The sequence below is a fragment of the Pelomonas cellulosilytica genome (assembly GCF_021353265.1).
Classification (GTDB): domain Bacteria; phylum Pseudomonadota; class Gammaproteobacteria; order Burkholderiales; family Burkholderiaceae_C; genus Pelomonas; species Pelomonas cellulosilytica.
The window spans coordinates 57,193-917,106 of the sequence record NZ_JAJTWU010000001.1 but is presented as its reverse complement, the minus strand read 5'-3'; the positions used below and the strand labels follow the sequence as shown (position 1 = coordinate 917,106).

At 68.7% G+C, this 859,914-nt stretch carries 729 protein-coding genes, 11 tRNA genes, 1 other RNA gene and 3 pseudogenes (1 of these 744 only partly in view); 358 read left to right on the top strand and 386 right to left on the bottom strand.

Annotation, left to right across the window (positions count from 1 at the left end; all coding sequences use genetic code 11):
- From LXT13_RS03975 to cysS, 8 genes and pseudogenes are all read right to left on the bottom strand, one after another.
- Positions 1-150 (bottom strand): annotated as a pseudogene (locus tag LXT13_RS03975) (IS110 family transposase); the annotation flags it as partial.
- 159 nt (positions 151-309) lie between these two features.
- The gene (locus tag LXT13_RS03970) at positions 310-1,260 is read right to left on the bottom strand and encodes a tyrosine-type recombinase/integrase (protein WP_233370297.1); all 951 of its coding nucleotides are present in this window, start codon (positions 1,258-1,260) and stop codon (positions 310-312) included.
- A gap of 196 nt (positions 1,261-1,456) precedes the next feature.
- Positions 1,457-1,549 (bottom strand) — tRNA-Ser (locus LXT13_RS03965).
- A 47-nt stretch (positions 1,550-1,596) separates the two neighbouring features.
- Positions 1,597-2,871: an aspartate kinase gene (locus LXT13_RS03960; RefSeq protein WP_233370296.1), complete on the bottom strand. Its 1,275-nt coding sequence runs from the start codon at positions 2,869-2,871 to the stop codon at positions 1,597-1,599.
- Positions 2,872-2,930: 59 nt separating this feature from the next.
- Positions 2,931-4,235 (bottom strand): tRNA lysidine(34) synthetase TilS, encoded by a 1,305-nt coding sequence (tilS, locus tag LXT13_RS03955; RefSeq protein ID WP_233370295.1) that lies wholly within the window; start codon positions 4,233-4,235, stop codon positions 2,931-2,933.
- Positions 4,204-5,175, bottom strand: a complete 972-nt coding sequence (locus LXT13_RS03950; RefSeq protein WP_233370294.1) for an acetyl-CoA carboxylase carboxyltransferase subunit alpha — start codon at positions 5,173-5,175, stop codon at positions 4,204-4,206. The genes tilS and LXT13_RS03950 overlap by 32 nt, the downstream gene beginning before the upstream one ends.
- Positions 5,176-5,279: 104 nt before the next feature.
- Positions 5,280-5,912: a DNA-3-methyladenine glycosylase family protein gene (locus LXT13_RS03945; RefSeq protein WP_233370293.1), complete on the bottom strand. Its 633-nt coding sequence runs from the start codon at positions 5,910-5,912 to the stop codon at positions 5,280-5,282.
- On the bottom strand, positions 5,912-7,282 hold the full coding sequence (cysS, locus tag LXT13_RS03940; RefSeq protein ID WP_233370292.1) for a cysteine--tRNA ligase: 1,371 nt from the start codon (positions 7,280-7,282) through the stop codon (positions 5,912-5,914). The genes LXT13_RS03945 and cysS overlap by 1 nt, the downstream gene beginning before the upstream one ends.
- 127 nt (positions 7,283-7,409) lie before the next feature.
- On the opposite strand from cysS, the gene LXT13_RS03935 reads away from it, so the two are divergent.
- The 5 genes from LXT13_RS03935 to LXT13_RS03915 are packed head-to-tail and all read left to right on the top strand — an operon-like array spanning position 7,410 to position 10,500.
- A complete protein-coding gene (locus LXT13_RS03935) occupies positions 7,410-7,928 on the top strand; it encodes a tetratricopeptide repeat protein (protein ID WP_233370291.1) in 519 nt (172 codons plus the stop codon).
- 1 nt (position 7,929) lies between these two features.
- The gene (locus LXT13_RS03930) at positions 7,930-8,490 is read left to right on the top strand and encodes a peptidylprolyl isomerase (RefSeq protein ID WP_233370290.1); all 561 of its coding nucleotides are present in this window, start codon (positions 7,930-7,932) and stop codon (positions 8,488-8,490) included.
- Complete coding sequence (locus tag LXT13_RS03925; RefSeq protein ID WP_233370289.1) at positions 8,487-8,984, top strand: peptidylprolyl isomerase; 498 nt, start codon at positions 8,487-8,489, stop codon at positions 8,982-8,984. The genes LXT13_RS03930 and LXT13_RS03925 overlap by 4 nt, the downstream gene beginning before the upstream one ends.
- Entirely contained in the window at positions 8,981-9,727 is a 747-nt protein-coding gene (locus LXT13_RS03920; RefSeq protein WP_233370288.1) for a UDP-2,3-diacylglucosamine diphosphatase, read from the top strand. Before LXT13_RS03925 ends, LXT13_RS03920 begins: the two co-directional genes overlap by 4 nt.
- The gene (locus LXT13_RS03915; RefSeq protein WP_419964640.1) at positions 9,727-10,500 is read left to right on the top strand and encodes a M90 family metallopeptidase; all 774 of its coding nucleotides are present in this window, start codon (positions 9,727-9,729) and stop codon (positions 10,498-10,500) included. The genes LXT13_RS03920 and LXT13_RS03915 overlap by 1 nt, the downstream gene beginning before the upstream one ends.
- 55 nt (positions 10,501-10,555) lie before the next feature.
- Here LXT13_RS03915 and clpA read toward each other — a convergent pair whose 3' ends face one another.
- Positions 10,556-12,880 carry an ATP-dependent Clp protease ATP-binding subunit ClpA gene (gene clpA, locus LXT13_RS03910; protein WP_233370286.1) on the bottom strand — a complete coding sequence of 775 codons (2,325 nt, stop codon included), beginning with the start codon at positions 12,878-12,880 and terminating at the stop codon, positions 10,556-10,558.
- Positions 12,877-13,257, bottom strand: coding sequence for an ATP-dependent Clp protease adapter ClpS (gene clpS, locus LXT13_RS03905; RefSeq protein ID WP_233370285.1), 381 nt, complete (start codon positions 13,255-13,257; stop codon positions 12,877-12,879). The genes clpA and clpS overlap by 4 nt, the downstream gene beginning before the upstream one ends.
- A gap of 187 nt (positions 13,258-13,444) precedes the next feature.
- Here clpS and LXT13_RS03900 point away from each other — a divergent pair, with 187 nt between their 5' ends.
- The 3 genes from LXT13_RS03900 to LXT13_RS03890 all read left to right on the top strand — a co-directional run bounded on the left by LXT13_RS03900 (position 13,445) and on the right by LXT13_RS03890 (position 17,030).
- Positions 13,445-13,684, top strand: coding sequence for a cold shock domain-containing protein (locus LXT13_RS03900; protein WP_233370284.1), 240 nt, complete (start codon positions 13,445-13,447; stop codon positions 13,682-13,684).
- Between the two features lie 163 nt (positions 13,685-13,847).
- On the top strand, positions 13,848-16,085 hold the full coding sequence (locus LXT13_RS03895; protein ID WP_233370283.1) for an NADP-dependent isocitrate dehydrogenase: 2,238 nt from the start codon (positions 13,848-13,850) through the stop codon (positions 16,083-16,085).
- Positions 16,086-16,193: 108 nt separating this feature from the next.
- Positions 16,194-17,030 (top strand): APH(3') family aminoglycoside O-phosphotransferase, encoded by an 837-nt coding sequence (locus LXT13_RS03890; RefSeq protein WP_233370282.1) that lies wholly within the window; start codon positions 16,194-16,196, stop codon positions 17,028-17,030.
- Between the two features lie 248 nt (positions 17,031-17,278).
- Here LXT13_RS03890 and icd read toward each other — a convergent pair whose 3' ends face one another.
- From icd to hemN, 3 genes are all read right to left on the bottom strand, one after another.
- On the bottom strand, positions 17,279-18,532 hold the full coding sequence (icd, locus tag LXT13_RS03885) for an NADP-dependent isocitrate dehydrogenase (RefSeq protein ID WP_233370281.1): 1,254 nt from the start codon (positions 18,530-18,532) through the stop codon (positions 17,279-17,281).
- 70 nt (positions 18,533-18,602) lie between these two features.
- The gene (locus LXT13_RS03880) at positions 18,603-19,232 is read right to left on the bottom strand and encodes an urease accessory protein UreH domain-containing protein (protein WP_233370280.1); all 630 of its coding nucleotides are present in this window, start codon (positions 19,230-19,232) and stop codon (positions 18,603-18,605) included.
- 19 nt (positions 19,233-19,251) lie between these two features.
- Positions 19,252-20,631 (bottom strand): oxygen-independent coproporphyrinogen III oxidase, encoded by a 1,380-nt coding sequence (gene hemN / locus LXT13_RS03875; protein WP_419964637.1) that lies wholly within the window; start codon positions 20,629-20,631, stop codon positions 19,252-19,254.
- Positions 20,632-20,793: 162 nt separating this feature from the next.
- Between hemN and LXT13_RS03870 the strand changes: the two genes are divergently transcribed.
- Positions 20,794-21,510: a helix-turn-helix domain-containing protein gene (locus LXT13_RS03870; RefSeq protein WP_233370321.1), complete on the top strand. Its 717-nt coding sequence runs from the start codon at positions 20,794-20,796 to the stop codon at positions 21,508-21,510.
- Positions 21,511-21,768: 258 nt separating this feature from the next.
- Here the strand turns inward: LXT13_RS03870 and LXT13_RS03865 are convergent, their stop codons facing one another.
- From LXT13_RS03865 to LXT13_RS03850, 4 genes are all read right to left on the bottom strand, one after another.
- Positions 21,769-22,107 (bottom strand): BON domain-containing protein, encoded by a 339-nt coding sequence (locus tag LXT13_RS03865; RefSeq protein WP_233370278.1) that lies wholly within the window; start codon positions 22,105-22,107, stop codon positions 21,769-21,771.
- Between the two features lie 202 nt (positions 22,108-22,309).
- Positions 22,310-23,722 carry a sigma 54-interacting transcriptional regulator gene (locus tag LXT13_RS03860; protein ID WP_233370277.1) on the bottom strand — a complete coding sequence of 471 codons (1,413 nt, stop codon included), beginning with the start codon at positions 23,720-23,722 and terminating at the stop codon, positions 22,310-22,312.
- A gap of 22 nt (positions 23,723-23,744) precedes the next feature.
- On the bottom strand, positions 23,745-24,191 hold the full coding sequence (locus LXT13_RS03855) for a hypothetical protein (RefSeq protein WP_233370276.1): 447 nt from the start codon (positions 24,189-24,191) through the stop codon (positions 23,745-23,747).
- A complete protein-coding gene (locus tag LXT13_RS03850) occupies positions 24,166-25,683 on the bottom strand; it encodes a sensor histidine kinase (RefSeq protein WP_233370275.1) in 1,518 nt (505 codons plus the stop codon). The genes LXT13_RS03855 and LXT13_RS03850 overlap by 26 nt, the downstream gene beginning before the upstream one ends.
- 153 nt (positions 25,684-25,836) lie before the next feature.
- Here LXT13_RS03850 and LXT13_RS03845 point away from each other — a divergent pair, with 153 nt between their 5' ends.
- On the top strand, positions 25,837-27,132 hold the full coding sequence (locus LXT13_RS03845) for an NAD(P)/FAD-dependent oxidoreductase (protein WP_233370274.1): 1,296 nt from the start codon (positions 25,837-25,839) through the stop codon (positions 27,130-27,132).
- 1 nt (position 27,133) lies between these two features.
- Here LXT13_RS03845 and LXT13_RS03840 read toward each other — a convergent pair whose 3' ends face one another.
- From LXT13_RS03840 to LXT13_RS03800, 9 genes are read right to left on the bottom strand one after another with little or no spacing between them, the layout of a single operon-like run.
- Positions 27,134-27,424 (bottom strand): hypothetical protein, encoded by a 291-nt coding sequence (locus LXT13_RS03840; RefSeq protein ID WP_233370273.1) that lies wholly within the window; start codon positions 27,422-27,424, stop codon positions 27,134-27,136.
- Positions 27,421-27,645 (bottom strand): nitrogen fixation protein FixH, encoded by a 225-nt coding sequence (locus tag LXT13_RS03835; protein ID WP_233370272.1) that lies wholly within the window; start codon positions 27,643-27,645, stop codon positions 27,421-27,423. The genes LXT13_RS03840 and LXT13_RS03835 overlap by 4 nt, the downstream gene beginning before the upstream one ends.
- 58 nt (positions 27,646-27,703) lie before the next feature.
- Positions 27,704-29,137, bottom strand: coding sequence for a cytochrome c oxidase accessory protein CcoG (gene ccoG, locus LXT13_RS03830; RefSeq protein ID WP_233370271.1), 1,434 nt, complete (start codon positions 29,135-29,137; stop codon positions 27,704-27,706).
- Positions 29,138-29,153: 16 nt separating this feature from the next.
- Positions 29,154-30,071, bottom strand: a complete 918-nt coding sequence (gene ccoP, locus LXT13_RS03825; RefSeq protein ID WP_233370270.1) for a cytochrome-c oxidase, cbb3-type subunit III — start codon at positions 30,069-30,071, stop codon at positions 29,154-29,156.
- A complete protein-coding gene (locus LXT13_RS03820; protein WP_233370269.1) occupies positions 30,068-30,199 on the bottom strand; it encodes a cbb3-type cytochrome oxidase subunit 3 in 132 nt (43 codons plus the stop codon). Before LXT13_RS03820 ends, ccoP begins: the two co-directional genes overlap by 4 nt.
- Positions 30,200-30,211: 12 nt before the next feature.
- The gene (ccoO, locus tag LXT13_RS03815) at positions 30,212-30,835 is read right to left on the bottom strand and encodes a cytochrome-c oxidase, cbb3-type subunit II (RefSeq protein ID WP_233370268.1); all 624 of its coding nucleotides are present in this window, start codon (positions 30,833-30,835) and stop codon (positions 30,212-30,214) included.
- A gap of 10 nt (positions 30,836-30,845) precedes the next feature.
- A complete protein-coding gene (gene ccoN, locus LXT13_RS03810; protein ID WP_233370267.1) occupies positions 30,846-32,294 on the bottom strand; it encodes a cytochrome-c oxidase, cbb3-type subunit I in 1,449 nt (482 codons plus the stop codon).
- A 46-nt stretch (positions 32,295-32,340) separates the two neighbouring features.
- Positions 32,341-32,490, bottom strand: a complete 150-nt coding sequence (gene ccoS / locus LXT13_RS03805) for a cbb3-type cytochrome oxidase assembly protein CcoS (protein WP_233370266.1) — start codon at positions 32,488-32,490, stop codon at positions 32,341-32,343.
- Positions 32,491-32,531: 41 nt separating this feature from the next.
- Positions 32,532-34,733 carry a heavy metal translocating P-type ATPase gene (locus LXT13_RS03800; protein ID WP_233370265.1) on the bottom strand — a complete coding sequence of 734 codons (2,202 nt, stop codon included), beginning with the start codon at positions 34,731-34,733 and terminating at the stop codon, positions 32,532-32,534.
- A gap of 34 nt (positions 34,734-34,767) precedes the next feature.
- Between LXT13_RS03800 and LXT13_RS03795 the strand changes: the two genes are divergently transcribed.
- Positions 34,768-35,217, top strand: coding sequence for a DUF192 domain-containing protein (locus LXT13_RS03795; RefSeq protein ID WP_233370264.1), 450 nt, complete (start codon positions 34,768-34,770; stop codon positions 35,215-35,217).
- 132 nt (positions 35,218-35,349) lie between these two features.
- On the top strand, positions 35,350-35,793 hold the full coding sequence (locus tag LXT13_RS03790) for a cupin domain-containing protein (RefSeq protein ID WP_233370263.1): 444 nt from the start codon (positions 35,350-35,352) through the stop codon (positions 35,791-35,793).
- 44 nt (positions 35,794-35,837) lie between these two features.
- Here the strand turns inward: LXT13_RS03790 and LXT13_RS03785 are convergent, their stop codons facing one another.
- A complete protein-coding gene (locus LXT13_RS03785) occupies positions 35,838-36,494 on the bottom strand; it encodes a glutathione S-transferase (RefSeq protein ID WP_233370320.1) in 657 nt (218 codons plus the stop codon).
- Positions 36,495-36,640: 146 nt separating this feature from the next.
- Here LXT13_RS03785 and LXT13_RS03780 point away from each other — a divergent pair, with 146 nt between their 5' ends.
- A complete protein-coding gene (locus tag LXT13_RS03780) occupies positions 36,641-37,852 on the top strand; it encodes a polyhydroxyalkanoate depolymerase (protein ID WP_233370262.1) in 1,212 nt (403 codons plus the stop codon).
- A gap of 42 nt (positions 37,853-37,894) precedes the next feature.
- Here LXT13_RS03780 and LXT13_RS03775 read toward each other — a convergent pair whose 3' ends face one another.
- Together LXT13_RS03775 and xseA are read right to left on the bottom strand one after the other, a co-directional pair.
- The gene (locus LXT13_RS03775) at positions 37,895-38,482 is read right to left on the bottom strand and encodes a superoxide dismutase (RefSeq protein WP_233370261.1); all 588 of its coding nucleotides are present in this window, start codon (positions 38,480-38,482) and stop codon (positions 37,895-37,897) included.
- Between the two features lie 59 nt (positions 38,483-38,541).
- Entirely contained in the window at positions 38,542-39,843 is a 1,302-nt protein-coding gene (gene xseA / locus LXT13_RS03770) for an exodeoxyribonuclease VII large subunit (protein ID WP_233370260.1), read from the bottom strand.
- Positions 39,844-40,193: 350 nt separating this feature from the next.
- Between xseA and LXT13_RS03765 the strand changes: the two genes are divergently transcribed.
- The 7 genes from LXT13_RS03765 (at position 40,194) to LXT13_RS03735 (ending at position 44,821) form a co-directional block, all read left to right on the top strand.
- Complete coding sequence (locus tag LXT13_RS03765) at positions 40,194-40,811, top strand: MotA/TolQ/ExbB proton channel family protein (protein ID WP_233370259.1); 618 nt, start codon at positions 40,194-40,196, stop codon at positions 40,809-40,811.
- Between the two features lie 4 nt (positions 40,812-40,815).
- Complete coding sequence (locus LXT13_RS03760) at positions 40,816-41,232, top strand: ExbD/TolR family protein (protein WP_233370258.1); 417 nt, start codon at positions 40,816-40,818, stop codon at positions 41,230-41,232.
- Between the two features lie 34 nt (positions 41,233-41,266).
- Positions 41,267-42,241, top strand: a complete 975-nt coding sequence (lpxK, locus tag LXT13_RS03755) for a tetraacyldisaccharide 4'-kinase (protein WP_233370257.1) — start codon at positions 41,267-41,269, stop codon at positions 42,239-42,241.
- Positions 42,241-42,453, top strand: coding sequence for a Trm112 family protein (locus tag LXT13_RS03750; RefSeq protein WP_233370256.1), 213 nt, complete (start codon positions 42,241-42,243; stop codon positions 42,451-42,453). The genes lpxK and LXT13_RS03750 overlap by 1 nt, the downstream gene beginning before the upstream one ends.
- Positions 42,453-43,190 (top strand): 3-deoxy-manno-octulosonate cytidylyltransferase, encoded by a 738-nt coding sequence (gene kdsB, locus LXT13_RS03745; RefSeq protein WP_233370255.1) that lies wholly within the window; start codon positions 42,453-42,455, stop codon positions 43,188-43,190. Before LXT13_RS03750 ends, kdsB begins: the two co-directional genes overlap by 1 nt.
- Positions 43,191-43,286: 96 nt before the next feature.
- A complete protein-coding gene (gene adk / locus LXT13_RS03740; protein WP_233370254.1) occupies positions 43,287-43,940 on the top strand; it encodes an adenylate kinase in 654 nt (217 codons plus the stop codon).
- Between the two features lie 122 nt (positions 43,941-44,062).
- The gene (locus tag LXT13_RS03735) at positions 44,063-44,821 is read left to right on the top strand and encodes a 3-hydroxyacyl-CoA dehydrogenase (protein ID WP_233370253.1); all 759 of its coding nucleotides are present in this window, start codon (positions 44,063-44,065) and stop codon (positions 44,819-44,821) included.
- 72 nt (positions 44,822-44,893) lie between these two features.
- Here the strand turns inward: LXT13_RS03735 and LXT13_RS03730 are convergent, their stop codons facing one another.
- The 12 genes from LXT13_RS03730 to tadA form a co-directional block, all read right to left on the bottom strand.
- Positions 44,894-46,144: a hypothetical protein gene (locus tag LXT13_RS03730; RefSeq protein ID WP_233370252.1), complete on the bottom strand. Its 1,251-nt coding sequence runs from the start codon at positions 46,142-46,144 to the stop codon at positions 44,894-44,896.
- An 83-nt stretch (positions 46,145-46,227) separates the two neighbouring features.
- Positions 46,228-46,665, bottom strand: a complete 438-nt coding sequence (locus tag LXT13_RS03725; RefSeq protein WP_233370251.1) for an ExbD/TolR family protein — start codon at positions 46,663-46,665, stop codon at positions 46,228-46,230.
- Positions 46,666-46,680: 15 nt separating this feature from the next.
- Positions 46,681-47,106, bottom strand: coding sequence for an ExbD/TolR family protein (locus LXT13_RS03720; RefSeq protein ID WP_233370250.1), 426 nt, complete (start codon positions 47,104-47,106; stop codon positions 46,681-46,683).
- A gap of 36 nt (positions 47,107-47,142) precedes the next feature.
- The gene (locus LXT13_RS03715) at positions 47,143-47,964 is read right to left on the bottom strand and encodes a MotA/TolQ/ExbB proton channel family protein (protein ID WP_233370249.1); all 822 of its coding nucleotides are present in this window, start codon (positions 47,962-47,964) and stop codon (positions 47,143-47,145) included.
- A gap of 84 nt (positions 47,965-48,048) precedes the next feature.
- Positions 48,049-48,690 (bottom strand): hypothetical protein, encoded by a 642-nt coding sequence (locus tag LXT13_RS03710; RefSeq protein ID WP_233370248.1) that lies wholly within the window; start codon positions 48,688-48,690, stop codon positions 48,049-48,051.
- A gap of 655 nt (positions 48,691-49,345) precedes the next feature.
- A complete protein-coding gene (locus LXT13_RS03705) occupies positions 49,346-52,312 on the bottom strand; it encodes a TonB-dependent receptor plug domain-containing protein (protein WP_233370247.1) in 2,967 nt (988 codons plus the stop codon).
- 119 nt (positions 52,313-52,431) lie between these two features.
- Positions 52,432-54,264: an ABC transporter ATP-binding protein gene (locus tag LXT13_RS03700; RefSeq protein WP_233370246.1), complete on the bottom strand. Its 1,833-nt coding sequence runs from the start codon at positions 54,262-54,264 to the stop codon at positions 52,432-52,434.
- Complete coding sequence (locus LXT13_RS03695) at positions 54,257-55,696, bottom strand: ABC transporter permease (protein ID WP_233370245.1); 1,440 nt, start codon at positions 55,694-55,696, stop codon at positions 54,257-54,259. The genes LXT13_RS03700 and LXT13_RS03695 overlap by 8 nt, the downstream gene beginning before the upstream one ends.
- The gene (locus tag LXT13_RS03690) at positions 55,693-56,676 is read right to left on the bottom strand and encodes an ABC transporter permease (RefSeq protein WP_233370244.1); all 984 of its coding nucleotides are present in this window, start codon (positions 56,674-56,676) and stop codon (positions 55,693-55,695) included. Before LXT13_RS03690 ends, LXT13_RS03695 begins: the two co-directional genes overlap by 4 nt.
- Positions 56,676-58,901: an ABC transporter substrate-binding protein gene (locus LXT13_RS03685; RefSeq protein ID WP_233370243.1), complete on the bottom strand. Its 2,226-nt coding sequence runs from the start codon at positions 58,899-58,901 to the stop codon at positions 56,676-56,678. Before LXT13_RS03685 ends, LXT13_RS03690 begins: the two co-directional genes overlap by 1 nt.
- 125 nt (positions 58,902-59,026) lie before the next feature.
- Positions 59,027-59,980 carry an LD-carboxypeptidase gene (locus LXT13_RS03680; RefSeq protein ID WP_233370242.1) on the bottom strand — a complete coding sequence of 318 codons (954 nt, stop codon included), beginning with the start codon at positions 59,978-59,980 and terminating at the stop codon, positions 59,027-59,029.
- The gene (gene tadA / locus LXT13_RS03675) at positions 59,977-60,537 is read right to left on the bottom strand and encodes a tRNA adenosine(34) deaminase TadA (RefSeq protein ID WP_349254819.1); all 561 of its coding nucleotides are present in this window, start codon (positions 60,535-60,537) and stop codon (positions 59,977-59,979) included. Before tadA ends, LXT13_RS03680 begins: the two co-directional genes overlap by 4 nt.
- Positions 60,538-60,579: 42 nt before the next feature.
- Between tadA and pxpB the strand changes: the two genes are divergently transcribed.
- From pxpB to LXT13_RS03655, 4 genes are read left to right on the top strand one after another with little or no spacing between them, the layout of a single operon-like run.
- A complete protein-coding gene (pxpB, locus tag LXT13_RS03670; protein WP_233370241.1) occupies positions 60,580-61,242 on the top strand; it encodes a 5-oxoprolinase subunit PxpB in 663 nt (220 codons plus the stop codon).
- Positions 61,239-62,159, top strand: coding sequence for a 5-oxoprolinase subunit C family protein (locus tag LXT13_RS03665; RefSeq protein WP_233370240.1), 921 nt, complete (start codon positions 61,239-61,241; stop codon positions 62,157-62,159). The genes pxpB and LXT13_RS03665 overlap by 4 nt, the downstream gene beginning before the upstream one ends.
- A complete protein-coding gene (gene pxpA / locus LXT13_RS03660) occupies positions 62,156-62,896 on the top strand; it encodes a 5-oxoprolinase subunit PxpA (RefSeq protein WP_233370239.1) in 741 nt (246 codons plus the stop codon). The genes LXT13_RS03665 and pxpA overlap by 4 nt, the downstream gene beginning before the upstream one ends.
- Entirely contained in the window at positions 62,896-63,900 is a 1,005-nt protein-coding gene (locus tag LXT13_RS03655) for a DUF72 domain-containing protein (RefSeq protein WP_233370238.1), read from the top strand. The genes pxpA and LXT13_RS03655 overlap by 1 nt, the downstream gene beginning before the upstream one ends.
- Before the next feature lie 14 nt (positions 63,901-63,914).
- Here the strand turns inward: LXT13_RS03655 and LXT13_RS03650 are convergent, their stop codons facing one another.
- Both LXT13_RS03650 and LXT13_RS03645 read right to left on the bottom strand, forming a co-directional pair.
- On the bottom strand, positions 63,915-64,460 hold the full coding sequence (locus LXT13_RS03650) for a 2'-5' RNA ligase family protein (RefSeq protein ID WP_233370237.1): 546 nt from the start codon (positions 64,458-64,460) through the stop codon (positions 63,915-63,917).
- On the bottom strand, positions 64,457-64,675 hold the full coding sequence (locus tag LXT13_RS03645) for a hypothetical protein (protein ID WP_233370236.1): 219 nt from the start codon (positions 64,673-64,675) through the stop codon (positions 64,457-64,459). Before LXT13_RS03645 ends, LXT13_RS03650 begins: the two co-directional genes overlap by 4 nt.
- A 120-nt stretch (positions 64,676-64,795) precedes the next feature.
- Between LXT13_RS03645 and nirK the strand changes: the two genes are divergently transcribed.
- The 3 genes from nirK (at position 64,796) to LXT13_RS03630 (ending at position 67,603) form a co-directional block, all read left to right on the top strand.
- A complete protein-coding gene (gene nirK / locus LXT13_RS03640; protein WP_233370235.1) occupies positions 64,796-66,244 on the top strand; it encodes a copper-containing nitrite reductase in 1,449 nt (482 codons plus the stop codon).
- A gap of 76 nt (positions 66,245-66,320) precedes the next feature.
- Positions 66,321-67,043: a formylglycine-generating enzyme family protein gene (locus LXT13_RS03635; protein WP_349254818.1), complete on the top strand. Its 723-nt coding sequence runs from the start codon at positions 66,321-66,323 to the stop codon at positions 67,041-67,043.
- Positions 67,040-67,603, top strand: coding sequence for an SCO family protein (locus LXT13_RS03630; RefSeq protein ID WP_233370234.1), 564 nt, complete (start codon positions 67,040-67,042; stop codon positions 67,601-67,603). The genes LXT13_RS03635 and LXT13_RS03630 overlap by 4 nt, the downstream gene beginning before the upstream one ends.
- A 16-nt stretch (positions 67,604-67,619) precedes the next feature.
- Here the strand turns inward: LXT13_RS03630 and LXT13_RS03625 are convergent, their stop codons facing one another.
- Positions 67,620-68,273, bottom strand: a complete 654-nt coding sequence (locus LXT13_RS03625) for a PEP-CTERM sorting domain-containing protein (protein ID WP_233370233.1) — start codon at positions 68,271-68,273, stop codon at positions 67,620-67,622.
- A gap of 25 nt (positions 68,274-68,298) precedes the next feature.
- The gene (locus tag LXT13_RS03620) at positions 68,299-70,488 is read right to left on the bottom strand and encodes a phosphocholine-specific phospholipase C (RefSeq protein ID WP_233370232.1); all 2,190 of its coding nucleotides are present in this window, start codon (positions 70,486-70,488) and stop codon (positions 68,299-68,301) included.
- A 552-nt stretch (positions 70,489-71,040) separates the two neighbouring features.
- Between LXT13_RS03620 and fur the strand changes: the two genes are divergently transcribed.
- From fur to LXT13_RS03590, 6 genes are all read left to right on the top strand, one after another.
- On the top strand, positions 71,041-71,475 hold the full coding sequence (gene fur / locus LXT13_RS03615; RefSeq protein ID WP_233370317.1) for a ferric iron uptake transcriptional regulator: 435 nt from the start codon (positions 71,041-71,043) through the stop codon (positions 71,473-71,475).
- Between the two features lie 132 nt (positions 71,476-71,607).
- Positions 71,608-73,794 (top strand): TonB-dependent receptor, encoded by a 2,187-nt coding sequence (locus LXT13_RS03610; RefSeq protein ID WP_233370231.1) that lies wholly within the window; start codon positions 71,608-71,610, stop codon positions 73,792-73,794.
- Complete coding sequence (locus LXT13_RS03605; RefSeq protein ID WP_233370230.1) at positions 73,791-74,078, top strand: hypothetical protein; 288 nt, start codon at positions 73,791-73,793, stop codon at positions 74,076-74,078. Before LXT13_RS03610 ends, LXT13_RS03605 begins: the two co-directional genes overlap by 4 nt.
- Positions 74,068-74,340, top strand: a complete 273-nt coding sequence (locus tag LXT13_RS03600) for a hypothetical protein (protein ID WP_233370229.1) — start codon at positions 74,068-74,070, stop codon at positions 74,338-74,340. Before LXT13_RS03605 ends, LXT13_RS03600 begins: the two co-directional genes overlap by 11 nt.
- On the top strand, positions 74,337-75,875 hold the full coding sequence (locus tag LXT13_RS03595; RefSeq protein WP_233370228.1) for a PepSY-associated TM helix domain-containing protein: 1,539 nt from the start codon (positions 74,337-74,339) through the stop codon (positions 75,873-75,875). The genes LXT13_RS03600 and LXT13_RS03595 overlap by 4 nt, the downstream gene beginning before the upstream one ends.
- A gap of 276 nt (positions 75,876-76,151) precedes the next feature.
- Positions 76,152-76,586: a helix-turn-helix domain-containing protein gene (locus tag LXT13_RS03590; RefSeq protein WP_233370227.1), complete on the top strand. Its 435-nt coding sequence runs from the start codon at positions 76,152-76,154 to the stop codon at positions 76,584-76,586.
- On the opposite strand, the gene guaA is transcribed toward LXT13_RS03590, so the two are convergent.
- The 3 genes from guaA to guaB all read right to left on the bottom strand — a co-directional run bounded on the left by guaA (position 76,549) and on the right by guaB (position 80,910).
- Positions 76,549-78,135, bottom strand: a complete 1,587-nt coding sequence (guaA, locus tag LXT13_RS03585; protein ID WP_233370226.1) for a glutamine-hydrolyzing GMP synthase — start codon at positions 78,133-78,135, stop codon at positions 76,549-76,551. The genes LXT13_RS03590 and guaA overlap by 38 nt on opposite strands.
- 11 nt (positions 78,136-78,146) lie before the next feature.
- Positions 78,147-79,376 (bottom strand): TCR/Tet family MFS transporter, encoded by a 1,230-nt coding sequence (locus LXT13_RS03580; RefSeq protein ID WP_233370225.1) that lies wholly within the window; start codon positions 79,374-79,376, stop codon positions 78,147-78,149.
- Between the two features lie 61 nt (positions 79,377-79,437).
- The gene (guaB, locus tag LXT13_RS03575) at positions 79,438-80,910 is read right to left on the bottom strand and encodes an IMP dehydrogenase (RefSeq protein WP_233370224.1); all 1,473 of its coding nucleotides are present in this window, start codon (positions 80,908-80,910) and stop codon (positions 79,438-79,440) included.
- A gap of 58 nt (positions 80,911-80,968) precedes the next feature.
- Between guaB and LXT13_RS03570 the strand changes: the two genes are divergently transcribed.
- The gene (locus LXT13_RS03570) at positions 80,969-81,472 is read left to right on the top strand and encodes a DUF4124 domain-containing protein (protein ID WP_233370223.1); all 504 of its coding nucleotides are present in this window, start codon (positions 80,969-80,971) and stop codon (positions 81,470-81,472) included.
- A gap of 8 nt (positions 81,473-81,480) precedes the next feature.
- Here LXT13_RS03570 and LXT13_RS03565 read toward each other — a convergent pair whose 3' ends face one another.
- Together LXT13_RS03565 and LXT13_RS03560 are read right to left on the bottom strand one after the other, a co-directional pair.
- The gene (locus LXT13_RS03565) at positions 81,481-81,747 is read right to left on the bottom strand and encodes an RnfH family protein (RefSeq protein ID WP_233370222.1); all 267 of its coding nucleotides are present in this window, start codon (positions 81,745-81,747) and stop codon (positions 81,481-81,483) included.
- 28 nt (positions 81,748-81,775) lie between these two features.
- Positions 81,776-82,234, bottom strand: coding sequence for a type II toxin-antitoxin system RatA family toxin (locus LXT13_RS03560; RefSeq protein WP_233370221.1), 459 nt, complete (start codon positions 82,232-82,234; stop codon positions 81,776-81,778).
- Positions 82,235-82,280: 46 nt separating this feature from the next.
- Between LXT13_RS03560 and smpB the strand changes: the two genes are divergently transcribed.
- Entirely contained in the window at positions 82,281-82,742 is a 462-nt protein-coding gene (smpB, locus tag LXT13_RS03555) for an SsrA-binding protein SmpB (RefSeq protein WP_233370220.1), read from the top strand.
- A 63-nt stretch (positions 82,743-82,805) separates the two neighbouring features.
- Here smpB and LXT13_RS03550 read toward each other — a convergent pair whose 3' ends face one another.
- The 11 genes from LXT13_RS03550 to LXT13_RS03490 form a co-directional block, all read right to left on the bottom strand.
- Complete coding sequence (locus LXT13_RS03550) at positions 82,806-83,984, bottom strand: PLP-dependent transferase (RefSeq protein WP_233370219.1); 1,179 nt, start codon at positions 83,982-83,984, stop codon at positions 82,806-82,808.
- The gene (rimO, locus tag LXT13_RS03545) at positions 83,981-85,363 is read right to left on the bottom strand and encodes a 30S ribosomal protein S12 methylthiotransferase RimO (RefSeq protein ID WP_233370218.1); all 1,383 of its coding nucleotides are present in this window, start codon (positions 85,361-85,363) and stop codon (positions 83,981-83,983) included. Before rimO ends, LXT13_RS03550 begins: the two co-directional genes overlap by 4 nt.
- A gap of 31 nt (positions 85,364-85,394) precedes the next feature.
- Positions 85,395-85,937: a polyhydroxyalkanoate synthesis repressor PhaR gene (gene phaR / locus LXT13_RS03540; RefSeq protein ID WP_233370217.1), complete on the bottom strand. Its 543-nt coding sequence runs from the start codon at positions 85,935-85,937 to the stop codon at positions 85,395-85,397.
- 99 nt (positions 85,938-86,036) lie between these two features.
- Entirely contained in the window at positions 86,037-102,653 is a 16,617-nt protein-coding gene (locus LXT13_RS03535) for a beta strand repeat-containing protein (protein WP_304622797.1), read from the bottom strand.
- Positions 102,653-104,251: an EAL domain-containing protein gene (locus LXT13_RS03520; RefSeq protein ID WP_233370216.1), complete on the bottom strand. Its 1,599-nt coding sequence runs from the start codon at positions 104,249-104,251 to the stop codon at positions 102,653-102,655. Before LXT13_RS03520 ends, LXT13_RS03535 begins: the two co-directional genes overlap by 1 nt.
- Positions 104,248-105,084, bottom strand: coding sequence for an HDOD domain-containing protein (locus tag LXT13_RS03515; protein ID WP_233370215.1), 837 nt, complete (start codon positions 105,082-105,084; stop codon positions 104,248-104,250). Before LXT13_RS03515 ends, LXT13_RS03520 begins: the two co-directional genes overlap by 4 nt.
- Positions 105,081-106,436 (bottom strand): hypothetical protein, encoded by a 1,356-nt coding sequence (locus LXT13_RS03510; RefSeq protein WP_233370214.1) that lies wholly within the window; start codon positions 106,434-106,436, stop codon positions 105,081-105,083. Before LXT13_RS03510 ends, LXT13_RS03515 begins: the two co-directional genes overlap by 4 nt.
- A gap of 19 nt (positions 106,437-106,455) precedes the next feature.
- Entirely contained in the window at positions 106,456-107,799 is a 1,344-nt protein-coding gene (locus tag LXT13_RS03505) for an HlyD family type I secretion periplasmic adaptor subunit (protein ID WP_233370213.1), read from the bottom strand.
- Positions 107,796-108,458, bottom strand: a complete 663-nt coding sequence (locus tag LXT13_RS03500; protein WP_233370212.1) for a hypothetical protein — start codon at positions 108,456-108,458, stop codon at positions 107,796-107,798. The genes LXT13_RS03505 and LXT13_RS03500 overlap by 4 nt, the downstream gene beginning before the upstream one ends.
- A 3-nt stretch (positions 108,459-108,461) precedes the next feature.
- Complete coding sequence (locus LXT13_RS03495; protein WP_233370211.1) at positions 108,462-109,886, bottom strand: TolC family protein; 1,425 nt, start codon at positions 109,884-109,886, stop codon at positions 108,462-108,464.
- 13 nt (positions 109,887-109,899) lie between these two features.
- Positions 109,900-111,564, bottom strand: coding sequence for a peptidase domain-containing ABC transporter (locus LXT13_RS03490; protein WP_233370210.1), 1,665 nt, complete (start codon positions 111,562-111,564; stop codon positions 109,900-109,902).
- Between the two features lie 447 nt (positions 111,565-112,011).
- On the opposite strand from LXT13_RS03490, the gene LXT13_RS03485 reads away from it, so the two are divergent.
- The 3 genes from LXT13_RS03485 to LXT13_RS03475 are packed head-to-tail and all read left to right on the top strand — an operon-like array spanning position 112,012 to position 113,724.
- On the top strand, positions 112,012-112,353 hold the full coding sequence (locus LXT13_RS03485) for a metal-sulfur cluster assembly factor (protein ID WP_233370209.1): 342 nt from the start codon (positions 112,012-112,014) through the stop codon (positions 112,351-112,353).
- Between the two features lie 16 nt (positions 112,354-112,369).
- On the top strand, positions 112,370-113,503 hold the full coding sequence (locus LXT13_RS03480) for a hypothetical protein (protein ID WP_233370208.1): 1,134 nt from the start codon (positions 112,370-112,372) through the stop codon (positions 113,501-113,503).
- Positions 113,500-113,724, top strand: coding sequence for a DUF3079 domain-containing protein (locus tag LXT13_RS03475; RefSeq protein ID WP_233370207.1), 225 nt, complete (start codon positions 113,500-113,502; stop codon positions 113,722-113,724). Before LXT13_RS03480 ends, LXT13_RS03475 begins: the two co-directional genes overlap by 4 nt.
- Before the next feature lie 40 nt (positions 113,725-113,764).
- Here the strand turns inward: LXT13_RS03475 and LXT13_RS03470 are convergent, their stop codons facing one another.
- The 4 genes from LXT13_RS03470 to LXT13_RS03455 form a co-directional block, all read right to left on the bottom strand.
- Entirely contained in the window at positions 113,765-114,184 is a 420-nt protein-coding gene (locus LXT13_RS03470; protein ID WP_233370206.1) for a BamA/TamA family outer membrane protein, read from the bottom strand.
- Between the two features lie 190 nt (positions 114,185-114,374).
- A tRNA-Val gene (locus LXT13_RS03465) sits at positions 114,375-114,451 on the bottom strand.
- A 46-nt stretch (positions 114,452-114,497) separates the two neighbouring features.
- Positions 114,498-116,747, bottom strand: a complete 2,250-nt coding sequence (locus LXT13_RS03460; RefSeq protein WP_233370205.1) for a RelA/SpoT family protein — start codon at positions 116,745-116,747, stop codon at positions 114,498-114,500.
- On the bottom strand, positions 116,744-117,625 hold the full coding sequence (locus tag LXT13_RS03455) for an alpha/beta fold hydrolase (RefSeq protein ID WP_233370204.1): 882 nt from the start codon (positions 117,623-117,625) through the stop codon (positions 116,744-116,746). Before LXT13_RS03455 ends, LXT13_RS03460 begins: the two co-directional genes overlap by 4 nt.
- A gap of 54 nt (positions 117,626-117,679) precedes the next feature.
- Here LXT13_RS03455 and LXT13_RS03450 point away from each other — a divergent pair, with 54 nt between their 5' ends.
- A complete protein-coding gene (locus LXT13_RS03450) occupies positions 117,680-118,453 on the top strand; it encodes a 3-hydroxybutyrate dehydrogenase (RefSeq protein ID WP_233370203.1) in 774 nt (257 codons plus the stop codon).
- A 6-nt stretch (positions 118,454-118,459) separates the two neighbouring features.
- On the opposite strand, the gene LXT13_RS03445 is transcribed toward LXT13_RS03450, so the two are convergent.
- The gene (locus LXT13_RS03445) at positions 118,460-119,149 is read right to left on the bottom strand and encodes an SIMPL domain-containing protein (protein WP_233370202.1); all 690 of its coding nucleotides are present in this window, start codon (positions 119,147-119,149) and stop codon (positions 118,460-118,462) included.
- A 150-nt stretch (positions 119,150-119,299) separates the two neighbouring features.
- Between LXT13_RS03445 and ompR the strand changes: the two genes are divergently transcribed.
- Together ompR and LXT13_RS03435 are read left to right on the top strand one after the other, a co-directional pair.
- A complete protein-coding gene (ompR, locus tag LXT13_RS03440; RefSeq protein WP_233370201.1) occupies positions 119,300-120,034 on the top strand; it encodes an osmolarity response regulator transcription factor OmpR in 735 nt (244 codons plus the stop codon).
- A 148-nt stretch (positions 120,035-120,182) separates the two neighbouring features.
- The gene (locus LXT13_RS03435; RefSeq protein WP_233370200.1) at positions 120,183-121,502 is read left to right on the top strand and encodes an ATP-binding protein; all 1,320 of its coding nucleotides are present in this window, start codon (positions 120,183-120,185) and stop codon (positions 121,500-121,502) included.
- A 54-nt stretch (positions 121,503-121,556) separates the two neighbouring features.
- Here LXT13_RS03435 and ispF read toward each other — a convergent pair whose 3' ends face one another.
- Both ispF and LXT13_RS03425 read right to left on the bottom strand, forming a co-directional pair.
- Positions 121,557-122,048, bottom strand: coding sequence for a 2-C-methyl-D-erythritol 2,4-cyclodiphosphate synthase (ispF, locus tag LXT13_RS03430; protein ID WP_233370199.1), 492 nt, complete (start codon positions 122,046-122,048; stop codon positions 121,557-121,559).
- Positions 122,045-122,497, bottom strand: coding sequence for a group II intron maturase-specific domain-containing protein (locus tag LXT13_RS03425; RefSeq protein WP_233370198.1), 453 nt, complete (start codon positions 122,495-122,497; stop codon positions 122,045-122,047). Before LXT13_RS03425 ends, ispF begins: the two co-directional genes overlap by 4 nt.
- A 286-nt stretch (positions 122,498-122,783) precedes the next feature.
- Here LXT13_RS03425 and LXT13_RS03420 point away from each other — a divergent pair, with 286 nt between their 5' ends.
- Both LXT13_RS03420 and LXT13_RS03415 read left to right on the top strand, forming a co-directional pair.
- The gene (locus LXT13_RS03420; protein WP_233370197.1) at positions 122,784-123,521 is read left to right on the top strand and encodes a substrate-binding periplasmic protein; all 738 of its coding nucleotides are present in this window, start codon (positions 122,784-122,786) and stop codon (positions 123,519-123,521) included.
- Between the two features lie 30 nt (positions 123,522-123,551).
- Positions 123,552-125,762: a patatin-like phospholipase family protein gene (locus LXT13_RS03415; RefSeq protein ID WP_233370196.1), complete on the top strand. Its 2,211-nt coding sequence runs from the start codon at positions 123,552-123,554 to the stop codon at positions 125,760-125,762.
- Between the two features lie 13 nt (positions 125,763-125,775).
- Here LXT13_RS03415 and LXT13_RS03410 read toward each other — a convergent pair whose 3' ends face one another.
- Genes LXT13_RS03410 through LXT13_RS03400 form a run of 3 tightly spaced genes read right to left on the bottom strand, consistent with a single transcriptional unit; the run spans position 125,776 to position 129,192 of the window.
- A complete protein-coding gene (locus LXT13_RS03410; protein WP_233370195.1) occupies positions 125,776-126,879 on the bottom strand; it encodes an ABC transporter substrate-binding protein in 1,104 nt (367 codons plus the stop codon).
- 57 nt (positions 126,880-126,936) lie between these two features.
- Entirely contained in the window at positions 126,937-127,638 is a 702-nt protein-coding gene (gene ispD, locus LXT13_RS03405) for a 2-C-methyl-D-erythritol 4-phosphate cytidylyltransferase (protein ID WP_233370194.1), read from the bottom strand.
- Positions 127,639-127,674: 36 nt separating this feature from the next.
- Positions 127,675-129,192: an acetyl-CoA hydrolase/transferase family protein gene (locus LXT13_RS03400; RefSeq protein ID WP_233370193.1), complete on the bottom strand. Its 1,518-nt coding sequence runs from the start codon at positions 129,190-129,192 to the stop codon at positions 127,675-127,677.
- 112 nt (positions 129,193-129,304) lie between these two features.
- On the opposite strand from LXT13_RS03400, the gene LXT13_RS03395 reads away from it, so the two are divergent.
- Both LXT13_RS03395 and LXT13_RS03390 read left to right on the top strand, forming a co-directional pair.
- Positions 129,305-130,342 carry an RNA methyltransferase gene (locus LXT13_RS03395; protein ID WP_233370192.1) on the top strand — a complete coding sequence of 346 codons (1,038 nt, stop codon included), beginning with the start codon at positions 129,305-129,307 and terminating at the stop codon, positions 130,340-130,342.
- A 102-nt stretch (positions 130,343-130,444) separates the two neighbouring features.
- A complete protein-coding gene (locus LXT13_RS03390) occupies positions 130,445-131,044 on the top strand; it encodes a chalcone isomerase family protein (RefSeq protein ID WP_233370191.1) in 600 nt (199 codons plus the stop codon).
- A gap of 272 nt (positions 131,045-131,316) precedes the next feature.
- On the opposite strand, the gene LXT13_RS03385 is transcribed toward LXT13_RS03390, so the two are convergent.
- The 4 genes from LXT13_RS03385 to LXT13_RS03370 form a co-directional block, all read right to left on the bottom strand.
- On the bottom strand, positions 131,317-132,690 hold the full coding sequence (locus LXT13_RS03385) for a sigma-54-dependent transcriptional regulator (RefSeq protein WP_233370190.1): 1,374 nt from the start codon (positions 132,688-132,690) through the stop codon (positions 131,317-131,319).
- On the bottom strand, positions 132,677-134,503 hold the full coding sequence (locus LXT13_RS03380) for an ATP-binding protein (protein ID WP_233370189.1): 1,827 nt from the start codon (positions 134,501-134,503) through the stop codon (positions 132,677-132,679). Before LXT13_RS03380 ends, LXT13_RS03385 begins: the two co-directional genes overlap by 14 nt.
- A gap of 80 nt (positions 134,504-134,583) precedes the next feature.
- Positions 134,584-135,924 carry an MFS transporter gene (locus LXT13_RS03375; protein ID WP_233370188.1) on the bottom strand — a complete coding sequence of 447 codons (1,341 nt, stop codon included), beginning with the start codon at positions 135,922-135,924 and terminating at the stop codon, positions 134,584-134,586.
- Between the two features lie 185 nt (positions 135,925-136,109).
- The gene (locus LXT13_RS03370) at positions 136,110-137,882 is read right to left on the bottom strand and encodes a DUF885 domain-containing protein (RefSeq protein ID WP_233370187.1); all 1,773 of its coding nucleotides are present in this window, start codon (positions 137,880-137,882) and stop codon (positions 136,110-136,112) included.
- A gap of 137 nt (positions 137,883-138,019) precedes the next feature.
- Here LXT13_RS03370 and mfd point away from each other — a divergent pair, with 137 nt between their 5' ends.
- Entirely contained in the window at positions 138,020-141,484 is a 3,465-nt protein-coding gene (mfd, locus tag LXT13_RS03365; protein WP_233370315.1) for a transcription-repair coupling factor, read from the top strand.
- A 51-nt stretch (positions 141,485-141,535) separates the two neighbouring features.
- Positions 141,536-142,243 carry a phosphoserine phosphatase SerB gene (gene serB, locus LXT13_RS03360; protein WP_233370186.1) on the top strand — a complete coding sequence of 236 codons (708 nt, stop codon included), beginning with the start codon at positions 141,536-141,538 and terminating at the stop codon, positions 142,241-142,243.
- A 3-nt stretch (positions 142,244-142,246) separates the two neighbouring features.
- Here serB and LXT13_RS03355 read toward each other — a convergent pair whose 3' ends face one another.
- From LXT13_RS03355 to LXT13_RS03335, 5 genes are all read right to left on the bottom strand, one after another.
- Complete coding sequence (locus tag LXT13_RS03355; protein ID WP_233370185.1) at positions 142,247-142,462, bottom strand: RNA-binding S4 domain-containing protein; 216 nt, start codon at positions 142,460-142,462, stop codon at positions 142,247-142,249.
- Positions 142,455-144,167 (bottom strand): thiamine pyrophosphate-binding protein, encoded by a 1,713-nt coding sequence (locus tag LXT13_RS03350; RefSeq protein ID WP_233370184.1) that lies wholly within the window; start codon positions 144,165-144,167, stop codon positions 142,455-142,457. The genes LXT13_RS03355 and LXT13_RS03350 overlap by 8 nt, the downstream gene beginning before the upstream one ends.
- Positions 144,168-144,185: 18 nt before the next feature.
- On the bottom strand, positions 144,186-145,289 hold the full coding sequence (locus LXT13_RS03345) for an AI-2E family transporter (protein WP_233370183.1): 1,104 nt from the start codon (positions 145,287-145,289) through the stop codon (positions 144,186-144,188).
- A 72-nt stretch (positions 145,290-145,361) separates the two neighbouring features.
- Positions 145,362-146,000, bottom strand: a complete 639-nt coding sequence (locus LXT13_RS03340; RefSeq protein ID WP_233370182.1) for a LysE family translocator — start codon at positions 145,998-146,000, stop codon at positions 145,362-145,364.
- Between the two features lie 20 nt (positions 146,001-146,020).
- Positions 146,021-147,274 carry an MFS transporter gene (locus LXT13_RS03335; RefSeq protein ID WP_233370181.1) on the bottom strand — a complete coding sequence of 418 codons (1,254 nt, stop codon included), beginning with the start codon at positions 147,272-147,274 and terminating at the stop codon, positions 146,021-146,023.
- Between the two features lie 70 nt (positions 147,275-147,344).
- Between LXT13_RS03335 and LXT13_RS03330 the strand changes: the two genes are divergently transcribed.
- The 4 genes from LXT13_RS03330 to LXT13_RS03315 all read left to right on the top strand — a co-directional run bounded on the left by LXT13_RS03330 (position 147,345) and on the right by LXT13_RS03315 (position 150,758).
- Positions 147,345-148,154, top strand: coding sequence for an AraC family transcriptional regulator (locus LXT13_RS03330; RefSeq protein ID WP_233370180.1), 810 nt, complete (start codon positions 147,345-147,347; stop codon positions 148,152-148,154).
- A gap of 156 nt (positions 148,155-148,310) precedes the next feature.
- Positions 148,311-149,249, top strand: a complete 939-nt coding sequence (locus tag LXT13_RS03325) for a DUF3395 domain-containing protein (protein ID WP_233370179.1) — start codon at positions 148,311-148,313, stop codon at positions 149,247-149,249.
- A gap of 74 nt (positions 149,250-149,323) precedes the next feature.
- Positions 149,324-150,424: a quinolinate synthase NadA gene (gene nadA, locus LXT13_RS03320; protein ID WP_233370178.1), complete on the top strand. Its 1,101-nt coding sequence runs from the start codon at positions 149,324-149,326 to the stop codon at positions 150,422-150,424.
- A gap of 43 nt (positions 150,425-150,467) precedes the next feature.
- The gene (locus tag LXT13_RS03315) at positions 150,468-150,758 is read left to right on the top strand and encodes a late competence development ComFB family protein (RefSeq protein WP_233370177.1); all 291 of its coding nucleotides are present in this window, start codon (positions 150,468-150,470) and stop codon (positions 150,756-150,758) included.
- 434 nt (positions 150,759-151,192) lie between these two features.
- On the opposite strand, the gene nadB is transcribed toward LXT13_RS03315, so the two are convergent.
- On the bottom strand, positions 151,193-152,821 hold the full coding sequence (nadB, locus tag LXT13_RS03310) for an L-aspartate oxidase (RefSeq protein WP_233370176.1): 1,629 nt from the start codon (positions 152,819-152,821) through the stop codon (positions 151,193-151,195).
- 136 nt (positions 152,822-152,957) lie between these two features.
- Between nadB and LXT13_RS03305 the strand changes: the two genes are divergently transcribed.
- From LXT13_RS03305 to LXT13_RS28385, 4 genes and pseudogenes are all read left to right on the top strand, one after another.
- Complete coding sequence (locus LXT13_RS03305; protein WP_233370175.1) at positions 152,958-154,961, top strand: alpha/beta hydrolase family protein; 2,004 nt, start codon at positions 152,958-152,960, stop codon at positions 154,959-154,961.
- Between the two features lie 41 nt (positions 154,962-155,002).
- A complete protein-coding gene (locus LXT13_RS03300; protein ID WP_233370174.1) occupies positions 155,003-156,991 on the top strand; it encodes a S9 family peptidase in 1,989 nt (662 codons plus the stop codon).
- 55 nt (positions 156,992-157,046) lie between these two features.
- Positions 157,047-157,478, top strand: a pseudogene (locus LXT13_RS28390) (prolyl oligopeptidase family serine peptidase); the annotation flags it as partial.
- Positions 157,435-157,686, top strand: coding sequence for an alpha/beta hydrolase family protein (locus LXT13_RS28385; RefSeq protein WP_255719204.1), 252 nt, complete (start codon positions 157,435-157,437; stop codon positions 157,684-157,686). The pseudogene LXT13_RS28390 and the gene LXT13_RS28385, both read left to right, overlap by 44 nt.
- On the opposite strand, the gene LXT13_RS03290 is transcribed toward LXT13_RS28385, so the two are convergent.
- Positions 157,677-158,558, bottom strand: coding sequence for a sterol desaturase family protein (locus LXT13_RS03290; RefSeq protein ID WP_233370173.1), 882 nt, complete (start codon positions 158,556-158,558; stop codon positions 157,677-157,679). The genes LXT13_RS28385 and LXT13_RS03290 overlap by 10 nt on opposite strands.
- A gap of 29 nt (positions 158,559-158,587) precedes the next feature.
- On the opposite strand from LXT13_RS03290, the gene LXT13_RS03285 reads away from it, so the two are divergent.
- Positions 158,588-159,610, top strand: coding sequence for a DUF2804 domain-containing protein (locus LXT13_RS03285; RefSeq protein ID WP_233370172.1), 1,023 nt, complete (start codon positions 158,588-158,590; stop codon positions 159,608-159,610).
- Between the two features lie 92 nt (positions 159,611-159,702).
- Positions 159,703-161,028, top strand: coding sequence for a GGDEF domain-containing protein (locus tag LXT13_RS28755; protein ID WP_233370171.1), 1,326 nt, complete (start codon positions 159,703-159,705; stop codon positions 161,026-161,028).
- Between the two features lie 19 nt (positions 161,029-161,047).
- On the opposite strand, the gene clpB is transcribed toward LXT13_RS28755, so the two are convergent.
- Genes clpB through LXT13_RS03265 form a run of 3 tightly spaced genes read right to left on the bottom strand, consistent with a single transcriptional unit; the run spans position 161,048 to position 164,536 of the window.
- Positions 161,048-163,642, bottom strand: a complete 2,595-nt coding sequence (clpB, locus tag LXT13_RS03275) for an ATP-dependent chaperone ClpB (RefSeq protein WP_233370170.1) — start codon at positions 163,640-163,642, stop codon at positions 161,048-161,050.
- A gap of 58 nt (positions 163,643-163,700) precedes the next feature.
- On the bottom strand, positions 163,701-164,066 hold the full coding sequence (gene crcB / locus LXT13_RS03270) for a fluoride efflux transporter CrcB (RefSeq protein ID WP_233370169.1): 366 nt from the start codon (positions 164,064-164,066) through the stop codon (positions 163,701-163,703).
- Positions 164,063-164,536, bottom strand: coding sequence for a molybdenum cofactor biosynthesis protein MoaE (locus tag LXT13_RS03265; protein WP_233370168.1), 474 nt, complete (start codon positions 164,534-164,536; stop codon positions 164,063-164,065). Before LXT13_RS03265 ends, crcB begins: the two co-directional genes overlap by 4 nt.
- A gap of 111 nt (positions 164,537-164,647) precedes the next feature.
- On the opposite strand from LXT13_RS03265, the gene LXT13_RS03260 reads away from it, so the two are divergent.
- Genes LXT13_RS03260 through LXT13_RS03240 form a run of 5 tightly spaced genes read left to right on the top strand, consistent with a single transcriptional unit; the run spans position 164,648 to position 168,534 of the window.
- Positions 164,648-165,679 (top strand): SPFH domain-containing protein, encoded by a 1,032-nt coding sequence (locus tag LXT13_RS03260; protein ID WP_233370167.1) that lies wholly within the window; start codon positions 164,648-164,650, stop codon positions 165,677-165,679.
- The gene (locus tag LXT13_RS03255) at positions 165,672-167,258 is read left to right on the top strand and encodes a DUF4178 domain-containing protein (protein WP_233370166.1); all 1,587 of its coding nucleotides are present in this window, start codon (positions 165,672-165,674) and stop codon (positions 167,256-167,258) included. The genes LXT13_RS03260 and LXT13_RS03255 overlap by 8 nt, the downstream gene beginning before the upstream one ends.
- Complete coding sequence (locus tag LXT13_RS03250; protein WP_474100261.1) at positions 167,239-167,502, top strand: DUF350 domain-containing protein; 264 nt, start codon at positions 167,239-167,241, stop codon at positions 167,500-167,502. Before LXT13_RS03255 ends, LXT13_RS03250 begins: the two co-directional genes overlap by 20 nt.
- Complete coding sequence (locus LXT13_RS03245) at positions 167,495-168,187, top strand: hypothetical protein (protein ID WP_233370164.1); 693 nt, start codon at positions 167,495-167,497, stop codon at positions 168,185-168,187. Before LXT13_RS03250 ends, LXT13_RS03245 begins: the two co-directional genes overlap by 8 nt.
- Positions 168,184-168,534, top strand: a complete 351-nt coding sequence (locus LXT13_RS03240; RefSeq protein ID WP_233370163.1) for a YciI family protein — start codon at positions 168,184-168,186, stop codon at positions 168,532-168,534. Before LXT13_RS03245 ends, LXT13_RS03240 begins: the two co-directional genes overlap by 4 nt.
- Before the next feature lie 43 nt (positions 168,535-168,577).
- Here the strand turns inward: LXT13_RS03240 and LXT13_RS03235 are convergent, their stop codons facing one another.
- On the bottom strand, positions 168,578-169,045 hold the full coding sequence (locus tag LXT13_RS03235) for a hypothetical protein (protein ID WP_233370162.1): 468 nt from the start codon (positions 169,043-169,045) through the stop codon (positions 168,578-168,580).
- 120 nt (positions 169,046-169,165) lie between these two features.
- Between LXT13_RS03235 and LXT13_RS03230 the strand changes: the two genes are divergently transcribed.
- On the top strand, positions 169,166-170,743 hold the full coding sequence (locus LXT13_RS03230) for a polyamine aminopropyltransferase (protein ID WP_233370161.1): 1,578 nt from the start codon (positions 169,166-169,168) through the stop codon (positions 170,741-170,743).
- A gap of 64 nt (positions 170,744-170,807) precedes the next feature.
- A complete protein-coding gene (locus tag LXT13_RS03225; protein WP_233370160.1) occupies positions 170,808-171,059 on the top strand; it encodes a hypothetical protein in 252 nt (83 codons plus the stop codon).
- A gap of 13 nt (positions 171,060-171,072) precedes the next feature.
- On the opposite strand, the gene LXT13_RS03220 is transcribed toward LXT13_RS03225, so the two are convergent.
- On the bottom strand, positions 171,073-172,320 hold the full coding sequence (locus tag LXT13_RS03220) for a histidine-type phosphatase (protein ID WP_233370159.1): 1,248 nt from the start codon (positions 172,318-172,320) through the stop codon (positions 171,073-171,075).
- 246 nt (positions 172,321-172,566) lie between these two features.
- Between LXT13_RS03220 and LXT13_RS03215 the strand changes: the two genes are divergently transcribed.
- Both LXT13_RS03215 and LXT13_RS03210 read left to right on the top strand, forming a co-directional pair.
- Positions 172,567-175,527, top strand: coding sequence for a TonB-dependent receptor (locus LXT13_RS03215; protein WP_233370158.1), 2,961 nt, complete (start codon positions 172,567-172,569; stop codon positions 175,525-175,527).
- Between the two features lie 53 nt (positions 175,528-175,580).
- Positions 175,581-177,161, top strand: a complete 1,581-nt coding sequence (locus LXT13_RS03210) for a flavin monoamine oxidase family protein (RefSeq protein ID WP_233370157.1) — start codon at positions 175,581-175,583, stop codon at positions 177,159-177,161.
- On the opposite strand, the gene speD is transcribed toward LXT13_RS03210, so the two are convergent.
- From speD to LXT13_RS03180, 6 genes are read right to left on the bottom strand one after another with little or no spacing between them, the layout of a single operon-like run.
- Complete coding sequence (speD, locus tag LXT13_RS03205; protein ID WP_233370156.1) at positions 177,134-177,505, bottom strand: adenosylmethionine decarboxylase; 372 nt, start codon at positions 177,503-177,505, stop codon at positions 177,134-177,136. The genes LXT13_RS03210 and speD overlap by 28 nt on opposite strands.
- A gap of 4 nt (positions 177,506-177,509) precedes the next feature.
- On the bottom strand, positions 177,510-177,767 hold the full coding sequence (gene moaD / locus LXT13_RS03200) for a molybdopterin converting factor subunit 1 (RefSeq protein WP_233370155.1): 258 nt from the start codon (positions 177,765-177,767) through the stop codon (positions 177,510-177,512).
- Positions 177,764-178,981, bottom strand: a complete 1,218-nt coding sequence (locus LXT13_RS03195; protein ID WP_233370154.1) for a molybdopterin molybdotransferase MoeA — start codon at positions 178,979-178,981, stop codon at positions 177,764-177,766. Before LXT13_RS03195 ends, moaD begins: the two co-directional genes overlap by 4 nt.
- On the bottom strand, positions 178,962-180,365 hold the full coding sequence (gene thrC / locus LXT13_RS03190) for a threonine synthase (protein WP_233370153.1): 1,404 nt from the start codon (positions 180,363-180,365) through the stop codon (positions 178,962-178,964). Before thrC ends, LXT13_RS03195 begins: the two co-directional genes overlap by 20 nt.
- Before the next feature lie 15 nt (positions 180,366-180,380).
- Positions 180,381-181,700, bottom strand: coding sequence for a homoserine dehydrogenase (locus tag LXT13_RS03185; protein WP_233370152.1), 1,320 nt, complete (start codon positions 181,698-181,700; stop codon positions 180,381-180,383).
- Between the two features lie 25 nt (positions 181,701-181,725).
- Positions 181,726-182,952 (bottom strand): pyridoxal phosphate-dependent aminotransferase, encoded by a 1,227-nt coding sequence (locus LXT13_RS03180; RefSeq protein WP_233370151.1) that lies wholly within the window; start codon positions 182,950-182,952, stop codon positions 181,726-181,728.
- Between the two features lie 129 nt (positions 182,953-183,081).
- On the opposite strand from LXT13_RS03180, the gene LXT13_RS03175 reads away from it, so the two are divergent.
- The 5 genes from LXT13_RS03175 (at position 183,082) to LXT13_RS03155 (ending at position 187,276) form a co-directional block, all read left to right on the top strand.
- On the top strand, positions 183,082-183,456 hold the full coding sequence (locus tag LXT13_RS03175; protein ID WP_233370150.1) for an Mth938-like domain-containing protein: 375 nt from the start codon (positions 183,082-183,084) through the stop codon (positions 183,454-183,456).
- A gap of 133 nt (positions 183,457-183,589) precedes the next feature.
- Positions 183,590-184,069: a peroxiredoxin gene (locus LXT13_RS03170; RefSeq protein ID WP_233370149.1), complete on the top strand. Its 480-nt coding sequence runs from the start codon at positions 183,590-183,592 to the stop codon at positions 184,067-184,069.
- A gap of 165 nt (positions 184,070-184,234) precedes the next feature.
- Positions 184,235-185,914, top strand: a complete 1,680-nt coding sequence (locus LXT13_RS03165) for a PhoH family protein (RefSeq protein WP_233370148.1) — start codon at positions 184,235-184,237, stop codon at positions 185,912-185,914.
- 3 nt (positions 185,915-185,917) lie between these two features.
- Positions 185,918-186,220, top strand: coding sequence for a high-potential iron-sulfur protein (locus LXT13_RS03160; RefSeq protein ID WP_233370147.1), 303 nt, complete (start codon positions 185,918-185,920; stop codon positions 186,218-186,220).
- A gap of 75 nt (positions 186,221-186,295) precedes the next feature.
- Entirely contained in the window at positions 186,296-187,276 is a 981-nt protein-coding gene (locus tag LXT13_RS03155) for an aldo/keto reductase (RefSeq protein ID WP_233370146.1), read from the top strand.
- Here the strand turns inward: LXT13_RS03155 and LXT13_RS03150 are convergent, their stop codons facing one another.
- A complete protein-coding gene (locus LXT13_RS03150) occupies positions 187,277-188,683 on the bottom strand; it encodes a patatin-like phospholipase family protein (RefSeq protein ID WP_233370145.1) in 1,407 nt (468 codons plus the stop codon).
- A gap of 113 nt (positions 188,684-188,796) precedes the next feature.
- Between LXT13_RS03150 and dinB the strand changes: the two genes are divergently transcribed.
- The 9 genes from dinB to LXT13_RS03105 all read left to right on the top strand — a co-directional run bounded on the left by dinB (position 188,797) and on the right by LXT13_RS03105 (position 196,739).
- Positions 188,797-189,999: a DNA polymerase IV gene (gene dinB / locus LXT13_RS03145; protein WP_233370144.1), complete on the top strand. Its 1,203-nt coding sequence runs from the start codon at positions 188,797-188,799 to the stop codon at positions 189,997-189,999.
- Between the two features lie 9 nt (positions 190,000-190,008).
- A complete protein-coding gene (locus tag LXT13_RS03140) occupies positions 190,009-190,671 on the top strand; it encodes a hypothetical protein (RefSeq protein WP_233370143.1) in 663 nt (220 codons plus the stop codon).
- Between the two features lie 36 nt (positions 190,672-190,707).
- A complete protein-coding gene (locus tag LXT13_RS03135) occupies positions 190,708-193,020 on the top strand; it encodes an ATP-dependent DNA helicase (RefSeq protein WP_233370142.1) in 2,313 nt (770 codons plus the stop codon).
- Between the two features lie 81 nt (positions 193,021-193,101).
- On the top strand, positions 193,102-193,515 hold the full coding sequence (locus tag LXT13_RS03130) for a DUF6249 domain-containing protein (RefSeq protein ID WP_233370141.1): 414 nt from the start codon (positions 193,102-193,104) through the stop codon (positions 193,513-193,515).
- Between the two features lie 50 nt (positions 193,516-193,565).
- Entirely contained in the window at positions 193,566-194,075 is a 510-nt protein-coding gene (locus LXT13_RS03125) for an RNA polymerase sigma factor (protein WP_233370140.1), read from the top strand.
- Positions 194,072-194,383: a hypothetical protein gene (locus tag LXT13_RS03120; RefSeq protein ID WP_233370139.1), complete on the top strand. Its 312-nt coding sequence runs from the start codon at positions 194,072-194,074 to the stop codon at positions 194,381-194,383. The genes LXT13_RS03125 and LXT13_RS03120 overlap by 4 nt, the downstream gene beginning before the upstream one ends.
- A gap of 89 nt (positions 194,384-194,472) precedes the next feature.
- Entirely contained in the window at positions 194,473-194,850 is a 378-nt protein-coding gene (locus LXT13_RS03115; RefSeq protein WP_233370138.1) for a VOC family protein, read from the top strand.
- Positions 194,851-195,138: 288 nt separating this feature from the next.
- Positions 195,139-195,843 (top strand): tetratricopeptide repeat protein, encoded by a 705-nt coding sequence (locus LXT13_RS03110; RefSeq protein WP_233370137.1) that lies wholly within the window; start codon positions 195,139-195,141, stop codon positions 195,841-195,843.
- Complete coding sequence (locus LXT13_RS03105) at positions 195,843-196,739, top strand: LysR substrate-binding domain-containing protein (RefSeq protein WP_233370136.1); 897 nt, start codon at positions 195,843-195,845, stop codon at positions 196,737-196,739. The genes LXT13_RS03110 and LXT13_RS03105 overlap by 1 nt, the downstream gene beginning before the upstream one ends.
- A 15-nt stretch (positions 196,740-196,754) precedes the next feature.
- On the opposite strand, the gene LXT13_RS03100 is transcribed toward LXT13_RS03105, so the two are convergent.
- Positions 196,755-197,663 carry an alpha/beta hydrolase gene (locus LXT13_RS03100; protein WP_233370135.1) on the bottom strand — a complete coding sequence of 303 codons (909 nt, stop codon included), beginning with the start codon at positions 197,661-197,663 and terminating at the stop codon, positions 196,755-196,757.
- Between the two features lie 125 nt (positions 197,664-197,788).
- On the opposite strand from LXT13_RS03100, the gene LXT13_RS03095 reads away from it, so the two are divergent.
- Complete coding sequence (locus LXT13_RS03095) at positions 197,789-198,943, top strand: alpha-hydroxy acid oxidase (RefSeq protein WP_233370134.1); 1,155 nt, start codon at positions 197,789-197,791, stop codon at positions 198,941-198,943.
- 10 nt (positions 198,944-198,953) lie between these two features.
- Here the strand turns inward: LXT13_RS03095 and LXT13_RS03090 are convergent, their stop codons facing one another.
- The gene (locus LXT13_RS03090; protein WP_233370133.1) at positions 198,954-199,340 is read right to left on the bottom strand and encodes a nuclear transport factor 2 family protein; all 387 of its coding nucleotides are present in this window, start codon (positions 199,338-199,340) and stop codon (positions 198,954-198,956) included.
- Positions 199,341-199,408: 68 nt separating this feature from the next.
- Between LXT13_RS03090 and LXT13_RS03085 the strand changes: the two genes are divergently transcribed.
- Positions 199,409-200,575, top strand: a complete 1,167-nt coding sequence (locus LXT13_RS03085) for a serine hydrolase domain-containing protein (protein ID WP_233370132.1) — start codon at positions 199,409-199,411, stop codon at positions 200,573-200,575.
- Positions 200,576-200,581: 6 nt separating this feature from the next.
- Here LXT13_RS03085 and LXT13_RS03080 read toward each other — a convergent pair whose 3' ends face one another.
- The 3 genes from LXT13_RS03080 to LXT13_RS03070 are packed head-to-tail and all read right to left on the bottom strand — an operon-like array spanning position 200,582 to position 203,369.
- A complete protein-coding gene (locus LXT13_RS03080; RefSeq protein WP_233370131.1) occupies positions 200,582-201,463 on the bottom strand; it encodes an alpha/beta hydrolase family protein in 882 nt (293 codons plus the stop codon).
- The gene (locus tag LXT13_RS03075) at positions 201,460-202,023 is read right to left on the bottom strand and encodes a hypothetical protein (protein WP_233370130.1); all 564 of its coding nucleotides are present in this window, start codon (positions 202,021-202,023) and stop codon (positions 201,460-201,462) included. The genes LXT13_RS03080 and LXT13_RS03075 overlap by 4 nt, the downstream gene beginning before the upstream one ends.
- Before the next feature lie 23 nt (positions 202,024-202,046).
- A complete protein-coding gene (locus LXT13_RS03070; protein WP_233370129.1) occupies positions 202,047-203,369 on the bottom strand; it encodes a hypothetical protein in 1,323 nt (440 codons plus the stop codon).
- A 153-nt stretch (positions 203,370-203,522) separates the two neighbouring features.
- Here LXT13_RS03070 and LXT13_RS03065 point away from each other — a divergent pair, with 153 nt between their 5' ends.
- Positions 203,523-205,694, top strand: a complete 2,172-nt coding sequence (locus LXT13_RS03065; protein WP_233370128.1) for a prolyl oligopeptidase family serine peptidase — start codon at positions 203,523-203,525, stop codon at positions 205,692-205,694.
- A 179-nt stretch (positions 205,695-205,873) separates the two neighbouring features.
- On the opposite strand, the gene LXT13_RS03060 is transcribed toward LXT13_RS03065, so the two are convergent.
- From LXT13_RS03060 to LXT13_RS03045, 4 genes are all read right to left on the bottom strand, one after another.
- Complete coding sequence (locus LXT13_RS03060) at positions 205,874-206,242, bottom strand: hypothetical protein (RefSeq protein ID WP_233370127.1); 369 nt, start codon at positions 206,240-206,242, stop codon at positions 205,874-205,876.
- A gap of 106 nt (positions 206,243-206,348) precedes the next feature.
- Complete coding sequence (locus LXT13_RS03055) at positions 206,349-207,152, bottom strand: cupin domain-containing protein (protein ID WP_233370126.1); 804 nt, start codon at positions 207,150-207,152, stop codon at positions 206,349-206,351.
- An 11-nt stretch (positions 207,153-207,163) separates the two neighbouring features.
- Positions 207,164-207,883 (bottom strand): sigma-70 family RNA polymerase sigma factor, encoded by a 720-nt coding sequence (locus LXT13_RS03050; protein WP_233370125.1) that lies wholly within the window; start codon positions 207,881-207,883, stop codon positions 207,164-207,166.
- 8 nt (positions 207,884-207,891) lie between these two features.
- On the bottom strand, positions 207,892-208,299 hold the full coding sequence (locus LXT13_RS03045) for a cupin domain-containing protein (protein ID WP_233370124.1): 408 nt from the start codon (positions 208,297-208,299) through the stop codon (positions 207,892-207,894).
- 83 nt (positions 208,300-208,382) lie between these two features.
- Between LXT13_RS03045 and LXT13_RS03040 the strand changes: the two genes are divergently transcribed.
- From LXT13_RS03040 to LXT13_RS03030, 3 genes are all read left to right on the top strand, one after another.
- Entirely contained in the window at positions 208,383-208,868 is a 486-nt protein-coding gene (locus tag LXT13_RS03040) for an SRPBCC family protein (protein WP_233370123.1), read from the top strand.
- A gap of 85 nt (positions 208,869-208,953) precedes the next feature.
- Positions 208,954-209,727 (top strand): alpha/beta fold hydrolase, encoded by a 774-nt coding sequence (locus tag LXT13_RS03035; protein ID WP_233370122.1) that lies wholly within the window; start codon positions 208,954-208,956, stop codon positions 209,725-209,727.
- Positions 209,728-209,783: 56 nt separating this feature from the next.
- A complete protein-coding gene (locus LXT13_RS03030) occupies positions 209,784-210,185 on the top strand; it encodes a GFA family protein (RefSeq protein WP_233370121.1) in 402 nt (133 codons plus the stop codon).
- A gap of 1 nt (position 210,186) precedes the next feature.
- Here LXT13_RS03030 and dcd read toward each other — a convergent pair whose 3' ends face one another.
- From dcd to LXT13_RS03015, 3 genes are read right to left on the bottom strand one after another with little or no spacing between them, the layout of a single operon-like run.
- A complete protein-coding gene (dcd, locus tag LXT13_RS03025) occupies positions 210,187-210,753 on the bottom strand; it encodes a dCTP deaminase (protein ID WP_233370120.1) in 567 nt (188 codons plus the stop codon).
- Positions 210,754-210,799: 46 nt separating this feature from the next.
- Positions 210,800-211,282 (bottom strand): ribonuclease HI, encoded by a 483-nt coding sequence (gene rnhA / locus LXT13_RS03020; protein WP_233370119.1) that lies wholly within the window; start codon positions 211,280-211,282, stop codon positions 210,800-210,802.
- Positions 211,279-212,010, bottom strand: coding sequence for a class I SAM-dependent methyltransferase (locus LXT13_RS03015; protein WP_233370118.1), 732 nt, complete (start codon positions 212,008-212,010; stop codon positions 211,279-211,281). Before LXT13_RS03015 ends, rnhA begins: the two co-directional genes overlap by 4 nt.
- A gap of 13 nt (positions 212,011-212,023) precedes the next feature.
- Between LXT13_RS03015 and gloB the strand changes: the two genes are divergently transcribed.
- Together gloB and LXT13_RS03005 are read left to right on the top strand one after the other, a co-directional pair.
- Positions 212,024-212,809 carry a hydroxyacylglutathione hydrolase gene (gene gloB / locus LXT13_RS03010; protein ID WP_233370314.1) on the top strand — a complete coding sequence of 262 codons (786 nt, stop codon included), beginning with the start codon at positions 212,024-212,026 and terminating at the stop codon, positions 212,807-212,809.
- Complete coding sequence (locus LXT13_RS03005; RefSeq protein ID WP_233370117.1) at positions 212,788-214,440, top strand: transglycosylase SLT domain-containing protein; 1,653 nt, start codon at positions 212,788-212,790, stop codon at positions 214,438-214,440. Before gloB ends, LXT13_RS03005 begins: the two co-directional genes overlap by 22 nt.
- Before the next feature lie 13 nt (positions 214,441-214,453).
- Here the strand turns inward: LXT13_RS03005 and LXT13_RS03000 are convergent, their stop codons facing one another.
- The 4 genes from LXT13_RS03000 to dnaX are packed head-to-tail and all read right to left on the bottom strand — an operon-like array spanning position 214,454 to position 217,716.
- Positions 214,454-214,846, bottom strand: a complete 393-nt coding sequence (locus tag LXT13_RS03000) for an MAPEG family protein (RefSeq protein ID WP_233370116.1) — start codon at positions 214,844-214,846, stop codon at positions 214,454-214,456.
- Between the two features lie 13 nt (positions 214,847-214,859).
- The gene (gene recR / locus LXT13_RS02995) at positions 214,860-215,441 is read right to left on the bottom strand and encodes a recombination mediator RecR (protein WP_233370115.1); all 582 of its coding nucleotides are present in this window, start codon (positions 215,439-215,441) and stop codon (positions 214,860-214,862) included.
- A gap of 9 nt (positions 215,442-215,450) precedes the next feature.
- Positions 215,451-215,777 carry a YbaB/EbfC family nucleoid-associated protein gene (locus LXT13_RS02990; protein WP_233370114.1) on the bottom strand — a complete coding sequence of 109 codons (327 nt, stop codon included), beginning with the start codon at positions 215,775-215,777 and terminating at the stop codon, positions 215,451-215,453.
- Between the two features lie 16 nt (positions 215,778-215,793).
- Complete coding sequence (gene dnaX, locus LXT13_RS02985; protein WP_233370113.1) at positions 215,794-217,716, bottom strand: DNA polymerase III subunit gamma/tau; 1,923 nt, start codon at positions 217,714-217,716, stop codon at positions 215,794-215,796.
- A gap of 34 nt (positions 217,717-217,750) precedes the next feature.
- On the opposite strand from dnaX, the gene LXT13_RS02980 reads away from it, so the two are divergent.
- The 4 genes from LXT13_RS02980 (at position 217,751) to LXT13_RS02965 (ending at position 219,823) form a co-directional block, all read left to right on the top strand.
- Positions 217,751-218,860 (top strand): AIR synthase-related protein, encoded by a 1,110-nt coding sequence (locus LXT13_RS02980; protein WP_233370112.1) that lies wholly within the window; start codon positions 217,751-217,753, stop codon positions 218,858-218,860.
- Between the two features lie 16 nt (positions 218,861-218,876).
- On the top strand, positions 218,877-219,263 hold the full coding sequence (locus LXT13_RS02975) for a SirB2 family protein (protein WP_233370111.1): 387 nt from the start codon (positions 218,877-218,879) through the stop codon (positions 219,261-219,263).
- Positions 219,264-219,291: 28 nt separating this feature from the next.
- Positions 219,292-219,388: signal recognition particle sRNA small type (gene ffs, locus LXT13_RS02970), an RNA gene on the top strand.
- A 42-nt stretch (positions 219,389-219,430) separates the two neighbouring features.
- Positions 219,431-219,823: a GFA family protein gene (locus LXT13_RS02965; RefSeq protein ID WP_233370110.1), complete on the top strand. Its 393-nt coding sequence runs from the start codon at positions 219,431-219,433 to the stop codon at positions 219,821-219,823.
- A 56-nt stretch (positions 219,824-219,879) separates the two neighbouring features.
- Here LXT13_RS02965 and LXT13_RS02960 read toward each other — a convergent pair whose 3' ends face one another.
- From LXT13_RS02960 to hrpA, 6 genes are all read right to left on the bottom strand, one after another.
- On the bottom strand, positions 219,880-220,293 hold the full coding sequence (locus LXT13_RS02960) for a hypothetical protein (protein ID WP_233370109.1): 414 nt from the start codon (positions 220,291-220,293) through the stop codon (positions 219,880-219,882).
- A 23-nt stretch (positions 220,294-220,316) separates the two neighbouring features.
- On the bottom strand, positions 220,317-221,210 hold the full coding sequence (locus tag LXT13_RS02955) for an OmpA family protein (RefSeq protein ID WP_233370108.1): 894 nt from the start codon (positions 221,208-221,210) through the stop codon (positions 220,317-220,319).
- A 19-nt stretch (positions 221,211-221,229) separates the two neighbouring features.
- On the bottom strand, positions 221,230-221,598 hold the full coding sequence (locus LXT13_RS02950) for a DUF4398 domain-containing protein (RefSeq protein ID WP_233370107.1): 369 nt from the start codon (positions 221,596-221,598) through the stop codon (positions 221,230-221,232).
- A 183-nt stretch (positions 221,599-221,781) separates the two neighbouring features.
- Positions 221,782-224,169 (bottom strand): serine/threonine protein kinase, encoded by a 2,388-nt coding sequence (locus LXT13_RS02945; protein ID WP_233370106.1) that lies wholly within the window; start codon positions 224,167-224,169, stop codon positions 221,782-221,784.
- A complete protein-coding gene (locus LXT13_RS02940; protein ID WP_233370105.1) occupies positions 224,169-225,974 on the bottom strand; it encodes a serine/threonine protein kinase in 1,806 nt (601 codons plus the stop codon). Before LXT13_RS02940 ends, LXT13_RS02945 begins: the two co-directional genes overlap by 1 nt.
- Before the next feature lie 134 nt (positions 225,975-226,108).
- The gene (gene hrpA / locus LXT13_RS02935) at positions 226,109-229,954 is read right to left on the bottom strand and encodes an ATP-dependent RNA helicase HrpA (protein ID WP_233370104.1); all 3,846 of its coding nucleotides are present in this window, start codon (positions 229,952-229,954) and stop codon (positions 226,109-226,111) included.
- Positions 229,955-229,992: 38 nt separating this feature from the next.
- Here hrpA and argA point away from each other — a divergent pair, with 38 nt between their 5' ends.
- The 14 genes from argA to LXT13_RS02865 all read left to right on the top strand — a co-directional run bounded on the left by argA (position 229,993) and on the right by LXT13_RS02865 (position 250,475).
- Positions 229,993-231,336, top strand: coding sequence for an amino-acid N-acetyltransferase (gene argA, locus LXT13_RS02930; RefSeq protein WP_233370103.1), 1,344 nt, complete (start codon positions 229,993-229,995; stop codon positions 231,334-231,336).
- An 85-nt stretch (positions 231,337-231,421) separates the two neighbouring features.
- Positions 231,422-231,700, top strand: a complete 279-nt coding sequence (locus tag LXT13_RS02925) for an oxidative damage protection protein (protein ID WP_233370102.1) — start codon at positions 231,422-231,424, stop codon at positions 231,698-231,700.
- Between the two features lie 303 nt (positions 231,701-232,003).
- Complete coding sequence (locus LXT13_RS02920; RefSeq protein WP_233370101.1) at positions 232,004-232,300, top strand: H-NS histone family protein; 297 nt, start codon at positions 232,004-232,006, stop codon at positions 232,298-232,300.
- Between the two features lie 261 nt (positions 232,301-232,561).
- Complete coding sequence (locus tag LXT13_RS02915; RefSeq protein ID WP_233370100.1) at positions 232,562-235,720, top strand: putative bifunctional diguanylate cyclase/phosphodiesterase; 3,159 nt, start codon at positions 232,562-232,564, stop codon at positions 235,718-235,720.
- Between the two features lie 4 nt (positions 235,721-235,724).
- Positions 235,725-237,650, top strand: a complete 1,926-nt coding sequence (gene dnaG, locus LXT13_RS02910) for a DNA primase (protein ID WP_233370099.1) — start codon at positions 235,725-235,727, stop codon at positions 237,648-237,650.
- Positions 237,651-237,984: 334 nt separating this feature from the next.
- Positions 237,985-240,231 (top strand): RNA polymerase sigma factor RpoD, encoded by a 2,247-nt coding sequence (gene rpoD / locus LXT13_RS02905; protein WP_233370098.1) that lies wholly within the window; start codon positions 237,985-237,987, stop codon positions 240,229-240,231.
- Positions 240,232-240,401: 170 nt separating this feature from the next.
- Positions 240,402-241,370: an adenylate/guanylate cyclase domain-containing protein gene (locus LXT13_RS02900; RefSeq protein ID WP_233370097.1), complete on the top strand. Its 969-nt coding sequence runs from the start codon at positions 240,402-240,404 to the stop codon at positions 241,368-241,370.
- A gap of 45 nt (positions 241,371-241,415) precedes the next feature.
- Positions 241,416-242,513 (top strand): ferrochelatase, encoded by a 1,098-nt coding sequence (gene hemH, locus LXT13_RS02895; protein ID WP_233370096.1) that lies wholly within the window; start codon positions 241,416-241,418, stop codon positions 242,511-242,513.
- On the top strand, positions 242,510-242,935 hold the full coding sequence (locus LXT13_RS02890) for an RNA-binding S4 domain-containing protein (protein ID WP_233370095.1): 426 nt from the start codon (positions 242,510-242,512) through the stop codon (positions 242,933-242,935). The genes hemH and LXT13_RS02890 overlap by 4 nt, the downstream gene beginning before the upstream one ends.
- 82 nt (positions 242,936-243,017) lie before the next feature.
- Positions 243,018-243,539 (top strand): nucleotide exchange factor GrpE, encoded by a 522-nt coding sequence (grpE, locus tag LXT13_RS02885; protein ID WP_233370094.1) that lies wholly within the window; start codon positions 243,018-243,020, stop codon positions 243,537-243,539.
- Positions 243,540-243,600: 61 nt separating this feature from the next.
- On the top strand, positions 243,601-245,574 hold the full coding sequence (gene dnaK, locus LXT13_RS02880) for a molecular chaperone DnaK (protein WP_349254821.1): 1,974 nt from the start codon (positions 243,601-243,603) through the stop codon (positions 245,572-245,574).
- 68 nt (positions 245,575-245,642) lie between these two features.
- The gene (gene dnaJ, locus LXT13_RS02875; RefSeq protein WP_233370092.1) at positions 245,643-246,794 is read left to right on the top strand and encodes a molecular chaperone DnaJ; all 1,152 of its coding nucleotides are present in this window, start codon (positions 245,643-245,645) and stop codon (positions 246,792-246,794) included.
- Positions 246,795-247,057: 263 nt separating this feature from the next.
- Positions 247,058-248,716 carry a response regulator gene (locus LXT13_RS02870; protein WP_233370313.1) on the top strand — a complete coding sequence of 553 codons (1,659 nt, stop codon included), beginning with the start codon at positions 247,058-247,060 and terminating at the stop codon, positions 248,714-248,716.
- A gap of 79 nt (positions 248,717-248,795) precedes the next feature.
- Positions 248,796-250,475, top strand: coding sequence for a phosphoethanolamine transferase (locus tag LXT13_RS02865; protein WP_233370091.1), 1,680 nt, complete (start codon positions 248,796-248,798; stop codon positions 250,473-250,475).
- Between the two features lie 9 nt (positions 250,476-250,484).
- On the opposite strand, the gene LXT13_RS02860 is transcribed toward LXT13_RS02865, so the two are convergent.
- Entirely contained in the window at positions 250,485-251,609 is a 1,125-nt protein-coding gene (locus LXT13_RS02860; protein WP_233370090.1) for a PA0069 family radical SAM protein, read from the bottom strand.
- 106 nt (positions 251,610-251,715) lie between these two features.
- Between LXT13_RS02860 and LXT13_RS02855 the strand changes: the two genes are divergently transcribed.
- Positions 251,716-253,005 carry an MFS transporter gene (locus LXT13_RS02855; RefSeq protein ID WP_233370089.1) on the top strand — a complete coding sequence of 430 codons (1,290 nt, stop codon included), beginning with the start codon at positions 251,716-251,718 and terminating at the stop codon, positions 253,003-253,005.
- 18 nt (positions 253,006-253,023) lie between these two features.
- Here the strand turns inward: LXT13_RS02855 and LXT13_RS02850 are convergent, their stop codons facing one another.
- Genes LXT13_RS02850 through LXT13_RS02835 form a run of 4 tightly spaced genes read right to left on the bottom strand, consistent with a single transcriptional unit; the run spans position 253,024 to position 258,062 of the window.
- Complete coding sequence (locus LXT13_RS02850) at positions 253,024-255,405, bottom strand: DUF3604 domain-containing protein (protein ID WP_233370088.1); 2,382 nt, start codon at positions 255,403-255,405, stop codon at positions 253,024-253,026.
- A 19-nt stretch (positions 255,406-255,424) separates the two neighbouring features.
- Positions 255,425-256,225: an ABC transporter permease gene (locus LXT13_RS02845; RefSeq protein WP_233370087.1), complete on the bottom strand. Its 801-nt coding sequence runs from the start codon at positions 256,223-256,225 to the stop codon at positions 255,425-255,427.
- Positions 256,222-257,238 (bottom strand): ABC transporter substrate-binding protein, encoded by a 1,017-nt coding sequence (locus LXT13_RS02840; RefSeq protein ID WP_233370086.1) that lies wholly within the window; start codon positions 257,236-257,238, stop codon positions 256,222-256,224. The genes LXT13_RS02845 and LXT13_RS02840 overlap by 4 nt, the downstream gene beginning before the upstream one ends.
- Positions 257,235-258,062, bottom strand: coding sequence for an ABC transporter ATP-binding protein (locus tag LXT13_RS02835; RefSeq protein ID WP_233370085.1), 828 nt, complete (start codon positions 258,060-258,062; stop codon positions 257,235-257,237). Before LXT13_RS02835 ends, LXT13_RS02840 begins: the two co-directional genes overlap by 4 nt.
- 92 nt (positions 258,063-258,154) lie before the next feature.
- On the opposite strand from LXT13_RS02835, the gene LXT13_RS02830 reads away from it, so the two are divergent.
- On the top strand, positions 258,155-258,919 hold the full coding sequence (locus LXT13_RS02830; protein WP_233370084.1) for a GntR family transcriptional regulator: 765 nt from the start codon (positions 258,155-258,157) through the stop codon (positions 258,917-258,919).
- Positions 258,920-258,938: 19 nt separating this feature from the next.
- Here LXT13_RS02830 and dnaB read toward each other — a convergent pair whose 3' ends face one another.
- The 7 genes from dnaB to ppsA all read right to left on the bottom strand — a co-directional run bounded on the left by dnaB (position 258,939) and on the right by ppsA (position 266,695).
- The gene (dnaB, locus tag LXT13_RS02825; protein ID WP_233370083.1) at positions 258,939-260,360 is read right to left on the bottom strand and encodes a replicative DNA helicase; all 1,422 of its coding nucleotides are present in this window, start codon (positions 260,358-260,360) and stop codon (positions 258,939-258,941) included.
- A 153-nt stretch (positions 260,361-260,513) separates the two neighbouring features.
- Positions 260,514-260,966, bottom strand: coding sequence for a 50S ribosomal protein L9 (gene rplI, locus LXT13_RS02820; protein WP_233370082.1), 453 nt, complete (start codon positions 260,964-260,966; stop codon positions 260,514-260,516).
- A 12-nt stretch (positions 260,967-260,978) separates the two neighbouring features.
- Entirely contained in the window at positions 260,979-261,269 is a 291-nt protein-coding gene (rpsR, locus tag LXT13_RS02815) for a 30S ribosomal protein S18 (RefSeq protein WP_233370081.1), read from the bottom strand.
- Between the two features lie 30 nt (positions 261,270-261,299).
- A complete protein-coding gene (gene priB / locus LXT13_RS02810; protein ID WP_233370080.1) occupies positions 261,300-261,605 on the bottom strand; it encodes a primosomal replication protein N in 306 nt (101 codons plus the stop codon).
- Positions 261,606-261,652: 47 nt separating this feature from the next.
- A complete protein-coding gene (gene rpsF, locus LXT13_RS02805; protein ID WP_233370079.1) occupies positions 261,653-262,015 on the bottom strand; it encodes a 30S ribosomal protein S6 in 363 nt (120 codons plus the stop codon).
- A 144-nt stretch (positions 262,016-262,159) separates the two neighbouring features.
- Positions 262,160-264,220 (bottom strand): VC_2705 family sodium/solute symporter, encoded by a 2,061-nt coding sequence (locus LXT13_RS02800; RefSeq protein WP_233370078.1) that lies wholly within the window; start codon positions 264,218-264,220, stop codon positions 262,160-262,162.
- A 78-nt stretch (positions 264,221-264,298) separates the two neighbouring features.
- Positions 264,299-266,695, bottom strand: coding sequence for a phosphoenolpyruvate synthase (gene ppsA, locus LXT13_RS02795; RefSeq protein ID WP_233370077.1), 2,397 nt, complete (start codon positions 266,693-266,695; stop codon positions 264,299-264,301).
- A 286-nt stretch (positions 266,696-266,981) separates the two neighbouring features.
- On the opposite strand from ppsA, the gene ppsR reads away from it, so the two are divergent.
- Positions 266,982-267,803, top strand: a complete 822-nt coding sequence (gene ppsR, locus LXT13_RS02790) for a posphoenolpyruvate synthetase regulatory kinase/phosphorylase PpsR (RefSeq protein ID WP_233370076.1) — start codon at positions 266,982-266,984, stop codon at positions 267,801-267,803.
- The gene (locus LXT13_RS02785) at positions 267,804-268,688 is read left to right on the top strand and encodes an EamA family transporter (RefSeq protein ID WP_233370075.1); all 885 of its coding nucleotides are present in this window, start codon (positions 267,804-267,806) and stop codon (positions 268,686-268,688) included.
- Between the two features lies 1 nt (position 268,689).
- Here LXT13_RS02785 and LXT13_RS02780 read toward each other — a convergent pair whose 3' ends face one another.
- The 6 genes from LXT13_RS02780 to LXT13_RS02755 form a co-directional block, all read right to left on the bottom strand.
- The gene (locus LXT13_RS02780; protein ID WP_233370074.1) at positions 268,690-269,031 is read right to left on the bottom strand and encodes a hypothetical protein; all 342 of its coding nucleotides are present in this window, start codon (positions 269,029-269,031) and stop codon (positions 268,690-268,692) included.
- Positions 269,032-269,051: 20 nt separating this feature from the next.
- Positions 269,052-270,569, bottom strand: coding sequence for a S1/P1 nuclease (locus LXT13_RS02775; protein ID WP_233370073.1), 1,518 nt, complete (start codon positions 270,567-270,569; stop codon positions 269,052-269,054).
- A gap of 80 nt (positions 270,570-270,649) precedes the next feature.
- A complete protein-coding gene (glgA, locus tag LXT13_RS02770; protein WP_233370072.1) occupies positions 270,650-272,110 on the bottom strand; it encodes a glycogen synthase GlgA in 1,461 nt (486 codons plus the stop codon).
- Positions 272,107-273,366: a glucose-1-phosphate adenylyltransferase gene (glgC, locus tag LXT13_RS02765; protein ID WP_233370071.1), complete on the bottom strand. Its 1,260-nt coding sequence runs from the start codon at positions 273,364-273,366 to the stop codon at positions 272,107-272,109. Before glgC ends, glgA begins: the two co-directional genes overlap by 4 nt.
- Before the next feature lie 75 nt (positions 273,367-273,441).
- The gene (locus tag LXT13_RS02760; protein ID WP_233370070.1) at positions 273,442-274,584 is read right to left on the bottom strand and encodes a PepSY-associated TM helix domain-containing protein; all 1,143 of its coding nucleotides are present in this window, start codon (positions 274,582-274,584) and stop codon (positions 273,442-273,444) included.
- Positions 274,581-274,754 carry a hypothetical protein gene (locus LXT13_RS02755; protein WP_233370069.1) on the bottom strand — a complete coding sequence of 58 codons (174 nt, stop codon included), beginning with the start codon at positions 274,752-274,754 and terminating at the stop codon, positions 274,581-274,583. The genes LXT13_RS02760 and LXT13_RS02755 overlap by 4 nt, the downstream gene beginning before the upstream one ends.
- A 105-nt stretch (positions 274,755-274,859) precedes the next feature.
- On the opposite strand from LXT13_RS02755, the gene LXT13_RS02750 reads away from it, so the two are divergent.
- On the top strand, positions 274,860-276,947 hold the full coding sequence (locus LXT13_RS02750) for a TonB-dependent siderophore receptor (RefSeq protein ID WP_233370068.1): 2,088 nt from the start codon (positions 274,860-274,862) through the stop codon (positions 276,945-276,947).
- A 69-nt stretch (positions 276,948-277,016) separates the two neighbouring features.
- On the opposite strand, the gene LXT13_RS02745 is transcribed toward LXT13_RS02750, so the two are convergent.
- From LXT13_RS02745 to rpsB, 18 genes are all read right to left on the bottom strand, one after another.
- The gene (locus LXT13_RS02745; RefSeq protein WP_233370067.1) at positions 277,017-278,195 is read right to left on the bottom strand and encodes a DUF2325 domain-containing protein; all 1,179 of its coding nucleotides are present in this window, start codon (positions 278,193-278,195) and stop codon (positions 277,017-277,019) included.
- Between the two features lie 57 nt (positions 278,196-278,252).
- Positions 278,253-278,423 (bottom strand): hemin uptake protein HemP, encoded by a 171-nt coding sequence (gene hemP, locus LXT13_RS02740; RefSeq protein ID WP_233370066.1) that lies wholly within the window; start codon positions 278,421-278,423, stop codon positions 278,253-278,255.
- Between the two features lie 316 nt (positions 278,424-278,739).
- Positions 278,740-279,510 carry a TrmH family RNA methyltransferase gene (locus LXT13_RS02735; RefSeq protein ID WP_233370065.1) on the bottom strand — a complete coding sequence of 257 codons (771 nt, stop codon included), beginning with the start codon at positions 279,508-279,510 and terminating at the stop codon, positions 278,740-278,742.
- Positions 279,507-280,148 (bottom strand): ribonuclease HII, encoded by a 642-nt coding sequence (rnhB, locus tag LXT13_RS02730; RefSeq protein ID WP_233370064.1) that lies wholly within the window; start codon positions 280,146-280,148, stop codon positions 279,507-279,509. The genes LXT13_RS02735 and rnhB overlap by 4 nt, the downstream gene beginning before the upstream one ends.
- On the bottom strand, positions 280,120-281,244 hold the full coding sequence (gene lpxB, locus LXT13_RS02725) for a lipid-A-disaccharide synthase (protein ID WP_233370063.1): 1,125 nt from the start codon (positions 281,242-281,244) through the stop codon (positions 280,120-280,122). The genes rnhB and lpxB overlap by 29 nt, the downstream gene beginning before the upstream one ends.
- Before the next feature lie 3 nt (positions 281,245-281,247).
- Positions 281,248-282,036, bottom strand: coding sequence for an acyl-ACP--UDP-N-acetylglucosamine O-acyltransferase (gene lpxA, locus LXT13_RS02720; protein WP_233370062.1), 789 nt, complete (start codon positions 282,034-282,036; stop codon positions 281,248-281,250).
- A gap of 11 nt (positions 282,037-282,047) precedes the next feature.
- A complete protein-coding gene (fabZ, locus tag LXT13_RS02715) occupies positions 282,048-282,509 on the bottom strand; it encodes a 3-hydroxyacyl-ACP dehydratase FabZ (RefSeq protein WP_233370061.1) in 462 nt (153 codons plus the stop codon).
- Positions 282,506-283,534, bottom strand: a complete 1,029-nt coding sequence (lpxD, locus tag LXT13_RS02710) for a UDP-3-O-(3-hydroxymyristoyl)glucosamine N-acyltransferase (protein ID WP_233370060.1) — start codon at positions 283,532-283,534, stop codon at positions 282,506-282,508. Before lpxD ends, fabZ begins: the two co-directional genes overlap by 4 nt.
- 12 nt (positions 283,535-283,546) lie before the next feature.
- The gene (locus tag LXT13_RS02705; protein ID WP_233370059.1) at positions 283,547-284,053 is read right to left on the bottom strand and encodes an OmpH/Skp family outer membrane protein; all 507 of its coding nucleotides are present in this window, start codon (positions 284,051-284,053) and stop codon (positions 283,547-283,549) included.
- Between the two features lie 2 nt (positions 284,054-284,055).
- Positions 284,056-286,368, bottom strand: coding sequence for an outer membrane protein assembly factor BamA (bamA, locus tag LXT13_RS02700; RefSeq protein WP_233370058.1), 2,313 nt, complete (start codon positions 286,366-286,368; stop codon positions 284,056-284,058).
- A gap of 14 nt (positions 286,369-286,382) precedes the next feature.
- A complete protein-coding gene (gene rseP / locus LXT13_RS02695) occupies positions 286,383-287,753 on the bottom strand; it encodes an RIP metalloprotease RseP (RefSeq protein ID WP_233370057.1) in 1,371 nt (456 codons plus the stop codon).
- Positions 287,744-288,922 carry a 1-deoxy-D-xylulose-5-phosphate reductoisomerase gene (gene ispC / locus LXT13_RS02690; RefSeq protein ID WP_233370056.1) on the bottom strand — a complete coding sequence of 393 codons (1,179 nt, stop codon included), beginning with the start codon at positions 288,920-288,922 and terminating at the stop codon, positions 287,744-287,746. The genes rseP and ispC overlap by 10 nt, the downstream gene beginning before the upstream one ends.
- 71 nt (positions 288,923-288,993) lie before the next feature.
- Complete coding sequence (locus LXT13_RS02685; RefSeq protein WP_233370055.1) at positions 288,994-289,830, bottom strand: phosphatidate cytidylyltransferase; 837 nt, start codon at positions 289,828-289,830, stop codon at positions 288,994-288,996.
- Positions 289,831-289,849: 19 nt separating this feature from the next.
- On the bottom strand, positions 289,850-290,584 hold the full coding sequence (gene uppS, locus LXT13_RS02680) for a polyprenyl diphosphate synthase (protein ID WP_255719203.1): 735 nt from the start codon (positions 290,582-290,584) through the stop codon (positions 289,850-289,852).
- On the bottom strand, positions 290,581-291,141 hold the full coding sequence (gene frr, locus LXT13_RS02675; RefSeq protein ID WP_233370054.1) for a ribosome recycling factor: 561 nt from the start codon (positions 291,139-291,141) through the stop codon (positions 290,581-290,583). Before frr ends, uppS begins: the two co-directional genes overlap by 4 nt.
- A 73-nt stretch (positions 291,142-291,214) precedes the next feature.
- Complete coding sequence (gene pyrH, locus LXT13_RS02670) at positions 291,215-291,925, bottom strand: UMP kinase (RefSeq protein WP_233370053.1); 711 nt, start codon at positions 291,923-291,925, stop codon at positions 291,215-291,217.
- Between the two features lie 83 nt (positions 291,926-292,008).
- The gene (tsf, locus tag LXT13_RS02665; protein ID WP_233370052.1) at positions 292,009-292,902 is read right to left on the bottom strand and encodes a translation elongation factor Ts; all 894 of its coding nucleotides are present in this window, start codon (positions 292,900-292,902) and stop codon (positions 292,009-292,011) included.
- A gap of 68 nt (positions 292,903-292,970) precedes the next feature.
- Positions 292,971-293,717: a 30S ribosomal protein S2 gene (rpsB, locus tag LXT13_RS02660; protein WP_233370051.1), complete on the bottom strand. Its 747-nt coding sequence runs from the start codon at positions 293,715-293,717 to the stop codon at positions 292,971-292,973.
- 298 nt (positions 293,718-294,015) lie between these two features.
- Between rpsB and LXT13_RS02655 the strand changes: the two genes are divergently transcribed.
- Together LXT13_RS02655 and LXT13_RS02650 are read left to right on the top strand one after the other, a co-directional pair.
- Positions 294,016-295,266 carry an NAD(P)/FAD-dependent oxidoreductase gene (locus LXT13_RS02655; protein ID WP_233370050.1) on the top strand — a complete coding sequence of 417 codons (1,251 nt, stop codon included), beginning with the start codon at positions 294,016-294,018 and terminating at the stop codon, positions 295,264-295,266.
- A gap of 10 nt (positions 295,267-295,276) precedes the next feature.
- On the top strand, positions 295,277-296,626 hold the full coding sequence (locus LXT13_RS02650) for an NAD(P)H-hydrate dehydratase (protein ID WP_233370049.1): 1,350 nt from the start codon (positions 295,277-295,279) through the stop codon (positions 296,624-296,626).
- 10 nt (positions 296,627-296,636) lie between these two features.
- On the opposite strand, the gene rnr is transcribed toward LXT13_RS02650, so the two are convergent.
- Entirely contained in the window at positions 296,637-298,937 is a 2,301-nt protein-coding gene (rnr, locus tag LXT13_RS02645; protein WP_233370048.1) for a ribonuclease R, read from the bottom strand.
- 68 nt (positions 298,938-299,005) lie between these two features.
- Here rnr and LXT13_RS02640 point away from each other — a divergent pair.
- Positions 299,006-299,090 (top strand) — tRNA-Leu (locus LXT13_RS02640).
- Between the two features lie 266 nt (positions 299,091-299,356).
- Here LXT13_RS02640 and LXT13_RS02635 read toward each other — a convergent pair.
- From LXT13_RS02635 to LXT13_RS02540, 20 genes are all read right to left on the bottom strand, one after another.
- Entirely contained in the window at positions 299,357-299,878 is a 522-nt protein-coding gene (locus tag LXT13_RS02635; RefSeq protein WP_233370047.1) for a phosphoribosyltransferase, read from the bottom strand.
- A gap of 28 nt (positions 299,879-299,906) precedes the next feature.
- Positions 299,907-301,241 (bottom strand): adenylosuccinate synthase, encoded by a 1,335-nt coding sequence (locus LXT13_RS02630; RefSeq protein ID WP_233370046.1) that lies wholly within the window; start codon positions 301,239-301,241, stop codon positions 299,907-299,909.
- A gap of 44 nt (positions 301,242-301,285) precedes the next feature.
- Complete coding sequence (locus LXT13_RS02625; protein WP_233370045.1) at positions 301,286-302,449, bottom strand: ATP phosphoribosyltransferase regulatory subunit; 1,164 nt, start codon at positions 302,447-302,449, stop codon at positions 301,286-301,288.
- Positions 302,450-302,512: 63 nt separating this feature from the next.
- Entirely contained in the window at positions 302,513-302,695 is a 183-nt protein-coding gene (locus tag LXT13_RS02620) for a DUF2065 domain-containing protein (protein WP_233370044.1), read from the bottom strand.
- Complete coding sequence (hflC, locus tag LXT13_RS02615) at positions 302,692-303,588, bottom strand: protease modulator HflC (protein ID WP_233370043.1); 897 nt, start codon at positions 303,586-303,588, stop codon at positions 302,692-302,694. The genes LXT13_RS02620 and hflC overlap by 4 nt, the downstream gene beginning before the upstream one ends.
- Positions 303,589-303,602: 14 nt before the next feature.
- Complete coding sequence (hflK, locus tag LXT13_RS02610; protein WP_233370042.1) at positions 303,603-304,808, bottom strand: FtsH protease activity modulator HflK; 1,206 nt, start codon at positions 304,806-304,808, stop codon at positions 303,603-303,605.
- 47 nt (positions 304,809-304,855) lie between these two features.
- Positions 304,856-306,106 (bottom strand): GTPase HflX, encoded by a 1,251-nt coding sequence (hflX, locus tag LXT13_RS02605; RefSeq protein WP_255719201.1) that lies wholly within the window; start codon positions 306,104-306,106, stop codon positions 304,856-304,858.
- A gap of 10 nt (positions 306,107-306,116) precedes the next feature.
- Positions 306,117-306,359: an RNA chaperone Hfq gene (gene hfq, locus LXT13_RS02600; RefSeq protein ID WP_056198163.1), complete on the bottom strand. Its 243-nt coding sequence runs from the start codon at positions 306,357-306,359 to the stop codon at positions 306,117-306,119.
- An 81-nt stretch (positions 306,360-306,440) separates the two neighbouring features.
- Positions 306,441-307,772, bottom strand: a complete 1,332-nt coding sequence (der, locus tag LXT13_RS02595; RefSeq protein WP_233370041.1) for a ribosome biogenesis GTPase Der — start codon at positions 307,770-307,772, stop codon at positions 306,441-306,443.
- Positions 307,769-308,902, bottom strand: a complete 1,134-nt coding sequence (bamB, locus tag LXT13_RS02590; RefSeq protein ID WP_233370040.1) for an outer membrane protein assembly factor BamB — start codon at positions 308,900-308,902, stop codon at positions 307,769-307,771. Before bamB ends, der begins: the two co-directional genes overlap by 4 nt.
- A complete protein-coding gene (locus LXT13_RS02585; protein ID WP_233370039.1) occupies positions 308,899-309,567 on the bottom strand; it encodes a YfgM family protein in 669 nt (222 codons plus the stop codon). The genes bamB and LXT13_RS02585 overlap by 4 nt, the downstream gene beginning before the upstream one ends.
- A gap of 36 nt (positions 309,568-309,603) precedes the next feature.
- The gene (hisS, locus tag LXT13_RS02580; RefSeq protein ID WP_233370038.1) at positions 309,604-310,908 is read right to left on the bottom strand and encodes a histidine--tRNA ligase; all 1,305 of its coding nucleotides are present in this window, start codon (positions 310,906-310,908) and stop codon (positions 309,604-309,606) included.
- Positions 310,909-312,165 (bottom strand): flavodoxin-dependent (E)-4-hydroxy-3-methylbut-2-enyl-diphosphate synthase, encoded by a 1,257-nt coding sequence (ispG, locus tag LXT13_RS02575; RefSeq protein ID WP_233370037.1) that lies wholly within the window; start codon positions 312,163-312,165, stop codon positions 310,909-310,911.
- Positions 312,165-313,100 carry a helix-turn-helix domain-containing protein gene (locus LXT13_RS02570; RefSeq protein WP_233370036.1) on the bottom strand — a complete coding sequence of 312 codons (936 nt, stop codon included), beginning with the start codon at positions 313,098-313,100 and terminating at the stop codon, positions 312,165-312,167. Before LXT13_RS02570 ends, ispG begins: the two co-directional genes overlap by 1 nt.
- Entirely contained in the window at positions 313,090-313,896 is an 807-nt protein-coding gene (gene pilW, locus LXT13_RS02565) for a type IV pilus biogenesis/stability protein PilW (protein ID WP_233370035.1), read from the bottom strand. Before pilW ends, LXT13_RS02570 begins: the two co-directional genes overlap by 11 nt.
- Positions 313,896-315,005: a dual-specificity RNA methyltransferase RlmN gene (rlmN, locus tag LXT13_RS02560; protein WP_233370034.1), complete on the bottom strand. Its 1,110-nt coding sequence runs from the start codon at positions 315,003-315,005 to the stop codon at positions 313,896-313,898. The genes pilW and rlmN overlap by 1 nt, the downstream gene beginning before the upstream one ends.
- A 43-nt stretch (positions 315,006-315,048) precedes the next feature.
- The gene (ndk, locus tag LXT13_RS02555; RefSeq protein ID WP_233370033.1) at positions 315,049-315,477 is read right to left on the bottom strand and encodes a nucleoside-diphosphate kinase; all 429 of its coding nucleotides are present in this window, start codon (positions 315,475-315,477) and stop codon (positions 315,049-315,051) included.
- 85 nt (positions 315,478-315,562) lie between these two features.
- Positions 315,563-317,512 carry a 23S rRNA pseudouridine(2605) synthase RluB gene (rluB, locus tag LXT13_RS02550; RefSeq protein WP_233370032.1) on the bottom strand — a complete coding sequence of 650 codons (1,950 nt, stop codon included), beginning with the start codon at positions 317,510-317,512 and terminating at the stop codon, positions 315,563-315,565.
- Positions 317,509-318,294, bottom strand: a complete 786-nt coding sequence (gene scpB / locus LXT13_RS02545) for an SMC-Scp complex subunit ScpB (protein WP_233370031.1) — start codon at positions 318,292-318,294, stop codon at positions 317,509-317,511. Before scpB ends, rluB begins: the two co-directional genes overlap by 4 nt.
- A gap of 249 nt (positions 318,295-318,543) precedes the next feature.
- Positions 318,544-319,548: an RluA family pseudouridine synthase gene (locus LXT13_RS02540; protein WP_233370030.1), complete on the bottom strand. Its 1,005-nt coding sequence runs from the start codon at positions 319,546-319,548 to the stop codon at positions 318,544-318,546.
- A gap of 44 nt (positions 319,549-319,592) precedes the next feature.
- On the opposite strand from LXT13_RS02540, the gene LXT13_RS02535 reads away from it, so the two are divergent.
- Positions 319,593-320,408: an outer membrane protein assembly factor BamD gene (locus tag LXT13_RS02535; RefSeq protein WP_233370029.1), complete on the top strand. Its 816-nt coding sequence runs from the start codon at positions 319,593-319,595 to the stop codon at positions 320,406-320,408.
- Between the two features lie 167 nt (positions 320,409-320,575).
- Here LXT13_RS02535 and LXT13_RS02530 read toward each other — a convergent pair whose 3' ends face one another.
- A complete protein-coding gene (locus LXT13_RS02530; RefSeq protein ID WP_419964636.1) occupies positions 320,576-322,642 on the bottom strand; it encodes a DNA repair helicase YoaA in 2,067 nt (688 codons plus the stop codon).
- Positions 322,629-322,832: a YdcH family protein gene (locus LXT13_RS02525; protein WP_233370028.1), complete on the bottom strand. Its 204-nt coding sequence runs from the start codon at positions 322,830-322,832 to the stop codon at positions 322,629-322,631. Before LXT13_RS02525 ends, LXT13_RS02530 begins: the two co-directional genes overlap by 14 nt.
- A gap of 62 nt (positions 322,833-322,894) precedes the next feature.
- Here LXT13_RS02525 and LXT13_RS02520 point away from each other — a divergent pair, with 62 nt between their 5' ends.
- Entirely contained in the window at positions 322,895-323,665 is a 771-nt protein-coding gene (locus LXT13_RS02520; RefSeq protein ID WP_233370027.1) for a PP2C family protein-serine/threonine phosphatase, read from the top strand.
- Here LXT13_RS02520 and LXT13_RS02515 read toward each other — a convergent pair whose 3' ends face one another.
- From LXT13_RS02515 to LXT13_RS02490, 6 genes are all read right to left on the bottom strand, one after another.
- Positions 323,666-324,271: a hypothetical protein gene (locus LXT13_RS02515; protein WP_233370026.1), complete on the bottom strand. Its 606-nt coding sequence runs from the start codon at positions 324,269-324,271 to the stop codon at positions 323,666-323,668.
- A complete protein-coding gene (gene zapE, locus LXT13_RS02510; RefSeq protein WP_233370025.1) occupies positions 324,268-325,368 on the bottom strand; it encodes a cell division protein ZapE in 1,101 nt (366 codons plus the stop codon). The genes LXT13_RS02515 and zapE overlap by 4 nt, the downstream gene beginning before the upstream one ends.
- Before the next feature lie 7 nt (positions 325,369-325,375).
- Positions 325,376-326,797 (bottom strand): dihydrolipoyl dehydrogenase, encoded by a 1,422-nt coding sequence (gene lpdA, locus LXT13_RS02505; protein ID WP_233370024.1) that lies wholly within the window; start codon positions 326,795-326,797, stop codon positions 325,376-325,378.
- 128 nt (positions 326,798-326,925) lie between these two features.
- On the bottom strand, positions 326,926-327,132 hold the full coding sequence (locus LXT13_RS02500) for a hypothetical protein (RefSeq protein ID WP_233370023.1): 207 nt from the start codon (positions 327,130-327,132) through the stop codon (positions 326,926-326,928).
- A 187-nt stretch (positions 327,133-327,319) separates the two neighbouring features.
- The gene (gene odhB / locus LXT13_RS02495) at positions 327,320-328,573 is read right to left on the bottom strand and encodes a 2-oxoglutarate dehydrogenase complex dihydrolipoyllysine-residue succinyltransferase (RefSeq protein ID WP_233370022.1); all 1,254 of its coding nucleotides are present in this window, start codon (positions 328,571-328,573) and stop codon (positions 327,320-327,322) included.
- Between the two features lie 90 nt (positions 328,574-328,663).
- Positions 328,664-331,519, bottom strand: coding sequence for a 2-oxoglutarate dehydrogenase E1 component (locus LXT13_RS02490; protein WP_233370021.1), 2,856 nt, complete (start codon positions 331,517-331,519; stop codon positions 328,664-328,666).
- 274 nt (positions 331,520-331,793) lie between these two features.
- On the opposite strand from LXT13_RS02490, the gene LXT13_RS02485 reads away from it, so the two are divergent.
- From LXT13_RS02485 to LXT13_RS02470, 4 genes are all read left to right on the top strand, one after another.
- Positions 331,794-332,636, top strand: a complete 843-nt coding sequence (locus LXT13_RS02485; RefSeq protein WP_233370020.1) for a 2OG-Fe(II) oxygenase family protein — start codon at positions 331,794-331,796, stop codon at positions 332,634-332,636.
- 71 nt (positions 332,637-332,707) lie between these two features.
- Positions 332,708-332,917 (top strand): hypothetical protein, encoded by a 210-nt coding sequence (locus tag LXT13_RS02480; RefSeq protein WP_419964635.1) that lies wholly within the window; start codon positions 332,708-332,710, stop codon positions 332,915-332,917.
- A 60-nt stretch (positions 332,918-332,977) separates the two neighbouring features.
- Positions 332,978-334,552: an ABC transporter substrate-binding protein gene (locus LXT13_RS02475; RefSeq protein WP_233370019.1), complete on the top strand. Its 1,575-nt coding sequence runs from the start codon at positions 332,978-332,980 to the stop codon at positions 334,550-334,552.
- 7 nt (positions 334,553-334,559) lie between these two features.
- Positions 334,560-335,207: a trimeric intracellular cation channel family protein gene (locus tag LXT13_RS02470; protein WP_233370018.1), complete on the top strand. Its 648-nt coding sequence runs from the start codon at positions 334,560-334,562 to the stop codon at positions 335,205-335,207.
- Positions 335,208-335,214: 7 nt separating this feature from the next.
- Here the strand turns inward: LXT13_RS02470 and LXT13_RS02465 are convergent, their stop codons facing one another.
- The 4 genes from LXT13_RS02465 to LXT13_RS02450 all read right to left on the bottom strand — a co-directional run bounded on the left by LXT13_RS02465 (position 335,215) and on the right by LXT13_RS02450 (position 339,726).
- Entirely contained in the window at positions 335,215-336,222 is a 1,008-nt protein-coding gene (locus tag LXT13_RS02465) for an NAD(P)H-dependent flavin oxidoreductase (RefSeq protein ID WP_419964634.1), read from the bottom strand.
- On the bottom strand, positions 336,179-337,966 hold the full coding sequence (locus tag LXT13_RS02460; RefSeq protein WP_233370016.1) for an acyl-CoA dehydrogenase family protein: 1,788 nt from the start codon (positions 337,964-337,966) through the stop codon (positions 336,179-336,181). Before LXT13_RS02460 ends, LXT13_RS02465 begins: the two co-directional genes overlap by 44 nt.
- Positions 337,967-338,041: 75 nt before the next feature.
- Entirely contained in the window at positions 338,042-338,971 is a 930-nt protein-coding gene (locus tag LXT13_RS02455; protein WP_233370015.1) for an electron transfer flavoprotein subunit alpha/FixB family protein, read from the bottom strand.
- Positions 338,971-339,726, bottom strand: coding sequence for an electron transfer flavoprotein subunit beta/FixA family protein (locus LXT13_RS02450; protein ID WP_233370014.1), 756 nt, complete (start codon positions 339,724-339,726; stop codon positions 338,971-338,973). Before LXT13_RS02450 ends, LXT13_RS02455 begins: the two co-directional genes overlap by 1 nt.
- A gap of 172 nt (positions 339,727-339,898) precedes the next feature.
- Between LXT13_RS02450 and murI the strand changes: the two genes are divergently transcribed.
- Complete coding sequence (gene murI / locus LXT13_RS02445) at positions 339,899-340,726, top strand: glutamate racemase (RefSeq protein ID WP_233370013.1); 828 nt, start codon at positions 339,899-339,901, stop codon at positions 340,724-340,726.
- Positions 340,727-340,734: 8 nt separating this feature from the next.
- Here the strand turns inward: murI and LXT13_RS02440 are convergent.
- The 11 genes from LXT13_RS02440 to LXT13_RS02390 all read right to left on the bottom strand — a co-directional run bounded on the left by LXT13_RS02440 (position 340,735) and on the right by LXT13_RS02390 (position 351,802).
- Positions 340,735-340,822: transfer RNA gene (locus tag LXT13_RS02440), tRNA-Leu, on the bottom strand.
- 67 nt (positions 340,823-340,889) lie between these two features.
- Positions 340,890-340,965 (bottom strand) — tRNA-Gly (locus LXT13_RS02435).
- Positions 340,966-340,977: 12 nt separating this feature from the next.
- Positions 340,978-341,051 (bottom strand) — tRNA-Cys (locus LXT13_RS02430).
- Between the two features lie 72 nt (positions 341,052-341,123).
- Positions 341,124-341,199 (bottom strand) — tRNA-Gly (locus tag LXT13_RS02425).
- An 82-nt stretch (positions 341,200-341,281) separates the two neighbouring features.
- Positions 341,282-343,696: an endopeptidase La gene (gene lon / locus LXT13_RS02420; RefSeq protein ID WP_233370012.1), complete on the bottom strand. Its 2,415-nt coding sequence runs from the start codon at positions 343,694-343,696 to the stop codon at positions 341,282-341,284.
- A gap of 70 nt (positions 343,697-343,766) precedes the next feature.
- Positions 343,767-345,038 (bottom strand): ATP-dependent Clp protease ATP-binding subunit ClpX, encoded by a 1,272-nt coding sequence (clpX, locus tag LXT13_RS02415; protein WP_233370011.1) that lies wholly within the window; start codon positions 345,036-345,038, stop codon positions 343,767-343,769.
- Between the two features lie 148 nt (positions 345,039-345,186).
- Positions 345,187-345,795, bottom strand: coding sequence for an ATP-dependent Clp endopeptidase proteolytic subunit ClpP (gene clpP / locus LXT13_RS02410; protein WP_233370010.1), 609 nt, complete (start codon positions 345,793-345,795; stop codon positions 345,187-345,189).
- A 121-nt stretch (positions 345,796-345,916) separates the two neighbouring features.
- On the bottom strand, positions 345,917-347,230 hold the full coding sequence (gene tig, locus LXT13_RS02405) for a trigger factor (RefSeq protein WP_233370009.1): 1,314 nt from the start codon (positions 347,228-347,230) through the stop codon (positions 345,917-345,919).
- 28 nt (positions 347,231-347,258) lie between these two features.
- Positions 347,259-347,345: transfer RNA gene (locus LXT13_RS02400), tRNA-Leu, on the bottom strand.
- Between the two features lie 128 nt (positions 347,346-347,473).
- On the bottom strand, positions 347,474-350,656 hold the full coding sequence (locus LXT13_RS02395; RefSeq protein ID WP_233370008.1) for an efflux RND transporter permease subunit: 3,183 nt from the start codon (positions 350,654-350,656) through the stop codon (positions 347,474-347,476).
- A 12-nt stretch (positions 350,657-350,668) separates the two neighbouring features.
- Positions 350,669-351,802: an efflux RND transporter periplasmic adaptor subunit gene (locus tag LXT13_RS02390; RefSeq protein WP_233370007.1), complete on the bottom strand. Its 1,134-nt coding sequence runs from the start codon at positions 351,800-351,802 to the stop codon at positions 350,669-350,671.
- Positions 351,803-351,942: 140 nt separating this feature from the next.
- On the opposite strand from LXT13_RS02390, the gene hpnC reads away from it, so the two are divergent.
- The 3 genes from hpnC (at position 351,943) to hpnE (ending at position 354,999) form a co-directional block, all read left to right on the top strand.
- Positions 351,943-352,767: a squalene synthase HpnC gene (gene hpnC / locus LXT13_RS02385; RefSeq protein WP_233370006.1), complete on the top strand. Its 825-nt coding sequence runs from the start codon at positions 351,943-351,945 to the stop codon at positions 352,765-352,767.
- Positions 352,764-353,609 carry a presqualene diphosphate synthase HpnD gene (hpnD, locus tag LXT13_RS02380; RefSeq protein ID WP_233370005.1) on the top strand — a complete coding sequence of 282 codons (846 nt, stop codon included), beginning with the start codon at positions 352,764-352,766 and terminating at the stop codon, positions 353,607-353,609. The genes hpnC and hpnD overlap by 4 nt, the downstream gene beginning before the upstream one ends.
- Before the next feature lie 85 nt (positions 353,610-353,694).
- A complete protein-coding gene (hpnE, locus tag LXT13_RS02375; protein WP_233370004.1) occupies positions 353,695-354,999 on the top strand; it encodes a hydroxysqualene dehydroxylase HpnE in 1,305 nt (434 codons plus the stop codon).
- Here hpnE and LXT13_RS02370 read toward each other — a convergent pair.
- A complete protein-coding gene (locus LXT13_RS02370) occupies positions 354,909-355,985 on the bottom strand; it encodes a TIGR03790 family protein (RefSeq protein WP_233370003.1) in 1,077 nt (358 codons plus the stop codon). The two genes, hpnE and LXT13_RS02370, sit on opposite strands and share 91 nt — an antisense overlap.
- A gap of 92 nt (positions 355,986-356,077) precedes the next feature.
- Between LXT13_RS02370 and LXT13_RS02365 the strand changes: the two genes are divergently transcribed.
- The gene (locus tag LXT13_RS02365; RefSeq protein WP_233370002.1) at positions 356,078-356,845 is read left to right on the top strand and encodes an IclR family transcriptional regulator; all 768 of its coding nucleotides are present in this window, start codon (positions 356,078-356,080) and stop codon (positions 356,843-356,845) included.
- A gap of 58 nt (positions 356,846-356,903) precedes the next feature.
- Here the strand turns inward: LXT13_RS02365 and pbpG are convergent, their stop codons facing one another.
- The 4 genes from pbpG to pssA all read right to left on the bottom strand — a co-directional run bounded on the left by pbpG (position 356,904) and on the right by pssA (position 362,504).
- Entirely contained in the window at positions 356,904-357,950 is a 1,047-nt protein-coding gene (gene pbpG, locus LXT13_RS02360; RefSeq protein ID WP_419964633.1) for a D-alanyl-D-alanine endopeptidase, read from the bottom strand.
- Between the two features lie 312 nt (positions 357,951-358,262).
- Positions 358,263-359,804: a 2-isopropylmalate synthase gene (locus LXT13_RS02355; protein WP_233370000.1), complete on the bottom strand. Its 1,542-nt coding sequence runs from the start codon at positions 359,802-359,804 to the stop codon at positions 358,263-358,265.
- The gene (leuA, locus tag LXT13_RS02350; RefSeq protein ID WP_233369999.1) at positions 359,801-361,489 is read right to left on the bottom strand and encodes a 2-isopropylmalate synthase; all 1,689 of its coding nucleotides are present in this window, start codon (positions 361,487-361,489) and stop codon (positions 359,801-359,803) included. Before leuA ends, LXT13_RS02355 begins: the two co-directional genes overlap by 4 nt.
- 190 nt (positions 361,490-361,679) lie before the next feature.
- Positions 361,680-362,504 carry a CDP-diacylglycerol--serine O-phosphatidyltransferase gene (gene pssA, locus LXT13_RS02345; RefSeq protein WP_233369998.1) on the bottom strand — a complete coding sequence of 275 codons (825 nt, stop codon included), beginning with the start codon at positions 362,502-362,504 and terminating at the stop codon, positions 361,680-361,682.
- Between the two features lie 93 nt (positions 362,505-362,597).
- On the opposite strand from pssA, the gene LXT13_RS02340 reads away from it, so the two are divergent.
- Positions 362,598-363,089: a DUF1579 domain-containing protein gene (locus tag LXT13_RS02340; RefSeq protein WP_233369997.1), complete on the top strand. Its 492-nt coding sequence runs from the start codon at positions 362,598-362,600 to the stop codon at positions 363,087-363,089.
- A 3-nt stretch (positions 363,090-363,092) separates the two neighbouring features.
- Positions 363,093-363,506: a DUF1810 domain-containing protein gene (locus LXT13_RS02335; RefSeq protein ID WP_233369996.1), complete on the top strand. Its 414-nt coding sequence runs from the start codon at positions 363,093-363,095 to the stop codon at positions 363,504-363,506.
- Between the two features lie 48 nt (positions 363,507-363,554).
- Here LXT13_RS02335 and ilvC read toward each other — a convergent pair whose 3' ends face one another.
- The 3 genes from ilvC to LXT13_RS02320 form a co-directional block, all read right to left on the bottom strand.
- Positions 363,555-364,571, bottom strand: coding sequence for a ketol-acid reductoisomerase (gene ilvC, locus LXT13_RS02330; protein ID WP_233369995.1), 1,017 nt, complete (start codon positions 364,569-364,571; stop codon positions 363,555-363,557).
- 26 nt (positions 364,572-364,597) lie between these two features.
- Positions 364,598-365,089, bottom strand: coding sequence for an acetolactate synthase small subunit (gene ilvN, locus LXT13_RS02325; RefSeq protein WP_233369994.1), 492 nt, complete (start codon positions 365,087-365,089; stop codon positions 364,598-364,600).
- Between the two features lie 164 nt (positions 365,090-365,253).
- A complete protein-coding gene (locus tag LXT13_RS02320) occupies positions 365,254-367,041 on the bottom strand; it encodes an acetolactate synthase 3 catalytic subunit (protein WP_233369993.1) in 1,788 nt (595 codons plus the stop codon).
- A gap of 231 nt (positions 367,042-367,272) precedes the next feature.
- On the opposite strand from LXT13_RS02320, the gene LXT13_RS02315 reads away from it, so the two are divergent.
- The 7 genes from LXT13_RS02315 to LXT13_RS02285 all read left to right on the top strand — a co-directional run bounded on the left by LXT13_RS02315 (position 367,273) and on the right by LXT13_RS02285 (position 371,513).
- Complete coding sequence (locus LXT13_RS02315; protein WP_233369992.1) at positions 367,273-367,839, top strand: RNA polymerase sigma factor; 567 nt, start codon at positions 367,273-367,275, stop codon at positions 367,837-367,839.
- On the top strand, positions 367,836-368,303 hold the full coding sequence (locus tag LXT13_RS02310) for a DUF3619 family protein (protein WP_233369991.1): 468 nt from the start codon (positions 367,836-367,838) through the stop codon (positions 368,301-368,303). The genes LXT13_RS02315 and LXT13_RS02310 overlap by 4 nt, the downstream gene beginning before the upstream one ends.
- A gap of 184 nt (positions 368,304-368,487) precedes the next feature.
- On the top strand, positions 368,488-369,132 hold the full coding sequence (locus LXT13_RS02305; protein WP_233369990.1) for a DUF3106 domain-containing protein: 645 nt from the start codon (positions 368,488-368,490) through the stop codon (positions 369,130-369,132).
- Positions 369,129-369,641, top strand: a complete 513-nt coding sequence (locus LXT13_RS02300; RefSeq protein ID WP_233369989.1) for an RDD family protein — start codon at positions 369,129-369,131, stop codon at positions 369,639-369,641. Before LXT13_RS02305 ends, LXT13_RS02300 begins: the two co-directional genes overlap by 4 nt.
- Complete coding sequence (locus LXT13_RS02295) at positions 369,638-370,015, top strand: diacylglycerol kinase (RefSeq protein ID WP_233369988.1); 378 nt, start codon at positions 369,638-369,640, stop codon at positions 370,013-370,015. The genes LXT13_RS02300 and LXT13_RS02295 overlap by 4 nt, the downstream gene beginning before the upstream one ends.
- Before the next feature lie 56 nt (positions 370,016-370,071).
- Positions 370,072-370,839, top strand: coding sequence for an AraC family transcriptional regulator (locus LXT13_RS02290; RefSeq protein ID WP_233369987.1), 768 nt, complete (start codon positions 370,072-370,074; stop codon positions 370,837-370,839).
- Between the two features lie 62 nt (positions 370,840-370,901).
- Entirely contained in the window at positions 370,902-371,513 is a 612-nt protein-coding gene (locus LXT13_RS02285; RefSeq protein ID WP_233369986.1) for a LysE family translocator, read from the top strand.
- Between the two features lie 18 nt (positions 371,514-371,531).
- On the opposite strand, the gene LXT13_RS02280 is transcribed toward LXT13_RS02285, so the two are convergent.
- Both LXT13_RS02280 and LXT13_RS02275 read right to left on the bottom strand, forming a co-directional pair.
- Complete coding sequence (locus LXT13_RS02280) at positions 371,532-371,870, bottom strand: P-II family nitrogen regulator (protein ID WP_233369985.1); 339 nt, start codon at positions 371,868-371,870, stop codon at positions 371,532-371,534.
- A 42-nt stretch (positions 371,871-371,912) separates the two neighbouring features.
- The gene (locus LXT13_RS02275; protein ID WP_233369984.1) at positions 371,913-373,910 is read right to left on the bottom strand and encodes an NAD(+) synthase; all 1,998 of its coding nucleotides are present in this window, start codon (positions 373,908-373,910) and stop codon (positions 371,913-371,915) included.
- Between the two features lie 63 nt (positions 373,911-373,973).
- Here LXT13_RS02275 and LXT13_RS02270 point away from each other — a divergent pair, with 63 nt between their 5' ends.
- Entirely contained in the window at positions 373,974-375,137 is a 1,164-nt protein-coding gene (locus tag LXT13_RS02270; RefSeq protein ID WP_233369983.1) for a GNAT family N-acetyltransferase, read from the top strand.
- 15 nt (positions 375,138-375,152) lie between these two features.
- Here LXT13_RS02270 and ppa read toward each other — a convergent pair whose 3' ends face one another.
- A complete protein-coding gene (gene ppa, locus LXT13_RS02265; protein WP_233369982.1) occupies positions 375,153-375,692 on the bottom strand; it encodes an inorganic diphosphatase in 540 nt (179 codons plus the stop codon).
- Between the two features lie 154 nt (positions 375,693-375,846).
- On the opposite strand from ppa, the gene LXT13_RS02260 reads away from it, so the two are divergent.
- Positions 375,847-378,015 (top strand): sodium-translocating pyrophosphatase, encoded by a 2,169-nt coding sequence (locus tag LXT13_RS02260; RefSeq protein WP_233369981.1) that lies wholly within the window; start codon positions 375,847-375,849, stop codon positions 378,013-378,015.
- 74 nt (positions 378,016-378,089) lie between these two features.
- Complete coding sequence (locus LXT13_RS02255) at positions 378,090-378,941, top strand: J domain-containing protein (RefSeq protein ID WP_233369980.1); 852 nt, start codon at positions 378,090-378,092, stop codon at positions 378,939-378,941.
- Between the two features lie 33 nt (positions 378,942-378,974).
- On the opposite strand, the gene LXT13_RS02250 is transcribed toward LXT13_RS02255, so the two are convergent.
- From LXT13_RS02250 to LXT13_RS02240, 3 genes are read right to left on the bottom strand one after another with little or no spacing between them, the layout of a single operon-like run.
- Positions 378,975-379,424: a hypothetical protein gene (locus LXT13_RS02250; RefSeq protein ID WP_233369979.1), complete on the bottom strand. Its 450-nt coding sequence runs from the start codon at positions 379,422-379,424 to the stop codon at positions 378,975-378,977.
- A gap of 39 nt (positions 379,425-379,463) precedes the next feature.
- Positions 379,464-382,178, bottom strand: coding sequence for a serine/threonine-protein kinase (locus tag LXT13_RS02245; RefSeq protein WP_233369978.1), 2,715 nt, complete (start codon positions 382,176-382,178; stop codon positions 379,464-379,466).
- 10 nt (positions 382,179-382,188) lie between these two features.
- On the bottom strand, positions 382,189-382,746 hold the full coding sequence (locus LXT13_RS02240; RefSeq protein ID WP_233369977.1) for an ECF-type sigma factor: 558 nt from the start codon (positions 382,744-382,746) through the stop codon (positions 382,189-382,191).
- 242 nt (positions 382,747-382,988) lie between these two features.
- On the opposite strand from LXT13_RS02240, the gene LXT13_RS02235 reads away from it, so the two are divergent.
- Positions 382,989-383,480 (top strand): diguanylate cyclase domain-containing protein, encoded by a 492-nt coding sequence (locus tag LXT13_RS02235; protein WP_233369976.1) that lies wholly within the window; start codon positions 382,989-382,991, stop codon positions 383,478-383,480.
- Between the two features lie 85 nt (positions 383,481-383,565).
- On the opposite strand, the gene LXT13_RS02230 is transcribed toward LXT13_RS02235, so the two are convergent.
- Positions 383,566-385,200, bottom strand: coding sequence for a 3-(methylthio)propionyl-CoA ligase (locus LXT13_RS02230; protein WP_304622796.1), 1,635 nt, complete (start codon positions 385,198-385,200; stop codon positions 383,566-383,568).
- Between the two features lie 186 nt (positions 385,201-385,386).
- On the opposite strand from LXT13_RS02230, the gene msrB reads away from it, so the two are divergent.
- The 4 genes from msrB to LXT13_RS02210 all read left to right on the top strand — a co-directional run bounded on the left by msrB (position 385,387) and on the right by LXT13_RS02210 (position 387,637).
- Positions 385,387-385,812, top strand: coding sequence for a peptide-methionine (R)-S-oxide reductase MsrB (msrB, locus tag LXT13_RS02225; RefSeq protein ID WP_233369975.1), 426 nt, complete (start codon positions 385,387-385,389; stop codon positions 385,810-385,812).
- A 58-nt stretch (positions 385,813-385,870) separates the two neighbouring features.
- Positions 385,871-386,503 (top strand): septation protein A, encoded by a 633-nt coding sequence (locus LXT13_RS02220; protein WP_233369974.1) that lies wholly within the window; start codon positions 385,871-385,873, stop codon positions 386,501-386,503.
- Complete coding sequence (locus LXT13_RS02215; protein ID WP_233369973.1) at positions 386,500-386,763, top strand: BolA family protein; 264 nt, start codon at positions 386,500-386,502, stop codon at positions 386,761-386,763. Before LXT13_RS02220 ends, LXT13_RS02215 begins: the two co-directional genes overlap by 4 nt.
- A gap of 70 nt (positions 386,764-386,833) precedes the next feature.
- Positions 386,834-387,637 carry a peptidylprolyl isomerase gene (locus LXT13_RS02210; protein WP_233369972.1) on the top strand — a complete coding sequence of 268 codons (804 nt, stop codon included), beginning with the start codon at positions 386,834-386,836 and terminating at the stop codon, positions 387,635-387,637.
- A gap of 104 nt (positions 387,638-387,741) precedes the next feature.
- Here the strand turns inward: LXT13_RS02210 and LXT13_RS02205 are convergent, their stop codons facing one another.
- Positions 387,742-388,413: an ABC transporter ATP-binding protein gene (locus LXT13_RS02205; RefSeq protein ID WP_233369971.1), complete on the bottom strand. Its 672-nt coding sequence runs from the start codon at positions 388,411-388,413 to the stop codon at positions 387,742-387,744.
- On the opposite strand from LXT13_RS02205, the gene LXT13_RS02200 reads away from it, so the two are divergent.
- Positions 388,412-389,056 (top strand): arylesterase, encoded by a 645-nt coding sequence (locus LXT13_RS02200; RefSeq protein WP_233369970.1) that lies wholly within the window; start codon positions 388,412-388,414, stop codon positions 389,054-389,056. The genes LXT13_RS02205 and LXT13_RS02200 overlap by 2 nt on opposite strands.
- Before the next feature lie 10 nt (positions 389,057-389,066).
- On the opposite strand, the gene LXT13_RS02195 is transcribed toward LXT13_RS02200, so the two are convergent.
- Both LXT13_RS02195 and def read right to left on the bottom strand, forming a co-directional pair.
- Positions 389,067-390,971, bottom strand: a complete 1,905-nt coding sequence (locus LXT13_RS02195) for a DUF6600 domain-containing protein (protein ID WP_233369969.1) — start codon at positions 390,969-390,971, stop codon at positions 389,067-389,069.
- Between the two features lie 76 nt (positions 390,972-391,047).
- Positions 391,048-391,584: a peptide deformylase gene (def, locus tag LXT13_RS02190; protein WP_233369968.1), complete on the bottom strand. Its 537-nt coding sequence runs from the start codon at positions 391,582-391,584 to the stop codon at positions 391,048-391,050.
- A gap of 65 nt (positions 391,585-391,649) precedes the next feature.
- Between def and LXT13_RS02185 the strand changes: the two genes are divergently transcribed.
- The 7 genes from LXT13_RS02185 to LXT13_RS02155 all read left to right on the top strand — a co-directional run bounded on the left by LXT13_RS02185 (position 391,650) and on the right by LXT13_RS02155 (position 399,512).
- Positions 391,650-392,609, top strand: a complete 960-nt coding sequence (locus LXT13_RS02185; RefSeq protein ID WP_233369967.1) for an MBL fold metallo-hydrolase — start codon at positions 391,650-391,652, stop codon at positions 392,607-392,609.
- 72 nt (positions 392,610-392,681) lie between these two features.
- A complete protein-coding gene (locus LXT13_RS02180; RefSeq protein WP_233369966.1) occupies positions 392,682-392,834 on the top strand; it encodes a hypothetical protein in 153 nt (50 codons plus the stop codon).
- A gap of 721 nt (positions 392,835-393,555) precedes the next feature.
- On the top strand, positions 393,556-396,111 hold the full coding sequence (nirB, locus tag LXT13_RS02175) for a nitrite reductase large subunit NirB (protein WP_233369965.1): 2,556 nt from the start codon (positions 393,556-393,558) through the stop codon (positions 396,109-396,111).
- Between the two features lie 18 nt (positions 396,112-396,129).
- Positions 396,130-396,459, top strand: a complete 330-nt coding sequence (gene nirD / locus LXT13_RS02170) for a nitrite reductase small subunit NirD (protein ID WP_233369964.1) — start codon at positions 396,130-396,132, stop codon at positions 396,457-396,459.
- Positions 396,460-396,471: 12 nt separating this feature from the next.
- A complete protein-coding gene (locus tag LXT13_RS02165; protein ID WP_233369963.1) occupies positions 396,472-397,284 on the top strand; it encodes a formate/nitrite transporter family protein in 813 nt (270 codons plus the stop codon).
- A complete protein-coding gene (locus tag LXT13_RS02160) occupies positions 397,284-398,999 on the top strand; it encodes a bifunctional protein-serine/threonine kinase/phosphatase (protein ID WP_233369962.1) in 1,716 nt (571 codons plus the stop codon). Before LXT13_RS02165 ends, LXT13_RS02160 begins: the two co-directional genes overlap by 1 nt.
- A gap of 36 nt (positions 399,000-399,035) precedes the next feature.
- Positions 399,036-399,512 (top strand): hypothetical protein, encoded by a 477-nt coding sequence (locus LXT13_RS02155; RefSeq protein WP_233369961.1) that lies wholly within the window; start codon positions 399,036-399,038, stop codon positions 399,510-399,512.
- Between the two features lie 115 nt (positions 399,513-399,627).
- Here LXT13_RS02155 and ntrC read toward each other — a convergent pair whose 3' ends face one another.
- From ntrC to LXT13_RS02105, 10 genes are all read right to left on the bottom strand, one after another.
- A complete protein-coding gene (gene ntrC, locus LXT13_RS02150) occupies positions 399,628-401,094 on the bottom strand; it encodes a nitrogen regulation protein NR(I) (protein WP_233369960.1) in 1,467 nt (488 codons plus the stop codon).
- A gap of 34 nt (positions 401,095-401,128) precedes the next feature.
- Positions 401,129-402,241 carry a nitrogen regulation protein NR(II) gene (gene glnL / locus LXT13_RS02145; RefSeq protein ID WP_233369959.1) on the bottom strand — a complete coding sequence of 371 codons (1,113 nt, stop codon included), beginning with the start codon at positions 402,239-402,241 and terminating at the stop codon, positions 401,129-401,131.
- A gap of 26 nt (positions 402,242-402,267) precedes the next feature.
- The gene (locus tag LXT13_RS02140; protein WP_233369958.1) at positions 402,268-402,753 is read right to left on the bottom strand and encodes a hypothetical protein; all 486 of its coding nucleotides are present in this window, start codon (positions 402,751-402,753) and stop codon (positions 402,268-402,270) included.
- A 99-nt stretch (positions 402,754-402,852) separates the two neighbouring features.
- Positions 402,853-404,268, bottom strand: coding sequence for a type I glutamate--ammonia ligase (gene glnA, locus LXT13_RS02135; RefSeq protein WP_233369957.1), 1,416 nt, complete (start codon positions 404,266-404,268; stop codon positions 402,853-402,855).
- A gap of 163 nt (positions 404,269-404,431) precedes the next feature.
- Positions 404,432-405,223 (bottom strand): competence/damage-inducible protein A, encoded by a 792-nt coding sequence (locus tag LXT13_RS02130; protein WP_233369956.1) that lies wholly within the window; start codon positions 405,221-405,223, stop codon positions 404,432-404,434.
- A 5-nt stretch (positions 405,224-405,228) separates the two neighbouring features.
- A complete protein-coding gene (locus LXT13_RS02125; RefSeq protein ID WP_233369955.1) occupies positions 405,229-406,062 on the bottom strand; it encodes an EI24 domain-containing protein in 834 nt (277 codons plus the stop codon).
- Positions 406,062-407,036 carry a sterol desaturase family protein gene (locus LXT13_RS02120; RefSeq protein ID WP_419964639.1) on the bottom strand — a complete coding sequence of 325 codons (975 nt, stop codon included), beginning with the start codon at positions 407,034-407,036 and terminating at the stop codon, positions 406,062-406,064. Before LXT13_RS02120 ends, LXT13_RS02125 begins: the two co-directional genes overlap by 1 nt.
- Entirely contained in the window at positions 407,036-407,812 is a 777-nt protein-coding gene (locus tag LXT13_RS02115) for a polysaccharide deacetylase family protein (RefSeq protein ID WP_233369953.1), read from the bottom strand. The genes LXT13_RS02120 and LXT13_RS02115 overlap by 1 nt, the downstream gene beginning before the upstream one ends.
- Positions 407,813-407,951: 139 nt before the next feature.
- Complete coding sequence (locus LXT13_RS02110) at positions 407,952-408,938, bottom strand: YncE family protein (protein WP_233369952.1); 987 nt, start codon at positions 408,936-408,938, stop codon at positions 407,952-407,954.
- 105 nt (positions 408,939-409,043) lie between these two features.
- Positions 409,044-409,856, bottom strand: a complete 813-nt coding sequence (locus LXT13_RS02105) for a TIGR00266 family protein (RefSeq protein ID WP_233369951.1) — start codon at positions 409,854-409,856, stop codon at positions 409,044-409,046.
- A 211-nt stretch (positions 409,857-410,067) separates the two neighbouring features.
- Here LXT13_RS02105 and LXT13_RS02100 point away from each other — a divergent pair, with 211 nt between their 5' ends.
- From LXT13_RS02100 to LXT13_RS02060, 9 genes are all read left to right on the top strand, one after another.
- A complete protein-coding gene (locus tag LXT13_RS02100; protein ID WP_233369950.1) occupies positions 410,068-410,433 on the top strand; it encodes a hypothetical protein in 366 nt (121 codons plus the stop codon).
- A gap of 318 nt (positions 410,434-410,751) precedes the next feature.
- Positions 410,752-411,096, top strand: coding sequence for a hypothetical protein (locus LXT13_RS02095; RefSeq protein WP_233369949.1), 345 nt, complete (start codon positions 410,752-410,754; stop codon positions 411,094-411,096).
- A 133-nt stretch (positions 411,097-411,229) separates the two neighbouring features.
- A complete protein-coding gene (locus tag LXT13_RS02090) occupies positions 411,230-411,817 on the top strand; it encodes a GbsR/MarR family transcriptional regulator (protein ID WP_233369948.1) in 588 nt (195 codons plus the stop codon).
- A 65-nt stretch (positions 411,818-411,882) separates the two neighbouring features.
- On the top strand, positions 411,883-412,305 hold the full coding sequence (locus LXT13_RS02085; protein ID WP_233369947.1) for a thiol-disulfide oxidoreductase DCC family protein: 423 nt from the start codon (positions 411,883-411,885) through the stop codon (positions 412,303-412,305).
- Between the two features lie 21 nt (positions 412,306-412,326).
- Entirely contained in the window at positions 412,327-412,692 is a 366-nt protein-coding gene (locus LXT13_RS02080) for a hypothetical protein (RefSeq protein ID WP_233369946.1), read from the top strand.
- A 3-nt stretch (positions 412,693-412,695) separates the two neighbouring features.
- A complete protein-coding gene (locus LXT13_RS02075) occupies positions 412,696-413,514 on the top strand; it encodes an NAD-dependent epimerase/dehydratase family protein (RefSeq protein WP_233369945.1) in 819 nt (272 codons plus the stop codon).
- Positions 413,511-413,876: a DoxX-like family protein gene (locus tag LXT13_RS02070; protein ID WP_233369944.1), complete on the top strand. Its 366-nt coding sequence runs from the start codon at positions 413,511-413,513 to the stop codon at positions 413,874-413,876. Before LXT13_RS02075 ends, LXT13_RS02070 begins: the two co-directional genes overlap by 4 nt.
- Positions 413,873-414,346 (top strand): DUF2269 family protein, encoded by a 474-nt coding sequence (locus LXT13_RS02065; protein ID WP_233369943.1) that lies wholly within the window; start codon positions 413,873-413,875, stop codon positions 414,344-414,346. The genes LXT13_RS02070 and LXT13_RS02065 overlap by 4 nt, the downstream gene beginning before the upstream one ends.
- 134 nt (positions 414,347-414,480) lie before the next feature.
- Complete coding sequence (locus LXT13_RS02060; protein WP_233369942.1) at positions 414,481-414,972, top strand: hypothetical protein; 492 nt, start codon at positions 414,481-414,483, stop codon at positions 414,970-414,972.
- 74 nt (positions 414,973-415,046) lie between these two features.
- On the opposite strand, the gene phbB is transcribed toward LXT13_RS02060, so the two are convergent.
- The 3 genes from phbB to phaC are packed head-to-tail and all read right to left on the bottom strand — an operon-like array spanning position 415,047 to position 418,641.
- On the bottom strand, positions 415,047-415,784 hold the full coding sequence (gene phbB, locus LXT13_RS02055) for an acetoacetyl-CoA reductase (protein ID WP_233369941.1): 738 nt from the start codon (positions 415,782-415,784) through the stop codon (positions 415,047-415,049).
- Positions 415,785-415,821: 37 nt separating this feature from the next.
- Positions 415,822-417,006 (bottom strand): acetyl-CoA C-acetyltransferase, encoded by a 1,185-nt coding sequence (locus LXT13_RS02050; RefSeq protein WP_233369940.1) that lies wholly within the window; start codon positions 417,004-417,006, stop codon positions 415,822-415,824.
- Positions 417,007-417,027: 21 nt separating this feature from the next.
- Positions 417,028-418,641 carry a class I poly(R)-hydroxyalkanoic acid synthase gene (gene phaC, locus LXT13_RS02045; RefSeq protein WP_233370307.1) on the bottom strand — a complete coding sequence of 538 codons (1,614 nt, stop codon included), beginning with the start codon at positions 418,639-418,641 and terminating at the stop codon, positions 417,028-417,030.
- Between the two features lie 208 nt (positions 418,642-418,849).
- Here phaC and LXT13_RS02040 point away from each other — a divergent pair, with 208 nt between their 5' ends.
- Positions 418,850-419,113 carry a hypothetical protein gene (locus LXT13_RS02040; RefSeq protein ID WP_233369939.1) on the top strand — a complete coding sequence of 88 codons (264 nt, stop codon included), beginning with the start codon at positions 418,850-418,852 and terminating at the stop codon, positions 419,111-419,113.
- On the opposite strand, the gene LXT13_RS02035 is transcribed toward LXT13_RS02040, so the two are convergent.
- Positions 419,039-419,761, bottom strand: coding sequence for a purine nucleoside phosphorylase YfiH/LACC1 family protein (locus tag LXT13_RS02035; RefSeq protein ID WP_233369938.1), 723 nt, complete (start codon positions 419,759-419,761; stop codon positions 419,039-419,041). The genes LXT13_RS02040 and LXT13_RS02035 overlap by 75 nt on opposite strands.
- The gene (maiA, locus tag LXT13_RS02030; RefSeq protein ID WP_233369937.1) at positions 419,751-420,386 is read right to left on the bottom strand and encodes a maleylacetoacetate isomerase; all 636 of its coding nucleotides are present in this window, start codon (positions 420,384-420,386) and stop codon (positions 419,751-419,753) included. Before maiA ends, LXT13_RS02035 begins: the two co-directional genes overlap by 11 nt.
- Positions 420,387-420,419: 33 nt before the next feature.
- On the opposite strand from maiA, the gene LXT13_RS02025 reads away from it, so the two are divergent.
- A complete protein-coding gene (locus tag LXT13_RS02025; RefSeq protein WP_233369936.1) occupies positions 420,420-420,974 on the top strand; it encodes an NUDIX hydrolase in 555 nt (184 codons plus the stop codon).
- A gap of 14 nt (positions 420,975-420,988) precedes the next feature.
- Here the strand turns inward: LXT13_RS02025 and LXT13_RS02020 are convergent, their stop codons facing one another.
- Positions 420,989-421,180, bottom strand: a complete 192-nt coding sequence (locus tag LXT13_RS02020) for a hypothetical protein (protein ID WP_233369935.1) — start codon at positions 421,178-421,180, stop codon at positions 420,989-420,991.
- 99 nt (positions 421,181-421,279) lie between these two features.
- A complete protein-coding gene (guaD, locus tag LXT13_RS02015; protein WP_233369934.1) occupies positions 421,280-422,587 on the bottom strand; it encodes a guanine deaminase in 1,308 nt (435 codons plus the stop codon).
- Positions 422,588-422,626: 39 nt separating this feature from the next.
- Between guaD and xdhA the strand changes: the two genes are divergently transcribed.
- Together xdhA and xdhB are read left to right on the top strand one after the other, a co-directional pair.
- On the top strand, positions 422,627-424,093 hold the full coding sequence (gene xdhA / locus LXT13_RS02010; protein WP_233369933.1) for a xanthine dehydrogenase small subunit: 1,467 nt from the start codon (positions 422,627-422,629) through the stop codon (positions 424,091-424,093).
- The gene (xdhB, locus tag LXT13_RS02005; protein WP_233369932.1) at positions 424,090-426,411 is read left to right on the top strand and encodes a xanthine dehydrogenase molybdopterin binding subunit; all 2,322 of its coding nucleotides are present in this window, start codon (positions 424,090-424,092) and stop codon (positions 426,409-426,411) included. The genes xdhA and xdhB overlap by 4 nt, the downstream gene beginning before the upstream one ends.
- Here xdhB and LXT13_RS02000 read toward each other — a convergent pair.
- Positions 426,408-427,028, bottom strand: a complete 621-nt coding sequence (locus LXT13_RS02000) for a LuxR C-terminal-related transcriptional regulator (RefSeq protein ID WP_233369931.1) — start codon at positions 427,026-427,028, stop codon at positions 426,408-426,410. The genes xdhB and LXT13_RS02000 overlap by 4 nt on opposite strands.
- A gap of 76 nt (positions 427,029-427,104) precedes the next feature.
- On the bottom strand, positions 427,105-429,864 hold the full coding sequence (gene polA, locus LXT13_RS01995; RefSeq protein ID WP_233369930.1) for a DNA polymerase I: 2,760 nt from the start codon (positions 429,862-429,864) through the stop codon (positions 427,105-427,107).
- A 42-nt stretch (positions 429,865-429,906) separates the two neighbouring features.
- Here polA and LXT13_RS01990 point away from each other — a divergent pair, with 42 nt between their 5' ends.
- The 4 genes from LXT13_RS01990 (at position 429,907) to LXT13_RS01975 (ending at position 434,115) form a co-directional block, all read left to right on the top strand.
- Positions 429,907-430,200: a hypothetical protein gene (locus LXT13_RS01990; RefSeq protein WP_233369929.1), complete on the top strand. Its 294-nt coding sequence runs from the start codon at positions 429,907-429,909 to the stop codon at positions 430,198-430,200.
- A 36-nt stretch (positions 430,201-430,236) separates the two neighbouring features.
- The gene (locus tag LXT13_RS01985; protein ID WP_233369928.1) at positions 430,237-431,241 is read left to right on the top strand and encodes a homoserine kinase; all 1,005 of its coding nucleotides are present in this window, start codon (positions 430,237-430,239) and stop codon (positions 431,239-431,241) included.
- Positions 431,238-432,059 (top strand): BPSS1780 family membrane protein, encoded by an 822-nt coding sequence (locus tag LXT13_RS01980; RefSeq protein WP_233369927.1) that lies wholly within the window; start codon positions 431,238-431,240, stop codon positions 432,057-432,059. Before LXT13_RS01985 ends, LXT13_RS01980 begins: the two co-directional genes overlap by 4 nt.
- An 88-nt stretch (positions 432,060-432,147) precedes the next feature.
- The gene (locus LXT13_RS01975) at positions 432,148-434,115 is read left to right on the top strand and encodes a PhoX family protein (RefSeq protein ID WP_233369926.1); all 1,968 of its coding nucleotides are present in this window, start codon (positions 432,148-432,150) and stop codon (positions 434,113-434,115) included.
- 96 nt (positions 434,116-434,211) lie between these two features.
- Here the strand turns inward: LXT13_RS01975 and LXT13_RS01970 are convergent, their stop codons facing one another.
- Genes LXT13_RS01970 through LXT13_RS01955 form a run of 4 tightly spaced genes read right to left on the bottom strand, consistent with a single transcriptional unit; the run spans position 434,212 to position 437,867 of the window.
- Positions 434,212-434,709: a hypothetical protein gene (locus LXT13_RS01970; protein ID WP_233369925.1), complete on the bottom strand. Its 498-nt coding sequence runs from the start codon at positions 434,707-434,709 to the stop codon at positions 434,212-434,214.
- 58 nt (positions 434,710-434,767) lie between these two features.
- Positions 434,768-435,202 (bottom strand): PaaI family thioesterase, encoded by a 435-nt coding sequence (locus tag LXT13_RS01965; protein WP_233369924.1) that lies wholly within the window; start codon positions 435,200-435,202, stop codon positions 434,768-434,770.
- An 11-nt stretch (positions 435,203-435,213) separates the two neighbouring features.
- Positions 435,214-437,571 carry a UvrD-helicase domain-containing protein gene (locus LXT13_RS01960; protein WP_233369923.1) on the bottom strand — a complete coding sequence of 786 codons (2,358 nt, stop codon included), beginning with the start codon at positions 437,569-437,571 and terminating at the stop codon, positions 435,214-435,216.
- A gap of 29 nt (positions 437,572-437,600) precedes the next feature.
- Positions 437,601-437,867: a hypothetical protein gene (locus tag LXT13_RS01955; protein WP_233369922.1), complete on the bottom strand. Its 267-nt coding sequence runs from the start codon at positions 437,865-437,867 to the stop codon at positions 437,601-437,603.
- 64 nt (positions 437,868-437,931) lie between these two features.
- On the opposite strand from LXT13_RS01955, the gene LXT13_RS01950 reads away from it, so the two are divergent.
- Together LXT13_RS01950 and LXT13_RS01945 are read left to right on the top strand one after the other, a co-directional pair.
- Positions 437,932-438,336, top strand: coding sequence for a YchJ family protein (locus LXT13_RS01950; protein ID WP_233369921.1), 405 nt, complete (start codon positions 437,932-437,934; stop codon positions 438,334-438,336).
- Positions 438,333-439,019: a pseudouridine synthase gene (locus tag LXT13_RS01945; protein WP_233369920.1), complete on the top strand. Its 687-nt coding sequence runs from the start codon at positions 438,333-438,335 to the stop codon at positions 439,017-439,019. Before LXT13_RS01950 ends, LXT13_RS01945 begins: the two co-directional genes overlap by 4 nt.
- A gap of 6 nt (positions 439,020-439,025) precedes the next feature.
- Here the strand turns inward: LXT13_RS01945 and LXT13_RS01940 are convergent, their stop codons facing one another.
- Positions 439,026-440,972, bottom strand: a complete 1,947-nt coding sequence (locus tag LXT13_RS01940) for a CocE/NonD family hydrolase (RefSeq protein WP_233369919.1) — start codon at positions 440,970-440,972, stop codon at positions 439,026-439,028.
- Positions 440,973-441,066: 94 nt separating this feature from the next.
- On the opposite strand from LXT13_RS01940, the gene LXT13_RS01935 reads away from it, so the two are divergent.
- On the top strand, positions 441,067-441,933 hold the full coding sequence (locus LXT13_RS01935; protein ID WP_233369918.1) for an ADP-polyphosphate phosphotransferase: 867 nt from the start codon (positions 441,067-441,069) through the stop codon (positions 441,931-441,933).
- A gap of 12 nt (positions 441,934-441,945) precedes the next feature.
- On the opposite strand, the gene LXT13_RS01930 is transcribed toward LXT13_RS01935, so the two are convergent.
- Both LXT13_RS01930 and LXT13_RS01925 read right to left on the bottom strand, forming a co-directional pair.
- The gene (locus tag LXT13_RS01930; RefSeq protein ID WP_233369917.1) at positions 441,946-443,019 is read right to left on the bottom strand and encodes a WD40/YVTN/BNR-like repeat-containing protein; all 1,074 of its coding nucleotides are present in this window, start codon (positions 443,017-443,019) and stop codon (positions 441,946-441,948) included.
- A gap of 2 nt (positions 443,020-443,021) precedes the next feature.
- The gene (locus LXT13_RS01925) at positions 443,022-443,291 is read right to left on the bottom strand and encodes a MoaD/ThiS family protein (protein WP_233369916.1); all 270 of its coding nucleotides are present in this window, start codon (positions 443,289-443,291) and stop codon (positions 443,022-443,024) included.
- Between the two features lie 86 nt (positions 443,292-443,377).
- Here LXT13_RS01925 and rarD point away from each other — a divergent pair, with 86 nt between their 5' ends.
- Positions 443,378-444,262 carry an EamA family transporter RarD gene (gene rarD / locus LXT13_RS01920; RefSeq protein ID WP_233369915.1) on the top strand — a complete coding sequence of 295 codons (885 nt, stop codon included), beginning with the start codon at positions 443,378-443,380 and terminating at the stop codon, positions 444,260-444,262.
- On the opposite strand, the gene ahpF is transcribed toward rarD, so the two are convergent.
- The 7 genes from ahpF to lysA form a co-directional block, all read right to left on the bottom strand.
- The gene (ahpF, locus tag LXT13_RS01915) at positions 444,263-445,828 is read right to left on the bottom strand and encodes an alkyl hydroperoxide reductase subunit F (protein ID WP_233369914.1); all 1,566 of its coding nucleotides are present in this window, start codon (positions 445,826-445,828) and stop codon (positions 444,263-444,265) included.
- A 202-nt stretch (positions 445,829-446,030) separates the two neighbouring features.
- A complete protein-coding gene (ahpC, locus tag LXT13_RS01910) occupies positions 446,031-446,594 on the bottom strand; it encodes an alkyl hydroperoxide reductase subunit C (RefSeq protein WP_233369913.1) in 564 nt (187 codons plus the stop codon).
- Between the two features lie 122 nt (positions 446,595-446,716).
- Entirely contained in the window at positions 446,717-447,847 is a 1,131-nt protein-coding gene (locus LXT13_RS01905) for an HD-GYP domain-containing protein (RefSeq protein ID WP_233369912.1), read from the bottom strand.
- A gap of 37 nt (positions 447,848-447,884) precedes the next feature.
- Entirely contained in the window at positions 447,885-448,982 is a 1,098-nt protein-coding gene (locus LXT13_RS01900; protein WP_233369911.1) for a DegT/DnrJ/EryC1/StrS family aminotransferase, read from the bottom strand.
- Positions 448,982-449,563 carry an acyltransferase gene (locus LXT13_RS01895; protein WP_233369910.1) on the bottom strand — a complete coding sequence of 194 codons (582 nt, stop codon included), beginning with the start codon at positions 449,561-449,563 and terminating at the stop codon, positions 448,982-448,984. Before LXT13_RS01895 ends, LXT13_RS01900 begins: the two co-directional genes overlap by 1 nt.
- A complete protein-coding gene (locus tag LXT13_RS01890) occupies positions 449,563-450,633 on the bottom strand; it encodes a Gfo/Idh/MocA family protein (RefSeq protein WP_233369909.1) in 1,071 nt (356 codons plus the stop codon). Before LXT13_RS01890 ends, LXT13_RS01895 begins: the two co-directional genes overlap by 1 nt.
- Positions 450,634-450,712: 79 nt before the next feature.
- Complete coding sequence (lysA, locus tag LXT13_RS01885) at positions 450,713-451,951, bottom strand: diaminopimelate decarboxylase (protein ID WP_233369908.1); 1,239 nt, start codon at positions 451,949-451,951, stop codon at positions 450,713-450,715.
- Positions 451,952-452,033: 82 nt separating this feature from the next.
- On the opposite strand from lysA, the gene LXT13_RS01880 reads away from it, so the two are divergent.
- Positions 452,034-452,942 carry a LysR family transcriptional regulator gene (locus tag LXT13_RS01880; RefSeq protein ID WP_233369907.1) on the top strand — a complete coding sequence of 303 codons (909 nt, stop codon included), beginning with the start codon at positions 452,034-452,036 and terminating at the stop codon, positions 452,940-452,942.
- Here the strand turns inward: LXT13_RS01880 and dxs are convergent.
- From dxs to xseB, 3 genes are read right to left on the bottom strand one after another with little or no spacing between them, the layout of a single operon-like run.
- Positions 452,890-454,797 (bottom strand): 1-deoxy-D-xylulose-5-phosphate synthase, encoded by a 1,908-nt coding sequence (gene dxs / locus LXT13_RS01875; protein ID WP_233369906.1) that lies wholly within the window; start codon positions 454,795-454,797, stop codon positions 452,890-452,892. The two genes, LXT13_RS01880 and dxs, sit on opposite strands and share 53 nt — an antisense overlap.
- Positions 454,798-454,808: 11 nt before the next feature.
- A complete protein-coding gene (locus LXT13_RS01870; RefSeq protein WP_233369905.1) occupies positions 454,809-455,696 on the bottom strand; it encodes a polyprenyl synthetase family protein in 888 nt (295 codons plus the stop codon).
- Positions 455,697-455,699: 3 nt separating this feature from the next.
- Positions 455,700-455,951 carry an exodeoxyribonuclease VII small subunit gene (gene xseB / locus LXT13_RS01865; protein WP_233369904.1) on the bottom strand — a complete coding sequence of 84 codons (252 nt, stop codon included), beginning with the start codon at positions 455,949-455,951 and terminating at the stop codon, positions 455,700-455,702.
- A 232-nt stretch (positions 455,952-456,183) separates the two neighbouring features.
- On the opposite strand from xseB, the gene LXT13_RS01860 reads away from it, so the two are divergent.
- From LXT13_RS01860 to LXT13_RS01820, 9 genes are all read left to right on the top strand, one after another.
- A complete protein-coding gene (locus LXT13_RS01860) occupies positions 456,184-457,296 on the top strand; it encodes an aromatic ring-hydroxylating oxygenase subunit alpha (protein ID WP_233369903.1) in 1,113 nt (370 codons plus the stop codon).
- Positions 457,296-458,198, top strand: coding sequence for a DMT family transporter (locus LXT13_RS01855; protein ID WP_233369902.1), 903 nt, complete (start codon positions 457,296-457,298; stop codon positions 458,196-458,198). Before LXT13_RS01860 ends, LXT13_RS01855 begins: the two co-directional genes overlap by 1 nt.
- A 21-nt stretch (positions 458,199-458,219) precedes the next feature.
- On the top strand, positions 458,220-459,041 hold the full coding sequence (locus tag LXT13_RS01850) for a sulfurtransferase (protein WP_233369901.1): 822 nt from the start codon (positions 458,220-458,222) through the stop codon (positions 459,039-459,041).
- Positions 459,042-459,111: 70 nt separating this feature from the next.
- The gene (locus tag LXT13_RS01845; RefSeq protein WP_233369900.1) at positions 459,112-459,546 is read left to right on the top strand and encodes a universal stress protein; all 435 of its coding nucleotides are present in this window, start codon (positions 459,112-459,114) and stop codon (positions 459,544-459,546) included.
- A 122-nt stretch (positions 459,547-459,668) separates the two neighbouring features.
- Complete coding sequence (locus LXT13_RS01840) at positions 459,669-460,325, top strand: response regulator (protein ID WP_233369899.1); 657 nt, start codon at positions 459,669-459,671, stop codon at positions 460,323-460,325.
- Positions 460,326-460,381: 56 nt separating this feature from the next.
- Entirely contained in the window at positions 460,382-461,722 is a 1,341-nt protein-coding gene (locus tag LXT13_RS01835) for a HAMP domain-containing sensor histidine kinase (RefSeq protein WP_233369898.1), read from the top strand.
- A gap of 180 nt (positions 461,723-461,902) precedes the next feature.
- Complete coding sequence (locus LXT13_RS01830; RefSeq protein ID WP_233369897.1) at positions 461,903-462,277, top strand: PilZ domain-containing protein; 375 nt, start codon at positions 461,903-461,905, stop codon at positions 462,275-462,277.
- 76 nt (positions 462,278-462,353) lie between these two features.
- Entirely contained in the window at positions 462,354-463,157 is an 804-nt protein-coding gene (locus tag LXT13_RS01825) for a hypothetical protein (protein WP_233369896.1), read from the top strand.
- Positions 463,154-463,522, top strand: coding sequence for a hypothetical protein (locus LXT13_RS01820; RefSeq protein WP_233369895.1), 369 nt, complete (start codon positions 463,154-463,156; stop codon positions 463,520-463,522). Before LXT13_RS01825 ends, LXT13_RS01820 begins: the two co-directional genes overlap by 4 nt.
- On the opposite strand, the gene LXT13_RS01815 is transcribed toward LXT13_RS01820, so the two are convergent.
- The 4 genes from LXT13_RS01815 to LXT13_RS01800 all read right to left on the bottom strand — a co-directional run bounded on the left by LXT13_RS01815 (position 463,523) and on the right by LXT13_RS01800 (position 467,419).
- Positions 463,523-464,545, bottom strand: coding sequence for an alpha/beta hydrolase family protein (locus LXT13_RS01815; RefSeq protein WP_233369894.1), 1,023 nt, complete (start codon positions 464,543-464,545; stop codon positions 463,523-463,525).
- A gap of 118 nt (positions 464,546-464,663) precedes the next feature.
- A complete protein-coding gene (locus tag LXT13_RS01810; RefSeq protein WP_233369893.1) occupies positions 464,664-465,713 on the bottom strand; it encodes a helix-turn-helix domain-containing protein in 1,050 nt (349 codons plus the stop codon).
- Positions 465,700-466,482 (bottom strand): ZIP family metal transporter, encoded by a 783-nt coding sequence (locus LXT13_RS01805; protein WP_233369892.1) that lies wholly within the window; start codon positions 466,480-466,482, stop codon positions 465,700-465,702. The genes LXT13_RS01810 and LXT13_RS01805 overlap by 14 nt, the downstream gene beginning before the upstream one ends.
- A 73-nt stretch (positions 466,483-466,555) precedes the next feature.
- Positions 466,556-467,419: a dienelactone hydrolase family protein gene (locus LXT13_RS01800; protein WP_233369891.1), complete on the bottom strand. Its 864-nt coding sequence runs from the start codon at positions 467,417-467,419 to the stop codon at positions 466,556-466,558.
- A gap of 53 nt (positions 467,420-467,472) precedes the next feature.
- On the opposite strand from LXT13_RS01800, the gene LXT13_RS01795 reads away from it, so the two are divergent.
- Complete coding sequence (locus LXT13_RS01795; RefSeq protein ID WP_233369890.1) at positions 467,473-468,966, top strand: Ppx/GppA phosphatase family protein; 1,494 nt, start codon at positions 467,473-467,475, stop codon at positions 468,964-468,966.
- 24 nt (positions 468,967-468,990) lie between these two features.
- On the opposite strand, the gene LXT13_RS01790 is transcribed toward LXT13_RS01795, so the two are convergent.
- Both LXT13_RS01790 and ppk1 read right to left on the bottom strand, forming a co-directional pair.
- Positions 468,991-469,452 carry a SixA phosphatase family protein gene (locus LXT13_RS01790; RefSeq protein WP_233369889.1) on the bottom strand — a complete coding sequence of 154 codons (462 nt, stop codon included), beginning with the start codon at positions 469,450-469,452 and terminating at the stop codon, positions 468,991-468,993.
- Positions 469,453-469,461: 9 nt separating this feature from the next.
- On the bottom strand, positions 469,462-471,525 hold the full coding sequence (gene ppk1, locus LXT13_RS01785; protein ID WP_233369888.1) for a polyphosphate kinase 1: 2,064 nt from the start codon (positions 471,523-471,525) through the stop codon (positions 469,462-469,464).
- A 78-nt stretch (positions 471,526-471,603) separates the two neighbouring features.
- On the opposite strand from ppk1, the gene LXT13_RS01780 reads away from it, so the two are divergent.
- From LXT13_RS01780 to LXT13_RS01740, 9 genes are all read left to right on the top strand, one after another.
- Positions 471,604-472,479 carry a hypothetical protein gene (locus tag LXT13_RS01780; RefSeq protein ID WP_233369887.1) on the top strand — a complete coding sequence of 292 codons (876 nt, stop codon included), beginning with the start codon at positions 471,604-471,606 and terminating at the stop codon, positions 472,477-472,479.
- Positions 472,476-474,203 (top strand): single-stranded-DNA-specific exonuclease RecJ, encoded by a 1,728-nt coding sequence (gene recJ, locus LXT13_RS01775; protein WP_233369886.1) that lies wholly within the window; start codon positions 472,476-472,478, stop codon positions 474,201-474,203. The genes LXT13_RS01780 and recJ overlap by 4 nt, the downstream gene beginning before the upstream one ends.
- 123 nt (positions 474,204-474,326) lie before the next feature.
- Positions 474,327-476,141: a bifunctional diguanylate cyclase/phosphodiesterase gene (locus LXT13_RS01770; RefSeq protein ID WP_233369885.1), complete on the top strand. Its 1,815-nt coding sequence runs from the start codon at positions 474,327-474,329 to the stop codon at positions 476,139-476,141.
- Positions 476,142-476,193: 52 nt separating this feature from the next.
- The gene (locus LXT13_RS01765; protein ID WP_233369884.1) at positions 476,194-478,110 is read left to right on the top strand and encodes a methyl-accepting chemotaxis protein; all 1,917 of its coding nucleotides are present in this window, start codon (positions 476,194-476,196) and stop codon (positions 478,108-478,110) included.
- A 45-nt stretch (positions 478,111-478,155) separates the two neighbouring features.
- Complete coding sequence (locus LXT13_RS01760) at positions 478,156-479,019, top strand: 3',5'-nucleoside bisphosphate phosphatase (protein ID WP_233369883.1); 864 nt, start codon at positions 478,156-478,158, stop codon at positions 479,017-479,019.
- A gap of 87 nt (positions 479,020-479,106) precedes the next feature.
- On the top strand, positions 479,107-479,481 hold the full coding sequence (locus tag LXT13_RS01755) for a BlaI/MecI/CopY family transcriptional regulator (RefSeq protein WP_255719198.1): 375 nt from the start codon (positions 479,107-479,109) through the stop codon (positions 479,479-479,481).
- Complete coding sequence (locus tag LXT13_RS01750) at positions 479,468-480,625, top strand: M56 family metallopeptidase (protein WP_233369881.1); 1,158 nt, start codon at positions 479,468-479,470, stop codon at positions 480,623-480,625. Before LXT13_RS01755 ends, LXT13_RS01750 begins: the two co-directional genes overlap by 14 nt.
- Positions 480,626-480,658: 33 nt before the next feature.
- A complete protein-coding gene (locus LXT13_RS01745) occupies positions 480,659-481,294 on the top strand; it encodes an L-threonylcarbamoyladenylate synthase (protein ID WP_233369880.1) in 636 nt (211 codons plus the stop codon).
- A 177-nt stretch (positions 481,295-481,471) separates the two neighbouring features.
- A complete protein-coding gene (locus tag LXT13_RS01740) occupies positions 481,472-481,744 on the top strand; it encodes a hypothetical protein (RefSeq protein ID WP_233369879.1) in 273 nt (90 codons plus the stop codon).
- Positions 481,745-481,838: 94 nt separating this feature from the next.
- Here LXT13_RS01740 and LXT13_RS01735 read toward each other — a convergent pair whose 3' ends face one another.
- Together LXT13_RS01735 and ppk2 are read right to left on the bottom strand one after the other, a co-directional pair.
- Positions 481,839-482,183, bottom strand: a complete 345-nt coding sequence (locus tag LXT13_RS01735) for a glutaredoxin family protein (protein WP_233369878.1) — start codon at positions 482,181-482,183, stop codon at positions 481,839-481,841.
- A gap of 22 nt (positions 482,184-482,205) precedes the next feature.
- Positions 482,206-483,105, bottom strand: coding sequence for a polyphosphate kinase 2 (ppk2, locus tag LXT13_RS01730; protein WP_233369877.1), 900 nt, complete (start codon positions 483,103-483,105; stop codon positions 482,206-482,208).
- Between the two features lie 149 nt (positions 483,106-483,254).
- Here ppk2 and LXT13_RS01725 point away from each other — a divergent pair, with 149 nt between their 5' ends.
- Together LXT13_RS01725 and LXT13_RS01720 are read left to right on the top strand one after the other, a co-directional pair.
- Entirely contained in the window at positions 483,255-483,638 is a 384-nt protein-coding gene (locus LXT13_RS01725; RefSeq protein ID WP_233369876.1) for a BlaI/MecI/CopY family transcriptional regulator, read from the top strand.
- The gene (locus tag LXT13_RS01720) at positions 483,631-484,863 is read left to right on the top strand and encodes a M56 family metallopeptidase (RefSeq protein WP_233369875.1); all 1,233 of its coding nucleotides are present in this window, start codon (positions 483,631-483,633) and stop codon (positions 484,861-484,863) included. The genes LXT13_RS01725 and LXT13_RS01720 overlap by 8 nt, the downstream gene beginning before the upstream one ends.
- A 24-nt stretch (positions 484,864-484,887) precedes the next feature.
- Here the strand turns inward: LXT13_RS01720 and LXT13_RS01715 are convergent, their stop codons facing one another.
- A complete protein-coding gene (locus tag LXT13_RS01715; RefSeq protein ID WP_233369874.1) occupies positions 484,888-485,667 on the bottom strand; it encodes an oxygen-binding di-iron domain-containing protein in 780 nt (259 codons plus the stop codon).
- 244 nt (positions 485,668-485,911) lie between these two features.
- Between LXT13_RS01715 and LXT13_RS01710 the strand changes: the two genes are divergently transcribed.
- On the top strand, positions 485,912-487,927 hold the full coding sequence (locus LXT13_RS01710; protein ID WP_233369873.1) for a DEAD/DEAH box helicase: 2,016 nt from the start codon (positions 485,912-485,914) through the stop codon (positions 487,925-487,927).
- Positions 487,928-488,104: 177 nt separating this feature from the next.
- Here the strand turns inward: LXT13_RS01710 and LXT13_RS01705 are convergent, their stop codons facing one another.
- From LXT13_RS01705 to ybaK, 4 genes are all read right to left on the bottom strand, one after another.
- Positions 488,105-488,458, bottom strand: a complete 354-nt coding sequence (locus LXT13_RS01705; RefSeq protein ID WP_233369872.1) for a RidA family protein — start codon at positions 488,456-488,458, stop codon at positions 488,105-488,107.
- A gap of 4 nt (positions 488,459-488,462) precedes the next feature.
- Positions 488,463-489,173 carry a glycerol-3-phosphate 1-O-acyltransferase PlsY gene (plsY, locus tag LXT13_RS01700; RefSeq protein ID WP_233369871.1) on the bottom strand — a complete coding sequence of 237 codons (711 nt, stop codon included), beginning with the start codon at positions 489,171-489,173 and terminating at the stop codon, positions 488,463-488,465.
- Positions 489,174-489,228: 55 nt separating this feature from the next.
- Entirely contained in the window at positions 489,229-489,756 is a 528-nt protein-coding gene (locus LXT13_RS01695; RefSeq protein WP_233369870.1) for a hypothetical protein, read from the bottom strand.
- A gap of 65 nt (positions 489,757-489,821) precedes the next feature.
- On the bottom strand, positions 489,822-490,316 hold the full coding sequence (gene ybaK / locus LXT13_RS01690) for a Cys-tRNA(Pro) deacylase (RefSeq protein ID WP_233369869.1): 495 nt from the start codon (positions 490,314-490,316) through the stop codon (positions 489,822-489,824).
- An 87-nt stretch (positions 490,317-490,403) separates the two neighbouring features.
- On the opposite strand from ybaK, the gene LXT13_RS01685 reads away from it, so the two are divergent.
- From LXT13_RS01685 to LXT13_RS01670, 4 genes are read left to right on the top strand one after another with little or no spacing between them, the layout of a single operon-like run.
- Positions 490,404-490,952: a DUF2975 domain-containing protein gene (locus LXT13_RS01685; RefSeq protein ID WP_233369868.1), complete on the top strand. Its 549-nt coding sequence runs from the start codon at positions 490,404-490,406 to the stop codon at positions 490,950-490,952.
- 11 nt (positions 490,953-490,963) lie between these two features.
- Positions 490,964-491,203 carry a helix-turn-helix domain-containing protein gene (locus LXT13_RS01680; protein WP_233369867.1) on the top strand — a complete coding sequence of 80 codons (240 nt, stop codon included), beginning with the start codon at positions 490,964-490,966 and terminating at the stop codon, positions 491,201-491,203.
- Positions 491,204-491,247: 44 nt separating this feature from the next.
- Entirely contained in the window at positions 491,248-491,979 is a 732-nt protein-coding gene (locus tag LXT13_RS01675; RefSeq protein WP_233369866.1) for a hypothetical protein, read from the top strand.
- Positions 491,980-491,984: 5 nt separating this feature from the next.
- Complete coding sequence (locus LXT13_RS01670) at positions 491,985-492,635, top strand: hypothetical protein (protein WP_233369865.1); 651 nt, start codon at positions 491,985-491,987, stop codon at positions 492,633-492,635.
- Between the two features lie 12 nt (positions 492,636-492,647).
- Here LXT13_RS01670 and LXT13_RS01665 read toward each other — a convergent pair whose 3' ends face one another.
- Together LXT13_RS01665 and LXT13_RS01660 are read right to left on the bottom strand one after the other, a co-directional pair.
- Entirely contained in the window at positions 492,648-492,947 is a 300-nt protein-coding gene (locus LXT13_RS01665) for a hypothetical protein (RefSeq protein WP_233369864.1), read from the bottom strand.
- A gap of 58 nt (positions 492,948-493,005) precedes the next feature.
- Complete coding sequence (locus LXT13_RS01660) at positions 493,006-493,536, bottom strand: GNAT family N-acetyltransferase (RefSeq protein WP_233369863.1); 531 nt, start codon at positions 493,534-493,536, stop codon at positions 493,006-493,008.
- Between the two features lie 44 nt (positions 493,537-493,580).
- On the opposite strand from LXT13_RS01660, the gene LXT13_RS01655 reads away from it, so the two are divergent.
- Positions 493,581-494,480, top strand: a complete 900-nt coding sequence (locus LXT13_RS01655) for an alpha/beta fold hydrolase (protein WP_233369862.1) — start codon at positions 493,581-493,583, stop codon at positions 494,478-494,480.
- 2 nt (positions 494,481-494,482) lie between these two features.
- Here LXT13_RS01655 and LXT13_RS01650 read toward each other — a convergent pair whose 3' ends face one another.
- Positions 494,483-494,785: a DUF4212 domain-containing protein gene (locus tag LXT13_RS01650; protein WP_233369861.1), complete on the bottom strand. Its 303-nt coding sequence runs from the start codon at positions 494,783-494,785 to the stop codon at positions 494,483-494,485.
- 40 nt (positions 494,786-494,825) lie between these two features.
- Here LXT13_RS01650 and prfB point away from each other — a divergent pair.
- The 5 genes from prfB to LXT13_RS01625 all read left to right on the top strand — a co-directional run bounded on the left by prfB (position 494,826) and on the right by LXT13_RS01625 (position 500,293).
- A protein-coding gene (gene prfB, locus LXT13_RS01645) for a peptide chain release factor 2 (protein ID WP_233369860.1) occupies positions 494,826-495,930 on the top strand; the annotation gives its coding sequence in 2 pieces (ribosomal slippage) (positions 494,826-494,906 and positions 494,908-495,930; 1,104 coding nt in all).
- 79 nt (positions 495,931-496,009) lie between these two features.
- The gene (locus tag LXT13_RS01640) at positions 496,010-496,453 is read left to right on the top strand and encodes a hypothetical protein (RefSeq protein WP_233369859.1); all 444 of its coding nucleotides are present in this window, start codon (positions 496,010-496,012) and stop codon (positions 496,451-496,453) included.
- A 31-nt stretch (positions 496,454-496,484) separates the two neighbouring features.
- Positions 496,485-499,148 (top strand): aminopeptidase N, encoded by a 2,664-nt coding sequence (pepN, locus tag LXT13_RS01635; protein WP_233369858.1) that lies wholly within the window; start codon positions 496,485-496,487, stop codon positions 499,146-499,148.
- 3 nt (positions 499,149-499,151) lie between these two features.
- Positions 499,152-500,168, top strand: coding sequence for a class 1 fructose-bisphosphatase (locus LXT13_RS01630; protein WP_233369857.1), 1,017 nt, complete (start codon positions 499,152-499,154; stop codon positions 500,166-500,168).
- Positions 500,169-500,217: 49 nt separating this feature from the next.
- Positions 500,218-500,293, top strand: a tRNA-Thr gene (locus LXT13_RS01625).
- A gap of 448 nt (positions 500,294-500,741) precedes the next feature.
- Here the strand turns inward: LXT13_RS01625 and LXT13_RS01620 are convergent.
- The 3 genes from LXT13_RS01620 to LXT13_RS01610 all read right to left on the bottom strand — a co-directional run bounded on the left by LXT13_RS01620 (position 500,742) and on the right by LXT13_RS01610 (position 505,147).
- A complete protein-coding gene (locus LXT13_RS01620) occupies positions 500,742-503,315 on the bottom strand; it encodes a chemotaxis protein CheW (RefSeq protein WP_233369856.1) in 2,574 nt (857 codons plus the stop codon).
- A 319-nt stretch (positions 503,316-503,634) separates the two neighbouring features.
- The gene (locus LXT13_RS01615) at positions 503,635-504,807 is read right to left on the bottom strand and encodes a glycosyltransferase (RefSeq protein ID WP_233369855.1); all 1,173 of its coding nucleotides are present in this window, start codon (positions 504,805-504,807) and stop codon (positions 503,635-503,637) included.
- A gap of 1 nt (position 504,808) precedes the next feature.
- Positions 504,809-505,147, bottom strand: coding sequence for a hypothetical protein (locus tag LXT13_RS01610; RefSeq protein ID WP_233369854.1), 339 nt, complete (start codon positions 505,145-505,147; stop codon positions 504,809-504,811).
- Between the two features lie 95 nt (positions 505,148-505,242).
- On the opposite strand from LXT13_RS01610, the gene LXT13_RS01605 reads away from it, so the two are divergent.
- Genes LXT13_RS01605 through LXT13_RS01565 form a run of 10 tightly spaced genes read left to right on the top strand, consistent with a single transcriptional unit; the run spans position 505,243 to position 515,644 of the window.
- A complete protein-coding gene (locus LXT13_RS01605; protein ID WP_233369853.1) occupies positions 505,243-506,418 on the top strand; it encodes a zinc-dependent alcohol dehydrogenase in 1,176 nt (391 codons plus the stop codon).
- Positions 506,419-506,459: 41 nt separating this feature from the next.
- Entirely contained in the window at positions 506,460-506,930 is a 471-nt protein-coding gene (locus LXT13_RS01600; protein WP_233369852.1) for a hypothetical protein, read from the top strand.
- A 35-nt stretch (positions 506,931-506,965) separates the two neighbouring features.
- Positions 506,966-507,724, top strand: coding sequence for an SDR family oxidoreductase (locus tag LXT13_RS01595; protein ID WP_233369851.1), 759 nt, complete (start codon positions 506,966-506,968; stop codon positions 507,722-507,724).
- Positions 507,725-507,731: 7 nt separating this feature from the next.
- The gene (locus tag LXT13_RS01590) at positions 507,732-508,403 is read left to right on the top strand and encodes a D-glycero-alpha-D-manno-heptose-1,7-bisphosphate 7-phosphatase (RefSeq protein WP_233369850.1); all 672 of its coding nucleotides are present in this window, start codon (positions 507,732-507,734) and stop codon (positions 508,401-508,403) included.
- Complete coding sequence (locus LXT13_RS01585) at positions 508,352-508,840, top strand: adenylyltransferase/cytidyltransferase family protein (protein ID WP_233369849.1); 489 nt, start codon at positions 508,352-508,354, stop codon at positions 508,838-508,840. Before LXT13_RS01590 ends, LXT13_RS01585 begins: the two co-directional genes overlap by 52 nt.
- The gene (locus tag LXT13_RS01580; RefSeq protein ID WP_233369848.1) at positions 508,837-509,769 is read left to right on the top strand and encodes a bifunctional heptose 7-phosphate kinase/heptose 1-phosphate adenyltransferase; all 933 of its coding nucleotides are present in this window, start codon (positions 508,837-508,839) and stop codon (positions 509,767-509,769) included. Before LXT13_RS01585 ends, LXT13_RS01580 begins: the two co-directional genes overlap by 4 nt.
- Complete coding sequence (locus LXT13_RS28375) at positions 509,769-509,897, top strand: hypothetical protein (protein ID WP_255719197.1); 129 nt, start codon at positions 509,769-509,771, stop codon at positions 509,895-509,897. The genes LXT13_RS01580 and LXT13_RS28375 overlap by 1 nt, the downstream gene beginning before the upstream one ends.
- The gene (locus tag LXT13_RS01575; RefSeq protein ID WP_233369847.1) at positions 509,897-511,921 is read left to right on the top strand and encodes a hypothetical protein; all 2,025 of its coding nucleotides are present in this window, start codon (positions 509,897-509,899) and stop codon (positions 511,919-511,921) included. Before LXT13_RS28375 ends, LXT13_RS01575 begins: the two co-directional genes overlap by 1 nt.
- A 10-nt stretch (positions 511,922-511,931) precedes the next feature.
- Entirely contained in the window at positions 511,932-512,951 is a 1,020-nt protein-coding gene (locus LXT13_RS01570) for a GGDEF domain-containing response regulator (protein ID WP_233369846.1), read from the top strand.
- 56 nt (positions 512,952-513,007) lie between these two features.
- Complete coding sequence (locus LXT13_RS01565; protein WP_233369845.1) at positions 513,008-515,644, top strand: hybrid sensor histidine kinase/response regulator; 2,637 nt, start codon at positions 513,008-513,010, stop codon at positions 515,642-515,644.
- 16 nt (positions 515,645-515,660) lie between these two features.
- Here the strand turns inward: LXT13_RS01565 and LXT13_RS01560 are convergent, their stop codons facing one another.
- The 6 genes from LXT13_RS01560 to LXT13_RS01535 are packed head-to-tail and all read right to left on the bottom strand — an operon-like array spanning position 515,661 to position 522,117.
- A complete protein-coding gene (locus tag LXT13_RS01560; RefSeq protein WP_233369844.1) occupies positions 515,661-516,629 on the bottom strand; it encodes a UDP-glucuronic acid decarboxylase family protein in 969 nt (322 codons plus the stop codon).
- Entirely contained in the window at positions 516,626-517,576 is a 951-nt protein-coding gene (locus LXT13_RS01555) for a glycosyltransferase family 4 protein (RefSeq protein ID WP_233369843.1), read from the bottom strand. Before LXT13_RS01555 ends, LXT13_RS01560 begins: the two co-directional genes overlap by 4 nt.
- Entirely contained in the window at positions 517,552-518,646 is a 1,095-nt protein-coding gene (locus LXT13_RS01550) for a glycosyltransferase family 9 protein (protein WP_233369842.1), read from the bottom strand. The genes LXT13_RS01555 and LXT13_RS01550 overlap by 25 nt, the downstream gene beginning before the upstream one ends.
- The gene (locus LXT13_RS01545) at positions 518,643-519,623 is read right to left on the bottom strand and encodes a glycosyltransferase family 2 protein (RefSeq protein ID WP_233369841.1); all 981 of its coding nucleotides are present in this window, start codon (positions 519,621-519,623) and stop codon (positions 518,643-518,645) included. The genes LXT13_RS01550 and LXT13_RS01545 overlap by 4 nt, the downstream gene beginning before the upstream one ends.
- Before the next feature lie 2 nt (positions 519,624-519,625).
- Positions 519,626-520,780, bottom strand: a complete 1,155-nt coding sequence (locus LXT13_RS01540; protein WP_233369840.1) for a glycosyltransferase family 9 protein — start codon at positions 520,778-520,780, stop codon at positions 519,626-519,628.
- Positions 520,777-522,117 (bottom strand): glycosyltransferase family 4 protein, encoded by a 1,341-nt coding sequence (locus tag LXT13_RS01535; RefSeq protein WP_233369839.1) that lies wholly within the window; start codon positions 522,115-522,117, stop codon positions 520,777-520,779. Before LXT13_RS01535 ends, LXT13_RS01540 begins: the two co-directional genes overlap by 4 nt.
- Before the next feature lie 190 nt (positions 522,118-522,307).
- Between LXT13_RS01535 and LXT13_RS01530 the strand changes: the two genes are divergently transcribed.
- The 3 genes from LXT13_RS01530 to ligD all read left to right on the top strand — a co-directional run bounded on the left by LXT13_RS01530 (position 522,308) and on the right by ligD (position 527,769).
- Positions 522,308-524,992 carry an ATP-binding cassette domain-containing protein gene (locus tag LXT13_RS01530; protein ID WP_233369838.1) on the top strand — a complete coding sequence of 895 codons (2,685 nt, stop codon included), beginning with the start codon at positions 522,308-522,310 and terminating at the stop codon, positions 524,990-524,992.
- 63 nt (positions 524,993-525,055) lie between these two features.
- Positions 525,056-526,906 carry a carbamoyltransferase family protein gene (locus tag LXT13_RS01525; RefSeq protein ID WP_233369837.1) on the top strand — a complete coding sequence of 617 codons (1,851 nt, stop codon included), beginning with the start codon at positions 525,056-525,058 and terminating at the stop codon, positions 526,904-526,906.
- Positions 526,906-527,769: a non-homologous end-joining DNA ligase gene (gene ligD, locus LXT13_RS01520; protein WP_233369836.1), complete on the top strand. Its 864-nt coding sequence runs from the start codon at positions 526,906-526,908 to the stop codon at positions 527,767-527,769. The genes LXT13_RS01525 and ligD overlap by 1 nt, the downstream gene beginning before the upstream one ends.
- Here the strand turns inward: ligD and LXT13_RS01515 are convergent.
- From LXT13_RS01515 to LXT13_RS01500, 4 genes are all read right to left on the bottom strand, one after another.
- Positions 527,761-528,432, bottom strand: a complete 672-nt coding sequence (locus LXT13_RS01515) for a YiaD family glycine zipper/OmpA-like lipoprotein (RefSeq protein ID WP_233369835.1) — start codon at positions 528,430-528,432, stop codon at positions 527,761-527,763. The two genes, ligD and LXT13_RS01515, sit on opposite strands and share 9 nt — an antisense overlap.
- Before the next feature lie 126 nt (positions 528,433-528,558).
- Positions 528,559-528,744: a CsbD family protein gene (locus tag LXT13_RS01510; protein WP_233369834.1), complete on the bottom strand. Its 186-nt coding sequence runs from the start codon at positions 528,742-528,744 to the stop codon at positions 528,559-528,561.
- 333 nt (positions 528,745-529,077) lie between these two features.
- Complete coding sequence (locus LXT13_RS01505) at positions 529,078-530,715, bottom strand: hybrid sensor histidine kinase/response regulator (RefSeq protein ID WP_233369833.1); 1,638 nt, start codon at positions 530,713-530,715, stop codon at positions 529,078-529,080.
- A gap of 17 nt (positions 530,716-530,732) precedes the next feature.
- Positions 530,733-530,990 carry a DUF378 domain-containing protein gene (locus LXT13_RS01500; protein WP_233369832.1) on the bottom strand — a complete coding sequence of 86 codons (258 nt, stop codon included), beginning with the start codon at positions 530,988-530,990 and terminating at the stop codon, positions 530,733-530,735.
- Between the two features lie 99 nt (positions 530,991-531,089).
- Here LXT13_RS01500 and LXT13_RS01495 point away from each other — a divergent pair, with 99 nt between their 5' ends.
- From LXT13_RS01495 to LXT13_RS01485, 3 genes are all read left to right on the top strand, one after another.
- Positions 531,090-531,515: a CBS domain-containing protein gene (locus LXT13_RS01495; protein WP_233369831.1), complete on the top strand. Its 426-nt coding sequence runs from the start codon at positions 531,090-531,092 to the stop codon at positions 531,513-531,515.
- Positions 531,516-531,594: 79 nt separating this feature from the next.
- Positions 531,595-532,962: a PQQ-dependent sugar dehydrogenase gene (locus LXT13_RS01490; RefSeq protein ID WP_233369830.1), complete on the top strand. Its 1,368-nt coding sequence runs from the start codon at positions 531,595-531,597 to the stop codon at positions 532,960-532,962.
- Between the two features lie 104 nt (positions 532,963-533,066).
- Positions 533,067-534,092 carry a hypothetical protein gene (locus tag LXT13_RS01485; protein ID WP_233369829.1) on the top strand — a complete coding sequence of 342 codons (1,026 nt, stop codon included), beginning with the start codon at positions 533,067-533,069 and terminating at the stop codon, positions 534,090-534,092.
- Between the two features lie 58 nt (positions 534,093-534,150).
- On the opposite strand, the gene rpoN is transcribed toward LXT13_RS01485, so the two are convergent.
- Entirely contained in the window at positions 534,151-535,665 is a 1,515-nt protein-coding gene (gene rpoN, locus LXT13_RS01480) for an RNA polymerase factor sigma-54 (protein WP_233369828.1), read from the bottom strand.
- 367 nt (positions 535,666-536,032) lie between these two features.
- Between rpoN and LXT13_RS01475 the strand changes: the two genes are divergently transcribed.
- The 9 genes from LXT13_RS01475 to LXT13_RS01435 all read left to right on the top strand — a co-directional run bounded on the left by LXT13_RS01475 (position 536,033) and on the right by LXT13_RS01435 (position 545,843).
- Positions 536,033-536,602, top strand: a complete 570-nt coding sequence (locus LXT13_RS01475; protein ID WP_233369827.1) for a hemerythrin domain-containing protein — start codon at positions 536,033-536,035, stop codon at positions 536,600-536,602.
- A 64-nt stretch (positions 536,603-536,666) separates the two neighbouring features.
- Positions 536,667-537,866, top strand: coding sequence for a glycosyltransferase (locus LXT13_RS01470; RefSeq protein WP_233369826.1), 1,200 nt, complete (start codon positions 536,667-536,669; stop codon positions 537,864-537,866).
- A gap of 3 nt (positions 537,867-537,869) precedes the next feature.
- The gene (locus LXT13_RS01465) at positions 537,870-538,730 is read left to right on the top strand and encodes an amidohydrolase family protein (RefSeq protein WP_233369825.1); all 861 of its coding nucleotides are present in this window, start codon (positions 537,870-537,872) and stop codon (positions 538,728-538,730) included.
- Between the two features lie 2 nt (positions 538,731-538,732).
- Positions 538,733-539,929, top strand: a complete 1,197-nt coding sequence (locus LXT13_RS01460; RefSeq protein WP_233369824.1) for a glycosyltransferase — start codon at positions 538,733-538,735, stop codon at positions 539,927-539,929.
- Positions 539,930-540,072: 143 nt separating this feature from the next.
- Positions 540,073-541,065 carry an alpha/beta hydrolase gene (locus tag LXT13_RS01455; RefSeq protein ID WP_233369823.1) on the top strand — a complete coding sequence of 331 codons (993 nt, stop codon included), beginning with the start codon at positions 540,073-540,075 and terminating at the stop codon, positions 541,063-541,065.
- Between the two features lie 109 nt (positions 541,066-541,174).
- Positions 541,175-541,492 (top strand): BON domain-containing protein, encoded by a 318-nt coding sequence (locus LXT13_RS01450; RefSeq protein WP_233369822.1) that lies wholly within the window; start codon positions 541,175-541,177, stop codon positions 541,490-541,492.
- Positions 541,493-541,717: 225 nt separating this feature from the next.
- Positions 541,718-542,863 carry an AI-2E family transporter gene (locus tag LXT13_RS01445; protein ID WP_233369821.1) on the top strand — a complete coding sequence of 382 codons (1,146 nt, stop codon included), beginning with the start codon at positions 541,718-541,720 and terminating at the stop codon, positions 542,861-542,863.
- An 89-nt stretch (positions 542,864-542,952) separates the two neighbouring features.
- Positions 542,953-545,286: an ATP-binding protein gene (locus tag LXT13_RS01440; RefSeq protein WP_233369820.1), complete on the top strand. Its 2,334-nt coding sequence runs from the start codon at positions 542,953-542,955 to the stop codon at positions 545,284-545,286.
- 104 nt (positions 545,287-545,390) lie between these two features.
- Entirely contained in the window at positions 545,391-545,843 is a 453-nt protein-coding gene (locus tag LXT13_RS01435; RefSeq protein ID WP_233369819.1) for a PA2169 family four-helix-bundle protein, read from the top strand.
- A gap of 80 nt (positions 545,844-545,923) precedes the next feature.
- Here the strand turns inward: LXT13_RS01435 and LXT13_RS01430 are convergent, their stop codons facing one another.
- From LXT13_RS01430 to LXT13_RS01405, 6 genes are all read right to left on the bottom strand, one after another.
- A complete protein-coding gene (locus tag LXT13_RS01430) occupies positions 545,924-546,451 on the bottom strand; it encodes a DUF421 domain-containing protein (RefSeq protein WP_233369818.1) in 528 nt (175 codons plus the stop codon).
- Positions 546,444-546,911, bottom strand: coding sequence for a hypothetical protein (locus LXT13_RS01425; RefSeq protein ID WP_233369817.1), 468 nt, complete (start codon positions 546,909-546,911; stop codon positions 546,444-546,446). The genes LXT13_RS01430 and LXT13_RS01425 overlap by 8 nt, the downstream gene beginning before the upstream one ends.
- Complete coding sequence (locus LXT13_RS01420) at positions 546,865-547,350, bottom strand: phage holin family protein (protein ID WP_233369816.1); 486 nt, start codon at positions 547,348-547,350, stop codon at positions 546,865-546,867. The genes LXT13_RS01425 and LXT13_RS01420 overlap by 47 nt, the downstream gene beginning before the upstream one ends.
- A 6-nt stretch (positions 547,351-547,356) precedes the next feature.
- Positions 547,357-547,749 (bottom strand): ElaB/YgaM/YqjD family protein, encoded by a 393-nt coding sequence (locus LXT13_RS01415; protein ID WP_233369815.1) that lies wholly within the window; start codon positions 547,747-547,749, stop codon positions 547,357-547,359.
- A gap of 110 nt (positions 547,750-547,859) precedes the next feature.
- Positions 547,860-548,834, bottom strand: a complete 975-nt coding sequence (locus tag LXT13_RS01410) for an SDR family oxidoreductase (RefSeq protein WP_233369814.1) — start codon at positions 548,832-548,834, stop codon at positions 547,860-547,862.
- 53 nt (positions 548,835-548,887) lie between these two features.
- A complete protein-coding gene (locus tag LXT13_RS01405) occupies positions 548,888-549,376 on the bottom strand; it encodes a hypothetical protein (protein WP_233369813.1) in 489 nt (162 codons plus the stop codon).
- A gap of 154 nt (positions 549,377-549,530) precedes the next feature.
- Between LXT13_RS01405 and LXT13_RS01400 the strand changes: the two genes are divergently transcribed.
- Positions 549,531-550,001, top strand: a complete 471-nt coding sequence (locus LXT13_RS01400) for a response regulator (RefSeq protein ID WP_233369812.1) — start codon at positions 549,531-549,533, stop codon at positions 549,999-550,001.
- Between the two features lie 97 nt (positions 550,002-550,098).
- Entirely contained in the window at positions 550,099-550,623 is a 525-nt protein-coding gene (locus tag LXT13_RS01395) for a hypothetical protein (protein ID WP_233369811.1), read from the top strand.
- Between the two features lie 64 nt (positions 550,624-550,687).
- On the opposite strand, the gene LXT13_RS01390 is transcribed toward LXT13_RS01395, so the two are convergent.
- Genes LXT13_RS01390 through LXT13_RS01380 form a run of 3 tightly spaced genes read right to left on the bottom strand, consistent with a single transcriptional unit; the run spans position 550,688 to position 553,515 of the window.
- Positions 550,688-551,803 carry a zinc-binding metallopeptidase family protein gene (locus LXT13_RS01390; protein WP_233369810.1) on the bottom strand — a complete coding sequence of 372 codons (1,116 nt, stop codon included), beginning with the start codon at positions 551,801-551,803 and terminating at the stop codon, positions 550,688-550,690.
- A 31-nt stretch (positions 551,804-551,834) separates the two neighbouring features.
- Positions 551,835-552,365, bottom strand: coding sequence for a phosphatase PAP2 family protein (locus tag LXT13_RS01385; RefSeq protein WP_233369809.1), 531 nt, complete (start codon positions 552,363-552,365; stop codon positions 551,835-551,837).
- On the bottom strand, positions 552,349-553,515 hold the full coding sequence (locus tag LXT13_RS01380) for a glycosyltransferase family 4 protein (protein WP_233369808.1): 1,167 nt from the start codon (positions 553,513-553,515) through the stop codon (positions 552,349-552,351). Before LXT13_RS01380 ends, LXT13_RS01385 begins: the two co-directional genes overlap by 17 nt.
- Before the next feature lie 84 nt (positions 553,516-553,599).
- On the opposite strand from LXT13_RS01380, the gene LXT13_RS01375 reads away from it, so the two are divergent.
- On the top strand, positions 553,600-554,274 hold the full coding sequence (locus tag LXT13_RS01375) for a D-glycero-alpha-D-manno-heptose-1,7-bisphosphate 7-phosphatase (RefSeq protein WP_233369807.1): 675 nt from the start codon (positions 553,600-553,602) through the stop codon (positions 554,272-554,274).
- On the opposite strand, the gene LXT13_RS01370 is transcribed toward LXT13_RS01375, so the two are convergent.
- Complete coding sequence (locus LXT13_RS01370; protein ID WP_233369806.1) at positions 554,252-555,319, bottom strand: DNA topoisomerase IB; 1,068 nt, start codon at positions 555,317-555,319, stop codon at positions 554,252-554,254. The genes LXT13_RS01375 and LXT13_RS01370 overlap by 23 nt on opposite strands.
- A 134-nt stretch (positions 555,320-555,453) precedes the next feature.
- Between LXT13_RS01370 and LXT13_RS01365 the strand changes: the two genes are divergently transcribed.
- Positions 555,454-556,608 (top strand): glycosyltransferase, encoded by a 1,155-nt coding sequence (locus LXT13_RS01365; protein ID WP_233369805.1) that lies wholly within the window; start codon positions 555,454-555,456, stop codon positions 556,606-556,608.
- Positions 556,609-556,613: 5 nt separating this feature from the next.
- Positions 556,614-557,462, top strand: coding sequence for a DUF2334 domain-containing protein (locus LXT13_RS01360; protein WP_233369804.1), 849 nt, complete (start codon positions 556,614-556,616; stop codon positions 557,460-557,462).
- 4 nt (positions 557,463-557,466) lie between these two features.
- On the opposite strand, the gene LXT13_RS01355 is transcribed toward LXT13_RS01360, so the two are convergent.
- Both LXT13_RS01355 and LXT13_RS01350 read right to left on the bottom strand, forming a co-directional pair.
- Positions 557,467-557,697, bottom strand: coding sequence for a hypothetical protein (locus tag LXT13_RS01355; protein WP_233369803.1), 231 nt, complete (start codon positions 557,695-557,697; stop codon positions 557,467-557,469).
- 56 nt (positions 557,698-557,753) lie between these two features.
- A complete protein-coding gene (locus tag LXT13_RS01350) occupies positions 557,754-559,235 on the bottom strand; it encodes a sigma-54-dependent transcriptional regulator (RefSeq protein ID WP_233369802.1) in 1,482 nt (493 codons plus the stop codon).
- A gap of 137 nt (positions 559,236-559,372) precedes the next feature.
- Between LXT13_RS01350 and LXT13_RS01345 the strand changes: the two genes are divergently transcribed.
- The 7 genes from LXT13_RS01345 to LXT13_RS01315 all read left to right on the top strand — a co-directional run bounded on the left by LXT13_RS01345 (position 559,373) and on the right by LXT13_RS01315 (position 566,452).
- On the top strand, positions 559,373-559,603 hold the full coding sequence (locus tag LXT13_RS01345) for a hypothetical protein (RefSeq protein WP_233369801.1): 231 nt from the start codon (positions 559,373-559,375) through the stop codon (positions 559,601-559,603).
- Positions 559,604-559,677: 74 nt separating this feature from the next.
- Entirely contained in the window at positions 559,678-560,826 is a 1,149-nt protein-coding gene (gene glf / locus LXT13_RS01340; protein WP_233369800.1) for a UDP-galactopyranose mutase, read from the top strand.
- Between the two features lie 263 nt (positions 560,827-561,089).
- Positions 561,090-562,511, top strand: a complete 1,422-nt coding sequence (locus tag LXT13_RS01335) for a phospholipase D-like domain-containing protein (RefSeq protein WP_233369799.1) — start codon at positions 561,090-561,092, stop codon at positions 562,509-562,511.
- A 263-nt stretch (positions 562,512-562,774) separates the two neighbouring features.
- Positions 562,775-563,062 (top strand): hypothetical protein, encoded by a 288-nt coding sequence (locus tag LXT13_RS01330; protein WP_233369798.1) that lies wholly within the window; start codon positions 562,775-562,777, stop codon positions 563,060-563,062.
- 98 nt (positions 563,063-563,160) lie between these two features.
- Positions 563,161-563,610 carry a response regulator gene (locus tag LXT13_RS01325; protein WP_255719196.1) on the top strand — a complete coding sequence of 150 codons (450 nt, stop codon included), beginning with the start codon at positions 563,161-563,163 and terminating at the stop codon, positions 563,608-563,610.
- Between the two features lie 239 nt (positions 563,611-563,849).
- Positions 563,850-565,145 (top strand): SGNH/GDSL hydrolase family protein, encoded by a 1,296-nt coding sequence (locus tag LXT13_RS01320; RefSeq protein WP_233369796.1) that lies wholly within the window; start codon positions 563,850-563,852, stop codon positions 565,143-565,145.
- 122 nt (positions 565,146-565,267) lie between these two features.
- Positions 565,268-566,452 carry a fumarylacetoacetate hydrolase family protein gene (locus tag LXT13_RS01315; protein WP_233369795.1) on the top strand — a complete coding sequence of 395 codons (1,185 nt, stop codon included), beginning with the start codon at positions 565,268-565,270 and terminating at the stop codon, positions 566,450-566,452.
- 88 nt (positions 566,453-566,540) lie between these two features.
- Here LXT13_RS01315 and LXT13_RS01310 read toward each other — a convergent pair whose 3' ends face one another.
- From LXT13_RS01310 to LXT13_RS01290, 5 genes are all read right to left on the bottom strand, one after another.
- Positions 566,541-567,602, bottom strand: a complete 1,062-nt coding sequence (locus tag LXT13_RS01310) for an aldose epimerase family protein (protein WP_233369794.1) — start codon at positions 567,600-567,602, stop codon at positions 566,541-566,543.
- Positions 567,599-568,573 (bottom strand): SMP-30/gluconolactonase/LRE family protein, encoded by a 975-nt coding sequence (locus tag LXT13_RS01305; RefSeq protein WP_233369793.1) that lies wholly within the window; start codon positions 568,571-568,573, stop codon positions 567,599-567,601. The genes LXT13_RS01310 and LXT13_RS01305 overlap by 4 nt, the downstream gene beginning before the upstream one ends.
- A gap of 3 nt (positions 568,574-568,576) precedes the next feature.
- Entirely contained in the window at positions 568,577-569,407 is an 831-nt protein-coding gene (locus LXT13_RS01300) for an NAD-dependent epimerase/dehydratase family protein (protein WP_233369792.1), read from the bottom strand.
- 82 nt (positions 569,408-569,489) lie between these two features.
- Positions 569,490-570,578, bottom strand: coding sequence for a LacI family DNA-binding transcriptional regulator (locus LXT13_RS01295; RefSeq protein WP_233369791.1), 1,089 nt, complete (start codon positions 570,576-570,578; stop codon positions 569,490-569,492).
- An 86-nt stretch (positions 570,579-570,664) separates the two neighbouring features.
- Positions 570,665-572,800, bottom strand: coding sequence for an alpha-glucuronidase family glycosyl hydrolase (locus LXT13_RS01290; RefSeq protein ID WP_233369790.1), 2,136 nt, complete (start codon positions 572,798-572,800; stop codon positions 570,665-570,667).
- Positions 572,801-573,236: 436 nt separating this feature from the next.
- On the opposite strand from LXT13_RS01290, the gene LXT13_RS01285 reads away from it, so the two are divergent.
- The 8 genes from LXT13_RS01285 to LXT13_RS01250 all read left to right on the top strand — a co-directional run bounded on the left by LXT13_RS01285 (position 573,237) and on the right by LXT13_RS01250 (position 586,341).
- Positions 573,237-574,895 (top strand): glycoside hydrolase family 43 protein, encoded by a 1,659-nt coding sequence (locus LXT13_RS01285; protein ID WP_233369789.1) that lies wholly within the window; start codon positions 573,237-573,239, stop codon positions 574,893-574,895.
- A 44-nt stretch (positions 574,896-574,939) separates the two neighbouring features.
- Entirely contained in the window at positions 574,940-576,454 is a 1,515-nt protein-coding gene (locus tag LXT13_RS01280; protein ID WP_233369788.1) for an MFS transporter, read from the top strand.
- A gap of 42 nt (positions 576,455-576,496) precedes the next feature.
- Positions 576,497-577,813: a xylose isomerase gene (gene xylA, locus LXT13_RS01275; RefSeq protein ID WP_233369787.1), complete on the top strand. Its 1,317-nt coding sequence runs from the start codon at positions 576,497-576,499 to the stop codon at positions 577,811-577,813.
- A gap of 161 nt (positions 577,814-577,974) precedes the next feature.
- The gene (xylB, locus tag LXT13_RS01270) at positions 577,975-579,441 is read left to right on the top strand and encodes a xylulokinase (protein ID WP_233370306.1); all 1,467 of its coding nucleotides are present in this window, start codon (positions 577,975-577,977) and stop codon (positions 579,439-579,441) included.
- A gap of 58 nt (positions 579,442-579,499) precedes the next feature.
- On the top strand, positions 579,500-580,450 hold the full coding sequence (tal, locus tag LXT13_RS01265; RefSeq protein ID WP_233369786.1) for a transaldolase: 951 nt from the start codon (positions 579,500-579,502) through the stop codon (positions 580,448-580,450).
- 8 nt (positions 580,451-580,458) lie between these two features.
- Positions 580,459-582,465 (top strand): transketolase, encoded by a 2,007-nt coding sequence (gene tkt / locus LXT13_RS01260; protein WP_233369785.1) that lies wholly within the window; start codon positions 580,459-580,461, stop codon positions 582,463-582,465.
- Between the two features lie 4 nt (positions 582,466-582,469).
- A complete protein-coding gene (locus LXT13_RS01255; RefSeq protein WP_233369784.1) occupies positions 582,470-584,350 on the top strand; it encodes a glycoside hydrolase in 1,881 nt (626 codons plus the stop codon).
- Positions 584,351-584,385: 35 nt separating this feature from the next.
- Positions 584,386-586,341, top strand: coding sequence for a sialate O-acetylesterase (locus LXT13_RS01250; protein WP_233369783.1), 1,956 nt, complete (start codon positions 584,386-584,388; stop codon positions 586,339-586,341).
- Between the two features lie 11 nt (positions 586,342-586,352).
- On the opposite strand, the gene LXT13_RS01245 is transcribed toward LXT13_RS01250, so the two are convergent.
- The 5 genes from LXT13_RS01245 to LXT13_RS01220 all read right to left on the bottom strand — a co-directional run bounded on the left by LXT13_RS01245 (position 586,353) and on the right by LXT13_RS01220 (position 593,847).
- The gene (locus LXT13_RS01245) at positions 586,353-586,676 is read right to left on the bottom strand and encodes a plasmid stabilization protein (RefSeq protein WP_233369782.1); all 324 of its coding nucleotides are present in this window, start codon (positions 586,674-586,676) and stop codon (positions 586,353-586,355) included.
- Between the two features lie 74 nt (positions 586,677-586,750).
- Entirely contained in the window at positions 586,751-588,286 is a 1,536-nt protein-coding gene (locus tag LXT13_RS28625; RefSeq protein WP_349254817.1) for a TonB C-terminal domain-containing protein, read from the bottom strand.
- A gap of 124 nt (positions 588,287-588,410) precedes the next feature.
- Entirely contained in the window at positions 588,411-589,700 is a 1,290-nt protein-coding gene (locus tag LXT13_RS01230; RefSeq protein WP_233369781.1) for a family 8 glycosyl hydrolase, read from the bottom strand.
- A gap of 34 nt (positions 589,701-589,734) precedes the next feature.
- The gene (locus LXT13_RS01225; RefSeq protein WP_233369780.1) at positions 589,735-591,192 is read right to left on the bottom strand and encodes a DUF1593 domain-containing protein; all 1,458 of its coding nucleotides are present in this window, start codon (positions 591,190-591,192) and stop codon (positions 589,735-589,737) included.
- 45 nt (positions 591,193-591,237) lie between these two features.
- Positions 591,238-593,847, bottom strand: coding sequence for a glycosyl hydrolase 115 family protein (locus LXT13_RS01220; protein ID WP_233369779.1), 2,610 nt, complete (start codon positions 593,845-593,847; stop codon positions 591,238-591,240).
- Between the two features lie 136 nt (positions 593,848-593,983).
- Here LXT13_RS01220 and LXT13_RS01215 point away from each other — a divergent pair, with 136 nt between their 5' ends.
- From LXT13_RS01215 to LXT13_RS01195, 5 genes are read left to right on the top strand one after another with little or no spacing between them, the layout of a single operon-like run.
- Complete coding sequence (locus LXT13_RS01215; protein ID WP_233369778.1) at positions 593,984-595,138, top strand: endo-1,4-beta-xylanase; 1,155 nt, start codon at positions 593,984-593,986, stop codon at positions 595,136-595,138.
- 4 nt (positions 595,139-595,142) lie between these two features.
- Complete coding sequence (locus LXT13_RS01210) at positions 595,143-596,570, top strand: aldehyde dehydrogenase (NADP(+)) (protein ID WP_233369777.1); 1,428 nt, start codon at positions 595,143-595,145, stop codon at positions 596,568-596,570.
- Positions 596,570-598,294 (top strand): L-arabinonate dehydratase, encoded by a 1,725-nt coding sequence (gene araD / locus LXT13_RS01205; RefSeq protein ID WP_233369776.1) that lies wholly within the window; start codon positions 596,570-596,572, stop codon positions 598,292-598,294. Before LXT13_RS01210 ends, araD begins: the two co-directional genes overlap by 1 nt.
- 11 nt (positions 598,295-598,305) lie before the next feature.
- On the top strand, positions 598,306-599,016 hold the full coding sequence (locus LXT13_RS01200) for a ribonuclease activity regulator RraA (RefSeq protein ID WP_233369775.1): 711 nt from the start codon (positions 598,306-598,308) through the stop codon (positions 599,014-599,016).
- 7 nt (positions 599,017-599,023) lie between these two features.
- Positions 599,024-600,217, top strand: a complete 1,194-nt coding sequence (locus LXT13_RS01195) for an ROK family transcriptional regulator (RefSeq protein WP_233369774.1) — start codon at positions 599,024-599,026, stop codon at positions 600,215-600,217.
- A gap of 37 nt (positions 600,218-600,254) precedes the next feature.
- Here LXT13_RS01195 and LXT13_RS01190 read toward each other — a convergent pair whose 3' ends face one another.
- Entirely contained in the window at positions 600,255-608,693 is an 8,439-nt protein-coding gene (locus tag LXT13_RS01190) for an LEPR-XLL domain-containing protein (protein WP_233369773.1), read from the bottom strand.
- Between the two features lie 47 nt (positions 608,694-608,740).
- Positions 608,741-645,553, bottom strand: a complete 36,813-nt coding sequence (locus LXT13_RS01185) for an LEPR-XLL domain-containing protein (RefSeq protein WP_233369772.1) — start codon at positions 645,551-645,553, stop codon at positions 608,741-608,743.
- Between the two features lie 352 nt (positions 645,554-645,905).
- Between LXT13_RS01185 and LXT13_RS01180 the strand changes: the two genes are divergently transcribed.
- The 7 genes from LXT13_RS01180 to LXT13_RS01150 all read left to right on the top strand — a co-directional run bounded on the left by LXT13_RS01180 (position 645,906) and on the right by LXT13_RS01150 (position 656,706).
- Complete coding sequence (locus LXT13_RS01180) at positions 645,906-646,640, top strand: SapC family protein (protein WP_233369771.1); 735 nt, start codon at positions 645,906-645,908, stop codon at positions 646,638-646,640.
- A 44-nt stretch (positions 646,641-646,684) separates the two neighbouring features.
- A complete protein-coding gene (locus tag LXT13_RS01175; RefSeq protein ID WP_233369770.1) occupies positions 646,685-648,262 on the top strand; it encodes a TolC family protein in 1,578 nt (525 codons plus the stop codon).
- Positions 648,259-649,056, top strand: coding sequence for an efflux RND transporter periplasmic adaptor subunit (locus LXT13_RS01170; RefSeq protein ID WP_233369769.1), 798 nt, complete (start codon positions 648,259-648,261; stop codon positions 649,054-649,056). Before LXT13_RS01175 ends, LXT13_RS01170 begins: the two co-directional genes overlap by 4 nt.
- On the top strand, positions 649,053-650,999 hold the full coding sequence (locus tag LXT13_RS28750; protein ID WP_233369768.1) for an efflux RND transporter periplasmic adaptor subunit: 1,947 nt from the start codon (positions 649,053-649,055) through the stop codon (positions 650,997-650,999). The genes LXT13_RS01170 and LXT13_RS28750 overlap by 4 nt, the downstream gene beginning before the upstream one ends.
- A gap of 129 nt (positions 651,000-651,128) precedes the next feature.
- Positions 651,129-653,285 (top strand): biotin/lipoyl-binding protein, encoded by a 2,157-nt coding sequence (locus tag LXT13_RS01160; RefSeq protein WP_233369767.1) that lies wholly within the window; start codon positions 651,129-651,131, stop codon positions 653,283-653,285.
- A gap of 8 nt (positions 653,286-653,293) precedes the next feature.
- Positions 653,294-655,183 (top strand): hypothetical protein, encoded by a 1,890-nt coding sequence (locus LXT13_RS01155; protein WP_233369766.1) that lies wholly within the window; start codon positions 653,294-653,296, stop codon positions 655,181-655,183.
- Entirely contained in the window at positions 655,180-656,706 is a 1,527-nt protein-coding gene (locus LXT13_RS01150) for an Lcl domain-containing protein (protein ID WP_233369765.1), read from the top strand. Before LXT13_RS01155 ends, LXT13_RS01150 begins: the two co-directional genes overlap by 4 nt.
- A 94-nt stretch (positions 656,707-656,800) precedes the next feature.
- Here LXT13_RS01150 and mddA read toward each other — a convergent pair whose 3' ends face one another.
- The 3 genes from mddA to garD form a co-directional block, all read right to left on the bottom strand.
- Positions 656,801-657,553, bottom strand: a complete 753-nt coding sequence (gene mddA, locus LXT13_RS01145; protein WP_233369764.1) for a methanethiol S-methyltransferase — start codon at positions 657,551-657,553, stop codon at positions 656,801-656,803.
- A gap of 198 nt (positions 657,554-657,751) precedes the next feature.
- Positions 657,752-659,821 carry a hybrid sensor histidine kinase/response regulator gene (locus LXT13_RS01140; protein ID WP_233369763.1) on the bottom strand — a complete coding sequence of 690 codons (2,070 nt, stop codon included), beginning with the start codon at positions 659,819-659,821 and terminating at the stop codon, positions 657,752-657,754.
- Positions 659,822-660,000: 179 nt separating this feature from the next.
- Positions 660,001-661,551: a galactarate dehydratase gene (garD, locus tag LXT13_RS01135; RefSeq protein WP_233369762.1), complete on the bottom strand. Its 1,551-nt coding sequence runs from the start codon at positions 661,549-661,551 to the stop codon at positions 660,001-660,003.
- A 155-nt stretch (positions 661,552-661,706) separates the two neighbouring features.
- Between garD and LXT13_RS01130 the strand changes: the two genes are divergently transcribed.
- The 6 genes from LXT13_RS01130 (at position 661,707) to LXT13_RS01105 (ending at position 668,759) form a co-directional block, all read left to right on the top strand.
- Complete coding sequence (locus LXT13_RS01130; protein WP_233369761.1) at positions 661,707-662,432, top strand: FadR/GntR family transcriptional regulator; 726 nt, start codon at positions 661,707-661,709, stop codon at positions 662,430-662,432.
- Between the two features lie 111 nt (positions 662,433-662,543).
- Positions 662,544-663,455, top strand: coding sequence for a 5-dehydro-4-deoxyglucarate dehydratase (gene kdgD, locus LXT13_RS01125; protein ID WP_233369760.1), 912 nt, complete (start codon positions 662,544-662,546; stop codon positions 663,453-663,455).
- Positions 663,456-663,510: 55 nt separating this feature from the next.
- Positions 663,511-664,473, top strand: coding sequence for a Bug family tripartite tricarboxylate transporter substrate binding protein (locus tag LXT13_RS01120; protein ID WP_233369759.1), 963 nt, complete (start codon positions 663,511-663,513; stop codon positions 664,471-664,473).
- Between the two features lie 72 nt (positions 664,474-664,545).
- On the top strand, positions 664,546-665,874 hold the full coding sequence (gudD, locus tag LXT13_RS01115; RefSeq protein WP_233369758.1) for a glucarate dehydratase: 1,329 nt from the start codon (positions 664,546-664,548) through the stop codon (positions 665,872-665,874).
- A gap of 15 nt (positions 665,875-665,889) precedes the next feature.
- Positions 665,890-667,329 carry an aldehyde dehydrogenase family protein gene (locus LXT13_RS01110; RefSeq protein ID WP_233369757.1) on the top strand — a complete coding sequence of 480 codons (1,440 nt, stop codon included), beginning with the start codon at positions 665,890-665,892 and terminating at the stop codon, positions 667,327-667,329.
- 65 nt (positions 667,330-667,394) lie between these two features.
- Positions 667,395-668,759: an MFS transporter gene (locus tag LXT13_RS01105; RefSeq protein ID WP_233369756.1), complete on the top strand. Its 1,365-nt coding sequence runs from the start codon at positions 667,395-667,397 to the stop codon at positions 668,757-668,759.
- Here the strand turns inward: LXT13_RS01105 and pelA are convergent.
- Positions 668,743-670,059, bottom strand: a complete 1,317-nt coding sequence (gene pelA / locus LXT13_RS01100; protein ID WP_233369755.1) for a pectate lyase — start codon at positions 670,057-670,059, stop codon at positions 668,743-668,745. The two genes, LXT13_RS01105 and pelA, sit on opposite strands and share 17 nt — an antisense overlap.
- Positions 670,060-670,281: 222 nt before the next feature.
- Between pelA and LXT13_RS01095 the strand changes: the two genes are divergently transcribed.
- The 6 genes from LXT13_RS01095 (at position 670,282) to LXT13_RS01070 (ending at position 676,665) form a co-directional block, all read left to right on the top strand.
- Complete coding sequence (locus LXT13_RS01095; RefSeq protein ID WP_233369754.1) at positions 670,282-671,487, top strand: metallophosphoesterase family protein; 1,206 nt, start codon at positions 670,282-670,284, stop codon at positions 671,485-671,487.
- Positions 671,488-671,666: 179 nt separating this feature from the next.
- Entirely contained in the window at positions 671,667-673,121 is a 1,455-nt protein-coding gene (locus tag LXT13_RS01090) for a S41 family peptidase (protein ID WP_233369753.1), read from the top strand.
- A 104-nt stretch (positions 673,122-673,225) separates the two neighbouring features.
- Positions 673,226-673,972, top strand: coding sequence for a HesA/MoeB/ThiF family protein (locus tag LXT13_RS01085; RefSeq protein WP_233369752.1), 747 nt, complete (start codon positions 673,226-673,228; stop codon positions 673,970-673,972).
- 65 nt (positions 673,973-674,037) lie between these two features.
- On the top strand, positions 674,038-674,913 hold the full coding sequence (locus LXT13_RS01080; RefSeq protein ID WP_233369751.1) for an LOG family protein: 876 nt from the start codon (positions 674,038-674,040) through the stop codon (positions 674,911-674,913).
- A complete protein-coding gene (gene rocF, locus LXT13_RS01075; RefSeq protein ID WP_233369750.1) occupies positions 674,913-675,830 on the top strand; it encodes an arginase in 918 nt (305 codons plus the stop codon). The genes LXT13_RS01080 and rocF overlap by 1 nt, the downstream gene beginning before the upstream one ends.
- 7 nt (positions 675,831-675,837) lie before the next feature.
- Entirely contained in the window at positions 675,838-676,665 is an 828-nt protein-coding gene (locus tag LXT13_RS01070) for a phosphodiesterase (protein ID WP_233369749.1), read from the top strand.
- Here LXT13_RS01070 and LXT13_RS01065 read toward each other — a convergent pair.
- The 8 genes from LXT13_RS01065 to LXT13_RS01030 all read right to left on the bottom strand — a co-directional run bounded on the left by LXT13_RS01065 (position 676,662) and on the right by LXT13_RS01030 (position 686,280).
- Entirely contained in the window at positions 676,662-678,557 is a 1,896-nt protein-coding gene (locus LXT13_RS01065; protein WP_233369748.1) for an AAA family ATPase, read from the bottom strand. The two genes, LXT13_RS01070 and LXT13_RS01065, sit on opposite strands and share 4 nt — an antisense overlap.
- Positions 678,550-678,792 carry a hypothetical protein gene (locus LXT13_RS01060; protein WP_233369747.1) on the bottom strand — a complete coding sequence of 81 codons (243 nt, stop codon included), beginning with the start codon at positions 678,790-678,792 and terminating at the stop codon, positions 678,550-678,552. Before LXT13_RS01060 ends, LXT13_RS01065 begins: the two co-directional genes overlap by 8 nt.
- 279 nt (positions 678,793-679,071) lie before the next feature.
- Positions 679,072-681,750: a TonB-dependent receptor gene (locus LXT13_RS01055; protein WP_233369746.1), complete on the bottom strand. Its 2,679-nt coding sequence runs from the start codon at positions 681,748-681,750 to the stop codon at positions 679,072-679,074.
- Between the two features lie 119 nt (positions 681,751-681,869).
- The gene (locus LXT13_RS01050) at positions 681,870-682,682 is read right to left on the bottom strand and encodes a DUF429 domain-containing protein (RefSeq protein ID WP_419964632.1); all 813 of its coding nucleotides are present in this window, start codon (positions 682,680-682,682) and stop codon (positions 681,870-681,872) included.
- Positions 682,683-682,772: 90 nt separating this feature from the next.
- Complete coding sequence (locus LXT13_RS01045; RefSeq protein WP_233369744.1) at positions 682,773-683,027, bottom strand: PEP-CTERM sorting domain-containing protein; 255 nt, start codon at positions 683,025-683,027, stop codon at positions 682,773-682,775.
- Positions 683,028-683,193: 166 nt separating this feature from the next.
- Entirely contained in the window at positions 683,194-683,862 is a 669-nt protein-coding gene (locus LXT13_RS01040) for a response regulator (protein ID WP_233369743.1), read from the bottom strand.
- Positions 683,859-685,661: a sensor histidine kinase gene (locus tag LXT13_RS01035; protein ID WP_233369742.1), complete on the bottom strand. Its 1,803-nt coding sequence runs from the start codon at positions 685,659-685,661 to the stop codon at positions 683,859-683,861. The genes LXT13_RS01040 and LXT13_RS01035 overlap by 4 nt, the downstream gene beginning before the upstream one ends.
- Positions 685,662-685,800: 139 nt before the next feature.
- On the bottom strand, positions 685,801-686,280 hold the full coding sequence (locus tag LXT13_RS01030) for a PEP-CTERM sorting domain-containing protein (RefSeq protein WP_233369741.1): 480 nt from the start codon (positions 686,278-686,280) through the stop codon (positions 685,801-685,803).
- 185 nt (positions 686,281-686,465) lie between these two features.
- Here LXT13_RS01030 and LXT13_RS01025 point away from each other — a divergent pair, with 185 nt between their 5' ends.
- Positions 686,466-687,482 carry an asparaginase gene (locus LXT13_RS01025; protein WP_233369740.1) on the top strand — a complete coding sequence of 339 codons (1,017 nt, stop codon included), beginning with the start codon at positions 686,466-686,468 and terminating at the stop codon, positions 687,480-687,482.
- Between the two features lie 75 nt (positions 687,483-687,557).
- On the opposite strand, the gene LXT13_RS01020 is transcribed toward LXT13_RS01025, so the two are convergent.
- The 8 genes from LXT13_RS01020 to hutC form a co-directional block, all read right to left on the bottom strand.
- Positions 687,558-689,348: a carbohydrate-binding protein gene (locus LXT13_RS01020; protein ID WP_233369739.1), complete on the bottom strand. Its 1,791-nt coding sequence runs from the start codon at positions 689,346-689,348 to the stop codon at positions 687,558-687,560.
- Positions 689,349-689,759: 411 nt separating this feature from the next.
- Positions 689,760-691,313, bottom strand: coding sequence for a methyl-accepting chemotaxis protein (locus LXT13_RS28620; RefSeq protein WP_304622795.1), 1,554 nt, complete (start codon positions 691,311-691,313; stop codon positions 689,760-689,762).
- Positions 691,314-691,383: 70 nt separating this feature from the next.
- The gene (locus LXT13_RS01005) at positions 691,384-693,723 is read right to left on the bottom strand and encodes a putative bifunctional diguanylate cyclase/phosphodiesterase (protein ID WP_233369738.1); all 2,340 of its coding nucleotides are present in this window, start codon (positions 693,721-693,723) and stop codon (positions 691,384-691,386) included.
- A 287-nt stretch (positions 693,724-694,010) separates the two neighbouring features.
- Positions 694,011-695,375, bottom strand: a complete 1,365-nt coding sequence (gene hutF, locus LXT13_RS01000; RefSeq protein WP_233369737.1) for a formimidoylglutamate deiminase — start codon at positions 695,373-695,375, stop codon at positions 694,011-694,013.
- Complete coding sequence (gene hutG, locus LXT13_RS00995; protein ID WP_233369736.1) at positions 695,363-696,163, bottom strand: N-formylglutamate deformylase; 801 nt, start codon at positions 696,161-696,163, stop codon at positions 695,363-695,365. The genes hutF and hutG overlap by 13 nt, the downstream gene beginning before the upstream one ends.
- A complete protein-coding gene (gene hutI / locus LXT13_RS00990; RefSeq protein ID WP_233369735.1) occupies positions 696,160-697,362 on the bottom strand; it encodes an imidazolonepropionase in 1,203 nt (400 codons plus the stop codon). The genes hutG and hutI overlap by 4 nt, the downstream gene beginning before the upstream one ends.
- On the bottom strand, positions 697,359-697,907 hold the full coding sequence (locus LXT13_RS00985; RefSeq protein WP_233369734.1) for a HutD/Ves family protein: 549 nt from the start codon (positions 697,905-697,907) through the stop codon (positions 697,359-697,361). Before LXT13_RS00985 ends, hutI begins: the two co-directional genes overlap by 4 nt.
- A 54-nt stretch (positions 697,908-697,961) precedes the next feature.
- Entirely contained in the window at positions 697,962-698,678 is a 717-nt protein-coding gene (gene hutC, locus LXT13_RS00980; protein ID WP_233369733.1) for a histidine utilization repressor, read from the bottom strand.
- 65 nt (positions 698,679-698,743) lie between these two features.
- Between hutC and hutU the strand changes: the two genes are divergently transcribed.
- The 3 genes from hutU (at position 698,744) to LXT13_RS00965 (ending at position 702,717) form a co-directional block, all read left to right on the top strand.
- Complete coding sequence (gene hutU / locus LXT13_RS00975; protein WP_233369732.1) at positions 698,744-700,417, top strand: urocanate hydratase; 1,674 nt, start codon at positions 698,744-698,746, stop codon at positions 700,415-700,417.
- Complete coding sequence (hutH, locus tag LXT13_RS00970; RefSeq protein ID WP_233369731.1) at positions 700,414-701,922, top strand: histidine ammonia-lyase; 1,509 nt, start codon at positions 700,414-700,416, stop codon at positions 701,920-701,922. The genes hutU and hutH overlap by 4 nt, the downstream gene beginning before the upstream one ends.
- Before the next feature lie 72 nt (positions 701,923-701,994).
- A complete protein-coding gene (locus LXT13_RS00965) occupies positions 701,995-702,717 on the top strand; it encodes a hypothetical protein (RefSeq protein WP_233369730.1) in 723 nt (240 codons plus the stop codon).
- Positions 702,718-702,721: 4 nt separating this feature from the next.
- Here LXT13_RS00965 and clsB read toward each other — a convergent pair whose 3' ends face one another.
- The 6 genes from clsB to LXT13_RS00935 all read right to left on the bottom strand — a co-directional run bounded on the left by clsB (position 702,722) and on the right by LXT13_RS00935 (position 709,542).
- Entirely contained in the window at positions 702,722-703,984 is a 1,263-nt protein-coding gene (gene clsB / locus LXT13_RS00960) for a cardiolipin synthase ClsB (RefSeq protein ID WP_233369729.1), read from the bottom strand.
- 22 nt (positions 703,985-704,006) lie between these two features.
- The gene (locus tag LXT13_RS00955; RefSeq protein WP_233369728.1) at positions 704,007-704,798 is read right to left on the bottom strand and encodes an endonuclease/exonuclease/phosphatase family protein; all 792 of its coding nucleotides are present in this window, start codon (positions 704,796-704,798) and stop codon (positions 704,007-704,009) included.
- A 4-nt stretch (positions 704,799-704,802) separates the two neighbouring features.
- A complete protein-coding gene (gene nudB, locus LXT13_RS00950; protein WP_233369727.1) occupies positions 704,803-705,282 on the bottom strand; it encodes a dihydroneopterin triphosphate diphosphatase in 480 nt (159 codons plus the stop codon).
- 165 nt (positions 705,283-705,447) lie between these two features.
- A complete protein-coding gene (locus LXT13_RS00945; RefSeq protein WP_233369726.1) occupies positions 705,448-706,257 on the bottom strand; it encodes a CsgG/HfaB family protein in 810 nt (269 codons plus the stop codon).
- A gap of 112 nt (positions 706,258-706,369) precedes the next feature.
- Positions 706,370-706,780: a PaaI family thioesterase gene (locus LXT13_RS00940; protein WP_233369725.1), complete on the bottom strand. Its 411-nt coding sequence runs from the start codon at positions 706,778-706,780 to the stop codon at positions 706,370-706,372.
- An 83-nt stretch (positions 706,781-706,863) separates the two neighbouring features.
- The gene (locus tag LXT13_RS00935) at positions 706,864-709,542 is read right to left on the bottom strand and encodes a zinc-dependent metalloprotease (RefSeq protein WP_233369724.1); all 2,679 of its coding nucleotides are present in this window, start codon (positions 709,540-709,542) and stop codon (positions 706,864-706,866) included.
- Between the two features lie 120 nt (positions 709,543-709,662).
- On the opposite strand from LXT13_RS00935, the gene LXT13_RS00930 reads away from it, so the two are divergent.
- The 12 genes from LXT13_RS00930 to LXT13_RS00875 all read left to right on the top strand — a co-directional run bounded on the left by LXT13_RS00930 (position 709,663) and on the right by LXT13_RS00875 (position 720,322).
- Positions 709,663-710,253 carry a YqiA/YcfP family alpha/beta fold hydrolase gene (locus tag LXT13_RS00930; protein WP_233369723.1) on the top strand — a complete coding sequence of 197 codons (591 nt, stop codon included), beginning with the start codon at positions 709,663-709,665 and terminating at the stop codon, positions 710,251-710,253.
- Positions 710,254-710,271: 18 nt separating this feature from the next.
- Positions 710,272-712,305 (top strand): ribonuclease catalytic domain-containing protein, encoded by a 2,034-nt coding sequence (locus LXT13_RS00925; RefSeq protein ID WP_233369722.1) that lies wholly within the window; start codon positions 710,272-710,274, stop codon positions 712,303-712,305.
- Positions 712,305-713,156 (top strand): energy transducer TonB, encoded by an 852-nt coding sequence (locus LXT13_RS00920; RefSeq protein ID WP_233369721.1) that lies wholly within the window; start codon positions 712,305-712,307, stop codon positions 713,154-713,156. The genes LXT13_RS00925 and LXT13_RS00920 overlap by 1 nt, the downstream gene beginning before the upstream one ends.
- Positions 713,153-713,983 carry a shikimate dehydrogenase gene (gene aroE / locus LXT13_RS00915; RefSeq protein WP_233369720.1) on the top strand — a complete coding sequence of 277 codons (831 nt, stop codon included), beginning with the start codon at positions 713,153-713,155 and terminating at the stop codon, positions 713,981-713,983. The genes LXT13_RS00920 and aroE overlap by 4 nt, the downstream gene beginning before the upstream one ends.
- Before the next feature lie 10 nt (positions 713,984-713,993).
- Positions 713,994-714,710, top strand: coding sequence for a monofunctional biosynthetic peptidoglycan transglycosylase (mtgA, locus tag LXT13_RS00910; protein ID WP_233369719.1), 717 nt, complete (start codon positions 713,994-713,996; stop codon positions 714,708-714,710).
- Positions 714,711-714,780: 70 nt separating this feature from the next.
- Entirely contained in the window at positions 714,781-715,311 is a 531-nt protein-coding gene (locus tag LXT13_RS00905) for a hypothetical protein (protein WP_255719220.1), read from the top strand.
- Between the two features lie 5 nt (positions 715,312-715,316).
- Positions 715,317-715,829 (top strand): TlpA disulfide reductase family protein, encoded by a 513-nt coding sequence (locus LXT13_RS00900; RefSeq protein ID WP_233369717.1) that lies wholly within the window; start codon positions 715,317-715,319, stop codon positions 715,827-715,829.
- A 114-nt stretch (positions 715,830-715,943) separates the two neighbouring features.
- On the top strand, positions 715,944-716,393 hold the full coding sequence (gene aroQ / locus LXT13_RS00895; protein ID WP_233369716.1) for a type II 3-dehydroquinate dehydratase: 450 nt from the start codon (positions 715,944-715,946) through the stop codon (positions 716,391-716,393).
- A 51-nt stretch (positions 716,394-716,444) separates the two neighbouring features.
- Positions 716,445-716,906 (top strand): acetyl-CoA carboxylase biotin carboxyl carrier protein, encoded by a 462-nt coding sequence (accB, locus tag LXT13_RS00890; protein WP_233369715.1) that lies wholly within the window; start codon positions 716,445-716,447, stop codon positions 716,904-716,906.
- Positions 716,907-717,031: 125 nt separating this feature from the next.
- Positions 717,032-718,381, top strand: a complete 1,350-nt coding sequence (gene accC, locus LXT13_RS00885) for an acetyl-CoA carboxylase biotin carboxylase subunit (protein WP_233369714.1) — start codon at positions 717,032-717,034, stop codon at positions 718,379-718,381.
- Positions 718,382-718,385: 4 nt separating this feature from the next.
- The gene (locus LXT13_RS00880; protein WP_233369713.1) at positions 718,386-719,360 is read left to right on the top strand and encodes a 50S ribosomal protein L11 methyltransferase; all 975 of its coding nucleotides are present in this window, start codon (positions 718,386-718,388) and stop codon (positions 719,358-719,360) included.
- Complete coding sequence (locus LXT13_RS00875; protein WP_233369712.1) at positions 719,357-720,322, top strand: zinc-ribbon and DUF3426 domain-containing protein; 966 nt, start codon at positions 719,357-719,359, stop codon at positions 720,320-720,322. Before LXT13_RS00880 ends, LXT13_RS00875 begins: the two co-directional genes overlap by 4 nt.
- Positions 720,323-720,450: 128 nt before the next feature.
- On the opposite strand, the pseudogene LXT13_RS00870 reads toward LXT13_RS00875, so the two are convergent.
- The 9 genes and pseudogenes from LXT13_RS00870 to LXT13_RS00830 form a co-directional block, all read right to left on the bottom strand.
- Positions 720,451-720,865, bottom strand: a pseudogene (locus tag LXT13_RS00870) (IS1595 family transposase); the annotation flags it as partial.
- Positions 720,866-721,018: 153 nt separating this feature from the next.
- Complete coding sequence (locus LXT13_RS00865; RefSeq protein WP_233369711.1) at positions 721,019-721,627, bottom strand: histone; 609 nt, start codon at positions 721,625-721,627, stop codon at positions 721,019-721,021.
- A gap of 208 nt (positions 721,628-721,835) precedes the next feature.
- Complete coding sequence (locus LXT13_RS00860; protein WP_233369710.1) at positions 721,836-723,014, bottom strand: ribonucleotide-diphosphate reductase subunit beta; 1,179 nt, start codon at positions 723,012-723,014, stop codon at positions 721,836-721,838.
- Positions 723,015-723,172: 158 nt separating this feature from the next.
- Complete coding sequence (locus LXT13_RS00855) at positions 723,173-726,073, bottom strand: ribonucleoside-diphosphate reductase subunit alpha (protein ID WP_233369709.1); 2,901 nt, start codon at positions 726,071-726,073, stop codon at positions 723,173-723,175.
- A gap of 11 nt (positions 726,074-726,084) precedes the next feature.
- On the bottom strand, positions 726,085-726,270 hold the full coding sequence (locus LXT13_RS00850; RefSeq protein WP_233369708.1) for a hypothetical protein: 186 nt from the start codon (positions 726,268-726,270) through the stop codon (positions 726,085-726,087).
- 305 nt (positions 726,271-726,575) lie between these two features.
- On the bottom strand, positions 726,576-728,030 hold the full coding sequence (locus LXT13_RS00845; RefSeq protein WP_233369707.1) for a sigma-54-dependent transcriptional regulator: 1,455 nt from the start codon (positions 728,028-728,030) through the stop codon (positions 726,576-726,578).
- Positions 728,027-729,742 (bottom strand): sensor histidine kinase, encoded by a 1,716-nt coding sequence (locus LXT13_RS00840; protein WP_233369706.1) that lies wholly within the window; start codon positions 729,740-729,742, stop codon positions 728,027-728,029. Before LXT13_RS00840 ends, LXT13_RS00845 begins: the two co-directional genes overlap by 4 nt.
- Positions 729,739-729,981, bottom strand: coding sequence for a PP0621 family protein (locus LXT13_RS00835; protein ID WP_233369705.1), 243 nt, complete (start codon positions 729,979-729,981; stop codon positions 729,739-729,741). The genes LXT13_RS00840 and LXT13_RS00835 overlap by 4 nt, the downstream gene beginning before the upstream one ends.
- On the bottom strand, positions 729,978-730,838 hold the full coding sequence (locus tag LXT13_RS00830; RefSeq protein ID WP_233369704.1) for a cytochrome C assembly family protein: 861 nt from the start codon (positions 730,836-730,838) through the stop codon (positions 729,978-729,980). The genes LXT13_RS00835 and LXT13_RS00830 overlap by 4 nt, the downstream gene beginning before the upstream one ends.
- 58 nt (positions 730,839-730,896) lie before the next feature.
- Here LXT13_RS00830 and ffh point away from each other — a divergent pair, with 58 nt between their 5' ends.
- Together ffh and LXT13_RS00820 are read left to right on the top strand one after the other, a co-directional pair.
- Positions 730,897-732,282, top strand: a complete 1,386-nt coding sequence (gene ffh / locus LXT13_RS00825; RefSeq protein WP_233369703.1) for a signal recognition particle protein — start codon at positions 730,897-730,899, stop codon at positions 732,280-732,282.
- A 153-nt stretch (positions 732,283-732,435) separates the two neighbouring features.
- On the top strand, positions 732,436-732,978 hold the full coding sequence (locus LXT13_RS00820; RefSeq protein ID WP_233369702.1) for a hypothetical protein: 543 nt from the start codon (positions 732,436-732,438) through the stop codon (positions 732,976-732,978).
- 26 nt (positions 732,979-733,004) lie between these two features.
- Here LXT13_RS00820 and ftsY read toward each other — a convergent pair whose 3' ends face one another.
- Positions 733,005-734,198, bottom strand: a complete 1,194-nt coding sequence (gene ftsY / locus LXT13_RS00815; protein WP_233369701.1) for a signal recognition particle-docking protein FtsY — start codon at positions 734,196-734,198, stop codon at positions 733,005-733,007.
- A gap of 160 nt (positions 734,199-734,358) precedes the next feature.
- Between ftsY and LXT13_RS00810 the strand changes: the two genes are divergently transcribed.
- The 8 genes from LXT13_RS00810 (at position 734,359) to LXT13_RS00775 (ending at position 749,302) form a co-directional block, all read left to right on the top strand.
- A complete protein-coding gene (locus LXT13_RS00810) occupies positions 734,359-738,270 on the top strand; it encodes a beta-galactosidase (protein ID WP_233369700.1) in 3,912 nt (1,303 codons plus the stop codon).
- Positions 738,271-738,378: 108 nt separating this feature from the next.
- Positions 738,379-739,542, top strand: a complete 1,164-nt coding sequence (bglB, locus tag LXT13_RS00805) for a beta-galactosidase BglB (protein ID WP_233369699.1) — start codon at positions 738,379-738,381, stop codon at positions 739,540-739,542.
- 109 nt (positions 739,543-739,651) lie between these two features.
- Positions 739,652-741,313 (top strand): MFS transporter, encoded by a 1,662-nt coding sequence (locus LXT13_RS00800; protein ID WP_233369698.1) that lies wholly within the window; start codon positions 739,652-739,654, stop codon positions 741,311-741,313.
- Positions 741,310-744,042, top strand: coding sequence for an exo-rhamnogalacturonan lyase family protein (locus LXT13_RS00795; RefSeq protein WP_233369697.1), 2,733 nt, complete (start codon positions 741,310-741,312; stop codon positions 744,040-744,042). Before LXT13_RS00800 ends, LXT13_RS00795 begins: the two co-directional genes overlap by 4 nt.
- Before the next feature lie 51 nt (positions 744,043-744,093).
- Positions 744,094-745,356: a rhamnogalacturonan acetylesterase gene (locus LXT13_RS00790; RefSeq protein WP_233369696.1), complete on the top strand. Its 1,263-nt coding sequence runs from the start codon at positions 744,094-744,096 to the stop codon at positions 745,354-745,356.
- Positions 745,356-746,600, top strand: coding sequence for a serine hydrolase domain-containing protein (locus LXT13_RS00785; protein ID WP_233369695.1), 1,245 nt, complete (start codon positions 745,356-745,358; stop codon positions 746,598-746,600). The genes LXT13_RS00790 and LXT13_RS00785 overlap by 1 nt, the downstream gene beginning before the upstream one ends.
- Positions 746,601-746,795: 195 nt before the next feature.
- Positions 746,796-748,625, top strand: a complete 1,830-nt coding sequence (locus tag LXT13_RS00780) for a rhamnogalacturonan lyase B N-terminal domain-containing protein (protein WP_233369694.1) — start codon at positions 746,796-746,798, stop codon at positions 748,623-748,625.
- 11 nt (positions 748,626-748,636) lie between these two features.
- Positions 748,637-749,302 (top strand): hypothetical protein, encoded by a 666-nt coding sequence (locus LXT13_RS00775; protein ID WP_233369693.1) that lies wholly within the window; start codon positions 748,637-748,639, stop codon positions 749,300-749,302.
- A 33-nt stretch (positions 749,303-749,335) separates the two neighbouring features.
- On the opposite strand, the gene LXT13_RS00770 is transcribed toward LXT13_RS00775, so the two are convergent.
- Positions 749,336-750,709 carry an FGGY-family carbohydrate kinase gene (locus LXT13_RS00770; protein WP_233369692.1) on the bottom strand — a complete coding sequence of 458 codons (1,374 nt, stop codon included), beginning with the start codon at positions 750,707-750,709 and terminating at the stop codon, positions 749,336-749,338.
- Entirely contained in the window at positions 750,706-751,794 is a 1,089-nt protein-coding gene (locus tag LXT13_RS00765) for a DeoR/GlpR family DNA-binding transcription regulator (protein WP_233369691.1), read from the bottom strand. The genes LXT13_RS00770 and LXT13_RS00765 overlap by 4 nt, the downstream gene beginning before the upstream one ends.
- A gap of 237 nt (positions 751,795-752,031) precedes the next feature.
- On the opposite strand from LXT13_RS00765, the gene LXT13_RS00760 reads away from it, so the two are divergent.
- The 9 genes from LXT13_RS00760 (at position 752,032) to LXT13_RS28355 (ending at position 760,839) form a co-directional block, all read left to right on the top strand.
- Positions 752,032-754,140, top strand: a complete 2,109-nt coding sequence (locus LXT13_RS00760) for a bifunctional rhamnulose-1-phosphate aldolase/short-chain dehydrogenase (protein ID WP_233369690.1) — start codon at positions 752,032-752,034, stop codon at positions 754,138-754,140.
- A gap of 20 nt (positions 754,141-754,160) precedes the next feature.
- Complete coding sequence (rhaI, locus tag LXT13_RS00755; RefSeq protein ID WP_233369689.1) at positions 754,161-755,456, top strand: L-rhamnose catabolism isomerase; 1,296 nt, start codon at positions 754,161-754,163, stop codon at positions 755,454-755,456.
- Positions 755,457-755,466: 10 nt separating this feature from the next.
- A complete protein-coding gene (locus tag LXT13_RS00750) occupies positions 755,467-756,825 on the top strand; it encodes a glycoside hydrolase family 28 protein (protein WP_233369688.1) in 1,359 nt (452 codons plus the stop codon).
- Positions 756,826-756,835: 10 nt separating this feature from the next.
- Entirely contained in the window at positions 756,836-757,159 is a 324-nt protein-coding gene (locus tag LXT13_RS00745; protein ID WP_233369687.1) for an L-rhamnose mutarotase, read from the top strand.
- On the top strand, positions 757,123-757,902 hold the full coding sequence (locus LXT13_RS00740) for a DUF6250 domain-containing protein (protein WP_233369686.1): 780 nt from the start codon (positions 757,123-757,125) through the stop codon (positions 757,900-757,902). The genes LXT13_RS00745 and LXT13_RS00740 overlap by 37 nt, the downstream gene beginning before the upstream one ends.
- Positions 757,899-758,912 carry a glycoside hydrolase family 43 protein gene (locus tag LXT13_RS00735; protein ID WP_233369685.1) on the top strand — a complete coding sequence of 338 codons (1,014 nt, stop codon included), beginning with the start codon at positions 757,899-757,901 and terminating at the stop codon, positions 758,910-758,912. Before LXT13_RS00740 ends, LXT13_RS00735 begins: the two co-directional genes overlap by 4 nt.
- Entirely contained in the window at positions 758,909-759,685 is a 777-nt protein-coding gene (locus LXT13_RS00730; RefSeq protein ID WP_233369684.1) for an alpha/beta hydrolase, read from the top strand. The genes LXT13_RS00735 and LXT13_RS00730 overlap by 4 nt, the downstream gene beginning before the upstream one ends.
- An 81-nt stretch (positions 759,686-759,766) precedes the next feature.
- A complete protein-coding gene (locus tag LXT13_RS00725) occupies positions 759,767-760,621 on the top strand; it encodes a hypothetical protein (protein WP_233369683.1) in 855 nt (284 codons plus the stop codon).
- 92 nt (positions 760,622-760,713) lie between these two features.
- Positions 760,714-760,839 (top strand): hypothetical protein, encoded by a 126-nt coding sequence (locus LXT13_RS28355; RefSeq protein WP_255719194.1) that lies wholly within the window; start codon positions 760,714-760,716, stop codon positions 760,837-760,839.
- An 86-nt stretch (positions 760,840-760,925) separates the two neighbouring features.
- Here LXT13_RS28355 and LXT13_RS00720 read toward each other — a convergent pair whose 3' ends face one another.
- From LXT13_RS00720 to LXT13_RS00695, 6 genes are all read right to left on the bottom strand, one after another.
- A complete protein-coding gene (locus LXT13_RS00720) occupies positions 760,926-761,144 on the bottom strand; it encodes a PEP-CTERM sorting domain-containing protein (protein ID WP_233369682.1) in 219 nt (72 codons plus the stop codon).
- A gap of 71 nt (positions 761,145-761,215) precedes the next feature.
- A complete protein-coding gene (locus tag LXT13_RS00715; RefSeq protein WP_233369681.1) occupies positions 761,216-762,121 on the bottom strand; it encodes a hypothetical protein in 906 nt (301 codons plus the stop codon).
- Positions 762,122-762,269: 148 nt separating this feature from the next.
- Positions 762,270-763,262, bottom strand: coding sequence for a glycoside hydrolase family protein (locus LXT13_RS00710; protein WP_233369680.1), 993 nt, complete (start codon positions 763,260-763,262; stop codon positions 762,270-762,272).
- Positions 763,259-765,091: a rhamnogalacturonan lyase gene (locus tag LXT13_RS00705; RefSeq protein ID WP_233369679.1), complete on the bottom strand. Its 1,833-nt coding sequence runs from the start codon at positions 765,089-765,091 to the stop codon at positions 763,259-763,261. The genes LXT13_RS00710 and LXT13_RS00705 overlap by 4 nt, the downstream gene beginning before the upstream one ends.
- Positions 765,092-765,193: 102 nt before the next feature.
- Positions 765,194-768,385 carry a TonB-dependent receptor gene (locus tag LXT13_RS00700; RefSeq protein WP_233369678.1) on the bottom strand — a complete coding sequence of 1,064 codons (3,192 nt, stop codon included), beginning with the start codon at positions 768,383-768,385 and terminating at the stop codon, positions 765,194-765,196.
- A gap of 349 nt (positions 768,386-768,734) precedes the next feature.
- Positions 768,735-770,087, bottom strand: a complete 1,353-nt coding sequence (locus tag LXT13_RS00695; protein WP_233369677.1) for a TolB-like translocation protein — start codon at positions 770,085-770,087, stop codon at positions 768,735-768,737.
- 134 nt (positions 770,088-770,221) lie between these two features.
- On the opposite strand from LXT13_RS00695, the gene LXT13_RS00690 reads away from it, so the two are divergent.
- Positions 770,222-771,877, top strand: coding sequence for a rhamnogalacturonan acetylesterase (locus LXT13_RS00690; protein ID WP_233369676.1), 1,656 nt, complete (start codon positions 770,222-770,224; stop codon positions 771,875-771,877).
- A gap of 26 nt (positions 771,878-771,903) precedes the next feature.
- Positions 771,904-771,980: transfer RNA gene (locus tag LXT13_RS00685), tRNA-Met, on the top strand.
- 113 nt (positions 771,981-772,093) lie between these two features.
- On the opposite strand, the gene LXT13_RS28910 is transcribed toward LXT13_RS00685, so the two are convergent.
- Positions 772,094-772,261 (bottom strand): hypothetical protein, encoded by a 168-nt coding sequence (locus LXT13_RS28910; RefSeq protein WP_419964638.1) that lies wholly within the window; start codon positions 772,259-772,261, stop codon positions 772,094-772,096.
- Positions 772,262-772,265: 4 nt separating this feature from the next.
- Here LXT13_RS28910 and LXT13_RS00680 point away from each other — a divergent pair, with 4 nt between their 5' ends.
- From LXT13_RS00680 to miaB, 4 genes are all read left to right on the top strand, one after another.
- Entirely contained in the window at positions 772,266-772,508 is a 243-nt protein-coding gene (locus LXT13_RS00680; protein WP_233369675.1) for a hypothetical protein, read from the top strand.
- A gap of 107 nt (positions 772,509-772,615) precedes the next feature.
- A complete protein-coding gene (locus LXT13_RS00675) occupies positions 772,616-773,431 on the top strand; it encodes a hypothetical protein (protein ID WP_233369674.1) in 816 nt (271 codons plus the stop codon).
- A 105-nt stretch (positions 773,432-773,536) separates the two neighbouring features.
- Positions 773,537-773,923 (top strand): hypothetical protein, encoded by a 387-nt coding sequence (locus LXT13_RS00670; protein WP_233369673.1) that lies wholly within the window; start codon positions 773,537-773,539, stop codon positions 773,921-773,923.
- Positions 773,920-775,263 carry a tRNA (N6-isopentenyl adenosine(37)-C2)-methylthiotransferase MiaB gene (gene miaB, locus LXT13_RS00665; RefSeq protein ID WP_233369672.1) on the top strand — a complete coding sequence of 448 codons (1,344 nt, stop codon included), beginning with the start codon at positions 773,920-773,922 and terminating at the stop codon, positions 775,261-775,263. Before LXT13_RS00670 ends, miaB begins: the two co-directional genes overlap by 4 nt.
- Here miaB and LXT13_RS00660 read toward each other — a convergent pair.
- Positions 775,253-775,528: a hypothetical protein gene (locus LXT13_RS00660; protein WP_233369671.1), complete on the bottom strand. Its 276-nt coding sequence runs from the start codon at positions 775,526-775,528 to the stop codon at positions 775,253-775,255. The genes miaB and LXT13_RS00660 overlap by 11 nt on opposite strands.
- A 55-nt stretch (positions 775,529-775,583) precedes the next feature.
- Here LXT13_RS00660 and hemA point away from each other — a divergent pair, with 55 nt between their 5' ends.
- The 7 genes from hemA to LXT13_RS00625 all read left to right on the top strand — a co-directional run bounded on the left by hemA (position 775,584) and on the right by LXT13_RS00625 (position 781,091).
- Positions 775,584-776,846 carry a glutamyl-tRNA reductase gene (hemA, locus tag LXT13_RS00655; protein ID WP_233369670.1) on the top strand — a complete coding sequence of 421 codons (1,263 nt, stop codon included), beginning with the start codon at positions 775,584-775,586 and terminating at the stop codon, positions 776,844-776,846.
- Positions 776,847-776,914: 68 nt separating this feature from the next.
- On the top strand, positions 776,915-778,000 hold the full coding sequence (prfA, locus tag LXT13_RS00650) for a peptide chain release factor 1 (RefSeq protein ID WP_233369669.1): 1,086 nt from the start codon (positions 776,915-776,917) through the stop codon (positions 777,998-778,000).
- Positions 777,997-778,797, top strand: a complete 801-nt coding sequence (gene prmC / locus LXT13_RS00645; RefSeq protein ID WP_233369668.1) for a peptide chain release factor N(5)-glutamine methyltransferase — start codon at positions 777,997-777,999, stop codon at positions 778,795-778,797. Before prfA ends, prmC begins: the two co-directional genes overlap by 4 nt.
- A 126-nt stretch (positions 778,798-778,923) precedes the next feature.
- A complete protein-coding gene (locus tag LXT13_RS00640; RefSeq protein ID WP_233369667.1) occupies positions 778,924-779,496 on the top strand; it encodes a hypothetical protein in 573 nt (190 codons plus the stop codon).
- Between the two features lie 54 nt (positions 779,497-779,550).
- Positions 779,551-779,865, top strand: a complete 315-nt coding sequence (gene grxD / locus LXT13_RS00635) for a Grx4 family monothiol glutaredoxin (RefSeq protein ID WP_233369666.1) — start codon at positions 779,551-779,553, stop codon at positions 779,863-779,865.
- Complete coding sequence (locus LXT13_RS00630) at positions 779,862-780,422, top strand: UbiX family flavin prenyltransferase (RefSeq protein WP_233369665.1); 561 nt, start codon at positions 779,862-779,864, stop codon at positions 780,420-780,422. The genes grxD and LXT13_RS00630 overlap by 4 nt, the downstream gene beginning before the upstream one ends.
- Before the next feature lie 72 nt (positions 780,423-780,494).
- Positions 780,495-781,091, top strand: coding sequence for a hypothetical protein (locus LXT13_RS00625; protein ID WP_233369664.1), 597 nt, complete (start codon positions 780,495-780,497; stop codon positions 781,089-781,091).
- Positions 781,092-781,107: 16 nt separating this feature from the next.
- Here the strand turns inward: LXT13_RS00625 and LXT13_RS00620 are convergent, their stop codons facing one another.
- The 3 genes from LXT13_RS00620 to LXT13_RS00610 all read right to left on the bottom strand — a co-directional run bounded on the left by LXT13_RS00620 (position 781,108) and on the right by LXT13_RS00610 (position 785,662).
- Entirely contained in the window at positions 781,108-783,243 is a 2,136-nt protein-coding gene (locus LXT13_RS00620) for a M3 family metallopeptidase (protein ID WP_233369663.1), read from the bottom strand.
- A 77-nt stretch (positions 783,244-783,320) separates the two neighbouring features.
- Positions 783,321-783,923: a lytic transglycosylase domain-containing protein gene (locus tag LXT13_RS00615; protein ID WP_233369662.1), complete on the bottom strand. Its 603-nt coding sequence runs from the start codon at positions 783,921-783,923 to the stop codon at positions 783,321-783,323.
- Positions 783,920-785,662, bottom strand: a complete 1,743-nt coding sequence (locus tag LXT13_RS00610; RefSeq protein WP_233369661.1) for a proline--tRNA ligase — start codon at positions 785,660-785,662, stop codon at positions 783,920-783,922. The genes LXT13_RS00615 and LXT13_RS00610 overlap by 4 nt, the downstream gene beginning before the upstream one ends.
- Before the next feature lie 139 nt (positions 785,663-785,801).
- Between LXT13_RS00610 and LXT13_RS00605 the strand changes: the two genes are divergently transcribed.
- Complete coding sequence (locus LXT13_RS00605; RefSeq protein ID WP_233369660.1) at positions 785,802-786,389, top strand: RNA pyrophosphohydrolase; 588 nt, start codon at positions 785,802-785,804, stop codon at positions 786,387-786,389.
- A 25-nt stretch (positions 786,390-786,414) separates the two neighbouring features.
- Here LXT13_RS00605 and proB read toward each other — a convergent pair whose 3' ends face one another.
- From proB to rplU, 4 genes are all read right to left on the bottom strand, one after another.
- Positions 786,415-787,530 carry a glutamate 5-kinase gene (proB, locus tag LXT13_RS00600; protein WP_233369659.1) on the bottom strand — a complete coding sequence of 372 codons (1,116 nt, stop codon included), beginning with the start codon at positions 787,528-787,530 and terminating at the stop codon, positions 786,415-786,417.
- On the bottom strand, positions 787,527-788,585 hold the full coding sequence (obgE, locus tag LXT13_RS00595) for a GTPase ObgE (protein ID WP_233369658.1): 1,059 nt from the start codon (positions 788,583-788,585) through the stop codon (positions 787,527-787,529). Before obgE ends, proB begins: the two co-directional genes overlap by 4 nt.
- 135 nt (positions 788,586-788,720) lie before the next feature.
- Positions 788,721-788,984: a 50S ribosomal protein L27 gene (gene rpmA / locus LXT13_RS00590; protein ID WP_233369657.1), complete on the bottom strand. Its 264-nt coding sequence runs from the start codon at positions 788,982-788,984 to the stop codon at positions 788,721-788,723.
- A gap of 35 nt (positions 788,985-789,019) precedes the next feature.
- On the bottom strand, positions 789,020-789,331 hold the full coding sequence (rplU, locus tag LXT13_RS00585; protein WP_233369656.1) for a 50S ribosomal protein L21: 312 nt from the start codon (positions 789,329-789,331) through the stop codon (positions 789,020-789,022).
- Between the two features lie 358 nt (positions 789,332-789,689).
- Between rplU and ispB the strand changes: the two genes are divergently transcribed.
- The 5 genes from ispB to LXT13_RS00560 all read left to right on the top strand — a co-directional run bounded on the left by ispB (position 789,690) and on the right by LXT13_RS00560 (position 793,507).
- Positions 789,690-790,619 carry an octaprenyl diphosphate synthase gene (gene ispB, locus LXT13_RS00580; protein WP_233370304.1) on the top strand — a complete coding sequence of 310 codons (930 nt, stop codon included), beginning with the start codon at positions 789,690-789,692 and terminating at the stop codon, positions 790,617-790,619.
- A 24-nt stretch (positions 790,620-790,643) separates the two neighbouring features.
- Positions 790,644-790,720, top strand: a tRNA-Pro gene (locus LXT13_RS00575).
- A gap of 169 nt (positions 790,721-790,889) precedes the next feature.
- Complete coding sequence (locus LXT13_RS00570; RefSeq protein WP_233369655.1) at positions 790,890-791,270, top strand: hypothetical protein; 381 nt, start codon at positions 790,890-790,892, stop codon at positions 791,268-791,270.
- A 565-nt stretch (positions 791,271-791,835) separates the two neighbouring features.
- A complete protein-coding gene (locus LXT13_RS00565) occupies positions 791,836-792,138 on the top strand; it encodes a helix-turn-helix domain-containing protein (protein ID WP_233369654.1) in 303 nt (100 codons plus the stop codon).
- Positions 792,139-792,148: 10 nt separating this feature from the next.
- The gene (locus tag LXT13_RS00560) at positions 792,149-793,507 is read left to right on the top strand and encodes a HipA domain-containing protein (protein WP_233369653.1); all 1,359 of its coding nucleotides are present in this window, start codon (positions 792,149-792,151) and stop codon (positions 793,505-793,507) included.
- A gap of 103 nt (positions 793,508-793,610) precedes the next feature.
- Here LXT13_RS00560 and LXT13_RS00555 read toward each other — a convergent pair whose 3' ends face one another.
- On the bottom strand, positions 793,611-793,925 hold the full coding sequence (locus LXT13_RS00555; RefSeq protein WP_233369652.1) for a single-stranded DNA-binding protein: 315 nt from the start codon (positions 793,923-793,925) through the stop codon (positions 793,611-793,613).
- Positions 793,926-794,200: 275 nt separating this feature from the next.
- On the opposite strand from LXT13_RS00555, the gene LXT13_RS00550 reads away from it, so the two are divergent.
- The 4 genes from LXT13_RS00550 (at position 794,201) to LXT13_RS00535 (ending at position 801,565) form a co-directional block, all read left to right on the top strand.
- On the top strand, positions 794,201-796,864 hold the full coding sequence (locus LXT13_RS00550) for a DEAD/DEAH box helicase (RefSeq protein ID WP_233369651.1): 2,664 nt from the start codon (positions 794,201-794,203) through the stop codon (positions 796,862-796,864).
- Positions 796,861-798,318 (top strand): phospholipase D-like domain-containing protein, encoded by a 1,458-nt coding sequence (locus LXT13_RS00545; RefSeq protein WP_233369650.1) that lies wholly within the window; start codon positions 796,861-796,863, stop codon positions 798,316-798,318. Before LXT13_RS00550 ends, LXT13_RS00545 begins: the two co-directional genes overlap by 4 nt.
- The gene (locus LXT13_RS00540) at positions 798,315-799,766 is read left to right on the top strand and encodes a GmrSD restriction endonuclease domain-containing protein (protein WP_233369649.1); all 1,452 of its coding nucleotides are present in this window, start codon (positions 798,315-798,317) and stop codon (positions 799,764-799,766) included. Before LXT13_RS00545 ends, LXT13_RS00540 begins: the two co-directional genes overlap by 4 nt.
- A gap of 317 nt (positions 799,767-800,083) precedes the next feature.
- Positions 800,084-801,565 carry a hypothetical protein gene (locus LXT13_RS00535; RefSeq protein ID WP_233369648.1) on the top strand — a complete coding sequence of 494 codons (1,482 nt, stop codon included), beginning with the start codon at positions 800,084-800,086 and terminating at the stop codon, positions 801,563-801,565.
- Between the two features lie 489 nt (positions 801,566-802,054).
- Here the strand turns inward: LXT13_RS00535 and LXT13_RS28615 are convergent, their stop codons facing one another.
- From LXT13_RS28615 to LXT13_RS00450, 17 genes are read right to left on the bottom strand one after another with little or no spacing between them, the layout of a single operon-like run.
- Positions 802,055-803,143, bottom strand: a complete 1,089-nt coding sequence (locus LXT13_RS28615; RefSeq protein ID WP_304622794.1) for a TonB family protein — start codon at positions 803,141-803,143, stop codon at positions 802,055-802,057.
- Between the two features lies 1 nt (position 803,144).
- On the bottom strand, positions 803,145-803,630 hold the full coding sequence (locus tag LXT13_RS00525) for an ExbD/TolR family protein (protein ID WP_233369647.1): 486 nt from the start codon (positions 803,628-803,630) through the stop codon (positions 803,145-803,147).
- 12 nt (positions 803,631-803,642) lie between these two features.
- Positions 803,643-804,146: an ExbD/TolR family protein gene (locus LXT13_RS00520; RefSeq protein ID WP_233369646.1), complete on the bottom strand. Its 504-nt coding sequence runs from the start codon at positions 804,144-804,146 to the stop codon at positions 803,643-803,645.
- 39 nt (positions 804,147-804,185) lie between these two features.
- On the bottom strand, positions 804,186-804,845 hold the full coding sequence (locus tag LXT13_RS00515) for a MotA/TolQ/ExbB proton channel family protein (RefSeq protein ID WP_233369645.1): 660 nt from the start codon (positions 804,843-804,845) through the stop codon (positions 804,186-804,188).
- Positions 804,846-804,879: 34 nt separating this feature from the next.
- Complete coding sequence (locus LXT13_RS00510; RefSeq protein WP_233369644.1) at positions 804,880-805,215, bottom strand: hypothetical protein; 336 nt, start codon at positions 805,213-805,215, stop codon at positions 804,880-804,882.
- Positions 805,212-805,892, bottom strand: coding sequence for a tetratricopeptide repeat protein (locus LXT13_RS00505; RefSeq protein WP_233369643.1), 681 nt, complete (start codon positions 805,890-805,892; stop codon positions 805,212-805,214). Before LXT13_RS00505 ends, LXT13_RS00510 begins: the two co-directional genes overlap by 4 nt.
- Positions 805,893-805,902: 10 nt before the next feature.
- Positions 805,903-808,734, bottom strand: a complete 2,832-nt coding sequence (locus tag LXT13_RS00500) for a tetratricopeptide repeat protein (protein ID WP_233369642.1) — start codon at positions 808,732-808,734, stop codon at positions 805,903-805,905.
- Positions 808,718-810,604, bottom strand: coding sequence for a tetratricopeptide repeat protein (locus LXT13_RS00495; protein ID WP_233369641.1), 1,887 nt, complete (start codon positions 810,602-810,604; stop codon positions 808,718-808,720). The genes LXT13_RS00500 and LXT13_RS00495 overlap by 17 nt, the downstream gene beginning before the upstream one ends.
- 41 nt (positions 810,605-810,645) lie before the next feature.
- Positions 810,646-811,278, bottom strand: coding sequence for an AraC family transcriptional regulator (locus tag LXT13_RS00490; RefSeq protein WP_233369640.1), 633 nt, complete (start codon positions 811,276-811,278; stop codon positions 810,646-810,648).
- 11 nt (positions 811,279-811,289) lie between these two features.
- Positions 811,290-812,444, bottom strand: a complete 1,155-nt coding sequence (locus LXT13_RS00485) for a DUF3570 domain-containing protein (RefSeq protein WP_233369639.1) — start codon at positions 812,442-812,444, stop codon at positions 811,290-811,292.
- Positions 812,431-812,676 (bottom strand): DUF4266 domain-containing protein, encoded by a 246-nt coding sequence (locus tag LXT13_RS00480; protein WP_233369638.1) that lies wholly within the window; start codon positions 812,674-812,676, stop codon positions 812,431-812,433. Before LXT13_RS00480 ends, LXT13_RS00485 begins: the two co-directional genes overlap by 14 nt.
- Positions 812,677-812,681: 5 nt before the next feature.
- A complete protein-coding gene (locus LXT13_RS00475; RefSeq protein ID WP_233369637.1) occupies positions 812,682-813,197 on the bottom strand; it encodes a TlpA disulfide reductase family protein in 516 nt (171 codons plus the stop codon).
- A 36-nt stretch (positions 813,198-813,233) separates the two neighbouring features.
- Positions 813,234-813,902, bottom strand: a complete 669-nt coding sequence (locus LXT13_RS00470; RefSeq protein ID WP_233369636.1) for an outer membrane beta-barrel domain-containing protein — start codon at positions 813,900-813,902, stop codon at positions 813,234-813,236.
- Positions 813,903-813,915: 13 nt separating this feature from the next.
- Positions 813,916-814,683 carry an SH3 domain-containing protein gene (locus LXT13_RS00465; protein WP_233369635.1) on the bottom strand — a complete coding sequence of 256 codons (768 nt, stop codon included), beginning with the start codon at positions 814,681-814,683 and terminating at the stop codon, positions 813,916-813,918.
- Positions 814,671-815,258, bottom strand: a complete 588-nt coding sequence (locus LXT13_RS00460; protein ID WP_233369634.1) for a hypothetical protein — start codon at positions 815,256-815,258, stop codon at positions 814,671-814,673. The genes LXT13_RS00465 and LXT13_RS00460 overlap by 13 nt, the downstream gene beginning before the upstream one ends.
- A 5-nt stretch (positions 815,259-815,263) precedes the next feature.
- The gene (locus LXT13_RS00455; RefSeq protein ID WP_233369633.1) at positions 815,264-818,299 is read right to left on the bottom strand and encodes an HzsA-related protein; all 3,036 of its coding nucleotides are present in this window, start codon (positions 818,297-818,299) and stop codon (positions 815,264-815,266) included.
- Positions 818,300-818,339: 40 nt separating this feature from the next.
- Positions 818,340-819,239 carry an FAD:protein FMN transferase gene (locus LXT13_RS00450; protein WP_233369632.1) on the bottom strand — a complete coding sequence of 300 codons (900 nt, stop codon included), beginning with the start codon at positions 819,237-819,239 and terminating at the stop codon, positions 818,340-818,342.
- Between the two features lie 418 nt (positions 819,240-819,657).
- Here LXT13_RS00450 and ccmA point away from each other — a divergent pair, with 418 nt between their 5' ends.
- From ccmA to ccmI, 9 genes are read left to right on the top strand one after another with little or no spacing between them, the layout of a single operon-like run.
- Positions 819,658-820,263 carry a cytochrome c biogenesis heme-transporting ATPase CcmA gene (ccmA, locus tag LXT13_RS00445; protein ID WP_233369631.1) on the top strand — a complete coding sequence of 202 codons (606 nt, stop codon included), beginning with the start codon at positions 819,658-819,660 and terminating at the stop codon, positions 820,261-820,263.
- Positions 820,264-820,280: 17 nt separating this feature from the next.
- Entirely contained in the window at positions 820,281-820,925 is a 645-nt protein-coding gene (ccmB, locus tag LXT13_RS00440) for a heme exporter protein CcmB (RefSeq protein ID WP_233369630.1), read from the top strand.
- Between the two features lie 10 nt (positions 820,926-820,935).
- A complete protein-coding gene (ccmC, locus tag LXT13_RS00435) occupies positions 820,936-821,688 on the top strand; it encodes a heme ABC transporter permease CcmC (RefSeq protein WP_233369629.1) in 753 nt (250 codons plus the stop codon).
- A complete protein-coding gene (ccmD, locus tag LXT13_RS00430; protein WP_233369628.1) occupies positions 821,666-821,851 on the top strand; it encodes a heme exporter protein CcmD in 186 nt (61 codons plus the stop codon). The genes ccmC and ccmD overlap by 23 nt, the downstream gene beginning before the upstream one ends.
- Positions 821,848-822,282 (top strand): cytochrome c maturation protein CcmE, encoded by a 435-nt coding sequence (gene ccmE, locus LXT13_RS00425; protein ID WP_233369627.1) that lies wholly within the window; start codon positions 821,848-821,850, stop codon positions 822,280-822,282. The genes ccmD and ccmE overlap by 4 nt, the downstream gene beginning before the upstream one ends.
- Complete coding sequence (locus tag LXT13_RS00420) at positions 822,279-824,234, top strand: heme lyase CcmF/NrfE family subunit (protein WP_233369626.1); 1,956 nt, start codon at positions 822,279-822,281, stop codon at positions 824,232-824,234. The genes ccmE and LXT13_RS00420 overlap by 4 nt, the downstream gene beginning before the upstream one ends.
- Positions 824,231-824,770 (top strand): DsbE family thiol:disulfide interchange protein, encoded by a 540-nt coding sequence (locus LXT13_RS00415; protein WP_233369625.1) that lies wholly within the window; start codon positions 824,231-824,233, stop codon positions 824,768-824,770. The genes LXT13_RS00420 and LXT13_RS00415 overlap by 4 nt, the downstream gene beginning before the upstream one ends.
- On the top strand, positions 824,767-825,228 hold the full coding sequence (locus tag LXT13_RS00410) for a cytochrome c-type biogenesis protein (RefSeq protein ID WP_233369624.1): 462 nt from the start codon (positions 824,767-824,769) through the stop codon (positions 825,226-825,228). Before LXT13_RS00415 ends, LXT13_RS00410 begins: the two co-directional genes overlap by 4 nt.
- The gene (gene ccmI, locus LXT13_RS00405) at positions 825,222-826,451 is read left to right on the top strand and encodes a c-type cytochrome biogenesis protein CcmI (protein ID WP_233369623.1); all 1,230 of its coding nucleotides are present in this window, start codon (positions 825,222-825,224) and stop codon (positions 826,449-826,451) included. The genes LXT13_RS00410 and ccmI overlap by 7 nt, the downstream gene beginning before the upstream one ends.
- A 14-nt stretch (positions 826,452-826,465) precedes the next feature.
- Here ccmI and LXT13_RS00400 read toward each other — a convergent pair whose 3' ends face one another.
- Positions 826,466-827,836, bottom strand: coding sequence for a short-chain fatty acyl-CoA regulator family protein (locus LXT13_RS00400; RefSeq protein ID WP_233369622.1), 1,371 nt, complete (start codon positions 827,834-827,836; stop codon positions 826,466-826,468).
- A 105-nt stretch (positions 827,837-827,941) separates the two neighbouring features.
- Here LXT13_RS00400 and LXT13_RS00395 point away from each other — a divergent pair, with 105 nt between their 5' ends.
- A complete protein-coding gene (locus LXT13_RS00395; RefSeq protein WP_233369621.1) occupies positions 827,942-828,385 on the top strand; it encodes an acyl-CoA thioesterase in 444 nt (147 codons plus the stop codon).
- An 11-nt stretch (positions 828,386-828,396) separates the two neighbouring features.
- Here the strand turns inward: LXT13_RS00395 and LXT13_RS00390 are convergent, their stop codons facing one another.
- The 3 genes from LXT13_RS00390 to LXT13_RS00380 are packed head-to-tail and all read right to left on the bottom strand — an operon-like array spanning position 828,397 to position 832,380.
- Positions 828,397-829,692 (bottom strand): acetyl-CoA hydrolase/transferase family protein, encoded by a 1,296-nt coding sequence (locus tag LXT13_RS00390; protein WP_233369620.1) that lies wholly within the window; start codon positions 829,690-829,692, stop codon positions 828,397-828,399.
- A gap of 58 nt (positions 829,693-829,750) precedes the next feature.
- Positions 829,751-831,226 carry an NAD-dependent succinate-semialdehyde dehydrogenase gene (locus tag LXT13_RS00385; protein WP_233369619.1) on the bottom strand — a complete coding sequence of 492 codons (1,476 nt, stop codon included), beginning with the start codon at positions 831,224-831,226 and terminating at the stop codon, positions 829,751-829,753.
- The gene (locus LXT13_RS00380) at positions 831,226-832,380 is read right to left on the bottom strand and encodes an iron-containing alcohol dehydrogenase (RefSeq protein ID WP_233369618.1); all 1,155 of its coding nucleotides are present in this window, start codon (positions 832,378-832,380) and stop codon (positions 831,226-831,228) included. The genes LXT13_RS00385 and LXT13_RS00380 overlap by 1 nt, the downstream gene beginning before the upstream one ends.
- A 278-nt stretch (positions 832,381-832,658) precedes the next feature.
- On the opposite strand from LXT13_RS00380, the gene LXT13_RS00375 reads away from it, so the two are divergent.
- The gene (locus LXT13_RS00375) at positions 832,659-833,474 is read left to right on the top strand and encodes an IclR family transcriptional regulator domain-containing protein (protein WP_233369617.1); all 816 of its coding nucleotides are present in this window, start codon (positions 832,659-832,661) and stop codon (positions 833,472-833,474) included.
- Positions 833,475-833,496: 22 nt separating this feature from the next.
- Here LXT13_RS00375 and LXT13_RS00370 read toward each other — a convergent pair whose 3' ends face one another.
- The 4 genes from LXT13_RS00370 to LXT13_RS00355 all read right to left on the bottom strand — a co-directional run bounded on the left by LXT13_RS00370 (position 833,497) and on the right by LXT13_RS00355 (position 838,618).
- A complete protein-coding gene (locus LXT13_RS00370) occupies positions 833,497-834,675 on the bottom strand; it encodes an MmgE/PrpD family protein (protein WP_233369616.1) in 1,179 nt (392 codons plus the stop codon).
- Positions 834,676-834,825: 150 nt separating this feature from the next.
- On the bottom strand, positions 834,826-835,623 hold the full coding sequence (locus LXT13_RS00365; RefSeq protein ID WP_233369615.1) for a helix-turn-helix domain-containing protein: 798 nt from the start codon (positions 835,621-835,623) through the stop codon (positions 834,826-834,828).
- Between the two features lie 75 nt (positions 835,624-835,698).
- Entirely contained in the window at positions 835,699-836,955 is a 1,257-nt protein-coding gene (locus LXT13_RS00360) for an MFS transporter (protein ID WP_233369614.1), read from the bottom strand.
- Positions 836,956-837,058: 103 nt separating this feature from the next.
- Entirely contained in the window at positions 837,059-838,618 is a 1,560-nt protein-coding gene (locus tag LXT13_RS00355) for an FAD-binding oxidoreductase (RefSeq protein ID WP_233369613.1), read from the bottom strand.
- Positions 838,619-838,833: 215 nt separating this feature from the next.
- Between LXT13_RS00355 and LXT13_RS00350 the strand changes: the two genes are divergently transcribed.
- The 10 genes from LXT13_RS00350 (at position 838,834) to LXT13_RS00305 (ending at position 850,856) form a co-directional block, all read left to right on the top strand.
- Positions 838,834-840,294, top strand: coding sequence for a flavin monoamine oxidase family protein (locus LXT13_RS00350; protein WP_233369612.1), 1,461 nt, complete (start codon positions 838,834-838,836; stop codon positions 840,292-840,294).
- A gap of 96 nt (positions 840,295-840,390) precedes the next feature.
- Positions 840,391-841,611 carry a class I SAM-dependent methyltransferase gene (locus LXT13_RS00345; protein WP_233369611.1) on the top strand — a complete coding sequence of 407 codons (1,221 nt, stop codon included), beginning with the start codon at positions 840,391-840,393 and terminating at the stop codon, positions 841,609-841,611.
- Positions 841,608-841,958, top strand: coding sequence for a hypothetical protein (locus LXT13_RS00340; protein ID WP_233369610.1), 351 nt, complete (start codon positions 841,608-841,610; stop codon positions 841,956-841,958). The genes LXT13_RS00345 and LXT13_RS00340 overlap by 4 nt, the downstream gene beginning before the upstream one ends.
- A complete protein-coding gene (locus tag LXT13_RS00335) occupies positions 841,955-843,136 on the top strand; it encodes an FAD-dependent monooxygenase (RefSeq protein ID WP_233369609.1) in 1,182 nt (393 codons plus the stop codon). The genes LXT13_RS00340 and LXT13_RS00335 overlap by 4 nt, the downstream gene beginning before the upstream one ends.
- 9 nt (positions 843,137-843,145) lie before the next feature.
- A complete protein-coding gene (locus LXT13_RS00330; RefSeq protein WP_233369608.1) occupies positions 843,146-844,171 on the top strand; it encodes an alpha/beta fold hydrolase in 1,026 nt (341 codons plus the stop codon).
- A 17-nt stretch (positions 844,172-844,188) separates the two neighbouring features.
- On the top strand, positions 844,189-845,100 hold the full coding sequence (locus tag LXT13_RS00325) for a polysaccharide deacetylase family protein (RefSeq protein WP_233369607.1): 912 nt from the start codon (positions 844,189-844,191) through the stop codon (positions 845,098-845,100).
- A gap of 16 nt (positions 845,101-845,116) precedes the next feature.
- Positions 845,117-846,631 (top strand): aldehyde dehydrogenase family protein, encoded by a 1,515-nt coding sequence (locus LXT13_RS00320; RefSeq protein WP_233369606.1) that lies wholly within the window; start codon positions 845,117-845,119, stop codon positions 846,629-846,631.
- 25 nt (positions 846,632-846,656) lie between these two features.
- Positions 846,657-847,619 (top strand): DUF1838 family protein, encoded by a 963-nt coding sequence (locus tag LXT13_RS00315; RefSeq protein ID WP_233369605.1) that lies wholly within the window; start codon positions 846,657-846,659, stop codon positions 847,617-847,619.
- Positions 847,616-849,949 (top strand): serine hydrolase domain-containing protein, encoded by a 2,334-nt coding sequence (locus LXT13_RS00310; protein ID WP_233369604.1) that lies wholly within the window; start codon positions 847,616-847,618, stop codon positions 849,947-849,949. The genes LXT13_RS00315 and LXT13_RS00310 overlap by 4 nt, the downstream gene beginning before the upstream one ends.
- A 10-nt stretch (positions 849,950-849,959) precedes the next feature.
- Positions 849,960-850,856 (top strand): alpha/beta fold hydrolase, encoded by an 897-nt coding sequence (locus LXT13_RS00305; protein WP_233369603.1) that lies wholly within the window; start codon positions 849,960-849,962, stop codon positions 850,854-850,856.
- Between the two features lie 12 nt (positions 850,857-850,868).
- Here the strand turns inward: LXT13_RS00305 and LXT13_RS00300 are convergent, their stop codons facing one another.
- Both LXT13_RS00300 and LXT13_RS00295 read right to left on the bottom strand, forming a co-directional pair.
- On the bottom strand, positions 850,869-851,732 hold the full coding sequence (locus LXT13_RS00300) for an SGNH/GDSL hydrolase family protein (RefSeq protein WP_233369602.1): 864 nt from the start codon (positions 851,730-851,732) through the stop codon (positions 850,869-850,871).
- A complete protein-coding gene (locus LXT13_RS00295; RefSeq protein ID WP_233369601.1) occupies positions 851,732-852,367 on the bottom strand; it encodes an isochorismatase family protein in 636 nt (211 codons plus the stop codon). The genes LXT13_RS00300 and LXT13_RS00295 overlap by 1 nt, the downstream gene beginning before the upstream one ends.
- Before the next feature lie 221 nt (positions 852,368-852,588).
- Here LXT13_RS00295 and LXT13_RS00290 point away from each other — a divergent pair, with 221 nt between their 5' ends.
- The 6 genes from LXT13_RS00290 (at position 852,589) to LXT13_RS00265 (ending at position 858,542) form a co-directional block, all read left to right on the top strand.
- Positions 852,589-853,449, top strand: coding sequence for an IclR family transcriptional regulator domain-containing protein (locus LXT13_RS00290; RefSeq protein WP_233369600.1), 861 nt, complete (start codon positions 852,589-852,591; stop codon positions 853,447-853,449).
- Between the two features lie 105 nt (positions 853,450-853,554).
- Positions 853,555-854,973, top strand: a complete 1,419-nt coding sequence (gene leuC, locus LXT13_RS00285) for a 3-isopropylmalate dehydratase large subunit (RefSeq protein ID WP_233369599.1) — start codon at positions 853,555-853,557, stop codon at positions 854,971-854,973.
- A complete protein-coding gene (gene leuD / locus LXT13_RS00280) occupies positions 854,973-855,599 on the top strand; it encodes a 3-isopropylmalate dehydratase small subunit (RefSeq protein ID WP_304622793.1) in 627 nt (208 codons plus the stop codon). The genes leuC and leuD overlap by 1 nt, the downstream gene beginning before the upstream one ends.
- A gap of 28 nt (positions 855,600-855,627) precedes the next feature.
- A complete protein-coding gene (locus LXT13_RS00275) occupies positions 855,628-856,491 on the top strand; it encodes an isocitrate lyase/PEP mutase family protein (protein WP_233369598.1) in 864 nt (287 codons plus the stop codon).
- Positions 856,492-856,501: 10 nt separating this feature from the next.
- The gene (locus LXT13_RS00270) at positions 856,502-857,671 is read left to right on the top strand and encodes an alpha/beta hydrolase-fold protein (RefSeq protein ID WP_233369597.1); all 1,170 of its coding nucleotides are present in this window, start codon (positions 856,502-856,504) and stop codon (positions 857,669-857,671) included.
- 19 nt (positions 857,672-857,690) lie between these two features.
- A complete protein-coding gene (locus LXT13_RS00265; protein WP_233369596.1) occupies positions 857,691-858,542 on the top strand; it encodes a DUF1838 family protein in 852 nt (283 codons plus the stop codon).
- Between the two features lie 97 nt (positions 858,543-858,639).
- On the opposite strand, the gene LXT13_RS00260 is transcribed toward LXT13_RS00265, so the two are convergent.
- Positions 858,640-859,914: the 3' portion of a TonB-dependent receptor gene (locus LXT13_RS00260; RefSeq protein WP_233369595.1), read on the bottom strand. The gene runs 1,218 nt beyond the window's last position; 1,275 of the gene's 2,493 nt are visible here — the last part of the coding sequence; its start codon lies beyond the right edge, outside the window — the gene reads right to left on this strand; it ends in the stop codon at positions 858,640-858,642.

Here is an 859,914-nt window from a genome sequence, read left to right as displayed (position 1 = left end):
GCCGATCAAGCAGGGCGGCAGGTTCGCGAAAAACGGGGCAACCTGATCGCGCTTGAGCTGCTTGCGCAGCACGGCCTTGCCGCGCTCGTTGACCCCGTGAACCTGGAACACGTTCTTGGCCAGATCGAGGCCGATCGTCGTAATCTCCATGGTGGACGCTCCTTCCGATCGAGTGGTTGCTGACACTTCCACTGTGGCACTTCGATGCCGTCTACGGGTGGGGGGCGTCCATCCCATTGCTCACGGGTCACCAAGGCCTCCAATGCGACCTCCAGAGCAGTTCTCGACTGTGTTCCTGAGTTTGCATGGTCATCGATCTGCAGAAATCCTCCGCAGGTATGGTGTCCAAATGCTGGCGTCCAGCCTATCCTGCACTAAGCCCTCCGTCTCCTTCCGTTTTGCTCCCCCCGGGTGATTCGGGGCCGTTTCCAGCCACGGCCATCGTCCGTCGAGAGACAAAACAGCCGGAATGTCCCAGCGACCTGCGTCCAGGTCGAACTCCTCCCACCTGGCACCGATCAGCTCGCTGGTTCGCACGAACGTCATGGCCATCAACTTCATGGCGGCCCGCGTGATGGCAGCACCCTGGTAAACCTCGATCTTGCGCAGAAGGTCCGGCAGTTCTTGGGCGCTGACCCGCGCGTAGTTTTGCTTCTTGCGTGATGGCAGCACATCGCTCGGCCGCACATCGGTTGCCGGATTGCGTGAAGCCTTCCCGTGCGCAATGGCGAAGCGGAACACTTGGCCGCAGGTCTGCATGGACCGCTTCGCTATGTCGAGCGCTCCGCGCGCTTCAATCCGCTTCATCATGGAAACCAGCTCCGCAGCCTCAAGCGCGGCGACAGGCCGGTGACCGATGATCGGAAAGACATCCGCCTCAAGCCGGCGCTTCACGTAGTCGGCGTGTCGAGCGGAGCGCGCGGACTTCCAGCGATCCCACCACTGCCGGGCAATAGCCTCGAAGGAGTCCTCCATAGCGATCTGCTGCGCGATTTTGGTATCTCGACGCTGCCCCATGGGGTCGACGCCGGTCGCGAGCAGTTTTCGCACTTCCTCGCGCTTCTCACGCGCCTGGGCCAGTGAGACGTCGGGGTACCCACCCAGGGCCATGAGCCGCTCCTGCCCCTGATGGCGGTACTTCCATCGCCAAAGCTTTGACCCTTGGGGTTTCACCAGCAGATACAAGCCGCGGTCATCGCCGACCTTGTAGGGCTTCTCCGCAGCTTTGAGCTGCTTGATGGCGGTGTCGGTGAGGGCCATGACGGGCTCCTTCATTGGAGCCAAGGAAAAGTACCCCCAGCTCGTTTTGAAAGTACCCCCAACCGTACACCCATGGCGCGTGGGCTGCTACGGACGCCGCTGGACGCCAGGAAGCAAAAAAGCCCGTCTCCACTGGGGAAAACGGGCTTTTTCTAGTTCCTGATGGGACTTCAGAAGACGTCCCGGAACTGATCTTTGGCGGAGTCGGAGGGATTCGAACCCTCGATGCAGGTTTTGCCCACATACTCCCTTAGCAGGGGAGCACCTTCGGCCACTCGGTCACGACTCCAGCAAGCCGCACATTCTATACCAGTGCGCAGCCTGTTCCGACAGAAATCAGGCGGCCGTTGCTTCCTGGTCCAGGTCGAAGGCCTTGTGAAGCGCACGAACGGCCAGCTCCATGTACTTCTCGTCGATGACAACGCTCGTCTTGATCTCGCTGGTGGAGATCATCTGGATGTTGATGCCCTCCTCGCTCAGCGCGCGGAACATCTTGCTGGCCACGCCGACGTGCGAGCGCATGCCGATACCGACAATGGACACCTTGCAGATCTTCGGGTCGCCGGCAACCTTGGCGGCATTTGTGGCCGGGCCGACGGTGTTCTGAAGCAGCTCCATCGTGCGCGCATAGTCGTTGCGGTGCACGGTGAACGAGAAGTCCGTCTTCCCGTCGTGAGACACGTTCTGGATGATGACGTCGATGTCGATGTTGGCATCGGCCACCGGGCCGAGGATCTGGAAGGCGATGCCGGGCTTGTCGGGCACGCCCAACAGCGTCACCTTGGCCTCGTCACGGTTGAAGGCAATGCCCGAAACGACGGCTTGTTCCATGTTCTCGTCCTCTTCGAAAGTGATCAGGGTGCCGGACTTGGCTTCCTCGTTGATGTCGATGTCCCAAGGCGTGAAGCTGGACAGCACGCGCAGCGGCACCTTGTACTTGCCGGCAAACTCCACCGAGCGGATCTGCAGGATCTTGGAGCCCAGCGACGCCATCTCCAGCATCTCTTCGAAGCTGATGGTGTGCAGGCGGCGCGCCTCGGGGACGATGCGCGGGTCGGTCGTGTAGACGCCGTCCACGTCGGTGTAGATCAGGCACTCGTCGGCCTTCATCGCAGCGGCAATCGCCACGGCCGACGTGTCGGAGCCGCCACGGCCCAGCGTCGTGATGTTGTTCTGTGCATCGACGCCCTGGAAGCCCGCCACCACCACCACCTTGCCGGCGGCGAGGTCCGCGCGCACACGCTGGTCGTCGATGCTCTCGATGCGGGCCTTGGTGTACGACGAATCGGTCGCCACCGGCACCTGCCAGCCGGTGTAGCTGACCGAGGGAATGCCTTCGGCCTGCAACGCGATCGCCAGCAACCCCACGGAAACCTGCTCACCGGTGGAGGCGATCATGTCGAGCTCGCGCATGACTTCGGGCGTCGTGCTCGCGGGCGACAACTCCTTGGCCAGTCCGAGCAGGCGATTGGTCTCGCCGCTCATCGCCGAGGGCACGACCACCAGTTGGTGGCCGGCGCGCACCCATTTGGCGACGCGCTTGGCGACGTTGCGGATGCGATCGGTGGACCCCATCGAGGTGCCGCCGTACTTGTGGACGATCAGAGCCATGTGTTTGAGCGAAGGCTGAAGGGGAGCCGCCAGGACGGCACGCTCCCGAGCCTGCGATTTTAAGCGGAGGCTTCCTGCCCGGCTTCGCGCTGAGGCAAGGCTGAATCCTCCAGCCAGCTTATCGCCAGCTGCGGCTCTCCTTCCTTTGCGAAGGCACGGGCATCCATGCCCAGGCCCGCAACCGCCACCAGCAGCGGCCCGTCGAACAGCAGCGGCCCGCCGCGCCGCCATGGCGGCAGACCGGCCTCCTGACAGGCCTTCTTCAGGCTGCGCAGCGTGGAGCGCGGCGAGTGCTGGAACTGCTCGCCCCCCTCTCTGGCCCGCTGCGCCAGCTGCGTCAGGCGGGCCGGCGCCAGGCCGGGCGACACGACCTCCTCCACGAGCCAGGCGCCGCGCCATTCGGCCTGCGGGTAGAGGCCCGGGCGGCTCAGATCCACCATGCCGGGTGGCGGAACCGGCGCCGCTTCGGCAGCCCAATGCAGCCCATCGCGGTATGCATGCAGCACGCCGCCTGGCGCGGGCCATGACGCCGTCGAGCCGTGGCGCCATTCCGCCAGCAGACGTTCAACAAGGCTGGACGGCGCGGCCGTATGCCCGCCAAGCCAGGCACGCAACGCATTGCTGGCCCGCGCGGGCGACAGCCGCGAGCACGCGGCCAGGTCGAGGCGTTCGGGCGTCGACAGTCGACGCAAGTCTTCGGCCGCCACTTCCGCCGCCAGCGCGTCCGCCTGCTGGGCCCAGCGCGCCGCCCGGGCCAGCCCGGCCTCGGCCGACGGGAAGGCTGGCCACAGCGTCTGGCGCAGTCGGTTGCGGGCAAAGCGCGGCTCGGAGTTGCTCGGGTCTTCGATCCAGCGCAGGCCATGCTGCTCGGCATAGGCGCGAATCGCGTCACGCGGCTGGGCCAGCCAGGGGCGCGCCCAGCACAGGCCGTCCCGCCATTGCAATCGCGGCATCGCGGCAAGGCCGCCCAGGCCCGCACCACGCATGGCCTGCAGCACAAAAGTCTCGGCCTGGTCCTGACGATGATGGGCGAGCAGCAGCAAGTCGGCGCTGGCGGCGATAGCCATGTCGTGCAACGCACGGTGGCGGCCTTGACGCGCCCAGGCCTCGACACTGTCGCCACGCGGGGGCGCGCCGCTCAGCCGCGTGCAGGCGAAGGCCGTGCCCAACTCGCGAGCGACGTGCTCGCAATGCGCTGCCCAGTCGTCGGCCTGCGGCTGCAGGCCGTGATGAACATGAAGTGCGACGACGTGCGCGCCCGACCGGGTGGTGGCGTGCAGCAGGGCCGTGGAGTCGAGGCCGCCACTGAAGGCGACCGCGACGGGGGGGTGATCAGCGATTCTTGGTGTCGCTGAAGCGGCCATAGGCCTGCAGGCGCTCGTAGCGGCGGTCCAGCAGTTCGCGCGTCTTCAGGTCGCTGACCTGGCGCAGCGCATCGGACAGCGCACGCTTGAGATTGGATGCCATCTGCTTGGGGTCCCGGTGCGCTCCGCCGACCGGCTCGCTGACGATCTTGTCGATGAGGCCCAGGGCCTTCAAGCGATGGGCCGTGATGCCCAGCGCTTCAGCCGCGTCGGACGCCCGCTCGCTACTCTTCCACAGGATGGAGGCACAGCCTTCCGGCGAGATGACGGAGTAGGCCGCGAACTGCAGCATCAGCACCTGGTCGGCCACGCCGATGGCCAGCGCGCCACCCGAGCCGCCCTCGCCGATGACCGTGGCGATGATGGGCACTTCGAGCTGCGCCATCTCGAGGATGTTGCGACCGATGGCTTCGGACTGGCCACGCTCCTCGGCACCGATGCCAGGGTAGGCACCCATCGTGTCGATGAACGTGAAGACCGGCAGACCGAACTTCTCGGCCAGCTTCATCAGGCGCAGCGCCTTGCGGTAGCCCTCGGGGCGCGGCATGCCGAAGTTACGCAGCGTGCGCTCCTTGGCGTCGCCGCCGCGCTGGTGGCCGATGATCATGCAGGCTTGGCCGTTGAAGCGCGCGAGGCCGCCGACGATGGCGGCGTCGTCCGCGAAATGGCGGTCGCCGTGCAGTTCCTGGAACTCGGTGAAGACTTCCGAGCAGTAGTCCAGCGTCTGCGGCCGCTGCGGATGGCGCGCGACCTGATAGACCTGCCACGGCGCGACGTTGGAGTAGACCTCCTTCGTCAGCTGCTGGCTCTTCTTGGAGAGGCGGTCGATCTCCTCGGAGATGTCGACGGCCGACTCGCTCTGCACATAGCGCAGTTCTTCGATCTTGGTCTCAAGCTCCGCGATCGGTTGCTCGAATTCCAGAAAGTGCTTCTTGCTCAATGGGACCCCTCGTCCGGTGAGTACACCGGCCGATCCCCCAAGGGGATGCAGACCGGCTGGGAGCGGCCCGGCACTCGGCCCGCTCTAACGGATTGAACAATGCCTCAATAGTCCACAGGAAGCGGATCGAGGCTTCGCCAAATGTACCAAACCGCCACCGAGCGATAAGGCGCCCAGGCGTCGCCGACCTCGCGCGCCTCGGCGCGGGAGACGGGCTCGCCGGAGAAGTAATTGAGGCTGATGCCCTTCAAAAGGCCCACGTCGTCCAGCGGCATAACGTTGGGGCGCATCAGATGAAAGATCAGGAACATCTCGGCCGTCCAGCGACCGATGCCGCGGATGGCGACGAGCTCCTCGATGATGGCCTCGTCGTCCATCTGCGCCCATTGGCGCACGTGCACGCGGCCGGCATCGAAGTGCTCGGCCAGGTCGCGCAGGTACTCGACCTTGCGGGCCGACAGGCCGGCGGCGCGCTGGTCGTCTACCGCCAGGCCCAGCACCGCCGCGGGCTGGAACTTCGGCATCAGCGCCGTCCACCGGTGCCACACCGACTGCGCCGCCTTGACCGAAATCTGCTGGCCGACGATGGAGCGGGCTAGCGTCGCGAACGCATCGCCGTGGCTCTGCAGCCGAGCCTCGCCGAACTGCGGGATGAGCTTCTTCATGACCCGGTCGCGCTTGACCAGGTGCTTACAGGCCTCGTCCCAGTAGGACGGAATCACCGCGTCGGGCGACATCAGCTCTTCACCCAGGTCGTGCCGCCAGGGCCGTCCTTCAGCGTGATGCCCCGGTCCGCCAGCTCGGCGCGGATCGCGTCGGCACCGGCGAAGTCCTTCGCGGCCTTGGCCGCGGCACGGGCCGCGATACGGGACTCGATCCACGCGGCGTCATCGCCCGAACCGCCTTGCAGGTACGCTCTGGGCTCTTGCTGCAGCACGCCCAGCACGCCAGCCAGCGCCTTGAGAAGGCCAGCCCGCTCGGGCGAGCGGTCGCGGTTGACTTCGTTAGCGAGGTCGAACAGCACGGCAATGGCGCCCGGCGTGCCGAAGTCCTCGTCCATCGCCGTCTTGAACGTGGCAGCGGCAGGCTCGTTCCAGTCGATGGCGACGTCAGCGGGCGGCACGGTGTCCAGCGCGGTGTAGAGCCGCGTCAGCGCGGTGCGGGCGTCTTCCAGGTGCGCGTCGCTGAAGTTGAACGGCCGGCGGTAGTGCGTGCGCAGCATGAAGAAACGCAGCGTCTCGCCGTCGAACTTCTGCAGCACGTCACGGATGGTGAAGAAGTTGCCCAAGCTCTTGGACATCTTCTCGCCGTCGACGTTCAGGAAGCCGTTGTGCAGCCAGTAGGTCGCGAACGGATAGCCGGCCCCCTGGCTCTGCGCGATCTCGTTCTCGTGGTGCGGGAACTGCAGGTCGGCACCGCCGCCGTGGATGTCGAAGGCCTCGCCCAGCAGCGCACAGCTCATCGCCGAGCACTCGATGTGCCAGCCGGGGCGGCCTTCGCCGAAGGGCGCGGCCCACTTGGCATCAGCCGGCTCGTCGGCCTTGGCGGCCTTCCACAGCACAAAGTCCAGCGGATCGAGCTTGCCGTCGTCCACCGCCACGCGCTCTCCGGCGCGCAGGTCGTCCAGGCTCTTGCCGCTGAGCTTGCCGTAGCCATCGAACTTGCGCACCGCGTAGTTCACGTCGCCGCCGTCGGCCCGGTAGGCCAGGCCGCGCTGCTCCAGGCGCTCGATGAGGGACAGCATCTGCGGCACGTACTCGGTCGCACGCGGCTCATGGTCCGGGGCAGCCAAGCCGACCGCGGCGAAATCCTCGTGCATCGCCGCCGTCATCTCCTCGGTAAGCTGGCGGATCGTGATGCCGCGCTCGACGGCACGCCTGATGATCTTGTCGTCGATGTCCGTCACGTTGCGCACATAGGTGACGGCATAACCACTGGCGCGCAGCCAGCGATAGATGACGTCGAACGCCATATTCATACGCAAGTGCCCCATGTGGCACAGGTCGTAGACGGTGATGCCGCAGACGTACATGCGCACCTGGCCAGGCACGAGCGGCTTGAAGTCTTCGAGGGTGCGGCTGAGGGAATTGTGGACGCGCAGGGGCATGGGAAACAGGAACCGTGGGGCGAGCCGCCACCAACAAGAAGCCCCGCACCGGGACCGGCCAGGCGGGGCTCATAGAATGATTTCAGTATAGCGGCCGCCCCCGACGCCGCCCTCCCCCTGAACCCTCATGCGCCTGCCCTTTCCCACCCTGGTGCTGCTCGCCGCCTTGGCCGCAGCGCCGGCCCAAGCCGACGATCTGTCGAATGCTCAAAGGCTGTGGCTGGCCGGCCAGAAGACCGAGGCCGTCGAGCAACTCCAGCAGGCGCTGGCCCGCACGCCCGACGATCTGCAGTTGCGGTTCGCGCTGGGTGTCATGCGCATGGAGCTCGGCGATCGTGCGCAGGCGCTCGAGCTCTTCACGCGACTGACGCAGGACTTCCCCGACCTCGCCGACCCCTATAACAATCTCGCCGTGTTGCACGCCGCGGCCGGCGAACTGGACGAGGCGCAGGCCGCGCTGCAGCAGGCACTGCGGCTTCAGCCCGACCATGCGCAGGCACAGGAAAACCTCGGCGACGTGCTGCTGCGCCTGGCACTGCGCGCTTACCAGCGCGCGCAGAAGGCCGCCGTTGCCCCCAGCGACGCGCTGGCCGGCAAGATCAGCCGCACGCTCGCCCTGACCGGCACCCTCACAAAAGTCCGCTGACATGACCAAGATCGCGCTCTTCCTCGCCGCCCTGCTCGCCACCGCCAGCGCCACGGCGCAGACCGTCAAGCTGCAGACCACCGAAGGCGACATTCGCATCGAGCTGAATGCCGAGAAGGCGCCCAAGTCGGTCGCCAACTTCCTGCAGTACGTCAAGGCCGGCCACTACAACGGCGTCATCTTCCACCGCGTCATTCCGAACTTCATGGTGCAGACCGGCGGCTACGACGCCAAGCTGAACCAGCGCCCGACCAAGCCGCCCATCCCGCTGGAGGCCCACAACGGCCTGCAGAACCTGCGCGGCACGGTGGCGATGGCGCGCACCGGCGATCCAAATTCCGCGACGTCGCAGTTCTTCATCAACGTCGTCGATAACTTCTTCCTCGACGGCGAGCCGACCGACCGGCGCAGCGGTTATGCGGTCTTCGGCCAGGTCGTCGACGGCATGGACGTGGTCGACAAGATCCGCGCCGTCGACACCAAGTCGGCGGGCATGCACGAGAACCTGCCCGTCAAGCCCATCTTCATCACCAAGGCTCTCGTCGAGCCCGCCAAACAATGAGCCAAGTCAAACTCACCACCAACCACGGCGACATCCTCATCGAACTCGATGCCGAGAAGGCACCCCAGTCCGTCGAGAACTTCCTGGCCTACGTCCGCAAGGGGCACTACAACGGCACCGTGTTCCACCGCGTCATCAAGGGCTTCATGATCCAGGGCGGCGGCTTCGAGCCGGGTATGAAGCAAAAAGCCACCGACGCGCCGATCCAGAACGAGGCCAACAACGGCCTGAAGAACGCCCACTACACGCTGGCCATGGCGCGCACGAGTGCGCCGCACTCAGCCACGGCGCAGTTCTTCATCAACACGACGAACAACGGCTTCCTGGACTTCAAGTCCGAGTCGCCGTCCGGCTGGGGCTATGCCGTGTTCGGCAAGGTCGTTCAAGGCCAGGACGTCGTCGACAAGATCGAGAAGGTCCGCACCGCCGGCCGCGGCGGCCATGGCGACGTGCCGGTCGATGACGTCGTCATCGAGAAGGCCGAAGAGGTTTGATCCACACGCTGACGGCCCCGGCGCACTGGCAGCAGGTCGACCTGCTGTCCGACCTGCACCTCGGGCCGGACACGCCGCGCACGCTGGCGCGCCTGGACCGGCATCTCGCCGAGACGCCCGCCCAGGCGGTGCTGCTGCTCGGCGACATCTTCGAGGTCTGGGTCGGCGATGATGCCCGCCATGAACCCTTCGAGCGCAGCGTCGTCACGTTGCTGCAGGCGGCCAGCGAGCGGCTGGAGCTGTTCTTCATGGCGGGCAACCGCGACTTCCTCGTTGGCGCCGACATGCTCGCCGCCAGCGGCATGACGGCGCTACCCGACCCGACTGTGCTCGACGCCTTCGGGCAGCGCTGGCTGCTGGTGCATGGCGACGCGCAATGCCTGGACGACACCGCCTATCAGGCGTTCCGCCGGCAGGTGCGCTCGCCGGACTGGCAGGCGCAGTTGCTGGCCCAGCCGCTGGCGGCCCGGCAGGCGCTGGCAAGGCAGATGCGCGAGGCCAGCAAGGTCGCCCAGGCCGAGCAGCTCATGTCTACCGACCTCGACGGCAACACCTGCCGCGCGCTGCTGAATGAAGCCGGCGCTCCGACGCTGATCCACGGCCACACGCACCGGCCGTCGGTACACGACCTGGGCGGCGGGATGCGGCGTGTCGTGCTGTCGGACTGGGATTTCGACGCAGCGCCACCTCGCGGGGACGTGATCCGCCTGTCGACCGCCGGCCTGCAACGACTCGCACTGTGATCCTCGACGCCTGGCGCCGCTGGCGCGAGCAGCGCGCGATCGAGCGCCACACCATCCCCGACGCGCTGTGGCAGCTGACGCTGCTGCGCTACCCGTTCCTGGCGCTGCGCAGTGCCGACGACCTGGCCGAGCTGCGCCGGCTCTGCAGCCTGTTCCTGGCCAGCAAGGAGTTCCACGGTGCCGGTGGCTTCGAGGTCACCGACGAGGTCGCCGTGGCCGTGGCCGCGCAGGCCTGCCTGCCGGTGTTGCGCCTGGGCCTGGGTTGGTACGACGGTTTCGTCGGCATCGTCATGCACGAGGGAGAGGTCGTCGCCCAACGACGTGTCGAAGATGAAGACGGCATCGTCCACGAGTACGACGAGGAACTGGCCGGCGAGGCCATGGAAGGCGGCCCGCTGATGCTGAGCTGGAATGCCATCGCCGTCAGCAACGACCCGACGCTGTTCGGCAAGGACGAGGTCTACAACGTCGTCATCCACGAGTTCGCGCATGTCATCGACATGCGCGACGGCGAGGCGGATGGCGTACCACCGCTGGGCCCGGCCGAGCGGGAGCAGTGGATCGCTGTCATCGACGCGGAATGGGAGAAGTTCTGCCAACGCGTCGACGCGGGCGGGGAGACGCTGATCGACCCCTATGGCGCCGAGGCGGTCGAGGAGTTCTTCGCCGTGGCCGTCGAGGCCTTCTTCGTCGCGCCGGCCGCAATGCGCGCCGAGGAGCCGGCGATGTACGAGCTTCTGGCCGGCTTCTTCAGGCAGGACCCGGCCACCTGATCACACAAAGCGCAAGGGGCGCCGAAGCGCCCCTTGCTGATCTGAGACCCCGAACTCAGGCCGTGGCGGGTTCCGCCTTGGGCTTGCCGTCCTTGCTGGGCTTGGGCGGTGTCGGCTGGATGTCCAGCGTCGTTTCGCCCTTGTCGTCCACGTCCACGCTGAGGCGGCCGCCCTCGGTCAGACGACCGAACAGCAGTTCGTCGGCCAGCGCGCGGCGGATGGTGTCCTGGATGAGACGCTGCATCGGCCGTGCACCCATCAGCGGATCGAAGCCCTTCTTGGCGAGCTGCTTGCGCAACGCGTCGGAGAAGCTGACCTCGACCTTCTTCTCCTGCAGTTGGCTTTCGAGCTGCAGAAGGAATTTGTCGACCACGCGCAGGATGATCTCCTCGTCCAGCGGCCGGAAGGACACGATGGCGTCCAGCCGGTTGCGGAACTCGGGCGTGAACAGGCGCTTGATGTCGGCCATCTCGTCGCCCTGCTGGCGCTGCGTCGTGAAGCCGATGGTCGCCTTGTTCATGATCTCCGCGCCCGCATTCGTCGTCATGATGATGATGACGTTGCGGAAGTCAGCCTTGCGCCCGTTGTTGTCGGTCAGCGTTCCGTGGTCCATGACCTGCAGCAGCACGTTGAAGACGTCCGGATGCGCCTTCTCGATCTCGTCGAGCAGCAGCACCGCGTGCGGCTTCTTCGTGACGGCCTCGGTCAGCAGGCCGCCTTGGTCGAAACCGACGTAGCCCGGAGGCGCGCCGATCAGGCGGCTGACTGCGTGGCGCTCCATGTACTCCGACATGTCGAAGCGGATCAGCTCGATGCCCAGGATGTAGGCGAGCTGCTTGGCCACTTCGGTCTTGCCGACGCCCGTGGGACCGCTGAACAGGAAGCTGCCCACCGGCTTGTCCGGCCGCCCCAGGCCCGAGCGCGCCATCTTGATGGCGGCGGCGAGCGCATCGACAGCCGGGTCCTGGCCAAACACGACGCTCTTCAGGTCGCGATCCAGCGTCTTGAGCTTGCTCCGGTCGTCGCTGTTGACGGACGCGGGCGGGATGCGCGCGATCTTGGCGACGATGTCCTCAACCTCGGCACGCGTGATGGTCTTCTTCTGCTTGCTCTTGGGCAGGATCCGCTGGGCGGCACCGGCCTCGTCGATGACGTCGATGGCCTTGTCCGGCAGGTGGCGGTCATTGATGTACTTGGCCGACAGCTCCGCCGCGGCCTGCAGCGCGCCCAGCGCGTACTTGACCGAGTGGTGCTCCTCGAAGCGGCTCTTCAGCCCCTTCAGGATCTCGATGGTCTGCTCGACCGACGGCTCGGCCACGTCGATCTTCTGGAAACGGCGGCTCAACGCCGCATCCTTCTCGAAGATGCCGCGGTACTCGGTGAAGGTCGTAGCGCCGATGCATTTCATCGCGCCGCTGGACAGGGCCGGCTTCAGCAGGTTGCTGGCGTCCAGGGTGCCGCCAGACGCGGCGCCCGCGCCGATCAGCGTGTGGATCTCGTCGATGAACAGGATGGCGTGCGGCTGCTCCTTCAGCGCCTTCAGCACCGCCTTCAGGCGCTGCTCGAAGTCGCCGCGGTACTTGGTGCCCGCCAGCAGCGCACCCATGTCCAGCGAGTAGACGACCGAGTCGGCCAGCACTTCGGGCACCTCGCCCTCGGTGATGCGCCAGGCCAGGCCTTCGGCAATGGCGGTCTTGCCGACGCCGGCCTCGCCGACCAGCAGCGGGTTGTTCTTGCGCCGGCGGCACAGCACCTGCACGACGCGCTCAACCTCGCTCTCACGCCCGATCAGCGGGTCGATCTTGCCGTCCTTGGCGTGCTGGTTGAGGTTCTGCGTGAACTGCTCCAGCGGCGACGCCTTGGCGCTGCCGCCCTCGCCTTCCTCGCGCTCGCCGTCCTGGCCCTGGGCCTGGCCTTCCGGGGCCTTCGGCGGCTCGGGGTCGGTCTTCTTGATGCCGTGGGCGATGAAGTTGACGACGTCCAGGCGCGTGACGCCCTGCTGGTGCAGGTAGTAGACGGCGTGCGAGTCCTTCTCGCCGAAGATGGCGACGAGCACGTTCGCGCCGGTCACTTCCTTCTTGCCGCTGCCGGTGCTCTGCACATGCATGATGGCGCGCTGGATGACGCGTTGGAAGCCGAGCGTGGGCTGCGTGTCCACCTCGTCGCTGCCGCCCACCATCGGTGTGTTTTCCTTGATGAACTGCGTCAGGCTCTTGCGCAGGTCATCCAGGTTGGCGGCGCAGGCGCGCAGCACCTCCGCGGCGCTGGGGTTGTCCAGCAGCGCGAGCAGCAGGTGCTCGACGGTGATGAATTCGTGCCGCTGCTGGCGCGCCTCGACGAACGCCATGTGCAGACTGACTTCAAGCTCTTGCGCAATCATGCGGCCTCCATAATGCACTGCAGGGGGTGGCCGGCACGCCGGGAGGCGGCCAGTACCAACTCCACCTTGGTCGCAGCGACGTCCTTGGTGAAGACACCGCAGACCCCGCGACCCTCGTGGTGGATTTTGAGCATGATCTGCGTCGCCGTATCCAGGTCATGCCGGAAAAATTCCTGCAGAACCATGACTACGAACTCCATCGGCGTGAAGTCATCGTTCAGCAGCAGCACCTGATAGAGCCGTGGCGGCTCGGTCTTCTGGGTCTGACGCTCGACGACGACCGCGCCGTCGCCTTCGTCCCGGCCCGGCCTCGGCGGCGGTGAGGGCGGGGGCGGAGCCGACTGGTTTCGCGGTGAAAAAACGGACAGCACAGGCATGGATCGATTCTATCGACGGGGGTGTTTCCCCCACCGATGGCGGGCAGTTGGTGACGAAGGAGCAATTTGCAAGCCAGCATCCCCGGGTCAACCCGCCCGGGGAAGGTCCCAAATTGACGGCGTGAACCACGTCACCAGAATCCGGTCCGCCTCCGTCGGGAGGAGCCACAACAATGGAGACAAAATGATGGCACTCGGCAAAGTCAAGTGGTTCAACGATGCCAAGGGCTTTGGTTTCATCGAGCCGGAAGCCGGCGGCGATGACGTCTTCGCCCATTTCTCGGCGATCCAGATGGAAGGCTTCCGGACGCTGAAGCAGGGCAGCCAGGTCCAGTTCGACCTCGTGCAAGGCCCCAAGGGTCAATTGGCGCAGAACATCACGCCGATGGAGGCTGCCCGCAGCCTCGAGCAGCCCCAGGCCTCCTGACTCCCCCGTTTTCTGACAGCCCCGTGGCCTGCGGCCCACGGGGCTTTTGCATTGGTGCGCCGCTTCCCGGTGGTGGCTGACCCGGCTTGCTAAAGTTGGCGGCTTGCGCGCGGACGGCTGCGCAGCGCGTGACGCACGAATTCCCATTTCACCGGACACCTTCATGACCGCCGAAAAGACGCCCCAGATCGTTTACACCCTGACCGACGAAGCCCCCCGCCTCGCCACCGCCTCCCTGCTGCCGGTGGTTCAGCGCTTCGCGGCGCAAGCCGGCATCGACGTCGTCACCAGCGACATCTCGGTGGCCGGCCGCATCCTTGGCCAGTTCCCGGAACGGCTGACGGAAGAGCAGCGAGTGACGGACAACCTCGCCGCGCTCGGCAAGCTGACGCTCAAGCCCGAAGCCAACATCATCAAGCTGCCGAACATCAGCGCCTCCGTGTCTCAATTGAAGGCCGCCATCAAGGAACTGCAGGACAAGGGCTACAACATCCCCGACTTCCCCGAGAAGCCGGAGACGGATGAAGAAAAGGACATTCGCGCCCGCTACAACAAGTGCATCGGGTCGGCTGTGAATCCGGTGCTGCGTGAAGGCAACTCCGACCGCCGCGCGCCCAAGGCCGTCAAGGAATACGCCCGCAAGAACCCGCACCGCATGGACGAGTGGAGCCAGGCCTCGCGCTCGCACGTCTCGCACATGCATGCCGGCGACTTCTATCACGGCGAAAAGTCACTGACGCTGGACCGCGCGCGCGACGTGAAGATGGAGCTCATCACGAAGAGCGGCAAGACGCTGGTGCTCAAGCCCAAGGTCTCGCTGCTGGACCGTGAGGTCATCGATTCGATGTTCATGAGCAAGAAGGCCTTGCTCGAGTTCTACGAACGCGAGATCGAGGACGCGCGCAAGACCGGCGTGATGTTCTCGCTGCACGTGAAGGCAACCATGATGAAGGTCTCGCACCCCATCGTGTTCGGCCACTGCGTCAAGATCTTCTACAAGGACGCTTTCGAGAAGCACGCCAAGCTCTTCGAGGAGCTCGGCGTCAATGTCAACAACGGCATGGTCGATCTCTACACGAAGATCGCCAGCCTGCCGGCCAGCAAGCAGGAAGAGATCAAGCGTGACCTGCACGCCTGCCACGAGCACCGCCCCGAACTGGCGATGGTGGACTCGGCCAAGGGCATCACCAACTTCCACTCGCCCAACGACGTGATCGTCGACGCTTCCATGCCGGCCATGATCCGCGCCGGCGGCAAGATGTACGGTGCCGATGGCCGCCTGAAGGACGTGAAGGCAGTGATGCCCGAGTCGACCTTTGCCCGCATCTATCAGGAGATCATCAACTTCTGCAAGTGGCACGGCGCGTTCGACCCGAAGACCATGGGCACGGTACCCAACGTCGGCCTGATGGCCCAGCAGGCAGAGGAATACGGCTCGCACGACAAGACATTCGAGATCACCGAAGCCGGCACCGCCAACATCACCGACCTGGAAACGGGCGAGGTGCTGCTGAGCCAGGAAGTCGAGCAGGGCGACATCTGGCGCATGTGCCAGTGCAAGGACGCCGCCATCCGCGACTGGGTCAAGCTGGCCGTCAACCGTGCGCGCAACTCCGGCATGCCGGTCGTCTTCTGGCTGGACAGCTACCGCCCGCACGAGGCGCAGCTGATCCGCAAGGTCAAGATGTACCTGCACGAGCACGACACGACCGGCCTGGACATCCAGATCATGAGCCAGGTGCGGGCGATGCGTTACACGTTGGAGCGCGTCATCCGCGGTCTGGACACGATCAGCGCCACCGGCAACATCCTGCGCGACTACCTGACCGACCTGTTCCCCATCATGGAGCTGGGCACCAGCGCCAAGATGCTGTCCATCGTGCCGCTGATGGCAGGCGGCGGCATGTACGAGACGGGTGCCGGCGGCTCGGCGCCCAAGCACGTGCAGCAGCTGGTGGAAGAAAACCACCTGCGCTGGGACTCGCTAGGTGAGTTCCTCGCACTGGCCGTGAGCCTGGAAGAGCTGGGCCTCAAGAACAGCAATGCCCGCGCGAAGGTGCTGGCCAAGGCGCTGGACGCTGCCACCGGCAAGCTGCTGGACAACGGCAAGGGTCCGAGCCCCAAGACCGGCGAGCTGGACAACCGCGGCAGCCACTTCTACCTGACGCTGTACTGGGCCCAGGAGCTGGCCGCGCAGACCGAAGACGCCGAATTGGCCGCCAAGTTCAAGCCCGTGGCTGAGAAGCTCGCTGCCGGCGAAGCGAAGATCGTCGACGAGCTGAAGGCCGTGCAAGGCGCGCCAGCCGACATCGGCGGCTACTTCCTGCCGGACAACGCCAAGCTCGACAAGGTCATGCGCCCGAGCGCCACGTTCAACGCGGCGCTGGAAGCGCTGGCCTGACACGGCCTGAGTTGACGCAGACGGGGCGCCGAGGGCGCCCCGTTTTCGTTGCAGCGGCCAACGCCGCCGCGGAGCTCGGCCGGCAACGAACTGCACCGAGAGCACCTGATGACACGACGCTCACCCGCCTTGCCGCAGACACCCGCGCGCGAGAAGGCCGCGAGGCCGCCGGCTCTGCCACCCAGCCTCGCCGCGCTCGCCGATGCCCGCTGGCGCCGCGATCTCGTCGGCGAAGCCGGCGCGGCGGTCTACCGCGTGCAGCGCCGGGGCCAGCCGGACCTCTATCTGAAGCAGGCTCGCGGCGAGGCCGCACAGGCGCTGGTGGACGAACTGGCTCGGCTGCAATGGCTGGCCGATTTCATGCCTACCGCGCCGCTGAGGCATTTCGAGTTCTACGGCCGTAAGGCCTGGCTGCTCACGCAGGCAGTGCCGGGCCGCACGGCCTATGAATGGCTGCAGCAAGCGCCGGAGCGCACGCTGCAGATCGTCGCCGCGCTCGTCGACGCCCTCCTCCGGCTGCACGCGCTGCCCGCCGCCCAATGCCCGTTCCAGTCCACGCTGGAAGGCCGCCTGGCGCAGGCTCACGCTAGGCTGGAGGCCGGACTCATCGATGTCGACGACTTCGACGACGTGCGGGCCGGCTGGACCGCCAATGACGTGTGGCGAGCGCTGCAACGGCTGTCCCCCGAGGCCATCGACCCGGTCGTGACCCACGGCGACTACTCGCTCGACAACATCCTGCTCGACGAGCGCCTGCAGCTGACCGGCCTCATCGACGTCGGCCGCCTCGGCGTGGCGGACCGCTATCAGGATCTCGCCATCCTGTGGAACTGCCTGGGCGAATTCGGCCCGCAGGCGCAGCAGGCCCTGTTCCCCGCCTACGGCATCCCGAAGCCCGACCGGCGCCGGCTGGACTTTTACCTGTGCCTGGACGAGTGCTTCTAGGTAGGCGCCCCTCGGCACCCGGGGCGCTACGCCATGCAGTCGATCATCACAGGCAAATCGCACCTGAGTCCGCGTCGCACAACGCTCCAGCTCCCCTGGCACCCGCCCTCTCCCGTCAAGATCCGTCGCCGCCGCTGGCGCCTGGCGGTTCGGGCGGACGCCCATGTCGACCTTTGCTGGACGACCGCATCGGGATCGCGGAGCGACTCAGGGGCTCAGGGGGCGTCAAGAGACGCTGTGGGACGGCTTCACATGTGGTCGATCATCACCTGGCCGAACCCGGAGCACGACACCTGCGTGGCACCGTCCATCAGGCGCGCGAAGTCATAGGTGACCTTCTTGCTGAGGATGGCCTGCTCCATGCTGGAGATGATCAGGTCCGCCGCCTCGGTCCAGCCCATATGGCGCAGCATCATCTCGGCCGACAGAATGGACGAGCCGGGGTTCACGTAGTCCTTGCCGGCGTACTTGGGCGCCGTGCCGTGCGTGGCCTCGAACATCGCGACCGAGTCGCTCATGTTGGCCCCCGGCGCGATGCCGATGCCGCCCACCTGCGCGGCCAGCGCGTCGGAGATGTAGTCGCCGTTCAGGTTCAGCGTCGCGATGACGCCGTACTCCGCGGGGCGCAGGATGATCTGCTGCAGGAAGGCGTCGGCGATGACGTCCTTGACGGTGATCGTCCGGCCCGTCCTCGGATTCTTCAACCGGCACCACGGACCGCCGTCGATGGGCTCGGCGCCGAACTCCTTCTGCGCCAGCGCATAGCCCCAGTCCCGGAAGGCGCCTTCCGTGAACTTCATGATGTTGCCCTTGTGGACCAGCGTGACGCTGGGCCGATCATGGTCGATGGCGTACTGGATGGCCTTGCGCACGAGGCGCTCCGTGCCCTCGCGGCTGACGGGCTTGACGCCCAGGCCGGACGTCTCCGGGAATCGAAGCTTCTTGGCGCCGAGTTCATCGCGCAGGAAGGCGATGAGCTTCTTCGCCTTGTCGCTGCCGGCTTCGTATTCGATGCCGGCGTAGATGTCCTCCGAGTTCTCGCGGAAGATGACCATGTCGACCTTGTGCGGCTCCTTCACCGGGCTGGGCACGCCGTCGAAATAGCGCACCGGGCGCAGGCAGACGTAAAGGTCCAGCTCCTGGCGCAGCGTCACGTTCAGTGAGCGGATGCCGCCGCCGACCGGCGTCGTCAGCGGCCCCTTGATGGCCACGAGGTGCTCCTTGACGGCCTGCAGCGTCTCGGGCGGCATCGACACTTCGGCGCCGTAGAGTCGCGTGGCCTTTTCGCCCGCGAACACCTCCATCCAGTGGATGCGGCGTGCGCCACCGTAGGCCTTGGCCACCGCCGCGTCGACGACCTTCAGCATGACCGGCGTCACGTCGCGGCCCACGCCGTCGCCTTCGATGAAGGGAATGATCGGGTTGGACGGGACGTTCAGCGAGAAGTCGGCGTTGGCGGTGATCTTCTGGCCGCCTTCGGGCGCCTGGATGTGTTGGGACATAAGGGAGCTTTCGCAGGAGCGTGAGAAAGGACCGCTCGAGTTTAGGGCGCCACCCAGGCGCCGGGCGCCGTCAGCACAGCTGCGCCACGCGCTCCCACACGCCATGGACCAGCGCCCAGCCAGACGCCGCCGCCAGCCCCACCCCGGCCAGCCGCAGCGCGGGCGACGCGTCGCCCACGCGTCGGGGCAGCCGGGCGATCCACGCGGGCGCAACGGTCAGCCCCAGCGTGCTGGTGACGGCGAAGGCCGCCATCGCCAGGCCGCCGCCGAGCGGCGAGTTGGCGAGCGCCGACAGCAGCAGCGCCGCATGTAGCACGCCGCAGGGCATGGCCACCCAGGCCAGGCCGGTCGCCAAGCTACGCCCCGGTGCCGGCCGCCAACGCACGTTGGCAAGCCACACCGGCACACGGCCGCGCACGACGAGGCTGAGCCCCAGCACCAACAGCGCCGCCTGCAGCAGCGCCCACAGCGGCTGAAGCACGGCAGCGCCCTGCGACATGTGCGCCAGCGCCTGGGCGGACGCAGCGGCTACAGCGCCGGCGGTGCTGTAGCCCAGCAACCGGCCGACGAGCAGGCGCTGCTGCTCCTCGCGCTTGCGGGCGGCGAGCGCGCAAGGCGTGCTGCACATCAGCGCGCAGTGCGGCGCGGCGCCCAGACCCATCAGCGCGGCAGAGCCGATGAGGGCGAGATCGAGGCTCATCGGGCGCGGTGCCGGGGGGTCAGATGATCTTGGAGAAACGCTGGCGGCTCGCGTCGGCCTGCAGGTAGCGGTCGAACACCATAGCCACCGCTCGCACGAAGTACCAGCCCAGCGGCGTCACCTGGATGGCGCCTGGCTCCAGCGTGACCAGGCCCTGGCTGGCCAGGTGCTGCAGGCGCTCGAACTCTGGCGCAAAGTAGCGCGGCACGTCGACGAGGTAGGACGCCGCGATGGACTCGAACTCCACCCGGCCCTGGCACATCAGCGCCATGATGACGGCACGGCGCAACAGGTCGTCGCGGTTCAGCCCCAGGCCGCGCTGGATGGGCAGCTGGCGCTGGCGCAGCGCGTCTTCGTACTCCTCCAGCGTCTTGGCGTTCTGCGCATAGGTGGCGCCGACGCGGCTGATAGCCGACACGCCCAGGCCCACGAGGTCGCAGTCCGGCTGCGTCGAGTAGCCCTGGAAGTTGCGGTGCAGCAGGCCCTGGCGCTTGGCGACGGCCAGCGGGTCGTCGGGCAGCGCAAAGTGATCCATGCCGATGTAGACGTAGCCATCGTCCAGCAGTGCGCTGATGGCACCGGACAGCATCGTCAGCTTGTCGCCGGCCGGCGGCAGCAACTCGGCCACGATGCGCCGCTGCGGCTTGAAGCGCTGCGGCAGGTGGGCGTAGGCATACATTGCGATGCGGTCGGGCCGCAGCTCTGCGACCTGGGCGATCGTGCGGGCGAAGCTGGCCGGCGTCTGCGACGGCAGGCCATAGATCAGGTCGACGCTGATGGAGGCGAAGCCGAGTTCACGGGCCGAATGCATCAGCGCCGCAACGGACTCGATCGGCTGCACGCGGTGCACGGCCTTCTGCACGGCGGCATCGAAGTCCTGCACGCCAAAGGACAGCCGGTTGAAGCCCAGCGACTTTAGGTGCGCCAGACGGGTCGCGTCGACGGTGCGCGGATCGATCTCGATGGACAGCTCCGCCCCCGGCAGCAGCCGGAAGCGCTGGCGCAGCGACGCCATCAGCGTGCCCAGCTCGGCGTCGCTCAGGAAGGTCGGCGAACCGCCGCCCAGGTGCAGCTGCGACACAGGCGCCTGGCCGCCGATGGCAGCCACGGTCAGATCCATCTCCACGTCGAGCAGCTCCAGATAGGGCTGGGCGCGCTCGTGGTGCTTAGTGATGATCTTGTTGCAGGCGCAGTAGTAGCAGAGCTGCTCGCAGAACGGGATGTGCACGTACACCGACAGCGGCTGCCCCGACCCGCGCTGCGACAGCGCCTGCAGATGCTGCGGGGCTTGGTGGGCCTCGACGAAGCGGTCCGCCGTGGGGTAGGAGGTGTATCGCGGCCCCGCCACGTCGTGGCGACGCAGCAGTTCGGGGTCCAGCGCAGGGGCGGTCTCGGTCATTGCAGCCATGCAGCCACTGTGCCGACCCACCGCGGGCGCGGTTTTGACGCAGATCAATCGCGCGGGCAGGCGGCCAGCCAAGAATGCCCAGCATTGATGCAAGCCAAGCCCACCATGCCCAGCACCCTGCCGTTCGCGGCGCCCGAGCGACGCCAATGCGACATGCGGCTTGAGCCGCTGAAGGTCGCCTGCGCGAGCTGCAACCTGCGCGAACTGTGCCTCCCCGTCGGCCTGCGCGCCGACGATCTCGCCCGGCTCGATGGCCTCGTCGCCACGCGCCGCAGCGTACCGCGCGGCGAACACCTGTTCCGCAACGGGGAGCGCTTCGAGGCGCTGTATGCCGTGCGCACAGGCTTCTTCAAGACCTGCGTCGGCAGCGAGGACGGCCGCGACCAGGTGACGGGCTTTCAGATGGCCGGCGAGCTGCTGGGGCTGGACGGCATCAGCAGCGATCTGCACCACTGCGACGCCGTGGCACTGGAGGATTCCTCCGTCTGCGTGATCCCTTACGCCCAACTGGAAGAGCTGTCGCGCGAGTTCACGGTGCTGCAGCACTCTTTCCACAAGATCATGAGCCGCGAGATCGTGCGCGACCATGGTGTCATGCTGCTGCTGGGCAACATGCGCGCCGAGGAGCGGCTGGCGGCCTTCCTGCTGAACCTCACGCAGCGGCTGCAGGCACGCGGCTTTTCGGCGTCAAGCCTCGTGCTACGCATGACGCGCGAGGAGATCGGCAGCTACCTCGGTCTGAAGCTGGAGACGGTAAGCCGCACCTTCTCCAAGTTCCACGACGAAGGCCTGCTGGAGGTCAAACAGCGCCAGTTGCGCATCCTGAACCAGGCCGGGCTCGAGGCGCTGATCAACAACAGCCCCTGCTGAACGCGATGCCCCTCGCCTGGCCTCGCCGCTGAACGCGGGCAAGTCCAGTCGGCCCCAGTGGGGGCAGTGATGCACGCGACATCGAGTCGCATGCACATCGCCACGGCGGGCCGGCTTGGGCGCGGCCCGGCGCTTGGCCCGAAGACTTGAAGAGCCGGCGGCACGCACGCCGGAGTCCGATGCAAAAAGGCCCCGCGCCGGGCGAGCGCAGGGCCTTCATGCAGGGCCTGCGGACGCAGGCCCACAAGGTCGCGGGGATCAGCCGACCTTGATCTCGTTGCGCACTTCCTTCACGCCGGGCACGGCGGCCACGAGCTTGATGGCTTTCTGGGCCAGGTCGGCGCTGGGCGCGGCGCCCTTGACGACGACCACGCCGCCGGCCGCGGCGCTGACGGTCAGCGGCAGGGTCTGCAGATCCTTGTCCTGCTGCAGCACGGCCTGGGCCTGGCTGGCGATCGCGGTGTCACCCGCTGGCTCGGCCTGCGCCACCTGTTCGGCCGGGGCCGGCGCGGGCGCCGGATCAGCAGCCATGGCGGCAGCGGTGCCCAGGGACAGGGCGGCGGCGATCAGTCGGGCGAGAGTGGCGGTATGGCGCATGCGGTTCTCCTATGGAAGCGTTGGGTTTCGACGCGATGCCCCGAAAGGCATCACGAAGGGGATTAGCGCAATGCCCGTGCCAGCAATACTTTTCCTTTTGATATCAACCACTTGGCCAACTTCCAAGCGAAAACGCGCGGAAAAAGTTCACGCTGGGTCGCCGTTTTGTCGCCGCACGGCGACAGCACTGCCAGCCACCGTGCTAAGTGGTTGATTCCCCTGAAGTTTTGCTGTCGCCAAAGCCCGACGCATCGCTCAGGTCGGTGCGAAAGCGCTGCGGGTCCAGCCCGTGTTTCTGCAGCAGCCGATAGAACTCGGTGCGGTTGCGATCGGCCAGCCGGGCGGCCTCGGCGACGTGACCGGACGTGAGCTTCAGCAGTTGGTTCAGATAGTCGCGCTCGAAACGCTGCTTGGCATGCTGGTAGCTCAGCACCTCGGCCGCCGGCATCTGCAGCGCCCGTTGCACCTGGGCCAGCGGCACCAGCGGAGCCGTCGCGAGCACGCAGACTTGTTCGACGACGTTGTAGAGCTGGCGCACGTTGCCCGGCCATGGCGCCGTGATGAGCGCTTCCACCGCATCTGGTGCGAAGCCCTTGACCCGCTTGCGGTGGCGCTCCGCCAGCGTCTGTAGGAAATGCTGGGCCAACAGCGCGATGTCCTCGCGCCGCTCCGCCAGTGGCGGCAGGCTCAGCTTGACGACGTTGAGCCGGTAGAACAGGTCCGGGCGGAACTGCCCCGTCGTCATGGCCTCTTCCAGGTCGCGGTGGGTCGCGGACAGCACGCGCACGTCCACGGGCAGCGCCTCGTTGCTGCCCACCGGCCGCACGACGCGCTCCTGCAGCACGCGCAGCAGCTTCACCTGCAGCGCCAGCGGCATGTCGCCGATCTCGTCAAGGAACACGGTGCCGCCCTGGGCCGCTGGAATCAGCCCCTGCCGGTGTCCTTGCGCGCCCGTGAAGGCACCCTTGACGTGGCCGAACAGCTCCGACTCCAGCAGGGCCTCTGGAATCGCGGCGCAGTTCACCGCCACGAACGGCCGCGCCGCCCGCGGGCTGGCGCGATGGATGGCGCGCGCCAGCAGTTCCTTGCCGGTGCCGCTGTCGCCGGCGATCAGCACGCTGGCGTCGGTGCCGGCCACCAGCCTCGCCTCGGCCAGCACCTCGGCCATGCGCGGGCTGCGGCTCAGGATCTCGCGACGCCAGGCACCGTCGCCTTCGAAGGGCGCCGGGCCCGTGGCGTTGACGCGCAACGCTTGCCGCACCTTCGTCAGCAGCTCCTGGCCGTCGAAGGGCTTCGTCAGATAGGCATGGGCGCCGCGCGTCGTGGCCTCGACGGCGTCGGGGATGCTGCCGTGGGCGGTCAGCAGGATGACCGGCAGCGACGGGTGCCGGCTGCGCATCTCCTCGAACAACGCCAGCCCGTCCAGGCCCGGCAGGCGCACGTCGGTGATGACGAGCGCCGGCAGCTGCACGGCCAGGTGCGCCAGCGCGGCCTCGGCGCTGGCCACGGCCTGCACGGCGTGGCCAGCGGCGGTGAGGCGCATCGTCAGCAGGCGCAGCAGGTCGGCGTCGTCGTCGACGAGCAGGATGGGGGTGGTGGATGCTTGGGTTGGCATGCGAGGGCGGCTTGCGAGGAACTCACTTCTTCACCGGCAGCGTCTGCTCGATGGCCTTCAGCGCTTCCAGCTTCTCGTTGAGCTGGTCGTTGCGCCGCTGGGCGTCGCGCAGCTGCTGCGTCAGCCGGTCCACGCTGTCCTGCAGGCGCCGCTGCTCGGCCAGGCGGGCGGCCAGCAACGCGGCCAGCGGCTTCAGCGGCTCGGACTGCGGCTCGGTCGCGGTGGCGAACTGGTCCAGCTGGGCACTGGCCTGGGCCTGCTCGGCGGCGCTGCGCCCGGCGCTCAGCACCAGCGCCTTGCGCAGGTCATCGGCCAGCGTGGCAACGACTTTCAGGTCGTCGGCCGGCGGCGGAGGTGGCTCCGGGCAGACGGGGGTCGGCTCGGGCGGCGGCGGTGCGGGCGGCGGCGTCTGGCAGGCGGCCAACGCCAGCAGCGCGCAGAGTTCAATCAGTCGTCGTTTGAAGGGCATGGGGCAGCTCGATACGGAAGTGGGCGCCACGGTCGCTGGGCAGCAGGCAGCAGCGACCGCCATGCGCCTGCACGACCTCGCGCACGATAGACAGGCCGATGCCGCTGCCACGCCGCGCGCCGGGCGGCTGGTGGCGGCCCTGGTAGAACGGGTCGAAGACATGGGCCGCATCCTCGGGCGCCACGCCAGGGCCCTCGTCGGTGCAGTCCAGCGTCAGCCGGCCAGGCGCGTGCCGGGCAGAAAGCACGATGCGGCCGCCTTCAGGGCTGAAGCGCACCGCATTGACCAGGAGGTTGGCCAGCACCATGGCCAGCTTGTCGCCATCCACGTCGGCCAGACCCGCCTGGGCGTCGACGTCCACGACCAGGCCGCGGGCCTTCCACAGCAGCCGCTGCTCGTCCACGACCCGCGCGAGCAGCGCCGGCACTTCTACGGCCGTGCGCCTCAGCTGCTGGGAGCCGGAGGCCAGTGCCTGGTAGCGCAGCAGGTCCTCGATCTGCCGCTGCAGCGCGGCGGTGCTGTCGCCGAGGATGCGCACGATCTCGGCCTGGTCGGCGGTCAGCGGGCCGGCCACGCCGTCGCGCAGCAGCGCGGCGCCCTCTCGGATGGAGGCCATCGGCGTCTTGAGCTCGTGCGAGATGTGCCGCACGAAGCGGGTCTTGTCGGATTCCAGCGCGGCCAGGCGCTGACGCAGCCATTCGAGCTGCCGACCCAGGCGTCGCATGTCCGCCGGGCCGCGCACGGCCACCGGCTCGTCGAAGCGGTTGTCGCCGAGCCGGCCGATGGCAGCCTCCACGTGCGCCAGCGGCCGTAGCAGCCAGTGGCCGAAAGCCAGGCCCAGCAACAGCGCCAGCACAATGGCGCCCAGCACGACTGCACTGATGACGCGCCGGCGCTGCTCCAACTCCGCCAGCACGGCGTCGCTGCGGCGGTCCATCGTGCGCTGGCTTTGCGCGGCCAGCGATTCGTCGAGTCGGTGCAAAGCGGCGAAAACGGGCGTGAGGCGCTGCAGCGCCGCGGCACGCGCCCGGCCCGGATTGCGCAACACTTCCGCGGCCAGGTCGGCGTGCCCGCGCCAGTCGGCCAGCAGCTGCTGCGTGGCGTCATCGGTCATCAGCGCCGCCAGCGCCGCCTGGGTGGTCTCGGCGTCCGCACGGGTGGCCAGAAAGCGTTCGCGCAGGCTGGCGTCGTCCAGCACCAGGAACTGCCGCGCGCTGCGCTCCATCGCCACGGTGCGCTCGGCCAGGCGCTGCACCTGCGCGGTCAGCTCCGCCGCATCCTGCGACGCCTGGCGCCCCTGCAGCGCGACCTGCTCCAGCGCGAGCATGGCCTGCGCCGCCGCGCCACCCAGCGCCAGTGCGATCAACAGGAAGGCCGCCAGCAGACATTGCCGGAAGGACAGGCCGCGCAGGCCATCAGCCCGCAGGCGCTGCCATGCCGAATCGGGGGTGGGCGTGGAGGAGAAGGAGGCAGTCAGGGTGTCGGCGGTCATCGTGCAGGGGTGCCCCGTGCCGCACGGGCGCGCCCCATGCTAAGAGGCCAACGCCGCGGTGCCTCTCCCCAGATCCGCGTGCATTGCAACAGCAGGAAACGGTGCTTGACCCCGCGATGCTGCGGCGCAACAAAAGAGGAATAGCATGCAGTCATGCGTCCCCAAGTGCTGATCATCGGCTGCGGCTGCGGCTTCGGCGGCCTGGAGGCGGCGCGGGCCCTGCGCGCCGCCGATGTCGACATCACCGTCGTCGACAAGACCAACCATCACCTGTTCCAGCCGCTGCTCTACCAGGTAGCGACGGCCGGACTGTCGGCCCCGTCCATCGCAGCGCCCATTCGCCACCTTTTCCGCCACCAGCGCAACGTGACGACGCTGCTGGGCGAGGTCGTCGCTCTGGACCCGCGCGGCAAGACGGCCACGCTGAAGGACGGAGCCCAGCTACGCTGGGACCACCTCATCGTCGCGGCTGGCGCCACGCACAGCTACTTCGGCCGTGACGAGTGGGCCGCGTTTGCACCCGGGCTCAAGACGCTGGACGACGCGTTCGAGATCCGCCGCCGCGTGCTGCTGGCCTTCGAGGCCGCCGAGCGCGAGGACGACCCGGCACGGCGCGCGGCGCTGCTACGCTTCGTCGTCGTGGGCGGCGGGCCGACTGGCGTGGAGCTGGCCGGTACCTTCGCCGAGATCGCCAGACACACACTGCCGGGCGAGTTCCGCCGCATCGACCCGCGCCAGGCGCAGGTGCTGCTGGTGGAAGGCAGTCCGCGCGTGCTGGCGGCGATGCCCGAGCGCCTGAGCGAACGCGCCCGCGAGCAACTGACGGCGCTGGGCGTGCAGGTCGAGGTCGGCGCGCGCGTGACCTCCATCGATGACGAAGGCCTGGACATCACGACGACCGCCGGCCAGGAACGGCTCGCGAGCCGCTGCATCGTGTGGGCTGCCGGCGTAGCGGCCTCCCCGCTGGGCCGCACGCTGGCGGATGCGACGGGCGGCAGCGTGGACCGCGCGGGGCGAGTACCTGTCGAGGCGGACCTGAGCCTGCCGGGGCATCCGGACATCCAGGTGATCGGCGACCTCGCCGCCGCGATGAGCCACGCGCCGGGCCAGCCGCCCAAGGCAGTGCCAGGCGTGTCACCCGGCGCCAAGCAAATGGGCCGGCACGCCGCGGCCAACCTGATGCGGCGGTTGCGCGGCCAGGCCACGCTGCCCTTTCGCTACCGTGACTACGGCAACCTAGCCACCATCGGCCGCAACAGCGCCGTCGTGGACCTGGGCACGCCCGCCGGCCCGCTGCGCTTCTCGGGCTACCCGGCGTGGCTGTTCTGGCTGTTCGCCCACGTCTACTTCCTGATCGGCTACCGCAACCGCTTCGTTGTGCTGCTGGACTGGGCCTGGGCGTACTGGACGTACGACCGTGGCGCGCGGGTGGTCACGCAGAAGCGCTGAACTAACGAGGCCAGCCGGGCGCGTGGCGGGCGGCGCCACCTTCGTCGGGCAGCGTGACGAGCAGCAGCGTGAAGCTGCCGCCCAGCGCGCTGACGCTCCAGAAGATCAGGAAGCTGATCGTGTAGATCGCCTGCGCGGACCAGTCGATCGACGAACCGCCGAACCAGCGCAGGTCGCCCGGGTCTACCACGGCGAACACCAGCGCTTCCAGCACGCCGGCCGCAAGGAAGGACGACCAGGCCACCGCCATCGCGAAGCGTGCGACGCGCGACGGGCCGGGAGCGCCTGTCACGGCCGCGTCCCCGGCACGCCGGTGGCAGCGTGGTTGCGGCCGAGCATGGCGGGCATGTCGCCGGACCTGGCGCGCACGTCGGCGGGCTCCACGTCGTCGGCCGAGCGCTGCGCAGTGGCATGCAGGTCCAGCGGCGGGTCAGGATTGCGGATGGCCAGCGCCAGCGTGAAGAAGCTGGCCACGACGACGGCAGCCGGGCCGCCGACCACGAGCCAGACCATGGGTTCCCGCCAGGCGGGTCGGGATGCAATTGCGGCAGGCATAGAGAAGTCCTCGGGTTCAGCGGGGAAGCACGAAGGTGGATTTTTCAACGACGAGCTCGGCAGACTCGTCGTCGCGGCGGATGCGCCATTGCATGGGGTGGGCGCCGGGCTTGAGCTGCAGGGCCGATTCGGGCGGCAGCCGCAGCGACACGGCTACCCAACGGGCCTCGGCGGGCCCCAGGTCCACCGAGGCGGCCTGGCTGAGCTTGAGGCCCGGCAGCCCGTCGGCGTCGATGCGGTAGCGCTGCGGCGACTCGGTCGCGTTCATGACCTGCAGACGGTAGACGTTCTCGACCCAGCCGTCCTCGACGATGCGGGCGAGGGAGGCGCGGTCACGCACGACGTCGACGCGGAAGCTGTGCCGCGACGCCAGACTCCATAGCAGCACCACGCAGATCGTCAGAAGCACGGCGCTGTAGATCAGCACGCGCGGCCGCAGCACGCGACGCAGCCGCTGGCTGCGGCTCAGGTGCTGCTCCAGGCCGTTCTCGGTGTCATAGCGGATGAGCCCGCGCGGCGTGCCCATCTTGTCCATGACGCCGTTGCAGACGTCAATGCAGGCGGCACAGCCGATGCACTCGTACTGCAGGCCGTGGCGGATGTCGATGCCGGTGGGGCAGACCTGCACGCACAGGCTGCAGTCGATGCAGTCGCCCACGCCAGCAGCGCGAGCCTCGCCCTTCTTGCGCTTGGCGTTGTTGCCACGCGGCTCGCCGCGCTCGGTGTCGTAGCTGACGATGAGCGTGTCGCGGTCGAACATCGCGCTCTGGAAGCGCGCGTACGGGCACATGTACTTGCAGACCTGCTCGCGCATGTAGCCGGCGTTGCCGTACGTGGCAAAACCGTAGAACAGCACCCAGAAGCTCTCCCACGGGCCGAGGCCCAGGGTGAGCACCTCGTCGGCGAGCATGTGGATGGGCGTGAAGTAGCCGACGAAGGTGAAGCCGGTCCACAGCCCCAGCGCGATCCACGCCACCTGCTTGCCCGACTTGCGCCACAGCTTGTTCCAACCCCAGGGCGCCTTGTCGAGCTTGAGCCGCGCATTGCGGTCGCCCTCGAACCAGTGCTCCACGCGCATGAAGATCTCGGTGTAGACCGTCTGCGGGCAGGCATAGCCGCACCACAGACGGCCCGCCACGGCCGTGAACAGGAACAGGCCGAAGGCCGAGATCAGTAGCAGGGCCGTGAGGTACACGAAGTCCTGCGGATACAGCACCAGGCCGAAGACGTAGAAGCGCCGCGCTCCCAGGTCGAAGAGCACGGCTTGCCGCTCGCCCCAGTTGAGCCAGGGCAGGCCGTAGAACACCAGCTGGGTCAGCGCGACGATCGCCCAGCGCCAGCGGGCATAGAACCCGTCCACCGCCCGGGGGTGGATCTTGTCTTCCGAGCGGTAGAGGCGGATGACCTGGGCGGCGTCGCCGCCCGGGCCGGGTACTGCAGGCGAGGTCATGGGATCAGGGCCAGGGTCAGGGGTTGGCAGCGACGCCCTGCGACTGCGACAGGCCCCAGACGTAGGCGGCCAGCACCTTGATCTGCTCGGGCGTGAGGCGCTCGCCATGGGCCGGCATCACATTGTGCTTGCCGTTGTTGACCATGGCCATCACCGCCGCCTCGCCCCAGCCGTGCAGCCAGATCTTGTCGGTCAGGTTGGGCGCGCCCAGCGCCTGGGTGCCCTTGCCTTCCGGCCCGTGGCAAGCCGCACAGGCCGCGAACTTAGGCTTGCCGAGCTGCGCGTACAGCTCGTTGTGCGGGCTACCCGACAGCGACAGCACGTAGTTGGCGACGTTGCGGACGTCCTCGCTCGTGCCCACCGCCGGCGCCATGACGGGCATGTTGCCCTCGCGGCCCTTGGTGATGGTCTCGACGATGGTGTCGTAGCTGCCGCCCCAGAGCCAGTCGTTGTCGGTCAGATTCGGGAAGCCCTTAGAGCCCTTGGCGTCGGCGCCGTGGCACTGCGCACAGTTGTTGGCGAACAGCCGCTCGCCGATGGCGTGGGCCTTGGGATCCTTGGCCAGTTGCTCGGGCGCCATGCCGTTGAAGGCGGCGTAGACCGGCGCCATGGCGGCGCGCGTCTGCGCCACTTCGGCGGCATGCTCACCCAGGCTCGTCCAGCCGAGCTTGCCGGCACTGCTGCCGAGTCCCGGGTAGAGCGCGAGGTACGCGCCGGCGAACACGATGGTCAAGACGAACAGGCCCATCCACCACAGCGGCAGCGGGTTGTTCAGTTCACGCAGGTCCTCGTCCCAGATGTGGCCGGTGGTGTTGTCGGCGGCGGACGGCTGGCGGCGGCTGGCAATGATCAGCAGCACGACGCAGGCCACGAGGCCCAGCACGGTGACTGCAGCGACAAAGGTCGACCAGCCCGGGCTGATGAAGTCACTCATTGCTCATCTCCTTCGAAAGGCAGTTGCGCGGCGGCTTCGAAACGGCCGCGCCAGGCCCAGACGACGATGCCCACGAAGACCGCCAGCGACACGACGGTCACGGCGATACGGAGTTCGTTGATGCCCATGATTCGGGCTCCTTACTTGTTCGCGGTGCCAAGCACCTGCAGGTAGGCGATCAGCGCGTCCAGCTCGGTCTTGCCGGCCACGTCCTGGGCGGAGGACTGCACCTCGGCCTCGGTGTAGGGCACGCCCAGCGTGCGCATCGCACCCAGCCGCGCCGGCATGCCGGCGGCGTCCACCGGCGAGGCTGCCAGCCACGGATAGGCGGGCATGTTGGACTCGGGCACGAGGTCGCGCGGGTTGTTCAGGTGGATGCGGTGCCAGTCGTCGCTGTACTTCGTGCCGACGCGGGCCAGGTCCGGACCGGTGCGCTTGCTGCCCCACTGGAACGGGTGGTCGTAGACGAACTCGCCCGCCGTGGAGTACTTGCCGTAACGCAGCGTCTCCGCGGCCAGCGGCCGGATCATCTGCGAGTGGCAGTTGTAGCAACCTTCGCGCAGATAGATGTCACGTCCGGCCAGCTGCAGCGCGGTGTAGGGCTTGAGGCCCGGCGCCGGCTGGGTTGTCGAGCGTTGGAAGAACAGCGGCACGATCTCGACGACGCCGCCAACCAGCACGGTCAGCAGCACCAGCACGATCATCAGCAAGTTGCTGGTTTCGATGCGCTGGTGGCCGGAGACGGCTTGGGAATGGGTGCTCATGGAATCTCCTTCAGGCGTGGGCCAGCGCGGGGGCGGGGATGCGCACGGGTTCGGCACGGCCGGCCTGCACGGTCTTGATGACGTTCCAGCTCATGATGACCATGCCGGCCAGGTAGAGCAGACCGCCGCCCAGGCGGATCACGTAGAACGGCCAGGTCGCCTTGACGCCTTCGACGAAGGTGTAGACCAGCGTGCCGTCCGGGTTGACCGCGCGCCACATCAGGCCCTGCATGACACCGGCAATCCACATCGCGGCGATGTAGAGCACGATGCCCAGCGTCGCGACCCAGAAGTGCAGCTCGATAGCGCGCTTGGAGTACATCTGCGTGCGGCCGAACATGCGCGGGATCAGGTGGTACAGGCAGCCCATCGAGACCAGGCCCACCCAGCCGAGGGCGCCGCTGTGCACGTGGCCGACGGTCCAGTCGGTGTAGTGCGACAGCGAGTTGACCGTCTTGATCGACATCATCGGGCCCTCGAACGTGCTCATGCCGTAGAACGACAGCGACACGATGAGGAACTTCAAGATGGGATCGTCACGCAGCTTGTGCCAGGCACCGCTGAGGGTCATGATCCCGTTGATCATGCCGCCCCAGCTCGGCGCCAGCAGCACGAGGCTGAAGATCATGCCGATGCTCTGCGCCCAGTCGGGCAGCGCGGTGTAGTGCAGGTGGTGCGGACCCGCCCACATGTACGTGAAGATCAGCGCCCAGAAGTGGACGATGGACAGGCGGTAGCTGTAGACCGGACGCTCGGCCTGCTTCGGGATGTAGTAGTACATCATCCCGAGGAAGCCGGCGGTCAGGAAGAAGCCCACCGCGTTATGGCCGTACCACCACTGCACCATCGCGTCTTGCACGCCGGCATAGGCGGAGTAGCTCTTGGTGAGGCTGACCGGGATCTCGGCGCTGTTGACGATGTGCAGCAGGGCCACGGCGATGATGAAGGCGCCGAAGAACCAGTTGGCCACGTAGATGTGCCGGATCTTGCGCGTGCCCACCGTGCCGAAGAAGACGACGGCATAGGACACCCAGACGACGGCGATCAGCAGGTCGATCGGCCATTCCAGCTCGGCATATTCCTTGCCGGTCGTGTAGCCCAGCGGCAGCGAAATGGCGGCCAGCAGGATGACCAGCTGCCAGCCCCAGAACGTGAACCAGCCCAACTTGGGCAGGAACAGCTTGGTCTGGCCGGTGCGCTGCACCACGTGGTAGCTGGTCGCGAACAGCGTACAGCCGCCGAAGGCGAAGATGACCGCGTTCGTGTGCAGCGGGCGCAGGCGGCCGTAGCTCAGCCAGGGAATGCCCAGGTTCAGGTCTGGCCAGGCCAGCTGGGCGGCAATGATGACGCCCACCAGCATCCCCACCACACCCCACAGGACCGCGGCCAGCGCAAATGCGCGTACAGGTCCGTCTTCGTATGTTGCCCCGGTGGTGGCCAGGGCTTTTTCGTTCGCCATCGCGACTCCTTCAGTCTGATGGAAACGATTCTTCTAGGGAGGGGGCTCAGGGGCCTTGATCCTCGTCAAGCAGGATGCGTTCCCCCTCGTGGGCGAGGTCATCGAGTTGTCCGGAGTTCACGGCCCAGCCGAACACGGCCACGATGAGCAGCACGAGCACCACCGAAAAGGGGATGAGGAGATAGAGGATGTCCATGTCAGTGGGAACTGTCTGCTAGCAGGGCGGTAGGTGATGTGTCAGCGTGCCAGGCGTTGCGCATTGAGCACAACGAACAGCGAGCTTGCCGCCATGCCGATGCCCGCGGCCAGCGGTGGCAGCCAGCCGGCCAGCGCCAGCGGCACGCAGGCCAGGTTGTAGAGGGCCGCCCAGCCCAGGTTCTGGCGCAGCACGCGGCGGGTCTTGTGCGCCAGCCGCAGCGCCTGCGGCAACGCCATCAAGCGGTTGGACACGAGCAGTGCATCCGCGGCGCCGCGCGCCAGCATGGCGCCCTGCCCCATCGCGATGCGCACGTCGGCCGCGGCCAGCACGGGCGCGTCGTTGATACCGTCGCCCACCATCAGCACGCGTTCGCCCGCCGCCTGCCAGCCGCGCACGGCGGCGAGCTTGGAATCGGGCGTGGCCGAGGCCTTCCAGTCGGCGATGCCCATTTGCTCCGCCATGCGCGCGACAGCCACCGGCTGGTCGCCCGACAGCAACCGCACACGCTGACCGGCCGCCTTCAGCGCGGCCACCGCATCGGCCGCATCGGCACGCGGCGCCTCGGCCAGGTCCACCCACAGCACGCAGTCCGCGCAACCGAAGGCCAGGCGCGCATCCGGCTCGAGCTGCGGGCTGACCCAGGCCGGCGCGCCGAGACGCCAGCGCCGGCCGGTCGCATCGCGTGCCTCCACGCCACGGCCAGCCACTTCACGAACGTCAAGCCAGACACCGGCAGGCGTGCCATCCATGAGCGCGCGGGCATGCGGATGACGCGACAGCGCGGCCAGGCCGCGCGCCATGCCCAGTAGCACGTCGGCGTCCGCGCCACGTGCCCAGTGGTGGCGCAGCGTCAGCCGGTCCTCGCTGAGCGTGCCGGTCTTGTCGAAGACGACGGTCTCGACCGTGCACATCCGGTCCAGCGCAGACAGGTCGGCCAGCAGCAGCCCGCGCCGGGCCAGTGCGCCGCTGGCGGTGAGCCAGGCCGCGGGCGCGGCCAGCGTCAGCGCGCAGGGGCAGGTCACGATGAGCACGGCGACGGCGACGGCCACCGCGCGAGAAGGGTCAATCCACCACCACGCCAGGCCCGCCGCCAACGCCAGCGCCAACACGACCGCCGTGAAACCGGCCGCGACACGGTCCAGCACGCCACCGGCCAGCGGGCGCTGGCTCTGCGCCTGCTGCATCAGCCGAACTATGCCCTGGGCTGTCGTGTCCTCGCCGACACGCTGCACGGCCACGACGAGCGGCGCGTCCACATTGACGCTGCCGGCCACGACCGCATCGCCCGGAGCCTTGGCCACCGGCGCCGACTCGCCGGTCAGCAGTGCCTCGTTGACCCAGCCCTGCCCCGACAGTACGACGCCGTCGGCCGCGAACGCCTCGCCCGCGGCAATGCGGATGTGGTCGCCCGCGCGCAACGCCTCAGGCACGACGCGCTCGCTCGTGCCGTCATCCCGCAAACGCTCCGCCGCCGTCGGCAGCGCGCCGGCCACGGCCTCCAGCGCCTCGGCGGCCCGATGGCGCGCGCCCAGCTCGAACCAGCGCGCCAGCAGCAGCAGCGCGACGAACATCGTCAGCGAGTCGAAATAGACCTCATGGCCCAGCACGCCACCCGGGTCGAACAGCGCGCCGCTGCTGGCCACGAAGGTGACCGCGATGCCCAGCGCCACCGGCACGTCCATGCCCAGCCGCCCGGCGCGCAGCTGGTGCCACGCGCCACGGAAGAACGGCGCCGCGGCGAACAGCATGACCGGCAGCGTCATCACCCAGCTGGCCCAGCGCAGCAGCCGGTCCAGGTCACTGGTCAGCTCGCCGGGCCCGGCTACATAGGCCGGCGTGGCCATCATCATGACCTGCATCATCAGGAAGCCGGCGACGAACAGCCGCCACAGCGCCTGGCGCTTTTCCTGGCGACGCAGCTCGCGCGCCGGCGCGGCGACGTCCGGCGTCACGTCGTAACCCACGGCCTTGAGCGCAGCAAGCACGTCGGCCAACGCGACATGTGACGGCCGCCAACGCAGTGCCAGCCGAGCCGATGCCGGGTTCACGCGCGCCTCGGCCACGCCCGGCAGCTTCAGCAGCTCGCCTTCGATGATGCCGGAGCAGGCCGCGCAATGGATGCCGCCCACCTGGAACTGCGACAGCGCGGCACCGTCCGGCCCGTCGGGCCAGGTCGTGAAGGGGGCAAGGAGGCTTGCGTCGGCTTCAGCTGCCAGCAAGCCAGGGGGAGAGGCGCTCACGCCGATAATCTAGGCTGCACCTCCCCCGCGACCCATGACCTGCATCAAAGCAATCGCATCCGCCGTCCTGTACCTGGCCGCCACTGCCGCATACGCTCAGGACGCCCCGCAGCAACTGCGCAGCATCCCGCTGACGGCGGGCATGCACGTCATCCAGGCCGAGGTTGCCATCTCGCCGCAGGAGCGCGCAACCGGGCTGATGCACCGCAAGAGCATGCCGGCGAACAACGGCATGCTGTTCGTCTTCGAGGAAGCCAACCCACAGTGCTTCTGGATGAAGAACACGCTGCTGCCGCTGTCCATCGCCTTCATCGCCGAGGACGGTACGGTCGTCAATATCGCTGACATGAAGCCCATGGACGAAACCTCGCACTGCTCGGCCAAGCCGGTGCGCTACGCGCTGGAGATGAACCAGGGCTGGTTCGCCAAGCGCGGCATCAAGGCCGGCAGCAAGCTGGGCGGCCAGCCCTGGGCGGCGCGCTAAGGGCCTCTCTTCCGCCCCGCCCTGCTGAACGCGGACGGCCCGGCGCTCGGTCGGCGACGGCTACGTCGCGGTCGTCCGGGAATGCCTCTTGCATGCCTGCTGGTCTCCTTCAGTGACTCAGGAGGCTAGGCCATGTCGGATCTTTCGGAACCCGTCGGCACGTCGGACACGACGTTCTCTCACGTCAAGCCAGGCGACACGCCCTGGCGGAGCGACGGACTCAGGGATTTCTTCCTCTACCGCGACCTGGGCGTGGCCGAAGCCACGAAGGGACGGGTCATCGCGCACCTTGTGAAGGCGAACATGGCCCCTAAAAAGGGCACGGGCTGGCACCGCCATGAGGCGAACTTCCAGATCGTCATCATGACCAAGGGCTGGGCCAAGTTCATGTACGAGGACCAGGTCACCCTCGTGGAGGCCGGCGATTGCGTGCATCAGCGACCCGGCATCACGCATTACCTGTTCGACTACTCGCCGGACATGGAGTACCTGGAGATCGTGTCGCCGGCCGACTTCAAGACCGTAGAAGTCTCGCCGGCGACGCAGGACATACCGGTGCCCACGCCCTGGGCATGATCTGAGGGGCGCGCTCTCCCGCCAGGAGCACCGGGGAAGGCGCCTCAGAAGTCCATGTCCAGCAGTTCGATCTCCGCGGGTTCCTGCTTGGCCTCGGCGATCCACGCCTGCATCTCCGGCATCGACAGGATCAGGTCGCGGTAGGCCGCACAGTCGGCCGGCAGCGCCACGTCGTAGGTCTGAAAGCGGGTGGCCACCGGAGCGAAGATCGCATCCGCAGCACCTCGCTTCTTGCCGAACAGGAACGGACCGCCGTAGCGGCCGAGGCAGTCGCTCCAGATCTCGACGATGCGTTCGATGTCGGGCTTGGCGCCGGCCCAGATCTTGTGCTTGGGAAAGAGCCCTTTGAGGTTCATGGGCAGCGCGGACCGCAGGTTGGCGAAACCTGAATTCATCTCGCCACAGACCGCACGGGCATGCGCGCGGGCCACGCGGTCCGCGGGCCACAGGCCTGCCTTCGGGAACAGCTCGTTGAGGTATTCGGCAATGGCCACCGTGTTCCAGATCGTGGCGCCTTCATGGCGCAGGCAGGGCACGAGGATGGACGGCGCCAGCAGCAGCAGTTCCCTGCGGGCCCCTTCGTCGTCCGGCGGCACCATGACCTCCGAGAAGCTCAGCCCGGCGAACTGCGCCAGCAGCCAGCCGCGCAGCGACCATGACGAGTAGTTCTTGCTGCTGAGCGTCAACGTGGCCACCGGCATGGGGGCCGCGCGGGACCGGCGGGCGGTGGGCGGGGTCGGCGATGCGACGGGCATGGGCGTCTCCTTCTTGGCCACGCATTCGACGCAAGCGGCATGCCATGCTGGCGCGCTCCTTGCGATATCCGTCTCAAACGAAGGAGACCACGATGTACCCTGCCTACCAGGCCCATGCCGACCTGTTGTGGCCCCTGCGTGCAGCCACGCGGCTGTCGGTCAATTTCCTGCAGGACGCCATGCTGGACCCCGGCTGGTTGCCGGCACGGCAGCTGTCGGCCGCAGGTCGCGTCTTCGAGCTGGCCCAGATCACGCATTCGCGGCCGGACTGGGACATCAAACATGTCGACAGCGGCGGCGAGCGCTGGCCTGTGGCGGAAGAAGTGGTCACGGCAACGCCCTTCGCCACGCTGAGGCGCTTTCGGCGCGAAGGCGCTCCAGCGTCACCGAAGGTGCTGCTGGTGGCGCCGATGTCGGGTCACTTCGCCACGCTGCTGCGCGACACGGCGCGCACGCTGCTGCAGGACCATGACGTCCACGTCACCGACTGGCACAACGTGCGGGATGTACCGCTGTCAGCCGGCCGTTTCGGCCTCGATGAATACACGCAGCACCTGATCGACTTCCTCGCCGCGATGGGCCCGGGCGCCAACGTCGTGGCGGTCTGCCAACCGTGCGTAAGCGCACTGTGCGCCACCGCGCTGATGGCCGAAGAAGACCACCCCGCAACGCCGGCCAGCCTGACGCTGATGGCCGGGCCGATCGACTGCCGCATCAGCCCGACGGAGGTCAACAAGCTGGCCACCAGCAAGCCCATCGAATGGTTTCGCAAGCACCTGATCAGCCATGTGCCATGGCGCCACCGCGGCGCCGGGCGGCGCGTGTACCCGGGCTTCGTGCAGCTGTCGGCCTTCATGAGCATGAACCGCGACCGGCATGCCAACGCGTTCAAGGACTACTACCGCAACCTCGTCACCGAGCAGTTCCCCAAGGCCGAGGTCACGCGGCGCTTCTACGAGGAGTACATGGCCGTGTCCGACCTGTCGGCCGACTTCTACCTAGAGACGGTCGAGCGCGTGTTCCAGACCTACGACCTGCCGCGCGGCCAGATGAAGTTCAAGGGCAGACGCGTGAATCCGGCCGCCATCCGCCGCACGGCGCTGCTGACGGTGGAAGGCGAGCGCGACGACATCTGCGCCGTCGGCCAGACACTGGCCGCGCAGGACCTGGCCAGTAGCCTCAAGCTCTACATGCGCACGCACTACATCCAGCCCAACGTCGGGCACTACGGCGTGTTCAGCGGGCGGCGCTGGCAGCACCAGGTCTATCCGCTCATCCGTCACGTCGTCGCCGTGTCCGGATAAAAAAGCCGGCATGACGCCGGCTTGGTTCGCAGCGACTTCGACTCAGGCGAAGTTGGCCTCGGCGAACTGCCAGTTCACCAGGTTGCTCAGGAAGGTCTCGACGAACTTCGGGCGCAGGTTGCGGTAGTCGATGTAGTAGGCGTGCTCCCAGACATCGATCGTCAGCAGCGCCTTGTCGGCCGTCGTCAGCGGCGTGCCGGCGGCGCCCGTGTTGACGATATCGACCGAGCCATCGGCCTTCTTGACCAGCCAGGTCCAGCCCGAGCCGAAGTTGCCGACGGCGCTCTTCACGAAGGCTTCCTTGAAGGCGGCGTAGCTGCCCCACTTCGCATTGATCGCCGCGGCCAGGGCGCCGGTCGGCTCGCCACCGCCTTGCGGCTTCAGGCAGTTCCAGAAGAAGGTGTGGTTCCAGATCTGCGCCGCGTTGTTGTAGATCGGGCCGGGGTTCGGCGCCTTCTTGATGATCTCTTCCAGCGTCAGGGACTCGTACTCGGTGCCCTTCTGCAGATTGTTGAGGTTCACGACGTAGGCGTTGTGGTGCTTGCCGTGGTGGTACTCCAGCGTTTCCTTGCTGTAGTACTCGCCCAGCGAGTCGATCGGGAAAGGCAGCGGAGGCAGCGTGTGTTCCATCGAGAAATCCTCTGGATGTTGGGGGGAAGGGAAACGCGAATGATTGTAGGGAGAGGGGATCACCCCGGTGGCAAAGGCACTACCCCCAGCACGCGAAGGTCAGCGCTGCCGTCGGCCAGCACCGCGCGCACTTCGTGCCCGGGCAGCAGCGTATGCACGGACGTAATGGCGCGGCCCTCGCCATCGTCCAGCCAGGCGTAGCCCCGCGCCAGCACGTGCCGCGGGTCCAGCGCCTGCAGCCGCGACTGCAGCGCGTCCAGGCGCGCCGCGTCGCGACGCAGGCGGTCGTCCCGGGCGCGATGCTGGCGTTCGGCGAGGTGCGCCAGCCGCTGGTGCTGCAACTCCACGCGACGCCCCGGTGCGGCGGCCGAGCGCTGGGCGAGCAGGTCCAGCAGGCGGCGCTGGCGGGCCAGCACGTCGTTGGGCCGGGACAGGCGAAGTGCAAGGCGATCCAGTCGCTGCGCCAGCGTCTGCAGCCGGTGGTCCAGCCGCAGCGTCAGCGTGCGCTCCAGACCGGCCAACTGCTGCAGCAAGCCCTCGCGGGCCGGCGCGGCGAGTTCGGCGGCGGCGGTGGGCGTCGGGGCGCGCAGATCGGCGGCGAGGTCACACAGCGTCACGTCGGTCTCGTGGCCCACACCGCATACGACCGGCAGCATGGACGACGCCACGGCCCGCACGACGCGCTCGTCGTTGAACGACCAGAGGTCCTCCAGCGAGCCGCCACCGCGCACCAGCAGCAGCAGGTCCACCTCGGCGCGATCGTTGGCCGCGCGCAGCGCGCTGACGAGGCCGGGCGGCGCGTCGGCGCCCTGCACGGGGCTGGGGTAGACGATGACCTCGACCTGGGGCGCCCGGCGGGCCAGCGCCGTCAGCACGTCATGCAGCGCCGCGCCTGCGGTAGACGTGACGACACCGACGCGCCGCGGCAGCGCCGGCAGCGGGCGCTTGCGCTCGGCGGCGAACAGGCCTTCGGCGGTCAGCCGTTCGCGCAAGCGCAGGAATTGTTCGTACAGCGTGCCGGCGCCCGCGCGGCGCATGGCCTCCACGACGAACTGCAGCTCGCCACGCGGCTCGTAGACCGCCACGCGGCCGCGCAGCTCGACGAGGGCGCCCTCGGTGGGCGTGAAGTCCAGCATCGCGGCGGCACGGCGGAACATCGCGCAGCGCAGGCTGGCCGCCTGGCCATCGGCGTCCTTCACCCCGAAGTAGCAATGACCGCTGGCCGCCCGCGTGAAGCCGGTGATCTCGCCCCCCACGGTGACGACCGAGAAACGCTCCGCCAGGCTCTGCGAGATCGCCTCGACCAAGCCCGCGACACCCCAGACACGCCGATTCGATGCGGCTTCGCGCGGCTCAATCACGCGCCAACCCAATGCTGGCGCGGGCCGGGAAGTCCACAGCCGCGCCAGCACTGGGCTGGCGGGCGATTTCGGCTCATGCGGCGTGTCATATGCGCGTCATGAGCACATAAGGCCTTGTTTTTCAATTCGAATTTCACTGCTCAAATTGGAGGCAAATTGTCCAAAGCCTTGATTTGACGGCCCGCGCGGGCCACATGCCCCAGGTTGCCCACAAAGTTGTCCACAGCTGCGGTGGATTGTGGGAGCGTTCGCGTTGGGGGTGGCGGCTCGCCCGGCAAGCCACAGGCCTGGGGCCATAATCCCGCGACTCGCGGCCGCCACGGCCGCTTCTCTCGACGAGGACGATCAACTTGTTTTCGATCATACAAGCCGCCGGCTGGCCGATCTGGCCCTTGCTCCTGTGTTCCGTCGTGGCGCTGGCCCTCATCATCGAAAGGATCTCCAGCCTGCGCGCCAAGCGCGTCCTGCCGCCGCGGCTGTTGGAGGACGTGCTCAACGTCAGCGCCCAGCAACTGCCGACGCCGGACATGGTCGACCGCCTGGCGGAGAACTCGCTGCTGGGCGAGGTGCTGGCGTCCGGCCTGCGCGCCGTCGCGGCCGAGCCGCAGATGCCCGAAGGCAAGCTGCGTCAGGTGTTCGAGTTCGCCGGCCGCCGCGCCGTGCACCAGCTCGAGCGCTACATGAACACGCTCGGCACCATCGCCACGGCCGCGCCGCTGCTGGGCCTCATGGGCACTGTGGTGGGCATGATCGAGATCTTCGGCAGCCAGACACCCGGCGGGAACAACCCGGCGCAGTTGGCGCATGGCATCTCGATCGCGCTCTACAACACCGCCTTCGGCCTGATGATCGCGATCCCTTCGCTGATGTTCTACCGCTACTTCCGCGGCAAGATCGAGGAGTACGTGCTGGAGCTCGAAGCCGCCGCCGACCGTCTGTTGGGCCAGCTGCGCCGCTACACGGTCTGACGCCATGAAGTTCCGCGCTCCGCACCGCGAACCGCCGGAGATCAATCTGATCCCGTTCATCGACGTGCTGTTGGTGATCCTGATCTTCCTGATGCTGTCGACGACGTACTCCAAGTTCACCGAGCTGCAGATCACGCTGCCGTCGGCGGATGCCGAGAAGCTGAAAGACCGGCCGCAGGAAGTCATCGTCGGCATCGCGCCGGACGGACGCTTCGTCATCAACCGGCAACCGGTGGAAGGCCGCTCGGTCGACATCCTCGTCACCGCGCTGCGCCAGGCCTCCGGCGGCAACAATGACGCGTCGCTCATCATCTCGGCCGATGCGGCCACGCCCCACCAGGCGGTCATCAACGTGATGGACGCAGCCCGCCGGGTGGGCCTCACGCGTGTCACTTTCGCCGCGCAGACCGACGCTCGCTGATCGCCTGCAGGCCCAGTGGCTGACCGGCGGACCGTTGTCCGCCGCGCTACTGCCGCTGAGCTGGCTCTACCGCGGGCTGCTGGCGCTCCGGGCGACCGCCTACCGGCTGGGCCTGCAGCGCACGGAAACCCTCCCCGTGCCGGTCATCGTCGTCGGCAACTGGATCGTCGGCGGCGCCGGCAAGACGCCCACGACGCTGGCCCTGCTGGACTTGTTGCGCACGCGCGGCCTGCGCGCGGGTGTGATCTCCCGCGGCTATGGGCGAGACGGCGATGGCGTGCTGCGCGTAACGCGTCAGACCACGGCCCGCGAGGCGGGTGACGAGCCGCTGCTGATCCACCTGCGCGGCCGTGTGCCCGTCGCCGTCGGTCGCGACCGCGTTGCCGCCGCTCGCGCCCTGCTGGCGGCTCACCCGGAACTGGACGTGCTCGTCAGCGACGACGGGCTGCAGCACTGGCGGCTGCCCCGGGCGCTGAGCGTGCTGGTCTTCGACGAGCGCGGGCTGGGCAACGGCCGCCTGCTGCCCGCCGGCCCGCTGAGACAACCACCCGAGCCCCTGCCGCCGCGCCACCTGGTGGTCTACAACGCGCCGGCCGCCAGTACCGCCCTGCCCGGCTTCGTCGCCCGCCGCTGGCTGGCCGGGGCCGTGCCGCTGGCCGGCTGGTGGGCGGGCGATCCCGCAAGCCTGGAGACGCTGCACGCCCTACGTTCACGAGCTGGCCTGCTGGCGGTGGCCGGCGTTGCGCGGCCACAGCGCTTCTTCGACATGCTGGCCGCGCAAGGCCTGCGGGTCGAGCCCGTCCCCTTGCCCGACCACGCCGACTTCTCTGCCCTACCCTGGCCCGCCGACGCGGTCGGCGTGCTGCTGACCGAGAAGGACGCGGTCAAGCTGACTCCCGAACGCGTCGGCGCGACGCCCGTGTGGGTCGTGACGCTAGACTTTGCACCCGGTGCCGGCTTCGACGCCGCCATGATTTCCCAACTGCAAGAACTTTCCCTGGTCGCCTGATGGATCAACGCCTCATCGAAATGCTGGTCTGCCCGCTGTGCAAGGGGCCGTTGACGCTGCTGCGCGAGGGCGAGCTGCCGGCCCTGGCCTGCCGGGCTGACCGGCTGGCCTTCCCGATTCGCGACGGCATCCCGCTGATGCTCGAGAGCGAGGCACGCCCGTGGGACCCTGAGGCCGCCAGCGCCCCCGTGCAGCTGGCACCGGCGGAGTGATGGGTTTCACCGTGGTCATTCCGGCGCGACTCGCGTCGACGCGGCTGCCGAACAAGCCGCTCGCCGACATCGGCGGACTGCCGATGATCGTGCACGTGGCCCGGCGCGCCGAGCAGTCGCGCGCTACGCAGGTGGTCGTTGCCACCGATGCGCCCGAGGTCGCCGCCGCCTGCGCGTCGCACGGCGTGCACGCGTTGATGACGCGGGCCGACCACCCATCGGGCAGCGACCGACTCGCCGAAGCCGTCGAGCAACTCGCGCTGGCGGATGACGCTGTCGTCGTCAACGTACAGGGTGACGAGCCGCTGATCGCGCCGGCGATGATTGATGCGTGCGCCGCCACGCTGGAGGAGCAGACGGATTGCGTCATGGCCACTGTCGCCCATGCGCTGACGGATGCCGCGGAGTTCGCCAATCCGAACGTCGTCAAGCTCGTCACCGACAAGGCGGGCCGGGCGCTCTACTTCTCCCGTGCGCCCATCGCCTGGTGGCGTGACGGCGGCGGCCAGCCGCGCGGCGCGCTGCGGCACGTGGGCCTGTACGCCTACCGCGCCGGCTTCCTGCGCCGCTTTCCCACGCTGGCCGTCAGCCCACTGGAGCAGGTCGAATCGCTGGAACAGTTGCGCGTGCTCTGGCATGGCGAGCGCATTGCCGTGCATGTCAGTGAGGAACGCCCCGGCCCCGGCGTCGACACCCCCGAGGATCTGGCGCGTGTGAGGCTGTTGATCGGGGGCTGAGCAGCTCGCCAGCGTCAGGCCTGCGAAAGTCCACATGCGATACTGGATCCTGAGCTGAGGCGGGGCTTTCACGGCCCCGACACAACAAGGAGACCCATGCGACTGATTCTTCTGGGCGCCCCGGGCGCCGGCAAAGGCACCCAGGCCGCCTTCATCTGCAAGCAATTCGGCATTCCGCAGATTTCGACGGGCGACATGCTGCGCGCAGCCATCAAGGCAGGCACGCCGCTGGGCCTCGCCGCCAAGGCCGTCATGGATTCGGGCGCCCTGGTCAGTGACGACATCATCATCGGCCTTGTCAAGGAACGCATTGCGCAGCCGGACTGCGCAGCCGGCTTCCTGTTCGACGGCTTCCCGCGCACCATCCCCCAGGCCGATGCGATGAAGGCCGCTGGCGTCAAGCTGGACTACGTGCTGGAGATCGACGTGCCCTTTGACGCGATCATTGAGCGCATGAGCGGCCGTCGCGTGCACGTGGCCTCAGGCCGCACCTACCACGTGAAGTTCAACCCGCCCAAGGTCGCAGGCAAGGACGACGCAACGGGCGAGGACCTGATTCAGCGCGAAGACGACAAGGAAGACACCGTTCGCAAGCGCCTGGACGTCTACCAGGCGCAGACGCGCCCTCTGGTGGACTATTACTCCCAGTGGGCCGCGACGGGCGACTCCAACGCGCCCAAGTACCGGCGCATCGAAGGTCTGGGTTCGGTCGAGGACATCACAGGCCGCGCGCTCGCCGCTCTGGCCTGATCTCTGCTTGCTGACAAAGCCGCGGCGCGCGAGCCCCGCGGCTTTTTTGTTGGCGACAATTGACGTTCACGTCAATTGGAAGCGCCCGACCCGGCGTTACCCCACCCCAGGAGATCCTTATCATGGAAATCGCAGGCAAGGTGTTCATCGTCACCGGCGGCGCCTCTGGCCTCGGCGAAGGCACGGCACACATGCTGGCCGCGCACGGCGGCAAGGTCGTCATCGCGGACCTGCAGGTCGAACGTGGCCAGGCACTGGCCGAGGAACTCGGCGGCGTCTTCGTCAGATGCGACGTCAGCCAGGAGGCCGATGGCCAGGCAGCCGTCGCCGCCGCCACGGCCCTTGGCAAGCTCGTCGGTCTCGTGAACTGCGCCGGCATTGCGCCCGCGGTCAAGACGGTCGGCAAGGACGGCGCGCATCCACTCGCTAGCTTCACCAAGACCATCACGATCAACCTGATCGGGACGTTCAACATGATCCGCCTGGCAGCCGAGGCCATGGCGAGGAACGAACCGGAACCTACCGGCGAGCGCGGCGTGCTGATCTCCACTGCGTCAGTTGCAGCGTACGACGGCCAGATCGGCCAAGCGGCGTACTCTGCCTCCAAGGGCGGCGTCGTCGGCATGACGCTGCCGATCGCCCGCGACCTGGCCCGCAACGGCATCCGCAACATGACGATCGCACCCGGCATCTTCGGCACGCCGATGCTGTTCGGCATGCCGCAGGAGGTGCAGGACGCGCTGGCGGCCAGCGTGCCGTTTCCAAGCCGGCTCGGCCGGCCGGATGACTATGCCAAGCTCGTCCACCAGATCGTCACGAACGACATGCTCAACGGCGAGGTGATCCGGCTGGACGGCGCCATCCGAATGGCACCGAAATAAATCGGCTGGCGCCATGAAAAAGGGCCCGGCGTTGACCGGGCCCTGTCGCTTTCACACGCGGCGCGTGCGAGATCAGTGCTTCTTGGACTGGATGATCCACAGGCGGGCAAGGTCGGCCGCACCCTCGGTACCCTTGACGCTCTTCCAGGCGGCCTGGGCCTTGGCCGTGTCACCGGCCAGCTGGTAGGCCAGGCCGAGATACAGCTTGGCGTCTTCCGGGCGCTTCAGGTTGCCCTTGGCAATACCCTGCTCGATCTGGTCGATACCCTTCCTGGCGTTGCCGCCGAAGGCATTGGCCAGCCCCAGCTTGACGAACTCGTTACCGTCCTTCGCGCTGCTAGCCGCCTTTTCGTTCTCGGCGGCGCTGGCCTTGGCCTCGGCGATCTTCTTGGTCATCAGATCGGCCAGACGCTTGTGTCGCGCGCCTTCGGCGCCCTGCCCCAACACGCCCGCAGCAAAGCCCTTGTCTACGACCTGCTTGCCTTCTTCCGGGTAGCCGGCCTGGGCGGCCAGCTGGGCCATTTCCATGTAGTCGTTGGCCTCACGCATGTTGCCCGTGGCCAGGCGTAGGCGGTACAGGTCGAGCGCATACCGACTGCCGTCGAAGGCCTTCTTCTCGGGCAGGCTGCCGAGGATCTGGGCCCAAAGCTTCGGGTCCGGGTAGTAGTTCAGCAGCTTCTCGGTCGCGAGGGCCTCGGCGCTCGCATCACCCTTCTTCTGCGCCGCCCAGAGCAGATTGGTGAGCTTGTCCTTTGCAGGCGCGCGACCGGCCTTCTCGTCACTCTGGATCTCGGCCAGCGTGTCCTTCAGGAAACCGCTCACGTCGCCCGACTTGAACTGGGCTTGCTGCTGAACCTGCTTGACGGTCTGGCTGTTGCCACCGGCAGCGAAGTACTTGTTGGCCCATTCCAGCGCCTTGGCCGCGTTGCCGCCACGCAGGTAGGTGCCGGCAATGGCTTCCATGTACTGCAGCTGCTGGGCCTGCGACAGCTTGCCCGCACCCTTCAGCGTCTCGAAGGAGCGCACCATGGTGTCGGGCTCGTTCGCACCCATGGCGGCGGAGAAACGCACGCCCTCAATGGCATTGTTCTCGGCAGCCGTGCGGCCACCGACGGCCTCGGCGTCGCGCAGCTTGGCCAGCGCTTCCTTGTACTTGCCGGCCTTGACGAACCCGCTGGCCGCAGTCAGCGGCGTGCCGACTTCCTTGCGCACGCTTTCCTGCGCCGAAGCTTGGTTGATGCCGAACGCGGCACCGGGAGCGCCGTTCAGGGACAAGGCCAGCGCGCCAACAGCCACGGCCACCACGGTTTTCAAAGTCTTCAACTTGCTCTCCTGCAAAGCAAAAACGCGCCGCCCTTACGGGCAGCGCGCTTCAAAGTATCGGCGTCAACTGGCCCGAGCCCACGTCACTTGACGTATTGCTCGTTACCAACCATGCCCATCTTCTTGACGTTGTTGCGCTGGGCCGAAGCCATCACCGCAGCAACCACACCGTAGTCCACCAGCTTGTTCGGCTTGATGTGGATCTCGGGCTGACCACTGATGGGCAGCGCACCGATTTCCTGCATCTTGGCGTTCACGGCGTCGATGTTGGCGAGCGCTGCGGCATCCCAGTAGATGGTGCCGTCGAAGTCGATCATGACTTCGTGGACCACCGGCTCTTCCGTCGGCGGGTTCGGGCTCGGCGGCGGCATGTCCAGGTTGATCGTATGCAGCTGGATCGGGATCGTGATGATCAGCATCACCAGCAGCACCAGCATCACGTCGATGAGGGGCGTCGTGTTGACGTCCATCATCACTTCGGGCTCGCCACTCCCCGAAGAACTTCCGACATTCATTCCCATGTTCGACTCCTGGGATCAGTTACGGGCCGGCGGCTCGGTGACGAAGTTGATCTTCATGATGCCGGCACGCTGGCAGGCGAAGATCACACGACCGACCGACTCGTAGCGCGACTTGTCGTCGCCGCGGATGTGCACCTCGGGCTGCGGGTTCTTGACCGATTCCTTGCCGAGGCGCTTCACGAGCTCCTCCATGTCAGGAACCAGCTTGGTACCCCAGTAGACGTCGCCGTCCTTGCTGACCGAGAGTTCGATGTTTTCCGGCTTGGTGACGCGGATGACGTTGGTCTCCTTGGGGAGACTCACGGCGATCGATTGCGTCACCACCGGCACGGTGATGAGGAAGATGATCAGCAGGACCAACATCACGTCCACGAGGGGCGTGGTGTTGATCGACGAGACCACATCGTCTTCACCGGAAGAGGATCCGACGTTCATGCCCATGGCATTGGCTCCTGTGCGAGCGGCTGCTCTGGGGAATTAACGCTTGGCAACGGCGCGGTTGCCCATCAGCACGCCGTGCAGGTCGCCGGCGAAGGCGCGAACTTGGCTCATGACGGTCTTGTTGCGGTTGACCAGCCAGTTGTAGCCCAGCACGGCCGGCACGGCGACGACCAGACCGATGGCGGTCATGATCAGCGCGGCACCCACGGGGCCGGCCACCTTGTCGATCGAAGCCTGGCCGGCCAGACCGATGGCGGTCAGCGCGTTCAGAATGCCCCACACCGTACCGAACAGGCCGATGAAGGGAGCGGTCGAGCCGACCGTCGCCAGGAAGCCCAGGCCGGCGGAGATCTTGGTGTTGACGTCGGAAACGGCGCGGTCGACGTTCATCGTCACCCAGCTGCTGTGGTCGATGTTCTCGGTCAGCGCACCTTCATGGTGCTCCGAAGCATCGATAGCCGTCGAAGCGATGTAGCGGAAAGCGCTTTCTTCCTTCAGGCCGCGCACGCCATCGGCGAGGCTGGCCTTCTTGAAGAACGTCGCGCGGACATCCTTGGCTTCCGACGACAGCTTGCTGGTGTCCCACAGGCGGACCACCAGGATGTACCAGGAGCCCATGGACATGATGCCCAGGATGACCAGCACGACCTGGTCAACGACATTGCCGTGGGCAGCAATGTTGGCCAGGCTGTAGGGGTTCTCGGCGGGCTTGGAGGGCGCCGCTGCGGGAGCGGGGGCGGCGTCAGCGATGGCCGAGGCGGCGTCTGCCGGCTTCTGATCTTGCGCGTGGGCGGGCGAAACAGCCAGGGTCGCGACCATGGCGATGGCGGCAAGGAAGCCGGTGAAGCGAGAAATCATGGAGTCAACTCCTAGGGAAAGATTCTGGTTTGGTACGTTCTGGAGGCGCCGTGATCGGCGCCGGGATTCGAGGCTCGAGGGTCTTTATTCGATCCTGAACTGGAACTCCTGCTCGAACACGTGATCGCCCGGGCATTCGTAGGTATCACGCAGCGTGGCTTCGATGGCTTGCACCAACGCGCGTTGCGCCTTGCGATCCACACCGCCGCGCAGCGACGTGATTTCGACCGAACTCACACGGCCCGCCTTGACGGTTGCCACGGCCTTGTAGAGCGCTTCGCCGCTCCAGTTGACGGACGGCATCTCAGGTTTACCCATCTTGGTGCAAACCATGGCGGCGGTAACCTTGGCCGGCTTCGGCGCCGGTGCTGCCACAGGCGCAGGCGCGGGCGCCGGGCGCACTTCAGCGACGGCAGGCGGAGCAACTTGCGTCGACTGGATGGGCGGCGCCGGCGGCGCGGGCGCGGTGACCTGGAATTCAGGCGGCGGGACGAAGGGCGGCGGGGGCGCCTTCAAATCCGGGGGCGGCGGAACGACCTTCTCGGGCGGCGGCGGCGGCTTGACCTTCTCTTCAATCACCTTGACGTCGATCGGGCCGGTGACCTTCTTGACGATATCGCGGGCCAAGCCACTGGCCAACGCATAGATGGCCACGATATGGATCAGGACCACGATGCCAAGGCCCGTGAACCGGGACGCGCCTTGCTTCTCCTGCGCAAAATTCATGCGCGCTCCTTCATGCAACTACAAATCACAGTCAATGACTCTCAGGAAGCCGGCCGAAACCGATCCAACGGGTGGCGAAAGTTGCGCTCCTGCCACCCACCAACTCCCAAGGGGCATGCATTCTAGAGCGCGAAAAGGAAGTCTCGCGGCCCGGAAGGCCTGCCTCCCCGAGGAGGACCGTAAAGTCTCTCGCAACTACAGCAAGCAAAAAAAATGCCCGAACGTTGAATTCATCGGGCACTTGTTTCATCGCCGCGAACCAGCTGCAGAAAAACTGCACACCGCCGACCAAAGCTCGGTCGGCCAGTCATCTTAGCCTCGCGTTTTCCGCCCCTTTCTTGGTGCTAACCCGGGCAGCCGAAACAGGTGGATTACGACGTGATCGCCTGATGATCAGTCGTCAAAAAACCCTGTTTTACAGCGCATTTTGCAGCGACGAGACTGCTCAAGCCCGCTTGCGACAGGCCCGGGTGGAGCACACGTTTAGCCTCGACTGACCTGTCCCGCCGCTCGACCCGTCGTGAAGTACACCGAGTTACATCGCAGGCAGCGCTGTCCGCCCATCTGCACCTCGCTGGCCTTGTCTCCAGCGGGGCCGCATAAACAAAAAGGCCGCGCCAAAGGCGCGGCCCGTTCAACGACGAGTCAAACCCGATCAGAAGAACTTGTAGCTGACACGCCCGTAGAACTGGCGGCCAACGGGGTTCGCGTAGGTCGCGTCATAGCCCGTCTGGAAATACAGCGAATTGCGCGACGACGGCGGATCCTTGTCCAGCAGGTTCTTGATGCCAAAGGTCAGTGACAGCGACTTGGTCGGCCTGACCGTGCCCTGAGCATCCCAGGTGGTATAGGCGCTCACCTTCCGCACTTCAGGATACGTCGTGCCGTTCACCGCGGTGGGGTCGGTGTAGTCGTCGTAGCCCTTGGTGTAGTTCTGGGTCAGAGAGGCGTCGAACATGCCACCGCTCCACAGGAAGGTCAAGGCATGACGCCACTTCGGGATGGCGCCGAAATCCTTGAACTTGCCGAGATCGCTCGTCTTGGGCAGACCCGTGTATTGGTAGCCGTGGGTGACGAAGAGCGTGCCGTCGAAGTTGACGCCGATCGATCCCAGGCCGGCGAACTTCATCCGCGATGCCAGGCTGAAGTCGACACCCGAGGCGTAGGTCTTCGCGGTGTTCTCCTGCGGCAGGTATACATATGCAATCGGGAAGTCAGGGTTCGTGCTGCCCTTGATCGCACCGGTCTGCTTGCCGTCGTCTACCCACCCCTCGGAGAAATCGTGGTTGGGGTCGTTGGGATCGTATCGATAGATGTTGTTCTTGTAGGCGTTCGGATCGCTCAACACCTGGATCTCGGACTTGGCGACGATCGGGTCGGTGATCTTGACGTTCCAGTAGTCGACACTGACCGTCAGCTCCTGGATCGGAGAGAACGCAGCGCCCAGCGAGAACTGCTTGGACTTCTCAGGCGTCAGGTTCCTGTCACCCGACGTGGCCGAATTGAGCTGCACATCGCATTCGTCCTGGATCGCACCCACCGGGTTGGCACTGGTGACGGGCTTGCCACCCGGGCAACGCACGGGGTCGCTCCAGTTCGCCGAGGTGTTGTTGCCCGTCGTCAGAGGACGCAGGTTCTCATAGAGCGTCGGAGCGCGGTAGCCACTGGCCACCGAACCGCGGAAGACCAGATCCTTCGTCGGCTGATACCGCAGGCTAGCCTTCGGGCTGAACTTGCTGAAGCTGGTGCCGAAATCGTTCTTGTACCTGTCGTAGCGGCCGGCCAGATTCAGCTCGAGATCCTTGTAGAGCGGAACCACCAGCTCACCGAACAGGCCGGCCACCTTGCGGCCGCTGGCGACGCCCGGCACGGGGCCATTGCCGCCAACCACGTCACCGCTTTCTAGCACCGGCATCGAGACCTGGTCGATGGTTTCCTTGCGGAAGTTGGCGCCCAATGCGAGGCCCACGTCCCCATAGGCCATCTTGTAGACGTCCCGGGAGATGCGGAAATCCACCTCCGTGGCTTTCGACTCCGCGGTCTGCTGCAACTGCCCGGACAGCAGCGCGCCGTCCAGCGCAGCCTGGGAAGCCGCGTCCTGCGGACCGAAGACGTTGATGTCCCCGTTGGCGACCAGCGGCTTGAGGGCGCCGTAGCTGTACTGACCTGGGCCGAAATAGATCTGACCCTTGTTGCGCGAGAAAGTCAGCGCGACGTCGTAGTCCCAGCCCGCGATCAGACCCTTGGCACCGACCAGTGCGCGATCCGTCTGCGTCTGGGTGATATCCGACCGGCCGCCGCCGGCGACCGTACGCCACGTGCCGGTAATGTCACCCGTCGGCGTCACGACGACGTCGTTCGCCAACACCGCACCTTCCGCCAGCACCGTGCCGTCGGCAAACTTGTAGCCGCCCTTGGGCACCGTGATGCCCTTGGGCACCGTGATCGACTTCGGGTAGAAGCGCCCTTTGGCCGGGTACTTCATTTGCAGGGTGTAGGGGGCTGGCGAATAGAACGACTGCTGCCGGTCGGCGTTGTGCATCACCTCCGCCACGAGCTGGTTGTCCGCGTCCAGCTGGAACACCGCGCGTCCCGTGACGTTGTCACGCCGTTGACGCGGAATCAGGTCGATGAACTGCACGTAGTCCGTACCGCACGTACCGGCCTGCGAGCGCTGCACCAAGGCGAACTGCGGCGAAACGCAACCGTTGTAGGCCAGTGGATTGACTGCCGAGTACGAGTTGCCAAGCGTGTCGGTGAAATTCAGGTTGGGAATGCCATTGCGCGGCGACGACTTGTTGATACCCAGGTCGGGGCGAACGGCCGTCTTGGCAAAGCTGCGCTGGGTGGCCTTCAGCGGGTCCACGCTTTCATAGCCCGCCGTCAACATCACGTTATAGCGATCCTTGTCCAGGTCGCCAAAGCCAGCCACGGCGCTCAGGTTGTGGGTGTTCCCACCGCCCTGGTCGGAGTGGTAGTCGGCCACCGAGACTTCCGCACCCTGATAGTCCTTCTTCAGGATGAAGTTGATAACGCCGGCCACGGCGTCGGCGCCGTACACAGCGGATGCACCGTCACGCAGCACCTCAACACGCTCGACAGCCGCCAGCGGAATCGAATTCAGGTCGACAGGGTTGTTGCCGAAGGCGAAATTCGCGATGCGGCGACCGTTCAGCAGCACCAGCGTGTACTTGGGGCCCAACGCGCGCAGGTTGGCCGTCGAAGCGCCGCCCGTCGCACCGACGTTGTTGGCCACGACGTTGCCGCCGAAGCTCGAAGGGAGCAGGTACACCAGGTCCTGAACCGTCGTGGCGCCCGTGCGCGCGATGTCTGCCTTGGTGATCGTCGTGATGGGCAGCGAGGTTTCGGATGCAGCTCGCTTGATGCTGGAGCCGGTCACTTCGACACGTTCGAGCTTTTGTGAGTCCTGAGCTGTCGCCTGGTTTGCGACAAGCACCAGAATGGCGCTTGCAATGAGGGTGTGCTTCAAATTGGTGCTCCTGTAAGAGAAAAACGGTGGCCGCAGCGATCTCTGCGGTGGAGGCCGGATGCGGCCGATCCTTGGCTGGACGGTTAACCCAGTGTTCGGAACATGCAAAGTTTGTGCTCGCGTGACAAACACCCCGACCGGGATATGTCCCTACGGCCCCTTCAGGTGCTGCTAAGTGATTGATTCGCCGTGAAATGACCCAAGTGCGCCGACCAGACCGCCGCCCTCAGACGTTGCCGCCGCGCGACGTGTCAAGGGGCCGGCGACTGCAAACGAGGGACCGCCGCCAGCAGCCGGCGCGTGTAAGCCTCGCGCGCTTGACCCAACACGTCCATGCAAGTGCCGCTTTCGACGATGCGGCCGCCCTGCATCACGGCGATGTCATCGGCGATGTACTCGACCACACCAATATTGTGCGTAATGAAGAGATAGGCCAGCCCGCGTTCCCGCTGCAGCTCGCGCAGCAGGTTCAAAATTTGCGCCTGCACGGACACGTCCAGCGCCGACGTGGGCTCGTCACAGACGATGAGCCGGGGCTCGACGGCCAGTGCGCGCGCAATGGCGATGCGCTGTCGCTGACCACCAGAGAACTCGTGCGGCCAGCGCTGCAACGCATCCCGGCGCAGGCCGACCTGGTCCACCAGCACGTTCAGCCGCTCGCGACGCGCGGCCGCATCCAGCTCCGGGCGTAGCGCGATCAGCCCCTCCTCCAGCACGTCGGCGACGCGCATGCGAGGGTTCATCGAAGCGAACGGGTCCTGGAAGATGATCTGGATGCTGCGGCGCGCGTCGACGAGCGCCGCGCCGCTCAGGCTGAACAGATCGCGACCCGCCAGCAACGCCTGACCGCTGATCTGCGCCTGACGGCGCAACAGCTGGACGATGGCCTTGCCGGACGTCGTCTTGCCGCAGCCGGACTCGCCGACGAGTGCCAACGTGCGCCCCGCATGCAGCTGGTAGCTCACGCCGGCCACCGCGTCGAAATGGCGCGGCCCGCGGTGGAACAGCGGCGTCTTCAACGCGAAACGCACGCGCAGGTCGCGGACGTCCAGCAGCGGCACGCCGCTCCCGGCCGGCGCGGGCGCCGGCATCGCCGCGATGGCCGGCTCGCCCGGCAACGCCTCGCCCGGCTGGCTGAAGAGCAGGCAGCGCACCTGGTGCCGCGGCCCTTCGTCGGTCAACATGGGCGGCGTGCCGGCGCAATGTCGCATGGCCTTGTCGCAGCGCGGCTCGAAGCGGCAGCCGGCAAACGACTGCCACAGCGGCGGCACCGTGCCACGGATGGCCGCGAGCGGCTCGCCACGGCGACTCGCGTCGGGCAAGGCCTGCAGCAGCAGCCGTGCGTAAGGGTGGCGCGGCTGCGTAAAGAACTCGACGGCCGGCGCCACTTCGATGATCTGCCCGGCATACATCAGCGCGACGCGATGCGCCAGCCCGCTGACGACGGCGAGGTCGTGCGTGATCAGCAGCACGCCCAGCCGGCGCTCGCGCTGCAAGTCGCGGAGCAGGTCGAGGATCTGCGCCTGGATGGTCACGTCCAGCGCCGTGGTCGGCTCGTCGGCTATGAGGTAGTCCGGCTCGGCGGCCAGCGCGATGGCGATCATCACGCGCTGCTTCTGGCCGCCCGACAGCCGGAACGGGTAGTCGTCGACACGCCTTTCGGGCTCGGGGATCCCGACGCGGCGCAGCCAGTCGATGGCCTTGGCGCGAGCCGCTGCACCGCGCAGTTCGGTGTGCGCCTCGATGGCCTCGACGATCTGGTCCCCCACGCGCATGACCGGGTTCAGGCTGGTCGACGGCTCCTGGAAGATCATCGATATGCGCCCGCCGCGCACGTCGCGCATGCGGCGCTCCGGCAGCGCCGTCAGGTTGTCGCCATCCAGTCGCACGGCGCCGCCGGCGACTCGACCGTTCTCGGGCAGCAACCGCATCAGCGCCAGCGCGGTCATGCTCTTGCCGCAGCCGCTCTCGCCCACCAGTGCGAAGGTCTCGCCCCGGCTCAACGTCAACTGCATGCCATCGATCGCACGGACGAGGCCGGCGTCGGCGTCGAGCTGCACGTGCAGGTCGTCGACCTCAAGCATCGCCGGCTCCCTTGCGACGCATGAAAACACGCGGCCGTGCCACCCGGGACTTGGGATCGAAGGCATCGCGCACGCCATCGGCAAACAGGTTGGCGGCCAGCACCAGCCCGACCATGAAGCCGAACGCCGCGGCAAAGCTCCACCACACGACCGGATCGCGAGACATCTCCGCGCGGGCCAGGTTGATCATGCTGCCGAAGCTGCTGGTCGTCGGGTCGACACCGACGCCGACATAGGTCAGCACCGCCTCATACAGGATCAGCTCGGAAAAACTCAGCACCAGCGTGATCAGCACCAGGTGCATGACGTTGGGCACGATGTGGCGCGCCATGATCGCCACGTCGCCCACGCCGAAGGCCGTGGCGGCCTGCACGTAGTCCAGCTCGCGCAGCTTCAAGGTCTCGGCACGCACCAGGCGGCACAGCCCCGCCCAGCCGGTCAGGCCGAGGATGAGGCACAGCACCAGCATCTTCAGGTCAGCGCGTTCGGCCGCGGTCTCGAAGAGTTCGGGGTTCTTGTCGAAGAACACCTGCACCATCAGCACGCAAGCGGCGATCAGCAGGACGTTGGGCACGGCGCTCAGCGTCGTGTAGACGTACTGGATGGCTTCGTCGACCCAGCCCTTGTAGTAGCCGGCCAGCACTCCCAGCAGCAGCGCCACCGGCAGCGTTGCGAGCGTGGACAGTGCGCCGATGACGAAGGCCGTGCGCACGCTCTTCAGCGCCTGCACCAGCACGTCGTTGCCGGTGCGGTCCGTGCCGAAGACGTGGTAATGAGGCATCAGTGCGATGACCGGGCCGACCAGCAGCAGCGCCACGGCCAGCGTGAACAGAATGGCGCGCAGCGGATAGAACGTGCGGTCCGATGCGATGTCCGCCATCGCGTGAAGCCAGCCGCCGTGATGGCGCGCCAGCGCCGCCGCGGTCAGCGCCGCCAGCAGCGCGACCATGGCCAACCCTCCGGCAAGCCCTAGCGCCACATCGCCTGCCACGTCGCCCACCCATTGCGCCGCCGGGTCGGTCAGATGGGCGCCGCCGAACTTCAGGCGAGGGAAGTCGCGGCGCACCTCGCCGTGCGCATCGACGACGCTCTCCTTGCTGAAGCCCTGCGTACCCAGCGGCACCGAGTAGCTGACCTCGCGCATGCCGATCTGGCGCTCCAGCATCACATCCAGCAGCGACAGCGTGCGGGTGTCGTACACCGTGCCGCCGCCCCTGGCCTGCAGCGCGTGGCGCAGGTGAATGCTGTCAACCAGCGTGAGAAGCAGGAACAACGCCATCACGACGCCGGCGCAGGCCGCCGCGGGGTCGCGCAGCACACGACGCCAGGTAGCACGCAGATGCGCTTGTCGACTCACGCGCCAGGCATAGGCGATGCCTGCGGCAGCCATCAGCCACAGCGCCAGGTCGGTCCACAGCAGCACCAGCTTCATTGCAGCCTCACCCGCGGGTCGACCCACGTGTAGGCGATGTCGATGAGTGTGTTGCTGGCGACATAGAGCAACGCGCCCAGGAACACCATCGTCCTCACGACGGCGAAGTCCTGGCTGGAGATCGCCTCGATGACGAAGGCGCCGAGGCCGGGAATGCCGAAGAAGCTCTCGAACACCAGGCTGCCCAGGAAGACGTAAGGCAGGTAGCCGCCCGCGCTGGTGATGATGGGCAACAGCGCATTGCGCAGCACATGGCGGCGCAGCACGCGGCCCTCGCTCAGCCCCTTGGCACGGGCGGTGCGGACATAGTCCTTGCCCATTTCCTCCAGGAACATCGCGCGGTACAGCCGCGCCTCGCCACCCAGGCGCGACAGCAGCGACAGCAGGATGGGCAGCACGAGGAACCTTGCGGCGTCCAGCCCGGGCGCGAAGCCGTTCATCGGCACCAGGCGCAGCACGCGGGCGAACAGGAACTGGCCGACGATGATGTAGAACAGACTGCTGATGGACAGCATCAGCACGCACAGCACGACGCCCCAGAAATCGATACGCGTGTGGCGGAAGAACACCAGCAGCAGCGCGAACGCGACGCTGACGATGACCTGCAGCGCGAACAAGGGCAGCGCGAGCTGCAGGCTCACGCCCATGCGCACCTTGACCTCGTGGCCGATGTTGATGGCCTGGCGGGCGTCGCTGCGTCCGAAATCCAGCGCGAACAGGCTGACCGAACGTTCCCACAGGATGGTGTGCGTGACGCGCTCGAAGCCCTCGCGGCTCGCGTCGTAATACAGCGGCTTGTCGTAACCGCGCTCGGCCTTCCAGTGCTCGATCTGGTCCTGCGTGATGCGCTTGCCGCCGATGTTCAGCCGCGCCATGTCGTCCGGCGTGTTGACGGCGAAGAACAGCACGAAGGTGAACAGGTTGACGCCCACCAGGATGGCCAGCCCATAGCCCAGCCGGCGCAGCACGAAGTGCAGCATCAGCCCGCCTCCAGCGGCGCAAGCGCCGTGGCCGACTCGCGGGCGCGCCACGCACTGCGCGTCGCGACGAAGATGACCAGCGCGCCGGCAGCCAGCGCCAGCAGCGGCCACCAGACGGGCCGGTTCCAGGCGGCGATGCGGGCGGCGCGCTCTGCGGCATCCACGCGCAGGTAGCGCGCGCGGTCACGCACGACGACGCCCGGCTTGCCGTTGTAGACCCAGTGCTGGAAGGCCAGGCCGGAATAACTCCAGTAGCCGAAGGCCCACGGCGCGTCCTGCCGCACGAGGTCGTTCATCTGCGCCATCAGCTGCGCCTTCTGCGGCCCGTCCTCCAGCGACTGCAGCTGCCGGTAGAGACGGTCGAACTCCGGGTTGGCGTAGTTGGACGTGTTCTCGCCCTCGCTCAGGCTCTTGCTGTTCGGGCCGTAGAGCAGGAACAGGAAGTTCTCGGCGTCCGGGTAGTCGGCGAACCAGCCGGCCCAGAAGATCTGGTGCTTGCCCTTGAGGATCTTCTCCTGGAACTGGTTGAAGTCCGTCGCGCGGATGTCGAGCTGGATGCCCAGCTTGGCGAACTGGCGCTGCAGCCAGTCGTTCTCAGCCTTCAGCTCCGGCGTGACGACGCGCTGGAAGTCATAGTTCAGCACCAGCGGCTGACCGGTCTTGGCGTCACGCCCGCCGGGGTAGCCAGCCTCCACCATCAGCTTCAGCGCATCCTCAAGTGGCCGGCGCTCTATCCTGCCGTCCACCAGCCGGTGCGTCACCGGATTGAACTCCCCCGGCTGCCGCTCGCGCGAGCCGAACACGCCGGGCGGGATGGGGCCATGGGCCGCGTCGCCACCCCTCTCCCGGAAGATGCGGCCGTAACCCTCCTCCCAGTCGATGGCGATGGAGATCGCCTGCCGCAGCGCGCGGTTGCGGCGCTGGCGTTCGGGCGTGTCGCCCCGGCCGACAACCGGGTCCAGCCAGTTGAAGCCGAGGTACCAGTTCGTGATGTCCACCGTCGCGGGCAGGCGGTAGCCGCGTTCGTCAAAGAAACGCTTCACGTCGTCGGAATCGTCGCGGTCCACCGCCAGCGTCACGCCCCAGTCCGCACGGTCCATCTCGGGCAGGTCCAGGTAGCCCTGCTTGAACAACTCCTTGATCGGCACGCGCTCCTTCACGCTGATCGCCACGATCCTGTCGACGAACGGGATACGCTTGCCGCAATCCGCCAGCAGGCCCGCCTCGGCATCGCCCGGGCTGCCCTCGCAGGGATAGGTGTCACCGTGGTAGTTGGGGTTGCGGCTCATCACGTGCCGTCGATCCTGCACGTACTCGGTCATCATGAACGGGCCGCTGCCCACCGGCCACTGGTTCCAGCTCATCGAATGGGCCGCCATGCCGGGCTGGGCATAGAAGGCGTCCACCTCCCAGGGCACCGCCGCCAGGAAGTTGGTCGCCAGCCAGTACTGCCACTGCGGATAGCGGCCCTTCAGCCGGATGCGCAGCAGATGGTCGTTCACGGCCTGGGCGCCCGCCAGCGGCCATTGGCGAAGATCCAGGAAGGGCTTGTCGGCCAGGTTCTCCGGCAGCCCGACGAGTTGTCGCGCGTTCTCGCGCCTGACCTGCTCGATGTAGTCCTTGAGCCCGAGGACATGCTCCGAGAACACGGCCGCCACCGGCGCATCCAACCTCGGGTTGGCGTGGCGCTTCAGCGCGTAGACGAAGTCCTCGGCCACGACCGGCCGCGTCGCCAGCTGCGGAAACTCGAACGGGCTGCGCCGGTCACCCAGCTCGCCCGGCTTGAGGTGGTGGTACAGATACTGGCCGTCCGCGCCCCTGGCAAAGGCGGGGTGCGGCGACCATTTCAGGTCCGTGCGCAGCGGCAGTTCATAGACGGCCTCGGCGATCTGGTCGTCGGGTGCGTCGTCCGGCAGCCGGTGGCCCTGGGCATCAAGGAAGTACGGCTTGGCCAGCGCCGCCGCGGCGCGTGGGACCAGCGTGTAGGGCCGTTTCAGCGGGTGGTAGCCATAGGGCGGCTCGCTGATCTCGTAGACGTAGGTGCTCTCGGGCGCGGAGTACGACGAGGTCGGGTCCAGGTATCGCGGCGAGCGCTCCGAGAACGCCATGAACAGCGTGTTCTCGCGCTCGGCGCCGTTGGGATGCGGGCTGTTGTTGCAGCCGGCCAGCAGCGCCAGCGCCAACGCGCCCCAGCCTTTCCTGACCCAACTGCCGATTGCCGCCACGACCCCGTCCTCAAAAAGCAAGCGCCCCGGTGAAAGCCGAGGCGCAGGTGGGAATCATAGTGGGGCAACTCGTCTATACAAGGCGCCAAGCCCTGAGCGGGCGGCAAGGTAAACCCGGTGTGACTTCAGTGATGGTGGTCGTGATCGTGTCCGTGGGCCAGCCGCGGGTCCGACTGCCAGCCGAGGAGCGCCTCGCGACCCTGCACATACAACTCCACCGTGGCACCCACCGGCAGGCAGACCTTGGTGCGCACATGGCCGAACGGCAGGCCCGTCAGCACCGGCGTCTTCGTGCGGGCTCGCAGCGCGGCGACGGCATCCTTCAGACCGTAGCCGCGGTCGTTCGGCACCTTGGCCCAGCCGCCGAAGTCGCCCAGCAGCACGGCCGCCTGCGCGTCGATGACGCCGGCCTGCTGCAGTTGCAGCAGCATGCGCTCCACGCGGTAGGGGTGCTCGTTGATGTCTTCCAGGAACAGGATGCCGCCCTTGACCTTGGGCCAGTGCCGCGTGCCGAGCAGCGAGCACAGCACCGTCAGATTGCCGCCCCACAGCCGGCCGCGCGCCTCCAGGCCGTCGAACTCGGCCGACGGTGCACGGAAGCCCACGGCCTCCAGCGCACCGCTCATCGCCTCCAGGAAGCAGTCGCGTGTGACCTCGTCCACACCGCCCTCCGCCTCCGTGCGGCCGAAGTCGTCGCAGGCGAGCGGCCCGGCCCACATGGACAAGCCCTTGAAGCGCGCGACCAGACCGTTCTGCAGCGCGGTGAGGTCGCTGTAGCCGACCCAGCGCGTGCCGTGCTCGATGCTGTGCGCGATGCGGCCCCAGTCGAGCTGGTCCAGCAGCCGCGTCAGCCCATAGCCGCCGCGGCTGGCCAGCGCGATGGACGGCGCCGCATCGGCAACGCGGTGCAGCACGGCCAGCCGTGTCGCGTCGTCGCCGGCGAAGCGCTGCTCACGGGACAGCGCATCGGCATCGACGTCGACATCGAAACCCAGCTGCCCCAGTCGCTTGGCGGCACGCTTGAGCGCCACAGGCTTGGCGACCGCGCCGGATGGTGAGAACAGGGTGAGCGTCGTCATGGAGCGTCTTCGTCCAGGTGGGTGGCTTCGCCGGTCGGGATCAGGCCCTGACGCTCGGCGCGGCGGGCACGGGCCGCCTCGCGGCGTTCGGCGAAGAAGTCGCGCAGCAACTGGCCCGAGGCCCCGGCCAGCAGGCCGCCTTCGATGCGCGTGTGGTGGTTGAGCTGCGGCTGGGCAAAGAGGTCGATGACCGAGCCGGCCACGCCCGTCTTGGGGTCAGCCGCTGCGAAGACGACGCGGCGAAAGCGCGCATGCATCAGCGCCATCGCGCACATCGCGCAGGGCTCCAGCGTGACGAAGAGTTCGCACTCCGGCAGACGGTAGTTCTCCAGCAGCGTGGCCGCATGCCGCAGCGCGACGATCTCGGCATGCGCCGTCGGGTCGTGCGTCGTGATTGGGCGGTTGTAGCCGGTGGCGATGATCTGGCCGGCCCGCATGATGACGGCACCCACCGGCACCTCGCCCACCAGCCAGGCGTTGTGCGCCTGATCCAGCGCGAGCCGCATCGCGTACTCGTCGGCGGGGGAGAACATCGGCGCGGTGGCAGGCTCGGTCATGGGCAAACAAAGTGTAGCGGCGGGCCGTGATACTCCCGGCCCATGACAACGAACCCCACGCCCGGATTGCTCGTCCGCCCGCTGGGCGAGGCGGCCCTGGCCTGCAGCGTCGATGCCCCGCTGGCGCTGGAGCACCAGCAGCGCTTATGGCAGCTTGCCGCCGCCCTCGCCGACCTGCCCGGCATGCTGGAGCTGACACCCGGCATGAACAACCTGCTGGTCGGCTTCGACCCGCTGCGCACCGACCCGGCCCAACTGGCCGATGCGGTCCTGGACCTGTGGGCCAAACCGCTACGGCGGCGCACGGCGGGCCGGCTCGTGGACATCCCCGTGCGCTACGGCGGCGCCGACGGGCCGGACCTGGAGTTCGTCGCCAGCCACTGCGGCCTCGCGCCGGAGGAGGTCGTGAGCCGTCACACGGCGGCGGAGTACGTCGTCTACTTTCTCGGCTTCCAACCCGGCTTCGCCTACCTCGGCGGGCTGGACGGCAGCCTGCACACGCCGCGGCGCGACGAGCCGCGCGTGGCGGTGCCGGCCGGCAGCGTGGGCATCGGCGGTGTGCAGACGGGCATCTACCCACTCGCTACACCGGGCGGCTGGCAGCTAATCGGCCGCACCGCCCTGCCCTTGTTCGACCCGGCCGCCGAGCCTCCGACGCTGCTGGCGCCCGGCGACCGCGTGCGCTTCGTCGCGGAGGCGCCATGATCGAACTGGTCAAGGCCGGCCCGTTGGCCACCGTGCAGGACCTCGGCCGCATCGGCTGGCGCGACCGCGGCCTGAGCCGCTGCGGCGCGCTGGACGATCTCGCGCTGCAGGCCGGCAACCTGCTGCTCGGCAACGCCCCGGACGCTGCCGGCCTGGAGTTCACGCTCGGCCCGGCCACGCTGCGCTTCGAGACCGACACCTGGGTCGCGCTAACCGGCACGGATCTCGACGCCAGCCTGGACGGCCGGCCGCTGCGCCCCGGCTGGCGCTGCGCGGTGCGCGCCGGCCAGGTGCTGAAGCTGGCAGCGCCGCGCGAACGCATGCGCAGCTATGTCTGCGTGGCCGGCGGCATCGACGTGCCGGCTGCGCTCGGCTCGCGCAGCACCGATCTGAAGACCGGCTTCGGCGGGCTGGGCGGCCGAGCGCTGCGCGACGGCGACCGGCTGCCGCTGGGCACGCCTGCCCGCCTGCCCCGGCGCGCAGCGGGTGCCAGCCTGCCGGACTGGAAGAACACCGTGCGCGTGCTGCCCGGCCCGGACTACGCCGACTTCCCCGCTGCCGCGCGCACTGCCTTCGGCACGACGGACTGGATAGTCACCCCACAGAGCAACCGCATGGGCTACCGGCTGAGCGGGCCGGCGCTGATGCGCCAGCGCGGCGGCGAGCGGGTATCGCACGGCGTGCTGCCGGGCGTCGTGCAGGTGCCAGCCTCGGGCCAGCCCATCGTGCTGCTGGCCGATGCGCAGACGACCGGCGGTTACCCCATCATCGCGGTCGTGATCCGCGCGGACCTGTGGAAGCTCGCGCAGCTGCGGCTGGGCGCGCCGATGCGCTTCATGGCCTGCCGGCCGGAAGACGCCGTGGCCGAGCTTCGCGCGCGGGAGCAGTTGCTGGCACGCTGGAGGACCGGCGCATGACATACCCGGTGGACTTGAATGCCGACCTCGGCGAAGGCGCGCCGGACGACGCGGCGCTGCTGGCCCTCGTCAGCTCGGCCAACATCGCCTGCGGCTGGCACGCGGGCGACGCCCGGCTGATGCAGGCCACCATCGAGGCGGCGCTGGTGCGCGGCGTGGCCATCGGCGCGCACCCGAGCCACCCCGACCGCGACAACTTCGGCCGCAGCCACATGCAGCTCGCGCCCGAGGCAGTGCGGGCCGACGTGATTTACCAGGTCGGCGCGCTGCAGGCGCTGGTCCGCGCCGCTGGTGGGCGGCTGCATCACGTCAAGCCGCATGGCGCGCTCTACAACCAGGCCGCGCGCGACGCGGCGCTGGCCGACGCCATCGCCGGCGCAGTGTGCGCAGTGGACCCGGCGCTGGCGCTCTACGGTCTGGCCGGCAGCGAGCTGCTGCACGCGGCCGAACGCGCGGGCCTGCGCGCCGTGGCCGAGGTCTTCGCCGACCGCGGCTACCGCGCCGACGGCAGCCTCGTGCCGCGCAGCGAGCCGGGCGCGTTCGTGGATGACGTGAACGAAGCCGTCGCCCGCACGCTGCGCATGGTGCGCGAGGGCGTCGTCGTAGCCGTGACCGGCGAGACCGTGCCGCTGCGAGCCGACACCATCTGCCTGCATGGCGACGGGCCTCACGCCCTCGCCTTCGCCCGCGCGCTGCACGGTGCGCTGCAAGGCGCGGGCATCCAGCTGCGGGCCTGATGCAGGACGACCTGTTCTCGCTCGACGGCGCCGAGGCGCCCGCAGCACCGGCCGGGCGCCGGCGCGGCGTGCAGGCCATGCCAGCGACACCGCAAGACCAGGCCCTGGCCGCGGCGCTGCAACCGCAAGTGCACCTTGGCACGTCGACCTGGAGCTACCCCGGCTGGGAGGGCCTGGTGTGGGCTGGCCGGTACAGCGAGGCGACGCTGTCCAGGACCGGCCTGCCGGCCTATGCTGCGCATCCGCTGCTGCGTGCCGTGGGCATCGACCGCGGCTTCTACCGGCCGCTGGCGGCCAGCGAGTTCCAGCGCCATGCAGAACAGGTGCCGCGGGGCTTTCGCTTCACGGTCAAGGCGCCCAGCCTCGTAACGGACCCACTGATGCGCCAGGAGGAGGGCCGCAGCCAGGGTCTCAACCCGCTGTTCCTGGACGCCACGACCGCGCTGGAGACCTTCATCGAGCCGGCCTACGAAGGCTTGGGGGCTACGCTCGGCGCGCTGGTCTTCCAGATCAGCCCGCTGCCCGCCTCGATGTTGTCGCGCATGAACGAAGCTTTCGACCGGCTGCATGCGCTGCTGCTGGCCTGCCCCAGGCCGCCCACCGGCGTGCTGGCCGTCGAGGTGCGCGACGCCGCCTGGCTGACGCCCGAGCTGGTAGCGCTATTGCGCGACACCGGCGCGCGCTACTGCCTGGGCCTGCATCCCAAGCTGCCGCCGCTGGCTGAGCAGCTACCGCTGCTGCGCGCGCTGTGGCCCGGCCCACTGGTGGCGCGCTGGAACCTGAACCGGATGCACGGCCCTTTCGGCTATGAGACGGCGGAGAAGAAGTACGGCGAGTTCGCCGAAATGCTGGACCCCGACCCTGAGACCCGCGCCGGGTTGGCCCGCATCATCCGCGGCACGGCAGGCGCCGGGCAGGAGGCGTTCATCACGATCTCCAACAAGGCCGAAGGCTCGGCGCCACTGAGCGTGCGGGCGCTGGCCGAGGCCATCGTCGGCGGCTGAGCCGGCGGCGGTCGTCAGCCCTGCAGCGGCCAGCGCCGCAGCACGTCGTGCCGCGTCAGGCCCTGCGGGCTCTGCACCAGCACGAACTCGCTGGCGATCCAGCCGGGCAGCTCGACGGGCCAGGCTGTCGCGGGGCGCTTGTCGTAGCGCAGCGTCAAGTGCGGCTCGTAGTCGTGCGCCGGCCGCGCGACGCCGTGGGCCGCGAGGCGCTCGACAAGGGCATCGCGAAGGTCGCGCACGGCCTCCAGCCCCTGGCCGCCGGTCAGCACGAACGGATGCCGGGTCGCGCCCGGCCGGCCCCAGCTTGCGAAGCGGTCGAACTGCAGGTCGAAAGCCGGCCGCACGACCTCGGCCGCCGCGCTGCTCGCGGCGGCGATGAGCTGTGCGTCGGGCTCGGCCTGGAAATAGCCGAAGTAGTGCAGCGTGATGTGGAAGATGCGCGCGGGCCGCAGCCGTGGCGCCAGGCCGCGCGCCTCGTGCGCCGCGGTGACGGCCTGCGCGATGCGATCGGCCGTCGCCGCATCGGGCCGCAGCGCGAAGAAGAGCTTGTGGCCGGTCAATTCGTCGCGGCGGACGCGGCCTCGGCGGCACGGCGCGCGGCATCGTCCAGCGTGCCCTGCACCTGCTGGCCGACCGCCTGCGGCTGCGGCAGCGCGGCGCTCGCCGCCGGCGTACCGGGCGCTGCAGGCTTCAGCGCGGTGGCCTGCTTCTTGGCCAGCTGCAGCACGATGGCGGCGACGATGACAAGGGCGAGAAGGCTGAGGGCGGCTCTCATCGGCACAGGTTCCGGGCAGTTGTCACAAGACGAGCATAGCGGTGCAAAGCCTTGATCCATCTCAAAAGCTGCATTTGCCATCTACCTACGATCCAGCTCACACAACAACCGGAGAACACCATGCTCAGGCGCCTCCTTCTTCTGACCGCCATCACCGCCTCTTCCCTGCTGCCGCTGACCACCCATGCCGCCTCGGCCGCGCTGCCCGTCGTCCGCGCCGAGCTGACAAGCCCGCCCTTCGTGCCGCCGGCAACCAACCGCAAGAGCCCGGCCAAGGTCATCGTCGAGCTGGAGGTCGTCGAGAAGGAGATGCCCATCTCCGAAGGCGTGAACTACACCTTCTGGACCTTCGGCGGCACCGTGCCCGGCAGCTTCATCCGAGTGCGCCAGGGCGACACGGTGGAGTTCCACCTGAAGAACCACCCCAGCAGCAAGATGCCGCACAACATCGACCTGCACGGCGTCACCGGCCCGGGCGGCGGCGCAGCCTCGAGCTTCACGGCGCCGGGCCACGAGAGTCAATTCACGTTCAAGGCGCTGAACGAGGGCATCTACGTCTACCACTGCGCCACCGCGCCGGTGGGCATGCACGTGGCCAACGGCATGTACGGCCTCATCCTCGTCGAGCCGCCGCAGGGCCTGCCCAAGGTGGATCATGAGTACTACGTCATGCAGGGCGACTTCTACACGGCGGGCAAGTACCGCGAGAAGGGCCTGCAACCTTTCGACATGGAGAAGGCAATCGCCGAGCAGCCCACCTACGTGCTGTTCAACGGCGCGGAAGGCGCATTGACTGGCGACCGCGCCATCACCGCCAAGACCGGCGAGACCGTGCGCATGTTCGTCGGTAACGGCGGCCCCAACCTCGTATCGAGCTTCCACGTCATCGGCGCGATCTTCGACAACGTGCGATTCGAGGGCGGCTCGCTCGCCCAGAAGAACGTGCAGACGACGCTGATCCCCGCCGGCGGCGCCGCCATCGTGGACTTCAAGACCAAGGTGCCCGGCAGCTACGTGCTGGTCGACCACTCCATCTTCCGTGCGTTCAACAAGGGAGCATTGGCCATCCTGAAGGTCGACGGGCCGGAGGACAAGGCCATCTACTCGGGCAAGGAGGTCGACTCGGTCTACCTCGGCGACCGCGCCGCTCCCAACCTGCAGGCCGTCGCCACGGCCACGACGGCGGCCGCCAGCGGCAAGCTCACCCAGCAGGATCAGATCGCCGCCGGCCAGCAGCTCTTTGCCGGCACCTGCTCGGTCTGCCACCAGGCCAACGGCGCGGGGCTTCCAGGCGTCTTCCCGCCGCTGGCCAAGTCGGACTTCCTCAGCGCGGATGCCAAGCGCGCCATCGGCGTCGTGCTGCATGGCCTGTCGGGCAAGGTGACCGTGAACGGCAAGGACTACAACTCGGTCATGCCGCCGATGAACCAGCTCAACGATGACGAGGTCGCCAACATCCTGACCTATGTGCTGAACAGCTGGGGCAACCCGGGAGGCACCATCACGGCCGACGACGTCAAGAAGCAGCGCGCCGCCAAGCCCGCCACCACCAAGGCCGCGGAGCACTGATGAGCGCCGCGCCGGGCCGTTCCAAGCCAGCTCGCTCCCGCTTGGCGGGACAGCGCGAGGCGCGAAGGGTGCACCAATGAGCCTCGCCACCGCATTGATCGCCCTGGCCAGCGCGGCCTACGTGCCGATGCCGGCCGGCACGATCAACAGCGTGCTGGCCCGCGACACGGACCGCGAGCCGACACCCGTCGCCGCGTTCGAAATGCGCGAGACGCCCGTGACGCGCCGGGACTTCCGGCGCTTCCTGTCGACCCATCCCGACTGGCTGCCAGGGCGCACTCCCGCCGTGTTCGCGTCCAGCGGCTACCTGCAGCACGGCGTAGACGACGCGGACGTGCCGGTCACCGAGGTCAGTTGGTTCGCCGCCCAGGCCTACTGCGAGTCCGAAGGCGGCCGGCTGCCGACATGGCACGAATGGGAATACGCGGCCGCAGCGGATGCCACGCGCACCGACGCGCGCGGCGACCCCGTGTGGCTGGCGCGCATCCTAGGCTGGTACGCCCGGCCCGCCAGCCAGCCGCTGCCCACGGTGGGCGGCGAAGCTAACGTCTACGGCGTGCGCGACCTGCACGGCCTCGTGTGGGAATGGGTGGACGACTTCAACGCCCTGCTCGTCAACAACGACAGCCGCAGCAGCGGCGATCCCGACAAGCTCAAGTTCTGCGGCGCTGGCGCCATCGACCTGCAGGACCGGCAGAACTACGCGGTGCTGATGCGCGTGGCCTTGCTCTCTTCCGTCAGTGCCGCCGACAGCACCGGCAGCCTGGGCTTCCGCTGCGTGCGCGAGGTGAAACCATGAATCGACGTTCCCTGCTGGCGAGCCTGGCGCTCGCCGCCGTTCCCGCCTGGGCCCTGCCCGGCGACTCGGTCTACCAGCTCGATGCCAAGCTGACCGACCAGCGCGGCCAGCCCGTCCGGCTCGACGTCGGCCGCGGCCAGCCAGTGCTGGTGAGCATGTTCTACACGTCCTGCCAGTTCGTCTGCCCGATGCTCATCGAGGCCGCGCAGGCGACGCAGGCCGCGCTGCCGGCGAACGAGCGCCAGAAGGTCAAGGTGCTCTTGATCAGCTTCGACCCGGCACGCGACACGCCGGAGAAGCTGGCCGCAATGGCCAAGGAACGCGGGCTGGACAGCTCGCAATGGACGCTGGCCCGCACCGACCCAGCCACCGTCCGCAAGATCGCGGCGCTGCTGAAGTTCCAGTACCGCGCGCTGCCCGACGGGGAGTTCAACCACAGCGCCGAACTGATCCTGCTGGACGGCGAAGGCCGCGTGGCGACGCGCACGACGATGCTGGCCGGCGCCGACGAACGCGTCGTCGGCGCCGTGCGCAAGCAGCTGGCACTGCGCCAGCCCTGACGTCCAGGAGACCGGCTCAGCGACGGCGACGCAACGCGGCGCCGAGCAGGCCCAGGCCCGCGAGCGCGTAGGCCAGCGTGCTGCCTTCCGGCACGCTGGAGACGACGAAGGACAGGTTGTCGGCATAGCCATCGTTGTCGCCGCCACCCAGCCGCGACATCGACAGCGAGAACATCAGCTGGCTCGTCTGCGAGGGCAAGGCACCGGAGGCGGTACGCAGGAACAGGCCGGTCTGGTTGCCGCGGTCGGCCGGTGTCACGGGGCCGATGGAGGCATGGTCGATTTCGTTGCCGTCCGCGTCGAGGAAGGACACGTACAGCAGCGCGTTGTCGCCCTGCTCCGCCCAGCCACCCAGGTAGCCGCTCAGCTCGTAATGCAGCGGCTGGCCCGCCAGGCTGCCCAGAGCGATGGTCTGGAAGCCGGCGGCCTGCGCCGTCAGCCCCGTGAACATCTTGCTGCCGCGGTCGACAGGCCCCGGCTGCGTGGGTTGTACCCAGTTCGGGCCGTAGTCAACCGACTGGAACATCGAATAGCCATCGAAGCCCGTCCAGCCCGCCACGTCGCCTTCGGCGTCGCCGTTGACGATGAGGTTGGTGTTCAGAGCCGCCTGGGCATGGGCGCCGAGGCTCAAGCCAGCCAGGAGGGCCAGCGCGAGGGTGTGTTTGATCATGGAATGTCGTTGAATCGCAAGGGGTTCAGGGGCGGGTCTGGTCCAGCACGGCAGGGCCGGACATCGCGGGGTCGCTGACCGACGGCTGGCCGTTCTCGAGGTGGCCGGCCAGGCGGATGCCGAATCCCGGCACCTCGGTGGCCTTCAGGCTGTAGTCGTACCAGCGGTGTTCGCTGTCGACAGCAACGCGCACGGTCTGCACGCCACCGGCGCCGACGATCCAGCTGCGGTCCGGCACGGCGGCATAGCGGTGCGTCTGCAGCACGAAGGTGCAAGGCTTGCTACCGACGTTGCGCAGCTCCAGCACCAGCTCCAGATAGACGCGGTCGGACTTCACCCGCACGCCAGGCTGAGCCTGGGCGACGCCCGCCTTGGGCAGGTTGCCTGTGAAGTGGCGGTGGAAGCCGTTGGGGCCCAGCACCCACAGGTCGTAGGCCGAACCAGCAGCGCCCGGCCAGTTGCCTTCGAGCTGCTTGCCCGCCTCGACGGTGTAGCGGCGCGGGATCTGGTCCAGCGCCAGGCGGTTGTAGACGTGGAAGACGGCGCCCGCGTCACCGGTGTTCTCGAAGCGCAGCGTCACGCCGGTAGCCGCGGCCGTGGCCTGCACCTGCAGCTCGTACGGCAGCGCGCGCGCCATGCGCAGGCCAGCCTGCTGTACTGGCGCGGCGAGCGTCGTGGGCGTGGCGGGCGTCTTGGTGCTCGGCAATGTCAGCGCGCGGGCGCGCAGCGCCGCCGTGGCCGGCAGGTTCTGCAGGAACGCGCTGTCTTCCGGGTGCGCGAAGTCGAAGCAGCCCACCAGGTTTCCGCTGACCGCCCGGCGCCACGGCGTGATGAGCGGCTCCTGCACGCCGAAGCGGGCCTCGATAAAGCGGATGACGGAAGTGTGGTCATGCACCTGGGAGTTGACCCAGCCACCCTTGCTCCACGGCGAGACGATGTACATCGGCACGCGGGGGCCCAGGCCGTAGGGGCGGTGCAGGTAGGTCGGGTTGCTGCCGTTGAGCACGTGGTGGTATTCGCCCGTCGTGTCGACGGTGGAAGCGCCGGCGAGCTGGGCCTTGGCGGGGTCGGCGTCGTAGACCTGGTACGACGGCGCGGCCGGCGGTGGCATGTGGTCGAAGAAGCCGTCGTTCTCGTCGAAGTTGATGAACAGCACGGTCTTGGACCAGACCTCCGGATTGGCGGTCAGCGCCTCCAGCACACGTGCCGTGTAGTCGGCGCCAGACGCCGGGCTGGACGGCCCGGGGTGTTCGGAGCCTTCGGCCGTCGCAACGATCCATGACACCTGCGGCAGGCGGTTGGCCAGCACATCTTCCTTCAGCTTGTCGAGATCGCGCGTCGTCACGCCGCGAGCCTTCAGCTCGGCAGAGAAGCCCTGGCGGCCGTACCACGCATCACGGAACGGACGGAAGCCCGCAAGCGAGTTGTCCGTGAAGTTGTCGTCCATGTTCTGGTAGACCTGCCACGAGACGCCGGCAGACTGCAGGCGCTCCGGGTAGGTCGTCCACGTGTAGTCCGTGGCCGGGTTCTCGTTGAACCAGTCGTGGCTGTTGTCGGTCGACGGACCGCCGGCCAGCGCCAGCGGGTCATTGCCGCCGCTCCACAGGAACAGCCGGTTGGTGTTGGTGCCGGTCTGCGTCGCGCAGTGGTAGTGGTCGCACAGCGTGAAGGCGCGGGCCAGCGCGAACTGGAAGGGGATGTCCGCCTCCTTGTAGTAGCCCAGCGAATGCGCCTGCTTGGCCGCGGGCCAGTTGTTCATGCGGCCGTGATCCCAGGCGGCCTGGGCATCAGCCCACGAGTGCGGCGTGCCGGCCACGCGCATCACCGAGAAGTCCTGCAGTGTGTTCAGGTGAAAGGGCGCGATGGCAGTGCGCTGGCCACCCCACTCGGGACGGCCGGGCACCTTGGCGCCGCCGCCGTTGGGCTGCACGAAGACGGTCTTGCCGCTGAATGTGCCGGCCCGGTCCAGCGTGGGCACCGGGAACGGGTCCGCGAAGCCGCGCACGCCGGCGAGCGTGCCGAAGTAGTGGTCGAACGAACGGTTCTCCTGCGTCAGCACGACGATGTGCTCGACGTCGTGCAAGGTGCCGGTGCGCTGGTTGGCGGGAATGGCCAATGCGCGCTGGATGACGGGCGGGAAGCTGGCGAGCGCGATGCTGGCGCCGGCCGCCTGGCCGAGGCCGCGCAGGAAGCCGCGGCGATCTTGAATGGACATGAAAGCACTCCGGAGAAGAGGGGTCAGGGGGTGCCCGGCACTCTAGGAATGCGATGTGGACGGGGCATGACAGCGGCGCTGTTGAACGGCCTGCCGCTGCCCCTTGATCCGGCGACGCGCCGCAGGCGAGCGTCGCGGAACGGTCATCACCACGCCATCAACACGCTGATCCATTGCCCCTTGATTTGCGAATGATTCGCATTTACAGTGCGATGCGCCGCCGCCTGCTCTTGGCGGTGAGGTGCACCGCCCCAGTCGAGCCCGCAGGGCAGCCGGCGCGCCGCACCGAAGCTTTCGCTTTCCCGCACCAGCCAGCCCGCGCCAGCCCGTGCAGCCCTTCCAGGACTTGCCCATGCTGCCGCGCCACACCGGGACCACAACCGCGCACGTCCCGCCGCCCCGCACCATCGACGCCGACCGGGCGAACCGCCCGTGCCGCAGAAGCCGCGCAGCGAGGTGCACGCCGCCGGCAGCGTCCGCAACGGGCGATCACTGCACACCGCCGCGCGGCCTGCCGGTCGGTTGCAGGTCCGTCGCCGCGCGATGAAGGCCATGCCGCACCGCCCAGGCGACCAGATCGACGACATCCACGCCTCCGGCCTGAAGGCCACCACCCCCCGCATCAAGGTCCTCCGCATCTTCCAGCAGCGGCGACAGCGCCACTGGAGTGCCGAAGAGATCTACCAGGCCCTGTTGCTGCAGGACGCCGACATCGGCCTGGCGACCGTCTATCGCGTGTTGATGCAGTTCGCGCAGGCTGGCCTGCTGCTGCGCACGCATTTCGACACTGGCAAGGCCGTCTTCGAGCTCAACGAGGGCGACCACCATGACCACCTCGTCTGCCTGCGCTGCGGCCGGGTGGAGGAGTTCTCGGACGCCGAGATCGAATGCCGTCAGCAGGCCATCGCCGCCGAGCGCAGCTTCCGCCTGCAGGCGCATGCACTGGCCCTGTATGGCCTGTGTTCGCGCTGCCAGCCGGAGCGGTAGCTCCGCTTGCGCGCTCCCCATGCGGCAGCTTGTACGGGCTGCCGGACTTGCCTTCCACGCCTTTCGTCAATCGCGCGCCAGCCCGGAGCCAGCCAGCCATGACACCACCCTTCCCATACGGAGCCGAAATCCATGTCCTCACCACGTCTCGCCCGGCGGCTGCTGTTCGCAGCTTCCGGACTGATCCTGACCCTGCCTGCAGCCCGCGCCGAGGACGCGGCTGACGACGCCGGCAGGCCAGCGGCCCGGCTGGGCACCGTCGTCATCAGCGGCGACAAGCTCAAGCGTTCGGAGCTGGAGTCCACGCAGAGCGTCGGCACGCGCAGCGGCCGGCAGATCGACGAACAAGCCAATGTGACGCTGCAAGACGTGGCCTCCCGCCTGGCCAACGTCGGCACGACGCAAGGCCTCACGATCCGTGGCATCCCGCTCTACGGACCGGGCGGCGGCTCCGGCAAGACGGCCACCGTCACGGTCGACGGCGTCGCGCAGGAAGCCGCGGGCGCCAGCATCGCCGACCTGTCGGTCTGGGATGTCGAAGCCGTGGAGGTCCTGCGCGGCCCGCAGTCCACCAACCAGGGTCGCAATGCGCTGGCCGGTGCCGTCGTCATGAAGACGCGCGGCCCCACGGACGATTGGGACCTGCGCGGCCGTGTGAGCATGGGCAACCAGGACACGCGCAGGGTGGCTGTGGCCGGCGGCGGCGCGCTGGTGAAGGACCTGGCGGCCTTCCGCATCGCCGCGGAAGCGCATCGCGATGCCGGCGGGCTGTTCAACGAGACGCGGCAAGACAAGCGATGGAACCATGACGACGGCGGTACTTTCCGGGGCAAGCTGCGCCTGACACCATTCGGCGACAGCTACCAGGCACTGCTGACCTACGCCGACGTGCGACTGGACACGGGCCGCCCCTACGCGGAAGCAACCCTGCGCAAACCGCAGGAGCGCATCTCCCTCGCCAACGAAGGCGGACATCAGAAGACCCGTGCGCGAAGCCTCGCTCTGGAACAGAACTGGAGCTGGGCCGGGGCTGAATGGACCTGGCTCAGCACCTGGGCCCGCAACCACTATGACCGCGCCTACGACTACGACGAGACCGAGCTGAACCAGGGCACCTCCGCGACCCTGATCGACGACCGCCATCAATCCCACGAACTGCGGGCCAACTTCGAGACCCGCGTTGGTGGCAACAAGCTCAAGGGCGTGGCGGGACTTTTCATGTCGCGCGGCAGCCAGGACGACGACTACCTCTATACCGTGCCGGTGTCCTACGTGCTGGGCGTCTTCGGCCAGTGCCCCAGCGTGGCCGCCTGCGAGGCCGCATACAAGGCTGACTTTGTGCGTCGCCGCAACCTGAACAAAGAGCGCGTGAGCAACCGCGCCGTCTTCGGCGAGTTCGACTACACGATCGACCGTCTCACGCTGACCGCTGGCGTGCGCTACGACCATGAGGCCCAGGATCGCGACATCGGCTCCGAGACCGACGGCACCACACCCACGGCGGCCCGCATCGTGCAGCTGTTGCGGGCCAACAGCGTCATCGCGCCCGACGGGACACAGGTGCTCAACACACGCTACAGCGCCTGGCTGCCCAAGCTGGCGGCGCGGTACGAGCTCACCCGGGACTGGCAGGCCGGCCTGGCCGTGCAACGCGGCTACCGCACCGGCGGCGTGAACTACAGCTACCAGCGGGGCGCCAACGCCTATGAACCTGAATACACCACCAACTACGACCTGTCATTGAAAGGCCAGCCGCTGCCGGGACTGCTGTTGGCAGTCAACGCCTATCGAGTGGACTGGCGCGACCAGCAGGTCAACGTTGGCGCGAACAGCCTGGACGTCTACTACGTCAATGCCGGCAGGTCGCGACTGCACGGGCTGGAGTTCGAGCTTCGCGGCCAGGCGGCGCCGGGACTGGAACTGTTCGGCGCACTGGGCGTGTCGCGTACCAGGTTCCAGGACTTCAGCGTTCCCTCCGGCAACTACAGCGGCAAGCAGTTCCCCGGCTCGCCGCGCCAGACGGCCTCGCTGGGCTTCAGCTGGAAGCGGGGCGATTGGACCTTGAACAGCGACGTCGTCTACGAGGGTGGCACTTACAGCGAGGCCGTCAACGATGCGAGCACGCGCAGCCCGGGCCACGTCGTGCTGAACGCCAAGCTTGCCTACCAGCTCGCCCCCAGGGTGCGCGCGTTCGCCTACGGCGCCAACCTGTTCGACCAGACCTACGCCGTCTATCGCTGGAACACCACCAGCACCCGTCAGGTGCTGACGCTGGGCGCCGGCCGCACCGTGGGCCTCGGACTGGAGGCGCAGCTGTGAACCACGCCAACGGACCCTTCGTCGCCACGGCGCTGGCGCTCGCCGCCGCCGTCTGCCTGTACCGGACCAGCCAGCACCAGCGCCTCTGGAGCGCCACGAAAACGCCCGCACGCTGGCGCTGGGCAGCCCTGACGCTGCTGGCGGGCGCCACCGCGCTGCTGCACCCCGCGCTGGGCCTCGCAGCGGCATCTGGCGTGGTGATCAGCGCTGCCATGCTGGGGTGCATGTTGCTGCCTTTCATCAATGCCTGGCGCCACCGCACGGAGGTGCGCGATGTGGTCTAGGTCCCTGGCCGCAGCTCTGCTGGGCCTGCCGCTGACCGTGGGCCTGGTGGGCCTCGCGACGCGGCTGTTGCCACGCGCGCTGGGCGACCACACGCTCCTTCTGCTGGTGTGCGCTTTCGTCGTCTGGGTCGCGCTGCTGGCGTTGCCCTTCGCGCTGCGCAGCGGCCGCAGCGCCTGGCTCGTCATGGGCGACGGCACGCTGCTGTGCTTTGGGGTGCTGCAAGTTCTGAAAGCCCTCGGCTGGCCGGGAGTCGCCGCATGAAGGCCGAGACCTTGCGCAGGTTTCTCGCCGTTCACAGCGCCGTCGGCATGTGTGCCGGCCTGCTGTTGTTCATCGCCTTCTATGCCGGCGCGCTGACGCTGTTTCGCGAGCCCATCCAAGCCTGGGCGATGGCCTCGGCGCCAACACGGGCGGCCCCTCCCAAGACGCTGGACGATGCGCAGCGGCTGCTGGACAACGTGCTCGCCCGCGAGCCCGCCATGGCCGCCGACATTCGCGTCTACCTACCTCACGAGGGCGGCGATCTGCAAGTTGCCGGCCCTGATCCAAGGACCCGCCACTGGCGAGAGTTCGAGCTGGGACCGGATGGTCAGGTGCGGCCGCACGAGGAACACACCGACCTCGCCGACTTCATCTACAGGCTGCACTACACGGCGGGACTACCGCGCCCCTGGGGCACTTATGTGCTGGGCGTCGTCTGTCTGCTGTATGGCCTGGCGCTCGTCAGCGGTGTCGTCATCTACATGCCCATGCTGGCGCGAGACCTGTTCGCGCTGCGCTGGGGCCGCAACATCAAGCGGCTCTGGCAGGACGCGCACAACGCCGTCGGGCTGCTGTCGCTGCCCTTTCACGTCGTGTTCGCGTGGAGCGGCGCTGTGCTGACCATCGGCACGCTGCTGCTGGCCCCCTTCCAGTTCTTCGTGTTCGATGGCAAGTTGCTGGACCTCGTCGGCCCGCAGGCAGGGTTCTCGCGACCGGTCGCCCAGACCGACGAGAAAGCCCCGCTGCTGAGCCTTGCCCGGCTCGTGGCCGCAGCCCAGGCCGCAGCGCCGGGGCTGGAGGTGGAACGGCTGCACATCCGCAAGGCCGGCAGTGCTCAGGCGCATGTCGAGACCGACGGCCATCTTCAGCAACGCCACCTCAGCGACTCGGCCCGCATCGAACTCAACGGCGCGACCGGCGAATTGCTGCACGCCCAGACGCCGTCCAACTACAGCAGCGGCACGGCGCTGCTGCGCGGCCTGCAGACGCTGCATTTCGGCGACTACGGCGGACTGGTGCTGCGCTGGGTCTATTGCCTGCTCTCGCTCGGCGGCGCCTTCCTCTTCTACAGTGGCAATCTGTTGTGGGTGGAGTCGCGCCGCAAGCACCGCCAACCCGAACAGCTGCGGCGCGCCGGCGTCATGGCCCGGCTGACGCTGGGCGTCTGCCTGGGCTGCATGGCGGGCATCTCGGCGCTGTTCCTGCTGACCCGCATCGTCGGCGAGCCGCGGCTGTCCCCATGGCTGGAGGCGGCGTACCTCGCCGTGCTGGGAAGCTGCGTGCTGTGGGCCTTCGCCCGGCCGCTGCCGCGGGCCGCCGTGGAGCTGTGCGTGGCATCGGCCGCTGTGACCGCCGCCATTGCGGGAGCGGATATGGCGATGTTCGACGCGCAACGGTTGCTGGGCGATGCCACGCTGTGGGCGACTGACCTGACCGCGTTGGCCGGCGCTGCAATGTTGCTCGCCATCGCGCGCGCCACTCGCCGCCGGGCTCGATCCGGACCGGCCTACAGCGTCTGGGCAACTGCCGCGTGAAACAGCCACCCGCAGCGCCCGCTGTGATGGGTCAATCGGACGCGTCGATCAGACGCGGCTCCGGGCTTCGAGCCAGCATGCAGCCCGACAACATGGACAGGCACACCGACTGGTGAGGCCACGTCCGCGGTGGCGCCATCCGCCGACGGGCTGGATCGGCGGATATGCCGACCCAGCCCCCTCCGGGAAGGGCTGCGCACGCCAGACAGCACCCCGTCGTTAGCCGATCACGTGGCCGGCGTAAAGGGCAGGACGTCGGCGGTCAACGTGGGCGACATGGCAGCTCGGCGCGATGCCGATGCCCTTCTGGTGCAGGAGGCCGTTCGCTACATCCGCACCAACCTGGCAGGGCTGCCTCCGGTGCCGGAGCTGGCGCGACGCCTCGGACTGCACGAGAAGCGCTTGTTGGCACTGTTCCGCGACCACCTGGGGCAGACCGTCTCCGGCTTCGTCAGCGAGGAGCGGGTTCGCGAGGGGGCCCGGCTACTGACCTCGACGGCCATGACGGTGCAGGAAATCGCCTTTGCCGCAGGTTTCAACAACCCCGGCAACTTCGCACCGCGTTCCGATGCTGTCCGCCGTGCTGCGACACGAGACCGCGCTCCACTGAGGCGCGGCACGCGAGTAGGCGCGAGTAGGCCTCAGCGGCGACCGAACTGCCCCGAACGCTGCATCACTCCCACTCGATGGTCGCCGGCGGCTTGCTGCTGACGTCGTAGGTCACGCGGTTGATGCCACGGACCTCGTTGATGATGCGACTCGACGTGCGCTTGAGCAGCGCGTAGGGCAGCTCGGCCCAATCGGCCGTCATGAAGTCGCTGGTTTGCACGGCACGCAGTGCGACGACGTAGTCGTACGTGCGACCGTCGCCCATCACGCCCACGCTCTTGACCGGAAGGAAGACGGCGAAGGCCTGGCTCGTGAGCGCGTACCAGCTCTTGCCCGTGGCCGGGTCGATGGTGTTTCGCAGTTCCTCAATGAAGATCGCGTCGGCGCGACGCAGCAGGTCGGCATAGTCCTTCTTGATCTCACCGAGGATTCGCACGCCGAGGCCCGGCCCCGGGAACGGATGACGGTAGACCATGTCCTCAGGAAGGCCCAGCGCCACGCCCAGAGCACGCACCTCGTCTTTGAACAGCTCGCGCAGCGGCTCCAGCAGTTTGAGGCCCAGCGTCTCGGGCAGACCGCCGACGTTGTGGTGGCTCTTGATCGTCGTCGCCTTCTTGGTCTTGGTGCCGCCGCTCTCCACCACATCGGGGTAGATCGTGCCCTGGGCCAGCCACTTGGCATTCGACAGCTTCTTGGCCTCGGCCTGGAAGACCTCGACGAACTCGGCGCCGATGATCTTGCGCTTGCGCTCGGGGTCGGTCACGCCAGCCAGCTTGCCGAGGAACTGTTCGCTCGCATCCACGTGCACGACCTTTGCATGCAAGCGACCGGCGAACATCTCCATGACCATGCGACCTTCATTCAGGCGCAGCAGGCCGTGGTCGACGAAGACGCAGGTGAGCTGGTCGCCGATGGCGCGGTGGATCAGCGCCGCGGCGACGGACGAGTCCACGCCGCCGGACAGACCCAGGATGACTTCCTCGTCACCGACCTGCTCGCGGATGCGCGCCACGGCCTCGTCGATGTAGCTGCCCATCTGCCAGTCGCCCTTGCAGCCAGCGATGTCGCGCACGAAGCGGCGCAGCATGGCCGCACCTTGGAGCGTGTGCGTGACCTCGGGGTGGAACTGCACGGCGTAGAAGCCACGCGCCTCGTCGGCCATGCCGGCGATGGGGCAGCTCGGCGTGGAGGCCATCAGCTTGAAGCCGTGCGGCAGCGCCGAGACCTTGTCGCCGTGGCTCATCCACACCTTCAGCATGCCGTGCTTCTCGGGCGTCTCGAAGTCCTGGATGCCTTCAAGCAGCTTGGTGTGGCCGTGCGCGCGCACCTCGGCGTAGCCGAACTCGCGGTGGTCGCTCCACTCGACGCTGCCACCCAGCTGCACGGCCATCGTCTGCATGCCGTAGCAGATGCCCAGCACCGGCACACCCAGCTCCCAGACCACCTGCGGCGCGCGCAGCTCGTGGTCCTCGTACGTGGAAGCGTGGCTGCCGCTGAGGATGATGGCCTTGGGCGCGAAGCCGCGGACGAAGTCGTCCGACACGTCGTTCGGATGGATCTCGCAGTACACCGCCGACTCGCGCACGCGGCGGGCGATGAGCTGCGTGACCTGGGAGCCGAAGTCGAGGATGAGGACCTTGTCGTGTTGCATGGCGTGCACTTTCAGGCCGGCTGCGGCGCCGGCTGGCTGCGGAAGAAACGGAGGGTGATCAGCAGCGCCACCGCTTGCAGCGCGGCACTGGCGAAGAAGGGCAGGCCCATCAGCAGGTCGCCCGGCGGGCGGTGCGACACCTGGGCCAGCAGCGAGAGCCCGAGCGCGGGTGCGATGACGGCCATCAGACTGTTGAGCGACGACACCGCACCCATCGCGCGGCCCTGGTGGGCCGGGCCGGCGGCGTTGGAGATGAAGCTCTGCAAGGCCGCGGCGCCCACACCGCCAAGCAGGTTCAGGCCGATGACGACATACATCATCCAGCCCTGAGTCGCCAGGCCGTAGCCGGCGTAGGCGAGCGTGCCGGAGGCCATGCTGATCAGCGCCAGGCGCTGCGGGGTGAAGCGCTTGAGCAGCGGCCGCAGCAGCACGCCCTGGCTCAGCACGGAGGCCAGGCCCACGACGAACAGCGACCAGCTGACCGCCAGCGGCCCCCAGCCGAAACGGAACTTGGTGTAGAGCACCCAGGTGTTGTGCAGCGTGAACTGCGCCAGCGACGACAAGGCGATGACCGAAACCAGCGGCCCCACTCCCTTGAGGGCCGTCAGCCCGCGCAGCGCCGTCACTGGGTTGGCCTTCTTCCAGTCGAAGGGGCTGCGGCGGTCCTTCGGCAGCGACTCCGGCAGCACGAAGAAGCCATAGCACCAGTTCAACACGGCCATAGAGCCGGCGGCGAAGAACGGCCAGTGCACGTCATAGTGGCCCAGCCAGCCGCCGATGACCGGCCCGAGGATGAAGCCGATGCCGAACATCGCGCCGAGCTGGCCGAAACGGCGGGCGCGGTCCTCGGGTGCGGTGATGTCGGCGACGTAGGCATTGGCGATAGCCACGTTGGCCTGCATCGCGCCGGAGAACAGTCGCACGACGACCAGCATCCACAAGGCCGTCGCCATCGCCGTGACGAAGAAGCTCAGCGCCAGGCCGGCGAAGCCGATCAGTAGCACGGGCCGGCGGCCGAAGCGATCCGACAGCGCGCCCAGCACCGGCGAGCCGATGAAGTTGGCCACGCCGAAGGCCAGCGTGACCATCAGAAAGGCCGAGGTCTGCTCGTCGTTGCCGCTGGTAAACGTGCCCACGATGTGCGGCAGCACCGGCACCATCAGGCCGATCGAGATCATGTCGATCAGCACGGCGGCCATGATGAAGCCCATGGCCGGGGCGCGTGGGGAATTGGCACTCATCGGGGTTCTGAAATGAGAAACGGGGCGATTCTCCGATCGCCCCGTTGTCGCCTGGTTCAGCTCACTCGCTGCGGTTGTAGTTCGGTGCTTCCTTCGTGATCTGCACGTCGTGGACATGGCTCTCGCGCATGCCGGCGGTCGTGATCTCGACGAACTCGGCCTTGTTCTGCATGTCGGCGATGGTCGCGCAGCCACAGTAGTGCATGGACGCCTTCAGGCCCCCGGCCATCTGGAAGATGACCTGCACGACCGAGCCCTTGTAGGGCACCTGGCCCTCGATGCCCTCGGGCACGAGCTTGGACGTGTTGGGGTTGTTGGCCGACGTGTCCTGGAAGTAGCGGTCCGCGCTGCCCTTGGCCATCGCGCCCATCGAGCCCATGCCGCGATAGCTCTTGAACGTGCGGCCCTGGTAGAGGATGGTCTCACCCGGGGCTTCTTCCGTGCCGGCGAACGCGCCGCCCATCATGACGCAGTCGGCGCCCGCGGCGATGGCCTTGGCCAGGTCGCCGGAGAACCGCACGCCGCCGTCCGCGATGACCGGCACGCCGGTGCCGCGCAGTGCAGTCGCGACGTTGTCGACCGCCGTGATCTGAGGCACGCCCACGCCCGCGACGATGCGGGTCGTGCAGATCGAGCCCGGGCCGATGCCGACCTTGACGCCATCCGCGCCGGCCTCCACCAACGCCAGCGCCGCAGCGCCCGTCGCGATGTTGCCGCCGATGACATCGACCTGCGGGAAGTTGCGCTTGACCCAGCGCACGCGCTCCAGCACGCCGGCGCTGTGGCCGTGGGCGGTGTCGACGATGATGGCGTCCACGCCGGCCTTGACCAGCAGCTCGACGCGCTGCTCGGTGTCTTCGCCAAAGCCGACCGCGGCGCCGACACGCAGGCCGCCATGTGAGTCACGAGCGGCGTTGGGGAAGCTGGTCTGCTTGGTGATGTCCTTCACCGTCATCAGGCCGCGCAGCTCGAAGGCGTCGTTGATGACGACGACGCGCTCCAGCTTGTGCGTGTGCATCAGCGCCTTGGCTTCATCAAGTGACGCGCCTTCGCGCACGGTGATGAGCTTCTCGGCCGGTGTCATGATCTCGCGAACCTTGGCGTCCATGCGCGTCTCGAAGCGCAGGTCGCGGCCGGTGACGATGCCGACGACGCGCTTGCCTTCCAGCACCGGGAAACCCGAGAAGCCGTGCAGGCGGGTCAGCTCGACGACTTCGCGGACGGTGGCGTCGGGGCCGATGGTCAGCGGCTCGCGGACGACGCCGCTCTCATAGCGCTTGACCCGGGCAACCTCGCGCGCCTGCGCCTCAGCCGACAAGTTCTTGTGCACGATGCCGATGCCGCCCTCCTGCGCGATAGCGATCGCCAAGCGCGCCTCCGTCACGGTGTCCATCGCGGCGGACACGAGCGGCAGATTGAGGGGGATGTTGCGCGACAGACGGGTCGCAAGGCTGGTGTCGCGGGGCAACACCTGGGAGAACGCTGGCACCAACAACACATCGTCGAAGGTGAGCGCTTTGCCGAGAAGGCGCATGAGGAAAGCTCCAGACGCAAAGCGGCATTATACGGAGGGTGGCCGCTACACTTTCAGCATGAACCTCAAGCCCCTGCTCCTCGCCGTCGTCGCCCTGACCTTGGCTGCCACCGCGCACGCGCAGTGGAAGTGGAAGGACGCCAAGGGCAACGTGCAATACAGCGACCGGCCGCCGCCGGCCGGCACGCCCGACAAGGACATCCTGCAACGCCCCGCGGCCGCCTCGCGTAGCGTGACGGTCGTGCCGGCCGATCAGCCGGCCAGCGCGGCCTCGGCGCCCAAGCCGGCCGCCAGCGCGCCTGGCAAGGCCGAACAGGAGGCCGCCGCACGCCAGAAACAGGAGCAGGACCGCGAGAACGCCAAGCAGAAGGAAGAAGAGCGCAAGCTGGCGGAACAGCGGCGCGAGAACTGCTTGAGGGCCCAGGCCAACCTGCGCGAACTGCAAAGCGGCGTGCGCATCACGCGCACCAACGAGAAGGGTGAGCGCGTCTTCATGGACGATGCGCAGCGTCAGGCCGAGGCCGATCGCATCCGCACGATCATGACGAGCGACTGCCGCTGAATAGCGGCTCAGCCGCCGGCGTGCTTGGGCCGGTGGCGCGACACGATGCGCTCACCGCGCTTGGCGTAGCGCAGCCGGCGCGCCTCCTTGGGGTCGACGGTCAACGGCCGGTAGACCTCGATACGGTCCCGCTCGCGTAGCGCCGTGTCCAGCGGTCGCACACGGCCCCAGATGCCCACGCGCAGTTCCCCGGGCGGCGGACTGAACTCGGCACAGCCGCGTAGCGCGGTGTCGATCGTGGCGCCCTCCCCCACCTCCAGCCAGCGATGCTGCACGTCGCCAGCGACAGGGCTCCACACCAGTTCAACGCGCACCGTAGATGACCTCGGCGCGGTTGACGAAGCTGTCGACGAAGGTGTTAGCGATGCGGTCAAACACCGGGCTCACCACGGCCTCCAGCGCGCCGCTGCTGAACGCGTAGTTCAGGTCGAAGCCGATCTTGCAGGCATTGACAGCACCACCGCTGCCGGGCTTGCTCAACGGCAGGAACTGCCACAGACCGTCCAGCTGCGAAAACGGCCCGTCAACGAGTTCCATGCGCACGGATTCACCCGCCAGGTTGCGGTTGCGCGTCGTGAACGCATGCCTCACGCCGGCATAGGCCAGGTGCAGCCGGGCCGTCACCGAGTCGCCCTCGCGGGCGAGCACCTCGACCTTGTTGCACCACGGCAGGAACTCGGGGTAACGCTCCACCGCGGTGACCAGCTCGTACATCTCCTGCGGCGTGTACCAGAGCAGTACTGACTTTTTAACCTGCTTCATAGAATCTCGCGATTGTATGAAGGGGGTTCGCCCCCATATCGCTTCCATGTCCATCGCCGAGAACCGCCGCGCCCGTTACGACTACCACATCGAAGAACAGTTCGAGGCCGGCGTCGTGCTGTCTGGCTGGGAGATCAAGGCCATTCGGGCCGGCCAGGTGCAGCTGACCGACGGCTACGTGCTGATCAAGAACGGCGAGCTGTTCCTGATCGGTTGCCGCATCAACGCGCTGCGCAGCGCGTCCACGCACGTCAACCCCGAAGCGGACCGCACGAAGAAGCTGCTGATGCACAAGGCGGAGATCAAGCGGCTGATCGGCAAGGTGGAGCAGCGCGGCTTCACGCTGGTACCGCTGAACCTGCACTACAAGGGCGGCCGCGTGAAGGCCGACATCGCGCTGGCCAAGGGCAAGGCGCAACATGACAAGCGCGAGACCGAGAAGAAGCGGGACTGGGAGCGGGAAAAGGGCCAATTGATGCGGCACGCATCGACAGGCCGCAAGGACTGACGAGCCGCGCCAGTGGCTCATTGCCCTTTTCGCCAACAAGGCCAGCTGATGCGCCAGAAGGTGTCAGCGAAGGGCTGATAGCGCCTGCTCGATGTCGGCCCTCAGGTCGTCGCCATCTTCCAGCCCGATGGCGAACCGCACGAGCGTGCGACCCTCGAACGGCAGAGGCAGGTTGCGACTGCGGCCCATGTCGTAGGGCACGGCCAGGCTCATCGGGCCAGCCCACGAGTAGCCGATGCCGAAGAGCTGCAGCGCATCGACGAAGGCATCCACCTCGCGCGGGCCTTGCTCGGGCTTGAACGCGACCGAGAACAGGCAGGCCGCGCCTGTGGCCCCGACAGCCAGCCAGTGCTCATGCCCCGGTGAGCCAGGCAGCGCCGGATGGAAGACCCGTGCGACCTCCGGCCGGCCGGCCATCCAGCTCGCCAGCTCCCGCGTGACGCGGTCCTGCGCTGCGTAGCGCAGCGGCATCGTCGGCAGGCCGCGCAGCACCAGCTCGACGTCGTTCTGGCCCAGGCCGTAGCCCAGGTGTTCGTGAGCATGGTTGAGCCGGTCGTGCAGCTTGTCGTCGCGCGTACACACGGACCCCATCAGCACGTCCGCGCCACCGCTCGGATACTTCGTCAGCGCCTGCATGACGATATCGGCACCCAGGCCCGGGTGCTTGCCCGGCGCCGGCTCGAAACCGTTGAAGGCCAGGCCGGCACCCCAGGTGTTATCCAGCGCCGTCAGCACGCCGCGCTCGCGGCAGAAGGCCAAGGTTCCGAGCAGGTCTGGGAACTCCAGTGTGATGGAGCCCGCGGCTTCTAGCCAGACGAGCTTGGTGTTGTCGCGCAGCTCGGGCACCGTCAGCGGGTCGTAGAAGCGGTGCGTCACACCCCACTGCGGCAGCCATGATTCGGTCAGGTAGCGGTTCTGGCCGTAGACGTTGTCGGGCACCAACACCTCGTCGCCCGGGCGCAGGAAGGCCAGCGACACCAGCGTCACCGCGGCCAGGCCACTGGGCACCAACAGGCAGTGCTCGGCATGCTCCAACGTCGCGATGCGTGCGGCCAGCGTGTAGCTGGTCGGCGTGCCGTGCAGGCCGTAGCGGTAGGTGAGGCCATCGCGCGGGCGCGGCGTGTGCAGATCGGCCGTGTCCTTGAACAGCACAGTCGAGGCCTTGGCCACCGGCACCGGCACGGCATCCCAGCCGTCGGGAGCGCGGTAGGGGTGGTGGATCAGTGCGGTGGCGGGCTTCATGCGAGCGTGGCCACCAGGTCATGCCCGTCGGCGGCCACGACGCGGGCGCGCACGAACTCGCCCACCTTCATCGTCTTGCTGGCCTTCTCGGGCGGAACGATCTTCACAGTGCCGTCGATCTCAGGGGCGTCCGCATAGCTGCGGCCCACGCCGCCCTTGCGGCCCAGTGCCGGCGCCGAGTCCACCAGCACCTGCAGCGTCTGGCCGACACGGCTCTGCAGCTTCTCTGCAGAAACGCGCTCCGCGACGGCCATGAAGCGCGCGCGCCGCTCCTCTCGCACCTCGTCGGGCAGCGCACCAGGAATGTCATTGGCGCTGGCGCCCTCCACCGGCGAGTAGGCGAAGCAGCCGGCGCGGTCGATGCGGGCCTCCTGCATGAAGTCGAGCAGGTACTGGAATTCCTCTTCCGTCTCGCCGGGGAAGCCAGCGATGAAGGTCGAGCGGATGACCAACTCCGGGCAGGCCTCGCGCCAACGCAGGATGCGCTCCATGTTCTTCTCGCCGTTGGCGGGGCGCTTCATGCGCTTCAGCACATCCGGGTGGGCGTGCTGGAATGGCACGTCCAAGTAGGGCAGCACCAGGCCTTCGGCCATCAGCGGCAGCACCTCGTCCACGTGCGGGTAGGGGTAGACATAGTGCAGCCGCACCCAGGCGCCGTACGGCTTGGCCAGCTCGCCCAGCTGGGCGACGAGGTCCAGCATGCGCGTCTTGACCGGCTTGCCATCCCAGAAGCCGGTGCGGTACTTCACATCCACACCGTAGGCCGACGTGTCCTGGCTGATGACGAGCAGCTCCTTCACGCCGCTCTCGAACAGCGCGCGCGCCTCGTTCAGCACGTCCCCGATGGGACGCGAGACCAGGTCGCCGCGCATGCTGGGGATGATGCAGAACGAGCAGCGGTGGTTGCAGCCCTCGCTGATCTTCAGATAGGCGTAGTGCTTGGGCGTGAGCTTGATGCCATAGGCCGGCACCAGGTCCACGAAGGGGTCGTGCGGCTTAGGCACATGCGTGTGCACCGCGTCCATGACCTCCTGCGTGGCATGCGGGCCGGTGACGGCCAGCACGCTGGGATGGATCTCGCGGACGAGGCTGCCGGCGTCCGTACTGGCCGCACCGGCCTTGGCCCCCAGGCAGCCGGTCACGATGACCTTGCCGTTCTCGGCCAGCGCCTCGCCGATGGTATCCAGGCTCTCCTTGACGGCATCGTCAATGAAGCCGCAGGTATTGACGATCACCAGATCGGCTCCTGCGAAGGTCTTGGAGGTCTCGTAGCCCTCGGCGCGGAGCTGGGTAAGGATCAGCTCGCTGTCGGTCAGCGCCTTGGGGCAGCCCAGGCTGACGAAGCCGATCTTGGGGGCGGCGGTGGTCGTGTCGTTCATCGCCGCATTTTCGGCGATGTCGGCGCAGCGCCTACTTCTTGGGGACGAAGGGGAACATCACCCCGGCAGTTTTCAGCTGCTCCTGCCACTGGTTCATCAGCGTCTTGGACTGCTCGGCGTAGCTACCCATCAGGCCGGTCCAGGCGTCAGGGCTGAAGGGCATGCCCGGCGTGCCCTGCTCAGTGAAGCGCTGCTGCATGTCGGTGAAGGCCTGCATCTGGCGCTCCAGCAGGCCACCCATGACCCCCTGCATCGCATGCCCGTAGAACCGGATGATCTGGGCCAGCGAGCTGGTGGAGAACATCGGCACGCCACCGGTTTCCTCCTCCAGGATGATCTGCAGCAGGATGGAACGGGTCAGGTCTTCGTGAGTCTTGGCGTCGTGCACCTCGAAGTCGATGCCGTCCAGCACCATGCGCTTCACATCGGCCAGCGTGATGTAGCTGCTGGTCTGCGTGTCGTAGAGACGACGGTTGGGGTACTTCTTGAGCACGCGCACACCGGGCTTGGCGTCACTCGCCTCGGTCGTGGTGGCGTCATCAGTGGATGCCGGCTTCTTGCGGGCAGTCGCCATGCGTGGATCTCCTGTGCAGTGCAGCAAATTCTAGGCAGGCTACCACCCCGCGCCGCGGGGGGTTTACCTGGGCTTGTGGCCCTGCCGCCGCACTGTTCCCTAACCACCCGCCCCGGCGACAAGGTGCAGCGTCGACGTCTGCACCCAGTTGCCGGCCTGCTGCTCCAGCACCGCGTAGTCGGTCAGCGCATTGCCGAAGCCGTCCGTGCCGGTGCCCAGCTGCTGCAACTGGGTGTCGGCCGCGACGGTGAATGTGTCGCCGCTGTCGAGCTTGAGCGTCAGTTCATGGTTGGCGTCGGTGACGCTCGTGATGCCCAGGCTCGACAGATTGATGCTGCCGCTGCTGCCGTTGCGCACGTCCAGCGTTTCTATGTTGTGTGCCACGTTGATGAGGGACGTGATGTCGAAGCTGGCGCCGACGGTCGCGAACTTCAGCAGGTCGATTCCCGCGCCGCCATCGGCCGAGGCCAGGTCCGCCGGCGAGGCGGCGATCAGCGTGTCGTTGCCGTTGCCGCCCAGCAACGTGTCGGCGCCACCGCCGCCGGTGATCGTGTCGTTGCCATCACTGCCATCGAGTGTGTTGGCTGCGCCATTGCCCGAGAGGGTGTTGTCCAGCCCGTTGCCCGTGCCGTTGATGGCGCCGCTTCCGGTCAGCGTCAGGTTCTCGACGTTCGCGCCCAGCGTGTGCGACACGGACGACTGCACCGTGTCGGTGCCGCCACCCACGCCCTCGGTCACCGTGTCGCCGGCGTTGTCGACGACATAGGTGTCGTTGCCCGCACCGCCGGCCATCGAGTCGGCGCCACCACCGCCATCCAGGACGTTGTTGCCCGCGTTGCCGGTGACCTGGTTGGCCAGTGCGTTGCCGGTCGCGTTGATGTTGCCCGCGCCGGTCAACACGAGATTCTCGACGTTGGCGGGCAACGCATAGCTGATCGACGACTGCACGGTGTCCGTGCCCGCATTGGCACCCTCGGTGACGACATCGCCCGCGTTGTCGACGACGTAGGTGTCGTTGCCCACGCCGCCGGCCATGGTGTCGGCACCGCTGCCACCGTCCAGCAGGTTGTCGCCGCCGTTGCCGATCAGCACGTTGTCCAGTGCATTGCCGGTGCCGTTGAGGTTGGCGCCGCCGGTCAGCGTCAGGTTCTCGACGTTGGCCGCCAGCACGACGCTGACGGACGCGAACACGGCATCGGTCCCCTCGCCCGGGTTCTCGGTCACCACGTCGCCGGCGTTGTCGACGATGTAGGTGTCGTTGCCAGTGCCGCCGATCAGCGTGTCCGCGCCCGCGCCGCCGTCGAGCGTGTCGTTGCCGGCTAGACCCGTCAGCGTGTTGGCGGCGCCGTTGCCGGTCAGCACGTTGTCCGCCGTGTTGCCAATGCCGTTGATGGCCGATGTGCCGGTCAGCGTCAGGTTCTCCAGGTTCACGCCCAGCGTCCACGTGATGCTGGACTGGACGGTGTCGGTGCCCTCGCTGGCGTTCTCGGCGGTCGTATCGGACAGCGAATCGACGACGTAGGTGTCGTTGCCTGTGCCACCGGCCATGGTGTCGTTGCCGGCGCCGCCATCCAGCAGGTCGTCTCCGTTGCCCCCCGTCATCGTGTCGTTGCCGTTGCCGCCGTACAGCGAGCCGCCAGTGCTGGCCACGGCGAAAACCGTCGGCGCCGCCGTCTTGTAAGGATTGCTGGCGGCGAGCTGGCCGACCGTGCCCCACTTCCACGCCAGATAGGCATCGAGCTTCTGCTGGTCGGCCGTGCTCAGCGCAGTGCCGGTGACGACGACCTCGCTGTAATCACTGCTCGACATCCACTGGCCACCCCAGCTGTTGCCAATCGTCAGCGAGCCGTTGAAGCTGAGCGTCTGGTTCACCGTGGACACGACATGCGTGGCCTCCGCCAGCGTCGTGTAGACGCTGTTGCGCGTCGTCCAGTTCTGCAGCGTGCCGTCCACCGTCCACGCCGTCTTCAGGTTGGTGTTACTGGCGCCGACGACATCCGTGGAGCCGTCGCCGTTGCCGGCGATCAGCAGCCACGGGCTGCCGCTCACCCCGGTAGCCATGGGCATGTAATAGCTGTCGCCCGACTTCTGCACCCAATAGATGCTGCCCTGCCCCGCCGCGGTCGTGGCCAGGCTCACGCTCAGCCGGTCGTCCAGGCCGTCCAGCCGCACGGTGGGCAGGTTGTTCATGCCGTCCAGCACCAGCTGCGGCTCGTAGGCGCCGTTGCTGGCGGTCGCATCATGCCCCCCACCGCTCTTGTCGCGCCAGACATAGACGCGGCCATCCGCCGTCAGGCCGCTTTCGGCCACGCCTTCCTGCACACCGTCGCCATCCAGGTCGGCCGCATCCAGCCACAGCGACAGCGCGCTGCCCAGTTGGGTCGGCGTCCAGGCCACGACGTTGCCCAGGCGCAGCACATCGTCGCCGTCACCACCCTGCAACGTGCTTCCGCCATCGGCAGTCAGGTTGTCGTTGCCCAGGCCGCCGATCAGCGTATCGACCCCACCGCCACCGATGAGCGTGTCGTTGCCGTCGCCGCCGTCCAGCACGTTTGCAGCGCTATTGCCGATCAGCGTGTTGTTGGCGGCATTGCCCGTCGCATTGATGGCAGCGGTGCCGGTCAGCGTGATGTTCTCGATGTTGGGCAGGCTGGCCAGCGAGTAGCTGGCGCTGCTCTGCACGGTGTCCGTGCCCTCGTTGGCGTTCTCTACGAGCGTGTCTGCGGTGCTGGTGACGACGTAGGTGTCGTCGCCCACGCCGCCGGTGAGCGTGTCGACGCCCGGACCGCCGATCAGCGTGTCGTTGCCGGCGCCGCCGTTGAGCACGTCGCCCGCCGTGTCGTTGATGGCCGCGTCGCCGAAGCTGAACGCGGTCGAAGGGATAGCGGCGTAGCTGCTGGCGCCTGGCGTCAGCCAGGCCAGCTGCGCCGCCGCGCCGCCCGTGCCCTCGAACATCTGCACGGTGATGGTGTGCAGGCCCGCGACGAGCGTCACCGGCGCCGAGTCGATGTTGTTCAGGCTGGTGTACGCGTTCATGCCATCGACGTACTGGCCGTCGATGTAGACGGCCATGCCGTCGTCCTGGTTGATGCGGAAGCTGTAATTGCCGGCCGTGGTGACGTTGAGATAGCCCGTCCAGCGCACCGAGAAGTTGTCGACGTTTACGACGCCCGGAGCGGGAGAGTTGGTGGTCCAGTTGAAATAGAGGTTGGCATCCTGGCGCGTCAGCACGGGGGCGCCGAGCCAGTTGCTGTTGTTCCAGTACTCGGCGCGCAGCCCGGCCTGCTGCAGCCCGGCGAAGAAGCCCGGGCGCGCGGCAGACACCAGCACGTCGTCTCCATTGCCGCCATTGAGCGTGTCGGCACCGCCGCCGCCGTAGATGACGTCGTTGCCGTCCATGCCGGACAGCGTGTCGTTGCCGGTGTTGCCGGCCATGAAGTTGGCCAGCGCGTTGCCCGTGCCGGTGTGGGCGCCGGTGTCGGTGAACACCAGCCGCTCCAGGCTCGTGCCCAGCGTGTAGCTCGACAGGCTGGTCTCGACGCTATCCAGACCCGTCGTCTCGGTGATGACGTCACCGGCGTTGTCGACCACATAGGTGTCGTCGCCCGCGCCGCCCACCAGCGTGTCGGCGCCGGCGCCGCCATCGAGCCGTTCGTTGGCCTGCGTGCCGGTCAGCGTGTTGTTCAACGCATTGCCGATGAGGCGCAGGTTGTTCTGGCTCAGGGCGGTGAGGTTCTCGAGATTGGCGCCCAGCCGGTAGTCGATGTTGGCCTGGACGAGGTCGGTGCCCTCGTTGGCGTTCTCGACAATGGTCGTGAAGGGCTGGTAGACGACATAGGTGTCGTTGCCCGCGCCGCCCGTCAGCGACGTGGCGTTGGGGGTGCCGGCGTTGCTGGGCCCGGTCAGCACGTTGTCCAGCGCGTTGCCGACGCCATTGATGTTGTAGGACGACAGCAGATCCAGGTTCTCGACGTTCGCCGGCAGCGTGTACGTCAGGATCGTCGTGTTGTTCGTCGTGCGCTGCAGGTGAACGGTGTCAGTGCCTTCGTTCGCGTTCTCGACGACAACGAGGTTCAGGTTGAAGTTGCCGAAGCTGTCGGCCTGCTGGTAGTAGTCATCGTTGCCGGCGCCGCCAGTCAGCGTCGTCGTGATGCCGCTGTAGACGCTGGCATACAGCGCGTTGTTGCCCGTGTTGCCGGTCAACGTGCCGGCCGTGCGGCCGATGTAGTAGAGGCTCTCCACATTGGCAGGCATCGTGTAGCTAACCGTCGTGTAGACGCTGTCCGTGCCTTCGCTGGCGTTCTCGTTGACGACGTCGCCCGCGTTGTCGACGAAGTAGACATCGTTGCCCGCGCCGCCGGTCATCGTGTCCGCGCCGGCACCGCCGTCGATACGGTTGTCGCCGGTGTTGCCGAGGATGGTGTTGGCCAGCGCGTTGCCGGCACCGTTGATGGCCGCCGAGCCGGTCAGCGTGAGGTTCTCGACGTTGGCGCTGAGCGTGAAACTCACCGACGACAGCACCCGGTCGGTGCCGGCACCGGCCTCTTCCACGACCGTGTCGCCCACGTCGTCGACGGTGTAGGTGTCGTTGCCCGCGCCGCCGGCCATCCAGTCGGCGCCGGTCTTGCCGTCCAGCGTGTCGTTGCCGTTGCCGCCATAGAGCGCGTCTACGCGCGCGCCGCCGTTGAGCACGTCGTCGCCGTCACCGCCGAAGACGACGGCGTCCACCCGGCCGGTGCCGCGAGCGGAAGCGCCGGTGTAGGCCGCCGTGATCGTCTCAGCCGCCGCCGTGCCGAACTGGATCTTGGCGCCGGTCCACATCGTGTCCAGCCCCACCGTGCCCAGCGCGCCGCCCGTCATGCTGACCGGCGTGCCGACGCCCCACTTGGTGGCCAGGTAGTTCTCAATGACGCGCTGTTCGCCAGATGACAGCACATGGTCGAACACCAGCAACTCCGAGACGGAGCCGCGGCTCGGCTCGCTGTTGCCACCGTTGTAGCCCGAGAGCTGTACCTTGCCCAGCCAGCCGTCGAAGGTGTTGGTGCTCGTGGCGGCCACCGCGACGCCATTCTTGTAGAGCACGCCCGAGCCGGCCAGGTCGTTGGCGGTGTACTGGATCGGCGTGGCGGCCTGCACCGTACCGTTGGTCTGCGAGATCCAGTTCTGGCCGTAGAGCTGGTCCTGGTAGCCGCCGTGCCAGCCGACCAGCGAGTTGTCCGTCGACGACGACACCAGCCGCTGGTTCAGTGTGCCGGTCATCTGGCCGACGACGAACAGCGAGTAGTTCTGGCCCACCCAGGTGTTGCTGGTCAGGAAGTCGTTGCCGTCGAACGTGACGGTGGGCAGACCGTTCAGACCGGCGAGCTGCAGCTGCGGCGACGCCGCGGCGGTGCCCTGCGTGAAGTTGTTGCCGCTGCCGCTCTTGTCGACCCAGGTGCTGAGGTTGCCGCTGCCGTTGATGAGCCCGCCCTCGGCCAGACCGGCGGAGGCGCCGTTGCCGTCCAGGTCTGTGGCGTCCAGCCAGGTGATCTTGCCGCCGATGCTCGCGAAGGTCGGATCGGCCGTCATGCCCCACAGCGTGCGCAGGTCCGACAGGCTCGGCAGCACGAGGCCGCTCACGTCGATGGCGAGGTTGACGCCGCCCGGCGAGATGGCCGTCAGCAGCTTGCCGGTGTTGCCGTTGGACAGCAGCACGTCCGGCGCGCCGGTGATATTGGTGGTGTTGTTGTAGTCGCTGCTGTTGAGCAGCAGCAGGTCGTTGCCGTCGAGCAGGATTTCCAGCTTGCCGCCGCCGTCGCTGCCGACGAAGTTGGTCGTGTTGACGTCGCTGGAGCGCACGGTGACGGTCTCGACCGTGCCGCCGAAGAAGTCCAGCACCTCGATGCCGCGCACTTTGGCCGTCAGCTGGTTGACGTTGGTGACGCCCAGCCCGTCGAGCTTGAGGTTGTCCAGTCCCGTGCCGCCGTCGATGGATGCGAAGTTCAGGTCGCTGACGACGAGGGTATCCGCGCCGCCGCCGGCGTTGATGGTGTCGGCACCTCCCCCGCCGATGATGAAGTTATTGCCGGCGTTGCCGGTGATGATGTTGGCCGCGCTGTTGCCGGTCGCGCTGATGTTGGCGCTGCCGGTCAGCGTCAGGTTCTCGAAGTTGGCGGCCAGCGCCCAGCTGACGCTTGCGTTGACGGTGTCGGTGCCGCCACCGGCCTGCTCGTAGAGCTGGTCGCCGACGTTGTCGACGATGTACGTGTCATTGCCGGCGCCGCCGGTCAGCACATCGGCACCCGCACCGCCGTCCAGCAAGTTGTTGCCCGCGTTGCCGGTGATGGTGTTGCCCAGCGCATTGCCGGTGCCGTTGATGTCGCTCGTGCCCGCCAGCACCAGCGTCTCGACGTTGGCGGTCAGCGTGTAGCTGATGCTGCTCTGGACGGTGTCCGTGCCCTCGCCCGAGAACTCGACGACGATGTCGCCCGCGTTGTCGACGACATAGGTGTCGTCGCCCAGGCCGCCGGTCATCTGGTCTGCACCGGCACCGCCGTCCAGCACGTTGTTGCCGTCGTTGCCGGTGAGCAGGTTGGCCAGGCTGTTGCCGGTGCCGTCGATGGCGTCGGCACCAGTCAGTTCGAGGTTTTCCAGGTTGGCGCCCAGCACCCAGCTGACGGAGCTGCGGACCGTGTCGGTGCCCTCGCCGGCGTTCTCGGTGATCGTGTCGCCGGCGCTGTCGACGACGTAGATGTCGTTGCCCGCACCGCCCACGAGCCGGTCGTCGCCGGCACCGCCGTCCAGCAGGTTGGCGCCCGCGTTGCCGGTGATCTGGTTGTTGAGCTCGTTGCCGGCGCCATCGATGTCGGCGGCACCGGTCAGCACGAGGTTCTCGACGTTGTCGGCGAGCCCGTAGCTGACGCTCGCCGAGACCGTGTCGGTGCCGCCGCCGGCCGACTCGACCACCACGTCACCGGCGTTGTCGACGATGTAGCTGTCGTTGCCCGCACCGCCCACCATCCGGTCGGCGCCGGCACTGCCGTCCAGCACGTTATTGCCGCTGTTGCCGGTAATGACGTTGTCCAGCGCGTTGCCGGTGCCGTTCAGGTTGGAGCTGCCGGTCAACACCAGGTTCTCCAGCTCGTTGCCCAGCGTGTAGCTGATGGACGCCTGCACCGTGTCGCTGCCCTCGCCGGCGTTCTCGGTGACGACGTCGCCGACGTTGTCGACGACGTACGTGTCGTTGCCGGAACCGCCGGCCATCGTGTCGGCGCCCAGGCCGCCGTCCAGCACGTTGTTGCCAAGGTTGCCGGTCAGCGTGTTGGCCAGGTCGTTGCCGGCGCCGTTGATGTTGTTGGCACCCAGCAGCACCAGGGCCTCGATGTTGGGCCCGAGCGTCCAGGTCACGGACGACTGCACCGTGTCATAGCCCTCGGCCGTGTTCTCGGTGGTGGTGTCGCCGCTGTTGTCGACGATGTAGGTGTCGTCGCCGGCGCCGCCGATGAGCTGGTCGGCGCCAGTGCCGCCGTCCAGCACGTTTGCGCCGCCGTTGCCGGTGATCTGGTTGGCCAGCACGTTGCCGGTGCCGTTGAGGTCGCCGGTGCCGGTGAGGATCAGGTTCTCGACGTTGTTGCCCAGCGTGAAGCTCACGCTGCTGCGCACCAAGTCCACGCCCTCGCCCGCTGCCTCGGTCACCACGTCGCCTGCGTTGTCGACAAGGTAGGTGTCGTTGCCCGCGCCGCCGGCCATCGTGTCGGCGCCTGCGCCGCCATCGATGACGTTGTTGTTGACGTTGCCGGTGATCTGGTTGTTGGCCGCGTTGCCGGTCGCGTCGATGCGGTCCGTGCCGATGAGCACGAGGTTCTCGAGGTTGCTGCCCAGCGTATAGCTGATGCTGGAGCGCACGGTGTCCGTGCCCTCGCCGGCGTTCTCGACGATGACGTCGCCGACGTCGTCGATGACGTAGGTGTCGTTGCCCGCACCGCCCACGAGGCGGTCGGCACCCAGGCCGCCGTCCAGCACATTGGCGCCGCTGTTGCCGGTGATCTGGTTGTCCAGCTCGTTGCCGGTGCCGTCCACGCTGGCGGTGCCGGTCAGGATCAGGTTCTCGATGTTGGCGCCCAGCACGAAACTAGCGCCGGCCCTGACGGTGTCGAGGCCCTCGCCGGGGTTCTCCACCACCACGTCGCCGCTGTCGTCCACGACGTACGTATCGTCGCCGGCCCCGCCGGTCATCGTGTCGGCGCCCGCGCCGCCGTCGATGACGTTGTTGCCGCTGTTGCCGGTGATCTGATTGGCCAGCTCGTTGCCGGTGCCGTTGAGGTTGGCGCTGCCCGTGAGGATCAGGTTCTCGACATTGGCCTCCAGCACGCGGCTCAGCGACGAGATCACGGTGTCGTTACCGGCGGCGAAGTCCTCCACGACCATGTCGCCGTTGTTGTCCACGTAGAACGTGTCGTCGCCGCCGCCGCCGGCCATCGTGTCGGCGCCTGCGCCGCCATCGATGACGTTGGCTGCGGCATTGCCTGTGATGCTGTTGTTGCCCGCGTTGCCGGTACCGCTGATGTTGCTGGTGCCCGTCAGCACGAGGTTCTCCAGCGTCGCTCCTAGCGTGTAGCTGATGGACGAGCGCACGGTGTCAGTGCCCTCGCCGCTGGCCTCGATGACCTGGTCGCCCGCGTTGTCCACCACATAGGTGTCGTCGCCCAGGCCACCGGTCAGGATGTCGGCGCCCAGGCCGCCGTCCAGCACGTTGTTGCCGCTGGTGCCGGTGATCTGGTTGGCCTGCGCGTTGCCGATGCCGTCGATGTCAGCCGCGCCGGTGAGGATCAGGTTCTCGATGTTGGCGCCGAGCGTGAAGCTCACACTGCTGCGGACTAGGTCCGTGCCTTCGCCCACCGCCTCGGTCACCGTGTCTCCGGCGTTGTCGACGAGATAGGTGTCGTCACCCGCGCCGCCGGCCATGCGGTCGGCGCCCGCGCCGCCGTCGATCAGGTTGGCGCCAGCGTTGCCGGTGATGGTGTTGTCCAGCTCGTTGCCGGTCGCGTTCAGGTTGCCGGTGCCGGTGAGCACCAGGTTCTCGACGTTCGCGCCCAGCGCATAGCTGATGGACGAGCGGACCGTGTCCGTGCCCTCGCTCGGGTTCTCGGTGACGGTGTCACCGGCGTTGTCCACCACATAGGTGTCGTTGCCAGCGCCACCGGCCATCGTGTCGGCGCCCAGGCCGCCATCCAGCAGGTTGTTGGCGATGTTGCCGGTGAGCGTGTTGTCCAGCTCGTTGCCGGTCGCGTTGACGTCGCCGGTGCCGGTCAGCACCAGCCGCTCGATGTTGGCACCCAGCGCGAAGCTGACGCTGCTGCGCACGGTGTCCGTGCCCTGGCCGCTGAACTCGGTGACCGTGTCGCCGAGGTCATCGACGACGTAGGTGTCGTCACCCGCACCGCCGGCCATCGAGTCGGCACCCGCACCGCCATCCAGCGAGTTGTTACCGCTGTTGCCGGTCAGCTGGTTGGCCAGCTCGTTGCCGGTGCCGTCGGCGTTGGCGCTGCCTGTCAGCACCAGGTTCTCGATGTTGGGGCCCAGCGTGAACGTAACGCTGCTGCGCACGGTGTCCGTGCCGTCGCCCGCCGCCTCGATGACCGAGTCGCCGAGGTTGTCGACGAGGTAGGTGTCGTTGCCCGCGCCGCCGGCCATCTGGTCGCCGCCCGCGCCGCCGTCGATGGTGTTGTTGCCGGCATTGCCGGTGATGACGTTGTCCTGGGCGTTGCCGGTGGCGTCGATGTTGGCGCTGCCTGTCAACACCAGGTTCTCGACGTTGGTCGGCAGCACCAGCGTGATGGCCGAACGGATGGTGTCGATGCCCTCGCCCGCGTTCTCGATGACGGTGTCGCCGGCGTTGTCGACGACGTAGGTGTCGTCACCGGCACCACCGGCCATCTGGTCGGCGCCCGCGCCACCGTCGATGACGTTGTTGCCGGCGTTACCGGTGAGGCGGTTTGCGGCCGAGTTGCCGGTCGCGTTGATGTTGGCGCTGCCGGTCAGCGTCAGGTCCTCGATGTTCTCGCCCAGGCGGAACGAGACGCTGGAGAAGACCTGGTCGTTGCCCTCCGCCACGGCCTCGGTGACGGTGTCGCCGGCGTTGTCAACGTAATACGTGTCGTCGCCCGCGCCGCCGGCCATCTGGTCGGCGCCCGCCCTGCCGTCGATCACGTTGTTGCCGCTGTTGCCCAGCAGCTGGTTGTCCAGCTCGTTGCCCGTGGCGTTCAGGTCGCCGCTGCCGGTCAGCTGCAGGTTTTCGACATTGGCCGTCAGCGCATAGGTGATGGATGAGCGCACGCCATCCGTGCCCTCCCCGGCGTTCTCGGTGACCGTGTCGCCGGCGTTGTCGACGATGTACGTGTCGTCACCTGCGCCGCCGGCCATCTGGTCGGCCCCGGCCTTGCCGTCGATGAAATTGTTGCCGCCGTTGCCGGTGATGACGTTGGCCAGCGCATTGCCGGTCGCATCGATGTCGGCGCCTCCCGTCAGCGTCAGGTTCTCGAGGTTGGCGCCCAGAGTCCACGTGACGCTGCTGCGTACGAGGTCGACGCCATCGCCCGCTTGCTCCGTGACGGTGTCGCCGGCGTTGTCGACCACATAGGTGTCGTCACCCGCACCGCCTGTCAGCGTGTCGGCACCCGCGCCGCCGTCCAGCACGTTGTTGCCGCTGTTGCCCGTGATGACGTTGGCCAATGCATTGCCGGTACCGTCGATGTTGGACGAGCCGGTCAGCGTCAGCTGCTCAATGTTGGCGCCCAGGCGAAAGCTCACGCTGGACTGCACGAGGTCGATACCTTCGCCGGCGTTCTCCGTCACCGTGTCGCCGGTGTTGTCGACGATGTAGGTGTCGTTGCCGGCGCCGCCGGCCATTTGGTCGGCGCCCGCCCCGCCATCGAGGGTGTTGTTGCCGCTGTTGCCGGTGATGGCGTTGTCCAGCGCATTGCCGGTGCCGCTGAGGTCGCCCGTGCCGGTCAGCACCAGGTTCTCCAGGTTGGCCCCCAGCGTGTAGCTGAAGCCCGCGCGCACGGTGTCGGTCCCCTCGCCGGCGTTTTCCGTCACCACGTCGGCGGCGTTGTCCACCACGTAGGTGTCGTTGCCGGCGCCGCCGGCCATCGTGTCGGCACCCAGGCCGCCATCGATGAAGTTGTTGCCACTGTTCCCGGTGATGACGTTGTCGAGGTCGTTGCCGGTGCCACTGATCGGCGCGGTGCCGGTCAGCACGAGGTTCTCGATGTTGCTCCCCAGCACGAAGCTCACGCTGCTGCGCACGAGGTCAGTGCCGCCGCCAGCGGCCTCGGTCACGGTGTCGCCGGCGTCGTCGACGATGTAGGTGTCGTCTCCCGCGCCTCCCACCATCGCATCGGCGCCTGCGCCGCCATCGATGAGATTGGCACCGCTGTTGCCCACGATGCGGTTATCCAGCTCGTTGCCGGTGCCGCTGATGTTGCCGGTGCCCGTGAGCTGCAGTTCTTCGACGTTGGCGGACAGCGTGAAGCTCACGCTGCTCTTCACCGTGTCGTAGCCCGCATTGGCGTCTTCGGCCACCGTGTCGCCGCTGTTGTCGACGATGTAGGTGTCGTCGCCCGCGCCGCCGGCCATCGTGTCGGCCCCGGCCTTGCCGTCGATCAGGTTGGCGCCAGCGTTGCCGGTGATGACGTTGTCCAACGCGTTGCCGGTCGCATCGATGTTGCCGCTGCCGGTGAGCGCCAGGTTCTCGAGGTTGTCGCCCAGCACCCAGCTGATGGAGGAGCGAACGCTGTCCGTGCCTTCATTGGCGTTTTCGGTGATCTGGTCGCCGGTGTTGTCGACGACGTAGATGTCGTCGCCCGCGCCGCCGGCCATCTGGTCGGCGCCGGCCTTGCCGTCCAACAGGTTGTTGCCGGCGTTGCCGAGCAGGCTGTTGTTGAGCGCGTTGCCAGTGCCGTCGATGTTGGCGGTGCCGGTCAGCGTCAGATTCTCGATGTTGGCGCCCAGCGTGAATGTGACGCTGCTGCGGACGAGATCCGTACCCTCGCCGGCATTCTCGGTCACCGTGTCGCCGCTGTTGTCGACGACATAGATGTCGTCGCCTGCGCCGCCGGCCATCGTGTCCGCGCCAGCCGCGCCGTCGATGAGGTTGTTGCCGCTGTTGCCGGTGATGACGTTGTCCAGCGCGTTACCGGTGCCGCTGTTGCTGGCCGTACCGGTCAGCACGAGGTTTTCGACGTTGGCACCGAGCGTGTAGCTGATGCCCGAGCGCACAGTGTCCGTGCCCTCGCCGAAGTTCTCCACGACAACATCGCCCGCGCTGTCGACGACGTACGTATCGTCGCCCGCGCCGCCCAGCATCCGGTCGCTGCCCAACCCGCCATCGAGCAGGTTGTTGCCGGCGTTGCCGGTGATGACGTTGTCCAGCGCGTTGCCGGTGCCGTCGATGTCGGCATTGCCGGTCAGTGTCAGGTTCTCGACATTGGCGCTCAGAACATAGCTGACCGACGCATTGACGCTGTCGGTGCCTTCGCCAGCGTTCTCGACGATGACGTCGCTGCTGTCGTCGACGTTGTAAGTGTCATTGCCCGCACCGCCCGTCAAAACGTTGGTGCCGGCCGCGCTGGTCAGCACATCATCAAACGCGCTGCCGATGACGTTCTCGACGCCGGCGAGCGTGTCGCCCTGCGCATCCCCGCCGCTACCGCGACCGCTGGACAGGTTGACCGTCACGCCCGCGCCAGAAGCCGCATAGGAGGCCGTGTCGATGCCGGCGCCACCGATGAGCTGGTCCGCGCCAGCGCCGCCGATCAGGAGGTCATTGCCCGCGCCGCCATCCAATCGGTTGGCGCCAGCCGTGCCGATCAGGACGTCGTCGAACCCCGAGCCCGTCAGGTTCTCGATCGAGTCGAAGCTGTCGCCGGCCGCGTCACCGGTGTTGACCGTCGGCTCCGCCAGGCTGACGGTCAGACCGCTGGCGGCACCAACGTAGCTGGCCGTGTCGCTACCGGCGCCGCCAATCAGAACGTCCGCGCCTGCGCCGCCGATGAGGACGTCGTCACCCGCGCCACCCACCAGCTTGTTGACGCCCGCGTCCCCTTCCAGCGTATCGTCAAAGCCAGAGCCGGTCAGGTTTTCGACGGACGAATAGCTGTCGCCGGCCGCGTCGCCGGCATTGGTCGACGAATTCACCAGGCTCGCCGTCACACCGCTGGTCGCTGCAGCGTAGGTGGCCGTGTCGTTGCCGGCGCCGCCGATGAGCTGGTCCGCCCCCGCCCCACCGTCCAGCAGATCGTCGCCGTTGCCACCGTCCAACCGGTTGTCACCGGCATCGCCCTTGAGTACGTCGTTGAAGTTCGAACCAATCAGGTTCTCGACGCCATCGATCGAGTTGCCCTGCGCATCGCCACCATTGCCGGTGCCGGCGACCAGGTCCACCTGCACGCCGGCGCCGGAGGTGGCGTAGCTCAGCGTGTCGTTGCCCAGGCCGCCGTGGATGGCGTCCGCACCGCCCCGACCCTCGATAAAGTCGTCGCCATCGCCGCCGCTGATGATGTTGGCATTGCCGTCGCCCACCAACGTGTCGTTGTAGTTCGAGCCGGCCAGGTTTTCGATGCTGATGTAGCTGTCGCCCGCCGCAGCGCCGGTGTTGGTATTGGGTGCCAGCAGGCTGGCCGTCATGCCGGCCGTCGCGCTGGCGTAGCTGGCGGTGTCGCTGCCGTCGCCGCCGTCCAGCACGTCGCCAGCGTCGCCGCCGTCCAGCACGTCGTCGCCGCCACCGCCGACCAGCCTGTTGACGACGGCGTTGCCTGTCAGCTGGTCGTCTTTCTCGGAGCCGATCAGGTTCTCAATGCTGGACAGCCGGTCGCCCTCGGCGTCGCCGCCCTGACCGAGCCCCGTCAGCAGGTTCACGCGCACGCCCTGGGCCGAGGTCGCGTAAGTCGCAGTGTCGACGCCTGCACCGCCGCTCAGCTGGTCGCCACCGCTGCCGCCATCCAGCAGGTCGTCGCCATCGCCGCCATCGAGCTTGTCGTTGCCCGCCATGCCAGCCAGCGTGTCGTTCCCGGCACCGCCGATCAGCGTGTTGGCGCTGGCCTCGCCGGTGAGCTGGTCATCACCGCTGCCGCCGGTCAGGTTCTCGATGGACTGGAAGGTGTCGCCCGCCGCGTCGCCACCGGCCACGACGCCGGTGGTCAGGTTGATCTGCACCGCGACCGTGGACGTGGAATAGTCCGCCGTGTCGGAACCGTCGCCGCCGATCAGCGTGTCCGCACCCGCGCCACCGGTGAGGACGTCGTTGCCGCGACCGCCGTCCAGCACATTGTTCCCGGCGTCGCCGACAAGGCGGTCCGAGAAGCGAGAGCCAGTGAGGTTCTCGATGTTGGTGAGCGTGTCCCCCGCAGCATCGCCACCCGTGGCCGGCGTGGCGCCGCTCAGGTCGACCTTCACGCCCTCCTGTGAGTCGGCGTAGCTGGCCGTGTCGTTGCCGTCGCCCCCATCGAGCTGGTCGGCGCCCGCGCCACCGAACAAGGTGTCATCGCCGGCCCCGCCCTGCAGGTTGTCGTTGCCCGGGTTGCCGATCAGCACGTTGTTGAAACCGTCGCCGATCAGCACGTCGTCATTCTCTGAACCGGCCAGGTTCTCGATGCTGCTGAACGTATCGCCCCTGGCCTCACCGGTGTTGATCGAGGGATTGGCAAGGCTCACGGTGACGCCGGTCTGGGCATCGAGGTAGCTCGCGGTGTCGCTGCCATCGCCGCCGATGAGCTGGTCCGCGCCCTCGCCGCCTTCCAGCTCGTCGTCGCCCGCACCGCCATCGAGTTTGTTGTCGCCGTCGTCTCCGATCAGCAGGTCGTTGAAGGCTGAGCCTGTCAGGTTCTCGATGTCCTGCAGCCGGTCGCCCTGCGCATCGCCGCCGCTCCCCTGGCCGGTGCCCAGGCTCACGTTGACGCCAGCCGTCGAGCCCGCGTAGGAGGCAGTGTCGTTGCCGGCCCCGCCCTGCAGCTGGTCCGCGCCGGCGCGGCCTTCCAGCAGGTCGTCGCCCGCGCCACCTTGCAGCACGTTGGCACCAGCGTCACCGCGCAACGTGTCGTCATGGTCGGAGCCGACAACGTTCTCGATCTCCTTCAGCGTGTCACCGTCGGCCTCGCCGCCCTTGCCGGTTCCGGCTGCGAGGTCGATCGCCACGCCGGCGCTGGAGCCGCTGTAGACGGCCGTGTCCACGCCTGCGCCGCCCACCAGCACGTCCGCGCCGCCGCGGCCTTCCAGCGTGTCATTGCCCGCGCCGCCATCCAGTCGGTTGGCGCCGCCATCGCCGCGCAGCACGTCTGCACCGCCGCTACCGGTCAGGTTCTCGATGCCGTCGAGCGTGTCGCCCTCGGCGTCGCCGCCGCTGCCGGTATTGGTCGAGAGGTCCACCGTCACGCCCGCAGGCGACCCCTCGTAGCTGGCGGTGTCGTTGCCCGTACCACCGATGAGCTTGTCGGCACCCTCGCCACCGACCAGCCAGTCATTGCCGGCACCGCCGTCGAGCTTGTCCGCGCCGGCACCGCCGTAGAGCCGGTCCGCACCGACCAGGCCGTTGATCGTGTCGCTGCCCGCACCGCCATCGATGACGTCGCCCAGGCCATAGGCCGGGAAGACGACGCCAGCCTTGCCACCGACGTCGTAGCTCATGTCGGCGGCGCTCGTCACATCGCGCACGATGGCCGGCAGCGTCAGCTTGCCCTCGACCGTCTCGGCGCCCACGTCGGCCTTCGCAGTCACGACAATGTCGAAGCTGGATGGACTCCCGCCGGCCGTGTCCGACGCCACGGCGTAGCGCACCATGACGCTGAACCGCGTCTCCGTCGTTCCTTCAGGCGGCACGGTGAGGGCCCAGCCGGTGGCGTCCTTCGTCGCGCCGACGACTTCGAACCCGTCAGGCAGCCCGCTGATGACGAGCGACTTCACGAGCGGCGCAGTCTTGGCCGACAGCGTGATGTCGAACTGCCGCGCCCAGCCCGAGCCCATGCCCTGGCCGCCATCGCCGTTGATGGTGTCGTCACCCGCCGTGCCACGGATGACCTCCGCCGCAGCCTGCGCCGCAGGTGAGAAGTCGGTGGCTGACTCCACGGAACCGCCGGAGCCGGTGATGGTGGCCCCGGTCGCCGTCGTGCTGACCTCCTGGCCCGTGACGTTGTGGAACTGGCCATTGATGGTCAACGCGGCAGCCGCTGGCGGCGGAGGCGGCGGGCCGCCCCCGGGCGGCCCGCCGGCCGGTGCTGGCGAGATCTGCACGACCAGCGTGAAGGGCCGCGCCTCGTCGTGGAACTCAGCTTTGGCATTGCCCTCTCCGCCGCCCGTGCCCGATACCATCCCCGCCTCTGCCGGCTTGGGCGGCGGCGGCATGTCGCTGGCGCTCTCGCGCGCGGCCGGGGCCGACGTGTCATCGGCCGTCGTGTTTTTCTCGATCGTGCGCAGCAGCGTGTCGGTGATGTTCACCGGGCCGGCCTGCGTGATCAGCGTCGCGGCGTCGAGGCTGCCATCGGCGAACTGCAGCTGGAAGTCTGGGTCGGCCAGCGCGCGCAGCGCGGCGCCCTGCAGCACATGCTGCGTGCCGTCGGCCATAACCAGCACCAGGTCCACGCCCGCCACCTGCACCTTGGAGATGGCCGCGCGCGACAGCGCCAGCTTGACCGGTCCGTCCCCGGAGACCGTATGGATGGTGACCTTGCCCGCGACGTTGTCCATCAACTGCTCCGTGTTCCCCGCCCACCGGCCGGGATGCCCAAGCCGCGCAGCAGCCGGGCGTCGTCTTCACTGCCGGGTTCGCCGGCCAGCACGTCCAGGCGCTCCGCAGCGCCCAGCTCGGCCATCATCTGCAGCAGCCGGCGCTTGCCGGCGCTGGCCTCGCCGTCGAGGCCCACGCACAAGGACGGTGCCAGGCGCAGGTGGCCCACGCCCAGCCGGCGCAGCAAGGCCAAGTCCTCGGGCGGCGCGGCCACGCGCTTGAGGCCGATGCGCACCGCGTGGCGCTGCAGCATGGCCGCCAGCGGCCCGAGCACGCCCGCCACGTGGCGCTCGCCCTCGATGTCGAACTCCACCCACAGCTTCGCCGCCAGCGGCCCGATGGCCGTGAGGGCCTCATCGAGCCGGTTGACGAACGTGGGCCGCTCGGCCGAACGCGGTGAGATGCGCACGGCCAACTCGTCGCCGTTGCCGGCGATGCGGGCCAGCGCCAGCTCGGCCACGCGCAGGTCGATGTCTGCGATGCGCGCGGTGCGCAGCGCGGCGGGCAGCACCTCGTCGGGCCCAAAGCGGCGGCCTTCGGCGCCTTCCAGCTGCACGCGGGCGAGCTGGTGCACGACGCGGCCTTGCGCGGTCGTGACGGGAGTCAGGTCCAGCTCCACGCGGCCGGTCATCAGCGCCTCGTCGATGAGGCTGCGCCACTGCGCCAGCGACACGCTCGGGCCGGACGGTGTCGCCCGAACCAGCTGCCAGGCGGTGTCGCCGCCCTCTCCCGCCTGCAGCGCGCGGTCCACGCGGGACATGACGGCACCCAGCGTCTCGCCGGCCGTGAAAGCGCTGGCTGCCAGCCAGCCGACGCGCGGCCGGTCGGTCAGCTCGCGCTGCTTGAGGCCATGCAGCGCGTCGGCCAGCTCGCGCGTCCAGGCGTCCAGCGCCTCGGTGGCCACCTGCGGCAGCAGCACGCCAAAGTCCGCGCCGTTGAGCCGCGCGACGACGCCGGCGCGCTCGCCGTCCAGCCGCAGCGCCCGCGTGCGCAGGAGCGTCGCCACCTGCTTCAGCAGCTCGTCGGCACGCTCGCGGCCCGCGCGCTGGTTGAGGCCGGCCAGGTCATCCACCCGAAGCAGCACGAGGCCGCCGGTGGCCTCGCGGTCCGGCTCGTGCAGCAGTGCGGCCAGGCGGTCCATGAACTGCGCACGGGCGGCCAGGCCCGTGACGGCATCGACCGAGATCTCGGCATGCAGCTCGCCCAGGCGCTGGTCGCGGTCGTCCAGCTGCGCCTTCAGCCGCGTCAGCGCGACGTTAATCGTGCGCGACATCGGCCCCCACTCGACCGGGCCATCCTGAACGCGCTCGGCAATGCGCCCGAGGCCGGCTGCCTCCAACTGCGCCATCAACGGCTCGCTGCCGCGCAGCCACCAACGGGCGACGACGAAGATGGCCGCCTGCGTCACGACCATCGCGCCCAGGTGCACGACCAGCAGCCGGCCCAGCTGGTGCGACGACAGCCCGCCGTGCAGCAGCGCCACGTTGACGACGGCCGACAGCGCGAAGCCGCACGCAACCGCGCCCACGGCCCGCCAGGTGGCGCTGCCGACGCTCACGGCTCGCTCCCCGCGGCGATCTGCTCGTACTGCGGACCGAAGCGCTCGCCCAGGTTGTCGGCCACCAGCGATGCCGCGGCGACGAGGCTCGCATCGAGCTTCTGCAATGCCAACTCGGCCTTGTCGCCGCCTTCGATGGACGCGGCCACCTGCGTGGCAAGCGCCAGCACCGGCGCCAGCGTGCCGGCGGCCGGGTCGGCTTCCAGGTGCCGGGCCACGGCGTCGATGACGGCCGTGGGAAAGCCCAGTTCGTCCAGCCACGCGGCGCTGACTTGCGCATGGTCCAGCCCGCAGGCCTCGTGCTCCAGCGCCGCCAGTGCCCGGCCACGCGCTTGGCGCGAGCCGGCCAGCACAGCCGGCAGCCGGTCGGCAAAGGCCTGGCACAGGATCAGGTGGCCCACGTTGTGCAGCAGGCCGGCCAGGAAGGCAGCCTCGCCGTCGCCTCCGGCCAACCGGGCGAGGCTGCGTGCGGCCTTGGCGGTGAGCGTGGCGTCCAGCCAGAACTGGCGCAGGTTGACGCCCGGCACGGCGACGAACACCGCCTCCAGCCCACCGCTGATGACCAGCGTGCGCAGCGTGTCGGTGCCGATGATGGCCACCGCGTCTTTCAGACTTGCGAGACTGCGCCTGCCGCAGTAGTACGGCGAGTTGGCGATGCGCAGCGTGCGAGCGGCGAGCTGCGGCTCCTGCTCCAGCTCGTCCACCACCTCGACGATGGAGGTGGCCGGATCGCGCAGCTGGCTGATGAGCCGGCGCACGACGCGTGGCACCGACGGCAGTTGCAGCCGGCCACCGGCCGCGGCGCGCACGGTGTCCATGCTCACGGCCATCATGCGCGCCCTCCCTTGTCGTCGCTCAGCGCATCACGCAGTTGGTCCTTCTCCAGGTTCCACAGCGTCGAGTCCATGCGCTTGACGAGCGCAGCCTGCTGCAGCACCTCGTCCTTCAGACCCTCGTTGGCGGCGGTCAGCGCGCCGATCTCGCGCTCCAGGCTCTCGACGCGGCTCAGCGTCCGGCGCACGTCGCTGACCAGCGCCTCCTGCGCGGGCAGGAAGTCCAGCATGCGGCCCACGCGCTCGTTGGACGACCCGCTCTCCTGCAGCATGCCCTCGGCGGCCGACGCCAGCCTCGCCATCGCCGGCACAACGTCGCCGACACCGCCGACGGTAGCCGTCGTGCGCTCCAGCACGGCCTCCTGGCTGGCCAGTCGGTCGGACAGCCGCGACGCGTTCGTCGCCATCTCGGCCACCTGCGGTACGAGCTGGTCCAGCCGCGCCACCACCGTGGCCAGGCCTTCGCTGGACGCACGGTGCTGCTCCAGGATGTCGGCCAGCAGCGTCGCCAGGAAGCGCTCGCTGATCTCGACGTTCTCGTTGACACTGCTCTTCTCGGCCAGCGACAGCACCTGGCCGCGGACGGTCTCGACGAGAGCGGACGCGGCCTTGCGCACCGCCACCATCTGGAAGCCCAGCACGATGGAACCCACAAGGCCGAACATCGAAGCCGAGAAGGCCGTGCCCATGGCGGCCAGCGGCTTCTGCAGGCCGCCGACGATCTTGGCGAACTCGCCCTCCATGTCGGCCCCGCCGCCCACGCTCTTCGCGATGGTCGCGATGAGCCCCGACGTTTCCACCAGCGTCTCCAGCAAGCCCACGAAGGTGCCCAGCAGGCCCAGGCCCACCATCAGGCCGACGAGGAACTGGCTCAGCTCCTGGCGCTTGTTCAGGTACTGCTCCAGCGCCTCGATCTCGGGCTCCATCGCCGAGCTGTGGATGTAGACCTGATGGCCCAGGCCCAGCTTCTGCAGCCGGTCCAGCATGCCGGTGACGAAGGCCGGCGGACCCAGGCGCGGATGCTGCTCGCCACTGGCATCGCCATCACGCAGCCAGCGCATGCCGGCGCGGAAGACACGGTCCTCGCCGAACAGCTCGACGAGGTGGCCGGCCATCGTCCACATGCCCCAGCACAGCACCGAGATGATGATGCCGTTGAGGATGGGATTGGACAGGATGGCGAAGGACACGAAGTGCCACATCGACGCGGCGCCCGCCAGCATCGCCAGCAGCGGCAGCGCGACGAAGAAGATGTGCCGCTTGCCCATGCCATGGTCATGCAGCTCGGGGCCGCGTGGGGGCAGCGGCTCGGAGACCGTCGCCACATGGGTGGCGGTGTGGGTGTCGCTCATATCTTTTCCCCGGTCATCTTCATTTCCTGTCCCTCAAGGCCGTGTCCGCCAGGCCGCGGATGGGCGATAGCAGGTACTGCAGCACGGTGCGCTGCCCGGTGACCACGTCCGCGCTGACGCTCATGCCCGGACCCAGCGGCTGGCCGAAGCGCCGGGCGCTGGCCGGGTCCACTGCCGACACGACGCGGAAATAGCGCTCGCCGCGCTCGTCCACGAGGCTGTCCGCGCTGATCTCGGTCACATGCGCTTCCAGCGTGCCGTAGGTCGTGTAGTCAAAGGCGGCCACCTTCACGCGCGTGGGCAGGCCGACGCGCAGCGTGCCGCGTTCACTGGGCGTGGCACGCGTCTCCACGACGATGGCCTCGTCCTGCGGCGTCAGCTCCAGCAACGTCTCGCCCGGCTTCACGACGCCACCGACCGTGTTGCTGGCCAGCTTGTTGACGACTCCGGCCACCGGAGCAGTCAGCACGGTGCGGCGCACGCGGTCGTCCTCGGTCTTGAACTCTTCGGTCAGCCGGCGCAGCTCCACGCGCGCATCGGACAGCGCCGTGCGGGACTCGCTGCGGAACTGAGCAACCGCCTCCGCCTGGCGGGCAGACAGCTCGGCCGCGGCGGCCGCCAGGCGGGGCAGCGAGGCTTCGGTTTCGGCGATCTGCGTCGTCAGCCGCTCGACGCGCCCACGGGCGTCCAGCAGCTCGCTCTGCGAGCCGGCGTTTCGCGCCACCATGTTCTGCACCAGCGTCAGTTGCGAGCGCGCCACCTCCAGCTCGGCCTTCAGCCCCTTGGCGCGAGCGGCGGCCTCGGCGGCCTCCTGCCGACGCTGGGCGGCCTGCTCCTCCAGCACGCGCGTCGTCTGCGCAAGCTTGGCGGTGCGGGCAGCGAACGCCTCGGCCTCGGCCTGCACGGCAGGGTCGTTGGCGGATGTGCCGGCCGGCGGCTGGAAGCGGCCGGCGCCCGTGGCCTCGGCGTCCAGCCGCGCGACACGGGCGGCCAGGCCGGCCATGCGCGCACCCTTCTCGCCGCGTGACGACGCCGCCTGTAGGTCGGACACTGCCACCAGCGGCTGGCCGGCCGTCACTGCGTCGCCTTCATGCACGAAGACCTTGGACAGGATGCCGCCCTCCAGGTGCTGCACCAGCTGCTGCTTGCCGGAGGGCACGATGCGGCCCTGCGTATGCACGACCAGGTCCACGCGCGCGAGCGCCGTCCACAACAGCAGCGCGGCCATCACGCCAGCGGCCGCGTAGATCAGCGCGCGCGGCCGGCGCAGGCGGCGTGTCTGGCCCAGCGTGTTGTCGAAGTAGCCCAGCAGCAAGTCGACCGGCAGGGTCGGCGTGGCGGGCGTGGCCGGGACGGTGGTCATGGTTTCTCTCCCAGCCGCACGGCGACCGCAGGTGCCGGCGCACTGGCCTTCATGTCGATGCGGGTCACGATGCGGTCGCCCGCGATGCCCTGCGTCAGCAGCTCGTTGCGCACGGCCATCGCGCGGATGAACGCGGCACGCTGGTTCTCGCTGAGGTGGATTTCGGGGCCCAGCGCAACCACTTCCAGCCGCGATGACGGCGAGGCCAGCAGCTGCGCCTTCAACGGCGCCAGTGCGTCGGCCAGCGCCTTGGCGGCCTTCTCGTCCACGGTCAGCGCGCCGGGTGCGAAGTCCAGCTGCAGGTAATGATCGGCGGGCCTGACCTTGGCCGCCGCGGCGCTGGCCGCCAGCGGCGCCTCGTTGCCCGCGACCGCAATGCGCGTGCGCTGCGGCGCCTGCGTCTCCACCTGCGGCGGCGCGCCGGCCGCCGGCTTCTCCTTCTCCGCCGCCGGCGCGATCAAGGCCTGCCGCGCGCGGCCGAGTTCGGCCTGCTGCTCGGCGATCTTGGCCGCCATGCGCTTGGCCAGGATCTGCGCCGAAAAGCTCAACGCGATGGCCAGCACCACGATGACGAACACCATCGCGATGACCACGTTGGTCAACGCATCGACGAAGCCGGGCCAGTAGTCCCCGCCGCCGCTCTTGCCGCCGCCTGCCATCGTCTACCTCGCCACCACGGTACGCAGCGAACCTGTCAGGTGCGCGATGCGCCACTCGTTCTGCGCGGCGTTGACGACCACCTGCACCAGATCAAGCCGGCTCTGATGCAGGCGCTGGTAGGCGTCCAGCACGTCCAGCAGCTGGCGGTTGCCGCCGGTCAGCTGAGTGCGGAAGGCGTCCACCACCTTGCGGTTGGCGTCCAGCTCGTCGCGCACCGAGGCGAAGCGCTCGGTGGCCGCCTTCAGGTTGGCGTAGCTGGTTTCGAGATCCTGCAACACCCGGCGGCGCACGGCTTCGCCGCGGGCCTCCAGTTCGTTGCGGCGTGCCTCTGCCGCATGCATGCGTGCGTAGTCCGAGCCGCCATTGACCAGCGGCAAGGTCATCACCAGCATGGCCTTGCTGTCGCGCTGGTTGGATTCGGTGCCCGCCGCGTTGCGCGTCTGCGAATGGCTCAGCTCGACGGACAGCCGCGGCAGGAACGCGGCACGGCTGCCCTTACGTTCGGACTCGGCCGCCTGCTGCTCCAGCCTGGATGACAGCATCTCGGCGTTCAGCACTTCGGCATCGGCCATGGCGGCGTCGGGATCGATCGGCAGTTCGAGGTCCAGCGGTGCGTCCAGCGCCAGCCCGAACGGGGCAACCGACGACAGCCGCTGAAAGTTGCGCAGCGCTGCAGCCAGCGCCGCACGCGAGTCGGCCAGGCTGGAGCGCACGTTGGCCACGCGGGCGGTGATGCGCTCGCGCTCCGCCGGGCTGGCACCACCGGCAGCGACCCGGTCGCCGATGTAGCGCAGCAGCTCGTTCAGCGACGCCTCATAGGTCTGGCCCAGCTCGACGCTGACACGCTGCTGCAGCACGGCGAACCAGGCGGTGCCGGTATCCAACAGCGTCTGCGACTCGACGCCGGCCAGCTGCACCTCGGCGGATGCGGCCAATAGCTCCTGGCGCGACCATTCGTGGCGTGCCGCCTCGTCGACGAGCGCCTGGCTCAGCACGGCGGAGTTGTCGGCGCGGCCGAGGTTGTTCGTCGCGTCGGGCGTCTCGAAATGGCCGCGGCCGATGGAGGCACGAGTCTCCAGTTTCGGCAGCAGCGCTCCGCGTGCGGCCTTGCGGGTGTAGTCGAAGCTCAGCGAGCGGTAGCGGGCCGCGGCGACGTCGGGGCTGTTCTGCCAGGCCAGCTGCAGCGCCTCGCCCAGCGACATCGGCGGGCCATTGCCGGCCAGGGGCAGCACGGGCGGCAGCCCCAGCAACTGCTGGAGTCCAGCCACGCGCGGTCTGATGACCTCCGGCGCGGGCGCCTGCGCAGCCGCCGACGCGGCGACTGCCGGGGCCGGAACCGCCGCCGGCTCGGTCTGGGCAGCCACCCACAGGGGCGCGACACTGAGAAGCAGCAGGCTGCTCAGATGACGCGGGGAGAACAAGGGCATCGGTCGCATTCCTTCAGACGGTGGTCGTGCGCGGCGCGGGCGTCCGGGGGGTCACCGCGCCGGGGGCCAGCAGACGCTGCGGCGGCGCATCCGCCACAACGCGGCCGCGGTCGAGCACAAGCACGCGATCGCAGACCTGGATCAGTTCTGCGCTGTGCGTCGCGACGACGACGCAGCACCCGTCTTTCCAGCCCGGCAGCGCGGCGATGAGGCCTTCCTGTGCCTGGCGGTCCAGGCCCAGCGTGGGTTCGTCGAGCAACAGCAGGTCGGAGCTCTGGTGCAGTACGCGCGCCAGCGCCAGCATCTGCCGCTGGCCGCCCGACAGCCCTGCGCCGTTGGAGCCCAGCTCGGTGTTCAGGCCCAGCTCGCCGCGGTCCAGCTGAGGGCCGAGGCCGGCGACGCGCAGTGCGCGCAGCAGTTCAGCCTCGCGGGCGCCGTCTTCGCCGGGCGCCACGATGTCCTGCAGCCGCCCGGCCAGGAAGCCCGGCTCCTGCGGCTTGTATGCCACGGCACCGGCCAGCCAGCGGCGGGTCAGGTCGTCGCTGACGACGCGACCGCCGAGCGCGAACTGACCCGACGTCGGCACCAGGTGACCCGCGAGCAGTCGCAGCAGCGTCGACTTGCCGGCGCCCGAACTGCCGACGACGGCGACCATCTCGCCGGGTTTCAGCGTGACCGTCACGTCCGACAGCACTGCTGGCTTGTCCGGGTAGGCGAAGCCGACACCAGCCAGCCTCACGCCTTCGGCCGCCGCGGCACCGAGCGGACCGCCGGTATCGCGGTCCGGCAACGTGGCGGCGTCCAGCGCGACGGTCTGAGCCATGTCGCGCAGCGCGCGCATGAACTCCTGCCAGCGCAGCATGACCGGCGCGAACATGCAGATCGAGCTGACGAGCCGGCCGCCCAGCATCGTCGTAGAGATGAGCCCGCCGACGCTCAGCGCCTGGGCCTCGATGCGGTAGACACCGGCCACCAGCGTGAGCACCGTGCAGGCCGACATGCCGACCGGCAACAGCTGCTGGCTGACCTGCTGCCAGACCCGGGCGCGCGACCCGGCACGGGCGGCGGTGGCCGACGGTTCTCGCAGCCCCCGCTCGGCCACGCGCGCGGCCGCCGCCGACATGACGCTCTCACGCGCCAGCAGTACGTCGACCAGCCAGCTCAGCTTGGTGCTGGCCGCCTGGGAGGCCACGCGCGAGCGCCGCGCTGCGGCCGCCTGCAGCACGCCACCGGCGCCCAGCAGTGCCAGGCCGACGCCGATCGGGATCAGCACGAGCGGCCCAGCGATGACGGCAAGCACGATGGCGAACAGCAGCGCGAACGGCACGTCGGCCAGCGGCAGCAGGAACTGCGCGGACAATACGTCGCGCGTAGCGCCAAGCTCGCGGTAGCGCGACAGCAGCGTGCCCACCTGCAGGGGTTTGGACGCCGGCGTGGCCAGCACCCCGCGCAGCAGGCGCTCGTCAAGGTGCATGTCCCAGCGCGCGCCGGCATGTTCCACCAGCAGCACCCGTGACAACCTCAACACCAGTTCCAGCGCAAACAGCAGGCCCATGCCGATGGACAGCGCCCAGAGGGTTTCATGCAGCTCGTTGCCGACGGCTTTGTCATACACGAGCATGGAAAACAGCGGCAACGTCAATACCAGCGCATTGACGAGCAGGCTCGCGACCGCCAAATCGACTAGGTGACGACGATTTGCGCGCACAAACAAGAGAATCGATTCACGCATACGTCGCAGGCTGAATACCTTCCAGCCACTCACATCGGCCTGGAGCGGCCGCACAGGCACCGGAAAGCACGGGGGGCAGATTCACCGATGATATCCACGACATACCGATCGGCAGTGCGGGGAAATCCCGCCAGAAACCCCCGTTGTTACTCCATCGACGGCCCGATGCTTCGCGCCGTTGCGGCAGTCAAATTACCCAATTGCGATTTGCGTGAAATCTGACGCAAACGTCAAAGGCTGCAGGGAAACTGGGCCTGCCAATTGCCAATTCGAAAGAGAACCAACCGCAAGGCGGGCGCCCGGGTTCTTCAACCTGTCCTTGACCAAGGTCAACCGCCACCCAACGCAGCGGCCTAGCATTGATGCAACACAAATGCATCTTTGAAGCAAGCCATGACGTCCCCGGACAAGCCTCCCTACCCGTTCACCGGGCCGGACGACCTCTACGCCCCGATCCTGCACGGCCTGCGCCGCGTGGTGGATCCGGAAGTCGCGATGAGCATCGTCGACGTGGGGCTGGTCTACGGCGTGGACGTGACGTCCGACAGGCTGCGTGTGCGGCTGACGATGACGTCCGCCGCCTGCCCCGTGGTGGACGTCATCATGGACGACGTGGGTCGCGAGATGGACAAGGTCGTGCCGGCCGAGACGGCCATCGACGTGGAGCTTGTCTGGGAGCCGCCCTGGACGACCGATCTCATGAGCGCCCGGGCCAAGGCCTTCATGGGCTGGTGAGCCGAGGGGACCCGACATGCGCAGCCCAGCGCGGCATCCCACCCAACGCGTTCTGGTGCGCCTGGCGATCGCGCTGCCTGTGATGGTATGCCTGGCCGCCGGGCTGTGGGGCGGGCTGATGCGCGCAGGCCTGCTGCCGGCCACCAGCGGCCGGGCAACGGCCGCCGTGGGCGGGCACGCGTTCCTGATGATCAGCGCCTTCATGGGCACGGTGATCGGCATCGAGCGCGCCGTAGCGCTCAGGCACACGGCCGGTTTCATCGGCCCCGTCGTCTCCGCGCTGGGCGGCATCGCGTGGCTCGCAGGCTGGGCCGGGTTGGCCGCGCAGATGGGGGCGACGGCCTCGCTGGCCTTCGTCGCCGTCAACGTCGTCGTGGTCAGGCGCCAGCCGGCGCCGCACACCGCATTGCTGCTCACCGCCGCACTCGCCTGGTGTGCTGGCAGCCTGTGGCATGGCGTGGCTCCGGAATCCGGGGCCATCATGCCGCTGTGGTTCGCCTTCCTGGTGCTCACCATCGCCGCCGAGCGGCTGGAAATGACACGCCTGATGCGGCGGCAGCCCGGCGCCTCCATGACCCTGTACGCCGTGCTTTCCGCCCTGCTGCTCAGTGGGTTGGCGAGCGCGGTGTCGGCACCGGTGGGCGGGCTGCTGTACGGCCTGTCGTTGTCGGCGCTGGCATGCTGGCTGATCCGCTTCGATATCGCGCGCCGCACCGTGCGGGCCGCCGGCCTAAGCCGCTACATGGCACTGTGCCTGCTGCTGGGCTATGCCTGGCTCTTCGTCGCCGGCGTGGCCTGGGCGGCGACGGCGCTGGGCGGCACATGGCAGGACGTGGCGCTTCACGCGCTGGCGCTCGGCTTCGTCTTCAGCATGATGCTGGGCCACGCACCGGTCATCCTGCCGGCGGTCGCCCGCGTCAAGGTTCTCTTCGGCGGGTACTACTACGTGCCGCTCGCACTGCTTCACGGCTCCCTGGCCGTCCGACTCGGCGCCGGGCATGTCGATGCCCGATCGTTCCAGGCCGGCGCGGCCGGCAATGCGATCGCAATCGCCGTATTCGGCGCCACCGTGGCGGGCTCGGCCTTCGCATGGCGACGCCTGCACGGCTCCTCCGACATCACACGCGCCGACCCGCGCCAACCGGCATGACGAAGAAGTTCCCCATCAAGCCCGCCCATCCCGAGCGCATCTGCTGGGGCTGTGACCGCTACTGCAACGCCGACGCGCTGCAATGCGGCAACGGCAGCATCGCGACACCCCATCCCTCGGAACTCTTCGGCGACGACTGGCAGTCCTGGGGGCTGGATGCGCGCCAGACCGACGGCCCGGCAGATGCGTCAGTGCCGGCTCGCGAGGTACCGCCCGCTTGAAAAGGTAGGCGGTGGGCAGATGCCGGGCGCGCAGGCGCGCCTACTTCTCGAAGCGACGGCTCAGCGACACGAAAAGCAGCGGGTCGCGATCACGGCTTTCGGAGCGCGCAGGCCCGCCGCGCACGCGACCGGCCAGTGTGGACTTCAGTGTCCAGCCGCCGCTCAGCCACCGCAGGCCCAGCCCGGCCGAGGCAATGCTGCGGCGCGGCGACGAGCCTGCGTCCCAGGGGCGGGCGTTCGTCCAGGCGCGGCCGGCGTCCGCGAACACCGAGCCACCGCCGCCCACATGCGCGCGAAGTTCAGCCTGTGACAGCCAGGCGTTGTCGCCGTTGCCCTCGCCCATCGGGTAGCCGCGCGCACCCAGGAAGCCGCCGATGCCGTATTTCGCGGAGGCATCGAGGTTGCTGCGGGGACCCTGGCCGGAGACGCGTCCGTAGGCACTGAAGCTGCCGGGCAGCATTCTGAATGCGTGCGATGTCGAAGTTGAACTGGGCGAAATGCCCGTGGGTGCCACCATGACCGCTGCGCAGCGACGGCTGGCTACTTTCGCGAGACCGCATGCTCCGCGTGCTTCGGCGGGACCGATCGCGAGAGCAAACAAAAAGCCCGACACGGAATCATCCGTGTCGGGCTTCGATTTCTTCAGAATTTGGTAGGCGCGATTGGACTCGAACCAACGACCCCCACCATGTCAAGGTGGTGCTCTAACCAGCTGAGCTACGCGCCTGAAGAGCTACGCACTATAGCATGCTTTTTCGAGGTGTCGGACAAACTCACTTCCGCCGCGCCGAACGCACGCCGGAAATGGCGCACAGGTCGCGCAGCACCTTTGCGAGCTTGGACGCATCAGCAAGCTCCAGCGTGAAGCTCATCCACGCCGTGTCGCCGCCGCCCGTGCGCGGCCGGGCCGCGGCGCCGGCCTGCAACGATTGCGTGTTGACCGCAACGACGTTCATCTTCTCCTTGGCAAAGATTTCGAGCACGTCGCGCAGCAGGCCCTGCCGATCGCTGGCTTCGACGAGCACGTCGACGGGATAGACCGGCGCGTTCTTGCCCGCACCTTCGGCGCCTCCCCAGGTGACGGCAATGACGCGCTCGGGCGAGCGGCGCTTCATCTCGGCGAGGTTGCTGCAGTCCGTGCGGTGGATGGCCACGCCCTTGCCGCGCGTGACGAAGCCCTGAATGGCGTCCGGCGGCGCCGGCCGGCAGCAGCGCGACAGCGTCGTCAGCAGCGAGTCGATGCCCACCACCAGCACGCCGCCCTTGCCCGCGGCCGTCGCACTGCGCGTGTGACGCTGCGCCAGCAGCTCGTCTTCGTCGGCGATCGGTTCGGGCGGACGCAACAGCACCTCGATGTTGCGCAGCGAGTACTCGTCCTTGCCGACGACCTCGAACAACGCATCGGCACCCTTGAAGCCCAGCCGCGCGGCCAGCTCGTCGAGCTTCAGCGCTGTCCTGCCCTCGCGCTGCAGCAGCTTCTCGACGAGCTCGCGGCCCTTGGCGATGGTCTGCGCCTGCTGCAGCGCGTTGAACCAGGCGCGCACCTTGGCCTTGGAGCGCTGGCTCTGCAGGTAGCCCAGTTCGGGGTTGAGCCAGTCCAGCGACGGGCCACCCTCCTTGGCCGCGATGATCTCGACCGTCTGGCCGCTGTGCAGCGGCGTGTTCAACGGCAGCATCTGCCCGTCGATGCGCGCACCGCGGCAACGGTGGCCGAGGTCGGTGTGCACCGCGTAGGCGAAGTCCACCGGCGTCGCGCCGGCGGCCAGCTCGACGATGGTGGCCTGCGGCGTGAAGACGTAGATGCGGTCGTCGAACAGCGCGCCGCCCTCGCCCTGCACGGCGTCGCGCTCCCACGCCAGCAGCTGGTTGAGCACCGCCTTGCGGGCACGGGCGACCTGCTCCTCGAACTCGCCTGCGGCAGTCACGCCCGCGTAGCCGCGCGCGCCGGCCTCCTTGTAGGCCCAGTGCGCGGCGACGCCGTGCTCGGCATGCTCGTGCATCTCGCGCGTGCGGATCTGCACCTCCATCGCCTGCCCGTCCGCGGCGATGACGACGGTGTGCAGCGACTGGTAGCCGTTGGGCTTGGGCTTGGCGATGTAGTCGTCGAACTCGCCCGGCACCGGCGTGTAGACCTCGTGCAGCCGCGCCAGCACGGCGTAGCAGTCGGCCACCGTTGCGACGATGACGCGCAGCGCGCGCAGGTCGAAGACGCGGTCCAGCGACAGCGCCTTGCCCTGCATCTTCTTGTGGATGCTGTAGAGATGCTTGGGGCGGCCCTGCACTTCAGCGGCAATGCCCAGCGCGTGCAGGTCCGCCTGCAGGGCCGCCTTCGCCGCCTCGATGCGCTGCTCGCGCTCGACGCGCTTTTCCTGCAGCGACCTGGCCAGCGCCTTGTAGGCCGCCGGGTCGCGGAAGCGGAACGCCAGGTCCTCCAGCTCCCACTTGATCTGCCAGATGCCCAGCCGGTTCGCTAGCGGCGCGAACACGGCCGCGGACTCGGCCGCCAGCTCCGGCGGGCAGTCGCGCTTGCTCGCGGCGTACCAGCGCAGCGTCTGCAGCCGCGACGCCAGCCGCAGCAGCACGACGCGCAAGTCCCTGGAGAAGGCAAGCAGCATCTTGCGCACGCGCTCGGTCTGCTCGGCGCGCTGGTCGGTGCTGACCTTGGCGGCCCGCGCGGCGCGCTGCATCTGCACGAGCTTGCGCGTGTGCATGACGAGGCTGGCATGACTGTCGCCGAAGGCCTTGGCGACGACCTCCTCCGGCTTGTTCAGGAAATCCGCCGCATAGACGAGGTAGGCCGCCGCCTGCAGTTCCTGCGCGGCGCCGATGGCCAGCAGGATGGCCACGACTCCATCGGCATGCGCCAGCGCGTTCTCGCCGGTGTCCAGCAGCTCGCCGCCCAGCAGCGGCTCGGCGAAGGCCCTGGCGCGGGCCACCTCGGCATTCGAGTGACCGGTGCTGTTGTCCAGCAAGGCCACGATCGGCGCCGTTGCGACGCCTTCAGGCAACGAACCTGTCTTCATGAACCGAGAAAGTCCCTCACGATGGCAATCTGGTCGTCATGTGTCAGCGTCGGTGCATGGCCGATGCCCGGCAGCTCGACGAGCCGGGCGCCGGGGCCACGCTGTGTCATCGCCTGCGCCGTATCGGCGCTCAGCAGGTCACTGTCCGCGCCGCGGATCAGCAACGTAGGGCAACGCAGCGCGTCGTAGACCGCCCACAGCGCGGCCTCGCCGGCCGCGGCGATCTCCGGCGTTACAGCGGAGAACGGCAGCGCGATGGCAGGGTCGTAGCGCATCTGCCACGCGTCGCCAATCTGCTGAAACTGCGGCGCGGAGAGCACCAGCCATTCGGCGTCGCTGTGCGGGCCGAAGCCTGCCGAAATGCTGCGAAGGTAGGCAGCCCCTTCCTCCAGCGACGCGAAGCGCTGCATCTTGCCGAGGTAGCCGCCGATACGCTGCAGCGCCTCGAAGCGGATGGCCGGGCCCACGTCGTTCAGCACGAGCCGGCGGATCAGCGGCGGCGTGCCTTCGGGCGCCGGCAGTGAGGCCAGGCCCAGCCCGATGAGGCCGCCCATCGACGTGCCGACCCAGTCCACCTGCGCCACGTCCAACCGGGCGAGCAGCGTCACCATGTCGGCCACGTAGGTGGGGATCTGGTAGCCGCCCGGCTGGCGTAGCCAGTCCGACCGGCCACGACCGACGACGTCCGGGCAGACGACGCGGTAGTGACGGCTCATCGCGCGGGCCAGCGAATCGAAATCCCGTCCCTGCCGCGTCAGTCCGTGGACACAGACGAGTACCGGCGCGTCGGGCGCCGGCCCGGCCCATTCCCAATAGGCCATGCGGTGCAGGCCGGTCGCGGTGATGCACTGCACAAAATCGAGCCGGGGTTGAGTCATGATGGGGTCTCGTCGTGATCGGAATTCATCGTAGCAAGCAGCAAGGAGCCTCCCATGAATCTGAAAGGCAAGACCGCCCTCGTCACAGGGTCCACCAGTGGCATCGGCCTGGGTATCGCGCTGACGCTCGCGCGGGAAGGCGCGAACGTCATCCTCAACGGCTTTGGCGACGTCGACGGCCCCAAGGCGCAAGTGGCCGCCCTGGGCGTCAAGGTGGGTTACCACGGCGCCGACATGAGCAAGCCGGCCGACATCGCGGCCATGCAGACCTACGCGGACGCTGAGTTCGGCGGCATTGACATCCTCGTCAACAACGCCGGCATCCAGCATGTCGCGCCGGTGCAGGAATTTCCCGTCGAGAAGTGGGACGCGATCATCGCGATCAACCTGACCTCGGCCTTCCACACGACGCGGCTCGCGCTGCCCGGCATGCTGGCCAAGGGATGGGGCCGCATCATCAACATCGCGTCGGCGCACGGGCTCGTCGCGTCTGCGCAGAAATCGGCCTACGTCGCGGCCAAGCACGGCCTCGTCGGCTTCACGAAGAGCGTCGCGCTGGAGACGGCGACGACCGGCGTGACCGTCAACGCGATCTGCCCGGGCTGGGTGCTGACGCCGCTGGTGCAGAAGCAGGTCGACGCGCTGGCCGCCAAGGACGGCGTCGACAACGACGAGGCCAAGCGAAGGCTGCTGGCTGAGAAGCAGCCGTCGCTGCAGTTCACGACGCCTGAGGAACTGGGCGCGCTGACGGTGTTCCTGTGCACGGACGCCGCGGTCAACGTACGCGGCCAGGCCTGGGCGATGGACGGCGGCTGGACCGCCGTCTGACCGGCATCAGCGCTTCAGCACGACGCTGCCGCTGACGTTGACCGTCACGGTCGCCTTGCCGGCCTCGGTCGGCAGCGATTCGTCGGCGATCCCCCTCGGGGCGGCGGCCATCTTGGCCATCATCATCGGCCGCGGTCCGGGTTCGTCGCTGGAGACGTTGACCTCCCCGATCAGGTAGTCGGCGTAGCCGAACTGCTTCGCATAGTCCGCCGCCTTGGCGCGATACCGGGCGATAGCCTGCGCGGATATCTCGCCCTCGGCCTTCTCCCGCGCCTCACGCGAGAGGCTGTAGCCGACGCGGGAAATCGATAACGTACTGATGCGACCGGACAGCTGGGCGACCGCGGCGATGTCCCGCCCCTCCACCAGCAGCTCGGCGCTGCCCTGCCAGCCGTTGATCTTGCCGGTCTTGGGGTCGTAGCGCGGCGTCAGCGAGAAGCCGCCGGTCTGCACGTCCACCTGCCCGGGCCGTGCCGCCTTGCGCGCCTCGGTCAGGGCTGCATCCAGGGCCTGCTTCAGCGCGGCCTGCACGGGCGCCGCCTCCGCGCCCTCCCTTGTCGTGGAAAAGCTCACACCCATGATGTCGCGCGTCACGTCAGCGGTGGCGCTGGCCGATAGGCTCAGGCGCTCGGTTGGCATTTCGGCGGCATGGGCCGCGCCGGCCAGGGTGAGCAGGGACAGGACGACATGCTTCATGGGGCGTTCATTCCGATTGAGGTTGGCGCCCCAGCTTAGCCCGCCCGAATGGGGGAGAAGTGGCAACGACCTGTAACCATGGCCTGAAGTCCTACAAAACGCGGTTTCAAACCTGCTCACAATGCCGCTGTTACAAATTCAGGAACCGCGATGAACAGCGCTGCGAACCCTCGCCAAAACCGCATCCTCGTCGTCGATGACGACGCCCGCATCCGCGACCTGCTGCGCCGCTACCTCACACAGGAGGGCTTCGAGGTGCTGCTGGCCGAAGACAGCCGCGCCCTCAACAAGCAGCTCACGCGCGAGACGGTGGACCTCATCGTGCTCGACCTGATGCTGCCAGGCGAAGACGGCCTGACGATCTGCCGCCGGCTGCGCGCCGCCAACGACCAGACGCCCATCATCATGTTGACGGCCAAGGTCGAGGACGTGGACCGCATCGTCGGCCTGGAAGTCGGCGCCGACGACTATCTGGCCAAGCCCTTCAACCCGCGCGAGCTGCTGGCCCGGATCAACGCCGTGCTGCGCCGTCGCCCGCCGCCGGAAGCCCCGGGCGCGCCGAGCAAGGAGCCGATGACGGTCACCTTCGGCCCGTTCGAGTTCGACCTGGCCCTGCGTCGTCTCACGAAGAACGGCGAGCAGCTGCCGCTGACGACCGGCGAGTTCTCGATGCTCAAGACGCTGGTGCGCCACCCCCGCCAGCCGCTGTCGCGCGACAAGCTGGCACAGCTGGCCCGTGGCCGCGAGTTCGAGCCTTTCGACCGCAGCCTGGACGTGCAGATCTCGCGCCTGCGCAAGATGCTGGAAGCCGACCCGGCGCAGCCGCGCTACATCCAGACGGTGTGGGGCGTGGGCTACGTCTTTGTTCCCGACGAAAACACGTGAGCGGTCCCCGGGCCGAGCGCCGGGCCGCCCCAAGCCGGCCCGCTAGGCGATGTGCTTGCGGGTCGGACCGGCAAGCATCGCCATCCCTTCGAGGCACCGATCGGGCCCGCTTGCGTCCAACGTCGCGAGGCCGGGCGAGGGGCTCGTGATGGCCAGACCGCATCTCGCGCTGAACCTGTTCTGGCGCACCTTCGCCTGGCTGGCGCTGCTGCTGGCCGGCGCGGTGCTGGCCTGGCAGTACACCTTCAAGCTGCTGGAGGCCGAGCCGCGCGCGCTGGAATCGGCTGAGCAGCTGGCCGGCCTCGTTAAGCTCAGCCGCATCGCGCTGGAGCACACCGACCCGATCAACCGCGTCGCCGTCATCAGTTCGCTGTCGCGCGGCGATACGGTACAGGTGCGCGTGGCCGAGGCGACCGACCGCTGGCTGCCCTACGACACCAGCCCCTTCGCCAAGCAGCTGGCCACGGCGTTGCGCAGCACGCTGGGCACTGACACCGTCATCGCACGCAGCGTCAACGACGTGGCGGGCCTGTGGGTGCGCTACACCGTCGGCGAGGACGCCTTCTGGCTCTACACAACGCCCACACCGCTGTCCATCACGGCGGCGGGCAACTGGTGGTGGGTGCTCATCGCGCTGCTGGCCACCATCGTCGGCTCGGCGCTGATCGCCCGGCTCATCAACCAGCCACTGCGCGAACTGGCGGAGGCCGCCGGCCGCATCCGCGACGGCGAGTACGACTCGCGGCTGGACGAGAACACGATGACCAGCGAGATCCGCGAGGTCAACATGGGCTTCAACCGCATGGCTCGCGAACTGGCCAAGCTGGAGGAGGACCGCGCCGTCATGCTGGCCGGTATCTCGCACGACCTGCGCACGCCGCTGGCGCGCCTGCGTCTAGAGACCGAGATGAGCGTGCAGGACGAGCAGGCCCGCCACTTCATGGCGCAGGACATCGACCAGCTCGACGCAATCATCAGCAAGTTCATGGACTACGCGCGGCCCAACGAGACGCAGCTGCGCGAGGCCAAGCTGAGCGAAGTCGTCGAGCGCGAGGCGCAGGGCTTCCGCGACCCCGAGCAGATCCGCATCCGCGTGCAGGTCAGCTCGACGTTGAAGGTGTTCGTCGACGACACCGAGTTGGGCCGCGTGCTGCTGAACCTGTTCGAGAACGCCCGCCGCTACGGCCATGAACCGGGCGAGCCGGCCCGCGTGGACGTCAGCGCAACGCGCCAGGGCGCCTGGGTGGAGCTGCGCGTGCGCGACCATGGGCCCGGCGTGCCGCCCGACCGCCTGGTGCGGCTAACGACGCCGTTCTACCGGGGCGATGCGGCCCGCACGGCCGCCAGCGGCGCGGGGCTGGGTCTGGCCATCGTCGAGAAGTCGGTACAGCGCCTGGGCGGCGAGCTGACCATCAGCAATGCCGACGGCGGCGGGCTGCAGACGGTGCTGAAGCTGCAGGCTGCGTGAGCTGAGCCCCCGTCGGGCCGCGGACGCTGAACGCGGCGGCCCGGCGCTCGCCCCTCAGGCCGACGCGAGCAGGCAGACGGCGCGCGCCTCGATGGCGCGGCCCTCGCCCACCGGGCCCATCTTCTCGGCCGTCTTGGCCTTCACGTTGACACGGGCCGGCTCGACGCCGAGTACCTCGGCCAGCCGCTCGCGCATCGCCGGGATGTGCGGCGCCATCTTGGGCGCCTGGGCAACGATGGTCGTGTCGACGTTGACGAGCTGCCAGCCGGCCTCGCGCACGCGGCGCCAGGCCTCGGCCAGCAGCACCATCGAATCAGCGCCCTTGAATTCGGCCGCCGTGTCCGGGAAAAGCTTGCCGATGTCGCCCAGGCCGGCGGCGCCAAGCAGCGCGTCGGTGATCGCATGCGCCAGCGCGTCAGCGTCGGAATGGCCCAGCAGGCCGTGGGTGTGCGGGATCGTGATGCCGCCGAGGACGAGCGGCCGGCCGGTGACGAGCTGGTGGGTGTCCCAGCCCTCGCCGATGCGCAGGGAAGAGGCAAACGTCATTGGTAGATGTTGGCCCGGTTTGGGGCCCGAAGGTCTAAAACAAAGCCAACACCCCCTCTCAAACCGTGCACGCGGATTTCCCGCACACGGCTTACCGGTGGTCGGTCAGCTCGCAGCATTACGCAGGCCTCCTGCGAACAGGAGCCTTGCTGAGATAGCGGATTGTCCCCGCGCAAGCGATACAGCCCCAGGCTTTCAAAGAAATCGCGATTCCACTGCTTGGCTTGGCCGGCCTTCAGGCTGCGCCCCGCGCGCTTGAGCCGCAGGCTCCTCAGCCGCTTCGCCACGTAATCGTCTACGTCGATGAAGTGATTGGCCGCGTTGCCCGTGCGCAAGTGGTTGCCCCAGCCACGCAGCACCGGATTGAGCGCGCCGATCACGTCGCGCAGATCCTTATGGCACTGCCCTCGCTGGGTCAGCCCCCGCACCCGCTCGCGCACGCGGTTCATGGCCTTGTGGCTCGGCCAGCTCCGCAGGTAATACCGCTGAGGCCATGCTGCTGCCAGAGCCTTCCGCTCATGCGCTTGTGCAAATGGCAGCCCAGGAAGTCGAAGCCCGTGCACCCCGGCGCACCGACGCCTACCGGGACGGGACTCTCACCCGTTGGAGTGGCGCAGCGCGCATCAACACTCCCGTCCTCCGGAGAGTTCAGTCGAGTCTTTGCTTCGTGACGGACCATACGCGGATTCTCGGCGCAACGGCCGCAACCCACCGCCTGGTCTCTAATCTCGCCCCATGTCACCCGCCCGTCCCTCCACGCTTCGACGCCTGTCCGCGCTGGCGCTGGGCGGTCTGCTGGCCACCCCTGCCGTGGCGGCACCGCTCAAGCTGCTGGTCTTTCCCTCCCCCGGACTGTTCGACGTGGGCGCGGACGGCAGCATCAGCGGCCCGGGCGGCGCGCTGCTTGTGAAGATCGGCAAGGTCAGCCAGGTGGCGTTCGTGGCCGAGAGCCTGCCGGCTCCGCGCGCGTGGGCCGCCATCCAGGCCCAGCCGCAGAGCTGCATCGTCGGCGTGGTGCGCACGCCCGACCGCGAGGCGCACTTCCAATGGGTCGGCCTCGTCTCGCGCGCCGACTTCGTCGTCTACGGCCGCGAGGATCAGCCTGCGCCGCCCGCCGCAGCGGCGACGCTGGACGCATTGCGGGGCCAGCCGGTCGTCGCCATCCGCGACACCACCAACGCGGCACAGCTGCGCGAGCACGGCGTCGTCGCCACTGAGGTCAGCAGTGCGCTCACGGCGCTACGCATGCTGCAGGCGCGCAGGGTGGACTACTGGTACTCGCACCAGCTGGTGGCCGAGCCGGCCGCACGGGCGTCGGGCGGGCCGCCCATCAAGCGGCTTTTCAGCACGGCCCGCATCGACGGCTACCTGGCCTGCAACACCGAAGTGCCGGTCGACATCACCGAGCGCCTGCGCCAGGGCCTGCTGCGCCTGCGCCGGCAGGGCGACCTGGCCGCCTTCGGCCTGAACTGAAGACGCCATCGCCTGCTATGGTGCCGCGCCATGCGCCGCCCCAGTCTTCGCCTTGCGCTCGCCGTCCTGACCCTCGCCGGCACGATCGCCCCCGTTCTCGCCCAGACGCCACCGCCCGCACGGCCGAGGATAGGCCTCGTGCTGTCGGGCGGCGGCGCGCGCGGCCTGGCCCACATCGGCGTGTTGCGCGTGCTGGAGGAAATGCAGGTGCCGGTGGACCTGATCGTCGGCACAAGCATGGGTGCCGTCGTCGGTGGTGCCTACGCGTCCGGCCGCAGCGTCGACGAGCTCGAAACGCTGGTGAAGGGCGCCAACTGGAACGCCATCCTGTCCGACCGCCCGGCGCGCGACCGCCTCGCCATCCGCCGCCGCGAGGATGACGAGCGGCTGCCGTCGCGCATCGAGTTCGGCTTCAACCTTGAACGCGGCGCGATGCTGCCGGGCGGCGCCGCGGCCAACGGCCAGCTGGAGGCCACGTTGTCGTCGCTGCTGCCGGCCACCCGCGCGGACGACCCGCTGCGCCGCCTTCCCGTGCCATTCCGCGCCGTCGCTACGGACCTGCTCTCCGGCGCGATGCTGGACCAGGCCGACACGCCGCTGTTCGAGGCGCTGAGAGCGTCCATGGCCGTGCCGGGCGTGTTCTCGCCGCTGCGCATCAACGGCCGGCCGCGCGTGGACGGCGGCCTCGTGCGCAACCTGCCCATCGACCTCGCGCGGGCGCTGGGGGCCGACATCATCATCGCCGTCAACGTAGGCACGCCGCTGCTCGAGGACCGCGAGATCACCAGCGCGGTCATGGTGGCCAACCAGATGCTGCAGATCCTGACCGAGCAGAACGTGCAGCGCTCGCTGCGCGAGCTGACCGCACAGGACATCATCATCGACCCCGACCTGCCCGGCATGGGCTTCATGGACTTCCAGCGGGCCGACGAAGCCATGGCAACCGGCCGACGCGCGGCGCTCGCCGCCGGCGAACGCCTGACCGCCCTCGCCTCGCCTGCGGCCTTCGCCACCGCCCAGGCCCGGCGCCTAGGGCTGCCGGAAGCCGCGCTGCAGGCGCTGCCGCTGGGCGAACTGAGGATCACCGGCACCAGCCGCGTGAACCCCGAGGCGCTGCGCGCCGAACTAGGCCTGCAGCCGGGCGAGCCGGTCAGCCGCGCCGACCTGAACCGTGCCGTCGAGCGGCTGGACGGCACCGGCGACCTGGACCGTATCGAGACCGAGATCGACGACCGCGATGGCCGGCGCGACGTGATCTTCAAGCTGACAGAGGCCGACTGGGCCGCCAGCCGTGTGCGGCTCGGCCTGGAGCTCTACAGCAACTTTGCCGACGCCAGCAGCTACTCGCTCGTCGCGATGCACGTGGCCGACTGGCTCAATTCATGGGGCGGCGAGCTGCGCAGCGTCGCCCGCATCGGCTCCACGCGTGGCCTTAACTCCGAGTTCTACCAACCGCTCGGCCCGGGCTCGCGCTGGTTCACCGCCGCGCGCCTGGCTTACACGGCCGGCAGCAACGACATCTTCGACCAGGGCCAGCGCGCGCTGCGGCTGTCCAGCAGCCTGGCCAGCGCGCAGCTGGAGCTGGGCCACCGCATCGCCGGCCTCGGCGACCTGCGCTTCGGGCTCGGCCGGCTGCGCGCCAGCGACGAGGTGGTGCTGCCCGTCGTCGCCGACAACCTGCGCTCGCAGAACTACAGCCAGCAGTACGTGGAGCTGCACACCGACACGCTGGACTCGCTGGCCTTCCCGAGCCGCGGCCAGTGGACGACCGCGCGCATCGAATGGCTGCACCCGCGGGGCGAGTCGCGTGTCATCAACGCGTCGCTGCTGGGCCTGTCGGCGTTCCGGCTCGGCGAATGGGCCGGCCAGCTGTACGGCGAATTCGCCCACGCCGAACGCGGCCAGACGCGCTCGCTGGGCGGCTACCTGCGGCTGTCCGGCACGCCCGACGGCTCGCTGCTCGGCGAAAACATGGCGCTGGCGCGAGTCGTCATGGCGAGGCGCATCGGCGAGATGCCGGTGGGCCTGGGTGGCGCGGTGCGCGTGGGTTTCTCGCTGGAGAGCGGCGCCGTCGGCCCGGGCGCGGGCCTGAAGCTGGCCAACCTGCCGCGCAGCGGCTGGAAGCAGGCCGTCAGCGGATTCCTCAGCGTGGACACGCGCTTCGGTCCGTTCTTCCTCGCCGCGGGCGCGACGCGCAAGGGTGAGTCGGCCTTCTACCTGCTGCTCGGGCCGACCTGGTGACGTCGGCCGTGGCCTAGTGAACGAAGCGGTTGCCGCGCGACAGGATGGCCAGGTCCACCCAGTTGCTGCCGTGGCGATTGCCGCCGGCATAGTTCAGCGTGAAGCCGTTAAGGTCCACGTGGCCCAACGTGCCCATCGTGGAGAGCAGGCTCTCGCGCGTGACCTTGGGGCCGGCCTTCTTCAAGGCCACGACGAGCGCCTTGGCGGCGATGCAGGACTCCAGCGATGTGTAGTTCAGCGCAGCCCCGTTGAGGGCGCGCAGCGCATCGGCGCATTCCTTTACTACTGGGCGAGAGGCATGGCTGGCCGCCGTCGGCGAAGGCATCACCTGGGCGACGACCGTGCCGCGTGCTGCGCCGCCGACGCCTTCGGCCAGCTCGTCCGGGTTGACGAATGACAACGCAGCGACCGGCACGTTGTTGCCGATCTCGTTGCTGATCCTGAGATAGTCGGCCACCGGCGGGTGCTGCGTCGTGACGAACACATAGTGCGGCGCATCCTTCAGCAGCGCCGTGACGCCGGCCCGGTCGAGCGGCGCGCCGCGCTTGATCGCCACACCCTGCGGCTTGGCCAGGCCGGCCGATGCGAAAGCGGCCACGACGGCATCGTGGTTGCTGCGCCCGACCTCGTCGTCGTAATACAGCACGACCGACTTGACGGCACCGACCTCCCGCTTGGAAGCGATGATCTTGGCCGCCTCGTCCTGATAGGACGCACGCACCGTGTAGACGCTGGGATGGTTGCGGATGTCCATCGCGCCACTGAACGGCGCAAAGAACAGCATGTGCTGCTTGCCCACCAGCGGCAAGGCATCAAGGCTGGCGGTGGCGGAGCTGTAGCCGAACAGGGCGAGCGCCTTGTGCTTGTCGAGCAGCAGCTGCGTGTTCTCCGTCGCACGCTTGCGGTCGTTCGCGTTGTCCAGCGTGATGAGCTGGATGGGCCGTCCCAGCGCGTTGCTCGCATTGGCCCTGGCGAAGACCGCCAGCGCGCCGTCGCGCATGTCCCGCCCGATGTCGGCGGTCGGCCCGCTCAAGGCCACGGACTGGCCGATGACGATGTCCTCCGCCGTCGCGCTCAAGGCGATCAGCGCCAGCATGGCAGCGCCCCATTTCTTCATGGCCGTCTCCGTTCGTTGTTTTGTACGGTCCATTAGCTCACCGAGCCGGCGCCCTAGTCAACGGCGGGCCGCCAGCAGCCTGTTGGCGAGCGTGAAGTCCTCCGGCCAAGTGACCTTGAAGTTCTCCATGGAGGCCCGCACGAGCCGCGGCCGGAGTCCCAGCGCCTCGACGGCGCTGGCTTCGTCGGTGGCGGCCGCGCCCATGGCCTGCAGCGCGCGTTCGACCCGCCCGAGGCGGAACATCTGCGGCGTCTGCGCAGCCCACTTGTCGCGGCGGTCCACGGTGGCCGAGACGCGGCTGTCGGCATCGCCAGCCTTCAGTGTGTCGGCCACCGGCTGAGCCAACAGGCCGCCCACATCGTCGTGCTCGCAGGCGTCGATCAGCGCATCGACCCACTCGGGGCGCAGCAGGCAGCGCGCCGCGTCGTGGACCAGCACCCAGTCATCGTCAGTCGCGCCGCGGCGGCGCAACTCGGCCAGGCCGCCCAGCACGCTCTCCGCGCGGCTGGCGCCGCCCACGCGAGCGACCCACGCGGTGCAGCCAGGCAGCGCCGCCTCGAAGCGGTCATCAGCCGGTGACAGCACCACCAGCGTTTGTGCGATGCGCGGCACCGCGGCCAGCGCGGCCAGCGTGTGAGCCAGCATCGGCAGGCCGCCAATGTCGACGTATTGCTTGGGGCCGGCAGCACCGGCGCGCTCGCCGATGCCGGCGGCGGGAACGAGGGCAAACAGGCGCGGAACGTGCGCGGAAGATGTCATGCCAGCATTAGAGCAGCGCCGCTTTCGGCAGCCACATCACGGCAGCATGCGCCCTTGCTGCAGGTAGCGCAGGTGCCAGGAAAAGGCCTCGCCCAGCAGGTGCGGCGTGTGCTTGCCGGGCGCGTCGCGGCAGGCACGGTCGAAGTAGTCGCGCAGCAGCGGCCGGTAGTCGGGGTGGGCGCAGCGCTCAATGAGCAGCCGGGCCCGCTCCTTGGGCGACAGGCCGCGCAGGTCCGCCAGGCCTTGCTCGGTAACGATGATCTGCACGTCGTGCTCGGTGTGGTCCACATGGCTGACCATGGGCACGATGCACGAGATGGCACCGCCCTTGGCGACCGACGGCGTCATGAAGATGGACAGGTAGGCATTGCGCGCGAAGTCGCCTGAGCCACCGATGCCGTTCATGATGCTGGAGCCCATCACGTGCGTGGAGTTCACGTTGCCGTAGATGTCGCACTCGATCATGGCGTTCATCGCGATCAGGCCCAGGCGCCGGATCAGCTCCGGGTGGTTGCTGATCTCCTGCGGCCGCAGCACGATGCGCTGGCGGTAGAAGTCCAGCTCGCGCTCGAAGCGCGCCTGCGCCGCCGGGCTGAGCGACAACGCCGTCGCCGAGGCATGGCTCAGCTTGCCGCTGGCGAGCATGTCCAGCATGCCGTCCTGCAACACCTCAGTGAAGGCGCTGAGCTTCTCGAAGGGGCCGTCGTTCAAGCCGGCCAGCACCGCGTTGGCGATGTTGCCCACGCCGGACTGCAGCGGCAGCAACTGTGGCGACAGCCGGCCGCGCGAAACCTCGTGCGACAGGAACTCCACCAGGTGGCCGGCAATGGCCTGGGACACGGCATCCGGCGCATTGAACGCGCTGTTGCGGTCGGGCTGGTCGGTCTCGACGACGGCGACCACCTTGTCCAGGTCGCAGCGCAGGTAGGGCTCCCCAATGCGCTGGTCCGGTGCGGTCATCGGGATGGGCTTGCGGTGCGGCGGCAGCGCGGTGCCGTAGTAGATGTCGTGCATGCCCTCCAGCCCGGCCGGCACGCGACGGTTCACCTCCAGGATGATGCGGTCGGCCTGGTCCAGCCACGTCTTGTTGTTGCCCACCGACGTGGACGGGATCAGCCGCCCGTCCGGCAGGATTCCGGCCACCTCGATGACGGCGACATCGAGCTTGCCGAAGAAGCCGAACCACACGTACTGGGCCACATGGCTGAGGTGGATGTCGGTGTACTCCATCTCGCCGAGATTGATGCGCGCCCGGCCCTGCGGGTCGCTTTGGTAAGGCATGCGTAGCTCGACGCCGTTGACCTTGGCCAGCGCGCCATCGAGTTCTGGGGCCGTGGACGCGCCGGTCCAAAGCCCGATGCGGAAACTCTGGCCCTGCGCGTTGAGGCGGCCGATGCGCTCCGCCAGCGCCTGCGGCACGGCCTTGGGATAACCCGCGCCGGTGAAACCACTCATGCCCACGTGGGCACCGGCGGGCACCAACGCCGCGGCGGCCTCGGCGGTCATCACGCGCTGGCGCAGGCCTTCATGCTGGATACGGGAGGAAATGGACATCGGTACGGCCAAAACTGCAAAGCCCGCCAGCTTAGGGGCTGCCGCTGTCCGCGCCGATGACATTGGTCAACATCACGCTGCCGAGGGCACGTCGGGGACAATGCTGGCTCCCATGCTGATCTCCGACCTCCGTGACCGCCTGCGCGCGCTCGGCGCCAACCCCGCCCACGAAAGCCGCGTGCTGCGCCATTGGGTGCAGCATCTGCCGATGGACGCCGGCAGACAGCCGCTGCAGGGGTGGCTGCCGAAAGCGCTGATGGATGCGCTGCCCGCGCTGATGGCTGAACTGGACGGCCTCATCGCGGTGCGCAGCGAACATGCCGGCAGCGACGGCCAGTCGGCCAGGCTGCTGCTGGGGCTGCAGGACGGCCAGACGGTGGAAAGCGTGCTGCTGCCGCGCGACGGGGTCTGCGTGTCCAGTCAGGTCGGCTGCGCGGTGGGCTGCCGCTTCTGCATGACCGGCACCGAGGGCCTGATCCGCCAGGTTGGAAGCGCGGAGATCGTCGCGCAGGTCGTGCTGGCGCGGCGCAAGAACCCGAAGCTGAAGAAGGTCGTTTTCATGGGCATGGGCGAGCCGTCGCACAACCTCGCCAACGTGCTGGACGCCATCGAGCTGCTGGGCCGCGAGGGCGGCTTCGCGCACAAGCAGCTCGTGTTCTCGACCGTCGGCGACGAGCGCGCGTTCGCCGTGCTGAACACCGCCGCCGTGAAGCCGGCACTGGCGCTGTCGCTGCACACGACCGATGCGGCCAAGCGCGCCGACCTGCTGCCGCGGGCGCCACGGCTCACGCCGCAGCAGCTCGTCGATGCTGCCGACGCCTACGCCCGCGCCAGCGGCTACCCGGTGCAGTACCAGTGGACGCTGCTGGACGGCGTCAACGACGGCCCCGAGGAGCTGGACGGTATCGTGGCGCTGTTGCAGGGCCGCTATGGGCTGCTGAACATGATCCCGTTCAACAGCGCGCCGGGCCTGCCGTTCAAGCGGCCGGACTGGGAGCGGGCCCGCGCGATCGCCGCCGAGTTGAGCCGCCGCGGCGTGCTGACCAAGCTGCGCGACTCCGCCGGCCAAGATGTCGACGGCGGCTGTGGCCAGCTGCGCGCCCGCGAGGCCGTCGGCCGGCCGGTGCGTGTGGTGAGGATTCACGCGTAACTTCATGTCTCACAGCGGCAATCCAGCCTTCGAGGCGGTGGCACGCAAGCAGAATGGCGGCGCCGCGCGAAGACGGCGCTCCCCACTGGAAGAGACGACGACATGACACCGCTTTCCACCCTGGCCGTGCGGGCCCGCCGGGCCGCCTGCATCGCTGCCGCCACGCTGTGCCTGCAAGCCGCGGCAGCCCCCACCGTGCACAAGTTCGAGCCCACGGCCCAGCTGGGCGGCAGCGCCCTGCTGCTCAACGGCAAGGGCACCCGCGTGCGTATCGTCTTCAAGGCCTACGACATGGGCCTCTACACGACCAAGCGCGTCAGCACCGCAGCGGAACTGCTCGCGCTGCCCGGCCCCAAACGCTTGCAGTTCATCGCGCTGCGCGACCTGCCCGGCACCGAACTCGGTCGCCTCTTCCTGCGCGGCATGAGCGACAACACGCCCCCCGCACAGATGACGCGGCACACGCTGTCGAGCACACGGCTCATCGACATCTTCTCGGGCAAGACCAAGCTCGTGGCCGGTGACACGTTCGCGATGGACTTCGTGCCCGGCAAGGGCACGCAGTTCTACATCCAGGGCCAGCCCCAGGGCGAGCCGGTGGGCGACGACGAGTTCTTCACGCTGGTGCTGCGCATCTGGTTCGGAGATTCGCCAGCCGACGAGAAGCTGCGCGACGCCCTGCTGGACGGCGGCAAGGACTGAGCGCCCCCCGCACGTTCCTCGAATCCGCCACCATGCGCCGCTGGTTCGTCGCCCTGCTCACGCTGCTTGTCGCCGCTCAGGTCTCCTGGTCGGCGCCGCGCTGTGCTGCGTGGACGAGCTGAGCCGGCAGCCCAGCGGCTACAGCCAGATCCTCGCCGGCGAGCAGGCTCACGCCAGCGTGGCCAGCACCTTCTTCGATCTGCTCTGCGCACAAGTCAAGCAGCGTCTCGCCGAGGACGCCCTGCAGTTGGCGAGCGCGCCACCCCTGCGGCTCACCCGCTGCGGTAGGCGTCGGCGTCCAGGCCCAGACGGCGGATGCGGTCGTGCAGCGTCTTGCGAGCCAGGCCCAGCCGCTCGCCGGCCTTGGCGATGTTGCCGCCGCACTCGAAGAGCGCCTGCATCACCCAGCGCCGCTCCATGTCGGCGAGGGCTTCGTCCAGCGGCAGCTGCGGCAGCGCGGCCGGCTGGCTGGCGATGGGCATCGCGGCAGGCGGCGCCTCGTTGACGAGGCCAAGCACCCACCGCTCCGCGAAGTTGCGCAGCTCCCGCACGTTGCCCGGCCAGTCGCGGGCCTGCCAGGCGGCCATCTGCACGGGTGTCCATGCCGGCGCCGGCCGCTGCAGGCGCTCAGCGGCCTGGGCGCAGAAGTGGCTGAGCAGCAGCGGGATGTCCTCGCGGCGCTGGCGCAGCGGCGGCAGCGCGATGCTGGCCACGTCGAGCCTGTAGAACAAGTCTTCGCGGAACTTGCCCTCGGCCGCCAGCGCGAGCAGGTCCACCTTGGTCGCCGCGACGACGCGGCAGGCCAGCGGCACGGCCGTGTTGGCGCCCAGCCGCTCGACGGTGCGCTCCTGCAGCACGCGCAGCATCTTGACCTGCAGCGCCAGCGGCATGGACTCGATCTCGTCGAGGAAGACGGTGCCCTCGCCTGCGAACTCCAGCTTGCCGATACGGCGCTTGTTGGCGCCCGTGTAGGCGCCGGCCTCGGCGCCGAAGATCTCGGACTCGAACACGCTCTCTGGCAGCGCGCCGCAGTTGATGGCGACGAACGCGCCGCGCCCGCCGCCGGCCGCATGCAGCGTCCGGGCGACGACCTCCTTGCCGGAGCCGGTCTCGCCATGGATGAGCACGTCCACGCGCGCCGCGCCGAGCGTGCCGATCAGCGTGCGCACCTGCTCCATCGCCGCGCTGGCGCCCAGCAGACCGCTGGCCGGGCCGGCGCCGCGCTGGTCGTCCAGCTGCGCCTTGAGCCGACGGTTCTCGATGACGAGCCGCCGCTGCGCCAGCGCGCGGCGCACGACCTCGACGAGGTGCTCGGCCGCGAACGGCTTCTCGATGAAGTCCCAGGCGCCGTCGCGCATCGCCTCCACCGCCATGCCGATGTCGCCATGGCCGGTGACGAGGATGACGGGCAGTTCGGGGTCCTGCTCGCGCAGGCCCTGCAGCAGCACGAGGCCGCTGTCGCCGGGCAGCCGCACGTCGCAGACGACGACGCCGGTAAAGCCCGGCTGCAGCCACGCGCGCGCCGCCTCGGCCGACTCGACGCCCTGCGTGCGCAGGCCGGCGAGCGTCAGGCTCTGCGTAGTGGCGAGGCGCACATGCTCATCGTCCTCGACGAGCAGCACATCGGTGGGGTCAGCGCGGGTCATGGACGGATTGTGTGATCGGCAGCCGCAGCGTGAACTGGGCGCCGCCCCCTTCGGAGGGCTGTCGGTTGGCGCCCTGCAGTGAACCGCCCAGCGCATTCGCGATCGACGCCGAGATGGACAGCCCCAGACCCAGGCCGTCGCCCCGCCGCTTGGTCGTGAAGAAGGGCTCGAACAGCCGGGCCTGCACCTCGTCGCTAAGGCCCGGGCCCTCGTCGGTCACCCGCAGCAGCGCGTCGCCGCCGACCACCTCGGCGCTGAGCGTCACCGTGCCGCCGCCGCGCTCGGCGCTGGCGTCGATGCCGTTGCGCAGCAGGTTGACAAGCACTTGCTCGATGCGCACCTGCTGGCCCAGCACCGCCAGACCCTCGGGCACCGGCGGGCAGGCAAGCACGACGCGCTGGCGGCGGGCGTCGGCGCCGACGAGCGCGACGGCTGCCTGGAACGCTGCGGCGACCGGCACGGGCTGCACGCGCAGTTCGTCGCGCCGGGCAAAGCCCTTGAGCTGCGCGACGATGGCGGCGATGCGCTGCGTCAGCTGGTCGATGGCCGCGAGGTTGCCCTCGGCGTCCTGCTGCATGCCGCGCTGCAGGAAGACGCGGGCGTTGTCGTTGAGCGCGCGCAGCGCCGCCAGCGGCTGGTTGATCTCGTGCGTGATGCTGGCCGCCATCTGGCCCAGGACGGCCAGCTTGCCGGCCTGCACGAGATCGTCCTGCGTCGCGCGCAATGCGCGCTCGGTGCGGTGCAGCTCGTCCACGCGGGCCTGCAGCTCGCGTGTGCGCTCGGCGATTCGGGCCTCCAGGCTGTCGTGCGCGGCACGCAGCTCGCCCTGCGCGGCCAGGCGCTCGCGGGCGCGGCGGCGGCGCAGTTGCCAATAGGCCAACGCCAGCAGCAGCGACACCCAGGCCAGCGCAGCGGCCCAGGCACGGCCGGCGGCTATCTGCTCGGCACCATGGATCTCGGTCAGCGACAGCAACGTCCAGCTGCCGCGGTCGACGGCCTGCTCCGTCACCAGCGCCCGCAGCGGCGCAGCGGCCGTGCCGACGCGCTCGACACGCCACGCGCTGGACGCCCGGGACGGCGAGCGCGCCAGCGGTGCCAGCGGCAGGTCGCCGTACTGCTGCGTAGCCTGGAGTTCGGCGCGGGCAGCGGCCGGCAGCGGCGCCAGCGTGCGGTACTTCCAATCCGGCCGGCTGGCGAGGAAGACGACACCCTTGGCATCGGCCAGCATCAGCTCACCGGCGCTGCGCGCCCAGTTGGCCTCCATCTCGTCAAGCGACGCCTTCAGCACGACGACGCCGGTGGCCGCCCCGCGCAGTCGGTGGGCAATGAAGTAGCCTGGCGTGCCGGTCGTCGAGCCGCGCGCGTAGAAGTGGCCGCTGCCGCTGGTCATCGCGTCATGGAAGTAAGGCCGGTAGGCGTAGCTCTGGCCGACGAAGGTCTGTGCGTCGCGCCAGTTGCTGGAGGCCAGCGTCAGCCCCTGCGCATCGACGAGGAAGATGGCCGCCGCCGCCGCATCCCGCGCCACCGCCTCCAGCAGCGCGTTGACCTCGGCGACACGCGCGGCCGAACGCGGTTCGGCGAGCAGGCCGGCCAGCGCCGGGTGACGGGCCAGCACCTGCGGCAGCGCCTCGTACTTGTCGAGCGCGCCGGTCAGCTCGTGCGCGACGAAGCGCAGATGGCGCCGGGCGTCATCATGCGTCTGCGCGAGCGCGGCATCCAGCGACAGTCGCCAGGCGCCCCAGGCTACGGCCAGACCGCCGAGCGTGGCCAGCACCAGCAGCGCCACGCTGCGGCGCCAGCCGGGGGCCGTCATGGCCTCACGCATGCCGCGGCGCCCTGGGGTCGGCGCCGGGTCGTTCGTAACGGGCCCGCGTGTCCGCCGGGCCCGGGGCCTCAGGTTTCAGCATCGATGCGGGAATGCTTGCGCGTGTCGCGCATCAGCAGGTAGACGAGCAGCGAGCAGGCGATCACCGCGGTAGCGTACCAATAGAAGCCGCTCTCCATGCCCTGCTGCTTGAACCACAGCGCGATGTATTCGGCGCTGCCGCCGAACACCGACACCGCGATGGCATAGGGCACGCCCACGCCGGTGGCACGGATGGAGGCGGGGAACAGCTCGGCCTTCACGACCGCGTTGATGGACGTGTAGCCGCTGACGATGAGCCAGGCGCAGGCGATCAGGCCGAACGCCTCCCAAGGGCCCTGGGCGTGGCGGATGGCCGTCAGCAGCGGCACGGTGAAGATCGTGCCCAGGATGGCGAAGCTCAGCAGCAGCGGCTTGCGGCCGATGCGGTCGGACAGTGCGCCGTAGATCGGTTGCAGCAGCGCGGCGAACACCAGCGTCGCCGCGGAGACGGCCGTCGTCTGGCCATCGGTCAGGCCCACCGACAGCTTCAGGAACTTCTGCATGTAGGTCGTGTAGACGTAGAAAGCCAGCGTTCCGCCCATCGTCAGGCCGATGACGATGAGGCATTCGCGCGGGTGCTGCATCAGCAGCTTGAAGCCGCCCATGCGATCCTTGTTGTTGGCACGCTGCTTCTCGAACACCTGCGTCTCGGGCAGGTCGGAGCGCATGATCAGCGCCACGATGGCCAGCGCCGCGCCGATGAAGAACGGGATGCGCCAGCCCCAGGCCTTCAGCTGGGCCGCGTCGAGCACGAAGTTTTGCAGCACCAGCAGCACGACGAGCGCCGTCAACTGACCGCCGATCAGCGTTACGTACTGAAAGCTGGAGTAGAAGCCGCGGTGCTTGGACGTGGCCATCTCAGACAGGTATGTCGCGCTGGAGCCGTACTCGCCGCCCAGGCTCAGACCCTGCAACAGGCGTGCGACGAGCAGCAGCACGGGCGCGCCAACGCCGATGCTGGCGTAGGTGGGCGAGCAGGCGATCATCAGCGAGCCGCCGCACATCAGCAGCACCGACAGCATCAGCGCGCGACGGCGGCCGTGGCGGTCGCCGATGTAGCCGAACAACAAACCGCCGACGGGCCGAATGAAGAAGCCCAGCGCGAAGATGGCCGCGGTGGACAGCGATTGCGCCACCGGGTCGCTGGACGGGAAGAACGACGACGCGAAGTACAGCGAGAAGGCCGCGTAGCAATAGAAGTCGTACCACTCGACAAGGTTGCCGATGGAGCCGACGAAGATGGCCTTGACGCGCTTGAGCTCGATGTGGTCCGGCGCAGCGGCGCGGCCGGCCGACGCCGTGGCGGCGGGGGTGAAGGTGGCTGGCATGTTGTCTCCTGGGTCTGCCCGCGGGCGCCATGCCGGCGGGCTTGTGGACCCGGAAAGAGCAGTTCGCGTGCCAGGCCGGCCACCCCCGTTGAACCGCCTCAAGCCAACGAAGAACGGCGAAAACCCGCCACATCACGCCACCCTGGAGCCGCCGCCGGCGACAATCCGCCACCGGCGGGCCGGCGTCAGCGCCGCGTTTTGACCCAGTCCATCACCAGTTCGCGCAGCACCGGCAGCGGCACCTGGCCAGCCGTCAGCACGACGCGGTGGAAACCCTTGACGTCGAACTTGGGGCCCAGCGCCTTTGCCGCCTCGGCGCGCAGCCGCGTGATTTCGAGCTGGCCGATCTTGTAGCCCAGCGCCTGGCCGGGCCAGGCGATATAGCGCTCGACCTCGGACACCACGTCGCTCTCGGCCATGGACGAGTTGTCCAGCATGTAGCGGATGGCGCGCTCTCGCGTCCAGCCCTTGGCATGCAGGCCCGTGTCGACGACGAGGCGCATTGCGCGCAGCTGCTCGTCCGACAGCCGGCCATACCACTGGTAGGGGTCCGTGAAGAGGCCCAACTCCTTGCCCAGGCTCTCGGCGTAAAGCGCCCAGCCTTCCACATAGGCCGTGTAGTGGCTGCCGAAGCGGCGGAAGGCCGGCAGCGTCGTGTCCTCCTGCGCGATGCTGATCTGGAAGTGGTGCCCCGGCGAGGCCTCGTGCAGCGACAGCGTCTCCATGCCGAAGATCGGCTGGGCCTTCAGGTTGAAGGTGTTGACATAGAAGATGCCGGGCCGCGAACCGTCGGCCGAGGGCTCTTGGTAGGAGCCGCCTGCGGCGCTCTCGGCGCGGAAGGCCTCGACCTCGCGCACCTCGTAGTCGGCCTTGGGCGCGATGTCGAACAGCTGGGGCGTCAGCGCGTTGATCTTCTTCTGCAGCGTGCGGTAGCCGTCGAGCAGGTCCTGCGGCCGCGTGAAATAGAACTTCGGGTCTTCCTGCATGTACTTGAAGAAGGCCCTCAGGTCGCCCTGGAAGCCCACCTGGCGGCGCACCGCTTCCATCTCGCCGCGGATGCGAGCGACCTCCTTCAGCCCCGTGGCGTGGATCTGGTCGGCCGTCAGCGGCAGCGTCGTGTTCTGCCGCACGCGGTAGGCGTACCAGGCCTTGCCATCGGGCAGTGCCGACCACGCCGTGCTCTGGCGCGCCTTGGGCAGGTACTCGTCACGCACGAAGGCGAGTTGGCGCGCATAGGCCGGCAACACCTGGTCAGCAAGCAGCTTGCGCAGCGCGGCGGTGAGACGCTCGCGGTCGGCCGCCGGCACGGCGTCCGGGAAGTTCTTGATCGGCTCCCAGAACAGGCTCTGCTCGGGCGCCGCCACAGCCAGCGCGGTCAGCTGCGGCAGCACCTTCTGCATGACGGCACGCGGCTGCGTAACGCCAGCCTTCAGCCCCTCGCGCATGTTGGCGAGGTTGCCGTCAAGCACGGGCACGGCCAGTGCCAGGCGACTGAGCCAGTCGTCGTAGTCCCGGGTGTTGCGGAATGGCTGGATGGATTGGCCCGACCCCATCTGCGCCAGGAAAGCGGCCAGGCTGCCGATCTGGCTGATGGGCTGCATCCAGTCCGGGAAGCGCTGGCCAGCCAGGTCCTGCTCCAGGTCCAGCTTCAGCATGCTGTACGAGACCTGGTCCTTCGGCTCCAGGAGAGCCTTGTCGAAGCCGGCCAGTGCCTGCAGCTGCTCCTGCAGTTCGCGCCGCACTTCGGCGCGGTAGGCGGCGGTCGTGTCGTCGATGAAGCGGTCGTTGTAGCGCGGGTCGCCGATGGACGTGGCCAGCACCGGGTTGCGCTGCAGCGTCAGCTCCCACTGGGCATCCAGCCACTCGTGGAAGCGCTGGCTTTCGGTGGGCGCGGCAAGTGCAGGCAGGGCGAGGGTGAGCGAAGTCGCGAGCAGGCTGATGGCGTGGCGGCGGTGCATGGGTTCTCCGGGTAGGACGGCCTGCATGCTATCGGCGGGCCGCCAGAGAGCCAAAGGACATGGCGTCCCTAAAATCCCCACCAGCCCCGCTCCGGGGCTGTCGTCGTTTGTAGCGCCTCCAGGCCCCCCGCCCCATGATGTTGTCCTCGCTGCCGGCCATCCAGCCCGGCAAGAAGTTCACCCATCCCCGCCCCACCGGCTCCGCCGACGCGTTGCTGCTCGCGCGTTTCGTGCAGCAGCAGCGCGAGGCCGGGCGGCTCGCCGCCGTCTTCACCGCGGAGCCGGGCGACACGCAGCGGCTCGAAGACGAGCTGAAGTTCTTCGCCCCCGGGCTGAAGGTCGCCGTGTTCCCGGACTGGGAGACGTTGCCCTACGACAGCTTCAGCCCGCACCAGGACCTGATCTCCGAGCGCCTGGCGACGTTGTGGGAGCTGCTGCAATCCAGCAAGACGAACACCATCGACGTGGTGCTGATGCCGGCATCCACGGCGCTGACCCGGCTGGCGCCGCCCAGCTTCCTGGCCGGCACCACCTTCAACTTCAAACAGAAGCAGCGGCTGGACGAAGCGTCGCTACGTTCGCAGCTGACGCTGGCCGGCTACACGAATGTCAGCCAGGTCGTGCAGCCTGGCGAGTACGCCGTGCGCGGCGGCCTCATCGACCTGTTCCCGATGGGCTCCAACGTGCCCTACCGCGTGGACCTGTTCGGCGACGAGGTGGATTCCATCCGCGTCTTCGACCCCGACAGCCAGCGCAGCCTGTACCCGGTGCCGGACGTGCGGCTGCTGCCAGGCCGCGAGTTCCCGATGGACGAGGCAGCGCGCAAGGCCTTCCGCAACCGCTGGCGCGAGAAGATGGAGGGCGACCCGACCAGGTCGCGCATCTACCGCGACATCGGCGAGGGCATCGCCTCGGGCGGCATCGAGTACTACCTGCCGATCTTCTTCGAGCAGACGGCGACCGTCTTCGACTATCTGGGCGCCGAGGCCGGCCTGGCGCTGCATGGCGAGGTGGACGACGCCATCCAGCGCTTCTGGACCGACACCAAGGAACGCCACCGCTTCCTGCAGCACGACCCCGAACGGCCGCTGCTGCCGCCGCAGGAAATCTTCCTGACGGCCGAGGACTTCTTCGGCCTGACCAAGCCACACGCGGTGCTGTCGGTACGCGGCAGCGAGCCGGTGGATTTCGCCCGTCCGCTGCCCGACGTCAGCGTCGAGCGCGGCACGCAGGAGCCGATGGCACGGCTGGAGGCGCACCTGAAGGCCACCCCCCACCGCGTGCTGCTGGTCGCCGAGAGCGAAGGTCGGCGCGAGAGCCTGCTGGAGCAGCTGCGCGACAGCAAGATCGACCCGCCATCGGTCAAGAACCTGGCCGAGTTCTGGGCGGGTGATGAGAAGTACGCCATCACGGCCGCGCCGCTGGCTGCGGGCTTCTTCTGGATGGATGACGAGCACCCGGTGCAGCTCATCACCGAGACCGAGCTGTTCGCGACGACGCCCACCACGCGCCGGCGACGCAAGCAGGAGCAGGTCAGCGACGTCAACGCGCTGATCAAGGACCTGTCCGAGCTGAAGGTCGGCGATCCGGTCGTGCACATCAACCACGGCATCGGGCGCTACCAGGGCCTCGTCAACATCGATGTGGGCGACGGGCAGAAGAGCGAGTTCCTGCACCTGGAATACGCCGACAAGGCGACGCTGTACGTGCCGGTTGCGCAGTTGCACCTGATCGGCCGCTACACCGGCGTGTCGCCAGAAGAGGCGCCGCTACACAAGCTCGGCTCCGGCCAGTGGGAGAAGGCCAAGCGAAAGGCCGCCGAGCAGGTGCGCGACACGGCTGCCGAGCTGCTGAACCTCTACGCTCGCCGCGCCGCCCGCGAAGGCCATGCCTTCCGCTACTCCGGCCACGACTACGAGGCGTTCGCAGCGTCGTTCGGCTTCGAGGAAACACCCGACCAGCGCGCCGCCATCCACGCGGTTATCCAGGACATGATTACGCCCAAGCCGATGGACCGCCTGGTCTGCGGCGACGTGGGCTTCGGCAAGACCGAGGTGGCGCTGCGCGCGGCCTTCGTCGCGGTCATGGGCGGCAAGCAGGTCGCCATCCTGGCGCCGACGACACTGCTGGCCGAGCAGCACTACCAGAACATCGCCGACCGCTTCGGCGCCTGGCCGGTGAAGGTCGCGGAGATGAGCCGCTTCCGCTCGGCCAAGGAGATCAAGGCGGCGATGGAAGGCATCGCCGACGGCACGATCGACATCGTCGTCGGCACGCACAAGCTGCTGTCCGCCGAGGTCAAGTTCAACCGCCTGGGCCTGCTCGTCATCGACGAGGAACACCGCTTCGGCGTGCGCCACAAGGAGGCGATGAAGGCGATGCGCGCCGAGGTGGACGTGCTGACGCTGACCGCGACGCCCATCCCCCGCACGCTGGGCATGGCGCTGGAGGGCCTGCGCGACCTTAGCGTCATCGCCACGGCGCCGCAGCGCCGCCTCGCCATCAAGACCTTCGTGCGCGCCGAGAGCAGCGGCACCATCCGCGAGGCCGTGCTGCGTGAGCTAAAGCGCGGCGGCCAGGTCTACTTCCTGCACAACGAAGTAGAGACCATCGAGAACCGCAAGCAAAAGCTGGAGGAGCTTGTCCCGGAGGCGCGCATCGTCATCGCCCACGGCCAGATGCCCGAGCGCGAGCTGGAGCTCGTCATGCGCGAGTTCGTCGCCGGCAAGCACAACCTGCTGCTGTGCTCCACCATCATCGAGACTGGCATCGACGTGCCAAGCGCCAACACCATCATCATTGCCCGCGCCGACAAGTTCGGCCTGGCTCAGTTGCACCAGCTGCGCGGCCGCGTCGGCCGCAGCCATCACCAGGCCTATGCCTACTTGATGGTGCCGGACCTGCAGGGCCTGACCAAGCAGGCCACGCAGCGTTTGGACGCGATTCAGGCCATGGAGGAACTGGGCTCGGGCTTCTACCTCGCCATGCACGACCTGGAGATCCGCGGCGCCGGCGAAGTGCTGGGCGACAACCAGAGCGGAAACATGATGGAGGTGGGCTTCCAGCTCTACAACGACATGCTCAGCGAGGCCGTGCGCGCGCTGAAATCAGGCCGCGAGCCCGACCTCCTCTCGCCCACCGGCGCCTTCTCCACCAACACCGAGATCAACCTGCACGCCCCCGCGCTGCTGCCCGACGCCTACTGCGGCGACGTGCAGGTGCGCCTCTCGCTCTACAAGCGACTGGCCACAGCCGAGAAGCCCGAGCAGATCGACACGATGCTCGAGGAGATCACCGACCGCTTCGGCAAGCTGCCAGCGCAAGGCCAGACGCTGTTCGACCTGCACCGCCTGCGCGTGCTGGCCAAGCCCTACGGCGTCATCAAGGTCGACGCCGCGCCGGCCATCATCAACATCAACTTCCGCCCCAACCCGCCCATCGACCCGATGCGCGTCATCGAGCTGGTGCAGAAGAACCGCAACATCAAACTGGTCGGCAACGAGAAGCTGCGCGTGGAGAAGGCGCTCAGCAGCCCGCAGGACCGGGCACACGCGGTGCGTGAGGTGTTGAGGCTGCTGGGTCAACCGGTGAAGGCTGGCTGAGCAGGGCCGCCGGGATAATGCGGGCCTCCGTGCCCGCTACCTCCTGCCCTCGTGACCTCTGCTGCTTCTGAAGGCCTCGTCCTGCGCGACGGCCCCGCCCTGCCTCCGCTGTCGCACTTCAAGCTCGCTGCCTTCGACATGGACTCGACGCTGATCAGCATCGAGTGCATCGACGAGATCGCCGCGCTGGCCGGCAAAGGCGCCGAGGTCGCGGCCATCACCGAGGCCGCGATGCGCGGCGAGATCACCGACTTCAAGGACAGCCTGCGCCGCCGCCTCGCCATCCTCGCGGGCGTGCCTGCCACCGTGCTGGACCGCGTGCTGGCCGAGCGCCTGACCTTCAACCCAGGCGCGCGTGAGCTGTGCGCGGCGCTCAAACGTGCCGGACTCAAGCTCGTGCTGGTCTCCGGCGGCTTCACGTTCTTTACGCGCTACGTCGCGGCGGAACTGGGCATGGACTTCGTGCGCAGCAACGAGCTGGAGATCGTCGACGGCGCCCTCACCGGCCGCGTCGTCATGCAGGACTGGGGCGACATCTGCGACGGCGAGCAGAAGCGGCTGATGCTGCTGGCCCGCTGCGAGGACATCGGCTGCCGCCCCGACCAGGCGATCGCCGTCGGCGACGGCGCCAACGACCTGCCGATGATGGGCGCGGCCGGCCTGTCCGTGGCCTATCACGCCAAACCCAAGGTCCGCGAGCAGGCCCGCGTTGCGATCAACGACGGCGGGCTGGACCGCCTGCTCGAACTGCTGCGCTGACGCTCAGCCCGCGGTCAGCACCTTCACCTGCTGGCCGTCAAAGTCGACCACCTGACCGGCGCGGATCTTGGCTGTCTTGCGCAGTTCGACCTGGCCGTCCACCCTGACCTCGCCAGCCGCGATCAGCACCCGCGCGCGGCCGCCGCTCTCGACGAGGCCCAGGGCCTTGAGCAGCTTGTCGAGCTCGATGTAGTCGCCGCGGAGTTGGAGTTCAAGCATGGTTCTTCTTCTGTGCCGCTTCACGAATGGCCGTAAGCGTGGAACGGGAGGTGGAGACGTCGCTGGACAGGCGCAGGTGCAGTAGCGCCGGCCGGCCCGACGCGATGGCCGCGTCGAGTGCGGGGCCGACCTGCGCCGTGCTCTCGGCCTTGAAGGCCGCGAAGCCGAAGGCCTCGGCGAGCATGGTGAAGTCGGGATTGAACAGGTCGCTGCCGGACACGCGGCCTGGGTACTCGCGCTCCTGGTGCATGCGGATGGTGCCGTAGGTACCGTTGTCGACGATGACGACCAGCAGCTTCCTGGCGCCATAGCCCGTGGCCGTCGCCAGCTCCTGGCCGGTCATCAGGAAGTCGCCGTCACCGGCGACGTTGACGACCCAGCGGTCCTGAAGCAGTGATGCCGCGACCGCGGCGGGCACGCCGTAGCCCATCGCGCCTGAGGTTGGCGCCAGCTGCGTCCTGCCGAAGCGGTGCAGCGCCGTGTAGCGATGGAAGCGGTGCAGCCAGCCGCTGTAGTTTCCGGCGCCGTTCGTGAAGATGGTGCCCTCAGGCAACTTCTCGTCGATGAGGCGGATGACCTCTGCCATGTCCAGCGGCGCCACGGGCGTGGGCTGCAGGTTGGCGCGGTAGTCGGCGTGGGCCGCGACGGTCCAGTCGCGCCAGGGGATGTCGGCGGGCGGCGACAGCAAGGCCAGCGCAGGGGCGGCTTGGCTCATGCTGGCGTTGATGAGCAGCTCGGCGGTGTAGACGCGGCCCAGCTCCTCGGCGCCAGCGTGAATGTGGATGAGCTGCTGAGCGGGGCGCGGCGCCTGCAGCAGCGTGTAGCCGCCGGTCGTCATCTCGCCCAGGCGCGGACCGACGGCGAGGATGAGGTCGGCCTCCTTCACACGCGCCGCCAGCCTGGGATTGATGCCGATGCCGACATCGCCTGCGTAGTTCGGGTGGCTGTTGTCGAACAGATCCTGGAAGCGGAAGGCGCAGCCGACCGGCAGTTGCCAGCGTTCGGCAAAGTGCTGCAGCGCCTCGGTCGCCTCGGCCGTCCAGCCGCCGCCGCCGGCGATGACCAGCGGCCGCTTCGCCGCGACCAGGCGTTCGCGCAGCTCGGCCAGGGCGGCCGGCGTCGGCGCGGCTTCGGCTGGACGCGCGGGCGCGACGATGTCGGCCGTGATGGCCTGGGTCAGCATGTCTTCGGGCAGCACCAGCACGACCGGCCCGGGCCGTCCCTGCATCGCCACGTGGAAGGCCCGCGCGACGTACTCGGGCAGCCGCTCGGCGTCGTGCACCTCGCCCACCCACTTGGCCATACCCAGCGTGCCGGGGCCAAACATCTGGCGGTAGTCCACCTCCTGGAATGCCTCGCGGTCGCGCTGGTCGCTGGCGACCTGGCCGATGAACAGGATCATCGGCGTCGAGTCCTGGAAGGCAGTATGCAGGCCGATGCTGGCATTCGTCGCGCCAGGGCCGCGCGTGACGAAGCAGATGCCTGGGCGGCCGGTCAGCTTGCCTTGCGCCTCGGCCATGAAGGCGGCGCCGCCTTCCTGCCGGCAGGCGACGAAGCGGATCTTGTCGCGGTACTCGTGGAAGCCATCGAGCACGGCCAGGTAGCTTTCGCCAGGGACGCCGAATGCGGTGTCGACGCCCTGCTCGATCAGCGCCGCCACCAGCTTGTGGCCGGCGAGGACTGGGGTGGGAGCTTGTCTAGTCATGTGAGAACTGTAGCGGGCTCATTTGGGCGGCGCATCCGGCGAATCCACCGCCAGCGCCTCTTCTCGCGCCGTCGCGAACAGGTCCCACGCGGCCATGAACATCGCCGCGATGACCGGTCCGATGACGAAGCCGTTGATGCCGAAGATGGCCATGCCGCCCAGCGTGGAGATCAGCACGAGGTAGTCCGGCATGCGCGTGTCCTTGCCCACGAGGATAGGCCGCAGCACGTTGTCGACGAGGCCGATGACCAGCACACCGTAGACGATCAGCGATACCCCCTGCCAGATCGCGCCGGTGACGAGGAAATAGACGGCCACAGGCAGCCAGATCAGCCCGGCCCCCACCGCCGGCAGCAGCGACAGGAATCCCATCAGCACGGCCCACAGCAGCGCGCCCTTGATGCCGAGGAACCAGAACGCTACGCCGCCCAGCGCGCCCTGCGCTGCCGCCACCAGGATGTTGCCCTTGACGGTTGCTCGGATGACGGTGATGAACTTCTCGGCGAGATGGCGCCGGTGGCCGGGCGCCAGCGGCACCGCGGCGCGGATGCGTGCGCTCAACGCGAGACCATCGCGCAGCAGGAAGAACGCGAGGTAGAGCATGACGAAGAAACCGACGACGAAGTCCAGCGCGTTCTGCCCGGCGCTGTAGACCTGGCTGGCGATCATCTGGCTGCCCCGGCCAATGGCTTCGGTGATGCGGGCCTGCAGCTCGTCCAGGTCGGTCAGCCCGAAATGCGCCAGAAGGTCGTGCAGCCAGACCGGCAGCACCGCCACGACCTGCTCAAAATAGCGCGCGAAGTTGGTCTCGCCGGACTGCACGCGCTGATAGAGCGCCGCACCCTCTTTGACCAGCATGCCGGTCAGTAGCATCAGCGGCAGCACGACCATCAGCAGCACCAGCGAGATCGTCGCCAGCGCCGCCAGCGTGCGCCGGTCGTTCCAGCGCCGGGCCAGCCGCAGGTAGACCGGCATGAAGACGATGGCGATGACGGCGCCCCAGAAAACGGCCCCGCCGAACGGCAGCAATACCCAGGCAAATGCGATGGTGACCGCCACCAGCAAGGCCAGGAAGGCGTTGTGCTCCAGCACGGGCGAGGTGACGAAGTGCTTGAATTTCATGCGGTGCGGCAGCGCGGCCCAAGGATGGCAGTGCCATGCATGGTAGGGCCGCCATCGCACCCGGGCCGGTGATCAGGCCGCGGAGCGCTGCTGGCTGATCAATCGGATGGCCAGCGCGCCCAGCACCACGCCCATCAGATGGCGCTGCACCGCCAGCCAGACCCGGTGGCGTGCAAACCAGCGCACCATGCCGGCGGCGAACAAGGTCACCGCCAGATTGACCGACGCCCCGATGCCCACCTGCGTGGCGCCAAGCATCAGGCTCTGGGCCAGCACGGCCCCGTCCTTTGCCACGACGAACTGCGGCAGCACCGACAGATAGAACATCGCCACCTTGGGGTTGAGCACGCTGGTCAGCAAGCCCATCGCGAAGAGCCGCGCCGGCCGCTCCATCGCCATCGGCCGCGGCTCGAAGGGTGACCGTGCACCCGGCCGCAACGCTTGCCAAGCCAGCCAGAGCAGGTACAGCCCGCCAGCGAACTTCAACACCTCGTAGCCCAGCGGCACGGCCAGGAATAGCGCCGTCAGGCCCAGCGCGGCGCAGACCATGTGCAGGCCGAAACCCAGCACGACGCCCAGCCACGACAAGACGCCTGCCTTGCGCCCCTGGCACAGCGCCCGCGAGATCAGGTAAATCATGTTCGGCCCCGGCGTAACCGCCATCAGCAGCGCCGAGCCGGCGAACAGCAGCCAATGCGTCGCGGACGGCATGGCAGGCGGTCAGGCGGCGGTCAGGCGGCAGCTGCGACGCGGCGCCGGGCCACGCCCAGGCCCACCAGCCCTGCGGACCCGATGCCCAGCAGCAGTGCCAGCGCCGAGCCGGCAAACACGCCGCGCGGCAGACCGTGGTCCAGGATGGCGCCGAACACCGGCGCGGCAATGGCAAAGCCGATGTCCAGTCCCGAGTACACAGTGCCGTAGACGCGGCCCGTCGCGCCGGGCGGCGCAGCGCGCTTGATGAGCATGTCGCGCGACGGCCCGGCCAGGCCCGTGCCGAAGCCGGCCAGCGCAGCGATGGTCGCCGCCAGGCCGCCCGGCAGCCAGCCGCTGGCCGTCAGCAGCAGCAGGCCGGCGGCCAGCGCCAGGGCGAGCGCGATGGTGCGCTCCAGCTTTTCGGCGCGCGCGACGAGGAAGCCGCCGCACACCATGCCGGCCGCGCCGGCCAGCATGTAGCCGGTCACCACATAGGCCGTCAGCGTCAGCGGCAGCCCGTAGATCTGGTGCAGCGCCGGGCTGGCAAAGCTCTGGATGGCGGAGAGCGCTGCGGTGCTCCAGAAGAAGAATGAGAAGCACAGCCACACCGACGGCAGCTTCAGGAAGGCCATCGGATGCTCCTGCGGAGCGCCCGCGGCCGGCTTGGCGTGGCCCCACGAACCCTGGCGGTCGTCGATGGCGTCGCGCTGCCAGAACAACAGCGCCAACACGGCCAGCGCCACGAGCGCCGTGCCCAGGTAGGCCAGCCGCCAGTTGCCGGTCGCCTCGGCGATGCCGATGGAAAAGACCGGCGCCAGTGCCCAGCCCAGGTTGCCGCTGATGCCATGCACGGAGAACGCGTGGCCCAGCCGCGGCTGCGAGACGCGCTTGTTCAGGATCGTGAAGTCCGCGGGGTGGAAGGGTGCGTTGCCGCAGCCCGCCAGCGCCGCGGCCAGCATCAGCCCGCCGAAGCCCTGCGCCAGCCCAGCCGCCACCGAGGCCAGGAAGAAGCTCGCCATCGCGGCGAACAGCACCGGCCGCGCACCGATGCGGTCGACGACGAAGCCCGACAGCGCCTGGCCGGCACCGGAAATGACGAAGAAGGTCGTCACCAGCAGGCCCAGCTCCGAATAGCTCAGCCCGAAAGCCTGAATGAAGGCCGGGAACAGCGGCGGCAGCAGCATGTGGAAGAAGTGCGAGCTGCCGTGGGCGATGCCGATGGTGGAGATCGTCGTGACGTCGCGCCGGCGCTGCTGGCCGGCATCGAGCGTGGAAGCGAGGGAAACGTTCATGTTCCGCACTGTAGAAAGCGGCGCAGCGGCGCAGTTACGATGGTTCGTCAATTTCTGTCGAAAATCAGCCATGCCGCCAGCGACCCACGCGCCCATCCTTTCGCCCGGCGGCTTCACGCCCACGGACGAGCGGCCGCTGCGGGCCAAGAGCCGGCAGCTGGAGCACCGCGCCGACATCCAGCCGCACCGCCACGACTGGGCGCAGCTCGTGTTCTCCGTCTCCGGGGCCGTGCGCGTGAACACCGAGGCCTCGACCTACATCGTGCCGCCGCAGCGCGCGGTCTGGATTCCGCAGGGTCTCGTCCATGCTGTCACGGCCATCGAGCATTGCGACCTACGTACGGTGTACCTGCATGGCTCGCTGTTGACCGGCGCAACCTGGCAGACGGGTCGGGTGCTGGAGGTGTCGCCGCTGCTGCGCGAGCTGCTGCTGGCCCTGCCGACGCTGCCCGACCCCGAGCCGGCGCCCGCGGCCGCCGAAGAGAGGCGGCGGCGCAGCATCGAGCAACTGGTGATCCTGGAACTGCAGCGGGCCCGCCCGCTGGCCCTCGGCGTGGCGCTGCCCGCCGATGCGCGGCTGCGCCGGCTGTGCGAAGCCATGTTGCGAGAGCCGGGCCGCCACGCCGGCCTGGAGGACTGGGCGCTGGAGGCGGGCTACAGCCCGCGCACGCTGAGCCGGCTGTTCCGCGAGCAACTGAGCACCAGCTTCGCGCAATGGCGCTCGCAGTTGCTCCTGGCGCACGCGCTGACGCTGGCCGCGCGCGGGCGGCCGATGAGCGTCATCGCCAGCGAACTCGGCTATGCCAGCGCCAGCGCATTCACGGCCATGGTCACGCGGACGGTGGGCATGCCGCCCAGCCGGTTCTTTGAGAGCGCCTGACGTCCGAGGCCGGGAGCCTGCCACTGGGGTAGTTACCAACGTTTACGGCGAATGCAGGCACCGCGTCCGCCCGGCGGCCACCGATGGCGTTGTGCAGGAGCGCATGCGACGATGAGCGCAGCCGCCCAACATCAACAAACAACAAGGACAAAACCTATGCAACGACGCCCCCTGCTCCTCGCCCTGGGCGGCAGCCTGATCGCCAGCCTGGCTGCCACGGCGCGTGCCGACGACGATGGCGACTTCGTCATCCTGCATGCCCGCTACGGCACCGAACGCAACCATGTGGACGTAACGGGCCGGCTGCGGGAGCTGGCGCGGCGCGATCGGCGCTTCAAGCTGGAGAACGAGCTGTTCGGCGTCGACCCCGACCCGGGCCGCACGAAGACGCTGCGCATCTTCGCCCGCGACCGCGCCGGCCACGAACGTACGTTCGAGTACCGCGAATACGAATGGATCGACGGCGCCCAGTTCATCGGCTGGGGTGGCGGCAACTGGGGCGACGGCGGCTCGCGCGGCTGGCATGGCGGCGACGACCGCCGCGATGACGGGCGGGACGGAGGCGACTTCACCATCCTCTACGCCACCTACGGCACCGGCCGTCGCGAGGTGGACGTGACCGACCGCTTGCGCGACCTCGCGCGCCGGGACGTGCGCTTCCGCCTCGGCAACGACACCTTTGGCGGACTGGACCCGGACCCGGGCCAGACCAAAACGCTGCGAATCGTCGCGCGCGACCGCGCCGGCCAGCAGCGCAGCTTCGATTACCGCGAATACAGCATCGTCGACGGCAACCAGTTCATCGGCTGGGGCCGCGGCGACTGGGGCAGGGGCGACCACGGCCCCCAGCGCCCGGGCGGGCGGCTGGTCATCGAGAGCGCCGTCTACGGCAACCGCGGCCGCAACGTCGACGTGACGCAGGCGCTGCGCGCCGCGATGCGCGGCGGCCGCCTGGAGGCCGAGGTCAGCAACAACCTCGTCGGTGTCGACCCTTCGCCCGGCCAGCGCAAGACGCTGACCGTCGTCTACCGCTGGGAAGGTGGGCCGACGAATACGGTGCGCGTCGACGAGAACGACTGGATTCGCCTGCCCTGAACGCGGTGACTCCGGGTCTGCGCGACACTTGAGGACTGAAGCCGGTTCCGATCGCCCGCCGGTCGCTCCACACGATGTCCCAGACCCTCTTCGACTACACCCGCCAGGATGCCGCCGGCGCCTGCTCCACCGCTCACGCCTGGGCCAAGGTGCCTGCGCCGCTGACGCCGCCCGAGCGCACCGCACTGACCGAGCGTGCCAAGGCGCTGCTGCTCAGGCACAACGCCGTGCTCGTGGCCCACTACTACGTGGACGGCGCGCTGCAGGACCTGGCGCTGGAGACGGGCGGCATCGTGTCCGACTCGCTGGAGATGGCGCGCTTCGGCCGTGACCATGCCGCGCAGACGCTGGTCGTCGCCGGCGTGCGCTTCATGGGCGAGACGGCCAAGATCCTCAGCCCCGAGAAGCGCGTACTGATGCCCGACCTGGACGCCACCTGCTCGCTGGACCTCGGCTGCCCAGCCGACGACTTCGCGCGCTTCTGCGATGCCCATCCGGACCGGCAGGTCGTTGTCTACGCCAACACGAGCGCCGCCGTGAAGGCGCGCGCCGACTGGATGGTCACGAGCTCCTGCGCGCTGGAGATCGTGGCCGACCTGCACGCCAAGGGCCAGAAGATCCTCTGGGCGCCCGACCGACACCTGGGCCGCTACATCCAGGAGCAGACCGGCGCCGACATGCTGATGTGGAACGGCGCCTGCATCGTGCACGACGAGTTCAAGGGGCTGGAGCTTGAACTGCTGCGCGAGCAGCATCCCGGTGCCCTCGTACTGGTGCATCCGGAGTCGCCGAAGCGCGTCGTCGAGCAGGCCGACGTCGTCGGCTCCACGTCGGCGCTCATCAAGGCCGTCGTCGAGGGTTCGGCGCCGGCCTACATCGTCGCCACCGACAACGGCATCCTGCACCGCATGCGCCAGCTTGCGCCTGGCAAGACACTCATCGAGGCGCCCACCGCCGGCAACAGCGCCACGTGCAAGAGCTGCGCTCACTGCCCGTGGATGGCGATGAACGGCCTGGCCAACCTCGTGGACTGCCTCGAATCCGGTCAGCCCGAAATCCATGTCGACGAACCCGTGCGCGCGAAGGCGCAGCGCTGCATCAACCGCATGCTGGACTTCGCCGCCGCCCGCAAGGCCGCGGCCAGCGGCATGACCCCAGGCATCGGCGCCGCCTGAGCGGCGCCCTCCACCCGACGACCTTTTCCCGAGGAGTCCCGCCATGACCGCCGACTTCAGCTCCTTGTACAACCACCACGAGCGCGAAGTCTTCGCCGCGGTGCTGGACGCCGCCAAGGACTATCCCGACATCGCCGCCAGCAACGACCTGCTGTGCGACGTGGCCTGCGTCGCGCTGAACCGCCTGCCGCCGCGCTACATCCGCCACGAGGTGGACTTCAGCTTCTATCTCACGGAACACGAGCGCCATGAGATCGACCACGCCATCGGCGAGGCGGTGGGCTACGCGTTCAACTTCGTGCAGGCGCGCACGGCGTTGCGGTCGCGGAAGTAGCCCGCTCACGGCCCGCGCCCCGCGCAGCCGACGGTCAACGCCGGCACCCTGTACGCCTGAAAGGGCCACGGCCAGCCCAGACCAGAAAGCCTTCGCGCTGCGGCTGGACCCGGCGTTGTGGGCCCAGATCGAGCGGCTGACCGCAGGAGCTGCGCTGGGCCAGCGCGACGCGCTGGCGCGGCGCGGCATCAAGCCGGCTGCCAGTCCCGCGCCGGGGCGCGGCCGGCCGCCGAAACAAGCCAGGCGAAGCGGAATAGCCGGCCCCGCGGGGCGGTCGCGTCCGGCACCCTGCGGTCAGCGCGGGCGTGGCGTGCGCAGCAGGTCGACGATGGCGGCCACGAGAGGCGCGCCGATGATCCAGGCGGGAATAAGTGCAGCAGTCATGACAGCTCCTTGTGAAGGGAGCCGCTGTACGGCAAATGCCGTGCCGCCCTTCAGCGCCGACGCTTCTTGCTGATCAGCACGGTCGGGAAGCTGACCGGCAGCGTCTGCGGGTAATCGCGGCTGTAATGCAGGCCACGGCTTTCGTGGCGCATCAGTGCGGAGTGCACGATCAGCTCGGCGCATTCGACGAGGTTGCGCAGTTCCAGCAGGTCGCGCGTGACGCGGAAAGACCCGTAGTAGTCGTCAATCTCGCCGCGCAGCAGCTTGATGCGGTGCAGCGCACGCTCCAGCCGCTTGGTGGTGCGGACGATGCCAACGTAGTTCCACATCAAGAGTCGCAGCTCGTCCCAGTTGTGGGCGATGACGACCTGCTCGTCGGCGTTCTCGACCTGGCTTTCGTCCCAGGCCGGCAGCGGAGCAGGGTCGAGCGGCGGCTGCTCCAGGATGTCGGCCGCGCAGGTCTGTCCCAGCACGACGCATTCCAGCAGCGAATTGCTGGCTAGCCGGTTGGCGCCATGCAGTCCGGTGTAGCCGGTCTCGCCGACCGCGTAGAGGCCCGGTAGGTCGCAGCGGCCGCGCAGGTCCGTCACCGCGCCGCCACAGGTGAAGTGCACAGCGGGCACGACGGGGATGGGCTGACGCGCGATGTCGATGCCCAACTTCAGGCAGCGGGCATGGATGGTCGGGAAATGCTCGATGAGGAAGGCCTCGCCCAGGTGCGTCGCGTCCAGCCACACATGGTCAAGGCCGTGCTTCTTCATCTCGAAGTCGATGGCGCGGGCGACGATGTCGCGCGGCGCCAGCTCCATGCGCTCGTCGTGAGCGGCCATGAAGCGCGTGCCGTCGGGCAATTTCAGATGACCGCCCTCCCCGCGCAGCGCCTCAGTGATGAGGAAGCCGCGGTCCTGCGGCTTCGCGTTGGGCACGTACAGGCAGGTCGGGTGGAACTGGATGAACTCCATGTTGGCCACACGGCAGCCCGCGCGCCAGGCCATCGCGATGCCGTCGCCGGTGGAGGTGTCGGGGTTGGTCGTGTAGCGGTAGACCTTGCCGGCGCCGCCGGTGGCAAGCACGACGGCGCGCGCGGCCAGCGTCTCGACGCGCTGCGCGTCGATGTCCAGCGCATAGACGCCGTAGACGCGCGGCACGCCCTTGTCGACGTCCTCGCGCTGCACGTGGCGCGACGTGATGAGGTCCACCGCCATCCAGCGCTCCAGCAGCCGGATGGCGGGATGCCGGCGCGCCTCGGCCAGCAACTGGTCGTGGATGGCCTTGCCGGTGGCATCGGCCGCGTGCGCGATGCGCCGCACCGCGTGGCCGCCCTCGCGCGTCAGGTGCAGCCCCATCGGCCCGCTGTCGTCGGGTGTGAAGGGCACACCCTGCTCCACCAGCCAGCCGACGGCCGCGGCGCTCCGCTCGGCTATGAAGCGCGCGGTCGCCTCGTCCACCAGCCCGGCGCCGGCGTCCTGCGTGTCGCGCACGTGGCTGTCGATGGAGTCGTCGCTGCCGAGCACGCCGACGATGCCGCCCTGCGCCCACGCGGTGGCCGCTTCGGTCAACTCTCGTTTGGCCAGCACGACGACCGGGATGGTGTCGGCCAGGTGCAGGGCCACGGTGAGTCCGGCCAGGCCGGCGCCGATGATGACGACGGGCGCGTCGTCGGGGGAAGCTGCAGTCATGGCGGGGGATTCTCCCGCACGTGCCGCCACCGGCAGGCGGTGTGAGGATTGCCCATGCCCGCTGACGGCGAGAACCCGTGACTCCACTATCCTCCGCTGCGTTGATAACGCTGTCGCAGAACAGCCGAAGGAGACCATGAAGTCATGTCGTTATGGCGCCGCCATGCTGGCCAGCCTGCTTTTGGCAGCGAGCAGCGCACCTGCCGCACCGCCGCCGGCCGAAACCTTTTTCAGCGATCCCGACATCGGCGAGGCGCTGCTGTCCCCCTCGGGCAAGCGGCTGGCGCTGACTTCGGCCAAGGGCGCCAAGCGTGTGGGCCTCGTCGTGCTGGACCTGGCGCCGGGCAACCAGATCACGCGCGTCGTGCAGTCGACCTCGTCGGACGTGGTGAACGTCCGCTGGGTCAATGAAGACCGCCTCGTCTTCAGCCTGACCGACCTGGGCGAGGCCAGCGGCAGCCATCGCCAGGCGCCGGGGCTGTTCGCCGTCAACGCCGACGGCAGCCGCATGCGCATGCTGGTGCGGCGCACGTCCAACTTCATAACGACGGACGGCAGCAACACCGACGCGCTGCGCTGGAACCACCGGCTGATGATGATCCCCGACCCGCGTGCGGGCGAGACCAACGAGCAGATCCTTCTCGCGGAAATGGGCCAGGTACAGGGCGCCTATGTGGAGAGCCCTGTCTGGCTCAACGTCAGCACCGGCTCGACGCGCGCGTACACCGCAGCCGCACCCAGCAACAGCTTCCATTGGGTGGTGGACAACCACGGCGACGTGCGGGCCACGTTGACGATGCAGAAGGACCGCGTGCAGGCCCACTGGCTGCCGCCGGGCAAGACCGGGTGGGTACAGCTGTTCGACACACCGGTACTGGAGCAGCCGTTCCAGCCGGTCGGCGTGGCGGACGACGGCTCGCTGTACGTCACGCACGTGCCCAAGGAGAGCCCCTACCGTGTGCTGACACGCTATGACTCACAAGCCGGGGCGCCGATCGACCCGCCGCTGGTGCGGGCCCCGGGCTTCGACTTCAACGGGCAGCTGATCCAGGAAGGCGGCGTGGTGCTGGGTGTGCGCACGACGGCCGACAGCGAGGCGACCGTCTGGCTGGACGAGCGCATGAAAAGGTTCCAGGCCCAGGTGGACAAGCTGCTGCCCGGCAAGCTCAACAGCATCGGCTGCCGGCGCTGCGGCCAGCCCGACATGATCGCCGTCGTGCGGTCTTACAACGACCACGACCCCGGCAAGCTCTGGCTCTACCAGGGCCAGCCCGCGGAAGGCGAGAACCGCTGGCGGGCGCTGGGCCGCGTCCGCGAGGCCGTCGAGCCGGCGCAGATGTCCGGGCTGGACATGCAGACGATCAAGGCCCGCGACGGCCGCGAACTGCCCGTGTGGGTCACGCGGCCCGACAACGCCAAGGGCCCGCTGCCGGCCGTCGTGCTTGTGCATGGCGGGCCGTGGATGCGCGGCGTGGCGTGGGAGTGGAACAGCTGGGCGCAGTTCCTCGCGTCTCGCGGCTATGTCGTCATCGAGCCGGAGTTCCGCGGCAGCACCGGCTACGGCGAGGCGCACTACCGCGCCGGCTTCAAGCAGTGGGGCCAGGCCATGCAGGACGACGTGACTGACGCGCTGCGCTGGGCCCAGCAGCAAGGCCTGGCCAGCGACAAGGCCTGCATCATGGGCGCCAGCTACGGCGGCTACGCGACGCTTATGGGGCTGGCCAAGGACCCCGACCTCTACCGCTGCGGCGTCGCCTGGGTGGCCGTGTCGGACCTGGAGCTGCTGGTACAGGGCGCCTGGTGGGTGCCGGACGACGGCAGCCTCGCCCGGCGCCTGACCCTTCCCGAGCTGGTGGGCGACGCGAAGCAGGACGCCGCCATGCTGGCCGCCAACTCGCCCGTGAAGCTGGCCGCCCGCATGAAGGCGCCGCTACTGCTGGCCTATGGCGAGGAAGACCAGCGCGTGCCGCTGACCCACGGCAAGCGCATGCGCGATGCGCTGGTGGCGGCCGGCCATCCACCGGAATGGCTCACCTATCCGGGCGAGGCGCACGGGTTCACGAAGTTCGACAACCGCATCGATTTCGCCCACCGTGTCGAGGCCTTCCTGGCCCGGCACCTGCCGCCCACGGCCCCCTGAGAACGTACCGCGAACGACACGATCAACAGAAGGGAGAACGCTTGAAGACCTTGACCCGCTGGATCGCCACGCTGGCCGGCCTGCTGATGGCCGCCGTGGCCGCTGCCGCGCCGCCGCCGGCCGAACTCTTCTACAAGGACGCTGACATCGTCGAGGCCGTGCTGTCGCCCTCCGGCCGGCAGCTGGCCGTCACCACGGCCCGCGGCGCCAAGCGCATCGGCCTGGCCATCCTCGACCTTGGCACCGGCCAGGCCACACGCGCAGCACAGTTCTCGGACGGCGACGTACACGAGGTGTACTGGGTCAACGACAAGCGGCTGCTGTTCAGTGTGGTGGACCTGTCCGACGGCAGCGGCCGACCGAACGGCCAGCCCGGGCTGTTCGCCGTCAACCCCGATGGCAGCGAGATGCGCCAGCTGATCCGCCGCCAAGGCGTGCCGGTCATCAGCGATGGCAGCGGCCGCTACGACCGCTTGCTCGACTGGAACCACCACCTGCTCCGCGTGCCCACACCGCGCCCCGGCGAGGCCAACGAGGAGGTGCTGCTCTACTCGCTGGACGCGGACCATGTGCAAACGCCGCTGTGGGTCAACGTCCGCACCGGCCGCACGCGCAGCGTCGATGCCAAGGCGCCACCGCACACGGTGGGCTGGCTGGCCGACAGCCGCGGCGAGCTGCGCGTGGCCATCACTTTCGACGACGGCCATCAGGCTGCGTTCTGGCGCGGCCCCGGCGAGACGGCGTGGCGCAAGCTGTACGAGAGCGGCCTGTTCAATACACCCTTTTCGCCGCACTCGGTGGACCTGGCAGGCAATCTCTATGTGCTGCACACGCAGGGCAAGGAGCAGCAGACCGTGCTCAGCCGCTTCGACTTCGAGCACGGCGTGCCGGAACGCAAGCCGCTCGTGGCCGTGCCCGGCTTCAACTTCCAGGGGCAGTTGCTGGGTGGCGGCAGCGGCACGGCGCTGGGCGTGAGAGTGACGACCGATGGCGAGCAGACCTTCTGGTTCCACCCGGCGCTGAAGGCGCTGCAACAGCAGGCCGACGAACGCCTGCCCGGCTACATCAACCGCATCAGCTGCCGCCGCTGCGGCGAGGCCGACATGACCGCACTGGTCCGCGCGTACAACGACCGCGACCCCGGCCAGCTGTGGGTCTACCAGGCCCAGCCGCCCGAAGGCGAGAAGGCCTGGCGCCCCGTCGGGCGGGTGCGAAACGACATCAAACCCTCGGACATGGCGGTGATGGACTTCCAGCGCATCAAGGCGCGCGACGGACAGGACCTGCCCGTCTGGGTGACACGCAGCCCGAAGCTGCAGGGACCGCTTCCGGCCGTCGTGCTGGTGCATGGCGGCCCTTTCGTGCGGGGCAACGTGTGGGGCTGGCACCGCGACGCCCAGTTCCTCGCGTCACGCGGCTATGTCGTCATCGAACCCGAGTTCCGCGGCAGCACCGGCTACGGCGAGGCGCACTTCCGTGCCGGCTTCAAGCAGTGGGGCCAGGCCATGCAGGACGACGTGACCGACGCGCTGCGCTGGGCCCAGCAGCAAGGCCTGGCCAGCGACAAGGCGTGCATCGCCGGCGCCAGCTACGGCGGCTACAGCACACTGATGGGCCTCGTGAAGGACCCCGACCTCTACCGCTGCGGCGTGGCATGGCTGGCGGTGGCCGACCTGGAGTTGCTTGTCAAGGGTTCGTGGTGGATCCAGGACGACGGCAACGAGGCACGCAAGTACAGCCTGCCCGACATGGTCGGCGACCCGGTGAAGGACGCGGCCATGCTCGCTGCCAACTCGCCGGTGAAGCAGGCTGCGCGCATCAAGGCCCCGTTGCTGCTGGCCTATGGCGAGGCCGATGTGCGCGTGCCCATCGCCCACGGCAAGCGCATGCGCGACGCGCTGAAAGAGGCCGGCAACGAGCCGTTATGGATCACCTACCCCGGTGAAGGCCACGGCTTCGGCGTCGTCGCCAACCGCGTGGACTTCGCCGAGCGAATGGAAGCGTTCCTGGCTCAGCACCTGAAGCCATGACCGCCTTGCTGCGCCAGTTGCTCAGCGCGGCGCCAGCTGGGGCTGGCGCGCCGAAGCGCAGTTCCTGGCGTCACGCGGCTACGTGGTCATCGAGCCCGAATTTCGCGGCAGCGCCGGCTACGGCCAGGCCCACCTGTGGGCGGGATTCAAGCAATGGGGCCAGGCCATGCAGAACGACGTCACCGATGCGCTGCGATGGGCCCAGGCGCAGGGCCTCGCCAGCGACAAGGCCTGCATCGTCGGCGCCAGCTACGGCGGCTACGCGACGCTGATGGGGCTGGCTAAGGATCCCGACCTCTACCGCTGCGGCGTCGCCAGCCTGGCAGTGACCGACCTGACGCTGCTGCTCGAAGGCTCCTGGTGGGTGGACGACGACGCCAGCGACCTCGTCCGCCAGTACCAGCTGCCGCGGATGGTGGGCGACATCACGAAGGGACGCGGCGATGATCGCGGCCCACTCGCCGGTGCTGCAGGCCGCACGCATTAAGGCGCCTGTCATGCTCGCCTTCGGCGAGAAAGACCGCCGTGTGCCGCTGGTACATGGCGAGCGCATGCGCAAGGCGCTGACCGCGGCCGGCAACGAGCCGGTGTGGCTGACGTACGCGGACGAAGGCCACGGCCTTGCCACGGAGAAGAACCGGGTCGACTATGCGGAGCGCATGGCTGCCTTCCTGGCCCGCCATCTTCAGCCCTGATCGCGAAAGCCGTTGGCATGCCGCCGCCACTCCGGCGGCTTCCACAGATGGGCCAGGCGCATCGGCCAGGTGGTCTCGGCCGCCATATCGCGGAACATCGACCGCCATTCGTGGGCGTTGAGCCAGAACAGGTTGTGCGTCGGGAACGGGTGTTCCAGGCCGTAGTCGACCGGCTCCTGCTCCGGTACGAAGCTACCGAACAGGCGGTCGAAGAGGATCAGCGTGCCACCGAAGTTGCGGTCGATGTATTGCGGGTTGCGGCCATGGTGGGCGCGGTGGTGCGACGGTGTGTTGAAGATGAACTCGAACCACGCCGGCAGCTTGCCAACCCAGGTCGTGTGCACGAAGAACTGGTAGCCGAGGTTCAGCGACAGCGCAAACAGCACCCATCGCGGCTCAAATCCGACGAACACCGCCGGCAGGTAGAACAGCCAGTTCCCGGCGATGGGGTAGAACCAACTCTGCCGCAGCGCCGTGCCGAAGTTCATCTTCTCCGAGCCGTGGTGGACGACATGTGCGCACCAGAACCAGCGGATGCGGTGGCTGGCGCGGTGGAAGCCGTAGTACAGGAACTCGACGAAGAGGAACAGTCCGACGAAGCGCCAGACGGTGATGTCGATCGTGAAAAGCCGGTGCTCGTAGACCCAGCCCATCGCCGGCAGCACGAGCACGGTCAGCAGCAGCAGGTCGGCCACGAGGTAGCTGCCGCCGCTGTTGAGGCTGTCGAAGCTGTCGCGGACGTCGAACACGCCGGTCCGGCGGAAGCGCCAGGCCTCCATGGCGATGAAGACGGCGAAGATCGGCGACAGCATCACCAGCGTCAGGTCGCGCCAGTCGAAGTGGCGTTGATAGAGGTCTAGCAGCGCATCCATGCTGGGATATTCGCGCCAAACCAGCGACGATGCTTGCCGGCAAACCCGACTTGCGAGCCGCCGTGCACCTGCCACCCTCCCCCGCCTGCGTCGTTCTTCACGGCGCGCCGGCCCACGGCCGCTATGCGGGCCGTATCGATCGCCTCGACTGGTCGGGGCTGACGCCTCGTCCACCGGCGCCGTGGCGCTGGTGGCGACACAAGCGCTGGCACTACGTGGGCCTAGGGCATGACGATGTCTTCCTCGGCGTGGCGTTCATCGACGTGGGCTGGGCCACTTCTGCCTTCGCCTACATGTTCGACCGCCGCCAGCGCCGCATGCTCGCCGACTGGGGTCAGGAGGGCCTGCCACGGCTGCAGGCGCGTATCGCCGAAGCGCCGCTGGCCGGCGCCGACAGCTGGTTCCGCGGGCCGCGGGCAAGGCTGTCGTTGTGCCATGGCGCCGGCGACCTGCTGCACCTGACCGTGCAGACGCCGGCGCTGCGTGCGCAGGCACAGCTGCAGCTGGCCGACATGGCGGCGCCGCTGCTGGCCATCGGCCCGGTGGCGGGCGGTCTGGCGCATGCGACACAGAAGACCACCGCACTCCCCGTGCAGGGCTGGGCCGAAGCCGCCGGCCGGCGCTTCGACCTGGCGGGCGCCTGGGCCGCCGTCGACGCGTCGAACGGCCTGCTGGCCCGCGACACCGCCTGGCGCTGGGCCAGCGCCCATGGACCGGGCCTGGGCTTCAACCTGCAGTCGGGCTACTTCGGCGCACAGGAAAACGTGCTGTGGCTGGACGGCCAGCCCATCGCTCTCGGGCCGGCGCATTTCGGCTTCGACGCCGGCCGGCCGCTGTCGCCCTGGCACATCACGACCGACGACGGGCTGCTGGACCTGGTCTTCACGCCGGAGGGCGCCCGGGCCGCGGACAAGAACCTGGGTTGGGCCCGCAGCCGCTACGTGCAGCCCATCGGGACATTCGCAGGCCAGGTGAAGGGTGCCCCCGATAGCCCGGCCCGCGCCGTCGCTGGCCTGCTGGGGGTCACCGAAGACCATGTTGCACACTGGTGAAGCACCCGCGCGGTCTTAGCGTGACGGATGGGGCAGACGTCTGGACGCCTAGGCCCTACAGTGACTGGCACTGCGAACCACCCAATTGCACGGTGCGACACGAGATCAACAACAACCACGTCGTCCTGGCCGGCATCGTGCTGACGCTGGCGGCGCTGGTGGGCATCGAGCTGCTGCCCCAGCGGACCCTGGACCTGATCGCCCCCGGCGCCGCCGACGGCCCCTACCTCATCACGGCCGACGGCACCCAGGACGGCAAATACGTTCGCTGGATCGACGAAAAGCAGCGGCGGCTGCAATGCCGCTACACCGGCACCCATGACTACATGGGCTGCGGACTGACCTTCGTGCTCACCGGCGAGGACCCGCGGCTGGGGCGCGACCTCAGTCACTTCGACACCATGGAGGTCGATCTGGCCTACACCGGGCCGTCGCCGTTCATCCGTCTGGCCATCCGGGACTTTGACCGGCGCTTCTCGAAGGTGGAGGATGCCAACAGCGCGCGCTTCCACTCGCTCAACCTGCGGCCCCGGGACATTGACGGACCGCTGACCGTGGAGCTCAGCGAGCTGACGGTGCCCGAGTGGTGGATCCATCACTATGACCTGAGCCGCGAGTACAACCGCCCCGGGCTGGAGAATGCGAACGCCGTGTCGGTGGACATCCCATTCGTCAAATCCGGGGAAGACCATGTCCTTCAACTGCGCCGCCTGACGTTGAAGGGCCAGTGGGTCAGCCGCGACCGCGTCTACCTTGGCATTCTGTGCGCCTGGCTGCTGGGGGCCACCGTGCTGGTGGTGCGCGGCTGGAGCCAGCTCAGCCGCAGCCACCACCGCCAGCAGCGGGAGATCGATGCACTGACGATGCGCACGCGCCAGTTGCGGCTGGAGCAGGAAAAGCTCATGCGGCTGGCCACCATTGACGAGCTGACCGGCGTGCTGAACCGGCGCGGCCTGGAGCAGGCGCTGGATGACTATGAGGAAGCCGCGCAGGGCATGACGGTCGTGATGCTGGACATCGACCACTTCAAGCGCGTCAACGACCGGCTGGGCCACGATGGCGGCGACGAGGTATTGCGTCGAGTGGCAGCCGTCGTCGTGGCCAACCTGCGCAGCAGCGACGTGTTTGGCCGATGGGGCGGCGAAGAATTCCTGATCGCCTGTCAGGGCCCGCGCATGCGCGACGCGGCCCGGCTGGCCGAGAAGCTGCGTGACCGCATCGAGCACAGCGAGACGACGAGCGCCGGAGTGCGCGTGGCCGTAACGGCCAGCTTCGGCGTCGCGCTGGCGCCGCCGGGCGGCTCGGTGGCCGACGCCTTGAAGCGCGCGGACGCGGCCCTCTACCGTGCCAAGGCGGCGGGCCGCAACCGAGTCGAGGTGGACCGCTCGTTGCCGAGCGACGCGCCGACCACCGTGTAAGCGGTCAGCACCAGGGTCGTCAGTGCACGACCCGCCCGAAGCTGAACTCGCCGCCGTCCACGTCCACCGGGATCAAGTCCTTGGGGCCGAACTTGCCCTCCAGGATCAGCCGGGACAGCGGGTTCTCCACGCGCTGCTGGATGGCCCGCTTCAGCGGTCGGGCGCCGAAGACCGGGTCGAAGCCGACCTTGGCCAGTTCGTCCAGCGCCGCATCGCTGACGTCGAGCTTCATCTCCAGCTTGTCCAGCCGCGCTTCCAACTGGCGCAGCTGGATCTTCGCGATGGCCTTGATGTTCTCGGCGCCGAGCGCGTGGAAGATGACCGTCTCGTCGATCCGGTTCAGGAACTCGGGCCGGAAGTGCGCCTTGACCTCGCCCCACACCGCGTCGCGGATGACGTCCTCACCCTGCCCTGCCAGCGCCATGATGTGCTGGCTGCCAAGGTTGCTGGTCATGACGATGACGGTGTTCTTGAAGTCCACCGTGCGGCCCTGGCCGTCGGTCAGGCGGCCATCGTCCAGCACCTGCAGCAGCACGTTGAACACGTCCGGGTGCGCCTTCTCAACCTCGTCCAGCAGCAGCACCGAGTAGGGCTTGCGGCGCACCGCTTCGGTCAGCGTGCCACCTTCCTCGTAGCCCACGTAGCCGGGGGGCGCGCCGATCAGGCGGCTCACCGAGTGCTTCTCCATGAACTCGCTCATGTCGATGCGCACCATGTGGTCTTCGCTGTCGAACAGGAACCCGGCGAGCGCCTTGCACAGCTCGGTCTTGCCGACGCCGGTGGGGCCCAGGAACAGGAAGCTGCCCAGCGGCCGGTTCGGGTCGGACAGGCCGGCACGCGAGCGGCGGATGGCGTCGGACACGGCTTGGATGGCCTCCTCCTGGCCGACGACGCGCTCATGCAGCTTCGCTTCCATCTGCAACAGCTTCTCGCGCTCGCCCTGCATCAGCTTGCTGACCGGAATGCCGGTGGCACGCGCGACGACCTCGGCGATCTCCTCCGCGCCGACCTGCGTGCGCAACAGCTGCGGACGATCGGCCGACTTGCCCTTGGCGGTTTCCTTCTCCTGCGCTTCCTTGAGTTTCTTCTCCAGGTCGGGCAGCTTGCCGTATTGCAGTTCGGCGACCTTGTTGAAGTCGCCCTTGCGCTTGAGCTCTTCGATCTGCTGGCGGATGCGGTCGATCTCTTCCTTGACCTGGGCTGAACCCTGGGCCTGGGCCTTCTCGGCGGTCCAGATCTCCTCCAGGTCGTCGTACTCGCGCTGCAGCTTCAGCAACTCGTCCTCGATGAGCGCGAAGCGCTTCACCGAGCCCTCGTCCTTCTCCTTGCGCACGGCCTCGCGCTCGATCTTCAGCTGGATCATGCGGCGGTCCAGCCGGTCCATCGCCTCGGGCTTGGAGTCGATCTCGATCTTGATCTTGGCGGCGGCCTCGTCGATGAGGTCGATGGCCTTGTCAGGCAGGAAGCGGTCGGTGATATAGCGGTGGCTCAGTTCGGCCGCGGCGACGATGGCCGGGTCGGTGATCTCCACGCCATGGTGCACCTCGTACTTCTCCTGCAGGCCGCGAAGGATGGCGATGGTCGCCTCCACGCTGGGCTCGTCGACGAGCACCTTCTGGAAACGGCGCTCCAGCGCGGCGTCTTTCTCGACGTACTTGCGGTACTCGTCCAGCGTCGTCGCACCGATGCAGTGCAGCTCGCCGCGCGCCAGCGCCGGCTTGAGCATGTTGCCGGCGTCGATGGCGCCTTCGGCCTTGCCGGCACCCACCATCGTGTGAATCTCGTCGATGAAGAGGATGGTCTGACCCTCGTCCTGGGCCACTTCCTTCAGCACGCCCTTCAGGCGCTCCTCGAAGTCGCCACGGTACTTCGCGCCGGCTAGCAGCAGCGCCATGTCGAGCACCAGCACGCGCTTGTTCTTCAGCGAATCGGGCACCTCGCCGTTGACGATGCGCTGCGCCAGGCCTTCGACGATGGCAGTCTTGCCGACGCCCGGCTCGCCGATCAGCACGGGGTTGTTCTTGCTGCGACGCTGCAGCACCTGGATGGCGCGGCGGATCTCCTCGTCGCGGCCGATGACCGGGTCCAGCTTGCCCTGGCGGGCGCGGTCGGTCAGGTCCAGCGTGTACTTCTTCAGCGCCTCGCGCTGGCCCTCGGCTTCCGCGTTGTCGACCTTCTGGCCGCCGCGCACCGCCTCGATGGCCGCTTCCAGCGCCTTGCGCGTGAGGCCATGGCCGCGGGCGACGCCGGCCAGGTCCGTCTTCGCGTCGCTGAGCGCCAGCAGGAACATTTCGCTGGCGATGAACTGGTCGCCGCGTTTGGTGGCTTCCTTCTCGGCCGCCTGCAGCAGCGCGACGAGGTCGCGGCCTGCCTGCACGGTCTGGCCGTCGCCGCTGACCTGCGGCAGACCGGCGATCAGGCCGTCCAGTGCCGTTTTCAGCGCCGGCACCTTGACACCGGCACGCTCCAGCAGCGCCCGTGGCCCGTCGTCCTGAGTCAGCATGGCCGCCAGCACGTGGGCCGGTTCGATGTAGGGGTTGTCGCGCGAAAGCGCCAGGCTCTGAGCCTCGCCCAGAGCTTCCTGGAAACGGGTGGTGAACTTGTCGGCACGCATGGATGAATCCTCCGGTTGCGAAGCCAAGTGGGCGCCAGACGGCGCTTTTCAAGTTGCGCTAGATCAAGGCCTGCACGAGCCGCATGCCCGCCCAGGCGGCTACCAACGCGCCCAGCACATGGGCGAGCGTGTGAGCCGCAGCCATGCCGAAAGCGCCCTTCTGCAACAGCGCCAGCGATTCGCCCGAGAACGCGGAAAACGTCGTCAGCCCGCCGAGGAAACCCGTCACCAGCAGCAACTTCAACAACTCGTTCGGCTGGCGGCCGAACCATTCCAGCGCAATGCCGATCAGGAACCCGCCCACCAGGTTCACCAGCAGCGTGCCAAGCGGGAAGCCAGCCCAGCGGGCGTTGAACATCACGCTGGCTTGCCAGCGCGTCAGCGCGCCCAGTGCTGCCCCGAGCGAAACCGCCAACGCATTCATGCGGCATTGCCCCCGTCGATGCCCCAGCGCGCCAGCGCCTCGTCGTCGGCCACACGGGCATCCACCCAGCGGGCGCCGTCCGGGGTGTGTTCCTTCTTCCAGAACGGTGCCTGGGTCTTCAGGTAGTCCATCAGGAATTCGCAGGCCTGGAAAGCCTGTCCACGGTGGGCACTGGCAGCTAGCACCAGCACGATCTGTTCGCGCGCCTGCAAGCTGCCGACGCGGTGGATGACCTTCGCGGCGCGGAGATCGAAGCGCTGGAACGCAGCGTCCACCATCGCTTCGATGGCCGCCTCCGTCATGCCGGGGTAATGCTCCAGCTCCATGCGGCTGACCGCCGTACCGCTGGCGTGCTCCCGCACGGTGCCGACAAAGGCGACGATGGCACCGATGCCGCCATCCCCCAGGCGAAGGGCGTCGGTTTCGTCGGCGAGGTCGAAATCCTCGGTCTGGATGCAAACTCGGGGCATGGCACAGATTCTCACCTGACCCACGGTGAGATTCACCTGATTGGCCCAGGGCACGGCAGGCGGCCATCCGATACTTGCCGCCATTTCTCTCTAACGCAGCCAGGAACCGACATGGCCCTGATGGATTTCATCAAGAAACAGTTCATCGACGTCATCCAGTGGACGGAAGATGGCGATGGCACGCTGGCCTTCCGTTTCCCGATGTCGGGCATGGAAATCCAGAACGGCGGCCAGCTCGTCGTACGCGAGTCCCAGGTCGCCGTCTTCGTCAATGAAGGTCAGGTGGCCGACGTCTTCGGCCCCGGCACGCACCGCCTCACGACGCAGACGCTGCCGGTGCTGACCTACCTGAAGAACTGGGACAAGCTCTTTGAGTCGCCCTTCAAGAGCGACGTCTATTTCTTCAGCACCCGCCAGCAGATCGACCAGCGCTGGGGCACCAGCCAGCCGGTTGCCATCCGCGACAAGGACTTCGGCGCCGTGCGCCTGCGGGCCTTTGGCAACTACGCCTATCGCGTGGCCGACGCGAAGGTATTCCACAGCCAGGTGTCGGGTACGCGCGAGCGCTACACGGTGCAGGACCTGGAAGGCCAGTTGCGCGGCCTGATGCTGCAGCACATCAGCGACGCCGTGGCCGGCAGCGGCACGCCGTTCCTCGACCTGGCCGCCAACCAGGTCGAGTTCGCCAGCGCGCTGAAGGAAGCCACCGCGCCGGCCTTCGCCGCGCTGGGCCTCGAACTGCTGTCGGTGACGATGCAGAACGTGTCGCTGCCCGAAGAGCTGCAGAAGATCCTCGACCAGCGCATCGGCATGGGCATCATCGGCCAGAACATGGGCCAGTTCATGCAGTACCAGGCGGCGCAGGCGCTGCCCGAAATGGCCAAGGGCGTGGGCAACGGCGGCAGCGGCATCGCCGGCGAGGCGGTGGGCCTGGGCGCCGGCGTGGCGCTGGGCCAGACGCTGGCGCAGACGCTGGGCCAGGGCTTGGCGGGTGTGGGTGCTGCGGCCCCCGCCCCGGCGGCCAGCAAGCCCGACGACATCGTGGCCCTGCTGGAAAAGCTCGGCGACCTCAAGGCCAAGGGCATCCTGACCGACGAGGAATTCGCCGCCAAAAAAGCGGATCTCCTGAAGAAGCTTGGCTGACCAGGCCCAGCGCCGCTGGCGCGCGGCGTGCCCGAACTGCGGCGCGCCGGTCGAATTCGCCAGTGCGGCTTCCACCACCGCCGTCTGCGGCTTCTGCCGCAGCACACTGCTGCGCGACGGCGAGACGCTCGCGCGGATCGGCCAGAGCGCGGAGATCTTCGACGACTACTCGCCGCTGCAACTCGGCGCAACCGGCCGCTGGATGGGCAGCGGCTTCGCAGTCGTCGGCCGCGTGCAGCGCGGCTCGGACCTCGGCAACTGGAACGAATGGCATCTGCTGTTCGACGCCGGCGCCGACACACCCAGAATTGCCTGGCTCAGTGAGGACAACGGCCAGTTCGTCCTGAGCCTGGAGGCGCCGCTGGCCGAGCGGCCGCCCGAGGCCCCCGGCGTCGGCCTGCCGCTGACGGTGGCCGGCCAGCGCTGGCAGGTCGCCGCCGTCGTGGACGCCGCACTGCGCGCTGCCGAGGGCGAGCTGCCACGCCCGCCACAGGCCGGCCGCGTCGTCGAGCTTCGCAACGCGCAAGGCGAGGTAGGCAGCCTGGAGTACCGCGATGGCGGGCCGCCGATCTGGTCGGTGGGCCGAGGCGTGAATCTGGCCGAGCTGGCGTTGCAGGGTCTGCGCACGACGGCCGAGGGTGAGTCCATCGCCGAGGCGAAGTTCAAGGGCCGCTCCATCGCCTGCCCCAGCTGCGGTGCGCCGCTGGAACCCAAGCTGTCGCAGACCAGGAGCATGGTCTGCGCGCAATGCAGCGCCGTCGTGGACCTGCCGGCCAACGAGGCCCGGGCGCTCGGCTTCACGCCGCAGGACCGCGGCCTGCCGCCGCTGATTCCGCTCGGCCGCACCGGCACGCTGGCGCCTGCGGGCGAGAAACCGCTACCCTGGACCGTCGTCGGCTACCAGGAGCGCTGCGACATCCCGGAGGACACCGAGGACGAACAGAGCTTCTGGCGCGAATACCTGCTTTACAACCGCCTGACCGGCTTCGCCTTCCTCGTCGACACGCGCGAGGGCTGGAGCCTGGTGCGCACGCTCACGGGCGCGCCAGCCGCGTCGGGCGATGGCGCCAACTGGCAGGGCCGCGCTTATGCCAGGCGCTGGACCTACCAGGCCAAGACCACGCATGTGCTCGGCGAGTTCTACTGGCCCGTACGGCTGGAAGACCGTGTCCAGGTCACCGACTACGCGAGCCGCGATGGCCAGTGGCTGCTCAGCCGCGAACTGCAGGGGGGCGAAGTCACCTGGAGCGCCGGCCAGGTTCTGCCCTCCGCGGCGGTGCAGCAGGCCTTCGGCCTGACGGCACCCGCCGCGCAGTTCACACGCGACGCGTCGGCCTTCAAGGCCAGCGGCGGCACACTGCTGCGCAACATCGTCATTGCGCTGTTCCTCATCGTGCTGCTTTTTGCGCTGCTGCGCGCCTGCTCGCGCGACGAGTGCCAGGGGTACAAGGACAGCTTCGGCGAGACCAGCAACGAATACCGGCAGTGCCGCGCAAACGCACGCGGCAGCGGCGTCTACATCGGCAACGGCGGTGGCAGCTACGGCGGCTACAGCAGCGGTGGCGGCGGCCACAAGTGAAACAACCTCCCAGGAGAACGACATGACCCTCGACTGGCTCAAACCCGAAGTCATCCTCGGCTCGACGATGTATGCCGTCATTGGCGTCGTCATTTTCTGGGTCTGCTTCATCTTGGTCGACATGCTGACGCCCTTCAAGCTGTGGGACGAGCTGGTTGAGAAGAAGAACGTGGCGCTGGCCATCGTCGTCGGCGCGATGTGCCTGTCCATCGGCAACATCGTCGCTGCGGCGATCCATGGCTGATCGCTCGCCACGCACAGCCGCTGCCGCGCTTGTGGCGCTGGCCCTGCTGGCCGGAGCGGCACACGCCGATGGCGACGAAGAAGCAAAACAGGCCGCACAGGCAGAGATCGCGCAGCTGGCGAAGTGGGGCTCGTCTGCCATACGACAGGGTCTGCGGCTGACGCTGCGCGCGGCGAACGGTCGTGTAGTGAACTTCGACAGCCGCGCCGCGCCGGGCACATTGCAGGAGGCGCAGGTTGAAGACTACCGGCTCGTGGACGTGACGAAGGACGGCAAGTTCTTCGTGGTCAACGCCCTGTTCTACGAAGGCGGGACCACCTACTGGGTGTCGCGCGCCACGGGACAGCGGTCCGAGGTCTACGCACCGCCGGCCGTCTCGCCGGACGGACGCCACGCGGTCACGGCACTGCATCGGGAATCTTCTGGTCCCCAGGGCGTGTTCGTCTGGGACATCGCCGGCGACCAGTTGGCCCCACGCGCCCATCTCCAGAATGGCGACTACGGCCTCTTCACGTTCACGCGCTGGCGCGGCAATGACGACGCGGAGCTGGCGCTCTACAGCCATTCGTTCTTGAAGTTCTGCACGGACGCCCACGCCACGACAGCCACCGTGCACGTCAAGCGCAGCGCCCAGGGCTGGTCCGTCGAACCGCCCGCCGACGCACTCGACGTCCATTGCGAATGACCCATCTGAACCACGACTTCGCCGCGCTGACGAACAACGCCCACGAAGACTGGACGCTGTTCGCCATCCACTTCCACGACAAGCCCGGCGCCGGCGAACTGCGGCGCCATCTGCTGCAGGCCCATCTCGAATGGGTGGCAGCGCACCAGGACCTGGTGCGCGTCGCAGGCTCGCTGCGCGAGTCTCCAGGCGACACGCCGATAGGCGCGCTGTGGGTCGTGCGTGCGCCGGACAAGGCGGCAGTCGAGGCGTTGATCGCGACCGACCCGTTCACCACCGGCGGCTTGCGCGCAGGATGGGACATCTTCTACTGGAGCAAGGCACTGCCCCAGCCAGTGACCTTCTAACCAAGGCGGCGCCGCCACTCAATGGCGGCAAGGCCTGCAGCCATCAGACCCCAAGTGGCGGCTCGGGCACGGCTGCGGCGAACGGCGTGGACTGGATGGCCTCGATGGTGCCGGAGCGCTGGTAATAGGCGCTCAGGGTCGGGTCGTAGAAGAACATCGTGGCCACGGCAGGCGTCGTGGCTTTCGTCAGTTCAGGCGGCGTCGCCGAGCCAATGATGTTGAACTCGCCCTTGGGCCCGTTGCACGGCCAGAACCACGGGTACTTGTCGGTCGTGCTGGCGCTGCCGGGACCATTGTGGTTGAGCACGATGGCGTCCAATGCCCCGAAGCTGTAGTGGCTGGGCACGGTGCCGGTCATTGCACCGCCGTTGAACGTCAGCTGCTCGCCGTTCCAGTCGGCGCATTCGATGGTGCGGCCGCCGGTGCCGCTGTAGTGCCGGCGGGCCACGTCGATCGACGAGCTGCCCAGGCTGGCACTGCTGATGTAGTCGGTGCGCTGGCCGGAAATCATGGAGATCGGGTCCGAGGTGATCGACGTGTCCCATGAGGGCGCAACACCTGGCCCTCGGTGCGAGGCGGAACAAGCTTGTAGGGCAGCGTCACACGTATTTGGTGAGGTTACCCTCACGCGATGTCCTCCTCCTTTGCAGAGAGCCAACAGCCGCCAGGCGATCACGGCCCCCAGCTGGCCGAATTGCTGCTGCTTGCCAGCGTCTTCGTCATCGCCGCCTGCGGCCTGGTCTACGAGCTGGCGGCCGGTGCGCTCGCCAGCTACCTGCTGGGCGACTCGGTGCTGCAGTTCTCCACCGTCATCGGCGTCTACCTATTCGCGATGGGGCTGGGCTCGTGGCTGTCGCGCTTCGTCGAGCGGCAGCTGGTGGGCGTGTTCCTGCAGGTGGAGCTGCTGGTGGGCGTCATTGGCGGGCTGATGCCGGCGGCGCTGTTCGTCGTGCACAGCCTGCTGCCTCCGGGCGAAGGCGCGGCCTTCCGCGCGCTGCTGTATGCGCTGGTGCTGCTAGTGGGTGCGCTGGTGGGGCTGGAGATCCCGCTGGTAATGCGCATCCTGAAGCGCCACTTCAGCACGCGCTACGGCCTGAAGGACCTGGTATCGCAGGTCCTGACCTTCGACTACCTCGGCGCGCTGCTCGTGGCGCTCGCCTTCCCGCTCGTGCTGGTGCCGCAGTTGGGCCTCGTGCGCACGGGCATCGCCTTCGGGCTGCTGAATGTGGCGGTGGCGGTATGGGCGCTGTGGCTGTTCCGCGCGGACCTGCGCGGCCGCTCGTCGCACGTTGTCGCCTGCGCGCTGTCCACCGCGTTGCTACTGGCCGCGCTGCTCGGCGCCGAGCAGCTGACGACCTGGTCCGAGGACCGCTTCTACGGCGAGCACATCGTCATCAAACAAAGCAGCCCCTACCAGCGCATCGTCGTCACCGAAGGTCGCGGCGGCACGCGGCTGTTCCTGAACGGCAACCTGCAGTTCCACTCGCGCGATGAATACCGCTATCACGAAGCCCTGGTGCAGCCAGCCATGGCGGCGCATGGCGCGCCCAAGCGCGTGCTGGTGCTGGGCGGCGGCGACGGCATGGCGGTGCGCGAGATCCTCAAGCACCCGAGCGTCGAGCAGGTCACGCTCGTCGAGCTGGACCCGCTGATGACGACACTGTTCCGCGACACGCCGAAGCTGGCTGCGCTGAACGGCCACTCGCTGTCGTCGCCGAAGCTGCGCATCGTCAACGCCGATGCGTTCGGCTGGCTTGAGCAGCAAGACGCACATTTCGACGTCATCGTCATCGACTTCCCCGACCCGTCCAACTTCGCGCTCGGCAAGCTGTACACGGCCAGCTTCTACGAGCTGGTGGACCAGCACCTCAGCGCCGGTGGCTACGCCGTCGTACAGACCACGTCGCCGCTGATCGCGCGGCGCAGCTTCTGGACGGTCGTGACGACGCTGGAATCGGTCGGCCTGACGACGACGCCCTACCACGCCCATGTTCCGAGTTTCGGCGAATGGGGCTTCGTGCTGGCCTCGCGCAGGCCATTCCGGCCGCCGACGCAGTTCCCGCCCGGGCTGCGCTTCATCACGCCGGCCAGCCTGCCGGCGTTGCTGGACTTCCCGCCCGACATGGCGCGCGTGCCGACCGACGTGAACCGGCTCAGCAACCAGGTGCTGGTGCAGGAGTTCGAGGCCGAGTGGGGCCAGGTCCACTGACGCGGGAACGCCGATTGCTGTAATGGCGGTTCGCCGGCCGCAGGCGCCGGCGCCGGAGCACCGCATGCCAACTGTGTCCTCTTCCCCTATCGGCCCGACCGACGTCCCCACCACGCCGGCGCAGACCGATCCTCAAGACCTCGACAGCGTCTACCAGGCGCTAGTCCAGGGCGTCGGCCATGAGCTGGTAACGGATGCCAACGTCGAGGCGCTGATCCGCCGCGCCGAGGCCGACCACCATCCGGTGCTGGCCGCCGAACTGCGCGAATGGCGCTCGCCCTGCGGCGACGACTCGGGCAGCACGCCGGCCGGCTGACGTCGCCCTGCGGCTACCAGCGGCCGTACAACCGTCGCCGCCACCAGGCTGCGGCGGCGTCCAGCTCACACAGGCCCTGCCCAGTGGCGTGGCAGCCAGGCAGCGGTAGCGTGAGCGTCAACGGCGGCGACCGCTGCGTCAACGGCGCCAGCTCGCGCAGCTGATCCAGGCTCTGCGCCTCGTAGCGCACGCGCAGATAGCGCCTTCCGCTGGCCGGGTCTCGAAGCCGCTCCAGCAGCAGCACGCTGCCCACCGGCGGGTCGTTGCGGCCGTAGCCGGGGAACTGGAAGCCCACGCCCAGCAGGGCCGTCAGTGCGGCGATGTTGTTGTCATGCCCGATGAGCAGGCTGACCGCCGGCGCGTCGGCTGACAGCAGCAGTTGCAGCAAGCGCGCCGACAACGGGCCGGCGATGCGCTGCGCCATGTACGACGGTCGCGCATAGACCTCGAACAGCAGCGCATGCAGCCGCGACACGCTGGCGATCTCGGTCATCCGGGCCCGCCCCCAGCCGACCTCCGTCATCGGCAGGCCTTCGGCGTACTGCAGCGCCAGCACCTGGGCCGTGCCGGAGGCCACATCGATGGGGCCACGCATCGCCAGGCCTCGGCCATCGGCGCCCGGTCGCAACGCCGCCTCGCCGGTCTGCAGCGTGCAGCGCGCCTCGGGCCGGCGGTCGTCGCAACCGAGCACGCGTTGCATCGCGCGCACGGCCTCCCCCTCAGGCGCCACCAGCGCCTGCACGCCCCCGGTCTCGCGGTCGATGACGCGCACCGCCTCGGCGGCATCGAAGTCCACGGCACCCGCCTCTATGGGGTTGAACAACGGGTCGGTCTGGTCCATCGGCAGATGCTGCACGGGCGTGGCGCAGCCGGGCGTCAGCGCGCCGGCCAGCACCTCGCCGCTGGCCACGGTGCGATCCACCGTGTTGGCCCAGACGAACACCTGCCCCGGCGCAGGGCAGCCCTGCGCGGGCAGCAGGTCGGCGGCTTGCAGCATCGTGCGCTGGTACTGGCCGCTAAGCGCAAGTGCCGCTCGGCCGTGCGGCGTCAGCAGGCTGGCCGGCGTGCTCCAGGAGGGCCACGCTTCGCCCGCTCGCGGTTCCGCAGCGGCCTCGGTCGGCAGCGGCGCCCGCAAGCCGTGCCGCCACAGCATGACGACGCGCTCCAGTTGCAGCGGCGACTGCCCGGCGGACCAGGCCGGTGAAGCCAGCCCCAGCCCGGCGATGCACAGCGCGGACACCCACGCTCGGGGCGAATTCAAGGAAGACAGGGACGAAGGCATGCAGGTGGGGCAAAGGCTGAAAGGGCGCGAATTGGGCCGTCAGCGCATGACGGTCGTGTGAAAGGCGCCAGCCCAGCCGCGCAACAACACCTGGCATCAAGCAACAGCGCCCGGCACCCCGTCGGCGTCACCGGGCTGTCACGGCCGGTCCCTAGGGTGCACGACTTTTTTGCCGACCCGGCGCCCAGCGCAGGTCATTTCACTCCAGCCCTCAGCAGTACCTCCATGAGTTCCAAGCCGTACTTCCGTTTCCATCCCCTGTCCTGCGCCGTCGCAACGCTGGGCCTGCTGGCCCTCGCCGGTGGCGCCCGCGCCGGCGACATCAAGGGCGTCATCGTCGACCCCGCCAGCGGCAAGCCCGCTGCCGACGCCGTCGTGCGCATCCCCGCGCTGGGCCTGCAGACCCGCACCGCCGCCGATGGCAGCTTCCTGCTGCGCGACGTGGCCGCCGGCCGCCACAGCGTGCAGGCCCGCCTGGCCGATGCCAGCGAGCAGAACGGCGACGTGGTGGTGCCGACCCAGGGCGAGGTGCAGCTGCGGCTGAACACCGCGCAGCTGGAGAAGGTCGTCGTCGTCGCCAACCGCAACCAGGCCACGCGCGCTCAGCTGGCAGCCGACAACACCGTCAGCCTGCTGTCCGCGGACGACCTCTCCCACACCGCCGTCCACAACGCGGCCGAGGCGCTGGGCCTGCTGCCGGGCGTGAACGTCGTCAACACGGGCCAGTCCTTCTTCGGCGGCATCGACGGCGCGTCGCGCGGCGAAGGCATGTTCACGTCCGTGCGCGGGCTGAACGCCGAATACAACGTCAACATGATCAACGGCGTCACGGTGGCCCAGGGCATGCCCTACAGCCGCGGCGTGCAGCTCAGCCTGCTGCCGCCATCCGGCCTGCAGACGGTCGCACTGAACAAGACTTCCACCGCCGACATGGACGGCGATGCCATCGGCGGCACCATCGACTACCGCACGCCCACGGCCTTCGACTTCAAGCGCGACTTCCAGGCCAGCGTGACCGTCAGCGGCAACCTCGAAAGCCGCGCTCGGGACTACGACAAGAACGCCACCGGCGGCGGCTTCGCGGCCGACGTGGCCAGCAAGTTCGGCCCCGAGCGCCGCTTCGGCATCTACGCCGGCGCCTACTACGACATCCGCCACTACCAGAACAGCGAGATGGGGGCGGTCATGGAGGTTTCCGGCGACAGCGCCTGGGCCCGTCCGGTCGCCAGCGCCGCCAACCGCGAGGCCAACCCCGCCAACCTCGACCCTGCCACCAACCTGATGACGACCGGCTTCAACGTCGGCGTGTCCGGCGGCCACACCGAGCGCTACGGCATGAACCTGGCGCTGGACTGGCGCCCCGACGACGACACCCAGTGGTTCGGCAAGTTCAGCTACGCCCGCGCCGACACCGAGCAGAACAGCACGCTCAGCCAGCTGCTGGGCACCAACGTCAGCTACACGCCGATGGGCACCAGCGGTCTGTACCAACCGGTCATCGGCAACGTCTCCACGCGCTTCTGGTACGAGACCAACCCCGAGATCGCCAAGCTCTCCACGCTGCAACTTGGCGGCAACAGGACGCTGGGCGCGCTGTCCGTGCGCGGTAGCGTGTTCTACAGCGAGGGCGAGAACAACCGGCCCAATCACATCGAGATCTCGGCGCGGCCGGCCAAGGACTTCGCATTCGGCGGCAGCACGCTGGCCACCTACGACGCCGACGGCTTCCCCGTGCCGCTGCTGACGCCGGCCATGCTGGCCCAGCTCAACGACATCGGCGGCCTGCCCGCGCGCCGCGCCGGCCAGCTGACCGAGCAGTTCAGCCGCCAGAAGAAGGGCGGCGCCCGCGTGGACTTCCAGTACGACCTCGGCGCCGGCATGCTGGACTCGCTGCGCTTCGGCCTGAAGTACACCGACAGCAAGCGCGACACCAGCAACCGCGACTGGACCACCGACAAGTTCACCGACGGCCGCACCTTCGGCTCGCTGGGCATCTTCAACGGCAGCTACGCGCCGGTCTACCCCGGCAAGTACGGCTGGTCCATTCCGAGCATCAATCAGGACGCGCTATTCGGCGTCTTCAACGCCAACCTCAAGCCTGGCAACTTCGACAGCTGCGGCAGCCTCTACGACAACAACCTCAACTGCAACACCCAGCATGCAACGGAGGCAGTGACGGCCGGCTACGTGCAGGCCAACCTCGTCAGCGGCAAGCTGGAAATCGTGCCTGGCCTGCGCTTGGAAAGCACCACCATCCGCAACACGTTCTGGGTGCTGCCGCGCGACGCCAGCGGCGCCGAGCAACCGGGCCACTTCAGCAACAACCGCACGCGCTACAACGAGCCGCTGCCCAGCTTGTTCCTGAACTACCGCCCCGACGGCAACACCGTCTACCGGGCCGGACTGTGGACCAGCTACACACGGCCGGCTTTCGTGCAGCTCGGCGGCGGCTCGCAGACGCACATTTCGGCCGACGGCACGACCACCATCGTGCAGGGCAACCCCGACCTCAAGCCCATCCGCTCGACCAACCTCGACCTGTCGGGTGAATGGGACAACAACCAGGGCACGCACCTGATGCTGGCCGGCTTCTACAAGCGGCTGTCGCACTACATCTACGAAAGCGGCAGCACGCCGGTGAACCCGATCACGAGCACCAGCGGCCCGGTCAGCCTCGTGCAACCCACCAACGGCGGCAGCGGCCGCGTGGCGGGCCTCGAGTTCGCCGCACGCCAGAACTTCAAGGCCATGCCCGCGCCGTTCGACGGCATGGGCGTGGGCGTGAACCTGACGCGCCAGACCACCCGCGTGGACCTCGGCCGCCCCGGCATGGACCCGAACGAGCGCATCCAGAACGCGCCCGACTGGATGGGCAACCTGCAGTTTTTCTACGAGAAGAACGGCCTGAGCTTTGACGTGACCTACCACGCCACCGGCGCCTATGTCGCCAGCTACGACCTGATGAACCAGGGCGCCAGTTGGGACAACCTGTGGGTGCGCCCGCTGCGCCGCGTGGACCTGCACGTGGGCTACAAGTTCGAGGCCGGCTTCACGGCGGACCTGTCGGTGGCCAACCTGCTGAAGGACCACAGCTACTGGTCGCACATTGGCCGCGACAGCCTGGCGCTGTCGGACATCGTGGACTCCGGCCGCACCGCCGTGCTGACGCTGAAGAAGACCTTCTGAGCGGCTGACGCGCCAGGCCGGCACCGGCGGCTTTCGCTGCTAGGCTGCCGGCCTTGCGCCACGACTTCGATTCCTCGCCGACCGGCCTGCACCGCCGCAGCCTGCTGCTGGGCCTGCTGGCGGCCGGCTGCAGCAGCAACGACGCACCGCTGCAAGGCGGCTGGGTCGGCACCCACCCGGAGCGCGGCCACCGGCTGCGCAGCGAACTGCCGCGCGCCGACGGCCCACTGAAGAAGGCCGGCGTGCTCATCGTCGGCACCGGCATCGCAGGCCTGGCCAGCGCGCGCGCGCTGGCCAGGCGCGGCATCGACGACCTCGCGCTGCTGGACCTGGAAGACCAGGCCGGCGGCAACAGCCGAGGCCATGCACTGGCCGGCACGCCCTGCCCGCTCGGCGCGCACTACCTGCCGCTGCCCGGCGAGCAGGCCCGCGAAGTGGCCGAGCTGATGCATGAGCTGGGCCTGGCCCGCGAAGCCTTCGGCCGCACCGTCTGGGACGAGCGCCATCTGTGCCACAGCCCCCAGGAGCGCCTGTTCATCGACGGCGAATGGCACGACGGCCTGCTGCCACCGCCCGGGAACGACACGGCCCGGGCCCAGTACCGGCGCTTCTCAGCGCTGGTCACGCAAGCCCAGCGCGAGCTGGGCTTTGCGATGCCCACGCGCCGCGCCGGCTGGACGGCGGGCCACGCGGCGCTGGACGCACAGACATTCGCCGCCTGGCTAGACGGGCAGGCGCTGACCGACACGCGGCTGCGCTGGTACCTCGACTACTGCTGCCGCGACGACTACGGCGCCGGCGCGGCGACCGTCTCGGCCTGGGCCGGCCTGCACTACTTCGCCAGCCGCCACGGCTTCCATGCCCCCGGCGACGAAGCGGCCGAGCGCGAGCCCGTGCTCACCTGGCCGGAAGGCAACGGCTGGCTCAGCGCCAAACTGGCCGAGCCGCTGCGCGACCGGCTGCACCTGGGCCGCACGGTGCTGCGCGTGACCGAGGGCCGGGACGGCGTCGAACTGCTGGCCTGGAACGAAGCCACCAACTCGCCCGAGCGCTGGCAGGCCCGCGCCGTCGTGCTGGCCACGCCACTCTTCATGGCGACCCGTCTTCTGGCCGACCCGCCCCACGCACTGCGCCAGGCCGCCGGCCGGCATCGACACGCCCCCTGGCTGACCGCCAACCTCGCACTGGGCGAGCCGCTGCTACTGCGCCCCGGCGCACCGCCGTCCTGGGACAACGTGCGCTACGGCAGCATGGCGCTGGGGTACGTCGATGCCCGTCACCAGTTGTTGGACCCGACACCCCGGCCGCCGTTGCTGACCGCCTACGTCGCGCTGCCCGAGTCGCAACGCGGCGAGCTGCTGCAGCAGCCCTGGCAACACTGGGCGCGCGTGGTGCTCGACGACCTCGCGCAGACCCACCCCGACCTGCCGGGCAAGCTGTCACGCATCGACCTGTGTCGCTTCGGCCACGCAATGAGCATCCCGGTGCCGGGTGTGCGCGGCTCGGCAGCGCTCGCCGCGTTGAATGAAGCACGCGGCCGCGTCGTCGTCGCGCACGCGGACCTGGGCGGCTATTCAGTATTCGAGGAGGCCTACACGGCCGGCGTTCAAGCCGCGGCGCGGCTCAGGCTCTGACGGGCCACCGACGCCGGCGCGAATGCCGCGACCAGCGCAGTCATCAACGCCTCGGCCTTGGCCGAGTTGTCGGCGCCGTAGTTGCAGACGTAGACGTCCAGCGTCACGCCGCCCAGCTCTGGCCAAGTGTGCACGGCCACATGCGATTCGGCCAGCAGCACGACGCCGGTGATGCCGCTCTGCGGGTCATCCGACGAGAAGCGGTGGAACAGCTCCGCCACGCCGGTCAGGCCGGCCTCGGCCACCGCACCGCGGCACAGCGTCGCGAGCGCGTCGACATCGCGCATCGGCGGCAGCGCAGCGTCCACGCCGCGCAGGTCCGCCGTCAGGTGCAAGCCTTCCAAGGCTTCAGCCGCCGGTGACGGGCGGGAAGAAGGCCAGTTCGTCGCCGTCAGCCAGCGTCGCCGATTCGGCGCTCATCGTCTGGTTCAGCGCCGAGCGCACCGCGCGGCCGGGCGCCAGCGCCTCGGCATGCACGCCACCGCGGGCGCGCAGCGCCTCACGCACGTCAGCCACCGTGCTCCCGTCGGGCAGGCTCAGCGCCTCACCTTCGCCCAGCTTCTCTCGCAGCGATGCGAAGAAGCGCAATCGCACGGTGACCGTCATGCAAGCAGCTCCGCGAACGGGATGAAGCGCACCGCATCCCCGGCGCTGAAGGCCTGGCCCGGCGGGTTGTCCAGCAAGCCATCGGCGAAGAACGCCGAGGTCAGCACGCCGCTGCCCTGGTTGCCCAGCAGCGCGAGGTGGCCGGCGTCGTCCAGCCGCACGCGCAGGAACTCGCGGCGCTTGTCGGGCCTGGGCCAGTCGAAGCCGGCGGCGAGCTGGTAGCCGCGGGGTGCCAGCTTCGTGGCGCCCTGCAGCTTCAGCAGCGCCGGGCGCACAAGCACGAAGAAAGTGACGACGCTGGACATCGGATTGCCCGGCAGGCCGATGAAGTGCGCCTCCCCGACCCGGCCATACGCGAACGGCTTGCCCGGCTTGATGGCGATGGCCCACAGGTCCAGCTGGCCTTCGGCCTGCACGGCGGGGCGCAGGTGGTCTTCCTCGCCGACCGAGACGCCGCCCGACGTGAGGATCAGATCGGCTTGCGAGGCGGCCTCACGCAGAGCGGCCCGCGTGGCATCGAGCTGGTCCGGCACGATGCCCAGGTCGATGACCTCGCAGCCCAGGCCTTCAAGCAGCGCGCGCAGCGTGAAGCGGTTGGAGTTGTAGATCGCGCCGGGCGGCAACGGCTCGCCGGGCATGACGAGCTCGTCGCCGGTCGAAAACAGCGCGACGCGCGGGCGGCGCGTGACCATCAGTTCGGCAGCACCGGCCGTGGCGGCCAGGCCCAGCGAAACGGCGTCCAGCCGGGTACCGGCCGGCAGCACGACCGTGCCGGCGCGCACGTCCTCGCCGCGGCGGCGCACATGCTGGCCGGCCTTGACGGGTTGCGTGATGCGCAGCCGGCCGTCCACCAGCTCGGTGAACTCCTGCATGACGACCGTGTCGGCGCCCGGCGGCACCTGCGCGCCGGTGAAGATGCGCGCGGCTTCGCCGGCGGCCAGCGGCGCGGGCGCGCTGCCGGCGGGGATGCGCTGCGTGACGGGCAGCTCGGCACCGGCATCGGCGGCGCGCAGCGCGTAGCCGTCCATCGCCGAGTTGTCCTCGGGCGGCACGTCCACCGGCGAGACGAGGTCGCTTGCCAGCACGCGGCCACGCAACTGCGCCGTGGGCAGTGTCTCGGTGGCCGTGAGCGGCTGGACCTGCGCCAGCAGCGACGCCAGCGCGTCCTCCAGCGGTGTCAGCGGCTTGAACGGCTTAGGCGGCGTGTCCGACATGGGCGTGGATGTAGGCCTTCACCTGTTCGACATCGGCCGGCATGACCTTGACGCGCTTGGGCAGGTTCTCGATGCCTTCGAGGCCCGCGGGCCTCGGCGGCTCGATGCCTAGCGCCTCGTGGATCGTGGCGGCGAACTTGGCGGGCAGCGCCGTCTCCAGCACCAGCATCGTCGTGCCGGGCTCGTGCTTCTCCAGCGCCACCTTGAGGCCGTCCGCAGTGTGCGGGTCGATGACGATGCCGTGCTCGGCGTGGCAGCGGCGGATCGTGGCGACGCGGTCCGCGTGCGTGCTGCGGCCGGAGCTGAAGCCGAAGCCCGCGATGTCGGCATGCTCGCCAGCGCTCAGCTCGAAGTTCGGCGCCGTGAACAACTGCTTCACGCGGGCGCCGTCGCGGCCCAACAGGTCGAACACGAATCGCTCGAAGTTGCTGGCCTTGGAGATGTCCATCGACGGGCTGGACGTCTCGTGCGTGTCGGCCGTGCCGCGCGGGCGGTAGTTGCCGGTGCGGAAGAACTCGTCCAGCACGTCGTTCTCGTTGGTAGCGACGACCAGCCTGGCAATGGGCAGGCCCATCTGCCGCGCGACGTGGCCAGCGCAGACGTTGCCGAAGTTGCCCGACGGCACCGTGAAGCTGACCTTCTGGTCGTTCGACTTCGTGGCCTGGAAATAGCCGGCGAAGTAGTAGACGACCTGGGCAAGCAGCCGCGCCCAGTTGATGCTGTTCACCGTGCCAATGCGGTGTTCGCGCTTGAAGGCCAGATCGTTGGACACGGCCTTGACGATGTCCTGCGCGTCGTCGAACACGCCCTTCACGGCGATGTTGTGGATGTTGGCGTCCTGCAGGCTGAACATCTGCGCCTGCTGGAACGGGCTCATGCGGCCCTCGGGGCTGAGCATGAAGACGCGCACGCCCTTCTTGCCGCGCATCGCGTACTCGGCTGCGCTGCCGGTGTCGCCGGAAGTGGCACCCAGGATGTTCAGCGTTTCGCCGCGGCGGCCCAGCTCATACTCGAACAGCGCGCCGAGCAGCTGCATCGCCATGTCCTTGAAGGCGAGGGTTGGGCCGTTGGACAGGCCTTCCAGCGCGATGCCTTCGCCCAGCCACGTCAGCGGCGTGATCTGCTCGGTGCCGAACACCTCGGCCGTGTAGACGCGGCGCGTGATGGCGCGCAGGTCGTCGGCGGGGATGTCGTCGATGTAGAGCGACAGGATCTCGAACGCGAGGTCGGCGTAGGCCAGGCCGCGCCAGCGGGTCAACGTAGCGGCCTCGACCTTGGGGTAGGTCTTGGGCAGGTAGAGGCCGCCGTCGGGCGCCAGGCCTTCGAGCAGGATGTCGGAGAAGCCGCGCTCGATCTGGTCGCCGCGGGTGCTGATGTATTTCATGGCAGTCCGATGGATTTAGGCCAGCTCTTCCTTGCGGATGCGCACGATGGGCGCGAGCACGGTGGGCAACCCCTGCATCTTGGCCAGCGCCTCGTTCATGCGGCCTTCGGCGGTGTCGTGTGTCAGGATGATGAGGTCGGTCTGGCGCTCGCCGTCGGCGGACTCGCGCTGCAGCACGGCGTCGATGGAGATGTCATGCTCGGCCAGGATGGTCGTGATGCGCGACAGCACGCCGGCCTGGTCGGCGACGACCAGGCGCAGGTAAAAGGCGGTGTGCACGTCGGCCATCGGCAGCACCGGCGTGTCGCTCATGGCGTCGGGCTGGAAGGCCAGGTGGGGCACGCGGTGGTCAGGGTCGGCCGTGGCCAGGCGGGTCACGTCGACCAGGTCGGCGACGACGGCCGACGCGGTCGGCTCGGCACCGGCCCCCTTGCCGTAGTACAGCGTCGTGCCGACGGCATCGGCCTGCACGACGACGGCGTTCATCGCGCCTTCGACATTGGCGATGAGGCGGCTGGACGGAATCAACGTCGGGTGCACGCGCAGCTCGATGCCCTTGTCGCGACGGCGCGTGATGCCCAGCAGCTTGATGCGGTAGCCGAGCTGCTCGGCGTACTTGATGTCGGTGGCCTGCAGGCTGGAAATGCCCTCCACATGGGCCTTATCGAACTGCACCGGCACGCCAAAGGCGATAGCGCTCATGAGGGTCAGCTTGTGGGCAGCGTCCACGCCTTCGATGTCGAAGGTCGGGTCGCTCTCGGCATAGCCCAGGCGCTGGGCCTCCTTCAGCACGGTCGCGAAGTCCAGGCCCTTGCCGCGCATCTCCGACAGGATGAAGTTCGTCGTGCCATTGATGATGCCGGCGATCCACTCGATGCGGTTGGCCGTCAGGCCTTCGCGCAGCGCCTTGATGATGGGGATGCCGCCGGCCACGGCCGCCTCGAAGGCCACCGTGACGCCCTTCTCGCGCGCCGCCGCAAAGATCTCGCTGCCGTGCAACGCCAGCAGCGCTTTGTTGGCCGTCACGACGTGCTTGCCGTTGGCGATGGCCTGCAGCACCAGCGTGCGGGCCGGCTCGATGCCGCCGATCAGCTCGACGACGATGTCGATGGCGGGGTTGTTGACGAGCTGCTGCGCGTCGCCCGTGCAGGGCACGCCGTCGCCCACGATGGCCTGGTAGGCCTTGGCGCGCTCGGCATTGCGGGCGGCAACCATCGCGATCTCGATGCCCCGGCCGGCGCGGCCACGAATCTCGGTCTGGTTGCGCTGCAGGACGTTGAAGGTGCCGGCACCGACGGTGCCGAGGCCGATCAGGCCGACTTGAATCGCTTTCATTGCAGGGCTTTCAGACAACGGGGAATCAGGAAGAGTGGCGGCGGCGATAACCCGCCAGGAAACGTTCGATGCGGCCAATGGCCTCGCGCAGGTCGTCCACGTTGGGCAGGAAGACGAGGCGGAAGTGGTCGTGCTCGGGCCAGTTGAAGCCGGTGCCCTGGACGATCAGGACCTTTTCGTCGGCCAGCAGCTCGTAGGCGAACTGCTGGTCGTCGGCGATGGGATACATCTTCGGGTCCAGGCGCGGGAACATGTAGAGCGCGGCCTTCGGCTTGACGACGCTGACACCGGGAATCTGCATCAGCAGCTCGTAGGCCAGGTCGCGCTGGCGGGCCAGGCGGCCGGTGGGCGCGACGAGGTCGTCGATGCTCTGGTAGCCGCCCAGCGCCGTCTGGATGGCGAGCTGGCCCGGCGTGTTGGAACACAGCCGCAGCGAGGCCAGCATGTTCAGGCCCTCGATGTAGTCGCGGGCATGGCGTTTCTCGCCGCTGACGACCATCCAGCCGGCGCGGTAGCCGCAGCTGCGGTAGTTCTTTGACAGGCCGTTGAAGGTGATGAACAGCACGTCGTCGGCCAGCGACGCCATGGCGGTGTGCGTGTTGCCGTCGTACAGCGTCTTGTCGTAGATCTCGTCAGCGAAGACGACGAGCTGGTGCTTGCGGGCCAGTTCGATGATGCCCAGCAACAGGTCGTTGGGGTACAGCGCGCCGGTCGGGTTGTTCGGGTTGCAGACCATGATGCCGCGCGTGCGCGGCGTGATCTTGGACTCGATGTCGGCGAGGTCGGGCAGCCAGCCGGCACCTTCGTCGCACAGGTAGTGCACCGGGCGGCCACCCGACAGGCCCACGACGGCGGTGTACAGCGGGAAGTCGGGCGCCGGGATCAGGATCTCGTCGCCGTCGTTCACCAGTGCGTTGATCGACATCTGGATCAGCTCGGACGCGCCGTTGCCCAGGTAGACGTCATCCACCGTCACGCCCTTGACGCCCTTCTGCTGCATGTAATGCACGACCGCCTTGCGCGGCGCGAACAGGCCCTTGCTGTCCGTGTAGCCGCCAGCGTCGCCGAGGTTGCGGATCATGTCCTGCACGATCTCGTCCGGCGGTGTCAGACCGAACACGGCCGTGTTGCCGATGTTCAGCTTGATGATCTTCTGGCCCTCTTCTTCCATCTGCCGGGCCTTGTCCAGCACCGGGCCACGGATGTCATAGCTGACGCTGGCGAGCTTGCTGGACTTGGCAATAGGCTTCAAAGGGGCTCCGGCGGGGCGCTGAGGGGACTGCGAAGTTTAAGGCGCCGGGCATGTGGCCTGCCGTTCTGGGCGACACTCGCGGCCGGCCTTTTCGCTGCGGTTCCGCGCCCCGTTTCGCCCTGTCTTTCGATGAAGTTCCAGCTCGACGAGCCGCAAGGCGGCAACAACATCTCCCGCCACGACGCCCATGGCGTGTGGGTCAACGGCCAGCCGCACACGGCGAGCGTGCTGGTGCCCTGGAAAGGCGACGTCGTGGCCTGGGCCCCTTCGCGCTTCGAGGAACTTGAGCCTGCGCATTTCGAAGCGATCCTGGCGCTGCGGCCGGAACTGGTCGTCTTCGGCAGCGGAGCGAAGCTGCGGTTCCCCAGCCCGGCGCTGTGGCGGGGCCTGGTGGAAGCACGCATCGGCTTCGAGGTGATGGACATCGCCGCCGCCTGCCGCACTTACAACGTGCTGGCCAGCGAAGGGCGCAACGTGATGGCGGCGCTGCTGATCGAGGCGTGAATACGTCGCCGACGGCCCGGAGGCCGAGGCTTTATAATCACTGGCTATTGCCTGCGGGCGCCCGCGTGAACTGCTGCACAAGCAGCACCCACGAACCGGGGACCCCGTGAGCACCAACTTGCCGCACCCCCCAATGACGCCTGCGCTCAACAAACCCCTGCCGGAAATTGAGGCTCAAGCCACCGGCGGCGTGAAGTTCACCGGCAACGCCTTCCTGGGCAAGTCGGTCGTGCTGTATTTCTACCCGAAAGACAACACGCCGGGTTGTACCACCGAGGCGATGCAATTCCGCGACCGCCACAAGGACTTCGTGAAAGCCGGCGCGGTCGTGTTCGGCGTCTCGCGCGACAACATGGCCTCGCATGAGAAGTTCAAGCAGGCGCTGGAGCTGCCGTTCGAGCTGATCGCCGACACGGAAGAAAAGCTCTGCCACATGTTCGGCGTCGTCAAGAACAAGATCATGTACGGCAAGAAGGTCAAGGGCATCGAGCGTTCGACCTTCCTGATCAGCCCCACGGGCGTGCTGGTGGGCGAGTGGCGCGGCATCAAGGTCGCCGGCCACGTCGACGAAGTGCTGAAGGCCGTGAAGGGCCTCAAGAAGGAAGCAGCCTGATCCGTTGTTGTCCGACATCGCGGATGCCCGCGAGGTGTGCATAATCAGCCGCATGCCCCGGGTCGCATCCTCGTCTCAGACTGCAAAGCCGCACTCATCCTGTGCGGCTTTTTGCTTTCTGGCGCCGGGATCGCGTGGGGTTCACTTGCCGCCGAACCGCCGTACATGCCACTGCCCAAGCCTCCTGCACAACGCGCCAGCCGCCTCGATGCCTCCGCTTACTCGGCCACTCTGACCCCCAGCAAACCGCGCGCGACGCCGCCCACCGTCACGCCCGCAGCCTCACCGGTGGCACCGGCCGCCGCCCCGACGGCCGAAGTCCTGCGGCTTCCCACACCCGCGGCCCACCCCCCCGCCGCCAAACCCGGCCTGCCCACCAAGGCCGCCAGCAAGGCGCCCGCCAAGGCCGCAGCCCCGAAAGCCAAACGCACCCGCAAGCCGGCCGAAGCCGCCAAGCTCTTTGTGCTGGACACGAACGTGCTGATGCACGACCCGATGTCGCTGTTCCGCTTCGAGGAGCACGACGTCTACCTGCCGATGATCACGCTCGAAGAGCTGGACGGGCACAAGAAGGGCATGACCGAGGTCGCCCGCAACGTGCGCCAGGTCAGTCGCGAGCTGGACCAACTGGCCGCCGGCCTCAAGAGCAGCAGCGTCGAGGAGATGGGCAAGGGCCTGTCGCTGGCGGGCACCGGCCACCGCGAGGCCGAGGGCAAGCTGTTCTTCCAAACCGAGCTGATCGACACGCCGCTGCCGCAGGGCTTGCCGCAGGGCAAGGCGGACAACCAGATCCTCGGCGTCGTCCAGGCGCTCAAGGGCCTCCACCCGGGCCGCGAGGTCGTGCTGGTGTCCAAGGACATCAACATGCGCATCAAGGCCCGCGCTTTGGGCCTGCCCGCGGAAGACTACCGCAACGACAAAACGCTGGAAGACTCCGACCTGCTCTACACCGGCGTGCAGGCGCTGCCGGCCGACTTCTGGGAGCGCCATGGCAAGACCATGGAGAGCTGGCAGCAGGGCAACACGACCTTCTACCGCATCAGCGGCCCGCTCGTTCCCACGCTGCTCGTCAACGAGCTGGTCTATCTGGAAGCACCCGGCGCCACGCCGCTGTATGCCAAGGTCACCGAGATCACCGGCAAGACGGCAGTGCTCAAGACGCTGAAAGACTACGGCCACCAGAAGAACTCGGTCTGGGGCGTGGCGGCCCGCAACCGCGAGCAGAACTTCGCGCTGAACCTTCTGATGGACCCGGAGTGCGACTTCGTCACGCTGACCGGCACGGCCGGCACCGGCAAGACGCTGATGACGCTGGCCGCCGGCCTGTCGCAGGTGCTGGACGACCGCCGCTACAGCGAGATCATCGTCACCCGCGTGACGGTGCCGGTGGGCGAAGACATTGGCTTCCTGCCCGGCACCGAGGAAGAGAAGATGGGCCCGTGGATGGGCGCGCTCGACGACAACCTTGAAGTGCTGGCGCGCGGCGACAACGCGGCCGGCGAATGGGGCCGCGCCGCCACCAACGACCTCGTGCGCAGCAAGATCAAGATCAAGAGTCTGAACTTCATGCGCGGCCGCACGTTCCTGAACAAGTTCGTCATCATCGACGAGGCGCAGAACCTGACGCCCAAGCAGATGAAGACGCTGATCACGCGCGCCGGCCCCGGCACGAAGATCGTCTGCCTGGGCAACCTGGCGCAGATCGACACACCCTATCTGACCGAGGGCAGCTCCGGCCTCACGTTCGCGGTGGACCGCTTCAAGGGCTGGGCCCACAGTGGCCACGTGACGCTGGCGCGTGGCGAGCGCTCCCGCCTCGCGGATTTCGCCTCCGAGGTCCTCTGAGCCATGGCGTCGATCACGCGCCGCCGCCTCGTCCAGGCCCTGCCGCTGCTGGGCACGGGCCTGGCCGCGGCTCAGGAGCAGAGCCTGCTGCAGGAGAGTGACGACGAGGCCAAGGCCACCGGCTACCACGCCGATGCAACTAGGGTCAACAAGGCCCGCTTCCCAACCTACGTGCCCGGCCAGACCTGCGCCAACTGCAAGCTGTACGCACCCGATGGCGACAAGCCGTCGGGCGGCTGCGCGCTGTTCTACGGCAAGGACGTGATGGCCAAGGGCTGGTGCAAGGCCTGGGTGAAGCCTGACTGACGTACCCCGGCGGTTACCGCGGGCTTTGGTCCATGGCCGACACTGCGTGGTGTCACCAACACCGCTCGGTTCACCATGATCTATCGCCCGCTCGGCCGCACCGGCTGGAACATCTCGGCCATCGGCTTCGGCGCCTGGGCCATCGGCGGCACCTGGGGCCAGACCGACGACACGGCCGCGATGGCCGCACTGCACCGCGCGCTGGACCGAGGCGTCAACTTCTTCGACACGGCGGACGTCTACGGCGACGGCCACAGCGAGCGGCTGCTCGCCCGGCTGCGCAAGGAGCGTCCGAGCGACCCCTTCCATGTGGCCACCAAGGCCGGCCGACGGTTGAACCCGCATGTCGCCGAGGGCTACCGGGACCTGCGGCCCTTCGTCGAACGCAGCCTGCAGAACCTCGAGGTCGACGCCATAGAGCTGCTGCAACTGCACTGCCCGCCGAGCGCCGTCTACGCGATGCCTGAAGTCTTCGGCGCGCTGGACGACCTGGTGAAGCAAGGCAAGCTGCGCCACTACGGCGTCAGCGTCGAGCGCATCGACGAGGCGCTGGCCGCCATCAAGTACCCAGGCGTGCAGTCGGTGCAGATCATCTTCAACCTGTTCCGCCAGCGCCCCGCCGAGGACTTCCTGCCCGCTGCACAGGCGGCCCGGGTCGGCGTGCTGGCGCGGCTACCGCTGTCCAGCGGCATGCTGAGCGGCAAGTTCACGCGCCAGAGCAACTTCAGCGACGACGACCACCGCAAGTTCAACCGCCAGGGCGAGGCCTTCGACAAGGGCGAGACCTTTTCGGGCGTGGACTACGAGCAAGGCCTGGCCGCCGTCGAGGAACTGCGAGGCCTGCTGCCGCCGGGCGTCAGCATGGCGCGCCTGGCGCTGCGCTGGATCCTGATGCATGACGCCGTCAGCACCGCCATCCCCGGCGGACGCACGCCCGAGCAGGTCGACGAGAACGTCAGTGCCGCCGACCTGGCCGCGCTGCCCGAGCCGCTGATGCAGCAACTGGCGGACCTGTACCGGCGTCGCATCGCACCGCAGGTCCACCACCTCTGGTGATCACTCGCCGCGCTGGACGGTAGTCGCAAATCGCGTGACGACGCCATCGGCGGAGACGGCCTGGCGCGCCGCGGCGATGAGGCGATCGATCTGCTCGGCGGGCAGCTTCAGCCGCGTCGGAATGGCGTTCAGCGCCGCCTCCTCGGAATCCGGCAGGTCGCCGAAGCTGATCTGCGTCACGGCGAACTTCAAGTCCTCGCAACGCCAGTCGGGATTGGCAGCGCGCAGCGCGGCCTTGCGCTCATCTGGCAGCGAGCAGCGCCAGGTGACCAGGTCGCGCTCCCAGCGTCGCGCCATCGGCACGAAGTAGGCATAGCTCATGCGCATCGTGCTCTCGATGGCCGTGTCCACCGCGGCGGTCGCGATGTCCACGCCCGACGGCCCGGTCACCTCGCGGCTCCAGTCGCCGCTGGGGCCCTGGCCGGCGTCGACGACGATGAACAGCAGTCGCCGCATCGTCGCGGCGTCCTGTTCGGAGATGGGGCCGTAGGGCGTGTTCAGCAACACGCGGCTCTGCAGGATGCTGACGAGGCCCAGGTTGTCCGTCACGCCGCCGTCCACCAGCTTCAGGTAGCGACCGGCTTTGGGGTCGCGGAAATCCTTCAGCGCGCGCAGCAGCGCCAGGCGCAGCCGGTACTGGTCGTCGCGCTCGGCGCCGCGGTCGACAGGGCCGGCGATCAACGGCGTCTGACAGGCCTCCGGGAACTTCTCCAGCACGACTGGCGCGAAGAACAGCGGCACCGCCATCGACGCGGCAACCGCCTCCGACACCGGGAAGCTCGCCAGGTCACTGCAGATGGCGTCGAAGGCCCGCTCGTGGAACGGAAACGCCAGCCGGTACTGCGTGTTGCTCGCGTTGATCCACACCACCGGCCGCTCCCGCCGGAACAGATCGGCGAAGGTGGCACCACGGAACACGTCGCGGTCCAGCCAGTCGTTGAAGTTGCTGCGGTCGTTGATGCCCCCGGCCATCAGCCGCATCAGGTTGTTCGGGTTAAGCAGGCTGAAACGCAGGCCGGCCTCGCCGTCGCGCATCAACACCTTATCGCGAAAGGCCACCATGCCGTCCGGCCCGTGCAGCCCGAAATAGGCCGCGGTCAGCGAGCCGCCCGAGACGCTGGTGACGAACTTGACGTCGTCCAGCAGGCTGTGGCCGCGCGCCGAGGGCTGCTCACGCAAGCCCTCCAACACCCCGTAGGCGAACGCGGCCGCCCGCAGGCCACCGCCGGAGAAGCTCAGCGCGACGTAGATATCTCCGTCGGGCGCCCGCTGCACGCGCTGCGCCGGCTGCGCGACCGCGGGCTTGTTGCGGGGGGCATTGAAGGGAGAGCCGGCACAGGCGGCCAGCAGCAGACTCGCCAGCAGCGCGACGACGGACAGGCGACGGGAGGGGTGGGCGTGGATCATCGGCCGCAATGAAACCATCGACCGGTGACATCCACAAGCGTCGCGCCGACGCTGATCGCCAGGTTGCGGCTGCTGCCCCACACCGTCAGCAGCCCCACCGGACAATGGCCTCCATGCAGCAGCCCGACCGCTGGATCGCCCACCTCGACATGGACGCCTTCTATGCGTCCGTCGAGCTGCTGCGTTATCCGCAGCTCAAGGGCGAGGCGGTCGTCATCGGCGGCCGGCGGGCCGACGCGCCGCGGCAGCTGGAGGACGGCTCCTGGCAGTACGCCCGACTGCGCCACTACACGGGCCGCGGCGTCGTGACGACCAGCACCTATGCCGCCCGTGACCTGGGCGTGTTCTCGGCCATGGGCCTGATGAAGGCCGCGCTGCGGGCACCGGACGCCATCCTGCTGCCGGCCGATTTCGACAGCTACCGCAAGTATTCCCGGCTGTTCAAGGCCGCCGTGGCCGAGGTGGCGCCGGTCATCGAGGATCGCGGCATCGACGAGATCTACATCGACCTGACCGACGTGCCCGGCGTGCGCGACGCCGTGGGCCACGACCCGCTGGGCGGCGTGAAGGCCGTGGCGCGCGAGATCAAGAACTCCGTCTGGCGCGCAACCGGCCTGACCTGCTCCATCGGCATCACGCCCAACAAGCTGCTCAGCAAGATCGCCAGCGAGCTGGACAAGCCTGACGGCATCACCGTGCTGACGCTGGACGACATTCCGCGGCTGATCTGGCCGCTGGCGGTGCGCAAGATCAACGGCATCGGGCCGAAGGCCGGCGACAAGCTCGTCAAGCTCGGGCTGCAGACGGTGGGGGACATCGCCGCGGCGGACCCGCGCTGGCTCGTCGAGCAGTTCGGCGACAGCTACGGCCACTGGCTGCACAACGCGGCGCATGGGCGGGATTCGCGGCCCGTCGTCACGCACAGCGAGCCGGTGTCGGTCAGTCGCGAGACCACCTTCGAGCGCGACCTGCACGTCGTGCACGACAAGGCGCTGCTCGGCGGCATCCTGGACGACCTCTGCGAGCGCCTGGCGGGCGACCTCGCGCGCAAGCGCATTGCCGGCAAGACGGTGGGTATCAAGCTGCGCTTCGAGGGCTTCGTGACCGTCACGCGCGACCAGACGCTGAAGCGCCCCATCACCGCCGCTGCCGACATCCGCCACGCCGCCGGCCTGTGCCTGAAGCGCGTGACGTTCGACAAGCGGCTGCGGCTGATGGGCGTGCGCATCGGCAACCTCGTCCATGCCAGCGAAGCGTTGGCACCGCCGCCCGAGCGCACCGCCGAGCCCGCGCGCGAGAACCTGTCCCTCTTTTGAAACGTCACCATGCTGAAACCGCTGATCGAGCGTTGGCTGGGCCGCCCCCGCAGCACCACGCCTACCTGGGACCTGAGCACCTATCCGGGCAACGACGTGCCGCACCCCGGCCACGGCCAGGCCGTGACCGAGGCGCAGGCGCAGCAGAACTGGGCGCAGTTCCAGGCGACGTTGCCCGAGCGGCAGCGCGTGCTGCGCGACTGGCTGGTCGCCCACGGCGGCCCCGACTCGCAGGCCCTTGCCGGCCTGGACTACGCGCGGGCGCTCAACGCCTGGGCCAAGGCCCACTGGGACCGTCTGCCGCCGTTCAAGCGGCTGCCGCCGCACCGGCCCTGGCCGGAATGCCCGCGCAGCGGCCCTTTCGTCGTCTACAGCCTGCTGGGCGACCTGGCCCTCAGCCTCGGCGAAGCGATCCGGCAGGCCAACGGCCACTGGCGCTGGGGGCTGAACCTCGATGCCGTCGACCTGGCTGACGGCATGCACAGCGCGCGCCGCGTCGTGCTGCTGGCGCCGCTCACCCGCCCGAGGCCGGAGGCGGCCGAAGTCTCTATCGACGTCGAAGCGTCCGTCTTTCCGCCGTATCAATACCCAGACGACGTGGGCTTCGTGCTGCTGACGCCGTGGGCGCAGCTGGCGGACGACGCCATCAGCGGCCGCTACTACGACTTCTGAGCCGCGCCCGAAGCGAAGGCGGCATCATTGCCGGCAATGACCTTGTCCTGGACCTACACCGTCTCGGTCCGCAGCCTGTGCGAATTCACGGCCAAGCGCGGCAGCCTGGACCGGCGCTTCACGCCGTCCGCCACCTCGCTGGAAGGCCAGGCCGGACAACTGGCCGTCATTGCCCGCCGCTCGCCGGGCTACGAGACCGAGCTGCCGCTGGAAGGCCGGTTCGGCCAGCTGCGCGTGCGCGGCCGTGCCGACGGCTATGAGGCGGACGTGAACCGGCTGGAGGAGATCAAGACCATCCGTGGCCCGATCGAGCTGATCCCCGAGAACCGCCGCGCGCTGCACTGGGCGCAGCTGGAGACCTATGGCGCTCTGATCGCCGCGGACCGGGGCCTGGCCGAGCTGGAGCTGGCCCTCGTCTACGTGGACGCCGACACGCAGCAGGAGACCGTGCTGCGCGACACGCTGAGCGCCGCCGCACTGCAGGCGGCGTTCGAGGGCCGCTGCCTGGCCTTCGAAGCGTGGGCTGCTCAGGAGGCGGGCCACCGCAGCGCGCGGGACGAGGGCCTGGCCGCCCTGCCCTTTCCGCTCGGCGAGCTGCGGCCCGGGCAACGGCTGCTGGCCGAGGCCGTCTACCGTGCCGCCGCCCAGGGCCGCTGCCTGCTGGCCCAGGCGCCCACAGGCATCGGCAAGACGCTGGGCACGCTGTACCCGCTGCTGCGCGCGATGCCGACGCAGCAGCTCGACAAGATCGGCTACCTGACCTGCAAGGGCACCGGCCGCATCACCGCGCTGGAGGCCTTGCACCAGTTGCGCGAGGCCACGCCTGGCCGGGCGCTGCGCGTGCTGACCTTCGTGGCCAAGGAGCAGGCGTGCGAGCACCCCGACAAGGCCTGCCACGGCGAGGCCTGCCCGCTGGCCCACGACTTCTACGACAAGCTGCCCGACGCCCGCGCCGAGGCTGTGCAGACCGGATGGCTGGACCCGGCCGCGCAGCGCCGCATCGCGCTGAGCCATGGCGTCTGCCCCTACTACCTGGGCCAGGAACTGCTGCGGTGGGCCGACATCGTCGTGGGCGACGTGCACCACGCCTTCGACCCGCACGGCCAGCTCTACGGGCTGGCCAACGCGCAGGGCTGGAAGCTGGCCCTGCTGGTGGACGAGGCGCACAACCTGGTCGACCGTGCGCGCGACATGTACAGCACCAGCCTGGCCTTGGGCCAGGTGCGCGAGGCCGTCGCAGCCGCCCCGGTGTCGCTGCGCGGGCCGCTGCGCCAACTGGCCGGCGAGCTGCTCCGGCTGGGCCGCGACCAGCCGGCCGACTACCAGCCGCTGACCGAGCTGCCCGACGCGCTGGCCGACGCGCTGCAGCGCGCCAACGTCGCACTGGCCGACTACGTGCAGAACCACCCGCTGGAGGTGGGCCCGATGCTGGAGTTTTACTTTCACGTGCTGGGCCTGCAGCGGCTGCTGGACCGGTTGGACACGCACTCGCTGTGCGACCTTCAGCGCAGCGCGGTACGCAAGGCGCCGTCGCCCGAGCCGCAGAACCTCTCGCTGCTGGATGCCGCGACCGACGAGCCGGGCGAGGTGACGCTGGCGATCCGCAACATCGTGCCGGGCCACTTCCTGAAGGAGCGCTTCGAGAGCTGCAGCAGCGTCACGCTGTTTTCCGCGACGCTCGGCACGGCCGACTACCAGCGCCACCTGCTGGGCCTGCCGGACGACACGGTATGGATCGACGTGCCCGCGCCCTTCCCGCCCGAGCACCTGGTCGTGCGCATCGCCGACCGGCTTTCCACACGCTACGAGCACCGGCAGGCCTCGCTGAACTCGCTGGTGGACCTGCTGGCCACGCAGTTCGCCGAGCATCCCGGCAACTACCTGGCCTTCTTCAGCAGCTTCGACTACCTGGAGCAGGCCGCCTCGCGGCTGGCCCAGCGCCACCCGGAGGTGCCGCAGTGGAGCCAGGCCCGTGCGATGGGCGATGCGGCCCGGCGCGCCTTCCTGGACCGTTTCGTGCCTGACGGCCGCGGCATCGGATTCGCGGTGCTGGGCGGCGCCTTCGCCGAGGGCGTGGATCTGCCCGGCACGCGGCTCATCGGCGCCTTCATCGCGACGCTGGGCCTGCCGCCGGTGTCGTCCGTGCAGGAGCAGGTGCGCGAGCGGCTGGACGCGCTGTTCGGCACCGACCACGGCTACGCCGACCTCGTGCCCGGTCTGCAGAAGGTCGTGCAGGCTGCCGGCCGCGTGCTGCGCTCGGTGGACGACCGCGGCTGGGTCTGGCTGCTGGACCGCCGCTACCGCCGGCCCGAGGTGCGAGCGCTGCTGCCGGCGTGGTGGCAGGTCTGAAAATTTTGAGAACGAGCTGAATCCAAACCGCCCCGTCCACCGCTCCAAGGCAGGACAACACCGTCTTCACCGGAGCCGCCCATGTCGATCGAAGATTTCTCGGCCCTCGCGCCCATCGCCATACCCATCGTGGCGATGTTCATCCCCATCGTGGCCATCGTGGCGCACTACCTGGCCCGTGCCAGCGCCGAGCGAGAGCGCCACGAAACCATCCGCGTCCTGGCCCGCGCCGGTCAGCCCATCCCGCCGGAGCTGCTGGCGGAGCTGCAGCCGCCGTCCGGAGACTGGCAGGCCGGCGGCCGCCGGGAGCCGGCCAGCCCCAACCGCATCCTGCTGCCCGGCCTCATCAACGTCGGCATCGGCCTGGGCCTGATGGGCATGTTCCGCATGATGCAGCCCGACACGTGGCTGTGGTCCATCGGCCTGCTGCCGTTCTTCCTCGGCCTGGGGCTCGTGCTGTACTGGGCTGCCGACCGCAAGCGCCCGCTGCCGTGACCCATCCCGCGACCGCGCCAAGACCGCCGCCTGCGGACGAGGCTCGACTCGTGGCCCGTGCCGCCAGTGGCGACCGCCAGGCCTTCGCCGGCCTCGTGCAGGCCCACCAGGGCTACCTGCGCAAGCTGATGGGCCGCGTCTGCCGCGGTGACCAGGGCCGCGCCGACGACCTGGCGCAGGAGGCTTTCGTGCGTGCATGGCGGGCGCTGCCGCAGTTCCGCGGCGATGCACGCTTTCGCACCTGGCTGACGCGGCTGGCCTATTCCGCGCTGGCCGCCGACAGGCCCGGGCCACCGGGGCAGGACGACCCGCTGCCAGACGACGCTGTCGTGCAGGATGACTTCGCGCCGGGCGCCGACTGGCGCATCGACCTTGACCGCGCGATGGCCAGTCTCACCTCACCTCAACGCCATGCGCTGCTGCTGTGCTACGGCGCCGACCTCAGCCATGCCGAAGCCGCCCTCGTACTGGGCTGGCCGCTCGGCACCGTCAAGACACAGGTGTTGCGCGCCAAGATGCGGCTGCGCACCCATCTCGCCGCCTGGGAGACCACGCCATGACCGACCCCCAAGACGCCTTCGACCACCTGCTGCGCCGGCAACTGGCCACCGAGCCCGCCCCCGATGACGCCGGCTTCAGCCTGCGCGTCATGGCTGCACTGCCCGCCACCGTGCCCACCCGCCAGCAACGCTGGGCACGCTGGTTGACGCATGCCCGCTGGGTGTCGGTCGGCATGGCCGCGGGCGGCGTGGCGGCGCTGCTCTTTCACCCCGGCGAAGCACCTGACCTGCCACAGGCCGTGGCGGCCCTCGTCCTCGTGGGCCTGGGCGTGCTCTGGACCTTGCCGGCAACGTCCGGGGCGACCTGAGGACAGCGCAAGCCCCCTTGTCGGCGGGCTGACGGCACTGCAGCATGAGAGCGCCTGCGCGCAAATGGCGCGCCATCCAAGGAGCTCCCATGAAACGCGTCACCGGCATCGGCGGCATCTTCTTCAAGTCACGCGATCCCAAGGCCCTGGCCGAGTGGTACCGGCAACACCTGGGCCTCGATGTCAACGACTGGGGAGGCGCAGCGTTCCGCTGGGCGGATGACAGCGCCAGCGGCATGACGCTCTGGACCCCGTTCAAGGAAGACACCGGCTACTTCGCGCCCAGCGACGCCCCCTTCATGGTGAACTTCCGCGTCGCCGACCTGCACGGCCTGCTGGCCGCGCTGCGTGCCGAGGGTTGCGATGTCCAGGACAAGGTAGACGAATCCGAGTACGGCAAGTTTGGCTGGGTCATCGACCCGGAGGGCCGCAAGGTGGAACTGTGGGAACCGCCCGCAGGCAGCTGACGTTGTGTGATTTATCGCACAAACCTCGGTAAAAACCCTTGGTTTCGGGGGCTCAGGCCGGTGCGAGCCGCCAAACCGCTTGTCGGGACGGACGACTGCCTGACAATCTAGGGGTACGCCACGTCAAGCCCGAAGAGACTGTCTGCGAGCCTTGACGCCATCGCCCAACCCGGGCGGTACCGGGCCCTCCGAGGTAGTCGCTTCATGAAGTCTCCGAATCCTGGTTCCAATTTGAGTCCGCAAGCGGTAGCGCTCACATCGGCGCCCGAGGATCCGCTGCAACATGGCTTGGCACTCTTCCATGCCGCGAAGCCGGACTACGCCCGCGCCGTAGGCTGGTTCCGCGCCGCCGCTGAAACCGGCGACGGCAACGGCATGGCCATGCTGGGCCTGTGCTTGCTGGAAGGGCTGGGTGTGGCGGCCGACGCGGTCGAGGCACGCTCGCTGTTCGAGAAGGCCGCAGCGCGGCGTAGCGCCATCGGCCGCTTCCAGCTGGGCCGCGTGCTGATGATGGGCTGCGGCGGCCCCTCGGACGAATCGGCCGGGCTGACCGCCTACGTCGCCGCCGCCGCCATGGAGCACGCCGAGGCCACGTTCAACCTCGCCAACTGCCTGTACGCGGGCGTCGGCTGCATGCCGGACCGGCTCGCCGCCAAGGCCCTTTACCTGCGCAGCCGCTCGCTCGGCTGCACGCTGCGCCCGCAAGGGATCATGGTGCGCCGCCGTGAACTGAAGGCAGTGCGCGCCCTCGCCCAGCGCTTCGCCGATCCGTCGCGCCTTGCCTTCCTCGTGCGCGAACGCCAGCAGGAGCTGGCGCTGGTCCATGCCGTCGTCCATCCCGGGCCGCGAGTGCAACGCGTGCAGACCAAGCCTCGGCCGCTGCACCGGGCCCGGATCATGGCGACCGGCGTGATGGTCGCGATGGCCGGCACGCTCGGCCAGTACCTGCGGCCCAGCTCGCCCGACGCGGGACCGACGACGCTGAACTTCTGATGCGCGCAGCGCGTCTGCCTTCACTCGACGCGCTGCTCGCCTTCGACGCCGTCGCGCGGGCCGGCAGTTTCGAGGCCGCGGCCGCCGAACTGGCGCTGACGCCCAGCGCCGTGGCCAAGCGCGTGGCCGGGCTCGAAGAGCGGCTGGACCAGCCCCTATTCCTGCGCCAACCCTCCCGCGGCCTCGTGCTGACGCCCGCCGGCCATGAATACCTGCCCCAGGTGCGCCAGGCGCTGGCTTTGCTGCAGGCCATCCCGCTGCACCAGCGCGAGAGTCCGCGCCGCGAGCGCCTGCGCATCAGCTCCACGCCCACCTTCGCCCGGCAACTGCTGGTGCCGGCGCTGCCGGACTTCACCGCGGCGCATCCCCACATCGAGCTGGAACTGACGCTGTCCGTCCCGCTGCTGGCCGAGGGAGATGCCGGTGCCGACGCGGAGATCCGCCATGGTGCAGTCCCCACCGACATCGCGCCCGCCCAGGTGCTGCTGCGCGACCGTCTCACGCCACTGGCCGCACCCGCGCTACTTGCGCGGCACGGCCCGCTGCGCCGGCCGGCCGACCTGCTGGCGCTGCCGCTGCTTCGTACGCCGCTGCAACCCTGGTCACCCTGGCTGCGTGCCGCCGGGCTGGACGAAGCCGCCGAACCCGACGACGGACCGCGCTTCGTGGATCTCGGGCTGACGCTGGCCGCCGCGCTGGCCGGCCAGGGCGTGGCGCTGGCCCGACTGAGCCTGGCGCGTCACGAGCTGGCCGAAGGTCGGCTGGTGCAGCCGTTTGCGCTAACCGTGCCGGCGGAACGGCACTACGGGCTGGTGCGCCATCGCAGCGGACCGGCGGTGGAAGCGTTCGCGGGCTGGCTGTACCACCATTGCCGCTCGCTGGACCAGCCAGCCTGAGCACCGCCCGGAGCTTCAGCCCTCGTACGGCCCGCGGCCCGGCAGCGCCCACAGCAAGCCGCGCGTCGCGCCGATGGGTGCGACGGTGAGGTGATCCTCGTCCGCGATGACATGGCTCTCGATGGATAGCGAGGCGTAGCGGCGCCCGCGCAGCACACGCTCCAGCCGCCGCATGTCGTTGACGAGATCGCGATGGCGGTTATAGCGCGGCCCCGGGCGCACCGTCTCGTAGGCCCCGACGTACTGGAACACGCGCGCCGCTAGGTCCCGATGCGCCCGCGCATAGGCCGCCTCGCGGTCGAACATCACGTGATCGTCGAACCACAGCGACGGGCTGCCGAGCACGTAGTGGCTGAACAGCTCCGGCCGCGCGAACAGCAGCTGTGTGGCGAACAACGCGCCATAGGAATGCCCGAGGATCACTCGCTTCGAAGCATCGATGCGATAGCGGCCGGTCACCGCCGGCACGGCAACGTCGGCGACATAGCGCAGGTAGGCCGCACCACCGCCGTAATCGCCGTCACCGTAGTCGGCGCGGGCACGGGGCAGCGTCGGCGTGTAGTCGCGGTTGCGCATCATGGTGGGCGTTTCCTGCGCCGGGCCGGCGAGGCCCACGAGCACGAAGTCCGCCATATTCCTGCCACCCTGCCCTACCCGGGATCGCAGCGCGCGCAGCACCGGGAAGGCATAGGGCGCGTCGGTCACAAATACGGCGGGCAGCAGGCCCGAGGACGAGTCGTAGGACGGCGGCAGGTCGATCCAGACCTCGTAGGCCCGCTGGCTGACCGGGTCGGGCAGCACGTGGACGGCGGTGTTGGGCAGCGCATATGGGCCGCGCGCTTCGGGCAGTGACGCGGCGTTGGCGAACTGCGGGAAGGTGACGGCAAGGCCCGCGCTCGTCAGCAGATTGCGGCGATTCAGCATGGGGCGCGGACTCTATCAACCCTGCGGGCCGAGAAAACTCTTCCGCCGGCGCCCGAGGTTTTTTCCGGTACACCGCATGGGCATCGGCCCTAGCATCGCGGCCTTCGACCCCGGAGCCACCCGCCATGCCCGTCATCACCTGCATCGAAGACCTGCGCCAGCTCGCCGAACAGCGCGTGCCGCGCATGTTCTACGACTACGCCGACTCCGGCTCCTGGACCGAGACGACGTACCGCGCCAACGAAAGCGACTTCCAGGCCATCAAGCTGCGCCAGCGCGTGGCCGTCAACATGGAAGGCCGCAGCACGTCGGTGAAGATGGTGGGCGTCGACGCGAAGATGCCGGTGGCCATCGCACCCGTGGGGCTGACCGGCATGCAGCACGCCGACGGCGAGATCCATGCCGCGCGGGCGGCTGAGAAGTTCGGCATCCCGTTCACGCTGAGCACGATGAGCATCTGCTCCATCGAGGACATCGCCGAGAACACGTCGGCGCCGTTCTGGTTCCAGCTCTACATGATGCGCGACCGCGAGGCGATGGCCCGCATGATCGAGCGCGCCCGCGCCGCGAAGTGCTCGGCGCTCGTGCTGACGCTGGACCTGCAGGTGATCGGCCAGCGCCACAAGGACCTGAAGAACGGCCTCACCGCGCCACCTCGGCCGACGTTGAAGAACCTCCTCAACCTCGCCACCAAGCCGCGCTGGTGCCTGGGCATGGCCGGCACGCGGCGCCACACCTTCCGAAATCTCGTGGGCCATGTGAAGGGCGTCAGCGACATGCGGTCGCTGTCCGCCTGGACGAACGAACAGTTCGACCCGCGCCTGTCCTGGGCCGACGTGGCCTGGGTGAAGGAACAATGGGGCGGCAGGCTGATCCTGAAGGGCATCATGGACGTGGAGGACGCGAAGCTCGCCGTGCAGGCCGGTGCCGACGCCATCGTCGTCAGCAACCACGGCGGGCGTCAGCTCGACGGCGCGCCCAGCAGCATCCACGCGTTGCCGGCCATCGTCGCGGAGGTGGGTTCGCAGATCGAGGTCTGGATGGACGGCGGCATCCGCTCGGGCCAGGACGTGCTGAAGGCCTGGGCGCTGGGCGCCCGCGGCACGATGATCGGCCGCGCGATGGTCTACGGCCTCGGCGCGATGGGCGAGGCCGGCGTCACGAAGGCGCTGCAGATCCTGCACAAGGAGCTGGACGTGACGATGGCCTTCTGCGGGCACACGCAGCTGGCGAACGTGACGCACGACATCCTCGTGCCAGGCACCTACCCCACGGTCTGAGCGCGTCGGCTCACCAGGGAGCGCCAGCCGGTGTGCCCTGGTGGTAAAGCAGCTGCCAGCCCGCACCATCGTTCACCCACAACGACGAGCGCAGCGTGTGCCGCGCCAGCGTGCCGTCGGGCTGGCGGTGCGCCGTGCGATAGGTCAGCAGCGCCGCAGCCGGGCCGAGCGCCTGCACAGCGAACTGGTCGGCGACGACGTCTTCCGGGTAGGCCACGTTGCGGCCCTGCTCGGCGAGAAAGCGCACAATACCCGCGCGGTCGTAGCGGCTGCCCGAGCGGCCCACCTCGTGGAAGGCGGCATGCAGCAAGGCCTGCAGCCGGGACTCGTCCAGACGCACGCCGGGATGGTGAAGCTGGGACTCCAGTCGCTGCAGGTCGGTCAGCAGATCGCTCATACCCGGCATTGTCTTCGGCCCGATACAACCGACCTTGGCACGCTGCCACACTGCGGACCGGAGGCACCATGCAACTGACCCGCTTCTTCGCCGTCTTCGCCGTCATGGTCTCCCTGCCGCTGCGGGCTTTTGCTGCAGCGCCCGCACCGCCCGACGGCGCGGCCATCGATGCCGAGGTCGCTCGGCTGATGGCCGCGACGAACGCGCAGGGCCTGGCCGTCGCCGTCGTTGACGCGGGGCAGGTCGTCCACGTGTCCGCCCACGGCCGCCGCAACGCGGCCGGCGAGCCGCTGCTGACCGACACGGTCATGTACGGTGCTTCGCTGACCAAGGCGGTGTTTGGCTACTGCGTCATGCAGCTCGTCGACGAAGGCCTGCTGGACCTCGACCGCCCGCTCGCGCGCTATCTGTCGAAACCGCTGCCCGACGGGGCCGAGGCACCTGAGTCCGCCCGTTGGCGCCAACTCGCCGACGATTCCCGCTGGCGCCAGTTGACGGCGCGCATGCTGCTGACGCACAGCGGCGGCTTTGCCAACTTCGCTTGGCTGGAGCCCGACCGCAAGCTGCGCATGCACTTCGACCCTGGCACGCGCTACGCCTACTCGGGCGAGGGGCTGCTTCTGCTGCAGTTCGTGCTGGAGCGCGGCCTGGGGCTGGACGTCGGTGCAGAGATGCAGCGTCGCGTTTTCGATCCACTGGACATGGAGCGCACCAGCCTGCGGTGGCGTGACGACTTCCGCCCCAACCTTGCCGACGGCTGGACGATGGAGGGCAAGTTGGTGCCGCACGATGAGCGCAGCAAGGTGCGCGTGGCGGGTTCCATGGACACGACCATCGCCGACATGGCCCGCATGGCCGCGGCCTACGTCAATGGCATCGGACTGTCGCTGGCCAGCGCGGCGGCGCTGACCTCGCCACAGCTGCCCATCACGACCGCCTCGCAGTTCCCGACGCTACAAGCTGAGCTGCCACCCGGGCAGCGCCGCGCGGACCTGGCCGCTGGCTTGGGTGTCGTCACCTTCGACGGGCCGCAAGGGCGGGGCTTCTACAAGGGAGGCCATGACGACAGCACGGGCAACACCTGGTTATGCGTCAAAGCATCGAAGCGCTGCGTCGTCATCCTCGCCAACGACGTGCGCGCCGAAGCGGCTTTCCCGGCGCTGGTTCGCTTCATCCTCGGCGAGACCGGCGCGCCATGGCGCTGGGAATACGGCGGCCTCCGCTTCGTCGACTGACCCGCTTCACAGCCGCCGGCGCAGGAAGCGCGCGACGTCCTCCCACAAGCGCGGCTGGTAGGTAGCGCGGTCGAAGCCGGGCGGGTCCTGTGCGGGCGGGAAGTCCGGGCGATTCAGGCTGGGCGGGAACACGCCGAGAAACGAGAAGTGCCCCGCACCCGGCACGACCTCGTGCTCGACCTGGTTGGGATCAGCCACGCCGGCGCACACGCGTTGGCCATGCTCGGCCGGCGTGATCGTGTCGTGGCTGCCGGTGCGAAGCAGGATGGGCTGGGTCACACCGCGCAGCGCTTCGTCTGCGGCGAACCAGAACGTCGCCGGCGCCAGCAGCACGAGGGCACCTAGACGGGCATCCGGCACCACCTCCACGCGCTGCGGCCGCCCATCGGGCGACTCGTGCGGGCCGCACCAGGCCCGGCCACCCGCCGCAGCCAGCACGGTATAGCCTCCGATGGACAGCCCCACCGCACCCACCGGCCCCTGGCGCAGATGCGCGCCCAGCAGCGGGTCGGCCATTGCTGCGTCCAGCGCCAGCGACACGTGGCGCGGCCGGTTGCGCAGGTTGGCCAGCGTGCCGGCAAGGCTGGCGTCATGGCGGCTGTTGCCCACATGCTCCGGCAGCACGACGGCGAACCCCTCGCGCGCCAGATGGGCCGCCAGATCACGCAGCGTCCATGGCGACGCGTTGTTGCCATGCGAGACCACCACCAGCGGCAACGACGTGCCCGCGGGCGCTGCGTCCCACGCAGCCGTCATGTCATAGGGCCCCAGGCGCCGCAACGTGGCGGGCGCCACAGCCGGGTACATCAGCACCAATGGCAGGTCGACGCGCTGTTCCGCGTCAGGGCACGACGTGAGCCGGCAGCCGACGCCGATGGCGGCAGTCACGGCCGGGGCTCGGCAGCCAACTGGCGCACGAGGCGCAGCGCCAGGCGCTCACGCCGCGGCATGTCGCCTCGCGCCTCGCGGCTGCGCGGGTCCACCGCCCAGGCCAGTTGTGTCACGAGGCGGTTGGCCTGCGGCTGGGTCACGCCGCGCTGCACGTTGCTGTAGGCGTAGGGGTTCACCGCTTCGCGATCGATGTGGGCCGTGCCCGTCCAGTACCAGCCCGCCGGGGCGGCCGGCGCCAGCATCGCGGCATCGGCCGCCCGCGCCAGGCGCTCGCCGAACAGCTTGAGCTCGGGCACACGGGGCACGCGCCACGGCAGCCCGTCCGCCTCACTGCGCGAGCGGGCCATGGCCAGCGCCTCGGCGTGCGTGAACAGTGCCGGCTCGCCACGGCAGGTATGACCGTCCCAGCGCATGCCCTCCACGCATCGGGCCCAGGCCAGCCCGGCCGCGGCGTCCACAAGCTCGCGCCCGTCGCCCCCCGGCACGAGCGTGGGCGGCGCGCTGTCGGCCGCACGGCCCGGCCCGAGCGCCGCCAGAAGCGCAGCGGCGCACAGCACGGCCCTCGCGGCCCCTGCCGCCCTCACCGCCCGGCCTCCGCCACCAGCGCCTCGGCCTCGGCCGGCGTCACGGCGCCTTCGCCCGGCACGTCGACGACGACGAGATAGCCCGCCAGGTCGTCCCGCCGGCTCGCGGCCGCATAGACCTGGGCCAGCGTGAGCTGCCGGCTGGCCAGCAGGCGGCCGGTGGCGGGGTCCCAGTCCTCGCCAGAAATCATGCAGCCCTGCTGCGGCGTGCCAGGGTGGTAGCTCGCGCCGGCGTAGTAGGCCGGGTTCAGCGTCGTGCCGTGCACGATCAGCTCGTCGCGGCCCGCGAGACCGGCGAGCCAGGCTTCGCGCAGCGGTGAGAGCCCGCGCCAGCTTTCCGGCAGGAAACTGTCGTAGACGGCCTCGCTCCATGCCGCGGTGTCGGCCATGGCGACGTGCTCGAACTCGGCCACCGACGCCTCGATAGGCAGCTTGGTGTGCAGATAGGGCGTGGGGCCGATGTTGGGGTTGGTGGCCGTGCCAGCACCGACGAGGGTGAACAGCCCCTGCGGCGTGTTGCCGTTGGTGACTGTGCCCGGCAGGCCGCTGCGCGCGAGCGCGAGCTGTGGCGACGCGAACAGACGGCCCGCCGCGTCGCGGACGAAGCGGCCATCGGCACCGCGCACCAGCGCCAGGCCCATCTGCTGGCGGCCCACGCGCTGCAGGCTAACGATGACGGCGAAGCCAGGCCGCAGCGGCGCGGCCAGCAGCTCGGCCAGCGGCGGCAGTGCGGCGGCGGACGGCCGCAGCCTGGACATCAGCGCCGCCAGCCGCGCGTCATCGGCCCATTGCGGGAACTGCTGCGGCACCAGGTCGCGCAGCCGGTCAGCAGCGCCGGCATCAGCCTGCAGCAGCGTGTAGGCCGCAATGGCGAAGGGCTTGCTGGCCGTCAGCTGCGGCAGCAGCGGCCACAGCAGCGGCACGGCATCGGCGGCGTAGAGCGTGTGGGCGGCCGTCAGCAGCGCGCGCTGGGTCTCGGCGTCGCGCTGACCCAGCGTGGGCAGCGCGTCCAGCAGCAAAGGCCTCGCGGCGGCGATCTCGGCGTTGTACTGGGCCACGAGCTCGAACAGCCGCGGCAGCGCCGCATCGCGCGCCGCGCCCGGCGGCAGTGCCAGGCGGGCGCGGATGTCGGCCAGCGCGGCCTCGCGCAGCGCGCGCTCGCCATCGGTCGATGTGGCCGGCCACACAAAGTCGGCGGGCTTCAGCGCCAGCAGCTCGGCGGCCGTGTAGCGCTTCTCGGCGGGCGGTTGAGACGGCCGCAGCGGCGCGCAGGCCGCCAGGGCCAGCGTCGTCAGGGCAAGGAGGAGGCGGAGCTTCATGGCGGCAATGATCGCCGCCCGTCGACATGCCGGCGCCGGCTTCGTCGTAGTGTCCGGCATCGCCAGCCGCAAGCGTGAGGAATGGCCTGGCGCTGGCGCCCGTCAATAATGCCCGGCTCACGACGGCGCCACCGCGCCTGGAGCTCTGCCTTCATGAAACCAACCCGTTTCACACCGTCCCGCTGGCTGGTCGCCAGCCTCGTCGTCAGCGTCGCATCGGCCTTCGCCGCGCCGCCGCCCGCTCCCAGCCACCCGGTCACCGACACCTTGCACGGCGTGCAGGTGGCCGATCCCTACCGCAACCTGGAAAACGTCAAGAGCGCCGAGACGCAGGACTGGCTCAAGGCCCAGGGTGCGTACGCCGAGGAGCAACTGGCCCGCATCCAGGGTCGCGAGGCCATGACGAAGCGCATCACCGAGCTGGCGCGTGCCACGGGTGATGTCGTCGGCGCGCTGACCCGCCTGCCCGGCGACCAGCTGTTCTACCTGAAGCGCAAGGCCGGCGAGAACCAGCTCAAGCTCATCGCGCGCCAGGGCCTGGCCGGTACCGAGCGCGTGCTGGTGGACCCCGAGGCCATGGCCAAGGCCACCGGCGTGCCGCATGCCATCAACTACTTCGTGCCGTCATGGGACGGCCGCTACGTGGCCTACGGCATCTCCGCCGGCGGCTCGGAGGATGCGTCGCTCTTCATCATGGAGGTGGCCACCGGTCGGCAGGTCGGCGAGGCGATCCCGCGCGTGCACGAGGCGCTGCTGAGCTGGACACCGGACAGCCAGGCGTTCACCTACAACCAGGTCCGCGAGCTGCCGGCCGGCACGCCCGACACCGAGACCTTCCTGGACACCACCGTCTTCCTGCTGAAGGTCGGCGACAAGCCGGCCAATGCCAAGGCGCTTTTCGGGCCGCTCGTGAACCCCGAGCTGAAGCTGGACCGCCTGGACGTGGCCCGGGTGTTCTTCAGCCCCGGCAGCCGCTACATGGTGGCCCGCACGACGGATACCACCGTGCCGGAAGGCAAGATCTTCGTCGCACCGGTGGCATCCCTCGGTGCCAAGCGCATCGCCTGGACGCGCATTTCCGGCGCGAGCGACAAGATCACCGACGCCCAGCTGCGCGGCAGCACGCTGTACCTGCGCACCTATGCCGGCGCACCGCGCGGCCGCGTGATCGGGCTGGACCTCGCCCATCCCGACCTCGCCCGCGCACGCACGGTCATCGCCGAACCGGCCACCGCTGTGCTGGAGAGCTTCAGCCTCGGCAAGGACGTGATCTACACCGAGCAGCGCCAGGGCTTCAACCTGCGCACGCTGCGCCATCAGGGCAATAACGCGACCGACGTGGCGCCGGACGTGGCCGGCAGCACCTTCCCGGCCGACGACCCGGCCCGCGCCTACAGCGACCTGATCGTGGGCACCAGCAGCTGGACCGAGCCGCCGCGCATCCTGCACCTGCCGCTGAAGGGCAAGCCAGTGGACACCGGCCTGCGCCAGGGCGCGCTGCCGCCGGGCGTGCCGGAGGTGGAGGTCTCCGAGGTCATGGTGCCCAGCCACGACGGCGTGAAGGTGCCCCTGGCTATCCTGCACCGCAAGGGCCTGAAGCTGGACAGCAGCAACCCCGCGCTGCTGATCGGATACGGCGCCTACGGCCACTCGATCGAAGCGCGCTACGACCCGCGCAACTTCGCATGGTTCGAGCAAGGCGGCGTGCTGGCGCTGGCCAACGTGCGCGGCAGTGGCGTCTTCGGCGACCCCTGGCACCGTGCCGGCTTCAAGGCCACCAAGCCCAACACCTGGAAGGACGGCCTGGCCGCCGCCCGCTACCTCGTCGACAAGGGCTACACGACGCCCAAGACCCTGGGCATCTGGGGCACCAGCGCCGGCGGCATCTTCGTGGGCCGCAGCGTGACGACCGCGCCGGACCTGTTCGCCGCCGCGATCTTCGACGTGGGCGTGATGGACGCGGTGCGCGCCGAGGAGTCGGCCAACGGCATCACCAACATCTCGGAGTTCGGTTCGTACAAGCTGGCCGAGGACTTCCCCGCGCTGCTGGAGATGAGCACCTACCACCAGATCAAGGATGGCACGGCCTATCCGGCGGTCATGTTCATCCACGGCATGAACGACCCGCGCGTGGATGTGTGGCATAGCGCCAAGGCGGCTGCACGGCTGCAGGCGGCCACCACCAGCGGCAAGCCCATCCTGATGCGCCTGGACGGCCAGGCCGGCCACGGCGTGGGCAGCACCGCCAGCCAGGGCTACAGCAAGCTGGCCGACATCTACAGCTTCCTGCTGTGGCAGTTCGGCAAGGTCCCGCAGACGCCGTGACGCAAAGAGCCGCCGGGAGGCGGCTCAAACTTTCGGCATTTCAGGGCCGAGCGCCGGGCCACCCCGAAGCCGGCCCGCGTTGGCGATGTGCCTGCGGCTCGATGCCGCAAGCATCGCCGCCCCCTCGAGGGCCGGTAAGGTTTGCCCGGGCTCAGCACGGCAACACTCACCGGGGGCCGTCAATGCGCCAAACCGATCCACTCCCCGGCGGCCTGGTAGCCCTCGAAGAGGTCGAGGGCCAGTTCGCGCAGCGCGGTCTCATGGCTCGCATGCCCTTCCGCCAGGCGCTCGTAGGCGTAGTGGCGGTCGTAGAGCATGCGGGTCGGGTTCATCGCCAGGCCTGCGTCGTTCATCAGCTGGCCGAAACGCAGCAGGTCGCCGGTCGACACGCCGCTGCTCGTTGCACCCGACACCGTCAGGCCCAGTGCGCGGATATCTCCCAGGTTCACGCCCTGCGCGATCTTCAGGCCGCTGCAGGCATGGCCCGGGTCACCCACGCTGCGGGGCTCGTCGGCGGGGACGGGGATCAGGTGCAGCGGGATCAGCATGGCAGGCCTCGTGGACTTCTGGCAGGTGAGCCATGGTGCCGCCATCTCGGCACGGCGAAGGCCGGATAAAGCCCGAAAAGCCGGGCCTTACCGCCGCTGATGCCGCTCAAGTGAACTGCAGGTCCGCGTCGCCGTGCGCATAGATGACGACGCCGGTGTCCGTCTCCGTGATGCAGTGTCCGGTGCCGGCCGGCGCGAGCTGGTAGTCGCCCTGCTGCAGCAGCACGTCGTCCAGGAAAAGCTCGCCCTGCACCATCAGGCATTCCTCGTCGTGGCCGTGGCGGTGCACGGGCACGCTGGCGCCGGCATCGGCGTGGTACAGCAGCGCGGCCTGGCCGCCGGCCGACCACAGCACGCGGCGGCGGATGCCGGGGGCGAACTCCGGCCAGCCGGCGTCACGGTCTCGCACGAGCGTGCGCTGCGCGGCGACGGTCGCGTCGCCCTCGCGCATGAACACCCGGGCGCCACCGAGGCTGACGAGCCGCGCGGCGTTGCCGCCGGGCAGCAGCAGGTAGTCACGCGCCACCAGCGCCTCGGTGTCGATCTCGACCTCGCCGTCGAGCACCAGGAACTCGCGCGGCCCGGCAGACGGCTCAAACTGCATGAAGCCCTGCGCCGGCACATCCACGAAGCAGGCCGCACGCGGCTCGCCGGGCCGCAGCGGGCGGTCGGCGGGGGCGCGGTAGAGCCAGCGCAGGCCGTCCTCGGCCCGGCTGTGGCGCAGCCGCACGGTCACCATGCCGGCCTCGGCCTGCAGCGACCTTTGCAGGCGCTCGCCCAGGCGCTCGCCCAGCCGCCCGGGCAGGCCGGTAGCGGGCGCGGCCCAGGCGCGGGCGAAGGGCTCGCTGAGCAGCGGGCTCAGGTCGGTGGTGTCGTCTTCGGACTCGGGGTGGTCAGGCATCGTCGTCATCGCATCGCCCCTCAGGCCGGCAGCGCGTGCGCGCCAGTGTCGCCCAGCGCCTCGCGCAACGTGATCAGCGCGCGGCGGATCTGCGATTTGACCGTGCCCAGCGGCAGGCTCGTCTGGCTGGCGATCTCCTCGTGCGACAGCCCGCTGAAGAAGGCCAGCGCGACGAGCTGGCGCGGCTGCGGCTTGAGCAGCATCAGCGCGCGGTGCAGCTCGGCATGGCCTTGCGCCACGGCCAGCAGTTCGTCGCCGGACTCGGCCACCGGCGCATTCACCGGCGCCGCCTCGTCATCCAGCGCCTCGTGCTGGAAGCGCGCCTCGCGGCGGATCGCATCGATGGCGCGCGAGCGAGCCATGCCCAGCAGCCAGGTCAGCGGCCGGCCGCGCGCGGGGTCGAAGCGCGGCGCCTGGCGCCAGACCTGGAAGTACACGTCCTCCGCCACCTCCTCAGCGAGCTGCGCGCGGCGCACCAGCCGCATCACGAGGCCGTAGACGCGCGACAACGTCGCCTCGTACAGCGCCAGCAGCGCACGCTCATCGTGGTCGACGATGGCGGCAATCCATGCCTCGATCTGTGCATCGTCCAGCGCCGTGGCGCCCGCATGGGATGCTGGCCCGGCGCCCTCCAGCGCGGCTTCGCCGTCGTTCAGCTCGTGCGGGCCCTCCGTGTCGTCGAACAACGCGGGCTCGGGCGGGTCGTCGTCACCGGGCGCACAGGGGTCGGAATGGGCCATGTTCAACCTCACACGAGCAGTTGGTCCGCATGCGGCTCGGCGCCGCGCAGGAAGATCGTCGCGCCCGTCTCCGTGCCGAGGCTGGCATGCAGGCTGCCGGCTCGCGCCAGGTGGTAGCCGCCAGGCCCCACCTCGATGCGGCTGCCGACCTTCAGCACGCCCTCCAGCACCACGCACTCCTCGTCCACCGGATGGCGGTGCGCGGCGATGCGGGCGCCGGGCGCCAGCTTCAGCAGGTAGCTCAGGCCACCCTCGTGCTCGTGCAGCACCTTGATCTGCACGCCGTCGCCGAACGGCTGCCAGCCAGCGGCGCCGGGCGGCACGGTCAGCAGTCGGCTCTCGGTGTCGGCCACACGCTCGAGCAGGCGGCGGCGGATGGCACGGGCCTGGGCGGGAGAAGCGGTGGGCGGGGGCATAAAGGTTGTACGCAGCGTCAAGAATTGTGGATGCAGCGTTGCCGGGGCATCCACGCCGCGGGCGGTCCGCGTACTTCCAGAGCATGTCTGAGAACACGTATTTCGACCTCGTGAGCCACTGGCGGCTTGACGCCCCCGTGGGCCGTGTCTGGCAGGCCATCACCGATACGGAGCAGTGGCCGCACTGGTGGCCGGGCGTTGTAGCGGTGCGGCGATTGCACCCGGGCGACGAGCTGGGCGTCGGGCGCGTACAGGACATCCTATTCCGCACGGGCCTGGGCTACCGGCTGCAGCTGGCGCTGGAGGTGACCGAAGTACGGCGGGAAGAGCGGCTGCGCGCGCGCGCCGGCGGCACGCTGGCGGGCGAAGGCATCTGGCTGCTGCACCAGGCCCCGCCCGAGGCGGGGGGGCACACGGACGTGACCTTCGTATGGCGCGTCACGCTGCCGCCGGGCATCCTGCGCCGGCTCGCGCCAGTGCTGGCGCCGCTGTTCCGCTGGAACCACCGCCGCGTCATGCGCGCCGGCCGGCTGGGGCTGCAGCGCCACCTGGGCCTGGCGCCAGCCTGAACCGCCCTACGACACCAAACTTGGCCGGCGTTGAGGCGGAAGCACTTAAGGTTCGCCCCGTGCTCCCAACGGCCCGACGATTTCAATGCGCCATCCCCGCCTTCCGGTCCTTGCCCTCGCCTGCGCCGCGACACTGACGCAACTGGCCGCCTGCTCCAACGCCGCCGAGCGGCCGCCACTGCCAACGCTGCACCCCAACGCGCCGACCATCGTGCTGCAGGCCGGGCTGGGCGATTCGTCAGACGTCTGGCGCCAGGTGCGCCAGCAGCTGCCGGCCGGCGCGGTCGTCGTGGCGCCGGACCGACCGGGCTACGGACGCGAGCCTTTCGCCGAGGGCCCGCGCGACCCCTGCACCATCGCCCGCGAGTTGCACGAGACGCTGCGCCGCAGCGGCCACCCGCCGCCCTACCTGCTGGTGGGCCATTCACTCGGCGGCCTCTACCAGTATGCCTACGCGCGGCTGTACCCGGCCGACGTGAAGGGCCTGCTGCTGCTCGAAGCGACGCACCCGCACCACCTCGAACGCGTGACGGCCGAGTCGCCGAGCAGCGCCACGTTGATCAAGGTCGCCCGCATGGCCATGGGTCGCGCGCCGGCCGCGGAGTTCGACGCGCAGACGCGCTGCCTGGAGGCCTGGGAGGCCGCACCGCCGCTGGGCGTGCCGACGCGCGTGCTGATGCGTGCGGACTTCAGCGGGCTGGAGGCCGGGTCCTTCGAGCCCGTGGTGCGCGGACTGCAGCAGGACTGGCTGCGGCTGACGGGCGCACGGCGTGTCGAGACCGTCGCCGGTACCGGTCACTATCTGCAGAAGGACCAGCCGCGCGTGGTGGCCGAGGCGATCGTGGAGATGGCGCGTTGAAGGCGCCGACCGGGCCGGGATGGCATGCTGCAGGTTCCTGCCCAACGGAGCCGCGCATGAAGATCCAGGGAGCCTGCCATTGCGGCGCCATCGCGTTCGACGCCGAGATCGACCCATCCCGCGTCGTCGCCTGCCACTGCAACGATTGCCAGACCCTCTCCGGCGCGCCGTTTCGCGCCATTGTCGCGACGCCGGTCGAGCAGTTCTCGCTGCTGCGCGGCACGCCCCGGACCTACGTGAAGGTCGCTGCGAGCGGCAACCGCCGCGCCCAGGTGTTCTGCCCGGACTGCGGCACGGCGCTGTGGGCGGCGGCGGCGGAGAACCCGACGACCGTCGTCATCCGCCTGGGCTGCGTGGCGCAGCGCGCGGCGCTCAAGCCGACGCGCCAGCTCTGGCACCGCTCGGCGCTGCCGTGGCTGGCGGAACTCGCCGACGTGCCGGCGTCGCCGCAGCAGTAGCTCAGGTCTTGGGCAGCGTGACGCCCACCTGGCCCTGGTACTTGCCGCCGCGGTCCTTGTAGCTGGTCTCGCAGACTTCGTCGCTCTCGAAGAACAGCACCTGCGCGCAGCCTTCGCCCGCGTAGATCTTGGCCGGCAGCGGCGTCGTGTTGCTGAACTCCAGCGTCACATAGCCCTCCCACTCGGGCTCGAACGGCGTCACGTTGACGATGATGCCGCAGCGGGCATAGGTGCTCTTGCCAAGGCACACCGTCAGCACGTTGCGCGGGATGCGGAAGTACTCCAGCGTGCGCGCCAGCGCGAAGCTGTTGGGCGGGATGATGCAGACGTCCTTGTTGACGTCGACGAAGCTGTTCTCGTCGAAGTTCTTCGGGTCCACCACCGTCGAGTGGATGTTGGTGAAGACCTTGAACTCGGGCGCGCAACGGATGTCGTAGCCATAGCTGCTGGTGCCGTAGCTGACGATCTTGCGGCCGTCCTTCTCGCGGATCTGACCCGGCTCGAACGGCTCGATCATGCCGTGCTGCTCCGCCATGCGGCGGATCCATTTGTCGCTCTTGATGCTCATGTCGTCGTCCTCGTTCGCGCGGGGCGGCGCCCCGGCACTTCGTTGTTCAGCGGCTGCCCCGGGCGATGGAGGCCACGCCCTTGTTGGCCAGCATGTCGGCGCGCTCGTTGCCCGGGTCGCCCGCGTGGCCCTTCACCCAGCGCCAGTCCACCGTGTGCAGCTTGCGCAGCGCATCAAGCCGCATCCAGAGGTCGGCGTTCTTCACCGGCTTGCCATCGGCCGTCTTCCAGCCGCGGCGCTGCCAGTTGGTGATCCATTCGGTAATGCCCTTGCGTACGTATTCGCTGTCCAGGTAGACGACCACGTCGCAGCTGCGCTTGAGCGAGGCCAGCGCCTCGATGGGCGCGGTCAGTTCCATGCGGTTGTTCGTCGTGCCGGCCTCGCCGCCGAACATCTCCTTGTCGTGGCCGGCGCTGTGCAGCCACGCGCCCCAGCCGCCCGGGCCCGGGTTGCCCTTGCAGGCGCCGTCGGTGTAGATCGTGACCTGGGGCTTCTTGATGGCCAGCGCAGGTTTCGGGGAATCGGTCATTTCTTCTTCTGTTGGTTGTTCAACGCGACGGCCGGCGCCTTCTTGGCGGCCAGCCGCTTGTTGCGGGCCAGACCGATCATGCGCGTGCCGTGCACTCGCTTGATGGCCTGGATGAAGTACACGGCGCCCAGCACCGGCCACCAGCGCGAGCCCACCCCTTCGATCCACTGCCAGCGGTCCAGCCACGGCTGGGTGCGCAGCGGCGGCCGGTAGACGCCGAAGCGAGCAGCCTCGACCTCGAAGCTCAACAGCTTCAGCCAGTCGCGCAGCCGCCAGTAGCCGATGAACTCGCCGTCGCGCGGCAGGTAGGGCTCGCCGCGGCGCCGCAGCCGTCCCACGTTCTGCCGCAGCCCCCACAGGCTCGCCGGGTTGAGGCCAAAGACGATGAGCCGCCCCTCTGGCCGCAGCACCCGCTCCACCTCGCGCAGCAGCACATGGGCGTCGTGTGCCAGCTCCAGCGCATGCGGCAGCAGTACTAGATCCAGGCTGGCGCTCTCGAACGGCAGCGCGTCGAAGTCACACAGCAGGTCACGCCCGGCCAGCCAGCGATGCGGCATGCGGTTGGTCGACAGACCGTCGAGTTCGGGCAGGCCGAGCTGCAGCGCATGAAAGCCGAACAGGTCGGCCACCGCCGCGTCCACCTGCGTCTGCTCCCAATCCAGCAGGTAACGCCCTGGGGGGGTCTGCAGCCAGGCGGCCAAATCTATACTCGGCCCTTTATCTGTCATGGGTTCTGCGCCTTTGACGCTCACGCCTCTTCCCGCATTCGACGACAACTACCTCTGGCTGTTGGACAACGGCCGCGAGGCCCTGGTCGTCGATCCCGGTGACGCTGCACCGGTGGCCGCCGCTCTGGATGCCCGGCGCCTGACGCTGGCCGGCATTCTATTGACCCACCACCATGGCGATCACGTCGGCGGGGTAGAGGCCCTGCGCCCGCGCCTGCAAGGCCCGGTCTACGGCCCGGCACGCGACCGCATGCCCGAGCCCGTGACCCGCGTGAGCGGCGGCGACACCATCGAGCTGCTGGGCCTGCGCTTCGCCGTGCTGGACGTGCCGGGGCACACCGCCGGCCATGTCGCGTACTTCTGTGCCGACGTGCCCGGACAGGCACCGTTGCTGTTCTGCGGCGATGCGCTCTTCAGCGCCGGCTGTGGCCGGCTGTTCGAGGGCACGCCCGCGCAGATGCACGCATCGCTGCAGTCGCTGGCGGCACTACCAGGCGCCACGCGCGTGTGCTGTGCCCACGAGTACACGCTATCCAACCTGCGCTTCGCCCGCGAGGTCGATCCGCACAACGCCGTGCTCGCCGCCCATGCCGCCTGGGCCGAAGGCCAGCGCAGCGCCGGCCAGCCGACGCTGCCGGTGCCGCTGGGCACCGAGACCCGCATCAACCCCTTCTTGCGCTGCGCCGAACCCGCGCTGCGCGAGGCCGCGCGGCGCCATGCGCCCCTGCAACTTCCGGCCGAGCCCAGCCCGGTCGATGTCTTCGCCACGCTGCGCGAATGGAAGAACGGATTCCGATGACGCTGATCCACCGCCTCACCCTGCCGAAGGCGCTCACCCGCCTGTCCCCACTGCTACTGGCCGCATTGCTCACCGCCTGCGCAACGACCGCCCCGCCGCAGGCCGAAGCGCCCAGCGCCGCCCCCCCGCCCGCCCCGACGCCCACCGCCGAGGCCACGCCGGCGCCCGAACCCGCCACCGACGCCGCACCCGTCGTGCGCACAATGGCCGCAGAACTGCTGGAAGACAACCTGCGCCCAGGCGAGAAGATCGACCTCGACGCCCCCGACGTGAACGCTGACCTGTGGGCGCGCCTGCGCGGAGGCTTCCAACTGCAGGACCTCGATGATGACTGGGTGCGCAAGGCCGAGGCCTGGTACAGCGCGCGGCCGGACTACGTCGACCGCATGACCGACCGCGGCAGCCGCTATCTCTTCCACATCCTGGAAGAGGTCGAGAAGCGCGGCATGCCGGCCGAACTGGCGCTGCTGCCCTTCGTCGAGAGCGCCTTCGTCACGCATGCCGTGTCGTCGACCAAGGCCACCGGCATGTGGCAGTTCATGCCCGCCACCGGTCGCGACTTCGACCTGAAGCAGAACATCTTCCGCGACGACCGCCGCGACGTGCTCGCGTCCACCCGGGCCGCGCTGGACTACCTGGGCCGGCTCTACAAGATGTTCGGCGACTGGCACCTGGCGCTGGCCGCCTACAACTGGGGCCCGGGCAATGTGCAGAAGGCCGTCGCCCGCAACCAGCGGCTGGGCCTGCCGACCGACTACGCCAGCTTGAAGATGCCGGACGAGACGCGCTACTACGTGCCCAAGCTGCAGGCCGTAAAGAACATCGTGCTCGCCCCCGACCGCTTTGCGCTGAGCCTGCCGCCGGTAGCCAACCACCCGTACTTCCTCAGCGTCAAGATCGAGCGCGACATCGACGTGGCGCTGGCTGCCGAGCTGGCCGGCCTGTCGCTGGAGACCTTCCAGCAGTTCAACCCGCAGATGAACAAGCCGGTCATCCTGGCTGCCGCGACGCAGCAGGTGCTGCTGCCGTACGAGCAGGCCAGCGCCTTCGCCGAGAACCTGGCCCGCCACAACGGGCCGATGGCCACGTGGACCGCCTGGGTGGTGCCCAAGACGATGAGCCCGTCGGACGCCGCCAAGCGCACCGGCATGGCCGAGTCGGCGCTGCGCGAAGTCAACCGCATCCCGCCCAAGATGCTCGTCAAGGCCGGCTCCACGCTGCTGGTGCCGCGTGCCGCCCACGTGGTGGACGACGTCTCCGAGCGCCTGGCCGACACAGCGGCGCTGAACCTCGCGCCCGACGCGCCGCCGCTGCGCCGCATGAGCGTCAAGGCCGGCAAGGGCGACACCATCGCCGGCATCGCCGCGCGCTACAAGGTGCGCGCCGAGCAGGTGGCGCAATGGAACAAGCTGGGGCGGCACACTACCAGCCTCAAGCCCGGCCAGACCCTGGTGGTCTACACCGCCACCACGGCGCCTGCCGTGACCCAGGCCAAGGCCACACCGGCGCCGCAAGCGGCACGCCCCGTGCGGGTGGCCAAAGCGACGGCCAAATCGTCACCCGCCCGCAAGGCTGCCAAGGTGGCCCGCGGCGGCAAGGGCAACACGGTCGTGGCCGCCGCCGCGCCCTGAGCGCGTCACGCGCTCAGCGTACGAAGAACAGCGCGGCGCAGCAGGCGACGCCGGCTGTCCAGGCCAGCGAGCGCAGCGAGGCCTGATCGGCCAGGTAGAGGGCGATGAATGCCAGCCGCGCTGCGATGAAGCCCATCGCCAGCGCGTCCACAGTGGCTTGCGCCGCCTGATGCTGGTGGGCGACGAACAGCCCCGCCAGGAAGACGGGCAGGGCCTCCCATCCATTGGCCTGCGCCGCATTGGCCCGCGCCTGCCAGCCCTGCTGCTTGGCCAGCCATTCACGCGGCTGGTGGTTGTCGAAGCCGCCATCGCGGCGACGCTTGCCGAAGCCGCGGGACTTGGCCAGGCCAGCGCTGACGATGGGCAGCGCGCAGGCAATCAACAGGCAGATCTGGGCCACGGTCATGGCGGCGTCTCCGTCAACGTCGGTCTGACAAGGCGTGGGCGATGGTGCCCAGGTCCACAAACTCCAGCTCGCTGCCCACGGGCACGCCACGCGCCAGCCGTGTGGACTTGATGCCACGGGCCTTCAGTGCCTCGGACAGCACATGCGCCGTCGCCTCGCCCTCGGCGGTGAAGCTCGTGGCCAGGATGACCTCCTCGACGCTGGGCTCGCCCGCGCGCGCCATCAGCTCGGCCGCACCGATCTGCCGCGTGCCGACGCCGTCCAGCGGTGACAGCCGCCCCAGCAGCACGAAGTAGTAGCCGCGGTAGGAGCCGGTGCGCTCCAGCGCTGCCTGGTCGGCGGGCGTCTCGACGACACACAGCAGCCGCGCGTCCCGCTCGGGGTCGGCGCAGACGCCGCACAGCGGTGTCTCGCTGAAGGTGTGGCAGCGCTCGCAGTGCTTGATGCGCTCACCGGCCGCCGTCAGCGCGTCGGCGAGCCGCGGCATGGCCAGGCGGTCATGCTGCAGCAGGTGGTAGGCCATGCGCTGGGCCGACTTCTGGCCCACGCCGGGCAGGCGCTTGAGCGCCTCGATCAACGTCTCAAGCGCGGTCACGGAGCCGGGTCAGAACGGGAACTTCATGCCCGGGGGCAGCGGCATGCCGGCGGTCAGCTTGCCCATGCGCTCGGCGCTGGTGGCCTCGGCGCGTCGGGCGGCATCGTTGAAGGCGGCGGCCACGAGGTCCTCCAGCATGTCCTTGTCGTCGGCCAGCAGGCTTGGGTCGATGGTGACGCGGCGGACCTCGTTGCGGCAGGTCATGACCACCTTCACGAGCCCGGCACCGCTCTGGCCTTCGACCTCGACGTTGGCGAGTTCTTCCTGCGCCTTCTTCAGGTTGTCCTGCATCGCCTGGGCTTGCTTCATCAAGCCGGCGAGTTGGCCTTTCATCATGATCGTGTCCTTGTGTCTACGTAGAAGGTGTCAGCACGGGCTGCACGGAGCCCGGCAGGATGCGTGCCGACGGGAATTGGGACAGCAGCGTGCGTGTCATCGGATGCGTCGCGGCCAGTTCCTCGGCGGCGCGCTGCTGGGCCTCGATGCGGGCCACCGTGCGCAGCGCAATGGAATCCTCGGCCACGCCGGCCTCGATCTCGAGCTTCGCATCCAACGCCGCCTCGAGCTTTGCGACCAGCGCCGGCTGGCGCAACGACTCGCGCTCGACGCGCAAGCGCCAGAGCTCGCGGCCGTTCACCGTCTCGCAGCCCAGCGCCTGGGCCTGGCGGGCCAGTTCGCCGGTCATGCCGACGATGCTGGCCGCCGCGACGCGCTCGGCCCAGCGAGAACCTTCAGGCGTCTCGCGCAGTTCCACGCGGCGCGGCGCCTCGGGTTCGCGGGCGTCCGGCGCAGTGGCCGTAGGGCCGTCGTCGGCCTCCATCCACGGCGGTGGCGCATCATCGGGCGGCGGGCCGTCGCCGAGGTCCATGTCGTCCTCGGCCACCGGTGCATGCTCGACCGGGCGCGGCCGCAGCCGCGCGCCGAAGCTGGGCGCAGCAGCCTCGGCGGCCTTGGGCGCTGCGACGGGAGCAGGCGCGGGAGCGACGGGTGCCGGCGCGGGCGCCACGACCGGCGACGCCAGGGAAGCCGCCACGGGAGCCGTGGCCACAGGCGCCCTCGCCACGGCCGGTGCTGGCGGCGGCGGCGCGGCCTTGGGCAGCGGAACGCTGACCACCGCCTTGGCCACCGCCGGTGGGCGCACCAGCGCGGCCGCCTTCACCGGCTTCGGGCTCGTGCCCGCGGGGCGGAAGGCCAGCATGCGCAGCAGCACCATCAGCAGCCCGGCGTATTCGTCCGGCGCCAGGTGCAGCTCGGCGCGGCCGTGCAACGCCATGCTGTACATCAACTGGATCTCGTCGGCCGGCAGCGCGACGGCCAGGCGGCGAATCTCGGCCGTCTCGCCGTCCGCGTCGTCCAGCGCCGTCGGCGCGGCCTGAGCGAGGGCCATCTGCTGGAACAGCGTCGCCAGGTCCTCCAGCGTGCCGGCGGCCGACAGGCCCGCGCCGCGCAGCGCATCGGCCTGGGCCACGACGGCCTCGCCGCTGGCCGCGGCCAGCGCGTCGACGATGGCCACCACATGGCCCCGGTCCACGCTGCCCAGCATCTGGCGCACGCCGGCCTCGGTCAACTGGCCGGCACCGAAAGCGATGGCCTGGTCGGTCAGCGACAGCGCATCGCGCATGGAGCCGCGAGCTGCGCGCGCCAGCAGCCTCAGCGCGCCGCCCTCGGCCGGCACGCTCTCGGCACCCAGCACATTGCCCAGGTGCATCTGCACGTCGGCCGCGGCCATCGGGCGCAGGTTGAACTGCAGGCAGCGCGACAGCACGGTCACCGGCACCTTCTGCGGGTCGGTGGTGGCCAGCACGAACTTCAGATACTCGGGCGGCTCCTCCAGCGTCTTCAGCATCGCGTTGAACGCGGTGTTCGACAGCATGTGGACTTCGTCGATCATGTAGACCTTGAAGCGGCCGACGACCGGCTTGTAGACCGCCTGGTCCAGCAGTTGCGAGATCTCCTCGACGCCGCGGTTGGACGCCGCGTCCAGTTCCACGTAGTCGACGAAGCGGCCCGAATCGATGTCGCGGCAGGCCGCGCAGACGCCGCAGGGCTGGGCCGTGATGCCGCCGGTGCCGTCCGGCCCGGTGCAGTTCAGGCTCTTGGCGAGGATGCGCGAGACGGTCGTCTTGCCGACGCCGCGCGTGCCGGTGAACAGGTAGGCGTGGTGCAGCCGGCCCTGCGTCAGCGCGTTGGCCAGCGCCTGCACGACATGCTCCTGGCCGACGAGCTGCTCGAAACTCTGCGGGCGGTATTTGCGGGCCAGGACCTGATAGCTCATGGGCCAAGATTCTAGGGGTCGATAATCTGCTCCCATGACTTCGCAAGCCCCCCTCACCTACGACCAGGCCGGCGTCAACTACGACCTGATCGACCCGCTCAAGATCACCGCGCAGCGCGCCGCCGCGGCCACCGCGTCCCACCTCGCCGGCCACGGCTTCAGCGAGGTCAAAGCATCGCGCGGCGAGTCAGCCTATGTCGTCGACGTCGGACCGTTCTACATCGCCTCCATCGTGGAATGCCTGGGCACCAAGACGCTGGTGGCCGATGAGATGGCCAAGCTGACGGGCAACAGCTTCTTCGCCGGCATCGCACAGGACACCATTGCGATGGCGATCAACGACCTCATCACCGTCGGTGCGACGCCGCTGGTCGTGCAGGCTTACTGGGCGGCCGGCGGCAGCGACTGGTTTGGCGACGCACAGCGCGCGCAGGCGCTCGTGGCCGGCTGGAAGGCCGCCTGCGACACCTGCCAGGTCGCCTGGGGCGGCGGCGAGACGCCTGCGCTGGCCGGCATCGTCGAGGACGGCCGCATCGACCTGGCCGCGTCGTGCACGGGACTCATCAACCCCAAGGAACGCCTGTCCGTCGGCGACAAGCTGGGCCCCGGTGACGCCATCGTGCTGCTGGCTTCCAGCGGCATCCACGCCAACGGCCTGAGCCTGGCCCGCAAGCTGGCCGAGCGCCTGCCACAGGGCTACCTGACCGAGATCGAACCGGGCCTGACCTACGGCGAAGCGCTGCTCGCCCCAACGGCCCTGTACTCGCCCGTGACCGAGGCGCTGTGGAAGGCCGGCATCACGCCCCACTACTGCGCCAACATCACCGGCCACGGCTGGCGCAAGCTGTTGCGTCACCCGAGTGCGCTGACCTATCGAATCCACGCTGTGCCGCCCAAGACGGCCGTGCTGGACTTCATCCAGAAGCAGGCTGGTCAGGACGACCGCGAGGCCTATTCGACGCTGAACATGGGCGCCGGCTTCGCGATCTTCGTAAAGGCCGAGGACGCGGAGCGCACTGCGCAGATCTCGCGCGATTGCGGCATCGAGGCCTGGGTCGCCGGCACCGTCGAGGCCGGCCCGAAGCAGCTGCTGATCGAACCCATCGGCGTTCGGTTCAGCGAAGACGACCTGCATCTGCGCTGAACGCGCACCGCCGCGCTTGACCTGGTTCTATACCGAGATGGTCCAGTGGCATGTGCTGCTGGCCTGGTGCAGCGTGGCGCTGTTCTTCTGCCGCGGTCTGATCTTCCAGTTCGGCAACGCGCGCCTGCAGGACGTGGCCAAGGACGCGCGGCTGCTGGTGCTCGTGTTCGGCGTGAATGCCTGCCTCGTCGTCACGGGCCTCAGCCTGTGGGGCTCCGTCGGCTACAACCCCATCACGGACTGGTGGCTGGGGGTGAAACTCGTCGCGCTGGTGGGCTACTGGGCTTGCGGTCACTGGGCCATGAGCCAGGACCGCATGCACCTGCTGGGCTATCTCACCGCACTCGCTTTGCTGGCGCTGGCAATGGACTTGTCTATCAATCGCCAGTTCCTGCCGGGCTGAGGTCCCATCGGCGGTTAGAATCTCGCTCGACGGGCCTCCCCGCATGGAAGCGCGCCCAACCGGGTCAGGTGGGGAACCAAGCAGCCCTAAGCGTTGCAACCAGTGCCGGGGTCAGGCTCGTCACCCTCCCTTCCCCGCCCCCGGTCCGCTCTCCCCAAGGAGCCTCCATGGACCGATTGACCGGCGGCTGCCTCTGCGGCGACATCCGATTCGTGGCCATCGGCCGCCCCTACCGCGTGGGCCTGTGCCACTGCATGGACTGCCGCAGGCACCATGGCGCCCTCTTCCATGCATCAGCCATTTTTCCGGGCGACGCGGTCACCATCGAAGGGCAGACGAGCCACTACGCCGGGCGGCATTTCTGCCCGCGCTGCGGCTCGTCGGTAATCGCGCGCTCGGGCGACGAGGTGGAGGTCAGCCTCGGTGCGCTGGATGCCACCGACCAGTTCACACCGACCTATGAGCTCTGGACGATGCGCCGGGAGTCGTGGCTCCCCCCCTTCCCGCTCGCCAGGCGCTATCCGCAGAACCGCGACGAGACGAGTCGGTTCGAGGAATGAAGCAATAACGGCCGGGGCGCCCTGTGGCGCCCCGGCCGTTGCGACGACGCGTCGCCTCAACCGCCCGGCGCCTTCGGGATGTCGGTCTCACGTACTGTCAGCGTGCTCAGTTCGCCGCCGCTGTCGACGCTGCCCACCACCTGGCCCTCGCGAACCCGGCGTTCGCACAGCGTGCGGTCCTCGCCGCGCTGCACCTCGCAGCGCTTGAGTGCATTGGCAGCCCACTGGGCCGACTGGTCAGCGGACGAGCCCAGACGTCCTTGGCGCGCCTGCGCGTAGGCAGCGGCCGCTTCGCGCAGGCAGACGTTCCGGGGCTCGCTTGTCTTGCCGGTCAGACAGTCGGCTTTTTCACGCTCGTACTGCAGGCGCAGCGGGTCGACGTTCTTCGGCTGCGGCGCGGCGTGGGCCGTGGCGCCCAGTGCCAGCAGGGAGGCCGCCAGCCAGGCGGCGGGGTGTCGGCGGATGTCCATGGGGTTCTCCTTTCAGCCGGTACTCAACCGCGGGCGCGGACGGGCTGGTTGTCGTTCGAGATGTAGACCTCGACGCGGCGGTTCATCGCGCGGTCCGAGCTGCTCGAGTTGCTGGCCACCGGGTAGGCCTCGCCATAGCCACGCGTGTCGACGCGGCTCGGATCCACGCCCTGGGCGCGCAACGCATCGGCCACGGCCTGCGAGCGGCGTTGCGACAGGGTCAGGTTGGCCTGGTCGCTGCCGACGCTGTCGGTGAAGCCCTCGATGAGGACGCGGCGGTCGGGATGCTGGTTCAGGTAATGCGCCAGCTTCGTGATGGCCCCCTGCGCTGCGGGCTTGATATCGGCGCGGCCGAACTCGAACAGCACGTCACCCAGCGTGACGAGCATGCCACGGTCGGTCTGGCGGGCCTGCAAATCCTGCAGCTCGCGTTGCAGATCGGCGGCCTGGGCCTGCGCGGTCGCGGCCTGCTGGCGGGCGGCCACGGCATCGGCGTTCGCGTTGGCCGCGGCGATCTGCGCATCGGCGGCCTGCGCCTGGGCATTGCGGGCACGCGCCGCGTTCGCATCCGCCCGGGCGCGCTCGCGGTCGGCCTCGGCGGTCTTGATCGCGTCTTCGTCGGTCTGCGCCTTGGCCAGTGCCATCGCGGTGCGGGCCTGGGTCGACGCGACATAGGCGGCCGAGTCGATATCGGCCGGCGCGGCGCGGTCGGCGCTCAGCTGCTCGGCGCGCTTCAGCGATTCGGACGCCTTCTTCACATCCAGCGCGGCGTACTTCAGGACGGCGGGGTCGGCCTCGGCGCTGCGCACGGTGGAACGGGCCTGCGTCAGGCCGGGCGTGACGGTGGGCGCGCTGGCGCAACCGGCCATCAGGGCGGCCGCGGCGGCCAGGGCGGTCAGGGTAGCGGTGGTTCGCATGACGGTCCTCTCTTCGTGATCAGGAACGATTCAGCTGCGATTGCAGCTGCTGGATGCTCTGGCGCACCTCGGCCAGCGCACGGCTGGAGCGCGCGGAGCGCGCCGTGGCCTGGGCCAGCGCCGCGTCGGCTGCGGCCTCGTCGGCCAGTTGGCGTGCGGCGACATAGTCCTTGCGGGCGACAGCCGCATTCGCGCGGGCCAGCTTGTCTCGTGCGGTGGCCAGTTCGGCCGGCGCCTCGGAGGCGTTGCCGGTGGCCTGGTCCACCGCCGCATTGGCCACGGCCATCTGCTCCTTGGGCTCGGGCGCGGAGGCACAGGCGGCCAGCGCTGCGGCAACGCAAGCGACGAGCAAGGCCCGACCGTTCTTCTTGATCATGTGGGGATTCATCTCGGACTCCTGTTGGTGTGGAACCGGGTGCGGCGGGTGTCGCACGCCTGGCTCAGGACTGCAGGCTGCCGAATCAGTATTCGCGATGAGCTCTGCGGCGCTGGTCGGAGTGCGGGCGCGCGTGCGGTCAGCGTGCGGCGTCGGCCGCTGTCGGAGGCGCCCTACAGCCGCGGGCGCAGCCGATCAGGTCGTCGCCTGCCGGAAGGCCATCACGGCCTGGTTACGCAGCGTGCGCAGCAGCGAGAGCTCCTTGTCACCCAGCTGCACACCACCCGCCTGGGCATGGTCGGCGTAGAGCAGCCCCAACGGCGCGCCCTTGAGCATGAGCGGCAGCAGCAGGAAGGTCTGCGCATTCAGCTCGCCCTGGAACCACGCCGGCAACCGCGCGGCGATGTTGGGGGCACGGGCGTCCTGGATCAAAGTGTCCGCGCCCTTCAGGCAGACGGCGCCGAACAGGTCCGGCGGCTGCTGCGTCAGGTCCACGCGCATCAGCGGCGCCAGCCGCTCGACCTCCTCTCCCACGCCCAGGCGCCCGGTCAACACCTGGCCCCGCGCATCGCGCAGGCAGAAGATGACGCGGCGGGCGCCGAGTGCGCGGTAAATGGTCTCCAGGATCATGCGCAGCACGGCATTGAGCTGGCAGCTGTTGACCATCGCGTCGGTCACCTCCTGGATGCCCGCAGCAAGCAGCTCGCCAGACAGCCCAGGGTCCCGCGGCGCGCCGGGCACTTCGCTGCGCTCCAGCACCTGCGTAGGCGCGAGCTCATGAGCCGTGAGCGAATCCAGTGCCGACGGCGTCAGTGGCGCCAGCAGCCGCTGCGCCCGCGAGTGCTTGGGCAGCCGCATGTCGAGCGCTTCGGTCATCTGCGCGAGCCGCTGCCGCGCGACGTCTGCCGCCTGCTCGAAGCGCTCCGCGCCCAGGCCCAACGCGCGCGCATGGCGTTGGCCGAGCGCACGCACCTTGGCATGAGCCTGCTCCGGCGGTGTCTGCAGGATCAGGTCTGCCATGTCGTTGGCGGCGCGGGCCAGCCAGCGCTGGCGCTCGGCGGCGTCTTCGATGAGCTTCTGCGGCGGCTCGCCGCCGGGCCGGCGCATCGCGCGCTGCAGCGCCTCTGGCAGGCCCCACTGCCGGGCCACGCCCAGGCCCAGCGCCTCATAGCTCATGCCCAGCACCTGCGCCGACGCGGCCGCCTCGCTGAGCGCGAGGCCGTCGTCCGCCGGGCTCACGAGCCGGCGCACGGCTTCGGCCTCCTCGGGAAAGTAGAACTCGGTCAACGTGCGGCCCAGGTGGTACAGCATCGCGCCGAGGAATGCTTCCTCGGCCTCGCGCTCGGTGGAGCACAGCTCCCGCGCCAGCGACGCCGCCATCAGCGTGCGCAGGAAGTCCTCGCGCAGCCGCTGAGCGTGGCCCTTGTTCTCCATGCGCTCCAGCAGCACAAGGCTGAGCGCCAAATTGCGGATGCCGGCAAAGCCGATCAGCGCAACGGCGCGCGACACCGTGCTGATGCCGCCGCCTCCCTGCCCGCCGCTCGCATGGCGGTAGGCCGCGGTGTTGACCAGGCGCAGCAGCTTCTGCGTGAGCGCCACGTCCTTCAGGATCTCGTTGGACAGGTTGGCCAGGCTCTCGTGCTCGGACTGCGTGAGCCGCTGGATGCGCATGATCGCGTCCGACAGCGCGGGGAAGTCGCTCTTGTGGCGCATGCGCCGCAGCAGGAAGTCCAGCACCGGCGCGTCCTGCGCCTCGGCATCCGGCTCGACGATCGGGCGCAGCCAGGCGGCCAGCGCGTCGCGCATCGCCACGGCGCTGGGCCAGCGCGCCGACGGCTCGCGCGCCAGGCCGCGCTGCACGATGGCGCGCAGCGCATCGTCCACCGCCGGGTCCAGGCCCGACGGCAGCACGAGGTCCGTGCTCTGCACGCGCTGGATGGCGCGCCAGGGGTCGGGGTCGTGATTCAGGCGCTGGCCCGACAGCATCTCGGCCAGCATGACGGCAGCGGCGAACACGTCCATCTGCGGATGCGGCGCCGCGCCGCGCGCGGCCTCGGGCGAGATGTAGCCCGGCGTGCCGACGATGCGCGACGACGCACCGGCGTCGCTCGACACCCGCGCGGCGATGCCGAAGTCCATCACGCGCGCACGCCCCTGGGCGTCAAGCAGGATGTTGCTGGGCTTCAGGTCGCGGTGCACGAGGCCGGCAGCATGGGCCGCGGTCAGGCCGTCCAGCACGCCCAGCATCAGCGTGACGGCCTCCGCAGCGGTGGGCGGCGGCCCGGCACGCAGCCGCTGACTCAAGGTGCCACCGGAGACGTACTCGAACACGAGGTAGGAATGGCCGCCCTGCGTGTCCGCCTCGAAGACGGGCACGATGTTGGGGTGCGTCAGCCGGCTGACGGCGCGCGCCTCGTGCAGCCATTCGTCCACGCTGCCGGGCTCGGCCGCGGCCTTCAGCAGCTTGACGGCCACCTCACGGTCCAGCAACGGGTCATGGGCCAGCCAGACGGTTGCCTGTGCGCCCTCGCCCAGGCGCTGCATCAGCCGGAAGCGGCCGAGCTGGGGCAGGTCCTCGGACATCAGGAACGGCCGGCGAGCCGCTGGCGCAGCGGCGACGGCGAGGCCGCCGGGGCCGGCGACGCCGCCGGCACAGTCCCGGGGCGTTGGGCACCGGGGTTCAGAGCCTCCATCACCTCACGCAGGCCAAGGCCCAGCGCCTTGGCGTAGCGGCGCGTCGCGGCCTCCACGCCGGGGCGGCGCCTGGCTTCGGGCAGGCCCAGCGCATCGACCAGCTCGTTGGCGAAGCTGCCGGTCAGGCGCAAGGTGTCCGCATCAGTGCGGGGCGGGTGCACGGGCGCGTCCAGCGGCTGGCGGCGGACCATCTGCAGCAGCTCGTCGCCGAGGCCCCAGTGGCGCGCGACGGCGGCGCCGAGCGCATCGAGATCGGCACCCAGCACCGCATACGCCGCGGCCTGTTCACTGAGGCCCTGCGGATGGGGCTGGTCCTCGGTCGGCTCGGGAGGCAGTATGAGCTGGCGGATTTGCTGCGCATCGTCCGGGAAGTGGTACTGCACCAGCAGCCGGCCCAGGTTCTGCATCAAAGTGATCAGGTAGACGACCTCGCCGTCATAGCCCGCGGGCCGCAGCGCCTGCGCGAGCTGGCCGGCCTTGGCCACGCGGGCCATCACCTGGCGCAGCATCTCGGCGGCCACCGGCTGCAGCGGGCCGGGCCACGGCTTGAGCGCGTTCGCCGCGCCCTGCAGCCCGTCCAGGCCCAGCATCTGGATCGCGCGCTGCATGTTCAGAATCGTCTCACCCGCATGGCCGTTCTGCTTCAGCGCGTTGTTGACGCGGCGCACCAGCTCCAGCGTTAGCGCCATGTCCTTCAGCACCAGCTCGGACAGCGCACTGGCGTGCTGGGCCTCCAGGCCGGATCCCGCCGTGAAGCGGTGCATGCCGGTCGTCGTCGTAGGCAGGTGGCCGATGCGCTGCAGCTTGTCCAGCAGCAGCACGATGGGCCCGCCATCGTCGTAGGACGCCGCCTGGCGCCAGCCGTCCAGCGCACGCAAGAAGCTGCGCGCGAGGTGGTAGCGCTGGCGGGTCTGGCGGTCCGTCGCGCGATTGCAGATGGCGCGCAGCGGGTCGGGGATGGGATGCGGCGTCTCCCAGCCCAGGCGCACCATCTCGCGGCCTAGCGGCTGCATCTGCTGCACGACGGCCTGCAGGTCGTTCTGCTCCAGCACCGGCTTGCCGCTCAGGATGCGGTTCAGCAGCAGCCCGACGCACAGCACGTCCTCCTCGGCCGATTCGCGCACCGCCCGGCGGGTGACGGTGGTGAAGTCGACGTTGGCGGGGAAGACTTCCTGCGCGACCTCCAGGCCGATCAGCCGCACCTTGTCGCCCGCGTCGATGACGAGGCTGGCTGTCTGGATGTCGCGATGCGCATGGCCGGCCTCGTGCGCGAAGGCCAGGCCCTCCAGCAGCTGCGCGACCCAGCCGGCGGCATCCAGCGGCACCGGCGCAGCCTGGCGAGCCAGGCGCTCGTCGAGCGTCTCGCCCAGCGCCCGGTCATAAGCGACGTAGGGCCAGCTCTCGACCTGACCAATCTCGAAGACCGGCGCGAGTTGCGGATGCTGCACCCGCGACCCGGCCTGGGCCATGCGCAGCCAGTGCTCCAGCGCGCCGGCGCTGTTGGGCTTCTCGCGCGGCATGCACAGCATCAACTCCTGGCCATGCCGGGCGTCGAAGACGCGCCACGTCAGGCCGCGGGCACTCTTGGACAGCAAGGCGCGCAGCTCGAAGCGGCCGAAGGTCTTCAGCGGAGCAGCAGCAGGAGCGGGCTCGGACACGGCGGGGGCGGACTGACGGAAGTTGGATCGCTGCATTGGACTCCACCGCAGCGTGGCCGGCCCCCAATGCAGGCGCCGAAATGCGACGGATTTCCACCCCAGACCTCTGCAAACGTTGCCTGGCGTGCAGCAACTCACATTCGGCCGCACGACGCGGCAGCCCGGAGCACTCAGCCAGTCAGCTGAGTCCAGACCTTGTCCAGCCGCTTGACGCTGACCGGCTGCGGCGTTCGCAGCTCCTGCGCGAACAGGCTGACGCGCAGTTCCTCCAGTTGCCAGCGGAAGTCGTCCAGCCGGGCGTCCTTCACGCCCTTCAGTTCGGCGACGCGCCGGGTGTAGCGCTGCTCCAGCGGCTTGACCTCGGCCATCAGCTTGGCGTCGCGAGCGGCATCGGCACGGAGCTTGTCCAGCCGCGCGGTGACGGCCTTCAGGTAGCGCGGCAGGTGCTGCAGCTGCGGCCACGGCGTGTCCAGCGCGAAGCGCTTCGGCACGAGCCGCTGCAGCTGCGCCGCGATATCGTCACCCACGTCCTTGGCCGGTCGCGAGTCCTTGAGCTTGCGGCTGGCGTTGGCCAGCTCCTGCAGCACGGCGTGCACGGCACGCGCCACCTCCTGCGCAATCAGGTTCAGCCGGCTGCGGCCCTCGTCGATGCGCTTCTTAAAGCCGATCGGGTCGGTGGGCAGCGGGTCGGCCAGGAAGGCGCGGTCCAGCGCGACGCCGATGATCTGGTCGCGCAGATCCTCGGCCGTGCCCAGGCCCATGAAGAGGACGGACATGCGCTGCAGGTCGGGGATGTTCTTCTCGAGGAACTTCAGCGGCTCCTTGAGCTGCAGCGCGACCAGCCGGCGCAGGCCGGCGCGATGCCTGGCAGCGGCGACCTCGGGCTCGTCGAACACCTCGATCTCGACATGGTTGCCCTTGTCGATTAGCGCCGGGAAGCCTATCAGCGTCTGGCCGCCCTTACGGACTTCCAGCAGCTCGGGGAGCTCGCCGAAAGTCCAGTCGGTGTAGGCGGCGCTCGCATCACGCGCCGGCTCTGGGTTTTTGACGACCTCGGCGCGTATGCCCTTGCCCGCCATCGGCGCGGGTGCCGGCTTGGGCGCCTCTTCCTTGGTGGGCAGCTTCAAGGCGGCGAGTGCCTGGAAGGCGGAGCGCGCCTGCCCGCCCAGCTCGGCCTTCAGCGCCGCGAGCTGACGCCCCTGGCCCAACTGGCGGCCATGCTCGTCGACGACGCGGAAGTTCATGAACAGGTGCGGTGCCAGTTGCTCCAACTTGAAATCGTTGCGCTGAACGGCGAGCTGGGTGCGGTCCTTCACGGCGCGCAGCAGCGTGTCCACCAGGCCACCCTGGCAGAACGGCTGCAGCTCGATGAACTCGGCGACGAAGTCCGGCAGCGGTGTCAGGCGCGCGCGCGGCTTCTGGTGCAGGCTCTTCAGCAGCGCCGTCACTTTTGCGGCGAGCATGCCGGGCACCAGCCACTCGGCGCGCTCTTCGCTGACCTGGTTCAACGCAAAGATGGGCACGGTGACCGTCAAACCATCGCGCGCGTCGCCAGGCTGGTGCAGATAGGTCGCCGCGCAGTCCACGCCGCCCAGGCGGATGACCTTGGGGAAGGCTTCGCTCGTGACGCCCGACGCCTCGTGGCGCATCAGCTCGTCCTGGCTGAGCTGCAGCAGCTTGTCATTGCCCTTGCTCGCCTCGCGCCACCACTTCAGCAGCGTGGCGCCGCTGAACACATGCGCCGGCAGCTTGTCGTCGTAGAAGGCGTAGATCAGCTCATCGTCGACCAGCACGTCCTGGCGGCGCGACTTGTGCTCCAGCGCCTCGACCTTGCTGATCTGGCGGCGGTTGTGGCCGATGAACGGCAGTTGCCGGACGAGGTCTTCCGGCAGCTCGTCGTTGACCAGCCCCTCGCGGATGAAGATCTCGCGAGCGGCCTTGGGATCGACACGACCGAAGTTCACGCGCTTGTTGCTGTACAGCACGATGCCGTAGAGCGTCGCCCGCTCCAGCGCCACGACCTCCGCGGCCTTCTTCTCCCAGTGCGGCTCCAGCAGCTGAGTCTTGATCAGGTGGCCGGCGATGGGCGGCAGCCACTGCGGCTCGATGTTCGCGAGCCCACGGCCGTACAGCCGCGACGTGTCGACAAGCTCGGCCGCAACGATCCAGCGGCCCGGCTTCTTGCTCAGGTGAGCGCCCGGATGGCGGTAGAACTTGATGCCGCGCGCGCCGAGGTACCAATCCTCGTCATCGCTCTTCTGGCCGATGTTGCCCAGCAGACCGGCCAGCATGGACAGGTGGATCTGCTCGTAGGTCGCGGCGCTCTGGTTGAGCCTCCAGCCATGCTCGGCCACGACCGTCTGCAGCTGAGAGTGCACGTCGCGCCACTCGCGCACGCGGCGCGGGCTGACGAAGTTCTCGCGCAGCAGCGCCTCTTGCTTGCGGTGCGACAGCTTGTGTTCCCCCTCGCCACCGCGGCTGTCGCCCAGCCACTTCCACAGCTTCAAGTAGCCCATGAACTCCGACTTCTCGTCGTCGAACTTCTTGTGCTTCTCGTCGGCGGCTTGGGCCGCCTCCTGCGGGCGGTCGCGCACGTCCTGGCCCGACAGCGCCGACGCGATGACCAGCACCTCGGTCAGAGCGTCACGCGTGCGCGCCTCCAGGATCATGCGGCCCACGCGCGGGTCCAGCGGCAGGCGGGACAGCTCCTTGCCCAGCGGGGTCAGCTCGTTGCTGTCGTCCGTCGCCCCCAGCTCGTTGAGCAGCTGGTAGCCGTCGGCAATCGCCTTCGGTCTTGGCGCTTCCAGGAAGGGGAAGCGCTCCACATCGCCCAGGTGCAGCGACTTCATACGCAGGATGACGCCAGCGAGCGACGACCGCAGGATTTCCGGGTCGGTGAACTTCGGCCGCTCGTTGAATTCCTTCTCGCTGTACAGGCGCACGCAAATGCCGTTGCTGACGCGCCCGCAGCGGCCCGCCCGCTGGTTGGCCGCCGCCTGGCTGATGTTCTCGATCAGCAACTGCTCGACCTTGTTCCGATAGCTGTAGCGCTTGACGCGTGCCAGGCCCGGGTCGATGACGTAGCGGATGCCCGGCACCGTCAGCGACGTCTCGGCCACGTTAGTGGCGAGCACGATGCGGCGCGCGCCGTGCGGCTCGAACACCTTGTTCTGCTCGGCTTCAGAGAGCCGCGAGAACAGCGGCAGGATGTCCACGCCCGGTGGGTGATGCTTGCGCAGCGCCTCCGCCGCCTCGCGGATCTCGCGCTCGCCGGGCAGGAACACCAGCACGTCCCCGCCGCCCTCGCGCCACAGCTCATCGACCGCGTCGCAGATAGCGTTGTTGAGGTCGTATTCGCGGCTTTCCTCGAACGGGCGGTAGCGCTGCTCCACCGGGAACAGGCGGCCACTGACCATCAGCACCGGCGCCGGCCCCTTGGCCGACTCGAAGTGCTTCGCGAACCGGTCCGCATCAATGGTGGCCGACGTGACGACAATCTTCAGGTCCGGCCGGCGCGGCAGCAGCTCGCGCAGGTAGCCCAGCAGGAAGTCGATGTTGAGGCTGCGCTCGTGGGCCTCGTCGATGATGAGCGTGTCGTAGGCCTTCAGCAGCGGGTCGCTCTGCGTCTCAGCCAGCAGGATGCCGTCGGTCATCAGCTTGACCGATGCGCCCTTGGACAGCCGGTCCTGGAAGCGGACCTTGTAGCCCACCACCTCGCCCAGCGGCGTCTTCAGCTCCTCGGCGATGCGCTTGGCCACGCTGCTGGCGGCAATGCGCCGCGGCTGAGTGTGGCCGATCAGCCCGCCGCCGTTGACGCGACCGCGGCCCATCGCCAGTGCGATTTTCGGGAGCTGCGTCGTCTTGCCGGAGCCCGTCTCACCGCAGACGATGACGACCTGGTGGTCGGCCATCGCCTGCGCGATCTCGTCGCGCCGCGCGCTGACGGGCAGGCTTTCAGGGAAGGAAATGGAAAGAGCCGGTTGAGACAACCGGCTCTCGGGTCGTTCGGAATTCATTGAAGCCGATTGTCCCGCAGGCCCGAGAATCCCGCCCCATGACCGGCCTCGTCTTCCCCCACACCTTCGTGCCTTGGTTCCGCGCCGTGGCGCCGTACATCCACGCCTACCGCGGCGAAACCTTCGTCGTAGGCATGCCGGGTGAGCTGGTGGCCGCCGGCAAGCTGAACGCCTTCGTCCAGGATCTGGCCATCCTGCACGCCATGGGAATCAAGATCGTGCTGGTGCACGGTTTCCGGCCTCAGGTCAACGAGCAGCTGGCCGCCAAGGGCCAGCAGCCGCGCTACAGCCACGGCCGCCGCATCACCGATGCCGTCGCGCTGGACTGTGCCCAGGAGGCCGCCGGGCAGTTGCGCTTCGAGATCGAGGCCGCGTTCAGCCAGGGCCTGCCCAACACGCCAATGGCCAACGCGACGGTGCGTGTCGTCTCCGGCAATTTCCTGACCGCCCGGCCGGTCGGCATCGTCGACGGCGTGGACTTCCAGCACTCCGGCCTGGTCCGCAAGGTCGATGCCGCGGCGATCCAGCGCGCCATCGACATCGGCGCCATCGTGCTGCTGTCGCCGTTCGGCTTCTCGCCCACCGGCGAGGCCTTCAACCTGAGCATGGAAGACGTGGCCACGGCCACCGCTATCGCGCTGCAGGCCGACAAGCTACTGTTCGTCTGCGAATCGGCCGGCGTGCCCGAGAACCCGGCCGACCCCGACAGCCCCATCGACACCGAGCTGGCGCTGGCCGATGCGGAACGCATGCTCGCCAAGGCGTCGCCTTACCCCGAGACCACGGACGCCGCTTTCTACCTGCGCCACTGCGCCGAGGCCTGCCGCGCTGGCGTGGAGCGCTCCCACATCATCCCGTTCTCGGCCGACGGCGCGCTGCTGCAGGAGGTCTACACCCATGACGGCATCGGCACCATGGTCGTCGACGAAAAGCTGGAGAGCCTGCGCGAAGCCAGCTCCGACGACGTGGCCGGCATCATCAAGCTCATCGAGCCCTTCGAGCGCGACGGCACACTGGTCAAGCGCAGCCGCACGGAGATCGAACGCGACGCCGAGCTGTACACCGTCATCGAGCACGACGGCGTCATCTTCGGCTGCGCGGCGCTATATCCCTATGTCGAGGCCCGCACGGCCGAAATGGCGGCGCTGACGGTGTCGGCCGAGGTACAGGGCCAGGGCGACGGCGACAGGTTGCTGAAGCGCATCGAGCAGCGCGCCAAGGCCATGGGCCTTGACAGCATCTTCGTGCTGACGACACGCACGATGCACTGGTTCATCAAACGCGGATTCCAGCAGGTCGACCCGGAATGGCTGCCCGAGGAACGCAAGCGCAAATACAACTGGGACCGGCGTTCGCTAGTGCTCGTCAAACGATTCGGCTGACGGCTGAAGCCCCACGCAGTTCACCCAAACGGCTGGCAGGCTAAAGTGCCAGCCGTTTCTCTTTCCCGTGTTTCAGGAGCCCGCCATGCCCCGCACCGTCCAATGTGCCTATCTGAAGAAGGAAGCCGAAGGGCTGGACTTCCCGCCGTATCCCATCCATACCGAACTGGGCAAGAAGGTGTGGGAAAACGTCAGCAAGGAAGCCTGGGCGGCGTGGATGAAGCACCAGACCATGCTGGTCAATGAAAACCGGCTGAACCTCGCCGACCTGCGCGCCCGGCAATACCTGATGCGCCAGGCCGACCAATTCTTCTTCGGCACCGGCGCCGAGGCCGTCGCCGGCTACGTGCCGCCCAGCAACTGATTAAAAGCGCCGCTGTTGCGCATTTCTTCGCAAACATTGCCAAGGGCCGGGACGCAAGTCGCCGGCCCTTGGAGTATCTGCAGCGCAGCGCCGACCATGTGGCGAGCCAGCTGCGGTTTGCAAACTGCGGGCTCCAAATGAAAACCCGTAGCGGGGCGCCCACGAAAACCCTTGCATTAACCCCCTCCTCGCGATTTAATTCGCCCCACGGAGATATTCGCCGGCTCGTGTGCCGGCCTGCTCCGAGGCCGCAGCGGCCACCGCCGCGAGTCTCAACGCTCAAATCGCAAGAGGAATAGCAGCATGTCCAGTCTCAAGGAACTCCTGGCCCAACGCGCCGCGCTGGATGAACAGATCAATCAAACCAAGGAGAAGGAACGCACCGAAGCCATCTCCAAGGTCAAAACCTTGATGAGCGAATATGGCCTGACGGTGGCGGATCTGAGCACGCGCACACCCAAGCCGGCCAAGGTGTCCAAGGTGGCCGCCAAGTATCGCAACCAGGCCACCGGCGAAACCTGGAGCGGCCGCGGCCTGCAACCGAAATGGCTGAAGGCGGCGATCGCCGGCGGCGCCAAGCTGACCGACTTTGCCGTTTGAGCCGGCTTAATCCGCCGAAACGGCGGCGCGCCCAGCCAAGCGCACCCCCACAAATCAGGGCCATCCTCGGGATGGCCCTTTTCTTTTGCTGCGGCCCCACGCCCTAAACTCGGCCGCATGCTTTTCGTCACACCGCTTGCACCGCCTTGCCAGGAGTTTCAACCGGGCACGACATGGGCAGGCAACGACGAAATGAGGCTTCTGGCCAACCACCTCCATCGCCTCTGCCCGCCGAATCCGCAGGGCGCGGCTACCTGAGCCATGGACCTGAGTTCCAGCCTCGGCGACTCCCTCGATACCCGCCTTTCAGGCGTGACGGCGTCGGACCCGGGTTCCACCACGACGCTGCCGCCAGGGCCGCGCCGGATCAAGGACCGACGTGGTTCGCGGCGGCTGCGACGCGTGGGCCTGGCCGCATTGGCCGGGTTGATGGGCGGCATCGTGATCGCCTGGGTGCTGGCCGGCCAGATGCTGCCCGCCGCGCTGCGCCTGCCTCAACCCGCCGGCAGCCTGCCGGCGGCGGGATGGTTCCTGCCCATGCTGATCGTCGCGCTGGGATTGACGACGCTGTGGCGGCTCGGCGCCTGGGTGTTGCCGGCCGTGATGCCCGGGCTGCTGCTCGGCTGCAGCGTCCCGCTGCTGGCCGTGCCAGGCACCAGCCCGCTGAGCCTGCTGGCGTCCCCGCCGCTGCTCGGCACGCTGGCCCTGCCGCTGGTGGCTGCCGGACTCAACCGCACGCTGATGCGCCGCTTGGGCCTGACGGGTCGGCTGGCCGGTCGTCGCGATATCGGCCTGTTCGGGCTGCTCGCCGGCATCGTGGTGCCACTGCTGGCGGGCCTGTCGGCCTTGGCGATGCAACTGGCCGGAGGCGTGCCTCGCCCCGAGGCGGGGGCCGTTGCGCTGCAACTGGGCGGCGCCTGGGCGCTGGCGCTGCTGGCCGCCGGGACGGCACTGCAAGCCGGCTCACAACGCCCCCAGCGCGACGAACGCTGGCCGGGCCTGGCGCTGGCGGCCATCGCGGTGATGCTGCAGGCTGCGCAACACGAGCTGTCCGCCAACCCGGCCCTGCTGCTGGCGCCGCAACTGCTGCTATGCCTGCACGCATGGCAGGCGTCGCCCCGCCACAACGCGCAGCTGGGCGTGGGCCTGCTGGCGCTGTGGGCCCTGGGAACGCCAGGGGGGCTACTGAGCCACGTCGCCGGCGGCGTGCTGGCCCTGCTGCCGCTAACCGTCATCGCGCTGAGCCAGCACCGCCTCCGTGACCGCGACGGCTGGCGAACCGCGCTCGACGCCCAGGGCCTGGCGCTCGCCGAATGGCGCCTGCCCAGCAGCCGGCGCCATGCGTCTGCCCGCTGGGTCGCGCTAACGACCGAACCCGGCGCCGCGCCCAGCGACGGCCCGCTGGACTGGATGCGGGCCGTGCACCCGCGCGACCGCGAGCTGTCGCGCCGCGCGTTGCGCGAACTGCTGGGCCGGCCCGGCAACGACCGCCTGGGCCTGTCGTTGCGCATCGCAGCCGATGGCGGCGACTGGCGCTGGCACGAGCTGCAGGCCCATGTGCCGCAGCGCGACCGCAAGGGGCGCGCCCGCAACCTCGTCATGACCCTGGCCGACGTGAGCTGGCGCCACGCTTCCGAGGAGCGCGAGCGGCTCTCGGCCACGCTGTTCCAGCAGGCAACGGAGGGCCTCGTCATCGTCGACATGCAATGGCGTATCGTCGAGGTCAACCCCGCCGGCTGCGAGATCCTGCACGCCACCCGCGAGACGCTGATCGGCCGGCTGGCGGCGCCGCTGAGCGTGGCCAACCTGCAGCGCAGCGGTTACCAGCCGGGCGATCTCCAGGCCGCCCTGATGGCCGGCCGCAGCTGGAGCGGCCAGCTTCAGGCCGAGCTGGATGACGGCGGCCACCACGTCTTCGCCGCCCGGCTCAGCCCCGTGCCCGAACCGGATGACGCCCCGGCACGCTGGCGGCTGCTGAGCCTCAGCGACCTGGGCGAGAGCCTGCGCCAGCAGGAGCTGCTGCGCCGCAGCCTGCGCTACGACCTCGCCACCGGCCTGCCCAACCGCGAGGAATTCATGCGCCTGCTGCCCGAGGCAATGGCCGCAGCCAACCGCGACGGTTTCAAGCTCGTCATCGGCGTCATCGACCTGGACGACTTCGCCAGCGTGAACGCCCAGCACGGCCAATTGGTGGCAGACGCGGTGCTGCTGCAGCTCAGCGGCCGGCTGCAGTCCACACTGCGCGGCGCGCGCGGCTCGCGGCCCGACACGGCCGACCGGCTCGCACGGCTGCACGGCGATGAGTTCGGCGTGCTGCTGCGCGTTCAGACACCCGAGGAAGGCCAGCGCGCCGTCGACCGGCTGCTGGGCCTGCTATCCACGCCGGTGGCCATCCGCGAGAGCCGCGTTGGCGACGGGCTGGCACTGGAGATCGGCGCCAGCATGGGGGCGACGCTGTTCCCGCTGGACGACGCCGACCCCGAAACTCTGCTGCGCCACGCCGGCCACGCGCTGTACCGGGCCAAGCACGCGGGCCGCAGCTCCGTGCAGTTCCACAACCCCGCACTGCACCAGCGCGACGAGGCCGCGCTCATCGCGCTGGCGCAGCTGCAGCATGCGCTGGACAACGACGAGCTGCAGCTGCACTACCAACCGCAGATCGACCTGCGCACCGGCCTGGTCATGGGCGCAGAAGCGCTGCTGCGCTGGCGCCACCCGGAGCGCGGCCTGCTGACGCCCGCGCATTTCCTGCCGCTGACGGAAACGTCCGGCCTGGCGGTGCAAATCGGCGACTGGGTCATCGAGCAGGCGCTGGCCCAGGCAGCCGCCTGGCGGCGCGACGGCATCAACGGCGGTCGCGGCCTGCCGGTCAGCGTCAACGTCGGCGCCCGGCAGCTGTGCCGGCCCGATTTCCCGCAGCGCCTGCAGGAGCTCATCCAGCGCCACCCACCGGGCATGGCGGCATTGCTGAACCTGGACGTGCTGGAGTCCGACGCCCTGGCCGAAACCGAGGCCACGCAGGCACTCATCCAGCGCTGCCTGGCGCTGGGCGTGGGCATCGCGCTGGACGACTTCGGTGCCGGCTACTCGCACCTGGCCTCCCTCAAGCGCCTGACGGTGGACACGCTGAAGCTCGACCGCAGCTATGTGCAAGGCATGCTGGGTGACGCCCAGGACCTGTCGCTGGTGGAGAGCGTCATCGGCCTGGCGCGCAACATCGGCTGCGCGGTGCTGGCCAAGGGCGTCGAAAGCCGGGCCCATGCCCGCGAGCTGCAGCGCCTGGGCTGCCGGCTGGGCCAGGGCAACGGCATCGCCGCGGCGATGCACCCGATGGCACTGCCGGACTGGATCGAGGGCTTCGTCGGCAACGACTGGGCCGGCCCGCTCAAACCGCCCACCCAGACTCCGTCCTTAAACTGACGGGGTGATTCCACCCGGCTTCATCCACGACCTGCTGGCCCGCGTCGACATCGTCGACGTGGTGGGTCGGCACGTCGAACTGAAGAAAGCCGGCATCAACCACAAGGGCCTGTGCCCCTTCCACGGCGAGAAGTCGCCCAGCTTCACCGTCAGCCCCAGCCGCCAGACCTACCACTGCTTCGGCTGCGGCGTGCACGGCAACGCGATCGGCTTCCTGATGGAGCACACCGGCGCTGGCTTCGTCGAGGCCGTGGAGGACCTGGCGCAGCAGGTGGGCATGCAGGTGCCACAGGACGAACGCTCGCCCGAACAACGCGAGAAGGCCAAGGCCGAGAAGGCCAAGCAGCAGAGTCTGACCGATGTGCTGGCCCGCGCGGCGGACTTCTACAAGGCCCAGCTGCGCAAATCGCCGCGCGCGGTGGCCTATCTCAAGGGCCGCGGCCTTACCGGCCAGATCGCCGCCCGCTTCGGCCTGGGCTATGCGCCGGAGGGCTGGCGGTCGCTGGCCAGCGGATTCCCGAGCTACGACGACCCGCAGTTGGTGGAATCAGGCCTCGTCATCACGCCGGACGTCGAACCCGGCGAGGACGCCAAGCGATACGACCGCTTCCGCGACCGCGTCATGTTCCCGATCCGCAACGTTCAAGGCGAGGTCATCGGCTTCGGTGGCCGCGTGCTGGACAAGGGCGAACCCAAGTACCTGAACTCGCCCGAGACGCCGGTCTTCCACAAGGGCCGCGAGTTGTACGGGTTGTATGAGGCTCGCACCGGCTTGCGCCAGCGCGGCTATGCGCTGGTGGTCGAGGGCTACATGGACGTCGTGGCCCTAGCCCAGCACGGCTTCGACAACGCCGTCGCGACGCTGGGCACAGCCTGCACGGCCGACCACGTTCACAAGCTGTTCCGGTTCACGGAGTCGGTCGTCTTCAGCTTCGACGGCGACGCCGCCGGCCGACGCGCCGCCGTGCGCGCGCTCGAAGCCGCCCTGCCCCACGCGACCGAGACGAGAACGGTGAGATTTCTGTTCTTGCCGCCTGAGCACGACCCGGACTCCTATGTGCGCGACCTCGGCGCTGAGGCCTTCGAGCGCTGCGTCGAAGGTGCCGTGCCGCTGTCGCGCCAGCTGTACACGGTCGCCTCCGAAGGTTGCGACCTTGGCACCCCGGAAGGTCGCGCCCGCATGCTCAAGCAGGCCCATCCGTTGTGGAGCCTGCTCCCCGAGGGCCTGCTGCGCCGCCAGTTGCTGGGCGATCTGGCCCGACAGGGGCAGATGGCCGAAGTGGAGCTACAGGCGCTCTGGCTGGGCGAGCCTGCTGCCGCCGCCGCGCCAGCACCAGCACCGGACCAGGCCCAGACGGCGTCAGCCGGCAAGGCCGAACGTCCGCGCTGGCAGCCCAAGGCCGAGTGGAAAGGCAAAGGCGAGTGGAAAGGTAAAGGCGACTGGAAACGCAAGGGCCGCGACGACGATGCGCGACCCGCAGGACCGAGGGCAACACCGACGGGGCATACCGACACTGCGGTGCGCCTCTTGCTTCAGTACAACGAGCTTTGGGACCACCTGACCGACGAGGACCGCTCGCTGCTGCATGACTTGGCTGGTGTCCATGGCGACCTCATGCGGTGGCTGGAGCGTCGAATGACCCATCACGGGTCGGCGCCATGGGCGGCAGTTCAGACCAGCCTCGAAGCCGATGGCCTCGCCGGATCGGCAGCCCTCGTCATGCGCGCTGCACGCGATCTCGGGGAAGACGCGGAACCGGCCCAGCAATTGTCCGCGGCGCTGCGTGAACTCTGGATCGCGCAAATCCAGGCCGATATCACTGACATTCTGAACCGAACGCCGCTGAACGATGCCGACATGCAGCACTACCGTCGACTGCGCGCCCAGGCGGATGATTTGCGCGGACGCGGCGGCTCGACAACGGCATAGCCCGGCCGGAACACCGGATTTTGAATTCGGGGTGAATTTGGCAGATAATCCTGTGTTTTCCGCGCGCGTCAACAAGAGTGACGGCAGAGAGATGCCGGGCCCGGCCACCTTGCGAAACAAGGCAACCGACGAGTTTTGAAGGCCACCACATCCGCCACCTCTGCACTCCAAACGATCACGCCAGCTTGTTCGCGCCACACCGGGTCCCTCGCACCAGCGATACCCGGTGATGAAAGCCACCGCCCCCAGCCCCGCCGGTTCAAGTCCGTGCCCGGGCCGGCAGCGGTGGCTGCCGCATTTCTGAATTGACCGCGCAACCCCTCGAAGGACCTGCATGACCGCCAAGAAGACCGCGACCAAGGCCGCCCCCGCTCCTGCCGAAGAGCTCAAGAAGAAGCCGGCTGCCAAGACGGCCGCTGCCGAGGCCGCCCCCGCGAAGGTGGCCAAGGCCGCCGCGAAGACGACCGCCAAGGCAGCCGCAGGTGACGAGGACAAGCCCAAACGCGGTCGCAAGCCCAAGGCCGCCACCGAGAACAAGAAGGCGGCCAAGAAGGGTGGCGAGGAGGAAGAGGAAGACTTCTCCGACATCGACGCCGAGCTGGAGGGCGAGGAGCCCGAGGCCGAAGAAGCAGCCGTTGTCGAGGAAGAGACCGTCAAGGCCAAGCCGCTGCGCATGAAGGTCAGCCGCGCCAAGGAGCGCGCGCTGATGCGCGAGTTCGGCCTGGAAGAGACCGCGCTGACCGAAGAGGAAGCCGTCAAGCGCCGCAGCGAGCTGAAGACGCTCATCAAGATGGGCAAGACGCGTGGCTTCCTGACTCACCAGGAAATCAACGACCACCTGCCCGAGAAGCTGGTCAGCGAAGAAATCCTCGAAGCCATCGTGTCGATGCTCAACGACATGGGCATCGCCGTCTACGAGCAGGCACCCGACGCCGCCACGCTGCTGATCCAGGGCAGCACGACCGCAACGTCGACGGAAGAGGAAGCCGAGGAAGCCGCCGAAGCTGCGTTGTCCACGGTGGACTCCGAGTTCGGCCGCACGACCGACCCGGTGCGCATGTACATGCGTGAGATGGGCACCGTGGAACTGCTGACGCGTGAAGGCGAAATCGAGATCGCCAAGCGCATCGAAGGCGGCCTGCAGGCCATGATGCTGGCCATCTCGGCCTCGCCGACGACCATCGCCCACATCCTCGAATACGCCACCAAGATCCGCGCCGGCGAGATGCAGATCTCCGACGTCGTCGACGGCTTCGTGGCCGAGGACGAGGCCGACGACTACGTGGCCGAGGAAGACTTCGACGAGTTCGACGAGGAAGACGACGACGATGGCAACGGCGGCTCCAAGGCGCTGACGAAGAAGCTCGAAGAGCTGAAGAACGCCGCGCTGGTCAAGCTGGACTCGATGTCCGTCTCCTTCGACAAGATGCGCAAGGCCTTCGAGAAGGAAGGCTACAAGTCGCAGTCGTACAACAAGGCGCAGCAGGCCATCAGTGCCGAGCTGATGACAATCCGCTTCACGGTCAAGACCATCGAGAAGCTGTGCGACATCCTGCGCAGCCAGGTGGACGACGTCCGCCGTTACGAGCGCGAGCTGCGCAAGATCGTCGTCGACAAGTGCGGCATGCCGCAGGAACACTTCATCAAGACGTTCCCGCCCAACGCGCTGAACCTGAAGTGGGCCGAGAAGGAAGTCGCCGCCGCCAAGCCGTACAGCACCATCCTGAGCCGCAATCTGCCGCCGGTGCAGGAGCTGCAACAAAAGCTCATCGACATCCAGGCCAAGGCCGTCGTGCCGCTGGACGACTTGAAGGACATCAACAAGAAGATGAACGAGGGCGAGAAGGCCTCTCGTGACGCGAAGAAGGAAATGATCGAGGCCAACCTGCGCCTCGTGATCTCCATCGCCAAGAAGTACACCAACCGCGGCCTGCAGTTCCTGGACCTGATCCAGGAAGGCAACATCGGCCTGATGAAGGCGGTGGACAAGTTCGAATATCGCCGCGGCTACAAGTTCTCGACGTACGCGACGTGGTGGATCCGCCAGGCCATTACGCGCTCCATCGCGGACCAGGCCCGCACGATCCGCATCCCGGTTCACATGATCGAGACGATCAACAAGATGAACCGCATCTCGCGCCAGCATCTGCAGGAGTTCGGCTACGAGCCGGACGCCCCGACGCTGGCCGAGAAGATGGAGATCCCGGAAGACAAGATCCGCAAGATCATGAAGATCGCCAAGGAGCCGATCTCCATGGAAACGCCGATCGGGGACGACGACGACAGCCACCTGGGCGATTTCATCGAGGACACGAACAACACGGCGCCCATCGAGGCCGCCATGCAGGCCGGCCTGCGCGACGTGGTGAAGGACATCCTCGACTCGCTGACGCCGCGCGAGGCCAAGGTGCTGCGCATGCGCTTCGGCATCGAGATGCAGAGCGACCACACGCTGGAAGAAGTCGGCAAGCAGTTCGACGTCACCCGCGAGCGCATCCGCCAGATCGAGGCCAAGGCGATCCGCAAGCTGAAGCATCCCAGCCGCTCGGACAAGCTGCGCACGTATCTGGACAACCTGTAAAGGTTGGCCAGGACGTGGTTCGCGCCAGCGAACTGCCGCGCAGCGGCAACGCGACCTGCGCCCTGACTCGCATCGCGAGGCAGGGCGCAAGCTCCGCACCTGCTGCGACGGCAACCTGTGATGCACAAAGGCCGGCTCGTCCGGCCTTTTTGACGGCCTAAACTCCCTTCATGACCGCGATCCGCGAGCGCACCGTTCTTTTTGCCGACCTGCGCGGCAGTACCGGGCTCTACGAGTCGCTCGGCAATGCCGAAGCCAGCTCTCTCGTGACGCAGACGGTCAGCCAGATCAGCGAGGCCGTCCTGGAAAGCGGCGGCCAGCTCATCAAGACGCTGGGCGACGGCCTGATGGCCGCGTTTGAGACGCCGCGCGACGGCGTGCGAGCCGCGCAACGCATGCAGGAACTGCTGGAGAAGACCGTGCAGCGCGCGCGGCGGCTCAGCAACCCGGCCATGCTGGCGCTGCGCCTGCAAGTGGCCCTTGCGCGCGGCGAGGTCGTCGAGCTCAACGGCGACTGCTTCGGCGACGCGGTCAACGTCGCGGCCCGGCTCATCGACCATGCGGGCGACGGCGAAATCCTCGTCACCGCCGAGGTACTGGCCGGCCTGCACCACGCCTCCAAGGGTCGCTTCCGCAGCCTGGATCGCATCTCCGTCCGGGGCCGCGTCGAGGCCGTGCACGTCTACCGGCTCGACGCGTCGCCACTAGCCAGCGCTGACGCCGCCGCCACCCAGTTCGGCGAGCCGATGCGCTCGGTGGAGCCTGACGGCATGCGACTCATCTGGCATGACCTGGACCGCGTGTTCGACATCGGCGCCATGCCCATCGTGCTGGGCCGCAGCGTGCAGGCCACCTACTGCATCACCGACGCGCGCGTGTCTCGCTCGCACGCCCGCATCGACTGGCAGGGCAGCAGCTTCGAGCTGACCGACCTCTCCTACAACGGCACCTACGTGCGCTTCGGCGATTCCGGTGAGCTGCTCAGCCTCAAGCGCGGCAGCTGCACGCTGCACGGCAGCGGCGTCATCGGCCTGGGTGGCCCGCCGACGGACGAGCTGTCGCCCATCGTGCGCTTCGAGGTGCTGCACTTCGCCGACACCGAGCCGCAGGCCTTCGGCGCCTCCCGCACACGCCGATGACGCGGGCCGACCCGCGCCCCGGCGCTCGACCCGCCAACAACCGACATGCCCTTCCTTCCTGAACCGTCGCATCGCCACGGCGCCACGCCGTCCGGACCGGACACCGCCGTGCTGCTGTGCAACCTCGGCACGCCGGAAGCGCCCACCGCACCCGCGCTGCGGCGCTACCTCGCGCAGTTCCTCGCCGACCCGCGCGTCGTCGAGATCCCGAAGCTCGTCTGGGCGCTCATCCTGCACGGCATCATCCTGCGCGTGCGGCCAGCCAAGTCGGCCGCCAAATACGCCACCGTCTGGACGCCAGAGGGCTCGCCGCTGAAGGTGTGGACGAGCAAGCAGGCCAAGCTGCTGCAAGGCTACCTCGGCGAGCGCGGCCTGCGAGTGCGGGTGGCCTTCGCCATGCGCTATGGCGAGCCGTCCATCGCCGCTACGCTGGACGCCCTCAAGCGCGAAGGCGTGCGCCGTGTACTCGTGCTGCCGGCCTACCCGCAGTACTCCGGCGCGACGACGGCCAGCGTCATCGACGATGTGGCCCACTGGGCCCTGCAGACTCGCCACGTGCCCGAACTCCGCTTCATCAACTGCTACCACGACGACACGGCCTACATCGCCGCCCTCGCGCAGACCGTGCGCGAGCACTGGCAGCGCGAAGGCCGCGGCGACAAGCTCGTCATGAGCTTCCACGGTATGCCCGAGCGCACGTTGCACCTGGGCGACCCGTACCACTGTGAATGCCTGAAGACCGGCCGGCTGCTGGCCGAGTCGCTGGGACTGAAGGACGGCGAGTGGCTGGTGACCTTCCAGAGCCGCTTCGGCAAGGCCAAGTGGCTGGAGCCCTACACCGAGCCCAGCCTTGTCAAGCTCGCCCAGGGCGGCCTGAAGACGGTGGACCTCATCTGCCCCGGCTTCTCGGCAGACTGCCTGGAGACGCTGGAAGAAATCAACCAGGAGGCCCGCGCCGCCTTCCTGGCCGCCGGCGGCCAGCGCTTCGGCTACATCCCCTGCCTGAACGACCATCCCGCCGGGATGCGCGCGCTGGCCACGCTGGCCGAGCGCCACCTGCAAGGCTGGCCGACCGACGCGCCGCACCCGGACACGCTGGCGCTGCAGCACCAGCGTGCACTGGCCGCCGGAGCGCGCGAATGAGCGACGCCTCGTCCGGCATGCGGCTGGACAAGTGGCTCTGGGCAGCCCGCTTCTACAAGACACGCGCCCTGGCCGTCGAGGAGATCAACCTCGGCCGCGTGCGCGTGGGCGGCCAGCCGGTCAAGCCGGCGCGGGACGTCAAGGTGGGCGAGCTTTTGACCATCCGCACCGGCGCCGTGACGCGCGAGGTGGAGGTCAAGGGCCTGTCCGCCCAGCGCGGCCCGGCGCCACAGGCGCAACTGCTCTACGCCGAGACGTCCGCCAGCATCACGGCCCGAGAGGCAGCGGCCGAGGCGCGCCGCCTGGCACCCGAGCCCGCCGCCGCCATCGAACAGGGCCGCCCCACCAAGCAGGACCGCCGCCGCCTGGCGGATTGGGAACGGTGGTCGGTTTCGGTCGATGACTTGGACGATCCGGGTTGACCCGGATAAACCTTTTCCGATCTCCCCTCTTGAAACCGGGACATCGCGCCCCACGTCAGCGCGATTCCGACCCCTTTTTGCCATGACGACCGACACCCCCCTGCCCGAAGACGGCGCCGGCGCCACCGAGCCCACGGCCGCTGAACTGAACCCCGAGATCAAGATCGCCGAGCTGGAAGGTCGCCTCGCCGAGATGAGCGATGCCTACCTGCGCGCCAAGGCCGAGGTCGAGAACGTGCGCCGCCGCGCCGATGAAGACATCGCCAAGGCACGCAAGTTCGCCGTCGAAGCCTTCGCCGAGGCGATGCTGCCGGTGATGGACAGCATGGAAGCTGCGATCGCCACCCCAGGCGCCGCCGTCGAGACGGTGCTGGAGGGCGTGCACGCCACGCGCCGCCAACTGGCCAGCGCGCTGGAGCGCAACAAGGTTATCGAGGTGAACCCGCCCGCCGGCACCAAGTTCGACCCGCATCAGCACCAGGCCATCTCGATGGTGCCCGCCGAGCAGGACGCCAACACGGTCGTGACGGTGCTGCAGAAGGGCTTCCTCATTGCCGATCGCGTGCTGCGCCCGGCGTTGGTGACTGTCGCGGCGCCGAAGTAATTCACAGCCTGCCGCCCCTTGAACGCGGCCGAGTTATCCACAAATCAAACAGCATCCAAGCATCTCTTCAGGAGCAGAACAAATGGGAAAGATCATCGGCATTGACCTCGGCACGACCAACTCGTGCGTGGCGGTCATGGAAGGCAACACGACGCGCGTGATCGAGAACGCCGAAGGCGCTCGCACGACGCCGTCCATCATTGCCTACCAGGAAGACGGCGAGATCCTCGTTGGCGCCTCGGCAAAGCGCCAGGCCGTGACCAACCCCAAGAACACGCTCTACGCCGTCAAGCGCCTGATCGGCCGTAAGTTCAGCGAGAAGGAAGTGCAGAAGGACATCGACCTGATGCCCTTCACCATCGCCGCTGCCGACAACGGCGACGCGTGGGTGGAAGTGCGCGGCAAGAAGTACGCGCCCCCGCAGGTTTCGGCCGAAGTGCTGCGCAAGATGAAGAAGACCGCCGAGGACTACCTCGGCGAGGAAGTGACGGAAGCCGTCATCACGGTGCCGGCCTACTTCAACGACGCGCAGCGCCAGGCCACCAAGGATGCTGGCCGCATCGCTGGCCTCGACGTCAAGCGCATCATCAACGAGCCCACCGCTGCGGCCCTGGCTTTCGGCCTTGACAAGCATGGCAAGGGCGACCGCAAGATCGCCGTGTATGACCTGGGCGGCGGCACGTTCGACGTGTCCGTCATCGAGATCGCCGACGTCGACGGCGAGAAGCAGTTCGAGGTGCTGTCTACCAACGGAGACACGTTCCTCGGCGGCGAAGACTTCGACCAGCGCATCATTGATTACATCGTCACCGAGTTCAAGAAGGAACAAGGCGTCGACCTGACCAAGGACGTGCTGGCCCTGCAGCGACTGAAGGAAGCCGCCGAAAAAGCCAAGATCGAGCTGTCCAACTCGTCGCAGACCGACGTCAACCTGCCCTACATCACGGCAGACGCGTCGGGCCCGAAGCACCTGAACGTCAAGCTGACCCGCGCCAAGCTGGAATCCCTGGTGGATGAGCTCATCGAGCGCACGATCGCCCCCTGCCGCACGGCCATCAAGGATGCCGGCGTGTCCGTGGCCGACATCGACGACATCATCCTGGTCGGCGGCATGACGCGCATGCCCAAGGTGCAGGAAAAGGTCAAGGAGTTCTTCGGCAAGGAGCCGCGCAAGGACGTCAACCCCGACGAGGCCGTGGCCGTCGGTGCCGCCATTCAGGGCCAGGTCCTGGGCGGCGAGCGCAAGGACGTGCTGCTGCTGGACGTCACCCCGCTGAGCCTGGGCATCGAGACCCTGGGCGGCGTGATGACGAAGATGATCAAGAAGAACACGACCATCCCGACGAAGTTCTCGCAGACGTTCTCGACCGCTGACGACAACCAGCCGGCCGTGACCATCAAGGTCTACCAGGGCGAGCGCGAGCTGGCGCAGGCCAACAAGTCGCTGGGCGAGTTCAACCTCGAAGGCATCCCGCCGGCGCCGCGCGGCACGCCGCAGATCGAAGTCTCCTTCGACATCGACGCCAACGGCATCCTGCACGTCGGCGCCAAGGACAAGGGCACCGGCAAGGAAAACAAGATCACCATCAAGGCGAATTCGGGCCTGTCCGAGGCCGAGATCGAGAAGATGGTGAAGGACGCCGAGGCCAATGCGGCCGAGGACAAGAAGAAGGTTGAGCTGGTGCAGGCCCGCAACCAGGCCGACGGCCTGGTCCACAGCGTGCGCAAGTCGCTGAGCGAGCATGGCGACAAGCTGGATGCCGGCGAGAAGGACAAGATCGAGGCGGCCGCCAAGGAGCTGGAAGAAGCCATCAAGGGCGACGACCAGGCCGCGATCGAATCCAAGACCGAGGCGCTGATGACGGCCAGCCAGAAGCTGGGCGAGAAGATCTACGCCGACCAGCAGGCCGCCGCTGGCGCCGCGGCGGGTGCTGCCCCCGAGCAACCGCAGGCCGCCCCGCAAGGCGAAGCCAAGCGCCCGGCCGACGACAACGTCGTGGACGCCGAGTTCAAGGAAGTCAAGGACAGCAAGTAAGCCCTCCCGTGACTTCACGGCCCGGGAGCGCTCACGGCGCACCCGGGCCTTTGCCTTGAAAGACAGCCATGGCGTCCAAGCGCGATTACTACGAAGTCCTCGGCGTCGCCAAAAACGCCCCCGAGGACGAGATCAAGAAGGCCTACCGCAAGCTGGCCATGAAATACCACCCTGACCGCAACCAGGGTGACGGGGCCAAGGCCGCCGAGGAGAAGTTCAAGGAGGCCAAGGAGGCCTACGAGATGCTCACCGACGCCCAGAAACGCGCGGCCTACGACCAGTACGGCCATGCGGGCGTGGACCCCAACATGGGTGCCGGCCGCGGCGGCCCGGGCGCGGAGGGCTTCGGCGGCTTTGCCGAGGCCTTCGGCGATATCTTCGGCGACATCTTCGGCGGTCAGGGCGGCCAGCGCCGTGGCGGCGGCGGCCAGCAGGTCTACCGCGGCAGCGACCTCAGCTACGCGATGGAGATCACGCTGGAGGAAGCCGCGCGCGGCAAGGAAACGCAGATCCGCATCCCGAGCTGGGAGAGCTGCGAGACCTGCGGCGGCTCCGGTGCCAAGCCGGGCACGTCGGCCAAGACCTGCGGGTCATGCGGCGGCTCCGGCACGGTGCACATGCGCCAGGGCTTCTTCAGCATCCAGCAGACCTGCCCGCACTGCCATGGCACCGGCAAGATCATTCCCGACCCCTGCATGACCTGCAGCGGACAGGGCAAGGTCAAGAAGCAGAAGACGCTGGAGGTCAAGATCCCCGCCGGCATCAACGAGGGTATGCGCATCCGCTCGGCGGGCAATGGCGAGCCAGGCGTGAACGGCGGCCCGGCGGGCGACCTCTACATCGAGATCCGCATCAAGCAGCACGACATCTTCGAGCGTGACGGCGACGACCTGCACTGCACGATGCCGGTGTCCATGATCACGGCGGCGCTGGGCGGCGGCATCGAAGTGCCGACGCTGGGCGGCAAGGCCGAGATCGAGCTGCCCGAAGGCACGCAGCATGGCAAGACCTTCCGGCTGCGCGGCAAGGGCATCAAGGGCGTGCGCTCCAGCTACCCGGGCGACCTGTACTGCCACATCGCGGTCGAGACGCCCGTGAAGCTCACCGAGCACCAGAAGAAGCTGCTGAAGGAGCTCGACGAGTCGCTGAAGAAGGGGGGCGACAAGCACTCGCCCAACGCCAAGACGTGGACGGACCGGGTCAAGGACCTGTTCAAGTAAACGGCACCGTTCCGGCTCGATCAGCCGCAGCGCCCTCGCGGGCCTGCGGCTTTTTTCATGCCCGCGGCGGCTCGCCTGCGGACTGACCGCCGCGTCGGATGTCACGGATGCCGTCGACGTGCTGGTCAACCCGCTCTCCCTTCGTGCCTCATACACCCTAAAGTCGTGCGCTGTCATTCCGATGACTCATAAGTGATCGCACCCACGCAAGCTCCGCTCACAGTCCACGGCCCGCGGCCGGGGAAGGAGGCTGCGTGTTCCTGATGGACCAGAACATCCAGGATGCGACGGCGCTGATCATCGACAGCAACGCCAACTCACGCAGCCTGATGTCGGCCCAGCTTCGTGACCTGGGCGTGGGCACCGTGCGCCAGACGCCGCGCGTGAAAGACGCGCGCGTCATGCTGGAGCACCAGACCTACGACATCGTGCTGTGCGACTACCACTTCGACGCCAGCGAGACCTCGGGGCAGGACCTGCTCGACGAACTGCGGCGCGAAGGCCTGCTGCCCTATTCCACCGTGTTCATCATGGTGACGAGCGAAGCCACCTACGCCAAGGTGGCAGAGGCCGCGGAAGCCGCGCTGGACGCCTACCTCATCAAGCCATACACCAGCGCCAACCTCGCGGAGCGGTTGGCCAGCGCGCGGCACCGCAAGCGCGTGCTGAAGGACATTTTCGAGGCCATCGAGAACCAGGATTTCGAGACCGCCGCCAACCTGTGCCTCGCGCGCTTCGAGGCCAAGGGCAAGTACTGGCTGTACGCCGCGCGCATCGGTGCCGAGCTGCTGCTGCGCCTGAAGCGCTTCGATGACGCACGCACGCTGTACGAAGCCATCATCGCCGCCAAGACCGTGCCGTGGGCGCGGCTGGGCGTGGCGCGCACGGAGCTGGCCGGCGGCAACCTGCAACAGGCCCGCCGCACGCTGGAGAACCTCATCGGCGAGCTGCCCGACTACGCTGACTCCCACGATCTGCTGGGCCATGTGCAGATGGAACAGGGCGATCTCACCGAGGCGCTGAAGACCTACCAGACCGCGGCCACGCTGACGCCCGGCTGCCTGCTGCGGCTGCAGCGCTGCGGGTCGCTGGGCTTCTACGTAGGCCAGCGCGCCGACGCGCTGCGCATGCTGGAGCGCGCAATGTCGCAGGGCCTGCGCTCCAAGCTGTTCGACATGCTCAGCCTCGTGCTCATCGGGCTGATGCGCTTCGATGCAAAGGACTTCAAGGGCTTCAAGTACGCCCACGACGCACTCGGCGCAGCGCTCGAGCGGTCGCCGGGTTCGATCCGGCTGCAGCGCTTCGACCTCGTCTTCCGCGGCCTCGCCTTCCTGATGGACCGCCGCGTCGGGCAGGCGATGATCGTCGCGCGCGAGTTCACCGAGCACGCCTCGGCCGGCAACTTCGACCTCGAAGCCGCGTCACTGCTGACGGCGCTGTGGATCCGTCTGTCCAGCCAGGAAGTCGAGCTGGAAGAGATGATGCCCATCCTGCACGGCCTGGGCATGCGCTACTGCACGGCCAAGGCCAGCACCGAGATCCTCGTGGCGATGACCGAGACCCACCAGGGCGCGGCCGAGCAGTACCGCGAGTGCCACCACCGGATCTTCAACGTGGCCGAGACGGCCATGCGGCATTCGCTGCGCGGCAGCGCCAAGATCGCCGTCGAGCTGCTCATCGAACAGGGCCGCCTGACGCGCAACGGCAAGCTCATCGACATGGCGGGCCTCGTGCTGAAAAGGCACGCCGACAAGATCGACAACGCCGAGGCGCTGGGCATCCAGATCGACGATCTGCACGACCGCTACGTCAAGCCCATGGCCGGCGGCCCGCTTAAGGCCCGCACGGCCGGCGGCGTGGTGCTGCGCGCGCCGACGGCGGAGGCGCCGAAGGCGGCGTCGGCGCCGGCCGAAGCCGCCTGACGTCGTCGCACGCGCCGGACTGGCGCACGGGCCGCGAGAATGCGCGCCGGCTTCATCCCCATCACCACTCCCGATGTCCGTGCTCAAACGCCTCCTGGCCTGGTTCCGCCCTGACACCTCGCGTCCCCTCTCCCAGGCCTGGCTGGCCGCGGCGTGGATGGGCCTGCTCGCCAACTGGCCGCTCTGGCAGCAGCTGAATACGTTGCCCGGCGTGGGCGTCGGCTTCACGCTCGCTTTTGCAGGCATGGTGACGGCCGCCACCGGCGCCGTGCTGAGCCTGCTGGCCTGGCCGCGGCTCATCAAGGGCGTGCTGGTCGTGCTGCTGCTGGCCAGCGGCGCCCTGGCCTATTTCATCGGCAGTTACGGCATCGTGTTCGACCCGACGATGGTCGTGAACATGGTGCAGACCGACGTTCGCGAGACGCGTGACCTGCTGAGCTGGCGGCTGTTCGCCAGCCTCGCGCTGCTGGGCGCGCTGCCTGCCTGGTGGCTGCTGCGCCGTCCCGCGGCGCCAGCGCAGGCGCTGCCGCGCCGCCTGGGCGGCAACCTGGCCGGCTTTGCGCTCGGCCTCGTCGCGATGGTGCTGCTGGCGCTGAGCGTGTTCGCGACGCTGTCGTCGACGATGCGCAACTACAAGAGCATCCGCTACATGGTCACGCCGCTGAACGCTGTCTACTCGGTCAGCATCGTCGGCGTCCGCAGCCTGTCCGGGCCCAAGGGCCCCCCGGTCGTCATCGGTGCAGACGCGCGGCTGCTGCCGCGGCCCGACGGCAGCAAGCCGCCGCTACTGCTGTTCGTCGTCGGCGAAACGGCACGCGGCATGAACTTCAGTCTCAATGGCTACGCGCGCCCCACCAACCCCGAGCTCACCAAGCTGCAAGGCCCGAGCCTCGTCAGCCTGCGCCAGGTCACGTCCTGCGGCACGGCAACCGCCGCATCCCTGCCCTGCATGTTCGCGCCGCAGGGGCGTGCCGGCTTCGACGCCGACAAGCCGCAGGAGAACCTGCTCGACGTGCTGCAGCGCGCGGGACTGGCCGTGCTGTGGCTGGACAACCAGAGCGGCTGCAAAGGCCTGTGCGACCGCGTTCCCCACAGCCCCACCGCCAAGCTGCCCGACGGCGCCGCGCCGCTGCCGGCCGGCCTGTGCAGCAAGGATGAGCTCGGCGAGGAGGAATGCTTTGACGAGGCGCTGCTGCACGAGCTGGACAAGCGCATTGCCGCGCTCGACCCGGAGCGTCTCAAGCGCGGCCTCGTGCTGGTCATGCACCAGATGGGCAGCCACGGCCCGGCCTACTTCAAGCGCTCGCCGCCCGACCTCAAGCCCTTCCAGCCTGAGTGCAAGAGCAACACGCTGCAACAATGCCAGCGAGAGCAAGTGGTCAACGCCTACGACAACACGCTGGTGACGACTGACCGGCTGCTGACCCGCGCCATCGGCTGGCTGCAGGCGCGGTCGGCGCGCTTCGACACCGGCATGCTCTATGTGTCGGACCACGGCGAATCGCTCGGCGAGAACGGGCTGTACCTGCACGGCATGCCCTATGCGATGGCACCCAAGGAACAGACGCATGTGCCGATGATCCTGTGGGTGCCGGAGGGCGGGGCGACCGCCGCGTCGCTGAAGCCCGGCTGCCTCGGCAGCCTGCGGGACCAGCCGGCATCGCATGACAACCTCTTCCACACAGTCATGGGCTGGGTGGGGGCCCGGGCGGACGTCTACAAGCCCGAGTGGGACCTGCTGGCCGGCTGCCGGCGATGAGGCGCCTGGCTAGAACAGGCTGCCCTGCGCGGACGGCTTGCGTGGCGGCGTGAACAGCGCCAGCTGCACCGGCCGCCGCTCGTTGCGCAGCCCCAGCTTGGCGATGGCCCGACGCAGCCGCGCCTGCAGCAGCTCCGCCCAGACGCCCTCGCCCGTGAAGCGCGTGCCGAAGCGCGCGTCGTTGTCCTTGCCGCCACGCATGTCGCGGATGCGGGCCATCACGCGCTCGGCGCGGTCGGGGAAATGGCGCTGCAGCCAGTCCTGGAACAGTGGATTCACCTCCCAGGGCAGCCGCACCGGGATGCTGAAGGCGCTGCTGGCGCCGGCTGCATGGGCGGCCTCCAGGATGCGCTCCAGCTCCGGCTCGTTGATGAAGGGAATGACGGGCGACACGCTGACGCCCACCGGCACGCCCGCGTCCGCCAGTGCCTGGATCGTGCGCAGCCGCCGCGCCGGTGCAGCGGCGCGGGGCTCAAGGATGCGGGCGAGGTCGTTGTCCAGCGTCGTCACCGACAGGTAGACTGACACCAGCCCCTGCGCGGCCATCGGGGCGATGAGGTCCATGTCGCGCTCGATGCCGCTGCTCTTCGTGACGACGGAAAACGGGTGCTGCGACTCGGCCAGCACTTCGATGATGCGGCGCGTGAGGCCCAGTCGGCGCTCCACCGGCTGGTAGGCGTCCGTCGCCGTGCCCAGCACCAGCGAGCGCGGCTCGTAGCGCGCGCCGGCCAGCGTCTCGCGCAGCCGCTCGGCCGCGTTGACCTTGGCGATGATCCGCGTCTCGAAGTCCAGCCCCGGCGACAGGTTCAGGTAGCTGTGCGTCGGCCGCGCAAAGCAGTAGATGCAGCCGTGCTCGCAACCCCGGTAGGGGTTGATGGAGTAGTCGAACGTGATGTCCGGCGACTGGTTGCTGGAGATGATCTTGCCGGCCTGCTCCTCGATGACCTGGGTGGCCGGCGGCAGCTGTTCTTCGGTGGCGAGTTGGTCCAGCGAGCCCCAGCCATCGTCGTGCTGCTCCCGCTCCCGCTGCTCGAAGCGATGCGGCATGGCCGTGGCCGTGCCGCGCCCCTTGATGGAGTCGACCGGGACGAGCGCCGGCTGGGCGGCGGCGATGCGGGTGGGGGCAGGCGGCATACTGTGAATATATACAGCATTTGAAACCTTGCCTACCGTTCTGATGTGCCCGAGTCCCGGGCGCCGCGCCACAGGGCGCTCGCGGCGTAGGCCCTAGACTGCCCCGATGCCCCTGGAAGATGTTGCCGAGCACCGCCCTCCCCGCCTGCGTGACCACACCGACTACCACCGCCTGCTCGCGGCCCGCGTGACCGGCGGCGCGGCCAACCAGATGCTGATGGTGGCGCTGGGCTGGCAGATGTACGACCTGACCGCCAGCGCCTGGCAACTGGGCCTGGTCGGCCTGGCGCAGTTCCTGCCGGCGCTGCTGCTGACACTGCCGGCTGGCCACCTCGTCGACCAGCACGACCGCCGCCTGCTGCTGGCGGGCAGCCTGGGCCTGCAGCTGCTGGTGGCTGCCTGCCTCGCGCTGGCCAGCGTGGGCGGCTGGGTGGCGCCGTCATTGATCCTCGGCCTGTCGGTGCTGCTGGGCTGCGCGCGGGCGCTGCAAATGCCGGCGCAGCAGGCGCTGATGCCGGCGCTGGTGCCTCCGGCCCTGCTGCCGCGCGCCGTCGCGGCGGCCAGCTCGACGATGCAGGCCGCCATCATCGCGGGGCCGGCCTTGGGTGGCGTGCTGTACGGCCTGGGGCCGGCGGCGGCCGGCCTGGCGCACGACGGCCAGTCCGGCGCGGCCGCGCATTGGGGTGCGGCGCTGGTCTACGGCGTGTCGCTGCTGCTGCTGGCGACGGCCGTGGCCGGCGTGCTGGCCCTGCGCCACCGGGCCGCCGCGCCGCAGCGTGCGGCCCCCGGGCTGGCGCAACTGACGGCCGGCATCCGCTTCATCTGGCAGCGGCCCGTCATGCTGGGGGCGATCTCGCTGGACCTGTTCGCCGTGTTGCTGGGCGGCGCCACCGCGTTGCTGCCGATCTTCGCGCGGGACATCCTGCACACCGGGCCCGAGGGCCTGGGCCTGCTGCGGTCGGCGCCCGCGGTCGGCGCAGTGGTCGTCGGCCTCTGGTTCGCCCGGCGGCCCATCACACGGCGTGCAGGGCACTGGCTGCTCGGCGCCGTGGCGGTGTTCGGCCTGGCGATGATCGGCTTCGCGCTGACGTCGTCTTTCATCGTCGCGTTCCTCGTGCTGCTGGTCAGCGGCGCGGCCGACATGGTCAGCGTCGTCATACGCCAGTCCATCGTGCAGCTGGAGACGCCCGACGACATGCGCGGCCGCGTCGGCGCGGTGAACTCGGTCTTCATCGGCGCCAGCAACCAGCTCGGCGAGTTCGAATCCGGCGCCACGGCCGCTGTGCTGGGGCCCGTGGGATCGGTGCTGCTAGGTGGCTTCGGCGTGCTGGCGGTCGTGGCGCTGTGGTTCAGGCTCTTTCCGGCGCTGGCGCGGCGGGACCGGCTGCACCCCTGACGGCGGCGGTCTCGTCCGTCAGCCCATGGCGGTCGTGACGAAGAGCGCCGAGGTCCACACGCGCGATTGGTCACGCTGGCGGGCGGTGATGAAGAGCGGATGCTCCACGCCGGCTTGCAGGCCGAGGCTGAGCAGGTCCACCTCGCCCGACACGTCGCGCGGCAAGGCGGCGTCGGTGACGGGTTCAACGCTGAGCACGAGCTCGGTGCCGGGCAGCTCCTCCTGGAACGAGCCGCGCGCCAGCAGCTCCGCACCGCTGATGCGCACCTCCACCTCCGGCGCATGCACGAAGGGCTGGCGCTTGAGCGGGCTGCCGACCTTCACATAACCATCGATGCGTGCGTTCACGGTGATGTGTGCGTCGCGCAGCTCGCCCAGCGTCAGCTCGATGCTGTCGGTGTCGCCATGCGTGGCGGTCTTGAAGCAGACGGTCGTCGTGTCTTCGCGCCACGTCGTCTGCTCGGCATGGTCGAAGCCCAACGCGTGGACCGCGCGCAGGTTGGTGCCGCGCACGTCGATGCTGCCGTCCCAGTAAGCGCCGCGGTAGCGGTCCTTGATGCGCGCGCCGCCGACACGCACGCGCACGCGGGTGCCGGACCAGCCGAGCTCTCGATGCAGGTCCCGCGACCAGATGCACTGGTCGCCGCGGAACAGCTGCACGCGCTCCCAGCCGGCATCGCCCAGCAGCCGGTAGGCCAGCGGCGTGGCGCCATCCGTCGTGCAGACATCGCCCATCCAGTGCTCGCCGAGGCGCAGCGAGGCGAAGCTGCGCTCACCCGTCGTGGCGAAGGTGCGGCGCGCGCGCAGCGCCTGGCCCACGGCCTGACGGTCGAAGCGCGCGGCCAGCACGCCGGTGAGCCCTCCTCGCGAGCCGAACACGGCCGTGGCCGGCACGCCACCGCCGCAGCGGCCCTGGTGCTCGTCGCTGTTGGCAACGGCGCCGACGCGATAGCCCCGCGCCAGTGCCTCGGCATAGACCCAGTGGAACTGCCCCCAGGCAGAGCCGACCTCCACCAGCCGCTCCAGTTGCGGATGGTGCCAGTCGAGGTTGCAGCGCCGCCCGCCAACGTGCGGGATCATCAGGTGGCACTCGGGGTCGTCGGCGTAGGCGGCGTACAGGTCGTCCACCGGCCAGGTGCCGGGCCGGATCGTGCCCTGCGTGAACTCGTTCCACTCGAAGCTGCGCATCAGCCGCCCCTGCTCGTCGAACGGAAAGCGCGGCTTGCCCTCGCCGAGGAAGACGATGTTGCGATCACCGCCGGCCGCGGAGTTGCCGCACCACTCGGTGCCCGGGTAGCAGACAAAGCGGCCGGGTTCGTTGAGCGCATGGATCAGAGCGACCGCCTGGTTCCAGCGCGCCTCGGTGATGTTGAAGTCGTTGGCCGTGTAGCCCAGCACGTCGAGGCCGGCGACATCGCGGCCGTAGCTGAGGTTGTAACGCGTGTCGTTGGTGCCGATGGTGTCGTCGGAGTGCACGTGCAGGTCGGCATACAGCGGCCGCAGGCCAGGCAGCTCAGCCGCGGTGACGTAGGCCTGCGCGGCCAGGCTCAGCGGCGGGTGCGCCACCTCGGCCGTCAGCCGCCACTCGCCCGTGGCGGCCAGCCGATGCGCCGACAGGCGCGCCACAGCCCAGCCCTCGGTCGCGAGCGTGAACGGTCGCGCCTCGGCGGCGCCGTCGGGACCGTGCAAGGTCAGCATGCCTGCCAGCGGCATGTCACGGCAGGTGTTGCCCCAGGCGTCATCCAGTCGCACGAGCGTGTCGAATGCCTCGCCGACACCCACCAGCCGCGGTGCGATGAGCTGCAGGCGCGCCGGTGACCCCGGCACGATGTCCAGCACGCAGTCGCCCGGCACCTCGGCGAACTTGGAGCTGCCCAGCGGGTCGATGAACATGCGGAAGCGGAAGCCCTGCTCGACGAAGCTCTGCACCCGCGTGCCCGCACCGCCGTGGCGCCGGTCGCCCAGGCGGATGACGATGCGGTCGCCGGGGTTGAGGTAGCCATCGACGATGTCGATCAGCACCGCCTTCTGGAACGGCCGCTCATGGCCCTTCTGGTCGAACCGCACCTTCAGGTGCTGCACCGTCGCGGGGCTCTGGCCCGGCACCAGCGGCCCCGCCTGGTATTCGGCCGACACGAAGTTGGCCGCACGCGGATCGGTCGTCTGGAACAGCGCCCAGTCCGAATAGAACTTGAACGCGAGCTTGAGCCAGGCGCCATCGGCCAAGCCCGAGGCGCCGACCTCGTAGACCAGCGTCAGCTCCGTCCACTCGCCGGCCACCAGTTGCTGGCGGTCGCAGCTGAGCCGGCCGAGGAAGGGCTTGCCCTTGTTCTGTTCGTAAAGGCCACGCGGAGCGATGTAGTCACCGGCCTCGCGGGCGGGGTCGAAGGGATGGGTCATGGTGGGTCGATGAGAAGGCTCACTGGCCGCGCCAGTGGCTGTAGCGGGCTTCCAGCCGACGGAAGACGAAGCTCTCCGTCAGCCAAGCGATCAGGCCGATCAACGCGATGCCCAGCAGCACCTGGCTGCTGTTGCCGATCTGGCCGCCGGTGGACACCATCCAGCCGATGCCCTTGGACGCGCCGATCATCTCGGCCGCGATCAGTGCCCGCCACGCCTGGCTGAAGCCGATGCGCAGCGCCGCCGTGATGAAGGGCAGGCAGGCCGGCAGGTAGACGAAGCGCAGCAGCTGCCGCCGCGACGCTCCCAGCGTGCGCGCGGCGCGGACCTCGCCGCCCTCGATGGAGCGCACGCCCTCCTCGACGGTGATCGCCATCGGGAACATGGCGGCCATGACGATGACGGCCAGCATCGAGGCCTCGCCCAGGCCGAGGAAGAGGATGACCAGCGGCGTCCAGGCGATGGGCGGGATGGCCATGAACAGGCTGTTGACCGGCCCCATGAACGCCCGCCAGCCCGCCGACAGGCCCATCGCCGTGCCCAGCGCGATGGCGAGCGCCGCGGCCAGGCCGAAGCCCGCCAGCTCGCGCAGCAGGCTGGCGCCCAGGTGCCGGGGCAGGCTGCCGTCCTGCCAGGCGCGCAGTCCCTCGCGCAGCACGTCCCAGGGCTGGGGCAGCACATAGGACGGCATGCGTAGCGCCAGCAGCATCCACACCAGCAGGATCAGCGGGATGGAAGCCCACGCCAGCCCGCGCTGCCAGCGCCATGTGGCCCGGCGCGAGGCGGTGGCGGGCTTCTCCATCAAGGCCATGGTGGTCATTTCGGGACGCCTGCGGTGGCCTTCAGCCAGTAGCCGGTGTCGACCACCTTCTCCACCTTGAGCGGCTGGGCGATGAAGCCCAGCGATAGCGAGTAGTCCATGAGCCGCTGGATGAAGCGCAGGTCCTGCGCCTCGAGCGCATCCGCCCAGCCCAGGCGCTTGCGCGCCTCCTGCACGATGGCCGTTGGCGCGATGGTCTTGCCGTCTGCCGTCTGCACGGCCTCGAGCTTGAAGGCCTGGGCGATGATCTGGTTGCTCTCGGCGGGCTGCTGCTTCAGGAAGTTGATGGCCTTGTGATGCGCGCGCAGCAGCTTCACTACGTCGCTGCCGCGCTCCTTCAGCGTCGCGACCGGTGCCATGACGACATACCACGGGTACTCCGGCAGCGCCTGGTTCAGGTCCAGCACCAGGCGGCTGTTGCCGCGCAGCAGCGCCTGCGACACGAAGGGCTCCCACAGGAAGGCGGCGTCGGCCACGTTGCGGTCCAGCGCCGCGTTCATGTTGGCCGGCGGCATGGGCAGGATGCCGAGGTCCTTCTCAGGGTCCAGCGCGGCCTGCTCCTTCAGCACGAAGCCGCGCAGCAGCACGTCCATGCCGCTGCCCTTGGCGACCGACGCCAGACGCCGGCCGCGCAGGTCGGCCAGCGTCTTCACGGGACCTGCGGCGGTGCTGATGACGGCCGCCTGTCCGTAGTTGACCTTGGCGAGGATGCGCGCATCAAGGCCGCGCGAGAACCACTGGTAGACGGGCGGGGCGCCGACGTAGGCCAAGTCCAGCTCGCCGGCTGCCAGAGCCTGCTGCAGCACGGGGCCGTCGCCGAAGGATTTGAGCTCCACGCTCAGTCCCTCTTCAGCGAAGAAGCGCTTCTGCTCGGCGATGACGGCCGGCGCGTTCGCCATCGCGAACACCCAGCCAACGCGCAGCGGCCTGGTGTCGGCGCGCGCGGTGGACGTCAGGCACAGGGAGGCTGCGGCGAGCAGCAGGGTAAGCAGGGGGCGGCGTGCGACTGTCATGCGGGCTGGGTGGTCACGTGGTCGATGCGATCGAGAAGCTGATCGCGCAAGGCATGGAAGCGCGGCAGGCGCTGCGTCTGCGGCAGTTGGCGCGGGCGCGGCAGGTCGATGAGGAGTTCGCAGTCGATGCCCCGCGGCGCACGGCCGAGCACGACGACGCGGTCGGCCAGGAAGACGGCCTCGTCGATGTCGTGGGTGACGAACACCACCGTCTGCCCCAGCGCGGACCACAGCCGCAGCAGCTCCTCGTTCATGTGCCGGCGGCTCATCGCGTCCAGCGCGGCGAACGGCTCGTCGGCCAGCAGCAGCGCGGGCTCGGGGGCCAGCGCGCGGGCAAGCGCCACGCGTTGCCGCATGCCGCCCGACAGCTGGTGCGGCAGCTTGTGGGCCGCCGCTTCCAGGCCGACCAGTCGCAGATAGTGCAACGCCTTGTCAGCCTGCTGGCGGGGCGTCAGCAGGCCCTGCATCCGCAGGCCGAAGCGCACGTTGTCCAGCGCGTTCAACCATGGGAACAGATGCGGCGACTGGAACACATAACCCAGCTCGGGCATCTCGGGGCGCACCGCCACGTCGTTGAGTTCCACGCGCCCGCGATCCGGCGGCAGGAAGCCCGACAACAGGTTCAACAGCGTCGACTTGCCACAGCCCGACGGGCCCAGCACCACGACGAACTCACCCGGTGCGACAGCGAGATCCAGCCCCTGGAACACCGGCTGGCCGTCGGCATGCGAGAAGTGGACGCCCGACAGGCGCAGGCCGTCAGGCTCGCGCCCGCGGAAGGGGCTTTCGGCAGGTGGTGGAGGGGGTCGTGACGGGTACGGCATGGAGGCGTCGGGGCCGAGTTGTTAGGCCGCTGGAATGCCGCAGATAATACGTATTAATACAAGTTGTCCATCTGCGGATACCGACTGACCATATGAGTAAAACCGCCGCACCCGCACCCGCCCTCCGCACGGCGCTGACCCGGCAGAACGCCACGTCGCTGTACGAGCAGATCGCCGCTCGGCTGATGGAGGAGATGGAGGCGGGCCTCTACGAGCCCACGGGCCGCCTGCCGTCGGAGGCGGAGATCGGTGAGCGCTTCGGCGTCAGCCGCGTCACCGTGCGGCTGGCGCTGGACAAGCTGGTGCAGGAAGGCGCCGTCGTGCGCAAGCAGGGCAAGGGCAGCTTCGTCGCCGGACGCCAGATGCGCCACGGGCTGGACACGCTGCGCAGCTTCCACGAGTCGCTCAAGCTGCAAGGCCTGCGGGCGACCATGCAGCTGCTGGAGAAGAAGGTGGTCACGCTACCGGACGACATGCGCCAGCGGTTCGCGCCCGCCGTGAGGGGGTTGTTCGTGCAACGGCTGCACTTCGTCGACGGCGAGCCGATCGCGCTAGGCGAGAGCCACCTGCCCTACCGGCTCAACGACCTCAGCTGGGCGGAGGTGGAGCAGCAGCCGGCCTACAGCCTGCTGGCCGACAAGATGGGCGAAGGCCCGGCGCGGGCGGACATCGCCATCGGCGCATTGGCAGCTGACGAGCGCCTGGCCGGGGCGCTGCAGGTGGCGGCGGGCAGCGCGCTGCTGCTGATGCGCCGCACGTCGTACTTCGGTTCAGGTGCGTGCTGCGATCACACGCACTTCTACATCCGGCCGGAGCGCTACGAGTTCGTCATGAGCAGCACGTTCAGGCCCGCCTGAGCGAGTCCCACGACCGGCATCAATACTCGTCGCGCTCGACGCCGACATAGCCCGGCGCCAGGTTCTCGAACTTGGTGTGCATGCGCTGGAAGGCGAGCTTCACTGTACCGACCGGGCCGTTACGCTGCTTGGCGATGATGATTTCCGCAACGCCCGGCTCCTTGCACTCGTCCTTCGTGTAGTACTCGTCGCGGTAGATGAACATGATGATGTCCGCGTCCTGCTCGATGGCGCCGGATTCGCGCAGGTCGGACATCATGGGCCGCTTGTCGGGCCGCTGCTCCACCGAGCGGTTCAGCTGCGACAGCGCGATGACGGGGCAGCGCAGCTCCTTGGCAAGCGCCTTCAGGCCCCGTGAGATTTCGCCCAGCACGGTCGCGCGGTTTTCCTCATTGCCGCCGCCGTTGCCCGTCATCAGCTGCAAATAGTCGATGACGATCAGCCCCAACTGGCCACTGATGCGGGCCTGACGGCGGGCGCGGGCGCGCACCTCGCTGGGCGACAGGCCGGGGCTTTCGTCGATGTAGATCGCCGCCTTGCCCAGCTTGTCGACCGCCTCGGACAGCCGGCTCCACTCGTCGTCGGCCAGACGACCGGTGCGCAGGTGGCTCTGGTCAATGCGGCCGATGGAGCCCACCATCCGCAACGCCAGCTGCGCGGCGCCCATTTCCATCGAGTAGATGACGACGGGCAGGCCCTCGTTGATGGCGACGTTCTCGGCGATGTTGACGGCGAACGCCGTCTTGCCCATGGACGGGCGCGCGGCCAGCACGATCAGGTCGCCCGGCTGCAGGCCGGCCGTCTGCTTGTCCAGGTCGTAGAAGCCGGTGCGCACGCCGGTCACATCCTGCGCACCGCTCTCGGCCAGCTCGTTGACGCGGTCGATGAGCTGCACGACCAGCCGGTCCATACTCTGGAAGCCTTGCTGGCTGCGCGAGCCCTCCTCGCCGATGCGGAAGATCTTGCCCTCGGCCTCGTCGAGGATCTGCGTGACCGCTCGGCCCTGAGGGTTCATCGCGGCGGTGGCGATTTCGTCGGAAGTTGCCACCAGCTTGCGCAGGATGGCGCGCTCCCGGACGATCTCCGCATAACGACGCAGATTGGCGGCACTCGGCACGCTCTGCGCGATGGAGTTCAGGTACGACAGGCCGCCGCACTCATCGGCCCGACCCAGCGACGTGAGCTCGTCGAAGACGGTGACGACGTCGGCCGGCTTGCCGGCGTTGATCAGCTTGCCGATGGCCGCGTAGATGTGCTTGTGCTCGAAGCGGTAGAAGTCGCTCTCGGTCAGCAGGTCGGCCGCGCGGTCCCATGCGGAGTTGTCGATCAGCAGGCCGCCGAGCACGCTGTACTCGGCCTCCACCGAATGCGGCGGCACGCGCAGCCGGGCCACTTCGTCATCGGGCGGGGCGGAGGAGGAGGCAGGGAAGATCGCAGACATCGCTTGTGGATAACGCTGTGGACGAACTGGGTGTAGCCGGTGGACCGAGCGGGAAAACTGGGCCCTGAAAGACAGAAGGCCGAAACCTCGGGAGGCTTCGGCCTTCAATTTGATGTTGCGGCGGCTTGGGCCACCGCGCCATCCGGAGAAGCGTTACTCGGCTTCGGCGACGACCTGGACGGTCACTTCGACGACCACATCCGTGTGGGCGGCAACGTTGACCGGGAACTCGCCGACGGCCTTCAGCGGACCGTTGGGCAGGCGCACCTGGGACTTGACGACCGGCGTGCCGGCCTTCGTCAGTGCGTCGGCGATGTCGGCGTTGGTCACCGAGCCGAACAGGCGGCCGTCCACACCGGCCTTCTGGGCGATGCGCACGGTCGAGCCGGCAATCTTCTCGCCCAGCTTCTGGGCTTCGGCCAGCTTCTCGGCGGCGGCCTTTTCGAGCTCGGCGCGACGGGCTTCGAATTCCTTGATCGCGGCGTCGGTCGCACGGCGGGCGGCCTTGGTCGGGATCAGGAAGTTGCGGGCGTAGCCGTCCTTGACCTTGACGACATCGCCGAGGTTGCCGAGGTTGGCGACTTTTTCGAGCAGGATCACTTGCATGTCGTCAGCTCCTTAGACCTTGTGCTGGTCGCTGTACGGCAGCAGGGCCAGGAAGCGGGCGCGCTTGATGGCGACCGTCAGCTGACGCTGGAAGAAGGCGCGCGTGCCGGTCAGGCGAGCGGGCGTGATCTTGCCGTTTTCGGCGACGAAGTCGCGCAGCGTGTCGATGTCCTTGTAGTCGATCTTCTCGACACCGGCGACGGTGAAGCGGCAGAAACGCTTGCGGCGGAACAGCAACGACTGTTGGTTGCGCTTGGGCTTCTTGTCCTTGGAGAAGCGACCTTTACCACGTGGCGGGGGCATATGGGACCTCTGTTGAATCTATCCGGGTGTTCAAACGTCCTGGTTCCGGGCAGCGGGTTCGATCACGGTGACGTGGGCGATGAAGCCCCGGCCGTTGCGCTGGTGGGTCAGGAAGCCGCGGAAGACCGCGACACCACCGACTCCCAGCTTCTGCAGCTCCTTGGCCACCTCGCCCACCGCAACCGCCTTGATCTCCAGGGAGACCTTGCGCGGCTTGCCGGCTTCGATGACGTCGGACTCTGCCTTGAGGGCAGCGTCCAGGGCCATCAGCCCGGCGGGTGTGTAGCGAACTTGACCGAGTTGCTGGATCTGCGCCGACAGCGAAAGCTGGTTCACGCGTGGGCGCTGCTGCTCTGAAACCTGGTTCTAGCGATGGGCGGTGATCAGGCCGCTTCCTGTTGCGGAGCCTTGCGGGCTTCTTCGCGCTCGACGGCCTTCATCATGACCGAGGGGGTCGTGATGGCCTTGTCCTGGACCACGGTGAGGTGGCGCAGCACGGCGTCGTTGAAGCGGAAGCCGGTCTCGAGCTCGGCAAGGATTTCCTTGCTGACTTCGATGTTCAGGCACAGGTAGTGGGCCTTGGCGAGCTTCTGGATCTGGTAGGCCAGTTGACGGCGGCCCCAGTCCTCGACCCGGTGCACGACACCGCCACCGGCGGTGATCAGGCCCTTGTAGCGTTCCAGCATGGCCGGAACCTGTTCGCTTTGATCCGGATGGATCAGCAGAACGATTTCGTAGTGACGCATAGATACTCCTTGTGGATTCCAGCCCGGCGTTGTCGGGATGACGGCCGGTCTGTGGAAGCCGCGCCACGGCGTCTACTCGTGGGTACGGCAAGGGGGAACCCGTAATTCTAGCCCGGTTTGGGGAGATTCCCAAGCGACGCAGTTTTACGGCGCGCGCAGCCGGTCGACGAAGTTGCGCTGGCGTGCGCCGGGCGCGGCCGTCAGCAGGCTCACGACCGCCAGCGCCGCGGCGCCGGCCGGCACGCCGAACAGGCCCGCCGAGGCCGGCTGGATGCCCCACCACAGCGTGGCCGGCCCCGGCAGGCCGACGAGCGCGCGCAGCGATGGCTGAGCGGTGACGAGGTAGACCAAGCACACCGCCAGCCCGGTCAGCATGCCGGCCAGCGCGCCGGCGCGGTTGGCACGGCGCCAGAACACGCCGGCCACCAACGCCGGAAAGAACGTCGACCCGGCGATGGAAAACGCCGCGGTGACGACGCCGAGGATGTCCGCCGGCCGGCTGGACGCCACCGCCGCCGCCGCCAGCGCCGCCGCCAGCAGCAAGGCCTTGGACAAGGTGACCCGCCGCGTACGTGATGCGTCGGGGTTGATCGCTTTGTAGTACAGGTCATGCGACAACGCCGTGGAAATGGCCAGCAGCAGGCCGTCGGCCGTCGACAACGCCGCGGCCAGGCCGCCAGCGGCCACCATGCCCGAGATCACATACGGCAGGCCGCCCAGCTCAGGCATGACGAGCATGACCAGGTCTGGATGCAGGCGCAGCTCGCCCAGTTGCAGCCGGCCATCGCCATTGAGGTCCACCGCAGACAAGAGCCCCGGATCGACCCGCTGCCACTGGCGGATCCACGCCGGCAACTGGTCGAACGAGCTGCCGACGAGGTGGTCGAAGACTTCCGTCTTCACCATGACGGCTAGCGCCGGCGCGGTCAGGTAGAGCAGGCAGATGAAGATCAGTGACCAGGCGACGGACTCGCGCGCCGTCGCCACCGAGTCGGTCGTGTAGTAGCGCGTCAGCAAGTGCGGCAGTCCGGCCGTGCCGACCATCAGGCACAGCGCCAGCGCGATGAAGTTGCGCCGCGACTCGCTGGCGCGCGCCTGCTCGGCCGGGTCGCCCTCGGGATTGCCGGCGAACGGCTGTGCATGCGGCACCAGCCCCGACAGCGGCCGCGCGAGCTGCGCCTCCTGCAGCCGCTCGCGATGCCAGCGCTCTTCCGCCTCCGCGGGCGTCCGCGGCAACGCGGCGCGCTGCTTCTCGGCAGCCTGGATCTGTGCCAGCGGGGCGTTGCGGGCCTTCAGCGCCGCCACACGGGCCGAGGCCTCAGCCTGTTCCTCGGCCAGCGCCACCGGCACATCGACCAGGCGCCGGGCTGCGGCATCGGCGCGCTGCTGGTGGATGGCTCGGACCTGCAGCTCGGCCGGGTCGCGCATCAGCTGCTGTTCACGCTCGGCCAGCTGGTGCAACTGGTGGCCGTAGGCGATCTGCGGCAACGGCCAGCCCGTCTGCTTGACGCTGAGCCAGATGACCGGCACCAGGTAGGCCAGGATCATGATGAGGTACTGCGCCACCTGCGTCCACGTGACGGCGCGCATGCCGCCGAGGAAGGAACACACCAGCACGCCGCCCAGGCCGACAAACACGCCAACCTCGAAGCCGAGGCCCGTCAGCCGCGTCGTGATGAGGCCCACGCCATAGATCTGCGCGACGAGGTAGACGAAGGACACGAGGATGGCCGCTACGGCGCCGACAACGCGCAGCGTGCGGCTCTCGAAGCGCTCAGCCAGGAAGTCACCCAGCGTGAACTGGCCGAAGCGGCGCAGATAGGGCGCGATGCACAACGCGACGAGCACGAAGCCACCCGTCCACCCGAGCACATAGGCCAGCCCGGCGTAGCCGCTGGCGTAGAGCGTGCCGACGAGGCCGATGAAGGTGGCCGCGCTCATCCAGTCGGCCGCGGCGGCCATGCCGTTGTAGAGCGGCGGCACGCGGCGGCCGGCAACGAAATACTCGGCCGGGTCAGTCGTGCGGCTCAGGATGCCGATGACGGCATAGACGGCCACCGTCGCGCCGAGGAAGGTGTAGCCGATCCAGGCCTTGGGCATGCCGTGCTGCTCGCCCAGCCCCAGACCCACCACGAGCGCAACAAAGCTGAGGGCGAACAGCGCGTAGCGCCGGTGCAGGCGACGGTGGGAGGGAGCGGCGGACACGGGCGCGATGATGCGCAAAAAAAACCCGGGTTCCCTTGCGGAGAACCCGGGCCGCGTTTAAGCGGTGAGGCCGTGGCCTTACTTGGCGGCCAGCATCTGCCAGGTGTCGATGACGGTATCCGGATTCAGCGAGATGGACACGATGCCCTCCTCCGCCAGCCACTGGGCAAAGTCGGGGTGGTCACTGGGGCCCTGGCCGCAGATGCCGATGTACTTGCCGGTTGCGCGGCAGGCGCGGATGGCACGCGAGATCATGGCCTTGACGGCCGGGTCGCGCTCGTCGAAGTCGCCGGCCAGCTGCTCCAGCCCGGAGTCGCGATCCAGGCCCAGCGTCAGCTGCGTCAGGTCGTTCGAGCCGATGGACATGCCGTCGAAGTGCTCCAGGAATTGCTCGGCCAGGATGGCGTTGCTCGGCACCTCGCACATCATGATGACGCGCAGGCCATCGACGCCGCGCTTCAGGCCCTTCTCGGCCAGCATGTCGACGACCTTGGCCGCCTGCTTCACCGTGCGCACGAAGGGCACCATGATCTCGACGTTGGTCAGGCCCATGTCCTTGCGCACACGCTTGAGCGCCTCGCACTCCATCGCGAACGCGTCCTGGAACTCGCCGCTGATGTAGCGCGATGCACCACGGAAGCCCAGCATGGGGTTCTCTTCATCCGGCTCGTAGCGCGTGCCGCCGATGAGCTTGCGGTACTCGTTGGACTTGAAGTCGGACAGACGGACGATGACCGGGCGCGGGAAGAAGGCGGCGGCGATCGTCGCGATGCCTTCGGCCAGCTTGTCCACGTAGAAGGCACGCGGCGAAGCGTGGCCGCGGGCCACCGACTCGACGGCCTTCTTCAGGTCGGCGTCGATGTTCGGGTAGTCCAGGATGGCCTTCGGGTGGACACCGATGTTGTTGTTGATGATGAACTCGAGGCGGGCCAGGCCCACTCCGCCCGAGGGCATCTGCGCGAAGTTGAACGCCAGCTGCGGGTTGCCGACGTTCATCATGATCTTGATCGGGCAGTACGGCAGTTCGCCCCGATGCACCTCGCTGATCTCGGTCTCCAGCAGGCCGTCGTAGATGTAGCCGGTGTCGCCTTCAGAGCAGGCCACCGTGACGAGTTGGCCGTCCTTGAGCTTCTCAGTGGCGTCGCCGCATCCGACGACAGCAGGGATGCCCAGTTCACGCGCAATGATGGCCGCGTGGCAGGTGCGGCCGCCACGGTTGGTCACGATGGCGCTGGCGCGTTTCATGACGGGCTCCCAGTTCGGGTCGGTCATGTCCGTGACGAGGATGTCGCCTGGCTGCACACGCTCCATCTCGGCGACGCTGTCGACCAACCGGACCGGGCCCGTGCCGATCTTCTGGCCGATGGCGCGACCTTCGGCCAGCACGGCGCTGTGGGCCTTGAGCTTGTAGTGGTGCTCGACCTGGCCAGCGGCCTGGCTCTTCACCGTCTCGGGGCGGGCCTGCAGGATGTAGAGCTTGCCGTCGACGCCGTCGCGGCCCCACTCGATGTCCATCGCGCGGCCGTAATGCTTCTCGATGATCAGCGCGTAACGGGCCAGTTCGGTGACCTCAGCGTCATTCAGCGAGTAGCGGTTGCGGTGCTCGGGGACCGTGTCCACGGTCTTCACCAGCTTGCCGGACGCAGCCTTCTCTTCCGGCGTCGCGAACTCCATGCGGATCAGCTTGGAGCCAAGGTTGCGACGGATGATGGCCAGATTGCCGCGCTGCAGCGCTGGCTTGTGGACGTAGAACTCGTCCGGGTTCACGGCGCCCTGCACCACCGTCTCGCCCAGGCCGTAGCTGGACGTGATGAAGACGACGTCCTGGAAGCCGCTCTCGGTGTCGATCGTGAACATGACGCCGGCCGAGCCGAGGTCGGAGCGCACCATGCGCTGCACACCGGCGGACAGCGCCACGTCGCCGTGCGCGAAGCCCTTGTGCACGCGGTAGCTGATGGCGCGGTCGTTGTAGAGCGACGCGAACACCTCGCGCATCTTGTGCAGCACCTCGTCGATGCCGTGCACGTTCAGGAAGGTCTCCTGCTGGCCGGCAAAGGAGGCGTCGGGCAGGTCTTCCGCGGTGGCGGACGAACGCACCGCGAAGGTCGCGTCGGGGTTGTCAGCCGTGAGCTGGGCGTAGGACGAGCGTACACCGGCTTCCAAGTCAGCCGGGAACGGCTGGTTCTCGATCCAGCGGCGGATCTCGGCGCCGGCCTCGGCCAGCGCGCGGACGTCGTCAGTGTTGAGCGTGGCGAGCCGCGCCGCGATGCGCGCATCCAGGCCCTCATGGCGCAGAAACTGCCGGAAAGCATGCGCCGTCGTGGCAAAGCCACCGGGCACGCGAACGCCGCTGGCGGCCAGCTGCGAGATCATTTCGCCGAGGCTGGCGTTCTTGCCGCCAACGGCCTCGACATCGGTCATCCTCAGGTTCTCAAACGGTACGACCAGGGCGGTCGCCTCGAACAGGGTGGACATGGGAAAACTCCAGGAGGTTGAAAAACCGGGGCCGTCGCGTTGTCCGGGCCACTCATGTCGATCGCTGCCGAGCGGGAAGGCTCCAGGCAGGCGCGGCTCCATCCATTTCTGGATTCTTCGAGGAGGAGGGAGGCGCGCATGAGGCGGGTCGCGAGGGGAATTGCGGCTGATTCTAGGCGGTTCGTACCCGGCTTGTAACCGCCTGATCGGGCGAGGCGCGCCGCCGGTCCGGCTACGAGGCCGCTGGCTATCATGGCCGCGCTGTTGAACTCCGAAAGCCGCCGCCATGACCGCCCGAACCGTCTACTTCGTCTCCGACGGCACCGGCATCACGGCCGAGACCTTCGGCAACTCCATCCTGGCGCAGTTCGCGATCAAGCCGCGCCATGTACGCCGGCCCTTCATCGACACGGCGGACAAGGCCCATGCCGTTGTCGCCGAGATCAACGAGTCGGCCATGCGTGAGGGCCAGCGGCCCATCGTCTTCGCGACGCTGGTGGACCGGGACGTGTTGAAGATCGTCCGCGAGCACTGCCAGGGCCGGGTTATGGACATGTTCGGCACCTTCATCGAGCCGCTGGAAGACGAGTTCGGCATCAAGAGCAACCACCGCGTCGGCCGCTTCTCCGACGTGGCGCAAAGCCAGGAGTACCACGACCGCATCGAGGCCATCAACTTCTCGCTGGCCCACGATGACGGCCAGTCGTCCAAGAACCTCGACGCGGCCGACGTCATCCTGGTGGGCGTCAGCCGCTGCGGCAAGACGCCGACGTCGCTGTACCTGGCAATGCAGCACGGCATCAAGGCCGCCAACTACCCGTTGATCCCGGAAGACTTCGAGCGCCGCAAGCTGCCCGCGCCACTGATGCCCCACAAGCGCAAGTGCTTCGGCCTGACCATCGACCCCGAGCGCCTGGCTTCCATCCGCAATGAACGTCGCCCGGGCAGCAAGTACGCCGACGTGCTGAATTGCCGCTACGAGGTCAACGAGGCAGAAGGCATGATGAAGCGCGATGGCATCTCGTGGCTGTCGTCCACGCACAAGTCCATCGAGGAGATTGCGACGACGATCCTGCGCGACATCCGGCCGGACCGCCTGATCTATTGAATGTCGGCCCACGCGCTCGCCCTCGTCCTCACCGCCGCCCTCCTCCACGCGCTCTGGAACCTGGCCGCCAAGAAGTGGGGCGGCGGGCCACATTTCGTGTTCGCCTGCGCCGTGGGCGTCGTGGGGTTCTGGCTGCCCGCGGTGCTGTGGATCGGCCTGGACGCGCTGCCGCACTGGTCGCCACTGGCCTGGGGCTTCGTCGTCGCCAGCGCCGTCGTCCACCTGCTGTATTTCAACTGCCTGATCGCCGGCTACAAGGCCAGCGACCTGACCGTCGTCTACCCTGTCGCGCGTGGCAGCGGGCCGCTGCTGTCGGCGACCGCGGCGGTCCTGCTGCTGGATGAACGACTCGGCCTGATCGGCGCCGCCGGGCTGGCCGGTGTCGTGGGCGGCATCCTGCTCATCACGATGGGACCGCGGTTGATGGGCCGTGGCGTGGACCCCGAGGTCACCGCGGCCATCCGCCGCCGCAAAGGCGTTTACTGGGGCGTGGCCACCGGCACGCTGATCGCCGGCTACACGGTGCTGGACGGCTACGCGGTCAAGATGCTGGCCGTATCGCCGCTGCTGCTGGACTACTGTGGCAACGTGCTGCGCGTGCCGATGCAGCTGCCCGTCGTGCTGCGCAACCGGCAGAGCTTCAAGTCCGAGATGCAGCGCACGTGGAAGGGCGTGTTGGCGGTGGCCACGGTCAGCCCGCTGGCCTATGTCCTGGTGCTGCTGGCAGTGCGCGACGCGCCGCTGTCGCGCGTTGCGCCAGCGCGCGAGGTGTCGATGCTGTTCGCGGCGCTGCTGGGCGGGCAGCTGCTGGGCGAGGGCGAGAAAGGCTGGCGGATCGGCGGCGCGGTGCTGATCGGCGCCGGCGTGGTCGCGCTGGCGCTCTGAGTCAGCCCTCGTCGCCCTGCGCCAGCATCGCCGCGCTGACGGCACCGCATTCGGCATCCTCGTCGTCGAAGATCACGATGAACCAAAACGACTGCTCTGGCGAGCCGTGCACCTCCTGCAGTTCGGAGGCGGGCCGCGACAGCTTCAGCTTGAGGTCCAGCGACAGCTCGTCGGCCGCGACGAGCTCCTGACGATCAACCGCCTCCAGCTGCGCCGGATCCTCTCGGAAGTCGAGCACGACGACGAGGTCGTTGGTCTTGAAGTGGCGCTGCGCCGCCTGCGCGAAATCGGTGACCCGCTCGTCGAAGATTTGCTGGATGCGGTCGGGGACGGCTGCGCTCATGGGAGGTCTTCTCGGAGGGTTCAGGGAATCCGGTAGAACGGATTGGGCAGCAGGAAGGCCTTCTCCGCGTAGCCGCCGGACAGATCGCTGGGCTGATCGCCCACCGTCGCGAGCACTTGGTAGCCCCGCATGACGATGCGGGCACGCTCGGCTGCCTTGAAGCTGGCAGCGGAGTAGTGGCTGTGCGAATCGTCCGGGCGCAGCACCAGGCCGGCCCAGCCGTCGTAGCCGGCAGCGCGAAGGTTGGCCTCGGTGGCGGCGCGTTCGGCCTCCTTGCGGCCGGTGATGAAAAAGACGGACACGCCGGCGGCACGCGCCGCCTTGAAGAGCTTCAGCGTCGCGGCGACGGCGGGCGCACGGCCCTGGGCGTCCCACGCGAGCGCGCCACACGAGGTGCCAGGCGCGGCGGTGCAGTCGCCGTTGATGATGTAGCCGAAGTCGTTCTGCGCCAGCTGGCCCCAGTTGTCGAGCGAGGTTTCGTCGATGTCCAGCACCAGCGCCGGCTTGGCCACCTGCTTGGCGCGGGACAGCACCCAGGAGCTCGCGGCCTCGTCCACCTCGGCCTGGTCGCGCGCATAGCCACTGCTCCGGTAGGCCTTGAACTGCGCCTTCAGTTCGCCGAGGTTGGCGGCCGGCTGCAGGCCTTTCTCGGCGCTGGGCCAGGGCGTCGTGGCGACGGGCGCGCTGCAGGAGCCCGGCGCGAAGGTCTCGTTGAGCAGCCGGGCCAGGCGCACGCCGCCCAGCGCCAGTTGCTGGTCGAGCACCGGCAGCACGGCGGCATAGTAGGCGTCGTCGATGGTGCCGTCGGCGGGGATGAGCTTGTCGTTCCAGACCAGCTCGCCCACGGCGTGCGACTGGATGGCCCAGTCGGCAGGCTGGTCACCGCCGCTCTTCAGGTCGAAGTCCTGGGTGGCCAGCAACGTCTTTTCCAGGCGATCGACGTAGGCACCCCAGTCCCACACGGTGCGGCGGATCAGGCCCGAGTCCCACAGCGAGTGCAGGCTGCCGCTCTCCAGCGCGCAGTTGCCCTTGCAGGTCTGGCCGTGCAGACTGCCGTGCACCTTGACGCCGTTGCCGCCTTCGAGGTCGCCGGTGGCGTGCAGCGGCTGGTGGATGTCGCCGACGAAATGGACGACGTAGCGCAACGCCTCGCGCCGGGCTTCCTCGGTCGGTGCGCAGCGCAGCGCCTGCTGGGCGCGTTGCAACGCCTTCACGACGCAGTCCCCCTTCTCCGACGGCGCGCAGTGGACCTTTTCGTCGTATTCGTGCACGCCGCGCGGGATGTCGACGAAGTGCAGGTTGAAGTCGCCCTTGCGTTCGCCGCGCACATCGTCGGGCCAGCTGGCCACGGAGGCCAGGCTGGCGCCTCCCTGCAGCTTTGCGACACCGGCCAGCGCGGCGGGCGTGAGCCGGCGTTGCGCGATCTCGGCGACGATGGAATGGCCTTCCTGCCCCCAGGCCTGGCACAGGGCCGGCGCCAGGGCCAGGGTGACGACGGCGCCGAGGCGGCGGAACGGATGGAGGTGGAGAGCGCGCATGACGATGGCGGGTCCGACGAAAACCCCAGAGTGTCCGCCGCCGCGACGGGACGGCGGGAAGTCATCACCCCGGCTTTGCCTCAGCTTTGCATCAGGTTGCGGTAGATGTCGGCATAACGCCGCGCCGCGGTGTCCCAGCCATAGCGCTGGCGCATCGCCGCCGTCCGCACGCGCGCCCAATATTCCGGCCGGCTCCACAGCGCGAACGCACGGCGCAACGCGGGGCGGTAAGCGTCGGCCGTGAAGGCATCGAAGACGAAGCCGGTGGCGGTGCCAGCGGCAAGGTCTTCCAGCGTCGTGTCGACAACCGTGTCCGCCAGGCCGCCGACGCGGTGGACCAGCGGCAGCGCGCCGTAGCTCAGGCCATAGAGCTGCGTCAGGCCACAGGGCTCGAACCGGCTGGGCACGAGCATCACGTCGCTGCCCGCGACGATGCGGTGGGCCAGCGCCTCGTCCATGCCGGTGCGGCGGGCGACCTGTGCGGGATGGCGTTGCGCAGCGGCGGCAAATTCGGCTTCCAGGCGTGCATCACCGGCGCCGAGGACGACGAGCTGTCCACCCGCGTCGACCAAGTCGCTCAACGCTTCCAGCACCAGCGGCAACCCCTTCTGTTCCGTCAGGCGGCTGACGACGCCGAACAGCGGCGCGTCAGGGCGCTCTGCCAGGCCGCATTCGCGCTGGAGCGCCACCTTGCACGCTGCCTTGCCGGCGGTGTCGTCGGCGCTGTAGCGCGCGGCGAGGGCGGTGTCTTGCACAGGTGACCAGACACCGTAGTCGACGCCGTTCAGGATGCCGTGCAGATCATCGGCGCGGCGACGCAGCAGGCCGTCCAGGCCACAGCCCTGCTCCGGTGTCTGGATCTCGCGGGCATACGTCGGGCTGACCGTCGTGATCGCATCGGCGAAATGCAGGCCGGCCTTCATGAAACTCACCTGACCGTAGAACTCCAGCCCTTCAACGGCGTAGTGCTGCGAGGGCAGGCCCAGGTCGGCGAAGTGATCGTGGGGGAACAGCCCCTGGTAGGCGAGGTTGTGGACCGTGAAGACCGTCCGCGCGTCCGTCCGACGACGCGACTGGCTGGCCGCGATGTGGGCGCAGGCCAGGCCTGCATGCCAATCGTGCGCATGGACGATCTGCGGGCTCCACGCCGGGTCCACGCCCTCCGCAAGCCGTGCCGCGGCCAGGCCCAGCAGCGCAAAGCGGCGATGGTTGTCGGCATAAGCCACGCCGCCCGCGTCGGCATAGGGGTTGCCGGGTCGGTCGAACAGGCCGGGCGCGTCGAGCACGTAAACCGGCAGGTCGATGCCCGGCAACCGCCCGCGCAGCAGCGCCGCCCGGCCCTCGCTCCACGGCAGCGCCACGGGGGCGACCGCACACTCGTTGGTCAGCGCATCGCGGATGGCCGGGAAGCCCGGCACCAGCAGCCGCGGCTCGACGCCGGCCGCTGCCAACGCTGCGGGCAGAGCACCCGCCACGTCGGCGAGGCCGCCGGTCTTCAGCAGCGGGAACAGCTCCGCGCTGACTTGCAGGACCTTCGTCACAGCTTCGCGAGCATCTGCTTGGTGATGAGCACGACGCCGTTCTCGGTGCGCTCAAAGCGGGCTGCGTCCTGCGTCGCATCCTCGCCGACGACGAGACCGTCGGGGATCTCGCAACCGCGGTCGATGATGACCTTGGTCAGCCGGCAGTGCCGCCCCACGCTGACGCCGGGCAGCAGCACGCTCTGGTGGATGTTGCAGAACGAGCGGATGCGCACGTTGTTGAACAGCACCGACTGCACGACGTGAGAGCCCGACACGATGCAGCCGGCGCTGACGATGGTGTTGACCGTCATGCCATGCATGCCGTTGTGGTCGGGAATGAACTTGGCCGGCGGCAACTGGCGCTGGTAGGTCCAGATGGGCCAGTCGGTGTCGTAGATGTCCAGCTCGGGGCTGATGGAGGCCAGATCGAGATTGGCTGCCCAGAAAGCGTCCAGCGTGCCGACGTCGCGCCAGTACGGCGGTGCGCCGTTGGGGTTGCTGATGCAGCTCATGCCGAACGGGTGGGCGACGGCGCGGTTCTCCGCGACGGTCTTGGGGATCACGTCCTTGCCGAAGTCGTGGCTGGAGGTCGTGTCGGCAAGGTCCTCGGCCAGCAAGCGGTAGAGGTAGTCGGCGTTGAAGATGTAGATGCCCATGCTGGCCAGGCACACGCCGTCGCGGCCGGGAATGCAGGGCGGGTCGGCGGGCTTCTCCTTGAACGCCGTGATGTGGCGCCCGTCGTCCACCGCCATCACGCCGAAGGCGCTCGCCTCGGCCTTGGGCACCTCGATGCAGCCCACCGTGCAACCCGCGCCCGTGGCCACGTGATCGGCCAGCATGTTGGAGTAGTCCATCTTGTAGATGTGGTCCCCCGCCAGCACGACGATGTACTCGGCGCCGGTACTCTGGATGATGTCGAGGTTCTGGTAGACGGCGTCCGCCGTGCCGCGGTACCAGCTCTCTTCGTCCACGCGCTGCTGCGCGGGCATGAGGTCCACCGTCTCGTTCAGCTCGGCGCGCAGGAAGCTCCAGCCGCGCTGGATGTGCCGCAGCAGCGAGTGGCTCTTGTACTGCGTGACGACGCCGATGCGGCGGATGCCGCTGTTGACGCAGTTGCTGAGTGCGAAATCGATGATGCGGAACTTGCCGCCGAAGTAGACGGCCGGCTTGGCGCGCGAGTCGGTGAGCTGCTTCAGGCGGGAGCCACGGCCACCGGCGAGAACGAGCGCAATCGCGCGGCGCGAGAGCTGATGGGGCGAGGGGACGGGGGCCATGGACAAAGACTGAGTTGGCGGGCATCCCAGTCTGCGGGAGCCGCAGGCCGTGCACCAAGGGGAGTTCCCCGCAGCCTACACCGCGGCGCCGGGGCGGACGGGCATGCCTGTCTGCACGGGCCGTTGATGTCGCTTCCTCTGCCACAGGTAGAGGCCGCTGCCCAGCACGACGATGGTGGCGAGGTCGAGCAGCATCCAGATGATCTTCATCGGCAGCCCGCCATAGTCGCCGAAGTGCAGCGGCTGTGATAGCAGCAACGCGGTCAGGTACCAGGGCAGGTCGGGCGCCACCGTGACCTCGGCGGTGCGGGCGTCCACGAGCACCGGCTGCAGGAGCCTGGCCGTCAGCGGCGTGTCGCCCTTCATGAAGAAGGTGACGTGATGCGGGCTGGAGAACGCGGTGCCTGGGAAGGCAATGAAGCTCAGCCGCTTGTCCGGCAGGTGGCCCCGCGCCGCATCCATCATCTGTTGCAGCGGCGCGCGATCGGCTTCGGGCACGGTCGCCTGGCCCTGGTACGGCGCGAGCAGGCTGCTGAGCTGGTCGAACTGCCAATACTTGATCAGCAGATCGGCCCAGGTGTTGACGACGCCCGTCGCTCCGACGACCAGCGCCCACACCAGCGTGACGATGCCGAGCAGGTTATGCAGGTCCAGCCAGCGCGTGCGCGGGCCGCTGCGCTGGCGGACCGTGCCAAATTCCAGCTTGCGCATGAAGGGCGCATAGAGCACGACGCCCGACACGATGGCGACGACGAGCAGCAGCCCCATGAAGCCGAGGAAGAGCTTGCCCGGCAGACCGGCGAAGAGGTCGATATGCAGCCGCGTCATCCAGTACATGAAGCCTTCGTCGAAGCGCGGCTCGGCCAGCACCGCGGCGTTGCGGCCATCGACAGCGATGGAGCGGAAATCGCCCGTCGCGTCCAGCGACGGCGCGAGCGTGACGTACCAGAGGCGAGCGTCCTCCTCGTCGGGGGAGGCGTACTGCACGATGCGATCCGGATGGCGCAACCGGCCAGCCGCGACGACGGCGTCCAGCGATGCCAGCGCGTCGGGGCGTTCGGCCCGAGGCAGCTCGACGGCCTTGCCGGTCAGATGGGCGATCTCATGCGCAAAGATCAGCGGCAGGCCCGTCAGGCACAGCAGCAGCATGAAGATGGTGCAGACCAGGCTGCTCCACTTATGCAGCCAGGCCCAGACACGCAGCGCGCGGGCGCTCATGGTGCCCTCCGCAGCGCGTGACGGGCCATCACAGCCAGCGGCAGGCCCAGCGCCAGCCAGGCCCACACATCACCCCAGGCATCGGACACCAAAGCGCTGAAGAGGCCGGTTGCGCTCAGCGCAGACAGCGCAGCGGGCCAGGCCCAGACACGGCGGAAGTGAGGGGACATCGGAACTCCTGAAGAACGGCGATCCTATACGAATCTACATGCGACTCATTCGCATTTGTATTTATGATTCGTTCGTCACTTCTCTTTTGCTCTCCGGCTTCCTTCATGCAAACCAAGTTCGTGTTGAGCGCCTGTGCGCTCGCTGCCACCACCTTCGTCGCCCACGTCCAGGCGCAAACCGACACCCAGCGCATCGAATCCGTCGTCGTGACGGGCAAGCGCGCCAACCGCATGTCCACCGGCGCCACGGGCCTGTCGCTGGACGTGAAGGAGACGCCACAGTCCCTCAGCACGCTCGACAAGGAAGACTTGGCCAACTTCGGCCTGACCGGCAGCAATGAGGCCTTGGGCCTGGCCACCGGCATCAACGTCGAGCAGTACGAGACCAATCGCGCCTCCTTCAACGCGCGCGGCTTCGAGGTCAAGCTGACGCAGCTCGATGGCCTGGGCATGACCAACTCCTGGGGCGTCGTCGTCGGCCGAGAGGACACCTTCCTGTTCGAGAAGATCGAGCTGATCCGCGGCGCCAACGGGCTGCTGACCGGCGTGGGCAACGCCTCCGGCACGATCAACTACGTGCGCAAGCGCCCGACCAACCAGGACGGGGGTGAACTCGATGTCAGCGTCGGCTCGTGGAACATGCGCCGCACCGCGCTGGACTACAACAAGGTGCTGACGAACGACGGATCGTGGGCCGGCCGCCTGATCGTCGCCCACGAGGACAAGGATTCCTACCTGCGCGATCTGCACGACAGCCGCAATACCGCCTACGGCGTCATCGACGGCCAGATCGGCGAGAACGGCGTGTTGACCGCAGGCATCACCGTCGTCGACAGCCGCCAGGATTCGCCGATGTGGGGCTCACTGACACTGCGGCGCGCCGACGGCACGCAGGCCGACCTGCCCGTGGGCACGTCCACGTCGCAGAAGTGGACCTACTGGAACACCCAGACCTATGTCGGCTTCGTCGAGTACGCGCACCAGCTGAGCCAGAACTGGGAGGCCAAGTTCACGCTCAACCGACGCCACGGCAACGAGGCGACGAAGCTGTTCTATGCCTACTCGCCCACCACCGGCGCGCTGAACGCCGACAACACGGGCCTGATCGGCTGGCCCTACCGCAGCCTGGGCAGCTCGGACAACACGGTGTTGGATGCCAACGTCCGCGGCCGGTTCACCGCCTTCGGCCGCAAGCACAGCCTGCTCGTCGGCGTGAACCGTTCGCATGAGGACACAGCCACCGACAGCTTCGCCGCCACGACGAACGCCGGCCTCCCGCTGCCCGCCCTGCCCTACGGCGGCGACACCTCTCCCGAGCCCGTCTGGGGCGCGCGCACGCTCGCCAGCAAGGGCGAACAGACGCTGACCCGGCTGTACGCCGCGGCGCAGCTGTCGCTGACCGATTCGCTGAAGTCCATCGTGGGCCTCAATGCCGTGCGCCTGGTGCAAGGTGGCGACTCGAAGTACGGCAGCGGCGGCCAGTTGCTGGACCCCACCACGCAGAAGGCGAGCCCCTACCTGGGCTTCACCTATGACATCACGCCCGACGTGACCGGTTACGCGTCCTACTCGGACATCTTCCTGGCCCAGGAGCAACAGGACATCAACGGCTACCTGCTGGCACCGGTCAAGGGTGTGAACACCGAGGTCGGTGTCAAGGCGGAGTGGCTGGGCAAGTCGCTGCTGACCACGTTCGCGGTGTTCAACGCCAGGCAGCAAGGCCTGGCGACCTACGCCGGCACGCGCCCGACCGACCAGACCGCGTACTACGAACCCAAGGACGTGAACTCCAAGGGCTTCGAGGTCGAGGCAACCGGCCGATTGGGGCGAGACGCACGCATCACCGTGGGCTACACCCGGCTGATGCTGACCGGCCCGGATGGCAACGACATCTACGAATGGGTGCCGCGCAACACACTGAATTTCCATGTCGACAGTCGCGTAACCGCGCTACCGGCGCTGCGCGTGGGCCTGGCCGGGCGCTGGAGGTCCGACGCCCACAAGATCGGCGGCGCCCGCCAAGACGCCTACTTCAGGGCCGACGCGTTCGCGTCCTACGCGCTGAGCGACAAGACCACGCTGCGCGTCAATGTCAACAACTTGTTCGACAAGAATTCCATCGGCGGCATCGAGAACGGCGCGATCTATCTGCCACCGCGAAACGCGTCGGTGTCACTGAGCTACAAGCTCTGATACCGCCGACTGGCAGCCGCGGCCAAAGCGGTCCGGGCTGCTGACGACGGCACGGCCTTCAACCGGCCTTCATGCGGTCTCCGCTGCCGCCTGTGCCAGCGCGCGCTCGAACGCACTGCAGCTGGGCGTGTCGACGAAAACGCAGCGCTTGCCATGGCGCTTGCAGTGGTCCTTCACGCGCCAGTAGGCGTCATGGCTGATGCAGCCGGTCTGGCAGATGACCAGGTCTGCCGCGGCCAGTTGCGGGTCGAGCTGTGCCGGCTTGTGCTCGCAGCCGCCATCGTGGTGCAGGAACTGTGCACCGCAGCACTCCACCGCCTGGCGGTATTGCGGCACGCTGCCGCCGCGCCCGCCCACGCACAGCACGACCCGGTGCTCCAGCTTCACGGGCACGACCGGCGTCGGTGGCGGCGCATCGTGCCGCTCCAGCTGGGCGCTGGCAGGTGGCGCATCAGCCGCCTGCGCGCGGGATGCAAGCCGGTTGACCTCTCGCTGCAGTTGCTGGTTGCGCTCGACCTGCTCGGCCAGCCGCTCGCGCAGCGCCTCGCGCTCGGGCAAGTCCGGCCGCGCGGCCTGCCAGCGCTGGAGTTGCTCCTGTGCCTGGGCCAACTGGGTCTGCAGTGCGATCAACGCGGCCCGCTGCTGCATGCGGGTCTGCTCCCAGGCCTGCTGCTCGCGGGCACGCTCCAGGCTCCAGGCTGTCACGCGCTGCTGAACCTCTGCGTAGTCCCGGGCAAGCGCCTGATGCTCGGCGGCGAGTTCCCGATGCCGCGCCAGGTCGACGCGCTGCGCCGCGCCCACCTGGTGCTGCAGCATGTGCACCTGGCCCAGCACGCGGGCCTCCAGCCACTCGTCGCAACGCGCATGCGTGAGCGTGGCCCACAGCGCCCCGGCGATCTCGCCGCGCACGGCACGCTCGCGCCACCAGGTCATCAGGTCATCCCGGGTCCTGGCCTTGGCCGCGCCTCGGACGTCGAGCGCGAAACGCTGCTCCAGATCCTTCTGCACGGCCTCGGCCAGCGCGTTGCGGCGGGCGGAGGCGGTGACAAGGCTGCAATGCAGTGCGTAGTCGTCTTCATCGCCCTGCAGCACCAGCAGCTTTTTTGCCAACTGGCGCACGCGCTCCAGCGGCAGGCATACACCGATCACCGGGCAATGGGCATGGCTGCCCAATTCCCAGAGGCGACGCCGGCGTGAGCCGGTTGTCAGGGCGGGGGCGGCGTGCGCCGCACAGCAGGTCTCGGCCATTCGAGGTCTCCGTGAAGAGGCGCTGGCGGGCGATGGCTGGCTGGCGCGATGCGGGGGTTATTTGGTCAGGATCAGCTTGCCCTGGGACGTCACGCGCAGCCGGTAGACCTGTTCCCGATGAATGATGAACACCTCGCCTCGCGGGCCAAGCAGCGTGGTGCTGTCGATCTGGCGGGCGGGTGCTGTAGCGGGATGCGGCGAGGGTGGCGGTGGGACCGGAGCAAGCATGGAGTCAATGTAATGAGAATCATTCTCGATTGCAAGCCGCAGACACTGGGCGCGAGGCCAGGCGCTCGACACCCGCCGGCGGCACGACCCAGGCATGCGTCCGCTCCACGTCGAGCGACACGGTCGGCGGTGGGAAGGTCGGGTCGGCAAAGGCGCCCACGGGGATGACGACGAACCCGGGCATCGCCTCGGGCAGGTAGTACGCGGTCGCGCCGCATTGAGGCCAGAAGTGGAAGCTGGCACGCGAGCCTTCGTCGCAGAGACGCGTCCAGACCTCTAAATCGCCGCGGTCGTCACGACGCGGCGCCTGCGCGCTTCAACCCCGTTGCCGCTCGCTCTCGTACAGGCATATGGCCGCCGCGGCCGCGACGTTGAGCGACTCCTCGCCGCCGGGCTGCGGGATGCCAACGGTCAGCGCACAGCGGGCCATCAGCTCGGTCGACACGCCTTGCCCTTCATGGCCCAACACCCAGGCGCAGGGCTGCGGCAATGCGACACGGTGCAGCACGTGCTTGGTGTGCGAGCTGGTGGCAACCATCGGCACGGCCAGCGCGGCGAGGTCGTCGGCCGTCAGGGCTTCAATGAGGCGCAGGCCGAAATGCGCGCCCTGCCCCGCGCGGACGACCTTGGGCGACCACAACGCCGCCGTGCCTTTGAGCGCCAGCACCTGCCGCACGCCGAAAGCCGCCGCGCTGCGCAGAATGGCGCCGACATTGCCCGCGTCCTGCAGCCGGTCCAGCACGACGCTGGCGGCCTGCGGCTCGATGGCCGGCGCGGCGGGGAGCGTCAGCTCTGCGCCGATCTGGGCGGGCGACTCCAGGCCACTCAAGCCCTTGAACAGCGTCGTCGGCACAACCAGCGCGCGAGGCGCCGACTCGGCCAGCGCCGCCAGCGCGAAGTCCTGCATCGCAGCCTCGGTCAGCACGACGAGGGCGGGTGTCCAGCCGCGCTGCAGTGCCGCGCGGAGCAGGTGGTCGCCCTCGATCCAGACGCTGCCTGTCTTGCGATAGCCGCTCCCGTCTGCCGTCAGCTTGCGCAGCCTGACAAGCGCCGCGTTGTCGCGCGAGGTGATGTGATCGACCTTCATGCCGCCCCGCTGGTCGTGACCGCGACGCACACCTCGCGCACCGGCGCGAAACTGCGCCGGTGCCAGGGGCTGGCGCCATGCGCCTTCAGCGCGGCCAGGTGCTCGGCCGTCGCGTAGCCCTTGTGCGTGGCGAAACCGTACTGCGGATGGCTCGCATGCATCTGCTCGCAGAACAGATCGCGCGCCACCTTGGCAAGGATGCTCGCCGCCGAGATGGCCTGAACGGTCGCATCGCCCTGCACGATGGCCTCGGCCGCCATCGGCAGCACCGGCAGCCGGTTGCCGTCCACGCGGACCAGCGCCGGCTTCAGCCGCAGGCCCAGCACCGCGCGCTGCATCGCCAGCATCGTGGCCTGCAGAATGTTGATGCGGTCGATCTCCTCGTGCGATGCCTGAGCGATGCAGCAGCACAGCGCCTTGGCGCGGATCTCGTCGTACAGCCGCGCGCGCTTGCCCGGGCTCAGCACCTTGGAATCGGCCAGGCCCTCGATGGGCTGCAGGTCGTCGAGGATGACGGCGGCCGCGAACACGGGGCCGGCCAGCGGTCCCCGCCCGGCCTCGTCGACACCAGCGACGAGGCCCACAGGCGTCCAGTCCAGGGCCACCTGTTCAGGCACTGATGAGCGTTGCGATGGCATCGCTGGCGCGCCGCGCGGTGTCTTGCCGCAGCAGCTCATGGAGTTGGACGAAACGCTCGTGCAACGCGGCACGGCGCGGCGCGTCGGCGAGCAGGGCCTCGGCCTCGCGGGCCATCGCCTCGGGCGTGCAGGCCTGCTGGATGAGCTCCGGCACGAGGAACTCGCGGGCCAGGATGTTGGGCAGGCCCACCCAGGGCAGCAGCCCCTTGTCCTTCATGCGCCACCAGTTCAGCCAGTTCATGCGGTAGGCGATGACCATGGGCCGCTTGAACAGCGCCGCCTCAAGCGTAGCGGTGCCACTGGCCACCAGCGTCAGGTCACAGGCGGCGAGCACGGCATGCGACTGGCCGTCGACCAGTTGGATGTCGGCACCGCCTAGCATCGGCTCGACGAGCCCGCGCAGGCCCGGCACGACCGGCATGACGAAGCGACGGCCTGGCCGGGCCAGCAGCTTCGTCGCGCCGATCAACGCTGGCGCGATGTACTGGATCTCGCTCTTGCGGCTGCCGGGCAACAACGCGATGACGGTGTCGCTTTCCGGCAGATTCAGCGCTTCGCGCGCGGCGGCACGCGGCGGGTCCATCGCGATGGCATCGGCCAGCGGATGGCCCACGTAGGTCGCGCCGATGCCGGCCTTGTGCAGGATCTCCGGCTCGAAGGGAAACAGGCACAGCACATGGTCGGCCGCCGCCTTGATCTTGACGACGCGCTCGGGCCGCCAGGCCCAGATCGACGGACAGACGAAGTGGACGGTCTTGATGCCGGCCTCGCGCAGCCGCGTCTCAAGACCGAAGTTGAAGTCGGGCGCATCGACGCCGATAAAGACGTCCGGCTTGTTCGAGATGAGGCGCGTGCCGAGCTGCTTGCGGATGGCCAGCAGCTCGCGGATGTTCAGCAGCGCGTCCACGTAGCCGAAGATGGACAGCTTGCTGTGCGGCCACCAGGTCTCGAAGCCCTGGGCGATCATCTTCGGACCACCGATGCCCTGCGAGGTCAACTCGGGCCAGCGTGCGCGAAGACCTTGCAGCAGCAGGCCGGCCAGCAGGTCGCCGCTGGCCTCGCCGGCCACCATGCCGAGGCGGGGCGATGTTTGCATCAGTTACCGGACGATGCCGCGGGTGGACGCGGCGAGGAAGGTCAGCATGTTGTCGATGTCACCGTCCGCTGCGCCACCGTCGCTGCCGCGCAGCGCCTCGATGGCCGCGCGAGCTTCGTCCAGCGTGTAGCCGCTGCGGTAGAGCAGCTTGTAGATCTGGCGGACGACGCCGATGCGCTCGGCGCTGAAATCGCGGCGCTTCAGGCCGACGACGTTGACGGCCCGCGCGGCCAACGGATTGCCGTCCACCGTCATGAACGGCGGCACGTCATGGGCCACGTGGGCCTGGAAGCCGATCATCGCGTGGTCACCGATGCGCATGCGCTGCAGAATGCCACTCAGGCCGCCAATGGTGACCCAGTCGCCCACCGTCACATGGCCCGCGAAGGTCACGCCGTTGGCCAGCGTGTTCTGGTTGCCGATTACCGTATCGTGGGCGATATGGCAGTACGCCATGATCCAGTTGTCGTCGCCGATGCGCGTCTCGCCACGGTCCTGCACCGTGCCGATGTTCAGCGTGCAGAACTCGCGGACGGTGTTGCGGTCGCCGATGACCAGCGTCGTCGGCTCGCCGCCGTACTTCTTGTCCTGGTTGGCCGCGCCGATAGAGCTGAACTGGAAAAAGGTGTTGTCGCGGCCGATGGTCGTGTGACCTTCGATGACGACATGCGGGCCGACCTTGGTGCCAGCGGCGATCTTCACATGCGGGCCGATCAGCGAGTAGGCGCCGACCTCGACGGACGAGTCCAGCTCTGCGGCTGGGTCGACGATGGCGGTGGGGTGGATGGCCATCGCGTGCGACCTCAGGCCTCGATGCGGCGCATCGTGCACATCAGCTCGGCTTCCGCGGCCACCTGGTCACCCACCAGCGCCTTTGCGTTGAACTTGTAGATGCCGGCCTTGGCGCGGCCCAGCGCCACTTCCAGGACGAGCTGATCGCCCGGCTCGACCGGCCGCTTGAAACGCGCGCCGTCGATGCCGGCGAAGTACACCACCGAGTTCTCGTCCAGCACCATGTCCATGCTCCGCAGCGCCAGCAGCGTGGCGGCCTGCGCCATGGCTTCGAGGATCAGCACGCCGGGCATGACCGGCCGGTGCGGAAAGTGGCCGAGGAAGAACGGCTCATTGATCGAGACGTTCTTGATCGCGCGGATGCGCTCGCCCTTGACCAGCTCCACGACGCGGTCCACCAGCAGGATGGGATAGCGGTGCGGCAGCCGCTTGAGGATTTCGTGGATGTCCATCGTGATGGTTTCGGTCGTCATTTCTTTTCCAGCGCGCGGACACGCTCTCTCAAGGTGTGGAGCTGGCGCAGGGTCGCCGCATTCTTCTGCCAGCTCGAGTTTTCTTCGAAGGGATAAGGGCCGCTGTAGACGCCCGGCTCATGGATGCTGCGCGTCACCGTCGTGGCCGCGGAGATGTGCACGCCGTCCACCAGCGTCAGGTGGCCGATGATGTTGGCCGCACCACCGATGGTGCAATTCGCGCCGATGCGGGTGGACCCGGCCACCGCAGCGCAGCCTGCCATCGCGGTGTGACGGCCAATTTGCACGTTATGGGCAATCTGGATCAGGTTGTCGAGCTTGACGCCGTCCTGGATGACGGTGTCGCCCAGCGCGCCACGGTCGATGCAGGTGTTGGCGCCGATCTCGACATCGTCGCCGATCGTCACGGCGCCCAGTTGCTCGATCTTCACGTAGCCGTCCTTCGACGGCGCGAAGCCGAAGCCGTCGGCACCGATGACGACACCGCTGTGGACGATGCCGCGAGCACCGATGCGGCAGCCGTGTCCCAGCACGACGCGCGGCGCCAGGCGCGTCCAGGCACCAACGGCGGCACCGCGCTCGACGATGCAGTGCGCACCGATGCGGGCGCCCTCGCCGATGACTGCGCCAGCCTCGATAACGGCCAGCGGCCCGACCTCGACGCCGGGGCCCAGCGTCGCATCGGGCGAGACAACCGCGCTCGGATGCACACCGGCCACGGCGGCCGGCCGCGCGCGCGCCGCCCACCACTGCGTGAGCCGCGCGAAATAGAGGTAGGGATCAGGCGTGACGATGGCCGCACCGCGCGCAGATGCCGCTTCGGCCAAGGCCGGCGCGACGATGACGCAGGCCGCCCGCGTCGTGCCGAGCTGGGCCTGGTAGCGAGGGTTGGCCAGGAAGCTGATGCTCACGCCATCGGCCTCGTCCAGCGGCGCGATGCGGGCGATGCGGATATCGGACCCACCAAGCAAATCGCCGCCCAAGGCGGCGATCAGTTCAGCGAGCGCGACGGTCGTCGGGCTCATGGCGGGACCGGCTTACTTCTGCGCGTTCAGCGCGTCGATCACCTTCTTGGTGATATCGACACGGGGGCTGAAGTGAACGGCGTCCTGCAGGATCAGGTCGTACTTCTCGGCGTCGAAGATCTGCTTGATGACCTTGTTCGCGCGCTCGACGATCGCCTGCAATTCCTCGTTCTTCCGCGTGTTCACGTCTTCCTGGTACTCGCGGCGCTTGCGCTGCAGTTCGCGATCCTGGTCGACGAGGTCACGCTGACGGCGGCTGCGCTCGGCTTCGGACAGCGTCGGCGCGTCCTTGTCGAACTGCGCCGCGGCGGCGCGCAGCTTGGTCTCGATCGCGCCGAGATCCTTCTCACGCTTGCCGAATTCCGCCTCCAGTTTGATCTGCGCAGCCTTGGCGAGATTGGATTCGCGCAGCACGCGCTCGCTGTTGACGAAGCCGATCTTCAGTTCCTGGGCTTGCACGGCCGCCGTGGCCAACATCATCGACGCGGCCAGAGCCACCGATTGCAAGAGCTTGCTCATCATCAGAATGCAGTCCCGATCTGGAATTGGAATTTTTCGATTCTATCCGTGCGTTGCTTGCTGATAGGTTTGCCATAGCTCAGGCGCAATGGACCCATCGGCGAGATCCACGACAGGCCGATACCAGCCGACGAGCGCACGCTGTTGAAGGTCAGCTTCTCGTGCGTGCCCCACACGTTGCCGGCATCGGCGAAACCGAAGATGCGGAAGCTCTTGTCGTTACCGCTGCCGGGGACCGGCAGGTAGAGCTCGGCATTCAGGTTGAAGCGCCGGTTGCCGCCGCTGTAGGAGCCGGTGTTGTCGACCGGGCCCAGCGAACCCGCCTCGAACACCCGCACCGAACCGAGGCCGCCGCCGTAGAAGTTCTTGAACACCGGGTACGGGCGGCCACCCAGTCCCACGCCCCAGCCCAGCTCGCTGTTGAGGCCGAGCGTGATCTTGTTCGTGATCTCGAAGTACTCCTGGTACTGCAGGTTCAGCCGGGCGAAGCGGGCATCGCCGATCGCGCTGGCTTCGACGTTGACGCGCGAGTAGCGACCCTTCATCGGCGTGATGACGCTGTCGCGGCTGTCGCGCTGCCAGCCGATCGTCAGCGGCACGGCCTTGCTGCGCTGGCCGAACTGGTTCACGTAGAGCAGGTAGCTGTTGGGCAGGCCACGCGACGTCGTGATGTCGGTCTGTTCGTAGCCGATGCCGAAGAACACGGTGTCGAGCTCCGAGAACGGCACGCCGAAGCGCAGCGCACCGCCCTTGGTGACGTACTGGTACTCCTCACCCAGCGTATTGATCGGGCGGGTGGTGCGGTAGAAGGCGTCAATCGCGCGGGAGACGCCGTCCACGGTGAAGTACGGATCGACCGTGCTGATCTGCAGCTGTCGGCCGGTGCTTGCCGTGGCAATGTCGATGCCGAGGTAGTTGCCCGAGCCGAACACGTTGTCCTGGCGGATGGAGCCGGTGAAGGACAGCTTGGTCTGACTGGAGTAGCCGGCACCGACGCTGATGGCACCAGTGGGCCGCTCGACGACGGTAAGGATCACGTCGACCTGGTCCTGCGCGCCCGGCACCTCCTGCGTGTCGATCGAGACTTCCTTGTCCTTGAAGTAGCCCAGCCTTTCGACGCGGTCGCGCGAGGCCTTGATCTTCTGGCCGTCGTACCAGGCGGATTCGAATTGGCGGAACTCGCGGCGGATGACTTCGTCACGCGTGCGCGAGTTGCCGGAAATGATGACCTTGCGCACATAAACTCGGCGCTGCGGCTCGGCCACGAAGGTCACGACGACCTGACCTGTGGCGCGGTCGATCTCGGGCTTACTGTCCACGCGCGCGAACGCATAGCCATAGGTGCCGAACAGGTCGGTGAACGCGCGCGTCGTGTTCGCGACCGTCTCGCCGTTGTAGGCCTGGCCGGGCTTGAGCATGACGAGGTGCTTGAAGTCCTCCTCACGGCCCAGGTAGTCGCCCTCGAGCTTGATGCCAGTGACCGTGTAGGGCTGGCCTTCGCTGACAGTGATGGCGATGCTGATGCTCTGCTTGTCCGGCGAGATCGTCACCTGCGTGGACGTGACGTTGAACTCGAGATAGCCGCGGTTGAGGTAGTAGCTGCGGATAGTCTCGAGGTCGGCGTTGAGCTTGGCGCGCGAGTAGCGGTCGGTCTTGGTGTACCAGGTCAGCCAGCCGGTCGTCGTCTGCTCCAGCAGGCCCATCAGCGTGCTTTCGGAGAACACCTTGGACCCGAGGATGCGGATCTCGGCGATCTTGGCCGGCTCGCCCTCGGTGACGTTGAAGCTGACGTTGACACGGTTGCGCTCAATCGGCGTGATCGTCGTCGTGACCTCGGCGCCGTACAGGCTGCGCGTCAGGTACTGGCGCTTGAGTTCCTGCTCGGCGCGGTCGGCCAGCGCCTTGTCGAAGGGCTTGCCTTCGCCGATGCCGACGTCCTTCAGCGACTTGGACAGCGCCTCGGTGTCGAACTCCTTCAGGCCGACGAAGTTCACGTTGGCGATGATGGGACGCTCGTCGATGATGACGACGACGGCATCACCATCAATGCTGATGCGCACGTCCTTGAACAGGCCGGTCGCGAACAGCGCGCGCAACGCGGCGGCGCCCTTCTCGTCGTTGTAGGTGTCGCCGATGCGGAACGGCAGCGACGCGAAGACGGTACCCGGGTCGGTGCGCTGCAGGCCTTCGACGCGGATGTCCTTCAGCACGAAGGGATCGACGGCCCAGGCAGCTCCCGATTGGAAGATCCCCGCGAGAGCCAAAGCCAGGAGTGAGGGGCGCAGCGAGGCTCCCGAGCGGAAAGAAAAGGACATGGGACCGGGGAGTTTCAATGCCAGCCCGCGAAGCGGCTGACGTCGTTGGAAAGGGCCAAGGCCATCATCAGCATCAGGATCAGGATGCCGACGCGCTGCAGTTGCAGTTGCCACCATTCGGAGATCGGGCGACCGCTCAGACCCTCGAAAAGATAATACATGAGGTGTCCGCCATCGAGCATCGGCAGCGGCAGCAGGTTCAGCACTGCCAGGCTGAGCGAAACCTTGCCGAGGAAATCGAGGAACGGCACGAGGCCCGCCTGAGCGGACTTCCCGGCGTAGTCGGCAATGCTCAGTGGGCCGCTGAGGTTCTTGACGGAGGCCTCTCCCACCAGCATACGGCCCAGCAGCCGCACCGTCGTGGCGGCCAGGTCCCAGCTCTGCAGGGCACCACGCTGCAGGCCGTCGACGAAGCCGTAGCTGACCACGGTCGACTCCAATGTCGCGACGGGCCTCACGCCCAATTGGCCGACGTGCTGCCCGCCTTCGTCGACCCACGCTGGCGTCGCTTGCAACTCCACGATCTGGCCCGCGCGCTCGACGCGCAACGACAGCGTGGCCGGCCCATTAGCGCCACCGCTAGCCCGGATGATCTGGCGCAGCAGGCCGAAGTCCGACACGGCGCGACCGTCCACCGCCAGCACCCGATCCCCGCTGCGCAGGCCTGCCGCTTCACCGGCACTGCCGGCCGCGACGACGTCGACCACCGGTTGCAGCAAGGGCAGCAGGCCGATATCGCGGGACAGCTGCGCGTCCGGCGAACGACCGGCGAGGCGGTTCGTATCCAGTGCGACGCTCCGCGAGCCATGGCCCTGCACATCGGTGACCGACAGCTGCAGCGGCTCGCCCAGCGCCTGCGCCCGCAGCACGGCGGATTGCAGGTCGGCCAGCGAGTCGACGTCGTCCCACTGCTGGCCATCGCCCGACACGGCGCGCACCCAGTCGCCGGCGCGCAAGCCGGCGCTGTCGGCGAGCGACCCCGCCGGCGGCGTGCCGAGCAGCGCCTTAGGCTGCTCGCTGCCGATCCAGGCTACCGCCGCGAACAGCGCGACGGCGAGCACCCAGTTGGCCACCGGGCCCGCAGCCACGATGGCCGCACGCTGGCGCAGCGGCTTGTAGCGGAAGGCCTGCGCCTGCTCGTGCGGCGCCACCGGCTCCGGGCCCATGCCGAGCATGCGCACGTAGCCGCCGAGCGGCAGCGAGCAGAGGGTGTATTCGGTGCCGTCGCGTCCGAGCCGCCGCCACAGCACACGACCGAAGCCGATAGAGAAGCGAAACACCTTGACGCCACAGGCCCGGGCGACACGGAAATGGCCCCATTCGTGAATGGGCACGAGGATCGCGATTGCGACCAGGAACCAGAAGGCCTTTTGAATCAGATCCACGCCTGAACCCGTCGTTGCGCGGCGCTGCGCGCTTGGGCATCCAGCGCCAGCAACGCCTCGATGCTGCTGCAGTCGCCCGGCTGAACGTCGGCCAGGCACTGCGAGTTGACCGCGTGAATGCGATCGAAGCGCAGTCGACCTTGCAGGAAGGCGTCGACGGCCACTTCGTTGGCCGCGTTCAACACCGTCGTGCTGCCCTCGGGCGCGCGCAGCGCCTGCCAGGACAGGTGCAGGCCCGGGAAGCGCGTCGCGTCGGCCTCCTCGAAGCTGAGGCTGGGCGTCGTCATCAGGTCCAGGCGGCTCGCACCGGACGTGATGCGCTCGGGGAAGGACAGGCCGTAGGCGATCGGCACGCGCATGTCCGGCGTACCCAGTTGCGCCAGCACCGACTGATCGCGGCAGACCACCATCGAATGGATGATGCTCTGCGGGTGGATCAGCACGCGGATCTGCTCGGGCGCGAGGTTGAACAGCCAGCGTGCCTCGATGACCTCGAGCGCCTTGTTCATCATCGTCGCCGAGTCCACCGAGATCTTGCGGCCCATGACCCAGTTCGGATGGGCGCACGCCTGGTCGGGCGTCACGTCGGCGAGCGTCGCCGGGTCGCGGCTGCGAAAGGGGCCGCCGGACGCCGTCAGCACGATGTGATCGATGCGGTCGTGCCAGGTGGCGCGGTCTTCCGGCAGGCACTGGAAGATGGCCGAGTGCTCGCTGTCGATGGGCAGCAGCGTCGCGCCACCCTCCGCCACCGCCTGCATGAACAAGGCGCCGCCGACAACAATGGCTTCCTTGTTGGCCAGCAGCAGGCGCTTGCCGGCGCGGGCGGCAGCGATGGCCGGCGCCAAGCCGGCGGCGCCGACGATGGCGGCCATCACGGTGTCGACGTCCGGGTGAGCAGCGATGTCGGCGAGCTTGTCGGCACCGTCGAGCACCTGCGTGCGGCAGCCCGCTTCGCGCAGGCGCTCACGCAGCCGAGCGGCGGGCTCCTGCCCGGGCATGACGGCAAAGAGCGGCTTCCATTGCAGGCACTGGGCCAGCAGGTCGTCGACGCGGCTCATCGCGCTGAGCGCGACTACCTCATAACGCTCTGGATGGCGCGAGAGAACGTCCAGCGTGTTGACGCCGATGGAGCCGGTCGAGCCGAGGACGCAGACGCGTTGACGGTGCAATGGTGCATCCTTCGCGCTTCGCGCTGTGCCGCCAAGCGGCAGTTGCGCCCCTTCGGGCGATCGTGCGGGGCTCATAGCGAGATCAGCGCCAGCGCCAGCGGGAACACCGGCAGCAGCGCGTCGATGCGGTCCAGCACGCCGCCATGGCCAGGCAGCAGGTGACTGCTGTCCTTGGCACCGACGGCCCGCTTGACCAGGGATTCGAACAGATCGCCGACGACGCTCATCGCCGCCAGGAACACGACCGCCAGCAGAGAGACGATGCCATGACGCTGCACCAGCAGCGTGAAGACGCTGGGCGAGTCCACGCCGAAGCTCACGTCGATCACGTGCACCCATAAGAAGCCCAGCAGCAGCACGCCGAGCTGGCCGCTCCACACGCCTTCCCAGCTCTTGCCGGGGCTGATGGCCGGTGCGAGCTTGCGTCGGCCGAACGCACGGCCCCCGAAGTAGGCGGCGATGTCGGCCATCCAGACGAGGCAGAACACCGACAGGATGAAGTTGATGCCGTGGACCTTGGCCTGCACGATGGCCAGCCACGCGCCCCAAAGCAACAGCGCGCCGAGCGCGAGGCGCCCGCCACGGGCCAGCTGCGGCCACCCGGCGGGACCGACCTTCAGCGCATATGCACCACCCAGCACCCAGACGCCCGTGGCCAGCCACCATAGGGCGGCGGGTGGCGCATGGAGGCCGCCGAGCACGAGCGTCCAGACACAGGCCAGCGCCAGCGCGACGCCGGCTGCGATCGCGCCGGTGCCCGGCAGGCCGTTGAGCCGGGACCATTCCCAGCCGGCCGCGCCCATCATCAGCACGGTGACCCAGGCAAACGGCCAGGGCGAGGCCTGGAACAGCACCGGCAGCAGGACGGCCAGCAGCACGACGGCGGTGATGACGCGGGTCTTGAGCATGAGGGCCCCTTTTGCCGCGTCAGGCGGTCGTTTCCTTGACGCCGCCAAAACGGCGGTCGCGCTCGTGGAAGGCGGCAATCGCTGCGTCCAGCTCGTGCTCGTCGAACTCGGGCCAGAGGCAGTCCGAGAAGAAGAACTCGGTGTAGGCCACCTGCCAGAGCAGGAAATTGCTGATGCGCACCTCGCCGCCCGTGCGGATGAAGAGGTCAGGGTCGGGCGCATGGGCCATGGCCATGAACTCGGACAGTTTGGCCTCGGTCAGTTCCTCGGCCGGTACGCCGGCGGCGATGGCCTTGCGGGTCGCCTGCACGATGTCCCAGCGGCCACCGTAGTTGAAGGCGACGTTGAGCGTCAGCTTGCTGTTATGGGCGGTGCTGGACTCGGCCTCGTTCCACGCCGCGCGCAGCTTGTCGGAGACCGCGTCACGGTCCCCGACGATGCGGATGCGCACGCCCATGGCGCCCATCTTCGCGAGGTAGCGGCTCACCGCCGCTAGCACCAGGCCCATCAGGCCAGACACCTCATCGCTCGGACGCTTCCAGTTCTCGCTGGAGAAGGCAAAGACCGTCAGGTGCTCGATGCCGCGGTCGATGCAGGCCTGGACGATCTTGACGAGAGCGTCCACGCCCGCCTTGTGGCCGAAGAAGCGCGGCAGGAAACGCTTCTTGGCCCAGCGACCGTTGCCGTCCATGACGATGGCGACATGGCGCGGCGGCACCAGGCGGTCTTGCGCCACGATGGGGACCGCGCTCAAACCGCGAGGATCTCGGTTTCCTTGGCCGAGACGAGCTTGTCGATCTCGGCGATGACGCGGTCGGTGAGCTTCTGCACCTCGTCAAGGCTCCGGCGCTCGTCGTCCTCGCCGATCTCCTTGTCCTTCAGCAGCTTCTTGGCCTGCTCGTTGGCATCACGGCGCAGGTTGCGCACGGCCACTTTGGCGTCCTCGCCGACGTTGCGCACGACCTTGGTCAGTTCCTTGCGCCGCTCTTCCGTCAGCGGCGGCATCGGCACGCGGATCAGGTCGCCCTGCGACGACGGGTTCAGGCCCAGGTCGCTCTCGCGGATGGCCTTCTCGATCTTGGCGCCCATGCCCTTTTCCCAGGGCTGGACGGAGATGGTGCGCGCATCCAGCAGGCTGACGTTGGCCACCTGGCTGATGGGCACCATGGAACCGTAGTAGTCGACATGCACTTGGTCCAGGATGCCCGGATGGGCGCGGCCGGTACGGATCTTGTGCAGCTCGTTCTTCAGCGCCTCGACGGACTTGGCCATCCGGCTTTCAGCATTCTTCTTGATGTCGGCAGTGCTCATTTCGATTTCCTTGCGGGACAGAGCGCCCGAGCGTCAGCGAGTGGCTCTGTCCCCAACTGACTTTGACTGACTGTCAGACGTGGACCAGCGTGCCCTCGTCCTCGCCCTGCACGACGCGCTTCAGCGCGCCGGACTTGAAGATGCTGAAGACCTTGATCGGCAGCTTCTGGTCGCGGCACAGCGCGAACGCGGCACCATCCATCACCTGGAGGTTCTTGGAGATGGCCTCGTCGAAGCTGATGCTCTGGTAGCGCGTCGCGTCGGGGTTCTTCTTGGGGTCGGCCGTGTAGACGCCGTCCACCTTGGTGGCCTTCAGCACGATCTCGGCGCCGATCTCGGCACCGCGCAGCGCAGCGGCCGTGTCGGTCGTGAAGAACGGGTTGCCGGTGCCGGCTGCGAAGACGACGACCTTGCCCTCTTCCAGGTACTGCAGTGCCTTGGGACGCACATAGGGCTCGACCACCTGCTCGATGGCGATGGCGGACATCACGCGTGCCGTCATGCCCTCCTGGCGCATCGTGTCGGCCAGGGCCAACGAGTTCATCACCGTGGCCAGCATGCCCATGTAGTCGGCGGTCGCGCGGTCCATGCCGACGGAGCCGCCGGCCACGCCGCGGAAGATGTTGCCGCCGCCGATGACGACCGCGACCTCCACGCCCATCTGCGTCACCTCACGGACCTCCTGCACCATACGCACGATGGTGGCGCGGTTGATGCCGTAAGCGTCGTCGCCCATCAGGGCTTCACCGGAGAGTTTGAGCAGGATGCGTTTGTACGCGGGCATGGTGTCCTCAGAATTCGGGGGCCGATGTTGGGCCGGAAGTTTAAAGGGCGCCAACTTGGCGCCCTTCTGGTTTGCAACGGTCTTTACTGACCTTTTGCAGCCGCCACCTGGGCGGCCACCTCAGCGGCAAAGTCGTCGACCTTCTTCTCGATCCCTTCACCGACGACATAGAGCGTGAAGCCCTTGACCGTCGTGTTGGCGGCCTTCAGGTGGGCGCCCACGGTCTGCTTGCCGTCGGCAGCCTTCACGAAGACCTGGTCCAGCAGCGAGACTTCCTTCAGGAACTTCTGCACCGAGCCTTCCACCATCTTGGCGACGATGTCGGCCGGCTTGCCGGATTCGGCCGCCTTCTCGGTGGCGATCTTGCGCTCCTTCTCGACCAGCTCGGCCGGCACGTCGGCGCTGGACAGCGCGGCCGGCTTCATAGCGGCAATGTGCATGGCGACGTCCTTGGCAGCGACGTCATCACCTTCGAACTCGACGACCACGCCAATGCGGGTGCCGTGCAGGTAGGTGGCCAGCTTGCTGCCAGCGTAGCGCTGGAAGCGGCGGATCGTCATGTTCTCGCCGATCTTGCCGATCAGGCCCTTGCGCACGTCTTCCACCGTCGGGCCGAAGCCTTCCTGCGACAGCGGCAGTGCGGACAGCGCGGCCACGTCGGCCGGGTTGTGCTCGGCCACCAGGCCGGCCAGCGCGCTGACGAAGGCCAGGAAGGCGTCGTTCTTGGAGACGAAGTCGGTCTCGCAGTTGACTTCGATCAGCGCACCGTTGCCACCCACGACGGCGGACGACACAACGCCTTCGGCCGTGATGCGCGAGGCGGCCTTGCCGGCCTTGTTGCCCAGCTTGACGCGCAGGATCTCTTCCGCGCGGCCCAGGTCGCCGTCAGCCTCGGTCAGCGCCTTCTTGCACTCCATCATCGGGGCGTCGGTGCGGGCGCGCAGTTCGCCCACCATGCTTGCAGTGATTGCAGCCATTGTTCTCTCCAGATTTCGGTTGGCAAAAGGGGCCTCGCGGCCCCTTTCAGATGCAGGGTCGAAAGGGCTTACGCCTCTTCGGAAACCTCGACGAACTCGTCGCCGGCGGGAGCCACCGCAGCCAGCACTTCGTTCGTGGCGTTGGCCTTGCCTTCCAGCACGGCATCAGCGACAGCGCGGGCGTACAGCGCCACGGCCTTTGCCGAGTCGTCGTTGCCGGGAATGACGTAGTCGATGCCGATGGGCGAGTGGTTCGTGTCGACCACGCCGATGACGGGAATGCCCAGCTTCTTGGCTTCGGCGACGGCGATCTTGTGATAGCCAACGTCGATGACGAACAGCGCGTCAGGCAGCGCGGTCATGTCCTGGATGCCGCCGATGTTCTTCTCGAGCTTGGCGATCTCGCGCTGGAACAGCAGGGCTTCCTTCTTGATCGCGGGCTGGGTGCCAGCCTCGACCTGGGCCTGCATGTCCTTCAGGTTCTTCAGCGAACCCTTGACGGTCTTGAAGTTCGTCAGCATGCCGCCGAGCCAGCGGGAATCGACGTAGGGCATGCCGGCGCGCTGGGCTTCCGAGGCGATGACCTCGCGGGCCTGGCGCTTCGTGCCGATCATCAGGATCGTGCCGCGCTTGGCCGCCAGCTGGCGGATGAACTTCGTGGCCTCGTTAAACGCGGGCAGCGTCTTCTCGAGGTTGATGATGTGGATCTTGTTGCGATGGCCGTAGATATACGGGGCCATCTTGGGATTCCAGAAGCGGGTTTGGTGGCCGAAATGGACGCCGGCTTCCAGCATCTCGCGCATCGTGACAGACATGGGTCTTCTCCGAAGGTTGGGTCTAAAATCCGGCCAGAATTGCGTTGCAGCCCTGGAACAGCCGTTCCATGAGGCCGCAAGCCGCAACACCTTTGTGTGGCCGGTTTGCGATTTGGTTGCAACGTGCGGCGCCGCGACGCGGCCCCACTCCTCACAACCGTTCTGCCTTCAAGCCCGTCACAAGCGACCGGCCTCCGGCAAAACCCGCAGAGTATACACAACCCATGGCCCACCCCAGCCGACGCCGCGCACCCGCGGCCGCCGACTTCCTGTTTGAGACCGTCCGGCAGGTGGGCCGGTGAGCCGCAGCGTCGCGGTGATCGGCGCCGGCCTTGCCGGCGTGACGACCGCCTACGAACTGGCCACGATCGGCTGCCGGGTGCAGGTCTTCGAGCGCGGCGGCAGCATTGCCGGGCAGGCGAGCTTCGCCAGCAGCGCGATGCTCGCTCCCTTCGTGCCTCATCTCACTGAAGCCGCCACGCCAGCGCCGCTGGCCTGGCGCTGGCGCCGCTGGCGGGCCAGCCGCCGGGCCACGGCCGCAGTTCCGGCGCTCGTGGCGCTGAGTCAGCTGGGCCTGGAACGCACGGCCGCGCTGAGGCAAGGCCTCGGCGTGGACGACGAGTCGACCGACGGACTGCTGATCGCGCTCAGTGACGCCAAGCGTCTGGCCGCGGCCGAAGCGCGGCTGGAAGACTGGAAATCGCTGGGTTTGGCGGTCGCCCTGCTGGATGCCGACCAAGCCCGACGCCGCGAGCCCGGCCTGAATGCCGAGGCCGCGCTGGCCGGTGCCCTGGCGGTGCAAGGCGGCACCGGCAATGCGCGCCTGTTCGCGCAGCAGCTGCGGAACCGGGCGCAGCGCCTGGGCGTAAGGTTCCAGTTCCACACGGTCGCCAAGGGCGTGGCGGCGCATGGCAACGCCTGGACGCTGCGCCACGAATACATGCCTCCGGCGGAACCACCGACGACCCGCTTCCTCGACCCCGAAGCAGCCGGCGCCGCGGCACCACCGCCGGGCCCGCGGGATGAACGCTTCGACGCCATCGTGCTGTGCAACGGCATTGGCGCCGCTACGCTGCTCGGCCAGCGCCTGCCGCTGGCGGCGCAACACGAAGCGTCGGTGACGGCGCCGCTGCGCCTGCTCGAGGCCTATCCGGACCTCGGCCCACGGGCCGGCTGGCTGGACCCGGCCCGCGGGCTTGCGATCGCCCGGACCGGTCAGCGCGTGCGCATCACAGGCGGCCTGGCCATCACCGGCGCCCGCGAGAAGCACCAACCCGACTTCGAGAACCTGCACCGCGGCCTGCAGCACTGGTTCCCGGGCTCGGTGCTGCACCAGCAGGTACAGCAGGGCAAGAGCCGGCGTGCGGTCACTGCCGACGGCCTGCCGCTGCTGGGCCACGGCGGGCAGCCGGGGCTGTGGCTGAACCTGTCGCCCGGCGGCCAGGGCTGGGGCGCAGCCTGCGGCGCCGCCCAGGTGCTGGCCCAGCTGATCGCCGGGGAGACACCGGCACTGGACATCACCGCCCTCGGCCCACAGCGTCTGGCCTAAGCTCGAGGGCATGCACGACCTGCTGCCCACCCGCTCAACGCTGCCGCTGCACGACGTTGCCGCCAGCCGGCGCATCGAGACCCGCGCACTCACCCACGCCCCCGATCTGATGGAACGCGCCGGCCTTGCGGTGGCCAAGCTGGCGCTGGCGCTGCGGCGCGGCGACGGGCCCGTGTGGCTGGCCTGCGGGCCGGGCAACAATGGCGGCGACGGCCATGTTGCCGCCCGGCGGCTCGCGGAAGCCGGCGTGCCGGTGCACGTGGGCCTGACGGCACCACACCGCCCTGCCCTCGTGGTCGACGCGCTGCTGGGCCTCGGCTTGAACCGCGCGCCGTCGGACGCGCTGCTCGCCACGATCACGGCTCTGCAGGCGTGTGGCGCACCCATCCTCGCGGTGGACCTGCCCAGCGGCCTGCTCGCCGACACCGGACAACCCGCAGGCCGCCTCGCCGTTCGCGCCGACCACACGCTGACGCTGCTGACGCTGAAACCGGGCCTGTTCACCGGCGAAGGCCGCGCCTACAGCGGGCGCATCTGGTTCGACGACCTGGGCATCACCCCCGACGAGCCCGCCACGGCCGACCTGCTCGGGCCTGCCGGGCGCCCCGAGCGCGGCGCGACCAGCCACAAGGGCAGCCACGGGAAGGTGCTGGTCATCGGCGGCGCACCCGGCATGCAGGGCGCAGCCCGCCTGGCCGCCCGGGCTGCGCTGGCCTGCGGCGCCGGCCGCGTCTACGTCGATTTGCTGGATCAGTCGCCGAACGAGGCAGCCGACACGACACGACCGGAGCTGATGCGTGGCCGGCTCGACGACGTACCGCAGGCGGTCGGCGTCGTGGGCTGCGGCGCGGGCACCCGCATCGCACAACACCTCTCGGCCCTGATTCGACAACTGCCGCGACTAGTGCTCGATGCGGACGCGCTGAACGCCATCGCTGCTGATGCGGTCATGCAGGACGCGCTCCGCTCGCGTCGAACCGGGTCCACGTTGCTGACACCGCATCCGCTCGAAGCAGCCCGGCTGCTGGCCGTCGACGTGGCCCATGTGCAGGCCGACCGCCTCGCGGCAGCGCAAGCGCTGGCGACCCGGCTGAACGCCACCGTCGCGCTGAAGGGCTCGGGCAGCGTCGTTGCATCACCCGGCGCTCGGCCGGCCGTCTGCGCGAGCGGCAGCGCGGCGCTCGCCACCGCAGGCAGCGGCGACGTGCTGGCCGGCTGGCTGGGGGGGCTGTGGGCACAGCAACCCGACGCCGCGGCACATGCAGTCGCCTGCGCTGGCGTGGATGCACACGGTCGCGCCGGCGAGGTGCCCGGCGTGCTGCGCGCGGGCGACCTCGTCGAGCGCCTCGCCGCGCCCTGAACAGCGCCGCTCAGCGGCGCTTGCGCGGGGCAGACTTCGTTGACGACTTCTTTGCCGCCCGCTTGGCCGCCTGTTGCGCGGCCTTGACGGGGTGCAGGCTTGCGACGGCCGCCTTGCGGCTCTGCTTCACGTCGCGGTCCGTCTGGCGCACTTCATCGAGCTTCTCGACGGCCGTGCGAGGCGCACGCTTCTTGGCCGGCGACTTGCCGGTAGCCTTGGCTGGCGCACCGCGCGGCGCGGGCCGCGTTTCGTCCGCGTCGCGCACGAGCCGGAAGTCGATACGCCGACCATCCAGGTCCACGCGGCTGACCTGCACCTGCACACGGGCGCCGGTCGCGTAGCGGATGCCGGTGCGCTCGCCGCGCAGCTCCTGCCGCACCTCGTCGAAGCGGTAGTACTCGCCGCCCAGTTCGGTGATGTGCACAAGGCCTTCGACGTAGAGCGCATCGAGCTGCACGAACAGGCCGAACGACGTGACCGCGCTGACCGTGCCGGCGAACTCCTCGCCGAGGCGGTCGCGCATGTAGCGGCACTTCAGCCACGCTTCGACATCACGACTGGCCTCGTCGGCACGGCGCTCGTTGGCGCTGCAATGCGCACCGACGACTTCCCAGCGCTCGGCCTCGTTGCGGGCTTCCGCCGGGTTGGGCGGCGCCGCACGACCCGGCCGCTTGGGCGCCTGCGGCACATCCATCTTCGAGGCGTCGAGCGTGTAGCGCTTGCTGCCAAGCAACGCCTTGATGACGCGGTGGACGAGCAGGTCCGGGTAGCGGCGAATGGGGCTCGTGAAGTGTGTGTACGCTGGATAGGCCAAGCCGAAATGGCCGGCATTGGCGCCGGTGTAGATGGCCTGCTGCATCGAGCGCAGCAGCATCTGGTGGATCTGCTGGGCGTCGGCCCGATCCTTCGTGGCCTCGGCCAGTTGCTGGAATTCGCGCGGCGCCGGGTCGTCCGAGATGCCCATGCCTATGCCCAGAGAGCGCAGGTAGTTCTGCAGCGTCTGGCGCTTCTCGGGTGTCGGACCTTCATGGACACGGTACAGCGACGCGTGCTTGTTGGTCTGGATGAAGTCGGCCGCGCAGACATTGGCCGCAAGCATGGCCTCCTCGATGAGGCGGTGGGCCTCGTTTCGCACGCGCGGCACGATCTTCTCGATGCGACCGTTGTCGTCGCAGACGATCTGCGTCTCCGTCGTCTCGAAGTCCACGGCGCCGCGGCGGCTGCGCTCGGCCAGCAGCGCGCGGTAGACCTCGTGCAGGTGCAGCAGGTGCGGCACGAGCTCGCGGCGCTTGGCCGCCTCTGGCCCATGCGTGTTGCCGAGGACGGCCGCCACCTCGGTGTACGTGAAGCGCGCGTGCGAGCAGATGACGGCCGGATAGAACTGGTAGGCCGTGACGTTGCCGTCACTCGACACCACCATGTCGCAGACCATGCTCAGCCGGTCCTCGTAGGGGTTCAGCGAGCACAGGCCGTTGGACAGCTTCTCCGGCAGCATCGGGATGACGCGGCGCGGGAAGTAGACGGACGTCGCGCGCTCGTACGCATCGGCGTCCAGCGGCTCGCCGGGCTTGACGTAGTGCGACACGTCGGCGATGGCGACCAGCAGCCGCCAGCCCTCGACGGCCTTCTTGCCGCGACCCTGCTTGAACGGCTCGCAGTAGACGGCGTCGTCGAAGTCGCGCGCATCCTCGCCGTCGATGGTGACCAGCGGCACGTCGCGCAGGTCGACGCGGTGCTTCAGGTCGGCGGCGCGCAACTTCTCCGGAAGCTTGGCACTCTGCGCCAGCGTCTCGGGGCTGAAGCGGTGCGGCACGTCGTACTTGCGCACGGCGATCTCGATCTCCATGCCAGGGTCGTCGATCTCGCCCAGCACCTCGACGACGCGCCCCACCGGCTGCGAGTACAGCGATGGCGGCTCCGTCAGCTCGACAGCGACGACCTGGCCCGCGGTCGCATTCGCGATGCCGTTCTTTGGAATGAGGATGTCCTGCCCCATGCGCCGGTCTTCGGGCGCAACGAGCCAGACCCCGGACTCCAGCAGCAGCCGGCCGATGAGGGGCCGCTTCTTGCGCTCCAGGATCTCGAGCACCTTGCCCTCGGGCCGGCCGCGCTTGTCGAAGCGCGTCACGCGTACGCGCAGCCGGTCGCCATGCATGACGGCATGCGTCTCCTGCGCAGACAGATAGATGTCGGCCGAACCGTCGTCAGGAATGAGGAAGCCGTGACCGTCACGGTGGCCCTGAAGCGTGCCTTCGACCTCGCCAAGCAGGCCCGCGCCATCGGCGCCAGGCGCATTTGTTGTGTTCTTCAAGTTTTTGATGATATAGTCTCTGTTTTCCTGAAACGGCTCAGGACTTCAGCGGAAGTTTTGAGCACCTTGCCCAGGTGGCGGAATTGGTAGACGCACTAGTTTCAGGTACTAGCGGGTAACTCCGTGGAGGTTCGAGTCCTCTCCTGGGCACCAAACAAAACAAAGAAGGCCGACGCGAAAGCGCCGGCCTTTTTTCTTTGGTGCCCAGGGGAGAACTCGAAGGGCACGTCGGCGAGGACAGAGGACAAGCCCTGCGACTTGTCCGACGCCTCGACGAAGTATTCGCGCATGCAGCCGCGCATCTGGCCGGCGGAGTTGCCGAAGGTGCCCGAGTCCCCGCCGATGCCCCCTCGATGGGGCCTTCGGCGAGTGGTGGCACAAACGGAGCTTCTTCGCATCGTGCCACTCACACTCCGGCTTTAAACGACGAACTTCTTCGCCAGCGCCTCTGGCCCCATGCCGTCGTACTCCTCGAACGGCTGGTGAATCCACGGCGACGTCTCCAGCATCTCGCAGAAGTAGTCCGGCGTGTAGGCCGACACCTTCTTTGTCCAGATGACCGCGGAGCGCAGTTCGCTGATGGCGGGCATGCCGCGCAGCCGCTCGACCACCGCCTTCAGCGTCACGCCGGAGTCGGCCAAGTCGTCCACCAGCAGCACGCGGCCGGCCAGCTCGCCCTTGGGCATCGTGATGTACTTGGCCATGTCCAGCCGACCCTGGATCGTACCGGCCTCGGCGCGGTACGAGCTGGTGGACATGATGCCCAGCGGCTTGTCGAACACGCGCGACAGCACGTCGCCCGGCCGCATGCCGCCGCGGGCCAGGCACAGGATCTGGTCGAATTGCCAGCCCGAGGCGTGAACCTTCAGCGCCAGCCGCTCGATGAGCAGGTGGTATTCATCCCAGGACACGTACAGGTGTTTGCCGTCGTCGGTCAGCATGGTGGGCGGTCTCCGTGGATTGATGCGTTCAGGCCGAATACGGGTGGCGCAGCACGATGGTGTGCTCGCGGTCGGGGCCGGTCGACACCATGTCGATGGGCGCCCCAATGACTTCCTCGACGCGCTTGAGGTAGCTACGCGCGTTGGCCGGCAGCGCGTCCCAGGACGTCGCGCCGAACGTGGTGTCGGTCCAGCCGGGGAAGGTCTCGAACACTGGCGTGCAGGCCTCGATCTCGTCGGCATCCAGCGGCAGGATGTCCAGCAACTGGCCGTTGAGCTGGTAGCCCACGCACATCTTGATCTCCGACAGGCCGTCCAGCACGTCAAGCTTGGTCAGGCAAAGGCCGGTGATGCCGTTGATGATGATGGCGCGCTTGAGCGCCGCGGCATCGAGCCACCCGCAGCGGCGCGCGCGGCCCGTGACGGTGCCGCGCTCCTGGCCGACGGTCGATAGGTGATAGCCGACGGTGCCGGGAGTTTCCCAGTCCAGCTCGGTCGGGAAGGGACCAGAGCCGACGCGTGTCGTGTAGGCCTTTGTGATGCCCAGCATGTAGTGCAGCATCTGCGGGCCCACGCCCGCCCCGGCGGCCGCATTGCCGGCCACGCAGTTGCTGGACGTCACGTAGGGGTAGGTGCCGTGGTCAATGTCCAGCAGCGTGCCCTGTGCGCCTTCGAAGAGGATGTTGGCGCCCGCCTGGTGGGCTTTGTGGATCAGGTAGCCCACGTCGGCCAGCATCGGCTTGATCGCCTCGGCCATCTTCATGGCCTGCTCGAAGATGGGCTCGAAAGCCAGCTCCTCGCCCTTCAGGTAGCCCTTCAGCGCGAAGTTGTGCAGGTCCAGCAGCTCGCGGAGCTTCTTGGCAAAGCGATCGGGGTGCTTCAGGTCCTGCGCACGCAGCGCACGGCGCGCGACCTTGTCTTCGTAGGCCGGGCCGATGCCCTTGCCAGTCGTGCCGATCTTGCCGCTGCCGCTGGTCTCGCGCAGCGCTTCGCGCGCCTTGTCGACCGCGACGTGGAACGGCAGGATCAGCGGGCAGCTCTCGCTGATGAACAGGCGCGACCGCACCTCGACGCCGGCTTTCTCCAGGCGTTCGATCTCGGTCAGCAGGTGCGTCGGGTCCAGCACGACGCCGTTGCCGATATAGCAGGCCACGCCGTCGCGCATGATGCCGCTGGGGATGAGCTGAAGCGCCGTCTTCACGCCCTTGATGACCAGGGTATGGCCCGCGTTGTGACCGCCCTGGAAGCGCACGACACCCTGCGCGTGATCGGTCATCCAGTCGACGACCTTGCCCTTGCCCTCGTCACCCCACTGGGTGCCCACGACGACCACATTGCGTCCACGCGCGGTTTGGCTTTGCATGTTGTTTGCCTGCTTGAACTTGAAAGAGATGGGGGCGGCGGCGCTCAGAGCGGCCGCACGACCCACGCAGCGTGATCGCGAACCAGCTCGCGGTCACAGTCGAATTCGTCGGCCTCGTGCTCGTGCCCGGGCAGCATGCAGACCACCGTCTCGCCCGCGTCGCGCAGCGCCCGCACAGCCTGGCGCAGCGATGCGTCATCGCCCCACGGCGCCCGCACGGCCGCGCGCAGGCGCGTGACCGGCACCAGCGTGACGAGCGTCTTGAGGTCCAGGCTGAAGCCCACCGCCGGTCGGCGGCGGCCGAACACGGCGCCGACCTCGTCGTAGCGCCCGCCGCGCAACACTGCGTCGGCACAGCCGTTGGCATACGCGGCGAAGCGGATGCCGGTGTAGTAGGCGTAGCCCTGCAGGTCCGCCAGGTCGAAGCCCAGTTGCACTTCCGGATGAACCGCAGCGAGATGGCCTGCCAGCCAATCCAGATCGGCCAGCGCGGCCTTGACGAGCGGATGGCCGGGCAGCCGGCGCGCCGCCTCGGCCAGCACCTCGCGGCCACCGAAGAGGCTGGGCAGCGCCAGCAGCGCGTCGCGCGTACCGGCGGGCATGTCGGCCGTCAGACTGCCAAGCGCCGCCACATCCTTGGCCGCAAGCGCTGCCGTCAGCGCCGCCAGGGCGTCGGGTGACAGCTTCACGCCATCGAGCACCCCCTGCAGCAGCCGGGCATCACCGAGGTCCAGCATGACGCGCTGCAGGCCGGCGCGGCGCAGCGCATCCAGCGCCAGCTCCTGCACCTCCAGATCGGCTTCCAGGCCGGCGTGGCCGTAGATCTCGACGCCGAACTGCAGCGGCTCACGGCTGGTGTTGAGCCCATCGGGCCGCGTGTGCGCGACGGGGCCGCAGTAGCACAACCGCGTCACGCCGCGCCGGTTCAGCAGGTGGGCATCGATGCGCGCGACCTGGGGCGTCGTGTCGGCACGCAGGCCGAGCGAGCGGCCGGAGAGCTGGTCGACGAGCTTGAACAGCTTGATCTCGCTGCCACTGCCCGTGCCGGACAGCAGCGACTCCAGATGCTCCAGCAGCGGCGGGATGACCAACTCGCAGCCGTAGCTGCGGGCCATGTCGAGAAGCTCTCGTCGCAGCTCTTCGATGCGGCGCGCCTGCGACGGCAGGACATCGGCGATGTGCTCGGGCAGCAGCCAAGCAGAGGACATGGGCGCAGGCTAGGCGGTTAAAAACGGCATTCTACCGGCGCCCTACCCGGCCTCGGCGGCGGATCAGTGCAGGAACAGCAATCCCAGCAGGCCGAGCATCACGCTGGCCAGGCCGATGAAGCGGATCTGGCCGTCCCCCATCGCCACGATGCGGCTGAAGACCTCGCGCCAACGCGACGGGCTGGCGAAGGGCAGCAGGCCCTCGATGATCAACATCAGCGCCAGCGCCGTCAGCAGGTCTTTCACTTGCGGGCCGGTGCGGCGGCGGGCGCGGTGCCCGAGCCGCGCATGGCCTTGAAGAAGTCGCTGCCGGGGTCAACGACCATCACGTCGCTCTTCTTGTTGAAGCTGGCACGGTAGGCCTCCAGCGAGCGGTAGAACTGCGCAAACTGCGCATCACGGCTGAACGCCTCGGCATACAAGGCCGACGCCTTCGCGTCGCCCTCGCCCTTGATCTTCTGCGCGTCGCGATAGGCTTCGGAGACGATGATCTCGCGCTGGCGGTCGGCGTCGGCCTTGATCTTCTCACCCTCGGCGGCGCCGGTGGAGCGGGCTTCGGCGGCGACGCGCTTACGCTCGGAATCCATGCGGCGGTAGACCGACTCGGTGATGCTGGACGCGAAGTCCACGCGCTTGATGCGCACGTCCACCACCTCGATGCCGAACTGCTTGGCTTCGTCGGTCAGGCGCTTGCGCACGTCCTGCATGATCTTCTCGCGCTCGGTGGCCAGCACCGCCAGCACGGTGCGCTTGGTCACCTCTTCATTGAAGGCGGCCTGGACGACCGGCGACAGGCGGTTCTCGACGTTGCGCGGGTCCGGCCCGCTGTTGCGGATGAACTGGCGCGGGTCGGTGATACGCCACTTGATGAGCCAGTCGATGACGAGGCTCTTCTTCTCGGCCGTGAAGATGGGGCGGGACTCGGTGCTGTCCAGCGTCTGCACGCGGCGGTCGAGCATGACGACGTTCTGCAGCGGCGGCGGCAGCTTGAACTTCAAGCCCGGCTCGGTGATGACTTCCTTGATCTCGCCCAGCGCGTAGACGGCAGCGAACTGACGCTGGTCGACGATGAAGAGCATGGAGGACAGCAGCATCAGCGCGACGAGGGCACCGGCGAGGATGGCGGCGATTCTGTTCATGGAGGCGTCCTCGATCAGCGGCCGTCGCGGCTGCGCTGGTTGTCGCGGCTGCGCAGATCACTGCCGGACGGCAGCGACTGCGGCTCGGGCAGCGTCGTCGCCTGCGGCGGCGAGACGGTGACGGTGCCACTACTGCCCTGCTGCAGCAGCTTGTCCAGCGGCAGGTAGAGCAGGTTGGAGTTGTTGCGGCTGTCCACCATCACCTTCGTGACGCCGGCGTAGATGTCCTTCATCGCGTCGATGTAGAGACGGTCCCGCGTGACCTGCGGCGCCTTCTGGTATTCGGCCAGCACGCTCTTGAAGCGCTCGGCATCACCCTCGGCACGGGCGATGACGCTGGCCTTGTAGCCCTCGGCCTGCTCGCGCAACTTGGCGGCATCCCCCTGGGCGCCCGGGATCTTCTCGTTGGCGTAAGCCTGGGCGTCGTTCTTCGCCCGCTCGCGGTCGGCATTGGCCTTCTGCACGTCGTCGAAAGCCGCCTGCACCTGCTCCGGCGGCTGCACGCCCAGCACGTTGACGTTCTTGACCTGGATGCCGGCCTTGAGCCGGTCCATCTGAGCCTGGATGGACTTCACGAGGTCGGCGGCGATGGCGTCGCGCTGCTCGTAGAGCACCGAGTCCATCGAGCTGCGGCCGACGATCTCGCGCACCGCCGACTCGGCCGCCAGCGCCACGGCCTGCTCGGGGTCCCTGTTCTCGAACAGGAAGTCGCGCAGATCACGGACGGTGAACTGCACGATGAAACGGATGTCGACGATGTTCTCGTCGCGCGTGAGCATCGATGAATCGCGCAGCCCAGTCGCCGCGACGACCGAGCTGCGCCCCACCTCGACCTGACGGAGCTGCGACACCGCCTGCACCTCGTGCGCCTGGAACGGGTACGGCAACCGCCACTGGAAGCCGGCCTCCACCGTCTTGCTGTACTTGCCGAAGGACGTGATAACGCCCTGCTGGCCTTCCTGCACGATGAAGAAACCGCTGGCCAACCAGCCCAGCACGACGACACCGCCCACCAGCCCCAGGCCGATGCCGGCGCCCTTCATGTTGTCGCCGCCACCACCGGAGCCACCGCCCGACGTGCCGCTGGGGCGGCCGCCGAACAGGCCCGACAACTTGCGGTTGAAATCCCGCCAAAGCTCGTCGAGATCGGGCGGTCCGTCGTTGCGTCCGTTGTTCAGCAGCCGGCCGAGCGACCGGGTCACGCTGGCGATCGGCGTCATCAGCCGCCGAGCCCAGGGGCCGCGGGGCGGGTTTTGAGTAGTGCTGCTCATGCCTGAGTAGGGTCTGAGGAAGAAGGCCCGCCGACATGCGACGGAAGCGACGCATCCGCGTCGAAACGTGGGTCCGGCTCGTCGTAACTCAAGGGCTCAGCCTGCATGGCCTGCGCGATTAGCTCGCGCAGTTCCGCCAGGCCCGTACCCTGCGCCGCGCTGACGAAGACGCGCGGCGTCGGCTCGGCCGCGCCACTGCGCAACAGCGCATCGACCGCCACGCGCGGACGCTGATCGTCGGGTAGCAGGTCCTGCTTGTTGTAGACGAGGATCTGCGGCACGCCGCCGGCACCGATCTCTTCGAGCACCTTCTCGACCTCGGTCATCTGCTCGTCCAGCACGGGGCTGGCTGCGTCGATGACGTGCAGCAGCAGGTCGGCATCGGCCGCCTCCTGCAGTGTGGCGCGGAAGGCCTCGACCAGTTTGTGCGGCAGGTCGCGAATGAAGCCGACCGTGTCGGACAGCGACACACTGGCACCGGCCTGCTCCAGGTAGAGCGACCGGGTCGTCGTGTCCAACGTCGCGAACAGCTGGTTGGCGGCGTAGGCGCGCGCCTTGGTCAGCGCATTGAACAGCGTGCTCTTGCCCGCGTTCGTGTAGCCGACCAGCGAAACCTTGAAGACACCGTTGCGCGACCTTGAGCGGCGCTGCGTGCTGCGCTGCTTCTGAACCTGCTTCAGGCGCTCCTTGGTTTTCTTGATGCGGTCGTCGATCATGCGACGATCCAGCTCGATCTGCGCTTCGCCAGGGCCGCCGCGCATGCCGATGCCGCCGCTCTGCCGCTCCAGGTGGCTCCAGCGCCGCACGAGGCGCGTGGCCAGGTACTGCAGCCGCGCCAGCTCGACCTGCAGCTTGCCCTCGTGGCTCTGCGCGCGCTGCGCGAAGATCTCCAGGATCAGCGCCGTGCGATCGGCGACCGGCACGCCGAGCACCTTTTCGAGGTTGCGCTGCTGGGCCGGCGAAATCGCCTGGTCGAATAGCACCGTGTGGGCATGGTGGGCCTGCACGAGCAGCTTGATCTCGTCGGCCTTGCCCGAACCGACGAACAGCGCGGCATCGGGGGCCGGACGGCGAGCGATGACCTTGGCGACGGGCGTGTCGCCGGCGGACTCTGCCAGCAACGCCAGTTCGTCCAGGCTTTCGTCGAAGCCCTGCTTGGCGGACTGCCGACCGAAATCGACACCCACAAGAATGGCGCGCGCCGCCTCGGAGGGCGGCGTCGCGGCGTTGGCAGAAGTCGAGGACAAGGGGGTGGGATCAGGCGTCCGCGGGGGCGTCGCCGGCGTGGAAGTTGACCGCGCGGCCAGGCACGACGGTAGAGATCGCGTGCTTGTAGACCATCTGCGTCACGGTGTTGCGCAGCAGCACGACGTATTGGTCAAAGGATTCGATGTGGCCTTGCAGCTTGATGCCGTTGACCAGATAAATGGACACCGGCACATGCTCTTTGCGCAGCAGGTTCAAAAAGGGATCCTGCAAAAGTTGGCCTTTGTTGCTCATCGGTATGCTCCGAGTTATCGGGGGTGTGGGGACTACGGGTTAGACCTTAACACAGGGCACCCGTTCAGCCGGGTCGTCACCCTAGGTCTTTTCGGTGAAAGGGTTTTTCGACGACCGCAGCTCGATTTTCAGTGGCGTGCCGACGAGCTTGTAATGCGCGCGGATGCGGCCTTCAAGGTAGCGCTTGTAGACCTCGGTGACGCCGTCCAGCGCATTGCCGTGGATGACGACGATGGGCGGGTTCTGGCCGCCCTGGTGGGCGTAGCGCAGCTTGGGGCGCGACGTGCCGGCGCGCTTGGGCTGCTGGTGCTCGACGGCCTCCTGGATCAGGCGGGTCAGCACCGGCGTCGTCATCTTGCGGTAGGCCGATGCATAGGCGTCGGCCATCGCGTTCCACAAGGCGGCGAGCCCCTGGCGCTTCAAGGCCGAGATCTGGTGCATCGGCGCAAACTTCAGGAAGGCCAGTCGCTGCTCGATCTGGCGCTTGAGCGTCTCGCGCTGGTAGCTGTCGACGGCATCCCACTTGTTGACAGCCAGCACCACGGCGCGGCCGCTGTCGAGGATGTAGCCGGCGATGTGGGCATCCTGGTCGGTCACGCCTTGCGTGGCGTCCAGCAGCAGCAGCACGACGTGGGCGTCGGCAATCGCCTGCAGCGTCTTGACGACCGAGAACTTCTCGATCGCCTCGAACACCTTGCCCTTGCGGCGCAGACCGGCAGTGTCGATGAGCTTGAACTTCTGGCCATTGCGCTCGAAATCCACGGCGATCGCATCGCGCGTCGTGCCCGGCATGTCGAAGGCGACGAGACGCTCCTCGCCCAGCCAGGTATTAATCAGCGTGCTCTTGCCGACGTTGGGGCGGCCCGCAACGGCCAGGCGGATGACACCCGGGTCCTGCGCCTCGTCATCGCGCTCGGTGGCGTCGAAGGGCTCCAGCACCGCGTCCAGCAGGCTGCGGATGCCCTGGCCGTGCGCCGACGAGATCGGGTGTGGCTCGCCCATGCCGAGCTCGTGGAACTCGGCCAGCAGCGGCGACTCGAGCATGCCCTCGGCCTTGTTGACGGCCAGGTGCACGCGCTTGTTGACGCTGCGCAGGTAGCGGGCGATCTCGCTGTCGTGGGCCGACAGACCCAGGCGGACGTCGACGACGAAGATGACCGCATCGGCCTCGGCGACGGCCTGCTTGGTCTGCTTGGCCATCTCCTTGACGATGCCGGTCGTCGAGTCGGGCTCGAAGCCGCCCGTGTCGATGACGATGAACTCGCGGTCGCCCAGGCGGCCATCACCGTAGTGACGGTCGCGCGTCAACCCGGCGAAGTCCGCGACGATGGCGTCGCGTGTCTTCGTCAAGCGATTGAACAGCGTCGACTTGCCCACGTTGGGGCGGCCGACAAGTGCGATGACCGGCTTCATTCGCCCTTGATGGCGAACAGGCCGCCGTTCTTCGTCGCCACCAGCGCCGTGTCGTTCAGCAGCGCGATCGTGACGACGGCCGAACCATCGGTGGCCAGGCGCGAGCGCGTCTTGCCACTGTCGCGGTCCACCATGTGAACATAGCCCTCGTAGTCGCCGACGAGCACCTGCTTGCCGACCACCACGGGCACCGACAGCTTGCGCAGCTGGAACTGGTCGGCCGACCAGGCCAGGTCCCCGTTGACCAGCTTCCAGGCCGACATCCGGTCCGACGCATCGCCGGCCACGACGACCTGGTCATCGGCGCCGATGCCGTTCATACCGCCGACGACGCGGTTCCAAAGCGCGCTACCACGCTCGGCGTTGACGCAGCCGACCGAAGACTGGAAGGCGCGTGCGCAGATCAGCTCGCCCTGACGGACGGCCGGGCCGACCAGATCGGCCAGGCGCTCGACTTCGTTGGTGCCGCGCGGCGTGGCCACGCTGGCCTCCCAGCGCAGTTGGCCCTTGAGCGGGTCGATGCCCGCCAGACGCGCGCCCTGGCCGACGACCAGCGTGTCCTTGTACGAGGTCAGCACGCCGGCCTTGGCCAGCGTCAGCGGCTCGCCCGGGCGGCGCAGTTCCCAGATCTTGCGACCGTCCAGCGCGTCGTAGGCCAGCACCTGGCGATCCAGCGTCAACGCGAACACGCGCTCGCCGGCCACGAGCGGTGCGGCGACCACGGGCGTGGGCAAGGCCTTCTTCCAGACGACCTTGCCGGCGTCCAGCACGACCAGTTCGTTGTCGCGGTTGACGACCGCTGCGAAGCGACCATCGGAGCCGATGCCGGCCAGCAGCTTGCCGCCCGCATCACCGCGCCACAGCTCGCGGCCGTCGGCGGCCGACAGCGCCCGCACCTGGCCATCGCTGCTGGCGACGACGAAACGGTCCACCGGCGTCGCGATGCTGAGTGGGAAGCCGATGTTGTCGCCCTTGCTGCTCCAGGCGATGCGTCCCGTCGCCGGGCCGGAAAGCGTCTCCAACGCGGCGGGCTTGCCCTTGTCGCTGCCGAACCAGGAGTTCCACACCGAGCAGCCCGACAGGCTCGCAGCCGCGAGCGAGATCAGCGTGATCTGGACGAGGCGCTTCATTGCGCGGCTCCGGTGGTGTCGACGACGGTGGGCACGCCCAGCGTCGCGAGCTTGGCCTCGACAATGCTGCGGTAGTCCTGCTTCTTGTCCAGGCCGGCCAGCGCCTTCTGGTACTCAGCCCTGGCGGCGTCGCCCTTGCCCTGCAGCAGCAGCGCGTCACCGCGACGGTCGGCCACGAGGGCCGCGAACTCGGCCGACTTGATCGCGTCCAAGGTCTTCACGGCCTCGTCGTAGGCCTTCGCGTCAAGCTGAAGCCCAGCCAGGCGCAGGCGGGCGACGTCGCGGTAGGCCGGCTCCGAGCCCTGCTCTGCCACCCACGTGAGGCTTTGCTTGGCGTCGTCCGCCTTGCCCTTGTCGAGTTGCAGCTTGGCGACCTGCAGACCGGCCTGGGCCGCGTAGCCGGTGCCGGGATAGCGGGACTTCAGGTCGCCGACCGCAGCAGCCGCCTTGTCCAGGTCCTGCGCCGCAGCGGCACGGTCGAACTCCTCGTACATCGCGGCGGCCTTGGCGGCCTGGTCGCGCTGGTACCAGTTCCAGCCCTGGTAGGCCGCGTAGGCGGCAAGCACCGCCGTCAGCAGCCAGGTGATGAGGTTGCCCCAGCGCTTCCAGAAGGCCTTGAGCTGGTCGAGTTGTTCTTGTTCTTCGAGGTCGAGATGCGATGCCATGAGGGGGATACAGCGTGTGCGGGCGAAGGCCCGGGATTATGCGGTGCGCAACTCGGCGGCCCAGGCGGCCACGTCGGCGAGGGGCCGGGCCTGCTGCTCGCTGCCGTCGCGCAGGGGTTTGACGGCCACTTCGCCACGGGCCAGCTCGTCACCGCCAAAGACCAGCGCAAAGCGCGCGCCCGATGCGTCGGCTTTCTTGAACTGGGACTTGAACGAGCCACCGCCCGCATGCATCTGCACGGCGACGCCCGCCGCACGCAGCGCCTCCAGCGTCGGCAGGATGCGCGGCAGGTCGGCCGGCTCGGGCACCACGGCGTAGGCATCGGGCGCGGCGGCGGGCGCCCGCAGATTCAGCGTGTCCAGCAGCAGCAGCAGCCGCTCCAGGCCCATGCCGAAGCCCACGGCCGGCGCGGGCTTGCCGCCGAGCTGCTCGATGAGGCCGTCGTAGCGGCCACCGGCGCAGACGGTGCCCTGGGCGCCGAGCTTGTCGGTCACCCATTCGAAGACGGTGAGGTTGTAGTAATCCAGCCCGCGCACGAGGCGCGGGTTGATGCGGTAGGCCAGGCCGACGGCATCCAGCAGCGCGCGCACGCCGTTGAAGTGGGCCAGCGAGGCTTCGCCCAGGAAGTCCAGCAGCTTCGGCGCCGCTTCGGCCATGGCCTGCATGGCGGGGTTCTTCGTGTCCAGCACGCGCAGCGGGTTGCTGTACATGCGGGCCTTGGCTTCCTCGTCCAGCACGTCCTGGTGCTGCTCCAGGTGCTTGATCAGCGCCTCGCGGTGCGCGCGGCGCTCCTCGGGCTGGCCCAGGCAGTTGATCTCCAGCGAAACGTCCTCGCCTTCCTTCAGGCCCAGCTCGCGCCACAGCGTGCGGGCCAGCAGGATGACCTCGGCGTCCACGTCAGGGCCAGCGAAGCCCAGCGCCTCGATGCCCATCTGGTGGAACTGGCGGTAGCGGCCCTTCTGCGGCTTCTCGCGGCGGAACATCGGGCCGACGTAGTACAGACGGCGCGGGCTGTCGCGCAAGTAGCTGTGCTCGATCATCGCGCGCACGACGCCGGCCGTGCCCTCGGGGCGCAGCGCCAGGTGCTCGGCCTGGCCATGCTTGTCGGCGCGGTCCTCGAAGGCGTACATCTCCTTCTCGACGATGTCGGTCACCTCGCCGATGCCGCGTACGAACAGCGCGGTGGGCTCGACGATGGGCACGCGCACGTTCTGGTAGCCGTAGCGTGCCAGCACGCTGCGCATGCTTGCCTCCAGCCATTCCCAGCGCGCCGATTCCGGCGGCAGGATGTCGTTCATGCCCTTGACGGCCTGCAAGGGCTGCATCTTCTTCTCGGTCATTCAGACGGTCGCGCCGAAGCGCTTCTCGATGTAGTTCTCGACCAGCGCGTGAAACTCCTGCGCGATGTTGTCGCCGCGCAGTGTCAGGGCCTTCTGGCCGTCAATGAAGACGGGCGCCGCCGGCGCCTCACCGGTACCGGGCAGGCTGATGCCGATGTCGGCATGCTTGCTTTCGCCGGGGCCGTTGACGATGCAGCCCATGACGGCCACCTTCATCTCCTCGACGCCGGGGTACTTGTTGCGCCAGACCGGCATCTGCAGTCGCAGGAAGTCGTCGATCTGCTTGGCCAGCTCCTGGAAGGTGGTGCTGGTCGTGCGGCCGCAGCCCGGGCAGGCCGTGACACTCGGGTTGAAGTGGCGCAGGCCAAGCGCCTGCAGGATCTCCAGCGCCACGACGACTTCCTGCGTGCGCGCCTCGCCCGGCTGCGGCGTGAGGCTCACGCGGATGGTGTCGCCGATGCCCTCCTGCGCGAGGATGCCCAGCGCGACGGACGAGGCCACCGTGCCCTTGGTGCCCATGCCGGCTTCGGTCAGGCCCAGGTGCAGCGCATAGTCGCTGCGGCGGGCCAGCTCGCGGTAGACCGAGATCAGGTCCTGCACGCCGCTGACCTTGCAGCTGATGATGATGTTGTCGGGGTTGAAGCCCAGCTCGGTGGCATAAGCCGCCGAGGTCAGCGCGGACTCGACGAGCGCCTGGTACATGACCGGCTTGGCACCCCAGGGCTCGGCACGGCGGGCGTTGTCGTCCATGAACTGCGCGAGCAGCTCCTGGTCCAGGCTGCCCCAGTTGACGCCGATGCGCACGACCTTGTCGTACTTCATCGCCGCTTCGATCATCTGCGCGAACTGCCTGTCCTTCTTGTCGCCCTTGCCGACGTTGCCGGGGTTGATGCGGTACTTGGACAGGGCCTGGGCCATCGCCGGGTACTCGGTCAGCAGCCGGTGTCCGTTGTAGTGGAAGTCGCCCACCAAAGGCACGTCGATGCCCATGCGGTCCAGCTGCTCGCGGATGTAGGGCACCTGCTCCGCAGCTTCGGGCGTGTTCACCGTGATGCGCACCAGCTCCGAGCCGGCGATGGCCAGCTCCTTGACCTGGATGGCCGTGCCGATGGCGTCCACCGTGTCGGTGTTCGTCATGGATTGCACGCGCACCGGCGCGTCACCGCCAATAGTGACGACGCGGTTGCCCCAGGTCACGCGGGCCTGGCGGCTGCGGCGCTGTGCCGGGGCGGCTTCGGGGATGGGGGTGGCGCTCATCAATTCAACTCCAGACGGGCGACGTTGTTGCTGCCTCGGGCGGCGAGGTCGACCGGCGAACCGCGCCACTCGACCTGGGTGCCACGGACGTTGCCGACGCGCACCTTGTAGGGCGGCGCGCCGCTGAAGGCCTGCTGCTCGCCTTCGCGCAGCACGCGCGACAGCAGCATCTGGCCCTTGGCATCGACGACCTCGACCCAGCTCTCCGCGGTTGCAGTGACGCGCAGCGCGGGCGTGCCGACCGCCGGCGGTGCCGCCACCTCGCGCACCTGCAGCGGCGCCGAGGCCACGACGGCAGGCGTCGGCGTCGGCGTCGGCATCGCCGACGCAGCGGCGGCGGGCTGCAACACAGCCGGCGTCGAAGGCGTCGTGGCCGCCGGCGGCGCTGCTACGAACTCCACCGGTGCGCTCGCGGCGGACGTGACCGTGCCGGAGACCGCCTGCGGCGCCTCGGCCGACGTGTCGCGACTGGGCAGCCAGCTGGCCGGCATCCAGTAGAGGGCCGCGGCGACGACCAAGAGCGCCGCCAGGCCCCAGACGACCGGCCGCCGCACCAGCGACGACACGCCGAGGTCGACCGTGCCGCCGCTGCCACGCTCACGGAAGGGCTGGTTCAGGCCCGGGCGCATGTCGAACTCGCTGGCGCTCGTGCGTGGCAGCAGCGCCAGCACGGGCGCCGGGTCCACCTTCAGCGCGCGGCACATCGCCGTCGCCAGCGCGCGGGCAAAGGTCGCGTCGGGCAGGTCGTCATAGCGGTCGGCCTCCAGCGCTTCCAGCTTGGCCTGCGGCACCTTGAGCATGACGGCCAGTGCAGCGATATGCAGGCCGCGCTGCTGCCGCACGTTCCTCAACCACGCGCCGGCGGTGGCGGGGCGCTCGCGGCCCTCGGGTGTCGATTCCATCGTCTTGTTCTTGGGACCTGTCTCAATCGTCATAGCGGCCGGCATCCAGCGACTGGGTCTCCGGCGCCTGCGGGAACTTGCGGCGCAGCGCCAGCGCCAGATCGTCCACGGCGTTGGTGTTGCCGAGCTTGCGCTCGATGCGCAGCTGCAGCCAGAGGCTCTGCGCGTTGAGCTGGTCGGGCTGGTCGTTGACGCGCTTGACGTAGAAGCGCGCGCGCTCGAGCTCGTGGTTGCGGAACAGCACCTCGGACAGGTTGACCGCGATGACCGGGCTGCCCGGATCCAGTTCGAAGGCGCGCGACAGCGTCTTCTCGGCCACCAGCATGCGGCCGCCACGGGCCTCGCACACGCCCTTGGCGAGCAGCGTGCGCGCCGGTGCCCGGTAGGTGGACTGGGCCACCGCCTGGTCGAACAGCGCGTCGGCCGTCTGCCAGCGCTGCTGCTGGCACATGAACCAGCCGTAGTTGTGCAGCGTATCGGGGTCGTTAGGGTAGATGCTCAGCGCGCGGCGGAAGGTGTCTTCAGCGAGCTGTGTGTCGCCCATCGAGGCATAGATAAGGCCACGCAGGTTCACAGCCTCGCGCATGTCCGGCCGGGCCTGCAGCGCAAGCTTGAGTTCGTCCAGCGCCGTGTTGAACTGGCCGCGCGAGAAATAGCCCTGTGCCAGCTCCAGCCGAATGGCGGCTCGGCGGTCGGCGTCCGTCTGGTCGGAATCGGTCTTGATCTCGCGGTCGGCAGAGGGGGCCGTGCCGGTGTGGGCGCAGGCCGCCAGCATCACGGCGGCCAGGACAGGCAGCAGTCGCTTCATCAAACCCTCGGAGAAGTTCATCACGTGGATTTGGCCACCGTGACCGGGGCCCTGACCATGCGGATATGCGCGCGGGTTCGGTCCTGCACCTCACCCGCCAGTTGACCGCAGGCGGCGTCGATGTCGTCGCCGCGCGTCTTGCGCACTGTCGTCACGATACCCGCCTGCACCAGCACCACGGCGAACGCCTGCACGCGGGCATTCGTGCTGCGCACTAGACCGCTGGCCGGGAAGGGATTGAACGGGATCAGGTTGACTTTGCAGTTCACCCGGTGCTTCAGCAGCTTGACGAGTTCGCGAGCCTGCTCCGGCGCGTCATTCACCTCCTGCAGCATGCAGTACTCGAAGGTGATGAAGTCGCGCGGCGCCTTCTCGAGGTAGCGGTTGCAGGCGTCCAGCAGCTCGGCGATCGGGTACTTCTTGTTCAGCGGCACCAGCTGGTCGCGCAGCGGGTCGGTCGGCGCATGCAGGCTGACGGCCAACGCCACGGGGCAATCCTCGCGCAGGCGGTCGATCATCGGCACGACGCCGGAGGTCGACACCGTCACGCGGCGGCGGCTGAGGCCGTAGCCGTGGTCGTCCAGCATCGTCCTGAGCGCCGGCACGAGCTGGTCGTAGTTCTGCAGCGGCTCGCCCATGCCCATCATCACGACGTTCGAGATCACACGCTCGTCCGTGTTCTGGCGCTGGCGCAGGTTGTGCTCAGCAAACCAGAGCTGGGCAACGATCTCGGCCGTCGTCAGGTTGCGGCTGAAGCCCTGATGGCCCGTGGAGCAGAAGCGGCAGCCCACGGCGCAGCCGGCCTGGCTGGAGATGCATAGCGTGCCCCGATCGTCTTCCGGGATGAAGACGGCTTCCACGGCATTCCCGGCGCCAACGTCGAACAGCCACTTGATCGTGCCGTCCGCCGACACATGCTCGGAGATGACGTCCAGGCCGCGGATGAGGGCGCGGCCGGCGAGCTTCTCGCGCAGGGACTTCGCAAGGTCGGACATCTGCTCGAAGTCAGACGCGCCCTTCTGGTGGATCCAGCGGAACAGCTGGGTCGCACGGAACTTCTTTTCACCCAGTTGCTCGCAGTACGCGGCCAAGCCTGGGAGATCGAATCCGAGCAGGTTGACCGCGTCCATGGGAACTTCCTGGGCCGGGGTCACCGACCCCGTGAGGGAGAAATCAGCGTCCAGCGTAGACGTTCATGCCGGGGAAGAAGAACGCCACTTCGACGGCGGCGGTTTCCGGGGCGTCAGAGCCGTGAACAGCATTGGCGTCGATGCTGTCGGCGAAGTCGGCGCGGATGGTGCCCTTCTCGGCCTTCTTCGGGTCGGTGGCGCCCATCAGCTCGCGGTTCTTCAGGATGGCGCCTTCGCCTTCCAGCGCCTGGATCATCACCGGGCCGGAGATCATGAAGTTGACCAAGTCGTTGAAGAACGGGCGGGCCTTGTGCACGGCGTAGAAGGCTTCAGCTTCACCACGCGACAGGTGGACCATCTTGGCCGCGATGACCTTCAGGCCGGCGCCTTCGAAGCGGGCGTAGATCTGGCCAATGACGTTCTTCGCCACGGCATCGGGCTTGATGATGGACAGGGTGCGTTCGATCGCCATGGGATTCTCCTGAGGGGACTGATTAGACAAAGCCCGCGATTGTAGCGGTGCGGGATGACCCTGAGGCGCGGGTCACCCGGGGCTGTCAGCGTTGGCGGCCGCCAAAACCACCGCCCTTGCCGCCCTTGCCGCCACGGTTGCCACCGCCGCCGCCGCCGCGGCGCAGATAGGCATCGGCGCCGATGTAGCCGACCGACGTCTGCATCGGGTCCGGCTCGCGCGGACCGCCACCCTTCTGCGGCCTGGCCGGTTTGCCTTGGCCCTGGGCGCTGCCGCCCGCACCGAAGCCCTGCGGGATGCCGCGCTTGCCACTGGTGGCGAAGCGGCGGTCGAAGGTCTGCTCCAGGGGATTGATGTGATGCGGGATGAAGTCGTCATCCTCCTCGTCATCGTCCCGCCGCTGCACCCGCTCCTCGCGCGGCGGGCGCGGCTGCTGCGCCTCGGGCGGGCGGCTCGGGCGCGGACCGACACCGGCATGGCGGTCGTCGGAGCGGCGCTTGTTGCGGTCCTTGTCCTTCTTGCCACCCTGCTGCTGTTGCACCTGCTGGCCATTGTTGGAAACGTGTCCGGCCAGCCGGCGGATGACGCGCACGTCGTCGTCGCCCAGCTCCACCCAAACGCCACGCTTCAGGCCACGCGGCAGCACCACGGTGCCGTAGCGGATGCGGATGAGCCGGCTGACGACCAGGCCCACCGCTTCGAACAGCTTGCGCACCTCGCGGTTGCGGCCCTCGGTGATGACGACGCGGTACCAGCGGTTGACGCCCTCGCCGCCGCCGTCTTCGATGCTCTTGAAGGCAGCCGTCTGACCCTCGACGTTGACACCCTCCAGCAGCCGGCTGCGCTGATCGTCGGACAGCGAGCCCAACACGCGTGCGGCGTATTCGCGCTCGACGCCGAAGCGCGGATGCATCAGCTGGTTGGCCAGCTCACCGGAGTTGGTGAACAGCAACAACCCTTCGGTGTTGATGTCCAGCCGACCGACAGACTGCCACTTCTGGCCCTGCACACGGGGCAGCGTGCGGAACACCGTGGGGCGACCTTCAGGGTCGTTGAAGGTCGAGACCTCGCCAGTGGGCTTGTGGTAGGCCAGGATGCGTGGGTTGGGTGGGGAGATGCGCACGCGCACATCCTTGCCGTTGACCTTGACGCGATCACCGAACGAGATGCGCTGGCCGACATGCGCGACCTCGCCGTTCACCTCGATCTTGCCGTCGGCGATCCACTCCTCGATGTCGCGACGGGAACCGATGCCGGACTGCGCCAGCACCTTCTGCAGCTTCGGCGAGTCCACATCGGCCGCGAGCACGCGCTTGCCTTCGCCGTCGGCCGCCTCGGCCTCGTCGGGTTCGGGCCGCAGCTTCGGCAACTCGCCGACCGGCCCCTCGGATTCCGCATCCAGCGTGCCCGACAACACGTCGGCGAACCGGGCGCCCGCAGCCTCCACCAGCTCCGGCGTGGCGGCCGGGCCGGACAGGCCCTCGACCACAGCCGCCGGGCCGACACCGGGCTCGCCAGCCGGCCGCTCGCCCCGCTCCTTGCGGTTGCGCCGGCGGTTGCGGCCGCGTCCACCCCGCTCGCCGCCCTCGCCGTCTTCACCACCGTCCTCGCCCCCTTCCCCATCGTCACCCGCGTCGACCGCCGGCGCCGACACCTCGATGGCGTCGCCCAGCGTGAACAGCGGCAGCGTCGCCGGCTCGGGCGACACGTTGGCGGCAGACGCTTCCGCCGCCGGCGCCGCGTCCTCGACCTTCGCTGCCTTGCGGGGCGCGCGCTTGCGGGCGGGCGCCGGCGCCTCGTCGGCGGCGGCCTGTGACAGCGCATCGCCCGCATCGGCCGCGGGCTCCGCGGTCACATCGGCCGCTTTGCGACGTGTGCGCTTCACTGGCGCGGGAGCAGCCTCCACCAGGGTTTCGGGCGCCACGGCAGCGTCGGCAGCGGCTTTGGCGGTCGTGCGGCGCCGCTTGGGCACGGCGGGCGCCTCGGCATCAGCGGCGGGAGGCAGGGCTTGATCTTGGTCGGCAGCGTCGTTCATGCGGATTCAGGCAGGGGTTGCGGGGGCGGGTCGTTGGGTTCAGAAGGGGGAATGACAGGGGTGCCATCGACACCGAACAGGCTCAGGCTCGGCGGTGGCACATCGGCGGCAGGCTCGGCCTCCGCAGCTTCGGCCACCGGGGCTTCGGCAGCAGCAGCCTCTGGCAAGGCGGGTTCAGCGGCAACGGCCTCGTCGGCCGACGGCTCAACGGGCGCCGGCTCGTCGGTATCGAGCAGTTGCCCCTGCAGGGCCTCGAAGGCCGGGGGCGCGGTGCCGACGTCAAGCGCCGGCAACTGCTCAAGGCTCGCCAGGCCCAGATCGTCCAGAAAGGTCTTGGTCGTCGCATACAGCGCCGGGCGCCCGGGCGTCTCGCGGTGGCCGATGGCGTCAACCCAGCCGCGGTCCTCCAGCTGTTTGATGATCTGGCTGGCCACGACGACGCCCCGGATGTCCTCGATGTCGCCGCGGGTCACGGGCTGCCGGTAGGCAATGATGGCCAGCGTCTCCATGACGGCACGCGAGTAGCGCGGCGGCTTTTCCGGATGCAGCCGGTCGAGGTACTCGCGCAGCTCGGGCCGGCTCTGGAAGCGCCAGCCCGAGGCTAGCGCCACCAGCTCGACGCCCTTGCCTTCCCAGTCGCGCATCAGCTCGTCGAGCAGGCCGCGCACGCTGTCAGCGCCCAGTTCGTCGGCGAACAGGCTGCGCATCTCGCGCAGCGTCAGTGGCTGCGAGGCACAGATCAGCGCGGTTTCGAGGACGCGCTTGGCATCCTGGGTGTTCATGAACTCAACTTCGCACCCTCAATGGGTAGAGCTCTGGCGTTGGCCCCGGGGGCCCGGGCGCTCATCAAGCGTGCAGCCGGGCGGCTGGGACGGGTCTTGCATCGGGCGCGGGCCTGGCCTTCAAGGGGCCGGCAGTTTCCGCGAGCTGGTTGGCGGCGTCCGGACTCAACTTCGAACCCACGACGGGCTGCATCCATATCGGACCACAGCGCGCTCTAAGCACGACAACCGGAGTGCATTGTAGCCACGTCAGCCAGCCAGCCCCGCAGCGCCAATTTGCGCCCACGCACCAGCCAGGTCGGCGGGCAGCGGCGCTTGGAACCGGAGTTCCGCGCCGGTGACCGGATGATCGAGGGTCAATCGGGCCGCATGCAGCGCCTGGCGCAGCAGGCCCAGCGCCGGTACGCCACCGTACAGTGTATCGGCCAGCAGCGGGTGCCCGGCGTGTGCGAGGTGCACGCGGATCTGGTGCGTGCGCCCGGTATGCAGCACGCAGTGCACGGCGCTGGCGGGTCGCCCGCCGGCCTCGCCCACGCCCAACGGGAACACATCTGTGCGGGCCGGCTTGCCCTGCCCCGCTGGCGCGATGGCCATCTTCACGCGCGACACCGGGTCGCGCCGCAGCGGCTGCTCGACGGTGAAGGCCCCTTCGATACGCCCCCAAGCCAGCGCGAGGTACTCGCGATGCACGTCGCGCGCGGCGATCGCACGGCTCAACGCCGTCACGGCCTCCAGCGTCTTGCCGACGACCATGAGGCCGCTGGTGTCCTTGTCCAGCCGGTGCACGATGCCGGCGCGCGGCAGCGTCGCCGCGGCCGCGTGGTGGGCCAGCAGACCGTTCATCAGCGTGCCCGACCAGTTGCCGGCCGCGGGATGCACGACGAGGCCGGCCGGCTTATTGACGACCAGCAGGTGCTCGTCCTCGAAGACTAGGTCCAGCACCATCGGCTCGGCGCGGAAGGCGCGGCTCTCGTCGGTGGGTTGCAACTCGACCTCGACATGCTGGCCGGCGCGCAGCCTGTGCGCCGTCTTGGCCTGCGGCCGGCCGTCGATGGATACGCAGCCGCGTTCAACCAATGCCTGCAGGTGGTTGCGCGAGAACTCCGGCGCCAGCCCCGTGAGCCACCGGTCCAGCCGCTCGCCATGCCCACCGGCGTCAACGTCGGCTGCACGTCGCTCGACGGCGTCGGGCGCTGCATCTCCAGCATCATCGTCCGGCTCGTCGGTAACCCCCGCCCTATACTTCGCGCCCATTGTTCAGTGTGACCGGGCCGGCAACAGCGCCCCCGACTTCAGACATGTTTGTTGAGAAAAACCAGGCCGGTCGCGCCATCATCGGCGCCTTCTTCGTGGCCCTCGCGCTTGGCCTGAGCGGCTGCGGCTCCACGCCGAAGGAGGATCCGAACTCCCAGGCCGCCCTCGACAAATTGTATGCAGACGTCAAGGACGACCTGAACTCCGGCAGCTACGAGCGGGCCATCAAGACGCTCGAGAAGATCGAAGGTCGCGCCGCCGGCACGACGATGGGCCAGCAGGCCACGCTCGACCTGGCCTGGGCCTATCACAAGACCGGCGAGCGCGCGCAGGCCGTGACGACGCTAGACCGTTTCATTAAGCTCAACCCGTCCAGTCCGGCGATGGACTACGCCCTCTACATGAAGGGCATCGTCAACTTCAACGAGGACCTGGGTCTGTTCGGCCGCCTCGCGAACCAGGACGTCGCCGAGCGCGACCAGCAGGCCTCGCGCGAAGCGATGCTGGCCTTCCGCCAGCTGGTCGAGCAGTTCCCGGAATCGAAGTACGCCTCCGACGCGCAGACGCGGCTGGACTTCATCACCAACACGCTGGCGGCCTACGAAGTGCACGTTGCGCGCTATTACTTCAACCGCAAGGCCTACGTGGCTGCGGCCAACCGCGCACAGTCCGCAGTGGCCGAGTTCCAGTACGCGCCGTCCGTCGAGGAGGCGCTCTACATCATGAGCGAGAGCTACGACCAGCTCGGCCTGACGCAGCTGCGCGACGACGCGCGCCGCGTCCTCGACAAGAACTTCCCGAGCAGCATCTACGGCACCAACGGCGCAGCGCGCAAGAAGCCGTGGTGGCAACTCTGGTGAGCTGAATCCAACGGGCCTCTAAGGCCCGTTTTTTCTAACCAATCCAAGCGCCAGGCCGCTCAAGGCCGCTGGCGAGTCGATGCCGCAAGTGGCCCTGCCCGCTCGGAGAGACCAATCAGGAGCGCCCGCATTCAGCGCGGCGAAACCGGGCAAGGACACGGCTTCTTTCAGGCCCGCTCCTCGTTGAGCAACTGCAGCCATGCCAGCGCCTCGGCCTCGTTGGCCACCGGCGTCATGGGCGGCAGCGCGGCGCGCAGGCGGCGGCCATAGTTCATGCCGGCCATTCGCGGGTCGCACACGACCAGCAGGCCGCGGTCGGTCTCGGTGCGGATGAGCCGCCCGGCGCCCTGCTTCAATGCGATGGCGGCCTCGGCGATGAAGTAGTCCGAGAACGCATTGCGCCCCTCGGCTTCCAGCCGCTTCACGCGCGCCTCGACGAGCGGATCGTTCGGCGGCGGGAATGGCAGTTTGTCGATGACGACGCATTGCAGCGCGTCACCCGGCACGTCGATACCCTCCCAGAAGCTGGCCGAGCCGACCAGCACCGAGGCCGGGTTGTCGATGAAGCGCTGCAGCAGCATGCGCTTGGGCAAGGCGCCCTGCTGCAGCACGGCGATCGCATCGCCCGCTTCTTCGAAACGCTCGCGCAGCCCGTCCGACACGGTCTGCAGGTTGCGCAGAGTCGTCGTCAACACGAAGGTCCGGCCGCCAAGCGCCCGCGCAAGACGTGAGGCCAGCAGCGCGACACTGGCAGGGTGCTGTGGATCGGCAGGCTTCGGGAAGCCGCGCGGCACATACAGCCGCGCATGCGTCGGGTAGTCGAACGGGCTGCCCACGCGCAGCACCTCGGCCTCGGTCAGCCCGGCCGGCTCGGTGAACCAGGTCAGCCGCTCGTCGTCGCCCAGCGTGGCCGACGTGAACACCCAGGCTTTGCTCGATCCCTGCGGGCCTTGTAGTTGCTCCTGCATCGCCTCGCGGATGTCCAGCGGCGACTCGACCAGCCGCGCCGCATGTGGGCTGATGTCGATCCAGCGCACGTCGCCAGGGTCCGGCTCGACGGCGAACCGCCGGGCGAGGTCGCGCAACTGCTGCGCCCGCTCGCAAAGGCGGGCGAAGTCGGGCGCCGCCTCGCGCACCGCGGTGAGCGCGCCCAGCGCCTCGGCGCAGGCCTGCTCGACGCCCACCAGCGCGGCCGCGAAGGCCGGTTGCGCGGCACGCTCCTTCCAGGCGAGTTTCAGCGTGCCGCGCAACTCGCGGCCCGCCGTGGCCAGCGAGCCGGCAGCGGCAAGGCGCAGCTCGCGGGAGGCCTTCTCGACCCCGGCATGCAGCGCCTGCCAGTCGTGCACACCGCGGGCGTGGGCCAGGCCCTGGGCGAGCGTGTCCCGCGCGAAGTCGATCAGCGCAGCCGTACCCAGCAGCGTGCCGAGGAACTGCACGCCGGCCTCTGCCAGCTGATGCGCCTCGTCGAACACGGCGATCTCTACGCTGGGCAGCAGCTCGGCCACGCCCGTGTCGCGCAGCGTCATATCAGCGAAGAACAGGTGGTGGTTCACGACGACGACATCCGCCTCCATCGCTTCGCGCCGCGCCTTGACGACGAAGCAGCCTTTCCAGTCAGGGCACTCCTGACCCAGGCAGTTCTCGCGGCTGGAGCTGACGATGGGGATGATGGGCGAGCGCTCGTCCAGGCCGTCGATCTCGGCGAAATCGCCCGTCGCGGTGCCCAGCGCCCAGCGCTCGACTCGCGCCAGCGCCAGCGCGGTGCGGCGGTCCGGGAAGTCGCCAGACACCCGGGCCTCCTTCATACGGTGCAGGCACAGATAACTGCTGCGCCCCTTCAGCAGCGCCAGGCGCACAGGAGTGTTGAGCGCCTTGGCCAGCCGCGGCAAGTCGCGCAGGAAGAGTTGGTCCTGCAGGCTTTTGGTAGCTGTGCTGACCAGCGCGCGGCTGCCGGCCAGCAGCGTCGGCACGAGGTAGGCAAAGGTCTTGCCGACGCCAGTGCCGGCCTCCACAACCAGCGCCTGACGGCGGCCCAGCGCGCGGGCGACGGCGCGGCTCATCTGCAGCTGGGGCTCCCGCGGCTTGTAGCCCGGGTCTAGCCGCGCGAGCGGCCCGCTCAAGTCGAACGCCGCCTCCACGGCCTGCACCAGTTCATCGGCAGCCGGCGGCGTAGCGGGCGGTGCGGCGTCCAGCGCATCCAGCCAGTCGTCGAGCTCCAGGTCAGGCGAGGTCATCGGGCTCGGTTGTCGCTTCCAGGCGGGCCATCATGTCCCGCAGCGCCAGCCGACGCTTCTTCAGCCGCTGCAGGGCCAGCTCATCGACGGGCGGCTGCGTGGCCAGACGGTCGATCATGGCGTCGAGGTCGGCGTGCTCGATGCGCAACTCGATCAGCCGCCTCGTCAACGAGTGAAGTTGTTCATCCATCCGAGGGGTTTCTGGGGAAGGTCGCGAGGAGCGCCGAGCTCACTGCCCAGTATAGTTTTCGGATGCCTTCCTCCACCGACGTCGGGTTCCGACTCACTGCTGCCACCGGCACCCATCGTGGTGACCGCGCCTACCAACAGGACCAGGTGGCCGTCGTCGCCCACCCACGCCTGGAAGGCTGTGTGATGGGCATCGTGGCCGATGGCATGGGCGGCAAGAGTGGCGGGCGCAAGGCGGCCGATCAAGTCATCCTGACGGCGCGCCAGCTGTTCGAGCGCTATTCGCCAGATGACGAATCACCGGCGGAACTGCTGAGCCAGATCGCCTCCGAGGCTCACCTGATGATCAAGCTGACGGCCATCTCCGCCGAGGAGGAGCCGCACAGCACGATCGCCGGGTTCGTCATCACGAGCGACCGCTGCGCACACTGGATGCATTCGGGCGACTCGCGCATCTACTGGTTCCGCGGCGCCCGGCTCGTCAAGCGCACGATGGACCACTCCTACGTGCAGCGCCTCGTCGATGAAGGCCAGCTCACGGAGGCCGAGGCGAGTTCCCACCCGCAGAGCAACCTGCTGACGGCCTGCCTGGGCACGGCCCAGGATCCGACCTCCACATCGGAGCGCCTGGAAGCCCTGGAAGTGGGTGACACGATGATGTGCTGCAGCGACGGGCTGTGGCACTACTTCACCGCGCAGGAACTCGGCAGCGTGCTTTACAGCCTGCCGCCCCGCGAGGCCGCCGAACTGCTGATCAGCAAGGCGCGTCAGCGTGCGCGCGGCGGCGGCGACAACCTGTCGATTGCCATCGTCAAGCTCGAAGCGCTCGACTGACTACTTCGACGCTGCCGACGCGCTGGGCAACGGCAGAGGCGCAGCCAGCGGCTTGGTTCGCGCCTTCTGTCGCGCCTCGTGTTCCGCCTGGCGCTCGCGCAAAAGCTGTTGTCGCGTTTCGCTGCGCTCACGCCGCCTCGCCGCCTCGGCCTCCGCCTGGCTGGCGGCCTGGCGACGTTCACGCTCCAGCGCTTCAGGGCTGCGCGCACGCGGCGCGTGGGACGCCGCGGAAGCCGCCGCCACCGCGGCAACCGGGCCGCGGCTGGGGCGCTGTGCGTCCTCCTGCGTCGCGGCCAGTTCACGCTCGCGCACGCGTTGCGCCTGGGCATCCGCCCGCACCCGGCGCTCCTCGGCAGCCAGCTCATGCTCGCGACGAACCAGCGGCGCGAGCTCGGCGTTGCGGCGCTCGCGCAGCGCTTCGACGCAGGCGTTGACGGCGAAACGCTGCTCGCACTCGGCCTTGTCACGGGCAAAGCGCTGCTCAATGTCAACCCGCCGGGCGGCCAGCTCGGCGCGCGTCGCCGGCTGGGCCACGGCACTGCCGATCACCAGGGCGAGGCCCGTCGCAGCCCAAAGACGCAACTGGCGTGCAAAGAGCGATGTCATGTCAACGACGTGTCCACTTCGCGGCGGGCCAGCGCCAGGTATTCCGCCGAGCGCATCTCCTGCAGACGCGACACCGTGCGGGGAAACTCGTGCGCAAGCGGCCCTTCGGTGTAGAGCTGCTCGGCCGGCACGGCGGCCGAGATGATGAGCTTGACGCGGCGGTCGTAGAGCACGTCGACCAGCCACGTGAAGCGCCGCGCCTCGCTGGCCAGCCGCACCGGCATCTCCGGCACGTCGGATAGGATGACCGTGTGGAACTGGCTGGCCAGCTCCAGATAGTCGTTCTGCGAGCGCGGACCGCCGCACAGCACCTGGAAGTCGAACCAGACGACGCCACCGGCGCGGCGCCGCGCCTGCAACAACCGGTGCTCGATCATCAGCCGCGGGTCCTCGTCCTGCGCCTCGGCCAGCGACTCGAACGCCTGCGTCAGTGCGGCCTCGTTGGCTTCGCTGATCGGCGTCAGGTAGAGGTTCATGTCCTCCAGCGTGCGCTGCCGGTAGTCGGTGCCGTTGTCGACGTTGATGACTTCGAGGTGTGCCTTCAGCAGCTCGATGGCCGGCAGGATGCGGTCGCGGTGCAGGCCGTTCGGGTAGAGCTCGTCCGGGTGGAAGTTGGACGTCGTGACGATGCTCACACGGTTGCGGAACAGAGCGTCCAGCAGCCGGTGCAGGATCATCGCGTCGGTCACGTCGGCGACGTGGAACTCGTCGAAGCAGATGAGTCGGAAACGGCGCGAGATGCGCTTGCCCAGCTCCTCCAGCGGGTCGGCGATGCCCTTGAGCTCCTGGAGCTCGCGGTGCACCTCGCGCATGAACTCGTGGAAGTGCAGCCGCGTCTTGCGCGTCAGCGGCACAGCCTGGAAAAAGCAGTCCATCAGGAAGCTCTTGCCGCGGCCCACGCCGCCGAACATGTAGACGCCGCGCGGGATCGGCGGCCGCACGAGCAGCTTCGTCACTGCATTGCTGCGGCGCGACTTGTAGGCCTGCCACTCGTCCTGGCAGCGCTGCAGGGCCGACACGGCGCGCAGTTGCGCCGGGTCGGCCTTGTAGCCGCGCTCGGCCAGCGTCAGCTGGTAGAGCTCGGTAACTTCAGCCACGTCGTGATCAGAAGTTCAGGGTGCGCTTGTCGACGGCCAGCGCGGCTTCCTTCGTCGCCTCAGACAGCGACGGATGCGCGTGGCAGATGCGGGCGATGTCTTCGGCACTCGCCTTGAACTCCATCGCGACGACGGCTTCGGAGATCAGCTCGGAAGCGAAAGGGCCGATGATGTGCACACCCAGGATCTCGTCGGTCGTGGCGTCGGCCAGGAACTTGACGAAGCCTGTCGTGTCGCCCAGCGCGCGGGCGCGGCCGTTGGCCAGGAAGGGGAACTGGCCGGCCTTGTAGGCCACGCCTTCGGCCTTCAGCTGCTGCTCGGTCTTGCCGACCCAGGCAATCTCCGGCGAGGTGTAGATGACCCACGGAATGGTGTTGAAGTTGACGTGCCCGTGCTGGCCAGCGATGCGCTCGGCCACAGCCACGCCCTCTTCCTCGGCCTTGTGCGCGAGCATTGGGCCGCGCACCACGTCGCCAATGGCCCAGACGCCCGGCAGATTGGTCCTGCACTCGTCGTCCACGACGATGGCACCCCGCTCGTCGAGTTTCAGGCCCACGGCGTCCGGCGCAAGACCGATCGTGTTGGGTACGCGGCCGATGGAGACGATGAGCTTGTCGACCTCCAGCGTCTTGGCTTCGCCCTTCGCATCGGTATAGGCGATGCTGACGCCCTTCTTGGACGTCTTGATGTCACCGACCTTCACGCCGAGCTGGATGTCCAGGCCCTGCTTCTTGAAGACCTTGGCGGCTTCCTTGGCGATGCTTTCGTCGACGGCGCCCAGGAAGGTTGGCAGGCCTTCCAGCACGGTCACTTCAGCGCCAAGGCGGCGCCACACCGAGCCCATCTCCAGGCCGATGACGCCCGAGCCGATGACGCCCAGCTTCTTCGGGACCGCACCGACGCGCAGCGCACCGTCGTTGGACAGGATGTGCTCCTCGTCAAACGCCGCGCCCGGCAGCGCGCGGGCGTTGGAGCCGGTCGCGACGATGACCTGCTTGGCAAAGATCACTTCCTCGCCCGCCTTGATCTCATAACCGCCATCCTTGGCGGCGACGAACGAGCCGCGGCCGTGGAAGAAAGTCACCTTGTTCTTCTTGAACAGGTAGACGATGCCGTCGTTGTTCTGCTTCACGACCTGGTCCTTGCGGGCCAGCATCTTGGCGACGTCCATCTTGACGTTGTCGGCCGTGATGCCGTGGTCGCCGAAGTGGTGGTTCAGCTGCTCGTAGTGCTCACTGGACTGCAGCAGCGCCTTGGACGGGATGCAGCCGACGTTGGTGCAGGTGCCGCCTAGCGCCGGGCCGCCCTTGTCGTTCTTCCATTCGTCGATGCAGGCCGTGTTCTGGCCCAGCTGCGCCGCACGGATGGCCGCGATGTAGCCGCCGGGGCCGCCGCCGATGACGACGACGTCGAATTGCTTGGTGCTCATGGAATCAGTTCACTTTCAGTTTGACGAGCTGGCCGCTTTGTTACACGACCAGATAGGTGTCGATTTGCTTGGCAAGGTCGTGCGCACGCTGCCGGGCGCGCTCAAACGCCGCGGCGGCATTTCGAAAGTCAGCGCACTTGGCGGTGGACAGCATTGGCACTAGGGGCTTGGCGCTTTTCATGAGTCGCTCCAATCAAGCACACGAAGAACAACTCGATCTGGTAGCCGGCCCGGTTCCAGCGCTCGATGGAGCGGGCAAAGGCTCGACCGCTGAAGGTGGTTTCGAAAGCAAAGCTCTCTCGCCGCTGCACGTGCCGCTCGATCTCCGACAGCATCAGCCGCCCGGCCGCCGACGCCGCCGTCTGTGGCGCGAACGGCGCCAGTCCAGCGGGAATCAAATCGGCGTTGACTTAGACGGGACATTGCGCTTCCTGCGGCAGGAGCACCCTCACGAATGTCGTCTTGCCGGCGCCGTTCGGGCCGGCAATGACGATGACGCGAGGGGCCGCCGACGACATCACGTCAGATGTCGAACAGCAGGCGGGCCGGGTCCTCGAGCGCTTCCTTCATCGTCACCAGGCCCAACACGGCTTCGCGGCCGTCGATGATGCGGTGGTCATACGACATCGCGAGGTAGTTGATCGGGCGCACGACGATCTGGCCGTTCTCGACCACGGCGCGGTCCTTCGTGGCGTGCACGCCCAGGATGGCCGATTGCGGCGGGTTGATGATAGGCGTGGACAGCATGGAGCCGAAGACACCGCCGTTGGAGATAGAGAAGGTGCCACCCGACAGATCGTCCAGCGACAGCTTGCCTTCCTTGGCCTTCTGGCCGAACTCGGCGATCTTCTTCTCGATATCGGCGAAGCTGAGCTGGTCGACGTTGCGCAGCACCGGCACGACGAGGCCGCGCGGCGAGCCGACGGCGATGCCGATGTCGAAGTAGCCGTGATAGACGATGTCGTTGCCGTCGACCGAGGCGTTCAGAACCGGGTACTTCTTCAGCGCGGCGACGGCGGCCTTCACGAAGAAGCTCATGAAGCCCAGCTTCACGCCGTGTTCCTTCTCGAACTTCTCCTGGAACTTCTTGCGCATCTCCATGACCGGGGCCATGTTGACTTCGTTGAAGGTGGTCAGGATGGCGTTGGTGGCCTGAGACTGCAGCAGGCGCTCGGCGATGCGGGCGCGCAGGCGGGTCATCGGCACGCGCTGTTCGGGGCGGTCGCCGAGGTTCTGCGCGACGGGCGCGGACACGGCCGGCAGCGGCTTGGCCACGGCGGGTGTGGCGGGCACGACCAGCGGCGCGGCGGCCGGCTTGGCGGACGCGGCCAGCGCGTCGCCCTTGGTCACGCGGCCGTCCTTGCCTGAGCCAGCGACGTCCGTCGCGGCCAGGCCCTTCTCGGCCAGGATCTTGGCGGCGGCGGGCATGGCCACGTCACCCTTGTTGCCGCCGATGGCAGCAGGCGCGGCAGCCGGCGTGGCGGCGGGCGCCGGTGCGGCAGCAGCAGGCGCAGGGGCGGCGGCACCGGCCTTGCCCTCGGTGTCGATCTTGGCGAGCAGCTGCTGGCTGGTGACGGTGCTGCCGTCAGCCACGCCGATCTCGGCCAGCACGCCGGAGGCCGGTGCGGGCACTTCGAGCACGACCTTGTCGGTCTCGATCTCGACGAGCGTCTCGTCGACGGTGACGGCTTCGCCGGGCTTCTTTTTCCAGGTCAGCAGCGTGCCCTCGGAAACGGATTCGGAAAACTGGGGAACTTGGACGTCAACGATGGCCATGGTGTGAGGCTCCGTGTCTTTTATTCGGTGTGGAGGTGCGCAGGCGCGAACGAACGCAGCGCCGCGAAAGGGGCGCTGCGTTGATCGGCTTTATTTGGTGAGGATGAAGCCCTTGAGCTTGGCGAAGGCCTGGTCCAGCAGCGCCTTCTGCTGCTCCTGGTGCAGGTGCGCGTAGCCGCAGGCAGGGCTGGCGCTGGCCGGGCGGCCGGCGTAGCCGAGCTTCTGGCCTTCGACCATGTTCTCGTGAACATAGTGCTGCACGAAGAACCAGGCGCCCTGGTTCTGCGGCTCGTCCTGGCACCAGACGATGTCGGTAGCGTTCGGGTACTTCTTCAGCTCGGCCGCGAAGGCCTTGTGCGGGAAGGGGTACAGCTGCTCGACGCGGATGATGGCCACGTCGTGGTGCTTCTTCTCGGCGCGCGTCTTGACCAGGTCGTAATAGACCTTGCCGGAGCAGGCGATGACGCGCTTGACCTTGTCGGCCACCAGCGTCGTGTCCTGCTCGCCGATGACGGTCTTGAACTCGCCCTTGGTGAAGTCGGACAGCGGCGACGTCGCATCCTTCGCGCGCAGCAGGCTCTTGGGCGTCATGATGACCAAGGGCTTGCGGAACATGCGAAGCATCTGGCGGCGCAGCACGTGGAAGATCTGCGCCGCGTTGGTGGGCTGCACGATCTGCATGTTGTTGTCCGCAGCCAGCTGCATGAAGCGCTCCAGGCGGGCCGAGCTGTGCTCGGGGCCCTGGCCTTCGTAGCCGTGCGGCAACATCATCGTCAGGCCGTTGGAGCGGCCCCACTTCACTTCTCCGGAGGCGATGAACTGGTCGATGACGACCTGGGCGCCGTTGACGAAGTCGCCGAACTGGGCTTCCCAGATGGTCAGCGTGTTGGGCTCGGCAGCGGCGTAGCCGTACTCGAAGCCCAGCACCGCCTCTTCGGACAGGATGGAGTCGATGACGGTGAACGGCGCCTGGCCTTCGGCGACGTTCTGCAGCGGGATGTAGATGCCGTCGTCCCAGTTCGTGCGGTTCTGGTCGTGCAGCACGGCATGGCGGTGCGTGAACGTGCCGCGGCCGCTGTCCTCGCCGGACAGGCGCACCGGGTAGCCGCTGGCCACCAGGGACGCGAAGGCCATGGACTCGCCCATGCCCCAGTCGATGTTGATCTCGCCGCGACCCATCGCGGCGCGGTCGGCGTAGAGCTTGGCGACGAGGTTATGCGGAGCGAAGTCCTTGGGCAGCGTCGTCAGCTTCTCGGACAGGCGCTTCCACTCGGTGACCGGGATGGCCGTGTCGCAGCTGTCCGTCCACTTCTTGCCGAGGAAGGGCGACCAGTCGGTCGCGAACTTGCTCTTGAAGTTGGTCAGCACCGGGTCGACGGTGTGGCGGCCTTCGTCCATCGCCGCGCGGTAGACCTTGACCATCTCGTCCGGCCCCTCGGCGGGCAGCACGTTCTGCGCGACGAGCTTGTCGCCGTAGACCTTGCGGGTGCCAGGGTGCGTGCCGATCTTCTTGTACATCAGCGGCTGCGTCAGCGCGGGCGTGTCCTGCTCGTTGTGGCCCAGCTTGCGGAAGCAGACGATGTCCAGCACCACGTCCTTCTTGAACTCGGCGCGGTAGTCCATGCACAGCTGCATGGCCCAGACGACGGCCTCAGGGTCGTCGCCGTTCACGTGCAGCACCGGCGCCTCGATCATCTTGACGACGTCGGAGCAGTACCAGGTGGAGCGCAGGTCGCGCGGGTCGCTGGTCGTGAAGCCGATCTGGTTGTTGATGACGATATGCACCGTGCCGCCCGTGCGGTAGCCGCGGGTCTGCGCCATCGCCAGCGTTTCCTGCACAACGCCCTGGCCGCCGAAGGCCGCGTCGCCGTGCACCAGCACGGGCAGCACCTGCACGCCGACCTTGTCGCCGCGGCGGTCCTGGCGGGCGCGCACGCTGCCTTCCACGACCGGGTTGACGATCTCGAGGTGAGACGGGTTGAAGGCCAGGCTCAGGTGCACCGGGCCACCGGCCGTCGACACGTCGGAGCTGAAGCCCTGGTGGTACTTCACGTCGCCGGCCGGCAAGTCTTCCGCGGCCTTGTGCTCGAACTCTGCGAACAGGTCCGCCGGCATCTTGCCCAGCGTGTTGACCAGCACATTCAGGCGGCCACGGTGGGCCATGCCGATGACGATTTCCTGTACGCCACGCTCGCCGGCGCGCTGGATCAGCTCGTCCATGGCCGCGATGAAGCTCTCGCCGCCTTCCAGCGAGAAGCGCTTCTGGCCGACGTACTTGGTGTGCAGGTAGCGTTCCAGGCCTTCGGCGGCCGTCAGGCGGTCGAGGATGTGCTTCTTCTTCTCGGGGCCGAAGCTGGGCTTGCCGCGGGCCTTCTCGAGACGCTCCTGCCACCAGCGCTTCTCGGCCGGGTCGGAACCGTGCATGAACTCGGCGCCGATGGAGCCGCAGTAGGTCTCGCGCAGCGCCTGGACGATCTGGCGCAGCGTCATCGTCTCGCCACCGAAATAGCTGTTCACGGCGCTGAACGAGATATCCATGTCGGACTCGGTCAGATCGTAGAACGCGGGGTCGAGTTCGGGGATCTTGGGGCGCTCGGCGCGCTTGAGGGGGTCCAGCTCGGCCCAGCGGTTGCCGAGGAAGCGGTAGGCCGCGATCAGCGACTGGACGTGGACCTGCTTGCGGGCCACTGCCAGGTCAGCGCTGCTGGCCTTGTTGGCGAACGCATTGGCCTTGGCGCGTTGGGCGAAAGATTCGATGACCGGCGCATGGGCCACGTCGCGGGCCTCGCTGCCGTCCACGGCGGGGACGTGCTGGAGGGCGTCGAAGTAGGCGCGCCAGTTGTCGGGCACGGAGCCCGGGTTGTCGAGGTAGGCCTCGTACATCTCCTCTACATACGGCGCGTTCCCGCCGAACAGGTAGGAGTTCGACCTGTATTGCTGCATCATCTTTCGCTCACCTCATGCCCCGGTTTCCAGGGAGTTGGCTGGTTGAAGAACCTTCCGCGACACGGCTCGACCGGTTGGCGGATTGCGACCCACCTTCGCTGTTACCAGGCAAAAGGGACGGGAAGGACCTGAAGTCTCAAGGGGCCGAACTCTAGCACTTCGGGTTTGTCCCGGCTCGTAACCGCTGTGAGACAAAGTTGACAGACGAACAGCCTCGAAAGTTGACTGACCCGTAAACTCTTGCGCCTTGCCGCCCGGTTACCAGGAGATTCCGATGCAAGTCCAGGTCGTCGACTACCGCGCCCCCGACGCGGCCGAAGCCTTCACCCGCTCCCTGCACGAGACCGGATTCGGCGTGCTGACGCACCACCCGATCCGCCAGGCGTTGGTCGAGAAGATCTACGCCGACTGGCTGGCCTTCTTCAACAGCGACGCCAAGCAGGCCTTCGCGTTCTCCAAGGAGACGCAGGACGGCTGGTTCTCGACCGAGATCTCCGAGACCGCCAAGGGCTTCCAGCAGAAGGACATCAAGGAATACTTCCACGTCTACCCGTGGGGCCGCATCCCGCCGCAGTTGAAGGACGACGCACTCACCTATTACCGCGAGGCCAATGCGCTCGCCGAGGAACTGCTGGGCTGGGTGGAACGCTACACACCGCCGGAGATCGCTGCGAGCTACCGCGAGCCGCTGTCGCAGATGATCCGCGGCAGCACCAAGACGCTGTTGCGAGTGCTTCGCTACCCGCCGCTGACGGGGCTGGAGCCCGCTGGCAGCCTGCGCGCGGCGCCGCATGGCGACATCAACCTGCTGACCATCCTGCCCGCCGCCAACGAGCCGGGGCTGCAGGTTCTGGGCAAGGACGGCGCCTGGCACGACGTACCGTGCGACTTCGGCACGCTGACGATCAACATCGGCGACATGCTGCAGGAGGCCTCGGCCGGCTATTACCCGTCGACGCAGCACCGCGTCGTCAATCCCACCGGCGAAGGCGCGACGAAGAGCCGCGTGTCGCTGCCCCTCTTCCTGCATCCGCGCGACGACGTGGTGTTGAGCGACCGATACACCGCGGGCAGCTACCTGGAAGAGCGGCTGCGCGAGCTGGGGGTCAAGAGCTGAAACGGGTCATCGAAATCCACCCCGACGCGCCGGCCAAGCCGGCCGTCGGACAGCCGTGCAACGGCTGCGGGGTGTGCTGCCTGGCCGAGCCCTGTCCGCTGGGCGTCGTGCTGAGCCGGCGCCTAAAGGGTGCCTGCGATGCCCTGCGCTGGGACGGGGCACGCTATGTGTGCGGCGCGCTGACCGGCCGACCGAGCGGGCTGCGCGCCTGGCTGGTGCGCCGCTGGATATCGTCCGGCTCGGGCTGCGACTGCACGCTGGAAGTCGCGGGCAAGCCCTAGCCGGCGGGACTCGCGGCGCGGCTACATTTTTTGGCCTCTGCCGTCCCACAAGGAACCCGCATGCCTCTGCTGACCCGCCGACTGCTACCTCTGATCGCCGCCCTGGCGCTGACCGTCACCGCCCATGCCGCCCCGCTGCGCTGGGCCGCGCAGAACGATGTACTGACGCTGGACCCGCATTCGCAGGACCACAACACCTCCAACGCGATCGGCGCCCACATCTACGAAGGCCTGACACGGCTGAGCAAGGACTACCGTCCCGAGCCGTCGCTCGCCACGAAGTGGACTTACCTTTCGCAGACGCAGGTGCGCTTCGACCTGCGCCGTGGCGTGAAGTTCCATGATGGCTCGCCATTCACGGCGGACGACGTCGTCTTCAGCTTCGCGCGCATCACGCAGCCGCAGGGCACGAAGCAGACCTACGTGTCGGGCATCAAGGAGGTCCGCAAGATCGACGACAACACCGTCGACCTGCTGCTTGAGGCGCCCACGCCGATGCTGCTGCAGAACATCATCAGCTTCCCGATCATGAGCAAGGCGTGGGCCGAGAAGAACAAGGCCACCAACACGCAGGACTACAAGTCCAAGGAAGAGAACTTCGCGTCGCGCAACGCCAACGGCACCGGCCCGTACAAGCTGGTGAGCTGGCAGCCCGACCAGGCCGTGAAGATGGTGGCCAACCCGGACTGGTGGGACAAGAACCCCGGCAACGTGACCGAGCTGAGCTACCTGCCGATCAAGAGCGCGCCCACCCGCGTCGCGGCACTGCTGTCGGGCGACGTGGACCTCGTCACCGACCTACCACCGCAGGACTTCTTCCGACTCAAGGAGGAAGGCAAGGTCAAGCTGCTGGAGGGCGCGGAGATCCGCACCGTCTTCTTCGTCATGGACGAGGGCAGCGACGAGCTGCGCGACTCCAACGTGAAGGGCAGGAACCCGTTCAAGGACAAGCGCGTGCGAGAGGCGCTGAACCTGGCGCTGGACCGCGAGGCGATCCGGCGCAACATCATGCGCGGCCTCTCCGTGCCCGCGGCGCTGATGGTGCCGCCCGGCGTCAACGGCTGGGATGCCGCGCTGGACAAGCCGGCAAAGCCCGACCTGGACCGGGCGAAGAAGCTGCTCGCCGACGCGGGCTACCCGCAGGGCTTCACCGTGCCGCTGCACTGCCCGAACAACCGCTATGTCAATGACGAGCAGGTCTGCCAGGCGGCCGCGTCGATGTGGGCCAAGATCGGCGTGCAGGTGCGCCTCATCGCCGCGCCTTTCTCGACGCACAGCCAGACCTTCCAGCGCGGCGAGTCACCGCTGTACATGCTGGGCTGGGGCGTGTCGACCTACGACTCGCTATACGCACTGCAGGCCTGGGGCCACACGCGCACCAACGGCGCGGATGGCAACTTCAATTTCGGCAAGGTCAGCGACGCGACACTCGACGGCTTGATCCAGAAGATCAAGTTCGAGCCCGACGTGGCCAAGCGCAACGCGCTGATCCGCGACGCGCTGCTGCGCGTGCGTGACGAGTTCCTGTTCATCCCCATCCACCACCAGATCCGGCCCTGGGCGATGAAGAAGGGCGTGGAGACGCTGCACCGCTCCAACGACTACTTCGAGGCCCGGTACACGTCCATCAAGTGACGCCCGCGTGAAGCCGCCCGTCATCACCTTCTCGACACTGCAAGCCGCCGTCGAGATTGCCGCCACCATCGCCTTCGCGCTGTCCGGCCTGCTGGCCGGGGCGCGGAAGCATCTCGACGCGGTGGGCCTGTGCGTCGTGGCAGGCCTCTCTGCGTTCGGCGGCGGCACGCTGCGCGACGTGCTGCTCGACCGCCGGCCCTTCTTCTGGGTGGAGCATGCCGACTGGCTGTGGGCGCTGATGGGGCTGAGCTTCGGCGCGATGTTGTTCCTGCGCAAGCGTCATCTGGCATTGACGGAGCGCGCCATCCAGTGGCCCGATGCACTGGGCCTGGGTCTCTTCACGGCCAACGGCGCGCTGCTGGCACTGGGCGCCGGCCAGCCCGACATCGTCGCCGTGCTGATGGGTGTCATCACGGCGACCTTCGGCGGCGTACTGCGGGACATCGTCTGCAACGAGATCCCCGCCGCCTTCCACGACCACCGGCCCTACGCGCTGTGCAGCTTTGTCGGCGGCTGGGTGCTGGTGGCGGTGGTGCGGCTCGACGCCCCGCAGTGGGCCGCCGTCAGCGCGGCGGCCGTCACGGTCGTCGCGTTGCGCGGCCTGGCGCTGTGGACCGGTTGGACGCTGCCCGCCTGGCGCATCCACAAGCGCTGAAACGGCGTCAGCCCAGCGCCAGACGCTGGCGCGCAGCGCCGTACTCGCGCTTCAGGCGCGCCACGAGCTGCGCCGCCGGCACGACCTCGCGCACTGCACCGATGCCCTGGCCGCTGCCCCAGATGTCCTTCCACGCCTTGGCGGCGCCGCCAGCAAAATTCATCGCGCTCGGATCGCTCTCGGGCAGGTGGTCCGGGTCCAGGCCCGCGTTGACGATGGAGCCGCGCAGGTAGTTGCCGTGCACCCCGGTGAAGAGGTTGCTGTAAATGATGTCATCACTGTTGCTGTCGACGATCATCTGCTTGTAGGCCTCGGTCGCACGAGCCTCTTCGGTCGCGATGAACGCGGATCCGATGTAGGCCAGGTCCGCACCGCAGGCCTGCGCGGCCAGCACGGCGTCACCCGTTGCGATGGCGCCTGACAACACCAGCGGGCCGTCGAACCATTCGCGGATCTCCTGGATCAGCGCGAACGGGCTCTTCACGCCGGCATGTCCGCCCGCCCCTGCCGCCACGGCGATGAGGCCGTCGGCACCCTTTTCGATTGCCTTGTGAGCGAACTTGTTGTTGATGACGTCGTGCAGCACGACGCCGCCCCAGCTGTGCACCGCCTGGTTCACGTCCTCCCGGGCGCCGAGCGACGTGATGACGATAGGCACCTTGTACTTGGCGCAGACCTGCATGTCATGCATCAGCCGCTCGTTGCTCTTGTGCACGATCTGGTTGATGGCGAACGGCGCGGCCGGCTGGTCCGGGTTGGCGCGGTCATGGGCAGCGAGCGCCTCGGTGATCTCCGCCAGCCAGTCGTCGAGTTGCTCCGCCGGGCGCGCGTTAAGCGCCGGCATGGAGCCGACGATGCCCGCCTTGCACTGCTCGATGACGAGCTTGGGATTGCTGATGATGAACAGCGGCGAGCCGATGACCGGCAGGCGGAGTCGCTTCAGGACGGAAGGCAGGGCCAAGGGATTCTCCTCAAAAAGCGTCCAGCGGCAGGGCCGTGACACTGTCGGCGCCATCGACGATGGCTGCACGCAGCGCGGCGGTGCGCGGCAAGATGTGTTCGGCGTAGAAGCGCGCGGTGGCGATCTTCGCCTGCATGAAGGCCTCGTCGCTGGCCAGCTTGTCCTCGGCAGCGATCAGCGCGCGCGCCAGCTGCCAGCCGGCCACGAGGTTGCCCGCCAGCATCAGATAAGGCACGGAGCCTGCGTAGGCCGCGTTCGGTTGCGGCTTAGCGTGCGAAGCGATGAACTCGACAGCAGCAAGGAAGTCGTCTCGCGATGCGCGCAGCTGCTTCAGCATCGATTTCGCGGCTGCGCTGCTGCGCTGCGCGAGCTGGCCTTCCGTCACCTCGATCTGGCCGGCGATCGCGCGGGCCAGCGAGCCGCCGTCACGCGCCGTCTTGCGGCCGACGAGATCGTTGGCCTGGATGGCCGTCGTGCCTTCATAAATGGTGAGGATCTTGGCGTCGCGGTAGTACTGCGCCGCACCTGTCTCCTCGATGAAGCCCATGCCACCATGCACCTGCACGCCGAGTGACGCGACCTCCTGGCTCATCTCGGTGCTGTAGCCCTTCACGAGCGGCACCATGAACTCGTAGAACGCCTGGCTTTGCTGGCGGACGGCGGTGTCCGGATGGTGATGCGCCGCATCGAACGCCGCAGCGGCGGTGCTGGCCATCGCGCGGCAGCCCTCGGTCAGTGCACGCATCGTCATCAGCATGCGGCGGACGTCGGGGTGGTGAACAATGGGGGCAGGGCCGGTGGCCGAGCCGTCCACGGGCCGGGACTGGACACGGTCCTTCGCATAGGCCACGGCCTTCTGGTACGCGCGGTCAGCGATGGCAATGCCTTGTAGCCCCACACCGTAGCGGGCCGCATTCATCATGATGAACATGTACTCGAGGCCGCGGTTCTCCTCACCGATGAGTTCGCCCCAGGCGCCGCCGTGGTCGCCGAACTGCAACACTGCCGTCGGGCTGGCCTTGATGCCCAGCTTGTGCTCGATCGACACGCAGTGCACGTCGTTGCGCGCACCGAGCGAGCCGTCCGCATTGATCAGGAACTTCGGCACGAGGAACAGGCTGATGCCTTTCACGCCCTCAGGCGCCCCGGTCACGCGGGCCAGCACCAGGTGGACGATGTTCTCGGCCATGTCGTGCTCGCCATAGGTGATGAAGATCTTCGTGCCGAAGAGCTTGTAGCGGCCGTCGCCCAGCGGCTCGGCCCGCGTGCGCACGAGCGCCAGGTCGGAGCCAGCCTGCGGCTCGGTGAGGTTCATCGTGCCGGTCCACGAGCCGTCGAGCAGCCTCGGGATGAAGGTCGCTCGCTGCGCGTCGCTGCCCGCTGTCAAAAGCGCCTCGACGGCGCCATCGGTCAGCAGTGGGCACAGCGCAAAGCTCATGTTGGCCGCTTGCAGCATCTCGTTGCAGGCCGCGGCAATCGTCTTCGGCGCGCCCTGCCCGCCGAAGTCCACGGGATGCACCAGGCCCTGCCAGCCGCCTTCGACGTAAGCACGGAAGGCTTCCTTGAAGCCTGGCGTCGTCGTGACCGCCCCATCCTTGAAGCTCGACGGGTTCTTGTCGCCTTCGAAGTTCAGCGGCGCAATGACGTCCTGAGTCAGCTTGGCGCATTCGTCCAGCACGGCCGCGGCCGTGTCCAGACCGTAGTCCGCGAAGGCGGGCACCTGTTGCACCAGCTCGTCCAGCCCCGCGAGGTGCCGGATGTTGAAGAGCAGGTCCTTGACGGGGGCGACGTAACTCATTCGTTACTCCTCAAGTCAACAAAAAGGGCGCCGCGACGTGACGGTCGGGGCGCCCGGCAGTGATGCGCGCCGGCTTTACAGCGCGTTGACCAGTTCCGGCACGGCCGTGAAGAGGTCGGCCTCCAGACCGTAGTCGGCCACCGAGAAGATGGGCGCTTCCGGGTCCTTGTTGATCGCGACGATGACCTTCGAGTCCTTCATGCCCGCGAGGTGCTGGATGGCACCCGAGATGCCAGCGGCGATGTAGAGCTGCGGCGCGACGATCTTGCCGGTCTGGCCCACCTGCCAGTCGTTCGGCGCATAGCCGGCATCGACGGCAGCGCGCGACGCACCGAGAGCCGCGCCGAGCTTGTCGGCCAGCGGCGTCAGCACTTCATTGAACTTTTCGCTGCTGCCCAGCGCGCGGCCGCCGGACACGATGATCTTGGCGGCAGTCAGTTCGGGCCGGTCGCTCTTGGTGACCTCACGGCCCACGAAGCTGCTCTTGCCCACGTCGGCGGCCGCGGCAATCGTCTCCACCGGCGCGGCGCCACCGGCTGCGGCTGGGTCGAAACCCGTCGTGCGCACGGTGATGACCTTGACGGCATCCGTCGCCTGCACGGTGGCGATCGCATTGCCGGCGTAGATGGGGCGCTCAAAGGTGTCGGCGCTGACCACCTTGGTGATGTCGCTGACCTGGGCCACGTCCAGCAGCGCGGCCACCCGCGGCGCGACGTTCTTGCCGGCAGCCGTCGCGGGGAATACCAGGTGGCTGTACCCCGAGGCCAGCGCAATCACCTGCGCGGCGACGTTTTCGGCCAGGCTTTCGGCCAGTGCAGACGAGTCGGCATGCAGCACCTTGGCGACACCAGCGATCTGCGCGGCAGCCGCGGCAGCGGCACCAGCATTGTGGCCCGCCACCAGCACATGCACGTCGCCACCCAGCGCCGCGGCGGCCGTGACGGTGTTCAGCGTGGCGCCCTTGATCGAGGCGTTGTCGTGTTCGGCAATAACCAGGGCAGTCATCAGATCACCTTCGCTTCTGTCTTCAGTTTGTTCACCAGCGTCGCCACATCCGGCACCTTGACACCCGCGCCACGCTTCGGCGGCTCACTGACCTTCAACGTCTTGATGCGCGGCGTCACGTTCACGCCCAGGTCTTCGGGCTTGACGGTCTCCAGCGGCTTCTTGCGCGCCTTCATGATGTTGGGCAGCGTCACGTAGCGCGGCTCGTTCAGCCGCAGGTCCGTGGTCACTACGGCCGGCAGGCTCAGCGACACGGTTTCGAGACCGCCGTCCACCTCGCGCGTGACGTTCACCTTGTCGCCCGCTACCTCCACCTTGCTGGCGAATGTGCCCTGCGGCATGCCGGCCAGCGCGGCGAGCATCTGGCCCGTTTGGTTGCAGTCGTCGTCGATGGCCTGCTTGCCCAGGATGACCAGTTGCGGCTGCTCCTTGTCCACCAGCGCCTTCAGCAGCTTGGCGACGGCCAGCGGCTGCAGGTCCAGGTCAGCCGGCGTTTCGACGAGGATGGCGCGGTCGGCACCGATAGCCATGGCCGTGCGCAGGATGTCCTGCGCCTGCGCCACGCCGCAGGAGACAGCGACAATCTCCGTCACGACGCCCTTCTCCTTCAGGCGCACGGCCTCTTCGATGGCGATCTCGTCGAACGGATTCATCGACATCTTCACGTTGGCGATGTCGACGCCCGTGCCGTCGCTCTTCACGCGTACCTTGACGTTGTAGTCGACAACGCGCTTCACCGGGACCAAGACCTTCATCGAAAACTCCAGCTCGAATTGACGTGTACGTTAATCAGATTCTACGGGGCGCTCCGTCCGGAGCCGCACTCAAAAAAGCACGATCGTTCGATTCTAGCCAGACCCTGGTTGCAGCCCGATCGACTGTTTCTGGAGAGCCCTCTCGAATCGCGAAGCTAGACTGATGGCGCCCATGCAGATTGACTCCCCTACCGCCCGCGAAATCGGCGTTTTCGACTCTGGCGTCGGCGGTCTCACCGTGCTGCGCGAACTGCGCCGGCTGCTGCCTGACGCCAGGCTTCGATACCTCGCAGACACCGCCTATGCGCCGTATGGCGGCCGCAGTGCCGACGACATCCGCGCGCGCAGCATGGCAATCACGGAGCACTTGATCGACTGCGGCGCCGGTCTGATCGTCATCGCGTGCAACACGGCCACAGCACACGCCATCGAGGCGCTGCGCGCGCGTTGGCCTGCCCTCCCCTTCGTCGGCACGGAGCCTGGCATCAAGCCGGCCGTCGCGGCCACGCGCAACGGTCGCATCGGCCTGCTGGCGACGTCAGCCACGGCCGCCAGCGCGCGGTTGCGCGCGCTGATCGACCGACACGCCAACGGCCGCGAGGTCATCGTGCGAGGCTGCCCAGGCATCGTGGAACACATCGAGGCCGGCGATCTCGACAGCCCTTTGCTGCGGCGGCTCGTCGAAGAGCATTGCGCTCCACTGCGGCAGGCAGGCGTCGACACCGTCCTACTGGGCTGCACGCACTATCCGCTGATCGAGCCGCTGTGGCAGGCCGCGCTGGCCCCCAACGTCGAGTTGCTGCACATCGAGACCGCCGTCGCCCGCCGGGCAGTGGATCTATGGACACCGACAGGAGGCAATGCCACGCTGCAGGTCGAAACGAGCGGCGACCCCACCACGCTGCAGGACTGGATCGCCCAGGTGCTGGGTTGGCGAGGACTCCATGTCCAGGCCTGGGCACACGAAAACAACAACGGCCAGCAAGTGCTGACCGCCTGAGAGAAGCCTGGTGCCCGGGACGGGACTTGAACCCGTACGCCTGTTGAGGGCGGCGGATTTTAAGTCCGCTGCGTTTACCGATTTCGCCACCCGGGCGGCGGCCGCATTATCGAGGCGGCACCAAAGAAAACGGGAGATCCGATTACTCGAATCTCCCGTGATTTGGAGCGGGTAACGAGGCTCGAACTCGTGACCTCAACCTTGGCAAGGTTGCGCTCTACCAACTGAGCTACACCCGCATGGTGTTTTTTTGGAGGCGCGATCCGGAGTCGAACCGGACTGACCGGATTTGCAATCCGGGGCATAACCGCTTTGCTATCGCGCCGCCGTAAACCCAATCAAAGCCGTTGGTGCGACTTTGACGAAAAAGGGAAGCCGGGGCTTCCCTTAGTAATACTGGAGCGGGATAAGAGGCTCGAACTCTCGACCTATACCTTGGCAAGGTATCGCTCTACCAACTGAGCTAATCCCGCTTTGTTCCGCTACACCGTTGCCGATCTAGCGAAGCTGGCATTGTAATCCAACTTTTTGCCGGATGACAAGCCAATCGCTCACTCAATGCGGCACGACTGTGCTCTTGGGTGCTCCCTCTTCCGGCTTGGCCGCGGCGACCGGCACTTCCTCGTCGGGCAGCGGCGCAGGCAGGGACTCCAGGGCCACTTCCAGCACGCGCTCGATCCAACGCACCGGCACGATCTCCAGCTGGTTCTTGACGTTCTCCGGAATGTCCTGAAGATCCTTGACGTTCTCTTCCGGGATCATGACCGTCTTGATGCCGCCGCGGTGGGCCGCAAGCAGCTTCTCCTTCAGGCCACCGATCGCGGTGACTTCGCCACGCAGCGTGATCTCGCCGGTCATCGCGACATCGGCACGCACCGGGATGCCGGTCAGTGCCGACACGAAGGCCGTCGTCATCGCGGCACCGGCGCTTGGACCGTCCTTGGGCGTCGCGCCATCGGGCACGTGGACGTGCACGTCGCGCTTCTCGAAGACCTCGTCCTTGATGCCCAAGCGCCGTGCGCGCGAGCGCACCACCGTGCGAGCCGCCTCGACGGATTCCTTCATCACGTCGCCCAGCGAGCCGGTGCGGATGATGTTGCCCTTGCCCGGCATCGCGGTGGCTTCGATGGTCAGCAGATCGCCGCCCACCTCCGTCCACGCCAGGCCCACGACCTGGCCAACCTGGTTCTTCTTCTCGGCACGGCCGAAGTCGTACTTGCGCACGCCAAGGAAGTCGTGAAGGTTCTCTTCGGTGACGACCACCTTGCCTTCGTAGGTCTTGAGCTGGATGCCCTTGACCACCTTGCGGCAGATCTTGGACATCTCGCGCTCAAGCGAACGCACGCCGGCTTCACGCGTGTAGTAGCGGATCACGCCACGGATGGCCGACTCGGTGACATCAAGCTCCTCGTCCAGCACGCCGTTGTTCTTGCGTTGCTTGGGCAGCAGGTAGGTCTGCGCGATGTTGACCTTCTCGTCCTCGGTGTAGCCAGACAGGCGAATGACTTCCATCCGGTCCAGCAGAGCCGGCGGGATGTTCATCGAGTTCGACGTCGCGACAAACATCACGTCGGACAGGTCGAAGTCGACCTCGATGTAGTGGTCACCAAAGGTGTGGTTCTGCTCGGGGTCCAGCACCTCCAGCAACGCCGACGACGGGTCGCCGCGGAAGTCCATGCCCAGCTTGTCGATCTCGTCGAGCAGGAACAACGGGTTGCGCGTGCCGACCTTGGTCAGCGACTGCAGCACCTTGCCCGGCATGGAGCCGATGTAGGTGCGGCGGTGGCCGCGGATCTCGGCTTCGTCGCGCACGCCGCCCAGCGCCATGCGAACGAACTTGCGGCCGGTGGCGCGCGCCACGCTCTGGCCAAGCGAGGTCTTGCCGACGCCCGGAGGGCCCACGAGGCACAGGATCGGCGCCTTGACCTTCTCGACACGCTGCTGCACCGCGAGATATTCAAGGATGCGATCCTTGACCTTCTCGAGGCCGTAGTGGTCTTCGTTGAGCACGTCCTCGGCGTTCTTGAGGTCGTGCTTGATCTTGGTCTTCTTGCTCCAGGGCAAGTTGACCAGCGTGTCGATGTAGTTGCGCACCACGGTCGCCTCGGCGGACATGGGCGACATCAGCTTGAGCTTCTTCAGCTCCGCGTCGGCCTTCTTGCGCGCTTCCTTGGGCATGCGGGCCGCAAGGATCTTCTTCTCGAGCTCCTCCATGTCGGCGCCGTCTTCGCCGTCGCCGAGTTCCTTCTGGATGGCCTTGACCTGCTCGTTCAGGTAGTACTCGCGCTGGCTCTTCTCCATCTGGCGCTTGACGCGCCCGCGGATGCGCTTTTCGACCTGCAGGATGTCGACTTCATGCTCGAGGAGGTCGAGCAGCTTTTCGAGGCGCTTGGCCACGTCGGCCAAGTCCAGCACGGCCTGCTTGGCATCGAGCTTGAGCGGCAGGTGGGCAGCGATGGTGTCGGCGAGGCGACCCGGATCGTCGATACCGCCGATGGACGTGAGGATCTCAGGCGGGATCTTCTTGTTCAGCTTGACGTACTGGTCGAACTGCTGAGTAACGGCGCGGCGCAGCGCTTCGACTTCGGGGGCGTGCTCGGTCTCGGGCGGGATGGGCGTGACTTCGGCAACGAAGTGCTCACCGGGCTCGGTGATCGTGCTGGTCGTCGCGCGCTGCAGGCCTTCGACCAGCACCTTCACGGTGCCGTCGGGCAGCTTCAGCATCTGCAGGATGCTGGAGACGCAGCCGACCTCGAACATGTCCTCGGGCTTGGGTTCGTCCTTGCCGGCGGCCTTTTGTGCGACCAGCATGATCTGGCGGCCTGCTTCCATCGCGGCTTCCAAGGCCTTGATGGACTTGGGGCGCCCGACGAACAGCGGGATGACCATGTGCGGGAACACGACCACGTCACGCAGCGGCAGCAGCGGCAGCGTGATCGGGTCGGCGGGAAGGATGGGATGTCCGGACATGAAGACCTCTCTTTCTCAGGCCGATGTGCGGCCTGAGGGGGCGAATGCAAGGTGAGCCGGCGTCAGGGAGTCAGGCGCTGGCTTTGGCCTGCTCGCGGTAGACCAGCAAGGGCCGTGCCGACGGCTCCTCGATGTTGTGCTCGTCCAGCACGACCTTCTCGACGCCATCCAGCGTCGGCAGGTCGAACATGGTGTCGATGAGCGACTGCTCCATGATGGAACGCAGGCCGCGGGCGCCAGTCTTGCGCGCCAGCGCCCTGCGGGCGATGGCGGCCAGGGCTGGCTTGCGGATTTCCAGCTCGACGCCGTCCATCTCGAACAGTTGCTGGTATTGCTTGACCAGCGCGTTCTTGGGCTCGGTGAGGATCTGGATCAACGCGTCTTCGGTCAGCTCGCCCAGCGTCGCGACGACGGGCAGGCGGCCGACCAGCTCGGGGATCAGGCCGAACTTGATGATGTCTTCCGGCTCGCACTCACGGAAGACCTCGCCGACCTTCTTCTCGGACTTGCTGCGCACCGTCGCACCGAAGCCGATCCCGGACTTCTCGCTGCGGTTCTGGATGACCTTTTCCAGGCCGTCGAAGGCACCGCCGCAGATGAACAGGATGTTGGTCGTGTCGATCTGCAGGAAGTCCTGGTTCGGGTGCTTGCGGCCGCCCTGCGGCGGCACCGAGGCCATCGTGCCTTCGACGAGCTTGAGCAGCGCCTGCTGCACGCCCTCGCCGGACACGTCCCGCGTGATGGAGGGGTTATCGGCCTTGCGCGAGATCTTGTCGATCTCGTCGATATAGACGATGCCGCGCTGCGCGCGCTCGACGTCGTAATTGCAGTTCTGCAGCAGCTTCTGGATGATGTTCTCGACGTCCTCGCCGACATAGCCAGCTTCAGTCAGCGTCGTCGCGTCGGCGATCACGAACGGCACGTTCAGCAGGCGCGCCAACGTCTGGGCCAGCAGCGTCTTGCCGGAGCCGGTCGGGCCGATCAACAGGATGTTGCTCTTGGACAGTTCAACCGAATCCTTCGTCGCCGCCATGTGGCGCAGACGCTTGTAGTGGTTGTAAACCGCAACCGCGAGCGTGCGCTTGGCCACGTCCTGGCCGATGACGTACTGGTCGAGGCTGGACTTGATCTCGCTCGGCGTGGGCAGGTCCGACTTGCCGGCACGCGCGGCCGGCGCCGGTGCCGGGATCTCGTCACGGACGATGTCGTTGCACAGCTCGATGCACTCGTCGCAGATGAACACCGACGGACCAGCGATGAGCTTCTTCACCTCATGCTGGCTCTTGCCGCAGAAGGAGCAGTAAAGAACTTTCTCGCTGGAGGTGCCTTTTTTGTCGGCCATGAGAACTGCTCGAAAAAACTAAGGAAACCGGGGCGGGACGCCTCGGATGATGATAGTCCAAACGATCTCGGGGCCCTCATGGGGATAAGGGCCCCGATTTCGCTGCGAATCCCGGGGCCGCGAACGGCCCCTCACGCATCAAAGCCGGTCAGGGCCGGTGTTCCAGCACCTGGTCGATCAAACCGTAGTTCTGGGCCTCCGCCGCGGACATGAAGTAATCGCGCTCCGTGTCGGACTGGATTTTCTCCAGCGTCTGCCCCGTGCGCTCGGCCAGGATACGGTTCAAGGTCTCGCGCGTCTTCAGGATTTCACGCGCATGGATCTCGATGTCGGTCGCCTGGCCCTGCGCACCGCCCAGCGGCTGGTGGATCATGACCTTGGCGTTGGGCAGCGAGAAGCGCTTGCCCTTGGCACCCGCAGCCAGCAGGAAGGCGCCCATGCTGGCGGCCATGCCCATGCACAGCGTCGACACCTCGGGCTTGATGAACTGCATCGTGTCGAAGATGGACATGCCGGCCGACACGCTGCCGCCCGGGCTGTTGATGTAGAGCGAGATTTCCTTGTCGGGGTTCTCGCTCTCCAGGAACAGCAGCTGCGCGACCACCAGGTTCGCAATGGCGTCATTGACCGGGCCCACCAGGAAGACGATGCGCTCGCGCAGCAGGCGCGAGTAGATGTCATAGGCCCGCTCGCCACGGCCGGACTGTTCGATGACCATGGGCACGAGGCCCAGATTGCTGGTGTCGAGAGCGCTCATTCAGTTCCTTGAAACGATTCAGTAGCGGCAGTTATGGGGATGGATTATGGACATGCAAGAACAAAGGCGCCGGGCCTCGCGGCGCGGCGCCTTTTTCGAGCAGGGCCTCTCGGCCGTATCGTCAGTTGCCGGCGGCCATCAGTTCGTCGAAGGGCAAGGCCTTGTCCGTCACCTTGGCCGTCGCCAGCACAAATTCCGTGACGTTGTTCTCGACGACGACGGCCTCGACTTCGGCCATGCGCTCGCGGTCGCTGAGGTACCAACGCATCACTTCGGCGGGCTTCTCGTAGCTCTGCGACAGCTCTTCGATGTGAGCCTGCAGCTGGGCCGGCTTGGCCTGCAGGTTGTTGGCACGCACGAGCTCGGCAACGACCAGGCCCAGGCGCACGCGACGCTCGGCCTGCGGCTTGAAGATGTCGGCGGGGATCTCGGCCTTGTCGGCATCCTTGACGCCGCGCTTCTTCAGGTCCTCACGGGCCTGGCCGACCATGCGCTCGGCTTCGCCCATCACCAGCGCGTTGGGCACGTCCAGTTCGGACACGGCCACCAGCGCGTCCATGACGGCCGCCTTGTTGCGGGCCAGCACGCGGAACTTCACCTCGCGCTCGAGGTTCTTCTTGATGTCGGCGCGCAGGGCCTCGACTGTGCCGTCCTTGATGCCGAGCGACTTGGCGAACGCCTCGTTCACGTCGGGCAGGTGCTGGGCCTCGATCTTCTTGACTGTGACGAGGAAGTCAGCTTCCTTGCCGGCCACGTCCTTGCCGTGGTAGTCCTCGGGGAACTGCAGCGGGAAAGTCTTGCTCTCGCCAGCCTTCATGCCGCGCACGGCGGCATCGAACTGCTCCAGCATCTGGCCTTCGCCGATCAGGAACTGGAAGCCCTCGGCCTTGCCGCCGGCAAAAGGTTCGCCGTCGATCTTGCCTTCGAAGTCGATGGTGACGCGGTCACCGACCTGGGCCACGTCAGCGGCGGCGCGCTGCGCGAAGCTGCGGCGCTGCTTGCGCAGGATCTCGACGGTCTTGTCGATGGCTTCCTCGGTCACATCGCTGGAGACGCGCTCGACGTCAGCGCCGGCCAGGTCGCCGATCTTCACCTCGGGATAGACCTCGAAGGTCGCGTCGAAGGCCATCTGGCCTTCGGGCGCTTCGTTCTTCTGCTCGATGCGCGGCATGCCGGCCACACGCAGCTGGGCCTCGTTGGCAGCGTTGTTGAAAGCTGCGCCGAGCTTGTCATTGACGACCTCGTACTGCACCGAGTAGCCGTAGCGCTGGGCCACGACGTTCAGCGGCACCTTGCCGGGGCGGAAGCCATCGGCCTTGACGGTGCGGGCCAGCTTCTTCAGGCGGGCTTCGACTTCGCTGTTGATCTCAGCGGCCGCCACGTGCAGGGTGATGCGGCGTTCCAGCTTTTCGAGGGTTTCGACGGTGACGGCCATGATGGACTCGGGAACAGTTGAAGGACAGTGGTGCGCGGGGCCGGACTCGAACCGGCACGCCCGTGAAGGCGTCAGGACCTAAACCTGGTGCGTCTACCAATTTCGCCACCCGCGCGGACTGGGTTGGGTTGCCGTTTCAAAACGCGTGGCAACCCCGAAGGCGATTCGGCAAACCGGCGATTGTAGCTACGCCGCGCGGCGCGCCACCCGCCCCGTTTTCAGGGCAGGTGCGGCGGGGGCGGGTCAGAGCACTTCGGTAGGCGCGAAGTCGATCTCGCTGTGCAGCCGGCTTTCCTCTTCCTCGCGCGGCCGCATCACGCGGAACCAGGCCGCGTACATTGCCGGCAGCGCAAGCAGCGTCAGCGCCGTGGCGACGATGAGGCCGCCCATGATGGCCACGGCCATCGGCCCCCAGAAGACGCTGCGCGACAGCGGGATCATGGCCAGCACCGCCGCCGCGGCGGTCAGCACGATGGGACGGAAGCGCCGCACGACCGATTCGACGATGGCCGACCAGTCCGGCACACCGCGGGCGCGGTCCTGCTCGATCTGGTCGATGAGGATGACCGAGTTGCGGATGATCATGCCGTTGAGCGCGATGACGCCCAGCATCGCCACGAAGCCGAACGGTCGGCCGAGCGCCAGCAGGGCCATGGCCACTCCGGCAATGCCGAGGAAGCCGGTCAGGAAGGCCAGCATCGCACGGCTGAAGCTCTGCAGCTGCAGCATCAGCAGCGTGAAGGTGATGAACAGCATGATGGGCACGCCGGCAAAGATGGACCCCTGGCCCTTGCTGCTCTCCTCTACCGCGCCGGCGATCTGAATGCCATAGCCCGAGGGCATGCGCTGCCGCAGCTCGTCGAGCTGAGGCCACAGCTGCTCCGTCACGGTGGCGCCCTGCAACCCCTCGGCCACGTCGCCCTGCACGGTCACCGCGTAGTTGCGACCCTCGCGCCACATGACACCCGGCTCCCAGTCGAAGTCCACCTTGGCGATCTGCGTCAGCGGGATCGCCCGACCCGAAGCGGACGGCACATAGGCGTTGCCGATGTCGGTGATGACGGCGCGTTCCTCCTTCGGCTGGCGCAGCACGATGTCGATGAGCTTGTCGGCCTCGCGATACTGGCCGATGACGGTGCCGGACAGCAGCGTACGGGCCGACTGCGCCAGCGTCTGGCTGCTGACGCCGAGCGCCCGAGCCTTGTCCTGGTCGACGTTGAGCCGCAGCGTCTTGACGTTCTCGTTCCAGTTGTCATTGACGCCGCGCATGTTGGGGTTAGCGCGCAGGATGTCCTTGGCCTTGTCGGCCCACTCGCGGACGATCTTCGGGTCCGCGCCCGTCACGCGAAACTGCACCGGATACGGCACGGGCGGTCCGTTGGGCAGCAGCTTCACGCGGCCGCGGGCCTCGGGGAATTCTTCGGCCAGCAGCGCAGGCAGCCGGGCCCGCAGCTCCTCGCGAGCGCTCAGATCCTTGGGCAGCAGGATGGCCTGCGTCACGTTGGCCTGCGGGAAGATTTGGTCCAGCGGCAGGTAGAAGCGCGGCACGCCGGAACCGACCCAGCTCGTCACTGTCGAGATGCCGGGCTCCTTGAGCATGCGGCCCTCGAAACGCCTGGCCAGTCGGTCGGTCTCCTCGATGGTGGCACCCTCGGGCAGCCACAGGTCCACGAGGATCTCGGGGCGACTGGAGTCGGGGAAGAACTGCTGCTGCACGCGGCTCATGCCGAGCAGACCCAACGCGAAGACGACCAACGTGATCGCCAGCGTCTTCCAGCGGTTCTCGACGCACCAGCGCACCAGCACGCGGAAGCGGTTGTAGAACGGCGTGTCGAAGAGTTCGTGCGCCTCGCCTTCGTGATGACGCACCTTGAGCAGCAGTGCGCCGAGGTAGGGCACGAAGTAGACCGACACCAGCCACGAGATGATCAGGGCCGCCGCTGTGACGGCGAAGATGGCGAAGGTGTACTCGCCCACGGTCGACTGCGCCAGCCCGATGGGCAGGAAGCCGACCGCCGTGATCAACGTACCGGTCAGCATGGGCATGGCCGTCACGTCATACGCGAAGGTGGCGGCGCGCATCTTGTCGAAGCCCTCTTCGAGCTTGCGCACCATCATCTCGACGGCAATGATGGCGTCGTCCACCAGCAGCCCGAGCGCGATGATCAGCGAGCCCAGCGAGATCTTGTGCAGGCCCACGCCCCAATAGAACATCACGACGAACGTGATGGCCAGCACCAGAGGAATGGTGATGCCCACGACGAGGCCAGGCCACACATCGATGCGCAGCGGCCGGGTGTGCAGGCCCAGCGACAGGAAGCTGACAGCCAGCACGATGACCACCGCCTCGATGAGCACGTGCACGAACTCGCCGACCGATGTCGACACGGCCTTGGGCTGATCCTGGATCTGGTCGAGCTGGATGCCGGCCGGCAGCTCGTGCTGGATGGCCTTGACCGCCACGTTCAGCGCCTTGCCCATCGCGATGATGTCGCCGCCCTTGGCCATCGACACGCCCAGCGCCAGCACCTCCCTGCCCTGGTGGCGTACCTTGACGGCCGGGGGGTCGACATAGTCGCGCCGGATCTCGGCGATGTCGCCCAGGCGCATCTGGCTGGCCACGCCGGTCTGCGGATTGACAGCGCGGATGGGCACCTCCGCCAGCGCCTGCGCGCTCGTGAACTGCCCCTGCACTCGGATCTGGAAGTTGGCGCTGCCCGCGTTCAGCACGCCCGCGCCCTCGACCGCGTTCTGCGCGCCGATCTGGCTGATGACCTGATTGAAGTCCAGCCCCAGCTGTGCGAGCCGCTTCTGAGAGATCTCGACGAAGAGCTTCTCAGGCTGGATGCCGAAGATCTCGACCTTGGCCACGTCGCGCACCTGCAGCAGCGACTGCCGCACGCGGTCGGCGTGCTCGCGCAGCTCCTCGCGGCTAAAGCCATCGGCCGACAGCGCGAAGATGGAACCGTAGACATCGCCGAACTCGTCGTTGAAGAACGGCCCCTGCACGCCCTGAGGCAGCGTGTACTGCATGTCGCCCAGCTTCTTGCGCACCTGGTACCAGAGCTCGGCCACCTCCTTGGGAGGCGTGTTCTCCTTCAGCTGGAAGATCGTCAGCGACTCGCCGGGCTTGGTGTACGAGCTGATCTTGTCGGCATGGTTCACCTCCTGCAGCGTCTTCTCGATCTTGTCGGTGACTTGGTCGGCCACCTGCTGCGCCGTCGCGCCAGGCCAGAAGGCCTGGACGACCATCGCACGGAAGGTGAACGGCGGGTCCTCGTCCTGCCCGAGCTGGAAGTAGGCGATGAAGCCGGCCAGCATCAGCACCACCATCAGGTAGCGCGTGAGCGCGGGATGCTCCAGCGCCCAGCGCGAGATGTTGAAACCGGCAGCCTCGGAGGGCGTGTTGGCGGGCGAACTATTCATGCAGCCCCCGGCTCAGCGAGACGCTGCGGCAGCCGCGGGCGTCGCTTCGGTCGTTCTCGGCGGCACGTAGCGCTTGACCTTCTGGCCCGGGTTGAGCACATGCACGCCGGCCACCACCACCTCCTGGCCGGCATTGAGCCCGCCGGCAATGACGACGACGTTGCCTTCCGCGCCGCCCACCTGCACCGGCACCGGCCGGACCGTCATCGAGCCACCGTCCAACACCCAGACCGACGTCTTGCCCGACTGCTGCAGCACGGCAGCCAGCGGCAGCTTGATGACGCCCGACTGCTGCGGCAGGTCCAGGACGACGGTCGCCGACTGGCCCAGCTTCACGTCCAGCTTGCCGACGTCCGCCTTGATGAGGAAGGTGCGCGTCGCCGGGTCGGCCGCGGCCGCCACCTCACGCAGCGTCAGCGGCCAGGTCTTGTCACCGCCCCACAGACGCACCTTCAGCGCGCCGGGCGCCGCAGCGGCCGCCTTCACGCGGGCAATCTGGTCTTCCGGCACGGAGAACACGACGTCGCGCGGGCCGTCCAGCGCGACGCCGATCACCGGCGTCCCCGCCGCCAGCACCTGGCCCGGCTCCGCGTCGATCGACGTGACGACGCCAGCCCCGTCGGCCACCAGCTGCGCATAGGCCGCCTGGTTTACCTGCACGTCGGCCTGCGCCTTGGCCTGCTCCAACTGCGCCTGGGCCGCCTTGAAGGCCGAGTCACGCCGCTCGAGCTCTGCGGCGCTGATGAAGCCCTGGCGCTGCAGGTCGACGAAGCGCTTGTAGTCCGCGCCCGCCTGATCGCGGTTGGTGCGGGCGGCCATCACGGCGGCGCTCGCAGCGGCCTCGGCCAGCTTCAGATCCTGCGCATCGATGCGGGCCAGCACCTGGCCTGGCTTCACCGTATCGCCCAGATTGACCGCCCGGCTCAACAGCTTGCCGCCGACGCGGAAGGATAGGCGCGACTCGATGCGCGCCTTCACCTCGGCCGCATACTCATGGCTGGCGCTGGCGGACGTGGTGCTGACGGTCTGGGTACGGACGGCCCGCTCGGGCTCCGGCGCCGCGGCCTGCTTGCCGCATCCCGTCATCAGGATCGAAAGCAGGGCCACCAGCAGCAAGGGCGGCGCGAGACGCAGGAGATGGGGCATGCAAACCTCGACAGGGGAGAAGCTGCCGGCAAATTAGTGACCGGCGGGTCAGTAATGTATTCAGACCCCGTGACAACTGTCAAACCTCGCCGAATTTCGCTGTTACGTCGCGGCCTTGCAAGCGGAAGTTGAGAAAAGACTTGAGCGTCGACCATTACGAGAACTTTCCTGTTGCATCGGTGTTGTGTCCTCGCGGCATGCGGCCGGCGGTGGTGGCCGTGTACCACTTCGCCCGTACGGCCGACGATCTGGCCGACGAGGGGGACGCCAGCACGGACGCGCGCCGCCAAGCGCTGCTGGCCTACCGCGCCGATCTCGCAGCGGTGGCGGCCGGCCGCGCGCCGTCCGGGCGCTGGCCAGGGGTCTTCACGCTGCTGTCACGCGAACTGCACCGGCTGGAGCCCGGCTTGCTGCACGACTTGCTTGACGCCTTCGAGCAGGACCTGGCGCCACCGCGCTACCGCGACCGCGCCCATGTGCTGGACTATTGCCGCCGCTCGGCCAACCCGGTCGGCCGGCTGCTGCTGGGCCTGTACGGCGTGGGCGACGCGCTGTCGCTGCGGCGCTCGGATGCCATCTGCTCCGCACTGCAGTTGATCAACTTCTGGCAGGACTTCACGCGCGACGGGCCCAACGGCCGGCTCTACGTGCCGCAATCCGACCTCGACCGCCACGGCGTCAGCGCCGAAGACGTGCTGGCCTGCCGCGACAGCCCGGCCGCGCGGGCGCTGATCCGCGACCTCTGCGGCTGGGCGCGGTTGCTGATGCTGGAAGGCGCGCCGCTGGCCCTGTCGCTGCCGGGTCGTGTCGGCTGGGAACTGCGCCTGGTCGTGCAGGGCGGCCTGCTCATCCTGGACAAGATCGAAGCCCGCGGCCACGACAGCCTGCTGCACCGGCCCGCGGTTCGCAAGGCCGACCTGCCGCGCCTGGCCTGGCGTGCGCTGACAATGCGCGCCACATCATGAGCCCCGAGCAATACGTCCAGCAGAAGGCCGCCGCCAGCGGCTCGAGCTTCTACTACGCCTTCCTCTTCCTGCCGCCGCAGCGGCGCGCAGCCATCACGGCCTTCTACGCCTTCTGCCGTGAGGTCGACGACGTCGTCGACGAGACGCAGGACGGCAGTGTCGCCGCCACCAAGCTCGCGTGGTGGCGCAAGGAGGCCGCCAGCGCCTTTACCGGTCAGCCGACGCACCCGGTCATGAAGGCGCTGATGCCGCACACGGCCGCCTACGACATCCGGCTGGAGCACCTGAATGCCATCATCGATGGCTGCGAGATGGACCTGCAACAGACGCGCTACCTCGACTTCCCCGGTCTGCAGCGCTATTGCCACCTCGTGGCCGGCGTCGTCGGCGAGGTCGCCAGCAGCATCTTCGGCCGCACCCAGCGGCAGACGATCGAGTACGCGCACAAGCTGGGCCTGGCCATGCAGCTGACCAACATCATCCGCGACGTCGGTGACGATGCGCGGCGCGGCCGCATCTACCTGCCGGTGAACGAACTGCAGCAGTTTGGCGTCAAGGCCAACGAGATCCTGCTGCGCAGCCAGCCCTGGGGTTACAGCGAGCGCTTCACCGCGCTGATGACCTTCCAGGCCGAGCGCGCGCATCGGCTCTACGACGACGCCTTCGCGCTGCTGCCCGACGCGGACCGCTCGGCCCAGAAGCCGGGGCTGATGATGGCCAACATCTACCGCGCGCTGCTGGTGGAGATCGAGCGCGAGCGCTTCCAGGTGCTGCACCAGCGCATCTCGCTGACGCCGCTGCGCAAGCTGTGGATCGCGATGAAGACCAACTGGAAGACATGACCCACCCCCTACCGGCTCCGCCGGCCCCCTCGAGGGGGCGCTCCCGGCAGCCTGGCAAAGCCAGTTCTGCGGGAGCCGCGCTGTCGTGAGAGCCGGGGTTGTCGGAGGTGGCTGGGCAGGTATTGCTGCGGCCGTTGGCCTGGCGGATGCGGGCCATGATGTCACCGTCTTCGAGATGGCACCGCAGCTGGGCGGCCGGGCGCGCAGCGTCGCGGGCGAGCCCGACTACGACAACGGCCAGCACATCCTCATCGGCGCGTACCGTGACAGCCTCGCGCTGATGCGACGGCTGGGCGTCGACCCCGACGCGGTGCTCAAGCGCCTGCCGCTGGCCCTGCCCTACCCGGATGAGCCGGGGCTATGCCTGCCGCCGGGGCCGCCGCTGGTCGCCTTCGCGCGTGGCGTGCTGGCCCACCGCAGCTGGCCGCTGTCGGCGCGCCTTGGTCTGTTGATCGCGGCCGGCGGCTGGCTGGCCCGGGGCTTCCGCTGCGACGCCCGCCTCAGCGTCGCCGAGCTGTGCACCGGCCTGCCAGCGGCCGTCAGGCGCGACCTCGTCGAGCCGCTGTGCGTGGCCGCGCTGAACACGCCGGCCCCGCAGGCCAGCGCGAGGGTCTTCCTGCGCGTGCTGAAGGACGCCCTCTTCAGCGGCGCCGGCAGTGCCGATCTGCTGTTGCCGAGGCGCCCCTTGTCGGAGCTCCTTGCGGCGCCGGCCACGACCTGGCTGGGTGAGCGGCTGCGGACGGGCCATCGTGTGCAGCGGCTGGAAGCCGGCTGGCGCGTCGATGGCGAGGCGTTCGATGCCGTCGTGCTCGCGAGCACGAGCGTCGAGGCCGCGCGGCTCACTGCCGCCGTCGCGCCCGCCTGGTCGGCCACGGCGCAGGCACTGGCCTTCCAGCCCATCGTCACGATCTATCTGCACAGCCCGGGTAGCGCGCTGCCGTCGCCGATGGTGGCGCTGCGCGAAGGGCCGCAGGCCCCGGCGCAGTTTGTGTTCGACCACGGCCAGCTCGGTGGCGCGCCGGGCCGCTTCGCCTTCGTCGTCAGCGGCGCGGCGCCCTGGGTCGAGCGCGGGGGCTGCGCCGAGGCGGTACTGGCGCAGGCACTGCGCGAATTCCGCTGGTCCGCTCCCCCGATCATCGACCGGACGCTGACCGAAAAGCGCGCCACCTTCGCCTGTACGCCAGGGCTCGCCCGCCCAGTCGCCCACATCGCGCCGGGCCTGTGGGCGGCGGGCGACTACGTGGACGGCCCCTACCCTGCCACGCTGGAAGGCGCCGTGCGCGCCGGCCTGGCCGCGGCTCAGGGCGCCGCGGCGGATGTGGCGGACGCCGCAACCGGAGATAAGGGCGCGAAGGGCGCAGCCAGCGGTTCGCCGACGAAGACGCCCTGAGCCGGCCAGGCGACGCTGTGCCAGTAAGCCTCCAGCGCGCTGATGCCTTGCGCATAGGCCTGGATCAGCACCTGCGGATGCGGGAACTTCTGCAGGTGATTGCACGGCTCGCTGACCGCGCCGTAGCTGGCCGTGGCCCCGGCATCGATCCAGTCCAGCACGGTCATCTGCCCCTCGCCCGCCGGCTTGTCCAGCAGGCCGCCGAAGGAGGTCAGGTGATCGGCGAGCGCGCCGGGCAGCCATTCGCCGCCGAGCGGTGCAGGCACGCGCGGCAGGCCGGTTTCGTAGACGAGGATGCGGCGCATGGCCGGCAACGCGTCGCTGCGTACGCGAGCCACGTCAAGAGCCGGCGCGCCGGGCACCGGGCCGGCGGGCGGGAACAGGCGCTCGCGGACATTGCGCGCGGCATCCGGCGTCGCAGCGAGGTACGCCATCGCCCGTTCCGCCGGCGCGGCGGCCAGCGTGTGATCGGCGGCGATGCCGCGCTCGATCATCGCCAGCGCCGCCGGCACGGAACGTGCCGCCAGTTGCATCGCCAAGCGCATGCCCAGCACCGACCAGGGCCGCGCGCCGGCATAGCCGACGTAGGGGGTGATGCGAGTCGCCGCGCAGCTGTGCGCGCACAGGTCCGGCTCCAGCCCCTGCGCAAGTGCGCTCGTCAGCGCATTGCAGTCGACGGCGTAGGGCTGCACCCAGGCCAGCGCCAGCCCCTGGACGTGCGTCGGCATGCGGCTGCGGATGGCCTCATCCAGCGCCGTGAACTCCTCGCGCGTGAGGCTGGCCCGCACGGGCAACTGGACGCGCAGGATCTGCCCTGGCGGAATGCCACGGCGGCGGGCGTAGTGCTCGCCGACGGTGACCGAATACGGGTCGGCCGTGTTGATGACCAGCCCCAGCTCCTGGGCCGTGATCCGCCCGTACAGGCGTGGCAGCGGCAACCAGCCGACCTCCGCCGGCTCCGCCGCCGCCGCACCGGGCGCGGCCATGCACGCCCACAGCAAGGCCAGGACCGCATGCCATCTGCTGAACCCCGCTTTCGCCATACAAAACACCGTCGTTCTCCTCCACAATGCACGCTATGAAACCGAAAGAAGCGCACGCCCCCGCGATCCAGGTAATGGAACGCATGTTCGCGCTGCTGGACGTGCTGGCCGGCCACCAGGACCCGGTCTCGCTGAAGGCCTTGTCCGAGGCAACCGGCCTGCATCCGTCGACGGCGCACCGGATTCTGAATGACCTCACGCTGGGTCGTTTCGTGGACCGCCCCGAGGCCGGCAGCTACCGGCTGGGTATGCGGCTGCTGGAGCTGGGCAACCTGGTCAAGGCACGGCTCGACGTGCGCGACGCCGCCCTGCCCGCCATGCGCGAGCTGCACAAGTTCACCCACCAGCCGGTGAACCTCTCGGTGCGCCAAGGCGACGAGATCGTCTACATCGAGCGCACCTACTCCGAGCGCTCGGGCATGCAGGTCGTCCGTGCCGTGGGCGGCCGGGCGCCGCTGCACCTGACGTCGGTCGGCAAGCTCTTCCTGGCGTGCGACGACAGCGCCCGCGTGCGCGCTTACGCCACCCGCACCGGCCTGGCCGGCCACACGCGCAACAGCCTGACGGACATCGGCGCGCTCGAGCGTGAGCTGGCGTCCGTGCGCCAGCGCGGCATCGCCCGCGACGACGAGGAGCTGGAACTGGGCGTGCGCTGCATGGCCGCCGGCATCTACGACGATCAGGCCAAGCTCGTCGCCGGCCTGTCAATATCCGCGCCGGCCGACCGACTGGAAGAGAGCTGGGTCGTGCGGCTGAAGGAGACGGCGGCGCAGATCTCCGCCGCGCTGGGCCACCGGGCCTGACCACAAAACAAGCGCGGCGCCGAGGCGCCGCGTGCTGCAGGAGCGCCCCGCCGGGGACTCAGAGCTTGGTCGACGCCGTGGCCGATTCGCCCTGGCTGGACAGCCACTTGCGGATGCGCTCGGCATCCGCGATCCGCGACGCCTTGCCGCTGGAGTCCAGGAACACCATGATCAGCTGACGGCCGGCCATGCGGGCCTGCATGACGAGGCACTTGCCGGCCTCGTTGATGAAGCCGGTCTTCTGCAGGCCGATGTCCCACAGCGGGTTGGACAGCAGACCGTTGGTGGAACGGAACTGCACCAGCCGCTTGCCCAGCGCGACACGCGCCTCGCGCGACGTCGACAGGTCGCGCAGCAACGGCACCTGACTCGTCACGTTGACGAGCTTGGCCAAATCGGCCGCACTGCTCTGGTTGCGGCTGGACAGGCCTGTGGGTTCGACATAGTGCGTGTCGGCCATTCCCAGGCTGATCGCCTTGGCGTTCATCGCGGCTACGAAAGCCTCGAGGCCTCCGGGATAGTTGCGGCCCAGCGCGTGGGCGGCGCGGTTCTCGCTGGACATCAGCGCCAGGTGCAGCATGTCGCCGCGCGTCAGCGTCGTGCCGAAGGCCAGGCGCGAGCCGGTGTTCTTCTCGGTATCGCGGTCTTCCTCGGTCACCGTCAGCTTCTCGTCCATCGGCAGGCCCGACTCGACGACGACCAGCGCCGTCATAAGCTTGGTGATCGACGCGATCGGCAGCACGGCCTGCGGGTTCTTGGAGAACAGCACCTCGTTGGTGTTCTGGTCCAGCACATAGGCGACGCTGGACTTCAACGACAGCGGGTCATCCACCTCGTGCAGGCCGGCGACCTGGCCGAACGTCGCGACGGCCGGCGTCGCGGCCACCGCCGTCTTGCGCAGCACGACGGAGCGCACCTTGCGCGTGGGAGCGACCGTCTTGGCGGAGGTCTTGGTGGCCTTGGGCTTGGTGTCGGAGGCAGCCGACGCGACGCCGGGCAGTGCGACCGTCAGGCTGAGGCTCAGGAGGGCGGCGGCAAATGTCTTCAACGGGGTCCCCAAACAGCAGGGCGGCAGTGTAAGTGACGCCAAAAACACTGACAACATAAGAACTTAAGCAACATTCCTCAAGTGCACTCTCCAAACGGCGAATCTGGGGATGCATTCAAGGACGGTGGCCGGCTCTTTCCATCTTGCAGCGCAGCAAACGCTCCACAGTAGGCCCCGGCTGACAAGGTGCTGTCATCCGGGAGAGCCCGGAGCGCTACAGTGCGCTGCACCCGACTGCCGAAGGCGGGTCGTGGTCGCGATTCTGAGGGGCGGCCCGCCGTTCGGGTCGCCGAGGACCGGGGTGTTTCCGCGCCAGATTGCACGCAGCCCGGTAACGGTCCCGGGCCGCGTGACACCCGTCACACCCGCTCAACCCTGCGCCGCCACGCGCTCCGTCTTGCTCTGCAGCTTGTTCAGCGCCGACAAGTAGGCCTTGGCGGACGCGACGACGATGTCCGGGTCCGCCCCAACGCCGTTGACGACACGGCCTGCGTGCTGCAGCCGCACGGTGACTTCACCCTGCGCCTCGGTGCTGCCGCCAGTGATCGCGTTGACCGAGTACAGCAGCATCTCGGCGCCAGACACGACGACCGACTCGATGGCGCGCAGCGTCGCGTCCACCGGGCCGTTGCCGTCGCTCTCCGCGCGATGTTCCTCGGCACCCACCGCAAAAACGACCGCCGCATGCGGCCGCTCGCCGGTCTCGCTGCGCTGCGACAGCGACAGCAGCCGGAAATGCTCCTGCTCTGCCGTGACCGACTCGTCCATGACAAGGGCGATGATGTCCTCGTCAAAGATTTCGTTCTTGCGGTCGGCCAAGTCCTTGAAGCGCACGAAGGCCGCGTTGACCTCGGCCTCGCTCTCCAGTTGGATGCCCAGCTCCTGCAGGCGCTGCTTGAAAGCGTTGCGGCCCGACAGCTTGCCGAGCACGATCTTGTTGGCGGCCCAGCCCACGTCCTCGGCGCGCATGATCTCGTAGGTGTCGCGGGCTTTCAGCACGCCGTCCTGGTGGATGCCCGACGCGTGCGCGAACGCATTGGCGCCGACCACCGCCTTGTTCGGCTGGATGACGAAGCCGGTCGTCTGCGACACGAGCTTGGAGACCGGCACGATCTGCGACGTCTCGATACCGACGTCCAGGCCGAAGTAGTCGCGCCGTGTGCGCACGGCCATGACGACTTCTTCGAGCGAACAGTTGCCGGCGCGTTCGCCCAGGCCGTTGATCGTGCACTCGATCTGCCGCGCACCGCCAATCTTCACGCCAGCCAGCGAGTTGGCCACCGCCATGCCCAGGTCGTTGTGGCAGTGCACACTCCAGATCGCCTTGTCACTGTTCGGCACCTTCTCGCGCAGGCGGCGGATGAAGTCACCGTACAGCTCGGGGATGGCATAGCCAACGGTGTCGGGGATGTTGATCGTGCCGGCGCCTTCCTGGATGACGGACTCGCAGACACGGGCCAGGAAGTCGATGTCGGAGCGGTAGCCATCCTCGGGAGAGAACTCGATGTCGCCGCACAGATTGCGCGCAAAGCGCACGGCCAGCGTCGCCTGCTCCAGCACCTGCTCACGCGTCATGCGCAGCTTCTTCTCCATATGGAGTTCGCTGGTGGCGATGAAGGTATGGATGCGCGCGCGGTTCGCGCCGGCCAGCGCCTCGGCAGCGCGCGAGATGTCTCGGTCGTTGGCGCGGGCCAGCGAGCAAACGGTGCTGTCCTTCACGGCTGCGGCAATGGCCTTCACGGCCTCGAAGTCGCCGTTGCTCGATGCGGCGAAGCCGGCCTCGATGACATCCACGCGCATGCGTTCCAGCTGGCGGGCGATGCGCAGCTTCTCCTCGCGCGTCATGGACGCGCCGGGCGACTGCTCGCCGTCGCGCAGCGTGGTGTCGAAGATGATCAGTTTGTCGGTCATCGCACGTTTTCCTCTCGTTGTTGGGGCACCGTCACCGGCGCACGGGACAGGCCCGACAGCACGGCCTGCATGGATGCACGCACGATGCTGCCATCGATGCCCACGCCGTGGCGCGTCTGATCGCCGATGCGGATCTCCAGATAGGCCACGGCACGCGCGTCCGCACCGCTACCGATGGCGTGCTCGTGGTAGTCCAGCACGCGCACTTCCTGGCCCAGCCGCGCAGACAGCGCGTTGACGAAGGCATCGATCGGGCCGTTGCCCTCGCCTTGCACATGGCCCATCCAGCCGCCCAACACGACCTCGGCGGACAGCCGCATCGCGCCGCCGGCCACTTCGGTCATCTGGGGCTGCACGACCGACGCCGCCGCGCTGCCGATGCCGTACTCACGCTCGAAGATGGCGTAAATATCGGCCGCCGTCAGCTCCTTGCCGGCGTCATCCATGACGCGCTGCACGACCTGGCTGAACTCGATCTGCAGGCGGCGCGGCAGCTCAAGCCCGTACTCGGCCTCCAGCAGGTAGGCAATGCCGCCCTTGCCGGACTGGCTGTTGACGCGGATGACGGCGTCGTAGCTGCGGCCCAGGTCCTTGGGATCAATGGGCAGATAGGGCATGTCCCAGACGTCGCCGTCCTGGCGTGCTGCGAAGGCCTTCTTGATGGCGTCCTGGTGGGAGCCGGAGAAGGATGTGTACACGAGATCGCCCACGTACGGATGGCGTGGGTGGACCGGGATCTGCGTGCAGTGTTCAACGCAGCGGCGCACCTCGTCGATGTCCGAGAAGTCCAGCTGCGGGTCCACACCCTGGGTGTAGAGATTCAGTGCGATGTTGACGAGGTCGACATTGCCGGTGCGCTCGCCGTTGCCGAACAGGCAGCCCTCGACGCGGTCGGCGCCGGCCATCAGCGCGAACTCACCGGCCGCCGTGCCGGTGCCACGGTCGTTGTGCGGGTGCACCGACAGCACGATGCTGTCGCGGCGCTCGAGGTGGCGGTGCATCCACTCAATCATGTCGGCGAAGACATTGGGCGTGCTGTGCTCGACGGTGGACGGCAGGTTGATGATGCACTTGCGCTCAGGCGTCGGCGCCCAAACGGCAGTGACGGCATCGACGACGCGCTTGCTGAACGCCAGCTCCGTGCCGGAAAACATCTCGGGCGAGTATTCGAAGCGCCAGTCAGTGCCCGGCCGCGCGGCGGCCAGTTCCTTGATCTGGCGGGCATGCGAAGAAGCCAACTCGACGATGCCGTCCTCGTCCTGTCCCAGCACGACACGACGCATGATGGGCGCGACGGCGTTGTAGACGTGGACGATGACGCGCTTGGCACCGTGCAGCGACTCGAAGGTCCGGTCGATCAGGTGGGCGCGCGCCTGCGTCAGCACCTGGATGGTCACGTCTTCGGGGATGTGGCCGCCGTCGATGAGCAGACGGATGAAGTCGAATTCGGTCTGCGATGCCGACGGAAAGCCGACCTCGATTTCCTTGAAGCCGATCTTCACGAGCTGCTGGAACATGCGCAGCTTGCGGGCAATGTCCATCGGCTCGATGAGCGCTTGGTTGCCGTCGCGCAGGTCGGTGCTCAGCCAGATCGGCGCGCGCGTCAGCACGGCGTCGGGCCAGGTGCGGTCCGGCAAGGCGATCGGGGCGAAGGCGCGGTACTTGCGCTGCGGTTGCTTCAACATGGTGTCCATCCGTCAGTGGGGTGGCGCAACCGGCAGCCTTGGAAAACACGAACGGCCCGCTGCGGTTGCAAACGGGCCGTTGGGGTCAGATGTGCGAAGGCGTGACTGACTAGCGAACCCGTGGTTCCTCTAGGGCTAGTAGCAGCAGGCCGAGCGCGAAATTCATAGGAACGGAATCTAGCACGAAAGGCTACTGGTGCAAGCCACGTTCATCGGGCTCGTCAGTACTGGTCGAGATCACGCTCACCGGTTTTCCTTTCGCCTTGCGCCACCCGTAGATGACGTAGCCGGAGAGGCCGTAGACGCAGAAAACCCCGAACAACACTCGCGCCGGGTCCAGCGCCGCGAGGCCGATGCCCAGCATGATGACGACCAGCACGATGAACGGCACGCTGCGCCGGCGGTCGAACACTTTGAAGCTGTAGAAGGGCGCATTCGTCACCATCGAAAGGCCGGCGAACAGCGTCACGCCGTAGGCCACCCAGGCGATCCAGCTGCCCGGCGGCACGCGCGGGCTCTCGGCGCCATCGACCACGCTCCAGATCAGGCCGATGACGAGCGCCGCGGCCGCCGGGCTGGGCAGGCCCTGGAAGTAGCGCTTGTCGACGACGCCGATGTTGACGTTGAAGCGCGCGAGTCGCAGCGCCGCGCCGGCGATGTAGACGAAGGCCGGGATCCAGCCCGGCTTGCCCATGTCCTTCAGCGCCCACATGTAGACGATCAAAGCCGGCGCGGCGCCGAAGGCCACCATGTCGGACAGGCTGTCCATCTGTTCGCCGAAGGCGGACTGCGTGTTGGTCATGCGGGCGACGCGGCCGTCCAGGCTGTCGAGCACGGCGGCCGCGAAGATGGCCACGCAGGCCACCTCGAAGCGGCCGTTCATGGCCATGACGATGGCGTAGAAGGCGCTGAAGAGCGCGCCCAGCGTGATGGCGTTGGGCAGGGCGTAGATGCCTTTACGGCGGGGGCGGACGGCGAGACTGGACTCGTCGTCCTCGATGGGGTCAGGGGTCATGGGGCGGCAGGATAGCGCAGCGCCCTGCTGACAAGTCTCGCCCGTCAGTCGACCTAGCATGACTGCGTTACCGTTTCGCCTAAGAGGCCTGCCATGCCGCTGCCCCGCGACACCACCGCCCCGCCCGACTTCGACTTCATCCTCGGCGACTGGCGCGTCCTGCACGAGCGCCTCAACGAGCGGCTTGCCGGCTGCGAGGATTGGACGCACTTCGAGGGTCGCACCTGCACGCACAACATCCTCGGCGGGCGCGGCAACATCGAGGACAACCTGCTCCACTTGCCTGGCGGCGACTACCGCGCGGTCGCGTTGCGATCCTTCGATTCTGCAACGGCTGAATGGGCGATTTGGTGGCTCGATGGCCGGGCGCCGCATACGCTAGATGTACCGGTGCGCGGCCGCTTCGAAGGCGGCGTGGGCCGGTTCTACGCCGACGATCAGTTCGAGGGCCGCCCCATCCGCATCCGCTTCATCTGGCAGATCGGCGCGGACGGTCATCCGCGTTGGGACCAGGCCTTCTCCGCCGACGCCGGCGCCACCTGGGAAACAAACTGGCGCATGCAGTTCATCCGCGTTGATACTTGAGCGATGGATGCGCTCGACCGTTTCGTTCGCGCCCAGGCCGGCGTCTATGAGCACGCTCTGGCCGAGCTGCGCGCCGGACAGAAGCACGGGCACTGGATCTGGTTCGTGCTGCCGCAACTGCGCGGCCTGGGCCGCAGTGCCACGGCTCGCGAGTACGGCATCGACGGGCGCGCCGAAGCGCAGGCCTACCTTGCCCATCCGGTGCTGCGGCCGCGACTTGAGGCGTGCGTGCAGGCCCTGCTTGCGCACACCGACCGCTCGGCTGTCAGCATGTTGGGCGACGTGGACGCGATGAAACTGCGATCCTGCCTGACGCTGTTCGACGCCGTCAGCGGCACACCGGGCAACCTGTTCCGCCAGGCGCTGGACGCGTTCTACAGCGGCGAGCCGGACAGCGCGACGATCGCCCGACTCTGAAAGCAAAAAGGCCGGCTTGCGCCGGCCTCGTCGTGCTGCGGACGCAGCTCAGTTCTTCGCCTTGTCGACCAGCTTGTTGGCCTTGATCCAGGGCATCATTTCGCGCAGCTTCTCACCGACCTGCTCGATGGGGTGCTCAGCGGTCAGGCGGCGGCGGCTGATCAGCGTCGGGGCACCGGCCTTGTTCTCGAGGATGAAGGACTTGGCATATTCGCCGGTCTGGATGTCCTTCAGGCACTGGCGCATCGCGTTCTTCGTGTCTTCGGTGACAACGCGCGGGCCGGTGACGTACTCACCGTACTCGGCGTTGTTCGAGATCGAGTAGTTCATGTTGCCGATGCCACCCTCATAGATCAGGTCGACGATCAGCTTGAGCTCGTGCAGGCACTCGAAGTAGGCCATCTCGGGCGCGTAGCCGGCTTCCACCAGCGTCTCGAAGCCGGCCTTGATCAGTTCGACGGTGCCACCGCAGAGCACGGCCTGTTCGCCGAACAGGTCGGTCTCGGTCTCTTCACGGAACGAAGTCTGGATGATGCCGGCCTTGCCGCCGCCATTGGCCGCGGCATAGCTCAGCGCCAGGTCACGGGCCTTGCCGGTCTTGTCCTGGTAGATGGCGATCAGGTGAGGCACGCCGCCACCTTGGCGGTAGGTGTTGCGCACCGTGTGGCCGGGGGCCTTGGGGGCGACCATCCAGACGTCGAGGTCGGCACGCGGCTGCACCTGACCGTAGTGCACGTTGAAGCCGTGGGCAAAGGCAAGCGACGCACCTTCCTTGATGTTCGGCTCGACTTCCTTCTTGTAGACGTCGGCGATCTGCTCGTCAGGCAGCAGGATCATGACGACGTCGGCCGACTTCACCGCTTCGGCGATCTCGGCGACCTTCAGACCCGCGCCCTCGGCCTTGGACCAGGACGCGCCGCCGCGGCGCAGCGCGACGGTGACCTTGCAGCCGCTGTCGTTCAGGTTCTGCGCATGGGCGTGGCCTTGCGAGCCGTAGCCGATGATGGTGACGTTCTTGCCCTTGATGAGGCTCAGGTCGGCGTCTTTGTCGTAGTAAACGTTCATGGTTCTCTCCAGGGAAGAAGTCGGGATTAGACGCGCAGGATGCGCTCGCCGCGGCCGATGCCCGAGGCACCCGTGCGGACGGTTTCGAGGATGGACGCGCGGTCGATCGCGTCGATGAAGGCATCGAGCTTGCCGGCGTCGCCTGTCAGCTCGATCGTGTAGGTCTTCTCGGTCACGTCGATGATGCGGCCGCGGAAGATGTCAGCGGTGCGCTTGATCTCCTCGCGTTCCTTGCCGACGGCGCGGACCTTGATGAGCATCAGCTCACGCTCGGTGTAGTGGCCCTCGGTCAGGTCCACAACCTTGACCACCTCAATGAGGCGGTTCAGGTGCTTGGTGATCTGCTCGATGATCTCGTCGCTGCCCGTCGTCACGACAGTCATGCGTGACAGCGACGGGTCTTCCGTCGGCGCCACGGTGAGGCTCTCGATGTTGTAGCCGCGGGCGGAGAACAGGCCCACGACGCGCGACAGCGCGCCGGGCTCGTTCTCGAGAAGCAAAGCGATGATGTGTTTCATGGGGAATCGTCCTTCGCGCTCTTCAGCGGCCGTGGCGGTGACCACGGTGCCTTGGCGGCGGGTTCGAATCGTTGAGGAATTGCGTGGTGTCGGCTGCGCCCGTCATCCGCCGGAGGCCTCGGCGAGGGCGGTAACCCTCGCCAGGACCCGCGGCTTCAGACGGTTCACAGGTCTTCCGAACCCAGCAGCATTTCGGAGATGCCCTTGCCCGCCTTGACCATGGGCCAGACGTTCTCGGTCGGGTCGGTGCGGATGTCCAGGAACACGGTGCGGTCCTTCAACCGCATGGCTTCCTTCAGCGCCCCTTCCACGTCGGACGGCTTCTCGACGAGCAGGCCGACGTGGCCGTAGGCCTCGGCCAGCTTCACGAAGTCGGGCAGCGCGTCCATGTAGCTGTGCGAGTAGCGGCCCTCGTAGTCGAGCTGCTGCCACTGCCGCACCATGCCCAGGTAGCGGTTGTTCAGCGAGACGATCTTGACCGGCGTTTTGTACTGGAAGCAGGTCGACAGCTCCTGGATGCACATCTGGATGCTGCCCTCGCCGGTGATGCAGAACACATCCGACTCCGGCTTGGCCAGCTTGATGCCCATCGCGTACGGCAGACCCACACCCATCGTGCCCAGGCCGCCGGAGTTGATCCAGCGGCGCGGCTCGTCGAAGCGGTAGTACTGCGCAGCCCACATCTGGTGCTGGCCGACGTCGGACGTGATGTAGGTGTCGCGATCGCGCGTGAGGCGCCAGAGCGTGTCCACGACCATTTGCGGCTTGATGACCTCGGTCGAGTCCTTGAACGCAAGGCAGTCGCGGCGGCGCCATTCATTGATCTGGCTCCACCAAGCGTTGACGGCGTTCGCATCCGGCTTGGCCTGGGCTTCCTTGATCTGGGCGATCAGCTCCTGCAGCACGTCCTTCACGTCGCCGACGATGGGGATGTCCACGCGCACGCGTTTGGAGATCGACGACGGGTCGATGTCCACGTGGATGATCTTGCGCTCCACCTGCGCGAAATGACGCGGATTGCCGATAACGCGGTCATCGAAGCGCGCGCCCACGGCCAGCAGCACGTCGCAGTGCTGCATCGTCATGTTGGCTTCGTAGGTGCCGTGCATGCCCAGCATGCCGAGGAAGCGCGGATCGGTGCCGGGCATCGCGCCGAGGCCCATCAACGTGTTCGTGCACGGAAAGCCCAGCAGGTCGACGAGCTGACGCAGCTCGGCCGTCGCCTCGCCCAGGATGACGCCGCCGCCCGTGTAGATATAAGGGCGCTTGGCCTGCAGCAGCAGCTGCACCGCCTTGCGGATCTGGCCGCTGTGCCCCTTCTTCGCCGGGTTGTAGGAGCGCATCTCGATACGGTCCGGGTAGCTGAAGGCCGTGCGAGCCAGCGACACGTCCTTGGGAATGTCCACAACGACCGGGCCGGGACGACCGGTGCGGGCGATGTGGAAGGCCTTCTTCAGCGTCGTCGCCAGGTCACGCACGTCCTTCACGAGGAAGTTGTGCTTGACGATGGGCCGCGTGATGCCGACGGTGTCGCACTCCTGAAACGCGTCCAGGCCAATGGCGGCACTTGGGACCTGACCCGTGATGATGACCATCGGGATCGAGTCCATGTAGGCAGTGGCGATGCCGGTGACGGCATTCGTGACGCCCGGGCCTGACGTGACCAGCGCAACACCGACCTCGCCGGTCGCGCGGGCAAAACCATCCGCGGCGTGCACGGCGGCCTGCTCATGCCGAACAAGCACGTGCTGGATGCTGTCCTGCTTGTAGAGCGCGTCGTAGATGTACAGCACCGCACCGCCGGGGTAGCCCCAGAGATGGCGAACCCCTTCGGCCTGCAGGCAGCGAACGAGGATCTCGGAGCCGTTGAGCTCCGCGGCGTGTGGGTGGGAAGGGGAGGAATGCAGCTGCGCCAGGGCGGCGCGCTTGTTTTCCGCGGCAGACATGTCCATGTTGTAGAACCTCTGTGAATTTCTCTAACGAAAAACCATTGGTGCCCCTCTTCGCACCCTCGTGAGGCGGATTCGGAACCTGCGCGGTCAGAAGATGGGGCCCCTGTCGGGCGGCCACCGAAAGACCCAATGACGCTTTATGCGAAAACGCATTATGCCGGCTGAAATCGTTTCAGCCTTCGTATCAGACGAATGCCATAATCTGCGTTGCCGCCCGGATACGCCCCAGCCTTGGCCACCGACAAAGAACTCAACGACTTCCTGCGCACCGTGGACCGCCGCGCCTTCAAGCGCACGGCTTACCTCGTCCGCGACGACGATGCCGCCCTCGACATCGTCCAGGACGCCATGATCAAGCTGGCCGAAAACTACTTCGACCGCCCAGCGGCAGAGCTGCCGCTGCTGTTCCAGCGCATCCTGTCCAACGCGACGATGGACCATTTCCGTCGCCAGAAGGTGCGCAACGCCGTCATGACGAACATGTCGGATTTCGAGGGCGGCTCGGCCGACGACGACTTCGACCTGCTGGAAATCCTGGAAACGCAGGACGGCGCGCTGGGTGCGCTCAGCGCGGCGGACGAAGTCAGCCGGGCGCAGATCTTGCAAAAGATCGAGGCCGAGGTCGAAGAACTGCCGACGCGTCAACGCGAAGCCTTCCTGCTGCGTTACTGGGAGGAACTGGATGTAGCCGAGACCGCCGCAGTGATGGGTTGCTCGGAGGGCAGCGTCAAGACGCATTGCTCCCGAGCAGTTCATGCATTGGCCAAGGCGCTCAAAGCCAAGGGAATCACGCTATGAAGTCGCCGACGTTTACTGCACCTGCCGCCGATCTGGACGCTCGCATCACCCGCTTCGGCCTGCGCGTGGCTGCCGGCCTGACCGAGCGCAGCGCCGAGTTGCCGCATGACGTGTCCGAGCGGCTGCGTTTCGCCCGCGAGCAGGCGCTCGCCCGAGCGGCGCAGGCACGGGCCGCTGCCGCGTCGGCTACGGCCCCGGCGCGCGCCAACACGGTGCAGATGGGCGCCACGCTGGCCTTGAGCGGCGGCCCGCGCAGCTCGGAAGGCGGCCTGTGGCCCAAGCTGGTCTCGGCGCTGCCATTGATCCTGCTGCTGGCCGGCCTGCTGGTCATGCATCGCAACCAGCAGCATGAGCAGATCGTCGCGGCGGCGGAGGTCGACACCGCGCTGCTCAGCGATAACCTCCCGCCTGCGGCCTTCAGCGACCCCGGCTTCGCCGAGTTCCTGAGAGACGGTCAAGATTGACCGGATGCGAATGAGCCGAGTTGCATCGACGCTGATCCCTGCCCCCTTTTTTCTGCTGACGGCCCTGCTGCTTGGCGCAGCGGGGCCTTCTGCTTTTGCGCAGGCGCCCGAGGCCGCCTCGGCGCCTGAAGCGGCCGCGAGCGTTGCCACCACGTCGCCGCCGAAAAAGGCGCCCGCGCCTCAGATGAAGACCGCGCCGGCCGCGTTCACGATACCGCCGGCAACGTGGGCCGGGCTGACCGCCGCGCAGCGTCAACTGCTGGCGCCGCTGGAGCAGGACTGGGCGGAGATCAGTTCCTCGCAACGCAGCAAGTGGCTGAGCGCGGCGCCCATGCTCGCGACCTTGCCTCCGGCTGAACTGACCCGGCTGCAGGAGCGCATGCGCGACTGGGCGCGGCTGTCGCCCGCCGAGCGCGTCAACGCCCGCATCGGCTTCCAGGTCGCCAAGCAGGTCGATGCCGAACAGCGCCAGGCGAAGTGGGAGGCCTACCAGGCGCTGCCCGCAGAAAAGCGCCAGGCGCTGGCCGAGAAGGCCGCCGCGCGCCGCCACGCTCAGGCCGTCACGCCCGGCGCCAAGCCGCTCGCGGCGGCGCCGAAGTCCAACCTCGTGCCGGCGGCGCCGAAGCTGGTCATGCCGACGGCGGTCACTGGCAGCCTCATCCAGGCCAAGCCCGGCGCCACGACCGTGCTGATGACCCGTGGCCTGGACCTGCCCGCCCACCATGCGGCGGGCGAGGCCAAGGTGGTCGCCGACCCGGCGGTCATCGACCCGAAGACGCTGCTGCCCCGGTCGCTGAAGGCGGCGCCCGCCTCCACCGCCGGTTCATGACGGCCCCGGCCGCCCTGGACGCCTCGCCACCCGGCCTGGCGCGACGCTTCGCTGCCTTCCTGTATGAAGGCGTGCTGCTGTTCGGCGTGCTGTTCTTCGCCGGCTTCCTGTATTCCGTGCTGACCCGCCAGGCCCATGCGCTGCAGGGACGCCACGGGCTGGGCGCCTTCCTCTTCGTCGTGCTGGGCATGTACTTCGTCGGCTTCTGGACACGCTCGGGCCAGACGCTCGCGATGAAGACCTGGCACCTGCGCGTGATCGATACGGCCGGGCAGCCGCTCAGCTGGGGTCGCGCCGTACTGCGCTACTTGCTCGCCTGGCTGTGGTTCCTGCCCGCACTGGTCAGCGTCTGGGCGCTGGGCCTGCATGGCGGCGGTGCCATCGTCGGCGCGTTGGTGGCCGGCATGGGCGGCTACCTGCTCATCGCGCGGCTGCATCCGCAGCGACAATTCCTGCACGATGCGATCTGCGGGTCGCGCGTCATCACCCAACTCCCCCCGCGTTCATGAGCAACCCGCACAAGGGCCGAACGGGCCTGGACCGCATCATCCACGCTGCCGGCTACTCCTGGGCCGGCCTGAAGGCGGCCTACACCGGCGAGAGCGCCTTCCGCCAGGAGACGTGGCTGTGCGTTGTCGCCGCGCCGCTGGCGTTCTGGCTGGCCAAGACCTGGGAGCAGGCCGCGCTGCTGCTGGGCTCGCTGCTGGTCGTGCTCATCGTCGAGTTGCTGAACTCCGCCATCGAAGCCGTCGTCGATCGGGTCTCGTTCGAGCGGCATGAGCTGTCAAAGCGCGCCAAGGACATCGCGAGCGCCGCCGTGCTGATGGCCCTCGTGCTGGCCGCCGCCATCTGGGGCGCGGCACTGTGGCAGCACCTGCGCTGACGACCTTCCCCGGCTGACGTGTCACAGTCGGGCGTATGAGGGCCCGTGATTTTGCGATGTTGCCGAGCCACGTCGACGGCGTGGACATCGTCGTTGCCGATTCGGCCCGGGCCTTCGGCCGCCACACGCATGACCAGTTCGGCATCGGACGTATCGAGCGTGGCGCACAGAAGTCGGCCAGCGGGCGCGGCACCGTGGAGGCAGGGCCCGGCGACCTGATCACGGTCAATCCGGGCGAGATCCACGACGGCAGGCCGGTCGACGCGACGGGGCGCCGCTGGCGCATGCTCTACATCGAGCCGCACCGGCTGCTCGACGCCGCACGCGACCTTCAACCCGCTGCCGAGTTCGAGTTCACCGCGCCGGTCCTGCGCGACCCCGCATTTGGCGCAGCATTCCACGCGCTGTTCGCTGCGGTCACGAGGGGCAATGGCGGCACCCTTGAAGCCGAGGCGGCATTGCTGGCGCTGGTCGCCCAGCACCTCGGCCCGGCAAGCTCTGATCGACCCGCCGCCGTGCCACGCGTGGTCCGGGCGCGGGAACGCATGGACGACGATCCCGCCGCGGCGTTGACCCTGGCGGCGCTCGCGGCCGAAGTCGGCATGAGCCGCCATCAGTTCCTGCGGGCGTTCACGCGACTCACCGGGCTGCCGCCGCATGCCTACCAGCTGCAGCGCCGGGTGCAGCTAGCGCGTCGGCTGATCCTCCAGGGGCTCGGGCTGGCCGAGTGCGCTGCGGCAAGCGGCTTCGCCGACCAGAGCCACATGACGCGCTGCTTCGTGCGCCAGCTCGGCCTGACGCCGGGCGCGCTGGCCCGGCGCTGAAATTTCGTTCAAGACGCATCGGGTGCGTCAGCGGAGCATGGGCTTTTCCGCCGGAGCCCTGCATGAATCTGGAATTCCTGACCGTCTCGCTGCTCGTCGTCGCCTCGCCCGGCACTGGGGCGGCGGTGACCATCGCCACGGGCCTGTCGCGCGGCACGCGCGCCGCGCTTGTCGCCGCACTGGGCTGCACGCTGGGCATCGTCCCGCACCTGCTGGCCGCGATCACCGGCCTGGCAGCGTTGCTGCACTCGAGCAGCCTGGTCTTCGAGACGATCAAGTTCGTCGGCGTGGCCTACCTGCTTTACATCGCTTGGATGACATGGAGGGAGCGCGGGGTGATGACCATCACCCCGGACGACACCGAGCGTTCAGATTCGGCCACCATCCGGCATGCGGTGCTGGCCAACTTGCTCAACCCCAAGCTGTCGATGTTCTTCCTGGCTTTCCTGCCGCAGTTCATCGCGACGGACGACATTGCGCCGACGCTCACGCTGCTGCAGTTGTCGGCAGTCTTCATGGCCATGACGCTCGCGGTCTTCGCCGCGTACGGCGCCTTCGCCGCGCGGATGCGACACCAGGTGCTGGGCAACGCGACCGTCATGGTCTGGCTGCGCCGCGGCTTTGCGGCAGCCTTCGTGGGCCTGGGTATCAAACTCGCGCTGACCCAGCGCTGACCCGCCGCTGAGGCGGCGTCAGACGGCCGCTTCGTCCGTCTCGCCGGTGCGGATGCGAACGACCTGCTCCACCGGCGTCACGAAGATCTTGCCGTCGCCGATCTTGCCGGTCTTGGCGGCCTTCAGGATGGCGTCGATACAGCGATCGACCTCGTCGTCCTTCACGACGACCTCGACCTTGACCTTGGGGAGGAAGTCGACGACGTACTCGGCGCCGCGGTACAGCTCGGTGTGGCCCTTCTGGCGGCCGAAGCCCTTGACCTCGGTGACCGTCAGGCCCGACGCGCCCACCTCGGCCAGTGCCTCGCGGACCTCGTCGAGCTTGAAGGGTTTGATGATGGCGGTGATCTGCTTCATGGGGCACTGCTCCTAGTTTCGGTTCGCGCCGATTTAAGCACGTCAGGGCTGGCCCTGGTCCGGTATGCGGTCCAGGTCGGCGAGCCAGACGGCGGCTTCGGAATCGCTGGGCGCGCGCCAGTCGCCGCGCGGCGACAGCGAGCCGCCACTGCCCACTTTCGGCGCATTCGGCACGCAGCTGCGCTTGAACTGGCTGCCCCGGAAGAAGCGCTGCACGAAGATGCGCAACACGCGCTTGATCTCCGCCAGCATGTAGACCTCCTGCCACGCGTGATGCGCCAGGAAGGCGACCTTGGCTGGCGCATAGCCATGGCGCAGCGTGTAGAACAGGTTGAAGTCCTGCAGCGCATAGGGGCCGACCACAGCCTCCGTACTCTGCAGGCCGCCGGGCACGAGCTCCGGGCTGATCTCGGTGCTGAGGATGTCCAGCAACACCTGCGAGTCGGTGCCCTCGCCCAGCTGGTGCGTCTCGGCCACCCATCGCACCAGGTGCTGGATCAGCGTCTTGGGCACGCTGGCGTTGACGTTGTAGTGCGACATGTGGTCGCCCACGCCATAGGTGCACCAGCCCAGCGCCAACTCGGAAAGGTCGCCGGTGCCCAGCACCAGCCCGCCCGTCAGGTTGGCCAGGCGGAACAGGTGGCTGGTGCGCTCTCCGGCCTGCACATTCTCGAAGGTCACGTCGTAGACCGGCGCACCCTCGCGGTGCGGGTGGCCGATGTCGCGCAGCATCTGCTCGCAGCTCGGCCGGATATCGATCTCGCGCGCCTCGCAGCCGACCGCCGCCATTAGGCGCAGCGCCTGCGCCCGCGTGCGCTCGCCGGTGGCAAAGCCGGGCATCGTCACGCCGAGGATGTTCGTGCGCGGCAGCCCCAGCGCGTCCATCGCGCGGGCAGCCACCAGCAACGCATGCGTCGAATCGAGCCCGCCCGAAATGCCGACGACCAGCTTGTGGATGCCGCTAGAGGCCAGCCGCTGCGTCAGCCCCTGGACCTGGATGTTGTAGACCTCCTCGCAGCGCTCGTCGCGCCGACTGTGGTCGGCCGGCACATACGGGAAGCGCTCGACACGCCGCCGCAGCGCCAGCGGCCGGTCGTGCTCCAGGCCCAGCGTGAACGGCACCTGCCGGAACGCCCTCACCTGCCCGGCATGCAGGCGCACCGAGTTGCCGAAGGTCGACTGCCGCATGCGCTCGCGCGACAGGCGCTCCAGGTCCACGTCGGCCGTCACCAGCCGGGCGCTGCGCAGGAAGCGTTCGGACTCCACCAGCAGCTCGCCGTTCTCGCAAATCAGTGCCTGTCCGTCCCAGGCCATGTCGGTCGTGGACTCCCCCGCGCCGGCCGACGAGTAAACGTAGGCCGCCAGGCAGCGCGCCGACTGCTGCGACACCAGCTGCCGCCGGTACGCCGCCTTGCCGATGACGACGTTGGACGCCGACAGGTTGACCAGTACCGTCGCGCCAGCCAGGGCCGCGAAGGAGGACGGCGGGATCGGCGTCCACACGTCTTCGCAGATCTCCACATGCAGGCGCAGCAGCGGCATGTCGTCGGCTGCGAACACCTGGCGGCTGCCGAACGGCACCTGCTGGCCCAGCAGCGTCACGGTGTCGACCGTCGCTTCCTCGCCGGAGCAGAACTGGCGGGCCTCGTAGAACTCGCCGTAGTTGGGCAGGAAGGTCTTGGGCACGACGCCGAGGATGCGACCGCGCAGCAGCACGGCCGCGCAGTTGAACAAGCGCTGCTCCACGCGCAACGGCAGGCCCACGATGGCCACCAGCGGCAGGTCGGCCGTGGCGGCGAGCACCTCCGCCAGCGCCACCTCGCAGCCATCGAGCAGCGCGCGCTGGTGGAACAGGTCATCACAGCTGTAGGCCGACAGCCCCAGCTCCGGGAAGGCCATGACGGCGACGCCATCGGCCGCGGCCTGATTCAGTAGTGCAATCGTCTGCGCAGCATTGAAAGCCGGGTCTGCCACGCGGCACAGGGGCACACCTACCGCGATGCGGGCGAAATCATGGCTGTAGAGGTTGTCGAAACGCATGGGCGACCGTAGCAAAACCCCAGTCTAGCCCCGCGATTCCTGCGTCGATTCCAATAGACAGCCATGCCCACACTCCGCGTCCACGACTCGCCCGCCGCGCTACCCCGCGAAGCCTGGAACCGCCTGCTCGACGCCTCGCCTCGGCCCACGCCTTTCATGCGGCACGAGTACCTACAAGCGCTGTGCGACTCTGGCTCAGCCGTGGCCGACACCGGCTGGCAGCCAATGTTCCTAGGTCTGTGGGACGACGACCGGCTGCTGGCCGCCTGCCCCGCGTGGCTCAAGTCGCATTCGTACGGCGAGTACGTGTTCGACTGGGCCTGGGCCGATGCCTACCGGCGCCACGGGCTGCCCTACTACCCCAAGCTGCTTGTCGCGGTGCCGTTCACGCCGGTGCCCGGCAGCCGGCTGCTGGCGGTGGACGACGGCGCGCGCGAGCTGCTGGCCCATGGGTTGCGCGGCCTGGCGAAGGAGGCGGATGCGTCGTCGCTGCATGTGTTGTTCGGCGACGAGGCCGACCAGGCGGCGCTGGCCGAGGCCGGCTGCACGGCGCGGCATGGCGTGCAGTTCCACTGGACGGCCGCAGGCGATGCCGACTTCACCGCCTTCCTCGCCCGGCTGCACCGGGACAAGCGCAAGAAGATCCAGCAGGAGCAGCGCCGCGTGCGAGAGGCCGGCGTCGTGTTCGAGGCGCGCGAGGGCCGCCACATCCAGCCCGAAGACTGGGACTTCTTCTACCGCTGCTACCAGCAGACCTACCGCGAGCATCGCAGCACGCCCTACCTCAGCCGCGACTTCTTCGCCCGCATGGCCGGCGACCTGCCCGAGCACTGGCTGCTGTTCACCGCACGGCGCGGCGGTGAGCGCGTCGCCACGTCGCTGATCGCGCTGGACCCGGCGCGCCGCGCCGCCTTCGGACGCTACTGGGGCGCCGTCGAGCACATCCCCAACCTGCACTTCGACGCCTGCTACTACCAGCCGCTGGCCTGGTGCATCGACCACGGCTACCAGCGCTTCGAAGGCGGCGCGCAGGGCGAGCACAAGATGGCTCGCGGGCTGCTGCCCACGCTCACGGCCTCCAGCCACTGGCTGGCGCACCCGGCGTTTGTCGAGGCCGTCAACGAGTTCCTTGCGCGCGAGGGGCAGGCGATGTCGGGCTACATGGACGAGCTCAACGAACACGCCCCCTACAAATTAAAAGACGCCGCGGATGCGGCGTCTTCCTGAAGCGGCGGCGCCTGCTTACTTGGCGAGTTCCTTGGCGTAATTCGCCATGCCTTCGGTGATCTCGCGCTTGGCGGCGTCGGGGCCTTCCCAGCCCTTGACCTTGACCCACTTGTTGGCTTCCAGGTCCTTGTAGTGCTCGAAGAAGTGCTGGATGGCCTTCAGGCGCATCTGGTTCACGTCCTCGATCTTTTCCCAGTGGCTGTACATCGGCAGGATCTTGTTGGTCGGCACAGCCAGCAGCTTGGCGTCGCCGCCGGCTTCGTCGTCCATCATCAGCACGCCCAGCGCGCGGCAGGTCACGACGACGCCGGGCGTCAGCGCGAACGGGGTGATGACCAGCACGTCCACCGGGTCGCCATCGTCGGCGAGCGTCTTGGGGATGTACCCGTAGTTGCACGGGTAGTACATCGGCGTCGTGAGGAAACGATCGACGAACAGCGCGCCGCTCTCCTTGTCGACCTCGTACTTGATGGGGTCGGCATTCATCGGGATCTCGATGATGACGTTGAACTCATCGGGCGCCTTGGCGCCGGGGGACACGTTGTGCAGGCTCATGGTTCGTCGTTTTGAGGGCTAAGGAAAACCCGCATTCTAGTTTTATGGGTAAACGCTGCCCTGACGCCCCAAACCCCGCCCTTAAGCTCCGCCGCGCAGGCCCCCGCAGCCCGTGGCGGCCGAGACGATCACACGCACCAGAGGAGACGCATTCATGTCGACGGAGATGGCGCTGTATTTCGCGCTGGCCTGCGGCCTCGCGGCCGTTCTTTATGGGTTCATCCAGCGCAGCTGGATCCTGAGCCAGGACGCGGGCAATGCCCGCATGCAGGAGATCGCCGCGGCGATCCAACAGGGTGCCGCCGCCTACCTCGGCCGGCAGTACCGCACCATCAGCATCGTGGGCATCGTGCTGGCCATCGCCATTGCCGTCTCGGGCCTTGGCCTGACGACGGCAGTGGGTTTTGTTGTCGGCGCGGTGCTGTCCGGCATCTGCGGCTTCATCGGCATGAACATCTCGGTGCGCGCCAACGTGCGCACCGCGCAGGCGGCGACGAAAGGCATCGGCCCGGCGCTGGACGTCGCCTTCAAGGGCGGCGCCATCACCGGCATGCTCGTCGTGGGCCTGGGCCTGCTGGGTGTCGGCGGCTTCTATCTGGCCATTGGCGGCGGGCATGACAGCGCTGCACTCAAACCCATGCTGGGCCTGGCTTTCGGCTCGTCGCTGATCTCCATCTTCGCGCGGCTGGGCGGCGGCATCTTCACGAAGGGCGCCGATGTCGGCGCCGACCTCGTCGGCAAGGTCGAGGCCGGCATCCCCGAGGACGACCCGCGCAACCCGGCGGTGATTGCCGACAACGTCGGCGACAACGTCGGCGACTGCGCCGGCATGGCGGCCGACCTGTTCGAGACCTACGCCGTCACGCTGATCGCCGCGATGGCGCTGGCCGCGCTGATGATCACGGGCGACGCGGCACTGGCTGGCGTCGTCTACCCGCTGGCGCTCGGCGGCGTGTCCATCATCGCCTCCATCGTCGGCTGCTTCTTCGTCAAGGCCAGCGACGGCATGAAGAACGTGATGCCGGCGCTCTACAAGGGCCTCATCGTGGCCGGCGTGCTGAGCCTCATCGCGTTCTTCTTCGTCACGCGCGCGATGTTCCCCGGCGAGGTGCAGCTGGTGGGCGGCGGCAGCACCAACGCGATGGCACTCTTCGGCGCCTGCGCCGTGGGCCTGGTGCTGACGGCGGCGATGGTGTGGATCACCGAGTACTACACCGGCACGCAGTACGGCCCGGTGCAACACGTGGCCCAGGCGTCCACGACCGGCCACGGCACCAACGTCATCGCCGGCCTAGGCGTGTCGATGAAGTCCACCGCCTGGCCGGTGCTGTTCGTCTGCGCGGCCATCTTCGCGGCCCACCAGCTCGCCGGGCTCTACGGCATCGCCGTTGCGGCCACCAGCATGCTCAGCATGGCCGGCATCGTCGTCGCGTTAGACGCCTACGGCCCCATCACCGACAACGCCGGTGGCATCGCCGAGATGGCCGAGCTGCCCGACAGCGTGCGCGATATCACCGACCCGCTGGATGCCGTGGGCAACACCACCAAGGCCGTCACCAAGGGCTATGCCATCGGCTCGGCGGGCCTGGCGGCCCTCGTGCTGTTTGCCGACTACACGCATGCGCTGGAGTCGCGCGGCATGGACGTGGCCTTCAACCTATCCGACTACAAGGTCATCCTGGGCCTGTTCATCGGCGGCCTCATCCCTTACCTCTTTGCCGCGATGGCGATGGAAGCTGTGGGCCGCGCGGCCGGTGCGGTCGTCGTGGAAGTGCGCAAGCAGTTCGCCGACGGCGCCATCATGGCCGGCCAGCGCAAGCCCGACTACAGCGCCGCTGTGGACATGCTCACGACGGCCGCCATCAAGGAAATGATCGTGCCGTCGCTGCTGCCTGTTGCTGCACCGATCATCGTGGGCCTCGCGCTGGGGCCTGCAGCGCTGGGCGGCCTGCTGATGGGCACCATCGTCACTGGCCTGTTCGTCGGCATCAGCATGTGCACCGGCGGCGGCGCCTGGGACAACGCCAAGAAGCTCATCGAGGAAGGCTTTACCGACGACAAGGGCCAGTTGCACAAGAAAGGCAGCGAGGCTCACAAGGCCGCCGTCACCGGCGACACCGTGGGCGACCCCTACAAGGACACCGCTGGCCCGGCCGTCAACCCGCTGATCAAGATCATCAACATCGTGGCGCTACTCATCGTGCCGCTGCTGCCGATGACCACGAGCAGCCATGCGCCCACGCCCACCCAGGCCGCGGTGAGCACGCCCACAGCCGGCACGCTCCCGGCACCCGCGTCCGCGGCGACGCCCGCCTCTCAGTAAAACCGGGTAAATCCCGCCCAGACGGCCTGTTCGCAGGCCGTTTTGCATGGCCGCGCGCGGCACAATCGCACGCCATGGCAGGCACAGCGATCACGAGGCATGAACTGACGCGGCGACGCGAGCAGCTGCAGGACCTCCGGGGCTACCTTGCCGTCTTGGAGGCCGACCACGATGGCCTGCGCGCCAAGCTGCTAGGCTTCCGGCAGCGTTACCTGGAGGCGCTGGGCCCGCTGATGCGCGAGCTCGACGATCTCGAAGCCCAATTGCACCAGGCCACCGCCCTGCTCTTTGACGCGCTGAAGCGCCAGGGGGTCGACGCGCCGATGCCCAACCGCCCGCCGCCCAAGCCCTGGCCCGACGTGCCCGCCCTGCCCGAGGCCGTGCCGCTGCCGCTCGAGCCCACCGGCCCCACGGCCGACCTGCCGCCCCCCACCCTGAAGACGCTGTACCGCCGCGCCGCTATGCGCTTTCACCCCGACCTTGCGCCTTCGGGCCCGGAGCGCGAGGTGTGCGAGCAGAGGATGATGGCAGTCAACGAGGCCTACGGGCTGGGCGACCGCGCGAAACTGGAAACCCTGCTGCTGGCCGCAGGAGAACTGCCCGAGCGCGTGCTGGGCGGCCCGGCTGACGCGGTGCGGGCCTGGCTGGGCCTGTGCGAACACATGGTGCAGTCCCGCATCCGCATCGTTCAGGCGCAGACGGCGCTGCTGCAAAGCCTGCAGATGCACGAACTGCGCGTGGCCATTGAACGGGCCGAGGCCGGCGGCATGAAGCCGCTGGAAATCATGGCCAACCGCCTGCGCGCCCAGATCGCGGAACGCCGCCAGGAGCTCTACATCGGCGAACGCGTGGGTGGCGATGCGAGGCTGGCGGCTGACTTCTTACGCAAGCGTTATCAGCGGTTGACGGGGTTGGGGCTGGGCTGATCCAAACCCAGCCCAGCGCGGCTGGCGCGTCCGTCAGCACGCGCCGGGAGGCGGCTCGTTGTTCTTCGTCTGCGGGTCAGCGCTTGGGAAGAAGTTCACCATGTCGCCTGAGTCGGTCACTTGCGCAAACAACAGCACCACACCACGAGTGGTGTACAGGTCCGGCCCCCAGGGAATGACCACTTCGTCAATCCACTGGTCGTCAGCAGGTGCTCTGGTGGCCGACAGGTAGTTGTACGGATTCATGGCAGGGTCATTGCCGATCGTCTTGACCGCCGCGCCGACCAGGCGAAGGTTGGCCGTGTCAACCGTCGCTTCCGTGAAGGTGATGGCGAGTGAGCCCTCCTCCCCCTTCGGTGTCTCTGTGGTCAGCGGCGTGTTAGACGGCACGGGCTGGTTCTGTCCATCGACATAGCGGCAATGCGCAAGCCCCCCGGCAAGGCTGGTGACCGTGACGGTATAGGGCGGGACGTAAGTCGGCATGAAAGCTCCCAAGCAAAGGAAAAGTTATCCAGCGCTCCGTCAATCGTTGCGCTGGTGTTCAAGCCAGGCTCTTGCTGCCACCCATTCGGGCTGCCTATTGGCTAAAGGGTCAAGGCACTCTCGCACCTTGAGCCAACGCTGCGTCAGGTCCGCATGCGACTGCATCCAGCCGCCACGGACCCCCAGCAACGCGTCGGCATGTTCACAAGCTGCCTGGCCTGACTGCTTATCGGCTGCAAGTAATTGGGCCTTTAGCAGTTGCAATCGAACTGCTGTGGTGAGGGTCATTAACGAAGCCCCACTACCACGCTTGGCCATCAAATCTGCCAGCCGCTGCTCCGTCTCTGTCAACGTGGCATCTCGCAAACTGCACAGCGCAGGGGCGCAAGGCGCCGCGGCCATCAGCTCCAATAACTTCACACGCGTGGGCAGGGCGTTCTCCAGCGGCGGCTTGCCCGGGCGCAGCTCATCCATCTTCTTCAACAACGCTCCGGCCCGACGCTGCCTCTCGGCCGGCGACAGGTTGGTTGCGACCTCCAACGCATGGGCGTCGATGTCGAGCGCCAAGAAAGCCCAGGCGAGGTTCGACGCATCGCCACTTCGCAGCTGCTCGGCAAGCCCCTTGGCACGGCTAAAAGTCGGCTCAGCATCTACACCTGAAAGCATCTGAGCGGCACCAATGTTGAGCAGGAGGCTGGCCTCGCTATTCAGCCACTCAAGGTCGGCTGGGTGCTGTTGACGTAGCGTCTGCAGCACGGGAATCGCTCGCTCGAACTCCTGAATCGCGCGTGCGTAGCGCCCCGCCTGGTGGAACAGGGTGCCGAGCCAGCTCACCGTGTCGCACCAGTCGCTCTGCAGCGTCGGGTCATCTGGACGCTGACGCAACACAGCGTCCTTCAGTGCCAGAGAATGCCTGAATGCGCGCTCGGCTTCCGTAGAGCGCCCCTGCTGCAGATACACGCTGCCCAGGCTGTTCTCCGCGTAGGAGAGCTCCAACTGGGCATCCAAGTCGCGCGGGTCAGCCTCATTCCACTTGGCGCTCACACTCCGGTAGCGGTTCCAGAATTCCCCAGCTCGCTCCAGTTGTCTCTGGCGATAGAACGCCTCTCCCTGCCAGAAGGCCACCGCCCCCTGCGCCTTGCGCCACGGTGCGACAAGTGCCGGCGCGGGTGGGTTGTCCTGCACAAGCGCCGCTGCCGCGGCCAAGGGCTCTTGCGCTGAATCCAGGTCACGCTTGGAAATGCGCACCTCGCCAATCACGGTCAACGCCTTGGCCCGTTGCAGCCGCTCCATCGGGCTGGCCTGCAGGTCGTCGGCCAGAAAGCTCAGTGCCTTGCTCCCCACGCTGTCCAGCAGCTCCAGTCGGCCGATCGGCCGGAGCTTGTCGGCGAACTCGCCGAGCATGTAGCTCAGCAGGTCCTCCGCCTGCTGCCGGCGAGCCTGTGCCTGCTGCTCCGCCTGGTGCGCCCGCTGCGCCTGCAACACGCTGACGACGGTCAGGCCCATCAGCGCCACGAGGGCCGCGGAGCCGGCCGCGACAGACCACCGATGCCGCCGTACGAACCGCCCCAGCACATAGACCCGGCTGTCCGGCCTCGCCGCAATTGGCTCGTGAGCCAGCCAGCGCTGAAGGTCTTCCGCCAGCGCCTGCGCGTTGGCGTAGCGCTCGGCGGGCGACTTCTTCAGCGCCTTGGCGACGATGGTGTCCAGGTCGCCACGCAGCAACCGGGACTGACGGGCGATGGCTTTGTCGTCCTGGCGAGCGGCAGCGTCGGACAAGCGCTTGGGCACGTGCTCCACGACGGCCTTCAGCCGGTCCAGCTGGGTCTGCGTGTCGTCGGCCGTGGGGTGACGGCCACCCAGCAGAACGTAGAGCAACACGCCCAGCGCGTAGACGTCGGTCGCTGTCGTCACGTCGGCCTGCTGCACCTGCTCCGGCGCGGCGAACTGGGGCGTGAAGGCGCTGCCAGCGCGTTGCGTCAGCTCGGTGGCGGCGGCGCCTTCGAGCGCCTGCGCGGCGTCGTCCAGCAGCTTGGCGATGCCGAAGTCCAGCAGCTTCACGTCGCCGTCGCGCGTGACGAGGATATTGCTGGGCTTGAGGTCGCGGTGCAGGATCAACCGCGCATGGGCGTGGGCCACGGCGGCCAGCACGTCCAGGAACAGCCGCACGCGGGCCTCGACACCCAGTTGTCGCTCGCGGCAGTAGGCGTCGATCGGCTGGCCGTCGACATACTCCAGAACCAGGTAGGGCCGGTCGCCCTGGTGCACGCCAGCGTCCAGCAACCGGGCGATGTGCGGGTGGGACAGCCGGGCGAGGATCTCGCCCTCGCGCGCGAAACGACCCGCGTCGCCACGGCCCAGCAGCCCCGCCATCAGAAACTTGACGGCCACGTGGCCGCTGAAGCGGCCGTCTGCCCGGCGAGCGAGCCAGACGCTGCCCATGCCGCCCTGGCCCAGGGGGCGCTCCAGCACGTAGGCGCCGATCTGCTGACCGGCGAGGTCCGGCACTTCGACAGGCTCGCCCGGCAGGGAGGCCAGCGCGTCGCCAAGCTGGGCGACGGCCGGCGCGCTGAGGAAGCCCTGGTCCTCCAGGTCTTGCGCGCGGGTGAGCATGCGCTGCAGCTGCTCGGCGGTGTCGGGGTCGTCGGCCCGCAGCCGGGCCAGGCGCTCGTCGCGCGCGGCGTCGTCCAGGTCCAGCAGCTCGTCCAGCAGGGGGCTCAGTGCCAGCCAGCGGTGCTTGTTGAGAGCATCCATCGCCGCAGGTCTAGGCCCCGAGGCTCATGGACAGGAAGAGCCGCGCCTTCTGCCAGTCGCGCTGCACGGTGCGCTCGGTGATGTTGAGCGCGGCGGCGATCTCCTGCTCGCGCAGGCCGGCAAAGTAGCGCATCTCCACGACCTGGGCCAGCCGGGGCTCCAACTGGGCCAGCTCGTCCAGCGCCTCGTGCACACGCAGGATGTCGGTGTCGCCGTCGGGTAGTTGGTCGGCCAGCGCGGTGTCCAGCGTCAGGTGTTGCTGGCCGCCGCCGCGGCGCTCGGCCTGGCGAGCGCGCACCAAGTCCACGACGACCGAACGCATCGCCTGGGCAGCATAGGCCAGAAAGTGGCGCCTGTCGGGAAAACCCACCCCATCCGCCGCGCCAGCCAGACGCAGCCATGCCTCGTGGACGAGGGCGGTGGTATCCAGCAGCGTCATGTCCCCCGCCTGACGCACATGGCGGCGCGCCATGCGTTGCAGGTCGGCGTACAGCTGCGCCACGACCTGGTCGGCGGCGGCGCGATCGCCCCCCTGGGCGGCCTGCAGCAGTTGGGTGATGTCTTGCACGGGCCGGACTCTAACGTCTGGGCGATGACGACAAGCCCATCGGGCCCGCCGCCGGCCGCCTGGCGAAACTTTTTTTGATGGTCGATGTCGGGTTCTGTCGGCGGGCGGCGTTTTATCCAAGTGAGGGTCCATTGCGACGCAGGCCAGGGAGGCCGGCGCAGCCGCGCTGCCAGGCAATCGGCCCTCACCCCGACATTGACCTGGGCGACACGCCCGCCACCGCCGCTGCCGGAGTGCCTGAAATGCCGCTTGCTCATCTGCCCACGAACGACGCGCCCGACCACGGGCGTGGCTGTGCGGTCGAGCAGCTGCCGCGGATGGACTCGCTGGCCGTCTTCGGCATGCGGGTGTCGCGTCATTTCGCGCAATGCCGGCGGGCCAGTGGCCGGCTGGCGCTGCTGTGGGTGGAAGTAACGCCCGTGGAGGACGGCGAGACGGTGAACACCGACGGCCTCGTCCACATGGCCGGCCAGCGCCTGCGCAACCGGGTGCGTGGCACCGACGACGTGGTGCAGGTCGGCGCCCAGGGCTTTGCCGTGCTGCTGATGGCTGCTGGCTCGTCGGAGGCCGAAATCGTCGAACGCCGGCTGCTGCACACCCTGGAGGGCGCCTACGGTGTGGATGGCCAGTTGCTGCATGCCCGGGTGCGCATGGGCGCGGCGGTATTCCCCGACCACGGGCGCAGCGGCGCTGAACTGGCCGAAGCCGCACGGCGCCGGCTGCACGCCGATTGATCGCACGCCGGCCGAGCCCGCTGCGCAGGTCCCTGCGCTCCCGGTTCGCGCGCATGCCTGACGCCGCTTCGGCGGCTCGCTAAGCCTAGGTGTCGCTGCGCAGTTGCTCGCGCAAGCGCAACTTGTGCAGCTTGCCGGTGGCCGTGTGCGGCAGTTCGGCAACGAAGACCACGTCGTCCGGTATCTGCCATTTCGCGATGCGGCCCTCGTAGAAGGCCAGCAGCTCGTCGCGGGTCACGGCGGCGCCGGGCTTCTTCACGACGACGAGCAGCGGACGCTCGTCCCACTTGGGGTGGTGCGCCGCGATGACGGCGGCCTCCTGCACACCCGGGTGAGCCATCGCGATGTTCTCGAGCTCGATGGAGCTGATCCACTCGCCGCCGGACTTGATGACGTCCTTGCTGCGGTCGGTAATCTGCATGAAGCCGTCGGCGTCGATGGTGGCGACATCGCCGGTCGGGAACCAGCCGGGCTCGCCATCGACGCTGACCAACGGCGAGTCGTCCTGGCCGAAGTACCGACCGATGACCCAGTGCCCGCGGACGACCAGGTTGCCGGCGCTGCGTCCGTCGCACGGCAGCGAGCGGCCATCGTCGTCGATGACGGCCATGTCCACGCCGTAAATGACGCGGCCCTGCTTTTCCAGCAGCCGCTGCTGTTGCTCCGGCGGCAGGGACTGCTGTCGCGTCGTCAACTTGGACAGCGTACCCAGCGGCGACAGCTCCGTCATGCCCCAGGCGTGGATGACCTCCACGCCGTAGTCCTGCTGCAGCGAGGCCATCATCGCCGGCGGGCAGGCCGAGCCTCCGATGACTGTGCGCTTGAAGCTCGAGAACTTCAGTCCGTGGGCATTGACGTGGTTCAGCAGCCCCAGCCACACCGTGGGCACACCCGCACTGAAGGTGACCTGCTCGGCCTCGAACAGCTCGTAGAGGCTCTTGCCGTCGAGGTGCGGCCCTGGCATCACGAGCTTGCAGCCCACCAGCGCGGCCGCGTACGGCAGCCCCCAGGCGTTGACGTGGAACATCGGCACCACCGGCAAGACCACGTCGCGGCTGGCGCAGGCCATCGCGTCGGGCAGCGCGGCGGCATAGGCGTGCAATACCGTCGAGCGGTGGCTATAGAGGGCGCCCTTGGGGTGGCCCGTCGTGCCGGAGGTGTAGCAGAGGCTGGATGCGGTGTTCTCGTCGAACGTGGGCCAGGCGTAGCCGCCATCCTCGGGTGCGAGCAGGTCGTCGAAGCACAGCAGGCCGGGCAGGCTGCTGACCGCCGGCATGTGGGCCCGCGAGGTCATCACGACGAAATACTGCACGGTGGTCAGCATCGGGGCGATCTTCTCGACGAGCGGCAGGAAGGTCGTGTCGAAGCACAGCACGCGGTCCGCTGCGTCGTTGACGATCCACGCAACCTGTTCGGGAAACAGCCGCGGGTTGATCGTGTGGCACACCAGGCCGGAGCCGGACGTGCCGTAATAGATCTCCAGATGGCGATGCCCGTTCCAGGCCAGCGTGCCGACGCGGTCGCCCGGCACGCAGCCCAGCCGGGCGAAGGCCTGCGCGGCCTGCCGAGAGCGCCGCGCCACCTCGCGCCAGTTGCTGCGGTGCAGGTCGCCCTCGACCCGCTTGCTGACAATCTCCGTCTCGCCCGCATGCCGCTCGGCATGCCGGAGCAAGGACGAGATCAGCAGCGGCTCCAGCATCATTCGTCCGTGCAATGGCATGGTGGTCTCCGGGCGGTCTTGTCGGGGCAGTCTAGCGACGCGGACACGCCGGTTGCAGGCAGCTCGCCCGGGGAAACACCCAGACCGGCGAAGGCTGGAGGCCGCTCACTAAACTGAGCCTCACCTTGAAAGGTCTGGCCGGCTCAGCCGACCCAACCTGAGTCTTCCCTTCTTGATGCCAGCCCCATGAGCCACGACCCCAGCAAGCCCTATCCCGTGCAGAAGTCCGACGCCGAGTGGCGCGAGCAGCTCGACCCGATGCAGTACCAGGTGGCCCGCCACGCGGCAACCGAGCGCGCCTTCACCGGTAAGTACTGGGACCACTTCCAGCCCGGCCACTACAACTGCGTCGGCTGCGGCACGCCGCTGTTCGAGGCAGACACCAAGTTCGACGCTGGCTGCGGCTGGCCCAGCTATTGGGCGCCGGTCAACAGCGAGGTCATCGAGCGCGTCGTCGACCGCAGCCACGGCATGGTGCGTGTGGAGGTACGCTGCAACCACTGCGGCTCGCACCTGGGCCACGTCTTCCCCGATGGCCCGCAGCCCACGGGCGAGCGCTTCTGCATCAATTCGGCCGCCATCGATTTCGTCGGAGACAATTCCGCGAAGTAACCCACGTGCCCGTCGCCCCGCGCCCACCGGATGCCGGGGCGCACGGCGCACCGCCGACATGAAGCTCCTGCTCGATTTCCTGCCGCTGATCCTGTTCTTCGGCTCCTACCAGTACGGCAAGAACCACGCTGCCTGGGCCGCCGCGTTCACGACGGAGCATTTCGGCTTCATGGTGTCAGGCGGCACCGTCGGCACCGAGGAAGGCCCGGTCATGCTGGCCACGCTGGTGGTCATGGCTGCCACGCTGGCCCAGGTCGTCATCCTGAAGCTGCTGCGCCGCAAGGTCGACCTGATGCTGTGGATCAGCCTGGTGCTCGTCGTCTCACTCGGCGCGCTGACCGTCTGGTTCCACAACAAGACCTTCATCATGTGGAAGCCCACGGGCGTCTACTGGGCGATGGCTCTCGCGCTGTGGGGCTCGCAGGCCTTCCTACGCAAAAACCTGATCCAGGCCATGCTGGGCAGCGAGCTGGCCCTGCCCGCTTCCGTGTGGACCGCGCTGAACCGTGCGTGGATCGTCTTCTTCAGCTGCATGGGCGTGCTGAACCTGCTGGTGGCCTACAACTTCTCCGAGGCGACGTGGGTCGGCTTCAAGGCCTACGGCTCGACGGCGCTGCTGGTGGTGTTCACGCTCGCGCAGGGGTTCTACATGGGCAAGTTCATGCCGGACGACTCGGGGCCCAAGTCATGAGCCTCGCCTCCGAGATCGAGACCCGGCTGCGCGCCGAACTGGCGCCGATCGCGCTCGCCGTGCGCGACGACAGTGCCGATCACGCGGGCCATGCCGGCGCGCGCGAAGGCGGGCACTTTCATGTGGCTGTCCGCAGCGACCGCTTTACGGGGCTGCAAAGACTGGCCCGCCATCGGCTCGTTTATCATTGTTTGTCTGACCTGATGCAGCGCGGAATCCACGCTCTGGCCATCGACGCCCGCGCTCCCGGAGAGCCCTGAGCAGGTCGGCGTCCCCCACGCGCCCCGCAACCGGGCGCGTTTCTTCAAGACAGATCACATCCCCCCATCCATGAAGAAGTTTGCGCTCGCCGCCGTCGTCGCGGCCACCATCTCGGCGCTCGTGCCGGCTGCCGCAACGGCGCAGAACATCGCCACCGTCAATGGCAAGCCCGTGCCCAAGGCCCGTGTGGAATCGCTGATCCAGCAGGTCACCAAGAGCGGCCAGCAGCAGCGCTCGCCGGAACTGGAAGCCCAGGTCAAGGACGTCGTCGTGCGTAACGAGATCTTCGTGCAGGCTGCCGAGAAGGCCGGCATCCCGCAGACCGCCGACTTCAAGACGCAGATGGAATTCGGCCGGCAGAACCTGCTGATCCGCGGCCTGATGGAAGACTTCCGCGCCAAGAACCCGGTGTCCGACGCCGAGGCCCAGGCCGAGTACGACAAGTTCAAGGCCGCCAACACCGGCAACGAATACCGCGCCCGCCACATCCTCGTGGAGAAGGAAGAAGACGCCAAGGCGCTGATCGCCCAGATCAAGGCTGGCGCCAGCTTCGAGGAACTGGCCAAGAAGAACTCCAAGGACACCGGCTCCGCCCAGAACGGTGGCGACCTGGACTTCGCCAACCCGAACAACTTCGTCCCCGAGTTCAGCAAGGCCATGACCGCGCTGCAGAAGGGTGAAATGACGCAGGAGCCGGTGAAGAGCCAGTTCGGCTATCACATCATCAAGCTCGAAGACATCCGCCCGGCCACGTTCCCGGCCTTCGACGATGTGAAGGCGCAGATCAAGCAGCGCATCGAGCAGCAGAAGATGGCCGACTTCCAGCAAAGCCTGATCGAAAAGGCCAAGACGGATTACAAGTTCGCCAAGTAATCGCCGCGCTGCGACGAAGTCACAACGACGAGCCCGCCCTTCCGGCGGGCTTTTTCGTTTCCGGCCCGGATGTTTCGCGGGCGGGCCGGCCCCGCGAAATCCGGCTACACAGCCAGCCGGCCGGCTTCGATGCGCAGCTGACGCTCGCAGCGCGCGGCGATCTCGCGGTCATGCGTGACGAGCACCAGCGTCGTACCGGCCTCGCGGTTGAGCTCGAACATCAACTCCATCACGGCGGCGCCGGTCGCGAAGTCGAGGCTGCCGGTCGGCTCGTCGGCCAGCAACAGCGCAGGCCGCTGTACGAAGGCACGCGCGAGCGCCACGCGCTGCTGCTCCCCCCCCGACAGCACGCGCGGGTAGTGGCCCAGCCGTTCGGCCAGCCCCACTCGCGCCAGCATGGCGGCGGCCTGCTCGCGGGCCTCGCGCTCGCCACGCAGCTCCAGCGGCAGCATGACGTTCTCCAGCGCCGTCAGGTTGGGCAGCAGCTGGAAGCTCTGGAACACGAAGCCCAGTTCGCGCGCCCGCACTGCCGCGCGAGCGTCCTCGTCCAGTGTGAAGAGATCCTCGCCGCGCAGCCTGACGGTGCCATCGCTGGGCACGTCCAGGCCCGCGAGGATGGCCAGCAAGGTGCTCTTGCCCGAGCCCGAGGCGCCGACGATGGCGACCGATTCCCGCGCGGTCAGCTCGAAACTGATGTCATGCAGAATGGTCAGCTCCCCGGTGGCGTCTCGGACGCGCTTGGTGATCTGATCAACTTGAACAAGGGCTTCGGGCATGTCGGGACTGCAGCGGCGGAAGGTGTTGGCGCACTGTAGCCTGGGGGTGCTGGCCGGCTGGTCGTCAGGGGCGTTCGCGGCCGCCGGGACGCCGGTCATCCTCGTCGTCGGCGACAGCCTGTCAGCCGAGTACGGCCTGAAAGCCGGAGACGGCTGGGTGGCGCTGCTGCAGGCACGCCTGGCCGCGCAGAAGAAGCCGCACCGCGTCGTCAACGCCAGCATCAGCGGCGACACGACCGCCGGCGGCCGCAGCCGTCTGCCGGCCGCGTTGCGCATGCACAAGCCGGCCATTGTCATCCTGGAGCTGGGGGGCAACGACGCACTGCGCGGCCTGCCGCTGGCCAGCACGCGCGACAACCTGATGGCGATGGCCCGAGCAGCCCAGGAGGCTGGCGCCAAGATCATCGTCGTCGGCATGCAGGTGCCGCCCAACTACGGAGCTCGCTATGCGAGCGACTTCGAGGGCGTCTTCAGCGCCGTGGCCCAGGACGCCCGGGCGACGCTGGTGCCCTTCCTACTCAAGGGCGTGGCCGACCGGCCGGACGCGATGGACTGGTTCCAGCCCGACCGCATCCACCCGCTGGCCAAGGCCCATCCTCAGATGCTGGACAACGTCTGGCCGGCGCTGAAACCGCTGCTCTGACTGGCGTTACTCAACGATCGTCATGACGCAGGCGCGGGTCCCGCGTGGGGCCGTCCTGCTTGCCACCACGAGGCCCACCATCGTTGCCTGCACGTTGGGGTGGCTGCGGCTGCGGCTGCGGCGCCGGTGCCTGCACGCGCGGCGGCTCGGGCATCGCCGCCGGGCGGGTCGGCATCTCCACGCGGCGAGGCTGCTCCATCACCGCCGGCGGGCGCTGCTCGGGCATGGGCATCGCGCGCGGCGGCTCGGTCTGCGGCATGACGGCCTGAGGCGGGCGGCGGGGTTCGTCGCGGCGCTCCTCCCGGCGGTCGTCCCGACGCTCATCTCGGCGATCGTCACGCGGCGACGGCTGCGCGCGCCACGGCACGTTGTCGCCACCGCGCGGCGGCTCAAAGGCCGGCCGCTGCGGCTGAGGTTGGGGCTGAGGCACGAGCGCCGGTTGGGCCGGCAGCGGCTGGGCCATTTCCGGCGGGCGCGGCGTGTCGCGGCGCGCGGGGAACTGGCTGTCGCTGCGCCAGCCCGAGCCCGGCTCGCGATCCCGCTCGCGCGGCCGCGGCGCATCGACCTCACGGGGCCGAGTCGGCGCCGTCGGCAGCACCGCCCCCAGCTCGCCGCGGCCAGGTGCGACGGGCAGCGGGCGCACCCAGGGCTCGGCCTTGTGGTCGGGGCCGCGCACGGGCAAAGCCTGGATGGGCGCGCCGGGGGAAGGCAGCGTGCTCACGGCTGACGGCAAATCGCGGTAGCGGTGCGGGCGCTGCACCGTCACCGGGTCGCGCAGGTCACGCGGGTCGTTGACGCGGTGCTCGTAGCGCGGCGAATGGCGGTAGGCCGGCACATAAACCTCGCGCGGCGCGAGCGGATACCAGCCGAAGCGCGGCGGTGGCGGGCGGTTGCCGATGGTGACGCTGACGCTCACCGAGCCGCCGCCCACCCAGCCCACCAGCGCCGGCGCATAGACGGGCCGGTGCACATAGGCCCCCGGCGCCCAGCACCAGCGGCCCCGCCAGCTGACCCAGCGGCCATAGTGGAAGGGCGCGAAGCCCCACGGCGCATCGTCCACCCAGGTCCACCCCCACAGACGCGACCAGGCCCAGTGACCGTAGCGGTACGGCGCCCAGTCGGCGGCGATGACGGTGGTCGGGATCCACACCGTGCCGTAGTCGGGCGCCGTCTCCCAGCGGCCATAACGGTCCAGGTCCTCTGCGCCCGTCATCTCGGGTGACACGTAGCGCGCGACGGGCCGGTCGGCCTCATCACGGCTGGCGGCCAGCACCCAGTCGCCGAAGCCGTCGCTGTACAGCGGGCCGCGTTCGGCGCGCGGGCCATCGGGCCACCAGAACTCCACCTGCTCGCCCGTGCCCAGCACCACCGGCGCCGCCGCGCGCGCCCACTCGAAGCGCAACCGCCCCTGAAATACATAGGCCTTGCTGCCGCGGTCCAGTTGTTCAACGCGGTAGAGCCCCTCGCGCTCCGGCTGCGCCGTGCCTTCACGGGTGCGCAGCCGCGTCTCGGCGGCGTTCTCGGCGCTGCGCAGCCGCACGGCAACGTCGCCGCGGTCGATCTGCAGCAGCGTCTGGCCCTCGTCGAGCTGACTGAACTCGAGGTCGCTGCGCTCGTCGACCCAGATGGTCGTGGAGCCCACGCGCAGGCTCATGCGCCCGCGCTCGTCGGTGCGCAATCGGTCGCCCTCGCCCACCGTCTGGTTGCGCGCGACCCGCACCCACTCGCGTGTTTCGTGGTCAAACAGCCAGGCATCACCGATGACGTCGACGACCCGCGCAGCGCGTGTCGGTGGGTCGCGGTCGGCGTCCTGTGCCTTGGCTGCGGGCACGAGGGACACGAGCAGCGCCATCGCCAGGATGCGCCAGCGGCTGCGGGTCAGGACGAGCCTGGTTGCGTTGGACGGTGTGGTCATGAGCCCCTGCTCCTTTGCGTCATACGGCAACGGGCGGGAGCGGCCCGCGGTGCACCGCGCTTACAAGTTTTGCAAGTCAATCGTCGGCCGCCGGGTCCAGCTCGGGGAACAGCACCGACGTGTAGCCGAAACGGGTGAAGTCGCGCACGCGCATCGGGTAGAGGATGCCGTCGAGGTGGTCGCACTCGTGCTGCACGACGCGCGCGTGGAAGCCGTCGGCAATGCGATCGATGGGCTGGCCGTCGGCATCGAAGCCGATGTAGCGGATGCGCTCGTCGCGCTCGACGACGCCACGCAGGCCGGGAACCGACAGGCAGCCTTCCCAGCCCTCGGTGCGACCGCCGTCGAGCACCTCGATGACCGGGTTGATCAGCACGGTCGGCGGCACAGGCGGCGCGTCGGGATAACGCACGTTCTTCGTGTAGCCGAAGATCACCAGTCGCAGGTCGACGCCGATCTGCGGCGCGGCCAGGCCGGCGCCGCTGGCGGCGGCCATCGTCTCGAACATGTCGGCGATCAGGGCCTTAAGCGCCGGCGTGCCGAACTCGGTGACGGGCTGCGCGACACGCAACAGCCTCGGGTCGCCCATCTTCAGGATCTCGTGAACCGGCACCGCATTTCTCCCTGGGACAATCGTGACGGGTGATTCTAGAAAGCCACCTGCAGCTGCCCTCCTCCATGCCTGATTTCATCGACGACCTCGGCCACGGCCTCTACGCCATCGACACCGGTTTCCAGCGCCCGCGCTTCGACGCGGCCTACCTGATGATCGAGGACGGCCGCGCCGCCTTCATCGACACCGGCACCAACCATGCCGTACCGCGGCTGCTGGCGGCACTGGACACGCTGGGCGTGGCGCGCAACGCGGTGGACTGGGTCATCCCGACGCATGTGCACCTGGACCATGCCGGCGGCGTGGGCCTGCTGATGGAGGCGCTGCCCAACGCCCGCGCGCTCGTCCACCCGCGCGGCCTGCGCCACATGGTGGACCCGAAGGCGCTGTGGCTCAGCGCGCTGACGGTCTACGGCGACGCCGAGATGCAGCGCAGCTACGGCAAGCTGGTGCCTGTGCCGGCCGAACGCGCCGAGGCCAGCCACGATGACCAGGTCATCCACCTCGCCGGCCGGCCGCTGCGGCTCATCGACACGCCGGGCCACGCCCGCCACCACCATGCGATCTGGGACGAGGCCAGCCGCAGTTGGTTCACGGGCGACACCTTCGGCCTGTCCTACCGCGTGTTCGATGTGGACGGCCGCGCGTGGATCCTGCCCACCAGCACGCCGGTGCAGTTCGACCCCGACGCGCTGAAGGCCACCGTCGCGCGGCTGCTGGCCGCCGAGCCGGTGGCGATGCAGGTCACGCATTACGGCCGCATCGGCGGCTCGGTGGACGAGGTGCGCCGCCTAGCCGCGCTGATGCTCGACGAGGTGGACGACATGGTGGCGCTGGCTCGGCAGCTGCGCGATGCGCCGGACCGGCATGAACGCCTGAAGGCCGGCCTGCTGGACGGCTACCTGGCGCGACTGCGCGTCCACGGCCATCCGGCGGACGCCGACGCGGCTGACTGGCTGGCAATGGATGCGGAGCTGAACGCACAAGGCCTGGAGGTCTGGCTGGACCGGGCGCCGGCAGCATGAAGCTGCTGCTCGTCGACGACCACCGCCTGCTCGCCGAGGCGCTCGCCGGGCTCATCGAGGCGCGCTTTCCGGGTGCTGCAGGCCGCGAGCCTCGCCCAGGCGCTGGCGCGCCTGGACGGCAGCACGCGCCTCGCGCTGCTGGACCTGGGTCCGCCCGACGCCAGCGGGCCGTCCGCCACGCCGAGCGTGTCTCTGGCGAGCTCCCCATTGAGCCAGACCCGGTGATGCAGCGGGAACCGCGCCGACCAAAGCAGCCACGGACCAGCCTCGGCGCCGGCCGATGGCAGCGTCAGCGTCATGCGATAGCGGCCCGTCCCCGGCCGGGGGCATGCCACGCGCGCCCCAGTCGTCGGGCAAGGCCTGCGGGACCCAGCCAGCCTGGGCCTGCTACTCGGCGTGGTCGATGCGCTGCACCTGCAGCAGCGCCTGCGCCTGCACGGGCGATGAACTGAGCACAGCCCAAGCGGCCCCCCGCAGAGCCAGCCGAAGCCACAGGCTCGCAAGCCGGCGGTGTCACAGACATCGGGCGTGGGGGACAGGCTTGGGGCAGTAATTCGGGCAATGGCGGAACGGCCAGCGCGATGTAGACGCGCAGCAGCGCGCCGGGCTTCGGCCAGTTGGCCGAATGGAGGGGGCGAGCCTCAGTCTGGCCCGCCGGCAGGGCAAACCGCCTTGCGACGGTGCATCACGGCGCACCAGCTCAGTGCCTGCGATCAGCGTCCAGCGGCCGCCCCGCAGGAGCGCCGCTGAGGACGCAGCCAGGCATGCGTCTTGCAACAACGGGTACGCAGGGCTGACCAACAGCCCTCCGATTTCTCGCCAATGGCGGCGACTCCCATTGACCGGCCCCGACCGAACCTGCAGAGGTTCCCGGGGCCTTCTTACTGGTGTCTCCGCCCAGGGCCAAGGCTCATGGGATGAGGCGCCTGCAGCGCAGGAAGCGACCATGCACATCGTCCTCATCGGCCACGGAATGGTGGGCCAGAAGTTCCTCGAATCTCTCGCCGAAGGGCCTGCCGCAACGAGCGTGCAGGTGACGGTACTGTGCGAGGAGCCGCGCCCGGCGTACGACCGCGTCCACCTGTCGGAGTTCTTCTCGGGCAAGACGGCCGAGGACTTGTCGCTGGTGCCACCGGGCTTCTTCGAGAAGCACCCGGCGTTCAGGCTGCGCCTGGCCGCCAAAGCCGTGGCTATCGAGCGCCGCGACCACACCGTGACGCTGGCCGACGGCGAGGTCGTGCACTACGACAAGCTGGTGCTGGCGACCGGCTCCTACCCCTTCATGCCGTCGGTTCCGGGCCGCGACCGCACGCACTGCCACGTCTACCGCACTATCGAGGACCTCGAAGGCATGCAGGCCAGCGGCAAGGTCAGCAAGAGCGGCGTCGTCATCGGCGGCGGCCTCTTGGGGCTGGAATGCGCCAAGGCGCTGCGCGACATGGGCCTGCAGACGCATGTCGTGGAGTTCGCGCCGCGGCTGATGGCCGTGCAGATCGACGACACCGGCGGCCGCGTGCTGCGCGAGAAGATCGAGGCGCTGGGAGTGACCGTGCACACCGGCCGCAACACGGTGGAGATCACCGACGGCGCGATGGCCCGCCACCGCCTCGTGTTCGCCGACGGCAGCTGGCTGGAGACCGACATGCTGGTGTTCTCCGCCGGCATCCGCCCGCGTGACGAGCTGGCCCGGCAATGCGTGCTGGCCATAGGCCCGCGCGGCGGCGCTGTCATCGACGATCACTGCCGCACCAGCGACCGCAACGTCTACGCGATTGGCGAGGTGGCGAGCTGGAACGAGCAGACCTTCGGCCTCGTCGCCCCCGGCTACGAGATGGCCCGCGTGGCGGCACGACACATCGCCGGCGATGCGGCAGCCACGTTCCCTGGCGCGGACCTCTCCACCAAGCTCAAGCTGATGGGCGTGGACGTGGCCAGCATCGGCGACGCGCACGGCAAGACGCCCAAGTGCCGCAGCTACCAGTACGTGGACGAGCGCAAGCAGGTCTACAAGAAGATCGTCGTCAGCGACGACGGCAAGAAGCTGCTCGGCGCGGTGCTGGTGGGCGACGCGAGCGAGTACGGCACCTTGCTGCAGCTCGCGCTCAATGGCATCGCGCTGCCGGCCGAGCCGGAGTTCCTGATCCTGCCGAGCAGCGACGGCAAGCAGGTCGGCATCGGCCCGGATGCGCTGCCCGACACGGCGCAGCTGTGCTCGTGCAACAACGTGACCAAGGGCCAGGTCTGCGCGGCGGTGGGCGATGGCTGCACGACCATCGGCGAGATCAAGGCCTGCACGAAGGCCGGCGCCACCTGCGGCGGCTGCGTGCCGCTGGTCACGCAGGTCATGAAACTGGAGATGGCCAAGCGCGGCATGGCCGTCAACAACCATCTCTGCGAGCACTTCCCGCACTCGCGCCAGGAGCTGTACCACCTGATCCGCGTTGGCGGCATCAAGACCTTCAGCGAGCTGCTGGCCCGGCACGGCACGGGCCTGGGCTGCGACATCTGCAAGCCGGCAGCAGCCAGCATCTTCGCGTCGTGCTGGAACGACTTCGTGCTGAAGCCCGAGCTGGCGCCGCTGCAGGACAGCAACGACTACTACCTCGGCAACATCCAGAAGGACGGCAGCTACTCCGTCGTCCCGCGCATGCCGGGGGGCGAGGTCACGCCCGACGGCCTCATCGCCGTCGGCCAGATCGCAAAGAAGTACGGCCTCTACACGAAGATCACCGGCGGCGCCCGCGTCGACATGTTCGGCGCCCGCGTCGAGCAGCTGCCGCTGATCTGGGAGGAGCTGATCGCCGCCGGCTTCGAGAGCGGCCATGCCTACGGCAAATCGCTACGCACGGTGAAGAGCTGCGTGGGCAGCACATGGTGCCGTTATGGCGTGGACGATTCGGTGGGCCTGGCCGTCGAGATCGAGAACCGCTACAAAGGCCTGCGCGCGCCGCACAAGATCAAGTTCGGCGTGTCGGGCTGCACCCGCGAATGCGCCGAGGCGCAGGGCAAAGACGTCGGCATCATCGCCACCGACAAGGGCTGGAACCTCTACGTCTGCGGCAATGGCGGCATGAAGCCGCGCCATGCCGAGCTGATCGCCAGCGACCTCAGCAAGGAGCGGCTGATCCAGCTCATCGACCGCTTTCTGATGTTCTATGTGCGCACGGCCGACCGGCTTCAACGCACCAGCACCTGGCGCGACAACCTGGAAGGCGGGCTCGACTACCTGAAGGACGTCATCGTCAACGACTCGCTTAACCTCGGCAGCGAGCTGGAGGCGCAGATGCAGGCGGTCGTCGACAGCTACCAGTGCGAATGGAAGACGGCCGTCGAGACGCCCGCGGTGCGCCAGCGCTTCCGCTCCTTCGTCAACAGCGAGCAGCCGGACGAGCGCATCGTCTTTGTCGCCGAGCGCGGTCAGATCCGTCCGGCGCGGCCCGAAGAGCGCGCAGAAGCCGCTGCCGAACAGACCGCCGAGGCCAGTGCCGAAGCGACCGCCTGACCCGCCTGGAGCCACATGATGAACTTCACTCCCGTCTGCCGCGTCGACGACATCCTGCCCGACACCGGCGTGGCCGCCCGCGTGGGCGGCCGCCACGTAGCCGTGTTCCGCATCGGCGCCGACCGCTTCCACGCCATCGACAACATCGACCCACGCTCCGGCGCCAGCGTGCTGGCTCGCGGCCTGGTGGGCAACCTCGGCGACCGCGTCGTCGTCGCGTCGCCGCTCTACAAGAACCACTTCGACCTCACGACCGGCGAGTGCCTGGAGGCGCCCGAGCAGTCTGTCTACGCGCATGCCGTCCGCGTCGAAAACGGCCATGTCCTCGTCGCCCTGAACCACTGCTGAAGGAAATCCACCATGGCCTATGTCGTCCCCACCGAGTTCGTCACCAAGATGGTCGACGCGGGTGAATCCAAGCTGCTGATGTCCACCCGCGACACCTTGATCCGCGCCTACATGGCGGGTGCCATCCTGGCGCTGGCCGCGGCGTTCGCGGTGTCCGTCAGCGTCAACACCGGCAACCCGCTGATCGGCGCGTTGCTGTTCCCGGTCGGCTTCATCCTGCTGTACCTGATGGGCTTCGACCTGCTGACCGGTGTGTTCACGCTGGTGCCGCTGGCTGTGCTGGACAAGCGCCCCGGCGCGACCTGGGCCGGCGTGCTGCGCAACTGGACGCTGGTGTTCTTCGGCAACTTCGCCGGCGCGCTGACCGTCGCCGTCTTCATGGCCATCATCTTCACGTTCGGCTTCAGCGAGGCGCCCAATGCCATCGGCCAGAAGATCGGCCACATCGGCGAAGGCCGCACGGTGGGCTACGCGGCCCACGGCGCGGCCGGCATGCTGACACTCTTCATCCGCGGCGTGCTTTGCAACTGGATGGTGTCCACCGGCGTCGTCGCGGCCATGATGTCCACGTCCGTCTCGGGCAAGGCCATCGGCATGTGGATGCCCATCATGGTGTTTTTCTACATGGGCTTCGAGCACAGCATCGTCAACATGTTCCTGTTCCCGTCGGGCCTGATGCTGGGCGGCCAGTTCACGCTGATGGACTACCTGATCTGGAACGAGATTCCCACGGTGGTCGGCAACCTCGTGGGCGGACTCACATTCGTGGGCTTGTCGCTGTACTCGACCCACTACAAGACAGCCCCCAAGCGAGTGCTGGGCTGATGCTCAAGCTGTCGGTCGGCCAGCACTCGGAGGCCGGCCACAAGACGCTGAACCAGGATTTCCACGGCGTCGCGCAGCCCACCGAGGCCCAGGCCCGCTCGCGCGGCATCGCGCTGGCGATTGCCGACGGCATCAGCAGCAGCATCGTCAGCCAGGTGGCCAGCGCGGCGGCGGTGCGCGGCTTCCTGGAGGACTACTACGGCACGTCCGAATCATGGACGGTGCGCCGCGCCGCGCAGTGCGTGCTGGCCGCCACCAACGGCTGGCTCTACGCGCAAAGCCAACGCGGCGACGGCCGCTTCGACAAGGACCGCGGGCACGTCTGCACGTTCAGCGCCCTCGTCTTCAAGGGCCGCGAGGTGCACCTGCTGCACGTCGGCGACACACGCGTCTACCGCGTGCATGCCAACGCGCTGGAGCAGCTGAGCCAGGACCACCGCGTGCGCCAGGACGGCCAGACCTACCTTGGCCGGGCGTTGGGCATCAGCCCGCACCTGGACGTGGACCACAGCTGCTGGGCCGCCGACGTGGGCGAGACCTACCTGCTTGCAACCGACGGCGCCTACGAACGCCTGGACGCAGCGCTCGTGCAGGCGACGCTCGCCGCGCACGCCAACGACCTGCAAGCGGCGGCCGAGGCACTGGTGACCGCAGCGCTGGTGCGCGGCAGCGAGGACAACGCAACGGTCATGCTGGCGCGCATCGAGTCGCTGCCCGACGCTCTCACCTCACCGCTGAGCCGCGACGGCCTGAAGCTGCCGCCGCGCCTGGTGCCGCGGCAGTCCTTCGAGGGCTACCGCGTCGTGCGCGAGCTGCAGCAGACGGCACGCAGCCAGGTCGTGCTGGCCGTCGATGCCCAGGGCCGCGAATGGGCCCTGAAGCTGCCCACAGCGGAGCTGGCCGGCGACCCCCGCGAGCTGGACCGTTTCGCCACCGAGGAGTGGGTTGCCCGGCGCGTGGACAGTCCGCATGTCATCAAGGCGGCACAGGCCGAAGCTCGGCGCGAGCACTTGTTCACTGCTGTCGAGTTCATCCACGGCCAGACACTGGCGCAATGGATGGTGGACCATCCGCGACCCGCGCTGGACGAGGTGCGCGGCATCGCCGAACAGATCGGCCGTGGTCTGCAGGCGTTGCACCGAAAGGAGATGCTGCACCAGGACCTGCGGCCCGAGAACCTCATCATCGATCGTCAGGGCACGGTGATCCTCATCGACCTCGCATCCGCCCATGTCGCGGGCTTGAGCGAGGCCCAAGGCGACGCCCGCCCCCTGGCGCTCGCCGGCACGCTGCAATACACCGCTCCCGAGTACTTCACTGGCGACGGCGGCTCGCCGCTCAGCGAACTGTTCTCACTCGCCGTGCTCGTCTACCAGATGCTCACCGGCGCCCTGCCCTACGGCCTGCAGGTGCCGCAGGTGCGCGGCGAGCGCGATCTGCACAAGCTGCAGTACGTGCCGCTGCGCACGCACCGGCCCGACCTGCCGGAGTGGCTGGACCGCGTGCTCAGAAAGGCGCTGCGACCGCAGCCGCCGCGGCGGCAGCAGGCGCTGTCGGAGTTCGTGCATGACCTGCACGCGCCGGGGCCGGAGTTCTTGAAGCGGGACCGCACGCCGCTGCAGCAGCGGCATCCGCTGCTGTTCTGGCGGGGGCTGACGGTGGTGTTCGGCCTGGCGACGGTGGTGTTGCTGGGGCTGCGGGTCAGCGGACAATGAACCGCAACCCCACTCTCGCTAGTCGACACCAGACCCATGCTGTCGAATCAAAGATCCAAGCATTGCATCTCGCTCGCGGTCCTCGTGGTCGGCATTGCCCACACCGACGCAATGTCGCAGACGGTTCGCACAGACGGGGTCTATCGAAGCGAAGTGCAGAGGAACGAGAACGCCACGGACTACATCAGCATTCTCCGGTTTGCACCGGATGGCCGCGTGTTTCTGATGCAGGCTGCGATGCCTGCCAGGCAGGAGCGCGTGTGCGAGCGGTTCAGGCCGGAACTGGCGCAGCCCCACTGGGCAAAAGGAGCGACATACAGAATGGAAGGGAATCGCCTCTCTTTCCAGACCTCGTCACCCAGCGCAACCACGTCGTTCGACGGCACCGTGGCCTCTGACACATTGCAATTGAAGCTGGTGGTCCCCACGCGGCAGAACCTGTCGTACGACCTGACGTTCAAGTTCGCGCCCTGCGCTGATCAAAAGCCTGCAGAGCAAGCAGGGCGAGAGTGAATGGAGACCCATTTCCTCCCGCGATGGAACGGCCATTGACGACCGAATGCGCCGCCACGGCGTTGGGGTTCCGCCGTGTTCACCGCAACCTAAGGCAAACGGCCTGTCCCTGACCTCAGACGTCCAGCCCCAGCTCCTGGATCTTGCGCGTAATCGTGTTCCGCCCGATGCCGAGCTTCTGCGCGGCCTCAATGCGACGGCCACGGGTGATGTCCAGCGCAGTCAAGATGAGCTGGGCTTCGAAGCGCTTCGTCAGCGCATCCCACACGTCGGGTTCACCCGCCAGCAGGCGGGCGCGGGCGTCGGTCGCCATGTCAGCCAGCCAGCCATCGCCGCTACTGGTGCTGGCGGGAGCGGCCGGCACGGCGATCGGGGCGGCCGCCACGCCCTGCGATGCCAGCGGCTGCAGTGGCGCGGGCGCGGCCACATAGCCCGGCTGCAGTTCATCCGGCAGGTCCTTGGGCTCCACCACCTGGCTGGGCGCCATGACGCTGAGCCAGTGGCAGATGTTCTCCAATTGACGCACGTTGCCGGGGAACTCGAAGTTCGTCAGCACGACCAGCGCGGCATCGCTCAGGCGCTTGGGCTCTACGCCCAGTTCGGTTGCGCTGCGCTGCAGGAAGTGGCGGGCCAGCGCAGGCACGTCTTCCTTGCGCTCGCGCAAGGGCGGCAGGCGCAGGCGGATGACGTTCAGGCGATGGAACAAGTCCTCGCGGAACGCGCCCTGGCGAACGCGCTCTTCGAGGTTCTGGTGGGTGGCCGCGATGACACGAACATTGCTGCGCAGCGGGCTGTGACCGCCGACACGGTAGAACTGGCCGTCGGACAGCACGCGCAGCAGCCGCGTCTGCAGCTCGAAGGGCATGTCGCCGATTTCGTCGAGGAACAGCGTGCCGCCGTCGGCCTGCTCGAAGCGGCCGCGCCGCGAGGCCTGGGCGCCGGTGAAGGCGCCGCGCTCGTGGCCGAACAGCTCGCTCTCCAGCAGGTCCTTCGGGATGGCGGCGGTGTTGATGGCAACGAATGGGCCTTCGCCCCGCGGGCTGTGCTTGTGCAGCGCACGGGCGACGAGCTCCTTGCCCGAGCCGCTCTCACCGGTGATGAGCACGGTGACGTTGCTCTGCGACAGGCGGCCGATGGCGCGGAAGACGTCCTGCATCGCTGGCGCCTGACCCAGCATCTCGGGCACTTGCGCGGCGGCTTCCTGCTCTCCGGCCTCGCGCTGGCTTTCTTCCTGAGCACGGCGGATGAGTTCCACGGCGCGCGGCAGGTCGAAGGGCTTGGGCAGGTATTCGAAGGCACCGCCCTGGAAGGCCGACACGGCGCTGTCGAGGTCGGAGTAGGCCGTCATGATGATGACGGGCAACGCCGGCAGGCGCGCCTTGACCTTGGCCAGCAGCTCGAGGCCCGAGCCGCCGGGCATGCGGATGTCGGAGACGAGCACCTGTGGGGTGTCGTCGTCGAGTGCGGCGAGCATGTCGCGCGCATTGCTGAAGCTGCGCACCGGCAGCCCCTCGCGGGCCAGGGCCTTCTCGAGCACGAAGCGGATCGAGTGGTCGTCGTCAACAACCCAGATGGATTTCATGCGTTTCCTTCGTCGCGCCCTTCGCCTCGTGGGTCTAGGGCAGCGGCAGCGTGATTCTGAAATTCGTCAGGCCCGGTTCGCTCTCGCAATCGATCATGCCCTGGTGTTGCTGGGCGATCGTCTGAGCGAGCGTGAGGCCGAGTCCCGAACCGCCCTCCCTGCCTGAGACCAGGGGAAAGAAGATGCGGTCCCGGATCTCGGCAGGGACGCCCGGACCGTTGTCCTCGACATGCAATTCCAGTGCCAGTCGCCAGCGCTGCTTGCCAATGGTCACCTGTCGGGCCACTCGCGTGCGCAGCACGATCTGCGCATCACCGGCAGCGATGCGCGAACTCAACACCTGCGCCGCGTTCTGCACTATGTTGAGCACCATCTGGATCAGCTGCTCGCGGTCGCCGCGGAAGTCGGGCAACGAGGTGTCGTAGTCGCGCAGGATGTCCAGCCCGCGCGGATGCTCGATGAGCACGAGCGACCGCACGCGCTCGCAGATCTCGTGGATGTTGACGTCGCCGACCACCTGCGCCCGGCGGTGCGGCGCGAGCAGGCGATCGACGAGGCTTTGCAGCCGGTCGACCTCGTGGACGATGACCTCGGTGTACTCGGTCAGCTCGGCACCGCCCTCGCCAACCTGGCCGCCCTGCAGCTCAAGCGCCAGCAACTGTGCAGCGCCACGGATGCCGCCCAGCGGGTTCTTGATCTCGTGAGCCAGGTTGCGGGTCAGCTCCTTGGTAGCCTGCACCTGGTCCAGATTGCGCTCGTCACGGTCCTGCCGCGCGAGCTGGGCGATTTCGATGAGTTCGACAAGCACGCGTGGCGCGCCCTCTCCGTCGGCGTCCATCTGCGACACGACGACATGCACCGGCAGGCCTTCCTCGTGGGCCCACGCGCCACGCCGCAGCACGGCGTCGAAACGGCTGCTGGAGTACTGGTTGGCAGCCACGCCGGCCAGCGTCTCGAGCAGACGCTCCGGGTCCTCGAACCAGTCGGGCAGATGGGCCTTCTGGACGGTGCGGCGTGACAGCCGCATGACGTTCTCGAAGGACGCGTTGGCGAACAGGCATTCGCCGCTGGCACTGACGACGACGACCATCGTCGCCAGCAGGTCCAGACCGGCGAATTCGGCCGGCAGCAGGGGGATGTCAGTCATGGCACGCGTCGGCACCATGCCGACGGTTACGGGAGTTTGGAAATCTCGCGCTTGAGGGCCTGAACATCGGCCTCGTAGCGAGCCACGTTGTCCTTGAGCTCGGCCATGCGGTCGAGGTACTTCTGGTAGTTGCGCTCGTCGCCGCGACGCTCGCCCTGGCCGTTGTTGAATTCCTTCTGCGCACTGGCCAGACGCTCTTCGGCGGCACGCAGCTCGGTCTGCAATACGCGACGGCGCTCGTCGTCGCGAACGCGCTGCTGGCCGGCATCGACGCGGCTCTCAGCACCACGCGCTCCGTCGGCCGCCGGCGCCGACCCGGCGGCGCGCGGCTTGGCCGTCTGCAGCACCGTGATGGGCGTGCCCTCGATCGTGCGGCAGCCGCGCTCGCTGGCCTCCTTGGCCGACAACGCGTCGGTGTAGAGCACCGGCGGCCCGGGGCAGCGGTAGACGGTGCCCTGCGCCTGCGCGCCCGCCACGAGGACCATGAGCCACGATGCCAGCAGTCGATTCATGCGGGGATTGTGTCTCACGCCGGCCCAAGAAAAAGGGGCCGCGGCAGCGGCCCCCTTCGGTGGGGATGACAGCGGCAGCGGTGAAGCTGCCTGCGTTCATCACAGCGCGTAGTACATGTCGAACTCGACCGGGTGCGTGGCCATGCGGAAGCGCGTCACTTCCTGCATCTTCAGCTCGATGTAGGCATCGATATAGCTGTCGGTGAACACGCCACCCTTGGTCAGGAACGCCCGGTCCTTGTCCAGGTAGTCCAGCGCTTGATCCAGGCTGTGGCAGACGGTCGGGATCTTCGCGTCTTCTTCCGGCGGCAGGTGGTACAGGTCCTTCGTGGCGGCTTCGCCCGGATGGATCTTGTTCTCCACGCCGTCCAGGCCGGCCATCAGCAGCGCGCTGAAGGCCAGGTAGGGGTTGGCCGACGGGTCCGGGAAGCGCGCCTCGATGCGGCGGCCCTTCGGGTTGCTGACGTACGGAATGCGGATCGAGGCCGAGCGGTTCTTGGCCGAGTAGGCCAGCTTCACCGGGGCTTCGAAGCCAGGCACCAGGCGCTTGTAGCTGTTGGTGCCGGGGTTGGTGATCGCGTTCAGCGCACGGGCGTGCTTGATGATGCCGCCGATGTAGTACAGCGCGAAGTCGGACAGGCCTGCATAACCGTCGCCGGCGAACAGGTTCTTGCCGTCCTTCCAGACCGACTGGTGCACGTGCATGCCGGAGCCGTTGTCGCCGACCAGGGGCTTGGGCATGAAGGTCGCGGTCTTGCCGTAGGCATGGGCGACGTTCGCGATGATGTACTTCTGCAGTTGCAGCCAGTCAGCGCGCTCAACCAGCGAGCTGAACTTGGTGCCGATTTCCATTTGACCCGCGTTGGCCACCTCGTGGTGATGGACTTCGACGGGGATGCCCATCTGCTCGAGGATCAGGCACATCTCCGAACGCATGTCCTGGCCGCTGTCGACCGGGGGCACGGGGAAGTAGCCACCCTTGACGGTGGGACGGTAGCCGCTGTTGCCGTGTTCGTATTCCTTGGCGCTGTTCCAGGCGCCTTCTTCCGACTCGATCTTGAAGAACGAACCGGACATCTCGTTGCCCCAGCGGACGCTGTCGAACACGAAGAACTCGGGTTCCGGACCGAAGTAGGCGGTGTCGCCAAGGCCCGAGGACTTCAGGTAGGCCTCGGCGCGCTTGGCCAGCGAGCGGGGATCGCGCTCATAGGCCTTGCCGTCGGTCGGGTCGATGACGTCGCACGACAGGATCAGCGTGGGCTCTTCGAAGAACGGGTCGATGTTGGCCGTGTTCGGATCGGGCATGAGCAGCATGTCCGAAGCTTCGATGCCCTTCCAGCCGGCGATCGAGGAACCGTCGAAGGCGTGACCCGACGCGAACTTGTCTTCGTCAAAAGCGGACACGGGCACGGAGACGTGCTGCTCCTTGCCACGGGTATCGGTGAAGCGGAAGTCGACGAACTTGACTTCGTTCTCCTTCACCATGTTCATCACATCGGCGACGGTCTTGGCCATCAATAGCTCCTAGCGGATCGAGGGGGGTGGTTGCTGTCGCGTGCGCCAACAGCGCCCGCGACCTCGGCGGAAATTAAAGCAGGTTGCATGCCAACATGCACCGACATGGGTAGTGCGCTGACGGCCGGGGATTATGTGTTGACTGGGAAAGACGCCACAAAAACTATCGCACCAACTCGGTGCTTATGTTGGCACCAAACTGGATCACGCCCCGTTTCAGCGCATCGTAGGCCGGCGTCATTTGCGCGGCATCGCCCTTGACGCCGAGCTCAATGCAGCGCCCCCACTGGGGGTGGTCCACGCTCGGCAGGCTGAACACCTTGATGCCGCCGAACTCGGCCTCGACCGCTTCCATCAGCGGCGTCAGGCTCGCTTCCATGGCACCCTGCACGATGAACGACCGCTCGACGACGCCGCGTTCACGGTGCAGTTGCGGATAGCGGTCCAGCACCCAGGCCATCATCGGATGGGCCATGACCGGAAAACCAGGCACGAAATGCACGTCGCCGACGAAGAAGCCGGGGATCTTGTTGTACGGATTCGGGACGATGCCGGCGCCCTCGGGGAAAACGCCCATCTCGAAACGACGAAGGGTGTCGGGGTGGTCGGGGTCGGCCGTCGTGCCCTGGTCGGCAGCCATCTGCTGCACGCGTTGCCAGATCAGCTCGCGCGCCTCGGCATGCAGTGCCAGCGGCCGGCCGAGCGCGGCGGCGGCGGCCTGGCGGGTGTGGTCGTCGGGCGTGGCGCCGATGCCGCCGCAGCTGACGACCAGGTCGCCGCTGGCGAAGGCCTCGCGCAGCTTGGCCGTCAGCAACTCGCGGTCATCGCCCAGGTACTGCGCCCAGGCCAGTTGCATGCCGCGCTCGCCCAGCAGCTCTATGTATTTGGCGAGGTGCGAATCCTTGCGTTTGCCGGACAGGATTTCGTCGCCAATGATCAACAGTCCGACTTGCATGCGCTTCAGGCCCCAGGAAGAACTTCAGAAACGAAGACCGGCTCCGCCGCCCGCTGCGCCTGCAGCGCGGCGAGTGCGTAGTGCGTGAACCAGGCCGTGGAGAAGGCGAACACCAGCGTGTAGAGCCAGATCGCCACGAGGATGGTGAACGGCGCGAAGATGATGCCCGCGACGCCGGAGACAGCCCAGATCAGCGAGGGCACGGCGCCCAGGTAACCGCAGACGACGCCCATCGCCAGCATCGGCAGGCGATGCCGCTTCAACAGCGCGCGGCGTTCGTCGGCCGAGGCATGTTCGGCCAGCACGTCGAAGCCGAAGACGCGGTAGGTCAGCCAGCCCCAGATCAGCGGCGGCAGCACCATGACCAGCGGCGGAATCAGCCACAGCGGCATCGACAGTGCGATCAGCACCAGCGCCAGCAACGTGGCGCCCAGCGACGCTGCGAGGCTCTGCGCCAGCGTGCCGCCATGCTTCTTCTCCAGGCCCGGGAAGCGCCGCTCGGCGACGAGCCGCACGATGGCCGGCGTCATGCACAGTGCCACCAGCAGCAGGCTCAGCAGGATGACAACCGGCAGCACACCGGCCAGCACGACGATGGCCGCCAGCGCGCTGCGGAAGGCCTGCAGTCCGAAGGAGTCCAGCCAGTGAAGCAGGCTCTCGACGAGCATCCAGCTCTCCAGCGTCGCCCGCACGCTGGCAACGGCAGACTCCCAGAAGAAGAACATGAAGCCGAACACGGCCACGCCGGAGATCACCAGCGGCAGCAACGATAGGCCGATGACGCGGGGGTGCAGGCAGTAGGCGACGGCGCGCCAGAAGGCATCGGCAAGCCCTTGCATCAGACGACCTTTCGGAAGGAAGCAGCCAGGCGCGTCAGGCCCAACCACTGCTGGCGCCAGAAGCCGCGACCGTAGTCGTGTCCGCCCTCCTCGGGCAGTTGGTCGCGCACGCCGGTGGCGTCGAAGCGGTGCTGGAAATCGGCGGTCCCGAAGAGCTGGTCCCACAGCGGCAACAGCACGCCGAAGTTGTGGCCGCCCAGCGTGCCGCGCCCGTTCGTCTCGTGACCGATGCCGATGCTGTGGTGGCGGCGGTGGAAGCGAGGGCTGATCAAAAGCCGCTCGCCCCAGCGGCCGAAATGGATGCGCGCGTTGGCGTGCTGCAGGCTCTCGTGCAGCTGCGTGATGACCGTGATGGCAATGAACTGGCCCGGCTCCACGCCGATCAGCCGCGCCAGCAGCGCGAAGACGGTGGCCATCAGCACATCGTCCAGCAGGTGGACGCGGTTGTCGCTCCACATCGTCATCTGGCGCTGGCTGTGATGCAGGCTGTGCAACGCCCACCACCAGTTGAACTGATGCTGCGCGCGGTGCAGCCAGTAGTTCACGAAGTCGAAGACGACGAGATAGACAAGGAAGCTCACCCAGGCGACGTCGGTCACGCCGGGCCACAGGCCGTCGATCTGCCAGGTCGGCAGGCCCGCCAGCCGCAGCTGGCCGGCGATGCCATCCCACAGCGGCTGGATGCTGAAGAACATCACGAGGCGCACGAGGCCCAGTCGGTGGATCAGCGTGTAGACGACGTCGGTGCGCACGGCCGCGCGGTCGGTCACTGGCTCCACGGGCCAGCGGCGCTCCAGCAGGCCGATGCCCAGCAGCAGCACGGCGATCTGGATGAGGCCCCACAGCAACCAGCCGGTCGCGTCGAACGCGTCTTCCAGCAGGTTGCCGAATCCCAGGCCGAAGACAATGGGCTGCACGACGTTCTCGTACAGCAGCAGTTGCAGGGTGTCGAAGGCGTTGGAGATCCAGTCGATCACGGCTTCTTGAAAAGTGGAGCGTAGCGGGGGTGGTCGTGCAGCGGTGCGAAGCATAGGCCGCGCTGCTCCAGGCCGGTCAGCAGCGGCTCCAGCACCGCAGGCGCCCAGGGGTCTTGGCGCTCCCAGATGCCCAGGTGGGCCATCAGGATGTCGCCCGGCTTGATGTCGCGCAGCGCCTTCTCCAGCAGCTGCGCGTTCGGGAAGGTCTGGCTGGGCAATTCGTCGCCCAGGAAGCCCGCGCGGCTCCAGCCCACGTGGGTGAAGCCGCAGGCTCGAGCCGTGTTCAGCAACGCGGCAGACGTGCGGCCTGCGGGCGCACGGAAGATCGGGTCCAGGGGGCGGCCGGTCATCGCGGTGAAGCGCTCGCTGACCTTCTTCAAGCTCGCGCAGTATTGCTCGGCCGTCACTTCGCGCACGACCGGCGGGTTGACGCCGGCCTGCGTCCGCACCTTGAAGCGCGCGACCTTGGCCTCGGCATCCGGCAGGTCCTCCAGGAACACGTCGTGGTCCCATGTGTGCGAGCCGAAGTCATGCCCCTCGGCTACGCGCTCGCGCCACCACGGCGCCCAGGTCTCGTCCAGCGTCGTTCCGCCGGTCTGCGTCGGTTCGTTCGCGAGGAAGAATGTCGCCTTCGCGTTGTGCTTCTTGAGCGTCTCAGCGATCAGCGGCGCCACCCCCATGTGGCCGGTATCGAACGTCAGGTAGACCGGCTTGTCGCAAGCCGGCTGCGCTGCGGCCGTCGTGACCGCCAGCGCTAACAGCCACGCTCTCATGTCTCGCTCTTTTCGGGGCAAGAGCCGGGCCGCTCCCAAGCCAGCCCACGACGGCGATGTGCTTGCCGTTCGACCCGGCAAGCATCGCCGTCCCCGCGGGGGACAGGCCAAGGTACTCCTTGGACGAGGCGCGTCACACTCACAGCCTGGGTTTGTGGTCGAGCGTCCAAATGCCGTGCGGAGACTTGCCGACCTTGACCTGGCGCACCACCTTGCGCGTGGTCGTGTCGATCTCGGTCAGCTTGCCGGCCCAGCGCGACGTGACAAGTAGTGTCTTGCCGTCGGTCAGCAGCTCCATGTCATCCGGGCCCGAGGGGCCGGGGAACTGGTCGACGACACTCATCGTCGCAGTGTCAATCTTGCTGATCGTGTTGCCAGCGCGGTTGGACACGAGCACATGGCGCTTGTCGCCCCAGGCGCGGAAGGAGTGGGCGCCGTCGCCGGTGGCGATGCGCTTGACGAACTTCGGCGCCGCGCCGCTGACGTCCCACACCTCGACGGCCTTGTCGCCCGTCAGCCCCACGAGGATGAAGCGGTCGTCAGCCGTCAGGTAGATGTCGGCGGGCATCTTGCCGACGGTGGTCTTCCACTTCACCGTCTGCGTCGCCAGGTCGATGGCCAGCAGCTCGTCGCTGTCCTGCAGGCTGGCGTAGAGCGTCGTGCTCTTCGTGTCGATGTTCAGGTGGCTGGGCGTCTTGGGCGCCGGGATGCGCTTGACGAGCTGCAGCGGCTCGGCCGCCGTGCTGCCCTGCCAGCGGTAGATGTCCACGCGATCCAGCCGGTTGGAAGCGGTGACGAACCACTTCATGTCCGGCGAGAAACGCAGGTGGTAGGGGTCGGAGATGCCGCGCACGACGCGCTGGACCTCGGCCGTGCGCGGGTCCAGGAAGGTCAGCGAATCGCCCAATGCGTTGGCGACGATGACGGACTTCTCGTCGGGCGACATGTACAGGTGATGCGGCTCTTTGCCCGTGGGGATGCGCTTGGTGACCTTGAAGGTCACCGGGTCGACGACGGCGATGTCGGCGTCCAGCGAGTTCAGCACGAAGACCGGAGGACGCGCTGTCTGGGCCTGGGCTCCCAGAGCCACCAACCATGCCAAGGCCACCGTCAAACTGCGCAACATCCCGGATCTCCGACGAAAAAAGGGCGGCCCGTTGCCGCCCTGCTCTGCGCCAGTTTACCGAGCGTGCCTGAGCGAGGGCTGACCCATGTCAACCTGCCCGCGAGCTCACTCGTCGTCGCCGCCCAGGATGCCCCCGAGCAGGCCGCCGGCCGCGAAGCCGCCGAGCACCGAGCCCTCTTCCTTGTGGCCGCCGTTCTGCGGTGCCGCCGCGAAGATGCGCGAGGCCAGGCGCGAGAACGGAAGGCTCTGCAGCCAGACCTCGCCGGGGCCGGTCAGCTTGGCCAGGAACAGGCCCTCGCCACCGAACAGCGCCGTCTTGATCTTGCCGACGTACTGGATCTCGAAATTTACGCTCGGCGTGTAGGCCACCACGCAGCCCGTGTCCACCAGCAGCGTCTGGCCCGGCTGCAGGCTGCGGCGCACGATGGTGCCGCCGGCATGCACGAAGGCCATGCCGTCGCCGTCCAGCCGCTCCATGATGAAACCCTCACCGCCGAAGAAGCCGGCCGACAGCTTCTGCTGGAAAGCGATGCCGAGGCTCACGCCGCGCGCCGCGCAGAGGAAGGCGTCCTTCTGGCAGATCAGCGTGCCGCCGAGCTGGCGCAGGTCCATCGGGATGATCTTGCCCGGGTAGGGCGCGGCGAAAGCCACGCGCTGCTTGCCGCTGCCGTGGTTGGTGTACACGGTCGTGAACAGCGACTCGCCAGTGAGCAGCCGCTTGCCCGCACCCAGCAACTTGCCGAGAAAGCCACCCTGGCTGGCCGAACCGTCGCCGAAAACGGCATCCATGCCGATGGCCGAGTCCATGAAGAACATCGACCCGGCCTCGCCGATGGCCGCCTCGCCGGGATCGAGCTCGATCTCGACGAACTGCATCTCAGAACCCTTGATCTCGAAGTCGACTACATCCATGGCCATGAGGCACTCCCGGCTACAAAAACGGGCCGCATGATAGGCAAGAAGAAGGCTTGCCGGTCAGCTGGTGGCGACGCGGGGTGGTTTGGGGGCGCGCCTATCGCCGCCAAAGGCCGTCAGCCAGTGCGGAAACATTCAGCGCAAGCCGACGACTGCTTGCCCGTTATCGCATACAGCAGGGCATGACTGGGTCCGGCCCGTAGTGGTCCAACGCTTGCTCGACCTCGCCGCCCAAATGCTGGCGTTGACGTCGACTTGGACGCCACGTCCAGCCCACCTGCGACTTGACGTCGGCGACCATCTGCAAGTGGCCGATTCTGTTGAAAAACTCGATCTGCGATCGCGCGCACGCTGCCGGAGAAAGTTCGACCGCTCAGATCGATCCAGGATCAACGATCGCCCCCTCGGGGATGGTCTGAGCACCCCTGGAAAAGTGCATCAAGGCCGGCGCGCCGAGTTTTTCAACAGAATCGGCCGAAGGCCCTCGTTCGCGGCTGGCGATGGACGCAGCCGTGCAGGCGAGCGAGCCATTTCTTACCGCTTCGCCGTCATGCGTCTCGATCAAGCCGCCCTGAGCTGATTGATTCGTGCCTGATCCCTAACTTGGATGGCCGCCGCACACATCGAACTACGTATTTGTGACCAGGAGCGGCTGCATTCCGGCACCCGCCCTTCCCACGACACGGAGTTGCCATGCCAAGTCAGTTCGAGACCGCGCCTGCTTCGGCGCGCGGTGCGCCGAAGCAGGCTTCTATTGGGAGATGACGCATGACCGCTCGGGAGAGGTGGTCGGCAGCGGCTTCTGCCGGGAGCAACGGCCCCGGCTGAGGCCGCAATCTGGTTACAGCTATCACGTCGTGGCGCTGCTGGCGGCGCCGGCCGCCAAGGAGGGCGTCCCATGGCCACGCTGAGGCTCTTCGACGCCGAGCTCGCGCCGTTTGCAGGAATACCAGCCATGCGGCCCATCGCTGATCGCTTGGAGAGCGCCTTCGCAGCTGCCCTGGCACGCGACGAGCCGGAGGCCGATGTCGCACTCGTTGACCTCGTAGGCGCTGAAGGCGAGGTGATCGGCCTGTACTGGCTGCTGAACGGCTTACCACCGGGCCTGGCCTGTCTGTGCGTTCGCGATGCGCAGGGCTGCGTCCATGAGGGCATCGAAGCCCTGGGCAGCAGCACGATTCATTCCGCCCAGGTGTTCTGTCGGCTGCGAACTGCGGCGCTCCGACCGACTGCGCGTTCGTAGCCGATACGCGCCCCGGCGGCGCGTGCGTCAGTGGAGTCATCGCTGGTCGAGACGCGGCGGCCACCTGCACGGAGCCCATTTGCCACTCAAATTCTCTGTTGACAGAAATTTCAGATTAAGTAGGCTGCGAGCCATGGAACTCACCGACATCAGCCGCCGCTTCATCGTCCACTGGGGGGAGATGGGCACGAACTGGGGCGTGAACCGCAGCGTCGCGCAGATCCACGCGCTGCTCTACGTTCACGGCCAGCCGCTGCACGCCGAGGACATCGCCGACACGCTGGCGCTGGCCCGCTCCAACGTCAGCAACAGTCTGAAGGAGCTGCTGAACTGGCGGCTCATCCGCGCGACCCATATGCTGGGTGACCGGCGCGACTACTACGAGACCTCGGGCGATGTGTGGGAGCTGTTCCGCATCATCGTGCGCGAGCGCAAGGAACGCGAGTTCGACCCCACCGTCGCACTGTTGAAGGCACTCGCCGCCGACCCTGCGCTGGACCGGGAGTCGCCGGCGCTGCAGGACCGGCTGCGCAGCACGTTGGACTTCATGCAGACGCTGGGCAGTTGGAGCGACGAGATGCTACGGCTGTCGCCCGCGACGCTCGAGAAGATCCTGCGGCTGGGCGCGCAGGTGCAGCGTTTCGTACGTCCGGCCGACGCGGCCGACACCGCGGCGCCCAGCGTCTTCCCGGTCACCCCGCCTCTGCCACCCATGGGGTGATCCGCCGGGCGGACCGACGCCCCTTCTTTTGCCCCTAGATTTCTCTATTTACAGAAATAACCGCCATGAACGCAAGCCATCTTGTCCAAACGGTCTATTACGACGGCGCCTGCCCACTGTGCCGCAGCGAGATGGGCCTGCTGATGCGCCGTAACGACGCCGGGCTGCTGCACTTCATCGACATCTCGGAGCCCGACTTCGACGCGGCGGCGCTGGGCGTCACGATGGCCGCGCTGATGGCAAGGCTGCATGTGCGGCAGCCGGACGGCCGCTGGCTCATCGGCGTGCCGGCCGTGCAGGCAGCCTACGCGGCGACCGGCCACCGGCGTATTGCCGCCGCGCTATCGCAGCCCGTCATCGCCTGGCTGGCCGTGCCGACGTACGAGTGGCTGGCCGCGCACCGCTATCGACTGCCACGCTGGCTACTACAGGCGGCACACCTGCACACCGGTCAATGCGCACCCGACGGCGCCTGCCGCCGTCACTGATTCCAACCCCAGGAGAGCCCTATGTCCGAGCTGAATTTCGCCCTCACCCTCGTCATCGCCGTCCTTGGCCCGGTCGTCGCCATCTGGTACCTGCAGCCCATCCTGCTCGTCGTGCTGGACTCGTTGTGCATGGCGCCGCTGCCCGGCAGGGCCGGCGCGCAGTTCTGGGTCCGCAGTGCCTACGTGCTGGCCATCGCCGGCACCCTCGTGCTGGCACTGACGTTCGGCGACTTCCACGGCACGCTGCTGGACGCCATTCACCGCGCGCTGTGGCTGGCGGCCGCAGGCTGCTTCGTCAGCATCGCCGTCATCACGCGCCGCGTCTGGGCGCCGGTCCAGCAGCGGCTCGCCCGGCCGGCCGCACCGGCCGCCGGCACGGAGGTCTGAGCCATGCGAGTCCTCGTCGTTGGCGCCGGCGGCTTCATCGGCCGCGAGATCTGCCAGGCGCTCGCCACGGCCGGCCATGAGCCGGTGCGCGTCCGGCCGAGCCCGGTGACGGCCTGGGACCGATCCGATACCTGGCGGGCCACGCTCACCGGCATCCAAGGCGTCGTCTACGCAGCCGGCTGCCTGCGCGACCAGCAAGGCGGTGTCGCCGACCTGCTGGACCTGCTGCACCATCGAGCGCCAGCCGCCCTGGCGGACGCCTGCGAGGCCGAAGGCATCCCGTGCTTCGTGCACGTGTCGGCACTCTGCGGCGGCGTCAGCACCTATGCACGCAGCAAGCACGCTGGCGACGTGGCGCTGGCCGGCCGGGCCTGCATCGTGCGGCCCAGCCTCGTCGTCGGCGTGGGCGGCGCCAGCAGCCGCATGCTGGAGCTGCTGGCCCGCCTGCCGTGGCTGCCGCTGCCAGCCGAGGTGGCGCGCTGCCGCGTGCAGCCTATCCGTGTGGAGGACCTGGCGGCCGGCATCGTCGCCGTGCTGACGTCGCCGCAACCGCCTGCGTCGTGGACGGCCGTCGGCCCGGAGGCAGCGACGGTGGCCGAGTGGATCGCGCGCCGGCGCGCAGCACGCGGGAATGGGCCGGCGCGGCATATCGAGCTGCCCGCTGCGCTGACACGTGCCTCCGCCCGACTGGGTGACCTCGTCGCATTAGGCCCCTGGTGCAGTACCGCGCTGGACCTGCTGGCCCACGACAGCGCCGAGTCGCCCGCTACGTCGCCGCTGGGTCGCCCGCTGCGCGGCGCCATGGAAGGCGCCTGGGCATGAACGCCGATTGCCTGGCCCGCAAATCGCTCGTCGCGCTGTGGTGGGGCACCGTCGCCGCCAGCCTGCATGACGGCGGCGCGGCCGGCTGCGCAATGCTGCGCCAAGCCACCGGCATGAGTGCAGGCGCCGCACTGGCTGTGGTGCTGCTGGGTAGCGCCTGGGATGCGCTGATCGGTCTGGCGCTGCTGCTGCGCCCCCGCCGCCTCACCTACCGGCTCGCCGCTGCCGGCGTCATCGGCATGACGGTGCTAGCCACCGCGCTGCTGCCGACGCTGTGGCTGGACCCGTTCGGCGCGCTGCTGAAGAACGGGCCCGTACTGGCGCTGCTAGCAATGCTCGACCGAAGGGAACCTTGCGCATGAATGTCTACCTCTTCGTCAAATGGCTGCACGTCTTGTCCAGCGTGCTGCTGGTCGGTACCGGCTTTGGGTCGGCCTTCTACCTGTTCTTTGCCAACCGCACGCCCAGCCTGGAGGCGCGCGCCGTCGTCGCACGGCTGGTCGTGCGGGCGGACCTGTGGTTCACGACGCCGGCCGTCATCGTGCAGCCGCTCAGCGGCGCCTGGCTGGCGCACAGCGCCGGCTGGCCGCTGTCGACACCCTGGTTGGCAGCCTCGATCGGTCTGTATCTGGCGGCCGGTGCCTGCTGGCTGCCGGTGCTGGCGCTGCAGCTGAAGATGGCCCGGGAGGTCGAGGCCGCGCTGCGCGAGGCTCGCCCGCTGTCGCCACGCTATGGCGTGTGGCAACGGCGCTGGGAACTGCTGGGCTATCCGGCGTTCGCGGCCATGCTGGCGGTGTTCTTCCTGATGGTGAACAAGCCGGCGCTGGGTTGACGAGCGTTGCGAGAAGTCAGCGCTGGACCGCTGTTTCACGCATTTGTGTCGTGATGCATCGGCGACCGAGTACAGGAAGCATCGCGATACAGAAGCGCTGTCCAACGGGCGGTCATGCGACCACACTGGACGTCATGGACATCCAGATCGACTCCACCCTGCCCGCCCTGACCCAGGTTCAGGCCTTGACCGGCTGGCGACGCGAGTTCTGCGTCGAACTGCTGGGCGACGGCCGTGCTCGCATCTTCACGCGGATGGTCATCTCATCCTCGCGCAAGGCTGCGGAGCTGCAACGGGGCGTGTTGTTCCACCCGGTTGGCGCCGCCTTCCGCGACCTGCGCAGCTGCGTGAAGGTGGCGGCCGGCCCGCTCCGGGATCTCGTCGCCTCCGCGGTGCGGCAGCAGCCCTGCCAAGCCAACCTGTTTGCGGCTGTCGTCTACGACCAGCGCGCGTGGGAGCGCGTCATGGACGCGCTGGACCAGTGGCAGCGCCGCCCGCACGCGGCCGCGCGCGGCGTGGCGGCCGCGCCCCAGGGGCCGCGCCCGACGCTGCGCCAGTTGCCCATCCTCGCGCAGCGTGCTGGGCAGGTGCAGCATGCGCGCGCCGGCTCGTCCGGCCCGCACTGAAACAGGCGCACTGAAAACAGAAGAGCCGGCCGGCCCGTCGGGCCGCCGGCTCTAAAAGCGACGCCCGGAAGGCGTCAGCCCATGTGCAATCCGCCGTTGCAGGAGAAGTCCGCGCCGGTCGTGAAGCCACTGTCCTCGCCGGCCAGCCACGCGACGACGGAGCCGATTTCTTCCGGCGTGCCCAGCCGCTTGACCGGAATGGTCGCGACGATCTTCTCGAGGATCTCGGGCTTGATCGCCCTGACCATGTCCGTGCCGATGTAGCCCGGGCTGACGGTATTGACCGTCACGCCCTTGGCTGCCAGTTCCTGCGCCAGTGCCATCGTGAAACCGTGCATGCCGGCCTTCGCGGCCGAGTAGTTCGTCTGGCCGGCCTGGCCCTTCTCGCCGTTGACCGACGAGATCTGGATGATTCGGCCCCAGCCCTTCTCCACCATGCCCGGCACAACCTGCTTGGTCACGTTGAACATGGAGTTCAGGTTCGTGTCGATGACGGCCTTCCAGTCCTCGGGCGTCATCTTCAGGAACATGCGGTCGCGCGTGATGCCGGCGTTGTTGACCAGCACGTCGATCGAGCCATGTTCGGCGATGGCCTTCTGGAAAGCCTCGACGGTCGAATCCCAGTCGGCGACGTTGCCCACCGACGCGTAGAACGTGTAGCCCAGGGCCTTTTGCTCATCGAGCCACTTCTGGTAGTCGCGGCTCGGACCGCAACCGGCGATGACCTTGAAGCCGCCTTTGGCCAGGCGATGGCAGATCGCGGTCCCGATGCCGCCCATGCCGCCCGTGACGTAGGCAATCTTTTGGCTCATGGATGTCTCCTTGTGGTTGCAGTGGTGAATATTGAGTTCAGCGTTCTACAGTCAGGGCGACACCCATGCCGCCGCCGATGCACAGCGACGCGATGCCCTTCCTGGCGTCGCGCTTGACCATCTCGTGCAGCAGCGTGACGAGCACGCGGCAGCCGCTGGCGCCGATGGGGTGGCCCAGCGCGATGGCGCCGCCATTGACGTTGACCTTGCTCATGTCCCAGCCCATCTCGTTGTGGACGGCGCAGGCCTGGGCCGCGAACGCTTCGTTGATTTCGAGCAGGTCCAGGTCGGCCGACTTCCAGCCGGCGCGCTCCAGCGCCTTGCGCGCCGCGGGCACCGGGCCCATGCCCATGTAGGCCGGGTCCAGGCCGGCAGACGCGTAGGACGCGATGCGCGCCAGCGGCGTGAGACCAAGCGCCGCAGCCTTGGCGGCCGTCATCACCACCACGCCGGCAGCACCGTCGTTCAGGCCCGACGCGTTGCCGGCCGTCACGCTGCCTGCCTTGTCGAAGGCGGGACGAAGGCCGGCCAGCGCCTCGGCGTTGGTCTTGCGGTTGATGAACTCGTCGGCCGCGAAGACGACCGGGTCGCCCTTCTTCTGCGGGATCGTGAACGGCACGATCTCGTCCTTGAAGCGACCGGCATCCTGCGCGGCGACAGCCTTCTGCTGTGAGCCCAGCGCCAGTGCGTCCTGCTGCTCGCGGGTGATGCCGTACTTCTTGGCCACGTTCTCGGCCGTGATGCCCATGTGGTACTGGTTGTAGACGTCCCACAGGCCGTCGTTGACCATCGTGTCGACGAGCTTCCAGTCGCCCATGCGCTGACCGTCGCGCGAGTTGGGCAGCACGTGCGGGCTCATGCTCATGCTCTCCTGGCCGCCGGCGATGACGATGTCGCTGTCGCCGTCACGGATGGCCTGCGCGGCCAGCATCACGGCCTTCAGGCCGGACCCGCAGACCTTATTGATCGTCATCGCCGGCACGGCCTGCGGCAGACCGGCCTTGATGACGGCCTGCCGCGCGGGGTTCTGGCCCACACCGGCCGTTAGCACCTGGCCCAGGATGACCTCGTTGACCTGGTCGCTCGCGAGGCCCGTGCGGCGCAGCAGGTCCTGGATGACGGCCGCGCCGAGTTCGCTGGCGGGCGTTTTGGCGAGCGTGCCACCGAACTTGCCGATGGCGGTGCGTGCGGCAGCGACGATGACGATGTCTTGTTGGCTCATGGTATGTCTCCTTTGAAGTGATCAGGCTTTGACTTTGACGTAGCGGCCGGGCGCGGGTTCGATGACCTTGTACTTGCGGTTGCCGGGTACCTTGGGCGCGGGCTTGGGCTCGCCGGCCAGGGCCGCCAGCCACGCCGACCAGTCCGGCCACCAGCTGCCGGCATGCTCGACGGCACCGGCCATCCAAGCTTCGGGGTCGGCCGGCAGCGTGGTGCCCTTGCCGATCCAGTGGCAGCGCTTGGCCGGCTTGCCGGGCTTGGCCGGCGGGTTGATGACGCCGGCGATATGGCCCGACGCGCCCAGCACGAAGCGCTTGCGGCCCTTGAGCAGCGGCGTGCTGCGGTAGGCCGCGTGCCAGGGCACGATGTGGTCCTCGCGCGACCCGTAGATGTAGACCGGCGCGTTGATGGCACCGAGATCCACCTTCTCGCCGCAAACGGTCAGTTTGCCCGGCTCCTTCAGTTCATTCTGCAGGTAGGTGTGCCGCAGGTACCAGCAGTACATCGGGCCCGGCAGGTTTGTGGAATCACCGTTCCAGTACAGCAGGTCGAAGGCCGGCGGCGCCTCGCCCTTCAGGTAGTTGCCGACGACGTAGTTCCACACCAAGTCGTTGGGCCGCAGGAAGCTGAAGGTCGTGGCCAGCTCCTGGCCATGCAGCAGCTGCGGGCCCTTGGGCGACTCGGCGCCCAGCGTGGCCTCGCGCAGCCGCACGCTGGCTTCATCGACGAAGATGTCCAGCACGCCGTTGTCGCTGAAATCCAGCAGCGTCGTCAGCAACGTGACGCTGGCCGCCGGCTGTTCGCCGCGTGCGGCCAGCACCGCCAGCGCAGTGGCCAGCAGCGTGCCGCCGACACAGAAACCCAGCGTGTTGACCTGCTTCTGACCGCTGATCTCCTGCGCAACGCGCAGCGCCTCGATGACCCCGGTCTCGACATAGTCGTCCCAGGTCAGGTGCTTGACCGAATCGTCCGGGTTGCGCCAGCTGACGACGAAGGTGCGGTTGCCCTCGGCCACGGCATACCGGATCAGCGAATTGTCCGGCTGCAGGTCGAGGATGTAGAACTTGTTGATGCAGGGCGGCACCATGACCAGCGGCCGGGCCTTGACCTGCGGCGTCAGCGGCGCGTACTCAATGAGCTGGAACAGCGCGTTCTCGTAGACCACGCTGCCGGCGGTCGTCGCGACGTTCTTGCCGACCTCGAAGGCGCGCTCGTCCGTCTGCGACACATGGCCACGCTGCACGTCGCCCCACAGATGCTGCAGGCCGCGCGCCAGAGTCTCGCCCTGACTCTCCAGCGCGAGCTTCTGCGCCTCGGGATTGAGCGCAAGGAAGTTGCTGGGCGATGCCGCGTCGACGAACTGCTGAACCGCGAACCTGATGCGTGCCTTGGTCTTGTCGTCGGCCTCGACGGCCGAGGCCATCTGCTGAAGCGTGCGGCCGTTGAGCAGGTAGAGCTGTGTGAGGAAACTCGCTGCGGGATTGGAACGCCATTCCGGCGCGGCGAACCGTCGGTCATTGACGGTGGGCGCCTCACTCTGGCCGAGGGCGGAATTCCACAAGGCCGCGGCCTGCTTCAGGTAGTCGGTCTGCAGCTCGGCCAGTGCAGTCGGCGAGATCTGCGGCAGGTGCGTCATCTGCTGGATGAGCTCTGCGAAGGGTTGCGCGTCGGGCGCCGGCGGCGCCTCGTCCTTCTTCTTGCGGGTGGCCATGAATCTCCTCGGAACGCTGTCGCCGCGGTGGTCGTCGGTCTTGCCTTGCTCCGTTGCAATAAGCTTGCCACATCCCGCACCCACCACTTGCCGTTGTAAACCCGGGCGCTGACGCGCCTATGACACAAGCCCCATGTACCTCGTCGCCATCGCCTGGGCCTACGTCGCGTTGATGATGGCCGCTGCAGAGGCCTTGAGCCCGCAGGGCACGCTCTTCGGCGCGTTCATCACGCTGGTCCTCTATGGCGTGTTGCCGCTGGGCCTGCTGCTCTACATCCTCGGCACGCCGGGCCGCCGGCGGCGCCAGCGCGCGGCCGAGGCGTCAGCGCAGGCTGATGCAGGCGGCCATGCGGCCACGGGGCCGGCCCAGGGACTCGCCCCGGAACGAGAAGAATGAATCATCCGTCAGCGTGCACCAGCGGCCGCCGCTGATTCGGGTGACATTGACCGACATCAACCGCTCGCGAGCCAGCAGTGGCAGGTCGGCCCGCCAGCGCGGCGCTGGATTGGGCCGGTAGAGAAAGCCCGGCTGGTCGCGCTGCAGCGGCTCGCGACCGAAGGCCTGCACGACCTCGGGTCCGACCTCGAACGCCGCCGGACCGATGCAGGCGCCCAGCCAGGCCTGCACGTCGCCCGGCTCGCACCCGGCGGCGTCGCACAGCTCGCGCACGGTGTTCTCCAGCACGCCGGCCGCCAGCCCCCGCCAGCCTGCATGGGCGCCGGCCACGCCGCCCGGCGCGCTGAGCAGCACCGGCAGGCAGTCGGCCACAAGGATGGCGACGGCCAGGTCCGGGTCGGTGGACACCGCCGCATCGGCCTGCGGCGCGTTGTCGTCGTGCCAGTCGCGCTGCAGCCGCACGACGCGGGCGCCATGCACCTGGTGCAGGAAGACAGGCCGAGCACCCAGCACCGGCCCGAGGGCCGTCCGGTCGCGGGCGACGTCGGCCGCGCCGCCCGCCGTGCGGCCGTAGTTCGCGCCACGCGTCGTCATGAACGCCGTGACACCGGGCCAGTCGGGCGTCAGCCACTGCGGGTCAAGCGGCATCGGGACAGGCCTCGGGCCGCGTGTTTGCGAAGGCCGGCAGCGCCAGGCAGGCGTCGTTGATGCGGCGCACGATGGGAAAGTCGTCCAGCGGGCAGGCGAAGCGCTGCGCGTTGTAGACCTGCGGCACCAGCAGGCAGTCGGCCAGGCCGGGCGTGTCGCCGAAGCAGTAGGTGCCGGCCATCGACGTCAGCCGCCGCTCGACGACCGTCAGGCCCGTGGCGACCCAGTGCCGGTACCAGCGGTCGATGTCGTCCTGCGTGTGCTGCATGCCACTCTTCAGGTAGCGCAGCACGCGCAGGTTGTTGATGGGATGCAGGTCGCAGGCGATGTCCTGCGCCAGCGCCCGCACCTGCGCACGAGCCAGCGCATCGCGCGGCAGCAGCGGCGGCTCAGGGTGGGTCTCGTCGAGGTATTCGAGGATGGCCAGCGACTGGCTCAGCCAGCGGCCGTCGTCCAGCTCCAGCGCCGGCACAAGCTGCGAGGCCTGCTGCGAGGAGAACGGCTCGGCAAACTGCTCGTTCTTCTGCAGGTGGATGGCGGCGTAGTCATAGGCCTGGCCCTTCAGCGCCAGGCCGATGCGCACGCGCCAGGAGGCCGACGAACGAAAGTAGTTGTGCAGCTTCATACGGCCGATTTTGACGCGCCCTACACTGCCGCGATGCCCCTCTTCAGCCGCTTCAAGCACTGCTCCAACTGTGGCAGCCCCGTCGACTACCGCGTGCCGCCGGACGACAACCGCGAGCGCGCGATGTGCCCGGCCTGCGGCATGGTGCATTACCAGAACCCGCTGAATGTCGTCGGTACGCTGCCCGTATGGGAGGCCGACGGCCGCGTGCTGCTGTGTCGCCGCGCCATCGAGCCGCGCCACGGCCTGTGGACGCTGCCGGCCGGCTTCATGGAACTGGGCGAGACGACGGCAGAGGGTGCGCTGCGCGAGACGCAGGAGGAGGCCGGCGCGGACATCGCGATGGGGCCGCTGTTCACACTGCTGAACGTCGTGCGCGTGGGCCAGGTGCACCTGTTCTACCTGGCGACGCTCCGTTCGTTGCAGTTCGACCCTGGGCCGGAGTCACTGGAGGCGCAGCTATTCGCCGAGGCCGAGATCCCCTGGGAAGAGATTGCGTTCCAGACGACGCGCGAGACGCTGCGCTGCTTCTTTGACGACCGGCGCGCAGGCCGGGGCTTCGGGCCGCACGCGATCGACATCGCCTAGGAGGCTGCGCGACGTCAGCGCCCGCCCAGCACGCGCGCGGGCAGCATGACGATGGCGCGCAGCAGTGCGAACGCGCCGTCCACCGCGATGCCCAGCAGCCGGAACGGCAGCAGCATCAGCCACACCAGCGGCCACAGCAGCAGCGCACCGATGGCCAGCGGCCAGCACACGATGAAGAGGATGCACCAGAGCAGAAAGCCGAGCATGACGGCACTCCAGGAAGGACAAGTGCCGCCACGGTAGGCCTCACGGCCCGGGCCGTCGCGCCGCTTGCGACGAAGCGGCGATCCGGCGGCATCAGCCGCTCAGACGCGCCGCTGGCCCGCCACGTAGCAGGCCGCCAGGTTGCGCTCGTCGGCCAGCGTCATCCACGCAAAAACGCGTTCATGCAGCTCGCGCGCCGCCGCGTCGCGCACCTCGGCGACCGGCCCCTTCGCCCAGTCCCACACGCACAGGTCGGCCATCTGCCCGACGGACAGGCCGCCAATCTCGTCGCCCAGCCGAAGCGCCTCGGCCGCGCCGCGCGTGGCAGCATGCAGCGCCGTCCAGGCTGTCAGCCGCTCGCCGCGCAGCGCCTGGATCTTGTACGCATCGAGCATGTTGCGCGGCAGACTCAAGCTCGTGCCGCCGCCCACGTCCGAGGCGAGGCTGACGTTGAAAGGCGCGCCGCGCCAGTCGAACAGCCCGCTGCCGAGGAACAGGTTGCTCGACGGGCTGTGCGCCACCTGCGCGCCACGGGCGTCGATGAGGCGCCTGTCCTTGTCGTCCAGCCAGATGCCATGGGCCAGCACGGCGCGTTCGTGAAGCAGGCCGGCGCGCTCGTAGACGTCCAGGTAGCTGCGCGCCTCCGGGAAGAGCTGGGCTACCCACGCGACCTCGGCGCGATTCTCAGCCACATGCGTCTGCATGTAGAGGCTGGCGTCGGCCCGGCACAAGCCACCGGCCATGGCCAGCTGAGCGTGCGTGCTGGTCGGCGCAAAGCGCACGGTGACGGCATACGCGAGCCGCTCGCGACCGTGATAGCGTGCAATGAGGTCCAGGCAGTCGCGCTCGGCCTGCACGACGTCGTCACGCAGGCCGTCCGGCGCGTGGCGGTCCATCAGCACCTTACCGGTGATGAGGCGCATGCCGCGCCGGGCCGCGGCGTCGAACAGCGCTTCGGCCGAGGTCTTATGCACGGTCGCGAAGACGACGGCCGATGTCGTGCCGGCGCCCACCAGCGCATCCAGGAATACCTCGGCGCCGGCCTGGCTGCGCACCGGGTCCGCGAAGGCGCATTCGCTCGGGAAGGTGTAGCGCTCCAGCCAGTCCAGCAGCTCCGTGCCGTAGGAACCGATGACCTCCAGCTGCGGGCAATGCACGTGCGTGTCGATGAAGCCCGGCAGCACCAGTTGCCCGGCATGGTCCTTGCGCACCCAGCTGGCATCCGGCTCGGCGGCCTGGCGCCCGACGATGCGGCCGTCCTCGACAAGCAGCCAGTGGTCGCGGTCGTAGCGCACCACGGGCGACTCGGTTGCGCCCCAGGCCGGTGCGGCGGTGAAGTCCAGCAGATCACCGCGCAGCGCCCATCGGCGAGGGCTGTCGGCGAAGTTTTTCTGGTCAGTAAAACTCATGGGGCGATTCTGAGGCAAGGCTTGAAAATACAGGACACCATGAACACCCGCCCGATCCGCTTCTTCCACCGCGGCAACATCGTTGAGGTCGGCAGCCTGCCGACGACGACGACCGTGCTGCAATACCTGCGCGAACACGCCGGCTGTACCGGCACCAAGGAGGGCTGCGCCGAGGGCGATTGCGGTGCCTGCACCGTGCTGCAGGGCGAACTGGACGCCAGCGGCCAGCTGCAGCTACGCAATGTCAATGCCTGCACGCAGTTCCTGCCGACGCTCGACGGCCGCGCGCTGATCACCGTCGAAGACCTCGGCGGCCCCGAGGCACCGACACCGGCCCAGCAAGCGATGGTGGACTGCCACGGCTCGCAGTGCGGTTTCTGCACGCCCGGCTTCGTCATGAGCCTGACCGCCTGCTACGAAGCCCACCAGGCCGCCGGCACGCGACCGAGCCGCCAGGAACTGGCCGACAACCTCGCCGGCAACCTGTGCCGCTGCACCGGCTACCGGCCCATCCTGGACGCCGGCGAGCGCATGTTCGAAGCGCCCCCGCAGCGTCTCGACCGCGGCGCAATGGCCGCCGCGCTACGTGAGCTGGCCCAGGACGGGCCGCTGGATTACCACCACGCAGGCCAGCGTTTCCACGCGCCGAGGACGCTGCCCGACCTGGCCGTGCTGCGCGAGACCTACCCGCAGGCGACGCTGCTGGCCGGCTCGACGGACATCGGTCTGTGGGTCAACAAGCAGTTCCGCGTGCTGCCGCAGATGATCTACACCGGCCGCGTCGATGCGCTGAAGGCCATCCGCGCCGACGAGCAGGGCCTCTGGATCGGGGCCGCCGCGTCGCTGGAAGACGCCTGGGCCGCGCTGACGGCACTGGTGCCGTCGCTTGCAGAGCTGTGGCGGCGCTTCGCGTCGCCGCCAGTGCGCCATGCCGGCACACTGGGCGGCAACATCGCCAACGGTTCGCCGATCGGCGACGGCGCGCCCGCCCTGATTGCGCTGGGCGCGGACGTCATCCTGCGCAGGGGCACGCAGCAGCGCCGCCTGCCGCTGCAGGATTTCTACCTGGACTACATGAAGAAGGACCTGCAGCCCGGCGAATTCGTCGAGGCGATGTGGGTGCCGCAGCCCGACACGAGCTGGGCGTTCTCGGCCCACAAGGTGTCCAAGCGGCACGACAGCGACATCTCCGCCGTCTGCGCCGTGCTCGCGCTGCAGCTGCGCAATGGCAGCGTGCAGCAGGCGCGCTTCGCCTTCGGCGGCATGGCGGCCGTCGTCAAGCGCGCCGCGCGGGCCGAGGCCGCCGTCGTCGGCCAGCCCTGGGTGGAAGCCACCGCCGAGGCCGCCGCAGCGGCGCTGATCAACGACTTCCAGCCCCTGAGCGACATGCGCGCGTCCAGCGCCTACCGGCTCAAGGTCGCGCAGAACCTGCTGCGCAAGCTGTGGCTGGAGACGCTGGACCGCCGCACGATCAGCGTCTGGCGCAGCGCGAGGCTGGCCGCATGAACAAGCCCGAAGTCTTGGTGCTCCACGAGCCGGTCGTCGGCCGCTCGCTACCGCATGAATCGGCACACCTGCATGTCAGCGGCGCCGCGCCCTACACGGATGACTTGCCGGAACCCGCCGGCACGCTGCACGCGGCGCTGGGCCTGTCGCCGATCGCGCACGGCCGGCTCACGGGCCTCGATGTCGCGCGGCTGCGCCAGCAGCCGGGCGTCGTCGCCGTGCTGACCGCCGCCGACATCCCGGCCGAGAACAACTGCGGCCCGCTGGTGCACGATGACCCCATCCTGGCGGACGGCGAGCTGCGCTACGTCGGCCAGCCGGTGTTCGCCATCATCGCGACGGACCGCGACGCGGCGCGCCGCGCGGCATCGCTGGCGAAGCAAGTCATCCAGGCCGAGCCGCTGCCTGCCGTGCTGACCGCGCTGGACGCGCATGCCGCCGGCCAGTACGCGGTGCCGCCGATGCACATGACGCGTGGCGACCCGGCGGCGCAGCTCGCCGCCGCTCCCCACCGGCTGCAAGGCACCTGGCGGCTGGGCGGGCAGGAGCAGTTCTACCTGGAAGGCCAGATCAGCTTGGCCGTGCCGCAGGAAGGCGGCGACGGCCTGCTGGTGCACTGCTCGACACAACACCCCAGCGAAATGCAGCAGTTACTGGGCCACGCGCTGGGCTGGAGCGCCAACCGCGTCGCCGTGCAGTGCCGGCGCATGGGCGGCGGCTTTGGCGGCAAGGAGAGCCAGTCGGCGCTGTTCGCTTGCGTGGCCGCCATCGCGGCGCTGAAGCTGAAGAAGCCCGTCAAGCTGCGCGTGGACCGCGACGATGACTTTCTCATCACGGGCCGCCGCCACGGCTTCGACTACCGCTGGGACGTGGGCTTCGACGACGACGGCCGGCTGCTGGCCGCTGACGTGGACCTGATCTCCAACGCTGGCCACAGCGCCGACCTGTCCGCGCCGGTGATGGCCCGGGCGCTGTGCCACTTCGACAATGCCTACTGGCTGCCACACGTCGCGCTGCACGGCTACAGCGCGAAGACGAATACGCAGAGCAACACCGCCTTCCGCGGCTTCGGCGGGCCTCAGGGCGCGCTGGCGGTGGAGGTGATCCTGGATGGCATCGCCCGCCGGCTGAGGCTGGACCCGGCCGAGGTGCGCCGACGCAACTTCTATGCGCCGGGTAAGGACATGACGCCCTACGGCCAGCGCGTCGAGGAGCTGCACGCCCAGGCGCTGACGGCCCAACTGCTGGCCAGCAGCCGCTACGACGAGCGCCGCGCCGAGATCGCCGCGTTCAATGCGGCGAGCCCGGTGCTGAAGAAGGGACTGGCCTTCACGCCGGTCAAGTTCGGCATCTCGTTCAATGTCGTCCACCTGAACCAGGCCGGCGCGCTGGTGCATGTCTACACGGATGGGTCGGTGCTCGTGAACCATGGCGGCACCGAGATGGGCCAGGGGCTGAACACCAAGGTGGCCCAGGTCGTGGCGCATGAACTCGGGTTGCCGCTGGGCGCCGTGCGCTGCTCCGCCACCGACACAAGCAAGGTGGCCAACACGTCCGCCACAGCCGCTTCCACCGGCAGCGACCTGAACGGCAAGGCTGCCCAGGACGCGGCGCGCAAGATCAAGGCGCGACTCACGACCTTCGCCGCGGAGCGCTTCGGCTGCGCGCCGGCGCTGGTCGCGTTCGAGGCGGGCCAAGTCTGCGGCGGCGGGCAAAGCGTGCCCTTCAAAGAGCTGGTCGCGGCGGCCTACCTGCAGCGCGTGCAGCTGTGGAGCGACGGCTTCTACACGACGCCCGGCCTGCACTGGGACCGCACCACGCTGCAAGGCCACCCCTTCTACTACTACGCCTGGGGCGGTGCGGTCTGCGAGGCGCTGGTGGACACGCTCACCGGCGAGAGCCGCATCACGAGGGCCGACCTGCTGCACGATGTGGGCACCAGTCTGAACCCGGCGCTGGACATCGGGCAGGTGGAGGGTGGCTTCATCCAGGGTATGGGCTGGCTGACGATGGAGGAGCTGGTGTGGCACCCCAAGACCGGCCTGCTGACCACCCACGCTCCAAGCACCTACAAGATCCCGACCGCCAACGACTGCCCGACCGAGTTCCATACCGCGCTGTTCGGCACGCCCAACGCCAGTGAAACCATCCACCGCAGCAAGGCCGTAGGCGAACCGCCGCTGCTCCTGGGCTTCGCGGCGCTGCTTGCCGTCAAGGATGCGTGCGCGGCCGGCGGGCCGGAGGGCTGCGACCCACCGCTGCACGCGCCGGCGACCGCCGAGGCCGTGCTGAACGCGATCGACGCCGTCCGGGCCTAACGGCGCGTCGCCACGACGACGGCCTGGGTGCGCGAGCTGACGCCCAGCGCCTTCAGCACCGCGGCGACATGGTCCTTGACCGTCTCGACGCTGACGCCCAGTTCTCGCGCAATGAGCTTGTTAGACAGCCCCTGCGTCAGCAGATGCAGCACATGCTTCTGGCGTGGCGTCAGCGGCAGGTCCGGCCAGTCCGGGACCGTCGATGACGGCGCGACGGCGGGCGACTCGTCCACCAGTTTCTTCAGCGGCGGCACATAGGTGCCGCCCGACAGCACGAGCTGCAGCGCCTGCACGAACGTGAGAATGTCGCTGCGCTGCGGCACGTAGCCCATTGCGCCGGCGTTGATGGCCTGCAGCGCATCCTCGGTCTCATCGGTGCCCGAGATGACCACGACGGGCAGCAGCAGGTGCTCGCGGTGGATCTGCTGCAGCAACTCGAAGCCGCCCTCGACCTTGAGGTCCAGCAGCACGAGACGCGGCATGTCCCGCACGAGCGCGGCGCGGGCGTGCTCGACCGTGTCGACACCGTGCACCTCGGCGCCAGCGAAATGCTGCTCGATCAACCCGGTGAGCGCCGCGCGCACCATCGGAAACGCATCGACCAGCAAGACCTTCATCACCCCAACCCCTATTTTGTTGGTCGGGATGATAGTCAACGTGGGGTAGACACTCTCACCACGGCGGCACCGACGCTCAGTGCGCTTCTTCCCAGTTCGCCCCCACGCCCACTTCGGCCAGCAGCGGCACCTTCAGCTGTGCCACGCCAGCCATAAGTCGCGGCACCTCCGCGCGCACCCAATCCAGCTCGGCCTGCGGCACCTCGAAGACGAGCTCGTCGTGCACCTGCATGACGATGCGGGTCTGCTTGGCTGCGCGATCCAGCTCGGCCTGCACGGCGAGCATGGCGAGCTTGATGAGGTCGGCTGCCGTGCCCTGCATCGGCGCGTTGATGGCCTGCCGCTCGGCGCCGGCGCGGCGCTGACCGTTGCCGCCACGGATCTCCGGCAGGTAGATGCGGCGGCCGAACAGCGTCTCCACATAGCCTTTCTCGGCTGCGCTCGCCTTGGTCTCGTCCATGTAGCGCTTCACGCCGGCGAAGCGGGTGAAGTAGCGGTCGATGTAATCCTTGGCGGCCTTCTGCTCGATACCCAGTGCCGACGCCAGGCCGAAGGCGCCCATGCCGTAGATGAGGCCGAAGTTGATCGTCTTGGCATAACGGCGCTGTTCGCTGGAGACCTCGTCCAGCGCGATGCCGAACACCTCGCTGGCGGTAGCGCGGTGCACGTCCTGGCCCTCCTGGAAGGCGCGCAGCAGGCCCGGGTCCTCGCTGATGTGGGCCATGATTCGCAGCTCGATCTGCGAATAGTCGGCGCTGGCGATACGGCAGCCCTCGGGCGCGACAAACGCCTCGCGCACACGGCGGCCCTCGGCCGTCCGGATGGGGATGTTCTGCAGGTTGGGCTCGTTGCTGGACAGCCGCCCGGTGATCGCGACGGCCTGCGCGTAGTTCGTGTGCACGCGGCCCGTGTGTGCGTTGACCTGCAGCGGCAGCTTGTCGGTATAGGTGCTCTTCAGCTTGGACAGCCCGCGGTGCTCCAGGATCTTGGCCGGCAGCGGAAAGTCGCTGGCGAGTTCAGTCAGCACCTCTTCGTCGGTGGACGGTGCACCGGTGGCTGTCTTCTTGACGACCGGCAGGCCCAGCTTGTTGAAGAGGATCTCGCCGATCTGCTTGGGGCTGCCGATGTTGAACGGCTGGCCGGCGATGTCGTAGCACTGCTGCTCCAGCAGCACGAGGCGCTGGCCGATCTCGTGGCTCTGCTGCTGCAGCTTGGCCGCATCGATCAGCACGCCCTGTCGCTCGATGCGGGCCAGCAGCGCGGCGGTCGGGATTTCGATATCGGCATAGATGCGCTTCAAGCCGGCGTCCGCCTCGATCTGCGGCCACAGCACGCTGTGCAGGTGCAGGCACATCTCGGAGTCCTCGCCCGAGTAGGTCGCCGCCTTGGCCACGTCGACCTGCGCGAACGGGATCTGGTGCGCGCCCTTGCCGCACAAATCCTCGTAGCTCAGGCCCTTGCGGCCCAAGTGCCGCTCGGCCAGCGCCTCGAGGTTGTGGGTCTTGTGGGCCTCCAGCACATAGCTCTGCAGCAACGTGTCGTGCTGCACGCCGGCGAGCCGGATGCCGTGGTTTGCCAGCACATGCCAGTCGTACTTCAGGTTCTGGCCGATCTTCTTGGCGGCTTCGTCCTCCAGCCAGGGCTTCAGGCGCGCCAGCACGCCCTCCAGCGGCAGCTGCTCCGGCGCGTCTGGCCCGCTGTGGGCGAGCGGGATGTAGGCGGCCTCGCCCGGCTGAACAGCAAAGGAAATGCCGACGATGCGCGCGGCCATCGGGTCCAGAGAGTCGGTCTCGGTATCCAGTGCCGCGAGCGGCGCAGCATGCAGTCGCTGCAGCCACGCTTCGAGCTGCTCGAACGTCAGGAGGGTCTCGTACCGACGCGCGAGATCCTCGGCACCCACGGACGGCGCGGGCTCGTCGAACAGGCCCGGATTCGCGGCCGCAGCCTTGGGCTTGGACACCAGCGCCGTGCCGGTCAGCTCCTCCAGCCACTGCTTGAAGCCGTTGCGGGCATAGAACTCGCCCAGCGAGGCCTTGTCAGGCTCGCGGAAGGCCAGGTCTTGCAGCGCCGGCCAGCTGGGCACGTGCTCGGCGAGGTCGCAGTCCACCTTGACGGTGACGAGCTTGCGGCCCATGGGCAGCCAATCCAGCGCCGCGCGCAGGTTCTCGCCAGCCTTGCCCTTGATCGATGCGGCGGCAGCGATGACACCGTCCAGCGAGCCGTACTCGGCGATCCACTTCGCGGCGGTCTTGGGTCCCACGCCGGCCACGCCAGGCACGTTGTCCACCGTGTCGCCCATCAGCGTCAGGTAGTCGATGATGCGGTCGGGCGGCACGCCGAACTTGGCCAGCACGCCGGCCTCGTCCAGTCGCTCGTTGCTCATCGTGTTGATCAGCTCCACATCGGCGTTGACCAGCTGCGACAGATCTTTGTCGCCCGTCGACACGATCATCCGGTGCCCCGACTTCGCGCCGATGCAGCACAGCGTGCCGATGACGTCGTCCGCCTCCACGCCCGGCACCGTCAGCGTGGGCCAGCCCAGCAGTTTCACCACTTCGTGGATGGGCTCGATCTGTTCGCGAAGCTCAGGCGGCATCGGCGAGCGCTGCGCCTTGTACTCCGGGTACCAGTCGTCGCGGAAAGTCTTGCCCGGCGCGTCGAACACGCAGACGGCGTGCTCGGCGCCGATGTCACTCTGCAGCTTTTTCAGCATGGCCACCATGCCGCGCACCGCACCGGTGGGCTGGCCTTCGGGGCCGCGCAGGTCGGGCATGGCGTGGAAGGCACGGTAGAGGTAGCTGGAGCCGTCGACCAGCAGCAGGATGGGTTTGCTCATAGGCAGCGATTCTCGGCCAGCGCGCCACCTAGAATCGGCAGCATGCTTCGCCCCACATCCCTGCTGCTGCTCGCCGCACTCGCTGCGCCGGCGGTGGCCGACCCGCCGCCCGAACCCAAGGTCGAGCGCAACGTGGCCGAGGACGATCAGGTCCGCATCGAGGAGCTGAAGGTGCGGGGCGAGACCAAGAAGGTCACGGTGAAGAACAAGCTCACCAAGGCCCCGGACTACGAGATCGTCGTCAACGACGCGGGCCGCGAGTCGGCCGGCGGCACCGGCACGGGCCTGTCCAAGAGCGGCTCGGGCGCGCGGGTCTGGAAAGTCCTCAAATTCTGATGTCGTGCGGCCCAGGGCCGTGCAGTCCCTAGACCCATGGCCGTTTTCACCGAAGTCAGTCCCGCCCAGGCCCAGGCGCTGCTGGACCACCTCCACCTCGGCACGCTGAGCTCGCTGCGCGGCATAGGCGCCGGCATCGAGAACACCAACTACTTCGTCGACTGCACGCAGGCCGACGGCCACCTGCACCGCTATGTGCTGACGCTGTTTGAGCGCCTGACGGCCGAGCAGCTGCCGTTCTACCTGCGGCTGATGCAGCACCTGGCCCAGCGTGGCGTGCCGGTGCCCGAGCCGCATGCCGACGCCGCGGGCGAGATCCTGTTCGAGGTGGCTGGCAAGCCCGCCGCCATCGTGGACCGCCTGCACGGCGGCCACCAGCTCGCACCCGACGCCTTCCATTGCGAGCAGGTCGGCGCGACGCTGGCCCGCATGCATCTGGCTGGGCGCGACTACCCGCTGCACCAGCCCAACCTGCGCGGCATCACGTGGTGGCGCCAGGTCGTGCCCCAGCTGCTGCCCTTCCTCGATGTGGCCCAGGCCGAGCTGCTGAGGGCCGAGCTGGTCTACCAGGAGCAGCTCGTCGCCTCGCCCCGCTACGCCGAGCTGCCGCAGGGCCCGATCCACGCCGACCTGTTCCGCGACAACGTCATGTTCGAGCCGGGCGAGGGTCCCGGCCGCGAGCGGCTGACGGGGTTCTTCGACTTCTACTTCGCCGGCGTCGACACCTTCCTGTTCGACATCGCGGTCTGCCTGAACGACTGGTGCATCGACCTCGACTCCGGCCGGCTCATCCAGGAACGCGCCAGCGTCTTCGTCGCCGCCTACGAGACAGTGCGACCGCTGACGCCGGGCGAGCACCGCCTGCTGCCGGCACTGCTGCGCGCGGCGGCGCTGCGCTTCTGGGTGTCGCGCCTGTTCGACCTGCACCTGCCGCGCGAGGCCAGCCTGCTGAAGGCGCATGACCCGCGCCACTTCGAGCGCGTGCTGCGCGAGCGCATCGCCAGCCCCTGGCATGCGCTGCACGGGGAGGTGGCCGAATGACGATGCAGCTGCACCTGCAACAGGTGCCGGCTACCAACGGCCGGCTGTGGATCCGCCACGGCCTGCGCGTCTTCAGGCGCGAACCGCTGGCCTTTCTCGGACTGATGGGGCTGGCCGCCGTCGGTTCGTTGCTGCTGTCCGTGCTGCCCTTCATCGGCCCGGTGCTCGGATTGATGGCACTGCCGGTCTGCTCGCTCGGCTTCATGCTGGCCACGCATCAGGTGCTGCAGAAGCAACGCCCCACCGTGGCCGTCTTCCTGGCGCCCTTGCGACTGACCGCCGAACGCCGCAACCGACAGCTGATGCTGAGCGCCAGCTTTGCGCTGGTGGCGCTGGCCGTGCTGCTGGGCGCCAACGCCATCGACGGCGACGCGACGCGCATCGTCATGGAACTGATGGCCAAGGACGGCGCGCCCGAGGACATCGCCAGGGCCGCCAGCGACCCACGCATCCTCTTCGGCGCGCTGCTGCGCTTCGGCGGGCTGGCGCTGCTGTCGGTGCCCTACTGGCATGCGCCGGCCCTGATCCACTGGGGCGGCCAGGGCGTCGCCCAGGCACTGTTTTCCAGCACGCTGGCGCTGTGGCGCAACAAAGGGGCGTTCGCGCTGAACGGTGTGCTGTGGATGGCGGTCTTCCTCGCGCTGTCGGGCACGTTGGCGCTGCTCGTGTCCCTGCTGGGCGTGCCCCAAGTGCTGCCGTTCGTCATGCTGACGACGGGCATGTTCGCGTGGGCGGTGTTCTACGCGTCGCTGTATTTCACGTTCGTCGACTGCTTCATGTTCGGCGCACCGCAAAGCCTGCTGGAAGATCAGCGCTGAACGCGCCCCGGGAGGGGTTTTCACGAGCGGGTCATGTGGGCCATCTAGGCTGCCACGCTTTCGTCACACAGGCAGTTGCCCGCGTTCCATGACCTTCTCCAAGTCCCTCCAACGTCGTCAAGCCCTTAAGTTCCTGGGTGCCCCGCTGATGCTGCCGCTGGGCGGCACGGCCGTCGGCAGCCTGCTGACCGCCTGCGGTGGTGGTGACGACAGCACGCCGGCCCCCACTCCCGTCAACTTCGTGTCCGCCAGCTTCACCGGCATGGCCGCGCCGAGCCTGGCCACGCCGGCCGACATGGCCAAGACGCTCGTCACGTCGTCGCTCGCCGTCAAGCTCAGCGACGACAGCACGCAGAGCTTCTCGCTGTCCTACGCCCCGTTCTTCACGACCGGCGACATGGTGCCGGACGGCAAGGGCGGCACCATCCTGGCGGGTGGTTATGTCGACTTCGCGGGTAAGCCCATCATCGACACGTCGGTGGCAGGCAAGGAGCGCCAGTTCTTCAGCGACTGCCCGGACGGCACCTCGCTGCTGAAGGTGGAAGGCGCCAAGGTGAGCGGCGTGAAGGGCAACACCGTCTTCGCGGTCGTGCAGTTCGAATACACGACATGGGCCCAGGACGGCAAGACCGACATGTACGGCCGCCTGCCCTCGCCCATCGCCGTGCTGACGCTGGATCAGGACCCGGCCACCGGCAAGCTGTCGCTGGTGAAGTACCACAACGTCGACACGTCGCCGGCCATGGGCCTGTGGATCACGTGCGGCGCCAGCCTGTCGCCCTGGGGCACGCACCTGTCCAGCGAGGAGTACGAGCCCGACGCGTTCACCATCGCCGCCAACGCGCAGTTCAAGGCCTACAGCAAGAACCTGTTCGGCGACGAGACCAAGGCCAACCCGTACCACTACGGCCACCTGCCTGAAGTGACCGTCAACGCCGACGGCACCGGCACGATCAAGAAGCACTACTGCATGGGCCGCCTGTCGCATGAGCTGATCCAGGTCATGCCCGACAACCGCACGGCCATCATGGGTGACGACGCCACCAACGGCGCCTTCTTCATGTTCGTCGCCGACAAGGAGAAGGACCTCTCCGCCGGCTCGCTGTACGTCGCCAAGTTCGGCGCCGGCTTCTCGCTGGACCCGGCCGCCGCAGGTGCGCCCATCACGTGGATCAAGCTTGGCTCGGCCACCAGCGCCGAGATCAAGACGCTCGCCGACACGCTGAAGCCCGCCGACATCATGGATGTGGCGACGACCGACCCGGCGGACGCGACCTACACGAAGATCTGGTTCAACGGCGCGCCGCAATGGGTGCGCCTGAAGGCCGGCATGGACAAGGCCGCCGCCTTCCTGGAGACGCACCGCTACGCCGCGCTCAAGGGCGGCTCGATGGCCTTCACGAAGATGGAAGGCACGACCGTCAATGTGAAGGACAAGGTTGCTTACTCGGCGCTGCAGAACATGCAGAAATCCATGGTCAAGGGCAACTCCGCCTGGAACGCCGACTACAACATCACCATCGACAAGGCGCTGAATGCCGGCGGCATTCTGGCCCACACGCTGAGCACCGGCCAGAAGGACTCGGCGGGTACCGCCATCAACAGCGACTGGGTGCCGTCCATCACCAAGACACTGCTGATCGGCGAAGACATCACCGCCGACTCGCTAGGCAACACGGCCAACCCCGACAAGGTCGGCGCGCCGGACAACCTGAAGTTCTCCGAGAAGTTGCGCACGCTCTTCATCGGCGAGGACAGCGGCTACCACGTCAACAACTTCATGTGGGCCTACAACGTCGACACCAAGGTGCTGAGCCGCATCGCCTCCATGCCTTCGGGCGCCGAGGCAACCGGCCTGGGCGTCGTGGACGACCTCAACGGCTGGACCTACATCACCAGCAACTTCCAGCACCCGGGCTACTGGGAAAGCATCCACGGCGTCGTCAAGGGCACGCTGGAGCCGCTGATCAACGCCAACTACAAGAACCGCTTCGGCGCGCAGGTGGGTTACCTGACCAGCACCGCGACGAGCGTCAAGCTGGGCAAGATCGCCTGACGACAGTCGGCTTGTTCGAGATGAGGGGGCTGCGCGTGCAGCCCCTTTTTGTTTGGAGCGGTCGAGGCATTCAACGCTGAACTTCGCCTGGCTCGGCTACAGCGCGCCCGAGACGTCGGCTGTCACGGCAGCACCAGAGCCTTCATCCTCAATCCAGGCCGAGGTAACGTCACCCTGAAAACGCCCCTTGATCAAATAGCTGCGGCCCTTGACGACGGAAAGTTCGACCACGCCTTTCGCTTTGAACGTGTTGAACACGTCAACGACCGGCAAGGCAGTCACTGAGCGGCAACCGATCGACAGTGAATGACGTCCGGGCGCGACCGTATGCTCCAAACGGCGAACCAGCAGCACGTTGCCCATTCCTGCGCTAGCCCGAATGCTTTCGTCGATCGAGTTCACCACCGCATGGCCATCCACGGCCAGCACGGCACAGAAGATGGCACGCCCCTGCTCGACGGCGTACACGCTGTCCTTGACGGTGCCGTCGGGCTTGTAGATCAGGTTCAATGACTGCGGCTGGACTGGCGAAAGTGCGCAACCACACAACAGGAGCACGGGAAAGAGCAGCGCAGCGGCGAGTGGCTTGGTCATATGCACAGTTCGACAGATGTCGGGTTGATCGTGCAGCAGGGCCCGGGCATGCAGCGCGCTACACCGTAACTACGGCATCGGGACGCCGTGGTATCGAATAGGTCCCCGTCGCATGTGCCACCGGTTCCTCCTGTCCTTCGGAGTACAGCCACACCTCGCCCACGGCCAGGCTCTTGCCCAGCTTCATCAACCGGCAGCGCCCGATCAGGCGGCGGTCGGCCAGCGGCTTGCGCAGGAAGTTGATATTCAGGCTGGTGGTCACGGCCAGCGGCACCAGGCCGATGCGGGACAGCACCGCGACGTAGAGCGCCACGTCCGCCAGCGCCATCATGACCGGCCCCGACACGGTACCCCCCGGGCGCAGCTCGGCTTCCGTGATGTCATGGGCGACGACGATGCCGTCGGCCTCGATGGCCTCGACGCTCACGCGCGTCTGCGGGAACTCGCGCCGCAGGAAGGCAGCCATCTCCTCACGCGTCACCACCACCGTCATCACGGGGCTCCTCAGTCGATGGGCGTCAGCTTGGCCACCGACAGCGCCAACCATTTCGTGCCATGCCGGCCGAAATTGACCTGCGCGCGGGCGTCGGCGCCCGCGCCTTCCAGCGTCAGCAGCACGCCCTCCCCGAACTTGGTGTGGAACACGCCCTTTCCCACGCGCAGGCCGCCATGCTCTTCCGACACCTTGGGCTTCATGCTGGCCGGCACGGGCGGCTCCACCCAGGCCGCCTTCTCCACGCGACCGGCGCCCACCATGCCCTTCAGACCCGAGCCACGTTCCCACGCCGCCTGGTACTCGCGCGCAAAGCCCGAGCCGAAGCCCTGGTTGCGCGGCGTCAGCCACTTCAGGCTCTCCTCCGGCAGCTCGTCGAAGAAGCGGCTCTTGATGTGATAACGCGTCTGCCCATGCAACATGCGGGTCTGGCAGAAGCTCATCGACAGCTTCTGGCGCGCCCGCGTGATGGCCACATACATCAGCCTGCGCTCCTCCTCCAGCCCGTCATGGTCGGACATCGCGTTCTCGTGCGGGAACAGGCCCTCCTCCAGGCCCGTGATGAAGACGGCATCGAACTCCAGGCCCTTGGCCGAATGCACGGTCATCAGTTGCACGGCGTCCTGGCCGGCCTGGGCCTGGTTGTCGCCGGCCTCCAGCGACGCGTGCGTCAGGAATGCGACGAGCGGAGACATGATCTCGCCCGTCTCGGCATCCGGCACCGCGCCCGGCGTTCCGGGCCCTGCCACCTCGTCCACCGGCAGACCCACCGCGTTCTTGCCGAAACCCTCCTGCATGACGAAGGCCTCGGCCGCGTTGACGAGTTCGTCCAGGTTCTCCAGCCGCTCGGCACCGTCCTTGTCGGTGCGATAGAAGTCCGCCAGGCCCGAGGTCTCCAGCACCTGCTCGATGATCTCGCGCAGCGTCAGACCTTGCGTCAGGTTGCGCGTGGAGTCGATGAGGTTGGTGAAGGCCACGAGGTTGGCGCCCCCCTTGCCCGGCACGGCGGACACCGTCTGGTAGAGGCTGCGGCCGCTGGCCTTGGCCAGGTCCTGCAGCGTCTCGAGCGTCTTGGCGCCGATGCCACGGGTCGGGAAGTTGACGACGCGCAGGAAGCTCGTGTCGTCGTTCGCGTTCTCCAGCAGCCGCAGATAGGCCAGCGCATGCTTGACCTCAGCCCGCTCGAAGAAGCGCAGGCCGCCATAGACGCGGTACGGGATGCCTGAATTGAACAGCGCCGACTCGATCACCCGCGACTGCGCATTGCTGCGGTACAGGATGGCGATCTGCTGGCGGTCCATGCCGCCACGGTACAGGCTCTGCACCTCTTCGATGAGCCACTGTGCCTCGGCGAAGTCGCTGGGCGCCTCGAACACGCGAATGGGTTCGCCCTGGCCGGCGTCGGTGCGCAGTGTCTTGCCCAGGCGCTGCGAGTTGCGGCTGATCAGCTCGTTGGCCGCGTCGAGGATGTGGCCGAAGCTGCGGTAGTTCTGCTCCAGCTTGATTACCTTGCGCACGCGGTACTCGCGCTCGAAGTCCGCCATGTTGCCGACACGCGCGCCGCGGAAGGCGTAGATGCTTTGGTCGTCGTCGCCCACGGCCAGCAGGCTCTGCCCCTGGTCCCGGCCCGGCGGGCAGAACATCTTGAGCCAAGCGTATTGCAGCTTGTTGGTGTCCTGGAACTCGTCGACGAGGATGTGGCGGAAGCGGTGTTGGTAGTGCTCGCGCACGGCGGCGTTGTCGCGCAGCAGTTCGTAGCTGCGCAGCATCAGTTCGGCAAAGTCGACGACGCCTTCGCGCTGGCACTGGTCCTCGTAGTTCGCGTAGATCTCGACGAGCTTGCGCGTCTGGTCGTCGCGCACCTCCACATCGCCGGGTCGCAGGCCGTCCTCCTTGCAGCCGGCGATGAACCAGCCGACCTGCTTGGGCACGAAGCGTTCCTCATCCAGCTTCATCGCCTTGATGACGCGCTTGACGGCCGACGTCGTGTCGCTGGCATCGAGGATCTGGAAGGCCTGCGGCAGATGCGCCAGCTTCCAGTGCGCACGCAGGAAACGGTTGCACAGGCCGTGGAAGGTGCCGATCCACATGCCGCGCACGTTGAACGGCAGCATTGTGGACAGCCGAGCCAGCATCTCCTTGGCGGCCTTGTTCGTGAAGGTCACCGCCATCACGCCGGCGGGCGACACCTGGCCCGTCTGCAGCAGCCAGGCGATGCGCGTGGTCAGCACGCGCGTCTTGCCGGAGCCGGCGCCGGCCAGGATCAGCGCCGGTTCCGGCGCGGCGGTGACGGCGGCGAGCTGCTCGGGGTTGAGATTCTTGAGAAGGGGGCTGTGCTGGGCGGCAGCGACGTCAGCGTCGGGATTCATCGACGCATTTTAAGGAGGGGCCCCCGCCCTTATCTGCGCCTGACCTTGCCCGCCCGCCCCGCCTTGGACCATTCGTAGGCCTCGCCATCGGGCGTGCGACCGCCCTCCACCGCCGCGACGCCGGGCCGGCCGATGTGGTCCGCCAGCTCCGTGGAGATGCTGACGTGTCGGTGGCCGGCACGGCGCCGGTCCTCGGCCCAGGCCAGCGCCTGGGCCAGCTCATCGCCCGAGAAGAGCTGGCAGACGGGCTCGGCGGCATCGCCCTCGCCTTCAAGCCAATAGACCACGATGCCCACGCAGACCTCCCTCGTCAAACCCGCAGCGTAGCGCGGACACCGTCTCGTGCATGATCGGCGGCCCATGAAAGACATTGCGCGCCTTCCCTGTCCTTGCGGCCAAGCCCGCCTCCACGCCGAGTGCTGCGGCGCCTGGCACACTGCCTTCGCTGAGGGCCGCGGGCTGCTGGCGCCCTCGCCCGAGGCGCTGATGCGCTCGCGGTACTCGGCCTTCGTGCTGGACCGGCTCGACTACCTGCTGGCCACTTGGCACGCCAGCACACGCCCCGCCACGCTGGAGCCTTCCGAACCTGGCCTGAAGTGGCTGGGGTTAGACGTGAAGCGCTCGGCCCTGCAAGACGTCGACCACGGCACCGTCGAGTTCGTCGCGCGCAGCAAGCTGGGCGGCCGGGCGCACCGGCTTCATGAGACGAGCCGCTTCGTGCGCGAGGGCGGCATCTGGTTCTACGTGGACGGCGACCTGTCTTGACGCTGCCCGTCCTGCACGCCGACGAGCACCTCGTCGCCATCGACAAGCCGCCCGGACTGCTGGTGCACCGCACGCAGCTCGCAGCGCACGAGGGCGAGGCGGCCTTGCAGCTGCTGCGCGACCAGCTCGGCCGGCCGGTGTGGCCCGTGCACCGGCTGGACCGGGGCACGTCGGGCGTACTTCTGTTCGCGCTGTCGGCGGAAGTCGCGTCGCTGCTGGGCGCGATGTTCGAGCAGGGCCTGATGGAGAAGCGCTATCTCGCGCTGGTGCGGGGCTGGCCGGCGCGGGACGGCGGCCTGGTCGACCATCCACTGGCCCGCGACCCGGAGCTGCCGTCGGCCGGCCAGCCGATGCTCGACGCGCAGACGCACTGGCAGGTGCTGCAACGACTGGAGTGGCCTGTGGCGACCGACACCCGCTTCGCCACCACGCGCGTTGCGCTGCTGGCAGCAGAGCCGCTGCAGGGACGCCGGCACCAGATCCGACGGCACCTGAAGCACATCGCCCATCCCATCCTCGGCGACGCGACGCATGGCAAGGGCCCACTGAACCGTGCGGTGGCCGCCCATCTGGGTCTGCAGCGGCTGTGGCTGCATGCCGAGCGGCTGGTGCTGACCCACCCGATCACCGGTGCGCCGTTGGCCTTGCATGCGCCAACGGACGCGCACTGGCCGCGGGCCTGATACTCGTCAGCGCTGCGGGGGCAGCACCCGCACGTCCAGCGCCGACGGCTGGCCCTGCCAACGGTACAGCTTCTGCGTCGCGACCTGGAAGTCCTCGGCTCGCGCGCTGCGCAGCGGCACGAAGGTCTGCGGGTTGCGGTCGATCAGCGGGAACCAGCTGCTCTGCACCTGCACCATGATGCGGTGGCCGCGCCGAAAGTTATGGTTCACGTCCTGCAGCGTGACCTTCAGCTCCTCGATCTGGCCGGGCACCATGGCCTCTGGATGCTCGAAGCTCTTGCGGAAGCGCCCCCGCAGCGGGTCGCCGCGCACCAACTGCTGGTAGCCGCCGAGCGGCGCGTCGGGCGCCGCCACGTCGTCAGCGCGCGAGCGGCGCTTGGCCGGCGTCTCGTCCTCCAAGTCGGCCGGGTAGACGTCGACGAGCTTGACGACCCAGTCGGCGTCCATCCCGGTGGTGGATGCGAAGAGCCGCGCCGTGATGGGGCCTGCCAGCGTCACGTCGTCTTCCAGCACGTCGCTGCGGTAGGTCAGCACGTCGGGTCGGGTGGCGGCGAAGCGTTGGTCGCTGACCATGTATTCCTGCGGCATCTCCAACGCCGGGTAGCCGACGAAGGGAACGGGCTTGGCCGGGTCGCTGACCCAGCTGTCGAAGGCCGGCGCCGCATCGACGGGCGGCGTGAACGTGAGCCGCCCGCCCGGTGCGAAGTAGAGCTTGCGCGGCTCGGCGGCCGCCGGCGGCCAGGCGTCGTAGCGGCGCCAGACGTTGGTGCCGGTCTCGAAGACCGTCGCGCGGGCGATGGGCGTCTTGGCGGCCTTGGCCTCGGCGTCAGGCCGCAGGTTCTGCTCGAAGAACGGCAGCAGCACCTCCTTCTGGAACTGATCGGACGTGGGCTGCGCGAAGGACACCCGGCCCAGGCGCCGCCCCGGCGTGCCCACCCAGCCGCCGTGCACCCACGGGCCCATGACGAGGCGGTTGTCGGTGGCCGGGCTCTGCCTACCGATGGCGCGGTAGATGGCCAGCGGGCCGGCGAGGTCCTCGGCGTCGAACCAGCCGCCGACCGTCAGCACCGCGGCACGGATGTTCTTCAGGTGAGGCGTCAGCGCGCGGGACTGCCAGAAGGCGTCGTAGCGATCGTGCCCAAGCTGGTCGTCGAAGTAGCGGTTGCGCGGCCCGTCGCGGCCCAGGCGCTCGGCGATGGCATCGAGATTCTGGAACTGCAGGAAGAACTCGTAGCCGTCCTGCGTGCCGTAGTCGAACTCCGGCCAGCGTTTGGGCGGCAGCACCGGCGCGCGCTGCTCCTTGAAGAACGTGTAGAAGCCGAAATTGGCCGCCAGCATGAACGCACCGCCGTGGAAGCTGTCGTCGCCCATGAACAGGTCGGCGATGGGCGCCTGCGGCGACGCGGCCTTGATGGCCGGGTGCGAATCGATGATGGAGGCGGCCGTGTAGAAACCGGGATAGGAAATGCCCCACAGGCCTACGCGGCCGTTGTGCAGGGGCACGTGGTCCAGCAGCCACTGCACGGTGTCATGCGTGTCGCTGCTCTCGTCCACGTCGGCCGGGCCGTTCTTCACGGCCTTGGGCGGCGTCATCTCGACGAATTCCCCCTCGGACATGAAGCGCCCGCGCACGTCCTGGCAGACGACGATGTAGCCGGCCTTCAGGAAGGCCTCGCCCGGCACGAGGCGGCGCAGGCCGTCACGGTCGACGCCGTAGGGGCCGCAGCCGTAGGGCGTGCGCGTCATCAGGATGGGATAGCGCCGGCTGTGATCCTTGGGGACGTAGACGGCGGCGAAGAGGCGCTTGCCGTCACGCACCGGGATGCGGTACTCGTACTTGGTGTAGTGCTCGCGCGGCTCGTAGGCGGGCGGCTTGTCGTCTTCTTCGGCCGCATGGGCGACGGGGCCGGCGGCCAGGGCCAGCAGCAACAGCAGGAATGGGCGAAACGACATCGGGCAGATCTGTATGAGCGGGGACGCAGTCTGACACCACTCGGCCCGCACTCGCGCTACGCTGCGGCCTCGCCCCACCTGCAGCCGCACCGCCATGACGATCGACATCGAGCCCTACCGCGTCCGACCCGGCAGCGCCCTCAAGCTCAAGACCTGGCCCACCACCGTGGCGCCCCTCTACCGCGACGAGCACGACTACAAGGAGCAGCTGGCCGGCCACGTCAATCAGCTCAGCGAGCTGCAGAACCTGCTGTACGCGCACAACCGCTATGCGCTGCTGCTGATCTTCCAGGCCATGGACGCAGCGGGAAAGGACAGCATCATCAAGCACGTGATGTCGGGTGTGAACCCGCAGGGCTGCCAGGTGTTCAGCTTCAAGCACCCGAGCGCGCAGGAGCTGGAGCACGACTTCTTGTGGCGCACGACGCAGGCCCTGCCGGAGCGCGGGCGCATCGGCATCTTCAACCGCTCCTACTACGAGGAGGTGCTGATCGTGCGAGTGCACCCGGAGATCCTGGCCGCCCAGTCGCTGCCGAAGGAGGCGGCGCGTCCCCCCAGGCTCTGGACCGAGCGCTATGACTCCATCAATGGCCTTGAGGCACACCTGCACCGCAGCGGCACGCGCATCCTGAAGTTCTTCCTGCACCTGTCCAAGGAAGAGCAGCGCCAGCGCTTCCTGGCACGGCTCGACACGCCATCCAAGCACTGGAAGTTCAGCAGCGCCGACCTCGACGAGCGCGAGCGCTGGAGCGACTACATGAAGGCTTACCAGGCCTGCCTGAGCGCCACGAGCACCGAGCACGCGCCCTGGTACGCCGTGCCGGCCGACGACAAGCGCAACGCACGGCTCATCGTGTCGCAGGTCATCGTCGAGCAACTGCAGGCGCTGAAGATGAGCTATCCGGCGCCGAGCTTCGACGCCACAGAGCTGAAGAAGATCCGCGCACGGCTGAAGGCGTGAGCGGCCGCCCGCTCAGCCGAACTTGACGGCGTAGACCGGCGGCAGCCTGGCCGGCAGCATCTGCCAACTGTCGCCGGCGTCGCTGCTGGACCAGAGCCCACCGGTGGTCGAGCCCATCATCAGCTGCTCACCCGCATCGTCCACGGCCAGGCCGTGGCGGAAGACGAGGTCGTAGCAGTGCTGCTGCGGCAGACCGTCGCGCAGCGCCTCGAAGGTCTGGCCGCCATCGCGCGTGCGTGTCACGCACAGCGCCGCATCGACGGGCAGGCGCTGCATGTCCTTGACGGCCGGCGCGAACCAAGCGGTCAGAGGATCGTGCGGATGCGCCGCCACGGCGAAGCCGAAGCTGGACGGCCGGGCCTGCAGCTGCGCCCAGGTCGCGCCGTTGTCGGCGCTGCGAAAGATGCCGCAGTGGTGCTGGCACCAGAGCACGTCCGGCTCGCTGCGGCAGCGGGCGATCAGGTGCGGGTCTTGCGAGTTCTCGTCGCCAGCCAGTTCGGGCGGCATGTAGTCGGCCATCATGCCCTTGGCGCTAAGTGCCCAGCTGGAGCCGCCATCCGTCGTGCGCCAGGCGCCGCCGCAGGACACCCCCACCAGCAGCTCGTCGGCCCGCTGCGGGTGCGGGCAGATGGAATGCATGGCCGGCGCCGGGTTGCCGCCGCCCATCCACTGCGTGCGGCGCGGGTCGGCCCACAGCGGCTCGTTGAGTGTCCAGGTCTCGCCGCGATCCTGGCTGACGAAGAGGCCGCCCGGCACGGTGCCGCACCAGATGGCATCGCCTACGCGCTCCAGCGAGAAGACATGGTCCAGCTTCCACGGCGGGCCCTCGGCGCCGTCGGGCTGGGGTGGGAAGGTGGGAGCAGCCACCTCGTGCCAGGTCTGGCCGGCGTCATCGCTGGCATGCACCTTGGCGCCGAAGTGGCCCAAGTTGAGCGCGGCCAGCATGCGGCCCGAGGCGTCGGGTGGCAGCAGCATCGACACCGGGTCGGCGATGAAGCTGAGTTGCTCGATCTGCCAGCTGCCGTTGCGGCGGCGCAGTTCGAAGAGACCCTTTCGCGTGGCGGCCCAGGCACGATCGTTGGACATGTTCAACCTCCAGACAAGGCTTGCAGGACATGGACCCGGCTGTCGGGTCCGAGGGGATCGGTCAGCCCGTGCGGGTCGCGCACACGGCGGCCGTCGATGAAGACGACCACGTTGGCGCGCAGGTGGCCCTGGTCGTCGAGGACGTAGCCGCGCAGCCGCTCGTTGAAGACGAAGGCGGCGTCCAGGCCGGCGCGCAGCGTCGCAGCGCCGGTGTCGACGATGGGCGTGTCGACGAAGCGATGCAGCTGCGGCGTGAATTCGATGCGGGCCATGTCCTCTCGACGAACGAACGTGACTCCATTCGACAGGCGTGCCCTCCGCCCGGCCTCCGGAATTACCCGCCCCCGACAATGCCGCGATGAACCCCGGCATCCTCTACGCGCTCGGCGCCTACCTCAGCTGGGGGCTGTTCCCGCTGTACTTCCGCCAGATCGCCGCCATCCCGGCGCTGCAGATCGTGGCCCACCGCACGCTATGGTCGCTGGCCTTCGTCGCCGTCGTCCTGCTGGTGACCGGGCGGCTGGCCTGGCTGCGCGACGTGAGCGGCGCCACGTGGCGGCGCTTCACCGTGTCAGCGCTGCTGATCGCGGTGAACTGGCTGACCTACGTCTGGGCCGTGGGCCACGGGCATGTCATCGACGCGAGCCTTGGCTACTTCATCAACCCGCTGGTCAACGTGGCGCTGGGCTTCGCGGTGCTGCACGAGCGGCCGCGGCCGGTGCAGTGGGCGGCGGTGGCGCTGGCCACCTTCGGCGTCGTGTGGTTGACGGTGGCGGCCGGCCGGCTGCCCTGGGTCGCATTGCTGCTGGCGGCGAGCTTCGGGCTCTACGGGCTGATGCGCAAGACGGCGGCCCTGGGCGCGCTGGAGGGCTTGTCGCTGGAGGCGCTGCTGCTGTCGCCGCTGGCGCTGGCGGCACTGCTGCTGGCTTGGCAGGCCGGCGAGCTGGCGGGCCAGACCGCCACGGACTGGGCTTGGCTGATCGGCACGGGGCCTGTGACGGCCGGCGCGCTGCTGCTGTTCGCGGCCGGCGCGCGGCGCATTCCGCTCGCGACGATGGGCATCGTGCAATACGTGTCGCCGTCGCTGCAGTTCCTGCTGGGCGTGTTCTTGTTCAAGGAGCCGATGGACGCCACGCGGCTCGTGGCGTTCGGCTTCATCTGGGCGGCGCTGGGGGTCTACAGCGCAGAGGGCCTCTGGCAGAACCAGCGGGCCCGCCGCGCGGCGCCCGCCAGGCCGCTGTGATCAGGCCGCCGCCGGCTGGCGCATCAGGTAATCGAACGCGCCGAGCGCTGCCTTAGCGCCATCACCGGCCGCGATGATGATCTGCTTGAACGGCACGGTCGTCACGTCACCCGCGGCGAACACGCCGGGCACCGATGTCGCGCCCTTGGTGTCGACGACGATCTCGCCGTGCTTGCTCAGCTCCACCGTGCCGCGCAGCCATTCGGTGTTGGGCACGAGGCCGATCTGCACGAAGCAGCCGTCGACCTCTACGCGCTTGCTGTCGCCCGTCACGCGATCGGTGTAGTTCAGGCCGTCCAGTTTGCCGTCGTGGCCGGTGAACTCGGTCGTCTGTGCGTTCGTGATGATGGTGACGTTGGGCAGGCTGCGCGCCTTGGCCACCAGCACCGCATCGGCCCGCAGCTCGGCGCCGAATTCGATCAGCGTCACATGCTTGACGATGCCGGCCAGGTCGATGGCCGCCTCCACGCCCGAGTTGCCACCGCCGATGACCGCGACCGGCTTACCCTTGAACAGCGGGCCGTCGCAGTGAGGGCAGTAGGCCACACCCTTGTTCTTGTACTCGGCCTCGCCGGGCACGTTGACGTTGCGCCAGCGCGCGCCGGTGGACAGGATGACCGTCTTGCCCTTGAGGCGGGCACCGTTGCTCAGCTCTACTTCCACGAAGCCACCGGGCTGCGCCGACGGGATGAGCTTCTCAGCGCGCTGCAGGTTGTGGATGTCGACCTTGTAGTCCTTCACATGGCCTTCCAGCGCGGCGGCGAACTTGGGGCCGTCAGTGACTGACACGGAGATGTAGTTCTCGATGCCAAGCGTGTCGTTGACCTGGCCGCCGAAGCGCTCGGCCGCGACGCCGGTGCGGATACCCTTGCGCGCCGCGTAGACGGCCGCCGCCGCGCCGGCCGGGCCGCCACCGATGATGAGCATGTCGTAGGGGTCCTCGGCATCCAGCTTCTTCGCATCACGCGCAGCGGCGCCGGTGTCGAGCTTGGCGACGATCTCCTCCAGGCTCATACGGCCCGAGGCGAAATGCTCGCCGTTCAGGTAGACGCTCGGCACCGCCATGATGTCGCGAGCCTCGACCTCGGCCTGGAACAGGCCGCCATCCACGACGGTCGTGCGGATGCGCGGGTTGACGATGGACATCAGCGACAGCGCCTGCACGACGTCCGGGCAGTTGTGGCAGGTCAGGCTCATGTAGATCTCGAAATCGAGATCACGGTCCAGTGCCTTCACGGCGTCGATCTGGGCCTGTTCGACCTTAGGCGGGTGGCCGCCGGTCCACAGCAGCGCGAGCACCAGCGACGTGAATTCATGGCCCAGCGGGATGGCCGCGAAACGCAGGCTCTGCTCGGTGCCGGTGCGGCGCAGCAGGAAGGACGGCGTACGCGTGTCGACACCGTCGGTGCGCAGCGTAATCTTGTCGTTCATGCTGGCGATCTCGTCCAGCAGCTCGCGCATCTCGGCGCTCGCGGCGGACTTGTCCAGCGACGCGACGATTTCGAAGGGGAGCTTGACGTGATCCAGGTAGCCCTGGAGCTGGGTCTTGAGGGCGGCGTCCAACATGGTGAGGTCCTTTCAGGAAGGCGTGGCGGGGCTGGCCACTGCTGAAAGGGTCCCCGAGGCGTCGGAGGCCCTTTCAGCAGAGCCCGGGGGACTCTGTGAAGGGAGGGAGCCCTGACGGGCTCGATGCAAGAAGCATCTGGATCAGTGGGGGCCAGTGCTTGCCGCTGCGCGACAAGGTCCAACCCTCACACTCATCACCTATTTAGATCTTGCCAACCAGGTCCAGCGACGGCGCGATGGTCTTGGCGCCTTCGTTCCACTTGGCCGGGCAGACCTCGCCCGGGTGCGCGGCCGTGTACTGGGCAGCCTTCAGCTTGCGCAGCGTTTCCTTCACGTCACGGGCGATCTCGTTGGAGTGGATCTCGGCGGTCTTGATGACGCCGTCCGGGTTGATGACGAAGGTGCCACGCAGCGCCAGGCCTTCCTCCGGGATGTGCACGCCGAACGCGTTGGTCAGCGTGTGGGTCGGGTCGCCGACCAGCGGGAACTTGGCCTTGCCGACGGCCGGCGAGGTCTCGTGCCACACCTTGTGCGAGAAGTGCGTGTCGGTCGTGACGATGTAAACCTCGGCACCCATCTTCTGGAACTCGGCGTAGTTGTCGGCGGCGTCTTCGACTTCCGTCGGGCAGTTGAACGTGAAGGCGGCCGGCATGAAGATCAGCACGGACCACTTGCCCTTCAGCGTCTCGTCGGAGACTTCGACGAACTTGCCGTTGTGGAAGGCCTGGGTCTTGAACGGTTGGACTTGGGTGTTGATCAGGGACATGGTCTGCTCCAGTGGGGGTGGGGTGGATGGGATAGAGAGAACTATATCGAATAGATGTTTTCAGTTGAAAACATTTATCAAATCGCCGTTATTGACGCCGGCTATCGCCGAGGTCACGAGGCTCAGGCCTCGTAGCGCCGATCGTAGAGCTGATGCGGGCTGAGTTTCACGCGCAGCGTCTGCGGCGCGGCGAGGCCGGTGATGGCGTGCTCCGGCAGCGCAGTGTCGCGGCGGACGGGCGAGCCCAGCGGGTCGCCATGACGGTTCAGGACCGCGCTGACGATAGGGGTGTTGCCCGCCGCGCCGCGCCTGACGGCGACGGCGATCTCCCCGCTGGCCAGCTTGACCAGCGTGCCCGGCGGGAACAGGCCCATCTCCTTGACGAGGAGCGCAGCGAGCGCGTGGCCGTTGCTGCCGGTATAGAGGGTCTTGGCCGCCTGCGGGGCGGCCATGCCTGGCCGGCCACCACGGCTGGCCAGCTTGGCCAGGAAGATGTCCACCAGGCGCAGCAGCTGTGCCGTCTCGACCGGCTGGTCGAGGTTCTGCGGGTAGCCACCGCCGCCCGGCTGCTCGTGGTGCTGGGCCACGGCGCTCAGCCATTCGGCATCGTCCAGGCCGGCATTGCGCAGCCAGGCCACTGCTTCGTCGGGATGCCGGTTGATGGCGGCGCGCTGCGGCGGCAGCAGCCGCCCCCCCCGCGAGGCGAGCCGGCCCTGCAGATCGATGATGGACAGGTTCATCGTCAGCGCCGCGCCGACGAGGCTCTTCTGCCGTTCGGCGGGCCAGCCCAAGCGCCGCGACAGCAGCGCGCAGAGGGCGCCCGCGTGCAGCAGGTGCACAAGACCGTAGATCTCGTGACGGCTGTGGTCGTGCTGCACGATGACGAAAAGCAACTGGTCCGGAAAGCGCTCTGCCCAGCCCAGCAGTTGCGCGGCGCATTCCTTCACGCGAGGCAGGAACAGCGTCTCTTCCGGAGAACGCAGCAGCACCGACAGCCGCGTCTGCAGGCCCTCCCAGCGGGCGAAGAAGTCCTCGCCACCGACGCCATCGTCGTTGCCGCGCTTGGACGCGTCGCGCAGTTCATCGAGGTCGACGAAGACGCCACGGTTCAGCAGCGCTTCGCGCATCTGCTCGCTGGGCACCATCTGGCCTTTGGCGAGCAACAACTTGCCCTCAGCGTCGCGAACCCCGAACGGCAGAGGAGCCGCGGCCTTGATGTGGCCACCAACTTGCTGAATGGGAACGAGTTTCATGCGCCTGTCAGGATGTCCGGGCGCGACACTAACAAACTCAGGCCAGGGCCGCCCTCAGGGTTGCCACGACCTCGTCCTGCTGTTCGTCGCTCAGGTCGGCGCTCATCGGCAGGCTCATGACGCGCGACGCCGCCGTGAGGCTGTGCGGGCAGGCCTCGGGCTCGGCGTAGCGGGCATAGGCCGGCTGGTGATGCAGCGGCCGCGGGTAGTGCACCGCCGTCGGGATACCCGCCGCCTTCAGCGCCGCCTGCACCGCCTCGCGGTCCTCGACGAAGACGGTGTATTGCGCCCAGACGCAGTCGCGATCGGGGCGAACTGCCAGCAGTTGCACCCCCGGCGCGGCGGCCCGCAGCTTGCGGGCGTAGGCGTCGCCGAGCGCCAGCCGACGCTCGATCTCCCAGTCGAAGCGGTCCAGCTTGCCCAGCACGACGGCGCATTGCAGCGTGTCCATGCGCCCGCCCACACCCACTCGCGTGTGCAGGTAGCGCTGGCTCTGGCCGTGCGTGCGGATCTCGCGACAGGCTTGCGCCAAGCTGTCGTCGCTCGTGAAGATGGCGCCGCCGTCGCCATAGCAGCCCAGCGGCTTGCTCGGGAAGAAGCTCGTGCAGCCAAAGGTGGACAGGTTGCAGCTTTTCTTCGCCGCATACGTGGCACCGAAGCTCTGCGCCGCGTCTTCGATGACGGCCAGCCCGTGCCGGGCCGCGATGGCGTTGATGGCGTCCATGTCGGCCACCTGGCCGTACAGGCTCACCGGCATGACGGCCTTCGTCCGCGGCGTGATGGCCGCCTCGATCAGCGTCGCATCGATGTTGGCCGTGTCCGGCTCAATGTCGACGAACACCGGCACACCGCCGGCCAGCACGATCATTTCCGCCGTCGCCGCGAACGTGAACGGACTGGTGATGACTTCGTCGCCCGGCTGCAGCTCCAGCGCCATGAGGCTGATCAGCAGCGCCTCCGTCCCGCTGGCCACGCTGATGCAGTGTTTCGCACCGGTGTAGGCCGCGAGGCGCTGCTCCATCTCCTTGACCTCGGGGCCCAGGATGTATTGGCCGTGGTCCAGCACTTTCTGGATGCGGGCATTGATGTTGTCGCGCAGCGCCGCGTACTGACTCTTGAGATCGATGAAGTCCATCAGAGAAGCGTGAGTTGCTCGCCGGTGAGGCGGTAGCGGTCGCCCGTGTGCGGGCAGGTGGCGTCCAGAGGCTCGGCGCTGCGCACGGGCAGCGGCAGCTTGTCGCCATGGCGGCTCATCCAGCCGATCTGGCGCGCGGGCACGCCCACCATCAGCGCGAAGTCCGGCACGTCGCGATGGACGACGGCGCCCGCGCCGATGAAGGCGTGACGGCCGATGGTCGTGCCGCAGACGACGGTGCAGTTGGCGCCCAGCGTGGCACCCTGCCTCACCAGCGTGCGGCGGTACTCGTCCTTGCGCGTGACGGCCGAGCGCGGGTTGTAGACATTGGTGAACACCATGCTGGGGCCGCAGAACACGTCGTCCTCCAGCGTGACCGCGTCGTAGACGGACACGTTGTTCTGGATCTTGACGTTGTGGCCGATGCTCACGTCGCTGCCGACATAGACGTTCTGGCCGAACGAGCAGCGCTCGCCGATACGCGCGCCGGCGCTGATGTGGACGAAATGCCAGACGCGGCAGCCATCGCCCAGCTGCGCGCCGTCGTCGACGATGGCGCTCGGATGAATGGTAGTGGCCATCAGTAGTGCAGTGGGAGGTTCACCCGCTTGCCATCGCGCGCGCTCATGTACATGGCGATCAGCAGCTCCAGCGACTTCAGGCCTTCGCGGCCGTCGGTCTCGGCCTCGGCCTCGCCGCGCAGCGTGTTGATGACGTTGTCGTAGTACAGCGGATGACCGAAGCCGTAGACCGACGTGGTCTGGTAGCTCGCGTCGGCAATCTGCGCGTCCATCTCGTGCGGCGTGTCGAACTGCCAGTGCTGGATCTCGTTGACGGCCAGGCCGCCCACACGCACCGAACCTTTCTCGCCCAGCAGCGTGATCGAGCCTTCCAGGTTCTTCGGGTAGGTCAGCATGCTGACGTTGACGGTGCCCATCGCGCCATTGCGCCACTTCAGCGCCGCTACGCCGCTGTCCTCCACCTCGATGTTGCGCGCCAGCGTGCCGGTGTAGGCCATGACGCTCTCGACCGGGCCGACGATCCAGTCCAGCAGGTCGATGTAGTGGCTGGCCTGGTTCATGAACGCGCCGCCGTCGAACTCCCAGGTGCCGCGCCAGGCGGCGCTGTCGTAGTAGCTCTGCGGCCGGCTCCAGAACACGTTGACGGCCACGTTGTAGAGCCGGCCGAAGCGCCCCTCGGCCACGGCGCGCTTGAGCAGCTGCAGCGTCGGGTTGCGGCGATTCTGCTTGACGACGAAGAGACGCACGCCGGCCGCGTCGCAGGCCTTGACCATGTCCAGCCCGTCCTGCCAGCGCGTGGCCATGGGTTTCTCGGTCATCACATGCAGGCCCGCCTGCGCCGCCTCAATGGCCTGGCCCGAGTGCAGGCCGCTGGGCGTGGCCAGCACGGCGCAGTCGGCCGCCAGCGTGGGCTGGGCAGCCAGCAGCTCACGCAGGCTCGCGAAGCCCTGGGCGCCGGACTTACCCACGGCGGCGGACAGTGCCGCCGCGTCCGTGTCGCACACCGCCACCAGCTCCGCGCGTTCGGCATGGCGCTTCAGGGCTTCGATGTGGTTCTGCGCGATGCGGCCGCAGCCAATCAGCGCGAAGCGGACCTTGCGGCCCTGGACGGGCGGGCGGGACGTGGGCATGGGAAATCCGGGGAACTTGATCCCCCGGATTGTCGGCTTGGATTGGGCGGCCGGCCGCTCGATCAAGAGCGGCCGCCGCTCAAAGGCCCAGCTCCAGCGCCAGCAGCGCCTCGACCGTCTGACGGTGGCGGATCAAGCGGGAGATGTCGCCGTCCACCAGCACCTCGGCGGCCAGCGGCCGGCTGTTGTAGTTGCTGGACATCGACGCGCCGTAGGCGCCGGCGTCGTGGATGACCAGCAGGTCCCCCACGCGCGCCTCCGGCAGCGCTCGCGTCAGCACCTCACCACCGGCCGCCTGCGTGAACACGTCGCCCGACTCGCACAACGGCCCGGCCACCACCATCTCGCGCACCGGACGCGCCGTGCCGTCGCGCGGCAGCAGCGTCATCGCGTGGAAGCTACCGTACATCGCCGGGCGCATCAGCTCGTTGAAGCCGGCGTCCACCAGCATGAAGCGGTTGGCCCCGGCGTTCTTGACGGCACGCACCTCGGCCAGCAGCACGGCGCTCTCGGCCACGAGGTAGCGGCCCGGCTCCAGCTCCAGCGTCAGTGGGTGGCCCACCAGCGTCTCGGCCTCGCGGCGCGCGGTGTCCCACAGTCCGAAGTAATGGTCGACATCGATGCCCGCGTCGCCATCGCGGTACGGAATGGACAGGCCTCCACCGGCCGAGATGCCGTGCAGGTCATGACCGGCCGCGACTGTCTGCTTCACCAGCTCCACCATCGCCTGGCCGACCTGGGCCAGGTGGCCGTAGTCCACGCCGGAGCCGATGTGCATATGCAGGCCGACGAGCTTCAGGCCGTGCCTGCGGATGGCATCCAGCGCCTCGGGCAGGTCCGCATGCCAGATGCCGTGCTTGCTGTGCTCGCCGCCGGTGTTGGTCTTGTGGCTGTGGCCATGGCCGAAGCCCGGGTTGATGCGCAGCCAGACGGCATGGCCGAACGACACGGTGCCCAGCTGGTGCAGCATATCGATGGAGCCTGCGTTGACGGGGATGCGGTGCTCGACCACAGTGGCCAGCGTCGCATGGTCCAGCAGGTCGGCCGTGAAGACGATCTCGTCGCCGCCGGCGTGGTACCCCGCCGCCAGCGCACGCAGGATCTCGCCGCGCGACACCGCATCGACCTTGACGCCGGCCTCCCGCAGCAGGTTCAGCACGTGGATGTTGGAGCAGGCCTTCTGCGCGAAGCGCACGACGTCGAAGCGCTTCAACGAGGCGGCACGGTCGCGGATCGTGGCGGCGTCGTAGACCCACAGCGGCGTGCCGTGTTCGGCAGCGAGGGCCTGCAGGCGGGCGGGTGTAAAGGGGGCGGGCATCGGCTTGGTCATAGCCTCAAGCATCGCGCCACGACATCATTCAGTCCAATTGCGTTTTATCGCAGCACAATTCAAGGCTGATATGGATATCCAGCACCGCCACATCGAGGTCTTCCGCGCCGTCATGACCGCCGGCAGCGTCACCGGCGCCGCCACGCTGCTGCACACATCGCAGCCGACGCTGAGCCGTGACCTGGCCCGGCTGGAGCAGTTGCTGGGCTACGCCCTCTTCGAGCGCGAACGCGGCCGGCTCAGCGCCACGGCGCGGGCGCGGGCGCTGTTCGACGAGGTGGAGCGCAGCTTCCAGGGCCTGGGCCGCGTCATCGAACGGGCCCGGGCGCTGGGCCGCGACGAGGACGCCGAGCTCAACGTGCTCAGCCTGCCGGCGCTGAGCCACGCGCTGCTGCCCCGGGCACTGACGGCCATGCTGTCCGACCACGGCGGCGCGCGCGTGTCCATCACGCCGGCCGAGCCGCCGCTGCTGGATGCGTGGATGGCCGAGCAGCGCTTCGACCTGGGGTTGGCCGAGCAGGCCACGCCGCTGCCCGGTGTCCGTGTGGAGCCCGTGCTGGAAGCCGATGAAGTGGTCGTGCTGCCCGCTGGCCACCCGCTCGCGTCGCGCCACCGCCTGGCACTGAAGGATTTCGCCGCGCAGGACTTCATCAGCTTGGCGGCCGACGACCCCTACCGCCGCGAGATCGATGCTCGCTTCGACGAGGCCCGTGTGGAGCGCCGCATGCGCGTACAGACCCACAGCGCCGTGGCCGTCTGCGAGCTGGTGCGCTCGGGGCTTGGCGTGGCCATCGTCAACCCGCTGACGGCGGCGGCGTGCGCGAGCGACAGTCTCGTCGTGCGCCCGCTGGCGGTGTCCATTCCGTATCGCGTGTCCGCCCTGCTGCCGCTGCACCGGCCGGCGCAGCCGCTGGTGGCGGCCCTGCTCAGCGGGTTGCGGTCGAGCGCACCACCGTCGGCTTCGCGCCGAAGCGCTTGACGACGCTGGCCTCGATGCCCGCGGCGTCCAGGCCGCACAGGCTCATCAGCTTGGCCACGTCGCCATGTTCGACGAACTCGTCGGGCAGGCCCAGCTGCAGCACCGGCACCGTCAGGCCGGCGGCATTCAACGCCTCCGTGACCGCGCTGCCGGCGCCGCCCATCAGGCAGCCGTCCTCGAGCGTGACCAGGGCGTCATGCGTGCGCGCCAGCTGCATCACCAACTCGGCGTCCAGCGGCTTGACGAAGCGCATGTTCGCGACCGTCGCGTCCAGCCGCTCCGCGGCCTCCAGTGCCGGGTAGAGCAGCGTGCCGAAGGCCAGGATGGCGACGCGCTGGCCGCCGTTGTGGCTTTCGCGGCGCACCTCGCCCTTGCCCCAGGCCAGCGCCGTCATGGCCTTGACCGGCGTCACGCCGGCGCCCGCGCCGCGAGGGTAGCGCACGGTCACCGGGCCGTCATGCTGGAAACCGGTGTAGAGCGCCTGGCGGCACTCGTTCTCGTCGGCCGGCGTCAGCACGGCCATGTTAGGAATGCAGCGCGTGAATGCAATGTCATAGTTGCCGGCGTGCGTGGCGCCATCCGCACCGACGAGGCCGGCGCGGTCCAGCGCGAACAGCACCGGCAGGTTCTGGATCGCCACGTCGTGGACCAGCTGGTCGTAGGCACGCTGCAGGAAGGTTGAGTAGATCGCGACGACGGGCTTGATGCCCTCGCAGGCCAGGCCGGCGGCGAAGGTCACCGAATGCTGCTCGGCAATGCCCACGTCGTGATAGCGCTGTGGAAAGCGCTTGTGGAACTCCACCATGCCCGAGCCCTCGCGCATGGCCGGCGTGATGCCCACGAGGCGAGGATCGGCCTCCGCCATGTCACACAGCCACTCGCCGAACACCTGTGTGAAGGTCTGCTTGGGCGGCGTGGCGGGCTTGACGAAGCCAACGGCCGGATCGAACTTGCCCGCCGCAGCGTGGTACTTGACCGGGTCCGCCTCGGCCAGCTTGTAGCCGGCGCCCTTCCTCGTGATGATGTGCAGGAACTGCGGGCCCTTCTTGTCACGCAGGTTCTCGAGCGTCGGGATCAGCGCGTCCAGGTCGTGCCCGTCGATGGGGCCCACGTAGTTGAAGCCGAACTCCTCGAAGATCGTCCCGGGTACGACCATGCCCTTCGTGTGCTCCTCGAACTTGCGCGCGAACTCGTACAGCGGCGTGTTCTTCAGCACGCTCTTCGCGCCCTCGCGTGCGGCGGTGTAGAAGCTGCCGCTCATCAGCCGCGCGAGGTATTTGTTCAGCGCGCCGACCGGCGGGCTGATCGACATGTCGTTGTCGTTCAGGATGACCAGCAGGTCGCCGATCAGGCCGCCGTGGGCCACGCCCGCGTTGTTCAGCGCCTCGAAGGCCATGCCGGCCGTCATCGAGCCGTCGCCGATGATGGCCACGGCCTTGCGGTTCTCGCCCTTGAGCTTGGCCGCCATGGCCATGCCGTGGGCGGCGGATATGCTCGTGGACGAATGGCCCGTGCCGAAGGTGTCGTAGGGGCTCTCGTCGCGCCGCGGGAAGCCGCTGATGCCGCCCAGCTGGCGGAGGCTGCCCATGCGGTCGCGCCGGCCCGTCAGCACCTTGTGCGGGTAGGTCTGGTGGCCGACGTCCCACACCAGCCGGTCTTCCGGCGTGTTGAAGACGTAATGCAGCGCGACGGTCAGCTCGACCGTGCCGAGGTTGGACCCCAGGTGGCCGCCGGTCTGCGCGACGCTGTCCAGCACGTAGGCGCGCAGTTCGTCGGCGACCTTCTTGAGTTCGGTGCGTGGCAGGCGGCGCAGGTCGGCCGGACCATCGATCGTCTTGAGCAGCTCGTAGTCCATCGCCAGACCTTTCAGTTCACTCGCTCGACGACCGAATCGGCCAGCAGGCTCAGCAGGCTCACATCGGCCAGGCCGCTCGCAGCGAGCGCCGCCTTAGCCTCGGCGCGCAGTTGCTGCGCCAGCTGCCGCGCCGGCTCCAGCCCCAGCACGCTGACATACGTCGGCTTGTTGGCGTCCTGGTCCTTGCCCGCAGTCTTGCCCAGCACTTCGGAGTCCTGGGTCACGTCCAGGATGTCGTCCACGACCTGGAAGGCCAGGCCCAGCGCCGCACCGTAGCGTGACAGCGACTCGGTCGCCTGGGCCGGCACCGCACCGCAGGCGGCGCCCATCATGACGCTGGCCTGCAACAGCACGCCCGTCTTGCGGCGGTGCATGTCACGCAGTGTGGTTTCGTCCAGCGCCTTGCCGATGCTGGCCAGGTCGATGGCCTGACCGCCGGCCATGCCGTCGTAGCCCGACGCCCGCGCGAGCTGTGCGCACAGCCGGGCCTGCAGGGCCGGAGCGATGCCGTCGCCTGGTGTCAGCACCTCGAAGGCCAGCGCCTGCATTGCGTCACCGGCCAGCATCGCCTGGGCCTCGCCGAACTTCACGTGCGTCGTGGGCTTGCCACGACGCAGCACATCGTTGTCCATGCAGGGCATGTCGTCATGCACCAGCGAGTAGGCGTGGATCAGCTCGACCGCACACGCCGCACGCATCGCCGCGAAACCGTCACCGCCCACCGCCGCGCAGCTCGCCAGCACCAGCAGCGGGCGCAGCCGCTTGCCGCCACCCAGCGCGGCGTAGCGCATCGCTTCGCCGAGGCCGGCAGGCGCCTTCTCCGGCACCAGACCATCCAGTGCCGCCTCGAAAGCGGACAGGGATGTATCAACCCATTGGTCGAAGTGCTTCGCATCCATCGTTCAGGAGCCCTCCCAGGCCTTCAATTCCGCACCGTCGAGCAGCTTCACTTGCTGCTCCACCGCCTGCAACCGGCCGCGGCACAGCGCCAGCAGCTCGGCGCCGCGCTTGTAGCTGTGCAGGAGTTGGTCCAGCGGCAGTTGCTGCCCCTCCATCGCCGCGACCAGGCGTTCCAACTCGTCGAGCGCCTGCTCGTAGCTGAGTTCTGTGCCGTCTGACGCGGCGGCCTTGGTGCGGGGCGAGGTCTTCGTCATTTGCAAAAGAGAAACAGTGAATTGTAGTCAGCGGGCTGTCGCGATCCGCAGGGCCAAGTCACCGAGATGGCTCCCATGCGACGGGCCGGGTAGAATTCCCCTCCCTTTCGCGGTCACGCGCCTTGCCGGCGCCTGCCGCTCCTTTCACCTCAAGCAACCTGGCCGACTCGGCATGCCGAGATGCGCCGGAGGGACGCAGCACCTCTACCCGCCTGAAAGACCCGCCTGGATCATGTCCGACCTGAGCCTCCCCGTCTCGGCGCTCCAACGCAGCCAGACCCAGCTCCCGGTGAGCGCCTACTTCGACCCCGATCTGTTCCAGCGCGAGCTGGCAGGCCTCTTCCAGCGAGGGCCCCGCTATGTCGGCCATGCACTGGCCGTGCCTGAGGTGGGCGACTTCTATGCGCTGCCGCAGGAAGGCGAAGGCCGCGCCCTCGTCCGCTCGGCCCAGGGCGTGGAGCTGATCTCCAACGTCTGCCGGCACCGCCAGGCAGTCATGCTGCGTGGGCGCGGCAACACGAAGTCCAACATCGTCTGCCCGCTACACCGCTGGACGTATTCGCACCAGGGCGAGCTGATCGGCGCGCCGCACTTTGCCGAAGACCCGTGCCTGAACCTCAAGCGATACCCGCTGCGTGAGTGGAATGGCCTGCTGTTCGAGGACAACGGGCATGACGTCGCCGCCGAGCTGTCCCGGCTCGGCCCACGCGCGCAGCTGGACTTCTCCGGCTATGTACTCGACAAGGTCCAGGTGCACGAGTGCAACTACAACTGGAAAACCTTCATCGAGGTCTACCTTGAGGACTACCACGTCGGCCCGTTCCACCCCGGGCTCGGCGCGTTCGTCACTTGTGACGACCTCGCCTGGCAGTTCGGCAGGCACCATTCGGTACAGACGGTCGGCGTGCACAAGGGCTTGGAGCGCCCCGGCTCGCCGGTCTACCAGCGCTGGCACGACCAGCTGCTGAAGTACCGCGAAGGCCGCCCGCCCGAGGCCGGCGCAATCTGGCTGACCTACTACCCTCACATCATGGTGGAGTGGTATCCGCATGTGCTGGTGATCTCCACGCTGCATCCGGTCTCGCCGGAGAAGACGGTCAACCTCGTCGAGTTCTACTACCCCGAGGAGATCGCCGCCTTCGAGCGCGAGTTCGTCGAGGCCCAGCAGGCTGCTTACATGGAAACCTGCATCGAGGACGACGAGATCGCCGAGCGCATGGACGCCGGCCGCAAGGCGCTGATGATGCGCGGCGACGACGAGGCCGGCCCCTACCAGAGCCCCATGGAAGACGGCATGCAGCACTTCCATGAATGGTTCCGCCAGCAGATGGATCTCGCCGGCTGATGCCAGCCCCCGCGCTCATGGTGTTGGCGACGCTGCTGTTCGCCACGATGGGCGTCTGCGTGAAGCTGGCGAGCGACGTCTACGCCGCCAGCGAGATCGTCATGTACCGCGGCCTCGTCGGCATGGCGACGATGGCGCTGCTGACGCGACGCCAGGGCATGTCACTCGGCACGAAGGTGCCGGGCATGCACGTCTGGCGCAGCATCTCGGGCGTCACGTCGCTGTGCCTGTGGTTCTACGCGATCGGCAAGCTGCCGCTGGCCACGGCCATGACGCTGAATTACATGTCGTCGGTCTGGATGGCTCTGTTCCTGCTCGGCGGCGCCGTGCTGATGGGTGCCAGCAAGCTGGACTGGCGGCTGATGGCCTCGGTGCTGCTGGGCTTTGCCGGCGTGGCTCTCATCCTGCGGCCGACGCTGGACCAGCAGCAGCTCTGGCACGGCCTGGCCGGCCTGGTATCGGGCATGCTCTCCGCGATGGCCTACCTGCAGGTGACGGCGCTGGGCCGCGCCGGTGAACCCGAGCTGCGCGTCGTCTTCTACTTCTCGGCCGGCGGCGCCATCGCCGGGGCGCTGATCACCGCCGTCACCGAGGGCGGCCTGCACGCCCATTCCGTCTACGGCGCCGCGCTGCTGCTGGCGGTCGGTGTGTTCGCGACCGCAGCGCAGGTCTGCCTCACGCGCGCCTATGCCATTGGCCGGCCGCTGGTGAATGCCTGCTTGCAATACCTCGGCATCGTGTTCTCCTTCGGCTACGGCATGCTGCTGTTCAAGGACCCGCTGACCTGGCAGGCCACCATCGGCATGCTCCTCATCATCGGCGCGGGCGTTATCGCCACACTGCTGCGTGCGAAAGTCGCCCCGCCGCCCAAGGACAGCCAGTTCAACCCCAACGAGGGATAGCCCACCCACGGGAAGATTCGCATGGTCTTCAGCACCTTGATCTCCGCCAACGAGCTCCGCGCGGTCCAGGACCCGCTGATCCTCGACTGCAGCTTCGACCTCGCCGACACCGCCGCCGGCGAGCGCAGCTACGCCGCCGGCCACATCCCCGGCGCCTTCTACCTGCACCTGGACCGCGATCTCGCCGGCCCCAAGACCGGGCCGGACGGCAGTTTCCGTGGCCGCCACCCGCTGCCGGAGCGGGCGGATTTCGCCGCGCTGATGCGGCGTCTGGGCCTCACCGCCCGCCGCCAGGTCGTCACCTGCGACCGCCAGGGCGGCATGTACGCCGCACGCGCCTGGTGGATGCTGCGCTGGCTGGGCCACGCCGAAGTCGCCGTGCTGGACGGCGCCTGGGACGGCGCATGGACCACCGACCTGCCCACGCCGCGGCCGAGCGACTGGCAGCCCGGCGAGCCGCTCGTCAGGCAGATCGACGCCGCCACGCTGCGCCGACAACTGGGCGGCGTGCGCGTCATCGACGCCCGCGCCCCCGAGCGATTCCGCGGCGACGTGGAGCCGCTCGACCGCCAGGCCGGCCATATCCCGGGCGCGGGCAACCGCTTCTTCAAGGACAACCTCGGCGCCGACGGCCGCTTCAAATCGGCGGCCCAGTTGCACGCTGAACTGCTGCCACTGTCCGGCGGGACCGTCGTGCACCAATGCGGCTCGGGCGTCACGGCCTGCCACAACCTGCTGGCCATGGCGCACGCCGGCCTCGGCGGCCCGGATGGCGGCGTGCTCTACCCCGGCTCGTGGAGTGAATGGTCCGCCGACCCGGCGCGCCCGATCGCGAAGGGTTGACCTCCGACAACCACGCGGCCCGCCGTTCGGCCACACTGCAGTCTTACGCAACGACTGACTGGAGGACCGAATGTTCAAGCGCATCCTCGTTCCCACGGACGGCTCCGACATCACCAGCCACGCGGTCGACACCGCCATCTCGCTGGCAAAGATCCACGGCGCCCAGCTGCTGACGCTCAGCGTCATGGAGCCCTTCCCCTATAGCGCCGTCTCCGAGATCCAGCCGGTGCCGCCGCAGGAGTTCATCGACGCGCAGCTGCGCGTCGCGACCCAGCGCGTGGAAGCCGTCTGCGCCACCGCGGCGGCCCAGGGCCTGTCGTGCAGGGCGCACACCGTCGAGGCGCTGCACGCCTGGGAGGCCATCATCGACCACGCCAAGGCCGAGGGCGTCGACCTCATCGTCATGGCCTCGCACGGCCGCAAGGGCTTTGCCGCCCTGCTGCTGGGCAGCGAGGCGCAGAAAGTGCTCACGCACGTCGAGCTGCCGGTGCTGATCGTCAAGTGATTGTCTTGAGCCGGGCTTGAGGGTGGCTGGCGACAATCGCCAGATGAACCCGCAACGCCCACATCGTTCACGGCCCCGCCGGGGCGATTCATCGCCCTCCAGGCGGCCGAGCGGGTGCTGACATGCACCTGCTGCTCGTCGAAGACGACCTGGACCTTGGTCGCAGCCTGCAGGCGGCCTTCCGCCAGCAGGGCTTCAGTTGCGAGTGGCTGCGCCGCGTCCAGGATGCGCCGCTGCAGCTGACCGACGTGGCGGCCGACTGCGTGCTGCTGGACCTCGGCCTGCCCGACGGCTCAGGCTTCGAGTTGCTCGCCCGCTGGCGCCGGGCCGACGCAGCCACGCCCGTCATTGTCATCACCGCACGCACCGCGCTGGAGGACCGCCTCGCCGGGCTTGACGGCGGCGCCGACGATGTCGTGCTCAAGCCCTTCGCCGTCCCTGAGCTGGTCTCGCGCATCCACGCCGTCGTGCGGCGCAGCGCGCGCCAGGCGCACGAGGCCTGGCAGCTGGGCGAACTGGTCATCGAGCCCCGCGCCCACACGGTCCAACTGGCGGGCAGCCCGCTGCAGCTGACACCGCGCGAGTTCCACCTCCTCGTCGAACTGGCGCGCGAGCCCGGCGCCGTCGTCGCCAAGAGCCGCATCGCGCAACGCCTGGCCCCGCTGCACGAGCCCGTCGATGCGGCCACACTGGAAATGCACGTCAGCAATCTGCGCAAGAAGATCGGTGCCGAGCGCATCCGCACCGTGCGCGGCATCGGCTACCAGCTCGTCGCGTGAACCCGGCACGGCCACCGCCCAGGGGCTCTGCTGCCTCCAGGCGCAAAGGGGACGCCATGAAGTCGCTGCTGCGACCCTTGTGGCGGCCCACGCTGCTGCGTCGCGTGCTGGGCGCGCTGCTGCTGGCGTTCGCCTTGGCGGGCACGGCACTGCTGGTGCTGGACTTCGTACAGTTCAAGCGCGAGATGGCCGAGCGCCCCGGCGTCCAGAAGCTGGCCGACGCGATGGCGGCGTCACTGGCCGACATGGCCGAAGCCCGCGATGCCGCCCTCATCGTGCAGACCCGCGCCCGGGAGACCAACCGCATGCGCCGCAGCAGCGGCCAGCTGCCCGGGGACGTGGAGTTCAGCCTGACGAACGCCCGGGGGCAGACCGTCTTCGCCACGCACGGCGCAGGCGATGCCACGACCACTTCGCACTGGCTGGCCGAAGCCCGCGGCGGCCCCTGGCGGTTGACGCTCGCCGAACCCCGCCTGGGCGACGCCACCGTGCTGGGATGGCTAGGTGGCGACCTGCTGGCGTCGCTGCTGCTGGCCTTCCCACTCGTGCTGCTGCCGCTATGGCTGGCCGTTCGCAGCGGCATGAAGCCTCTGCGCGACCTGGCCGACCGCGTCGCACAGCGCGATGCCCAGGACCTGTCACCGCTCGGCATCAAGCCTCGCCATGACGAACTCAAGCCGCTGGTGGCGGCCTTCGACGGACTGCTGGAACGGTTGCGCGGCCAGCTGCAGCGCGAGCGCGCCTTCGTACAGGATGCCGCTCATGAACTGCGCACGCCGATGGCCGTCGTCGCCACGCAGGCACATCTGCTCTCGCATGCGCGCAGCGACGCCGAGCGTCGCGAGGCCGCCACCGCACTCGATGCGGCCCTGCAGCGCAGCGCCCACCTGAGCCGCCAGTTGCTGCTGCTCGCCACGCTCGACGAGGGTCGCGTCCCGACAGCGGAGCCGCTGGACCTCGCTGCCGTCGTCGAGCAGGCGCTCGCGCCTCTGGCCTCGCACGCGCTGGAACGGCAGCTGGATCTGTCACTGGACGCACCCGCCAGCCTGCGCGTGCGCATGGACCGCACGGCCTTCGAGTCGGTGCTCGTCAACCTCGTCGACAACGCGCTGCGCTACGTGCCACCGGGCGGCCATGTCGCGGTGACGCTGGAAACCGCGGGGCCGACCGTCTGGCTGCGCGTGGCCGACGACGGCCCGGGGATCCCACCAGCCGAGCGTGAGGCCGCATTCGAGCGCTTCTGGCGCGGCACCGCGAGCGGCGACGTGCCCGGCACCGGACTGGGCCTGGCAATCGTGCGCCGCGCAGCCAACCGGCTGGGGGGCTCTGTACGCCTCGAAGGCGGCGCCCATGGGCGCGGCTGCTGCTTCATCGTGGTGCTTCCGACGGGCATCTGAGGCGGAATGGCGCTGGCTGGTTACAACGCCACGCGGTTCCAGTGATCCACGTCACACACCGACCGAGCGTCGCCAGCGGCCAGACCACATCGCGTCCACAACAATATGGCCGGCGTCGACAACGGCGCCAGACCCTGGCCGGAACCGCTTCGGCTGCCCTCCACCGCAACAGCAGCTGCCATGACGACAGCCAACGGAGAGACTGCACCGAGTAGCCCGACCGCGACCGCCGCCGAACGGCGCGTGGAAGAGCGCCGTGCCTACCGCAGCACGGCCACGGTCATTGCCGGCACCCACCAGTTCCAGGTGCGCACGCTGGACATCAGCCGCAGCGGCATGTGCATCGTGGCGGCGATCAACCCGCAGCCCAACCTGCGCTTCAAGCTGCGCATGCGGCTGGACCGCCAGCCGCAGGGCCCGGTCACCGTGGAGGCGGACGTGCAGGTCGTGCACAGCGTGCTGGCCTCGCAGGAAAGCGGCTTCCGAATCGGCCTGCGTTTTGTCAATCCGGGCTCGCAGCTTCTCGGCGCCGTCAACAACTTCCTGGGCAAGTAGCGGTCAGGCCGCCGGCTTTGGCCGGTCTTGGGGTGCGCTGCGAAGAATGCGGGGCATGTCCACTCCGACGCCGCCCATGGCCTCCCGCGTCCCCGCCTTCGGTGCCGCTGCGCTCGCCAGCCTGGCGTTTTGCGCCAGCATGGCCGCCGCTGAGCCCCCGACAGAACTGCCGGCCGTCGAAGTTCGCGGCGAAAGCCGTGCCCCCCGCGAGCAGAAAACGGTGGCCGACCTGCTGGCCGTGCAAAACATCTTCGAACGCGAGCGCAGCACTTATGCGCCGCAAGCCGAGCTGCGCATTCGCGTGCTGCCGCGGCACGACACGGCGGACCTGCCCGCGCTGGAATTGCGGCATGGCGACCAGCGCGAGCCCGTCGTGCTGGATGCGCTGGGCCGCTTCGCCATCCCGCGGGCCTGGCGCCAACTGCCGCCCGATGCCATCGTGCGCAGCCCGCTGCCCGCCGGCCGGCTGGCCTGGGCGGTGGACGTGCGTACCCCGGACCTTGCGCCGGACACGCGGAGGCTCGGCGACCTGCGGCTGGAATGCCGGGCCGACCTCTACGGTGGTGCGCTGGCGCGCGGCATCAAGCCCCCCACCTTCTACGCGCTGCGCGTCGTGAGCGATGTCTGCACCAGCCGCCAGGTGCAGGTGGGCTTCTTCACCGACCGCCCGGTGTGGGCGGTCAGCTTGAGCCACGCAGGACGGCACGCCGAGCTGCCGGAGCGCTGGATGCACGGCAGCGTGATGGGACAGACCAGCCGGATGTTCCCGCTGCTGGATTGGCCGTACGCGCTGCGCGACCGTTTTGTCGTGCTGCCGGCCGACAAGTGGCAGGACTGGCCACACGACGCCGTCGTCGAACTGGAAGGAATGACCCAATGAGCCGACGCCCTCTGATACAGCTGCTGCTGGCAGTCGCTGTCGCCAGCAGCATGGCAGCCTGTGCCACCGCGGGCGGCAGCCACGTCGCAGGACTGCAGGCCGCCGGCGTCGACGAGCTGCTGCAACCGGGCCACACGACCCGCGCGGAGGCCGAACGGCTGCTCGGCGCGGGGGAGGCCCTGTGCTTCAGCAGCGGGTGGAGCACCGTGCACTACATCTATCGCCAGGGTCTGCCACGGGCGCTGGATTTCGTTCCGGTGATCGGCCTCGTCGCGTCCGCCATCGAGACGAGCGAGACGGAGCTGGTGCTGCTGTTCGACGCCGACGGCGTGCTACGCAAGTTCAAGCTACGGCGCAGCAGCTGATCACAGCAGTCGGCGGCGAAAGAAGTCCACCGTCGCCGCGACCCAGCGCGCTGTCGCGGCCGGCCGGTCGAAATCTGGCGGGTCGCACAGCAGCGAGCACTCCAGGCGCCCGAGCGCGTCCGCCGCCGGCGGTGGCGCCAGCAGCGCGCCATGGCCGCCATGCACCTCTGCCAGCGACTCGCAGGAAGCGCACACGGCCAGCAGCGGTGCGCTGTGGAAGCGCGGATGCAGCCACAGGTCGCCATCGGCCGTGATTAGGCCCAGCGGCACACGCGGGTGGGCCAACGTCGCGAGGTCGAAGTCGGCCGCCGCCGGCACGGCGGCGACGATGGCGGCCAGGCGGGGGTCGGTGTGCGTCTGCGGCGCAGCGTCACCGCCGAACTTCCAGCCCAGCACACGCCGCGCCAGCCACAGCTTGACTCCGTCCAGCCCGCCGCCGGTCAGCCCTGTCGCCAGACCGACGCAGGCGTTGAAGTCATCGGCCAAGTGCTGTTCGCAATGCTGGCGGAAGCGCTCCGGAGACCATGCCCCGCCCGCCAGCGTCAGCATCGTGTGCCCGCCGGCGGACATGCCGAAGCCGCCGACACGGTCCAGCTTCAGCCCGGCAAAGCGCGGGTCGGCCGCCACGCGGTCGATGGCATGGCTGATCTCGGCGGGGCGCTGCTTCCAGCTCTCGGGGCCAGGACGGCCGGGATCAGTCCAGTTGTCGCCCCGGTGCAGCGGCACGGCGACCGTGAAGCCGGCGTCCACAAGCGCCTGCGCCAGCGTCGAGTGCACCCATGGCCCGCCGCCCGAGCCGTGGGAGATGGCGACGAGCCGGCCATTGCCCGGCAGCGGTGCGGCGCCCGGCGCGATCTGCCAGGCCAGGTCGCCACGCGTCTCGGGCTGGCCGGCGGCGGCGGTGGGATAGAACAGTGTGACGGCGCCGCCGTCTTCGTCGGCCGGCAGCGTCAGGGTGCCGACGGGGGCGGCGTGGGCGGCGGCGGCCAAGGCCAGGGCGGCCAGCAGGGTCCTGAACAACATCGGAAGGCTCCTCGGGGTTGAGAAGCCGCCAGCGTCGGGCGCCGGGCAGGCCGCGTCTGGCCGAAACCTCGCGTTTGCAGGTTTCGGCGCGGGTTTTCGTGGAACGGCAAAGCCGTTTTCAGGAATCGGCCAACGATTTCTGGCGGAACTCCGTGGGTGTCAGCCCCGTGTCCGCCTTGAAGGCGCGGTTGAACGGCCCGATGGAGCCGAAGCCGACGTCCAGCGCGATGCTCAGCACGGGCAGGCCGCGCTCGGCCGGGTCCGCCAGCCGGCGCTTGGCCTCGGCCAGCCGCTGTCCGTTCACGTAGGCAGTGAAGTTGCGGTGACCCAAGTGCTGGTTGATCACGCGGCGGAGCCGGTACTCAGCCGTGCCCAGCTGCTCGGCCAGGCCGGCCAGGCTCAGGCCCTCCTGTGCGTAGCCGCGCCCCTCACCCATCAGCCTCGCGAGCGCGGTGGCGACGAGCTGGTCCTGCGCGTCGGCGGCCGGTGGCGCGGGTGGCGCAGGCGGCAGCGCCTCCGCCTCGCCCCACAGACCGTCGGCGCGCGGCGCCAACAGCCGACCGGCGACGAGGGCCGTCAGCACCAGCAGCATGGCCACGTCGCCGAGCGCAGCGTCGCTGCTGAGGCTGCCGTCGGCGGAGCGCACGCGCATCACCACCAACACGAGCGCGTAGGCCGCACCGCCACCCACGACCAGGCCCCGCAGCCGGCGCCGCGGCTCAACGAGGTCCACCCGCCACGGCCCCACGACGCAGGCCAGCCCCAGCAGTGCGAAGACGATGGGAACGGCACGCATCAGCACCCAGCCCGGCCACCACCCGCCCCACAGGCACAGCGTGCCACCGTAGGCTGCGACGGCCGCCCACAGCCCGACATGCCAGGCGCGCAGCCGGAAGCCGTCCTCGAACACCGCTCTCGCGAACAGCCAGAACAGCACGGCCGACCCCAGCGACAGGCCGATGCCCGGCGCCTGCACCGGGCAGCTGAGCTGGTGCTCTGCCCACGGCGAGGCCGACAGCGTCTGCACGATCAGCGACGCCGCCAGCGAGATGCTGATGCGCACGAGGTGAGCGTGCCGGGCGTGACGCCAGTGCGGCACCAGCGCAGCGATGACCAGGGCCAGCAGCGCGATCAGCGCGCCGCGCAGCCCCGCGTCAATGAGTGCCATGCAGCAGCTGCGACACCGCGAATGCCACGCCGAGGCCCACGCCCAGCCAGGCCACCTGCGCCAGGGTGTCGCGCCAGGCCAGGCGCTGCTGCAGCTGCGGCAGCAGATCGGCCACGGAGATGTAGATAAAGCTGCTCGCCGCCGCCACCAGCAGGTAGGGCAGCGCGCCGTCGAAGCTGCCGATCAGGAAGTAGCCCAGCACACCGCCCACCACCGACGACATGCCGGAGATCGCGTTGAACAGCAACGCCTTGCTGCGGCTCAGCCCGGCGTTGAGCAGCACGATGTAGTCGCCCACCTCCTGCGGGATCTCGTGCATGACGATGGCCAGCGCCGTCGCGAAGCCGAGCCGGGCGTCGGCAAGGAAGGCCGCCGCGATGATCGCGCCGTCGCAGAAGTTGTGGATGCTGTCGCCCACCAGCACCGTGAGCCCGCCGCGGCCGGCCTGCTCGGCGTCGAAGTGGTGGTGATGGTGGTGGCCGTCGTCCTCGTGATGGTGAGTGTGGCGGTACAGCTCCACCTTCTCCAGCAGCCAGAAGAACAGCAGCCCCCCTAGCAGCACGGCGAACAGCGCCTGCGGCTGCGCCGTGTGGCTTTCGAAGGCCTCGGGCAGCACGTTCAGCAGCGAGGTACCCAGCAGGATGCCGGCCGACAGGCTGACGAGGCTCTTCACGAGCCGCGTCAGCACGCCGACGGTCAGGCTCGCGGCGACGAGCACCGACAGCAGCCCGCCCGCGAAGGTGGCGAGCACGATGTAGAGAAGGGTCATGGGATCAGCCAAAGCAATGGGCCGCCTGTACGACGAGGTACGGCGGCCCGACGCAATCAGCGTAGCAGAGCTGTCAAGCTACCCCGTTCTTCCGGAACCAGGCCAGGCATCGGGCCCAGCCGTCCTCGGCGGCCTCCTTGCGGTAGCTGGGCCGGTAGTCCGCATGGAAGGCGTGCGGCGTGTCGGGATAGACGACGATCTCGCACCGGGTGTTGCCGGCGGCCTTCAGCGCGGCCTCCAATTGCGTCAATGTCTCCACCGGGATGCCCGTGTCGGCCGCGCCATACAGCCCCAGCACCGGCGCCTGGATGCTGGCGGCCAGGTCGATGACGGTCTTGTCGCCGGCGAAGTAGGGGCGCGCGACCGGCCCGTACCAGGCCACGCCGGCCTTGACGGCCGGGTTGTGGGCCACGTAGGACCAGGTCGTGCGCCCGCCCCAGCAGAAGCCGGTGATGCCCAGCTTCGTCACATCGCCGCCATGGGCCGCGGCCCAGGCGACGGTGGCGTCGAGGTCGCCGTTGACCTGCGTGTCCGACGCCTTGCCGACCACCTCGGCAATGAGCCTGGGGATGTCCGTGTAGGCGCCCGCGTTGCCCTGGCGCACGAACAGCTCGGGCGCGATGGCGAGATAGCCCTGCCTGGCGAGGCGGCGGCAGACGTCGGCGATGTGCTCGTGCACGCCGAAGATCTCGCTGGCCACGACGACGACCGGCAGCTTCGTCTTACCCGCCGGCTGGGCACAGTAGGCGGGCATCTGCAAATCGCCCACCGCGATGCTGACGCTGCCTGCCTCCAGGCCGGCGCCGTCGGTCGTGACCGTCTGCGCCGCCACCGGCAGAAGGGCGGCCGCGAAGCCGCTGCCCACGGTCGTCTGCACGAAGTCGCGGCGGCTGAATTCACGCCCGGCGGCGAGGCTGTCGATCTCTTCTTTCAGCATGGGGGCTCGGGTTGACGGCAATGCCACAAATTTTGCCCGGACAATCACGCGCCATGACGACGCGCCACAACGCCAGCCACCATCCCTGGGCCTCCATTGACATTGGCTCCAACAGCTTCCGGCTGGAAATCGCCCGCCTGTCCGGCGACCGCTACCAGCGCATCACCTACATCAAGGAGAGCGTGCGCCTGGGCGGCGGGCTCGACGCCCACGGCATGCTGACTGAAGCGGCCATGCAGCGCGGCCTGGACTGCCTGAAGGGGTTCGGCGAGCAGCTCGTGGGCATTCCGCCGGAGCGCATCCGCGCAGTGGCCACGCAAACGCTGCGCGAGGCCCGCAACCGCAACGCCTTCCTAGCCCGCGCGCAGGCGGTGCTGGGCCATCCGGTCGAGGTCATCTCAGGCCGCGAGGAGGCCCGGCTGATCTTCGCCGGCGTCGCGCGGCTGCAGCCGTCGGACAAGCCGCGTCTGGTCATCGACATCGGCGGCCGCTCCACCGAAATGATCCTGGGCCGCGGCCGCAAGCCGGTGCTGGCCGAATCCTTCGGCGTCGGCAGCGTGGGGCTGTCGATGCGCTTCTTCGGCGACGGCGTCTACACGGCCGAGGCCTTCCGCGCCGCGCAGGTGGCTGCCGGTGCCGAGCTGGAAGAGGCGCTGACGCAGTTCCGCCCCGAGCTGTGGCAGGAGGCGCTGGGCTCGTCGGGCACCGTGGGCGCCGTGTCGCAGATCCTCGCGGCCACCGGGCAGACGGACGGCCGCGTGACGCCCGCGGCGCTGCGCTGGTGCATCGAGCAGTGCCTGGCTGCCGGCTCGCAGGACAAGCTGCAGATGCCCGGCCTGAAGGACGACCGCCGCCCCGTCGTCGCCGGCGGGCTGTGCATCCTCTACACGTTGCTGACGCAGTTCGGCATCGACGAGCTGCTGCCCACCAAGGGCGCGCTGCGCCAGGGCGTCATCTTCGACCTGGCCGAGCGGCTGCAGCCCAGCGGCAGCCGCGACCCGCGCGCCACCTCGGTCACCGGGTTGCAGCAGCGCTTCGGCGTCGACACCGCCCAGGCCGGACGCGTCGCAACGCACGCCGAGAAGCTCTACCGCCAGCTCGTCGGCAAGCCGGCACCCGAGCTGCTGCGCGAGCTGCGCTGGGCCGCGGCTCTGCACGAGATCGGCATGCTGGTGTCTCACCACGATCACCACCGCCACAGCGCCTACCTGATCGGTCACGTGGACGCGCCGGGGTTCTCGACGAACCAGCTGCAGCGCCTGGCGTCGCTGGCACTGGGCCAGCGCGGCGGGCTGCGCAAGATGGATGCGCAGCTGGCCGACGCCAGCCTGCTGGATCAGCTCGTCGCACTGCGGCTGGCCGTCATCCTGTGCCACGCGCGCGCGCCGCTGATGGCCGGCGTCCCCAAGCTGACCCGCCAGGGCCGCCGGCTGACGCTGAACTGCCCCAAAGCCTGGTCCACCAGCCAGGCGCGCACGCGCTTCCTGCTGAAAGAAGAGGCGGAAGCCTGGCAGCGCAACGGGCTGCTGGAGCTGGTCGTCGCCTGAACGACGCTCAGCCTCCAACGCGCTTCACAGCGCGTCCGGCCCCTGCACCGCGTGCAGCGTGACCTCGGGCTCGCCGTCGCGCTGGCGCCAGCGCAGCCACCAGACCGCGCCCTTTTTCACCGCCCAGTCCTGGGCCACGCCGGCCAGCAGATGCGCGGCCAGCTGGCCCAACGTGGGCTGGTGGCCGCAGATCAGCACCGGCTCGCTGGAACGCGGCCAGCGCGCGGCCTCGATGAGGTCGGCGACGGGCGCATCCGGCGCAAGCGTAGGCACGATGCGTGATTCCCGGCCCAGCGCCTCGGCCGTCTGCCGGCAGCGCAATGCGGGGCTGACGAGCACGCGTGTCGTGGCCGGCAGGCGCTGGTTCAGCCACGCGGCCATGCGCCGCGCCTGCCGCTCGCCTTTGGGCGTCAACGCGCGCAGCAGATCGTCCTGCCCCGGCACGGCGACTTCGGCTTCAGCATGGCGCCACAGGATCAGGTCCATGGCCGCACCCTACTCCAAGAAGCGGCGCATCAGCGCCTGTTGAGCACCGACGCCCGACTCTCCGCCGATGCGGAGGGAGCGGCCGTCAGGGCCCAGCTGCCAGGCGTCCTTGGTGTCGTGCAGGTAGGGCACCAAGGCCTCGTCGATGACGCGCTGGCGCAGCTTCGGGTCGAGCACCGGCCAGGCCACCTCGATGCGGCGGAACATGTTGCGGCTCATCCAGTCGGCGCTGGACAGGTAAAGCGCCTCGCCGTCGTCGCTACCCGTCGGATGGTCGGCCCAGCGGAAGTAGCAGACGCGCGAATGCTCCAGGAAGCGGCCCACCACCGAGCGCACGACGATGTTGTCGCTGACGCCCGGCAGCCCGGGCGGCAGCATGCAGGCGCCGCGCACGATGAGATCCACCTTGGCACCGGCCTGGGCCGCACGCAGCAGCGCGTGGATCAGCTCGGCGTCAGTCAGCGCGTTGATCTTGACGACGACACGCGCCGCCTTGTAGCCGGCCAGCGCGGACGCCTCCACAAGGCCCAGCTGCTCCACCATGCGGCTGTGCATGTTGAAGGGCGCCAGCAGCATGCGGCGCGGCGCCTTGAACTTGCCGAGCGACGCGAGCTGGCGGAATACGGCGTCGGCGTCGGCCGTCAGGTCGGCGTCCGCCGTCAGCAGGCCAAGGTCGGTGTAGAGCCGCGCGGTCTTGGGGTTGTAGTTGCCCGTGGAGAGGTGGGCGTAACGGCGCAACTTGCTGCCTTCGCGGCGCATGACCAACAGCAACTTGGCATGCGTCTTGTAGCCCACGATGCCGTACACCACCTGGGCGCCGACGGCCTCCAGCCGCTCCGCCCAGTTGATGTTGGCCTCCTCGTCGAAGCGAGCCTTCAGCTCGACGACGGCCATGACCTCCTTGCCGCGCCGCGCCGCCTCGATCAGCAGGTCCATCAACTCCGACTTGGCACCGGTGCGGTAGATGGTCTGCTTGATGGCCAGCACGTCGGGGTCGTTGACGGCCTCACGCAGCAGTTGCACGACCGGCTCGAAACTTTCGAACGGGTGGTGCAGCAGCACGTCGCCCTTGCGCAACTGTTCGAAGATGGACTTGTGCCGCGGCAGCCGGCGCGCGGGCCAGGCCGGCTCATAGGGCTTGAAGCGCAGCGCTGGCGCATCGGTCAGGTCGATCAGCTCGTTGAGCCGCACCAAGTTCACCGGCCCGTTGACCCGGTACAGCGCCGCCATCGGCAGGCCGAACTGCTCCAGCAGGAATTCCGAAAGCTCGGTCGGGCAGGTGTTGACGACCTCCAGCCGCACCGCGCGACCGAAATGACGCGTCGTCAGCCCCGAACGCAGCGCATGGCGCAGGTTCGCGATCTCCTCCTCGTCCACCTCCAGGTCCGAGTCGCGCGTCACGCGGAACTGCGAGAACGCCTCCACCTTGCGGCCCGGGAACAGCTCCTCCAGGTGGGCGCGGATGACGCTGGTCAGCAGCACGAAGGCCTGGCGCCCGTCGCTGAGGTTGCCCGGCATCTTGATGACGCGCGGCAGCACCCGCGGCACCTTGACGATGGCGATGCGCGTGTCGCGGCCGAAGGCGTCCTTGCCCGACAACCGCGCGATGAAGTGCAGCGACTTGTTGGCCACCTGCGGAAAGGGATGCGCCGGGTCCAGGCCCACGGGTACCAGCAGCGGCTTGACCTCGCGCTCGAAGAACTTCGACACCCAGGCCCGCTGCGGTCCATCGCGGTCGGCATGGTTCAGGATGACGATGCGCTGCTGCATCAGCAGCGGCATGACCTGCTCGTTGAACACGTGGTACTGCTCGTCGATCAGCGTGTGCGCGGCACGACCCACGCGTTCGACGTCCTGGCCGGTGACCGGGCTCACCGGGTCGCGAGCCGCATCCAGCATGTCGGCGAAGCGCACCTCGAAGAACTCGTCCAGGTTGCTCGACACGATGCAGATGTAGCGCAGCCGCTCCAGCAGCGGCACGTCCTCGCGCTGGGCCTGAGCCAGCACGCGGCGGTTGAATTCGAGGATGGCCTGTTCGCGGTTGAGGAGCTTCAGCGGAGTCGGGTCGGTCATGATGAAAAGTGTATGAACGCTTTATGACAACCGTATTGAGACGACGAGCCACCGCCCGGGCTTCGGATAATCCCGCCCATGCATCTGATGATTCCCCATGCCGCCGCGCTCGACGAGGCCGCCCGGCATGCCTTCGCCGGCCTGGCCCTGCCCAACCTCGCGGCCCAGCTGGGCCGGCTCAGCCCCGAGCAGAGTTGGGGCGGCGACGAGTTCTCGCCCCATCCGTCCCACCACACCGCACTGGCCGCGCTGCGCGGCCAGGCCGAGCCCAGCGCCGCCGCCTGGGCCGTGGACGCCGGCCCCGAGCTCGGCTGGGCGCTGCTGACGCCGGTGCACTTGTCCGTCGGCACCGATGGCGTGGACGTGCTGCCGCCGCAGGCGCTGAACCTCTCCGAATCGGACGCCGCGCGCTTCGCCGCGCTGCTGCAGGAGCTGTGGCCCGAGGCCGAGGGCTGGCACTGGCGGCTGCTGAATGCCACACGCTGGGCGCTGGGCCATGCCAGCGCACTGGATGGCCTGCAGGCCGCCAGCATCGAGCGCGCCGCCGGCCGGCCGATCGAGCCCTGGCTGCCGGACAGCCGCGTGCTGCGCCGCTGGCAAAACGAAGCCCAGATGCTGTTGCATGACCAGGCGCTTAACGACGAACGCGAGGCGCGCGGCGATCCGGTGATCAATTCGGTGTGGATCGGCGACATCGGCCGCAGCAACGGCCGCCGGGCGGATGTCACCGTGGACGACCGCCTCACCGCTCCGCTGCTGAACGGCGACCTCGCCGGCTGGGCGGAAGGTTGGCAGCGGCTGGACGCCGGCCCTCTGGCGCAGCCGCTCGACAGCCTGACGCTGTGCGGCGAACGCTTTGCGCGGCGGTTCACGCGGCAACCGCTGTCGCTGATGGACAAGCTCAGGCGCGCATTCAAGGCGCCCGACGTGGCCGCGACGCTGGAGGCGCTGTGAAGCTGGTCGAACGAGACGTGCCGCCGCGAACCGCCTGGGCGCTGGAGCAGGCCGGCGTGGCGCCACTGCTGGCGCGGCTGCTCGCCGCCCGCGGCGTTCGCGAGGCCGGCGAACTGGACGACAGCCTGCAACAGCTGCTACCGCCATCCGGGCCCCACGGGCTCAAGGGCCTGGCCGAAGCAGCGTCGCTGCTCGCCGATGCGATCCAGCACGGCGAGCGCCTCGTCATCGTGGCCGATTACGACTGCGATGGCGCCACCGCCTGCGCCGTCATGCTTCGCGGGCTGCGGCTGCTGGGCGCCGAGCCGGCCCAGCTCGGCTATGTCGTGCCCGACCGTGCCATCCACGGCTACGGCCTCACTCCCACCATCGTCGACCTGGCGCTGGAGCAGCAGCCCCGGCTGCTCGTCACGGTGGACAACGGAATCGCCAGCCTGGCCGGCGTCGCGCACGCCCGCGCGCTGGGCCTGAAGGTGCTGGTGACCGACCACCACCTGCCGGCCCTCGTCAATGGCGTCGCCGTCGTTCCCGAGGCGGACGCCATCGTCAACCCCAACCAGCCCGACTGCTGCTTCCCGAGCAAGTCGCTGGCGGGCGTCGGCGTGGCGTTCTACGTGCTGATGGCGCTGCGCGCCGAGCTGCGCGCGCGCGGCGCCTTCGCCCAGCAGGTGCCGCGCCTCGACGGCCTGCTGGACCTCGTCGCGCTGGGCACGGTGGCCGACGTCGTCAAGCTCGATGCCAACAACCGGCGCCTCGTCGCCCAGGGGCTGCGCCGCATGCGCGCCGGCCGTGCACAGCCCGGCGTCATGGCGCTGTTCGGCGCGGCCAAGCGCGACGCCAGCAAGGCTCAGGGTTTCGATCTGGGCTTCGCGCTCGGGCCGCGCATCAATGCCGCCGGGCGCCTGGCCGACATGACACTGGGCATCGAATGCCTGACCACCGACGACCCCGAGCGCGCGCTGCAGCTGGCGACCCAGCTCGACACGATCAACCGCGAGCGCCGCGACATCGAGGCCGGCATGCGCGAGATGGCCGAGGCGCGACTGGACGCGCTGGTGGAGGCGCTGTCCGGCGCGCTGCCGCCAGCGGTGGCGCTGTTCGACGCGGACTTCCACGAGGGTGTCGTCGGCATCGTGGCGGCGCGCATCAAGGACCGCGTGCACCGGCCGACCTTCGTCTTCGCCCGCGGCGCGGACGGCCAGCTCAAGGGTTCGGGCCGCTCCATCCCGGGCTTCCACCTGCGCGACGCGCTGGACCTGGTCGCCAAACGCGAGCCCGCCCTGCTCGCCAAGTTCGGCGGCCATGCGATGGCGGCCGGCGCGACGCTGGCTTTGGACGACGTGAGCCGCTTTGCCCTCGCCTTCGCCCGTGTCGCCGAGGAATGGCTGACCGAGCAGGACCTGACCCGCATGCTGCGTCACGATGGCGCGCTGCCGGCGGACTTCGCCACGCCCGAAACGGCACGGCTGCTGGACGGCCAAGTGTGGGGCCAGGGTTTCGAGCCGCCGGTGTTCTGCGACCGCTTCGAGCTCATCTCGCAGCGGCTAGTAGGCGAGAAGCACCTGAAGCTGCGGATGCGCCACGGCGCCAAGCTCGTGGACGGCATCTGGTTCAACCATGTGGACATGCTGCCCGAGCGGGCGACGCTGGCCTACCGGCTGCAGCTCGACGAATGGCAGGGCCAGCAACGCGTGCAGTACGTCATCGAAGCCGCCCAGGCGTGACGGATTTGGCAGGGTGGCCGGGCCCAGCGGCCGGGTCACCCGAGTGTCACAAGGTGTTTCAAGAATCCGTGTCGGCAGCGGCTGTTGATGTTTTTCAGCCGGGTGCCAGCCGGAGCCCTCCAGATGCGCGACCTCGCGCCCGATCCCCTTTCCGACGCGCTGGACCGACTCATCGAGCAGCGCAGCTTTGACCTCCATTTCCAGCCCCTCGTGGCGATTGACCGGGCCGAAATCTACGGCTTCGAGGCGCTGACCCGGGCGCCGGCCGATGGGCCGTTGCATTCGCCACTCGTTCTGTTCGACACCGCGGCCCGGCTGGGCCGACTCGTCGAACTGGAACACCTGATCGTGCAGCGGGCGATCCAGCGCTTCAAGGCGCTGGGGCTGCCAGGCCAGCTGTTCATGAACGTGACGGCCGACACCTTGCTCGGCGCCCGCGAGCATGTGGGCCTGCTCGCCACCGCGCTGGCCCAGGTAGGGCTGCCGACGTCGCGCGTCGTCATCGAGCTGACGGAGACGCGGCCCGTCGAGGACATGGCGCAACTCGACGATGCGCTGCAGGCGCTGCGCGAGCGGGGCTTCCGCGTGGCGCTGGACGACCTGGGCGAAGGCTTCGCGTCGCTGCGCCGCTGGATGCAGATGCGGCCTGACTTCGTCAAGATCGACCGCCATTTCATCGACGGCATCGCCCAGGAGCCGCTGAAGCAGCAGTTTGTGCGCAGCATCGTCGAGATGGCCGCCACCAGCGGTTGCGAGGTCGTCGCCGAAGGCCTGGAGCAGGAGCCAGACCTGGAGGTGCTGCGCCGCCTGGGTCTGTGCATCTGCCAGGGCTACCTGTTCGCCCGGCCGAGTGCCACGCCCCGGGCGTCGCTCAGCGCACGGTGGAGCGGGCGGCTGGCCGCCGACGCGCAGCCCCGGCTGCTGCAGAACGACCTCGCACTGCCGCTCGAACAGGGCGCCATCACAAGCGCGGCACAACTGGCGCGCCGCGGGCCCACGGCCACGCCGGCCGTCACCTGCCGCGCCATCGTCGACCTGTTCCATGGCGACGACCAGCTGCTCGCCATCCCCGTGCTGGACGACCAGCAGCGCCCCATCGGCGTGCTGCGATCGCTGCACGTCCTCAAGCGCAGCACGGAGCGCTACTTCATGGACATCTTCGACAAGCGCAGCTGCGTGGAGCTGATGGACCGCCACCCGCTGGTCTTTGACGTCGCCACGCCGCTGCGCGCGATGAGCGACGCAATGTCCAACCTCGACGAGCGGCTGCTGATCGACGGCTTCATCGTCACGCGCGACGGCGCCTACTTCGGCTCGGGGCGCAGCTCCGACCTGCTGAAGGCCGTATCCGACCTGCAGGTGCATGCCGCGCGTTACGCCAACCCGCTCACACTCTTGCCCGGCAACGTGCCCATCGACCATCACCTCGACCGCCTCATCGAGGCCGGCGAGACCTTCGCCGCGGTCGTCTGGGACATTGATCACTTCAAGCCCTTCAACGATGTCTACGGCTACCGCGTCGGTGACGACATCATCCGCCTCGCCGCCCGCGTGCTGACGCAGTCGGCCGACCCGCAGCTGGACTTCGTCGGCCACATCGGCGGCGACGACTTCGTCATGGTGCTGTGCAGCGCCGACTGGGAGGCGCGGCTGGCGCGCGTCTGCGAGGCCTTCGACACCGGCGTGCGCAGCTTCTTCTCCACGGAGCACCTGGCCGCCGGCGGCTACGTGACGCTGAACCGCCAGAACCAGCCCAGCTTCCATCCATTGCCCACGCTGTCCGCCGGCGCCGTGCTGCACATGCCCGGCAGCCATGACAGCGCCCGAGCGTTGAGCGCCGCCCTGGCCGAGCCCAAGCGGGTCGTCAAGGGCCGGGCCGGCGGCAGCCGCTACTTCGTCGACCGCCGCACGCCACAGCGCAAGCTGCTGGCGGCGTAAAGCCGGTGGTTCCCTTTCTGCGGCAGCACGCCGCGGCTCACCCCTGCCCGACATGAACGCACTGCACTTCACCCAACACTGGAGCCTGCGCACGCGGCTCACCCTCGTGGCCTGTCTGTCGCTGCTGCTGGGCCTGGTGCCCAGCCTGATGCTATTGCGCGGCTACGCCGCCGAACTCGACACCGCGCGCCGCCAGCAGCAGGCGCTGCCCGCCGTGCGCGCCTGGCAGGCCGTGTTGGCACGGCTGCAGGAGCAACGCGTGCTGGGCGCCGAGGCCCTGTCCACGCGGCCCGACGCACGCCCGCAGGCGCAGGCCGCGGCCGACGCGGTGCAGTCGTCGCTGAAGGCACTGGACGTCGCGCTGGACGACGGCATCGCCCCGGCCCTGGCCGCCGCTCAACACAAGCGTGTGGCGGCCTTGCGCCTGCAGCACGCCGCGCTGCAGCAGGCTCTGGCCCGGGGTCCGTTGGACCCGCCACGGTTGATGACGGCGCAGAACGCGCTAGCGGAGGCCGCGTTCGAGGCCAACACCGAACTCAACGGCGGCTCGGGCCTGTTGCTGGACGCCGAGGCACCCTCGCACTTCGCCATCGAGGCCGGCCTGCAATCCGCGCCGCGCGTGCAGGACGCGCTATCCGAACTGGCCGCGCTGGCCCGCGCGGCGGCGGTGGACGACCTGACGCGCATGTCCGCCGCCCACAGCCGCTATGTCGAGCATGTCGGCCAGATGCAGCAGCGGCTGACGCTGGCGCTGCAGGCCGGCGACGCGAGCCTGAACGAGCGCCTGGGGCCCTTGCTGGACACCGCCCGGCGCCAGCGCCAGGACGTGGACGCGACGCTGGAAGCCGCGGCCATGGACATCAACTACCCGCTGGACCAGCTCGCCCGCCACCTGAGCGATGCCGGCGCCGTGCAGGCACGACTCAGCGCCCAGGTCATGGAGGTGCTGGCGGCGGACCTCGACGCCCGCGCCGAGCGCGCCGCCCACCGCCGCAATACGCTGCTGCTGGTGCTGCCGGCGGCGCTGGGCTTGATGCTGGTGCTGATGGTCTATGCCATGCGCCAAGTGCTGGGGCCGGTGCGCCAGATGGTGGAGGTGACCGAGCGCATCGCCCGCGGCGACCTGAGCCAGCCCGTGCCGCAAGGCCGGCGCGACGAGCTGGGCCGCGTGCTGACGGCGCTGCAGACCATGCAGCAGCGCCTGCGCGGCCTGGTCGAGCGCATCCAGCAGGACGCCGGGGGCATCCGGCAGGCAGTGCAGGAGATTGCGGCCGGCAACCAGGACCTCGCCCAACGCACCGAAGAAGCCGCCGCCCGGCTGCAGCAGACCGCGTCGCACGTGCAGTCACTGACCGAGTCCGTGCGCCACAGCGGCGAAGCCGCCCATGGCGCCGAGGCGCTGGCCGGCTCGGCGGCGGAAGTCGCCGCCGATGGCGGGCGCGTCGTTGCCGATGTGGTGGGCAGCATGCAGGGCATGGCCGAGTCCAGCCGCCGCATCGCCGACATCACCGGCCTCATCGACGGCATCGCCTTCCAGACCAACATCCTCGCGTTGAACGCTGCCGTGGAGGCCGCCCGGGCCGGCGATGCCGGCCGCGGCTTTGCCGTCGTCGCCGCCGAGGTGCGGGCGCTGGCCCAGCGCAGCGCTACGGCCGCCCGGGAGATCAAGTCGCTGATCCAGCAGTCTGTCGAGCGGGTCGAAGCCGGCACGACACAGGCCGCGACGGCCGGCAGCGCCGTGGACGCCATCCTCGGCAAGGTGCGCGAGATGAGCGCGCTGGTCCGCCAGATGGCCGAGCAGACGCGGTCCGAGGCCCACCAGGCCAGTGAGGTGGGCGACGCAGTGCGCGCCATCGACACGATGACTCAGCAGAACGCTGCTCTCGTCGAGGAGGCGGCCGCCTCGGCCGACAGCCTGCGCCAGCAGGCAGAAGGAATGGACGAGACGGTGAACGCCTTCCGGCTGTGACCCTGCACCGGCAGGGTCGGGGCGGCGCCTGCCAAAATCAGGGCTGTGAACCTCGATGCCGCGCTCAACGCCGACCTGCACTGCCACTCCGTCGTCTCGGACGGCACGCTGACGCCCGAGCTGCTGGCCGAGCGGGCCCGCGCCGGTGGCGTGCGGCTGTGGTCGCTGACCGACCATGACGAGATCGGCGGCCAGGCACGCGCCATCGCGGCCGCCCGCGCCAACGGCCTGGCCTACTTGACCGGCACGGAGATCTCCGTGACGTTCGCCGGCCGTGTCGTCCACATCGTGGGGTTGGGCTTCGACCATGAATCGCCGGAGATGACGGCCGGCCTGCGCGCCACCCGCGGCGGCCGCGAGGCGCGCGCCCGCGAGATGGCCGCAAGCCTCGCGGCGGCTGGCATCACCGGCGCTTTCGAGGGCGCGCTGAAGTACGTCAGCAACCCCGACCTGATCTCGCGCACCCATTTCGCGCGCTTCCTCGTCGACGCCGGCCACTGCGCCGACGTGCCGGATGTCTTCCGCCGCTACCTGACAGAGGGCAAGCCAGGCTTCGTCGCGCACAAGTGGGCAGCACTGAAGGACGCCGTCGGCTGGATCACGCGCGCCGGCGGCATCGCCGTCATTGCCCATCCGGGCCGCTACGACTTCACGCCCACCGAGGAGTACGCGCTGATCACCGAGTTCATCGGCCACGGCGGGCGTGGCATCGAGGTAGTGACGGGCAGCCACACGCCTTCGGAGTTCGTGAAATACGCGGACACCGCGCTGGAGTTCGGCCTGCTGGCCTCGCGCGGGTCCGACTTCCACTGCCCCGAGGAAAGCCGCGTCGACCTCGGCACGCTGCCGCCGCTGCCCGGTCGGCTGACGCCCGTCTGGGCGGCGCTGGCCGAGCGCATCCACCACTGAGCCTCCTCGCCCAGCGCCGCGGGTTTCCCTGTACTGGACAGTTCGACAACAAGCGTTGACATTACCGTCAACAACTTGTTGTCGATCATGAGCAGCATCTCAGACGCCGAATCCCAGATCATGCGTGCCCTTTGGGCCCACCACCCGCTCAGCGCCGAGGACATCCTGGCCGCGCTGCCGGCCGATGCCGGCTGGCAGCTCGGCACGGTGAAGACCTTGCTCAATCGCCTGCTGAACAAGGGCGCCTTGCAGGCCCAGCGCGACGGGCGGCGTTACCTCTACGAGCCCCGCGTGGCGCGCGAGGAGTGGGAGCAGGGCGAATCGCTGAGCCTGCTGGACCGCGTGTTCGGCGGCCGGCTCTCGCCGCTGGTGGCGCACTTCTCCGCCCAGCGCAAGCTGAGCGCCGAAGATGCCGAAGCGCTGCGCCTCCTGCTGCAGGCGCATGATGATGATGCTGCCTGACGCGCTGCTCGACGCCCTCTGGCGCGCCCACGCCGGCCTGACGCTGGGTCTGCTGGCCGTGGCGCTGCTGCGCCGCCCCTGGCGCCGGCTGGCCGGGGCGCAGGCCGCCTGCGCGCTGTGGCTCCTACCGCCCTGGCTGGCGCTGGCCACCCTGCTGCCCGCGGCGGGCCTGCCGGCACTGACGCTGCCGCCCGTGTCCATCGCGGCGCCCTCCGGGCTCGCTGCGCTGTCGCTGCCCCCGGGCGACTGGCGGGCGCTAGCTGAAGCGCTGTGGGCGGCCGGCATGCTGGTGGTGATCGTCCTGCATGGCCTGACCCACCACCGCTACCGCCGCCGGCTGCAATCGCGCGGCGCCGCCGGCTGGCTGGCCCCGGCCGGCGATTCGCCCGGCCTGCTGGGCGCCTGGCGGCCGCGCCTGGTGCTGCCGGCAGATTTCGCGCAACGCTTTGCCGCAGATGAACGACGCTGGATCGTTGCTCACGAGGCCACCCACGCCCGCCGGCTAGACAACGCCGCGCGCCTGGCGGCTGCCGCCCTGGCCAGCCTGGCCTGGTTCAACCCGCTGGCCTGGTGGGCGCTCCACGCGCTGCGGCAGGATCAGGAACTCGCCTGCGATGCCACGGTGATGCAGCGCTTCCCCGGCAGTTGGCGCCGCTACGGCCTGGCCTTGCTCAAGCTCGACGGGGCCACCGGCCTCCCGCCCACTGCCGCGGCCTGGCAGGCTCACCACCCCCTGAAGGAGAGGATCATGTGGCTCAAGAACAATGCGGCGCCCCGCGCCGGCACCCGCCAAGCGGCCCGAGCGATGCTGGCGCTCGGCGCCCTGCTGGGCCTGGTCGCCATGCAGACGATCAGCTCGGCGGCCGACGCCGCGCCTCCGGCGCGCAAGCTCAAGGCCTATGAGGCCTGCACCAAGATGCCACGGCCGGAGTTGCCGGTGGAGGTGGCAACGGGCGAGTACCTCCTCGACGTGACCTTCACGATCGATTCAGACGGCCGCCCAGACACATTGCGCATCCAGGGCGATCGTCAGAACATCGCGCCCCTCGTTGCAGCGATAGAGCGCTCCGTTCGCGCCTACGAATGCAAACCCGCACTGGCCGGCACGGAGGTCCAGCAAGAGTTCAAGTTCAAGATCGACTGAAGCACACCGCGCCTGCGGCCGCACAATGGCCGCATGGCCCAGCTCTTCGAAGTCCACCCCGACAACCCGCAACCCCGCTTCCTGCGCCAGTGCGCGCAGATGCTGCAGGCCGGCGGGCTGGGCGCCATCCCGACGGACTCCAGCTACGCCTTCGTCTGCCACCTCAACGACAAAGGCGCCGCCGAGGCGCTGCGCCGCGTGCGTGGCGTCGACGACAAGCACCACCTGACGCTGCTGTGCCGCGACCTGTCCGAGCTGGCCACCTACGCGATGGTGGACAACCGGCAATACCGGCTGCTGAAGCTCGCCACGCCCGGGGCCTACACCTTCATCCTTCCGGCGACGAAGGAAGTGCCGCGCCGGCTGTCGCATCCCAGCCGCCGCACCATCGGCCTGCGCGTGCCCGATCACCGCGTCACGCAGGACCTGCTGGCGCTGTTCGGCGAGCCGCTGCTGTCCACAACGCTGATCCCACCGGGCGAGACCGAGCCGATGAACGACGCGGCCGACGTCTGCGACCGGCTGGACCGCCAACTGCAGTTCGTGCTGGACGCCGGCGCCTGCCCGGCCCAGCCGACCACCGTGCTGGACCTGAGCCAGGGCGACGAGCCGGTGCTGGTGCGCCAGGGACGCGGCGAGCTGTCACGGCTGGGGCTGCAGCTGGACTGACGCCCCGGCGACGGGCCGGCTGCGCCGCCCGGCCGCAGCTCATCCAACGTTTTTGCAGTTCATCCAGCGCGGCTCGCGCTTGATCGCAGGCGCCTGGAAGCGACCGCCCGTGATGACGAAACTGACTCCATCGAACAAGCAATCACGCGGTTCGAAACCCACCTGAAGGAGTCCATCATGAGCCTGCAAACCACCCTCTTCGCCGCCGCCCTCGCACTGTCCGCCGTCGCCGCCCAGGCCGCCCCGCAGGAAGTCGTCAAGCTGGAGCGCGTCGTCGTCACCGGCAAGGCCGTCCGCGAAGTGGCCCAACTGCCGCGCGTCGTCGTCACCGGCACGGCCGTTCGTGAAGTCGCCCAGCTGCCGCGTGTCGTCGTCGTCGGCTACAGCGAAGCCACGCTGCTGCGCAACGCGACGCTTGCTGCCGCCAAGCCCGCTGGCAAGCGCGCATGAGCGAAGGCGCCCGTTCATGCCAATGACGCCTTTTTGCACCCCCGCCGAGCCGAGTCGCCAGCGCTGCTGAGCAGTGCTGCCGACTCGGTTTGGCCTATTTCATGATGTCGACGATGCGCGCCCGGTCAAAGCCGATGACGCGCTGACCGCGCACGACGAGCGTCGGCGTGCCCACGGCGCCCAGCGCCTGGTAGTCGGCCACACAGGCCGCGTCGCGTTCGATGAAGCACTCGCTGAACGGGACGCCCTGCGCCGTCATCCAGCGCCGCGCCGCCACGCAGTAGGGGCAGGTCTCGGACGAGATCATGCGGATGTCGCCCAGCTTCACCTGCCTCGCCAGCTGCTCGGCATCACCCGCCTCGACATGCCCCCGCCAGGCCGATGAAACAAGCCAGGCTACGGCGACCACGACGATCAGCGACCACGGGGGCGACTTCATACCCCGATGCTAATCCGCGGCTTCAGTACACCTCGGGCACGATGAGGTCGTCCGGCACCGGATGGCGGATGTAGTCCTCGCGGCGCTCGCGGGCCGGCAGCTCGATGTCGGCATGCGGCACTTCCTCGTACGGCATCTGCGACAGCAGGTGCCGGATGCAGTTCAACCGCGCCCGTTTCTTGTCGTCCGCCTTGACGACCCACCACGGCGACTCGGGAATGTGGGTGCGTTCCAGCATCACCTCCTTGGCCTTGGTGTACTCCTCCCAGCGGCGGCGCGACTCCAGGTCCATGGGGCTCAACTTCCACTGCTTCAGCGGGTCGTGGATGCGGCCCAGGAAGCGCACGCGCTGCTCGTCGTCACTGATCGAGAACCAGTACTTGATGAGCTGGATGCCCGAGCGCACCAGCATGCGCTCGAACTCGGGCGCGGAGCGGAAGAACTCCTCGTACTGCTCGTCGGTGCAGAAACCCATGACACGCTCGACACCGGCGCGGTTGTACCAGCTGCGGTCGAACAGCACGATCTCGCCGGCCGCCGGCAGGTGCGACACGTAACGCTGGAAATACCACTGCGTGCGCTCGCGGTCATTGGGTGCCGGCAGCGCCGCGACGCGGCACACGCGCGGGTTCAGCCGCTGCGTGATGCGCTTGATGACGCCGCCCTTGCCCGCCGCATCGCGGCCCTCGAACAGGATGACGACCTTGTGACCCGTGTGGACGACCCAGTCCTGCAGCTTGACCAGCTCGCTCTGCAGCCGGATCAGCTCGCGGAAGTAGCGCTGGCGCTCGCTGCGCTCGGCGCCGTCGCTTGGCGTCAGGCCGTAGTCGCGGTCCTCCAGCTCAAGCTCCAGCTCCTCGTCAAAATCGTCCTGCAGGTCGCGGTGGATGCGCTTCACCAGGTCTTCGTCAATCGGGCTCACGGGCAGGCCTCCCGGCCGCGACGGCGGCCACTGCCGCCAGCGTACGCGCCCCGCGTGGCAGCGTCGTGACAAGGTAAAGCCCGGTGGCCAGCACGCTTGACGACATCGTTTACAGGCGTAATCATGCTTCACCGTTTACAGCCGTAATCATGGACAAGATCCCATCTCCCGCCATCAGCGACGCTGAAGCCCAGGTCATGCGCCAGCTGTGGCAGCGCGCGCCACAGGCTGCCGACGAGATCGCCACAGCCCTCGGCCCGCAGCACGGCTGGGCGCTGGCCACGGTCAAGACGCTGCTGAACCGCCTGTTGAAGAAAGGCGCCGTGACGGCCGAGCGCGACGGCCGGCGCTTCCTGTACACGCCGGCCGTGCCCGAGGACGCCTGGGTGGCGGACACCGGCCTGTCGCTGATCGACCGGCTGTTCGGCGGGAGGCTGGCGCCGCTAGTGGCGCAGTTCGCGTCGGAGCGCCGGCTCGATGCCGAGGACATCGAGGCGCTGAAGGCGTTGCTGAAGGAGCAAGGGCATGCCTGAGCGCCTGCTGGGCCTGTTGCTCACCCAAGCCGTGCTGCTCAGCATGGCCGTCGCGCTGCTGGCTCTGCTGCGCCTGCCGCTCGGTCGCCTCGGCGCCGGTGCCCGTTACGCCAGCTGGCTGCTGGTGCCCGCGCTGCTGCTGACGGCCGCGCTGCCCCGCCCTGCACACGAACCGTTGACGCTGGCCTGGCATGCGGCCGGCGCATCCGTGATGCCCGCGGCACCGGCCCCGCCGACGCCGTACGGTCGGCCATCCGTCGCCTGGCTGGTGCTGTGGCTGGGCGGCGGGCTGATCGTCGCGCTGCAGCACGCCCGCCGTCAATGGCGGCTGGCGCGCCTGGGCGACCGGCTGCCCGCCGGCTGCAGCCCGGCCCTGATCGGCCTGTTCAGGCCGAGCGTCGCCCTGCCGGCGGACTTCGAGATGCGCTTCACGCCGGCCCAGCGGGTCCTCATCCTGGCGCACGAAGAGGTGCACAGCCAGCGGCTGGACAACCTCTGGAACCTGCTGGCCTGCGGCCTCGGGGCGCTGCACTGGTGGAACCCGCTGGCCTGGTGGGCGGCGCGCCGCATGCGGGCGGACCAGGAGCTCGCCTGCGACGCTGCCGTGCTCGCGGCACAGCCCGATGCCCGTGCCGACTACACCCAGGCCCTGCTGGCCGCCCACGATCTCCGCCACCTCGGCGCGCCGCTGGCCAGCCGCTGGGGGACGACCCACCCGCTGCTGGAAAGGATTGCCATGTTGAACCGCCCTCGTCGTCTGACACGTGTCAGCGCTGCCGCTCTGGCCACGATCCTGCTGGCTGCAGCCGGCGCGGTCTACGCCGTACAGGGCGACGCGCCACCCCTTGATGGGCGGCTGGTGTCACTCAGGCTGGAGCTGAGCTATCGCACGGGTAATGGCGACGACAGCCGCACCCGGTCCACGAAGGCGACGTTGCGGGTGCACCCGGGCGAACGCGCCCTGCTGATGCTCGACGGCCGCCCCGATGCGCCTGCGCCGGATCAGGTGGCGGTGGCGATCGTCGCCAACGACGTGGGTGACGACAAGATCGAGCTGCGCGCCGAGCTGAGCAAGGGCGCCCCGCTGAACATCGTCTCCCGCCCGCGGCTCGTCACGCGCAACGGGGTCCAGGCCCTGATCGAGCTGGGGCGAGAAGACCCGGTCGCCAGCGAGCATCTGTCGCTGTCGATCACGCCGACGCTGCTGGCCGACGCGAAGCCCTGAACGCCTGCTCGCTACGGGCGAGCCTCAGACCGGGATGCGGTAGTTCTCCGGCCCGAACAGGTCGATGCCGCATTCCAGCTGCTCGATCCAGTCGATGAACTCGCCCACGGCGGCGCCCGCCATCGGCGAGCCGTGCTGCGGCACGATCATCGAAATGTCCAACTGCCGCACCATCGCGGCCCACAGGCGCAGCACCTTGTTGCTGACCATGTAGCGACGGTGGAAGCCTTCCATGAAGGGGATGTGCGAGGCCAGCGACGTGACGCGGTGCTCCGGGTCCAGGCCCCGGCCGAGCGAGGCGCCGAGGTCACCGGAGAACAGGATGCGGCTGACCGGGTCGTAGAACTGGAAGTTGCCCTCGGCGTGCAGGAAGTGCGCCGGCAGCGCCCACAGGTCGAAGCGGTCGTCGCCCGTGCCCAGGCGCAGCCGCTCGCCGCGGTCGGGCAGGCCCACAACGCGACCCGTCGTCTTGCCTGGCTTGCAGAAGTGCGGCGCGAAACGCTCCCACAGCCGCGAGATGTAGACCGGCGCCTCGGTCGACGTCATCCAGCGATCCAGCGACGCGATGATGTCCGGGTCGGCATGCGAGGCCAGGATGGCCGCCAGCTTGTGCGGCGGGAAGGAGGCCGACATGCCGAGGTACAGCTCGTTGTAGGCCAGGTTGCCGCCCGGGTCGAGGATGGCCCCGGTGCCGCCGTTGACCAGCAGGAACTGGTTGGACTGCACGGCGTCGCCGCCCTCGTCACCGAGCCGGGCGAACATCACACAGACATGCCGCCCCTGGCGGAACAACTCGATGGACATGCAACAGCCTCGGGCAGTGGTGGTGGTGGGGCTGGAGCCTAAACAGGCGAAGCTGCGGAGGGCTTGTCCAAGATCAAGGCGTTTCCCGATCACGCCGCCTCCGGCTGGCGGCGCAGCGGCCCCGGAGTGTCATGCCGCGTTGCACCGGCAGCCGCCGCCGACCGCCTGGATCACCTCGGCGGCCGGCCCCGACGCACACCCCTTAAAGTCGCGCCCCCTTCACTGCTTCGAGACCTTGCCCGCTATGAGCCTGCCCGACATCCGCGCTGCGCTGGGCGCCGAGCTGTCGGCCACGCCCGAGTACTACGACTTCAAGGTGCTACACGCCGAGCGCGACGGCAGCCTGTGGCGCGTCACGCTGGAGCCCGGCTATGTGTTCGCGGAAGGCCAACGGCCCGGTGCCGCGTCCGCACAGGCGCTGCTGGACGACAGCCTGGACGGCGCCGCCGCCTGGTGGGGCGCCCCCGCGAAAGGCGGCGCCGGCGTGCTGGCCGTCGTGGCCGAGGACGACCAGCTCGTGCTGCAGAACGCCAGCAGCCCGCCACCGCCCGCGGGCAACCTGATCCGGCTGTACCCGACGCGCTTCCTGAACGCCGTGGCCGATGCCTGGGGGGACACGCCGTGGGCCGAGCAGGCCATGGCCTGCCTGCCCGATCTGTCGGCCCCGCAGCCGCTGCGCCACAGCGCGCCACTGACCGGCGAACCCTTTCGCTGGCTGCGCCCGGCCCAGCGTGCGGCGCTGGCGCTGAGCGGGTTCAGCAGCGGCTTCCTGTGGGGCCCGCCGGGCACCGGCAAGACGACGACGCTGGGTGTGCTGCTGGCCGAGTACCTGGAGCGCCACCCGCACGCCCGCGTGCTTCTGCTGTCCACCACCAACCACGCCGTGGACCTGGCGACGCTGGCCGTCGACAAGGCCTTGCAGAAGGGCCGCCGCGAACCGCTGCGCACCACGGTGCAGCGCCTGGGTACACGCTTCGACGCTGCCGCCTACGAAGGCCGCGAGCACCTGCTGCCGACGCAGGACCGCGACCTCATCGCCCGCCTGGCGCGTGCCGAGGCGTCTCGGCCGGCCAGCCGAGACGCGCACGCCCTGAAGGCCTGGGCCGACCGCGTCGCCTCGCTGCGCGACGAGCTGCGCGCGTCGTCGCTGAAGGTGCTGCAGCGCTGCCGCCTGGCCAGCATGACCACCACGCGCGCGGCGTTCACGCTGAAGACGCTGCGCGAGCTGTCGCCCGACGGCGAGCCACCGTTCGACCTGCTGGTGTTCGACGAGGCCAGCCAGGTCAGCCTCGCGCACGCGCTGGTGCTGATGCCGCTGGGCAAGGCACGGCTGTTCGCGGGCGACCCGCAGCAGCTCGGGTCAGTGCAGCGCAGCGAGGACCGGCTCGCACGGCGCTGGCTGGGCCGCTCGGCGTTCGCCGAGATGCCGCGCGGCGGCCCGGCCGTGGCGCTGCTGGACGAGCAGTCGCGCATGGCGCCGCCCATCGGCGAGCTGGTCAGCCAACTGTTCTACGACGGCGCCCTGCGCGTGGCGGACGACGCGCGCGCCTCGGCCGCCTGGCAGGCCAAGCGCGCCCGCACGCTGGGCGACATCGGCGCCGACATCCATGTGCACGTGCACCGCGTGAAGGCGGATGGCGGCTGGGTGGCGGCGGAGCGCGGCCCGGTGCGGCGCGAGTCGGCCGAGGCGATCACCGAGCTGCTGGCGCAGGCGCTGGCCAGCGGCGAGTGGCAGCCGAACGAGCTGATCGTGCTGACGCCGTTCCGCGCACAACGCGCGCTGATCCGCCAGCGGCTGCGTGCGCGCGGGCTGCCGGAGTCGCTGCGCGTGAGCACCGTGCACCGCGCACAGGGCAGCGAAGCGCCGGTCGTGCTGTTCGACCCGGCGGACGGCAGCCAGCCCTTCCTGCGCGACGAGGCTGCACAACGGCTGCTGAATGTCGCGCTGAGCCGTGCGCAGGCTAAGCTGGTGCTGTTCGTGTCGGCGGCCGATGCGGCAGGGCCGCTGCTGGCGCCGCTGATGCAGCGGCTGCGGCTGGCGGGCGACACGCGAGCGGCCACGCCGCTGCTTGCGCTGGCGCGGCAACCCGGCTTTCCGGCCAATGCCCTCGGCCAGCGGGTGAGCGCGGGGCGGCACGACGGCGAGGTCGTGCGCGTCAGCCCGGACGGGCAACAGTTCTGGATGGTCAACGCCCGCACGGGCGCCGAACAGCTCATCGATACGGCGTTCTGGCGCCAGCGCGCGAAGGACGGCGGCTGACGGTAGGGCTCAGCGGGGGGCAACCGCAGCGCCATCGGGGACTTCAGCCGTGCCTTCGCGAAGCTGCCCCGGCGCTGCGGCAGAAGCGCTGGCAGCCAGATGAAACAAGGGCGGCCCGCCCGGCGTCTCCGACGCTGGGGTGGGCGCCCTTGCCAAGGCGGATTCGTCGCCCGCCGCTCAGACGGCTGCCGTCACGACGATCTCAATCTTCCACTCCGGCCGCGCCAGTGCGGCCTGCACGGTGGCGCGCGGCGGCGTGTGGCCGGGCGAGACCCACTGTTCCCACACGCCGTTCATCGCGGCGAAGTCGCCCAGGTCGACGAGGAAGATTTGAGCGCGCAGGATGCGCGACTTGTCGGTGCCGGCGCGCGCCAGTAGCTTGTCGATGGCGGCGAGCACCTGGGCCGTCTGGCCTTCGATGCCCTGGCTGCCGTCCTCGGCCACCTGGCCGGCCAGGTACGCCACGCCGTTGTAGACGGCCATCTCGGACATGCGTTGGCCGACGTCGTAGCGTTCGATGCTGTTGCTCATGAGATCACTTCTTTCGTGCGGGATGGTGATGCGAATGCCCGGCCGGCCTCGGGCCGGTGCCGTGCGGATGCTTCTTGCTGGTGCCCGGTGCCGGCGCGGCGCCGGCGGCCTTCTCGCCAAACTTGCTTTCCGTGCCGGCCAGCAGCTTCCTGATGTTGGCCTGGTGGCGCCATACCAGCAGCAGGCCCATGATGATCAAGGCCAGCGCGGTCGGCCCGGCTTCCCAAATGAGCAACTGATACATCGGCGCAAACGCGGCCGACACGATGGCAGCGAGCGACGAGTAGCGCGTGAAGAACGCGATGATGAGCCACGTCGCCAGCGTCGCGACACCCAGCAGCGGGTTCAGGCCGAAGATGACGCCGGCTGCCGTCGCCACGCCCTTGCCGCCCTGGAAGTGGAAGAACACCGGCCACAGGTGCCCCAGGAAGGCGGCCACGCCGACGAGGGCCATCGTGCCTTCTTCCAGGCCGTGGGGCGCGCCCCAGAGGTGGACGGCCAGCACGGGCAGGTAGCCCTTGAGCGCGTCGAATATCAGCGTCAGGATGGCCGCCGCCTTGTTACCCGAGCGCAGCACGTTGGTGGCGCCGGGGTTGCCCGAGCCGTAGGAGCGCGGGTCGGAGAGGCCCATCGCACGGCTGACGATGACGGCAAAGGAGAGCGATCCGATCAGGTAGGCAGCAAGCGCCGCAAGCAGGGGGAGCACGTTTTGCATGGGGCGGCATTGTCGGGCAGGTCATCCGCCCCGGCGACAACGCCCGGCCGCACCGTCACTGGCCGAAGTACGGCCCGTCGCCACGCGCATGGGCGAAGGCCGTCTGCGGCGCCTCCACGACGATGCGGTCGCCCAGCAGCTCCTGCAGGAAGCCGATGACCAGCGACTCGGCGGCGGCCCGCCACTGCGGCTGCACCTCGCGCCAGCTGCCGTCGTGCAGCATGAAGCGGTAGATGCGGTGGCCCGCGGCGCCGTAGACCACCAGATGCGCCAGATGCGCCAGCGACACCTCGGCCCGGCCGCGCGGGCCCGCGCCATGGAACACGAGCGCGCCGCCCGCCACCCGCACGAGCGCCTGGCCGCGGGGGCCATTGCGCCGCCACTCCAGCGCGGAGCGCAGCCCGAGGCCAAGGGCCAGCCCGACCGGCACGCTGAGGCTCATCCAGGCGCCGCCCCTGCTGATCGTGAGCGCGATGATCACGGCGATGGCGCCGCCAACCAGCACCGCCTGCAGCCATGCCGGTGGCAGCGGCTGGTAGATGCCGTCCTTCTCCTTCGACAACGCCGGAAACAGCAGACTCATCGCTCCCCCCGAGACACCCCGTCGGCACTCCGTCGGGCGTGGCAGTAAAGCATAGTGACGGCCTGTCAGCCGGCGTTGGCGCAATTCACCGGCTGCGCGGCCAGCAGCTCGGTCAGCACCTTCGGCTCAATACCCACGAGATAACCCCGCCGTCCACCGTTGATGCAGATCTTCGGCAAGGCCAGGATGCTCGCCTCCACGAACACTGGCATCGCCTTGCGCACGCCGAACGGCGACGTGCCGCCCACCTGGTAGCCGCTGTGGCGCTGGGCCACGTCGGGCTTGCAGGGCTCGACCTTCTTGCACGGGATCTGTCGGGCCAGCTCCTTCAGGCTGACCGTACGGTCGCCATGCATCAGCACGATGAGCGGCTCGGCCTTCTCGTCCTGCATGACCAGCGTCTTGACGACGGCGTGCTCGTCGACGCCCAGCTGGCGGGACGATTCGGCCGTGCCGCCGTGCTCGACATAGTCATAGACATGCTCGGTGAACGTGACGCCGGCGCGCCTGAGCGCCTGGGTGGCCGGGGTTTCGCTGACGTGGCTGATCTTCTTGCTCATCACTTCATTTTCGGGGTGTGGCTGCATTCTGTCGGGCGACAACGAATTATTGTTTTACAGTAAGTTTTTGGCTTGCTGCAGCGCTTCATGTCCGACTCCTTCTCCGCCGAAGGCCTGCGTCGCATCCGCCGTCTGGCCTGGATCGTCCGGCTGATGTGCGTCGTCGGCGCGCTGTTCATCGGCAGCTTGCCGTTCTTCTTCTGGGCACAGCCCGACTGGGTGGCGGCCGTGGCGGCCAAGACCTGGGGGCTGACGACGATGCAGCTGGACATCGGCGCGCGCCTGTGGGCACTGGCGGCGTCCCTGCTGCCGACCTCGGCCTGCGTGTTCTCGCTGTGGCAGATGTGGGCGCTGTTCGGTTGCTTCGCCCAGGGCGAGCTGCTGGCCCGCCGTCCGGCCCAGCACCTGCGCCTGCTGGGCCTGGGCCTATGCACACTGAGCGCCGCGCAGCCGCTGGGCCAGACGCTGGGCATCCTGGCGCTGACGATGGGCAACCCCGCGGGCCAGCGGCAGCTGTCGTTCAGCCTGTCGTCCGACCATTACCTGGCGCTGCTCTTCGGGCTGCTACTGCTCGCGCTGGCACAGGTCGTGCACGAAGCCGCCCGCGTGGCGGACGAGAACGCTGGGTTCATCTGACAGAGCGTCCCATGCCCATCGTCGTCACCCTCGACGTCATGCTCGCGCGCCGCAAGATGCGCTCGCGCGAGTTGGCCGAGCGCGTGGGCATCACGGAGGCCAACCTGTCGCTGCTGAAGAGCGGCAAGGTGCGCGGCGTGCGCTTCGACACGCTGTCGCGCATCTGCGAAGTGCTGCAGTGCCAGCCGGGCGACCTGCTGGCCTGGGAAGCGGGCCCCGAGCCGCCGGCCGCCAACGACGACGCGCCCTGACCCCCTTCACGCTCTTTCAACGACGCTCCACACAACTCACCGCCATGAGACTGCTTCCTCCTCTGCTGCTGGCCCTGCTCGCCCTCACCGCCCGTGCGCAGGACGCCGAGACCGTGCGCCTGCCGCCGGTCAGCACCGACCTCAAGCGCGACGCGAGTGCGTTCCCGTACAAGCAGATGAACACCGTGCTGGCCAAGCTCGCGCGCTACGGCGAGGGGCTGGTGCGCATGGACTTCCGCATCGACGCCGAGAAGGCCGGCATGCCGGCGGGCCAGCAGCGCGTCGTCGTGCGCAGCGACGAGGCCGACTACCCGATCCGCATCGGCGACGACGGCGTCTTCTCGATGCCCGTGCTGCCCGAGACCGAGGCCGCGACGGCGGACCTGGCGACCAACGTGCCCAAGGGCAAGCTGAACGTGCGTGGCACGCTGGAACTGAACGTCACGCCTGAACAACTGGACATGGCCAAGGTGCGCCAGCTGATGCGCGTCGCACGCCGGCTGCGCGAGGAGATGCTGCCTTGGTACCTGCGCCCGCTGTTCCCGCGCATCCAGGCCGTGCGCGTCTGCAGCAGCACACCTACGTGGGAGCTGGAATGGCGCGAAAACGGCCAGCTGCTCGGCCTGCCGCTGCCCGTGGCCGCCGGCGAGCGCGACCCGGAGACAAAGAAGGACGCGCCCGCCAAGCCCTGCGCGCTGCTCACCGGCGAGGAACGCTGGCCGGACGCCGCCCGCCTTATTCCACCGCCGGGCACGCGCATCAGCGTCAAGTACTGATCGCCATGCACCACCGCTGGGCCGCCCGGACCTTCGTCGTCGCGCTGCATGCGGGGCTGCTTGCGGCGCTGTGGTGGCACCGGCCGCCGGCGCCGGATGCACCGCGCGAACGGCGGCTCACGGCCGTGCGGCTGATCCCGCCACGCGCGCCTGTGCCGGCCAGGACGCCCACTCCGCCGCCGAGGACGTCACCAGCTGCCGCACCTGCCGCGCCGCCCCGCCCCGCGCCCATTGCCAACGATGCGGCCGCAGCGCCCGCCGAAGCCACGGCGCCGGCAGCGCCTCCGGTCGCCCTGCCACCGCCCGCCGAGCCCCCGCGCACGACGCTGCGGCTGACGCTACCGCCCGGCTACGCGGCCTCGGCCAACGCGGCCCGCAATCCGGCACTGAGCGACCCACGCAGCAACACGGCCCGCCTGACGCTGGAGGATCGCATCGGCGACGCCACCGGCGGCGCGGGCGCCTGGGTAGAGGAATCCACCAGCGAGAACCGCGCCCAGTCCGTCGGCGCGCTGGGCGAATACCGCACCGTCATGCGCCGCGGCGACACCTGCATGGAAGTGTTCCGCTCGCGCATTACCGACAGCGATCCGTTCAACGGCAACGTCGCGCCGCGGGCCGTCAAGACGGTGGGCAAGCCCTACAAGTGCCGCTGACGCGGCGCGGCGTCAGCGCGATGCGGCCGAGGCGGAGCCGTCGCCACTGGTGGGCGGCACGGCGCCCCCCACGCTGGCGCCGCCGTCCTGGTTGGGCGTGACGGCCCCCACCGCGGGCGGCGCCTGCGGATGGTCGGACGCGCCGCGCAGATCGGTGCTGGGCGCCACCTGCGACGCCGGTTCGGCCGGCGTGGGCACGGGCGTGGGCGGCACCTCGCGGCGGCAAGCGCCGAGCAGCACCAGCAGGCCGGCCAGCGGCAGCATCAACGCGCGGGGGGACGCGCGGCGGCGGGAAATAGGCAGGGCGAACATGGCGTGCTCCTCGGGTGGCAAAGGCCGCCCGCACGGCAATCGGCGTGCCGCAGGCCGGCTACAGCCCCAGCCAGGCCGACGGCGACCACATGCTTGGCCGGTCGCCGTCGCTGTAGCGCTCCAACGCGTCGCCGGTCAACCGGCAGATGCGCCACTCGGGCAACACCTCCGCGCCCAGCTTCTCGTAGAACCGGATGGCGTCCTCGTTCCAGTCCAGCACGGTCCAGTCAAAGCGACCATAGCCTCGCTCGCAGGCCAGCCGCGCCAGCTCGATGAGCAAAGCCCGGCCCAGGCCGCTGCGGCGGTGGGCGGGGCGCACGTACAGGTCTTCCAAGTACAGGCCCGGCTTGGACAGGAAGGTCGAGAAGTTCTGATAGAACAGCGCGAAGGCGACCACCTCACCGCCGATCTCGCCCACCAGACATTCCACCGCCGGCGTGTCGCCAAACAGATGCGGCGCCAGGCTCTCGGGCGAGACCTCCAGCAGGTGGGTCAGGTTCTCGAACTCGGCCAGTTCGCTGATCAGTTGGACGATGGCGTGCAGGTCGCGCGGCTCGGCGGCGCGGATGTCGTGACGGGGTGCGGGCATGGTGCCCGCATTGTCCGCGGACTGGGGTGTCCTACAGTGCGGATATGACTCATGTCTATCCCCTACGTCGCTCCTCGCGCAGTGAATTCCTGACCCTGCGCGGCCTGCGGCACCATGTGCTGCGCTGGGGTCAGCCCTTGCCTGGCCAGCCGCCGCTGGTAATGCTGCATGGCTGGATGGATGTGGCGGCCTCATTCCAGTTCGTCGTCGACGCGCTGGCCGGCGAGCGCGAGATCGTCGCGCTGGACTGGCGCGGTTTCGGCCTGAGCGACCGCGCCGGCGCCGACTGCTACTGGTTCCCCGACTACCTGGGCGACCTGGACGCGCTGCTGGACCGGCTCAGCCCCGGTGCTCCGGTGGACCTGCTGGGCCACAGCATGGGCGGCAACGTGGCGATGAGCTATGCCGGCGTGCGGCCGCAGCGCATCCGCCGGCTGATCAACCTGGAGGGCTTCGGCATGCCGGACGTGGCCTCCGCAGCAGCGCCCGAGCGGCTGAACCGCTGGCTGGACGAGCTGAAGGCGCCGCCCGAGCTGCGCCCCTACGCCACGCTGGCTGCCGTGGCCGAGCGGCTGATGAAGAACAACGCCCGGCTCACGCCCGACAAGGCCGCCTGGCTCGCCGGGCACTGGGCGCGCGAGACGGCCGAGGGCTTCGTGCTGAATGCCGATCCTGCTCACAAGCTGGCCAACCCGGTGCTGTACCGCAAGGACGAGGTGCTGGCCTGCTGGCGGCGCATTGCCGCGCCGGTGCTGTGGGTGGAGGGCAGCGAGGACCAGCTCGCGCGCTTCTGGGGCCGGCGCTTTCCGCGCGAGGACTTTGAGGCGCGGCTGGCCGAGGTCCCGCAGGTGCAGCGCAGCGTGCTGGCCGACGCTGGCCACATGCTGCACCACGACCAGCCCGAGGCGCTGGCCGCGCAGATTGACGCGTTCCTGGCTGGGTAAACCTAGGTGGATCGTCCCGTCATGCCGCCTTCGGCGGCCGGTTCGGCGTGGGTCACCTCCACCTCCAGCCGACGCATGCGCCAAGCGTAGACGACGACGATGACACAGAAGCCGATCAGCGCGCCCTGCGAGGCCAGCCAGAAGGCCAGCGGCCAGCCGAACACCTCCACGCTGAGCTCGCGGGCAAACACCACCGGCGCGAACGCAATGACGGCCCAGGCCAGCAGCAGCCCCACCGTCAGCCGGCGGGCGCGGCGCCAGTAGGTGTCCCGCGATGCATCGCTCATCACAGGATTCTGGCCCATGTGAAAATCCGCGTTTTTCCGAAGAAGCACGAAGCTCCTCATGGACATCGAACACATCAACCAAATCGGCAACCTGCTGGCCGACCTCTCAGCGCGCACCGACGCGCTAAGGGGGTATCTTTGACTTCGACCGCAAGGCACTGCGCCTGAACGAAGTCAACGCCTCGCTCGAGAACCCGAACGTCTGGAACGACCCGAAGCGCGCCCAGGAACTGGGCAAGGAAAAGCGCACGCTCGAAGCGGTCGTCGAGACGATCACGCACCTGAGCAGTTCGCTGGCCGACAACGCCGAGCTCTTCGAGATGAGCAAGGAAGAAGGCGACGAGGCCGGCATGCAGGCCATCGAGGAAGACGCCAAGACGCTGCAGGCCAAAGTCGAGGAACTCGAGTTCCGCCGCATGTTCAACAACCCGGCCGACCCGAGCAACTGCTTCATCGACATCCAGGCCGGTGCCGGCGGCACCGAGGCTTGCGACTGGGCCGGCATGCTGCTGCGCCAGTACCTGAAGTACTGCGAGCGCAAGGGCTTCAAGGCGACCCTGGAAGATGAGACGCCCGGCGACGTGGCCGGCATCAAGAGTGCGACGATCAAGGTGGAGGGCGAGTACGCCTTCGGCCTGCTGCGCACCGAGACCGGCGTGCACCGCCTCGTGCGCAAGTCGCCGTTCGACTCGTCCGGTGGCCGGCACACGTCGTTCGCATCGCTGTTCGTCTACCCCGAGGTGGACGACTCCATCGAGATCGACATCAACCCGGCGGACGTCCGTACCGACACCTTCCGCGCCAGCGGCGCCGGCGGCCAGCACATCAACAAGACCGACTCGGCCGTGCGCCTGACGCACATCCCGACCGGCATCGTCGTGCAGTGCCAGGACGGCCGCAGCCAGCACAGCAACCGCGACGTCGCCTGGCGCCGCCTGCGCTCGCGGCTCTACGACCATGAGATGAAGAAGCGCATGGAAGAGCAGCAGAAGCTGGAAGACACCAAGACCGACGTCGGCTGGGGCCACCAGATCCGCTCCTACGTGCTGGACCAGAGCCGCATCAAGGACCTGCGTACCAACTACGAGACCTCCGCCACGCAGAAGGTGCTGGACGGCGACCTCGACCCCTTCATCACCGAATCGCTGAAACAAGGCGTGTGACGATGAGGCCCGCACGCTCGCCGCGCTCGCTGCTCCCTCTGGGGATGCAGGCGCCTGTCGGGCGGTCGGGCGGGAAGCCATGAAGGCCGGTTTTGCGCTGGCCATGGCCATCGCCATCACCGGCCAGGTGCTCTACCACTTCATGCAGAAGCAGGTGGCGCCCGGCGCCCACCCTGTGCTGGCGCTGATCGCGTTCTACGCGGGCGCCGCCGTGATGAGCCTGCCGCTGTTCGCCCTGTTCCCGCTGTCCACGCCGCTGCCGCAAGCCGTGGGCGAGCTGGGCGGCGCAGTGTGGGGCGTGGCGGTCGCCATCGTCCTCATCGAACTGGGCTTTCTGCTGGCCTACCGCGCTGGCGGTAGCCTCTCCAGCGCCTTCGTGCTGTCGGCCTCGGTGGTGACGGGCGCGCTGCTCGTCATCGGCCTGGTCGTCTTCAAGGAGGCCGTGAGCCTCAAGCAACTCGCCGGCCTGGCCCTGTGCCTGGCCGGTATCTGGCTGTTGTCGGGCAACCGCGCAGCGCATTGACCCTTCCCTTCCCCCCACAAGGACGCCCCTCATGCGTGAAGGCACCGCCCCCCTGATCCATCGCCTGGACTACCAGCAACCGGCGTACTGGATCCGCCAGGTCGACCTGACGTTCGACCTCGACCCGGCGAAGACCCTCGTCACCAGCAAGATGCAGGTTGAGCGCAACCGCGCCGTGCCGCACGGGCCGCTGCGCCTGCATGGCGAGGAACTCAACCTGCTGCGCGTGCTGATCAACGGCGCCGGTGTGTCGTTCCGCCAGGAAGGTGCCGAGCTGGTCGTCGACAACCCGCCAGACGAGGACTTCGCGCTCGAGATCCGCAACACCTGCTGCCCAGACAAGAACACCGCGCTGTCCGGCCTCTATACGTCCGGCGGCAGCTTCTTCACGCAGTGCGAGGCCGAGGGCTTCCGCCGCATCACCTACTTCCTGGACCGGCCCGACGTGATGGCCGTCTACACGGTGACGCTGCGCGCCGATGCAACGAAGTACCCGGTGCTGCTGTCCAACGGCAACCTGGTGGAGACCGGCACGCTGGACAACGGCCGCCACTTCGCCAAGTGGCACGACCCCTTCCCGAAGCCCAGCTACCTGTTCGCCGTCGTCGTGGGCGACCTCGTCACGCGCGAGCAGCGCATCCGCACCCGCGCCGGCAAGGATCACCTGCTACAGGTTTACGTGCGCCGTGGCGACCTGGAGAAGACCGAGCATGCGATGAACAGCCTCATCGCCTCCATCGTCTGGGACGAGGCGCGCTTCAAGCTGCCGCTGGACCTGGAGCGCTTCATGGTCGTCGGTGTGTCCGACTTCAACATGGGCGCGATGGAGAACAAGGGCCTGAACATCTTCAACACCAGTGCCCTGCTCGCCTCGCCGGCCACGGCGACCGACGCCGACTTCTCGCGCATCGAGTCCATCGTGGCGCACGAGTACTTCCACAACTGGACCGGTAACCGCGTCACCTGCCGCGACTGGTTCCAGCTGTCGCTGAAGGAAGGCCTGACCGTCTTCCGTGACCAGGAGTTCAGCATGGACATGGCCGGCAGCCTGTCGGCCCGTGCCGTCTGCCGTATCCAGGACGTGCGCGGCCTGCGCGCCATGCAGTTCCCCGAGGACAGCGGCGCGATGGCCCACCCGGTGCGCCCGGACAGCTACAGCGAGATCAACAACTTCTACACCGCCACCGTCTACGAGAAGGGCGCCGAGGTCGTGCGGATGTACCAGACGCTGGTCGGTCGCAAGGGCTTCGAAGCAGGCATGAAGCTTTACTTCGAGCGCCACGACGGTCAGGCCGTGACCTGCGACGACTTCGCGCAGGCGATTGCCGACGCCAACCCCGGCTCGGCGCTCGCGACAAGGCTGGACGCCTTCAAGCGCTGGTACTCGCAGGCCGGCACGCCGCGCATCACGGCCCATGGCGAGCATGACGCCGCGGCGCGCACCTACACGCTCAAGCTCACGCAGCACACGCCCGCCACGCCGGGCCAGGGTGACAAGCAGCCGCAAGTCATCCCCATCGTCACAGGCCTGCTGGACCGCCATGGCGCGGCCCTGCCGCTGGACGCCTCTGGCGCCACGGAAACCGTGCTCGTGCTGGACCAGGCCGAGCAGACCTTCACGTTCGAGAACATCGACAGCGAGCCCGTGCCGTCGCTGTTGCGCGGCTTCTCGGCTCCGGTCGTGCTGGACGACGGCCTGTCAGACGCCGCGCTGCTGGTGCTGATGCGCCATGACAGCGACCCATTCAACCGCTGGGAAGCCGGCCAGCGCCTGGCGCTGAACCGCATCCTCGCGGCGCTGCGTGGCGGCCAGCCGCTGCAGCTCAGCAATGCCTTCATCGAGGCCATGCGCGGCGTGCTGAACCACCCCGAGCTGGATCCGGCGTTCAAGGAACTGGCGCTTACGCTGCCAGGCGAGAGCTACATCGCCGAGCAGCTCGACGCTGTCGACCCGCAGGCCATCCACGCGGCCGTCATGGCCGCGCAGCAGCAGCTCGCCGCCGCGCTGCGCGACGACTGGGCCGCGGCCTTCGAGGCCAACCAGATCCAGGGCGGCTACACACCCGACCCGGTGTCGTCCGGCAAGCGCGCGCTGGCCAACCTGGCGCTGTCCATGCTGGTGCTGGATGCCCGCGCCAGCGGCGACGCCGTCTGGCCCGGCAAGGCTTACCAGCGCTTCAAAGATGCGTCCAATATGACGGACCGCCTGGGTGCGCTGGCCGCCCTCGTCAATGCCCATGCGGAGCTGGCGGCGCCGGCGCTGGAACGCTTCCACGCGCTGTTCAAGGACGACGCCCTCGTCATCGACAAGTGGTTCGCGCTGCAGGCTCGTGCACCCGAGGCGGACGGGCGAGTCTTCGCCCGCGTGAAGGCTTTGACGAAGCACGCCGACTTCACGCTGAAGAACCCCAACCGCGCGCGCAGCCTGCTCGCCTCACTGTGCATGTTCAACCCGGCCGCCTTTCACCGTGCCGACGCGGCGGGCTATGTGTTCTGGGCCGAGCAGGTGCTGGCCATCGACGCCATCAACCCGCAGCTCGCCAGCCGCGTCGCCCGCGCGATGGACCGCTGGGCCCAGTTGGCCGAGCCCTATCGCAGCGCAGCCCGCGAGGCCGTGGCCCGCGTCGCCGCCAAGCCCGACCTGTCCCCCGACGTGCGCGAGATCGTCGAGCGCGCCCTCGCCTCTGGAGCCTGAACCATGTCACGCCAGACCAGCCTGACCCAATACCTCATCGAGCAGCAGCGCGAGCACGGCCACATTCCGCAGGAGCTGCGGCTGTTGATCGAGGTGGTCGCGCGCGCCTGCAAGCGCATCGCCATCGCCGTCAACAAGGGCGCGCTGGGCGGCGTGCTCGGCTCGGCCGGCAGCGAGAACGTGCAAGGCGAGGTGCAGAAGAAGCTCGACATCATCGCCAACGAGGTACTCATCGAGGCCAACGAATGGGGCGGTCACCTCGCCGCAATGGCCAGCGAGGAGATGGACAGCATCTACGTCGTGCCCAACCGCTACCCGCAAGGCGAGTACCTGCTGCTGTTCGACCCGCTCGACGGCTCGTCCAACATCGACGTGAACGTCAGCATCGGCACGATCTTCAGCGTGCTGCGCAAGGTGGGCCATTCGCGCGGCGTCAGCGAGGAAGACTTCCATCAGCCCGGCAGGCAGCAGGCCGCCGCCGGCTACTGCGTCTACGGCCCGCAGAGCATGCTGGTGCTGACGGTCGGCGACGGCGTAGCCATCTTCACACTGGACCGCGAGACCGGCTCCTGGGTGCTGACGCAGGACGGCGTGCGCATCCCCGAGGACACGAAAGAATTCGCGATCAACATGTCCAACCAGCGCCACTGGGCGCCGCCGGTGACGCGCTACATCGACGAATGCCTGGCCGGCGTGGACGGCCCGCGCGGCAAGGACTTCAACATGCGCTGGGTCGCCAGCATGGTGGCCGACGTGCACCGCATCCTCACGCGCGGCGGCGTCTTCCTCTACCCGTGGGACCAGCGCGAGCCCGACAAGCCCGGCAAGCTGCGGCTGATGTACGAGGCCAACCCGATGGCCTTCATCGTCGAGCAGGCCGGCGGCGCTGCCACCAACGGCCGCGAGCGCATCCTCGACCTGCAACCCACCAAGCTGCACGAGCGCGTCGCCGTGGCGCTTGGGTCCAAGAATGAGGTCGAGCGCGTCACGGCCTACCACCTTGAGAACGCTCGAAAATAGTGGCTATAATGGCGGGCTTCGGCGGCAACGCTGAAAACCGCCAAAGCGGGCCGGCATAGCTCAGTTGGTAGAGCAGCGCATTCGTAATGCGAAGGTCGGGGGTTCGACTCCTCTTGCCGGCACCAAAATCAAGAAAATCAATCAGTTATGAAGCCGCCTTGTGCGGCTTTTTTGATTTTTGGCGCGCTTTTCTGCTGTGCCATGGCACAAAAATCGGCGTGATCTCTAACGCTGATCTCGACACCCACTCTCGTCGCGGAGTCGGTTTCGACCGGCTTAGCCAACCACATGCTGGCTCGGCCTGCGACCCAGCGGTCACGACGGCCGATGCCCTTGCGCGTCCTGCCATGCAGCGAATTCCAAAGGCCTCAAGCCGAATCTCACCGCGTTGCAGGATGCAGCGCCGTGAACTCTGCCAGCACCAGCTTCACGAAGTGATCTTCATCTGCGGCCGGACCCGCAACCTTAGCGCCTTTGCTCCCTCAGGAATGCTCGGGCCCTGCCCATGGGGCAGGCCAGCCACTCAATCGCCCCGGCCGTCGTTGGCCGCGTGCGCCGGCGAGGCCATGGGGCTTACTGTGCAGGCAGCGCGGACTGGGCCGGTTCCGCGTCGACGCCCAGATGCGCCCACAGATCGGCCGCCGACAGCAGCGTCAGCATGCTGGAAGACGAGCCCTCGCCGCCGCGCACGAGGCGTGCCCGCTGGCCCGGGCCGGCCAGCGCCTGGCCAGCGGCGATGCTGAACACGGCGCCCAGTTCGTCGACGCGCAGCGCTAGCGTGCGGCCGGCCTCGCGGCAGATCAGCACTGGCGCATCGCTGGCCGCCGCGGCGCGACCATACAGCGCCAGGCTCAGGTCCAGAACCGGCACCATGCGGTTGTCGTGCTGCAGCATGCCCACCAGCGCACGTGGCGCATTGGGCAAGGCGGTCAGGCGCGGCTGCTCCAGCGCTTCCACCAGCAGGCCGGCCGGCAGTCCCAGCCACTCGCCCGCGACGCTGAAGGCGGCGATGTCCAGACGCTCGCCGCCCGCCTGCGCAGGCGGCGGTACGAAGCCCGCTTCCGCGCCGTCCTGCGGGCCGTCGCGCCGCTGCCCCAGCGGCACGAGCAGCAACGCGGCGACATCCTCGCCGGACGCCGCCTGGCCGCGCTTGTACTCGCGGTAGCCTTGCGACATGGCAATGCCCGCCGCGTAGACGCGGCCGTCGATCTGCAACTCCTGCCGCGCCGTCTGCCCGGCATGCAGGGCTGCGAGGACGGCTGGCGAGATGGGCCCCGGCAAACCCGGCGTCCAGCGGCCGTCGGTGCTGGACACGACGCGCCCGTCGCGCGCCACGAACAGCCCGGCCGAGCGCACGGCGCTGTCGCCCGCCTCGTCCGGCAGCGACGCCTTCAGCATCGCGCCGAACTGCGGCTCGCCATCGAAGACGATGGCAATGCCGCCCACGATCTGGCCTTCATGCGCCACGGCGCAGGCATAGACATAGGTGGGCCGCTCGCCCGCGTCACCGTCGGCCGCGCCATACAGCGGGCTGGCCTCGTGACGCGAGACGACATGGCGCTCGGGGTCACGCAACCCGAGGGCGGCAGCCACCCAGGGCGCCTGCAGCGAACGGCCCACGTGGTGGGCTTGCGCCGTGTCCGACACCGCCACCACCCGACCCTGCAGGTCGTAAACAAGCAGCAACGAGTAGACCGTGTAGAGCGCATTGATCTGCTGCAGCACCTGCTGCGCCTCGGCGGCGGCGGCCGGCGCATCGAGTGTCGTCTGCGCGGCCAGCGCGCGCTGCAGCCGCACGTCCAGTGCCCACCAGCGGCAGTCGTTGGCCCGCTCGTAGAGGTTGCGGTCCATGATGTCGACGGCCAGCCGCGCCTGGAAGACGGCGCCGTCGAACACGGCCGCCAGCGCGGCTCCCTGGAGCTTGGCGATCGCCTGCTCGAACACCTGGCGCAACTGCGCGCCGGTGCGCTGCACCTCGTTGAGCAGCGTCGTCGCGAAGCTGGCGCCACGTTCGCCGTCGCCCTGGCCGTGGCTGCGCAGCTTGCCGTTCCACAACGTGCGGGACAGGTTGCGCTGGATGCGCCTAGCCTCCAGCGGAATGCCTTGCAGCTCCGCATCGAACAGCTGGGCCGTGTCGATGGCCTCGCCTAGACGGCGCAGGTCCTCGTTGGCGGCGGCGTCGGCCTCGCCGTCGAAGGCCCATTCCAGCGGCGTCATCACGCAGGCAGTCCAACCGGGCGGGCCCATGTAGCCCTCGTAGCCACTGGCCGTGGCCGTCGCGCACAGATAGTCGCGTCCGGCGAACAGCAGGCGTTCACCGTGGATGGACAGCTGCGCGCCCGGCGGCACCTGCCACGCATCGGAGCTCTGCAGCACGCGATGCTCGGCGTCCAGCAGGCAGATGACGGCATGCACGTCCTGGCCCGCCAGCAGCTGGTGGAAGATGGCGCTCATCTCGTCGGCCAGCTTGAAGGACAGGCACAGCAGGCCCACGACGCCGGAAGGCGCATGCAGAGCTCGCGCATAAATCAGCCCCTGGCGGCCGCCCAGCAACGCCGTCGGCCCGAAGCGCTCGACGTACGGCGCATCGGAGGCAAGCGCAGCGGCCACCCACGGCTCGTCGCAATTCGTGAGCGGCTGGCTGTCATCGCACCGCGCCAGCACCTCGCCGCGGGGCGACAGCACGATGACGTCGTCATACACCGAGTATTTGGCCGTGTAGGCAGCAAGACGGGCCTGCACCGCGGCGCGCCTGGTTGCATGGTCCGGGGCCGTAGGGTCCAGCGCCGCATGCGCGCACAGAGGACCGTCGGAGGCGAGAAATCCCACATCGGCCGTGCGCTCAAACAAGTTGCGCACGAGGATGTCGATGGCCACGCGAGCACGCCCGTTCATGCGAGCCAGCGCGTTGTCACGCAGGCGGCGGGCCAGGCTGTCAAGCAGCGTGGTCGTGAGGTTCTGGAAGGCCGTGCGGGTCTGCCCGATGTCGGTTGCCGTGCCGCTCATCTGCCCCAGCAGCGCCAGGCTGTCCCACACCCCTTGCAACCGCAACAGTTCTTCCCGGTGTTCGTCAACCAGCGCCATGCGCCGCAGGTACGGGGCCACTTCGGGGCTGAACGGCAGCCCCCGGTGCCAAATCTTCTTCATCGCTTTCGAGTTCTCGGTCACAAGGTCAAATGAAACACCGCGTAACTGCAAGCGCTGTGCCCACGGTGGCGTTCACTGCAGGATGGGCAGGTCTGGTCGAGCCACCTTGTGCATTCATGCGGGTTGTGGCGCGGCTCAACGCGGGACCTGTTCCGAGACGCAGCGCTGCACCTTGGCTGGCGAACCTCCGAGCGCCTCGGGATGCCGCATGGACGCCCCGGCATGGGGCGGGCGGCGCCAGAATCGGTCAACGTGGCGCACCGTTAGGTGGCAGGTCGTCCGCGCTGTGGCGAGATCCCGCCACAGCCGGGAAGCGCCGTCAGGATTGCCGCAGAAACTGCCGGGTCGGCATGGCCAGAGCGGCCTCGGCGTTGGCAGGCGCGGCCAGGCGTTCGATCAACTGTGCCATGCCGTCCACGCAGGCGCCCAGGTCGAAGCGCGCAACGACACGCTCCCGCGCGTGTCGGCCCATGCGGCGGCGCAACGCCTCGTCGGCCAGCAGCGTGGCGCAATGCTGCCCAGTGCCATGGAAGTCACCCGGCGCGGCGAGCCAACCGGTGTGCCCGTCCTGCACGAGGTCCGGTACGCCCCCCACCCGCGTCGCCACGACGGGCAGCCCGCAGGCCATGGCCTCCATCAACGCCAGAGGCATCGCTTCGGAATGGGAGGTGGACACGACCACGTCGAGTTCGGGGTAGACGGCCGGCATATCCTCCCTCAGCCCTATGAGATGCACACGCCCCTCCAGCCCCAGTTGCTCGGCCTGTGCGATGAGGCTTGCCCGCATCGGCCCGTCGCCGACGATCACCGCATGCGCCCCAACATGCCGCCGCGCCAGCACGTGCATGGCCTGCAGGAACACCTCCGGCCCCTTCTCCGGCGACAGCCGGCCGACGAAGCCCAGCAGCGTGGCGTCCTGCGGCAAGCCGAGCGACTCGCGCAGCGTGCGATGGCCCCGCAGCCGCGGCTGGAACATGGCGGTGTCCACGCCGTTGGGCACGCAGCTGAGCTGTTCCGGCCGCACTCCCAGGCCGAGCGCATGACGGTGGCTCGGCCGGCACACCACGCAGAGGTGGCTGCCGGTGGCGCGATGGACTTCCAGGTCCAGCATGCCGACCTCTCGGCCGTGCAAGGTCGCGATGACGGGCCGCTCCGCCAACCGGCCCACCAGCCCGGCCAGCACATGGGCACGCGGCAGGTGGGCATGCAGCACATCCACCAACTGCGACTGCACCAGCGCCAGCGTCGTCTGCAGGCTAACCCACGACGGGTCGTCTGCCATCGGCACCGTGTGCACTTCGGCCCCCAGCGACCGCAGCCGGTCCGCGAACGGCCCCTCCACCGGCACCAGCGCCGTGAAGCGAAAGCGCTCGCGCGGCATGCGCTCGATGAAACGCTCCACCCAGCTCTCCATGCCGCCCACGATGGCGTTGCCAACCACCTCCAGCACGTGCAGCGGCGCCGCGCGGGCGGCGGTCAGCGCGGGCGGCATGTCAGGCCGCGCCGGCAGTTCCTGGGTCGTCCGGCTTGATCCGGTCGAGGCGCTCTTGGCGCCAGCGGTCGAAGTCCTCAGCGAAGCGCTCGTAGCGCATCTGCTGCCAACGCGGGTAGTGGGCGTCCAGCTCACGCGCATGCTCGTCGCGCAGGCGCCGGTAGTCGGGGTCGAGCAAGGCGGCGTCGGGCGACGTCGGGTCAAAGCGCTTCTCGAAGTCGTAGCCATGGGGGCCGCGCGGTCGGGCCGGCCGCCAGTCGCCGTAGTCGGTGCCGGCGGTGCTGCGGGCGCCGTCGCCGGTCGGAATCACTTGGGCGCCACGGTCGGGGGTGTTGCTCATGGAGGAGAAACGCAGTCCAGGGGGCCACCACGGGCAACGGACGTTCCCGGCCACGGCACGAGCCTTGCCTGGTGGTGCGACCCCAAGGAGACCCCATGCGCGCACTCACGTATCACGGCACCCAGGACGTCCGCGTCGACAACGTGGCCGACCCTGTCCTCCAGCACCCACAGGACATCTTGCTGCGCGTCACCGCCACGGCCATCTGCGGCTCGGACCTGCACCTCTACCGCGGCAAGGTGCCGGGACTGAAGGAGGGCGACATCCTCGGCCACGAGTTCATGGGTGTCGTCGAGGAAGCCGGCCCGGCCGTCACTCGCGTCAAGCGCGGCGACCGCGTCGTCATCCCGTTCGTCATCGCCTGCGGCGCGTGCTACTTTTGCGAGCGGCAACTCTTTGCCGGCTGCGAGACAACGAACGACGGCCGCGGCGCCATCCTGAACAAGAAGGACCTGCGCCCGGGCGCGGCGATGTTCGGATACACGCACCTGTACGGCGGCGTGCCGGGCGGCCAAGCGGAGTTCGTGCGCGTGCCGATGGCCAACACCGGCCCCATCGGCGTGCCGGATGCACTGAGCGACCCGCAGGTGCTGTTCCTGTCCGACATCCTGCCCACCGGCTACCAGGCCGTGCTCAATGCCGAGGTCGCCCCGGGCACCAGCGTGGCCATCTTCGGCGCCGGCCCCGTGGGCCTGATGAGCGCGGCCTGCGCGCGCCTGAAAGGCGCCGAGAAGATCTTCATCGTCGATCAACACGAGGAGCGCCTGCGCTTCGCCGCCGAGCAATACGGCGCCGAGCCGATCAACTTCGCCAAGATGGACGATCCGGCCCAGGCCATCATCGAGGCCACGCAGTTCCGGGGCGTCGACGCCAGCATCGACGCGGTCGGCTTCGAGGCCAAGGGCAGCGCCGTCGAGACGGTGCTGACGACGCTCAAGCTCGAAGGCAGCAGCGGCGAGGTGCTGCGCCAGGCCATCGCCGCGACCCGCCGCGGTGGCATCGTCAGCGTGCCGGGCGTCTACGCCGGCTTCATCCACGCCTTCCTGTTCGGCGATGCGTTCGACAAGGGCCTGCAGTTCCGCATGGGGCAGACCCACGTGCAGCGCTACATGCCGGAGCTGCTGGAGTACATCGGGCTGGGCACCCTGAGGCCGGAGGCCATCGTCACGCACCACCTCACGCTGGACGAAGCGGCCCGTGGCTACGAGATGTTCGACAAGAAGCAGGACGGCTGCCGCAAGATCATCCTGACGCCCGGAATGAGCGCATAGCAGGGGGATCGCGGGCACGCAGCTTGCCATGCGGTCGCCGCATGGACACCACACCCCCCGCCTCCCGCAGCCGCTTCCTCACGGAGGAAGTCGCCCGCGCCGCCATCACGGCGGTCGCCCCTGCCATCCTGGCCCAGCTGACCCGGCCCGACGTCAGCGGCCTCGGCGTTCTGCACCTCGTCGTGCTGGACCCGACGCGGTCTGACGGCGACGAACCGGTCGTCCTCTGCGAGCAGTCGCTCGGTGACCGCGACCGCTGGGACGTGGACTACGCCGACTACGCCCGGCGCAAGGCCCGGCTCTCGTGGCGCCACCGCATGGACAGCCGCCGGCTGCAGCTGCTCGAGCCGCACCGCCTGCATGCCGACGATCCGCCGCTGTGGGGCAGCGTCTACGTCGACGGACTCGTGGTGGCTGCCAGCGGCGCCTTTCCGATCTGGGACGAGTGCTTCTCCCTGATGGTCGCCGCGCAGCTGCGCGCCCGCGCCTGGGTGTCGTCCTGCCCGTCATGAGCGCGCCCCGATTTCCTGCAACTTCGAGAAAAGACATGACCTCGACTTTCCCTTCATCCACGCCCGACCTGTCCTCGCTGCAAGGCCAGGTGGCGCTCATCACCGGCGGCAGCCGGGGCCTCGGCGCCGCTATCGCGCAGGTGCTGGGCGAGTCCGGCATGCGCGTCGTGCTGGCCGACGTGGAGCTGCAGCGCGCGCAGGACACGGCCGCCGTGCTGGGCGAGCGCGACATCCAGGCTGTCGCCGTCGCGCTGGACGTGAGCGACCCCGCGCAATGCGAGCGCGTCGTCAACGACGCCGCCGCGCAGTTCGGCCGGCTCGACGCCCTCGTCAACAACGCCGCCATCGACGTCACCAAGCCGCTGGCCGAGCTCAGCGTGGCCGACTGGCAGCGCGTGCTGAACACCAACCTGTCGGGACCGCTTCTGATGACGAAGTTCGCCACCACCCACATGGCCCGCCAGGGCGGCGGCCACGTCGTCAACATCGCGTCCACGGCGTCCAAACGCGCCTGGCCCAACGCCAGCGCCTACCACGCCACCAAGTGGGGACTGCTGGGCCTGTCGCATGCGCTGCACTCGGAGCTGCGCGAGCAGAACATCCGCGTTGGCGCCATCGTCGCCGGCGGCATGCGCACGCCCTTCCTGCTAGATCGCTTTCCCGGCATCGACGAGAGCAAGCTGCAGGACCCCATCAACGTCGCGCTGGCCGTGCGGTGGATGCTCCAGCAACCGGAAGGCACCGTCGTCCCCGAGATGACCGTGCTGCCGATGCGCGAATCATCGTGGCCGTGACATGGGCGTGCTCGACCCCCTGGCCATGCTGATGCCCCCGCCGGTGGAGCGCCCGCTGCGGCCGGCCTTGTTCATCGACAAGGACGGCACGCTGATCGAGAACGTGCCCTACAACGCCGACCCGGCGCTGCTGCGCTTCATGCCCGGCGCGGGCGAGGCCCTGACGCGGCTGCAGCGCACGGGCATCGCGCTCGTCATCGTCACCAACCAGAGCGGCCTGGCGCGCGGCTACTTCACGCGTGCACAGTTCGCCCGGCTGCAGCAGGCGCTGCTGCAACGCCTGCAACAGGAATTCGGCGTCGCGATCGACGGCTTCGAGGTCTGCCCGCACGCCGCCGGCGCCGAGGGTCGCCCCGGCTGCCTGTGCCGCAAGCCAGCGCCAGGCATGTTGATCCGCGCCGCGCACCGCCACGGGCTGGACTTGTCGCGCTCGTGGATGGTGGGCGACATCCTCGACGACGTGGAGGCCGGACACCGCGCCGGCGCCGGCGGCCTGTTGTTCGACAGCGGCGGCGAGACAACGTGGCGGCGGTCGCCGCTGCGCGAGCCTGACGCCGTCTTCACCGACTGGGCCGCCGTGGCCGACCACATTGAGCAGGCCCTGCAAACCGCCACCGGAGACGCACGATGGAACCCGCATGGGACAGCACCGTCGAATGCCTCGACCCTGAACGCCTGATTGAACGGGTGCCGTGGCTGGAGAGGCCGCTGGTCGTGACCAACGGCGTGTTCGACGTGCTGCACGCCGGCCATGTGAGCTGCCTGGAGGCCGCGCGGCGCGAGGGCGGCACGCTGGTCGTCGCGCTCAACAGCGACGTCTCGGCACGCAACCTCGGCAAGCCGGGCGAGCGGCCGTTCAACGCGCTGGACCAGCGCGCCCGAGTCGTGGCCGCGCTGGGCTGCGTGTCGTGGGTGACCTGGTTCGACGAACGAACGCCGGCCGAACTGCTGGACGCCCTGCAGCCCGACATCTACGTCAAGGGCGGCGACTACAGCGCCGACACGCTGCCCGAGGCAGCCCAGGTGCGCAGCTGGGGCGGGCGCGTCGTCATCGTGCCCCATCTGGACGGCCATTCCAGCACGCGGCTGAACGAGCAGATGCGGGATGCCGCATGAATCCGTCCGAGGTCTTCAGCGCGCCGCCGTCAGTGCTCGTCGTCGGCGACTGCATGCTGGATGTCTACCTGGACGGTGCCGTGCTCCGCATCTCGCCCGAGGCGCCCGTGCCCATCCTCAGGCTCGCCCAGCAGTCGCAGCGCACCGGCGGTGCGGCCAACGTGGCGCTGAACCTCGCCCGGCTGCAATGCCCCGTGACGCTGGCTGGGCTCATCGGCACCGACACCGCCGGCGCCTGCCTCGTGGAGCTGCTGGACGAGCCGGGCATCACGCAGCGTCTCGTGCGCAGCCCGCACGTGCAGACGACGCAGAAGATCCGCCTCGTCAGCCAGCGCCAGCAGCTGCTGCGCATGGACGTGGAGAGCGCGCCTCCGCCAGCGCCCGTTGACGAGCTGGCCGGTCTCGCACGCGAGCTGGGTGCCCGCCACCGCTGGGTGCTGCTGTCCGACTACGCCAAAGGCGCGCTGGCCCGGCCGGATCTCCTCATTGAGCACTGCAACCTGCAGGGCAGCCGCGTGCTGGTGGACCCCAAGCGCCGGGACCTGTCCGCCTACCGCAGCGCGTGGCTGCTCAAGCCCAATGTGGCGGAACTGCGCGACGCCGTCGGCGACTGGGCGAGCGAGGCCGAGTTGTGCGCTCGCCTCGGCGATCTGCAACAACGGCTGGACATCGAGCACGTGCTGCTGACGCGTGGCGAAGCCGGTATGAGCCTATACAGCCGCGGCGGCGGCTGCCTGCACGTGCCGACCGAGGCGCGCGAAGTCTATGACGTGAGCGGCGCCGGCGACACCGTGCTGGCCGTGCTGACCTTCGCGCTGGCGCGCGGCGACGCGCTGGAGGACGCCGTGCGGCTGGCCAACCGCGCCGCCGGCCTGGTGGTCGGCAAGTTCGGCACTGCGGCCGTCACGCTGGAAGAACTGGCCCCCTGATGAGCGCCCTTCCCTCGGCCTTGCGCCCGCTACACGTACCGCCCCAGCGCACGGCGCGCATGCAGGAGGCGCACCTCCTCATCGGCCACACCTGGTGCGCGCTCGTCGAGGAGGCACTGGCGCCGTGATGCCCGCACCACCACCGCTGGCCTCATTCTGGATGGGCGGCTATGAAGGCGCCGATCACCTCAACGGCGCCGGCGAGATGCTGGACATGGTCGCCGCCACCGGCCACGACCAGCGCCTGGACGCCGACTATCGCGCCGCGCGCCGCCTCGGCCTGCGCTGCGTGAGGGAGAGCATCGGCTGGCGCTTGTGCGAGCGGCCCGACGGCACGTTCGACTTCACGCGCGTCGTTCGCATGGCGCTGGCCGCGCGCCGCCAGGGCCTGCAGATCCTGTGGACGGTCATGCACTACGGCCTGCCAGCCGACCTGACGCTGCTGGACGACGCGCTGATCCCGCGCTTCGCCCGGTTTGCAAGCGAGGCGGCGCGCACGCTGGCGCCGCTGTGCCCGGGCACGCGCTTCTACACGCCGATCAACGAGATCAGCTTCCTGTCGTGGGCCGCCAGCGCCACAGGCGACTTGGGGGCGGCCGGCCTGCAGCGGCAGGGCACCGCCGAAGACACGCGCATCAGCGGCTACCAGATCAAGCAGCGCCTCGTGCGTGCCGCGCTGGCGGGCATGGCGGCCATGCGCGCGCAGGACCCGCAGTGCCGCTTTTTGCACGTGGAGCCGGTGCTGCACGTGGCGCCGCAGGACGCGGCCGATGCCGAGCAGGTGCAGTTGGCCCGAACGATCGAGGCCTACCAGTGGCAGACCTTCGACATGCTATCGGGCCGCATGGACCCGGGACTCGGCGGCCAGCCCGACGCTCTGGACTGGCTCGGCCTGAACCATTACCACTCCAGCCAGTGGGAGGTGCCCGGCGAGAAGCGCCTGCCCTGGCACCTGCGCGACCCGCGCCGCCAGCCGCTTTCCACGCTGCTGGCCGAAGTGTGGCGCCGCTATCGCCGGCCGATGATTGTTGCCGAGACCGGCCACATCGGCGTGGGCCGCGCGGCCTGGCTGCACGAGATCGCCGGCGAGGCGCGCCGCGCGCGCGCCGCCGGCGTGCCGCTGGAAGGCGTATGCCTGTATCCGCTGCTCGACCGCCCCGACTGGAACGACACGACACGCTGGCACCGCAGCGGCCTGTGGCACCTGCAGGCGCCGGAGACTCGCAGCCTGAACCGGCCCGTGGCCCGCGCGCTGGCCGCCTGGCAACGCCAGCTGGTGGACGAGCCGACGCGCACCGGCCTACTGCTGGTGCTGCCCTGCGCGTGGGAAGACTGGCGCGCGCCGCGCGAGGCGCTGGTAGCCGCGCTGTCCGCCACACGCCCACTATGTGTGCTGGAGCCGCCGCGGGCCGCACCGGCCGACACGCTGCTGCGCCAGCATACGCTGGCACCACGCGCTGAACTGCTGGTGCTGCACGGCCGTGGCGCCAGCAGTTGGGCCGAGGCGCCGAGCGCCGCGCAGCTGGCCCTGGTGCGCGCCGCGCTGCGCCAGGCAGGCCGCGAGCGCTGGGTGTGCTGGCTGGCCGGCTGGCGCGGCGACGGCCACCCGGCCTGGTGGCGCGAGTTGCAGGTGGCCGGTGTCATCCTGCAGCCGGACGCGCTTGTGCCCCCTAAGGGCGACGTGCTGCGCCATGCGCGCGGCCGGCTGCCCGCGGCGTGGCCCGTGGCGGCTGCACGCCGCCCTGCGCCGCACGGCTACGACGCCGAGGAGATGTCCCGGCTGCTGGCAGGCATTCCCGAGCCGCGGTGCTGGCTGCTCGCGCCGCCCGTGATGTCCGAGGCAGCAGCATGGCGGCTGCGCCAGTTCGCCGAGCAGCGCCCACGGCAGCAGTTGCTGGTGGACGCTTCCGCGCCGGCCCAGGGCGCGCCCTGGCCAGCCAACCTGCTCTGGCTGGGGCCCGTGCATGACAGCCTGCATGCGGCACTGGCCGCCACGGTGGAGAAGGTGCAGCCCTGGGCCGGCCCGCAGGGCTGGAGCGGCCCGGAACCGCTGGCTGCGGTTGCCGAGGAAGAGCCCGACCTGCAGGCTGCGCTGCGCACGCTGCTGGCGCACGGAAACCGGCTTCGCCTGCGCGCCGCGCCGCTGCGTTGAAAGGCTCGCGATGCCGCCCCTGCCCTGCTCCGATGGCGATGCCGATCCGGCGCCGGCGGGTGGTGCCGGGGTCACGCATGTGCTCCACGTCGACGACAGCGCTGACAACCGGCTGTCCACCAAGCTGATCCTGGACCGGCCAGGGCTGGAGGTGGTGTCGGCTGCGTCCGCCGCCGACGCGCTGGCGCGGCTGCGGGAACATGAGTTCGCGTTGGCGCTGGTGGACGTGAACATGCCCGAGATCGACGGCTTCGAGCTGGCCGAAGCGATGCGGGACGATCCGCAATCACGCGAGGTGCCCATCATCTTCCTCACCGGCGCCAGCGGCGATGCTGCCCGCACCTTCCGTGGATACGAAGCCGGCGGCGTGGACTTTCTCGTCAAGCCCGTGGCCCCGCGCGTGCTGGAGAGCAAGGTGCAGGCCTTCGTCGCGCTCTACCTGCAGCGCAAGGCGCTGCGCGACCAGAAGGACGACTGCGAGCGCCTGCTGCGGGCCAACCAGCGCATGGCCGCTGAACTCGAACGCGCCCACGAGGCCGCGGTGCACGCTGCCTTCACCGACGAACTCACCGGCATCCCCAACCGTCGCCACATCCTGAAGCTGGCCCAGACCGCGCTCACCGACCCGCGACGCCATTCGTGGCCGGTGTGCTTCGCCGTGCTGGACCTGGACCACTTCAAGCGGATCAACGACCTGCACGGCCACGCCGGCGGTGACGCCGTGCTGCGCCACTTCTGCCGCCACACGCAGAGCCTGCTGCGCGCCGGCCAGGCGATGGGCCGCCTGGGTGGCGAAGAATTCCTGCTGCTGCTGCCCGGCACCGAGCTCACCGACGCCTGCACGGCGCTGGAACGCGTGCGCCGCAGCCTGGGCGCCCTCGACGGCATCGCCTACACCTTCTCCGCCGGCGTGGCCCAGGCCCAGCCGGGCGACAGCCTGGACGCCGTGCTGGAGCGTGCCGACCGGGCGCTGTACCTGTCCAAGTCGCGCGGCCGGGACTGCACGACCAGCGAGCTGATGGGTTTGTGACGGTCAGTGTGGAGCCGCCGACGGACCACTACGGGTCGATGCCTTACGCTCCAACCATGCGCACCGAGCTGGATTCCATCTACCGCAGCGCTCCCATCGGTCTGGCCGTGCTGGACCGGGAGTTTCGGTTCCTGAGCATCAACGAACGGCTGGCCGAGATGAACGGCGTGACCGTGGAGGCCCACTTGGGCCGCACCGTGCGCGAACTGCTGCCGGCGTTGGCGGACCAGGCCGAGCCCCTGCTGCGACAGGTGCTGGAGAGCGGCCACGCGATCAACGACCTCGAGATCCGCGGCGAGACGCCCGCGCAGCCGGGCGTGGAGCGGGTCTGGCGCGAGCAGATCATGCCGATGCGCGACGAGGCCGGCGTCGTGCAGCGACTCAGCATCGTGGCCGAGGAGGTCACCGAGCAGCGACGCGCCGAGGACGCGCTGCGCCGCAGCCGCCAGAACCTGGAGCTGGCCATGGAGGCCGCAGGCCAGGCGATGTGGGAGTGGAGGATTCCCGAGGACCGGATGCAGTACACCGGCAACTGGGGTCAGGTGCTGGGTTTCTTCCCTGGCCAGACAGGCCGCACGCGGCGCGACTGGCTGTCTCTCGTCCTGCCCGGAGACCGGGACCGGGCCAACGCCTGCCTGGACGCCTATCTGCAGGGCAGCACGCCGAGCTTCGACTGCGAGTGCCGCATGGGTCATGCGCGTGGCCACACGGCGTGGGTGGCATTGCAGGGCAAGATCGTGGACACCGATGCCCAGGGCCACCCGCTGCGCATGATCGGCGTGGCACGCGACGTGACCGCCGCCCACCGTGACCGCGAGGAGCTGCAGTACCAGGCGCAGCTGCTGCAGCTGGCCTTCGATGGCATCTTCGTGTGGACGCCCGCCGGTGGCATCGAGTACTGGAACCATGGCGCCGAGATGCAATACGGCTACAGTGCTGCGGAGGCCCTGGGGCGTCCCCCGAACCAGCTGCTGCACACCGAGTACCCCGGTCCCGAGGCGCACAAGGACGAGGCGCTGCGCAACAGCGGCTTCTGGCGCGGTGAACTCATCCATGTGACGAAGGACGGCCGGCGCATCACCGTCAATGCGGTCATGCAGCGCGTCAGCGACGGCAATGAACGCGTACTGGAGATCACTCGCGACATCTCCGAAGCCAAGGCCTACGAGGCCTTGTTGCTGGACCGGGAGCGGGCGTTGCAACACTCGCAGCAGCGCCTGCAGGTGGCGCTGGATGCCGGACACATGGGCGTGTGGGACTGGGTGCCGAGCCGCGAAGACTGCTTCTGGAGCCCGGAGGTCTACAGCCTGCTGGGCCTGCCGGCCGACAGGCTGCCGCTGACGCGGGAGTTCCTGGCCATGGTGCATCCCGACGACCGGGCCACGCTGGACGCCGTCATGGCCGACGTCCTTGTGCGCGGTGGCGACTACGAGACCGAGTTCCGCGTGACGCGGCCCGACGGCGAGGTGCGCTGGCTTGTCAGCCGGGGCCGGGTGCTGCACGAGCCTGCGGGCAGCGGCACCCGCATGGTGGGCGTCAACTTCGACATCACGGAGCGCAAGCGCATCGAGCAGGTGCTGCAGCAGGCCGATGAGCGTCGCACCGAGTTCCTGGCGATGCTGGCGCACGAGCTACGCAACCCGCTGGCGCCCATTACCAATGCCGTATACCTGCTGGAGAAGGCTGGCACCGACGCCGCGCGGCGCCAGACCGCGATAGACATCTTGCACCGCCAGACCGCGCAGCTGACGCGTCTCGTCGACGACTTGCTGGAAGGCAGCCGCATCACGCAGGGCCGCATCGAGCTGCGCCTGGAGAACGTGCTGATCGCCACCTCGGTCTTCCAGGCCATCGAAGCCGTCCGCCCGCTGGCCCGTGAGCGCGGCCAAACCCTCACCGTCAAAGTGCCGCCCGACCTGGACCTGGTGGCCGACCCGGCACGCTTAACACAGATCGTCTCCAACCTCGTCACGAACGCCGTCAAGTACACGCAGCCAGGCGGACACATCGCCGTGCTGGTGCGCGCCCGCAACGACGACAAGCTCACCATCGCCGTGCAGGACGACGGCCCGGGTATCTCCGACGCACTGAAGCCGCATCTCTTCGAGCTGTTCACGCAGGACCGGCGCACGCTGGAGCGCTCGCAGGGCGGGCTCGGCATCGGCTTGGCGCTGGTCAAGCGGCTGGCCGAGCTGCACGGCGGCGACGTGCGGCACGAGACGCCCAGGTCGGGCGTCGGGGCGCGCTTCGTCGTCTGCCTGCCGCGCCACCGCAGCCTAGACGCCGCAGCCCTGCCATCCAGCATGCCGACGCCACCGCGGCTGGCGCCGCTTGACCTGCTGGTCGTGGACGACAACCTCGACGCCGCGCGCAGCCTGGCCGCGCTGTTGGAGATGGACGGCCACGCTGTGGCGCTGGCCCACGACGGCGAACAGGCGCTGGACGCCGCGGCATGCCACTGGCCCGAGGTCGTGCTGCTGGACCTCGGACTGCCCAGGATCGACGGCCTGGAAGTGGCACGCCGGCTGCGCGCCGTGGCCGACGGGCGACCGCTGATCCTGGTCGCCACCAGCGGCTACGCCCAGGTCAGCGACCGGCTCGCCACGGCCGCCGCCGGCTTCGATGCCCACCTCGCCAAGCCGGTGGAGCTCGAGCAGATCTATGCGGCGATCGAATGCTGCCTGGCGGCCTGATCGGTCGCCGCGCGGTTTAGGCCACGGTCACGCGTCTGACGCCCAACACACCGCGAAAGTGATGGATCGTGCGCTGCAGCCCGTCCTCCAGCGCCACCTCGGGCTGCCAGCCGAGCAAGGCCTTCGCCCGAGAAATTTCGGGGCAGCGGCGCCGCGGGTCGTCCTGCGGCAGCGGGCGGAAGACAAGCCGCGAGCGGCTGCCGGTCAGGCGCAGGACCAGCTCCGCCAATTCCAGCATCGTGTGCTCCCCGGGGTTGCCGACGTTCACCGGCCCCGTCTCGCCGCTGTCCATCATCAGCAGCAGCGCGTGCAGCGTGTCGCTCACGTAGCAGAAGCTGCGCGTCTGGTGGCCATCGCCATAGACGGTGAGGTCTTCTCCCTGCAATGCCTGCACGATGAAGTTGCTCACCACGCGGCCGTCGCCGGGGCTCAGGCGGGGGCCGTAGGTGTTGAAGATACGGACCATGCAGGCATCCACCGCGCGCTGCTGGCGGTACGCCATCAGCATGGCCTCGGCGCAGCGTTTGCCTTCGTCGTAGCAGGACCTGGCGCCGTTGGGGTTCACATGGCCCCAGTAATTCTCGTGCTGGGGATGCACCTCGGGGTCGCCATAGACCTCGCTGGTGGACGTGTGCAGCAGACGTGCGCGACTGACGCCCGCCAGCTCCAGCAGCCGCCATGCGCCCAGCACGCTGCTGAGCACGGTGTCCACAGGTGACTTCTGGTAGTGCGGCGGGCTGGCCGGGCAGGCCAAGTTGTAGATGCGGCCGGCCTGGGTCATGTCGGGCGTCGGCTCGGCGCCGACGTCGCGCCGCGTGAACGTGAAGCCCCGGTGGCCCAGCAGCCGGTCCAGGTGGCCGATGTCGCCGGTGCTGAGGTTGTCCAGCGCCATGACGCGCTGGCCGCGCGCCAGCAATGCTTCGCACAGGTGGCTGCCGATGAAGCCGGCGGCGCCGGTGACGAGGACGGTGTCCGGATCGCTCATGTCGTGACCTCCTTGAAGACCTGCATCCAGTCGGCCACGAAGCGGCCGATGTTGAAGCGCTCCTGCGCCAGCGCTCGGCCGCGGGCGCCCCAGTGCTGCGCAAGGCCCGGCTCGCGCAGCAGCAGCGACATCGCATCGGCCAGCGCTTCGGGGCGGTTGTCGATGAAGCCGTTGTCGCCGCTCCTGATGACGCTGGACAGCTCCGTCGTCGCCAGGCCCACGATGGGCTGGCCCACCAGCATGGCCTCGATGAGCGCCAGCCCCAGACTGGTGTAGCGCACCGGGTGGAAGAAGAAGCGGTAGGCCGCCATCAGCCGGGGCAGTTCGAGCTGGGACACCTCGCCGATGCCGCCCGGCAGTGTCTCGCTGCCCATGCCGGCAAGCGTTAGCGGCAGCTGCTCGTGCAGCTCCAGGTACAGGTCGGCGCCGAGCCGGCGGCCGCGCCGCGCCAGCATATTGACGACAACGAGGCCGCGCGGTTGGTCACCGTGGTAGGCCACGTCAATCAGCGGCTTCACGCCGTGCTCGATGACGCGCGCGGGTGTCTCGCCCGCGTCCCACATCAGCGCGTTGAAGTGCGTGCAGTGCACCAGCAACGCGCCGCGGTCCTGCACCCAATGACGCTCGTTCGTCGGATGCTGCTGCGGCGGGTCGTGCTCCAGGTAGATGCGCGGCAGTGCCTGCTGGGCGGTGGACAGCCAGCGCGGCCGGTCGGCCTCCCAGCCGGCACGGTGCTGGTATAGCACCACGTCGAAGTCCATGTCCTCGATGCGCTCCAGCGGCGCCTCGTGCACGTTGGGGCCCCAGGGCAGCGCGCCGACGCGACCCACGCGGCCTGCCGAGCGCTCAGGGTCGGTCACAAGGTAGAAGTCGTGCGGGACCTGCGTCAGGTTGTAAAGGTAGTTGCCGTGGACATGCCACGTCAGGATGCGCAGGCGGCGGGACATGGAAGTTTCTCCAGCAAGTCGTTGGTGTGCATGAGCAGGTCGTCCAGAGTGAGCACCACCTCGTGCGCGCCCAAATCCAGCGCACAGCCATGGCCCACAGGGCAGACGGTATGGGCGCAAGGCCGGCAGGCGGCGGGCTTGGCCAGCACGCGGTGCCGCCGTGTATCGGCCGGCGCCCAGCGCGCCACCTCGCTGCCACAGGCCACGACGACACTGGGCACGCGCAGTGCTGCAGCGATGTGCGACACGCCCGTGTCGTTGCACACCAGCACGCGCGCGTCACGCAGCAACGCACCGAGCGCCCACAGGCTCGTGCGACTGGCCAGGTCGACATGCGGCACACCGCGCCGGGACAGCCGGTGCGACAGGTCCGCCACGAGCGACTGCTCCGACGGGGCGCCCGTCAACACGACGGTCAGCCGCCGCTCGTGCAAGGCTTCCGCCACGGCGGCGAAGCGAGCGACCGGCCAGCGCCGCGAGGGCAACTGCGCGCCGGCATGCACGCAGGCATAGGGGCCGCGGTCGCCCCACGCCGGCCAGGCCGCGCGCAGGGCCGTCACGTCCTCCGGGCGCAGCGGGAACTCCAGCGCGCCATCGTCCGTCGCGAGGCCCAGGTGCCGGCACAGCGCCAGCAGCCGCTGCACCTCGTGGCCGTGCACTGGCCAAGCGCAGAACAGCGGTCCGGGCGGCGGCGCGTCCGGCGGATGGAAGCCGGCCATGTGCCGCGCGCCGAACAGGCTCACGAGCGGATTCACGATCTGGCCGCTGCCGTGCAGCTGCACGGCCACATCGAAGCGGCGCGACTGCATCTCGGCAAGGAAAGCCGGAATGGCAGCCAGATCGACCGGCCGCTCCGGCAGCCCGGGCCAGCCCGGGAAGGCCAGCCACTCGTCCACACAGTCCAGCCGCTCGGCCAGCTCACGCGCAACCGGCAGGCCCACCAAGCTGATGCGGGCCTCGGGCCACGCGCGTCGAAGCGCGCGCAGCGCGGGCACGGCGCACAACGTGTCGCCCAGCACCAGCGCGCGGAACACGGCGATGCGCTGAACCGGACCGAAGTCGGGCGTCATAGGAAGGGCGTCCGGAAATGCAGGGCACCGCGCAATCGCCAGTAGACCGACAGGAACGGGATCGCCGCCGATGTCGCCAGCATCTCCACTACATGGCCGGGCTCGCGCGACGTGGCGCGCAGCCGCCGCCACGCGAACCGCAGCACCAGTGCGAGGGCAACCGTCAGCGACAGCAGCGCCGGCGTCGGCGCGGCAGCCAACGCCAGCAACAGGGCGGCCAGCGTCAGCACGACGATGAGGTAGTAGTCCCAGGGCGGCAAGCGGCGGATGCGCTCGCGGTAGATGCGCGGATGCTTGCGGTGCAGCAGTGCATCGAAAAACACGTTGCGCTGCTGGCGCAGTGACACACCCCAGCGCTCGGCGCGCACCGGATGACGGACAACGGCCTCCGTCGCCCGGCCCACGGGGCCGAGCTGCAGCAGCCGGAAGTGCAGGTCCGAGTCCTCGCGCCAGGCCCGCAGGAAGCGCTCGTCGAACCCGTCCAGCTGCTGCAGCGCACGGCGCCAGACGAACGCATTAGCCGTGACGAACTCGGCCGTCTCCAGGCCCTGCGTCATCAGCTCGTGGTCGGTCGGCGGATGGCCGGTCTCGCGCGGAACGTGGACCCGACCGGCGGCCGCCACCCAGTCGCGATGCAGCATCAGCGCCGCAAGCCCCTGCTGCAGCCAGGCGGGATCGGGCTGCGTGTCGTCGTCGGTGAAGGCCACCACGTCAGCGCTGGCCGCGCGCCATCCGCAGTTGCGCGCAACCGCGGGCCCCCGCCCCTGCCCGGGGCGCAGGTAGCGGATGCGCGTGGCAGCCGACCGCGCGATGCCGCGCACGCGCTCGCGGGTGGCATCATCGTGCCCATCGTCCACGACGACGATCTCGAAAAGGTCGGAGTCCAGCGTCTGCCCGAGGAGTGCCGCCAGGCAACGCGCGATCAGCTCGGGGCGCCGGTAGGTCGGAACGACGACGCTGATGTCGGGCGTGCGCATCGTCATGCCGCCCAGGCCACCGGCCGCAAGAAGGTGCGAACCGCCTCGGCCACCGCCCGCGGCGGCACGCGGCGCAGGCAGTCATGGTGGCCCTGCGGGCAGACGCTCTTCAGGCAGTTGCGGCAAGGCACGTCGTGGCTGAGCACGCGCGCCGGCACCCGCCACGGCGTGTGCTGGGGGTTGGTCAGCGCGTACAGCTCCACCACCGGCGTGCCGAGCGCCGCGGCCAGATGCACCGGGCCGCTGTTGTTGGCCACCAGCACGCGTGCGCCAGCCACCAGCGCCGCCAGCGTGCCAAGCGTGGCGGGAGGTGGCAGCACCACCCCATCGCCATCCATCGCCGCCTCGGCCTCGCGCAGCAACGCCGCCTCGCCGGGCCCCGCGCAGAACACGATGCGCACGCCGGCGAGCAGCGGGTCGCGCCGCATCAGCGCCGCCGCGGCACCGAAGCTGGCGGCCGGGTAGCGACGCGACGCGGCGCTGGCCCCGGGATGCACGAGCAGGTATGGCACGTCGGGCGCCAGCCCGGTTGCCTGAAGCAGCTGCCGGGCGGCCTGGCCGTCCTCCTCCCGCACGTGAAATCGCAACCGCTCGTCCCGCGTGCGCAGGCCCACCTGGGCCACCAAGTCCAGCTGCCGCTGCACCTCATGCCGCAGCGTGACGCTGCCTATCAAGTCGCCATCGGCGATCTCGTCGCTGAGCAGGCCGTAGGCGCGCTCGCGGCTGTGGGCCAGCACGAGCGGAATGCCCGCCAGCCGACACAGCAGCGCTGCCGGCAGCGGGCTCTGCGTGCAGACGGTGAAGATGATGGCCGCGTCGAAGCGCGCTTCGGCGAGCCGCCGGAGCTGCGCGCGCTCGGCCTCGCCATGTGCGAGCGACGGCGTGCGGCGAGCCAGCTCGTCCAGCGCCGCAGCGCCAGCCTTGACCCACGGCGCATGGAAGCCGATGACTTCGTCCACGTCACGCAGGTGCGGCTGCAACGCCTGGCTCGGCGGCGCTGCAAGCAGCGCGAGATGCGCCTTCGGCAGCGACTCACGCACGGCCGCGATGGCGGGCGTCGTCATCAGCACGTCGCCCAGGTTGTCCAGCCGGATCAGCAGCACGCGGCGCGCCTCGCTCCAGCGCTGCAGGCGGCCCTCGACCGCGGGCTCGCTCACCCCTTGGCTCCAATCGTCTGCAAAGCCAGCGCGGCGCCGTGCAGCCCCGCGGCGAACGGCGCTCGGGTGGGCAACAGCCGCAAGCCCACGGAGGTGCGGATGCGCCGCTGCTGTGCCACCAGCGAGTAGACGCGCTCCAGCTTGTCTGCCGCGCTCTCCCACGTGAAATCGCGGCACACGCGCACGCGGCCGGCGCGGCCCATGAGCCGGCCCAACTCGGGAATGCAGCGCAGGTCTTCCAGCCGCTGGGCCAACTCCTCCGGATCGTTGGGCGGCACCAGAAAGCCGGTTAGTCCATCCACGACGGTGTGCTGTATGCCGCCCACCGCGGAGCCGATGACGGGCGTGCCGCAGGCCATCGCCTCCAGCGGCGTGATGCCGAAGGGCTCGTACCAGGGTGTCGTCACGAACACGTCGGCGGCGTGGTAGTAGTCCTTCAGCTCATGGCGGTCGCGCCTGCCGACGAAGCTCACGCGATCGGCGACGCCGGTCTCCACAGCGATCTGGCGCAGCCGGCCGATCTCGGGCGTGCAGGCCTCGTCGGGCTCGCGGGATTCGCCGCCCACGACGAGCAGTCGCCAGGGCCGGCCTTCGCCCAGCCGGCCGACCGCTCGGACGACGTTGTCGATGCCTTTGCGCGGCACCAGGCGGCCAAGCTGCAGCACGATGAATTCGTCATCCGGCAACCCCAGGCGGCGGCGCGCCGCATGGCGGTCGCCGGTCGTGAATTCTTGCGGGTCCACGCCGCAAGGCACCTCGGCAATGCGGTGCGGCGGCACGCCACAGTGACTCATCAAGTCCTTGACGTCCTGCGGGCACTCGGCGATGACGCAGTCGGCCTCGCAGGCGATGCGCCGTTCCAGTTCGATGCGGTCGACGGGAAACTTGTCGGCCTCCTTCTGGTGCAGCCGGCGAACGGCACCCAGCGCGTGGAAGGTCTGCACCAGCGGCACATTCAGCTGGCGCTGCACGCGCAGGCCCACAAGGCCCGACATGAAGAAGTTCCCGTGCACCACGTCGTACGGCAGGCTGCGCCGCATCAGGCGTACGGTCTCACTGCCGAACGTCTTCATGTAGGGCAGCAGCTGCTCCTTGGGCACGAAGGTGGGCGGGCCTGCGTCGATGTGCAGCACGCGCACGCCGGGCCGCAGGTCCATCGCCGTTGGCAACGTGCGCTGGTCCCGCCGCGTCAGCACGTCCACATGGTGCCCCTGCCGAGCCAGTGCCTGGGCGACGTGCAGAACATAGACATTCTGTCCACCGGCATCCACACTGCCCTGGCTGGCCAGGGGCGAGGCGTGCTCGCTGATGATCGCGACTCTCAAAGCTGCCGTCATGACTGCTCCATCCACTTCGATGAAGCGGCTCGGCAATCGACATACCGGAACCGCTGCTCCAAGCAATGCGGATGCCCGCGGAAGCGCTTTCAAGGGACAAGGCGCGCACGCTCGTACGCCGATTGCCCTGGCCGCATTTGCTGCAGAAGTTGCTTCGAGGCGCAGATGCAAGGAATGCGGATGAATAGCCATGAATGACGCCCGCGAGCGCGTGACCGGGCGGCAGGCCGTCGCCCTCCTGTGGGAGGCCCTGCAGCCCTGGCGGCGCCAGGTGGCGCTGGCATTGCTGCTGCTCGTGCTGTCCAAGCTGGCGGCCGTGGGCGTGCCGGGCCTGCTGAAGGCCATCGTGGACGCCTTGACTCCGGGTGGCACGCAGTCGGTGCTGGCCGTGCCGATGTTGCTGCTGGTGGGCTATGCGCTGCTGCGCTTTGCCAGCGTGCTGTTCACCGAAATGCGCGACCTCGTGTTCGCCCGCGTGGGCAAGCGCGTCGTCGCGGGCTTCTCCGAGTGCGCCTTCGCCCACCTGCTCGACATGAGTCCCGGCTTCCACGCACAGCGCAGCACCGGCGCGCTGATCCGCGAGGTGGAGCGCGGCGTGGGTGGCATCGGCTATCTGCTGGGCGCCGGCGTCTTCACGGTGCTGCCCACGCTCGTCGAGTTCGCGGTCGTCCTCGTCATCGTGACAACGGGCTACGGTCTCAAGTTCGTCGCCGTCATCGCGGCGACGATGCTGGGCTACGCGGCATGGACGGGCTGGAAGACGCGCGAGCGTGTCGAGAGCCAGCGAATCATGAACGAGCATGACTCGAACGCCAACGGCCTGCTGGTGGACACGCTGCTGAACTACGAAGCCGTGAAAGCCCACGGCCGCGAGGCCGGCGAACGGGCGCGCTACCGGGAGGTGCTCGCGCAGTGGGTGGACGGCAGCGTCGGCAGCCAGAAGACGCTCTCGGCGCTGCACGTGGGCCAGGGCGCGATCATCGGGCTGGGCGTCGGCGGTGTCATGCTGATGGCGGGCTACGACACCGCCGCCGGGCGCATGAGCATCGGCGACCTGGTGATGGTGAATGCCTACCTCATCCAGGTCTTCTTGCCGCTGAACACGCTGGGTTTCGTCTTCCGCGAGACGCGCGATGCACTGCTGAACACCGAGACGCTGTTCAGGCTGCTGCGCAAGGCGCCGGACATCCGGGAGGCGCCGCAGGCGCAGCCGCTACGCGGTGGTGACACGACGATCCGCTTCGAGCACGTGGACTTCGGCTACGAGCCCCAGCGCCGCGTGCTGCATGACTTCTCGCTGGACATCCCGCATGGCAGGACCTGCGCGGTGGTCGGCAGCAGCGGCTCGGGCAAGTCGACGCTGGCGCGCATTCTGATGCGGCTGTACGAGCCTGACGCCGGCCGCGTCAGCATCGGCGGCCAGCGGGTCGACGAGCTGACGCTGCAGAGCCTGCGCGAGGCCATCGGCGTCGTGCCGCAGGACCCGATGCTGTTCAACGACACCATCGCCTACAACATCGGCTACGGCCGCCCCGGTGCGCTGCGCGAGGAGATCGTGGCCGCAGCGCGTGCGGCCCAGGCGGACGACTTCATCCGCCTGCTGCCCGACGGCTACGAGACCCGCGTGGGCGAGCGCGGCGCGCGGTTGTCCGGCGGCGAGAAGCAGCGCATCGCCATTGCCCGCGCCTTCCTGAAGAACCCGCCGATCATGGTGCTCGACGAGGCCACATCGGCGCTGGATACCAAGGCCGAGCGCGCCATCCAGGGCGCGCTTGAGCGCGTGGCCCGCGACCGCACGTCACTGATCATTGCGCACCGGCTGTCCACCATCGTCAACACCGACGAGATCATCGTCATGGACGGCGGCCGTATCGTCGAGCGCGGGCGGCACGACATGCTGCTGGCGCAGGGCGGCCTGTACTTTCAACTGTGGGAACTGCAGCGCCAGCAGCAGCAGACAGAGACGCTGGAGCGCCGGCTGCTGCAACACCCGGTCAACCTGGCCGGCCTGCTGGTGCTGAGCCTCGACAGCCTGCGGGCCGAACTCGAGGCGCGCCGCGTCGAGCCCTACACCAGCATCGACATGGAGGTGGCAAACGTAGTCGGCGACGCCAGCCGCATGGCCCGCATCGTGCACCTCGTCTGCCAGCTCGCGCTGCGCGGCGCCGCCGGCGGCCGGCTGGAAGCCCGGCTCGCCCGCGTGGGCAATGCCAGCCAGCTGACACTCGGGTTTCACGGCCGGCTCGCTGAGGAGCGTCAGGCGGTACCCGACACGCTGGAACTGCGCACTCTGGTGGCCGAAGCCGGCGGCCAACTGGCGTTCACGCCGGACGCCGCCTCGGGTGCGCAGCAGATCCAGCTGGCGTTCGCGCTGCCCGCCGTTGTCCCGCAGCAGCCGGCCTGGCCCGAGACTGCTCCCGCGCCGCTGGAAGATGACACCGAACCGCTGAACACCGACCCACGGCCGCTCGCGGGCCTGAACGTGCTGTGCGTGGACGACGACGAGGACGCCCTGGCCTCGCTGGGATCACTGCTGGAGATGGACGGCGCCCGTACCGAGCGCGCCACCTCGGGCCGCCAGGCGCTGGAGCGGCTGGCGAGCCGTGACGTGGCCGATTGGCCGGACATGCTGGTGTGCGACATCGCGCTGGGCGCGGAGGACGGCCACGCGGTGGTCCGCAGCGTTCGGGCGATGGAGGCCCGGCGCGACGTGCCGGTGGGCCAGCGCCTGCCCGCCGTGGCGCTGACCGGCATGGCCCAGCCCGAGGATCGGCTTCGCGCGCTGGCCGCCGGCTTCCAGCGCCACCTGGCCAAGCCGGTGCGGCCGGAGGAGCTGGTGCGGACACTGCGGCAGCTGGCCCGCGTCCACGCCTGACATATAGGGCCCGTGCCGGCGGCATGCGCCTTGCCACGCGACGGCGCATCGTCAGGAGAGTCCATGCACCCCACCCCCGCCCCGGTCGAGCCGGGCATGTCCGCGCCGTGCCTCTTCACGCTGGGCATCAACGCGAGCTTTCACGACTCCGCCGCCGCGCTGGTGCTCGACGGCCAGGTGGTGGCCGCAGCCGAGGACGAACGCTTCACGCGCATCAAGCACGGCAAACGCCCGGTGCCCTTCACGGCCTGGGAGCTGCCTTATCACGCGATCGACTATTGCCTGCGCGAGGCCGGCATCACGCTGTCCGACGTGAGCCACGTAGCCTACAGCTACGACCCCACGCTCTTCATCGGCGACCGCGCGCCCGACCAGCGTTTCTCGCTGCCGCTGCAGCCGTCGGACTTCGCGCCCGGCGCATGGGAGAGCCCGTGGGACCCGCTATTCGCCTCCTACGTGATGAACGCGCCACGCCAGCTGCGCGACGGCGCCCCCCATCACCTGAAGAAGCGCTTCTCGCTGCCCGACAGGGTCCAGCCGCCCTACAAGTGGCATTTCGTCGCGCATCACCTGTGCCACCAGGCCAGCGCCTTCCTGGCCGCGCCGTTCTCGCGCTGCGCCGTGATGACGCTGGACGGCCGAGGTGAACATGCCACCACCACCTACGGCCGCTACCGCGACAGCCGCTACGAGGCGCTGGGCGAGGTGCGCGTGCCGCATTCACTGGGCCTGCTGTATGAGCAGGTCACGGCGCACCTGGGCTTCCTGCATTCGAGCGATGAGTACAAGGTCATGGCGCTCGCCGCGTTGGGCCAGCCGCGCTTTGCCCACCTGCTGCGCCGGCATCTCATCGTCGGCGAAGAAGGCCAGTACCGGCTCGATCCCATCGACTTCAGCGCCGGCGTGTGCCCGCCGCGCGCGCCGGGCTCGGCGATGGTGCAGGTGCACCTGGACCTGACGGCCTCGCTACAGCTGGTGCTGGAAGAGACGGCGTTGAAGCTGGTCACGTGGCTGCGCGAGCGCAGCGGCGAGCACGACCTCGCGATGGCCGGCGGCGTGGCGTTGAACTGCCTGATGAACTCCCGGCTGCGCGATGCCGGCATCTTCCGCCGCGTATGGGTCCAGCCCGCCGCCGGTGACGCAGGCACGGCGCTGGGCGCGGCGCTATGGACCGACGCGCGCGAACGCCGCGGCCTGGCGGAAGACGACCTTGTACAGGACGTGCCGGAGGCCTCGGATGCCAAGGCCGGCGCGGTGTTCACGCTGGCGCCGCGTCGCTGGCAGATGACACATCCCTATCTCGGCCCCGGGTTCGACGATGCCGAAATCGAGGCGCTGCTGCAGTGGACCAAGGCCAGCTACCGGCGTTCGAGCGACGTGGCCCGCGACACCGCAGAGCTGCTGGAGCAGAACAAGATCATCGGCTGGTTCCAGGGCCGCATGGAGTTCGGCCCGCGGGCGCTGGGTGCACGCTCCATCCTTGCCTCGCCGGTCGACCCCGCGATGCAGGCCCGGCTCAACGAGCTGAAGGATCGCGAGGACTTCCGCCCCGTCGCGCCGGCTGTCACGGCCGAAGCGCTCGCCGATTGGTTCGAGCCCGCCGAGGCCAACGAGGGTGCCTCGCCGTTCATGCTGTTCGTCTACAACGTGAAGGCGGCACAGCGCGAGCGAATCCCGTCGGCGCTGCACACCGACAGCACCGCCCGCGTGCAGACCGTGCATGCCGACACCAACCCGTTGTTCCACGCGTTGCTGACGGCGGTGGAGCAGCGCACCGGCGTGCCGGTGCTCGTCAACACGTCGTTCAACGTGCGTGGCGAGCCGATCGTCGCAACGCCCAAGGCGGCGCTGGAAGCGTTCTGGAGCACGCCGCTCGATGCACTGGTCATCGGCTCCTTCATTCTTGAAAAGTGATGCGGCTGACGCACGCCGACCGCGCCGTTGACCCCAGCACCAGCGCCACCAAGGGCGATGTGGCGGCCTACTACGAGGCGGTCGCTGGGCAGTTGCTTCCGGAACTCAAGGGCCGACCGGTCGCGCTGCTGCGCGCGCCGCACGGCGTGGGCGAAGAAACGTTCTTCCAGAAGCATCCCGGCAAGGCACCTTTCTCCGGCGTGCACGTGCTGGACGCGGGCCTGTGGCCTGGCCATGGGCCGCTGCTGGAGATCCGCAGCCTGGACGGTTTGATGGGCGCCGTGCAGATGAACACGATCGAGTTCCACACCTGGAACGCGCGCATGCCCCGGCTAAACAAGCCCGACCGCATCGTCTTCGACCTGGACCCCGGTGAAGGCATCGCCTGGGCCGACATCACGCGGGGCGCCGAACTCGTACGCGACGCCCTGCTGGACCTGCGCCTGCGCTGTGCGCTGAAGACCAGCGGCGGGCGAGGCCTGCACCTCGTCGTGCCCATCGCCGCACGCTGGCCCGTGGATGTGGTGCGGGCCTTCGCCGAGGCCACCGTGCAGCAGCTGGCCGACGCGCATCCCGACCGCTTCGTCGCACGCAGCGGCGCGGCGCAGCGCGTGGGCCTCATCTTCATCGACTGGCTGCGCAACGGAGACGGCGCCACGACGGTGGCCGCTTGGTCGCTGCGAGCGCGGCCCGGCCTGGGCGTCTCCGTGCCGCTGGCGTGGGACGAGTTGCCGATGCTGAACGGCGCCGCGGCCTGGACACTCGCCAACGCAAAGGAACGCGCGGACCAGGGCGATGCCTGGCCCGCGCTGGCGCCGCAATCGCTGACGGCGGCGCTACAGGCCGTCAATGCATCAGCCTGATGTGCCGGTCTCGGACAGGAAGATCTCCACCCGACGGTTGGCTGACCGGCCAGCCTCGGTGTCATTGCTGGCGACCGGCTCGTGCGAGCCGCGGCCCGACACGTTCACGCGTGAGGGCGCCACGCCCCGCGCACCGAGGTAGTCGCGTACGGCCATCGCCCGGTCGCGCGACAGCGGATCGTTGATCGCATCACTGCCGGTGCTGTCGGTGTGGCCCACGATGGTCACGCGCACATTGGGGTCGAGGTTGCGGCCGATCTCGTCGAGCACCGGGCGCATCTGCGGCTTGATGTCGGCGCGGCCGGTGTCGAAGGACACGTCGCTGGGCACATTGAGCTTGAGCCGGTTGTCGGCCGTTTGCGTAACCTCCACGCCGGTGCCCTGGCTGGCCTGGGCCAGCGCCTTGCGCTTGTCTTCCATGTGCTTGGACCAGAGGTTGCCCGCCACGGCGCCGACGACACCACCGAGGGCCGCACTGCGGCCAGCATTGCCGCCGGTGGCCGAGCCGATGACGGCACCGGCCACCGCGCCGATGCCAGCGCCCTTGGCCGTGCCTTGCTCACGCTCGCTCATCGACGAACAGCCGCTGACCGCCACGAGGGCGAAGCACAGCGCCGCGATGCCGGTGCGGCGCGCGGCCGCCTGTGAAATGGATTTGTTCATCCGGGTCTCCTTTCGAGGTTCATGCGGTTCGCGAAAAGGCCGCCGGGCGTGGAGGCTGCGGCGGCCTTTTGCATCACGTGCGCTGCAGCGGCCGGGCAGGCCCGGCGCGGCGAACGCTGCACGGCATCAGATCTTGCGGTTCAAGTCCTTGGCCGCTTCGCGGACGTTGCCGGCCGCCTTCTGCGCCTTGCCTTCGGCTTGGTTCAGCGCACCCTTGACCTGCTGGTCGGTGCTGCCAACGGCTTCGCCCAGCTTGCGCTGCGCCTTGCCGGCCACGTCCTTCACGGTGCCCTTGATCTGGTCGCTGTTCATGAGGTGCTCCTTAGGTTGGCCGCCGGACGGGATGCCCCGCGGACTGACTCCAGCCTAGGTTGCACGCAACGCCCGTGGGGCCAGCGTTCGCCCCGTCGCGCGGTGGGTCGCGTCCTACGGCGGGCCTCTCACGCGCCGGGCGCCGCACGTCCTACGACCGCGCCGCACGCCGTCCGCTGCCCACGGTCGCGCAGTCGGCCCATGCTTGAGCCCATCCCACCACTTCAGGAGATCACCATGGGCAAATATCTGCTGGCCTGGCTGCTCGGCGTCCCCGGCGTCGTGCTGGTGCTGGTCTACCTTTTCTTCCATTGACAGGGCGGCGGGCGCCATTCAAGGCGCCCGCGCCAGCCGTTCCACGGCGCCCACCAGCGCCTCGGCCGCTACCGGCTTGGCCAGGTGCAACTGGTAGCCGGCCGACAGCGCCCTCTCGGCATCGTCGGGGCTCGCGTAGGCGGTAAACGCCGCCGCAGGAACGCCCCCGCCCGACTGCGCAGGCAAGGAGCGGACGAGCTGGATCAGCTCATAGCCGTCGCAGCCTGGCATGCCGATGTCGCTGAGTAGCACATCGGGGGGCCGCTGCTGCAGCAGTCGCAGGGCCTCCTCGGCACTCGGCACGGTGCTGACCTGAGCGCCGGCGGCACGCAGCAGGTGCGCGGTGATGTCGCGCACGTCGAGTTCGTCGTCGACCAGCAGCACACGGATGCCCGTCAAGCGCCCCGGCTGCTGGGGCGACACCGGCACCGGCCGCGGCATCAGCGCACTCGGGTCCAGCTCCAGCGGCAGCGACACGGTGAACATCGAGCCGCGGCCCGGGCCAGCGCTGTGGGCCTGCACCTCGCCGCCGTGCAGCAGCACAAGCTGTCGCACGATGGCCAGGCCGATCCCCAGGCCGCCGTGGCGCCGCGTGGTGGTTGTGTCCTGCTGCTGGAAGCGCTCGAACAGCCGTGGCAAGAAGGAGGGCTCGATGCCCTGGCCCGTGTCCTTCACGCTGATGCAGGCCAGACCGGTTGCACTGCGCTGTAGCGATACATGGATGCGCCCGCCGCGAGGTGTGAACTTGAGCGAGTTGTCGAGCAGGTTGGCGAAGACCTGCTGCAGCCGCGCCGGGTCACCCAGCACCCACCAACTGCCTCCTGCCGGGCCGCCGCCGAAGTCGGTCGTCAGCGCCAGGCCGCGGGCGGCAGCCGTCGGCAGCGCCGAGTCGATGGCCGCAGCCACGACGCCGTCCAGTTCCACGCGCTGGCGGTCCAGCCGCAGCTGGCCCGACTCAATGCGCGTCATGTCCAGCAGGTCCTCGATGAGCTGCACCTGCAGCCGCGCATTGCGCGAGATGGCATCGAGCCCGTGCTTCAACGTGTCCGCATCGAACACGCCGCGTTCCAGCACATGGGCCCAGCCGAGGATGGCCGACAGCGGTGTGCGCAGCTCATGCGACAGCGTTGCGAGGAATTCGCCTTTCAATTGGCTGGCACGCTCGGCCTCCGCACGCGCCAGCTGCGAGGCGCGCAGCGCCTCCTCGCGCGCACGCTCCTCCGCGCGGCGGGCGGTGATGTCCTGCGTGAGCTTCAGGAAGCCGAGCAGGTCGCCCTGCGGCCCGCGCAGCGCAGTCAGCACCACGGCCACGTCGATGCGGCTGCCGTCCTTGCGCACGCGCTGGCCTTCGCCCTTGTACTCGCCCTGCTCGGCGGCCACCTGCAGCTCCAGCTCGGGCTGGCCGGCGGCTCGCTCCACGGCGGTGAACAGGCGCGCGAAGGGCATGCCTACCGCCTCGTCCGCCGTGTACCCCTTCATCAGCTCGGCGCCGCGGTGCCAGGAGCTGATGAGGCCTTGCGGGTTGACGGTGTAGATGGCGTAGTCACGCACCCCTTGCAGCAGCGCCTGCAGCGTCGCGGCGCTTTCGTGATGGCGGCTGTCGGCCAAAGGAACCGCCGGCTGCGGCGGGACAGGCTTCATGTCGCGGTCGCTCATCGGCGCCCCTTGTCAGGTCAGGCCGGACCGCGCCCCATGCGCGGCAGCAGCACCAGGCCGTACAACGCCGCCAGACCGACGGCGACATAGACGATACGCGAGGCCAGCGTCATCGGGCCGAAGACGGCAGCGACGAAATCGAGATTGAACAAGCCCACCAGTGCCCAGTTGAGGCCGCCGATGACCAGCAGCACGAGCGCTACGAGACTGGTCACGCGCGCGGTGCGGCTGCCTGCCGGCAGCGCGGGGGATGGGTTGAGATCAGACGATGTCATGGCAATTCCTTCCAGAAACGGGGCCTGCCGCAAGCATGCTGCGTGCCCAGCCAACGGCACCCCCCTTGCTGGCATCGGGTCTCACTTAAGGAGCACACCATGACCCGAATCGCCGACATCATGTCCGTCGACGTACAGACCGTCCAGCCCCAGGAAAGCCTGCGACGCGCGGCGCAGTGCATGCAGGACCTCGACGTCGGTTCCCTGCCAGTGTGCAACGGCGAACGGCTGCTGGGCATGCTGACCGACCGCGACATCGTCGTCCGCGGCATCGCCGATGGCCTGGACCCCGACACGGCCTGCGTGTCCGACGTCATGAGCCCCGAGCCCGCGTGCTGCACGCCCGAACAGGACACCGAGTCGGCTAAGCGGCTGATGGGTGAGCGGCAGATCCGCCGGCTGCCCGTTGTCGATAGCGACCGCCGGCTTGTGGGCATCGTCTCGCTGGGAGACGTGGCGCTGCGCGAAAGTGGGCACGTCGACCGCGCATTGCGCGAGATCTCCACGCCGGGACGCAGCGGCTGAAGAAGCACCGCGCCGTCCTGCGGCAAATCCTGCCGCAATGACGTGGCAGGTCGGGAGCTCCGCTTGCCTGGGCCCGGGCATGCAACCTTACCAACTCCCAAGACCGCTGCTCGCAGCGACGGCGGCCCTGGCGCTGAGCGCCTGCGGCGAGCACACCCGCCTGCCCGCAAACGCCGATGTCGGTCCCCGTCCCACGCTTGTCGAGCCGGTGCACCGCCCGCTGCCCACCGTGCAGGTGGCCGAGCCCAGGCCCTGGCAAGCGGGCGAGACGCCGGCCGCAGCCGCGGGCCTCCAGGTGCAGCCTTTCGCGACCGGGCTGGACCACCCACGCTGGCTGCAGCTGCTGCCCAACGGCGACGTGCTGGTAGCCGAGACCAACGCACCGCCGCGCCCGGATGACGGCCAGGGCCTGAAGGCCCGCATTCAGAAACTCTTCATGAAAAAGGCTGGCGCCGGCACGCCCAGCGCCAACCGCATCACGCTGTTGCGTGACGCCGATGGCGACGGCCGCGCGGAGGTCCGCGAGGTGTTTGCGCAGGGCCTGAACTCCCCGTTCGGCATGGCGGTCGTCGGCGACCGCTTCTATGTGGCCGACACGGACGCCGTCCTCGAGTTTGCCTACCGCGACGGTCAGACTCACGTGGAGGGATCGGGCCGTCGACTGACTGAGCTGCCCGCCGGCACCATCAACCACCACTGGACGAAGAGCCTAATTGCCAGCCCCGACGGAGTCAGGCTCTACGCGACGGTAGGCTCCAATAGCAACGTCGCCGAGAACGGCATCGACGCCGAAGAAGGCCGGGCCGCCATCTGGGAGATCGACCGCGCCACGGGCACCAAGCGCCTGTTCGCCACCGGGCTGCGCAACCCCAACGGCATGGCCTGGATGCCCGGCCCGGGCGGTGGCGCCGCGCCTGTGCTGTGGACCGTTGCCAACGAGCGCGACGAGCTGGGTAGCGACCTCGTGCCCGACTACCTGACGTCGGTGCGCGACGGCGCGTTCTACGGCTGGCCCTACAGCTGGTACGGCGCGCATGTGGATAGCCGCGTCGACCCGCAGCGCCCAGACCTCGTCGCCCGCGCGACGGCGCCCGACTACGCGCTCGGCGCCCACGTCGCGGCCCTGGGCCTGGCGGCTGCCGGCGAGAGTGCGCTGCCCCAGGCGCTGCCGGGGGCGGCGCCCAGTGGCGTCTTCATCGGCCTGCACGGCTCCTGGAACCGTAACCCGCCGTCGGGCTACAAGGTCGTCTACGTCGGCTTTGCCGATGGGCGGCCGCAAGGGCTGCCGGTGGATGTGCTGACCGGCTTCCTTACGCCGGAGGGCCAGGCCCGCGGCCGGCCGGTCGGCGTGGCCGTCGATGCGCACGGCGCGCTGCTGGTGGCCGACGACGTGGGCAACACTGTCTGGCGCGTGTCGCGCAATCCGTCAGACGAGAAACCACGTTAGCACTGCGGACAGGAATGTGCCTTGCCGCCCTGATGTACAGCCTCCGGCCCCATCACGCAGGGCCGAAGGTCTGACGTCAAGGACTCAGCCTGAAAGGATTTCATATGTCTCGACATGACGACCAGAGCCGCCAACAGGGCGGCCAGCAAGGCAACTACGGTGGCCAGCAAAGCGGCAGCCAGCAAGGCGGCGGAAGCCAGTACGGCGGCTACGGCGGCAATCCGGCAGGCCAGCAACACCAACTGAACCAGGGCAGTGGCCAGCATGGCCAGGGCGGCTACAGCGGCAGCGAATACGCCGGCTCGTCTTTCCAGGGCGGCCAGAGCGGCCGTGACAGTCAGGCCGGCGGCAGCTTCGGTGGGCAAGGCAGCTACGGGCAGCACAGCGGCGGCAGCTACGGCGACCAGCAGCGCGCAGACCACCTCGGCCAGGCCGGCGGCTACGGCGGCGGGTACGGCCAGCAAGCTGGCAGTTACGGCATGCAGGGTGGTCAGGGCTGGGGTCAGCAGAACAGCACCGGCTTCGGCCAGAGCGGCAGCTATGGTGGCGGCAACGTCGGCCAGGGCAGCTACGGCGGCCAGAACTTCGGCGGTCAGAGCTACGGCGGTCAGGGCTATGGCGGCCAGGGGGGTTACAGCGGCCAGGGTGGCAGCTTCGGCGGACAGCCGAGCTACGGCCACCAGGGCGCCGGCTACAACCCGGGCAGCGTCGGCAACTACGGCCAGGGCGGCAGCTACTACGGCCAGAACGCCGAAACCGGCCAGAGCGGCCAGGGCAGCTACGGCGGGCTGGGCAGCCAGGGGGGCTACGGCGGGCAGAGCGGCCAACACCACGAGTTCGCGCATGACCCGGACTACCACCAATGGCGCAACGAGCAGCTGCGCTCGCTCGACAACGACTACCGCAACTGGCGCCAGGACCGCTACAAAAAGTTCTCCGACGAGTTCTCGTCATGGCGCCAGCAGCAGCAGGGCTCGGGTCGCAACAGCAGCGCCATCCCCGGCGCGAGCGACGATTCGTCATCCGGCCTCGGCGCGTCGTCATCCGGCACATCGGGTTCCTCGGGTGCTTCGGGCTCCAGCCTGACGGGCACCTCCGGCTCGTCGACGTCGTCCCCCAAGACGAAGTAAGGCTGCTTTTCGGCAAACGACAAGGGCGCCGCGGCGCCCTTGCTTCATCGCCGGCAGGTCAGCCCACCCGGCGCCGGCGGTCGACGGCCTCGATCTTCAGCATCTGCCGGTACTTGGTGACCGTGCGGCGCGCGACGATCAACCCCTGTTGCGCGAGCTGACGCGTGATCTCCGCATCCGACAGCGGCACCTCCGGGTTCTCGGCCTCGATGATGTCCTTGATGAGGCCGCGGATGGCGGTGCCCGAGCAGGCGCTGCCGTTCGCGCTCATCATGGCCCGGCTGAAGAAGTACTTCAGCTCCAGAACACCCACCGGCGTGGCCATGTATTTGTTGTTGGTCACGCGCGAGACGGTGCTCTCATGGATGCCCACCTCCTCGGCGATCTCCTTCAGGCCCAGCGGCTTCATCGCCATCGGTCCATAGTCAAGGAAGTTCTGCTGCCGCTTCACGATGGCCTCGGCCACGTCCAGGATGGTGGAGAAGCGCTGCTCAACGTTGCGCAAGGTCCAGCGCGCCTCCTGCAGATGGGCGCCCATCTCGGAATTGGCCGGCGTGCGATGGCGCTGGAACAGCCGGGCGTACACCTGGTTGAGCCGCACCCGCGGCACGACTGCCGGGTTGAGCTGCACCGTCCACTGACCGCGCACCTTCTTTACGATGACGTCCGGCACCACATAGGGCACCTGAGACGAGCCGATGCGCCAGCCAGGGCGCGGGTCCAGCCGGCGGATGCGGTCGCACACCGCCTCCACGCGCGCCGGCGATTCGCCCAGCTGCCGGGCCAGCGACGCCACGTCTCGCGCCGCCAGCGCCGTCAGGTGGTCGCGGATGATGGTCTGCGCCAGCCCGCGAGTGTCCGGGCAGTCGATGGCAGGCAACTGCAGCAGCAGGCATTCGGCCACGTCGCGTGCGGCCACGCCGGCCGGGTCCAGCGACTGCACGCGCTTCAACGCGATTTGCATCTCCTGCAGGTCGGGTACCGGGTCCAGCGCGGGCACGTCGATCAGCTCCTCCAGCGGAGTGCGCAGGTAGCCGTCGTCATCGAGCGATTCGACGATGGTGCGCGCCAGCATCAGGTCGCGTTCAGACAGCGGCAGGACGTTGAGCTGGACGTGCAGGTGGTCGTTCAGCGAGGTCTCGACGGCCATCATGTCCAGCGCACTGATTTCGCCATCCTCGGCGCGGCGCAGGCCCGACCCGCCGTCGGCCGCCCACAGGTCTCGGTCGCTCTCACCGCCGTCCAGACCGTCGGCGGACACCGGCGCATCAGCCTCCATGGCCGTGTCGGCCGCGGTGCCCGGCGCAGGGTCGGGCGCCTCGGCTGCCGCGCCGTCCATCAGCCCGGCGGCCATGGGCGCCTCCGGATCCAGCACGGACGCCAGTGGCTGCGCGCCATCGCCCTGATCGCCATCGCCGTCTTCCACCTCCAGGAACGGGTTCTTGCCCAGGGTCTCGCGCAGCATTGCCGCGAAGTCCAGGGACGACATCTGCAACAGGCGCACGGCATGCTGAAGTCGGGGCGACAGCGTCTGGGCCTGTCGATGCTCGGTGCGGATGTCCAGGGATGTCACTTGAGCTCCTCTCTCGCGTTCGAAACTGGCCGGGCAGCAGCTCCACGGCCCGGTCGAACCCGGTTCTCTGCAACCTTCGTGCCGCGAATTCGTCAGCTTCGCATCTCGAAACAAACTCAGGCTTCTCCCAGGAAAAACGCGTCGCCGATGCGATGAATCGGCGGCGCTCCCAACCGCGCACTGAAGGATTTACCGATCGGGCGCGGGCGACCAGGTCAATTTCGGTAAAGGCTGCAGCGAAGGCCGGCCCAACGCCGGCGACGGGAAGACCGGCCGACGCCACCGACTGCACCCCCGGCACCGCGTTTGCCTTTGCCCCGACAAGGAGCCTGTCGGCTCCCTAACCCATCCGTCACGGAGATTCACCATGCCCAGCCAACGCACCACCCGCGCAGCCACGCAAGCCCGCTCGCAGATCCTCGACGAGCTCAAGGAAGACCACAAGCGCGTCAAGAAGGCCTATCGCCAGTTCCAGAAGCTCGACCCCCAGGAGGACCGCGACGAGGTCGAAGCCCTCGTGCAGCAGGTGCTGGACGAACTCAGCGTGCATGCCACGCTGGAAGAGGAGCTGCTCTACCCCGCCGCCCGCCAGGCGCTCAGCGACGAAGACCTCATCGACGAGGCCGAGGTGGAGCACGAATCCATGCACACGCTGATCGACCAGCTGCGCGGCATGTCCTGCGACGACGAGAAGTACTGCGCCCGCTTCACCGTGCTGTGTGAATACGTGACGCACCACGTGAAGGAAGAGGAAAGCGAGATGTTCCCGAAGCTCGAGCACGCCCGGATGGACTGGGAAAGCCTGGCCTCCGAAATGACCGAGCGCCGCGCGGAGCTAACCGGGGAGCCTGCCGACGCCGAAGACGGCAGCGAGCAGACGCCGCCGCCCACCGCGCGCAGCGCAGGCTCGGCCGGCTCGTCACGCGCACGCGCCTGACATCGCTTCACCGCGGCGTGCCGGCAACGCCGCACGCCGCCCTCCCTCTTGCCGGTCCGCCGCCATGACGCCACCACCTGTCCTGATCGTCTTCTCCCACCTGCGCTGGGGCTTCGTCTACCAGCGCCCGCAGCAGCTGATGTCGCGCCTGGCAGGCCGCTGGCGCGTCGTCTTCGTCGAGGAGCCGGTGCCCTGCGACGGGCCGGCCTGGCTGGAGGTGCGCGACATCGCACCACAGCTGCAGGTGCTGGTGCCGCACACCCCGGTCGCCACGCCGGGCTTCCATGACAACCAGCTGGCCGCCCTGCAGACGCTGCTGGATGTGCGCTTCGCCGGCCCTAACGGCGCCGACGTCGCTTGGCTGTATACGCCCATGGCGCTGCCACTGGTGCCGAGCGTTTCGCCCACCTGCATCGTCTACGACTGCATGGACGAGCTGTCCGCCTTCAAGGACGCACCCCGCCAGCTACGCCAGCGCGAGTCCGCGCTGATGAAGAGCGCCGCCGTCGTCTTCACCGGCGGGCCGTCGCTGTACGAGGCCCGCCGCAGCCAGCACCCGGACGTCGTGTGCCTGCCCAGCGCCGTGGACGCCGTGCACTTCGACCCCGTTCGCCTGGATCCGCTCAGTCCGCATGCCGCCGAAGTCGAACGCCTGCAGGGCCACCTGCCGGGCCCGAAGCTGGGCTTCTTCGGCGTCATCGACGAGCGCTTCGACGCAAGCCTCGTCGCGGCCGTCGCCGATGCCCATCCCGAGTGGTCGCTGGTCATGGTGGGGCCGGTCGTCAAGATCGATCCCGCGTCGCTGCCGCGGCGCGACAACATCCACTGGCTGGGCATGCAGAGCTACGAGGGGCTGCCACACCTGCTGCAGGGCTGGGACGTGGCGCTGATGCCCTTCGCGCGCAACGAGTCCACACGCTTCATCAGCCCGACCAAGACGCTGGAGTACATGGCCGGTGGCAAGCCCGTCGTCAGCACGCCGATCAACGACGTGGTGTCGCTGTACGGCCATGCGGTGGAGGTCGCCGACGGCCCAGCCGCCTTCGTGCGCGCCTGCGAGACGCTGCTGTCCGAAAGCCAGCTGCAGCGGCTGCACCGCACAAAGCTCATGGCCGATGCCGTGGCCCGACACGCATGGGACCGCAGCGCCGACATCGTCCACATGAAGTTGACGAAGGCGTTGCGCGACGCCGACCGCGCCGTCACGCCCGCACCTCTGACGACGGCAACTCCGCTGGCGGCGGCCGGTGGCCTGCGTCTGTGAACGATGCTGATCGACGCCCACCTGCATTGCACCGGCGACGAGACAACCCGCGATGTGCTGCGCACGCTGGATGACGCCGAGGTCGACATCGGCGTGCTGCTGGCGCCGTTCCTGTCGCCCGGTTACTCGCTCGCCGACGCCGAGTCGCTGACGCGGGCCAATCGGCACCTCGCCAAACTGGTAAAGGACCATCCCGACCGCATCGTCGGCTTCGCGGTGGTGAACCCCACCCACCCCGGCGCGGTCGCCGAACTGCAGCGTGCGGTGGACGATGGCCTGCGTGGCGTGAAGATGGTGCCCAGCGGCTGGTACCCGTACGACGACGCGGTGCAGCCCGTCTTCGCACGCGCCGCGCAGCTCAAGCTGCCCGTCCTGTTCCACAGCGGCATCTTCATCGACGGCCGCTCCGGCCGCTTCTGCCGTCCGTCGTTCTACGAGGTGATGCGCGACCACCCTGGCGCCCGTACGGCGCTGGCCCATGTCGGCTGGCCGTGGACCGATGAGGCCATCGCCGTCGGGCTCATCGACCGCATCCACGGCGTGCCCGACGCGCACGCGGCGTTCCGCTTCGACCTGTCATTCGGCCCGCCGCCGCCCTATCGCAAGGCCGTGCTGCAGCTCGCGCTGGAGGTGCTCGGGCCGGGGCTGCTGCAGTTCGGCAGCGACTGCTTCCTGCCCTGCTCCGGCCAGCAGCTGCGCGAGCGCCGGGGCTGGCTGGAAGACCTGCTGAACGAATTGCAGGTCGGTGCCGACGCGCAGAACCGCATCTTCAGCGGCACGGCGGCGGACTGGCTCGGGCGACCGTTCTCGAAGCATGCGCCCTTCAAGCTCGGTTCGGGACGCTGGTCGCCTGTCTGCTGTTGACGATGAGCAGCGACGCGTCGACCGCCCCGCGCCTGAACGCCGTCACGCCGCTGCCCCCGGCACGCGGCCGGCCGCTGCAGGTGCTGCAAGTTCTCGGCAACGCCATCGTCGGCGGCATGGAAAGCTGGGTGCTACGCCTAGTGCAGCGGCTGCCGCGCGAACGCTTCGCCTTCACGGTGCTGTGCCCCTTCGAGAGCCGGCTGACGGAACAGCTGCAGGCCGCGGGCGCTGTGGTCGAGACGGCACCGATGCCTGACGATCTGCCCTGGGCCACGCTGCAGGCGGCCTGCGCGCTCGTCCAACAGCAAGGCATCGAGCTGCTGCACGCCCACCTGCCCCAGGCGCACTTGCTTGCCGGCCTGGTGGGCTCGCTGACGCGCACGCCCGTCCTCACCACACTACATGCACGCCAGCTGTCGCCGCTGGACCTGGAGGTCCACCGGCTGGCGCGCAGCCACATCAGCGTCGTCGCCCGGCAGAGCTACTTCCACGCATTGGGCCTGGGCGTCGAGCCCACGCTGCTGAGCTGCGAGCCCAACGGCGTCGACACGACCGCCTTCCGCCCCCGCGAGCGCACCGCGGGCGAACCGCTGCGCCAGCGCCTGGGCCTAGCGCCTGACGTGCCGCTGGTGGGCTGCGTGGGCCGCCTGTCGCCCGAAAAGGGCCCCGAGGTGTTTGTGCGTGCCGCGCTGATGCTGCGCATGCGCCACCCCGGGCTGGACGCCCACGCCGTGCTCGTAGGTGAAGGCCCGATGCAGGACGACCTGCACCGACTTATCGCCCGCTATGGGCTGGAGGGGCGCGTGCACCTGGCAGGCGTCTGCCACGACATGCCGACCCTCTACGGCGAGCTGGATGCGGTCGCCTGCTGTTCGCACACCGAAGCCATGCCGCTGGCGTTGATGGAGGCGATGGCCTGCGGCCTGCCCACCGTCGCCACCTATGTGGGCGGCGTGCCGGACATCGTCGAGCACGGCCACACCGGCTGGCTGGCCGGCGCGGGCGACTTTGACGACATCGGCCGCTGCTGTGGCCTGCTGCTGACCGACGCCGCGCTGCGCCGGCACATGGGCGAACGCGCCCGGGCGCGGGCCGTGCAGCGGCTGGATCTGGCCACCGGACTCACGCGCGTCGGCGCCTTGATGGAAAGACTGGCGCGTCCGGTCGAGGGCCGGGCAGCCGCGCAGGGACACGGCTGAGCCCGGCACCGCCAGATTGGCGTGGCCCTTGCCAAGACCGGTATCGGTGACGCTGTTTATTTCATCGCTTCGCCGGAAGCAGGCCGGCACGCCGGACGGGCACCGGCACAGAATGCGGCGCCCGCCACTCCGAGCTGAAGCGCATGACTCCACGCTGCCTGCGACCCCGTCTCGTCCCGGCCTTGTTGCTGGCACTGTCCATCGCCGCGCAAGCGCAGGCACCTGCGCCCGCCTCCGCCCCCGTGGTCGAAACACCGGACACGCTCGACCAACCAGGCAGTGGCCCCTTCCCCGCGCGGCAGGAGGAGGTCGCGTCGCTGCCGGATCACGTCGTCTACCGCCCGGCGCAGCTCGACGCGATCAAGCCGCGGCAACTCGGCCTCTACGTCTTCGGCAACGGCGCCTGCTCGGACGATGGCGCCAGCTCGCGCATGCACCTGCTGGAGATCGCCTCGCACGGCTATGTGGCGATCGCGCTCGGTCGCATCCGCAGCGGCCCGGGCGTGACACTGCCGATGACGCCGGCGCCGCCGCGCCAGCAGGACGCGCAAGGCCGACCCGTCTTCCCGCCGCCGCCGACGAGCTACACCGGACTGCTGGCGGCCATCGACTGGGCGCTGGCGCAGAACGCCGACCCGAAGAGCCCCTATTTCGGCAAGTTCGACGAGCGGGCCATCGCGGTCTCGGGCTTCAGCTGCGGCGGCATTCAGGCGCTGCGCGTGGCGCCGGACCCACGCGTGAAGACTGTCGTCGTCATGAATAGCGGCCTGTTCATCCCCGGCACGGGCGTCAAGCACGTGGAGATGGACCAGCCCAAGTCGCTGCTCGATCAGCTGCACACGCCGACGCTCTACGTGCTGGGCGGGCCCACCGACATCGCCTACACCAACGGCATGGACGACTTCGCCCGCATCGGCCACGTGCCGGTGGCGGTGGCCAACCTGCTCGGCGTGGGTCATGGTGGCACCTACATGCAGCCCAATGGCGGCAAAGCCGCTGCCGCCGTGGTGGCCTGGCTGGACTGGCAGCTGCGCGGCGACACGCAGGCCGCGCGCGCCTTCGTCGGCCCGCAGTGCGGGCTGTGTACGGACACCGCGTGGGAGCTGCGAAAGAAGCGAATCGACGCGAGCTCCTGAGGCTGCCGAGCAGCCTGGCCGCGGCGCCCGGTGACGGACGCCACGCGGCGGGCACGCCGCTTGCCCTCGGCCCGCCGCGGGGGTCGTCCTCGCGGATGGAGCCCTCATCATGAAGAAGATCCTCATCGCCTCGCTGGTCGCCCTCGGGGCGCTGTCCGTCACCGGCTGCGCCGTCACCAGCGGCCAAAGCACCGTCGGCCAATATGTCGACGACGCCACGATCGGCACCCGCGTGAAGGCACGCTTTGCCGAAGACGCGCAGGTCAGCGCGATGCGCATCCAGGTCGAGACGCTCAACGGCACCGTGCAGCTGGCCGGCTTCGCCACCTCACAGGCCGAGAAGGACCGCGCCGGGCAGCTCGCGCGGGCCGTTCCGGACGTGAAAGAGGTGCGGAACAACATCATCGTCAAGCCGGCAGAGAAGTAAGCCCCTCGCCCCGTCTCGCCGCGCTGAAAGCGGGCGAGCCCGGCCGATCTTGCAGACCGCGCTGCGCCAGCGGCTCAGCCCTTCGCCACGCACAGACCGTGCACTGGACGCCCTGTGCCCGGACTCAGCCCGCTCGGGGACGGCGATGCTCGCGGGCCGGCTTGGGAGCGGCCGGCGCTCAGCCCGCGGTCTGGACGGGTGGCCTATTTGCAACGCGACTCACGGATGAACTCCACGCCCTTGCACAACCCCTGGCCGCTCCGCGGCCTGTTCGCGCTCGCGCTGGTGTTCGCCGTGCGCGAGGCGCGGCCATTGCTCGCGCCGGTGCTGATCGCCGTGCTGCTGACGCTTGCGCTGGCGCCTGCCGTGCGCTGGCTGCGCCGCCGCGGGCTGCCGGAGACGCTAGGGGCGTTGGTCGTCGTCGTGGCGCTGATAGGCAGCACGGTACCGCTGTCGATGAGCCTCGCACGGCCCGCCGCCGCCTGGTGGGAGTCGGCGCCGATGACGGTGGCGCAGTTGCTGGAACAGCTGGACAAGCTGCGCACGGCCATCCCCGGGCTGCATCCGCCGGCGGTGCGGGCGGGACGCGCGGCGCAACCGCCGGCGCCGGACCCGCTAAAGGAACGCCTGGCCAGCGAGGGCGTCACGCTGACCGGCATCGTGCTGACGCGGGGCCTCGCCTTCGTCGTGTCGGCCTCGGCCACGGTCATCCTGCTGTACTTCCTGCTCGCCGCCGAGCATTGGGTGCTGTCGCGCATCGTAGAGGCCGTGCAGCGCCCGCGCACCCGGGCGCTGGTGCTGGGCGGCGTGCGCGCGGCGCAGCGGGAGATCGCGCACTGGCTGGCCGTCGTGGGCATCGTCAACGGCGTCGTCGGCGTGTTGATGGGCCTGCTGCTGTGGATGCTGGGGCTACCCAACCCGACGCTGTGGGGCGCCGTGACGGCCGTGTTCTGCTTCGTGCCCTACATCGGGCCGATGGCTTTGATGGGCATGTTGCTGCTGGCCGGCATCAGCACGTTCGACAGCGGCCTGCAGGTGTTCGGTCCGATGCTGGCCTTCTGCGTCGTGCACGCGGTGGAAAGCAACATCGTCAGCCCGCTCATCGTCGGCCGCCGGCTGTCACTGAGCCCCGTGTCGGTGTTCCTGTCGGTCATGGCCTGGGGCTGGCTGTGGGGCATTCCAGGCGCTTTGATCGCCGTGCCGGTGCTGATCGCGCTGCGCAGCATCTGCCGACGCGTGCGCGGCCTGCGGCTGCTGCGGTGCTTCCTCGAAGGTGACCGCCGCGGGGCGCCGCCCCCGCTGCGCTCGCTGCTGCGGCGACCGGCCGGCACGCTGCAGAAGGCCTCAGCGGGAAACCCGCTGCTCCCGTGAGGGCCAGGCCGGGTCGGGTCAAACCCGATACGCAAACAAGGGACCAACGCGGGCATGTCGTTTGCTGGTGACCCTGCCAGATGCCACCCATGCTCCTTGGCGATACGCTCGCCCCGCTGTCGCTGCGCCTGCCGGATGCAGGTGTGCACCTGACCCACCTGTCGATGCCCGTCACGATCCGTTCCCGCCTCCTGCTGCTAGTGCTTTCAGTGGTGCTGCCCGGCATGCTGGGTGTTGCCTGGTTGATCGGCAGCACCTACGAGGCAGAGCGCGATGCGCACAACCGCACGCTGCGCGATACCGCGCGGGCGCTGTCCATGCTGGTGGACAGTGAGCTGGCCCGGCGAGCAACGATTGCGCACGTGCTGTCGCAGTCGCCGGAGCTCGACGGCGCCATCGCGCTCGAACCCGAACGGCGGCAGGCCTTCGAACAGCAGGCCCGCCGCACGATGCAGGGGCTGGACGGCTGGGTGGAGCTGCACGCCCCGGGTCGCGTGCTGCTCAGCACGCGACTGCCCCAGGGCAGCCGGGGTGACACGTCGGGGCCGGCCACGCTGCGCGCCAGCGCGCTGATGCTGCCGCTGCAGCCACTGGCACGGGCAGCGGGCGACCCGAGCCCTTCCGACGAGCTGTATGCGGCCTGGGTGGAGCCCGTGCGGCGCAATGGCGAACTGCTCTACAACATCGTCGTCACCGTGCGGCCGTCGGAGCTGCAGCGCATCGTGCAGGCGCAGGCCAATCCAGGCTGGATCGGTACCGTCATGGACAGCGCCGGCCGCGTCGTGGCCCGCCAGCCCGGCGGCGCGGCCTTCACCGGCCGGGCTGTCGGCCCGCAGCTGCGCGAGCGCATGGCCAATGCGCGTGAGGGGCTGTTCCAGCTCACGTCGCTCGACGGCTCGCCCACCGTGGGCTACTTCAGCACGTCGCCGCTGGGGTGGAGCTACGTCAGTGCCATGCCGCGCGAGGCCTTCGCCGGCCGCATGCCCGCCGAGGTCCTGCGCGTCGTGGTCGGCGCACTAACGCTGACGGCGCTGGCCGTCGCCGGCGCGATGTGGGTGGCGCGGCGCATCGAGCAGCCGATCCGCGCGCTCAAGACCGCCGCCCAGGATCTGCAGGCGGGGCGCCAGGTGCAAACACGACCCACCGGCATCGCCGAGTGCGACGAAGTGGCCGAGGCACTGGCCAGCGCGGGCCGCACGATGGCCGGCGCGCGCAGCGAGCTCGAACGCAGCGTCGCGCAGGCGGTGGACCGCACGCGGCTGGTGGAGCAGCGCGGCGCGCAGAGCCAGCGTGTGGAGGCCCTCGGCCGGCTCACCGGCGGCGTGGCCCACGAGTTCAACAATCTGCTGGGCATCATCAGCAACAGCATGCACCTGATGCGTCGCCACGCGGCAGCGGACGAATTGCAGGCACCGCTGGCGGCCACACAGCGCGCCGTCGACAAGGGCAGCCAGCTCACGCAGCATCTGCTGCGCTTCTCGGGTCGCCGACCCGGCATGCGCATGCAGACCGTGCTGCTGGGCCGCTATCTGCCCGAGGTGCAGGAGCTGCTGCGCAGCGTGCTGGGCCGGCGCATCGATATCCGCGTTCAGGTCGCACCCAGCATCCATGCGGTGCGCGTGGACGCCAGCGAGCTGGACCTCGCCCTCGTCAACCTCGCGCTCAACGCGCACGACGCGATGCCCAACGGCGGTGAGCTGTGCCTGCGTGCCGGCAATGCCACCGCGGACGACCTCGAAGGCCTAGCGCTGCCACCGGGCGACTACGTTGTTGTCACCGTCAGCGACGACGGCATCGGCATGGACGAGGAGTTGGCCGGCCACGCCTTCGAGCCCTTCTTCACCACCAAGCCGGTCGGCCAGGGCAGCGGCCTGGGCCTGTGCCAGGTCTATGGTTTCGCGACGCAGGCCGGCGGCACCGCGCGGCTGTCCAGCACGCCGAGCATCGGCACGACGGTGTCGCTGCTGCTTCCGGTGGCCGGTGCGGGTGGGGACGACCGCCCGGAGGCGTTCGCGCCGCCCTCGCCGCAGGGCCTGGCCGGGGCGACCGTGCTGCTGGTGGAGGACGACGAATCGCTCGGGGACGTGACCGCCGCGCTGCTGATGGCGCATGGCGCCCGCGTCATTCGCGCCGCGCACGCCGAGGCGGCCCTGCGGCTGCTGGATGCGGGAGCCGCCATCGACATCGTGCTGAGCGACATCGTCATGCCCGGGTCGATGGACGGCGTGGCGCTCGCGCGCCGGCTGCGTGAACAGCGCCAAGGTCTGCCCGTGGTGCTCATCACCGGCTTCAGCAACACCGCAATGAGCGACGGCGAGTTCCCGGTGCTGCGCAAGCCCTGCCCGCCCGACGAGTTGCTGGCCGCGTTGCAAGCGTCGATCGCCATTGCACGCTCGGCGTCACCGCCACAGCGCGCTCGCTGAGCCACCGCCGTGGTTCCTGGGAGAAGCGGGCACGCCGCGTGCCCTCGTTGGTCGCTCCATGCTGCCATGCAGCGCCCTTCCACAACCCTTGAGAGGACTCTCCCGTGAGCAACGACGACATCATCGACACGCTGAACGACCTGATCGAAACCAGCAAGGACGGCGAGTACGGTTTCCGCACCTCCGCCGAGTATCTGAAGGACGCCGCCGTCAAGCAGGTGTTCATGGCCCGCGCCGAGGAATGCCGCCAGGCCGCCGCGGAATTGCAGCAACTGGTGCTGCAGTACGGCGGCAAGCCCGACGACAGCGGCAGCGCCGCGGGCGCGCTGCACCGCGGCTGGGTGGCCGTCAAGGGCACGCTGGCCGGCTACACCGACAAGGCCATCCTGGAGGAAACCGAACGCGGCGAGGACACCGCGCTTGCCTCCTACCGCAAGGCGCTAGAGCAGGAACTGCCGCTGGATGCCCGCCTGCTGATCGAGCGCCAGCTGGAGGGTGTGAAGCGCAATCACCTGCAGGTACGGACGTTGCGGGATCAGGCGCGAGCCATGTCTTGAGCGCTGCAGGCCACAGATGCATGCGGCCTTGAGCCGCATGCGCCCCCTGCCCGCCAGCTTGCCGCAGCCCGGCGCGACGTTCAAACGAGCGGCTTCACCTTGCTACCGTCGTCATCGTCATCGGTCTTCTTCTCGCGGATGACGCTGATGCCGCCGTCAGGCTCCATCCGCGCCATCTTGACCTCGGCGAGCTTTTCGATGCCGTGGGCGCGCAGGCTGGCCATCAGCTCGGGCACGGTGACGTATTCGCGGCGCATGTTGCGCGGAATCATGCGGCCATGGCGCACCAGCACCAGTGGCGGGGGCTCGACGAAGCGGCGCACGGTGTTGAAGCGAAAGCTTGCCCAGTCCAGCAGCCAGTTCCAGCCCACCAGCGTGCTCACCAGCACCGCGCCCTCGGACACGCTCGTATAGCTGCCCGCCATCGCGTTCTGTGACGCATCGGCAATCAGCACCAGCAGCAGGATGTCCGCGACGGCGATGGAGCCGGCGTCGCGCCGAAGCACGAAGCGGAACAGCAGGAACAGCAGCCAATACATCAGGCTGCCGCGGACGATGAGTTCGAGCGGCGAGACGTCGAAGCGCAGCAGTTCTGCGATGTCAGGCATGGCTGTCACGGCGGCGCTGCCGGCCGAACAGGCTGCCCAGCACCGGCAGGCCTACCGTCAGCACCTGGGTCGCAGTCGTCGGGTTCATGCGGGCACGCCAGCGCTCGGGCAGCAGCGGCCAAATCACATCGACGAGCCGCGCCCACGGCAGCCCGGCCAGTAGCGCCAGCAAGGCCGGCCGGGCTACGGCCTGCACCGGGGCTACCGATGCGGCCGCGGGACGTCGGCGCAACAGCAGCCACAGCAAGGCGACGCCGGCAGCGCCAGCCAGCGCGGGCTTCAGCCAGCGGCGTGGCCGGAAGGCGTCGCGCAACTCGTGGCCGAAGCGGCCTACGCCGCGGCGAAGGTTCTCTTCACGGGCGATGAGGCGTTGCTCGACGCGCACGATTTGCGCGTCGATGTCATCATCGCCTTCAACGCGTGACAGGCTGGCCGGCAGCGGGGACTGCGGAGCGTTCATCGGCGGCGGTTTCCATGGACGTGGGACGGGGATCGGGCGACAACGTCAGGTGGCGACGGGTGGCGGGCAGCGCCAGACGCGGCAGCAGCGAGCGGACACGGGCGACGGCGACGGCGATGACGAGGCCGTTGATGCCGATCGCCGCCAATAGCGCTGCCGCCAACGGGAGCCCGGCATGCACCAATGCGACCACGAGGCCGGCCCACAGCGCGAGCCAGACCGTCACGCCGAGGATGGCAATGGCCACCACCAGCGTGACGATCTGCACCAGCGACTGCGCGGCACGTTGCAACTCCAGCGACAGCAGCTCGACACGGTCGCTGACGAGGCCTGGCAGCTCACGCGCCAGGCCAAGCAGCTGGTCGAGCAACGAGGCCGGCGCCGTGCCGGCACCGGGGCCCGGCGTGCCGGGCGGCGGATCGGAGGGGGCGTCGGCCAAGGTGGCTTACCGGGTCAGGCGCGCGACGAGCACGCCCACCGCCAGTGCAGTGGCGATGGCGGTCAGCGGGTTGTCCCGAACCGTCGTGCGCAGGCTTTCGGCCCACTCGTCGCCCATTTCGCGCGCGTCCTGCGCGCGCTGGCTGATCGCGTCGCTGGCGGCATGCACGCCGTCCTGCACGCGCTGCACGGCCGGGCCGGCTGTACCGGCTAGACGGTCAATGGCCTGGTGAGCGCCTTGCACGACGCGGTCCAGCATGTCGTGGCCGGCGGCCGCGCCCTCGTCGACTGCAGCGTCCGCGCGGTCGGCCACCTGGTTGACGGTGGCTGCGGCCGGCGTGTCCTTGACGCTGGGCGAGGCGGTGGAAGTGGGGAACGGCGTGGCGTTGTCGGTGGTCATGATGGGGTCCTTGTGGAAGCGGAGGGGATGACGGCAGCCTTCGGCAAACGGGGTGCCAGGCCCGTCAGCCGCACCGGCGCGACCGGGCTGTAGAAGTTGCCGAAGGCCGTTCAGATGGCGCCGACACTGCCCGTCACCGGCAGCACGATGCCGGTGATGTAGCCCGCGCACACCGGCGAGGCGAGGAAGACGTAGGCCGGCGACAGCTCCTCGGGCTGCGCGGCGCGCTTCATGTCGGTCTGCTTGCCAAACTCGGCGACCTTGTCGGCGGGCGCGTCGGACGGGTTCAGCGGCGTCCACACCGGCCCCGGCGCGACCGCGTTGACACGGATGCCGCGCTCGATGAGCTGGCTGGCCAGCGACTTGGTCAGCGCATGGATCGCGCCCTTGGTGGCGGAGTAGTCCACCAGCCTGGCGCTGCCCTTCAGGCCGGTCACCGAGCCCGTGTTGATGATGGAGGCGCCGCGCTTGAGGTGCGGTAGCGCGGCGCGCGCCATGCGCAGGTAGCCGCCGATGTTGGTGTCGAGCGTCTCGCGGATGCGCTCGTCGTCCAGTTGCTCCAGCGACGCCGCGTGCTCCTGGAAGGCCGCGTTGTTGACGAGCACGTCCAGCTTGCCGAAGCGCGCCACCGTCTGGGCCACGGCGCTGTCGCACCAGGCGCTGTCCTTCACGTCGCCCTGCAGCAGCAGGCACTGCCGGCCCTCGACCTCGATGCAGCGGCGCGTCTCCTCGGCGTCACCGATGGACGAATGAAAAGCCACAGCCACATCGGCGCCCTCGCGGGCGAACAGCACGGCCACGGCGCGGCCGATGCCGGAATCGGCGCCTGTCACCAGGGCCACCATGTCCTGGAGCTTGCCGCTCCCGCGGTAGTCAGGCGCCTGGAAACGCGGCGCGAGGTCGAGGTCGGCCTCCCGGCCCGGCTTGTCGAGATGCTGGGCGGGCAGCGATTCCGGCTGATGGCGTGCGCCCGCCTGCATCGCGCCGCCATCATCGTCGTCTTGCGCGCCGGGCTGGGCATCTTGCTCGTCCTGCCGCTGCTGGATGCGGCGTTGGGTATTCAGCGTGTCGTCCTGGCTGCTCATGGCGGTCTCCGGTCAATGGAAGAACCGCCTGCGGCAGCCGCCGTACCCGGCCCTCAGCGGTGGCCGTCCACGGCCTCGCTCTCCTTGCCGGACGGCGTCTGGGCGTCCAGCCCCCGGTCGGGCGACTCGGCCACCTGCGGCACGCCGCCATCACGCTCGATGAGATCCTCGATGATGAAGTGGCCGTAGTGCTGCGCGCGCTCCGCACCTTCGGCCTTCACCGCCTGGGCCAGCTGCCGTGCCTGCTCGTCCCCCGACACGCCCACCACCAGCCAGTGGTAGCCGCGCTGGGCCAGCACACGGTGAGCGAGCACGAGGTTCATCTCCTGCCCAATGGACGCGAGCGGGCTGGCACGGGCCACGTCCTCGTCGATCTGCCGCAGCATCTCGCGGTCGGTGTAACGGTGCACGGCGTCGCCGGCGATGCCCAGCCGACCGAGGGCGTCGGCCGCGCGGTCGGCGGCCTCCGCATCAGGCAACGAGATGACCACATGGCCGACCGGCTTGAAGACGCCAAAACTGTGGGGGGTTTGCTGGGACATGGCAGGCCTCTGGTTGAAGTTGCAGGTGATTCCAGTAGGCAAACGGAGTGCCGACCCGTCAAAAACCTGTAGGCACGGCGCTTGCCCTCAGCGCGCATTCGAGGCCCGAGCGCCTCATCTTCTTTGCCTCTACCTTGCCCCATCAGGAGCCAACATGCCCAACTCACGCCGCCGCACCGTGCTGTACGTCGAAGACCACCCGGTTAATGCCTTGCAGATGGCGGCCATCTTTGAACGGCGACCGGGCCTGTCGCTGGTGATTGCCAACTCGGGTGCCCAGGCTCTGCGCAAGGCCGCAGCGCTGCAACCGGCCCTACTGCTGCTGGACCTCGGCCTGCCCGACTGCCATGGCGCCGACCTGCTGCTGCGGCTGCGAAGCCTGCCGGGCTGCCAGGCGGCGCCAGCCGTGGCGGTGACGGCGGACGCCATGTTCGCCACAGCCAACACTGGATTCCGCGAGCTGTGGGCCAAGCCGCTTCAGCTGGAGCACGTGCTGGCCCGGCTGGACGCTCTGGCGGCTCCCAGCGGCCTGAAGGCGGCGCCAACCATGCCGAGCGCGCCTAACCCGTCGATCGACCCGCTGCGTGCTCTGCCCGCGGTCCAGGCCACGCTGGCGCCACTGTGATGTGCATGGGCACGGCACTTGCCGAAATGGCAAGCCCCGCCGCGCCGCGAGCAAGAGGCCCGGCGGGCCCCGTCAAGCATCAAACTAGGAGTCAAGCATGAAGAAGATCGCATCCCAGATCGCCGGTGCAGCCATCGTCCTCACCGCGGCCGCAGCCGGCCTCGCCTATGCCCAGGGCAGCGGCGGCGCAGCCGGCGGCCCTGGCGCCAACCCCAACACGCAAGGGACCGACCCGGGCACGGCAAACACCGGCGATAACCGCTCGGCCACGCCGCGCGGCGGCAACACGTCCGGTAGCACGACGACCAACGGCGACCTGAAGTCCAACAGCACAGCCAGCCCCTACGGTGGCGGCGTCAACAACGGCAGCACCTACAACCCGGCCGTACGCTCGACGGACATCAAGGCCGGCAACGTGAGCAGCGTCGATGACACGGCCCCCCGTGCCACCACCTCGTCGTCGAACACGACCCCGATGCCGGCGACGACACCCGGCACTCTGTCGAACAACAACGCGAACAGCGGCACCATGCCCGCTGCCGCGGCGACTAACAGCAGCACCGACACGCGCTGGAACGCCGACGGCACGCAGGCCCGGCCGGCCCGCGCCGACCGCCACTGAGCGGTCGCCTGACAGCCGGGCGCCGCCATCGGGCGGCGCCCGGCTTGCAGGTCCTTGAAACACGTCAGCGCGATGTCTTGTCGTGGATGATGCGGTGCACCAGGTGCAGCTTGCGTACCGCCGGCCGCGACAGCACGAAGGGGTAGAAGTCAGCTACGCCCATGCTGCGCGACAGCTCGTTCAGCACGCCGGTGAGTTCCATCCAGCTGTTGATGAGCTGCAGGAAGCCAGCCGCGTCGGCATCACCCGCATCGGCCACCGTGTCAGCGCCAAAGCGCTCATAGCTCAGCTCGACGCGTTCGCCATCCAGGCCGAAGCTGCGGGCAGTGTCCAGCGTGTCGGCCAGATGCAGGTAGTGCGCCCAGGTCTCCGCCCAGTCCTCCCACGGATGCGCGCTGGCGTAGGCGCTGACGAAGTGCAGGCCCCAGTCCGCCGGCGGGCCGCTGGCGTAGTGGCGCTGCAGCGCTTCGCCGTAGTCCTGCCGCTCGTCGCCGAACAGCACGCGGCAGGATTCGATCCAGTGCGACGGCTCCACGAGCAGCTGCCAGTAGTAGTGGCCGGTCTCGTGGCGCAGGTGGCCCAACAGCGTGCGGTAGGGCTCGCCGAGGCTGCCGCGCCGTTCTTCGCGGCGCGCATCGTCGGCCTCCGACGCGTCCAGCGTGATGACGCCGTCGGCATGCCCGGTGATGACGCCCGGCCCCTCGGGCGGTGCCAGCAGCAGGTCGAACGCGATGCCGCGTTCATCCTCGGTCTTCGGTCGCACCGGTAGCTCCAGCCCGATCAACGACGACACCAGCCGGCGCTTGGCCTGCTCGATGCGGTTCCACCAGACGTCGGCGTTCGGCTGCGTCAGGTCGGGCACGGTGCGGGTGAGCCGGCAGCAGCGGCATAGCGTCTTGCCCGCCTGGGCTTCGTCGGGCTCCAGCAGCCAGTTGCAGGCGGCGGCCGTGTCGAGGTTGGCGCAGCGCACATACCGCCGCGCACGCCGCGGCGGCACGCCGGCCTGCCGCCAGCCGCCCTTGCCCGAGCGGCCCGGCGCCGGCTCCAGCGCGATCAGCAGGCCGCGCGCGGCGTCATAGCCCAGCGGCCGGCCACAGGCCAGGCACTGGCTGTTGCGGAAGAAGACGGGCCGGCCGCAAGCGCAGCTGAAGGCGCGGGGCGTCGTGGGCGAAGGGATCACACGGCTCTCCACAAGAGGATGGCGGGCAGCATCAGCCGCCCAGCAGCAGCGCGAGTGCCGCCGTCACGCTGCCGATCAGCGCGCCCGACAACACATCGCTCGGGAAATGCAAACCAAGCACGACGCGCGCCAGCCCTACCAGCACGGCGAAGCTCCACAGCAGCGGCGCCAGCGCCGGGTGGAAGGCCGACAGCAGCAGCGCGAACGCGAACGCATGCAGCGCATGGCCACTCGGGAAGCTGAAGGCGTCGGGCACCTTGAGGCAGGCGCGGATGCTGTCACAACGCTCGAACGGCCTCTGCCGCCGCGTGCCGAGCTTCAGCGCGTAATAGACGACGAGGTTGGCGCCACCAAGCGCCAGCATCAGTAGCGCCTGCCGCGGCTGGCCGAGCAGGGCCAGCAGCAACGCGAGGCCGGCCCATAACGGGCCGTCTGCCAGCCGGCTGCACAACGCGAGCACGCGCGGCAGCAGCGGCCGTGCGGCGGCACGGTGCAAGGCCTGTGCGCCGCGCAGGTCCAGCTCGGCGCCGCGCAGGCGCCCGGCGTCAAGCCAGGGCGGCATCGCGGGCGGCCACGCTGCCAGCAAAAGCCACCCGTCGCAGCTGCAGCTCGAAGCGGCGCAGCACACCGCCCCAGTCCGCCTGCGTGGCGGCCAGTCTGGCCTCCATGCGCAGCAGGCCGTCGGGCTCGCTCGCGTTCAGCGCGCGCGAGGCGGCGTCGAGAAACGCGTCTGCGGCATCCGACGCCGGGCCCGGCGCGGCGAGGCAACCGTTCACGTCGTCGCGGATGTGGGCCGCCGCCGCACCGGTGTCGAAGGCCGCCACGGCCAGGCCGCTGGCCAGCGCCTCCAGCGTCACGTTGCCGAAGGTCTCGGTGAGGCTCGGGAACAGGAACACATCGGCGCTGGCGTAGTGCCGGGCCAGCGCGGGGCCGGTCTGCATGCCGGCAAAATGCACCTGCGGATGCGCCCGCTGCAGCCGCGTGCGCAGCGGACCGTCGCCCACCACCACCATGCGCAGCCCCGGTCGGCACAGGCTCATCCGCTCGAAGGTCTGCAGCGCCAGGTCGGCGTTCTTCTCGGCCGCCAGGCGGCCGACGTAGAGCATGACCCGCGCGGCAGGCCCCGCCTGCCAGCGATGGCGCAGCGCGGCGTCGCGGCGCTCGGGGGAGAACAGGCTTGCATCCACGCCGCGGCCCAGCACCTGCAGGCGGCCAAAGCCATGCCCGGCGAGTTGCCGCGCGAGCTCCTGCGTCGGCACGAAGTTGCACTCCGCCATCGCATGCAGCCGGCGCAGATATCGCAGCACCACGGGCTCCAGCAGGCCAACGCCATAGTGGCGGCAGTACGCATGGAAGTTAGTGCGGAAGTCGGCACTGGCCGGGATGCCCTCGGCGCGCGCGGCACGCAGCGCGGCCCAACCCAGCGGGCCCGGCGTGACCACGTGGACAAGGTCTGGCAGCGTCTGCCGCCACAGCGCGCTCAGCGCGGCCCGCCGCGCCCAGCCAAAGCGCAGCTCTGGATACATCGGAATGGGGGCACCGCTGCAGCGCCATTCGTCGGCGTCGCGCCGCGCCGCTTCACCGGCATGGCGCGGCCGGATCAGCTGCACCTCGTGGCCTGCGCCACGCAGGTGGCGCACGGTGCGCTCGGCGGTCAGCGCCACGCCGTTGATCTCGGGCGGATAGGTCTCGGTGACGTAGGCGATGCGCACGGGCGGGCCCTCGGTGCGTGATGGAAACGGCCTTTCGGCAAACACGGTGCCCGGCCTGCGGCATGCGGCTTGCTCGATGGCGCCATGAACCCATGGCGCCCTCCGCCTCCGGCCTCGACGGCGTGTGCCGCCGGGCCACTGCGCTGGCGCCGCACGCCCGTGCGCGACGAGCCCGACGAACCGGCGCGACGCGAACAGCCGCAGCGGCCGGCCGTGTTCCTGGACAAGGACGGCACGCTGATCGACGGCATGCCTTGCAACGCCGATCCGGCGCTGCTGAAGCTGCGGCCGGGCGCCGCCGACGCGCTGGCGGCGCTGGCCAGCGCTGGCTACGCGCTGCTGGTGGCCACCAACCAGGCCGGCCTGGCCCGCGGCTACTACACGCGCACGCAGTTCGCACAGCTGCAGGCAGGGCTAGAGCGGCAGCTGCACGAGGCCACAGGCGTGACTCTGCTGGATTTCCTCGTCTGCCCGCACGCCCCCGCGCCGGACGGCCGCCCATCATGCCTGTGCCGCAAACCCGCGCCGGGCCTGCTGGTGCGCGCGGCCCGTCGCCATGGCATCGACCTGGCGCGCTCGTGGATGGTGGGCGATTCGCTTGCCGACGTGGAGGCCGGGCACCGCGCCGGCTGCCGCACCGTGCTGCTGTCCGACGACGAGAGCGGCGCGCCCACGACACCGCTTCGCCGGCCGGACGCCCGCGCGCAGAACTGGGCGGACGTGACGGCGCACATCCTCAGCCCGACACCGGCTTCCTAACGGCCCGGGACTTCAGCAGCGCCATCAACCGCCGCTCCGCGGCGCTGAGCCCGGCCTGCGGCGGGGCCGCGCCGGCCCAGGACAGGCCGCGCCAAGCGGCACGGGCCGCCTCGTCGCCCAGCGTCTCCGTCATCGCGAGCACGCGGGGATGGATGTAAGCCTTGCGGCAAACCGCAGCCGTGTTGCCCAGCCGCCGAGCCACGGCCGCGACGACCTCCGTTGGCCGGCACGGGTCCGCCCCTTCTGCGCAGGCCTGCAGCGTCAGCTCCAGCGCCAGCACGCTGCCATGCCAGGTGCGGAAGTCCTTGGCCGTAACGTGTTCGCCCGCGGCCTCGGCGAGCCAGGCGTTCACGTCCGCCGAGCCCAGCGCATGGCTGGCGCCGTCCTCGTCGACATAGCGGAACAGCTCCTGGCCGGGCAGCTCGCGACAGCGCCGCACGATGCGGGCGACGCGGCGGTCGGCGAGCTTGACCTGATGCCGCACGCCGCTCTTGCCAACGAACGACAGTTCGATGAGATCGCCCTTGACGCCCGCATGCCGGTTGCGCAGCGTCGACAGCCCGTAAGAGCCGTTCTCGCGCGCATAGGCCGCATTGCCGATGCGCAGCCAAGTGGTGTCCAGCAGCCGCACCAGCGCCGCCAGCACGCGCTCGCGCGTGGGTTCATCGGGGCCGGCAAGCGCCTGCTGCACGCGCCGCCGCAGCCTCGGCAGCACGCGGCCGAAGCGGCGCAGGCTGTCGAACTTCGTCTGCCCGCGGCCGGCCTGCCAGTCGGCATGGTAGCGGTACTGCTTGCGGCCGCGCGCGTCCCGGCCGGTGGCCTGCAGGTGGCTGTCGGCATGCGGGCTGATCCACACGTCCGTCCAGGCGGGCGGGATGACCAGCTTGCGGATGCGCTCCAGCGTGGCGGCGTCGGTGAGCCGGCGCCCCTCTGCGTCGAGATAGTCAAAGCCGCCGGTGGCGCGCGGACGACGGCGCAAGCCAGGGCGTTGGTCGTCGACCCAGCGCAGGCCGGCCTTGCGGGCGGCGGCAGTGATGGCAGGCATCGCCGACGCAGGCAACCGGCATGCCGGGCGGGCACGCCGGTTGCCCTCGGCGCGGAATGCGTCTGCATCACCCCCTGACCGGACCTGGCCCGCTCGCCGATGGACCGGCCGCGCCGCACCTGCTGGATGTTTCGATGTTCTGGGGCAGCACCGGCGGCGTGCGCCGCGTGCTGACGGCCAAGCACGAACGGCTGCGCGCGCTGGGATGGCGGCACACCGTCGTCGCCCCAGGCGCCGACGGCCCTGCAATGATCGACTGCGGCGGGCTGCCACTGCCGCGCAGCGGCGGCTACCGCCTGGTGTTGGCCCGCGGTCGCGCGCGCCGGCAAATGGAGTTCGTGGCGCCCGATCTCATCGAGGCCGCCGATCCCTACACGCTGGCCTGGGCGGCGTTGGACGCCGCACGCCACTTGCAGGTGCCGGCCGTGGCCTTCTGCCACAGCGACCTGCCGGCGCTGGCGGCACGGCTGATCGGCGGGCCTCACACCTCGGCCCTCGGCCGCTGGGCCGAGCGTTCGGCACGGCGCTACCTCGTCGGCCTTTACCGTCACTTCGACCTCGTGCTGGCGCCAAGCCGCGGGCTTGCCGAGCGGCTGCAGGTGGCGGGCGTGCCACGCGTGGCCGTGCAGCCGTTGGGTGTGGACTGCTCAGTGTTCACGCCGCAGGCGAAGGACGACGCCTGGCGTGCCGCGCTGTGCCGCCATCACGGCCTGCCAGCGTCGACGCGCATGCTCATCTACACCGGCCGATTTGCCGCCGAGAAGAACCTGCCGCTGCTGGCCGATGCCGTGCGGCTGCTCGGGCCGGGCCATGTGCTGGTGGCCGTAGGCAACGGCCCGGTGCCGCCGACGGGTGCGCAGGTGCTGATGCTGCCTCCAGAGCAAGACAGCCGCCGGCTGGCGCGCATGGTGGCCAGCAGCGATGTCTACGTGCACGCGGGCGACCAGGAGACCTTCGGCCTCGGCGTGCTGGAGGCCATGGCCTGCGGCACGCCGGTGGTGGTGCCCGAGGCCGGCGGGCTGGGCGAACTGGCCAGCGATGCCGGCCTGCGCGTGGCGCGCCCGCTGCCGCGGCTGTGGGCCGAGGCCATCGCGGCCAGCCTGGCGGGCCACCCCGCGGCGCTGCGGCGCACGGCGCTGGCGCGCGCGCAGGCGCAGGACTGGCCCTGGGTCATGCAGCAGCTGACACAGCGCTACGCCGCGCTGATCGGCCGGCCGGCGCTGCCGCCAGCGCAGCCCAGGCAGCTGCCGGCTCCGATGGCGCTGCCGCAGCTGGCGCGCCACCGCTGACCGGCATGGCCGCCACTCCTCGCGCTCCGCAGCGCGCGGCCGCCCTGCCGCCCACACGGCTGTCTCCGCCATCGCGCATCGACACGACAGAAGCCTGCACGGCGCGCGACCTTTGCGTCGTACTACACGACGTGGCGCCGGCCCGCTGGGACGGCTGCCGCCGCGTGCTGGACGAGCTGCAGCATGGCGCGCGGCTGGCCGGAGTGCGGCTGCCCTTAACGCTGCTGGTCGTCCCGCGCCTGCATGGCGACGATCGCCTGCCCGCGCCTTACCTGCGTTGGCTGCACGCGATGCGCGCCAGCGGCCATGAACTGGCGCTGCACGGGCTGACCCACCGCGACGAAGGACCGCCCCCGCGCGGGCTGCGCGAGCGGCTGCTGCGCCAGCATTACACCGCGCGGGAGGGCGAGTTCGCCGCGCTGTCCCACGCCGAGGCGGGCCAGCGGGTACGCGAGGGCCGCGCCTGGGCGCGCCAGGTGGGCCTGCCGATGGATGGCTTCGTTGCGCCGGCCTGGCTGATGAACGCGCCGAGCCTGCAGGCGGTGCAGGAGGCCGGCTTCACGCACACTTGCACGCTGACCCAGGTGATCTCGCTGCCGGACCGCCATGCGCTGGCGGCGCCGGCGCTGGTGTTCAGCACGCGCAGCGGCTGGCGCCGACATCTGTCACTGCTGTGGAACGAACGGCTCGCCCGCCGAGCAAGCCAGGCGCGGCTGCTGCGCCTGGAACTGCATCCGGCCGACGCGGACCACCCGGCCATCCTGCGCTGCTGGACGCGGTTGCTGCTGCAAGCGCTGCAGCAGCGTGTACCGGTACGACTGGCCGAGGCGGCGCGGCTGGCGAGCCGGTTCTGACGGGTCAGCGAGCCGCGTCGCGCGAGCCGAGCATGCGCACGACGGCGAACACCAACGTGCCGACGGCCAGCGCCATCAGCGCCGAGCGGACCGGCCTGTCCTGCACATAGCCCACGGTGCGGTCCGACGCGCGAGCCACTTGCAAACGCACGCTGTCGACACGGTCGGCCAGATGGTCCATGCCGCGGCGGGCGGCGGTCTCGACCTTCTGAAGGTACTGCTCGGAATGACCCATGGTGATGACTCCTGGAAAAGAGGTAAAGAGGCCCCCCGCCCAGGCAATCTACGGGCCTACTTGGCGTCGCCCGACTGGCTCTCGGCTGCGTATTCCTTCAGCCGGTTGTAGAGCGTCTTCAGGCTGATCCCCAGTGCAGCAGCCGTGCGTTCCTTGTGATGGTTGAAATGACGCAAGGTGGCCAGCATCAACACCCGCTCGGCCTCGGCCACGCTCGTCCCGATGGGCAGCGTGACGTGGGGCACCGCGTCGGCCGCAGCTGCAACGGGCGCCGGCAACGACGGCGCCGGCAACGGCGGCGCCGACACTGCAGGCGCCGTGCGGGGCTGCACCGCTTCCTGCAACCCGCCCAGAGCGCCCCAGCCCGACATCTGCGCAATGCCCTCGGCGCCGGGTAGCCAGGATTCGTCGATGAATTCGTCCTGCGCCATCACGTAGGCGCGCTGCACGGCGTTGCGCAGCTCGCGCACGTTGCCGGGCCAGGGATATTCGACGAGCGCCGCGATGGCGGCCGGCGTGAAGCGACGCGCCGCGCCCTCCTGCTCGCTGATGGCGGCGAGGAAGTGGTTGGCCAGCAGCGGGACGTCGGCTGCGCGGTCGCGCAGCGGCGGCAGGTCGATCGGGAAGATGTTGAGGCGATAGAGCAGGTCCTCGCGCAGCTTGCCCTGGGCCACCGCCTGGTACGGCGGGCGGTTGGTGGCGGCGATGATGCGGACGTCGGTCTCCTGGCTCGTCGTGCTGCCCACGCGCATGAAGCGCCCGGTCTCCAGCACGCGCAGCAGCTTGACTTGCAGCTCCAGCGGCATCTCGGTGATCTCGTCCAGGAACAACGTGCCGCCGCTCGCCCGCTCGAAAAAGCCCTGATGCTGCCGCTCGGCGCCGGTGAAGCTGCCCTTCTCGTGGCCGAAGATCTCGCTCTCGATCAGGTTGGGGCTGATGGCGCCGCAGTTGACGGCGAGGAAGGGCCGCTTGCGACGGCGCGACAGGTCGTGCACCGTCTGCGCGACGACCTCCTTGCCGGTGCCGGACTCGCCGGTGATGAACACCGACACGCTGGTGCCGGCCACGCGCGAGATCTGCTGGTAGATGCGCTGCATCGGCGCACTGCGGCCCCACAGGTGGCCGAAATGACCGGACTCTGCAAGATTGGCCGTCAGGTCTTCCACCTCGGCCTGCAGCGCCGCCGGCTTCATGATGCGCGACAGCACGCCCTGCAGCTGCTTCAGGTTGACGGGCTTGATGAGGTAGTCCGCCGCCCCGAGCCGCAAGGCCTGGATGGACGTCTCGAGGTTGGCGTGGCCCGTGCAAAGCACGACCTCGGAGTTGGCCACCAGCTTCGGGTCGGCCAGCAGGTCCATGCCGTTGCCATCGGGCAGGCGCAGGTCGAGCAGCATGATGTCGGGCTGCTGCAGCGAAATCTGCCGTCGGGCATCCCGCAGGTTGTGGGCGACAGCGACGGTGAACTGCTCCCCCGCGATCAGGCTGCGCAGCGTTGCAGCTGAATCATGGTCGTCATCCACCACCAGGGCGTGCGGCATCTGCGTCGAGTCCTTACGTTAGTTCGGGGTGAGGGGCCATTGTCGTCACATTCGACGTCGGCGAGACACATGGGCTGCGGTCTAGGGGGTGTATCGGCATGTAAGGCGCCTGGGCATCCGGCTTGCCTGAAATTGGGATGGACACGCATTTCATTCGCATGGGCCCCCGTGAGCCTCGGCTGGCCCTGGAGCTGCTGGTGCTCGGCGCGCTGCTGGGGCTGGCTTGGCGCGCCTGCCGTGGCACCCATCGCCACCGACACAGCGCCCGCTGCGCCCGGACGCCCGCTGCCGTGCACACGTGGGAAGGCGAAGGTGGCCGCCCGACGACGCCCGAGCAAGTCGCGGGCGGCAATGAAATGACGCGTTGACGGCAAGATTTACCGCAACTTCGTCGCGTCGCCGCCTCACGCCTGCCCGGGCACCCGACTTGCTCGGTGGCGCCATGCACACCTTCAAAAGCCAGTTTCCCGCGCCGACAGGCGCCACCGGCTATGACACCCTGATCGTTGGCGCCGGCTTTGCCGGCAGCGTCATCGCCGAACGCCTGGCTTCGCAGGCCGGTCAGCGCGTGCTGGTCGTCGACAAGCGGCCCCACATCGGTGGCAATGCCCACGACCGGCATGACGACGCTGGACTGCTCGTCCACCCGTACGGCCCGCACATCTTCCACACGAACTCGGCCGAGGTGTTCGGCTACCTGTCGCAGTTCACCGAGTGGCGGCCCTACCAGCACCGCGTGCTCGCCAGCGTCGACGGCCAGTTGCTGCCAATGCCAATCAACCTCGACACGGTCAACCGCCTGTACGGCCTGAGCCTCTCATCGTTCGAGATGGACGACTTCCTGGCCCGCGTCGCGGAGCGGGTCGACGGCGTGCGTACGTCGGAGGACGTTGTCGTGTCTCGCGTGGGCCGCGACCTGTACACCAAGTTCTTCCGCGGCTACACGCGCAAGCAATGGGGGCTGGACCCGTCGGAACTGGACGCCAGCGTGACGGCCCGCGTGCCGACACGCACAAGCCGCGACGACCGCTACTTCACCGACACCCACCAGGCCATGCCGCTGCACGGCTACACGCGCATGTTCGAGCGCATGCTGGCGCATCCGAACATCCACGTGATGACGGGCACGGACTACCGCGACATCGTCCACCTGCTGCCGTGGAAGCACATGGTCTACACGGGGCCCATCGACACCTTCTTCGATCACCACCATGGCCAACTGCCCTACCGCAGCCTCGCCTTCGAGCACGTGACGGTACAGCCGCCCGCCGGCCAGGCGACGGTGCAGCCGGTCGGCACCGTCAACCATCCCAACGATCACCTCTACACGCGCGTCACGGAGTTCAAGCACCTGACGGGCCAGCGGCACGAGGCGACCTCGCTCGTCTACGAATACTCGCGCAGCCAGGGCGACCCCTACTACCCAGTGCCCCGGGCCGAGAACACGCAGCTCTACCGACGCTACGAGGCCGACGCCGAGGCGCTGTCGGACGTCACCTTCGTCGGCCGGCTGGCCAGCTACAAGTACTACAACATGGACCAAGTCGTGGCGCAGTCGCTGGCCACGTTCAAGCGGATGGTGCAGCCATGAGCCGCGCGTCTCCTCACCCGTCGCAGACGCCCAGGCCGCCCACGCCTGCGGTCCCCGGCGCCCATCCCGACGACAGTTCGGTGGCCGGCGAGGAGGACCCGGGTGCCGGGTTGGACGAGCTGGCCCGGCCGGCGCCGCAGCCGAAGCCTGCCCCACTGCAGCCGCCCAAGCCCTTGGCGCCATAACTTGTTTTCCGGCCGGCATGTGACTTGCTTTTTTGGCTTGAGGCCGAGGTGTTCTCGGCCGGAGTTGCAAGCAAGCTCATGAAAGCACCTGGGAGCTGGGGCCGGGCCGGCTGGGTCTCGTTGCTGGTCGCGCTGTGGGTGTGTGCCGCGGCGGCCTGCGGCAGCCTGATGGAGCGCGACCACCAGCTCCAACCCCTGCCGCCCCGGCAGACGGCAGAGCGTGTCACGCTCGTGGGCCACGACGGACCGGTCAGCGAGGCCACCGAGGCGCGCGACCTCGCACGCGTGCGCGCCGAGGGCCATGCCGCGCTGTTTGAGCGGCAGCTGGGCGTGCTGGCGGCCGGCGGCGACACACAGCTGCTGCGCGGCAACACCGCCCGGCTGCTGGTGGACGGCCCGCAGACGTTCGCGGCGATGAAGAGTGCCATCACCGCGGCGCAGCACCGCATCCTCGTCGAGTTCTACATCGTCGAGGACGAGGGTGTCGCGGCCGAGGTGGCCGACCTGCTGCGCAGCAAGGCTGCCGCGGGCGTCAGCGTCGCGCTGATGTACGACAGCGTCGGATCTCTGGGCACCGAGGCCGCCTTCTTCGATCGGCTGCGAGAGGGCGGCGTGGCGGTGTGCGCCTTCAACCCGATCAACCCGCTGGAGCGCCCCGGGCACTGGGGACTGATGCAGCGCAACCACCGCAAGATGCTGGCGGTGGACAGCGACGTCGCCTTCACGGGCGGCATCAACCTCAGCAACGTCTACGCCGAGGGCTCGTTCGGCAGCGCGAGGCGGCGCAAGGCGCCGGAGGACATCGACCGCCAGGGCTGGCGCGACACGCAGGTGGAACTGCACGGGCCGGTCGTCTCGGCGCTGGCCACCGTGTTCCGCGAGTCGTGGGCGCGGCAGGGTTGCCAGGGTGAACTGCCGCCTGCACCCGCGCCACGCGTGGCGGCGCCGGGGCAGCGAGTCGTCAAGCTCGTGGCCGGCAACCCGGACCATGGCGTCAACCCGACCTACAAGGCGCTGCTGAACGCCATCGATGCGTCCCAGCGCAGCGTGGAGCTGACGATGGCCTACTTCGCGCCAGGCGATGAGCTCATCCGTGCGCTTTGTGATGCCGCGCGCCGCGGCGTGGCCGTGGCGCTGGTGCTGCCCGGCCGCAGCGACGTGGCGCTCGTGATGCACGCCGCGCGCTCACGCTATGCGCAGTTGCTGGCCGCCGGCGTGCGCATCCACGAGATGAAGGGCGCCGTCATGCATGCCAAGACGGCGGTCATCGATGGCGTGTTCTCCAGCGTCGGCTCCAGCAACCTCGACTGGCGCAGCATCGTCATCAACAACGAAATGGACGTCATCGTGCTGGGCGATGACTTCGGCGAGCAGATGCAGATCTTGTTCGCCCGCGATCTCGCTGCGACCCAGCCCATCGACGCAGCCCGCTGGGCCGAGCGTGGCCTGGGGCAGCGCGTGTTGGAAGGTTTCGCCCGTCTCGTCGAACCGCTGCTGTGAAGCGCTGACCGGCTGGCGCGCCGTTTGCCCAGTACGACAGCCTTCTTCTTCCCATCCGCTGTCAAGGAGTTCATGCCATGGCTTTCGAAGGTTCCTCCGCCGGGTTGCAGACCGCAACGTCCCTCCCCCGTAGCGAGCCGCTGCGCCCGACAGGCCCTCTTCCGGATATTCCGGATACTTCCGACACGACCGACAACGGTCCCGCGTCACCTCAGTCCGGCGCCTCCCGCCGCCGCCCGGGCGGCAGCACGATGGGCCGGCTGATGCGCCGCAGCCGCACACGCACGGCCGGCATCCGCTTCGAATGGGCGATGCGAACCTGCGGCCCGGTGCTGCGAGTCGTCGCTACGTGGACGGACCGCCTCGGTCAGCCGCACCACACGTCGTACTCCGTGCAGTGCAACGGGCTGGAAGGGGCCCTGGATCGCGCCATCGCCTCGCGGGTCTCGTGCGGCGCGCCGATGCCCGATCGCGAGGATTTGCTGCAACGCCTGCGGCAAGAATTTGCCACCGCCCCGCACATCGCCGCGCAGCTGGCCAAGGCGGCCTGATCGCGCGTCGCTGACAACGAAAGGGCGCGTGGGCAGTCCGCCAGATCGGGCTGCTAGCATGGGCCGCGGCTGCCGCTGTTTCGGCGGCCGCACCGCCCATGCCCCCTTCGCCCGTTCACGGCCTTCCCCCTCCGTCGCCCCTTCCCTCATCGCCCAGCGGCGCTGCACTCGCCGGCAGGCGTGTGCTGCTTGTGGACGACTGCGAGGACGCGCTGGAATCGCTGGCGATGCTGCTGGAACTCTGCGGCGCGAGGGTGACCAGTGCCAGCAACGGTCTTCACGCGCTGCAACGCCTGGATGACGACGGTCTGCCCGATGTACTGATCTCCGACATCACGATGCCGGGCCTCGACGGCTATCGGCTCGTTGAGGCCCTTCGCGGCCGGCCGGGCGGCGCGTCACCCGTTGCCGTGGCGCTTAGCGGTTTGGCCCGCCCTCAGGACGATGAACGGGCTCGCCAGGCCGGTTTCGACCAGCTGGTTTGCAAGCCGGCCCTCGTGGAAGACATCGAGGGCGCCGTGGAGGCCGTGCTGCGCAGGCGCGGCTGAGCGCCAGCGCCCCTCGGCGGAGACAGCCGGACCAACTCTTCAAAGCCAGCTGATGATGCGCTGCAGCCAGCGCGGCAACGGGCGGGCGGGGACGTAGTTCTGGCGGTAGTGGTCGTGCATCATGGTGGCTCCTTGTGCGAACTGTTTATTTATACAGTATTTGCGAACACGACACCAGCGCTCCGGGATTCGCGACAGCTGGTAGCGATATCATCGATTGTTAGCAACGCACCATCGCCATGCACCGTTTTCCTGCCAAGCGCTTCTCGGGCCGGGCCCTGGGCCTCATCACCGCCGTGTTGCTGGCCGCCTGCGGAGTGGCGCCGCGTGCCCCCGCGCCCACCGAATGGAAGGCGGCGTGGGGCAGCGCCCAACTGCCGCAGCCGCCGATCGCCGCGGCCAACGTGCCGGCGCCACTGCAACAGCCGCTGCGTGACGTGAGCCTGCGCCAGGTGGTGCGCACGACGGTGGCCGGCGATACGCTGCGGGTGCGCGTCAGCAACCTCTTCGGGCGCGAGCCGCTGCAACTGGACGTTGCCAGCGTCGCACTGGTCCAGCCCGGCACCGAGACGGGCCGGCCGGCGCTGCAAGCCGGCAGCCTGCGGCCGCTGAGCTTCCAGGGCCGGCGCGAGCTGACGATCGCGCCAGGTGCCGAGGCCTGGAGCGACCCAGTGTCGCTGGCACTGCCGCGGCTGGCCGACGTGGCCGTGCAGATGCACGTCGTCGCCGCACCGTCGGTCGCCACGGTCCACCCCGGATCGCGCATCAGCAGCTGGGCATGGGCCGGCAACCATGCCGACATGACCGACTGGCCCGACGCGATCGCCAAGGACGGATGGTGGCATCTCGCCGCCATCGACGTGGCCGGCGGCGCGCCGGCCCAGCCGGTGCTGGTGGCCATCGGCGACTCGATCACCGATGGTTACGGCGTGCAGAGCGGCAGCTACCTGCGCTGGACCGACGCCCTCGCCCGCCGGCTCGGCGCGCCCGGTCGCACGTCGGCCGTCATCAACACCGGCATCGGCGGCAACCGCATCCTGCACGACGGCCTCGGCCCCAGCCTCGTCAGTCGCTTCGAGCGCGACGCGCTGGCGCAAAGCGGCGTCACGCACATCGTGCTGCTTGAAGGCGTGAACGACCTGGGTAGCAGCCACCGCCAGCGCGCGACGACGCCAGAGTCCCGCGCGGCACTGCTGGCCGAGCTGCAGCAGGCGCTCGGCACACTGGCCGGCCAGGCCCGACAGCGTGGCGTATGCCTGTTCGTCGCGACCGTCATGCCCTATGGCGGCAGCGGCTACTACCAGCCCCAGCCCGAGAACGAGGCCGACCGCCAAGCGCTCAATGCCTGGATCCGCCAGCCCGGCCGCTTCGACGCCGTGCTCGACTTCGACGCCATCACGCGCGACCCGGCCAAGCCCAGCCACCTGCGCCGCGACCTGGACAACGACGGCCTGCACCCGTCCACCACGGGCTATCAGGCGATGGCCGACGCCTTCCCGCTGGAGTGGCTGGACCGCCGCTGCGCCGTACGCTGACGCCGCGCTGGTCGCGCGCGCGTCCCGGGAACATCGCCCCCTAAATTGCCTACGCGGCAACCCCAACTTCACACAGTCTCAGGTAGCGCTCACAATTCCGCCAGCGCTTCCGCTTCCCGCCCATGTCTGATCGCACGTCCCTGCCCCTCTCCGCACTTCCGGCCGATCGGGAAAGCGCTGTCCTTGTCGGCCGCGTGTGGCGGCACGACATCGCCGGCCCCGTCCCCGTGGCCGTTCGGGGCGACGACCTCATCGACCTGTCGGCACACGCCGCCACGCTGGCCGAGCTGCTCGACCGTGCCGATCGCCTCGACATCGCCCGCCACGCGCCGGCCGAGCGGCTGGGGTCGGTGCAGGCGGCGCTGGCCCAGGCCCGCGCCGGCTCGCAAGACGCCGCCGTGCCGCGGCTGCTCGCGCCGTGCGACCTGCAGGCCGTCAAGGCCTGCGGCGTGACCTTCGCAGTGAGCCTGCTGGAGCGGGTCATCGAAGCTCAGGCCAGCGGCGATGCCGCCCGTGCGCACGACCTGCGGCAGACGCTCACCGCCACGCTCGGCACCGACCTGTCCAGCATCCGCCCCGGCTCCGAAGCCGCGCAGCGGCTCAAGGCCGAGTTCGTCGCCCGCGGAGCGTGGTCGCCGTACCTCGAGGTCGGGCTGGGACCGGACGCCGAGGTCTTCACGAAGGCGCAGCCGATGTCGGCGGTAGGCTTCGGCGACGCCGTGGGCCTGCACCCCGACTCGCAGTGGAACAACCCCGAGCCCGAGGTCGTGCTGGCCGTCAACGGTCGCGCCGAGGTCGTCGGCGCGACGCTGGGCAACGACGTCAACCTGCGCGACATCGAAGGCCGTAGCGCACTGCTGCTGGGCAAGGCGAAGGACAACAACGGCGCCTGCGCCATCGGCCCGTTCGTGCGCCTGTTCGACGACCGCTTCACGCTGGACACGGTTCGTACGGCCGAGGTGAGCCTGCGCATCGAGGGCGCCGAGGACGGCTTCGTCCTTGAAGGGGTCAGCCGCATGCAGGAGATCAGCCGCGACCCGCTGGAGCTCGTGCGCCACGCCTGCGGGCCGCATCACCAATACCCCGACGGCTTCATGCTGTTCTTGGGCACGATGTTCTCGCCCATCCAGGACCGCGGCGCGCCGGGCGCCGGCTTCACGCACCGGCTGGGCGACATCGTCACCATCGCTAGCCCGTCGTTGGGCAGCCTCATCAACACCGTGCAACGCAGCGATGCCATCCCACCGTGGACCTACGGCGTCGGCGCGCTGCTGCGGCATCTGCGCCAGCGGCCGGTGCCGGCCTGAGTCTCTGGTCGGACGCTCCCCGGGCTGGTGGGCGTCCTGTCTCTTGCGGCGGCCCGCGCGAGCGGTGCCGCCGTCTTTTTTTTGAGGGTCAGCCCGGCAGAACGCCGAACCGGTGCACCGTCGCCGACCGGAACAGCTCACCCGGCCGCAGCACGGTACTGGGCCAGTCGGGGCCGACGGGGCGGTTGGGCGAGTCCGGCGCATGCTGGGTTTCCAGGCACAGGCCAGTACCACGCGTGAAGCGCTCGCCGCCAGGCCCGGTCAGCGAACCGTCCAGCCAGGTGCCTGCGTAGAACTGGATCGCCGGCTCGGTCGTCAGCATGTCCATCACGCGGCCCGAGCGCGGGTCGTGCAGCTGCGCGGCCGCATGCAGCTGGCCGTCCAGCGGCGCGTCCAGCAGCCAGTTGTGGTCGTAGCGCGCATCGGCGCCGATCTCCCGGGCCTGGCGGAAGTCGAACGGCGTGCCGTCCACGCTGGCATGGCGCAGCGGGATGGAGGCCGCATCGGGCACCGTGTAGCGACTGGCCGGCAGCGTCAACCGGTGCGCCAGCGCCGAGCCTGAACCGACACCGCCGAGGTTGAAGTAAGCATGCGACGTCAGGTTGACGACGGTGGCACGGTCCGTCGTGGCCTCGTAGTCGATCCGCCAGCTCATGTCGGCGCCGAGCGTGTAAGTCACGGCCACGTGCATCGTGCCAGGGAAGCCCATCTCGCCATGCGGGCTGATGCGCTCCAGCCGCAGGCTGACGCTGCCGTCGCGGCCCGCCGGCTGCGGCTCGCCCTGCCACAGTGACGCGCCAAAGCCGTACGGGCCGCCATGCAGGCAGTTGGCGCCGTCGTTGGCCATCAGCCGATGCGTCTCGCCGTCGAGCTGAAAGCGCGCGCCGGCGATGCGGTTGGCATAGCGCCCGGCGATGACGCCCAGATGCGAGCCGGCGCCGGCCAGGTAGGCCTCCAGGCTGGCCAGGCCCAGCACGACGTTGTCGCTGCGCCCGACAGCGTCAGGCACCCACAGGCCGGTGACGATACCTCCCCAGTCCAGCGCCGTCAGCGTGAGACCACGGCCGTTGTCGAGGCGGTATTCGTGGACGGCGCGGCCGTCCGGCAGGAGGCCATAGGCGCGCGAGGTGATGTGGGCTTGGTCGGTCACAGGACGGCTCCGCGGGCGTTGACGTACAGCGCGTAGACGGAATGGCTGCTGGCCATGAAGAGCCGGTTGCCCTTGGCGCCGCCGAAGCACAGGTTGGCGCAGCGTTCGGGCAGGTGAATGTGCGCGATGGGCTGGCCCTCGGGCGAGTACACACGCACACCATCGAGCGCGGCAGGGTCGGCGTCGGGATGACCGTTGCCGCCGAAGCCGCACCAGATACGCCCGGCCGTGTCGAGCGCGATGCCGTCCAGCGCGCCGTGCCCGGCGGCATCGATGAGCAGACGCTTGTCGGACAGCCGGCCGCCATCGACCGCATAGCTCCAGATCAGCCGGTGCGGCTGGGCGCGGCTTTCGACGACCAGCAGCCGCCGGCCGTCCGGCGTGAAGGCCAGTCCGTTGGGGCCGGCCAGGTCGTCCAGCACGCGCGTCAGCGCGCCGCTGGCCGGGTCGATGCGGTAGACGCCGTGCGGCTGCTCGGGCGTGGCGCGCAGCCCTTCCCAGTCGCTGCCGATGCCGAAGTCCGGGTCGGTGAACCAGACGGCGCCGTCCGGCGCGCAGGTGATGTCGTTGGGCGAGTTCAGCGGCTTGCCGTCGAAGCGGTCGGCTAGCACCGCGATGCGGCCATCATGCTCAGTGCGCGTGATGCGCCGACCGAGGTGCTCGCAGCTGACGAGCCGGCCCTGCGCATCGCGCGCATGGCCGTTGGCGTTGCCGCTGGGTTGGCGGAACACGCTGACCTCGCCGCTGCAGTCGTCCCAGCGCAGAATGCGGTCGTTGGGGATGTCGGAGACGAGCAGGTAGCGCCCGTCGCCAAACCACACCGGCCCTTCGGCCCACTGCAGGCCCGTGGCGAGCTGCTCGACGACGGCCGAGAACAGCCGCAGTTCGCGGCCCTCGGGCGCCAGGATCTCGAAGGCCTCGTCTGGCAGGCGCTGCGACGGCGTGAAGGCGAAGGACGGTCCCGCGCGCATGCCCTACTCCTGCCCGGCGAACGGGAAGGGGCCGAGGACGACGAAGCCGCCGCCCTGGAAACGCACTTCGGGCCGCGTCGGGTCCACCTGGGGCTGCGCGGCCTCGATGGCCGGGCGCCAGCGCTCGGAGCTGTCCTGCGGCTGGTAGCCGACATGATTGGCCTGCGAGTTGTCCCACCAGGTCGTGCGGTTGTTGCTGGCACCGTAGACGATGCTGTGCCCCACGACCGGCGCGGTCAGCGAGGCGACGAGCAGCCTCTCCATGTCGTCATGGCTCAGCCAGCTCGACAGTTGGCGGCGGTCCACTGGCTCGGGCAGGCAGGAGCCGATGCGCAGCGAGACGGTCTCCAGGCCGTGGCGGTCGAAGTAGAACTGCGCCAGGTTCTCGCCGAAGGCCTTGGACAGGCCGTAATAGGTGTCGGGCCGCGGCACGACATGCGCCTTGATCGTCTCGCCCTGACCGTAGAAGCCGGTCACGTGGTTGGAGCTGGCAAAGATGATGCGCTTCGTGCCGCGGCGGCGGGCCGCCTCGTAGAGGTTGTACGCGCCGACGATGTTGGCCGGCAGCACGGTGCTGAAGGGCTTCTCGATGGACACGCCGCCGAAGTGCAGCACGGCGTCCACGCCGTCCAGCAGCGCATACATGGCCGCCTCGTCCTCCAGCGGCGCGACGACGACTTCCTCGCCGGACCCGGCCGGGTCCATCGGCGCGATGTCGGAAACGCGCAGCACGTCGCAGTAGCGCTTCATGCGCGGTCGCAGCATGCGGCCCAGGGCGCCGGCAGCGCCGGTCAACAGCAGGCGCTTGAAGCGCAGTCCAGTCAGTTCTTGCATCGGAATCTCCAGCCGCGCGCGCGGCGCGGGAGGGTAGCGCTGTCAGGCCGCGCCAAGGCGCGGCGTTGTGGGTTGAAAAAAGTCAGCTGCTGGCGCCGAGGCGGCTCGGCGGGCGCAGGCGCGGCGCGGCATCAGACTGCCGGCGCACGATCTCGAAGTCCTTGAGCTCGTGCTCGCAGGGCAGCGGCTCGCCGGCGCGGCGGGCGCGGATGTGGCGCACGAGCAGGTCCACCGCGGCACCGGCCATCTCCATGATGGGCTGGCGCACGGTCGTCAGTTCGGGCCAGATCGTCGTGGCCAGCGGCGCGTCGTCGAAGCCGACGACAGTCAGGTCGCTCGGCACGTCCAGGCCCAGGCGGTGGGCGATGGCAACGGTGGCCGCCGCCATGTCGTCGTTGCTGGCGAAGATGGCCGTCGGCCGGCGCTCCTGCGACAGCAGGAACTCCGCCGCGTCCAGGCCGGAACGGTAGGTGAACATGCCCTGCGCGACGACCTCTTCCTCGGCGATGTTGACGCCGGCGTCGCTCATCGCGGCATGGAAGCCGGCCAGGCGGCGCGAGCTGCTGCTCTGGTAGGGGTCGCCGATGATGAAGCCGAGCCGGTGGTGGCCCAGGTTCAGAAGGTGTCGAGTCATCTCGTAGGCGGCGTGGTAGTCGTCGATGCTGACGGCGCACACCGACTCGGGCGGCACGCCGCTGGAGACGACGACGGACGGGGTGTCGGTCTCGGCGACGAGCTTGAGCAGCGGCTGGGAGTCGCAGAACGGCGGCGGCAGGATGAGGCCGTCGATGCCATTGGCGATCATCTCGGCCACCGGCTGCTCCTCGCCCTCGCGGGCGGCCTCGCAGCGCTGCACGACCAGCTGCACGTGGCGCAGGCTGGTCATGTTCAGCAGGCCGATGAGGAACTCATTCAGGTAACCCGCGGTCGGGTCGATGTACAGCATGCCGATGCGGATCGGCTCGGAGCCGGCCAGGCGGCGCGCTGCCTGATTGGGCACGTAGTTCAGCGCCGTGATGGCGGCCTGCACCTTCTCTCGTGTGCCGGGGCGCACGTTGAGTTCGCCATTGACGACGCGCGACACGGTCATCGGCGACACCCCAGCCATCTGCGCCACATCGGCGATGGTGGCCACCCTGGTGCTACGCCCCTGGCGCACGTTTGGCTTCAATCTGCACCTCGAATCTTCGTTGTTATGCGTCGCCGCGCTGCCGGACCCAAACCGCAATTCTCCATCAAGGCCGCGCGGCACCGGCCTCAGCGGCCGGGCGCGAAAGCGAATTGACGGGCCTTGTACGCCGCCAGATCGAGCGCCGGCGGCCGCACGCCTGCCGGCAGCGGCAGGCCGGACATGGACTGGAAATAGGCAATGCAAGCATCGCGCCACCACTGCGCCTCATGGGCCTGCACGGCCAGGTAGGCGGCCACCTCGGCGTGGCGTGCCGCATCGATCTCGGGCTTGAGCGCATCCCAGCGGCGGCGCATGTCGTCCACCGTCGCCACGCCGCGGTCGTAGCGGGCCACCAGTTCGCCCCACAGACTGCGCCCTGACGGCATCGCGTAGTCCCACGGCAGGTGGTGGAACCACAGCAGCAGCTCCGGCGGCGTCGTGCGCGGGTCGGACCATAACCTCGCGACCGATGGCGCGTACTGGGCCACGCCATTGCTGCCGGCAGGCGAGCGGTCGAAACCGATGCCGTCACGGCCGGCGCGATGGAAGTAGACCGGGTTCCAGTCGGCCCGTTCCAGGTTGTCCACCCACGGCGCCGGGCCGTAGTGGTGACCGGTGCCCATCAGGTGGTGCAGGCCCAGCGGCGTCATGTAGTCGACGACCGCCTCGCGCGAGCCCATCATCAACGCGACGATGGCGTCGCGCGCCGCCGGCCGCGCCGTGAAGGTCTGGGCGGCCCAGTCGCGCGCGACGTCGGCGGCGCCCAGGTCCGGGTCCCAGGCCAGGCGGCCGAAGGCATACCAGTTGGCCTGGTCGAACTGCGAGCCGCTCCAGTTGCGGTCAGTGCCGATGTTGGCGACACCTGCCATCGCCGTGAGGCGCTGGCCATGCAGGCTGCCGTCGACGACCCGCGCGACCTTGCCGCCATGGCCCGTGTCGGCCTGCAGCACCTCCGCGAACAGCGGGCCGAGGTAGGCCAGGTGCGTCGAAAAACCGAGGTACTCCTTCGTGATCTGCACCTCCAGCGCGAGCGGCGTGTGCGGCATCGCGCCGAACAGCGGATGGAAGGGCTCGCGCGGCTGGAAGTCGATCGGCCCGTTCTTGACCTGCACGATGACGTTGGGCGCGAACTTGCCGTCCAGCGGCTGGAACTCGACATAGCCCTGCTTCGCGCGGTCGCTGGCATCGGCCGCATAGACGAAGGCGCGCCACATGACGACGCCACCGTGCGGGCCGAGCGCCTCGGCCAGCATGTTGGCGCCATCGGCGTGGTTGCGGCCGTAGTCCTGCGGACCGGGCTGGCCCTCGGAGTTGGCCTTGACGAGGAAGCCGCCAAAGTCGGGGATCACCGCGTAGATCTCGTCGGCCTTGGCCTTCCACCAGGCGCGCACGGCCGGGTCCAGCGGATCGGCGGTCTTGAGCCCTCCCAGCTCTACCGGCGCCGAGAAGCGCGCCGACAGGTAGACCTTGATGCCATACGGCCGGAAGACCCCGGCCAGCGCCGCGGCCTTGGCGAGGAAGGGCGCCGTCAGCGAATCCGCTTTGGCATTGACGTTGTTCAGCACCGCGCCGTTGATGCCGAGCGACGCATTGGCCCGCGCGTAGTCCACATAGCGCGGGTCGAGCAGGTCCGGCAGCTTCCACCAGTCCCACAGCGACGCGCCGGCATAGCCTCGCTCGACGTGGCGGTCCAAGTTGTCCCAGTGGTTCAGCAGCCGCAGGCCCACCTTGGGCGCCGAACGTTGGTCCAGCCGGGCGAGGTCCGCACCGGTCTGCACGGCACGCAGCCAGGCGAAGCTGCCGTACAGGAGGCCGATGTCGCTGTTGGCGGCAATGACGGTCACGTCGCGACCCTGCAGCGTCTGGCGGCGCAGCAGCCAGCCCTCCCGGCCCAGGTCGGCCCAGGGCAGCACCAGCCCGGCCGGCGCCTGGCCCGGCGTGGCCAGCACCAGCGCGCCGGGCACCAGGCGCGTCGAGACCGCGATTTCCCGCCCCGCCATGCCGGCCACGCCGCGCCGCAGCTCGGCGACGGCGGCATCCAGCGACGGCGACGCCGGAGCGGCCAGCACTACCGCGCGCGCCTGCGCGTGCAGACGAGCCTGCGCCGCGCCGTCGAGCGGCCGATAGCGCAGCCACAAGTCATAGCCATCCTCGGCAGCAGCCTGCCCGACCAGCATCAGGCCCAGCATCACCATGCCGACCCATCGAACCACGGTCTTCATCTTGTCTCCTCGCGCTTTGGCGCTTGTCTTTGGCGAAATCCCGGCTTGCGCAAACCCAAATGGTAGCGCTACATTTGCGTCCGCTCGCCGTTCGAAAACCCTTCAAGACGGCGTTTCCCGCCACGGAGACCAGGTTTGAAACAACAAGCGTCCGGGACGCCCCCGACATCGCCCTCGCGGCGCGGGCCCACCCGGGGCACCTACGGCAACGACATACCCTGCGGGCGGCCTGCGTGATGGCCCATGCAGAATGCCTTGCCCGGTGCCGGCGGCCCGGGCGGCAACCCGCCTGCGCCGATGGCAGCACCCGGAATCCACCCGGGCACGCCGCGCCGGCTGTCCGCCGCTGCTGGTCGGTCGACCGCATGGACCTCGTCCCACACCCTCTCCCCTGAGCCGCACTCGAACCACGGCGCCCAAACGCCGCCTCAAGAAGATGATTGCCAATCCCATCCTGCCGGGCTTCCATGCCGACCCGTCCATCTGCCGCGTCCCGGGCAAGGACGGTGACGACTACTACATCGCCACGTCCACCTTCGAATGGTGGCCGGGCGTGCGCATCCACCACTCCAAAGACCTGGTCAACTGGCGCCACCACAGCTATGCCGTCACGCGCACCAGCCAGCTGGACCTGACCGGCCACCCTGACTCCGCCGGTGTATGGGCCCCCTGTCTGACGTACTCGGGCGGCCAGTTCTGGATGATCTACACCGACGTGCGCTCCATGTACGGCGCGTACAAGGACACGCACAACTACCTGATCACGGCGCCCAGCATCGACGGCCCGTGGAGCGAGCCGATCTACCTGAACAGCTCGGGCTTCGACCCCAGCCTGTTCCATGACGAGGATGGCCGCCACTGGCTCATCAACCAGCAGTGGACGCACTGGCCGGGCAAGCACAACTTCAACGGCATCCTGCTGCAGGAGTACGACGCCGAGGCGAAGAAACTCGTCGGCCCGATCAAGAACATCTATCGCGGCACGGAGCTGGGCGTCGTCGAAGGCCCGCACCTCTACCGCCGCAACGGCTGGTATTACCTGCTGACCGCCGAGGGCGGCACGTTCTACGAGCATGCCGTGACGCTGGCCCGTTCGCGCAACATCGACGGCCCCTATGAGACGCTGCCCGGCAACCCGCTGCTGACCGCCTGGCAGAAGAAGACCGACGGCCTGCAACGCAGCGGCCACGCCAGCCTCGTCGAGACCGCCAAGGGCGAATGGTTCCTTGCCCACCTGTGCGGCCGCCCGCTGGAATGGACCGGCCCGAACGCCGACAAGAACGATCCGTCCGGCGGCTATGCCGGCCTGCACTGCCCGCTGGGCCGCGAGACCGGCATCCAACGCGTCGTCTGGCGTGACGACGACTGGCCCGAGATCGTCGGCGGAAACGGCCAGCAGCCGAGCGTCCACGTCGCGCTGCCCGACCTGCCGGCCCACCCGTTCCCCGCCGAAGCCGCGCGTGACGACTTCGACTCGGCCACCTTCAGCGGCCACCTCAATTCGCTGCGCAAGCCGTTCGACGAGAGCTGGGCATCGCTGACCGAGCGCCCTGGCCACCTGCGCCTGAAGGGCCGCGAGTCGCTGATGAGCCTGTTCGACCAGAGCCTTGTCGCGCGCCGCCAGCAGCACTTCCACTGCCGCGTCGAGACGCGCGTGGACTTCGAGCCGGACAGCTTCCACCAGATGGCCGGCCTGACGACCTACTACAACACCCGCAACCACGCCTACCTGCACGTCACGCGCGACATCGAGACCAACGAGCGCGTCGTCTGCGTGAACGTCAACCGCGACGGCCAGCTGAGCGCGGTCGCCACGCCGGTGAAGCTAGCGGCCGGCCCGGTCGACCTCGCCATCACCTTCAGCCACGACACCTACCAGTTCTCGTTCCGCCAGGGCGACGCGGCCTGGCAGGACATCGGCCCGGCGTTGGACGCCGCGATGCTGAGCGACGAGTTCGCGACCCGCTTCGTCAACGGCTTCGCCAACAGCTTCGGCTTCACTGGCAACTTCATCGGCATCGCCTGCCAGGATCTGGCCGGCACCCGGGTCCACGCCGACTTCGACTACCTGTCGTACGAAGCCACGAAGGCCTGACAGACCCCGCCCACGGGGCATTTCCGAGAACAACGAGGAGACTCATGAACCAGAGACTGTCTTTCGTCGAGAAGGCGGGTTACAGCTGCGGCGACGCCGCGGCCAACTTCGTCTTCATGACGATGGTGCTGTTCCAGCTGAACTTCTACACGGACGTGTTCGGCCTGTCGGCCAGCACGGCCGCGGCCATCCTGCTGTGGCCGCGGTTGTGGGACGCCATCTTCGACCCGGTCATGGGCGTGCTGGCAGATCGCACCAACACCCGCTGGGGCAAGTTCCGTCCATGGGTGCTGTGGACGACGATCCCCTGGTGCGTCGTCATGATCGCCGCCTACACGACGCCGGACCCGAGCTGGGGCTGGAGCGCGGGCATGGTCATCGCGTACGCCGGCATCACCAACACGTTGTTGATGACGCTGTACTCGATGAACAACATGCCCTACTCGGCGCTGGGTGGCGTCATGACGGGCGACCTCAACGAGCGCACCAAGCTGAACTCCTTCCGCTTCGTGTCGGTCAACGTCGCGCAGTTCGTCGTCGGCGGCTTCACGCTGCCGCTGGTGGCGAAGTTCGCGCAAGGCCACGACCGCGCACACGGCTGGCAGGTCACGATGACGATCTGGGCCGCACTGTGCCTGGTGCTGTTCCTCGTCACGTTCTTCACGACGAAGGAACGCATCAAGCCCATCGTGGAGACGCACAGCTCGCCGAAGCAGGACTTCGCCGACCTGCTGAAGAACGGCCCTTGGCTCGCGCTGGTGGCCTACACGATCTTCAACTTCGGCATGCTGTCGCTGCGCGGCGGCGCGCACTACAGCTTCTATCATCACTATGTCGACAAGTCGGCGATGTTCGACTTCGTCGCGGCGCTGGGCCTGACGACGCCGGACCCTGGCGGCACCGGCAGCCTGGCAGACACGCTGGGCTACATCGTGCACGGCACGCGCGACAACCTGGCCCAGTCCAACGTCGCCGACGTCTACAACAGCATCCTGAACATGGCCGGCTTCGCCACGACCATCGTCGTGATCATGCTGACGTCGGGCCTGTCGGCGCGCTTCGGCAAGCGCACCGTCGCGATCGTGGGTTTCGCGCTGGCATCGCTGCAGGCTTGTGCGCTGTACCTGATGCCGCCGACAGCCGTCTGGGGCATGCTGTGGCTGCACATGCTGGGCTCGGTGTTCTACGCGCCCACCATCGCCGTCATGTGGGCCATGTACGCCGACGCGGCCGATTACTCCGAATGGCAGACCGGCCGCCGCTTCACCGGCATGGTCTTCGCCACGATTGGCTTCTCGCTGAAGTCGGGCCTGGCCCTCGGCTCGGCGGGCCTGCTGTGGTGTCTGGCCGGTTTCTTCGGCTACGACACGCAGCATCCCACGGCGGCCAACGCCATCGAGGGCTATCGTGTGATGTCCAGCTTCGGCGTCGGCGCGTTGTTCGCGGCGTGCACCGTTTGCATGCTGGCCAACAAGCTGAACAAGCAGACTACCTTGAAGATGGCCGACGAACTCGCCCAACGGCGCCAGGAGGCCGGCCTCGCGCCGGCCGCCGCCTGACCCTCCAACCCCCTCCATTTCTCCCGTAGTAAGGAACCCGCCATGAGCACCGTCTATTCCGATCTCCCCGTCGTCAAGTACGAAGGCCCCAACTCCACCAACCCGCACGCCTACCGCTACTACGACGCCAACCGCGTCGTGCTGGGCAAGACGCTGGCCGAGCACCTGCGCCCGGCCGTCTGCTACTGGCACACCTTCTGCTGGAAGGGCGAGGACGTGTTCGGCCTGGGTGCCACCGCCCACCCGCGCCCCTGGTTCAACGAGGCCGACCCGGTCAAGGCCGCCTACATGAAGCTGGACGCCGCGTTCGACTTCTTCGGCAAGCTGGGCCTGCCGTACTGGTGCTTCCACGACCGTGACGTGGCCCCCGAAGGCGCCACGCTGGCCGAGTCCAACCGCATCCTCGATGGCCTGCTCGAAGCCGCCGCCAAGAAGATGCAGGACAGCAAGGTCGGCCTGCTGTGGGGCACGGCGAATCTGTTCTCCAACGCTCGCTTCATGAGCGGCGCCGCCACCAACCCGGATCCGGAGGTGTATGCCTTCGCCGCCGCGCAGGTGAAGCACGTCATGGAATGGACGAACCGCCTGGGCGGCCAGAACTACGTGCTGTGGGGTGGCCGTGAAGGCTACGAGACGCTGCTGAACACCAACCTGAAGCGAGAGCTGGCCCAGTACGGCCGCTTCCTGAGCTCGGTCGTCGAGCACAAGCACAAGATCGGCTTCAAGGGCACGATCCTGATCGAGCCGAAGCCGCAAGAGCCCACCAAGCACCAGTACGACTACGACAGCGCCACCGTCTACGGCTTCCTGAAGACCTACGGCCTGGAGAACGAAGTCAAGGTCAACATCGAAGTCAACCACGCCACGCTGGCCGGCCACAGCTTCGAGCATGAAGTCGCCACTGCCTGCGCGCTGGGCATCTTCGGTTCGCTGGACGCCAACCGCGGTGACGAGCAGCTGGGCTGGGACACCGACCAGTTCCCGAACAACCATGTCGCCCTGGTGCCCGCCATGCTGGAAATGATCCGTCACGGCGGCTACACCACCGGTGGCACGAACTTCGATGCCAAGGTCCGTCGCCAGTCCATCGACCCGATCGACCAGCTCGAAGGCCACATCGGCGGCATGGACACGATGGCCCGGGCCTTCCTGAACGCCGTGGACCTGTTCCAGAGCGGGGAACTCGAGAAGACCGTGGCTGACCGCTACGCTGGCTGGGAAGGCGACCTGGGCAAGAAGATCCTCGGCGGCGCCAGCCTCGATGACCTGGCTTCTGTGGTGCACGCGCAGAACATCTCGCCGGTGCCCCGTTCGGGCCGCCAGGAGCGCCTGGAAAACATCGTCAACAAGTACTGCTGACCCCAGGCCCAGGCGCACCGCGCTGGACGCAGCTGCGCCTGGTCCGTCCCCCAAGGGGACGGCGATGATCGCGGGGCTTGCCCCGCTCGCACATCGCCAACCGGGCCGGCGTGGGCGGCCCGGCACTCGCCCCGCAACTCCAAACGCAAGACAACCGCACCATGTTCCTCGGCATCGACCTCGGCACTTCCGAGATCAAGTTGCTGCTCCTCGACGAGCAGCACCAGATCGTCGCCACCACCGGCGTTCCCCTGACCGTGCAGCGGCCGCAGCCGCTGTGGAGCGAGCAGAACCCTGCCGACTGGTGGACCGCGCTCGAGCAGGGCATGAGCAAGCTGAGGGCCGAACACGGCACGGCGCTGGCGCAGGTGCGCGGCATCGGCCTTTCGGGCCAGATGCACGGGGCCGTCACGCTGGACGCCGCCAGCCAGGTGCTGCGCCCGGCCATCCTGTGGAACGACGGCCGCAGCGCCGCGCAGTGCGCCGAGATGATGGCCGCCTGCCCCGAGCTGCCCGCCATCACCGGCAACCTCGCGATGCCGGGCTTCACGGCGCCCAAGCTGGCGTGGATGCGCCAGCATGAACCCGCCCTCTTCGCCAAGGTCGCGAAGGTGCTGCTGCCCAAGGACTGGCTGCGCTTCGAGCTCAGCGGCGAGTTCGTCAGCGAGATGAGCGACGCCGCCGGCACGCTGTGGCTGGACGTGGCCCGCCGCCGCTGGTCGCCCGAGGCGCTGGCGCTGACCGGCCTGACCGAGAGCCACATGCCGCGCCTCGTCGAAGGCAGCGAGGCCAGCGCCGCGCTCAAGCCCGAGCTGGCGACCCGATGGGGCCTGCAGGCCGGCATCCCCATCGCCGGTGGCGGCGGCGACAACGCCGCCAGCGCCGTTGGCATGGGCGTCGTCAAGCCCGGCGACGGCTTCCTGTCGCTCGGCACCTCCGGCGTCATCTTCCTGTGCAACGATGCCTTCAGCCCCAACCCGGGCCGCGCGGTGCACGCCTTCTGCCATGCGCTGCCCAACACGTGGCACCAGATGAGCGTGGTGCTCAGCGCCGCTAGCGCGCTGCGCTGGGCCACGCTGATGCTGGGCATGCCCGGCGGCGAGGCCGCGCTGATCGAGAAGGTCGCAGCGCTCACGCCCGCGCAGCGAGACCAGGCCCCGCTCTTCCTACCCTACCTCAGCGGTGAACGCACGCCGCACAACAACGCCAACGCCAAGGGCGTGTTCTTCGGCCTGACGCACGACCACGACGCCGCAGCCATCGGCTACGCCGTGCTCGAAGGCGTCGGCTTCGCGCTGCTGGACGGCTGGCAGGCGCTGCAGGCCGGTGGCGGCAGTGCCGAACAGCTCTGGCTCGTCGGCGGCGGCGCGCGCAGCGAATGGTGGGCCAAGCTGCTAGCCTCGATGCTGAACGTGCGCCTCGTCAACGGCGTCGGTTCCGAGGCCGGTGGTGCGCTCGGCGCGGCCCGCCTGGCCTGGCTGGCCTGCGGCGGTTCGGTGGCCGAGGTCTGCCGCACCCCCGACATCGCCCGCGTCGCCGAACCCGATTCCGCGCTGGCGGCAACACTCAAGCCCCGCCACGCCCGCTTCCAGCGCCTCTATGAAGCGCTGCGCAGCGAGTTCGTCTAACCCCCTTCTTCACCCCTGATGGTCATGCCGCGTCCAGCGGCAGGGCCGCGCTTTGCCCATGAACAGCCTCGACCAGCTCCGCCAACACACCACCGTCGTCGCCGACACCGGCGATTTTGACCAGCTCGCCCAGTTCCGCCCGCAGGACGCGACGACCAACCCGTCGCTCGTGCTGAAGGCCGTGCAGCAGCCTCGCTACCGCGCGCTGCTGGAACAGGCCGTGGCCGCGCATCCCGGCGCCGGCGCCGGCACGGTGGCCGAACACCTGCTGGTGGCCTTCGGCGTCGAGATCCTGAAGGTCGTGCCCGGCCGCGTGTCGACCGAGATCGACCCGCGCCTGTCGCATGACGCGGCCGCGTCCGTCGCTACCGCCAAACGCATCATCGAGCTGTACGCCGCCGCCGGCGTGCCGCGCGCGCGCGTGCTGATCAAGCTGGCCTCCACGTGGGCCGGCATCCAGGCTGCCCGCGAGCTGGAGCAGCAGGGCATCCACACCAACCTGACGCTGCTGTTCTGTCTGGCCCAGGCCAAGGCCTGCGCCGATGCCGGCGTGAAGCTGATCTCGCCCTTCGTCGGCCGCATCTACGACTGGTTCAAGAAGGCCGCCGGCCCGAGCTGGGACGAGGCCGCGATGGCCGGCCCCAACGACCCGGGCGTGCGCTCGGTCGTCGAGATCTACAACCACTACAAGCGCCACGGCATCGCCACCGAGGTGATGGCCGCCAGCTTCCGCAACACCGGCCAGATCATCGCGCTGGCCGGCTGCGACCTGATGACGATCAGCCCGTCGCTGCTGGCCGAGCTGGCCCAGGCGGGCACGCCCGTCGATCGCCGGCTGGCGGCCGAGGGTCCAGTGCGGCCAGCACCGACACCGATGACCGAGGCCGAGTTCAGCGCCGCGCTGGCAGCCGACCCGATGGCCCGCGAGAAGCTGACAGAAGGCATCGCGCAGTTCGTCACCGACACCGAAACGCTGGAGCAGCTCATCCGCGCCCAGCAGCAAGCCTGAGGCCCGCCATGTCCCACGACCTGACCCTTGCAGCCAACGCGCTGCGCATGCTCGCCATCGACGCGGTGCAGCAGGCCAACTCCGGCCACCCCGGCATGCCGATGGGCATGGCCGACATTGCCGCCGTGCTGTGGAGCCGACACCTGCGCCACAACCCGGCCGACCCGCACTGGCCCGGTCGCGACCGCTTCGTGCTGTCCAATGGCCACGGCTCCATGCTGCTGTACGGCCTGCTGCACCTGTCGGGCTACGACCTGCCCCTCAGCGAGCTGAAGGCTTTCCGCCAGTTGCACAGCAAGACGCCCGGCCACCCCGAAGTGGGCCTGACACCCGGCGTCGAGACGACCACCGGCCCGCTGGGCCAGGGCCTGGCGAACGCCGTCGGCATGGCGCTGGCCGAGCAGTTGCTGGCCGCCGAGTTCAACACGCCCGAACACAAGCTGGTCGACCACCGCACGTTCGTCTTCGTCGGCGACGGCTGCCTGATGGAAGGCATCTCGCACGAGGCCTGCTCACTGGCCGGCGTCTGGGGCTTGTCGAAGCTCGTCGTCGTCTACGACGACAACGGCATCTCCATCGACGGCGACGTGAAGGGCTGGTTCGGCGATGACACGCCGGCCCGCTTCGAGGCCTACGGCTGGCGCGTCATCCGCAACGTGGACGGCCACGACTTCGGTTCAATAGACGCGGCGCTGAACGCGGCCACCGAGGACAGCGGCAAGCCCACGCTGATCTGCGCCAAGACGACCATCGGCAAGGGCTCGCCCAACAAGGCCGGCGGCCATGACGTGCACGGGGCGCCGCTGGGCGCCGCCGAAGTGGCCGCCGTGCGCCAGGCACTGAACTGGCCGCATGCGCCTTTCGTCGTGCCCGACGAGGCCCGCGCGCCGATGGACGCCCGCGAGCGCGGCGCCGCCGCCCAGCGCGCGTGGGAGGCCGTGCTGGCCGCCTACCGCGCCGCCGCGCCGGCCCGCGCCGCAGAGTTCCTCCGCCGTGCGCGCGGTGAATTGCCGGCCGACTTCGATGACCGTGCCGCCGCCCAGCTCGCCGCCGTGGCCGACAAGGGCGAGACCATCGCATCGCGCAAGTCGTCGCAGAACAGCATCGCGCTGCTCGCGCCGCAGCTGCCCGAGCTGCTGGGCGGCTCAGCCGACCTGGCGCCATCCAACCTGACGCAGTGGCCCGGCTGCCGCTCCGTCGAGAAGGCCGTGGCCGGCGGCAACTACCTGCACTACGGCGTGCGTGAGTTTGCGATGGTCGCCATACAGACCGGCATCGCGCTGCACGGCGGCTTCCGCCCGTTTGGCGGCACCTTCCTGATGTTCTCGGAATACGCCCGCAACGCCATCCGCATGGCCGCGCTGATGCGCACGAATCCGATCTACGTCTTCACGCACGACTCCATCGGCCTCGGCGAGGACGGCCCGACTCACCAGCCCATCGAGCAGACGGCCACGCTGCGCCTGGTACCCAACCTCGACGTCTGGCGCCCCGGCGACGCGGTCGAAACGCTGGTGGCCTGGCAGACGGCCATCCGCCACGTCAACACGCCGACAGCGTTGATCCTGTCGCGCCAGAACCTGCCGCATCAGCCCCGCGACGCCGACACGCTGGCAGCCGTGCGCCGCGGTGGTTATGTGCTCGTGCGCGAGGCCGCTGGGCAGCCGCTGCAGCTGGTGCTGATCGCCACCGGCTCGGAGCTGGACCTGGCCGTGCAGGCGCGCGCGAAGCTGGCCGAACAGGGCGTCAACGCCCGTGTCGTGTCGCTGCCGTCGAGCTTCGTGTTCGAGCAGCAGGACTCGGCCTGGCGCCGCGACGTGCTGCCGCCGGGCGTGCCACGCGTGGCCGTGGAAGCCGGCGTCACCGCACCGTGGCGCCAGTACGTGGGTCTGGAGGGCGCCGTTGTCGGCATCGACAGCTTCGGCGAGTCCGCGCCCGCGGCGGCGCTGGCCGCGCACTTCGGACTGACCGCGCAAGCCGTTACAGAAGCCGGCCTGCGCTGTATCGCACACTGACGTCATGCGCACCGCCCTCGCCATCTCCTGCCTGCTGGTTCTGTTGACCACCGGATGCGGCGGAGGCGGCGGAGGCGGGGGCGGAAGCAGTAGCAGCGCGGACGCCAGCACGCCGCCCGCCACGCAGCTCGCGACGCCCGACGTCCGCTGGCCGGACCCGGCGCCCATCCGCTGGGGCACGCCGCTCGGCACGGCCCAGCTCAATGCCTCGTCCAGCGTGGCCGGCAGCTTCAGCTACACGCCGGCCCTGGGCAGCAAGCCCGAGGTCGGCTCGCAGACGCTCAGCATGACCTTCACGCCGCAGGACGCGAGCCGCTACGCGCCTGCCACAGTCACACGCACGCTGCGCGTCGACAAAGCTCAGCCGGACGTGCGCTGGGACACGCCAGTCGCCGTCGCGCAGGGAGCCACGCTGACGCCAGCGGCGCTGAGCACCGCGCCACGCGCGATGTGGGGCGTGCAGGGGGCTGCCGACCCGGCGTCATTCACGACGGCCGACGGCCGCACGCTCGCCGCCACAACCGCCAGCCCCGGAAGCGTCGTGCTGCAGGCCCGCTTCGTGCCGCAGGACGGCGCGCACTACCAGGCCGCCTGGGCCACCACGCTGCTGAGCGTGAAGCCTGCGGCTGCCAGCGCGGCCATTGACTTCTCCGCCACACGCCAGCCCATCCAGGGCTTCGGAGGCTCGGCCGCCTGGTACTACACGCCGATGTCGGCCTCGCGCATGGACGTGCTGTACGGCACCGGCGCGGGCAGCCTGGGCCTGAACATCCTGAGGCTGCGTATTGCGCCGGCCACGTGGGACGCGAAGGCACAGACGGCGGACACGTCGGCGTGGACGGCGGAACTCGCCAATGGCGCCGCAGCCCAGGCGCGCGGCGCGCTGGTGTTCGCGTCGGCCTGGTCGCCGCCGGCCAGCCTCAAGATCGTCCAGGCCGAACGCAGCAACCCGACGTGGAGCGGCCGGCTGGACCCGGCCCACTACGCCGACTACGCGGCCTACCTCAACGCCTACATCCGCTATGCCGCCACCCGCGGCGTGGACCTCTACGCCATCTCGCCGCAGAACGAGCCTGACTGGGACCCGACGGACTACGAGTCCTGCCTTTGGAGCGCGGACGAGCTGAAGGCCTGGATCGGCAGCCATGGCGCCACGGCGGTCGCCGGCACGCGCACCCGGCTGCTAGCGCCGGAGTCGCTGGCCTTCGCGCCGGCCACGACCGAGGCGCTGCTGGCCGACGACAAATCGGCCACCAACGTCGCGCTGATCGGTGGCCACCTCTATGGCAACGTGCCGCGCTACAGCGCCGACGCCGCCCGGCTGGGCAAGGGCGTCTGGATGACCGAGCACTTCCTGGACTCGGTGAACAAGGCCGACGGCAAGGCCTCATGGGCCACGAGCATCGACGATGCGCTCGCGCTGGCCCGCGAGGTGCACGACGGCCTGACGCTCGGCCAGTACAACGCCTACATCTATTGGTGGCTGGCCAACTCGGACGACGCCAAGCCCACCGGCCTCATCGACAAGGCTGACAAGCCCAACCACTTCGGCCTGGCGCTCAAGCATTTCGCGTTCTTCATCCGGCCGGGCTTCGTGCGTGTGGACGCCACCGCTCGGCCGGCCGATGGAGTCAGCCTGTCGGCCTACCGCACGCCGGCTGGCGCGGCCACGCCGCGGGCCGTCGTCGTGCTCGTCAACGAAGGCGCTACGCCCCGCACGCTGGACGTCGCCGTCACCGCTGCCGCGGGCGCCGGCAGCTGGACGCCCTACCAGACGACGGCCACCGCCAGCTTCCAGGCCCTGGCGCCCATCGCCGCCACGGCGGGTGGTCTCAGCATCACGCTACCGCCACGCAGCCTGACGACTCTGTCCAGCGGCAACTGACGTCCCGCGCAACCTTCCAGATCACACCCAAACCGATGAACAAGCTCCTCCTTTCTCTGCTGCTGGGCGTGTCGGCCGCCGCAGCCCAGGCCGACGTGCGCCTGGCGCAGGTCTTTGGCGACCACATGGTGCTACAGCGTGAGCAGCCCATACTGGTGTGGGGCTGGGCCAAGCCGGGCGCGACACTGGCCGTCGAGCTCGCGGGCCGCAAGGCCAGCGCGAAGGCCGGTGTGGATGGCCACTGGCGCGCGACGCTGGCCGCACTGCCGGCCGGCGGCCCGCACGAGCTGCACGTCAGTGGTGACGGCCAGGCCCGGCTGACGGACGTGCTGGTGGGCGACGTCTGGCTGCTGGGCGGCCAGTCCAACATGGAATGGCCGCTGGCGCCGACCGACACCGGCCCGCAGGAAGTCGCCTCGCCGCAGAACGCGCAGCTGCGTCAGCTGCGCGTGCCGCTGCGCGCCAGCCTCGCGCCCGAGGCCGACATCGCGCCCGCGCCGTGGGTCGTCGCCGAGGCTGGTGCCGTCGGCGACTTCAGCGCCATCGGCTACCACTTCGCGCGCCGCATGCAGGCCGCCCAGGGCGTGCCCATCGGCCTCGTCAACGCGGCCTGGGGCGGCTCGCACCTGGAGACCTGGATGCGCCGCGAACTCGCGCTGCGCGACCCGGCACTGACCCGCGCCGTGCAGTCACTGCCCGCCAGCAACGAGGCCTTCGCGACGGCGCGCCGTGAGCGCGTCGAGACGGTCGTGAACGCCTGGCAGCCCGGCCTGCCGTGGCAAGGCGTGGACGCCAGCGGCTGGTCCGCCGCGGCCGACATCGACACCGGCTGGCCCATGCTGCAGGCGCCGCAGCTGTGGGAAACCCAAGGCCTGCCGGACCTGGATGGCATCGTCTGGCTGCGCCGGCGCATCGAGCTCGACACCGCGCAGGCCGCCGGTGCGGCGACGCTGCACCTGGCCAAGGTGGACGACTGCGATGAGGTGTGGGTCAACGGCCAGCGCGTCGGCGGGCAATGCGGCTACAGCCTGCAGCGCCACTACACGCTGGCGGCCGGCGTGCTGCGCCCTGGGACGAACTGGATCGCCGTGCGCGTGACCGACTACGGCGGCGGCGGCGGCATCTACGGCGACGCGTCCGATCTGCGCCTGGACACCGCCGCCGGTGCGGTGCCGCTGGCCGGCGCCTGGCGTGCCCGTGTCGAGAAGCCCAGCGTGCCCACCAGCCCGACCGCCAACGACGCGCCGACGCTGGCCCACAACGGCCTCATCGCGCCGCTGCAGGGGCTCAAGTTCCGCGGCGTACTGTGGTACCAGGGCGAGAGCAACACCGGCCGCGCGGCAGCCTACGAGGGCGACTTCCAGCGGCTGATCCAGGACTGGCGCGCGCAGTTCAGCCAGCCGCAGCTGCCCTTCCTGTTCGTGCAGTTGGCCGCCTACCTGCCGCTGGCCGACAACCGCCCCGGCCAGGGCGGATGGGCCGAACTGCGCGCGGCGCAGGCCGCGGCCCTGGCCCTGCCCCACACCGGCATGGCGGTGGCGCTGGACGTGGGTGACGCGGCCGACATCCATCCGCGCAACAAGCGCGCCGTCGGCGACCGCCTGGCAGCGCTCGCGCTGCATGAGCTGGGCCTGCGCCAGTCCCCGGCGACCGGCCCGCAGCTGGCCACCACCGAGGTGCGCGGTGCCGAGGTCTGGCTGCGCTTCAAGAACACCGCGGGTGGCCTGCGGCCGGCCAAGGGTGGCGAGGCGCTGCGTGGCTTCCTGCTCGCCGGCGCGGACCACCGCTTCGTGCCGGCCGACGCCCGCATCGCCGCGCCGGATCTCGTCGTCGTCACCAGCCCAGCGGTGCCCGCGCCGCAGGCCGCGCGCTACGCGTGGGTGGATAACCCGAGCGAGTCCAACCTTGTCGGCGGCGATGGCCTGCCCGCGTCGCCGCTGCGCAGCGACCGCTGGCCGCTGGACACGGCCGGCAAGCGGTATCCCGACTGAGCGGTTGAGCGTCAGTGCCGAGCGCCGGCGCGCGCTTCGGCGTTGCGCTTGCGCGTGGCGGCGGCCTTCTTCGCCGAGGCTGAGCGCTCGGCCGCCGTGCGGTGGGCTGCAGCCTGGCCACCCAGGTGGCCTCCCTTGCGGGACGGCTCGTGGTTCTCGGCCTTGCCTCGGCCCGAACCGGACTTCTTGCCGCCGCCGGTCTCCTTGTTGACCGTCGCCCAGGCGCGGGCTGCGGCTTCCTTCTCGGGCACGCCGCGCTGCTCGTAGCCCTTCTCGATGTGCTCGGCCTGGCGCTTCTGCTTGTCGGTGTACGACGACTTGTCACCCTGCGGCATGGCGGGCTCCTGATGGTGGAAAAGCCCGACCTTGCGGCGCCGCACCGCCGTCGCGTGTAGGACGCCGGCCCGCGTCAGTCCAGGCGGATGGAGATATCGAAGCGCCAAGTACGGCGGATCTCAACGACATCGAAATCGCGCTGCAGGGCCGCCGGGAAAGCCGGGTAGTTTTCCTGGCTGTGCACGACGCGGCGGATGGCCTCGTCCAGCGCCGGCACGCCGCTGGAGCGCACGAAGGTGATGGCCTCCACCGAGCCGTTGCTGCGCACGGCCACAGTGACGATGGGGTCGGTGTGGGGCTGGGCTACGGCGTCGCGGACCAGGTCGAAGGTCTGGTTGAACTGGATCTTGCGCGCCCACAGCTCGCCGTAATGCGCAAGCTCGGCGTTGGCATCGGTGCGGCTGTAGAGCCGGCCGCGGCGCGCCGGCGTCCAGTCGGGGCGCTGGCGCTCGGCATCGCGACGGGCGGCCTCTTCGTCCAGCTGGCGGCCGATGGCGCGCAGGCGCGCCTCGCGCTGCTCGTTCTCGGCCTGCGCCTGTGCCTGGGCGGCTGCCAGCCGCGCTGCCTCCAGCCGCAGGCCCTCCTGCTTCAGCCCGGCCACGCGGGCCGCCTCGCGTCGCTCGACCTCCAGCTTCGCCGCTTCGGCCTGAGCAGCCTGCTGGCGGGCGGCCTCCTGGCGGGCCGCTTCCTGCCGTGCTGCGTCCTGGCGAGCGGCCTCCTGCCGGGCCAGCTCCTGTCGCTCGGCCGCCTGGCGCAGCTCCTGCAACTGCTGCACACGTTGCTGGGCGACCTGGCGGACGCCATCGAGCTGGGCCAGCTCGGCGCTGCGCGACTCGCTGCGCGGGCGCAGCTGATCGGCGGTGCGGCGCAGCGCTTCCGGCTCGGGCGCCGACGCGGCCGACAGCGTGGCCACGGCGACGACCGGCGTCATCGCCTGGCGCGCGCGGTCCAGCTGCGCCAGCTCGTCACCGCGGTCGGCCTTCGCACGCTCGCCACGGATGCGCAGCGATTCGCCCGCGCGCCGCACGGCTTCGACGGCAGGCGCCGACGCGGCGGACAACCGTGCGACGGGCGCCACCGGCGTCATGGCCTGGCGGGCGTCCTCCAGCTCGGCCAGCGCCTTCTCGTTGTCGCGCTCACGGGCCCGCGCATCGTTGCGCGGGCTCGGCTCATCACGAAGGCGCCGCAGCCGCTCGACCGCCGGTGCCGACGCGGCCGGCAACGCGGCCACGGCCGCGTCCTGCGGAGCGGACGCCGCGGGCACCTGCCAGTGCGCCGAGCTGCGCTCCACCGTCATCAACGGCAGGCCGGCGACGGGCGCCTGCTCGACCTCCGCGTCGTCATCGGCCACGGTGGACGGTCGCGGCGCCACCATCGCGGCCGGGTTGTCGGGCTCAGGCGGCGACAGGGATTCCGGCACCGGCTGCAGCACGACGTGTAGGTCGGGCTCGATCGGCGCCGCCTGCCACGGCGGCGTCCACTCCGGCAGCTTGAAGCCCTGGCCGCCGAAGGTCAGGCTCAGCAGCAGCCCATGGACCAGCAACGATCCCACCAGCGCCCGGTTCAGGCGCGATTTGGGCAGGCGGGAGACGGCGTCGGTCAGCGGCACGGCACCGTCCCGCCTGCTCCGTTGCCCTGCTCGAATGCGCTCGCCATGCGGCCATTGTGCTTGTCGCCGGAAGCTCCCGACGCGAGCCGCCGCTGCATGCCGCGACGAGGCGGCGCCTTGCGGCTCACCAGGCCCTGAACTGCCCCGTCATGTGCATCAGCCCCATGAACTGCAGCAGCCCGTCGTAGTAGCGCCACTGGCCGGCCGGCGGCTCCTGGGCCCAGGCTTCGTTGACGAAGCGCTCGGCCAGCGCCTTGTCGACGAGCAGAGCGGCAACGCCATTGCTGGCCACCAGCCCCTTGCTGGGCTCGTCGTTCAGCGGCTTGCCGTCCACGGTGTAGAGGTGGCCATAGGGTTGCCGCGGCTGGCCGGCGAAGAAGGTCAGCAGCTTGCGGCTGAGGTCGGCCGCCGCCGGGTTGCGGCCCCACCACGCCTGGTCCACGCTCCAGTTCACGGCCGTGCGGAAGGCGTCGTAGCGGAAGTCCTCGTGGCCCTCGAGCACCTTGGGGCGGCCGTCGAACTCGGCGTAGTCGGGCGTCAGACCGGTCCTCGGGTGCGACGACTGCGTGAAGTAGCGGCGGCTGATCGCGGCGATCTCGGCCCAGCGCGCACGGTCCTCGGCCTGGCGGCCCTGCCAGCCCCTGGCACGTCGGGCCCACAGCTCATAGAAGGCCGGCAGGTGGTAGGACGGGTCGCTGAAGTCCGCCGCGCGGCCGATGGGCACGAAGACGACTTGCCCGTGCTCGCGCGAGAACATATTGCGCACGCCATCGCGGATGCCGCCGTTCATGTCCTCCTTGTGCAGCATCGTGTCGAGGACGGCGTTCGCCTGGGCCTCGTAGTCATAGATGCCGGCGCCGTTGCCCCAGCGGCCCGCGGCCATGAGGAGCGCGGTGGCGATGTACTCCTCACCGTCAGACGCGGGCACGGCGTCCCTGCCGAAATCGGCGCAGCCGGCCGGCTTGCACTGCCAGCGGAAGTAGCCCTGGCGCGGCCCAGAGGCGTAGCGCATGTGCGTGTAGGCCCAGTTCCACAGCGCGTCGAACTCGGCCTTGCGGCCCATCTGCACGGCCACCATCATTCCGTAGGACATGCCTTCGCTGCGCACGTCGGCGTTGCCGACGTCCAGCACATAGCTCGCCGGGCCGTGCGGCGTGGGCGCGGCGGCGTAGACGATGCGGTGCTGCGCGTCGCCCTCGAACAGCGATTGCCAGTAACGCGCCAGCTTGGCGCTGATGTCGGCCTCGGTGATGTCCGGGCGGATCTCGCGCAGCAGGTTGCGATAGGCCGCGGGCACCGACGCTGCCGATGCCGCCGCGCCAGGCGTCGCGGGCACGGGCGTCGCGTCGGCCCGAGCGAGGGTGCAGGCCACAAGGAGGATCGACGGCAGCGCCGTCCAGCGGTGGAACTTCATCGGAGTCGGGGCGAGGGGAAGGGACAGGCCCGGGTCAACCGCCGGGCGTGATCGTGAGGATGATGCGCCGGTATCGCGACAGCGCCGGGCTGCCCTTGTCGGTGACGCGCAGGATGATGTGGGCCGTCTCGGTCTTGGTGACCGCTGGCGCCTGAAAGCGGATGCGGGCCAGGTTCTCGGTGCCCAGCGGGAGCGCCGTCTTCCAGCTGCCGGCCTCGGGGTAGTGGAACCACAGGAAGCTGAGGCTGTCGCCATCAGGGTCACGGCTGGCGCGGGCGTCCAGCTCCACCCAGCTGCCGCCGGCCACCGTGAGCCGGTCGGGCTGCGCGAGCCGCACGTCGGGCGGATGGTTGGCGCGGTCGACGGGCTGCGTCGTCCAGCCGATACGGGCGGCGAAGTCGTTCTGGAAATCGTCGCGCCAACGCCAGAGCGTCACCTTAGCGTCTTCGAAGACCTGCTCGGACGGTTTCACCGCACGGCCGAACTCCGCCTCGACAAACGGGCGGTAGCGGTCCTTCGCGTTGGTCCAGATCGGCCGGGTCTCGGCCTCGACCTGCACGCCGCCGGTGAAGCCCTGCGGGTCGGTGTCTTCCAGCCGCGGCGTGTAGCGCTCGTAGCGGCCACCCCAGCCGCCCCAGTCAGGGTTCTCGGGAGCGTTCAGACCGTTGGGGATAAGGCCCAGGAAGCTGGGTGTGTCGCCCTCCATGCCGTAGGCGACGTCCGGGTAGGCGGCGCCGAGCGGCCCGTGGCCCTGCTGGATGTGACGCGCCAGCCAGGCGTTGCTGACGCGGCTGTTGTCGATGCCGGGCACGGGCTGGTTGATGCCGCCCCAAATCGCATTGCCGTAGCCGCCGGGACTGACGATGTAGAACAGCTCGGGGAAGCGGCGGCGCAGCCAGGCGCCGCTGTCGTCCTGGTCAGAGATCGTGTAGATGCGCAACCTGGCGATGAAGCGGGCCAGCTCGGCCGGCTCGCGCTGCGCGGCCAGCGTCGACAGCGCCTGGGCCAGCGTGTTGGCGCCACCCCAGACGGCCACCCACAGCGGGCGCGGGTCGGGGCTGGCGAGCGCCTGCAGGATCAGCCGGGAGCCGGGCGTGTCCCGCCCCTCGCCCACCGCGGCCATGCCGTAGGCTGGCTGCCCCGACCGCACGAGGGCGCGCAACGCGGCGGCACTGGGGTAGGCCCGGTCATGCTGGCGAAGCCGCGGCAGCACTTGCGCATAGCGGTCGATGACGCGCTCGATGGACGCCGGATGAATGGCGTCCTTCATGTGCACCGACGTGGTAGCCACCAGGCCCTGGAGCTCGATGTCGTTGGCGTACAGCAGCAGCCGCACGAGGGACTGCGTGTCGTCCGGTTCGTTCTCGACATCGGTCAGCACGATGAGCCGGGCACGCTCGCGCGCCGGAGGCTCGGCGGCCGGCGCGGGCAGCTCACCCCACGACAGCCCGATCAGCAGCAGCCAGCGGACGCCCGTCGTTCGAATCGTCATCGCTCGGTCTCCTGCGTGTCGGGCGGAAGGACGTCAAGCCAGGTGTCAGGGCGTGGCCGGCGCCTCGACGCCCAGCTCCAGCCGCTGCAGCACGGCGTTGTCGTCCAGGCGCCAGACCTTCACGACGTGGCGGCCGGGCTTCACGTCGGCGAAGCGGGCCGACAGCTTGAACTGGTTGTCGATAACGGCACGCGCCCAGTCGCGTTCCTCGCGGCGGCGCTCGGCGCCGGGGGTGGGCTGCAGGCTAAGCTTGAGTTCCTGCGGAGGCAGGTCGTCCAGGCCCACGGCCAGGCGCAGGCCGCCGGCACTGCGGGTGTCCAGCGTCGGCACCATGACGGCCGCCAGGTTCAGCTCGCCACCGGACGGCAGCTCCACGTCGTACTCCAGCCGCACGCCATCGGCCAGCGTCGTCGCCGGCCGGCCCTGCGGCAGCGCCGCGACGGCACCCAGGCTCTGGCCGAGGTTGGGGATGGGCGCCCACGTGAGGCCCCGGCCGTTGACGGCGCGGCTGAACTGCGGGGCCTCCAGCACGACGGTGCCCGACGGCAGCGGCGCCGCGCCGCGCGCCAGTTGCTGGTCCACCGCCGCGGCGTCGGGCGCGGTGCCAGTCACGCGCTGCACGGCGGGCATGGTGTTCCGGTCGGGCTGCTGCCAGCTCGTGTAACCGATGTGGGTCTGCAGCATCATGCCGGCCCACTTGCCGTTGGCGATGGTGTGGTACTGGTCCGACAGCGCCTGGTCACGCGCGAAGGCGGCCTCGGCCCGCTCGGCGAAGACGTTGGCGCGCGGGTCGCCGGCCTTGGCCAGCTGGCGGTTCCAGGCCACCGCGTAGTACAGGCGGTAGAGGTTGGCCAGTGCAAGCACCGGATGCTCGACGAGCTGGAAATAGGCGTCCCGCTGCTCAGGCCGCAGCGTGACCTTGACATGCGCGACGCGCGCCTCCAGCGCCTCCCATTCGGCCACGCGGCGGCCGAAGTCGCCGCCGGGCAGCGCGTCGGCCGTGGCCGTGCCGAGGGCGAAGCTGCGCTCGTCCACCAACTCGGGCTTGCGCCGCGCGGCGTACTGGCTGTAGCGCGTCACGATGTCGGCGATCTCGGCGGCCTGCGCGGCACCGAAGGTCAGCGTCGCCCAGTCCTTCGGGTAGGCAGCGAGCTGGGCCAGCGTCATGCGCTCGGGCTGCCAGGCCATGTCGAGGAAGAAGCTGATGGGGTACTCCATCGGCTTGATGTCGCCGACGTTGACGATCCACAGCGCATCGGCGCCATGGGCGTGCGCCAGGTTCATTTGCTGCCAGGTCTTCTCGATCTGGTTGGTGTTGAGCCACTTGTAGTTGCGCGGCCCGCCGACGTAGTCGAAGTGGTAGTAGATGCCGTAGCCTCCCAGGCGCTTGGCCCCTGGCTGGGGCAGGCGGCGGATCTGGCCCCAGTTGTCGTCGCAGAACAGCAGCAGCACATCGTCGGGCACCTTCATGCCCTTGTCGTAGTAGTCCTGCACTTCCTTGTAGAGCGCCCACATCTGCGGCGTCTTGTCGGCGGGCTGCTTCGTCACGTCGGCAATGATCTGGCGCTGGTCCTTGACGATGCCTTCCAGCAGGCCGATGGCCGTGCCCTCGCTCATCGGCTCGTCGCCGTCACCACGCATGCCGATGGTCACCAGGCTGTCGAAGGCAGAGCCATCGGGTCGGCCCATCATGCGCTGGATGCCGCCGCGCCAGAACTCGCGCAATTGCTCGGCGTTCTTCGTGTAGTCCCACGCCTTGCCCTTGAAGCGCGCCCATTCGTCGTGCGCGCGCATCAGTGGCTCATGGTGCGACGTGCCCATGACGATACCCATCTCATCGGCCAACACCATGTTCTTCGGGTCGTCGGCGTTGAACGCGCGCGGCGGCCACATCGCCGGCCACAGGTAGTTGGCCTTCATACGCAGCAGCAGCTCGAAGACATGCTCGTAGAAGGCCGCATTCGTACCGCCGAACTTGGTGCCCGCCCACGTGCTGAGCGCGGGCGCCTCGTCGTTGATGAAAATGCCGCGGTACTTGACGCCCGGGCGGTCGTCACGCGCACCCGCCGTGACGAACACGTCCGCCCGGCGCGCGGCCGGCACGTCGGCCCACCATTGCCAGGGGCTCACGCCGATGCGGGCCGACAGGTCGTAGGCGCCGAAGACGGCGCCGCGCCGGTCCGAGCCGACGATGACCAACGCGCGGTCCACGCCCGGGAAGGGCTTGTCCACCACGGCTTGGCGGAACGCCTCCCACTGTCCCTTCAGGTCGGCCGCCTTCAGCTTGCCGCTCTTCAGCAGGCCGTCCACGGCCGGGCTGCGGCCCAGCTGGCCGATCAGCACAACCTCGCGCGCGGCGGCGCTCTGCACGTTGTCGCGCAGCGCTGCCGGGCGGCCGGAGACGCGCTCCAGGTCTGCCGCGAAGCTGCGCCCCACATGCCGCAGCGCCGGGTCTGCACCCGCCTCGACGATGACCGCGGCCGGCTGGCCGGCCCGCACGAGGCCGAAGCTGCCAGCCCCGTCGCGCTCGCAGACAGACGCCGGTGTCGTGCACGCCCAGGCGGTGGCGCCGAAGGTGGAAAGCAGCACGAGCAAGGCCAGGCGGCCACGGCCTGACAACGCCTGGCGGACGCCGGCCACAGATACAAAGTTCATAGGGTGAAATGGTTGCGCGAACATTTTCAGTCTAGCGGGATATGATTCGCCATCCCCCTGGGAAACCACTAAGTTCGGCGGGCGAACCAAATTTTATGATAGCGATACCAATTTGATACCGCTCTGTCGACCGCCCATGGCCCTGACCCGACGCGACTTCACCCATGCCCTGGCCGCCGGAGTTGGCGGCCTCGGCCTCGCCGGTTGCGCGACAACGCCGCCGGCCAACGCGACGCTGGACCAGCTCGCACGCGCCAAGGGCCTGCGCTTCGGCAGCACGCTGGGCAACCTCGGCCGCCGCTCGCGCTTCCACGACCTGCCCTACCGCGAGCTCACCGGCCGTGAATGCAGCGTGCTCGTCGCCGAGAACGAGACCAAGTGGCAGCAGCTGCGCCCCGACCCGACGCGGCCGTACAACTTCGCGCCCGCCGAGGAGATGTTCACCTGGGCCGAGGGCCGCGGCATGGCGCTGCGCGGCCACACGCTGCTGTGGCTGGAGCCCAAGTGGCTGCCCGCATGGGTCAATGCGCTGAACTACGGCGCCGGCGACGGTGAAGCGGCACGCCGCGTGCTCGAGGAGCACATCCGCACGACCTGCGGCCATTTCGGCAACCGCATCGAGAGCTGGGACGTCGTCAACGAGGCCGTCTCGCCCGAGACAGGCGAGCTGCACCGCAACGTCTTCAGCACACCCTTTGGCGGTGACCAGAAGGGCGGCGTCGAGCAGATCGACCTGGCCTTCCGCCTGGCGCGAGAACATGCCCCCGGGGCCCAGCTCGTCTACAACGACTACATGGGCTGGGGTGCCACCAGCGCCAGGCACCGCGCTGGCGTGCTCCGGCTGCTGGCCGAGCTCAAGCGCCGCGGCACGCCTGTGCAGGCGCTGGGCCTGCAGGGCCACATCGCCTGGGCCAAGCCCGGCACCCCGCAAGACAACCCCGCCGAATGCGCCGTCACGTGGCGCCGCTTCCTCGACGACGTGCAGGCGCTGGACCTGGAGCTACTGATCACCGAGTTCGACGTCAACGACCGCGGCATGCCCGCCGACATCGTGCAGCGTGACGCCGCCTGCGCGGCGCTAGCGCGCGACTGGCTGGACGTGACGCTCGCGTCCCCGCGGCTGCACCGCTTCCTTTGCTGGGGCCTCGTCGACCAGCACAGCTGGCTGCAGGGCTTCGAGCCGCGCGAGGACAAGCTGCCCAAGCGCGCCCTGCCCTACGACGACCAGCTGCAACCCAAACCCCTGCGCCAGGCAATCGCCGACGCGCTGCGCACGATGCCCGCGCGCTGACCCCATGACCATCCTGACCGACAGCACCCCCGACCAGATCCGCGTCGCCGCCCAGGCGGCTGCCGATGCCGCACCCCTGTGGGCCGCCACGCCCATCGCCGTCCGCGCCACGCTTCTGCGCGCACTGGCCAGCGCACTCGAATCGCAGCGCAACGCCCTCGTTGCGCTGGCCGACGAGGAAACCCACCTCGGCGCCGCCCGCCTCAACGGCGAGCTGGACCGCACCAGCTTCCAGCTGCGCGGTTTTGCCGAGCGCATCGAGACCGGCGAAGCTCAGCCCGTGCAGGACGACCCGGCCGTGCCCGGCGCGCCACCGGTCGGCCGGCCGCACCTGACCCGCGTGGCCGTGCCGGTCGGCCCGGTCGCCAATTTCTCCGCCAGCAACTTCCCGTTCGCATTCAGTGTGCTGGGCGGCGACACGGCCTCGGCTCTCGCCGCCGGCTGCCCGGTCGTCGTCAAGGCGCACCCGGGCCACCCGGGGCTGTCGCGCGCGGTGTTCGAGCTGGCGCGCGGCTGCATCGCAGCACTGGGCCTGCCTGCCGGCGTGCTGCAGATGGTGGAAGGCGCCGGCATCCCCGTTGGCGTGGCGCTGGTGCGCGACCCGGCCATCGCTGCGGCCACCTTCACCGGCAGCGTGCGCGGCGGCGTCGCGCTGTGGAAGGAGGCCAACGCCCGGCCGCGGCCCATCCCGTTCTACGGCGAACTGGGCTCCGTCAATCCGCTGGTCGTGCTACCCGACGCGCTGGCCGCGCAGGGCAGCGCGCTAGCCGCGCAGCTGGCCGGCAGCATCACGCTGGGCTGCGGCCAGTTCTGCACCAGCCCCGGCATCATCATCGTGCGCGACGACGAGGCCGGCCAGACCTTCGTCAAGCAACTGGCCGAAGGCCTCGCTGCGGCCAACCCGCACGCGATGCTGAACGCCGGGATCCGCGCCGGCTTCAACGCAGGCGTTGCGCGGCTGCATGGCCGCAACGGCGTGAAGTCGCTGCTGGCGCTGCCCGCCCGCGAGGCGGCGCCCGGCGCGCACCTGTTCGCGACCGACGCCACGACCTTCCTGGCCGACGAAGTGCTGCACGAGGAAGTCTTCGGCCCCAGCGCTCTCGTCGTCACCGTACGCGACCTGGCGCAGACGCTGCAGGTGCTGCAGGCCGTGCAAGGCACGTTGACCGTGACGCTGTGGGGCGCCGATGCCGACACACCCGACAACCGCGCGCTCGTCCGCACCGCGCAAGGCATCGCCGGCCGCGTGCTGTTCGGCGGCGTGCCGACCGGCGTCGCCGTGACGGCGGCCCAGCAGCACGGCGGCCCGTGGCCGTCGACGACGAACGCCCTCACCACCAGCGTCGGCTATGCGGCGATGGAGCGCTTCCTGCGCCCCGTCGCGCTGCAGGATGCGCCGGCCTGGCTGGTCGAAGCGAAAGGACAGGCGTGATGAAGAAGGTCGAAGACCTGCGCAGTGCACGCTGGTTCGCCAAGGATGATTTCCGCAGCTTCGGCCATCGCAGCCGCGTGCTGCAGATGGGCTATGCCGCAGAGGACTTCATCGGCAAGCCCGTCATCGCCATCGTCAACACCTGGAGCGACGCCAACCAGTGCCACACGCACTTCAAGCAACGCGTGGAGGACGTCAAACGCGGCATCCTGCAGGCGGGCGGCTGGCCGCTGGAGCTGCCGGCCATCAGCTTGAGCGAAAGCATGGTCAAGCCAACCTCGATGCTCTACCGCAACTTCCTCGCGATGGAGACCGAGGAGCTGCTGCGCAGCCATCCGGTGGACGGCGCGGTGCTGATGGGCGGCTGCGACAAGACGACGCCGGGCCTGTTGATGGGCGCCCTCAGCATGGGCCTACCCTGCATCTACCTGCCGGCCGGCCCGATGCTGCGCGGCAACTGGCGCGGCCAGGTGCTGGGCTCGGGATCGGATGCCTTCAAGTACTGGGACGAACGCCGTGCCGGGCGGCTCTCCGACCAGGCCTGGCAGGAGATGGAAGCCGGCATCGCCCGCAGCCACGGCACCTGCATGACGATGGGTACTGCCGCCACGATGATGGGCATCGCCGAGGCGCTGGGCTTCACCTTGCCCGGCGCAAGCAGCATCCCCGCGCCGGACGCCAACCATGTGCGCATGTCAGCCGAATGCGGTCGGCGCATCGTGCAGATGGTGTGGGACGACCTGACGCCTGCCCGCATGCTCAGCAAGGGCAGCTTCGCCAACGGCATCGCCGTCGCGATGGCCATGGGCTGCAGCACCAACGCCATCATCCACCTCGTCGCCATCAGCCGTCGCGCGGGTCTGCCCGTCACGCTGGACGACTTCGATGCGGCAAGCCGTCATGTGGGCGTCATCGCCAACATCCGGCCCAGCGGCGACCGCTACCTGATGGAGGACTTCTTCTACGCTGGCGGCCTGCCGGCGATGATGAACGTCATGGCGACCAAGCTCGACCTGACCGCGCTGACCGTCAATGGCAAGACCGTGGCCGACAACATCGCCGGCGCCGAGGTGTTCAACGACGACGTCATCCGGCCGCTGAACAACCCCATCTACGCCGAAGGCGCTCTCGCCGTGCTGCGCGGCAACCTTGCGCCCGACGGCGTCGTCATGAAGCCGAGCGCCGTCTCGCCGCGGTTGCTGCAGCACACCGGCCGTGCGCTCGTGTTCGACGACTACCCGAGCCTGAAGGCCGCCGTCGACGACCCGGACCTGGACGTGACCGGCGACGACGTCCTCGTGCTGCGCAACGCCGGGCCCAAGGGCGCCGGCATGCCCGAGTGGGGCATGCTGCCCATCCCCACCAAGCTGCTGAAGCAGGGTGTGACGGACATGCTGCGGCTGTCCGACGCCCGCATGAGCGGCACCAGCTATGGCGGCTGCCTGCTGCACTGCAGCCCCGAGGCCTTCGTCGGCGGGCCGCTGGCGCTGGTGAGGACGGGCGACCGCATCACTGTGGACGTGCCGGCCCGGCGCATCCACCTTGAAGTCAGCGAGGAGGAACTCGCCTCCCGCCGTGCGGCCTGGACCCCACCACCAGCACGCTATGAGCGCGGCTACGGCTGGATGTTCGGCCGCCACATCCTGCAGGCCCACGAGGGCTGCGACTTCGACTTCCTCGAAACCCAGTTCGGCGCTCCGGTGCCCGAGCCCGTCATCTACTGAACATGAGCTCCATGAACCCCGAGACCCGCAAGAAGCTGATGGGCGTCAGCACCGCGACGCTGTGCACCGCCCTGTTCAAGCGCGGCCTGCGCAACCAGTTCATCCAGGACGTGCGGCCGCTGAACCCCGGCCTGCCCAACATGGTCGGCCCGGCCTACACGCTGCGCTACATGCCGGCGCGTGAGGACCTGAACGACATCAGCGTCTTCAAGAACCGCGCCCACCCGCAGCGCGTGGCCGTCGAGGAATGCCCGGAAGGCGCAGTGCTCGTCATCGACAGCCGCAAGGACGCCCGCGCGGCATCGGCCGGCGGCATCCTCGTTGGGCGGCTGATGGTGCGCGGCTGCGCCGGCATCGTGACGGACGGCGGCTTCCGCGACAGCCCCGACATCGCCAAGTACGCGATGCCGGCCTACCACTCGCGGCCCAGCGCGCCGACCAACCTGACGCTCCACCAGGCCATCGCCATCAACGAGCCCATCGGCTGTGGCGACGCGCCGGTGTTCCCCGGCGACATCGTCGTGGGCGATGCCGAGGGCGTCATCATCATTCCGGCCCATCTGGCCGACGAGATCGCTAACGAGGCCGTCGAGATGACGGTCTTCGAGGATTTCGTGCAGGAGCAGGTCATGGCCGGCCGCAGTGTGCTGGGCCTGTACCCGCCCACCGACGCCGACGTGGTCGGCCTCTTCGCCGCGTGGCGCCAGGCCCGGGGACGCTGAGGACCGCATGCTGATGAAAGCCGATGGCGGCGGCCAGGCCCAGCTCAAGCGCGCGAACCGGATGGCCCTCATCCGGCAGCTGCGCGTGCAGCCCGGGCGGTCGCGCGTGGAGCTGGCGCAAGCCCTCGGCCTGACGAAGTCCACCGTCAGCACGCTCGTGCGCGAGCTTGTCGACGAAGGCTGGCTGATGGAGCGCGAGGTCCTCGTGACCGGTGACGTCGGCCGCCGCCCCACGCCGCTCTTCGTCGACCCCGGCCGGCTGCTGCTGCTCGGCATCGCGGTCGACCACGGCGGCGTCCGCGTTGCGCTGGCCTCGCTGTCGGGCGATGTGCTGGCCGCGCGGAGCACCGCCTACGACCCCGACCTCGGCGCACGGGGCTGCATCGACAGCCTCGCACGGGCGCTGCTGGACATCACGGCCGGCCTCGGCGCCAGCCAGCGCATCATCGGCATCGGCGCCGGCCTGCCTGGCGGTGTGGACGAGTCACGCGGCCACCTGGTCTACGCCCACAACCTTGGCTGGCACGACGTACCCTTCAGCGGCCTGCTGGCCCATGCCTTGGAGGGCACGCCGCTGGCCCGCGTGCCGGTGTTCGTGCAGAACGATGCCGATGTCGCGGCGCTCGGCGAGACGGAGTTCAACCCCGCACCGGGCGGCGACCCGCTGCTGTTCGCCTACATCGGCGAGGGCGTGGGCGCCGGCGTCATCGTCGGCGGCCGGCTGCTGATCGGCGCGCGCGGCTTTGCCGGCGAGGTGGGTCATATGGTGCTGCAACTGGATGGCCCGCGCTGCTCCTGCGGCCGCCAGGGCTGCGTCGAGGCGCTGATCGGCAGCCGCGCACTGCGGCGTGACTCGGGCGTCGACGAAGCGCCGGCGTCAGCCAGCCTCGATCCCGTGCGCGCGCTGCTGGCCGCCGGCGATTCCCGGACCACCGCCGCAGTGACGATGGCGGGCCGCTACGTGGGCGTGCTGCTGCAGAACCTCGCGGCCGCCTACGACCCCGCCTGCATCGTGCTGGGCGGCCCGGTCGTGGACCTGGGCGAAGCGCTGCTCGCCCCTGCGCGGGACGCGCTGCAAGGCTATGCCCGTGCCGCCCAGGTGCCGGAGCCGGTGCTGCGCGTATCCCGCTTCGGGCCGGACGCCATCGCCATCGGCGCCGCCGCGCTGGCGGGCTACCGGCTGACGCAGCCGGCGCTGTAGCCGGCAAGCGCCGGCAGCGGCACTGGGCCGCCGCCCGTCACAGCACCAGTTCCTCCGACCACACCCGAAAGCGCGCGCTGTCCTGCGCGGGTGCCTCGGCGGCGGCGGCCGCTGACGAAGGGTTCAGCAACGCGGCAAGCTGGCTTGGCAGCAGCGGCGCCGGGTCGGCATGGAAGACCGCCGCGACGCGCTCCATCTCAGCGACGTCCAGCGCCGCTGCCATCGACAGGGTCGGCATGCCGGACGCCAGAGTCGTGTCGCGCGACTCGGCCAGCGGCCGCAGCGCGTTCAGCCATGCCCAGGCATCGGCCGCCGCCGCGGTGGGCTGGGCGGGCATGGCCGCCACGCTGGGCTGCCGGACCGGCGTGCCCTGCGCCGTCAGCAGCTGGTAGACCTGCCCGCCGTCCAGCAGGTTGAAGGCCGTCAGCCCGTTGCTGCCGCTGTCGCGCAGCACGACGCCGCGAGGCGCGTCCACATCCAGTGTGTTGGCCTGCACGTCCAGCGCTGCAGGCGCCTCGGACGCGCCACCGGCCAGCGCCGGGCCGCGGCCCCGCAGCGTGAACAGGTCGGCGTAGACATCCACCGCCGCATCGCCATTGGCCTCGCTGATCGTGCCGCCGGTGGACGCCAGCACGACGGCCGCCGGCGAGGCACCCGCGCCGCGCGTGTCGATGCGACCGACACGCAGGTCGCCGCCCGCCTGCACCTGCACGTCGCCGCCCTGCGTCGCCAGCACGCCGTCGGTGTTCATGCGCAAGGCACCGCCGACGGCCGCATGGACATCGGCCCCTGCGGCCGTCAATGCGAGCCGGCCGGCCAATGTCAGGTCCTGGCCGGCGGCCAGGTCCAGCAGCTGCACGCCGGCGTTGGGGCCCGTGGCGGCGCCCTGCAGCGCCAGCGTACCTCCGGCCAGCGTCAGGTGAGGCGTGACGACGCTGCCGAGCGTGGCGACGTCGATGCGCGTGGTGCCCAGGTCGCTGCGGCCCAGCTGCACCTCGCCAAAACCCTGCAGCGCCGCCAGCTGCGCGCCGCCAATGGCAAGCCCGGCACCGGTGCCGCCCACGGCCATGTCGCCGCTCGCACCGGCCAGCTCCACCCGCGCGGCGGCGCTGCCCGTGATCAGGCCCGACAGCGTCAGCGCATCGACATGGATGACGGCGCTGCCGCTGCTGACGACGACGTTGCCGATGACCAGCTCCGTCGCGCCGACGATGCTCAGCGACCCGCTGCTCAGGTCCAGCCCGCCCTTGAATTCCACCTTGCCGCTGGCCTGCAGCGTCAGGTCGCCGGCCAGCTTCACGTCCTGCGCGAAGCTGATGTTTCGCGCGTCACTGACCGCGAGCCCACCCAGCCGCTCGACCGCGCCGATGGCACCGCCGAAGACGACATCCGCGCCATCGCTGGCCACGACGAGCCGGTCGGCGGCGCCGCCGGCCGTACCGTCGATGGCGCCGCTGATCGTCACCGGCCCGTCACCCCGGCCACCGCCCTGCCCGGCCGTGACGGTAACGGCACCGTCGAACTTCAGCGCGCTGTCGATCGTCACCGGGCCCTGCTGCTGGATGGCACCCGCCGGCAGGTTAACGAAGGCCGTCGCGCCGCCCGCCTTCAGCGACACGGTGCCGGTCCCATCGGCCGTCACGCTGCGGCCGTCCAGCGGCGCGGTGCCGTCGGCGAAGACGATGTTGCCGTCGGTCGTCGCCAGCGCGATGCTGCCGTTGCCGCCGGTCGTGACGAGGTCGGACTGCGTCGCGTCGTCGATGGACGCAGCGGTCGTCGCCGTGGCGCTGACGCGCCGGACGGACACCGCCACGTCGGTGATCGTGACGCCATCGGCCTCCTGCAGCCAGATGCCGCCGCCCGCCGCGCGGGCGCTGATGCGCTGCACGGTGGTCTCGAGCCGGTCATCGGCACGGCCGATGCCGACAGCGGCCGACAGCCGCAGCGACGCCGTGCTGACTTCCGCGCCGGTGTGCCCGCTGGCGGCGACGATGCTGCCGCCCGTGGAGATCAGCGACACCTGCCCGAGGCCGGACGCGATGCCACCCAAGGTCAGGTCGCCGCCGGCCTGCACGCGGATCGCGGCGTCGACGACGGCCAGCGTCGCGGCCGGCGCCATCGTCACCGCGCCGCCGGCCTGCACGTCCAGCGTGCGGCCAGTGCGCGTGATGGCGACGCCGGCGTTCAACGCCATGCTGCCGGTGGCCAGCAGGCTGACAACGCCGGACGTGCTGCGCAGCGCCGCGCCGAGGCTCAGGTCGCCGGTCACGTCCAGCAGCACATTGCCGCCCGACTGCAGGGCCAGCCCGTCGGCATTGCCGCCGTCGGTGAGGCTCAACGAGCCGCCCGTGACGAGCACGACGTTGCCTGCCGAGACGAGGTCGGACAGCGCGGCATCCGCCACCGAGGTGGTACTGCCATCGGCGCCCACGCGCGTCGTCGACACGCCCACGGCGTCGACCGCGAGCGCATCCACCTCGCGGGCGAAGAAGCCACCGGCACCGGTGCCGGCCACGCTGGCGGCGAGTGTCGCCACCTGCAGTTGCAGCGGAGCGGCACCGGTGCCGAAACCCTGCGTCGTGCCGGTGCCGGTGGACTGCACGCGTAATGCACGCGCCGTGATGTCGGTCTCGGCGCCGCCGGCATCGGTGATGTTGCGGGCCAGCAGGCTCACATCGCCGCCGGTCTGCAGCGCGCCGATGGCGAGGTTGAGCGTGGCCGCTAGGCGCAGCGAACCGCTGCCGCTGGTGAACACTGCGCCGTCGGCCATCGTCAGCGACGCGCCGGCCTCGGCGTCCAGGCTGGACGCGCCAGCCAGCGTGACGTTGCCGGCGCTGTTGAAGCTGAGGTCGCCCCCCGCACGCAGGCTGGCGTTGCCGGCGGCCGTGATGCCGGCCTTAACGGCGACGCTGCCGGTCACGGCACGCAGCAGCAGCGCGCCTCCGCTGGTCACCGCATGGGCGGGGCTGGCAGTGCCTGCGTTGATCGTCAGGTCGCCGCTGTTGACGGTCAGCAGCAGCGCACCGCCGGTGGCGGTGGTGAGGTCTTCCTGCGGTCCCAGCTCCAGCGGCGTCACGCCACCGTTGCTACCCACACGCTGCAGGCTGATCGTCACGCGGTCGACGGCCAGCGCCTGGACCTGCGCGAGCGACAACGAGGCCGCACTGCCGCTCAGCGTCGTCACCGAGGTCTCCAGCGCGTTGGCCGGGGTGCCGGCATCGCCACCGGCCGTCAGGCGCAGTGCGCCCGCCGTGATGTCGGTCTCCGTGTCACCGGCGGCATCGCCATCGAGGATGGCGCCACCGGCGATCAGCGCTGCACCGGCGATGCCGGCGTTGAGCGTCTCGATCGTGATGTCGCGGCCGGCCTGCAGCGCGATGACGCCATTGGCAGACTGCACGCCCACTCCTTGGCCCTGCGTGATGTCGCGTGTGGCGACGAGATCCACGCTGCGCGTACTACCCGTCGCGCTGACGTTCGCGTTGAGCAGCAGGTCGGCACCGGCGTTCAGCGACACGACGAGCCCGCTGAGCGCCCCATTGACGGACAGGCTGCCCGGGCTGGTGATCAGCACCGCGCCCGTGGCGGTGGAGGCGCCCCCCAGAGTGACGTCCCCGGCCCCCAGCAGCACGAAGCTGCCGCTGCTGGTGATGCCGGCCAGCGCGGCATCAGTGACATCGGCCAACATGAATGCGCCGTCCGGCCCCGTGCGCGCACTGGTGAACGCGGCCAGGCTGTCGACCACCGCCGCGCCGCCCAGTTGCGACAGGAACACGCCGCCACCGGCCGTGGCCACGGCCAGGCGCGGCACACGCATCTCGATGAGGTCGCTACCCGCACCGACGCCATCGGTTGCCGCCGTGCCGGTCGTGCGCAGCATCAGGCTGCCGGCAGTGAGGTCGGCCTGCGTGTCGTCATCGCCCGTGAGGTCTTTCACTTGGCTGGCGGTGATGCTCATCAGGCCACTGCCAGCATCCAGCTCCGCCAATGCCAGCGCACCCGTGGCCGACAGGCGCAGCGTGCTGCCGCCACTGCTGACAAGGCTGCCCTGCGCCATCGTCCAGGCACCCGCGGCCTGCAGGTCGACGGCACCGCCGCTGCTGCGTACGATGCCCGCGGCGGCCTGCGTGACAGCGCCACCGGCCAGCAGGCTGATGATGCCACCATTGCTGGCCAGGCCGGCATTCAGCGCGAGCGCGCCGCTGGACTCCAGCCGGATGTGCCCCTGCTGCGTCTGCACCGCGGCATCCACGGTCAGCGCACCACCTAGCGTACGCAGCACCACCGCCGCGGCGCCGCTGGACAGCCCCTGCACCTCCGTCACCGGCACGCTGCCGAGGCTGCCGTCGGCAGCGACGCGCTGGACGCTGCCGAAGCTCGTCCCCAGCGCGCCATTGATGCTCAGCCCATCGGTCTCGGTGACGTAGATGCCGCCGCCACTGCTGGCGCCGAGGTAGGTCGCCGTGGTCTCAATGGCATTGCCGCCGACGCCGATGCCGGCAGTCGCGATGAGCACCAGCTTGCCGGCCTTCAGGTTGACGGTGCTGTCGCCGGGCACGTCCGGGTCGCGCAGGCTGCCGCCGGCGTTGACGGTCAGCGCCCGCGTGCTGCCTACGTCGATCTGGCCGACGCGCACATCGCGCCCCGCCTGCAGCGACGAGGCGCCCTGCGCGGTAGCCACCGTCCCGGCCTGCATGAAGAGATCGCGGCCGGCGACCCAGTCCAGGCTGCCGCCGGCGGTCAGCGCGATCGGGTTCATCGTGATGTCGCGCGCGGCGGACAGGCTGAGCACGTCGGCGCTGACGACGTCGGCATTCACTCCGAGGTCGCTGCCAGCCGAGAGCCGCACGCGCTGGGCGTTGACGCCCGCCAGCGTGGCCAGGCTCCCACCGGCGCTCAACACCAGCGGCGCGGAAAGGCCCGCCAGTCCGTTCACGGTGGCGTCGGCCGGAAGCGTGGCCACAGTGCCATCTGCCTGCACCCGATTGCCGGAGCTGGCCGCGATGCTGTCGACCAGCACGTCATCGGCCTCGCTCAGATACACGCCGCCCAGGCCAGCCGATTGAACGGCCAGCCGCTGCACCTGCAACGACAGTGCATCACTGCTGCTGGCGATGCCATCGTTCGCGCCGGTGCCCGTGGCCAGCAGCCGAGCCGCGCCGGCGACCAGATCCACGCCGGCACCTGCGGCGCTGCTGATGCGCGTGCCCTGCATCCACGCCTCGCCGCTGCCGGCGTTGAGCTGGCCCGGCGTCAGCACGCCACCGCTCTGGAGGCGCAGTCGCCCGCCGTTGCTGTTGACCGTTGTGGTCGCCGCCATGCTCAGCGCAGCGCTGGCCTGCTCGTCGATGGCGCCACCGGCCGTGCTCAGGCCGCCCGCCGCGGCATGCGTGATCGCCGCGCCGGCCAGCAACGTGAGCTGGCCACCGCTGCTGGACACCGCCGCATTGACGTCGAGCGAGGTGGCCGCGCTCAGGCGCAGGTGACCGCCGGCGCTGGCCGCCGTGTCGAGCGTGATCGCGCCGCCTGCGTTCAGCACGAGGCTGCCGCCGGTTGCCGTTAGGCCTGCCAGCGCCGTGGACGGCGTCGTCGCCGTCACCGTGCCCAGGGTGCCGACGCGGTTGACCGCCACCTCGGCAACGCTGCCGACGCGCACGTCATCCACCTCGTTGAACGCCAGGCTGCCCGCCCCGCTAGCCGCCAGGTTGGCGGCCTTGATCTGCAGCGGCGCGGCGCCGGTCCCGATGTCGCCGCCCGACTGCACACGCAAGCTACCCGCCACGATGCTGGCGGACTGCGAGGCCGACGTGACGGCAGCGCCGGCAACGACCGTCACCGTGGCACTTCCGGCGTCGATGCTGCCCAGCGTGACGGCGCCCGCCGTCTGCAGCCGCTGCGCGCCACCGGCCGTGGCCAGCAGCGTGGTGGCGCCGACGCTCAGGCTGGCGCTGACGCCGAAACCGGCCCGCAGATCCAGCGTCTGGCCTGCCCCGCGCGTGCGGACCTCCGTACCGGTCAAGGCGAGGTTGGCGCCCGCCACCAGGCTGATGCTGCCCGCCTGGGCCAGCACATCGCTCTGCACCGCCAGGCTGCCCGCAATCGCTTCGAGCAGGATGTTGCCGCTGCCGTTGGCATGGACTGGGCCGGCCACGGCCATGTCGCCCGCGCCGTTCTGCACGACGATGGCGCCGCTGCCCGCCGTCGTCAGACCGCCCGTGGCGATCGTCAGCGGCGTGGATTCCTGGACGAACACACCGCCCGAGGTGCCGCTGACACTGGCCGTCAGGCTACCCAGCCGCGTGTACAGCGGTGCGATGGCGGTGCCCACGCCGTTCAGCGACGTCAGCGTGGCCAGCGCTGCATCACCGTCGAGGTTGGGCGCATTGCCCGTCAGCGCGTCGAGGATGGCCCCGCCGGTCGACGTCAGCGTGATGCTGCTGGCGGCGCTGAGCCCCCCCACTTTCAGGTCGCCTGCCGACGTCAGCGCAATGGCGCCACTCTGACCGGCATCCAGCGTCACGTCCGTCAGGTCCAGCACGCCGGCGCTGTTGAGCGTCAGCGTACCGCCCACCGTCGTCACGGCGGCCCCCAGCGTCAGCGCGCCGGTGCCCGAAGTGATGGTGACCGACGAGGGGCCCGTCGACGTGATCGGGGCCGAGCTGTTGGCGGTGAAGGCATCTGCCGCGGCCAGCGTCACGGGGCCGCCATGCACGCTGACGGGCGCCTGCAGGTTGATGTCAGAGCCGGTACCCAGCGCCGAGAGGCTCAGCGCGCCATCCGTCGCCAGGCTGATGCCTGCGCCGGCGGCCAGCGTGATGTTGCCCGGGCGGGCACTGCCGTCCGTGATGCTGGTGCCGGCATGGCTCGTCAACGAAATGCCGTTGCTGCCGGTCACGCCGGTCTGGGCCAGGTGCAGGAGCGTCACCGTGCCGTCGATGACGGTGTCCGCGAAGCGGCTCGTAGAGCGCGCTGCATTTTCATTCAGGACGATGTCGCCCTGGCCGTTGTTGACGACGTCCAGCTGATTGATTTCCAGGTTGGGCAGGCTCACGCCGGTCAGCGCGCTGGCCGTCAGACTCAGTCCGCGCAGCGGTTCGGACACGCCGTCGCCCGGATTCAGGTCGACCTGGCGAATGCCGCCGGCTGCCGACGTCATGGCGAGGCTGTCGGCCTCGGTGAAGTTGTTCAGCGTGATGTCCGAACGGGCATCCAGTGTCAGCGAGCGCGCCGGCCCGAGCTTCAGGCCACGCTGCAGGTTGTCGTCGATGTCGACGACGGTCACGTGGTTGCCAAGCACCTTCAACGAACCACCGACGACGGCAGCGCCGTCCTCCGCCGTGCCGACAAGCACGTCACCGCTGCCTGCGAGCGCGTGCCCGGACCCGTCAGCCGTGCCGATCGTGAAACTGGTGAAGCCGCTGCCGAAGGCCCTCATCTCCTGGGCCGTCAGCTGCAAGGCGCCCGTCGTCGGGACGCCGGGCAGGTAGAACAGATCTATGGGCGTGGCCAGCGTGGCCGGACGCAACTTGACGGTCCCCGTGCCGGCAATCGCGCCGGACCCGAGCGCGCCGTTCAGCATGTCGATGGAATCAGCGGCGACGTCCATGCTGCCGCCCTGCTGCAAGACCACCGCATCGTTGAAGACGACGCGGCTCGCGCCCAGCACGGTCAGGTTGCCGCCGTTGCCCAGCGTGATGCCTTTCGAGAAGGTCACGATGCCGGTAGCGTTGATGGTCAGGTTGCCGTTGATCGCCACGTCCTGCGAGAACGTGACGTTGTGAGCCTGCGTGATCGTCAGGCTGGAGAGCAGGTCACCGCCCTCGCTGCCGGCCGACAGCGAACCCAGGAAACTGATGTTGCCGGTCGCAGCGGCCGTGAGGGTCAGCACGTCGGTGCTGCTGCTGTCGTTACCACCAAGGTAGTGCGTGTTGTTGCCGCCGAGGGCGATAGACCCGCCCGAAGTGATCGAGACGGTGCCGCTGACGCGGATGGAGTCCGCGTTGTTGTAGTTGCCTCCCGCGGCAAGGCTGCCGCTGATGACATTGGTGTGGCCGGAGCCGAAGGCGGTGTAGTTCCCCGCGACGATCAGGTCGCCCTCCTGGCGGACGTGGCCGCCCGCACCGTCGGCGTACACGGTGAGATCGCCATGGACGACGACGGGCGAGCCGTCTGCATGGCCGATCCAGACCGCATTGCCCGCGCCCGGCGTGCCGACAACGGACTGGCCCTGGTCGATCAGTGCGGCCGCATCGATGGCGCCGGGTTCATACGCGCCCATGAGCGCCGCCGCATGGGCGTCAGGCAGCAAGGCCACGGGCACCGCCCCCAGCACCGGGTCCGCCGACAGCAGCACGCGGGCCTCCAGTGCTTCCAACTGCCAGGCGCGCACGCCACCACGCACCGGTGCGAGTGCCACGGCGCCCGTGGAGTTCGACGTTCGGCGCCAGCGGCGCGGCAGCAGGGAGCGGAGTTTCACGGGTGTTCCTTTCTTATGAGGCAGCCGGCCCCGTGATCACCGCGTGATCAGAGCGCCAGGCTCTCCTCCCAGACATCGAATGCAGTATCGGCCGAGCGCTGCAGGCCGCTGGCCGCCGGCTGCTGCGAGCCGCTGCCGAGCAGCCAGGCACGCTCCAGGCGCTGCGCGAGGCCGAAGGACGCATCGGACAGCAGCTCCAGCACGGCGCCATCCGTCGGCAGTGCGGCCACGCCATCCTCGGGACCGGCCAGCGCGGCGAGGTAGACGCTGGCGGCGCTGTCGTGCGGCAGATCGGCGACGTCGGACGTCAACGCCGACAGCGCATGGCGCGCCGGGCTGTCGAACAGCGAACCCTGACGCAGCTCGGACAGCGGCCGCAGCGCCTGCAGCCAGGCGGCCATGTGAGCCGTCACGTCGGCGGCGCTGCCGCTGGCGCCGGGCGCGATGGGCGCGGTGGAGCCGCGCAGCGGGCTGCCGTCAGCGACGACCTGCTGGTACAGCACGCCGTTGTCGAGCAGGTTGAAGCGGGTGCGCCCGTCAGCGCCGGTGTCGCGCAGCATCAGGCCACGGCTGTCGTCGGCGTCCAGCCGCTCCACGTCGACATCGATGGCCGCCGCCGTCGTGGAGCTGCCAGGCGTCAGCGCGGGGCCATGGCCGCGGATGGACAGCCAAGCCGCATGCACGTTGACCGCGTCGTCGTTGTCGGCATCGACGATGTTGCCGGTGAGCGCCTGCAGCAGCACGCCGCCGCGGCCGGCGTCGACGCGGCCGAGGGTGATGCCGGCGTCGGCCACGGCCGTCACGTCGCCGCCGTTCGTCGCGATCAGTGAGCCCGGCGCCATGCTGAGCGCGCCACGGCTGTCGATGTTGAAGTCGGCGCCCGCGGCCGTGAGGGCCGTGCGGCCGCTCATCGACACGTCGCCGCTGGCATGTAGCGCGACATGGTCGGTGAACTGCAGGCCGGCGCTGCCGCCCTGCAGGCTGAAGCGGCTGCCGGTGATGTCCAGACCAGTCGCCGCGAGGCTGGCAAGCGTGTCCGTCGAGACGCGCACTTCGCCGCTGGTCTCCAGCCGCACCGCGCCAAAGCCTTGCAGTCGCGCCAGCGTCGCGGCGTTCAGCAGCAAGCCGTCTCCGCTCTCGGCCAGGCTGATGGCGCTGCCCGTGGCATGCGGCTGGATGGTCAGCGCGCCACCGGCCGATGTCAGCGGGCCGTTGAGCGTCAGCGCATCGACGCCCAGCACGACGTTGCCATGGGCCACGCTGCTGGCGCCGAGCGTCAGGCTGCTGGCGCCGTCGACGACGAGGTCGCCCTCGGCGATGACGACGCCGTTCAGCACCACGCGCGTGGCGCCGACGATGTGCAGGCTGCCGCCGTCGAGCAGCAGGTCGCCGTGGAACTCGACGGTGCCGCTGGCGTGGACCGTCAGGTCGCCGATCAGGTGCACGCTGGATGCGAAGCTCACGTCCGTTGCGCCGTCAATTGCGATGCCGCCGAGGGCCGTCGTGCTGCCGATGGCGCCCAGCACCGTGACGGCGCCGTGCGCGTGCATGGTCAGCGTGTCGGCCGGGCCACCGGCCTTGCCGTCGATGTCACCCGTCAGCGTGACGCCCTGGCCGGCGTGGATGACAAGGTCGCCCTGCACGGCCAGCGCGCTGTCGAGCACCACGTCGCCGGCCTGCTCGATCGTCTGGGCCGGCACGTCGAGCACGGCGCCGGGGCCCTGGGCCTGCAGGCTGACAAGGCCGCTGCCATCGGCCTTCACGGCCACACCGTTGGCCGGCGCGCTGCCGTCGTTCAGGACGATGCCGCCGGCCAGCGTACGCAGGCCGATGCTGCCGTTGCCGCTGGTGATGAGGTCGCTCTGCGTGGCGTCCGTGACGGTGCTGGCCTGGCCGCTGGCTTCCAGGCGCGTGACGCTGACGGCCACGTCGTCGACCGTGATGGCGTCGGCCTCCAGCAGCCAGATGCCGCCACTGCCGGCGCGGGCGGACACCGTGCCGACCTGGGTCTGCAGGCGGTCCGTCGCGTTGCCGTTGTCCAGGCCGATGCCGCCGCCGGCCACGATGCGCAGCGCCGGGGCCGTCACGTCGATGTGGTCGCCTGCCGCACCCAGAATGCTGCCGCCCGCCAGCAGCGAAACGGCCGTGGCGCTGCTGACGCTGCCCAGTTGGAGGTCGCGGCCCGCACTCAGGCGCAGCGCTGCGAGCGCATCGGCGCTGGCGCCGCTGGCGAAGACGATGTCGCGCTGCGCCTGCACATCGACGCTGCCGGCGCTGGACAGGTGACCGCGGACGGCCAGGTCCTGGCCCGCCGCGAGGCTGACGGCGCCGTGGGTGCTGACGTCTGCATCCAGCGTCAGCGTGCCGCCACTGGCGAGCAGCAGGGTGTCGGCGGTGACGGTGGACTGCGTCAGCGTGAAGTCACCCGCATTGACGACCCGCACGTTGCCACCGGCCGCAAGCTGCAGCGTCGCAATGTCGGTGTGCAGGCCGGCCACGCCGCTGCCGGCGGCGAGGCTGGCACCCTGGCCGAACACCTGCACGGCCGGCGCCGCACCGGCCACGCCGATCTGGCCGCCGGCCGACAGGGCGACCGTCGCCGAGCCGGTGCCGCGCGCGTCGATCTGCGTGACGGTGATGTCGCCGCTCGCGGCGAGGTCGATGGCACCGCCCCGGCTGGCCACGGTGCTGCCACCGGCCATCGTCAGGTCTCCGCCATTGACGGCCAGGCCCAGCGCACCGCCCTGCGTCGTCAGGCCGACGGACTGCACCGCCTGCGCGGCTGCGCCGTCCTCCGACAGGCTGGCGCTGAGCGCGCCGACCTGCAGAGTTCCGGTCTGCACCAGTTGCAGGCTGGCGGCCTGGCCTGCGAGCTGACCGACGGCGATCTCGATCGGCGCAGCAGCTGTGCCGGCGCTGCCGCCGGCCTGCAGCAGCAGCGAGCCGGCCGTCACGTCGACCGCCGCATCGCCATCGGTGATGTTGCCGCCTGCCACCAGCGTCACGGCGCCCGGCGTGCGCACATCGCCCAGCGCGAGGTTGCGACCGGCCACCAGCGCCACGCTGCCGCCCGCGTTAATGCCATCGGCATCGCCCATGACGAGATCCATGCCGGCGCGCAGCTGCAGGTTGCCCGTCGCCATGGCGCCGCCCAGAGCCGCATCGGTGAGCGCGTTTGCCGTGACGCCGCCATCGGCCTGCACGCTGCCGACGCTGACCGGGCCGACCGCGCCGACCGTCAGGTTGCCGCTGCTCGCCAGGTTGAGGCCGGCGCCCGCCTGCGCGGCGACGACGCCGGCCTGCAGGTCCAGGGCGTTGTCGGCCGTGCCGATCGCGTCAGCGGCCTGCAGCCGAACGCTGCCGGCCGTCACGTCGGCCGAGCGGTCGCTGTCGGCATCCAGGATCTTGCCGCCGCTGATGAGGCTTACCGCGCCATTGCCGGCATCGACGAGCGCCACGGTCAGGTCGCCGTCCGACTGCAGGCGCACGCTGCCACCGTTGCTGCGCACCTGCGCGCCGGCCGCCTGCGTGACGCTGCCGCCGACCGCGCGCACGTCCACCGTACCGCCCTGAGTGGCGATCTGGCTGCCGGCCGCCTGAGCGACGCTGCCCTGGACGACGACGCTCACCGAGCCGCTGCCGGCGGTGACGTTGGCATTGAGCTGCAGGCTGGGCTGGTTCAGCGCCACAGTGTTCACGGCGATCAGCACATTGCCGCTGCCGTTGGCAGTGATGTCGTTGCTGACCGTCAGCCGGCCTTCATGCGTGTTGGCGCTGGTGATGATGAGGGCTCCGTTGCCATCCGCCGTGGCACCGGACAGCGCCGCGCTGCTGCCGACCGCCGCCACCGCGCCGACCTCCAGGCCGTTGCCTTCAGCGACGAAGACACCGCCCAGCGTCGACCGCACGGCCAGCGTGTTGATGGACGTCTCGATCGCATTGCCGGCGGCGCCGATGCCCGCGCCGGCCTGCATCTGCAGGCCGTTGGCCGCGACGTTGACGGTCTGCGCGCCGCCCGCGGCGTCGGCGTCGAGGAGGCTGCCCGCCGTGACGATGGCCACGTTGCCCGCACCCGCGCTGACCTGCCCCAGCATGACGCCCGCCTGGGCCTCGATGCGCTGGCTGCCGCCCGCCGTGACGAGGCGTGACGTGGCCGCCATGACGAGCTGGCCGGGCGTCGTGAGTTCGATGGACGCCGTCGCGCCCTGCGTCTGCACGCGACTGGCGGCGGTCATCCACACGCCCACCGGCGCGGCGAGATGGATGTCGCCGATGCTGGACGTGACGAGGCTGTTCAGCAGCAGGCGCCCGGCGAGCGTCTGCAGCGTGATCTGTCCGCCCGCCAAGGCGCTGTCGGTGACGGTCTGGTCGGCCGTCAGGTCACCGGCCAGCAGCTTCAACGACAGCGCACCGCTGCCACCCGTGACGCTGAGACCGCCAACCCCCAACGCGAGGGCGGATGCCTCCACGATGAAGAGGCCGCCACTGGACGTGTTGCTGGCGGCGAGCGTGGCCACATCGGTCCGCAGCTCGGCTTCGGCGCGGCCGATGCCGGTGGACGCTGCCAGCCGCAGGCTGTCGGTCCGCAGGTTGGCAGCATCGCCGGTGAGGCCGTCGATCAGTGCGCCGCCCGTGGACGTCGCAGCAATGCTGACGCCGGCCGCAACGACAGACAGGCGCATGTCGCTACCCGCGTCGAGCGTGACACGGCGCGCATCCTGGCTGCCGCCGCCCAGCGAGCTGACGGTGACGCCGTCGGCCATGCTCAACGCACCGCCGGCCGTCAGTTTGACGAGGCCACCGGCGCTGAGGACGTCGGCACCCAGCTCGATGTCGGTGCCCGCATTCAAGGTGAGCGGCGCAGCACCGCTGGGCGCGATGCGGCCGGCGCCATTCGTCGCGAGCCGGTCCTTTGCGCTGAGCGAGATGCTGCCGGCCACGCCGGTGACGAGCTGGTCGATGACCAGATCGGCGCCGGAGTGCGCCGCACCACCGGCGGCGAGGCTGATGCTGCCGGCACCGGCCGTCCAGACGCCCGAGCCGCCCGCCAGCACATGGATGGCGCCGGCGGCGGTCGTCAGCGCGATGTTGCCGTTGTCAGCGCTGCCGAGCTGCGCCAGCCGCAGCACGTCGACGCTGCCGTCGATGTCGGCCAGCTGCAGCAGCGGCGTGGCGCGGCCCGCGTTGACGGCGAGTTCGATGCTGCCGCTGCCACTGTTGGTGACATCCAGCCCATGCACTTCCAGCGAGGTCAGGCTGACGCCGGCATTTGCGGACACGTTCAGGTGGATCGCGCGCAGCGGTTCGTCGAACAGCCCGTCGGCGCTGGAATCGACCTGGCGGATGGCACTGAGCGCCGAGTGGAGGTTGACCGTCTCCGCCTCGATGGCGTTGGAAAGCGTGATCTGGTTGACCGCGTCGAGCGTGAGGCTGCCGTGGTTGCCGACGCGCAGCACGGCGCTGGCCTGGTCGAGGTCGGCGACCGTCACGGTGCTGCCGAAGATCTCCACGCTGCTGCGGAAGGTCATGCGGTTGGCCAGCAGGTTGGCACCGATGGTCACGGCGCCGGCACTCGCGACGGCGTGGCCGTCCGAGCCGGCCTGGCCGATGGTGATGCGCTGGAAGCTGCCTTCCAGGGCCATCAGCTCGTTGATATCCAGCTGCAGGATGCCCGGGGAGTCCGCCTCGCCGGGCGATCCGATCTGGATGGCCTGGCTCAGAGTGGTGGCCCGCAACGTCACCGAACCGGAGCCGGAGAACGCCCGCTCGGGCATCAGCAGGTCGATTTCATCGCCCTCGATCAGCGCATCGCCGGCATGACCGGCGATAGTGCCGGTCAGCACGACGGAGCGCGCCATGACGACATGCTGCGCGCCGCGGATGATGAGGTTGCCGCCGTTGCGCAGCGTGACGGAGCCGTTGAAGCTGACGTTGCCGGTGGCTTCGATGACGAGGTCGCCATCGATGATGACGTCCTGCGCGAACGTGACATCCTGCGCGTGCAGCACGTGCAGGCTCGTCAGCGCATCGCTGGCCTCCTCGCCCGCACCCACGCGGCCAGCGATGGTCACGTTGCCGTTGCGGGCGTCCAGCGTCAGCGTGTCGATCGAGCCGGGGCCGTCGCCGCCGAGGTAGTGCTGGCTGCTGCCCCCCAGGACGATGCCCCCGTCCAGCGCGGTGATCGTGCGGTCGCCGTGGATGCGCACGGAGTCGTTGATCGTGACGTTGCCCGTCGAGGCCGTCGCGTCGGCGGTCAGCAGCGTCGTGTCCCCGGAGCCGAAGATGGTCAGCGACGGCGCCAGCAGCTGCGTGCCGATCGTGACGTGACCGCCGATACCGTTGGTGTAGAACACCACGTCATCCTTCAGCGTCAGGCTGCGGCCCGACGTGTCGGTGACGTTGATGGCATTGGACGCCCCATCCGAGCCGAACACGAGGCGGCCGAAGCCGTCGCGCAGCTGCGAGAGGTCGTTGCGGTCCAGCAGCATGCTGCCGCTGCCGGAGCCGCCGAGGTCGCCCAGCACGATGGTGCGGGTCGGGTCGATGGTGGCGAAACTGAGCTGGCCGCCTGCGCTGCGCATCGCCGCGGAGATGTCGACATCGTCGGCGGTCACGCTGACTGCATCGCCGTTGGCATCGAGCGCCGAATTGAAGACCTGCTTGCCCGACAGGCTCGCGACGTCGGTACTGCCACCGCGCGCACCATTGCTGCTGTTGGCCGTCCCCAGCGAGACGGCACCCGTGGAGACGATGGAGACGTTGTCCCGCTGCGAGCTGCTGGCCGCGACGAAGCCGGCATCGATCAAGATGGCCAGAGGGCTGACGCGGAAGCCGTCGACCTTCTGGCCGACCTGGCTCAACGCAGACAGCGTCAGCTGGCCCCCTGCGGTGCGAACGAAGGCACCGCCCGCGGCGCGCAGCACGTCACCGTTGTGGACACCGAAGAGGGCTTCCTCGTCCGGCGTCAGATGGGCGGCAATGACGGCACCGTTCACGACGCCACCGGTCATGCCGAGCTCGAAGCGGCCGCGGGTGATGAGGCGTTCGAGCACCGGGTCGAAATCGCCATTGCCGAGCTGCCGCCAGTGCGCAGCGCTGGCGTCTGTCAGGACACTGCCCTGGACCGAGCGGATCTGCACGTTGCCGCCACCCGTCGTGCTGCTGGCCGGTGTGGCGTCGATGCCGGCGGCCAGCGTCACGTTGCCAGTCTCGGCCGTCAGCGTGACGGCACCGCCCAGCGTGGTGACGTCGGAGCCCAGCGTCAGCGAGCCGGCAGCGTAGAGTGTCAAGGCGCCACCCGCCAGGTCGATGGCATGCAGGGCGGTGGTGATGTCGCCACTGCGGTTGACGATCTTGACGTTTCCGTTGCTCGCATCGCCGACGGCCGTCTGGTGGATGCGCTCGATGACGACACCGTCCACCTCTTCCAGCGCGATGTCGCCGCCGCCGGTGTTGGTGAGGTCCAGCGCATGGACCTGGATCTCGATCGGGTTGGCCCGCGTGCCGATACCACCATTGGACGTGATGACCAGGCGTGCGTCGGCGGCGATGATGTCGGTGTCGCCCTCGCCCCCATCCACCACGCCGCCGGCGTGGACGATCAGGTCGGCGGCTGACGTGCTGCGCAGCTTGCCCAGCGTGATCTTGCCTGCGGCGTTGAGTTCCAGCGTGCCGGAACCGGCATCGATGTAGGTCTCGGCCGTCATCTCCAGCACGCCGGCCGGATTGGACGACACGGTGCCGGCCAGCAGACGGATGTTGCCGCCGGCCGTCGTCACGTCGGCCTCGGCCGCCAGCTTCAACGACCCTGCCGCGGCGATGGTGACGCTGCCGGTGGCTGCAGTGACGCCCTGGTTCAGCTGGATGCCGCCCGCCGTGGTGCTGACGGCCAGCGCCGCGCTGCCGGTGACGGCGAGCACGCTGTCGACCGTGAGTGCGCCACCTGCCTGCACGGTAATGGCGGCACCACCGCTGACCAGGCGGCTGATGACGAGGCTGTCACGCTCGCGCACGCTGACGGCACCGCTGGCTTGCAGGTCCAGCCAGCCCGCGGACAGGTCGACATCGACGGCCGCGCCCGGCTGCGTCGTCTTGATGGTGACGTGGCGGCCGGCCGTCGCGACGGTGTCGGTGGCGTCGAAGTGCAGCAGCGTCACATTGCCGCCGGCGACGATGGTGATGTCGCCCACCGAGCCGATGAGGTGGTTGATGGTCACGGCACCCGCAGCATTGATGGTCAGGTTACCGCCGGCCAGCGTCAGGTGATCGATGGTGAGCGGGCCGCTGCCGACCTGGTTCAGCGTGATGTTGCCGCCCGCATCCAGCAGCGTCACGTCCATCAGCGTCACGGCGGTGGTCAGGCTCAGGTCGTGCGCGGCGTGCACACCGGCTGAGCCCGCGGTGGCCGTCAGGCGACCGGCGGTGATGGTGTTGCCCACCGTCAGGCTGTCATGCGCAGACAGCGTGATCTCGCCGGTGGAACTCACATTCAGCTCGGACACCACGACCAGCGAAGCACCCGACGATCCCAGCGTGATGTGCTCGCCCGCATTGGTCTCCAGATCGACCACGGCGAGGTTGCCGGTGGCCACCATCGCATAGCTGCCGTTGGGACGCGACGGCAGGATGAGCACGTAATCACCGTCGGGTGTCAGCGTCGTGCTGGTGCCACTGCGGTCGAGCGAGCCACCGGCGTCGAACGTGGCGTTGTCGGTCTTTGCTTCCAGCGTCAGCGTGATGCCGTCGGCCTCGACATGCGCCGTGACGATGGCATCACCGTTGATGTCGCTGGCGATACGACCCAGCACGGTCGCCCAGGTGTCGCCCGCCTGGACGATCTTGGTGTAAAGCGAACCGGCATTGACCTTGACCGCATCGCCAACGGCCAGCGTGCCAGTGAAGGTGACCGTGTCCTTCTGCTTGGCCATGTTGCCGACCGCCACGACGGTGCTGTGCACCGGCTGCTCGCCAGCGACGTCGCGTTGCTGGGCGTCCAACGCATGCACGTTGCTGACGTTGAACGCCGCATTGTCGACGTCTGCCGTCAATGTCAGCGTCATGGAGCCGTCGGTGTGCGAGGCGGTGACGGCCAGGCTGGTGTCCCCGTTGATGTCGTCGCGCAGCGCATTCAGGACATCGTCCCAACTGGTGTGGCCGGTCGTGGCGACGCCCGTGTACGTCTTGGTGCCGATGTCGACGGTGAGCTTGTCACCGACGCCCAGGGCATTGACCGCGAAGATGACGTCGGTGACCTGCTTGACGTCGGTGCCGGCGGCCTGGATGGGTGCCCCGGCAGGGTTGCTGATGGTCTGCGTGGCGCTCGACGCAGTCAGCGTGAAAGTAGCGCCGTCCGTCAGACCGGTCAGCGTCAGCACATTGGTGCCGGTGGTGTGTGTTGGCGTGGCCGCCTTACTGCCGTCACCATTGATCGCGGCGAACAAGCCCGCCGCCAGTTCGTCGCCGGTGGGCGTCGCATCGGTCGTGAAGGTATACGCCGGACGTGTGCCGACGGTCAGCGAATAGGTCGTGTTGGCCAGCGGCGCGGCGGCGAACGTGACGGTGCTGACCTGCTTGGTGCTGCCGGTTGGCGCCGTCGTGTGCGTATCCGGCGTGTCGGTGATGGTCAGCGCACCCACTGTGAAGGTCTGGTTGGCCTGCTCGCCCAGCAGCCACAGCGTGCGTGGGTCCAGCGTCATGCCGGAGCCGACACTGATCGGCGTGCTGCCATTCACGCCGCTGGTGAGCAGCAGCGTGGTTCCCTCTGACACCGCGACATAGCTGGTCCCGGAGTCGCTGGTGATGGCGTTCGCCAAGGACTGCGCCACGGTGAATGCGCTGTCGCCATCCGCCGCGGTGAACGTGAAGGGGTGCGTATCGATGGTGACCGTATAGGTGCCGGCGGGCGTGACGGTGATGCCCGACAGATCCACCACACGCTCGGCGGCATCGACGTTGGGATTCGCATCGATCTTGGCAGCAAGCGCGCGCAACAGCGAGGCGAAGTCACCCGCGACTATCGTGTTGTTGATCGGCGAGCTGTCGATCTGCGCGCTGTACGAAACGCCGTTGACGACAATGCTGTAGACCTTGCCGCTGTCGATGACGAGATCCGGCGCGAACGTGATCGCGCTGCGCTGCTCCTGCGTGAGCCCGGCATTTACACGCGGGATGCTGACGTCGTTGGTGGTCTCCTGGGCAAACGGCGTCGTCACGTTCTCCTGCATGCTGGCAGACACCGTGAACGTCGTGTTCGGGACCGTACGCTTGACGATGAGGCTGGCGTCACTGCCCAGCGTGACGCTGAACTGCCCACCGGTCTCGATATCGGTCTTCAGCTGCCCCAGCAGGGCCGTCACTTCGGCGGCGGTGGCGACGGCACCGGCCGCGACGAGTGTGCGCGAGAAGGGCTGGCCATTCAGCGTGACGGTGTAGATGCGGCCACCGAGTGCCTGGCCCTGGAAGCTGATGAGCTCCTGCTGTTCACGGTAAACACCGGCAGCGACCAGCTCCACCGGGGCGTAGCTGATGATGGCGCCGCCAGCGACCTGCTGGGCCTCGGCCGTGACGGTGGATGAGCCCTGCGCAAGGATGCTGCCGATGACACGCACTTCAAGCTGCTCGGGATGGGCGTTGTCACCGGTGTCCTGCGAGGTTAGCAGGCGCTTGGAGGTCACGTTGCCGTTGTGCAGGAACTGCAGTTCGGCCGCATAGATGTCGGCCGCGTCCTGGTCGTAGGTGCCTGCGGCCGTGCGCAGTTCCTGGATGGCCCCGCCCGCATCGAGCGTGACGCGCCCGATGTCCGCCGCGGCGCCGGTGGTCGTCTTCTGTGCGCCGACCGACGAACCTGCCTCGATGTAGTCGATGGACAGGTCGCCAGCGGCCTTGACGGTGATGTCGTCGTGGTCGGCGTAGTTGACGATGCGACGCACGGACAGGTTGCCGCCGCCCTCCAGGCTGATCGCGCCATCGCGGGCCGAGATCTCCTCGATGACGACGTCGGCACCGGCTTCCTTGACGGCGATGTCACCGGACTGCGTGCTGATGACGGTGAGGTGGCCAGGCTGCGGATGAGCGCCGGTGGACCGGCCCGTCAACGTGTTCAGCTGGATGCCGTGCGCCGCGGTGACGCTGAGCGTGTTCTCGGCGATGGCCACGGATGCCTGGTCGGTGCTGAGCGTGTCGGCCACCAGTGTCAGGTCGTTGCTTGCGCGGATGATGCCGCCGCGCAGCGTCAACGTCCCCGACGTCTGGATATGGACGTCACCCGTCGCATCGAAGTTGTCCACGCCACCCACGAAGCCCGACAGCACTAGATCGCTGGTCAGCTGGACGTTGATGTCCCGCTTGGCCCGCAGCTCGAACTTGGCCGCCGGGAGAGCTGCGATCTGCAGGTTGATGTGGCCGGACGCCACGGGGGCCGCGTGCTCTTCGATGTGCACCGTCGTGCTGAGGACGCCGTCGCCGTCGTAGTCCACCCCGAGGATGGCCACCGGGCGGCCCGCATCGAGCACACCGTCGGCGAAACCGTCATGGTCGGCATCGACACCGGCCTCGACGAACACGTCATCGCGGTCGTTGTCGTGGTTGATGTCGATCGAGCGGTCGATGTCGGTGTCGCCCCGAGCGGTGATGATGAGCTGCTCGATGGTGCTGCCCGCTGCGGCAGCTCCTCCGTAGTAGCTGGTCTTCTGCAGGATCTGCGTGTGCGTGGTGGTGTTGCCGCTCACCAGATCGCCCAGGCGCACGTCCTGGCCGGAGATCAGCTCCAGGTGACGGTTGGCGCTGAGCGTCGCACCCATCAGGCTGAGCGTGCCGCCGCTTTCCAGGATCAGCGTGTCGGCGCTGAGCACCGTCGGCAGCCTCCGCGTGGCATTGCCAGGAGTGCCGAACAGGAAGTAGTCACCGGCGCGGTACTCCATGTGCTCTTCGGCATTGAAGAAGCGGTAGAGCTGCACCGACTGCTTGGCGATGAAGGTGACGCCTGCGCTGTAGGCCAGCGAGTCGTGGTTGGCGCCCACGGCAGGTGCGGTAACGAACACGCTGCCGGCAGTGCTGACCAGCCTGAGGTTGTCGGCACGCACAAGCGGCAACTGCGCCAAAGTCACGTCGGCGCCGGCGTCCACGCGCAGATCGTGCTCCGCCTGGACGGACACCGTGGAGCGCGCGCTGCTGGACGCTGCATGCAGCGCCGACTGTGCGCGCAGCACCTGCAGGCCCAGCGACAGCTGACCGATGCCATCGACTTCGCTGAGCACGATGTCCCCGTCGTCGGTGACCGCGTCGAGCTGGTTGGCGGCAATCTCGATGCCGACTATTCCGGCGTGGGCGCGCAGCGTCAGCACGTCGGCCACGATGTCCGGCGCGTCGTCGACGAAGTTCTCGGTGATGCTGCCGCCGGTGGACGTGATGCTCACGTCGCCTGCCGACGTGAACTGCGTGACCAGGTTGTTCTGCGCGTCGCGCACGACGGGCAAAAGCCCGCCAACCGGGATGTAGATGCCGGCGCTGACGTCACGCACGAACACGTCCCCCGCAGCCACGACAGTGATTTCGGCATCGGCGCCGTTGGTCTCGTTGTTGGACGTGATGCGCAGGCCGGCGAGGTCAGCACCGCCCGCCGCCCGCAGCTTGAAGCTGCCATCGGCCACCGTGGTGTCATGCACGGTGATGCGGCGCGCCGTCTTCTGGTCTATCAGCACGTTGGCCGCAGTCTGAGTGGTCAGGCCCAGAGAGAACACGGACGTGTTCAACGTGACGGCACCGGGCGACGCCGTTGTGTCGAGCCTGGAGCCGGCCACGACGGTGAGCGTCTCCGCCGTCACGAGCGAGTTGGCGTCGATGGCCAGCACCTGGCCCTGCGCGTTCAGCACCACATCGCCGCGGTCGAGGCTGGTGGTGGAGCTGTCCCGGCCGGCGGTGATGGTGCCCACGCGCAGATCGGCAGACGAATATCCGGTCTGGAAGGTGCGCAGCGTGATGTCGTTGCGGTCCGAGTCGCCCTTCGCGAGGACGGAGGTGGCGGTCAGGCTGCCATACACGCGCACCTGCACGAAACCATCGGCGGCCTCGGCGGCATCCAGCAGCAGGTCGCCCTTGTTGACGATGTCGATGTTGCCTTCGCCCGTCAGCTTGACCAGGCCAAGGTGGCCCACGCGCATCGCCAGCACGATACCGGCCTCGGCCGTGACGTTCAGCGACTGCGCATGGATCTCGCCGCTGATCACGGTGTTGGCGCCACTGCCGGTGACGGCCTGCAGCACCTGACCGCCAGCCGCCAGAAGATCGACGCTGCCGCTGGCGTCCATGAGGCTTTCGCGCAGCATGACGCTGCCACCCAGCGCGCCGGCGTGCACGCTGATGTCACCGCTCAACGCGTACAGGCGCGTGTCGCTGTCCGTCGTGATGCTGCCGCTCAGGCCGCCGCTGCCATCGGACGCGGCGGCACCGGCCTGCAGGTTGATGGAACCGGCCGTGATGCCCCCGGACAGGCTGATGTCGCCCTGCGCGGTGAGGCTCACCAGCCCCATTGTGGCGCCCACTGCACCGCCGACCGAGCCGGCAAACAGCAGATCGCCCTCGCTGCGCAGCGCGACGGCGGCGGCGGACTGGCCGCCCGCTTGCGTTCCGATGACCACCGCGCTGTCGTCCAGGCGTAGCGTGACGCCGGCGTTCACTGCCACCTGGTTGCCTTCCAGTTCGACCGCCAGCGGGCGTGTGCCGGAGGCATCGGTATGCGACACGCCGTGCAGCGCGACCTCGTTGCCTGCCGCGATGGACAGGTGGCCCAGGGCCGACACATGGCCCGACAGCCGCACGGTGTTGCCGGCATCGATGGTCAGGTTGCCGCCGCTGATGGACGCCGCAGAAGTGCCCAGGCCGGCGGAGATCGTCGATGTCGTCACCACGCTGCGCATGACGACTTCGGTGGTGACGATCGGCACGTCCTTCCACACGGTGACCTGGTGATCGACCTGCACCGGCACCAGGGACGTGGTGGTCTGGTAGACGGGGCGCTGGTCGAGGATGTCCTGCGACTGGGTCGTCAGCGAGTAGTGCAACTTCTCGCGCGGCGCATAGATGTTCTGCGCTGCACCGGTCCACGTGTAGGTGTAGTTGGTGTACTGCTCGTAATGCTTGCCCCAGACCTGATAGGCCGACACCGCGTCATTGCCGACGTTGGAGCCAACGAAGTTGCTCATGTGGGCCAGCAAGTCGGCGCTCGCAGAGCCATTGACGTAAGAGCCGGGGGAGCCGACGGTGTAGTAGCTCGCAGGCCCGGACGGACCGACATCTCGGTACAACACCAGTTGGAAGACATCGCCGCCGATCGCGACCGAACTGGCGATGTCGTGCGGCCCCTGGTTGCGGATGTCGCCGTTGGTGTTGCCGCCGCGTCCCTGGTTGAAGCTGTACGTATCGCCGTTCCAGCCCACGTGCTGGTACATCGTGAAGTGGAATGGGTCAGCCAGGCTGCCACCCACCATGACGGTGCCAGCGTTGGACGACGAAGCGTTCGTGAACGTAGCACCGGTCAGTTCGTTGAAATACAACTGGCTGGACTGGATGGCTGTGGTGGCGCGGCCGGAGGAGACCGTGTCCGTGTGGTCGCTGATGACCGGCGAACCCCAGGCCCAATCCGGCAGTCGGGCCTGCGAATACGTCGTACTGGACAACGCACCGGGCACGGCCGTGTTGACGATGTCGAACAGCCGCTGTCCACCGTTCTGATAGGAGACCGCCCAGGAAGCGCCCCGATGGTCCAGGTCGATGTTCGCGGACGGACCGCCATCGGTGAACGCTGACGAGGCCTGGGCATACAACACATTGGCACGCGCCTTGTAGGTCCCGATCAGCTCGCCGCTCGTGGTCGACTGGCCGGTGTAGCCCGTGACCTTCAGCGGGTCGTTCGCGTCGTCGCGGACCGGCGTGCCCACCGTCCAGGTGCCGTTGTTGACCCCATTGGCCGACGAGTCGCCACTCAGGAACTCGGTCGGCGCGTTGGTGACGACGGACAGGATGTCCTCCTGCGCGCCTTCGGGCATGACCACGTACTTGTCGCGCCAGCCCGCCACATCGATGAAATAGACCTTCTCAGCGTTGTTGCGCCAGGTCGGGCCGCTCCAGTGGTTGGTGCCATCGGTGGGCGTGTAGTTGTGCGGGACGCCATCCTTCACCTCGTGCAGCACATCGTGGCTGTAGCTGAACTGGTAGATGGGCTTGTAGCCCAGCGTGTTCAGCACCGCACGACGCTGCGCATCGGTCAGCTGCAGGAACTCCTTGTAGGTGGACGGGTTGGTGTAGTCACCGGAAGGCTGGTCCCCTTGCGCGATGGACGCACCGGGATGCTGCTCGTCGCTGGCATCCGCCCAGTTCACCACCGGAATGGACCCGTTGTAGCCGGCGTAGGGCAGCTGGTTGTAGTAGTCGATGCCCTCGATCAGCGTCTCGCGGAACTGGCGGGTCGTGGCGTTGTAGTAGCCGACCTGCTCCAGATCCACATCCATCGTCACGTACGAGCTGCCGACCGGCACGCTTTCGGTACCGACCTGCTCGGTGATGACGGTGGGCTGGTAAGTGATCTCCGGCACCGTGACCGTGCCGGCAGCCACCTTGGTGTAGCCGGTGATCTTGGTGACGGTCTCTGCCACGAGCTGCACCTGCTGGCGCGTGATGTCGCGGTTGGTGTCGAGCAGCGCGTCGGCGTCCAGCGTGATGTCGCCTCCGGCCATCAGCACGATGCGGCCGTCGGCATGCAGCGCGCCCTGGTTGTGCACGCTGATGGCACCGCCGAGCAAGTCCGTCTTCTGCACCGTACCTTCGAGCCGACCGATGCTCCAGGTCAGGTCGACGCCGGCATGCACTTCGATATCGCCAGGCGTGGAAACCGTGCCGCCGAAGCTGGCCGTGCGTCCGGCCGACACCAGCACGCGCCCTGCAGCGTCGGTGGCCTGCACGAGGCCGTCGATCGTGACAGCTGGCGCGACGAAGTGCACAAGCGCACCGGCCTGCACGATGGCGGCATCGGAGAACTGCGTCGCGGGCGTGGGGCCGGGCGACACGGTGATGCTGTTGCGCGCTTCCATGCGCACGGTGGAGCCTGCGGCCGTCGCGTGGACGCGGCTGCCGGACTGCGCCGACAGGTTGCCGCCCGTGATCACCACCTCGTTGCGGACGTTGATGTCGCGGCGGATGGTGACGTCGCCCTGCACGGAGGCGATGTCCACCAGCGTGCTAATGCCCTGCCCCAGCGTCTTCGTGCCCACGACACCGTCGACCAGCACGCTGTCGATGGCCGTCAGGATGATGCTGCCGTTGTTGCCGGTCTCCAACTGGCCACCAGACACGTAGTTGTTGCTGGCATCCAGCACCAGCTGGTCGACGCGGATGGCGATGCGCGTGTCGTCCGTGCCACCGACGATCTCCAGGCGGTCCTGCGCCTGCACATCGCCACTGACCCAGACTTGCGAACGCGACACGATGCCGATATCCGCCCCCGTGTCGGCCGCAAGCACATGCCCGCGCAGGCGGATGTCGCCGTCCGAAACCAGACGCACCAGACCGTCCATCGGCTTGTCCACGCCGATCCAGCGACCGGCCCCGGTGGCGTCGACGCGCACCAGGCTGGCGTTGCTCATCTCGAAGCCCATGCCCGAGGTGCTGCTGCCGCTCTGCACGGCGATGCTGCCGGTGGCCGTCAGCTCGCCCCCCGCACCGCTGGACAGCGTGCCGACCGTGATGCCGCGCAGCGCGCTGAGCTGAAGCGTGGCGCTCTTGCCGCTGTAGATCCAGTCGGGGTTGCTGCCATTGGGGCCGACGTAGTCGCCCCCTGCACGCAGCGTGCCGGCGAGGTTCAGCGTCTGCGCCTGCAGGGACAGGAGACTGTTGTCGGCCGTGGTGTAGAGCTGCGCATCGGCGGCGACCGTCAAGCTCGTACCAGCGAGCAGGCCCAGCAGCGCGTTGCCTTCCAGGATGACACCGCCGGCGACGGCGCCCACGGTCCCCAGATTGATCGCCCCTTCGGCCTGCATGACCAGGCGCTGCCCCGCCGCCTGCGCGGAAATGACGGTGCCGTAGACCCACGTGTCCCGCACGGACGTCGTGCGCATGGAACCCGCAAGAGTCACGCTGCCGTGCAGCAGGACGTCGCGGCTGGCGGTGACGCTGACCTCGTCGTCGTAGCTGGCCGGCGTGGCACCGCTGCTGGTGATGACGCCGGCGAGGTCGACATCCTTGCCACTGAGCGCGATGAGCGCCCCGCTGGCCAGGCGGCCGCCGTTGGACGACAGCGTCAGAGTGCCGGCCGTGGAGCCCACCTGCAACAGCTGCAGGCCCGGGCTTCCGACACCGATGGTGCTGTCGATCCGCACATCGTTCAGGCCGCTGATGATGATCCGACTGCCGACATCCAGCGTCGTCAGCACACTGGTGTCGAAGGTGTGCAGGCTCAGCTCGCCGGCACGCTCGGTAGTGCCGGCATTGATGAGGATATCGCGCTGGGCGGTGAATCGTCCGCGCAGGTCCAGCGTGTCGCGGGCGTTGATGACGATGTCGGCACCCGTGCCACGGGCGATGAACTCGCCGGCCAGCGTGGCCGAGCCCGTCGGCGCGAAGCGCATGCTGCCCTGCAAGGTCTCGATCAGCGCGCTGTCTGTGAACGTGACGTTGGCGCTGCCGCTGGCCGACGTGGAGGCGTACAGCTCGATGCCGCTGTGACCTCGCACGGCGCCGCTGATCAGGATGTCGCCGCCCGGCGAGTTGGCCCGGCCCAGCTTGACGACGGATCCGGTGCCGGCCGCATCGATGACGTAGGCGCGCAGCGAGGCGGCGGCCTGCGTGAAGCCCAGCTTGTCGGCGTGGTCGGCCGTGGCCACTGAGAAGGCCCGGTTACTGGTCAGCATCAGGTGGCCGTCCTGCAGCCGCACGCGCAGTTGATCGGCAGTGATCCCCGCCGTGCTGTTGAGCGGCGGCGTGCCGGTCGGCGACACGGTGACCACCAGCGCCGCGCTGGCCAATGCGGCCTGCAGGTCGGCGACGAGGTCGCCGAGACCGGTGTTGTCCTGCGTGTCGGCCGCCCGCACGGTGACGATGCCACTGACGGTGTAGCTGCCGGTGTCGACCATCACCTGAATCGATGCGTCCTGCGTCAGCCGGCCATTGGCGTACTCCGCGAAGTCGGCGGCCACAAGTTGCTGCTTCCAGGCCGGTGCGAGCACGCCCAGCTTGCCGCCCGCGGACAGCGAGATGGTGCTGTCGTCCTGCCAGGTGTGTACGGTGGCGTTGCCGCCCACCAGCATGCCGTAGTCACCGAACACGTCGCCCTGCGCGACGGCGCCCACCGGCGTGCCACCACGGATGTCGATGGTGCGGCCGGCCGCGAGCTCGCGGGTGAGACGGATCTGGCCGGTGGCGCTCGCGGTGATGGCCGAGTTGCCGCCGTAGTTGGTGATGACGGCCCCCAGCGTGAAGCCATCGGGGTCGAGCCTGTCCACCACCTCGCCGCCTGCCACGAGCAGCCCGTCGAGCTGCATGTTTCCGGTCGCATTGAGGTCGATGCGGCCTTCGGCCTCATGGACCACCACGCGGGCAGCGCCCGGCAGGCGCAGGCCGACGTTGTCGGCGGACACGCCGCCAGTCAGCAGCACCGAGGCGCTGGCGCGCACCGTGGCGCCCACCTCGACCATCTGGCCGGATGCCCCTTGGACCATCGCGCCGAGCGACAGCTGGCCACCCGCCACGACGGTCACCCGCGAGTGCTCGTCGGACCAGTTGACGAAGCTGCTGCCGTTTCCGCTGCTCAGGATGCCACCCGACACCAGGTTGCCGGCGATGGACACACCACCGGCGCTGTGAACGTCGACGAGGCCGCCGGTGTGCGAGGACGTCCAGCCATAGGCGGTGAGGCCGCCGCGGGACGTGATCTGCACGCCCCAGCCACTGTCGTCCGCCCCCGGTGCACCGGTGGTGGCCAGCACGACGGAGCGGCTGGCGACGAGGCCGGTGTCGAGCAGGATGTTCTGGCCAGCGGTTACCGAGATGCTGGAGTCGGGGCCGAGGAAGCTGACGCCATCGGCGCCAATGGTGCCGCCCGCGACCAGCGCGCCGTGCAGTTCGACGTCCTGCGCGCCATTGACGGTGATGCTGGCGCCCGCCTGCTGCGCCGCAAGCGTGGAGCTGGCATGCACGTACACGCTGGTGCCGGCGCCCGGCTTGCCGGCCTCCGGCGCGCCATGGCCGGTGAGGCTGATGTTGCCGTGGATCTCGGCCTGGCCTTGCCAGTACACCCAGCGGTCGGACTCCAGGGCCAGGTCGGAGCCGGCACCGAGCAGGTTGATGTTGCCCTGGACGATGATGTCGTCGTGCGTGCGCACGACGAAGTCGGCGTTGTCCTGCAAGGTCGTAACCGTACCGGTCAACAGGAAGCCGGCACCGCGCTGGCCGAACAGCGGGTGCGGCTCCAGCACACGGATCTCGTCGACATGGCCGTCGCCATCGCCGTCATACGCGTAGGCGACGTATTGGTGCCCCTGGTTGTCCTGCACCAGCCAGCGCGTGGCGCTGCTGCTGTCTGCGGCCGGCTCGGCGTAGTCCACACCCAGCGTGAAGCTCGTGCGCAGCTTCAGGCCGTCGGCCGCATCGGCCTTGTAGAACACCGGCTGGTTGTCGAGATAGTGGACATAACCGGTCTGGGCGAGCACGCGGGCCTGCTGGTCGATGGTCAGGCTGTCGAAGCTGCTGCCGGCCGCAGGCACGTCGACGGCGGACCACTGGATCGTGTTGACGTTGTAGTCGGCGCCCGCCATGAAGCTGATGCGGTAGTGCGCATCCGCCGCGGCATTGGCGCTGAAATAGACCGGGCCGTCCCAGCGGATGTAGCCCAGCGACCCGAGCACGCGGTCCTGCTGGGCCACCGTGAGCTGGTCGAACGGCGTGTTGGCGAGCGGCGCAGGCACGCTGCCCCAGTTGATGGCCGCATCCGTGTAGTCGGCACCAGCGCTGAAGCCGTCCGTCACGCGCGGCGACGCACCGGCCTCCAGGTGCACGAAGACTTCGCGGTCGACCTTTGCATAGCCCAGGGCGTCGAGCACCTTCTGCGCCTGCTGCGGCGTCAAGTCCTCGAAGGTGGCGCTGGCGGACGGCTTGGCGACACCACCCCAGTCGATCGTGGACACGTCGAAGTCGGCGCCTCCCTCGCTGAAGCCATGCACCAGCTGCAGACCCTGCGCGGCATCGGCCTTGAAGAAGCCGCCATCGGACTCGGTGTAGCCCAGCGCATGCGCGACGACGCTGCGCTGCGCGGCGCTCAGATCTTCAAAACGCGCATTCGCAGCGGGCGCGCCAGCGCTGCCCCAGTAGATGTTGTCGTTGCGATAGTCGGTGACCGGGCCCTCGGCGAAGCTCGACAACAACTTTCGGCCTGGCGCGGCGTCATAGTTGAAGAAGCTGACCTGCTTATGAGATGCCGCCTCCGTGCGCTCGATGTAGGCGAGCACCACGGCCTGCTGGCTGGCACTGAGGTCCTTGAACGCCGTCTCTTCGTTGGGTTGCACCAACGAGTCGACGACAACGCGCTGATCGGGCGTGAGGCTGGCGTACGTGGTGCCGGCGTCGGGTGCGAAATGGATGATGCTGTCGACCACCGCCTGCTGGGCGCTTGTCAGCAATGAATATGGCGTGCCGCTGTCGGGCTTGCCCGCGGCGCCCCATTGGGCTGCCGTGATCTCGGTGGCCAGGTTGCCGCTGTACGACTCGATCCACTTCGAGATCGGCACGCTGGCGTAGTCGATGGTGACGTTTGTCCAGTCGCTGGCCGGAATGGCACCGTAGTCGAAGCGGTAGCCAATCTGGTTGGCCACCACGAGACGCTGTGCGGCGCTGAGCTGCGAGAACGCCGGGTCTCCCGCGGGCACGGGCACGCCGGCTCCGGTCCAGTCGATCTGGCCGTTGTCGTAGTCGGCCGTGACGCCTTGCAGGAAGCCGGTGCGCAGTTGCTGGCCGGCGGGCGCATCGGCCTTGAAGAAGACCTGGCCGGTGTAGGTGGCATAGCCCAGCGACGTGGCTACGGCCGCCTTCTGTGCGGCGCTGAGCTGATCGAATGGCGTTCCCGCAACCGGTGCACCGGCCGCGCCCCACGCCACAGCATTGGCGTCGTAGGCCACCGCGTAGCCGCCGTCGAGTGCCTCGTGCAGCGCGTTGGTCGCCGCGTTCCAGAACGCGCCGTGCGCGTACATCGCATAGCCGAGACTTCCGGCGATGGCGGCCTGGGCCTCGATGGTCAGGTCGGCAAAGGCGCTGAAGGCCCCGACCGGCACGACGCCGGTGCTGCCGGTCAACGGCAGCTGGCTCATCAGCGAGACGAGCGCAGCGGGCAGGTTGCCAGCCCGCAGGCCGGCCAAGATGGCGTCGACCGTCGCCGCGTCCGCCGTGCTGGCAAGCGTCTTGCCTGGCAACGCATCAAAGTACTCGGCGAAGCTGCTATGCATCTCGCCCACGTCCAGCACGGCACTGCTGGCGGAGGTGAAGGACCCGCCGATCAGCAACTCGCCCGGCGTATGGACGGCCAGCGTGGCGCCCGCACCGCTCAGCTGCGGCGTGGTGCCGGTGAAGGTGGCGCCGGCCAGCACAGCGCTGCCAGACAACAGATGGACCTTGTCGACGGCATTCAGCACGAGCTGGTCGTTCGCAAGCGATCCCTGGATGGTGCCGCCCTCCGTGACCACCAGGCCGGTGCCAGCCGTCATCGTCAGCACGCCCCGCTCGCCGCGCACGACGACGAGGCCGGCGTTGTAGATGGATTTGCTGCCTTGCAGCGTCAGGCGCCCATCGGCGCGCGCGACGCTGATCTCGCTGCCCTTGTCGGTGGTGATGCTGTTGGCGCCATCGCCATAGGCGCTCATCGCGTTCACGCCGCTGGTGCCCAGCACCAGCAGGTCCAGGCGCGTCTCGGCGCGCAGCCAGCCAGACACGACCGCCTGCTCGTCGACGGTCAGCGTCAGCGTCGGGGCCGTCAGGCCGGAGTCCGGCGAGCCCAGCGGCGCGTTGATGTTCTGGCGCTGCACTTCGAGCAGACGCGTGTTCAACGTCAGCGCCTGCGAGGCCTGCACGTCACCCTGCACGTTAATGCGATCAGCCTGCAGCGTGACGATGTCGTCGAACCGTGCGGAGAACGTGAAGTCGCCGATGCTGGCGTCCTTCGCGTCACCCAGGCGCATCAGCACGCCGGGTTCGCGGTGCCCGATGTTGATGGAAGCGAAGCCGTCGGCCAGCGCGGACAGGTCGCGCATGCCGAGCTCCATCTCCCCGGAACGGCCACGGTCGACGGACTGGTCCCAGCCGAAGCGGGTTTGCGCCGCTCCGCCGATGGCGTAGTTCTGGTGCACGTCATGCGTGCGGATGACGAGCGCACCGGCGGCACGCACGGTGTTGTTGCCTGCAGCCAGGTCGATATCGTCGGCAATCAGCGTGATGCCGTGGCCGTTGCCGGCGCTGATCTGGCCGGACACGTGGGTCAACAGCGCCTCACGCCCGGACACGTCGATGGTGACCGCACCGGTCAACGCGGCGACACCGCCGTTCGCGCGGCCATCGGTAACGATGCGCAGGTCGTCCGCCTCATGGATGACGATGTCGGCGCTCGCACCGCCCGCCGTGCCGCGGTTGACGACGGCGATCTCGGCAAGCTCGGTGTTCAGCACGCCGCTGATGCCGGCAGCACTGAGGCTGAACAAGCCCTCTGGCGCGACGATGCGGGCGCCGGTCACGTCCAGCACGCCGGCCGTGTCCAGGATCAGCCCGCTGCGGCCCCAGGACGCGCCATCCGGGTTGGACAACACGGTGGACGTGGCGTTCTGGTCGCTGAGCTCGATGCGCTCGACGCTGTCGTTGAAGACGATGTCGCGGCTGCCGGCGGATGCGGCAATCAGCAGCTCGTGGTCCTTCAGCTGCAGCGGCGCGTTGCTGGTGAAGGGCGCGACGAGCAGGCGGTCACGCCCCGCACCGCCGTCCAGCGTGAGCTTGCCGCCGCCGGTGCCGATGTAGACGACGTCGTCGCCCTCGCCGCCATCGACCTTGTTCTCGCCGCTGCCGACATAGATGACGTCGTTGCCACCGTTGCCCCAGACGCGGTTATTGCCCGCGCCCATGTCGATGATTTCGGCACCATCGCCGCCGACGAACTTGTCGTCGCCGTCTCCGCCCTGGAAGATGACGCCGCTCTCGCTGCCGCCGGCGAACTCGTCCTTGCCCGCGCCGCCGCGCACCACGCTGCCAGCCGCGCCACCAAGAATGACGAAGGCGTCGTTGCCGATGCCGCCATCCACATCCAGCAGCGCTGCAACGCCCGAGCCGACGTACAGCGTGTCGTTGCCCTTGCCACCATTGAAGACGATGCGCTTGACGCTGCCGGCGGCATAGGTCTCGGTCTCGCCCAGCGAGCGGACGACGATGTTGCCACCGCTCTGCTCGACGTTGAACGCCTCGTTCGTGATGTCGTCGTACAACGTGCCGCCACCGTAGCGGCCGGAGGCATCGCCGGCATGCAGGTACAGCGTACCGTCGGCAGCCAGGTGGCTGATATCCGGCGGCGCGCCGAAGCTCCACTTGTAGCTGCCGCCAACGCTGATGCCCATGACCCGCACGCGCGCCGCCACGTAGGCCGCAGCGGGCGTGATGTCGATCTGCGCATCGAAGCCGGCGATCGTGAAGTCGATGCTGCCGAAGATGCCGAGGTCGATCTCGAAGTCCAGCGAGCCGTGCGCCTCGGCGAAGAAGCGCGGCCGGCTGGAGAGTGCCACGCTCATGCCGGCGTTGAAGTGCAACGGCCCCAGGTGGATGTCGATCTCGGCGTTGCCGTGGACCTCCCACTGGCCGTCGCTGGACACGAAGCCACCGACGTTGACCTGCAGCGCGTTGAAGAAGTTCAGGTGGCCGCTGTATTCCAGCTTGAAGATGCTGTCGACGATGCTGATGCGGCCGCCGAAGTCGATATCGAAGGCCAGCAGCTTCATCGAGCCGCTGAGCGTCAGGTCGAACATCGTGTTGCCGGCGATGGTGTGGCCGGACAACGTCGTGTAGGCGCTGCCGCTGGTGTTGATCTGCAGCGTGGCGGCGGCGTTGATGTTCAGCACCGACACGCCGAAGGACATATGGGTGTCGACCCGCAGCGCGAAGAACGGCGAGTTGCTGGCGTCGGTGCCGAAGGCGGCGTCGAGCGCGAACGCCATCTCGCCGAAGTCGCCCAGGTCCAGCGTGACGTTGCCGCTGGCCTGCAGGCCGTGGCTGTCGATGAGCAGGTCCATCGCGCCGGACAGCGTGATCGGTCCGACGTGGATGCCGGCCGAGCCCGACAGGCGCAGCAGGTTCGGCGCGACATTGACGATGACCGGTTGGCCCTGGGCATCGAACACGTTGCCGTTCGCGTCGCGCCCGCGGACTTGCTGGGTCTGCGATGTCGTGTTGATTTGCAGCAGGAAGCGGCCGGTGACGTCGAAGACGCCACCGCCGTCGATGATCTTGCTGTCCGTCCCGCTGCCGCCGACCTCCAGGCTGCCGTAGATGCCGCCGGCGACGATGCCCAGCGTGCCGGTGACCTGCAGTGGCTGCAGCACCGGCAGGTCCAGCGTTGCCGTGACGGCCAGCTCCACGCCACTGGTGGAGATGATGACGCTGAAGTCACCGCGCAGGTCGAGCAGGCCATCGAGCAGGTCCAGCGAGCCCCGCCCGGTGAGGGCCATGTACGGGCCCGTCCAGTTGGGCTTGCCGGGCGGCGTGGCCGGGATCGTGTAGACCGGGAAGTCGACCTTGTCGAGGAACTCGTCCGGCACCTCGTAGACGATCTCGTGGCCGAAGCTGTTCATCGTCAGCTCCAGCTCGGCGTGGATCTTGGCGACGGGGCCAAGGTCCAGCCCGCTGGACAGCTGCAGCCGCATGGCGATGCCATCGCGGATGACGAGCAGGCCAGTGGCATGCGTCGTGAACAGCGGCGCACTGCTTGGGCCGACGCGCGCCTGCACGTCGACGAAGACGGAGATGCCCTGACTGGCACTGGCGCGGACGTCGAACACGCCCTTCATGTTGACCAGCCCGAACACGTCCATCTCCGCCTGGCCGGACAGGCGCAGGAACTGCTCGTTGTAGAGCAGCACGATCGGGTGGTCAGGGTTGCCGGTCTCGATGCCGTAGCCGGGGTGGACGACCTGCTGGCTGTCCGTCCAGGTGGAACGCGAGAAGTCGATGACGGTGAAGGCGCCGGTGAGGCTGACGCCGCCCCCCAGCGTCACGGCGCCGGAGGTGTCCTTCGTGAAGTCCGACGTGCCGATCTGGATGCGCACGCCGGTGTTGAGCTCCAGGTGCAGGTCCTGCGCGTGGAAGGTCACGTCCGGGACGCCGACGAGGCCGATGCTGGTGACCTTGGCCTGCGCGGCCAGGTAGACACCCACCGAGGCGCCCTGCGTCGTGATGACCAGTTCCTTGGCGACGATGAGCCCCACGTCCAGGTCGTTGATGGCGAAACCCACCGCCGACGTGTCGGGGCTGTCGGCCGCCGTGATGCGACCATCGCCATCGGTGTCGCGCCAGTAGCCGCCGACGCCGATGAAGCCGAATCCGTCGTTGATGCCGATGGCCAGCGTCGTGACCGTCGTCTCTTCGCCGGTATCGAGCGTGACCGTCTCGGAGCCGCGCTTCGTGAACGCCATCGACGCCGAGATCTGCACGAAGCCGGCGAGGTTGATCGACGCATAGCCGACCTTGGCCTGGACGAGATCGCTCGTGAAGTCGACGAAGACGGTGTTGCCGCCGCCCGCGGGCAGCGCGAAGCCGTGCGCGTTGAGCTTGCCGTCGCGGTTGCTGTCCTCGCCGGCGTCGAGTCGGCCGTTGCCGTTCTTGTCCTCGGTATAGTCCCTGAACGACGGACTGAGCTGGTAGTTGATGGCCGGCGGGCCGAAGAGCTGTATGGCGGCCTGCACCGGCGCCGGGATGCTCGGCACGTAGAACGTGTTGATGTTGACTTCGACATCCTCGGCCCGCACGTCCAGCAGGTTGCGGTCGATGCCCACGAGGCCGGCGTAGCCCACCGCGGCCTTGGCCGTGATGAAGCGGGGCGTGTACTGCTCCAGGCCGGGGATGAACTTGCCGATGGCCGGCGTCATCATCGCCAGACCGAAGTCGACATCGTCCAGCGCGACGCCGACCGCGTTGTCGTTGATCTTGTCGGGCAAGCCGTCGTTGTTGGCGTCGTCCCCGTAACGGTACGGGCCGCCGACGCCGGCGAAGCCGGTCAGATGCGAGCCGCCCAGCGTCATCGCCGAGACCTGCAGCGGGAAGCTGCCGTCCGCGCCCAGAACGCCGGCGCTCTGCAGCAGCGGCTTCAGGCCACCGGCGTCGATGGCGACCGTGTACACGTCGCCCTGGCGGAAAGCCAGAGAGCCGCGCAGGAACAGGAAGTCGGCCACGGCGATCTCGGCCAGGCCGATATCGATGCCGATCAGGTCGTTGCCCTTGAGCGTCAGGCGCACCGGCGTGCCGCCGGTCTTGATCTCATAGCCGGTGCGGCTCACGCCGCCGGCATCCACCGTGTGGATGCTGGAGTAATCCGCCGTCGACCGCATGACGCCGCCGAACAGCTTGCCGCCGTTCTGCACCTCGATCGTCACGTCGGTCGCGCGGATCGTCAGCACGTTGCCGAAGCCGTAGGTACCGATCTCCTGCGCATGCAATTGGAGCGACAGGAAGTTTTGCGCGTTGAAGAATGCCGGCAGGTCTGCCTTGAAGACGCCCAGGCCCAGATCCACATCCTGTAGGCCGAAGCCGATCAGGCCGTCCTGGCTGGACAGTGGCCTGGAGAAGTCCGGATTGCCGACACCGATGAACACGTCGACGTCGGACGCGCCGAAGCTCAAGCCCTTGAACGTGACGTTGGACAGCCGCGAGTAGTCGCTCGACAGCCCGCCGATGGCCTTCAGGCCGTTGAGGATCTGCTGCGTCATGCCCGAGGGCAGCAGGTTCTCGATCAGCGACAGCTCAGCCGGCAGGCCGGTGTACATGTCCGCCGTGAAAGTCTCGCCCAGGTTCAGCTTGAAGTCGCCGTGGATGTGGACGAAGTTGGCGATGTTGATGTTGAGGTTCGGCAGCTCGACCGAACCGAACAACGTCAGGCCCAGGCTCGGGTCCCAGCCAATGGAGAGCTCCAGGTTCTTTAGGAAGCCCAGCGCGCCATCGAGGAAGTCGAAGCCCGGCAGCTTGTCCGGCAGGAAGCTGGTGAGCTTCTTCAGGCTGATCGTGGGGATCAGCAGGCCGGTGGACGGCAGTTCGAAGTCGAAGTCGAAGCTGGTGGTGACCGAGAACAGGTCGAACACCCCCAGCGTGGCCGTCATGCCGATGCGCAGCGAGTTGCTGTCGAAACCGATCTTGAAGGCCTGCGGGTCGCTGCCGATGGGGATGCTCAGGCCGCCGCCGGGAAGCTTGCTGAAGTCGACATAGGCGCTCGGCACCGGGTACTTGCCGAGGAAGGCGCCGTTGAAGCCGAGGTTCACGTCCGTGGCCTGCAACGTCAGGTACGGGTCGGTGCCCACCAGACCGGCCAGGCCCGCATGCGCCGTGAAGGCGTAGAACTTGCCCGGCAGTGAGACGCCGGCGCCCAGGCTCGGCGTGAGCATCGCCAGCGCAAAGTCGAGCTGGTCGATGGCGAAGCCAATGGCGTCCCCGTTGGGCGTGTCGTTGCCGTCGATGACGCCGTCGCCGTTGGTATCGCGCCGGTACGGCCCGTTGATGCCGGCGAAGGCATTGACGTTCTTGCCGGCCACAACCAGCACGTCGGCCGGGATGGACACGTTCAGCCCGACGGCATTGAAGTTGACGTCGTCGACACTGAGCTTCTGGAACGTGAAGCCGCCCGACAGGCTCACGATGCCGGCCACGCTGGCCTTGGCCTGGCCGACTGTGGCGCTGACCACGCGGTTGCCCGCATCCAGCGTGATGGGCGACCCGCCGGTGGCGATGGCGTGGCCGCCGTTGGCCGCGAAGTCGGCGACGTACAGCGGGTTGCTGCTGGTGTTGACGTCGACGATGGCGTCATTCAGCGAGAACTCGATGAACTGGTCGAAACCGACGAAGCTGATGCGCTGGGCCGATGCCTTCAGCGCCGTGAACTTGGTGCCGGCGACGATGTTGGCCGCTGGGTTGAGGATGTCCGGCAACGCCCTGTACAGCCCCAGCGCGAAGTCGAAGTCATCGACCGTGAAGCCGATGGCGTTGGGGTTGCTCGCATCCCCGCCCACGCCGACGAAGGCATGCACGTCACTCGCGCCGATCTCGATGGCGCGCATCTTCACGTCGGCGATGCTGGCGCCGAGCGGCGCCTTGACGGTCAGCGCCACGTCGTCGCCCTTGCGGAACGCAAAGTTGCCGTCGATATGAACGAACTCGCTGATGGTCAGCCGCGCATCGGTCAGGCTGGCGCCGATGACGTTGCCGGTCATGTCCAGCATGACGGCTTCGCCGCCCGTCGGCACGCTGAAGCCGGCGCTGCCGCCGGCCTTGAAATCGATGGGCCGCGCCGCACCGCTGGCCGTGTTCAGCTCGATGTCGACACCCTTGGCCGACAGCTCGAAGTCCTTGGGGTCGATGCCGTAGACGCCGATGTCGTCGGCATGAGCCTTCAGCGCCGTGTACTTCACGCCGCCGGCGCTGGCCATAAACAGGCCCAGGTCGACGCCCTGCACACCGATGCCGTAGAGCTGGCTGGTCTGATCCTGGAAGCGCTTCGTGCGGTCCAGGCCGCCATCGGCGTAACCGACGAACACGTCGACGTTGCTGGCACCGACGGTGAAGCCGCGAGCGTTCGTCAGCGGCAGACCCAGCGTGTTGCGCAGGCCGGTGAAGCTGGCCTTCTGGAACGCAAAGCTGCCCTGGATGAGGACGAAATCCGAAATGGCCAGCGTCGCCTGCGCGGCCGACAGCATCAGCCGCTCGCCGGAGAAGTTCAACGTGACCGGGTCGGCGCCGGTGGGCAGGTCCAGCGCGCGGTTGCCGGCGAAGTTCAGCGGCGTGATGGCGCCGCCCAGACCTGGCGACGCGCTGTTGTATTCGATGTGGACGTCCGTGGCGGACAGCGTGAAGTCCTGAGGGTCGATTCCGTAGATCGACACGTTGCTCGCATCGGCCCGCAGTGCGCGGTAAGTCTTGCCGCCCTGGTCGCGCACGCTCAGGAAGCCGAAGCTCAGGCCCTGTATGCCGAAGCCGTACAGGCTGCCGGCCTGGTCGGCGAACGACTTCGTCTCGTCGATGCCGCCGTCCGCATAGCCGACGAAGGCGTCGATGTCGCTGCCGGCGATGGAGAAGCCCTTGGCGCCCAGCACCGGCAGCGCGCTGTTGCCGGCGCGCAGCGTGTTGCCGTAGTCGGCCTTCTGGAAGCCGATGGCGCCGCGGAAGTACAGGAAGTCCGAGACCTTGAGCACCGCCTCGCGGGCGTAGACGCCGATGCGGTCGCCACCCCGGAAATCCAGTGCAATCACGCCAGTCGAACCCAACGCGAGGCCACCCGCACCAAAGCTGCGGACGAAGTCGATGCTGCGGCCGTTGGCGTCGGCGCGGTTGATCTGCAGCTGCAGGTCGCTGGCGCTCAGCTCGAAGTCGGCCGGGTCGAAGCCGTACAGCGCGACATGCGCCAGATTGGCCTTGGCCGCCGTGTAGGACTGGCCGCCGGCCTTGGCGATGAGCAGGCCAAAGTCCGCGCTGCTGACGCCGAAGCCGTAGAGACGGCTGGCCTGCTGGTCGGGCGTCTTGCTGGTGTCGAAGCCGCCGTCGGCATAACCGACGAACACGCTGACACCCTGGCCAGTGATGGCCAGCATCGACGTGGTCGTCACCTGCTGCGTCAGGCCGGCGGCGGTGGCCAGCGTGATCGGCGCGGTGGGGCTGTACTTCTCAAAACCGATGCGACCGGAGAGGTAGGCGAAGTCGAACAGCTGCAGCGTGATGTCGCCCTCGACGCGCACCAGCTCGCCGGCACCGCCGTCCAGCGTGATGTCCACCGTCTGGCCCGGGCCGACCAGCACCGTCAGCGGCTCGGCAGCGAAGTCGATGACGCGGTCGTTCGGCCGGCTTGCCTGGTTGAGTTCCACGGTGAGGTTGCGCACCGTGGGCAGCAGGTCCGACAGGCCCACGAAGCCCGCCGCGCTTGCATTGGCCTGCAGCGCCGTCCACTTGCGGCCCGGTTCGGCTTGCGCGCTGACCAGCGCCAGCGCGAGGTCGACATGGCTGATCTCCAGGCCCGCGGCATCGCCCGTGCCGCCGTTGACGCCCGCGAAGATCGTCACGTCGTCCAGGCCGAAGCTCAGCACGTCGACGGCAATGCTCTGCGCGGGCTGTGTGCGCGTGGCGGCCAGCGTGAGCGTGGTGCTGCGCTTCTCGACCGCGAAGCCGCCATGCACCTGCACGAAGCCGAAGGCGTCCAGCGTCAGCGTGCCAGAGGCCTGCAGCATCGGGCCGTCCGCGCCGGGCATGTCGAACGTGATGCCGCTGGCCGGGCCGGTCGCCACGGTCATGGCGGTCGCGCCGCCTGCGTAATCGACGACCGCCGGCTTGGCACCCGCCTGCACGACCTGCGAGGCCCGGTTGATCTGGACCTTGATGTCGTTGGCCTGGACCGTCAGGCCCTCGGGCATGCCCACGAGGCCGACCTGCGCGGCAGTGGCTTCGAGCGTGCTCCACTTCCGCGCTGCGCCGCCTTGCTCCGTGATGAGCGCCAGGCCGAAACTCGCGCCGGTCAGCTCCAGGCCGACTTGATCGTCCGTGCCGCCGTTGATGCCGGCGAACACCCGCACGTCGTTGGCGCCAAGCGTCAGCAGCCGGGCATTGACGGTGCTCGCCGCGGCGGTTTCCACGCCTTGCGCATTGGTCGCGGCGGACAGCGTAACGGCCTGGTCGCGCTGCTCCACGGCAAAGTCGCCATGGACCTGGACGAAGCCGAAGGCATCCAGCGTCAGCGTGCCGCTGGCCTTGAGCACCTTGCCTTCGCTGCCATCCAGGTCCAGCGTCAGCGTGTTGCCGGTGCCGGTGCCGGTGCCGGTGGTGACGTCGAGCTTCCGCGCCGCGTAGTCCACCACGGGGTCGTTCAGCTGTTTCGCCTGGTTGATGCGCAGAGCCAGGCTGTCGCCCCTGAGCGTGAAACCGTCCAGGCCGACGAGGCCGACCCTGCCTGCCGTGGCCTGCAGCGTCGTCCAGCTGCGGGTGGCGTCGTCGACGCTGGTCTGCAACGCCAGCGCAAACGTGAGGTTCTTCAGCGAAAGGCCGACGCCACCGGCGGCGCCCACGAAGCCGTCGATGCCTGAGCCGCCCACCGTCAGCAGGCGGGTGTCGATCGCCGGCCCGCCACCGGCCAGCACGACCGACGAGTCCTTGCGCTCGATGGCGAAGTCACCCGTGGCCTGCAGGAAGCCGAAGGCATCCAGCTGCAGGTTGCCCTTGGCCTTGAGGAGAGTGCCCTCGCTGCCGGCGATGTCGAGCGTCAGGCTGTCGTCTGCGCCGGTGCCGGTAGCCACGGCCAGAGTCTGGGCTGCGTAGTCGGCCACCACGTCGCCCGGCTGCTTCGCCCGATTGACCTGGATGCCGAGCTGGTTGCCGCGCAGCGTAAGGCCATCGATGCCGACCAGCCCGACGCTGCCCACGCTGGCCTGCAGCGTCGTCCAGCTGCGCGCCTGTGCCGCGGTGCTGCTCTGGAGCGCCAATGCGAACTCAGCACCCGTGAGGTCGAAGCCGACGCTGCCCGGGTTGCCGGCAAAACCGCTGATGCCCGTACCGCCCACGGTCAGCAGGCGTGTCTGCACGATGGTGTGGTCGGCATCCGCGAGGACCAGCGTCGAGTCCTTGCTTTCGATGACGAAGCTGCCGCCGAGCTGCACGAAGCCGAAGGCGTCGAGGCCGAGCACGCCGCTGGCCTTCAGCACGCGGCCATCACTGCCGGAGAAGTCCAGCGTCAGCGAATCGCCAGGCGCCGTGGCGACGACGAGGTTCTGCTCGGCGTAGCTCGCCACCAGATCGGTCGCGATCTTGGCCTGGTTGAGCTTGAGCGCCAGGTTGCTACCGGACAGCGACAGCCCACTAATGCCCACCAGCGCGACGCTGCCGACGTTGGCCTGCAGGCTCGTCCAGCTGTGGGCCTTGTCCACCCGGCCGGACTGGAGCGCGAGGGCGAACTCGGCGTTCGTCAGCGTGAGGCCGACGCGGTCGGGCGAGTTGCCGTTGTTGCCGGCGAAGCCGCTGATGCCGGAGCCACCGACCGTCAGCAGGCGCGTCTGAACGCTGGAGCCGTCGGCGAGGCGGACCGTGGAATCCTTGCTTTCGACGGTGAAGCCGCCATCAAGCTGCACGAAGCCGAAGGCGTCCAGCGCCAGGTGCCCCCGGGCCCGCAGCAACGGACCGTCGGCGCCCGACAGGTTCAGCGTGCGGGGCGAGGTCGTGCCGTTGGCGACGAGCAGGTTCTGCGCGGCGTAGTTGGCGACAGGGTCGGTCGGCTGACGGGCCTGATTCAGCTCCAGCGACAGGTTGGTGCCGGAGAGCGTCAGGCCGCTGACGCCGACCAGGCCGACGCTCGCAACGGTGGCCTGCAGCGTGGTCCAGCTCCGCGCGGTCGCATCGAGCGACGACTGCAGGGCCAACGCGAAGTCGGCCCCTGTCAGGTCGAAGCCCAGCTTGTCGGGCGTACCGCCGTTATTGCCGGCGAACCCGCTGATGCCGGTGCCGCCGATCGTCAGCAACCGTGTGTTGACGATGCTGTTGTCGGCCAGCTTGAGCGTCGCGTCCTTGCTCTCGACCTCGAAACTGCCGGCCAGCTGGACGAAGCCGAAGGCGTCTAGCGCCAGCGTGCCACTGGCCCGCAGGGCACGGCCTTCGCTGCCGCTCATGTCCAGCGTCAGCGTGTTGCCCGGCGCGGTGGCGATGACGAGGTTCTGCGCCGCGTAGTTGGCCACCACATCGCCCGGGCGCTTCGTCTGGTTCACCCGCAGCGCGAGCTGATTGCCGGCCAGCGTCAGGCCATTGATGCCCACCAGGGCAACGCTGTCGACGCTGGCCTGCAGCGTGGTCCAGCTGCGCGAAGGATCGCCCTGGCTGGTTTGCAGCGCCAGGCCGAACTCGGCACCGGTCAGAGTCAGGCCGACGCGGTCCGGCGAGTTGCCGTTGTTGCCTGCAAAACCGCCGATGCCCGCGCCAGCCACGGTGAGCAGGCGCGTCGTGACGTTGTTGCCGTCGGCCAGTACCAGCGTCGAGTCCTTGCTCTCGATCGTGAAGCCGCCATTGAGCTGCACGAAGCCGAAGGCATCCAGCGACAGGCTGCCGCTGGCCCTGAGCAAGCGCCCCTCGCTGCCGGCGATGTCCAGTTTCCGGGAGGTGCTGGCGCTGGTGGCGACGTCGAGCTCGTTGGTCGCGTAGTCGGCGACCGGGTCGGCCAGGACATCAGCCTGGTTTATCACGACCGCGAGGTTGCTGCCGCCCAGCTCGAGACCGGTAATGCCGACAAAGTCCACGCTGCCCGCCGTGGCACCCAGCGTCGTCCAGTTGCGCGAGCCGCTGCGCTGCAGGGCGAGCGCGAAGCTAAGGTGGTTCAGCTCCAGGCCGACGCGATCCGGCGAGCTTCCGGCGTTGCCTGCGAAGCCGGAGATGTCGTTGCCGCCGATGGCCAGCAGCTGCGTGCTCACCGTGTGACCGTCGGCCAGAAGCAGTTCGGCGTTGCGGCGCTCGATGGCCAGGCTGCCGGTCGCGCGGAAGAAGTCGAACAGCCCCAGCGTCAGCGTGCCGCTGGCCTTGAGCAGTTCGCCTGCGCTGCCGGCCATGTCCAGCGTGATGCCGCCGCTGCTGCCGGTCGGCACGGTCAGCGAGGTGGCGACGTAGTCCACCACCTTGTCGTTCAACCGGCCGGCCTGGTTCAGGCTGACCGCGAGGTTGCTGCCCGACAGCGTGACATCGGGAATCCCGACGAAATTGACCGACGTGGCATTGGCCTGAAGACTGGTCCAGCTGCGGGTGGCGTCGTTGCGGTCGGCGTACAGCGCCAGCGCGACCTCCACGCCGCTGAGTTCCAGCCCCGTGGCCTCAGGCTGGCCGGCATTCATGCCAGCGAAGCCGCTAACGCCCGTGGCGCCCACGGTCAGCATGCGGGTCTGCACCTGCTCGCCGCCGGCCAGCGTCACGTCCTGGTCGCTGCGCGTGACCGTGAGGCTGCCGGTCAGGCGGACGAAGTCGTAGAGGTCGAAGGTCAGCGTGCCGCCGGCCTCCAGCAGCCGGCCGCGCGAGCCGGCCATGGTCAGCGTGACGCTGCCAGCGCCGGTAGGCACGGCGAGCACGGTGCGCGTGGTGCCGTAGTCGACGACCGCATCGCTGGCATTGCTGGCCTGGTTGATGTTGACGAACAGCCCGCTACCGCTCAAGGACACGTCCGACAGGCCGGAGAAGCTGACGGAGTTGCCGCTGGCCTGCAGGCTGGTCCAGTGGCGGCTCGGGTCGCTGCGGGCGCTCATCAGCGCCAGCGCGAAATCGACGCCTGCCAGCGCCAGGCCAGGGCCGCCCGGGATGCCGGCATCGACCGACAAGCCATGCGCACCGAGCAGGAAGCGGTCGACCAGCACGCCGGCCGTCGCCTCGTCGATGCCCGGCGTCGTCGTGTTGTCTGCCGCCAGCAGCACGGTGCCGGCGCTGCGCTCGAAGGCCAGGTTCCCACCGGCGTGGAAGAAGTCGCCGATGGTGAGGCTGGCGTCGGCGAGGCTCACTTCCTGCAGCCCGGCAACGAGCCCGGCGCCAAAGGTGTGGCTGCTGTTGCCCACTGCGAGCGTGTGGCCGCTGGCATCTGCGCCCGACGCATTTAAGCGCAGCCCGACAGACGCCGCCGTGGCCGACACGTCGCTGCCGAGTTGCAGGAACGGCGAACCGCTGGCCTCGACGACATCGATGCCACTGCCGTCCAGCTTCATCGCGATGGCGACCGTGGCAGCGCTGACGCCCGCCTTGAAGCTGCCGGCCACGAGCTGGATGCTGGCGTTGCTGGCCAGGATGTCCATCGCGCCGGTGTTGCTGTCGCGACCGAACGTGTAATTGCCACCGAGGCTGAAGGTGTCGCCCACGTTGGCCGACAAGCCCTTGAGCTCGACGGTGGGCGTGCTGCTCGTCGGCATCGCCCCGAAGGTGTGGCTGAGGCCACCCGCGGTCAGCACACGGCCGGTCTGGTCGGTGCCGCTGAGGTTGAGCTGCAGCAATGCGGAATCCGCACCCACGTTGGCGAAGCCACCGCCGGTCAGGTGGAAGCCGCCACTGGCTTCCAGCACGAGGCCGCCACCGGAGGTCATCAGCGCGCCGAAGCCGGCGTGATCCACACCGGCAGAGAAGCTGCCGATGTCTAGACGCGCCGTGATGTCGCTGCCCACGGCGGCCAGCGAGCCGGCCGACACGGCCAAGCCGACGCTGCCGTTCAGCGTGACCGGACCGTAGGCAAACTGGGCGCTGCCGCTCATCGACGCGAAATCACCCAGCTGGCCGTCCCCGTTGAAAGTGAACGTGTGGCTGCCATCGACCGCGAGGCTCTGCGCCTGAGCGGACAGGTTGATGCCGGCGTGGTTGGCCTGCCCGTTGAGCTGGCCCAGGCCGAGGCTGAAGTCCAGTGCCAGGTTACTGGCCGTCAGCGTCAGGCCATTGACGCCCTGCAGGCTGATGCCATCGGCAGCGCCCTTGGCCAGCAGCCAGCCGGCCGAGTCGGCCCCCTGACCGTCAAGGATGAGCAGGGCGGCATCGACCTGACTGAACGTGACGCCCGGCTTGCTGACATCGGCCGCGTCGAGGCCGATGTAGCCGCTGCCGTTGTCTATGCCGATCTGCCAGGCGTCGTAGGTGTGAGTGCCGGTGCCATCGACCAGCTGGAGGTTGTGCGTGTACGACGCTGCGAGCGTGCCCGACAGCTTGACGCCCTGGCCCAGGTCCAGCGAGCCGGTGAAGCTGATCGGCAGCGTCGTCGTGAAATAACCCGCGTTGAACCATTCGCCCGCCCGGTCGGCAAACGAGGCCGCGCTCGGGCCTGCTGCCGCGTACAGCAGGTTGACGGCGAAGCTGCTCGGCGCATCCAGCCGGTGGGCCACGAGCTTGAGTTCGTGCGCCGCGGTGTCGTCCTGCAGTTCGAAGTACAGGCCGTTCTCGACGCTCACCAGGCCCTGGCCGGCAGCGAACGCACCATCGACGCTGCCGTACTTCAGAAAGGTGAAGGTCTGGCCGTCCGTGGGCGAAGCGCCCGGCAGCAGCGTCACCTTGAGCGTGCCGCCCAGCGAGGCCTGGCCGGTCACTTCGATGAAATCGACAGCCCCGCTGCTGTCGATCTCCACCTCCAGCGTGCCGCCGGGCGAGAGCGATGGCTGTGTCGTCGAAGTGATGGACGTCGATGCCGGCGTAGTGACCGCCAGCGCCTTCATCGTCGGCCCACTAGCGCTGAGGTTCAGCGTGCCGGTATCGTTAGCGGCCTGGTCCAGCGACACCTGCAAGGTACTGGCCATGAAGCCCGACGCCGCTTTCGCATGGGTGGCATCGAAGGCCCGCGCATCGACCGCGAAGGCATGACTGTCGTTCGACGAAGGCGGCTGCGCCGTCGTCGGCGACCAGTGCTGCCAGCCGTCGGGCAGGCTGGCATGCGGCACCTGGCCGGGGTGATGGGCGAGCGCATCGCTCGGGTCGTAGGCACCGTCCAGCGCGTGGAGGTGCGGGTCCGCGGGCTGCATGACGACGGCGTGGGCCGCGCCGAGCACCGGGTCGGCCGACAGCAGCACTCGAGGCTCAAGCGCCTCAAGACGGTAAGCATCCCGCATCGCGCGGGCCAGACGAGCCAGCGAACTCACGACGCCACGCTCTCTGCCGCGGGGCTGGCAACGGCAGCGGAGTCACGGCAGGTGAGTTGGGCGCGGATCATGTAACTGAGCATAGCGGTGGTCGTTACGGTTTTCGATGCGCGTTTGCAGCAGCGGCCGAAGCACCCACCCCCCTATTTAGGCGGGTAGGCCAACGCGACTTGAAATGGGCCAACTTCGATAGACGTCATGGCTGCGCGCAGTGCGACAGACAGATCGACTAGGACTTTCCTGTGTCCGTATGGACGAGGCGTCACCGATACTGAAGAGCATTGCCGGCGCTTCGGGTTGCCCTGTTACCAACCAGCCGCCGTGTGTCAGAACTGTGTCAGAAGGATTCGTGATGTTCGAGAAAGTCGTCCCCGTCAACCGTGAGCGCCACGCCCGCACCCGCATCAAGGAGATCACGGGTTTCGGTTTCGCGAAGGACTTCCACATCGCCTACCTGACGATGCACGAATTCGCCCGTGCCGCAGCGGTCTACCCCATCGTCTTCGTCGAGGACAAGGAGAAGGACGCGTTCCGTCCCGTGACGCTGCTGGGCCTGGATGCCGGCGAGAACCTGTTCGTCAGCGAAGGCGGCAAGTGGGAGGCGAGCTACATCCCCGCCATCATCCGCCGCTACCCCTTCGCGCTGGCCGGCAGCGCCACCGAAGGTCATTTCACAATCTGCCTGGACGAGGCCAGCAGTCTCGTCAGCGTCGACGGCAAGGACGGCGAAGGCAGCGCGCTGTTCGACGACAAGGGCGAGCCGACGCAGATCGTCGAGAACGTCAAGCGCTACCTCGCCGAGCTGCAGCAGATGGACCAGATCACGCTGGAGTTCTCCAAGGCGCTGGCCGAACTGAACATGTTCACGCCGCTGCAGATGCGCGTTCGCGAGGGCGACCGCGAGAAGAACATCGCCGGATGCTGGGTCGTCAACGAAGAGCGTCTGAACAACCTCTCCAATGACAAGTTCCTGGAACTTCGCACCAAGCGCTACCTGCCCGCCATCTACGCCCAGCTGATGTCGCTTGCGCAGATCGAGCGCCTGATGCAGCTGAAGGACAAGCGCATCGCGCCCAAGGCGGCTTGATGGGCCGGCGCGCCGCCTGCTGGCGCGCTGGAGCCTGCGCGATCGTGGTCGCCCTCGCCGGGCCGGCCGGTGCGGTCCTGGTCGGCGGCGTGGAGGACTCGGCCTACCCACCTTACGACCCGCCGCTGAAGTCGGGCTTCCAGCCCTATGAGCCCCCGCCCAGGCCGACCGCGACGCGTCCGGTGCGGCTGGACGCGAGGACGCTGGCCCAGCTCGCGCTGGAACAGAACGCCGAGGTGCTGTACGCCCGGCTGCAGTCGCGCGTGTCCGAGCAGGCCGCGGAGGCCGAGACAGGCCTCTACCTGCCCGTCGCCTACGCCAACCTGCGCCGCGAAGGCCGCAACCGCCAGCGCACCGTCGAGGAACGCCTGCAGGCGGCGCTGGGTGGCATCACGCGCCTGGACGAACAAGTCCTCGGCGGCGAGGCCGGCCTGCGCATGAAGGCACCGACCGGCGCCGAGGTCGCGCTCGCCTGGCGCAGCACGCAGCGCCGCAGCAACGTCATCGGTTCTGCCAGCTTCGCCACCGGCGACTCCGAAAGCACCGGCGCGCTGGTGCTGTCGCTGCGCCAGCCGCTGCTGCGCGGCGCCGGCCGCGATGTCATTGAGACCGACCTACGCGTGGCCCGCTACGAGAGCCAGATCGGCGCCTGGCAGTTCCGCCAGCAGGTGCTGCGCATCGGCAGCGATGCGCTGTCGAGCTACTGGCAGCTGTGGCGGGCGCGCGAGACGCAGGCGCTGCGAACGGCCGCGCTGGACAACGCCCGCGAGACGGTTGAGGACGTGCGGCTGCGCGTCGACGGCGGGCGCCTGGCGCCTGGTTCGCTCGACGAGGCCCAGGCCGTGCTGGCCGCGCGTCGTGCAGAGCTGGCACGCGGCCAGCAGGCGCTGCTGGATGCCGAGGCCAAGGTGCGCGTCATGCTGGACCTGCCGCCGCAGGACGGCGACTGGCAGCTGGCTGCACCTGAGCTCGACGCGCCGCCAGCCCCGAGCGAACTAGCGGCGCTAGCCGAACGCCTGCCCGACATCGAGGCCGCCTGGCCACCGCTGCGCATGGCGCTGCTCAAGCGCGAGCAGGCTGACGCGCGCCTGCGGCTGGCCTACAGCAAGAAGCTGCCGGCGCTGGATGTACAGGCCAGCTACAGCACCAACAGTCTCGTCTACGGCCCGCTGGATGCGGCCGTCAAGGCCGCGCAGGGCCGCAACCCCGACTGGACCATCGGCGTCGCCGTCGAGGTGCCCATCGGCGGTGACCGCCGTGCACAGGCCGAGTACCGCGCGCAGCAGCTGCGCGTCGAGCAGTCGGCGCTTGAGGTGCACTCCGTCCGCCAGGCGCTGGCCAGCGACTACTTCAACCGGGCCGCGCAGGCGGCCGAACTGGGCCGGGAGCTGGTGCAGCTGCGCGAGGAGCTGGTCGCACGCGAGCAGCTCGAGGCAGGCGTGCGCGAGCAGTTCAACAGCGGCGCTGCGCCGCGCGGCCGTCTGCTGCGGCTGCAGGCTGACGTGCTCGACGCCCGCATGCGCCTCATCGACGGCACCAGCCGCTGGGCCTTGGCCCGCGTCGCCTTGCAATTGGTTGACGGCAGCCTCTTGACCGCCAACGACGTACAGATCACCGAATGAAGCCGCTGCTCCTCCTTGCCACGCTTGCCGCCGCCCCCGCCCTGGCGGCTGACTACGTCGGCATCGTCCATGCCCGCCACAAGCTGTCCTTGAGCCTGCCCGTCACCGGTATCGTCGCCAAGGTGGCCGTTGAGCCGGGGCAGAAGGTGGGCGCCGGCCAGGCGCTCGTCCTGCTAGACGAACGCGCGCAGGCGCTGGAAGAGCAGCGCCGCCGCATCCAGGCCGACGATGTCAGCGAACTGCGAGCCACCGAAGAGCGGCTGAAGGTGGTGCAGCCGCTGGCCGAAGACGCACGTAAGCTGGCGGCCAGCCGCGGCGCGCTGAGCCGCGAAGACGCCGCGCGCAACGAGCTGGACTTCATCGCCACGCGTGGTCGCCTCGCGCAGCTGCAGGCGCAGAAGATCCGCGAGAAGACCGAGCTGCAGCTGGCGGAGACGGACCGCCTGCAGCGCCGCCTCGTCGCGCCGGTGGCCGGCGTCGTCACGAAGGTGGGCATCGACGTCGGCGAGTGGGCCAAGCCGGGCGACACGATGGTGGAGCTGGTGGACGCGTCGGTGCTGCACCTGCGCGTCAACATCCCGGCCGCTGCGGCCCGCAGGCTGAAGGATGGCCAGGCGCTGCCCGTCGCCATCGACGGCGGCGATACGGTGAACGGCAACGTCAGCTTCATCTCGCCGGTGACGGACGCGGCCAGCGGCCTCGTCGAGGTGCGCGTGCGCTTCAACAACCCCGCCGGACGCGTCGCCGCCGGCAGCAAGGGCATCGTCAAGCTCGACGGAGGGCCGGCGAAGTGAGCGCCCCCGGCGTCGTGACCGCGTTGCCAAGCTACAGCGCCCGCGAGCTGGTGCTGGCGCTGCATGCGCTGCGCGACGCAAGCCGGCAGGGCGACTACGCGGCCCGCGTCATCGCCTTGCTGGCGCGGCTGATGCGCGCGCAGCAGGGCTGGTGGCTGGCCGAGTCCGATGCCGGCTGGCGGCTGCTGGCCGAGGCGCATGACGAAGCCGCGGCCGCCGACCCGGCGGCCGCCCCGCTACGCTCCGACTTCACCGCCGACCTGGGTGCACTGGCCCAGCGCGCCCGCACGCAGGGCTTCGCCAGCCTGCCACAGCGCTCGGCCCAGGGCAGCACGCAATGGCTGGTTGCTGTGCGGCCCGAGCGCGCGCCAAGCGACCTGTGGCTGCTGTGCCTGCCAGACCGCGAGCGGCCCCACCTGAACGAACTGGTGCTGCGAGCCCAGCTGGTGGCGGACCTGCCGGCGCCAGGCGAGGCGCTCGCAACGGCCGCCGCAACTACCACCACACCGTCCGACACGACGGCCGACGCGCCACTGGCGACCTGGGCGCCGCTGCTGGACGCGGTGCTCTTCGCCCAACGCCACGACGGCTTCGAGCCTGCGACGCTGGCGCTCGTCAATGCGCTGGCCAGCGCGCTCGGCGCGCAGCAGTTGGCGCTGGGCTGGCGGGCCGAGGCCGGCTCGCCGCTGCGGCTGGTGGCGCTCAGCCACCGCGACAAGCTGGACCGCTTCGCCCACGCCGTCGTGCTGACCGAAGGCGCGCTGGACGAGGCGCTGGATCACGACGAAGGCGTCCGGCTAGACCCGCCCGCAGCAGGCGGCGAGGCCAGCACCGCGCTGGCTGAGATCGACACCGCGGCACCGCCCGCGCTGCCGGCACACCGGCTGCTACAGCAGTCGCTGGGCGCTGTGGGCATGGCCTCGCTGCCGCTGGCCAGCGGCCACAGCGCGCCACGGGCGGCTGTGCTGATGGTGTTCGACGGCGAGCCACTGCCCGCCGAGCAACTCGCCCGTCTACGCCTGACGCTGCGCGTGGCGCTGCCCTGGCTGGAAAGCCTGCACTGGCAGCAGCGCGCGCTCGTCTTGCGGGCGCAGGACGAGCTGCGTCGCCGGGCCCGTTTGTGGCTGGGGCCGCAGCACCTAGGTCTGAAGACCGGAGCCGGCCTCGGCGCGCTGGCGTTGCTGGTGTCGCTGTTCGTGAACTGGGACTACCGCGTGGGCGCCAGCGCGCAGCTCGCCACGGACAGCACACGCATCCTGTCGGCCCAGTTCGACGGCCGGGTGGAGGAAGCGCTGGTGAGCGCCGGCCAGAACGTCAAGGCCGGCGAGCTGCTGGCCCAGCTGGACGTGCGCGACCTGCAGAACCAGGCCGCCGATGCACGCGCCGAGGTGCAGCGCTACACGGCGGAGGCCGACAAGGCCCGCGCCGCCGGCGCGCTGGCCGAGGCCGAAGTGGGCAATGCCCGCACAGCGCAGGCGCAGGCGCGGCTGGCGCGGACGCTGGAGCTCATCGACCTGGCAGCTAACCGCGCGCCGTTCGACGGCGTCGTCGTGGAAGGCGAGAAGCGGGAGCTGCAGGGCGCGCCGGTGCGCAAGGGCGACAAGCTCTACCGGCTGGCGCGCGTGGAGAAGCTGTACGCGACGCTGCAGGTGCCGGAGCGCGATGCATCGCAGCTGAAGCCGGGCGCCTCGGGCGAGCTGAGCCTGATGACACGGCCCGACGAGAAGATCGCGCTGCGGGTGTTGTCGGTCATCCCCGTGGCCCAGATCAAGGGCCAGGAAGGCAACCAGTTCATGGTGCGGGCGGAGCTGCTGTCGCCGCCAGCGGACTGGTGGCGGCCAGGCATGAGCGGCAATGCGCGGATCGACGCGGGGCCACGGAAGATCATCTGGGTGCTGACGCATCGGGTGGTGGATCAGCTGCGCTTGTGGTTGTGGTGGTGACGGGATGCGGCCGGCTTGCTTCACAGACGGTGGCTTCAAGGCCAGGCCAGTGCCGGGGCGAACTCCCGGCATGAGCGGTGGCGTCAAGCCGGAGCAGCCCGCCAGGCGCTTCGAAGCGGAGCAAGCGCGATGACCCAGGGCACGCTCTCCGACAGCTGGTACCAGGTCGCCCAATCCAGAGTCGCGCTGCTACCCACCGTCGAAGCCCAGGCCCAGCGCTACCGTGGCCAGGCCTGGGTGCTGCTGGAAGACGGCTACTCGCACCGCTTCTACCGCGTCACTCCGCAGGCCTACGAGTTCCTGCGCGCGCTCGACGGCCAGCACACCGTCGACGAGACCTGGCAGGACCTCGCCAAGCGCCACCCCGAAGGCACGCCCGGCCAGGAGGAAGTGGTGCGGCTGCTCAGCCAGCTGCACCTGTCCAGCCTGCTGTACTTCAAGGAGCAGCCACACGCCGACGCCATCTCCGAGCGTCTGAGGCGGCAGCGCTCCCGCGAGTTCCTCGGCCGGCTGCTGTCCTTCATGTACTGGCGCTTCCCGCTGTTCGGACTCGACAAGTACCTGGACCGTGTGCTGCCTTTCATCCGCGCCTGCACCGGCCGCGTCGCCGGCCTCGTGTGGCTGGCCGCAGTGGCCTGGGGCGCCACGACGGCGTTCGAGCACCGCGGCGCGATCAGCAACGGCAGCGAGGGCCTGCTCTCGCTGTCCAACCTGCCCTGGTTGTACCTCGCGACGACGATGGTGAAGGTCGTGCACGAGCTGGCGCACGCCTTCGTCTGCAAGCGCTACGGCGGCCAGGTGCCGACCTTCGGCGTCATGGTGCTGGTGCTGGCGCCCCTGCCCTACGTCGACGCCTCGGCCAGTTGGGGCCTGCGCAACAAGTGGCAGCGGGCCTACGTGGGCGCGGCCGGCATGCTGGCCGAGCTGTTCCTCGCGGCGCTGGCCTGCGTCGTGTGGGCCACCACGGCGGACGGCGCCGTCCATAGCATGGCGTTCAACGTCATGATCGTCGGCTCGCTGTCGAGCCTGATCTTCAACGGCAACCCGCTGCTGCGCTACGACGCGTACTACATCCTGTCCGACCTGGTGGAGATGCCCAACCTCTACCAGAAGGCCCAGGCGCAGTGGCTGCACTACGGCTCCAAGTATCTGTTCGGGCTGCGCGAGCACCCCGAGCCGGCGCAGGACCGACACGAGCGTGTCTGGTTCACCGTCTACGGCGCGCTGGCCTTCTTCTACCGCTGGGTCGTCACGCTCGGCGTGCTGGCCTATGTGACGGACCAGTGGTTCGGCATCGGCGTCGCGATGGTCGTCACCACCGCCATCACGATGGTGCTGATGCCCGCCGCCAAGCTGTGGGCCTGGCTGCGCGTGGCGAGCGGCACGATGCGCACGCGCGCACTCGCGGCGATGGGCGGCCTCGTCGTCACGGCCTGGTTGCTGCTGTTCGTGCTGCCGCTGCCGCATGCGCTGCGCCTGCCGGGCGTGCTGGAGGCGCGCCAGAGCAGCCCGCTGTACCTGCAGGCGCCGGCGCGGCTGCAGGAGCTGCCGGTGCAGCACGGCCAGCACGTCAGGAAGGGTCAGCTGCTGGCTCGCTTCGACAACCCCGAGCTGTCGCTGCAGTTGGAGCTCATCGACAGCCAGATCGCCGAGAGCCGCGTGCAGCTGGGCCTGGCGCTCAGCGGCACGCCGGCCGAGGTAGCGCCACTGCAGGCGCGGCTGCAGGCGCTGGAGGCGCGCCGCGTGGAAGCGGTCAAGCTGCTCGCGTCGCTGGAAGTGCGGGCGCCACAGGATGGCGAATGGGTGGCGCCCACGCTGCACGAGCGGCTGGACGCCTGGGTGGACCGGGCCCAACCCATCGGCGAGGTGGTGGACCGCAGCGCGCTGCGCTTTGCCGCCGTGCTGCCGCAGGCCGACGTGGCTGAGCTGAGCCCGGCCCTGCCGCCCGCCGTCGCGACCGAGCTGCGCCTGGCCGGCCGGCGCGGCCAGGCGCTGCATCTGGCGGCGCTGCGCATGGTGCCCTACCAGCGCCAGCGGCTGATGTCGCCGTCGCTCGGCTTCGGCGGCGGTGGCGACGTGGCCATCCGTCCCGACGACAGCTCCGGCACAACTGCGGCCGAGGCCTTCTTCGAGATCCAGGCCGAATTCGCACCCGGCGAGCTGCCGGCCGACCTCGCCATGCACGGCATGACCGGCGTGCTGCGCGTGCCGGTGGCCCCGAAGCCACTGGGCCGGCGGCTGTGGGCCGGGCTGCAGCAGCTGCTGCAGCACCGCTACGGCCTGTAGACGCCATGATGAACAACGGCGCCCTCTCTCCGCCCTGGTTCCCGCCGCTGGACAAGCCGGCGGTGCCGCACGCGCGCCGGCCTCCCGCCGCCGAGCGCGGCGCCACCGTGGCCGCGCTGCGCGCGACGGTGGAGGCGGCGCTGCCCCATGTCTTCGACCCCACCGCCAGCTTGCATGCCGCCGGCCAGGCGCTGCGCCGGGCGCTGAACCGCGAGGATGCCGCGGCCGAACGCGCCGCACTCGCCCAGGCGCTGGCCGCCGCGCAGGCCGCGTGGCAATTCGAGCCGGCGGTGCTGGACGCCGCCTGCCGCCTGCTCTGCGGCGGCGCCGTCGCACTGCCGTGCGCCGCTCCACGCCACGCCGCGCTGGCAATGGCCGCGGCGGCCTGGGCGTCCTGCGGACGGCCCTGCGTGCTGATGACGGCCGACGACGAGGGCGCTGCCCGCGCCAGCCAGCTGCTGCTGCCGCTGTTCCAGCAGCTCGGCATCGACGCGGCGCCTGCCGGGTCGGACGCCAACGGCGCGATGCTGCGCCGGGCCTATGCCGCGGGTGTCGTCATCGTGCCGGCACGGCGCTTCACGGCAGACCTGACGCGCGACCGACGCGAGCGCAGCAGTGGCGACGCGCTGCAGCTCGAGGCCCGGCTGCACGGCGCGGCCGGCGCCGGCGTGCTCGTCACGCGCGGGCTGTTCACGCTGCTGGTCGACGAGCTGGACCGCGTGCTGTTCGACGATGCCGTCAACCCCGTGCTGCTCTCCGTGCCGGACGACAGCACCGCGCTCGGGCCCGCGCTGCAGCGCAGCCGCGAACTCGCCGACGCGCTCGAGCCGGGCCATCACTACAGCCTCAGCGTCGCGCATGGCCTGCAATGGACGGCCGCGGGCGCCGTGCTCGCCGGCGAGCTCATCGCCACGCTTCCGCCGCTGTGGCGCCAGCCCGAGCGCGCCGAATGGCTGCTGCGCCAGGCGCTCACAGTGCGCGACTTGCTGCAGCCCGGACGCCACTACACGCTGAACAACGGCCACGTGCACCTGGACGACGCCATCGGCCGCGCGCTGCCCGACCGCGGCCTGCTGCCGCACCTGACGCAGGCTATCCAGGCCCGCACGGGCGTGCCGCTCAGCCCCGTCACCCGTGCCACTGAGCGGGCCAGCGTGCTGGGCCTGGCCGCCAGCGCCCACCGCCTGGCGGGTGCCGCGGCCGACCTGCAGGGGCTGGAGGCGGCGCTGTGGCGGCGCCATGGGCTCTGTGCCGACGACGCCCGCAGCACGCATGCACAAGCCATGGTCGAGGCCTGCCGGGACGACGCCGACTGGCAGGCCCGCATCCAGGCCCGCTTCGGTGCACCGCCGGACACGCACCGCCTCTTCGTGCTGCGCCAACTCAACGCCGCGGCGCGGTTGGCCGACCTGCCCGGCGCCAAGGCCGAGGCCTGGGTGCTGGCGAGCCTGAGCCCCCAGCGCGCGCTGCAGCAGTTGCAGGAGCGCGCCGAGGCCGACGGGCGGGCGCCGGCCCGGCACGTCGAGATCGTCTTCACCGAACCGCTGGACAGCCGGCGCGCGGAAGCCCAGCTCATCGCCCGCGTCATGGACGTGGCACAGGGGGCCGACGTCACCCCTCGTCTGCTGCTGCAGCCCGAGGCGCGCTGGGTCGCCCAGGCGCTGGGGCCGCTGGCCACTCCGTTGCGCGCGCTGTGCCGCCAGTGGCCGGCCGCCACGCCGCGGCTGCTAACCGTCACGCTCTCGCTGCTACGCTGGCAGATGGCCCGCCAGCAGGCGCGGGCCTTGCAAGCCCAGAGCCAGCGCGAGCACCAGCTCAAGTTGCAACTCTCCTTCGCCGGCAGCGCGCCGGCCTTGCCCCCCCAATCATCAGAACCTGCTGCCAGGAGGACGTCATGACGCTCGAAGCCCCGCGCCCGCTCATCGCCCCGCCCACCCCCGCCGGCCGGGCTCCCGCCCGGCGCCTGGCGCCCACCGCACTGATCGGCCTGATCGGCACCGCCGCGCTGCTCAGCAGCTGCGGTGGCGGCGGCGGTGGCGGCAGCTCGCCGCCGCCGGCCCCGGCGCCCAAGGGACCGTTGACGGTGAGCATCGACCCGGTCGTCGCCGGCAAGGACCTGAGCGTCAAGATCACGCTCGCGTCCGGCGCCACCGGCCCGGTGGACGTCGTCTACTCGACCGCGCCGACCGGCACGGTGACCGGCGACGCGACCGGCGGCGACCGCTGCAACAGCGTCGGCGTCGACTTCATCGCCGCGACCAAGGCGACCGCGACGGTGCCCGCCGGTGCGAGCAGCGTGACGGTCGCCATTCCGACCTGTGCGAACACAAGCTTCGAACCTAACGAGCGGCTGGACGTGACGACCGAACTCGAGGGCCGCACGACGAGTACCCGCGCGCTCATCGTCAACAACTTCCCCGGCGGTCTGAACGACACCGGCATCACGCAATGCTTGAACGCGGCCAACGCGCTGGTCGCCTGTTCGGCGGCCGACATCGCCGGGCAGGACGGCGCGGCGGGCCGCGACGCCAGCGCGCTGACCAACGACGCCGCCGATGGCCGGGTGGGCTTCTCCTTCGCGGCCGCGGGAGGCGGTGCCTGCCTGCAGGACCAGGTCACCGGCTTCTTCTGGGACACGGCCTCCGCCACGGCCAACACGCTGGCCGCCGCGCAGGCACTGGTGGACGCCGCCAATGCCGGCCAGCGCTGCGGTCGAACCGACTGGCGCCTACCGACGCCGGCGGAGCTGGCCAGCCTTGTCGACAACGGCGCGACGACCGGCGCCCGCATCGACGCCAAGTTCGGCACCACGGCGGCCGTGCCGTCGTGGACCGGCGCCGCCTACGCTGGGGACCCGCGTGCGAACTGGGTGGTGGACTTCGGCTCCGGCGCCGTGTCCTTTGAGAGCGCCGTCAACCCTCTCGGCAAGACGTTCTCGACGCGCCTCGTCGCCGGCACCGCCACGGCCGATGCCGACTGCGACAACGCGACGACTCCGCGCTACACCGACCACGGCAACGGCACCGTCAGCGACAAGCAGACCGGCCTGATGTGGATGCAGTGCGTGGACGGTCTGTCGGGTGCCAGCTGCGCCACGGGTACGGCCACGTCGCATGCCAGCTTCGCCGCCGCACTCGCCCGCGCCACGGCAGTCAACGGCGATGCCGCCGGTGCCGGCAAGGGCTACAACGACTGGCGCGTGCCCAACCGCAACGAGCTGGCCTCGCTCGTCAACTGGCGCTGCAGCAGCCCGGCCATCCAGCGCAGCCGCTTCCCCGGCACGCCGAACGCCAGCGTTTGGACATCGTCGCCTGCCACCGTGGCCGGCTTCGTCTGGTACGTGGACTTCACGGACGGCAACCTGGGCCTGTCGGGCAGCGCGGGCAACCGGGTGTTGAGGCTGGTGCGGGCGGGGCAGTGATCCGGCTGACCGCCACGGCGACTCAACCCCGGCCTAAGGTACTGCGATCCGATTGAACAACTGACGAACGGCCCCGGGCACGCCTTCAGGCCCGTCAAGTCGGTGTCGACTTGTCGGGCCTGCGCGCGCCCAGCCGCGGCCACAGCATCCCCACCCGCTCGCGGTAGGCGCGGTACCGCTCGCCGAACTGCGCGATCAGGTCGCGCTCCTCGAACGCGACGCCGACGAGGATGTAGGCCGTGTTGCCAGCCGCAAACAGCGCATGACCGACCGTCAGGTCGGGCGTGACCCAGAAGGCAATCAGGAAGCCAAGGTAGATGGGGTGCCGCACCTGCCGGTACAGCAGCGGCGTGCGGAACCGGGCGGACGGCAGGTCGTGACCGCGCCACGCGGCCCAGGGCTGGCGCAGGCCGAACATCTCGAAGTGGTCGATGAGCCAGGAGCCGACGACCACCAGCACCCAGCCTGCCCCCGACATGGCCAGCAAGACGCCACGAGCCACCGGCTGCTGCACTGACCACAGCACCGGTTCGGCGATGGGCCGCCACTGCGCCATCAGAAGCACGAACACGGCGGTCGATGCGAGCACGAAGGTCGCGCGCTCGGCCCGTGGTGGCACGAGGCGCGTCCACCAGTGCTTGAAGCCGCGCCGGGCCATGACGCTGTGCTGCACGGCGAACAGCAGCAGCAACCCCACATCCACCACCAACGCCTCGGCCAGCGGCGCGACTAGGCCGCGGTCGAGCGTGACGGGCAGGCCCGGCAGATTGGCGATGAAGCCGACCGCAAAGGCCATCGTCGCGAGGAAGAACAGGTAGACGGCAACGGCGTAGAGCGTGGCGAGCATGGGTGTGGCGGCGTCAGCTGGCGCAACTCTCGCTCCGCTCGCCCCCGCGCACAAGCTGCTGGATTGAGCCAGGCGCCACAGGTTCGAGGCGAGTGAGCCAGGTGGCCGCCTTGATGACCAATGGCCCGTCACCGTGGCGCGCGGTGGCGATCCGCACGCCGTCCGACGCGGTGACGAAGCGGATGTCGCCGCCGGGGATCACGCTGGGCCGCCCAGCACCTCATGCACGCGCCGGCCTAGCTCGGCGAGCGCAAAGGGCTTACCGATCAGATGCACGCCCGGGTCCAGCACGCCGTTGTGCACGACGGCGTCGCGGCTGTAGCCGGTGGTGAACAATACCTTGAGGCCCGGCCGGCGGCGGCGCGCTTCGTCAGCCAGCCGGCGGCCGTTGACGCCGGGCATGACGACATCCGTGAACAGCAGCGCGATGTCCGGGTGAGCCTGCAGCAAGGCCAGCGCGGGCTCGGCACCGTCGGCCTCCAGCACGCGATAGCCCAGCTCGCGCAGTGCCTCGATGGACAGCTGCCGCACGGCCGCCTCGTCCTCCACGACGAGCACCAGCTCGCGGCCGTCGCCGCGGGGTGCCGGAGGCTCCACGCCGACGACGGCCTCGGCAGCCTGCAAGGCCACGAGCCTGGGCATGTAGAGCTTGACGGTGGTGCCCTGCCCCGGCTCGGAGCGGATGCGGATGTGGCCGCCGGACTGCTTGATGAAACCGTACACCTGGCTCAGCCCGAGGCCGGTGCCACGACCGACGCCTTTGGTCGTGAAGAACGGATCGAAGGCCTTGGCCGCCACGTCGGGCGCCATGCCGACGCCGGTGTCCGACACGGAGATCATCACGTAGGGCCCCGGCCGCAGGCCGACATGCTCGGTGGCGTAGCGCTCGTCGAGATGGCAGTTGGCTGTCTCGACGGTGAGCCGCGGCTCACCGGGAGCGTCCGCCATCGCGTCGCGGGCGTTCACCGCGAGGTTGAGGATGGCGTTCTCCAGCTGGTTGGGGTCGGCATGCGTCGGCCAGGCGCCGCTGGCGAGCACCGTCTCCAGGCGCACGCCGGCGCCCAGCGAGTGGCGCAGCAGGTCCGACATGCCTGCCACGAGCTGGTTCACGTCCAGCGGCTCGGGCTTGAGCGGCTGCTGGCGTGCGAAGGCGAGCATGCGCTGCGTGAGCTGCGCGGCACGGCGCGTGCTGTTGCGTGCGGCATCCAGGTAGCGGCGAGCCAGCGGGTCGTCGTGCATGAACTTGCGGTCCAGCAGCTCCAGCGAGCTCATGACGACGGCCAGCATGTTGTTGAAGTCGTGCGCGATGCCGCCGGTGAGCTGACCCACGGCCTCCATCTTCTGGGACTGGCGCAGCGCCTCCTCGGTGCGCATGCGTTCGGCCACCTCGGCCTGCACGCGGCGCTCCAGAGTGTCGTTCAGTTCGCGCAGCGAACGCTCGGCACGGTGGCGCTGGGTGACATCCTGGAACAGCACGGCCACCTGCCGCCGCTCGGGCGGGTCCACGCGGAAGGCAGCGAGCTCCAGGTAGCGCCCGGTCTTAACGAGCTCGCGTTCGAACCGCACGGCCTCGCCGGTCAGCAGCACGCGGCGGTAGATCTCGACCCACGCATCGGCCTCGTCGGGCACCATGTCGCGCACCCTCTGGCCCACGACGTTGGCGATGCCCGCGTTGGCCAGGTAGGCGGGGTTGGCCGCGATGTGGATGTAGTCGCTCAACGGGCCGTCGGGACCGTCGAGGAACTCGATGATGCAGAAGCCCTCGTCGATGCGGTCGAAGAGCGTCTGGTACTGGCGCTCGCTGTGGCGCAGCGCGGCCTCGCTGTCGGCGAGCCGGCGCTGGCCGCGCACCTTGGCGGTGGTGTCCCAGGCCGTGCAGATCAGGCCGCGGATGACGCCGTCGTCGTCGCGCAGCGGCGTGTACCAGAAAGTGAACCAGGCCTCGCGCAGCCGGCCGTCACGGTCGACGAGCAGCGGCATGTCCTCGCGGTAGACCGACGTGCCGGCCAGCGTGCTTTCGATGAGCCCAACCACGTCGTCCCAGACCTCGCCCCATACCTGCCGCAGCGGCGCGCCGAGCGCGCGGGGGTGCTTGTTGCCGAGCATACCGGCGTAGGCCTGGTTGTAGACCATGGCGAGCTCGTCGCCCCAGCACAGCCACATCGGCACGGCGGCGTCCACGACCTGCGCCAACGCGGCGCACAGCGCGACAGGCCAGCCACGGACCGGGCCTAGCGGGGTGGCAGCCCAGTCGGTGGTGCGCAGCATGGCGGCTATGGGAGTCGCCCCGGGGAAACATCGCGCCAGATCCGACATGGCGGCCCGGCTTCCCTCAACGTTGTCGTTCATCGTCGGCCCGCACAAGAGCGCACCCGATCCGGATGCCTCGGGCCAGTATCACACGTGCCTGCCGGCCGGCACGACCGACCTGCACGCGCGTGGCGGCGTCAGGTCACCGGCGCCGGGTTGAACAGCACCAGCGCGTTATGCAGCTTCCAGTGCTCGGCCCAGGTCTTCTTGCGACCCGAGGCCACATCGAGCAGCAGGCGGAACATCGCCCAGCCGGTTTCCTCGATAGTGGACTGGCCGTCGGCGATGGTGCCGGCGTTGATGTCCATCAGGTCGTGCCAGCGACGGGCCAGGTCCGTGCGCGTGGCAACCTTCACGACCGGGCATTCGGCCAGGCCGTAGGGCGTGCCGCGACCGGTGGTGAAGATGTGCAGGTTCATGCCGGCCGCCAGCTGCAGCGTGCCGCAGATGAAGTCACTAGCCGGCGTCGCGGCGTAGACGAGGCCGCGCTGGTCACGCCGCAGCTTGTCGCCGGGCGACAGCACATGGGCGATGGCCGAGCTGCCGCTCTTGATGATGGAGCCCATCGCCTTCTCGGCGATGTTGGACAGGCCGCCGGCCTTGTTGCCGGGCGTCGTGTTGGCGGCGCGGTCGACGCGGCCGCGGTCGAGGTAGCGGTCGTACCAGCCCAGCTCGCGGATGATGCCCTCGGCCACTTCGGGCGTAGCGGCGCGGCTGGTCAGCTGCTCGACGGCGTCGCGCACCTCGGTGTTCTCGCTGAACATGACGGTGGCGCCGGCGCGCACCAGCAGGTCCGCGCAGAAGCCAACGGCAGGGTTGGCCGTCACGCCGGAGAAGGCGTCGCTGCCGCCGCACTGCACGCCGACGACCAACTCGCTGGCCGGCACGGTCTCGCGGCGGCGGGTGTTCAGGCGTTCGAGATGCGGCCTGGCGGTCTGCAGGATGTCGTCCAGCATGGACATGAAGCCCACGTGCGCATCGTCCTGCAGGCAGACCGTCTCGGGGCCGGCGTCGGCGCCGCGCTCGTCGACGATGGGGAAGGAACCCGGAGGCAGCAGGCGATTGGGCTGCAGCTTCTCGCAGCCCAGGCTGACCACCATCACTTCGCCGCCGAAGTTGGGGTTCAGCGAGATGTGCTTCAGTGTGCGGATGGGGATGACGGCGTCCGGTGCATCGATAGCGACGCCGCAGCCGTAGCTGTGCTCCAGGCCGATGACGTCGTCCACGTTGGGGTACAGCGGCAGCAGCTCGGCCTTGATGCGCGCGACAGCCTGCGCGACGACGCCGGCGACGCACTGCACGGTCGTTGTGATGGCCAGGATGTTGCGCGTGCCCACCGAGCCGTCGGCGTTGCGGTAGCCCTCGAAGGTGTAGCCCGTCAGCGGCTCATGCACAGGCGGCTTCACCGTCGCAATGGGCAGGCCGTCCAGCGCGCGGGCCGACGGCATCTGCAGCAGCCGCTCGTGCACCCAGCTACCGGCCGGAATGGCCTTGAGCGCGTAGCCGATGGGCACGCCGTAGCGCAGCACGACATCGCCTTGGGCAAGGTCCGTCAGCGCCACCTTGTGGCCCTGCGGGACCTTGTCCCGCAGCACCAGGCCGGCGCCGGGCACGCCGGCCGGCAACACGGTGCCCTCGGGCAGTCCGCCGTCGTTGGCGACGATGGCGACGTTGTCCTCGTCACGCATACGGATGGTCAGCGGGGGGCGGGAGGAAACGGCATTCATATCCGGTGGCGGAGTGGCTAAAGTTCGGCTGATTATGTTGTACGTCGTCTAGTTGTCGTACAACTTATGTCACTGTAGATCCCAACATCACGTTAAAACCTCGGGAAAACCCGCGAATGCACGCTCCTGTCACCCGCCGCCGGCCGCGCACGCTGGCACTTGAACTGGTCGAGTCGCTCGGAGACCGCATCCGCGCCGGCCAGCTGCAAGCCGGGGACAAGCTGCCCACCGAGGCCGCCATCATGGGCGAGTTCGAGGTCAGCCGCACCGTCGTACGCGAGGCGATCTCCAAGCTGCAGGCGGCCGGCCTGGTCGAGACACGCCACGGCATCGGCACCTTCGTGCTGGGGCCTGGCGACGGCCCGTCGTTCAAGATCGCGCCGGAGCAGTTCAGCACGCTGCAGGACGTCATCGCGGTGCTGGAACTGCGCATCGGCCTGGAGACCGAGGCCGCCGGGCTGGCCGCCCAGCGTCGCACAGACGCAAACCTGGCCGTGCTGCGCCGCGCGCTGGACGCCGTCATCGCCGCCGTCGAGGCCGGGCAGGATTCCGTCGCCGCCGACTTCCAGTTCCACCTGGAGATCGCCCGAGCGACGCAGAACAGCCATTTCACCGACCTGATGGCCACGCTGGGTGCGCAGATCATCCCGCGCGCACGGCTGGAGGCCAGCACGGACATGAGCGCCGAGCGGCTGGCGTATATGCGCCGCGTGAACGCCGAGCACGAGAGCATCCTCGATGCGATCACGAGCCAGGACGCCGAATCGGCCCGCGCGGCCATGCGCACTCACCTGAGCAACAGCCGCGAACGCCGGCGCCGCGCACAGGCGGAGCCGGTCTGATAGGGTTATCCCTAGTCTTCGCTATTGAAGGCTTAGTTGTACGATGACCTACAACTTAGGCGCTGACGCACCTCTGACCGCCCTTTCAATTCCACGCCCGGAGACCTGTCCATGTCCCCTCAAGAACTCAAAGCCGTCCTCGAATCGGGCCTGCTGTCCTTCCCGCTGACCGACTTCGACGCCCAGCTGAATTTCGACGCCAAGGGCTACGCCGCCCGCCTGGAGTGGCTGCAGCCCTACGGCGCGTCGGCGCTGTTTGCGGCCGGTGGCACGGGTGAGTTCTTCTCGCTGGAGCCGGGCGAGTACAGCGACGTCATCAAGGTCGCGCTGGACACTTGCCGCGGCCGTACGCCCATCCTGGCCGGCGCCGGCGGTGGCACGCGCGTCGCCATCCAGTACGCGCAGGAAGCCGAGCGCCTGGGCGCGCAGGGCATCCTGCTGCTGCCGCACTACCTCACCGAAGCCAGCCAGGAAGGCCTCATCAATCACGTCGAGGCCGTCTGCAAGAGCGTCAAGTTCGGTGTCGTCGTCTACAACCGCGGCGCCTGCAAGCTGACGCCGGCTTCGCTGCAGGTGCTGGCCGACCGCTGCCCCAACCTGATCGGCTTTAAGGACGGCCTGGGCGATATCGAAAAGTTCGTCGCCATCCGCCAGACGCTGGGCGAGCGCTTCGCCTACCTGGGCGGACTGCCCACGGCCGAGGTCTTCGCCGGCGCCTACAAGGCCATGGGCTGCCCGGTCTATTCGTCCGCCGTCTTCAACTTCATCCCCAAGACGGCGATGGAGTTCTACAACGCCCACGCCGCCAACGACACGGCGACGACCGACCGCCTGATCCGCGACTTCTTCCTGCCCTACATCGCCATCCGCAACAAGGCCGAGGGCTACGCCGTGTCCATCGTGAAGGCTGGCGCGACGCTCGTGGGCCATAGCGCGGGCCCGGTGCGCCCGCCGCTGTCGGACCTGCATGCCGCCGAGGTCGACCAGCTCAGCGCGCTGATCGCCAAGCTCGGGCCGCAGTAAGCGCGCCGACGGCCGCCCGCGGCCGCCGCCCCCGACATCCACAAGGAGACACACGATGAAGCGACTGCTGTCCCTCCTGCTGCTGAGCCTCGCCACCGCGGGCCCGGCACTGGCGCAGGCCTGGCCCACGAAGCCGGTAACGCTCCTCGTGCCCTTCCCGCCCGGCGGCTCCAGCGACGCCATCGCTCGCGTGCTGGGCAGCAAGCTTCAGGAGAAACTCGGCGGCAGCTTCATCGTGGACAACCGCGGCGGCGCCGGCGGCACCATCGGCACGGCGATGGTCAAGCGCGCCGCGCCGGACGGCTTCACGCTGCTCGTCACGTCTCTCGGTCCGCTGGTCATCGGCCCCCACCTGCTGAAGAACGTCGGCTACGACCCGACCCGGGACCTGGACTACATCAGCGTGGCCGTGCAGGCGCCCAACGTGCTCGTCGTGCCGGCCGCCTCGCCGCTGAAGAGCATGGCTGACGTGCTGACCTACCTGAAGGCCAACCCCGGCAAGATGAGCTTCGCGTCCTCCGGCAACGGCTCCAGCGACCACATCACCGCCGAGCTGTTCTGGCAGCAGACGGGCACGTCGGGCCTGCACATCCCGTACAAGGGCGGCGGCCCGGTCATGACCGACCTGCTCGGCAACCAGGTCGAATCCAGCTTCATGAACATCAACACCGCGCTGCCCCAGGTGAAGGCCGGCAAGCTGCGGGCGCTGGCCATCACCAGCACCAGACGCTCGCCGGTGCTGGCCGACGTGCCAACGATGGACGAGCTGGGCATCAAGGGCGTGCAGGTCTACTCCTGGCAGGCCGTGGCGGCACCGAAGGGGCTGCCGGCCGATGTCAAGATCAGGCTGCACGCCGGCATCGTCGCCGCGTTGAATGCGCCCGACGTGAAGCCCAAGCTCATCGAACAGGGCTTCGAGATCGTCGCCAACTCGCCCGACCAGTTCACCGCCTTCCAGGCCGCCGAGTTCGCGCGCTGGAAGCAGGTCATCACCGACCGCAAGATCACTGCCGACTAGCCCCGCCCACCACCGGCTTCGCCGCCGCCCCGGCCCGCGGTGACGCCGGCAACGCACCACGCCCTCGAAATCATGAGTTCCACCCCTGTCATCCAAACGCTGCGTGTCATTCCCGTCGCCGGGCGCGACAGCATGCTGCTCAACCTCAGTGGCGCGCACGCGCCCTTCTTCACGCGCAACCTGCTGATCCTGACCGACAGCGCCGGCAACACCGGCGTCGGCGAGGTACCGGGCGGCGAGAAGATCCGCCAGACGCTGGAAGACGCGCGTCCGCTCGTCGTCGGCCAGCCGGTAGGTTCGCACCAGGGCCTGCTGCGCCGCGTGCAGCAAGTCTTCGCCGACCGCGACGCCGGCGGCCGCGGCCTGCAGACCTTCGACCTGCGCACGACCATCCACGCCGTCACGGCCATCGAGTCGGCGATGCTGGACCTGCTGGGCCAGTTCCTGGGCCTGCCGGTCGCCGCGCTGCTGGGCGAGGGCCAGCAACGCGAGTCGGTCGAGATGCTGGGCTATCTGTTCTACATCGCCGACCGCAATAAGACCGACCTCCCCTACGACAGCGCCCCCGGCGCGGACAACGCCTGGTTCCGCCTGCGTCACGAGGCAGCCATGACGCCCGAGGCCATCGTGAAGCTTGCCGAGGCCGCCCGCGAGCGCTATGGCTTCAACGACTTCAAGCTCAAGGGCGGCGTGCTGCGCGGCGACGAGGAGCTGGAGGCCGTGCGCGCGCTCCACGAACGCTTCCCCGAGGCCCGCGTGACGCTGGATCCCAACGGCGGATGGCTGCTGAAGGACGCCATCCGGCTGGGCCAGCAGATGCGCGGCATCGTGGCCTACGCCGAAGACCCATGCGGCGCCGAGGACGGTTTCTCGGGCCGCGAGGTAATGGCCGAGTTCCGCCGCGCGACCGGACTGCCCACGGCCACCAACATGGTCGCGACCGACTGGCGCCAGCTCACGCATGCGTTGTCGCTGCAGAGCGTGGACATCCCGCTGGCCGACCCGCACTTCTGGACTATGGCCGGCTCGGTGCGCGTCGCGCAGACCTGCCGGGACTGGGGGCTGACCTGGGGCAGCCACTCAAACAACCACTTCGACGTGTCGCTGGCGATGTTCACGCACGTCGGCGCCGCCGCGCCCGGCAAGGTCACGGCCATCGACACGCACTGGATCTGGCAGGACGGCCAGCGCCTGACGAAAGACCCGCTGCAGATCGTCGGCGGCCACGTACAGGTGCCGAAGAAGCCGGGCCTGGGCGTGGACCTGGACATGGCCGAGGTCGAGAAGGCCCATCAGCTCTACCAGCAGCACGGCCTCGGCGCGCGTGACGACGCGATCGCAATGCAATACCTGATCCCCGGCTGGGCCTTCAATCCGAAGCGCCCGGCCCTGGACCGTTAACCGAAAGCAGTACCCATGTTCAAGAACCTCATCAACGGCGAATGGCTGGACGGCGCGTCCGTCTCGCGCAACATCAACCCGTCCGACACGCGCGACCTGATCGGCGAATACGCCCAGGCCGACGCCGCCCAGGCCGACCTGGCCATCGCCGCCGCGACGGCCGCCTTCCCGGCGTGGAGCCTGTCCACGCCGCAGCAGCGCTTCGACATCCTCGACGCCGTCGGCACCGAGATCCTGGCCCGCCGCGCGGAGCTGGGCGATCTGCTGGCCCGCGAGGAAGGCAAGACGCTGCCCGAGGCCATCGGCGAAGTCGCCCGCGCCGGCAACATCTTCAAGTTCTTCGCTGGCGAGGCGCTGCGCCCCGGTGGCGAGACCATGCCATCCGTGCGCCCCGGCGTCGGTGTCGAGATCACGCGCGAGGCCGTCGGCGTCGTCGGCTTGATCACGCCGTGGAACTTCCCCATCGCCATCCCCGCCTGGAAGATCGCGCCGGCGCTGGCCTGGGGCAACTGCGTCGTCTTCAAGCCGGCCGACCTCGTGCCCGGATCGGCCTGGGCGCTGGCCGAGATCCTGTCTCGGGCGGGCCTGCCGGCCGGCGTGTTCAACCTCGTCATGGGCCGCGGCTCGGTCGTCGGCGAGAAGCTGCTGAACGATCCGCGCGTGGCGGCCATCAGCTTCACCGGCTCGGTCGCCACGGGCCAGAAGGTCGCCGCCGCCGCGGTGGCGCGGATGGCAAAGTTCCAGCTCGAGATGGGCGGCAAGAACCCGATGATCGTGCTGGACGATGCCGACCTGGGCATCGCGGTGAATGCGGCCGTCAACAGCGGTTTCTTCTCCACCGGCCAGCGTTGCACGGCTTCCAGTCGCCTCATCGTCACCGACGGCATCCACGACCGCTTCATCGCCGCGATGGTCGAGAAGATGAAGACGCTGAAAGTCGACGACGCCCGCAAGGCCGGCACCGACATCGGCCCCGTCGTCGACGCCAGCCAGCTGCGCCAGGACACCGACTACATCGGCATTGCCAAGGCCGATGGCGGCACGCTGGCCCACGGCGGCGAACGCATCGAGACGAACGCCACCGGCGCGCCGGGCTTCTACCTGACGCCGGCCCTCATCACCGACACGACGGCCGAAATGCGCATCAACCGCGAGGAAGTCTTCGGCCCGGTCGTCAGCGTCATCCGCGCACGCGACTACGAGCACGCACTGGCGCTCAGCAACGACACGCCGTTCGGCCTGGCCGCCGGCATCGCGACGACGTCGCTGAAGCACGCCACGCACTTCAAGCGTCACTCGCAGGCCGGCATGGTCATGGTCAACCTGCCGACGGCGGGCGTGGACTATCACGTGCCGTTCGGCGGCCGCAAGGGTTCCAGCTACGGCCCGCGCGAGCAGGGCCGCTACGCCGCCGAGTTCTACACGACGGTGAAGACGGCCTACACCCAAGCCTGATCCCCACTCTTTCGGCACAACCACCCGGCAGAAGGTGGGGCCGCTGCATTGCCCGGAGACGCCCGATGACCACCACCGCTGCACCGCTGGCTGCCACGACCAGTGCCACCCGCACGAAGAAGCGCTTCGCCATCCTGGCGATGCTGTTCATCGTGACGACGCTCAACTACGCCGACCGCGCGACGCTGTCCATCGCCGGCCCAGCGCTGTCCAAGGAGCTGGGCATCGACGCCGTGACGATGGGCTACATCTTCTCGGCATTCGGCTGGTCCTACGTCATCGCGCAGCTGCCGGGTGGCTGGCTGCTGGACCGCTTCGGCTCCAAGAGCGTCTACGCGGGTAGCATCCTGCTGTGGTCGCTCTTCACGCTGTTGCAGGGTGGCATCACGTTCCTGACGGCCAGCGCAGGCACGGCAGTCGTTGTGCTGTTCGCGCTACGTTTCCTAGTCGGTGCGGCCGAGGCGCCGTCCTTCCCCGCCAACGGTCGCATCGTGGCGGCATGGTTCCCTGCAGCCGAGCGCGGCACGGCGTCGGCCATCTTCAACTCGGCACAGTACTTCGCAACGGTACTGTTCGCGCCGCTGATGGGCTGGATCACGCACAGCTATGGCTGGCCAGCCGTCTTCGTCGTCATGGGAGTGCTCGGCGTCGCGCTTGCCGCGGTGTGGCTCAAGGCGGTCTACACGCCGCGCACCCACCCGGGCGTCAACCAGGCCGAACTGGACTACATCGCCGCCGGCGGCGCACTCGTCAACATGGACCAGCCCGGCACGCAGAGCCGCAGCTTCGCGCCCAACAGCCCGAAGTTGGGCTACATCAAGCAGCTGCTGGGGAACCGCATGCTTATGGGCGTCTACGTGGGCCAGTACTGCATCACGACGCTGACCTATTTCTTCCTGACTTGGTTCCCCGTCTACCTCGTCAAGGAGCGCGGCATGAGCATCCTGAACGCCGGCTTCGTCGCGGCGCTGCCGGCGATCTGCGGCTTTGCGGGCGGCGTACTGGGCGGGCTGATCTCCGACGGCCTGCTGCGCCGAGGCAGGAGCTTGACCGTCGCGCGCAAAACGCCGATCGTCATCGGCATGCTGCTGTCAACGAGCATGATCCTGTGCAACTACGTCGACAGTGCTGCCGTAGTCGTGGCCATCATGTCGCTGGCCTTCTTCGGCAAGGGCCTGGGAGCGCTCGGCTGGGCGGTCGTGTCCGACACCTCGCCGCGGGAGATCTCGGGGCTATCCGGCGCGCTGTTCAATACCTTCGGCAACACGGCCGGCATCACGACACCCATCGTTATCGGCTACCTGATCAAGGGCACGGGTTCTTTCAACGCGGCCCTCGTCTTCGTCGCCGCGAACGCGCTGGTGGCCGTGTGCTGCTACCTGTTCGTCGTCGGCGACATCAAGCGTTTCGAGCTCAGGAAGCAGGCTTGACCCAGCGGGCCGCCCAGGCGTCATAGTCCGCCACCGTCTTCATCGGCCAGGTGCCCCACCAGGAGTAGCCATTGCGGCGCTCGGCGCTGAGGTCGTTGACGTCGTCGTGCAGGCTCTTGTCGCGATCGCCAAAAACGGGTCTGAGCGTGACCGGGTCGTAGTAGCGCGCCCACAGCGGCCCGGCCCCGGGCTGAGCCACCAGCCGGCGCGCGTCGTCCACCTTCACGAAGCCCACGTCGCGCACGGCCAGCGACTTCAGCATGGCGACGCCGCCCTTCACCGCCTCGATGATGGCCGGCGACGGGTTGGGCAGGCTCATCAGGAAGCGCAGCGCGTTGGCGCTTTCGCCGCTGCACAGCGCCGGCGGCTCGTAGTTGCGGGCCGACGACGGGGCGAGCGTCAGCGGGTCATGCTGCTGGGCCCACATCGTGAGCTTGCCGTTGATGCGGATCTGCGCTGCCAGCAGCAACTGCACGGAGCGCGCCTGCGCGGCAGCAGCTGCCGTCTTCATGTTGGCCGGCATGAAGCCCAGCTCCGCCTCGCCGCGCGACACCATGCCCATCAGCTCGGCCACCTCGACGAGGGCGTTGTCGTTCAGCGTGACCGCGTCGTGATAGCCGCCCTGCAGCGGCCACACCTGCGGCCAGCCGCCGTTGGGGAACTGAGCGGCCAGCAAGTAGACGACGCCGCGCTGTGCGGCCTGGCGGTAGGGCTCGCCGGCGGCGCCCGGGAACTGCTTGGCCACGCGAGCCAGGAAACGGATCTCGGTGATGGTCGCGTCGTTGTCGACGGTGCCGACATAGCTCCACTGCGAGTCCTGCGGGAGGTCATAGTCGTTCGGCGACGGCTTCTTCAGGTTGTTTTCGGCCACATAGGCCTGGCCCCGTTCGCGCGGCGGCGCGTTGCGCGGCTGGTTCTTGCCCCAGCCCCCCGCGGGCGTCTGGAAGCTGAGGATGTTGCGCGCGACGACCAGCGCCCCTTCGCTGGCGTACCAGTTCGCCGGCTTGTCCAGCGGCATGCTGCCCTCACTGTGGCCGCCAGCGCGCGCTGGCGGCAGCGTGGACAGACCCTGGCGTTCAGCCGCCAGTGCCTCACGGTCCGCGGCCCACTGGGCCTCGGAACGCGCCAGATACGCCGCCCACGGCGCGCGATCGGCGGCAGGCAGCGCCGCGATGCGCGAGGCCGTCAGCGATTCGGCGGGCGGGATGGTGCCGATCTGAGCGGCAAGAACCGGTTCGGCCAGCACCAGGGTGAGCAGGGCGACACGGTGAAATACAAGAATGGGGCAAAGTGATGGCATGACGAGTGAAGCAAATCTAGCGGCCGCAACCGGTCTCCGAGGGCGCTAACCTCTCGCCGCTCATCACTTGATTGACACATGATCCGTTGCGCGCGTTTCCTGGCTCTTGCCGCCTTGCTGGTCCTGGCAGGTTGTGCCACCCCACCGCCTCACGTAGCCCCGCCGGCACCTCTCGGGCTCCGGCAAGCCTGGGTGCAGGCCGTCTCGGGGGGCGGCTGGGCCGTGCGAGCGTTGACCGACGACGCCTGCCCAGCGCTGCGCTGGGGGGGCGACCTCTCCGCAATGCAGGAGCGGGCCGCACCCGACGCCGTTGTAGGCCCGGGCGGCTTCAGGTTGCGGGTCTGCGAGGCACCCTGGCCGCAGGGTGCTACGAGCCTGCAGGTCGGCGCCATCACGCTGCAAGCGCCCTCCATCGAGTTGCGCCGCATCGTCGTTATCGGTGACACCGGCTGCCGGCTGAAAGCGGCAGACCGCGACTTCCAGGGCTGCAACGACCCAGCACGCTGGCCGTTCGCTCGCGTGCTGGCCCGCGCCCTGGCGCTCAATCCTGACCTCGTCGTCCACGTGGGTGACTACCACTACCGCGAAAGCCCCTGCCCGCCTGGCATGACAAGCTGCGCCGGCAGCGCCTGGGGCTACGGCGACGAAGGCTGGCAGGCCGACTTCTTCCGCCCCGCGCAGCCGCTGCTGGCCGCCGCCCCCTGGGTCTTCGTGCGCGGCAATCACGAGTCCTGCACGCGCGCCGGCGACGGGTGGTTGCGCTACCTCGATGCGGAACCGGGCCCGGCCCGCCATTGCGACGCGCCCCCGGCCGCCGGCGGTACGAGTGACGGCGACTTCACCGAACCGTTTGCCGTGCCGCTGTCCCCACGCAGTCAGCTCATCGTCTTCGACTCCTCCCAGCTCGGCACGGCCGCTCCCGAGCGCGGCTCCGCCGACTGGCAGCGCTGGCGGGCCCAGTTGGACCGCGTCGCGGCGCTGGCCGGCCAGCGCGCCCAGAGCCTGTTCGTCAGCCATCACCCGAGCCTGGCCTTCAACCCGAGTGGGACCGGCAAGCCCGGCACGCTGCGTTCGGGCCTCACGCCGCTGCTGCAGGACGCATTCCCCGGCCGCCTGTTTCCGCCCGGCGTGCAAGCCACGTTGCATGGGCATCTGCACATCCTTCAGCTGCAGGGCTTTGCGACCAACCAGCCCGCGAGCCTAGTCTTCGGCAACGGCGGCTCCGCGGCCTCGGGCCGGCTGGATGCCGCTGCTGCGCTGCGCACGGAGCCGCTGGCCGGCGTGCGCGTCGAGACTTTCCAGAGCCGTACCGAATTCGGCCTGACGCTGCTGACGGCCACGCCGCAGGGCTGGCAGCTGCAGGCCTTCGACACGCTCGGCCAGCCGCTGGTCAGCTGTTCGCTGACGGGTCAGAAGCTGCGCTGCTGACGGCGCAACAGCCAGGGGTCTGACACGCAGCAGTAACGCCCGCGCAATCCGTCACTGCCCCATGGAATTGAAGGGTTTCCGTCGGGTAAATCGGGCATGTGGTCAAGCCCCCCCGGCTACACTGACGGCACCTGTCAAGCGGTTTCGACAGGATGACGTTGAGCAAAGGACTCGCGCTGATGAGCTCCAAATTGAAAGTTGCCGGTTGGGTCGCCCTCGGGGCCGTGGCAGGCGCCCTGACGACGATGCAACTCCAGGCCAATGCCCGCAGCAGCCTGTCGCCCTTGCCGCTTGAACAGATGCAGCAGCTCGCCGCGGTGTTCAGCATGGTCAAGTCGAACTATGTGGAGCCGGTCGATGAGAAGAAGCTCATCACCGACGCGATCTCCGGCATGGTGTCCGGGCTCGATCCGCATTCCCAGTTCCTGATCAACCAGAATTTCAAGGAATTCCGCGAGAACACGTCCGGCAAGTTCGTCGGCGTGGGCATCGAGATCGGCATGGAAGACGGCCTAGTCAAGATCGTCTCGCCCATCGAAGGCTCCCCCGCCTTCCGTGCCGGCCTGAAGAGCGGCGACCTGATCAGCCGCATCGACGACGCCGCCGTGCGCGGTCTGGCCATCGACCAGGCCGTCAAGAAGATGCGCGGCGAGCCGAACACCAAGGTCAGTCTGACGATCTACCGCAAATCCGAGAACCGCTCGTTCCCCGTCACGATCACCCGCGAGGAGATCAAGACGCAGAGCGTGCGTGCGAAGGTCATGGAGCCCGGCTACGCCTGGCTGCGCGTGAGCCAGTTCCAGGAGCGCACGGTCGACGACTTCGCCAAGAAGCTGGAAGAGATCTACAAGCAGGAGCCCAACCTCAAGGGCCTCGTGCTGGACCTGCGCTACGACCCGGGTGGCTACCTGGACGGCGCCGTGGCCATCTCGTCGGCCTTCTTGCCGGACGATGTTGAAGTCGTCTCGACCAAGGGCCAGCTGCCGCAGTCCAACGGAAGCATCCGAGCCGGCGAGTTCCGGCCGACGCCCGGCACCGCCGCACTGCAGAAGCTGCGGGCCGCTCTGAAGAGTGTGCCGCTGGTCGTGCTCGTCAACGAGGGTTCGGCCTCGGCCAGTGAGATCGTGGCCGGCGCGCTGCAGGATCACAAGCGCGCCACCATCATGGGCGCGCAGACCTTCGGCAAGGGTTCGGTGCAGACCATCGAATGCCTAGCGGGCCACTACCCGCTGGAAAGCTGCCCCGGCTCCGCTGCGCTGAAGATCACAACGGCGCGCTACTACACGCCGAGCGGCCGCTCCATCCAGGCCAAGGGCATCGTGCCGGACATCGCGCTGGACGAGACACCCGAAGGCAGCGTCTTCGCCGCGCTGCGCACCCGCGAAGCCGACCTGGAGAAGCACCTGGCCAACGGCCCCGAGGAGAGCGAAGAAGCCCGTGCGGCGGCCCGCGAGGCCCGCGCCAAGGCCGAAGCTGCGCTGGCCGCTAAGCGCGCCGAGGAAGTGAAGCCGCTGCCCGAGTTCGGCTCGGCCGAAGACTTCCCGCTGATCCAGGCGCTGAACAAGCTCAAGGGCCAGCCGGTAGTGGCTGCCAAGGCCGTGGAACGCAAGGCGGAAGCCAAGACGACTGAATAAATCGAAACAGCACACCAGCTTGCACGCGGGCCTCTTCGGAGGCCCGTTTTTTTGCGATGAGCGCTGGTGACGGGTGCCTAGCGCTGCGGCGCTATCCTGCCGACATGACCGACGACGACCTGTTGCGCTATTCGCGCCACCTGCTGCTCGACGAGATCGGCATCGAGGGCCAGCAGCGGCTGCTCGAGGCCCGTTCCCTCGTCATCGGCGCCGGCGGCCTGGGCTCGCCCGTGGCGCTCTACCTCGCCTCGGCGGGCGTCGGCCGCATCACGCTGGTGGACCACGACACCGTATCGCTGACCAACCTGCAGCGCCAGATCGCGCACGACATGCACAGCCTGGAGCGACCCAAGGTCGAGTCTGCCGCGGCGCGCATGACCGCGCTGAATCCGGGCGTGCAGGTCCGCGCGCTCGCCCGCAAGGCCGACGCCCCGTTGCTGGAAGCCGAGGTGCCGCACGCCGACGTCGTCATCGACTGCACGGACAACTTCGCCACCCGCCACCTCGTCAACGCCGCCTGCGTGCGCCACGGCAAGCCGCTCGTGTCCGGCGCGGCCATCGGCTTCGACGGGCAGATCAGCCTCTACGACAGCCGCGCGCGCACGCAGCCCTGCTACGCCTGCCTGTTCCCGCCGGATTCCGGCTTCGAGGACGTGGCCTGCGCGACGATGGGGGTGTTCGCGCCGCTGGTGGGCATCGTCGGCAGCCTGCAGGCGGCAGAGGCGCTGAAGCTGCTGGCCGGCATCGGCGAACCGCTGGCCGGGCGGCTGCTGATGCTGGACGGACGGCGCATGCAATGGAGCGAGATCGCCGTGCATCGTGATCCCGATTGCACAGTCTGCGGTGGATGACGTCCGCTGCCCGCACCGATTCGACGAACAAAATCCCCGCTCTGCTGCCCACGACCGCTGAACTGATGAAGCCGACCGACGTCCCGACGCGCAACTTCCCGACCGCCAAGGAGGAGTGCCGCACCCTCCAGCCCCATCCCGACTACGACGGCCCGGGCAGCGCCTATGAACTGGCCTTCAAGGACGAAAGCTTCCTGCTGCGCCAGGACATGCGCCCCGTGCGCATGCAGCTGGAGCTACTGAAGCCCGAGGTCGTGCAGAACGAGCAGGGCGTCACCTCCACCATCGTCATCTTCGGCAGCGCGCGCATCCTGTCGGCCGACGCGGCCCACGCGCTGGTGGCCGCCGCCGAGGCCAGCGGCGACGAGGCACAACTGCGCATCGCCCGCAGCAAGCTGGCCATGAGCCGCTACTACGAGGAGGCCCGCCGCTTCGCCCAGATCGCCACGAGTGAATGCGCGCAGCGCGGCCGGCCGGTCGTCATCGCCACGGGCGGCGGCCCCGGCATCATGGAAGCCGGCAACCGCGGCGCCTACGAGGTGGGTGGCAAAAGCGTGGGCCTGAACATCGTGCTGCCGCACGAGCAGTACCCCAACCCCTACATCACGCCGGAGCTGTGCTTCCGCTTCCACTACTTCGGCCTGCGCAAGATGCACTTCCTGATGCGCGCGCTGGCCCTCGTCTGCTTCCCCGGCGGCTACGGCACGTTGGACGAACTGTTCGAGACGCTGACACTGATCCAGACCGGCAAGAGCCGCCGCCGCCCCATCCTGCTGTTCGGACGCGACTTCTGGAGCAGGCTGCTCAACATCGAACTGCTGCTCGAAACGGGCATGATCAGCCCCGGCGACGAGAAGCTCTTCCACTACGTCGAGACGGCCGAGGAAGCCTGGGCCCTGCTCGAAGCCGAACCCGAACTCTCCAGCGTGGCAGCCCCATGATGAAACTCCGCAACGTCTCCCTGATCGGCGCGCCAACCGACGTCGGCGCCGGCGCCCGCGGCGCCAGCATGGGCCCGGAGGCCCTGCGCGTGGCGGGCCTGGCCGAGGCGCTGATCCGACGTGACGTCGATGTCGTCGACCGCGGCAACCTCGTCGGCCCGGCCAACCCCTGGAAGCCGCCCGTCGAGGGCTATCGCCACTACGACGAGGTGGTGGCCTGGAACCGCATCGTGCACGACGCCGTCTACGCCGAGCTGAAGACCGGTCGCATGCCCATGCTGCTTGGCGGCGATCATTGCCTGGGCCTGGGCTCCATCGCCGCCGTGGCACATCACTGCCGCGACGTCGGCAAGAAGCTGCGCGTGCTGTGGCTGGACGCGCACACCGACTTCAACACCAGTGAGCTCACGCCCAGCGGCAACATCCACGGCATGCCCGTCGCGTGCCTGTGCGGCTTCGGCCCGAAGGATCTCGTCGAGATCGGCGGCCACGTGCCGGCCATCCAGACGAAGTGGGTGCGCCAGATCGGCATCCGCAGCGTCGACGAGGGCGAGCGCGCCTTCGTGCACCAGCACGACCTCGAAGTGTTCGACATGCGCTTCATCGACGAGATGGGCATGCGCCACACGATGGAGCTGGCGCTCGCGACGCTGGACGACAACACCCATCTGCACGTCAGCTTCGACGTCGACTTCCTCGACCCCGTCATGGCGCCCGGCGTGGGCACGACAGTCGGCGGCGGCCCGACCTACCGCGAGGCTCACTTGTGCATGGAGATGATCCACGACACCGGCCGGCTCGCGTCGCTGGACATCATGGAACTGAACCCGGCGCTGGACGTGCGCAACCAGACGGCTCTCGTCGCGGTGGACCTCATCGAGTCGCTGTTCGGCAAGTCGACGCTGATGCGGAAGTAACAAGCCCGTGGACGCCACTCCCTACCTGCTCGTCCAGCTCAGCGACACGCACATCCTGCGGCCGGGCCGGCTGATCTCCGGCTGCGTCGACACGGCCGCAGCGCTGCGGCATGCCGTTGAGCGCGTGCTGCAGATCCAGCCCCGGCCCGTCGCGGTGCTCATCAGCGGCGACCTCGTCGACAGCGGCCATCCCGAGGAATACGCCCACCTGCGCGAACTGCTGGCGCCGCTGCTGGACGCCAAGCTGCCGCTGGCCCTGCTGCCCGGCAACCACGATGCGCGCGAACCGCTGCTGGCCAAGTTTGCCGGCCTGCCCGACGTGCACTGCGGCGAACCGGGCACCGAGGCGATCCAATACGCGCTGGACCTGCCCGGCCCTCTGCGTCTGGTCGCGCTGGACAGCCTGGTCACCGGCCGGCCCGAAGGCGGCTTCGACGACGACCGGCTGGCCCAGGCGGATGCGCTGCTGTCCGAGCGGCCGGATGTGCCCACGCTGGTGGCGCTGCACCATCCGCCGCACGCCAGCGGTCTGGCGGTCATGGACACGATGTCGCTGCAGCGGGGCCTCGCCGGCTTCGAGGCGCTGATCGCCCGGCACAGCCAGGTGCAGCGCGTCGTCTGCGGCCACCTGCACCGGCTGACGTTGGGCCAAGTCGCCCATGCCGCCGCCGTCACCGCACCGTCGACGGCCCACCAGCTCGCGCTGGACCTGAGAACCGATGCGCCGCTGGCGATCACGCAGGAGCCGGCCGGCTGGCTCATCCACGCCTGGGGGCCTGGGCTCCCGCTGGTGAGCCATCTGGCGCAGGCCGGGCATCACCCGTCGCTGCGCTAAGCCCTCAGCAAGGCGCAGCGCTCGACGCGGAACTCAGCCAGCCGCTGCGCATACGGGTCCAGCGCCTCCTCGGGCCGTCCCAGCGACAGCCCCGTCACCGCGACGAAGCGCGTCGGCGTGACCTGGCCCTGCGCTATCAGCTCGTCCACCAGCGCAAGCAGCGCCTCCCGGTGCGCCAGAAGCAGGCGCGAGGCACGCGCGTGCTCGTCCTGCAGCAGCGCCTCGATCGGCGCGTTGCTGGCCTCCACGTCGGTGCAGACGTTGTCGTCGCTGTCGGCAGACACGTCGCTGCGGCCGATGCGCTCGCCGTGACCGAGGTGGCGCAGCATGCGCGCGACCGTCTCGGTGGCCTTGCGCAGGTCGCTCTCAGCACCGCTGGAGCTCATGTCGGCGCCGAACACCAGCAGCTCGGCGGCACGGCCGGCGAGGCTGGTGCAGACGGAGTCCAGCAGGTTCTGGCGCGACCAGACCTTGCGCGTCGTGTAGGCGTTGTAGCCACCTTCGAAGCTCGCCACGTGGATCTTGATCTCCGTCGGCGCGCGGCCGAACAGCAGCGCGTGAACCAGCCCGTGACCGGCCTCATGCACGGCCAGCAGTGCTCGGAAGTCGGCGTTGTTGCGCTGGCGCAGCCGCGTGATGTCGAACGGCGCAGCAATGCTGTGCGACTGGCCGCGCCAGTGCACGACGAGGCTGCGGCCGTCCGCCGTCATGCCCACCGCATCGCCCGCGTCGGCGCCGCGCTCCAGCGCCCACAACGCCGCCTTCGCCAGTCCTGCGCCGAGGATGGCGTGCAACGACGAGAACAGCGGACGCGTGCCCTGTGCGGGGAACACGCCGTTCGCGTAGATCTGCTCGCGCACGCTGACCTGCAGCTCGAACCGGAGGCCGCAGCGCTCACCGATTTCGCGGGCATAGCGCTCGCAGCCCTGCTCGATGAGCTGTTCGTACGCACGGCGCGACAACGACGGGTAGATGACATGCTCGTTGCCCAGCCGCGCCACTTGCTCGGGCTTGAAGCGCTTGTTCAGCGCCTGTTTGACGTCGATGACGCTCAGCCTCGCCGTCAGCGCGTGGAAAGTGTCGGCATCGCTGTCGCAGTCGTCCACGCTGGTGGCGAGGTCTTCGTACATCTCGTCGAGGTTGCCGCAGACGAACACGAGCAACCGGCTGTAGTCGGTCTCCCACTGCTGCTGACCACCCTCGCGAAAGTCCTGCAGGCGCTGGCGGATCTGCTCGGGCGTCCAGGCCATGATCTCCATCAGCGGCTCGTCGAGCTTGAGGTTGCGCTGCAGCTCCTGCGCTTCCCACGGCCGCAGCTTGAAGCGCAGCTTGGCGTCAGCGGCGTCAGCCCGCTCGGCATCGAACGCGGCCTCGGCCAGTGACGACTCGATGTCCGCCAGCAGCGACAGCGCCGGCGGCAGGCGGCCGTCGGACAGCAGCGCCCACACGTCCTGGTAGCGCTCTACGCGCAGCTCGCTGCGCTTCACATCAATGGTGCGAAAGCGCTGGAACTCGTCGAGTGCAAGGATGCCGGGCTCGCCCTCGCGCACGCCCGATTGCGACAGCATGCCCGAGATGCTCTGCGCACCGCGCCAACCCGCACCGTTGGAGAAGCCATCCATCTGCACTTCCACGAACCGGTCGTAGAAACCCATCAGCTGCGCGAGCCGCCGAACTAGCTGCGTCTTGCCGGTGCCAGTCAACCCCCACAGGCAGACGATGACGGGCCGTGTCACGAGCCCGGGCAGTACGTACCAGGCGCGCACCGCATCAATGATGCGGTCGATGAGGGTGTCGATGCCGAACAGCTCGGACTTGAGCTGGGCGGCGATATCCTGCAGCTGCTGGTTCTTCTGCGCCAGCTGCTCACGCAGTTCGAGGGAATCATTCATCCCAGTCCTTTCGTCCCAGCAGCGCCTGCAGCGCCACGCGGTCGGCGCGACGCTGGGCGCCGCGGCTTTGGATGTGCGCGCCTGCGCCTCGCAAGCCGCGCTGGCCCAGCGCGCGGGCGACAGGGTCGCGCGCACCGGGGCTCGTCTCAAGGACAAGCGTCATCGGCTGCTTCATCCGGCGCAGGGCCTTGACCCGACCTTCCTGGAAGGCACGGGAGCGGAGTTGGTCACTCATTTCGGTTTCCGAAAAGCAAAAGCCCCGGCTCAAGGGCGGCGGGGTTTTGCATGCCGCGCGGTCTGAGGCCGTATCTGGGAACAGACACGGTTCAGCCGGGGCTCGGGAACCGTGTTCAGTCGATCGTCGAGAGGAACAGGGAGGACATAGCAGGGATCTCCGTCATGCGGGCGCTGTCGTGGGCGCCTTCAGCAAGGGGGCGGATCATGGCGAGGTTGGCGCGACGCCGCAAGCCGCGCATGGCGGCTTCGTGGCGCGGCGACAACGAGGCGGGCGGGTTCAGAACGCGTACGTCACGCCGAGCGTAAGGTAGCGCCCCACTGCGCCCTCCTGATGCAGCGAAGGGTTGTAGTGCGCCCCGCCCGACGACACGCCGCCGCCGGTGGAGCCCGACGCGAACGCGTCGATGGGCGCGGCGCGGTTGAACAGGTTGGTGACCGTGGCGCGCAGGCTCAGGCCGGGCGAAACCTGCCAACTGGCGTTGACGTTGACCGTCGTGAACGAAGGCACGCGGCACAGCGGTGAACCACCCGACGGCAAGCCGTTGGGGTAGACCGTCGACAGTGCCGACGCGCAGTCCGGCAGGTTGTAGCTGCTGTCCTCCACCTTCATGCCGCTGAGGTAGTTGACTGTGCCGGTCAGCTCCACCGGCCCGCGGGACCAGGCCAGGCTCAGCGCCGCCCGGTCGCGCGGTGTGCCGGTGTTGGTGGACACGAAGCTGGGGCCGTGCGTGCCGGCCATCTCGTAGACCTGGCCCGGTCCGCGGTCGATGGTGTAGCGAATCATGTGCGACCACTGCAGCTGCGGCGTGAACTGCCCCCACGCGCCACCGTCGAGCTTCAGGCGCAGGTCCACGTCCACGCCGCTGGTGCGGGCGCTGCCGAGGTTGATGAACGGGTAAGTGCCGTAGAGGATGGTGTCGTCCGCGCCCGTCGGCGTGGCGTTCGGCGTCGTCGGGCTGTTGACGCGGTAGAGCTTGGTGCCGTAGGCGTCGGGCGTGTCGATCTGGCCCTGGCCGAACAGGCCGGGCGACACGATCTGGTTGCGGATCTTGATGTCGTAGTAGTCGACCGACAGGTTCACGACCGGGCTCGGCTCGAACACGAAGCCCACCGTCATCGAGCGCGACTTCTCGGGCTTCAGGTCCTTGCCGGGCACCTGAAGCTGCGTGCCGCCGACGCCAATGTCGCAGGGCTGGCCCGGCTTCACGAGATTGCACAGCGCCGTGTCGACGAGAGGCGGCAGGTAACCGGCGCTGGAGCCGGAGGTGCCGATCTCGACCGGGTTCGGCGCGCGGAAGCCGCCAGCGTACGTGCCGCGCAGCGTCAGCTCGCGCATGGCCACGAACTTGGCGCCCAACTTGGGCGTGACGGACGAGCCGTAGGTGTCGTAGTGGTCCACGCGCGCGGCGGCGTCCAGCTCCAGCTGTTTTGTCAGCGGCGCCACCAGCTCGACGAAGGCGGCCGTGATGGTCTGCTTGCCGACGCCGAAGGCGTAGATGTTGCTGGCCTGCGCGCCGCTGGCGAAGCCATCGGGGAAGTGCTCGTTTAGCGAGCGCTTCGTGAACTCCAGGCCCGTGCCAAGCGCCAGGTTGCCACCTCCCAGCTTCATCAGGTCGCGGTTGGCGCGCAGCGAGATGAAGTTCAGCGTGTTGGTGGACGTGGAGCGGCCCTCGGGCGTGAGGCTGGCCAGCACGTCGGCCGGGTTGCTGGCGCCGATGACGTATTTGCCGCTGTCCAGCGCCGCCTGCAGTGCCGGCAGGCTGACGAAGTTCTTCATCGTCAGCTGCGTGGCCACACGCGTGATGCCGAGCGTGGCCTGCAGGTCCCAGCCGGCCCAGCCGCCGGACAGGTCCACGACGAAGCGGCGCGACTGCGTGGACGTGCGCGAGCGCTGCGCCGGCAGGTCGCCGAACTCGTAGTCCACCGGCGCGCCGGTGGCGGGGTCGATGACGTTGGTGCCGTTCAGCGCGGTGGGCTGCGGCAGCGGGTGCGCCGGGCCGAAGTTGAAGGTGGTGATGCCGCCGTCCGGTGAGACCCAGTTCAGCAGGCCCACCTGCGTCGCGCGGCTGCCCAGCACCGAGGCCGCGAACGACAGCGTCCAGTCCTGCGGCAACAGCGCCGTCACCTTGCCGAGAAGGCTGTAGTTGCGCGTCTCGGGCGCCACTTGCAGCTCGGGGTTGGCAATCAGCCCCAGGTCCTCGCCGCCGTAGCGCGTCCAGTCGGAGCCACCGAGCGCCGGCCGGTCGCTGAGCAGCACCGCGCCCTGGCGGCGGAACCCAGCTGCGAGATAACCCGCGACGCCGTCTCGGTCCAGGTCGCCGAAGCCGCGGATGCCGGAGACCTTAGCCATGCGGCCGTCGCTCCTAGACGAGCTGCCGACCTCGGCCTGCAGCGTCGTGCCCGTGTGGCTGCGCTTGAGGATGACATTGACCACGCCGGCCATCGCGTCGGAGCCGTAGATGGCCGACGCGCCGTCCTTCAGCACCTCCACGCGCTCGACCGCCTCGACGGGGATGGACGCGATGTCGACGAAGTCGCGCTGGCCGTCGTCCGGCAGAGGGTACGACGCCATGCGATGGCCATCGATGAGCACCAGCGTCGCGCCGACGGTGAGGCCGCGCAGCGAGATGCCGCTGCCACCGGCCCCAAACGCGCCCGGCGTGGACTGGCCCAGCGAGCCCATGTTGTTGGCCGACAGGTGCTGCAGCACCTCGCCCAGCGTGCTGTAGCCGGTGCGCGCGATGTCGGCGGCGGTCAGCTTCTGCACCGGACTGGGGGTTTCGCCATCGGTGCGGCGCACATTGGAGCCGGTGACGACGACGCGAGCCAGCGCCGCCTTGCCCTCCTCACCCGCCGGGCCATCCCCCGTCGCCGTCTGGGCCCACAGCGCAGGTGCGAAGCTGCTCAGCAGGGCCAGGAAAAGGGGAGTCAGGCGCACGCGGGCGGGGTGGTTCACGGTGGGGTCACCTCTCGGTCGGGTTGAGGAAAAGCGGGAGGCGCAGCATGTCACCTCACGTCATTTCGCACCAGCAAGAAGCGCGCCGCGGCGCGCCTCCCGGCGTCGCCTCGTGCCGCTCAGGCACCCACGATCCAGCCCTCCAGCGGGTCCGCTTCCTCCGGCCAGCCGTAGCGCGGCTGCTCCGCGGCCCAGGCGGCCTGCAGCATCGCCAGCACGGCGTCCAGGCTGTCGCCGCTGGCGTCGGCCACCAGTTCGTCCCGCTGCGCGTGGCTCAGCTTCAGCCGCACACCCAGCCGCGTGCGGCCCTGCTCCAGGCTATCAACGATGTCCTTGCGGGCGATCAGCCGCTCCGGCGTCTGCGCGGCCTTGGTGTCGCTCTTGTACGAGCGCCGGCCGACCAGTTCACGCGCCAGCAGCCCGGGGTAGGCCTCCAGCGCCACGCGGCTTTCATCGCCGGCCAGATGGCCGGGCAGGTGCACGCCGCCTTCGATCAGGCGGGGCATGCCGGCGTGCAGCATCCAGGCCACGGGCGGGTTGACCCATTTCATGCTGGGGCTGGAGCCGGCCGGCTTGTCGCAGGCGCGATGCGCGAACTTCGCGCCCGCCGGCCGCGCGTCGCAGAAGGCGGCAAAGCGCTCGCGGATGGACTCGCGGCTGAGCGCGGCGTAGTGGGCCATCAGCGCTGCGTAGTCGGTCGGCCAGCCGAGATGCACCACCAGTTCGCGCGGTAGACCGAATGGCAGGTCGAAGCCGCCGATCCACGGCCCCGGCGTGCGCAGCCAGGCGGAGAAGGCGTCCAGCGTGTCCAGCGCGGTGAGGCCGTCCAGCCGCACTACCGGGCCCTGGCGGTGACCGGCGGCGATGCGGATGGGTTTGGCGCGGCGGGGCGCGCTGGTGAAGTCGATGCCGAAAACGCGGAGGCCTTGCATGGCGGGCATTCTCGGCCGCGCCGCGGGCCACCGGGCCGGCACGGCGACCTTGGTGGCGGGCCACCATCGCGGTGGCCAGCCCGGTGCTCGTCAGTCCTGCTTCGGCGGCGAGCGGCGACGGCGCGCACGGCCAGCCGCGGCAGCGCTCACCAGACCGAGCGCCACGAGTGCAACCGAGCCCGGCTCAGGAACTGTGTTCACCGCCGCAGCACCGCTGCCGCCACTACTGCCACCAGTGCCGCCACCGCCGCCTCCGGGGCCGTCGGGGTTGTCCTTCACCGCATGGGCGCCGGCAGACACGCCCAGGCAAAGGGCAAACAGAGCGATTCGAATGGGATGACTCATGAGAACTTCCTCCGACCAGTTGAGTGATCCGCCGCCACCGACCTGCATGGCCCGGCAACTGCGACGGATGACCCAGTCTCTCGATCTCCTCACGCGCCGCCCATCGCACGAAATCGGTAGCGGCCCCTGAGCTGGTGGGGTTCCTGGCAAACCGTGGCCGCGGCACTCAGGCGTCGATCTGACCGCTGTCGCGTGCCCGGTTCACGGCCTGCACGCGGTTGTTCACGGCCAGCTTGCCGTAGGTGTTGCGCAGGTGCGTGTTGACCGTGTGCAGCGACAGGCCCAGCCGCTTGGCGATCTCGCCGGCGCTGAAGCCATGGGCCACCAGCGTCAGCACCTCCGCCTCTCGGGAACTCAATCGCTCGTCGCCCGCAACGACGCTCTGCGGCGTGCGCTCGAAGCGGCGCAGCAGGTAGCGCGCGATGCGCGGCGACAGCGGCGCGTCGCCGGCCAGAACGTCCTTCAACGCGCGTTCGAGCGTGGCGGCATCGGACTCCTTCAGCACATAGCCATGAGCACCGGCGGCCAGAGCGGAAACGACGTGCATCTCGTCGTCGAACACGGTCAGCACCAGCACGCGCGCGTGCGGCGACGTATCCCGCAGCAGCCGGATCAACGCCATGCCGTCGCCGTCCGGCAGCCCGAGGTCGACCAGCATCAGGCCGATGGACAGCCGTGACTGGATGAACAGCCGCGCCTCCCGCGCCGTGGCCACGGCCCCCGCAAGCTTGAGGGAGGGCATGGCAGACACCATGCGCGCCAGATCGCGCAGCAGCCAGGGATCGTCCTCGACGATGAGCACCGGCAAGGGGGGCGTGGCGTGGGAAGCAGTCATGACGGCACGAATTCTGCGGCCAATGGCTGCGCGGGCCACGTCAGGCTGACGACGGTGCCGCCGCCCTCGCCCGGTCTCACCTCGCAACGCGCGCCCAGCCGCTCGGCCCGCCGTCGCAGGCTGGCCAGGCCCCGACCGCCGCCTTCCGCAGCCGGCTGGCTCGGGTCGAAGCCGACACCATCGTCGAACACCCGCAACTCGCTGCCCGCATCGCCTTCGGAAAGCGCCACGCCTATGGTCTGCGCACGGGCATGGCGCAACGCATTGTTGGTGGCCTCCTGCACGAAGCGCAGCACGTCCAGCGCCTGCGCCGGCGACAGCGGCCGCAGCACCGCCGGCTCGACCTGCCAGGCCAGTTGCTGGCCCAGCGCCCGCAGCCGCGGCTCGATGCGGTGGCGCCACTGGCCCAGCAGCTGCGGCAGCGACTGGGCCTCGGGGTCCAGCGAGTCGATGATCAGCCGCAGGTCGTTCAACGCCTCCTGCACGACTTGCTCGACCTCGCGGCGAGGTGTCTCCTCGCGTCGCGCCATGCGCACGGCGGCGGCCAGATGCGCCCCCAGACCGTCGTGCATGTCATGCATCATGCGTTGCCGCTCCGCCGCAACGGCCGCCTCGCGCTGGCGGGCCGCCTCCTCGCGCTGCTCGACGAGGCGCTGCGCGGCCATGATCAGCAAGGCGACATACAACGGCATTGCATTGCCCGGCGTCAACATGAACGGGTCGGCGTCGACGACGCCCAGACCCACCAGCAGCGTCTGCACCGGGCCGGCAAACCACAGCAGTTCGGCCGACGTCAGCAGCAGCGACTGCCACGTGCGCCGCTGCCACGCCCACTGCAGCAGCATCGCGGTGGTCAGCGCGCGCAGCACCGTCATCGGCAGCATCAGCACGGCCAGCCAGCGGATGTCCGGCGCGAAGATGCACACCGCGATCGCCAGCGTCAGCGGTACGAGGGAGCCCACCTCAAGCGCCTTCGGGAACCAGGCCCAAGCGCGGCCGCTCAGGCGCCATAGCAGGTCCAGCAGCACCCAGTGGAAGACGACGAACAGCACGAGGATCCCGGCAGTGAGCGACAAGCTGTCCAGCGGCACGTCGGGGAAGAAATACAGCGCGATCTGCGCCAGCCACAGCACCACCGTCGCGAGCAGCCGTGCCTGAAGCGGCAGACCCTCGCGCCACCAGAAGCGCAGCGCGAACGCGAGCGAGACGAGCATCAGCGCGAACAAGGCCTCGGGAATCTGCCGCTGCGGGATATCCCGCAGCAGGAACTCGCCGCGCAGCGCCTCCTGCGGCCCGACCGAAATGCCCGAGATCCACGGCCGCAACACCGCACTGCCGGCCAGACGCACCATCACCTCGTTGCGGCCGGGACGCAGCACGCCAGCGGGCAGCACGAACCAGTGCGGCCAGTTCATCATCTGCGTGCCCGCACGGCCGGCCCCTTGCGAGAAGTGCACACCGGCATTCAGCAATGACCCGTTGACGCGGAACTCCGCCGTCGTGACGACCCGCTGCACGAGCAACACGAGCGGCTCGTCCGGCACCGTGTCGAGCTCGAAGCTGAAGCGGTACCAGCCGATGCGGTCCAGCGGCACGGAGGATTTCAGGAACACCTCGGGCAACTGCATCGGCACCCAGCCGGTGACGGGCGGCTCGGGGCCGTCGCTATAGGCCATATCGCCGCTGAGCAAGCGTTGAACAGCCGGGGGCGCGGCATGCACGGCAGGTGAAGCGAACAGCCAGGCCACCATCAGCACGGTGCACCACACCACCCACACACGCGGAGGCGCGCGCCTCATTGCGCAGCCCTTCCGAGACAGCCTCCCTGACGCCGCCATGCGTTGCACCATCTTGCCGTGATGACGAAAAAGATGATGCCACACGACCCAGATCTGCTGGCCGTGGTGGGGGCCCAGATGGGCCGACCTGGCGGGGCCTTCAGCCCGCGATGGGTCGTCGGCGCCGCAGCGCGACGGCCAGCCCTGCGCCGACCAGCGCGAGCGTGGCAGGCTCGGGCACTGGAACGGGTTCGGGCAGCGCGGTCTCGGTGTAGAAGAACCGGCTCTGGGCCACCACATAGACCGGCCCCGAAGTCCCAGCGGACGTGCCGAACACCCAGTCCTGGCCGGTACCCATGCCACTAACGTAATTGGTGGTCATGATGTCCGGCACATCCGGGTTGACCAGAAGCACGCTGTAGGTGGCATCGTGGGCCACCGCCAAGTAGGTGAAGGACACCAGTTCGGCGAACTGGAAGCGGCCGTCGCCCGCAATGCCGTCGTCGTACGTGATGCTGAAATCGCTGAAGACGCTTGGCGATGCCGACTTCGCATCGATGCGGATCAGGCCCGCGTGGGCAGCGCTGGTACAGAGCGCCGCGCAGAGGACAGCAGCAGTTCGGGTCGCGATCGGTCGCATGAGGGTCCTGGCAGCATCAGCGGAATGACGCGGCAGTCTTGCCAACACAGGTCGGCGGCACCATCGCAAGAAATAGGGATCTGGTCTTCTCACCCCCGACTCGGGGGAGCCATCTGCCGTGCTGTGTTGTCCCACGTGGCGGCGCGGTGAGGCTTACGCTGCCCGGCCATGCCGACAATTGCGCCATGAACCCCGTCCTCATCGAAGTCCTGCGCGGCGCCACTGTGGAGTCGCACCACACCGGCGCGCTGGCCATCGTCGACACCGGCGGCGCCGTGCACACCGCGCTTGGCGACATCGACCGCCCCGTCTTCCCACGCTCCGCCGTCAAGCTGCTGCAGGCGCTCCCGCTGGTGGCGACCGGCGCCGCCAACGCGGTCCACCTGACCGATGCCGAGCTGGCGCTGGCGTGCGCGTCGCACAACGGCGAGCCCGAGCATGTGGCAACCGCCGCCGGCGTGCTCGGCAAGCTGGGGCTTGGTGTCGACGCTCTCGAATGCGGCCCGCAATGGCCCAGCCGCGAGCCCGTGCTGCGCGCGATGGCGGCGCGCGGCGAACTGGCCTCGTCGCTGCACAACAACTGCTCGGGCAAGCACAGCGGCTTCCTGTGCGTGGCCTGCCTGATGGCGCAGCGCCTTGGCGTCGAGCCGGCGACGTTCGCCCACGGCTACGTCGACGCCGAGCACCCGGCCATGCGCGAGGTATCCGCCGCGCTGTCCGCAGCTACCGGCCAGGACGTCGAGCAGGCACCGCGCGGCACCGATGGCTGCTCCATCCCGACCTTCGCCCTCCCGCTGCGGGCGCTGGCCCGGGCTTTTGCCCGCGCCGGCACCGGCCATGGCCTGCCCGAGGGGCACGCACGCGCGGCGCGCCGGCTGCGCCAGGCCGTGGCTGCAGAGCCATTCATGGTGGCCGGCACCGACCGGTTCGACTCGCGCGTCATGGCGGTCTTCGGTGAGCGGCTGTACTGCAAGATCGGAGCCGAAGGCGTGTTCTGCGCGGCACTGCCAGAGCTGGGCCTGGGCGTGGCGCTGAAGATCGACGACGGTGCCGCGCGTGCCGCCGAAGCGGCCATGGCCGCCGTGGCCCAGGCGCTGCTGCGCACGGACCACGAAGTGCTGCGCGACTACAGCCACCTCGAGCTGAAAAACCGGCGCGGCCTCACCGTAGGCGCGCTGCGGCCGGCCTTCGCGCTCAGCTGAAGTGGAACACCGACACGGTCGCGCCAGCGCATCGGGCGCAACCCGGTGCACGTGGACTGACGGTCGGCGACCGCATCAGGGCGCCTTGGACACCCTGAACCAGTTCAGGTTCCAGCCGCCGTTGCGCACCGCAATGCCGAACTTGCGCTGGCCCGCGGGCAGCTGCACGGTGTGCTTGATGGTGACCCAGTTCTGCCAGCCTCCCGTAGCCGGGACGTTCAGCGCGCCGTAGACCACGCTGCCGCCGGCCTCTTCAAGCTGCAGCGTGCCGCCACCGTTGAGGCTGGCCACGCGGTACTCGATCGTGTAGGCGCCGGCCGTGGCCAGGTTGACGCTGGGGTAGGACAGCCAGTCGCCGGCGTCCAGGTAGCCCACGTTCAGGCCTCCGTCGGAGTCGGTCGTGGCCTCAGTCTGCACGCCGGACTGCGAGTCGAAGTTCTCGGCCTGGATGGTGATGCCGCTGCCGACAGGGTCGGTGGGGCGGCTGATGTCCAGCCAGTTGATGTTGAATCCGCCCGACTTGGCCAGGATGGCCAGAGTCTGCTGACCGGCAGCCAGCGTGACCGTGTGGGAGACCGTCGTCCAGTTCTGCCAGCCGCCGGTGGAAGGCACGTTGATCGTGCCGTAGGTGGCACCGCCGCCGCCACGTTCCAGCTGGATGACGCCGCCACCGGACTGGCTGGCCACGCGGTACTTGACGAGATAGCTGCCGGCGGCCGGCACGTTGACGTCGTACGTCATCCAGTCGCCCGTGTCGATGTAGCCGACATTGCTGCCACCGTCCGTATCCGTCGTGCCCTCCACCTGCACGCCGGACATGTTGCAGTAGGCCTCGGCCTGGAGCTGCGCCGGCACAGCCATGCGTGTGCAGCCCGAGTTCGTCGGTGCGCCCGGCCAACCGCCGATGATCTGCCTGGCCAGCGCGCCCGAGCGTGTCAACTGGCCGGCCGACCAGCCGCCCTGCGCACTGGCTCCGGCCACCAGCGCGGACGCGCCCTCCGCCTTGTCGTTCAGCGCCCAGTTGGCATTGCTGATGCCCTTGGCCTTCATGAAGTCGACCCAGGCCCAGGTCTCGGATTCGTTCACGCCACCATCGCCGCTGGCGTTCACCGAGCCCCACTCGGTCACGAACAGCGCGACGCCGTTGTTCAGCGCGGTCTGCGCCTTGTCACGCAGCCACTGGCCGTGGCTGCCGGCATAGAAGTGCAGCGTGTAGGCCACGTTGGCGCCGCTGATCGGATCGCGCGAGGCGGCATCCACGTCCTGCGACCAGTTGGGCGTGCCGACGATGATGAGGTTGTCCGGGTCGATCGCGCGGATGGCGTTGATGACGGCCTGCGCGTAGGGCTTGATCGTGCCGCTCCACGAGATGCCCAGCGGCTCGTTGTAAACCTCGTAGATGACGTGATTGCTCTTGCCGTAGGTGCGCGCCATCTCCTGGAAGAAGGCCACCGCCTGGGTGCGGTAGTCCTCCGCGTGGTGGGTGTGCCAGTCGATGATGACGTACATATCGTTGGCGATGGCGGCGTCGACGACGGCCTTGACCCGCGCTTTGTTGCCGGCTGGGTCCTGCAGATAGCCGCCACTCTCTTCCACGCCCATGGCCACGCGGATGACCTTCGTGCCCCAGTCCTTCTTGAGCCAGCCGACGACGCTGGCGTTGTAGAACTTCTCACCACCCCAGCCGGTGTTGCTCCAGAACAGGCTGTTGCCGGCAAAGCTAGCGGGCTGCCCACCCGCCAGCACACGGTTGCCACTGACGGAAAGCGGGCTGACGTCGGCAAGGACCTGGCCGGCATGCGCCAGCAACAGGCCGCCAAACAGGGCTGCCGCCGCACGGCGGACCTGCATTGAGATGATCTGCATGAAATGTCTCTCCTGGCTAGATGGACTGTCGCTCGGGCCGCAGAACCGATCTGCACGCCCGCGGTGCCTGCCGCCGCTCATACCGGCGTCGCCGTCACGTGCGGCTCTGGCGCGGCGCGGAGTGTCTGCGTCGCGTCCTGGCCCTGGATTGATGCAGGGGCAACAGTTCGCAACATGTCGGCAAACTGCAAGTTAGGGATGCAATCTGCCGATAGCGCCCCGGGGAGTCATGGGCACCATGGGGAGAGCTCCCTCTCGCCCGTTCATCAGGCAACCAGGACAGGCCGCCTCGGTGCTTCAGCCCGTCACGTTCAGACACGCAAAAGCCGGGACGCCAAGGCCCACGCTGGCCACGCGCACGATCGCCCGGTGCCGGGGCCGCAGCCAGCGTCCCGCGGCTGGCCTTCGCGCTCAACCGAGACGGAACACGGACACCGTGCTCGCCAGCGCGTCGGCCTGCTGCTGCAGGCTGGCGGCGGCGGCTGCGGACTCCTCGACCAGCGCCGCGTTCTGCTGCGTCATCTGGTCCATGTTCGCGATGGCCTGCCCGATCTGGCCGATGCCGCTGCCCTGCTCGCGGGCGGCATGGCTGATTTCCGACGCAATGCTGGCCACGCGGGCAATTGCCTCGATGACCTGCTGCATCGTCTTGCCGGCCTGGCCCACGAGCGCGACGCCCACGTCGACCCTCTCGCCGCTGTGCGAGATGAGTGTCTTGATCTCCTTGGCCGCCTCGGCCGAGCGCCCGGCCAGCAGGCGCACCTCGCCGGCTACCACGGCAAAGCCGCGGCCCTGCTCCCCGGCCCGCGCGGCCTCCACCGCGGCGTTCAAGGCCAGGATGTTGGTCTGGAAGGCGATGCCGTCGATGACGGAGATGATGTCGGCGATGCGTGCCGAGGACGTGCTGATCTCCGACATCGTGCGCACCACTTCGTCCACGACGGCACCGCCCCGCCGCGCCACGTCGGTGGCTTCAGCAGCCAGGTCACTGGCACGTGCGGCGGACTCGGCGTTGTGCGTGACGCTGGCCGTCAGTTGCTCCATGGCGGAGGCGGTTTCTTCCAGGTTGGCGGCGGCCTGTTCGGTCCGCTGGCTGAGGTCCATGCTGCCGACGGCGACCTCGCGCGACGCGTCGGCCACATGGCCTGCCCCCTCGCGCACGCCGGCGACGACACCGGCCAGCGCGTCCTGCATGCCTTGCAGGCCGCGCATCAGCAGCGCCGTCTCATCCCGGCCCTGTGGGTGCAGCGGCTCGCTGAGGTCATGGCCGGCAATGCGTTCCGCCGCCTTCGCCGCCTGCGCCAGCGGCGCCAGGATGGAGCGAATGTTGACGGCCGTGTAGGCGGCCAGCAGCAGCACGGCCGCCACCACGACGAGCGTCAGGTGGCGCCGGATGTCCCGGGCATTCGCGTCGACGCGGGCCACCTGCTCGGCAGAGCGCTGACTGATCTTCTCCGTCATGTCGCCCAGCGACTTGTCGACGGCGCGCACCGAGCCCTTGACCGGCTCCATCGCCTTGTTGGCCGCCGCCGTGTCGGGGAACTCGCCCTTGGCGAGGCGGTCGAGGATGGCGCTGAAGCCGCCGCGATAGTCCTGCAGCGCCTGCTGCAGGCCCCCGGGCATGCGCTTCACCTCGGTCGGCAGATCCAGCCGGCCGATGCGAACCAGGCTGGTCGAAACCTTGTCGAAGGTGTCGATCCACTCGCCGCGATAGCGCTCGACCGCCTTGGCGTCGGCCAGGTTTATGAGCAGATCCTTCTCGTAGCGGCGAAGGTTGCCGACGCCCGCCCGCACGCCGGCCAGCAGCGTCAGGGCCTCGACGTCGTTGTCGACGTAATCGACAAAATCGGCTCGGGCCTGGGACAGGCTGCCCAAGCCCTGCAGTCCCACCAGCAGCATGCCCGCCACCGCCAAGGCGGCAAGGGCCAACAGGCGAGCCCGGATCGTGTAGTCGCTGAGCCTCATTCCCATCCCTCCCTGGTCTGGAGGGGACAGCCTATCGGTTTGTCAGCCGAACGCCAAGCCGATGGCGGCGTCAGAGCCTTTCGGCGGCCGCGCGCTGTTGCAGCCAGGCGATCAGCTCATGCTCCGGCATGGGGCTGGCGCCGAACCAACCTTGCGCGACGCTGCAGCCCAGATCACGCAACAGTGACCATTCCTCGGCCGTCTCGGCGCCCTCGCCCACGGTGGACAGCCCCAGGTTGCGCCCCAGGTCGATGGCCGCCTTCAGCAGCGTCAGCGACGTGCTCGATGTCGCGGCGCCACGAACGAAACTGCGGTCGATCTTCAGCTCGGAGACCGGCAGCATGTGCAGATAGGCCAGCGACGACTGGCCGGTGCCGAAGTCGTCGACGGACCACTCGAAGCCCAGCGCGTTGATCTCCCGCATGCGATCGATGACCGTCGCCGGGTCCTTCATCACGGCGCTCTCGGTCAGCTCCAGCCGGATGTCCTCGGCCCGCGCGCCGGTGGCCAGTAGCAGCCCTTGCAGCCGGCGGCAGAGGTCGCTGCCGCCCACGTCGTGCACCGACACGTTGACGGCGATGCGGCTCACCAGCCCCGCCCCACGCAGCCGCACGGACAGCTGCATAGACCGCCGCAACACCCACTCGGTGACGCCGCGGATGCTGCCCGTGTTCTCGGCGAATGGGATGAACGCGGCCGGGGCGAGCGGTCCGCGGCTCGGGTGCCGCCAGCGGATCAGCGACTCGAAGCTGGTCACGCGGTTGTCGGACAGGCTGAACTTGGGCTGCAGCAGCAACGTGAACTCGTTCTCCTGCGCCGCGCGCCGGAGCTCGGAGATCAGCGAGAGTTGGCGCGGGTCCGCGCGCACGAGGCCGGGTTCGTAGATCGTCCAGCCGGCATGTGTGCGCCGGTCCTCGTGCAACGCGACCTCCGCATGGCTCATCAGCTGCTGCATGGACGCTCCGTGCACCGGGCCATGCGCGATGCCCCAGGCCGCGCTGATGTCGACCTGCTGCCCGGCCACCTCCAGCGGCGTGGAGAAAAGCTCGAGGGCGAAGCGCCGCAGCAGGTGGACGTCGGCCTGCTCGCCGGCAACGACCAGCGCGAACTGGTCCGCGTAGACGCGGCCGGCCAGTGCGTTCTCCAGCCGCGCGCAGGCCTGCCGCAGCCGGTCCGCGACCGCCTGCAGGACAGCGTCGCCGATCTCGCGCCCCAGCGCCTCATTGATGGCGTTAAACCGCCGCACATTTAGCTTGGCCACCAGCGGCGTGAGCCTGCGCAAGATCCAGCCGTCGCCGACGTGAATCAACCGCTCGCGGTTGCCCAGTCCCGTCAGCGGGTCGCGCTGGGCTGCCTCGACGGCACGGGCATTCGCGTCCGTCTGGAACTGCGCGGCCACGCGCCGAACGGCGGCGATCTGCTGCTTCTTCCCGAGCTCCAGCCCGCGGGCGCGCTGCAGCAACCGGTAGGCACGCTCCCATTCGCCCTGCACCTCGGCCAGCTCGGCCGCCAGCCACCAGAACCGCGAGGGCAGCGCACGGTCGCTGCCGGGCAGCCGCTCCACCAGCGCCAGAGCACCGTCCAGTGCCTCGAGGGCTTCCAGCGGGCGTCCGGCGGCGCGGTGATGGAGCGCACGAGACAGCCCTGCCATGCAGCGCAGGCCGTGACTTAGACGGTCCTGCGGCACACCGTCCAGGACTTCGAGGTAGTCCCGCGCGCGGCTCTCCTCGCCCAGGCGAGCGCAGACCTCGGCGCCCAGTGCGTGGAAATGGGCCATCGCCGAAATGTCGAGCTCCTCGGGGTTGCGCGGAAACGACCAAGCCTTCAGCAGTGGCAGCACCTTGTCCATCTCACCGGCAGAGGCGTAGAGGTCGGCGAGGACGGTCACCGCGCCGAAGCGCGTCCACCCACCGACATCGGTGCTCTCCAGCGACTGCTCGAGATGGTGGCGCGCCTGCAACTCGTCACCCGACAGGAAGAACGCGATGCCGACGTTGCTGAGCGACGCAGACCGCATGCCGTCGTTGCTGACTTCGTTGGCCAGCTGCAGCATCCGGCAGGCCTGGTGCATATAGGCCGCCGCGTTGCCGGCAGCGTGGTAGAGGAACAGCGAAGGCGCCATGGCCACGTGCTGCTCCAATGGATCGGCGATGTGATGGATGGCCGGGGTCAGGCGTTCGTACGCCGCCACGGCCGCCTCCACGTCGCCACCGAAGTTCGCGACGCCCAGCGCAAGGCTCGTCGCGATCAGGGAGCCCGGCCGGTCGCCCAGCTCCTCCAGGCGCTGGGCCAGGGCCTCGTAGTGCTCATGGCTCGCGGCGGACTGCGGCTTCAGCCGCTGCAGCACCAGCTGCATGCGCAGCACCAGGCGCTCGTCGCCCCCGGCGGACTCGATATGCCGATGGGCCATGGCTGCCGCCGCGCCAGGCGACTCATAACGCGTCAACCAGACAGCGCGAAAGGCTTCGATGTGGGCGCTGGCGCTGTGCGGCGGACGAGGCGAAAGCACCTTGGATACAGGGATCGTGAAGAAAGAGCGTCGCATTTTTCACGCGTTCGACGCGATTTCGTCACCACCGCGTTCCGCGGGCATGCCATCCCCGTGATGTTTTCCCTCGCGACGGGACGGCGTCGGGTTGTCGAGCGCTGTCATCACGCATGGCGGATTACATCGACGCGGCACCCTGTCGCCCATCTTCAGGACCACAGCGCGCTCATCGCCGCCTCGAAGGCGTCTCCCACGCGCCGCGGCGCCCGCCACGGCCGCGCCCGGCCGGCGACCCAGACGGACTGCCATGGCGAGCCGTTGCTGCCGAAGACGACGGCGTCCAGCAGGGCCTCATCGGGCAGGCCGCGCAGACCGTCGGCCTCGCGGTTGAGCACCAGCCCGTCGGCCCGCGCGCCGGGCGTCAGGCCCCAGGCCGCAAAGCCGGCGGCGCGCGCGCCGCCATGCACGGCTGCATCGAAGAGCCGCGCCGCGCTGGACGGCTGCACGCCCGGCAGAGCCGCGACATTGCGCTGGCGCAGCACCAGACGCTGGCCGTACTCCAGCCAGCGCAATTCCTCCACCCAGCCACGCGTGACCTGGCTGTCCGAGCCCACCGTCAATGGCACGCCAGCGGCCAGCCAGCGCGGCAGATCGGCGAGCCCGTCGCCCAGATTGGCCTCGGTGCCGGGGCACAGCACCAGCCCCGCACCGCTGCGCGCCACGGCGTCGATCTCGTCGGGCTCGGCATGCGTCGCGTGCACCAGCTGCCAGCGCGTGTCGAGATGACCCGATTCGGCCAGCCATTGCAGCGGCCGCCTGCCAGTGGCGGCCAAGCAGTCCGTGACCTCGGCAATCTGCTCGGCCACGTGGATGTGGATGGGCAGATCCGCGCCCGCGGCGCGTTCGAGCAGCCGCGCGATGTCTGCCGGCGAGGCGCCGCGAAGCGAATGCAGCGCTAGCCCGGCGCTCACGCGCGGCAGTCCGGCAGACAACACCCGCTGGCAGACATGCCAGGCCCAGTCGGCGCTGCCGGAAAAGCGATGCTGCTCGGGCCGGAGCCCTTCGGCCATGAAGCCGCTGCGCGTGTAGACGGCGGGCAGCAGCGTCAGGCCGATGCCCGCATCGTCCGCCGCGGCCGCGAGCGCCCAGGCCATGTCCAGCTCGTCCTCCAGCTCGCTGTCCTGCGCCGGCTGGTGCAGGTAGTGGAACTCGCAGACCTGCGTGTAGCCGCCGCGCAGCAGCTCGGCATAGAGCTGGCCGGCCACAGCGCGCAGTTGCTCGGGCGAGATGCGCAGCGCCAGCGCGTACATGCGGTCGCGCCAGGTCCAGAAGTCGTCCTGGCCTGTCTCGCGCCGCTCGGCCAGGCCGACGAAGGCACGCTGGAACGCATGGCTATGGGCATTGACGAGGCTGGGGATCAACGGGCCGGCCAACAGTTCCGCATCGGGCGGCGGCGGCTGGTTGGCGCGAATGTCGGCCCAGTGGCCGCGGGCATCGACGCTCAGCAGCACGTCGCGCTGCCAGCCCCCACCCAGCCAGGCCAGCGGCGCATGCAGCGTCTTCAAGGCCGCCATGCCAGCATCTCCTGCAGCAGTTGGCCAATGAGCGGCGCGACCGTGGCCGCGCGCGTGGCGTCGAAGGCGTCGCGAGGCGTCACGGCTTCGTCCATGTAGCAGCGCTGGCACATCTCCAACTGCACAGCATGCACGCCCTGCCCCGGATGGCCGTAGTGCCGGGTGATGTAGCCGCCCTTGAAGCGACCGTCGACGACATGGCCGAAGCCCGTCTGGCGGGCCAGCACGGCGCTCAGCCGGTCGCGCAGCGCCGGCGCGCAGGCGCGGCCGTCCGCCGTGCCCAGGTTGAGCGCCGGCAGCTGGCCCTCGAACAGCCACGGCAGCTCCGAGCGGATGCTGTGACCATCGAACAGCAGCGCGTGGCCGTGCTCGACACGCAAGCGCTGGAGTTCGCCCGCCAATGCGGCGTGGTACGGGCGCCAATAGGCGTCGATGCGCGCGGTGATGGCCGTGGCATCAGGCTCGGCGCCATCGGCGTAGAGCGGCTCGTTCGTGAAGAAGCGCGTGGGCACGAGACCCGTGCCGCCGGAGGCGCCGGGGTACAGCGGCTGGTCGTCCGGCGGTCGGTTCAGGTCGATGACGTAGCGGCTATACCGCGGCACCAGCAGGCTGGCGCCGAGCTGCTCGGCCAGGGGGCGGTAGAGCTGCTCCAGGTGCCAGTCGCTGTCCTCGCTGGCCAGCGCCCGTGGCACCAACTGCCGGCCCACCTCGGGTGGGATCGCCGTGCCGACATGGGGCAGGCTGATCAGCAGTGGCACGCGGCCCTGCCGAAGCTCACAAACGCTCATGCTTCTCCCTGTGATGCCCCAAGCCTGACCCGTTCTTTCAGCGGGTTCTGTCCGAAACATGTTGCCAGCTCGCGCGGATGATCGCCATCCCAGACACAGAAGTCGGCGCGCTGCCCGGCCACGAGCCGCCCGCGGTCGGCCAAGCCCAGCGCGCGGGCGCCGTTGACCGTCATGCCGCGCAGCGCCTCTTCGGGCGTCAGACCGAACAGCACGCAAGCCATGTTCATCATCAGCAGCGGCGACAGCGTCGGCGAGCTGCCCGGGTTGTGGTCCGTCGCGATCGCCAGCGGCACGCCGGCCTCGCGCAACGCAGCGACGGGCGGCAGGCGGGTTTCCCTCAGCGCGTAGAAGGCACCGGGCAGCAGCACCGCGACCGTACCCGCACGGGCCATCGCCTGGATGCCGTCAGTGCCGAGGTATTCCAGGTGGTCGCAGCTTAGCGCCTGAAAGGACGCCGCCATTGCTGCACCGCCCTGGTCACTCAACTGCTCCGCGTGCAGCTTGACGGGTAGACCCAGCCGGCGAGCTGCGTCGAACACGCGGGCGACCTGGGCCGGGCTGAACGCGATGTGCTCGCAGAAGGCGTCGACCGCGTCGACTAGCCCTTCGACGTGCAGCGCCGGCAGCCACCGGCAGACCGTGTCGACGTAGGCATCGGCATCGTCGAATTCGGGCGGCAGCGCATGGGCCGCGAGGTAGGTGGTGCGCACGTCAACGCCCAGCTCGCCGAGCCGGCGGGCCACGCGGAGCATGCGCGCCTCGGTGGCGGCGTCCAGCCCGTAGCCGGATTTCACTTCCAGCGTCGTGACGCCCTCGCCCATCAGCGCCTGCGCGCGCCGGGTTGCACCAGCCAGTAGCTCCGTCTCGCTGGCGGCTCGCGTCGCCGCGACCGTCGAGCGAATGCCGCCACCGGCTCGGGCGATCTCCGCATATCCGGCCCCCTGCAGCCGCAGCTCGAACTCATGCGCGCGGTTGCCGGCGTAGACGAGGTGCGTGTGGCAGTCCACCAGGCCCGGCGTGACGAGCGCACCGCCCAGCTCGATGACCTCATGCGCCGCTAGCGCCTCGGGCGGCAGCTCGGCGGCCGGCCCGACCCAGCGCAGCAAGCCATCTTCAACCAGCAGCGCACCGTCGTCGACGAGCCCCCAGCCAGACTCGCCGGCCAGCGTCGCCAGGCGCCCGCCGCGCCACAAGGTCACTCGGGGCTCCAGGTCAGCCACCACGCGTGGCTGCCCGTCGCATCGGGGCCGGTGAACACGCAACTCTGAGGCGCGGGCGACTCGCACCAGGCCAGCGTCCGCGGCGCCAGCGGCATCGCGCGATGGCCGTGCTCCAGCAAGCCGCCCTCGACCGTGAACAGCCCCACCCACGGCGTGCGCGGCAGCAGCACGTGGCTGGCGGGCTCGACCTCCAGGTTGCCGCGGCGCTCCATGACGTTAAAGACATCCGTCGGCCCCTTGATCAGCTCGGCCTCGGGCGCCAGACCGCCATCGAAACGCAGCGGCTCATCGCCCGCCGTCTGCGACCAGTCGAACAGGCGCAGGCCGGCACCGGCAATGACCGCCAGCCAGCGGTGCACGCCGGGGAAGGGCGAGAACGGGCCGTCCCGCTCGACACGCGCCACGCTGACGCGCAACGACCAGTCATGCGCATGCGGCCAGGCCAGCAGCTCCCGCGTGGTGCCGCCGTTGTTCGTCCAGGCCTGCGGCTGGACGTCGACCGCACTGACCTTGCTCCAACTCATGTTGTTGTCCTTGTCATCGTGCTGCGCATTGTCCGCAGCGCCGGCCGGCGGATTTCAGGCCGAGAAGCTCCCTTGCAATTGGTAACGACTACCCGGATGCGTCAATTTGACGCTGGTTACGGCGACGCCCCGGCTGTAAGTGATTCGCTTGACGACCAGGCAGGGGTCGCGGCGGTTGATGCCCAGCAGCTTGGCCTCCACATCACCCGGCAGCGCAGCCTCGATCATGTAGCGCGCTTCCGACAGCGGTGCCACCTCCAGCAGGTAATGCGTTGGCGTGATGCGGGAGAAGTCCTGCTGCAGGTAGTCCGGCGCGCAGGCGGGGTTGACGGCCCGCTCCTCGCACTGGATGGCCTGACCGTTCTCCAGATGCACGATCAGGCTCAGGTACACCGGCGCGCCCCGCTTGATGCCCAGCTCGGCGGCCTGCTGCGGCGTGGCCCTGCCGCGCGTCAGCGCGTGCACGCGCGCCTCGTGCTGGCCACCGCGCTCGACGATCTCCTCGTGCACGTCACGCACGTTCAACGTAGACGAGATGCGGTGCAGCTGCGCGACGAAGCTGCCCACGCCCTGCGCGCGGTCGATGAGGCCCTCCTGCACGAGCTCGCGCAGCGCGCGATTGACCGTCATGCGGCTCACCTCGAACTGAGCGACCAGCGCACCCTCGCTTGGCAGCAGGTCGCCCGCCACCCAGTGGCCGCTGGCGATGCCTTCGCGCAGGTGGTTCTTGACCTTGAGGTACTGGGGCTCGGAGCTGGTGGCGCGGGACATGGGCAGATCCTATTTGACTGTGCTTGTATAGACAACTAGAGTGCCTACCGGCTTCAGGAGTTTCCATGCCCGACCTGCCCCATTCCGCCGGCCGCGTGGTCCGCGCGCCAACCGGCACCCAGCTCCACTGCAAGAGCTGGCTGACCGAAGCCGCCTACCGGATGATCCAGAACAACCTCGACCCGGCCGTGGCCGAAAACCCGGCGGAGCTGGTCGTCTATGGCGGCATCGGCAAGGCCGCCCGCAACTGGGCCGCGTTCGACACCATCCTCAAGTCGCTGCGCGAGCTGAGTGACGAAGAGACGCTGCTGGTTCAGTCCGGCAAGCCGGTGGGCGTGTTCCACACGCATGCGGACGCGCCGCGCGTGCTGCTGGCCAACTCCAACCTCGTGCCTGCGTGGGCCTCGTGGGAGCACTTCCACGAGCTGGACCGCCGGGGACTGATGATGTACGGCCAGATGACGGCGGGCAGCTGGATCTACATCGGCAGCCAGGGCATCGTGCAAGGTACCTACGAAACCTTCGCAGAAGCCGCGCGGCAGCACTACGGCGGCGTCGCCGCGGGCCGCTGGATCCTGACAGCGGGCCTCGGCGGCATGGGCGGTGCGCAACCGCTGGCGGCCACATTCGCGGGCTTCTGCTCACTGAACATCGAGTGCCAGCAGAGCCGCATCGACTTCCGGCTGAAGACGCGCTACGTGGACGAACAGGCCGCCGACCTGGACGACGCGCTGGCGCGCATCGCGAAGTACACGACGGCCGGCGAGGCCCGGTCCATCGCGCTGCTGGGCAACGCCGCCGAGGTGCTGCCGGAGCTGGTGAAGCGGGAAGTGAAGCCCGACCTGGTCACCGACCAGACCAGCGCCCACGATCTCATCCACGGCTATTGCCCGCCGGGCTGGTCGGTCGAGCAGTGGAAGGCTGCCGCGGCCGCCCCGGCACGTCACGCGGAGCTGAAGGCGGCCGCAGCGGCCGGCTGCGCGACGCATGTGAAGGCGATGCTGGCGTTCAAGGCGCAGGGCATCCCGACGGTGGACTACGGCAACAACATCCGTCAGGTCGCCAAGGACCAGGGCGTGTCCAACGCCTTCGACTTTCCCGGCTTCGTGCCCGCCTATGTGCGGCCGCTATTCTGCGAGGGCAAAGGGCCGTTCCGATGGGTGGCGCTGTCGGGCGACCCCGAGGACATCCGCAAGACCGACGCCAAGCTGAAGGTGCTGTTCCCGAAGCATGCTGCCTTGCACCGCTGGCTGGACATGGCCGCCGAGCGCATCGCCTTCCAAGGCCTGCCGGCGCGCATCTGCTGGCTGGGCCTGGGCGAGCGCCACCTCGCCGGCCTGGCGTTCAACGAGATGGTGAAGAACGGCGAGCTGAAGGCGCCCATCGTCATCGGTCGCGATCACCTGGACAGCGGGTCGGTGGCCAGCCCCAACCGCGAAACCGAGGGCATGAAGGACGGCTCGGACGCCGTGTCCGACTGGCCGCTGCTGAACGCGCTGCTGAACACCGCCGGCGGTGCGACGTGGGTGAGCCTGCACCACGGTGGCGGCGTCGGTATGGGCTACTCCCAGCACTCGGGCGTCGTCATCGTGGCCGACGGGACGGACACCGCCGCGAAGCGCCTCTCGCGCGTGCTGTGGAACGACCCGGCAACCGGCGTCATGCGCCACGCCGACGCGGGCTACGACTCGGCCATCGCCTGCGCCAGGAAGAACGAACTGAACCTACCCTCGCTATGAACCTCATCCCCGGACAACTCACGCTGGCCCAGCTCGCCGACATCGCCGCCGGCCGCGCCGCGCTGCAGCTCGACGACTGGCACGCCGTCAACAAGAGCGCTGCGCTGGTGGCCGCCGCCGCGGCGGGCGATGCGCCGGTCTACGGCGTCAATACCGGCTTCGGCAAGCTGGCCAGCACGCGCATCGCCAAGGACCAGCTCGCCGCCCTGCAGCTGAACCTCATCCGCAGCCACGCGGTGGGCGTCGGCGCGCCGATGTCGCCGGAGGTCGTGCGGCTGATGCTGGCGACGAAGGCCGGCAGCCTGGCCCGCGGCTTCTCGGGCGTGCGGCGCGTCGTCGTGCAGTCGCTGCTGGACGCGCTGAATGCCGGCTTCGTGCCCTATGTGCCGACGCAGGGCTCGGTCGGCGCCAGCGGCGACCTTGCGCCTCTGGCCCACCTGACGCTGGCTCTGATGGGCGAAGGCGAGGCGCTGGTCAATGGCCAGCGTGTATCGGCGCGCGACGAACTCCATCGGCTGGAGCTGCAACCCCTGACGCTGGCCGCCAAGGAAGGCCTGGCTCTCATCAACGGCACCCAGGCCAGCACGGCGCTGGCGCTGCACGCACTGCTGCGCTTCGAAGGCCTGTTCGCGACGGCGCTAGCCAGCGGCGCGATGACCCTGGACGCCGCCCGCGGCAGCGACGGCCCGTTCGACGCGCGCATCCACGAGGTTCGCGGCCAGCCTGGGCAGATCGAGGTCGCGGCCCTCTACCGCGATCTGCTGACCGGCAGTGCCATCCGGGCAAGCCACCGCGAAGGCGACGAGCGCGTGCAAGACCCGTACTGCCTGCGCTGCCAGCCGCAGGTCATGGGCGCCTGCCTGGACCAGGCGCGCCACGCGGCCGACGTGCTCGTTCGCGAGGCCAACGCCGTCACGGACAACCCGCTGGTCTTCGACGACTGCATGATCAGCGGAGGGAACTTCCACGCCGAGCCGGTGGCCTTCGCGGCCGACAACCTCGCGCTGGCCATCGCCGAGGTCGGCGCCATTGCCGAGCGCCGCATCGCGATGCTGATCGACCCGGGCATTTCGCGCCTGCCGCCCTTCCTGACTGCCGACGCCGGCTTGCACAGCGGCTTCATGATCGCCCACGTGACGGCCGCCGCGTTGGCCAGCGAAAACAAGAGCCTGGCCCACCCCGCCAGCGTCGACAGCCTGCCGACGAGCGCCAACCAGGAAGACCACGTGTCCATGGCCACCTTCGCCGCGCGCCGCCTGCACGCGATGCTGGACAATACGGCCCACATCGTCGCCATCGAGCTACTAGCCGCCGCGCAGGGCATCGACTTCCTGCGCCCGCTGCGCAGCTCGGCGCCCATCGAGGCGCTGCACGCACGTCTGCGCGCCGACTGCGCCAGCAGCCCGGCGGACCACTACCTTGCGCCAGACATCGAGCGCGCCGCCGCGCTGGTGCAGGCGGGCGCGCTCAAGCCGCCGCATGCGCCGGGCTTCTGGCACGACTGATGAGCCCGATCGAAGGGACGTGGCCACGCATCGCCTGCGCCTAGCATTCGGCGGCCCGTCCTGGAGTCGCCCATGCCCTGTTCCGTCCGTCCCTTGCTGAGCGCCGCGCTGGCACTGCTGACCATCTCCGCCCAGGCGGCGGACCTGCCGGCCGGCGTGCTGGGCCTCGTCGCGCTGCCGGAGGTGTTCAGCAGCCCGAGCTGCGAGCCGCACGCGCCACAGGATGTTCCGCTGTATGCCGCCGCCGAGGACCGGGCGGCGGGGCGCGCGCCGGCCGGCGTGATCACCGTCGTCCAGCCCATGGGGCTGATTGCGCCCGGCACCTGCAACAGCAGCGTCGCGCAGCTGCGCTGGTCCGACGGCAAGACTAGCGAGGAATGGCCGATCCAGGAGTCGGGCTACGAGGAGCGCGCGGCCGTCGTCGTGGGGCGGCGTGGCGACATGCTGCAGATCACGACCGATCGCGCACCGGCCTGGATCCATCGGCCCGGCCTCGCCGGTTACATGCCCGCGGGCATGTTGCTGAAGGACAAGCTGCTGGAGCTGCCCCGCGACCTGCGCCCGCTGGCCCGCACGGCAGCCGCCGGCACCCGCCAGGCGCATCTGGCCTGGGAGCCGAAATCGGCCTCCGTGCGGCAGGCCCGCGAGATCCGGGGCGAGACCTGGCTGCAACTGGAGGTGCGGGCCGCGGAGAACTGCACCGACACCACGGTCGGCCCGCGCGCGACCGTCTGGGTACCCTTCCATGATGCACAGCGGCAGCCGACGCTGTGGTTCTACTCGCGCGGCTGCTGAGGATTCAGTACCGCCCGGCTGCGCCCGCCACGCGCAGGAAGACGTAGGCGAACCATGCCACCACGGCGCGGTGCAGGATGGCGCGCAGGCCGGTGCCGCGCTTCTCGCCCACGCGCTCCGACACGCCGAGGGCGGTCTCGATCTCGCCCTGCAGCCGCAGCGCGAAGGGCCGGTCTAGCACGACGACGTTGGCCTCCAGGTTCACCAGCAGCGACAGCGGGTCGATGTTGGAGCTGCCGACCGTTGCCCAATGGTCGTCGATGACCGCCACCTTGGCATGCAGGAAGGCGGGCGTGTACTCGTAGATCTCCACGCCGTGGCGCAGCAGGTCGGCATAGAGCGCCTCGGCGGCCCAGCCGGCCAGCCGATAGTCCAGCTTGCCCTGCAGCAGCAGACGCACCCGCACGCCGCGTCGCGCGGCATGACGCAGCGCCAGGCGGATACGCTGGCCGGGGTAGAAGTAGGGACAGATGATGTCGACGCTCTGGCGCGCTGTGTTGATGGCGTCGGTGTAGGCATGCTCGATGGTCCGGCGCCGGCGCAGGTTGTCGCGTAGCACGAAGGCGGCGCAGACGGGCGGCAGCTGGGGCTCCGCGTCAGTCAGCCGCTGCGGGCCGCGCCACAGCTGCGTGAGCCACAGGCTGAAGCGGCGGCGCAGCGGCACGTAGTCCAGCAGCGCGTCGTCGAAGTCGCGACCCAGCCAGGCGCGCGACCAGATCGCGCGCAAGCTCTGGCCCACGAGATCCACGATGCTGCCGCGCAGCTGCACCGCGAAGTCCAGCCGCGGCAACTCGGTCACGCCGTGATGGATATCCAGCCGGTCGTCGATGACGTTGATGCCGCCAACGAAGGCCACCTCACCGTCGACGACGCAGAGCTTCTGGTGCAGGCGGCGCAGCTGGCCGCGCTTGAACCAGTGCCACCAGCGGTCCATCGGCCGGAATACCGCGAACGCGACGCCGCTGCCTGCAAACCGCTCGCGCAGCGTCGCGATGCTGGGGCCGCTGCCGAAGCCGTCAACGACGATGCGCACGCGCACGCCGCGCCGGTCGGCGGCCAGCAGCGTCTCGACGAGCGCGAGCGACGTGATGTCGTCATGGAAGATGTAGGTGGCCAGCCAGACCTCGCGATTGGCCGAGCAGATGGCCGCCTGCATGCGCGGGAACAGCTGGTCACCGCCGCGCAACAGCTCAACCTCGTTGCCTCCGACAAAACCAGTGTCGGTGGCCTGGTGGCGCCAACGCCGGCGCATGCCCAGCCGCCGCATCAGGCGCTCCTGGACCGACGGCTCATTCGAGCGCCAGCTCCACGACCAGCGGCAGATGGTCGGACATGCGCGCCCAGGTCGGCCCACGCGGCACTTGCACGCCCGTGCAGCGCAGCCCGCGCAGGTAGACGCGGTCCAGCGTGAACACCGGCAGCCGCGACGGGAAGGTAGCCGCACGCACGCGCGTCGTCGACGGCGCCGCTCGCTTCAGGCCATGCGCGCGCATGGGCACGTCGAGTCGCTCCCCCCAGTCGTTGAAGTCGCCGGCCACCAGCACGGGCGCATCGGAAGGCACGTGGTCGCGCACGAAGGCGGCCAGCCGCTCGACCTGGCGCACGCGGCTGGAATGGATCAGCCCCAAGTGAGCGACGACCACATGCACCTCCACGCCCTGCCAACGCACCGGCACATGCAGCAGGCCGCGCTGCTCGAAGGCGTGGTCGGAGACGTCGTGGTGGCCGATGTCGCCAATGGGCCAGCGCGACAGCAGCGCATTGCCATGCTCGCCGTCCTTGGTCTTGGCGTTGGTGCGGTAGGCCACCTCGTAGCCGTCCGGCGCCAGGAACTCGGCCTGGCCCTGCTCGGGCCAGCCGAACCAGGTGCGGTCGAAGAACGCAGCCTCACGGTGATGGAACAGCCGCACTTCCTGCAGGCACACCACGTCGGCGTCCAGCGCCTGCACGCCCATCTGCAGGTTGTGGATCTCAAGCCGCCTTGCCGGCCCCAGGCCACGCACGCCTTTGTGGATGTTGTAGGTGGCCACGCGCAGCACGTCGCCGGGCGCGTGGGGGCTGGGTCGGGCAACGGATCTCATGGCGTCAGGGCGTGGTGGAGGAGGCCGCGCTGAAGCGGGGCAGCTGCAACACGGCCTCGGCATTGGATGGGGAGAAGCAGCGGTCGGCGGCTTCGTGCCAGGGCAGCCAGACCCAGGCCAGGTGCTCCCGCGGTGACAGTGTCGGGGCGAGCACGCCGGGCAGCTGTAGGCCGAAGACGTGTTCGGTGTTGCGCGTCACGCCAGGCGCATAGCGGTGGCGCCAGTGCGGGTAGATCTCGTAGACGTTGGCCAGTTGCCAGTCGCGCAACTCGCCCCCCGCCGCGGCGATGTCGAAGCCGGTTTCCTCCAGCACCTCGCGCCGCGCCGTCTCGGCCAGCGGCTCGTCCACATGGTCCCTGGAACCGGTGACGCTCTGCCAGTAGCCCGGATGATCGGCCCGCTCGATGAGCAGCACGCGCAGGTCCGGCGTGTGGATGACGACGAGAACGGATTCGGGGATCTTGAACGACGGCGCCGGTTGCATGGCGGCAGCATAGCCCGCCATTCACAGCCGACCGCCGGGCCGCCGCAAGCCGGCCCGCCTGGGCGATGTGCTTGCGGCTGCAAGCATCGCCTCCCCTCGGGGGCTCGGCCAGACCGGCCCACATCCAGCGGGTACGGGGCTGGACGAGGGGCCCCGTCCAGGACTTCAGCCGCCGTGGGTCTTGCGTTTGGCCACTTCGGGCGGCAGCTCTTTCGCCTGCAGCTCGCGCACCTGCGCGACGAGCTGGTTGTGGGCGTCCAGGAAGGCGGCGGCGATGACCTTGCCCTCGTTGGAGTTGCTCCAGCCGGCACCTGCCGCGCCGCCCAGCTTGCCCAGCATCGCGCCGCTGACGCCGAGGTCCGTCACTTCCACCGAACCGGTGGACGCGGCGACCTGCTCGGTGGTCTCGTTGTCGGTCAGCAGCAGCGCGGCCTGCGCCTGCTTGAGCTTGACGTGCTCGGCGGCACCGACCAGCTTGTTGAGCACGGGAATGGCCGCCAGGATACCGCCGATCTGCCGGCCGGCGTCCTGCTCGCTGAAGGTGAGGCTGGGCGTGAGGCTGTACTGCGCCTCGTAGCCCTTGCCCTTGGCGACCGTGTTGCCCTGCTGGCGCAGGATGCCGGCGTCTTTGAGCTCCTGTTCGCGCACCGTGGCCTTCAGGCCCGAGGCGCGGTCCACCACGCGAAAGCAGCCGCTTTGCTGCGCCAACAGCCGCACCAGCGGCACGGGGCTGGACGGCAGCTGGTAGCTGCTGGAATAAGCGTAGCCATTGGGGTTCTCGACCAGCGCCAGAGTCGCCACCGGTGCATCGCACTTCACAAGCTCGCGGCTGGCATGGTGGGCACCGGCCGGGCCCGCGGACCCACTGATGACCGAGCCGCCATCGCCGAGCGACGTGGACGACTTGCCGCAGCCTGCCAGGAGCAGGGGCATGGCCAGCAGGAGTGCAGTGGGCAGCGCGGAGCGGACGTTCATGAAGCGGGACCTTGGGACCTTTGAGGACGAATGCGCGAGTCTGCCGCGAACCCCGCCCTTGCTTGCCCCAGGGACGGGGGACAGGCCCCCGGGGTGCGGGGCCTGTCTCGGCTCACGGGCCGTACAACACCATCTGCGTGCAGCGGAACAGCGCGAGCGTCTTGCCCGTGACGCAGTGTGTGACGACGGCGTCCCAGACCTGCGTCGTCCGGCCCAGATGCACGGCAGTGGCCACGCAGGCGACGGTGCCGTCACGCGCGGTGCCGAGGTGGTTGGACTTCAGCTCGATCGTCGTGAACCCGGTCGCGCCGTCCGGCAGGCTGGCCATGCAGCCGAAGCCGGCGCAGGAATCGGCCAGCGTGACGATGCTGCCCGCGTGCAGAAAGCCGTTCGGCGCCATCAGCTCGCGGCGCACCCGCAGCTCGGCACGGACCTCACCGGGACCTACGTGGGTGAAGTCAATGCCGAGCAGGCCCGGCAGATAGGGGGCGCCAACATCGTTGAACCGGGCGGGATCGGTCATGTAACTCTCCTTGGCCCGCGATGCTAGACCCATGATGAAGGCCGGCTCATCGGCCGGCCCTCGAGTCGCGCGAGACGGATGCGTCAGGTGCGCTGGAGCGACGCCTTGAGCATGTTGTCCAGCATGTCCAGCGTCTCGGCCAGGTGGGCCCGCGTCTCCGTCGAAAGCCCCGGGCGGGCCGCTGCCACGCGCAGGTCGCGCGCCAGCTGGGACGCGTGATAGCGCGCCATCGAGAAGGCGTCCGCGTAGACAGCGGCGCCATTGGTGGCCCGGTTCAGCTGCCCCTGCAGGCGGCGCAGGTACTCGCGCTGCAGGCTGCGGCGCATGCGGTCGATCTCGCCGCCGGTCTTCACCTCGCTGAAGATCGCGCTCTGCAGCGTGCCGTACACCTCGCTGAGCGACACCGCCCCCTTGCGCTGCGCCTCGGGCAGATAGGCACTCTGCTCGATGAGGCGGCGCGCCGTGTTGGGCGACATCAGCCGGTCAAGCACCTGGGCCTGCAGCGCGGCGACGGCGTCGGGGATGGCCAGCGGCAGGCCGCGATCCCATTCGTTGTAATCCAGCGGCTGGCTGGCCAGGAACTCGGGGCTGAACTTGAAAGAGTTGCTCGACAGCAGGCCGGTGGCGATGAAGCGCAGCGCCTCGCGCTGCTGCGCGCTGTCCACCGGCTTGAAGGCCTGGCCCGGCGTTACACCCGGCACGATGCGTTCGGCGTAGATGCCGCCGACGTACTTGCTGACGTTGTGCGCCGTCATGCTCAGCTGGCGGAAGGATTCGGCCACCGAACGGCGGTTGCGCAGCGGGTCCTCGCCCGGCTCGGGCTTGCGGGCCTGCACGCGCTCCCACAGCTCCTGGCTGAGCTTCAGGCGCTTCTTCGCGTAGGCCAGGGGGTCGTCGCCCAGGTCACGCTGGTTGCTGCGCGGGTCGAAGCCGTCGTAGGGGCCGCCGACGCCCTGGTCGAAGTCGTCGCCGTAGGCCAGTTGCGGCTCGGTCGAACGGGCCGCGATGCGGCCAAGCTCAGCGGATTCCTGTTCGGCCGGGATCTGCTTGTAGGCGTACTCGATCGCCCAGTAGTCATAGGCGCCGAGCGTCGTGTTGGTCAGGCTCGCGCGCGGCTCGCCGCGCAGCGGCAGGTTGAAGGCGTTGTAGTCCATCACCGAGTTGGAGATGCCATGCGCCTCGGTGTAGGCCTTGTCTCGCAGCTGCGCCTGCGTGACGGTCGTGGACGAACGGAAGTTGTGCTTAAGGCCAAGCGTGTGGCCCACCTCATGCATGATGACGTCCTTAACGACGGCCTGGGCCAGCGCATCGGCCTCCGGGCCGGTCATGTCGAAGCCTTCGCGCAGCGCCAGCAGGTCCAGCGCAAAGCCGAGTTCATGCGCCTGGTCGGCCATGTAGCGGCACTGGTCCTCGGCCAGCTGGTGGCTGCGGTCACCCATCCAGCTGCTGAAGCTCTGCTGGCCGGGCGGCACGTCGTCGGTCGCCAGGCGCCGGGCGCCGCGGCCGAACACGTCGCTCATACCGATGTCGGCGTCGAGGATCTCGCCGCTACGCGGATCGCGGTTGCTCGGGCCGATGGCGAAGCCGACGTCAGCGCCGGTGAACCAGCGGATGGAGGCATGCGTCGCGTCCATGTTGTCCCAGTCGGCGTCGTCGGGCTGCTGCTTGACGACGATGGCGTCCTTGAAGCCGATCTTCTCGAAAGCCTTGTTCCACTCCAGGATGCCGGCCTTGACGGATTCGCGGTACTTGGCCGGGATGTCCTTGTCCATCCAGTACGTGATCGGCTGCACGGGCTCCGACAGCGCTGCGGCCGGGTCCTTCTTTTCCAGCCGCCAGCGCGCCACCATGTGCACACGCGGGTTGGCCCGCACGTCGGCGCCGAGGTTGCTGTAGCTCTCGGTGAAGTGACCCAGGCGCAAGTCCGCGGCGCGGGCGGCCAGCGGCGTTTCGGGCAGTGCGCGGAAGTTGTAAACGAAGCTGAAGAACATCGAGCGCGGATCCGGCACGGCCTGCGGCGGCGGTGGCAGCGGCACGGGAATCGGCACCAGCGGCGGCGCCGGGATGCGCGGCGTCGCGAAGTGCACGCGCGCCGTCAGCGTCGACAGCTGGGCATCAGCCCGCGTGGATTCGATGAAGGAGTTCTGCCGGTCGGGGCCGTAGGGCAGGCGGAACGCCTGCTCAAGGCGCGTGGAGTAACCAGGGATGTCACCGAGCAGCAGCCCCGACGCATCCACGAGGACCGACTTGCGGTCCGGATGCTCGGCACTGGCCACGCCGCCGGACGTGATGAGGCTGGGGGAGAAGGACTGGTCCAGCGCGAGCTTGCTGTCGTCGCTGTCGGAGCGGTAGCGCGTGTTCAGCGCGACGAGTTGCACATGGTTGCCAATGCGCCGCCATTCGGCCAGTTCGTCGCCGATCATCTGGCTGGCATAGAAACCGCGCTCGCCGATGGAGTTGGCAACATTGACGCTGAACAGGAACGGCTTGTTGAACTGCTCCTTGGGAATCTCGATCCAGACCTTTTCGTCCTTGCGCCAGATCGGGAACAGGCCTGGCTGCTCCTTGGCACCCTTGATGACGTCGGCAAACGGCTTGGGGGCCGACGGGTCCGCGGGTGGGCGGGCCGCAGGCGCCGAGGCCGCGCTGGCGGGGGCCGACGCAGCGCCGCTGGGCGCGGGAGGGTTCTGGGCCTGCGCCTGGGTGGAGGCGATGGCGGCCAGCGCGAGTAGCACGGCCGAGGCTAGGGCAGTGCGGGGCATCCGAATCATGCGAAGCGTCCGAAGGAGGGAAACCTGACACTGTGGCCGCGGGCGACACTGACGTCAATTGGGTGCCGGCGCCGTCGCGGCCGCACAAAACTTCACATCAAAACTTCCGTCATGGATCTCACGCATCTGCTCTACCTGCACGGCTTCCGCTCCTCGCCGGCCTCCGCCAAGGCGCGGCGCATGGCGGCCTGGGCCGCCGCCCGGCCAGGGCTCGTGTTCGTCTGTCCGCAGCTGCCCCCTTCGCCGCTGGACGCGATGGCGCTCGCTACGGCGCTGGTGGCGCAGTGGCCTTCTGATGGCGCCGCCGTGATCGGCAGCTCGCTGGGCGGCTTCTACGCGACGGCGCTGGCCGAACAGCCGGCTCACCGCCGATGGCGCGTGGCGGTGCTGAACCCGGCCGTCAACCCGGCACGAGACCTGGCCCGCCACATCGGCGAGCTGACAACCTGGCACGACCCGGCGCTGAGGTTCGATTTCACGGTCCAGCACGTGGCCGAACTGGCCGCGCTGACACCGCCCCCACGGCTGACCACTCCGTCACGCTACTACGCGCTGATCGCCAAGGGCGACGAGCTGCTGGACTGGCGCGAGATGCTGGCCCGCTACGCCGGCTGCGACGGCGAGGTGCTGGACGGCAGCGACCATGGGCTGACCGACTTTGAGGCGCACCTGCCTGGTCTCGTCGGCCACCTCACCCGCTGAGGCGACAATCGCCCACTTATGTTTGCGCTGTTTGACGACGCCGGGAAATTCCTCGCCGGCCGTGTGATGAGCGAGGCCGACGCCTCGCTGCAGGTGGAGCTGGACTCGGGCAAGCGGGTCAAGGTCAAGGCTGCCAACGTGTTGCTCAAGTTCGAGCAGCCGGCGCCTGCCATGCTGCTGGCCGAGGCCCGAAAGCTGGCCGACGACATCGACCTGGATCTCGCGTGGGAGTTCGCTCCGGAGGGCGACTTCGGCTTTGCCGACCTCGCACGAGACTACTTCGATGCCAAGGCCGGCGTGGTGCAGCAGGTCGCCGCGCTGATGCGGCTCTTTGAGGCACCGCACTACTTCCGTCGGGCCGGCAAGGGTCAATTCAAGAAGGCGCCGGAGGAAACCGTCAAGGCGGCTCTGCTGGGCATCGAGCGCAAGCGCCAGCAAGCGCTGCAGATCGAGGCCTGGGCCGACGAACTCGCGCAGGGCCGCTGCCCGCAGCCCGTGCAGGACCAGATCTACAAGATCCTCTTCAAGCCCGACAAGAACGGCCCGGAGTACAAGGCCGTCGTCGAGGCTAGCAAGCGCAGCCAGCGCGCGCCGCTGGACCTGCTGCAGGCCGCTGGCGCCATCACTAGCCCCTACCAGTTCCACTGGAAGCGCTTCCTGTTCGAGAACTTCCCCAAGGGGGTCGGCTTCCCGCAGCTGACGGCGCCGGAAATCAAGGACGAACTGGCGCTGAGCTCCGTGCGGGCCTTTTCCATCGACGACTCGCAGACCACCGAGATCGACGACGCGCTGTCGGTGCAGGGCCTGGGCAGCGGCACCGTGACGTTCGGCGTGCACATCGCCGCGCCGGGGCTGGCCGTCGCGCCGGATTCCGCTGTCGACAAGGTGGCCCGCGAGCGGCTGTCCACCGTCTACATGCCGGGCTGGAAGCTGACGATGCTGCCCGACGAGGTCGTGCAGGCCTACACGCTGATCGAGGGCCGCGACTGCCCGGCGGTGTCCATCTACTTCACGATGGACGAGGCGACGCTGGAGATCACCACGCGCGAGACGAAGCTGGAGCGCGTCCACATCGCCGCCAACTTGCGACACGACAAGCTGGACGGCATCGTCACGGACGCGACGCTGTCCGGCGAGGCGCCGGCCGACTACGCGTTCGCGCAGGAGCTTGCCTTCGCCTGGCGGCTGGCCCGGCACCTCAAGGCGCAGCGCGAGGTCGTGCGCGGCAAGCCCGAGACGTTTAACCGGCCCGACTACAACTTCCGCCTGGCCGGTGAACGGATGGAACCGCCCAACGGCACGGAATCCGTCGAAATCACCGTGCGCGCCCGCGGCAGTTCGCTGGACCTCATCGTGGCCGAGGCCATGATCCTGGCCAACTCCGCCTGGGGCGGCTGGCTGGCCGAGCTGGGCCTGCCGGGCATCTACCGCAGCCAGGCGAGCCTCGCCCCGGGCATCAAGGTGCGCATGGGTGTGAAGGCACTGCCGCACGCCGGCATGGGCGTCGCGCAGTACACCTGGGCCACGTCGCCGCTCAGGCGCTACGTGGACCTCGTCAACCAGTGGCAGATCATTGCCTGTGCCCGGCATGGCAAGACGGCCGCGCTGGCGGCGCCGTTCAAGCCCAGGGACGCCCAGCTGTTCTCCATCATCTCGGCCTTCGAGTCGGCCTATGCGGCCTACAACGGCTTCCAGAACGCCATCGAGCGCTTCTGGACGCTGCGCTGGCTGCAGCAGAACGGCACAACCGAGCTGACCGCCTCGGTCATGAAGGAAGGCCTGGTGCGCGCCGACGACCTACCGCTGGTGTTCAAGGCGCTGGGCTGCGAACCGCTGGCCCGGGGCAGCCATGTGCGCGTGCGCATCACCGGCCTGGACGAAATGACGCTGGATGTGCACGCCACGCTGGTGGAGCGACTGGACGAGGCCGTCGCAGCCGAAGCGGAAAGCGACGAGGACGAGCTGGAGGCCGCGGCCACGCCCATCGCGCTGGCCATCGACCTCAACGACAGCAGCAGTGAGGCCGACACCTCGGCCGCCCCGCAAAGCTGATGCGCAAGCCGAGCACGCTGCAGATCGCGCTGGCGTTCTCGCTGGGCGTGCACGCGGTGCTGCTCAGCCTGCGCATCGCGGCGCCGGAGGCGTTCAACCGCATCTTCCAGGACACGCCGCTGGAGGTCGTGCTCGTCAACACGCGCTCCAACGAGGCACCCGTGAAGGCCACCGCGCTGGCCCAGGCCAACCTGGCTGGCGGCGGCAACATGGAGACCGGCCGGGCCACGTCGCCGCTGCCACCGGCACGGCAGAACGAGGTGGGCGACGCGGCCGAGGCGCAGCGCACGCAGATCTCCCAGCTGCAAGAGCAGCAGCAGCAGTTGCTAACGCAGGTGCGCCGCGAGCTGGCGCTGCTGCCGCCCCCCGACCCGCGCCGTGAGAAGACGGACGACGTCGAGCGCGCCCAGGCCGAGAAGCGCCGCCAGCTCGTCGACCTGCTCGCCGAGATAGAGAAGCGCGTCAACGAGGAGAGCGCGCGGCCGCGCAAGCGCTACGTCAGCCCGGCCACACGCGAGGCGGTCTACGCGCAGTACTACGACGCGCTGCGCCGCCGCATCGAGGAGCGCGGCACGCGCGACTTCCCGACCTTCCGTGGCCGCAAGCTCTACGGTGAGCTGACGATGAACATCCACATCGACCACAAGGGCCGCGTCATCGAGACCGAAATCGTCGCCACCAGTGGCAGCGTGACGCTGGACCGGCGCGCCATCGCCATCGTGCAAGCCGCGTCACCCTTCGGCAACTTCACGAAGGAGATGCTCAAGGGCGCCGAGGTTCTCGTGATCACGTCCCGCTTCCGCTTCACGCGCGACGACGGCCTGGAAACCAGCTTGACCGCACAACCATGACCCCCGACCGCTACGCCGTCGTCGGCAACCCCGTCGAACACAGTCGCTCGCCGGCCATCCACGCGATGTTTGCCGAGCAGACCAGCCAGTCGCTGACTTATGAACGCCTGCTCGCGCCGCTGGACGGCTTCGAGGCCGCGCTGCGCACATTCGTGGCGGCCGGCGCGAAGGGTTGCAACATCACCGTGCCATTCAAGTTCGACGCGTTCGCGCTGGCGGCAACATGCACCGAGCGCGCGCGGCTGGGCGGCGCCGTCAACACGCTGCGCTTCGACGCGGACGGCTGGGTGGGCGACAACACCGACGGCGCCGGCCTCGTCAACGACATCCAGAAGAACGCCGGCCGCCCGCTGGCCGGTATGCAGGTGCTGCTGGTCGGCGCCGGCGGCGCGGCAGCCGGCGTGCTGGGCAGCCTCATCGCCGCTCGGCCCGCGCACATCACCGTCGTGAACCGCACGGTAGATAAGGCGCAGGCGGTCGTCGCGGCACACGCCCACCTCGGCCAGACCCTGAATGTCGGCCTGTCCGCCGCAACGCTGGCCGACGCGCCGGCGGCACAGGACATCGTCGTCAACGCCACGAGCACCAGCCTCGCCGGCGCGGCGTCGCCCGTCGATGCCTGCGTGCTGAAACCCGGCACGCTGGCGCTGGACATGATGTATGGCCCCAAGGCGCAGGGCTTCCTGGACTGGGCCGCCTCCCACGGCGCCAAGCCGCGCGACGGCCTGGGCATGCTTGTCGAACAGGCCGCCGAGGCCTTCTTCTTCTGGCGCGGCGTGCGGCCGGACACGGCGCCGGTGCTCCGCGCGTTGAGGACGGCGCCTTGAGGGCCAGGCCATGACGCGACATATCGGCCGATTGCTGGCCGTGCTGGCGCTGGCCGTGCTGTGCCTGCAGCTGTGGTTTGCCGGGCGCATCCTCGTCATGCGCTGGGTGGCGCCGCAATCCACCAGTTTCCAACGCAGCGAGGCGCTACGGCTGCTGAAGGAGAAGCAGCAGGTGCCGTGGGCGCAGCAATGGGTGGACGACGCACAGCTCGCCACGACGCTCAAGCGCGCCGTCATCGCCAGCGAGGACGACTCCTTCGCTCAGCACGGCGGTGTGGACTGGGATGCGCTGCAGGGCGCCTGGAAGAAGAACGAGAGGGCCCAGGCCCGTGCCGAGGCGCGTGGCAAGGCGACGGCCAAGGTCATCGGTGGGTCAACGATCACGCAGCAGCTGGCCAAGAACCTGTTCCTGTCCGGCGAGCGCACGCTGCTGCGCAAGGGCCAGGAGCTGGTGCTGACGCTGATGCTGGAGGCGCTGCTCGACAAGCGACGCATCCTGGAGATCTACCTGAACAGCGTCGAATGGGGCGAGGGCCTGTTCGGCGCGCAGGCCGCGGCGCGGCACTACTTCCGCACGGATGCCGCCCGGCTGGGGTCCATGGAGGCGGCCCGACTGGCCGTCATGCTGCCGGCGCCGAAGCGCTTCGAGCGACAACCCGGCTCGGCCTACGTGATCGGCCGTGCAGGCATCATCACCAGCCGCATGAACAGCGCCCAACTGCCTTGAGGCCTGACGAGACGTGACCGACACCCTGGAAATCGCCTCCGCTGCCGCCCGCCTCATCGTCGATGAAGGCATGGACTGGGGCGCTGCTAAGCAGCGCGCCGTCCGCGACCTGGGCCTGACGCGCTCGGCCGCCCTGCCCGGCAACGACGAGGTGGAGGACGCCGTCCGCGAACACATCGCCATCTTCCACGCCGACACCCAGCCGGCCGAGCTGCGCGCGCTGCGCGAGTTGGCCGCTCAGTGGATGGCGCGGCTGGCCGAGTTCCGCCCGCACCTGACCGGCGCCGTCTGGCGGGGCACGGCCACTCGCCTGTCCAACATCCACCTGCAGCTGTACTGCGACGACAGCAAGGCTGCCGAGATCGCCCTACTGAACCGCGGGCTGAGCTTCGACATCGCCGAGACCAGGGCCGGCCGCGGCCGCTCCGTAGACATGCTGCTGCTGGACGTGCCCTGCCCGGCGCTGCAGGAGCGCGTGACCCTGTGCCTGACGATCCTGGACTTTGACGACCTGCGCGGCGCGTTGAAGCCGGACGCGCGCGGATTGACCGAACGCGGCGACCTTACCGCACTGCAACAACTGCTGGACAACGACGCATGACCCCCATGACCCGACGGCTCATCCTGGCCGGTGCCGGCGTCGGTGCGGCGGCGCTGGGCGCATCGCTGGCCTGGCGCAAGCTGAACCCGCCGGTCGCGTCCCCGCTGGCACAGGCGTTCTGGGCCAGGCGCTTCCCCGGGCTGGACGGCGCGGAGCTGGACGTGGCCCGCTGGCGCGGCAAGCCGCTGCTCGTGAACTTCTGGGCCACGTGGTGCCCACCCTGCGTGAAGGAACTACCCGAGATCAACCAGTTCTACGGCGAAGCCAGAGCCAAGGGCTGGCAGGCGCTGGGGCTCGCGGTGGACCAGGCGGGGCCGGTCAAGGCCTTCCTGCAGAAGACACCGTTGGACTTCCCCATCGCGCTGGCCGGCGCGCAAGGCCTGTCCCTCGTGCGAGAGCTGGGCAACCCGTCAGGCGGCCTGCCGTTCTCCGTCGTCTTCGACGAAACGGGCGAAATCAGCTGGCGTCGGCTGGGCGTCACTCATCTGGCGGACCTTCGCGCGCTGATTTCGGCCTAAGCCTCAGAAAAACCCCTATCCCGCGCTGAAACGAGCCGCAAAACGCGTAAAGTTCGCCCTTCCTCAATTTAGTGGCGACCCTCTAGGCTTCCAGCTGTCCGGGTTGCCACGCATTTGATGCAAGTTCTCGTCCTGCATGGCCCCAACCTCAACCTGCTGGGCACCCGCGAGCCCGAGGTCTACGGCGCGCAGACCCTCGCACAGATCGACGCCGAACTGAGCGCGATAGCCCAAGATGCCGGCGTGACGCTGGTCAGCTACCAGAGCAACCATGAAGGCGCGCTGGTCGATCGCATCCAGGCCGCACGCGCCGACGGCACGCGTTTCATCGTCATCAACCCAGCTGCGTACACGCACACCAGCGTGGCCATGCGCGACGCGCTCGCCGGCGTGGCGCTGCCGTTCATCGAAGTTCATCTGTCCAACATCCACCGCCGCGAACCCTTCCGCCATCACAGCTACTTCAGCGACCTGGCGGTCGGCGTCATCTGCGGCCTGGGTGTCAGTGGCTACCGCCTGGCGGTCCGCCACGCCCTCGAATCGTTGGGAGCCGCCAGCGCCTGAGCGCTGGCCTCCTGTCTCTTCCCACAACAACAAACATCGCCTGGAGCCATGATGGACCTGCGCAAGCTCAAAACCCTGATCGACCTGGTCTCGGAATCGAACATCTCCGAGCTGGAAATCACCGAGGCCGACGGCAAGGTCCGCATCGTCAAGTCCGACCCAGCTGCTGCAGTGGCGCTGCAACCGGTCTATGCACCGGCAGCCGCGCCTGCGGTCACCGCCGCCGCCCCGGCCGCGCCGATCGCTGCCGCCGCGCCGGCCGCCGCACCCGTGGAAACCGGCCACATCGTCAAGTCGCCGATGGTCGGCACGTTCTATCGCGCCTCCAGCCCGCAGGCGAAGCCCTTCGCGGACGTGGGCCAGCAGGTCAAGGAAGGCGAGGCCATCTGCATCATCGAGGCGATGAAGATCATGAATGAGATCGAGGCCGACAAGAGCGGCACGATCACGAAGATCCTGGCCGAGAACGGTCAGGCCATCGAATTCGGCCAGCCGCTGTTCGTCATTGAGTAAGGACTTCGGATGTTCAAGAAGATCCTGATCGCCAGCCGGTGCGGTCGCGCCCTGCGCGGTCGTGCCGCTGGCACGGCAGACGGCGCAGCTCGCACAGCCAACCTGGGCGATGGAGCCGCGTGACCATGTTCAAAAAGATTCTCATCGCCAACCGAGGCGAAATTGCCCTCCGGATTCAGAGGGCGTGCCGCGAACTGGGCATCAAGTCCGTCGTCGTCTACTCCGAGGCTGACCGAGACGCCAAGTACGTTCGCCTGGCCGACGAGGCCGTCTGCATCGGCCCCGCGCCGTCGGCGCAGAGCTACTTGAGCATGCCCGCCATCATCGCGACGGCCGAAGTGACCGACGCCGAGGCCATCCACCCCGGCTATGGCTTCCTCAGCGAGAACGCCGACTTCGCCGAGCGCGTCGAGCGCAGCGGCTTCACCTTCATCGGCCCGACACCCGAATCGATCCGCCTGATGGGCGACAAGGTCTCGGCCAAGCAGGCCATGATCCGCGCCGGCGTGCCCTGCGTGCCGGGTTCTGAAGGCGCGCTGCCCGAGGATCCGAAGGAGATCATCAAGATCGCCCGCTCGGTGGGCTACCCGGTCATCATCAAGGCGGCCGGCGGTGGCGGCGGGCGCGGCATGCGCGTCGTCCACACCGAGGCGGCCCTGGTGCACGCCGTCCAGACGACACGGGCCGAGGCCGGCGCCGCCTTCGGCAACCCCGAGGTCTACATGGAGAAGTTCCTGGAGAACCCACGCCATGTGGAAATCCAGGTGCTCGCCGACACCTTCAAGAACGCCGTCTGGCTGGGTGAGCGCGATTGCTCCATGCAGCGCCGCCACCAGAAGATCATCGAGGAGGCGCCCGCCCCCGGTATCCCGCGCCGCACGATCGAGCGCGTGGGCGACAGGTGTGCTGCCGCCTGCAAGAAGATGGGCTACCGCGGTGCCGGCACCTTCGAGTTCCTGTACGAGAACGGCGAGTTCTACTTCATCGAGATGAACACGCGCGTGCAAGTCGAGCATCCGGTGACGGAGATGGTCACCGGCATCGACATCGTCCAGCAGCAGATCAAGATCGCAGCGGGCGAGAAGCTGCCGTTCACGCAGCGCCAGATCGAGCTCAAGGGCCACGCCATCGAATGCCGTATCAACGCGGAAGACCCTAACAAGTTCACGCCCTCGCCTGGTCGCATCACGATGTGGCACGCGCCCGGCGGCCCCGGCGTGCGCGTCGACTCGCATGCGTACACGAACTACTTCGTGCCGCCCAACTACGACAGCATGATCGGCAAGATCATCGTCCACGGCGACACCCGCGAGCAGGCGCTGGCCCGCATGCGCATCGCGCTGAGCGAGACCGTCGTGGAAGGCATCCAGACCAACATCCCGCTGCACCGCGAGCTGATGGCCGACGCCAAGTTCATCGAGGGTGGCACCAGCATCCACTACCTCGAGGGTTGGATGGCAGCCCGCAAGCGATGACTCGATGAGCAACCTTTTTGAGCTGGCGCTAGTCTGCCGCGAAGCAGACGTCGAGATCGTCAGCGATGCGCTGATGGAGATCGACGCGCTCGCCGTGTCCGTCGAGGACGCCGATGCCGACACCGAGGCAGAGCGGGCATTGTTCGGCGAGCCGGGCATGCCGGCACCCAAGGCCGGCTGGGAACGCTCCGTAGTCAAGGCCCTGTTCCCTGCCGAGCCCGAAGCCACCGAGGCCGCCACGCTGATCCTGGCGCAGGACTGGGCGGCGGACGTGCATGTGCAGGCCATCCAGGCGGTGCCCGAGCAGGACTGGGTGCGGCTGACGCAAAGCCAGTTCGCGCCGGTGGAGATCACGCCGGCGTTCTGGATCGTGCCGAGCTGGCACGAGGCGCCGCCGCAGGCGCGGTGCGTCATGCGGCTGGATCCTGGCCTGGCCTTTGGAACAGGCACGCATCCGACGACGCGGATGTGCCTGCGCTGGATTGCCACGCACGCCGAGGCGGCGAAGAGCCGCTCACAAGGCGCCTCACCCACCTCGGCGGGCGGTTCGTCGAACGGCCATGGGGGCTCCAATGTCTCGTGGCCGCGTGTGTTGGACTACGGTTGCGGGTCGGGCATCCTGGGCATCGGCGCTGCCTTGCACGACGCAAAGTCCATCGACGCCGTGGACATCGACCCGGCCGCCATCACGTCATCGCGCGACAACGCCGCCGCCAATGGCGTGACGCTGAACGTCGGCCTGCCCGAACTGGCCCGCGGCGAGTACCCGCTGGTCATCGCCAACATCCTCGCCTCACCGCTGAAGCTGCTCGCGCCGCTGCTGTGCGCCCATGTCGCGCCCGGCGGCCATCTGATTCTCGCCGGCATCCTCCAACGGCAGGCCGATGAGCTCAAGGCCGCCTATGCGCCCTGGCTGACGCTCGACGTCAGCGACCTCGAGGACGGCTGGATCCTGATGACGGCACAACGGCCCGCATGAGCTTCGCGACGCGCTGCACCGCCTGCGGCACGGTCTTCAGGATCGTCGAAGACCAGCTGCGCGTTTCAGATGGCTGGGTGCGATGTGGGCGCTGCGCCGAGATCTTCGATGCGCGCGAGCTGCTGTTCGACATCGAACGGGAAGCCCCGCCGCCCTGGCCGCCCGCCTTTACGCCGGCCGCTGTCGTGGAGCCTCCTCCACCGGCGCCTCTGCCGCCACCCCCGCCTCCCCCGCCCCCTCCGCCAGCACCGGCCGAGCCGGTGTGGATGCCACCGCCCGAACCAGAGCCGCAAGCCGATGCGCTACCCACCGGCTGGCCGGATGGAAACACTCGCCAGGAGCCGCGTTGGGTTGACGTGCCCGACGCCACCGCAACGGCCCCTGCGCCACGGGCACCAGCCAACGCGCCGGAGCCATCACCAGTTGTCGCCGAGCCATCCTCGGCGGCCGTGGTGCCGGAATTCATGCGCCATGCCCAGACCACAGCGAAATGGAAACGACCGAGCGTCAGGATCGCGCTGGCGGGACTGTCGTTGCTGCTCATTCTCGTGCTGGGGCTGCAGATGGCACTGCAGTTCCGCGACGCCATTGCCGCACAGCATCCGCCGCTGCGCGGGGCACTGCAGGTTCTTTGCGGCACGTTCAGCTGCGAGGTGCGGCCCTGGCGGCATATCGAGGCGCTGAGCATCGAATCCACGTCGTTGAATCCCGTCGGCACCACTGCCTACAAGCTCAACCTGCTGCTGCGCAACAAGTCTGCCGTGGAGGTGGCCGCGCCGTCGATCGAACTGAGCCTGACGGACGCCAGCGGAGCCCCCTTCGCTCGCCGCGTGATCGGACCGGAAGCGCTGACGCCGGCGATGCGGGTCGTCGGGCCCGAGTCCGAGCAGCCGCTGTCGTTCAGCTTCAGCACCAACGGCCAGCACGTCAGCGGCTACAGCGTCAACATCTTCTACCCCTGATCACGGGCGACTCGGGCCGCCTGCATGGGCGCTGACGCCGCGGCACGGCAGGCGTTCCAGACAGGAATGAAAAAGGCTCTTTGCGCATTGGTTAGTGACGAGCTCAAACACCAATGGCCAAAGCCAGGAATGGCGAGGGTTGGCAAGGGTTGGCGAAGAGATTGGGCTGACCGGTGCGGGGCTCGAAACCAGCCTAGGCAGCTGGCCAGGTACGAACTGGCCACGCCGTTGAAGCCGCGCATCCAGTTCTTGAGCCTGGCGTGATACGCGTTGGCGTTCTGGATGTGCCACGCGCCCTGCACGCGCTGCCCCTTGGAGAGGTTCAGCGCATGGTGCTCGACGCCCAGATGCCGGACCGCCGCACCCAGGGAGACGCTGCAGTCCGTACAAAGCCCTACGTCCGAGGCCAAACACCGGAACCAGCGCTGCGACGGTCGCTGCCTTGCCTGCTCGCGCCAGGATGAAGTCAACCGTTGCGCCCGAACGGTCGCGCGCCACCAACACAGGCTCCTGTTCATCTGACAGGCCCCGCTTGGCACCGCTAACCATTCCCCTTGCCGGGCTGATAGAGGACTTTCACCACCGGGTAGGTGCGCCCTGCCGGGCGCACCCAAGAAAAAACCCGGCGCCGCAGGACGGGCCGGGTTTCCGCAGCAATCGCGAGGGGCGGTCGGAACCGCCCGCTCGGACAGGCGCTTAGGGCTTGTTGCCCGTGGGGAAGGGCCACGCGGCTTGCGGGCTCAGCGCGGTCTTGGCCGCGGGAGCTGGCGCAGCAGCGGCAGGCTTGGCCGCAGGGGCAGGCTTGGCGGCAGCCTTCTTCGGAGCCGCGGCCTTCTTGGCAGCGGGCTTCGCAGCAGGCTTGGCGGCCGGCTTGGCAGCAGCCTTCTTGGCCGGAGCAGCCTTCTTGGCGGCGGGTGCAGCAGCCTTCTTCGCGGGCGCAGCAGCCTTCTTGGCCGGAGCGGCCTTCTTCGCGGGCGCAGCAGCCTTCTTGGCCGGAGCGGCCTTCTTCGCGGGCGCAGCAGCCTTCTTGGCCGGAGCGGCCTTCTTCGCGGGCGCAGCAGCCTTCTTGGCCGGAGCAGCCTTCTTCGCGGGCGCAGCGGCCTTCTTGGCCGGAGCGGCCTTCTTCGCGGGCGCGGCCTTCTTGGCCGGGGCTGCCTTCTTGGCGGCAGCCTTCTTCACCGGGGTTGCAGCGGCCTTCTTGGCGGCAGCTTTCTTCACCGGAGTCGCAGCAGCCTTCTTGGCGGCAGCCTTCTTCACCGGGGTTGCAGCAGCCTTCTTGGCCGGAGCTTTCTTCGCAGTTGCCATGGTTTTCTCCTTGATCAAGGGACAAAAACACCGTCCCGCACGGACCGGTCCGTGCAGATACGGCTATTCACCGTCCGAGAGTCGCTCAGGAGGAACGCCTCGGTACGGTGAATGGGATCGCCATGCAGCCCCGCCACGTCTTGCGTGCTGATGCGGGTTTCGCTCGGTGACTGCATTGGCCAGGTCTTGATCTTGTTGCGGCCGGGACTCAGTCCCAGCTCAATGCCCCGCCCGACTGGTACTCGATGACGCGGGTCTCGAAGAAGTTGCGTTCCTTCTTCAAGTCGATCATTTCGGACATCCACGGGAAGGGGTTTTCTTCGTTCGGGAACAACGCATCGAGGCCGATCTGCACCGCACGCCGGTTGGCGATGAAGCGCAGATAGCCCTTGAACATCGAGGCGTTGAGGCCCAGCACGCCGCGGGGCATGGTGTCCTCGGCGTAACGGTATTCCAGCTCGACAGCCTTGACGAACAGCGCCTTGATCTCGGCCTTGAACTCGGCCGTCCACAGGTGCGGGTTCTCGAGCTTGATCTGGTTGATCAGGTCGATGCCGAAATTGCAGTGCATCGACTCGTCACGCAGGATGTACTGGTACTGCTCGGCGGCGCCCGTCATCTTGTTCTGGCGGCCCATCGCGAGGATCTGCGTGAAGCCGACGTAGAAGAACAGACCTTCCATCAGGCAAGCGAAGACGATCAGCGACTTCAGCAGCGTCTGGTCCGTCTCGGGCGTGCCAGTCTGAAAATTCTTGTCCATGATCGCGTCGATGAACGGGATCAGGAACTCGTCCTTGTCGCGGATGGACTGGACTTCGTTGTAGGCGTTGAAGATCTCGCTCTCGTCCAGGCCCAGGCTCTCGACGATGTACTGGTAGGCGTGCGTGTGGATCGCCTCTTCGAAGGCCTGGCGCAGCAGGAACTGGCGGCACTCCGGCGCCGTGATGTGGCGGTAGGTGCCAAGCACGATGTTGTTGGCGGCCAGCGAGTCGGCCGTGACAAAGAAGCCGAGGTTGCGCTTGATGATGCGGCGCTCGTCTTCGGTCAGACCGTTGGGATCCTTCCAGAGCGCGATGTCGCGGCTCATGTTCACTTCCTGCGGCATCCAGTGATTGGCGCAGGTGGCGAGGTACTTCTCCCAGGCCCACTTGTACTTGAACGGCACCAGCTGGTTGACGTCGGTCTGGCCGTTGATGATGCGCTTGTCGGCCGCTTTCACGCGGCGCGCAGTGGACAGTTCGCCGGACAACGAGGGTGCGGCGGTGGAAGCGGTGGCCGCGGCAGTGGCGGCGATATCAGCCGGCATCAGCGGTGCCGAGGGCTGTGCCGCAAGCTTGGCTGCGGCCGTGTTGTCGGTGGACTGGATGTCTTCGTCCCAAACCAGCATGGTGTGCTTCCTATAACTTCGGATTATCGGCAGGCCTTGCGCAAATGAACAAGAACTCGTTGCGCGAATTTGCGCCTATCGATCGTGCTTTGTTGCGCGAGGGCATCGAAAACTGCACGCTCCAGCTTGTCTATACAAGCTGGAGCGCGTGCTCCGACTTACTGGCAGGCCTCGCAATCGGGGTTGTCGATCGAGCAGAACTTCATGTCCGTGGCCGGCAGCTCCGGCTCGACGACAGCGACCGGCGCGGCGGCCTGGGCCGTCACCGGCGCGGCGCCCGACGACACCGCATTGAGCTGGCCCGAACGCGTGACCGTGCTCTTCTCGGCTTGCGTCGCGCTGATCGTGCGGAGGTAGTAGGTCGTCTTCAGGCCGCGCTGCCAAGCAAGCTTGTAGGTCTCGTCGAGCTTCTTGCCCGATGCGCCGGCCATGTAGATGTTCAGGCTCTGCGCCTGGTCGATCCACTTCTGGCGGCGCGCGCCGGCTTCGATCAGCCACGAGGTGTCGACCTCGAAGGCCGTCGCGTACAGCGCTTTGATGTCCTCGGGCACACGGTCGATGCGGCGCAGCGAGCCATCGAAGTGCTTGAGGTCCATGACCATCACGTCGTCCCACAGGCCAAGCGCCTTCAGGTCACGCACTAGCGATTCGTTGATGACGGTGAACTCGCCGGACAGGTTGGACTTGACCGACAGGTTGCCAAAGCAGGGCTCGATGGACGCGTCGACGCCGATGATGTTGGAGATCGTCGCGGTCGGCGCGATGGCCACGCAGTTGCTGTTGCGCATGCCGAAGCTGGCGATGCGGGCCCGCAGCGCGTCCCAGTCCATGCTCACGGAGCGGTCCACATCGACGTAGCCGCCGCGGGCCTCGGCCAGCAGGTCCAGCGAGTCGATCGGCAGGATGCCACGGTCCCACAGCGAGCCCTTGTAGGACGAGTAGCGGCCGCGCTCCTCGGCCAGCTCCGTCGACGCCCAGTAGGCGTGGTAGCAGACGGCCTCCATCGAACGGTCGGCGAACTCCACGGCCGCCTCGGAGGCGTAGGGCGTGCGCAGCTGGTACAGCGCATCCTGGAAGCCCATGATGCCCAGGCCCACCGGGCGGTGGCGCAGGTTGGAGTCACGCGCCTTCTTGACGGCGTAGTAGTTGATGTCGATGACGTTGTCGAGCATGCGCATGGCCGTGCGCGTGGTCTTCTTCAGCTTTTCCTGGTCGATGGCACCGTCCTTGATGTGCTGAGCCAGGTTGACGGAGCCGAGGTTGCAGACGGCGATCTCGCTGTCGTTGGTGTTCAGCGTGATCTCGGTGCACAGGTTGGACGAGTGCACGACACCCACGTGCTGCTGCGGGCTGCGCACGTTGCAAGCGTCCTTGAACGTGATCCAGGGATGGCCCGTCTCGAACAGCATTGACAGCATCTTGCGCCACAGATCCTTGGCCTGCATGCGCTTGAAGAGCTTGATCTCGCCGCTGTCGACCTTGCGCTCGTAGCCGACGTAGGCCTCCTCGAACGCCTTGCCGAACTTGTCGTGCAGGTCCGGGCAGGTGGACGGGCTGAACAGCGTCCAGTCACCGCCCTCAATGACGCGCTTCATGAACAGGTCGGGAATCCAGTTCGCCGTGTTCATGTCGTGCGTGCGGCGACGGTCGTCGCCGGTGTTCTTGCGCAGGTCCAGGAACTCTTCGATGTCCAGGTGCCAGCTCTCCAGGTAGGCGCAGACGGCGCCCTTGCGCTTGCCGCCCTGGTTCACCGCCACGGCCGTGTCGTTGACGACCTTCAGGAACGGCACGACGCCTTGCGACTTGCCATTGGTGCCCTTGATGTGCGAGCCGAGGGCTCGCACCGGCGTCCAGTCGTTGCCCAGGCCGCCGGCAAACTTGCTCAGCAGCGCGTTCTCCTTCAGCGCCTCGTAGATGCCATCCAGGTCGTCGGCAACCGTCGTCAGGTAGCAACTGGACAGCTGCGAGCGGCGCGTACCGCTGTTGAACAGCGTCGGCGTGCTGGACATGAAGTCGAAGCTCGACAGCACTTCGTAGAACTCGATAGCGCGGGCTTCGCGGTCGATCTCGTTCAGCGCCAGGCCCATGGCCACGCGCATGAAGAAAGCCTGCGGCATCTCGATGCGCGCGTCGGCGATGTGCAGGAAGTAGCGGTCGTACAGCGTCTGCAGGCCGAGGTAGTCGAACTGCAGGTCACGCTCGGCCTTCAGCGCGGCGCCCAGCTTGACCAGGTCGTACTGGCCCAGCTTCTCGTCCAGCAGTTCGGCCTTGATGCCCTTCTTGATGTAGCCAGGGAAGTACTCGGCATATTGCTGGGCCATCTCGGCCTGCGTGACCTCGCCGCCGATGATCTCGCGGCGGATCGTGTGCAGCAGCAGGCGGGCCGTGGCGCGGCTGTAGCCGGGGTCCTTCTCGATGAGCGTGCGCGCCGCCAGGATGGCGGCCTTGTAGACCTCGTCGATGGCGACGCCGTCGTACAGGTTGCGCTGCGTCTCGGCCAACACGGGCTCGGGGCGGACGTCGGCACCGAGGTTCTCGCACGCGGAGGCGATCAGCGACTTCAGCGCACCGAGGTCCAGCGGGCGGCGCTCGCCGCGGTCCACCACCATCAGCTGCGGCTCGGAGGCGCGCGCGGCCTCGCCATGTGCGGCACGCTCCTGCGCGCGACGCTCGCGGTAGAGCACGTAAGCGCGGGCCACGTCGTGCTGGCCGCTGCGCATCAGGCCCAGCTCGACCTGATCCTGCACATCCTCGATATGGAAGGTGCCGCCGCTAGGACGCGAACGCAGCAGTGCGCGCACGACGTTCTGGGTCAATTGCTCGACCGTCTCCCGCACGCTGGCCGAGGCCGCACCGCTCGTGCCATGCACGGCCAGGAAGGCCTTCATCAGCGCCACGGCGATCTTGCTCGGCTCGAAGGCCACGACGGCGCCGTTGCGGCGAATGATCTGGTAGGCCTGGTAGCTCGTGGACGCAGGCTGGGCGGCGGCGGGCGCGTCGGATTCAAACGCGACTGGTGCGGCAATGGCGGGGGCCAGGCCGGAGACGGCTTGTTGCATGAGGGAATCCTTTATCGAGAAACTGCAAGGCGATGCGCGGCCGCAACCCGGGGGCGGGCCTTCGCATCGAGGGGGGCTTGGAAACGGGTGGTGAATCCCCGCCGCTCCATGACTCGGCCGGCTTCGCGGCGCGCTTTCCGGGTGCGTGATGCCTGGCAGAAAACCTCGGCGAACAGCACGTCCAGAAAGATGATCATGGGGGCGACTGGGTTAGCAGGATAGCACGAGGGAACACTATATATGTGGCACTCAGCACCCTCAAGCACTACGGATAGTGTGAAACCCAGGGGCTTCGCGGCGCACCGCAAGCGCCCCTCGCGGCGCACACCCCGATGGATAAAGGGCTTGCCGGCCACAACCCGCATGGTCATTGATCAGGCGCCACGATTCCGGCCCGCAAGCCGCATCGTTGCTGGGTTTGCGCCATCACCGGCCGGCGTTGAAAAACGCCCGCGCGCAGATTCAAGCAGGGCAAATCCCGAGCGAGATCCCTAACCGCAGGTCAGTTCTCGCCGACCGAGATGGCCAGCCGCGCCATGCGGTAGCGGATCTGGCGCAGCGACAGTCCCAGGCTGGCGGCCGCCGCCGTGCGGTTGAAACGGTGCTGCTCCAGCGCGCGCAGCAGGATGGCGCGCTCCACTTCGTCCAGATAGCCTGCCAGGTCTGTAGGTAACTGCTCGGGCAGCGACAAGCCGTCAGCCACCGGCGCAGCCGTCATCGGCACCTCCAGCGCGTCGAGCACGGAGTCACAGCGGTTGTCGTCCAGCAGGGTGTCGGGGAGGCCGAGGTCACCGGCGTCGATCCATTCGCCGCCGGCGAGCGCCAGCGCACGATGCAACAGGTTCTCCAGCTCGCGCACGTTGCCGGGGAAGCCATAGCGCGCCAGCGTCTGCAGCGCCGCCTCGGTCAGCTGCGGCGGCGGAGACACGCCGGCATCCTGCGCGATACGGGCCAGCAGCCGGGCGCTGATCAGGCCCAGGTCCTCCAGCCGTTCGCGCAGCGGCGGCACGCGGATCTGGATGACGTTGAGCCGGTAGAACAAATCCTGGCGGAAGCGGCCCGCGGCCACCTCGGCCGCCAAGTCCTTGTGCGTCGCACTGACGATGCGGACGTTGATAGGCGTCTCAGCCGTCGCGCCCACCGGGCGCACGGAGCGCTCCTGGATGACGCGCAGCAGCTTACTCTGCATCGCGAGCGGCAGGTCGCCGATCTCGTCTAGGAACAGCGTGCCACCATCTGCCGCCTGGAAGAAGCCCTCGCGGTCCTCATTCGCGCCGGTGAAGGCGCCCTTCCGATAGCCGAAGAACTCGGCCTCCAGCAGGTTCTCGGGAATGGCACCGCAGTTGACGGCGACGAAGCGCTGGCCGGCGCGGGCGCCATGGTCGTGGATGGCGCGGGCCACCAGCTCCTTGCCGGTGCCGGACTCACCCTGCACCAGCACCGGCGCCATGCTGCGTCCGACCTTGTCGATCAGCGCGCGCACGGCGCGGATGGGGGGCGACTCGCCCACCAGGCGCTGCGCAGTCGACGGACCCGCGCCCGCGCGCGGCGGCGCCGAGGCCGGCTCGGCCGCCCGCGCAGCGGGCTGACGCCCGAGTGCGGACCCGACGACCAGGCGGAACTGCCGCAGGTCCACCGGCTTGGTGAGGTAGTCGTAGGCGCCGGCCTTCAGCGCCTCGACCGCGTTCTCGGCTGAGCCGAAGGCGGTGATGACGATGGCCTTCTCCGGCCTGCCGGCCTGATCCATCCAGCGCAGCAAGGCCAGGCCGGTCTGGTCAGGCAGTTTCATGTCGGTGATGACGGCGCTGTACTGCCGGGCCTGCAGATGCGCCAGCGCCTCGGCGACGGTGCCGGCGCTGTCGATCTCATAGCCCTCGCGCAGCAGCGTGAGCTCGTAGAGAGTGCGCAGGTCGGGCTCGTCGTCGACGACCAGCAGGCGCGGCGGGGCAGTGCTCATGCGTCAGGGGGGGTGCTCAGTCGCACGCAGAACTCGTTGGCCGCGCCATCGGACGCGCGGCGGAAATCGATGCGAGCGCCATGGCGCTCGCAAAGCTCACGGCAAATATAGAGGCCCAGCCCCGAACCGCGGCTGCGCGTTGAGAAGAAGGGCTCGAACAGCAGGCGCTCCACCTCCGGCGCCACCGGCGGGCCGGCGCTACGCACGACCAGGCTCACCGTCTCGCCTTCGCGCGCCAACGTCACGCGGATCGTGCCTTCGCCGTCCACGGCGTGGCGCAGCGCGTTGTCCAGGAGGTTGACGAGCACGCGGCGCAGGTGCTCGGGGTCGAACAGCGCATGCAGGCCCTCCTCGGCCACCTTCAGCTGGAAGCGGCCCTGCGCGCCGGACTCGACGCCGTTGACGACGATCCAGTCGACGCAGGTCTCGTGCACCAGCTCGCTGACGTCCAGCACCTGCGTGTCCGGCTGCACGCCGGGTGCCACCTCGGTCACATCGTCGACCAGCCGCTTGAGCCGCTGCACGTTGGATGCCACCATACGCGTCAGGTCCTCGGCCCGCATGCCGGCCACGTCCTCCGCGATGAGCGCATTGGCCTGTGCGATGGCCGCCAGCGGGTTGCGGATCTCGTGCGCGATGCCGGCGGACACCCGGCCCATCGCGGCCAGCTTCTCCTGCCGCGTGCGCGCCAGCAGCTCGCGGTTGTCCTCCACGAACATCACGCACAGCTCCTCGCTGCCCTCGCGCTGGCGCGTGAAGCGCAGACGCAGCCGCAGGCTGCGGCTCGGCCCGCTGTCCAGCGGCAGGTCCACATCCAGCTCGGCGCCCGCGCCACCCACCCCGCCCGCGTACGTGCGCTCCAGCGCCTGCACGATGGGCTGCCAGTCGGCACGACCGCGAAGCTGCCAGCTGAGCTCGCCGCTGGCAGCCCCCAGCAGCACGCGCGCCGCCGGGTTCATCGCGCGGATGCGGCCACGCCGATCGACGACGAGCACGCCCTCCTGCATCTCGTCGATGACGAGGCGGTTCAACAGCTCCTGCTGCCGGGCCAGCGCCAGGCTGCCACGGGCCGCCCGTTCCTCCCGGGCCAGCCGCGCGCTCAGCTCGCCGGCCAGCAGGCTGACCGCGAAGAGGCCGCTGCCGACGAGCCCGGCCTGCGTCGTCTTCAGGCCCACATCCTCGCCGCTAAGCAGCGCCCACCCGGCCGCGCCCAGCAGCGCCAGCGTCGCCATCGCGGCGGTGGCCAGCGCAAGCAGCCGCGGGCTCAGCACAGCGGCCATCAGCACCGGCATGACGAAGAGCGCCCCGTAGTTCACGCCGCTGCGGTCCAGCGCATGCAGCACGCCGAACAGCACCAGGTCGATGCCGATGGCCGTCCACCAGTGCAGGCTCCGGATGCTTGCCAGGCTGCGCGGCGTGACGCCACGGCGCAGCTGCGGGAACAGCCACAGCAGCACCGCCGCAGCCGCGTAGGACGCGCTCAACGCCTGCGTCGAGCCCGCTGGCGGCGTGGACAGCAGCGCGACGATGAGCTGCGCGGCGATCAGCGCCAGGCCCAGCGCGGCGCGGGCGGCCAGAAAGGCCCGGTACAGGCGTGAAAACGCGGCGCTGCCCTCTGCGGGCTCCGCCGGCGGGGACTCGACGAACCAGCTCGACCCGGCCCGTCCGCCGGACGCGCGAGGCGCGGCCTGGGACAGCCTCGCCGCGTTCAAGCCGAGCCCTGCCGGGCCTCGAAGCTGGCCCGGTGCGCCGCGCTGCAGAAGGCGCCACCCCGGCCCGGCAGCGCCTCGTCGGCCGGTAGGTGCATGCCGCACTCGGCACAGCGCAGCATCGCCTTGGGTGAAGGTGGCGGCGCCGGCGTGCGGGCCTCAGGTTCATGCGGCCGGCCGCGCCTGGCGCCGAGCATGAAGAACAGCAACGCCAGCAAACCCAGCAACAACAAATACTTCATGCGCCGGCTCCCCGCTGCAGGATGACTTCCAGCACGAAACGCGAGCCGGCATACGACAGCAACAGCAGACCGGCTCCGGCGTACAGCCAGCGCGTCGCCCGCCGGCCGCGCCAGCCGTAGATGCGCCGCCCCACAAGCAGTCCGGTCAGCACGAGCCAGCCGAGCACGGCCAGCAGGTTCTTGTGATCCCACTTCCAGCTAGGCGTGAACCACCAGCCCAGAAGGATCGCGAGCGACAGCACGCCCACGCCGGCTGCGACAAACTGGAACGTCAACCGCTCAAGCTGCAGCAGCGGCATGCCCCCGGCCCCCGGCTGCTTGTGGCGCAGCCGCGCCTCGGCGCGGTTCATCAGCGCCGCATGCAGCACGGCCACGCCAAACAGCCCGTAGGACGCGAGGCCCAGCACCCAGTGCAGCGGCGCCCAGGGCGACGCCGCCGTGGGACGGCTCTCGCCCGGGAAGCTCCAGGCCAGCAGCACGGCCACCGCCGCCAGCCAGGCCAGCACGCGGCGCACGCTGTGTAGCGGCAGGAAGCGGCTTTCGACCAGATAGACCGTCAGCACCAGCCAGGTCGTCATCGACAGCGCAGGCGCGAAACCGAAGCGCGCACCGGGCGTGGCCAGGCCGTAGCCCGAGATGTCGATGAACAGCGCGACGAACTGCGCCGTCCAGGCCAGCGCCATCGGCGGCACCGAACGCAAAGGCGGGCGCGAGGCCAGATCGGCATTGCCGGCCCGCAGCAGGCCGACCCAGACATAGCCCAGCAGGGCCAGGCCGCTGGCGATGGCCAGCGCGATGGTGGGCCCGAAGGCCTGGGCCGGGGCGGCTTCCCCCAGGAGGGCGGGCGATAAACTCATGGGTCGCAGTGTACTTTTGGCCCGTCGCCGTTCTGCCGACGCCAGACCCCTCCCCACCATGGCATCCACCCTCACCGACCGCCTGAGTCGCCTTGTCAAGACGATGCGCGGCCAGGCCCGCATCACCGAGACCAACGTCCAGGACATGTTGCGCGAAGTGCGCATGGCGCTGCTGGAGGCCGACGTGGCGCTGCCCGTGGTGCGCGACTTCATCGCCCGCGTGAAGGAGAAGGCGCTGGGCCAGGAGGTTGTCGGCTCGCTGAACCCGGGTCAGGTGCTGGTCTCCGTCGTGCACAAGGAACTCGCCGCGACGATGGGCGAGGGCGTGGCCGACATCAACCTGGCCGCGCAGCCGCCCGCCGTCATCCTCATGGCCGGCCTGCAGGGTGCCGGCAAGACGACGACGACCGCCAAGCTCACCAAGCACCTGATAGACAAGCGCAAGAAGAAGGTGCTGACGGTCTCCGCCGACGTCTACCGCCCCGCCGCCATCGAGCAGCTGAAGACGGTGACGAAGCAGGCTGGCGGGGAATGGTTCCCGTCCGAGCCGGACCAGAAGCCGCGCGACATCGCGCTGGCCGCGCTTGACCATGCCAAGCGCCACTACTTCGACGTGCTGCTGGTCGACACGGCCGGCCGCCTGGCCATCGACGAAGCGTTGATGGCCGAGATCAAGGAACTGCACGCGGTGCTGAACCCGGTCGAGACGCTGTTCGTCGTCGACGCGATGCAGGGCCAGGACGCGATCAACACGGCCAAGGCCTTCAAGGAGGCGCTGCCGCTGACCGGTGTCATCCTGACCAAGTTGGACGGCGACTCGCGCGGCGGCGCGGCGCTGTCGGTGCGCCAGATCACCGGCGCGCCAATCAAGTTCGCGGGCGTCTCCGAGAAGATCGACGGCCTGGAGGTGTTCGACGCCGACCGCCATGCCGGCCGCGTGCTGGGCATGGGCGACATCGTGGCCCTGGTCGAACAGGTCACGCAGAGCGTGGACCTGGCCTCGGCCCAGGCTATGGCCGAGAAGCTCAAGAGCGGCAGCGGCTTCGACCTGAACGACTTCCTGCAGCAGATCGCGCAGATGAAGAAGATGGGCGGCCTCGGCGGCCTGATGGACAAGCTGCCGCAGAACATGATGGGCGGCAAGCAGCCCGGCCAGGCCGACATGGACCGCGCCGAGCGTGACATGAAGCGCATGGAAGGCATCCTGCGCGCAATGACCGCCAAGGAGCGCACCCACCCCGCGCTGCTGATGGACGGCAAGAGCAAGGCCTCGCGCAAGAAGCGCATCGCTCAGGGCGCCGGCGTGCAGATCCAGGACGTCAACCGCCTGCTGAACCAGTTCGACCAGATGCAGCAGATGATGAAGAAGATGAAGGGCGGCGGCCTCATGAAGATGATGAAGCGCATGGGCGGCATGAAAGGCCTCGGCGGCCTGATGGGCTAAGGGTTGTCCTCAGGGCGAGAACGCCAGCTTCTCGTGGCGCGAACAGCAGGGACAGTCTCGCGACAGCGCCGTCACATGTCCTCACATCTCCTCCCCAGTTAAAGGGAGGTGCGCACATGGTCAAGCACCAAGCTCACCGGTAGCCTCGCGGCCATGCTGAATCTCCATCTCCCCCGCACAGTCGGCGCCTGGCTCGATCGCCTCAAGCACCCTCACGACGAGCCCGATCTTGCGCCCGCGGACACGGTGTTGCGCTGGCCGCCGACGCCGTCACGGGTCCTGTCCAGCGCAGAACGCCACGCCCACAAATGCCTGACGAAGGCGCTGGCGCTGCAGCATCCGAAGGGCTTCCTGCTGTCGCACGTGCCGCTGCACAAGCTGGTGCGCGTGCCACGCAAGAACTCCTACCGTGAATGGCTGTCGCGCACCGGCCTGCTGACGGCCGACTTCGCGCTGTGCGACGAACACGGCTATGTCTGCGCCGTCGTGCTGATGCCCGTCGCCGAGGATCAGGTGCGGCAGCTGCGCCGGCGCGAACGCCTGCTGCGCGTGCTGGAAGCCACGGGCCTGCCCGTGGAGCTATGGGAACGCGGCTGGCAGGGCGATGACGACGAGACGATGCGCCGCAATCTCTTCCACCGCGCCGCGCCGCGAGCCGACGGCTACTACGCCGACACGCCGCACGCGGAGCACTGAGCAACGGCGGCCGCCGTCCGGCCGCCCTATTCCAGCAGCGCCCGGGCGAACTCGCGGGCGCTGAAGGTCTCCAGGTCTTCGAGCTTCTCGCCCACGCCGATGAAGTACACCGGCACCGGCCGCTCGCGCGCGATGGCCGCCAACACGCCGCCCTTGGCCGTGCCGTCCAGCTTGGTGACGATGAGGCCCGTCAGGCCCAGCGCCTCGTCGAAGGCCTTCACCTGGCTCAACGCGTTCTGCCCGGTGTTGCCGTCCACCACCAGCAGCACCTCGTGCGGCGCGTCGGCCTGAGCCTTGGTGACGACACGCTTGATCTTCTTCAGCTCCTCCATCAGGTGGAGCTGGGTCGGCAGCCGACCGGCCGTGTCGGCGATGACGACATCGGCCCCGCGGGCTCGACCGGCATTGACCGCATCGAACGACACGGCCGCCGGGTCGCCGCCCTCCTGGCTGATGATCTCCACCTGGGCGCGGTCGGCCCACACGCCCAGTTGCTCCCGCGCCGCGGCACGGAACGTGTCGGCGGCGGCCAGCAGCACGCGCTGGTTGGCTTCGGCGAGATGGCGGGTCAGCTTGCCGATGCTGGTCGTCTTGCCGGCGCCGTTGACGCCGACGACCATCATGATGGTGGGCGTGAAGCGCCCCACTTCGAGGCCCTTCTCCAGCGGCGCGAGCAGCTCCGCAAGCGCGTCCACGAGCAGGCCGCGCACGGTCTGCGGGTCCGTGGCACGCGCTTCCTTGACGCGGCGCCTCAGGTCCTCGAGCAGGAACTGCGTGGCCTTGACGCCGGTGTCGGCCAGCAGCAGCGCCTCCTCCAGCTCCTCATAGAGCTGTTCGTCGATCTGCGTGCCGGCGAAGACGTTGGCGATGCTGCTGCCTGTCTTGCGCAGGCCGGCGCGCAGACGCTCCATCCAGCTCTGCCGCGGCGGCGGCGCGATGGGGGCCGGCGTCGGCGCGGGCGTGGGCGTCGGTGCGGGGGTGGGCGCCGGGCTTGCGACCGGCGCCGGTGCGGCAACAAGCACCGGCCGGGGGGGCGGCGTGGCAGGCGCAGGCGTTGGCGCGGGAGCTGCCACCGGCGCGGGTGACGACGTTGCGGCAGGCAGCGGCGCAGGCTCAGGAGCGGGCCGGCTGGCCGGCTTCGTGACCCAGCCTTCGGGCAACAGGGTGGGCGCGTCGTCGGCGGGTGCGGGCGGCGGCGCCTTCTTGAAGAAACTGAACATAGAGCGCCATTTTCGCCGGCTCTCGCACGGCAGTGTCCGGCGGCCCTTCCAGGCCGTCATCCGAACGGCACCGTGATGCGGCTTTCTCGCAAGCGCTTGATTTTTTGGCCGCCGGGAACCGGGTGACACTGAACATGGCCCCCTGCATCCCGATCCGCACATGCCAGCTGCCTTTGCCTCGTCGCCCCGCTCCGCCCTCCGGCTGGTCTCGCTGGCTTCGCTGTTGCTGTGTGCCGCAGTTCACGCGCAAGACCTGCCGGGCCAGCAAGCGCCCACGGCCGTCAGCGCCCAGACCAGCACGCAGCTGCAGGTGAAGAAGAGCGAGCGCACCTTCCTGATGTCGGCCTTCATGGCCACGTCGCAGAACACGCTGAGCCTGTTCTCGTCCACCGACGGCATCAATTTCACGTCACTGGGCTCAGAGGTCTACACGCCGGCCAAGGAACTGCTGCGCGACCCATCTATCGTCCGCGCCGCCGATGGCCTCTACTACGTCGCCTACACGACCAACTGGAACGGCTCGACCTTCGGCATCGCCAAGTCCGCTGATCTGAAGAACTGGACTCACGTGGCCGACGTGCCGGTCAAGCTGCCCGGCGTGACGAACGTGTGGGCGCCGGAATGGTTCCGCGACAACGACGGGAGCCTGAAGCTGGTCGTGAGCCTGTCCAAGGCCGGCACCAAGGGCCCGTTCGCGGCCTACTCAGTCAAGGCGCTGGACGCCGGCCTTGCGACCTTCGGCGACCCGGTGCCCATGCAGGGGCTGGAACGCAACTACATCGACACCTTCGTCATCCCCGACGAAGGCCGCTACGTCGCATTCGCGAAGAACGAGACCACCAAGTTCATCGAGATGGCCACCGCACCAACGCTGGACGGCCCGTGGACGCTGCAGAAGACCGGCGACTGGGCCGGCTGGGGTGGCCCGTCGGAGGGCCAGGCGCTGGTGCCCATCAAGGACGCGGATGGCAAGCCCGGTTGGCGCATCTACTTTGACGACTACACGACCAAGCGCTACTGGTATTCCGACAGCTTCGACGGACTACAGACGTGGACGCCGAAGAGGGAGCTGGGCGGCGTGTCGGGCACGGTGCGGCACTTCACCGTCATCTCCGAAGACACCGCGCAACTGGAACGAGCGACGGCGCCGAAGGCCAAACCCAAGGCCATCGCCTGGGACCGCCATTCGCTGATCATCGACGGCAAGCGCGAGATGATCTTCGCCGGCGAGATCCACCCCTTCCGCCTGCCCTCGCCCAGCCTGTGGCGTGACGTGCTGCAGAAGATGAAGGCCTCGGGCCTGAACGCCGTTTCGTTCTACTTCAGCTGGGGCTACCACTCGGCCAAGCCGGGGCACTACGACTTCACCGGCGTGCGCAACATCGAGCGCGCCATCCAGATGGCCGAGGAAGAAGGCCTCTACGTCATCGCCCGCATGGGCCCATACGTGAACGCAGAGCTGACGGCCGGCGGCTACCCCGGCTGGTTGCTGCGCCAGCGCGCCGAGGCGCGCACCGACGCGGCCGAGTACCAGAACGCCGCCGACGAGTGGATGTCGCAGATCAACGCCATCCTGGCGCGGCATCAGATCACCAACGGCGGCGGCAACGTCATCGCCTACCAGATCGAGAACGAGCTGTTCTCCGTGCAGCCCAAGAACATCCGCCACATGCAGCATCTGGCGGACAAGGCGCGCGCCGACGGCATCACCGTGCCGCTGTTCCACAATGCCGCGTCGCGGCTGCCGGACTGGACGCCAAAGAACTCCACCGCGCCGTTCGCCAACCCCGGCCCGACCGACCTCTACGCCTTCGACGGCTACCCCGGCGGCGTCTGCGGCGTGGACGCCCAACCTGGCACGCCCGCACCAGCGCCGGACTGGGGCATCTACGGCAAGAATTATCCCAAGGTCGGCTCGCTGGCCTCGCCCAACACGCCAGGCTTCGTCGCCGAGATCGGCGCGGGCTGGTTCGACTACTGGGGCAGCAACGGCACCTACGAGTGCACGGCCCAGCGCCAGGGCGGCGGCTATGAGCGCGTGTTTTACGGCAGCAGCCTTATCAACGCACTGACCATCCACAGCATCTACATGGCCTTCGGCGGCACCAGCTGGGGCTGGCAGCCGGGGCCCATCGTCTACACGAGCTACGACTACGGCGCGCCGATCAGCGAGGCCCGCGTCATGCGCGACAAGGCGCTGGTGCTCAAGCAGCTGGGTGGCTTCGTGCAGGCGGCCACGCCCGTGCTGGCGCAGATGGACAAGGGTGAGCCGCTGGAGAGCGGCAACGCCAAGGTCAGGCTCTATCACAACGTCAACAAGACGCTTGGCAGCCATGTACTGCTCGCCCAGCACAACCAGTTGACCGGCACCGAAGCGTTCTCGTTCAAGCTGCAGACGACCGACGGCAGCTATGCCGTGCCGCAGGCCGGCAAGCTGACGTTGACCGGTCAAGACGCCAAGCTGCTGCTGGCCAGCTACGCGCTGGAACGGCATCACCTCGTCTACAGCACCAGCGAGCTGCAGGCCCAGCTGCAGCAGGGCCCGCGCGACGTTGCGCTGTTCTACGGCCGCAACGGCGACGACGGCGAAACCGTGCTGCGCTACACAGCGAAACCGACCGTCAAACTGCTGCGCGGCCAGGCGCAGGTGAACTGGAACGCGAAGAGCGGCGACCTGCGGCTGAACTACGCGCACACCGGCCTCATCGAAATCTTCGTCAGCGGCGGCGGCCGTTCGCCCTTGTTGCTGCTGATCGCCGACGAAAGGACGGGCCAGGAGTTCTGGCGCCTGAAGTCGAGTGACCAGGCCGTTCTGGTGCGCAGCCCGGGCCTCGTCCGCACGGCGGTCATCGACGGCAAGACGCTCAAGTTGACCGGCGACACGACCGCGCCGAGCGCGCTGCGCGCCTGGGTGCCCGACGGCATCACCGCCCTCGCCTTCGACGGGCAGCCCATCGCGACGAACGCGCAGGACTTCAGTCTCGCCACCCGCACCGCCCTGCCCGGCCCGGATGCCATCAAACTGCCCGACCTGACGCAGCTGGCGTGGACGCGCCGCTTCGACTCGCTCGAAGCCGACCCGGCCTTCGACGACAGCGCGTGGCGCAAGACGGACGCCGCCGCGTCGGCCGCCAACGTCTACACCGCGCCCGATAAAGGCCAGCCCGTGCTGTCGATGAGCGACTACGGCTTCCACCACGGCGACGTCTGGTACCGCGGCCGCTTCACGACGAAGGATGCCAAGCCGCAGCAGCTGGAGCTGTTCTTCGGCGGTGGCGGCGCCGGCATGATTCAGGTCTGGCTGGACGGCAAGTTCCTCGGCCAGCAGGAGAACGACACTGGCCGGCCCTTCCCCGAGACGACCGACACCTTCAAGCGGCTGCTGAAAGACCTGTCGCCGGGCGAGCATGTGCTGGCCGCCGTCGTGCGCAACGGATCGCACAACTGGGACCTTTTTGCCGACGACGCGCACAAGGAAGCGCGCGGCCTCATCGCCGCCTCCATCGCGCCCAAGGGCGGCCAACGCTTCGCCACGCCGATCGCCTGGAAGATACAGGGCAACAGGGGCGGCGAGGACATCGCCGACCTCGTGCGCGGCCCGATGAACAACGGCGGCCTGTTTGGTGAGCGCATGGGCTGGTACCTGCCGGTCGATCCGGCCAGGCCACAGGCCGGCTGGGACGCTGCTGCGCCCAACGCCGCCCCGCCCGCCCCCGGCACATACTGGCTGCGCACGAACTTCAAGCTCGATCTGCCGCAAGGTCATGACGTGCAGCTGGGCCTGGCGTTCGGCGACACGAGCAAGCCGCGCTCCGAAGTCGAGAACCGCGCGCTGATCTTCGTCAACGGCTGGAACCTGGGCCAGTTCATCGCCCATGTCGGCCCGCAGCGCTTGTTCGTGCTGCCGCCGGGCATCCTCAACCCCAACGGCGACAACACACTGACGCTGGCCGTCACCACCGATGGTCAGCCCGCCAACGCGCTGGAGGCCGTGCGTCTCGTGCCGCTGGCCGTGGTCCGCGGTGGTGTGCCGCTGGAAACCGTGCCGCAGCCGCGCACGCTGCAACGATGAGCAGCGCCGCCGAACGCCTCACCATCCTGGCCGCCTGCATCGCGCTGGCGCTGGTGGCAGGCACCGTACTGGCCCTCCATTTCTAGAAGCAGTACCCGAGACAAGACCATGTCCAACCAGATCCTCAAGCCCGTCGATTCCTCCAAGATCCACCCGCTGCTGGCCCACCACACGGCCCACCTCGGCGCGGACCGCGACGACATCCGCAGCGCCATCGACCGGCTGATCCACAACCTGATCAACATCGAGGACAAGGACGGCAAGTTCCTGCTGCGCCTGGACGACGGGCGCGTGCTGGACACCAAGGGCTGGAACGGCTTCGAGTGGACGCACGGCGTCGGCCTGTACGGCGTCTACAAGGTCTGGGAGCTGACGGGCGACCCCAAGGCCTGGGACATCATGACCAGCTGGTTCGAGGCACGCTTCAAGGAGGGCATGCCCAGCCGCAATATCAACACGGTGGCGCCTTTCCTGACGCTGGCCTTCCTGTTCGAGCGCGCCGGCGATCGCCGCTATCTGCCCTACATCGACCGGTGGGCCGAGTGGGTCTACCGCGACCTGCCGCGCACCGAGGAAGGCGGCTTCCAGCACATCGTCTACAACAGCGTGAACCACCAGCAGCTGTGGGACGACACACTGATGATGTCAGTCCTGCCGCTGGCCAAGTTCGGCCTGCTGCTGAACCGACCGCACTACATCGAGGAAGCCAAGCGCCAGTTCCTCGTCCACATCAAATACCTGTCCGACCGCAAGACCGGCCTGTGGTTCCACGGCTGGACGTTCGACGGCCGCCACAACTTCGCCAACGCGCTGTGGGCGCGCGGCAACTCGTGGGTCACCATCGTCATCCCTGAGTTCATCGAGCTGCTGAACCTGCCCGAGGGCGACGCCTTCCGCCAATTCCTCGTCTCGACGCTGGAAGCGCAGGTGAGCGCGCTGGCCAAGTGCCAGTCGCCGTCCGGCCTGTGGCCTACGCTGCTGGACGACCCGACCTCGTACGACGAGGCAGCGGCTTCTGCCGGCTTCGCCTACGGCATCCTGAAGGCCGTTCGCAAGGGCTACATCTCCAAGGACTACGAGTCCTTCGGCGTGAAGGCCGCGCTGGCCGTGCGCAAGCACATCAACGACACGGGCGAGCTGACCCAGGTGAGCTTCGGCACGCCGGTGTTCAACACGCTGCAGGAATACAAGGACATCCCGCTCACGTCCATGCCGTTCGGGCAGGCGATGGCACTGCTGGCGATGGGCGAGCTGCTGGTGCGGTTCATCTGACGGGCCACACGGCAATAGGGGTTGGTTCCATGACCCCACCCGTTATTCGCCCAGGCGGGCTCCACAAATAACAAGCGCGTGAACAACCACGGCGCAGACAGCCAGAGACATGAATCCGCCCCCAAATCTCCATCCCTCCGCCAAAGAGCCCACCTGGATCAACTACTGGGGCTGGGGCTCCGGCGACGTGCTGGGCGCCGGCGCGCAAGCCGTCGTCACCGGCTGGCTGTTCTATTTCTTCACGACGTTCTGCGGCCTGTCCGCCGGCGAAGCGGGCCTCATCCTCGGTCTGCCGCGGCTGCTGGAGGCCATCACCTGCCCGCTGATCGGCTATGTGTCCGACAACCTACGCCACACCTGGGTGGGCCGCAAAGTCGGTCGGCGCAAGCTGTTCCTGCTGATCACGATCCCACTGCTGCCCAGCTTCGCGCTCATCTTCCGCGCCGGCCACACGTTCTGGTATTACCTGGCTGCCTTCATCTTCTTCGAGCTGCTCTACACGATGTTTCTCATCCCCTGGGAAACGCTGGCCGCGGAGATGACCAAGGACTACAAGCGCAAGGCTAGGTTCGCTGGCGCGCGCATGATCATTGCGCAGGGCTCGGCCATCCTGGCCTCCTATCTGCCCACGCTGCTGATCAACCAGTTCGGCGGCAAGGATTCGCCCGACACCTTCTTCTGGATGGCCGCCATCTTCGGCGTGGCCTTCTCGGTGGTCGTCACCCTCGTCGTGCTGACGACCTGGGAGCGCCCCTACGGCACGCGGGAGCAGGCCATCATGTCGCAGACCTTCGGCGGCGTGAAGCTGGAGGCCGTGCTGATGATCCCGGTCAAGATGTTCCGGGACCTGTTCTCGACGCTGAAGATCCGCGCCTTCCGCCAGCACCTGGCGATCTACCTCGGCGGCTACCTGTCACAGGACATCTTCAACAGCGCCTTCGCCTTCTTCGTCGCGACGGTGCTGATGGGCGCCACGCTGGCCATCTCGCAGTTGATGACGGTCATGTACGTGGCCCAGCTCGTCTCCGTGATGCTGGCCATCCAGATCGTCATCCGCACCGGCCCCGTGCTGGCCTACCGGCTGGCGGCCGCACTGTTCGGCGCGGCGCTGCTGCTGTATCTAGTGTTCTACGTGGCGCGGCCGGCGGGCTTTGCCGATGGCTTCAAGGCACTGGGCACCAACATCTTCGACGCGTTGAACCCGTCGCTGCCCGGCTTCTCAGCAAGCTTGGCGTTCTGGCTGTTCGTGCCCATCATGCTGGCAGGCCTGGGCCGCGGCACGCTGAACTTCGTGCCTTGGTCGGTCTACAACTACCTGCCCGATGTCGACGAGGCCGTCACCGGCGAACGCCGCGAAGGCATCTTCGCCGGTGTCATGACGCTGGTGCGCAAGCTGGCCCAGAGCGGCGCCATCATGGCCAGCGGCTGGATCATCGATGTGGGCGGCTACATCCGCACGAAGCCCGGCGAGGTCGTCGTGCAGAGCCCCGAGGCCATCCAGACGGTCACCGCGCTGATGGTGGGCGGCCCGATGCTGATGCTCATGCTGGGCGCACTGGCGTCCTGGCGCTTCCGGCTGAACTCGAGTACCCACGCCGTGCTGGTGCACGAGGTCGAGCGACTGCGTGCCGGCGCGACCGAGGCCGAGAGCGCCGAGAACCAGCGCATCGTCGAGGAGCTGACCGGCTGGCCCTATGAACGACTCTGGGGCCGCGCCGCCGGCACCCGGACCATTTCCGAACTTCCTGCTGTCCATCCCGCCCGCCCATGACCGATTTCAGCCGTCGCCACTTCTTCAAGACCGCCGCCCTGCCCGTCGGCGGCCTCGCCGGGCTGGCCACCTTGCCGGCCGCAGCGGCTGCCACGGCGGCCGCAACGCCCCTGCCCGCGGATGCGGATGCATTGCGCTGGCTGGACGGTGGCGCTCCCGTGCTGATGACCGGCGCCACGCTGGGCCTGCCCTGGCCGCGCGGCGCGCATCTGTCGTCCCAGGCCTTCCACGCCACCGGCACCGACGGCCGCCCGCTGCCGCTGCAGACGTGGCCACTGGCCTATTGGCCCGATGGCTCGCTGAAATGGACGGCGCATGCGCTACCCGCCGGTGTCGACGCCGGTGCCGCGCCGCGCATCCTGCCCGGCGCGGCCGAGCAACCTGCGGATACACCCAGGGTCAGCGTCACCGAAAGCCCCGACGCGGTGGACGTGAACACAGGCGTGCTCCGTGTCCGGTTGCCGCGCAGCGGTGACGCGCTCATCCAGCGCATCGAACGCGACGGCCGCGAGTTGCTGGGCCGCTGCCGGCTCGTCGCCCAGGCGGACGACAAGCCCGACGCAGAACAAGGACCGATCACGCAGACCGCCTTCGACAGCCGCATCACCCGGCTGACCGTCGAACAGACCGGGCCGGTGCGGGCGGTCGTCAAGGTCGATGGCCAGCACCGCAGCAGCAGCGGCCGCGCCTGGCTGCCGTTCTCGGTGCGCCTCTACTTCTACGCCGGCGCCGAGTCCGTGCGCGTCATGCACACCTTCGTCTTCGACGGCGATGAGCACAAGGACTTCGTGCGGGGCATCGGCCTGCGCTTCGACGTGCCGATGCGCGATGCGCTGGTCGACCGCCATGTGCGCTTTGCCGGCGAGGCTGGCGGCCTGTGGGCCGAGGGCGTGCGCAATCTGACCGGCCTGCGCCGCGACCCGGGCGCGGCGGTGCGCGAAGCGCAGCTCGCCGGCCGTGCCACGCCGCCGCTGGAGCAATGGGGCGCTCAGGTGCGCAAGCTGCAGCACCGCATTCCGGCCTGGGGCGACTACACGTTGAGCCAACTGAGCGCCGACGGCTTCCAGATCAAGAAGCGCACGAAGGCCGGCCACGGCTGGATCCCCGCCGCCTTCGGCCGTCGCGCACCGGGCACGGGCTACATCGGCGGCGCGAGCGGCGGCATCGCCTTCGGCCTGCGCGACTTCTGGCAGCGCCACCCGACGCAGCTCGACATCCGCAACGCGACGGGCGACGCCGCGCAGGTGACGCTGTGGATGCACGCACCCGAAGCGCCGGCGATGGATCTGCGCTTCTATCACGATGGCCTGGGGCAGGATACCCACGAGCAGGAGCTCGAAGGCCTGGAGATGACGTACGAGGACTACGAGAAGGGCTTCGGCACACCGGTGGGTATTGCGCGCAGCAGCGAGATCACGCTGTGGGCGCTGCCCGCCACGCCCACGCGGGAGCGCTTCGTGCAAATGGCCGCGACCGTGCAGACGCCACCCCAGCTGGCCGCGTCACCGCAGCGTTATCTGTCGGCTGGCGTGTTCGGCCGGCTGTGGAGCCTGCCGGACCGGAGCACGCCGGTGCGGCGCCAGATCGAGGACAAGCTCGACTTTCTGTTCGACTTCTACAGGAAGGAGGTCGAGCAGCGGCACTGGTACGGTTTCTGGGACTACGGCGACATCCGCCACACCTACGACGCCGACCGGCACGAGTGGCGCTACGACGTAGGCGGCTTTGCGTGGGACAACTCGGAGCTGTCGCCCGACCTGTGGCTCTGGTACAGCTACCTGCGCAGCGGTCGCGCCGACATCTTCCGCTTCGCCGAGGCCATGGTCCGGCACACCAGCGAGGTGGATATCTACCACCTCGGCCGCTTCCAGGGTCTGGGCACGCGCCACAACGTGCAGCACTGGGGCTGCAGCGCTAAACAAGCGCGCATCTCGACGGCGGCCTACCGGCGCTTCTACTATTACCTGACGGCCGATGAGCGCGTGGGCGACGTCATGCGCGAAGTGCTGCACGTCGACGCCAAGATGGACGAAGTCGACCCCGTGCGCAAGATCGCCGGCCGCGTGGACAAGGGCCCCTGGCCCGCCCGCATAGGCTTCGGCACCGACTGGGGCTCGGTCGTCGCCAACGTGATGACCGAGTGGGAACGCACCGGCGACCGCCGCTGGCGCGACAAGCTGCTGCGCGGCATGCGCGGCATCGCAGCCATGCCGCACGGCTATTTCACCGGCAGCGGTGGCTACGAGCCGGACGGGCCCAGCGAAGGCGCCTTCCACAACGTCAGCGGCGACAAGATCAGCGCCAGCCACCTGAGCGCGGTCTTTGGCGCGGTGGAAATGAATGCCGAGCTCGTGGAGCTGATCGACGAGCCCGCCTTCAAGGCAGCGTGGCTGCAGTACTGCGAGCTGTACAACGCGCCCAAGGCGCAACAAGTCAAGGCCCTCGGTTCCCCGCACGGCGGCAGCCCGGTGCTGAGCGTGGGGCATTCGCGGCTGACGGCCTACGCCGCGGCGCAGAAGCGCGACGTCGGACTGGCCCGGCGCGCCTGGCACGAGTTCCTGGCCGATGACCCGCGCGGGCAGAAGGCATTGAAGACCACGCGCATCAGCGGGCCGCAGGCGCTGAATGCCGTCGACGAGGCGCCGTGGATCTCGACGAACGACACGGCGCAGTGGGGTCTGGCGGCCATCCAGAACCTGGCGCTGGTGGGGGACCAGTTGACCGACTGACCGGCGGCTCCGCCTCTCCATCACAACGTTGAACCCGCCACTGAATCGACGATGAAGCGATACGCCGCCCTGCTCGCCACCTGCCTGCTGGCCCAGACCGCCTGGTCTGCCGAGACCTGGCGTTTCGCCTTCGACGGCCAGGCCGCCGCAGGCGAGACCGCCGTCTCCGCCGACACGCTCTACAGCCGCGACAAGACATACGGCTATGAGCCCGCGGCACCGGCCAACGCCGCCCGCCAGCCGTTCTTCTTCTCGGTCGCGCTGCCCGAAGGCAACTACCGCGTGACCGCCACGCTCGGCGGGCCTGAACCCAGCGACACAACCGTCAAGGCCGAGTTGCGGCGGCTGATGTTCGACCGTCTCCAGTTGCCCGCCCACGCGAGTGCGACCCGCAGCTTCATCGTCAACATCCGCACGCCGGTCATCGCCGCCGTGCCGGGCGTCGAACCGGGCGCCGTCAACCTCAAGTCGCCGCGCGAAACCGTCGAGGAAGCCTGGGCCTGGGACGGCCGGCTGACGCTGGAGATCAACGGCGACCGGCCCGCGCTGAGGCGCCTGACCATCGAGCCCGTCCAGGTGCCCACCATCTTCCTGCTCGGCGACTCGACGGTGGCCGACCAGTCGCAGGAGCCTTATGCGAGCTGGGGTCAGATGTTCACGGCGCTCTTCAAGCCGACGGTGGCGGTGTCCAACCACGCGGAGTCCGGCGAGACCTACCGCGACTCGCTGGCGCGCCGGCGCATCGACAAGATCCTCTCGATGCTGCGCCCCGGCGACACGGTGCTGATGCAATTCGGCCACAACGACCAGAAGCAGCAGAAGGACGGTAGCGGCAACGCCCAGACCTACAAGGCCGAACTGCGCACGCATGCCGAACGCATCCTTGCGCGCGGCGGTGTTCCGGTCGTCCTGTCGTCGATGGAGCGGCGCAACTTCGACGTGCAGACGGGCCAGCTCAAACCGAGCCTGCTGGAGTACGCCGACGCCGCGCGCGCCGTCGCGACGGACATGAAGCTCGCGTTCATTGACCTCAACGGCATGAGCCGGCAGCTCTATGCCGCCCTAGGCGCCGAGCGCTCGCAGGCGATGCATCCGGTCAACGACGGCAGGCTCGATAACACGCATCACAACAACTACGGCGCCATGCAGCTGGCGCGTCTGGTGGCCCAGGGACTGCGCGACGCACATGTGCCGGCGGCCGGCGAGCTGCGCGATGATCTCGGCCCCATCGACCCCGCCAGGCCCCAGCCGCCCGAACACTTCAAACTGGCGGCAAGCCCCGGCTTCACCCACCAGCGACCGCTGGGCGACTGATGCAAAAGACCCTGCTCGCGGTGGCGCTCGCCTGCGCCACCCTCACCCATGCACCCGCTGCGACCGCGGCACCGAAGGCCGCGCAAGCCGTCAATGCCCAGGGCTTCTCGCCGGAGCGGCTGAAGCGGCTGGACGCCGCCATCGAGGAACAGATCGCCCACCACCAGCTCGCCGGCGGCGTGATGGCCGTGCTGCGGGACGGCAAGCCGGTGATCTTCAAGGCCTACGGGCAGCAGGACATCGAGAACGCCCGGCCGATGCGCACGGACACGATCTTCCGCATCGCGTCCATGACCAAGGCCCTGACGACCGTGGCGGCCATGATGCTGTACGAGGAAGGCCTCTTCCTGCTGAAAGATCCGGTGGCGCGCTACCTGCCGGCCTTCGCCAACGTACAGGTGGCCCTGCCCGGCGGCGGCACCGAGAAGCCACGGCGCCCGCTGACCATCCACGACCTGCTGACCCACACCGCCGGCATGAGCTACGGCGCCGGCCCCGCACAGGCGGCCTATGACGCAGCCGGCATGAAGGACTGGTACCTCCTCGGCAACGACGAAACGCTGGCCCAGTGGACAGATCGATTCGCCAGGCTGCCGCTGCAGGGCCAGCCGGGCGAGGCCTTCATCTACGGCTACGCGACCGACGTGCTGGGGCGGTTGGTGGAGGTGGTTTCCGGCCAGCCGCTGGACCAGTTCATCAAGGCCCGCATCACCGACCCGCTGCACATGGCCGACACTGGCTTCGCCGTGCCGCCCGAGAAGGCCGGGAGGCTGGCCAACGTCTACGGCCTGGAAGGCGGCCAGCTCAGGCTGCAGGAAACGTCGGCGAAGAGCGACTTCGTCAACGGCCCGCACAAGCTGATGTCCGGCGGCGCCGGCCTGGTGTCCACGGCCGGTGACTACACGCGCTTCCTGCAGATGCTGCTGAACGGCGGCGAGCTGGACGGCGTGCGCCTGCTGTCGCCCCAAACGATCGCGCTGATGACGGCGGACCACCTCCGCGACAAGGCGCGCAGCGACGGCGACGGTTTCGGCCTGGGCTTCTGGGTCAATGTCAGGCGCGGCGGCTTCAAGGAGCTGGGCAGTGAAGGTGCCTACGGCTGGGGCAGCGCCTACTTTCCGCAGTACGTCGTGGACCCGAAGGAGCGACTGGTCATCCTGTTCATGACGCAGCTACGGCCCGCCGGCAACTCGACGCTGAACCAGCGCATCAAGACACTGACCTATCAGGCGCTAATCCGGTAGACGTAACCGTCCATGCCACCACTGCGCCGGTTGCGACGGTGGCCGGGCATCGCTGAGCGCTGTCCCGATTCCCTCCTGTGCTCGACGCGCAAACGCTCAACCGGTTGAGTACACACCACTCGACCGGCTGCCTAGAGTCCGCGGCAGCTCGGGGCGAAGCGCCCCGGGTCGTGAACAACGACAACAGGAGACAACATGCACACGACAAGCTCGCGCCCGCCCTGGGCGCGCTGGCTGGCTGCGGCCTGCCTGGCCGCAGCGGCCCCGGCCGCGATGGCGGCCTTCAGCATCACCACCGTGCACGACGGTGGCAACCCCGCCAAGCCGCAATACATCGTCGACACCGACGCCGGCCTGCAATTCAAGGTACGCGGCTACGACAACGGCGCGAGCACCACATCGGCCGGCGACATCTCCAGCCTCGTCTACCAGGGCATCGAATACGCCGACCCGGCGCGCGGCACGCAGCTGAACTCCGGCGCCGACTGGCTCTACACCGGCGTCGGCGCGCTGGCCGTCAAGGCCGAGCTGGTCGACGCCAATGGCGTGGTGACACCGGCCTCCGCCGCCAACGGCGGCGTCGTCACCGGCAGCGACTACATCAAGATCACGCTGACCAGCACCAGCACCAAGGGCGGCGTGCTGACGCACTACTACCTCGCCAAGCGCGGCCAGCCCCACATCCACATGGGCACGCACTTCACCGAGGAGCCGGACGTCCACAACCTCGTGCGCTTCATCGCACGCGTGCCCATCGCCCGGCTGCCCAATGGCGGTCCCGCGGGCACGGCCGGCGGCCTCGTCATCTACAACGGCACCAGCTACTGGGCCGAGGACCTGCGCGGCACCAATGGCGCCATCGAGGCGAGCGACGTCTTCGGCTTCGCCAGCACCGATCCACGCTACGGCGAGTCGCGGTCCAAGCACTATTCCAACCGACGGCTGAAGGACTGGCAGATCCTAGGCGGTACGGGCCCCGGCGTGGGACTCTGGTTCTGGCGCGACAACCACGAGGGCGACTCCGGCGGTCCGTTCTACCGAAGCCTGCTGCAGCAGATCACGGACACGACGAACGAGCTGACCTACATGGTCAATTACGGCGAGGCGCAGACCGAGCCGTTCCGCCTGGGCGTGCTCAACACCTACATCCTGATGTTCACCAACGGCGCGGTGCCGACCGTGCGGCCCGACACCAGTTGGTACGGCGCGCTGGGCCTCGTGGGCTATGTGCCGCCGGTGGGCCGCGGCTCGGTCACCGTGGCGGGCCTCAACGGTCGCGTCGCGGGCGTGCCCTACGTGGCCGGCTTCGCCAACACCAAGGCGCAGTACTGGGTCGATGCCGATCCGGTAGACGGCCACTTCACGTCCGAAGGCATGCTGCCCGGCACCTACACGATGACGATCTACAAGGGCGAGCTCGAAGTGCAGACCGCCCAGGTCACCGTCACCGCCAACGCAAACTACGCGCTCAACCCCATCACCATCACGGCCGACCCGGCCGCGGCACCGGCGCTGTGGCGCATCGGGCAGTGGGACGGCACGCCGCAGGAGTTCATCAACGGCGACAAGCTGACCTTCATGCATCCGGGCGACGTGCGCATGGCCTCGTGGAACGTCGGGCCTTACGTGGTCGGCAGTTCGGTGCCATCCCTGCACTGGCCCGCCTACCAGTGGAAGGACGTCAACAACGGCCTGCAGGTGCAGTTCACGCTGAGGCGCGGCCAGAACGCGGCTCCGCTGCGGCTGCGCGTCGGCCTGACGGCCGACTACAACGGCGCCCGTCCGCAGGTCACCGTCAACAGCTGGAGTTCAGCCATCCCGCCGGCGCCCCCCAAGGTGTCGCGCAACCTCACGGTGGGCACCTACCGCGGCGTCAACCGCCTCTACACCTTCGACATTCCGGCCAGCCAGTTGGTCGTCGGCACCAACACGCTGACCATCAACACCGTCAGCGGCACCGGTGGCGCGAAGTTCCTCAGCCCCGGCATCGCATTCGACGCCATCGACCTGGTCCCCCTGCCATGACACTCCGCCCGATGAAGACCCTCACCGCCATGCTGCTGTCCGCGCTGATCGGTGCGCCGTGCCTCGCCGCCGTCGTGCAGACGACCGGCGCCGGCAGCGCCACCCCCGGCGCCAACCACGTGGCCTATGCGGCCGACTTCGAAGCCAACACGACGCTGTCCAGCCCCTGGCTGGAAGGCGGTCTGCAGTTCACGCACACGGGCGTGGCCAACGACAACGGCGGCTGCGGCTACGCCGGCGCAAACTGCGTGGACGCCGCCGCGGGTCAGGTCTATAGCGAAGCCTTCTCCGGCAACTACTTCGCCGCGACCGGCATGAATGCCTACGTAGACATCCGCAGCAGCGCCACGCCACTGCACGGCATCGAGTTCGCGGTGGACTCCGGCTACGCCAGCATCTACCTGCTGTGGCAGACTCTGCTGGACGGCGTGCAGACCGGCAGCGGCAAGGTGTCGCTCGGCGCGGCCGGCATCGGCGGCGTGCTGGGGCTGGCCGACGCGGCCGGCTTCAACGAGGTGCGCCTCTACGCGTTCGACAGCGCCGCCGACAACAGCGGCTACAGCGCGCCGGCCATCGACAGCGTGCGGGCCTTCACCGTGACGGAGCCGTCGGTCCTCGCGCTGGCGTCGCTGGCCGGCCTCAGCCTGCTGGCCGCACGCCGCCGCCAGCGCAGCTGACCGACGCTTGCCCGCCGCCGGCGGGTCGCGGACTCAGGCCGCGGCCCGCCAGGCGTCGCGGTAGGCGCGCCAGCCCGCGGGCTGCCAGGCGGGCACGGGCTCGGCGCTGGCCGCCGGCTGGCGACCCCGCGCCCCCAGCAGCCAGGCCCCGCAGGTCGTTCCGCTGCTGTCGTCGGACACGATGACCTTGCGGTGGTCCGCCAGCCCCGCCAGCAGCGGGCCGAACTCGCCATTGACCGTGAACGCACCTTCGACGATGACGCGGCCCCGGGCCCCCAGCGCCTCCAGGCAGTGGTCGGCCATCAGCGCGACATAGAGCGTGGCCAGCGCGGCCTGTTCGGCGGACGTCTCGGGCGCCAGGCCGACGATGCGGCCGGTGTGTCCGGAAAACGGCCCGCCCGTCTCGGCAAAGCAGGGCAGCGCCATCGTGCCCCGCGCGACGAGGCGCTCGACATCCTCACGCGTGAACGGCGCCGGCGGGTCGCCCGCGACCGCAGCGAACTCCCGCCCGCCCATGAAGCGCATGCAGGGCACCGCTTCGCCGAAGACATTGCAGTTGGCCAGCATGTCCTGCGACTCGACCAGCGGCCTCGTCGCCGAGCCCAGCGCCGCCGCGATGACCCAGGTGCCGGTGGACAGCACCGTGCACGGCCCGCTGGACTTCAGCAACAGCAGATGCCGCATCAGCGATGCATTGCTGTCGTGGACGCCGCAGACGATCTCGCAGCTCTCCGGCAGCCCGGTCCGCGCAGCAATGTCGGGGAGGATGCGGCCCAGCCTGGCCCAGGCATGCTGGCGTGGCGGGAAGAGCTGCTCCCACCCCAGCCGCTCCACCAGGCTGGACCAGCGTCCCACGGCCGGCCGCCACAGGTCGGTATGGCAGCCCAACGACGTGACTTCGCTGGCCGCCACACCGCAGAGCCGCCAGGCCCAGTACTGCGGATACATCAGCACATACCGCGCGCGGCCGAACTCGTCGGGGAAACGATGTTGCAGCCACTCCAGCTGCCGCCCGAGATTGAGCCCGCCTGGCAGCAGCGGCGAGCCGCTCTCATCGAACGCAGGCCGCAGCGCCGCATAACGCGCCGCATCGGCGGCATCGCCCGGCACATGCTCGTAGTCCAGCACCGGCAGCACGAGCCCCGCGTCGTCCACGAGCGCCGCGGTGGCACCGTGCGTGACGGGCACGAGGGTCCGCACATCTGCCAGCGATGCCAGCTCGCGCAGCTGGCCGAGCATCCAGGCCCACAGCCGTTCAGTGTCGTGGTGCGGGAAGGGGCCGTCGCGGCGCACTATGTTGGGCGTGCGCACTTCGGCCAGCGTCTTGCCGGCTGCGTCGATCAGCGTGAGCTTGGCGTTGGTCTTGCCGATGTCGAGGACGATCGTGCCCGGAACCGTCGGGCTCAAGAGTGCAGCCCCGCGTGATGGGGATAGTCGCCCGACTCTAAAACGGCCGCATAGTCATGCGAGCCCAGCGCCGAAGCCTGGGTCACGCGAGGGTCCACGTTTTCGGGCTCCACGGTGATGACGCGCACGCCGTAATGCTCCAGCAGCTGCACGGCGCCGTCGGACACGCCGGTGTCGGTGATGACCGTCGACACGCGGTTGAGCCCGCAAAGCACGAGACCCGCCTTGCGCTGGAACTTCGAGCTGTCCACCAGCACGATCAACTCCTCGGCCTGGCCGATGAGGCGCTTTTCCGCCTGGATCAGCAGCGGATCAGCCTCCATCAGGCCCAGGATGGACAGGCCGTAGACGCCCATGAACATCTTGGCCGCGTAGTGGTGCTGGGCCACGTCGTTCTCGAACGGGCTCAGTATGACGTTCTGCTCGCGGTAGACCTTGCCACCCGGCAGGATGATTTCGTTGTCGCTGGTGACGAGCAGCCGCTCGGCCATCAGGAAGGAATTCGTCAATATCTTCAGCTGCTTCTCGACGAGAAACTCCGCCATCATGAACGTGGTAGTGCCGCCGTTGATGATTATGGTTTCTCCGTCATTGCACATCGACGTCGCATAACGGGCGATGGCACGCTTGGCGGCCGCGTGCTGCTGGATATTGTTCTGGAATGTCTCGCTGGACAGCGTATAGGACTTCTTTTTCTGCTCCAGCCTTTGGGCGCCGCCGCGCGTGCGGGTCAACTGGTTTTTGGCGGCGAGCCATGAAATATCCCGCCGCACGGTGGCGGCTGATGCCGACAACCATTCCATCAATTGCTGGACACTGGCGTGCTCGCGTTCATCCAGCAGTTTGAGCAGGCGCTTGTGACGCTTGTGATTGATCATGGGAAACCCTTTGTCGGGCACCTGCCTGAGCGGCGGCGACCGTTGTCTCATCGTTGTATCGCCCCGCCCGTTGCGATGGGCGGACGTCGTCTTGGGCGGGCCGGCACAGGCCGATCCCCTGATCGCGGCGGCGGCGCACAGGCGCCGGCCGCGCTGCCACGCCTCTCCCCTGCAACTGCTCACGGCAGAGGTGAAACGAGGTTCCAAAGCCAGATTACGTCAGCCCCATGACAGGGTCAATCACGAAACGCTCATTAGCTTGATCGTTTCGTGAGCGCGGGCGTACCTGCGAGCGCATTCGCTCATCCTTTTGATTTACTGCGGGCGCCGCAGCCCAGCCCTGACGTTTGCGTCCACACTGCGGCCCGCTTACCCGCCGACAGCGGGCGCCGGCTGCATTCCCGCGGCCCGCACGACGATGATGAAACGACCACAGGCAAGCCGATGACCGCAAATTCTCCGACCTCCGCACCAGCCCCGATCACTTCGCTGTGGGACGACGCCGTGGCGGCCAAACTGAGTGAACCCGAATTGCTGCTGTACCGCTCGAATCTGCTGGGTTCCGATTTGCGCGTGACCAATTTCGGTGGTGGCAATACCTCCGCCAAAGTCCGGATGAAGGATTACCTCACCGGCGAGGATGTCGACGTACTGTGGGTCAAGGGCTCGGGCGGCGACCTGGGCAGTATCAAGCTGGATGGTTTCTCCACGCTCTACATGAACAAACTGCAGGCGCTCAAGCAGCGTTATCGCGGCCTGGAACATGAAGACGAGATGGTGGATTACCTGCCGCACTGCACGTTCAACCTGAACCCGCGCGCCGCGAGTATCGACACGCCCCTGCACGCCTACATCCCGAAGGCGCACGTGGACCACATGCACCCGGACGCCATCATCGCCATCGCCGCCTGCGCCGACAGCAAGCGGCTGACCGAGGTCATCTTCGGCGGCCAGCTCGGCTGGCTGCCGTGGCAGCGCCCGGGCTACGACCTGGGTCTGAAGCTGGAAGCGCTGGCCACCTCGCAGCCCCACCTGAAGGGCATCATCCTGGAAGGCCATGGCCTGTTCACCTGGGGCGACACGGCCAAGGGCTGCTACGAGACTACGTTGCAGATGATCCGCCTGGGCGAGCAGTGGCTGGCCGAGAACGTCAAGCAGCCGGTGTTCGGCGGTGTCAAGACGATCACGCTACCTTCTGAGGAGCGTGCCGCACTGGCCGCCAAGCTGATGCCCGCGCTGCGCGGCCGCATCAGCGCCGGCGAGCGCAAGCTGGGCGACTTCAACGACAGCGCCGCCGTGCTGGAGTTCGTCGCCAGCAACGATTTGCCCAAGCTGGCCGCGCTGGGCACCTCCTGCCCCGACCACTTTCTGCGTACCAAGATCCGCCCGCTGGTGCTGGACTTCGACCCGGCCAAGCCCGACGTCGACGCACTGCTGGCCGGCCTGGACCAGGCGCTGGAAGCCTACCGCGCCGACTACGTGGCCTACTACGAGCGCTGCAAGCGCGCCAACAGCCCGGCCGTGCGTGACGCCAACCCCGTCATCTACCTGATCCCCGGCGTCGGCATGCTGTCTTTCGCCAAGGACAAGGCCACCGCCCGCATCGCCGGCGAGTTCTATATCAACGCCATCAACGTGATGCGCGGCGCCAATGGCGTCGACACTTACGTGGGCCTGCCCGAGCAGGAAGCCTTCGACATCGAGTACTGGCTACTCGAGGAAGCCAAGCTGCAGCGCATGCCCAAGCCCAAGAGCCTGGCCGGTCGCGTGGCGCTGGTCACCGGTGGCGCCGGTGGCATCGGCCAGGCCGTCGCCCGCCAGCTGCTGCAGGAAGGTGCCTGCGTGATGCTGACCGACATCGACGCCGGCGCACTGGCCGAGGCCTATGCCAACCTCGTCAAGGTGGCGGGCAAGGACAACGTCGCCGCCGTTCAAGGCGACATCACGTCCGAGGCGGCGGTGGAATCGCTGCTGGCGGCCACGGCGTTGCGCTTCGGCGGACTGGACATCCTCGTGTCCAACGCTGGCATCGCCTCCTCTGCGCCGCTGGAAGACACGACGCTCGAGATCTGGAACCGCAACCAAAACATCCTCGTCACGGGCTACTTCCTCGTCAGCCGCGGTGCCTTCCGCCTGATGAAGCAGCAGAAGATCGGCGGCTCGATGGTTTTTGTCGCGAGCAAGAACGGCCTGGTCGCCTCGGCCGGCGCCTCCGCCTACTGCACGGCCAAGGCGGCCGAGATCCACCTGGCCCGCTGCATCGCGCTCGAAGGCGCGGGCGTCGGCGTGCGGGTGAACGTCGTCAACCCCGACGCTGTCATCCGCGGCTCGCGCATCTGGGACGGCAAGTGGAAAGAAGAGCGCGCCGCGTCGAACAAGATCGACGCCGACAACATCGAAGAGTTCTACCGTCAGCGAAGCATGCTCAAGCTCAGCGTGCTGCCGGAAGACATCGCCGAGGCCGTGTACTTCCTCGCGAGCGACAAGTCCGGCAAGAGCACGGGTAACGTCCTCAACGTGGACGCCGGCAACGCCGCTGCCTTCACAAGATAAGAGCCGGCCAGGAGACAGCTATGACACAACACCTCATCGACCCGACGCAGATCGAACACCACAACGCCACCCAGCGCGGCGCGCTGCAGGCCGACTACGACGCGCTGGGCGGCATGCTGTCGCGCCGCGGTGTGGACATCGAGGCCCTCACCGCCAGGGCGCAGGCCTTCGCGGTGGCCGTGCCGAGCTGGGGCGTGGGCACCGGCGGCACGCGCTTCGCACGCTTCCCCGGCAAAGGTGAACCGCGCGACGTGACCGAGAAGCTGGAAGACTGCGCCGTCATTCACCAGCTGACGTGCGCCACACCCACGGTGTCGCTGCACTTCCCCTGGGACAAGCCGAGCGACCCGAAGGCGCTGCGCCAGCAGGCCGACGCGCTGGGCCTGGGGTTCGATGCCGTCAACTCCAACACCTTTCAGGACCAGGCAGGCCAGGCCCACACCTACAAGTTCGGCAGCCTCACGGCCACCAGCGCCGCTGCCCGCGAGCAGGCCGTCGCGCACAACATCGACTGCATCGAGCTGGGCAAGACACTGGGTTCCAAGGGCCTGACCGTGTGGGTAGGTGATGGCGCCAACTTCCCCGGCCAGAGCAACCTGCGCGGCGCGCTGGAGCGCTACATCGACAGCGCCAAAGGCATCTACGCCGCGCTGCCGGCCGACTGGCTCATGTACATCGAGCACAAGCTGTTCGAGCCGGCGTTCTACTGCAGCGTCATCGCTGACTGGGGCACCAGCTTCGCGGTCGCCCAGACGCTGGGCGACAAGGCCAAGTGCCTCGTGGACCTGGGCCACCACGCGCCCAACACCAACATCGAGATGATCGTGGCGCGCCTGGCGCAGTTCGGCAAACTCGGCGGCTTTCACTTCAACGACAGCAAGTACGGCGACGACGACCTCGACTCGGGCTCCATTGACCCGTTCCAGCTGTTCCTCGTCTTCAACGAGCTGGCCGATGCCACGCTGCGAGACGGCACCTTCAAGCCGGCCTACATGCTGGACCAGTCGCACAACGTGACGGACCCGATCGAGAGCCTGATGAATAGCGCCGTCGAGGTGCAACGCGCATTCGTACAGGCCTCGCTGGTGGACCGCACGGCACTCGCCGGCTTCCAGGAGGCCAACGACGCGCTGCAGTCGGCCCAGGCGCTGAAAAAGGCCTTCCGCACCGACGTGAGCCCCATCCTTGCGATGGCGCGGCTGCGTTCGGGCGGCGCCATCGACCCGGTTTCGGCCTACCGCGCAAGCGGCTACCGCGAGAAGGTCGCCGTGAAGCGCCCGCCGAAGGCCGGCGCCTCGGGCAGCGGCATCGTCTGACGTGGAGCCAATGGCCTTCGGCGCCCGCGGTGACGGCATCACGCTGGACACGCAGGCGCTTCAGTCGGCCATCGACGCCGCGGCACGCGCGCGCACGACGCTTCGCGTGCCGCCGGGCAGCTACCTCACCGGCGCCCTCTTCCTGAAGAGCGGCATGACGCTGCAGCTAGAACGCGGCGCCACGCTGCTCGGCTCACCGCTGCTGGCCGACTATCCGCTGCTGCCCACGCGAGTGGCTGGCATCGAGATGCGCTGGCCGGCCGCGCTCGTCAACGTCTATGGCGAGCAGGACGTGGCGCTGACCGGCTATGGCTGCATCGACGGCGACGGCCAGGCGTTCTGGGACAGCTATTGGCGACTGCGTGCCGCTTACGAGGCACGCGGCCTGCGCTGGGCGGCGGACTACGACTGCCAGCGCCCGCGGCTGATCCAAGTGTTCGAGTCGTCACGCGTGACCGTCGGCGGCGGGCTGCTGCTGCGTCGCTCGGGCTTCTGGACACTGCACCTGTGCTACAGCGAGGACGTGACGGTCGACGACGTCATCATCCGCAACAACGAGGGCGGAGCGCGCGGCCCGTCCACCGACGGCATCGACATCGACTCCTCGCGCCGCGTAACCATCCGCCACGCCGACATCGCCGTGAACGACGACGCGCTGTGCCTGAAGGCCGGCCGCGATGCCGACGGCCTGCGCGTCGCGCGTCCGAGCGAGGACATCCACATCAGCGACTGCATCGTGCGCGAGGCCTCGGCCGGTGTCACCTTCGGCAGCGAGACCTCCGGCGGCCTGCGGCGCGTGCATGTCGAGCGCATCGAGGTGCTGTCCGGCGTGCCGGTGGGCGTGTTGTTCAAGTCAGCCCCGACCCGCGGCGGCCGCATCGACGACGTGCAGCTGAGCCACGTCACGCTGCATGGTGTGCCCACGGCGCTGCGCATCACGATGAACTGGAACCCTGCCTACAGCCGCGCGCAGATCCCGCCCACCGAGGCCGCCGGGGCGCCTCGGCACTGGCAGGTGCTCGCCACGCCGGTGCCGCCGGAGCAGGGACGCACGGAGGTCAGCGGCGTGCGCATCGATGCGCTGCGCGCGCGTGGCGCGGACGTCGCCTTCGAGGTGGACGCGCACGCCGAGGCGCCGCTGCGCAACTTCCGCTTCACCGACCTGGACATCCACGCCCGCCGCGGCGGCCACGTGCACGATGTGCAGTGCTGGCGCTTCACCAACAGCCGGCTGCAACTGGGCACACCCATCGCGCTGGGCGCCGGCACGACACTGCCCGGCCTGAGCGGCGAGCACTGGTTCACCGACCCCGCACTGCAGCGGCGCGACGTATCCACGCTAAGCCTGGCGCAGCAGGACGTTCTGTAGGAGACCACCGATGAGCGACGAGATTCGCGCTTTCAAGATGCAGCTCAAGCCCGGCGTCGTGGCCGAGTACAGGAAGCGCCACGACGAACTCTGGCCCGACCTCGCCGACGCATTGCGCAACGCCGGCATTCACGACTATTCCATCTTCCTGGACGAGAGCACGCTGAGCCTATTCGCCGTACTGAAGCTCAAGCCCGGCTACCCGATCGACGAGCTGCCCTTGCAACCCGTCATGCGCCGCTGGTGGGACTACATGGCGCCGCTGATGGAGGTGGAGCCCGACAACAAGCCGCGCCAATGGGCACTGCCGTCTGTCTTCCATTTCGCGGGCTGATCGGCGGGCCGATCGCTGCGCTGGCGCTGACGCTGCCCGCGCTGGCGCTGGCCTGGTGCGAGCCGCCGCGCGCGCTACAGCGCGTCGCCGCCGATGACTTCCGAGCCGGCCTGGCCCGCTGGCGACTGGAGGCCGAGGACGTCCGCGCCGTCGTCACCGCCACGGGCGGCGTGCTGGACATCGCCACGCCGGCCGGCCTGACGCTGTGGTGGCGCGAGCCGCTGTCGGGCGACTACGCCGTGCGGTTCACCGCCGTTGCGCTGCCTGCGCCGCCCGGCGCCGGCGCGCTCGCTGGCCGGCTGTCGGACCTCAACATGTTCTGGAACGCCACCGACACCGACGGCCAGCCGCCGCGCGAGCGCAGCGGCCGCTTCGCCGACTACGACAGCCTGCAGGCCTACTACGTCGGCTTCGGCGCCAACGGCAACACGACGACACGTCTGCGCCTGTACGGCGACGGCAGGCGCGAGCTGCTGGCTGGTCTTGCCGAAGGCACGGCCGCCGAGCCCGGTGAGGCGCCGATAACGCCGCAGGCGCGTCTGCACCTGGCCCGGCCGATGACCGTCGAGATCGTGTCGCGCGCGCCCACCGCCGACGACCCGGTTCACCTGCGCTGGCAGCTCGACGGTCAGCCGCTGTTCACGCGCGCCGACCCGGCACCGCGCCTTCGCGGCCATTTCGCGCTGCGCACGACCGCCAGCCGCCTGCAGATCCGCGACTTCGAAGTGCTGCAATGCCGATGACCGCCCTCACCCGACGCCAGGCGCTGGCCGCCACTGCGCTGATCGCCGCGGCGCGCCACGCCGCTGCGGCGCCCGCCTCCTGGCCCAACCCGCTGATAGAGCAGCGCGCGGACCCACAGATCACGCGCCACGGCGAGTGGCTCTACCTGATGGCCACCGTGCCGGACTACGACCGGCTGGAGCTGCGCCGGGCCCGCACCGTCGGCGGCCTCGCGACGGCGGAGCCACGGGTCGTCTGGCGCCAGCACGAGCGCGGGCCGATGAGCCGCCACATCTGGGCGCCAGAGCTGCATGCCCTCGACGGCCGCTGGTACATCTACTTCAGCGCCGGCGAAGCGGCTGACCCCTGGAAGATCCGCCTGTGGGTGCTGGAGAACACATCGCCCGACCCGATGCTGGGCGAATGGACGGAGCGCGGCAACCTGCACACGCAGTGGGACAGCTTCACGCTGGACGCCACCGTCTTCGAGCACCGCGGCCAGCGCTACCTGGCTTGGGCACAGAACGACCCTTCCACGGGCCACCACGGCACCGACCTCTACCTGGCGCGCATGGCCAGCCCCACGGCGCTGACTGGCCCGCAGGTGCGGCTAAGCCGGCCCGACTTCGCCTGGGAGCAGGTGCGCCACCGCGTCAACGAGGCGCCGGCGGTGCTCGTCCATGGCGGGCGCGTCTTCATGAGCTACTCGGCCGCCGGCACCGGCGCGGAGTACTGCATGGGCCTGCTGTGGGCCGATGCCGACGCCGACTTGCTTGACCCGGTCAGCTGGCGCAAGTCGCCCGGCCCGGTCTTTTCCAGCAGCGCGGAGAACGGCATCTACGGCCCCGGCCACAACAGCTTCCTCGTCGAACCCGACGGCAGCGTGCTGAACGTCTTCCATGCGCGCAACTACCGCGACATCACCGGCGACCCGCTGAAAGACACCGGCCGCGCCACGCGAGTGCAGCCGCTGCGCTTCACGCCGGACGGCATGCCCGACTTCGGCGTGCCGCTGCCGGAGGGACGATGACCGTCATCGCCCTCTCCGATGGCGCGCCCAACACGTTCGACGGCACGGCGCCCGACCGCGTCTGCTGCCGGCCGACGCGCGCCGAGCTGCATGCCTTTCCGTCGCCCACACCGGCGCGCGGCCGGGCGCTGGTGTACGCGGGCGGCGGCTACCTGCGCCTGATTCACGACAAGGAGGGCGTCGAGATCGCGCAGTGGCTCAACACGCTGGGGCTGGACGCCTACGTGCTGGTGCACCGCCTGCCCGGCCAGGACGGTCATCCCTTCGACACCGCGCTGCAAGACGGCCTGTGCGCGCTGGCCCACCTGGCCGCGCTGCCGCCGCTGCCGCTGCTGCACGTGGGCCTGTCGTCCGGCGGCCACCTGGCCGGCGTGATGGCCTGCCAGCCCACGCCGATGACGGTGGCAGGCGCCGTCATCGCCTACGCACCCCTCAACGCCAACCACCGCGACCACAAGGCGCCGCGGGGCAAGCCAGACTACCCGCCGCCCGAGAAGCAGGCGTTCTACGACGCCTGGCCCATCGGCATCGCCGGCGAGCCGCACGGCCTGCCACGCTGCCCGGTTTTCCTCGCCTATGCGCTGCACGACACCGTCGTGCCCGTCGACCATGCGCTGAACCTGCTAAAGGCCGCCCAGGCGCACGGGCTGGACGTCGAGGCGCATCTGTTCCCGCAGGCCGAGCACGGCTTCGCACTGCGCCAGCGCGGCGGCACGCATGACCAGTGGCCGACGCTGGCCGCGCGCTGGATGGGTGACCGCCTGGGCCGCTGAAGGCACCGCCCGCGCGCGGCTCGCCAGCGGGGTGCCGAACTTCGCTTAATCTGCGCCGCTGGTCACCTCAACGAACCTGGCATGCAGCAAGCGATCTACACGTGGGAAGACTACCGGACGACCGTGCGCGAGTACGAGGCCGTACTGGAGCACGCCAAGGCGGTGTCGTCAGCCGTACTCGCCGAACCGGCCGCCGCGAAGCACGCGCGCTACGGCGAACAGATCTTTCTGAAGCTGCTGTCCCACTGCATGGCACTGCACACGCTGGCGGCCGACGGCAACCGCCGTGGCGGCCGGGCGCTGTGGGACGTGCCGACGATGAGCGCTGCCGCGCGCTGCGTTGTCGAGACACACGACGCCTTCGAATACATCGCGGGCCACGACGTGCCGGCGCCGGAACGGGAGTTCCGCATCCAGCTGTGGGAACTGCACGACCGCGCCCGTCAGCTCAAGCTGACGGGCGACGGCAGCGCGGCGGTGTCCCAGCAGGACGCGTTGCGCGCCGATCTCCGCAAACGCCAGCTGGCGCTGGAAGGCCATGACTTCTTCGCCGCGCTGCCCCTGGAGCTGCGTGCCGAACTGCGCCGCCGCATGGTCGCCGGCGACCCACCGGCCTTCCACATCAACCAGCGCCAGCGCTGTGCGCTCAGCGGCGTGGACGCCGACTGGCACAACGCCGTGTCGGTGGAGTTGTCGCAATACGTGCACACGCTGCCGTTTGCCGTCGAGCGGCTGTTCCAGCTGCCGCCGGCCTCGCCGGAAGCCGTGCGCCTGATGGCCATGCCGTTGCAGGCAGCCCTGCCACTGCTCGTGCGCGTCACGCAGGCCACGGTGCGCCTCGTGCCCGGCAGCACGCCCGAACCGCCCAGCCGCACGGCCCGCACGATGGCGGCCTGGAGGGCGCTGGCCGAAGGCGCGCAGCATTCAACGCCTTGAGGGCATGCAGCCCCCGCCGGGATCCCGCAGTCGCTTCAGTCGGGCCTGGGGTTCGCCGCGGTGGCGACGACAAAATGTTGAGGAGACCCTCCATGGAACCCGACCCGCACCGTGTACGCACGGCTCTGCGCGCCCTTACCCTGGCCGCGTTCGGCGGCCTGAGTCGTTCGTTCGGCCCCACGGCTAGCGACGTCACCGACGCCAGCGGCCATTTCTGACCATCGGCACCGATCGGCACTGAAAGCGAGCCCGAAGCCGGCCCTGTCGTTCACCACCCGGCAGCGGGCGGCATGCGGGCTCACCGTCAGCGTGAGACGCGGCGCCGCGCCAGGCCCAGCACTGCCAGGCCGGCCAGCGCCAGCGAGGCCGGTTCTGGCACTGTGACGCCAGTGCTCACGGAACCGGCGGTGATCAACCGGGTGATGTCGAACGCATTGCCGGCGTTGAAGTCGAACGAGGTCAGCACGTCGCCGTCGGTCACGAAACCGATGAAGTTCACGTCAACGCCAGTGTTGACGGGCATGATCAAGTCGAACACATCCCCGGTGTTGAGCGTGCTTCCACTTCACGAAGACGCGCCGACGGCGGGGACGGTCACGGCGCGGGCTTCGCAGCGACGGGACAGCGGCTCTGGATCTCGGCGAAAAGGCGGGCCACCTCGGCGGGGTCGGCCTCGGCCGGCGGCTTGAAGCGCTCCATCAGGTGGCTCAGCACCGCCTCGGGGAGGGGGCCGGATGCGGCCTTCTGCATCGATTCAATCAGCCGGGCCCCGCCGGCGCGCTCCCATTCGCGCAGCGCCCCTACCTCGTTGGGGGGGAGCAGCTGCGGATACCGCCGCGCCAGCAGTGCCAGCTGCGACAGCGATGGGCGGTCGCAGTCCCAGGCATCGCGGCGCAGTGCCGGGACGAGGTCGGGCTCGGCGGCCAGGTCGAGATTGCTGCCCAGCGCGCTCATCAACGCTGCGGCTGCCCCCTTGTCGCCCTCGGCAACGCTGCGCCGCAACAGCGGCACCAGCTGTGCACGCGATGCTGCATCCACGGCCTGGCAGGCGGGCGCTTCCATGTCGAGCAAGGCGGTCAGCCGGGTTTTGGTGATGTCGTCGACTTTCATGGGCCCGCCGGCTTTCAGCCGCTCACGCATCTGGTCCAGCATCTCGCAGCGCTTGATGAGCTGCGCCGCCTTACCGGCCTTGCCAGGCTCGTTACTGCTGATGGCGAACTGGATGTCGCGCTGCAGACGCATCACGTCGGGCGGCGGTTTCAAGAAGGCCTCCCGGGCAGGCTCGGAGGCCGGCGCTTGGGAGGCCGCCGGCAGCGTCGGGAGCGCCGGTAGCGGCGCGGATGCAGGCCCAGCTTCGGGCAGCGCAGGTGCGGCCTGGGCGGCCGGTGGCAGCGCTGGCACCTGCTCGCCGCCGGCCTGCCCGGCGATCAAGCGCCAGGCCAGCACGCCCAGGCCGATCAGCGATGCCAGCCAGATCAACATGCGCGAAAGCGTGGTCATGTAGCGTGGGAAAGGTGGGGCGGCAACTCGGGCGGACTATGGCATCGCTGTCCATGCACCAAGACGCTAGTTTTCCCTTGAGGCGTGGCCCCGCCAGGCATCAGCTCGGCGCGATCGAACATCAGGCTGCTTTGAACGGCGACGATCGTCAACGCGAGTGGAACGCCTGCCGCAGATCCGGCGGCGGCGCGTTGCGGTCGACGGTCAGCCAGCCGTCCTTGACCTGCAGCTCCGCCACCTGGATGACGGTGCGCTGGTGCCAGCGCTCGTCCGTCTCCGCCTCAGGCTCGCCGCCCTGATGCACAAAGTAGAAGAGGAAGGCCCGGCCGTCGACGACGGTGACGCCCGGGTGCTGGCCCTTGGCGCGGTCGGTGGGATGCCGACCTGTGCCGGCGAGCAGCCGCGCCGGCTGCTCCTGCCAGTACAGCGCGTCGTCGGAACGCAGCACCAGCAGGCCCTTCCACAGGTCGGCCACCAGCCACCAGTGCCCGGCAAACTGGAACACCGTCGGCCCCTCGCCGGGCAGCGGGCTCACCGACTCGCGCACGGTCCAGGTCTTCAGGTCCGGGCTGTCAGCCACCTTGAGCTTGCTGCCGCCCTGCTCGTCCTTGAACCACAGACGCCAGCCGCCCTGCGGTGCGCGGATGACGGACGCGTCGATGACCTTGGGCGAGCCCAGGTCGGCATTGCCTGCACAGGTCCAAGTGCGCAGGTCGGTGCTGGTCAGGTGCTCGATGCGGCGCTCGCCGGTCCAGCGTTTATGGATGCCGGGCACGATGGTCAGCCACAGGTGGTAGACGCCGTCGAAGTCCTGGATCTCCGGCGCCCACAGCGTAGCGCCGGTGCATTCGGCCGGGAAGCTCGCCGCGCCGGCCGCGTGCCAGTGGTTGCCGTCGTCCGTCGTCGCAATGCCGATAGGCGTGCCGTGCACCCAGCTGACGTCCTTGGGGTCGTCCAGCCGCAGCGTCGCGCGGCGGTTCGTGTAGAACATTTCCCAGCGCTTCAGGCCGCGGTTGAAGACCAGCGACACGTCGGCCGCGCCGTCCAACACGGGGTCGCGGTACAGCGGGCGCGGCGCGGGCTCGACGCTGGCGCAGCCGGCCAGCGCGGCGAGCATCCACAGGGTAGCGGCGAGCTTCACGGCGTCGTTATCGGCAGGTAGCGTGGCGGCTTCATGGCGGCGCCAAGGTGGTAGCTGGTGTGCGGCGGCTGGTTGTAGCCGGCGTTCTGGGCGGCGACCTGCACGCGGTACTGCGGGTCGTGCATGAGCGTGACGAGCCGGTGTTCGGTCGGCGTCGTTGTCGAGAACACCAGCAGTGCGGTGCTGTCCTCGTTGCGCCAGACGACTTCCTCGCGCCAGTCGCCGAACAGGTCGGCCGACAGCACGGGCGTGCCCTTGGTGCCGTTGTTGGACGCGGCGCCGTATTGCCTGCCGTTCAGCAGGTTCTCGAACTTGAACGTCGCCGGGTTCCACTTGTCGATGGCCACATGGTCCAGCGACTCGCGCAGAAGGTCGCCGTCCCACCAGACGGCGAAGTTCATGCGGTTGGGATGTCGCTCGCTGATACGCTGGCCCCCGGCGCTCATCAGGCCGCCGACCGAACCCCAGCATTCCGCGCCCGGCCAGGCGGGGTCAATGTCGAAGCAGACGCCGCGGCCCACGTCGGTGTTCTGACCGGACATGCTCCACAACACCCGGCCGGTGGCTGCATCGTGCATCTCCAAGCCGTGCTCGCCGTAGCAGCGCGGGCTCTCGTGGACCATGAACACCTGCTGGCCCTCGCGCTCAGGGTCGAAGGCGCTGACATGCAGCGCATCGCCATGGCACAGGCCCGTGCTGTACAGCAGCCTGCCGGTGCCGGAGATCGTCGCGGCGCCGTAGACGATGTCGTCCAGGCCATCACCGTTGACGTCGGCGACCGAGAACCAGTGTGCGCCCTGCCCGGCGACGGGCTTGCTGGCCTCGTCGGCGTCGCTGTCGAACACCCAGCGCTGCGTCAGCTTGCCGTCACGCCAGTCCCACGCGGCGATGACGGCGCGCGTGTAGTAGCCGCGCGAGAACACGGCACTGGGCCGCTGGCCATCAAGGTAGGCCACGCCGGCGAGGAAGCGGTCGACACGGTTGCCGTAGCCGTCGCCCCAGGCGGCCACATCGCCACGGGCGGGCACGTAATTCGTCGTCGCCATCGCGGCACCAGTGCGGCCGTTGAAGACAGTCAGGAACTCCGGTCCGGCCAGCACATAGCCGGCCGCGTTGCGGTGGTCGGCGTGGGCGTCGCCGATGACGTGGCCCTGGCCGTCCACCGTGCCGTCGGCCGTCTTCATCATGACTTCGGCCTGGCCGTCGCCGTCGAAGTCGTAGGCCAGGAAGCTCGTGTAGTGCGCACCGGCGCGGATATTGGGCCCCAGGTCAATGCGCCACAGCCGCGTGCCGTCGAGTCGGTAGGCGTCCAGCAGCGTCGGCCCGGTGTGGCCCTTGTGCGAGTTGTCGTGCGCGTTGGTGGGCTGCCACTTGACGATGAGCTCGTACTGGCCGTCGCCGTCCAGGTCAGCGGCCGAGCCATCGTTGGCCTCATAGTTGTAGGCAACGCCATCGGGCGAGACGCCGCCCGGCGGCTTCTGCAGCGGGACGCGCAGGTAAGGCTGGGCCCACGGCAGGGCCCCAGCGGAAGCCGGCAGCTGCTGGCCGCCAACTACGGCGCGGACGGTGTAGATGCTGTCCGGCCGGCCGTCGCGGTCGGACAGGTTCGTCGACACCTGCGGCTCGGCGTTCACGCGCCGGCCGTCCCGATAGACGTTGAAGCGCACGCCCGCCGGCTCGGTGCCCAGCAGCCGCCAGCTGACGAAAACGCCCGCTGGCGTCTGCAGCGCGACGAGGCCGCGGTCCAGCCTTTCCATCTGGCGTGGTGCCGCCGGCGCGGCCATTGCGGCGCCCGCCAGCAGCAGTCCGGCGAAGAATCGGATAAACATGCAAGTCGTCATGGCGTCACCACAAAAGGCCATGGCCCCTCGCGGGGCCATGGGCGCCGTGCCGGAGCACGGCGACTGCGTCGGCCCGGCGGGGCCCCGGCGTCAGAGCTTGTAGCTCACGGTCAGGAAGTAGCGCCGGCCAGACCACGCCAGCTCGTTCGGCCGCGTCAGGTCGCCCGCGTACGTCAGCTCGGCCTGGTCGGTCAGGTTCTTGCCTTCCAGCGCGACGGTGAAGTTGTTCGTCAGGCGCAGCTGCACCTTGGCGTCCAGGTAGGCCGTCTTGTCGCGGAAGTTCGGGTTGCCGGTGACGTCGTTCGTGCCGGTGTAGTACTTGTCGCGGAAGTGATAGGCCAGGCGGGCGTTGACCATGCCCTGGTCGTACCAGACGCCCACGTTGTAGGCGTTCTTGGACATGCCGGGATAAGGCAGCACCGAGCCGTCGAGCGTGTTGATGAGCTCCTTGCCCGCGCGGTACTTGAAGTTCATGCGGGTGTAGTTCAGGTCCACGCCGAAGCCGCTGGCCCAGCCGGGCAGGAAGGTCAGCGCCTTGCGCGCGGCCAGTTCGACACCCTGCGTGATGGCGCCTTCGCCGTTGGCCCACATCGTGACGTCGTAGAGCTTGCCGTCGCCGAAGAAGTCCACGCTCGGGAAGATGACCTTGGCCGGCAGCACGTAGCTCTTGATGTCGTTGCGGAACAGGCCCACGCTGAACTGGTCACCCTTGTTCGGGTAGTACTCGAAGCTCAGGTCGTACTTGTTGGCGCGGTAGGGCTTGAGGCCGGGGTTGCCGGCCGAGCAGTCGTCGATGCCGTCGCCGCCGTGCTGGAGATCCGAGCCCTGGCCCTGCGTGCAGCTCACGTTGGGCGCAATCTGCGACAGGTTGGGACGGGACATGACCTTGCCCCAACCGAATCGGGTGATGAACTTGCCGTCCAGGCCCGTGGCCGACACATTGAAGCTCGGCAGCACGTCGTTGTAGGTGCGGTCCAGCGTGAGGATGTCCGTGGCGTTGCCGGAGACGTCGAACTGCCCCGACGTGGCGTTCCACACCGCCATCTTCATATTGCTGGTGCCGGTGGCCTTGACCTTGGTGCGGGCATAGCGCGCGCCGAAGTTGCCGTCGATGGGCAGCCCCCACAGCTCGGTGTCGAAGTCCAGCCGCAGGTAGCCGGCGGCGACGTTCTCGCGGATGTCGAAGGCCGGCAGCTGCGGGTAAGTCTTGCCGTCGGACGCCGGCGACTCGTAGAGGTGGCCGAAGTTGAACAGGCTGGTATCGAAGGACTTGGCCGCCACGTCGTAATTGGGCGACAGCCAGCCCGCCGGATAGCCGGACACGCCATAGCCCGAGAAGAAGCCGCTGCCGCCGGTGGGCTGCAGCACCGAGCCGGCCAGCGCCGCCATCGTGGCCTTGTCGACGTACTTCGTGTAGTTGTACGGGTTGGCGTAGGTGTTCGTGGTGGCCGGTGCGAGCGCGGGCGCCTGGCGGTCGTAGATCAGCGCGCCGTTGACGTTGCTGGTCATCGTCAGCACGTCGTCGGCGGTGGACGCAGTCGCCCCGTTGCTAACCACGCGCTGGCCGCCACCGTACTGCTTGGAGTGCTTGGACGTGATCTGGCCGCCGAACCACAGCCGGCTCAGCAGCGGCACCTCGGAGATGGCGCGCTGGAAGTCCAGCTTGGCGGTGTTCTCCGAGTCGTTGGTGACGCTCGGGCGGTACTGGATGTCGGCGCGGAAGTAGGAGTTCGGGTCGGCCGGGTCATAGCCTGCCGGGAACGTGAAATGCGGCAGATGCTGGTCGTCCAGCGAAACCTTCAGGCCCGGGGCGCTCATCGCCATCGAGATGTTGTTCGTCTGGTTCTCGTAGTCGGCCTTGGCCGCACCTGCCATGCCTTCGATGATCCAGAGGTCGTCCTTGTAGCGGGCGCCGGTGCGCAGGTAGCGCGACTTGATGTCCAGCGCGAAGTCCCGAGCGGATGTGCTGAAGGCGTTGTAGCCGCCCAGCGCGCCGTTGCTGTTGGACTCGGCATACATGCAGTCGCCCACCGTGTAACCGGTGACCACGTGGTTGTCGAAGGTCATGCCGGCCGGCGTGGCCGTGGCCGACGGCGCACCGCAGGTGCCGGCCGTCTTGACCGAGCCGTCGGCGTTGTAGACCGGCGCCTTGCCGCCGGCGGCGGTGGCCAGGCGGTTCTGCGCGGCCCGCAGTGACGCCGCGTTGTTCGCGTTGTTGCCGAGGCTCGTGCCGTAATTGCGGTCGTTCAGGCGCTGGTTCTGCGTGTTGGCCTGGTAGCTGATCTCCGCGTCGAAATTGCTGGAGAACTTGTACTGGGCCGCCAGTTCCGCCGTGGAGCGCTTGTGGTCACGCGTCCAGATGCCCACGCGCGGCGTGTTAGGCGCGTAGTCGTACCACTGCTGGTCGCAGGCGGTCTTGCTGGCGCCGGTGAGGGCGCTGCATCCCGCCGGCGTCGTGACGGCGGCAGCCGCCGTGTCCAGGCTGTTGCGCGTCTTCTCCGGCGAGTTGTCCCAGTCGCGCAGGAAGGTCCAGCCGGTGTTGCGGGCGAAGTCGCCGCGCGTGTAGACCTTGTCGTAGACGAGGTTGGCCATCAGCCCCAGCTTGCCGCCGAGGAACTTGTCGGCCGCCAGTAGCGACCCGCGTGGCTGCAGGCCGCCGCGCAGCGACGCCTGCTCGCCGGACAGCGTCACCGCCACCGTGCGCTTGGCGAAGTCCAGCGGCTTGCGCGTGTTGATGCTGACCGTCGCGCCGACGCCGCCTTCGGTCACGTTGGGCAGCACGCCCTTGATGACGTCAATGGAGGCGATCAGCTCGGATGCCAGCTCGCGCAGGTCGGCCCCGCGGCCACCGGTGCCGCTGGTGTTCAGCACCGACATGCCGTTGATCTCGATGCGGTTCAGGTCGGGCTCAACACCGCGGATGGACACCTGCGTGCCCTCGCCGAAGTCACGCGTGAGCTGCACGCCGGTGACGCGAGACAGCGCCTCGCCGACGTTCTTGTCGGGGAACTGATCGACGTCTTCGGCGACGATGCTGTCGGTCACGGCGGCGGCCGTGCGCTTGCGCTCGATGGCGCTCTGGATGGAGCGACGGATGCCCGTCACGACGACGGTTTCGAGCTGGTTTTTGTCCTTGTCGTCGACCTTGGCGGCGGTCGGCTTCTGCTCGGCCGCGGGGGCAGCCTCCTGCGCCCGAGCCTGGCCGGCAAGCGCGGCAGAAACGGCCAAAGCCAGCGGCGTCCAACGAAGTGCGGGTGTGCCGCCCCAACTGTTCTTCAGCATTTTGTTTGTCTCCAGGATATTGCTGTGGCGCGCACTTCATATCGCGCACCGAAACTACACGCAGCTCAGTCTAGGGGTGGCGTTCACGCCGCGTTCACGTCGCCGAAAAGAATCACGACGATGATTGCTTCGGCTCGCGTAAACCCTGACCTGCGCAGTTTCCGCTCAAGCAACTGATTGGTTTGACAAGGGAAATCACTCAGCCACTAGTGCCGCAAGCGCGCCTGCCGAAGAAGCCTCCCATCAATATCGGCAGCATTTAACGAATGGCTGAGATATACGATTCCGATATTCACACCATGCACAACGAATATCTGCAGCAGGCTCTACGAGATACCCCTGCCAATATTCACGGCTCGCGCGCCAGCCACGCCGGCGGCACCGGCACGACAACGATGTTCATCTCGCGGCCGTCGCTCGACAGCAGGGCCGACTGGATCTGGATCCGGCGACCGTCGCGGCTGAACGTCGGGTGGACGTGGTCGCGCGCCGTCGCCTTGTGGCCCGCGCTCAGCAGCAGCATCTCGTGCGTGCGGCGGTCGATCAGGTAGAGATTGCGTGCAAAGTCGTCGCCCACCGCGAAGCGCCCGTCCGGCGATGCATGCACATGCCACAGCCCGCTGCCTGATGGCGTCTGGCCGACGATCTCCATCTGCCGCGTCCGTAGGTTGACGATGGCCAACCCCGTGGGCTTCTCCCGCGTGCCGGTGGCGCCCCAGCCGTCTTCCTGGCCCGGGTTGGCTCCTTCGACACTGGTCCCCGCCGGCCGCGACGGGTCGGCCACACCAGCAATCGGCCGGTGCCCCATCAGCGCCATCGCCACCTCGTCGGGGCCGACGATCGCCTCGTGCGTGACCCATTCGTAGGGCGCCTCCGGGTACAGCGGACGCAGGCCGCTGCCATCGCCGCGGACCGTCCACGTGCGCTGCGGCGACTTGCCGCCCGTCTCCCAGCTGAACACCAGTTCGGCGGGCTTCCACAGGTTGGCCTGGATGTGGCCGATCTGGAACGGCACGGACACGACGTGACGGACCTCGCCGGTCTGCACGTTGATCTTGCCGATGGCATGCGGGCCGGCGCCCATGCCCCGCGGACCGAAGGGTGGCTCGATCTTCGTGCCGGCGGGCAGGTGCGCGCCTGCGTAGGCCTTGCCCTGGATGCGGAAGTAGAACCACTGCCCGTCGGCGTCCAGCGCGTTGTCGCCCACGGCCTCAAGCTCGGCCGGCAGCGTCGCGAAGACGCGCTGGTAGCGGCCCGCCGGCTTCATCGTGCCGGCCTGGCTGTCGGCGAAGACGCGGTCCAGGTCCACCTCCACGGCCTCCATCACCTTCGGCGCGCGGCTCGCCGCCTTGCGCAGGAAATAGAGTTTGTTGCCACCCGTCTGCGACAGGTTGAGCATGCCGTCGTAGCCGCCCTCGGTGACCTGCACCATGTCGCCGCTGGCCTCGTTGACGGCGATGGCCTCGCCCTTGACGCGGTTGGAGCGGAACACCAGCCATTGGCCATCCGCCGTCCACTGCGGATGGCTGGGGTAGATCTTGGAATCGCCCCTCGGCTGCGTCGTCAGGAACGTCAGCGGCGTGCCGGTGACCGGGTCGGCGACAACGCGCTTCTCGGACGGGAAGCGCTGGCCGATCTGGGCCCACAGCGGCGCGGCCGCCAGCATCAGGGCGAGCAGCAGGGAAGTCTTACGAAGCAGCATGGCGGGTGTCCGGGTCAAGGTGGCCGCGACTCTAGGAGCCGCCGCGTTGCTCGATGTTTCCGGGCCTCAATCGCTCAAGAACTTGCGTCGTCCGGGCCGGCCGGCGCCGCATCGCAGCTCCTAGCATCCGCGCCATGACGCCCAAGCCCACCCGACGAACCATCGCCGCGCTGCTGCTCGCCCTGCCGCTGGCGCAGCCGCAGGCCCAGGAGTTCACCGCCACGACGGACCCCGCCCGCGCCCAGGTCACGCTGCCCGAACCGGCCCGGCCCGAGCTGCCGTCGCTGATCCTCATCGGCGACTCCACGGTGCGCAACGGACGCGACGACGGCCAGGGCAAGGGCGCGGAGGGTCAGTGGGGCTGGGGCAACCCGATCACCGCCTATCTGGACACGACCAAGATCAACGTCGTCAACCGCGCCGTGGGCGGTTTGAGCAGCCGCACCTACCGCACCAGCGGCCACTGGGAGCGCACCAAGCCCTTCATCAAAAGAGGCGACTGGGTCGTCATGCAGTTCGGCCACAACGATGCCAGCCCCGTCAACGACAACAGCCGCGCGCGCGGCGTGCTGCGCGGCATCGGGCCGGAGAAAGAAGACATCACCAACCTTCTGACCGGCCAGCCCGAGACGGTCCTGACCTACGGCGCCTACCTGCGCGGCTACATCGCCGAGATCCGCGCGGCCGGCGCCACGCCCGTCGTCTGCTCGCCCGTCATCCGCAAGCGCTGGGAGGCCGACGGCATCAAGGTGACGCGCGCCGGGGGCAACTTCGCCGCATGGGCAGCCGAGGTCGCCAGGCAGGAGAAGGTCGCGTTTATCGACCTCAACGAGTGGGGGGCGCTGCGCTACGAAGCCTGGGGCAAGGCGACCGTCGAGAAGCTGTTCCCGGCCGACACGCCGCAGGAGACCGTGCACACCAACTGGCTCGGTGCGGCCGTGAATGCCCAGCTCGTCATTGCCGGCCTGATCCAGAACAAGGTGCTGCCGGACAGCTTCTACCTGCAGCGCTTCGCGCCCGACGGCAGCGACGACCGTCCGGTCGTTGACGCGCGCAAGGTCAAGGTCGAGGCGCCGCGGGACCCGAAGCTGCCCAGTCTCGTCATGATCGGCGACTCCACCGTGCGCAGCGGCGGGCAGAACGGCGCCTGGGGTTGGGGCGAGCGCATCGCCGCGTTCTTCGACACGCAGCGCATCAACATCGTCAACAACGCCATCGGCGGCCGAAGCAGCCGCACCTTCTTCACCGAAGGCCGCTGGGCCGCCGTGGTGGAGCAGCTCAAGGCCGGCGACACGCTGTTGATCCAGTTCGGCCACAACGACGGCGCCCGCATCGGCGACCCCGCCGGCAAGAACCGCGGCTCGGTGCCCGGCATCGGCGACGAGACCGTGGAAGACACGCGGCCCGATGGCAGCAAGGAGCAGGTCCACACGTTCGGCTGGTACCTGGCCCGATACATCGACGATGCCAGGGCCAGGGGCGCCCGCGTCGTCGTTCTGTCGCCCATCCCGCACAAGGACCGCTGGCAGGCAGGCCAGCCACGCGACTTCGAGAACTACGCCGCCTGGGCCGAACAAGTCGCCCACGCCCATGGCGCGCAGTTCATCGACCTGACGATGCTCGTGACCGATGCCTATCGCGGCCTCAGCGCAGCCAAGGTGGAGAACTTCTTCGCCGACGCCCGCACGCATACCAATGACGCCGGCGCCGTGTTCAACGCCGCCCGAGTCGTCGACGGCCTGCAGCGGCTGCCAGGACAGCCGTTTGGCGACTTGCTTGCCAAACGCTGAAAACTTCGCTTAGAATGGCAGGCTCAGGCGCTTTAGCTCAGCCGGTTAGAGCGACGGAATCATAATCCGCAGGTCCGGGGTTCGAATCCCTGAAGCGCCACCAAATAAGACAAGGGCTTAGCAGCGATGCTAAGCCCTTCGTCTTTGGCGGCTGTCAACCAAGTGTCAACGGCCCGTTCTTACAGTCTGGTCTCCAGCATCGTTCTGGCTACGTGCTCACGCCACTGTGTTCATTGCTTCCCCAAGAGCACTCGCATTACCCTCGCTGGCGACGCACTCAAGGTAGGCTGCGATCGTCTCTTCATCGGTGAGATAGTCCGCTGCGTCAAAGCAGGAGAGACCGACAAATTCGTTCGCGACAAGTTCCGAGGGCGGCTGGCAGATTCGCGTGCTGGCCCATGTCGTTCAGGCTATCGACGAAGACTCACGTCATTGCGGTCATCTCGAAACCGGCAGCGCGCCGGTGCGACGCGTGTCCTATGAGGCGCGCACGATCCCTATTGCCGGCATGGTCGCGGCGCCGCCCATCCGCTGCGGCGCAATCGTCATCGTCACCCTTAACGAGCGAGACTTCCCGGAGGATCGGCTGGCTACGTTTGGCATTGAAGTTCAGATCCCGACGAGTTCATGAGCCCGTTTTGCTTGGCGCCCTTGGTGGATGTCATCCCACGATTGACGTGACTCTCTGAACGGCCGCGTTCCTACACTGGAAGTGTTGGGACCGGAGTCGAGGGCACGATGAAAACCACACTTGGTTTGCTGCTAAGTTCAACGGTTGTGTCGCCGGCCGTCGCGGGCGTTATCGGCTTTGCGTCACTCGACGACTTCAGGATCTCGTTGATCGATCTCGACCCCGCCGACGGGATCACTCCGGAGTTGACTTACGTTCCCGATCCGCGTGCCGCGTCGGCAAGCACGTACGTGTCGCGCCAAGGCGAATACTTGGCCACATCAGCGCCGTTCCAGCCCCTGAGGACATCGTTCAGCGAAGCCATGCGATCGGCCACGGCCGAGAACCGCAGCAATTCGGCCTACGCATTCATGAACTCGTCGGTGCTCCTGGACAGCCCTTCAGCCTCGGTGGCGACCACCGTGGCCGCCTCGGCGAGCAGGCCAAGCTATGGGTGGGTGCTCAGCCCGCACACCAGGATCCTGATCGATGCACACATGCACACGGCCATCGCGGTATCCGAGTTGAACTGGCGAGGCGATTTCGCCAGCGGGATCGTTTCGATGGACCTGACCAGTCCGTCCGGCAACGGCAGACCGATCACCCTTGACGCCGCCGAGACGCGTGTATCACTGATCTGGGATCCATCGGACGCTGACACTCAAACCTTCAAGAAGGAGTCTTCCAAGTACGCAGCAATCTCATGGGACAACGTCTCATCCGAGACGACCGTCCTGGGATTTTCGTACTTGGTTTCAGTGACCGGAGAATCACGCGTAGCCGGGCAGCCGGCCATCCCGGAGCCGTCGTCGTGGGCGTTCTTCGCCACAGGCTTGCTGCCAATCTGGCTCGCTATCAGGCGCCCAACAACAGCGACTCTCTGAGCGCTCTCATAAAATGTCTTACGTGGGCCGAATCCTTCGGCCCTTTTTCTTCGCCTGCTGCCGTTTAGGCAAAGGTGCCCATTCCGCAGCCACTGGACACATACCATGTACCGCTGTGCCCTCCCCGCCCTGGGCCTCGCCCTGGCCGCCAGCTGCGTCGTCGCCCACGCGCAGACGCACCGCCCCTTCCCCGCCAACGCACTGCGCGGCGAACTGATGGTCACCCAGTTCCCCGACGTGCTGCTCAACGGCAAGCCGGCCCGGCTCGCGCCCGGCTCCCGGGTCAGGAACGATGCGAACCTGTGGGTGCCGCCAGCCGGGCTCACCGGTCAAAAGCTCAGCGTGCACTACACGGTCGAAGGCAACGGGTTGATCCAAGACGTGTGGGTGCTCAACCCTGCGGAGCTGGCCAACAAGGTCTGGCCGCGCACGCCCGCCGAGAGCGCCACTTGGCGGTTCGACCCTGCCAGCCAGACCTGGAGCAAGCCATGAGCAAGAAGGTCTACATCAAGACCTTCGGCTGCCAGATGAACGAGTACGACTCGGACAAGATGGCCGACGTGCTGGGCGCCGCAAAGGGCTACACACCCACCGACGACCCCGAGCAAGCCGATCTCATCCTGTTCAACACCTGCTCGGTGCGCGAGAAGGCGCAGGAGAAGGTCTTCAGCGACCTCGGCCGTGTGAAGCACCTAAAGGCCAAGGGCGTGATGATCGGCGTCGGCGGCTGCGTTGCGTCGCAGGAAGGCGCCGCCATCATCGAGCGCGCGCCCTACGTGGACGTCGTCTTCGGCCCGCAGACGCTGCACCGCCTGCCGCAGATGCTGGAAGCGCGCCGCGACCAGCGCCGCCCGCAGGTGGACATCTCCTTCCCCGAGATTGAGAAGTTCGACCACCTGCCGCCGGCCAAGGTCGAAGGCGCCTCGGCCTTCGTCTCCATCATGGAAGGCTGCTCCAAGTACTGCTCCTACTGCGTGGTTCCCTACACCCGCGGCGAAGAGGTCTCGCGCCCCTTTGACGACGTGCTGACCGAGATCGCCGGCCTGGCCGACCAGGGCGTCATGGAGATCAACCTGCTCGGCCAGAACGTCAATGCCTACCGGGGCAGAATGGGCGACAGCAGCGAGCACGCCGACCTAGCGTTGCTGCTGGAATACGCAGCCGAGATTCCCGGCATCCGACGCCTGCGCTTCACGACCAGCCATCCCAACGAGTTCAGCCCGCGCCTCATCGAGGCCTACGGCAAGATCCCGCAACTCGTGAACCACCTGCACCTGCCCGTGCAGCACGGCAGCGACCGCATCCTGATGGCGATGAAACGCGGCTACACGGCGCTGGAGTTCAAGAGCATCGTGCGCAAGCTGCGCGCCATCCGCCCGGAGCTGCGCCTGGCCAGCGACTTCATCGTCGGCTTCCCCGGTGAGACGGATGAGGATCACGCCAAGCTGATGAAGCTGGTGCAGGACGTCGGCTTCGATGCGAGCTTCAGCTTCATCTTCAGCCCGCGCCCGGGCACACCAGCCGCCGCGCTGGAGGACACGACGCCGTACGAGACTAAGGTCAAGCGCCTTCAGGAGCTGCAGGCCGCCATCGAGGCACACGCCTTGTCGATCTCGCAAGGCATGGTCGGCAAGGTGGAGAAGGTGCTGGTAACCGGCAACGCGCGCAAGGACGCCTCCGAGCTGATGGGCCGCACCGAGTGCAACCGCATCGTCAACTTCGCCGGGTCGCCGCGGCTGATGAACCAGCTGGTGGACGTGCGCATCACAACTGCCTTCGCGCACTCGCTGCGCGGCGAGGTCGTCACGACGGAAGAGGTGCTCAGCGCCTGAAGCTCAGCTGGGCCCACTGCGGCAGCGCCACGCCAAGTACCAGCAGGGCGTAGCCGGCCATCCTGCCGTCGCGGCCCAGCAGCACCAGCGCCATCAGCGTTGCCGCCGTGCCGCCCGCCGCACCCCACAGCCATAAGCGCCGCCAGCCCAGCGGCTTCGCCTCTCGACGCCAGACCGCTTTGATCGCCACCGCCAGCAGCGCCGCCAGCCCCCAGGCCGGTGCAAAGAGGTTGGCAATGTGCCAAAAGGCGTCGAGTGGGCTCATTCGGGCTTGACCGATGTCAGAGGCGGAAAAGCCGCGAATCCTACAATTGCCTCCCATGTCGGTCTTTGCTCTTGGCCTGAACCACAACACCGCCCCGCTGGATCTGCGCGGGCGGTTTGCATTCACGCTCGAGCAACTCGCGCCGTCGCTCACCGGCCTGCGGCAGAAGCTGCCCGGCGCGCCCGAGGCGGCCATCCTGTCCACCTGCAACCGCACCGAGGTCTACGTGGCCGCGCCGCAGACGCAGGTGCAGCCGGCCATCGCCTGGCTGGCGCAGACCGGCGGCGTCGAGGCCGGCGCGCTGCGCGAGCATGCCTACGTGATGCAGGGCAGCGATGCCGCGCGCCACGCCTTCCGCGTCGCCAGCGGGCTCGACTCGATGGTGCTGGGCGAGCCGCAGATCCTCGGCCAGATGAAGCAGGCCGTGAAGGAAGCCGAAGCCGCCGGCGCGCTCGGCACGACGCTGCACCAGCTGTTCCAGCGCAGCTTCTCCGTCGCCAAAGAAGTGCGCAGCTCCACCGAGATCGGCGCCCATTCCATCAGCATGGCAGCGGCCGCCGTGCGCTTGGCGGGCCAACTGTTCGAGGACCTGGCCCAGACGCGCGTGCTGTTCGTCGGCGCGGGCGAGATGATCGAGCTGACCGCGACTCACTTCGCGGCCCGCACGCCTCGTCTCATGGCCGTCGCCAACCGCACGCTGGAGCGCGGCGAGAAGTTGGCCGGCCGCTTCGGCGCCGAAGCTGTGCGGCTGTCCGACCTGCCCGAGCGGCTGCATGAATTCGACATCGTCGTGTCCTGCACGGCATCCAGCCTGCCACTGATCGGCCTGGGCGCGGTCGAACGCGCGCTGAAGAAGCGCAAGCACCGCCCGATGTTCATGGTCGACCTGGCCGTGCCGCGTGACATCGAGCCCGAGGTCGCCCAGCTAGACGACGTCTACCTCTACACCGTCGATGAACTCGCCCAGCAGGTGCAGACGGCTGGCGAGAAGCGCCAGGCCGCCGTGCAGCAGGCCGAGGCCATCGTCGAGACCGGCGTGCAAAGCTTCATGCACTGGCTGGACCAGCGCCACACGGTGCCGTTGATCCAGGCGCTGCACCAGCAGACCGACGACTGGCGCGCACTGGAGATCGCCCGCGCCCGCAAGCTGCTGGCCAAGGGCGCTGACGTCGACGAAGTGCTGGACGCCCTCTCGAAGGGCCTGACACAGAAGCTGCTGCACGGCACGCTGGCCGAGCTGCATGCCAGCGACGGCGAGCAGCGCCTGCAGCTGGCTCAGACCGTCTCGCGCCTGTTCTTGCGCAACAAGCAGTCCTAGCGGCGCCCAGCGCCGCCGCCCGGCGCCCGCGTTGCGCCGCTCCTGACTGCTTCTTCGATCGCCGCCCCATGAAAGACTCCCTGCGTCAGCAGTTCGACCGCCTCGGCTTCCGCCTCGCCGAGCTTGATGCACTCCTCGCCGACGGCAGCATCGCCGCCGACATGAAGCGCTACCGCGCACTGACCAAGGAGCAGGCCGAGGTGTCCGGGCTGGTGGAGCGCTACCGCCGCTACCAGCAGCACGAGGCCGACCTCTCTACGGCGCGCGAGATGCTGGCCGACCCGGAAATGGCCGACATGGCCCGCGAGGAGATCGCGTCCAACGAGGCGGCGCTGGCCGCACTCGATCATGAGCTGCAGCTCGCGCTGATCCCCAAGGACCCCGACGACGAGCGCCATGCCTTCCTCGAAATCCGTGCCGGCACGGGCGGCGACGAATCGGCGCTGTTCGCCGGCGACCTGGCCCGCATGTACCTGCGCTTCGCCGAGGCCCAGGGCTGGCGCACCGAGATCCTGTCCGAGAACGTGTCGGACCTGGGGGGCTACAAGGAACTGGTCGTGCGCGTCGAAGGCGATGGCGTGTACGGCCGGCTCAAGTTCGAGTCCGGCGGCCACCGCGTGCAGCGCGTGCCGGCGACCGAGACCCAGGGCCGCATCCACACCAGCGCCTGTACTGTCGCCGTGATGCCCGAGCCCGACGAGGCCGAGGCCATCACGCTGAACCCTGCGGACCTGCGCATCGACACCTTCCGCGCCAGCGGGGCCGGCGGCCAGCACATTAACAAGACCGACTCCGCCGTGCGCGTCGTCCACCTGCCGACTGGCATCGTCGCCGAATGCCAGGACGGCCGCAGCCAGCACAGCAACAAGGCCAAGGCCCTGCAGGTGCTGCAGGCGCGTATCCAGGAGAAGGAGCGCAGCGAGCGCGCCGCCAAGGAGGCCGCCACACGCAAGGGCCTGATCGGCACCGGCGACCGCAGTGACCGCATCCGCACCTACAACTTCCCGCAGGGGCGCCTCACCGACCACCGCATCAACCTGACGCTCTACAAGCTCGGGCAGATCATGGACGGCGACCTGAACGACGTCATCCAGGGGCTGCTGGCCGCGCAGGCGGCCGAACAGCTCGCGCAACTGGAGGAAGGCCGCACATGACGGTCGACGACGCGCTGGCGCTGGCCCGCCGGCTCGGCGTCGAGCGGGGCGACGCGCAGGCGTTGCTGGCCCACCTGACCGGCCGCGACCGCGCCTGGCTCATCACGCACAGCGACGCGACCGTGGATGGCGCCGACGCGGCATTGCGGCGCCTGGCGGCCGGCGAACCGCTAGCCCACCTGACCGGCTGGCAGCCCTTCCACGGCCTGATGCTGCAGGTCACGCCGGCCACGCTGATTCCCCGGCCGGACACCGAAACCCTGGTCGACTGGGCGCTGGAGCGGCTGGGCGCCCTGCCCGGCCAGCCGCGCGTCGTGGACCTCGGCACCGGCAGCGGCGCCATCGCCCTGGCGGTGAAGGCGGCCTGCCCCCGGGCCAGCGTGACCGCGGTGGACCTCAGCGCCGAGGCGCTAGCGGTAGCCCGCGGCAATGGCGAGCGCCTCGGGCTGGCCGTCGACTGGCGCCTGGGCAGTTGGTTCGAGCCACTGGCGGGTGAACGCTTCGACCTCGTGCTGAGCAACCCGCCATACATCGCCTCAGATGACCCGCATCTGCCCGCGCTGCGCCACGAGCCGCTGACGGCCCTCACGCCCGGTGGCGACGGCCTGGCCGACCTGCGCACGCTGATCGATGTGGCACCGCAACATCTGGCTCCGGGCGGCTGGCTGCTGCTGGAGCACGGCTGGGACCAGGCCGGTGTGGTAGCGCAACAACTGGCGACCCGCAGCTTCCGGGACGCCACGCTACGCCACGATCTCGCGGGCCGGCCACGCGCCAGTGGCGGCCGCTGGCCGTGACGCACCGGCGCGACGGCTACCACCCGTTTGCGTGAGATTTCGCGTGTACTTCTTCGTGCACGGGTCGGGCCAGCCGGCGTAGTATCAAACGGCGGTGCCGGTCCTGGCACCGTGCAGGAGACGACCATGGCCCGCCTCATCCGCGCTGCACTTCTGAGTTTCACGACCGTTGCCACGCTGCCGGCCTGGGCCGACAGCGACGCCCAGCCCCGCTGGCAGGCCCGATTGCAGCTCAACAGCGCCGATGTAACCTCCAACGTCGGGCCGCACCTGGGTGGCTCCCGTATCCTCAGCGCCAACCTGCTGGGCGACTACTACCTCACCAAGTCCGGCCTCTCCGGCTTCAGCGGCGGCCTGCGCGCCACCGGCGGCGTGCTGCTGGGCCCGCTGTCCATGGCGCAGAGCAGCGGCGGGCTGGCGTTGGGCAGCGGCATGGTGTCGGCAGGCCGGCGCAGCTTCTCACTCACCGGGCCGGACGCCTACGCGCTGGAGCCCAGCGCCAACCTGTCCTACGTTGGCATCGGCTACACCGCCCGACTGCGCAGCAGCGGCCTGGCCTTCAGCGCCGACTTGGGCCTGATGTCCGGCACGCTCGGCGGCGTGCGCCTGGGTCGCAGCAGCGCCCAGGGCTTCGAGGACGCGATGCGAGACCTGCGCTTCAAGCCCCTGCTGCAACTGGGCCTGGCCTACAGCTATTGAGAGCGGCGTCGCGGCGTCCCGGATAATTTGGCTTTTGCCTTTCCGAGACTTCCCATGAGCGACGTTCAGCAACGCATCGACGACCTCGTCAAATCCAACCGCGTCATGCTCTTCATGAAGGGCACGGCCCAGTTCCCGATGTGCGGCTTCTCGGGCCGCGCCATCCAGATCCTCAAGGCCGCCGGCGCGAGCGACATCAAGACCTTCAACGTGCTGGAAGACGAAGCCGTGCGCCAGGGCATCAAGGACTACGCCAACTGGCCGACGATTCCCCAGCTCTACATCAACGGCGAATTCGTCGGCGGCTCGGACATCATGATGGAGATGTACGAGTCGGGCGAGCTGCAGCAGGCTCTCGCCGCGCAGTGACCCGCCTCGTCGTCGGGCTGACGGGCGCGACCGGCGCCGCCTATGCGCTGCGCCTGCTGCGGCGCTCGCGCGAGCTGGGCGTCGAGACGCACCTGATCGCCACGCCCGCCGGCATCCTGAACGCCCACCACGAGCTGGGCCTGGATCGCTCAACGCTGGAGGCCGAGGCCGATCACGCCTATGCGCCTGGCGATGTCGGCGCCTGCATCGCCAGCGGCAGCTTCTCGACGGCCGCGATGGTCGTCGCGCCGTGCTCGATGAAGTCCCTGGCCGCGATTGCCCATGGGTTGGGCGACAACCTGTTGACACGCGCCGCCGACGTCACGCTGAAGGAACGCCGCCGCCTCATCCTGATGGTGCGTGAGACGCCGTTCAACCTGGCCCACCTGCGCAACATGGTCGCCGTGACGGAAATGGGCGGCATCTGCTTCCCGCCGCTGCCGGCCTTCTATCACCGCCCCAAGAGCATCGAGGAGATGGTGAACGAAACGGTCGAGCGCGTGCTGGAATTGGCCGGCATCGCGTCGGCCCGCCCGCAGGCCTGGACAGGGCTGTAGCCGGCGAGCTGGGCTGGAATTCCGGCCCAGCTGCACCGCTAGCCCCTCCGCCGTCCGCGGCAAGATGCGGCGATGCTCTCCGGTCTCAACAGCTCCCTGCTTAGCTACCTGTCCACGCAGAACCTGGACAACGCCTCGACAGCGGCAAACGCCGGCACCGCTGGCACGAGCACCCGCGGTCAGGCCAGTGCGGCCATTTCGCAGCAAGCCCTCCAACAGGCTGCGGGCACCGCCAAGTCGGCCAAGGCCGTCCAGTCCCTCGAAGCCGGCCAGAAGGCACTTTCGACCGAGCTGCGCGCGGCGATGGCGAAGGCCGGCGTCACGCTGACGGGCACCGTTGAATTCACCGTGAAGAACGACGGCAGCGTCGGCATCAAGGGCAGCGATGCCGACAAGACCGCCACCCAGGCCTTCCTGAAGGCCGACAGCAGCCAGCCCAGCTTCGCGTCGCGCATTGCCGGGCAGGCGCGGGACGCACTCAAGCTGTCGGCCACCATCCAGCAGAGCGCGGCCATCTCGCAGGCGGCGAAGCTGGCCAAGGGGTCGAGCGGCGTGATGTCACTCTACACATCGTTGATGCAGCAGTCCGCCGGCACGGCGGCCGTGTTCTCGGTCTCTTCTGCGTCGAGCTCGCTGACCTACCCGGGCTCGCTCGCGACCAAGGCCTGAGCCCGGCCGGCCCTACTCAGGGCTTCTGCACCACCAGCCCACGCCGCTCCAGCAGCGGCTGGATGTCGGGCTCGTGACCCACGAGGCTGCGGAACAGCGCCATCGCGTCCTCGCTGCCGCCGCGCGACAGCATCTTGGCGCGCAGCGCATCCCCATTGGCGCGCTTGAGGCCGCCGTTGGCGTTGAGCCATTCCACCGTGTCGGCATCCAGCACCTCGCTCCAGATGTAGGCGTAGTAGCCAGCCGAATAGCCACCCATGCTGTGGCTGAAGTACGGCAGGCGGTAGCGCGGCGGCACCGGGCCGAAGTCGACACCTTCTTCCTTGAGCACACGCGCCTCGAAGTCGACGATGCCATTGGCCGTCGGTGCCTGGCCGGCGCCCAGTTGGTGAAGGCGCTGGTCGACGATGGCGGCAGACAGATACGACAGCGTCGTGTAGCCCTGGTTGAAGCGCTTGGCGCGAGCGACCTTGTCCAGCAGTTCGCGCGGCATGGGCGCGCCGGTCTGGTAGTGCCTCGCGTAATTGACCAGCACGCTGGGCCAGTCGGCCCAGACCTCGTTGACCTGCGACGGGTATTCGACGAAGTCGCGCGGCACGCGGGCCAGGCTGGGGTAGCGGCCCTGGTTGAACATGTAGTGCAGCGCATGGCCGAACTCATGGAACATCGTGTTGACCTCGTCCCAGGTCAGCAGCGTCGGCTCGCCGGCCGCCGGCATGGGGATGTTGAGGTGGTTGGCCACGACCGGCTGCGTGCCCTCCAGCGGGTTCTGGCTGACGTAAGAGTTCATCCACGCACCGCCGCGCTTGCTCGGGCGGGCGTAGAGGTCGGCGATGAAGATGGCGAGCTGCTTGCCGTTGGTGTCGAACACGTCATAGACACGCACATCGTCGCGATAGACCGGCAGGTCCGTGCGGCGCTTGAACGTGATGCCGTAGAGCTGCTGGGCCGCGAAGAACACGCCACGCTCAAGCACGCTCGTGATCTCCAGGTAGGGCTTGAGCTGGCTCTCGTCGAAGCCGTACCTGGCCGAACGCAGCTTCTCGGCGTAGTAGCTCCAGTCCCAGGCCTGCAGCGCAAAGCCGGGCTGCCCCTTGGCGGCCTGGTCGCTGTCGATGAACTTCTGCAGCTCGGCGGCTTCCTGCCTGGCCGAGGCCACTGCGGCCGGCGCGAGCTTGCGCAGCAGCGCGTTGACGGTGTCCGCCGACTGCGCCGTCTCGTCTTCCAGCACGTAGGCCGCTGGCGTTGCGTAGCCCAGCAGCGCAGCGCGCTCCTGGCGCAGCGAGATGACGCGCGAGACCATGCCACGCGTGTCGAAGGCATTGCCCCGTGCGCCACGCGCGACCGAGGCGCGGTGCAGGCGCTCACGCAGCGCGCGGTTCTGCAGCTCGGTCTCGAAAGGCTGGATGGTCGTGTTCAGCAGCGCGATGACGTACTTGCCGTCCAGACCTCGCTTCTTCGCGTTGTCCGCGGCGGCGGCGATCTGCGCGGGTGTCAGCCCGGCCAGCTCGTCGGCGCTGTCGACGACGACGGCCGAGTCGTTCACCTCGGCCAGCACGGCCTTGTTGAAAGACGCCGACAGCGTGGCCAACTCGGCGTTGATGGCCTTCATGCGCGTCTTCTGCTCGTCGTTCAGCTGGGCGCCGGCGCGCACCATGTCGCGGCGGTAGCGCTCGACGAGGCGCCTGGCCTCGGCGTTCGGCGCCATCTTGTCGCGCGCCTCGTAGACGGCTTCGACGCGGGCGAACAGCCGCGGATTCAGCAACACCGCGTCGCGCTGGGCGGCCAGCCTGGCGGCGTAATCGGTCTGCAGTTGCTGGCGGGCCGGATTGGCATCGGCGCCCAGCAGGTTGAACAGCAGCGTCGTCGTGCGGTTCAGCAGGCGGCCGCTTTTCTCAAGAGCGAGGATGGTGTTGTCAAAGGTCGGCGCGTCGGGCGAGTCGGCGATGGCCTTGACCTCGGCGAGCTGCTCGGCCATGCCACGGTCGAGCGCCGGCGCGAAGTGCTCGTCGCGCAGCTTGTCGAATTGCGGGAAGTGCAGCGGCAGCGGGCTGGGCTGCAGTAGCGGGTTGTCGGTCGGCTGGGCGGCTGCGAGGCCGGTGGCAAGCAGCACGGACAGGATCAGGGGCGCGAAGCGGTGGGCAGCGGGCATCGGTGGGTTGTCTTGTGGACGAAGCCGCGCAGCCTAACGCCCTTGCGACCGTCTGCCACAAGCCATGCCGGATCGCTTCACTTCTCCCCAGGCAACAACCACTGCCGGCGCGCTGCGAACACCGCGTTCGGATACTCCGCTCGCCCGCGGCTGCCGTTGTAGCGACCCAGCGCCATGAAGAGGTCGCCCTTCTCGATGTCGAGGTAGTGGCGCAGGATCACGCAGCCGAAGCGCAGGTTGGTCTGCATGTGGAACAGCCGCGCCGCGTCGCCATCGCCGATGCTGCGCGTCCAAAACGGCATGACCTGCATGTAGCCGCGCGCGCCGGCCGTGCTGATCGCGTACTTGCGAAAGCCGCTCTCCACCTGGACGAGGCCCAGCACGAGGCTGGGCTCCAGGCCGGCCCGCTTGGCCTCGTACCAGATGGTCTCAAGGAACTCGATGCGGATCTGCGTCTCGGTCTTGCGCTTCTTCAAACGCTCGCTCATTTCGCTGAGCCAGCGCAGATAGGCCTCGCGCGCCAACGGGTCGTCGAAGCGCGGCCGCGGTGGCGCCGCCTGCGCGATGGACGCGCTCAGCGCCGAGCGCACCGCGTCGGCCAGCGGCTCCTCGATCTGCGCGCCGGCGCGCGCGCCGAGCGGCGCGGCGAGCAGGCCAGCCAGCGCCAGGCGCCGCCTCAAAGCTTGAGCAGGCCCTTCAGGTGGCCCACCACGTCGCCGACGGCCAGCTTGGTCGCGGCCTCGTCGCGCCGGCCCTGGTACTCAACCTGGCCTTCCTTCAGGCCACGGTCACCCAGCACGACGCGATGCGGAATGCCGATCAGCTCCCAGTCCGCGAACATCGCGCCAGGGCGCTCGCCACGGTCATCCAGCAGCACGTCCACGCCGAGCGCCTTCAGCTCGCCGTAAAGCCTGTCAGCTGCGGCCTTGACGTCCGCGCTGCGGTCTGCGCCGATGGGGCAGATGACGACCGTGAACGGCGCGATCGAGTCTGGCCAGATGATGCCGCGCGCGTCGTGGTTCTGCTCGATCGCCGCACCCAGGATGCGCGTGACGCCAATGCCGTAGCAGCCCATCTCAAGCAGCTTGGGCTTGCCGTTCTCGTCGAGGAAGTTCGCGTTCATCGCGGCCGAGTACTTGGTGCCGAGATAGAACACATGCCCCACCTCGATGCCGCGCTGGATGGCAAGCACGCCCTGGCCGTCGGGCGACGGATCGCCCGCGACGACATTGCGGATGTCGGCCACGAGGTCGGGCTCGGGCAGGTCGCGTCCCCAGTTGACGCCGGTGAGGTGGAAGTCCGCCTCGTTGGCGCCGCAGACGAAATCGCTCATGACGGCGACGGTGCGGTCGGCGACGACCTTCACACCCTTCGCACCGATCGGGCCCAGGTAGCCCGGCTTGCAGCCGAAGTGGTCCTCGATCTCGGCGACCGTCGCGAAGCGGAATCCGCCCTTCAGGCCTTCGACCTTGCCAGCCTTGACCTCGTTGAGGTCATGGTCGCCACGTACCAGTAGCAGCCAGACCTGCGTCTTGACGATGCTGCCATGCTGGTCGAGCTCGTCGGTGGCCAGCACCAGCGACTTGACTGTCTGCGCCAGCGGCAGGCTCAGCAGGGCGGCCACGTCTTCGCAAGTGCTCTTGCCCTGCGTCCGCGTCTTGGTCAGCACTTGCGTCGCCGCGCCGCGGCTGGGCAGCAGCGCCACGGCCTCCGCCAGTTCGATGTTGGCGGCGTAGTCGCTGGTCGGGCAGTAGACGATGGCGTCCTCGCCAGTCTCGGCAATGACCTGGAACTCGTGCGAGCGCTCGCCACCAATGGAGCCCGTGTCGGCGGCGACAGCGCGGTACTGCAGGCCGAAGCGGTCGAAGATCTTCCGGTAGGCCGCGTACATGTTGTCGTAGCTGCGACCAGCCGATTCGACATCCCGGTCGAAGGAGTAGGCGTCCTTCATCGTGAACTCGCGGCCGCGCATCAGGCCGAAGCGCGGACGACGCTCGTCGCGGAACTTCGTCTGGATGTGATAGAAGTTTTTCGGCAGTTGGCGGTAGCTGCGCAGCTCCTGGCGGGCGATGTCGGTGATGGCCTCTTCGCTGGTCGGCTGCACGATGAAGTCGCGGCCGTGGCGGTCCTTGATGCGCATCAGCTCGGGTCCGTAGGCCTGGAAGCGACCGCTTTCCATCCACAGCTCGGCCGGCTGCACCACGGGCATCAGCAGCTCAACGGCGCCGGCCGCGTCCATCTCCTCGCGGATGATCTTCTCGACCTTGCGGATGACCCGTAGCCCCATCGGCATGTAGTTGTAAATGCCCGCGCCCAGGCGCTTGATCATGCCGGCGCGCATCATCAGCTGATGGCTTACGACTTCCGCGTCCGCTGGCGCTTCCTTGAGGGTGGAGATGAAGAACTGGCTGGCTTTCATGGGCGGCTGGAATGCGAAGGCCGGGTGAAAACCCGGCCAAGTCACGACAAAACGGGGAGAACGCTTCGGGTTAGCGAGGGCAATGCCGCGATCGCGGCCCGATGCAATAATCGAACCAACTAGAGATTTGAGGTTGATTATGCTCGACCGTGAAGGCTTCCGCCCCAACGTCGGCATCATCCTGCTCAACCAACGCAACGAGGTGTTCTGGGGCAAGCGCATCCGGACGCATTCGTGGCAGTTCCCGCAAGGGGGCATCAAACACGGCGAGACGCCTGAGCAGGCGATGTTCCGAGAGCTCCACGAGGAAGTGGGGCTCCATCCCGAGCATGTGCGCATCATTGCGCGGACACGCGATTGGCTGCGCTATGAGGTGCCCGACCACTTCATCCGCCGCGATGCGCGCGGTCACTACAAGGGCCAGAAGCAGATCTGGTTCCTGCTGCAGATGCTCGGGCGCGATTGCGACATGAACCTGCGGGCCACCGACCACCCCGAGTTCGACGCCTGGCGCTGGAACGAGTACTGGGTACCGCTGGAGGCTGTCATCGAGTTCAAGCGCGGCGTCTACGAGATGGCGCTGACGGAGCTCGCGCGCTTCCTGCCGCGCATCAACCACCACAACCGCTACCTGCGCGCCGGCATGCGGCCAGCCCACCGCGAGCGCAGCAGCGGCCCGGTGCCGCTGGATGCGATACCGCCGGACGGCGAACCGACGAAGAACTGAGCCGCGCTTGCAGCGCGAATGTGGCCTAGCGCAGGACCAGGTTGTCGCGGTGGATGAGCTCGGGCTCGGCCGCGTAACCCAGCAGGCCTTCGAATTCCGACGACGGCTTGCGGGCGATGAGGCGCGACTCCGCACCCGAGTAGTTGGCCAGTCCGCGCGCCAGCTCGGTGCCATCCGGCGCCAGCACGGCGATGACGTCGCCGCGATGGAAGTCGCCCTGGACCTCCGTGACACCGATGGGCAGCAGGCTCTTGCCCTCGCCGCGCAGCTTCACGACGGCGCCGGCGTCCACCGTGACGGCGCCACGCATCTGCAGATGGTCCACCATCCATTGCTTGCGCGCCTGCAGTTTGGGCGTCGCCGCATGCAGCGCCGTGCCGATGGCCTCGCCACGGGCCAGGCGCACGAGCACATCAGGCTCGCGGCCCCACGCGATGACTGTGCCCGCCCCGCTGCCGGCCGCGCGCTTGGCGGCGAGGATCTTCGTGATCATGCCGCCGCGACCGATGCTGGAGCCCGCGCCGCCGGCCATGCGCTCCAGCTCCGGATTCCCGGCCTCGGCGTTGTCGATGAAGCGGGCGGCGGGGTCCTTGCGCGGATCGGCCGAGTACAGCCCGCGCTGATCTGTCAGGATGACGAGCGCATCGGCCTCGACGAGGTTCGCCACCAGCGCACCTAGCGTGTCGTTGTCGCCGAACTTGATCTCATCGTTGACAACCGTGTCGTTCTCGTTGATGACCGGCAGCACGCGGTGCGCCAGCAGCGTCAGCAGCGTCGAACGCGCATTGAGATAACGCTCGCGGTCGGCCAGGTCCGCATGGGTCAGCAGCACCTGGGCGCTGGCCAGGCCATGCGCGCGCAGCTGGCTCTCGTACATGTGCGCCAGTCCCATCTGGCCAACGGCTGCCGCGGCCTGCAGTTCGTGCAGCTCCTTGGGCCGCGTCGTCCAGCCCAGTCGCTTCATGCCCTCGGCGATGGCGCCACTCGACACCATGACCAACTCGCGCCCGTCGTTGGCCAACGCCGCCAGCTGCCGGCTCCAGTTCGCGATGGCCTCGGCATCAACGCCGCGGCCCTCATTGGTGACGAGACTGGAACCGACCTTGACGACGATGCGGCGGGCGCTGGAGAGCAGGCTCATTCGGCTGGAGGATCGAAACGGACGTCGGGTTCAACAACGGCACGCTGCTCGGCAGCGACGTGGTCGTAGATGGCGTGGATCAGTGGCTGGCAGCCCTCGCGCGTCAAGGCCGAGATTTCGAAGACCGGGCCCTTCCACTTGTAGCGCTTGATGAAGTCCTTCACACGGGCCGCGCGCTCCTCTTGCGGCACCATGTCCAGCTTGTTGAGGACCAGCCAGCGCGGCTTGTCGTACAGGCCGGGGTCGTACTTCTTCAGCTCAGCGACGATGGCCTTGGCCTCCTTGACGGGGTCGACCTCGGGGTCGAACGGCGCCAGATCGACCACATGCAGCAGCAGCCGTGTGCGCTGCAGATGACGAAGGAACTGGTGGCCGAGGCCGGCACCTTCCGCCGCACCTTCGATGAGGCCCGGGATGTCAGCCACGACGAAGCTCTTCTCTGGCGCAACACGGACGACGCCGAGATTGGGATGCAGCGTCGTGAAGGGGTAGTCGGCAATTTTCGGCTTGGCGTTGGAGATCGCCGTGATCAGCGTCGACTTGCCCGCGTTCGGCTGGCCCAGTAGGCCCACGTCGGCCAGCACGCGCAGCTCCAGCCGCAGCTTCCTTGCCTCGCCGGGCCAGCCGGGCGTCTTCTGCCGCGGCGCGCGGTTGGTGGAGGTCTTGAAATGCAGGTTGCCGAAACCGCCATCACCACCCTTGGCGAGCAGGATGCGCTGACCGGGCTCCAGCAGCTCGCCGATGACCGACTCGGTCTCGAGATCGGTGATGACGGTGCCAATGGGCATGCGCAGGACGATGTCGTCAGCCGCGGCGCCGAAACAGTCCGAACCGCGGCCGGCTTCGCCGTTACGCGCCTCGTGGCGACGCGCGTAGCGATAGTCGATCAGCGTATTGAGGTTGCGGTCGGCCTCGGCCCAGACGCTGCCGCCCTTGCCGCCGTCGCCCCCATCCGGGCCGCCGAAGGGAATGAACTTCTCGCGACGGAAGCTCGCGCAGCCCGCGCCGCCATTGCCGGCGGCGACATCGATGGTGGCTTCGTCAACGAATTTCATGGCGGTCGGCCATCGTAATGGCTGGGTGGGAAGCGACGCACCGCCTTGCAGCGCGCCAGACTTCAGAAACGACAAAGCCCCGGAAGGCCGGGGCTTGGGAGATCGGGCGAAGCACTCGCCCGAAACTGCGGCTGCTTAGGCCGCCAGCGGCGTGACAACCACGGTCGGACGGTTGGTCGCGCCCTTGGTGGTGAAGCTCACGTGGCCATCGACCAGCGCGAACAGCGTGTGGTCCTTGCCGACGCCGACATTGGTGCCGGCGTGGAAGCGGGTGCCGCGCTGACGCACGATGATCGAACCGGCGGAGATCACTTGACCGCCGTAAGCCTTGACGCCCAGCATCTTGGGCTTGGAATCGCGGCCGTTCCGGGTGGAACCGCCGCCTTTTTTCTGTGCCATGAGTTAGCTCCTCGAAAGTGGCAAAAGCGGCTGGATCAGCCGTTGACCGCGCTGATTTCCAGCTCGGTGTAGTTCTGGCGATGGCCCTGGCTCTTCTTGTAGTGCTTGCGGCGACGCAGCTTGAAGATGCGGACCTTATCGTGCTTGCCGTGGCTGACGACCTTGGCGCTGACGGTGGCGCCAGCCACCAGGGGCGCGCCGACCTTCAGGCCGTCGCCGCTGCCTAGGGCCAGGACCTGGTCCAGAGTGACTTCGGCGCCGACTTCCGCGTCGAGCAGCTCGACCTTGAGCTTGTCACCAGCAGCAACCTTGTACTGCTTGCCGCCGGTTTTGATGACCGCGTACATGTTTTTCCTTCCGCACCCGGAGGTGCTCTCACCCAGCTTCGGCGACTTGTGCACTCTCGTGCTGCCACCCAGCCGGGCCTTTTTGTGGATTTGAAGCCCCTTCGCGGGCCAAGGCGGCAAGCCACCCAAGCCGTAAAGAGCCCGCGAGTATAGCGGCAACACGGCCGGACTGGCAATGGCGCGCCAAAACTGCGGTTGAGCCCGGCACCGGAACGTCGGGCACCGGCGTGTGTGTCGGGCAGACGCCGCGGCCGTTTCTATAATCCGGCGATTCCTTGCTTGAGAGTCCAGAGTGCGCGTCGAGTCAGCCTCGCCCCCGCCCCAAGTCGCCGAGGCCCTTGCCCTGCTGGCCGCCGAAATGGCCCAGGTCGACGCCGTCATCGCTCGGCGGCTCAGCTCCGAAGTGGCGCTGATCGACCAGATCGCCCATTACATCGTGCATGCCGGCGGCAAACGCATGCGGCCCAAGCTCGTGCTGCTGTTTGCCAACGCGCTGGGCTACGACGGCGCATCGCGGTTTGAACTGGCCGCCGTCGTGGAGTTCATCCACACCGCGACGCTGTTGCATGACGACGTCGTGGACGAATCGTCGCTGCGCCGCGGCAAGCCCACCGCCAACGCGCTGTTCGGCAATGCCGCCAGCGTGCTGGTCGGCGATTTCCTGTACTCGCGCGCCTTCCAGATGATGGTGTCGGTCGACCGCATGCGCGTGCTGGAGGTGCTCGCCGAAGCTACCAACGTCATCGCCGAGGGCGAGGTCCTGCAGTTGATGAACATGCACGACCCGGACATCACAGTCGACAGCTACCTGCGCGTCATCCGTTTTAAGACCGCCAAGCTCTTCGAGGCCAGCGCCCGGTTGGGTGCGGTGCTCGCAAATGCGTCGCCAGACGTGGAAGAAGCCTGCGCGGCCTACGGCCGGGCGCTCGGCACTTCGTTTCAGCTCATCGACGACGTGCTGGACTACGAAGGCGATACGCATGAACTGGGCAAGAACATCGGCGACGACCTCCGCGAGGGCAAGACGACGCTACCACTACTCATCGCGATGGAACGCGCTACGCCCGAGCAGCGCGCCTTGTTGCGCCATGCCATCGAGCAGGGCGAGCAGGAGCGGCTGCAGGAAATCGTCGAGATCGTGCGCTCCACCGGGGCCCTGGAATCGACGCGCGAGGCCGCGCGCGCAGAGGCGCAACATGCGAGCGAATGCCTTCAGCGGCTTCCTCGCAACAAGTGGACAGAATCTCTGCTAGAATTCGCAATTCAGTCGGTTGAGCGGCATTCCTGAAGCCGCCAACAGACCACGAAACATCGGGGTGTAGCTTAGCCTGGTAGAGCGCTACGTTCGGGACGTAGAGGCCGGAGGTTCGAATCCTCTCACCCCGACCAGAATTCCCTTGTACATCAAGGACTTGGAACAGCCGCAGCAATGCGGCTGTTTTGCTTTCTGGCGGTTCTGTGCCAATTCTGTGCCAAACAGCCAGGGTTGACGCACGGTACGGACCCGAAGATATAAGGCTGCTGGCTACAGGAGTCTCCTCATCATCTGGAGACATCCATGGCGCACATCGCCAACCGCAGCCGCTTCCGCGTCACCGTCAAGAACAAGCCTGAGGCGACGCGGTACTTCAGCTTCAACAAGCTGGCAGAGGTCGAGGCCTACATGAAGGAGCTGCGCGCGCAGCACCTCACGCCCAAGGCCGCGCAACTCGACGAGAGCTGGCTGGTCCGCGTCCGCGACCAAGGTCACAAGCCCCTCGAGGCCACGTTCTCCTCGGAGGCTGCTGCCACCCAGTTCGTCGACAAGGTGACCGAAGAGCGAAGGCGGGGCTTGTTCCGCGACTACACAGCCGCACTGAAGGTCTCGTTCGCCGACACCCGGACGACATCCGCTCGTTCATGGACGCTACCTTCAAGCGAACGTCATCGCAGCCCCTGAGCTTGCAGGCACAAGCCCCTGACCAGACAGCGGCCGCAGCCGGCGCATCGCGGGCGCCAACCGTTACTCCGCCCAAGCCGGCGACCAGCAGCTCGCGCGACATCCATCCGACGGTCCGGGCCAAGGCGCGTCAACACTCAGCCCTGCAGCGGCTCAATGCCAACGCCTGAGCATGGCCCGACCCTCGTGACGGGTCGCGCATTCCACTGCCCCATGGGTCCTCATCGGGCGTCCGTGCCGATGCAGGCCTAGCATGCACCGCCCGAGCCTACAACGTCGAACAGGCTTTGAAGCCTGACTCGGGCGGATGTCGCTGGTCCGAGGTCTATGGCTCGGTCATCGCGCCGGGTATCCCGGGCGGAAGTCCGTCCTCGCGCGGGTAGCTTGCCCAGGCACGGACGTTTCGGAAAATCGGAAACAAGTCGTTGGCAAAGAGCCGCTGACAATCAATTTCTGGTTTGCCGAAATTCCGCTTGATGCTCACCGGCAATCCGGTAAAATTTCGGAAAAACAGAAATTCTTTCTGAGAGCGTCCAATCTGGGTGACAGAAACTGAAACTCCGAAATGACTGACCTGCAACGCCGACACCCGACCCTCTTGAAGTCAGCCCCCGAGCTGGGCCCGGTAGTGCGCGAGCGCCGCAAGTCGCAGTCCTTGCGCATCGATGATGCCGCCGGTCTGCTGGGCGTATCGGTGGACCTCATGTCCCGGCTCGAGAACGGCCAAGGGTCGGTGCGCTTGGACAAGGCGCTGGCCGTGCTCGACGGTCTGGGCCTGGCGCTGATGGTACTGCCCAAAGAACATCCCTGGGCCCGCGAGGCTGGCAGCAACAAACTGTCGGCGTCCGCCACCGACGACAAGGCGTGAGTAGGCAGGCATGACCCACGCACTGCACGTCTGGGCCGACGAGACCCGAATTGCCACCATCGAACACGAGGGGCGCGACGACCGCTGGAGCCTGAGCTATGCAGAGCCCTGGACCGTCGACGCCCAGTCCTACCCCCTGTCACCGGCCCTGCCCTTGACGCGCCCACAAGCGGACTACCCGTCTGCGTCCATCAAGCGCTTCATCGAGCATCTGCTGCCCGAAGGCCGGGCCCTGGATGTGGCGGTCGCCTACAACGGCCTGGCCAAGACCAACATCTTCGGTCTCATCTGGGCACTGGGCGCTGAGACCGCGGGCGCGCTGCGCTTCACCGGCGATGCTGCCGCGACACAGCCGGCGGGCGAACCCGTCCTGCGAGAAGTCTCCCGGCAGGAACTCGACCAACGCATCGCCGAGCGCGAGCATGTGCCGCTGACGGTGTGGGACGGCAAGGTACGCATGTCGGTGGCCGGCTTGCAGGACAAACTGCTGGTCTACCTCGACCGACCGCTGAACGACGGTGGGCGGCTCTTCCTGGTGGATGGTCAGCGCCTGGCATCGACGCACATCCTCAAGCCCGACACTGACAACCCGAAGACGCCGCACCTGGCGGTCAATGAACACTTCTGCATGTCGCTGGCCCGCCGCATGGGGCTGCCGGCTGCCGAGGTGGGTCTGCTGCGCACGCCCCGGCCGGTGCTGGTGGTGCGGCGCTTCGACCGCGAGGTCGAGAACGCCGGCGGCCAGCCACGGGTCCATCGCCGGCACATCATCGACGCCTGCCAAGCCTGCGACCTCCCCGTCGCCTACAAGTACGAACGCAACCTGGGCAGTGCAGAAGCGGTGCGCCACATCCGGGATGGCGTGAGCTTCGAACGCCTGTTCGGCTGCGCCGACATCACGGCCAACAAAGCCGCCGCCAGGCTCGCCATGCTGCGCTGGGCGCTGTTCCAGTTCCTGATTGGCAACAGCGATGCGCACGGCAAGAACTTCTCGTTTTTTGTTCGCCCCGGCGGTCTGCTTGAACCGACACCCTGGTACGACTTGGTGAGCGTTCTGCAGTACGACAGCTTCGACACCGAGCTGGCCATGGCCTACGGTGACGTGTTCAACCACGCTGAGGTGTCACCCTTCGCGTTGGCGGACTTCGCCGCACGCTGCGGCATCGACCGCAAGCTCATGCGCCGCGAAGGCAAACGACTGGCGAAGCTGGCCGAAGCAGCGGCGGTGGCTCAGGCTGACGACGCCGACTACGAAGGCCAGGCCGAGCGCGCCTTCGTACAGGGCATCGCCGGGTTTGTGGCGGAACAGGCTCAGCGACTCACGCAGCTGGTGGCGGACGCCGCGCGCTTGAAGGACGAGTACCTTTGAGAGCGAAGAGAAGGCCCCCGCAGCGTGCGCTGGCGGGGGCTGAAATCACGGGTCCCTTTGGACCTCTACGTCACTGAAGCGGGCCGGAGCTAACCCGGGCTTGTTACCTCGTTACCTCCGCTGCGACAGAAGCAGGCTTGGCAATCTTGGCCGCCTCGAACGCGATGATGAGCAGGGTCCCGGTCGGCTTGCCTTCGCGAGAGAGGTAGTAGTCCGTCTTGAGCTTGCCAGTGACCTTGACGAAGTCGCCTTTGTCGAGCGTCGGCTTGTCCTCCTTCATCACCCGCACCGTGTACCAGGTCGGCTCAGTGTCCACGCCCCGCTGGCTCTCTGCGAGCCGGAACTCGAAGTAGTCCCGCTGAGTGGTCTTGCTGCGCTTGCGCTCGGGCTGGGTGGCGACGTTTCCAAAAACTTGCATGCATGTGTCCTCGTGTCCGACGGAACGGTTCCGTCAAGACGTGTAGCGACTGCGCTCTGACCCTCGAACCCGCGCGAACACTGTTCAGTGGACCGCTGTGTCTCATGCGGAGCGTCACTGTCCGGTGCCCAGGAAATCAAGAACCTGTACCGCATCGAAAACGTCTCGACCAAGCGCGCCGAGCGCATCACCGCCAACGAGGAAGAGCGGGTGCGCCAGGGCTACGAGATGCAGACCACGCTGCAGTTCCCGCGGCCCGGCCGACGAACGCCATCGTGCTGTTGGCAGAGTTGGAGCGCGCCGCTCCTGCCGCCGCTGCCGAGGCGAAGCCGGTCGTCCTGTTGACGGTCACTCAGCGGGTCAAGGGCATCGTCGAACACGACATGGCTCTGCGAGGCCCCCAGGCCGAGAAGTTCGTCGAGCGCGACCTTGAGGAGGCTCGGTGCGAGGAACTGCCACCGCAGCCGAACAAAGAGGGCCGAAGCGTTCGCCTGATTGGCAACAAGTACAGGTACACCGCAGTCCGCGACCAGAGCGGGCAACGGCTGTCCATCGTCGACGCCGTGGAGCTTCCACCGTCCGAGATTGAGAAGCAGCGGCTCTTTTGCTGTGACCCACTGGTCCGATTCGGTCTTTCGGGTGCGATGGGCAGCCAGTCTGCCCCCAACATCGATGCGTTCCTTGAACACCTCGCTGTCTTTGCGGGCGACCAGAAGCTCAGAAAGCTGGAGCAGCGCGAGCAGGCGCTCTACAAGACCTGGCTGGACCTGCTCAGTGCGAAGACTGAACTGGAGAAGATGCGCAAGGTCCGGCTCGAGTACGAAGGGCTGGACGCCAAGGGCGAGTTCCTTCGGTTGAAGCTGCGTCAGGGCACCGCGGGTGGGCCAGCCCTCGCGGAGCAGGACATCTCAATCGACACGGGTGTTGCCGGGGAGTTCAAGGGCACCGTTGTGTCGGTGGACAGTAACGTCTTGCTGGTACGCCCGAGCGAGCGCAATCGGACCCGCCCCGAGCTGATTCCGACCCAGGGATGGGTGGAGACCGACACGACCAAGAGCGACGTCGCACTCGACAAGCAGAAGACGGCGGTAGAGGCCGTGCGATTCGGTCGCTCGGTCAACCCCGACCTGGGGCGCTTCATCGTCAACCCCGAGCAAGTCGAGGTACCGCCTTCGGTGGAGGTGGAGTTCATCCAGCAGAACATTGACGAGGACAAGAAGGAGGCAGTTCTGGCCGCACTGGCTGGGCCCCCGCTGATGCTGGTTGAGGGGCCACCTGGTACGGGCAAAACGACTTTCATCACCGAGCTCGTCCTTCAAACCCTCCGGGCTCAGCCGAACGCGCGGGTGCTGCTGACATCGCAGACCCATGTGGCCTTGGACAACTCCCTTGAGCGCATCGTCAAACAGTCAGGCGGCGCGGTGAGCGCGGTGCGAATCGGCCAAGAGGGTGATGACCGTATTGCCGAAAGCACCCGAAAGCTGTTGCTGGACGCGAAGCTGCCCGAGCTACGCAAGAAGGCGTTGGCCTCCGGGCGCGCATTCATCGAGCAGTGGGCGGTGGAGCGAGGGCTGAACCCCAAGGACATTCGGCGGGCCATGGCTCTCGAGGGGCATGCCACGTTGAAGACTCGCCTCGAAGCCGTCGACACCGAGCTACGCTTACTTGAGCCGCAGATGGACGACGAGCATCGCAAGAAGCTCGACGCCGAAGCACGCTCGGAGCTGGACGACAAGTTCCAGGGCCTGGTGCGCGAGCGCGATGACCTGGAGAAGGCCCTGCGCGAATCCTTCAAGGAGCTTTCCAACCATGTGGAGAGCAAGGAGGAGCTCAAGGAGTTCGCCGAGTGCTCGGCCGCTGACCTGCGAGGATGGGCAGAGGCCTACTCCGACAGCACCAGTTCAGGCGCCCAGCTCAAGGCCTTGATGGTGGCCCACGCCGACTGGGAGGCACGCTTCGGGCGCAGCCGCGAGTTCCAGGCCGCTGTCATTGCGTCGTCTCAGGTGGTGGCAGGGAAGTGCCTGGGCGTGATGAGCGTCCCAGGCAGGAACGAAATCGTCTACGACCTGTGCATCGTGGACGAGGCCTCTATTGCGACACCAACCGAGGCCTTGGTGCCGATGTCCCGCTCCAGGAGAACGGTGCTGGTCGGAGACAGCCGCCAGCTGTCGCCATTCCAGGACCCCGAACTCAGAGACAAGGGGCTCCTCGAGCGCTTCGGTCTTCGCCCTGAAGACCAGAAGGCCACCTTGTTCAACCACCTGAGGGAGACGTTGCCTTCAGACCTTCACAAGACGTTGACAACGCAGCACCGCATGCTGCCGGCCATCGGCGACCTCGTCTCGGAGTGCTTCTATGACGCTGCCCTGAAGAGCGTCGAGAGGAAGGCGGACGCGCAGCTCGTCGGGGCGCTCCCAAAGCCAGTGACCTGGTATTCGACAAGCAAGCGGGCCAACAAGGCGTCCCGCAAGATTGGCACGTCTTACGTGAACGACCTCGAAGTCGAGTTCATCGTGACGCTGCTCGGCCGGGTTGACTTCACCCTGCAGAAGGGCAAGGCCAAAGGGCGGCAAATCAGCGTTGCGGTGCTGACGGGCTACGGCGAGCAACGGGCAAAGCTGCAGATGGCCATCCAGACCAAGCGGCACGCCTGGACCAGCTACTCGGACATCTACGTCAACGTCGTCGATGCCTTCCAAGGCAGGGAGGCCGACATGGTGCTGTTCTCCGTCACTCGGTCCGAGGTCCAGGGGCTGGGCTTCCTGCGCGAGTTGGAGCGCATCAACGTGGCCCTTTCGCGCGGCAAGGAACTACTGGCCATTGTGGGTGACCACTACTACTGCCAAACCGTCGCAGGGGCGGTCAACCCGTTGAAGGAGGTCATCGACTACATCAGACGGCATCCCGATGCCTGTGCCCTTGAGGAGCTGGCGCAATGAGTCTCGAACAAATTCTTGAGCAGGCTTCAACGGCACGCCCTGGGTACGAGCTGGCCGCGTTCCGCGAGGCTGGCTTGCCGGTGTATGTGCTGACGCTGCGTGTCCTTACCCTTGAGCAGAAGCCTCTGGGCCCCATCGATGAAGGCGTGCTTCGCGCCGTTCAGGCCGGCCTGTCGGAACCCGAGCAACTGGTGAGCTTCTTGGGCTTGTCCGCGAACGTGCTGAACCCGGTGCTCGCCGGACTCACGACGACAGAGCAGGTGAACTACTCACGCGCCGTCGGTGAGGCGGCGGCGAAGGTGACCCTCACGGCCAAGGGGAGAACAACGCTCGTCGAGCTATCCACGACCCGCCCCCAGGAGCGCACGGTCCGTGTCTGCTTCGATGCCTTGACGAAGCAGCTCCTGTTCATTTCACCGGAGCAGCTCTTCAAGCCGCGCGAATTGAAGGAGATGGGCTTCGTTGAAGTACCCGTCGGGCAAGCAAAGCGGCCGGAGGTCGAGGACATCTCCCTGCAGGAGTTCGACCGGTTTCTGCAACTTCAGCGGGCCGGCCTCGAGGAGAAGCGAGAGCTTCTGGCCATTCGCCGGGTGGAGCGGCGCGAGCTCCACTTCCTTGGGTGCGTGATGGCCTTCTATCGCAGTCAGGCGAACCGGAACGAAGTCGACGTGGCCTTCTGGCGCGAGGATGGGCCGGCGCTTGAACACGAGAACCGATTCCGCGCCCTGGGTGGACCTGAGCTTGTCGGCGCCAGGTTGCTGACCACGGAAGGCACCCCGGCGGCTGCGTCCCCTCAGCCAGAGCCCATCGAGGGCCGGGGACAGGGCACTCCGGCGCCCGCGACAACCGTCATTACGCTAGAGGCACAACGTGCTCCGGCAGCTGAGGCCGACGACCCTCAAACCGTTCAGTCCGTGCTGTGCCATGAGCATCCGGCCCTGCTGCGTCGTGCGCTGTTGAAGTCCCGCAAGAGGCTGCTCATAATTTCCCCTTGGATTCGGCACCAGGTGGTGAACTGGGAGTTCATGGCCTCCCTTGAGGCACTGCTGCGTGCGAACGTCACCGTCCACATCGGCTACGGCCTTGATGAAGGCGAAGGCGCAGGGAAGGGAGCACCCGGGCAATCGAAGATTGCTATCACCGAACGGGCCGAGAAGGACCTGCGCAGCCTGGAGGGGAAGTACAAGAACTTCCACCTCGTCTACGTTGGCAACACCCACCGCAAGTTGTTGGTCTCTGACGACGAGTTCGCGGTCACCACGAGCTTCAACTGGTTGTCGTTCCGCGGTGACCCGAAGGACAAGCCTCGCGACGAGTATGGCGAGGTGTTCCGCAAGGCCTCGCAGGTCGAAAAGCGGTACCAGGGTGGCCTCGCACTCCTGCAAGAGGGGTACCGGGGCGCAGGTGGCGCAGTGGCCGCGCGACCGGCCAACGCAGGGAGGAAGGCTGGATGAGCGAAACCCTCTTCAAGGAAGTCCACTACCCGCTGGGCGCCCTCATCAACGACATCGGCCTCGGCCGCATTGGCCTGCCCGATATCCAGCGCCCCTTCGTCTGGGCCAACGCCAAGGTCCGTGACCTGTTCGACTCGATGTACCGCGGCTACCCGGTCGGCTACTTCCTGTTTTGGCAGACCGGCGCCGAGGGCGTGGAGACCAAGGTCATCGGCGATGCGAACAAGCAGAAGGCGCCGTCGCTGCTCATCGTTGACGGGCAACAGCGTCTGACCTCGCTGTATGCCGTCATTCGGCGCGAGGCCGTGCTGCGCGAGAACTTCGAGCGCGAGCACATCCGCATTGCCTTCCGGCCGCAGACCGGCACCTTCGCCGTGCCGGACGCGACGACCGAGCGTGACCCCGAGTACATCCTCGACATCTCCGAGGTGTTCAACCGACCGACCCACAAGACCATTGGCGAATACCTCAAGCGCCTGACGGCTTCGCGCGCAGTCTCCGACGCCGAGGAAGAAACGGTGGCCGACGCCATCGGCCGGCTGGCCGGGCTGACGAACTATCCGTTCATCGCGCTCGAGCTTTCGCAGCAATGTGATGAAGAGCAAGTGGCCGATGTCTTCGTGCGCATCAACAGCGAGGGCAAGAAGCTCAACCAGTCGGATTTCATCCTGACGCTGATGTCGGTGTTCTGGGACGACGGCCGCACCGAGTTGGAGAAGTTCTGCCGCGCGGCGCGCCAGCCGGCGCCTGCCGGTCAGCCCAGCCCGTTCAACCAGATTTTCCAGCCCGACCCCGACCATCTGCTGCGCGTCGACGTCGGCGTGGCCTTCCGGCGGGCCAGGCTGGAGCACGTCTACTCGCTGCTGCGCGGGAAAGACCTGGCCAGTGGCGAGGTCAGCCTTGCGCAGCGCAACAGCCAGTTCGACAAGCTGCGCGATGCCCAGGGGCGCGTGCTGAACCTGACTTACTGGGCGGACTTCCTGAACGTGGTCCGCGCCGCCGGCTATCGCAGCGCCAAGACCATCAGCTCGGTGAACGCCCTGGTGTTCGCCTACCAGCTGTACCTGCTCGGCCGCACCGAGTACGCCGTCGAAGGGTTCAAGCTGCGCAATGCCATTGCGCGCTGGCTCTTCATGTCGCTGCTCACCGGTCGGTTCACCTCGTCACCGGAATCGCGCATGGAGCAGGACCTGGCCGAGCTGCGCGAGTTGAAGACTGCCGACCAGTTCCTCGCGAGGCTGGCGACCGTGGAGTCCGGGACGTTGACGGACGACTACTGGACCAAGACGCTGCCGATGGACCTGGCGACATCGGCGGGCCGCAGCCCGGCGCTGTTCGGCTTCTACGCGGCGCAGACGCTGCTGGGTGCCCAGGCCCTGTTCTCACAGAGCCCTGTGGTGGACCTACTGGACCGGTCTGGCGGTCGACGAGCGTGGCGCGGTAGGTGAAATTCAATGTCTGCTCCGTCGTGTACCTTGCGATGAGCAGGTCTGGCCGCGGCGAATCGTCGAGATTTCGCGTCGAAACACCTCAGGCCAGGCGCAGCTACCTCGCCTCGTCCTCGATATCGGCACTCTGATTGACTTCTTGAGTGGGCCCGCCGGCTGGAAGCTCGTGTACCCTTGCAGCCGGTGCCCGTCGCGCGCCATCCGTCCGCATCGGAAAAGCAGCCCCAGCGACGTCCCCGAGTGAATTGACCGACCAGGCACCTCTTTGCAGGCGCTGGGCGAGCGGACCGTCTGCCTTGAGCCTGCCTGGAGAGCCCGTGTCTGAAGCACCCAAGTACACCCCGAGCCCGGCGTTCGACCGGGCGGCCCATGCCCTCGACCTCGCCGCTGAGTCTTTCTGGTTCAACCGGGAGCCGGCCGAGCAAGTCGAGCGGCTGGAGTCGCGCATTAAGTTCGCCGCCAAGCTGCTGGCCAAGGCGGCCGACATTCCCCACAGCCGCGCCTTGGACGCGATGGCGCAGGCGCTGCGGTTTCCGTCCTGGCACCACCTGAGCGCCCACTTGGGGCGCGCTGCAGATTTCGCCGCCGGGCCACTGCCTGTGGGCTGGCTGGATGCGCTGAGTACAGCCGTCGTGCTCGCGGCCAGGGCAGAAGCGGAGGTCACGATGCCTTCCGCAAAGCTGGATGCGTTCGAGGCATTGGGCGAGACGCTGGCCATGCTGACCGATGCGCCCAAGCAGAAGGTGCTGGACGAAGTGTCCGCCGGGTTGTGCGCAGGTCGAAGCTGGCGCGAGGTTCGGCAGCGTAGCCCTCTGGACGCCAATGCACCGTTGTACCGATTCGCCGTCCACGAACAGGATGCCGAGGGCGGTCTGGGCGGCTGCTTCGAGGAAAGCCCAGCCTGCCGGCAGTTGGTCGAACAGCTCGACGACAACTGGCAAGGCTACGACGGGTTTCCCAAGGAACAGAAGAGGCGCGCCCGCGGCTGGGTAGAGGCCATCCTGGCCATGCAGCCCGGCTTCCTGGAAGCCAGCCTGGCCCTAGCCTGGATGCAGAAGAACGCTGGCGAGCCGCAGGCGTTGACCACCGCCAACGCAGCGGTTCGCCAAGCCGAGGCACTGATACCTAAGGGCTTCAAAGGACGCATCCTCTGGGGCCACCTGGGCAACCGCTTCTATCACCGGCTGCTTTGGCTCCAGCTCCGGCTGCACCACGAGCGAGGTGCTAGCGACGCTGCCGCACGGGTGGCGCGCAAGATGCTGCGGCTGAACCCCAACGACAACCTGGGCGTGCGCTACGCCTTGCCCTTCCTGTTGCTGGAGCAAGGCGAGGTGGCCGCCGCCAGGCGCTCGCTCAAGGCCATCTCGGACGAGGCTGGCTTGACCGCCGCTGCGACGCGGGCCTTCGTCGCCTTTGCCCAGGACAAGCCGGCCGAGTTCCGGCGCGAGTTGGCCACGGCACTGTTCACGCTGCCGGTGCTGCGCGCCTTCCTGCTCAACGACAACAAGGCCTTGCCGGAAGGCGAGTCCGGCTACCGGCACATGCAGCCGGACATGGAAACCTTCGCCGAGCTGGCGTGGCCGAGCTACTGCATCCTGCCCGGCCTGCGCAAGGCTTGCCAGGCCTTCCTTGCCGAGCCCGAAGTCCGGGCCGCCGAGCGCGAGTTGGCGGCGTACTGGACGGGCTACTGGGAGGTCCGGCGAACCCCGGGCGCAGAGCGCAAGGGCTCCGCAGAGGGGTGGGCACAGTTGCTTGCGCTGAGCATCGACAAGGTTGGCCCGAGACCTCGGCGCGCATAAGTCCTTGATTCGACGAAGAGCAAAGGCTCAGAACAGGCGGGGCGAGGCTAAATTTTCTGTGCCAAATCTGTGCCAAATCCAGCGGATGGAAGGGGGTGGAAACGGGTGGAAGGCGAAGGAAGCGATGTGCTAAGCTATTGACTTTCCTAGGACCGACCCCTTGGGCTCGGGGCTCCTGGAGCAGCAGCTTGTTTTTCGGGACGTAGAGGCCGGAGGTTCGAATCCTCTCACCCCGACCAGGAAAATTAATGAGTTAGCGCCTGTCGGTTCTACTCAATGCAAGCGCCGGGTAACGCCCGGGGAACACAAAGCCCTCAGTCGAGGGCTTTTTGCATTCCAGGCCCGGCCACCGCGCGCCGCAGATGCCGACGCCACATGGTTGCGTTTACGACACTGGGCTCGTCCTAAGCCCATCGCATCTTGACACCGCCGGACGAGACGCAAGGGCGGAAGGGCGACTGCCGAGGGCCCCCTTCCACGACAACGGCTTCAGGACGGCAGGAAGTCCAGCGGATAAGTCACGACCATGAGGTCCACCTGCTTGGCGCCGAAGTCGAACTGCTGGATTCGCGCCAGCAGCTTGCGCTCCAGGTCAGGCGTCTTCAGCTCGCTGGAGACGATGCGGCAGCCGACCACCTCGCCCGACGGCGCAATCTTCAGCTCAACGACGACCTTGCCCTGCAGCGCCGGGTCTTCGCGCAGCGCGCGGTTGTAGATGGCGTAGATCGAGCCCTTGTTGCGCTCGAACACGAGACGCACATCCTCCAGCGAGCGCGAAGCCTTGCCGCTGCCACCGCGCTGAAGCGTGCCACCAGCACCGCCCGAGCCGCCATTGCCGCCACCCAGCGTGTTGCCCTTGCCACCCTGACCTCCACCGCCGGCACCACCACCACCGCCTCCGCCGATGACACCTTCGACCAGGGTCGTCGAGCGCCCGGCCAAGCCACCGCCGCCAGTGTTGCGGCTGTAGGCCGCCGTGTTGATACCACCGCTGCCGCCGGCCGCGTTGGAGGTGATCATGTTGCGGTCCGGTAGGCCGGCGTCCGTGCCGGCGCCCACGCCCGGCCCGGAGCCGGTGCCCACGCCGGGCCCCTGCCTGATGTCCTGCTTCAACTGCACGGCAGCGGGTGCGCCATGCAGTTGACCGATCTCGTCCTTCATCGCCAGCAGGCCCACACCGGCGGCCTTACGGCGCGCCGCGGCCACCTCGCCGGGCGGGCGATCGGGCTGCGGATTGCGGGCCTCAGGCACCGGTGCGCCCTTCAGCGGCTGCGCCTTCGGCAGGGCCCGCGCGGGCTCTTCCGCGGCGGCCTTCTCGGTCTCCTTGCGGACGGGCGCCTCGACCTTGGGCTTGGGCGGCGGCAGGTCCTTGTCGACCAGCAGCTTGGCCAGGCGGGCCGGCAGCTCGGGGGGCTTGGCCCGGTCCGCCACCGGCTTGGGCGCCAGCAACAGCACCAGGCACACGGCAGCCACAGCGGCCAGCACGGCGTTCAGGATGTGGCGGAACCGTGCGTCGTCCTCGGGCACGTTGGCCCAGGCCAGCACGTCCGGTCGGAACGTCATCGCGAGCGCTGCCATCTCAGGTCTTCCTCTGCACGGCGAAGGCGATCTCGACGAAGCCCGCCCGCGCGCCGGTGGCCATTACCTTGCGCAGCAGGCTGTACGGGATGCGCTTGTCGCCCATGATGGTCACCGCCTTGCTAGTGCCGTCCTTGTCGGCGCCGAGCACCGGGCGGCTGGCGAGCAGGTCCAGCTCGGCCTTGAGCCCGGGGATCAGGTCGTCCTTCAGCTGCATCGCGTCGGCCACGTCGGCCACCTTGCGGCCATCGACCACGATGTCGGTCTCGCTGACCGACACGACGATGGTCTGGCGCGGCGTCTTCTCGGCGACCGAGTTCGGCAACTTCACCGCGCGCGAATTGGTCAGCACCTCGATACCAGTGCTGGACATCAGGAAAAAGATCAGGATGGTGAAGATGTCGATCAGGGCGACCAGATTCATGTCCAGCCCCGAGTTGTTGCGCGCCATGCGGGCGGCGCGCTTCTGCACAGGCGTCAGTTTCATGCGGGGCCTCGGCTACTTCTTGCTCGCGCTGGTGGGCGCATCGCCGATCGAGACGTCCGGGAACAGCTCGATGTCCGGCACCTTGCCCGTGGCGCCGGGCGGCCTGGCCTGGCGCACGGTGTCCATGACCTGCACGAGGCTGTCGTATGACGTGTCGGGCTGGGCCAGCACGCTGGCCGAGCGCGTGGCGGGGTACTTGGCCTTGATGTCCTGCAGCAGCGTGGACAGCGTCGCCAGGTCATAGCCCTGTGGCGTGGACGGAATGCGCTGGATGAGCCCGCCGATACGGTCGCCCACCTCCAGCGCGTCGGAACGCAGTACGACCTCCAGCTTCAGCAGGTTGTCGGTGTCGATGCGTTCCGGGCCCGAACTCTGTGTCGGCAACGCCATGTCCACCACGGCCAGGTGTGAAAACACGGCCGTAGACAGCAGGAAGGGCACCAGCACGACGATGACGTTGATGAACGCGGTCACCTCCAGGTGGACCGCGTGCTTGCGCGGGCGGCGAACCGGCATGGTCAAGCCTCCTGGTCAGCGAAAGTCAGCCGTGCCATGTCAGCGGCCCAACGCGGCTTGCTGCTCGGCCTTGATGCGGCCCGTCACGTTCAGGAAGCTGATCTTGGCGGCCTCCAGTCCGTCGACGATCTCCGTCGTGCGCGCCTGCAGAAAGGCGTGGATGAGCAGGAAGGGGATGGCCACCGACAGCGCGAACGCCGTGTTGTTCATCGCGATGGAGATGGACGCCGACAGCAGCTCGGCCTTCTCCGCCGGGTTGACCGCGGCCACCGCAGTGAAGCCCTTGATGAGGCCGATGATGGTGCCGAGCAGCCCCACCAGCGTGATGACGTTGGCCAGCGTGGCGATGTAGTGCGTGCGCTTCTCGAGGCGCGGCACGATTTCCATCATGCCCTCCTCCATCGCCGCATCGAAGTCCTCGCGGCGGCCGGGGCTCTGCATGCGCTCCAATCCGTTGACGACGATCTTGCCGATGGCGGCATCGGACTTCGAGGCGATGCCATGCACTTCCTTGAACCGACCGTTCTGCAGCACCGGCAGCATCTCCGCCCACAGCTGGCGGTTGTCGCTGCGCGCCTTGCGCAGGAAGACGAATCGCTCGATGGCGATGGCCAGGCCGACCGACATGATGGCGATACTGAAGTAGATAGCGACGCCGCTGTCCTGAAAGAATTTGACGGCGAAATCGACGACGCTCATGGGCTTCTCCTGAAAAAGACGGATCCGAAAACGATTAGGGGCGGACGGGGGGTTGGGCGGGCGCCGGCGCGGGGTCGGGCGCCGGAGTCGCGGGCGGGGCCTTCGCGGCCTCCACCTGCGCGTGGTACTGCACCTGGCGGCGGAACACTTCGCGGTCCACCGGGGCCAGCGCTTCGTCCAGAACGCTGGCGGTAGGCTTGCCGGACAGCTGGGCGGGCAACGGCTTCTTCCACGGCACGATGTAGAGCACCTTGGGCAGCTCGCGGTTGCCGATAATCTTGGTCTGGTCGATTTCGGCGCGGTCCTGCGCGTGCGCCGCCGCGGCGGCGACGGCCAGGGCTGCAGTGATCAGCAGCGGTGAACGCTTCATGGTTTCTCCTTGCTGGCCACTGTGGCAACCGACTTGCGGTTCTTCAGTTCGGCGATCCACTTGGTCACCGCCGCGTCGCCCTGGGGCGTCAGCGCCAGATAGCGCTCGTACTGCGCCAGCGCGCGCGGGCCGTCGCCGAGGTAGAGGTCTAACAGGATGCCGAGGTTCAGCACAGCAGCGGCGTGATTCGGGTCCAGCGCCAGCGCCTGTTCGTAGGCCTGGCGCGCATGGCCGAAGCGGCCAGCCTGGCGGTAGGCGAGGCCCAACTCGTTGTGTAAGGCCGGCTGGCGCGGGCTCAGCTTGACGGCCAGCTCCAGCTCGGTGATGGCCGGCTCCAGCCGGCCGCCACTGTCGCGGTAGAGGATGCCCAGGTTGGCATGCGGGCCGGCCAAGCCCGGGTCGGACTTCGTCAACGCCAGCAAGGCGCGTTCGGCCTCAGCCGTGCGCCCGGCGCGCATGAGCCCGCGGGCATCGTCGAAGGAGCGCTGCGCGACGGGCGTGACGACGACCTCGGGCTCTGCCGCCGGCACGCGCGCGGTCTCGGTGGCCGAAGCCGGTGCGGCGGCCATCACGGCGGCGGCGGGCGCGGCGCCCTTGGAGACGGGCTTGGACGCACAGCCGCCCAGCACGAGTGCGGCGACCAGCGCCAGCAGCGGGCGGCAGACAGGACGGCCCATAGCTCCAGGCTCAGCGGATCGCATCGACCCCTCCTTCACTGCGTTCAGCCTTGCCGTAGCGCGCCGGCCGCAGCTCGCGCAGCGCGGCAAAGCTCTTGCGGACCCACTCGTCGTAGAGGCCCTGCGTCGTACGGCGCGCATTGGCCTCGTGCAGCTCGATGGCTTTCTCCTCGAAGGGATAGGCCTGCTCTTCCAGCATCACGTTGTACTGTTCCAGCTCCAGCTTGGAGAGCTTCTTCGGGCGCTGCGACTCCAGCAGCGCCTTGCCGAAGTCCTGGTAGAGCGCCGCCGTGTAGTACGAAGCCGCGGTGACGACATCGGCCACGCCGTAGTCGGCCGCCACGGCATAGGCCTTCAGCGCCTCCTCCAGCCGTGCCTTCTTGGCCTTCAGCTGCTTGGCCAACGGCTCCACCAGCTGCACCTTGCTGTAGGCCTCGACGGCCGGCTGCGCCAGCGTCAGCGCGGCCATCGCGCCTAAGAACTGCGTACGCGGCGTGCGCGCGGCACCGCCCGCCTGATCGGCCTGGTAGACGTCGCGCATCAACGCCTGCTCGCGCGCGGCGTTGCCGTCCACGCGCACCAGCAGGGCCTGGCGGTAGCGCGCTTCGAGTGCGGTCTCCAGTGGCTGAGGGTACTGCCTCACGTAGCGCTCGTAGGCCTGTGCCAGCGTGGCGCGGGCGGCGGGCGTCATGGCTTCTGGCGTCTTGCCGGCCGCCTTCTCGCGCAGCTGCAGCGACTGCCACAGCGCCGCGCGGGCCAGCGTGGCGTCGGGGTTGGCAGCAGCCAGGCGCTCGTACTCGCCGGCGGCCTGCGTCCAACTGCCCTTCTCCGTGTAGACGAAGGCCAGCTTGGTCGTCACCTCGCCCTGAAGCGCATGCTTGGGGTAGCGGCTGCGGAAGTCCTCCAGCGTGCTCGCGGCGGCATCCCAGTCCTTCAGGCCGATCAGCGCGGCGGCCGCGTCGTACTGCGCCGTCGCGCGCACCGCCGCATCCGGCGCCACGCTGGCGATGCGCATGAAGTGGCCCACGGCCTCGCGCGCCTGGCCACCGCTGCGGGCCTGCTCGCCCTGCTTGTAGACCGACGCAGCCAGCCGCTCGGCCAGCTCGCGCCGGCCGGGCTCGGCGGCCGGCGTCAGCGCCAAAACCTCGCCATAGGCCTTCTCGGCGGCGCCAAAGTCGCCGCGCTCGAAGGCCGTGTGGGCCACGACGGTCCAGGCCACGCGGCGCTGGGCCGCGGCCACCGGTAGCTGCATCGCGAGCACGCGGCGGGCGACGGTCGCTGCCTGCTCGCCGTCGCCCAGCGCGTAGAGCTGCTCGGCGGCGCGGGTCAGCACGGCGCTGCTGCGCGCATCAGCCGGGAAGGCATCGGCGAAGCGCTGTGCGCTGCTGGTGGAGGCCTTCTGCAAGGCCGGCAGCTCGCCGGGCGCCGCGGCCTTCTCCAGCGCCGCGTAGCTCAGCAGCGCGGTGTAGCCGGCGTCTGCACTGCGGGCATGGGCCGGGTAGCCGTAGGCCGTCTTCTCGTACTCGGGGATGGCCTCCACGAAGCGCTTGTCCTCGTACAGCAGCTCCGCCAGAAGGAAGTTGTGCTGCGCGGCCTCCGGCGTGTCGGGGAAGGACGTCAGGTAGAGGCGGTACCAGCGCACGGCCTCCTGGTAGTCGGCCGAGGCCTTGTTCTTCTGCGCCATCGCATGGTGGTGGCGCGCTAGCTCGGCCAGGTGCGTCTTCACGAGCGGCTGGGCTTGCTCCCAGCCCTCCGGGTTGGCCTGGCGGAACTCGCTGCCCGCGCCATAGCGCGAGACATAGTCCTTCTTCGCCTCCAGCGCCTGGTTGGCGAAGCCGTTGCCCTGGTAAATATCGATGACGCGGGCCTGCAGCAACGGCGCCTGCGCATTCAGCGGCTCGCGCCGTGCGAAGGCACCGAAAGTGTCGGCGGCGTCCTTCAGCCGCTCCTGCTTCAGGTAGAGCTCGCCGAGCTGCTCGTAGACACGGAACTCGTAGGCGCGGCGCTGTGGAGAGTTGATGTAGGCCGGAATGGCCTCCGCGCCCTGCAGGTTGGCCAGGCTGAGGCTGGTCACGCGGAAGGTGTCCTCCAGCAGCTCGCGGTCCGCGCGAGTCAAGCCAGGCAGGCTCTGCAGCTCGCCCTGCCGGCCGAGCGTCGCCGCCTTCAGGTCCAGCACACCGAAGAAAGACTGCAGCGCCTCCTCCAGCTTGGCCTGCTTGAAGCGCGACCAGCCCTGCATGTAGGTGGCCCGCTCCTGGAAGGGGCTGCTGCCGCCCAGCAGCGTGCCATAGGCCTGCTCGGCGCGGGCGTAGTCGCGCATCGCGAAAAGCATTTCGCCGCGGCGGAACTGCGCCTCGTCGCGGTAGCTCGTTTTCGGGTACTCGGCCACAAGCCGGTCCAACGTGGCCATGGCCGTCTCCAGCTCGCCGGCCTGCTCGTGCGCACGAGCCATCTGGTAGAGCACGCGGTCGTTGCCCGGGTCCCTGGGGTAGGCCTTCAGGTAGTTGCGGTAGCGGACCAGCGCAGTCGCGTAGTCGGGGCCGGCGTTGGCAGTGCCTGCGGTGCTGGTGGCAGCGCGGTTGTCGGCGCTGTCCATCTCCAGGTCGCCCAAGCGCCGCAGCGCTTCGGCGCGCTGCGGCGCGCGCGGTGCCACCTCCAGGAACTTCTGGTAGGCGGCAATGGTCTGCTCCTCGGTGGCCATGACGCCGCGGTCGGGCTCGACCTTGACGGTGCGTCCCGCGAGCGTCTTCAGCGTGGGCGTCTCGGGCACGTCGGCGCGCTTGCTGGCGCAGGCCGCAAGGCCGCAGACGACGAGCAGCGTGAGGCTATGGCTTGGGCGCACGGTCGCCTTCCTTGGACACGCTGGCCCGGTCGTGAAGTTGCGCCACGGCAAAGCGCGCCTGGGTGTTGTAGAGCGCCAGGCGCTCCTTCTGCCTGGCCAGTTCAGCCACGGCGATCTCCTGCGCGGCCTGCTGCTGCTGTCGCGACAGGTCCGCCACGCGGGGGATCAGCGCCGCGATGCGGCCCCTCACATCGGCGACGCGGCGCGCGAAAGCCTCGAACCGCGCTGGCTCCTCGGTCTGCGCGCGGGCCAGCGCGGCGTCGTGCGCGCGCGCGCCGGCGAGCTCGCGGTCGATCGTGCGCAAGTCCTTCTGCGCGGTCCACAGCCGCGCCACATGGTCCTGCGCCAGGTCCCACGTCAGCAGTCCGGCGGCCAGCCGGGCGCGTTCGCGGGCGACGTCGAGCGACGCGTCCGGTGTCATAGCGGCCAGGCTCTCGTTGACCCGCTTCACGCGTTCGATCAGCGCGTATTGCCGGGCCGTGGCCAGCGCCTGCGTGTCGAGTTGCTGGTCGACACGCTGCAACTCGGCCGCGATGTCGTCGCGCCGTTTCTGCAGCGCGTCCAGCCCCGCGGCGCCCGCCTGCGCGCGCGCTGCCGGCAGCCGTTCGGCATAGGCCTGCCGGCGGTTGGCCAGCATGTCGTCGAAGACCGCCAACTTGTCCTGCCAGTCCTGCAGGTTGCCGGCCAGGAACTGCAGGTCGCGCAGGTTCTTGAAGGCCTCCTGGAACTCGTGCTGGGCCAGCACATCGGTCAGGTGGCCGGCATGCGGCATGTCGGGCAGCTGGCGAATGCCGGCAAACCAGCCCATCTCGACGCCCGGGTTGGCCGCCAGCAGCCCGTCGAGCAGCTTGCCCGCACGGATGGCCGAGATGGACTCGTTCAGTGCCGCGTCTTCCTGGCCGTAGAAGGCGATGGCGTCGTTGTAGCGCGCCAGCGCCTGACCGAACGCGCCGAGCTGCGCATACGAATACGGCACGGCCATGTGCGCCTCCAGCGCGGCGGCATCGCGCGTGCCACGGCGCAGCAGCTCGTTCCACGGCACCAGCGCCTCGTCGTGCCTATTCGCGGCAGCCAGTGCCCAGCCGTAGCCCAGCAGCGCCTTGTCCGACTGCAGACCATCCAACCGCACGCGCTGCAGCATCGCGGCGGCGTCCGCGGGCTTGTCGTCGCGCAGAAGTGCGAAGCCCAGCGCCAGGTTGGCCTGGTCGCGCAGGCTGCGGTATTCCTCGGTCGCAGGCATGGGTGGCGACTGCGCGCGGCCCAGCTCGTCGAGCCACCTGCGGCCGGAGGCGACGTCACCGCCGCGCACCAGCGCCACGCCCAGGTTATAGCGCGCATACAGACCAGCGCCGGGCCGCTGCGTCGCGCCGTTCAGCAGCCGGGCGGCGCCCGCGGCGTCCTGGTTGGCCAGCAGCGCATTGGCGTACAGCAGCACGCGCTCTTCATCAAGGTCCGGCGGCAGTCGGGTTCCGATGCGGCCCAGCGCGTCCAGCGCCTCGGCGAGCAGGCCACGCTGGTAGCGGATCTTGGCCAGGTAGAACCACGCACGGTCGCGCACCGGCGGCGCGGCGGTCTGCGCCAGCAGCCGCGTGAACACCTCGCCGGCCTCGCGGTGCAGCCCGTAGGACAGCAGCAGGCCGCCGCGCAGCAGCTCGGCTTCGTCGGCATGCCGGCTGACCCGCTCGAAATGCTGCGACGCCATCAAGCCCGTGATCGCTGTGAAGTACTGGTCCTGGTAGAGGTGGAAGAGCGTGTCGCCGTAGTGCGGGTCTTTCACCAACCTGGGCGCAGGCGCGTCGGCCGCGTGCGCGGCGCCCAGCGCGCCGGCCAGCGCCGCTACCGCGCCCAGGCGGCACCAGGCGCGCGCCATGCGCGGGGAAGAGCTGCTCGAAGCCATCTGCACGTCGACGCCTATTGCCAGACCTTGACGTCGAACTCCGGCTGCAGCTTGCCGGTGGAGTCCTGGATGCGCAGCTCGATGTACTTCGGGTCGGTGCCCTTGTCGAACTTCACCGTCGCGCCGCGCTTGTAGTCGCGGAAGTGCGGGCCCTTGCCGGTGAAAAAGGCCACGATCTCGTGCTCGCCCGACTTCAGGTTGCCAAGGTAGACACGCTGCATGCCACCGCGGTGCAGCGCCTGCACCTCCAGCGGCGAGTACAGGTAGCTGGCGACCAGCTTGTCGTCCAGCTTCACCTGCAGCGAATCGAGCTCGAACATCTTGCCAACATCCATCGACACGAACACGGCAACCTGCGTGTTGGCGGGGAACAGCAGTTCCTCCTCCAGCACGAGCAGGTCACGGTTCAGGCGGATGACGTCGCCCTTGACGTCCTGGATGCGATCGTCGAGCCGCTGGGGTGCTGCCGGCGCGCTGGCGGCGTCCGACGGCGCCGAGGCCGCCACCGCGGGAGCAAGCGCCGGGCCGGAGGCCGGTGCCTCGGACCCGGCTGGCTCGGCCGCCCAGACCGGGGCGGAGATCGACAGTGCAGCCAGGCAACAAGCCAGAAACCGCATGCAGGGGGTGAACAGGGTGTGGGCGTTCAATCGCCTTCTCCTCAGAATGTGGCCGACGCGAACAGCTGCAGGATGTGGGCGTTCAGTGCGTACGCCTTGCCCGAGCGGAGGTCGGTAAAGTCGCTGTACTTGAAGTGCAGCAATTCGTAGGCGGCGCTGAGCTTCACTTCGTAGTCGCCGACCTTGCCGGCGCTGTAGGTCAACTTGCCGCCCAGGCCCAGGCTCTTGAAGGTGCTGAGCTGCCGGTTGCGCGACAGGTAGACCGTGTCGGCGACCGCGTTGTCGCTGTAGAACAGCGCCTTGCTCTGCGAATGCAGTCGCACCGTCCCCTCGGCCAGGTAGCGGTCACCGAAATAGCGGCTGTAGCCGCCTTCCAGCGTGTGCGCTCGGATCGCCCAGTTGTCCCAGAAGTAGCGGTACTCGCCATGCACGGCGCTGCCCGGGGCCAGCGCGCCCGTGGCGCCGAACTTCACCGCGCGGCTGGAGCGCGTGCGCGGATCGTTCTCGGGCACGAAGGCACCGCCGATGCGGGCCGAGCGGTAGGGGTTGCCAAGGTAGCCGTCGTCCGACACGACCTCCGCGTTCACGCTCATCAGCCACGTCGGCGACAGAATCTGCGTGACGCCCAGCCGGTAGCGCCAGTGGCGCGCGTGGTCGAAGAAGCCCACGTCCTTGCGGCCCACGTCGTCGGTGCCGCGCGAGTAGCCGAGCGCGACAGTGGTCATGCCACCGAACATGTCCTGCGACACGTCGACGTTGAGCGTGGTGGCTGCGTAGTCGGGCTCGGTGCTGCGCGTCGCCGATACTGACAGGATGCTGTCCCGCACGAGGTAGTCACCACCGACGGTGTATTCCTTGCGCGTCTCCTTGAACGGGCTGGCCGTCGTGACGACGTCGATGGACGCGCTGCTGACCTGGTCGATGTAGTAGCTGCCGTGCAGCGACACCGACGCGCCGAGCTTCTTGCGCACCAGCACCGCCGGGCCGCTGGCGCGCAGGCCGTCGGCGTCGTAGACGTGGACCATGGCCTCGGCCTGATCCTCGGGCAGCGTGGCCGCATGGCCGCCGGTCGCCGACAGCGCCGTGCCGAGCAGCGCCACCACATGGGCAGGCCGCGGCACGCCGCGGCGGCGCAGCAAGGCCAGCAAGCGACGCAGCCGCGTCGACGCCGAGCGCCACAGCTCAGTTGCAGCCACAGCCACCTCCCTGCACGCCGTTGGCGCCGCGGGCGCCTTCGCGCACCTCGTACACGTGCGCGAAGTGCTTGGCCGACAGCGCGTTGCGCGACGGCTGCATGATGGGATCGGCCAGGCGCTCGCGCTCGTAAGGCTTGACCCAGGGCTCGATCGGACGCATCGACGAGCACCCCGTTAGCAGCAGCGCGCTGCCCAGCAGCACGCCGGCACGCAAGGGAAGGCGGGTGGGCATGGTCATCATTCCTTCAGCAGTTCGCGGATCTGCTTTTCGTACAGTGCCTCGTAGCCGGCCTGGTAGCCGCGGTACACGTAGCGCACCTTTCCGTCGCGGTCGATGAGCAGCGTGGATGGCATGCTGCTCAGGTCGTAGCGCTTGCTAACGCTCTTGTCACCGTCCAGCAGCACCGGAAAGTTCACGCCCAGCTTGCCGGCCAGGTTGATTGCATTGCGGCTGTCCTCGTCGACGTTGATGCCCAGCAGCGTGAAGCCCGAGCCCTGGTACTTCTGATAGAGCTGGTTCAGCAGCGGCATCTCTTGGCGGCACGGGCCGCACCAGGTGGCCCAGAAGTTCACGAGCACCACGCGGCCACGCAGCTCGTGCAGCCGCACGTTCCTGCCATCGGCTGCGCGCAGCGTGAAATCGGGCGCGGCGGCATCGGGGGCTGCGGCGCAAAGCCCGGCCAGCGCGCCGAGCAGCGCGCCGGCCAGCAGGCGCCGCAGCGGCGCGGCGGCGAAGGGGGTGGATATCGACATCATGGAAGACGGGAGACGGACAGGCCGCGGCGACGCTCAGAAGAAGAACGTGCCGCCGAGCGTGAACTCGAGGTTGTTGGTGCTCTGGCGCTTGCCCAGCAGGTCCAGCGAGTAGCGGTGGTCGCGCATGTCGATCTGCACCGAAGCCCAGTCGGTCAGGAAGATGCGCGTGCCCAGGCCGAAGGTGATGGTTTGGTGCCGCTGGTCGACGAACTTGGTGCTGCCGACGCCGGCCACCAGGTACAGCGCCGACGCGCGGGCCACGTTGCGGCCGACGAACACCTCGCCCGGCAGCACGTTCCAGCCACCCAGCACGTCGTAGTAGTTCAGCTTCTGCTTCTCGCTGACGAAGATGCCGCCCGGCAGGATCTGACGGAAGGTCTCGTCGCTGACCCTGGTCTGCGCGTAGTTGCCCTCGACAAAGAAGTCTTCGGTGATGTGATAGCCGAGCCGGATGCCGCTCACCATGCTGGAGCCGAAGTTCTGCGTGGCATAGGCCCCGGCGAACAGGCCGACGGAGAAGTCGTTGGACGGGATGCGCGGCAGTTTTACGTCGCGGCGGTCGACCTCCGGCACGACGACTTGTTCGTTGGGCTTCTGCGGGTCGGCCTTGGCGCCGGGGCCGCCATCGGCAGCGTGGGCCAGCAGGGACGCGCCGGCCAGCGTGGTCACCAGCAGGGCTTGAAGGAAGGGACGGGTCTGCATGGTGCCGAGTGCCTCAGAAGAAGAAGGAGATGCCCGCCGTCAGCGCGCGGTATTCGCTGGAGCGCGTGTCGGCCACGTAGGCGGTGTAGATGCTGTAGTCGGCACGCAGCACGAAGCGGTCGCTCATGTGCCAGCGCACGCCGGCCGTCGCGTGCGCCAGGTTGGCGTTGGTCGTGATGGCGCTGACCAGGCTGGTGTTCGGGATGTTCTTGAACTTGCCCAGGCCGATGCCGACGAAGGGCGACAACCGCTTGTCGGACCAGGGCTCGGCGTTGAGGCCCACATGCCAGAAGTCTGTGCCGGCGAACACGCCCTGCACCTGGCCCACGGTGGCCTCGGCCGACAGCGTGTCGCTGAGCCGGTAACCGGCCCAGAGCTTCAGCACGGGCTCGTTCTTGAAGCGGCCCCACGCCATGCCCATCTCGACGCGGCGGCGCAGGTAGTCGTCAAGCAGCACGTCACGGAAGGTCTTGCGGGCGCCGTACTGCGTCAGCGTCGTCTCCAGCTGCGCGCGCTCGACCCAGCCCTCCTTGCCGTTGGCCAGGCGGACCTTGAACCAGTCGGTGTGGCGGGACAGGATCTCCACGGACTCGCCACGGCCGGCCACATGGAACACCGGGTAGCCGCGTCCGGGGGCGGTGTGCAGTTCGAGGTAAGGGTCGGCGACCTGCACCTGCTCGGTCGGGTCGTCGGCCGCGCACGCCGGCACCGCTGCCAGCACGGTCGCGGCGGCCAGCGTAGCGCGCAGGCCGATCAGCACCGAAGAGGTCAGGCGGCGCATGACGCGGGCTCCGGTGCGGTGAACTCGTCCTGCCCCTGCGGCGCCGGGTGCGACATCCAGTACAGCAGCAGGCGGACGTTCGGATCGCTCTCGTCCAGGAAGATGCGCCCGCCGCCATGCAGCACGCCGCGCACCAGCGGCTTGTTAAGCAGCCGGCTGGCGGTCGGGTCGGCGAACACCACCTGCCCTTGCGCCGACTTGAAGTTCTTGTACATGTCGGTCTGGCGCAGCGCGGCGGCGTCCGGCGTGCCGCCGAGGGCCACCGTCGTCGCTCCCTGGTTGATGCGAAATGACCCGCCGCTGCCGGTACTCACGTCATGGCAGCCACCGGCCGCGCAGGTGTTGGTCACCGACGTGCCCTGGATCGGCAACTGCAGCAGGAAGATCGGGTTGATGCACTTCTGGTAGTAGGCGAACGACAGCTTCTGGCCCGCGTCAGCGCCCGGGTTGGCGATCTGCGCCGGGTTGTCCAGCGGGCTGGAGCCGCCACCGCCGCAGCCGGCAAGCAGGAGCGGCATGGCCAGGCCCAGCAGCGCGGCCCAGCGGCCGGCATCGAATCGGGAGGCGGTCGACATGGCGTTCAGCAGCCTCCGGCGATCCACGTGGCGATGGTGTTGTAGTTCGCGCTGCCCACCGGCAGCACGGCCGGCGCGGAGGCAGACGCCGCAGCCGGGTGCGGCACCGTGGATGGGCGGCTCAGCAGGTAGTTCGTGTCCGGTGCGCAGACGTTGGAGATCATCGTCAACGCGACGTTGAAGTCCCCCTCGGCGGAGCCGGTCAGCACGAAGCGGTTCTGGCGGAAGTTCGTACCGGCCGCGACGTTCTTGCTGCCGATGGCCTGGTGGCAGCTCGCGCCGCACGTGGACTGCAGGATGGGATAGACCGTCTTCTCGAACGACGCCTGTGTCAGCTTGCCCACCGCCTTTACGCCACCGGCGTTCAGGTCGTTGTAGTACTTGCCGCCCAGATCCATGAACTCGGCCAGCAGGCGCAGCTCCGCCTTATTCAGCAGCTTGCTGTGGTCCAGCGTCGCCGGTGTCGGGTGCACCTGGCGGGCCTCGCCGCTGACCAGCAGCGTGTGGCCGGACAGGATCTCCATCAGCCGGCTCTTGCGCGCCATACCCAGCGCGTCGCCCTCGCTGGCCATGCTGTCCACCAGCGCGGGCAGGCGTTCGATGACCGGCTCACCGTCCTCGATGTGCGTCACCGGCAGGCCGGTCTTCGCGTCAATCTTGGGCTCGCCGAGCATCAGCTTCTCGTACGACACGACGCGCCCGGTGCCGGCCAGCGTGCCGCTCAGGTCCAGCTTGGCGGACGCCTTGTGACAGTTGGTGCAGGTGTTGGCGCCGCGGTCGCGCGACCACAGCGGTTGGATGTGGTCCGGGTAGTTGATGATGCCCTTGGTGGGCACGCGCGTCGCCAGATCGTTGGCCGGGTCGGGCGTGCCGTCAGGCAGCGTGTTGCCGGTGTACTTCAGCGAGATGTCGGGGCGCTTGCGGCCCGCGGTCTTCGTCGTGTCGGCCCACACGTCGGTGTAGACCATGTCCAGCGCCGGGATCAGCAGTGACGCGACGTTGTTGGTGCGCGTCTGCGCCATCGTCTCGCCGGCATTGCGGGCATAGGCCGCCTTCAACGCGGCGGGCACGCTGTCCTTGATGATCGACGAGTTCAGCGCGGCGCCGCGGCGCGGGCTGTGGCAGCCGTCGCAGGTGCGGGTCTCGCCCGGGCGCACCTGGATCCAGTTCGTGTGCGTCTGGAACGCACGGCCCGACGCGTCGATAACGGCGACGGCCAGCGGCGTGTCGGCCGGCACGTAGATCTGGAACGAACCGTCCGGCTCGATGGGCGCATAGCCGAGGATCTGCTGCGGCTCGAAGTCGGTCTCTCCGATCGCCTGACGCGTGCCCATGCCCTGCTTGGGCGCCACCGCGCGCACGACGCGCACGAAGCGGGCCGGGCTGCAGTAGTAGGCCGGCTTGGCCGGGTCCTTCAGCGACAGCAGGTCCGCCACCTGGGCGCGCGTGTCGTCGGGATCGGTGGGCGCGATGGTAGGGATGGGCGTCGTGCAGCCATCGGCCTTGTCGGCCTCGGCCAGCACCGGCGCGCCCATGCGGCCCAGACCGTCGGTGTCATAGACGCTGCGCACCGACAGCAGACCCATGCCAGCGGGGATGCCCGACGATGAGACGGCCAGCGCCTGACGCATAGAGGCGGCCGCCGTCGTGCTTGCCGGGTTGGGCTCCTTGCGGGGCTGCAGCGCGATCGGGTCGGTGTAGATGAAGCCCTCCGGCGGCGCAGCGACGATGAGCATCGTCTTCTTCAGCGGATCGAACATGTAGACCGCGTAAACCGGGGGCACGTTGTCGCGCAGGTTGGCCGTGGCGGCGGCCTCGGCGGTCTGGTCCATGTCGTCGCTGATGGACGCCAGCTCGGCATCGGTCAGGTTCGCGCAGGGCGTCACGACGAACGGCGCCCCGGCCGACGTGCGCTTGTTGACCTGGCACGGCGCGTACGACAGCAGCACGCGGTTGCTGCCGTCCCACAGCGGGTAGGGCGTCGTGATGCGACCGTAGCGGGACACGCCGCGGTCGAAGTTCAACACCTGCTCGGTCGGGTAGGTCTGGCCCGACTTGGCCTTCACCGACGCGTTGGCTGGCATGTACTGCTCGGAGAAATTGGCCGCGTCGACGAACACCAGCGCGCCGCCCTCGTGCGTGCGCGACAGCGGCATCAGGTCCGATGCCAGAACGCCCTTGTACGAACCGGCCGGATCCATCTCACGCGGATGCAGGAAGCTGTTGCCGTCGCTGTGGGCGCCGTAGCGGACGAACATGTTCGTGCCGTCGGGGCGGACCGTGAAGATCTTGAAGTGGTTGCGGCCACCGACATGGTCCCAACGCGAGAACATGATGTCCCCGTCCATCTGCACCACCGGGTTGCGGTCGTGGCTCTGGTTGAACGAGATCTGCGTGATCGCACCACCTTGGGCATCCATCGTGTAGAGGTTGAGCACTCGCTCGCGCTCGTACTCGTCCAGCGCCGGATAGGTGTCGGTGCCACTGGGCAGGTCCACCGTCGTGCGCTGGCGGTTGGAGGCGAAGACGAAGCCCGCGCCCGCCGGCAGGTAGGCGGGGTCGACGTCGTCGTCGCCGGACGTCGATTGGGTCAGTCGGCGCAGCGTGCCGCCGGCGAGCCCGCCGGTGGTCATGTCGTATTCCCAGATGTTCCAGTGCCCTGTGCACAGCGGGTTGCTGGCCACCGGGCAGTTCATCGAGAAGACGATCTTCTTGCCGTCGTACGAGGCCTCGGGGTCGGACACATCGCCCTTGCCCTGCGTGTAGGCCTGCGTCACGTTGATCTCGGACGCGCTGGCAGACGACTTCGTGCGGATGATCAGGTCACCGCCCGGCTGGAAGCTGACGCCGGTCGTGGGGTTGAGGTTGATGGCCACCGCGCGCTTGGCATACGCGATGGGCACGTCGCCCAGTACGGTCAGCGTATCCGGATCGGCGGTGGGGCCGGGGCTGGTGCTGTCGCCACTGCCGCAGCCGGCGAGCACCAGGCTCAGGAAGGCGGTTGCACCGCCCATCACACGCATTGCTGTGGGGTGCCTCATGCGCCCTCCTTCAAACCAATGAATAGGTCAACCCTGCGGATCACTGCACACCCCCGTGGGTGTGGTGGAGCAGTCCGGACGAGTAGTGCAGGACACCCTCGGCATCGACGACGACCGCATCGACGCCAGGCTGGGACTCGATGAAGCGCAGCCCGCGTTCCCAGCCCATGACGAACACGCACTTGGACAAGGCTTCGCTGGTCAGCCCGTCGTCGGCGAGGATCGTTACGCTGCGCACGCCGCAGGGCGAGCGCCCCGTGGCCGGGTCGATCAGGTGATGGTGGCGCACGCCGTCGCGCTCGAAGAAGCGCTCGTAGTCGCCCGATGTCGAGATGGCCGTATCCTGAAGCGGCAGCACCGCCACGACCTCGCCATCGCGCCGCGGGTCGCGCACGCCGATGCTCCACGGCCTTCCGCGGCGGTCGCCGAGCACATGGCTGTCGCCGCCCGCACTGACGATGCCGTGCGCGATGCCGTGGCGGCGCAGGATGGCCACGCCGTTGTCGGCCGCATGGCCCTTGGCGAAGCCGCCGAGGTCGATGCGCATGCCCTCGCGGGCGAACCGCACGGTGCGCGCCGCCGGGTCCAGTTGCAGCCCGCCCCAGCCGATCAGCGCGCGGGCCGACGCCAGCGTCGCGTCATCGGGATGGATGCCGGCCCGGTAGTCATACAGGCGCCCGGCACTGGCGAAGGTGATGTCGAACACGCCATCGGACAGCTCGGAGAACTGCCGTGCACGTGACAGCAGACCATACATCTCGTCGCTGACCGGCACTGGCCGCGCAGCGGCCTCGCGGTTGATGCGAGACAGCTCGGAGCCCGGCTTGTGCGGGCTCATCGTGCGGTCGATCCGGTGCATCTCGTCGATCACCGCGGCCATCGCCGCCTCAGCCTGGGCGCGGTCCTCGCTCCACAGCTCGACGTGAATGGCCGTACCCATGATGGCTTCACTGCGCTGGAACCATCCGCGCGATGCACGCACACGCTCACGCGGCCGGGCACTGAAGCTCGACCGGCGACTGATGGTCTTCTGAGCGACGCTCATGTTTCTGAAATGACCCACGCTGGAATGAAAAGGAGGGGGCGCGCCAAGCGCTTGAGCGGCGTCTTCACGCCATGCCCCCGCAACGAGGCGCGGATGATGGCGGCGGAAAACATGCGGAATCCGCAATTGGTTAGCAAACCGCGAACTCCTTACATCCGGTCGCAGCCTGTTCGTAACGAGGGATTGCCACGTGACAGCAGTTGCTACGGCAGTGGCGTTGGAGCGGGGGCCGCGCCCATACTGCGCCGCTTTGCGTGCGGCCGGCCACCACATTTGGCCTGCTTGATCAATCCCTTCTCACATCGGCCTCTCCATGCTCAGCGTCACCGACCTTGCCTGCTCGCGCGGTGGACGCCCGCTGTTCCGGCCTCTGAACTTCAGCCTCGCACCGGGCCAGTGGATGCAGGTGATGGGCAACAACGGCGCGGGCAAGACGACGCTTCTGCGTACGCTCGTGGGGCTGTCGACACCCGAGCAGGGACGCGTGATGTGGCAGGGCCGGCCACTCGCCGCGCAGCTGCGTGAGTTCCGCCGCGCCAGCTGCTATCTCGGCCATCACGCCGCGGTGAAGGACGAGCTGACGCCCATTGAGAACCTGCAGACTGCCGCCGCGCTGGACGGCCAGGCGGTGAACGAGGCGCAGGCGCGCGACGCGCTGGAAACGTTGGGCCTGGCCGGCTGCGGCCGGCTACCGACGCGTTTCCTGTCGGCCGGTCAGAAGCGCCGAGTGCTGCTGTCGCGCCTGCTGCTGCGGCCCGCCGCGCTGTGGGTACTCGACGAGCCGTTCGCCGCGCTCGACACCACTGGCGCCGACCTGCTGGGCCAGCTGCTGGCGCGTCATCTCGCCGGCGGCGGCATGGCGCTGCTGAGCAGCCACCAGCCGGTGCCGCTGCCGCCGGGCAGCGTGGTGGCGCTGTGAACACGCTGGTCATTTCAATGCGGCGCGACCTGCGGCTGGCCGGGCGCCGCAGCAGCGAGGTCGTGACGTCGCTGGTGTTCTTCATCGTCGTGGCCAGCCTGTTCCCGCTGGGCATCGGGCCCGAACCGCAGCTGCTGCAGCGCATTGGCCCCGGCGTGATCTGGGTGGCCGCGCTGCTGGCCACGCTGCTGGGGCTGCCGCGGCTGTTCGCCGCCGACCATGCCGACGGCGCGCTGGAACAGATGGCACTGTCGCCGCAGCCGCTGGTGCTGCTGGTGGCCGGCAAGGTGCTCGCGCACTGGATGCTGTGCGGCCTGCCGCTGGTGCTACTGGCGCCGCTACTGGGCCTGCAGTTCAGCCTGAACGGTGGCGCGCTGCAGGTGCTGGTGCTGTCGCTGCTGCTGGGCACGCCAGTGCTGAGCCTCATCGGCGCCGTCGGGGCCGCGCTGACGCTGGGTGTGCGCGGCGGCGGCGCGCTGCTGGCGCTGCTGGTGCTCCCGCTGTACGTGCCGACGCTGGTGTTCGGCAGCGGCGCCGTGGAGTCCTGGGCCGCCGGGATGGATGCCTCGCCGCAGCTGTCGCTGCTGGGCGCGCTGCTGATCGCCACGCTCGCATTGATGCCCTGGGCGACGACCGCCGCGCTGCGCATCGCGCTGGAATGAAAGGGCCTCTATGGACCTGAAACGCCCTGCCCCCTGGATGCGCTACGCGTCACCCGCGGCCTTCTACCCGCTGGCCGGGCAGCTGCAGCGCACCTTTGCCACCGCCGCCACGCTGCTGGCGATCGCCGGCCTGTGGATCGGCTTCTTCGTTGCACCGACCGATGCGCAGCAGGGCGAGGGCTACCGCATCATCTTCGTCCACGTGCCGGCGAGCTGGATGTCCATGGTGATTTATGTCGCGATGGCCTTCTGGGCCGGCGTGGGCCTGGTGTTCAACACGCGGCTGTCGGCCCTGATGGCCACCGCGCTGGCGCCCACCGGCGCGATGTTCACGGGGCTGTCGCTGCTGACCGGCTCGCTGTGGGGCAAGCCGATGTGGGGCACTTGGTGGGTGTGGGATGCACGGCTCACGTCCGAGCTGCTGCTGCTGTTCCTCTACCTGGGCTTCATCGCGCTGCAGGCCGCCATCGACGACCCGCGGCGCGCCGACAGGGCCGGCGCGGTGCTGGCACTGGTGGGCGTCGTGAACATCCCCATCATCTATTTCTCGGTGACCTGGTGGAACACCTTGCACCAGGGCGCGTCGGTGTCGATGACCCGCGCGCCGTCGATGGCGCACACGATGCTGGGCGGCATGCTGTTGATGGCGCTGGCCTTCTGGGCCTACGCCATCGCGGTGGCGCTGGCGCGGGTTCGCCACCTGATCCTCGAACGAGAGCGGCATACGGAGTGGGTGCGTGATGCAGTGGCACAGCGTTCGTGAGTTCTGCCTGATGGGCGGCTACGCCTTCTACGTGTGGGGCAGTGTCGGCGCCTGCGCCGTGGCCATGCTGGTGGAGCTCTGGCTGGTCCGCCGGCAGCACCGGGCGCTGCAGCAGTCGCTGCGCGACCAGTTCGACGCCCGGGACGGGGAGGCCCGGCTATGAAGGCCTACCAGAAGCGACTGGCTCTGATCGCGGCCGGCCTGGCGGCGCTGGGTGTCGCGACGGCGCTGGTGCTGAACGCGCTGAACAGCAACGCCGCGTTCTTCTACACGCCCACGCAGGTGGGGGGCGGCGAGGCGCCGCAGGACCGCGCTTTCCGCGTCGGCGGGCTGGTACGCCCCGGCTCGCTGCGGCGCGACCAGTTGACGGCGACCTTCGTCATCACCGACACCGTGCGCGAGGTGCCGGTGGCCTACACCGGCATCCTGCCGGACCTGTTCCAGGAGGGCAAAGGCGCCGTGGCCCAAGGCCGCCTTGATGACCAGGGCCGCTTCATCGCTACCAGCGTGCTGGCCAAGCACGACGAGAACTACATGCCGCCTGAGGCCAAGCACGCGGTCGAGCAGGCCGAGAAGACGCGACCGCGACCATGACACCTGAGCTCGGCCATCTGGCGCTTATCCTGGCTACCCTCGTGGCCGCCGTTCAGGGTACCCTGCCGCTGGTCGGTGCGCACCGCGGGCAGGCCGGCTGGATCGCGCTGGCCCGCCCCGCGGCGCAAACCCAGTTCGCGCTGGTGCTGTTCGCCTTCGCCTGCCTGATGCAGGCGTTCGTGGCCAACGACTTCTCGGTGCTCTATGTCGCCGAGCACTCCAACGCGCAGCTGCCCACCGCCTACCGCGCCGCGGCCGTGTGGGGCGGGCACGAGGGCTCGCTGCTGCTGTGGCAGCTGATGCTGAGCGGGTGGACCTGCGCCGTCAGCCTGCTGTCGCGCCAGTTGCCTGAGGCCATGGTGGCCCGCGTCATCGGCGTGCTTGGCCTGGTGGCGGTGGGGCTGCTGGCCTTCCTGCTGCTCACGTCCAACCCCTTCGAGCGCTTGCTGCCAGCCGCGCCGCAGGGGCAGGACCTGAACCCGCTGCTGCAGGACCCCGGCCTCGTTATCCACCCGCCGATGCTCTACATGGGCTACGTGGGCTTCTCGGTGGCGTTCGCATTCGCGATCGCCGCGCTGCTGGCCGGCCGGCTCGACGCCGCCTGGGCGCGCTGGTCACGCCCATGGACCAACGCGGCCTGGGTATTCCTGACACTGGGCATCGCGCTGGGCTCCTACTGGGCCTACTACGAGCTGGGCTGGGGCGGCTGGTGGTTCTGGGACCCGGTCGAGAACGCCTCCTTCATGCCCTGGCTGGCCGGCACGGCGCTGATCCACTCGCTGGCCGTCACGGAGAAGCGCGGCAGCTTCAGGAACTGGACGGTGCTGCTGGCCATCGCCGCGTTCTCGCTGTCGCTGATGGGCACCTTCCTGGTCCGCTCGGGGGTGCTCACCTCGGTGCATGCGTTCGCCAGCGACCCGCGACGCGGCCTCTTCATCCTGGCCTTCCTGACCGTCGTGGTGGGCAGCTCGCTGACGCTGTTCGCATGGCGTGCCCCGCGGGTGGGCATGGGCGGAGGCTTCGAGCTGCTGTCTCGCGAGACGCTGCTACTCGTCAACAACGTGCTGCTTGTCGTGGCCTGCGGCACCGTGCTGCTGGGCACGCTTTACCCGCTCATCATCGACGCGCTGAATCTGGGCAAGCTCTCTGTGGGGCCGCCCTACTTCAACGCAGTCTTCGTGCCGGTCATGGTGCCGCTGCTGGTGCTGCTGGGCATCGGCCCGCTGGCCCGCTGGAAGCAGGCCGACGCCCGGGAACTGGCGCGGCGCCTGCGCGTCGCCGCCGTGCTGGCCGTCGGCGCCGCTGCTGCCGTGCCGTTGTTGGCCGGCCGCTGGACGCCGGGTGTAGCGATGGCGTTGCTGCTGGCCGTATGGGTGGCCGCCAGCAGCCTGTGCCAGGTGCGCGAGCGGCTGGCCTCCGGCTGGCCGCCGCGCAGCTTCTGGGGCATGCAGCTGGCCCACATGGGCGTGGCGGTGTTCGTCGCCGGCGTCGGTCTGGTCAAGGGCTACGAGCAGGAGAAGGACGTGCGCATGGCCGTCGGCGACACGGTGGCCATCGGCGGCTACCAGGTCGAGTTCCAGGGCATGCGCGAGCTGCCCGGCCCCAACTACACGGCCCGGCAGGGAGTGTTCTCGATCTCCCGGGACGGCCACCGGCCGCGCGAGCTGCGGCCCGAGAAGCGCCGCTACCACGCGTCGCAGGCCGTGATGACCGAGACCGCCATCGACAGCGGCTTCACGCACGACCTCTACCTGTCGCTGGGCGAGCCGCTGGCCTCGCAGGGGCTCACGGCCGACTGGAGCGTGCGCGTCTACTACAAGCCCTTCGTGACGTGGATCTGGTTCGGCTGCCTGCTGATGGCGCTGGGCGGCGCTATCGCCGCCGCCGACCGGCGCTTCCGCCTGAAGGCCCGCCGCACCGCACCCGCAGCGGCGACCGGAGCCCCGGCATGAACCGCTTCTTCCTTGTCCCGCTGGGCGTGTTCCTGGTGCTGGCCGGGTTTCTGGGCCTGGGCCTGCTGCGCGACCCGCACGAGCTGCCATCGCCGCTGATCGGCAAGCCGGCCCCGGCGTTCTCGCTGCCCACGCTGGGCGCACCGGGCAAGGGCGACGGCCCGGCCTTCGGCCCGCATGAACTGCGCGGCCGCGTCTGGGTTCTGAACGTGTGGGCCTCCTGGTGCGCCACTTGCCGCGAGGAACACCCGGTACTGCTCGAACTGGCCCAGCGCGGCATCGTGCCGCTAGTTGGTCTGGACTACAAGGACCAACCGAACGAAGCCCACGGTCGGCTCACCCGCTTCGGCAACCCCTACACGCTGTTGGCGCTGGACGCCGACGGCCGAGTGGGCATCGACTACGGCGTCTACGGCGTGCCCGAAACCTATGTCATCGACAAGGCCGGCGTCATCCGCTTCAAGCACATCGGCGCCTTGACGCCCGAGGTGCTCAACACCAAGCTGCTGCCACTGATCCAGGAGCTGCAACGATGAGCAGGCTGCTCGCCGCGCTACTGTGCCTGGCCCTGACCGCTACCGTGCACGCCGATGTCGCGAGGCCGTTGGCCGAGGACCCGGTCGTCGAAGCGCGGCTGCTGCAGATCGCCCAGGAGGTGCGCTGCCTGGTGTGCCAGAACGAATCGCTGGCGGCGTCGCAGGCCGACCTCGCGAACGACCTGCGCCGCGAGATCCGCGCGCAGATCCGCCAGGGCAAGACAGACGCGCAGATAATGGAATTCCTCGTCAGCCGCTACGGCAACTTCGTGCGCTACCGCCCGCCGTTCAACACGACGACGCTGCTGCTGTGGCTGGGACCCTTCGTCGCGATGTTGGCCGGCGTGTGCGCGCTGCTGGTGATGTTGCACAGGCGTCATGTCGTGCCCCCCGCAGCACTGACGGACGAGGAACGACGCCGCGCCGCAGCGCTGCTGAACGGAGGCGACCGATGCTGACGTTCCTGCTCGAGGCGGGACTGCTGGTCGCGCTGACCCTTCTGATGCTGCTCCGCCCCTGGAAGCGAGCCGCCGCTGCCCGCGTCGGCGTCGATGCGCGCGACCTCACCGTCCGTCTCTATCGTGACCAGCTCGCCGAGCTCGACAGCGACCTGGCCGCCGGCACGCTGCGCGACGAGGACCACGCCACCGCCAGCGCCGAGCTGCAGCGCCGCCTGCTAGAAGACGCCGATGGCCTGGCCACTCCGGCAGACGCCCGCCCGGCGGGGCGCACGCCCTGGGTGCTGGCAGCTGCGCTGCCGCTGCTCGCCGCCTCGCTGTACGCGGGGCTGGGTACGCCCGCGGCCCTGTCACCTCCAGCGGCACCCAACACAAAGGCCACGTCCGCTGGCGCCGCTGCAAGCCCCGCTCAGGTGGACCGGATGCTCGCCGAGCTGGCCGCCCGTGCCGAGAAGGACCCGGGCAACAGCCGCAACTGGATCGTGCTCGCGCGGTCCTTCCGCCTGCTGGGCCGGCTTCCTGACTCGGCCCGCGCGTTCGGCCGGGTGGTGCCGGCCGAGCTAGACGCCTCCCCCGCGCTGCTCGTGGAGTACGCAGACGTGCTGGGTGCACTGGCCAACGGCAACCTGGAGGGCCGGCCGCTGCGGCTGGTGAACCAGGCGCTGGCCATCGACTCCAATCACGTGCCGGCACTGTCGTTGTTCGCCACAGCCGCGCTGAGCCGCGGCGACCGCGAGCTAGCCATCAGCACCTGGGAGCGAGCGCTGGCGCTGGCGCCCGCGGGCTCCGAGGACGCGAAGTGGCTGGCCCAGGTGCTGGCCGACGCTCGCACCAACGCCAGCGCCACCGCAGCGTCGACGACGGCGGCCGCTCCGCTCGCGCCCACGGCCATCACCGGCCAGATCCGCGTGGACACTGCGCTGGCCGCGCAGGTCCGCCCGGAAGACACGTTGTTCGTCTATGCCCGCCCCGTCGACGGCCGCCTGCCGCTGGCCGTGCTGCGCACACGAGCCGGTATGCTGCCGCTGGCCTTCACGCTCGACGACAGCCTGGCCATGAGCCCCACCGCCCGGCTCTCGGACGCCGCACGGGTGCGGGTGGACGCCCGCATCTCGCGCAGCGGCAACGCCATGCCGGCGCCCGGCGACCTCGTCGCCGAAGGCCAGGTGGTGGCCACAGGCGCACGCGGCTTGGTGCTATTCATCGACCGGGTGCAGCCCTGAGCCGCACGCCTGCCTCACCCAAGCGCTCGGTGCGGGGCCACGTGTTCATGCACGTCGACGCGCCGGCCCGGCACCGGGAACGCGCGCTGGGGACATCCCTCGCGCGCGCACGACCGGCAGCCGGGGCCAATGGGGGTCGCCGGTGCGGCATCGCCGAGGTCCAAGCCTTGCGAGTAAACGAGCTGCGTCGCATGCCGCAGCTCGCAGCCCAGTCCGATCGAAAACTGACGCATCGGTGAGCCATGGCCGCCGGTCGTGCGCGGCTCGCAATGGGCGAACCACAGGTAGCGGCGGCCGTCGGGCATCTGCGCAATCTGCGTGACGACGCGCCCCGGCTGGGCAAAGGCGTCGTAGACGTTCCACAGCGGGCAGCTGCCGCCGCAGCGCGGGAAGGTGAAGCTCGTCGCCGACTGGCGCTTGGAGATGTGGCCAGCCCGGTCCACGCGGACGAAGACGAATGGCACGCCGCGCGCCTCTCGGCGCTGCAGCGTCGACAGCCTGTGGCACACCGTCTCGACACTGACGCCGAAGCGGCGCGCCAGAAGCACGACATCGTGGCGGAGTTGCTGCGCCGCCGCGAGAAAGCGGCCATAGGGCAGCAACAGCGCGCCGGCGAAATAGCTCGCCAAGCCGGTACCGGCCAGGCGTGCTGCCTCCGCGCTGAAGCCACCGGACGCTACAAGGCGGTCGATCATGCCGCCAGCTTCCAGAGCAGCCAGCTGCGTCGCCAGCTGGAAGGCGTGCTGGCCCGGCCCCAGCGCATCCGGCAGGAACAGCAGCCGCTGCTCCGGCTCGAAGCGGCGCGCCGCCTCGCCCGGCAGCGTGCGCACCTGCACCTGGTGCACCCCGAGCAGATGGGCTTCGAGCTGAGGCGCCAGCAGCGCTGCGCTGTCGGTGCTGCCCAGCCGCGCCGACAGCCGCTCGGCGGCCCGGTCCAGCTCGTCGATGTGGTTTTGGCGGGCTTGAAAGAAGTCGCGCACCTCGTCCTGCGGCTCGGGCCCGGCGACGCCCAGGTGAGCCAGGCGCTGCTCGGCATAGACCGCGCGCCGATGCAGCCCGAGCAGCAACTGCGACGCCGCGGGCATCTGCTGCGCGAGCGCCAGAAGTTCCGCCTGCGGGACGCCGCCCAGCTGCGTGGACTCGGCGGCCACCTCGCGCAGCTGGGCGAGCTGGAGCGCTTCGACGTCCTCGGAGAAGAATTGCAGGTCCACGCCGAGCGCCGACTGCAGCCGCAGCAGCACCTGCACGCTCAGCGGTCGCTCGTTGTTCTCCAGTTGGTTGACATAGCTGGGCGACAACTGCAGCACTCGGGCCAGCCCCGCCTGTGTCATGCCGTTCTGCTCACGCAGCACCCTGAGCTTCACGCCGAAGAACGTCTTACGCATTGGGTCCAGGCTTCGCAAACATTGCGGATCGGGGCTTCTTCATTCGCAAGTGCACGCCACTTCAGCCGTTGAGTCGGTGGTCACAACCTGCAACGATGGCCGGTGATGAAAACACCTCCCGCCTCGATGGACTGGATCCAGCAGTTGACCGCTCCTCCGCTCGACACGCTGTATCGCACCGAGCTGATCCTGCCGCAGCAGGCCAACCCCTACGGCACGCTGTTCGCGCCCGAGGCGCTGGCGCTGCTGGGCCGCACGGCCTACCTCGCCGCGCGGCAGTTCAGCGGCCAGGCTGTCGTCATGGCGGCGGCACAGGAGATCAAGTTCCTGAAACCCGTGGTCGTCGGTGCGCTGCTTCATGTGCATGCGCGCGTCGTCCGGGTGGGACGCAGTTCAATGACGATCGAGGTGCACGCTGCGCTGGACGCCGCGCCCGGCACCGGGCGGCCCGACGCGCTGCGCGGCAGCTTCGAGATGGTGGCGGTGGATGCGGCAGGCCGCCCCGTGGCGATCCGCGCTGAAGCAAACCTCACGGCGCCCGTCTGCTGAACGCCCGGCCGCTACAGCAACTTCAGTCGCTGAGCCTGCTCCTGCAATTGCGCGCGGAAGTCCGGGTGGGCGATGCCAATCAGCGCGCGGGCCCGTTCGCGCATGGACTTGCCGCGCAGCTGCGCGACGCCGAACTCGGTCACAACGTAGTTCACGTCGTTCTTGCTCGTCGACACCAGCGTGCCAGGATCCAGCGTCGGCACGATGCGCGACACGCGGCCGTCCTTGGCCGTGGACGGCAGCACGATGAAGGACTGGCCGCCGCGCGACCGGTTGGCCGCGCGCACGAAATCCGACTGCCCACCCGTGCCTGAGTAAGGCGTCAGCCCCAGCGACTCCGAGCCGCATTGGCCAAACAGGTCGACCTGCAGCGTCGCATTGATCGACACCAGCCTGTCGTTCTGGCCCGCAAGATAGGGGTCGTTCGTGAAGTCGGCTGGGTGCACCTCGAAGGCCGGGTTGCGGTGCACGTAGCGGTAGAGCCTCGCCGAGCCCAGCACGAAGGTGGCGACCGCCTTGCCCGGAAGGTAGTTGCGGCGACGGTGGGTGACTGCCCCGCATTCGATGAGCGACAGCAGCCCGTCGCCCATCATCTCGGAATGGATGCCCAGGTCGCGCTTGTGGCGCAGCTGCATCACGACTGCGTCGGGGATGCTGCCGTAGCCGATCTGCAGCGTCGAGCCGTCCTCGATCATCTCGGCGACGTGGGAGCCGATGGCCTCCGGGATGGGGCCGATGCTCGGCGCTCCAACCTCGCGTATCGGCACCTCCGTCTCGACGAGGGCTGTGAGCTGTGAGATGTGCACATGGCAGTTGCCGTTGGCGAACGGCGCGTTCGCATTGACCTCCAGCACGACGGCGCGGGCACGTTCGACGGCGGCCATCGTGTAGTCGGCGCCCAGCGACAGCGAGAAGAAGCCGTGCTCGTCCATTGGCGAGGCCACACTGAAGACGACGTCCGCGGGCGTGAGGCCGCGCCGGATCATCTGCGGCAGCTCGGAGAAATGGCAGGCCAACGTGTCGACCCAGCCCTGCTGCGCCCCGGGGCGCGACGCCGGGCCGAGAAAGTAGCCGACGGGCCGGATGTGCTCGGCGGTCGCCGGGTCGAAGTAGTCGAAGGCGTCCAGCGGCAGGATCTGCCCTACGCGCACGCCGCGCAGTTCGCGGCGGCGCTCAGACAGCGCGGTCAGCAAGCCCGGCGGCTCGCCAGCGCCGGTCGGCACGATGACGGTGTCGCCATCGCGCACCTCGGCTGCGGCATCGGCGGCGCTGCGGCGCTTCTGGCGGTATTGCTGTTGAAACGACATCGTGGTGTCCTTGTCTCCTGGGGTGGGGTCGTGCGCTGCGACCGGCCGGTGCTGCGGGCTAGCGGATGCCGCTCATGCAGACGTACTTGACCTCCACGTACTCCTCAATGCCCAGCGCCGATCCCTCGCGGCCGAGGCCCGACTGCTTGACGCCACCGAAGGGCACATGCTCCGTCGCGATGATGCCGGCGTTGACGCCCACCATGCCGCACTGCAGGGCCTCGGCGACGCGGAAGCAGCGACCCAGCCCCGTGCTGTAGAAGTAAGCCGCGAGGCCGAACTCGGTGCCGTTGGCCAGGTCGATGGCCTCCTGCTCGGTATGGAAGCGGAACACGGGCGCCAGCGGGCCAAAGGTCTCCTCACGCGCACACAGCATATGCGCGGTCGCGTCGGCCAGCACGGTCGGCGCATAAAACTGCCCGTGCAGCCGCCTGCCGCCGGTCAGCAGTCGCGCCCCCAGCGCCAGCGCGTCGTCCACATGCTTCTCGACCTTGTCCAGCGCGGCCGGGTCGATCAGCGGGCCTTGCACGCTGTCAGGCTCGAAGCCGTTGCCGACCTTCAACGCCGCCACGCGCGCCGCGAACTTCTCCAGGAAGCGGTCGTAGACCCCGTCCTGCACGTAGAGGCGGTTGGCGCAGACACAGGTCTGGCCGGCGTTTCGGAACTTGCTGGCGATGGCGCCTTCGACGGCGGCATCCAGGTCGGCATCGTCGAAGACGATGAAGGGCGCATTGCCGCCCAGCTCCAACGCAAGCTTCTTGATCGTCGGCGCGCTCTGCGCCATCAGCAGGCGACCCACCTCGGTGCTACCGGTGAAGCTGATGTGACGCACCAGCTCGCTGGCGCAGAAGTGCTTGCCGACGTCGATGCTGCCGGCGCCGTCCGCCGTCACGAGGTTCAGCACGCCGTCGGGCACGCCGGCGCGCCGCGCCAGCTCGGCCACCGCCAGCGCCGTCAGCGGCGTCTGTTCCGCGGGCTTGAGCACCACCGTGCACCCGGCCGCCAGCGCCGGCGCAACCTTGCGGGTAATCATGGCCAGCGGGAAGTTCCACGGCGTGATGGCCGCGCAGACGCCGATCGGCTGGCGCAGCACCATCAGCCGACGCGCGTTGTCGAAGGATGGCAGCACCTCGCCATTGACGCGCTTGGCCTGCTCGGCAAACCACTCGACGAAGCTGGCGCCGTAGGTCACCTCGCCCCGCGCCTCGGCGAGGGGCTTGCCCTGCTCGGCGGTGATGAGCCGCGCCAGATCCTCACGGTGCTCGGTCAGCAGCTGGTACCAGCGCAGCAGGATGGCGTGGCGCTGCTTGGCCGTCGTGTCGCGCCAGGCCGGCCCCGCGCGGTGCGCCGCCTGCACGGCCGCCTCGGCACCGGCCGCGCCGAGATTGGCCACCTGCGCCAGCTCACGGCCCGTGGCGGGGTCGCGCACTGCAAAGCGCCCCGGCGCGTCCACCCAGTGACCGTCGATGAGGGATTGGGTCTTCAGCAGGCCGGCATCGACCAGCAAGGCCAGGGGAGACGTAGGCATGTCCATCAATAAGCACTCCGGTAGATGGCCAGCGCATCGGCCTCGCCGACCTCGCGCGGGTTGTTGACGAGCAGCCGCGTCTGCAGCATGGCGTCGGCGGCGAGCTGCGGCAGCGCATCGGCCGGGATGCCGTGATCGCGCAAGCGCAGCGGCAAGCCCGTGGCCGCCACCAGCGCCTCCAGATGCCGGATGAATGCCTGCACCTTTGTGGCGGCATCACCGGTCACCGCCGGCAGCAGCGCCTCGGCCAGGCCCACATAAGCCTCGGGCGAGGTCTCGGCGTTGAAGCGCAGCACCGGCGCCAGCACCAGCGCGTTGCTGAGGCCGTGCGGCAGGTGGAAGCGACCGCCCAGCGGGTAGGCCAGCGCATGGACTGCGGCCACGGGCGCGTTCGCGAAGGCCTGGCCTGCCAGCAACGCGCCAAGCAGCAAAGCCTCACGCGCGGCCAGGTCCTGGCCGTGCTCGCAGGCGCGCAGCAGGTGGCTGCTGAGCAGCCGCAACGCCTGCAGCGCGAGCTGGTCGGACAGCGGGTTCTTCAGCCGCCGGCTCGTGAACGCCTCAATGGCATGCACCATCGCATCAACGCCGGTGGCCGCGGTGATGGCCGGCGGCAGGCCGGTCGTCAGCGCCGCGTCCAGCACCGCCATGTCAGCGTAGAGCTGGCGCGAGACGATGCCACTCTTTGTCGTCGCACCGGTCGTCACGATGGCGATCGGCGTGACCTCAGAGCCGGTGCCGGCCGTCGTGGGCACCTGCACCAGTGGCAGCCGCTCGCCCTGCACCTGGCCGATGCCATACATCTGCGCCAGCGGCTGCTCGCTCGCCACGAGCACGGCAACAAGCTTGGCCACGTCCATCGACGAGCCGCCGCCCAGGCCCAGCACCAGTTGCGCGCCGAATGCGCGGGCGCGCTCGCTCGCGGCCTGGACGACATGGTCAGGCGGGTCCGGCTGCACGTCATCGATGACCAAAAGCTCGAACCCGGCGGCGACCAGACTTTGCAGCGCTGGCCCGAGCAGGCCGCTGCGGTGCAGGAAGGCGTCGGTCACGACACACAGGCGGCGCGGCGACCAGCGCTCGGCGAGGACTTCGCCAAGCCGCGCGCTGACGCCGCACTCGATCACCAGGTGCGGCACGGTCTGAAAGGAATAGGCGGTCACGGCGGGCAGGGCTCGGCAATGAAGGGCGTACCAGTCTGCCGCGCGCACCTGTGCGCCGCCAATGCAGTCACCGCACTCTCCGCACAGCGGAACCGTCGGCGGCGAAAGATTTCAAGCGCATCTGCGGCGCTGCCCGCAATGCGGGCAGTCGTTTCGAACCGGGGGTTTCAGCGTAGTCAACGGCATGCCGCTTGCGACACATTGGGGGCGTCCCGGGCCTGCGCCGGGGCGGTGTCCGTCTCGCGTCAGTCGCACCAAACCAGCATTACAGGTGTCCCATGGAAAGAAGCGTTCCGATCCGTTCCGTCAGTCGCAGCATCGCCGTCCTGCAGGCCATCAACCGCGGGGAATGGCTCACGGTCATGGAGATCTCCAAGGCGGTAGGCCTGCCCTACCCGACCACGTTCCGCATCATCCAGACGCTGATGCATGAAGGCCTCGTCACCTGCGAGGCCAGCTGCAAGCGCTACCGCGTGACTGCGCTTGTGCAGTCGCTGGCGCTGGGCTATGCCGATGGCGGCAGCCTCATCGAAGCCGCCCGGCCGCACCTGGTGGCCCTGACGCAGCAGCACGCCTGGCCGGTCTCGCTGACGACCCACGTAGGCCGCAGCATGATCGTGCGCGACTCCACGCACACGATCAGCTCGCTGACCTTCTGCAACTACGCGCCGGGCTACAGCCTGCCGTTGCTGGAATGCGCGTCGGGCCATGCCTTCCTGGCCCACATCGGCAACGAGGAGCGGCTGGGTCTGCTGGCCGGCCTGGAGGCCTATGAGCGGCGCACGCCGCTGCTGGACATGTTCAAGTCAGAGCGGCTAGTGCAGATGATCCGCGACAACGGCTATGCGACCTGGGAGCGCAATCCGCACACGCAGTTCCCCGGCAAGACCTCGTCGATCGCCGTGCCGGTGATGGACAACGGCGAGGTGGTGGCGACGCTGACGCTCGTGTTCTTCGCGTCGGCGCTGCCGATGGCCGAGGCCGTGCGCCGCTACGCCGACGACCTGAAGGCCGCAGCGCGCGACATCTCGGCCAAGCTGGCCCAACGCACCGGCGACCATCCGGCCCACGTCGAGGCGCTGGCCACCTGCTGAGCCCGACGCGCCGGCCGAGCCTTCAGGCGGGCCGGCGCAACAGGGCCAGCAAGCCGCCCACGTCGGCCGACCGGTCCAGCCCCCACAAGGCCTGCAGGATCTCGCCCGAGCGACGCGGCAACACAACGTCGTCCGCAGCACTGCGAAACAGCTCGCAGAGCTGCGAATCACACAACGGATGGGCCGGTGACCCGAGGAAGAAGTCGATCTCCACCGCCTCCTGCCCACCGTCGTCGAACCATGCTTCGAGCCGGGAGGCGTGAACACCGGGCAGCCGGTCGTCACGCCACAGATGGATGGTGTCGCGCAGGCGCCGGGTCGTCGGATGTTCGCGGCAAGCCGCCAGTCGTTCGTCGGCCGTGAATTGGCCCATCAGCCAGGCGGTGGCAACGCTGTCAAGCAACAACTCATCGCGCTGCGGCGCTTTCGAGCTGCCGGGCCAGACGGCCAGCCGCAGGCGCTGCAGCGAGCGCCCGCCGGCCTGCGCCCGCAACGCCAGTGCGGCCTCCACCGGCGCGAGCGCCGCCACCGGCAGCGGCCGGCAATGCAGCGCGATCTCGTGCACTCGCCGGAAGTCATCCAGGTCCGCAAGCGCCGCCCCCGCCTGCGGCGCATCACCCGCCGCCTGCGGCCAGGCCGCGCACATCGGCGCCAGCGCCGCGGATGTCGCCGCGCGAGTCAGCCCCAGCAGCGTGCATCGCGAGGCTGCGGCACCAAGATCGCGCGCCACTGACGCGACGTGGGGCGCTGGCGTCAGGTCTCGCGCGGCGAGCGCGACCTCGACGCCCACGAGCAAGGCCGTCAACACGCGCGCCCCGCCATGCCGGCCGATCTCGCCCAGCGCCAGCAGGTCCGGCAGCAACGCCGCCGTGATGCTGGTCTGGCTCGGCAGATGGGTGTCGCCATAGTCGAGCTGTTCGAGCAGCTGGCCGTGTAGCAGCGCCGCGCGCGCACGCGGGACGCGAAGACCCGACCACCACAGGGCCACGCCGGTGCCCGGCCCGGCGACGCCCGCGGCCAGCGCGGCTTGCGCCAGCAGCTGCAGGCCCGCCGGCTGGCGGCTAGCCTCGGCCGAGGCTTTCAGCTGGTTCAGCAGCAGGCGCTTGGCCTGGTGCAGCACCATCTCGTGCGGCTGCGCCTGCTGCCAGGCACAGACGAAGTCAGTCAGCCGTTCGGCGACGAAGGTGGGATACGTCGTCACGGCGGTGCGGCCCGCGTTGGACCGGGCCGGGCCGCGCCGGCGCGCGCGCTCCTGGATGAGGACATCGGTTTCGCTCCCTGCGATTGGCGTTCTGCTGCGCGCAGCCTAGACCGCGAAACGCCGATCAGGAAGAGCGGCCCGCGCCGCTGTTCACACCCCGAATTGCCCGGGCGCGGCGGCCGCCTGGGCTGGATGCCGCTCGGCGATATCGCGGGCCAGCTTCTGCAGCCGCGGCGCGTAGACCTCGCGGAGTTTGTCCTTGTTGCGCAGCGTGGACTTGATGTAGCGCATGACGATGCCACCCACCGGCCGCCCGGCCAGCAGCAGCGGCACGCCGAGGTTGCCCTCGCGGTAGTGGTCGAACTCGAGGTGGCAGTAGCCGTTCAAGCGGGCGTCGTCGATGAGCTGCTGGATCTGCGGCCGGTCGAAATGCACCGCGCGCCGCAGCTCGTCGCGTTCCAGCGTCGTGTTGACGATGGACTCGCGCTCGGCAGGCTGGCAATGCGCCAGATAGCAGTAGCCGCAGGTGGACAGCAGGATGGGCAGCGACGCGCCTACGCCGTAGCGGATCAGCGCCAGCGGCGAGTCGTGGTCGGTGTTCAGCCGCACGACCATCTCGGTGTCGCGCGGCGTGCTCAACGCGATCGCCCAGCCCAGCTCGCGCTGCGCCTCGGCCAGCAACGGGCGGGCGATCTCGATGAGCAGCTCCTCGTCCCGGAACCCCGCCGCGAGATGACGCACGAGGCTGGTCAGCCGGTAGATGTCGCTGTTGGGCAGCTTGTCCACATAGCCGGCAGAGGCCAGTGTCTGCAGCAGCCGGTAGGAGGTCGCTCGCGGCACGCCGATGCCCTGGGCCACCTGGGTAGCGGTCACGTCGCCATGCTGGTTCATGAACGTGATGGCGCGCAAGGCCTTCTTCAACGACTTGATCTCGTCACGCTCCGCCATGACCCGCGCCTCTCACACCCACCCTCGCCGCTCCCAGCCAAAGCGGCAGTTTAGGGGTGGGCCGCAACCGCCCCGTCAGCGCGCCGGCCAGGCCTTCGGATAGCGCCCCAGTCCCAGCAACAGCAGCGGGCCGAGCACCAGCAGCACCGCGGCGATCAGCAATGCGTCGTGATAGCTGCCGTTGCGGTCGAAGATCATCGCAAAGCCCACGGGGCCGGCGCCGGCAGCCACCGAGAAGTTGGCCCATTGCCACGCATAGATCTGGCCGAAGTTGCGCGTGCCGAAGTAGCGCAGGCACAGGTAGGCGATCAGGTCGAACTCCGCACCGGCCGCCAGGCCGATCATGACGACGGCCGGCCCCGGCCACTGCTGCTGGGCCAGCAGCAGGCAGGCCAGAGTGGGCGGCATTAGCAGCAGCAGCGCGACGGCCGGACCCCAGAAACGGTCCAGCAGCCAGCCCGCCAGCAGGCGGCCGAACATCACGTTGATGCCCAGCAGACTGGCATAGCCGGCCGCCTCGGTCATGCTCAAGCCCGCGTCGGTCAGCATCGGCACGAGGTTGGGGATGAGGCCGGCCACGACGGCGCAGATGATCCAGAAGGCAACGATCAGCAGCCAGAACTGCCGCGTGCGCAGCGCCTGACCCACGCTCAGGCCCTCGCCTTCCCCCGCAGCGACGCCCGGCTCGGCACGCGGCTTCTCGCGGAACAGCCACCACACCACCGGCATCGCGAACAGCACGATGGCCAGCGCCACGACCACGTAGCCGGCGCGCCAGCCATGGGAGGTAACGATCTGGTTCATCAGCGGCGGCGCCACCAACGCCGTCACACCCGTGCCGCTGAGTGCTATGCCCAGCGCCATGCCGCGACGCTTGTCGAACCAGGCACCGATGCCGCGGGACCAGGTCAGCGGCGTCGTGCCGATGCCCAGCACGGCGAACAGGAACCAGTTGGCCTGCCACAGGACCGTGGAGCCGGTCTGGCAGGCCAGGCCCAAAAAGCCCAGCGCCAGGCCCGCCTGGCTGAACAGCGCGACGCGCCGCACGCCGAAACGGTCGATCGCCCAGCCGGCCAGCCAGGCGCTGCAGATGACGCCCAGCATCGAGAACGTGAAGCCGCTCTGGATCACCGAGCGCGACCAGCCGAAGGTCTGGGCCAGGGGCTTGGCGAAGATACCCAGCGTGTAGAACGGCAGCGCCGTCAGCCCCATCGCGACGCCCACCCAGGCCGCCAGCACCACCTGCCAGGCCTTGTCGCGGCGGAACTCGCTGACCTCCGCCGACACGGCGGAGCTCGGCACGGTGGACGGCGCGGAAGGGATGCTGCTCATGATGACCAGTTGGGCTGTCGGAGGGCGCGAGGCTAGGTGAGGCGAACCCGACGGTCAACGCACGGTCGCGCTCCGATTCACCTCGCGAACAAGGCGTGGCAGCCTACAGCCCGAGCGCGCCCGGGTTCATGAGGCCCTTCGGGTCCAGCGTGGCCTTCAGCGAATTCAGCAGCGCTAGCGCCACCGGATCCAGCCGGTCAGCGTAGCGGTAGGCCCGGCCGATCTGGAAATGCGCCGCGCCGTGCGCGGCGAACAGCTCGGCGAGCTCGCGCTTGACGTCCGCCGCCAGCGCGGTGGCCGCTTCGTTGCGGCCGTGGGCCGGTACGCCGCGCAGATGCTCGTCGCCCAGCATCGCATGGTGATACGGCGTCGTCTCATCGGGCCAGTACAGCGCGATCTCGTACAGCAGCCCCGTCGACGAGACGGTGGCGAACATTGTGCCCATCCAGACGCCCAGCCGCTCCATCTCTACCTGGCGGCGCGCCTTCAGCCCTTGCAGCGCCGCATGGAACGCAGTCACCGCCGCATGCGGCAGGATGCCGTGCAGAGGCACCCAGCGCTCGCCGCCAGGGCCGAGGATGTTGGTCAGCGGCGCAAACGGCAGCGCGCGCACGAAGCCAGGCACGCTGTTGGCGATCTCCTGCCCGCGCGTCAGCGCAAGCAAGCGCAGCCGCTGGGCCTTGGCCTTCACGTCGGCCTCGCTGACACCCTCGACGATGAAGTGCGCCATATAAGCACCGCTCGTCAGCACGCGATCGCCGGCCGCCGCCATGCGCAGAAGCTGCTTCACGCCAGCCAGCACGCCAGGCGCCGAGCGGAACACCTCCGCTGCAATGCGCAGCCGCGAGGCCAGCCCGCCCTGCCGGCCGATCTGCCCCTGGGACAGCGAGCGGTCCAGGCCGAAGTGCTCGTCCTCCAGCCCCTCCAACGCCGCCAGCCGCAGCATCTCGTGGAAGCTTGCGAAATCGTCGAACGCGAAAGATAGCGCCTCGAAGTCCGCATGCGCCGCGATCATCGGCAACCGGATCGCCGCCTTGATACCCAGCGCGCCGCAGTCGCCGGTAAACAGGCCCGTCAGGTCCGGCCCGAAATGGCGTGTGGCGGTACTGATGCCCGTGCGCAGCAATTCGCCGGATGCCAGCACCACGTCCAGCGACAGCACCGACTGCGCCGAGATGCCGTGACGCGCGCTTCCATGGCTTAGCGTGTTCTGGCTGACACCACCGCCGATGGTTGCGACCAGGCCGGAGAACGGCCCCCAGAACGGCGTGCGCAGACCCAGCGGCGCCAGGCGTTCGCGCAGCGCCGCCCAGGTGACGCCGGCACCCACAGTCACGACTGCGTTGGGCACGTCCACCTCGATGCCGTCCAGTGCGCCGGTGTCGAACAGCACATGGCCGCCGGCCGGCAGCAGATAGCCGTCGGTATAGGACGCACCACCGCCGCGCGGCACCATGGCCACGCCGGCTGCCGCGCACAGCCGAACGGCGGACTGCAACGCCTCGACGGTGCGCGGCCGCACGACCGCCAGCGGCCGGCCGCCCTGGGCATAGACATCGCGGGACAGCACGTCGAGCTGCGACGCCGCGGTACCGACCCCCTCGGCACCCAGCACGGCGCGCAGTTCATGGACAAGAGCCTCTTGGGCGGCAGTGGCGTTCATCGGGTGCAGGCACGGAGCGGTGAGAAGCGGCGACGCTAGCCGGGAGGCCCGCCGCCGGCCACTGCCGCGGGCAGGCTGTTCACGCAGCGAGGACACGCGCACCGCCTGGAAAAATCACCTCTTGAACACTCCGCGCCACGGACTCGCCAGGCCGCGACGGCCATGCTGTACTGCATTGATCGATGCATGCGCCGCCCCGGCCTGGAGACCTGCTGATGGCTGACCCCACGTTGTTGAATCGTCGCTCCGTCCTGGCCGCGGGAGCGGCGACGCTGGCGGCCCCCACGGGCCTGGCCCGCGCCGCCTCACCGCAGGCCGACGTACTCATCCTCGGCGCCGGCATCTCCGGCCTGCACGCCGCCCGCATGCTGCAGGGCGCAGGGCTGAAGATCACGGTACTGGAGGCCAGCAACCGCGTCGGCGGGCGCTGCTGGACCGAGCGTGGAGTGCCAGGCCGTCCCGAGATGGGTGCGGCCGAGATCGGCTTCGGCTACGGGCGCGTGCGCGGCAATGCGACGGAGCTGGGCGTCGCGCTGGTGGACCAGAAACCCGGGGGCCCGTCAGTGCTGGGCGGCAGTACCGTCGCGATGAGTCTCTTCGGCCAGCCCGCGGTCAATCGCCCCTGGGCCGACTCGCCGCTAAACCGCCTGGCTGCCGGCGAGCGCGCGATGCTGCCGCTTCAGCTCTACGCCCACTACCTGCGCGCCAACAAGCAGCCGCTGGTGGAACTGTCGGACTGGCTCAAGCCCGAATTCGCCACGCTGGACCGCATGTCGCTGCGCGACTACTTCCGCGCGCAGGGCGCGTCGGACGAAGCACTGCGCCTTCTCAACGTCAACGTTACATCGCGCAATCTCGACGAGGCCAACGCGCTGGACGTGCTGCGCAAGCTCCATGGCTATATGTGGGAAGCCAAGGCCGGCCGCCAGAGCAAGGTGCGCGACGGCACGAGCGCGCTGACCGACGCGATGGCACAGTCGCTCGCGCAGCCGGTGCAGCTGCAACGCGTGGTGCACCGGATCGAGGCCGGGCCAACGGGCACGGTCGTGCACTGCCGAGACGGCAGCGTGCATCGCGCCCGGGCTTGCATCACGACTATCCCACTGTCTGTCATGAAGGACATCCGCGTCGACGGCGTGCGCGGCGCGACCATCCCGGGCCAACAGCGCGAGGCCTGGCACGAGATCCGCTACGGCCAGCTGCTGCAGGTTTTCATGGAAGCGGACAAGCCCTTCTGGGAAAAGGACGGCATGTCACCCGAGCTGTGGTCCGATGGCCCCATCGAGCGCGTGCTGCGACTGCCAGCGCAGGACGGCTCAACCAACCATTTCGTCGCCTTCATCAACGGCGAGGCCACCGACGCGCTGGACCGGCTGCCAACGGCGCAGGTGAGCGAGCGCGTCGTCAGCGAGCTGGCCCGGCTGCGCCCGTCCACGGCCGGCGCGATGCGCGTGACCCATGTGCACAACTGGACGACGCTGCCGTTCAACCGCGGCCACGTGGCGGGCTACCCGGTGGGCGGCGTCGGCCGGTACGCCGCACTGCTGGACCGGCCGGTGGGCTCGCTGTACTTCGCTGGCGAACATTGCGGCAAGGTGCATGTGGGTCTGGAGTCGGCCTGCGAGGCGGCCGAAGCCGCCGTCATGCGGCTGCTGGACGACATCGACAAGGCCTGAGCCGTCGGCGCGTATCCGTCTGGCGGCTAGCCGACGGGCCCGGCGCGCACGCCGCCAGCGGCCAGTCCAACATTCAATCGAGACCAAGGAGTACCGATGCTCAACACCTTCCAGCAGGCACATCACCCGATGCTGCCCCGGGCCACGCACGACGAGGCCGCACGCCAGGAGTTCTCCAAGAGCCTGAAGCAGTTCGTACAGCAAGCGCTGCTGCCGGGTCTTCAGCCAGTGTTCGAGCACCGCGTGGCCAAGGACTTCGAGAAGACCCACGGCCATGCGCCGAAGAACCGCCGCGACATCCGCCGCGCGATGGAGCCGGACCCCTACTTCCAGCACTACGCCGCGCTAAACCGCATCTCGCAGGAGGCGATGTGGAACTCGGTCATCGACTCGGTCGAGCGCCAGCTGCCCGAGCTCATCGACAACGCCCGCAAGTTCTCCGCGTCGACGGAAGCAAAGCTGCGCATCGACGCCGGCTTCGTGCCGCCGCGCTACGTGACGGCGCTCGACATCCACTGCATGCCTGGCGGCTACGCAAGCGAGGTGACGGCCGAGGACGTGAGCGTCGCAGCACTTTACGACCGTGGCGCCTACCTGTACGGCATGGGCTTCGCGGGTCCGCTGAACGACGACATGGGGCGCTCGGTCTGCAACTACGTCAAGCGCAACCTACCGGACTTCAAGCCGCGCCGCATCCTCGACATGGGCTGCACGGTGGGCCACTCCACGCTGCCGTACAAGACGCTGTTCCCTGACGCCGAGGTCTGGGGCATCGACGTGGGCGGCCCAGTGGTGCGCTATGCGCACGCCCGCGCAGCCGCGCTGGGCGTGGAGGTCAACTTCGCGCAGATGAACGCAGAGGCCACTGACTTCGAGGACGGCTACTTCGACCTCATCGTCAGCCACATCCTGCTGCACGAGACCAGCGGCAAGGCCATGCCGCGCATCGTGCGCGAATGCCACCGCCTGCTGTCGCCGGGCGGCTACGTGATCCATGCCGACCTGCCGCCATTCGACCTGATGAGCCCCTTCACGCAATTCATCCTCGACAACGAGACCTGGTACAACAACGAGCCCTTCTGGGGCGCGATGCGCGAAATCGACCAGATCAAGCTCGCAGTCGACGCCGGCTTCCCGGCCGACAGCGTCAAGTTCGCCACCGCACCGATGGCCATCCTGGAGTCGGCAGCCGAAGGCGCGGCAGGCTACACCAACGATTCGACGAGCGCTGTGGCGGAGCGCGAGTTCACGGCCGGGGAGTTCGCCCCCGGTGGCGGCTGGGAAGTGCTGATCGCGCGCAAGGGGGTGCAGGCATGAGCGCGCCCCGTCCCCAGCGTCACTCGCGCGGCAAGCGACCACAGTTCTTCACGACGTCCGGCATGGACGAGGTGATGTCGATGATCATCGTGCTGGCGCAGGAGCTCAGCGTGCTGCGCGACCGCGTGGACGCGATCGAGCGCGTCTCGGCCGCCCACGGCCTGGACCTGGCGAAGGAGATCGAGGCGCTGGTGCTGGACCAGGAAGCGCTGGACGCCCGCGAGCTGCGCCGCCAGCAGTTGTTTGAGCGGCTGTACTACCTCGTGTGCAAGCAGGCGCACGAGCTGCAGCAGGACGAAAGCAAGCAGGGCTACGACCAGGTCATCACCGAGACGGCGCAAGCATGAACGCGATGCACCACAAGCAGCCGGTGTTGATCGCCGGCGGCGGCATCGCCGGCCTGTGCGCCGCGCTCGGCCTCGTGCGTGCCGGCGTGCCGGTACGTGTGTTGGAGCAGGCCGCGGAGCTGCGCGAGGTCGGTGCGGCCGTCTCACTTGCTCCCAACGCCACGCGCGCGCTGGACAGTCTGGGGATAGGCCAGGCGCTGCGCGACGCCTCCAACTGGCCGCAGCGCGCCGCAATGAAGCACTACCAGAGCGGCGCCGAGATGGTGGCCTACCCGATGGGGTCGTCGATGGAGCAGCGCTGGGGTGCGCCCTACCTGCAGCTGCTGCGCGCCGACCTGCATACGGTGCTAGTCGATGCCCTGCATGCACTGGACCCGACCGCGCTGCACCTGGGCGCGCGCGTGCAAGGCATCCAGCAGCATGGTGAAGGCGTCGAGGTGCAGACGGCCGCCGGCACGTTCCGCGGCGGCTGCCTAATCGGTGCCGATGGTGTGCGCTCGGCCGTGCGCGCCGCGCTCTACGGCGACGGCGCGCCCGACTTCACCGGCTACGTCGCCTGGCGTGGCGTCGTGCCGGTCGAGAACCTGCGCAATCCCGACTTCAAGCCCGACACCGCCGTGTTCCTGGGCCCGCAGCGCACGCTGTTGCGCTACCGCGTGCGCGGGCACCGGGCCGTCAACGTTGTGGCCTTCGCCCGCGTCGAGGGCTGGGCCGAGGAAGGCTGGTCGCTACCGGCCGACCTGGACGAGCTGCGCGCCGCCTTCGCCGGCTGGCACGAGGAGGCCGACGACATGATCGAGGGCCTGTGCCTCAGCGGCGCGTTCAAGTGGGGCCTGTTCGGCCGCGCCGAATTGCCGCGCTGGCAGCAGGGGCGCGTCAGCCTCATCGGCGATGCCGCCCACCCGATGCTGCCCTTCCTGGGCCAGGGCGCCGCGATGGCCATCGAGGACGCTGTGCTGGTGGCCCGCGCGTTGGCGCGCGGCCCCGACGTCGAATCGGCACTAGCCTGCTACGAGCGCATCCGCCACCCGCGGGCGACGCTCACCGTCAAGCGTGCCGATGCGCACGGCCTGCGAATCCACCAGCATCTGGTGACCGCATCCGCCACCGACCCGGTGCCGCGCGACGACTTCGCCGAGTTCGACTTCGACGCGGCCACGACGCCGCTGGACGCCTAGGGGCCCGCCATGCTTGACATCCGCCGCTTCACCGCCGCCGTGGCGCTGCTCGCAGGTGCCGCCTGCGCTGGCGCCCAGTCCGCCGCGCCGGTGACGACGACCCGCGTGCTGACGCGCGAGTCCGTTATCGCCCGCTTCGCCGACGCCGAGTCCAAATTCGTCGACATCGACGGCGTCAACCTGCACTACAAGGACCAGGGCAGCGGCCCGGCCCTGCTGCTGATGCAGGGCACGTTGGGCGACCTAGGCGACTGGGACGGGTGGGCCGAGATGCTGTCGCGGCGCTACCGCGTGCTGCGCTTCGACATGCCGGCCTTCGGCCTGAGCGGCCCGCTGGCCAGCGGCAACTACTCGGCCGACCGAATGGGGTCGCTGATCGACGCCTTCATGGACCGCATGGGCGTCGAGCGCTTCGCGATCGCCGGCATCTCGTACGGCGGCCTCGTGGCCTTCCGCTACGCCGCGACGCGCACTGACCGCGTCACGGCGCTGATCCTCGCCAACTCGGCAGGTATCGAGTATGGCAAGGCGCCTCCCCAAGTGGCGGCGGCCGGCCTGCCTGGCGCATCCGCCCCGGCACCGGCGGCCAGTGGCGCCGAGAGCCGGGCCAACCTGTTCTACGACGCCGTCATCACCTACGGCGACATCGAGCTGAACCTGCGCCACATGCTCGCCAACCCCTCGCTGGCGACACAGCAACGCATCGAGCGCAAGCTGGCGTTCGCAAACATCCAGGGCCGGCTCGAGGAGTCGCTGGCCGGGCGCCGACTGTACGAGCGCGGAGACCCGCTGCGAGTGCTGGCCCATGTGCGCGCACCCGCGCTCGTGCTGTGGGGCGGCGCCAATAAGGCGCTCAACACAAAGACCGCCGACGCCTTCATCGACGCGCTGAAGAATGCGTGCACGACGCAACGCATCGTCTACCCCGACGCCGGCCACCTGCTCATCGTCGACAAGGCCGCGCAGAGCGCCTCCGACGCGATGGCATTTCTCGACAAGCTGCCTGCAGCCGGCGACTGCCGCCGCGGGCGCTGACCGCCCAGGAGACCTCCATGCACTACGACTACGTCCCACTGCCCGAGCGCCTGCCGCTGCGCTGGCCCGGTGGCAAGCGCGTCGCGCTGTTCCTCACGATCAATCTCGAGACCTGGGATCTGATCAAGGACACCGACAAGCCTTACTACGCCGGCGGCCCGGCTATCCTGCCCGACACGCTGCCAGGCAACGTGCCCGACTTCCCGAACTTCGCGTGGCGCGAGTACGGCCAGCGCGTCGGCGTCTGGCGTCTGTACGATCTGTTCGACGAGATGGGCATCAAGCCGGCCGTCACGATGAACGCCGTGACCGGCCTTCGCCGCACGGCCATGGTGACCGCTGCGCTGCAACGCGGCTGCGAGGTTATCGCGCACAACTACGAGCAGGGCGAGCTGCTCACCAACTTCGCCGGCGACGTGGAGGCCGAGCGGCGCGTTATCGAGCGCACGCTGGCCGTCTACGAACAGGTGTGCGGCCGCAAGGCCCAGGGCTGGCTGTCGTCATCGCTGCGCGGCACGTTGAACACGGCCGACATCCTGGCCGAGAAGGGCCTGAAGTTCTATTGCGACTTGATGAATGACGACCAGCCCTACCTGGTCCAGACGCCACACGGTCCCATCGTCTCGACGCCCTACTCCAACGAGATCAACGACTTCACGCTGCTGACCCGGCGCGGCCACACGACGGCCGAGTACCTGGACGTGCTGATGGAAGAGCTGACCGTGCTGCACGAGGAAGGGGCTAAGACCGGCCGCATCATGAACCTCGGCCTGCATCCGCACGTAAGCGGCAGGGCCTACCGCATCAGCGCGCTGCGGGAGTTCCTGCAGTACGCCAAGTCGCTGCCGGGCGTGTGGTTCACCACCCGCGAGGAGGTGGCCAGCTGGTACCTGGAACACCACCACGAGCACATCCCTCCCAAGGCCTGACCCAGGACGCCTCCGCATGAGCCTCGACATTCCAGCCCTGAAAGCCACGCAACCCGCCGCAGTGGCCTTCCTCGCGCGCAGCGACCATCCGATGCTGCTGGGCGAGCACTGGGTGCCCGCAGAGTCCGGCCAGTGGATGGAGACCGTCGACCCGGCGACCGGCGCCGTACTGGGCCGCTTCCCGAACGGGGACGCAAGCGACGCCAACCGTGCGGTGCGGGCAGCTCGCGCGGCGTTCGAGAACGGTCCGTGGCCGGCGATGACGCCCAGCCAGCGCGCGCGCATCCTATGGCGCGTCGGCGAGCTGATCGAGCAGCATATCGACGAATTGGCCGAGCTGGAGACCCTGGACCAGGGCAAGCCGCTGTGGGTGGGCCGGTATGCCGAGATCCCCGGCGCGGCCGAGCAGTTCCGCTTCTTCGCGGGCCAGGCGCAGCGCATCGAGGGCCAGACGATTCCGACCTCGATCAACTACCAGCCACCAGGCAAGCAGGTGATGGCCTACACGGTCAAGCAGCCGGTGGGCGTCGTCGCGGCCATCGTGCCATGGAACTCGCCATTGGTACTGACGGCGATGAAGCTGGCCCCGGCGCTGGCGGCCGGCTGCTGCGTCGTGCTCAAGCCCGCGGAAGACACCTCGCTGACGGCGCTGCGCCTGGGCGAGCTGCTGCTGGAGGCTGGCCTGCCACCGGGCGTCGTCAACATCGTCACCGGCCGCGGCGACGTGGTCGGCGCGGCGCTGGCGGCACATCCGGGCGTCGACAAGATCTCCTTCACCGGCTCCACCACCGTGGGCCGCTCGGTGCTGCAGGCCGCTGGCGGCAACCTGAAGCGAGTGACGCTGGAGCTGGGCGGCAAGTCGCCCGTCATCGTCATGCCCGACGCCGACATGGACCTCGCCATACCCGGCGCGGCCAATGCGATCTACTTCAACACCGGCCAGGTCTGCGTGGCCGGTTCGCGGCTGTACGTGCACCGCGACGTGTTCGACCGCGTCGTCAACGGCGTGGCCGACATCGCGCGCAGCATGAAGCTGGGCCACGGCCTGGACGCCGCCACGCAAGTGGGCCCGGTCGTCAGCCGCAAGCAGGCCGACCGCGTGCACCGCTACGTGCAGGACGCGGTGGCTGACGGCGCCCGGCTGCTGGCCGGCGGCCGCCAGCTAGGCCCCAACGGCACCTTCATCGAGCCGACAGTGCTCGTCGACGTGCGGCCCGACATGGCGTGCGTGCGGGAGGAGATCTTCGGGCCGGTCGTCGTCGCCACGCCGGTGGACTCGCTGGAAGAAGCGCTGGCGCTGGCCAACGACTCCGCCTACGGCCTGGCAGCCAGTGTGTGGACGCGCGACCTGTCGACCGCACACCGCGCCGCGGCCCGCATCAAGTCCGGCACCGTGTGGATCAACTGCCACCTGATGTTCGACGCCAGCCTGCCCATCGGCGGCGTCAAGGAATCCGGCTGGGGTCGCGAGAGCGGCCAGGCCGCCGTCGACAACTTCCTCGAACTCAAGACCGTCTGCGCGGTCATATGACCCCTTCCCTTCGGAGAACCACGACATGAACCCCACCGACATGAACAGGCGTGGCGCGCTGCGCCTGGCCGCTCTCGCAGGCGCCGCGGCCGGCACCGGCGTGGCCGCCGCCCAGACGGCCCCGGCCAACCGTCGCCCGCTGGCCTTCGGCGACCCGATCTGGAACCGCGAGGTCTCGGCCCGGCTGGAGGCGCATGCGGACCCGAAGAAGTTCGTCTACGGCCTGGCCTCCGGTGTCGTGGCCGGCGTGCGTGACGGCGAGAAGCTGCGCCCGCTGATGCGCTTCGAGGTGTTCAGCACCATCCGCGTTGTGCGCCAGCCGGACGACAGCTACCAGCGCCTGTGCCGCGAGGTCGTGTTCTATCGCAACCTGGAGACCGGCGAGCTGATGGACGAGTGGGACAACCCGTACACCGGCGAGCGAGTGAAGGTGGTGGACGTAGCCAACGACCCGTACAACTACGTGATCTCCGACTACTTCCCGCAGCCACCCAGCTATGGCGGCCTGAACAAGGAAACCCGTCCGCGCCGGCCCTTCCTGCGCAACTGGAGCCTGCTGGACGCCGAGACCGTAGGCCTGGAATCCGACGTTCACCTCTACTACCCCAGCGCCATGCAGCCCGAGAAGTGGCCACGCGAGTCGCCCGGCAAGATGACGCGCGTGTCGGAGATGTTCCGCTACGTCATCCGCCGCAGCGACCTGGAGGACTCTAGCCTTGGGCATATCCCCTATCACGGCGTGTGGAACCGCGTGACGCCGTGGCTGCCCTGGATGCTGATGGACCAGGCCCCCGGCCACATCCTCTACACCGGCCGCATGTCCTCGCACGAGACGCTGGACTTCCACGCCAAGGACGTCATCGAGCGCGTGAAGAGCCGCTATCCCAAGTACCTCGTCGCGCCCGAGAAGGTCGAAGGGCCCAGTCTGTCTAGCCTCGAGCGCTACGCCCACGACCAACAGCCGGCGCCGCCGCGCGCGCCGAAATGATGCGCGTTCATCGCCTGGCTCCGCTCACCGGCCTGGCCCTGCTGATGGCCGGCGCCGCGCTCGCGCAGACGGCGCCGCCCCGCGACGCGCGCAACGCATCGTTCTGGCAGCGCGTCGACTTGCCGCCGGCGGACCGCATGCTGCCACCCAAGGACTGGTACAAGCCGCTAGCGCCGCTGGCCAGCCAGCCCGGGCCCTTCCTGCCGGCGGCCCAGCCCGGCAAGACCACCGTCCCCGCCCAAGCGCTGGACGAAGCCGCGCAGTACGTGCAGGCCAGCAACGGCCAGGCGCTGATCGTCATCCACAAAGGCGTCGTGCAGGCCGAGCGCTACTTCGGCGGCACCGATGCGAGCACGCAGTTCAGCTCGCACAGCTTCGCGAAGACACTGGCCGCCGCGTCGCTAGGTGCGGCGGTGACCGACGGCAAGATCGCCTCGGTGGACCTGCCCGCCTCGCGCTGGCTGCCCGAATGGCGGGGCGACGCGCGCGAGGCCATCACGCTGCGTCAGTTGCTGACGATGAGCGGCGGCTTTCGCACCGCGCCGAGCACCGACCCCGCCAGCCGATACATGCAACTGCATTACGGCTCGGACGTCGAGGAGATTGTCAGGACAGCACCGCTGGCCTATCCGCCGGGGACCGACTTCGCCTACGACAACGAGAACCTGCAGGCACTGGGCCTCGTCATCGAGCGCGCCACCGGCACGCCCTACCTCGACTACGTCGGCCAGCGGCTGTGGAAACCACTGGGGGCCAGTGGCGCCGAGTTGCTGATGGACCGCGAAGGCGGCCGCGCAATGCCCTACTGCTGCGCCTGGAGCGTACCGCGCGACTGGGCGCGCGTGGGCCAGATGCTGCTGGACGGCGGCACCTGGCGCGGCCAGCGAATACTCAGCGAAGCCTTCGTGCAGGAGATGCGGAAGCCCTCGGCGGCCAATGCCAGTTTCGGCTTCCAGCTCGCGCTGGGCTCGGCCTGGCTGGAGCCGCGGCTGTACCGCGCCAGCGCCGCGCAGAAGGCCAGCCTCGTGCCGGCACTGGCGCCGGACCTGTTCTACCTGAGCGGCGCCGGTGGCCTGCAGCTCGCACTGATCCCCAGCGAACAGTTGCTGATCCTGCGCGTCGGCAAGCCCTCGCCCGCCTGGCGTGACCAGGCTCTGCCCAACCTGCTCTACGCGGCACTCCACCCCGAGCGCCACGCCGACTGGGGTTGGCTCTACGACTGGCGCATGGCCAACCGCCCGGACCCGCGCAGCCCTTCGCTGCTGGACCTGGACCAGCCGCAGCAATGGCCCGCCGAGCGCGTGGCCGGCGGCGCGGCCACGCCGCTGCCGCGCCGCGTCAGCGCCTGCCTGAACGACACGACGCTGGCACCGGCGCTGGCCGAGATCCAGCGCGTGAAGAGCTACAGCTTCCTGGTCTGGCGCGATGGGGCGGTGGAGTACGAGTACTACGCCAGCGGCTTCGGTCCCGACACCCGCGCCGAACCGGCGTCCATGCACAAGTCGGTGCTGGGCCTGCTGGTGGGCCAGGCCATCGCCGACGGCGCCATCCCGAGCCTGCAGACCCCCGTGTCCCGCTGGCTCAAGGAATGGGCTGGCGACCCGCGTGGTGCGATCACCGTGGAGCAGATGCTGCAGATGGCCAGCGGCCTGGCCCCGCTGCACTTCGACCTCACGCCGGGCTCCGCCTACAGCCGGGCGCTCTACGGCGCCGACAGCACCGCCGTGCCACTGGCCGCCACGCTGGCCGATGCCCCCGGCAGCCGCTTCAACTACGCCAGCGGCATCTCGCAGCTGCTGGGCCTCATCATCGAGCGCGCCACCGGCAAGCGCTATGCCGACTACCTGTCCAAACGCCTGTGGCAGCCGCTCGGCGCGCAGGACGCCTACGTGACGCTGGACCATCCCGGTGGCCTGGCCCGAACGTCCAGCGCGTTGTTCGCGCGACCGGAGGACTGGGTACGCCTGGGGCTGCTGTTCGTGCAACAGGGCCGCGTGGACGGCCGCCAGGTCGTGGACGCGCGCTGGGTGAAAGCCATGGCCACTCCCAGCCCCGCCAACCCGAACTACGGCTACCAGCTCTGGATCGCCAGCCCGCACGCACCACAGCGCGCCTACAACAGCGCGACGAAGGCCACCGTGCCGGCGAAAGCGCCGTTCCTGGCCAGCGACATGGTGCTGTTCGACGGCTCCGGCGCCCAGCGCGTGTACGCCTCGCCAGCCGAGAACCTAGTCATCGTGCGCCTAGGCGCCGGCACCTTCGACTGGGACGACTCACTCGTACCCAACCTCGTCACCACTGTGGCGCGCCAGTGCCGCGACGCCCGTTGAGCCTCACGCCATGAAACGCCTGCTGCTGACCGCCGCCTTGACCACTCTGACCGCCGCCACCCAGGCCCAGGCGTTCGACGGCGCCCGCTTCGGCACGGTCGCCGGCCACGGCGGCGTGCCGCTCAACGTCGTCCAGAAGGGCGAACCGGGCAAGCCCGGCGTGCTGTTCCTGCACGGCTTCCGGCAGAGCTACTTGAGCTGGTCGGCGCAGTTCGGCGCCGATCTGGCGAAGCACTGCCACCTGGTCGCATACGACCTGCGCGGCCATGGCAATTCTGGCCAGCCCTGGCAGGCTGCGGCCTACGACAACGCCCGCCCTTGGGCCGACGACATGGCTGCAGTCATCCAGGCCAGCGGGCTCGTGAAACCGCTGGTGGTGGCCTGGTCGTTCGGCGGCAACGTGGCGATGGACTTCCTGCGCCTGCACCCGGAGGTGCCCATCGCGGGCCTGGTGCTGGTGGCTTCACCCGCCGGCCTGCTGGCCGCGCCGGATGCGTCGTCGGCAAAGCCGCCGCGCCCAGTAGCGCTGGACCTCGCACAGGCCATCTCCGGCGCCGAGCGCACGGCCCAATTAGTGTTCGGCGCCGGCGTGGACGCCGGCCTGCGCAGCCAGCTCACGGCCGCCTCATTGCGTGGGGGCCCGTACCTGGACAGTGCGGTGGCCGTGCGAGGCGCCGGGGCGAATGCCGACCTGCTGCCCCAGCTCGCCCAGCAGCACGTGACGCTAGCGCTCGGCGGCCGCGACGCCATCGTGTCCGAGCCCGTCGCCCGGCAGCTGCGCGCTGCATTGCCGACGGCCCGCGTGGCGACATTCCCGCAGGCCGGGCATGCGCTGTTTCTGGAAGACGCCGCCGGCTTCAACGCACTGCTGGACGAGCTGCATTGCTCGCCTGGCGCCAGCCGCTGATCGCCAGCGCCATCAGCGCCGCAGCAACCGGTCCAGCGCGTCGGCTACGGCGGCCATGCCTTGCGCGTTCGGGTGATAGGGCGCACCGCCAGCGGGCGCCGGATAGCCCCACATCCAGGGCATCACGGAGCAGACGTCATGCCCGAGCGATAGGCTCGACGCACGCAGGAGCAGCGAGCCGCTGTCCTGGGCGACCCGTGCGGTGACCGCCTCCAGGCGTGCCGCAAGGCGATGGGCTTCCCTTGCCTGGTCTGGTGACAGCGGGGCCTGCTCGCAGCCGCCTTCGACCGGCAGAACAACGGGATAGTCCACCCAAACCAGCGTCGCCTGCGGCGCGCGCTGGCGCACTGCCACGGCAATGTCGCGCAATGAGCGCTCCAGGGCTTCAAAAGCCGCGTCGTCACCTGCGCCGCCCAGTGAGTGGCAGCGTGGTGCGGGTTGTCGACCCTGCGCCAGCAGCTGTTGGCACGATGCCTCAATCAACCCGCCGATGTAGCCCACGTCGTTGCCGCCCACGGTCACCGTGACCCATCGCGTCGCAGAACCGACCGCATCGATCTGCGCGGGCTCGTCACGCCACGGCGCGAGCACCGCCGCGGTCGTCGCACCACTACAACTCACATCCTTGAGCACCAGCTCGCGCCGGGCGGCCAACAGATGGGCGTAGTTCCTCGTGGACCGCGCGCAACGCATTGGCGACCCGGTCTCGTAGGGCAGTAGGCCGGGACCCGCCGCGAAGGAACTCCCCATGGCCACATACGTGGCGGAGGGTTTGAGCTGGGCTTGAACCGGCAGCGGCGTGGCGCCGAGCAGCGCCCAGGCCAGTACGCCACCCAGCACGGGCGCCCACGCACCAGCGATCCGGCGGGCGGCCATCAGGACGCCGTGCGCGCGATCAGGGCCCTGGCCTCGGCCTCACTGACGACCTCGGCGTACTTGGCCTGCAGGTCGAACAAGTTGGCCTCTTGCGGCCGCGGGTCGCGCTCGCCGCAGGCCTCGCGCACGACAAACGGCGCGAAGCCGTTCTGCAGCGCGTCCAGCGCCGTCGCGCGTACGCAACCCGACGTCGAATAGCCAGTGACCAATACCGTGTCGATGCCCATGGACACAAGCGTCGCGGCCAGCGACGTGCCACAGAACGCCGAGGCGTACTGCTTGCTCACGACGACCTCGTCCGAAAGCGGCTCGATGCCTGCGGGAAAAGCTCCCAGCGGCGAGCCCTTGAGGAAACTGCGCAGCGCCGGCACCTTGCGATAGAAAAGGCCGCCGTCGCGGCCTTCGGCGCCATAGACGACGTTCGTGAAGATGACAGGCACGCCAGCGGCGCGTGCGGCGTCGATGAGACGGATGTTGGGCGCCAGCGCATCGACGAAGCCCTGCGCATACAGTGGGCTGTCGGGTTGCACATAGGCCTGCACGACGTCGATGACGAGCAGCGCCGGGCGTTGTCCGAAAGGCAGCGTGCCGCCGAAGCCGGCGCGCTCGTAATCGTCCTGGAGGGAGGCTGTCATGGCGCGCAATTTAGGCGCGGGGCACCGGTGCGAAGACCGCGGGCTCCGCGCGTGTTCAGCAGGTGGATAGCACTCAACATCCCCGGGATTTCCCACCTCCGGCACGAAATGCGCTGATCGACATTACGTTTTCGCGACAAGCGTCCGCCTTCCGCGGCGCGCGCCGACCGGCGATCCCGAACTTTCATTCCCCCCCTCCCGCAAGGGCACAAGAGGACATCATGGAAAGAGGCGTCCCCATCCGCGCTGTCAGCCGCAGCATCGCGGTGCTCCAGTGCATCAACCGGCATGGTTCGCTGTCATTGATGGAGATAGCCCGCGGGGTTGAGCTGCCCTACCCGACGACCTTCCGCATCATCCAGACACTGTTGTACGAGGGCCTCATCGAGTGCGAACCCTCTCGCAAGCACTACCGCGCCACGCAGCTGGTGCAGACGCTGGCCGTAGGCTATCGCGAGACCGGCAACCTGCTGATCCGCGCACGGCCGCACATGGTGGCGCTGACGCGCAAGCAGTCCTGGCCGGTGTCGCTAGTCACGCACGTGGGCCAGAGCATGATGGTGCGGGACTCCACGCACAGCGAGACCTCGCTGAGCTTCTGCAACTACGAGCCCGGTTACACGCTGCCGATGCTGGAATGCGCCTCCGGCCATGCCTACCTGGCCCATGTGCCGGACGATGACCGGCTGAGCATGCTGGCCGGACTGGAGACGCTGGAGCGGCGCAGCCACATGCTGGAAATGTTCAAGGGCGACAAGCTGGTGCAGCGCATCCGCGCTGACGGCTATGCCACCTGCGACCGCAACCCGCACTCGGCCGTACCGCGCAAGACCTCGTCCATCGCCGTGCCCGTCTTCGAGGGCCCGCGCGTGGTGGGTGCGATGGCATTGGTGTTCTTCTCGTCGGCCATGCCGATGGCCGACGCCGTGCAGCGCTATGTGCTGGACCTTAAGGCCGCCGCAGCCGCCATATCGGAGGAACTGACGCGCGACCAGATGGCAGCACCAGACGCCGCGGCCAAGTCGCCAGCGTCGCGTCAGGTGGCGCCCCGCAGCACGCGGACCGACCTTGCCCTGACCTGAGCGCAATCCAGCGGCATCCACGTGGCGAACAGCCACGCAGCCCCGCATGGCGGGCAGGCGCCCGGCTTGCACACTGCACGCCATGATGAGCCGCCCTTTCCGTTCATGACGCAGACCCTCTACGACAAGCTCTGGACCTCACATGTCGTCACCGAAGAACGCGACGAGCGGGGCGACACGACGGCGCTGGTCTACATCGACCGCCAGATGCTGCACGAGGTCAGCAGCCCGCAGAGCTTCGAGGGCCTGCGGCTGCGCGGCCTGCCGGTGCGCCGCCGCGAGACGCAGCTGGCCGTGGCCGACCATGCCGTGCCCACACGACACCGTGACCAGCCCATCGCCGACCCACTGGCCCGCGAGCAGGTCGCGCTGCTTGAGCGCAATACCACCGCCACCGGCCTTAACTACATCCCTCTGAACGACCAACGCCACGGCATCGTCCACGTCATCGGGCCGGAACAGGGCTTTACGCTGCCGGGCATCACGCTGGTCTGCGGCGATTCGCACACCTCCACACATGGCGCCTTCGGCGCGCTGGCCTTTGGCATTGGCGCGAGCGAGGTGGAATGCGTGCTGGCCACGCAGACGCTGCGCCAGCGCCGCGCCCGCAACCTGCGGGTGCGCGTGACCGGCGCGCTGCCGGCAGGCGTCACTGCCAAGGACGTCGTGCTGGCCATCATAGGCAGGCTCGGTGCATCGGGCGCCGTGGGCCACACGATCGAGTTCTGCGGTGACACCGTCGAGGCCATGTCGATGGCCGAGCGCATGACGGTGTGCAACATGAGCATCGAAGCCGGCGCCCGCAGTGGCCTCATAGCCCCGGACGACCGCACCTTCGCCTGGCTGGAGGGCCGGCCGCTGGCGCCTCGCGGCGCGCTGTGGGAACAGGCGCTGGACCACTGGCGCACGCTGCACAGCGACGCCGGCGCGCCCTTCGACCGCAGCCTCGACATCGACGCTACCGCGCTGGCACCGCACGTGACCTGGGGTACCAGCCCCGACCAGGCGCTGGCCATCGACGGCCGCGTGCCAGACCCGAGTCAGGCGACCGACGAGGCCGCCGCACGCAAGATCGCCCGCGCACTCGACTACATGGGCCTGCGCCCCGGCACCGCGCTGCAGGACGTGCGCCTCGACCATGTCTTCATCGGCTCCTGCACCAACAGCCGCATCGAGGACTTGCGCGCTGCCGCCGCGCAGCTGCAGGGCCGCCACAAGGCCGCTCACGTAAGAGCCATCGTCGTGCCGGGCTCCGCTCAGGTGGCCCGCCAGGCTGTTGACGAGGGCCTCGACCGGCTCTTCACTGCCGCCGGCTTCGAATGGCGCGCGCCCGGCTGCTCGCTGTGCGTCGCAATGAACGACGACCGCCTGCAGCCCGGCGAGCGCTGCGCCAGTACGAGCAACCGCAACTTCGAGGGCCGCCAGGGTGCGGGCGCCCGCACCCATCTCGTCAGCCCCGCCACAGCCGCAGCCAGCGCCATTGCTGGCCACCTGGCCGACCCGCGCGAACGAACTCCCGCCTGATGCAAGCCTTCACGACCCTGCGCTCCGTCGCGGCGCCGATGCCCGACGCCGACATCGACACGGACATCATCTTTCCCGGCCGCTTCCTCGTGCTGACGCAAAAGGCCGGGCTCGGTCGCTACGCGTTCTACGAGAAGCGCTTCGACGAGACCGGTTGCGAGCGGCCCGACTTCGTACTCAACCAACCACGCTGGCGTGGCGCCGCCATCCTCGTGGCGGGACCGAACTTCGGCTGCGGCTCTAGCCGCGAACAGGCGCCTTGGGCGCTGGCAGACCTGGGCCTGCGCTGCATCATCGCGCCGGGCTTCGGCGAGATCTTCCAGGCCAACTGCTTAAACAACGGCATGCTGCCCATCGCACTGCCCTCCCGCGAGCATGCCCTCGTCATGGCGGCAGCCGAGGCCGCACAACCCCTCACAGTGGACCTGAAGGCCTGCACCATCGCGCTTTCGGGCGGGTTGCTGCTGCCCTTCCGATTGGCCGAGCGCGCCCGCGCGGCGCTGCTCGAAGGCCGCGACGAGATCGAAAGCATCCGCCAAAACGCCGGCGCACTGATCGAGGCCTTCGAGGCCAAGCAGCGCCGGCGCCAGCCCTGGCTGTATGCCGATGCCACTACCGCCGGCTGACTTCACACACCATCAGGACAACCACACCATGGCCCAACCCATCTTCCGCCAGATGCTCGACCAGGGCGACTTCTTCGTCGTGCCCGGCATGCAGGACATGATCGCCACCGCCGTGGCCAACAAGGTGGGCTTTCCCATCGTGTACGGAACCGGCTACTGGCTGACCGCATCCAGCCTAGGCCTGCCGGACGCCGGCATCGCCAGCTACACACAGATGCTGGACCGCATGGCCACGCTGGTGCAGACGAGCCACGCCGCCGTCATCGCGGATGCCGACACCGGCTACGGCGGTCTGCTGAACGTGGCCCACACCGTCAAGGGCTATGAGCGTGCCGGCGTCACGGCCATCCAGATCGAGGACCAGGAGTTCCCGAAGAAGTGCGGCCATACGCCGTTCAAGCGCTGCGTGCCGATGGAGGACATGGTCGAGAAGATCAAGGTCGCTGCCGAGACACGCGAGGACAAGGAGAACTTCCTCATCATCGCCCGCACCGACTCGCGCGCAGGCTTCGGCTTCGACGACGCGATGCGCCGCCTTGAGGCGTATGCCAAGGCCGGCGCCGACGTGCTGTTCTTCGAGGCACCACAGTCCGAGGACGAGATGCGCCGCGCCTGCGAGGCCTTCGACTTGCCGATGATGGCCAACATGGCCGACGGCGGAAAGACGCCGATCCTGCCGGCGGCCACGCTCAAGGAGATCGGCTACGCGTTCGCGATCTACCCGTCGATGACCAGCCTCGTCGCCGCCGCAGCGATGGAGCAGGCTTTGCGGACGCTGAAGGAGCAGGGTCTGAGCCAGACGCCCGAGCTGCCGATGTTCGATTTCACCGAGTTCTGCAAGCTCATCGGCTTCCAGGACGTGTGGGACTTTGAAAAGCGCTGGGCGCGCTAAGGAGATTTGCATGATGGCCAGGCCCCTTTCCCTCCTGCTCGGCACCTGCTGCCTGGCGGGTACCGCGGCGGCAGCGCCGGCCGTCTGCGACGCCCGGGCGTCGCAGCAGTGGATGATGTTCTACGACTCCGTCACGATGCAGGCCGACGGGCGCGTCAGCTTCCGGCTGTGCGCACCAGCCGCTGCCGCGGTCAAGCTCAGCAGCACCGAGATCGATGGCGTGCCCACCGGCTTCGACGGCAAGCCACCCGGCCTGCCCATGGCCAAGGACGAGCAGGGCTTCTGGGCCGCCACGACGCCCGGCCCGCTGGCCGCCGGCGCCTACCGCTATGCCTTCAATGTCGACGGCGTCGACATGCCCGACCCGCAAGGCACGAACTTCTCGCTGACCTACCGCGGCGCCCGCTCGGTGCTGGACGTGCCCGGCCCTGCGTCGGCCTTCCACAGTGCGCAGCCAGGCGTGCCGCAGGGACTGGTGTCGGTGATGAGCTATGACTCGTCCACGCTGGGCACTCGCCGACGCGCCCACGTCTACACGCCACCGGGCTACGAGGCCAACGGCAACCGGCGCTACCCGGTGCTCTACCTCGTGCATGGCGCCGGCGACAGCGATGACAGCTGGACTTCCATCGGCCAGGCGAACCATATCCTTGACAACCTCATCGCCGCCGGCAAGGCGCAGCCGATGATCGTGGTGATGCCGTTCGGCCACACGCCGGACCGGCCGGGCGTGGACCGCTTCAACAACACCGACTTCGGCGACGACCTCGTCAAGGACCTGATGCCCGAGGTGGAACGGCGCTTCCGCACCGAGCCGACCGCGACGCGCCGCGCGATGGCCGGGCTGTCGATGGGCGGAGCCCACACGCTGAACTTCGGCCTGCCGCGGCCGGACCTGTTCGGCGCCGTCGGCATCTTCAGCATCGGCCTGCAGGCAGGTGACCCCGCCAAGGCCTATGTCGCGCGCAACGCCGAAGCGCTAAAGCGCCGCGCCGCCGCCAAGAGTGTGGTGTTCTACGCCTTCGGCAAGGAGGACTTCCTCTATGCGATGGCCGAGCCGACGCGCCGCATGCTGGATGAGCAGGGCATCGCCTACAACTACCGGGAGAGCGGCGGCGGCCACACCTGGGTGAACTGGCGGGCCTACCTGAACGAGTTCGTGCCCCTGCTGTTCCGCTGACCTATTGACGAGGTTCTCCATGCCCCTGAACGATCCACCACTCGACCGCCGCCGCTGGCTGCAATGGGCCGCCGCGGCCTCCATCGGCGGAGCACCGCTGCTGGCCGGGGCTGCTACGTCGGCAGCGCCAACCGGTCGTCAGCGGGACTACCTGCTGATGCGCGGCGCGCTCGACGACCGCCTCGTCGTGGCCGCGCTGACCGGGCAGTACTACGGCGTCATCGACAGCGAGCTGATCCCAATGTTCGGCGTGGTGGCCGCCACCTTCACGCGGTGGCGCATGCTGGAGGATGGCCGCTGGCTCAGCGCCAGCTTCGAGCACGCCTATTACACCGACGCCGACAGCGGCGAGGTGATGGCGCAATGGCGCAACCCGCTGACCGGCCGGAGCGTGCCCGCGGTGGTGCACACGTCACGCCCGACCACGTTGCTGCTGCACGAGGATCTCAGCCGCCACCACGTCAAGCCGCTGCCGCCCGGCGCCGTCGCAGAAGACCGCGTCAGCGCGATGGAGGAGGTTGCCGGCGAGCTGGTGATGGCGCAGCGCGTGCGCACTGCCCTGCCCCTCCCGGCGCCTGCTAAGCCCTACCGCTACAGCGAACTGGTAACGGTGCGCGCCCCGCTGGCCGCGCTGCGCGACCCGGCTTCGCTGCAGGTGCCCGCCAGCATGTCGTTCACCAACGTCAGCGGCTGGCGCCCCTGGCAGCAGATGCCGGCCGATCAGCCAGGTCACATGATGGCGCACGGTGCCGGCCGCTACGGCCTGACGCTGGACACGCTGCCGGCCATCTGGCTGGCCGAGACGCGCCGCACCAAGCCGGCCTGGTGGGCCGACCCTGGCGCACACCTGGAAGCGGCTTTCCGGGGCTGAACGCTCACCCGGCCCATAAACGAAGGCGCTCCTTGGAGCGCCTTTTTTTGCGGGCCGTGTCACCGCAAAAAGCGCAGGGCCCGAAGGCCCCGCGGATTCAGAACCCGTAGCGCAGGCGGACGCCGAAGGCGCGCTCCTCCTGCACGGTGGCGATCAACGCCTGCTGCGAGAAGTTGACCAGAGGCACGATGCTCAGGTCTGCCGTGCGCCCCACGCTGACCCAGCCGCGATCGTTGGTCAGGTTACGCACGAAGAGCTCGAGCGACGTGTTGCCCTTCTCGAAGCCCCAGCGCGCGTCAAGCCGCGAGTACGCCTTGGACTGCGCGAAGTTGAAGTCCGTCTCCCACTGCTTGCCGACATAGGTCAGGTCGCCGCGCAGGAAGCTGCTCCAGCCATCGCTCAGGCCGAACCGGTAGGTCGTGTTGGCCGACACGGTGACCTTGGGCACACGGCCCAGCGCGTTGCCGTCGAAGGCCACCGCCGTGCCGGTCAGCGCCAGCGCACGGTTGGAACCGTATGCGGACTGCGCGGCCGAGTTGTACTTGTCCCAGGTCGCATGCTTGATGTCGACATAGGCGCTCGCGCTCCAGTTGCTGGCGAGCTGGGCATCCACCTGCAATTCCAGGCCGCGGATGGTGGCGTCGTTGCTGAACGTCACGCCGGCGCCGGTGGCCGTGAACGGGCACTCGGGCGTGCCGGTCGTGGTGCCGCAGGTCGTAGGATTGAAGACGGCGCTGGACGTCAGGCGGTTCTGCCACTTCTGGTCGTAGACCGCAGCCGAGTACTGCAGCCAGTCGTTCACGCGCTGCTTGGCGCCGAACTCCAGCGACTTGAGCTTGGGTTGTGGTGTGAAGTTCCCCAGGTCGGGGTAGAGGCCGCGCATGTAGGCCTGACCTGCTGCGGAGGCATTCACGTAGCCGGTATTGACCGTCAGCGGCTGCACGCCGCGCGCCGCATTGACGTAGAAGGACAGGTCGGCCGTCGGCTTAAAGCGCAGCGTCATGCGTGGGAGCCAGTTGTCGACCGCGTTCGAGTAGACAGCGCCGCCATAGGTAGTTGCCTCGATCTTGTCGTGCTGGCGGCGCGTTTCGAAGGACGCCGTGATCTGCTGGGTGACGTCGTATTCCACCGAGCCATACGCCGCCGGCACCGCTGAATCGAGATTCAGGTAATTGCCCGAGTCGCGCACCGCAGCCGTCGCGCCCAGCGCAGAGTTCAGGTTGAGCTGCGAGAGCTGGTAGGTCGACTTGAAGTAGCTCACGCCGACGACGCCACGCAGCGCGGCCTTCGGGTTGGTGGACAGCCGTGCGTCGGCGGTCAGGTCGTGCGTGACGTTGGTCTGCAGCGCGTAGAAAGCTTGTGTCTTCGTGCG

Excerpts from the sequence above, each read along its gene's own strand:
- LXT13_RS03970 (WP_233370297.1), bottom strand. The coding sequence starts at position 1,260 with ATGGCCCTCACCGACACCGCCATCAAGCAGCTCAAAGCTGCGGAGAAG.
- LXT13_RS03960 (WP_233370296.1), bottom strand. The coding sequence starts at position 2,871 with ATGGCTCTGATCGTCCACAAGTACGGCGGCACCTCGATGGGGTCCACC.
- tilS (WP_233370295.1), bottom strand. The coding sequence starts at position 4,235 with ATGGCCGCTTCAGCGACACCAAGAATCGCTGATCACCCCCCCGTCGCG.
- LXT13_RS03945 (WP_233370293.1), bottom strand. The coding sequence starts at position 5,912 with ATGTCGCCCGACGCGGTGATTCCGTCCTACTGGGACGAGGCCTGTAAG.
- cysS (WP_233370292.1), bottom strand. The coding sequence starts at position 7,282 with ATGCCCCTGCGCGTCCACAATTCCCTCAGCCGCACCCTCGAAGACTTC.
- LXT13_RS03935 (WP_233370291.1), top strand. The coding sequence starts at position 7,410 with ATGCGCCTGCCCTTTCCCACCCTGGTGCTGCTCGCCGCCTTGGCCGCA.
- LXT13_RS03930 (WP_233370290.1), top strand. The coding sequence starts at position 7,930 with ATGACCAAGATCGCGCTCTTCCTCGCCGCCCTGCTCGCCACCGCCAGC.
- LXT13_RS03925 (WP_233370289.1), top strand. The coding sequence starts at position 8,487 with ATGAGCCAAGTCAAACTCACCACCAACCACGGCGACATCCTCATCGAA.
- clpA (WP_233370286.1), bottom strand. The coding sequence starts at position 12,880 with ATGATTGCGCAAGAGCTTGAAGTCAGTCTGCACATGGCGTTCGTCGAG.
- clpS (WP_233370285.1), bottom strand. The coding sequence starts at position 13,257 with ATGCCTGTGCTGTCCGTTTTTTCACCGCGAAACCAGTCGGCTCCGCCC.
- LXT13_RS03900 (WP_233370284.1), top strand. The coding sequence starts at position 13,445 with ATGGCACTCGGCAAAGTCAAGTGGTTCAACGATGCCAAGGGCTTTGGT.
- LXT13_RS03895 (WP_233370283.1), top strand. The coding sequence starts at position 13,848 with ATGACCGCCGAAAAGACGCCCCAGATCGTTTACACCCTGACCGACGAA.
- LXT13_RS03890 (WP_233370282.1), top strand. The coding sequence starts at position 16,194 with ATGACACGACGCTCACCCGCCTTGCCGCAGACACCCGCGCGCGAGAAG.
- icd (WP_233370281.1), bottom strand. The coding sequence starts at position 18,532 with ATGTCCCAACACATCCAGGCGCCCGAAGGCGGCCAGAAGATCACCGCC.
- LXT13_RS03880 (WP_233370280.1), bottom strand. The coding sequence starts at position 19,232 with ATGAGCCTCGATCTCGCCCTCATCGGCTCTGCCGCGCTGATGGGTCTG.
- hemN (WP_419964637.1), bottom strand. The coding sequence starts at position 20,631 with ATGACCGAGACCGCCCCTGCGCTGGACCCCGAACTGCTGCGTCGCCAC.
- LXT13_RS03870 (WP_233370321.1), top strand. The coding sequence starts at position 20,794 with ATGCGGCTTGAGCCGCTGAAGGTCGCCTGCGCGAGCTGCAACCTGCGC.
- LXT13_RS03865 (WP_233370278.1), bottom strand. The coding sequence starts at position 22,107 with ATGCGCCATACCGCCACTCTCGCCCGACTGATCGCCGCCGCCCTGTCC.
- LXT13_RS03860 (WP_233370277.1), bottom strand. The coding sequence starts at position 23,722 with ATGCCAACCCAAGCATCCACCACCCCCATCCTGCTCGTCGACGACGAC.
- LXT13_RS03855 (WP_233370276.1), bottom strand. The coding sequence starts at position 24,191 with ATGCCCTTCAAACGACGACTGATTGAACTCTGCGCGCTGCTGGCGTTG.
- LXT13_RS03850 (WP_233370275.1), bottom strand. The coding sequence starts at position 25,683 with ATGACCGCCGACACCCTGACTGCCTCCTTCTCCTCCACGCCCACCCCC.
- LXT13_RS03845 (WP_233370274.1), top strand. The coding sequence starts at position 25,837 with ATGCGTCCCCAAGTGCTGATCATCGGCTGCGGCTGCGGCTTCGGCGGC.
- LXT13_RS03835 (WP_233370272.1), bottom strand. The coding sequence starts at position 27,645 with ATGGTCTGGCTCGTGGTCGGCGGCCCGGCTGCCGTCGTCGTGGCCAGC.
- ccoG (WP_233370271.1), bottom strand. The coding sequence starts at position 29,137 with ATGACCTCGCCTGCAGTACCCGGCCCGGGCGGCGACGCCGCCCAGGTC.
- ccoP (WP_233370270.1), bottom strand. The coding sequence starts at position 30,071 with ATGAGTGACTTCATCAGCCCGGGCTGGTCGACCTTTGTCGCTGCAGTC.
- LXT13_RS03820 (WP_233370269.1), bottom strand. The coding sequence starts at position 30,199 with ATGGGCATCAACGAACTCCGTATCGCCGTGACCGTCGTGTCGCTGGCG.
- ccoO (WP_233370268.1), bottom strand. The coding sequence starts at position 30,835 with ATGAGCACCCATTCCCAAGCCGTCTCCGGCCACCAGCGCATCGAAACC.
- ccoN (WP_233370267.1), bottom strand. The coding sequence starts at position 32,294 with ATGGCGAACGAAAAAGCCCTGGCCACCACCGGGGCAACATACGAAGAC.
- ccoS (WP_233370266.1), bottom strand. The coding sequence starts at position 32,490 with ATGGACATCCTCTATCTCCTCATCCCCTTTTCGGTGGTGCTCGTGCTG.
- LXT13_RS03795 (WP_233370264.1), top strand. The coding sequence starts at position 34,768 with ATGACCTGCATCAAAGCAATCGCATCCGCCGTCCTGTACCTGGCCGCC.
- LXT13_RS03790 (WP_233370263.1), top strand. The coding sequence starts at position 35,350 with ATGTCGGATCTTTCGGAACCCGTCGGCACGTCGGACACGACGTTCTCT.
- LXT13_RS03785 (WP_233370320.1), bottom strand. The coding sequence starts at position 36,494 with ATGCCGGTGGCCACGTTGACGCTCAGCAGCAAGAACTACTCGTCATGG.
- LXT13_RS03780 (WP_233370262.1), top strand. The coding sequence starts at position 36,641 with ATGTACCCTGCCTACCAGGCCCATGCCGACCTGTTGTGGCCCCTGCGT.
- LXT13_RS03775 (WP_233370261.1), bottom strand. The coding sequence starts at position 38,482 with ATGGAACACACGCTGCCTCCGCTGCCTTTCCCGATCGACTCGCTGGGC.
- LXT13_RS03760 (WP_233370258.1), top strand. The coding sequence starts at position 40,816 with ATGAAGTTCCGCGCTCCGCACCGCGAACCGCCGGAGATCAATCTGATC.
- LXT13_RS03750 (WP_233370256.1), top strand. The coding sequence starts at position 42,241 with ATGGATCAACGCCTCATCGAAATGCTGGTCTGCCCGCTGTGCAAGGGG.
- kdsB (WP_233370255.1), top strand. The coding sequence starts at position 42,453 with ATGGGTTTCACCGTGGTCATTCCGGCGCGACTCGCGTCGACGCGGCTG.
- adk (WP_233370254.1), top strand. The coding sequence starts at position 43,287 with ATGCGACTGATTCTTCTGGGCGCCCCGGGCGCCGGCAAAGGCACCCAG.
- LXT13_RS03735 (WP_233370253.1), top strand. The coding sequence starts at position 44,063 with ATGGAAATCGCAGGCAAGGTGTTCATCGTCACCGGCGGCGCCTCTGGC.
- LXT13_RS03725 (WP_233370251.1), bottom strand. The coding sequence starts at position 46,665 with ATGGGAATGAATGTCGGAAGTTCTTCGGGGAGTGGCGAGCCCGAAGTG.
- LXT13_RS03720 (WP_233370250.1), bottom strand. The coding sequence starts at position 47,106 with ATGGGCATGAACGTCGGATCCTCTTCCGGTGAAGACGATGTGGTCTCG.
- LXT13_RS03715 (WP_233370249.1), bottom strand. The coding sequence starts at position 47,964 with ATGATTTCTCGCTTCACCGGCTTCCTTGCCGCCATCGCCATGGTCGCG.
- LXT13_RS03710 (WP_233370248.1), bottom strand. The coding sequence starts at position 48,690 with ATGAATTTTGCGCAGGAGAAGCAAGGCGCGTCCCGGTTCACGGGCCTT.
- LXT13_RS03700 (WP_233370246.1), bottom strand. The coding sequence starts at position 54,264 with ATGCTTGAGGTCGACGACCTGCACGTGCAGCTCGACGCCGACGCCGGC.
- LXT13_RS03695 (WP_233370245.1), bottom strand. The coding sequence starts at position 55,696 with ATGAAGCTGGTGCTGCTGTGGACCGACCTGGCGCTGTGGCTGATGGCT.
- LXT13_RS03690 (WP_233370244.1), bottom strand. The coding sequence starts at position 56,676 with ATGCTGCACTTCGTGCTGCGCCGGCTGGGCTATGGGCTGGCCATCCTG.
- LXT13_RS03680 (WP_233370242.1), bottom strand. The coding sequence starts at position 59,980 with ATGACGACGCTCACCCTGTTCTCACCATCCGGCGCGGTCGCCAAGCCT.
- tadA (WP_349254819.1), bottom strand. The coding sequence starts at position 60,537 with ATGACCGAGCCTGCCACCGCGCCGATGTTCTCCCCCGCCGACGAGTAC.
- pxpB (WP_233370241.1), top strand. The coding sequence starts at position 60,580 with ATGACAACGAACCCCACGCCCGGATTGCTCGTCCGCCCGCTGGGCGAG.
- LXT13_RS03665 (WP_233370240.1), top strand. The coding sequence starts at position 61,239 with ATGATCGAACTGGTCAAGGCCGGCCCGTTGGCCACCGTGCAGGACCTC.
- pxpA (WP_233370239.1), top strand. The coding sequence starts at position 62,156 with ATGACATACCCGGTGGACTTGAATGCCGACCTCGGCGAAGGCGCGCCG.
- LXT13_RS03655 (WP_233370238.1), top strand. The coding sequence starts at position 62,896 with ATGCAGGACGACCTGTTCTCGCTCGACGGCGCCGAGGCGCCCGCAGCA.
- LXT13_RS03645 (WP_233370236.1), bottom strand. The coding sequence starts at position 64,675 with ATGAGAGCCGCCCTCAGCCTTCTCGCCCTTGTCATCGTCGCCGCCATC.
- nirK (WP_233370235.1), top strand. The coding sequence starts at position 64,796 with ATGCTCAGGCGCCTCCTTCTTCTGACCGCCATCACCGCCTCTTCCCTG.
- LXT13_RS03635 (WP_349254818.1), top strand. The coding sequence starts at position 66,321 with ATGAGCCTCGCCACCGCATTGATCGCCCTGGCCAGCGCGGCCTACGTG.
- LXT13_RS03630 (WP_233370234.1), top strand. The coding sequence starts at position 67,040 with ATGAATCGACGTTCCCTGCTGGCGAGCCTGGCGCTCGCCGCCGTTCCC.
- LXT13_RS03625 (WP_233370233.1), bottom strand. The coding sequence starts at position 68,273 with ATGATCAAACACACCCTCGCGCTGGCCCTCCTGGCTGGCTTGAGCCTC.
- LXT13_RS03620 (WP_233370232.1), bottom strand. The coding sequence starts at position 70,488 with ATGTCCATTCAAGATCGCCGCGGCTTCCTGCGCGGCCTCGGCCAGGCG.
- fur (WP_233370317.1), top strand. The coding sequence starts at position 71,041 with ATGCCGCACCGCCCAGGCGACCAGATCGACGACATCCACGCCTCCGGC.
- LXT13_RS03610 (WP_233370231.1), top strand. The coding sequence starts at position 71,608 with ATGTCCTCACCACGTCTCGCCCGGCGGCTGCTGTTCGCAGCTTCCGGA.
- LXT13_RS03600 (WP_233370229.1), top strand. The coding sequence starts at position 74,068 with ATGTGGTCTAGGTCCCTGGCCGCAGCTCTGCTGGGCCTGCCGCTGACC.
- LXT13_RS03595 (WP_233370228.1), top strand. The coding sequence starts at position 74,337 with ATGAAGGCCGAGACCTTGCGCAGGTTTCTCGCCGTTCACAGCGCCGTC.
- LXT13_RS03590 (WP_233370227.1), top strand. The coding sequence starts at position 76,152 with ATGGCAGCTCGGCGCGATGCCGATGCCCTTCTGGTGCAGGAGGCCGTT.
- guaA (WP_233370226.1), bottom strand. The coding sequence starts at position 78,135 with ATGCAACACGACAAGGTCCTCATCCTCGACTTCGGCTCCCAGGTCACG.
- LXT13_RS03580 (WP_233370225.1), bottom strand. The coding sequence starts at position 79,376 with ATGAGTGCCAATTCCCCACGCGCCCCGGCCATGGGCTTCATCATGGCC.
- guaB (WP_233370224.1), bottom strand. The coding sequence starts at position 80,910 with ATGCGCCTTCTCGGCAAAGCGCTCACCTTCGACGATGTGTTGTTGGTG.
- LXT13_RS03570 (WP_233370223.1), top strand. The coding sequence starts at position 80,969 with ATGAACCTCAAGCCCCTGCTCCTCGCCGTCGTCGCCCTGACCTTGGCT.
- LXT13_RS03560 (WP_233370221.1), bottom strand. The coding sequence starts at position 82,234 with ATGAAGCAGGTTAAAAAGTCAGTACTGCTCTGGTACACGCCGCAGGAG.
- smpB (WP_233370220.1), top strand. The coding sequence starts at position 82,281 with ATGTCCATCGCCGAGAACCGCCGCGCCCGTTACGACTACCACATCGAA.
- LXT13_RS03550 (WP_233370219.1), bottom strand. The coding sequence starts at position 83,984 with ATGAAGCCCGCCACCGCACTGATCCACCACCCCTACCGCGCTCCCGAC.
- rimO (WP_233370218.1), bottom strand. The coding sequence starts at position 85,363 with ATGAACGACACGACCACCGCCGCCCCCAAGATCGGCTTCGTCAGCCTG.
- phaR (WP_233370217.1), bottom strand. The coding sequence starts at position 85,937 with ATGGCGACTGCCCGCAAGAAGCCGGCATCCACTGATGACGCCACCACG.
- LXT13_RS03535 (WP_304622797.1), bottom strand. The coding sequence starts at position 102,653 with ATGGACAACGTCGCGGGCAAGGTCACCATCCATACGGTCTCCGGGGAC.
- LXT13_RS03515 (WP_233370215.1), bottom strand. The coding sequence starts at position 105,084 with ATGATGGCCGTGAGCATGGACACCGTGCGCGCCGCGGCCGGTGGCCGG.
- LXT13_RS03510 (WP_233370214.1), bottom strand. The coding sequence starts at position 106,436 with ATGAGCGACACCCACACCGCCACCCATGTGGCGACGGTCTCCGAGCCG.
- LXT13_RS03505 (WP_233370213.1), bottom strand. The coding sequence starts at position 107,799 with ATGACCACCGTCCCGGCCACGCCCGCCACGCCGACCCTGCCGGTCGAC.
- LXT13_RS03500 (WP_233370212.1), bottom strand. The coding sequence starts at position 108,458 with ATGGCAGGCGGCGGCAAGAGCGGCGGCGGGGACTACTGGCCCGGCTTC.
- LXT13_RS03495 (WP_233370211.1), bottom strand. The coding sequence starts at position 109,886 with ATGCCCTTGTTCTCCCCGCGTCATCTGAGCAGCCTGCTGCTTCTCAGT.
- LXT13_RS03485 (WP_233370209.1), top strand. The coding sequence starts at position 112,012 with ATGACGTCCCCGGACAAGCCTCCCTACCCGTTCACCGGGCCGGACGAC.
- LXT13_RS03480 (WP_233370208.1), top strand. The coding sequence starts at position 112,370 with ATGCGCAGCCCAGCGCGGCATCCCACCCAACGCGTTCTGGTGCGCCTG.
- LXT13_RS03475 (WP_233370207.1), top strand. The coding sequence starts at position 113,500 with ATGACGAAGAAGTTCCCCATCAAGCCCGCCCATCCCGAGCGCATCTGC.
- LXT13_RS03470 (WP_233370206.1), bottom strand. The coding sequence starts at position 114,184 with ATGCTGCCCGGCAGCTTCAGTGCCTACGGACGCGTCTCCGGCCAGGGT.
- LXT13_RS03460 (WP_233370205.1), bottom strand. The coding sequence starts at position 116,747 with ATGAAGACAGGTTCGTTGCCTGAAGGCGTCGCAACGGCGCCGATCGTG.
- LXT13_RS03455 (WP_233370204.1), bottom strand. The coding sequence starts at position 117,625 with ATGACTCAACCCCGGCTCGATTTTGTGCAGTGCATCACCGCGACCGGC.
- LXT13_RS03450 (WP_233370203.1), top strand. The coding sequence starts at position 117,680 with ATGAATCTGAAAGGCAAGACCGCCCTCGTCACAGGGTCCACCAGTGGC.
- LXT13_RS03445 (WP_233370202.1), bottom strand. The coding sequence starts at position 119,149 with ATGAAGCATGTCGTCCTGTCCCTGCTCACCCTGGCCGGCGCGGCCCAT.
- ompR (WP_233370201.1), top strand. The coding sequence starts at position 119,300 with ATGAACAGCGCTGCGAACCCTCGCCAAAACCGCATCCTCGTCGTCGAT.
- LXT13_RS03435 (WP_233370200.1), top strand. The coding sequence starts at position 120,183 with ATGGCCAGACCGCATCTCGCGCTGAACCTGTTCTGGCGCACCTTCGCC.
- ispF (WP_233370199.1), bottom strand. The coding sequence starts at position 122,048 with ATGACGTTTGCCTCTTCCCTGCGCATCGGCGAGGGCTGGGACACCCAC.
- LXT13_RS03425 (WP_233370198.1), bottom strand. The coding sequence starts at position 122,497 with ATGAACCGCGTGCGCGAGCGGGTGCGGGGGCTGACCCAGCGAGGGCAG.
- LXT13_RS03420 (WP_233370197.1), top strand. The coding sequence starts at position 122,784 with ATGTCACCCGCCCGTCCCTCCACGCTTCGACGCCTGTCCGCGCTGGCG.
- LXT13_RS03415 (WP_233370196.1), top strand. The coding sequence starts at position 123,552 with ATGCGCCGCCCCAGTCTTCGCCTTGCGCTCGCCGTCCTGACCCTCGCC.
- LXT13_RS03410 (WP_233370195.1), bottom strand. The coding sequence starts at position 126,879 with ATGAAGAAATGGGGCGCTGCCATGCTGGCGCTGATCGCCTTGAGCGCG.
- ispD (WP_233370194.1), bottom strand. The coding sequence starts at position 127,638 with ATGACATCTTCCGCGCACGTTCCGCGCCTGTTTGCCCTCGTTCCCGCC.
- LXT13_RS03400 (WP_233370193.1), bottom strand. The coding sequence starts at position 129,192 with ATGTCCATTTCCTCCCGTATCCAGCATGAAGGCCTGCGCCAGCGCGTG.
- LXT13_RS03395 (WP_233370192.1), top strand. The coding sequence starts at position 129,305 with ATGCTGATCTCCGACCTCCGTGACCGCCTGCGCGCGCTCGGCGCCAAC.
- LXT13_RS03390 (WP_233370191.1), top strand. The coding sequence starts at position 130,445 with ATGACACCGCTTTCCACCCTGGCCGTGCGGGCCCGCCGGGCCGCCTGC.
- LXT13_RS03385 (WP_233370190.1), bottom strand. The coding sequence starts at position 132,690 with ATGACCCGCGCTGACCCCACCGATGTGCTGCTCGTCGAGGACGATGAG.
- LXT13_RS03380 (WP_233370189.1), bottom strand. The coding sequence starts at position 134,503 with ATGACGGCCCCCGGCTGGCGCCGCAGCGTGGCGCTGCTGGTGCTGGCC.
- LXT13_RS03375 (WP_233370188.1), bottom strand. The coding sequence starts at position 135,924 with ATGCCAGCCACCTTCACCCCCGCCGCCACGGCGTCGGCCGGCCGCGCC.
- LXT13_RS03370 (WP_233370187.1), bottom strand. The coding sequence starts at position 137,882 with ATGCACCGCCGCCACGCCATCAGCCTGCTCGCGACTTCGCTCACCCTC.
- mfd (WP_233370315.1), top strand. The coding sequence starts at position 138,020 with ATGTTGTCCTCGCTGCCGGCCATCCAGCCCGGCAAGAAGTTCACCCAT.
- LXT13_RS03355 (WP_233370185.1), bottom strand. The coding sequence starts at position 142,462 with ATGCTTGAACTCCAACTCCGCGGCGACTACATCGAGCTCGACAAGCTG.
- LXT13_RS03350 (WP_233370184.1), bottom strand. The coding sequence starts at position 144,167 with ATGACTAGACAAGCTCCCACCCCAGTCCTCGCCGGCCACAAGCTGGTG.
- LXT13_RS03345 (WP_233370183.1), bottom strand. The coding sequence starts at position 145,289 with ATGAAATTCAAGCACTTCGTCACCTCGCCCGTGCTGGAGCACAACGCC.
- LXT13_RS03340 (WP_233370182.1), bottom strand. The coding sequence starts at position 146,000 with ATGCCGTCCGCGACGCATTGGCTGCTGTTCGCCGGCTCGGCGCTGCTG.
- LXT13_RS03335 (WP_233370181.1), bottom strand. The coding sequence starts at position 147,274 with ATGAACGTTTCCCTCGCTTCCACGCTCGATGCCGGCCAGCAGCGCCGG.
- LXT13_RS03330 (WP_233370180.1), top strand. The coding sequence starts at position 147,345 with ATGCCGCCAGCGACCCACGCGCCCATCCTTTCGCCCGGCGGCTTCACG.
- LXT13_RS03325 (WP_233370179.1), top strand. The coding sequence starts at position 148,311 with ATGCAACGACGCCCCCTGCTCCTCGCCCTGGGCGGCAGCCTGATCGCC.
- nadA (WP_233370178.1), top strand. The coding sequence starts at position 149,324 with ATGTCCCAGACCCTCTTCGACTACACCCGCCAGGATGCCGCCGGCGCC.
- LXT13_RS03315 (WP_233370177.1), top strand. The coding sequence starts at position 150,468 with ATGACCGCCGACTTCAGCTCCTTGTACAACCACCACGAGCGCGAAGTC.
- nadB (WP_233370176.1), bottom strand. The coding sequence starts at position 152,821 with ATGACTGCAGCTTCCCCCGACGACGCGCCCGTCGTCATCATCGGCGCC.
- LXT13_RS03305 (WP_233370175.1), top strand. The coding sequence starts at position 152,958 with ATGAAGTCATGTCGTTATGGCGCCGCCATGCTGGCCAGCCTGCTTTTG.
- LXT13_RS28385 (WP_255719204.1), top strand. The coding sequence starts at position 157,435 with ATGATCGCGGCCCACTCGCCGGTGCTGCAGGCCGCACGCATTAAGGCG.
- LXT13_RS03290 (WP_233370173.1), bottom strand. The coding sequence starts at position 158,558 with ATGGATGCGCTGCTAGACCTCTATCAACGCCACTTCGACTGGCGCGAC.
- LXT13_RS03285 (WP_233370172.1), top strand. The coding sequence starts at position 158,588 with ATGCTTGCCGGCAAACCCGACTTGCGAGCCGCCGTGCACCTGCCACCC.
- clpB (WP_233370170.1), bottom strand. The coding sequence starts at position 163,642 with ATGCGTGCCGACAAGTTCACCACCCGTTTCCAGGAAGCTCTGGGCGAG.
- crcB (WP_233370169.1), bottom strand. The coding sequence starts at position 164,066 with ATGAATGCGTTGGCGGTTTCGCTCGGGGCAGCACTGGGCGCGCTGACG.
- LXT13_RS03265 (WP_233370168.1), bottom strand. The coding sequence starts at position 164,536 with ATGCCCCGAGTTTGCATCCAGACCGAGGATTTCGACCTCGCCGACGAA.
- LXT13_RS03260 (WP_233370167.1), top strand. The coding sequence starts at position 164,648 with ATGGCCCTGATGGATTTCATCAAGAAACAGTTCATCGACGTCATCCAG.
- LXT13_RS03245 (WP_233370164.1), top strand. The coding sequence starts at position 167,495 with ATGGCTGATCGCTCGCCACGCACAGCCGCTGCCGCGCTTGTGGCGCTG.
- LXT13_RS03240 (WP_233370163.1), top strand. The coding sequence starts at position 168,184 with ATGACCCATCTGAACCACGACTTCGCCGCGCTGACGAACAACGCCCAC.
- LXT13_RS03235 (WP_233370162.1), bottom strand. The coding sequence starts at position 169,045 with ATGATTTCCGGCCAGCGCACCGACTACATCAGCAGTGCCAGCCTGGGC.
- LXT13_RS03230 (WP_233370161.1), top strand. The coding sequence starts at position 169,166 with ATGTCCTCCTCCTTTGCAGAGAGCCAACAGCCGCCAGGCGATCACGGC.
- LXT13_RS03225 (WP_233370160.1), top strand. The coding sequence starts at position 170,808 with ATGCCAACTGTGTCCTCTTCCCCTATCGGCCCGACCGACGTCCCCACC.
- LXT13_RS03215 (WP_233370158.1), top strand. The coding sequence starts at position 172,567 with ATGAGTTCCAAGCCGTACTTCCGTTTCCATCCCCTGTCCTGCGCCGTC.
- moaD (WP_233370155.1), bottom strand. The coding sequence starts at position 177,767 with ATGACGGTCACCGTGCGATTGCGCTTCTTCGCATCGCTGCGAGAGAAG.
- LXT13_RS03195 (WP_233370154.1), bottom strand. The coding sequence starts at position 178,981 with ATGTCGGACACGCCGCCTAAGCCGTTCAAGCCGCTGACACCGCTGGAG.
- thrC (WP_233370153.1), bottom strand. The coding sequence starts at position 180,365 with ATGAAATACATCAGCACCCGCGGCGACCAGATCGAGCGCGGCTTCTCC.
- LXT13_RS03185 (WP_233370152.1), bottom strand. The coding sequence starts at position 181,700 with ATGAAAGCGATTCAAGTCGGCCTGATCGGCCTCGGCACCGTCGGTGCC.
- LXT13_RS03175 (WP_233370150.1), top strand. The coding sequence starts at position 183,082 with ATGAAGTTCCAGCTCGACGAGCCGCAAGGCGGCAACAACATCTCCCGC.
- LXT13_RS03170 (WP_233370149.1), top strand. The coding sequence starts at position 183,590 with ATGACGCCTGCGCTCAACAAACCCCTGCCGGAAATTGAGGCTCAAGCC.
- LXT13_RS03165 (WP_233370148.1), top strand. The coding sequence starts at position 184,235 with ATGCCACTGCCCAAGCCTCCTGCACAACGCGCCAGCCGCCTCGATGCC.
- LXT13_RS03160 (WP_233370147.1), top strand. The coding sequence starts at position 185,918 with ATGGCGTCGATCACGCGCCGCCGCCTCGTCCAGGCCCTGCCGCTGCTG.
- LXT13_RS03155 (WP_233370146.1), top strand. The coding sequence starts at position 186,296 with ATGATCTATCGCCCGCTCGGCCGCACCGGCTGGAACATCTCGGCCATC.
- LXT13_RS03150 (WP_233370145.1), bottom strand. The coding sequence starts at position 188,683 with ATGATCCACGCCCACCCCTCCCGTCGCCTGTCCGTCGTCGCGCTGCTG.
- dinB (WP_233370144.1), top strand. The coding sequence starts at position 188,797 with ATGCAGCAGCCCGACCGCTGGATCGCCCACCTCGACATGGACGCCTTC.
- LXT13_RS03140 (WP_233370143.1), top strand. The coding sequence starts at position 190,009 with ATGCTGAAACCGCTGATCGAGCGTTGGCTGGGCCGCCCCCGCAGCACC.
- LXT13_RS03135 (WP_233370142.1), top strand. The coding sequence starts at position 190,708 with ATGACCTTGTCCTGGACCTACACCGTCTCGGTCCGCAGCCTGTGCGAA.
- LXT13_RS03130 (WP_233370141.1), top strand. The coding sequence starts at position 193,102 with ATGTCGATCGAAGATTTCTCGGCCCTCGCGCCCATCGCCATACCCATC.
- LXT13_RS03120 (WP_233370139.1), top strand. The coding sequence starts at position 194,072 with ATGACCGACCCCCAAGACGCCTTCGACCACCTGCTGCGCCGGCAACTG.
- LXT13_RS03115 (WP_233370138.1), top strand. The coding sequence starts at position 194,473 with ATGAAACGCGTCACCGGCATCGGCGGCATCTTCTTCAAGTCACGCGAT.
- LXT13_RS03105 (WP_233370136.1), top strand. The coding sequence starts at position 195,843 with ATGCGCGCAGCGCGTCTGCCTTCACTCGACGCGCTGCTCGCCTTCGAC.
- LXT13_RS03100 (WP_233370135.1), bottom strand. The coding sequence starts at position 197,663 with ATGCTGAATCGCCGCAATCTGCTGACGAGCGCGGGCCTTGCCGTCACC.
- LXT13_RS03095 (WP_233370134.1), top strand. The coding sequence starts at position 197,789 with ATGCCCGTCATCACCTGCATCGAAGACCTGCGCCAGCTCGCCGAACAG.
- LXT13_RS03090 (WP_233370133.1), bottom strand. The coding sequence starts at position 199,340 with ATGAGCGATCTGCTGACCGACCTGCAGCGACTGGAGTCCCAGCTTCAC.
- LXT13_RS03085 (WP_233370132.1), top strand. The coding sequence starts at position 199,409 with ATGCAACTGACCCGCTTCTTCGCCGTCTTCGCCGTCATGGTCTCCCTG.
- LXT13_RS03070 (WP_233370129.1), bottom strand. The coding sequence starts at position 203,369 with ATGAAGCTCCGCCTCCTCCTTGCCCTGACGACGCTGGCCCTGGCGGCC.
- LXT13_RS03065 (WP_233370128.1), top strand. The coding sequence starts at position 203,523 with ATGAAACCAACCCGTTTCACACCGTCCCGCTGGCTGGTCGCCAGCCTC.
- LXT13_RS03060 (WP_233370127.1), bottom strand. The coding sequence starts at position 206,242 with ATGCTGATCCCGCTGCACCTGATCCCCGTCCCCGCCGACGAGCCCCGC.
- LXT13_RS03055 (WP_233370126.1), bottom strand. The coding sequence starts at position 207,152 with ATGACGACGATGCCTGACCACCCCGAGTCCGAAGACGACACCACCGAC.
- LXT13_RS03050 (WP_233370125.1), bottom strand. The coding sequence starts at position 207,883 with ATGGCCCATTCCGACCCCTGTGCGCCCGGTGACGACGACCCGCCCGAG.
- LXT13_RS03045 (WP_233370124.1), bottom strand. The coding sequence starts at position 208,299 with ATGCCCCCGCCCACCGCTTCTCCCGCCCAGGCCCGTGCCATCCGCCGC.
- LXT13_RS03040 (WP_233370123.1), top strand. The coding sequence starts at position 208,383 with ATGTCTGAGAACACGTATTTCGACCTCGTGAGCCACTGGCGGCTTGAC.
- LXT13_RS03035 (WP_233370122.1), top strand. The coding sequence starts at position 208,954 with ATGCGCCATCCCCGCCTTCCGGTCCTTGCCCTCGCCTGCGCCGCGACA.
- LXT13_RS03030 (WP_233370121.1), top strand. The coding sequence starts at position 209,784 with ATGAAGATCCAGGGAGCCTGCCATTGCGGCGCCATCGCGTTCGACGCC.
- dcd (WP_233370120.1), bottom strand. The coding sequence starts at position 210,753 with ATGAGCATCAAGAGCGACAAATGGATCCGCCGCATGGCGGAGCAGCAC.
- rnhA (WP_233370119.1), bottom strand. The coding sequence starts at position 211,282 with ATGACCGATTCCCCGAAACCTGCGCTGGCCATCAAGAAGCCCCAGGTC.
- LXT13_RS03015 (WP_233370118.1), bottom strand. The coding sequence starts at position 212,010 with ATGACAGATAAAGGGCCGAGTATAGATTTGGCCGCCTGGCTGCAGACC.
- LXT13_RS03005 (WP_233370117.1), top strand. The coding sequence starts at position 212,788 with ATGGAAGAACGGATTCCGATGACGCTGATCCACCGCCTCACCCTGCCG.
- LXT13_RS03000 (WP_233370116.1), bottom strand. The coding sequence starts at position 214,846 with ATGACCGTGGCCCAGATCTGCCTGTTGATTGCCTGCGCGCTGCCCATC.
- LXT13_RS02990 (WP_233370114.1), bottom strand. The coding sequence starts at position 215,777 with ATGATGAAAGGCCAACTCGCCGGCTTGATGAAGCAAGCCCAGGCGATG.
- dnaX (WP_233370113.1), bottom strand. The coding sequence starts at position 217,716 with ATGAGCTATCAGGTCCTGGCCCGCAAATACCGCCCGCAGAGTTTCGAG.
- LXT13_RS02980 (WP_233370112.1), top strand. The coding sequence starts at position 217,751 with ATGACTTCGCAAGCCCCCCTCACCTACGACCAGGCCGGCGTCAACTAC.
- LXT13_RS02965 (WP_233370110.1), top strand. The coding sequence starts at position 219,431 with ATGGACCGATTGACCGGCGGCTGCCTCTGCGGCGACATCCGATTCGTG.
- LXT13_RS02960 (WP_233370109.1), bottom strand. The coding sequence starts at position 220,293 with ATGGACATCCGCCGACACCCCGCCGCCTGGCTGGCGGCCTCCCTGCTG.
- LXT13_RS02955 (WP_233370108.1), bottom strand. The coding sequence starts at position 221,210 with ATGCGAACCACCGCTACCCTGACCGCCCTGGCCGCCGCGGCCGCCCTG.
- LXT13_RS02950 (WP_233370107.1), bottom strand. The coding sequence starts at position 221,598 with ATGAATCCCCACATGATCAAGAAGAACGGTCGGGCCTTGCTCGTCGCT.
- LXT13_RS02945 (WP_233370106.1), bottom strand. The coding sequence starts at position 224,169 with ATGTCCGAGGACCTGCCCCAGCTCGGCCGCTTCCGGCTGATGCAGCGC.
- LXT13_RS02940 (WP_233370105.1), bottom strand. The coding sequence starts at position 225,974 with ATGCAGCGATCCAACTTCCGTCAGTCCGCCCCCGCCGTGTCCGAGCCC.
- hrpA (WP_233370104.1), bottom strand. The coding sequence starts at position 229,954 with ATGAATTCCGAACGACCCGAGAGCCGGTTGTCTCAACCGGCTCTTTCC.
- argA (WP_233370103.1), top strand. The coding sequence starts at position 229,993 with ATGACCGGCCTCGTCTTCCCCCACACCTTCGTGCCTTGGTTCCGCGCC.
- LXT13_RS02925 (WP_233370102.1), top strand. The coding sequence starts at position 231,422 with ATGCCCCGCACCGTCCAATGTGCCTATCTGAAGAAGGAAGCCGAAGGG.
- LXT13_RS02920 (WP_233370101.1), top strand. The coding sequence starts at position 232,004 with ATGTCCAGTCTCAAGGAACTCCTGGCCCAACGCGCCGCGCTGGATGAA.
- LXT13_RS02915 (WP_233370100.1), top strand. The coding sequence starts at position 232,562 with ATGGACCTGAGTTCCAGCCTCGGCGACTCCCTCGATACCCGCCTTTCA.
- rpoD (WP_233370098.1), top strand. The coding sequence starts at position 237,985 with ATGACCGCCAAGAAGACCGCGACCAAGGCCGCCCCCGCTCCTGCCGAA.
- LXT13_RS02900 (WP_233370097.1), top strand. The coding sequence starts at position 240,402 with ATGACCGCGATCCGCGAGCGCACCGTTCTTTTTGCCGACCTGCGCGGC.
- hemH (WP_233370096.1), top strand. The coding sequence starts at position 241,416 with ATGCCCTTCCTTCCTGAACCGTCGCATCGCCACGGCGCCACGCCGTCC.
- LXT13_RS02890 (WP_233370095.1), top strand. The coding sequence starts at position 242,510 with ATGAGCGACGCCTCGTCCGGCATGCGGCTGGACAAGTGGCTCTGGGCA.
- grpE (WP_233370094.1), top strand. The coding sequence starts at position 243,018 with ATGACGACCGACACCCCCCTGCCCGAAGACGGCGCCGGCGCCACCGAG.
- dnaJ (WP_233370092.1), top strand. The coding sequence starts at position 245,643 with ATGGCGTCCAAGCGCGATTACTACGAAGTCCTCGGCGTCGCCAAAAAC.
- LXT13_RS02870 (WP_233370313.1), top strand. The coding sequence starts at position 247,058 with ATGGACCAGAACATCCAGGATGCGACGGCGCTGATCATCGACAGCAAC.
- LXT13_RS02860 (WP_233370090.1), bottom strand. The coding sequence starts at position 251,609 with ATGCCGCCTGCCCCCACCCGCATCGCCGCCGCCCAGCCGGCGCTCGTC.
- LXT13_RS02855 (WP_233370089.1), top strand. The coding sequence starts at position 251,716 with ATGCCCCTGGAAGATGTTGCCGAGCACCGCCCTCCCCGCCTGCGTGAC.
- LXT13_RS02850 (WP_233370088.1), bottom strand. The coding sequence starts at position 255,405 with ATGACCCATCCCTTCGACCCCGCCCGCGAGGCCGGTGACTACATCGCT.
- LXT13_RS02845 (WP_233370087.1), bottom strand. The coding sequence starts at position 256,225 with ATGACCACCATGGCCTTGATGGAGAAGCCCGCCACCGCCTCGCGCCGG.
- LXT13_RS02840 (WP_233370086.1), bottom strand. The coding sequence starts at position 257,238 with ATGACAGTCGCACGCCGCCCCCTGCTTACCCTGCTGCTCGCCGCAGCC.
- LXT13_RS02835 (WP_233370085.1), bottom strand. The coding sequence starts at position 258,062 with ATGCCGTACCCGTCACGACCCCCTCCACCACCTGCCGAAAGCCCCTTC.
- LXT13_RS02830 (WP_233370084.1), top strand. The coding sequence starts at position 258,155 with ATGAGTAAAACCGCCGCACCCGCACCCGCCCTCCGCACGGCGCTGACC.
- dnaB (WP_233370083.1), bottom strand. The coding sequence starts at position 260,360 with ATGTCTGCGATCTTCCCTGCCTCCTCCTCCGCCCCGCCCGATGACGAA.
- rplI (WP_233370082.1), bottom strand. The coding sequence starts at position 260,966 with ATGCAAGTGATCCTGCTCGAAAAAGTCGCCAACCTCGGCAACCTCGGC.
- rpsR (WP_233370081.1), bottom strand. The coding sequence starts at position 261,269 with ATGCCCCCGCCACGTGGTAAAGGTCGCTTCTCCAAGGACAAGAAGCCC.
- rpsF (WP_233370079.1), bottom strand. The coding sequence starts at position 262,015 with ATGCGTCACTACGAAATCGTTCTGCTGATCCATCCGGATCAAAGCGAA.
- ppsA (WP_233370077.1), bottom strand. The coding sequence starts at position 266,695 with ATGTCCACCCTGTTCGAGGCGACCGCCCTGGTCGTACCGTTTGAGAAC.
- ppsR (WP_233370076.1), top strand. The coding sequence starts at position 266,982 with ATGACCGCCCGAACCGTCTACTTCGTCTCCGACGGCACCGGCATCACG.
- LXT13_RS02785 (WP_233370075.1), top strand. The coding sequence starts at position 267,804 with ATGTCGGCCCACGCGCTCGCCCTCGTCCTCACCGCCGCCCTCCTCCAC.
- LXT13_RS02780 (WP_233370074.1), bottom strand. The coding sequence starts at position 269,031 with ATGAGCGCAGCCGTCCCCGACCGCATCCAGCAAATCTTCGACGAGCGG.
- LXT13_RS02775 (WP_233370073.1), bottom strand. The coding sequence starts at position 270,569 with ATGCGCGCTCTCCACCTCCATCCGTTCCGCCGCCTCGGCGCCGTCGTC.
- glgC (WP_233370071.1), bottom strand. The coding sequence starts at position 273,366 with ATGGCCCCCGTCCCCTCGCCCCATCAGCTCTCGCGCCGCGCGATTGCG.
- LXT13_RS02760 (WP_233370070.1), bottom strand. The coding sequence starts at position 274,584 with ATGAGCGCCCGCGCGCTGCGTGTCTGGGCCTGGCTGCATAAGTGGAGC.
- LXT13_RS02755 (WP_233370069.1), bottom strand. The coding sequence starts at position 274,754 with ATGTCCCCTCACTTCCGCCGTGTCTGGGCCTGGCCCGCTGCGCTGTCT.
- LXT13_RS02750 (WP_233370068.1), top strand. The coding sequence starts at position 274,860 with ATGCAAACCAAGTTCGTGTTGAGCGCCTGTGCGCTCGCTGCCACCACC.
- LXT13_RS02745 (WP_233370067.1), bottom strand. The coding sequence starts at position 278,195 with ATGGCCGAGACCTGCTGTGCGGCGCACGCCGCCCCCGCCCTGACAACC.
- hemP (WP_233370066.1), bottom strand. The coding sequence starts at position 278,423 with ATGCTTGCTCCGGTCCCACCGCCACCCTCGCCGCATCCCGCTACAGCA.
- LXT13_RS02735 (WP_233370065.1), bottom strand. The coding sequence starts at position 279,510 with ATGAAGGTCGATCACATCACCTCGCGCGACAACGCGGCGCTTGTCAGG.
- rnhB (WP_233370064.1), bottom strand. The coding sequence starts at position 280,148 with ATGCCATCGCAACGCTCATCAGTGCCTGAACAGGTGGCCCTGGACTGG.
- lpxB (WP_233370063.1), bottom strand. The coding sequence starts at position 281,244 with ATGCAAACATCGCCCCGCCTCGGCATGGTGGCCGGCGAGGCCAGCGGC.
- lpxA (WP_233370062.1), bottom strand. The coding sequence starts at position 282,036 with ATGGCCATCCACCCCACCGCCATCGTCGACCCAGCCGCAGAGCTGGAC.
- fabZ (WP_233370061.1), bottom strand. The coding sequence starts at position 282,509 with ATGACGACCGAAACCATCACGATGGACATCCACGAAATCCTCAAGCGG.
- lpxD (WP_233370060.1), bottom strand. The coding sequence starts at position 283,534 with ATGAGCCCGACGACCGTCGCGCTCGCTGAACTGATCGCCGCCTTGGGC.
- LXT13_RS02705 (WP_233370059.1), bottom strand. The coding sequence starts at position 284,053 with ATGAGCAAGCTCTTGCAATCGGTGGCTCTGGCCGCGTCGATGATGTTG.
- bamA (WP_233370058.1), bottom strand. The coding sequence starts at position 286,368 with ATGTCCTTTTCTTTCCGCTCGGGAGCCTCGCTGCGCCCCTCACTCCTG.
- LXT13_RS02685 (WP_233370055.1), bottom strand. The coding sequence starts at position 289,830 with ATGCTCAAGACCCGCGTCATCACCGCCGTCGTGCTGCTGGCCGTCCTG.
- frr (WP_233370054.1), bottom strand. The coding sequence starts at position 291,141 with ATGAGCACTGCCGACATCAAGAAGAATGCTGAAAGCCGGATGGCCAAG.
- pyrH (WP_233370053.1), bottom strand. The coding sequence starts at position 291,925 with ATGCCCGCGTACAAACGCATCCTGCTCAAACTCTCCGGTGAAGCCCTG.
- tsf (WP_233370052.1), bottom strand. The coding sequence starts at position 292,902 with ATGGCTGCAATCACTGCAAGCATGGTGGGCGAACTGCGCGCCCGCACC.
- rpsB (WP_233370051.1), bottom strand. The coding sequence starts at position 293,717 with ATGTCTGTCACGATGCGCGAGATGCTGGAAGCCGGCGTCCATTTCGGC.
- LXT13_RS02650 (WP_233370049.1), top strand. The coding sequence starts at position 295,277 with ATGCACGACCTGCTGCCCACCCGCTCAACGCTGCCGCTGCACGACGTT.
- LXT13_RS02635 (WP_233370047.1), bottom strand. The coding sequence starts at position 299,878 with ATGCTGACCGACGACGGCAAACACCTGTACGTGTCCTGGGATGAATAC.
- LXT13_RS02630 (WP_233370046.1), bottom strand. The coding sequence starts at position 301,241 with ATGCAAAGCCAAACCGCGCGTGGACGCAATGTGGTCGTCGTGGGCACC.
- LXT13_RS02625 (WP_233370045.1), bottom strand. The coding sequence starts at position 302,449 with ATGTCCTCTGCTTGGCTGCTGCCCGAGCACATCGCCGATGTCCTGCCG.
- hflC (WP_233370043.1), bottom strand. The coding sequence starts at position 303,588 with ATGAACAGAATCGCCGCCATCCTCGCCGGTGCCCTCGTCGCGCTGATG.
- hflK (WP_233370042.1), bottom strand. The coding sequence starts at position 304,808 with ATGACGCCGATCGCCAGCGTGACCCGGTCGCTCGGCCGGCTGCTGAAC.
- hfq (WP_056198163.1), bottom strand. The coding sequence starts at position 306,359 with ATGAGCAACAAAGGCCAACTTTTGCAGGATCCCTTTTTGAACCTGCTG.
- der (WP_233370041.1), bottom strand. The coding sequence starts at position 307,772 with ATGAAGCCGGTCATCGCACTTGTCGGCCGCCCCAACGTGGGCAAGTCG.
- bamB (WP_233370040.1), bottom strand. The coding sequence starts at position 308,902 with ATGAAGCGCCTCGTCCAGATCACGCTGATCTCGCTCGCGGCTGCGAGC.
- LXT13_RS02585 (WP_233370039.1), bottom strand. The coding sequence starts at position 309,567 with ATGGCATCGCATCTCGACCTCGAAGAACAAGAACAACTCGACCAGCTC.
- hisS (WP_233370038.1), bottom strand. The coding sequence starts at position 310,908 with ATGACCGAGAAGAAGATGCAGCCCTTGCAGGCCGTCAAGGGCATGAAC.
- ispG (WP_233370037.1), bottom strand. The coding sequence starts at position 312,165 with ATGAGCGCCACCCCCATCCCCGAAGCCGCCCCGGCACAGCGCCGCAGC.
- LXT13_RS02570 (WP_233370036.1), bottom strand. The coding sequence starts at position 313,100 with ATGACGATTGAGACAGGTCCCAAGAACAAGACGATGGAATCGACACCC.
- pilW (WP_233370035.1), bottom strand. The coding sequence starts at position 313,896 with ATGAACTTCTCCGAGGGTTTGATGAAGCGACTGCTGCCTGTCCTGGCC.
- rlmN (WP_233370034.1), bottom strand. The coding sequence starts at position 315,005 with ATGGACGCGGTCAACCTGCTCGGATTCGATCTCCCAGGCTTGGCCGCG.
- ndk (WP_233370033.1), bottom strand. The coding sequence starts at position 315,477 with ATGGCGATCGAACGCACCCTGTCCATCATCAAGCCCGATGCCGTGGCG.
- rluB (WP_233370032.1), bottom strand. The coding sequence starts at position 317,512 with ATGAACGACGCTGCCGACCAAGATCAAGCCCTGCCTCCCGCCGCTGAT.
- scpB (WP_233370031.1), bottom strand. The coding sequence starts at position 318,294 with ATGAACACCCAGGATGCCAAGCGCGTCCTCGAAACCGCGCTGATCTGT.
- LXT13_RS02540 (WP_233370030.1), bottom strand. The coding sequence starts at position 319,548 with ATGGGCGCGAAGTATAGGGCGGGGGTTACCGACGAGCCGGACGATGAT.
- LXT13_RS02535 (WP_233370029.1), top strand. The coding sequence starts at position 319,593 with ATGTTTGTTGAGAAAAACCAGGCCGGTCGCGCCATCATCGGCGCCTTC.
- LXT13_RS02530 (WP_419964636.1), bottom strand. The coding sequence starts at position 322,642 with ATGACCTCGCCTGACCTGGAGCTCGACGACTGGCTGGATGCGCTGGAC.
- LXT13_RS02525 (WP_233370028.1), bottom strand. The coding sequence starts at position 322,832 with ATGGATGAACAACTTCACTCGTTGACGAGGCGGCTGATCGAGTTGCGC.
- LXT13_RS02520 (WP_233370027.1), top strand. The coding sequence starts at position 322,895 with ATGCCTTCCTCCACCGACGTCGGGTTCCGACTCACTGCTGCCACCGGC.
- LXT13_RS02515 (WP_233370026.1), bottom strand. The coding sequence starts at position 324,271 with ATGACATCGCTCTTTGCACGCCAGTTGCGTCTTTGGGCTGCGACGGGC.
- lpdA (WP_233370024.1), bottom strand. The coding sequence starts at position 326,797 with ATGAGCACCAAGCAATTCGACGTCGTCGTCATCGGCGGCGGCCCCGGC.
- LXT13_RS02500 (WP_233370023.1), bottom strand. The coding sequence starts at position 327,132 with ATGCTGTCGGAGATCGAGCGGCACGTGCAGCGGCGAGAGAGCTTTGCT.
- odhB (WP_233370022.1), bottom strand. The coding sequence starts at position 328,573 with ATGGCCATCGTTGACGTCCAAGTTCCCCAGTTTTCCGAATCCGTTTCC.
- LXT13_RS02490 (WP_233370021.1), bottom strand. The coding sequence starts at position 331,519 with ATGATGCAGCAATACAGGTCGAACTCCTACCTGTTCGGCGGGAACGCG.
- LXT13_RS02485 (WP_233370020.1), top strand. The coding sequence starts at position 331,794 with ATGCAAGTCCAGGTCGTCGACTACCGCGCCCCCGACGCGGCCGAAGCC.
- LXT13_RS02475 (WP_233370019.1), top strand. The coding sequence starts at position 332,978 with ATGCCTCTGCTGACCCGCCGACTGCTACCTCTGATCGCCGCCCTGGCG.
- LXT13_RS02465 (WP_419964634.1), bottom strand. The coding sequence starts at position 336,222 with ATGGCGCCGACAGTGTCACGGCCCTGCCGCTGGACGCTTTTTGAGGAG.
- LXT13_RS02460 (WP_233370016.1), bottom strand. The coding sequence starts at position 337,966 with ATGAGTTACGTCGCCCCCGTCAAGGACCTGCTCTTCAACATCCGGCAC.
- LXT13_RS02455 (WP_233370015.1), bottom strand. The coding sequence starts at position 338,971 with ATGACTGCCCTGGTTATTGCCGAACACGACAACGCCTCGATCAAGGGC.
- LXT13_RS02450 (WP_233370014.1), bottom strand. The coding sequence starts at position 339,726 with ATGAAGGTCTTGGTCCCGGTGAAGCGCGTTGTCGACTACAACGTCAAG.
- murI (WP_233370013.1), top strand. The coding sequence starts at position 339,899 with ATGCAGATTGACTCCCCTACCGCCCGCGAAATCGGCGTTTTCGACTCT.
- lon (WP_233370012.1), bottom strand. The coding sequence starts at position 343,696 with ATGTCCGGACATCCCATCCTTCCCGCCGACCCGATCACGCTGCCGCTG.
- clpX (WP_233370011.1), bottom strand. The coding sequence starts at position 345,038 with ATGGCCGACAAAAAAGGCACCTCCAGCGAGAAAGTTCTTTACTGCTCC.
- clpP (WP_233370010.1), bottom strand. The coding sequence starts at position 345,795 with ATGAGCGCTCTCGACACCAGCAATCTGGGCCTCGTGCCCATGGTCATC.
- tig (WP_233370009.1), bottom strand. The coding sequence starts at position 347,230 with ATGGCCGTCACCGTCGAAACCCTCGAAAAGCTGGAACGCCGCATCACC.
- LXT13_RS02395 (WP_233370008.1), bottom strand. The coding sequence starts at position 350,656 with ATGAATAGTTCGCCCGCCAACACGCCCTCCGAGGCTGCCGGTTTCAAC.
- LXT13_RS02390 (WP_233370007.1), bottom strand. The coding sequence starts at position 351,802 with ATGCCCCATCTCCTGCGTCTCGCGCCGCCCTTGCTGCTGGTGGCCCTG.
- hpnD (WP_233370005.1), top strand. The coding sequence starts at position 352,764 with ATGAGCCCCGAGCAATACGTCCAGCAGAAGGCCGCCGCCAGCGGCTCG.
- LXT13_RS02370 (WP_233370003.1), bottom strand. The coding sequence starts at position 355,985 with ATGGCCGCGCCCGGTGCGGCGGCGGCGGAGCCGGCGGAGGTCGGCTGG.
- LXT13_RS02365 (WP_233370002.1), top strand. The coding sequence starts at position 356,078 with ATGAAACCGAAAGAAGCGCACGCCCCCGCGATCCAGGTAATGGAACGC.
- pbpG (WP_419964633.1), bottom strand. The coding sequence starts at position 357,950 with ATGTTGTCAGTGTTTTTGGCGTCACTTACACTGCCGCCCTGCTGTTTG.
- LXT13_RS02355 (WP_233370000.1), bottom strand. The coding sequence starts at position 359,804 with ATGACCGACAAACTGATCATCTTCGACACCACGCTGCGCGACGGCGAG.
- leuA (WP_233369999.1), bottom strand. The coding sequence starts at position 361,489 with ATGTTGAAGCAACCGCAGCGCAAGTACCGCGCCTTCGCCCCGATCGCC.
- pssA (WP_233369998.1), bottom strand. The coding sequence starts at position 362,504 with ATGACCCCTGACCCCATCGAGGACGACGAGTCCAGTCTCGCCGTCCGC.
- LXT13_RS02340 (WP_233369997.1), top strand. The coding sequence starts at position 362,598 with ATGCCGCTGCCCCGCGACACCACCGCCCCGCCCGACTTCGACTTCATC.
- LXT13_RS02335 (WP_233369996.1), top strand. The coding sequence starts at position 363,093 with ATGGATGCGCTCGACCGTTTCGTTCGCGCCCAGGCCGGCGTCTATGAG.
- ilvC (WP_233369995.1), bottom strand. The coding sequence starts at position 364,571 with ATGAACGTTTACTACGACAAAGACGCCGACCTGAGCCTCATCAAGGGC.
- ilvN (WP_233369994.1), bottom strand. The coding sequence starts at position 365,089 with ATGAAACACATCATCGCTTTGCTTCTCGAGAACGAGCCCGGCGCGCTG.
- LXT13_RS02320 (WP_233369993.1), bottom strand. The coding sequence starts at position 367,041 with ATGGACATGTCTGCCGCGGAAAACAAGCGCGCCGCCCTGGCGCAGCTG.
- LXT13_RS02310 (WP_233369991.1), top strand. The coding sequence starts at position 367,836 with ATGAAGTCGCCGACGTTTACTGCACCTGCCGCCGATCTGGACGCTCGC.
- LXT13_RS02305 (WP_233369990.1), top strand. The coding sequence starts at position 368,488 with ATGAAGACCGCGCCGGCCGCGTTCACGATACCGCCGGCAACGTGGGCC.
- LXT13_RS02300 (WP_233369989.1), top strand. The coding sequence starts at position 369,129 with ATGACGGCCCCGGCCGCCCTGGACGCCTCGCCACCCGGCCTGGCGCGA.
- LXT13_RS02295 (WP_233369988.1), top strand. The coding sequence starts at position 369,638 with ATGAGCAACCCGCACAAGGGCCGAACGGGCCTGGACCGCATCATCCAC.
- LXT13_RS02290 (WP_233369987.1), top strand. The coding sequence starts at position 370,072 with ATGTTGCCGAGCCACGTCGACGGCGTGGACATCGTCGTTGCCGATTCG.
- LXT13_RS02285 (WP_233369986.1), top strand. The coding sequence starts at position 370,902 with ATGAATCTGGAATTCCTGACCGTCTCGCTGCTCGTCGTCGCCTCGCCC.
- LXT13_RS02280 (WP_233369985.1), bottom strand. The coding sequence starts at position 371,870 with ATGAAGCAGATCACCGCCATCATCAAACCCTTCAAGCTCGACGAGGTC.
- LXT13_RS02275 (WP_233369984.1), bottom strand. The coding sequence starts at position 373,910 with ATGCGTTTCGACAACCTCTACAGCCATGATTTCGCCCGCATCGCGGTA.
- LXT13_RS02270 (WP_233369983.1), top strand. The coding sequence starts at position 373,974 with ATGCCCACACTCCGCGTCCACGACTCGCCCGCCGCGCTACCCCGCGAA.
- ppa (WP_233369982.1), bottom strand. The coding sequence starts at position 375,692 with ATGAGCCTGCACAACGTGTCCCCCGGCGCCAAGGCGCCCGATGAGTTC.
- LXT13_RS02260 (WP_233369981.1), top strand. The coding sequence starts at position 375,847 with ATGTCGACGGAGATGGCGCTGTATTTCGCGCTGGCCTGCGGCCTCGCG.
- LXT13_RS02255 (WP_233369980.1), top strand. The coding sequence starts at position 378,090 with ATGGCAGGCACAGCGATCACGAGGCATGAACTGACGCGGCGACGCGAG.
- LXT13_RS02250 (WP_233369979.1), bottom strand. The coding sequence starts at position 379,424 with ATGCCGACTTACGTCCCGCCCTATACCGTCACGGTCACCAGCCTTGCC.
- LXT13_RS02245 (WP_233369978.1), bottom strand. The coding sequence starts at position 382,178 with ATGGATGCTCTCAACAAGCACCGCTGGCTGGCACTGAGCCCCCTGCTG.
- LXT13_RS02235 (WP_233369976.1), top strand. The coding sequence starts at position 382,989 with ATGCCGCTTGCTCATCTGCCCACGAACGACGCGCCCGACCACGGGCGT.
- LXT13_RS02230 (WP_304622796.1), bottom strand. The coding sequence starts at position 385,200 with ATGCCATTGCACGGACGAATGATGCTGGAGCCGCTGCTGATCTCGTCC.
- msrB (WP_233369975.1), top strand. The coding sequence starts at position 385,387 with ATGAGCCACGACCCCAGCAAGCCCTATCCCGTGCAGAAGTCCGACGCC.
- LXT13_RS02220 (WP_233369974.1), top strand. The coding sequence starts at position 385,871 with ATGAAGCTCCTGCTCGATTTCCTGCCGCTGATCCTGTTCTTCGGCTCC.
- LXT13_RS02215 (WP_233369973.1), top strand. The coding sequence starts at position 386,500 with ATGAGCCTCGCCTCCGAGATCGAGACCCGGCTGCGCGCCGAACTGGCG.
- LXT13_RS02210 (WP_233369972.1), top strand. The coding sequence starts at position 386,834 with ATGAAGAAGTTTGCGCTCGCCGCCGTCGTCGCGGCCACCATCTCGGCG.
- LXT13_RS02200 (WP_233369970.1), top strand. The coding sequence starts at position 388,412 with ATGTCGGGACTGCAGCGGCGGAAGGTGTTGGCGCACTGTAGCCTGGGG.
- LXT13_RS02205 (WP_233369971.1), bottom strand. The coding sequence starts at position 388,413 with ATGCCCGAAGCCCTTGTTCAAGTTGATCAGATCACCAAGCGCGTCCGA.
- LXT13_RS02195 (WP_233369969.1), bottom strand. The coding sequence starts at position 390,971 with ATGACCACACCGTCCAACGCAACCAGGCTCGTCCTGACCCGCAGCCGC.
- LXT13_RS02185 (WP_233369967.1), top strand. The coding sequence starts at position 391,650 with ATGCCTGATTTCATCGACGACCTCGGCCACGGCCTCTACGCCATCGAC.
- nirB (WP_233369965.1), top strand. The coding sequence starts at position 393,556 with ATGCACATCGTCCTCATCGGCCACGGAATGGTGGGCCAGAAGTTCCTC.
- nirD (WP_233369964.1), top strand. The coding sequence starts at position 396,130 with ATGAACTTCACTCCCGTCTGCCGCGTCGACGACATCCTGCCCGACACC.
- LXT13_RS02165 (WP_233369963.1), top strand. The coding sequence starts at position 396,472 with ATGGCCTATGTCGTCCCCACCGAGTTCGTCACCAAGATGGTCGACGCG.
- LXT13_RS02160 (WP_233369962.1), top strand. The coding sequence starts at position 397,284 with ATGCTCAAGCTGTCGGTCGGCCAGCACTCGGAGGCCGGCCACAAGACG.
- LXT13_RS02155 (WP_233369961.1), top strand. The coding sequence starts at position 399,036 with ATGCTGTCGAATCAAAGATCCAAGCATTGCATCTCGCTCGCGGTCCTC.
- ntrC (WP_233369960.1), bottom strand. The coding sequence starts at position 401,094 with ATGAAATCCATCTGGGTTGTTGACGACGACCACTCGATCCGCTTCGTG.
- glnL (WP_233369959.1), bottom strand. The coding sequence starts at position 402,241 with ATGACTGACATCCCCCTGCTGCCGGCCGAATTCGCCGGTCTGGACCTG.
- LXT13_RS02140 (WP_233369958.1), bottom strand. The coding sequence starts at position 402,753 with ATGAATCGACTGCTGGCATCGTGGCTCATGGTCCTCGTGGCGGGCGCG.
- glnA (WP_233369957.1), bottom strand. The coding sequence starts at position 404,268 with ATGGCCAAGACCGTCGCCGATGTGATGAACATGGTGAAGGAGAACGAA.
- LXT13_RS02130 (WP_233369956.1), bottom strand. The coding sequence starts at position 405,223 with ATGCAAGTCGGACTGTTGATCATTGGCGACGAAATCCTGTCCGGCAAA.
- LXT13_RS02125 (WP_233369955.1), bottom strand. The coding sequence starts at position 406,062 with ATGCAAGGGCTTGCCGATGCCTTCTGGCGCGCCGTCGCCTACTGCCTG.
- LXT13_RS02115 (WP_233369953.1), bottom strand. The coding sequence starts at position 407,812 with ATGAGAGCGTGGCTGTTAGCGCTGGCGGTCACGACGGCCGCAGCGCAG.
- LXT13_RS02110 (WP_233369952.1), bottom strand. The coding sequence starts at position 408,938 with ATGTTGCGCAGTTTGACGGTGGCCTTGGCATGGTTGGTGGCTCTGGGA.
- LXT13_RS02105 (WP_233369951.1), bottom strand. The coding sequence starts at position 409,856 with ATGGCCATGGATGTAGTCGACTTCGAGATCAAGGGTTCTGAGATGCAG.
- LXT13_RS02095 (WP_233369949.1), top strand. The coding sequence starts at position 410,752 with ATGGCCACGCTGAGGCTCTTCGACGCCGAGCTCGCGCCGTTTGCAGGA.
- LXT13_RS02090 (WP_233369948.1), top strand. The coding sequence starts at position 411,230 with ATGGAACTCACCGACATCAGCCGCCGCTTCATCGTCCACTGGGGGGAG.
- LXT13_RS02085 (WP_233369947.1), top strand. The coding sequence starts at position 411,883 with ATGAACGCAAGCCATCTTGTCCAAACGGTCTATTACGACGGCGCCTGC.
- LXT13_RS02080 (WP_233369946.1), top strand. The coding sequence starts at position 412,327 with ATGTCCGAGCTGAATTTCGCCCTCACCCTCGTCATCGCCGTCCTTGGC.
- LXT13_RS02075 (WP_233369945.1), top strand. The coding sequence starts at position 412,696 with ATGCGAGTCCTCGTCGTTGGCGCCGGCGGCTTCATCGGCCGCGAGATC.
- LXT13_RS02070 (WP_233369944.1), top strand. The coding sequence starts at position 413,511 with ATGAACGCCGATTGCCTGGCCCGCAAATCGCTCGTCGCGCTGTGGTGG.
- LXT13_RS02065 (WP_233369943.1), top strand. The coding sequence starts at position 413,873 with ATGAATGTCTACCTCTTCGTCAAATGGCTGCACGTCTTGTCCAGCGTG.
- LXT13_RS02060 (WP_233369942.1), top strand. The coding sequence starts at position 414,481 with ATGGACATCCAGATCGACTCCACCCTGCCCGCCCTGACCCAGGTTCAG.
- phbB (WP_233369941.1), bottom strand. The coding sequence starts at position 415,784 with ATGAGCCAAAAGATTGCCTACGTCACGGGCGGCATGGGCGGCATCGGG.
- LXT13_RS02050 (WP_233369940.1), bottom strand. The coding sequence starts at position 417,006 with ATGAGCCAACAAGACATCGTCATCGTCGCTGCCGCACGCACCGCCATC.
- phaC (WP_233370307.1), bottom strand. The coding sequence starts at position 418,641 with ATGACGCACCTGCCGCAGATCTCGCCGACTGCACTGGCCGAGCTGCAG.
- LXT13_RS02040 (WP_233369939.1), top strand. The coding sequence starts at position 418,850 with ATGTACCTCGTCGCCATCGCCTGGGCCTACGTCGCGTTGATGATGGCC.
- LXT13_RS02035 (WP_233369938.1), bottom strand. The coding sequence starts at position 419,761 with ATGCCGCTTGACCCGCAGTGGCTGACGCCCGACTGGCCCGGTGTCACG.
- maiA (WP_233369937.1), bottom strand. The coding sequence starts at position 420,386 with ATGAAGCTGCACAACTACTTTCGTTCGTCGGCCTCCTGGCGCGTGCGC.
- LXT13_RS02025 (WP_233369936.1), top strand. The coding sequence starts at position 420,420 with ATGCCCCTCTTCAGCCGCTTCAAGCACTGCTCCAACTGTGGCAGCCCC.
- LXT13_RS02020 (WP_233369935.1), bottom strand. The coding sequence starts at position 421,180 with ATGCTCGGCTTTCTGCTCTGGTGCATCCTCTTCATCGTGTGCTGGCCG.
- guaD (WP_233369934.1), bottom strand. The coding sequence starts at position 422,587 with ATGAGTTTTACTGACCAGAAAAACTTCGCCGACAGCCCTCGCCGATGG.
- xdhA (WP_233369933.1), top strand. The coding sequence starts at position 422,627 with ATGAACACCCGCCCGATCCGCTTCTTCCACCGCGGCAACATCGTTGAG.
- xdhB (WP_233369932.1), top strand. The coding sequence starts at position 424,090 with ATGAACAAGCCCGAAGTCTTGGTGCTCCACGAGCCGGTCGTCGGCCGC.
- LXT13_RS02000 (WP_233369931.1), bottom strand. The coding sequence starts at position 427,028 with ATGAAGGTCTTGCTGGTCGATGCGTTTCCGATGGTGCGCGCGGCGCTC.
- polA (WP_233369930.1), bottom strand. The coding sequence starts at position 429,864 with ATGAGCAAACCCATCCTGCTGCTGGTCGACGGCTCCAGCTACCTCTAC.
- LXT13_RS01990 (WP_233369929.1), top strand. The coding sequence starts at position 429,907 with ATGCTTCGCCCCACATCCCTGCTGCTGCTCGCCGCACTCGCTGCGCCG.
- LXT13_RS01985 (WP_233369928.1), top strand. The coding sequence starts at position 430,237 with ATGGCCGTTTTCACCGAAGTCAGTCCCGCCCAGGCCCAGGCGCTGCTG.
- LXT13_RS01980 (WP_233369927.1), top strand. The coding sequence starts at position 431,238 with ATGACGATGCAGCTGCACCTGCAACAGGTGCCGGCTACCAACGGCCGG.
- LXT13_RS01975 (WP_233369926.1), top strand. The coding sequence starts at position 432,148 with ATGACCTTCTCCAAGTCCCTCCAACGTCGTCAAGCCCTTAAGTTCCTG.
- LXT13_RS01970 (WP_233369925.1), bottom strand. The coding sequence starts at position 434,709 with ATGACCAAGCCACTCGCCGCTGCGCTGCTCTTTCCCGTGCTCCTGTTG.
- LXT13_RS01965 (WP_233369924.1), bottom strand. The coding sequence starts at position 435,202 with ATGACGGTGGTGGTGACGCGTGAGGAGATGGCTGCCTTCCTGCGGCGC.
- LXT13_RS01960 (WP_233369923.1), bottom strand. The coding sequence starts at position 437,571 with ATGAATCCCGACGCTGACGTCGCTGCCGCCCAGCACAGCCCCCTTCTC.
- LXT13_RS01950 (WP_233369921.1), top strand. The coding sequence starts at position 437,932 with ATGAAAGACATTGCGCGCCTTCCCTGTCCTTGCGGCCAAGCCCGCCTC.
- LXT13_RS01940 (WP_233369919.1), bottom strand. The coding sequence starts at position 440,972 with ATGTCGTTTCGCCCATTCCTGCTGTTGCTGCTGGCCCTGGCCGCCGGC.
- LXT13_RS01935 (WP_233369918.1), top strand. The coding sequence starts at position 441,067 with ATGACGATCGACATCGAGCCCTACCGCGTCCGACCCGGCAGCGCCCTC.
- LXT13_RS01930 (WP_233369917.1), bottom strand. The coding sequence starts at position 443,019 with ATGTCCAACGATCGTGCCTGGGCCGCCACGCGAAAGGGTCTCTTCGAA.
- LXT13_RS01925 (WP_233369916.1), bottom strand. The coding sequence starts at position 443,291 with ATGGCCCGCATCGAATTCACGCCGCAGCTGCATCGCTTCGTCGACACG.
- rarD (WP_233369915.1), top strand. The coding sequence starts at position 443,378 with ATGAACCCCGGCATCCTCTACGCGCTCGGCGCCTACCTCAGCTGGGGG.
- ahpF (WP_233369914.1), bottom strand. The coding sequence starts at position 445,828 with ATGTTGGACGCCGCCCTCAAGACCCAGCTCCAGGGCTACCTGGATCAC.
- ahpC (WP_233369913.1), bottom strand. The coding sequence starts at position 446,594 with ATGTCCCTGATCAACACCCAAGTCCAACCGTTCAAGACCCAGGCCTTC.
- LXT13_RS01905 (WP_233369912.1), bottom strand. The coding sequence starts at position 447,847 with ATGAAACTCGTTCCCATTCAGCAAGTTGGTGGCCACATCAAGGCCGCG.
- LXT13_RS01900 (WP_233369911.1), bottom strand. The coding sequence starts at position 448,982 with ATGGACTTCATCGATCTCAAGAGTCAGTACGCGGCGCTGCGCGACAAC.
- LXT13_RS01895 (WP_233369910.1), bottom strand. The coding sequence starts at position 449,563 with ATGGCCACTACCATTCATCCGAGCGCCATCGTCGACGACGGCGCGCAG.
- LXT13_RS01890 (WP_233369909.1), bottom strand. The coding sequence starts at position 450,633 with ATGCCCACGTCCCGCCCGCCCGTCCAGGGCCGCAAGGTCCGCTTCGCG.
- lysA (WP_233369908.1), bottom strand. The coding sequence starts at position 451,951 with ATGCCCGCCCCCTTTACACCCGCCCGCCTGCAGGCCCTCGCTGCCGAA.
- LXT13_RS01880 (WP_233369907.1), top strand. The coding sequence starts at position 452,034 with ATGGATATCCAGCACCGCCACATCGAGGTCTTCCGCGCCGTCATGACC.
- dxs (WP_233369906.1), bottom strand. The coding sequence starts at position 454,797 with ATGGACTACGAGCTGCTCAAGACGATCGATGGTCCGGCCGACCTGCGC.
- LXT13_RS01870 (WP_233369905.1), bottom strand. The coding sequence starts at position 455,696 with ATGGATGCGAAGCACTTCGACCAATGGGTTGATACATCCCTGTCCGCT.
- xseB (WP_233369904.1), bottom strand. The coding sequence starts at position 455,951 with ATGACGAAGACCTCGCCCCGCACCAAGGCCGCCGCGTCAGACGGCACA.
- LXT13_RS01860 (WP_233369903.1), top strand. The coding sequence starts at position 456,184 with ATGTCCGACCTGAGCCTCCCCGTCTCGGCGCTCCAACGCAGCCAGACC.
- LXT13_RS01855 (WP_233369902.1), top strand. The coding sequence starts at position 457,296 with ATGCCAGCCCCCGCGCTCATGGTGTTGGCGACGCTGCTGTTCGCCACG.
- LXT13_RS01850 (WP_233369901.1), top strand. The coding sequence starts at position 458,220 with ATGGTCTTCAGCACCTTGATCTCCGCCAACGAGCTCCGCGCGGTCCAG.
- LXT13_RS01845 (WP_233369900.1), top strand. The coding sequence starts at position 459,112 with ATGTTCAAGCGCATCCTCGTTCCCACGGACGGCTCCGACATCACCAGC.
- LXT13_RS01840 (WP_233369899.1), top strand. The coding sequence starts at position 459,669 with ATGCACCTGCTGCTCGTCGAAGACGACCTGGACCTTGGTCGCAGCCTG.
- LXT13_RS01835 (WP_233369898.1), top strand. The coding sequence starts at position 460,382 with ATGAAGTCGCTGCTGCGACCCTTGTGGCGGCCCACGCTGCTGCGTCGC.
- LXT13_RS01830 (WP_233369897.1), top strand. The coding sequence starts at position 461,903 with ATGACGACAGCCAACGGAGAGACTGCACCGAGTAGCCCGACCGCGACC.
- LXT13_RS01825 (WP_233369896.1), top strand. The coding sequence starts at position 462,354 with ATGGCCTCCCGCGTCCCCGCCTTCGGTGCCGCTGCGCTCGCCAGCCTG.
- LXT13_RS01820 (WP_233369895.1), top strand. The coding sequence starts at position 463,154 with ATGAGCCGACGCCCTCTGATACAGCTGCTGCTGGCAGTCGCTGTCGCC.
- LXT13_RS01815 (WP_233369894.1), bottom strand. The coding sequence starts at position 464,545 with ATGTTGTTCAGGACCCTGCTGGCCGCCCTGGCCTTGGCCGCCGCCGCC.
- LXT13_RS01810 (WP_233369893.1), bottom strand. The coding sequence starts at position 465,713 with ATGGCACTCATTGACGCGGGGCTGCGCGGCGCGCTGATCGCGCTGCTG.
- LXT13_RS01805 (WP_233369892.1), bottom strand. The coding sequence starts at position 466,482 with ATGACCCTTCTCTACATCGTGCTCGCCACCTTCGCGGGCGGGCTGCTG.
- LXT13_RS01800 (WP_233369891.1), bottom strand. The coding sequence starts at position 467,419 with ATGCTGAAAGAAGAGATCGACAGCCTCGCCGCCGGGCGTGAATTCAGC.
- LXT13_RS01795 (WP_233369890.1), top strand. The coding sequence starts at position 467,473 with ATGACGACGCGCCACAACGCCAGCCACCATCCCTGGGCCTCCATTGAC.
- LXT13_RS01790 (WP_233369889.1), bottom strand. The coding sequence starts at position 469,452 with ATGGACCTGATCCTGTGGCGCCATGCTGAAGCCGAAGTCGCCGTGCCG.
- ppk1 (WP_233369888.1), bottom strand. The coding sequence starts at position 471,525 with ATGACCGACCCGACTCCGCTGAAGCTCCTCAACCGCGAACAGGCCATC.
- LXT13_RS01780 (WP_233369887.1), top strand. The coding sequence starts at position 471,604 with ATGCATCTGATGATTCCCCATGCCGCCGCGCTCGACGAGGCCGCCCGG.
- LXT13_RS01770 (WP_233369885.1), top strand. The coding sequence starts at position 474,327 with ATGCGCGACCTCGCGCCCGATCCCCTTTCCGACGCGCTGGACCGACTC.
- LXT13_RS01765 (WP_233369884.1), top strand. The coding sequence starts at position 476,194 with ATGAACGCACTGCACTTCACCCAACACTGGAGCCTGCGCACGCGGCTC.
- LXT13_RS01755 (WP_255719198.1), top strand. The coding sequence starts at position 479,107 with ATGAGCAGCATCTCAGACGCCGAATCCCAGATCATGCGTGCCCTTTGG.
- LXT13_RS01750 (WP_233369881.1), top strand. The coding sequence starts at position 479,468 with ATGATGCTGCCTGACGCGCTGCTCGACGCCCTCTGGCGCGCCCACGCC.
- LXT13_RS01745 (WP_233369880.1), top strand. The coding sequence starts at position 480,659 with ATGGCCCAGCTCTTCGAAGTCCACCCCGACAACCCGCAACCCCGCTTC.
- LXT13_RS01740 (WP_233369879.1), top strand. The coding sequence starts at position 481,472 with ATGAGCCTGCAAACCACCCTCTTCGCCGCCGCCCTCGCACTGTCCGCC.
- LXT13_RS01735 (WP_233369878.1), bottom strand. The coding sequence starts at position 482,183 with ATGAAGTCGCCCCCGTGGTCGCTGATCGTCGTGGTCGCCGTAGCCTGG.
- LXT13_RS01725 (WP_233369876.1), top strand. The coding sequence starts at position 483,255 with ATGGACAAGATCCCATCTCCCGCCATCAGCGACGCTGAAGCCCAGGTC.
- LXT13_RS01720 (WP_233369875.1), top strand. The coding sequence starts at position 483,631 with ATGCCTGAGCGCCTGCTGGGCCTGTTGCTCACCCAAGCCGTGCTGCTC.
- LXT13_RS01715 (WP_233369874.1), bottom strand. The coding sequence starts at position 485,667 with ATGTCCATCGAGTTGTTCCGCCAGGGGCGGCATGTCTGTGTGATGTTC.
- LXT13_RS01710 (WP_233369873.1), top strand. The coding sequence starts at position 485,912 with ATGAGCCTGCCCGACATCCGCGCTGCGCTGGGCGCCGAGCTGTCGGCC.
- LXT13_RS01705 (WP_233369872.1), bottom strand. The coding sequence starts at position 488,458 with ATGAGCAACAGCATCGAACGCTACGACGTCGGCCAACGCATGTCCGAG.
- plsY (WP_233369871.1), bottom strand. The coding sequence starts at position 489,173 with ATGCAAAACGTGCTCCCCCTGCTTGCGGCGCTTGCTGCCTACCTGATC.
- LXT13_RS01695 (WP_233369870.1), bottom strand. The coding sequence starts at position 489,756 with ATGAGTCTGCTGTTTCCGGCGTTGTCGAAGGAGAAGGACGGCATCTAC.
- ybaK (WP_233369869.1), bottom strand. The coding sequence starts at position 490,316 with ATGAGCAAGAAGATCAGCCACGTCAGCGAAACCCCGGCCACCCAGGCG.
- LXT13_RS01685 (WP_233369868.1), top strand. The coding sequence starts at position 490,404 with ATGTCCGACTCCTTCTCCGCCGAAGGCCTGCGTCGCATCCGCCGTCTG.
- LXT13_RS01680 (WP_233369867.1), top strand. The coding sequence starts at position 490,964 with ATGCCCATCGTCGTCACCCTCGACGTCATGCTCGCGCGCCGCAAGATG.
- LXT13_RS01675 (WP_233369866.1), top strand. The coding sequence starts at position 491,248 with ATGAGACTGCTTCCTCCTCTGCTGCTGGCCCTGCTCGCCCTCACCGCC.
- LXT13_RS01670 (WP_233369865.1), top strand. The coding sequence starts at position 491,985 with ATGCACCACCGCTGGGCCGCCCGGACCTTCGTCGTCGCGCTGCATGCG.
- LXT13_RS01665 (WP_233369864.1), bottom strand. The coding sequence starts at position 492,947 with ATGTTCGCCCTGCCTATTTCCCGCCGCCGCGCGTCCCCCCGCGCGTTG.
- LXT13_RS01660 (WP_233369863.1), bottom strand. The coding sequence starts at position 493,536 with ATGCCCGCACCCCGTCACGACATCCGCGCCGCCGAGCCGCGCGACCTG.
- LXT13_RS01655 (WP_233369862.1), top strand. The coding sequence starts at position 493,581 with ATGACTCATGTCTATCCCCTACGTCGCTCCTCGCGCAGTGAATTCCTG.
- LXT13_RS01650 (WP_233369861.1), bottom strand. The coding sequence starts at position 494,785 with ATGGGCCAGAATCCTGTGATGAGCGATGCATCGCGGGACACCTACTGG.
- LXT13_RS01640 (WP_233369859.1), top strand. The coding sequence starts at position 496,010 with ATGAAGGCCGGTTTTGCGCTGGCCATGGCCATCGCCATCACCGGCCAG.
- pepN (WP_233369858.1), top strand. The coding sequence starts at position 496,485 with ATGCGTGAAGGCACCGCCCCCCTGATCCATCGCCTGGACTACCAGCAA.
- LXT13_RS01630 (WP_233369857.1), top strand. The coding sequence starts at position 499,152 with ATGTCACGCCAGACCAGCCTGACCCAATACCTCATCGAGCAGCAGCGC.
- LXT13_RS01620 (WP_233369856.1), bottom strand. The coding sequence starts at position 503,315 with ATGAAGAAGATTTGGCACCGGGGGCTGCCGTTCAGCCCCGAAGTGGCC.
- LXT13_RS01615 (WP_233369855.1), bottom strand. The coding sequence starts at position 504,807 with ATGCCGCCCGCGCTGACCGCCGCCCGCGCGGCGCCGCTGCACGTGCTG.
- LXT13_RS01610 (WP_233369854.1), bottom strand. The coding sequence starts at position 505,147 with ATGAGCAACACCCCCGACCGTGGCGCCCAAGTGATTCCGACCGGCGAC.
- LXT13_RS01605 (WP_233369853.1), top strand. The coding sequence starts at position 505,243 with ATGCGCGCACTCACGTATCACGGCACCCAGGACGTCCGCGTCGACAAC.
- LXT13_RS01600 (WP_233369852.1), top strand. The coding sequence starts at position 506,460 with ATGGACACCACACCCCCCGCCTCCCGCAGCCGCTTCCTCACGGAGGAA.
- LXT13_RS01595 (WP_233369851.1), top strand. The coding sequence starts at position 506,966 with ATGACCTCGACTTTCCCTTCATCCACGCCCGACCTGTCCTCGCTGCAA.
- LXT13_RS01585 (WP_233369849.1), top strand. The coding sequence starts at position 508,352 with ATGGAACCCGCATGGGACAGCACCGTCGAATGCCTCGACCCTGAACGC.
- LXT13_RS01580 (WP_233369848.1), top strand. The coding sequence starts at position 508,837 with ATGAATCCGTCCGAGGTCTTCAGCGCGCCGCCGTCAGTGCTCGTCGTC.
- LXT13_RS28375 (WP_255719197.1), top strand. The coding sequence starts at position 509,769 with ATGAGCGCCCTTCCCTCGGCCTTGCGCCCGCTACACGTACCGCCCCAG.
- LXT13_RS01575 (WP_233369847.1), top strand. The coding sequence starts at position 509,897 with ATGCCCGCACCACCACCGCTGGCCTCATTCTGGATGGGCGGCTATGAA.
- LXT13_RS01570 (WP_233369846.1), top strand. The coding sequence starts at position 511,932 with ATGCCGCCCCTGCCCTGCTCCGATGGCGATGCCGATCCGGCGCCGGCG.
- LXT13_RS01565 (WP_233369845.1), top strand. The coding sequence starts at position 513,008 with ATGCGCACCGAGCTGGATTCCATCTACCGCAGCGCTCCCATCGGTCTG.
- LXT13_RS01560 (WP_233369844.1), bottom strand. The coding sequence starts at position 516,629 with ATGAGCGATCCGGACACCGTCCTCGTCACCGGCGCCGCCGGCTTCATC.
- LXT13_RS01555 (WP_233369843.1), bottom strand. The coding sequence starts at position 517,576 with ATGTCCCGCCGCCTGCGCATCCTGACGTGGCATGTCCACGGCAACTAC.
- LXT13_RS01550 (WP_233369842.1), bottom strand. The coding sequence starts at position 518,646 with ATGACGCCCGACTTCGGTCCGGTTCAGCGCATCGCCGTGTTCCGCGCG.
- LXT13_RS01545 (WP_233369841.1), bottom strand. The coding sequence starts at position 519,623 with ATGCGCACGCCCGACATCAGCGTCGTCGTTCCGACCTACCGGCGCCCC.
- LXT13_RS01535 (WP_233369839.1), bottom strand. The coding sequence starts at position 522,117 with ATGACGGCAGCTTTGAGAGTCGCGATCATCAGCGAGCACGCCTCGCCC.
- LXT13_RS01530 (WP_233369838.1), top strand. The coding sequence starts at position 522,308 with ATGAATGACGCCCGCGAGCGCGTGACCGGGCGGCAGGCCGTCGCCCTC.
- LXT13_RS01525 (WP_233369837.1), top strand. The coding sequence starts at position 525,056 with ATGCACCCCACCCCCGCCCCGGTCGAGCCGGGCATGTCCGCGCCGTGC.
- ligD (WP_233369836.1), top strand. The coding sequence starts at position 526,906 with ATGCGGCTGACGCACGCCGACCGCGCCGTTGACCCCAGCACCAGCGCC.
- LXT13_RS01515 (WP_233369835.1), bottom strand. The coding sequence starts at position 528,432 with ATGAACAAATCCATTTCACAGGCGGCCGCGCGCCGCACCGGCATCGCG.
- LXT13_RS01510 (WP_233369834.1), bottom strand. The coding sequence starts at position 528,744 with ATGAACAGCGACCAGATCAAGGGCACCGTGAAGGACGTGGCCGGCAAG.
- LXT13_RS01505 (WP_233369833.1), bottom strand. The coding sequence starts at position 530,715 with ATGAGCGACCGCGACATGAAGCCTGTCCCGCCGCAGCCGGCGGTTCCT.
- LXT13_RS01500 (WP_233369832.1), bottom strand. The coding sequence starts at position 530,990 with ATGACATCGTCTGATCTCAACCCATCCCCCGCGCTGCCGGCAGGCAGC.
- LXT13_RS01495 (WP_233369831.1), top strand. The coding sequence starts at position 531,090 with ATGACCCGAATCGCCGACATCATGTCCGTCGACGTACAGACCGTCCAG.
- LXT13_RS01490 (WP_233369830.1), top strand. The coding sequence starts at position 531,595 with ATGCAACCTTACCAACTCCCAAGACCGCTGCTCGCAGCGACGGCGGCC.
- LXT13_RS01485 (WP_233369829.1), top strand. The coding sequence starts at position 533,067 with ATGTCTCGACATGACGACCAGAGCCGCCAACAGGGCGGCCAGCAAGGC.
- LXT13_RS01475 (WP_233369827.1), top strand. The coding sequence starts at position 536,033 with ATGCCCAGCCAACGCACCACCCGCGCAGCCACGCAAGCCCGCTCGCAG.
- LXT13_RS01470 (WP_233369826.1), top strand. The coding sequence starts at position 536,667 with ATGACGCCACCACCTGTCCTGATCGTCTTCTCCCACCTGCGCTGGGGC.
- LXT13_RS01465 (WP_233369825.1), top strand. The coding sequence starts at position 537,870 with ATGCTGATCGACGCCCACCTGCATTGCACCGGCGACGAGACAACCCGC.
- LXT13_RS01460 (WP_233369824.1), top strand. The coding sequence starts at position 538,733 with ATGAGCAGCGACGCGTCGACCGCCCCGCGCCTGAACGCCGTCACGCCG.
- LXT13_RS01455 (WP_233369823.1), top strand. The coding sequence starts at position 540,073 with ATGACTCCACGCTGCCTGCGACCCCGTCTCGTCCCGGCCTTGTTGCTG.
- LXT13_RS01450 (WP_233369822.1), top strand. The coding sequence starts at position 541,175 with ATGAAGAAGATCCTCATCGCCTCGCTGGTCGCCCTCGGGGCGCTGTCC.
- LXT13_RS01445 (WP_233369821.1), top strand. The coding sequence starts at position 541,718 with ATGAACTCCACGCCCTTGCACAACCCCTGGCCGCTCCGCGGCCTGTTC.
- LXT13_RS01440 (WP_233369820.1), top strand. The coding sequence starts at position 542,953 with ATGCTCCTTGGCGATACGCTCGCCCCGCTGTCGCTGCGCCTGCCGGAT.
- LXT13_RS01430 (WP_233369818.1), bottom strand. The coding sequence starts at position 546,451 with ATGCCTGACATCGCAGAACTGCTGCGCTTCGACGTCTCGCCGCTCGAA.
- LXT13_RS01425 (WP_233369817.1), bottom strand. The coding sequence starts at position 546,911 with ATGAACGCTCCGCAGTCCCCGCTGCCGGCCAGCCTGTCACGCGTTGAA.
- LXT13_RS01415 (WP_233369815.1), bottom strand. The coding sequence starts at position 547,749 with ATGACCACCGACAACGCCACGCCGTTCCCCACTTCCACCGCCTCGCCC.
- LXT13_RS01410 (WP_233369814.1), bottom strand. The coding sequence starts at position 548,834 with ATGAGCAGCCAGGACGACACGCTGAATACCCAACGCCGCATCCAGCAG.
- LXT13_RS01405 (WP_233369813.1), bottom strand. The coding sequence starts at position 549,376 with ATGTCCCAGCAAACCCCCCACAGTTTTGGCGTCTTCAAGCCGGTCGGC.
- LXT13_RS01400 (WP_233369812.1), top strand. The coding sequence starts at position 549,531 with ATGCCCAACTCACGCCGCCGCACCGTGCTGTACGTCGAAGACCACCCG.
- LXT13_RS01395 (WP_233369811.1), top strand. The coding sequence starts at position 550,099 with ATGAAGAAGATCGCATCCCAGATCGCCGGTGCAGCCATCGTCCTCACC.
- LXT13_RS01385 (WP_233369809.1), bottom strand. The coding sequence starts at position 552,365 with ATGCCGCCCTGGCTTGACGCCGGGCGCCTGCGCGGCGCCGAGCTGGAC.
- LXT13_RS01375 (WP_233369807.1), top strand. The coding sequence starts at position 553,600 with ATGAACCCATGGCGCCCTCCGCCTCCGGCCTCGACGGCGTGTGCCGCC.
- LXT13_RS01370 (WP_233369806.1), bottom strand. The coding sequence starts at position 555,319 with ATGCCTGCCATCACTGCCGCCGCCCGCAAGGCCGGCCTGCGCTGGGTC.
- LXT13_RS01365 (WP_233369805.1), top strand. The coding sequence starts at position 555,454 with ATGTTCTGGGGCAGCACCGGCGGCGTGCGCCGCGTGCTGACGGCCAAG.
- LXT13_RS01360 (WP_233369804.1), top strand. The coding sequence starts at position 556,614 with ATGGCCGCCACTCCTCGCGCTCCGCAGCGCGCGGCCGCCCTGCCGCCC.
- LXT13_RS01355 (WP_233369803.1), bottom strand. The coding sequence starts at position 557,697 with ATGGGTCATTCCGAGCAGTACCTTCAGAAGGTCGAGACCGCCGCCCGC.
- LXT13_RS01350 (WP_233369802.1), bottom strand. The coding sequence starts at position 559,235 with ATGCCGCACGCCCTGGTGGTGGATGACGACCATGATTCAGCTGCAACG.
- LXT13_RS01345 (WP_233369801.1), top strand. The coding sequence starts at position 559,373 with ATGGACACGCATTTCATTCGCATGGGCCCCCGTGAGCCTCGGCTGGCC.
- glf (WP_233369800.1), top strand. The coding sequence starts at position 559,678 with ATGCACACCTTCAAAAGCCAGTTTCCCGCGCCGACAGGCGCCACCGGC.
- LXT13_RS01335 (WP_233369799.1), top strand. The coding sequence starts at position 561,090 with ATGAAAGCACCTGGGAGCTGGGGCCGGGCCGGCTGGGTCTCGTTGCTG.
- LXT13_RS01330 (WP_233369798.1), top strand. The coding sequence starts at position 562,775 with ATGCGCCGCAGCCGCACACGCACGGCCGGCATCCGCTTCGAATGGGCG.
- LXT13_RS01325 (WP_255719196.1), top strand. The coding sequence starts at position 563,161 with ATGCCCCCTTCGCCCGTTCACGGCCTTCCCCCTCCGTCGCCCCTTCCC.
- LXT13_RS01320 (WP_233369796.1), top strand. The coding sequence starts at position 563,850 with ATGCACCGTTTTCCTGCCAAGCGCTTCTCGGGCCGGGCCCTGGGCCTC.
- LXT13_RS01315 (WP_233369795.1), top strand. The coding sequence starts at position 565,268 with ATGTCTGATCGCACGTCCCTGCCCCTCTCCGCACTTCCGGCCGATCGG.
- LXT13_RS01305 (WP_233369793.1), bottom strand. The coding sequence starts at position 568,573 with ATGCGCGCGGGACCGTCCTTCGCCTTCACGCCGTCGCAGCGCCTGCCA.
- LXT13_RS01300 (WP_233369792.1), bottom strand. The coding sequence starts at position 569,407 with ATGCAAGAACTGACTGGACTGCGCTTCAAGCGCCTGCTGTTGACCGGC.
- LXT13_RS01290 (WP_233369790.1), bottom strand. The coding sequence starts at position 572,800 with ATGAAGACCGTGGTTCGATGGGTCGGCATGGTGATGCTGGGCCTGATG.
- LXT13_RS01285 (WP_233369789.1), top strand. The coding sequence starts at position 573,237 with ATGATTGCCAATCCCATCCTGCCGGGCTTCCATGCCGACCCGTCCATC.
- LXT13_RS01280 (WP_233369788.1), top strand. The coding sequence starts at position 574,940 with ATGAACCAGAGACTGTCTTTCGTCGAGAAGGCGGGTTACAGCTGCGGC.
- xylA (WP_233369787.1), top strand. The coding sequence starts at position 576,497 with ATGAGCACCGTCTATTCCGATCTCCCCGTCGTCAAGTACGAAGGCCCC.
- xylB (WP_233370306.1), top strand. The coding sequence starts at position 577,975 with ATGTTCCTCGGCATCGACCTCGGCACTTCCGAGATCAAGTTGCTGCTC.
- tal (WP_233369786.1), top strand. The coding sequence starts at position 579,500 with ATGAACAGCCTCGACCAGCTCCGCCAACACACCACCGTCGTCGCCGAC.
- tkt (WP_233369785.1), top strand. The coding sequence starts at position 580,459 with ATGTCCCACGACCTGACCCTTGCAGCCAACGCGCTGCGCATGCTCGCC.
- LXT13_RS01255 (WP_233369784.1), top strand. The coding sequence starts at position 582,470 with ATGCGCACCGCCCTCGCCATCTCCTGCCTGCTGGTTCTGTTGACCACC.
- LXT13_RS01250 (WP_233369783.1), top strand. The coding sequence starts at position 584,386 with ATGAACAAGCTCCTCCTTTCTCTGCTGCTGGGCGTGTCGGCCGCCGCA.
- LXT13_RS01245 (WP_233369782.1), bottom strand. The coding sequence starts at position 586,676 with ATGCCGCAGGGTGACAAGTCGTCGTACACCGACAAGCAGAAGCGCCAG.
- LXT13_RS01230 (WP_233369781.1), bottom strand. The coding sequence starts at position 589,700 with ATGAAGTTCCACCGCTGGACGGCGCTGCCGTCGATCCTCCTTGTGGCC.
- LXT13_RS01225 (WP_233369780.1), bottom strand. The coding sequence starts at position 591,192 with ATGACGATTCGAACGACGGGCGTCCGCTGGCTGCTGCTGATCGGGCTG.
- LXT13_RS01220 (WP_233369779.1), bottom strand. The coding sequence starts at position 593,847 with ATGAACTTTGTATCTGTGGCCGGCGTCCGCCAGGCGTTGTCAGGCCGT.
- LXT13_RS01215 (WP_233369778.1), top strand. The coding sequence starts at position 593,984 with ATGGCCCTGACCCGACGCGACTTCACCCATGCCCTGGCCGCCGGAGTT.
- LXT13_RS01210 (WP_233369777.1), top strand. The coding sequence starts at position 595,143 with ATGACCATCCTGACCGACAGCACCCCCGACCAGATCCGCGTCGCCGCC.
- araD (WP_233369776.1), top strand. The coding sequence starts at position 596,570 with ATGAAGAAGGTCGAAGACCTGCGCAGTGCACGCTGGTTCGCCAAGGAT.
- LXT13_RS01200 (WP_233369775.1), top strand. The coding sequence starts at position 598,306 with ATGAACCCCGAGACCCGCAAGAAGCTGATGGGCGTCAGCACCGCGACG.
- LXT13_RS01195 (WP_233369774.1), top strand. The coding sequence starts at position 599,024 with ATGCTGATGAAAGCCGATGGCGGCGGCCAGGCCCAGCTCAAGCGCGCG.
- LXT13_RS01180 (WP_233369771.1), top strand. The coding sequence starts at position 645,906 with ATGTTCGAGAAAGTCGTCCCCGTCAACCGTGAGCGCCACGCCCGCACC.
- LXT13_RS01170 (WP_233369769.1), top strand. The coding sequence starts at position 648,259 with ATGAAGCCGCTGCTCCTCCTTGCCACGCTTGCCGCCGCCCCCGCCCTG.
- LXT13_RS01160 (WP_233369767.1), top strand. The coding sequence starts at position 651,129 with ATGACCCAGGGCACGCTCTCCGACAGCTGGTACCAGGTCGCCCAATCC.
- LXT13_RS01155 (WP_233369766.1), top strand. The coding sequence starts at position 653,294 with ATGAACAACGGCGCCCTCTCTCCGCCCTGGTTCCCGCCGCTGGACAAG.
- LXT13_RS01150 (WP_233369765.1), top strand. The coding sequence starts at position 655,180 with ATGACGCTCGAAGCCCCGCGCCCGCTCATCGCCCCGCCCACCCCCGCC.
- mddA (WP_233369764.1), bottom strand. The coding sequence starts at position 657,553 with ATGCTCGCCACGCTCTACGCCGTTGCCGTCTACCTGTTCTTCCTCGCG.
- LXT13_RS01140 (WP_233369763.1), bottom strand. The coding sequence starts at position 659,821 with ATGCTGCGCACCACCGACTGGGCTGCCACCCCGCTAGGCCCGGTCCGT.
- garD (WP_233369762.1), bottom strand. The coding sequence starts at position 661,551 with ATGCGTGACGAGGACAACGTCGCCATCGTCGCCAACGACGGCGGACTG.
- LXT13_RS01130 (WP_233369761.1), top strand. The coding sequence starts at position 661,707 with ATGCACGCTCCTGTCACCCGCCGCCGGCCGCGCACGCTGGCACTTGAA.
- kdgD (WP_233369760.1), top strand. The coding sequence starts at position 662,544 with ATGTCCCCTCAAGAACTCAAAGCCGTCCTCGAATCGGGCCTGCTGTCC.
- LXT13_RS01120 (WP_233369759.1), top strand. The coding sequence starts at position 663,511 with ATGAAGCGACTGCTGTCCCTCCTGCTGCTGAGCCTCGCCACCGCGGGC.
- gudD (WP_233369758.1), top strand. The coding sequence starts at position 664,546 with ATGAGTTCCACCCCTGTCATCCAAACGCTGCGTGTCATTCCCGTCGCC.
- LXT13_RS01110 (WP_233369757.1), top strand. The coding sequence starts at position 665,890 with ATGTTCAAGAACCTCATCAACGGCGAATGGCTGGACGGCGCGTCCGTC.
- LXT13_RS01105 (WP_233369756.1), top strand. The coding sequence starts at position 667,395 with ATGACCACCACCGCTGCACCGCTGGCTGCCACGACCAGTGCCACCCGC.
- pelA (WP_233369755.1), bottom strand. The coding sequence starts at position 670,059 with ATGCCATCACTTTGCCCCATTCTTGTATTTCACCGTGTCGCCCTGCTC.
- LXT13_RS01090 (WP_233369753.1), top strand. The coding sequence starts at position 671,667 with ATGAGCTCCAAATTGAAAGTTGCCGGTTGGGTCGCCCTCGGGGCCGTG.
- LXT13_RS01085 (WP_233369752.1), top strand. The coding sequence starts at position 673,226 with ATGACCGACGACGACCTGTTGCGCTATTCGCGCCACCTGCTGCTCGAC.
- LXT13_RS01080 (WP_233369751.1), top strand. The coding sequence starts at position 674,038 with ATGAAGCCGACCGACGTCCCGACGCGCAACTTCCCGACCGCCAAGGAG.
- rocF (WP_233369750.1), top strand. The coding sequence starts at position 674,913 with ATGAAACTCCGCAACGTCTCCCTGATCGGCGCGCCAACCGACGTCGGC.
- LXT13_RS01065 (WP_233369748.1), bottom strand. The coding sequence starts at position 678,557 with ATGAATGATTCCCTCGAACTGCGTGAGCAGCTGGCGCAGAAGAACCAG.
- LXT13_RS01060 (WP_233369747.1), bottom strand. The coding sequence starts at position 678,792 with ATGAGTGACCAACTCCGCTCCCGTGCCTTCCAGGAAGGTCGGGTCAAG.
- LXT13_RS01050 (WP_419964632.1), bottom strand. The coding sequence starts at position 682,682 with ATGCAAGGCCTCCGCGTTTTCGGCATCGACTTCACCAGCGCGCCCCGC.
- LXT13_RS01045 (WP_233369744.1), bottom strand. The coding sequence starts at position 683,027 with ATGAGTCATCCCATTCGAATCGCTCTGTTTGCCCTTTGCCTGGGCGTG.
- LXT13_RS01040 (WP_233369743.1), bottom strand. The coding sequence starts at position 683,862 with ATGACTGCTTCCCACGCCACGCCCCCCTTGCCGGTGCTCATCGTCGAG.
- LXT13_RS01035 (WP_233369742.1), bottom strand. The coding sequence starts at position 685,661 with ATGAGGCGCGCGCCTCCGCGTGTGTGGGTGGTGTGGTGCACCGTGCTG.
- LXT13_RS01030 (WP_233369741.1), bottom strand. The coding sequence starts at position 686,280 with ATGCGACCGATCGCGACCCGAACTGCTGCTGTCCTCTGCGCGGCGCTC.
- LXT13_RS01025 (WP_233369740.1), top strand. The coding sequence starts at position 686,466 with ATGAACCCCGTCCTCATCGAAGTCCTGCGCGGCGCCACTGTGGAGTCG.
- LXT13_RS01020 (WP_233369739.1), bottom strand. The coding sequence starts at position 689,348 with ATGCAGATCATCTCAATGCAGGTCCGCCGTGCGGCGGCAGCCCTGTTT.
- LXT13_RS28620 (WP_304622795.1), bottom strand. The coding sequence starts at position 691,313 with ATGAGGCTCAGCGACTACACGATCCGGGCTCGCCTGTTGGCCCTTGCC.
- LXT13_RS01005 (WP_233369738.1), bottom strand. The coding sequence starts at position 693,723 with ATGGCCCATCGGCATATCGAGTCCGCCGGGGGCGACGAGCGCCTGGTG.
- hutF (WP_233369737.1), bottom strand. The coding sequence starts at position 695,375 with ATGGCGGCCTTGAAGACGCTGCATGCGCCGCTGGCCTGGCTGGGTGGG.
- hutG (WP_233369736.1), bottom strand. The coding sequence starts at position 696,163 with ATGAGCGTTTGTGAGCTTCGGCAGGGCCGCGTGCCACTGCTGATCAGC.
- LXT13_RS00985 (WP_233369734.1), bottom strand. The coding sequence starts at position 697,907 with ATGAGTTGGAGCAAGGTCAGTGCGGTCGACGTCCAGCCGCAGGCCTGG.
- hutC (WP_233369733.1), bottom strand. The coding sequence starts at position 698,678 with ATGTCCCGCGCCACCAGCTCCGAGCCCCAGTACCTCAAGGTCAAGAAC.
- hutU (WP_233369732.1), top strand. The coding sequence starts at position 698,744 with ATGCCCGACCTGCCCCATTCCGCCGGCCGCGTGGTCCGCGCGCCAACC.
- hutH (WP_233369731.1), top strand. The coding sequence starts at position 700,414 with ATGAACCTCATCCCCGGACAACTCACGCTGGCCCAGCTCGCCGACATC.
- LXT13_RS00965 (WP_233369730.1), top strand. The coding sequence starts at position 701,995 with ATGCCCTGTTCCGTCCGTCCCTTGCTGAGCGCCGCGCTGGCACTGCTG.
- clsB (WP_233369729.1), bottom strand. The coding sequence starts at position 703,984 with ATGCGGCGGCTGGGCATGCGCCGGCGTTGGCGCCACCAGGCCACCGAC.
- LXT13_RS00955 (WP_233369728.1), bottom strand. The coding sequence starts at position 704,798 with ATGAGATCCGTTGCCCGACCCAGCCCCCACGCGCCCGGCGACGTGCTG.
- nudB (WP_233369727.1), bottom strand. The coding sequence starts at position 705,282 with ATGCAACCGGCGCCGTCGTTCAAGATCCCCGAATCCGTTCTCGTCGTC.
- LXT13_RS00945 (WP_233369726.1), bottom strand. The coding sequence starts at position 706,257 with ATGAACGTCCGCTCCGCGCTGCCCACTGCACTCCTGCTGGCCATGCCC.
- LXT13_RS00940 (WP_233369725.1), bottom strand. The coding sequence starts at position 706,780 with ATGACCGATCCCGCCCGGTTCAACGATGTTGGCGCCCCCTATCTGCCG.
- LXT13_RS00935 (WP_233369724.1), bottom strand. The coding sequence starts at position 709,542 with ATGCCCCGCACTGCCCTAGCCTCGGCCGTGCTACTCGCGCTGGCCGCC.
- LXT13_RS00930 (WP_233369723.1), top strand. The coding sequence starts at position 709,663 with ATGGATCTCACGCATCTGCTCTACCTGCACGGCTTCCGCTCCTCGCCG.
- LXT13_RS00925 (WP_233369722.1), top strand. The coding sequence starts at position 710,272 with ATGTTTGCGCTGTTTGACGACGCCGGGAAATTCCTCGCCGGCCGTGTG.
- LXT13_RS00920 (WP_233369721.1), top strand. The coding sequence starts at position 712,305 with ATGCGCAAGCCGAGCACGCTGCAGATCGCGCTGGCGTTCTCGCTGGGC.
- aroE (WP_233369720.1), top strand. The coding sequence starts at position 713,153 with ATGACCCCCGACCGCTACGCCGTCGTCGGCAACCCCGTCGAACACAGT.
- mtgA (WP_233369719.1), top strand. The coding sequence starts at position 713,994 with ATGACGCGACATATCGGCCGATTGCTGGCCGTGCTGGCGCTGGCCGTG.
- LXT13_RS00905 (WP_255719220.1), top strand. The coding sequence starts at position 714,781 with ATGGACTGGGGCGCTGCTAAGCAGCGCGCCGTCCGCGACCTGGGCCTG.
- LXT13_RS00900 (WP_233369717.1), top strand. The coding sequence starts at position 715,317 with ATGACCCGACGGCTCATCCTGGCCGGTGCCGGCGTCGGTGCGGCGGCG.
- accB (WP_233369715.1), top strand. The coding sequence starts at position 716,445 with ATGGACCTGCGCAAGCTCAAAACCCTGATCGACCTGGTCTCGGAATCG.
- accC (WP_233369714.1), top strand. The coding sequence starts at position 717,032 with ATGTTCAAAAAGATTCTCATCGCCAACCGAGGCGAAATTGCCCTCCGG.
- LXT13_RS00880 (WP_233369713.1), top strand. The coding sequence starts at position 718,386 with ATGAGCAACCTTTTTGAGCTGGCGCTAGTCTGCCGCGAAGCAGACGTC.
- LXT13_RS00875 (WP_233369712.1), top strand. The coding sequence starts at position 719,357 with ATGAGCTTCGCGACGCGCTGCACCGCCTGCGGCACGGTCTTCAGGATC.
- LXT13_RS00865 (WP_233369711.1), bottom strand. The coding sequence starts at position 721,627 with ATGGCAACTGCGAAGAAAGCTCCGGCCAAGAAGGCTGCTGCAACCCCG.
- LXT13_RS00860 (WP_233369710.1), bottom strand. The coding sequence starts at position 723,014 with ATGCTGGTTTGGGACGAAGACATCCAGTCCACCGACAACACGGCCGCA.
- LXT13_RS00855 (WP_233369709.1), bottom strand. The coding sequence starts at position 726,073 with ATGCAACAAGCCGTCTCCGGCCTGGCCCCCGCCATTGCCGCACCAGTC.
- LXT13_RS00850 (WP_233369708.1), bottom strand. The coding sequence starts at position 726,270 with ATGATCATCTTTCTGGACGTGCTGTTCGCCGAGGTTTTCTGCCAGGCA.
- LXT13_RS00845 (WP_233369707.1), bottom strand. The coding sequence starts at position 728,030 with ATGAGCACTGCCCCGCCGCGCCTGCTGGTCGTCGACGACGAGCCCGAC.
- LXT13_RS00835 (WP_233369705.1), bottom strand. The coding sequence starts at position 729,981 with ATGAAGTATTTGTTGTTGCTGGGTTTGCTGGCGTTGCTGTTCTTCATG.
- LXT13_RS00830 (WP_233369704.1), bottom strand. The coding sequence starts at position 730,838 with ATGAGTTTATCGCCCGCCCTCCTGGGGGAAGCCGCCCCGGCCCAGGCC.
- ffh (WP_233369703.1), top strand. The coding sequence starts at position 730,897 with ATGGCATCCACCCTCACCGACCGCCTGAGTCGCCTTGTCAAGACGATG.
- LXT13_RS00820 (WP_233369702.1), top strand. The coding sequence starts at position 732,436 with ATGCTGAATCTCCATCTCCCCCGCACAGTCGGCGCCTGGCTCGATCGC.
- ftsY (WP_233369701.1), bottom strand. The coding sequence starts at position 734,198 with ATGTTCAGTTTCTTCAAGAAGGCGCCGCCGCCCGCACCCGCCGACGAC.
- LXT13_RS00810 (WP_233369700.1), top strand. The coding sequence starts at position 734,359 with ATGCCAGCTGCCTTTGCCTCGTCGCCCCGCTCCGCCCTCCGGCTGGTC.
- bglB (WP_233369699.1), top strand. The coding sequence starts at position 738,379 with ATGTCCAACCAGATCCTCAAGCCCGTCGATTCCTCCAAGATCCACCCG.
- LXT13_RS00800 (WP_233369698.1), top strand. The coding sequence starts at position 739,652 with ATGAATCCGCCCCCAAATCTCCATCCCTCCGCCAAAGAGCCCACCTGG.
- LXT13_RS00795 (WP_233369697.1), top strand. The coding sequence starts at position 741,310 with ATGACCGATTTCAGCCGTCGCCACTTCTTCAAGACCGCCGCCCTGCCC.
- LXT13_RS00790 (WP_233369696.1), top strand. The coding sequence starts at position 744,094 with ATGAAGCGATACGCCGCCCTGCTCGCCACCTGCCTGCTGGCCCAGACC.
- LXT13_RS00785 (WP_233369695.1), top strand. The coding sequence starts at position 745,356 with ATGCAAAAGACCCTGCTCGCGGTGGCGCTCGCCTGCGCCACCCTCACC.
- LXT13_RS00780 (WP_233369694.1), top strand. The coding sequence starts at position 746,796 with ATGCACACGACAAGCTCGCGCCCGCCCTGGGCGCGCTGGCTGGCTGCG.
- LXT13_RS00775 (WP_233369693.1), top strand. The coding sequence starts at position 748,637 with ATGAAGACCCTCACCGCCATGCTGCTGTCCGCGCTGATCGGTGCGCCG.
- LXT13_RS00760 (WP_233369690.1), top strand. The coding sequence starts at position 752,032 with ATGACCGCAAATTCTCCGACCTCCGCACCAGCCCCGATCACTTCGCTG.
- rhaI (WP_233369689.1), top strand. The coding sequence starts at position 754,161 with ATGACACAACACCTCATCGACCCGACGCAGATCGAACACCACAACGCC.
- LXT13_RS00750 (WP_233369688.1), top strand. The coding sequence starts at position 755,467 with ATGGCCTTCGGCGCCCGCGGTGACGGCATCACGCTGGACACGCAGGCG.
- LXT13_RS00745 (WP_233369687.1), top strand. The coding sequence starts at position 756,836 with ATGAGCGACGAGATTCGCGCTTTCAAGATGCAGCTCAAGCCCGGCGTC.
- LXT13_RS00740 (WP_233369686.1), top strand. The coding sequence starts at position 757,123 with ATGGGCACTGCCGTCTGTCTTCCATTTCGCGGGCTGATCGGCGGGCCG.
- LXT13_RS00735 (WP_233369685.1), top strand. The coding sequence starts at position 757,899 with ATGACCGCCCTCACCCGACGCCAGGCGCTGGCCGCCACTGCGCTGATC.
- LXT13_RS00730 (WP_233369684.1), top strand. The coding sequence starts at position 758,909 with ATGACCGTCATCGCCCTCTCCGATGGCGCGCCCAACACGTTCGACGGC.
- LXT13_RS00725 (WP_233369683.1), top strand. The coding sequence starts at position 759,767 with ATGCAGCAAGCGATCTACACGTGGGAAGACTACCGGACGACCGTGCGC.
- LXT13_RS28355 (WP_255719194.1), top strand. The coding sequence starts at position 760,714 with ATGGAACCCGACCCGCACCGTGTACGCACGGCTCTGCGCGCCCTTACC.
- LXT13_RS00720 (WP_233369682.1), bottom strand. The coding sequence starts at position 761,144 with ATGCCCGTCAACACTGGCGTTGACGTGAACTTCATCGGTTTCGTGACC.
- LXT13_RS00715 (WP_233369681.1), bottom strand. The coding sequence starts at position 762,121 with ATGACCACGCTTTCGCGCATGTTGATCTGGCTGGCATCGCTGATCGGC.
- LXT13_RS00705 (WP_233369679.1), bottom strand. The coding sequence starts at position 765,091 with ATGTTTATCCGATTCTTCGCCGGACTGCTGCTGGCGGGCGCCGCAATG.
- LXT13_RS00700 (WP_233369678.1), bottom strand. The coding sequence starts at position 768,385 with ATGCTGAAGAACAGTTGGGGCGGCACACCCGCACTTCGTTGGACGCCG.
- LXT13_RS00695 (WP_233369677.1), bottom strand. The coding sequence starts at position 770,087 with ATGCTGCTTCGTAAGACTTCCCTGCTGCTCGCCCTGATGCTGGCGGCC.
- LXT13_RS00690 (WP_233369676.1), top strand. The coding sequence starts at position 770,222 with ATGACGCCCAAGCCCACCCGACGAACCATCGCCGCGCTGCTGCTCGCC.
- LXT13_RS00675 (WP_233369674.1), top strand. The coding sequence starts at position 772,616 with ATGAAAACCACACTTGGTTTGCTGCTAAGTTCAACGGTTGTGTCGCCG.
- LXT13_RS00670 (WP_233369673.1), top strand. The coding sequence starts at position 773,537 with ATGTACCGCTGTGCCCTCCCCGCCCTGGGCCTCGCCCTGGCCGCCAGC.
- miaB (WP_233369672.1), top strand. The coding sequence starts at position 773,920 with ATGAGCAAGAAGGTCTACATCAAGACCTTCGGCTGCCAGATGAACGAG.
- LXT13_RS00660 (WP_233369671.1), bottom strand. The coding sequence starts at position 775,528 with ATGAGCCCACTCGACGCCTTTTGGCACATTGCCAACCTCTTTGCACCG.
- hemA (WP_233369670.1), top strand. The coding sequence starts at position 775,584 with ATGTCGGTCTTTGCTCTTGGCCTGAACCACAACACCGCCCCGCTGGAT.
- prfA (WP_233369669.1), top strand. The coding sequence starts at position 776,915 with ATGAAAGACTCCCTGCGTCAGCAGTTCGACCGCCTCGGCTTCCGCCTC.
- prmC (WP_233369668.1), top strand. The coding sequence starts at position 777,997 with ATGACGGTCGACGACGCGCTGGCGCTGGCCCGCCGGCTCGGCGTCGAG.
- LXT13_RS00640 (WP_233369667.1), top strand. The coding sequence starts at position 778,924 with ATGGCCCGCCTCATCCGCGCTGCACTTCTGAGTTTCACGACCGTTGCC.
- grxD (WP_233369666.1), top strand. The coding sequence starts at position 779,551 with ATGAGCGACGTTCAGCAACGCATCGACGACCTCGTCAAATCCAACCGC.
- LXT13_RS00625 (WP_233369664.1), top strand. The coding sequence starts at position 780,495 with ATGCTCTCCGGTCTCAACAGCTCCCTGCTTAGCTACCTGTCCACGCAG.
- LXT13_RS00620 (WP_233369663.1), bottom strand. The coding sequence starts at position 783,243 with ATGCCCGCTGCCCACCGCTTCGCGCCCCTGATCCTGTCCGTGCTGCTT.
- LXT13_RS00610 (WP_233369661.1), bottom strand. The coding sequence starts at position 785,662 with ATGAAAGCCAGCCAGTTCTTCATCTCCACCCTCAAGGAAGCGCCAGCG.
- LXT13_RS00605 (WP_233369660.1), top strand. The coding sequence starts at position 785,802 with ATGCTCGACCGTGAAGGCTTCCGCCCCAACGTCGGCATCATCCTGCTC.
- proB (WP_233369659.1), bottom strand. The coding sequence starts at position 787,530 with ATGAGCCTGCTCTCCAGCGCCCGCCGCATCGTCGTCAAGGTCGGTTCC.
- obgE (WP_233369658.1), bottom strand. The coding sequence starts at position 788,585 with ATGAAATTCGTTGACGAAGCCACCATCGATGTCGCCGCCGGCAATGGC.
- rpmA (WP_233369657.1), bottom strand. The coding sequence starts at position 788,984 with ATGGCACAGAAAAAAGGCGGCGGTTCCACCCGGAACGGCCGCGATTCC.
- rplU (WP_233369656.1), bottom strand. The coding sequence starts at position 789,331 with ATGTACGCGGTCATCAAAACCGGCGGCAAGCAGTACAAGGTTGCTGCT.
- ispB (WP_233370304.1), top strand. The coding sequence starts at position 789,690 with ATGGCCCAGGTCGACGCCGTCATCGCTCGGCGGCTCAGCTCCGAAGTG.
- LXT13_RS00570 (WP_233369655.1), top strand. The coding sequence starts at position 790,890 with ATGGCGCACATCGCCAACCGCAGCCGCTTCCGCGTCACCGTCAAGAAC.
- LXT13_RS00565 (WP_233369654.1), top strand. The coding sequence starts at position 791,836 with ATGACTGACCTGCAACGCCGACACCCGACCCTCTTGAAGTCAGCCCCC.
- LXT13_RS00560 (WP_233369653.1), top strand. The coding sequence starts at position 792,149 with ATGACCCACGCACTGCACGTCTGGGCCGACGAGACCCGAATTGCCACC.
- LXT13_RS00555 (WP_233369652.1), bottom strand. The coding sequence starts at position 793,925 with ATGCAAGTTTTTGGAAACGTCGCCACCCAGCCCGAGCGCAAGCGCAGC.
- LXT13_RS00545 (WP_233369650.1), top strand. The coding sequence starts at position 796,861 with ATGAGTCTCGAACAAATTCTTGAGCAGGCTTCAACGGCACGCCCTGGG.
- LXT13_RS00540 (WP_233369649.1), top strand. The coding sequence starts at position 798,315 with ATGAGCGAAACCCTCTTCAAGGAAGTCCACTACCCGCTGGGCGCCCTC.
- LXT13_RS28615 (WP_304622794.1), bottom strand. The coding sequence starts at position 803,143 with ATGGCAGCGCTCGCGATGACGTTCCGACCGGACGTGCTGGCCTGGGCC.
- LXT13_RS00525 (WP_233369647.1), bottom strand. The coding sequence starts at position 803,630 with ATGAAACTGACGCCTGTGCAGAAGCGCGCCGCCCGCATGGCGCGCAAC.
- LXT13_RS00520 (WP_233369646.1), bottom strand. The coding sequence starts at position 804,146 with ATGCCGGTTCGCCGCCCGCGCAAGCACGCGGTCCACCTGGAGGTGACC.
- LXT13_RS00515 (WP_233369645.1), bottom strand. The coding sequence starts at position 804,845 with ATGAGCGTCGTCGATTTCGCCGTCAAATTCTTTCAGGACAGCGGCGTC.
- LXT13_RS00510 (WP_233369644.1), bottom strand. The coding sequence starts at position 805,215 with ATGAAGCGTTCACCGCTGCTGATCACTGCAGCCCTGGCCGTCGCCGCC.
- LXT13_RS00505 (WP_233369643.1), bottom strand. The coding sequence starts at position 805,892 with ATGGGCCGTCCTGTCTGCCGCCCGCTGCTGGCGCTGGTCGCCGCACTC.
- LXT13_RS00495 (WP_233369641.1), bottom strand. The coding sequence starts at position 810,604 with ATGGCGCGCGCCTGGTGCCGCCTGGGCGCGGTAGCGGCGCTGGCCGGC.
- LXT13_RS00480 (WP_233369638.1), bottom strand. The coding sequence starts at position 812,676 with ATGCCCACCCGCCTTCCCTTGCGTGCCGGCGTGCTGCTGGGCAGCGCG.
- LXT13_RS00475 (WP_233369637.1), bottom strand. The coding sequence starts at position 813,197 with ATGTCGATATCCACCCCCTTCGCCGCCGCGCCGCTGCGGCGCCTGCTG.
- LXT13_RS00470 (WP_233369636.1), bottom strand. The coding sequence starts at position 813,902 with ATGCAGACCCGTCCCTTCCTTCAAGCCCTGCTGGTGACCACGCTGGCC.
- LXT13_RS00465 (WP_233369635.1), bottom strand. The coding sequence starts at position 814,683 with ATGCGCCGCCTGACCTCTTCGGTGCTGATCGGCCTGCGCGCTACGCTG.
- LXT13_RS00460 (WP_233369634.1), bottom strand. The coding sequence starts at position 815,258 with ATGTCGACCGCCTCCCGATTCGATGCCGGCCGCTGGGCCGCGCTGCTG.
- LXT13_RS00455 (WP_233369633.1), bottom strand. The coding sequence starts at position 818,299 with ATGAGGCACCCCACAGCAATGCGTGTGATGGGCGGTGCAACCGCCTTC.
- LXT13_RS00450 (WP_233369632.1), bottom strand. The coding sequence starts at position 819,239 with ATGGGTACGGCCATTCACGTCGAGCTGTGGAGCGAGGACCGCGCCCAG.
- ccmA (WP_233369631.1), top strand. The coding sequence starts at position 819,658 with ATGCTCAGCGTCACCGACCTTGCCTGCTCGCGCGGTGGACGCCCGCTG.
- ccmB (WP_233369630.1), top strand. The coding sequence starts at position 820,281 with ATGCGGCGCGACCTGCGGCTGGCCGGGCGCCGCAGCAGCGAGGTCGTG.
- ccmC (WP_233369629.1), top strand. The coding sequence starts at position 820,936 with ATGGACCTGAAACGCCCTGCCCCCTGGATGCGCTACGCGTCACCCGCG.
- ccmD (WP_233369628.1), top strand. The coding sequence starts at position 821,666 with ATGCAGTGGCACAGCGTTCGTGAGTTCTGCCTGATGGGCGGCTACGCC.
- ccmE (WP_233369627.1), top strand. The coding sequence starts at position 821,848 with ATGAAGGCCTACCAGAAGCGACTGGCTCTGATCGCGGCCGGCCTGGCG.
- LXT13_RS00420 (WP_233369626.1), top strand. The coding sequence starts at position 822,279 with ATGACACCTGAGCTCGGCCATCTGGCGCTTATCCTGGCTACCCTCGTG.
- LXT13_RS00415 (WP_233369625.1), top strand. The coding sequence starts at position 824,231 with ATGAACCGCTTCTTCCTTGTCCCGCTGGGCGTGTTCCTGGTGCTGGCC.
- LXT13_RS00410 (WP_233369624.1), top strand. The coding sequence starts at position 824,767 with ATGAGCAGGCTGCTCGCCGCGCTACTGTGCCTGGCCCTGACCGCTACC.
- ccmI (WP_233369623.1), top strand. The coding sequence starts at position 825,222 with ATGCTGACGTTCCTGCTCGAGGCGGGACTGCTGGTCGCGCTGACCCTT.
- LXT13_RS00400 (WP_233369622.1), bottom strand. The coding sequence starts at position 827,836 with ATGCGTAAGACGTTCTTCGGCGTGAAGCTCAGGGTGCTGCGTGAGCAG.
- LXT13_RS00395 (WP_233369621.1), top strand. The coding sequence starts at position 827,942 with ATGAAAACACCTCCCGCCTCGATGGACTGGATCCAGCAGTTGACCGCT.
- LXT13_RS00390 (WP_233369620.1), bottom strand. The coding sequence starts at position 829,692 with ATGTCGTTTCAACAGCAATACCGCCAGAAGCGCCGCAGCGCCGCCGAT.
- LXT13_RS00385 (WP_233369619.1), bottom strand. The coding sequence starts at position 831,226 with ATGGACATGCCTACGTCTCCCCTGGCCTTGCTGGTCGATGCCGGCCTG.
- LXT13_RS00375 (WP_233369617.1), top strand. The coding sequence starts at position 832,659 with ATGGAAAGAAGCGTTCCGATCCGTTCCGTCAGTCGCAGCATCGCCGTC.
- LXT13_RS00365 (WP_233369615.1), bottom strand. The coding sequence starts at position 835,623 with ATGGCGGAGCGTGACGAGATCAAGTCGTTGAAGAAGGCCTTGCGCGCC.
- LXT13_RS00360 (WP_233369614.1), bottom strand. The coding sequence starts at position 836,955 with ATGAGCAGCATCCCTTCCGCGCCGTCCACCGTGCCGAGCTCCGCCGTG.
- LXT13_RS00355 (WP_233369613.1), bottom strand. The coding sequence starts at position 838,618 with ATGAACGCCACTGCCGCCCAAGAGGCTCTTGTCCATGAACTGCGCGCC.
- LXT13_RS00350 (WP_233369612.1), top strand. The coding sequence starts at position 838,834 with ATGGCTGACCCCACGTTGTTGAATCGTCGCTCCGTCCTGGCCGCGGGA.
- LXT13_RS00345 (WP_233369611.1), top strand. The coding sequence starts at position 840,391 with ATGCTCAACACCTTCCAGCAGGCACATCACCCGATGCTGCCCCGGGCC.
- LXT13_RS00340 (WP_233369610.1), top strand. The coding sequence starts at position 841,608 with ATGAGCGCGCCCCGTCCCCAGCGTCACTCGCGCGGCAAGCGACCACAG.
- LXT13_RS00335 (WP_233369609.1), top strand. The coding sequence starts at position 841,955 with ATGAACGCGATGCACCACAAGCAGCCGGTGTTGATCGCCGGCGGCGGC.
- LXT13_RS00330 (WP_233369608.1), top strand. The coding sequence starts at position 843,146 with ATGCTTGACATCCGCCGCTTCACCGCCGCCGTGGCGCTGCTCGCAGGT.
- LXT13_RS00325 (WP_233369607.1), top strand. The coding sequence starts at position 844,189 with ATGCACTACGACTACGTCCCACTGCCCGAGCGCCTGCCGCTGCGCTGG.
- LXT13_RS00320 (WP_233369606.1), top strand. The coding sequence starts at position 845,117 with ATGAGCCTCGACATTCCAGCCCTGAAAGCCACGCAACCCGCCGCAGTG.
- LXT13_RS00315 (WP_233369605.1), top strand. The coding sequence starts at position 846,657 with ATGAACCCCACCGACATGAACAGGCGTGGCGCGCTGCGCCTGGCCGCT.
- LXT13_RS00310 (WP_233369604.1), top strand. The coding sequence starts at position 847,616 with ATGATGCGCGTTCATCGCCTGGCTCCGCTCACCGGCCTGGCCCTGCTG.
- LXT13_RS00305 (WP_233369603.1), top strand. The coding sequence starts at position 849,960 with ATGAAACGCCTGCTGCTGACCGCCGCCTTGACCACTCTGACCGCCGCC.
- LXT13_RS00300 (WP_233369602.1), bottom strand. The coding sequence starts at position 851,732 with ATGGCCGCCCGCCGGATCGCTGGTGCGTGGGCGCCCGTGCTGGGTGGC.
- LXT13_RS00295 (WP_233369601.1), bottom strand. The coding sequence starts at position 852,367 with ATGACAGCCTCCCTCCAGGACGATTACGAGCGCGCCGGCTTCGGCGGC.
- LXT13_RS00290 (WP_233369600.1), top strand. The coding sequence starts at position 852,589 with ATGGAAAGAGGCGTCCCCATCCGCGCTGTCAGCCGCAGCATCGCGGTG.
- leuC (WP_233369599.1), top strand. The coding sequence starts at position 853,555 with ATGACGCAGACCCTCTACGACAAGCTCTGGACCTCACATGTCGTCACC.
- leuD (WP_304622793.1), top strand. The coding sequence starts at position 854,973 with ATGCAAGCCTTCACGACCCTGCGCTCCGTCGCGGCGCCGATGCCCGAC.
- LXT13_RS00275 (WP_233369598.1), top strand. The coding sequence starts at position 855,628 with ATGGCCCAACCCATCTTCCGCCAGATGCTCGACCAGGGCGACTTCTTC.
- LXT13_RS00270 (WP_233369597.1), top strand. The coding sequence starts at position 856,502 with ATGATGGCCAGGCCCCTTTCCCTCCTGCTCGGCACCTGCTGCCTGGCG.
- LXT13_RS00265 (WP_233369596.1), top strand. The coding sequence starts at position 857,691 with ATGCCCCTGAACGATCCACCACTCGACCGCCGCCGCTGGCTGCAATGG.